Here is an 887,038-nt window from a genome sequence, read left to right as displayed (position 1 = left end):
ACGCTACTACAACAACCTCGTGGGCTTCGACGGGAGCGACGACGACCTGCCGGACCGCTTCGTCGAGGGCAACGAGAACGCCATCCCCGCACAGGGCGGTTCCGAGGGCGAACTCGCCGAACTGGACAAACTGAAAGCCGAGTACTACGAGGTCCGGGACTGGGAGGACGGCGTCGTTCCCGACGAGAAACTCGACGACCTCGGCATCGACGTCGGCCCCGGCACCGGCGTCAGTTCCGGCGGCGCGGCCGCACCGAGCGACGACTAGCGAGGGAGTGACCGTCGGGGAACTCCCTCGGACCGACGCGGTGAACGGAGTGAACCGCAGACGTGGTGAGTACTGATGCACAAAGACGAGTTCGACGACTTCGAGTTCCAGGTCGAGTCCCGACTGACGAGCCACGGCGTCTACGTACAGACGTTCGAAGAGCGCGCCGACGAGAACACCTACGCGGTCACCTACGAGTCCATCGCGGCCGAACCGGGGTCGGTCCCCCACTCGGAGATCGGCCGCGTCATCAACGTCCTGCGTGACCTCCACGCCGACGACTGGTCGGGGGCGGATGTCGAGGCCACCGTCCACGACTTAGAGGGCGAGGTGCGGGGCTACTGGTACGTCGACGCCGAGTGGTTCGACGGCCTCCACAACGGCGACCTCTCACAGACCGACTTCTCCCAGAAGGTGTTGGAGACGCTCAGCGTGTAGCGTCGACGGCCACGACTTCGCGGAGTTCGAGCGTCGACTCGAACTCCGCTTCTCTGTCGAGTCGCCGGCCGTCCCGCTCGAACTGCGCTTCGTGCGCGCGCCGCACCGCCTCCCACTCCCGTCTGTTGAATCCCAACTCCTCGCCGACCGACTCCCAGTACCCCGTCTCGGCGCAGTAGTAGTCGGCGTCTCTGGCCCCCTCGATACGCTCGTAGCGCCGCTCGTACTCCGTGCGGTGGGCCGCGACGTATCGCTGGGCTCCCTCCAGTAAGTTGGGGAGACGGTCCAGCGGGACGCTCGCGCGGGTGCCCGCGAGGAGGACGAGTTGCGCCTCGATGGGGTGGTCGGCCATCGCTACCCGCCGGCCCGCATCGCCTTCTGGGCGAACTCCTCGACGAGCGGGTCCAGCGTCTCCTCGTCGCCCTCGAAGACGACGGTCACCTCGGTCAGTTCGATGGTCGGCCCGATACCGACCTTTTCGGCCGACAGCTCGGCGGTCCAGTCGTCGGCGACGACGGTGGTCTCGTCGCGCTCCTCCCCGCCGAGGCCCTCCAGATAGTGCCGGGCGAGTCGCATCGAGATACCGCGGAAGCTCCGTTCTCGTCGCATCGCGAGTCGTTAGGCACCGCCGCGACTAAACGCCTCGGGGCGCGTGTGCCGGGTCATCCGGGCCGGATGCCGTCGTCGACGATGCGGGCGTTGCGCTCGCGGTCGATGCGGTCTGCGAGGTCGGCGTGGTCGTATATCTGCTGGATGATCGACGCGGTGAGGTCACGCCACACCATCGCGTAGATGGGCGACTGGCCCCACGCCCGCAACTCGACGACGTACTCGTCGTAGGCCTCCCAGCGGTCCTCGAAGTATTCGACGAGGTCGACGACGGCGCTCGCCGGGTCCTCGCTGTCGAGCGCCGCGTTGATGTCGCCTTCCCACCCGGCGATGGCCCGCTGGATGTCCTGTTTGGCGTCCTCGCCGTCGGCCGGCAAGGAGTCGACGATGCCCGCCGGAATCCCCAGTTCGATGTCCTCCATACTCGTTGCTGGAGCCGCTGGCAATTAAACCCGGTCCCGCCCGAACGTGTTCGCACCCACCGTTTTAGCCGCGCTGGCCCTAGTCGCCTCCATGAACGGGACGGCACACGAGGGGACACAGCGGGCCCGGACGACCGTCGAGGTCCGATGTACGGGTCACGTCAGAGACGCCGTCGGCGAGCCACACATGGAATATACCTTCGAGGGCACGACGCTCCGGGCGTTCCTCGAAGCGTTCTGTGAGCGCTACGACGTGGCCGACCTCCTCATCGCCGAGACGGAGTCCGACGCCGCCACGGCGGGGTGGGCCCCGGAACTGGAGTCACTGCCCGGGACGTGGAAGAAGAACCCGGAGGGCGACCAGACGCGGTGTTACGCCCGCGTCACCGTCGACGGCCAGTTCAACGAGCATCTGGACGGACTGGACACCGAACTCGACGGCGGCGAGCGGATCGGCCTCCTCTATCCGTTCATCTTCTGCTGTTAGCCGCCGGCGACGGGCGGGAAGACGCTGAGTTCGTCGCCGTCTTCGAGCGTGGTGTCGAGGCCCTCTATGTGTTCGATGTCCCGTCCGTTCCGGAGAATCGTCAGGTACTGCCGGAGGGTGTCGTCGGACTCGAACAGTTCCATCTCGGGGTACTCCTCGCCGAGTGCCCGGAGGACGTCACCGGCGTCTGCGCCGTCGTCGAACTCCCGGCGGAGTATCTTCTGGCCGACGGTCGCCCGGAAGTTCGCGAAGAAGCGCAACTCGATTTCCATGTGCGGGTGCTAGGGACACGGCCGTATAAATGTAGAGCGGCGATGCGGTCGGTCGACGCTACGACGGGACGACCGTGATGGTCTTGCCGCGGTCGATGGCTCGCTCTAACTCCTCGGCGATGCCCGACCCGCGCGAGACCTGAATCTCGCCGCCACGAGAGACGGTGGCGGTGAAGAGGTACTCGCCGTCGGCCTGCACCTCGACGGTGTCGCCGGCGTGGCCGTCCAGCGGGACCCTGACGTGGCGGGAGGTGACCTCCGGTTGGACGATTTCGCCCTGCTTCCCGCCGCTGTCGGTCTGGGGGCCGCCGGAGGGGCCGGTGGGCTTCTCGTCTAAGGTCCGCACGTCGATGTCGATGCCCAGTCGGTTCTCCACGTCGGTGATGCGGCCGCCGCCCTTGCCGATGACCTGCGGGATGTCGTCGTCTTCGACCCAGACGACGGCGTTGTTCGGGCCGCGGAGTTCCACGTCGACGTGGCCGCGGGCGATGGAGCGAATCTCGCGTTCGACCTCCTGTTTCGCGAGGCGGTCGACGCCCGAATCTTGCTCGTCGTCGTCCTCGTTCAGCGGGACGGTGACGACCTGCCGGTTGAACGTGTATATCTCGTACTCGGGTTGGCCGGTCTCGAAGTCCCGGACGACGATGACCGGGCGCGCGAGGTCCTCTTCCATCAGGCCCTGCGGGACCTTCACCTCGGTCGTCACGTCGTAGACGGTGTGGACCTGGCCCGCCTCGATGTAGACGACGGTGTCGACGATCTGCGGGATGAGGCCGAGTTCGACGCGGCCGATGAGGCGCTGAAGGGCGTCGACGGCCCGCGTCGCGTGGACGACGCCGACCATCCCGACCCCCGCGAGGCGCATGTCCGCGAACACCTCGAAGTCGTCGGTCTTCCGGACCTCGTCGTAGATGGTGTAGTCCGGCCGGACCATCAACAGCGAGTCGGCCGTCTTCTCCATCGACCCGCCCAGCGCGGTGTACTGGGTGATGTTCGGGCCGACCTGCAGGTCCCGCGGCTTCTCCATCGTCTTGACGGAGTAGTCCGCGTCGACGAGGAACTCGCCGACCGCCTGCGCGAACGTCGACTTCCCGGCGCCGGGCGACCCCGCGATGAGGACGCCGCGCTGGTGTTCGGTGAAGCGGTCGCGGAGTTCGTCGGCGTGTTCGTAGTCGTCCAGGTCGGTCTTGACGATGGGTCGGACCGCCGTAATCTCCATGGCGTCCGAGAACGGCGGGCGCGCGATGGCGATGCGCAGGTCACGGAACTGGACGATGCTCATCCCGGGTTCGTCGAGTTCCAGAAAGCCCTCGGGGGAGGCGCGAGCGGCGTCCTCGATGTCGTCGGCGTACTCGCGCAACTCCGCCTCGGTCGCGAGGTCGTCGCGAATCGGCTGGTAGTGCATGTCGCCGATGGAGCCCTTCTTCGCGAACGGCTGGACGCCGACCTTGAGGTGGACGCTCATCGTCCCCTCGTCGAAGAAGTTCTCTATCTGGAGACGGTCGACGCTACGCCCGCGCGGCTCGATGTACTCCACGTCCAGCCCTTTGGCGCTGGCCACCTCGGCCTGTACGTCGTCGCTGGTCACCAGCGTCGCGCCACGGTTCTGTGCCACGTCGCGGATGAGCGCGTCTATCTCGCCCTCGCCGGCGTCTCGCTTCTCGATGGCGTCGGGACGGCGGCCGACGTACTCCACGTCGATGGTGCCCTCGTCGGCGAGGTCGACGAGACGCTGGAGTTCCTCTAACCCCTCCCAGCCGGTGTCCCGGCCGTCGTTGGCCTGTGCTTCGAGTTCGCCGACGACGGCTTCGGGGACGACGACCGTCGCGCCGGCAAAGCCCATGCCGTCCACGTCACCGTCGGGAGCGGCGTCGGCTTCTATCTGGTCGGACACGCGGCCGTCGATGACCACGCTCGTGTCCGGTACGATTTCCATATGCGGAGTAGGTGCCTGTCGCGTGATAAGGGTCCTGATGCCCGCGCTAGCGAGTGGCGTGCTAGCCGTGAGTTGCGTCACCTATCTACTGAATCGCTCGGGCCACGCTGTGAACAGGCAGAAAGCCCCCGACCGCTCGGCTACTGCGACTCGCTGCGCGCTCACTCCGTTCGCGTGCTTGCGTCGTGGTTCGAGAGAGCAAAGCTCTCTCGTCATCACGAAAGGTGCATTGGGCCTTTCGAACGATCTCGAACGCCGAGCGGTCGGCCCCTTTCAGTCCCACCCGCCTGGCTGGCCAATCAGCGACAGTATGGCGTTTTCTGGTTCCGAGAACCGAGAGGGGCCCGCGTTCGTGTCGATACGGTCGGTAGTCAATCGACGCGGGAGCAAAGTGGGTCGACGCGGTTGGGCAAGAGAGCGGAAGTGCCGCGCCGGACCCGTCTCAAAACGGGGGCGGCTCAGTCGTCGGCGGGCGTCTCGGCCGTCTCCGTCGGGCCGAGGGGTTCCTCAGGCTTGATGGGGTCACCGGACTCCAGCCCCTTCTCTGCGAGAGCCATGCTCCCCATCACTTCGATGATGAGGCGGTTGGCGAACCCGCTGGTGATACCGCCGTTGTACGAGGAGGTGTCGCTCACGTCGTACTGGGGCGCGACTTCGACCACGTCGAACCCGAAGTCCTCGGGGTCCAGCACCTTGACGACTTCCCGGACCATGTAGATGGCCTCGCGGGGGATGAGGCCGCCGGGTTCGGGTTCGCCGGTGCCCGGACAGTAGGCCGGCTCCATCACGTCGACGTCGAAGGAGACCCAGACGGCGTCGGTCCCGTCGGTCGCTCGCTGGACGGCGTCGGCGACGATGTCGTCCAGGTCCATCCCGCCGACTTCCATCGCGGTGTACCACTTCATGCCGGCGTCGCGCATGTCCTCGTAGGTGTCGGGGCCGGGCCAGAACCCGCGCGGCCCGATGAGCGTGTAGTTCTCGCCGGCCATGATGCCCTCGTCGTAGACGCGCTTGACCCACGCGCCGTGGTCGTACTCGAACCCGGTGAGGCCGTCCTCGCCGGTGTCGGCGTGACAGTCGAAGTGGATGAGGCCGATGTCCTCGTAGCCGTTGGCCTCCGCCCAGCCCTTGATGTCCGGGTAGGAGATGGAGTGGTCGCCGCCGATGACGATGGGGGTGGCCTGCTCGCTGATCTCGTAGACGGCGTCCTCGATGTTCAACTGGCTCTGGCGGGTGTCGCCCGGCGACACGGTGGCGTCGCCGGTGTCGGCCACGCTGAACGTGTCGAACGGGTCCACGCCCGTCTCGATGTTGAAGTGCTCGTACGGTGGGGAGGGCACCGTCGAGGCGGCCCGCACGGCGCGGGGCCCGTAGCGGGTCCCCGGGCGGATGGTCGTCGCCGTGTCCAGCGGCGCGCCGAGGATGCCGACGTCGACGTCCTCCTCGTCGAGTTCGTCCCGGTCGGCCTGCGGGAGTTTGAGGAACGTCGGGATGCCGCTGAAGATGGGTTCGTTCGCCTCTTTGTGCTTGTCGCCGTAGATGTCTTCGCCGTTGCGTTCTTCGGACATGGTAATCGTAGTGTTTCGGCCGCGTTTTCGGCACACTTCGGCCGATGATTGCGACACTACTGGATGGACGTATCGTACTGAAAAGCGTTCCTTCGGATGTGTAATACTCCCTCCGGTGACCATGCGTAGGCATGTACCGTTCGACTCTCATCTAGGTGTTCTAGGACCGTGCGCGGCTGACGGCTGGGTGGCGGCGCCGCTGGTCGGTCGAGCGGCGGAGAAACGGGGGGCGCGTCACTCGCTCGTGACGAGGTCCGGGTCCTCGCGGAACGCGAGGTGCGTCGCGACCGAGAGGCTGTCGCGAGCGTGTCTGGCACTCCGTTCGAGGAGCGTGACCGCTCGCTGGAGGACGAGCAGTGGCTCCGGGCGCTCGGCGGCGAGGTGGTCGTTCGCCGCGGCGACGCACTCGTCGACCCGGTCGAACGCCTCGCGGGCCGTCTCGGTCCCCTCGTAGTCCGGCGTCGTGACGGCCGCTCTGGTCGCACTGGCGGCCTCGTCCAGCGCCTCGGCGAGGTCGGTCACGACCTCAGCCGTGGTCGCGTCGGGAACCGTGCCGTCGCCCTCGGCCGCGAGCGTCGCTATCTCGACGGCCACGTCAGCCATCAATACGACGTCCTGTGCGACCGACCGGTAGCCGATGAGGGGGAATCCAGTCTCCAGCCCGACCGCCTGATTGAGTCGCGGATTCCGGTAGGTCGCGAACACCAGTCGCAAGAACAGGTAGAACAGCTTCTCGACCTGTCCCTTTCGGGCGCTGACTTGCTCGGCGGCCTCAGGGTCCCCGTCCAGTAGCGCGGTCACGGCGTCGCTCCGTATCGCCGCCTCGGTTCGGCTGAGTCGGCCGAGTAACGTCGGCAGGTCGAAGTCGCCGGGCGCGACCGAACAGCGGACGGTGACGGTCGTCTCGGCCTGTTCGACGATGCCAAGCCCCATCAGCCGTCGTTCGGCACCGAGGACGGCGTTGCGGTGTTCGAGGCCGAGCGGCGTCGTCGCCTCGATACGGATGAGCTGGCGGCCGAGGACGTACTGGGTGACGATAGCCCGTTCGAGTGCGTCACTGGTCAGCGCGTCCGCGTCGACGGTCGCTTCCACGTCCGCTATCGACGGCTGTTCGGGGACCAGCAGCAGCGACCCGCCGTTCTCGTCGCGTTGGACGATTATCTCGTCACCTTTCTCGATGTCGTGGTGCCGGGCCCACTCTGCGGGGACGGTCACAGCCAACGTCGAGGAGCCGAGTTGCTGGACCTTCCGCTTCATCCGGACGGCGTCGGGAGTCACAGCCCGGCACACCCGCCGAGAACGCGTGGTTCGACTTCGTTCACTTCCATCTGTATGCACTGTCGAAACTGCAACTTATTCCGACTTATGGTAGACACAATACGTGGCAAATTCCGAACTGGCGGACGAACGTTCGCTACCCTATCGCGAGGACGACGGCGAGGGTCACACCGAGGAGGACGACGAGGAGGCCCAGGCCGAACAGGAAGAACCGGTCGGCGGGTGAGTAGTCAGTCATCCTCTTCGCCACCGGCGACGATGGCCCGCTGTTGCCGTCCCGTGACGCTGTGGGTCGGGTAGTCGTCTTTCGTCAGGAACGCGACGGTGAGGAAGACGGTCAGGCCGACCAGCGGCGCGATGAACGTCACCAGTCCGTCCCACCCGGCCGGCACGAGACTGTTCTCGACGTACAGCAGGTTGTTCGGGATAGCGTACGTCGTCGGGATGGTGACGAAGAAGAACAGCCGAGTGAGCGACCCCGAGAGCATCCCCGCCAGCGCGGCGGGTGCCGTCGCCACGTCGGGCTTGTAGATGCCGAACACGAGTGGGACCAGCAGCCCGGCGAAGGCCACGTCGAACGCCAACACTAGCAACATCCCGGTCGCGCTCACCTGGATGGCGAAGAACGCCCCGAGGATCGTGATGGGGACGGCCATCACCCGCGTCGCCGCGAGCAGTTTGTCCGACCCCTTGCTGAGGAAGCCGGAGCCGTCGGCCTCGACGCCCTCGCCGGGCGAGTCCTCGTCGCGGATGCCCAGCACGTTCCGGGCCAGTGCGGCCGACGTGCCGAGGATAGCCCCGTCACCGGTCGACAGCGACGCGGCGACGATACCGGCCAGTACGAGGACGGCCAGCCACGACGGCACTGCCTCCTGCAGGAGGACGTAGAGGACGGCCTGATTGCCGGCCTCGACGCCGATGGACGAGAGGATGCTGTTGGCCGACAGCGCCACGATGGAGAACGGGATGCCGATGACGAGCGTCCCCGCGGAGCCGGCGAAACAGGCTTTCTGTGCCGTCTCCGGGCTCTCGGCGGCGAACACACGCTCCATGAAGTCGATGGCGACGATGTCACCCAGCGCCAGCGCGAAGATGGTCGCGAGGTTTATCCACGACCCGGCGGAGTTGTCGAAGGGATTTATCTGGACGACTGCCGTCGGCCCCATCCCCTCCGGGATGGTGATGCCGTACGTCGTCGCGACGTAGACGATGAGGGCGATAGAGCCCGCGAGCGCGACGACGGCCTGAATCACGTCGGTGTAGGCCACGGCGAACAGGCCACCCGCGATAGTGTAGAGGAACACCACCGCGGAGATGATGAGCACGCCCTGCACGAACGTGGTGCCCATGAACGTCTGGAAGAGGAACCCGCCGGCGACGAGGTTCCCACCCAGCAGGAGGGAGAACGACAGCACCATGATGAGCGACGCGATGACTTCGGTCACCCGGCCGTACTTCCGGCGGTAGAAGTCCGGGAGCGTCATCAGGTCCATCCGGTTCATCGGTTTCGCGAAGAACAGCCCGGTGAGGAACAGACACCCGGCGAGGCCGATGGGGAGTGCCGCACCGGCCCAGAACCCGAAACTGGCGGTGAGGTCCGTATTCCCCAGCGTCGCGTTCGCGTCCAGCGACTGTGCCATCAGCGTCGCCGCCGCCAGTGGCAGTACCAGTCCCCGACCGGCGACGATGTAGTTGACGCTGTCGCCCTCTATCTTCTTGGCGACGTAGAGGCCGACGCCCATCGTCACCAGAATCATCGCGACCAGTCCGTAGAGGATGACGCTCACCGACCGACACCCCCATTACAGAACGTCCAGTTGTGTCGGCAGTCAGTGCCCGATTCGGCTATTCCGAGACGGATTCCGTCGGCGTTCGTACGCATAGTTGGGACAGAAGTTGAGAACCGACCACCACAAAAAGGGCTTACCCTGACATTGTTTACCGTCTGGGATTGACGACCAACGTACACCCACTGTTCGAACTAATAGATGGATGTACGAACAGTCTGAGGGGGGTACTTCTCTCCCTAGCGTCTTTAGAGAATATAAGGATTTGAGCGTCCGGTGACACCACTCAGACGAGTCGTGGAAGGCGTTCGCGCCCGACGGCCGCCGACTCTTCGGCCGTCTCGACGGGGACCTCCTGCCAGTTGAACAGCGCTCGACGGAACAGTCGATAACTGTACGGGTCGCCGTGGGGTGCGAACACCACGAGTGCCAGCGAATCGGGAATGTTGCGCCGGTCGACGCCCGTCAGTCCGGAGGGCGTCGACGCGGACGTGTGGGAGTGATAGAACACGCGCGGCGACGGGGGGACGGCGTCGGTGGCCGTCGAGACGAACCGTCGCCGTGGCGTTTCGGCCTCGTTGTCGAGTGCGACGTGCGTCGTGGCGTACAGGCGGCCGTCGCGACGCTCACAGCCCAGAAAGCCGCCGGCCTCGTGCGGGTGGGCCGTCCGCACGTCGTCGGCTATCGCCGCTCGTACCGCTTGGGGAACGACGAGCGCGCTGGGCCGACGGACCGCGTACACAGTGGATAACCGCTACGGCAGGAAGACATAGGTACGTTTCGAACGGCGGTGAAGTAACGAGCCCTCAGACGGCCAGATACTCGGCGATGGCGTCCTCGTCGGCCAGCGTCGTCGGGCCGACTTCGTCGACGATTTCGCCGCGCTCCATCGCGTAACAGCGGTCGGCCATCTCCCGGATGACCCCGAGGTTCTGCTCGACGAACAGAATCGTCGTCCCGAGGTCGTCGTTGATGGCCTGCATGTCGCGGCTGATCTGGTCGACGATGGAGGGCTGGATGCCCTCGCTCGGTTCGTCGAGCAAGAGAAGGTCCGGATTCGACACGAGCGCCCGCGCGATGGCGAGCATCTGTTGCTGGCCGCCCGAGAGCGTGCCGGCCTGCTGGTCGGCGCGTTCCGCCAAGACCGGGAAGTAGTCGTAAATCTGGTCGTACAGCGTCTGCTCGCTGTCGGCGTTGACCGTCTCGCCCATCCGGACGTTCTGCTCGACGGTCAGTTTCGGAAACACGTCCCGGCCCTGCGGGATGTAGCCCATCCCGGCGCGAGCGCGCTCGTCGGCGGGCGCGTCGGTCACGTCTGCGCCGGCGTAGCTGATAGTCCCGCTCGACGGTTCGAGCAGGCCGATGATGGTCTTCATCAGCGTCGTCTTGCCGACGCCGTTTTTCCCCATCACGCCGACGATCTCGCCCTCCTCGACCGAGAGGTCCACGTCCCGGAGGATTGGCGTCGAGTCGTAGGCTGCGGTGACGCCGTCCAGTTCCAGCATCAGTGCTCACCTCCGAGGTAGATGCGCTGGACCTCGGGGTCTGACTCGATGGCCTCGATGGGGCCCTCGCGGAATATCTCGCCGTTGTGGAGCACGGTCACCTCGTCGGCGATGTTCGCGACGAACTCCGTGTCGTGTTCGATGACGACGAAGGCGATGCCCTCCGCCTCGTTGAGGCGGGTGACGCGCTCGGCGATGGCCTCGCGTTCGGCCACGTCGAGTCCCGCGACCGGTTCGTCCAGCAGGAGGAGGTCCGGTTCGAGCGCGGCGGCCATCCCGATTTCGAGTTGCTGTTGCTGGCCGTGGGAGAGTTGGCTCGCGTCGACGTGTTCGTAGCCCGCGAGGCCGGCGGCCTCGATGGCGTCGTCGACCCGCCGACGCCGCTCGTCGCCGTCGGCGAACCGCTGAATGGGGAGGCGAGCGTTCTCACGCACCGTCAGGTCGCCGTACACCGACGGCACCTGAAACTTCATGCTGATACCTTTACGGACTCGCTGGTGGGGGTCGAGGTCGGTGACGTCGTGACCGTCGTAGTAGATACTCCCGCCCGAGGCGTCGTAGGTGCCGGTGACGAGGTTCAGCAGCGTCGACTTCCCGGCGCCGTTGGGGCCGATGAGACACCGCAACTCGCCCTCGGCGACCGAGAAGTCCACCTCGTCGGTGGCGGTAAAGCCGCCGAACTCCTTGCGGAGGTCCTCGGTCTGTAACAGCGTGTCCGTTCGGTCGCCCGTCGCCAGTTCCGCGGCCGTCTGGCGGACGTTCGGTCCGCCGGATGCGTCTTGGTTCGTACTCATCAGTCGCTCACCTCTGCCGACGCCTCAGGCGGTTCCGGAGTAGCGCCGTCGCTTCGCATCTCGACGTAGGTCCGGTGGACCCACGGGACGATACCGCCGGGGAGGCCGAGGATGAACACCAGCAAGAGGACGCCGACGATGACGAACGCCAGTTCGCCGCCCAGCGAGTTCCGCAGGAACTCGATGCCGACGGTGGCCGTCACCGCGCCCAGCAGGGTCTTGCGGCCGCCGACGCTCACCCAGATGACCGGCAGGGAGGCGAACGTCAACTCGAACACGCCCGGACTCATGTAGTTGCCCCACGCGGCGTACAGCACGCCCGAGAGGCCCGCCAGCGCGCCGCCCAGCGTGAACACGGCGAGTTTCACGCGCTCGACGTCGTAGCCGAACATCCGGGTGCGGTCCTCGTCCTCTCGGACCGCGACCATCACGCGGCCGTAGTCCGAGTTGACGAGCGCCCGCAGACCCAGATACGTCGCCACGAGCAGCCCCAACACGAGGTAGTAGAAGGTCATGCTGCTGAACGTAATCGACGCGCCGCCGACGCCAAAGGCGAGGTTCGGGATGGTCGGCATCCCGTTGAACCCGCCCAGCGCCGCCTCGCCGATGGTCCACTCGTCGCCGGCCGTCTGGGCCATGAACGTGTGCAAGACGAGCGTCGAGACGAGGGTGATGATGGTGACGTAGACGTTACGCACGCCCCCGTAGAACATGAAATAGCCCAGCACGAACGCCATCAGCGCGCCGCCGAAGACGCCGACGAGGAACGCGCCGGTGATGCCCGCCGGCGTGGCGAAGTTCACCGAGACGACGCCGAACGTGTAGCCGGCGACGCCGAAAAAGACCACCTGTCCGAAGGAGAGGACGCCCGCGTAGCCCCACACGACCGACAGCGAGAGGCCGAGGAAGGCGTACACCAGAAACAGCGAGAACCGCGAGGCCTGATACGACCCGACGACGAACGGGTACGCCGCCAGCGCGAGGACGGCCACGAGGAAGCCGACCCAGAACCCGCGGGAGTTCCCGACGGTGTTGGGGCCCTCGAAGCGACTGCGGAGGCCGGCGAGGGCGCCGTTGTCGCCGGCGTCTGCCGGACCAGCGCCGCTCGTTTCCGTCGCCATCTACGCGCCCTCCTGTCTGCGTTCCCGAAGCGTCTCGACGAAGCCAGTGATGCCGTCCGGCAGGAACCGGATCATCACGATGGCGGTCACGAGCAGCGCGATGCGCCCGAAGAACGTCCCGAGAACGTTCGAGACGGTGGCGTTGATAGCGCCCAGCAGGCCGCCGGCCAGCGTCGTCCCCAGCACCACGCTGGGGCCGCCGACGACGACGGCGACGAACGCCTCGACGAGGAACGAACTGCCCAGCCCGGGGACCATCGTGATGGTCGGGGCGTACAGCGCGCCCGTCAGGCCGGCCAGTCCGGACCCGATAGCGAACGTCGTCATGTAGGTGCGTTCGGTGTCGACGCCCAGCGCTCGGGCGGTGTCCTCGTCCTGAATCGTCGCGCGGGCGCGCATCCCGTACTCGGTGCGGGTGAACACGTAGTAGGTCAGTGCCAGCACGCCCAGTGCGACGGCGGCGAGCATGACGCGATACGTCGAGTACGAGAAGCCGCTGTAGGCGATGTTGCCAAGCGGCGTCCCGATCTGGTCCAGCGAGTTGCCCAGCGTGATGCGGACGCCCTGGACCATGATGAGCGAGAGCCCCCACGTCGCGACCATCGAGTCGGCGAGTCGGTCGTACAGCGGTTCGATGACTTTGCGGCCGAGGAACCGCTGACTGAGAGCGTTCGGGACGGTGCCCGAGATGACGACTCGTTCGACGACGAGGCCGAAGCCGGCCGTCACGAGGACGCCGACCAGCATCGCGGCGGGAAGCGGGAGGCCCGCGCGGATGTTCGCCAGCGTCGTCGCGTACGCGCCGACCATGATGAACTCGCCGTGGGCGAGGTTGATGACGCCCATGATGCCGAAGATGATGGCCAACCCCGCCGCCGCCAGCACGATAAAGGCGAAGCTATCGAGGAACTGGAACAGGAGGTTGAGCCCGTTGACCATGCTATCCGGCCTCCTCGTAGAAGTCCTGCGGGGTGTACTGCGTCTCCTCGTCCTCTTGGGTGAGGTCACAGCCGACCGTCTCCGAGAGGAACGTCTCCGGGATGACCCGGTCGTCGACGGCCTCGACGTTGTGCTGGTCGTCGGCGCGCATGACCCACATGTGGTGGTCGACGTGGTGGGTCGCGCCGTCGAGTTTGATGGACTCGCCGTCCGGGGCTTCGGGGGCCTCGTAGGTGATACCCGATTCGAGGGCTTCCCTCACTTCCGGCTGTTCGGTCGTCCCGGCCTGCTCGACGGCCTTCTTGTACATGTAGATGGAGAAGTAGTTGTTCTCCGCCTCCTCGTTGAGGTAGGGGGCGTCCGGGAACTTCTCGTAGTAGCGGTCGACGAAGCCGCCCTCGCTCGTGTTGCGGTTCGTCGGAATCTCCTCCATGTAGTTGACCCCGGCGTAGATGTTGGCCATCGCGGGCGGGTCCAGCCGACGGTGTTCGTACCCCTGTGCCATCGCCGTCGAGGTGCCGATGGGGACGTCGAGGCCGGCGGAGGCCTTCTGCTCGTAGAAGGAGGTGTGGTTCGCGCCGACGAGCATCGACATCACGAAGTCGGGTTCGGCCGACTGGATGCGGTTGATTGTCGACCCGAACTGGGAGTTCGACAGCGGGATGAACTCCTCGCCGATGACCTCGGCGTCGTTCTCGTCGGCCAGTACCTTGACCCAGTCGGCCGATAGCTGACCGAAGTTGTAGTCCGCGGCGATAGTGTAGATTTTGGGCCCGTACTCCTCGACGAGGTACGGGAGGACGCTCCCCAACTGCTGGCGGGCCGTCGGCCCGACGGCGAAGACGTTCTTATCACAGACGCCGCCCTCGTACTGGGTCGTGTAGAAGTACAACTGGTCTTCGCGGTCGATGATGGGGCGGATGGCCTCACGCGTCGCGGAGGAGTAGCCGGCCCACAGCGCGTCGACGTTTTTCTGGTTGATGGCCCGGCGAGTGAGTTCCTGATAGCGCTGGTTGTCGGATTGGGGATCCGGGTCGAACACCTCTATCTGCTTGCCGTCGATGCCGCCGTCGTTGTTTATCTCCTCGATGGCCAGCATCGACGCCTTGTGTTTCGGGTCGCCGACCAGCGCGAAGTTGCCCGACCGGTCTTCGAGTACACCGAGCGTGAGCGTGTCGTCACCCGAGGCCGACCCGCCGGAACACCCGGCCAGTGCGGTGCCGGCCAGCGCCGCCGACGAGGCGAGGAAGCCACGCCGATTCGTGAGGCCGTCGGTCATACGTTTGCCTCCGAAGATGGGGCAGAATCGTTCACCTTAATGACGGCTTTAGTGTACGTACCAACACGTTTCTCGCTGATACTCGGACGTTCGTCCATGATTTCGTTCACGTCCTTCCCCTTCAGCAGTACGTAAATAAGGTTTACTCATCCAATCTTATACTCTCCTTCATATCGTGTGGGGAGTATAAGGATGTGTTAGGACAGGGAAGAAAACGAGATGTACGAACGATTCGGGGCGATAATCTTGCAAATCTACAAACTTTCCGGATGGCGAGCGCGGAGGCGGAAAATGGTGCCGCGAACTGTCCTACTCGTCGACGACGACGACTTTCACCTGCTGGACGCCGCTGAGTGCGCGGAGTCGGTTGGCGAGTTCCGTGATCTCGCTGGCCGCCCCCTCGACGACGAGCGTCTCCATGCAGGTGTCGTGTGAGAGGTGGATGTGCTGGACGGAGGTGATGGCTTCGGCCATCTCGTGTTGGATGGTCTGGAGGTCGTCGGCGATACCGGAGACGTGGTGGTCGTGGACGACCACGATGGTCCCGTGGTGGCGCTCGCCGCCGCTGGTCTCCCACTCGTAGTCTGCGAAGAAGTCCCGTAGCGAGTCCCGAATCGCCTCGGACCGACTGGCGTACTCCCAGTCGTCGACGATGCCGTCGAGTCGGTCGACCATCGACGCCGGGAGCGTGAGGCTGATGCGGTCGATGTCGTCGGTCATACTCCGGCGTACGACGGTGGGGCTAATATGGCTGGCCACCCCGCCGCCGACAGTAATACTGCGCGATACAGAAGTATTATTTGTCGCGCTGAGGACCCAACGATATGCACATCCCCGACGGCTACGTGGACCTGTCTATCGCCGTGTTCTGTGCCGTACTCTCCGTCGCGGTCCTCTCTGTCGCCGCCCGACGCGTCGGTGGCGAGGTGTCCGACGCACGCGCGCCGCTGCTCGGCGTCGTGGCCGCTGGCGTCTTCGCCGCACAGATGCTCAACTGGCCCATCCCGGGCGGGACGAGCGCGCACTTCGTCGGCGGCGCGTTCGCCGCAATCCTGCTCGGCCCACATCTGGGCGCGCTCTGTCTCGCCACCGTCGTCACGATTCAGGCGCTCGTCTTCGGCGACGGCGGCCTCGTCGTCCTCGGCGCGAACGTGTTCAACATGGCTATCGTGGAGGTGTACGTCGGCTACGCCGTCTATCGTCTCCTCGCCCCCTACGGCGAGTTCCGCGCGGCCTTCGCCGCCGGATGGCTGGGTATCACCGCCGGGGCGCTCACCGCCGCCGTCCAACTGGGCCTCTCCTCGGCGTTCGAGTACCAACTGCTGACGACGGTGGCTATCATGGGCGTCGGCCACCTCGTCCTCGGCCTCGTCGAGGGTGCTATCACCGCCGTCGTCTACCGCTACCTCGCCCGCGCCCGCCCGGACCTCCGACCGGACGCCGTCTCGGAGGTGGCTGCCGATGCGTGAGTGGCTGCCGAAGGCGCTCGCGCTCTTGCTCGTCCTGACGCTGCTCGCACCGGTGTTCGGGTGGGCGGCCGGACAGGTCGGCTACGCCGAACCGCTGGAGAACGCCGCCGAGGCCACGGGTGCGACGGACGACACCGAGTCCACCGTGAGCGCACCGCTCCCGGACTACGCCGTGCCGGGCCTCGGCAGTGCGATGGGGACGTTCGTCTCGGCCGTCGTCGGGACGGCGCTGACGCTGCTGGCCGCGCTTGTACTCGGCCGACTGCTGGGGGCCGACGCGGATGCGGACTGACCTGCTGGACCGCACCGTCGCGGGTATCGCGACCCGAGCGCGGTGGTTCCTGCTGGCCGAGGACGTCCCCGACCGACGCGGGTTCCTGCAAGCCGTCGCGCCGAGCGTCAAGCTACTGGGCGTCCTCGCCCTCGTCACGGTCACGGTCGTCCAGCGCGACCTCTCGACTGTCGCCGCGCTGGCGGGCGTGGCTGTCGCGCTCGCCGTCCTCTCCCGGGTGCCGGCCCGGACCTTCTTCGGGCGGGTGACCGGCCCGCCGACGTTCGCGCTGGTCGTCGTCGCGCCACAGGCGGTCCTGATGGGCGGGCCGACGTTCGACTGGGTGCCGCTGTCGGTCGCCGGCGTCGACTACGTCGCGACGTTCACGGTTCGCGTGGCCGCCTGCGTCGGCTTCCTCTCCGTGCTCCTGTTGACGACGCGCTTCGCGGACCTGTTGGCCGCGCTCCGACGCCTCCGTGCGCCGACCGTCGCCGTCTCGCTGCTGGCCATCACCTACCGGTACCTCCTGCTGTTCTTCGCGGAACTCGAACGGATGGTCCGCGCCCGTCGCGGTCGCACGCTCGCGGACCCGAACCTGCGACGGACGTGGCGCGACTCGGGCAACTTCGTCGGAACCTTCCTCCTCCGGAGCCTCGAACGCGGCGAGCGCGTCCAGCGGGCCGCCCGCGCCCGCGGTGGCACGGGGACGACGCCGGTCCGGTCGCGCGACTCTCTGTCTACCGCCGACGCCGCCTTCGGTCTGGTCGTCCTCGCCACCGTCGCCGGGGTGGGACTCGCGTGACCGCTCTCGACGCGACCGGCCTGCGCTACGCCTACCCGGACGGGACCCTCGCCGTCGACGGCGTCGACGTGACCGTCGAGGCGGGCGAACGGGTCGCCCTCCTCGGGCCCAACGGCGCCGGTAAGAGCACGCTCCTCCAGTTGCTCGGCGGCCTCGTCGACCCCGACGCCGGGACGGTCCGGTACTTCGGCGAGACGACCGACGCCGACGCGGTCCGGGACCGCCTGAGCGTCCTCACGCAGAACCCCGCGGACTACCTGTTCAACCCCACCGTCAGGGAGGACCTCGCCTACGGCCCGAGCCAGCAGGACCTCTCGGCCGTGGAGGTCGACCGGCGCGTCGAGCGCGTGGCCGACCAGTTAGACCTCGGGGACCTCCTGTCGAAGCCGCCGTTCCGCCTCAGCGGCGGCGAACAGCGACGGGCCGCACTGGCGAGTGCGCTGACCGTCGAACCCGCCGTCCTGTTGCTGGACGAACCGGTGAGCAACGTCGACGCGGCCAACCGCGCCGAGGTACTGTCCCTGCTGTCGGCCCTCTCAGCGGACGGCGTCACCCTCGTCACGTCGACGCCCGATACGGAACTGGTCCCGCACGTCGCAGACCGCGTGGTGCTGCTCGACGCCGCTGGCGAGGTGGCCGCGACGGGACCGACCCGCGAGATACTGACCGACACCGACCTGTTGACCGACTGTAATCTCCGCCCGCCGCAGGTCGTTCGCCTCTTCGACGGCCGCGAGGACGTGCCGTTGACAGTTGCCGAGGCGCGGGCCCGACTCGGCGACTGATTGTGGACGAACGTCCAGACGACCGTCACCAAGGACTACATACTGGTGAAAGTAAAGAACTGAGCGGCGCTATTTGCGCCGAGAGGAAGTTGCTTATCACGGCTGTCCAAACGAGGACGCATATGTTGGACAAACAGTCGGAAACGACCACGGGACGGGGGTCGTCGTGACCGAGGGCCTCGTTCCCGGCGAAGTCGTCGCCGGCGAGGGGACCGTGACGCTGAACGAGGGTCGCGAGACGACGGAGGTGACCGTCGGCAACACCGGCGACCGCCCGATACAGGTCGGGTCGCACTTCCACTTCTTCGAGGCCAACGCCGCGCTGGCGTTCGACCGCCGCGCGGCCTTCGGGATGCGACTGAACATCCCCGCGGGCACGGCCGTCCGGTTCGAACCCGGCGACGAGCAGACCGTCGAACTCGTCGCCATCGGCGGCAAGCGCGTCGCCCACGGGATGAACGGGATGGTCAACGGAAGTGTGAGCGAGGCGCGCTCGGAGAGCGGGCCTCGGGAAGGCGAGCGGGAAGCGAACGCGACCCGCGAGACGAGGCTGAGCGAGGCGCTGGAGCGATTGCGCGCGGCCGGGTTCCGTGACACGGGGGCCGAAGACGACGACGCGGAGGCCGAGGAATGACCCGCGACATCGACCGCGAGGCCTACGCCGAACTGTACGGCCCGACGGAGGGCGACAAGGTCCGTCTGGGCGACACCGAACTGTTCGCCGAAGTCGAGGAGGACCTCCGGACACACGGTGACGAGGCCGTCTTCGGCGGCGGGAAGACGCTTCGCGACGGCCTCGGGCAGGCCCCCGGCGTCACACAGGAGGAGGGCGCCATGGACTGGGTGCTGACCAACGCGACGATCATCGACCCCGCCCTCGGGATTATCGCCGCCGACATCGGCATCAGAAACGGCGAGATAGCGGGCATCGGGAAGGCCGGCAACCCGGACACGATGGACGGCGTCGACATGGTCGTCGGCCCGTCGACGGACGTCTACCCCTGCGAGGGGAAAATCGCGACCGCCGGGGCGCTGGACATCCACGTCCACTGGAACTCCGCGCAACTCCACGAACACGCCCTCTCGGGCGGCATCACGACGATGCTCGGCGGCGGCTACGGCGGCGGCGCGACCACCTGTACGACCGGTCCCGAGAACGTCAAACGACACCTGCAAGCCGCCGAGGCGTGGCCGGTCAACGTCGGGTTCTACGGCAAGGGCAACGCCTCGGACCCGGAACCGCTACGCGAGCAGATCGAGGCCGGGGCCTGCACCCTGAAACTCCACGAGGACTGGGGGTCGATGCCAGAGGCCATCGACACGTGTCTGGACGTCGCCGAGGAGGAGGACGTGCAGGTCTGCATGCACACGGACACGCTGAACGAGGCCGGGTTCGTCGAGAACACCTTCGACGCCGTCGACGGCCGGACGATGCACCTGTTCCACATCGAGGGCGCCGGCGGGGGCCACGCGCCGGACATCATGGAGATGGTCGGCCAACCGAACATGCTACCCTCGTCGACGAACCCCTCGATGCCGTACACCGACAACACGTTCGACGAACACCTGGACATGGTGATGGTGTGTCACCATCTGAACCCCGACGTGCCCGAAGACGTGGCCTTCGCCGAGTCCCGCGTGCGCGCGGAGACCATCGCCGCCGAGGACGTCCTCCACGACATGGGCGCCATCTCGATGATGACCACCGACTCACAGGCGATGGGCCGGATGGCCGAACTCGTCCCGCGGACGTGGCAGACGGCCTCGAAGATGAAGTCCCAGCGCGGCCCCCTCCCCGAGGACGAGGGGACCGGCGCCGACAACTTCCGCATCAAACGCTATATCGCGAAGTACACCGTCAACCCCGCCATCTCGGCCGGCATCGAACCGTACGTCGGGACGCTCGAACCCGGCAAGATGGCCGACGTGGTGCTGTGGGACCCCGCGTTCTTCGGTATCAAGCCCGCGATGACGTTCAAAGGTGGGTTCCCGGTCCACTCGGAGATGGGCGAGGCCAACGGGTCGCTGATGACCTGTGAGCCCATCGTCCAGCGCGAACGCGCCGGGGCCGTCGGCAAGGCCAAACACGCGCTCTCGCTGTCGTTCGTCTCGCCGGCCGCCGCCGAACGCGGCGTCGGCGAGGAGTACGGCCTCGACACCCCCGTCGTCCCCGTGGAGGGCACCCGCACGCCCGGCAAGGACGACATGGTGTACAACGACTACTGTCCCGACGACATCGAGGTCGACCCCGAGACGTTCGAGGTACAGGTCGACGGCGAACACGTCACCTGCGAACCGTCCTCCGAACTGCCACTCGCACAGCGGTACATGCTATGAAACTCACAGCCAAAGAGCAGGAACGACTCACCGTCTTCACCGCCGCAGAGGTCGCGCGACGCCGCAAAGAGCGCGGCGTCCCGCTGAACCACCCCGAGGCCGTCGCCTACATCAGCGACTGGTGTATCGAACGGGGCCGTGACGGCCAGTCGGTCGCCGAGATTCGCTCCGGCGCCTCTCAACTGCTGGGCCGCGAGGACGTGATGGAGGGCGTCCCGGAGATGATCGACATGATTCAGGTCGAACCGGTGTTCCCCGACGGGACGAAACTCGTCACGGTCCACGACCCCATCCGCTCGGATAGCGTGGGAACGGCCGAGGCCGAGAGCGAGGAGACGGCCGCGGACGGCGGCGAGGGTGACCAATCATGAGTCTGACCCACCGCGACGTCGCGACGGTCGGTATCGGCGGCCCGGTCGGGTCCGGAAAGACCTCGCTGCTGACTGAAGTCGTTCCGCGCCTCCGCGAGGAGGGACTGGACGTGGGCGTCATCGCCAACGACATCCTCACCCAAGAGGACGCCGACCGCCTGCGCGAGCGCTTTGCCGGCGTCGTCCCCGAGGACCTTGTCGCTGGCGTCGAGACGGGCGCCTGCCCGCACACCGGCATCCGCGAGGACCCGTCGATGAACCTCCAGCAGATAGACGCGTTCCTCGCCGACCACCCGGACCTCGACTTGGTCCTCGTCGAGAGTGGCGGGGACAACCTCGCTGCGACGTTCAACCCCGAACTCGCGGACTACTCGCTGTACGTCATCTCGGTCGCGGAGGGCGACGACATCCCCCGAAAGCGCGGTCCCGGCGTCGTCGACTGCGACTTGCTGGTGGTGAACAAGACGGACCTCGCACCCCACGTCGGGGCCGATTTGGACCTGATGGAACGGGACGCCCGAGAGGTCCGGGACGGCCCGTTCGTCTTCACCAACTGCAAGGCCGAGGAGGGCGTCGACGAGGTGCTCGAACACGTCCGCGAGGGGGTGTTGTTCGCCTGATGGCGACGGACGCGCCGGAGGCGCGAGCGGAGCGAGACGGCGAGGACGCACCACAGGCGCGAGCAGAGCGAGACGCCGAGGACCCGGCAGACGACGCGACCGACACCGATGCTCCACACCCGTCTTTCGAGGCCTACGCCGCCGAGTCGCCGCCGCAGGCCGCCGTCGGCGCGCCGGGCAAGGACGGCGTCCTCGAACTCCGCTTCGCGCCGACCAGCGACGGGACGAAACTCGTCCACGACTACGCGACGGTGCCGTTCCACGTCTCGGGGACGCTGGGCCACGACCCCCATCCCGCGGCCGAGACGGTGTTCCTCCAGTCGCCCACGGGGGGTATCGCACAGGGGGACCGCCACGACGTGACCATCGCCGTCGAGGACGACGCCGTCGCCCACGTCTCCACCCAGAGTTCCACGAAGGTGCAGTCGATGAACGCCAACTACGCCGCCGCCGACACGACGCTCTCGGTCGGTCCCGGCGGCCACCTCGACTACGTGCCGGAACCGACCATCCTGCACGCCGACTCGCGGTACTATCAGGACCTGACGCTGGACCTCGACGCCGGAGCGACGGCAGTCCTCGCCGACGTCGTCGTGCCCGGACGCCTCGCCCGCGGCGAGCGATTCGAGTTCGAGCGGTACCTCTCACGGGTCCGCGCCGAGGGACCGGATGGCCTCCTCTTCGAGGACGCGACCCATCTCACGCCCGCCGACGGAGATCCGACGGCACCGGGCGTCCTCGGTGAGTTCACCGTCTACGGGACCTTGTTCGTCGTCGCGCCCGACAGCGACGCCGCGGCGCTCTCGGACGCCCTGCACGAGACGGTCACCGACGCGGACGCACGGGCCGGCGCGACCGCACTCCCGAACGGGGCCGGCGTCGCCGTGCGCGCACTGGCCGACCGGGCCGAGACGGTCCAGTCGACGCTCCACGCCGCGTGGGACCACGCTCGGCGGGACCTGCTCGACGCACCCGCGCCCTCGGGGAGGAAGTACTGATGCTGGTCGCGGAGACGTATCTGGGCCACGGCGAGGACGCCGACCTCGCGGCCCGACTGGCCGACGCCGACCCCGTCCGCGTGGTCCTCTCGGACATCGAGCGACAGCGCTCTCGGGTTCGCACCGAGTCGACCGAGGGCGAGGACGTCGGCATCGTCGTCGCCCGTGACCTCGCCGACGGCGACGTCCTCGAAACCGACGACGGCACCCTCCTCGTGGTCGAACTCGCCGCTATCGAGGCGCTGGTGCTTTCGTTCGCCGACGCCGATGTCTCGCCGACGGCGGCGCTGGAACTGGGCCACGCGCTGGGCAACCGCCACTGGGACCTCGCGATGCGCGACGGCGAGGCGCTGTTCCCGGTGCCGGACACCCGCGAGCGGATGCTGGCCGCCGTCGGTGACGACCTGCCCGAGGGCGTCGAGACGCGCTTCGAGTCCGTGCCGCCGACGACGTTCGACGACGCCGACCCCGACCACAGTCACGGCGCCGGTAGCCGCGCACACGGCGACCACGGCCATTCCCACGACGGTACCGGACACACCCACGGCGTCCGGACTATCGACGGAGCGGACCGATGAGCGACGACGCGACTCTCGAGGCGTTCCGACTGGCCGACTCCTTCCTCCCGGTCGGCACCTACACCGTCTCCTACGGACTCGAACAGTTCGTCGCCGACGACCGAGTGACCGACGCCGACGACCTCGAAGCGCTCCTCGAAACGTACCTCCGGCGGCAAGTCGGCCCGGCCGAACTGGTGGCGCTCCGTGCGGCCCACGCCGCCGCCAGCGAGGACGATATCGACGCCATCTGCGCGGCCGACCGGCGCCTCGCCGCGGTGACGCTGGCCGCGGAGTTCCGCGAGAGTGCCCAGCAGTCCGGCGACCGCCTGCTGTCGCTCCAACGGGAGTTGCGTGACGACGACCTGCTGGAGCGGTACGCCGAGAGCGTCGCCGCCGACGACGCGCCGGGCAACTACGCCGTCGTCCTCGGCGTCGCTACCGGACTGGCCGGCATCGACGTGCGGCAGGCCTGCCTGCTGTGCTGTCACGGCTTCGTCACCGGATTACTCGGCGCGGCCCAGCGCCTCCTCTCGCTGGGCCACACCGACGCCCAGCGGATTCTGGACGACCTGCGACCGGTGATGGCCGAGGCCGCCGACGACAGCGCGGGACGCTCGATAGACGACATGACGCCCTTCGCGCCGCTGGTCGACGTCCTCGCCGCCGACCACGAACGGGCCGAGCGGCGGCTGTTCGCGAGCTGAACGGTCTCAGTCTCCGAAATTGATATCTCTGATGGGGCGCGCGTGTGCCTATCGTCACCACACAGAAACGGCCGACTGCCCGCCGGTCTCCCTTGTCAACTTTCCGGGGCTGTGTACGTCGGGCACGCTCTCAAGTCGACTATTTGCGATATCCGCGAGCACCCGGAGACGCAATGGCAACACAGACTGCGACCGACACCGGACTCGTGCTAGACGACTGGCAGGCCGGTGTCGCCGGTGGTATCGGCGGTGCGACAGTGATGGCGGTACTCATCTCCGTGATGAACGCGGCGGTCCTGAAAGGTGCGATTCCCGGCCTCTACGGTCTCTCGGGAGGTGTCGCGGGGTGGACGGTTCACCTCGCGCACGGCGCCGTCCTCGGCGTCGTCTTCGCGGCGCTCGTCGAATCCGGTCTGGTCGGGCGTTCGACGGGCGCGACGGTCGGACTGGGCGTCCTCTGGGGCGTCGTCACGTGGGTCGCACTCGCCGCCCTCGTGATGCCCGTCTGGCTGAGCGCCGTCGGGTTCCCGATGGCGCCGCCGTTCCCGAACTTCGCGGTGCCGAGTCTGCTGTGGCACGCCGTCTACGGCGGCGTGTTGGGCGTGGCCTACGCGGTGCTTCGCTGAGACAACCGGTGGCTGTCGGCAGGACGATTCTGCGACGCCGTTCTCCGTTTCCAGCAAGACCCAAACCTCTAGCGGGTGACGACTGCGTATGCACGTCGCCGACCTCACGGAGGAACTGGTCGCCATCCCGAGCCACGAGGACGAGTCGGCCGCCGGCGAGTTCGTCGCCTCGTGGCTCCGGGACCACACCGACGCCGCCGTCGAACGCGACGACCACGGCAACGTTATCGCTCGGAAGGGACCGGGGAGCGGCGAATCGCTCGCCCTCGTCGGCCACCACGACGTCGTCCCGCCGGACGAGTCACAGGTGGACGCCGACGGGTCGTACGTCGTCGAAAGACGCGAGGGCCGCATCCACGGTCGGGGCAGTGCCGACATGAAGGGGAGCGTCGCGGCGGCGATGCTGGCGTTCGAGGCGGCCGAGACGCCCGCCGAGGACGAACTCGTCTTCGCCTCCTTCGCCGGCGAGGAACAGGGCGGCGTCGGCTGTCGGGCCGCCATCGAGGACGGCTTTCGGGTGGACTACGCCGTGGTCGGTGAGGGGTCGACGGGCTACTCCGCGCCGGGAATCACCGACGTCGCCGTCGCCCACAAGGGTCGTCGCGGGTCGACTATCGTCGCCGAGGGAACTGCGGCCCACGCCAGCGAACCCGACGCCGGCGAGAACGCCATCTACCGCGCGACGGACGCCGTCGACGTGGTTCGGGACCTCGACTTCCCGTCGACCGAGGTGCTGGGTCACGAACTGTCCGGAAGCGTCGCCGTCACCGAGATCGACGGCGGGTCGGCGTGGAACGTGATTCCGGAGCGCTGTGCGGTGACCGTCGACGAGCGGACGGTTCCGGGCGAGCGCGCGCCACTCGATCGCGTGACGGCCATCGAGGGTGTCTCCCTGCGTGTGGACCAAGACCTCCCGCCGATGGCCTGTGGCGACGCCGACTTCGCCGACGCCGTCCGCGACGCTGCCGCCGCTGCGCAGGACGGTGTGCCCGCACAGGTCGTCAAGCCCCACGCGACCGATGCGGGGTGGCTAGCCGACGCCGGGACGGACTGTGTCGTCGTCGGCGCGGCCGAACCAGGCGAGGCTCACACCGCCGAGGAGAGCGTCTCAATCGACGTGCTAGAGCGGTGCCAGCGCGTCTACGAGAGCGTCGTCGAGTCGTGGCTGGCGTAGCCGGCGACAGATTTCCGCCTACGCTGTCCCTTTAGGAGCGCCGACCCAACGGGGGGATATGGCAACAGCTAGCGAGACAGAGTCGACCTACGAGCAGTTCCTCGACCACGTCAAGCGCCTCCACTACGTCTCCGACGCCGGCGGGGTCCTCCAGTGGGACCAGCAGGTGATGATGCCCAGCGGCGGCACACCCGCCCGCGCCAAGCAGTCTTCTGCCCTCTCGACGCTCCACCACGACCTGCTGACCGACGACCAGTTGGGGGAGTGGCTGGACGAACTGGAGGACGCCGATCTGGACCCCGAACAGGAAGCCGTCGTTCGCGAGGTCCGCCGGGACCACGAGCGAGCGGTGAAGGTCCCCGCCGACCTCGTCGAGCGCATCTCGGAGGCCTCTTCGAACGCCCTCCCCGTCTGGGAGGAGGCCAAGGCCGAGGACGACTTCGAGATGTACGCCGATACGCTCGAAGAGATGGTCGAACTCCGGCGGGAGTACGCCGAGGCAATCGACCCGGACCGGGACCCTTACGAAGTCCTCTTCGAGGAGTACGAACCGTATCTCGGCATCGACACGGCCGAAGACGTGCTGACCCAGTTGCGCGACGAACTGGTCCCGCTCGTCGACGACGTCGCCGACAGCGACGTGACGCTCGCAGACCCCTTCGAGGGGACTTACGACGAGGACGACCAGCACGCCCTCGTCGAGGAAGCGCTGGACACGCTCGGGTACGACTGGGACCACGGCCGCCTCGACACCGCCCCGCACCCGTTCTCGACGGGGACGCAGTTCGACGCCCGCGTGACGACGCGGTTCAAGCCCGACGACCCGATGGACGCCATCGGCTCGACCATCCACGAGTTCGGCCACGCCACCTACACGCTCGGGCTGCCCCAAGAGGCCTACGGGACGCCGCTGGGCGACAACCGCGACCTCTCTGTCCACGAGTCCCAGTCGCGCTTCTGGGAGAACCATATCGGCCGCTCACAGCCGTTCTGGGACCTCTTTACCGACACTGCCAACGAGCATCTGGGTATCGACGCGACGCCGCGGGAGTTCTACGAGGCCGCCAACGAAGTGTACGAGGACAACCTCATCCGGGTCGAGGCAGACGAGTTGACCTACCACATGCACATCGTCCTCCGGTTCGAGATAGAGCGCGACCTGATCCGCGGTGACCTCGCCGTCGAGGACGTCCCCGAAGTCTGGAACGACAAGATGGAGGAGTACCTCGGGGTCCGCCCGGACACCGACGCCGAGGGCTGTCTGCAGGACATCCACTGGACCAACGGCGCGCTGGGGTACTTCCCCACCTACACGCTCGGGTCGGTGCTGGCTGCCCAGTTGGACCACCACCTCCGAGAAGACGTGGGCGACGTGGACTCGCTCGTCCGCGAGGGGGACTTCGACCCCATCCACGACTGGTTGACCGAGAACGTCCACCGCCACGGTGCCCGCTACGAGACGGACGACCTCGTGCAGGAAGCGACGGGCGAGTCGTTCACCGCCGACTACTTCCTCGACTACGCCGACGCGAAGTACCGCGACCTCTACGACTGCTGAGCGCCCCGTTCCTCGAACGCTCGCGTTTTCGTTTTTGATTCTATTGGGTATCGTCTTTTTCAGTGCGTATTCGAATTACAATTCACACATGGGCGACAGTAGCTACGGAGACACGGGCGTTGCAACGGAGACGGGCGTCGACGGGGACATCGACGACGACATCGACGCCGATATCGCCGAGAACATCGACAGACGGGCCGGTTACGACCACGACACCGCGAGCGAGATACAGACACTCATCGCCGAACTGGAGGACTCCTCGGTCGAAATCGCGACCGAGTCGGCCGACATCCGAGAGCGGACGGCCGAGCAGTACGAGGGGATGTCCGAGATCGCCAACGAGGTGTCGAACCTCTCGGCCTCTGTCGAGGAGATCGCGTCCTCCTCCGAGGAGGTGTCGGCGGCGACTCGTGAGGCCACGGAACTCGCCGAACGTGGACAGGGCAACGCAGAAGACGTCCACGAGGCGATGGAACGGATCCAGCGGGCCGCCGACAGCGTCGCCGAGGACGTCCGGACCATCCAGCAGGGCGTCCAGGAGATAGACGAGATCGTCGAAGTCATCAACGACATCGCCGACCAGACGAACATGCTGGCGCTGAACGCCTCTATCGAGGCCGCACGTGCCGGTGAGGCCGGGGAGGGATTCGCCGTCGTCGCCGACGAGGTCAAGAGCCTCGCCGAGGAGTCCCAGGACCAGGCGACCACCATCGAGGAGATGATCGACGGGATTCAAGACGACACGGAGAACGCCGTCGAGAGTCTCGAAGCGAGCAACGAGGAGATAGACGACGGCATCGAGACGGTCGAGGAGTCGACGGAGATTCTCTCGGACATCGACGACGCCGTCCGCGAGGTCAACCACGGTATCGAGGAGGTGGCGACGGCGACTGACGAGCAAGCGGCGTCGACCGAAGAGGTCGCCAGCATGATAGATCAGGCGACCGACGCCGCCGAGGAGATAGCGAACTCGACGGCGGACATAGCCGATGAGGCAGCGGAGCAGACCGACCAGATTGCCAGCATCAACGGGAAGATGGACGACCTCGTCGCCGACCTCCAGCGGAACAACTGATCGCCCTCGTTACACGGCGTTCCCATCCCGTCGTTTATCCTCCCTCGGGGTCAACCCTCCACTATGCGACCGGACTTAGACCCCGAGCAACTCGACCGCTACTCCCGTCACATCATCATGGACGACGTGGGGCCGGAGGGGCAGGCGGCACTGCTTGACTCGTCGGTGCTCGTCGTCGGTGCTGGCGGCCTCGGTTCGCCGGTCCTGCAGTACCTCGCGGCGGCCGGCATCGGACGACTGGGCGTCGTCGACGACGACGTCGTCGAGCGCTCGAACCTCCAGCGACAGGTTATCCACCGGGACGACGACATCGGCCGGCCGAAAGTCGACAGCGCCCGCGAGTTCGTCACCGGTCTGAACCCCGACGTGACCGTCGACACCCACGAGGTTCGCCTCTCGAAAGAGAACGTCAGGGACCTCGTGACCGACTACGACATCGTCGTCGACGCCTCGGACAACTTCGAGACGCGCTTTCTCGTCAACGACGCCTGCACCCTCTCGGGCATCCCCTTCTCCCACGGCGCTATCTTCCGGTTCGAGGGGCAAGTGACGACGTTCACGGGCGACGGCGAGGGGCCGTGTTACCGCTGTCTGTTCCCAGAGGCACCGCCAGCGGGCACCGTCCCCGACTGCGCGACGGCGGGCGTCCTCGGCGTCCTCCCCGGCACCATCGGCTGTATCCAGGCGACGGAAGTCGTCAAACTCGCGATGGACTACGGCGAACCGCTCGACGGGCGGCTACTGGCCTACGACGCCGCCGAGATGACCGTCGACGAGGTGCCCGTCGCCCCGAACCCGGACTGCCCGGTGTGTGGCGACGACCCGGCTATCGGGAGTATCGACGAGGCAACCTACGAGGGTCGCTGTTCGCTGCCAGCGGAGTAGCAGGGCCGTGTACGTTCGAAGCTAATTTATGCCATGAGTGACCGAAAATAGGGTCCCCTCATGCGTTCGATTCAATCCACCGACCAGACGACGATAGCATACGAGCGCTCCGGAGACGGCCAGCCAGTCGTCCTCATCCACGGGACGACAGGAACGCATCAGACGTGGGATCGATTTCGCTCTCATCTGCCAGACGGCTACGGTGCGGTCGCCCCGGACCGGCGAGGGAGAGGTGCGAGCGGCGACGGAGACGAGTACGCCTTGGACCGGGAGGTCGCCGACATCGTAGCGCTGGTCGAGTCATTCGGCGAGACGCCGGTCCTCTTCGGACACTCGTTCGGCGGTCTCTGTGCGCTCGAAGCCGCCAGACAGACCGACGTGGACCGGCTGATACTGTACGAACCGGCGATTCTGGTCGGTGACGACCGGGCCGACGCCGACCTCGCGTCAGAGCTCCGGGGCCGCCTCGATGCTGGCGACCGAGCGGGTGTCATCGAGGCGTTCTTCATGGAGAACAGCGCGACCGACGATCCTACGGGGCTCCCCATCGAGGAACGCACCCCACTCGCAGAGACAGTCGTCCGGGAGAGTGCCGCAGTAGAACAGTACGAACTACCCGACACCATCGCGGTGGATGCACCGACGCTTCTGATAACCGGTACTCGCGGTCCGTCCCATCTCCGAAACAGTATCCGCGCGGTCGCGGATGTCGTCGAGACGGCCCAACTCGTCGAGTTGGACGGTCTCGGTCACGTCGGTATCTGGAACGCACCCGAGCGTATTGGAGACGTCGTCGAGTCGTTCCTCCCGGCGGGGTGAGCGCTACGCCCGCAGAGACGGCAGTTCCTGCACCGCGTCCCGCGGCGGCACGTCGAACAGGTCCGGGTGACACAGCGCCGCCAGAAACTCCAGCGTGTCGACCAGCCGCGGCCCCGAGCGGTTGACGTAGTGGTGGCCGTCCACGACGTAGGCCCGACCCTCCCGAACGGCTGTGAGTTCGTCGAACCCCGGCCGTTCGGTCAGGTCCGCGAGGTTCTCCCGGGTCTGGTCGACGTCGAAGCCACACGGCGCCGCCACCAGTACGTCGGGGTCGTACTCTCGCACTTCCTCCCACTCGCGCGGCCGGGAGTGGGCACCGCGCTCGGCCATCCCGTAGACGCCGCCCGCTTTCTCGACCATCTCGGGAACCCAGTGGCCGGCCACCATCACCGGATCCAGCCAGTCGAGGACGGCCACGCTGGGCGTCTCGCTCGCTCGCGCGGCCGTCGTCTCGACGGCGGCGACTCGCTGGCGGAGGGTCGCCACGAGGTCGGTCGCCGCCTCGTCACGACCGATGGCCGCACCGACACGGTAGACGGAGTCGAACAGGTCGTCGAGGCTGTGGACATCCAGTGTCAGCACCTCGGCGTCGAGTCCGAGGTCCTCGACCGCCTCCGCCACCAGCACGTGGTCGACGGCACAGACGTCACAGACGCCCTGCGTGACGATTACGTCGGGGTCGACGGCGGCCAGCGTCTCGCGGTCGATGGCGTAGACGCCGTCGCCGGACTCGGCGTCTGCGACCTGTTCGTTAATCTCGCTGCTGGAGGCCTCCGGGTCGACACGGGAGCGGTTGACCGACGGCTGCTCGCGGGCCGCCGGCGGGTAGTCACACTCGTGTGAGACGCCGACCGGTTCGACGCCGAGGGCGTAGACGATTTCCGTCGCGGACGGCAGTAGCGTGACGACGCGCATACGCCCGCTACGGCCCGCCGGGTCTAAAGGCTCCCCTCGCGGCCGTCCCGGTCACACTAATCCTTCGTTACGCTTACCGTCCGTGACCCCGCAGACGCTCGTATGAACGTCAAATCGCGGCACCACCTCCGCTCGGACGAGGTCGATGCCATCGCGACGGCGCTTTCCGACAACCTCGGCGTCGAACTCGACGCCGACACCTTCGAGAAGGTCGAGTTCGAGGACAGCGACTGGGACGTCGTCCTCGTCGACGGCGACCCCCTCGTGCTGTATATCGACAGCGAACCGTTCCTCACCGTCGAGGGCGCGAACGCTCACCCACCCCAGAAACACGTCGTCACCGTCGACACCGGCGCCATCTCCTTCGTCTCGGACGGCGCAGACATCATGCGGCCCGGCATCACCGAGGCCGACGACGACATCAGTTCGGGCGACCTCGTCGCCATCAACGAGGAGTCCCACGGGAAGTTCCTCGCTATCGGGCGTGCGAAGACCGACGGCGACGACATGGTCGGCGACTCGGGCAAGGTCGTCGAGTCTATCCACCACGTCGGCGACGACCTGTTCGAGTTCTCGGTGTGAGATCCGCGACGAAATCCCGTCTGACGAAAAGTTGAAACGGGTAGCGCCCGCCGTGGGGCACATGGGACTCATGAGCAAGATTCTCGGCGAGTCGGGCAACTCCCGGAAGACCGAGGATTACGTCGAACTGAACGCGGACGACTTCGATGCGTCGGGTGCCGAGACCGAGCGACAGGTCCGCATCGCCCGCATCAGCGACAAGCAGGACGTCATCGAGATCAAAGACGCCGTCTACGATGGCGACGTGGTCATCGCCGACATCACGCGCCACTCGACGCAGGACCGGACGATGGAACACATCAGCGACGAACTCAAACAGGTCGCCAACGAGGTCGGCGGCGACATCGTCCAGAAGGACGACGACCAACTCATCATCACCCCCGCCGGCGTCGGTATCGCCCGCGAACGCCTCGGTCGGTAGGTGCCGTCTCTCTTCTGACCCGCCGCGTTCAACGTCCTTTTCGGTGTCCGCCGGGTAGGGTCAGTAATGACAGAACCGGCGATACGCGCCCGAAACTTACGAAAAAACTACGGTGACGTACAGGCCCTCGACGGATTGGACCTGACCGTCGACCGCGGCGAGTTCTTCGGTCTCCTCGGGCCCAACGGCGCGGGCAAGACGACGTTCATCAACACGCTGGTCGGCCTCGTCCACAAAGACGGCGGGGACGCCGAAGTGTTCGGCTTCGACGTCGAGGACGACTACCGAGCGGCCCGCGACCGAATCGGACTGGCACCACAGGAGTTCAACGTCGACCGCTTTTTCCCCATTATCGAAGTTCTCGAACACAAGGCCGGCTACCACGGCATCGGAAGCAAAGAGGCCCACCGACGCGCCGAAGAGGCGCTGAAGACCGTCGGCATCTGGGACAAGCGGGACACCCGATTCGACTGGCTCTCCGGCGGGATGAAACGGCGGTTCGTCCTCGCGCGCGCCCTCGTCTCGAACCCGGACCTGCTGATTCTGGACGAACCCACGGCCGGCGTCGACGTCCAGTTGCGCCACGACCTCTGGGACATCATCAACCGGATGAACGACGCCGGCACGACCATCCTGCTGACGACGCACTACATCGAGGAGGCCGAACGCCTCTGTGACCGGGTCGCTATCGTGGACTCGGGGAGCAAGGTAGAGGTGGCCTCGCCCGACGAGCTGATGTCGAGAGGCACCGACACCATCGACCTCGGTCTGGCCGACCCACCACGGTCCGCACCGAGACTCGCCGTCGACGGCGTCACCGACGTTGCGGTGACTGACGACGGCCTCAGCGTCACGGCGGCGGGTGGGAGCCAGACTGCGCCCGAACTGGTTCGAGTACTCGAACGGCAGGGGTACCACGTCACGTCGCTCGACATCCGGCGAGCCTCGCTCGAAGAGGTGTTCGTCGACCTGACGCGCGACGACCGCGAGTACGCGGAGGTGTCCGCATGAGCCACGACACCGACGTGGGGACGAACGGTGCGGGCCCGGCGACCGACGACGCCCGCGACGGTGCACCGACGGGACTGCGTGCGCGACTCGTCGGCCTCTGGACGCTTCTGCACCGCGAGATTCTTCGCTACGTTCGACGCCCGCGCAACACGTTCCTCCCGCCGATGATTACGAACGTACTGTACTTCACCGTCTTCGGCGTCGTCCTCGGCGAGCGCATCAGCGGCAACGACCCGAACGCCTTCGGCGGCGCCGGCTACATTCTCTTCATCCTGCCCGGACTGGTGGTGCTGGGGATGATCTCGAACGCCTTCGAGAACGCCTCGTTCTCCATCTTCCACGGCCGCTGGAACGAGTACATCCACGAAGTGCTGACCTCGCCGTTGTCTCACACCGAGATGGTGCTTGCCTACGTCGCCGCCTCATCGCTCCGCGGCATCGTCGTCGGCGCCATCATCTGGGGCGTCGGCCTCGTCTTCACGCCGGTGACCGTCGCGAACCCGTTCTACCTCGCGGCGTTCACGCTCGTCATCCCGACGCTGTTCGCCGCGTTCGGCGTCATCGGCGGCCTCTGGGCGCGTGACTTCGACTACCTGACGGTGATGAACCAGTTCATCATCCGCCCGCTGGTGTTCTTCGGCGCGGTGTTCTACCCGCTGTCGGCACTGTCGGGCATCTGGCGACAGGTCACGCTGCTGAACCCGATGGTGTACATGGTCAACGGCGTCCGCTACGGCGTCATCCCCGAGGCAGTGGCCGTCCCGCCGAACCGCTCCCTGTTCGTGCTGACGGGCCTCACCGTCGCCGTCATCTTCGTCGACATCGAACTGGTCAAGCGTGGCTACGGACTGGTCGACTGAAGACGAGACGGACGTGCCCGGCATGCCGGATTGGGTCCGCCTCCGGCGGGGCGGACAAACTATGACAGGGTGCCCGGCTTCGTGCCGGACCACGCGGCGGTGCCGCGGCCCGGATATTTTGTGCGCCTCCGGTGAGGCGTATGTGAACATATGACACGAGAGTATTTAGGGGTGACGGCGATCTGATGTTTCCGGAAAAACAGCACTGCTCGCTCAGACGTTGTCCGGCGCGTCGGCGTCGTCCTCGACGGACCGCTTCAGGGAGTCACGGCGGGCCTTTGCGTCTCGACCCGTCGCCTCTTCGAGGAAATCGTTCTTGACCGAGACGGCGTCCTCGGCGGCGTCGACGTGGCCCTCGGAGATGACCTGCTCGGCTGGCTTCTCGTCGATGTGCAGGGCCAGTTTGTCCTTCTTGCTCCCGTAGTCGACGGTGCCGGCGACGACCCGTTCGAACACGGGGTTGTCGGGGTCGTCGACGACGAGGAGGTCACTGCCGTTGTGTTCTTCGGTGTCCGTGACCGGACCGAAGTACTCCTCGACGAACGCTTCCATGTCCGGGACGCGGTCTTCGAGATGCTCGCCCCGTCGCATCTTGTACTCTCGCATGGCCGTCGTTTTGCGAGGCGCCGTCTTACTCTTTGCGTTCACTCGGTGTCGGTGACCAGCGACCCCTTGTGGCACTCCGGACAGAAGTCGCCCGCGCGCAGAGAACTCGCCTCTACGTCCGTGGTGAACCCACACTCGGGACACTGGAACTGTCCCTCGGGGACGGTCACAGCGGTGCTATCGGCCGACTCGACGGCTGCCGAGTCGTGAGTGTCGTCGTCCCCACCCAGTACCGTCTCCGGCGTCCAGTCGTCGCCGTCGTCGCCCGGTTCGTCGGGCCACTGGCCGGGTTCGCGGTCGTCGGACCGAGATTCCTCGTCCTCGCCGTCGATGATGAGGGCGTCGTCCGTTTCGGGATCCTCCGCCCCGGCGTCGGTGACTGGGTCCTCGGCCTCTGCGTCGGGGACGTGGACGTCCGTCGTCGGATTCTCCAGTTCACTGTCGCCGCCTCGGTCCGCCTCTTCGTCGCTGTCGTCCAGAATCTCCGCGTCGTCGGCGTCGGAGTCGACGATGTCGGTGGCCGAATCGCCCACGTTCATCGGCTCTGCCGGCTCGTTGGCCGGTCCGCCGTCCACCTCGTCCGTCGATTCGTCTGCCGTCCCGTCGGTCGCTCCGTCGTCCGGTACCCCGACTGTCCCTTCCTCGACACCGTCGGCATCCGCCGTCGACGTCTCGTCTTCGTCGTCGACCATGTCGCCAGCGATGTCCGACGGCGTCTCGATGGCTGTTACCTCTTTGTTCTCGGAGACGATGCGCGTCTTCCCACACCGTTCGCAGGTCTCCCGTTCCTGGATGGTGATGACGACTTCGCTCCCTTGTTCTTCGCGCTCGCGCTCGACGGTGGCCTCACCGTACGTGTGCCCGAGGACGGAACATTTGAGACCCATTGTCAGTTCTTGCCGCCGTGTCCTACTTAAACCCTACCCGTCAGGCTCGCGACGAACTCCCAGTGATACGTTTCGGGCAATGCCTTCATTATTTGCATAGTATAGATAAGTAATTTTATACCATTTGGCGAGCCCAACGTCGAGCGATGCGCCTGCTCAGTCTGGTCGTGGCCGCCCTCCTCACAGCGACGCTCCTCTCGGGCACCGCGGCCGCCACAGGAAACGCGCCGCCGCTCGCCGACGCCGGTCTCGACCAGACCGTTCCAGCCAATGCGACGGTGTATCTCGATGCCAACGGCACACGCGACCCCGACGGCACTATCGCACGTGTCGAGTGGTCAATCGAGACGCCGTCGGGCGCTACTACCTCGCCCGACTGCCGAGCGTGTCGGCAGACCCACTTCCGTCCGACTGCGGTCGGCCAGTACAACGTCACCGTGACCGTGACCGACGACGACGGCGCGACGCGGTCCGATACCCTTCACGTCGTCGTCTCGCCGTCGTCGGGACCGTCGGTGTCTCTCACCGGACCGGGGACAGTCACACGTAACGACGATGTCACGTTCACTGCCGACGCCGAGGGCACCGACAGGACCCTCTCGACCCTCGCGTGGGTCGTCGACGGGAACGTCACCGACCGAACGTCCCTCTCCGGCGAGAACGCGAGCGTGAGTACCACGCACGCGTTCGGCGACGCTGGTACGCGGTCGGTTCGCGCCGTCGTCTACGACGCGGTCGGTCGGCGCGGGACCGCTACTAAGCGCGTCGTGGTGGTCACAGACGGGTCCGTCGGCGGGACGCTCTCCGATGGTGGCTCGTCGTCTGATGACTGTCACTTCTGGAACAACGATTGCCTGAATGATGTTGTCCTTACTGACTCCACGACCGGCGAACAAACAATCGTTGAGGGCAACGGTGACGACGGTATCCAAATGTGGGTCAACGGCGAGAAAGTCACCGCCTCAAACTACGTGGATGTGGACGAGTTCCGCTCGGACGACATTTCAGGGGGCTACGACTACGATGCGATGGAGCAGGCCGTCGAGACGCAGAAGAACATCGAAGACTGGGGAGGCGGTGTGGATGATAACGACGACGGGGGAGGTTCCAGCGGGAACAATGTCGTCGACAATAGCGACTCCGGTGCTGGAAGCGTCACATCCGGCTCGTCTGGTGACCCCTACTACGGGTCGATAGGCGGAAGTTCCGGCGGGTCCAACAACGACGACTCCGGCAGTAGCTACAGCGGCGGGTCGCCCAGCGACCATTACGGGTCGATAGGCGACAACGACGACTCCGGGTCGAGTGGCGGAAGTCCCGACGACTCCAACGACTTTGGTAGTGGTGGCACGGGTAGCGGCCTGTTCGCTGGCGGCTACGGCGGAGGGCCGGAGTCTGGCCACGAACCGATAGACGACTCCGGTAGCTCCAGTAGCTCCGGTAGCTTCAGCGGCGGGTCGCCCAGCGACCACTACGGGTCGAGTGGCGGTGGCGGCGACTCTGGCGGCTCTGACGACTCCGGTGGGTCCAGCAACGACGACTCCGGTGGGTCCAGCAACGACGACTCCGGTGGGTCCAGCAACGACGACTCCGGTGGGTCCAGCAACGACGACTCCGGTGGGTCCAGCAATGACGACTCCGGCGGTGGCGGCGGTTGCAGTACGGTCAAAATCGGCGGCGTCTGCATCGGTGCGTAACCACTCAGCCCACAGTCAATTTCCGTCTGGCCGTTTTTGTCACCCCCTCGTTTGGACGGTCGCCTTTCTGACTCTCTCGGCGAGTTTCTGATGGCTTGATTTTTCTCCATATTTATATACTCTAAAGCAGAAACATTAGTTACAACAAGACAGAGGACTACAGAAATGCTACGAATCACACTCTCTACGTCTCGAAATGCTCTGCTTACGGTTTTAGTTGCGGCTCTCCTGATTACGGCGGGCTGTAACGGCCTCGGCGTCGGCGAAACCGACACTGGCCCCGATGGGACAACCAGCACGCCGGAGTCGACGGCGACCCCGACGCCGACTGTCCCCCAGAACGGGACGGACCTGCGTAGCATCTCGCTCGAACAGGACGCAGGCCACATTATCAATAGCGACCTCGATGGGGGCGACCCCAAGCGCGACGGCAAATACTACGAGCCGGTTCAGTTTGCCGCGGAAGCCGGCACGGTAGTCAACATCTCGATGCGGTCGCCTACTGGCGACCCGCTGGTGAAGCTACGCGGCCCGAACGGGACGGTCATCGACCTCGACGATGATGACGGGATGGGCGATGCCGCCGACCTGACGATGGTGACGCTCCCCGAGACGGGGCAGTACACCATCATCGCCACGTCAAGCGAGCCAAACACCGCGTTCACGTACTACCTCACCGTCGAGCAGTTCATCCCACCCGAACAGCGAGATGTACTGTTCGCTGGGAATATGTCGTCGTGGAACCGAACCGAACAACTCGGTGAGTTTGCCGATGACGTCTCCCGCCCATTTGACAAGAATACGTGGACGAATATCACTGGCGTCTCGGTGAATACCGACGAAAACTATGTTGTCCTCACGTACACCATGGACCCGCAGAACCGAACTATGGACAGAATGACCGATTTAGACGCGAGTATGCTCTTTGCCTACAGCGCCGTGGATGGGTATTATCAACGCGGGGAGGGAGAGGTTAATGCTAGCTGGGCACCGGAGCGGATATACTACCGAACGGTGACGCCCGACGGAGAGCTATACCGCATCTCATACCTGACGGCGGAACAAGCAGAGGACTACCGTCGCACTCAGGAGTTGGACCAATACTACTACGGCTCTCTCTGGGCACAGAGGACCTACGGCCCGGCACACGATTCCTACGTCGAGGGGGCTGACAACTCTACGTCCACAGGCGAGGTAGCCACCCGTGACAAGAGCGGGGAGTATATTTTCGTATAGGAAAATATCATTCGACAATACTATTCTCTCGGTCTTTCTTTTTCGTCGCGTGGCTTTTTGAACTGGGACAGTCTCCGAGTATCGCGTAGACGTGTGAGTTCTGCCACTCTCTGCGTTCGATAGCGGCCGAGGCGTGCGACTTCGATTGTCCTTTATATGTCTAGAAGGATACCGTAAAACTCACGAATGGCTGATAAAGGTTGACCGCCGTGTCCGAGCGTCGGCGACGACGGCCGCGATTGGTACGACGGTTTCCACGAACCTGCCATCCGTAGCAGCTATGATTCCCGTGTTTCCGATAGCGGGGTCGAGTATCGATCGAACGCACTTCGGAGCCACAGCATCAGAACGAGGGACAAAGCCAAGAGCCGGGCGGGTATAGAGGCCAGTATGAGAGCGAAGCCGGAGTATCGCGACCGGGACGAGACGGAGGTTGCGGTACTCGACGCGCTCGCGGACCGCCACAACGAGGGGATGACTGTGTTCGAGATTCGCTCCCAGGCGGACGTGAACATCGACCAGATAGAGGGCGCACTGGCGGCGCTGAAAGAGGACGACCTCATCGAGGTCGACGACGACGGCGAGCGGACCGTCATCCTCCCTGACGAGGACGTCGTCGGCCCGGACGCGACAGACGACGAGCCGTCGCTGTTCGAACAACTTCGGCGCCGGCTCCCGTTCTAGGCGGCGTCCATCGGCGCCGCGGCGCAGTTGTTCGGGCCGAGTTCGAGTTCGAAGGCGGTGTCGTCGTCGGCGTCGTCGGTGCCGAGGTTGACGGCGATGATGCGTTCGACGTTGGCGGGTCGTGGGGGAACGTCCGCACAGATGCGCTCGACGAACGTCTCCCGGTCCATATCGAACGCGGAGAGTCGCTCGCGGAGCGTCCCGAGCGGCGCGGTGTAGGTGCCGTCGTCGGCACGGTCTACCGATTCGGAGTAGTGGCCCGGCGCGACGAGGGTCTCGTCAGGAAGCGGTGCGAGGCGCTCGGTCAGCGTCTCGTGGAGTGAGCGGGCGAGGTCCGGGGCGCCGGCGTCGCCCTCCTCTAGATCAGGCCGAGCGACGCTCTCGAGGAAGAGGCTGTCACCGGCGAGGAGGACGCCGCCGACACGGAACCCGGTCATGCCGGTGGTGTGGCCGGGGAGCGGAATCGGGTCGAGCGTCGTCGACCCCACAGCGAGCGTCTCGTCGTCGCCGAGTTCGGTCACGTCGAAGGTGACGCCGCGGTCGGCCGCGCGGGCGGGCAGCACCGGTTCGACGCCGTGGTCGTCGACGAGTCGTCGCAGGCCGCTGACGTGGTCGGCGTGGACGTGCGTATCGAGGGCGTACCGGAGTGTCGAATTGTGGTCGGCCGCGTCGTCGGCGTAGCGGTCGGCGAACGCCCGAAGCGGGTCTACGACGGCCGCCTCGCCGTCACTGACCACGAGGTAGGAGAGACAGCCGGACGACGGACGCTGGTACTGCACGACCGTCGCGGCGTCGCACGAGACCTCGTGGCTCTCGTAGAGGCGTGCCCACCCGCGCATCCCGTCGGCGAGGTTGCGCGCGTCGACGCCGTGGTCGATCAGGAGGCCGGCGACGAAACCGCTGGATTCGCCGCGGCCACAGACGACGGTAATCGGGCCGTCGCCGTCTACGTCGGCCACGAGGTCGTCGACGCCGTCGGTCACCTTCGCCTGCAGGAACTTCGCGAACGGGAGTTGTGTCGCCGTGACCGACGGGCCGTCGATGTGCCACTGCTCGAACTCGTTCCGGTCGCGGACGTCGAGCAGGCGGACCGACTCGCCGGCGTCGAGGCGTCGTTTCAGGTCGGCCGCCGACAGCGAGGGATGCGCGGCCGGCGGGTCGGGGTACTCTTCGGCCATGCATCAGCTAGGTTCCGACAGCCGATAAATCGGGCGGGGGTTCTAAGCGTCGAGCGTCCCTCCACGGTGGTATGGACGCCGCCGAGACACTCGATGCCGTCCGCGAGGAGGCGGGAACTGAACTGGACCGACTCGGCTCGGACAAACTGCTCATCGCGGCCACCGGTGCCGACCTGACGCCGGCGGCCGTCCGCGAGGCAGCGGTAACTCGCGAAGTCGGCGTCGCGAACGGACTCTCAGGCTGGGCCGACGATGCCGGGGCCGCCAGTGAGGCGTTCGCGACTGCCGCCGGGGCCGCCCGTGACCGCGCCGACCGTATCGACGCCGACCCCGGCGACCCCGACGCACTCGCCGACCATCTCCAGACGGTGGCGTCGACGGACGCTCGCGTCGGAGCGGGGCTCGTCGCCGTCCCGCTGATAGCCGACCGGTTCTACCTGCAGGTGGTGAACTTCTTCGTCAACGAGGCCGACGAGGCCGGGGCCGACACGTTCCGCGACCTGCGGGCCGACGCGAGCGACCTCGACCCCGCGCGTGACGCACTATCGACGCTCCACGACGAGGGGCGCGACGTGGCCCGTGACGCCGCGGTTGGAGCTATCGAGGCCGCGTACGCGGACTACGCCGAGACGTTGGAGGGGATGGGACTGGACCCAAAGCCTATCTGTTGATTCAGGGGAGCCGGTAGGTGGCGACGCGGTTGGCCGCGTACAGGAACCCCGCTACGGTGGCGAGGCCGCCGAGGACGGCCGTCGCGGCCAGCCCCCCAGCGAGGAGCGCCGGCGTCTCGACGGGGACGGGAAACGGCAGGCCGATGGAGAGCAGGACGGCGGCGCTCGCCGGCGCTACGACCGCTCCGAAGACGAGGAAGTAGCCCCCGAAGGCGAAGCTACTCGGGACGGTCACGTCTCGGCCGTGGACGGACGACGGCTCGAACTTCGGGAAGACGACGCCACAACCAGCGGCGATAGCGGGTGCGGCCACCGTCGCGACGAGAGCGGTCGCGAGTGCCGCAAGCAGCGGGAGCGATGGCGTCTCGACCGCGGCACCGAGACCGACGACGACGAGGGGCGCGACGACGAGACCGGGGAGGACGCCGGCCAGCACGAGGCCGGCGACGAACGCTCGACCGGAGACGGCAGTCGTCAGCGTCAGCGGCAGGACGCCCTCCTCGCCGCCGAGGGGGTTGAGCGTGAACGCCGCGCCAAACGCCGCTGCGGTGGCTACGCCGACGGTCAGTGGTAGCGTCGTCGGCGCACCACTTCCTCGCAGGAGGAACTGCCCTTGCGAGACGAGGAGCAAGAACACCGGGACGACGGCGAACTGGACAGTGAACGGCGCGCGTCTCGCCCGGAGCCACGACTTCTGGGCGACGACCCGTGTGGCGCTCGGGACGCGCCCGGCAAGCAGGCGGTCCGAGAGCGTCCGCTCGTCCGGGTCGAACTCGTGGTCCGGTTGGACCGGGTCGACGTACCAGACGCGTTCGGCCAGCCACCGACAGCCGACGGCGGTGACGGGGAGGCTGCCGACCAGTGCCACACCGCCGACGACGACCGCCAGCGGGTCCGCCGTCGTCCCGGGAACCGCAACGAGGACCACGTCGGCGAGCCACAGGAGCGGCGAGTCCGTGAGCGCACGGAGTATCGCCAGTTGACCGGACTGAGCAGACCACACCGCGAGCCACCCGACCGTCAGGAGGAGCGACGCGGCGGACCCGATGCTGGCACGGTGACGGGCGACGAACGCGGACCGGGCGGCGACGAGTTTCACCGTCAGCCCACCCGCGTAGCCCAGTAGCAATCCGAGCGTGACGACGAGGAGCGTCGTCACCAGCACTACCGGGCCGACGAGGACGAACCCGGTTCCGGCCGACAGACCGACGGCGAGTGCGAGCACTGGTGCCCCGAGGACGGCGAGGGCCCGGGCGAGTTCGGCACCGACGACGCCGGCGAGGACGTCGGTGTACGGGAGTGTCGTCAGCAACCCGTCGAGGCCGTCCGGTTCGCCGATCTGTTTGGCCGACCGCTGTACCTCGACGAACGTCACGAGCGTAAGCAGCCCCAGAAGGACGGCCACGACGGCCGTTCGCACGTCCGCTGTGGGTAACTCCGTCAACGCCCCGCCGCCGAAGAACGCAATCGCACCGATGCCGAGGCTGTACGCCGGGACGAAGAGGCCGACGCCGGCGAGGACGAGGATGCCGCGAGCGCTGTCGAGAAGACTTCGCAACGTCCGCCGGAGTTCGATGCGGGTCACGAGGTGGGCCCGCCGCCAGTTCGGGCCGATCATCGCTGTGTCGCTTGCTCGCTCGTCACGTCGAGGAACACGTCTTCGAGCGTACTCCCGGCCTCGACGTCGTCGGTCAACTCGCTCGGCGCACCCTCGGCCACGAGGTCGCCGTCGTACAGGACGCCGACGGTGTCGGCGAGTTCCTCGACGACCGGCAGGATGTGCGTCGAGAGGAAGACGGTCGTCTCGGCGGCCGCCACCTCGCTGATGGTGTCACACACCGTCCGGGCCGCGCGCGGGTCCAGTCCGCTGGTCGGTTCGTCCAGAAAGAGGACGCTTGGCTCGTGTAACAACGCCTGTACGAGACCGAGCTTCTGCTTCATCCCCTTCGAGTACGTAGCGACCCGGCGGTTCGCGTCGTCTGCGAGGTCGAACCGTTCGAGGAGCGATTCGACCCGGTCCCAGTCGTCGTGACCGCGCAGGCCGGCGACGTACTCCAGTTGCTCGCGGCCGGTGAGTTCGTCGTACAGCGCTGGCGTCTCCGGGAGGACGCCGATGTGTTCGACGACGCTCGCCCGGTCGCTCACCGGGTGGCCGGCCACGCGGGCGGTTCCGGCCGTCGGTTCGGTCAGCGTCGTCAGGATGCGGATAGTCGAGGTCTTCCCGGCGCCGTTTGGCCCGAGGAACCCGAAGACGTTCCCGGGGTCGACAGTGAGGTCGAGGTCGGCTATCGCGACGGCGTCGCCGTAGCGTTTCGTCAGTCCGTCGGCGACTATCGCCGGTGCTGGAGGGCACATAGTTTCACTGCCACCCTGGGGTTCAATAGGTTTTGTCCACCGGACGGTTGCCAGTATCTATATTATCCACCCGTCTGAACGCGGAGGCAGTATGACCGATGGGGATGCGTCCTGCGGGCAGACCAGTGACAGTCGGCAACTCCGCCGCGCCACGGCGATTCTCGGCAGGAAGTGGCATCCGGTATTGTTGCACACGCTCATCGTAGACGGCCCGCTCGGGTTCAACGACATGAAGGCCCGCGTCGACGGCATCTCCGATAAGGTGCTCTCGGAAGCGCTCGACGACCTGCAGGAGTCGGGACTGGTCGCCCGTGACGTCATCGACGACAAACCGGTCCGCGTCGAGTACTCGCTGACGACGGCCGGAGCGGACCTCGGCCCGATTATCGACGCGCTCCAGTCCTGGAGTCGCGATCACCTCACCGAGGGACAGCCCCCGACGTAGCTCAGTCCTCGGACTCGATGACTTCCAGACCGCGGTTGTTCACGGCCGCCGCGTCCAGACCGATCTCTTCGAGGAACTTCTTGTACTCGCGTTCGCACTGCTCGGCGTCTTTCTGCCGGTCGCTGGCGCGGTCACACAGCGCTACGAGGTCTTCGGGTACGTCGTTGGTGTAGACGATCCAGTGGTTGATGAGGTCCGAGAGGCGGCGGATCGGCGAGGTGAAGTGGCCGTAAATCTCGAAGTTCAGGGCGTGGTGACCGCCGAAGGGGTCGTTCATGTACTTCGCGCGCGGCATCACCTTCATCACGGCCCACTGAATCTTATCGAGTTGGCGGCCGGGGGCCTGTTCGAGGGTAGCGTTGACGGCCTTCCGGGGGTCGTCCCACGTCGACCCGGGGATGGAGACGCCGTCGAGATCTTGGATCTCGACGAGCGCTTCGTCCCACTCCTCGGGGCTCGGTTGCGGGTGGACGCGGTACATCGCCTCGACGCCGCGGTCCCACATCAGTTCGTGCGTGACGGCCTTGTTGGCCTTCAGCATGCACTCCTCGATGATGGTGTGGGCGCGGTCTCTCGCGGGGTTGAGGACGAGCGAGCCGTCCTCCTTGCGCTGTTCGTGCATCCGGTCGGCCAGTTCCCAGATGAGTTCGGTCTTCTCTGCGAGGTCGACGCTCGTGTCTTCGAGCAGGTCGTCGGCCGTCTCGGGGTCGTCGAGCAGGTTCTCGGCCTCCGTGTAGGTGAGGCGGGCGTCGCTCTCGATGACGGACTTGTATATCTCGATGGTCTCGTAGGAGAGGTTCTCCTTGTCCAGATGCATCTCGACGGTGTGGGCCAGTCGGTCCTCGTTGGGGACGAGCGAACACACCGTCTCGGCGAGGACGGGCGGGAGCATGTGGATGGTGTAACCCGGGAGGTAGACGGTGTTGCCTCGTTCGACGGCTTCGGCCCACATCGCGGTGTCGGGGTTGACGTAGTGGGTCACGTCGGCGATGTGGACCCACAGCACGTACTCGTCGTCTCGCTCTTCGACCGAGATGGCGTCGTCGAAGTCCTGGGCGTCGATGGGGTCGGTCGTCCACGTCGTCATCTCGCGGAGGTCACGGCGCTCGTCGACCTCGTCGGCGATCTCCTGCTGGACGTCCTGCGTGCGCTCTTTCGCCTCTTCGAGCACTTCCGGCGGGAACTCGTCGCGGATACCGAACTTCTCGAACAACTCCTCGCGCTTGTTCTCCATGTGGCGGGCCATCTCCTCGTCGATTTCGACGGGGCCCTGCCCCTCGGCGGTGCCGGCCGCCGACTGGGCGTCTTCGGTGGTCATGCCCCCGGCTACGCCCACGGTGTAGTTAGGACTGTCGGGGTCAGAATCAGCACTCGCAACCGACCGTCTCGTCGCTCACTCGCGTTCGACGCTGTTCTCCTCGGCGAGTTCTCGGTACCGACGGAGGAACGTCTCTCGGTCGGTCTCGCCGGCCCCGGCGTCGTCGAGCGTCGCTTCGAGATCGCCCCGTGGCTGGTGGGACGTATCCGCGAAACACCCCTTACAGAGGTACTCGAACGCCTTGTCCCGGCGCTCCCATCGGTCCCCGTGCTTGTCGTACTCGCGGGCATCAGACCGGGCGAGGCGGTCACCGCAGGCGATACAGGTCACCGTCTCCCGGTCGCTCCGGGACCCGAACATACTCACCGGTAGCGGCTGGCATACTATAGTGTTTTCCGCACGGGCAAGCCCCAGTGTGGGCACACCGATACCCATTCAGTTAGGGATTCCGGCCACACGTTTATCCACGAGCCACCTCTACGAGTGGTAACGGCACGTCGTAGCCGAGGCACTTGCGAATGAAGCCACCACAGACACTCGCGCACTCGACGCTCGATACGCTCCCCATCAACATCGCCGTCCTCGACGACGAGGGGACCATCCTCTTTACCAACCGCGCCTGGCAGGAGTTCGCCAGCGCCGACGACGGCGAGATGCAAGGGGTGAACTACTTCGGGACGACCGACGTCGACGCCGACGAGTACGCCGCGGAAGCCGTCGCCGGCATCGAGTCCGTTATCTCGGGCGACCGGGACCTGTTCACGCTGGAGTACCCCTGCCACTCGCCGGACGAGAAGCAGTGGTTCCTGATGCGGGTCGCGCCGCTCCCCGAGGACGAGGCCGGCAGTGCCGTCGTGGCCCACATCGACATCACCCAGCGGAAACTCGCGGAACTGGCGGCCGAACGCCGAAGCGAGCAGTTGCGCGCCGAACGCTCGAACCTCGAACACCTCGTCGACAGACTGGACGGCCTCGTCACGGGGGTGATGAACGACGTGATGACCGCCGGGTCGCGGTCTGACATCCAGCAGGTCGTGGTCGACCGGCTAGCGGCCGTCGACTCCTACCAGTTCGCGTGGATAGCGGCGTTCGATTTGCGCGACGAGGCGCTCCGGCCGGCGGCGCTGTCGACGGACCGGGACGCCGACCTCGCCGTCTCGCTGTCCGATGACGACCCCGTCGCTCTCGCGGCCCGAACCGAGGAGATTCAGGTCGCGACCGACGATATCGGCGAGCACCACCGCGAACTGGCCGGCGGCACCGTCGCGTCCGTCGCGGCCGTGCCGCTCGTCGCCGGTGAGTCGATGTACGGCGTGCTCACGGTGTACGCCGACGAGGCCAGCGTATTCGACCCGCGCGAGCGGGCGGTACTCGGAGCGGTCGGACAGGCCATCTCGACGGCCATCGACGCCACCGAGACCAGCAAGCTACTGACGACGGACAACGTCACGGAACTGGAACTGCAGATACGCGACGACGACATCTTCTTCGTCGCGCTGGCCCGGGAACTGGGCTGTCGGATGGAGTACGGCGGGAGCGTCGCCGACGACGAGGAGACGGTGATGTTCTTCCTCGTGGAGACCGAGGACCCCTCGGCGGTGTGTGCGGCCGCCGCCGACCACCCACAGGTCACCGCCGTGACGCACGTCTCGACGTCGGAGTCGGCGTCGCTGTTCGAGTTTTCGGTCGGCGACCCGCCGGTCGTCTCGCTGCTTGCCGACCGCGGCGCGGAGACCCGCGACATCACTGTGACGCCTGACCACGCCGTGTTTTCGGTGACGCTCCCGGCGACCACCGAGACGCGAAGCGTCGTCGAACACGTCCGCGACCGCTACCCCGGCACGGACCTCGTGGCCGTCCGCGAACGCGACGAGCCACCGGTCTCCCGGCAGGCGTTCCTCGCCACGCTGGAGGATCGTCTGACGAACCGACAGTTGACGGCCCTCAGGAAGGGGTATCTCGGCGGCTTCTTCGACTGGCCGCGGGACGTCTCCGGCGAGGAACTGGCCGATTCGATGGACATCTGCCCGTCGACGTTCCATCAGCACCTCCGTGCGGGCGAACGGAAGCTACTGGAAGAGATATTCGAGACGTGGTGAGACTGCCGGACAAACCGAGGGAAGCGACCGGCGTCCCGGGTGGTCCAAAGCAGTTGGGTACACAGTTTAAAGTTGTTCTCCGCCTATTTGTTTGTAGACGATGTGTCACTCCGACCCGGGTCGTATCACGCAACCTACGCGAACGGTCGCGGCCGAGCCGACGCCTCAGACGGGTGAAACGGCTCGACAGCGGACCCGGTGTCGGTGCCTGTCGCGGCACCGACGTATCATTCGATGACCGACCTGTCGCCAGCACTCAATGCAATCTGACAACATCCGAACGAGCAAATCGATCCAACAGCAGACCGGCCGGACGTTCCACCTCGCGACCCGGGTTCTCCCGGAGCGGATTCGCTACCCGACCTACGTGATGTACGCCTTCTTCCGCGTCGCCGACGAGGTGGTCGACCAGCCGGAGGGCCCGCCACCGAACGTCCAACACGAACGGTTGGAGACGATACGAGAGGCGGCACTGGGCAACCGCGACCCCGAGGACACCGACGACGGGGCCGTGCTGGCGGCGTTTCAGGACCTCCGCGAGGAACACGACATCCCCGACGAGGAGATAAACGTCTTCATCGACGCCATGGAGATGGACATCGCACAGGCCCGCTACGAGACGTTCGAGGACCTGCGAGGGTACATGCGCGGGTCGGCCGTCGCCGTCGGGAACATGATGACGATGGTGATGGACCCGCCACAGAAAGAGGTGGCACTCCCCCACGCCGAAGCGCTCGCGGAGGCGTTCCAGTTGTCGAACTTCCTCCGGGACGTCCGCGAGGACATCCACGACTACGGGCGCGTGTACCTCCCGCAAGAGACGCTCGAACGGCACGGCGTCACCGAGGAGCAACTCGCGAACGCGGAGGTCGACGACGCCTTCCGCGCCGTGATGCAGGAGGAACTGGCCCGCACCGACGAACTGTACCGCGAGGGGGTCAAAGGAATCAGCTATCTCCCCGAGGACTGTCAGTTCGGCGTCCTGCTGTCGGCGGTGCTGTATGCCGAACACCACCGGCTCATCCGGAACCGCGGCTACGACGTGCTGACGGAGACGCCGGAACTCACCCGCCGCCGCCGACTCTGGCTGCTCGCCCGGACGTGGTGGCACTGGCGGCGCAACGGCGACCCCGAAGCCACCTTCTACGCCGTCAGTGCCGTCTCCGAGCGCGGACCCGACACCGTTCCGACCGACGTCCACAGTCACGGCCGACCGACCTGGCGTGGATGAGCCGGCCGTTCCCGCTCGCTCCCTCGTCACACAGATGACCCCGAGTCTCACCTACCTGCAGTTCCACGCGGTGCTCGTCCTGCCCGTGCTGGCAGGACTGGCACTCACCGCGCGCTATCGACTGGCCAGCCGTCGGGTCGTCCTCTCGGGGACGGCCCTGTTGGCGGCGCTGGCGCTCGTCTACACGACGCCGTGGGACAACTACCTCGTCGCCCGCGGCGTCTGGTGGTACGGAGCGGGAACCGTTCTGACCCGGCTGTGGGCCGCGCCGCTGGGCGAGTATCTCTTCTTCGTCTTCCAGCCAGTCGGCGTCGGCCTGTGGGTCGCTCGCTACGGCGTCGATACGACGCGACCGCTCGCCATACCGGTGCCGACGCGGGCGCTCGGACTACTGGCTGCCGGCCTGGTCGCGGCCGTCGGCGTCGCGTTACTCGACAGTCCCGACGGCCTCTATCTCGGATCGTTGCTGGTCTGGAGCGTCCCCATCCTCGCTATCCAGTGGGCCTTCGGGTGGCCGTTCCTCGTCGCGGAGTGGCGCACCGTCGCCCTCGGGACGCTGGTCCCGACGCTGTACCTCTGGGTCGCCGACCGCATCGCGCTGGCACTGGGCGTGTGGACGCTGTCGGACCAGTACACGACCGGACTGGCGATACCCCTCCTCGGCCTCCCCGTCGAGGAGGCCGTCTTCTTCCTGCTGACGTCGCTGTTCGTCGTACAGGGACTGGTCCTCTTCGCGTGGCTCTGTGACAGATGGGGGTGACCGACCGCCTCGCGGCCCCGGCCCGCGAGACGATTCGCCGGACCGTCTTCCTGCCTTCGTGGGTCGCCAGCGCCGCCCTCGCCGTCCCGTTTCTCGCCGGCCTGTCGGTCCCCCCGACACTCCAGTACGTCCCGTTGGTCGCCAGCGTCCTCGTCCTCGGCCTGCCCCACGGCGCGGTCGACCACCTCGCCGTCGCTCGCTCCCGGGGCGAGCGCCCGGACTGGCGGGCCATCGCCCGAGTGTTCGCGCTCTACGGACTCGTCGGCGGGGCCTACGCCGTCGGCTGGTTCCTCACACCGGCGGCGGCCTTCGTTCTCTTCATCGCCGTCACGTGGTTCCACTGGGGGCAGGGCGACCTCTACGCGTTGCGGGCGCTCGCCGACGCCGACCACCTCCGTTCGGTCCCCCAGCGGGCGGCCACCGTCATCGTTCGCGGGGGCCTCCCGATGCTCGTCCCCCTGCTCGCGTTCCCGGGGTGGTACCGTCGGGTCGCCGTGGACCTCGTCGCCCTGTTCGCGCCGGGCGCCGTCGCCGCCATCGAGTGGGCGTTCCGCGCGGACGTCCGGGCGGCGCTGGCGGTCGCCTACGGGGCGCTCGTGGTCGGCACGCTCGCCGTCGGCTACGCTCGCGCCGAGAATCCGGCCCCGTGGCGTCTCGACGCCGCCGAGACGCTGGGCCTCACTGCGTACTTCGCTGTCGTCCCGCCGGTACTCGCCATCGGCGTCTACTTCTGCCTGTGGCACTCGCTGCGCCACGTCGCCCGCCTGCTACTGGTCGACGACGACGCAGTCGCGGCGCTCCGCGGGCGGGACCCGACGGCGGCGTTCACGCAGTTCGCCCGCGACGCCCTCCCGCTGACCGTCGCGTCGCTGGGCTTGCTCGCGGGCCTGTACGTCCTCGTCCCGAACCCACCCGCGACAGTGCCCGAGTGGGTCGCGCTCTACCTCGTGTTCATCGCCGTCGTCACGCTCCCCCACGTCGTGGTGGTGACGCTGATGGACCGGGCGCAACGCGTCTGGGCGTAGTCAGGACAGGCCGCACAGGAGCAACGCGTCTGGGTGTAGCGTCACACCGGTGGCTGGTGAGGATGCAGAAACGGAGAGAAATACCGCGTTACTTGCCCTTGCCGCGGTTGCTGCGTAGCGACGGGCGGGTCTTCTCGGAGCCGGTGCCCTTGCCGCTCAGACCGCGGTTGCGGCGGCCGGCACCGGTCAGCCCGCGGAAGACGCGGTCGGTCTGGTCGTCCTCACAGATCCACGAGAGGTCGTCGTCGTTCTGGATGGCCGGGTGCTCGGGGTCGACGAGGATGACCTCGTGCCACTTCTGTCGGCCGTCCTGCCCGACGGAGTAACTGTTGAGGACGCGCAGATTCGGGAACACCCGGGCGGCGCGCTCTTCGGAGACGCGCTGGATGTCCTTTCGGCGGGTGATGCGGGTGACGCCCTGTCGCTTCGAGCGCCGACCGGCTTTGTGACGTCGCTTGCGCGCGCTGCCTTTCCGGACGGACACGCGAGCGACGACGACGCCCTGCTTGGCCTTGTAGCCCTGCGAGCGGGCTTTGTCGAGGCGGGTCGGGCGCTCGATGCGCTCGACGGCGCCCTCGTCGCGCCACTCCTGCTGGCGCTGCCACTGCAGTTCTGCGAGTTTGCCTTCCTTGGGGCTCTGCCACGCGTCTCGGATGTACGAGTATGCACTTCGTGCCATTGTGTTCACCACGGGCGTTTCGTGGTTCAAGTCACCTCGCGAGGAGTGTCGCGTCGGCGACTCACATCCCGACCTGCACACGCAGGTGCCCGCTGGCGCCCGTCGTCCAGCGAGTTACCACGGAGTTTTCGGTTAGCGCCCTTAAGCGATTCGGACCGTCCTCGTGCCTGTGGGTCGGTCACACCGACGGTCTGCTGTCGGTACGCGAGGTGGCGACGTGCACTGTGTCGCCGTCGGTCGCTATCGATCACTCTGATACCGACGCTCGCGACTGACTGCGACAGTGTGGGGGTGGAGTAGTAACTTCGGGAGTAACGTTGGCCGATAGATGCCATATCTGTGGGAAAGTTCTCCAAACCTATCGAAATGCATCGCAATCTGGCAACAACTCCCTTCTCTTACTCCAAAAAACGCTAGAACGAGATTATAATGGCGATATTGAGAATCAATAGGTGGAGAATACCTCCAAATATCCCATAATGACTGTCTATAGCTGTGGAGTTGTGATACCGATGCGATTTGTCGCGCTATCGGGTGTGAGTCACTGCCACCTGCACGCCGGTTATCCCGAAACTAGGTCGCGGTACGATGGGCGACTCGACGGCCCGACGCCGCCGCCACGCGGCCCGTGCAATAACACATATACACGCGTTATTCTATGTCGGATATTTGTTACTGCCCCGTGAGGTCGACCTGTATCGACTTCGCAGTGCTGAGGACCTGTCCCGTGATGTCCTCCTCCAGATACCGGCCACTCAGACGGTCTACCGGGCCACAGACGCCGAGTGCGGCGACGGTGTCGGCGTCGTCGTTCGTCACCGGTGTGGCGACGCCGACGATGCCCTCGTACTGTTCTCCTCTGCAGAATGCGACGGCGTCGTCGCGCACGCCCCGCAGCGCGGTCTTGAGTTCGCCCGGTTCCGTTATCGTGGCACTGGTCGGCGCGACGAGGTCCGTCTCGTCCAAGACGTCGTCGACGCGGTCCTCGGAGAGCGAGGCCAGAATCGCCTTCCCCGGCGCGTTCACGTGAAGCGGGAGTCGCTCGCCTTCGTGGAACTGGGGCGACCACCCTTCGCTGGCTTCCGCGATGTACACCGGCACCCCCGACTGCGCTTCGAGTACGAACAGGACCGTCGTCTCGTCGGCGGCCGCGGCGAGGTTGTCCAGGTGGCGGCGTGCGGCCTGATACACCGGCAACGCCGCCCGGGTGCGAGAGCCGATGTCCAGCGGCCGCAGTGAGGGTTCGTACCGGCTGTCGCGTTTTACGACGTACCCGCGCGCACGGAGCGTCGAGAGGTGGTTGTGGACCACGCTCTTCGAGACGTCTAGCCGGTCGGCGAGCGCCGTTACCCCCATCGGGGCTGCCGATTCGACGAGCGTTTCGAGTAAGTCAAGCGACGTCTCCGTCGCGTCGATCGTGTAGTTCGGTGTGTCGGTCACGATGTCCGTGTGTACTGCTGCCACACGTAAAACTCTGTTCGTTACAGAAGAACGGTTGATCGAGTGTGAACTGTTGACATACATATATCCATCACGAAAGACCAGACACTACCGATTAGTACGAGCGATGCTGTGCGGAATCTGTGCGTTCTGTAGAAAAGAACGGACTGCCAGAGCGGTCGATGGTCGAGAAATCCCGGCCGTAGTGGCCGTGCCCCTGGTATCTCGTCGACGACACCACAGGCTGTCAGCCTGTCGCTCGTGAGCGTTCTCACCACGACTTCCTAGCGCGAAAACCGTCTCACTCAGCCGTCGGTGTCGGGGACGACGACTTTCTTCAGTCCCTCGGCGTTCTCCATGCGCTCGAACGCCGTCGGGAGGTCGTCGAGACCGATTCGCTCCGTGATGAGTGCGTCGGCGTCGATGCGGCCGTACCGGAGCATCGTCACCGCTCGCTCGAAGTCCTCGGTGGTCAGCGAGAACGACCCGCGGTAGCCGACCTCGTCGAAGAAGATGTCGAAGGGACTGACCTCCATCGTCGCCTCCTGATCGGGGACGCCGAAGACGAGCGTCGAGCCGCCTTTGGCGGTCACCGCGTTGGCCTGCTTGATCGTCGGGACGAGGCCGATGGCCTCCGCGCCGACGTCGACTTTCCCACCGGCCGCTTCGGGGATGGCGACTTCGGGGTCTACTTCGTCGGGGTCGACGACGACGTCGGCACCGAGTTCGCTCGCGAGTTCACGCCGCTCATCGTCGAGTTCGGAGACGACGATGGGGCTGGCGCCGGCGTTCCGGAACGACTGCAAGAGCAAGAGACCGATGGGGCCGGCCCCGACGATGGCGACGCTGTCGCCCGGCGTGAGGTCGACCTGCTCGACGCCGTGGATACAGCAGGCAAGCGGTTCGGCGAGCGCGGCCCGCTCGAAGGACATTTCGCCGATGTCCTCGACGTTGATGGCCGGCACGCGGACGTACTCGGCGAAGGCGCCGTCGAGAATCGTCTCGCCGGCACCGCCGATACTCGTGTTGTTCTCACAGAGGTGCGTCTCCCCGCGCTTGCAGTACGAACAGGCGTTACAGGGGACGGTCGGGTTGATCGCGACGCGGTCACCGACTGCGACGGTGTCGACGTCGGCGCCGACTTCGGCGACGGTCCCCGAACTCTCGTGGCCGAGCACCAGCGGGGTCGGCGCGGTGAACGTCCCGTGGTACATGTGGTAGTCGGTCATACAGACGCTGCACGCGCCGACTTCGACGAGTACCTCGTCGTCTTTCGGCTCTGGACGTTCCCGCTCCTGTACCTCGATTTCGCCGACGCCCGTGAGTGTGGTCGCTCGCATCAGTGGTCCTCCGCGGTGACGTCGGTGGCTGTGGCGGTTCGGTGCTGCTCTGCCGTGCGGTTGTCTCTGGTCATGGTGAGTGCTGGCCGGTCAGGCCGTCGTTGGCGGTCGTCTGCGAGTCGCCCGTCGGTGAGCGTGTGCTCCGGCCGACCGGGCGAGCGCCACGGAACGTGTGGCTGACTACTGTCGTCGTCGCGCGGCCTCGGGACGAACGTTGATGGACGCCCTATTAAAACCTTTCCACGGTTCGGCCGAGAGCCACTGGGAAACGCCCGCTGTGTGGCGATTCCCGTGACCGACGGTGGCTATCCTTCCGGGAGGAGATAGTTTTATTATCCATGAACTATGTTGCTAGTCCGAGGCAAGCACATATGCCAAGCGAACGCAACAGACGGAACTTCCTGAAAGCGACAGGTGTCGGACTACTCGGCGGCCTCGCTGGCTGTACGCGAGGTGGCTCGGGTAGTGAGGGTGGCGATGGTTCGAGCGGTGACGGCTCGACCGGCACCGGAACCGGTTCGGACGGGGAACTCGCCATCTCCCTCGATAAGTACACCGGGGCCGACATCGACTGGAAACAGTTCGAGGGGACGAAGATAAACATCGGTGCGGTCCAGCACCCGTGGGTTTCGGCAATCAAGCCCGCAGTGCCGGTCTTCGAGGAGCTGACCGGTATCGACGTCGTCTGGAACATCCTCCCGGAACAGCAGTTCCGGACCAAACGACAGACCGACGTCAGTACCGGTGCCGGGCAGTTCGACGTCTTCTACATGGATCAGGTCGTCAACCAGTTCCGCGAGGAAGGGTGGATACAGCCCCTCGACCCGTACTTCGAGGACAGCAGTCTGTACGACGAGGCGTGGTACCAGCCGGACGACCTCTTCGAAGCGTCGAAGTGGCAGGCCCACGGTGGCGGCTACAGCGACACGTGGACCGGCATCCCCATCACCGTCGAGGTCCAGACCCAGTTCTACCGCAAAGACCTCTACGAGAAGCACGGCCTCGAAGTCGCAGAGACGTTAGAGCAGTTCCGTCAGAACGCGAAGACGATCCACGAAAACGAGTCCGACGTCGTCGGCACGGTGGGTCGCGGCCAGAAGGGCTACGGGATGAACATCTACATCCTGAACACGTTCCTCCGTGAGCACGGCGCCAAACTGTGGGACAGTTTCCCGGACGACTCCGGTCTCGACTCGCAGGGAGTCATCGACGCGGCGGAGTGGTACACCAAACTGCTGCAGGACTACGGTCCCGAAGGCGCGTCGACCCAGACGTGGTCCGACGTGCTCACCACGATGCAGGAGGGCCGCGCGGGCCACATCGTCGCCGACGCCAACCTGTTCTGGCCCGGTCTGACCGGCGAAGACTCGAAGGTTGCCGAGAACATCGGCATCGCGAAGGCGCCGAAACCGGCCGACGGGACGTTCTCACCGAACGCGTTCAACTGGCAGATATCCACGTCGAAGAACGCCTCGAACTCCGAGCAGGCGTTCCTGTTCATGCTGTGGGCGTCCTCGGAACCGACCAACACCTGGCTGCACCTGAACAGCAGCGCTGCGTTCTCGGTGCGCCAGTCCGTCTGGGAGAACGACGAGTTCCGCTCGCGCGTGGGTGACAACTTCGCACAGGTCACGCTCGACTCCCTGCAGGAAGCGGCGCCAGACCCGTTCGACCGGAAGTACCCCGAATGGGGCCAGCGCTACTCCGAGGAACTGCAGCGCGCCATCGCCGGCCAGAAGTCCGCCGAGGCGGCGATGACGCAGGCAGCGAAAATCGCCGAGGACATCTACAGCGGGTAACATGCGATCTCACACCAGCATCACGAGACCACCCCTCGACCCATGAGCACACCAACCCAAACAGAAACGGCAAGCAAGACGCCCCTCACCAGAGTCCGGGATCTGTGGAACGACTACCTCCCGTACTGGTTCATGGCACCGATGGTGCTGGTGATGGTGATGATCACCTTCTTCCCCGGCGCCTACGACCTCTACCTCAGCCTGATAGCCGAACCCACGTTCAACGTCTTCGAAGCCGAGTTCGTCGGGCTGAGCAACTTCGAGACGGCGTTCACCCGAGGTGGTGCGTTCCACTCGTTCGTCATCACGATCACCGTCGTCGTCAGCGCGTTGCTCCTAGAGAGTGCTCTGGGGTTCGTCCTCGCCGCACTCGTCGCCGGCGTCGAATCGGAGCGAGCGAAGTCGTTCTACCGGGTGTTGTTCATCGTCCCGATGGCCGTCGCACCCGTCTCGCTGGCGACCATCGGTCGAATCATGCTGAACAGCGAAATCGGCATCATCCCGTACGTGATAGAGACGGGGACGCCGTTTGCGGCCCCGAACTTCCTCTCGGAGATCCCGCTGCTGACGGTGATTCTCCTCGATACGTGGAACTGGACGCCGTTCATGTTCATCATCTTCTACGCCGGCCTCTCGTCGGTGCCCGACACGCTCGTCGAGGCCTCGCGGGTCGACGGCGCGCCGCTGTGGCGTCGCTACGTCCACGTCATCATCCCGTACATGAAGACGGTCGTGTTCGTCGCCGTCCTCATCCGGCTCATCGACCTGTTCCGGACGTTCGGCGTCGTCTACGGGCTGACGAACGGCGGGCCGGGGACGGCCACCCAGCTCGTGAGCATCAACATCTACGAGCAGATGTTCATCAACAACCAGCTGGGCGTGGCCGCCGCCATCGCCATCGTCTACCTCGTCCTCGTCGTCGCGCTGTGTAACGTCATCATCGCGAAGGTCGGCTTCGAGGGGGTGTGGGACTGATGGCGACCCAGGACGCCCAGTCCGCGACCTCGTCGCAGCGCCTCGACAAGGAGACGCGGGAGAAACTCGTCACGGTGGTTCGACACACCGTCCTGCTGGGATGGTCGTTCGTCGTGCTGTTCCCGCTGTACTGGCTCGTCTCGATGTCGCTGAAGCCGCCGGGACAGGCGAACTCGCTGCCGCCCGACTGGATATTCCTGCCGACGGTGTACAACTACATCCAGCTCGCCCAGCAGTCGGACTTCCTCGCGGCGTTCGCCAACAGCGTCGTGATGGTTGCCGCGTCGGTCGTGCTCGTCCTGCTCATCGGCGTCCCCGCCGCGTACGTCCTCTCGCGGTACGACATCCCGATGCAACGGGACGTGCTCGTGTGGATCCTCTCCTCGCGGATGCTCCCGCCTATCGCCGTCGTCATCCCGTTTTTCGTCATCTTCCGGGCGCTCAACCTGTTCGACACCCGCATCGGGATGGTGCTGATGTACGTCAGCATCAACCTCTCGCTTGTCGTCTGGGTGATGAAGGCGTTCTTCGACGGCATCCCGGAGACGCTAGAGGAAGCGGCACGCGTCGACGGCGCGACCCAGTTTCAGGGGTTCCGCAAGGTCGTCCTCCCGGCGGCCAAACCCGGCATCTTCTCGGTCGCCATCATCAGCTTCATCTTCGCGTGGATAGAGCTGCTGTTCGGACTCGTGCTGACGAGCTTCGAAGCGGTGCCGGTGACGCTGTTCGTCTACTCGTTCATCGGCTCCCGGTCCATCGAATGGTCGATGCTCGCGGCCGCCTCGACGGCGATGATAATCCCCGTCGTCGTCTTCCTCGTCGCGGTCAACAAGTATCTCGCGGCCGGACTGAGCTTCGGTGTGGTGATCAAGGAATGAGCACGACTTCCCCCCGACGAGACGTACTGCTCGCGAACGACGCCCGTGCGGCGGCGAGACGGAGTCGCACAACGGAGGCTACATAATGGCTAGTATCACGATAGACGACGTAACGAAACGGTTCGGCGACGGAGACGAGTCGGTCGTCGCGGTCGACGACGTGTCTCTGGACATCGAAGACGGCGAGTTCGTCGTCTTCGTCGGGCCCTCGGGCAGCGGGAAATCGACGCTCATGCGAATCGTCGCGGGGCTCGAAACGCAGAGCGAGGGCGACGTCGAAATCGGCGACGCCATCGTCAACCAACTCGGGCCGCGTGCGCGAGACATCGCGATGGTGTTCCAGAACTACGCGCTGTATCCGAACATGACCGTCGAGGAGAACATGTCCTTCGGGCTGAAGATGTCGACGGACATGTCGGCCGACGCCATCGAGCAGACCGTCACGTCCACCGCCGAGATGATGGACATCGGGGAACTGCTTGACAACACGCCCGGCGAACTCTCCGGCGGCCAGCAACAGCGCGTGGCGCTGGGCCGCGCTATCGTCCGCGACCCGAACGTCTTCCTGATGGACGAACCGCTCAGCAACCTCGACGCGAAGCTTCGGGCGGAGATGCGGACCGAAATCAACCGCCTCCAGAACGACCTCGACGTCACCACGCTGTACGTCACCCACGACCAGACGGAGGCGATGACGATGGGCGACCGACTGGTCGTCCTCAACTACGGCGAACTCCAGCAGGTCGGCACGCCCTTGGAGTGTTTCTACCGGCCGGCCAACCAGTTCGTCGCCGGCTTCCTCGGGTCGCCCTCGATGAACTTCTTCGAGGGGCACGTCGAGGGCGGCACCCTCCGGGCCGACGGCTTCGACTTCGACCTGACCGAGCGGATGCAGTCCTCGGTCGAGGGCCGGAGCAACCTCGTGCTGGGCGCACGGCCCGAGGACACCACGCTCCACGACGAACCCACCAGCGGCCACGAGTTCGAAGCCGTCGTCGACGTCGTCGAACCGATGGGGAGCATCTCCTACGTCTACCTGCGCGCGGCCCAGCAGGACGACGACAAGACGTTTATCGTCGAGACGGACGGTCAGCGCCTCATCAGCGAAGGGGCGGAGGTCTACGTCGAGATTCCCGACGAGGACGTCCACCTCTTCGACGCCGCCACCGGCGAGACCATCCACCAGCGGAGACTCGACGCTGACGCCGAAATCGCTCTCGAAGAGGGGGTCCAGACCGCCAGTAGCTCCGCGAAGTAACGCCGGACTGGCCGCTCCGGACGTACCGCTCACCGATTGTCCGATCCACCATCCACCACATGTCATCACAGAACCTTTCGTATCACGAGACGCGTAGCGCTATCTGCGAACACGGCCGAAGCCTGCTCGCAGACGACCTGACGACCGGTACCGGCGGGAACCTCAGTGCCCGCCTCGACGAGGACCACGTCGCCATCAGTCCCTCGGGGATACCGTACGAGGATATCGAACCGTCGGACGTACCGGTCGTTCGCACGGACGGGACCGTAGTCGAGGGCGACGTCACTCCCTCCACGGAACTCCCGATGCACCTCGAAGTGTACGAACAGCGCCCCGACGTCGGCGGCGTCGTCCACACGCACTCGCCCTATGCGACCACGTTCGCCTCGCTCGGCGAGGCGATCCCGGCCTCACACTACCTGCTGGCGTTCACCGGGTCCGAGGTGCCAGTCGCCGAGTACGAGACCCACGCGACCCAAGCCCTCGGGGACGCCGCCGTCGACGCTCTCGGCGAGGACTACAACGCGACGCTCCTGCGGAACCACGGCGTCCTGACCGCCGACGGGTCGCTGGCGGAGGCCTACACGGTGGCGCTGATGGTCGAGTACTGCGCCCGCATCCACTATCAGGCCCGCGCTATCGGCGACCCCGAGATCCTCCCAGACGACGAAATCGACCGCCTGCAGGGCAAACTCGACAGCTACGGGCAGTGAGCACGCCATGAACCACGTCGCCATCGACATCGGCGCGAGCGGCGGCACGGTGTATCTCGGCACCGTGACGCCCACCGACTTCGACGTTCGCGAGGTCCACCGGTTCGAGAACCGGCCGGTCGAGCGGGACGGCCGCTACGTCTGGGACCTCTCGGCGCTCCGCGAGCGGATGGTCGACGGCCTCGAAGCCGCGGGCGAACGGGCCGACGACGTCGACACGGTCGGTATCGACACGTGGGGTCTCGACTTCGGCCTGCTCGCCGACGGCGAGGTACTGCGGGACCCGGTCTCCTACCGGGACCCGGACGCGACGGCCTCGCGCGAGTCGCTGTTCGAGACGGTCGACAGACGCCGGGTGTTCGAGGCCACCGGCATCACCAACTGGAACACGCCGAACACGCTCTGGCAACTCCACACGCTCGCCCGCGACGAACCGACCCTCCTCGAACGGGCCGACAGCCTGCTCATGATGCCCCAGTTGCTGACGACACTGCTGGGCGGCCGACCCTGTGGCGAGGTGACCGTCGCTTCGACCACGCAGATGGTCGACCCGCACGAGCGCGCGTGGGCGGCCGACCTGCTGGAGGAGGTGTCCCTGCCGACCGACCTCCTCCCGTCGCTCGAGGAACCCGGCCGACGACTGGGACCGGTCGCCGACGACGTGGCCGCGGCGCTCCAGTCGACGCCCGACCTCGTCACGCCGGCGAGCCACGACACGGCGGCGGCCGTCGCCGGCCTCCCGCTTGCCGAGGACGCCGCCTTCCTCAACACCGGGTCGTGGTTCATCCTCGGCGTCGAGCGCGAGGACCCGGTCCGCACCGACCCGGCCTTCGAGCAGGCCGTCTCGAACGAACTCGGCGTCGACGGGACCGTCCGCCTCTTGAAGAACGTCAACGGCTTCTTCCTGCTCGAAGAGTGCCGCGAGGCGTGGCGGGAGACCGGCGACCCGGTCGACTACGACCACCTGCTGTCGGCCGCCCGGAAGGCCGCGGCGCGAGCCGCGCTCGTCGACCCGGACGCGGAGGCGTTCGGCATCGACGCGCCGATGCCCGAGCAGATACGCGCGTACTGCCGGCGGACCGACCAGCCGGTACCGACCGGACAGGGCGGCGTCGTCCGCTGTCTGCTCGACAGTCTCGTGACGAAGACGGCGCTGGAACTGGACGCCCTCGCGTCGGTCGTCGAGGACCCCCCGTCTAGCATCAACCTCGGCGGCGGCGGCGTCCGCAACGAGTTGTTCTGTCAGTTGCTCGCCGACGCGACCGGGATGCCGGTCGTCGCCGGGCCGGTCGAGGCCACGGCCGTCGGCAACCTCCTGACGCAGGCGCTCGCCGTCGACACCCTCCCGGACCTCGCGGCCGGCCGCCGACTCGTCGAGTCGGCGTTCGAGACGACGAGATACGCCCCCACCCACACCGAGGGGTGGGGTCGAGCGAAAGAACGGATGGCCGACCTCGCGGCGGACTGACGCCGACGCGGTCTCGCTGTCTTTGTAGAAGGACGGTTCGGCTTGTTACCGGGACGTGTACCCGCCGTCGATGACCACCGTGGACCCGGTCACGTACGAGGAGGCGTCCGACGCGAGGTAGACGACGAGTTCTTTGAGTTCCTCCGGGCGGCCGAGCCGTCCCATCGGCGTGTTCTCCAGCCACGTCTCCTCCATCTCCGGGTTCTCGGCCAGCACCTCGTCGACGAGGTCCGTGCGCATGTACCCCGGCGCGATAGCGTTGACCCGGACGCCGCGGTCACCCCACTCGACGGCCAGCGACTGTGTCAGCATCCGTACCCCGGCTTTCGTGGTGTTGTAGCTGGCCTGCTTCTGGGGGACGTTGACGTCGAACCCGGACATCGAGGAGATGTTGACGATGCGTCCCTCGCCGCGTTCGAGCATCTGCCGGCCGACGTGTTTGGCACAGAGGAAGACGCCGTCTAAGTTGACGGCGACCACGCGCCGCCACGAGTCGATGCCCGTCTCCTCGGCCGGTGAGTTCTCGACGATGCCCGCGTTGTTGACGAGGACGTCTATCGGTCCGAGTCGGTCCGTCACGTCCTCGACCATCGCCTCGACCGACGCCTCGTCTGTGACGTCGACTTCCGTGGCGACGACCTCGGTCTCGCCGTCGAGTTCGGCCGCCGTCGCGTCGGCCTTCTCGCGGTTCACGTCGGCGATGGCGACGTCGGCGCCCATCTCCGCGAGGCCGCTCGCCATTTGCTTTCCGAGTCCCTGTGCTGCGCCGGTGACGATAGCCGTCTCTCCGTCGAGGGAGAAACTGTCGACTACACTCATGCGAACGGTCGTGCTAGTGCTTTCCACGGTGATAAAACTATACATTCACTGACGTACTCGGCCCGGTCGAACGCCGTCGCCGTGGCGACCTGTCGTTTGAAGTGGGCACCTCGCCATGTCCAACGTATGCAAATCACCGATTACGAACTGTTCGCCGTTCCGCCCCGGTGGTTACTGCTCAAGCTTGAGACCGACGAGGGGCTGATCGGCTGGGGCGAGCCGATCATTCAGGGGCGACTGGAGACGGTGCGGGCGGCCGTCGGCGAACTCATCGAGGGGTACCTCCTCGGGACGGACCCGCTTCGGACGGAGTACCACTGGCGAAAGCTCTACCAGAGCGGCTACTTCCGCGGTGGGCCGGTGCTGATGAGCGCCCTCGCCGGCATCGATCAGGCGCTGTGGGACGTCAAGGGTCGCCACTACGGCGCTCCGGTCCACGAGTTGCTAGGGGGGCACGTCCGGGACCGGCTGCTCGTCCACCAGTGGATCGGCGGGGCCGGTCCCGAGGACATCGCCAAGTCCGCAGCGCAGGACTACGCTCGCGGCTACCGCGCGTTCAAACTCAACAATCCGCGAGAGTTCCGCCCGTTAGAGACGACCGCGGCCATCGACCGCGCCGTCGAACGGGTGGCGGCACTCAGAGACGCCGTCGGGGACGACGCGCTCGTCGGCGTGGACTTCCACGGCCGCGTCTCGAAGCCGATGGCCCTCGAACTCCTCCGTCGGCTGGAACCGTACAACCTGATGTTCGCCGACCAACCGCTGACACCCGAACACGGCGAGGCCTTCGCCGCCCTCAACGACCGGACGAGCGTCCCCGTCTCGACTGGCGAACGCCTCTACTCCCGGTACGACTTCAAGCCCCTGCTGGTCGACGACGCCGTCTCGGTCATCCAACCGGACGTCACGCACGTCGGCGGCATCAGCGAGATGCGCAAGGTGGCGTCCATGGCGGAGGCCTTCGACGTGGCCGTCGTCCCGCACTGTCCGCTCGGCCCCGTCGCATTCGCCGCCAGCCTGCAGGTGGGCTTTGCGTCCCAGAACGTCGTCGTACAGGAACAGGACCTCGAACTCCACGACCCGGAATCGAGTCAGCGTCTCGCCCTGCTCGAAGACCCCGAGACGTTCCAGTTCGAGGACGGCTACGTCGAGCGACCGACCGGACCGGGACTCGGCATCGAAGTCGACGAGGCGTACGTCCGGCAAAAGGCACAGACAGAAGTCAACTGGTACAATCCGGTGTGGCACCACGAGGACGGAAGCATCGCCGAGTGGTGACTGCGCACCCCCTGTCTTTTAGTATCTATGCGGCGTGTTGTCGGTCATGCGAACCGCAGTGTTAGTCGAACCTACCGAGTTCGAACTCCAAGACCGTTCCGAACCGTCCCCCGGCCCCGACGACGTCCTCGTCGCCATCAGAGACGTCGGCATCTGCGGGTCGGACGTCCACTACTACGAACACGGCCGCATCGGCGACTACGTCGTCGAGGATCCACTCGTTCTCGGCCACGAGAGTGCCGGCGAAGTGGTCGCGGTCGGCGAGAACGTCACCGGACTGGAAGCGGGCGACCGGGTCGCCCTCGAACCGGGCGTCCCCTGTCGCCGCTGTGCCCACTGCAAGCGCGGCGACTATCACCTCTGTGAAGACGTTACGTTCATGGCGACACCGCCACACGACGGCGCGTTCGCCGAGTACGTCTCGTGGCCGGCGGACTTCGCCTACGAACTGCCCGATTCCGTCTCCACCGCCGAGGGAGCGCTCTGTGAGCCTCTCTCGGTCGGTATCCACGCCTGCCGCCGCGGGGACGTCGGGACGGGCGATACTGTGCTGGTCACCGGTGCCGGCCCCATCGGCTTACTAGTGATGGAGGCCGCACGCGCCGCGGGCGCGACGGACGTCATCGTCACCGACGTGGTCGCCGAGAAACTGTCGCTCGCAGCCGAGCGCGGGGCGGACGTAACCGTCGACGTCACCGAGACGGACCTCGAATCGGCCGTCGAGGAGTACACTGACGGCGTCGGTGCGGACGTCGTCGTCGAAGCGTCGGGGGCCGAACCTTCCATCAGGTCGACGCTCGACGCCGTCCGGCGGGGCGGCACCGTCGTCCTCGTCGGACTGGCAGACGAGGCCACCGTTCCGTTCGACGTGCTCGAAGTCATCGACAACGAGATAGACGTCCACGGGTCGTTTCGTTATAAGAACACCTACGACGCGGCCGTGGATTTGCTCGCCGACGGCGTCGTCGACGTGGCGGGCATCATCGACTTCGAGTCCTCGCTCGACGCCATCGACGACGCCTTCCAACGGGCGATGGAGCCAGCCGTCGTCAAGGGCATGATCACGTTCGAGTCCTGAAAGCGCCGAGATAGACGCATAAAGGGGGCAAGCAATCACAAAAAGACATTTTCAGAACCAGAATCATGGGAAGAGGGCCTACAGAAGTCGAATGACTCGAATTATGGGTCCACAACTCCGGAGCTTGTTGTCATACGTGGGCAAAAATTCGCGGACCTCTCGTGACGTATCGCCTCGATCTGTGCCCGTGACGGCCGAGGCGCTTCCGGGATATCTGCGATGGTGCTCGGATGGCGTGTGGCGACGTTTCGCCCGTCGGCTGCTGTCAGTCGCTCCCGAACCGACGTCTGCGACTCCGCGGGCGAGTCTCTGTCGGAACGATCCGTCGACCGGACAGGCCGCATCGCTGTCGTCGGATTCCTGTCCGCTGGGAACGTCGCCGGCCCGTTATATATGGGGCGTTCGTCCGTCCAGATATGCCACGAGTGGTCGCCAGCGACGATCCGATGATAGACACCGCGTTGCTCCGCGAGAAACTGGACGCCGAGGTAGTCGCCGCCGAGACGGACGACGAGGCCGCACTGGCCGCGGCGGCCGAAGGGGCCGACGCGCTCGTCGTCGACGTGAACACGCCCGTGACGGCGGCGGTTCTCGACGAACTCGACGACCTGCGAATCGTCGCCCGCGCGGGGGTCGGCATCGACAACGTCGACGTGGGCGCGGCAGCCGAGAACGGCGTGCAGGTCACCAACGTCCCCGAGTACTGCACCGACGAGGTGGCGACCCACACGGTGACGCTCCTGCTCGACTGTATCCGCACCGTCGCCGCCTACGACCGGGACGTCCGGAACGGCAACTGGGGTTGGGAACGCACCCGTCCCGTCCACCGGGTGCGCGGCCGGACGCTCGGACTGGTCTCTTTCGGCCCCATCGCCCGCCGCGTCCGCGAGCAGGTCCGTGGATTCGACCTCGACGTGGTCGCCTACGACCCCTACGTCGACGAGACTGACATGGCCGAGGCCGGCGTCGAGAAGGTCACGCTTGACGACCTATACGAGCGCGCGGACTACGTCTCCCTGCACGCACCGCTGACCGACGACACCCGCGGGATGGTCGACGCCGGGGCGCTCGAGGCGATGCAGGACCACGCCGTCCTCGTCAACACCGGCCGTGGCGGCCTGATCGACGAGGAAGCCCTGCTCGACGCCCTTCGGAACGAGGCCATCGCGGCCGCCGGACTGGACGTCCTCTGTCAGGAACCGCCGGAACCCGACCACCCACTGACCGGACTGGACAACTGTATCGTCACGCCGCACGCGGCGTGGTACTCCGAGGAGGCCCGCGAGGAACTGAACGCCACCGTCGCCGCCAACGTCCGGGCGGCACTGGCCGGCGAGACGCCGCCGGACTACATCGACCCGGACACCGACTGGCTCTGAGCCTCGGTCAGCACGAGTCGAACGCCCGGCGCTCGCTCCCCAGCGAGTCGCCGCGGGTGAGCGTCGTCCGGACGTCGTATGCGAGGTTACGGAGGTAGGCCTCGACGCCGGGGTCGCAGGTTCCGGCGCGTCTGGCCTGTCGGTAGTCACAGCACAGCGCGACGGGCAGGGTAGGGAGGACGAACACGCCGGCGACGGCGACGCCGAGTGCTAACGGATGCCCCGCGGGAACGACCAGCGCCGCCCCGAGAAGGAGCGTCCACAGGATGGCGCCGTGGACGACGGTGGGGCGCCAATTGTGGGCCGGCAACCGGCCCCGGGACGCGTCACTCGCCGTCGATTCGCGCTCCCGTCGGGGCGGTTTCGATGGTTCGCACGACATACGCTATCGGACGGGATCCATCGGTATGACTGCCCGTTCGGCACACGCCGAAATCGTCCGTGGATATAAGCCGCTCCGCGGAGTAAGAGCGCCAATGCGCGAGTTCATCTTCACCATCGACTACGAACGCGGGGTCGACCCCCTGATGGACGTGTTCATCGACTACCCGGAGACCCACTCCCGGACGATCGCCTGTAACGTCACGAACGACGGGATGTGGCGGCTGGAACGGGTCGCCGGCACGGAGGCGGCGCTCGACAGACTCGACGAGGTCTTCGACGGCCCCGTCCAGTGCACGGAGTGCATCGGCACCCGGGACTGTGATACCGAGTGGCACTACAAGGTCATCGCCTCGGAGCAGGGGCGCCGCACCGTCTACAGCTATCGCTCGGAGGCCGGCGACTGTCACTCTATCCCGCGACTGGCCATCGAACACGTCGGCAACGGCGTCCTCTGTGAGACGGAACGCCGCGGCAGCCGCTGTGAGTGGCGCCTGCTGCTGTGTAGCGACGAGGGCGTCGACGACCTGTTCGGCGCGCTGGAGACGGAACTTCGCCCCGGTCTGACCGTCGAGTTCCGGCAGTTGGGCGAGCCGTCCTACTGGACCGACGAGTCGGTGACGCTGGCCGAACTCCCGCCGGAACAGCAGGCCGCCGTCGAAGCGGCGGTCGAATACGGCTACTACCGCACCCCGCGGGACATCTCGCTGACCGACCTCGCCGAGAAACTCGACGTCTCCCGGTCGACCCTGCAGTACCGCCTCCAGCGGGCCGAGGCGTGGATCGTCCGCTCGTTCGTCACGCGGTCGATGGGACCGGTCGACGCCGACGAATCGGTCGCGGAGGGGACCCGTCTGCGGGTCGGTCGCTCGGGTGTGTGAACGACTACCAACCACCTTTGGCATACGCCGAACTAGTGCTGATACTGGTAGCACGTTTCTACTGTGGTACGCACGCGGGTGGTGGCGTCACCGCTCGCCCTTCACCTATCATGACCACACTCAGCACACACGACGCCGAGGAACGGGAAAGCACCGTCGACGAGGAGACAACGGCGGGTGAGGACCACGTCTGTCCCGACTGCGGCGGCCATCTCACCCACGACGCGTCTCGCGGCGAGACCGTCTGTGCGGACTGTGGGCTGGTCGTCGACGAGAACGCCATCGACCGCGGCCCCGAGTGGCGCGCGTTCGACTCCGCCGAGCGCGACGAGAAGTCCCGCGTCGGCGCGCCGACGACGAAACTGATGCACGACGAGGGCCTCTCGACGAACATCGGCTGGCAGAACAAGGACGCCAACGGGAACTCGCTGTCGTCCAGTCAGCGCGAGAAGATGCAGCGGCTTCGGACGTGGAACGAACGGTTCCGAACCCGGGACCACAGCGAGCGCAACCTCAAGCAGGCGCTGGGCGAGATAGACCGGATGGGGAGCGCACTTGGCGTCCCCAAGAGCGCCCGCGAGACGGCCGGCGTCGTCTACCGTCGGGCGCTGGATGAAGGCCTGCTTCCGGGCCGCTCTATCGAGGGCGTTGCCACGGCGTCGCTGTACGCCGCCGTCCGGCAGACGAACCTCCCGCAGACCATCGACGACATGGTGGTCGTCAGCCGTGTCGACGAACAGGAGTTCACCCGCGCCTACCGCTACATCAACCGCGAACTCTCGCTGGAGATCGGCCCGCCGGACCCGGCCGACTACCTCTCGAAGTTCGTCTCCGAACTCGACGCCAGCGACGAACTGGCGATGCGGGCCCACGACCTCATCGAGAACGGCAAAGCCGCGAACGTCCACAGCGGTAAGAGCCCCGTCGGACTCGCGGCCGCAGCCATCTACGCGGCGGGCCTGCTCGTCAACGAGGAACTCACGCAGGAGACCATCAGCGACGCCACCGACGTCAGCACGGTCACTATTCGGGACCGCTACCGCGAACTCCTCGAAGCCGAGGCCGACCGCGATCCCGTCGAGGCGAGCGCTGCGGGCGGGTCGAACGCGAGTGCATAGCGAGAGCCCGAACGGAGTGGTGTCTCGGAGCGAAGCAGCGAGCGGACGGTGACCGGAGCGGCCCGAGAGCGGGCCAGTAGGACGACCGTACCGAAGCCCGCGCCCTTTTAGTCCCGTCACGCGGATACACCGGTATGTCTCGTTCGGGGTCGGACCACAGCGTCCCGGCCGACCTGCTACTCGTCGTCGCGAGCGTGGTATTCGCGGCCGTCGTCGCGTTCTCCCCCGCCGGTGCGTGGACGCCACTCGCCATCGTCGTCGGGATCCCCTTCGTCGTGCTCGTACCCGGCTACGCCCTCGTTTCGGCGGTGTTCCCGCGGGCCGGCGAGGCGGCACCGGGGGCGACGACGCGGACCTCGTGGCTGGCCCGCCTCGGCCTGAGCGTCGGCGGGAGCGTCGTCGCCGTCGCCGTCGTCGGCGGCGTCCTCGACTTCACTATCTGGGGGTTTCAACGGACGGCCGTCGTCGGCGGTCTGTGTCTTGTGACGCTTCTGGCGACGGCCGTGGCGTGGGGTCGCCGCAGGCGCGTGCCGGCCGACGTGCGGGCGGGGACCGACTTCGGGAGCGTCCGCGACCGGACCGTCGCTGTCGTCACCGGCGAGGGTACTCTCGGCATCGCGCTGACCGTCCTCGTCCTCGTCGCCGGGGTCGGTGCTATCGGCGTCGTCGCACAGGAGGCTACCGACGCCGCGGGCGTCACCGAGTTCTACCTCCTCGGCGAGAACGACGCCGGCGAACTCAGGGCTGGCGACCACCCGACTGAACTCACCGTCGGCGACCCGACGACCGTCGGTGTCGGCGTCGGTGCCCGCGGCCCCGACGGGTTCGACGGCACCGTCGTCGGTCGACTCGAACGCGTTACGGTCGAGAACGATACCGTCACCGTCACCGACTCCGAGGAACTGGTTCGGTTCCCGGTGTCGGTCGCCGCCGGCGAGTCGGCGGTCACCAGACACACGGTTCGGCCGACGACGGCGGGGGACGCCCTTCGACTGACCTACCGCCTGTACCGCTCCGACGCCCAGTCACCGGTCAGACAGGTGCACGTCTGGGTGCGCGTCTCCGACGGGCCGTAACTGTCGGCATCTATATGTAGGCAATCGGCGTATATCTGGATAGTACACTACTGGGGAGTGGTGGACCGGAGGATTCACGGTGGAACACGACTCGGCACACACACAGCTAGACGACGTTTCAGTGACCAAGACGGTGGCCGACGTCGACGGCGGGCGACGGTTCGTCTCGCTCGCCGTCGAGACGCACGGCCCGGACGCCGTCGCCGTCAGTATCTCGGACCCGGTTCCGGCGACGGAGACGCTCACCGGGCGCGACCGGAGGGCGGGTGACGGGACGTTCAGTGGCGGCCGTCTCGCCATCGAGGGTGCCGTCGAACCCGGCGAGTCGGCCACCGTCGGCTACCTCGTCGAGGGTCCCGGCGAGTCCGTCGTGTCCAACCCGACCGTCGACGAGGTAGTGCCGCTCTCGGGCGACGACGAGTCGCTGGCGACACCGACGGTCAGGTGGGTCTCCGCCGACGGCGACACGACGGTACTGGACGTGACGACGGCGTCGGTGCCCGGTCGCACCGAGGCCTCCCTCCCGCTCGTGTCGATTCCCGACGACACGACGGCCGACGCGACGGACGCGGCACGGGACGTCGCTATCGGCCTCGTCCTCTCCCCGACCAACGGGGACGCCGCCATCCGGACTGTCCTCCGGGCGAGTCGTCGGGGGCACCCCGTTCTCGTGACCTACTCCGGGCTGGACGAGGGTGCCGAGCCACTCGATACGCTCGCGTCGCTGGGTGCCATCGTCCTCTCACCGCCGTCGAGACGGTCGTCACAGGCGGAACTCAACCGACTCCTCTCACGGACCGCCAGAGAGCGTGGTTCGCCGGGCATCATCTTGCAGACCCGCGACTGCCCGCGCATCGACTACGACCGCACGAGCGCCGCCTTCGAGCGCGCCGATTACGAGGTGGTCGCTATCCCCGAGCAGTGGAGCGTCGCGCGAGACACGCCCACCGTCGTCGTCGGGATTCCGGCGTACAACGCCGCCGACAGCATCGCCGACGTGGTCGACCGTGCCGCGGCGTTCGCCGACGAGGTCGTCGTCGTCGACGACGGGAGCCGCGACGCGACGGCCGACCGGGCCCGCGAGGCTGGTGCGACCGTCGTCGCCCACGACTGGAATCAGGGCTACGGCGGGGCGCTGAAGACGCTGTTCCGGGAGGCCGCCGACCGCGACGCCGCCCACCTCGTCGTCGTCGACGCCGACGGGCAACACGACCCGGCCGACATCCCGATACTCGTCGAGACGCAGGACCGCGCCGACGCCGACATCGTCATCGGGAGTCGCTACGTCGGTGACCGCCAGTCGAAGATACCGTTCGTCCGGTCGCTCGGACTGGCGGTCATCAACGACCTCACCAACCTCAGTCTCGGCAAACTCCGCCCGAGCGGGTGGGTCCGCGATACACAGAGCGGCTACCGGGCCTACAACAGACGAGCGCTGCGTTCGCTGGCCGGCGACCAGACTCTCGGGAACAACATGGGCGCGAGTACGGACATCCTGTACCACGCCCACCGTAACCGCCTGAGCGTCGCCGAGGTGGGGACGACCATCTCCTACGACGTCGAGAACTCGAGTACGCAGGGGTCGCTCTCGCACGGACTCGACCTCGTCCGGAACATCGTCTGGACCGTCGAGTACGGCCGTCCGCTCCTCATCGTCGGGATTCCCGGCACTATCACGACCCTGCTGGGCGTGAGCGTCGTGCTCCTGTTGCTCGTCCAGTACGTCGAGACGGGAGCGCTCTACCCCGTCCAACTCGGCACCGCCATCATGTTCGCCATCGGCGGGACGCTGCTGTGTGTCACGGCGCTGATGATGCACGTTCTGAACGGCCACCCGACGATGAAACGACTGGGACAGTGAGGGGAACAGCTAAACCGGCGGCGAGACTGGACAGCAGTATGACCGTGGGGACGAACCGCGTGGCGGTGGACGCCCGTGGATAACGCCACGCACGCGTCCGCGGGTGGCCGGCTTCGAGAACGGTTCGGGGACCGGAACCCGGCACCGGTGTTCGCCCTCGTCGGCGTCGGCCTCGTCGCTGCCGGGGTCGGAGTGCCGACCCGCCAGACCCTCCTGTTCGCGTGGGGCGGCACCGCCCTCTTCGCGGCCCTGTTGCTCCAGTTCGTCACGGCGGAGCGGACGCTCCCGGCGCGGGTCGCGACGGACCTCGCCGCGACGGCCGGGACCAACGCGCGCCGACTCGCCGGCGACGGCCCGCTACTGTACGTCCCCGACGGCGACTCGGTTGCGCTGACCGTCGAGGAGAGCGACGCGCACCTCGACCCCGTCGGCGTGCGACTGCTGACGACGCTCGATCGACCGGCGGTCGACGAGGACCCGGCCGACCGACTCCCGGTGCTCGTCGACTACCTCGTCGAGGACCTCGAACTCGCGGACCGAGCGACGGCGCAGACGACCGATGGCGGTGCCGAAGTGACTGTCACCGGGACTACCGTCGGGACAGCGGAACTGTTCGACCACCCCGTCGCCTCCGTCGTCGGCGTCGGTCTCGCACGAGCAGTCGGGCGTCCGGTTCGCGTCGAACCGACCGACGATGACGGACGCCTCGTCGTCACCTGTCGCTGGGACTAGAGCGACCCGACGAACTTCTCCAGCGTGCGGAGGCCGACGAGGACGAGGAAGGCGACCGCGCCAGCCAGCAGGGGCCAGCGGAGCCGCGAGCGCCAGCGCGGGGTGACGTGGACCGGCGCGGTCAGCGCGGTCAGCACGACGAACCCGAGAAAGGAGACGACGAAGACGTGTTCGAGCGTGAGCGCCCCGACAGTCGCCAGTATCGCGGTGGCGACCAGCGTCAGGCCGACCTGCGCGTACAGGAACCGGCGTTGCCGGGGCGTCGTCATCACACCTCGCTACGCCGTCGAGCGGCATAACCCTCTGGGGTTCGGTACGTCCCGCCTAGCGCGGGGTTCAAGCCGTCGGGGGCCGTCCCTTCGGTACGCGAATGTACCCATGGACCCACGCCGCCTTCGGCTACCTCCTCGTCGTCGGTCTGGCGCTGGTGCTCCGCCGCCGGGTCTCACGGGCGGAACTGGCCGCGGTGCTGGTGGCGACGCAACTCCCGGACCTCGTCGACAAGCCGCTGGCGTGGTGGGTCGGGGCCATCCCCTCGGGCCGGTCGCTGGCCCACTCGCTCGTCCTCGCCGTCCCGCTCTCGGCGCTGGTCCTCGCGGTGGCGTGGCACCGCGCCCACCCCGAGGTCGGCGTGGCGTTCTGGCTGGGGTACGCCAGCCACCTCCTCGGTGATACGTACGTGGCGCTGTACTACTGGCGCGTCGAGGAGTTCACCTTCCTCCTGTGGCCCTTCCTGCCGGCGTATCCGTACGACTCCGCCATCGGCCTCGGCGAACTACTCCGCGCCGTCGAGTGGTCGCCGAACGCGCTCGGCCATCTGGCGCTCGCGGCCGTCGGTGGTCTCGTCTTCCTCGCGCACTTCTGGCGAGCGCTCCCGTGGCGGCCGCCGCGTCCCGACTGACGCCGCACCCGCGGCTATTTGGTCACACCTCGCGCACGGTAAGCCATGACTGCGACTGTCGCCGGGCAGACGGCGCTCGTGACGGGTGGAGCAGGGTTCATCGGGAGCCACCTCGTCGACGCCCTTCGGCCGGCCAACGACGTGCGGGTTCTCGATAGCTTCGTCACCGGGGAGCGCTCCAGAGTGCCCGACGACGTGACGCTCGTCGAGGGCGACGTGCGCGACGAGGCGGCACTCGGCCGAGCGATGGACGGCGTCGACCTCGTCTTCCACGAGGCGGCCGTCGTCAGCGTCGCCCAGTCCGTCGCGGACCCGACGACGAGTCACTCGGTCAACGTCGACGGGACGCTCTCGGTACTGGAAGCGGCCCGCCGGCAGGACGCCCGGGTCGTCTTCGCCTCCAGCGCGGCCATCTACGGCGCACCCGAGTCGATGCCGGTCACCGAGACGGCACCGAAACAGCCCTCCTCACCCTACGGGCTGGAGAAGCTCTCGGGCGACCACTACTGTCGGCTGTACGCCGACCTCTACGACCTGCCGACGGTCGCGCTCCGGTACTTCAACGTCTACGGACCGCGCCAATCCGGCGGGGACTACGCCGGTGCCATCACCGCGTTCACCGAACAGGCCCGCAGTGGCGGCCCCCTCACCGTGCAGGGCGACGGCCGGCAGACGCGGGACTTCGTCGACGTCGCGGACGTGGTGCAGGCGAACCTGCTCGCGGCGACCACCGACGCGACGGGGGAGGCGTTCAACGTCGGCACCGGGACGGGCACGACCATCCGGACCGTCGCCGAGACGATTCGGGACCGGGTCGCGCCCGACGCCGAGATTACCACCGTCGAGCCACGACGGGGAGACATCCGCGAGAGCGTCGCCGACGTTGCGAAGGCCCGCGAGCGACTCGGGTACGACCCGACCGTCTCGCTGGAGGCGGGCCTCGCCGACTATCTGGGGTGAGGCGGCGCTGGACAGGAACGGCTTTCAATCGTCGCTCGCTACCGTGTGTCGATGCCTCCCGAGGCCGTGACCGACGCCGTAATCGGCGTCGCTCTCGCCGGGTTCTTCCTCTTCACCGGGACGGCTTCGTGGTACTTTCCGACGGTCTTTCTCCGCCTGTTCGACGGCGACGACGTCTCGCCGTGGCCCCAACTCCTCTTTACGCCGGCCGCGTACGTCGGGGCTTACGTCCTCTCCCTGACCATCGGGCTGGGGCTGTATGCCGTCCACGGCGTGGTCGCGCTCTGTATCGGCGCGGCCGTCGTCTGCCGCCACCGGCGGTCGACTGCGAATCCCGACTCGCTGTGGCCGCCCCGTTGGACAGGGCAGGCCCTCGTCGCTCTCGGTGCGGGACTCGCCCTCTTCTCCGTGGTCCGCACGCTCGGCGCGGCGTAACTCACTCCACGACGACGGTGCCGCGCATCCCGGACTCGTGGGGGATACAGAAGTAGGGGTACTCGCCGGCCACCTCGAACGTGTGGCGGTACGTCTCGCCCGACCCCACGCTGCCGTCGGGGTAGGCCTGCCGGGCGGCCGACTCGCTCTCGAAGTCGCCGGAGGCGAAGTACGCGGCGCCGTCGGGGAGGTCGGCCTCGTAGGCGGTAGCGCTGTGGGCCACCGACCCCGTCGTCTCCCAGACCACCGTGTCGCCGGCAGCGACCGTCACCTCCTTCGGGTCGAACACGAGGTCGTCGGTCATCGCGACGCGCGTCTCGCTCGGCCCGTCGTCGCCCGACCCGCCACAGCCGGCCAGCGTGCCGACCAGTCCCGCCCCACCCAACCGCAGTAGCGTCCGTCTGTCCATACGCCCCGGACGCTCGCCAGTAGGTTAAGCTTAGTCGGCGACTGCAACACTTTTGCCGCCGCCAGCGAAACAGGGGGCAACGATATCTCCTCGATGGTCTCCGCACCGCACCGCCGCCGCGCCGAGTACGTCCCGATCGCCGTCTGCCTACTGACGGCCGTCGGACTGTCGGCGGTTTCCCTCCTCGGCCTCTTGGCACGGCCGACGCTCCTCCGGGCGGGGTTCACGCTCGTCGGTGCCGTCGTCGCGCTGGTACTCTTCGTCGCCTCTCGCGGCGAGTTCCCCGACGCAGACGGTCGCGTCCCGGCCAGCGTGGTGACGAAAGTCGTCCTCGCGCTCGCCGGCGGAGCCGTCGTCGCCACGTCGCTGCTCGGGTCTCGCCTGCTCCCGTTCGCCGTCGTCCTCCCGCTGGGTATCGCACTGGCCGCCCTGCAGATACGCGCCGACCCCTCGGTTCCCGCGGTGCTGACACAGCTATCGGCGCTCTTTCTCGCGGGCCGACTCGGGAAGTATCTCACGACCGGGTTCTACTTCGGCGGCACCGACACGTTCGCCCACGTCGCCGCCGTCGAGACGCTCGTCGAGGCCCGCTACACGACGGCCATCGCCCACGGCTACGACCTCTACCCCGTCTTTCACTTCTTCGTCGGCACCGTCACGCACCTCACCCGCCTCGGCGCCTACGACGCGCTGGTCCTGACCGGCATCCTGCTGTTCACGCTGGTCGTCCCGCTGGCGTACCTCCTCGGGGCGTCGGTGTTCGGGTCGACCCGACTGGGCTTGACGACTGCCCTGTCGGTCCTCCTCCTGGAGTTTTTCAGCTACCACGCGCTGTACTTCTACCCGCAGGCGCTGGCGTCGGTCCTCCTGCTCGTCGGCATCTACGTCAACAGTCGACTGCTCGACGCCAGCGACGAACGGACCTACCGCCGCCTCTCCGTGTTCGCTCTCCTCCTCGTCGGGACGATGGTCGTCACCCACCATTTGACGTATCTCCTGTTCGCCGGCGTCGCGGCGGCGGCCGTCCCGGTCGTACTCGCGCGGCCGTCCCTCCTCCCGACTGTCTCGGGTGGCCGCTGGCCGACGCTCCGATACCGGTGGCTGTTCCCCGGCGTCGTCGGCGGAGCGCTCCTCCTCGCGTACTGGTCGTACTCGCCCAGCCTCATCGTCGTCGGCATCGTCGAACTGTCGCTGGGCGTGCTGTTCGACGTGGCGACGGTCCCCCCCGCACGACTGTACACCTACGGTGTCACGCTGCCGGGCGACAGCGTCGGTCGGGCGGTCCAGTGGTTGTCGACACCGACGGGCGTCTACGCCGCCGGCCTCGGGTCGCTCCTGTTGCTCGCGGCGTACGAACTGCTCGACCACCTCGGACGGTACCGGCGCGGCTTCACGCTGGCCGTCACGGGCCTCGGCCTCTCCGCTCTGCTCCTCCCGTTCCCGATTCCGATTCCCCAGATAGAGCGGCTGAAGTTCGTCGTCACGCTCGTCGCAGTGTTCCCCCTCGCCGTCGGCCTCCGACGGGCGCTCTCCGCCGACGGGCGATACGTCGCCGTCGCGTTGCTGGTGGTCGCCTCGCTCGGCGGCGCGACGGCGTTCACCGTCCTCGCCGCCGACGACGTGGAGGGCGTCTACACCGACGAGCGCCGCGAGCAGGTGTCGATGACCGACGCGGAGTTCCGGGCTATCGGGACTACCGCCGCGTTCGTCGAGACGTACGCGTCCGACGACGTGGCCACTGACCGCGTGACCAACCGCGCCTTCGAGACGGCGGACTACAACGCCACGCGGGTCCTCCGCGCACGGCCGAGCGGACTACGCACCGGCGCCGACTTCGTCGTGGTGCGCGAGCGCTGGACGGACCACCTCGTCGCACTGGGCCTGAGCCTCCGGAGTAGCGAGCAGAACGTCTTCACCCTCTCCGAGGAGCGGTTCGCCGCCACCGAGGCGCGGTCGAACGTCGTGTACGCCACCGACGCTGTCCGAGTCTACCACAGTCCGGACGGTTTCCGCGGTCTCTACGGCGAGAACGGGACGGCGGCGACGAACGCCACCGGACAGTAGCACTTCCGGTCGACGGCTCACTCGCCGAACTGCCGGACGTTCGCCAGCAATTTCGCCCGGAGCGACGGCGAGGCGAGGACGACGGCGCTGTAGACGACCCCGCCCAGCAGTATCTGCGCGACGAGGCCGGGGAGCGTCGCGGGCGCGACGGTGCCAGCGACGACCAACACGCCGCCCATCACCGCGGCCGCGCCGACACACCACACGACCACGCCCGTCGGGAACGACAGCGGGATGACTCGCCGGAGGTACCCGCCGAGGACGAGCGTGTTGACCGTCATCGCGGTCCCGGTGGCGGCCGCGGCGCCGACGAGGCCGAACCGGGGCACCAGCACGACGTTCAGGACCACGTTCAACGTCAGCGACGCCACCGTCGCGTAGGCCCCGACGTCGGGTCGGTCGAGCGCCCGGATCGTCGCGTCGAAGACGTTGTTGACGGCGGTGACCAACTTCTCGCCCATCAACACGACGAACGCCGCGGTGGCGAGGAGGAACTCCGGCCCGAAGACGAGGCCGAGTATCTGCTCGGAGAGCAGCGCGACGCCGACGAAGGCGGGAATCACGAGGACGAGCGACGCCGCCAGTCCGTCCCGCACCGTCGGCGCGATGCGGTCGCGCTCTCCGGTGGCGTCCCACGCGCTCATCTGTGCGAAGACGGTGTTCGAGACGACGACGCCGACGATGCCAGTCATGACCGTCACTCGCCACGCGAGTTCGTAACTGGCGACGTGCGCTCCCGAGAGGAACAGGCCGACGACGAGGACGTCCATGCTGTTGTAGACGTGCCCGCCCAACCCCCAGACGCCGTTGAACTTCGCGTAGTCGACGAGCGTCCGCAGGTGCCGGGTCGAGGGTCGGGCCAGCCCAGTCTCCATCCGGACGACGCCGGCAGCCAGCAACACGACGTAGCCCGCGACGAGGCCGTAGACGAGCGCCATCGCACCCGCGCCGAACTGGACGAGGACGACGGCGACGACGACGTAGGTGGCGAGGCGGAGAAACTGGAGGACGGCCGTCTCGTCGGCCCGCATCTCCGCGCGGAGGACGTGGAGCGTGAGCATCGACGACTGGTACAGCACGGCGGCGACCAGCAACGGGACGACGACGGACGCCCCGACGTAGTCGTTCACCACGCCCCGGAACGGGACGACGAGCGCCGCCAGCCCGAGCAACAGCGTTCCTTTGAGGAGGAGCGCCGCCGCGAGAATCGCGTCCGGATCGGTCCCCTCACTGATGCGTTTCTCGACGGCCCCGTTGATGCCGAAGTCGGCGAACGTCCCGAGCGTACTCAACACGGCCTCGAACAGGAAGAACACGCCCAGCGCCGCCGCGCCGAGCGCACCCGCGAAGTACACAGTCGAGCCGAACCCGACGACGACGCCGACGATTTCCAGCGCCAGCAAAAGCCCGCCCGCCTTCGCGAAGTTCAATCGCCGGGGCATCGTCGGTCGCCCGACCGACGCTGTGTCTCGGCCACGGTCCCCGGTCATGGTCGGGCGGTTCGACGGGGGACTGCGCGTGCGGTGCGTTCGGCCAGCATCATGGCATCACCCGTGCGAGCAACGCCCGTCCCAGCGCGAGGGCTGTCGACGGGTGTGGGGCGATGCGGAGCGCTCGCGCGAAGTACGCGACGGCGCGGTCGAACTCCCCCTCTCGGTGGTACGCCCGTCCGACGGTCGTGAACAACTGGACGTAGTAGATGTCGGTGTACGGGTGGGCGGCGGGCACTCGCTGGTCGACCAGATAGCCGAAGCGTTTGGCCTGTTCGAGGTACTCGTCGACGGGCATCCCCGACGCCATCATACTCTGGTCGTGGTGCCGACGGGTGAACAGGTCCGGGCAGAGGCAGACGCCCGCCTCCGTCGCGGCTTCGAGGACGTAGAGCGTGTCCTCGCCGCGGCGCAACTCGGACTCGAACCGGACGCCGACCCGGTCGGTGTCGACGAGGATGGCCGACGTGACCTCGTCTAAGTCGCCGACGAACGCCTCGTAGACGAACTCGTCTCTCGACATCGGATCGCCCGCCAGACAGAGGCCCGCGCCCGTCTCGGCCATCCGTTCCAGTTGGCGTTCGAGTTTGTCCGGCTCCCAGAGGTCGTCGGCGTCGAGGAAGGCGACGTACCGGTGCTGTGCGCGGGCGAGGCCGGCGTTGCGCGCGTCGGCCGGCCCCGTGTCGACGTCGTCGACGACGATCAGTTCCGTCGGCACGGACTGTGCGGCGACGGTCGCCTTCGCCTCTTCGAGCATCTCAGCGGGCGTGTATCTCTGACTGTACGGGACGACGACCGAGACGGGCCCGTCCGCATCGTCGGTCACCATTCGGCCATCACCGTCCGGTGAATCTCGTTCAGGCGCTCGGCGTGGTGGCGCCACGTCCACTGCTGGTCGAGCAGTCGCCGGTGGCCGGCGGCGCCCATCTCGCGCAACCGCTCGGGGTCATCGAGGAGGTGGTCCAGCGTCTCGGCGAGTGTCTCGGGGTCGTGTGGTGGGACCAGCACGCCCGTCTCGCCGTCGACGACCATCTCCGGGATACCACCGACCGACGAGGCGACGACCGGCGTCTTCGCGGCCATCGCCTCGTAGATGACCGTCGGCCGCCCCTCTCGCCAACTGGGATGGACCAGCACGTCGGCGGCTATCTGCCAGCGACGGAGCGCCACGGGGTCGAGTTGCCAGAACGACCGGGCGGGGTGGCGGAGTTTGCCGAGGCGGTCCAACAGCCACCACCGGAGGTCGCCCTCGTGGCCGACGGTCACGAGCATCACGTCCGCCCGGTCTAAGGCGTCGACGGCCGCGACGAGTTCTTTCAATCCCTTCTCCTCGGCGTAGGCACCGACCGAAAGCAGCACCGTCGTCTCCGGGCCGATGCCCAGTTCGTCGCGAATCTGCTCGCGTCGGTCGGTCGGGAACCGCGACGGGTCCTCGCCGATGGGGACGGTCCGGATTTTCGACTCGGGGACGAACCGGGCGGCGCGGGTCGCGAGCTCGTCGCTGACGACGACGATTCGGGCGGCGTACGCCAGCGTCTCGCGGATGCGGGCCTGTGCCTGCTCGTTGAACGACTCGTAGTTGTGGAGGTCGACGGCGTGACTGTTGACCACCAGCGGCAGGTCGTGCCGACGGCAGTACCGCAACATCCCGTAGCCGTCGAGGTAGATGTCCGAGGTGTGGACCACGTCGTGGGGCGTCTCGAAGGTGCGTTCGACGTACCTCGTGACGCGCTTCTGGAGCGAGTCGCCGGAGACGTGGTAGCAGTACTGCTTCGGCACCGCGTAGAGGAACCGGGGGTAGTGTGCCACGTAGGTGCCCCAGCGCTCCGTCCGGGGGACCCGCGAGTACTCCGAGTACGGACCGACCGGTGGGGCGAAGGGCGTCGGCACCACCACGTCCAACTCGGCGGCGGTCCGGTTCAGCGCGTCGAACGAGCGGTGGTTGAACGGCGACCGGACCGGGAGCGCGTGGCTCTGGTGGTGGATAGAGCAGGCCAGCACCCGGTAGGGGTCGCCGTCGTTACCGGGCTGGACGGTCATCCGTCACCACCCGTCACCAGCGACCGGAGGCCGAGTACCGACCAGAACGCCAGTCGAGCGAGGTCCTTCGGTCGGGTGAACGCACACGCGTCGAGGTACGACGCGGCCTCACCGAACCGCCCCGCGGCGAGGAAGTGTCCGACGATTCCCATTCGGTGGACCCGCCGGACCGGGACGCCCTCACGCTCCAGTTCCGCCACGAGGTCGGCGTTCCGGGCGAGATAGCGCCGGTCGTTCTCGGCGTACGTCTCGGCGGGCGCGTCCCCGGTGAAATGTGTCACCGCGAGCGGTTCGTCCACGTACGCGAGGTTCCCGGCCGCGAGAACCCGCAGGACGAGGTCCCAGTCTTCGTAAATAGACAGGCTCTCGTCGAACCCGCCCGCCGCTTCGAGAACCGCCCGCTCGACCACGAGCGTCGATCCCGGCCCCATGAACACCTGCATGGCGAGCAGCGACGTCGCCAGTTCCCGACCGCCCTCTCTCGGGGCCGACGAGCGAAAGAGGCGGTCGGAGACGACGGCGGCGAGGCGGCCCAGCGGGGAGAGGCCGGCCGTCCGAAGGTCACAGTAGGCGCCGACCCACCCCTCGCCGCGTGACTCGACGGCGGCGAGTTGCCGCTCCAGTTTCCGGGGGAGCCACTCGTCGTCCGAGTCGAGAAAGGCGACGTACTGGCCGCGAGCGGCCTCGACGCCGGTGTTGCGGGCGGCGCTGACCCCGCGGTTCGTCTCGTGGGCCAGATAGCGGACGCGGTCGTCGTACCCCTCGACCACTGCTCGCGTGTCGTCTGTCGACCCGTCGTCGACGACGACCACTTCGAGGTCCTCGACGGTCTGTACCAGCGCGCTGTCTATCGCGCGGCCGACGAGGTGCCCCCGCTCGTAGGCCGGAATCACGACGCTGACGCGGGGGCTACGCACGCACGACCTCCCGATGAACCTCGTTCAGGCGCTCGGCGTGGCGCTGCCACGTCCACTGCTGGTCGAGGAGTCGCTGGAGACCCGCTCGGCCCATCTCGCGCAGTCGCTCGGGGTCGTCGAGCAGGTAGTCCAGCGTCTCGGCCAGCGCCGCCGGGTCGTGTGGCGGGACGAGGACGCCCGTCTCGCCGTCGACGACCATCTCCGGGATGCCGCCGACGTTCGACGCCAGCACGGGCGTCTCGGCGGCCATCGCCTCGTAGATGACCGTCGGGCGGGCCTCGAAGTGACTCGGGTGGACCAGCAGGTCCGCGGCGACGTGGAGACGCCGGACCGCGATGGGGTCGAGTTGCCAGTAGGCGTGGGCCGGGTGGCGTAGTTCGCCCAGTCGGTCGAGGAACCACCAGCGGAGCGCCCCGCCGTGGCCCACGGCGGCGACGGCCACGTCGTCGCGGTCCAGCGATTCCAGCGCGGCGACGAGGTCACGGACGCCCTTCTCCTTCTCGAAGCGGCCGACGAACAGGAGCAGTTTCGTCTCCGGGGCGACGCCTAGCTCCCGGCGGATGGCGTCCCGACGCTCGGTCGGATAGTTCTCCGGGTCCTCGCCGATGGGGAGCGTCGTGACCTTGCTCGCGGGCGCGAAGCGACGGGCGACGGCGCTGAGTTCGTCGCTGACCGTGAGGACCGCCGAGCAGTAGTCGATGGTCTCGCGGATGTGCGACTGGACGGCGTCGTTGAACCGGTCGAAGTTCTTCAGGTCACCGGCGTGCGAGAGGGCCACGAGCGGGATGTCGTGGCGCTTGCAGTACTCCAGCGTGGCGTAGCCGTCGAGGTAGAACCCGCAGGCCTGCACCACGTCGTGGGGCGTCTCGAAGGTGCGCTCGACGTACTTCGTGACGCGCTTTTGGACGGAGTTACCCGAGACGTGGTAGAAGTAGCGCTTCGGGAGCATGTACAGGTAGCGCGGGTAGTGGACCCGATAGGACCCCCACTGCTCGGTCTTCGGGACGTGGCGGTACTCCGAGTACGGGCCGACGGGCGGGGCGACGGGCGTCGGGGACACCACGTCTAGATCGACGCCGGTGGCGTTCAGCGCGTCGAACGAGCGGTGGTTGAACGGCGTCCGGACCTGAAAGACGTGGTTCGGGTGCTCGGTCGCACAGCCGAGGACGCGGTAGGTCGCGTCGGGGTCGCTTCGAGATATCGGTTCGTCAGACATGAGGGAACTGTTGGACGTCTCCCACACCACTCCGTGTGGCTGGGAGGCGGTACGTACGTCCTACTGTATCGCCGAGTGAGGTGTTATGCTTTCCGGGGCGAGACACCGGAACCACGTCGACTTCGTCGGTCCGACCCCCCGCACCGATAGGGTTATCCTCCGAGGTATCCACTCCTTACCCGTGTCAGCGAAGGGTGTGGACGGTGGACGGCCGGTGGTGTCCGTCGTCGTCGTGACGTACAACTCCGAGAGGACGGTAGGCGAGACGCTCGCCTCGCTCACCGAGCAGACGTATCCGGACGACCGGTACGACGTGTTCGTCGTCGACGGCGGGTCGACGGACGGGACCGCCCGCATCGCCGCCGACCACGGCGTCTCGTTCCTCGTCGCCGAGGGCGCGACCATCGGTGAGTGCCGCAACCGCGGCGCCGACGCGGCTAACGGCGACTACGTCGCTTTTACCGACTCCGACTGCGCCGTGCCGGCGACGTGGCTCGGCGATCTCGTCGAGCGAATCGAGGCCCACGCCGCCGACGAGTCGGTCGTCGGCGTCGGCGGGCCGAACCGCCCGTTCCCGGGCGATCCGGCGTTCGCGAAACTGGTCGGGAGTCTGCAGGGCACCGTCTTCGGGTCCGGCGGGTCCCCACAGTCCCACGCCATCGACGAGGTTCGACTGGTGCGGTCGGTCGCGGCCTGTAACGTCCTGTACGACGCCGACGTGTTCGAGGAGTTCCGCTACGACGACGCGGTCAACGTGGGCGAGGACGCGGAGTTCCACTTCCGCCTGAGCGAGGCCGGTTACCGGTTCGTCTTCGACCCGACTATCGCCGTCTCGCACCATCTCTCGCCGACCTTCGGCGACTTCTGTACGAAGAACCGTTCGTACGGGTACGCGATGGCCCGTATCCAGCGCCGCCACCGGAAAGTCATCCGGTGGTACTCCGCCCTGCCGTCGCTGGCGCTCGGCGGCGGGACGCTCGCTGCACTGGCCGACCTCCGCGCCCGGAAGGCCCGCTACGTCCCGCTCTTGCTCCTCGCGTTTCTCGTCGTGAGCGGCTACGCCACGGCGCAGGTGTACCGCGACCGGCGGAGTCCGCTGGCGTTGCTTGTCCCGGCGATGCTCGCCGCGCAGTACTGCCTCTACGGCGTCGGCTTCCTCGAAGGGCTGACAGCGCCCGACCCGGAGCCCCAAGACCTGCCGTAGCGGGCTCAGGCCCGGTAGATACCGATGGCCCAGTGGTGTTCGCCGAGTACCTGATAGCCGAGTCCGAGGTTGCCGTCGACCGCGCAGTGCCAGCCCTCGCCGTCGAACCACGGGTCGACCTGATGCATCGCTCCGGAGTTCCACCCGAGTCTGCCGGTCCCCTCCACGGCGGGCGAGTCGTCGCGTTCCTCGTCGTCGTAGCTCGTCGGGGTGAGGTCGGTAATCTCGTACAGGCGTACGGCTTCGCCGTAGCGGTCGGCGCAGTCCTGATAGAACGCGAGGACTCGGTCCTCGAACACGAGCGGACGGCCGCCGGGCCGCGCCGCGCGTGCCCGCCCTTCGACGACGGGATTCCGGTCGTGCGGGGTCCAGTCGGGCGCTTCGAGCGCGTCGCTGTAGTAGGCGTAGAGGTCGACGCCGTCGCCCAGCAAGCCCCACCAGCGGCCCTCCCAGCGGAAGACGCTGAAGTCGTGCAGCGGCGTCGCCGGCTGGACGAGGTCGGCGACGGGACTCCACTCGTGGGGGAACGAGTCGGCGCGATAGAGCGTCACCCCGGCGGGACCGTGCTCTTTGGCCCAGCGGTCGGGAATCATGTAGTGGTCGCCGTCCCAGCGGAAGACGTAGGGATACGAGAGGTGCTCGTCGGTTTCGAGGACGACGCGGTCGTAAGTCCACTCGTACCCGTCCGCGCTCTCTGCGTGGGCGATAGCCGCCGACGGCTCCCGGTTGTGGGTGTACACCTCGAAGAACATGTGCCACTCGCCGGTCTCGGTGACGAACAGAAACGGGTCGGCCACGCAGTCGGTCCGGCCGAAGTCGGTGACGTCCGCGCCGGTCAGCACCGGGTTGACGTCGCCCGCTGGCTGGAACAGCGACGGGGCGCGGTCGGCCTCGGTGGGGTAGGTCGGCACCGCCGGACCATCGTATCGCCCGGCGACGTCGACCGGGTCCGGCACTCGTCGACCGGTCGGCGGTCGCACGTGTAGGCGTTCACCGGTGTGCCACGCGGCCCGTTCGAGGAGCGTCGACTGCGCGAGGAAACGACGAGCACTGTGGAGGACAGGGTCGACCCGGGAACGCGCGTGTGCGAGCAACCGGGGCCGGGAGGAGTCGCTAGCCATAATCGGTGCCTACCACTCCACCGCGGGACTACTTAATCACACACGACGGCGAGAGCGGCTAGAACCCGGTTCCAGCGGTGCCGAGCGCCCGAAGGCAGCCCGTGTTTCCGTCGCTGTGGGTAACGCTCACGTCCTCGGGTGCGCCGTGGTACAGCGACGGCGCACTGGGGTCGCCCGCGGCCGAGAGGTTGACGACGTTCGACGTGACGTCGGCCGCTGCGCCCAGTTCGATGTACGGCCCGAGTACCTTCCGGGCCGGCCCGCGGCCGTTGTAGCTGTCGTACCCCAGTTCGTACACGTAGCCAGCCGTTCCGGTGACGTGTTTGACCGTGTCGACGACGGCCGTCCCGTGGCCGAGCAGTCGCACGATAGCGGGCGGACTTGTCGGATTGGTGGTCGGTTCCCAGTGAACGTTGCCGAACTCCAGCATGCTGTCCCACGTCTGGTGGACGGCGACGCCGGCCGACCCGCCCATGGTGAGGTAGTCGACGGTCTGTGTCCCGCCCCGGGAGAAGAACACCGTCGTGTTCTGCCCGCTGACGGTGGCGCTGGGGTAGGCGGCGATGGTGCCGAACCAGTTGGCCGGGCCGTACCACGAGCGGAACTCGAAGAGGCCGTCCTGGTCGCCGGCGTCACACTCGTAGATGGTGAGTTGGTCGTGGCGACACTGGAACGGCCCGACGCCCTCGTCGACGCGGTAGACGGCGTTGTTCCAGCCCCAGAACAGCAGGCGGCCGACCTGCAGGTCCTGCGTGTCCCTGTTCGCGTGGCGGATGGCGACGCCGGTCGGTTGGGTTCCGGCGGGACCGTTCAACGCGAACCCGTCGAGTTTGACGCGGTCCACGCCTGCGTCCCGGTCGAACAGGATGCCGTCGGCGGTCCGGTCGGTGATGGCGACTTTCGATATCTCGACGCCGAGACCGAGTATCTGCGTCTCCGCGTAGGGCCGGATGGGGCCCGTCTCCTCGACCACGCCAGCCGGGAGACGCACCTCGCCGCCGCCGTTGGCCGCGACGAGATCCAGTGCGTCCTGAATCGGCGTGTCGGTCCCCGCGGGGTCGATGGTCTGCGGGGCGGCGAGGCTCCGACCGATAGCGACGACGAAGCCGTCGAGGAGCAGCGACTCGACGCCCGCCCCCTCTACCGTCGTGGTGTCGCCCGTCCCGTCGGCCCCGATGGTCCCGAGTTGGCTCCACGACCCGCCGTCGCCGATGTAGACGTCCCCGGTGTCCGTCGCGAGGAACTTCGCGCCGGCCTTCGCGACGTAGTTCGACCGGTTGGCGTCGACGTCGCGTATCTCGACGTCCGTGTCGATGCGTTCGAAGTTGCGGTTCAGCGGTTCGTCCCAGTCAAGCGTGCCGGCGGCCGGCGTCTCGTATTGGTGGTTGTCGGTCATGGTCAGTTGTCGACGATGCCGCCGTAGCCGTGGCTCCCGTAGCCGGACTCGCCGAACTCGTCGTTTGGAATCGGTGTCAGTGTCGCAGTCGCCGTCTCGGTGGCAGTCGCCGTCGCTGTCGGCGTGGGCGACGGGGCCATCCCTTCGTACAGCGACGTGACCGCGCTGGCGGTCAACGCGGTGTCGTAGACCCGCACGTCGTCGACGGTGCCGACCATCCCGTAGTAGGAGGTGTAGCCGTTGTCGCCGCGGCCGACGTACAGCGACCGGGTGCTGTGGACGACCGAACCGGACTGCGACGCGTCTCGGTCGACCTCTCCGCCGTCGAGATACAGCACGAGGGCGTCGCCGTCCCACGTCAGCAGGAGGTGGTGCCACTCGCCGTCGTGGGTGGCGACGCCGAACGGGTTGACCGAGGCCTGCCCGCTCTCGACGGCGACGTGGCCGCGGACGCTGTTGTCAGTCTGGACGTCGACGGCGTAGCCTTCGTCGCCGAAGCGCGCGTCGGCCTTCTGGACCACGGTCTGACTGTTCGCGCCGCTGGTCGTCCGGTACCACCCGCCGAAGGAGAGTTCGGCAGTCGGCGTCAGCGAGGCGGCGTCCGCGACTTCGACGTAGTCGTCGCTACTCGACCCGAACGTGACGCCGGAGGTGCCGAACACGCCGGTCGTGTCGAGCGTCGGCGACCCGCGGAGGAACCCGTCTGCGGACCCGACGCTGTCGGCCGCGACGGTCCCGCTCGTCTCCTCGAACCGCCAGCGAGCGACCGGCGCCGGGCCGGTACTCTCGGTGGGCGTCGGGGTTGGCGTCGGGGTTGGGGTGGGTGTCTCGGTAGGTGTCGGTGTCGCCGTTTCCGTCGGCGTCGGCGTGGATGTCGGTGTTTCCGTCTCGGTAGGCGTCGGGGTCGAGGTTGGTGTCGCTGTCGCCGTCTCGGTGGGTGTCGGCGTCGCAGTCGTCTCTGACACCCCCTCGTAGAGGTCCGTCACCTCGCTCGCCGACAGCGCGCGGTCGTAGACCCGCACGTCGTCGACGGCCCCGTCCATCCCGTAGTAGGAGGTGTAGCCGTTGTCGCCGCGGCCGACGAACAGCGACCGGTCGCTGTGGACGACAGCGCCCGATTGGGAGGCGTCTCGGTCCACCTCGGTCCCGTCGAAGTACAGGACGAGGGCGTCGCCGTCCCACGTCAGCAAGAGGTGGTGCCACTCGCCGTCGTGGGTGGCGACACCCCAGGGGTTCACCGAGGCTTGTCCGCTGTCGACGGCGACGTGGCCGCGGACGCTGTTGTCGGTCTGGACGTCGACGGCGTAGCCCTCGTCGCCGAAGCGCGCGTCGGCCTTCTGGACCACGGTCTGGCTGTTCTCGCCGCTGGTCGTCCGGTACCACCCACCGAAGGAGAGTGCGGCGGGACGGAGGGCGCCCGCGTCGGCTACCTCGACGTAGTTGCCAGACCCCGACAGGAAGTCGTAGGCCGTCGAGTCGTGGACGCCCGCGACGCCCTGTGTCGGCGCGCCGCGGATAGCGCCGTCGTTGCCGCCGACGGCGTCCGCCGCGGTCGACCCGGTCCCGTCGAGCGTCCAGTGGGCGACGAGGCCGTCGCTCGGTCCCGACAGCGACAGGGCGCGCGGTGCGAACACCGCCGACTGAACGTCGCCAGTGACGACCCACGGGACGCCACCGTATCCGAGACGACGCGTTCCGTCCGGATCCTGACCCAGACATCCAGCCACGGACGCGGTGCCGAGCGCTCCCCCCGTCAACTTGAGCAGCGAGCGTCTGGAGAGGTCGTGACTGTCGGCGTCGTCCGTCGGCGGTGGGTCCGGTACCATCTTGCCATCAGATGGTTACCAGCAAATATATCCCTTACTACTACTGTTGTCGAACTTTCAGGATGGGTGTGGGGGTGAAAACCACGAGGCAAACTCCGATTGCGGCAAAACAGTCGAGAGGCTCGCTTACTCGACGGTGACGCTCTTCGCGAGATTACGCGGTCTGTCGATGGGGCGGGCCTTGCTGTCGGCGACGTAGTAGGCGAACAACTGGAGGTAGACGTTCGCGGCCAGCGGTTCCAGCAGGCCGAGGTCGGGCACGCCGAATCCCACCTCGTAGTCGCCTTCGTGGCCAGACTCGGAGGCGATGGCGATGACCGGCGCGCCGCGGGACTGGACCTCCTTGACGTTGTTCCGGGTCTCCTCGGGCCGGGCGCCGTCGGTGAGGACCGCCAACACGGGCGTCGCCTCGGTGACCAGCGCCAGCGGCCCGTGTTTCAGTTCGCCCGCGGGGAACCCCTCGGCGTGGTCGTAGGATATCTCCTTCAGTTTGAGCGCGCCCTCCAACGCGACCGGGTTGGCGAACCGCCGACCGATGAAGAAGAACGCCTCGCCGCCCGCGTAGGCCTCCGCCACCTCGCGGACCTCCTCGTCGCGGTCGAGGGCCTGCTGGACGGCACCCGGGAGGTCCTGCAGGTTCGAGAGCAGTTCCCGGCCCGCCACGGGGTCGAGGTCGCCGCGCACGTCGGCAACGTCTATCGCAAACATGGCGAGGCTCACCACCTGCGAGGCGAACGTCTTGGTCGCGGCGACGCCGATTTCCGGCCCCGCCTGGATGTACAGGGCGTCGTCGCACTCGCGGGCGACGGTGCTCCCGACGGTGTTGGTGACGCCGAGCGTCCGGATGCCGGTCCGCTTCGCCATCCGCAACGCGCGGAGGGTGTCGGCCGTCTCACCGCTCTGGCTGACGCCGACGACGAGGGTCCGACTCGGGTCCCGGCCGCTCCCGACGGTGTACTCGCTGGCGTACTCGACGGTCGCGCGCACGTCCGCCAGCGTCTCCAGCAGTTGCTTCCCGTACAGACAGGCGTGGTAGGAGGTGCCACAAGCGACGAGTTGAATCTCGTCGAGGTCGTCGAGGAAGGACCGAGACAGCGAGAGGTCGAGGTCGACCCGCTCCTCGATGGGGTCGATGCGACCGGCGACGGCCTGCCGCAGCGCCTGTGGTTGCTCGTGAATCTCCTTGAGCATGTAGTGTTCGTAGCCGCCCTTCTCGGCGGCCTCGGCGTCCCACTGGATGGTGTGGACCGCGCGGTCGACCGGGGCGCTGTCGTGCCAGACCGAGATGCCGTCCCGCGTCAGGTGGGCGACGTCGCCGTCCTCCAGATACGACACCTCGCGGGTGTGTTCCAACAGTGGCGTCACGTCGCTCGCGATGAAGTTGCCGTCCGCCCCGTGGCCGACGACGAGAGGGCTGTTCCGACGGGCCGCGACGATGCCGTCGTACCCCGCCGCCACGACGCCCAGCGCGTAGCTCCCCTCGATGCGGTCGACGACGGCGGCGACCGCCTCCCGCAGGTCCGGGGTACGTTCGAGTTCGTCCTCGACGAGGTGGGCGACGACCTCCGTGTCCGTCTCGCTGCGGAACGTGTGCTCGGGCAGCTCGGCCCGCAGGTCGTCGTAGTTGCCGACGATGCCGTTGTGGACGACGGCGACCCGACCCGAACAGTCGGTGTGGGGGTGGGCGTTGGCGTCCGTCGGTTTCCCGTGCGTGCTCCAGCGGGTGTGGCCGATGCCACAGGTCTGGAGGGCGTCCTCGGGGAGGTCGAGGTCGGCCACGAGGCCGACCTGTTTGGTCACCGAGAGCGCGTCGTCGACCAGTGCGACGCCCGCGGAGTCGTAGCCGCGGTACTCCAGTTTCTGTAACCCCGCCACCAGTCGTGGCTGGGCCGGTTCCGCGCCGACGTAGCCGATGATTCCACACATGATTACCCCCTCCGTATCGTGTCGCCGCTGTCGATCCGTCCCCGCAGGACGGTCCCGCAGTCGGCCAGCACCTCGCGGCCGACGACGGTGCCCGGTGCGACGGTGACGCCGCCGCGCAGGGTCGTCCGGTCGGCCAGCACCGCGCCCAGACCCACGTCGTCGTGGACCGTCTCGCCGACGACGACCCGCGCCGGGCCGCCCTCGGCGGTGGCGTTCGGGCCGACCGACACCGACTCGCCCACGATGCAATCGTTGAGGACGGCGCCGTCACCGATGCGAGCGCCCGCCATCACGATGCAGTTCGAGAGCGTCGCGTTCGCGCCCACGCGGACGTTCCGACCGAGGGCCGTGCCCGGCAGGAGCGTCGCGTTCGGCCCCACGGTGACGCCCTCGTCCAGCGCCACGTCGTCCGCGACGGCGGCGCTGTCGTGGACGGCGGCGCCGTCGACGTCGTCGTCCCGTCGGCGGAGCAACGCGGCGTTCGTCGTCAGCAGGTCCCACGGGTAGGTGAGGTCCTGCCACGTGCCGCGGTGGAGCACCGCCGACAGCGACCCGTCGTCGGCCAACCGCTGGAGCGTGGTCGCCATCCCGTAGTCCTGCCCCTCCGCCGGGTCGATGTCCCGGACCACGTCGAAGACGCTCGAATCGAAGACGTACGCCCCGGCGTTGACGAGGAACGGTGGGTCGTCGGTCGGGTCCTTCGAGACGGCCACGACCGACTCGCCGTCGACCGCGACCGCGCCGTACTCCGTCGGTCGGTCGGACTGCACGGCGGCGATGGTCGCCCGCTCGGTCCGCTCCCACCGCTCCAGCAGGTCGGCCAGCAGGTCGGCGTCGACCAACTGGTCGCCGTGGAGGACGAGGAACGGCCCGTCGACGACGGACTCGGTCTGTGCCAGCGCGTGGGCCGCGCCGAGCTGGTGGTTCTGTACGACGTACCGTATCGGGACGCCCCACTCGTCGCCGTCGCCGAAGTGGCTCTGGATGCGTTCGCGTGCGTGGCCCACGACGAGCACGATCTCGTCGGCGCCGGCTTCGACTGCGGCCTCCAGTACGGATTCGAGAATGGGCTGGTTCCCGACTGGGACCATCGGTTTCGGCCGGCCCTCGGTCAACGGGCCGAGCCGTTGGCCTTCGCCGGCCGCGAGTATCACCGCTTGCATGGGTCTCCCGTCCAGCTAAGCATAGCTTACCGGTGGTCGCCGACCGGGATATAGGTTGCTCCGCGTCCGGTAGGCGCTGACAAACCGTTAACTGCGTGCGGCCCGTCCTCCGTGCATGAATCGACGGAATGTGGGGGTCGCGGGGTCGTCGCGACGAGTCTTCTTGCGGACGCTCGGTGCGGTCGGGGCCGCCAGTGCACTCGCCGGGTGTTCGTTCGGCGCGCGCGACGCTAGCGGTGGCGACGGCGACGGTAGCGACGCCGCCGATGGCGGCGACGGGAGCGACAGCGGCGGGTCGACCGGCAACTTCTTCGAGCAGGGGCCGACGATCGGCGTCGAAGCGGTGGCGACCGGACTCGTCTCGCCGACGGCCCTCGTGACGGCAGACGACGGCACCGACAGGCGGTTCGTCGTCGACCAGACGGGCGTGGTGTACGTCCACGGCGCCGACGGCCTCCGCGAGGACCCGTTTCTGGACCTCTCGGACCGACTGGTCGCACTCGGACAGGACCTCCCGAACTGGGTGGCCTTCGATGAACGCGGACTGCTCGGACTGGCGTTCCACCCCGAGTTCGCCGACAACGGCCTGTTCTACGTCCGGTACAGCACGCCCGCGGCCGACGACGAACTCGACCACCGGGAGCGGCTCTCGGAGTTCCGGGCGACGGCCGACGGGACCCGTGGCGACCCCGACACCGAGCGAATCCTGTTGGATTTGCCGTGGGAACGGCCCATCCATCAGGCCGGGACGATAGAGTTCGGCCCCGACGGCTACCTCTACGCGGCGCTGGGCGACGGCCTGAACCCGTTCAACGGGCAGGACCTGACGAACAACCTGAAGGGCGCTGTCCTCCGCCTCGACGTCGACGGACGCACCGGCGACCTGCCCTACGGCATCCCCGCGGACAACCCGCTGGTCGGGCGGGAGGGCCGCGACGAGCAGTACGCGTGGGGCCTCCGGAACCCGTGGAAGATGGCCTTCAGCGGCGACCAGCTCATTCTGGGCGACGTCGGGCAGGCGACCTACGAGGAGGTCGACGTCGTCGAGAAGGGCGGAAACTACGGGTGGCCGCTGAAGGAGGGGTTCCACTGTCACGACCCGCAACTGGGGACGAGCGAGGACGGTGAGTGCGTCGTCGAGTCCGACCGCGGCGAACCGCTCGTCGACCCGGTGCTGGAGTTCCCGCACTTCGACGAGGAGGGGTATCCCGTCGGCTTCGCGGTCATCGGCGGCCATGTCCACACCGGGACCGTCGATCCGCTCCGCGACGAGTACGTCTTCGGTGCGTTTACGAGTTCGTTCACTGAGGCCGCCGGCCGCATCGTCGCCGCGACGCCGCGGGACTCCGGTCGGTGGCCGATGCGGGAGGTGCAGGTCGAAGGTGGCCTCGATATACAGGTGCTGTCGTTCGGGCAGGACGGCGACGACAGCTACGTCCTCGGGACCAGAGCGGCACTGGCCGAGAACCCCCTCTCGAAGCGCGAGGGCGTCGTCTATCGGCTCACCAGCTAGAGGACGCCCACTGACTCGTACCAGTCGATTGTCTCGGTCAGCGCCGACTGCCACGAGCGCTGGCGCACCGGTGCCTGTTCGGTCAGGTCCTCACGGACCGTGCCGAAGTCGCCCCGTTCGAGGAACCCGTCGCCGGGCACCGGCGAGACGCCGACCCGGTGGAGCAGGTCCAGCGTCGGCTTGACGACCCAGCGAGTCACGCCGTAGGGGACGCCGACGACGCGGCAGTTCCCCGGCGCGTGTCGCGCGATGGTCCCCAGCACCTGCCGGTTCGAGAGGTTCGGGCCGGTAATCAGGTGCCGGCCGGTCGCTCTCTCGTCGAGACAGTGGGCGATGCTCGCGGTCACGTCGTCGACGTGGACGACGTTGTACTCGTCGTAGGTGTACAGCGGCGGCACCAGCACCCGGTTGGCCGCGATGGGCCGGACGTGTTCGTAGCGGGTCAGCCGGTAGTCCCGCGGGCCGCAGATGTAGGTGGGGTACAGCGCCGCCACGTCGAAGGGGTGGGTCTGCCCGAACAGCAGGTCCTCCACGGCGACCTTCGAGCGCTGGTACGGCGAGTCCGTATCCGCCGGCACCTCGGGGTGGGCCCCGACGGTGCTGAGGAAGACGAACGTCTCCACGTGGGCGTTGGCCGCCGCGTCGACCAACCGCTGGGTACCTCCGGCGTTCGTCCGTTGCATCTCCGACTGTGCGTACACCGCGGCCGCGAGGTGGACGACCGAGTCGACGCCGTCCATCGCCGCCGCGAGCGAATCGGGGTCCGAGAGGTCGGCCTCGACGGTGTCGACGCCGTCGGGAAGCCGCGCCGTCGACGCGCCCGGTCGGACCATCGCCACCGTCTCGCGGTCGGCCATCGCGTGCAGGAGGTTCAGGCCGATGAACCCCGTCGCACCCGTGACGAGGACGGTCACTGCTCGGCCCTCCACGCGGCCCCGGTCCGCTCGTACACCGCATCGATTACCTCGGCGACGGCGACGCCCCGTGACGCGGGCGCGGCCGTCTCGGTGTCGCCCGCGGCGGCGTGGTCGGCGAAGTCGTGGATGCGGGCGGTGTGGGCGTCCTCGTCGCCCGCCGGGAACAGCGTCGCCACGCCGACGTCGACCAGTGGCAGGTCGCCGTGCTGGAACTCGATTGGGCGGCCGTGGACCTCGCCCCGTAACGTCTCGGCGTCGAGTTCCAGCCACCCCTCCGTTCCGACGACGAGGACCCGCGTCACGCCGTCGGTCTGGGTCCACGTCGCCGAGAGGTCCACGGGAACCTCGTCGATTTCGAGCGAGACGCGGGCGGTGTCCTCGACGGCGTGCCCCCGCAGGTGTCGCACGTCGGCGGCCGTCACCGTCGCGTCCTCGCCGAACGTCTCGAAGAGCACGTCCAGCGAGTGCGGGAACAGGTCGCGGGCGACGCCGCCGCCCGCGAGGTCGGGATCGTAGTACCACCCCTGCTGTGGCGGCGCCGAGTGGTGGGCGACGGTCACCTCGACGACGTCGCCGAGCAGGTGGTTCGATAGCATCTCCAGCGCGCGCTCGTAGTTCCGGTAGTACCGGTGGAGGTAGCCCACCTGCGTCACGACGCCGGCCGCGTCGGCGGCCTCGGCCATCCGGCGGGCACTCTCGGCAGTCAGGGCCAGCGGTTTCTCACAGAGGACGTGACAGCCCGCGTCGACGGCGTCCAGAAAGATTCCTTCGTGCGTACTCGGCGGCGTGCAGATACTGACGACGTCGAGGCCGTGGGCCGCGAGCATCGCTTCGGCGTCCGCGTAGCCCGGTACCGAGAGGTCCCTCTCGACGGCCGACCGCCGGGCGTCGTCGCGTTCGGCGACGGCCACGACGCGCGTGTCGGGGTGACTGGTGAATGCCGGCACGTGGTAGTCGGTGGCCATCCAGCCAGCCCCGACGACCCCGACGGCCAGTTCGGTCATGGACTACCTCTCGCCCGTGGCGGAGATAAACCCATCCCTAGGCGCGGCTTACTGCGGGACGTGGCGCTCCCCGACCGAACCATACAGTTAGGGCGAGGCCGCGCGAACGCATATCGGATGACCGACCTCACGACCTCGGTCCACCGCTCTATCACCGAGGTCAAACAGGGGGAGTGGAACGCTATCGTCGCCCAGCAGTCCCGCACTGGGAGCGTCTTCGAGCGCTACGAGTGGCTGAAGGCCTACGAGGACGCGACCGGCGCGTCCGCTCGGCACGTGCAGGTCCGCAAGAACGGGACGCTCGTCGGCGTCCACCCGGCGTTCGTCCGCCCGATTCCGGGGACGCCGTTCCGCTTTCTCGGCCCGGCGAAACCGGGGTCCAACGGGGCGATGATAGCTACCGACGAGGCCGCCGTCTTCGACGCCATCGCGGACGAGATGGCCGCGCTGACGGGTGGCCGGACTATCGGCCATCTCCTCAGACCCGCTGGGGGTGACTCGCTCCGATACGCCACCCGACTGCGCGACCGGGGCTACTTCCCGTCGGTGCGAGACTGCCAGTTCGTCCTCGACACCGACCGCCCGTGGGATGCCGTCGCCGCCGACCTCTCCCAGAAGAAACGGCGGAACCTCCGGAAGGCCGACGAGGCCGGCGTCTCCGGGACGGACGTGGCGGTCACGGCCGACAGTATCGACGCCTTCGCGGCACGTCACGCCGAGCACGTGCGCCGTCTCGACGGCGACGGGGCCTCGCCGGAGTTCTTGCGGGCGCTACTGGCGGCCCTCGGTGACCGACTGCAACTGTTCCGGGCGACCGACGCCGCGGGCGACCCTGCCGGCGAACTGCTCGCGGTCCGCGACGACGAACGGGACTGTCTCGACTTGTTGTTTCCGGCCTACGACCCGGCGAACTTCCGGCAGTTTCCCTCCGAAGTGCTGTACCGGGCGGCTATCCAGTGGGGTATCGACGCCGGTTACGGGACCTGCAACTTCGGCGAGACGACGCCGGACTTCGCGGACGGCACGTTCTCGTTCAAGACGGCGTTCGGTGGGCGTTCGGTCCCGACGGTGCGGTGGGAACGCGTCGACTCGCTGGTCGGTCGGGTCCTCTATCTCCTCGGGAGCGACCGCGTCGTCGCGCGCTTGTTCGGGTCGGCGCTCGGCCGGCGACCCGGCGGCTAGTCGACGCGCTCCGCGGGCGTCGCCCCACCCCGGGCGAGCGCTCGACTCGTCGCCGTCGTCTGCGGGTCGCTCAGTCGTTCGCAGGCGTCAGCCTCCGGGAGCCACTCGAACTCGGTGTGTTCGTGACTCAGTACGACGTCCGCACGCCCGGTCGTGCAGTGGTAGTACACCGCGAGTCGACCGTTGCCGGCCTCGTTGTGCCAGGTGACCGTGTGGACCGGGCCGTGGACCGCGACCGATAGCCCGGTCTCCTCTTCGACTTCGCGACGGAGACAGTCCGTCACGGCCTCGCCGTCCCGAATCCGTCCGCCCGGCAGTTCCCACCCGCCGTCGCTCGCCCGGCGGAGGGTGAGAACCCGGCCGTCTGGTCGACAGACGACGCCGCGGACGCTCACCGTCGCTTCGAGGAACTGTTCGTCCATACGTCTCGATTGCGAGACGGTAGTGTCAGTCTACCGGTTGCCACGGCCAGCGTTCATTACGCTGGGGGGTGAACTACCGACGAATGTACTCCCGGGACCACGCGATTCTCTCCGTCCTCGCTGGCCTCGTCCTCGTCGCCGTCACGACGCCGCCCGTCCATCCGGTCGCGGTCGTCGTCGTCGCCGTCGCCCTCGGCGTCGGCATCGACTTCGACCACTTCCTCGTCGCCTATCTCAACACCGGGTCAGCCGAGAGCACGCGGCGAGTCCTCCGAGACCCCCGAGTCGTCGTCACCGGACAGGACGACATCTTCGAGGAGGCCGACCTCTCGAAGTCCCAGCGACTGCTCAGCCACGTCCTCATCGCCGGTGCCCTCGTCACCGCCCTGTGGCTGGCGTCGGCCCCCTACTGGGCGCTCGTCGTCGGCGTCACGCTGTACGTCCACGTCGTGGCCGACCTCTACGCAGACGCCAGGGAGATGGCCGGGGGCTGACCCGGCCGTCGAAACGTTCCTCGGTAGCCGGACGACAGACGGGCGGTTTGGACTGCGTACCCGTCCGACGCCGGATGCTGCGTCCCGCTCTGGACGTCTCCCCTCGCGATTGACGACCCGCGCTGTCGGCCGTCCTTTGGAACCCCAACCGCAACGGCATAGAGTCGTCCGTCCCAAGCGACGACGTCGACTTCTGGACGGCCATGCGCGACGCGCTGTACAGCGAGACCCCCTCTATCACTGTCATGGAGGCCGTCGCAATCGGCGCGGACCTCCTCGTCGCCTCCGAGGCCCATATCACCGACGTGCCGTCTGGCTCGCGCTGGTGTTCTCGTTGTCGCTGGGATTCCTCGCCGCGTTCCCCGTCAACCTCGCGCTGGTCCGCGTCGGCGTCAAAGAGGGGATGCAGAACCCCGCGGAGATGGGCCAGCAACCGGCCGGGTAGCGAGATTCTATATCGCGCTCAGCCGTTTACGCCCCGCAGTCGGGCGCGGTTCTCTGTCGACCGTATCGACGGTGTGAGGCGGCCTATAGTCCGCTCGGCCGGTTTCGACGGATTTCCGACGGTGCGATAACAGACGCGATCGGGGTATCGCCCATGCCGTAACAAATATGGAAAAGGTAACGAATTTGTGTGCCCACTCGGTGGTTCCGAGCGTCATGTACACTGGCGTCGTGGAGACGACGGGCACCGTTCGACGTATCGACCGACTCGACAGCGGGTGTCGCATTGAGGTAGCCACCGACACTGACGGACTGGAACCCGAGGACAGCATCGGAATCAGCGGCGTCTGTCTCACGGTCGAAGCCGTCGGCGACGGCTGGTTCCGGACGTTTCTGTCCGCCGAGACGGTCGACCGAACCTATCTCGCCGCCCTCGACTCCGGGACTGCTGTCAACGTAGAGCGGCCGATGGCCGCCGCCGACCGGTTCGACGGGCACTTGGTGAAAGGTACCGTGGACGCGACGACCGAAGTCGTCGCCGTCACCGACCTCGGCGAGGACTGGCGGTTCACCGTCGATATTCCCGACGGGTACGAGCAGTACCTCGTGGAGAAGGGGGCCGTCGCACTGGACGGTGCGAGTCTGACCGTCTGTGAGCTATCGACGGAGACGTTCTCCGTCGCCGTCGTCCCGACGACCTACGACGTGACGACGCTGTCGGAAAAGACGGTCGGTGACCCCCTTCACTTCGAGGCCGACCTGTTGGCGAAGTACGCCGAGCGCCAGTCGGTCCTGACCCACGGCGAGGTCTGAACCGGTCAGGGCAGCGGACAGAGACTCGCGGTCAACACCGCTCGCTCGTCGCTCTCGTTGTGCGCGCCGTGGACCTGTCCCCGTTCGTTGAGGACGACACCGGGTGCGGTCACCGTCTCGGACTCGTCGTCTCGTTGGACCGTCACCGTCCCCTCGACGACGTGGAAGACGTTGGTCGCGCCGTCGTGTTCGTGCGGTTCGATACGCCCGTCCGGGCCGAGGGCGAACGCCTTGACGAGTACGTCGTCGGTCACCGCCAGTTCGCCGTCGACGACCTCTCCTGCCGCTGGCTCGGCGTCGAAGTCGCCGAGCAGTTCGAGCGCCATGGCTCGACTGTCGGTCCACGCCAACTTAGCCGTTGGCTCTCTCCAGCCTCTCCACCGAGAGCCGGCGCGAGGGAGATACCCCAGACGTTTCCCGAGCGGACGGCCGAGAGCGCCGTGAACGTCCGCGGGTCTACAAGCACCGCAGCAACGAAACGCGCAGTAGGGTGGGCCGCCTACTGCTGTTCGACTTCTCGACCGTTACTGTCCGTTGCCGTCACCGCGACCGTTGAAAAAGAGCTTCACTTTGCGCTCTTCGTCGGCGGGAATGTGGGCGAGCACCACGTCCTCGTCCTCGCTGTAGGCGAACGAGTTCGGCGTCGCTTCGACCGCATCGGCATCGACCTCTTCGTACTTGGTCGGGCCGGCCTGGACTTTCCTCGGCGCTTCCGAGCGGTCGAGTCGCAACAGGTACGACGAGAGCTGTGAGTCGTCGTAGTTCTGGACCGTCATCTCGGAGTCGAAGGTGACTACGCCACCCTCCGTCTCCGTGATGGTGAAGTCCGTCACGTTGTACTCGCCGTCCTCGAAGTCGTTGGTCGCGCCATCGTCCTCGTAGAACGAGTACGAGGCTTCGTCGTCGAGGTAGGTGGTCAACTGAAGCGTCGTGAGTGGCTTTTCGCCCGTGTACTGCTGTACCTCGCGCATCGGGATGATCGAGTCTTTGCGCACGTACATCGGCAGGTGGTCGACCGGAGCGTCGACGGTCATCCACTGCCCGCCGTCGTAGACGTCGTGCGTCCAGAAGTCGACCCAGACCTCGCCCTCCGGCAGGTAGACGTCGCGTTCCGTCGCACCTTCTTCGACGACTGGTGCGACGAGTACGTCGTCGCCAAAGAGGAACTGGTCGGCGATGTTGGTGACTTCGTCGTCGTCCTGGAACTGGTAGACCAGTGGCTGGAAGATCGGTTTCCCGTTCTCGGAGGACTCCTGGAATTCGTTGTAGAGGTACGGGAGCAGTTTGTAGCGGAGTTCAGTGTACTTCCTCGTGATATCCACGGCCTCCTCATCGTACGTCCATGGGTGCTGATTGCGCGGGAGGTCGGGGTCTTGTTTCCTGTGCGTGTCGGTGTGGTTCCGGAAGTAAGGAATGAACGCCCCCATCTCTATCCAACGCTTGAATAGCTCGGGAGAGGGCCGTCCGACGAATCCGCCGACGTCGTGACCACAGAACGCGAGCCCGGAGAGCCCCATGTTCATCATCATCGGAATCTGCAACCGAAGGTGGGACCAGTTGCTCAGGCAGTCGCCGGTCCAGATTGCCGCGTACCGCTGACCGCCGGCATAGAGGTTCCGGTTCAACAGGAAGGGCCGTTCCTCGGGCTTGTAGATGTCGTAGGACTCACGAGATGCCCGGGCGTAGTCGAACCCGTACATGTTGTGATACTCCTCGTGCAACATCGTGTCGTCACCCGTCCCGTGGACGTTGTCCACCGGCATCGTCCAGTCGTAGCTTGCGTTTTCCTGGAACACCGCCGGTTCACCCATGTCGTTTTTGATCCCGTCGAAGCCGGCATCGAACAACACGTCGTGTTGTTCGGCCCACCAACTGCGGACCTCCGAGCGCGAGAAGTCGGGCCACACCGCGACGTCGGGCCAAACCCTCGCTTTGAACGTATCACCGTTCGCATCCTTGGTCCAGTAATCGTTGGCAGTTCCTTCGAGGTAGGGTTCGTACGGTTCGATGTCCCCGTCGCCGTCGACGTCTATTTCCTCGTCTACCGCGACACCCGGGTCGTTGACGGCGACCGTCTTGAGTTCTGGCATCCTCTCGTTCAGCGTTTGGAGAGCCTTCCGGTGTTCGTCTTTGATGCTGAAGACGCGATAGTTGTTCATGTAGCCGATGTCGAAGTGCATCGCGTCTATCGGAATCTCTTCTTCGCGGTACTGGTGGGGTACCTCGACGAGTTCCGTGGGGCTGTACTCCCACTTGCTCTGGTGGAACCCGATCGCCCACTTCGGTGGCAGGTTGATCGTCCCGGTCAGGTCCGTATAGCTCTCGAGGACGTCGTCGATTTCCGGGCCGTACGAGAAGTAGTACGTCAACTGGCCACCATCGCCGACGAAGTAGTAGTAGTCCTCACCCGCGTCGGTGTCGTAGGTTTCTTCGACGCCTTCGGGATTTGCCACCTCGGGCGTGTGGAACACGGTGTGGTGGGGATTGTCGAAGAAGATCCCGTACGCACCGGCATCCTTCAGGCCGACGAAGAACGGAACCGAGGTGTAGACGTAGTCATTCTGGTACATGTACGCGTACTGGTCCGTGTTCCAGTTCTCGAGTTTCTTCCCGCGTTGGTCGAGAGTGAGTTCGGGCTGTTCGCCGAAGCCATAGAAGGCTTCGTCTTCGTCAGCCTTCTTGTAGACGTACGGTAACGGCTCGTTGGGCGTCGGATCGGTCATCCCGACGTCTTCCTTCGTAGGCGAGCCGTACCCTGATGAGTCAGTCTCCGAATCGCTCTCGTCGTTTGTAGGCCCGTAGGAGCACGACTCCGGTGGCGCTGATTCGCTCTCTTCACCGCCTCTCTCGGGAGATTGGACGTACCCTGACGACCCCTTCTCCAGGTAATCCTCGTTGATGACCGTCCCGTCCTCGTCGAGGAACCGGACACCGAAGAGTTCCGTGTTGATTTCGACAGTAATCGTATCGGTCTCGATGGCGATCTTCTCGGGACTCGAATCGACGCTGAAATTCGGCTCATCCCACTCGTTGAGCCCGTTCTGGATACCACGAGATTCGTATTCTTTTTCGCCCGGTTCCACGACGGCAACGCGCGCCATGGTGTCGCTGAACAGCCGAATGTACCCTTCGTGGGTACCGAGGTCGAGTTTCACTCCGTCGTCGAGGACTTCGTGACCCTCGACAGACAACTCCATGAGGTCGTTTTCGTTCACCTGCGGTTCGTAGTGGATCTTCGAACCGTAGTGGTCTGCCGATGCGGGGGTCGAGGCGAAGGCACCTCCCGCCAGAAGGGCGGCTGTGGATTTCAATAGCGTGCGCCGTCCGACCTGAAGGAAGTCGGAGTCGCGTGAATTCTTATCAGACATTGGGATTGTTGATGATGAGTAGTGGACGTTCACAAGGCGATTCGACGAACCGGGATTCGGAACGACCCGTGGTACAGGCCCCATGACCCTGTTGGGGGGCTCTGTACGCTCGATTCGTCGAGGGGCTAACTGCAGTCGTCATCCATTATTTTGGAAGAACGTTTTCATCATACGATGCAATTGCGAACATTCGGCCATAAGATAATAATCTTATGGCCATTATTGTATCAATAAAATCAATTATGCCACAGATATAAAATTATCAATATCTATCATTGATGTTGGTGGGCACACGTCCGACAGGTGTTACTCGAGGGTCTTCGTGAGCGGCAAGTACGCAACGACGGCGTCGCGCAGTATCGATCAGCGCGTTCTTCTCGGCACGGCCCAACTCGGTCGTCGAGCGTCGCTATGACCGATCAGCGGGACGTGCCGGCGGAGGAAAAGCGGATACGTCGCTCATGGAACTGACGACTGCTGTTCGTCGCAAATAGCTCTGACATAGATCGGGCTGTTGCGTTACCTCTCACTACGAAACGTTCCTGATTCATTCTATGGATGCGTTCGGAACTCACCGGACGAGAGCCTACTCAGCCCGACTCGAAGTGACACGAAGGCAGGCACCACGACCCGAACCGGTGGTGTTGTACACAACCTCGGAGGATAGAATTTCATGCATGGCTTTTGTTTCCTCCTCCTGGTCGCGGCTCCGATATCGGGGACGTGCGCTGGCAATGATGCCGAAATCGCATCGTGTGCTACGCCACCCGTTTGTTGGGCCAGTGATCTCTGACGTCGATTGAACGCCAATTTCGACGATGTCACCATAGGAAAGTTCCGTCGTAATCGATCCGTCGAGCGGCCGGAGAAGGGGTACAACATCGCCTGCGAGGACGTCCGGTCGGCCGGTGGGAATCCTGCCCGGCGGGGAAGCGACGACCAGCGCGACCTTCGAGACCGGCGAGTAGCCGGCCTTGAGGTTCAGGAGGCTCTGTTGAAACCCCCAGCTGCTACCACGATTGAGCGACGATCTGGTAAACCAAGGATCCGCGATATCTCGTTTCCGGTGAGTACCGGCATGCCGTCAGCCCGAGCCACCGTCTGTCAGCGCAACTACAGTCCCCTGTTGGCCACCGACGTAGAGCCGATCGCTCGTCATCATGAGGTCATGGGGAGCGATCGAGAGGGTGGAACGCCACTGGACGCGACCCGCCGCACGCGAGAGCGCAACTACCTCGCCATGGCCCGTCCCCTGCTCAGGATTGGCCCCGTATCCGACGACGAGCGTTCCACCGGTAACCGCAGGCTGGCAGAGCCTGAATTCACCACCAGCACCGACCGACACGTTTCGGTCCGCGAATGACTCACGATGGAGCCACTCCAGTTTCCCGGTTGCCGCCTGCAACGCGAACACGACCAACTGCTCCTGCTGTTCATGGCTCGCAGCAACGAACACGCGATCGCCGTCAGTCGCCAACGGCGAGTAGGCTGCCGCGCCCTCGCCCGCATGCCCGGGGAACTGCCATTCCACGTCCTCGCCAGCCACACCGACGGCCAACGTCTCTGGGGGGCTCGTCCCCCACACAATATCGTGTGTGAGGACCGCTTCTCGGTCACCCGTGACCACCGGACGCGACGGCAATTCGAGCGGCAGACGCGTCCGCTCAATTTCGAGGCTGCCGTCAGACAGCCGGACCGTGAACAGCGCCTGAACGTGTCCACCATAACTCGCCCACACCCGTCGGGCAGTCACCGCCAGGCCGTAGGGATCCTCGAGGGCCGCTTGGTCAATTCGATCGCCCAGATACAACCGCCACCGTTCGCTTCCATCTCCGGGTTCGAGCCCGTGCAACCCGTAACTACTCTGAATATACACAGTCTCCGGCGTCGCTACTGGGATGGGTGAAAAGTCCACCGCAGAGTTAGACGGGGACAAGAACTTCTCGGGCACGGCGTCGGCGACCCGGTCGTAGAGGTTCCGTCGCCACCGAATCGTGCCGTCAGCTGCATTCACGGCGATAACATCAGTGCCGCCGTCAGTCATGTAGAGCGAGCCATCGACGAGGCCGCCGAATCGCGGTATTCGACGCCCCGGCTGATGCTGGATACGGCGGTTCCATCGGTGCTTGCCATCGATGGCACTGTAGGCACGCAAATGAAGTTCGCTGTCGAACCGACCCGCAGTAATCACCTGGCCTGGGGTCGCAGCGACGAGTTCGCCAGAGATCAGGGAGGCCGAGGGGGGATCAGTAATGCGGTCCTGCCACTTGATGGTCGGTGGCGTCTGAATCTCGTGGGGACTCCGTGCTGTGTTCTGCAAATCAGCGTACTTGAAGCACCAGGCATCCGTCGAGGGCGACCAGGACGTTTCTAGTGAATCTGGTGGGCGTTCGTTCGGCCCATTTCCGAGATCAACCGAACTGCAACCGGCGACGCTAGCTACACCGGCGAGACCGATTGTCCGGAGGGCATCACGACGAGACAGGGAGGGCATTCACAGTTGGCTTTACACCTATTGACAAAAGACCTGATGAAGGCCGTACGGATGAGTAGTATCCCAGTTAGTGCGCAGTTCTACCTAGCGCTGTTTCAGTAGGAAGGGTGTCGAACTAATAGGATCTCAACAGAGCCGTCCGCCTCACTTCTCACGCTTAACTAAACACGACGGTTCGTAGTAACGACTGAGAGATTTTCATCGAGGGTAACGGTGAGTGTGTCGTCGCTTTCGATGATCGACACCTCGATTCTCCAGGGATCAGTCGTCTCTATGGTGGTACATTTGTCACTTACACACCAGTTCAGTCGCCAGTAGGGGGTCGTCCGGAGATCAATACCGTGCTCACGGTAGAATGAGACGACCGGTGACTGGTTGATCAGGGCTAGACCAATCGTCGAGCAGAGGCTATGGTGACATTGGTGGCATATGTACTCGACACGAAGGTCAGCATCGAGACAACAGTCCTCACCCCGAACAATTTCCGTCTGCATCTGGCCACTGCACTCCGGACAGACGCCCTCCTTAGCGAGACTGTGGAGATGCCGGACTCGTTGGTTGAATGCTGAAAGAGTTTCCTCCTCATCACGACCGATTAACCCACCCGGTGGAAACGAGTACTGGCCGTGTGTACGGCCACACGCGGGGCACCCAATGGCGAGCTTTTCGTCGCTGTACGTCGCAACCAGCGGATCGCCACATTGCGTACAGTCGTCGCCAGTTTTGATCGGGTCGAGATCAGGGTGGGCATTGAACGAACCTTCGACGGCTGCCCGAATAACGCTCTCTCCGGCCGTCCGGAGTTCGTACCCGTCGTTCGTTTTGCGAACGAAGTGGCCGGTCAATTGACCCAGATGGTAATTAAACTGAGCACTGTTGTCCGCCTCTGCTTTCTCGTAGAGCGTCGTAAAATCGACTGGCTGCTCGTCGGCGTGCCAAAGGGCCTCGAGAATTTCTACGCGAATCTCGTTGCTAATCAACGAAAACGCCTTGGCTGGCCTGAGACAGTGTTCCGATTCTTTGGCGAGTTCCATCGCCTCCAGCCTGTTCATATCTTATGCTTGTTACCAGACGTGCTAAAATCCTCTCTTAATTTCATTTTTGAAATAGGTATGATAGGTGAATCCGGTATTCCGCTCTCCTTCCCAAAACTAATTTTTGCAAGCACCGTTACAAAATATCAATTTAGCGAGATTTTTTGTAGTGTCTAAACGTGCGCACGAGTAATGTCAACCCGAATTGAACCAGGGGTGGTCGCAATCTGTGGAAGTTTGCGTGACAGTAGTCGGACACGGATCGCGCTGAAGGAGGCGCTCGCAGCGTCTGAAGAAGCCGGTGCAACGACCGAACTTGTTGACCTTCGGAACTACGAGTTGCCGAGTCTGTACGCTGTGGATACAGACGTGCCGGACGCCAAGAAGCTACGGGAGACCGTCGACCAGGCCGATAGCGTCCTACTCGGCACCCCAAATTACCACGGGTCCTATTCGGGAGCATTGAAGAACGCACTCGATTACTGCAGTCGAGATGAGTTCGAGGGAACAACTGTCGGCCTCCTAGAGGTCGCTGCTGGGGAGTTTCCCGGGTCAGCCCTCGTTCACCTCCGGACAGTCAGCCGGACATTACGCGCGTGGGTGCTACCAAACGAGGTCGCAATTCCCGATTCATCCTCGATTGTAGACGAGAATCGAATCAAAGATTCGGGCATCTCCGAGCGGACACACCGACTCGGTCGCGAACTCGCATTGTACGCTGGTGTAGCGGAATATCCGGAGCAGATTCCACGGACTGCCGTAGCAACTGACAGTACAACCAACCACTGATCCAGAACATATGAAAGCGATTCACCTCCAAGAAACCGATGGTATCGAGGCACTGGCCTACGACGATGTCCCCCGTCCCGAACCAGAACGGGACGAACTACTCATTCGGACACACGCGGCCGGAATCAATCCCATCGACTGGCTCGTATGCCGCGGGCTGCTCCCACACTTGCTCGACAGCGAGGTACCGTGGACTCCCGGCTGGGACGTGTCGGGCGTTGTCGAATCGGTTGGGGACAACGTAACCGAGTTTGCTCCTGGCGATGTCGTCTGCGGAATGGCACGCCTTCCCGGTTCCGGGGGTGCGTTCGCCGAGTACATCACGATGACAAGTGACGAAATCACGGCCAAGCCTGAGTCGCTCTCCCATCTCGAAGCTGCGGGCGTCCCCATGGCAGGACAGACTGCCTTCCACGCACTCTATGAGGAAGGGAACCTTGATTCCGGACAGCACGTTCTCATCCACGCAGCGGCTGGTGGCGTCGGTCATATGGCCGTCCAGTTCGCGGCGAATACGGGGGCTCACGTAATCGGAACCGCCTCCGGCCACAACGAGGAGTTCCTCCACGAACTTGGGGTCGACGAATTCATCAACTACCAAGAAGAACGATTCGAAGACGTACTGGACGACGTTGACCTCGTTCTCGATGCTGTTGGCGGTGCTGTCCTCGAACGGTCGGTCGAGGTCGTCCAGTCTGGGGGCGTCGTCGTTACGCTCCCGGAACCGCCCTCGGAGAAGGCGGTCGAACGATACCACGACGAGTACAACGTTGACGTCCGCTTTTTCGACGTCATTATCGATTCGGATCCAGTGACGCTCCGGCAGGTCGCCGCCCACGCCGAATCCGGAGTCGTTGCACCCCGGGTCGGTGACACGTATCCACTATTCGAGGTACAGGATGCGCTAGACAGGAACGCAGACGGTCACGTTCGTGGCAAACTCGTGGTTGATCTCACGGAGGGAACCGATGACTGACGATGGATTCCTGGTTGGTAGTCTCGATCACGTCGAACTGTCGGTACCCGACCGCTATGAGGCGGCAGACTGGTACAACGAGGCGCTGGGATTCGAGATCGTCGAGGAGTTCGAACACTGGGCAGACCTGCGTGCGTATCCGCTGATGACATCCAGCGACGACGGCAACACGATGCTTGCCCTGTTCAAAAGACCACCAATCGAATATCGGTCATGGCACGGCACTCGTAAAAATGGTCTCAAACCCAAGCTAACGTCCATCAGCTGACCGAATTACTGAGACCGTGGGTCCTCGAAATCGCCTAAAATCTCCAGCTCAGAATCCGCGCCTGTTCTTCCCCTCACGATAAATCAGTCTCCCGGTCATCTGCTCGACCTCTTTGTTGTGGCGCATCCTTGGAAGTTGAGACTACAGTGGGTTTAGCGGGCCTGTGATGCGCGAATTTGACCGATTCGGTCAGCGGAAACTACTCCAGATCACTCTCCAAGCGGCCATTCTTGTCAAACCTTCAACCATATGGGCAGATTTTTCAGACATCCAATAGTGTAGCCACTCAGACGGCGCGCTAACCCAGACAGAGTGTCTCTCTACCCGATTCCAGTTTCCTTCTTCAGCAGCGTCAGCGTGTTGTCCGCTGTAATCACCGGTGAGTGCTCATACTCGCCAGTCAATTCGGCTTGGACGAGGAGATCGACAGCTCGCCAGATCGAGTACAGCAGACACGCAAACGCGAGTAGAAGAATCGCAGCCCAAAGTTCTTCGACGTTGTCGCCGCCATGAACCGTTTGATCGACCTGTACCCACTCTCGATCTCCCACCTGTAGCCGTACTCCGTAAGGTGTCCGCTCCCCCGATTCGTCATGAACACCGAATACTGCCGGTGATCGTCGTGCTCGGAGTCCTCTTTCCGTCGGTAGATCAGCGTCGTCTCGTGCCACTCGTTCTTGCCGAGGTGGAGCTTCCGGTCAGTTTCATATCGGCCTTGATCGCGCTGGAGCAATCGCTTGGCCTGGGCTTTCTCGCTGGTCTGCATCCGCTTCGGAACGACGTAGGAGTGCCCGCGCTGACTAATCATCTCCAGGACGTGCTGGCTATCGAACTCCCGGTCCATCAGTACGTTATCGACGTGAACGAGCTCTTCAGCCGAATCCAGCAAGTCCTCGACGATTTCTAGTCGTGACTCGCCTTTCCGTACCGGGCGGGCATCGAGGACGAGTGGGACAGCGTTCCCGACCAGCTGGACGGTCGCCCACTGATAGGCGTACTCGTCGGTCTGTTCTTTCGTCCCGATGATCTCGTCCTCGTGGCCGGTCCGGTCGCCGGTGAAGGGAGCAGCCTCGGTGATGTCGATAGCGACGATCCCTGCCCGGAAGAACTTCTCCGTCTCTGCGACCTCATCAATGAGTCGTCGAATCGCCTGCCGGTACATCGCTCGAATCTGCTCGATAGAGAGATCACGAATGTGGTCGCGGTGGGCGTGTCCGAGTGGTGTCCGCTCCCGCGTTGACTCGTGGACGAAACTGCGAGCACCCTCGTTTGCAGCCAGCCGCTCGCGCAGTCCGAGATACGTCTGTAGGTCCCAAAAAGCGTGCTCGTGGACCTCACAGCCCTCGCCACGATTGAGCGAGAACGCAGGGAACACGACACGGCTGACGTGCTCGGTGACTCTATCGGCGTTGTCCAGAATGGCTCGGTCGTCTGGAACCGATTCGTCCACGTCATCGCAACGAGCCGGGAGGATCTGCTCTGGTTCGCGGGGGACGGTGACGTCGGCGTTCTGCGCTTTGATGAGAATCGTTCGAGCCGCTTTCTGGACCGTCTCGCGAAGCTCATCGTTGAAGCGCGTGTGCCAACTGCGCCAGAGTGTCGATTGGTCGGGAACGGCACCCAGCCCAAGACATTCACAGAGTTCGAGATGGCTTTCGAGGTACTCGCAGAGTGCGGTCTCGTGCTCCCACCCGTGGAGTTCCTTCAGAACGAATAACCGAAATAGTGTGTCAATCTCGTAGCGAGTTGGTCCCACGTAGCGGTCGTGTACGTTGAACTGAAAATACGCTAGCGGAAGTGAGCAAACGAACTTCTCAACTGACTCGTGGTGGACGTGATCGAACCAAGCTCCTGCGACGGCGCGAATATCCGACTCTAATCCGGCAAGTGAAGCGCGGTCATACAGCGGGTTTGAAGTATAGACTGGCCACTTGATAGTCGGTTGGCGAGCAATTCGACGGAAGACAGTCCGGCGTGACTCACGCGTCACACCCACATCAGGAGATAGCTGGAGAGGCTAAAGAGTCCGTCTAATCGGTGAACGAAATCAGTCTATGAAAGCCACCTCAGACCTCTGAAAAATTGATTCGAACTCAGGTCTGGCTCTGATAGAGGAGAACTAGGATGGCAAGTCCGATGAAGAAGTCCGGGAGAAACACGAAGGCGCCGATATTTGGGCGAGGGCGGAAGCCGAAGACGTTGTGTACTACTGGATTTGACGTACCCGCGTATAGGAGCAGCGCGAGGCTTAGCACAAGCAGGCTTGCTGTGTACTTGTTCGGAAGGTCGCGATAAAGCTGCACGTAGATGACTGCGAGTGCCACCAGTAACACGAGGTTCAGGGTTGTAAAGAAAACCTCCATCCGAATGAGCAGTTCAACCTGGGAGGACAGCGCCCTCGACGGAGGGCCATGGGACGGAACTGATGTGAATAGTGCGACTAAGAGTGCGATACCACTCGCGGCGGTCGCACTCGCTACTGTCGTTCCAAGTGGACTCTTGATCCAGTTACGAATCATCATCAACTCCGGCCTGTTCCGCCACGTCTTCCATAATGTCGAGGTTGTTCATCATTCTGTCTGAGAGGAAGTACATCTGCCCGTAATTGTCACCCTCCGTGGTCACGATATTGCTCTCCTCGAGGACTTCGAGATGGTGCTGCACTGTTTTGTAGTTCAAATCTAGGTCATTCGACAATTGATTGGTGTTTCGTGGCTGGTCGTTGAGTGCGCGGAGGATACGAAGTCGATTTCGGCCTCCACGAGACCCACCAATGAGCCACCAGAGCAACTGCCGCATCTATCGAGTATTCATTTGGTCGGGGCAAATACATTCTGTCTCGGTCCGAACGATACTATACCCCCGAATTAGTCACTAATCCAAGAGACAATTCGATCAGCGATTTCACCGTTATTGTTGTCTTGCATCATGAGATGTGTATTTCCGGATATCCCTTCATCCGGAAGGCTAAGTAGCGTCGATGCGGGACTTGTCTCTCCTGCGAGTTCTGCAGTTGTCTGGGTCGCTTCCTTGCGACCAGTCTGTCCGCGCTCGTCGACATAATCGCCATACACACCCATAAACGGTGCATCACCACCCATCTCCGCTACAGTTTGCGGGTCAGTCGGCGCACCGACCGGCTCAACTGCGATGATCCGTTCAACGAGGTCTGGCACAGCTTGTGCAACCGTGAATCCGGAACTACCGCCCGCTGAGTGAACGAGCAGTACTACCGGACCAACACGATTGAGAAGCGCCTCTAGAGCGGCAGTCTCTTGGGGTGATGCGAACTGACTCCCACCGCCACCTCCGGTAGTCGACCCAGTCTGGGTTCCAGCTGCTGTCTCAGTGGAATCCGCAGGTGTGGAGTTCTGGTCGCCGCCACGTCCACCCGTCTGGCCCCCACTTTGTCTACCGCCACCAGTGCTAACGTATGCGGGGAATGACGCAACGAGTTGGTCGACCGACTCAACCGGGTATCGAACGTCCTCGTATGGGTCACCGACTTCAGGTCCGAACCCCCACGTCGGCCATGCTCGATCGATAGACCACCGAGAGAGTGACGCAGAGTCAGAGCTCTGGAGGGCAGCAGTGTCTAAGCCACCTGAATCGACGTTTCGAGGCGGGTTGAATACATACACTGGGTGGCCAGCTTCGGCAAAGTACTCCACCCAGCCGCGTCGACCGTCAGGTGTCGTCCGGTAAATGTACGGTGACAACCCAAGGCCAGGCACCATTACGACGGGTGACTTGTCGGTGGCCGTATCGGGCCGTGTATATACGACTTCAGCACGTCCGTCGATGACCGTACTACTGCTTGTGTCTGCGTTGCCGACGTAGAAGTTACCGAACGTCGGAGAGTCGTCATTCTGTTGTTCGGATTGCGGAGAAGTCTCAGGAGAGGTCTGTGTATTGGTGTTCGGTCCGCTGTTGTCTGTTGTGCTGTTGCACCCTGCGATAGTCGCAGCAAGTGCGACTCCAGTTGCGCGAAGAAACGCTTTCCGAGAGATGCCCGATGACATACAGATCGTACTGGCCGGGGAACTGACTTAGTCGATTGCCGAAATCGGCCACAGGTTAGGCACAAATTCATTCCAGTTCATGCAGAACGCCCGATATTGACAAATGATGTTAGATTGGGATAATACTGTATCGCCCAGAGCGTATGCATTGAGAGCGCCAGTCTCAACTACTCCGCATCCTGATTTGATATAGCGGCATTCACTTTATCCGGCGGCCGGAGGGCGTCGCTCAGTTCATCGGCTCACCGCTTTAGGGCCCTCGGAACGCGAAAATCGGAGTCAGTCGGTGTGGTCGGCCAGCGCGCCGAAGGTCGCCGACGTGAGCGCCTCGACGACGCTGTCGACGTCCACGTCGCCGACGTGGGCGGGGTACTTCCGCTGGAAGTAGCTCACGATGTTGTCAACGTCACGCGTCAACAGTTCACGTGCGTTCTCGTGGTCGGTCGGCACCGCCTGGGGCCAGTCGAAGACGACGACCCCTTGCGTCGTGACGAAGACGTTGTACTCGCTCATGTCCGCGTGGACGAATCCCTCCCCGTAGGCCGTCTGCATCTCGTCTAGAATCAGTTCTAGCACGGGGACGACCTGTTCGGGTTCGAGGCCGGTCCGGGAGAGTTCGACGCCGTCGACTTTCTCCATCACGATGGCGTGCCGGTTCGTATCGATGGGCTGGGGAACCGAGACATCTGGATACAGCGTCTCCAGCGCCTCGTACTCTCGTTCGGCGGCCTTCCGGGCGGTGTAGAGCCACGAGACGTGGTCTCGGTCGGACGTGTAGTCCCGTTCCCGCATCACTTCCCGGAAGTTGGTGTACCCCTCGCGGTGGTACTTCAGGGCCATCGGCTTGTAGGACTGCACTTCGTAGACGTCGCTTTCCTTGCCGACGCCCAGCGGCGCGCCGAACCCCTCGATGGTGTCGCGCTCGACGAAGGTGTGCAACGCGAGCGCGTCGTACCCCTCGAAGGTGAGTTTGAACCCCTCGTACTGGATGGTCTTGCGCTCTACGAGCTCCCGGTCCTCACAGCGGTCCAGCCGGTAGTCGACGTTCTCGGCGGACAGGCGGGAGAACTCCGTGAGTTTCTCGCGGTTGACGTACTCGGAGAACCGCATCCCCTGTTCGACGCCGGAGAGCAAGTGGAAGTCCTCCGGCTCCAGCTCTGGCATCACAGAGGCGACGTTCTGGACCATTAGCTGCCCATAATCGTCCGACTCGTAAAAACTCGGCGCGTCGAGCGTCTCGCGGTAGTAAATCAGATACCGCTATATCGAATCGTCCTGCGCCGCCACGGGGAACGCCGAGAGCCGAAGTACCTTTGTCTGCGACGCGGGACGAATCTGTATGGGCGACGACATAGACGAAGTGGATCAAGAAATCCTCCACGCGCTTCAGGAGGACGCTCGAAACACGTCGTCGGGCGACATCGCCGACCGGACCGGCACGTCCGACAGTACGGTTCGTAAGCGAATCCAGCGCCTCGAATCCGACGGAATCATCAAGGGATACAGCGCCGAGGTCGACTACCAGCAGTCGGGGTATCCCCTCCGGATGCTACTGTTCTGTACCGCCTCGATACCCGAACGTGGCAATCTCATCCCCGAGATTCTCGACATAGACGGCGTCATCTCCGTACAGGAACTGGTCACGGGCGAACAGAACTTGCTCGTCACCGTCGTCGGCGAGACGGACAGCGACATCACGCCCGTCGCACAGAAACTGCTCGACATGGGGCTGACCGTCGCCGACGAAGTGCTCGTCCGCAGCCACGAGACGACGCCGTTCGGCGAGTTCACGGAGTAGTCCGCGGCGTCCGCTTCGTCTCGACCACGGCCGGCAATTCACGGACTGGTCGAAACTCGGCACTAACTCGACCGAACTGTTCGGCACACGTTCGGTCCGCCCCGCTCGCTCGTGAGAGCCATCCCGGCGTCGGTGGCCCACCCGAGCACCTCGAAACTGACACTGCCGGATGTTGCCTCGGACTGCCGCTACTCGCCGGCTACGTCCGCATCTCGGCGTCGCCCCGACATCTTTCCTCCCCGTCTCCACCGTTGTCAGACTCCAGCCGACGTCGTCTCTCGGCCAATAACCATAATGTTCTATAATATGCAATATCTGGAACGTTCTGGTAGAATAGAAGACTTTAACAAACAGTTTGTTCGTATAGGTGGATGAATGCGACCGGTAACCGTCACTGGCCCGAGACTCCCGCGGTGGCGGTGACCGGTCGACACGGAACAAACGATGACAGAACAACAGCAGACGACGGCGGTCGGACAGCTTCCGAACACGGGGACGAAGTCGACGTCGCTGGCGCCCCGAGTGTTCACATGCGTCGTGTGGGCGCTGTGTGTCGCCAGCCTCGGCGTTCTCGTCGCCCGATTCGTCGTCGACGGCGCGTGGACGCTCCCCGGCGTGGCCGCCGTAGACGGACTCACCGCCGTCATGTGGGTTGTCGTCACCTTCTTCAGCGGTATCGTCCACAGCTACTCGCGCCGCTACATGGCCGGGAGCCGGACTATAGACCGCTTCTTCGGCGGCGTGTTCGCGTTCACGCTGGCCGTGATGGTGCTGGTCGCGGCCGACCACGTCGCGCTCTTTGCCGCCGCGTGGGTGGCGATGGGGATCGTGATGGCCGACTTGATAGGCCACGTCCGTGGCTGGCCACAGGCACAGGCCGCGGCCACACTCGCTCGCCGCTACTTCCTCGCGAGCGGCGCCCTGCTGACCGTCGCGCTCGTGACGCTGTGGCTGTCGACGGGGGCGACGACCGTCTCCGGTATCGTCGCCGCCGCCGACACCGTCCCACAGACGGCGTGGCTGGTCGCGGCGGGGGCGCTCCTGCTGGCGGCGATGATACAGTCCGCGCTGGTGCCGTTCCACACGTGGCTGCTCTCCTCGATGACCGCCCCAACGCCGGCGTCGGCGCTCATGCACGCCGGCTTCGTCAACGCGGGCGGCGTCCTGCTGGTCCGCTTCGCTCCGGTGGTCACCGCCGACGCGCAGTTCATGCTCCTGTTGCTGGCCGTCGGCGCGACGAGCGCCCTGCTGGGGAAACTCCTCAAGACCGTCCAGTCCGACGTGAAGCGCCAACTGGGCTGCTCGACGGTCGGCCAGATGGGCTTCATGATCATGCAGGCCGGCCTCGGCTTCTTCGGCGCGGCGCTCACGCACCTCGTCCTGCACGGGTTCTACAAGGCCTACCAGTTCCTCTCGGCAGGGGAACAGGTCGAACAGACGGCGCCGGGCAAGGCCGATTCGCAGTCGGCCGGCGTCCTCGGTGCCGGCGTCGCCCTCCTGTCCGCGCTCGCGGGCGGTGCCGTCTTCGCCGCCCTCACCGGCAAGGGGACCCACTTCGACAGCGGCCTCCTGCTGGCGGGACTGGTGGTGCTGACGACGCTCCACGCGACCCGCACGGCCGTCGCGCAGACGGACCTGCCCGCCGCGGTCCGGTTCGGGGCCGTGCCGCTCGTGTTCCTGCCGGCGATAGCCGTCTACGCCCTCGCCTACAACCTCGTCCACACCCTGCTGGTGGACGTGCCGGTCGTCACGGCACCCGCCGACCTGACGCTCGTCCACGGCGTCGTCGCGGCCGCCTTCCTCGCCGTCTACGTCGCCATCGAGCGTGGCGCGTACGAGCACAGCCAGCGCCTGTACGTGGCGCTCCTGAACCTGAGCCAACCCCCATCTGACACCGTTCTGACTGCCAAGGAGGACTACAATGAGTACTGAGACCCAGATTCGTGACAGCATCGAACAGGCCGCGACCGCGGTCGGAGACGTCTGGCCGCTCCACTCGTTCGTGACGGCCAACCCGCTCTCGGGCTTCGAAGACCAGCCGTTCCACGAGGCCGTCTCGGAGGCCGAGGAACTGTTCGACGCCGACGGCTACCCGAGCGCCGAGGTGTTCCGCCGGGCCTGGGAGGCAGGCCAGATAGCCCCCGACGTCCTCCGTGCCGAACTGGCCGACCACGGGTACGACACGGACCCGGAGACATCGCTGGAGCGCATGGACGCGGCGTCGACCGACACGGACGACGAACAGGCCGTCGAGGACGAGGTGGACCGCCTCCTGACGAAGTGGCTGTCGTCGTTCCTCGACCAGGGGCAGGCCGAGTGGCCGATGCCGAACCGCGAGCAGGGGTTCTACGCCGCGTTCCACGCCGTGGCCCGTCACGACGGCGAGATTCCCGATTCCGGGGCTATCGCCGACCTGCCCGACGACCCGGTCGACGCGCTCGAACACCTCCTCGCGGACTCGCCGGCCGACCGCCTGCCGGACGTCTTCGAACACCACCTGACGGCCCTGCCGGGCTGGACGGGCTACGTCAAACAACGTGCGGCCGACGGCGGCGACTGGCAGTCCGCCTACCCCGTCACGCTCGCGGGGTATCTGGCGGCCCGCCTGACGCTCGCGGATCTGCTCGGCGCGCCCATCGACCCCCTCGACGCCCCGGGCACCACCCGCACCGTCGACCCGGTCGGCGAGACCGAAGACGTCCCGTTGCGCGAGTGCTGGCTGACCGCGTGGGAGGCCAGCTATCGAGAGGAACTGGTCGACGCCGTCAGCGACGCCAGCGAGTCCCACGCCGAGGCCGACGAGGGCGGCCGTCCGGACGCCCAACTCGTCTTCTGTATCGACACCCGCTCGGAGATACTCCGCCGCCACCTCGAAGCCACGGGCGACTACGACACGCACGGCTACGCCGGTTTCTTCGGCGTCCCGATGCGCTACGAGGGGTACGACGCCGACGTGGCCGTCGACGCCTGCCCGCCAATCGTCGACGCCCAGCACCACGTCGCCGACCGTCCGACGAAGGGCGCCGACGACGCGCAGGCCGACTACGACCGCTGGTCGGCGACGCTCGACGCCGGCGGCAAACTCCTCGCGGCGCTCAAGAAGAACGCCGCGACGGCGTTCAGTTTCGTCGAGACGACCGGGAGCGGCTACGGCGCCGCGCTGGCGGCCCGCACGCTCGCGCCGGCCCGCGCCGCCGGCCTCCTCGACGCCGCCGACGACCGCACCCCCGACGACCACGAGTTCTGCGCGCCCGGCGTGGACTACAACCCGGACGGCGTCCACGAACTCCGCGAAGGGCTCACCCTCGACGAGAAAGTCGAGTACGCCGCGACGGCCTTCGACCTGATGGGCTGGGAGACGTTCGCCCGCCTCGTCGTGTTCACCGGCCACGCCAGCGAGACGGCGAACAACCCGTTCGATTCGAGTCTGGACTGCGGCGCCTGTGCCGGCAACCCCGGCGGACCGAGCGCGCGCGTCCTCGCTGCCATCTGTAACGACGAGGCGGTCGTCGAGGAACTCCGCGAGCGCGGGTTCGACGTCCCCGAGGACACCGTCTTCCTCGCCGGCGAGCACAACACGACGACCGACGCGGTGACCCTCTACGCCGACCACGTTCCAGAGAGCCACCACGACGACCTCGAACAACTCCGCACGGACCTCGGTACGGCCCGTGAGGGGGCGGCCGCCGAGCGCGCCGCCTCGATGGATGCCGAGGGCGCGGGCGTCCGCGAGACGGAGCGCCGCGCCGCCGACTGGGCGGAGACCCGTCCCGAGTGGGGCCTCGCCGGTAACGCCGGGTTCGTCGTCGGCCCCCGCGACTTGACGGAGGGCACCGACCTCGACGGCCGCGCGTTCCTCCACTCCTACGACTGGACGACCGACCCCGACGGCGACGCGCTGGCGGCCATCATGGCCGGCCCGATGGTCGTCACCCAGTGGATAAACAGCCAGTACTACTTCGCCACCGTCGACACCGCCGTCTTCGGGAGCGGGTCGAAGGTCACCCACAACCCGGTCGGTAACGTCGGCGTCTATCAGGGCAACGGCGGCGACCTGATGACCGGCCTCCCACTCCAGTCCGTGATGGCCGCCGACGACGACCCGCACCACCAGCCCCTGCGCCTCTCGACGGTGATTCACGCGCCCGTCGACCGCGTCACCGACGTGCTGGCCGACCACGAGGAACTCACCGACCTGCTCGACAACGGCTGGCTCTCGCTGACCGTCGTCGACCCCACGCAGGACCACCGCGCGTTCCACTACGAGGGCGAGTTGGCGTGGACAGCGGTGTCCGAGGGCCCCGCCGTCGACGCGGCGGAGCAGACTGCGCCGACGGTCGCAGACGACTGAGCCGACACGACCCCGGCCCGGACGAACGCCGTCTGACTGTCTCGGAACGGACCATCGGGCTGACGGGACGCTCTCACCGACGGCACGGCCGTCTATCCTTGCACTTGCAACGCGAGCCGATTCGGCGGCCCGCGGCGTACGACGGGTGTCGCATGACTAACCCACCGTCGACCAGTTCCGACCCTGTCCCGAACCGTCTCGCCAGACAGCGACCCGACGCGAGGTGGTGGTGACGTGGCGATACTCGAACTCGCCGTCGGGTTCTTCGTCCTCGCCGTCGCCGCGGGTCTCGTCGGCGCTCGCGGTGTCGCCGGCATGTCGATGACTATCGCGAAGTGGCTCGTCCTCGCCTTCCTCGTACTGGCTGTGGTGTCGCTCCTGTTGTAGGTCGGCGTGTGGGACGGGACCGGTGGTCGCGTGCGGGGCGGGCGCTACGGCACGCCGGCCTCGGCCACCGACTCGTTCAGCCACGGGTCGAAGCGGACGTTGGACTCGCCCGCCGTCGTCGGTGACTCGGACACGGCACCACCCTGCCCGTCCGCGAGCGTCCCGGTCTCCGGGTCGGCGAACGGGGCGTCCGTGTCGTTCGCACTCGACGGCCCACTAGCGGCACCCCAGTAGTTCGCCGTCGCGTTCAGCGTCGCCGAGCGCTCGTTGTTGACGGCCCAGAGCGTGCTGTTCACGATGGCGTTCCGACTGACGTCGATTCGCTCTGTCCCGACGATTCCGGGCGCACAGACGCGGCTCTCCGGGAGGTAGAGTCCGAGGTCGTTTCCGGCAACGTCGTTGTGCCGAATCACGAGCGGGACGTGCGTCGCTGTCGCCTCGAGGCCGACAGCGTTCTCCCGAAGCGTGTTGTTTGCGACGAGGGTCTGCCGGTCGGTGTCGTCGGTACCGGTCGGCCCGGTCGTCGCGACCAGAACGCCCTGTTTGGTGTGCGTGATTCGGTTCTGCCGAATCTCCGTGTCGGACGAATCTCCATCGACCACGACGCCGTCGGTGTGGTACGAGACGCTGTTGTTCACGACCGCCGTCCCGGTGGCACGGGCTATCTCTACCCCCGTTCCGGCGTCCTGTAACGATGCGTTCCACTCGAACTCGAAGGACTCGTCGCACTCGACACAGCCACGGATGCTGTTGTTCGCGACCGTCGTGTTCCGTGCCCCGTCGTCGACGTTGAGCGCGGTCCCACGAGTGAACCTGCCGAACCTGTTGTCGGTGACCACCGCGTCGGTGGTGTTCGCGAGGGTGACCCCGTAGCTAGACGGCGTCGTCGTCGCCCCGAAGCCACCGGCGCCGTAGAACCCGTTCGACTCGATGCGGACGCTCGTCGAGTCGGTCACTGAGAGGCCGACCCTGTTGTCCGACAGCGTGACGTTCCTGACGGTGACGCCGTCGACGCCGTCGACCGTGATGGCCGACGTCTCGTAGTAGCTGTCGGCGCTGAGGTTACGAACGGTCACGTTCGAGAGCCGCCGGTCCTCGGCCCCGACGCTGACAGGGGTCGCCAAACGGGGAACCTCGATGGTGTGCCCCTGGCCGTCGAGGACGACGTCGCTCGCCCGCACGCGGAGACACGGTTCGTCTGTGAGTTCCTCTCTGGAGAGGTTCCGCGTGAGGACGTAGCGACCGGGGTCGGTGATGGTCCGACACTCGGTGATCGCGGTCGGCCCGGATGCCTGTGTCTGTGCGTCCACCACCGGCGTCGCGGCCACCGGGGCGAGGACGAGAATAGCGAGCAGTACTGGTGTGCGTAGTTTCATGCCCTTTGTGACGACTACTCGCGGGCCTGTAACTATCTGTCATATAATGTGATTAAAACGAGACTAAGCGGAGGAACGGGCCGCAGATGTCGACGGAGGTCGTGATGGCGATAGCCTCGCTGGGCGCGGCCATCAGCGTCGCGGGGGCTATGACCCGTCGGCGACGGGCGCGACGAGGGCGTCGACGACCGCTATCTCGTCGCCACACCCGACGAAGACAGACGTCCACGCGAGCGACCTCGATTCGGCGGCGTCGGCGAGAGGGTCCGGCCCGCGTCGTCGCCGTAGAGATGGTGGGTGAACTCGTCCTCGAAGTTGACCGTCCGCACCAGCGGCCGGAGCCCCGACCCCGAGACGTAGAACTCCGCGTTGCGCTGTGGGTCGCCGCCGATGGCCGAGACGTGGTGGACGCCCGGCGTGTCCGAGCGCATCAGAGGCCTTCGAACTGGGTGATGGCCTCGCGCCAGTCCTCGGGAATCTCCTGCGGAGCCTCGGCCTCGCGGTCGTAGGTGACGACGGTCGTCTCGCCCGTGGCCGCGACGGCGTCGCCGTCGCGAACCTCGTACTCGAACGGGAAGCTCTTGGTGCCGAGGTGGGGGACCCGGACGCCGACGGTGACCGCCTCGGCCGACCGAACGGGGCGTTCGTAGTCGAGTTCGAGGTTCGCAATGACGATGCCGGTCCCCTCGCCCTCCGCCGAGAGATACGACCGGTCGCCGCGGGCGACGACCTCGGCGAGGTAGTCGATGCGGGCCTCTTCGAGGTAGGTCCCGTAGCGGACGTTGTTGACGTGGCCGTAGGTGTCCAGGTCGTCGTAGCGGACGTCCACCGTCGTCGTGAACTCGAAGGTCATGCCAGCAACTCCGCGTGCTTCTGCTTCAACTTCTCTAGCTTCGGCGGGATGGTCATCTGACAGTAGCCCTGGTTCGGGTTCTTCTCGAAGTAGTCCTGATGGTACTCCTCGGCGGGGTAGAACGTCTCCAGCGGTTCGACTTCGGTGACGATGTCGTCGTCGTAGCCGGGTCGTATCTCCTCGATGAACGCCTCGACGGTCTCCCGCTGGGCGTCGTCGTGGTAGAACACTGCCGAGCGATACTGGGTGCCCACGTCGTTGCCCTGTCGGTTCAGCGTCGTCGGATTGTGGGTCGTGAAGAACACCGCGAGGAGGTCCTCGTAGCTCACGACGTCGGGGTCGAACGTCAGCTGGACGCACTCGGCGTGGCCCGTCTCCTCGCGACAGACCGCCTCGTAGGAGGGGTTCTCGACGTGGCCGCCGGCGTAGCCCGACACCACGTCTTCGACCCCGTTCACCTGTTTGAACACCGACTCTGTACACCAGAAACAGCCGCCGGCGAAGGTCGCTTGTTCGGTCATCGTCCCGCTGTAGGCGCGGCACGCACAAAAGCAGACGGACGGTTGCGAGGCCGCTCAGTCGGCGTCGGCGGCCACTGCGTCGGTCGGTCCGACGTCCGGTCCCACCGCCCGCTCGCCTCCGAGCGACCGGGCGGAGTTCCCGACGACGAGCAGACTGCTCGCGGTCATCGCCAGCGCGGCGAACAGCGGGTTCAGCAGGCCCAGCAGTGCCAGCGGGAGCGCGACGGCGTTGTAGCAGAACGCCCACGCGAGGTTCTCTCGGATGCGTCGGCGGGTCGCCGCGGTCAGGTCGAACACGCGGGGCACCGCCCGGAGGTCGTCGGTCGTCACGACGGCGTCGGCCGCGTCGGCGGCGAGTTTCGTGCCCGAGGCCAGCGAGATACCGAGGTCGGCCGACCCCAGCGCCGGGGCGTCGTTGGTGCCGTCGCCGATCATCGCCACCGTCCCCCGCGACTGCAACCGCTCGACGACTTCGGCTTTCGCCTCGGGCGGGACGCCCGCAAACACCTCGTCGACGGCCTCGTGGTCGCGGAACGGTGCGGCGGCCTCGGGGCTGTCGCCCGTGACGACGACGACTTCGTGGTCGGCCGAGAGCCGGGTCACGACCGATTCCCACGAGTCGCGGGGGCGGTCCCCGCCGACGACGACGCCGCGGGCGCACCCGCCCCACCCGACGAGCGCGGGGACGTGGCCGTTCGCTCGCGCCTCGGCACAGCGCGTTCGCAGGTCCTCGGGCACCGAGAGGCCGCTGTCGCCGAGGAGCGACGGCGTGCCGACCACGACGCGCTCCCCACCGACGCTGGCGCTGACCCCGCGGCCGGGGTGGCGCTCGAACGCGTCGACTGCGGCGTCCGGCGGCGGCGCGGCCTCAGTCACGGCCGCCGCCAGCGGGTGGTCCGCGAACTGTTCGACGGCCGCGGCGCGACGCAGGGTCTCGTCGTCGGGTCGAGAGACGAGCGTCATCTCGCCAGTCGTCAGCGTCCCCGTCTTGTCGAAGGCGACCACGTCGATATCGGTGGCCGTCTCGAACACCGCGCCGTCGGTGACGACGATGCCCTCCTCCAATGCCGTCTTGACCCCTGCCGCCGTGGCGAGCGGCGTCGCGAGGCCGAGTGCGCAGGGACAGGAGACCACGAGGACTGCGAGGCCGGTCAGCAGCGCGTCGGTCGCGCCCGCGCCCGCGAGGAGGTGTCCGACAGCAGCCAGTCCGGCCAGCGCGACCACTAAGGGCACGAAGACGGCGGCGACGCGGTCGACGAGTCGCTGGACGCCGCCGCGGTCGCTCTGGACGGTCCACAGCAGTTCGGTGAGGCGGTCGACCGTGCTCCGGGCGTCGGGGCCGACGCCGACGACGAGTGCGCCCTCGGTGACCATCGCGCCGCCGACGACCTCGTCGCCCTCGGTCTTGCGGACGGGGAGAGACTCCCCGGTGACCAACGACTCGTCGACGGCACCGGTCCCCTCGACGACGCTGCCGTCGACGGGCACTCGCTCGCCGGACTTGACGACCACCTCGTCGCCGGGGTCCAGCGCCGCGAGGTCGACCGTCTCGGTGCCCGATTCGGTCCGGCGGCGGGCCGAGTCCGCTCGCTGGGCCGTGAGGTCGGTCAGCCGCCCGGCCGCCGCCCGTCGGACCCGGTCCCGATAGTAGTCGCCGACCGACACCGCGAGGACGATGACCGTCGCCACGTCGAAGTACACCTCCGTCTCCCCGAGGCCGACGGCGACGACGCTGTAGACGAAGGCCGTGGTCGCGGCCATCGCCACCAGCAAGTCCATGTTCGGCCGGCCGGCCCGCAGGCTGACGTAGGCGCCCCGTAGGAGCGGCCACCCCGTGTACCCGACGACGACGGCGGTCATCACCGCCATGTTCCACAAGAGATAGTCGCCGGCCGGCCCGGTCGGGTCGAGCAACAGCAGTCCCGGGTCGACGCCGAGGTAGGCCGGATAGAGGAAGAGGACGTACCACAGCATCGTCATCATCCCGAAGAAGCCGCCGACGACGAGGCGACCTTCCAGTTCGTAATCGTCCTCCCGGTCGGTGGTCTGGAACCCCGCCTCGTAGCCGGTGCCGGCCACCACGTCGGGCAGGTCGTCCTCGGCGACTGCTTCGGGGTCGTAGGTGAGTTTCATCGTCCCGGTGGCGTAACTGGCTGCCGCTGCCGTGACGCCCGCTGATTCGGTGGCCCGGGCTTCGAGGAACGTCTCGCAGGTCGCACAGTGCATCCCGTCGACGGCGAGGAAGGCCGTCTCGCCGTCGACCGTCTCGGGGTCCGGGCCGGTGTCGACGTCCTCGGCCGTCTCTCGCTCGGGGTCGTCGAGCGTCCGGGCGACCTCCAGACACCCGCGACAACAGAACGCGCCGTCGACGCCGCTGTCGGTGACGGGCGCGTCGGCGGGCAGGCCACAGAGCGTGCAGTCGGTCATGTCAGGTCCACGGCATCGGCAGCGGTGGTTTCGGGACGGCGACGCCGAACGCCGCCAGTCCGTTGGCGAGCGGTACCAGCGCGAGGACGAGGAAGACGGCCCCGAGTGCGCGGTGCAGCGACGACCGGCGGCCCGGCGACAGCGACCCGAACGCGGTGCCGTAGGCGAACACCAGCGGGATGGTGCCGACGCCCAGCGCCGAAAGCGAGAGCGCGCCGGTCACGGCCGACCCCGTCGCGAAGGCGTAGAGGAACGCCGGGTACAGCAGCGGGCAGGGCAACAGGCCGTGCAGCGCACCCAGCGCGACCATCCCGGGGCCATCGACGAGGTCGTCGAGTCGCGCGACCAGCGCCGCCGAGACGCGCTGGAACAGGCCGCCGACCACCGGGAGCGACGCGGCGATGTCGACGGCTTGCCCCCGAGTCAGGTAGCCTATCCCGACGGCGAGGACGAACAGGCCGACGAGAACGCCGACGACGCCGCGGACGGTGGTCGCCAGTTGCGCGAGGCCGGCGACGTCGTACAGCAGCCCCCCAGCGGTACCGAACGCGGCACCCAACAGCGTGTAACTCACGGCGCGGCCGACGTTGAACAGCGCCTGCTGGCGAATCTCGTGGCCCGAGACGGGGCCACCCGAGTCGAGGCGCTCGGCGTAGGTCGTCACGAGGGGGCCACACATCCCCAGACAGTGGACGCTTCCGAGGAGACCGAGGCCGACGAACGCAGCCAGTCCGGCCGTCTCGCCAGCGGTCAGGCCGGCCGTCGCGGGACCCATCTCAGGCCGTCTGTCCCTCGTGCGGGCCGGTCATCAGCAGGAGGCTCCCGGCGATGAGGACGACGCTGACAAGCGAGAGCGCCACGATTGTCCGGCCGGTTCCGAGCAAGTAGTAGGCCACGGGCGCGAGCCCGAGGAGCGCGAGCACCGTGACCAGTCGCGGGCTGGACGTGGACATGGTCGACCGTACGATAGAGGGTGCATAAAAACCGTCGCCAGTTCTTACCCGCTGAAAAGCCGGTACGTGCTTTTTACCCTGTTCTACTGTCGCCACGAACATGGGTAGTGGAACTGATACCGGACGGACGCCGTCGGTCACGCCCGGGGAGGGTCACCGATGGCGCTGAGGCGCCGCGAGTTCGTCCAGACGGCGGTCGCGGGGGCCGCGCTGGGCGCGGCCGGAACGGTGACAGCACAGGAAGAACCCGACTACGGTGGGTGGTTCGACGACGTCTCGAACTACGACGGCACCGTCGACAAGCGCGGACAGGACACCGTCGAGATCGCCGTCGGGGCACAGGGGAACAACGGCGCGTTCGCCTTCGCTCCGCCGGCAGTGATGGTCAGTCCCGGCACGGAAGTCGTCTGGACGTGGACGGGCGAGGGCGGCGGCCACAACGTCGTCTCGGACGGTGACGGGCCGCTGGACTCCGGCGAACTCGTCTCCGAACAGGGTGCGACGTACAGCTACACCTTCGAGAGCGAAGGGATGTTCAAGTACGTCTGTGAGCCACACGTGGGCCTCGGAATGAAAGGCGCCGTCGTCGTCAGGCCCGGCGGCGGCAGTAGCGGCGGCGGCACCGCCCAACAGGGACCGCCGGCCAACCCCGACTACGGTGGCTGGTTCGACGACGTCTCGAACTACGACGGCGAGACGCTCGACCGGACCGGACAGGACAGCGTCGAGATAGCCGTCGGGGCACAGGGGAACAACGGCGCGTTCGCCTTCGACCCGCCCGCGGTCAGGGTCTCGCCCGGCACGGAAGTCGTCTTCACCTGGACGGGCGAGGGCGGCGGCCACAACGTCGTCTCCGACGGCGACGGCCCCCTCGATTCGGGTGACCCGGTCGCCGAGGCCGGGACGACCTACAGCTACACCTTCGAGGAGACGGGTATCTACAAGTACGTCTGTGAACCGCACCTCTCGCTCGGGATGAAAGGTGCCGTCGTCGTCGGCGGGCCGCCCGGTGGCGGTGGTGGGGGCGGTGGCGGCGGGACCCAGCGCCTGCCCGTCTCCGGCCCGCGGTGGCTACTCACCGGGTCCGTCCTCTTCGCGTTCTTCACGCCGTTGCTGTACGCGGCGGCGATGCGTCACCGTGAGTCGACGCGGCCACCGCAGGACCTCGTCGGTGAGGACGGCACGGTGCCCGTCGAGGAAGCCACAGCGGCGGACCCGGCAGTCGAACTCGGCCACGAGGAGTTCGACCCGACGGGGACTGCGGCGTTGGTCGCGTTCTACTTCGTGCTCATCGCCCTGCTGTGGGTGTTCATGTACTTCGTCGAGTTCCTCGGCCGCGTCTCGGTCATCGGGTGATTCACCATGCAGGTTCACAACTTCGAAAAAGTCTGGCTCGGTGCAGCGTTGCTCCTCATCGTCGGGTTCATCGCGACGATATCGTACGGCACAGTCGGTGCTGGTATCGCGATGGTCGACGACTCGGGGGGACAGATAGACCCGCAAGCGGTCCAGAGCGGCGAAACCGGGACCACCTTCGACGACCCCGGCGTCGTCAAGCAAAACGACAGCCACTACGTCGTCTACGTGGTGGCCCAGCAGTTCCAGTTCGTCCCGGGGAGCGGTGACAACCCCATCCAGGTCCCGGCGAACACGCTGGTCACGTTCAAGGTGACCAGCGCCGACGTGATGCACGGCTTCGCCATCACGGGGACGAACATCAACACGATGGTCATCCCGGGACAGGTCGCCGAGGTCACGGCCCGCTTCGACGAGACGGGGACCTACGGGCTGGTCTGTCACGAGTACTGCGGCGCCGGCCACCACACGATGGGTGGCTCGGTCGAAGTCGTCCCGCAATCTCAGTACAACGCAACGGAGGTGACCAACTGATGGTGTTCGTCGACGAGTATCCGGAGACGTCGAAACTCGTCCGCAGCGAGTTCATCGTCGCGTTCGTCGCGCTGGGTATCGGCGCCCTCTTTGGCATCGTGCAGGCGCTCCACCGAACCGGCATGTTCCGCGGGTTCGTCAGTTCCGCGGACTACTACACGCTCCTGACGGGTCACGGCGTCCTGCTGGCGCTGGTCTTTACCACGTTCTTCATCGCCGGCCTGTTCGCGTGGGGGGTCACGAACAGCCTCGAACGCGAACTGCCACAGCGAATCGCGTGGTCGGCGTTCTGGCTGATGCTGACCGGGACGGTGCTGGCGGCCGTCGCCATCCTCGGCGGCGTCTTCGGCGCGCCGTCCGTCTTCGGTCACGACCTCGAAGCCGACGTGCTGTTCACGTTCTACGCGCCGATGAAGGCCCACCCGGCGTTCTACGTGGGAGCGGCGCTCATCATCGTCGGGTCGTGGATAGCGGGACTGGCCTACTTCAAGGCGCTGTGGGCGTGGCGGGCCGAGAACCCCGACGAACGAATCCCACTGAAGACGTTCATGATCGTGACGACGATGCTGATGTGGTACATCTCCACCATCGGCGTCGCCGTCGAGGTGGTCGTCTTCCTCATCCCGTGGTCGCTTGGGCTCATCAGTCAGGTCGACCCGCTCCTGACCCGGACGCTGTTCTGGTACTTCGGCCACCCGGTCGTCTACTTCTGGCTGATGCCCGCGTACCTCGTCTGGTACACCATCCTACCGAAACTGGCCGGCGGGCGATTGTTCAGCGACCCGCTGGCCCGCATCGTGTTCGTCCTGTTCCTCCTGCTGTCGACGCCGGTCGGCTTCCACCACCAGTACGTCGACCCCGGAATCCCGGAGGGATTCAAGTTCATCGCGATGACGAACACGATGTTCCTCCTGTTGCCGTCGCTGCTGACCGCGTTCACCGTCGTCGCCAGCGTCGAACACGGGGCGCGCCAGCGCGGCGGTGAGGGGTACTTCAACTGGCTTCGGAGCCTCCCGTGGGGCGAACCGGCCTTCGCCGGGTGCATGCTCGCCGGCCTGATGTTCGCCGCCGGCGGCTTTTCGGGGATGATAAACGCCGGGATGAACATCAACTACCTCATCCACAACACGCTGTGGGTGCCCGGCCACTTCCACCTCACCGTCGGCACGGCGTTCGCGCTGACGGCGATGGCGATCAGCTACTGGCTGGTGCCCCAGATTACGGGCAAGAAGCTCCAGCGCCGGTCGGTCGCCATCGCACAGCCGTACGTCTGGTTCGTCGGCATGGCGCTGATGTCCAACGCGATGCACCGGGCCGGCCTCGCGGGCATCCCGCGACGGACCGCAGAGCCGACCTACGACGAATTTGCCTTCGAAGGACTCGTCGGTACCGTCGCCGAGATGCGCCTCCAGATAGCTATCGGTGGCCTCCTGCTGTTCCTCGGCGCCGTGATGTTCCTCGCCGTGATGGCCGAGACGTGGCTGGCCCACCGCGGCGGTCGGCTGTCGGTCAACAGCGACTTCCCGGCGCCGCTCTCCGGACCGGAACACAGTCCGCGCATCCTCGACAACTACAAGCTCTGGACGGCCATCGCGCTGGTGCTCATCGTCATCGCGTACGGGCCGCCGCTGGCGAGCATGCTCGCCGACGGTGTCACGATGCCCGGCAGTCCGCCGATACCGGTCTGAGGTCGACTTCCCTATTCCACTATGTTAGACGACGTCGAAGGGCCTGAGCAGACGAGTTGGGTACGGATACTCATCATCCTCGCTATCGGTATCCCGATACTCATCGAGGTGGTGACCTTCGGCGGCCTGCTGGGTCACTACGTCGCCGGCGGCGGTGGCGACGGCGGTGCGGCGGCGACGCCGACGCCCGACGTCGAGGGCGCGACGGCCGGCGACGAGATACTCGCGGAGACGGCCGCCGTCGAACGCGTCGACAGCGCCTCGGTCGTCACCGGTAACGACGGCTGGCGGTTCACCCTCGCGGTGGCGGTCGACAACACCGGGAACAGCACCTACGAACTCCGACTCGGCACGGCGACGACGCGGGCGGGCCGGACCGTCGAGGGCAGCGACGCCACGACGGGAGAACTCCCACCCGGCGAAACGGGGTCCGTCACCGGGTCGTGGATGCTCCCGAAGGGCCAGCGACCGGCCAGCGTCGTCGTCACCGTCGTGACCACCCCAGACGACGGCACCGCCTCGGCCCAGCAGTACACCGTCGCCATCGGGGACGTCCCGGTCTCCTCCTGAGGCCCGTCGCCGGCCTACCGGTCGACGTCGCCCATGATCGGGTCTAAGCTCCCGATGGTCGCCACGAGGTCCGGGATGTACTCGCCCTCGGCCATCACCGGGAGCGTCTGGACGTGTGAGAAGGAGGGGCCGCGAATCTTGAAGCGGGCCGGCGTGTCGGTGCCGTCAGAACGCATGTAGATGCCGAGTTCGCCCTTCGCGGCCTCGACGGCACGGTATATCTCCGTGTCGGGGTCGGGCCGAATCGTGCGCGGGACGTTGGCCTGAATCTCTCGGTCGTCCTCGGGCCACGCTTCCAGTAGGTCCACGCACTGCTCGATTATCTTCGCGGACTCCTCGACTTCGCGCATCCGGACCAGCAGGCGGGAGAAGTTGTCGCCGCCGTCCTCGGTGACGACCGACCAGTCGAGTTCGTCGTAGTAGCCGTACGGGTCGTCCCGCCGGAGGTCGTAGTCGACGCCGGAGCCACGGGCGACCGGACCGGTACAGCCGTAGGCCTTGGCCGTCTCGGGTGAGAGATATCCGGTATCGACGGTCCGCATCTGGATGATCTCGTTGCTCGTCAGCATGTCGTGGTACTCTTCGAGTTTCTCGGGGAGGCCGTCGAGGAACTCCCTGATGTTCTCGAAGAAGGCCGCACGGGGTTCGGGCAGGTCCCACGCGACGCCGCCCAGTCGGAAGTAGTTGAACATCAGGCGCTGGCCGGTCAGGTCTTCGAGGATGTCCTGTACGATCTCGCGGTCCCGGATGCCCCACTGGAAGACGGCGGTGAACTCGCTGACCACGTCCAGCGCGTAGGTGGCGACGGCCAGCATGTGACCGAGGATGCGGGAGAACTCGCCACACATCGTCCGAATGACCTGCGCGTACTCGGGCACCTCGATGTCGACGAAGTCCTCGGCCGCGCGGGCGTAGGCCCACTCGTTCAGGAGGCCGGCGCCGCTCCAGTCCCACCGGTCGGGGTAGGGCATTATCTGGTGGCGGTAGGTCTTGGACTGACACATCTGCTCCTCACAGCGGTGGATGAAGCCGATGTCCGGGTCGACGGCGGCGACTTCCTCGCCGTCGAGTTCGACGTTGAGGTGGAGGACGCCGTGGGTCGAGGGGTGGTGTGGCCCCATGTTGAGGTGCATCCGGTCGGGGCCGGTGCGCTCGTCTTCGAGGAGGCGCTGGTGTTCGCGGTAGGTGACGATTTGGGGCTGGCTCTGGTCGTAGTCCCGCGAGAGCGGGTGGCCTTGCCACGTCTCCGGGAGGAGGATGCGCCGCAGGTTCGGGTGGTCCTCGTAGTGGATGCCGACGAGGTCGTAGGCCTCCCGTTCGTGCCACGCGGCCGTCGGGTACACCGGCGCCGCGGACTCGCTGGTCGGGTCGTCGCTCGTCGTCGGCACCACGACGGAGAGTTCCCGCGTCGGGTCGTCGTAGCTTCGCAGGTGGTAGATGGTCTCGTAGCGGTCGGCGTACTCCTGTGCGGTGACGCAGGCGCAGTGGTCCAAATCGGCCTCTGCCTTCAGCGTCGAGAGCACGGTCTGCACCTCGTCGGCACGGACCACGACGGCCGGAGCGTTCAGGTGCCGTTCCTCGTCGACGACGTATTCGCGTATCGGCGCGAGGAGGTCGGTGTGGGTCTCCTGGGTGGCACCCGCGACTGTCTGGGACATGGCCGTCTCGTCGGTGCCCACCTCCCTCGTCGTACTGCCTCGACGGCGAGGCACATTTATATTCGGCGGAGGAACGGCCGGTGTGAAATACGTCAGGCTCTCGCTCTCGATGGCTCCGGCCAAGCGCCACCCGATGCACCAGTTCGTCGTCGAGACCGACGGCTACGACGCCAGCTACCTCCTGCGCGGCAACGAGGTCGGCGCAGACGTCCAGACGCTCCTCTTCCACGTCGACGGCTGGCCGCCCGACCCCTACCGGGCGGCCCTGGAGGCGACGGACGAGGTCGCGGAGTACGCGATCTCGACGTGTCCCGACGAGACGTTCTACCTCTACGTCCGGGACCGGCCCTCTGACGTGGGGGCCGGCCTCGTCGACGCCATGCGGCGCTCGCGGCTCTGTCCGGCCTCGCCGGTGGGCTACCACGCCGACGGCACCGTCCGCCTGACGCTGGTCGGCCCCGGCGAGGCCGTCCAGGCGGCCACGGAGTCGGTTCCGACGGGCATCTCGGTCGACGTGTTGTCGGTCGGCGAGTACGACAGCCGGCGGCTGGACACCGCCGCCGCCCTGACCGACCGCCAGTTCGCGGCCGTCGCCGCCGCCGTCGACTGCGGCTATTACGACGACCCGCGGGCGGGGACCACCGCGGACGTGGCCGACCGACTGGACTGCTCGCCGGGAACCGCCGCCGAACACCTCCGCAAGGCAGAGGCCCGCGTGATGGCGCGACTGGTCGACGAGTACTCAGGGCCGGGGTCGGCCCGCAACCCATAACGCCGCCCCCGACCTACGGCCGACGATGACACTCGCGGACTTAGAGTGGCGCGTCGTCGGCCCGGAGTCCCACGACGGGCCGCTGACGATGGCGCTCGAAGAGATAGCCGCCGAGACGGCGGCCGAGGGCGGCCCCGCGACGGTTCGGGTGTACACGTGGCCGGACACGCTCTCGCTGGGATACCGTCAGGACCCCGACAGCGTCGACTGGGCGTTCTGTGAGCGCGAGGGTATCGGCGTCACCAGACGCCCGACCGGCGGCGGCGCCATCTACCACGACCACTACGCGGACCTCTCCTACGGCATCGTCGCGCCCGCCGACGCCGTCCCCGGCGACCTGATGGCGTGCTACGAACTGTTCTGCGAGCCGATACTCGAGGCCTTCGAGAGAATAGGGGTCGACGCCGACTTCGTCGAGGCCGACCGCGACGCGATACATCAACCGGCCTGTTACCTCCGGGCGCTCCACCCCGCCCACGACGTCGTCGGCCCCGACGGCCGCAAACTCGCCGGCAACGCCCAGTACCGCCAGAAGGACGCGGTCATCCAGCACGGGTCGCTGTCGGTGTCGACCCGTCCGGAGCGTCACTGTGACTGTTTCGCCGGCAAGCCCGACTCCGAGGCCTTCCGGGAGCGTGTCGGGGCTATCGACGAGTACGTCGACGTCGACCGCGAGACGGTCGTCGAGACGCTTCGCGCAACGCTGGCGGAGTGGGTCGACGCCGAGGCGGGCGGGTGGACTGACGACGAACTCTCTCGCGCACGCGAGCGCGCGAACTCGAAGTACGCGAGCGACGAGTGGGTCCGCCGGTCGCCCTGACCCGCCCTCACCACGACCGTTTATTTCAGTCCGGAGTGAACGACCACTATGGTCCCCTCCCCATCCGATGCCGACGACAGCGCCGCCGAGAGCGCGCCCGCTCAGCGCTCGGACGCCGAACTGTACCGCATCGTTCGTCTCGCGACCGAGGACGCGATTCTGGGCGCCATCGGCACGGTCCTGCTATCGGGCGTCGGCGTCGTCCTGTTTCTGGTCGGCGTCAGCGCCTTCTTCGGCGCCGACGGATTCGGTGCGATGGGTCTGTCGGTCGCCATCGCTCTCGGCGGCCTCTACCTTACGGCCGCCACGCTGGGCGTGATTCCGCCCGCTCGCGACTGGCTCTGACCCCGCTGTGCCCACTCCGAAACCGCTTTGCCGACCCGAACCCGACCCGGTGACATGGTTAGAGTCGGTGCACACACCTCTATCGCCGGCGGCGCGTACAACGCCGTCGACGAACAGGTCGAGTACGGCGGCAACTGCGGCCAGATTTTCTCTCACTCCCCACAGGTCTGGCAGGACCCGAACATAGAGGACGAGGAGGCAGAACAGTTCCGCGCGCTGAGCGAAGCAAACGGGGTCGGCCCGTGGGTCATCCACTCCTCGTACCTCGTCAACCTCTGTACGCCGAAGGAGGACCTCCGCGAGAAGTCCCGCGACTCCATGCAGAAGGAGGTCGCCGCCGCCGCCAAGTTGGACATCGAGTACGTCAACGTCCATCTGGGCGCCCACACCGGCGCCGGCGTCGACGGCGGCCTCGACAACGCCGCGAGCGTGCTGGACGACCTCGATATCCCGGACGGGGTGACGGTCCTCGTCGAGTCCGACGCCGGAAGCGGGACCAAGTTGGGCGGCCAGTTCGAGCATCTGGCGACGGTCCGTGAGCGAACCGAGCAGGACATCGAGTTCTGTCTGGACACCGCTCACATGTTCGCCGCGGGCTACGACCTCTCGACGCCGGCGGGCGTCGACGAGACGTTCGCCGAGTTCGACGACGTGGTCGGCCTGGACGACCTCGCGTGTGTCCACCTCAACGACTCCAAACACGCCTGCGGGACGAACAAGGACGAACACGCCCACATCGGCGAGGGCGAGATCGGCGAGGAAGGGATGCGCGCGTTCGTCAATCACGACGCCGTCGAAGACGTCCCGCTCGTGTTGGAGACACCCACCGAGAACGGCAAGAGCTTCGAGTGGAACATCCAGCGGGTCCGGGAACTGCGCGAGGAGTAGAGTCCCACGAGGGACTAGCGTCTCTCGATGGCTAACCGCGAACTTTTTGCCGCCGAATCGACTGTCTCCGATCGTGCGAACGTTCTCCGCCGAGTACCTCGATACCACCCGCACGGGGATGTGGGCCGACTCCCGCGAGGCGCTCGCGGACCTCGACCTGCAGGACTGCGACCGGGTGCTTGACGTCGGGTGTGGCACCGGCGAACTCACGCGCGTCCTCCGCGAGGAGACCGACGGGACCGTCGTCGGGTTGGACGCCGACGCGGCCCTCCTCGAATCGGTTCCCGGCCCCGTCGCGCAGGGCGACGCCACCAGACTCCCCTTCGCCGAGGACGCCTTCGACCTCGTGGTGTGTCAGGCGCTCCTCATCAACCTGCCCGACCCCGAGGCGGCGGTGCGGGAGTTCGCCCGCGTCGCCAGCGGCCGGGTCGCCGCCGTCGAACCCGACAACGGCGCGGTCACCGTCGAGTCCACCGTCGACAGTGAACCCCGTCTCGCTCGACGTGCCAGACGCTACTTCTTAGACGGGGTACGGACCGACGTGACGCTCGGTGCCGGGGCCGCAGACGTATTCGACGCCGCCGGGTTGGACGTGGTGTCGACGCGCCGCTACGACCAGCACCGGACCGTCGAGCCACCGTACGACGAGGCGGCGGTCCGGGCCGCTCGGCGGAAGGCTACGGGCGAGGGACTCGCGACCGACCGGGCGACCATCCTCGGCGGCGAGACGACGCCCGAAGAGTACGACGCGCTCCGCCAGCGCTGGCGGGAGATGGGGCGGACCGTCGTCGCACAGATGCAAGACGAGGCCTACGAGCGCCGCGAGACGGTCCCCTTCTTCGTCACGGTCGGTCGGGTGTAGCCGACGCCGAGTCCTCGCGGCGGGTCGGCGGGTCCGGGAGCGCGGCGCTCGAAATCTTGTAGAGCGCCACGTCGACAGCGCCCAGCAAGAGACCGACCAGACTCCCGACCACCGCGGCGACGGCGCCGCCGATGAGCGCGATGAGGAACGCCGACAGCGGTTCGATGCGGCCGGCGACGACGCCCGGCCCCGCCGCGACGAGGAGAACGCCGAGGAGGAAGACGACGCCGGCGGCGCTCCCGGCGGCGACGCCGCGCGGAACCAGCGACCGCAGTGGGTCGGACAGCACCGCGTCCGACAACACCCAGCGCACCGCGAGGACGAACAGCGCCCACAGGTAACAGAATACCGCGACGCCAAGCAGGGTGTTCAGCCCCGAGAGCAGGTCCGCGAGCGCACCGGCGGCGTGAATCGGGAGGAGGGCGGCGAGGACGAACAGGGCGACGTCGAACGTCGCGAGCGCCCACGTGGTGAGCGAGAGCGCGGGGTCGCCGGGGTCGGCCTCAGCCATGGGCCAGCACCTCCGCGAGGACGACGAGGGTGAGCAATACTCCCGTCGTCGCGCCGTAGTATTTGCCGAGCGCTCGCCGCACCTGGGTAATACCTTCGTGGGAATAACGGTTGTCGTCGGCTCTGGCGACCACGAGCGTCCGGACGGCCGACCCCACGACGAGGGCGAGGACGAGGGCAAGTTTCGCGAGCAGGGTCCGCCCCCAGTCGGTTGCCGGTCCGGGCGGCCCGAGTGCGCCGAGGTTGCCGACGCCGGTGAGGACGACGACGCCGAGGGCACCCCAGAACAGCCACTCGTACCGCCGAGCGGCGGCGATGCCCTTTGTCACACCGGTGCGGTAGCCGTACCAGAGGGCGGCGGTACTGCCGACGACGACCGTTATCGCGAGGACGTGGAGGGTCCGTATCGCGAGGGAGACCAGCTGGGCCATCGGTTGCTCTACGGCGGCCGACACAAAATAGCTGGGTCGACTCAGACGACGTCGCCGCGCACCGTCGCCCCTTCCTGACGCTCCCGGTAGGCCCGCACCGCGTCGGCCGCCTCGTCGGCCGCCTCGGCGTCCATCCCCAGCATCTCCAGTGCGCCCGACAGCGTCGGCAGGACGAACTCGCCGTCGCGCAACTTCTGGAAAGCGTCCTCGGACCGCTGGCCGCCGTCTGCCGTGTCCGACGAGGATCGTCCGCTCGACTCACCGTCGACCCACAGACACGCCCCGCGCGGGTCCAGAATCTGCTCGTAGTCGTCGCGTGCCATCGCGCCCTTCAGACGCTGGGTGACGTTGTCGTCGAAGGAGGCGTTACACACTTCGAGGTGGATGGGTTCGTCCTCGTCGTCCGGCAGGAGGTGGGCGGCGAGGCACTTCTCCGGGGCTGCGTGGCCGTTCGTGTTGGCCCGGAGGTACTCTGGGTACTCCTCGGCCCACGCCGCTCGGACCGTCTTCCCGACGCCGTCGACGCCGTGGCTCCGCTGGAACTCTTCGGCACGCTCCGGGGCGTCCTTGAACAGGATGTCCTTGGTGACGTAGACGTCCAGTCGCTCGACGGGGTCAAGTCCCAGCGCCACGTCGCCGTACACCCACACCTCGCGGACCGGAACCGGCATCGTCTCGTCCTCGACGGTCGCGACGATGTCCTCGACCCGTTCGACGGCCGCCGCGCGGTCCATACTCATCGTCGCTGGCTAGTGGACGGGCGGGCAAATCGCTGACGCTCTGGGCCGGGGAATCTTTCGGTCCGGTCGCCACGGACGAAACGCTGATACAGCGGGCACTGGATGCACGCGTATGACCGACACTGCCGAGACGTTCCGGTCGTTCGTCGAGTGGGCCGAGGGATCGGACCCGCTCTATGCCCATCTCGCCCACCGCATCGCCGCTGACGCCGATCCGGACCTGCTGGCCGTGGCCGAGGCGGCCCCCGAGGACCGAGCGACGGCGAACCTGCTTTTCGCCGCGGTCCACTTCCTCCTAGAGCGGTCTCCGGACCATCCCCTTGCCGCCTACTATCCGACCCTCACCGACGACGCGCGGAGTCCCGACGACGACTGCTATCCGGCGTTCCGTGACTTTTGTCTCGACCACGCCGACGAAGTCCGCTCGCTCCTTCGGCGACGCCGCACGCAGACGAACTCGGTCCGACGGACCGCCGTCCTGTATCCGGCTATCGCACACGTGGCCTCGCGCGTCGACGGTCCCCTCGCGCTGGTCGAACTCGGCCCGAGTGCCGGGTTGAACCTCCTGTTCGACCGCTATCGCTACGACTACGGCGACCGTGTGGTCGGGGCCTCGGAGTCACCTGTCACTATCGAGAGCGAGGTCCGCGGCGGCGACCCGCCGCTCCCGACCGACCCGCCCACCCTCCACTCGCGCGTCGGGGTCGACCTGAACCCGCTGGACGTGACCGACGACGCCGACGCGGACTGGCTCCGGGCGCTCGTCTGGCCCGCCCACGAGGACCGGCGGACCGTCCTCGACGCCGCGCTCACCGTCGCCCGCACGGACCCGCCACGGCTGGTCGCGGGCGACTTGCTGGAGGACCTGCCCGGTGTCCTCGACGAGATACCCGAGGACGTACCGGTCTGTGTCGTCAACACGCTTGTCCTGTACCAGGTCCCCCAGGCGGTCTGTGCGGAACTGGAGACGTATCTCACCGGGCAGATGGCCCGTCGGCCGCTCCACTGGCTCACCGGCGAGACGGAGCTGTCGGGCGGTGACTCGGTGCGACTCGACTGGGTCCGGGCCGAAGGGAACGGCGTCGAGCGGACGCGTCTCGCCGACTACGACCCCCACGGCGCGTGGGTCGACTGGCGGGCGTAGGAAACTCGGTGGCCTGTGTCGGGCGTTCACGTGCGCTTTTGTCGTCCGCGGCTGAACGGTGAGCTATGCAGGTCCGGGTCTACGACGACGGCGCCGAACGGGACTGTCTGTTCGTCCTCGGGTGGGGGAACCGCTGTCGCCACGAGAACGTCCAGTGGCTCGTCGACCGCGTCGCCGAGCGGTACCGGGTCCACGCCGTCGAACTCCCGACGCACATCACAGACGTTCGACAGGAGTGGGTCACACCGGTCCGAGAGTACGCCGAAGACCTCGACGAGTTCGCGCTGCTGGCCCACAGCGCCGGCGGGTTGACGACGGCACACGCCGACTTCGACGGGGTGACGAACCGCGTGTATCTGAGCCCGTGGTGGGGGAGCGACTTTCCCCTGCCCGACCCGGTGGTCGACGCCATCGCGAGTCTGCCTGTGCGCACGCCCTTCATCCCGACGGGGGCCCTCGAAGCCGAAGCCATCGGTAACCTCGCGACGGCGGCCCAGTTGGCGGACGGTCCCGACGCCGCCTCGCCGGCGTTCCTGCGGACGACTCGCCGGGCACACGCCACGCTGCCGCCCGCCCGCGAGAACGCCGTCGCGTTCTGTACGCTTACCGATACGGTGGTCGACCCACGGGCCATCGGTGAGCGACTGCCCGCCGACCGCATCCGTCTCTACGACGGGGGACACGAACTGTTCAGTTCCAGTTCTCGGGACCGCCACGTCGACACCGTCCTCGACGCCCTCACAGACGGGCCGGCGGCGCTCTGAGTCGGGCGTCTGTGCCGAGACGAAACTCTCACCACCGCCCGCACGAATATCCCAGACAATGGAGTGTGACAAGTGCGGGGACGACGCGGTGCTGCACGCGGCCTACTCTGGACTCTACCTCTGTGAGGACCACCTCTGTCGGGCCGTCGAGAAGCGCGTCCGACGGCGCATCCGGGAGGACGGTCTGGTTCCGGACGACGCAACGCCCGAGGACCCCGAGACGTGGGTAATCGGCCTCTCGGGCGGGAAAGACAGCGTCGTCCTCACGGAGATTCTCCACGACGTGTTCGAGCAGGACCCCCGAATCGAACTCGTGGCCCTGTCTATCCACGAGGGCATCGAGGGGTACCGCGATAAGAGCCTGGAGGCCTGCGAGGAACTGACCGACGACCTCGGTATCCGCCACGAGGTGGTCGCCTACGCCGACGAGTTCGACGTGCAGATGGACGACGTCGTCGAGAAGGACCCCGAAGGGATGGCCGCCTGTGCGTACTGCGGGGTGTTCCGCCGCGACGTCCTCTCGCGGTACGCCGAGAAACTGGGTGCGGACAAACTGCTGACCGGCCACAATCTCGACGACGAGGCCGAGACGGCGCTGATGAACTTCCTCGAAGGCGACGTCGACCAGATAGCCAAACACTTCGACGCCTCGCTGGGGCCGTTCGCGGACCACGACGGGGCGCCGACCGAGCAGACACGCGAAGCACAGGACCACCACGTCCCGCGCGCGAAACCGCTCCGGGACGTCCCCGAGAAGGAGGTCGCGCTGTACGCCCGGTTCCGCGACCTTCCGGCCCACATCACCGAGTGCCCACACGCCGAGGAGGCCTATCGCGGCGAGATTCAGGAGTTGATGCTCGGTCTGGAGGAAAACCACCCCGGGACCCGCCACTCCATCATGGCCGGCTACGAGAAACTCGCGGCGCTCGCGGCCGAGGCGTACGGCGGCGAGGACAGCGAGAAAGACTTCGGCGAGTGCGAGCAGTGCGGGGCGCCCACGGCCCGGGACCTGTGTCGGAAGTGCAATCTGCTGGACGCGCTCGAAGCGGTCTGAACCCCGGACGATCTGACTCTCGGATGCGTCACCCTTTGTCCGTCCCCTGCCACGCTTGCACCCCGACGACAGTGCCGACGGCCTCGGTGAGTGCGACCGCGACCGCACTGGCCTGGAAGGGTAACCGCCAGTCGCCGGCCGGAATCGCGTGGACGTGGTCGGGGTTGTCGAGGACGAAGTGCAGATACCCTCCGACTGCCAGTGCCCCGACCAGTGACATCGCGAACAGTGGCGCGCCCAGCCGATGGCCGCGCCGGGCGAGGAGCACGCCAGCGATGGGGCCGACGAACGTCGTGCCGACGACGATGACGTTCTGCCAGGCCGGCAGCGACACCGCCACGAGTCCGTGGGTCACACCGTGGCCGGCCGCGACGAGCAGGTGGACGGCGAGCGCCGCCGAGAGACCGACCTGTCGACTCATCGTACGCTCGCCTCCAGTTCCCGGATCGTCCCGGTTTCACGCCACTGATCGACGACCTGATCGAGGCCGTCTTCGACAGTCGGATATCGGGGCGACCAGTCGAACGCCGCACGGAAGCGCTCGTTCGTCGTCGGCATCGGATTGGTGAGCAGGCGAACGAGTTGGTCGTCGACGGCGAATCGGGCGAGCCAGGCGGGCACGCGCCGGGGCCGGGGAGCGTTCAGTCGCTCGGCAAGCGTCCGGAGAAACTGCCCGTAGGTCGTCGGTTCGTCGTCGACGACGTGGAAGGTCCCCGTCGCCTCGCCCTCGATGGCGTCGGCGAACGCGCGGCCGGCGTCGTCGACGTGCACGAACGAGAAGGGCGTGTCCCGTCGACCCAGGAGTCCGCGGCCGACGATGGGGAGTTGCCGACCGAGCAGTCGCTCGCCGAACAGCCGCGTGTGTGCGGCATCGGGTGCGTAGAAGTAGCCGCCACGGAGGACGACCGGGTCGAAGCCGTGCGTCGTGGCTCCGTCGTCGACGATTCGCTCGGCGTCGAGCGCCGACTGCGTCGAGCGGTCGGGGTTCGGCGCGGACTCCTCGTCGAAGTGGCCCCCGTCTGGCTGGCGCGCTAGCCAGACGACGCTCTGTAGGAGGACACGCTCGGCGTCGGCCGAGGCCGCCGCCGCGACGAGGTTCGTCGCTCCGACTCGACGGATTCGGTTGTTTCGCTCCCAGTCTTCGTCGTCGGGGTCGGTATCGGTGGGTATCTTCGTCGCGGCGTGGACGACCGCGTCGGCATCGGCGGCCCCTTCGATCAGCGACGCTCGGTCGAGGACGTCGCCACGGTGGGGGACCCCACCGCGGTCGCGAACGATCTGATCCCCGCGCTCGTCACGCGTCAATCCGACAACGTCGTGCCCTCGTGCCGTACACGTCTCGACGATTCGCCGACCGAGGACACCCGTCGATCCGGCTACGAATACTTTCATACGCGCTGATTACCCGCGGATCAGCAAACGGTCACTGCCCACGCTGGTCGGGCCATTTAAGAGGATACTCGTCGCACTTTCACGGCGACCGTGCGCTATCTCCACCTCCGACTGGCCGGCGAGGAGGCGACGTTACACCCACTGGTCGCGACGCTCACCGACCCGGACCTCTTTAGGGACGCGAAGATGGTCGACTGGATGCCGTCGTTCGATCCGAAACGAGCGACCGTCCTCCTCTATCTCGACGGCGACCTCGACCGGTTCGAGTCCGTCCTCGCCGACACCGACCTCGTCCTCGAATACGACGTGACGCCGTTCGGCGACGGTCGGGGCTACGCCTACGTCCACTCCGTTCCCCATCCCACGGAGTGGCAACTGTTCGAAGTCGGCATGATCGAAGGGTTGCTCCCGGTCTTTCCAGTCCAGTATCACCACGACGGATCGTTGACGATGCGAATCGTCGGCCCCCACCAGCGCCTGCAAGCGGCCGTCGACGCGACGCCCTCGGGAGTCGATACAGTCATCCAACAGGTCGGCGAGTACGATTTGGGCCGACCACCGATTCCGCCCGCGCTCCCGCCACGACAGCGGGACGCCCTCGCCGTCGCACTCGACGCCGGCTACTACGACGTACCCCGAACCGCGAACCGGGACGACGTCGCCGCCAGACTCGACTGTGCGCCCAGTACCGCTTCCGAACACCTCCAGAAGGCCGAGGCGCATCTCGTCCGGACGTTTCTCGATCACTGAGCGGTCGGTCGGCGGCCCCGCCTGACGGCCGCATCGCTCGCCATATTGCCGCTGAAAAAGAACGTCCCGTCGACCGAAAGAGTCGATTACTCGTTGGTCCGGATGACGTCGAGGCCGTTGTTCTTCTCGCGTTGGTCGCGGCCGCCGTCGGTCTCGCCGTAGCCGGTGTGACCGCCGGAACTGCTGCCGCCGGCACTGGCGCCGTCGAAGCTCTCGACGTTGTCGCTCGCGTCGAAGGAGGTGTCGTCGCCGACCTCCTGAATGGCCTCGCGGGACTTGTTGGCCTGCTTCTGGGTGGTCGGACCGAGCACCTGTGCGGACTGGACGCCGGTCATGATGGCCATGACGCGGACCTTGCCTTTGTACTCTTCCTGAATCCGGGCGCCCCAGATGACGTTCGCCGAGGCCTCTAAGCGCTCGGTGATGTTCTGGGCGATGCCCTCCGCCTCCTTCAGGGTGAGGTCCGGACCGCCGGTGATGTGGACCAGCCCACCGCTGGCACCGCGGTAGTCCACGTCCAGCAGCGGGTGGTTCATCGCGTCCTTGACGACCTCTTCTGTCTTGTTCTTGTCCTGGGTCTCACCCACGAGCATCACCGCGACCCCGCCCTGATTCATGATGGAGGTCATGTCGGCGTAGTCGAGGTTGATGAGGCTCGGTTGGGTGATGGTCTCGGAGATGCCCTTGACGGTCTCGGCGATGATCTGGTCCATCACCGAGAACGCCTTGCCGATGGGCAGGTTCGGGACGTAATCGAGCAGGCGGTTGTTGTCCAGCACGATGATGGAGTCCGCTTCGTTGCGAAGCTTCTCCAGCCCTTCTTCGGCCTTGACCGTGCGGGCACGCTCGACGTTGAACGGCGTCGACACCATGCCGACGACGATTGCGCCCTGTTCTTTCGCGATCTTCGAGACGACGGGGGCGGCACCGGTGCCGGTCCCGCCACCCATCCCGGCGGTGACGAACACGAGGTCGGCGTCGCCGAGTACCTCCTTGATGGTCCCCTGTGCCATCTCGGTGGCGCGTTCGCCCATCGAGGGGTCGCCACCGGCACCGAGGCCGTTGGTGAGGGACTTGCCGACCAGAATCTTCGTGTCGGCTTCGATCATCTTCAGGTGCTGCTTGTCCGTGTTGATGGCCACGGTGTCGGCACCTTCGACGCCGATGTTGTAGAGCCGATTGACGGTGTTGTTCCCGGCACCACCACAGCCGACGATGACGATGCGCGGGTCGCCGAATCCGTCGACGTCCTCGTCGGACAGTTGCTTCTGTTCCTGCTCGTCGCGTTCGAGGGCCTCGTTGACGATATCCTGCATCGTTACGCCCTCGCCCAGGTTCGCTTGCGCTTGCCTTTCTCGGAGGCACGTTCGGAACCGTCCTGTTCTGCGAGCATCTCACGGACGGCCGACCGGATCGCTTCGCTCCGGTTGGGGTACTCCCCCGTCTCGACCATCTGTTCGACCTCTTCGATCTGCTGCTTCGGAATCCGTAGTGTCACACGCTCCATGGTTAGTTGTCCCCTTTGGGTAAGACGGTCCGAACGGGGCGTGTTTACGACCCGCACGACCGTTTACACAGCGAAATCGCCGGACGGTGACGGGGATGCCACCCCGACGCCCGCTGTGTAAGACGACCGTCTTACGCACAAGGTACCACAGACTGGGGGATATTAAAACTACCGCCGAGTGTATGACAAAATCGCGTTTACGAGTTTAGAACGCCCGCTACCGTTCGTTTGCACCACTTCGCGTCTGCTCGAGGACGTCGGCGGCTGGCGTCCGTCGACCACAGCTCGGGCAGAAGCCCCAGTCAGACCGGAGTTCGTCCCCGCAATCGCAGAACACGCGCCGGGACGCCTTCTCTCCACAGTTCGGGCAGTAAACGTGGTCTGGAGACAGGTTCTCGCCACATTGGGCGCACGGTTGGGGCTCCACTTCCGGCGCGTTTTCACGTCCGGCGGCCGCTGTCTTACGACCGTCGCGGTCGTGTGATACGTCTTCCGACACGCCGTTAGACACGCGGTCTGACGCGGTGGAAGACTCACCTTGACCGGACGATACAGCGCCTGTATCGCCGTCGAGGCTGATGTTTACGTTGACGTCTTGTGGTCGGCGGTCCGGGACCGCCTCCGCCAGTCGGTCGGCGATGATGGTGTCGACACGCTCCGCGATGAGTTCGTCGATGCTCTCGGTGTCTGTCACCGGGTCTGCATCGGTCGAGCGGGTGTCTGACGACTCCGCGTCGTCGTTCAGGTACGCTCGGAGCGCCTCCCGCATGACCTCGCTCTTCGAGGCGTCGAACGCCTCGAGTCGCTCGATGAGGTCGTCGTCAGCGCGGAACGTGATCTTGCTCATCCGACTCGTCATACACGTTGTCACCCGGGTATTTCAATCTTCCCGCTGTGTCTGACGGGCGTCTGCCGATGCTGACGAAACAGTTACTCGCGGGGGTCGAACCCGGCGCTCCAAGCGTCGCCGCAGTTCGGACAGTCGATGCGATAGGTGTTCGACCGCAGGAAGTGTGTTTCTTCCTCGACAGCGAACTCACCCGCGTCACGAGCACACGGGACGTGGAACCCCTCGCCGCAGTGGTCACACGTCACCGACTGTTGCTCGTTGGTCAGCGGGTCACCACAGTATGGGCAGTCGGTGAGCACGTGTACATCCAGTTACAACGAGCGGTGGTTTACGTGTTGTGTGGGCCGACCGTGTGACTGCCCCGCGAACCACTGCCGAATAACAATCCTTAAGTCTGGACGGCGGGGTAATTTCGGGTACAGCCCGCCCTTAGCTCAGACTGGTAGAGCAGTCGACTGTAGATCGACTTGTCCCCCGTTCAAATCGGGGAGGGCGGACTACATTTTCAGCCGAACTGTGGCAGATGTCGAAAGCCACGTTTACACGTCTTTGTAGTCCTCTACTTCCGATATTACATTCGCGCGAAGTACCAGAAAATCCTGATTGGAGCTTGTCTCCAGTGGGGGGTCTTCGTTGTCTGTCGAGTTCCATAGCTGACCGGAGGTGGTGCGCGTGAGCCGGAGCGCGTCGACGGCGCGCGAGGTCGACGCCGACACACCGATGGTGCCGACCAAACCGTAGCTGAGAGTGCGTTTCATCGGTGGTCGCCCGAGGTAGCTGATGACGTAGTAGCCGGCGGCCTCGACGGCGACGACGACCAGGCCGAAGGCGGCGGTCCCGGCGACGGCGTCACCGATACCGAGGATGTTCAGCCCGGTCAGCAGGACGATGAGAAGCGTCCCCCCGGCGAGGTACGTTTCGACCGTGGCCGAGCCACGGACGATCTCGTAGAGGTCCGTTTCCACTTCGTAGGTCTTGTTCTTGCTCTCGTTGACGCGGTTGGTCGCGTACGCCGCGACGAGCGCGGCGAGCGAGAGGAGGAACGCGAACGGATGTCCGTGTTCTGGACGGTGACGACGGCGGCGCTCAGGTCGTACCCGAGCATACTAATAGAAGCGATTCCGTTGGTGACGAACGCGCTGGCCGTGAAGATGACCCCTGCCAGTGCGTCTTCGATGTCGATTTTCCCGAACATAGTGCGAGTGGCCGCGAGTGCGGCCATGCCCGCCGCTCTCGGGTAGTCCGGTAAAAGTCAGGTAGCTCCTTGTAATATAGACGAAACTTAGATCCCAGGACAGCCTATGCTACCAATTCCAGTATTTCCACGCACCGTATATCGTTCCGATAGCAAATCCGGCAGAGTGCGCCACATTAGCGCTTGATGTCATACCCGGAACTGAACTGATATATCCCGCAATCGATAGCGGTATTGCGAGAGAGACGGCGATCGCTCCCATGAACAATCCAAATTCGAGGCTATTATTTTCATATATCTGGCTGCGGAACGCAAGAAATGCGTAGGCTGGCGGGAATGAATATACAGCCCCGCTGAACCCGAGTGTCCCCGCTTGCCCTGTGATTATGGCAGAATAAAGCACTTGGAGGTATATTGATAAGTAGGCTGTTAGGGCTGTGTAAACTATGTATTCTCGTGATTTTAGCTGGTCTTCAGTCAACCAGCCCCATATCACAAAAAGTGCCATGTTTGGGAGCAAATGGAAGAGAAATGAGCTGTGAGAAAGTGGTGCGATTAATAATCCCGGCGTCAGACTTGGTTGTGCGACAAACCAGAACTTGAATAGTGATTCAGAGACTCTAGAAACGTATATCTCTACCTGTAGGATACCAATCATTCCGAGTATGAGTATTGGTGTTAAATGATTCCGGTACAGAAATGCTCGAACGCGGGATATCATGGCTTAATTCAATTCTCCCAACCATAATAGGATGGCGGAGGGTGCGCTCTTGATGTATTCCACAACACGAGCTTTATGAAACGAAGGAGGGCAACCAGTTTTTATGAGATCCCATGGGGTCGCAACTCGAAGATCGGCGTCGACGCGATATGCACACGAGCCCGAAATGGCCGTGTGCATATTCGGGTGGGTATCGGGCTGAGTGGAAGACGTCGACGAGCGATGGGCATGGGTCGCGCCGGTCTTTATCAGTAATCGGGCTTCGAGTTGGTCGAGAATACCTCGCTTTTGCCCTCGTGTTCACGAGCGGTGGGTATGCGAATCCGCGAAGACGGCAAGCACGCGCACCGCACGGACACCATCGAGCAGGCCGCCGAGTTCTTGGACTGCAACAAGACGACTGCATTGATGAAGTCCGCCGAGTTCTCGTGGCGGATCGACGAGCGAATCCGGGAGGTGCTGGGGCGGGAAGATTTGACCGTACAGCAGAAGCGAGAGATAGCGGAGACACTGAGCGTTCCGAACACCTACGACATAGAGATTTTCAGCGAAGTAGAGATTGACTAAATCTCTTTCTAGACAAATTGAGACACTATCTGAAAAGTAAATCCAGTCACGAGCAGGATAGCACCTCCACGGAAAAACAATCGCTCTTCGTGTGCCGAGATGTGTCGCGGCAGCTCACCTGGAGGTAGCTCGGCTTTCAATTTTGGAGAGAATGCGTTCGAGAGCTGTGATGGAAATTGCTCATTCATCTCGTTTACAGCCTTCCAGGAGTACTCAGCAATAAACACAGACTCTGATAACGCGTTTTCATCTGATTTTTGAACACACTCCAGTCGAAGTCCTGGCTTTTCAGATACCATATCTTTTCCATCGAGTGAGGCGCGGGATTCCTGTCCATCGACTTCGTCGAGACGAGGGGTAGATAGGAATGGACGGGTTCCTATTAGTACTGCATCTTTGATGAAATGAAAGCCTTCATCACCGCGTTCAATTTTCCCCTGTAAATACAGTTGTTCCTTAGCGTGCTGGAATTTTGAGAATGGCCATACACGGATGAAGCGCTTCATTAACCAGGGAAGAGTCGGGACAAGTACGAGTGTCGCACCCGCTATATCGAGAGCCAGACCGATAGTTCCTAAATAAAGAACACTTGGTGCTTGCATCGGATACAATCAAGAAGTGGACCTAATTTGAAAATTCGTTTGATATTCGAACTTCCACTTTCACTTCCACTCTGCACCCATGGCTCACCCCCTTTAGCATCCGCTCCACAGAGCCACGTATGGGAGCGACCTACGACGACAACGAAGTCCACGAGACCGCTGAACTGCACACGCACGAGAATTACTGGACGACCATCGTCCTCGAAGAGCGGGACGACGGGCAATGGCTGGCGACGCAGGGCGGCGTCGCCGTCGAGGGCGTCGCGTCGACGGCGGCAGAGGCGGCCGCCGAGTACTGCCGGAAGATCTCGGAGACGGGCGATGAGTGAGTCTGTCAGCGAGAAACTCGACGACGAGTGGCGGATGATGTGCCCACAGCATCACCACCAGTTGAAAGACCAGCAGGGGCCGACCGTGTACTGCGAACGGTGCAACCACGCCTATCGATACGAGGAGTTGATCGATAAGGTGGAGACGAATTCGTACTCGGTCGTGGGCAAGCGATAGAGACAGTCAGCTCTGTCGAGATTTTCCCTCGTTGATAGTTCGTCGACGCCGTGCTGAATACACAGCGCATATTCAGCACGGATATCTCGGTTGGTGCTAGGGTTGTGTTTATTTTGAGTTCTGTAGTCCCGTAGTTTGACGGTGTACCTAAACGAATTTCTGGTCGATGGTCGATCCCGTGGCCGATCCACTCGTCGAGGTTCTCTTACATCTCTTCGTTGGTGTCGGACTTGGCGCTCTTATTGGGTTAGAACGAGAGCAAAGTGAGTCAGGGGGGACGTTCGCCGGGAGCCGTACTTTCCCCCTGTTTGCACTATATGGGGCGCTTGTCACGGCATTCTTCCCGAGTATCCTTTCGCTTGCCATCGGTGTGCTCGTTGTCCCACTGACCGTCGCATATGCGGGGAAAGTCTGGTATGAGCAGGATATCGGTCTGACGACGCTGATGGCTGCCCTGCTCACCGCCATCCTGGGTGCAACGGCGATGCATTCCGATACCGGCGCTGTTGTAGCCATCATCGTCGGCGGTACCACTACGGTGTTGCTCTCGGTCAAAGATCCACTCCACGAGTTCGCCAACCAGATCGAAGACACTGAACGCATGGCGTCAGTGAAGTTCATCCTCGTCGTCCTCGTTGTGCTACCGGCGCTCCCAGACCGCTCCCTGGACGTCCTCTACGGTCTCAATCCCCGTTTCATCTGGTTGATGGTCGTGTTCGTCACCGGGCTCGGATTCGTGGCGTACGTACTCGCGCAATTCCTCGGGCCGGAACAGAGTATCGTGGTCACCGGCATCATCGGTGGGTTCGTTTCCTCGACGGCGACGACCGTGTCGATGGCGGAGAAGACGGTGCAGAACGAGACGCTGTATCACGTCTGCGCGTTCGCGGTCGTCACCGCGTCCATCGTGATGTTCCCGCGGGCGCTCATTGAGGTTGCGGTCGTCAACCCGGAACTGCTCCCACATGTCGCTATTCCGTTGGGAGTTATGACCGTTGTGGGGATAGTTGCTGCTGGAGCACTCTACTGGCGGACCAAGTCCACTGACACTGTCGAATCCGGCGAGTTGAAAAATCCGTTTCGGCTTCGGCCGGCACTCCTCTTCGGGGTGATCTTCGCGATTGTGCTCCTCGTCTCTGAATCCGCACACGAGTGGCTCGGCACTTCGGGCGTGTACGCCACCGCGTTCCTCTCTGGTCTGGCGGATGTCGATGCGATGACGATTACGTTGAGCAAACTTGCGGCTGATGGTACGATTTCGACGCAGGTTGCGACTACGGGCATCATCATCGCAGCCATCGCAAACACCATCGTCAAGGCAGCTTTGGCGTGGCTCTTAGGCACATATCACCTCGGACGACTTGTCACCATCGTGCTAAGTATCGTTGTACTGAGCGGACTCGTTCTACTCACACTATAGTGCCGAACCCGGTGAACCCAACTCACGCGACTGTGCTGCATACAGCCTCTGTATTCAGCACGCCCTTCGTGCCACAGACCGTTCACCAGACCAGACAGCCTGTAGTTTCTACGCCGGCCCGTTCACCGTCGCCACCTGCTCGGAGATCGCCCGCGCCACTTCGGCTTCACCCTGCGGGAACGACCACGTCCGGCCAGAAAGGTCGCCAGCACGCCGGACCGTCGCCGAAACTTCGCCGCTGGTCTGTGCCTGCGAGACGTAGATGACGGCGACCGACTATGCAAAACTGGTGCCCCAGTGCGAGGGCGTCACAGCGCGTCGCTGGTCGCGGCCAGCCCGGCCTCGACGTCGACGCCGGCGCCCTGTTCGGTGAGCGCGTCGCCGAGTGCGGTCATGAGGTAGCTGACGTTCTTCGCGCGGGCGGAGTGGCCCATGCAGCCGATACGCCAGATGTCGCCCGCCAGCGCACCGAGGCCGCTCGCGATTTCGAGGTCGTACTCCTCCAGCAGGTACTCGATGACCGCGCCGTCGTCGACGCCGTCGGGGACGCGGACGGTGTTGAGGCTCGGGAGCCAGTACTCCTCGGGGGCGTTCATCTCCAGTCCCATCGCTTCGACGCCGGCCTTGAGCGCGCTCGCGACCGAGCGGTGACGCGCCCACCGTTCCTCGATACCCTCCTCGGCGACGAGTCGGAGCGCCTCGCGCAGGGCGTAGACGTTGGTGATGGGTGCCGTGTGATGGTAGGCCCGTTCGTCGCCCCAGTAGCCTTCGAGCAGGGAGAGGTCGAGGTACCACGAGCGAGGCTGGGTCTCGCGGGAGAGTACCTTGTCCATCGCGTCGTCGTTGAGCGTCAGCGGACTCGCGCCGGGTGGACACGAGAGGCACTTCTGGGGGCCGGAGTAGGCCACGTCGACGTCCCACTCGTCGGCGCGGAACTCCACGCCGCCCAGCGAGGTTACGGTGTCCGCAACCACGAGCGCGTCGTTCTCGTGGGCGATGCTCGTCAGTTCCGGGACCGACGGCTGGAGGACGCCGGTGCTCGTCTCCGCGTGGACGAAGCCGAACACGTCGGGACTGTGCTCGTCGAAGGCCGTCTCGACGGCGACGGGGTCCAGCGGTTCGCCCCACGGGGCGTCGACGGTGACGACCTCGCCGCCGGCGCGTTCGGCCATGCTGGCCATCCGGTCGCCGAAGTAGCCGTTCGTCGGGACGAGCATCGTATCGCCGGGTTCGACGAGGTTGCCGACGGCGGCCTCCATCGACGCCGACCCGGTGCCCGAAACGGGGATCGTCCACTGGTTGTCGGTGCGGAAGGTGTACCGCAGTAGTTCCTGTACCTCGTTCATGATGTCGATGAACGAGGGGTCCAGATGGCCGACGAGCGGCGTACTCATCGCCCGCAACACGCGCGGGTGGACGTCGCTCGGCCCGGGGCCCATCAGCGTGCGGTTCGGCGGTGCCAACTCTCCGACGTCTGGTTTCTCCACCATACTCGTCGAATGCGGCCCAATTTTTATGAAGAATGTGGTTCGGGACCAACTCATCGCTGCCGGAAACATCATAGTACGCACCATACGGACTGTCGTATCAGAACAGTGGGGTATCCGTCCAGAGAGCGGTGTGGGAGTGGTGTCTATACTCCTACGTATTCGGGTGGGTAGCGAGACAGCGCACGCGCCCAAATCCGGCCCATCTCGAATCCGAGAACCACCAGACTGCGACCGGACGAGCGGCGTAAACTATCCTCGCTCTTTTTGACAGTGTGGGTCTAAGCGTGGGTGTGGTCGTCGATGGGAGTCTTTGACAAAGCACGCACCGTTTCCCAACTCGGGGAGCGAACGAGGCGTCCGTACATATGTATCGTATGTGAGGCGTCACTGGAAGTCCAGCACCACTCCTGTCCCGTCTGTGGTGGATACGACATCCGTCGGGCCAAGTGGGTCGAATAGCCCTCGGCGTCCACGCTGGCACGTCCCTGCCAACGCTATCGGGCTTCACTGCCCTTTTCGGTCGTGTACGACGGTTAGCGTGCCGCTTGCCACAGCCACAAGTGTCCGGAAATCGTACCGTCGGGTATGCACCGACGCCAACTCGGGACGACAGGCTACGACGTGACAGACGTCGGCTTTGGCACCTGGAACATCGGCGGCGACTGGGGCGACGTCGACGAAGAGGACGGCCGTGCGGCGGTTCGGGCCGCCCTCGATGCGGGTATCGACTTCATCGACACCGCAGACGTCTACGGCGACGGCTTCAGCGAACAGCGCATCGGCGAGGTGCTCGACGAACGCGGCGTTCGCGACGAGGTGACCGTCGCGACGAAGGCCGGACGGCGGCTGGATCCGCATACCGCCGACCGGTACAACTACGAGAACCTCTCACAGTTCGTCGACCGCTCGCGAGAGTACCTCGGCGTCGACTCGCTGGAACTCGTCCAGCTCCACTGCCCGCCGACGGAGGCGTACTACCAGCCAGAGACGTTCGAGGCGCTGGACCGCCTCAAAGACGAGGGGAGGATCGACCACTACGGCGTCAGCGTCGAGAAGGTCGAACAGGCGCTGAAGGCAATCGAGTACCCCGGCGTCGAGACGGTCCAGATAATCTTCAACATGTTCCGCCAGCGTCCCGCGGAACTGTTCTTCGAGGAGGCAGCGCGACGGGACGTCGGCGTCATCGTTCGCGTCCCGCTCGCGTCGGGCCTGCTGACCGGGGAGCTCTCTCGGGACACGGAGTTCCCGGAGAACGACCACCGCAACTTCAACATCGAGGGCGAGGCGTTCGACCGGGGCGAGACGTTCGCGGGCCTGCCGGTCGACGATGGGTTCGACGCCGTCGACGAACTGCGTAGCCACGTCCCCGAGCGGATGTCGATGGCCCAGATGGCGCTGCGCTGGATTCTCGACCACGACGCGGTGTCGACGGTCATCCCCGGATCGACGACGCCCGAGCACATCGAGGCCAACGCGGCCGTCAGCGAAATGGATCCACTCCCTCACCAGACCCACGGGGCGGTACGCGACGTCTACGAGGAGTACGTCTTCGACGCCGTCCACCACCGCTGGTAGCGAACTCGAACCAGTTTACGTACCATTCTGTGACCGGAAATTCACACGGCCCAGAAACCACTGTCTCGTCTAGATGGCTGCCAACGGGGACTGCCCCTGTCCAGCGATTCATTTACGTATTCTGACTGTATGCGACAGACCATATATACGAAATCAGACAATTTCCTCATCTAACTGTATACTAATTCAGACACTTTTCGGGCGCCGGTCGAGTCCTGCTCCCCGCGACAGTGGTGGCTGTGCTCACAGTCGCCGTCGGATTCGTTGCCGTCTCGGTCGGCGACGAGTGCGGCGCGGCCCGCGTCGGTTCGGCGGCCGACACAGTCCCGTTCTGTCGGGCGCTCCCTGTGCTTGCCAGCGCCTGCCGTCCGCACTTTCCTCTACGGATCCACGTCGACCTATGCACGACGTCTGGCCGTCGTATGGCGACGATATCCGGTCTCCGGACACAACCCGTTCTCGACGATGAGTGTCTTCGAGACCGGGCGCGACGTCGTCGGGACGGTCCGCGAGGAGAACGTCCCGTTCATGGCGGCGAGTATCGCCTATTACGGCCTCGCCTCCATCGTCCCGTTGCTCGTCGTCTCGCTGGCCCTCCTCTCGGTGGTCGGCGGGACGCAGACCCTGCTGGACCTGCTCCGGTCGGCGCTCACGGAGCACTGGCAGGCCGTGTTCGAGCAGGTACTGGCGAACACCCGCGGTCACAGCACCGCCGGGCTGCTCGGACTGGCGGCTGCCGTCTGGAGCGGGAGCAAGGTGTTTCGTGGCCTCACCATCGCCTTCACGGAGGTGTACGGCAGCGTCTCGAACGTCTCGCTCCCCGCCCGACTGGCTCGGAGCCTGTTGGTTATGGGCTTGCTGCTCGCTGCGGTCGCGCTCCTGTCGGCGACTAGCGTCGTCCTCACTTACGCCGACCTCCGGATACCCCACCCGCTGTTCGTCGGTGCGGTCGCGGCACTGGCGGTCCTCGTCGTCGCGTTCGTCCCCATCTACTACGTCCTCCCGCCGGTCGACACGACCCTCCGGCACGTGCTCCCCGGGACCGTCGTCGCCGCCCTTGGCTGGGTCGCTATTCCGGTCGCGTTCCGCTACTACGCCGGGGCCGTCGGCCAGTACGCGGCCTACGGGTACATCGGCGCGATTCTCCTGTTCGTCACCGCGCTCTATCTCGCCGCTATCGTGTTCCTCCTCGGCGTCGTGGTCAACGCGGCGGTCGACTGGTAACGTTCGCCGGGCGTCTGAGCGTGAGACCGGACAGCGCAGCGCTCGCGACGGTCACGAGAGGAGACGGGGATGCCGTTCACTGGACCCCACCGGTGACTTGCGCTGGCAAGCAGTACGCACCTCCTCGCGGCACCCGTCTCCTCGATCGGCAGATGAGCGATTCAGCGTCACTGCAGCGCGGACCACGGGCCCGCGTACAGACGAGCGTCGAACAGCTGCTCAAACAACCGGTCAAAGAGGCCGTCCGCGAGGTGCTCGCCGAGGGCGCACAGTCGGACGCCGCCGACGCCGCCGAGACGGACTCGGAGCCCCCGAGTGAACCGGCTCAGTCCGAGTCGACGGCAGACGACGGCGACCAGATACAGACGAGTTCGGGCCGTCGACTGCCGTCCCGGCGAGTGCTCTCTGTCGCTGTCCTCGCACTCTTCGTCTACCTCCGGCGTCGGCGCCGGTCGGGCACGACCGAGGGGTGACCTATCAGCCGTCTCGTCGTCTCGGAGCGCTCACTCCAGTTCGGCCATCCCGACGAACAGCGTATCTTCGACGAGCGCGTCCGTCGCCCGCCTGAGACGCTCGGACGCCGCCTGATGTGAGATGTCGAGGTCGTCGGCGAGTTCCGAGAGGCTCACCTCCCGCGGGACTTTGAAGTATCCCTGTCGCGACGCCTCCGAGAGCACTTCGTACTGTGCGCTGGTCAACCCGTAGCGACCTGCCGGGCCTTCGTCCAGTTCGCGGATGGACGACACCTCGAACTCCACGCCGTGTTCCGTACAGAAGTCGTGCGTCTTCGAGAACAGCGACCGGCGAGGGTAGAGGACCCGAACCTTCCAGCGATCGCCCTGTCCGACGGCGTCGAGGACAGTCGCCTCGGAGTTCGTGAGCATCTGCATGATGAGGTCGATGCGGCTGACCCACTCCATCCTGAACAGACACTCGTCGTCGAAGTCGCCGAGGAGTGTGACCTCGTCGACCGTCGGGTCTTCCTCCAGCGTCGCCTCGATTTCCGCCCGTGAACTCCCCCGGACCCACAGCATCGGCATGAGTGCGTCGTCGCCGCTGGTCACGATTCGCTCGACTTCGAACAGCAACTCCGGTAACGCCTCCAGCGAGTGGTTGAGCGCCAGATCACTGGCCGGCACCGTCCCGGATACGATGGTGGGCATCAGTGGCCGATATGCGACTGGCGGGCGTTTACAACTTTCCGTTGGCTGGGTCACCGCTGGTGGAGTTGCGTGTGCAAGCACTACTGTGGTGTACGGCGCACTCCTCCGGTCGAGTGCAATGTCGACAGTCCAACTCACGAACGACGACATCGGGAAGCAGGTCGTCGCCGCCGACGGCACCGCGGTCGGCCTCGTCAGCGGCTACAGATACGGGACGGCCTACGTCGACCCCGACCCGGGAATAACGACCAAACTCAAGACGGCGCTCGGTTGGGAGAACGTCGACGAGGAGGAGGGCTATCCGCTTCAGGAAGCGTCGATAGCCACCGTCACAGACGACGAGGTGCGACTGCGGTCGGACCTGTAACGCCGTCTGCGGTGCACTCCGTTTTCGACGCACTTCGACCCACTAGCACAGCGGTTCGCTCGTCGACTCCTCCACGCCACCGCACAGTTCAAGTGTGATTGCAGTAACCACACGGACGTGGCACTCTCCGTCGACCTGTTCGGGACGCTCGTGGACGCCGACCGGCCCGACGCGCCGTGGGACGCCGTGGCCGACAGCCTCGCTGCGCGGGACGTCCGCGTCCCCGACGACTGGGAAGCCGCCTACCGGCGTTCCCACCGCGAGTACGAGCGCGGTCGGGAGGCCCCGCTGGACGAACACGTCCGTCTCGCGCTGGCGAGCCGCGGCGTCGACGTCTCGCCCGACACTGCACGCGAGGCCGTGCTGGCGGCGTTCGACGCGCCGGTCACCGTCAGGGACGGCGCTCGCGACGTTCTCAGGGCCGCCCACGACCGCGGTGGAGTCGCCGTCTGCTCGAACTGCAGCGTCCCCGGACTGGTCGAGCGAACGCTCGCTCGGGCCGACCTCGGCCCCGAGACGGACCTCGGGCCGGATAGCGTCGTCACGAGCGTCGACTGTGGCTGGCGCAAACCCCACGAGCGAATCTTTCAGGCGGCGGCCGACGCGCTCGGCGTCCCGCTGTCGGAACTGGTCCACGTCGGCGACGACGCCCGCACGGACGGCGGGGCCGGCCGGGTCGGGGCGACGTCGGTCCTCCTCGACGACGCGTCGCTGGCGACAGTCGCCGACCGACTCCGGGAGGGGTCGCTGTGCTGACCGTGGCCGCCGCCGTCGTCGTCGCGGCGGTGCTGGAAGCGGCTATCGGCGAGCCACCGACGCGGCTCCACCCCGTCGCGTGGTTCGGGTCGCTGGTCGCGCCGCTGGACCGCGAGTGGTCGCGCCCGCTCGCAGTGGGTTCGCTCGCGGCGCTGGCGCTCCCCCTGTTCGCGGCACTCGTTGCCGTCGCGACCGTCGCGACGGGCAGTACGGTCCATCCGACACTTGGCGTTCTCCTCGCCGGCGTCGTCCTCTTCCTGACGACCAGCCTCCGGCGCCTGCTGGACGCCGCCCGGTCGGTCGTCGACGACACCGAGACGGACCTCGCGGCCGCCCGAGAGGGACTGCTCGCGCTGGCCGGCCGGGACGCCGGCGACCTCTCGCCCGCCCTCCTGCGGAGTGCGGCCGTCGAGAGCGCCGCCGAGAACCTCGCCGACGGACTGGTCGCCTCGCTCGGGGCGTTCGTCCTCGCGGCCGTTCTCGCGCCGCTCGTCGGGATCTCGGCGCTCGCACTGGCCGCCGCGGCGGCCGCGTGGGTCAAGGCGGTCAACACGATGGACTCGATGCTGGGCTACCGCTCGAAACGCGTCGGGACCCCGGCCGCACGACTCGACGACGCCGTGATGTGGCTTCCGGCCCGCGTGAGTGCGCTCTTGCTCGCCGTCGCGTTCGGGGACCTGCGCTCACTTACGCGCGCTCACTCGTGGCTGGACCGCGTCCCCTCGCCGAACTCCGGGTGGCCGATGGGCGTCGCGGCGGCCGCCCTCGACAATCGACTGGAGAAGCCCGGCGTCTACGTCCTGAACGCCGACGCGCCGCTCCCGACCGTCGCGAGCGCCCGACGCGGCGTTCGACGGGTCGGCCTCGCCGGCCTCCTCTCCTACGCGCTGGCAGGGGTGGTGACGTGGCTCTGAGCGCGCTCCGCGGCGCGCTGGGATTCCTCTCGCGACTCCCCGTCGGCCACAGCGAGACGGCGTGGGACGCCTTCACCGCGACGCCTGCCGCCTTCCCGCTTGCAGGGTACGTCGTCGGCGCGCTGGTCGCGATTCCGTTCCTCGCCGCCGGAGTGCTGCCGGCGCCAGTCGTCGCGGGGGCGTACCTCGCGGCTGTCGTCGTCGTCACCGGCGTCAACCACGCCGACGGCCTCGCCGACCTCGGGGACGCCGCAGTCGTCCACGGCGACCCCGCCGAACGCCGCGAGGTGATGCGTGATACCACCGTCGGCGTCGGCGCGGTACTCACACTCGGAACGGTCCTGCTCGGACTGGGACTGGGTGCGCTGGCGGTGGCGCGACTCCCGCTGCTGACCGCCGTCGCCGTCGTTCTCGCCGCCGAGGTGGGCGCGAAACTCGCGATGGCGACGCTGGCCTGTCTGGGGACACCGAGTCACGAGGGATTCGGGTCGACGATGCTCGATGGCAACGAGGCGACGGACCTCGTCGTTCCGCTTCTCGCGGCGGGTCCGTCGGCCCTCCTCGCGTTCCCCGCGACGGCCGTCGCGAGCGTCGCGAGCGTCGCTGTGGCCGTTTCGCTGAACCGGTGGGCAGACCGTCGACTCGGCGGCGTCGGCGGCGACGTGTTCGGCGCGGCCAACGAACTCGCTCGCGTCGTTGCACTCCACGCCGCTGTCGCGACGTGGGCGCTGACCGACTGGGGGGTGCTCGCGTGGACGCCCTAGTGCTGTGTGGCGGGCGGGGCACCCGACTCGACACAGCGGTGGAGAAGCCCCTGTTTCGGGTCGGCGGCGTCCCGATGGTCGACCGGGTGGTCGCTGCACTCGCCGAGAGCGGCGTCGAAGAGGTGTACGCAGCCACGTCACCGAACGCACCGGCGACCAGCGCCCACCTCGACGTCCCGGCTATCGAGACGCCCGGCGACGGCTACGTCGCGGACCTCGACGCGGCGCTTTCGGACGGCCGCCTCTCGACGCCGGCGCTGACCGTCGCCGCGGACCTCCCCCTGCTCGACGGCGAGATACTCGACCGGGTGCTCGCTGCTCACGAGGGCGGGTCGCTGTCCGTGCTGACGCCTGCCCCCCGCAAGCGCGACCTCGGCGTGAGCGACGACGCGACCTTCGAGCGTGACGGTCGTGAAGTGGCGCCCACGGGAGTCAACGTCGTCGACGAGACGGGCGAGGACGCGTGGCTCACCGACGACGTTCGGGTGGCGGTCAACGTCAACACCCTCGCGGACGCCCGCGTCGCCGAGCAGTTTCTGTAGCGCGCGAAACTTTCTCGTCGGTCCTTCCCTTTGAGGACGGCATGGACCCGGACACAGTCGAGCAGTTGCGCGCCGCTGGCGAGTCGGACTCACACGTCGACGCCGATGGGCGTGTCCCGCACGGCAGCAGCGACGACCCGAACCTGCTCGACTTCAGCGCGAACACGAACCCCGAGGTACCGTCGGGTGCCGCCCGAGTGTTCAGCGCGGCCTTCGCGGCGTCACGGTCGTACCCGGCCGACGACTACGTGCAGTTTCGGACGGCCGCCGCCGAGTTCGTCGGCTGTGACCCGCTGCAAGTCATCCCGACCGCGGGCGGCCTCGAAGCGATTCGACTCGCGATACAGACGACGGTTCGGCGCGGCGAGAGCGTCCTCGTTCCGACGCCCAGTTTCGGCGAGTACGTCCGCGAGGTGCGGTTGCAGGGCGGTGAACCCGCGCTCGTCGGTCACGACGAGATGCTCGACAGTGACCCCGCGCCACACGCGATGGCGATCGTCTGCAACCCGAACAACCCAACCGGCGACTGCTACGACGCCGAGGCTCTGCGAGCGTTCGCCGACCGCTGTCGGGCGGCAGACACCACGCTGCTCGTCGACGAAGCGTTCCTCGGGTTCACTGACGACCCCTCGCTGGCCGGCCGGACGGGCGTCGTCGTCGCTCGCTCGCTGACGAAACTGTTCGGCCTGCCGGGCGTCCGGATGGGCTACGCCGTCGCCAGTGAGGCGGCCCGGGACCGACTGGCGACCGCCCGGCGCGCGTGGTCGATGAGCGAACCAGCGGCGGCGGTGGGCGAGCACTGCTACCGGGACGAGGCCTTCGTCGAACGGACCCGAGAGCGGGTCGGTGACGAGCGCGAACGGATGTACGAGCGCCTGTCCTCGCGCTTTGGCGTGTATCCGTCCGACGCGCCCTTCCTCCTGTTCGAGGTGACGGATACGACCGTAGACGACCTGTTGCTGACCGCCCGGGAACGGGGTATCGCGCTCCGGGACGCCCGCACCTTCCGGGGACTCGACAGCCACGTCAGGGTCGCGGTTCGCACCCCCGAACAGAACGACCGACTGCTGGAGGCGCTGGGTGTTTGAGACGACCCGTCGGGACGGCATCGTACAGGCCCGACGAGAGGGAGCGCGCTGGCTCTCGACGGCGTGGGACGGGGGCTACCGCGACGCCGACGCCGTCTACAACGTCACGGTGCCGACCGGGTTCGAACGCACCGACCTCGACGCTTACCGCGCGGAGCGACTGGCCGACGCCGGGTTCTCTGTCGGGCCGACGCTGCTCACCGGTGTCCACATGGACCATGCCCGCCGTGCGGACAGCGGGCCGGTGACAGTGCTGGCGACAGCGGGCCTCTCGAATCCAGCGGCGTTGCCGATGGCCGACGAGGCGGAAGCCGGCACCGAGAGCGGCGACGCCGCCGACTGGCGACCCGGCACCGTCAACCTCGTCGTCGGCGCCGACCGGGCGCTTTCCGAGGGTGCGCTCGCCACCCTCCTCGCGACGGCCGTCGAGGCGAAGGCGGCGACGTTGCTGGACGTGGCCGGCGTCCCGGGGACCACGTCGGACGCCGTCCTCGTCGGATCGGTACCCGACGCCGACCGGGTCGCGTTCACCGGGAGCGCCACGGCGGTTGGGGCCGCGGCCCGGGCCTGTGTGAGAGACGCCGTGGTAGCGAGTCTCGATGCCCGCTACGACGAGGGCCCGCCCGGCGTCGACGAGGCCGAGTACGGCGTGATCACTGACCGTCAGACCGATGTTCGCGCCCCCTGAACTCCGGGTATGAGCGACAACACCGCCGGTCCGACCGCCGAATCCATAACGCCGAGCGCGCCCGAGGAGTTCGGCCTCGTGCAAGTGTGGTGGGGCGACGGCAAGGGCAAGACCACGGCGGCGCTGGGGATGGCGACCCGCGCCGTCGGCCACGGCTACCGCGTCCACCTCCTCCAGTTCATGAAGGGCGGCACCGGCACCGTCGAGGACGTTCGCGGCGAGTACAACGCTATCGCCGCCCTGCCGGGGTTCTCCTACGAGAACGCCGGCCACTACGGTTGGCACGGCTTCATGGACGGCAGCGACGACGGCGAACACGAGGCTCGCGCACAGGGCGCACTCGCTCGCGCCCGGGAGATCCTCGACGCCAGCGGCGAGGCCGACCTCTCCGAACCGCTCGACCCCGAGGGACCGCCCGAAGATGGCGTCAATATGCTCGTCGTAGACGAGATTCTGTACGCCGCCAATCGCGGCCTCGTCGACCCGGCGGACGTCGTCTCGCTCGTCGAGGCCAAACCAGACGACGTGGAACTCGTCCTCACCGGGGGCCACGAGCGCCCCGAGTACGTCTTCGAACGCGCCGACCTCGTCACCGAAGTCGGGAAAGTGAAACACCCGCTTGAGGCCGGCCACCCGGCGCGGAAAGGCACCGAGTACTGACGGTCGGCCGGCTACGACTCCGAGCGCAACTCCTCGAGGTGGACCCGTGCCGCCGCGATGTGGTCGTCGGCTATCTCGTCGCCGGTCTCCGCGACGTTGTCAAGCAACTCGGCGATCGTCGCTAGCCGGCGCTCCCGAACCGCCGGGTCGAGGTCCCCCTCTACCACGTCCCGCGCGACGGCCTCCGCCTCGCCCAGCCAGCGACTCGCGGTGCGCTCGACGGGGAGCTCGCCGGTCGCGGCGAGGTGGTCGTACACCGCACGCACTCGGTCGTCGGTCACGCCGTCGGCTTCGACCGGCGACCGGAAAAGCCCGCCGACGAACCACTCATTGTCGTGGGGGCCCGAGAACCGGTCGATGGCCGATACCGTCCTCGTCGCCGGCACTGCTTCACACGTGGGAAAGAGTACGGTTGCGGCCGGTCTCTGTCGCCTGTTGGCCGATCGCGGCGTCTCCGTCGCGCCGTTCAAGGCCCAGAACATGAGCACGAACGCGCGAGCGACGCCCGGCGGGGAAGTCGGCGTCTCCCAGTACGTGCAGGCCCGCGCCGCCCGCGTCCCGGCGACGACGGACCACAACCCCGTCTTGCTCAAGCCCAGCGGCGACGGCGAGTCCCAGTTGATTCTCGACGGCGAGGCAGTCGCGAACGTCGCCGCGGGCGAGTACTACGAGAGTCACTGGGAGATGGCCCTCGACGCCGCCCGCGAGGCCCACGCGCGACTCGCCGCCGACCACGACGTCGTCGTCGCCGAGGGGGCCGGCTCTATCGCCGAAATCAACCTCCACGACCGCGACCTCGCGAACGTGGAGACGGCCCGCTTCGCCGACGCGGACATTCTGCTGGTGGCCGACATCGAACGCGGCGGCGTGTTCGCCTCGCTCGTCGGGACGCTCGAACTCGTCCCCGAGGACGTACGCGAGCGAGTCGTCGGCGCCGTCGTTACGAAGTTCCGGGGCGACCGCTCGCTGCTCGACCCCGGCCTCGACGCGTTCGAGGACCGTACCGGCGTCCCGGTCCTCGGTGTCCTCCCCTACGACGACCCGGGCCTGCCCGAGGAGGACAGCGTCGCCCTGCCACCCGTCGGCAAGCGGTCGGTCCGGGGTGCCGACGACGGCGTCCCCGACGACCGGAGCGTCACCGTCGCGGTGCCGCGACTCCCGCACATCTCGAACTTCACGGACCTCCAGCCCCTCGCCGCCGAACCCGGCGTCCGGGTCGCCTACGTCCCGCTTTCTGATTCGCTTGCCGACGCCGACGCGGTGGTCCTGCCGGGGAGCAAGAACACCGTCGACGACCTGCTGGCGCTTCGAGCGGCCGGCTTCGGCGACGCGCTCGCGGCCTTCGACGGACCGGTCGTGGGCCTCTGTGGTGGGTACCAGATGCTCGGCGAGGTGATTCTGAACGCGGCTATCGAAGGCTCCGGGGGGCAGGAGCGCGTCGACGGGTTCGGCGTCCTCCCGGTCCGGACCACCTTCTCGGCGGAGAAGACGGTCGAACACGTCACGCGGGAACTGGACGGCGCTGGCCCGCTGGACGGCGCAGCGGGGACCGTCGAGGGCTACGAGATCCACATGGGGGACTCCGAACCGACGACCGACGTGGCCCGTCCGTTCGGCGGGGGCGGCGCGGCCACGACCACCGCCGTCGGGACGTACCTCCACGACCTCTTCGTGAACGACTGCGCACGCGATGCCTTCGTGAGAAACACGTTCGAAACGGTCGGAAACGACTCTCCAGACGGCTCCGAGGTAGCCCGGCCCGACCCGTACGACCGAGCGGCGACGCTCGTCGGGTCCCACGTCGACCACGGGCCGCTGCCGGTCGAGTGGTAGTTTTTTCACCACGCGCTTCCACGAACTTTATATGCGAGCGAGCGGGCAGTAGGGAGCATGGTCGAAGTGTTCGCGGTCGCCAGTGGCAAGGGGGGGACTGGTAAGACCACGAGTACGGTCGCACTGGGGATGGCGCTCGCCGAGCGCTACGACGTGACCGTCGTCGACGCCGACACCGGGATGGCGAACCTGCTCTTTCACGCCGGCCTCTCTGAGGCGGAGACGACACTCCACGACGTACTGGCCGACGACGCCGCCGTCGCCGACGCGGCCTACGAGCGCTTCGGGATGACCGTCATCCCCTGCGGGACGAGTCTCGACGGGTTCCGGGACGCCGACCCGACGCGCCTGCGGGACGTGGTCGCGACGCTCGCGGCCGATACGGACGTCATCCTGCTGGACTCCCCGCCGGCGCTCGATAGCCGGGCGGCCGTCCTGCCGGTGGTGATGGCCGACCGCATCGTGGTGGTCCTCCAGCCGACGATTCCCGCCATCTCGGACGGCCTGAAAGTACAGGAGTACGCCACGTCCTACGGCACTGGCATCGCTGGCCTCCTGTTCAACAAGGTCCGGGAGGACGAACGCATCGACGACGTCACAGCGAAGACCGAACGCTACTTCGACGGCCCGACGCTCGCCGCCGTCCCGGAGACTGAACGGGCCCGCGAGGCCCGCCGGGCCGGCAGACCGCTCCTCGCTCACGCACCCGACTGTGCGGCCGCGACAGCGTACCACCGCGCGGCCGACGCGCTCTCGGTCGATCACGGAGAGTCCGGCGACGTCGCCGACCGGTTCCGCAGCGCGGTCATCCCGGAGACGCCATGAAGCTACCCCGCGGAACGCTCCGGAAGTCCCGCGTGGTGAGCGATCCACGCGAGACGCTCGCGGACGTCCTCGACCGGACGGTGACCGGCTACGCCGTCTTCGAGTCACAGGAGACGCTCTTGCTCGATGCCGACGGGCGCGGCGTCGTCACCTTCGAGGACGGTGTCCCGGTGCTGGCCTACCACACTGGCACCGACCGCGGCGGGCCGAGGGCGCTGGCCGACCTCGCCGTCCCCGGCCCGTACCACGTCTCCGTGTTCGAACTCGATACGGCGGACCTCGCCACCGCCCACGAGGCGGCGGAACTTCGGGTCCCCCCGGGGATGCCCGCCGAACGACTCGCAGGCGACCCGGCACTGGCAGACAGTACGCGGCGTGCGGCCCCGGACGACCGGACGCCGACGACGGCCCAGACGGCAGACGACCACAGTGCTGTCGAGGCGTTCCTGGAGAACGAGGAGAAGATAGCGGCGATTCGAGAACAGGCCCGCGAGGAGGCGCGCGCCCGAGCGGACGAGTGGGACTTCTGACCTGCGGCGTCAGTCAGTCCGGACCGGAATCCACCAGACGCGCGAGCGGCCGCCGACCTTTTTGCTCGTGATGTCCGTGTCCGATTCGAGACTGTGGAGTTTGTTCAACGCGGTGCGGCGGGAACAGCCGAGTCGGTCGGCGACTTCCGACGCAGTCAGGGGTTCGGCGTAGTCGCCCCGGTCTTTGAACACTTCGATGACGTCCGATTCGGTGTACTGGACCTCACGTCCGGGCGGTGACATAGACGAGAGAACGGCTGCCGGGTACTTAATTGTCGCCCGGGACAGTCACGCCATACTCCGCGTGGGAGCGTCGTCGGCGTAGAACTGGCCGTGGAACCCGTAGGGCACGCGATGCGGGAGCGGCGCACGGGCCAGTTCTGACATGGTCGCCGCGTCCAGTACGAGGAGGAACGACCGGTCACGCCTGCCGTCTAACACCAGACTCAGCACGACGCCGTCGTCCTCACTCCGGGCGTCGGGCCGCCGGACGAACATCGGTTCGCCCGGATACGTCTCCGGTTCGGACCACGCGACCGCTTTGCCGTCGGGAACCGACACCTTCGCCACCCGAGTGGGGAGGCTGGCCCCGCTCTTCGAACTCGTCTCGGCGACGTAGACGTAGTCGTAGGGCCGGCCGAGACGGCGAGGGTAGTCGACGACGGGGAACTCCAGTTGGCCCTCGCGAACGGTCTCGAACGTGGCCCGGCCACCGTTCAGTGGGAGTCGGTAGCGCCGGAGGTCTCCCTGTGGTACCGAGGGTGACTCGCTCCGGAGGTTCGCCAGTACGAGGTCGGTCACCGCTCGCTCGTCGGGATAGGCGACGAGGTCCACGACCAAGTCGTCGCCGTCGCGGAACGCGTTGGCGTGGTGGTAGACGAACATCGGGTCCGCCTCGACCCGCGCGACCACTGCCCCGGTCTCGCGGTCCACGACGACGAACTCGCCGACCCGGTCGAACCGCTCGAACGCGTCGAGAAGCGTCTGTCGCGTCGCGGTCCCGACGAGCAACGCGGTGCGGTCCAGTCCGAACGGCATCGACGGGATCACGGCGAACCGCTCGGTCAGGGCGAACGAGTGGACGTACGGGGCGTCGTCGAACGTGAGGCTCGCCGTCGTCTCGACGGTGGTGTCGTCCCGTCGGAACAGCGTGTAGGTCGTCTCGAGTCCGTAACTGACGCCGAGGTTCACCAGCGTCTCGCGTGCCGGGTCGTAGTGTGGGTGGCCCAGCGTCAGGTCGGCGTCGACACCGTCGGTCAGGTCGATTCGACCCGTCGTCGCGAGCGTCTCGGGGTCGACGGTCAGCGCAACGGCCGACTCGGTGACCGCCGCCAGTTCGTCGCCGAATCTGGCGACGCCGATGACCGGGTTGTCCGGGAACTCACTGGCGAGGGCCTGCCAAACGCGGGTCCAGACGGGACGGTCTGGCGGCGTACCGGGGAACGGCGTTCTGACCCGGCCGCGGTCCTGCGCGAACTCGAAGTCCCGACTCCGGACGAAGCGGTTGGTGTAGACGACCCCGTCGTCGATGCGGAACCCGCGCAGCATCGCCAGCGGGTCGAACCAGTGTCGAAGCGCCGTCTCACCGACTTCGAACTGTCCCGGGCCGTTCTGGACGTACCGGCCGGTGAGCCACGCCGGCAGGTCGCCTTCCACGGGGAGACGCTCGCCGAGGACTTCCTCGCGCTGTGTCTCGAAGCCAATGCTATGCGTGGGACCCACACACGCTTTACGGACGCGTCGGTCAAGAACGTGCGGACGATGCCTGCAAAGCCGGTGATTTCTGCGCGGTGTTACAGGGGCTGTAACATATATCAGCGGATAAGTATAGAACGTATCCCCCCGGAAAACTCGATGGGGAGAACCCCTCCACCTCATGTGGGCGCTCACGCTGGTGTCCGTGGTGCGCTCACGTTTGCGATTCCGCTTCGGCCTTCCCCCCGCTGACGTCAGTTAGGGTTGCACTCCATCAACTGGCGTCTTTTCAAGAGTAAACCGCCGAGAGCGGTTTTGCTCGGTCTCGATGTCGTTCGAACACCCCAGTTGCCCAGTCGACGACTTCCGCACCGCCCGTCTCCAGCAACGCCCTGATGTTGTTGTGTTCGTCGTAGGCCGCCAGACAACAGCGACTCGCCCCGTCGACGACGAGGCCGAACATGAGCGGGTCCTCGTGGATGTATATCGAAATCCGGTCGTGATCCAGCCCGCGTTCGAGCGCCTCTCCGTACTCCTGTTCGGACCGTTCGAGGACCGTCTGGTCGATGACGAACTCGATAGACGTACCCGAGGCCAGCAACTCCGCACCGACTTCGTTGAACGGCTGTGCGACGATCGGCGAGACCGCGCGGACGTCGCCGTCGACCGCCCGGAACCACTCGGTGAACCGATTGACCGCGGCCAGCGGGTTTCCGTCCGACCCGACGGTCAGTCGCCCGCTCTCTAGGGCCTCGGTCGGTAGGTCGTCGTCGATGGTGTCGAGGTGGGTCGCCAGCGGCCCGAAATCACGTGCCCGCTCAATCTCGGAGAGGAGCGACTGGTACTGCTCGCAGACGCGCCGGCCAGTCACCGTCGGCCGATACTCGCCGTCGCGTTTCACCACCCACTGCCGCTCTCGGAACCCCGCTAAGATGCGCTGAATCGTCGTCCGCGTGGCGTCGACCTCGTCACAGAGTTCACAGGGACGGGCGGACGATTCACACAGCGAGGACAGCACGCCGTAGCGTTGTGGCGAGCCGGTGAGGAACTGGACGTCCTCGAAATCTTCAGTACCTGGTTGCATACCCGTTGTTCGTTCATTGTTGGCCTGCATTGTTAGTGAATCGGTCGGCTCACTGGTCAGTGACCCATCGAATCGACCACCACGGTGATAGTCGTTTCTCCTCGCTCCGTGGTCGTGGTCACGTCGACGGCGACGCCGAGGACGTGCGTGCGGTCGGTCCGGTTCTGGACGACGACGCCGCGGTCGGCGACGCAGTCCCCGAACTGACGGTCCGGTCCGCTCGGACAACTGGCGTCGGCCCACGCGGTCGCGACGCTCGCGTTGTACGCTATCGCAGTGACGGTTCCGCGTTCGATGCGGTCGGTTCGGAGACGCGCCAGCGTCGGTCGCAACTCGTCGCGGACGGACGTGACTGCGACGGTGCGACGGGCCCACGAGTAGTCGCCGGGAACGTCACTGCTCGTCGTCGCGACGGCCCGGTCGAGCACTCGGAGCGTCTCCGCCGTCGGGTCGCCGTACTCGGCCGTCGCGCGCACGTCGTCGTGATACCCCAGTTGCAGGTACGCGAGGACGACGGGCGCGAGAGCCACGGCGACCAGCGCCGCGGCGACGAGCACCAGTTGGCCGCGCCGTCTCACGCGTACCACACCTCGATTCGGACGGTCCCGGACCCGGTCGAGACTGTCGCCGTCCCCGTCGTCACCTGTCCGGGAACCGGCGTTCCGACCGACCCGTGTGGCGTCTCGACGTGGAACAGGACGTTCTCGGGGAGGATACGCGCGACGCGTCGGTCGAGTGCGTGCCGCTCACGCTCGAAGGCGCGTTCGCTGACGACGACCTCCTGTAGCCGAGTCGTCCTGTCGTGGCGCGGCGGTTCGGTCGCCAGTATCGTCGCGGTGTCCTCGGCGTAAGCCTCCAGTTGCGGGACCCGCGTGTCCGGCGCGGGCGTCCCGAGCGCGAACCCGAGTGCGACGCCCAGAATCAGGACGGCACCGAGCGCTACCTCAACGAGCGACAGCGGCAGTTGCGCCCTACGCATCGACGGTCACCGCCAGCGTGGCCTTGGTCGTCCGCGGGGCGTCGTAGGTGATCCGGACGCTCCCGTCCGGTAACTGCCCCGCCGTCTGGAACTGCAGTTGCGTCGTCTCGTAGGTCGGCAGGTCGACGGCGAAGGTCCCTCGAAGCCCACTCCCGTTGTGCAGCAGGACTCTGTCGTTCGCCCTGACGGTCCAGACGCTCGTTCCGGGCGGTGGGGTGATGGTTACCGTCGCGTTCTCGGCCCGGCGTGGGAGCGTGACGCTCGTCCCGTTCGGTTCGACCGTCGCTCGCGTCCGTCGCTCGACGAGGACGAGTCGGCGGATGGTGGTCCCATCTACCGTGTCACCGGTGGCCGCCAGTCGGGTACCGTCGAGTTCGACGGCGACGGCGTACTCACTGGCCGGCGGTGCTGTTCGGCGCAGCGCCGCCGCGTCGAACGACGCGACCCGGGACTGACTCAGGACGTTCGCGCGATCGGTCAGGGGTCCGTCGGCGTCGACCAACAGGTCGGCCGTCGCCGCCGCGACCCGGCGCTCGTCCGGTGTCCGGTCCGCGCTGGTGATGGCCGAATCGGCCATCGCGAGTCCCAGCGCGGTGACGACGGTCAGGAGCACGAGGGCGATGCCGACCGCTGGGAGGGTCGTCTGTGCGCGTCGCGGCGACGGCTTCGATTCGCGTCCCGATGCCGTTTTGACGCTGGCGAGTCCTTTCGCGGCCGTGCAGACCCTCGATCCCATGGACCTCCTGTTCGTCGGCGGGTTCGTGGCGGTGCTCTGTCTGGGTATCGCCGGTCTCGTCACCGTCGCCGCACCGGCGGGACTACCGGCGTTCGTATCGGCCCTCCGGGGGGCGTTCGTGCTGTTTGGCGCGGCGTTCCTCGCGCTGGGTGTCCTCGGGGCCGTCGCCGTGGCCCTCGTCGGCGACTGACTCATGCTTCCTCCAACCGGACCGTGACGGTCCCGTTCCCGCCACCGACGGTCACAACCGTCTCCTCGCCACTGTGCCACGTCCCGGAGAGTGCGGTCACGCGGTCGGATAGGACCGGTCGAGTCCGGCCACCGACACCCTCCTCCGGGTGAACGAGGACTAACGCACCGCCGTCGGTCCGTATCTCGTAGGCCACCCCTTCGATAGTCGCCGGCAGGTCGACGCGATACGTCGCGGTCACCGACCGACCCGATGGCGGGACGGCCTGTTCGATACGTGCGGTTGCCTCCGCGAGGGTTCGCTCGCCGAGTTCCGCACCGACCGCGCTCCGATAGGCCGGTACGGCCCCGCCGTACAGCGTCGTGGTCAGGAGCGCGACGTACAGCAAGACGATGCCGATCGAGAGCACCTTCTCGACGACGGTGCTCAGGCCGCGGTTATCCACTTGCTACCTCCGTGTGCATCTCGTGGACGACCAGATGGAGCGTCTGCTGGCCGTCGACGTTCGCGACGACGCTCGGGACGCCGTCGCCGTCGATGTCCCTGACGCTGGTTCGCGCGCCGACCCGCCGGAAGTACCGCACCAGCGGGCCGGGAGTCGCCGTTTCGACTGCGATGCCGTAGTCGGCGCTAGCGAGTCGTTCGTGGTCGTGGGTCACGTTCGTCCGGAGGAGTGCGGTCACACCGCCGGTTCCGCTCACCGTCGCCCCGCTCTCGTTCAGCGTCGGGACGCCGAGGACGAGCGTGCTGTTGTCCCGCGTGACCGTTAGTGATGGCTCCCGTACCTGCCACGCGTTGCCGGGGTTCCCCCGAACGACGCTGCCGCCCACGAAGGCAACCCGGCTCGGGCCAGAGGTGTACACCACTCCACCGATCTCGATGTGCCTCTGAACGCCGCTGGGCGTTAGTATCCGGAGGTCACGGGAGACAGTCGTCAACCGTCCGTCACTGAACCGAACGCGGACTCGGTTCGGACCCGTTCCTTCGACCGGTCGCAGTCCCTCCGCCAGCGCGCTCGCGACGCGGGCCTCGTCGGCCGTCGCCGTCTGGCCGTCGACGACACTACCGACGACGGCAGTGAGGCTGCCGAGTGCGACGGCAGTGATCCCGAGCAAGAGGACGACGCCGACGACGTGTGACTGCGCGCGGGTGGTCGCTCCCTGCTCGCGGCCGTCTCGACTCACAGGAGTCCCACCCCCGCGAACACGACGTAGGCGGCGAGTACCAGTGCGCTTGAGTGCAACAGCGCCTCGTAGAACCCGCGGCTGGCGGTACCGGCGAACCAGCCACAGGCGAGCATCGTCGCCTGCGTGACGACGTAAAAGCGGTAGCGCTCTCGCTCGGGGTCGATGACCGACGGGTCGAAGGCGACCGTCTGTCCGCTGGCGACCGACGATAGCTGCGCGAACTCCGAGAGGACGTAGACGTTGACGGCGACGGTGATACCGACGACGAGCAGCGCCGTCGTCCAGCCGACGGCGACGTACACGATGAGTGCGGCCCGGAGCGACTTGCGCTGGTGGTACAGTTTACCGATTTCGGTCTGGAGCGTCTCGAAGACGTCCTCGGCGTCACTCCCGGCGTCGAGGGCGCCGACGACCAGCCCGATCGTCTGCTCGGCCATCGGCGTGCCGACCCGGTCGACGAACTGGTCTAGGGCCGCTGCTCGCCGGTCGTCGGCCGCCTCCGTCGGACTGTCGCCCAGCGAGAGCGTAAACGCCAGCGACTCCACGTCTTCGGCGAGCGCGCCGAGTTGCACGTCGTCGGCGACGCGACGGACGGATTCGGGGAACGGCCGACCGAGCGCGACGTGACCGGCGACGGCGTGGACGAAGTCCTGTATCTCGCGGTCCTTCGCGTCGTCCCGTCGCGCCCGGCGGACGGCGACGGCGCCGACCGGGAGGCCGACGCCGACGTACGAGAGAAGCAGGACGTTGACGGGTCGGTAGCCGAGCAGCCAGCACCCGACGGCGAGGACGCCGCCCGCAGGCAGGCAGACTGTGAGGGTACTGGCGGGATTCGACGGTATCGTTCGAAGCGTCGCGAGTACTCCGCTCGGTCGCTCGTAACTCGGTGCGGAAGTGTTCCGTGGCCGGAGGGTCGTGACGACGAACGACGCGAGCAGCCCCGTCGCGAGGACGAACGCCGCACTCCCGTAGACGATGCCGCTGCGGACCGACACCGCACCGACGGGCGTCGCGACCGGTCGGGACAGGCCCGGTGCGAGCACGCCCATCACCGTCACGATGAGGACGACGAGCGCCGGGACGACCAGCAGGACGACGAACAGTTCCGCGAGCAGTTCGAGGTAGCCGGTCGCTCGCTCGTGCCGACGGCTCTGCTCGTGTGAGAGCAATCGGCCCTCCATCTCCAGATACCCCTCCAGCGCGTCGGCGCTCTGGTTCGCGTGTTCGCGGAACTTCAGGAGAAACGGCGCGAGCAGGTCGCGGGAGGGCGTCTCACTCGCCACTCGTTCGAGGCCGGCGTCCAAGCTCCCGGTCAGCGTACCGTGGTTGAGCGCCCGGCGGAAGGCGACGGCCGTCTCGCCGTACGCGTTCTGCTGAGCGACGGCCCGCAGCATCGCCCGTCGGTCGTGAGTCCCCGACGCGAGTACGCGGAGGTACCGCACTGCACCGGGCAGCGTCGCCGCGATGTCGGCCCGGCGCGCCGCCGCGACCCACGCGAGATAGCGGTTCCCGGCCACGAATACGAGCGACCGGAGGCCGACGCCGGCGAGGAGAGCCACCGACAGCGCCACGGCGACCCGCGGGGCCGTCGGGAGCGTGAGTCTGTCGAGGACTGGGAGGCTTCGAGCGAGCAGTGACACCGCACGATCGAAGGTTCCGGCCGGCAGTGCCAGCGCCACCGTCCCGGTCACGAACGTGCCGGTGACGAGCGCGAACCACGCGAGGCCGTACACGCGGGCGACGTAGAGGTCGAACCCGGTGTCGGGATTGGCAGCCCGATAGCGCTCTCTGGTGGTCGCGTGTCCCTCGTCGTTGGCGTGATGAGCAAAGAGCGCGTACAGCCCTCTGTCGAGCAGTCCGAGCGTCGGGCCGTCAGTCGCCATCTTCACCGACCTCTATGTGCAACGGGTCCGCCGTCGCTTCCGTTCGGCGGAGGCGTTCGACCGTCGCGGCCTCGTTCGTCTCTAAGTCCGCGAGGACGCCGAACAACTCGGTGAAGTCCGTGACACCCTCTCGGACGAGATACTGGACGTAGCGGTGGCGGCGGTGGAACGTCTCTTCGACGGCTTCGACCGGTTCGTCGCGAAGCGTAGCGAGGCGGTCGAAGACGTCGGTCCCGACCCGTCGATGGTCGTCGCCCAACTGTGGGTGGTCGTAGGCCAGTTCGAACGTGCCGTCACGGCCACGACGGCAGAGCGTGTTGTAGTGAATCGTCTCGCCGTCTTTCTCGATGGTCTCACAGCGGTCGTGGATTGGATCGTCGACGAACTCGACCACCTCGCCGACGTAGCGGTCCCCGCCGACGTGGCGCGGGAAGACGACGAGATCTATCTCCTCCAGCAGATACGTCGGGACGCCCTTCTCGATGACGCGGTTCACGAGTGTCTCGATGTCCGCGGCGTGGGTCGTCCCGAGGACGCCGTGGCCGGTGTTGAGCGTCTCCGCGAACGTCTCGAAGGAGGCCGGCGTGTTTATCTCGGCGATGACCTCCACGTCGGGGTTCAGGTAGTTACACTGCGTCATGAGGTCCGCCATCGTCACGCGGCGGTGGTCTCGCTCGTGGTCGCGGGTCGTCAGTGACACCCCCGTCTCGTGTGGAATCCGCACCTCGCGCGACCCCTCGTCGATGCTGATGGGACGGTCCCGATACGGGATGAACGGCATGTGGGCGTTCAGGAGCGTCGTCTTGCCCGCGCCGGTTGGCCCCGAGAAGAGGACGACGCCGTGGGACTCGTACAGCAGCCACAGGAGTGCGACCAGTTCCGTCGGCAGCGAGTCTCGTTCGACGAGGTCGACCGGCGTCATCGCGTCGGCGGACTGCTTCCGAATCGAGATGTGTGGCCCGTCCTCGCTGATGGTGGGAAGTGCCACTGCACACCGGATGGTCTCCTCGCTGTCGTGGACGCCGCCCTCGGGGTCGATGTTCACCTTCGCGCTCGGGTTCGAAGCGTTGAGTTCGGTACCGTCGTCGGCGGCCAGTTGCGTGACGACGTTGACGAACGCGCTCTCCGAGTCGAACGAGAGGTTCGTCGGAACCCGGCCGTCGTGGCCGAGGTCCGTTCGCGGGAGGACCTTCACCCGTTCGCCGACGCGGTTGGCCTCGATATCTTCGAGCGTGTGGTCTCGGATGGGGATGGTGAGTTTCCCGTGACCGACGAGATCGCGGAGGACGTAGTAAAGCAGGTCGTCCAGTCTGTCGTCGGCGAAGCGGCGGTCGACGGGCGGCACCGCGAGGTCCAGTTCGGAGAGCGCTGCTCGGACCCGATAGCGTGCGGCATCTAGCCACTCGGTCGTGTTGCGCACTGTCAACTGGCGGGCCAACAGCGAACTGGCGCGGTCGCGAACGAACGCGACGCTGTCCTCGACGAGACCGTCGACGCTCGTCTCCCAGACGCGCTCTTTGCACGCCTCGATGAGTTCCTCGTCGCCGGGCAGCAGGTCCGGTTCCCGGACGGCGTACTTCGTCGTGAACGGGTCGCTCCCGAGCAGGTGTTCGCGGTAGACGACCACCGGCACCTCGAACTCGTGGAACCGAACGGTGTGTCGGCCGACGCGTTCGCTGGCGAAGCGGTCGATGTAGTCCGGGTCCGCTCCGAGGCCGGTCTCGACGGGTGCGTAGTCCTCGGTGTGGACCACGACGCCGTCGTCGGTCACGTCGGCGACGTCGATGCGGTCGTCGAGTGCGTACGGCGTCAACTCGCCGAGACACGCCAGCGAACACAGCGCGTGATAGGCGATGCGCCGCCGGGTCGCCGGCGAGCAATCGACCAGTCGATCGATGACGCGGCGGTGTTTCGGGTCGAAGCCGCTGTCCATCCGTTCGACGGCACCTTCGCGCGTGCGCGGTCGCTCGATGTTCGCGCCGTCGAAGTACGACTTGACGGTCGTCAGCATCTCGGTCGCGTCTGGTCCGAGGACCGGTTCGCGGACTTCGTACTGGAACCTGTCGTCTCGCCGGACGGTGACGACGACGCCCGGGTAAATCTCGTCCTGCTCGCGGACGCCCGGCGCGTACCACGCGTCGGCGTCGTCCGGTGGTACCGGTGCGGGCACTGCTGCCGTTCCACCCTGTCTCCCCACTCCACTCATTACCACTGTCTGGATTCTCTCTATAACTTAAATTATGGGTTCGAGATGCGATATGAATCGGGGCCGGCACGAGCTAACGTTCTGTCCGGCCACCGAACGCCCGGAGACGAGGCGATGACACAAAGCGTTTATCGCTCCGCTAACTGCTGTCTGCCATGCCCTGGTCCCGTAGACGCATCCTCACTGCCCTCTCCAGCGGTGTCGCTGCCGGCCTCGCAGGCTGCGAGACCGGTGACAGTCCCGCACCCCCGCCCACCGACGAAGACGACGACCGACTCGTCGATGAGTACGACTCGGTCCACGTCCGGAACACGGACGGCGCGGTCCTATACACCACGCTAGACACGATTCCGACCGATACCGAAGACGCGCAACGCCTGCTCCGCGGGAGTGACCACCTCGTCACCCGAGCGTCGTTCGAGGAGGCGACATTCGGGTCCGTCCCCGAAGCCCGCGAGTTACGTTCGTTCGTGGCCGAGACGGATTTCGAGACCCATTCCATCTACTTGTTCACGACCGCGGTCGACGCCTGCCACGAGATTCACATCACGTCGATGGAGCGTGACTCGGACGGCGACCCGCACGGCAACTTCTGTCAGGCACGCAGGCCCGCCGACGTCACCTGTTCGACCGACGACACGGACTCGGTGGCTATCGCCGTCAGACTGCCGTTCAGCGCCGAGCGGTCGTCCGGGCTTGGCACGGGGATGGCCAGTTACTGCCGACGGCCCGACGACCCGGTCGCGTTCAGGGCCGAAGTCACTCCCCGGAACGGGAGTGATGGCTCGTGAGACGGCGCGACCTGCTTGCGGCCTGTGGCGTCGGGCTGACTGGGTTGGCCGGGTGTTCGTCGATGCCGTGGACGAACGAGGACGAGGGTCCGGACGTGGACACGGCGGCGCTGGCCGCGGACCTCGACCCGGTGGCGTTCCCGGCGACGCCGTTCCCCAGCGACACCCTCGAAGCCTGCGTGACGCGACACCGCGAGCGCGCCGAGACGTTGCTCGACCGGGTGCCGTCGGACCCCTCGATACCGAACGAGGCGGTCCGACAGGAACTCGACCACGTCCGGCCCGACCCCGAGGAGCGGCCGCCGGAGTCCCTGCCGGACGGCGAGTGGGCGCTGGACTGGCTCGACGACTGGCAGGACTACCGGGCCGACGCGGCGACGGCCGAGGCCGCCTATCGGGCGGCGACGGGCACCGACGACGCGGGGGCGCTCGCGACCCGCCGACGCGAGATTCGCGGTACCATCGGCGACCTGTGGGCGACCCAGGCCTACCGCGCCCCGGACCCGCTCACGGCTGCCGTCGTCCACGCGCCGCTGGAAGATATGGTCGACACCGCGCGTCGACTCGTCCAGCCGCGAGAGACGTACCCGTCGGATCCGGTCGCAGCGCCGTTCAGAGCCGGTGAGGTCGTCCACTCCGTCGAGCGAGCCGATGCGGTCGTGGCGGACGTGCGACGGATTCGCGATGAGATAGTCGACGGCGATACGTCGCCCCACGCTGGGGCTCTCGGTACCGCCACGCAACGACTTCGGTGGTCGCTCTCGGAGACGGCCGACGGACTCCACCCGTACGTCGAAGAGGGGGAGGAGGCGTTCGGCCGCGAACTGAGCGGTGCCGACCGAGCACTGGTCACGGAGTCGACCCGGCCGTTTCGGTATCTCTGGGAGGAGGTCCGCGAGTTACACGACGACGACCAGTACGCGCTGGCCGTCGTCGAGACGGGCCGCGCGCTCGTCGCGGCCGAAGTCCTTCGGGCCATCGTCACGGGTGTCAGGAACCGCGAGTACCCCGAGGAGGTGACCGCATCGCTCGTTCGGCAGGCCGCGGCAGACGCACGGACGGCGGTTCGCGGCGTACTGGACCAGTCACAGTCGCCACTGACCGTCGCACTCCTGCACCCGGCGCTGGACAGACAGCGCGGGACGGTTCGAGAGATGGCAGAGGGATACCACGACGGTGCCGACGCCTACGCGGCGTTCACGCGCATCGCGATGTACGCACGCGGCGTCCCCGAAGCGACGACGTTCGTGGCCGGCCGACTCGACGAGGCCAGCGAGGATGGGGACGGGTGAGGCGGCCCAGCGACGGGGTGCGGCGGTTCTCGAAGCCCCGGTCCGCCCCGCCTCAGTCGTCGGTCGCCGACGGTGAACACGAAGTAGTCGTCGAGGAACGCCCCCTCGTCCGCCAGCACGTCTTCGACCGCTGCGACCAGTTCGACCGTTGGCCGCCAGTGGCCGGCGTTGCTCCCGACGTCAGCTTTGATGACGGATACTGTTCGCATAGTCCCTCACCAGAAGCCACGGCGGTGACGCACAAAAATATAATACAAGCAACATTAACTACGGGCCCAGTTGCATCTTGTTCGATGCCGGCCCGCCGTGTCGAGGCCGCCGCCAGAGCAAAGTGTGCTGCGTGCTAACAATGATGTGCGGCATGTTTCCTCGCACCGCCCGGACAGACAGGTCGGCGTTCGAGCGCGTCCGTGACGCGATTCTCAATCGCGGCGACCCGGACGAGGACGAGTCACCGACGGGACCCGGCGCTCCAACGCCGGGGTAGCCGCAGTCGGCCGTCGGTTTTTCGGGCCACTGGTTCGTCCGGTCACCCCTCGGATTCGTCTATAGTAACAATTGAAACGATTCACATACCGACCGCACCGCCGTCGTGCGGTCGGGTGTGCATTGATTTTCAATGGCTACTATAGTTCGCGCGTATAGACGGCCTCCTCGCGCCGTTCGCCACCGATGGTGACGGTCCTCGTCGCCGTCTGCTCGAAGCCGAGTTTCCCGAAGAACACCCGGCTGGCGTCGTTGTCGGCCAGGTCCAGCGCGCGGACGCGCTCGACGCCCTGCTCGGTGAATATCTCCCTGAGTCGCTCGTAGAGCCGCGTCCCGACCCGTTTGCGGTGTCGGGTCGGGTCGACGTACAACCGGAGGATGGTCCCGACCGGCCCGTAGACGACACCCTGTGCGAAGCCGACGACCTGTTCGTCGTCGCGTGCGACCAGCATCGTCGCCTCGACGTCGAGGTCGCTGGCGGGAATGTCGTCGGCCCAGCCGTGGAGCGCGCTCCCGACCGGCCCCGCGTACCACTCTTCGATAGTCTCGTCGATGACGTCGGGGTCGAGGCTGTCGTAGGCGTCGTGCCACGCACGACGGGCGACACGGCGGATTCCGTCGGCGTCGGAGTCGAGGGCGTGTCGTATCTGAATCATCGTCGTCGGTGGTCTGTCGGGGCCATCGCGACCACGCCTCGCTGTACTCGGCACACTGTTGGCCGCAACTGAGGGACGCCCCGAACCTAAGCCCACCTCTTTTGACGCCGTGCTAACTATCATGGTCTTTCATTAACTTTATCGTGCTGGCGCGTTTTGGTGAGCGTACATGACGACAGTCATCCTCGGTGTCATCGGGTCCGACGCGCACGTCGTCGGTATCACCATCCTCGAACGGGCCTTCGCCGCGGCCGGGTTCGAGGTCGTCAACCTCGGCGTCCAGACCTCCCAGACGGAGTTCGTGGCGGCGGCCGACGCGCGGGATGCCGAGGCCATTCTCGTCTCCTCGCTGTACGGTCACGCAAAGCAGGACTGCAAGGGGTTCCACGAGCAGGTCGACGCCGCAGGGCTGGACGTCACGACGTACATCGGCGGCAACCTCGCCGTCGGACAGAACGACTTCGACGAGACGCGAGCGACGTTCGAGGCGATGGGGTTTGACCGCGTCTTCGACTCCGAGACCGACCCCGAGGAGGCCATCGAGGCGCTACGGGCCGACCTCGGCCACCGGATGCCCGAGTCCGAACGCGTCCGTGTCGACGCCTGAGCCCTCGGCCTGTCCTCGCTGTCGTCTGCGTGGCGACCCGGAAACGCGTCTTGAGCGACGACGCCACTGCAGTCGGGGACAGGCCGTCGTGGCCGCCGACCGGTTTCGACATCGTGACCCGGTTCAGCCTACTGATTACAGTTGTGTGTAACACGGCTGAACCGCCGGTAGCGCGGTGTTTGCAGTCAACTGCACTCCGCCCAACCGGTACACACAACTGTATCGAACGGGGGATTCGCACCCGAATATTACACTAAAAAGTTCGAGAAACATTCTATCAAAATCGGTTTCGGCACCTTTAGCACTCACTGAGTCCGTTTGATAGACACTCGAACCCGCTGAACGGTAGTTGGTTATAAATAGTGCACAACGGGATGGCTCGGCTATGCCAGTTCCACCGGCATACCCACACGCACAGACGTACCGTCACGGGCGGAGACACGGCCCGGTATCCCACCGTCGGGGAGGTGACGACTGAGGATGGCGACACCGACACAGATCGGCTTGGCAGTCCTGCCGCTCGCGACCATCGCGTTCCTGATGATCGGGCGCTACTGGTCGGCCACGCGTGCGATGCCGGTCGCGTGGGTGGTCGCCCTCGCCGTCGGCTTCTTCGGCTGGGGGATGTCGCCCCGCTGGATCGCCGCCGCGTCGATAAACGGCGCGATAACCGCCTCGAACATCCTGTACATCGTCTTCGGGGCGATACTGGTGTTGTACACGCTCAAGCAGACGGGCGCGTTCGACGTCATCAATCGGGGGTTCACCTCCATCAGCGACGACCGACGCGTACAGGTCGTCCTGCTCGTGTTCCTGATGGGGTCGTTCATCGAAGCCGCGGCCGGATTCGGGACGCCGGCGGCCGTCGTCGGCCCGCTTCTGGTCGGTCTCGGCTTCCCGCCGCTGGCGGCCGTCGTCGTCGCGCTGACGGGCAACCTGATGGCCATCACGTTCGGTGCCGTCGGGACGCCGCTCATCATCGGCCTGCAGGACATCTTCAGCTCGACCGAGTCCATCCAGTCGACCGTCGCGGCACAGGGGATGACCATCCCCGAGTGGGTCGCACAGATAGCCGTCTGGGCGGCCACCTACCACGTCATCGTCGGCGCGCTGCTGCCCTTTATCGGCGTCGCGATGATGACCCGGTTCTTCGGCGAGGAGCGGTCCGTCAAGCCGGCGCTGGAGGTCCTGCCGCTGACCCTGTTCGCGTGGGCCTCCTTCTCCGTGCCGTACTGGCTGACCGCGTACTTCCTCGGCCCGACCTTCCCGGGCCTGTTCGGTGCGATGGGCGGGATGCTCATCACCGTCGGCGCTCTCAAGGCGGGCTACTTCCACCCCGACGAGGAGTGGGACTTCGCCCCCGAGGAGCAGTGGCCCGAACACTGGGTCGGCGACATCGCCCCCGGCGAGTCCGCGACCGGGCGCAGCGGTACCGTCGCCGCCGACGGCGGCCAGGTCGCAACGCCCACCCAGTCGATGTCGCTGGTCCGCGCGTGGACGCCCTACGCAGTGCTGGCCGGCCTGCTGGTCGTCACCCGCGTCATCGACCCCGTGACGAACTTCGTCACGTCGACGCTGGTGCTGGAGTGGGGGTCCATCCTCGGCACGTCGATGGGCAATAGCTTCGCCGTGTTGTACCTCCCCGGTGCGGTCTTTATCGCCGTCCACCTGCTGACCATCCCGCTCCACGGGATGGAGGGCGAGGAGGTCAAGGCCGCCTGGCTGGAGACCGTCGAGAAGGTCACGCCCGCGGTGCTGGCGCTGGTCTTCGCCGTTGCGACCGTCCAGATAATGATCCAGTCCGGCGAGACGGCCGGCATCGACAGCATGCTGGTCGTCCTCTCGGAGGCGACGGCCAACACCGCCGGCGTCGTCTACCCGTTCTTCGCCGCGCTGGTGGGCGCCTTCGGGGCGTTCCTGGCCGGATCGAACACGGTCAGCGACATCCTCTTTGGCACCTTCCAGTACAACGTCGCCGCCGACCTCGGGGTCTCCCGGACCGTCCTCGTCGGCGCGCAGGCGGTCGGCGGGGCCATCGGCAACCTCATCGCGGTCCACAACGTCGTGGCCGCGCTGGCGGTCGTCGGCCTCGTCGGCGAGGAGGGGCGCGTCATCAGACTCGAACTCATCCCGCTGGCCTACTATGCGGTGATGACGGGCATCCTCTCGCTCCTGTTCGTCTACGTCGTCGCACCGGGAACGTTCTGACCCGTCATGTCGAGACACGACTCACCCGACGAATCCGACGCGAGGCCCGCCGCGGACCCGCGGGCCGACTACGACCACGCCGCAAGCGGTGGGTCCGACGCCGGCCTCGCGTCGGCGCTGGCAGACCGGGTCGACGGCGACGTCCGGTTCGACGAGTACTCGCGGGAACTGTACGCCACCGACGCGAGCATCTACGAGGTGCCGCCCATCGGTGTCGTCTTCCCGCAGTCGACGGCCGACGTGGCGGCCGTCGTCGAGTACTGCGCCGACGAGGACGTGCCGGTCCTGCCCCGCGGCGGCGGGACGAGTCTGGCCGGCCAGACGGTCAACGAGGCCGTCGTCCTCGACTTCACGCGCCACATGGACGCGCTCGGACCCGTCGCCCCGGACACGAAACGGGCCACCGCACAGGTCGGGACGACCCTCGGCGACCTCAACGCCGCACTCGCGCCCCACGACCTGAAGTTCGCGCCCGACCCCGCGTGGGGCGAGAAGTCCGCGCTGGGCGGCGCTATCGGCAACAACACCACCGGTGCGCACTCGCTCCAGTACGGCAAGACCGACCACTACGTCGAGGAGTGTGAGGTCGTCCTCGCGGACGGGACCGTGACGACCTTCGGCGAGGTGCCGGTCGACGACCTCCGGGACCGGGCCGCCGACGCCGACGGCCTCGAACGCCGCATCTACGCGGCGGTCGCGGACGTCCTCGACGACCACCGCGACGAGATAGCGGCGGCTTACCCCGACCTCAAGCGCAACGTCTCGGGGTACAACCTCGACCGACTCGTCGCCGAAGCCGAAGGGGAGTACGGTGACCCGGGGACCGTCAACCTCGCCAGCCTGCTGGCCGGCAGCGAGGGGACGCTGGCTATCGTCACCGAGGCGACCGTCGCGCTCGAACCCGTCCCCGAGACGAAGGCGATGGCGCTGCTGTGCTACGACGACCTCGTCGACGCGATGGCCGACGTCGCGCCCATCCTCGAACACGACCCCGCGGCCGTCGAGGTGTTGGACGACACGATGCTGAACCTCGCGCGCGACACCGCGGAGTTCGCCGACGTGGCGGCCATGCTGCCCGACGGGACGCGCGCCACGCTCGTCGTCGAGTTCTACGCGGCGGACGACGACGCGGGCCATCGGGCGGTCGACCGGTTGTTGGCCGACCGTCTGGACGGCACCGCGGCGGTGGCCGACGCGCCGCGCACCGCCGTCGACGCGCTCGAAGCCCACGACGACGCCGAGCGCGAGCGGTTCTGGAAGCTCCGGAAGTCGGGGCTCCCCATCCTGCTCAGCCGCACGAGCGACGCGAAACACGTCGCGTTCATCGAGGACACGGCGGTCCCGCCCGAGAACCTGCCCGAGTACGTCGCGGCGTTCCAGCAGGTGCTCGCGGACCACGACACGTTCGCGTCGTTCTACGCCCACGCCGGGCCGGGCGTGCTCCACATCCGCCCGCTCGTGAACACCAAGTCCGTCGACGGCGTCGAGCAGATGGTGTCTATCGCCGACGCCGTCACCGACCTCGTCGTCGAGTACGGGGGGTCGGTCTCCGGCGAACACGGCGACGGCCGCGCCCGGACCTGCTGGAACGAGAAGCTCTACGGCACGGACGTCTGGGACGTGTTCCGCGACCTGAAGACGGCGTTCGACCCCGACTGGCTCCTCAATCCGGGACAGGTCGTCGGTGTCGACGCGGCGGCCGTTGAGGCGGGCGAGGCCCCGCCGCGGGCCGAGACGGTCGACATGGCCACGCGGCTCCGGTTCGACCCCGACTACGAGTTCGACCAGACGCTGACGCCGACGCTGGACTGGACCGACGAGAACGGGATGCAGGGGATGGTCGAACTCTGTCACGGCTGTGGTGGCTGTCGCGGCCCGCAGGAGACCACTGGCGGCGTGATGTGTCCGACCTACCGGGCGGCCGACGAGGAGATTACCGCCACCCGCGGCCGGGCGAACATGCTCCGGCAGGCGATGAGCGGCGACCTGCCCGACGACCCCACCGACGAGGCGTTCGTCTCCGAAGTCATGGACCTCTGTATCGGCTGTAAGGGCTGTGCCCACGACTGCCCGAGCGGGGTCGACATGGCGAAGCTCAAGGCCGAGGTAACCCACGCTTACCACCAGAAACACGGCGTGACCCTCCGCGACCGGGTGTTCGCCAACGTCGACACGCTGTTCGCGCTCGGGAGCCGCGTCGCGCCGGTCGCGAACGCGCTCTCGTCGCTCCCCGGCGCCGACCGGCTACTCGAAGCTACCGTCGGCATCGCTCGCGAACGGGACACGCCGACGCTCCACCGGGAGACGTTCGTCGACTGGTTCGAGGGTCGTGAGCCGACCGTCTCGGCGGCCGACGCCGCACGCTCGGTCGTCCTGTTCCCGGACGCGTACACGAACTACGCCCACCCCGATGTCGGGAAGGCGGCCGTTCGCGTCCTGGAAGCGGCCGACGTCCACGTGACGGTCCTCGCAGACCACACCGACAGCGGCCGGCCCGCGTATTCCAAGGGGATGCTCGACCACGCGCGGGAGACGGCCGAGACGAACGTCGAGGCCCTCGTCGACCACGTCCAGGCCGGTCGAGACGTGGTGTTCGTCGAACCCTCCGACGCCGTCATGGCCCAGTACGACTACCCGGACCTGCTGGGCCACGACGACGAGCAGGTCGCGACGGTGGCGACGAACACCTACGGGTTCTGTGAGTATCTGGACCGCCACGACCTCGACCGACGCGTCGACTGGGCCGACGTGGACCGGTCGCTGACCTACCACGGCCACTGCCATCAGAAGGCGACGAAGAAGGACCACCACGCCGTCGGCGTCCTGCGCAGGGCGGGCTACGCCGTCGACCCGCTGGATTCGGGGTGTTGCGGGATGGCCGGCAGTTTCGGCTACGAGGCCGAACACTACTCGATGAGTCGGGCCATCGGCGACATCCTCTTCGAGCAGGTCGACGACAGCGACGGGGAGCAGGTGGTCGCGCCGGGGACCTCCTGCCGGACGCAGTTGGGCGACCGGGGCGAGGACCCAGAACCGCCGCACCCGGCCGAGACGCTCGCCGCAGCACTGCCGGACGACCGACCGTGATTCAGACTACCAACCCGTGACTACCGACCACACGACGCTCGACCGCTTCACCGAGCGACTCGACGACTTCGACGTATCGCACACGCTGACCACGCCGGACGGCGTCCCCGACGCTATCGAGGCGGTGTCGGACTCGCCGGCGGTCGGCGTCGAACTGCCTGACTCGCTGGGACGGCTCCCCGACGTGGTCCGGACCGACCCCTCGCCGAGCGACCTGCGAGCGGCCGTGACGGGCGTCACGCACGCGACGCTCGGCATCGCCGACTACGGCAGCCTCGTCCTGCCGTCGACGCCCGACGGCGCCGAACCCGTGAGCCTCTATCCGGACCGGCACGTCGCCGTCCTCGCCGAGGACGACGTGGTTCCCGGCATGAGCGAGGCACTCGCCCACCTCGGAGACCGGTTCCGGGCCGACGGCGGGGACGCCATCGTCGCCACCGGCCCCAGCGCGACGGCCGACATGGGCGCACTGGTGAAGGGCGCACACGGCCCGAAAGCCGTCCACGCCGTCGTGGTCCAGTCATGACCGCGAGCGACCGCCGGTCGAAGGCCGACCACATCCGGCACATCCTCGAGACGGAGGGTGACGCCGTCGCGGCGAACACGCAGGGGTTCAACGCGGGCCGGTACGAGTCGGTGGCCGACCTCGAAGCCTACGAGGACCTCAAGAGCGAGGCCCGCGCTATCAAGGAGGACGCCATCGAGCGGTTGCCGGACCTCCTCTCGGACCTCCGGACGGCCGTCGAGGCCAACGGCGGGACGGTGTACCTCGCCGACGATGCGGCCGACGCGAACCAGTATATCCGCGACGTGGTCGAGGACGCCGACGGGGACCGCGTCGTCAAGAGCAAGTCGATGACCAGCGAGGAGATAGAGTTGAACGAGGCGCTGGCCGACGACTGCGACGTGGTCGAGACGGACCTCGGCGAGTGGGTCCTGCAACTGGCCGACGAGGCGCCCTCCCACATCGTCGCGCCGGCCATCCACAAGTCCCGCGAGGGCATCGCCGAGCTGTTCACCGAGCGGTTCGACCCGGCGGACCCGCCCGAGACGGCCGAGGAGCTGACCATGTTCGCCCGCGAGAAACTGGGCGAGCAGCTAGCCGACGCCGACGTCGGCGTCACGGGCGCGAACTTCCTCACCGCCGATTCGGGGACGATGGCGTTGGTGACCAGCGAGGGCAACGCCCGGAAGACGGTGGCGGCGACGGACACCCACGTCGCCGTCGCCGGCGTCGAGAAGGTGGTTCCCAGCGTCGAGGACCTCCGCCCCTTTATCGAACTCATCGGCCGGTCGGGCACCGGACAGGACATCACCTCCTACGTCTCGCTGTTGACGCCGCCGGTCGACTCGCCGACGCTGGACTTCCAGCGCGACGAGACCGGGTCGGCCGAAGACCGCGAGTTCCACCTCGTGCTCGTCGACAACGGTCGGCTGGCGATGCGCGAGGACGACGACCTGCGGGAGACGCTGTACTGCATCCGGTGTTCGGCCTGTTCGAACTCGTGTGCGAACTTCCAGCAGGTCGGCGGCCACGCCTTCGGCGGCGAGACGTACTCCGGCGGCATCGCAACCGGGTGGGAGGCCGGCATCGAGGGGTTGGACACGGCGGCCGAGTTCAACGACCTCTGTACGGGGTGTTCGCGGTGTGTCAACGCCTGCCCGGTCGAAATCGACATCCCGTGGATAAACACGGTCGTCCGGGACCGCATCAACCGCGGCGCGGACGCGGAACTCGACTGGCTGGTCGACGGGTTGGTACCCGACGAGGAACCCTCTGGACTCGACCCGCAGAAACGACTGTTCGGCAACTTCGCGACGCTCGCGAGACTCGGGAGCGCGACGGCCCCCGTCTCGAACTGGTTGGCCGACACCGGTGTCTCCCGGCGACTCATGGAGCGGTTCGTCGGTATCGACCGGCGGCGTGACCTCCCGACCTTTGCCGCGGAGACGTTCCGCGAGTGGGCCGACGGCCGGGCGACCGTGGCGAATCCGGAGCGCGAGGTGGTCCTGTTCCCCGACCTCTACACGAACCACGTACAGGTCGAGCGCGGGAAGGCGGCGGTCCGGGCGCTGGAGGCGCTGGACGTCGCTGTCCACGTCCCCGACGTGCCCGCGAGCGGGCGCGCCCCGCTCTCCCAGGGGATGCTAGCGACCGCACGCGACCACGCCGAGACGGTCGCCGACGAACTCCTCGACCACGTCGCGGCCGGTCGGGACGTCGTCGTCATCGAACCGAGCGACCACGCGCTGTTCCAGCGGGAGTACGAGCAGTTGCTCGACGCCGACCGGTACCGGGCGCTCGCCAACGGTAGCTACGAGCTGTTCGAGTACGTCTACGGCCTGCTCGCCAACGGCGCGAGCGCCGACGCACTCGCCAGCGGCGACGGTCGGCGACTCGCCTACCACAGCCACTGCCAGCAACGGACCCTCGGCGTCGAGCGCTACACCGAGGCCGTGTTGGACGACCTCGGCTTCGACGTGGTCACGTCCGACGTCGAGTGCTGCGGGATGGCGGGGAGCTTCGGCTACAAACAGGAGTACTACGACGTCAGCGTCGCCGTCGGCGACGAACTCGCGGCCCAGTTCACCGCCGACGGCGTCGACGACCGGACGGTCGTCGCCAGCGGCACTTCCTGTCTCGACCAACTCGACGACCTGCTGGAGCGCCCCTCGAAACACCCCATCGAACTGGTCGCTCCGACCGCCCGCACCGAGCGGGTCAGCGGCGACTGAGGACCGGGAGCGCGTCCCGAAGCCCGAGCCCCGATTCTCGCTCGACCGTCGCGTCGTACGGCGCGAGCACGGTCCGTACTGCACCGGCGAACGACTCGACGTCGACCTCGCCGTGGACTCTGACCGTCAGCGACGAGCCCGTCGCTCGGTCGAGGACGACCTTCACCCGCCCGAGGCTGCCGCCGTCGTAGATTCTGACGCCGTCGAGCGTCTCGTAGGGGAGTTCCCGACATCGCTCGGCGGTATCGACGGCAGCCGCCACGCCCTCCTCGGTGACCGTCGCCGCGAACGCCTCCGCGCGTCGTCGGGCGCCGCCGGTCGCGATGTCGAACCCCGTCAGGTAGTCGTACTCGACGGCGAGGACACGGTCGCCGTAGAACAACAGGTCGAGCAACCGGAGCGGGTAACGGCCCGTCATCGTATGGTGGAGGTGGACGCGCACCCGGTCGGCGTCGCTCACGAGAACAGGCCCCGGCCGGCGTCGGCGCCGTCGACGGTGCCCGCCTGCTCGAACTTCGCTCGCGTGGTACGGTAGATGACGTAGGCCTGTACGGCGCCGTAGCCCGCCCAGAGGACCATCCCACCGAGGCCGCTCCCGAGAATACTCATCTGGACCGAGAACACGGCGAGTCCCAGTTGCGAGCCGAGGACGGTCCCGACGAGCAGGACGCTGAAGTAGCCGAAGAAGGCGGCGGCGACCCACATCGCGACCGTCCGGCCCCAGCCGGGCATCGTGTGTTCCGGGAGCCTGACCGCGTTGACGAGCTGTATCACGACGATGTAGGGCCACATGATGAGCCCGGACATCGCCGCGCCGACGACCAGCAGGTTGAACGGGTTCTCCACCTCGAACGGGAGCAACAGGATGAGGATGCCCCAGCCACAGAAGACGGTCAACAACCCCCAGAACAGCCGCGGGAGCTGCCATCCGGCGTCGCGACCGTACAGTTCGTAGATGACGTCGGAGCTGTTGCGGACGAACGACTCGATGATGGCGTACTCGGTGGTGAACAGCGCCAGAAACAGCGTCGCGTAGATGGTGGCGCCCGCGAGCGGACTGACCGACGGCGCGATGCCGACCAGCCACATGTCGACGGCGGTCCGCGTCGTCCCCGGGGCGTACGTCCCGGCGATGACGACGAGGATGGTGGTGACGACGATGAGGCCGACGGCGAAAGTCAGCAGATGTTCGAGCTGTGCCACCCGCCACCAGCCGCGCCACCGCTCTGTGTTCGGCGACTCCGGCCTGAACGAGAACCCGTCCTCGTGGACCGTCTCGGGGTCGTCGCCGGCGAAGGGGTTCTTGATGCGGCCCTGATAGCGCCCCATCCCGTACCCCTTCTCGCGGACCCAGAGGCTCTGTGAGAGGTTGAGGTAGCCGCCTGCGCCGGCGTAGGCGATGCCGCCCAGCAGTATCGCGACGGTCACGGCGGGGGGTTGGTCGCCGACGAGTGCCGGTCCGCTCGGGAGTGCCGGGAGCGACGTGGGTGCGCCGACCAGCACGAACAGCACCAGCGCGAACGTCAGCGACAGCACCACGAGGAACAGTTGCAGTCGCTCGACGACGTTGTACATCAGCGGCGTCAACTGGTAGGTGAGCCAGATGAACACCATCAGCCCGATGCCGAGCAGTCGCCAGCCGACGAGCTCGACGCCCGCGAGTTGGTAGGTCCCGAGGGACAACCCAGCGGCGCCGACCTTCGCGGCGCTCGCCGCCCACCCCGGCCACCCGAGGCTGACGAACCCGCCCAGCATGAACGCGAACGGGACGAGCGGGTGGACCCGCTCCATCCCCCGGAAGACGCTCTCGCCGGTGGCGAGCGTCCACCGCTGTATCTCCGTGTTCACGACGAACTGGAGCAACACCCCGGCGACGAATATCCAGTACAGCGCCCAGCCGTACTGTGCGACGAGTTGCGGCCAGAACAGCGTCTCGCCACTCCCCAGCGACGCACCGAGCATGATGGCGCTGGGCCCGACGACGTGTTTGAGCCGCGGGACCTTCGGGAGGTCGAGCAGTCTGAACGACCCGCCGCGTCCCGCGTCGGGGTGGTCGTCGTCGTCGGCCGATGCGGTGTCGAGGTTGTCGTAGGCCACCGGGGTGTAGGTCGACGTCGGATAGCCGAGTTCCTCGGGAGTGGCGTACACCACGGAGTCACCGTCGTCATCGCCGCCGCTCTCAGAGGGGGCGTCTGTCTCGTCGGTTTCTGTAGGCATCGTGTTCCAGTGTGCGCTCGTCGTACTGTCTGCACCGGCCGCGAGGGCCGGGGGTTGAACTATTCACTCAGCCACCGATGTAGTGCCAGACGTGTTCCGGGTCGGTGGCGACGTCGACGTCCGGCAGTTCCTTGAGTGCCGGTTTGATGACGTCCCACCACTTGTCGGCCGTGTCGTAGCCGGCCGGATGGTCCGGGAACACCTCGGTGATGACCTCCGTCTCGGAGGCGTCCGGGTTCTCGTTGAGGTAGTCGTAGGCCGCGCGGAGCGCGTCCCGCCGCTCCGCCAGTCGGTCGCCCGACCCGGGCAGGTCGACGCTGGCGATTTCGCGCCGTACCGGCGGGGCCTGTTCGTGCTGTGCGGTCGGGTCACCGGTGTGTGGCGTCTCCATGGGGACCCACCAGACGCGGCCGCGAGCCCCGACTTTCCGCGTCGCGAGTCGGCCCTGTTCGACGAGTTCGTTGAGTTTGTTGTGGGCCGTCCGCCGCGAACAGTCCACCGCCTCCATCACGTCGTTGGCTGTCAGCGGCCGAGCGGGGTCCGACCGGTCGTCGAACACCGCGAGAACAGTGTCGAGGGTGAACTGTCCCGTCGACGAACCGCCCTCGGTGCCGGTCGTCGCGTCGCCCATACCGGAGAGTTACACTCGTATGTAATGTATCTTGGTGTACGAACCTCGCCCGCCTGCCGTTCCGGGACGAGATTTATCTCGTGGCCGCCTGAAGACGGAACGATGGGAACGTTTAGCACGGACCAGCGCGCGTTCGCCGAGCGCGCCGAATCGGTCGCCGCCGAGTTCGCCGACGACGCCTACACGTGGGGCGGCGACCCCCCGTGGGCGAACCTCCGGCGACTGGCCGAGGAAGGGCTCTACTGCCCGTCTATCGACGAGGCGTACGGCGGACAGGGCCGGTCAGACGTGGCGGCGTTGCTCCTGACGGAAGCGGTCGGTCGCGAGTGTCCAGACACCGGGTGGTTCACCTACATGCAGAGCGTCGTCGGCCCGCGAGCCATCGACCGCTTCGGGTCCGACGCCGTCAAGGAGGCCTACCTCCCCGACGTTACGGCGGGCGAGAGCTTCGTCTCCATCGCCATCTCTGAACCCGAGGCCGGCTCGGACGTGGCGTCGATGACGACGGAAGTCACAGAGGAGGGCGGCCAGTTGGTCTGCAACGGCGAGAAGACGTGGGTCGGCGGCGTCCCGTTCGGCGACGCCGCGGTGACGTGGGTCCGGTTCCCCGAGGGACTGGGCTCGGTGGTCATCCCGTACGACGACCCCGGCGTCGAAATCGAGGAGGTGTACACGAACATGGCCGGCTACGCCCAGACGCACTTCACCATCGACGACGTGGTCGTCCCGGAGAGCCACGTCCTCACCCGCGGAGAGGACGCGTTCAAAGAACAGCTGGTCGCGCTCAACTGGGAGCGACTGGGCAGTTCGGCCCTGACGGTGGCGTGGGCCGAGGCAGCGTTGGAACGGGCGCTAGCGTACGCGAGCGAGCGCGAGCAGTTCGGCCACCCCATCGGCGACTTTCAGGGTATCGAGTGGAAACTCGCGGAGATGTATCGGCAGGTCGAGACGGCCGCCGCGCTAGTGTATCAGGCCGCCGCGGGTGCCGCGGGCCACGGCCAACCCCCGTCCCGCCTCCAGACGTCGACGGCGAAGCTCCACTGCTCGCGGATGGTCGAGGCCGTCGTCAGCGAAGCCGTCCAGATAGTCGGCGCCCGCGCCTACCAGCAGGGCCATCCGCTCGAATACCTCTACCGCCTCGCTCGCGGGCGGCGCATCGCCGCCGGCACCGACGAGATGCAGTTGAACACCGTCGCCAGAGCGCTGAAAGACGACGGCCTCCCGGCCGTCTCGAAGCGGTAGTCCCTGCCGTCTCAGTCGTCGTACGCGCGGTCGAAGTCGGGTTCTCGCCCCTCGTTGAACGCCGCGACCGCTTCCCTGTGTTCGTCGTCGATCACGCAGTCCCACTGGTACTCCGTCGCTTGCCGACAGTACTCGTCGAAGCTCTGCTGTGGGTCGACCAGGCGGTTCGTGTGCTGGACCGCCGTCGCGGGTTTGTCCCGGATCTCGGCAGCGAGGTCGTCCGCGGCCGTCAGCGCGTCGTCGGCACGCTCGACGGCCAGCCCGATGTCCACGGCGTCCTCGGGTGTGATGTCACGGCCTGTCAGGAGGTACTCGCGGGCTTTGGACTCGCCGACGAGACGAGGCAGGAGCCACGCGCCGCCGTCGCCGGGCACCAGTCCGACGTCGACGAATCCCTCGCGCATGACGCCCTCCTCGCCGACGACGCGCAGGTCACAGGCCAACGCGAAGTCACAGCCAGCCCCGATAGCGGGGCCGTTCACGGCCGCGATGGTGGGTGTCGCCATCGTCCGGAGACGCCAGACGAACTGCTGGATGAGCCAGAGGTAGGCGCCGTACTCCTCGGGTGACTGCTGGTCCCAATCGGGCATCTCTGTCGTGTCCGCGCCCGAGCAGAAGCCGTCGCCGGCGCCGGTCAGGACCGCCGCGTAGACGCCCTCGTCGGCCTCGGCGGTGCGGGCGGCGTCGTTGAGTTCGAGGACGGTGGTCCGGGTGAACGCGTTGTACACGTCGGGGCGCTCGATGGTGATCGTCGCGATGCCGTCGGCCACGGCGTAGCTGACGTCGTCGTACCCGCTCATGTCTCCCGTCTCGCGTCGTCGCCACAAATAGCTGGGCCAGCGGTGACTGCCGACCCTACGACTCCCTGAAAGCGGCCGTCCCGTCCTCGAACGTCAGCGATTCCCGGTCGACGACCGTCGCGGCGTCGGGCAGGTCCGGGACGACGGCCTCGGAGACGGACAACTCCGAGAGGTCTTCGGTGTTCTGTATCCAGAGGATACGGACAGTATCGGGGTCGTACCCGCCGAGTGCCGAGAGGGCCGTCCGGATGGCGAACTCGTCGTCCGGTGTGACGACCGGGAGTTTCGCCTTCGCGAGCGATCCGCTGGTGAAGGCGTTCGCGTAGGTCTTCTGCAGGTCGAGTTGGTCGACGGCCGCCTCACGGGTCAGGTCGGCGAGGCCGATGCCGTTGCCGTTGCCCTTCGTCGCCTCGGTGAGGCCGCGGGCGTAGATGAGTTTGATAGACGGGTCCTCGGGGTCCGGGGCGTTGAGGACGCGGTAGCGGCCGATGACGTTGGTGTCCATCCCGGCGCCGGACACTTCCTTGCCGAGTTCGTCCACGACCAGCAGATCAATCTCGTCGACGGGCAGGGTCGGCATCTCCTCGTTCGCCAGTTCCAGCAGTTCGGGTTCGCGGTCGACGAACGATTCGGCGGGGACGGCCTCGACGGCGGCTATCTCCTCCTCGAAGTTCTCGACGACGGCGACGCCGCCCAGCAGCGGTGCGGCCTCCGTGATGACCGAGAGCGCGGGTTCCAGCGTCTCGACGTATCCCTCCTCGATGGCCGTCGAGTGAAACGCCTTCGCCCCCCGTTGCTTGCCCAGTCCGACGACGGTCATCTTCGTCAGGCCGCTCTCTATCGGCCCGGTGAAGTTCGTGTGGGCTTTGACGCGGTTGACGACGAGGACGGCGTCGGCCGCCAGCGCCGCGGCCGAGACGTGGACCGGCATCTCCGTGTCGCCGACGGTCACGGTCCCCACCTGTTCGACGTCCATCCGGGCGTCTATCGGCGCGCCCATTCGCTCTTCGGTGATGTCCAGTGATTTCAGCACCTCCCGCTGTCCGTCGGCCGTCGCACCGCCGTGGCTCCCCATCGCAGGGACGAGGACGGGGTCGAACCCGCGCTCGGCGAGCGAGGCGACGACGGCTTCTGTGATGTCGTCGATGGCGTGGATGCCGCGACTGCCGACGCCGACGGCGACGGTGGCGCCGTCGCGTAAGTCGTCGAGTGCGAGCGTAGCGAGTTCGTCCTGCGTCGCTCTGGCGGGGTCCGAGACCGTCTCGGTCGCCGGTTCGTACCGGACCCGCGCGAACGGCGGGAGTGACTGGGCGTCGATGAGGTGGTCGACGTCGTCGCGATCGGGAAAGTCCATACCGGTGGGTGTCGACCGCCGACTAAAAAGAGACGGGTACGCACCGCTGTGGCGGGCGATACGGTGCGCTCGATCTATCGAGGCCGTCGACCCCCGGGCGTGTCGGTGCCCGATTCTCGGCGACAGCCGCCCAGTGCCTGCGGCGGAGATGCCACCGATTCTACGACCGCTTCGAGCGATTCGGCGACTTATCCGGTCGCTCTGTCGGTAAATGAATCCACTCCTCGCCAGATACGCGAGATACGACAACGTATTTCTGATAGCCCGCACACTACACAGGTAATGGCAGACGAACCCGACACCGACGGCGAAACCGACACCGACGACGAGACCGTCTCCGTCTCGATGGAGATTACCGGGAGCTACGAAGAGGTCATATCGAAACTCGAAACCGATACCTCCGGCGGCGTCTCCCTGACGCCGGTGTTGGCCGACTTCGAGACGCTGCTGGAGACGGTCGTTCGAATCGACGGCGGCACTCGCAGCGCTATCGCCGAGCAGTTGCCCGCCGACATGAACGCGGCCTTCGACGCGGAGGCCGTCGTCGACGCCATGCAGGTCCTCGAACGCTACGACCTCGTCGTCCTCGAAGGGAACACCTGGAAACCCGGGCCGCAACTCGACCGCTAGGCGTCGCTGGCGATTCGGGCCGTCCGGGACGGTGTGGTATTAAATATCGTGGGGTGCTGTGGGCGTACATGCCTCCGTCGTCCTCCACAGCGCCGCTCGCAGACGATGAGACCGACGACTCGGACCTGGTCGCCGGTACACGGCTCGCGAGGCTCGGTGGCCGATACCGTGGCACCTTCTATCGACTGTGCTTCCGCGCCGCGCTCGGTGCGTCACTCCTCGTGACGCTGTTCCCGATATACTGGCTGCTCGTCACCGCGTTGACGCCGCATTACCTCGTCTGGGGCCACGTCGGCGTCGTGCCGCCGGCGGTGTCCTCCGAGGGGTTCGCGATGGCGTTCCGTCGCGTCGACTGGGTACTGGCCTTCGCGAACAGTCTGGGCATCGCCCTGTTGACGACGGGACTGGTACTCTGTGTCGCGGTGCCCGCCGCCTACGCGTTCGGCCGACTCGAGTTCCCCGGCCGCCGGCCGCTGTTTGCCGCCGTCCTCTTTCTCGCTGTGTTCCCGCCTCAGTCGATAGCGATACCGCTGTACGAACTCTTCGTAACCCCGATACCGGGGCTCTCGGAGAGCGCACCGACGGTGTACCAGACGCCGGCGGCCGTCGTCTTGCCCATCAGCGCGTTCGCGATGCCGCTCTCTCTTGGCCTCCTCACGGTGTTCTTTGCCGGAATACCCGACGACCTCGAGGACGCCGCACGGATAGCCGGTGCGACGCGGGTGCAGGCACTGTGGCGGGTCGTCGTCCCACTGGTACGGCCCGGCATCGTCAGCGTCGCCACCCTCGTCTTCGTGGCCGCCTACACCGAGCAGTTCTTTACGCTTTTCATGACCGTCGGCGACGGCGCCGTCGAGACGACCGTTCAACTCGAAATCTACAACATCTACAACCCGTTCTGGGCGCTGGCGTACCCGAACCTGCTGGCGGCGGCCGGTCTCATCGGGCTCATCCCGTCGTTTCTGGTGTTGCTGTTCGTGAGCGGCAACCTCGACGGGTGGCTCTCTGCGTGGGGTGCCGCGACGAACTGACCGGTGTCTCGCTGCTCCGTGGCCGTCACACGATCTATCGGCCGTCACGCACCGATCTCAGTAGCTTCGACTCAGCTCTCTAGAGGTGTTCGGCGGCGGTACTCGGGGCACAGCCGATTGCCTCTGCTCTATCACGTCGTCGACGGGGAACGGGTGGCCGGCGTCGACGACTTCGAGCGCTTCGCGGACCGCCTCGATGCACCGTCGCCCGGTCGTGTCCCGGCGGTTCGTGTGGTTCTCCGTGGGCAAACCGGCCGCAACCGTCCTCTCGCAACTGATGCCTACGACGGCAGCGCAGTTCCGACGCGACGTCGACTGCGGACCGACGTATCCGACGTACCGTGACGGCTCGCGAGAGGCCGTGCAGACGTGGGTCAACGACGGGACGGGGAGGCGGGGAAGGGACGAGTGGGGCGGGGAGTAGCGGTCGACCGACGCCGCTGTATCCGTAGTATTACTGTGTAGACACAGCGCCGTATCCAGCGGTCGTGTAGCGAATCCAACGCGCACAGTCCCGGATGCGACGGCGCTCCCGGATCGTCGTCCTCGCCGTCATCGTGAGTCCTCTCTTCGTCTGGTTCGGTGGCTGCGTTGTCGTCCCTATCCCGCCGGACCTCGACACCGTCCCCGGCATCTCGCCGTTCTTCGCCGTCGGTATCGACACCGACGACCCGTCGTCGACGCCAAACGGCCTCGGAGGGCTGACTACGGCGACCGACGGGACTTTTGTGCGGTCGGTCGGAGACGTGGCTGTGCCACCGGCCGACAGGTCACCCACCAGTCCTTCGCTCTTGCTGTACTTCGACGCGAGCGTGCTGTACGGGTCCGACGACGGTACGCCCACGTCTGCGGCGGTCGGGTTCCTCGTCGAGGACGGGACGACGACGGTCATCGAGCGGTCGCTGGCCGTCGACGCGTTCGTCTCCAGTGCGCATCTCGAGTACCGGGCATTGCTGGAGGCCGTGCGGGCCGTCGAAGCGTACCCGACGACGGTCACGTCGCTGCACGTCCACGGCGACGCCGACGCGGTGCTCCGGGCGGTGGACCCGACGGCGGCGGCGACCCCGAGTGACCGCGTCGTTCGCCGCCGCGTGGACGCCATCCACGAGTGTGTCGCCGACGTGCCGGTCGTCACCTACCGGGCAGTCGAGCGCGGGGAGAACGAGCGTGCCCATCGACTGGCGCGGGCGGGCCACGAGCGATAGCGGGACGGTCGCGACCGTTCGCGCTCGCTCCCGCGGGCACACCAGCCGTTCGGATCCTCACGGCCGGCCCAGAATCGGCAGTAGATTTTAGCGAGATGCGCTGTCAGTACGTCACATGTCCACACCCGGAGCGTTCGAGGAGTTCGGTGGCCGACACGTCCCGGAACCGCTGGAAGAACCGCTCGCGGAACTGGCGGCGGCGTTCGAGGAGGTGCGCGACGACGAGTCGTTCCGCGAGGAACTGGACTCTCTGTTGGAGCACTTCGGCGGCCGGCCGACGCCGGTGTTCCACGCCGAGACGTTGAGCGAGCGCTACGACGCGAACATCTACTTCAAGCACGAGGACCTGCTCCACGGCGGCGCGCACAAACTCAACAACACGCTCGGACAGGCGTTGCTGGCGAAAAAGGCCGGGAAGGAGCGCCTCATCGCGGAGACGGGGGCCGGCCAGCACGGTACCGCGACGGCGATGGTCGGCGCGTTGCTGGACCTCGATACGACTGTGTACATGGGCCGGCGCGATATGCAGCGACAGGAGATGAACGTCTTCCGCATGCGCCTGATGGGGGCCGACGTCGAGGAAGTCACACGAGGCAACGAGGGCCTCGCGGAGGCCGTCGACGCCGCGATGGAGGACTTAGTCGCACACACCGAGGAGACGCACTACCTCGTCGGGAGCGCCGTCGGTCCCGACCCGTTTCCGCGGATGGTCCGGGAGTTCCAGTCGGTCATCGGACGCGAGGCCCGCGAGCAGATACAGGAGCTACACGGCGACCTGCCCGACGCCTGCGTCGCCTGCGTCGGCGGCGGGTCGAACGCTATTGGCCTGTTCCACGCGTTCAAACAGGACGACGTGGCGCTGTACGGCGCGGAACCGGCGGGCAAGGGACTCGACTCCGGCCAGCACTCCGCGCCGCTGTCGGCGACGAAGCACGACGACCCCCGGATTTTTCAGGGGATGAAGACCCGCGTCATCGACGAGGACACCGAGAACCACTCCGTCAGTGCCGGCCTCGACTACCCGGCCGTCGGCCCGGAACACGCCGCCCTCCAGTCGCTCGGCCGGGCGGTGTACCACGGTATCACGGACGAGGAAGCGCTCGCCGCGTTCCGTGAGCTGAGCGAGGCCGAGGGCATCGTCCCGGCGCTCGAACCCAGCCACGCCATCGCACTCGCGATAAAACTCGCCGAGGAGGACCGCCACGACACCATCCTCGTCAACCTCTGTGGCCGCGGGGACAAGGACATGCAGACCGCCGCCGAGAAGTTCGACCTGTCCTGATGGTCGGCCGAACGCTTTCGGGACACTGTGTGCTACTGCGTGCAGTGGCCCGCCTGCCGCGGCGCGTCGAGCGGTCGCGGTTCCAAGACCGACGGATTCCGGCCGACGAACTCGTCGGCGTGATCAACCTCGGTCGGTAGCAGGCCGCCGACCGCGACAACGCCCCCTCGTGAGATCAGGGTGAGCGGCCGGAGTCGGAGGTCGCTCATCTCTGTTCTTCAGTTGGTACGGACGGGGTGTCGGCTGTGCCTTCGGTCTCGGATTGGCCGAGAACCAGATACCTAAGTGCGATAGGCCTCTGTGTCCGGGTATGCAAGTCGGGTCCCGACGGTGTATCGTCAACCCCGTCAGCGGTGACGGGGAACACGCCGACTACGTCGAACGGTTGATGCGGGCCCGCGGGTTCGCCGTCGAGGAGACGCAGGGTGCCGGCGACGCCGTCGAGTTCGGCCGGACAGCAGGCGCGGACGGCGTCTCCGAAGTCGCTGTCTGCGGCGGCGACGGCACAATCAACGAGGTGCTTCGGGGTCTCCACGACGCCGACCACCTCGACGAGGTGACGCTGAGCGTCGTCCCCGCCGGGACGGCGAACCTGCTCGCGGGGACCATCGGCGTCACGGACCTCCAGCACGGCGTCGAGGTCGCCGACACCGGCGAGACCCGCTCGGTCGACGTCGGCGTCGCCGACGGCGAACCGTTCCTCGTCTCCTGTATCGCCGGCCTCCCGGCCGACGCCAGCGTCGCCACCTCCGGCGACCTGAAGGGTCGGTTCGGGACGCTCGCGTTCCTCATCACCGGCACGCAGGAGGCTCTTGAGTTCGACGGGTTGGACCTCTCTATCGAGGCCGTCGGCGAGGAGGGGCCGTTCACGTGGTCCGGCGAGGCGACCTGTCTCCTCGTCGGCAACGCCCGGAAGTTCGTCGAACGCGGCGGGCAGGCCGACATGGAGGATGGCCTGCTGGACGTCGCCATCGTCGAGCGGATGCCGGCCGGCAACCTCGTCGCCGAAGCCATCGGCCACCGACTGCTCGCTCGGGACACCGAGGGCGTCACGCACGTCCGCGCACGGGACGTTTCCATCGACGGCCACGGCGACCCAGTGACGTTCAGCCGCGACGGCGAACTCGCCGAACACGAGACCCTCGACGTCTCGGTGGCCGAGCGAACGCTGGACCTCCGCGTGGGGCCGTCCTACGAGCCGAATCCGACCTGAGCGGTCGCCGCCGTCGCCCTCGCCGAACCGTCGACGGACCACGGCATCCTCGCGGCGCTCCGCCGCCTCCGTTCGCGGGCCTTCGCCACCCATCCCCCGACGGGCGCTCGGCTACGGCGGTTGCGCGAACTCGCGAGCGAGACGGGCGACGGCCCTACTCGGTGACGTTCGTGTAGAGCGCGCAGTCGTAGTACTCGCCGTCGTAGGCGAGATACTCCGTCTCGTACATCCTCGGACGGCAGTTCTCCGGTGTACAGTCGAGCGCGTCGCGCATCCGAAGTGTCTCGACCAGCGACTCGAAGGTGTCCGAGAGCGGCATCGTCTCGCTGTACCGTTCCAGTCCCCGGACGCGCTCGAACAGGTCCCGCACGTCGGGGCCGAGGTCGTCGGGCGCGAGACGGCGTTCCACGGTGGCGGCGTCGGCGACGTCGTCGAACGCTGCGGCGCTGTCGGCCACCTCCGTCGCGAACCCCGTGTGTTCGGGTTCGACGAGTGTCTCCTGTGCCACCGTGACTTTCAGCACCGTCCCGTGGACGGCGACGTACTCGTGTTCGGGGTCGGGTGCCAGTTCGCTCTCGACCTCGTCGAGGTGGCGATAGACGAACCCACCCTGTTCGATGAAGTCCCACGGGGCGCCGCCGCCGTGTTCTTCGGCTCTGGCCGCGAAGAACGCCGGCATCACCGCGTTCTGGTCGTACTCCGGCAGGGCCTCTCGCGGCGTCCCCTCGGGCGTCTCTTCGGAGTCGACGCGGCCGACCCACGACAGACGCAGCACCGACCGCTCGATGCGTTCGCTGCCGGTAATCACGTCGTGCAGGAGGTAGTAGCGGCCATCGTGCTCGACGTACTCGCCGTCGGGGACGACGCCGTACCCGTAGATGCTGACCCGCTCGCCGTCGACGGCGGCAGCCACCGCTCGACGTCGGGTCCGCTGGACAGGGTGGTCGGCGGCGCGCTCGGGCGGGGTCCAGAGCAACGTCGCTGCCAGCGGGCGGTCGAGGCGGTCGACGTGGAGCGTCAACTCGACGGTCGGTTCGCTCGACCCGAGCGAGCCACAGCCGGCGAGACCGGCGAGTCCGGCGGCTGTCGCTCCGAGGAACGCGCGGCGGGTTGTGGAGGGCATCGTCGTGGCACTTCGAGCGGGGCTGCCTAAAGCTATCGGCCGCGACACGACACTACAAATCTGCTTTGAGTCTGCCGTGGACATTAGGTACCGGGGGCCGAACCCCCGTCGATGGCGTTGCTTCGGGTGGTGATCGTCGGTCTGCTCGTCGTCTCCGCCGGCTGTGTCGGCTTCGGCGTCGGTGCCTCTGACACGGGGAGCGTCGCGACGGCCGGACAGGCCCCACCGGGCGTCGACGGCGGCATCGTCAACGCGACGGCGCTCGTCCGCGCCCACGAACGGTCGCTCGACGGCGTCGGCGTCGACCTCGCGACGACGTGGACCCATCGGAGTAGCGTGCCGGGCGAGTCGAACCGAACCGTTCGAACGCGGACGCTGACCGACGGGAACGGCACGCTCTGGCGGCGCGCCGTCACGGCCGGTGACGGAGACGAACAGCGCGTCGAGCGATGGATTGTCGGGGGACGCGGGTTCCGGTACGTCGTCGGCGGCCGGACCGGCCGCACCGACGGGATGGGGCCGACAGCCCGGTACCGCACGGCCCGCCTCGAACGCTGGCTCGCGACCGGGCGGTACCACGTCGCCGCTATCGAATCCGGCACGCCCGAGCGGTACGTCCTCACGACGACCACCTACGCCACCCCGGGCGGCGACCCGCGAGAGGCAGATACGGTCCGGTACGAAGCACAGGCCGTCGTGACCGGCGAGGGCCGGGTGACGGCCTTCTCGGCGACGCTGGTCACCGTCGAGCGGAACAAGTGGGGCCGCCAGACTCGGATTCGCTCGTACAGTTACCGGCTGGCACGAACTGGGGGCGTCAGGGTGTCACGTCCCGGTTGGGTTCCCGATATGCGGGCCGACGTGGAGGTGGCCGATGGCTGACCGGCGGGTCGCACTCGCCGTGGCCGTACTCGCGGTGGTCGCGCTCACGGGCGCACTGGGAGCGCTCGCGACGACGACGCCGGCCAGTCCGACGCCGCCCCCGTCCGAGCGGCCCGCCGCGACTGTGCCGACCGAGGCCGGCGAGCAGCCCGACGGTGGCCGGGGGTTCGTCAGTCTCCACGACCGCGGGCTGACCGGCGAGAACGTCACCGTCGGCGTCGTCGACGTCACCGGGTTCGACACGGACCGACCGCCGCTGACTCGCTCCGTGCGGGCGGCCCGCGCGTTCGGGACCGGGTCCGTCGACGGCGGCCAGACCGGCCACGGCACGGCGGCGGCGACGGTGGTCGCCCGGACGGCGCCGGACGCGACGCTCTATCTCGCCCGCGTCGACGGCATCGACAGCTATCGGCGGGCCGTACGGTGGCTCAGACGGGCGGGCGTCGACGTCGTCGTCGCGCCGGTGTCGTTCTACGGCCACCCCGGTGACGGCACGGGCGAGGCCGCGCGCATCGCCCAACGAGCGACCGATGCGGGGACGGTGTTCGTCGCACCGGCGGGCAACCTCGCGGCCTCGCACTGGCGGGGTACCTACGACGCCGCGGGTACCGCGAACGGCACGGTGTTGTTCGGCGGCGAGGACGGCGAGTCGCCCGTTCGACGTACCGCCATCGGCGGCGGGACGGACGTGACCGTCTGGCTCTCGTGGGACCGCGCCCACGCCGACGAGGACTACACGGCCGAACTGTACTGGACGAACGGGACGGCGACTCGACTGGTCGCCCGATCACAGCCGTATCCCGGTGACGACGTTCCCAACGAACGCATCGTCGCCGACGTCTCGCCGGGTCGGTACTTCCTCGTCGTCCGAGGCCCCGCCGACCCGACCGGCGCCCGTCTCCGCCTCGTCTCGCCGACTCACGAGTTCTCGCAGGCGCGGCCCTCCGGGAGCGTCGTCGCCCCGGGCACCGCACGTGGCGTGGTCACCGTCGGCGCCTACGATACGCGGGTCGAGCGCGTCGAACCGTTCAGTTCCCGGGGGCCGACGCTGGACGGGCGGCCCGGCGTCGACGTGGTGGCGCCGGACCGTCGCTTTGCCGGCCTGACCGAAAACGGGTTCGTCGGGTCCTCCGCGGCGGCCCCCTACGTCGGCGCGGTGGCGGCGCTCATGCTCGATGCGGACGGGTCGCTGTCGCCGCGCCACGTCGAACTCCTGCTGGAACTGACTGCTCGGGACGTCGGCCCGCCGGGGGTCGACTACGCCTCGGGACACGGCCTCGCCGACCCGCGGGGCGCTGTCGGGGCCGCCGAGAACGAGACGGCCGGCGGTTAAACGCGATTTTAAGCCAGCCGAACGGCTATAGTGGTGGCTCCGTCACACCGTAGTAGAGACATGTCGGGACTCATCGACCGGATACAGGAGCGGACGGGGTCGCCCGACGAGCGACCGCGCGTGTTGGACGTAGACGAGGCAGACACCGACGAGGTGTTGGACGCCCTCTCCTCGGACACGGCCCGTGCGCTGTTTCGGACCCTGTTCGACCAGCCGGGCACGGCGTCCGAGATAGCGCGCCGCTGTGATACGTCCGTCCAGAACGTCCACTACCACATCTCGAATCTCGAAGCGGCAGGGCTCGTCGAATCTATCGACACCGTCTACTCCGAGAAGGGCAACGAGATGACCGTCTACGGCCCCGCCAGCGACCCCATCGTACTGGTGGGGAACCGCGACTTGCGGCCCCGCCTCCAGCAGTCGTTGACCGACGTGGTCGCCGGCCTCGGTTTGCTGGGCCTCGCGAGTCTGTTCGTCCAGTGGGGGGCCGAACGACTCGCCAACCCTGCCGGCGGGAACGGCGTCCTCGGTCCGGCCAGCCCGAACGCTCCCCAGACCGACCCGGCGGGGTCGCTTGCGTGGTTCGTCTTCGAAGTTGCCGAACCGGGATTGCTCTTCTTCTGTGGCTGTCTCGTCGTTTTGGCCGTCGTCGCGCTCGTGTTGCGTCGGGAGGACGCGGCCGCGTACTGACCGCACCGGCCGTCGAAGTCGAGGAGTGCGTTCTCGGCGGGTAACGGAGCAAAAACTGTCGACAGTGCTGGGTCGGCCCGGCTACAGCAGGGGCCGGAGGATGATGCCGAGGCCGACGATGGCGACGAGGCCGCCGGCACCGAGTGCGAGACTCCCCGGTTCGAGCGGTATCCCGGAGCCGGACTCCGTGCCGTCCCCGTTCGTGGGGCCGTCGGCGACGGTGGCCGTCGCGCGGTCGTTCGTCGTCTCGTTGCTCGCCTGCACCGAGAGGGTACCGATGTCCGCCGCGTCGTCGGTGGCGCCGTCTCCCCGGTACAACGTGAGGTCGTACTCGGTCGCGTCGAGTCGCGTGTCCAGCGCTACCTCCGACCCGGGTTCGACCGTCACCGAGTCGGTCTCGGCGGCCGCCGTAAGCGTCGTCCCGTCCCGACCGGCGGCCGCCGTGTCGAACAGGAGCGTCACGGTGCCGTCGCCGTCGCCGTCGCGGACGGTCGCGTTTATCTCGTACCCGCTCTCGCGGCCGCCGATGGACACCGTCCCCGCCTCGGCGTCGGCGAGGACGACGGTCAGCCGGGCCGTCCCGCCCTGTCGCGTCGTGTAGACGCTTCGCTCGAAGCCGAACTCGGGGCCGTCGTCGACGGCGAACTGCTCCTCGGCGGTATCGTTCGCTTCGACGAGGAGCGTGCCTACGTCGTCCGCACGGCCGTCCGTACCGTCGCCGTAGAAGACGCGGTACTCGTAGGATGCGGGGTCGAGCGTCGACGGGAGTTCCGTCTCCTCGCGGGTGACCATCAGCGAGTCGCTGGCGTCGGCCACCGACAGCGTCTCGCCGTCGGTCCCGGCGTTTGCGGTGTCGAATCGGACCGTCACAGTCCCGTCGCCGTCGCCGTCGATCAGCGACGCGTTGACGAGGTAGTTGACATCGTCGCCACCGAGCGAGAACACCGCCGTCTCCGTGCCGTCAATCGCGACCGGAATCTCGGCGACCTCACCTTGGGTCACCTGAACGACCCCGTCGTTCGGGGCCGGCGTCGGCGTCGGGGTCTCGGGAACCGTGTCGGTGCAGTCGCCGTCACAGGCGACTAGCGTCTCGGTGCGTTCCGCGAGCGTCTGCCCGTCGTAGTGAATCGTCAGTTCGTAGGACGTGTTGGGCGCCACGTTGCTCAGGTCGAAGACGGCGGCGAAACTGCCGTCGTCGGCGACGCGGGCGGTCTGCTGGTGGAGGAACGGTGCCGCGGCGTCGTTCGACCGGAGACGGACGGTCAGTTCGGTACCCGGCGCGATACTCGTCTCACCGGTGACGACCTGTTGCTCGGCCGAGGCCAGCGGGAGGCTACCGTCGTCGACGGTGGCGCTCTGGTCGGCCAGCGCGGGGCCGATACCGACCACTGTCGCCGAAAGCAGGAGGCAGACGAGTGTGAGCGCCCGGGTCGTCATCGGCGCACCTCCCGCCTGCTGGTTGTATCGCGGTTCGACGGGCCGACACCGTCCGGCGGTCGGACGGCGTCTGGAGGGCAGTTCGCTGTCATGCACCCGATTCGTTAGTACGGCCGTACTAAAGCCCCGCTGGAAGGTTAAATCCGGATTGAAACACGGAGCGATGAGACGCGGCCGGCCCACGAAACCCGGTGAGCGGTCGTGAGAACCTTCTTTCCGTCGTCGGTGGCGACACAGCAACCAGAACCTTCAGTATCGCGTACCGAGTTGCTAACGTATGCACGATTCGCGACGGTGCGGTCGCGACACCGGCCCTGACTCGGCCTTGTCAACGGACGCGGCGCGGACAGCCATGGGAGTGGTGTAGGTGCCGGCCGAGGTTGAAAACGTCGTTCTCGTCACTGTCGACTCGCTTCGGGCCGACGCGGTGGGCGGCGACGACAGCGTCTCTCCGGTACTGGACGGACTCGCCGACGACGGCGTCGTCTTCGAGAACGCGATGGCACACGGCAACTGGACGCCCTTCTCGTTCCCCAGCGTTCACGGATCTCGCCCGGTCTTCGACGAGGGAGCGGACATCGGCGTGGCATCGACGCCGACGCTCGCCGAACAGTTATCCGAGGCCGGCGTCGAGACCGGCGGGTTCAACGCCGCCAACGGCTTCCTCACGGACCACTGGGGGTACGACCGCGGCTTCGACGAGTTCGAACCGTTCGTCGAAAGCGGCGGGTACAGCAAGTACCTCGCGGCACACCCGACGGTGCAGGCGTGGGTCCAACTCGGCACGTCTCCCTTCCGGCGGGCCGCCGCCGCCCTCCGCGGTGAGTCCGACGCCCGCCCGTTCGCAGACGTCTCGCGTATGGGTGACTTAGAACAGCACGCTACGGACTTCCTCGAGGGTGTCCCCGACGACGGGTTCTTTCTCTGGGTACACTACATGGACACACACACGCCCTACGTCCCGGCGCCGCGACACCTCCGAGAGGTATCTGACACCCACTTCGGCCTGTTCCGAATGCTCGGTTCCCACCTGCGGACCGGCCTCGGGTGGGACGTCGACCAGCGAACGCTGGGCACCCTCCGGACGCTGTACGACGGGACGGTGAGGCAGGTCGACGCGAGCGTCGGCCGTCTGCTCGACACGCTGGACGCCGAGGGACTGGCCGAGGAGACGGCCGTCGTCGTCGCCGGCGACCACGGCGAGGAGTTCCTAGACCACGGCCACCTCGCGCACTACCCGAAACTGTACGGCGAACTCGTCGAGGTACCCTACGTCGTGACCCATCCCGACGGGGGGAGCGGGACGGTCCACCAGCCAGTCGGCCTCGACACCATCGCGCCGACGGTGTGTGACCTGCTCGGCGTCGACCCCGCGCCCGCGTGGGAGGGCGAGTCGGTCGCCCCGGCACTGGACGGCGAGACCATCGAGTCCCAAAGTCCGGTGGTGTCCGTCGCGGTGCGGGGCGAGAGCGTGACGAGCCAACCGATTCCACGCCGTCTCGACGACGGCGAGTTGCTCGTGAGCGCCCGCGACGCCCGCTGGACGTACGTCGAACACACCGAGTCGGGCCACCGGGAACTGTACGACCGACGTGAGGACCCGGATGAACGGCGAAACCTGTGTGCGACAGCCACCGCGGACACCGCGCCGCCGCCAGTCCTCGACCGACTTTCGGCGGCCGTCGCCGACCACGTCGACCGACTCGAAACCGCCGCAGACGCCGACGAGACCGGCGATGACGGACAGACGTCTGACGAAATAGCGGCACGCTTAAAGGCACTCGGTTATAAATAGGGCTCCATGTCGTTCGCCGTCGCCACCTCGCCGCGACGACAGCGACTCGTTCGGTTCTTCCTCGTCGGCCTGACAGCGGCGGCTATCCAGACGGCCTTGCTCTGGGTGTTCGTCGACATCGGGCGCATCAACTACCTGTTGAGCGCGTTCGTGGCCATCGAGGTGACCATCCTGTTCCAGTACGTCCTCAACAACGCGTGGACGTTCCATCGCTCGCGTCACACGTCGATGCGGGAGTATCTCGTGGGGATGGGCAAGACGAACCTCGTCCGCGGGACGGCCATCCCGCTCCAACTGGGCGCGCTGTACGCGCTGGTGACGTGGGGCGGCATCGAGTATCTGGTCGCCAACGCCATCGCCATCGCTGCGACGGGGCTCTACCGCTACGCGCTGGACTCGAACTGGACCTGGAACTAGGCGACGTTTTTGCACCCGGCGTCCGGAGACGACGTATGGACGATTCGGTCAGGTTGGGCGTCGACGTCGGGGGGACCTTCACCGACGTCGTCCTCGTCGCCGAAGACGGGATGACGACGACGAAAGTACCGACGACGAGCCCACAGCACGAGGGCGTGCTCTCGGGTGTCGCCGCGGCCTGCGAGACGGGCGGCGTCGACCCGGACGAGGTCGATCAGTTCCGCCACGCGATGACCGTGGCGACGAACGCGCTGCTGGAAGCAGACGGCGCGGAGACGGCGCTCGTGACCACCGAGGGCTTTGGCGACGTACTGGCTATCGGGCGACAGGACCGCCCGGAGTTGTACGACCAGTCCGTCGCCCGCCCCGACCCGTTCGTTCCCGCCGAACGTCGGTACGAACTCGCCGAACGGGCGACCACCGACGGTATCGAGACGGCCGTCGACGAGCGTGCGGTCCGGGACCTCGCCGCCGATATCGACGCCGACGCGGTTGCGGTGTCGTTCCTCCACGCCTACGCCCACCCCGGGAACGAACGGCGGGCCGCCGAGGGACTCCGCGAGGAACTCGACGTGCCGGTGTCGGCCAGTCACGAGGTACTGGCCGCGTTCCGAGAGTACGAACGCACCGCGACCACGGTGGCCGACGCGTTCGTCACGCCGGTCATCGACGACTACCTCGGTCGACTGGTCGACGGCGCGACCGACCGAGGCCTTCCCGAACCGCGGGTGATGCAGTCGAACGGCGGCATCGCCGACGCCGACACAGTCCGCCGACATGCGGTGACGACGGCGCTCTCGGGTCCGGCGGCCGGCGTCGTCGGCGCGAGCGCCTTCGAACCGGACGACGCCGACGGCCTCGTGACCTTCGACATGGGTGGGACCTCCAGCGACGTCTCGCTCGTTCGCGAGGGCGAGGTGGAGCGGACCACGCAGGCGGACGTGGGCGGCCGTCCCGTCCGGGTCCCGATGGTCGACGTCGAGACGGTCGGTGCCGGCGGCGGCTCACTCGCGTGGGTCGACGCTGGCGGCGCGCTCCGCGTGGGCCCCCAATCGGCGGGGGCCGACCCCGGCCCGGCCTGCTACGGGAAGGGCGGTACCGACCCGACGGTCACCGACGCGGCGCTCCTGTTGGGGTATCTCGGTGCCGACACGACGCTCGGAGCGGCGCTCGAACTCGACGTCGACGCGGCGCGGGACGCGCTCGCCGACCTCGCGACCGAGGCGGGCCTCGACGATCCGCTGGCGGCCGCTCGCGGCGTCTACCGCGTCGCCAACGCGACGATGACCCGAACCATCCGGAGCGTCACGGCCGAACGCGGTCACGACCCCCGCGAGTTCGCGATGGCGGCGTTCGGCGGCGCCGGCCCGATGCACGCGGCGGCACTCGCCGACCGGCTTGGCGTCTCCACGGTGGTCGTCCCCCGAGCCAGCGGCGTCCTCTCGGCGCTGGGCTTGCTGGCGGCCGACGAGCAACACGACACCGTCCGGACCTATCGGGCGCATCTCGACGAGGTCGACCCAGCGGCCGTCGCGTCGGTTCTCGACGACCTCGAAGCCGAGGTGCTGGCCGAGACGAGCGACCCCGAGGCGGCGACGGTCACCGTCGAGGCCGACTGTCGCTACGCCGGCCAGAGCCACGAACTCGGCGTCGAAATCGAGGACTTCGACCGGGCGACCCTCCGCGAGCGCTTCCACGCGACCCACGAACGGGCCCACGGCTACCGTCTGCCCGACGCCGTCGTCGAACTGGTCACCCTGCGAGCGACGGCCACCGTCGGCCACGAGATGCCGCCGATAGCCCACTCGGCGAGCGACGGACCCGCACAGACCGGTACCCGCGACGTATCGTTCGGTGAGCGGTGGCACGAGACGCCGGTCCTCGACTGGGGGGCACTCGGTCCCGGAACGACGCGTGACGGCCCCGCCATCGTCGAGGGCGGCGAGAGCACCGTCGTCGTGCCGCCGAACTGGACGCTCCGTGCCGACGACCGCGGGACGCTTCGACTGGAGGGTGACGAATGACTGCCGACGAGACAGCGGACCACGACCTCGACGCGGTGGAACTCGAAATCCTGCGCAACCAGCTAGAGAGCGTCGCCGAGGAGATGGGACAGGTGCTGATTCGGGGCGCGTTCTCCCCGAACATCACCGAGCGCCGGGACTGCTCGACGGCGCTGTTCGACGCCGACGGCGAACTCGTGGCACAGGCCGAACACATCCCGGTCCACCTCGGCGCGATGCCCGAGGCCGTCGACGCCGTCCTCGACCGGGACCCGGAACCCGGTGACGTGTTCGTCCTGAACGACCCCTTTGCCGGCGGAACGCACCTCCCGGACGTGACCCTCGTCTCACCGATCGTCCCCGACGACGACGTCGTCGGTTACGCCGTCTCCCGGGCTCACCACGCCGACGTGGGCGGGATGGCACCCGGGAGTATGCCCGCGGGCGCGCGTGACATCCAGCAGGAGGGCCTGCGCATCCCGCCGACGAGACTCGTCGCCGGCGGCGAGCGACGAGATGGCGTCTGGACCCTCCTCGAAGCGAACGTCCGCAACCCGGCCGAACGGCGGGCCGACCTCCGGGCGCAACTCGGCGCGAACGAACGCGGGGCCGAGCGCGTCACGGAGTTGCTGGCCGACCACGGCGACCGCCTGTTGTCGGCGTTCGACGCCGTTCGGGACTACTCCCGACAGCGCGTCGAGGCCGAACTCCGCGAGTTCCCGGACGGCACCTACACCGCCAGCGACGTACTGGAGGGCGACGGCGTCACCGACGCCGACGTGCATATCGAGGTGACGGTGACCGTCGACGGGGCGACGCTGGACGTGGACTTCGCCGGCACCGACCCGCAGGTCGAGGGCAACGTCAACGCCCCGCTGTCGGTCGCAAAGAGCGCGGTGTACTTCGTCGTCCGGTCGGTCACCGACCCCGACGTGCCGCCCAACGGCGGGTGTTACGACCCCGTGCGCGTCCACGCCCCGCCGGGGTCGCTGTTGAACCCCCAGCCACCGGCCGCGGTGGTCGGCGGCAACGTCGAGACGAGTCAGCGCGTCACCGACGTAGTGTTTCGGGCGCTGGCCGAGGCGGTGCCCGACCGCGTGCCCGCGGCGGGACAGGGGACGATGAACAACGTCGTCGTCGGCGGGCCGGGGTTCAGTTACTACGAGACGGTCGGCGGCGGGATGGGCGCGAGCGTCGACGCCGACGGCCCCTCGGGCGTGCAGGTCGGGATGACGAACACGCTGAACACGCCGGTCGAGGCGCTCGAAGCAGCCTATCCGCTACGCGTCGAGGAGTACAGTCTGCGTGCGGGCAGCGGCGGCGCGGGCAGACATCACGGGGGCGACGGCCTCGTCCGCGAACTCACCGTCGAGGCGGCCGCGACCGTCTCGCTGTTGACCGAGCGCCGCCGAACGGCCCCGTGGGGGCTGGCCGGCGGTGCGGATGGGGCGTGCGGACGCAACGAAATCGACGGCGAAACGGTGCCCGCGAAGGTGACAAGGGAGGTCCCGCCCGGAACGACCGTCCGGGTCGAGACGCCCGGCGGTGGCGGCTACGGCGACCCGGACGAGACACCCGGTGCGGAGTGACCGGCCGCGCCGCTCCCTAGACCGTCGGGACGGGAACCTCGCCCAGTACGTCCGCCAGCACGTCGCGTTTCTCGACTTGCTCGACGCGCGCGTCCGGCGTGAGGACGAGCCGGTGGGCCAACACCGGCTGGGCGACCCGTTTGACGTCGTCCGGGGCGACGAACTCGCGGCCCTCGATGGTCGCCATCGCGCGGGCCGCCTCGAAGAGGCGCTGGGTCCCGCGCGGGGAGACGCCCACCTCGACGCGGTAGTCCTCGCGGGTCGAGCGAGCGATGCCGGCCATGTACGCCAGCAGGTCGTCGTCGACGGTGACCGTCTCGGGGACGGTGCGCAGCGCTTCCACCCGGTCGCTGTCCAGTACCGCTTCGACGCTGGGGCTCTGGTCGGTCCGGCCGGCCCGCCGGCGGAGGAGTTCGACTTCGCCCTCGTCGTCGGGATAGCCGATTGAACTCTTCGCGAGGAACCGGTCGACCTGTGCCTCGGGGAGTTCGAAGGTCCCCTCCATGTCGACGGGGTTCTGCGTCGCGATGACGAAAAACGGCTCCGGGAGGGCGTACGTGTCGCCGTCGACGGTGACCTGCCCCTCCTCCATCGCTTCCAGCAGGGCCGACTGGGTCTTCGGCGGCGCGCGGTTTATCTCGTCGGCCAGCACCACGTTCGCGAAGATGGGGCCGCGGTTGAACTCGAACTCGCGGGTCTGCTCGTCGAACACGTGCGTGCCGGTGATGTCCGCCGGCAGGAGGTCGGGTGTGAACTGGACCCGGGAGAACGAGAGGCCGAGCGCCGTCGCCACGCTCCGGGCGGTGAGCGTCTTGCCGGTGCCGGGCACGTCCTCGAGCAGGACGTGGCCCTTGCCGACGACGCCGAGCAACACCGTCTCGAAGAACTCCTGTTCGGCGACGACTGCACGGCCGACTTCGTCGAGGACCTGACTCGTCACGTCGCGTGCTGCAGTGACGTCCATACGCGTGCATGTCATGCATCCGGTATATGTGTGTCGAGAACACAGTCCCCCAGAATCGAAACGCCTAAAGAGCAAACTGCGGTACAAAGAGGTGAGCCGAGGTAGCCTAGCCTGGCCAAGGCGGTTGCTTCGAGAGCAACTGTCCTCACGGACTCAGGAGTTCAAATCTCCTCCTCGGCGTTCCTACCGACACTACCCGACGAGCGTCGCGAGTCGGCGGCGTCGGACGAGGGTTCTACAGCGCGTCGTGCCGCCGAGCGACGCCGCTGTCGGTCCCGACCGTGTACGTGGGCAGGCACACCGCCGTCGCCTTCACACCCCGGCGACGAGGAAGATGAGGACGCTGATAGCCATGACGACGATGATGAACGCCGCCGCCAGCGCCCCGCCGAGCGACACCATCGCGTTGGCCGTCGACGCCAGCGTCTCGGTGCGGTCGTTGCCGAACACCGTCACCTCGGCCGTGTCGCTGGCCATTCCGGCCTCGACGGGTTCGAGGTCGGCGACGGCGCGGCCCACGAGGTCCGCGACCAGCGCGACGACTTCTTTCTCGGGGATGGCCTGTCCGACCTGATTCTCGGCCTCGACGGTGTTGACGATGTGCGTGTCGCTGGTCATCACTTCGAGGGTGTCGACCCCGTCGACGGCGTCTACGATGCGGTCCCGGAGGCCGGGTTCCATGTTGTTGCCGTCGATGAGGGCGTACGCAGTGCGGTCGCCGTTCACCTCGAAGACGCAGACGCGGATACCCAGCGGGCCGATGCCCTCCTGGGGTTCCCACGGCGTCTCGTCCCACGCGACGCCACAGCGCACCGGCCCCGTCTCGGCCTCGGTGAGGTGGCGGGCGAGTTTCCCGGTCCCGTGTATCATGTCGAAGGAGCGCTGGCTCCCGGGGACGACGTGGCCGAGGTCGTCGCCCTCCAGCCCGTCGTTCGAGTTGTGTGCGTCGACCAACAGGACGTCCTCGATGTCGCCCGACCGGGCCTCGGACATGGCCGAGAGGCCGACGGAGTAGTCCACGTCGTCGGCACACCCGGGCGCGTACGTGGTGACGACGAAGGCGTCGCCGCCGAAGGCCTGCCCGGTCAGCGTCGCCTCTCCTTCGGTGATGCGGTGACCGACGGTCGCCTCCGAGTGGTACTCGATGTCATCGAAGGCGCGGTCTGCGGTGTCCAGAATCGTGTCGACCTCCCGTTCGGTGACGAGGTTGAAGTCGTGGCCGGCGGTGGCGTGGGGCGGGAAGGCGAGGCCGTCGGCGGACTCGGCGACCCGCTTCGGGAGGTTCCCCCCGCCGATCTCGCCCATCGGACCGGGGTGTATCATCGGGAGGACGAACCGGGCTTTCTCTTCGCCGTTTGGCCGCCGGACCGAGAGGACGGTCACCGGGACGATGGCCTCCTCGCCGATGTCCTCGAAGAACGCTTCCAGTTCGTCCGAGCCCTCGGCGATGTGGCCGATGAAGCCACGGAGGAAGTCAAGCGCCGAGACGCCCAGCGAGGAGCGCCACGGCCGGTCGATGACGACGAGGAAGAGCCACACTGCAAGCGCGTAGATGGCACAGATGATCCCAAGCAAGACGAAGTCCGCGGGGATGAACCCCTGAATCTCCGGCGGGGCCTGTTCGGCCCGGGCTAACATCTCCTGTAGCACCGGGTCGTCTAACATGAACGCCGTGGCACCGCTGTAGACGGCCAGTAACCCGGCGGCGGCGACGGTCTGGATGCTCGCGGGGATGGCCGCCTTCAGCAGGGAGTGCCGGGAGACGGCCATCAGGATGAGCAGTCGGAATGCGAAGATGGAGGCCAGCGCCACCAGCAGGACGTCGAAGACGAAGTTCTGACCGAACCTCGGGCTGACGAGGGCTATCACGCCCGCAGTGGTCAGGAACGCGATGGTAACCAGTTCGCAGATGAGCGCCAGCAGGGAGGCACGATTGGGGGTGAGTTGGCCGTCGAGTCGCTGGTCGACCCACGGCGTGACGGCACCTGCGATAGCCGTCGGAAAGCCGATAAAGAAGACGCCCTGCCACGCGTCGTCCAGCACGAACCGCGAGTCGAACGCGGCCACGCCGGTCAGCGCGGCGATGAACAGGGCGAACGCGAGACTCGCGTACCAGTTCGGCGCCCGGAAGATGAACCGGGAGAGACTGGCGAGGTTCCCCTGCGTCGCAGTCATTTATTACTCACTCCCCGCGTCGGCACATAAAACAGTCGCTTGCTGTCGGTTACTGCTTGGGTGCGGATTGCCGGTCACAGACCGCGAGGAAGTTCTCGAAGACGGCCTCGCCTTCCTCGGTGTGGGCGACCTCCGGGTGCCACTGGACGCCGAAGAGGTTGCGGTCGGTGTCGCTCATCGCCTCGACGCCACAGACGTCAGACGTCGCGGTGCGCTCGAAGCCCTCGGGCACCTCCTTCACCTCGTCGGCGTGGCTGGCCCAGACGCGCGTCTCCGGGGCCAACGAGCCGATTAGTGGGTCGTCCTCGTCCAGGATCTCGACGGTCACGTCGGCGTAGCCGCCGTACTCGCCGCTGCCGACGCGGCCGCCGAGTTCCTTCGCGATGAGTTGCATCCCGAGACAGATGCCCAGCACCGGAACGTCGAGGTCGAGGTACTCGGGGCAGTTGCCGATGTCGTCCATGTCCGGGCCACCGGAGAGGACGATGCCGTCCGCGTCGATGTCCTCGGGCGGCGTGTCGTTGTCCAGCAGTTCGACGTCGACGCCCATGTCCCGGAGCGCACGCTGCTCCAGATGCGTAAACTGTCCGTGATTGTCGATGACGACGATGTGAGTCATTGGATAGTGTCACGCCACCGGCGCGTATATATCCCCTGAAACGGGGCTAGCGATGACCGGGGCTGCCCTCTAAACCACTGGCACAGCGACCGAGAACAGTCAGAAAGTCCCTCTCAGTCCCGACGGACGCGTCGCGCCGTTCACCCTTCTCATACTGGTGGCTGTAAGTTCGTAACGATATTCGCCACCCCGGGGTGGCGAAGTACTTCAGTTTGTTACAGCCACCAGTATCAGTCCCACCCGTCTTCGGTCGACCCGCCGTCACTCGTCGTCGTACCGTTCGGCCGCCGACTGAAAGCCCATCTCCGACTGCTCTTTCGAGCGGCGACCCTCCTTCTCGGCGATGGCCTCGGGGTCGGGATTCACGTCGTCGTCGACCCGCGCCCACGAGTTGTGGACCTTCGAGTGACACCACCGGCAGAGGTACACCGTGATTTCGTGGGCGAGGTCCTCGCCCTCTCGCGTCTCGTCGTACGAGAGGTGATGTTCTTCCAGCAACGGCCGCTCCTCGGAGTGGGCCAGCCGTCGTTCTTCGAGCCCGCACCGGATGCACTCTCTGTCGCGGTTCCGACAGCGAAAGTGCGGGCAATCGCCCCAGTCCCACTCCGCCCCTTCAGTCTCTCCATCGGGACCGACTGCCGCCGGACACCGGAACGCCTCGGCGCTCCGGGCGTCGGCAAAGTCGGGGTCGTGGTGGCCGTGTTCGCGCGCCCACCGGCACTTCCCCTCGTCGGTGACGAAGTCACAGCGGTCGACGTGGTCGTAGGGGTCGTCGACGCCGACGCTCGTCCCGCCCGGTGCCTTCTCCATGTCCGCTGGTGGGGCCCGGAGGAACCTGAATCTGACTCCCAGTCGATCGACGGAACGCTTTTGCCCGGCGGCCGTCTCGGCCGGCGTATGCGCATCGTCCACGACCCGGAGGGCACCCCTCGAACGCTCGCTCACGAGGTCGAACAGGCCGAGTCCCTGTTCGCACAGGCCCGGGGGCTGATGTTCCGCCGGTCGATTCCCGACGACTACGCGCTCGTCTTTCCGTTCGACGACGCCGAGACCCGCTCTATCCACATGCTGTTCGTCCCGTTCCCGCTGGACGTGCTGTGGCTGGCCGACGACGAGGTACAGGCGGTCAAGACGGTCCCGCCGTGGTACGGCGTCGGGTGGGCCAGAGCCGACACGCTGCTGGAGTTGCCCGCGGGGGCGGCTGCGGGGGTCAGCGAGGGCGATACGGTCGTCGTAGCGGACTGACCGGTGTGTGGACCACCCCCGCGGTCCTTCCGGCAGATTTTAAAGGATGAACGTGTGAGTAGCTAACACCATGTCGGAACACCCGACGGAGGATAGAGGAAGTCGCCGCGAGGCGGCTGGGTGTGAAATTCGCCCCCAAGAGTGACGGAAGTGAATCTTCTGTGAGCCAGCATACATTGTTCGGGGACCATCCAGCGACGCGTCCCCTCGACGAGGTCGGTGAGGTACAGTTTCTCGATACGACGCTGCGCGACGGCGAACAGGCCCCCGGTGTCTCGCTGACGCCGGACGACAAGGCCGACATCGCGCGCAAACTCGACGCCGCGCGTATCGACGTCATCGAGGCCGGCAGCGCCTGTACCGGGCCGGGCGAGCGCGAGACCATCTCGCGCGTCGCGGAACTCGATCTGGACGCGACGGTGACGAGTTTCTGCCGCGGCATCCGGAACGACATCGACCTCGCTCTGGAGTGTGGGGTCGACGGCGTCAACCTCGTCGTCCCGGCCAGCGACCGCCACATCGAGGACAAGGTCGGCACTTCGAAGGCGGACAACGTCCAGTCGACGGTCGAACTCGTCGAGTACGCCAAAGCGAACGACCTCTGGGTCGAGGTCATCGGCGAGGACGGGTCGCGCGCGGACCTCGACTACCTCGAAGAACTGCTCGGGGCCGCGCTCGATGCGGGCGCCGACCGCATCTGCTGGGCCGACACCGTCGGCCACGCGACGCCGGATCGCGCGCTCGAATGCGTCGCACGGCTCTCCGAGTTGGGCCCGGTCAGCACCCACACGCACGACGACCTCGGACTGGCCGTGACGAACGCGCTGGTCTCCATCGCCGCGGGTGCGGATCTCGTCCACGGGACGATCAACGGCATCGGCGAACGGGCCGGCAACGTCGCCTTAGAGGAGGTCGCCATCGCGCTGGACCACGGCTACGGCGTCGAGACGATGGAGTTGACCGAGGTGTACGACCTCGCCGACCTCATCGCCAACCGAACCGGGATCCCGCTGGCTCCGAACAAGGCCGTCGTCGGGCAGAACGCGTTCACCCACGAGTCGGGCATCCACACCGACGGCACGCTGAAAGACGACGCGATGTACGAGCCGTACCCGCCCGAGAAGGTGGGCCGCGAGCGCCGTCTCGCACTCGGCAAGCACGCCGGCCGCGCCGGTGTGCAGGCCGCACTCGACGAACACGACGTCTCAGTCACCGACGAGCAACTCTCCGAAATCGTCGGCCGTGTCAAGGAGATCGGTGACCGTGGCAAGCGCGTCACCGACGCCGACCTGCTGACCATCGCCGACGAGGTGACCGGACAGGAGCAGGACCGCCGCGTCGAACTGCTCGGGCTGACGGCCGTCTCCGGGTCCGATACGCCGACGGCGAGCGTGCGTCTCTCGGTCGACGGCGAGGAACGCAAGGAGGCCGCCGTCGGCTCTGGTCCCGTCGACGCCGCGATGAACGCCGCCGAGGCGGCGCTCTCTCACACCGCCGACGCGACGCTCGAAGATTACCACGTCGACGCCATCACCGGCGGGACCGACGCGATGGTCACCGTCGAGATAGAGATGTCTCGTGGCGACGACCACGTCGCCGTCTCCGCGAGCGACTCGGACATCACCCGGGCCTCCGTGCGGGCGATGGTCGACGCGATGGATCGCCTCGTGACCGACGAGGACGAGACGCTGGTCGCCGACGACTGAGAGGGTCGCCGCTCGGCGACGTGGAATCGTACAGAAAGGTCGACGGGTTAGGCGGTAACCCCGACTCGTGTCTGCTCGTCCTGCCGTTCGGTTACGAGTACTTTCTGTCCGCGTTCGACTTCGACGCGACACCCCGACATCGAGAACGAGAAGGTGCCGACGAGACTGCCGTCCGAGGAGTCGAACAACTCATCGAGCGCTTCTGGGTCGATACAGTCGTAGAGACACTCGTCTAAGTCCATCGGGTCGATACCCTTCGTGTCGGCGATGCCGTAGACGATCGTCTGACTCAGTGGTTCGGACGGCGACGTAGTGTACACGTGTTGGGTTCCTGTCATCGGTTGCACTCCGCTATCGGCCAATCATCCCGTTGTAAAAAACGCGTTCTGGCTATACAGATTGCCCCCGTCGACGAGACGCACCATACAGATAGCGACCCGATCAGCCGTCGCCGAGCACCAGTTCGAGCAGTTTCCGCTCGCTGACACGTAGGTGGCGATTCACCGTCGGTTGGGTGATGTCGAGCATCGACGCGACTTCCTCGCCGGTCGTCTCACGGGGCCAGTCGAAGAAGCCGCTGAGATACGCCGTCTGCAGCACCTCCAGTTGGCGGTCGGTGAGTTTCTCTTCGAGGGCGGCGCGGATACTGCCGTGGTTCGGCCGGCGCGTCGTCTTCTCGCGTCTGGCGTTCAACGTGACGTCGGCGTACCGACTCTCCAGTTGCTCGACGAACGTCCGCACGTCCACCTCGGAGGCGAGGTGGACGACGACGTCGACGCGGTCGGACCGGGCTTCGAGGCCACCGAGTCGTGCCCCCTGGTCGGTGACCGCTCGAACGACCGTATCGCCCTCGACGACTACCTCGTACAGGCCCTCGGAGACCGACGACACCGAGTTGACTCGCCGTATCTCGGCTATCGTCTCCGCGACCGTGGTTTGCTCGACGTCGGGGACGCTGACGAACAGTCGCGTGGTGTCGGCCTCGCCGGGGACCACGCCTTCGCACGTGATCGGTTGGTCGAGTCGCCGAGCCAACTGCGTGGTGAACGGTTTCGGAGCGGGGACCGAGAGGGCGAGTTCGACGACGTCGTCGCCGAGGTGTCGCTGGCGGGACGCTATCTCTCGCATCGCGTTCGCGATACTCTCGCCGAGTTCGACGAACACTGACTCCAGCATCTCGCCGAAGTGTTCGGTCCGGTCGGCGTAGACGGTCAACACGCCATAGAGGAAATCGTCGTACGCGAGCGGGACGCTGATTGCCGAGCGGAAGTCACGGGAGATAGCTTCGGTCCGCCAGTGTTCCCGTCGCAGGTCGTCGGTGATACACGGGACGAGTGTCGGCGTCCCCGTCCGTGCGGTCTGGACGGCGGGCGGTCCGCCGTCGCTGGCGGCCGACTGCGTGACGGCATCGAGATAGCTGGACGACCGACCGGCCCACGCGCGTGGCTCGACGCCCGCCTCGGTCGACCGGCCGACCCACGCGAACGAGAACCACTGTGACGACGCGAGTTCGTCACAGACGGCCTGCTCGATGGCCTCGCAGGTGTCGGCCTCGACGAGGGCGCGGTCGACCCGACGGATGATGGCGTTGACCTCCTTCAACTGTCTGAGCTCTTCGTTCTGTTGACGGCGCTCTTCCTCACGCTCTCGCAGTGCCATCTCGCGGTCGACGCGGGCGAGTGCGGCCTCGGCGCTGCTCGCGAGCAAGTCCACGAGTTCACGCGTCCGTTCGTCGAGTCCGTCGCTGGGCGTCTGCGCGTAGAACACGCCGTGGTCAGTGAGCGAACGGTAGATAGCGCCCGTCCCCAGCGTCACCCCCTCGTCGTCGACGAAGACGTCCCAGACGAGGCCGCCGTCCGGACCGATAGGGGACAGGTCGGTTTCGTCGACGGTCGCGTCCGGGCCGACAGCGGTCGGCCGGAGGTGGTTCTCGCTCCGGTCGAACAGGTAGACGGTCGCCCCCGAGAGGTCCAGTACGTCCGCTGCCGTCTCCGTGATGACCGTCGCCACGTCGTCTTTCGTCTCGGCTCGGAGGAGTTGCCGCGTGGTGTCGTGAAGCGCCGCGAGCATACGAGCGAACTGCTGGCGGTCGGAGACGTCTCTGACGACGCCCACCTGTCGGTAGTGGTCGTCGTCGATGCTGTACGCCGAGAACCGCGTCTCGACGGGGACGGTCCCAGTATCGGCCGTCTGGAGTTCCGTCGTCATGGTCGCTACGTCCCGGTCGCCGTCTCTGAGCTGTCGACTCAGCGTCGCCGCCCGGTCGATGGCCGATTCGTCGGCGAGCAACGACGCGTCCGATCCGACCATCGTCTCCCGGTCGTAGCCGGTAATCGACGACATCGCGTCGTTGACGGTCCGGATAGTGGCGGTATCGTCGAGTGTGTAGACCCCGTCCTCGATGGTCTCGACGATGCGTTCGTACGCTTCGAGCGTTCGCTCGCGGTCCTGTCGCTCGGTCACGTCGTGGCCGATACCGAGATACACCGTCTCGCCCTCTGACTCGTGGCGCTCGAACGCGAGGTCGACCCAGCGGTCGTCTTCGACTGTCTGACAGCAGGTCGTGACGTACTCGCCGGTCTGGGCGCAGTTGGCCTCGATGCGGCCGCGGGTCGCCGCCGGGAACAGGTCCGGGAGCGAGCGACTGAGGACAGTCTCGGCCGGGGTTTCGACGAGCGTATAGAGGTGGTCGTTCGCAGCGAGCACGCGCAGCTCCGTATCGACGACGACGGCTGGTTCGGGGAGCCGAGTGACGAGCGAATCGAGAAACGCGCGCGGTGTCTGTGACGTCTGGGCCGCGGTGGCCCTGTCTCCCGATGAATCGCTGACCGACTTTTCCATGCACGGCCGTCCGTGCCTGTCGTTGGAAAGTGTGATTTCGGGCTCTACGTCAGCTACACCACGATGGTCCTCAGGTAGTTACCAACCCTGACGCTCCCGGCACTCACTCCGCAATGCTCACGACGTCGTCTAACCCCCACACCTCGTAGTCGGGCGCCACCGAGAGGTCGGTGTCCACGCGGTGCGGGCGGCGGATGAACGCCGAGTCGATGCCCGCGGCGTGGGCGGCCCGAACGTCGGACTCGTTGTCACCGACGAACAGCGCCTCCGAGACGCCGAGGTCGGCGAGTGCCCGTTCGACGTAGTACGGACGTGGCTTCTTGCGTTCGAGACTCTGTACCGTCGGGTCGCGTGCGTGGACCGTCTCGAAGTGCGGGGCCAGTCCGAAGTGGTCGAAGGCGAACTCCACCGTCGCCGTCTGGTTCGAGGAGACGACGCCCAGCGGCGTGTCGAAGGCGTCGAGTGCGTCGATGTCGTCGTACGGGCGCTTCTCGCCGGCGGTCATCTCGGCACGCTGGGCCTCGGAGATGGCGCCGTCGCGTGCCGCCCAGAACGCCTCGGGGTCGAGGTCGTACTCCGCACAGACCGCTTCCAGTCGGTCCACCGTCACGCCGATGCTCATCGCCTCGACGTGGTCCGGGTGCGGGTTGGTGACCCCGACGCGCGCGAACGCCTCGCGCGTCCCGTCGCGGTGAGCGTCCATGCTGGTCAGCGTCAGCAGGACGCCGTCGTTGTCGAAGATGACTGCCTCGTAGCCCATACCCGAGCGAAAGCGCTCGCTCGCCGAGTACCTTTCCACTCAGCGACCGAACTCGTCCCCGGTGTCGAACTCCTCGGGTGAGCGTCCGGCGGCGTCGACCACCTCGTCGGAGACGACCAGCGGACAGTCCACGCGCAACGAGATTGCGATGCCGTCGGAGGGACGCGCGTCGAACACCATCTCTTTGCGGCGGTCGTCGAGGTACTGCTCGGTGTCTATCTTCGCGTAGAAGGTGCCGTCGGTAAGGTCGTCGATACGGACACGGTCGATGGCGCTGCCGAACTCCGCGACCATCTCGACCAGCAAGTCGTGGGTGAGCGGTCGCTCGAACGGTTCCCCGTCGATGGCCAGTTGCATCGACTGGGCCTGATCGGAACTGACGAAAATCGGGACGATCTCCCCGCGGGCGCGGAGCAACACGACCGGCGTTCCCGCCCCCTCTTCGCTGACGCCGACACCGACCCCTTCGACCGTGGCCTCGTGTTCCATACGGTACAGTTTGGCGGGTAGGTATGAAAAGCTAGCCCGCGGTCGGTTTTACGGAGGGCGGGCCCCAACGACGTCCGTGGCCGAGGACACCTACCGTGTCGTCGTGAAGCCGTCCGCACGTCGGGTGAGCGCCCGCGCCGGTCGCTGGGTCAACCGTGAGGGACCAGTCCGGACCTTCGACTCGAAGCCGCTGGCCCGCGAGTGGGCACGGGCCTGTCGGGGCGCGACGGCCGCCGTGTGGCTACAGGACGCCCCGCCGTGGGCGGCCGACGACGCCGACGGCTACCTCGTCGGCCGGACCCGCACCGTCGCGCGCGCCGACACGCCGGGCCGCCAGCACACGCTACCGGAGACAGAGGAGTGACGCCACCCGCTAATCCCGTTTAATCCGGATTAAAACGGGACGTAGAACGGCTAAAACGGACTAAATCGAGTTCATCCGGGTTCTCTGCTTTCCCCCTTCAAGTACAGTCGGTCCACAGGGTCGGGTGGAGTCAACGAACGATGAAACTCACAACGATTGCCGGCGCGCTGCTGGCCGTCCTCGTCGTCACGGGGTCGGCGGCGGCGCTGCCCGCGGCGGCAGGCGCACAGGCTTCGGACAACGCGGACGGCGCACAGGCAGACGAGTACGCGAACGAGAACGCCACGGACGCCGATGACCACGCTGCCGACAGCGAGGCGATGGCCGAGTCGAACGAGTCCGACTCTGACGCCGAGGCAGCGAACGCCAGCGCCGAGCGTCAGGGCCCGCCCGCTGACGTCGGCCCGGACGGCGAACGCGGCCCGCCCGCGGACCTCCCCGAACAGGTCCCCGACTTCGTCAGCGAGATTCACTCGCTGGTCCAGCAGCACATCGCTGGCGACCTCGACGGTGACCTCGGTTCGCAGGTCAGCGACGTGACCCCCGACGACGGGGACGACAGCGACGAGGAGACGACCGAGACCGAGACGAGCACCGACAGCGAGCAGTAACCCGGCTGATTCTTCGCCCGTTCCGCTCACGCGACCCACGTAGCGACCAAGCGCGGTGTTTTTGCTCGTCCGTCACTCAGTGCCGGTATGGACGACTCCGTCCACGCGGAGACGGCCGAACGGACCACAGAGGACCTGCTATCGGCCGACGATGACGACAAAAGCGGGGGTTCAGAGACGGGCGGCGTCGACCGCTGGCAGGCCACGAAGTACGTCGCCCCGTTCGTGGCTATCGGTCTGTTCGACCTCGTGTTGTTGCTCGGATGGGGACTGGACCCGCTGTGGGGCTTTATGATTCTGCCCCCCATCCTGTTCGTCAGCGTCCTCGGGTGGATCGCGTTCCGGACCGGGTTCGCGAGCGACCGGACCTGAGCGCACGAGCGGACGCTGTGGCATCTTGTTCTCATCGCCCCGGTTACGTTCTCGGTACTGGTCGCTATCGTGAGTCGATGAGACGTGTCAGTGTCGCCACTGACTGAGTGAGTGTCGCCACACACCGAATCGGTGTGTGAGAGACGACCTGTCAGTTCTCGTCGTCGGCGAACAGGTCGTCGACGGCCGATCGAGCGGCCAGCGCGGCGTCGTCGGCGACCCGTTTCTCGTCGGCGCGACTCTCCGGTGCGTTGACGTAGACGTCGACTTCGAGTACGTCGTCCTCGAAGGTGACGGTCACGTCGACGTCCTCGACATCGCTCGCGTCGAACCGCGAAAAGACGACGTTTTCGGCCGCGTCAGCGGCCACCTCGACGACCTCGTCGTCGGTCGGCATGACTTACGCGCCAGCGCCGGGGCCGCCGGCCGGCCCGCCGCCGAGCATCTGCTGGAGTTCGCCCTGCAGGTCCTCGAACTGCTCTTGGACGCGCTCTTCCTGCTTTTCGAGGGTCTCGACGCGGACTTCGAGGCTGGAGACCTTCTCTTCGAGGTCGTCCTGTGCTTCGTCGAAGCCTGTCTTCACGAGAAGTTCGCCGACTTCGCGGTACATCGTCGTGTCCTCGTCGACGTCTTCGAGTTCGTCCAGCGCGGTGCGGGACTCCTGAAGGTTCGTCTCGGCTTGCTGTTTCTGGGCAGCGACCTGCTGTGCGGTCTCCTGCAGATCCTGCAGTTCCTCGAGCTTCTCCTGTGCTTCAGGCGGAAGATTACCCTGCATACTCCGAGGGTCGGGGCCCGGAGTGTTAAACCCACGCTTTCGCGACTATCGGCGAACCCGCGTGGTCGCCCGACTGCGCGGGGGTGGGCGGTTCCGCCGGTCGCGGCACTACTCTGCCACCTCGCCGACCGCCCGCTCTCGCAACTCGCCCGTGAGGTGCATCCCGTGCTGGTCGATGCGCCGGACGATGCGTTTTGCCTGTGTCGGACTGAGATACTTGTCCTCGATGGCCGCGCGGACGACGACGCCGAAACTGCTCGTCACCTCGGCGCCGAGTCCCTGTGCGGTCCGGCGGACGGTGCGGTCCTCGGAGACGACTGCGACGGCCGAGCGGTCGGACTGGTCGCGGTGTGCGAGGACGCCGGCCAGAACGGTGACGGCAGCACCGATGTCCTTCTCGCCAAGCACCGAACGGGCCCGCTCTATCTGGCCCTCGTCGACGGTCGTCTCCACGTCGCCCCCCGCCAGAAACTCCGAGAGGTTGGTGGCGGTCGGTTCGACCGGCACCGCCTCGACGACTGGGTCGGGGATGACCACGTCGCCGTCGAACGCCTCCAACAGCGACAGTTCGCCCACCTGTCCGAGGCTGTAGACGGCGGTCGGGCCGAGGTAGATACGGGTCATAGCTCCGCGGCGGTGTCGGCGTCGAGTTCGAGGTCCGACAGTTGCAGTTGCGTGGTCAGATTGCGCTCGCGGGCCACGTCTAGCCACTCGGCGATGGAGAGGTCCGCGATCTGGGCGGCCTCCGCCGCCGAGATGTCGCCCGATTGGTACTGCTCGACGGCCACGCGGATGCGCAGCGTCTCCAGTCCCTCGCGAAGCGCCTTGCGGATCGTCGTCGAGCGGTCCTCGGAGAGCAACTCTGCCACGTCGTCGAGTTCGGCCTTCTCCTCGCTGGGAAGCCGAGCGCTAATCGTTGGCATTGTTTACACGGTGGTCTCAGGTAAACGCACATCAAGGTAGGGGTCGGGGAACCGAGTGTTGGCTGGATGACTATTCTGGCCGACGACGAGTCGAACCGCCAACCGTTAAGCGGGCCGGTCCCCGATGAGTGGGCAATGAGCGACGACGCACGGGCGTTCGTCCCGGGCCACGTGACCGGATTTTTCACGGTCGACCGGGCGGACGATCCGACGAAGACGGGGTCTCGGGGTGGCGGGATCGCACTCTCCGACGGCGTCTCGGTGACAGTCGAACCGGCCGCCGAGACGACCGTCGAACTCGACGGCGAGCGCGTCGAGATGGACGCTGTCGAGCGAGTACTGGCGGCGCTCCGCGCCTCGGCACGCGTCACCGCCGAGACGCCCCTTCCGCTCGGTGCCGGGTTCGGGGTCTCCGGCGCGATGGCGCTGGGGACGGCGCTGGCGGCCAACGCCGCCTTCGACCGCCACCTCTCGTACAACGAACTGGTGACGATCGCCCACGGCGCCGAAGTGCAGGCCGGGACCGGACTGGGCGACGTCGTCGGGCAGGCCCGTGGCGGGGTGCCGCTTCGACTCGAACCCGGCGGGCCACAGCACAACTACGTCGACGCGATTCCCGCACGCGCCCGCGTAGAGTACCACACGTTGGGCGAACTGTCGACGGCCGACGTGGTCGGCGGCGACACCGAGACGCTGACCCGGGCCGGCGAACGAGCGCTCTCGATGGTCGTCGAAGACCCGACGCTCGACACCGTCACTCGCGCGTCACGGCAGTTCTCCCGTGAAGCCGAGTTGCTGACCGAGGCGGTACAGGCAGTCATCCGGGACGTGACCGAGGCCGGCGGCGACGCGGCGATGGCGATGCTGGGCGAGACGGTCTTCTCGTTCGGCACGGGGCTGACCGACGCGGGCTACGACGCGAGCGTCTGTGAGGTGTACCCACCGGGCGCGACCGTCGAGAACGGGCCGTCGTAGCGGCCCGCGACCGACGACTTTTCGACGGTCGGCGTCGGAGTGGAATATATGAGCGACGAGGTCGAGGTACCCGAGAGCCATCCCCGCTACGAGTCGTTGCTGACGCGCCACCGCATCGAGGCGGGCGTGGACCGCGGAATCACCTCCAGACAGGGACTCATCGCGCAGGGCCGCGGCGAGGCCTACGACTATCTGCTGGGCGAACGGACCATCGAGAGCGCTGATCGGGCCGAGCGAGCGGCGGCCGCCTACATCCTGCAGGCCGACCACGCCGTCGTCTCGGTGAACGGCAACGCCGCCGCCCTCGTCCCCGGCGAACTCGTCGAACTGGCCGAGGCGACCGGCGCTGACCTCGAAGTGAACCTGTTCAACCGCACGGAAGAGCGGATTCACGCCATCGCGGAGTACCTCCGCGAACACGGCGCCGAGGCGGTGCTGGGACTCGAAGCCGACGGCCGCATCCCGGGCCTCGACCACGAACGTGCGAAGGTCGACGCCGACGGCATCGGCGACGCCGACGTGGTGCTGGTCCCCCTCGAAGACGGCGACCGGGCGGAGGCGCTGGGCGAGATGGGCAAGACGGAACTCGTCGTCGACCTCAACCCGCTCAGCCGGTCGGCGCAGGTCGCGACGGTCCCCATCATCGACAACATCGTCCGGGCGATTCCGAACGTGACAGCCCACGCGCGCGAACTGGCCGACGACCCCGAGGCACAGCGAGACGCTATCGAGGCGTTCGACGCCGACGAGGCGCTTTCGGCGGCCGAACGGGCGATTCGCGACGGTGAGTGACGATGGGACTGCGACCGTACATCTATGCGGACCGGCGCCTCCCGGACGCCGAGACGGTTCGGGAGACGCTCGCAGAGCGAACGCTGACGAAGTTCGGCGACGACGAGCAGTTGGCCCGCCTCCACCGCGTGTTCTACCCAGTCTTCCGCGTCTCCTATGCCTACGAGACCGGGGAGGGCAAACTGTTCGGGACCGAGCGACAGGCGGCGACGGCACTGCTCGACGGGCTCTGGGCGGACAACGACGACGCGCTGGCCCGGTACGCCGACGGGACGAACAGTCCGGTGCGTCGGGCGACCAGCGACTACGATTTCGGCCTCGACGACCCGGGCCTCGGTCGATCCGTCCTCTTCCGGTTTCAGGTGCCGACCGGCGACGCCGAGTCGCTGCTTCCCCGCCGCGTCGAGGAGTACCGCCAACAGTGTGGTGGCACCGCGAACGTCTTCTTGCGGAAGCTCCGGGAGTCCTACGGGTTGCCCGGCGACTTCGACCCCGCCGGGTTCGAGGGCGTGACTGACGTCGAGCGCGTGTATCTCCCGTTCTGGCTGGCGGAGTTTCACTCCCCTCACTCCGAGGACGCCGCGATGGTGACGTTCCGCGACCCAGATGCGCCAGAGCGGGAGATGCGAACGCACGGGTGGCTCGCGGCGTTCGTCAGCGAACGACCTCGCCGCCTCGCGACCTACGGCTACGAAGTCGACCCGGACCGCCTCGAACGGAACATCCGCGAGCGAATCGGGACGAGCGAGGAGGACGACCCGGACGAGACCGACGGGACCGACACACCGCCCCGGCCGTCGGGGGCCGGCGGTGCGCCGACGGTGACCCGCGAGGGCTCAGACGACGACGGCGTCGTCCAACCCGACGGCGTGGATATGTCCGCCGAGAGACTGGTCGACCCGAATCCCGACCGGAGTTTCGCGGACGTAGGGGGGATGAGCGACCTGCTCTCGACGCTCAACCACAAGGTCGTCCGTCCGCTCGAAGACCCGGAGACGTTCGAGGAGTACGGTATCGGCGTCGTCAATGGCGTCCTCTTACACGGACCGCCGGGATGCGGGAAGACGCACGTCGCCGGTGCGCTGGCCGGCGAAGTCGGCCACTCGTTCGTGGAGGTATCGCCGGCCGACGTAACGAGCAAGTACATGGGCGAACCCGCAAAGAACGTCGAGGAACTGTTCACCGTCGCCAGAGCGAACGCCCCCTGCATCCTCTTCATCGACGAAATAGACGGTATCGCCGGCTCTCGCGACGGCGACAGCGACATGAACGCCAGCGAGCAGCAACTCGTCAACCAACTGCTGACCGAACTGGAGGGCATCGCGGCCGACGACGTGGTGGTCGTCGGCGCGACGAACCTCGTCGAGGACGTCGACGGCGCTATCCGGCGCTCGGGTCGGTTCGACGAGCGAGTGGAGGTGCCGCCGCCGGACGCCGAGGCCCGCCGCGAGATACTCCGTCTCCACCTCGCCGGCCGCCCTATCGCCGAGGATCTCGCCCTCGACTCGGTGGTCGAGGAGACGGCCGGCTACGCGGCCAGCGACCTCGAACTGCTCGCGGAGAACGCCGCTCGGGCGGCGCTCCGCGCCGACGAACCCATCGGGACGCCCCATCTGGCGTCGGCCGCCGCCGAGACCGAGACGAGCATCCCCGACTGGGTCGACCCGGCGGACGTGGCCGAGGGCGGCGTCGTCCAACCCGACGGCGTCGACCTGCAGGCGACGAATCTGGTCGACCCGGACCCGGACCGGGACTTCTCGGCGGTCGGTGGGATGGCCGATCTGAAGGCGCGTCTCGAAGAGACGGTGCTAGACCCCATCGAGAACAGCGACGCCTACGCCGAGTACGACATCGACGTGCTCTCTGGGCTGTTGCTCTATGGCCCGCCGGGGTGTGGCAAGACCCACCTCGCCGGGGCGCTCGCGGGCGAACTCGGTCACTCGTTCGTCGAGGTGTCGCCGGCCGACGTGACGAGCAAGTGGATGGGCGAACCGGCCCGCAACGTCGCCCAACTGTTCGACATCGCGCGGGCGAACGCGCCCTGCGTCCTGTTCATCGACGAGATAGACGGCATCGCCAGTTCCCGGCGGGGGTCGATGAACACGAGCGAGCAGCAACTCGTCAATCAACTGCTGACCGAACTGGAGGGCGCTGCGGCCGACGACGTGGTGGTCGTCGGCGCGACGAACTTCGTCGAGGACGTCGACGGGGCGTTGCGCCGCTCCGGTCGGTTCGACGAGCGAGTGGAGGTGCCGCCGCCGGACGCCGAGGCCCGCCGCGAGATTATCGACGTCCACCTCCGGACCCGACCGGTGGCCGAGGACGTCGACTGGGACGCCGTCGTCGAACCCACCGAGGGCTACGCGGCCAGCGACCTCGAACTGCTGGCCGAAGACGCCGCTCGGCACGCGTTCCGAGACGACTCCCACATCGCACAGACTCACCTCGAAACCGCCGTCTGGGAGACTCGGTCGAGCATCGCCGACTGGGACGGCCGCGACCGGTACGCCGACGACGAGGACACGGCAGCGCTGAACCTGTAGCCTTGGGGGGTGACTTCTTGCCGGTTCGGCCCCTCTCTCCGAACGATGCCCGTGTATCCCTCGGTCCGTGACCACGGCGTCTCGCTGTGCGAACGGGCCGGTTACGACGTGACGGTGCGTGAGGACCTGCGGGGACCGCCAGCGCTGGCCGAACCCGAGGACGCCGCGGTCGGCCTCGTCGACGCGGAGATCCCGCGCCCCGTCGCCATCGAACCGCTCACCGAGGCCGACGTGGGGCCGTCCGGACTCGTCCCGCGTTTCGCCGACGCGCTTCGGGAGGGCCGTGACTGCCTGTTCGTCGTCCCCTCGACGGCGGCGACCGGAACGACGCTCACGCAGGTCGTCGCGACGGTGCTTGGCGACCCGGCGTGCGTGGCCGTCGACGAGCCCGACGGCAGACACTTCTACAAGGGCCCCGACCGCGTGCCGCTGTCGGACGGGAGCTACGCCTGTGCCCGCGCACCGGCGGCGGACCTCCAGTGGCGTGAAGTCCGAGTCGACGAGGGACGGCCGCGACTGGAACTGAGCGTCGGCACCGAGGTCGTCGCCGTCTTCGAACACGTCGACGCCCTCGGTGACGCGGGACGGCACGCCTTCCAGTACGCCTACCGCCGGGCCGACGACGGCCGGTTCGAGGTGACTGCCGGTGGCGAAGTCGTCGAGCGGTTCCCCGGGCCGACGGCGATGCGTCGCGGCGGGTACGCCCCGGTGCCGATGCCCATCGTCCCCGAACACCTGTTCCCCGCCGACGCCGACCGGTCGCGCTGGGCCGTCTGCCAACCCGACGGCGGGGAGGACGTGCTCACCGCGGCCGGTCTGCACGCGTGGGTCTGAACGCCGGCCCGAGCGGCGCCTAGTCGCCCAATTTCTGTCCGTCTGTGTCTCCCGAGCCACGGCACTGCCCACACCACAACACCTATTTACCACAGCAAGATATCACTAGGTGGTATGAGCGATTTCGACAAGTTCAGCGACGTCGGCGAGGCGGAAGTGACACGGGCCATCGGGCAGGAGTGGACCGAGGAGTTCATGGACTTCTCGGACTCGGACGTCATCATCGTCGGTGGCGGTCCCTCCGGGCTGATGGCCGCGAAGGAACTCTCAGAGCGCGGGGTCCAGACGATGGTCGTCGAGAAGAACAACTATCTGGGCGGCGGGTTCTGGCTCGGCGGCTTCCTGATGAACAAGGTCACGGTGCGTGACCCCGCTCAGAACGTCCTCGACGAACTCGACGTGGACTACAAGCGCTCACAGGACAGCGAGGGGCTGTACATCGCCAACGGGCCGGAAGCCTGTTCCGGCCTCATCAAGGCCGCCTGCGACGCGGGCGCGAAGATGCAGAACATGACCGAGTTTACGGACATCGTCATCCGGGAGGACCACCGCGTCGGCGGCATCGTGATGAACTGGACGCCGGTCCACGCCCTGCCGCGCGAGATCACGTGTGTCGACCCCATCGCCGTCGAGGCGGACCTCGTCATCGACGCGACGGGCCACGACGCGATGGCGATCAAGAAACTCGACGAGCGTGGCGTGCTGAACGCGCCGGGCATCGAGGACGCGAAGTCGAACTCGGGGATGGACCAGACCAGCGACGACACCTACGGCGCCCCCGGCCACGACTCGCCGGGTCACGACTCGATGTGGGTCGGCGAGAGCGAGGACGCCGTCGTCGAACACACCGGTCTGGCCCACGACGGCCTCGTCGTCACGGGGATGGCCACCGCGACCACCTACGGCCTCCCGCGCATGGGTCCGACGTTCGGTGCCATGCTCGTCTCCGGCAAGCGTGCCGCACAGGTCGCACTCGACGAACTCGACGTCGACGCCGAACCCGTCGACGTCACTAGCCGCGACGCCGCCACCGCCGACGACTAACGGGCTTCTCTCGGGACGCCCGTCCGAGCGTTCTCCCGTTTTCGTTCACTCCCGCCGTAGCCGTCGGTGTCTCCGACGACCACCATCTCCGTCGCGCCCGGTTGGAACTCGTAGTCGACGGGTTCGAGACGGACCGAGAGGCCGGCGTCTCGGAGCGTGTCGACGACTGGAGACAGGGACTTGGAACGCTCCCCGTCCAGCGAATGCAACGGGAACACCCGAACGTCCTCGCGGGCGATGCGGGCCAGTTCCAGTAGCGCTTCGACGTGAAACCGCTCGCTCAGTCGGTCGTCGTAGAGGAACAGGAGACTCCCCGAGAGTACGCGGTCCACGCTGTCCGTCGCGAACGGGAGGCGGGGCAGGGCCGCCCTGACGTAGCGACCGGGGTGGCGCGCGTAGTCGGCGAGGAACCGCTGGGCGGCGGCGCGCAGGTACCGTCCACGGGTCGCCACGTCGCCGTACTCGTCCCAGACGAACAGGTCGCGCTTCTCGTGTAACTGGGCCACCGTCCGTTCGACGGCGTCGGCACACACCGTCGCTAACTCCCCGACCGGCCGTCCGTACATCGGATCGACGGCGAGGGTCCGGTCGGCACGCTGTGCCGCGATAGCCGTGAACGACCCCGGTCCGCCGGGGCAGTCGAGAATCGTCGTTCCGGCGAGCGCCGTCGGCGCCAGTCCGAACATCCGTGTGTACTCCTCGAACGTCCGTCCGATGAACCGGAACTGCTCGCCGACGTCGAACTGTCTGCCCATGGTGATGTACACTTCTGAACATCGATGTATAAAACTATCCATTAAAAGGGATTGGCTATACAGGCAGAATAATGCCGCTTCGATGGCTGTATGTGAATATCCTGGCTCGCTATTGACCATATACGGTAGTATTTCGCCAACAAGAACCATTATGTAGTATTTGTACTAAGTGTGTTAGTAATTACCTCTCAATGCCAACCGAATTGAAACAGCTGAACGAAACGGCACCCGACACGGGTGGGACGAACCGCCTCACGGTCGACCTCTGGACGCGACGGCCCGTGTGCGGACCGCGGGTAACTGTCATCGACCGGTTGAGTAGTCTTCGGGCCGCGGGAACGCTGGCCGACTTCTCGGTGGCGACGTGGCCAGACGAGATCGTGATCTCGGACCGGAACCGACACAGCGAGTTGCTGGGGACCATCGAGGAGTTCGAAGCGTGGGCGGCCGACAACGGTGTGAGCCTCCGGCCGCCGTTCGAAACGCGGACGGCGTCGCTGCTGGTCGGCAGGAGCAAAGAGGTCCTGACGACGCCGATGCTGCTCGCCAGCCTGTACGACGGCGACGACGTCGTCGGCGTCTATCCCTGTACTGATGGCGAGCACAATTGGACTGTCCCGGAGTTCCTCGACGCCCTCGAAGCCGAGGGAACGGTGTCCGGTGTCGGTAAAGCGGTGGCGTTGCCGATGACCGACCCCGAGTCGACGTGAGACGGTGGCTCGGGCACCCTCGACTGCTGCCGACGTCTCGACCCCCGGACCCGAACGTGTTTCTGCCCGGTCCACAACCTGTATTACTCGACAGTACCACGGGGTAATATGGTCGAACAGGTCACACTCTATCGCGCTCCGACGGCTGCGGCCGACGCCGACGCTATCGCCGACTGGGTCGCCGGTCGCGTCGACGCCGAGGTGGACGTTCGCGACCGGTTCCTCTCACAGTACGCCGACGACGACCTCCCCGAAGAGCTGGCGGACGGACGCGTACTGGACCCGTACGACCGGGAGACGGGCAACACGATGCTCGGTATCGTCCGCTACGAGGAACGTGCCATCGAGAACCCGGAACGGGCCGGCGGCGTCATCTACGACGGACTCGAACTCCAGCGGCTGTTACATCGACGGCTCCCCGATGCCGCCCGGTCTCTCGACCACCTCCACGTCGTCCTGCTGGACCGGGTGGTCGGGACGTGGGGCGACCACGACGGACGCTGGCACAAGCGGGTGAACGTTCTCGGCCACCCGGCTATCGTCTCGGTACCGGGGCTGTACGAGGCTCCCGCGAAACCCGAACAGTACTACAAGGAACAGCAGAAACACGCGTTGCTCACCGGCGACTCGCCGCCACGCGAGGTACTGGAAAACGAAGTCGAGGGCGACTTTCTGGTCGAGGACGACCCCCGGACGACCGATGCCCTGAAGGGGTACGTCCTGCAGGCGTATCACTACCTCGAGACGGGCGAGGCGTTCTGTGACGAGGCGTCCTGTCGCCTGCACAACCCACACCGGCAACCCGGCGTCGTCGAGGCCCAACTACGCGCGCCCGACTTCTGTCCGCGCCACGCCGAGCGCTACCGGTAGGGAACTCCCCGTCGCCCCCTGTCATTCATCCTACCGTTTTACGTACCGAGCGCGTCACTGACCGACTGAGATGACCGAAGAGACAGACGACGTGACGACGGTCGCACTGGCCTGTCAAGGGGGTGGGGCACACAGTGCGTTCTGTGCCGGGGCCCTCCAACGACTGCTTACCGATCTCCCCGACGGCTACGAGATACTCGGATTCAGTGGCACGTCGGGCGGTGCACTGTCTGCGACGACTGCGTGGTTCGGCTACGTCGACGAGGGTCCGGACCGGGCCGCCGAACTGCTCGATACGCTGTGGGCCGACATCGCGGCGTCGACACCCGTCGACTGGGCGATAAACAGCGCGGCCCGATGGGCGGTCGCGCTCGACGAGAGCGGCGTCCCGATGCCGGAGACGAGTCCGTACGCCACCCCCGCGACGGACCTCGCCCAGCGTGACCTCCGTCGGTCGATAGAGCGGGTCGTCGACTTCGAACGGGTGCCGTCACTCGCTGACGGCGAGAGCCCTCGCTTGCTCGTAAGCGCCGTCGACGTCACGACGGGCGAGTTCAGCGTCTTCAGTGGCGGCGACGTGACCGCCGACGCCCTGCTCGCGTCGGCCGCGGTCCCGAGCCTGTTCGAGGCCGTCGAGGTCGACGGGCGGCCCCACTGGGACGGCATGTTCGCCCAGAACCCGCCGGTCAAGAACTTCCTCTCTGACGTCGAGGCCGCCGAAGAGAAACCCGACGAAATCTGGGTCCTCCGGGTAACCGCCGCGGGACGCGAGGACGTTCCGACGTCACTCGCCGCTATCGCGGACCGCCGGTCGGAGCTCTCGGGGAACCGCTCGCTTCGACAGGAACTCGCGTTCGTCGAGCGCGTCAACGAGTGGCTGGACGAGGGCGCGTTGGACGACGACCGCTACAAACGCGTCGTCGTCGAGCAACTCCGTCTCGACGAGGAACTCTCGTACTCCTCCCGGTTCGACCGGTCGCCGACGTTCATCGAAGACCTGTTCGAGGCTGGTCGGGCGGAGGCGAGTGCGCTCCTCGACGCGAAAGCCGGACAGTGAGTCACGGCGAGAGCCCGGCGAGATGCCGCGCGTCAGCCGTTCACTCGACCCGCCCGGAGACGAGTCCCAGATACCCGCCCGCGAACGTCTCGTAGCGCCGGTCGACGGTCCGTTCGGTCAGTCGGTCCCGGGCCGTCGCGACCCGCCGTTCGAAGGCGTCGGCGTGCGAGCGCCGCGAGAGGCGCGCCCCGGGTGCCGAGAGGCGGACGAACCCTTCGAAGGCGACGTTTACCGGCGTTGCGAGCGGGTTGGCGCTTCGTTGGAAGTTCAACAGCGCGACCCGGCCGCCGGGAGCGGCGCAGTCACACCACGCGTCGACGGCCGCGGCGGGGTCCGCGAAGATGCCGGCGACGAACGTCGCGAGTACCGCGTCGACGTCGTCGACGGGCGGGCGCGCGGCATCGCCGAGCAGATAGTGGACGCCGTCGCCGGTCCGGTCGGCGTGACCGCGTGCCCGTCGGAGCATCTCTGGTGTCAGGTCCACGCCCACGACGCGGCCCGCTGGAGCCACGCGGCGGCGGAGTGCCGGCACGTTCGCGCCGGTGCCACACCCCATCTCGACGACCGTCTCGCCCGCCGAGAGGTCGAGCGCGTCGACCGCGCGGGCCCGCCACGACCGGACGACCGGGAGGGAAGCCAGCCGATCGTACAGCGCTGCCCAGCGCGCGTAGACGGCCCGGGGGTCGCTCACAGCAGGTCTCTCGCCCACTCGGCGACGGTCACGGCGTCGTCGCCGAGCAGATAGACGACCGGTTCGATACCCATCCCGCCGGTCTGATAGATGACGTCCGCGTCGGGGCTCTCTGCCAGTGCCCCGGCGATTGCCGGTTCGAGGGCTTCCTCGGCGTCGAACTCGACGGTGGTGTGGCCGGCCTCCTCCAGCGCCGCTACGACAGCGTCGTCGTAGCGGACGTTCAGCGCCGCGCGAGCGTCGCTCCCGGCGGCACGCGCCGCTAGCAGTACCGTGGCGACGTGTTCGCTCACACCGAACTCCGGTTCGGCGGGGATGGTCGCCCGCCCCTTCACGTCCAGAACCCGGCCGGGGACGGCGGCCACGTCCTCGATGGCGTCGCCGTCGGGCAGCGCTTGTACGAGGTTCGACCCGACGGCGGGGATGAGCGTCGCGAAGCCGCTGGTGTTCTCTAGCACTCGGAGGCCCTGCCGGACCGTCGACAGCGTCCGCTCTGCGGCCCGGAGTTTCGAGTCCGGGTCGTGGACGCTGAACTCGCCGCCGTACTCGGCCAGTTCGGGCACCGCGTCTTCGTGAAGCGACGCGAGCAGGCCGCCCTGTTCGAGTTCGCGAATGAACACTTCCGCCTCGACGAGCGCCTGCACGGGACTCATGTCGCCGTCGGCAAGCCCCTCGGCCAGTCGCTCGACGAGTTCGTTCAACCCTCGGTGAGAGAGCAGCGCGTCGTTGCGCTCGACGTCGCCGTGGACGTACTTCGAGACGGCGCTCTGGCTGATGCCCAGCAGGTCCGCCACCTCGGACTGCGTGAGGTCCCGGTCCCGGAGGGACTCGGCCAGCATCGACCGGAACGTCGGGAGAAACTCCTCGACGACGATCTCCTCGACGAAGCGCATCCTACTGGTCGCCTCCGAACTCACTCGCTCGCAGCCGAGGTGCGGACACGACGCCGTAGGGGTCGGTCCTCATTGGTCGCCTCCGAACTCACTCGCTCGCAGCCGAGACGCGGACACGACGCCGCAGGGGTCGGTCCTCATTGGTCGCCTCCGAACTCACTCGCCAGCAGTCGAGACGCGGACACGACGCCGCAGGGGTCGGTCCTCATTGGTCGCCTCCGAACTCCCTGTCCCCCTGTATCTTGCTCGCCTGTGGCCCGGTCTGGTCTTGATACTTCGAGCCGCGGTCGGACCCGTACGGGCGCTCGGCGGGCGTCTTGAGTTCCGTGAAGGTGAGCTGAGAGATTCGCATGCCCGGGGTGAGCGCGACCGGGGCGGTGCCGAGATTCGACAGTTCGAGGGTTATCTGGCCCTTGTAGCCGGGATCACAGAGGCCCGCCGTCGCGTGGACGACGATAGCCAGCCGGCCCAGCGAGGACCGGCCCTCGACGTGGGCGATGAGGTCGTCGGGAATCTCGACGCGTTCGTGGGTCGTCCCGAGGACGAAGTCGCCGGGATGGAGGATGTATTCGCCGTCCTCCGCGATCTCGGTCTCGTCGACGTAGTCGGCCACCTCGGCCTCGGCGTTGGGGTGGATACACGGGATGTTGGCGTGCTGGAACTCCAGAAACTCCTGACCGAGTCGGAGGTCGACGCTGGCTGGCTGAATCTGGATGTCGGGGTCGTCGAGCGGTTCGACGACGAGGTCGCCCTCGCGGAGTCGGCGCTCGATGTCCGCGTCGGAGAGTATCATTACCCGACGTACCGGCGCGGGATACCTAAAGCGTCCCGTCTCGAAGCCACCAGCGCGGTCGGTCGCCGGGGCTGTTCAACGCTGCTTTTAGCATCCGTCGAGGGTTTTTCAACCCCGGACGTAGCGTCGCGTGCATGCCAGCTAGCCGCCCACCCTCCACTCGCGAGGCGTCGCACAGATCCATCGACAGACCGACCCCCCGGGAGGCGTGCGTATGACCACCCGGCGAACCGCTATCGTCAGCGCCGTCGCCGTCAGTGCCGTCCTCGTCGTCGGCCTGTTCGTACTGCCGGCGCTCTCCGGACAGACGAACGGACCCGCCGACGCGCCGGCCACCGACGAGACGGCACCCACGGACGTGAACGGCACCGTCGTCTATCCGGTGAACGACTCGCTCGTCCTCGAAACGCGGTCGAACGAGTCGATCGAAGGCGCGACGGACGTCGCCGCCGGGGCCACGGTGACCGTTCGCATCAAGAGCGATAGCGGCGACAGCCCGTTCATCTATCAGCAACAGACGACGGTTCGGGACAACGGCACGTTCGCCGTGCCGGCCGACCTCTCGGGCGTCCCCGAGAACGCGACGGCGACCGTCAGCGTCCGCCACGACGGCGAGGAACTGACGAACCGGACGGCACAGGTCGTGTACGTGCCGGGGGCGACGGCGGCCGACGGTGACGACGCGTCGGTCGCCGGCACGCGACTCGACTACGACGGCGAGACCCTCACCGTCCGGAGCGCCACGGACCAGACGATTCGCGGGACGACCGACCTCGAACCCGGCACGAACGTCACGGTCCGCGCGCGGAGCTCCGGGTCGAGTACGCCCTTCCTGCACCAGCGGACGGCGACGGTAGGGGACGACGGGACGTTCGCCGTGACGATGGACTTCGAATCGATCCCTGCAGGCACCCGGTTCGAGGTCAGCGTCCGCCACGGCGACGAGACGCTCACCGAGGCCGACGCGCGAGTCGAGTAATCGCCGTCGCCCTACGAGAGCACCACTGGAACGGTCGCCACTATCACGGCGACGACCACTGCCGCCCGACGGCTGAGTTCGTGGGCGACGCGCAGGCCGGCGGCCCAGACGTACGCCTGCCAGGCCGCCCCCGCGATCTGAATCAGGAGGAACGTCAACCCGGAGACGCCCGACTGGAGCGTTCTGACTTCCGAGAGAAGCGTCTCCGGGGTCGAACCGGCGAGGTCGGCCTGCGCGGCGAAGTAGACCAGCGCGGCACCGGCCACGCCCGTGACGACTACCGTCGGTACGAGACCCCACGCGGCGACTTCCATGCTCTCGCCGAACCGGCCGGTGCCGCTGCCCAGCCACGCGCCGACGTGGAGCGCAACGGCGAGGCCGAACCAGACGAACAGGAGGCCGACGAACAGCCACGGGAGCCTGTCGGCTATCTCCTGCCAGAGCAGCGAGCTGATCTCGACGGTCATCGTGGCTGGTTCGTCACAGCCACTCGGGGTCATCCCGCCGGCACCGCCGTCCTCACAGAACACGTCGCCGGGATAGGCCGGGTTGTCGACGGTGGTCGTCCCGGTGAACTGCTGGCTGAACAGGCGAAGCGCGACGCCGAGAACGGTGGTCAACAGGAACGCGAGCGCGGCCGCGAGGCCGACCCCACGAAAGCCGCTAAGCCGGTCCGCTCGCCGCTCGAAGAACGCGCCCGGTCGTGCGACGAACGTCGTGACGGTGGAGGGCATCCCCGGGGAGTGCACACCCATACGGTAAGTGCCCTGTGGTATGTGCAACCGCACGGGTGCTCCGACGGGGGTTTAAGTCAGGGTCGCTACGTGTGGGACATGAAGCAGGCCATCGTCGCCCGGGCCGATATCGGTATGGGCGAGGGCAAACTCGCCGCGCAGGTCGCCCACGCCTCGCTGTCGGCCTACGAGGACGCCGGTCGGACGGCCCGCAACGCCTGGAAAGGCGAGGGCCAGAAGAAGGTGGTCCTGAAGGCGACGAGCGAGTCCGAACTGTTCGAACTCGCCGACGTCGCCGAGCGCGAGGGCCTGCCGCATGCCATCGTCAGGGACGCCGGCCACACGCAACTGGACCCCGGCACGGTCACCGCCCTCGCGGTGGGGCCGGCCGAGGACGAGTCGGTGGACCGGGTCACTGGCGACCTCTCGCTGTACTGAGGGCAGCGGAGACGACACCGACGATGTCGTTATATACTAGAAGCCCTAACCTCAGGTGAACAACAGAGCACACACAATGCAAGGAAACGAACAACAGGCGTACGACCGCGGGATAACCATCTTCTCGCCGGACGGGCGCCTCTATCAGGTCGAGTACGCTCGTGAGGCAGTCAAGCGAGGGACCGCGAGTGTCGGCGTCCGCACGGCCGACGGCGTCGTGCTGGCGGCCGACCGCCACGCCCGCTCCCCGCTCATCGAGCGCGACAGCATCGAAAAGATTCACGAGATCGACGACCACGTCGGCGTCGCGAGCGCCGGCCACGTCGCCGACGCCCGCCAGCTCATCGACGTCGCCCGGCGGCAGGCACAGGTCAACCGCCTCCGCTACGACGAACCGGCGAGCGTCGAGTCGTTGACCAAGGAGGTCACCGACTACATCCAGCAGTACACCCAGACCGGCGGCGCACGCCCGTTCGGTGTCGCCCTGCTGGTCGGCGGCATCGAGGACGGCGAACCGCGCCTGTTCGAGACGGACCCCTCGGGGACGCCCTACGAGTGGCAGGCCGTCGCTATCGGCGGATCTCGCGAGGAACTCCAGACGTTCCTCGAAGACGAGTACGCCGACGAGATGGACCTCGAAAGCGGCGTCGAACTGGCGCTACAGGCCCTCGCGTCGGTCAACGACGACGGCCTCGACGCCACCGGTGTCGACATCGCCACCGTCGACGTCGAGAGCGAGCAGTTCACCAAACTCGCCGAGGACGACATCGCCGGTCGTATCGAGGAGTTCGAACTCGGAGGTGACGAATGATGTACGACCCTGAGGAGCGTCTCACCGACGCCTATGAACCCGAGGTCGGCACGCTGCCGAACGACGACGGCGGCCGCGACGAGGAGACGGTCACCAAAACGGGGACGACCACCGTCGGTATCAGCACCGAGGAAGGCGTCCTCATCGCGACGGACCGCCGCGCCTCGCTGGGCGGCCGGTTCGTCTCGAACAAGTCGGTTCAGAAGGTAGAGCAGATCCACCCGACGGCCGCCATGACGCTGGTCGGCAGCGTCGGCGGTGCGCAGTCGTTCATCCGCTCGCTGCGCTCGGAGGCGAACCTCTTCGAGGTCCGCCGCGACGAACCGCTCTCCATCCACGCGCTGGCGACGCTCGCGGGTAACTTCGCCCGCGGCGGCCCGTTCTTCGCCATCAACCCCATCATCGGCGGGGTCGACGAGGAGGGCAGCCACGTCTACAGCGTCGACCCGGCCGGCGGCGTCCTGCAGGACGACTACACCGTCACCGGCTCGGGCACCATGGTCGCGACGGGGACCATCGAGGGCGAGTACGACCCCGAGATGAGTCTCGAAGACGCTCGCGCACTGGCTATCCGCGCCGTGCAGGCGGCTGCAGAGCGTGACACTGGCTCTGGGAACGGTATCGTCCTCGCGGAGATCACCGAGGACGGCGTCGAGATCGACCGCTTCGACGACTACGAGTCGGCGGTCTGATCGCCTCAGGCGTTCTCTCTGCGTTTTCGGCTCCGGTGGCGAGCGGCGCCTATCGCGGCACCTCGACCCACCCGCATATCCACGCCTCTTCGGCGTCGGGACAGTAGGCCACGGTACGGCCGCTGAACTCGGTAATCACTACGTCGCTTTCGCGCCACCGCTCGACGCGCTCCCCCATGTCGTCGCGTCTGTGTTCTGATTCGGGTTCTGTCACGGTACCCCTCGTCCGATGGTGAGCGACCGACGACCCTCGTTATGCCGTTGCTAACCCGCTGCACCGCTCCGCTCTGCATCTCTGCGGAGAGATATATAGACACTACCACGCCGGGATTCGTGGCTATAAGTGCGACCCGCGTCTGCCCCCAGTCGATGGCTACGGACCACGCCGACGAGGACGTCGACCTGCTCGACGCGTTCCGGCAGTTCTTCGCGCTGGAACGGGACGTCCTCGTCCTCTCGCTGTCGATGCTTGCGTTCTCGCTCGCCTTTCAGATGACCAGTCGCTACGTCCCCGAGTACATGCGGCTCCTCGGCGCGAGCGCGGGCGTCATCGGTCTCTACGGCAGCGTCGGCAACCTCATCAGCGCCGTCTACCCCTACCCCGGCGGGGCCGTCTCGGACCGCCTCGGCTCCCGGTTCGCGCTCACGGCCTTCGCCGTGTTGGCGACGCTCGGGTTCGGCGTCTGGTACCTCGCCGCTGTCGTCGGCACCGTCGCTGTCGGTCCGGTGACCGTCCCCGCGTGGGCGTTCGTCTTCGTCGGCCTGTTTCTGGCCCAAGCGTGGAAGTCGTTCGGCCTCGGCGCGACGTTCGCGATCGTCAAGCAGAGCGTCCCGCCGGCCCGACTGGCGATGGGCTTTGCCAGCACCGAGGTGTTCCGACGACTGGGTTTTCTCATCGGTCCGTTGCTGGCGGCGGGCTTACTCGCCGTCTCGGCGACGTTCGTCGGCGGCTTCCAACTCGTCTTGCTCGTCGCGATCGCCTGTGGTGCGGTGGCGACGGTGGCCCAGCACGTCCTCTACGACGCTAGCGAGGACACGTTAGGCAAATCCTTCGAGGGGGTAGCGCAGGTCCTCGACGACCTTCGGGGGATGCCGGAGACGCTCCGCCCCCTGCTCGTCGCCGATACGCTCGTCCGTTTTGCCAACGGCATGGTGTACGTCTTCTTCGTCATCGTCGTCACGGACTTCCTCTCGGTCGGGTTCTCCGGATTCGGCCTCTCGCTTCGGCCCGACGCCTTCTTCGGCGTCCTCCTCGGCGTGGAGATGGTCGTCGCTATCCTCTCGATGGCCCCCGTCTCGAAACTCGCCGAGTACGCCGGGCTGAAACCCGCCGTCGCGCTTGGCTTTTCGGTGTATGCTATCTTCCCGCTGGTGCTCATCTACGCGCCGGCGGACCAGTGGATACTGCTCTTGCTCTTTGCGTACTCGGGCCTCCGCTTTGCGGGCCTGCCCGCACACAAGGCGCTCATCGTCGGCCCGGCCGAACGCGACGCCGGCGGCCGCGTCACCGGGACGTACTACCTCGTCCGGAACACGCTCGTCATCCCCAGCGCCGCGCTGGGCGGATGGCTCTACGGGAGCGAGTGGGTCCTCTCGCTCCCCGAGGCCGTTGGCCCACTCGCGCTCCCCGAGTTCGCACTCCGAGCGGGCCCGGAACTGGCCTTCGGCGTCGCGACGGCGGTCGGCGTCGTCGGCGTCGCGTACTTCCTCGTCTTCGGCGAGGAGTTCGAGGCCTACGCGTGACCGACGACGAACGCCAACGCTAAACCCGGCCCGACGAACAGGGCACCAATGCGCGAGGCCCACCCCATCGAGCGAGTGGTCGGCATGGAGTACTACGTCAGCGACGCCGACGGCGTGGGCGGCCACCTGCGAGCGAGCCCCGAGGACTTCCGGGTCACCGAACTGGAGGCGTTCGATACGTCGCCCGTCGACGCCGACACCGGCGCGTACCCCCATCTGGTCCTCCGCGTCGAGTTACACAACTGGGACACGAACGACTTCGCGAGCGCGCTCTCCGACCGACTCGGAATCTCCCGCGAGCGCGTCTCGTGGGCCGGGACGAAGGACAAGCGGGCGGTCACCCGGCAGTTGTTCTCGGTGAAGGGCATCGACGCCGACGACGTGCCCGACGTGGACGGGACGGATATCGAGGTCGTCGGTCGCGCCGGCCGGCCGGTCCTCTTCGGTGACCTCGCGGGCAACGCCTTCGACATCGTGGTGCGTGACACCGAAAACGCGGCGAACGCCGCGAGCGTACTGGCGGACCTGCGGGCGTTCGCGGACAGTGAAGGGACCGAACCGCGGGACGGCGGCCCCGAGGACAGTGACGCCGACTCGCTCCCCGACGGCGAGTCGACCGTCGGCGTCCCGAACTACTTCGGCCAGCAGCGGTTCGGGTCGCGCCGTCCAGTCACCCACGAGGTCGGCCTCGCAATCGTCCGCGAGGACTGGGAGGGGGCGGTGCTCGCCTACGTGGGCAACCCGCACGAGCGCGAACCCGAGGCCACGCAGGCCGCCCGGTCCTACGTCGACGAGACCCGCGACTGGGAAGGTGCGCTGGACCGCCTGCCGCGGGCGCTGGGCTACGAGCGGTCGATGTGTCACACGCTCGTCGAGAACGGTGCCGACTCGCCCGCAGACTTCCGTGAAGCCGTCGAAACGCTGCCGACGAACCTCCAGACGCTGTTCGTCAACGCCGCCCAGTCCTACGTCTTCAACCGCATCCTCTCTGCGCGACTCGAACGGGGACTGCCGTTCGACCGCCCCGTCGAGGGCGACGTGGTGTGTTTCGCCGATAGTGACGCTCCCGAGGGACTGCGACTCCCGGACCCCGACCGCACCCAGCGCGTGACCGAGCAACGCCTGCGGACCGTCGAGCGACACTGCGAGCGCGGCCGGGCGTTCGTCACGGCACCGCTGGTCGGCACCGAGACGGAACTAGCCGACGGCGAACCCGGCGAGATAGAGCGCGACGTGCTTGCCGACGTGGGGCTCGAACCGGGCGATTTCGATCTGCCGGGCGAGTTCGACAGCGAGGGCACCCGTCGAGCGATTATGGTCCGGACGGACCTCGGCGTCGACCGCGACGGCGACGACCTGACGTTCTCTTTTGCGCTCCCGAAGGGCAGTTACGCGACGGTCCTCTTACGGGAGTTCCGCAAGACGGACCCGGACGCGTAGGGAACGCGAACCGTCTGGCTTATCCGGCCGAGCGCCCCTACACCCACGCATGGACTGCCGGCAGTGTGCGACGCCGCTGGACCGACCGGGCGACTACTGTCTGGTCTGTCACACTGCCAACACCGAGGCGGTCGTCCTCGAACTCGGCCGCGACCGGGCGACCGTCTCCTGTATCGCCGACGAGTCCGTCGTCGGCCAACGGACGGTGACGACGACGCCGGAGGGCGACGGCAGCGACGAGAAGAGCGTCGTCGAGTTGCGCAACTTCGCCGGCCTCGTCGCCGACGAAGTGCGGCGCAAGCGCCCGGAGGAGGTGTACGTCACCGGCGACCGCGACGTCATCGCCGCGGTCCGCGGTCAGTTGCACCACGAGTTCTTCCGCGTCGAGGGCGAGGACCCCGTCCAGCGGGTACTGGACCGACAGGGCGAACCCGCGCTGGACGTCGTCGACGCCGCGCCGGCCGAGAAGCTGGGCGGGAGTCACTCGACGCTCATCGGCGGCCGCTCCGGCCAGCGGGTCATCCACACTGTCGCCGGCCACCCGCACGTCAAGAAGGTCATCCCCGGCCCTATCGACGCCGGCGGGTCGAGTTCGCCCACGGGCGTCCGGGCGAAGGCGACGCGGGCCGACACCAACGGCAACGTCCGCGTCCTGATTCGGGACGGCTCCAGTGTGCAGGAGAACCGCGTCGTCACGACGGCTGGCGACCGGGAACTCGGCGAACACGTCCGGGACGACCTGAACGAAGCGCTGCGGGACGCCGAGTTACAGGACTGACGCCGTCGCTTCGCGCGCGGTTCGATAGTTCTACGACCGCCGTCGGGCGTCGAAGACGAGTGGGACGACGTGGAGGGCTCCCAACAGGAGAAAGGCGACCGGTTCGACCAGCGAGAACCGCACGCTGCCGATGAGGAGGACGGCCAGTGCGACGACGCCCGAGACGAGGTAGGCCCGGCCCCGGTCGGCGTGCCCGGGACCTTCCAACAAGCCGGCCGTCCAGCAGTACCCCACCGCGGCGGCGCCGACCCACGCGTGCCAGAACGCCAGCGGTTCGGGGACGAGTCCCGCGAGACCGGTCAGCGTCAGGCCCATCGCCGTGCCGTTGACCGCCCCCCAGACGAACATCGCGTCGGAGAAGCGCACGGCGTCCGGACCGTGTAGGACCGTCGTGCCCGAAAACGCGCCCACGAGGACGACCCACAGCGCAGTGGCGCCGAGGGCGGCGTTCGGCGGGTCGAGCCACGCGAGCGTCTGTGTCCCGCCCCAGCCGAGGGCGCCGACGGTCGCCCCGGCCAGCAGAAACTCGGCTTCCGTGAGGCGGCCGCTGGTCGCCGGGGCGACCGCTGTGAGGCGGGTCCGGAGCCGGTCTGTCACTGCCATCGCTGGTCGTTCGGTGTCGACGGTAATGGATGTGGCTGTCCCTACGCTAGCTCTGCGGCCAGCAGGAGGACGCTCGGTGCCACCAGCAGGACGACGCCCACGAACATGAGCAACGCCGGGAGCACGAGCAGCCCCATCTCGGTGAACAGCCACAGCCCGAGCCCCGCGAGCAGCGCGGCGAGCCCGACGAGGCGCAGTAGCCATGTGACGACACCCTCGAGTTCGGAGTCTGCGACGACTTCGACGACTTCGAGTGCTTCGTCCATAGCACCAGCACCGTTTGTCATGGCGACGGTTAGTCGCTGTGGCTACGGTTCTACCGCTCGGTGGGCCGCCGCGGGTGTGAGTGCCTGACGCAGTTCAGTTTACGTCCGTCTCGAAGGGCTTATGTGGACGCTGGGCCGACCAGAGAGTACTATGGCCAACAAGAGAGGACGAACCGGGAGCGCCGGTCGATTCGGCGCTCGCTACGGTCGCGTCGCCCGCCGCCGCGTCGCAGAAATCGAGTCGGAGATGAACGAGGACCACGCCTGCCCGAACTGCGGCGAGGACCGCGTCGACCGGCAGGGCACCGGCATCTGGCAGTGCAGCTACTGTGACTACAAGTACACCGGCGGGAGCTACAAGCCCCAGACGCCCGGTGGCAAGACTGTCCGCCGCTCGATCCGCGCCGCGCTGGCCGAAGACGAGGAATAAAGGGCCTCGACGCCCCACATATCTGGTATGAGCTACAAGTGTTCACGCTGTAAGCGCGACGTAACACTCGACGAGTACGGTGGCGTCCGCTGTCCGTACTGTGGTCACCGCGTTCTGCTGAAAGAGCGGTCGCCCGACGTCAAAGAAGTCGACGTCAAGTGACGGACACACACCGAACGATTCTCACGTTCGACTACCCGGACGAAGAGCGCGCACGCCGCGTCGAGCGGAGCCTCCGCCCGGAACTGGGTGCCATCGACGGCGACCGGACGACGGCGACGCTGACCCGCGACGGCGCGACACTGGAGTGTACTGTCACGGCCACCGACCTCGTCGCGCTCCGGGCGGGGTGTAACACGTGGCTGACGCTGACGAGCGTCGCCGAGGCCGCCGGCGAGTGTCGATAGCACGCGCCGCCCTCGGGCGATTCGACTATCGATTCAGATAAACTGACCGACAGTATATAGTTGGGGGAGGTGGTGGGTACGCCCAACACGAGACCGCGGACTACTGCATGACAGAGCACTCTCAGCCTCGGACCGTTGCTGCGGACAGCCAGCAGACCGAGCGCAGCACCGTTCTGTACGTCGATGCCGACGCCGCGTCACGCGAGCGAACACGGACCGAGATGACCGACCACCGGCCGGAGGTCGACGTCGCTGCCGTCGGGAGTTCCGATGCGGCACTCGACGTCGGCGCGTCGAGACCACCGGCGTGTCTCGTCGTCGACCCTGTGGGTATCGAAGCGGCCGACCACCTCGTCGAGACGTTCGACTGTCCCGCGATACTGTATTCGGCACGGGACCCGGCGGCCGTCGACGACGCATTGCTGGGTTCGTCGACGACGGTGGTCGAGAAGGGCCCCAGCACACACGGGGCCTTCCTCGCCGAGAAAGTCGTCAGCGTCACCGAGTCGGTGACGGATCGGTCGACGTACGCACTCCAGACGGCGGTCGACGACGTCGCGAACCGCGCCGACGAGGGCGAGTTGACGCTACTGGTCGACGACGCGGGCGACCCAGTTTGGTCGCGCGGCTCCGCCGAAGACGTCCCGGGCCTCGACTTCGAGACGGCGAACGTCTACGACGCGGTGGCGACGCTCGCGTCCGACACCGCGGCCGGGGACGTGGCGGACAGGCTCCGTTCGGACCCGACGGACCCGGTAACGGTTCGGGCCGAGACGGCCCGGGGCGAGCGGTACCTCCAGTTCCGGGGGTACGACCTGCCGGACGCTGCCGGATCGCTCCGACTCTTCGAGATCACCGACGTCACGCCAGCGGCCCGTCGGGAGGCCAGACTGTCGCTGCTCGAAATGCTGACCGAGCAGGCGCAGGACGGCCTGTATACGCTCGACGAACGCGGCGTCATCGACTACTGTAACGAGTCGTTCGCAGCGATGCTGGGCTACGACCCGTCGGAACTGACCGGCACACACGCGGCCGAGACGCTCGCGCCCGGCGAGTTGGCGAACGGCCAGCAGACCATCGAACAGTTGCTCACCAGCGACGCCGACGACGCGAGCGTCGACCTCACCTGCCGATGTAAGGACGGGACGGAGCGTGAGATATCCATCCACTACACGCTGCTCCGAGACGACAGCGGCGCGTACCGCGGTCTGAACGGCGTCGCCCGGGACGTCACCGAGCGCCGTGAACGCGAGCGAGCACTCAGGGAACGCACGAAACTGTTCGAAGGGTTGGTCGACCGCTTCCCGAACGGTACGGTGTTCCTGTTCGACGAGGAGTTCCGGTACACGGAAGCGGGCGGCGAAGACCTGAAAACACACGGTTTCGAACCGTCGGATTTCGTCGGGAAGACGCCACGAGAGGTGCTGCCCCCAGAGAACGCGTCGCTCCTCGAAGAGGCGTACGGAGCGGCCTTCGAGGGGCGGACCAGTGCGTTCGTCGACGAGTATCGGGGCGACCACTACTACGTGCAGGTGATACCGATACGCGACGACGACGGGGCGGTCGTCTCGGGCATGACCGTCGCACAGAACATCACGGACCGGGTGGAGTACGAACAAGAACTCGAACAGTCGAACACGCTCCTGTCGACGTTACTCGACGCGCTCCCGGTGGGTATCCTCGTCGAGGACGACGACCGCGAGATACGGACGGCCAACCAGCGACTCGTCGACATCTTCGACATCCCCGGATCGGCCGAAGACCTCGTCGGCACGGACTGTTCGGTCGCCGTCGAGCGCGTGAGCCAGCGGTTCGCCGACCCCGAGTGCTTCCTCGACGAGACAGCGCAGTTGCTGGCGGCCCGCTCGACCGACCTCCGAACAGACCTCGAACTGAGCGACGGGCGGACGGTACAGCGGAGTTACCTCCCTATCGACCTGCCGGACGGCGAGGCGAACCTCTGGCTCTACCGGGACGTCACCGAGCAGCGGGACCGGGAACGAGAACTGGTGCGAACGACCGAACGCCTCGAACTCGCGTTGGAGGGGGCCGAACTGGGCGTCTGGGACTGGAACGTCGAGACCGGCGACGTCTCCTTCGACGAGCGCTGGGTGGGGATGCTCGGGTACTCCCTGTCGGACCTCGATCAGCGGATAGAGACCTGGGAGGATCTGGTCCATCCCGACGACCTCGAACGCGCCTGGGACGCCATCGAGTCACACTTCGAGGGCGAGACGGACATCTACCGGTGCGACCACCGACTGCGGACGAAAGACGGCGACTACAAGTGGATACGGGACCTCGGCCGGGTGTTCGAACGTGACGAGGACGGCGACCCGATTCGAGCCGTCGGCATCCATCAGGACATCACCGAACAAAAACGCCGCCAGCGAGAACTCGAAACACAGCGCGACGAACTGGTGACGCTCACGCGGGTCCACGTCCTCATTCAGGACGTCATCCGAGCGCTCGGGACGGCGGCGACCCGGGACGAAATCGAGACGACCGTCTGTAACCGACTGGTCGAGTCAGACCTGTACGAACTCGCGTGGATCGGCGAGCGCGACGGGACGGGAGGGCCCCTCTCCCGGAAGACGACGGCGGGCAACGACGAGGGGTACCTCGACACCATCCAGAAACTCGCGGAACCCGCCGCTCGGACGAACGACCCCGGAACGACCGCTATCCGGACCGGCGAGGTACAGGTCATCCACGACGTGGCGACCGACGAGCGGATGGACGACTGGCGCGACGAGGCGCTGGCGCGGGACTTCCGCTCGGCCGCGGTCATCCCCCTCCGGCACGACGACGTCGTCCACGCCGCGCTCATCGTCTACGCGAACCGGGCCGAAGCGTTTAGCTCCAGAGCGCTCGACGCCCTCACGGTTCTGGGCGAGACAGTCGGATTCGCCTTCACAGCCGTCCAGAACAGACGGTTACTGACACGCGACCGGATCGTCGAGATGGAGTTCAAGTCCGAAGACCCGGACGCGTACCCGCTCGTCGTGGCTCGTCGACACGACTGTCGGCTCGAATCGGCCGGAAGCGTCGATATCGGCGAGGAGGCACTCCAGTACCTCACCGTCGACGGAGCCCCGCCAGCGGACGTTCTCGAGAGTCTGTTAGAGTTCCAGCCGGTACTCGACGGCCGGGTCATCCGGTCTGACGGGGATAGTGGCGTCGTCGAGTTCCAAACGACGGACACGTATCAGTCGCTGCTCTTAGACGTCGGTGCGCGACTCGTCGACGCTATCGCGGACCCGAATCGACTCACCTTGGTCGTCGAGGCGCCGACGGACGGCGATCCGCGGACGATACAGGAGACGCTCTCGGCCCAACTCAGCGGCTTCGCCCTCATTTCGAAACGGGAGCGCGAGCGCCGACCGACGACCGTCACGGACCAACCGCCGCTACAGGAACAGTTGACCGACCGGCAACTGGAGGTCCTCAGAGCGGCCTACCTCGCGGGGTACTACGAGTGGCCGCGGGATACGACGGCCGAACAACTGGCAGACACGCTCGACATCTCCTCGCCGACGCTCCATCAGCACCTGCGACGGGCCGAACGGAATCTGCTCGACGGCTTGCTCGACCTCTAACCACGGTATTACACAGTCGCGTAGGCGGCAGACCGTGCCTAGAGAACTAGGTGTTGCGTTGATGCCCGATACTGTCCTGCCATTACATACGTGTTCATGAGCGACCAGTCATCCGACCCGGAACAGCAGGACCGAACGTGGTGTGGGATGACTCCAGAGGACCGGGGCCTCACGACACCGATGATCGACGACGTGTTCGAGGCGCTGTCGGACTGGCGACGACGCGCGGTCTGTCGCTATCTCACGACCAGTGACGGAACGGGCGTCGACGTCACGACGCTTGCCACCGCTGTCGCCGACCGAGGGGAACAAACCAGTCTGCCGGTGGCCGATACGGACGTCGAGTCAGTCGAGGCCGAACTGGTCGAGACGCACCTGCCCGAACTCCATCGGCTGGGTATCATCGACTTCGACGAGCGGAGCGAAGCCGTCCGGTACTGGGAGTCACCCACTGTCGAGAAGTGGGCCGAACACGCCGCGGCCGTCAGCGACCGCACCGAGTTCTGATACTGCCGGCTGTACTCACGCGAACGGTTTCGCCACCCAGCGTGGTGACTATCTTCGGCAAGTTACGGCCAGCAGTATGACCGACACGTCCTTCTCCCTGTCGGCCGAGTGGCGACCATGGACCTCCCACCGGTCGGTCTGGGAACGATGGGTATCGACGATGCCGACACCGTCGCGGCGGCTATCGACGTCGGCTACCGGCACCTCGATACGGCACAGGTCTACGAGAACGAACCCGTCGTCGGCGACGGTATCGCTTCGGCGCCCGTCGACCGCGATGCACTGACCGTCGCGACGAAACTGTGGATCGATTGCCTCGCCGACGACGACGTTCGACCGGGCACCGAGGCGAGCCTCGACCGCCTCGGACTCGATAGCGTGGACTTGCTGTACGTCCACCGGCCGCGCGGCGACTACGACCCCGAGACGACGCTGCCGGCCGTCGACGCCGTTCGCGAGGCCGGCCTGACCACACACGTCGGTCTGTCGAACTTCGACCCCGAGCAACTGGCGACCGCCCGCGACCACCTCGACACTATCGCCGCACATCAGGTCGAGTTCCACCCGTATTTCCGTCAGGAGACACTGCTTGCCGACGCCCAGCGCCACGACTATCCGCTGGTCGCGTACTCGCCGCTGGCGGGCGGGCGGGTGTTCGACGATCCGACGATACGGGCTATCGCCGAGAAACACGACACGTCGCCCGCCGCCGTCAGCATCGCGTGGGTGACGTCCCACGACAACGTCGTCGCCATCCCGAAGGCGTCCTCGCGGGCCCACCTCGCCGCGAATCTCACGGCGGCGGACCTCGAACTCGACAGCGACGACGTCGAGCGCATCGACGCGATCGAGCGGCGAGAGGAACTGTTTCCCGAGTAGCCGCCCGAATCCCCACCGTTTCGTCGCTCTGTTACAACACCGACGCGTACGTCCAACGATCCGGTCGCGACGGTCGACGGCGTCCGGAACGGATCGCTACCCAGTACCGTCCGGGAACGGGCCGTCGGGTTTTCACTGCCGTTCCGAGACTCGCCTGTTCCCCGCTGGCCCTCAGATATTCACTGCCCGCGTGTCGCTGGGCGCTCGCTATGGGCTCAGACGCTGCCGATCACGCGGGAAGAGCACGGCTTCGCGGATGTTGTCCAGTCCGAGCATCGTCATGACGAGGCGCTCGCTATGGGCTCAGACGCTGCCGATCACGCGGGAAGAGCACGGCTTCGCGGATGTTGTCCAGTCCGAGCATCGTCATGACGAGGCGCTCGCCACCGAGACCCCACCCGGCGTGGGGCGGCATGCCGTACTTGAACATCTTGGTGTAGTACTCGAACGCCTCGGGGTCCAGCCCCTGCTGTTCGAACCCGGCGACCAGCTGCTCGTAGCGGTGTTCACGCTGGCCGCCCGAGACCAGTTCCATCGACGGGTGCATCATGTCGAACCCGGTCGAGACCTCCTCGTCGTCGTCGTGGTCCTTGATGTAGAACGGCTTGATCTCGCTTGGCCAGTCGGTGATGAAGTAGTGTTCGCCGACCTCCTGTCCGAGAACGTGTTCGGCCTCCGTCGAGAGGTCGTCGCCCCAGACCAGCGGCTCGTCGAGTTCGCCGGTGGCGTTGATCTTGTCCAGCGCGTCCTGATAGGTCAGTCGCGGGAAGTCGCCCTCGGGGGCCGCAAACTCGTCTTCGAGGCCGAGCGCTTCGAGTTCCTCGGCGCAGTTCTCGGCGACGCCCTCGTAGGCGGCCTTGACGACGTGTTCGCAGGCGTCCATCGCCTCGGTGTGGTCGTAGAACGCCGACTCGAAGTCGATGGAGGTCGCCTCGTTGAGGTGTCGCGGCGTGTTGTGTTCCTCGGCGCGGAAGATCGGGCCGATCTCGAAGACGCGTTCGAGGCCGGAGCCGACCATCAGCTGTTTGAACAGCTGCGGGCTCTGGTTCATGAACGCCTCGCGGCCGAAGTACGTGATGGGGAACAGTTCGGTGCCGCCTTCGGTCCCCGTGGCGACGATCTTCGGCGTGTTGATCTCGGTACAGTTCAGTGAACGGAAGGCCTCGCGTACCGAGCGCAGAACTTCGGCGCGAATCTCGAAGATGGCCTTGACTTCGTCCTTTCGGAGGTCCAGCGTTCGGTTGTCCAGTCGGGTCGGGAGTTCGGCGTCGACCTTGCCGGAGGGGTCGAGCGGCAGTTCCGGGTCGGCCTCGGCGATGACGTCGACGCTCTGGGGCGTGACCTCGACGCCGGTGGGCGCGCGTGGCTCCTCCTCGACCGCCCCGGTCACCGAGATGACGGACTCGCGGTGGACGTTCAGTCCCGTCTCCACGAGGTCCTCGTCCATCTCGTCTTTCTCGAACTTGACCTGAATCTTCCCGGTCGTGTCTCGCAGGATGAGGAACGCGATGCCACCGAGGTCACGAATCTCGTGAACCCAGCCAGCGACGGTGACTTCGTCACCGGGCTCGGCGTCCGCCGTGTAGGTGCGGTCGTCCATATCTCCCCTCTTTGCCGGGACGGACTTAAACTCCGTTTATTCGACCGCGCCACCGTCGAGGGATCCGGTCGACCGGACACGGTGGCGTGAGAGAACATGAACGTTTGTATCACGACCCGTCCAAACGGTGGCCATGACCGACAGCGAGTACCCCATCGACGACCTCGACCGGCGAATCATCCACGAACTGCAGAACGACGCCCGACACACGTCCGCGAGCGAGATAGCCGAGTCCTGTGACGTCTCGGCCCGGACCGTCCGAAACCGAATCGACAAACTCGAGCAGCGGGGCGTCATTCGCGGCTACGACGTCGACGTCGACTACGAGGCGGCGGGGTACCAGCTACACACGCTCATAATCTGTACCGCACCGATACACGAGCGCGAGGAGATCGCGCGACGCGCGCTCGAAGTGCCGGGCGTTGTCGCCATCCGTGAGGTGATGACCGGTGCCGACAACGTCCACGTCGAGGTCGTGGGCGTCGACGGGAACGACCTGAGCCGCATCGGACGCGACCTCAACGAGGTCGGACTCGAAGTCGTCGACGAGGACATCATCCGCAACGAGTACACGCGCCCGTTCCACCGCTTCGGCTCCGGCGGACTCGACGACGAATAATTCTGTAACGGGATCAAACCACCACTCCATTTCCGAACCGGAAATAAAAGCTAGACATTTATCGCTTCTCGGAATCATGGGTTGGTATAGGCCGGGCCGCCGGTCGTGAACCACCATGATGTCCCGACAGACGCTCCGAGACACGCTCGCACGAGAGAGAGGTCCGCCGTCGGTACTGGTCGTCACCGATCGATTCGTCGGCGCGGAAATCGCCAGCGAACTGACCGCGATAGCGACGGTCGGCGTCGTCACCGATGCCGAGAGCGTCGCTAACCGCGCGGATGGCGCGACGCCGACCATCGGTGACGTGACGGCGGTCGAGACACTCGCCGCTGCCGATGCGACCGACGCTGACGGCGCCGTCGTCGCCCTGACGTGTGACCGTCGAACGATGTTGGTCGCACAGTTGCTTCGGGCCCGCTTCGGCGTGCGTCAGGTCACGGTCCTCGTCGACGACCCCGACTTGTGTGCTACCTTCGACGGTATCGCAACTGCCACCGTCTCCGAGGCACCGGTCCTCGCTGCGGAGACCCGTCGGCAGTTCGAACCGACCCTCGATCTCACAGTCAGGGACTGACGATGCCGAAGGACCTCGAACGCGATCTCGGACTCCCGTCGGTCGTCGCCATCTCCATCGGCGCGATGGTCGGCAGCGGCATCTTCATCTTGCCCGCACTCGCGGTCAAGGAGGCCGGTGCAGGCGTCGTCCTCGCGTACCTCTTTGCGGGCGTGTTGGTGCTGCCGGCCGCGCTCAGCAAGGCCGAGATGGCGACGGCCATGCCCGAGGCCGGCGGGACGTACGTCTACATCGAGCGGTCGATGGGGCCGTTGCTCGGAACCATCGCCGGTGTCGGGACGTGGTTCTCCCTGTCGTTTAAGGGTGCGCTCGCGCTCGTCGGCGGCGTCCCGTACCTCCTGTTGCTGTTCGACCTGCCCGTGCGACCGGTGGCGATCGCGCTGGCGGCCCTGCTGGTCGTGATCAACGTCGTCGGCGCCGAACAGACCGGCCGTCTTCAGGTCGGCATCGTCGCCGTGATGCTGGCGGCGATGGCGTGGTTCGTCGTCGGCGGCGGGCCGGCCGTCGAGACGGCCGCCTACGACGGCCTCTGGAGCTACGGCGCCGAGGGTATCTTCGCCGCTACGGGGCTCGTGTTCGTCTCCTACGCGGGGGTGACGAAGATATCGAGCGTCGCCGAGGAGATCGAAGACCCCGACCGCGTCATCCCGCTGGCCATGCTGGGGTCGCTCGCGTTCACGACGCTCCTGTACGTACTCATCGTGGCCGTCATCGTCGGCGTCGTCCCGCTGGAGACCGTCGCCGGGAGTTCGACGCCCGTCGCCGACGCAGCCGACGCGACGCTGGGAGTCGCCGGCGTGGGCGCCGTCGTGCTCGCCGCCCTGCTGGCGCTCGTGAGCACCGCCAACGCCGGCATCCTTTCGGCCTCCCGATACCCGTTCGCGATGGCCCGCGACGCACTCGCGCCAAGCCGCCTCAGTGAAGTCAGCGACCGGTTCACGACGCCGGTCAACGCCATCACGCTCACCGGCGGCGTGATGCTGATCCTCATCGCCTTCGTCCCCATCCTCGAGATAGCGAAGCTCGCGAGCGCGTTCAAGATACTCGTGTTCGCGCTGATAAACGTCGCACTCGTCGGGTTCCGGGAGAGCGACACGGCCGTCTACGACCCGTCGTTCGAGTCGCCGCTGTACCCGTGGACGCAGGTGTTCGGGGCGCTGACCGGGTTCGCCCTGCTCACGCAGATGGGCGCCGTCGCCATCGTCGGTGCCGCGGTCATCACCGCGGGGAGTACCCTCTGGTACCTGTGGTACGTCCGCCGACGGGTGTCCCGCGAGGGCGCTATCCGCGAGTCCATGCGACAGAGCGTCGGACAGGAGGCCGTCGAGCGAACCGAGACGGCGCTCGACGATTCGCTCGACGAGACGGTGCTGGTCGCCCTCCCGGAGGACGCCGACCGGGAGAGCGAGCGGACGTTGCTCGAACTGGCGTCGACGCTGTGCTCCGAGGACGGACGGGTCGCGGCCGTTCAGTTCGACGAGGTGCCGGACCAGACCCCGCTGCGATACGCCTCCAGTGTCCAGACCGGGTCGGACGTCGCGTTCGAGCGGCGCACGGACGAACTGTCCGCGGGAGTCGACGCCCGCGTCGAGTACGCTGAACTGGTCAGTCACCACCCGGCGCGGGCGGTCGCCAACGCCGCCGCCGACGTCGACGCCGACCTGTTGCTGGTCGACCGCGACGCGACGTTCGGCGACGGCCGCCTGAGACGCGACGTCGACCGCATCCGGAAGCGGACCGACTGTGACACGCTGGCGGTCCAGACCCACGACCTCGACGACGTCGCGGCGGTCACGCTCGTCGCCACCCGGGGACCCTACGACCCGACGAAGGTGCGCGTAGGTGCGGCCATCGCTGACGCGACGGGTGCCTCTCTCCGACTCGTCTACCCGCTCCCGGAGCGCAGTTCGACCGAACAGCGACACGTCCTCGAGGCGTACCACGCCGATCTCGTCGCGGCCTGTTCCGTGCCGACCGAGGCAACGTTCACACCGCCCACGGGGCTCTCGGCGGCGGTATCGATGCCGGACGCCGAGACCAACATCGTGTTACACGGCCGTAACGGGGGACTCACCGCCGGCCTCTCGCGACAGGAACGGGCGACACGGGCGGTCATCGACGACAGCGACCACGCGACTATCACGGTCCACTCTGGTGGGGAGTCGGCCAGACCGCTCCGCCGGGTACTGGACCGACTCGCGTTCTGATACCCGCTATCGGTCGGCCGTCGCGGCCTTCGCGTCCTGTGCGCCCTTTACCGTCTCTCGCACGGCGTCGACGCCCTCGTCGTGGACGAGGTCGCCGACGACGATGGTGTCCGCGTGCTGGGCCATCGTCCGCGCGGAGTCGTAGTCGTGGATGCCGCCGCCATAAAAGAGGGTGGCGTCGTCTAAGATGTCGGCCGCGGCGGCGACTTTCTCGGTGTCGCCGAGCATCCCGGAGTACTCGACGTAGACGATTTCCTGCCCGAGCAGGTGTTCGGCGGCCTCGGCGTAGGCGGCCACCTCGTCGGCGTCTAGGTCGCAGTTGGCCTGCGTGTAGGCTGCGACGGAGGCGTCGGGGTTCATCACGATGTACGCCTCGGTGAAGGTCCGAGACCAGTCTATCTCGTCGTCGATGCGAATCCACTCCTTGTGGGCGCCGGTTATCCACGTCACGTCGCCGGCGTTCATCACGACGGGGATGAGGTAGCCGTCGTGGCGGTCGCTGTGGACGACGGAGGCGGGGTTCGACGGTTCGATGTAGACGGGGATGTCGTACTTCCCACAGGCGTCGACGACCCGCTTCATCTTCTCCTCGGTCATCCCGGTGGTGCCACCGACTTCGATGGCGTCGGTACCGGTCGCCGCCACGTCCTCGAACGTCTCGCCGTCGACCAGCGTCTTGTCCGGGTCGATTTTGACGATGTGGTCCCAATCCGCCCAGTCGCTCATACCGCTTTGACTTTTGCCTGTGGGCATAACGGCTTCGGATGGCGGAACCGTCCTATAGACACGTTCACACGGACACCCGACCTTCGTGGAGTGAGTGTACCAGCAGTTCTTAGCCGCTCGCGGCCCAGCACTGCCCTATGCAGCAACTCACGACCGTCGAAACGGTCCACGACACTGGGTCGTACCTGTTCACCGCGACGGGGCCCTACGGCGACCGCGAGGAAGTCGTCGTCGTGCCCTGCGAGGACGGCGTCGAGGCGTGGATCAACCGCTGTACCCACGAGAACCAGCGCTTCGACACCGGCCGAGGGGTCCCGACGCGCGACGGACAGTTACGCTGCCCGCGTCACGGGTCGCTGTTCGACGCCTGCGAGGGCGACTGTGACAACGGCGAGGCCGCGGGGACGACCCTGCCGGGCGTCGACATCGCCGAGCGTCACGGAACCGTCTTCCTCGTGGACGACGACTACGAGTTCCATCACGAGGGCGGCACGGACGACGACGAGGGACCGAGTTCCACCTCGCACCTACAGCTGTGACCCAGCGCGGATGACCGACGACAGCGACGCGAACGTCATCGACCGCGAAGACCTCCGTGCGGGCCGCGTGGAGTGTCCGCTCTGTGGCCGGCAACTCGTCGACCCGATGGCACACGCCGTGGTCTACGGGGCCGTCGACGCCGTGACGGTCGAGAACGCCGACGCTGTCGAGTGTCCGGTCTGTGACGGCGTGACGTTCGTCGTCGACGACTGATACTGGTGGCTGTAACAAACTGAAGTACTTCGCCACCCCGGGGTGGCGAATATCGTTACGAACTTACAGCCACCAGTATGAGAAGCAGGCGGTCGGAAACGCGGACGCGTTCAGGCTTCGAGTTCGGACTGCCAGTCTTGTACCTGTCCCGCGCTCACGCCCTGCACCTCGGCAGCGATGCCGTCGGGGTCGGCCGCCCGCAGGTCCTCCAGCGATTCGATGCCAGCGGCGGCGAGTTTATCCGCCGTCGCGGCCCCGATACCGTTCAGGTCTTCTAAGTCCTCGACGGCGTTGCGGGCCTGATACTCCTCGAAGTTACAGATGGGACAGCCCAGTTCCCACGGGTCGTCGCTGTCGGGGTCGACGACGAGTTCCGGGAGGTCGTGCTCCTCGCAGAACTCCTCGGTGACCTCGATGTCGCCGTTGCGGGGGAGCGGCAACGAGTAGTCGCAGTCAGGGTAGCGCGTACACCCGACCAGCCGGGACCCCGAACGGAGGTGTTTGATGGCGAGTTCGCCGCCTTCCTCCGCGTCGCCTCCTTCGGCGGCGTCACCGCCTTCGTCTCGTTGCTCCGCCGGAGCAACGCCACACTCGGGACAGGGACCGATGACTTCGTCGTCGCTCTCGTCGGCCTTCTCGGCCTCACAGCGGGGACAGCCGTGGACGAAGGTGTCGCGGCCGGCGAGCATCTTCACGTGGTGCATGTCGTGTTCCTCACACGTCTCGTCTAGCACGAGCGGCTCGCCCGTCGACGGGAGCGGTAGCGTGTTCCGACACTCCGGGAAGCCGTCACAGCCGACGAAGTACGACCCCTGTCTGGAGCGCCGGACGAGCATGCTCTCGCCGCACTCGGGACACGGGCCCAGCGTCTTGTCAGCTTTCAGTGACTCCTGTAAGTGCTCGCCGATTTCCTCACGAGAGGCCGCCAGTTCGTCGAACACTTCCTGGAGCATCTCGCGGGACTCGTCGGCCACCTCTTCGAGGGTCGCCTCGCCGTTGGCGATGCGGGTCATGTCCCGCTCTAACTGGGCGGTCATGTCGTCGCTGACGACCCGGTCGGCGAACTCCTCGGCGGCCTCGACGACGGCGTTGGCCAGCGCCGTCGGTCGCGGCGGGTCGCCCTCGATGTAGCCGCGGTCGTACAGTTTCTCCAGCGTGTTGTGCCGGGTCGCCTTCGTCCCGAGTCCCAGGTCCTCCATCGTCTCGATGAGGCGGGACTGGCCGTAGCGGCGGGGTGGCTGGGTCTGCTTGGCCTCCAGTCGGACGTCCGAGATAGCGAGCTCCTCGCCCTCCTCGACGTCGGGGACGTGGTTCTCGCTGGCGCTGGAGTAGGGGTAGACGGCGTGGTAGCCCGGTTCGACCAACCGCTTGCCGTTGGCCTTCAGCGACCGACCGCCGGCCTCGCTGACGACGCGCAGGCGCTCCCACGTCGCCGCCTCCGCGACGGTGGCGAAGAAGCGCCGGACGACGAGCTCGTATATCTCCCACTCGTCCTCGGATATATCTGCCTTCGAGGGAATCTCTCCGGTCGGGTGGATGGGCGGGTGGTCGGTCGTCTCCTCGTCGCCCTCGGTGGCGACGATGTCGTCCTGTTCGAGCAGGGACTCTGCGTCCTCGCCGAAGGTCGGCGAGCCGACGAACTCGTCCAGCAGGACGTCCTCCTCCAGATCGTCGGGGTAGACGGTGTTATCCGTCCGGGGATAGGTCATGTAGCCGGCGGTGTACAGTTCCTCGGCGATGGACATCGCGCGCTGGGCGGAGTAACCGAGCGAACTGGCCGCAGAGATGAAGGCGGTGGTGTTGAACGGCGTCGGCGGACTGTCGGTCCGGGTACGCCGGCGGACGCTCGTCACGGTGGCCGCGTCGACGCTCGTCAGGTCGGCGTAGGCGGCGTCGGCGTCGGCCTCGTTCCAGACGCGTTCGGCCTCGCTGCCGTCGTCGTCGTAGAAGTACTGGGCCTCGAAGCCCGACCCATTCTTCTGGAGGTCGGCGAATATCTCCCAGTAGTCCTCGGGGTCGAACGCCTCGATTTCGCGCTCGCGGTCGACGATGAGTTTCAGCGTCGGGGACTGGACTCGGCCCACCGAGATGAAGTCGTCGCCCAACTGCCGGGCCGACAGCGAGAGGAAGCGGGTCAGCGCCGCGCCCCACACGAGGTCGATGATCTGGCGGGCCTCGCCGGCGGCCGCGAGGTCGAAGTCTATCTCCTCGGCGTCGGCGAAGGCGTTGCGGACCTCGCGCTCGGTAATCGAGGAGAAGCGCACGCGCGAGACGGGGATGTCCGTCTCCTCGCGGATGAGTTCGTACGCTTCCTTCCCGATGAGTTCGCCCTCGCGGTCGTAGTCTGTCGCGACGACGGCCTCGTCGGCCCGGCGAGAGAGCGTCTTCAGCGTCGTGACGATGTTCTCTTGGGTCGGTTCCTTGGTCACCTCGGCGTCGATGAGTTCGGCGGGTTCGACGTCGCGCCAGTCGTTGTACTCGGGCGGGAAGTCGACGCCGACGACGTGGCCCGAGAGGCCGACGACGCGGGTGTCGCCCCACCGATAGACGTTGACGCCGTTCCGTCGCTCGGCCGTCGCGCTCCCCTCCGAGAGGATTTCGGCGATTCGCCGGGCGGCGTTGTCCTTCTCCGTGATGATCAGCTCCATCGGACACCACCTGCGGTAGTCATTGCCGGTCGCTACGCCCGGAGACGTTCTAAAGACTTTCGGCGGAAATCGGCCGACAGCGCGGGTGTGCGGGCGCTTGCGGGCGCACCTACACGCACGCGCGGTGGGGGCTGATAGGTCGGCACGCGCCGGGTACCACCATCCAAACGGTCGCTCGGACACGACGCCGGCATTAAATAATATATTGGTGTATTGACGATACTAGTGTGTTATTAGTTAACTTTTAACAATGTGGGGTGCCTTGACCCGCTCGTCCCAGTATCGACGTGACCCGGTCCGGCGGTCGACGAGGCGTCGGCGACGCACACCAGTCCACGACGTTCCGATAGCGACCGTGAGAAGGACCGACACCGACACGCCACTGTCCGACCCCCACGACCAGCGTGCGAACTGTGGCGTGGGCGTCCTCGTGAACCTCGACGGGCGGCGAACGCACGCCGTCGTCGAGGACGGGTTCGAGGTGCTGGAGAACCTCGACCACCGCGGCGCACGCGGCGCGGAGGCGAACACCGGCGACGGGGCCGGGATGCTCGTCCAGAAGCCCCACGCCTTCTTCGCCGACGTCGTCCCCGACCTCGGCGGCTACGACGAGTACGGCGTCGGAATGGTGTTCCTCCCACAGGACCCCGACGAGCGCGACCGGTTCCGTGACCTACTGGAGAGCGCGGCCGCCGACGAGGGCTTCGAGGTGGTCGCGTGGCGCGAGGTACCGACGGACAACACCGGCCTCGGGAAGACGGCGCTGGACAGCGAACCCGCCGTCTGGCAGGTGTTCGTCGAACCGACGGACTCGCTCGCCCCCGATGACCTCGACACGCGTCTGTACGTCCTGCGCCGGGTCGTAGAACGGCGGGTCGACGAGCGGAACCCGCCCGGCGCGGACCGCTTCTACGTCTGCTCGCTGGACCGCCGGACCGTCGTCTACAAGGGCCTGCTGACGAACGGCCAACTCCGGTCGTACTACCCCGACCTCTCGGACGAGCGCGTCCGGACGAAACTGGTCTTCGTCCACGCGCGGTTCTCGACGAACACGCTCGGCGCGTGGGAACTGGCCCACCCCTACCGGAAGGTCGTCCACAACGGCGAGGTCAACACCCTCCGGGGCAACCTCAACTGGATGGCTGCCCGCGAGTCCGACCTCGACAGCCCCGAGCTGGGCGAGGCCGTCGAGAAACTGACGCCCGTCACCCACGCCGACCAGAGCGACACGGCCGTCGTCGACAACGTCCTCGAACTCCTCGCCGAGGGCGGCCGCCCCCTTCCGCATGCCCTCCGGATGCTGGTCCCCGAGGCGTGGCACGGCGACGACGCCATGGACGACGACCGGCGGGACTGGTACCGCTACCACGCGACCGTCAGCGAACCGTGGGACGGCCCCCTCCTCGTCGCGGCGACCGACGGTGACCGCGTCGGCGCGGTGCTGGACCGTAACGGTCTGCGCCCCTGTCGGTACTACGTCACGACCGACGACCGACTGGTGATGGCCAGCGAGACGGGCGTCCTCGATGCGGACCCCTCGGAAGTGGTCACGAAAGACCGCCTCCAGCCCGGGCAGATGTTCTACGCCGACCCCGACGAGGGTCGCATCGTCCCCGACGAGGAGGTGTTCGACCGCCTCACCGACGAGGACTACGGCGCGTGGGTGTCCCGCGAGCGAGTCGACCTCTCGGACCTCGTAGACGGGAGCGACCCGCCACCGTCGCCGCCAGCGGACGCCGGGGTCGGCGCCCGGCAGCGAGCCTTCGGCTACACGCGCGAGCATCTGGACCGCCTCGTCGAACCGATGGCCGAGGCGGGCAGTGACCCCATCGGCGCGATGGGCAACGACACGCCGCTGTCGGTGCTCTCGGAGCGCAACAAGACCCTCTTTACGTACTTCAAACAACTGTTCGCGCAGGTGTCGAACCCGCCGTTGGACTACATCCGCGAGGACGTCGTCACCTCCCTGTACACCCACGTCGGCCGCCAGCGGAACCTGCTCGGCGAGACGCCGGCCCACGCCCGACGCCTGTTCTGCGAGTCGCCGATACTCACCCGCGAGGAACTCGCCGCCGTCGAGAACGTCGACGAGAACGGCATCCGCGCCGCCACGATAGACCTCACCTACGAGAAGGGAGCGACGACCCTCGCACCCGCCGTCGAACGCGTCCGCGAGGCCGCCGACGCGGCCATCGACGACGGGTGCGAGGTGCTCGTCCTCTCGGACCGGGCCGTCGGCCCCGACCGCGTGCCGATTCCGTCGTTGCTCGCCGTCGGCGCGGTCCACCACCACCTCGTCCGCACCGGCCGTCGCACGCACGTCGGGGTGGTCCTCGACTCCGGCCAGCCGTGTGCGGTCCACCACGTCTGCACGCTCGTCGGCTACGGGGCCGACGCGCTCTGTCCGTCCCTCGCCTACGAGAGCATCGACGCGATGGTCGCGGACGGCGTGCTGGAGTGCGACCGTGAGGAGGCGCTGGCGGCCTACCGGCACGCCCTCGACGACGGCCTCCAGAAGGTGATGGCGAAGATGGGCATCTCGACGCTGTCGAGTTACAAGGGCGCGCAGGTGTTCGAGGCCGTCGGCCTGGACTCCGGGTTCGTCGCGGAGTACTTCGCGGGGACGACGGCCCGCACGGAGGGCATCGACGTCGACGACTTGGAGGCCGACGTGCTCGAACGCCACCACCACGCCTTCGAGGCCGACGCCGGCACGACCCTCGACCCCGGCGGCGAACTCTACTGGCGGCGCGACGGCGAGTTCCACCAGTGGAACCCCAACACCATCGGCAAACTCCAGTACGCCGCACAGGCCGGCGACTTCGCGGCCTATCGGGAGTTCGCCGAGATGGTGAACGACCAGCAGGAACGACTCCAGACGCTCCGGGGCCTCCTCGAACTCGACACCGAGAGCCGTGAGTCGGTCCCGCTCGAAGCGGTGGAACCCGTCCACAGCATCGTCGAGCGGTTCTTCACCGCCTCGATGTCGTTCGGGTCGCTCAGCAAGGAGGCCCACGAGACGCTGGCCGTCGCGATGAACCGCATCGGCGGGACCGCCTGCTCCGGCGAGGGCGGCGAACCCGTCGAGCGGTTCGGCACCGAACGCGAGTGCGGGAACAAGCAGGTCGCCTCGGGCCGGTTCGGCGTCACCGCGACGTATCTGGCCAACGCCGACCACCTCGGCATCAAGATGGCGCAGGGGTCGAAACCCGGCGAGGGCGGTCACCTCCCCGGCGAGAAGGTCAACGAGATAATCGCCGAGACGCGCAACACGACCCCCGGCGTCCCGCTCATCTCGCCACCGCCCCACCACGACATCTACTCCATCGAGGACCTCGCGCAACTCGTCCACGACCTGAAGTGTGCGAACGCCGACGCCGACGTCCACGTCAAACTCGTCTCCGAGGCCGGCGTGGGCATCATCGCCGCCGGCGTCGCGAAGGCGAAGGCCGACGCCGTCCTGATAAGCGGCCAGTCGGGCGGCACCGGCGCGTCGCCGAAGACGAGCATCAAGTCCGCCGGGTTGCCGTGGGAACTCGGCATCGCAGAGGCGAACCAGATTCTCCGGGCGAACGACCTGCGCTCGCGCATCCGGGTGCGCGTCGACGGCGGCATGAAGACCGGCCGGGACGTCGTCGTGGCGGCGCTGTTGGGTGCCGAGGAGTACGGCTTCGGGACCGCACCGCTCGTGACCTGTGGCTGTATCATGCTCCGGAAGTGCCACTGCAACACCTGCTCGGTCGGCGTCGCCACGCAGGACCCGGACCTCCGGGAGAAGTTCCCCGGCCGACCCGAGTACGTCGTGAACTACGTGACCTGCATCGCACAGGAGGTCCGGGAGTACATGGCCGAACTGGGCGTCCGGTCGATGGACGACCTCGTCGGTCGGGTGGACCTGCTCTCCCAGCGCGAGGTGAGCCACGAGCGGGCGGAGTCCGTGGACCTCTCGGCGCTGCTAACCGTCCCCGAGGGTGGCGGTCGACGGCAGACTCGGACGCAGAATCACGGACTGGACGAGAAACTCGACCACGAACTCCTCGACCGCGCCAGACCGGCGCTGGAACGCGGCGAGTCCGTCGACCTCTCGCTCCCGATTCGCAACCGGAACCGCACGGTGGGAGCGATGCTGAGTTCCGAAGTCGCCGACCGCTACGGCGAGGCGGGCCTCCCCGACGACACCGTCACCGTCGAGTTCGAAGGGTCGGCCGGGCAGAGCTTTGGTGCCTTCCTCGCGTCGGGGGTCACGCTCTCGCTGGCCGGCGACGCGAACGACTACGTCGGGAAGGGACTCTCCGGCGGGAAACTCGTCGTGCGGACGCCAGACGAGGCGGCCTACGACGCGACCGACAACGTCGTGATCGGCAACGTCGCGCTGTACGGCGCGACCGACGGCGAGGCCTACGTCAACGGCGTCGCGGGCGAGCGGTTCGCCGTCCGCAACTCCGGCGTGACGGCCGTCGTCGAGGGCGTCGGCGACCACGGCTGTGAGTACATGACCGGCGGCGTCGTCGTCGTACTGGGCGACACCGGCCGGAACTTCGCCGCGGGGATGTCCGGCGGCGAGGCGTACGTCCTCGACAGGGACGGTCGGTTCCGCGACCGGGTCAACACCGGGATGGTCCACTTCGACCCACTGGACGACCGGGACCGCCGCCTCGTCAGACGGATGGTCGAGAACCACTACCGCTACACCGGCAGTGACCGCGCCCGCGAGGTGCTGGACGACTGGGAGACGGCCGTCGCGCAGTTCGTGAAGGTGATGCCGGACGCCTTCGCCGCCGTGCTGGACGACCGACTCGCCGAGGGGGAGGACCCGCGGGCGTCGCTCCCGCCGGAACCGGCGGCCGCCGCAGAACGGGTGACCACAGATGACTGAGCCACATCCGAACGGCTGGCGCGACCACGACCGAGCGGACATCGAGAAGCGCGACCCGGCGGAGCGGGCCGACGACTTCGACGAAATCTGGCAGGAGACGTGGGACGCCGAGACGCTCCGCGAGCAGGGGGAACGGTGCATGGACTGTGGCGTCCCCACCTGCATGAGCGGGTGCCCCATCGGTAACGTCGTCCCCGAGTGGAACGACCTCGTCTACCGCGACGACTGGAAGCGGGCGCTCGAACGACTCCACGAGACCAACAACTTCCCGGAGTTCACGGGCTACACCTGCCCGGCCCCCTGCGAGAGCGCCTGCGTCCTCGCGTACAACGACGACCCGGTGACCATCAAGAGCATCGAGCGCGCCATCGTCGACGTGGGGTGGGCGGAGGGGTGGATTACGCCCGAACCGCCGGCCGAGCGGACCGAGTACCACGTCGGCGTCGTCGGGAGCGGTCCGGCGGGACTGGCCGCCGCCCAGCAACTCGCCCGCGTGGGCCACCGCGTCACGGTGTACGAGCGAGACGACGCGGTCGGCGGCCTGCTGCGCTACGGCATCCCCGACTTCAAGTTCCGGAAGTCCCGCATCGACCGCCGAACCGACCAGCTACGGGCCGAGGGCGTCACCTTCCAGACGAATACCGAAGTCGGGAGCGGCGTCACAGCCGACACCCTCGTCGCGGACCACGACGCCGTCTGCCTCGCCGTCGGCGCACAGCGCCAGCGGGACATCGACCTCCCGGGCCGGGACCTCGACGGCATCCACTTCGCGATGGAGTACCTCCGCCAGACGAACCGCGAACAGGCGGGCGACGACGCCGAACGGATTCCGGTCGAGGGGCGCGACGTCGTCGTGCTGGGCGGCGGCGACACCGGGGCCGACTGCGTGGCGACGGCCCACCGACACGGGGCGTCACAGGTCGTCCAGATAGGCATCCGGGAGCGACCGCCCGAGGACCGGCCGCCGAACAACCCGTGGCCCGAGCAACCGAAGACCTACCACGAGACCTACGCACAGGAGGAAGACGGGAGCGAGGCGTTCGGCGTCGACACGCAGGCGTTCGTCGACACCGACGGCGACGGCCACGTCGACTGTCTCGACGCCGAGCGGGTCGAGTGGAGCTACGACGAGGACGGTGCGCGCGCCGAAAAGACCGTCGTCGACCCCTCGCTGGAGATCTCCGCCGACGTCGTGTTCGTCGCTATCGGGTTCACCGGTCCCACGAACAACCCGTTCGAAGACCTCGGGGTCGAACGGGCCGCAGACGGCACCTTCCAGACGGACGAGCGGAAGATGACGGCCGTCGAAGGGGTGTTCGCCGCCGGCGACGCGACCCGTGGGCAGTCCCTCGTCGTCTGGGCCATCGGCGAGGGGCGCGACGCCGCCCGACACGTCGACGCGTACCTCACCGGTGAGACGGACCTCCCGCCGAGTCTGGCGACGGACAACCCGCCGCTGCTCTAGTCCGGGGTGAGCGGTTTCGCCACGCGGACACGTCGCACGTCGCCGTCTCGCTCGACAGTCTCGCCTCGCTCGAACCCGTGTCGTTCGAAGAAGCCGACGGCGGTTCGCGGCGTGGCGGCGCGGAGGCGGTCGCGACCCGCCTCGCACGCCCGCCGTTCGAGCTGCTCCAGAAGCGTACTCCCGCACCCGCTGCCCTCGTGGTCCGGCGCGGTGTAGAGCGCGCCGAGTTCGCCCGTCTCGGTGTTCACCGCGCCGTAGCCGACGGCCGTGACCTCGCTCTCTACGACGAGGACGACCCACGCCGGGTCGGCTACCCACTCGGGCAGGCGGTCGTCCGGCGACGCCACGAGGTCCGCGAACACCGCGCGGTCGTACTCGCCGGTGAACGCGGCTTCGATTGCCTGTCGGCGAATCACGTCGAGTGCGGGGACGTCGGCGGCGGTGGCTTCGCGGACGTTCATGCGTGGTCGGACGGCGTGGCGTCCGTCGTCGGAATATCGGCCGCCTGCGGGTTGACTCTACCGTCCGGTCGCTCGGCCGGCCGTCGACCGCGCACTGGCCCACCGATAGCCGTACACGCCAACCTCGGTGAGAAGCCACCCGACCAGCAACAGACCGGCCAGCGCGGCGTAGAAGAGGTCCCACCCGCTCATCCACACCGGGCGGAGCCACGGCGCGTAGTGGCCCCACAGCGTCCCGAGTTCCTCGCCGACGCCCGACAGCGGCGTCCCGGCGGCCGTCGCGGTGATGAACGTCCCGACGCTCGTCTGCTGGCCGCTCCCGGCGACCAGTCCCGCGCTGCCGGTTATCTCGTAGGTCCCGGTCGCGTTCTGCTCGCGGATGGTCGGGCCGTTCGAGCCGTCTCCGTGAGCTACTCGCTCGGCGTCGTAGGGCCCCCACGTCGCGTAGTACTCCCAGACGATTTCGCCGGTCGGCGTCACCTCGATGACGCGGTGGTTCAGCGTGTCCGTGATGAGCGTGTTGCCGTTCGGGAGGCGGTCGGCGTCGCGCGGCCAGTTGAGCGAGTCCGACCCGACGGACCACGTCCGGGTCCACGTCCCGTTCGTGTAGGCGTACTCGACGACGCGGTTGTTGCCGCTGTCGGCCACGAGAATCGTCGGCGTCCCGTCCTCGCCTTCGAGGTAGTCGGGGTTGTGCTGTTCGCGCATGACGCTGTAGTTGTCGTCTTCGCCGAGTCGCCTATCGATGTCTTTGGTCGTCCGGTTGATGAGAAGCACTTGGTCGAAGTTTCGCGGCGAGACGAGGAACTGGTCGTCGCCGACCGGATCGACGTCGTTGCTGTGGGTCCAGTCGTCGTTCATCCCGCCGTCGGTACTGTTCGGGAAGTGGTTGCGGTAGCGCCAGCGCCACGTGACCGACTCCGTCGTCAGGTTGTAGACGACAATTTCGTCGTTGGACACTTGCTGACTCTCGTTCCACGCCCGCATGTGCGAGACGACCAGCGCGGTGTCGTTGAGTTTGTCGACGTCGTGGGTGTCCTCGTAGGGCAGCAACTGCTCCCACTCGCGCTCGTTCGTCTCGGGGTCCAGTTCGTAGACGAGGGTGTTGCCCGAACGCGGGGAGACGACCAGCAAGTTCCCGTTCGGAAGCGGGTCCACGTCGAAGAACCACGCGTCGGCCCCCTGCCGACTCTGGTAGGTCCAGTTCAACCCGCCGCGTTCGTCCAGCGCCACGAGTCGGGCGGGCTTCTTCGGGTTCGTGTTCCCGCGGAAGGTGTACCCCTGCGTACTGACGACTGTCTGGCCCTCGGCCGCGTCCGTGACCGTCCCACGCTGGAGCGCTTCGCTGTCACTTGGCTCGTAGGTCAGGGCGCTGACGACCGACGGCGTGAGCAACGCCACGACGACCAACAGGACGACGCCACGGATGAGCAGACGTCGCGGGGGGCGACTGGAGAGCACACTCGCCTTCAGAGGGTCCCGGGATTAAACGCTTCGAGACTTTTCGGATCAGTTGGCGTCGGTTCGTCGTCGGGTGTTCACTACCCGCACACGGCCGGTCCGAACTCCGATGCCCTCTTATCGCGCTCACCCGAACGCCGATGCATGGAGCGACGGACTGTCAGGATACTCCGGGCTGTCGCCGCCGCCCTCGTCTTCGCGACGGCGGCGTTTCACCTCCGGTGGGGCCTGCCGCGGAGCATCGTCTACTTTCAGGCCTACGGGCTGTTCCCATCTGGCGGTATCGTCCCGGACCCGCGGCCGTACCTCTTCGTCGTCTTCGCGGTGCTCCTGCTGTCCGGCCCCTATCTCGTGACTCGCCGGGTCGTCAGCCTCCGCAACGCCTACATCGGGGGGACCCTTCTGCTCCTCGGCTCTATCGCCGCGTGGGTGTTCTGGCACGCCACCGGTCACGGGGCCTTCCTCGCCGACGGGGCCCAAGCCGCATCCACGGCTGCGAGCGGTCACAGCCACGGGAGTCAGAGCACTGTGTTCCTCATCCTCGACCACTTCGACACGGAACCGCTGGAGACGGCCATCAAGACCATCGAGTTCCTCGGCGTCGCCATCTTCGTGACGCTGCTGTGGAAGGACCCGGCTATCGTCCCGAACGAGCGCGCAGAACGGGCCGAGGCCGACAGCGCCAGCGAGAGTTAGTCGTCGGTGGTCGTCGACTGCTCGGTGACGGTAATCGTCGCCGACCGCTGGCCGTCGGGCCACGACAACACGAGTTCGTACTCCTCGCCCGTCAACCGGCCTAGCGGTGCGCCGTCGCTTGCGCCCCACGTTATCCGTCCGGTGAAGCTCGCAGTCTCACCGGCCGCCACGTCGCGTTCTAGCAGCGTCGGCCACACCGTCGCCCGCGGGACAGTCGCCCGGAACGTTCCCGGTCCCGTCCCGACGTTGGCGACGGTAACGTCGGCGACCAACGAGTCGCCGGGCGAAACGGTATCGGGGAGCGTGAACTCGCGTACCTCGAAGGACGGGTCGCCAGTCAGTCGTTCACGCTGTGGGTTCGACAGGTCGTGTGACCATGCCTCGCCGTATTCGAGCGTCGCACTGTCTACGGTGTCGCGTACGTCCACGACGAACCCGGTGACAGTCTCGTCGTCGGCGACCCGGTCGGTCGAGTTCGCGATGGTCTCGAAGTCCGCGTAGGTGTCCCGGGGTGGTTTCGGGGCGTATCGCTCGCCGTCGACGACCAGCGAGAACGCCTCCGGGTCGACGCGACTCTCGTCGACGTACCTCGCGAACACCAACTGCGTCCCGTCGGGTGACCCCGAGACCATCCGACTGTCCACCATCGCAGTGTGGACGACGCTGTCGGTCACCCAGACGCCGCCGAGGTCGGGCGTCACGGCCTCGGTCTGTTCTGCGGTCGTCGTGGGTTCGGTCCGTTCCGCGGTAGTCGTGCTGGTCGCTGGCGAGTCGCTTCCGGTTCCGAGACAGCCACCGGCGGCGAGCAAGCCGGTACAGGCCGCGAGGACCGAGCGACGAGAGCGCTGGGAGGGCATACGCGGCGGCTACCGAGGGCGGTGGTAAATATCTTCTACCGGACGTCCGACTTCGCCTCGTCCGCGAAGAACCGCTCGCTGGTGGCGAGCAGTACGCTACTCTTCGTCCAGTTCCTCGCGCAACATCCCGTTGACTTCGCCGGGGTCCGCGCTGCCGCCCCACCTTTTTCTGCCTCGGGTGTGCTCCCTGCGGTCGCACACCACTCGTTGAAAAACGTGGGCGAAAAAGGCGCGAATCGCACGACGATTCGCGTGAAACTGCTCGCTGGTGGCGAGCAGTACGCTACTCTTCGCCCAGTTCTTCGCGCAACATCCCGTTGACTTCGCCGGGGTCCGCACTCCCGCCGGTCTTCTGCATCACCTGACCGACGAGGAAGTTCAGGGCGCCGCCCTCGCCGCTGTGGTAGTCGGCGACGGCGTCGGGGTTCTCCTCGATGGCCGCCTCGACGGCCTGCTGGACCTCGTCGCCGGAGGTCTTGCCCAGTCCTTCCCGCTCGACGACGGTGTCCGGGTCCTCGCCCTCGTCCAGCATGTCCCGGAGGACCGTCTCGCGGGCGTTCTTCGCGGTAATCTCGTCCTCGGCGACGAGTTCCACGAGGCGGGTGACCTCGTCGAAGCGGTCGTCGACGTCTGTAATCTCCATGTCACGGTAGTTCAGTTCACCGAGGAGGTTGTCGGCCACCCACGTCGCGGCGAGGCCGGCGTCGAATCGCTCGGCGACGCTCTCGAAGAAGTCCGCGACCTGCTTCGTGCTCGTGAGTTTCGAGGCGGCCTCCTCGGAGAGGCCGTACTCGGCGACGAAGCGCTCGCGGCGGGCGTCGGGCAGTTCCGGGATGGCGATCTCCGCTTTCCAACTCGACACGCGGAGCGGCGGGATGTCGGCCTCGCGGAAGTAGCGGTAGTCTTTCTCCTCCTCCTTCGAGCGCATGGAGACGGTGTTGCCGTGGGTCTCGTTGAAGTGACGGGTCTCCTGTTCGACGGCGCGACCCGACTGGATGAGTTTGCGCTGGCGCGACGCCTCGAAGGAGAGGGCCTGTTCGGCGCCCTTGTGGCTGGAGATGTTCTTGACCTCGGTGCGGTTGGCGTCTTCGAGGACGGACTCGTCGATGTGGCCGTCCTCGCCCACCTCGTCGGCGTCGACCATCGAGAGGTTCGCGTCGATGCGCAGACTGCCGTCGCGGGTGGCGTCGAAGACGCCCAGATATTCGAGGACCTCCTCGAGCTTTTCGAGGAAGGCCCGCACCTCGCCCGGGTCGCGGAAGTCCGGTTCCGTGACGATCTCCATCAGCGGCGTCCCGGCGCGGTTGTAGTCGATGAGCGTGTAGTCCGCACGCTCGATAGAGCAGGTCCGCGATTCGAGCGGGCCGGTCCCCTCGCGGACGTGCTTGATGGACCCGGGGTCCTCCTCCAGGTGCGCGCGTCGGATGTCGACGGCCCGTCGCTCGCTCTCGACGCTGAACTCCAGTTCGCCGTCCTGACAGATGGGGGCGTCGTACTGCGTTATCTGGAAGTTCTTCGGGAGGTCGGGGTAGTAGTAGTTCTTCCGGTGGAAGGTCGTCTCCTCGGGGATGTCGGCGTCGATGGCCTTGCCCACCTTCACGGCGGCTTCGACGGCACCCTCGTTGACGACCGGCAGGGCGCCCGGCAGGCCCAGACAGACCGGACAGGTGTGGGTGTTCGGCTCGTCGGTTGGCTCTGTCGAGCACCCGCAGAATATCTTCGTCTCCGTCTCTAGCTGGACGTGGACCTCCAGCCCGATGACGGCCGCGAGTTCGCGGGACTCGGCGGCTTGCGCAGTCATTACCCGTCGTTCGGTGTCGGCTGGCTAAAGGGTAACGACCCCCGCCGGCGTGGTTCGCCGGACCGCTGCCCCCCGACCGCCACCGCCCGGTCGTTTCAACCGGTAGAAATATTTGTCACAAATGGTTAGTTGTATAACATGAGCGCGACCCAATCTGTGCTGGAGCACCATCTAGAAATGTTCGGCGAAGGCGACGTAGACGGTCTGATGAGCGACTACGCGGACGACGCCGTCTTCATCTCCGCGGACGGGATGCTGGTGGGCCACGACGACATCCGGTCGATGTACGAAGAACTCCTCCCGGAGTTCGACGACCCGTCGGTGTCGTTCTCGCTCGACGAACAGGTCGTCAGGGACGAGTACGCCTACATCGTCTGGCACGCGGAGACGCCCGAGAACGTCTACGAGTACGCCTCTGACACGTTCGTGATTCGTGACGGCGAAATCGTCGCTCAGACGCTCGCCGCCGACGTCTCGCCGAAAGACTGACGAGGCCACTACCCGACGATTCCGCCAGTTTTCGTTCCCTGCTCTCTCACCGGTCTTCAGAGTGCCTTCGCACGTCCCGACACGTCCGAGTCCCGGCTCTGCGACCGGCTTCCACAGAATCGGCCGACCGGACCCCTTCCTCGCGGGGAATCACACAATCAACGACAGACAGATGCGCAATAATAAGTTAGCTATTTTACAATTCCGGCGTAACTCCAGCGTTGCCCACTACGCCGACGCCGACGACGGACGACGATTTTTCGGACGGGCACTGGACAGCGCGACGACCGACCTTTCGAGCGATTCACACCAATGGAACCATACAGACGGGACGTACTCAAGGCGACAGGCGGAACGCTGACGGCCGCTGGCGGTATCGGCGGTGTCCACGCACAGCAAGACGACGGCGGACAGGCGGACGACGGACAGCAGGATGACGGCGGACAGCAAGGCGACGCGGATCTGCTGGCGAACACGTGGATGCACTCTGGCGGGACGACGCCGTTCAGGGGGGCACACGGCCACCGGAACTGGAGTCCGTGGCCCATCGCCCGACGAGCGGAGATGCTCAACGAAGTCGGGTTCAACGCTATCGGCCTCATCGCACCCGACATCCAGCACATCCTCGACTTCGAGTTCGCGGCCGAGAACAGGACGCAGGGCCTCCAACAACTGAACAGCGTACTTCAGCAGAACAACATCGACTTCGTCGAGCTGGAGTTCCTCACCGAGTGGCCCTTAGCGATGAACGACCCGCGCCGACAGGCCGAACAGGAGACGCGGCAGTTACTGCTCGAAGCGGCCGACGTCCTCGGCGCGAACCACATCAAGATAGGGAACATCAACGGCTATCCGGTGGCGATGGAGGACCTCCAGCAGCGGTTCGCACAGGTGAGCGACCAGTTCGCACAGGTCGACGCGGAGGTCGGACTGGAGTTCTTCCCGGTGGACCCCAACGTCCAGACCATCCCGCAGGCGCTCGAAGCCACCTCACAGACCGACAACGGCGGCCTCTATCTGGATCTGTGGCACAACATGAAACTCGGCGTCGACTTCGAGAACATCCGCTCGCTCTCCGGCGGCGACATCGTGGCCGTGGAGTTCAACGACGGCTACGTCGAGACCACGATGTCCTTCCTCGAAGAGACCATCAACCTGCGAAAGCTACCCGGCGAAGGCGAGTTCCCCATCTCCGACTGGGTCAGCGCCGTCCGCGCCGGCGGATTCGACGGCCCGTGGGGTCTGGAAATCCTCTCCGAGGAGTTCCGGCGCTTCGAGATGGTCGACGCTTATCCGCGGGCGTTCGAGGCCGGCGCACAGTACGTACAGTAACCGCTCTCTCTCTTTTCGCCGCTTCTTCGATGTCGGTGCGGCCTCGACGCGGCGTCTCAGACGTACTGTTCGGCCGCGTCGAGGTGCTCTGCGAGCGTCCCGAGGAACCGGGCGGCGTCCGCCCCGTCGACGACCCGGTGGTCGAAGCTCAGGTCCAGCGGCATCTGTCGCCGGAAGACGACGTCGCCGTCGCCGTTCTGGGTGGCCCGCTCGGTGATGCGCCCGACGCCGAGGATGGCGATTTCGGGCGGGTTGATGATGGGGTCGAACGAGTCGACCCCGAGTGGCCCGAGGTTCGACACCGTGAACGTCCCGCCGCGGAACGTGCTCATCGTGTAGTCGCCGTCTCCGACGCGCTCGGTCAACTCGCGACGCTCGCTCGCGAGTTCGCCCAGCGACTTCGACCCGACGTCGGCGACGACGGGCGTGACGAGGCCGTCGTCGATGGCCACGGCGACGCCGACGTTGTGTTCCTCGTACAGCACGTGCGTCTCGTCCTCGAACGTGGCGTTGAACGCGGGGTGTTCGTCGAGCGTGTCCGAGAGCGCACAGAGGAGCACGTCGACCATCGAGGGGCTGACGCCGTCCTCGGTCGGGTCTGCGGCGGCGACGGCGCTCAACAGCCCCTCCGCGTCGACACTGCGATTGACGGTCACGTGGACGGCCTCCCGATAGCTCTCCTGTAACCGACTGGCGATGGTCTTGCGCATCGGACTCAGCGACCGTTTCTCGCGGACGGTCCGTTCCGCGGCTTCGTCGTCGCTCATGCCGGCTCCACCCACGCGAGCGTGTCCCCGCGTGCGAACTCGTCGTCCTCGCCGCAGACGACTTCGACGAGTGTGCCGTCGGCTGGCGCGAGAACGTCGAGACTCACCTTCTCTATCTGCACCTCACACAGGCTATCGCCTTCGGTGACGCTCGCACCCTCCCGCGTGAACCAGTTGACGACGACGCCCTCGTCGCTGTCGGCGTCGTCGGGCCACTCCCCGACCGTCACTTCGACCCGGTCTGGGTCCCCGCTCATCGGTCACTGGGTCCGTTCGACCGCCGCTTCGATATCGTCCACGTCGGGGACGACTTCGTTCTCCAGCGGCCGCGAGTACGGAATCGGCACGTCCGGGATGGCGAGACGCTCGACGTTGTCCAGCGCACCGAGGTTCTCCTCGGCGACGCTGGCGACGATTTCGCCGGTCACGCCGAACGAGCGGTAGTCCTCGTCGACGACCACGAGGTTCCCGGTCTTCTCGACGGACTCGACGACGGTGTCGGTGTCGAGTGGGACCAGCGACCGCAGGTCGACCACCTCCGCACTGACGCCGTCGTCGGCCAGCGACTCGGCCGCCTCCAGCGCCCGGTGGACGTGCAGGCCGAGGGTGACGATGGTCACGTCGTCGCCCTCGCGTTTCACGTCGGCACTCCCGAAGGGGATGGTGTAGTCCTCCTCGGGGACGGGGGTCTTCGGCCCGTCGGGGGCCGGGAGCCACCCGATGCCCATCAGGCGCTTGTGGAACATGTACATCACCGGGTCGTCGTCCCGGATGGCGTTGTGCATCAGGCCCTTCGCGTCGTAGGCCGTCGACGGCACGACGACCTTCAGCCCGGGCACGTGCGCGAAGGTCCCGTACAGCGTCTGGGAGTGCTGGGCGGCGTCGTTGTAGGTGCCGCCGACGGCGGCCGTCAACACGAGCGGAACGCTCACGTTGCCGCCGCTCATGTACGTGTTCTTCGCCATCTGGTTGTATATCTGGTCCATCGCGACGCCGAAGAAGTCGACGAACATCAGTTCGGCGATGGGCCGCATCCCCTCCTGTGCGGCGCCGACGGCCGCGCCGAGGTAGGCCGTCTCGCTGATGGGGACGTCCATGATGCGGTCGTAGCCGAACTCGTCTAAGAGGCCCTGCGTGGAGTCGAAGATGCCGCCGTAGTCGGCGACGTCCTCGCCCATGTAGAACACCTCCTCGTTCTCGCGCATCTCGTGGGCGATGGCCTCGACCATCGCCCTGCTCATGGTCAGTTCGCGTTCGATTACCTTCGAGTGTTCTTTCTGTGCCATCAGTCGTCACCCCCCGCGAGGTCGTACTCCGGTTCCGTGTCTGTCACGCCGCTCGGTGGATTGACGAACATATCTTCGTGTGCCGCGCTCGGGTCCGGTTCCGGCTGGTCTTTCGCGAACTCGATGGCGTCCTCGACGCGTTCGTGCGCGTCGTCCCGCATCTCCGCTATCGCCTCCTCGTCGACGCCGTGTGCCTGCAGGTCGGCTTCCAGTCGGGCGATGCTGTCTCGCTCGGCGGCCGCCTCTTGGTCTTCCTCCGGGCGGTAGCTCTCGGGGTCGCCCATGAAGTGGCCCATCCGCCGGTGGACCTGCACCTCGATGAGCGTCGGCCCGTTCCGGTCGCGGGCGCGGCCGATGGCCTCTTTTGCGGCGTCGTAGATAGCGACGGCGTCGTCGTGGTCGACGCGGACGCCCGGCATGTCGAACCCACCGGCCCGCTGGGCTCCGTTCTCGACGTCCGTGACGCGGTCCTTGGGCATGCTGATGGCCCAGTCATTGTCCTCGATGACGAAGACGACCGGCAGGTCGTGGACCGCCGCGAAGTTCAGCGACTCCAGGAACGCCCCCTGGTCGATGGCCCCCTCGCCGAGGTAGGCGACGGCGACGCTGTCGGTGTTGCGTTTCTTCGCGGCGAGTCCCGCACCGGCCGCCGGTGGGCACCCCTCCGCGATGATGCCACTACACGCGAAGTTGACGTCGGGGTCGAACAGGTGCATGTGGCCGCCCTTCCCCTTGCCGAGGCCCGTCTCGCGGCCGAATATCTCGGCGGTCATCCGCTCTAGGTCGACGCCCTTCGCGATGGCGACGTGGTGCGGTCTGTGCGTCGCCGTCACCGCGTCGTCGTCCCGAAGGTGTTGACAGACGCCGGCGGCCGCCGCCTCGTGACCGGCGGCGAGGTGTAACTCGCCGGGAATCGGTCCGGCCGAGATGTCGAACGCTGGCTGTTTCCCCTCCAGATACTCCTCCTGCAACCGCTCTTCGTAATGGCGGGCCGTCACCATGTCGACGTACATCTCTTGTAATTCGCTAACTGATACCATGGTAGCCCAACGTGAAGTTTAGACTGAGCTACATATAACGATAGGGGGTTCGACCGGACGGCGTCGCGGACGGGCCGCGCACCGCTCGGGCGACGGGCCGATTCGAGCAACTGTCTCCGCGGCCACCTCTCTCGTCGGTCACTATCAGCCGTTCGAACATTGGACTCCGACCGAGGCGACAGTCCCCCGTCGACACCGCTACCGAGGGCCCTACGGCAGCGTTGGGCGTTCGGTCCGACGTATCAGATCCACTGCCAATGTCTGACGTAAGTTTATGACGATAGCGTGGCTGGGATTGTGATATGTGCGGCAACCGCGTCGAGGAACTAGAAGAGCAGGTTCAGGAACTGCAGGCTTCGGTCGAGGGGCTGACCGACGAACTCGTCGAGTGTAAGGTCCGCCTCCGCGAACTGGAGAACACAGTCGACGAGGACAGCGGCTTCGGGGCTGACGCCCACAACGGCAGCGCCCGGAACGAAGCCGTAGCGTCCGAGGAGACCACGACCAACGAGGAGGAGATTCTGACGCCGGAGGCCGACACACCTAACACGGAGGCCACCGACGACACCGACAAGGAGGCCGAGGCCGCGTCCGAGTCGGAGTCCGAGGAGGACTCCGGGTCCGACATCATCGTCGCGTAGGAGACGGCCAACTACCGCATGCATATCAAAGAGCTCGTCCTCGACAACTTCAAGAGCTTCGGGCGGAAGACTCGCATCCCGTTCTACGAAGATTTCACTACCATCAGCGGCCCGAACGGCTCCGGGAAGTCGAACATCATCGACGCCGTCCTCTTTGCGCTCGGACTCGCCCGCACCTCGGGCATCCGCGCCGAGAAACTCACCGACCTCATCTACAACCCCGGCCACGCGGACGAGGACGTCGACGTCTCTGGCGACCGGCAGGCCAGCGTCGAGGTCATCCTCGCCAACGAGGACCGGACCCTCGAACGCGCACAGGTCGTCAACGCCGCCGGCACCGAAGACGTCGGTGACGTCGACGAGATCTCGATCAAGCGCCGGGTGAAAGAGACCGAGGACAACTACTACTCGTACTACTACATCAACGGCCGCTCGGTCAACCTCTCGGACATTCAGGACTTGCTCGCCCAAGCGGGCGTCACGCCCGAAGGGTACAACGTCGTGATGCAGGGCGACGTCACCGAGATAATCAACATGACGCCCGGGTCTCGTCGAGAGATTATCGACGAGATAGCCGGCGTCGCCCAGTTCGACCAGAAGAAGGCCGACGCCTTCGAGGAACTGGACGTCGTCGAAGAGCGCATCGACGAGGCGGAACTGCGAATCGAGGAGAAACAGACCCGTCTCGACCAACTGGAGGACGAACGCGAGACGGCACTGGAGTACCAGTCGCTCCGCGAAGAAAAGGAGGAGTACGAGGGGTACCGCAAGGCCGCAGAACTCGAAGACAAGCGCGAGGAACTCGACGCCGTCGAGGACCGCATCGCCGAGTTGGAGGCCGAACTCGCGGAGCTTCAGGCAGAACTGGACTCGCGACAGGGGAAGGTCGTTCGCCTCGAAGACGAACTCCACGAACTCAATCAGGAGATAGAGCGCAAAGGCGAGGACGAACAACTCGCGATCAAGCGCGACATCGAGGAGATCAAGGGCGACATCTCGCGGCTGGAAGACAAGATAGCGACCGCAGAGGAGGCCGTCGAGGACGCCGAGAACGAGCGCAGACAGGCGTTCGTCCAGATAGACCGCAAGCAGGAAACCATCGACGACCTCGAGTCGGACGTCCGCGAGACGAAAGTCGAGAAGTCGAACGTCAAGGCCGAGATCGCCGAGAAGGAGGCCTCGCTCGCCGACGTCCAGCAGCGCATCGACGACATCGGCGAGGAGTTCGAGGAGATAAAGGACGAACTCGAAGCGAAACGCGACACGCTAGAGCAACTGAAGAGCGAACGGAACGACCTCCAGCGAGAGCAGGACCGCTTGCTGGACGAGGCCCGCCGCCGCTCCAACGAGGAAGACGAGAAGCGGGCCGCCATCGAGGAGGCCGAGGCGGAGATTCCCGACCTCGAAGCCGACATCGAGGACTTAGAGACGGAACTGGAGAAAGCCGAGAAGAACAAGGCCACCATCGGTGAGGTGGTCGACGACCTGCGTGCCGAGAAGCGGGAACTCCAGTCGGACTTAGACGACCTCGAAGACGAGATCAGCGCCAAACAGCAGGAGTACGCTCAACTCGAAGCGAAGGCCGGCGAGGACGGGGACTCCTCGTACGGCCGAGCGGTGACGGCCATCCTGAACGCCGATCGAAGCGGCGTCCACGGCACCGTCGGGCAGTTGGGTGGCGTCGACCCCGAGTACGCGACGGCCTGTGAGACGGCCGCCGGCGGGCGACTCGCCCACGTCGTCGTGGACGACGACGGCGTCGGGCAGTCCTGCATCGAGTACCTCAAGGCGCGCAACGCCGGGCGGGCGACGTTCCTGCCCATCACGCAGATGCAGAACCGCTCGCTCCCGTCGCTGCCCAGCGCCGACGGCGTGGTCGACTTCGCGTACAACCTCGTGGACTTCGACCCCGAGTACGCGGGCATCTTCTCGTACGTGCTGGGCGACACCGTGGTCGTCGACAGCATGGACACCGCCCGCGACCTGATGGGCGAGTACCGCATGGTGACGCTGGACGGCGACCTCGTCGAGAAATCGGGCGCCATGACCGGCGGGTCCTCCTCGGGGACCCGGTATTCGTTCTCCGGCGGCGCCGGGAAACTCGAACGCGTCGCCAAGCGCATCAACGAACTGGAGGACGAACGCGCGGACGTGCGCGACGACTTGCGGGACGTCGAGGACCGACTCGACGACGCCCGCGACCGTGAATCCGACGCGACCGAACAGGTCCGGGACATCGAGACGAGCATCGAGCGCAAGGAGACCCAACTCGAAGAGACTCGCGAGCGAATCGAGACGCTCGAATCTGCCCTCGAAGACATCGCTGCCGACCGCGAGTCGGTCGCCGACGAGATGGACGAACTGGAGGCCGACATCGAGGCCAAGAACGAGGCGATCACCGATATCGAGGCCGACATCGAGGAGCTAGAGGCCGAGGTACAGGATTCGGACCTGCCCGACCTCACCGACGAACGCGAGGCCATCGAGAGCGAGATAGACACGCTGGAGGACCGCCTCGACGACCTCGACGCCCAGCTCAACGAACTCCAACTGGAGAAGCAGTACGCCGAGGACGCCATCGAGGACCTCCACGACGACATCGAGACCGCCCAGAACCGCAAGGCCGAGAAGGAAGAGCGCATCGCCGACCTGGAAGCACAGGTCGAGGCGAAGCGGGAACTGAAAGCCGAGAAAGAGCAGGAAGTCGCGGACTTAGAGGACGAACTCGCCGACCTGAAAGGCGAGCGCGAGGACCTGCGTGAGGACCTCCAGGACGCGAAGGAGGCCCGCGACGAACAGCAGTCGAAGGTCACCGACGTCGAACGTGACCTAGAGGACGAGACGGAGGAACGCGAACGGCTGGAGTGGGAGATAGACGAACTCGAGGCGCAGGTCGACGACTACGACCCCGAGGACGTCCCCGACCACGACACCGTCGAGGCCGAAATCGAACGGCTCACCGGCGAGATGGAGGCGCTGGAACCGGTCAACATGCGCGCCATCGAGGAGTACGACCGCGTGGCCGACGATCTCGCGGACTTAGAGGACCAGAAGGAGACGTTAGTCGAGGAGGCCGAGGGCATCCGGGACCGCATCGACACCTACGAGGCCCGCAAGAAGGAGACGTTCATGGAGTCGTTCGACGAGATAAACGACCAGTTCCAGGACATCTTCGAGCGCCTCTCCAGCGGGACCGGGCACCTCCATCTGGAGAACGAAGACGACCCATTCGAGGGCGGCCTGACGATGAAGGCCCAACCCGGCGACAAGCCCATCCAGCGGCTGGCGGCGATGTCGGGCGGCGAGAAGTCCCTGACGGCGCTGGCCTTTATCTTCGCCATCCAGCGGCACAACCCCGCGCCGTTCTACGCGCTGGACGAGGTGGACGCCTTCCTCGATGCGGCCAACGCCGACCTCGTCGGCGAGATGGTCGACGAACTCGCCGGCGACGCCCAGTTCGTCGTCGTCTCGCACCGCTCGGCCCTGCTGGAACGCTCGGAACGGGCCATCGGCGTGATGATGCAGGGCGACAACGTGAGCGCCGTGACCGGTATCGACCTCTCAGGTGAGGGGCCGGACGAGGAGGAGGAGGAGGCGGTGGCGGATGACTAGCGAGGGGCCGACCGAGCAACGCGAGGGAGGGCCCTCGGAAGCGCGAGCGGTGAACGAAGTGACCCGCGAGCGAGGCGGTGGTGAGCGATGACTAGCGAGGGAGGGCCCTCGGAAACGCGAGCGGTGAGACCCGCGATCGAGGCGGTGTACTGCCATGACTGACGACGACATCCCGCTGGACATCACGGGTCACGAAGACCGCGAGCCGCGTGGCGGCTCGAAACAGTCGCGCGGGGAGGGGACCGACCCGCAAGACCGCGAACGACCCGGCGACTCGGGGTCGTCGCTGTTCGGGGACGGATCGGACGACCCCGAAGAGACGGCGGACCCGCCGGAGGACATCGAGTTACTGAACGAGGCGGGCGATTCGGACGGCGACGATGACGGCGACGACGCCGCCGAACCCGTCGAGGTGCTCGTCCAACTGGCCGACGACGGCGAAATCGACCCGTGGGACATCGACGTGGTGGAGGTCACCGACAAGTTCCTCGCCCGTATCGACGAGAGTGACCTGCGAACCGGCGGGCGGGCGCTGTTCTACGCCTCCGTCCTCGTTCGGATGAAAAGCGACGCGATGCTCGGCGAGGACGAGCCGGAGGACCCGCCGGCGGAGCCGTGGGAGCAGGCGATGACCGAGGACGCTCCCATCGAGGAACCGGACCCGTTCTCGGCGCTGGAGTCGGAGATGGACCGGCGACTCGAACGCCGCCGGGCCCGCGGGATGCCCCAGACGCTCGACGAACTCGTCCGGGACCTGCGGGACGCCGAGCGGGACTCGTGGTGGAAGGAGTCCCGCGAGTACGACACCAGCGGATCGCCCAGCGGGTTCCAGCGCGGGACCCAGGAACTGGACTACCGGAGCGCCGACGACATGCGGATGGACGACGAGCCGTCGGCCGCCGACGTGACCGGCACCGCCCACGCCGAGCAGATAGACGACATCATCGACGACGTGTACGCGGCGGTCCGCGAGCAGTACGACCAGGGCCGCGACGAGGTGCTGTACAAGGAGGTCGAACACGCGGGCGGGTCGCGCGTCGAGACGTTCCTCGGCCTGCTGTTTCTGGCCCACCGTGGACAGGTCGTCCTCCAGCAGGACGACGTGTTCGGCGACCTCTGGATTCGAGACCCCAACGCGGTCAGCGGGTCCGAGGAAGCACTGGCGGACTAACTGGCGCGCCGGCCGTCCGTTCGCATCCGTCCGGCTGGCAAACAGGTTCAAACGGGTCGAGTCCCTACTGTGTACAATGGCACAGCAGTCGTCGCCGACGGAGCTTCCGGACCCCGAGCGACTGGCCGACGCCTTTCGCGTCTACGAGATAGACCCCGACGCGGAGGACGGCGTGCGCTACTACGGCGAGCCACAGACCGAGTCCGAGCAGGTACTCCGTCGGGTGGGTCCGACGTTCCGCAAGCGCGGCTACCGCGTCCGACTCCAGCGCGAGACGGGCGAACACGTCCTCGTGGCGAGCGAGCGGTCGCTGGGGGTCGACGGCGTCCCGTGGCTGAACGTCGTGCTGGCGGTGGCGACGCTGCTCTCGACGCTGTACGCGGGGAGCCGGTGGTACGGGCTCTCTCTCGCCGACGACCCGACCGTCATCGTGCAGGCGTGGCCGTTCGCGGCCGCGGTGCTTGGCATTCTCGCCGTCCACGAGTTCGGCCACTACGCGCTCTCCCGGTACCACGAGGTGCAGGCCAGTCTGCCGTACTTCATCCCGTTGCCGTTCAACGTCATCGGGACGCTCGGCGCCGTCATCCGGATGAACGACAACATGCCGGACAGGGACGCGCTGTTCGACATCGGCGTCGCCGGACCGCTCGCCGGTCTCGCCGCCACAGTCGTGGTCACGGCCGTCGGCGTGACGATGGACCCGATTCGGGTCACCGGCGGCGTCGCAACCCAGATAGAACTCGGCTACCCGCTGTTGATTCGCGGTATCGCGGCGCTCATGGGCGAACAGGTCGTCTACTCGAACCCCGCGGTCATCCCGAACCCCGTCGTCATCGGGGCGTGGGTCGGCGCGTTCGTCACGTTCCTGAACCTGCTCCCGGTCGGGCAACTCGACGGCGCACACGTCACCCGGTCGCTGCTCGGCGAGCGGATGTCGGCCGTCCAGACGGCCGTGCCGGTGGTGCTGTTCGGACTGGCGGGCTACCTGTTCGTCTTCGAGAACGGCGACGCGGCGGCGCTGTGGGGCTTTTGGGGCGTGCTGACGCTGGTCTTCGGCCGCGTCGGCTCGGTGACGCCGCTTGACGAGACGGCCGTCGGGCCGAAGCGGCAGGCCATCGGCGTGCTGACGCTCGTCCTCGGCCTGCTGTGTTTCGTCCCGGTCCCGATCGCCATCTCGCTGTGACTGCGCTCAGATGCCGTACGGGTCGTACGTCGGCCGCGAATCGCTCTCGGGGTCGACGTCGTAGCGGTCGTGCCACTCTGTCAGCACCGCGTCGGCGTCCTCGCCGAACAGGACGACGACGCCGAACGGGCGCGAGTAGCGGTCGGCGTCGGGTGGGTCGGGGTCCAGAAAGAGGGCGTGGGTCGCGGGGCCACCGATAGACGGGAGGACCGAGAGCGTCCCCTCCATCGGGACGAGGCCGGTGAGGACGCTCGGGACGAACGACCCACCGGGGAGCGGGTCGCGGGGTTGGACGTGCAGTTCCGCGACCGGCGTCCCGTCTTCTTCGATGACGATACTGCTCGGGTGGCGCTGTCCCTCGGACCAGAGTTCTTCGGCGAGGGCGGGCATCTCGGCGTCGACGGCGAAGGACATCCGGACGCCACCGACCCGCTCTACGGACTGGATGGACCACGCCTCCTCGGAGTCGTCCGGGTTGCCGGCCAGCGTCGCTTCGACGAGGTCGCCAGTCCGCAGCGAGTCGATGCGTGCCTGCCGCTCGCCGTAGCCCGACTGGTACACCGTGTACAGGCGCGTGGCGTCAGTATCGAAGAAGTTGCTGTGCGGGACGGACTCGACGACCCGATAGACCCGGAACCGACCCGTGCGCTGCTCCATGGGGTCACTATCGGCTGGGTCGGTAAGACTCCGCGGGTTCCGCTACGTGACCGGTCGGAGCCACGCGGGTGACGACGTGCCACGGGCCGTCGTAGACGTAGCCCTGACAGCCAGCACAGTCCCGGACCGTCTCCCCGTCGGGGTACCGACCGACGGCGATGTCCTCGACGTAGTAGCGGCCGCCGATGTGGTACGGCGTCGGAAACTCCGTCGTTGGCTCCGGGAGGGGCCGGGCAGGTATGCCTGTTGGGTGGCACCCCCGAGGCCGGGGAAACACGAAATAGGCGGGGGCGTGAACACGGTGATATGAGCGAGTCAGCGGGAGTTCCCGAACCCGACTTCGAGGAACTCCGTGCGGCGGTAGAGCGCCTCCTCGACGAGACGGTCGACCGGGAGGACACGCTTGCGGTGTCAGTCGAGAATCTGGAGGTGGACGTGCCGATACGCTTCGGCGACGACGCACCGCGCGCGCGGTGGCGGTTCGACGGCGACGTGACCATCACTGTCGACGGCATCCGACAGCCACTCCGGGAGTGGATAGAACTCCACGAGGAGCGGACCGTCGAACGGCCCAGCGACGACTAGAACGACTCGACGTGGGGCCGCAAGTCGAGTTCGAGCGTCCACGCCGAGCGGTCCTGCTCGACCAGATGCCAGTACGACGCCGCTATCTCGTCGGGGTCGAGGTACTCCTCGGCGTCGCGGTCGGCGGCGGGGGCGTCCGGGCCGAGAATCTGGCCGTCGACGACGACGTGTGCGACGTGGATACCCTCCGGGCCGAGTTCGCGGGCCATCGACTCGGCCATCCCGCGGACGGCGAACTTCGCGGCGCTGAAGCCGATGGCACCCCCGCGGCCGCGGACCGCGGAGGTCGCGCCGGTGAAGATGACCGTCCCGCCGTCGGTGTCGAGCATGTCGGCGACGGCCTCCCGCGAACAGTGGAGGCCGCCCGTCGGCCCCACGTCGAGTGCGTGGGCGAACTCGTCGTCGGAGATGTCTTGCAGGCCCTTCCACGCGCCGCCGCTGGCGTGGTTGACGAGGACGTCGACGGGGCCAAACGCCTCCCGAACGCGCTCGAACCCTTCGGCGACGGCCTCGGGGTCCGTGACGTCCGTCGGGACGGCGATGGCTCGCTCCCCGATGTCGTCGGCGAGGTCGGTGACGTAGTCCTCAGAGCGTGCGAACAGGCCGACGCGGCAGTCCTCTGCGACGAACCGACGGGCGAGCGATGCGCCGAGGCCGGGGCCGACGCCGGCGACGACGGCAGTCCGTGACATACTGACCTAGACGCGAGGCGGTCCGAAGAAACTGTTGGGCACGAAACTATTTCGGTCGTCCCGGCCGAACGGCCGCGTATGTCTCACGACACCTGTGCGACTGACGACCCGGAGCGGGCGGCCGAACGGTCGGCGACGGTCGGCGGGTTCCTCGGCGCGGTGGTCGGTGCCGGCGGCGGGCCGGTCGGGGCCGGTATCGGCGGTCTCGTCGGTGGGTCGACGGGGTACGCGGTCGGATACACGCTGGCCGAGATGGCACACGAAGACGACCGCGAGTCGGTCAGTATCCCGGTCGAGGAAGATTCCGAGAGCCCCTGAAACCGGTTTGGCGCAGACGTGTTGGGGAAAGAGAAAGAACTATGCCGGGCCGGGGCGTATGGTAACACTGAACATGACTCCGACGAAGATACGCGAGCGCCTCGAAGAGTCGGAGGGCCGCGTCGACACCGAGAAACTCGTCTCCGCGCTGGAGTACGTGCGTGACGACGGCCGCCGCCGTCACTGAGACCGATTCCCGTTGCAGAACGGCCCGTTTTAGCCGTCGCTGAGTCGCCAGCCGTCGTCGGTAGCGACGGCCACGTCCCGGCGCACCATCTCGGCCATCACCTCGTCGAACCGGTCGGGCTGGGCTATCTCCATCTCGGTGTGGCTCACGTCGTGGTACTTCCGGAGGAGTCTGCGTACGTCGTCTTCGGTGTGGACCTGCTGGTCGCTCTTTCTCATGACGCCGGCGAGGAGTTCTATCATGTCCTCGACGAAGTTCCACGGGTAGACGACCCACGCCCACTCGTCTAACCGTTCGCCGACGAACGCCGGTTCGTGCTCACTGGTCTGGAGCAACTGGAGCGTCGCCGTCCGCACGCTGTTTGGGTTCCGGTCGCGCACGCACTCGGCGGCCGTCTCGATGGACTGGCCGGTGTCGGCGATGTCGTCGACGACGAGGACGTCCTTGCCCTCGACGGCGCCGTCGGCAAGCGGGTACCGGACTTCGGGTTCGTCGCCCTGCTGGGCGGTGCCGACGTAGTGTTCGACTTTCAGGCTCGCGAGGTCGTCCAGCCCGAGGAAGTCACACAGACAGCGGCCGGCGAACCAGCCGCCACGCGCGAGCGCGACGACTACGTCTGGCTCGAAGTCGGCGGCCTTCACGTCGTCGGCCACGTCGCGGCACAACCCGTAGATGTACTCCCAGTTGGTGATGGTACACGGGAACTCCTCCGGTAGCTCGCCCATACAGGAGGGCGTGGACGGGCGGCCTTAACGGTTTCAGAACGTGTACGCCAGCATCACCTCGTCGACGCGCTTCTCGCCGAGCAGGTAGTGTTTCTTCCGGACCGCCTCGCGCTCCCAGCCGTGCCGTTCGAGGAACGTGATGGCGTTGCCGTTGGTGCGCGCGAGGCTGTTGTACACCTTCCAGTAGCCGTGGGCTTCCGCCCAGTCCAGCGCCCGGTTCAGCAGGCGCTCGCCGATACCGTAGCCGCGGTAGTCCCTGCGCACGCCGAGCGTCAGTTCGGCGGTCCCCTGCAGTTTCTCCGTCTGTGGCAGGGTGAGGTGTGACCACCCGACGATGTAGTCGTCGACGGTAGCCACGAAGAACAATCGCGACCAGACGGTGTTGTGGCGCGTGACGGTGTTCTCGTACTGTAACTCCTCGACGAGGTTCTCGCCGATGACGTACGTCTGCCGGTCGGTGACGGTCCGGATCGTGTCGACGAGCGACTCGAAGTCCTCCTCGCGGGCCGGCCGGACGACGTACGTGACGTCCGGCGTCTCGTACTCCCTCTCGGCCCCGGCGTCCACCCCGAGTTCCACCGTCCCGTCTTGCCGTTCGACGTACCCCCGGTCTTGGAGGTAGTCGAGACGCTCGTCGAACTCGTCGTCGGGGACGTCGACGGCGTCTCGCACCTCGTCCAGCGCGGGAGCGCCGTGTCGGTCGACGAACTGGTAGATGCGCCTGTCCGACTCGGTTTCGAACGCGAGCGGTTCCAGTATCGTCATACGATCTACACTTCGCGGAGGAACCGCTTAACCGTTCGTCGTTTGTTACCATGTGACGTGGCTGTAATCGCGTCGGGTAGCACGAACTGTTATCCGCGGGGTCCCACAACACGGTGCCATGGAGACGCGACAGGCCTTGCTCGTCGACGCGTTCGCCGCGGAACCGATGGCGGGCAACCCGGCCGGGGTGGTGCCGGACGCGAACGGACTGACCGACGACCAGATGCGGGCTATCGCCGGCGAACTGGGCGCTAGCGAGACGGCGTTCGTCCTCGACAGCGAGGACGCCGACCGCCGACTCCGCTATTTCACGCCCGAACAGGAGGTCGACCTCTGCGGGCACGCGACTATCGCGGCTCACGCCGCCCTCTTCGAACGCGGCGCCGTCGAGGCCGGCCAACACACGATGGCGACCGAACGCGGCGTCCTCGACGTCGAGACGAAGGCGGACGGGACGGTGTGGATGGAGCAAGGCGAGGCCGACATTCGTGAGGTCGACTGCGCGCTCGACGAGGTGGCCGACGCTCTCGGCGTCGACGTGGCGACGTTACAGGACGTCGGCGCGGACCTCCCACTGGCCGTCGGCGACACGGGGTTCCCGTGGCTACTGGTGCCGGTCAACTACTTCCAGCATCTCAGCGGCGCCGACCCGAACCCGTCGGCCATCGAGTCGCTCTGTGAATCGGTCGACGCGATGGGGGTGTACGCCTTCACGTTCGACACTATCGGCGGTCAGTCGACGCTCCACGGACGGGCGTTCGCGCCGCGAGCGGGTATCACCGAGGACCCGGTGACCGGCACCGCCGCCGGGGCCTGCGGGGCGTACATCCGCCGGTACGGTGCTATCGACAGTACCGTCGAACAGGTGGTCGTCGAACAGGGGCACTTTCTCGACCGGCCGGGCACGGTAAAAGTCGACACGGACGGACTCGAAGTGTGGGTCGGTGGGCGGGCCGTAACGACGCTCGACGGGTCACTGACGGTGCCTGTGGTCGACGTGGACGACGAGATTCTCGAAGTGTAGTTCGCTCGGATTCGAGTGAACGACCCCCGGTTGATGCCGGCACCGGAAAGTCCATAACAGTCGTTCATGAACCAGCACATGAGTCAATGCCTACATTGTGGCTCGACGAAATCGGTGCCGACGACCTAGCGCGGGTCGGCGGCAAGGCGGCGTCTCTCGGAGAACTGACCGCGGCGGGACTACCCGTCCCGTCGGCGTTCGTCGTCACCGCCGACACGTACCGGTCGTTCATCGAAGCAACCGGTATCGACGACGAGTTGTTCTCGGTGGTCGACGTCGACAGTGACGACTCGCACGCCCTCGCGGAGGCGGCCGAGCAAGCACAGGAACTCATCCTCGAAACCGACGCGCCGGAATCGGTTCGGGAGGACCTGCTCGCGGCCTACGACGAGATGGGTGACGAGGACGTGGCGGTGCGGTCCTCGGCGACGGCCGAGGACCTCCCCGACGCCTCCTTTGCCGGCCAACAGGACACCTACCTCAACGTCTCCCGGGCGGACCTCCTCCGGCGCGTCAAGGAGTGCTGGGCGTCGCTGTTCACCCAGCGGGCGATCTACTACCGCAACGAGCAGGGGTTCGACCACGACGTGGTGGACATCGCCGTCGTCGTCCAGCAGATGGTCGACGCCGAGAAGTCCGGCGTCATGTTCACGAGTCACCCCTCGACCGGCGCGGACACGGCCATCCTCGAAGCCGCGTGGGGCCTCGGCGAAGCGGTCGTCTCCGGCGCCGTCTCGCCGGACAACTACGTCGTCGACCGCGCGACCGAGGAGATAGAGGAGGTCACCGTCGCCGACAAGAAGGTGATGTGCGTCCGCGGCGAGGACGGCGAGACGGTCGAGCGGTCGGTTCCCGAGGAGAAGCGAAACGAACGCGTCCTCTCGCCCGAGGAGATCCACCGCCTCGTCGAGGTCGGCGACCGCGTCGAGGACCACTACGGCACCCCACAGGACGTGGAGTGGGCCATCTACGAGGGCGAGGTGTACGTCCTCCAGTCCCGGCCGATAACGACCATCGACGAGGGCGTCGACGCCGGGACGTCCGGCGAGAGTTCCGAGAGCACCGGCGTCGCCGACGGCGGGTCGATGCAGAGCCAGTCCGACGACGTGCGGCTATCCGGTATCGGGTCCAGCCCCGGAAAGGTGACCGGCGAGGTCCGCATCGTGACGAAACTGGACAACCTCGATAAGGTCGAGGAGGGCGACATCATCGTCACGGAGATGACCACGCCGGACATGGTGCCCGCGATGAAACGCGCCGCCGGCATCGTCACGGACCAAGGGGGGATGACGAGCCACGCGGCCATCGTCTCCCGCGAACTCGGCGTCCCCGCCGTCGTCGGGGCCGACGACGCCACCGAACGACTCCGAGACGGCCAGATAGTCACCATCGACGGCGACATGGGGACCGTCGAACAGGGGACCGAGATAGACGAGGCCGACGACGAGCAGTCGGAACTGGCCACGCCCGAGGTCGACCAGCAACACTCGCCGGTCAAGCCCATGACCGGTACCGAGGTGAAGGTCAACGTCTCGATTCCGGAGGCCGCGGAGCGGGCCGCCGCGACGGGTGCCGACGGCGTCGGGTTGCTCCGCATCGAGCACATGATCCTCTCGACGGACAAGACGCCGGCCCGCTACGTCGAGGACCACGGCGAACGGGCCTACATCGAGGAGATCGTCGAAGGGGTACGGAGCGTCGCCGAGGCGTTCTACCCGCGGCCGGTACGCGTACGCACGCTCGATGCCCCCTCCGACGAGTTCCGGCAGTTACAGGGCGGCGAGGACGAACCCAGCGAGCACAACCCGATGCTCGGCTACCGCGGTATCCGGCGCTCGCTGGACCGCCCCGGCGAGTTCAAACTCGAACTCCGGGCGTTCGAGCGCCTCTACGAACTCGGCTACGACAACGTCGAGTTGATGCTGCCACTGGTCACCGACGCCGAGGACGTCCTCCGTGCGAAGTCGCTGATGCGGGAGGTCGGTATCGACCCCGAGAAGCGCGACTGGGGCGTGATGGTCGAGACGCCCGCCAGCGCGCTGTGCATCGAGGACCTGTGTGAGACGGGACTCGACTTCGTCTCCTTCGGGACGAACGACCTCACCCAGTACACGCTCGCCGTCGACCGCAACAACGGCAACGTCGCCGACCGCTTCGACGAACTCCACCCCGCCGTGCTGGACCTGATGGGACAGGTCATCGGTACCTGCCGCGACTACGACGTGGCCACGAGCATCTGCGGGCAGGCCGCCTCGAAACCGGAGATGGTCCAGTTCCTCGTCGACGAGGGCGTCACCTCCATCTCCGCGAACATCGACGCCGTTCGCGACGTCCAGCACGAGGTCAAGCGGGTCGAACAGCGCCTCCTGCTCGAATCGGTTCGCTGACAGCAGCGTCGACGGACACCAGATTTTTGCGGTTCGCGTCGTCCGACGGGTATGTCACGGCCATCCACGGCGGAGGCCAAGAGCATCAGCGAGGGCGTCTCTTACATCCCGTTCGGCATCCCGGGGCGCGTGGCGGCTTCGCCGCCACGTTAGACGAGGTCGGTGACACCGACCTCGCGTTCGACGGGCACGTCCGCGGATTCCGACGGGGAGTACGGTGTTGCTCGCTGGTGCGGTGGCTCACTCGTCCGCGAAGTCCTGGAAGGTGGGGCGGTCGTACTCGCCGGGGAACTCGTCGACGGGGACGGCTACCTGTTCGCCTTCGTCCATCTCTTTGAGCGTCACCTCGTCGTTCGCGAGGTCCTGTTCGCCGACGATGACCACCGTCTCGGCGTTTATCTCGTCGGCGTAGCCCATCTGCGCGCCGAACGAGCGGCCGGCGACGTCCGTCTCGACGACGTGGCCCTTCTCGCGCAGGTCGCGCGTGATCCGGGCGGCCGTCGCCCGCGTCTCGCCCACCTGCAGGACGTAGTAGTCCGTCGACAGTCCTTCCTCGGGCCAGACACCGGCCCGCTGACAGAGGAGTTGCAGCGTCGCGTGACCCGGCGCGAACCCGACGGCTGGGGTCGGTTGGCCGCCGAACCCTTCGATGAGGTCGTCGTAGCGGCCGCCGCCGAACACCGACCGGGAGACCTCGCCCGTCGAGTCGAAGCACTCGAAGACGACGCCCGTGTAGTAGTCCAGTCCCCGAGCGGTCGTCAGCGACAGCGTGAGGTGGTCTCGCACCCCGAAGTCCGCCGCGGCGTCGAGGACGGCCCGGAGGTTCTGGGTGGCCTCGGCGACGGCCTCGGAGCCGGTGATGTCGGCCAGCGAGTCCAGTTCGTCGGCCTCGACCTGAAGCATCTCGTCGAAGGAGTCCGCTTGCCCGTAGCTCAGACCGGCCTCGACGAGCGCATCGAGGTACGCCTCGCGGTCGACTTTCGCGCGCTTGTCGACGGCGCGGATGGCCTCGCGGGTGTCCACCTCGGCGTCGAAGGAGTCGAGCAGGCCGGCGAGGATGTCGCGATGGGAGACCCGAATCTGGAAGTCCTCGTCCGTGAGACCGAGGTCGGTGAGCATGTCGACGGCGACGGCCAGCACCTCGGCGTCGGCGGCGGGGTCAGAGGAGCCGAAGATGTCGACGTTGGTCTGGTAGAACTCGCGGAAGCGGCCCTGCTGGACCTGTTCGTAGCGCCAGAACGGGCGTGTCGAGACCCACTTGACCGGTTTCGAGAGGGCCTGTTGCTTCTCGACGAACATCCGGGCGACGGTCGGGGTGAGTTCCGGCGTCAGCGCGACGCTGCGGCCGCCCTTGTCTTCGAAGCTGTACAGTTCCTCGACGATCTCCTCGCCGCTCTTGTCCGTGTACATCTCCGTCGGTTCGAGCGCGGGCGTCCCGATCTCCCGGAAGCCGTAGCGCTTGGCCACGTCCTCGATGGTGTCCATGGCCCACCGGCGCGCCGCCATCTCCTCGGGATAGAAGTCGCGAAAACCCTTGACGCGGTCGTACATACACCCGCGTACAGGCAGGGCGCGCTTGAACCTGTCCGTTCCTGACGAGGGGACCGACGGTCTCTGGACGGCGTGGCAAGTCGGGGGGTGGTGACCGCAACGAACGTGTTCGGGGACGGCCCCGACGCTCGGGAACGCGGTTTTCCTTATATGTGGTTCCTGCCGGGAGGTGGTGGTGTGAGCTACCATGACTTCGCGTAGAACGTTCGTGCGTGGACTTGCGGTGACGGCCGTCGGCGCGTCGCTCGCCGGGTGCTCTTCCGGCGGCGGGTCCAGCGGCGGCGACTCCGACACCACGGAGTCGACCGGCGACGACGGCGGCAGCGGCGACGGCGGCAGCGGCGACGAGTGGACCCAGACCAGTACCGTGGAGATGACCGACGAACTGGCCTACGAACCCAAGCAGATACAGGTCGAAGCCGGGACGACGATCACCTTCGAGAACGTCGGCAGCATCGGGCACACGGTGACGGCCTACGAGGACAAGATTCCCGACGGGGCCGACTACTTCGCTTCGGGCGAGTTCGACTCCGAGCAGGCGGCGAAAGACGGCTACGGTGAGAGTCAGGGCGGCAACGTCCCTGCGGGCGAGAGCTACGAGGTCACGCTGGAGACGACCGGTACCTACGAGTACTACTGCATCCCTCACGAGATGAACGGGATGGTCGGGTCCATCAAGGTGGTGTGAGTTATGCACGACGACACTGCCGAGGTCCGCGACCCGACGGACGTCGTCGACGAGTACGAGGAGGCCCTCGACAGCGTCCTCTCGGACGTCGACGCGCCCGAGCCGGACGATGACGGGGGCGTCTCGCTTGGCCTCCCCGGCCTCTCGCTCAACCGCCGGGACTTCGTGAAGGCTGGCGTGGCGGCCGGCGCGATGGGAGCCGTCGCCGGCTGTTCCAGCCTCAACGGCGGCGGTGGCGGGCAGGCGACCGAGTCCGGCGGTGGCGGGGTCGACCACTCCGTCGCGCCCGGCGAACACGACGAGTACTACGGCTTCTGGTCGGGCGGTCACTCCGGGGAACTCCGGGTCATCGGTATCCCCTCGATGCGGGAACTGACCCGCATCCCGGTGTTCAACACCGACTGTGCGAGCGGCTACGGCTACACCGACGATACGAAGCAACTGCTCGAGGACAGCGGTGGCTACTCGTGGGGTGACAACCACCACCCGAACCTCTCGGAGACCGACGGCGACTACGACGGCGAGTACCTCTACGTCAACGACAAGGCCAACGGGCGCATCGCCCGGGTGAACCTGACGTACTTCGAGACGGACGCCATCACGGACGTCCCGAACATGCAGGCCATCCACGGCTGTACGGTGCTGTCGCCGGACACGAAGTACGTCTTCGGCAACGGGGAGTTCCGCGCGCCGCTCCCGAACGACGGGCGCGACCTCGACGATCCCGATAGCTACACGGCGCTGTTTGCCGCCGTCGACCCCGAGTCGATGGAGACCCAGTGGCAGGTCAAGGTCGACGGCAACCTCGACATCAACGACTCGGGTAAGAAGGGGCGGTGGGTCATCGCCTCCGCGTACAACAGCGAGGAGGCCACCTCCATCCAGGGGATGACCCGCGACGACCGCGACGACGTGAAGGCCTTCGACATCCCCGCCATCGAGCAGGCCGTCGAGAACGGCAACTACGAGGAGGTCAACGGCATCCCCATCGTCGACGGCACGAAGGAGAGCCCGCTCAATCAGGGCGACCGGCCGATAGTGAAGTACATCCCGACGCCGAAGAGCCCCCACTGCGTCGAGGTCGAACCGAACGGCGACTACGCGATGGTCGCCGGGAAGCTCTCGCCGACGGTCACCATCATCGACCTCAACAAACTGCCGGAGGTCGAGGATCCCGCCGACGCGGTCGTCGGCCGACCCCGCGTGGGCCTCGGGCCGCTGCATACGACCTTCGACGGCAACGGCCACGCCTACACGTCGCTGTTCATCGACTCTCAGGCGGTCAAGTGGGACATCGAGGCGGCCGTCGAGGCCGAGGAGGGCTCCGAGGAGCCGATCATCGAGCGCCAGGACGTCCACTACAACCCCGGCCACATTCAGGCGCTCGAGGCGATGACGACCGACCCCGACGGGGAGTGGCTCGTGAGCTTGAACAAGCTCTCGAAGGACCGCTTCCTCCCGGTCGGCCCCATCATGCCCGACAACGACCAGCTCATCCACATCGGGCAGGGCGAAAAGGAGATGGAACTGGTCGCCGACCACCCGGCCTACCCCGAACCCCACGACTGTGTCTTCGCTCACAAGGACAAGATAGACGCCAAGAAGGTGTACGACCCCGAGGACTACGAGGAGACGTACATCACCGAGGAAGCCTCCGGCGTCGAACGCACCGGCGAGAACAGCGTCCACGTCAAGATGACGACCAAGCGCTCGGAGTACGGCCTCCCCGACTTCACCGTTCAGGAGGGCGACGAGGTCCGCCTGACGACGACCAACATCGAGGGCATCCAGGACATCATCCACGGCGTCGCCATCCCCGAACACGACATCAACTACGCCGTGGCGCCACAGGACACGCGCGAGGTCACGTTCACCGCTGACGAACCCGGGGTGTACTGGATCTACTGTACGTTCTTCTGTAGCGCCCTGCACCTGGAGATGCGCAGCAGGATGCTCGTCGAACCGACCGAGGGGTGAGCGACCCCGATCACGGAGGTGACTAGCCATGCAACGACCCACCCTCGACGACTTTCGTGAGGTCCGGCGCGGCCTGCCGGTCGTAGCGGCGGTGCTGTTCGTCGCCGCGCTGGCGTTCCCGATGTGGCGCATCAGCGTCCAGGCGGTCCAGTACCCCAACACGGTGTTGCACGTTCAGCTCTACGCCTACCCGCATCTCACCGGCGACTTCACCGAGATGGCCCGGCTGAACCACTACATCGGGTTCTACTACCCCGACCCGGTGTTCGTCGAGCCGAACTTCCCGGTTCAGGAGCGGGCCATCGACGTGCCGGAGTGGTCGCTGGGGCCGGTCGCCTTCGTGGCCGTCTCGCTGCTGTCGGTGTTCGTCGCCGTCGCCCCCACGACCGAGAAGCTAAAGCGGGGGCTTACCTACCAGTTCGTCGGTACCGTCGCCGTCTTCGGCGTGCTGGTCGCGGACATCCAGTACCGCCTCTGGCAGGCCGGCCACACGCTCGACCCCGACGCGCCCGTGATGGGCGTCAGCGGGTTCACGCCGCCGCTGTGGGGTCGTTACAGCGTCGCCAACATCACCAGCGTCTCCCGGTTCGGGCCGGGCGCGTACATGGCGATGGTCGCCGTTTTCCTGTTGGCCGTGGCGTTGTTCTACCGCGACGAACCGGTGACGGTCCGTGAACTGCCGGGCCGGGTCCGTAGACGCGTCGAGCGACTCCTCGACCGGGGGACCGGGGCCGAGGAGCCGACCGGACCGACGACCGACGCCGACACGGGGGACCGCTGACGATGCCACGGGAGCGTCTCGAACGGGCCTTCGCGCTCGCGACGGCCGTACTGGTGGTCCTGTCGGTGCTCACCGTCGCCGCGAGCGGGAGCAAGCAGCCGGCCGGGGACCTCGCGTTCGACCCCGAGGTGCCCGACACCGACGGGTTCACCGCGCCGACGACCGACGGGACGGCGACGGTCGACGGGGAGACCTACGAGAGCCTGCAGGCCGCGGTCGACGCCGCCGACCGGGGCGAGACCGTCCGCCTCGACGGGCGGTTCGACGAGACGGTCGTCGTCGACACGCCGAACGTCACGCTCGCGGGCAGCGGTGCCGGCACGGCGCTGCTAGACGGCCGTGGCGAGGGGACGGTGCTGGCCGTCGAAGCGTCCGGCGTGACCGTGCGGGACCTCTGGGTGCGCAACAGCGGCTACAGCGCCGCCGACAACGACGCCGCCATCTACGTCAACGCAAGCGGGGTGACGGTTCGGGACAGTCGCGTGACGGCGATGACCTTCGGCATCTGGCTCAACGACGCCAGCGACGCTCGCATCCTCGACAACACCGTCGTCGGCCGCGAGGCGGTGACGCCACTCACCGCCCGAGGCAACGGCGTCCAGATATGGAAGTCCGAGGACGTCGTCGTCCGGGGCAACCACATCACGACGGTCCGGGACGGCATCTACTACAACTGGGCGAAAGACGTCGTCGCGGCGAACAACACGATGTGGGACCTCCGCTACGGGGTCCACTACATGTACTCCGACGACTGCGTGCTGCGGAACAACACCGCCTTCGACAACGACGCGGGCTACGCGCTGATGGTCTCGAAGCACCTCGAAATCGTCGGCAACGTCGCGGTCAACAACACCGGTCAGTCCGGCCACGGCATCCTCGTCAAGAGCATCGACGCGACGGAGATACGCGGGAACCACCTCGTCGGCAACGAGAACGGGCTGTTCGTCTACAACTCCGTCAGCAACGAGATAGCGGACAACCTCGTCGTGGGCAACGACGTGGGCGTCCACATCTCCGCCGGCAGCACCGAAGAGACCGTCTACGGCAACAGTTTCGTCAGGAACGACCGGGCCGTCCTGGCGGTGCTGTCCGAGCAGGTGTACTGGAACGAGAGTCAGGGCAACTACTGGTCGGGCGCGACCCCGACCGACGTCGACGACGACGGCGTCAGCGACACCCGGTACCAGCCCGCCGGCGCCGTCCAGCAACTGACCGCGAGACAGCCCGCGACGCGGGTGTTCGCCAGCAGCCCGGCCTTTGACGCCGTCAGGCTGGCCCAGTCGTCGGTCCCGGTCGTCGAGTCGCCCGGGGTCGTCGACGCCCGCCCGCTAACCGAGCCGCCACACGAGAACTGGAGGACGTACTATGAGCGTGATTGACATCGACGACGTATCGAAGGCCTACGGGGAGGTACAGGCCCTCGACGGGCTCTCGCTGTCCGTCGACCGGGGCACCACCCTCGGCGTGTTCGGCACCAACGGTGCCGGCAAGACGACGCTGTTCAAACTGCTGGCCGGGCTGAACCGGCCCGATTCCGGCGAGGTGACGGTCGCCGGCGGCGACCCGACCGAGACGGCCGTCCGCGGGCGGGTCCGGTATCTCCCGGAGGACGCCGGCTTCCCACCGAACCTCACCGGCCGGGAGATACTCCGCTTTCACGCGCGGGTCCGGTCGACGCCGGCCGAGCGCCGCGAGCACCACGTCGAACGGGTGCTGGACACGGTTGGGCTAACCACCGCTGCCGACCGGCGGGTGGGCGGCTACTCCAACGGGATGAACCGCCGGCTCGGACTCGGTACGGCGCTGGTCGGCCGCCCGGAGATACTCGTCCTCGACGAGCCGACCGCCGGGCTGGACCCGGAGGGCATCCGGGCGTTCCACGAGGTCATCGAATCCCTCTCGAACGAGACGGACGTGACCATCGTCTTCGCCTCCCACGCGCTCTCGGAGATAGAGCGCCTCTGTACGGACGCCGCCGTCGTCGTCGACGGCGACGTGGCAGTCGCGGGGCCGGTCGAGTCGCTCCGCTGTGCCGCCGGCGACGCGGTGACCGTCCGGTTGACGCTGTCGACCCTGACGGCCGCCGAGGACGCGGCCAGTCATCTCCGGCGGCAGGGCGCGACGGGGTCGGTCACCCGGGCCGGTACGGTCGTCGAGGCCGACTGTCTGCCAGCCGCCGCCTACGACCTCGTCTGCGGATTGGGGCCGGACTACGACGTCGAGCGGTTCGCGGTCCGCGAGCCGGGGCTGGAGGCGGCCTTTCACGAGGCCGTCGACGCGGCGCCGCCGGCGTCGCTCGACGACAGCGGCCAGTCGGGCGGTGAGACCGCGTGACCCCCGCCGAGGACGGCCCGGACACGTCGGCGGACGGCGGCGTGGCCACGGCACCGGCCTCGGGGGTCGCTGCCGGGTCCGTTTCGGGGGCCGGACTGGCCGACAGCCCCGTCCTCGCCATCGCGAGTCGCGAGTACCGACTGGCCGTCAGGAGCCGCTGGGCCGCCGGGGTGGCGCTACTCTTTGCCCTGTTCTCCGGGGCGGTGGTCCAGTTCGGGGCGACTGCTGTGGGGCCGGGCCGGTTCGGCGCCGTGGTCGCGACCATCGCCGAACTCGGGGTCTATCTGGTCCCGCTCGCGGCGCTGGCGATGGGGTACGACGCCGTCGTCGGCGCCCACGAGCGGGGGTCGCTCGAACTGCTGTTCGCGCTCCCGGTGTCGAAGGCTCGCGTCGTCGCGGGCGTCTACCTCGGCCGTGCGGGCGTGCTAGCCGGTGCGATGCTGCTGGGCTTTCTCCCGGGCGCTCTGCTCACGCTGTGGTACGTCGGCGTCGCCGGCATCGGCACCTACGCGGCCACCGCGCTTGCGGCCGTTCTGACCGCGTGGGCGATGCTCGGGGTCGCCGTGTTGCTGTCGACGGTCGCCGCCGAGAAGACCCATGCGCTCGGGGCCGCGCTGGCGGTCTGGCTCTGGGTGGCGCTGTTGCACGACCTCGTCGCGCTCGGTGCCGTCGCCGGGCTGGACCTCGGCGGGCGGGCCGTCGCCGCCGCGGTCCTGCTCAACCCCGTCGACTGCTTCCGCGTGCTGGCGCTGGCACAGGTCGACGTCGTCGCCGGCGGGTTCGGGAGCGTGCTGGCGGCGGCCGGCCTCTCGACGCCGACCGTCGCCGGCGCGCTGGTGGCGTGGGTGGCCGTTCCCGTCGGCGTCGCGGCCCGACTCGTCCGTCGCCGTCGGCTGTAGGGCGACAGGGGAGGCGGGACACGGCCGAGCAAAACGGCTAAATCGCTCGCCCCCATGCCTACCGATAGAATGCTTCAGCGGGCCGAGCCACAGGAGTTCGACCGGATCCTCTCTTCGATGTGTACCGTCCCACACCCCGCGGCCCGCGACGCGGCCGAGCGCTTTCTCGCGACCAACCCCGGCGACCCCGGCACCTACGAGACGGTCTCCGGACTCGAAACCGAGGCCGTCGACTACCTCGGCGAGGTAACGGGACTCGACGACCCGTCAGGCTACGTCGCCTCCGGCGGGACGGAGGCCAACGTTCAGGCCGTTCGCATCGCCCGCAACCGCGCCGACACCGACGACCCGAACGTCGTTGCCCCCGTCCACGCGCACTTTTCGTTCACCAAAGCCGCGGACGTCCTCGACGTGGAGTTGCGGACGGCACCGGCCGAGGACTACCGCGTGAATCTGGCGGCGATGGCCGAACTGATAGACGAGGACACCGTCTGCGTGGTGGGGGTCGCCGGGTCGACGGAGTACGGCTACGTCGACGCCATCCCCACTATCGCCGAGTTGGCCCACGACGCCGATGCGCTGTGTCACGTCGACGCCGCGTGGGGCGGGTTCTACCTCCCGTTTACCGACCACGACTGGCACTTCGGGCACGCCGACGTGGACACGATGACAATCGACCCACACAAGGTCGGGCAGGCGGCGGTGCCCGCCGGCGGGTTGCTCGCCCGAGACGAGGCACTACTGGACGAGTTGGCCGTCGAGACGCCTTACCTCGAATCGACGAGTCAGTTGACGCTGACGGGGACGCGATCGGGTGCCGGCGTCGCCTCGGCCGTCGCGGCGATGGAGTCGCTGTGGCCCGTGGGCTACCGCGAGCAGTACGAGCGCTCGATGGAGAACGCTCGCTGGCTCGCCGACCAGTTGCGCGCCCGGGGCCACGACGTCGTCGACGTGGAACTCCCCCTCGTCGCCGCCGACCTCTCGGTGCCGATGACCGACGAACTCCGTGAGCGCGGCTGGCGCGTCTCGAAGACGGGCGCCGGCGAGATGCGGGTCGTCTGTATGCCCCACGTCACCCGGTCGATGCTTCGCTCGTTCGTGGCGGACTTAGACTGGTACTGAGAGTGTCACTCGTCGGGACCGCCTTCTATCGGTGTCGCAATCTCACTACCCATGTCTCCGGAGCGCACATACCAAGCTTTAGGACCCCGTATGGGTAATCGGCGAGTGTGGATTCGGTAGTCCCGCTTCCGATGCTGATTGCGTTAGTCGGCGAGTGTTCGACAAGCTCTGCCCTTTCTCCTCTAGAGGGGGCCGTCTGCACCGCGACCGGCCCGACGGGGCTCGGCATAATCGCCGTCTACTCGTTCCTCATCGCCTTCGTGCTCCCACTGCCGAGCGAGGTGGTCCTCGTCCCGGCCGAGACGCTCCGGCTCGGCTTCTCGACGACGGGGAACCTCGCGGCCATCATCGTCGTCAGCGCGTTCGGCAAGGCCGTCGGGAGCCTCTTTGCCTTCCACATCGGACAGGAGGCCAAGGAGTACGGGCCGCTCGTCCGGTGGATTCAGCGCTCGCGGTTCGACATCATCGCGTGGTCGGAGAAGAACACCATCAAACTCGCACAGCGCTACGGCTACGTCGGCCTCGCGCTGGCACTGTGTGTGCCGTTTTTCCCCGATACGCTCTCTATCTACGCCTTCACCGTGTTAGAGGAGGATTATCTCCGCTTCGGTGCGGCGACGTTCGCCGGCAGCGCCGGCCGCCTGCTCGTCACGCTGGGGCTGGCCGGCGGGACGCTCGCGTTGCTCTGAGTGTCGCGGTTCCGTGTCACGACCCGTCACTCTCCCTTTATCGCCTCCGGGGTCGAATCTCTAGCATGGAGTACAGAACCCCCTCCCCTCAGACCCTCGTCGGGGTACTCGTCGTCCTCGTCGGGGCGGTCCTGCTGGGCCAGACCACCGGCCTCTACCCGTCGGTGAACCTCCTGCGGTTCGTCCCCTCCCTGTTCGTCTTCGTCGGCCTGTACGCGCTGGTGACGAGCGGACTCCGCAACGTTACGGGCCCTCTCGTGGTCGTCCTCCTCGCCGGAGCGTGGCAGGCGGTCGCGCTCGGCTACCTCGTGTGGGGTGACGTTTGGCAGTTCTGGCCGCTCGTCGTCGTCCTCTTCGGCGTGTCTCTCTTGCTCGGTCAGTTCAGAACCCGAGCGCGCGAGACGACGGCGGGGACGGTGACTGGCCTCGCCGTCTTTGGCGGGAGCGAACAGCGGTCGGCCTCGCAGGCGTTCCGGGGCGCGGACCTCACGGCCATCTTCGGGGGCGCCGAACTGGACCTCCGCGACGCCGCGATTCCCGAGGGCGAGACGGCGACAATCAACGCCACGGCCATCTTCGGCGGCGTCGAAGTCGTCGTCCCACGGGAGTGGAACGTCCGGATGGACGTCCTGCCGATTCTCGGGGCCGCCGCCGACGAGCGGACCCGGTCGCCGGAGGAACACGAGGCGGTGGACCTCGTGGTCACCGGCCTCGCGAGTTTCGGTGGCGTCAGCGTGACTAGCTGACTCGGCGGGCCGTTCCGGCGCGCCAAACCAACCCCCTTTTGACCCGCGGGCGGTACACGACAGGTATGAGCCACGACGAGTTCCCGACGGACCAGCCAGCGGTGGTGACCTGTGGGCTGCCGTACGCGAACGGCGACCTGCACGTCGGTCACCTGCGGACCTACGTCGACGGCGACGCGCTCTCGCGCGCCCTGCGACGTCTCGGCCAGCAGACCGCCTTCGTCTGCGGGTCGGACATGCACGGCACGCCCGTCGCCGTCAACGCCGCCGAGGAGGGCGTCGAACCCCGCGAGTTCGCCCTGCAGTATCACGAGACGTACGCCGAGACGTTCCCCCAGTTCAACGTCGAGTTCGACAACTACGGCCACACGGACGACGAGACCAACACCGAACTCACCCAGAAGTTCGTCCGCTCGTGGATAGCCAACGGCCACGTCCACGAGAAGGAGATTCAGGTCGCGTGGGACACCGAGGAGGACCAACCGCTCCCCGACCGCTTCGTCGAGGGCACCTGTCCGTACTGCGGCGAACAGGCCCGCGGCGACGAGTGCGACGAGGGGTGTCAGCGCCACCTCGAACCCGGCGAAATCGAGGACCCGGTCAGCACCATCACCGGCAACCCCGCCGAGTACCGCGCCCGCGAACACAAGTTCCTCCGTCTGGCGGACTTCCAGGAGTACTTACAGGGCTTCCTCGACCGCGTCGAGGGCACGGACAACGCGCAGAACCAGCCCCGCGAGTGGATCGAGGGCGAACTGCAGGACCTCTGTATCACGCGGGACATGGACTGGGGCATCGATTATCCTGCCAAAGACGCTGACGACCCCGAGGACCTCGTGCTGTACGTCTGGGTCGACGCCCCCATCGAGTACGTCGCCTCGACGAAGCAGTACTCCGAGCGCGTCGGCAAAGAGGCGTACGACTGGGAGCTGGTCTGGAAGGTCGACGGCGAGGCCCAGCACGGCACCCAGTGGGACGACGAGTGGAGCGAGGACAGCGGGGAGATAATCCACGTCATCGGGCGCGACATCATCCAGCATCACGCCGTCTTCTGGCCCGCCATGCTGCGGGGCGCGGGCTACAACGAGCCACGAACCATCCTCGCCACCGGGTTCGTCGGCATCGACGGCAACGCGCTCTCGACGTCCCGGAACCGCGCGGTGTGGGCAGACGAGTACTTAGACGCCGGCTTCCACCCCGACCTGTTCCGGTACTACATCGCCACCGGCGCGGGCTTAGAGACCGACGTGGACTTCTCGTGGGACCGCTTCCAGGAGCGCGTCAACGGCGAACTCGTCGGCAACGTCGGCAACTTCATCTACCGCTCGCTGCTGTTCGCCGAGCGCAACTACGACGGCACGCCCGACGTCAGCGTCAGCGACGACGTGCGCGACCGTATCGAGGACGCGCTGGACGACTTCGCGGCCACCGTGCGCGACTACGACGTGCGGACGCTCGCCGACGTGGCTATCGACCTCTCGAACTACGGCAACGAGTACATCCAGCGCAACGAACCGTGGAACCTCGTGGACGACGACCCCGACCGCGCACAGCAGGTCATCCGCGACTGCGTGCAGTTGACGAAGGCCGTCGCCGTCGTCATGCAACCGGTCCTGCCGGGCAAGGCCGAACGCCTCTGGGGGCAGTTGGGCGAGGAGGGCTCCGTCGCGGACGTCTCGCTCGACACCGCGCTGGAGGCCCCGCCGGCCGAGTTCGACGCTCCCGACGAACTGTTCGAACAGGTCGAGGACGACCACATCGAGGAGTTGAACGACGAACTGCAGGCCCGCATCGAGGAAGCCAGCGAGGACGACGAGAGTGAGGACGCGGACGACGCGGGCGAGGACGACGAGGCTGCGGCCGCCGACCTCGAACCGCTCGTCGAAGAGCGCATCGGCTTCGAGGACTTCGAGGGGGTCGACATGCGCGTCGGCGAGATCGTCAGCGCCGAACCGGTCGACGGTGCGGACAAACTCCTCAAACTCGAGGTCGACATCGGCCACGAGGTTCGACAGGTCGTCGCCGGCCTCGCCAAGCTCCACGATGTCGAGGAGTTGCCGGGCACCCGGGTCATCCTGCTCGCCAACATGGAGAAGGCCGAACTGTTCGGCATCGAGTCCAACGGGATGGTACTCGCCGCGGGCGAGGAGGCCGACCTGCTGACCACCCACGAGGACGCGCCGCTCGGCACGCGCGTTCAGTAACGCGCTCTCCGTCCCTTTTTGTAGCTGTCGTCCGTAGACCGTCGCACATGGCTGCTGACGGGTCTGACGACGACCGGGTCGCCGAATCGGACGACGGCTTCGTCGAGGAGTACGAGTTCGCGACGGAGGCCGACGTCATCGACGTCGAGGGCGAGACAGAGGGCTCCGTCGCGGGCGCACTCGCGCCGGACGCCGAGGTAACGCCCGGATCGCCGTCGCTGGAGAACGTCCTGTTCGTCGCACTCGGGGTGTACCTCTCGACGCTCGTCCTCGGACAGATGGTCGTCGGGTCGGCCGTCTACGCGCCGACGACGCTCGCGACGATTACCGCCGTCGTCGCGGTCGGTGCGGCCGTCTGTTACGCGCTCTTCGCTCGGAGCGACCCCGACACTTAATCCTGCGCCCGCCCTACGATAGCGTATGGTAGTTCCCCTGGTCTCGCTCTCTCTCGCCCCCGCCCAGGTCGACCCACTGTTCAGTATGTCGCTCTCGCTGTTGCTGTTTCTCGCCGGGGCCGGACTGGTCGTCGCGGAGGCGCTCGCACCGGGGACGCACTTTTTCGTCCTCGGTATCGCGCTGTTGACTGCCGGTCTCGTCGGCCTGTTCATCCCGGCGAGTCTCGGCATCTTCGCGCCCATCATCCTCGCGGTCGTCGTCCTCGCGACGACGGCGGCGACCCTCTGGGGGTACCGGCAACTGGACTTCGCCGGCGGCGACCGCGGCCAAACCCTGAGTTCGAGTTCGCTGCAGGGCCAATTTGGCACCGTCACCGAACGAGTCACGAAGAGTGCCGGCGAGGTGAAACTGGAGGACGGCGGCTTCAACCCCTACTATCAGGCCCGAAGCGTCGACGGCGTCATCGAGGTCGGCACCGAGGTGATGGTCGTCGACCCCGGCGGCGGGAACGTCATCACCGTCGAGGCGGTGAACGCGACCGACGACGACATCGACAGAGCGCTGGAACGTGACCGGGCGAGCGAGGCGGAGCGAGACACCGAATCCGAGCGGGCGTGACCGTGCGAACAGTCAGTATGTGACAGACGCACCGAAGGCTTTTCTTTCAGCGTCCCGGAGTCTCAACCGTTATGTTCCCCGCGATAGTGCCGCTACAGATTGGTGGGATCATCGGCTTCGTCACGGTGATCTTCCTCCTCTTGGCCATCGCGCTGGTGTACTCCAGCGTCGTCATCATCCGCCCGTATCAGAAAGGTGCTTACACCGTCCTCGGGACGTACCGTGGCATCCTCGATCAGGGGATTCACTTCATCTATCCCTTCGTCTCGGACGTCACCCGATTCGACATGCGGACCCAGACGCTCGACGTGCCGCGACAGGAGGCCATCACCCGTGACAACTCGCCGGTGACCGCCGACGCCGTCGTCTACATCAAGGTGATGGACCCGAAGAAGGCGTTCCTCGAAGTCGACAACTACGAGCGCGCCGTCTCGAACCTCGCCCAGACCACGCTCCGTGCCGTGCTGGGCGACATGGAACTGGACGACACGCTGAACAAACGCCAAGAGATCAACGCCCGCATCCGGAAGGAACTGGACGAACCCACCGACGAGTGGGGTGTCCGGGTCGAGAGCGTGGAGGTCCGCGAGGTCAACCCCTCGAAGGACGTCCAGCAGGCCATGGAGCAACAGACTTCCGCCGAGCGGAAACGCCGTGCTATGATTCTGGAAGCGCAGGGTGAACGCCGCTCCGCCATCGAGACGGCGGAGGGTGACAAGCAGTCCAACATCATCCGCGCGCAAGGTGAGAAACAGAGCCAGATTCTGGAAGCGCAAGGTGACGCTATCTCGACGGTGCTGCGCGCGAAGTCCGCCGAGTCGATGGGCGAACGCGCCGTCATCGACAAGGGGATGGAGACGCTCGGCGAGATGGGCAAATCCGAGTCGACGACGTTCGTGCTTCCGCAGGAACTCACGTCGCTGGTTGGCCGCTACGGCAAGCACCTCTCGGGCTCTGACGTCAAGGCGGACGGCCACGTCCTCGACGCGCTGGACTTCGACGAGGAGACCCGCGAGATGTTGGGACTCGACGACATCGAGGAGATTCTCGGCCAGATAGACGAGGAGGCCGAAGTCGACGTCGAGGCCATGGAGCAGGAAGCCCAGAAGATAAAACACGGCGAGGATTCGGGCCTCGACAGCGCCGACGAGATGATCGAGCAGATGGACGCGGAGATCGACGGCGAGAAGACGGACATCGCCGGTGGCCCCGACGACACCACGGGCGACGACGAATAAGCGTAGCCGAAGACGTTTTGTAGCAGAATCACTTCTGCTCCACTATGACACGGGACGGCGGCGTCGACGAGGACAAGCGTGCGACGCTCCGCCGTTTCGCCGCCCTCGGTGCCGCCAGCCCCTTCGTCCGCTTTACCGACGACGGGAGCGATAGCGACGCGCCGGATGCCATCGCTGGCTACGTCTCCGCCCACCCCGGCACTCACTTCTCGAAACTTCGCGACGACCTGCAACTGGGGACGGGCGAGGCCCAACACCACCTCCACCGCCTCGAAAACGACGGCGTCGTCGCCTCGCAGAAGGACGGCGACTACCGCCGGTACTTCCCGGCGGACCAGTTCACCGAGTTCGAGCAGACGACGCTGGGCTACCTTCGGCGGGCGACGCCCCGCGGGATGCTCGTCACCATGCTCCGGGACCCGACGGTGACCGCCTCCGAACTGGCGTCGGCGCTGGACGTCTCCCGTCCGACCATCAGCAACTACGCTGCCGACCTCGAATCGGCGGGCCTCCTCTCACGCGAGGACGGGTACGCCATCACCGAACCGGAGACGATTCTGACACTGCTCGTTCGGTACGCGGACTCCTTTGGCGGCGACGCGGCCGAACTGGCGAGTGAGGCCGACTCGCTGTTCCGCTACGACCCGTAGCGGTCGCTCGCGAGTCCGAGAACGCGAGGCGAGAAACGGTGGTGCAACCGGCGGGAATCAGGCCTCGACCATCCACGTCGTCGAGGAGGAGTACCCCCACTTCTCGACGTCGATGTCGTAGTCGCCGCTGGCGATCGCCGTCATGTTCGTCCCGACTTCCTTCGCCGAGAGTTCCAGTTCGTCACCGATGAGGCGGGACTTGAAGTACGTCTGTTCGTCGGCGTTCGATTGGAGGTACTCCAGGATACGTCGCTGTTTCTCCGAGAGCGGGGTGTCGGCCGCCTGTGCAGTCGCGCTCATTGCTACACTCGTTCGTTCGGTAGGTGAACCCTTAGTGGGTTTGGTACAGTCGGTTAACGCCTCGCCGTCTTGCGGTTTTTGCGCTAAAGTCCGGCCGACAGTGACGGCTGTAGTGTCGATACCGTCCCGGTTGGTACGTCGGGGAAACACACGCACCGAGCCACGCATCTCCGTCTGTCCGGCAGTTCTTTAATAGTGGGCGGTCAGTATGCCGAACGGAGGTCTATTACATTGGAAATCTCCGACGAACTCCTGTGTCTGTTCAGTGCTGAGGTCAGCGACGACGGCGACCGGTACGTCGTCGAAGTGCCACGCCGCGAAGTCGAGACGGGGGCCGTCGACGCCGGTGGCACGTATCGAGTCGCACTTATCTCCGCGGACGCCGAGAGCGACGAGACTGCCGAGAGTACCGAGACGGAGACGCCGCCGGACCAGCCACAGCCGCCGGTCGAACCGGGCGAGACCCGCTACGTCGAAATCGAGGACATCGGCAAGCAGGGCGACGGCATCGCTCGCGTCGAACGCGGCTACGTCATCATCGTCCCGGGCGCCGACATCGGCGAGCGCGTAAAGATAGAGGTGACCGAGGTCAAATCGAACTTCGCAGTCGGCGAGATTCTCGACGAGGACGTGTAGGTCACGGCTCCCTTCCGCGACCGCCGACCCACAGCGACTGCGTCGTCTCTCTCTCTTTCGGGTGTCGTGGGGCCTCAGGCGTCCTCGAGCGGCGTCCCGTCGGGCCGTTTCTGCCCTTCCGAGTCGTGGACTACAACGCCGTCCACGTCCGTGGGTTCGTAGTTGTCGCGGACGCCGACGGCTTCTTCGAGTTCTCTGATGGCCCGCTCTTTCAGCGCAGCGGCCAGTTCCTCCGCGTCCGCCCGCGAGATGTCACGCCCCAACCCCTCACACTCGTGCGCTCGAACCATCCCTCCTTCGTCGTCGGTGTCACCGGCTTCCCGTTGGCCTTCCAGCGCGACGCTGTCGACGGCCTCGCCCATCGGCTGGCTCGTCCCACCCAGCGCGACGCTAAACGGATAGGTCCGGCAGATGAGCGGTCGGTCCTCGTGGACCGTGCACGCGCCCACGCCGTCGTCGTCCTCGGCGTAGAACGTACAGTCGCCGCAGTCGTCGGTCTGGAGCGCCCACTCGAACGTCTCGCCTTGCGGCCCGTCGGGTGACTCCTCGATGCCGTAGGGCATCGGCCGGGCGATATCCCGGAAGTCGTAGTCCCCCGCCGACTGCAACTGTCGTATCTCGTCGGGGAACACGGTCGCCGTGTGTGGTCCGGGTTCCCCGGCCGTGTCGCTGTCGCCGTCGCCACAGGCCGTCTCGCCGGCCTTACAGCAGGCCCCACAGCGCGTACACTCGAACCCGATAGTCTCGATGGCGTCGGCGAGCGCCGCGACGTCGAGGTCACGGGCGCGTTCGAGTTCGGATTCGAGAGACTCCATGGTTCCCCGTTGGTGTCGACGCTCAAAAAGGCGTCAGTCGGCCGGCCGTGCCCGCTGGCCGTCCCAGCGTACCGTCCCTTCGACGGCCAACTTCTCCAGATGGGCGACGACGGTGGCCCGAGCGAGGTCACGGACGCCGGTCAGGTCCTTCTCGTAGGCGCGGTCGAGCACGTCGCCTACAGTCGTCACACCGGCCTCGACGGCCGCCCGGACGCGGCGCTCGCGGTCCAGACGGTGGCGGAGCAGTCGCGCGCAGGCCCGTCGCGGGTCCGCGATGGTGGGTCCGTGCCCGGGGAACAACCGGGCCGGATTCCGGGCGTGGAGGCGGCGGAGCGAGGTCAGATACGCCCGAACGTCCCCTTCGGGCGCGCCGACGACGACGCTCCCCTCGGCGACGGCGACGTCGCCACTGACGACGCCCGATCGGGTAGCGAACCCGACGTGTTCCGGCGCGTGGCCCGGCAGGTCCACGACGTCGACGCCGTCGCCGGCCGGTATCGTCGTCCCTTCGACGAAGGTTCGGTCCGGAGCGACACCGGTCGCAGCCTCGAACGCCGCTTTGCGCCCGCGACGCGCCCAGACGGTCGCCCCCGTCTCGCGGGCATAGTGGGCGACCCCGCCCACGTGGTCGGGGTGGTGGTGCGTGACCGCGACGTGGCCGACCGAGGCGTCGCTGACGGCGTCGCTCAGTGCATCGGTCCGGCCGGCGGGGTCGACGAGCAGCGCGTCCGGCCCGGCACCGAGGTACGCGGCCGTCTGGCCTGTCGGGGCGCGCGTCGCTACTGGAACGTCGAGCCGTGTCCACGTCATCTGGTAGTGCGTGACCGCGCGCGAGGAAAACTCCGGCGGGTCGGCGGTTACGCGGTGAGGAAGTAGACCTGCTTTCGGGCGTCGGTGAAACTGTACCGAGAGCCGACGAGTTCGGACTCTTCTAGCCGGTTCAGGGCGTATCGGACTGTCCGGTCTGGCAGGAGCGACGACTCCGCGAGTTGGCCCTGCGAGAGCGGTGCGTCGTCTTCGAGTACTTTCGCGACGAGTTTCGCGCTGGGTGGGAGTTCGCGCAGGCGCTCGCGGAACTCGTCTTCGCTGAACGGGGAGGCAGTTACGTCTTCGGTGGTAGTCGTGCTCATACTGAACGCTGGTCCAACTACACTGGTAAAACTTGGCTATATGTATGACCAAACAATACGGATTGTGAAATGTGTATAATGGGGCCTTATACAGACGCGCCGTCCTCCGGTCCGTCCTGTCGATGCAGTGATGGCTGAGCACACAGTTCGGTGCCCGTGACTGCCACCTCGCGGGCGGTGACGGCCACACTGAACTCCGATTCCAGTATCGTTTTATCCCCCCGGCGGCGACGATTGTAGCGTGAAAGGGCAGGAGTGGTACCAGGCCGACACCGTGGCCGAAGAGTACGAGGCCAAACGGTTCTCTCGTGGTGGCCGTCTCATCGACCGCCGAGAGAAACGGGCGGTGCTCGACGCCATCGGTCCCGTCGACGACAAGAAGGTTCTCGAAGTCGCCTGTGGCACCGGCCGATTTACCGTGATGTTGGCCGAACGCGGGGCCGACATCACCGGCCTCGACATCTCCGGGCCGATGCTTCAGCAGGGCCGCCAGAAAGCAAGGGCCGCCGACGTCGCCGACCACGTCGAGTTCATGCGCGGCGACGCCGCCCGCCTCCCGTTCCCCGACGACTACTTCGATACGGTGCTGGCGATGCGCTTTTTCCACCTCGCGGATACGCCTGCGGCGTTTCTGGCCGAGATGCGCCGGGTCGCCAAAGAACAGGTGTTTTTCGACACGTTCAACCGCTTCTCGACGCGGTCGCTGTACAACTGGGCGCTCCCGATGGGGTCGCGGCTCTACTCTCGGTGGGAGATAGACCGCTTGTTGGACGGCGCGGGACTGGAACTCACCGAGGAGTCTCACGACTGGGTGCTTCCCTACGGGTTCTACCGCAAGATACCGAACGAACTGGCCGCCTCGTTCCGCTCTATCGACACTGCCATCGGTGGGACGCCACTCGGCGACAAACTGGCCTCGGTGTCCTACTGGAACACCCACGTCTAATCACGCTCACGGCTTGCACTCTCAGGGCCGCACGCGGTTCTGATCTGCCGAGTACGACGCAGTTACCCACGAACAGCCGTTCGACACCGTATTTTACGCGAGACGGGCGCTCCGGCCCGCGACTTTTAAGCGCTTCCAGAGCGGTATCGAGACGTATGGAGCTATCGGTGGTGGTCCCGACGCTGAACGGCCGCGAGGAGTTGGCCGGGAGTCTGGACGCACTCGCCGAGGAGGTGCCCGACGCCGAGACCATCGTGGTCAACGGCCCGTCCGCCGACGGGACGACGGGGATGGTCCGTGACAGGGACGACGTCGACGTGTTGGTCGAGGTGGCCGACCGCTCGGTCAACGTCGCGCGGAACGCGGGACTGGACCGGGCGACGGGCGACGCTGTCGCCATCGTGAGTCAGGGACTCTCCGTCGAGTCGGGGTGGGCCGAGGCGGTTCGGTCGGGTGTCGACTCGAGCGTGGCGGTCACCGGCCCGACCCACGAGCAACTCGTCGCGGGGATGACGACCGAGTCGAAGGAGACGCGGACCATCGCCGGCCGGGACGTGACGTACTTCAATCCCGGTAACGTCGCGTTCCGCCGGACGGCCATCGACGCGCTCGACGGGTTCGACGAGTACCTGCAGATCGGCGGGTCACGCGACGTGGCACACAGGTTGGCCGCGCGTGGCTACACCGTCGGCTGGGACGCCGAGATGTGCGTCAGCCGTGAGTTCGAGGCCGACGGCGGCATCCGCGAGACGGACTGGAACTGGAAGTACCGCTCGCTGGCCTACCGCCTGCTGAAGAACTACGGGGTCCGCCCGACGGTCGCACGCCGGATGCTCAGTCACGCCGGCATCGACGCCGCCGAGGCGCTGAAAGACGTCGCTCGCGGCGAGACGCCCCCGTCGAAGTGGCTCGGCACCGGCCGAGACGTACTTCGAGGGCTCGGACTGGGGAGCAAAGACGGACTGGTCGCGCGGTACCGGGACCGGAGCGACGCCAGAAACCCCAACGGACGGTCCATCCGTGCGGACCGAGCGGTCACGGTCTACGACCGGCGGTGATCAGGGCGCGAGTTCCTCGACGACGCGACCCGGGTTGTTCGAGAACACCTTCTTCATCGCGTCCTCGGGCACGTCGAGTGTGAGGATCTCCATCACCGCGACGTTCGGGTGCGCGTTCGGCGCGCCGCTTCCGAACAGGACTCGGTCGGGGTGTTCCATGATGGCTCGTTCGAGCGGGTCCCGGTAGCGGACGACGCTCGTGTCCAGATAGAGGTCGTCGTATCGACTAAGCAGGTCGATGGTTTCGTCCATCAGGTCTCGTCGGAGCGGGTGGGCACCGAAGTGTGACAGGATGACCGGAAAATCGTACTCGAGTAACTCGCTCGCCACGGCGCTCGGTGGGAAGGCTTCGCCCCCGTGGACGAGGACGGGCAGGGAGACGTCGGCCAGTCGCGCGAGTACGTCCTCGTCGGGAAGCCCGTCTTTCGGCGGGTGGAGTTTGAACCCGGCAAAGCGGTCGTCGTAGGCGTACTGTTCGACGTCCTCCGGGGAGGTGTGGTCTTCTCCCCGACTGCTGGTGAGGTTCCGTAGGGTCGAGCCGGGTCCGCTCCCGGCGTCTCTGGCACCGTTCACTCTGGCGAACGCTATCAGTGGTCGCTCGACGGTCATGCGAGCGACGGCGTTGTTCGCTTTCAGATACCCCTCCTCGCGGGCGTCCGGGTGGACGACGCTCCGGACCACCCCCGCCTGGTGCATCTCTCGTTCGAGCTGTTCGGGGTCGCCCAGTCCGGGCCGGGGCCGGCGCTGTTCGTCCGGCTCCACCCGCGTATGGACGTCGACCACCCGGAACCCGTGTTCCAACTCCAGCATCTACCCCACTGTGTGCGGAACCTCGTATTAAATCATCGGGCCGTTCGCGGCCAACAGACGCCGAGAAGACCGGTGTATCGGTGTCTCGTCTGCGGGTCGCGTGCGGTCTCGATGGGGCGCACCTTCAAAAGCTTTATATAGAACCGCTTACGATGATTTAGGTGAGGTTACACAGCTATGTCATCTGGCCAGCGACGCATGGGCGGCCAGCCCCTCTTCATTCTCGACGAGGACGCCCAGCGCACACACGGAAAGGACGCACAGTCGTCGAACATCTCCGCCGGAAAGGCCGTCAGCGAATCGGTACGTACCACGCTCGGCCCCCGCGGCATGGACAAGATGCTCGTCTCCGACAGCGGCGACGTCGTCATCACGAACGACGGCGCCACCATCCTCTCGGAGATGGATATCGAGCACCCGGCCGCACAGATGATCGTCGAAGTCGCCGAGACCCAAGAGGACGAGGTCGGCGACGGCACGACGACGGCGTCCGTACTGGCCGGCGAACTGCTCGCGAAGGCCGAGGACCTGCTCGACGACGACGTCCACCCGACGACCATCGTCGAGGGGTACCACGAGGCCTCCCAGCTGGCGCAGGAAGCCATCGACGAGGAAGTGCTCGACGTCGACCTCGACGACGACACGCTCGTCGAAGTCGCCGAGTCCTCGATGACCGGGAAGGGCACCGGCGACGTCGACGCCCACCGCCTCGCCGAGGTCGTCGTCGAGGCCGTCCGCCACGCCAAGACCGACAACGGCGTCGTCCGCGACAGCATCGAGGTCCACACCCAGACGGGTGCGGCCACGTCCGCGACGGAGCTCGTCGAGGGCGTCATCATCGACGACACCCCTGTCCACGACAACATGCCCACCTCGGTCGAAGACGCGAGCGTCGCCGTCATCGACGCCGAACTCGACGTCCGCGAGAGCAACGTCGACGCCGAGTACAACGTCACCAACGTCGACCAGCTCAACGCCGCGCTCGACGCCGAGGAGGAGGAACTCCGCGGCTACGCGCAGGCCGTCGTCGACTCCGGTGCCGACGTCGTCTTCGTCACGGACGACGTCGCGGACCGCGTCGCCTCCCAGCTCGCGAAGGCCGGCGTCCTCGCCGTCGAGAGCGTCAGCTCCTCGACCGCGAAAGACGTCGTCGAGACGACCGGTGCGAAGCGACTCGGCTCCGTCGACGCACTCGACGAGGGCGCACTGGGCCACGCCGACAGCATCAGCGTCCAGAAGCACGGTGACGAGGAAGTCACCTTCATCCAGGGCGGGGCGGCCGCCGAGTCGGTGACCGTCTTCGCCCGCGGTTCGACCGACCACGTCGTCGACGAGATCGAGCGCGCGCTCAACGACGCGCTCGACGTCGTCGTCGCCGCGCTCGACGCCGGTGGCGTCGTCCCCGGTGCCGGTGCGACCGAAATCGCCATCGCGGACCACATCCGTTCGACGGCGGCGTCCATCGAGGGCCGCAAACAGCTCGCCGTCGAAGCGTTCGCCGACGCCGTCGACGTCCTCCCCCGCACGCTCGCGGAGAACACGGGTCTCGACGCCATCGACGCGCTCGTCGACCTCCGCTCGGAACACGAGAGCGAGGGCATCGCCGGCGTCATCAGCGAGGGCCAGACGGGCGTCATCGGCGACCCCGTCGAGTACGGCATCTTAGACCCCGCCGCGGTCAAGCGCGAGGCCATCGACTCCGCGACCGAGGCGTCGACGATGATCGTCCGCATCGACGACGTCATCTCGTCGAGCTAGCGAGGTCGCTCGCGACCTCGATCACGAGCGGCATCGCCGCGAGTTAGACACCCGAGGGTTCTGGCCCGAGGGCCTACGTCGACGAGACTTCGAGTCGACCCGACGGCCGTAACGCGGTCGTTCGTGACGACAGACCGGCCGATTTTTTGCAGGCACGTGTTGCTCGAAGAACTGACCGTCGAGGAAGTCGTGGAACGAGTACTGGGCGTCGAGTCGACGCCCGAAATCGCTGGGACAGCGAATGAAAATGGGACAGACACGAGTCGGAACTCGTGGTGCGGCGACGCCGCCGGTCCGGTCGGACCGACGAACCGTGCCCACGGTAGCCGTCGCCGCGAAGGTCGGAACGGGGTACTCCGATGAGTTCAGCGAACACCTCCCATCGCTCGGTCTGGGACCGTCGGCTGGCAGGTGGCGACCCTCTCGTCGCTCGGGCGGCGCCTGTTCGACTGCCACCGTGCCGGCAGGTTCACCATGTGTTTGTTTAGGTGGGCCTAAAACACTAAAACGTATCGGTCGGCCGGCACACCGACACGCGGTCGCTCACTCCTCGACGACGACGGTCCCCTCCATCCCGGCGGCCTCGTGGGGGATGCAGACGTAGCCGTGTTCGCCGACCGTCTCGAAGGTGTGGACGTAGCTCTGGCCGGACTGGACGGCCCCCTCGCCGTTCTCCCAGCCCTCGCGGGCGGCCGACTCGCTCTCGAAGCCGCCGGAGGCCCAGTAGGTCGCACCGTCGGGCAGTTCCTCCTCGTAGGCCGTGACGGAGTGGGGCTCCCCGCCGACGTGCGTCCACGCCACTTTGTCGCCGACGCTGACGGTCAGGTTCTCGGGGTCGTAGGCGACGGCCGTCATGTCGACCACGTGGTCGGCGTCCTCGGGGACGCCCTCGACCACGTTCGGGCCGCCGGAGAGCGACGTCTCGGTCTCGGGTTTACCCTCGCTCGTGCCGCCAGCGGCACCGCTGGGTGCGGCGTCGCTCGCGCCGACGACGGCGAACTGTGCGGTCCGCGTCGCGGCTGCGAACGCCGCGGGGTTCGCCTCGCCGGCCTCCAGTCCCTCGATGTAGCTGTTCAGCGCGCTCTCGAAGCTCTCGTACGCCGCTGCGTCAGCGCTCTCCAGTGCGTCGTGGACCGCCGCTTCCTCGAACGTGGCGAACACGTCGCTCGCCACGGCCGGTGCGCCGGTGTCGCTCCCGCCGCTGGCGGCGACGATTGTCGAGACGGAGTCCAGCGCGGCCGCGTAGAACGTCTTCGCGGCCGCGTACACGTCGCCGTCGTTCTCCGCGGCGGAGACGACGCCGGCCAGCGCCTCGTCCTCGAAGCGGCCGTACAGCGCCTCGTCGGCGTCTTCGAGGGCTTCGTGGTAGCCGGCGGCGCCCGATTCGAAGAAGGAGAGTGCCTGCCGGCCGCGGTCGGCGGCCCGACTGTCGGCCCCGAGCGCGTCGACGGCGGCGGCGTCGAATGCGAGCGCCTGCATGTACGTCGCGCCGGACCCGCTCGCGAGCGCGGGACTGGTGGTCTCCTCGAAGGACAGGAGCGCCGAGCGGACGCCCTCGTGGTGGGTCGCGACGGCGTCGTCGTCCCCTTCCTCGTAGGCGGTCTGGAGGCCGGCGAGATGCTCCTCCTCGAAGGCGTGATAGAGGTCTTCGCTCGCGCCTTCGAGCGTCTCGTGGAAGCCGAGTTCGTCGTTCTCGAACCGGGCGAACAGGGCCTCGGCGACGGCCGCGGCCTGCGCGTTCTCGTCCTGTCGGTACAGTTCGCGCGCGTCCGCGAAGCGGGCCTTGAAGAAGCCCGACTGGAGCACGGGGGCGGACTCGCCGGCGAGCGCCTCGACGCCGGTCACGAGGTTCGAGTCCACCGTCTCGACGGCGCGCTCGATGCCCTCCGAGTCCCCGTTCTCGATGGCCGTAGTGAGGTCGGAGAGCCCCGACTCGAACCCTTCGTAGGCCTCGCCGTCGGCCGCCTCGAAGGCGTCGTGGGCGGCCGCGCCCTCGAAGTGTGCGAAGACGTCTTCGATCATCGTCGCGGCAGTGTCCGTCTCGCCGCGGCGGGCCAGCCACGCCGCGTCGTACACGCGGGTGCGGTAGGTGTTGAGCGTCGCCGCGTGGGCGTAGTCCGTGCCCGGCCCGCCGGCGGCCGTAAGCGCCGCCGCGTCCCAGCCGCGGGCTTGCATCGCCGCGAGATGCCCGGCGTGGGCGATTCGCTCGTCGGGCGCGAGCGAGTACGCACCCTGTACCGCGGCGTCGAGCGCAGCGCGGGCCTGCTCCGTGACTCCACCGGCGTCCTCGCTACCTGCGGCCGCACCGATGTCGTCGAGTGCGCCCTCGAAGGCCTCGTAGGCCTCGCTGTCGCTCGATTCGAGTGCCCCGTAGACCAGTCCGTCCTCGAAGGCGATCATCGTCGACTCGGCGATACTGCTGGCCGCCCCGAAGGCGCCGACGCGGGCAGCGAGTTCGGCGTTCGCCGCGCGCGACCCGAGCCACAGGATGTCGAGTGCGCGAGCGCCCCCCTGGCCGGCCGTGGCCTGCTGGGCCGTCTGGAGGCTGTCGGCGGCGTCGCTTGCGGCGTCGGTCGCGCCCTCGACGTCGCCCTCGGCGAGCGCCGACTGGACAGCACCGAGTCGGTCCTCGAAGCCGCCGTAGGCCGATTCGGACGTCGATTCGAGACGTTCGTGCGCGCCGTATTCGCCGTTGGCCCCCTCGAACCGGGCGAACACCGACTGTGCGACGCTGGCGCCGGCACCGGGGAAACCGGCGCGGCCGAGCGCCACGGCGTCGAACAGGCGGGACCGGTAGACGTTCCACTCCGCCGCGACGGCGGTCGTCGGACCGACGGCGGCCTGCTGACCGCCCCCACTCTCCTTGTCGTCCGTCGATCGCTGTTTCGGCGTCGAGTTCGTTCCGGGACACCCGGCGAGCAGACCGCTCGCGGCCACCCCTACAGTCTTCAACAGGTCTCGTCGTTCCGGCATACGACTGATTAGGCCGGCCTAAAACACTTGAACCCGTCGGTTTTTCGGCTAGCCTAAACCATGACAGACCGAACGAGTTCGCCTCACCAGCCGAGTTCGACGCTCTCGCCGACCCCCACACCGAAGGCGTCGTCGCCCCGGCCACGGTTGACCGCGAGTTCGACGTTTCCGTGGCTTCCGACCGTGACGAGACGAGTACCGGCCTCGACGGCGGCGTAGGCTCGCCTTACCGGGACGGACGCGCCGTCGACGGTGACGGTCCCGCCGAACTGCGCTTCGAGGACCGCGCCCGGGACGTTCGTGATGGCGTTCCCGAAGTCGTCGACGACCAGCACCTCGCCCGTCGCGCCGCCGTCCGAGACGGCAGGGTCGGGGAACTGCAGGTCCACGTACTCGTTCGTCGGCGTGGTCTCCTCGAGCGTTTCGAGCGCGTCGACACCGGCGTCGTGGACCCGTGCCGCCGCGGGTGCGAACACGTCACGGCCGTGGAACGTCGTGCTCGGCGGGTCGTCGTAGGCCCACGTGAACGCCTCGAACTCCTCGTCGGTCAGTTCGCGGGCCACCGGGAGGAGGACGCCGTTGTCCGGGCCCACGAGCGCGTGCCCGCCCGCGCGGACGACGATAGCGTCCCGGTCCGTACCGACGCCGGGGTCGACGACCACGCAGTGGACGGCCGGCGGGAAGTACGGGAGCGTCTGCGTCAGCCAGAACGCCGCCGTCCGAACGTTCTGCCGGGGAAAGTCGTGTGCAATGTCTTCGATTCGGGCGTCGCTCTCCCGGCAGATGACGCCCTTCATCGCCGCCGGGTAGGGCGACCCGAAGTCGGAACTGAGCGTGATCATCCCTCGTCGCCGATGGCCGGTTCGTCGACGGCCTCGTCCTCGGCCGTATAGCGGTCCAGCGAGTCCGAATCGGAGACGTGCTGGAGCCGTTTGATGCCGTTTATCTCCTCGATGGTGTCGACGACGGGGTCGGGGACGCGGTCCCGCCACGACTCGTCGGCTATCATCCGCTCGCGTATCTCCGACCCCTCCAATCGGTCCCGGTCGAACATGGGCGATTGGCGCACCTCGATGCCGCTTTCCTCGAACAGGCGAACCACCAGCGGGTTGTTCGAGTACGCCACGTCGAAGTCCGGGCACATGCTCTCGACGTGGCTCACCCAGACGGCGTTGCGGTTGATGTCCTCCAACGGGACGACGTAGGTAGTGAGATCGAAGTCTTTCACCGCCTTCGTTATCATCATGATGCGCTCGCCGGCCGTGAACGGGTCGTGGGTCGTGTGTGAGTCGTCGGCGCTGCCGATGCCCAAGACGAGTTCGTCCACCTCGTCGGCGATGCGACCGACCATCGCGTGGTGGCCGTCGTGGTACGGCTGGAAGCGACCGATGTAGAACCCTCGCATACCCGAGTGTGTGGTGGGTGGTTTGATAAACCCGACGACGGTCCACGGGCCACGGGTTCGGAACCGCTTACCCCGACGCCTTCTGGCGGTTATGGGGGTGTGGCAAGGTCGGTCGCGGGGAGAAAGTATATCAGTCGACAGTCCTTCCAACCGAGTGTTAGCAACGTTTGTATGAGCGACAACACCGACACTGACGCGGCTCCCGACCCCGACCGGGAGAGCGAGGACGCCGACGAGGCCACGACGGGCGACGGTCACGAGACGACCGACGAGCAGCCGTCCGAGCCATCGGTCGACGAGCCCACGAACGGGGACGGAGCAACGTCGGATACGACTCTCGGCAGCGACGTCGAGGTGGAGGGAGAATCCGGCCTCCAGGACGACGAGGAGAACCTACTCGGCGGTCTCGATATCGACTCGACCGCGGAGATAGAGGTGCCAGAGCGTCTCGTAGACCAGGTCATCGGGCAGGACCACGCACGCGACGTCATCAAGAAAGCGGCAAAGCAGCGCCGCCACGTGATGATGATCGGCTCGCCCGGGACGGGCAAATCGATGCTCGCGAAGGCGATGAGCCAGTTACTCCCGCGCGAGGAACTGCAGGACGTGCTCGTCTACCACAATCCAGACGACGGCAACGAGCCGAAAGTCCGCACCGTGCCCGGCGGCAAGGGTGAACAGATAGTCGAGGCCCACAAAGAGGAGGCCCGCAAGCGCAACCAGATGCGGACCTTCCTGATGTGGATCATCATCGCCATCGTGATGGGGTACTCGCTGATCATCGTCCAGCAGTTGTTGCTGGGCATCCTCGCGGCCGGGGTCATCTATCTCGCCTTCCGCTACGGTTCCCGCGGCAGCGACGCCATGATTCCGAACCTGCTGGTCAACAACGCCAGCCAGAAGACCGCCCCGTTCGAGGACGCGACCGGCGCCCACGCCGGCGCGCTGCTGGGCGACGTCCGGCACGACCCGTTCCAGTCCGGCGGGATGGAGACGCCGAGCCACGACCGCGTCGAACCCGGCGCCATCCACAAGGCCAACAAGGGCGTGCTGTTCGTCGACGAGATCAACACGCTGGACATCCGCAGCCAGCAGAAGCTGATGACGGCCATCCAGGAGGGCGAGTTCGGCATCACCGGCCAGTCCGAGCGCTCCTCCGGTGCGATGGTCCAGACCGAACCGGTCCCGTGTGACTTCATCATGATCGCCGCGGGGAACCTCGACGCGATGGAGAACATGCACCCCGCGCTGCGCTCCCGTATCAAGGGGTACGGCTACGAGGTGTACATGGACGACACCATCGAGGACGACCCGGAGATGCGCCGGAAGTACACCCGGTTCGTCGCACAGGAAGTCGAGAACGACGGCCGCCTGCCCCACTTCACCGAGGAGGCTGTCCAAGAGATCATCCTCGAAGCCCGCCGCCGCGCGGGCCGGAAGGGCCATCTCACCCTGAAGTTCCGTGACCTCGGTGGCCTCGTCCGCGTCGCCGGCGACATCGCCCGCGCCGAGGACAAGGACTTCACCACGCGCGAGGACGTCTTACAGGCCAAGCGTCGCTCCCGGTCCATCGAGCAACAGCTCGCGGACAACTACATCGAGCGCCGCAAGGACTACGAACTCACCGTCAACGAGGGCGACGTCGTCGGCCGCGTCAACGGCCTCGCGGTCATGGGCGAGGACAGCGGTATCGTCCTCCCCGTGATGGCAGAAGTGACGCCCTCGCAGGGCCCCGGACAGGTCATCGCGACCGGCCAACTGCAGGAGATGGCCGAGGAAGCAGTGCAAAACGTCTCGGCCATCATCAAGAAGTTCAGCGACGAGGACATCTCCGAGAAGGACGTCCACATCCAGTTCGTGCAGGCCGGTGAGGGCGGCGTCGACGGCGACTCCGCCTCCATCACCGTCGCCACCGCGGTCATCTCCGCGCTAGAGGACGTCCCGGTCGAGCAGGACATCGCCATGACGGGGTCTCTCTCCGTACGCGGTGACGTCCTCCCGGTCGGCGGCGTCACGCACAAGATAGAGGCCGCCGCGAAGGCCGGTCTGGAGACGATCATCATCCCCGAGGCCAACACGCAGGACGTGATGATCGAAGAGGAGTACGAGGACATGGTCGAGATCGTTCCGGTCTCGCACATCTCCGAAGTGCTGGAGGTCGCCCTCGCCGGCGAACCCGAGAAGGACTCGCTGGTCGACCGCCTCAAGTCTATCACGGGCAAGGCGCTCGAACACGACGTCGGGCGACAGGGTAGCGGCAGTCCCAGCCCGCAGTAGATGCCCCAGTGGGCCGCCTTCGTCGGCCTGACGGGACTCCTTTTAACCGCGCTGCTCGCGCTCGCACGACTCTCACAGCGCGCGCTCCCCGGTAACGACGGCGCAACCGCCCGCATCGACGGCTTCGGCGGCACCGAGTCGGACGGGCCGCGGGACCCGACGATTCCGCGCTTCGAGACGCCGGAGGTCGCACGCCGACGCGCGCATCTCGAAACGCAACTCTCACCCGACGAGGTCTCGGCCGGCGCGTTGCTTGCCAACGTCGCGCTCACACAGGGGCTGTTCGGCGCGCTCCTCGTGGGTGGGGCGTTCTACTTCCAAATACCGCCCTCGGCGTTCGGCGTCACGGACGCCGCACTTTCGACGGGGCTGCCGGCGCTCGGCCTCGGCGTCGCCGCCGGCGTCGGGTTCTGGGTCGGCAACGAACTCGCGGCGGTGATAGCCGACGGGTTCGGTATCGCCTTCGACGAGTCGCTCCGGGAACTGCTCGCGCCCGATTCGCTCGGCGGGTGGGTGGTCCTGCTCGGACTGATCTTACCGACGATAGCCGTCGTGGAGGAACTCCTCTTCCGCGCGGCGGCCATCGGCGTCCCCGTCGCCGGTCTGGGCGCGCCCGCGTGGGCCATGGTTCTCGTCTCGTCGGTGGCGTTCGCCCTCGGCCACGGCGCACAGGGACGCGCGGGCATCGTCGTCACGGGCGCCCTCGGCTCGGCGCTGGCGGTGCTGTTCGTCCTCACGGACAGCCTGCTCGCGGTCGTCGTCGCCCACTACCTCGTGAACGCGCTGGAACTGGTCGTCCACGAGGGGCTGGGCGTCGACCGGCTGTCGGTTTCCTGAGTGACCGTCAGGCCCGCCACGGCGCCGACCGCAGCGCCGTAATCGAATCGAGAACGTGGTCGGCGGCGGACTCCTCCGGCCGCGCTCCGTCGGGCACCAACACGCTCGTCACGCCGGCGGCCTCGGCCGCCGCGACGTCGCTTCGCGCCGAGTTTCCGACGTAGACGGTCTCGTCGGGGCCGACTCCGAGGTCGGCCATCGCGACGTCGAGCGGCTCCGGGTCGGGCTTGGCCGGCGTCTCCCACCCCGCCAGCACGACCGTCTCCATCAGCGTTCGGAGGCCCAGTGCGTCTATCTTCGGCGACTGCGTGTCCGGTCCGCCGTTGGTCACGAGTCCCAGACGGTACTCGTCGGCGAGCGAGTCAAGCGCGTCTTCCGCGCCGTTGATGTACGCCACGTCGCTGTAATCCCGGAGCCCCTCGTAGACGTACGCCAGCCGGCGACCCACGGCCCGGTCGCGGCCGTCCGCTTCGGCCAGGCGCTCGAAACACTGCTCTCGCCGGCGGACATCGCTCTCGGTCCCGCCGACAGTGTGGACTGCCGCGACGTACTCGTCCCAGGTGAAGAACGGGTCGAGTCCGCACCACGAGAAGGCCTCGGAGAGAACGGCCCGGCCATGGCGGCGCTGGTCACACAGCGTCTCGTCGAGGTCGAAAAGGACGGTCGTGATACCGGCCATCGGGCGACGCTGCTCGTGGGCCGGACTACAGTACTTCGATTCGCGGCGTCAGCGCCCCTCGACGGCCCGCAACTTCTGCTCGACCGGCGGCGGGGCGGCGCTGGGGCCGTCACGCACGCGGTGGTCGGGAATCAAGAGGGGAACGGGATTCGCCGCCAGCGCCTCCCGAACTTGTGTCAGGTCCTCCTGCTCGCTGGCGCTCAGGCCGGGCGTCATCCGGGCGATCTGCTCGACGGTGGCGTCCTCGCCGTAGGGAATCTCACGTACGGCTTCGAGCACCGTTCGCTGGTCGGTCGGGACCGTCAGGCCGACGGTCACGTCCGCGAAGTCGTCCTCGGCGCCGTTGAGGTAGTCCTCGATGCGGTCCAACAGCGGGTGGTCGTCCTGACTGTCCGCTTCGGGCGTCTTCGGAAACGAGAGCGAGATGACTCGTTCGCCCGCCTCGCCGAACTGGACGAACCGGTCGAGATATGCAGATTCTCGGGCGTAGATACCTGCATCACTCGTCGGAGTCTCCATGGCCGAGTCGAGGGCCGGTCGGGTCTTCAAGATTGGCACCCGGCGACGACGGCAACACTTATGTACACTTCTGTACGTTAATGTTCAGTAATGGAATCCGATGCGGGACTGGCACAGGAAGTCGAGTCGATACTCGCGGCGGCACGCGAGCGAGGCGGTGGGGGCGAGCGAGTCGCTGTCGACGCGCGCTCGCTCACCGACGCTTTCGCGGCGGCCGAGGCGGACGGGCGCGTCCCGATTATCGCGGAGGTCAAGCCGACGAGTCCGACCGCCGACGGCGAGCGAACCGACGACCCGGTCGAACTGGCCGAGCAGATGGTCGCCGGCGGCGCGGCCGCGCTCTCGGTGTTGACCGAACCCGACCACTTCGGCGGGTCCGCGAAGACGTTAGAACGGGTCCGCGAGGCCGTCGACGTTCCCGTCCTCCGGAAGGACTTCGTCCTCTACGAGGAACAACTGGACGTCGTCGAGGCCGACGTCCTCCTGCTCATCGTTCGCTTTCTGGAGGAGGACGGGACCGACGACCTCGAAGACCTCCTCTCGGCGGCCCGCGAACGGGGCTTTCAGGTACTCGTCGAGGCCCACACTGCTGAGGAGGTCGAACGGGCCGTCGACGCCGGGGCGGACGTCGTCGGCGTGAACAACCGCGACCTGGCGAAGTTGGAAGTCGACCTCGAGACGTTCCCACGGGCGGCGATGGCGGCCCCCGATAGCGTCACCCTCATTGCGGAAAGCGGCATAGGGACACCAGAAGACGTCGCACAGATGCGCGCGGCCGGCGCCGACGCACTGCTCGTCGGGTCGGCCATCATGGACCACGGCGGCGATTCGGACGTGGCCGAGAACACGCGGCGACTGACAGACGCGGAGACACAGACATGAGTACTGACGACGCACACGACCCCAAGTTCGGCGAGTACGGCGGACAGTACGTCCCCGAGGCGCTGATGCCGGCTATCGAGGAGTTAGCCGACGCCTACGGACGATACGTACTGGAGAACGAAGACGGCTTCATGGACGAGTTCCGGGAGCGACTGGCGGACTTCGGCGGTCGGCCGACCCCGCTCCAGTACGCCGAGCAACTCTCGGCCCGCTACGACACGGACGTCTATCTCAAACGGGAGGACCTGCTCCACGGCGGCGCGCACAAACTCAACAACGCGCTCGGGCAGGTCCTGCTGGCGAAGTACATGGGCAAAGAGCGCATCATCGCCGAGACGGGCGCCGGACAGCACGGCACCGCGACGGCGATGGCCGCCGCGCATCTGGACATGCCCTGTGAGATATACATGGGCGAGACGGACATCGCCCGCCAGCGACCCAACGTCTTCCGCATGAAGATCAACGGCGCCGAGGTCAACCCCGTCACGGTCGGGCGCGGAACCCTCAAGGAAGCCATCTCGGAGACGATGCGCGACTGGGCGACCACCGTCGAGAACACGCACTACGTCATCGGCAGCATCGTCGGTCCGCACCCGTTCCCGAAGATGGTCCGGGACTTTCAAGCGGTCATCTCCGAGGAGGCCCGCGAACAGGCCATCGAGGAGACCGGCGGCCTCCCCGATTCGGTCGTCGCCTGTGCCGGCGGCGGGTCGAACACGATGGGCGCGTTCGCCGAGTTCGTCGGCGATTCGTCGGTCGACCTCGTGGCCGTCGAGGCCGGCGGCTCCTCGCTCACCGTCGACGAAGCGAAGGGCGTCGCGCCCAACTCCGCGACGCTCTCGACGGGCGACGAGGGCGTCCTCCACGGCGCGCGGACGAAACTCTTGCAGGACTCGGACGGCCAGATTATGGAGTCCCACTCCGTCTCCGCGGGACTGGACTACGCCGGCGTCGGCCCGGAACTGGCCCACCTCGTCGACGAGGGCCGCGTGACGCCGGCCAACGTCGACGACGAGGCGGCGCTCGAAGCCTTCCACCGCCTCTCGCAGGACGAGGGCGTCATCCCGGCGTTGGAGACAGCGCACGCCTTCGGCTACCTGGAGCGCGTGGCGGGGACCGCCACGGACGGTCGAGCGGCGGAGCCGCGAGACGAGCATCACGACGAACTGGGCGACACCGTCGTCGTCAACGTCTCGGGTCGCGGCGACAAGGACCTCGAAACCGTCATCGAGGAGACGAGCAAGCGTGACCTCTCGATTGCGCCGGACATGTCTATCCTGAACCGCGTCGGTGGAGGTGGGATCTGATGGGGCTGGAACGCGCCTTCGCGGACGAACCCGCCTTCGTCCCGTACCTCGCCGCCGGTGACCCGAACTACGAGGACTCGCTGGCGTACGTCGAAGCGCTCGCCGAGGGCGGCGCCGACGTCATCGAACTCGGCCTGCCGTTCTCGGAACCCATCGCCGAGGGGAAGACGATTCAGGACGCCATCGTCCGCTCGCTGGAGTCGGGGATGACGCCCGACCGCTTCTTCGAGTTCGTCGAAGACCTCGACGTGGACGTGCCGCTGGTCTGTATGACCTACTACAACCTCATCTATCAATATGGCAGCGAGGAGGGTCCCCGTCCCTTCGTCGAGAAAGCCGCCGACGTGGGCATCGAGGGGTTCGTCGTCCCCGACCTGCCCGCAGAGGAGGCCGGCCCGCTCCGCGAGGCCTGCGACGAGTTCGGACTGGACCTCGTGTTCATCGTCGCGCCGACGACGCGGGGCGACCGCCTCGACCGGATGATGGACCAGGTGTCGGGGTACGTCTACGTGCAGGCCCGTCTGGGCGTCACCGGCGCGCGCGACGACGTGGACGACGCCACCGAGTCGTCGCTGGCCCGGCTTTCCGACTGGGACGTGCCCAAAGCCGTCGGGTTCGGCATCAAGACCGGCAACCACGCCGAGGAAATCGTCGCTTCGGGCGCCGACGGCGTCATCGTCGGGTCCGCGCTCGTCGACATCGTCGCCGAGGGCTACGAGCGCGGCGACCCGACCGGGGAGATAGCCGACGAACTGGAACAGTTGGCCCGCGAACTCAAGCAGGGCGCACTTCGCGGGGCACAGAACCGGCCGCAACCGGAACGCACATAATCGCTCTTGCCACACTCTCGCATATCATGAACGCAGGGACACGCGCACGACTCGAACGCATCGGGACAGACGGGCAGTACGTCGTCGTCCCGATGGACCACGGTATCACCATGGGCGCCGTAACGGGGCTCAAAGACATCGAATCGACCATCGACGCCATCACGCGCGGCGGGGCCGACGCCGTCCTCACCCAGCGTGGCATCGCCGACCGCGTCCACCCGAACAAGAACGACGCGGGCTACATCGTCCACCTCAACGGGTCGACGACTATCGGTCCGGACGAGAACGACAAGCGCCGGACCGGGACCGTCGAGGACGCCATCCGCGCCGGCGCTGATGCCGTCTCCTTCCACATCAACGTCGGGAGCAAGTACGAGCGCGAGCAGATCAGCGCACTCTCGGACCTGACAACCGAGGCGTCGAAGTACGGCTTGCCGGTGCTGGCGATGGCCTACGCCCGCGGCCCGGACATCGATCCCGAGGCCGACGACTACAACCAGTACGTCGGCCACGCCGTCCGCCTCGCGGAGGAACTCGGGTCCGACGTCGTGAAGACGGGCTATACCGGCGACGCCGAGAGCTTCCAGCACGTCGTCGAGTCCACGTCGCTCCCGGTGGTCATCGCCGGCGGCGCGAAGGGCACCGACAAGGAAACGCTCGATATGGTTCGCGGCGCGGTGGACGCCGGGGCCGCCGGCGTCTCGATGGGTCGGTCTATCTTCCAGCACGAGGACCCCGAGAAGATCACGCGGGCCGTCGCCAGCGTCGTCCACGACGACGCGGAGGCCGACGACGCCCTCCGTGAGGCCGGCCTCGCCGTCGAAGCCTAGAACCCGAACAGCGACCGTATCTGGGCGCCGAGCGATCTCTCGTTCGCCGTCGACTCCTCGTCATCGTCGTTCATCACGCTCTCTCTTTCGGGGGCGTCCCCCGTCTGCGCTCGCGCCGAGCGGCCGGCCTCGTCCGACTCGGCAGTCGCCGTCTTCGTCACCTCGTCGGTACTCGTCCCGCCGACGGGGGCTGGCCCGCCTGCGTGGTCGTCGTCGGCCACGCCGCTATCGGTCGTCGCCCCTTCTCTCCCCGGTTCCTCGGTTACCGATGCCCGTGGTCGAGTGCCTTCGTCGGTACTCGTCTCGTCGGCGGGCGTGTGCTGTCGGCGCGGTTCTTCGTCCGGTCCCGCCTCGGCGGGGCCGACGGTCGTCTCCCGACCGTACGCTTCGGGTGCGACCGTCCGCCCGGCGGTGGCGTCGTCGGTCTGCCCGGCGTCTCGGGCCGAGTCTGTCCCGGCGGCGTCGACACTGCTGGCCGTCGAGTCGGGCGACGGTGGACCTTCGACCAGTTGCCCCGCTATCTTCCGGTAGGCGATGGCTGCGCCGCTTTTCGGGGCGTTCGAGATCACGGGGAACCCCTTGTCCTGGGAGTGGGGCACGGCGTCGTCTTCGGGGACGTGGCCGAGCAACTCGACGTCGAGGAAGTCGGCGATCCGGTCGGCGCCGGGTGAGGCGCCCGTCCCCGACTTCGTCAAGACGAGGCCACGGACGTCGGTGTCCACACGGTCTGCCAGCTCCAGCGTGTTCCTGACGTTGCGTATCGAGGCCACACGCGGCGTCGAGACGAGTACCACGTCGTCGGCCACCTGTATCGGTCGCATCGTCTCTTCGCTCAGGCCTGCGGGGGTGTCGAGGAGGACCACGTCGTGGTGCCACCGGAGCGTCTCGACGACCTCGGACAGTCGGTCGAGGTCCGTTCCGGCGTACCCCGCGAGGTCAGTCCCGCTCGGAACCACTGAGAGGTCGGTGTCTGTCTCGTAGATGGCTGCTTTCGCGTCGGCCTCGCCGGCGAGGACGTCGTGGAGCGTCGTCGCCTCGCTCACGTCGATGTCGATCTCGAGAAAGTCCACGAGGTTCGCCATCGCGAGGTCCAGTTCGACCGTGACTGTCGAGTAGCCGGTCTGGGCCAGTGCCGCCCCGAGGTTGATGCTCGTCGTGGTTTTCCCCACTCCACCCTTTGCCCCAGCGACCGTGTAGACGCGGTTGTCGATCATGCTACCACATAACGAGATAGTGTTGCGTATACAATCTATCAATCAGATGTATAATTCTATCGGTCACATTGTCACGTGCGATATTCGTAGCGGCCGGCCCCTCGGGTAGCGGACGCCGGTCGTGTCGCTTCGAGCGGTCACCGGCGCGTCGCCTGCAGGTTCCGCCACGTTCAAGCCCCACCGTTGCGGACGTGGCGGTATGACACGAAGCGTGTGGCTCAAAGCCGACGACGAAGTCGGTGACTGGGAGACGCGAAAGCGGCGTATCACCGCCGGCCTCGAAGCCGGCGTCGACTGGGTACTGGTAGACGAAGCCGACGTAGAACGGGTGCAGGACCTCGGAGCCGTCAACGTCGCCGCCTTCTCGAACGGCGACGTCCACGTCATGGACGCCGAGGGCGACGACTCCGACGCCGACGCGACTATCGTCGGCAAGGACGGCGAAGGCGACGGGACCGTCGACCTCCCCTCTGATTTCTCTGGATCTGCCGACCTCTCGGCGCTCCGTCAGAACGGTGCCGGTCCCGAGGGCGGATACGTCCGCATCTTCGACGAGGACTACGAGGCCTTCGCCGAAGCGGTAGCCACCGAGGCCGACTACACAATCGTCGTCAGCGAGAACTGGCAGATAATTCCACTCGAGAACCTCATCGCTCGGGTCGGCGAGGAGACGGACCTCATCGCCGGGGTCACCTCCGCCGAGGACGCCCGCACCGCCTACGAGACGCTCGAACGGGGGGCGGACGGCGTGTTACTCGACACCGACGACGTCGACGAGATCCGCAAGACCGTCGAGGTCCGCGACGAGGTGGGTCGCGAACGACTCGAACTGGAGTACGCCGAGGTCACTGCCATCGAACAGACCGGCTCTGCCGACCGGGTCTGTATCGACACGGGCAACCTGATGGAACACGACGAGGGGATGCTCGTCGGGTCGATGGCGCGCGGTCTCTTCTTCGTCCACGCCGAAACCGCGGAGTCGCCGTACGTCGCCTCGCGGCCGTTTAGAGTCAACGCTGGAGCGGTCCACGCCTACGTCCGCACGCCCGACGGCGGCACGAAGTACCTCTCGGAGTTGCAGTCCGGCGACGAGGTCCAGATAGTCGACGCCGAGGGCCACACGCGCGAAGCCATCGTCGGCCGCGCGAAGATAGAGAAGCGCCCGATGTTCCGGATACAGGCCGAAACCGAGGACGGCGACCGCATCGAAACGTTGCTGCAGAACGCAGAGACCATCAAGGTCCACACCCGCGACGGTCGCACCGCCGTCACCGACCTCGAACCGGGCGACGAGATTCTCGTCCACTACGAGGACACGGCGACGCACTTCGGCGAGAAGATAGAAGAGAGCATCATCGAGAAGTAAACGGCCGACCGCTCACCGTCGGCACGGCACCCGTCCTACTGTTCTGCGCCCGCCTGCGGGCGGTCGAGTTCTGTCGTACACCAGTGACAGAAGTCGATGTCCTCGTCCAGTTCCTTCCCGCAGTTTGGGCACTTCGCGCCCGCTACGATTTCCGTGGCCTCGTTCTCCCGGGTGGCCATCAGGTACGCGTCGGCCATCGAGAGCGCCCTGATAGCCAGCAGCGCCACGGCCACTTCGACCGGGAGGGCCTCAGAGACGGCGAGTACGTTGTCGACGGTGAACCCGTCCTGAAGCGGTGCCACCACCTCGTCACCGATGAGCAACGTCGACGTGCTGACGACGAGGCCGAACCAGAGAACCGCACGGAGCCACTCCCGCAGGTAGACGTGTCCCAACCCGGGATAGAGCAGGGCGAGCGTCGCGGCGAGCCACGGCCGCTTTCGCCCAGTATCAGTCATATTCCGAACGTCGGTGGCACACTCCCCTATATCTTCCGAACTACTGAGGTGTCAGCGAGCAGTGTATCGGTTTGTGTTGCCAGCGCGCCGTCGCACCAGCGGGTACCCGCCGCGCCGATACGTGGTGTCTCGTCGCTGACCGACTGGCTGGCGTGACTCATACTGGTGGCTGTAACAAACTGAAGTAATTCGCCACCTCGGGGTGGCGAATATCGTTACGAACTTACAGCCACCAGTATCAGCGAAGCACGAGGAGATACGTCAGTACCGCCAGCGCAAGCGCCGTCGTGGCGACGCTTCGAAGTGTGAACGACGCGAGGTCGAAGAAGCTCAGCCCCCAGACGACGACGGTACTGAACGCGAGCGAGAGGAGGAGATCCAACACCAGCAGCACACGGATGTCTCCGTCGGATGCCATACCCCTCTGTGGGGGCTGGGGCGGTCTTATTTGTGTGGATTAGTTGTTGACGATCTGTCTAGATAGATGGGTTCATATTCCGCCTGTCCGAAGGATGCGGTGATGCTCCACAACCGCGAGGGCACTCCAGTCGACCCGGTCCCGTTCCTCGTCGTGAGCGGGCTCGGGTTCGCCGTGAGTTTCTCCTTTGGCCCCATCTACGCCATGGAACTGGGGGCCTCGTTCCCGGTAGCCCTCGCCGTCGCGGCCGCGGTGACCGGCCTGACGTCCGCCGTCGCCTACCACCGCTACGTCTGGACAGAGCGGCCGTCCCTCAGGGGAGAGATACCCGCCGAGGCGCGGTTCAGGCGACTCCTCTACGGCGTCGTCGGGGGCTTTCTGGCCGTCGCGGCGCTCGCCTTGCCCCTCGTTGCCCAGTAGCCCGTGGAACTATGGCAGGCGGCGGCGACAGCACTGCCATGCGCGAGGTCGTCCAGACGCGGTTCGTAGACGCGACGCCGGCCGAACTCGAACGCGTGCTCTCGCCGTCGACCGTCCTCGAAGCCGAGGGGACCTTCACAGTCGTGGCGACAGCGGACACCGACGAGGGACAGCGAGTCACGGCCCGCGGCGGTGGGATGGAGGCGGTGTTCGAGTTCGAGGACCGCGCTGACGGACTCCACTACCGACAGGTCGGCGAACAGGGGCCGTTCGAGGCGATGGAGACGACGCTGACGTACGTAGCGCGGGACCACGGCAGCGACGTGACGGTCCGGTCGTCGGTCGGTCTCGGACTGCCCCTCGCCTCGCTGACCGACCGCATCGCCGCCTGGAAGCGGCGCGGCGAACTCGACCGGATGCTGGACGGACTGGCCGACAGCGTCGCCTGACGGCCGGCCGCGCGGCGGTTGTGCGTCGGGGCCACAATCCTACACGAACGTTTATGTTCATCACGTGGGTACGTCGACCCATGAGTATCCTGACGACGGTCAAGGAGGTGCTACGGGCGTCGACGCAGTCGGCGAACCGCGGCGACGTCACCGAGGAGATGTCGCAGGGTGCCTACTGGTGTGACGACTGTAACGAACGGATTCGAGACGTCGACGTCGAGGGAGCGGGGACTCCGAACTGCCCGACCTGCGGAGACGAGATGCGGTTCGAGCGGTCACAGGGGTCGACTGGGTGTGCGTGCTGACCGGCGGAACACGTATCTGGGACGCGCCTGCTACCAATACCCATGAACGTAGATGAACGAATTCGGGCCTACCTCGATACTGTAGAGGAGTGGTTGCACGGCCTCTATCACGGGATGATAGAGCACCCGTCCTTCGAGAAGATAGAGAAGGAAGCCGAGGACACGGCGGACGTGTTCATGTTCGCCTGTTTCGCCGACGCCTTCGGTATCCCGAGTCCCGTCTCCTACTACACGGCCGAACTCCTCCCGTACCTGACCGACGAGTTCGTCCAGTGGGAACGGCGGATGTGGGACCGTCAGTCGTACATCGAACGCAAGGGCCAGCAGTATCACTTCTAACATGAACAAGTTCGTCTTCTTCGGCGGGAAAGGCGGCGTCGGCAAGACGACCGTCTCCAGCGCCTACGGATTGAAGTGCGCTCACGACGGTCTTCGGACCTTGCTGGTCTCGACGGACCCGGCCCACAGCACTTCGGACGTCTTCGACCAGCAGTTCGACGACGACCCGAAACCCGTCGAGGGCCACGAGGACCTCTTCGCGATGGAACTGGACCCCGACGAGGAGGTCCAGCGCCACATGCGGGAGATAAAGTCGACGATGTCGGATCAGGTGAGTCCGGCCATCGTCAACGAGATCGACCGCCAGATAGAGCTGGCCCACCGGACGCCCGGGGCCTACGAGGCGGCGCTGTTCGACCGGTTCATCGACGTGATGCGAAACAGCGACGAGTACGACCGCGTCGTCTTCGACACCTCGCCGACCGGCGGGACGCTCCGACTGCTCGCACTCCCGGAGTTCCTCGAATCGTGGATAGAGCGGCTCACGGCCAAGCGCAAGGAGAGCGTCGACCTCTTCGAGAAGGCCGCTATCGGGGACAAGGAGGCCCGACAGAAACTGAAAGAGGACCCCATCATCCGCCGACTCACGGAACGCAAGGAGATGTTCGAGTTCGCCGGCGAGACGCTACGCGAGGAGTCGGCGTTTTACCTCGTGTTGAACCCGGACGAACTCTCTATCGAGGAGTCCCGCCGTGCTATCGACGACTTGACCGACGCGAACCTGACGGTCGGCGGCCTCGTCGTCAACAAGGTCGCACCGGCACCGGACGACGACGAGACCGGCAAAGGCGCGACGTATCTGCGGGAACGGCACCGGACCGAACAGGACCGACTCGAACGTATCCACTCGGAGTTCGACCAACCGGTCGTCGCCGTCATCGAACAGCGCGTCTCCGAAATCAAGGGCGACCTCCTCGCGGAGGTCACCGAGGAACTCGGCATCGAGACGGCCGCGTCCCCGCCACAGGCATGACCATTCCGGGCGGTCCGACGGGGCCGGCGTAGCCACTGCTCGGTTTCTCTCTGGCGATTCCGACCCCAATTGTCCACAATTATTAAATACTTTTTGCCCACAGATACGGATGAGGGTAGACAACATGGTACAAGTACTGTGGCTCGTCGTCGCGACGCTCCTCACGTTCAGCGTAGGATACCTCGGGTATTCGCGGTATCTCGCACAGTTCGTCGAACTGAGCGACGAAAACACGACACCGGCACACAAGTACGAGGACGGACAGGAGTACGTCCCCTCGAAGAAACCGGTGTTGCTGGGACATCACTACTCCAGCATCGCCGGGGGTGCGCCCATCGTCGGGCCCATCACGGCCGGCGTCGTCTGGGGGTGGGCCCCGGCGCTGCTGTGGATCGCCATCGGCAACCCGTTGATGGGTAGCGTCCACGACTTCGTCTCGCTGTCGGGGAGTCTCCGACACGAGGGGAAGTCCATCGGCTACATCATCGGCGAATACGTCGGCGAACGGGGCAAGAAGATGTTGCTGTGGTTCGCGTTCCTCACGATCATTCTCGTGGTGGCGGTGTTCGCACTCGTCGTCGCCATCGTGTTCAACGCCTATCCGCAGGCCGCGACGGCGAGTTTCGTGTACATCGCGCTGGCGCTGGTGTTCGGGGTCTACCTCTACCAGCTAGACCTCCCGTTCATCCCGGGGACCGCCGTCTTCGTCGCCGCAGTCTTCGGCGGCGTGTGGGTCGGCCTCAACTTCCCCATCGCACTGTTCCCGGCCGCCGAGGGCTCCTCGTACGTGGCTGGAACGACTGTTCTGTTCGGGTCGGGACTGGCGTCGATAGTGCCCGCGGCGGGCACGCTCGGTGCCAACACCGCCGGTTGGATTCCGGTCATCCTGCTGTATGCGGCCATCGCGTCGGTGCTCCCGGTGTGGATGTTGCTCCAACCGCGTGACTTCCTCTCGTCGTTCCTGCTGTATGCGGGGGTCGGCGGGGCGCTGCTGGCGGTCATCGTCGGGACGTTGCTCGGGACGTCCGCGGAACCGCTGGTCATCGAACTCGAAGCGTACTACGGCTTCATGGGGACGGCGGGCCTGCCGCTGTTCCCGCTGCTGTTCGTGACGATCGCGTGTGGGACCATCAGCGGCTTCCACTCGCTGGTCTCTTCGGGGACCACTGCGAAGCAACTGAACAAGGAATCAGACGCCCGCCCCATCGGCTACGGCGGCATGCTCGGTGAGGGGCTCCTCGCGACAGTCGCACTCGGCACCGTCGCCGTCGCCGGCGTCACGGCTGGTGGTGGCATCGGCCGTGCCCTGCCGAACTTCGCGTCGGGCGGCGCCGTCATGCTGACGAGTTTCGGCATTCCACAGCAGGTCGGTGCCGTGTTCATGGCGCTCGTGCTCGTTAGTTTCCTGCTGACCTCGACCGACACGGCGGTCCGACTCGGGCGCTACATGGCCGAGGAAATCGTCGGTACGCCCGACGCCGAGTCGACCGTCGTGCGACAGGCACAGGAGGTCGGCATCAACCGCTACAGTAACGCCGCTATCCAGTGTCTCGTCGCCTACGCGCTGGTCGCCAGCGGGTCGTGGGCGAGCCTCTGGCCCCTGTTTGGCGGCGCGAACCAGTTGCTTGCCGCGCTGGCACTGCTGACCGCGACGGTGTGGCTGGCCAACTGGGACGACGACAAACAGCTCATCAGCACCGGCGTGCCGATGGCGCTGATGACCGTCATCACCGTCTGTGCGCTGTTGTACCTCTCGCTGTACCAGAACCTGTACCTCCAGTTCATCCAGGGCGGCTTCGCCGAGGGTGCGGGTATCTTCGCACGCATCTCGGTGGCCGTCCAAATCGTGCTGGCACTGGTGTTGGTCGGCCTCGCGCTCTCGCTGGTCTGGATCGGCTACAAGAACATCCGGACCGTGCGCGAACGGCCCGGTGCCGCCCCGGCAGACGACTGAAGCCCGCTCCAGCGGCGTCGGCGACGCGCCGACCGCCGTTCGGAGACGACGCCTCGCAGTACTTTTTCAGTGCGTGACGCCAGCGACGACCCGCTTGACTCGCTCGTGGTCGGCCACCGAGCGCGGGGCGACGGCGACGACGGTGACGAACTCGTCGCCGTCGCGCACCGACGCGACCGTGACGACCACCCGGGTCGACTTGCCGTCGTAGGTCGCGACGCCGGTGTCGGTCCGGGCCACCGTCTCGTTGCCGAGCAATCGAACCGTCGCGTTCTCGCCCCGTGTCAGCGACTCGACGGCGTAGGTCGACTGGAGGTAGCCCACGAGGTCGGCCGTCGAGAGCGTGTCCAGCGGGTTCCGAACGGTGGGCTGGTTCTCGACCGGTCGGACGGCTGGCGCCGTGGCGACGAGGAGGAGTGCGGGGCCGCTGTCGGTCCCGCGCCGGTAGGTCGCGATGGGCGTCGTCGCCGTCACCGGTCGCTCGGCGTCGAGTTGCACGTCACCGCTGATGACGGACTGGACCGTCGTGTTGAGCGTCCTGTTGGTCGTCCCGACCCGCTCGTAGCCGGTTCCGTCGAGGGCCGCCGCGTCGACCGTGGCCGGTGATCCAGCGGCGACCACGCGCGACGGGCCGCCGGAACACCCTGCCAGTGCGACGACGGCGACGAGAGCGAGGGCGACGACCGGTCGAGTCATCCCAGCCAGGCCCGAAGCCGACCCAGCAGCCCGCTCGGTCCCGCTTCGAGGTCACGCCACAGTTCGAAGGCGGCGGTCACGTCAGCCTCCGTACTCCCGACGGCGTCCTCGCGATCGGGGGCGACGACGGCGAGGTTCACTTCGTAGGCACCGTAGTAGCCGTACTTCAGCAGCGTCCGGTCGCGGAACCCGTCGACGTACGACCGCACGTTCTCGGGGACGTCCGAGACGACGAGGACGAACGTGAAGTCCGTCCCCTGATGCTCCTCACTCGGTTCTATCCACTCCTCGGCGAGGTCGTGCCCCAACTCGACGAGTGCGTCGAGGTCGGCTTCCGAGACGCCGTCGGCCCGCCGGACGAACAGGTGTTCGACCGTCTCGTAGTTGGCCCAGTTGATGGACTGGTGGAGGAACTGCTTTTGGCTCTCGACGTACAGGCGGCCGTACATCTCGAAGCGCTCCCCGCCTGCCGCGTAGTCCCGCTGGAGGTCGTAGTTGAACTTCAGGCGGTCGGCGACGCGCTGGAGATACTCGTCGTCCCACGAGGGCAACTCCGCCTCCGCCTCGGCCACCGTCTCGGGCGCGTCCGCCGGCCGGTGAGTGTCGTCAGATTCGCTCATCCGTCTGGGTCGTACGGGTGGACGTCGTCGACGGACGGCGCACCGACGACGAACGCCCGGGCTGGTTCAGTGGCGGCGTCCGGATTGTACGCTCGCTGTGGGCTGTCGGGTTCGACGACGAACACCTCGTCGGCCCCCACTTCGAACGTCTCGTCCGGCGTCTCGACGTGGAGGGTGCCCGAGAGTACGTAGAACACCTCTTCCTGGTCGTCGTGGTAGTGATAAGCCAGCGGAATCTGCTCGCCGGGTGCCACTTCGTAGACGTTCGCAGCCATCTGTTCTAGCCCTGCGACGTCGCCTAGGGCCCGCTTGACGCATGGCCGGTCTGGCGTGGCGCTCACGTCGCCGGGTATAATGTGATGATACCCCATACCGCACACTCGTCGGCGATCCACCTAAAACGTCTGCCCGGAGACGACGCGGCCCGCAGTGTCGACGTTCGCACAGAACCCGACGACGACCGGTTGGCGTCACCACTGAACGCAGTGGTCGGCGCTACCCACGCAGACGAGTTCCGAGGCCGAACCGAGGCAGTTGACACACCGACCGCTCGCTGACGGGTCCCCGCGAGCCACGCACAGAGACAACCTTTATTCGTCTCTCCCGACAATCATCACGGTATATCATGGGCAAAGAGACAGAGACCTGCGGTCGGTGTAGCATGACCACCGTCGTAGACGTCTCGGACGGCGACGGGTCCAGCGCGTTCGGTAGCGAGCGCATCGAGGTGTCCGACGACGAGGCTCGGGCCGTCTCACCCGCCGCGTGGCTGTCGGGCGTCAAGCGCCGCCTCGACGACGTGGCGACGCGGCTGACCTACGGCCGGTAGCATCCTGCTTTCCAGTCACCGCCGACGCCTTCGACCGGCGAGAGACCAGCGGCCCGGTCCACTGAGCGACACCGCCAGCGTTCGAACGTCGGTCACTTCTCGCTCTGTAACTGCTCGACGAGCGAACGCAGGGTCGCGAGGTCGTACTGCCCGGGGGCCGTCGCTTCGTCCGGGTCGACCGGCGCGTAGCCGATGCGAGAGCCATAGAGCGGCGCGACGGCCCGCGAATGTCGGCCGGCCTCGCCCATACACATCGTCGCCACCCGTTCGTCGGCAGCCGATAGCGTACGGGTCGCGCCGAGCATCGCGAGGACGTCGTCGGGCGAGTGGGCTGTCGACGCCATCTTCCCCACGTCCCCGTACTCACAGGCCCGATCGAGTCGGTCTTCGATGGCCGCCCGGTCCGGCGTCGCCTCGAAGTCGTGCGTCGAGACGACGACGGACGCGCCGTGGTCGCGGGCGTGGTCGGCCACCCGGCCGGCGTCGTGGTCGCCAGCACCGTCGAGCGCCGCGAGTTCGAGGTCAACCGCCGTCACCGAGTCGTACTCGACGGCGCGTTCCAGCGCGTCGAGTCGGGCGGCGTCGTCGGGCGCTTCGCCGCCCTCCCACCCGACGCGGTTGGTCACGAGGACCGGCAGGTCGCCGTCGTAGGCGTCGAGCTGGCCCAGCGGGTCCTCGGCGAAGTCCATGCGGAGTTCGACGCCGTCGGCGTCTTCGCGGGCCGCCGGTTCCATCGAGAGGTCCGACCCGGCCGCCAGTAGCGTGAACGAGGTGAAGTCCATACCCGGTGTTCGGCGGAGACGGAGTAAAAAGACGACGCCTCCGTGGCGGTCCCGCAGGCGGCTACGGGCGTCCCCAGTGCCCGCTCGCGAACGGCCGCGTCGAGAGCGTCTCGACGTCCGACCGGGTCGGCTTGAGGACGCGCCACGCCGTCGTCGGCCGCAGCAGCGTGCTCGGCGGCGTCTCCATCATGAACACGCGCACCAGCGCCTCGCGCAGGCGCCAGTCCGAGTGGGCCTGCCGCATCAGGCGCGCGATGTATCGGTTGAACAGGTCGGTGCCGCGGGGTTTCGGACCGGTCGTCGACGGGAACTCGAAGTCGCCGCCGACTGCGATCGACCACGGCACGTCGACGATCGGTTCGACCGCCTCGAAGAACCGCAGTCCGAACCCGGTGTCCTCGGCCGACGCCAGCGTGTGGTGGAGCACGAGCGCCTCGAGGGCCGCGACCGACATCCCCTGCCCGTAGATGGGGTTGAAACTGCACAGCGCGTCGCCGGTGACGACGAGGCCGTCCGGGAACCGGTCGAGGGCCTCGAAGCGGCGGCGCCGGTTAGATGGGAACGGGTAGTGGGCGACGTCGGCCTCGGTCAGCTCCTGTTCGTCGACTATCTCGGCCAGTTCGGGCACCGGGAGGGTGGCGGCGAACGCACGCAGTTCGGCCGGGTCGGTCGGCGGGTGGTCGCCGTGGACGCCCGCGAACGTCACCACCCAGTGGCCGTCCTCGACCGGGAAGACGCCGGCCCCGCGGGTGCGTGGCGGGTCCGGCGGCACGAAGAAGGCCCGGTGGTCGCCGGTCGGTCGCTCGGCGCTGATGGTGCTGTAGGCGATGTCGATGTGGACCTCGTCGACGGTGGGTGACTCGTAGCCGTTGTCACCGAGCCACGCCGCCGTCTGACTCGTCCTGCCGGTCGCGTCGACCACGAGGTCGGCCGCCACCTCGTCGCGGCCGCCGTCGTCTCGCAGTTCGACGCCGGTGACCGCCGTGCCGTCCCTGTTCGTCAGGTAGTCGACCTGCCGGCACTCGGTCCTGAGCGTGACGCTGTCGATGGCGGCGAGACGTCGACGGACCACCTGTTCGAGCAGCGGGCGGGTCGCGGAGTACATCGGCATGCGCGTCTCTCCGTCCGCGAGGAAGCCGCCCTTCTCGTAGTGTTGAAAGTCGCTCATGGTGTCGACGAGCAGGCCGCCGGCCGACAGGAGTTCCTTGCTGTAGCCCGGGAACAGGTCCTCGAGGGTGGCCCGGCCGGCCTCCTGGAGCGCGTGGACGTGGTCGCCTTGCGGCACGCCGCGGCGAGTAGTCGGTTCGTCCGGGAGCGAATCACGCTCGACGACCGTCACCGACTCGAAGCCGTCCGCCAGCACGCGCCCCGCCAGCAACCCCGCCATGCTCGCACCGACGACTACCGCGTGGTCTCCGACGGTGTCGACCGCGTCGCGGTCGTATCTGGGTACGGTTGTCAGGGTCATCGCAGGTATCCCCACTGTCCTGTTCTCACCTCGGCGTGTTAACAATTAGCGCGATACTCGTCGTGCCGACGACCGGCGTCTTCCACGCCGCCCCCGCTCACCCGGTCACTCGACGGGCGTGTGGGTCACGCGATACCCCTCGTCCGTTCGCTCGACGCCGTCGACGGCGTACAGACGGATGCGACGCTCCTGTTTGGTGTTGACCGCGAAGTCGTAGTGTTCGGCCTCGTAGCCCGGTTCCTTCCCGGCGTCCCGGTACTGTTCGACCCACTCGCGGTGGTCGGCCAGTCGCTCGCGGGCCAACCGTTCCGAACGGTCCGGGAGACGCTCCACTCGTTCGGCGAGCGCTCGCACCAGGTCGGGGTCGCGCTCGACGCCGACGGAGTTGCGGGCGCCGGCCATCGCCGCCAGCGCCGTGGTGCCGGTGCCGAGGAACGGGTCCAGCACGGTGTCGTCGTAGACGGAGAACATCGAGACGAGGCGGTACGGAATCGCGAGCGGGAACGCGCCCGACCGGTCGCGCAGGCCGTCGTCGATGTCCTGTGCTTCGCCGGGCAGTTCCCAGAGGTCCGAGAACCACTCGTTGCGCTCCTCCCAGAAGTACGCGCTCTCGTAACGTCGGTCGGCGCCGGGTTCGAGGCGGCGTCGCTCCCCGTTGCGGAACACGAGGATGTGTTCGTGTTCCAGCGTCGGATAGGCGTTGGGCGGGACCATTCCCGACCCCATGAACTTCGCGCCGCTGTTGGTCGGTTTCCGCCAGAGGATGTCCGGGAGCGCTCGCATGTCACGGTCGGTGAACCGGTCGGTTATCTCCGCGTGGTTGGGGTACGACCGGAACCCGTCGTCCAGCGACCGCGTGGCGTCGCCGACGTTGATACAGGCGATGCCGCCCGGCACGAGGACGCGCTCGATTTCGGCCCACACCGAATCGAGCACGTCGTGCATCAACTCGAAGGCCCTGTCGCCGTCGCCCTCGTCGAGTGCCACCCCGACGTCGGGGTCCAACGCGGCGAAGATGTCGTCCCACATCTCTATCATCGGGTACGGCGGCGAGGTGACGACGAGTTCGACGCTGTCGTCTGCCAGTGGCAACTCTCGGGCGTCGCCCGTGACGACCCGGTGGCTCGTCTCCATAGCGACCTCTGAAGTCGACGGGACTCGTGTCTTGCGGTTATCGGTCGTCGAGCAGGTTCTGAATCTCGGTTATCTTCGCGGTCTGCTGTTCGTTGGCCGCGGCTATCTGTTCGATTTCGTCGGCGACCTCCTCGGCGTTCTCGGCGGTCAGGTCGACCATGCTGGCGACCTCTTCGGTCGAGGCAGCCTGTTCGTCGGTGGCGGAGGCGACTTCCTCGGCGCCGCGGGCGGCCTCCTCGACGGCCTCGTCGATGTCGCGCAGAATCTCGACGGTTCGACTCACCTGCTCGATACCCGCTTCGACCTGTTCGTTGGCGTCGTCGATGCTCTCGACAGTGTCCTCCGTGTCGGCCTTGATGTTCGAGACGAGTTGCTCTATCTCGGTGGCGTTCTCCTGGGACTCCTCGGCCAGGCTCTTGACCTCGTTGGCGACGACGGCGAACCCTTCGCCGGCCTCGCCGGCCCTGGCCGCCTCGATGGAGGCGTTCAGCGCCAGCATATTGGTCTGGTCGGCGATGTCGTTGATGACCTCCACTATCTCGTCTATCTCGTCGATACGGTCGCGCAGTTTCTCGACGTCGTCGGAGACGTTTTCGTTGGCCTCGTCGACAGACTCCATCGCGTCGATGGCGTCGTCGGCCACCTCACGCCCTTCGTCTGCGAGGTCGCGCGCGCGGTCGCTCACTTGCCGGACCTGACTCGCGCTCGATGCGACTTCCTCGACGGTCGCCGAGAGGTTCGATACCTCGCCTGCCACCTCGCGCATGTTCTCGGACTGCTCGTTCGCGAGGTCGCTGATCTCCTGCGAACTGGCGGAGACGCTCTCTGAGGTGCGCAACAGCTCGTCGATAGCGGTGCCGAGTTCCCGGTCGCTGGACCCGGCAACACTCTGGGCAACGTTGCCCGAATCTGAAGCCATGTTCCCACCGCGACGGTCCAGCAGATTAAACATATCTCCGTGGTTATCAGCCGTGATTCTCCACCGGCGCCCGTACCGGACGACGCCCGAGACTATCCGACGGTTGACCCGCTCAGGCGACGGGGAGGTCCTGCTCGGCTTCGAGGAGTTCGTGATAGCGGTTACGGATGGTGACCTCGGAGATGTCGGCGACTTCGCTGACGGCGGCCTGCGTCGTCTTCTCGTTGGTCAGCAGTGCGGCAGCGTAGACGGCAGCGGCGGCGAGGCCTACCGGAGACTTCCCGGAGTGGACGCCCTGCTCTTTCGCGTTCTGGAGGAGTTGTCGGGCGCGGTGTTCGGCTTCGTCGGAGAGCTCCAGCGAGGAGGCAAAGCGGGGGACGTAGCTCTCGGGGTCGGCGGGTTTCACTTCGAGGCCGAGTTCGCGGACGACGTAGCGGTAGGTGCGGGCGATTTCGCTCTTCTCGACGCGGGAGACGTCCGTGATTTCGTCGAGCGACCGCGGGACGCCGGCCTGCCGTGCGGCGGCGTACACCGAGGCCGTCGAGACGCCCTCGATGGAGCGGCCGGGGAGCAGGTCCTCGTCGAGCGCGCGGCGGTAGATGACAGAAGCCGTCTCGCGGACGTTCTCGGGCAGACCGAGCGCGGAGGCCATCCGGTCGATTTCGCCCAGCGCCTGCTTGAGGTTGCGCTCTTTGGAGTCACGGGTACGGAACCGCTCGTTCCACTTGCGGAGGCGCTGCATCTTCTGGCGCTGCTTGCCCGACAGGGAGTTGCCGTAGGCGTCCTTATCGCGCCAGTCGATGTTGGTCGACAGGCCCTTGTCGTGCATCATGTTCGTCGTCGGCGCGCCGACGCGGGACTTCTCGTCTTTCTCGCTGGAGTCGAACGCGCGCCACTCCGGCCCGCGGTCTATCTCGTCGGATTCGACGACGAGCCCACAGTCCTCACAGACCGTTTCGCCGTGTTCGTCGTCCATCACGAGAGAGCCGCTACACTCCGGGCAGGCGGTCGATGTCGAACTCGATTCCTCTGTCTGCTCGTCCGTTCGTTGTCGTGTTCGCGTGTGTTCGCTCATTGGTTGCGAAGGCGGGTGCTCACCGGGTGGGACTCGCCGTAGAACCCGGAGGCAATCGGTAATACTGCGTCTGTCCGAAAGAGATTTAAAAATTGTGGTATCGGAACGAGGACGGGCGACTCACGCCACGAAACAGTCGTTTGTGTACGACACCCACGACCATTCAAATAACAACACTCATGAATCATTCAGCAGTTTCCGGAGATATGGACGTCGCCGTCGGGAGCGAGAACCCGGTCAAGCGGACCGCTGTCGAACGAATTCTGCCCGACGCCACCGTAGTGTCGGTCGGCGTCGACTCCGGAGTGGCCGAACAGCCGTGGGGTCGCGAGGAGACGGCCACGGGCGCACGGAACCGAGCGACTGCGGCGCTGTCGGACACCGACGCCGACTTCGGTGTCGGTATCGAGGGCGGCGTCGCCGACCGAACGGAACCCGAGGGCCTGTGGCTCGTCATGTGGGCGGCGGTCACCGACGGCGAGACGACGGCGTTCGGTGACGGGCCGTCCATTCGACTCCCGGCGGCTGTCGCTGGTCGCGTTCGGGACGGCGAAGAACTCGGCCCGGTACTGGACGACAGACTCGGCCGCGAGGCCGTCGCCAAACGGGAGGGCGCCGTCGGCGTCTACACCGACGGGCGGGTCACGCGGACGGACGCGCTGGCCGACGCCGTCGCCGGCGCGTTCGGACCGTTCCTGACCGACCGGTACGATAGCCGCTGATCCAGCCTCGTCGACACAGACGCCGAACTCAGTTCCCACTCGTCCCGCGGTCTACCTCGTCACCGGCGTCCGGGGACGACCCGCCACGGTAAGTATCCAGTCCGATCACGGCGTTCAACGGGCACTTCTGCGTGACCGCAGTGACCGTGAGGACGAGGCCCACGAGCAGTGCGAGTCCCCCGAGAACCAATCCAATCGTCCCCGCTGCCAGTGTCAACACGCCGCCCAGCGCTGCGATGCCGACGAGGAACAGGATCGGTCCAACGACGAACCGTGCGGTGCGGTCGAATCCACCGACGTTCTTTTCCATAGTGGTGTTCACCGTGCGGTAGTACGCCGCCAGTGAGGATAAAGAGGTTGGATAGTTCACATTATCCGCCCGGAGATCAGTTCGACCGGGTTTCGGTCCCCAACTCGTCGCCCGAGCGGCCAGTCGTCTTCCGGCCCTCGTCGGTGTCGAACCCCGCGAGGGCGTTTATCGGACGCCAGCGTAGTCCCGCTGTGGGGAGGAAGACGGGCCCGACAGCGGCGGCGATGATCCCGCAACGATGGCCAATCGCCCGGCGTCGAGACTGACGACACCCAGACGTATCGCGGCTCCGACGACCAGCGAGACCGGGCCGAACAGGAGGCGACCGATGCGGTCGTACCCGCCGACGTTTCGTTCCACGGTTTCGGCACCGGTTCGACATACGTTGATACGAAATACGACTCGAACTGTCACGACGCTTCGCTGGAGACGTGCGGTCGAACAGCGTCACGGCGGCGCGTCGGCGGTCAGTCGGTCGCCTCGGGTTCGGCGTCGGCGGCGGTCCGGGACTCCTCGACGGCTTTCGTCAGCGAGACGTTGAGCCACGCCATCGAGGTGACGCCGCCGACGATGGTGACGGCGTTCTTCACGGCGTGGTCGACGATGGCGACCGAGAGCGCCGTCGCGACGCCGATACCGGCGGGTGTCAGCGGCACGACGATGACGGTGAACGCGCCTTCGTAGAGGCCGACGCCGCCGGGCGTGAGCGGGAGCACCTTCGCGAGGTTGCCGACGCTGACGGCGAAGAAGCCGACGGCGACCAGCGAGGGAGTCAGCGGGTAGCCGAAGGCGGCGAAGACGAGCAGTGCCGTCACCACGTCCAGCGCCCAGATGGCGAGACTCGCGAGGCCGACGCGGGCGAACGAGCGGCCGTCGCCGGCCACCGTCTGTACGTCGCCGACGAATCGCTCGACGACGCCCGCAACGTAGTCGGCGTAGGAGTCGTCGCTCAGGCGGCCGACCGTCCGGCGGACGAGGTTCCGGTCGGAGTGGGCGCTGGCGACGATGGCGACGACGGAGCCGATAGCAGCCACACCGACGAACGCGGCGACGGCGATAGCCGTCTGCCCGCTCGCGGCGGCGTCACCGCCCGCCACGTCGCCGGTGACCGCGCCGACCAGCGTGTCGGCCGACCCCGTCGCCGCGAGTCCCATCAGCACGACGCCGGCCAGTAGCGTGATGGTCAGCAGGTCGAAGACGCGCTCGACGGCCAGCGAGGCAAAGCCCGTCGGGTACGGAATCGAGCGGCGGGCCTTCACGACGTAGGCACGCACGGCGTCGCCCGCCCGCGCCGGGAACACGAGGTTCCCGGTCTGGCTGATGAACACCGCGCCCGTGAGGAAGTCCCAGCGCTCGCGAAAGCCCATCGACTGCAGGATGTCACGGTACCGCGCGCCACGGAGCGGCCACGAGAGCGCGTAGACGACGGCACTGGCTCCGACGAGGGCGGGGTCCGCACCGGCCATCTCGTCCAGGACCGTCCGGGGGTTCAGGTACTGGGTCATCAGGAGGAGCGCCACCACGACCAGCGCCGTCCCGGCGCCGAGCGACACGCGGCGGGTGATTCGCGGACGAACCGACAGCTCCCAGCCGGTCCGAAGAATCTGGCTCCCCATCCCGAAGACGTCCCGGACGATGTCGACCTTCGAGTCGCCCTTCGGTTCCCAGTCGACGGCGAACTCCTTGACGCTGAACCCGCGCCGCTGGGCCTTGACGAGCATCTCCGTGTCCCAGAACCAGTGTTCGTCCTGGACGGACGGTGCGAGCGCTTCGAAGGCCTGTCGGTCGAACGCCTTGAAGCCGCACTGGTGGTCCTTGAGGTCCGAGCGCAACACTCCTCGGACCAGCGTGTTGTAGCCGATGCTCGGGATGCCACGTTTCGCCGGGCGGTCCGCCCGGTTTTCGGGCATCCAGCGTGACCCCGTCGCCACGTCGTACTCGCCAGAGCGGACGCTCTCGACGAGTTCTTCGAGGTGGCGCATGTCCGTCGCGAGGTCGGTGTCGAAGTACACCAGCGTCTGGCCATCGGCCCGGTCGAAGGCGTACTCCAGTGCGCCCCCGCGACCGAGGCGTCTGTCGGAGTGGATGTGTCGGACACGGTCGTCTTCGTCGGCGAGTCGGGTCGCTATCTCCGGCGTCCGGTCCGCACAGCCGTCCTCGGCGACGATGACCTCGAACGCATCTTCGGGGAGAAAGGCGGCGAGCGTCTCCAGCGTGACTGAGACGGTCCGCTCGATGGTGTCCTCCTCGTTGTAGGCGGGGAGGACGACGCTCACCTCGACGTCGTTCATTGGTGTCCACTGAGCGAGGGAGCCAAAAGTACCTTCTGTTCGTTCGAACGCACGCTGACCCACCAACACCGTGTTAAGTCCCTAGAGAGGTGCTAATGTGTGTTCGACGGGCCGTCAGCCGGCTCCGCCGTGGGACTGGGCCGTGACGAACGGCGAGAGGTCCTCACCGACCTCCGTCTCGGATTCGTAAGGTCGGCCTACGAGGATGTCCCCGGCACGACTCTTCCCGACGCCGGGAATCGTCGACAGTTCGTCCATCGAGGCGCTGTTGACGTCGAGTGGGTAGGGGACGCCGGTCACCGACCGGTAGCCGTGGTCGGTGATGGCGACGTCAATCGTCTGTCCGAGTTCTCGCTCGCCCGGCAGTCCGACCAGCAACGGGTAGGTGCCGAGTTGCCGGCCGAACGTCTTGCCGTCCTGATGGTACTCCAGATGGACGTCCGGCAGCACCGTACCCGGCGGCGCGACGCGCTGGAGCATCGGGTTGTCAATCTCCTCGCGGACCTCCCGCTTGTACTGTTTGAACAGTTGTTTGTGGTCTTTCGCTATCTCTGCGCCGGTGTCGGCCATGTCCGTCCCCTCGAAGGCCATCACCTGCCGGATGTTCACGCGGCGGAGCATCAGGCCCTCGTCGTAGACGCGCTGGAGGAACCGCTTGTTGTGTTCGAACGTCTCCCGCGTTTCGCCTTTCAGGCCGTGGACGAGGTTGATGCCCGGTAGGAGTTTCGGCAGGCGTCGCGCGGCGTCGTCACCGAAGTTCGGCGCGGAGTCCCTGTCGCCGCCGGGACGGAATCCGCCCACTTCGTTGACTATCTTCACTGCCTCGAAACACTCGTCGGCGGTGACGTTGAGGTTGTTGTCGCTCTGGACGGCGGGGTCGGCCGACTCGAGGCCGAACGCGGCGGTGTCGCCGGGCGTGTTGTGCTCGGCGATGATGCGTATCCCCTCGCGTGCCTTCTCGGGCCACTTGACGATGGTGATGGGGTTCATGTTGTCGAGGTGGAGCGTCTCTAAGTCCGGCGCCACCTCGCGGATGCCGCCGTAGAGGCGACGGAGCGCGTCGGGGTTCGGCGCCTCGCCGTCGCCGCCGTAGGCGAGGATGTCGGCCTGCCGACCGAGACGGAAGTGCTTCACTCCGCGGTCCGAGAGCGCGTCCACCTCGTCGACGACGCTCTCGGGCGGCCGGAAGTCCGGATTGCCGTACATCGGTTCCGTGCAGAACGAACAGCGGTACGGACAGCCCCGAGAGGTCTCCATCTCGCAGATGAGGTACGCCGGGTGGTTGGGGTGCTGTTCGACGACGAACGCGCCCGACCGGGCCCATCGCGTCTCCTCCTCGACGGAGCGGTAGCGGTTCTCGAACCCTTCGAGGCCGGAGTCGACGAGGTCGTAGACGGCCGCCTCGACGTCGGCCATCGCGAGGAAGTCGAAGTCTAAGTCGTCGCGCGCCGTTTCGCTGGCGCCTTCGTTTGCCTCGCCCACGCCAAAGCGGACGGGGCCGCCGATGACGGAGGTACCGTCGGCCGTCCACGCCAGTTTCCGCACCTCGTCAGGTTCTGCCGGTGTCCCGCCGACGTACTTCCCGGGGACGGTCATCCCGCCGACGTACACCATGAGGTCGGCCTCCTCGACGTCGCGCCACAGGTGGCGGTCCTCGCGGAGTTCGTCGATGGTGTGGTAGGTGATCTGCTCGCGGGGGACGCCGGCGTCGACCATCGCACCGGCGGCGTACCGCGGGTACGTCGAGATGTAGGGCGGCACCCCGAAGTGTGCGGGTTCGTCGACGTAGCCGTCGACGATGGTCACGTCGAGCGTCTCGGGGTCTACAGTCATGGGCGCGGATTGACGCTCGACGCCTAAAACGGTGTCTGGTCGGCCACGTCGTGTCGGCGAAAGTTGACATGATTACAGGAACGTAACCAGTCACAACAAATATATATTGGATTTGCGTATATATTGGTACGATTATGAAATCCACGTTATCACGCAGAGGCTTCTTGGGGGCGCTCGGTGCGACGGCCGCCATCGGTCTGTCCGGGGGCGCACGCGGCGCACGTAGTGGCTCGATTCACGCGGTACGCGGTGTCAAGAACACGCCGCCGCCGGGGAAGTCCGTCGTCGGCATCTACCCGGCGTGGTCCCGCTACGAACGTGACTACATGCCGGGTGCGGTTCCGCTGGACCAGATCACGCATCTCCAGTACGCCTACCTCGCCGTCGAAGAGGACGGGAGCGTGGGCTACGCCGACCGGTTCGCCGACACGCGCAACCTCGCGGCGTTCCAGGCCCGCAAGAAGGACCACCCCGACACGAAGCTGGTCCTCTCCATCGGCGGGTTCTTCGCCTCTCAGTACTACTCGAAGGTGACGGTCGACAGCGCTCGCCGCGCCCGCTTTGCTCGCACCGCCATCGAGATCCTGCGCGAGTACGACTTCGACGGTCTCGACCTCGACTGGCGTTACCCCAGTGGCGAGGACGCCGACCAGTACACCCGCGACGGTGACATCCGCCAGTTCACCCTGCTCGTTCAGGAGGTCCGGCGACAACTCGACGCCGCTGGCGAGGAGGACGGCAAGTCCTACGAACTCAGCCTCTCGGCCGCCATCAACCCGAACTTCGCCGAGGAACTGGTCGTCGCGGAGTTGGCCGACGCCGTCGACCGGGTCAACGTCGTCTGCTACGATTTCGCCGGGCCGTGGGACGAGTACACCGGGTTCGGCGCGCCGCTGTACAACCCGTTCCCGGACAGCGTGCCGGACTTCCAGTACTACACCGCGAACGCGATGGACGCGTGGAAGGCCCGCCCTATCGACCCGGCCAAACTGAACCTGACCTTCGCGACGTTCGGCCGCGGCTACACCGGCGTCGACCCCGCGAACCGCGGGTTCGACCAGCCCTTCGACGGCGTTCCGGACGGCACCTTCCCCGCCGAGGAGCAGGGGACCTACGACTTCTGGGACATCGAGTACAACGTCAACGCCGACAACGACTACGAGTACTACTGGCACGACGACGCGGCCGCGCCGTACCTCTACTCCGAGAACGACCGCGAGTTCGTCAGCTACGACAACATGCGTTCGGTGGCGCTGAAAGCCGAGTACGTCCTCGACAACGACTTCGGCGGCATGACGATGTGGGACTTCCACGGCGACAAGTACGGCGCGTTGCTGTACACCGTCAACGAGGCGCTGGCCCAGTAGTCGAACGCTCGTCGGCCGACGGTTTCGGGCCGCTATCCCTGCCGTTCGAGGTCGGCCACAGCGAGGTCGACGTTCCTGACGTTCGCCTTCCAGATGGCGTCGAAGAGGTCGCCCACGACCGGAACCGCACCGATGCCCACGTCCAGCGCGACGTTCAGGAGCATCCGGGCCAGCGCTCGTCGGGAGACGCCGAGTCTGCCTGCTTCGAGGACGATGTACAGCGAGCAGAGTCCGGTCACGACGTCGCCCGCCACCGGAAGCAGGCCCAACAACGGGTCGAGGCCGACGTGGACGCCGACGCCCGGAACGCGGACGCTCTCGTCGAGCAGGTGTGCGAGCGTCCGAAGCCGACCCAGCGACGACGGTTCGCCGTCCATAGCCCCGACTCGGGCGCTGGGCTGATACGTCGTTCGCCGATATCACTCAGTCGTCGGCCCAGTACGGTGTCGCGTAGGCGACGAGGCCCACCGTCGGGTGCCCGTCGACGTTCTCGCGGATCCCCTCGAACCCCCCGTGTTCGTCGGTCATAGACGGCGTACCGGATCCGCACAGAAATATGGCCCTTGGGCTACACGTAGATGGTGCCTTCCTCGACGGTGCCGACCGGCGTCGGCCGAGCGCCGTCGGCGACCCGGCCGGCGGAGACGGCGGCGGCCAGCGAGTCGAGCGCGTCGTGGTTCCGGTGGTACGTCTCCCGGTGGTCGCCGAGGTCGACGCTACAGGCCGCGACGGCCTCGACGTTGGTCTCACGTCGGGCCCGGGCCCCGTCGGTGGTCTTGTACCCCTCGCGGTAACAGCCAAGCCACCCGAAGGTAGCCGCGGGGTACACCTCACAGACCACCGTCTCGGCGTCGTGGCCCTGCATCGGCGCGACGGCGGTGTCGGGGTCGTCGGCGAGGCGGCCGAGGACGTCTCGGGCGCCGTGGTAGGTCATGCTCCGGACCCGGTTCGTGTACGGACAGAGCGCCGCGCGCCGGGCGTCCGTCTCCCGTCGAATATCGCGTTTCCCGGCGGTCATCTCGGCGGTGTGGCGACACGCTTCCGAGAAGCCGTCGGAACTCGCCGGCCCACTGTCACTACAGACCCACTCGAGGAAACCGCGCCAGTGGCCGCCACACTGGGCGTCGAGCAGGGATTGCGGGAGGCTAAAGGGAAAGTCCAGTCCGACCGTCCCGACGTCGTCGTCCCGGATTCGTTCGACGAGGCCGGCGTGTGCGCTCTCGCGGTCACGCCCCCACTCGGCTGTCGCACGATAGCACGCGTCGATGCACATCCCTGCTGCAGTCTGTGTGGCTTCAGTCACCCACAACGCGTCCCCGGCCGCGCTCGCTCCGCTGAAGTCCACGCCCAGAACACCGGAACCCATGCCTGTCCCCTCTCCACGGGAGATAATCAATGTTCGGACGGGTACAGCGCCGGTTCCGCCTCCGAAAGCGGTTTGAGCCTCACGAACCAACCAACGACCATGCCAGCCACTCTGGAGGTCGTCTGTACCGACGACGACTGCACGCTCGATATGTTCGAGCTGCACTACACCTACGATATGCCCGACGACACCGGCGTCGGGGACTTCACCTGTCCGTACTGTGGCGAGGCCGACACGCTGGAGGCCGTGGAGCTATGATTCGCGGCATCGGGGAGTCTATCGGCAACGCTATCTTCGAGAACATCGGTCGGGCCGCCGGTCGGGTTCAGGAGAACAAGCCGCTGCCGGCGGACTTGCTTGAGTCCGAGGACGCCTATCTGGTCGTCTTCGACGCCCCCGGTGCAACCGCGAGTGACGTGCAGGTCCGGTACGTCGACGACCGCGTCGAGGTCCGCATCGACCGCTTCCGGGACTTCCACGACGGCTTCGAGATGCGCTATCCCGGCCGCGGACTGGCGCTCGACGGGTCGGTGACGCTCCCCGAGGACGCCGTCGTCGACGCCGAGACCGCGACGGCGACGCTGAAACACGACGGGACCCTGCAGGTCCGCATCCCGCAGTCCGAGACAGCGGCCGACGACGAGATCGAAGAGTAACCGACACCGCGCGCTGTTTTCGCCGTTTTACGACGCATACGTCACCAGTCGGCGGTTGGGTCGCCCAGCGGGTCGAACGACTCGTCGCCGTCGAACCGCGTCGGGTCGACGCGAGGGCCGAGCGGGACGGACAGGGTCGGGTCCGCATCGAGCACCCGTTCGGCGAGGAACTCGCCCAGCGCCGGCGCTCGCATCAGGCCGTGACCCTGCCACCCAGCGGCGACGTAGAGGCCGTCTGCGACGTGCCCGACCAGTGGGTCCCGGTCGGGCGTCGCCGTACAGAGACCGGCCCACGAGCGAGCGACGGCCGGTGAGAGCGTGGTCGCTTCGTCGAACTTCGCCAGCGCCGACTCGACGAACTCGGGGTCGGCGTCGGCGGTCCAGTCGTCCGGGTCGGCGGCGTGGGCGCCGTTCCCGACGATGATTCGCTCGCCCTTCGGGCGCCAGTAGAACTCCTCGGTCGCGTCGTAGAACGACGGGAGGCCGGCGTCGACCGGGGTCGTGACGAGCGCCTGTGCCCGGTAAGTCTTCAGAGCGAGCGAGACGCCCACGTCGGCAACCAGCGGTTTTGCCGCTGACCCGCCGGCGACGACCACGGCGTCGAACCGTTCGCGCCCGTCGCTCGTTTCGACAGTCTTCGGGTCGGCGAGGGTAGCGGGCGTCTCGGTCAGGATGGTCACGCCGGCCGACCGGGCGCGTGCCGCCAGTTCGGTCACGACCGCATCGGGGTCAAGCGTCCCGGCCGAGTGGGCGATGCCGGCGGCGGTGACGGTAGACGTATCGAGATGCGGATACCGTTCTGCGAGCGCTTCGGGCGACAGTTCGGTCACGTCTCGTCCGTGGGCCTGCATCTCGCGGACCTGCTGGCGAATCGCCGTCGCGTCGCCGTCCTCGCGGGCAGCCCAGACGTACGGACACGGCGTCAGCAGATCCCACTCGCGGTAGCGGTCGAGTGCCCGGGCGGCGACGGCGGCGTCCACCGACCCTGCGAAGGCGTCGTAGCAGATGCCCGCTGCGCGACCCGTCGCACCGCTACCCAGTTCGTCACGTTCGTAGAGCGCCACCGCCGCGCCACGGTCGGCGAGGTCACCGGCGACGGTGAGTCCGACACAGCCACCGCCGACGACGGCGACCCGCATCTATCCGAGGAGCGGGCCGAGGCCGCGGGCCGGGTACCCGACGACGGTGTCGGCGCCAGCGTCCCGCAACTGGTCGGTCCGGTCGGCTACCGTCTCCGGGCGGCCGACGAGCGCGTAGTCCCCAACGGCCTGTCGGAGCACGTCGCGGGCCCGGCCAGTCGCCGCGCTGTCGGTTCGCGCGTCGTCCGGGAGGGCCTCCCGAACCGGTCGTCGTCGGGCGGCGTAGTCGCCCACGGCGTCCAGTACCGCGTCGTCGTCGCCGGTGAGGACCAGCGGTGCGTACACCGCCACCTCGCCGTCGAACCCGGCGGCCCTGAGCGCCCGGAGGTCTCTATCGGTCGAGCGCGAGAGCAGTTCGTACTGCGTCCCGCCGACGGCCATCGCGAGGCGTTCGATGCCTTCGGTTCCCACCCATGGGTCCGTGGCGTCGGCCGCAGCCGCCCGGAGCCGCGGTGCGACCGCTCGCTCGGCCTCCGTCGCCGTGAGGTAGGCACCGTGGCCGGCCACGAGGACGCGGTCGACGGCCTCGGGGACGGCATCCAGCGCCGAGTCGTCGCCCAGCGGGTCGTACCCGTCGGCCCGCACCGGCGTCGTCAGTCGGACCTCGGCGTGGTCGGTCAGCGTCGCCAGCGTCTCGCAGTCGGGGACGTGCTCGCGGCCCTCGTAGTCGACGGCGAGGGTCTCGACGTCGAGGTCGACGGCCCGCGCCGGGTCGACTTCGGCCGGCTTGAGCGCTACTGCGTCGATGCCAACGTCGGCCAGCGTCCCGGTCGCGAGTGTCGTCATTCGTCAGTGGATTCGTCTCGGTGAGGAAAGCCCTGTCGTTCTCAGCGAATCTGGTCCCGTACCGACTCGGGGAACTCGTCGTCCGGGCCCGCGTACCGGTCGGGTTCGGGTGGCATCTCCCAGTCAGTCGCCAGTTCGAGCAACTGGACGAGCATCCGCGCCGTGGCCCCCCAGACGGTGTAGCCGTCGACGTAAAAGAAGTGCAGGCGTATCTCGCCGTAGTATGGATGGTCGCGGTGTTCGGACTCGTAGTTGTCGAGGTCGGTGAGTTCGGAGACGGGGAGGACGACCACCTCGGCGACCTCCTCGTCGCTTGGGGTGTACTCCCGGTCGGGGATGCGCGCCACGAACGGGCGCACGGAGTAGTGCGAGACGGTCCGGATGTCGTCGAGACGCCCGACCACGTGAGCGGCCTGCGGGTCGAGACCGATTTCCTCGTTGGCCTCCCGGAGTGCCGTCCGGAGCAGGTCGTCGTCTTCGGGTTCGTACCCCCCGCCGGGGAACGACATCTGCCCGGGGTGGTCTGGCAGGTGATCGGCCCGTTTCGTGAACAGGATGCCCTCCCCTTCGGGGCGAGTAACGACCGGCACGACCACGGCTGCCTCGCGCTCCTCGTCGTCGACGACGACAGCGTCGTGTGCCCTTAGCCGGTCGAAGTCCATACCGAACCGAAGGTGTGTACGTCCTTAACTCGGTCGGGTCCTCCCAGTCAGGCGTCGTCGAGTCGGTCCCGGGCCGCGTCTAGTTCGACCGCCCCCCACGCTTCGAGGTCGTAGCTCGCGTCCAGCAGCGACGCGATGCGGTCCTCGTCACCGGCCTGTACCGCCTGTACGGCGTCCTCGCGGAACTGCGATTCTGCGGCACGAGCCACGGTCTCGTCGGCGAGTGTTCGGTCGGGGACGTCCATGATGTGTGGGAGGTCCCCGGCCCCTTCTGGCAACGACGGGAACGCCGCGGGACCGACGACGAGGAGTTCGTCGGCGGGACGCTCGTCGTGGTCGGCGACCGAAAGCAGGTGGTACGACGTGAGCGCTTCCTCGATGTCCCCGGCGAACGCGTCGGCTTCGACGTCCTCGCCCGCTTTGAACGCGAGTTCAGAACACGCCCGTCCGAGTTCCGTCCGAGTGAGCGCACCGAAGAGGTCGACGACGCCAGCGAGGTCGTCGGCAGTCAGGTCCATATCGGGTGCGCGGCCCCCAGCGGCTTCAGCGTTTCCGGGCTCAGGCGGCGGCCGTCCTCGGCAACCGGCCGCTGAAGTGCAGCGTCAGGAGCGCGAGCAAGAGGACGACCAGTCCGGCGCCCATCCACTCGAAGATGGTCGGGAAGGCGACGCCAGCGTCCAGCAGGAACCCGAAGATGACGCTCCCGGGGGCCTGTATCATCATCATGCCCGCGCCGTAGGCCGCGTACGCGCTGGCGCGGTGGCGGTCCGGGAGCGACCCGAGCAGGTACGTATCGACGGCGGGGAAGCTACTGTGGATGACGTAGCCCGTGACGGCGCTGAAGGCCACCAGCGGCCAGAACCCCCGAACTATCGGAAGGACGAGGATACAGCCAGTGAAGGCTGCGACGATGACGAGGATGTACGGGAGCGTCGGCAACCGGTCGGCCAGCCGTCCGCTGACGTAGAACGCCGGCACGCCCGCACCGAACGTGACCTGCAGGAGCGTCCGTCCAGTCGCCTTCGTGAGGCCGATACTGTCGAGGTACGTGACGTAGAAGTTGAACAGTCCGTTCCACACCATCGTCGTAAAGCCCAGCGTCGCTACCGCGGTGAGGACGATCGGCCACTGTGCCAGTACCGCCCCCAGCACGTCCCTGTCCTCGCTGCCGGCCTCGGGGAACGCCGTCCGGCGGGCGATCAGCGTGAACACGACGGTCATCACCGCCGCGGCGACGGCTATCGCCTGTAGCGTCACGCGCCAGTTCCCGACGACGAGCGCCGCGGAGACGAGCGCCGGTGCGGCGACGGCGGCGAGTTGGCTGGCGACGCCGTGCTGGCCGAGGACGCGGCCCGGCGCGTCGGGGTACAGTTCGCTGATGAGCGTGTTCGCGGCGATGATGTAGACGCCGCTTGCGAGTCCCATCGTGAACGCCCCGACGAGCAACAGCGTCGGGTCCGAGGTCAGCGCGGTAAAGGCCGCCCCCACCGTCAAGACGACGCCGGAGCCGAAGACGGCCTGTGCCCGGCTCACTCGGGTCAACAGGAAGCCGGTCGGGAGCCGCGTCACCGCACTCCCGGCCCAGACGAGCGTCGCCAGTAGCCCCAGCGTCGCACTACTCGCACCCGTCGCGACCCGGATGGGTTCGAGCAACGGCGCGAACACCACGCGCGAGAGGTTGATGAGAAAGACCAACCCGAGCAACGAGCCGAACACTGACCGTCGAGACACACCGGACAGTCGTCGCTCGCCCCGAAGATTGTTCCGAATCGCCACGGTCTTTTTATCCACGGCTGTCAGAGCTAGTCGTATGGACTCGGTCAGGAAGGCCCTGCGTGCGGGTGACGTCGAGAAAGACGGCTACGGTCGACTCTCGTGTACGGCGTGTGACGAGCCACTGTCGACGGACAACGACCCGGACCAGGTCGGCAAGGTTCGGGTCTGTCCCGACTGTGGGACAGAGTGGAAAGAACTCGGCTGACACCCAAGCGGCGGGCTGCCGGGCCGGACTCGTCTCGCACTTACTCGAACACTGCGTCGAACGCTTCCGCACCCAGCGGCTCGTACCGCCCGGCGTCGACGTTCTCCTCGGCGTGTTCTGCGGACCCCGTCCCGACGAGCGAACAGGTCACGCCGGGGGCGCTCCGCGCGAAGTTGAGCGCTCGCTGGGCGCGGGTCTCGCCGTCGAGTTTCCCCTCGACGCTCTCGGGCATCTCCTCTGCCAGTCGTCCCTGCATGATAGACGCGCTCGTGAACACGTCGAGACCGGCCTCGTGAGCGAACCACAGCGCCGACTGCGGGCCGTCCGCGCCGTCGTGGGCCGCGACGCTGAACGCGTCGGCCATGAACACGTTGAACGGTAGCTGGATGGCCCGGAAGTGCGTCGCCGTGTTTCCGGCCGACTTCGCGGCCGACCGTGCCCGCTCGACGACTTCCGGTAGCGAGAGATAGCTGTCGTGACTCTCGGGGACGCGAAACGCCTCCCACGTCGCCACCCCGTAGTGTTTCAGGTCGCCGGCCGCCGCTCGTTCCTCCAGTCGCTCGAAGGCGGCCTCTAGTTGGTCGTACACTTCTGCGCGGCTGTGCTCGGCCAGTTGCGTCTCGGGGTTGTGGACGTAGTAGAGGTCGACGGTGTCCAGTCCGAGGTTGTCGAGCGACCGGTCCAACTGGTCGGAGAGGAACTCCGGCGCGATGCAGTGCTGGCCGCTGACGAGGGCGTCGGCGTCGACGATGCCCGTGTCGACGTACTCCGACTGGACGTACGCACCCGGGTTCTCGGGTCGCTCCCCGTCGAATGGGACGAACCCGCCCTTCGTCGCCACGACGACGGCCTCGCGGTCGACGTCCGCGTCGGCAAGCGCCCGCCCGACGACGCGTTCGGAGCGCTGGTGGCGGTAGTTGATGGCCGTATCGAGGACGTTGACGCCCCCGTCCAGCGCGGTGACGATGGCGTCGTGGTAGGCGTCGTCGCGTTCGTCGGTCGGGTCGCCCAGATACGTACCGACGCCGATGCTGGAGACGACGCCGTCGCCGAACCGGCGGTAGAAGGTGCGCGCGAAGTCGTCGTGGTCGTCCCGGTACGCCCATGTCGCCTCCCGTGTTGCCATACCCGCGCTTCGTCCCGACCGGACAAAAGGACCGAGATTCAGCGCTCGCCGGCCATCGCGTCGAACACGTGCTCTCGCAGGTCATCGCGCGTGATACCGTCGCTGGGGCCGATGCCGGCCATGTACTCGACGGGGATCTGTCCCCCACCCATCCGCGCGTGGCCGCCGCCCTCTCCCATCGGAATCGACTCGACGACGGACTCGATGGCTCGGCCGATGTGGACCCGGTCGTCGCGGGACCGACCGGCGATGCGGAGCGTCCCGTCGCTCTCGCCCACGACGACGACGGCCGAGATGCCCTCTAGGGTCTCCAGTTCGTCGGCGGCCTGCGGGATGGCGTCCGTGTTCGACACCTCGCCGACGTCGCTGTACGCGAACGGCGGGTCCACGACGCGCTCGGTGATGGCGCGGGCCTTCACGTCCAGTACCTCGGCGTCGATCTGCGGATTGGCGATGCGGTTGAGCAGGTCGGGGTCGATGCCCTCGTAGAGGTACGCCGCCGCGGCGAAGTCGTCCGAGGAACACCCGTTGGTCAGCGACCGCGTGTCCGATTGGATGCCGTAGATGAGGCCGGTCGCGACGTGACTCGGGAGCGCGTCTTCCGGGACCTCGGCCGTCTCGACGCCGCCGTCTGTCAGCGCCGTGTCGACGTCGTAGAACCCCCAGTCACGCGCCTGAAAGTACTCGGCGAAGATGGTCGCACACGCCCCGGTATGGGTTCTGACGTCGGTGAACTGCCGCCCCGTGCCGCCGCCAGGATGGTGGTCGACGACGGCGACGGGGTCGATATCGCTCGCCCCCGGAAACCCCCGCGCCTCGTTGTGATCGACCAACACGACGTGGTCGGCGGCGATGTCGCCGGCGGTCTCGATGCGCTCGAAGTCGAGGTCGAGCACCGTCTCGAAGGCTCGGTTCTCCGGCCGGCGAATCTCACCCGGATAACAGAGCGTCGTCTCGGTGTCCACCGCCGACGCCAGTTGGGAGACGGCGAGCGCCGAGGACATCGCGTCGGGGTCGGGGTTCGGATGCATCAGCACCGCGACCTCGTCGTACCGGCCGAGCACCGACATGAGTCGGTCGGCCGGCGTCCGCGTGAGATAGCGGTAGACGGCGACGGCGAGGCCCGAGACGACGAGCAGGGCGAGCAGAGCCGCGACGACTATCGTCGGGTTCTCGATGGCGTAGGCGGTGACCCGTTCGGCCTGTGTCGCGAGGTCCCCGGCAGCCACCTGTGACATAGGCGTAGATGCTGCCGGATACGATAAGAAGGTTCCCCCCGCGATTAAGGTGCCGTAAACTCCCGTATAGCGTCCCGATACCCCTCCCGAAACGTCGGATACGCGAACTCGTACCCCAGCGACCGAAGCAGGTCGTTCGAACACCGCTTGCTCGTCTGGATGCGGCGCGTCGCCGTCGACGAGAGGTCGGCGTCCGCCAATCGCTCGGCCTTGGTCTGTTTTGGCGGGAACGGGACGTCGCACTGCTCGGCCAGCCAATCAGCGAACGCCCACTTCTCGACTGGTTCGTCGTCGACGACGAGGACGACGTCCTCGCGGTGGTTCTCCTCAAGCAGGAACCGAACGGCCCCCGCCGCGTCGTCGCGGTGGACCATGTTGAGGTAGCCCGCCGTTACCGGGCCCTCTAGATACCGTTCGAGCCGATAGCGGTCCGGGCCATAGAGGCCGGCAAAGCGAGCGACGGTGCCGTGGCCGCCGTACTCGACCGGCCGCTCGCGGGCGATGCGCTCGGCCTCGGCCAGCACCTCCGTCTTCTCCGTCTGCGGGTCCAGCGGCGTCTCCTCGTCCACCCAGCCGCCGTCGTGGTCGCCGTAGACACCAGTACTGGACGTGTAGACCAACCGATCCGGCGCGTCGCCGCGGTCCCAGAAGTGGTCGATGGCCGTCCGAAGACCGTCGACGTACACCTCGCGGGCCGCCTCGGCCCCGCGGCCGCCGGAACTGGCCGCGAACACGACCCAGTCGACGTCCGGGACGGCCGAGAGCGCGTCGGCGTCGGTAACGTCGGCCTGTACGGCCTCGAAGCCCGCGTCTTCGATGGCGGCTACGCCCGGGTCGGAGCGACGGACGCCCACGACGTCGTGGTCGGCCCGTAGCTGTCGCCCGAGTTCGAGGCCGACGTAGCCACACCCGAGTATCGCGACGCGTGCGGTCATCGCTGCTGACTCTCGATGTAGCTGTGGAGGACGGCGTACTCGGCCATCGTCATCGGATAGCGCCCCTCTATCTTCTGCTGTATCTCCTTTGGCTCCATCTCGTCGCCGATGCCCGAAGCCAGCGCCTCGACGTCCATCACGGCCGTCGTCATCCCCATCAGGAGGATGTCCTGTGCCTCCGCCTGAATCGCGTCGGCGTCGGGCCGATCCGGGTCCGTCGCGAGGACGGCCGCCGCGTCCGAGAGCGTGAGGTCGGCCGCCTCGCCGGCCGCCACCGCTTCGACCGTCTCTCGGTCGAGGCCGGTCGCCTCGACGACGGCGTCGACGCCGACTGTCTCGACCGTCTCGGCCAGGACCGACTCGTAGGCGGCCAGCAGCGACTCGGGTGACTGCGTTCCTGCGTCGGGGAACTCCGCTCTGAGCATGGACACCGGTACGCACGGGGGGTATTAGTCGCTGTCACTCTCCGGACGCCCCGGCGGTGGGCCACCCCGCCGATTCCTCGACGGCGACGCCGTCCTTGTCCCCGACACCGCGCGGCCGTGGCGGGACGACGATTACGACGCCCGTATGCGCTCGAAAGGAGAGCCGCGTACTCTGCCCGAGCAGTTCCGCGTCCCCGTCTTCGTCCACGTCGAGATAGACCCGCTCGCCGTCGCGGGCGTACGTCGTCGTTGCCCCCGGCGTCGTCGGCGGGCCGTGGCTCGCGGTCACCGCAAAGCGGGCGTACTCGCCCTCGACGGTCACCCACCAGCTGTTCGTCGTCGCGACCCACTGCCACGGCGGCACAAGCGGGAGACCCGCCGGCAGCGTCTTCGTCCCGAGACGGCGTTTTGCCAGCTGCTCTGCCCGGCGCCGCCCGGCGCTTTCGATTCGCTGGCGCAACTGGTCGCGCGCCACGGTTCGAACCGTCGAGGCCGTCTGGTTGACGACGGGCGTCTTCGGTCGGGCTATCGGTCGAGCGAGGGCGTCGTCGGTGGTGCTCCGCAGTCGCATCCAGAGCCAGTCGCGTTCGACTGCCGAGAGGCCCCGTCGGTCGGCGGCGACTGTGGCGATGCGCCTCGCTGCCGACCCGTCTGCCAGTGCCTGCCCACGCGCGGCGGGCGTGTCCCAGCGCCGAAGCGCAGCCTCGACGATCGTCCGACTCGCCGCGCTGTCGGCGTCGGTCTCCTCGCTGACTGTCCCCGCGAGTTCGGCGGCGACGTGACTGTTTGCCTGTTCGACACGATACCGTAATCGGCGCCGGTGGCTGTCGAGCGTCGCGTTCGACGTTCTGTTGGCCGTCGCGTTCGCCGCGGCCAGCGTCGTCGCCGCCGTCGCGAGACGCGTTCTGTCCCCCGACGCCATTGCACTGTCGGTCACCACGGCGGCCGCGTCGCCGTAGGGGGCGGTGAACACGTTGACGTTCCGGGCGACGAGCGGGTGTTCGCTGCCCTCGATTGCGGGGTGGGACTCCTCCGACACCGAGGCCAGCGTGAGATACTGTGGCCGCGCGTCGACCCGCGTCCGAAGCGGACCGGCCGGGCCGGTCGGCACCGGGCGCGAGCGCGGTATCTGTGTGTCGCGGGCGGTCAGGCTCTTCCGGAGGTCGACGAGCGATCCCCCGGTCCGGTTCCGTAACTGTCTGTCGACGCCTTCCCGGGCCGAACCGCGCCGCTGTGCCCGGACAGCGAGTCGGTCGTCCACCGCGTCGAGGTAGGCGATACGGGCCGCGACGCGGGCCTTCTGTGCGGCGCTGTCGTAGGTGTCGGGCGCGTCGACGAGGGCCGCCCGCCGGTCGGCGAGTTTCCGTCGGAGTTCGCGAGCCGGGTTCGTCTCGAACGTGCCGACGGCCCCGCGCTCGACGGTCACGTTCGTCGCCCGGACGCGCTCTCGCAACCGTCTGAGGTCGCGGTACACCCACGGTCTGAGCGAGTCCGGTCGCTTCCCCGTTACACTCACAGTCGGCGTCCGAAGACGACCCTCCGCGGCGCGTTCCGCGACCGCATCCCGGCCGCCAGCACGGCCGACCAGTCCCCGCTCGGCCCGCGGTTCGACGTCGGCCAGATTCGGCCCACTCACCGGGCTTCCCTCGCGGTCGTGGGCCGTCCGGATTCGCTCGTCCGGCGCGCCGGAGTCGCTCTCGTGACGCCCGACGAGTGTGACGGTCACCCGACGGCGCTCGGTCCGACTCGACGCCGTCGACCGCCGCTCGCTTCCGTTCTCCCAGAGGGCCACCCGCGTGTACTCCACCTCCACGGTCCGGCCGAAGCTATCGAGTTCGTGCCACCCGTCCGGCACGCTCGGCCGCGGGTCGACCGCGCCGACCGCGTCGGTGCTGTCGGTCGTCTGTTCGCGGACGAGCGTCCAGTTCTCACCCGGCGAGGGTGGTCGCGGCGGTCGACCGCCGCTCACCCGCCGACTGTCCGTGACCAGTCGCACGTCGACGGTGTACGCTGTGGCCGTCGTCCGCCCGAGCGCTTCGGGTGCTGCGACCGAGTGGAAGGCGTCGTCGGCCGTCTCGTTGACCCCGATACGCATCGTCTCGTTCGCACGCGGATGGTCGCCGGAGGCCCCGCCCGTACTGATGTCCTCGCTCGCGGGGCGATACGCCGTCCGCTTGAGGACTTCCTGTGCGAGGGCGGTGTTGTTGCTGCCCGTGATGACGTCCTCGACGCCGACCATCGCCGTCGCCTCCGTGAGCGACCGTCGGCCGTCCGGGTCGCTGCGCCCGAACGTCGACCGCTGAACGCCCAGTAGCGCGCCGTTGGTCGCGAGACTGACGTGTCTGTTCGCGAGAACGTTCTCTATCGGCACGCCGCCGTACTGGGCGTAGCCACGTGCCCACACGATGGGGTAGAGTCTGGCCGTCAACCGCTGGCTCAGCCCCGGCTTGTCCAACCCGTTGTTCACGCGCCGCTCGTAGGTCTGGACCTGCTCGTGGAGTGTGAGGACTGGCGTCGCGACGACGACGGTCGGCGAGACGGTACGACGGGTGACCACTCGGTCGCCGCGCCGAACCGTCAGCGTCACGTTCTCGACGGTCGCTCTGAGCGCGGTGCCGTTCGGGCCGGCCCGTGCGATGGAGACGCGTTCTATCGCCTCCCGGTACTCCGCGGTCGTCTCGACTGCCGGCACGCTCGCCGTCGCCTCGACGCCTTCGCTCGTCGCCCCGACGCGGCGGAGACGGTCACGGACCTGCAGATAGATCCGCAGGCGGAGGGCGTCCCGGAACGGCCGAGAGTCGTTCAGGGCTCGCCCGACGGAGGTGTTCGCCGGTTCGAGCACCGGATCCGTCGACGCCCGCTGTCCGGCCCTCGACACGGCGTCGCGCATCGCCGTCTGTGTCTCCGCCGTCGCGCGGTCGAGCGTGCGCTCGACGGCCGTATCGCGCGGTGCGGGCGCCGGCCGAAGCGTCGGTGCGAGCGTCAGGCTACTCACCAGCAACAGGACGCCCAGCAGCGCGAACGGCACCCGGCCGCGCGTGTCGTCAATCACGCCGACCACGTCCTGACTGTGACGCGGACGCGCTCGGTGTGTACTGCCCGGGCCGCGGCGGCCGGCGTGTCAAAGCGCTGTCGCATATCGGCCGCCAAATCGCCGGCGAGCTGCACCGTCAGTCGAGCGTTCAGGTCCGACGCCGACTCCGAGTCGAGTTGCAATCCGTCCGCGTCGGTGAGGCGTGCCATCCGTCGGTATCGCGCCGCCATCAGCCGGTCGCCGGGATAATCCCCGCGGAGGGCCAAGCGGGCTTGTGAGGGAGGAAAAAGCCCCTCGACGACAGTCGACGCGACCACGACCGCGACGCCGAGGTAACCGGCCTCGTGCGCCCCCCGTCGCGCTCGGCTGGTCGCGTTCGCCATCGGACTCGCGACGCTGACCGTCGCCGTCCGCACGTCGGCCGAGGGAGGCGGCTGTTCACCGACTCGGGTCGTCGCACGGACCGGCGCGCCGGGGTACGGGTCCCAGCGAACGCGAACCGAGGTCTGCCGACCCGATTCTGACAGTCGCTCCCGCGTCGTGTTCGCGACCGCTCGTTCGAACCCCCTGCCCGCCGTCGACAGTCGCTCGCCGTGTACGGTGACGCCGCTCATCGCCGATTCTGCGAGCAGTTCGGCGATAGTCCCGTGGGCCGTCCGCCGGTGGCGGGCGGTGGCGTTGGCCGTCCACTCGGGCGGCCGACCCGGCGAATCGAGCGCGTACTCGACACTCGCGGTACTCGTCGCGAGCAGTTCGGCCGAGTCGGCGGCTGGGTTCGCCGCCTCCGGCGGGTCCACGGTGACGGCGCCGACGACGGCCGTCGCGGCGGCGCCGACCAGCAACAGGAACACCGTCACGTCGACGACGGTACTGGTGGCACGACCCGTCACCACACGCTCACCCGTAGTGTCCCACGCCGGACCGCTGCCGGGGCGACTCGGACGCTGACCGTCCGTCGGGCCCGTGCCGTGTCCACCGGTGGCGACGGTCCCACGCTCCAGCGCTGTCCAGCACGGACCGTCACGTTTCCCTCGTAGCCAGTCGGAATCACAGCGAGAGCGTCGGCCACCCGGTCGGGCGCGACAACACCGGCGGTACTCAGTCGCTGCTCCACGGAATCGGCGGTCGGCGCCGCGACGTTCCGGTCGCCGGTCGCGGACACCAGCGCGCCGTCGAGGACGCCGGCGTACAGCGCCAGTCCGGTCGAGACGGCGAAGACTGCTACGAGGGCCGCGAGCGGCTCCGTCGCGCCCCTATCCGACGAGCGTGACATCGACTCCTCCCCAGGCGACGTGCCTGACGGTCAGTCTCTCGGGTGCCGGACGCCACCCGGTGTCGGCGGTGCGTGCTCGCTCGGCCGCCCGTCGGAGACCGGTGGGCGACCCGAAGTACCGACTCGGCCGTCCGCCCTCGAGTACGGCGGCGAGGCGCCCGTCGAGCGCGGGGACGAACGGTTCGAAGACCGTCGCGTGAGCGACTCCTCCATCGGAACGCAGACCGATTTCTCGGTCCGACAGGGACCACTCCACAGCGTCCAGTTCGCGGGTGGCGACCGACCCCGCTGGACTGGTCGCGACCTCGTCGACCGTCGCGGCGGTGGCCGTCGCGTCCGGCGGTGCCGACGCGGGCAGCGAGACGACGACGCCGAAGACGGCGACGCTCACGGTACCGAGCGCCACCCAGACGTACAGCGTGTCGACGTGCGTATCGAACATGGATGGCCTGCCCCCGCCTTCCGATTTAAACGCTGGCGTCAGACCAGCAGTCCCGTCGCCACGACGGCCGCGAGGTACGTCGCCGTCGCCGAACAGAGCGCCAGTCCCACCCGGTACCCGACGCGTGCTCGGTCCAGCCCGCGGTGCAGGCCCGTCGAGAGCGCGGTCAACACCGCTGCGAGGACGAGACAGTACCAACCGACCACCGGGCCGAGCGTGGCCGCCGAGACGGCTTCGATGGGGCCGCCGCTCTGCATCGTCCCCGCGAGCGCCACGGTGGCGCCGCCGACGAGCGGTCCGAACAGCGCGGCGGTGTTCGAGAGCGTCCCGGTGACCTGTGCGAGGTCACGGCGCGTCTCCCGTTCGACCGCCGAGAGGTCCGCCAGATGCTCCCCCATCGTCGTGATAGTCTCGCCGGCCGGCGGGCCGATATCGGCGGCAGCGTCCAGTAGCACCGCCGCGCGCCGGAGACGCGGACTCGGGACTGTTCTGAGCGCGCCGTACTCGCCACAGAACGCCGCTTCGATGCCGACGCCGAGCGTCCGCTGGCGGTGGAGCGTCGCGCCGAGACGGTTACAGAACGGCGCCGGCGTCACGTCGACCGCCTCCTCTAGTGCCGCCTCGACCGACTTCCCGCGGTCGACGCGCCGCCCGATAGCCGTCAGCGCGTCTGGCAGCCCGTCCTCGATGTCGGTGACGTGGTCCCGGACCTCGCGAACCGGGCGATAGTGGACCACCAGCGCTGCGCCGGTCCCGGCCCCGAGCGCCGCGATTGGCGGCCCCCATCCGGGTACGACGAGGGCCCCGACAAGCCAGCCGGTGACGGCGGCCACCATGCCAGCGGTGAGGGCCGGGACCGGCGTCGACGGCACGTCGGGGTGACTCCGCGGTACCACTGCCGGCGGGAACGCGATCGGTCGCTGCGCGAGGAGCCACGCACTCGCGACGACGAGGGCCGCCGGGAGGACCATCCCGTAGGCGACGACGAGTAGCGGCGCGGTCACCGGGACGCCCGTGGCGGCCGCTGCTGGCAGGAGAGACACCATCGCAAGCGGGAGCAAGACGCCAAAGGCGTACAGTCCGGTCGCGGGAGCGCGCAGGTCGGCGGCGAACGTCGCCATCTCGTCGCGGGTCCCGTCGAGAATCCGCCGCCGTGCGGTCGCGAGTACGGCCGCCCGCTCGTCGGGCGGTGCGACGGCCGCTCGCTGGACGTGGTGTATCGCCGCTTCCAGTGCGGGAAATTCGTCGCTCCACCGCTCGGCGAACCGCCGGAGCCCGTCTCGTGGCGTGCCGCTCGCCTGTCGCCTGTGTGCGTCGAGTCGGTCGGCCAGGAGGCCGTCGGCGGCCGCCGCCGCGAACGCCGTCGCTCGTTCGGAACTCGGCCACAGTGTCATCCCCAGACTCAGCGTCACGACGAGCGACGGGGCGGCCCCCAGTGCGCGTATCCGCCGGGCCTGTGCGGCCAGCGGGATACCGTAGCGACCGGCCAGCCCCGCCCCGACTGCGACGAGGAGGCACGCGGTGCCACCGACGACGGCGGGCGTCCCGGACTCGACCGTGAGGAGCGTGAGACCGAGGAGCCAACAGGCGACGGCGACGGCGTAGCTCACGGCGAGTAGCCGCTCCGGGCGATACCCGACACCCAGTACGTGGGTCGCCCTCCGGTAGCGCTCCGGGACGCTGATGGCGTCAGTCAGCCGTTCGGCGAGTTCGCCCGAGTCCAGTCGCTCGGTCATCGCTCGGTCGTCCCGGGTTCCGTCCTCGGCGACTGACTGGCCTGCTCTGTGAAGCTAGCGCTTCGCGTCTCGACCGTGTCGAGCACGCTCGCGTAGGACTCGCCGGCGTGCGACAGGGATTCGAGCAGGTGACTGTTCCCCCGACCGAGCCGACCGGTGGCTGTCGCACGCTCGCCGTCGCGTTCGAACAGCGACGCGAACCCCACGCCCTCGCCGTGGTCTCGCACCTCCTCGACGGCGGCTACGCCACGGCCGGCCTCGGCCGTCGGTGGGGCGAGCGTCACGAGGAGGTCCGTCGCCGCGAACGCGCTCTCCGGGACGCCGAGGTCCGAGACGAGCCGTTCGCGCACGCTCTCCCCGCCCGAGCCGTGTATCGTGCCCAGCACTGCGCTGTCGCCGTCGCCGACCCGCATCGCCTCGTAGAGAACGCTGGCCTCCTCGCCGCGGACCTCGCCGACGACGAGGGCGCCTTCTCCGAGTCGAAGCGCGGTCCGTAATGCCTCGCTCGCGTCGACCGACGGCCCGTCGCCGCTCGCGGTTCGCAACGGCTGGACGTCCCGGCCGTCGGACTGCAGGTCCGTGACGGGGAGTTCCGGCGTGTCCTCGATGACGACGGTTCGGACCGACCGCGGGAGTTCCCAGAGAAGCGAGCCCAGCGTGGTGGTCTTCCCGGCGCCGCGGGGGCCGGCGACGAGACAGGCGGCACCGCGCTCTACCGCGACCGAGAGCAACCCGGCGACTCGCGGTGAGACGGTCCCGTTTGCGACGAGGTCGGCCAGCTGCCAGCGTGTCTCGTCGTGGGCCCGAAAGGCAAAGGCGAGGCCGTCGCTCATCGGTTCCATGACGCCAGCGACCCGGACCTGTCGGTCCGCGACAGTAGTCGTCGCGTCGAGCGTCGGACTCGCCCGCGAGAAGGCCCGTCCGCTCGCACGGCGGAACGTAGACGCGAGCGTTCGTGCGCCCTCAGCGGTTAGTCGAACGTTCGTCCGCATCGTCTCGCCGTCGACGCGGACGCGCAGCCGCGTCTCGCCGACCGGTGCCGTCGCGAACACGTCGGAGACACGGGGGTCGGCAAACAGGTCTTCGAGGACGCCCAGCCCCCGCGTGTGTTTCCGGAGGACGGCCCCGAGTGCGGCCGCTGTGGTGCCGTCGTCGGTAACCGCCGATGCGGCCTGATACGGTGTCGGCTGGTCGTCGAGCGGTGCGGTCGCCAGTCGCTCGACGGCCGACGCGAGGGTGGCCGTCGTCGCCGCGTCGAACTCGTGTTCTCGGGGGCGCACGTGGTAGCAGTCGAGCGAGGACGCCGGCGTGTCGTACCGCCGGACGACCGCGTCGGTCTCGACGGTCCGACGGTCCCGAAGCGTCGCGTCGTCTGGCGGACTCGCGGCGATACGGGCGTCGCTGACTGCCGGACCGACGTACGGTTCGAGCGCGGCGTCGGCGTTCGCTCGCTCGGCGGCCAGCGCGAACCCAGTCGCCGCGGCGACGTCGGCGACCTGCCCCGCACGGCCGGTGGCCTCCGTCGCGGCCGCCAGTGGCTCACGACGCGCGCGGTCGGCCAGTCGCTGGTCGAGCGGTGCGACCCGCGTGGCGAAACGCCCCGCCGCGACGAGCAGCGCGGCCGCGCCGTCGAGGTAGGCTCGCTCTCGCCCGTCGCTTCGCGTGACGACGGCGTCGACGTCTGTCCCTCCCAGCGCGTCGATTACCGTCGCTCGACAGTCCGGCGAGCCGCCCAGTCGCCCGCGCTCGGGACACTCGTCGGCTGCGACCCTGAGCGTCTCGCCGTCGAACGACGGACGACATCGACAGGCCTCGTCGTCTGTGGCGTCGTCCGTGAACCATCGACGCATCTATCCGTCCCTCCCCGACCTGTCGGCGGTGCCAGCCAGCCGCCGAACCGTCACGACCGTCTGACCGTCTCGAACCCGTAACCCGAACGCGAGACGGTGAACCCCGGATTCGCGGAGCTTGAGTGAGCCGCCGGCGGGGCGTATCGGCACGCCGACGAGGCGTTCGCTGTGGCCGCTCGCGTCGCCGACCCGCCAGCTGGCGACCCCTACGCCCTCGCGACTGTGGAACCGGAGCGAACTGACGCCGGCACTCGTCTGGGTTCGTTCCGGAAGCCGAATCGCTGTGACTCGGCGCGCACCTCGGCCAAGCGTGGCGTCGTCGGTGGCGACCATCGTCTCCAGTCGCTCCGAGAGGGCCGACAGTTGCCGCTCGACGGTGGCGTCGGCGGCGTCGGCCTGTGCCGTCGAGAGTGCGGGCGCCGTCACCGCGAGCAACGCCGCGGTGAGCGCCGCACCGAGGACCACCCGGAGTATCACAGGAGGGCCCGTATCCGTTCGAGGACGCCGCTGTCCGGCGTCGCCGACTGGTCGGTCTCGTCCCCGTTCGCGACGGGAGTCGTCGGGTCCTCGGTCGCCGGACGGGGCCGCTCGCTGTCTCCCTCGTTCGGTGTAGCCTCGGGCGCCTGCCACCGCCCGCGAGAGGGAGCACCCGTCGCCGTTGTCTGTTGCGCTGTGGCCGGCGACGACGGCTGGCGGTCGTCCAGTGCGTCGTCGAGACGGCGTTCGAGGCGGTCCGTCGCGGCCAGTGCGGTGTCGGCACGCTGTTCGACGTCCTCGTTGACCGACCGGACGTTGCCGACGTATCCCCGGAGTGCCTGCGTGGCCGCTTCGAGGTCCGCAGTGCGTTCGTCCAGTCGGTCGACTCGGTCCTCGACCGCCGTCAGTCGGGCGTCTAGTTCCGCGCGGTCCTCGACCGCCGGCAACCCGTGATCGCCGTCGGTGACGGCACGTTCGACGGCCCGAACCCGCTCTTCGAGTGTCTCCACGTCGGTCATGGCCGGCCGTGGTCTCGGCACCGTACTTGAACTCTCGTGTGGAGCCTCGCGGGACGAACCTTTTTGACCGAAGGCGAAGCCAGACGCCCTGTGACCGAGAGCGATCAGGTGAAGGCGGCGCTCGCAGCGCTCGCCGACGGTGAGGCTCGCGATGCATCTCGCATGACCGACGGGTCTGCGGACCCGGAACTGCCGACAGAGACGTCCCCGGAGCGGTGGGGCCGAGCGGACTATCGGACGGTCATCGAGCGAGCAAGTCGGGCCACCGACGACGTCGACGCGGCGGCCTCGTTCGTCGAGACGGTCGGCGTCGACACGCTCGAACGCGCCGTCGAACGGGCCGAACACGAGGTGAGTGGGCTCGCCGAGGAGGGGCGTACGGCGCTCGCGGCCTTCGAGCGGTTCCGGGCGGCCGCAGACGGTGACGGTCGCGGTGAGTGACACTCCCGACCGCTCCTCACTCACGCGTCGGTGACCACTTTCACCGCGGTCGCGACACCTCTTTAGGAGGCGCTGGCATACGACCTGACAGATGACACGGGTGATACACACCGGCGACACACACATCGGGTACCAGCAGTACCACGTGCCCGAGCGCCGGCAGGACTTCCTCGACGCCTTCCGCCGCGTCGTCCACGACGCCATCGAGGACGACGTGGCGGCCGTCGTCCACGCGGGGGACCTGTTCCACGACCGGCGGCCGACGCTTTCGGACATCATGGGGACGCTCGACGTACTAGAGGACCTCGCCGAGGCCGACATCCCGTTCCTCGCCGTCGTGGGCAACCACGAGGCGAAGCGAGACGCGCAGTGGCTCGACCTCTATGCGTCGCTGGGGCTTGCGACGCGGCTGGACGGCGAGCCGACCGCCGTCGGCGATACGGCCTTCTACGGCCTCGACTTCGTGCCGCGCTCGAAGCGTGACGCGCTGGAATACGACTTCGAACCCCACGACGCCGACCACGCGGCGCTCGTGACCCACGGCCTGTTCCAGCCGTTCGACTACGGCGACTGGGACGCCGCCGAAGTACTCGCCGAATCTTCGGTCGACTTCGACGCCCTGCTACTGGGGGACAACCACAAGCCCGGCAAACGGGAGGTCGAGGGCGCGTGGGTCACCTACTGCGGGTCGACCGAGCGTGCGAGCGCCAGCGAACGCGAGGACCGCGGGTACAACATCGTCACCTTCGACGGCGAGACGCGCATCACCCGGCGCGGCCTCGACACCCGCGAGTTCGTCTTCGTCGACGTGGAACTGGGGCCCGAGGAGGGCGTCGAACGGGTCCGGAGTCGCGTCGGCCAACACGACCTCGACGACGCCGTCGTCATCGTCAGTATCGACGGCGACGGCGACCCCATCGCCCCGGCAAGCGTCGAGGAGTTCGCACTGGACGAGGGCGCACTCGTCGCGCGGGTCACCGATCACCGGGAACTCGCGGCCGACGAACGCGAGACGAGTGTGAGTTTCGCCGACCCCGACGAGGCAGTCACCGAACGCGTCCGGGAACTAGGTCTGAGCGGCGCCGCTCGCGACATCGACGAGACGGTCCGGGCCTCGAAAGTGGCCGACGCCAACGTCGCCGACGCCGTCGAGAGCCGCGTTCGCGAACTGGTAGCGGAGGACCCGGACTCGCTGACGGGCAGTCCCGACGAGGCAGTCGGCGCCGACGACGCGCCCGAAGCGGCGGCGGCCGAACCCGACGGTGGCGAGACGGACGCCGCGGACTCGACGCCCGAATCCGGCAGCGAGGACGCACCGCCGGACGACGATGGTGGCCAATCCAACGTGGAGGAGTTCCTGTGAGGGGGGACTACTGATGCGGTTCCAGCGCGTCCGTCTGGAGAACTTCAAGTGCTACGACGACGCCGCCCTCACGCTGGACCCCGGCGTCACCGTCATCCACGGCCTCAACGGGAGCGGGAAGTCCTCGCTGTTGGAGGCGTGTTTCTTCGCGCTCTATGGCTCGAAGGCCATCGACGAGAACTTAGAGGAGGTGGTCACCATCGGGGCCGACGACTGCACCGTCGAACTGTGGTTCTCCCACGCCGGCGGCGACTACCACCTCACCCGCCGCGTGCGGAACACGGGCGAGCGAGCGACGACGGCGAAGTGCGTGCTGGAGACGCCCGACGACACGTTCGAGGGCGCGCGGGCCGTCCGCCGCCGCGTCACCGAACTCCTGCGGATGGACAGCGAGGCGTTCGTCAACTGCGCCTACGTCCGGCAGGGCGAGGTGAACAAACTCATCAACGCCTCGCCCGGCGACCGGCAGGACATGCTGGACGACCTCCTGCAACTGGGCAAACTGGAGGAGTACCGCGAGCGGGCAAGCGACGCCCGCGTCGGCGTCAAGCGGGTGCGTGACGACAAACAGAGCCGACTCTCGCAACTCGACGAGCAAATCGAGTCCAAGGAGGACCGAAACCTCCACGAGCGGTTGAACGCGCTCGAATCTGACCTCTCGGAGACCCAAGACGAAATCGAGCGCATCGAGGACCAGCGAGAGACGGCCGCGGGGACGCTGGAGCAGGCCCAGTCAGTCCTCGACGAGTACGAGGACCGCCGCGAGACGCTTTCGGAACTGACCGCCGACATCGGGGACTTGGAGGCCGAGATCACCGAGACCGAGACCGAACGCGAGCGCCTCAAACAGCGCATCGCGGACCTGAAGGAGGAACGCGAGTCGCTCGAATCGGACCTCTCGGAGACGCTCGCGTCGACGGAGGTCGACGAAGCCGACCCCGACGCCGTCGAGTCGCGTCTCGGCGAGTTAGAAGACCGGGCGGACGACCTCCGCTCGCGCATCGAGGAACAGCGAGTCGAGGCCCAGAAGCACAGCGGCGAGGCCGACTCGCTCGAATCGCAGGCCGACGACCTCCAGTCCCGCGCCGACGAGAAGCGCGAGGCGGCCGACGACCTCGAAGCCGACCTCGCGAGTGCCCGCGAGACAGTCGCCGACCGGCGCGAGCAACTCGACGATATCGACGACGACATCGCGACGTTGGAGGCGCGGTTCGACGACGCCGACGTGGGCCGTGACGAGGCGGAGAGCCACCGAGACGTCGTCGCCGAGGAACTCGACGAGGCCCGCCAGCGCGTGACGGAACTGGAGACGAAGCTCCAGAGCGAACGCGAGGCGCTGGCCGAGGCCGAGGAACTGCTCGACGCCGGTAAGTGTCCCGAGTGCGGGCAGGACGTCGAAGACTCGCCACACGTCGAGTCCATCGAGGACGACCGAGAGCGCGTGGCAGAACTGGAGTCGACGCTGGCGGACGCCCGCGAGATGGTCGAGACGCTCGAAGCCGACCGCGAACGCGCCGAGTCGCTGGCCGAGGCCGCCGACCGACTGTCGACGCTCGAAGCCAACCGCTCGAACGTGGTGCAACTCATCGAGGAGAAGGAATCGGGTCTCGAAGCCGACGAAGAGCGCGTCGAGGAACTCCGCGAGGCCGCCGCGGAACTCGAAGCCGAGGCCGACGCGAAGCGCGAGGCCGGCGAAGAAGCCGAACGGCAGGCCGCCGAGTGCCGGTCGGTCATCGGCGAGTGCAATCAGGAACACCAGACCGTCAAACAGGCCATCCAGCGACTGGAGCGCGTGTCGGACCTGCTGGACGACGTCGAGGAGTGCGAGACCGAAATCGAACAGCTACGGCAGCAGCGGTCCCAGCAGGCGGAGATGAACGACCAGCGCCGGGACCGCCTCGCAGAGAAGCGCGAGCGCAAGCAGGAACTGGCGGAGAAGGTCGACGAGTCGCGCGTCGCGGAGGCCCGGAACGAGAAACAGCGCGCCGAGAACTACATCGAGAAGGCCGACGCGAAACTCGACGAGTTGCGCGAGCAGCGAGACGAGTACCAGAGCGCTATCGGTGCCGTCGAGAACGAACTCGACGAACTCGCCTCGCTCCGGGAGCGGCGCGAGGAACTGGCCGACGACCTCTCGAAACTGGCGGGCCTCTACGACGAGGCAGAACAGCTACAGGGGATGTACGGCACGCTCCGGGCCGAACTGCGTCAGCGCAACGTCGAGACGCTCGAACGGATGCTCAACCAGACGTTCTCGCTGATCTACCAGAACGACTCGTACTCCCACATCGAACTCGACGGTGAGTACCAGTTGACGGTGTTCCAGAAGGACGGCGAACCGCTGGAACCCGAGCAGTTGTCGGGCGGCGAGCGCGCGCTGTTCAACCTCAGCCTGCGCTGTGCCATCTACCGACTGCTCGCGGAGGGCATCGAGGGGTCGGCCCCGATGCCCCCGCTCATCCTCGACGAACCCACGGTCTTCCTCGATGCGGGTCACGTCACCCAACTGCTGGACCTCGTCGAGTACATGCGGGACGAAGTCGGCGTCGAGCAGATTCTGGTCGTCAGCCACGACGAGGAACTCGTCGGGGCGGCCGACGACCTCGTGCGGGTCGAGAAGGACGCCACCTCGAACCGCTCGCACGTCGACCGGGTCGAGCGTATCGAGGAGTCGGTCGCGGAACTGGCCTAGCGGTCGGTGAGCGCTTCGACGGCCGCGCTGGCCGTCTCGGTCACGTCGTAGCCTCGCTGGCCCATCACCTCGGTCTCTTCGAGCAGTCCCGCGGCGCGAAACTCCCCGAGCAGGCCGTGCAGGTCGCTCTCACAGAGGTCGTAGCTGTCCAGCAGGTGATGGACCGAGAGGGGGCCGCGGGCGTCGAGTTCCACGAGGAGGCCCAGCGACTGGTCGTCGTGAGCGGCCGAGACGACCGTCCGAACGGCTTCCGGCACCGCGTCTGCGGCGGTCACGAGCGGTGACTCCCCCTCGACGGGTTCGAGGTCCTCGTTGGGGACGTGTCGCTCGGCACCGGTCTCCGGGTCGCGGACGAGACTCGCGTCGCTGGACTCTTTCAGCAGGATGTAGTGGGTCCCCGACGCGTCGCGAACGGTGCGCATATCGGCGGTAGCCGGCGCGCGTGGTTAGCCGTTGTGGTCGGCGTCGTCCGGGTCGTCGGCCGATCGGTCTTCGCTCCGAACCTCGTCTTCTCCCGCCTCGTCGTCTGCCGTCCGCTCTCGCTCGAACTTGACGTAGCGTGCGGTCCCGTAGGCAAAGGCGAGGAGGCCGACGAGGAACACCCGAATGCCGAGGTCCACGCGGCCCTCGAAGTAGACGAGCATCGGGCCGACCGAGAGCCCCAGTAACGCGACGTTGAACACGAGGACGAGTTTCCAGAACAGGCCGGCTACCTCGCTGTTTGCGCTCCCGTCGGGAGGACTGGGCGCTTTCGGGACGTCCGGGCCCAGACTCTCTGGATCGAACTCGTCCGGTTCGAAGGGACTCTTCTCTGAGAGGACGCCGGGGTTACTGTCGGGGTCCGTCTCGTCGGGACCGTCTAGCACGACCCTAGTTGAGACCGCGACCACTAAAAGGACTTCTCAGTCAGGCCGCGTCCTGCAGTTCGAGCGTCGTGTCCGTCTGAATCCACGCCAGCGGCTGCTGGGCGTCGTAAAACACTGTCCCCTCGTCGGTCTCGTAGGTCTCGGTGGTCTGCACTGCGTCGGGGAGTGCGGGTTCCGACCTAATATCGTCCGCCCTGTCCGACTGACCGTCGGGAGATGCGTGGTGCGACATGGGGACGTCGTGCGATGGTATGTCATTGCCTACCATATATCTTCTGTCCGTGTCAAACACCGCCGACCACCGACGTTTTTATGGGGCGTCTCGAAGGGTCGGCAAGCATGAGTGACGAAGGCCAGCGCACCTTCGGGGATTTCGAGGTAGACGGGGGCGGTGACGCTCGGCCGGCCGAGGAGGCAGCGGCCGTCGCCGGCAACGGGGGGAACGGGACGACTGTCGTCGACATCGACGAACGCCAGTTCCCCGACGTTTCCGAGACTGTCGAGTTCGTGGTCACACAGGTCGACTACACGGTGGAGGGACAGGGCGACGACGAGTACCCCGTCGTCCACGTCTTCGGCCGAACCGACGACGAGGACCCGGTCCACGCACGCGTCTACGAGTTCGAACCGTACTTCTACGTGCCGGCGGACAGCGTCACCGAGGACCGACTGCGACAGTACGACCGTATCGTCGACTGGCGCTACGAGGACGAGAACGGGGACCCCTTCGAGTCGATTCGGGGTGAACGACTCCTGAAGATTATCGGGCAGACGCCCCGGGACGTCGGGCAAATGCGGGACGACTTCGACCACTACGAGGCGGACATCCTCTTCCCGAACCGCCTGCTCATCGACAAGGACATCACCAGCGGGGTCCGGGTGCCGGCCCGCGAACTCGACGACGGGAGCTACAAGGTCCACCACGAGGAGGTCCGGCCGGTCGAAGCCAGCGCCGAACCGCGTGTGAACACCTTCGACATCGAGGTCGACGACCGCCACGGGTTCCCCGAGGACGGCGAGCAGACCATCGTCTGTCTCACCTCCCACGACTCCTACACGGACGAGTACGTGGTCTGGCTGTACGAATCCCCGGACGGCATCGAGGGGCCCGAAGCCCTCGCGAAGTACGACCCAATCCGCGAGGACGCCGACTTCGAGGCCGACGTGCGCGTCTTCGAGGAGGAGGAAGCGATGCTCGACGCCTTCATCTCCTACATCGAAGACACCGACCCGGACGTGTTGACGGGGTGGAACTTCGACGACTTCGACGCCCCCTATCTGCTGGACCGCATCGAAGAACTCCAGCGCTACGACCACGACTACGACCTGAACGTCGACCGCCTCTCGCGGGTCGACGAGGTGTGGCGCAGCGACTGGCAGGGGCCGGACATCAAGGGCCGGGTCGTCTTCGACCTCCTGTACGCGTACAAGCGCACGCAGTTCACGGAACTGGAGTCCTACCGTCTGGACGCCGTCGGCGAACAGGAACTCGGCGTCGGGAAGGAGCGCTACACCGGCGACATCGGCGACCTCTGGGAGGACGACCCCGAGCGCTTGCTGGAGTACAACCTCCGGGACGTGGAACTCTGCGTCGAACTCGACAGGGAACAGGACATCATCGACTTCTGGGACGAGGTCCGCACGTTCGTCGGGTGTAAACTCGAAGACGCGACGACGCCCGGCGACGCCGTCGACATGTACGTCCTGCACAAACTGTACGGCGAGTTCGCGCTCCCCTCGAAGGGCCAACAGGAGAGCGAGGACTACGAGGGCGGCGCCGTCTTCGACCCCATCACCGGGGTTCGAGAGAACGTCACGGTGCTGGACCTGAAGTCGCTGTACCCGATGTGCATGGTGACGACCAACGCGAGTCCCGAGACGAAGGTCGACCCCGAGACCTACGACGGCGACACCTACCGCGCGCCCAACGGGACCCACTTCCGGAAGGAACCCGACGGCGTCATCCGGGAGATGGTCGACGAACTGCTGACCGAACGCGAGGAGAAGAAGGGCCTGCGAAACAACCACGACCCGGACGACCCCGAGTACGAACGCTACGACCGTCAACAGGCCGCGGTGAAGGTCATCATGAACTGCTTCACGCCGGACACCGACGTGCTGACCCCCGACGGGATCAGAAACATCCGGGACCTCGAAGTCGGCGACCACGTGTACTCGCTGGATCCCGAGACGCTGGAGATGGAGGTCAAACCGGTCGTCGAAACGCAGGCCTACCCGGAGTACCGCGGCGAACTCGTCGACATCGAGACGAGCAAAATCGACTTCCGCGTGACGCCGAACCACCGGATGCTCGTCCGGAAAAACGAGACGAACGGCATCACCGAAGACGGCTATTCGTTCGTCGAAGCGGGCGACCTCGACGACGCCACGAACTACGAACTCCCACACGACTGGGACGGCCCGGACGGCGAACGGCTAGACGAGGTGGACCTCGTCGACATGCTCGACGGTTCGTTCGAGGTGTGGTGTGACAACGACGACCACGGGCACACTCTCGCCGCGGAGGTGGGGTACCGTCCGGATAAGATGCAAAAGCAGGGCGAAGACGGGACCGGCTACGTGTTCGACGCCGAATCGTTCCGGGAGCACCGTGCGTATCTCGACGGGAACTGTTCGGGGTTCTACGTCCACGCCGAGCGCGGTCGCAAGTGGGTGCCGCGGTTTTACGACGGCGACGACTTCCTCGAACTGTTGGCGTGGTACATCACCGAAGGGAGCGTCTACACGTCCGAGGACAAGCAGTTCGGTGACCAGTTCCGGAGCAGTTCGACGGCGGTGAACATCGCACAGGACGCGGTCCCGGACGGCGGGTCCGGTGACGACCGCGCGCGGATCGGCACCCTCCTCGACAGCATGGGGTTCGACGCGTACGTCGACGAGAAAGGGTACCAGTTCACCTCGAAACTGCTGGGTGACCTCCTCGAACGGCTCTGTGGCGGCAACAGCTTCGAGAAGCGGATTCCCGAGTTCGTGTTCGACACGACGCAGGCACAGAAACGGGCCTTCCTCGATACGCTTATCGCCGGCGACGGGGACTGGCAGACCAACAGTTGGCGCTACAGCACCGCGAGTGAGCGGCTCCGGGACGACGTCTTGCGGCTCTGTGCCCATCTCGGACTCACCGCCAGCTACACCGAAGACAGCGGCACGTACCGCATCTACGTCACCGAAGACGGCAAGAACACCCTCCGCATGCACCGCTCGGGCGGTACCAGCACCGCGACCGACGGCGTCTACTGTGTCACCGTCGCGGACAACCACACGCTCATGGCCGGGCGCAACGGCACGTTCCAGTTCGTCGGCCAGTCCCTGTACGGGGTTCTCGGGTGGGACCGCTTCCGTCTCTACGACAAGGAGATGGGCGCCGCCGTCACGGCAACGGGCCGAGAGGTCATCGACTACACCGACGAAGTCGTCGCCGAGGAGGGGTACGAGGTCGTCTACGGCGATACGGACTCGGTGATGCTACAGGTCGGCGACGTCGGCCCGGAGGACGTCGACGGCGCCGTCGAAGTCACCGACGAGATGCGGGCGAAACACCCCGAGATGGACGACGACGAACTCACGACGATCGCGGCGACCATCCAGAAGGGGTTCGAACTCGAAGAGACCATCAACGCCTCCTACGACGACTTCGCGCTCGAACGGCTGAACGCGCAATTCCACCGCTTCGAGATCGAGTTCGAGAAACTATACCGGCGGTTCTTCCAGGCGGGCAAGAAGAAACGCTACGCCGGCCACATCGTCTGGAAGGAGGGCAAGCACGTCGACGACATCGACATCACCGGCTTCGAGTACCAGCGCTCGGACATCGCCCCCATCACCAAACGCGTCCAGAAGGACGTCATCGACCGCATCGTCCACGGCGAGGACGCCGAGAACATCAAAGACTACGTCGGCGAGGTCATCGAGGACTACCAGGCCGGCAACGTCGACTACGACGACGTGGGTATCCCCGGCGGCATCGGGAAGAAACTGGACAACTACGACACCGACACCGCGCAGGTCCGCGGCGCGAAGTACGCGAACCTCCTCCTCGGCACGAACTTCAAGAGCGGGTCGAAACCCAAACGTCTCTATCTCGACCGAGTCCACGCGGACTTCTTCGAACGCGTCGAGGACGAACTCGGCCTCGACCCCAAACGCGACCCCCTGTACGGGGAGTTCCGACGGAACCCGGACGTCATCTGCTTCGAGTACGCCGATCAGATCCCCCCCGAGTTCGAGATAGACTGGGACAAGATGCTCGACAAGACGCTGAAGGGCCCTATCGCCAGAATCTTGGAGGCGCTGGACATCTCGTGGAACGAGGTCAAATCCGGGCAGGAACAGACCGGACTCGGTCAGTACATGTAGTCGCCGGCCCGCGCCTTTTCCAGTCTAAGAAATATTGTTTCTATATACGAAAGTCGAGTACGCTGCAATGCGAAAGCTTGATGGGTGAAACGTACCTCTTTTCGGTTGACCTAAGAGACCACTATGGCAGTACTCGAAATCAACAATCTCCACGCCGAAGTCGCAGAAGAGGACGGTGAGACGATTCTTCGCGGTGTCGACCTCGAAGTCAACGCCGGTGAGATCCACGCGCTGATGGGTCCCAACGGGTCTGGCAAGTCCACGACAGCGAAGATCATCGCCGGGCACCCGGCCTACGAAGTCACCGACGGCGAGGTCCTCATCCACCTCGAGGACGACGAGTTCGGGGCGGACTTCGAGATTCCGGAGGACATGCGCACCTGGAACCTCCTGGACCTCGAACCGAACGAGCGCGCCGCGCTCGGCATCTTCCTCGGCTTCCAGTACCCCGCCGAAATCGAAGGGGTCACTATGGTGAACTTCCTTCGCACGGCGCTCAACGCCAAACTCGAAGAGCGCGAGGAACTCTTCGAAGAGGACGAAGAAGAGGCCGAGGCCGACGGCGAGGACACCAACGAGGACGCCGCCGGCTACGATACCTCCCCGATGGAGGGCAACGTCGAGGAAGGCGAGGTCGGCGTCGCCGAGTTCCAGCAGATCCTCCAGGAGAAGATGGAGCAACTGGACATGGACGAGAAGTTCGCCTCCCGCTATCTCAACGCCGGGTTCTCCGGCGGTGAGAAGAAGCAAAACGAGGTCCTGCAGGCCGCCATCCTCGAACCCTCCATCGCCGTGCTGGACGAGATCGACTCGGGGCTCGACATCGACCGACTACAGGACGTCTCCAACGGCATCAACGCGCTGCGCGACGAGCAGGGTGCCGGTATCCTCCAGATCACCCACTACCAGCGCATCCTCGACTACGTCGAACCCGACCACGTCCACGTGATGCTCGACGGCCAGATCGCCCAGAGCGGCGGCCCGGAACTGGCCGAGAAGCTAGAGGACGAGGGGTACGACTGGGTCCGCGAGGAAGCCTACGAGGCCGCGTAACACCCTTCCCTTCAGAGTCACAACACCTACACAACAATGAGCTCAGATCAAGACCACCTCAAAGAGACCGACACCGAGGCTCGCTTCGAATTCAAGAAGGAGGAGAACTCCGCCTTCGAGACCGAGAAGGGCCTCACCGAGGAGACCGTCCGGGTCATCTCGGAAGACAAGGACGAACCCGAGTGGATGCTTCAGCGCCGTCTGCGCGCACTGGAGCAGTTCCAGCAGATGCCGATGCCCGAGGGCTGGCCGGGCGCGCCCGACCTCTCGGAAGTCGACATCGAGGACATCGTCCCGTACATCCGCCCCGACATCGAGACGCGCGGCGGCGCCGAGTCCTGGGAAGACCTCCCCGAGGAGATTCAGGACACGTTCGACAAACTGGGCATCCCCGAAGCCGAGAAGAACGCCCTCTCGGGCGTCGGCGCTCAGTACGAGTCCGAGATCGTCTACCAGAACATGCAGGAGCGCTGGGAGGAGAAGGGCGTCATCTTCTGTGACATGGACAAGGCCGTCCAGGAGCACGAAGACCTCGTCAAAGAGCACTTCATGACGAAGTGTGTCCCCCCGAGCGACAACAAGTTCGCCGCACTCCACGGTGCCGTCTGGTCCGGCGGGTCGTTCGTCTACATCCCCGAGGACACCACCGTCGAGATGCCGGTACAGGCGTACTTCCGCATGAACTCGGAAGGGATGGGCCAGTTCGAGCACACGCTCATCATCGCCGAGGAGAACTCCGAGGTCCACTACATCGAGGGCTGTTCCGCCCCGAAGTACTCGGCCTTTAACCTCCACTCCGGCGGCGTCGAAGTGTTCGTCGGCGAGAACGCCCACGTCCAGTACTCCACGGTGCAGAACTGGTCGAAGAACACGTACAACCTAAACACCAAGCGCGCTATCTGTGAGGCCGAGGGCACGATGGAGTGGGTCTCCGGCAGCATGGGCTCGAAAGCCACGATGCTGTACCCCTCGACCGTCCTCAAGGGCCCCGGCGCGACGGACAACCACATCACCATCGCCATGGCCGGCGAGGGCCAAGACATCGACACCGGTGCGAAGGTCTATCACAACGCGCCCGATACGAAGTCCACCATCGAGTCTAAGTCCATCGCGAAAGACGGCGGCCGCACGAACTACCGCGGCCTCGTCCACATCGCCGACGGCGCCGAGAACTCCTCGACGTCCGTCGAGTGTGACGCGCTGATGTTCGACAACGAGTCCACGTCGGACACGATGCCGTACATGGAGATTCAGGAGTCGAAAGTCGACGTCGCCCACGAGGCGACCGTCGGTAAGATCGGCGACGAGGACGTCTTCTACCTCCAGTCGCGCGGACTGGACGACGACGACGCAAAGCAGATGATCGTCGCCGGGTTCATCGAACCCATCACGGAAGAGCTGCCCATCGAGTACGCGGTCGAACTCAACCGCCTCATCGAACTCGAGATGGAGGGCTCGCTCGGATAACCATGAGTACGCAGGTACACGCCACACTCTCCGAAGACCAGGTCGAACAGATCTCCGAGGACTTAGACGAACCCGAGTGGCTCCTCGAAACCCGGAAAGAGGCGCTCGCGGCGCTTTCCGACCTCGAGATGCCCGATGTCATCCAGACGCCGGGTCGCAAGTGGACCAACCTCGACGCGCTCGACTACGAGACGCTGGTCGACCCCCTCGACTACGCACAGGACAAGGACCGAATCGACGCCGAGGGCGTCGACGTCCTCTCCTGGAGCGACGCGCTCGCCGAACACGGCGACCTCATAGAGGAGCACTTCGGCTCGGTCGTCGACCCCCAGCGGGACTACCTGACGGCGCTGTCGACGGCGCTGTTCTCGGCCGGAACGGTCGTCTACGTCCCCGAGGGCGTCGACGCCGAGGACGTGAAGATTCGGACGACGATGAACAGCCAGTCGCTGTTCAACTACACGCTCGTCGTCGCCGAGGAGTCCGCCTCGGTCACCATCCTCGAACGCCAGACGACCGGCGACGACGTCGAGGGGTCGCGGTACTACTCCGGCGTCGTCGAGGCCGTCGCGGGCGAGAACGCCTACGTCCAGTACGGCACGCTCCAGAACCTCTCGGAAGAGAGCTACAACTACCAGGTCAAGCGCGGCCACGCCGACACCTACGGCACCATCGACTGGATAGAGGGCAACATCGGCTCGCGGCTGACCAAGAGCAACGTCGAGACGCGCCTGCTCGGTGACTCCTCCGAGTCACAGATCGTCGGCGCGTTCTTCGGCCACGACGACCAGCACTTCGACATCGCGGCCCGCGTCTGGCACGAGGCCGAACACACGGTCGCCGACCTCGTCACCCGCGGCGTCTTAGACGACGAGGCTCGCTCGGTGTACGAGGGTGTCCAGGACGTCGGCAAAGAGGCGTGGGACACCAGTTCCTACCAGCGCGAGAACACGCTGATGCTCAGCGACGAGTCCGAAGCCGACGCGTCGCCGAAGCTCATCATCAACAACCACGACACCGAGGCCTCCCACTCCGCGACGGTCGGGCAGGTCGACGCGGAGGACATGTTCTACATGACCTCCCGCGGTGTCAACCCCGAACGAGCGAAGAACATGCTCGTCGAGGGCTTCTTCGTCCCCGTCCTCGAAGAGGTCGCGGTCGACGAACTCCGCGACGACCTCGAGACCCTGATCTACGAGCGGCTTCGGGAGTAGCGAGGTCGCGCAGCGACCTCGGTTTCACGACCGACGGCTCGAAAGACCCCGTTCTTTCGGCGGCGACGCGACTCACAGGAGCGGGGGCTCGCGGGAGCTTCGCTCTGCTGTCGCCGACGGACGGCGCGAACGACGCCACCGCCTTTGCGGTCGGACACGACGCCGTCGAGCGACGGCACACGATTTGCGGGAATACCCGTAGCGGTAAGCGGGCCGAGAGCGGGCTATCGGTATGGTCGATTCCGTCGACTGGCAGGCCTACGGCGACGACCCGGCGCGGACCGTCGTCGGCGACGTCAGCGTATCGACGCCGGTCTACAGTCCACAACTTCGGCGGGAGAGCGCCCCGACGACCCGAAACGGCCGCGGGCGTACGTGGCCGACGCCGAACGGATGGTGGCACTCCTCCGTGACTGCGGTGTGTCGACCCTCCGCTACCGCGAGGACCCCGACGCGCGGCACCACGAAGCCGCGTGGCGTCGTCGGCTTCCGGACGCTCCGCTTTCTCCTCTGTTGATTCGGGCGGCCGCCCGGCCTACGCCGACCGCGTCTTCGGCCGGCCGAACCGAAGCCAGCAGTAGTCGTAACCGCCGAGTTCGACGGTGAGCGTGTCGCTGTCGAGTGAGTAACCGCCGGGTCCGAGCAGGTGCGTCGCCACGTCGTCCGGCGTATCGAGCGGAACCGTCACGGCGTCTGGACCGACGTTGTGGGCAGTCAGAAGCGTCGTTCCGTCCCAGTCGCTTCGGTGGACGAAGACGGTCGAGTCGTCGGTGTCGACGACCGACTGCTCGCCCCGAGAGAGTTCTGGGCAGGCCTTGCGGGTGGCGATAAGCTCCCGGACACGAGCCAGCAGCGAGTCGGGGTCGGCACGCTGGTCGGCGACGTTGACGACCTCGGGGCCGTATTCGCCCTCGACGAGCGGTCGGACGAACTCCTCGGCGTCGGCGGACGAGAACCCGCCGCTCGGCTCGTCGGTCCATTGGATGGGCGTGCGAACGGCGTCTCGGCCCGACAGCGACAGTTCGTCGCCCATCCCGATCTCGTCGCCGGCGACGACGATAGGCGTACCCGGCAGCGCGAAACAGAGGCTCGTCGCACAGGCGATGCGGTCGGTGTCGCCCTCCAGAATCGGGGCGAGGCGACGGCGGACGCCGCGACCGTAGATGCGCGTGTCGGGATCGGCACCGATGGCCTCGAAGGCGCGCTGGAACTCCTCGAAGGGGAGCGGCCCGAGGTTCAACTCGTCGAAGTTCCGAAGGAAGTTCGCCCACTGCCCGGCCTCGACGATGTCCGCGTACGCCGGGAGACGGTCGAACGCCTCGGCGAGGTGGTCTGCGTTCTCGTCTACGAGCGCCCAGACGAGGTGTGCGTTGGCGACGAACGACAGCAGGAGGTCGAATTCGTCGCCGTCCCCGAAGTACTGCTTGAGCCGTTTCGGTTCGTCGTCGGCCTCCGCGAGCAAGACGGTGTCTTCGTCGACGGCACTGACCGCGGCCTTCATCCGCTTGAACAGGGCGTGCGGTTCGTCGATAGAGACGGGGTCTGTGCCCTTCGCGCTTATCATCGGCGTCGCGGCGTCGACACGGAAGCCGTCGATGCCCCGTTCGGTCCAGAACTGGAGGGCCCGCTCCATCTCTTCCTGTACCGCGGGGTTCGAGACGTTCAGGTCCGGCTGGAAGTGGTAGAACTGGTGGTAGTAGTAGGCGTCGGCGGCCTCGTCGTAGGTCCAGACGTCCTCTTCCTCGCCCGGGAAGATGGTCTCCTCTTCGGGCGCGTCTGCGGGGTCGTCCGTCCAGAGGTAGTAGTCTCGGTACTCCTCGTCGCCCTCGCGAGCGCGTTGGAACCACTGGTGTTCGGTCGACGTGTGGTTGAACACGACGTCGGCGAGGACGTACATCCCCCGGTCGTGAGCGTCCGCTACGAACCGCTGGAAGTCGCCCATCGTCCCCAGTCGCTCGTCGATGCCGTAGTAGTCCGCGACGTCGTAGCCGTTGTCCCGCCACGGACTGGGGTAGAACGGCAACAGCCACAGGCAGGTCACCCCGAGGTCTTCGAGATAGTCGAGTCGGTCGCGCAAGCCCACGAAGTCACCGATGCCGTCCCCGTTCCCGTCGGCGAAGGTTTTGACGTCGAGCGAGTAGACGACCGCATCGCGGTACCATTCGGGGTGGTCAGTCATGGCTGGTCTCAGGTGGCATCTGCACTCCCCACGTGACTAAAGCTATCGGCGGTGCGCTGTGACAGGGAACGGCTTAAGTTACGCCCTCCCCGACGTTCGTGCATGATTCCCTCGCCACGTCTGGGGGTGTCGGCATGAGCCTGACACAGCCCGTCGGGTCGGACCACCAGCTCGCCCGGCTCCTCCAGATCGGCATCGTTCTCGAAGAAGTCGTCGAGGCACGGGCGGCGAAACACGCCGAGGAGACCGACGCGTCGCTGGACCCGGCGCTGCGGGACCTCCTGGACCACGCCGCTTCGGAGTCCGCCGACCACCGAAGTCGCCTCGAACAGCTCGTCGACGACCTCGAAGCCGAGACGGTCCCCTTCGAAGAGATACAGATGCTCGTCGAGGCACAGTACGAGGCAGACGAAGACTTCGACGGCGTCCTCTACGACCAACTGTGTAACGAGGAGACCGCCTACAAGTTCTACGACGACCTCATCGCGTCTATCGAAGCCTCCGACACGGCGTTCAGCGTCGACCGGGAGCGGTTGCTGGACGTCCTTCGGACGATTCGCGAGGAGGAGGCCGACGGCGTCGAGGAAGTGACCGATCTCATGGAGGAACGACAATGAACACGCAGGCACAGTATCTGAAGGCCATCTATCTCACACAGGAACAGGTAGACGGCCCGGCCTCGACCGGCGACATCGCCGAATTGCTCGACGTCAGTCCCGCCAGCGCCAACGAGATGATCGGCAAACTCGAAGAGCGAGGTTTGCTCGACCACGAGAAGTACAAGGGCGTCGACCTCACGGACGAGGGTATCCAGCAGGCACGGGACGCGCTCCAGAACTACTGTATCATCGAACGCTTCCTCGTCGAGGTGCTCGAAGTCGAGGACTTCCGGACCGAGGCCAAACAACTCGAAGGCGTCATCGACGAGACGGTCGCAGAGCGACTCGACACGATCATCGACCGGGAGCCGCAGTGTCCGGACTGCTTCAACGCGGAGGACGACGTCTGTGGATTACTGGAGGTCGAGGCCGAGGTTTCGAGCGACTGACTCTCGAAGCGTTCAAGTGGGTTCCGGCGATTCGTTCTGATACAGCCCTCCGCGAACGGCCAGTCGGCGTTCGCGTGAGGTCAGCGAAACGACCGAAGCGACGTCCCGTGGTGGTGAGCAATCTTGGAGAGATTGCGAGGTACACGGGACGAACGACGTGAAGTCCCGTGGTGTAGTGGCCAATCATAAGGGCCTTTGGAGCCCTTGACGGCGGTTCGAATCCGCCCGGGACTACTTTTGCCGCGAGCAATACCGCGAGCGGCAAATACGTCCAGCGGATTCGGGCCCAGAAGGCGAGAGGATTCGAGTCTTCGCGGTTCGAATCCGCCCGGGACTATCCACATTTTGTTACTAATCCCGGCAGAAACGTCAGTCGCGCAACCCTTCCACGCTGTCGCGCGCGGTCGCCGATCCGGCGCGCACCATACCAGTCTCAATTACCTCGGCGTTGGTAAGAGCACCGGCACTCGTTATTCGCCTCATTGCGACTACTCATCACCTCGCTCAGGGACACGTTGGCGAAGATGGCCAGCAAACGAGAAAATGGATCAACGCCGGTGGAATATATCTGATATATAACTATGGGAAAGCCACCGACGCGGCTTGCAGTTACCTACCTAACTCGATGGGTAGTCCGACCCGGTTCAATGATTGGAACCCATCATTACCCGACCAAAGCGACAGAATCGGCCGATACAGGCCGTCTTCTTGAGTAACCTTTTCTACGTGGGTCTATGTGAGTGATTATATAATGTCGTCTAACGGTCTGAATATCACCGCCGTCGAGGACACGGTGAGTTCCGTTCTGTCCCGCGATAAGCACCGATTTCAAGTCCCCGAATACCAGCGTGCGTACGCTTGGCAGGAAGACCAGTTGGAGGCCTTCTGGAACGACCTGATGTTGGTGAACGAGGGAGAAGTAGGCACTCACTTCCTCGGTTCCATCGTTGTCGTGAAGGAAGACAAAGGTCTCGACGAACTCGCAATTCTCCAGATCGTGGACGGACAACAGCGACTGGCGACAATTTCCGTTCTCCTCTGTATTATCCGCCAGAAGCTCCGGAAGGACGGCGACAAACTCGATACCGACTCAGATCCTGCCGAGGGAATCGACCGCAACTATCTGTGGGAGGAGGACGAGGACTTCGTCGAACAACCGAACCTCACGATGAGTACGTTCGATGACGAAGAGTACACACAGTTGCTAAACGGGCGATTGCCGTCGAACGAAGATAGTCAACTCGTCGAGGCGGCGGAGTTCTTCCACGAGAAGATCGCCGACAGGGATGTTAAGGAAGTGAACGAGATTCGTAAGCGGCTCGTGAACTCGATGACGCTGGTCACCATAGAGTGCGATAGTGAGGGGTCTGCGTTCAAGCTCTTCGAGACCCTGAACGACCGCGGACTAGAACTGAGTGCGGTCGACTTGATGAAGAACTACCTGTTCAAGACTGCCCACGAAGCACCGCGGCAGAAGATCAACTACGAACTGGTGCGGCGGGACTGGGAGGACACGATCAAGATCATCAAACCGGAGCTGACGAAGCCCGGACGATTCTTCAGGCACTACATTATGTCGGCTGAGGAACCAGATGTAACCGATCCCATCTCCAGCTACAAGCTCTACGACCGGTTTTGTGAGGTTCTCGACGAAGAGATTCCGGCATCTAATATCACCATCGAGGATTATGTGGCCGATCTGAAGCAGAAGGCGTCCCTGTATATTGACATCGTTCAAGCCGACACCGACCTCTTCGGCCAACAGGGAAACCGTGCCATCAACCAGAAACTTGAGAACCTCAACACGCTCGGTGTCACACAGGAACGGACACTCCTTCTTCGCTTGTTCACTGAGATCGACAATCCCAACCGCCTAATGCGGGCGTTGAACATCCTCGAATCATTCGTGTTCCGCTGGCGGATGACCGGCCAACAGACCGGGACGGACGTAGACGAGATTCACGCCACTCTCTGCTCCACCATTTTCGACGATCCTGATCCCATCGAACGGCTCCGGGAACGTCTATCCTCTATTGCTCCCGACGATTCCGAGGTACGGCTGGCCATCCGCACCGAGAGCTTCACTCGGAATGCCCGAACCCGCTACATCCTCACCCGGATGGAGAACGAGTACTACTCGTCGGGGAACAAGCGAGTCGACCCCAGTACGGTCGACATTGAGCACATCGCGCCACGGAAAGCGTTCTCGGCAAAAAAGTACAGCACGTGGCCAGCCTATCTGGATATGTCCCCAGAAGAATTCGAGGAATACTCGGACAAGATCGGCAACCTCACCATCCTTGACGAGCGCGTAAACGCCCGCGCTCAGGACAATCCCTTCGACCAGAAAAAGAAGGAGTATGCGTCCTCAGACTACGAAATGACGAAAGCCGTTTGCGAGCACAGTGAATGGGGCGCCGACCAGATTGATCAGCGAACGGAGACACTTGCGAACGCCTGTCCGAATATCTGGAGCTTCGACATCTAACGCTGCCCGGTCATATGGAACCGTAGTCACGCTGCAACCCGATTCGCTGGACGGAGGTCAGTCTCGGCCATTTTGTACCATCGTACTGCCTCCACCCGCGACTGTCTATAATTGCACGAACCTCGGCTCGCGCTGGCTTCACGAAAACGAGAACAGCCGCACGACCTATTTCTGATTCCGGATAGCTAACTCGGTCTGGTTGATCTCATCAAGCGGCTGGAGGTCGTCGATCTCGCTGATTGGTACACCCTCGTACAGCGACTCGACCATCCCGATTGTCCGGTCGCGACCGTCGCCGTGCCAGTACCGGATGTCCTGCTCTATGAACAGCCACGGGAGCGGGCGGAGTAGAGCCTCGGGAATGCGCCCCTCGGTGAAGTCGAACTGGTCGCCGTACTCGTCGATCACCTCATCGGCGCCTTTGCCGGCGTGGATGTCGAAGGCTGCCTGACAGAGCGCCTCGAAAGCCTCCTCGCTAGAGTGTGCCCGTTTGTGGGCGAAATCCGAGTAAATCTCGTCGTGCGATGGCCGCACCGTCGCGCTGTCGTTCCATCCTTCCACTCGAACCTGATAGTCGAAACCGTTGTTGAGCTGCCCGGGATGTTGGAGGTAGACATCATGTCCTGTCGATAACTGGTCGACGTAGAATCGATGCGACCCGCCGTGGTAGGGAACTGTTGTTGCGAACGTCAACACGACACCCATTCGCTGCTCGTTCAGCGGCTCCTCCCATTCGTGGGCATCCAGCATCGCCTCAACCGGTTCTGGGTAATTCTCAAATCCAAGTACGTGGCTTTCGGTCGTCATGATACCCGCAACCGACTCCGAACTAATAGATTATTTGATAATACTCTCCACTATCACCATCGGATCAGATTCGATTCCCTTCCCCGAAACGTGCGTTCACGCAAATAGAGGAATGGCCTGATCCGTACTAGTCGCTGAACGGTACTGTTATCCCGCGGTAATGTCTCGTTCCGCTATATGCCGATTCGCCAAAATCGCCCGCCGACGGACGAGTACGTCGAAGACTTCCTTGAACACGCTGTTCCATCGGCGATCCCGAACGACCGATTCATCGACTGGGACTCACTCAACACGGACATCGACAAGTATGAGGAGCAGATAGAGGCCATCACCAATCTCGAAGACGCTACCGAGAAGGAATTCGTAGAAGGTGTAGCAGACGCGCTGATGGCGGCTGACGACACCCGTGAGTGGATCGACTTCTACTTCGAACTCGTAGGCGAGCGCGGCAACAAGTACAGTTCCCTTGAGGGTGTTTGGAAGTTCTATCCCATCCAGCGGGCTATCGACAGTGGTGACCGAGAAGAGGCACTTGACCTTGCCAGCGTCCTCCAAGACGTTGGTCTCCAGTATATCGTGGACAAGGGGAACGTCCGCGACCACTACCGCGGGATGCTGGTTGGGATGGAGTCCCACGCCCGAAAGAACCGACAGGGACTCTGCTTCGAAGACGAGGTAGAGGAACGGGTCGCAGAAGTAACCGAACAGCTCAGGAACGACGGTCACGACGTAGAGTACGACGACGAGTACACGACGGCATACAACGACGACACGGGGCAAGAGAAGACGGTCGACTTCGCCATCTTTGAGGATGGCGACCTCTCGGTCGCATTCGAAGCGAACTGCTACAAGGTGCAGGGAAGCAAACCCTCGGAAATTCGTCGATCGTACAACCACGTCGCCCAGCGAATGCGGAACGACGGCGTTGTCTTTGTGTGGATCACCGATGGACAGGGCTGGGAGTCAATGGCGAACGTTCTCGCCGAATCGTATAACGACATCGTAGACGTGTACAACCTCTATCAGGCCGACGAACACCTCGCGGACGACCTCCTATCAGATTTTAACGGCGCGTAAGCTGCAACAGGATCTTTATAAACTAGAACGAGCCATTCTGTAGTAGATGGTCAAACCCGTTCTCAAGTGGGCGGGCGGCAAGCGACAACTCCTCGACGAGATCTACTCGCGCTTCCCCGCCGACCACGAACATTACCACGAACCCTTCTTCGGCGGTGGCGCCGTGTTCTTCGACCTTGAACCGGACGACGGGACGATCAACGACACCAACCCCCGCCTCATCAATTTCTATGAGGTGGTGCGCGATCATCCCGAAGACTTGATCTCGCGCCTCCGCGACCTTGACGAGCCAGAGGCCGACCCCAACACGGAGCAAAGGTTCGCTGAGGAGAACTGGAAGGGAAAAGATGTCGAGCAGTACTTCTATCAGCAGCGAGCCCGCTTCAACCGCCGTGCGTACGCCGACGAGGAGTGGCCGGCGAATGAGGAAGACCGAATCGAAGAAGCGGCTCTCCTCCTCTACCTCAATAGAACGTGCTACAACGGCCTCTACCGCGAGAACAGCAGCGGCGGGTTCAATGTCCCTATCGGTCGGTACGCCAATCCAGAGTGGGTTCAGGCCGACCGTATCCGAGCGGCCAGCCGCACCCTCGCTGACACCGACATCCGCAATGAGGACTTTGAATACCTCCTTGACGCCGTAGGAGAGGGCGACCTCGTCTACCTCGATCCGCCCTATCAACCGATGAGTGCGACCGCAAACTTCGCCGAGTACAGCGCGGAAGGCTTTGGTCAGGAAGATCAGAAGCGGTTGCTGGAGACTGTCAAGGAACTCGACGATAAAGGAGTCTACTTCGTTCTGAGCAACAGTGGTGTTATGTACGAGATGTACGACGACGCCGGGTTCCACGTTGAAAAGGAGGGCGCTACCCGAAGCATCAACAGTGACGAGACCGCCCGCGGCGAAGTGGACGAGATCATTGCCACGAACGTTCCCGAAAACGAGCGAGAGGAGACGGGACAGGCCTCCATCGCGGACTTCTAACCTACCCTTCGTATTCGCGTTTCGCTTCCTCAACCATTTCTTCCATCTCTGCGACTACTTCGTCACCGTGGGTCGCGACCTGTTTGAGGAAGTGTTCCTTCGCGTCCCAACCAGTAAGTTGGTTGTTCTCCAGAGCCGCATTGCGACCCTCAAGGCGAGTAAGAGCGATGAAGAACAACTGCCACATACTGCCGTAACCACCTTCATACCCTTCGTCCTCTGAACGGAACCACATCTCCAGCATCTGGAATATCTCTTCGTTCTTGGGTGACCACTTGATCCTCTGCCCGTCACCGTAGTCCCAGTAAAAAATCAACAGGAACTCATCAAAGCTACCTTCTTCATGGACGATGTTCGGATCACCGAGCTTCTCTGCCATACTTCACGGAATAGAATCAGATTACTTTTCTCTATCGTCATAATTCTGTAATCCGACACTACAGAGGTCTTTCACCAAATATTTCAAAATCGGATTTGAGGCCAGAATTAACAGACTCGCGCCACCGGCCCGCCGTCACCCGGTCAGCACCCGCTTCGCTTCCAACACCCGATGGAACTCGTCCGTATCGATCTCCTCATCACTTCCATCAGCATCCGGGTGGTTGTCCAAGACGTACTCCTCGTACGCCTCGCGGATCTCATCACCGGTCGCGTCCTCGTCGACACCGAGCACTTCCCGCGCCTCATCCTTGCCGAGTTCTCCACCAGATTCCTCTCCGGTAATCTCTGCGTCGAAATCGTACACGAACTTTGCCCACTCTGCTGTCCATTCGTGGTACTCCTCGGGGCTATTAACGTCTCGAGCATTGACCGCCATCTCCACCAGCCTGTTAGAATCGACACCACATTCCTCCTCAAGGAGGTGAGCAAGCAAACTGACCACCTTCGTCGCTCCGTGGATGCGCTCCTCGGACGACATCACCCTGTTCTTCGATCTCGTAGTCGTCTCAGAGATCGCGATCCGCTCGCACGCATCCGTCGCAAGATTCCACAGCTCGTGGACGTACTCGCTGTCCTCGACGCAGTAACCGGTCTCCTCCCACTCCATAACGTACGGTTCGATGTACTCCGCCACCTCGTCGGGATACCGGTCGGGCGACTTGATGTCATTTATCCCATAAACCGAATGGTCAGAAGTGGCCGATGCCGCCGCCACACGAATATCGTCGGTGGCGTCGTCGCCGACAATCCTGTCGTCGTGACTCGGGTGTGGCCGGATGACGCCCTCACGAATCATCTGCTTGCGGTAGTCCCTCGCGGTACTCACTGACATACCGAGTGAGCCAACGATCAGATCCTCGATCTCGTCCCAATCCATCCACGAAATCGCAACCCTCTGCTCCACTTCGTGGTTAATCATACCCACGAGAGCCGGGATGAGATGCCGCGGAGTCTGTTTCACCACGTCTGAGTCGCGCACGTCGAGCGTAGCCACATCGTCTGGATCGATGCACTCGTCGTGGTGGTAATCACCGGCAACGGCTTCGATCTGTTCCTCAATGTCGCTGATCTGCACCGTATCCGGGACGCTTCCCTTGGCCTCGTCGTCGCGGTCGGAAGATACCTCGTCGCTATCTCGGCCGTCAGAAAATATATCTGCGCCGTTCTTCTCAGATGATACGTTGATGCTGCTCAGCATCTCCTCCTGATTGGCGAGGATTTTCTGGAGGAGTACTTCCTGCTCTGCGGCGCTTTGGCCGGTGTTGCGGCTGTTCGCGTCGTCGATCACGATGGTACCGTCTTCGGTGATCGTGTGGCGGTCGAAGAAATCCTCGAGCGCCTTGTCGATGATGTCGGCTTGGCTGCTCGTGCTGTTGTCGGCCCAGTTGGAGACTCTCTCGCGGAGATCGGTGCTGAAGTAGACGGTGTAGCCGGATCGCTCTACCATCCATCTGACACTATAGAGTCTCTATAGGATAAACGCATCGTGCCAGTGACCATTCAACTACATTCTATAAATTTTCTATAGCTTGTACAGTAGTAGGTTGAGGTTGGAGAGAAGGGAGGTGGGGAACCGTCGAACCAAACCCAGCGTTCAGCGACTCTCGCGTCCGAACCGGCTCCCGGCTCACGACTCCTACGGACTGGCCGACGAGGACGCCGCAGATATATTTTCTAAGTGGGGTGAAAGTCTACAGTTCCCACACCTCTACCGCCAACCGACCGACGGCTGCCGACGACTACGGCGGGAACGACGTTCGACCGACCGGCTGGCGAGCGTCGGCCGCGTCGCCGCGTCTCTCGTGCAAGAGCGCCGTTGCCGCCGATTGTAGGACGCGGTTTTGCGTCACTTCTGTTGGTCGCGTCACTTTCGTTACGAGTGTTTCTTACGCTTCTCACGCCGCTTACGTCACCGACGACCCGAAAGTAAACCCCGGCGAAGCCGGTATCAGTCGCCGTCGAGGCCGCTGGGGGCGACCCGGGGTGCGATGATGACGGCGCCAGTGCCGTCGCGGACGAGCGGGCACGGCATCGGCAGGCAGTCGTACAGCGTGTGTTCGCTGGCGGAGTACCGGCCCTTGCCGTTCAGGACGCGGATGCCGAGTCGGACGAGGCGCGGGTCGATGATGGTGTTGCCCTCGTCGGTCTCCAGTCCGGGGCCGGCGGCGAGGTAGTCGTCGTTGTCCGGCGTGCTGTGCGCCCCGATGTCGGGGAAGCGGCTGTAGTACTGTGGCACGTCGATGGTGCCGTGGCCGTGGTCGGCGACGTAGTTGGCGACCGTCTCGGGCTGGCTGATGACCCAGCCGACCGTGCCCGGGGCGGGACGGGCCGTGGCGGGGGAGTCGTTGCTGACGTAGTTGATGGGGTGTGCGTCGACGCCACCTTCGTCGGGGAGGGTCTCGACGCGCGGGTGCCAGCTAGCCACGTCGTACGGGGGAGTGGGATCGTCTGGGTAGTCGATACTCGCGTGTTTCTGGGCGTGTGAGTTGCTCATAGATGTATCTGGGAGCTGCGAAGGCTGGTTGGTAAGCGAGTGCTGTGGCTGAGGGCAGCCTTTACGATGGACGCGCACCGAGAATCAGGCGGAGATCCCTACCGTGGGATTCCGCTTCGCCTCGATTCTCGAGCCCACGGTCGCCGTTTGGGGCGGCGACCCGGGGCGCCCCCTACTCGCCGTCAGCGTCGCCGCGGGCCTGCTTGGCCCACGGGTGGTCGCCACGGATGCGACTGTCGGGAAGGTCGGAGAGCACGTCGTGGGTGAGGTGCTTCAATCCGCCTTTGACCCGGAAGTCGCTGATGCTGGCCGTATGGACGCCGTGGTTGAGGTCGTGGTCGGCGTCCCGGTAGGCGAACCAGACCTTCATCGTCGCCTCGTCCGGGTTTTCGCGGTTCTCTTCGAGGTGAGCCCCGAGGACGTCGACTTCGTCAGTTCCAAAGTAAACCGTCATTCGGAATCACCCCGAATGCGGGTCTCGATTTCGGCGGCGGTGTCCAGCAGCGTGCGACGCTCGGCGTCGGTGTCGGCGAGAACGTCGGCCTTGCTGCGCATCCCGCCGGCAATGGCGGTCAGCATCTCGTCAGCGCCGGCGACGTAGGCGTTGCCCTCGATTTCGTCGCGGATGCTGTGGTCGTCGGGTTCGGCGGGTTCGGTGAGCCGCTGGTCGAGCTCCTCGGAGAGCGCGGCGTCGTAGATCGCCTTCGTGGCGTTGTCGTCGCGTCCTTCGACCGCAGCGAGCATCACGCTGTCACGGAGGGAGCTGATGATGGTGTCTGCGTTGGTGGTTGCACTGTTCTCCGTCTCGAGACAGATCTCGTTGCCGAGTCTGTTGGATTGCATACTTGTCACTATCGGGTTTCTCTGTCTTCGGCTGTTTCCGTACCTGTTCACCGGTTATTCGTCCGTTGTGGTATCTGTCCCTGTACTCTGGGTAGCTGACACCTCCTTGCAGTCCACCCTTATTCGGGGGTATAAAAAATGGGTTTGGGGTCAGCAGCCCTAGCAGACGTAATGAATAATAATTATAATTATCTTCGAAACTTCTGCCACTGTGAACGTTTTAAGTGATGACCTCATACCCACAGACGTGACTCAGATGCCGAGAACAGGACGGAAACGGTTCGAGAACGGGGTTAGGCGCGAATGCGTGACGCGTGGACGCGCCCGCGTGAATGGGGGTGTGCCGCCGCCCGGGTGACGGTTCCTCCCCGGGGCTGCACTGCGCTAGCGCAGTGATACCCACACCCCGAGTCTGGAATGTAAGCTCGAGGCGCACCCCCTTGGGTTCGCGTGGAGCCACCACCCACACACCCCTCGGTTCCGATGAACCGATACCCACGGTGGTCACCCAACCTTCGGTGTCGACGTCGCCGGGGAACCTATCGCACGTAGTCGTTGGTAAATCCGCCATCGCTGCGAGGCTGGTAGTAGCCACGTCGACCTCGATGCACGGGGAACAAGCTCTCGCTCCAAGAGAGGTCGGGATCCCTGTCTTCGACGTCGACACCGGGGCCTGTCCCCGCGGAGTGATGGGAACCCGCTCCTCGAGGAGATTGGGGAACCCAGCCCTGCGTGGCGGAGAGGATGCTGGGGAGACGCTGCCACAGGGTGTCTCCCCCTCTCCCGCGGTGCGGGCCTGTGTCCCGGACACGCGGACACGGACTCGAGATTCACTCCTGAGGTTGAGGCGGGGAACCCGGGCACGCGGAGCAGTGCGGAGCCACCGATAACCGCCGCCGAGACACCCATTATGATGACGGGAGGGGGTGTGTCGTGCCGGCGTCGCGGTGATTCCTCGGCGATGTTGTCGGGGTAGTATGCCGGCGTTTTCGACCCGGTGATTCCCGTCGGGGTGGTGTCGGGGAGCACTTACAGGCGTTGGTAACGTATCAGATAGCGTAGGGGTGACCCCAGAAGAAATCGACCTTGCACGAGAAGACCTCGAAGTTCTGCACGCGATCGTGTCGGCGCACAACCCTGTGACAACTAGTACGCTCCGCGAGCAACTGCATTGGGCCGACTCCAGTCGGAAAGTGCGGTACCGCCTCGACAATCTCGAGCAGCGGGGACTGATCGAGACGCGCAAAGACGACGACCGCTCCCCGGCGCACCAGATGCCCGTCCGCGTCGCTGCGGCGACCGATGCTGGCCACGAGATTGCCGAGGCGTATGAGGATGCACCGGAGACACTTCCGCTCGAGGTGCGCGTTGCACGCCTTGAAAACCAGATGTCGCCAATGAGGAACACGTACGGGAAGGTGAAGAAGCGTATCGCGGCTATCGAGGAGGATCTCGAGGAGCACGACGCCGACCTCGAAGAGGTCGCTGAGGAGATCCAGAATATCAAACGCTTCCTCGATGACTCCAGTTCGCGAACCAGCGCGAGTGATTCAGATGTTTAGAGATGATGAGACGCCGGAGAGTTAACTGCGGTACAATCTCGCTGGTGAGTATTCGGGCACGCTCGCGCTAACCGAGTCCGATATTGAGACGCTGCTTGAGGAGGGTGAGTTGGAGATCGAAATCGTTGGCGACCGTCGGAATTACCACCCGACGATCAAGGTCGTCGATGCCTCGTGTACCCGCGCGGGAGATAACTCGTGACCCCACTCTCCATCATCCTCGCTGCTGTCGTCGACTTTGCCGAGGTACTCCCAGTGGTGCTGGCCGTCAGAGTACGTTACACGATAGGCGTAGGGCCCGTGCCCTTCGATTTTCTCGTGGATGATCGTAGCCACACGGGTTGGTAATTGTAATTTGTTTTAATATTTGGCACGAAAACAGGGGTGCCCCATTATCCGTGTTTCATCGGAACCGAGGGGTGTGTGGGTCGGGACGGTGATCCCTCTCTATCAGGTGGTTTTTCATCGGAACTCGAGGGAGTGGAGTTACTCCTCGCCGTCGCCGTCCGGGCGGTCGTCGATCAGCCCGTCGGCTTCTTCGAGGTTCTCATCGTTGTCCATCCGCTCAACGCGTTCACGCGATACCTCGCGCTCGCGCTCAACTTCGCGCATCTCGCGGGGGTGGTCGTGGTAGTACGCCAGAGCGTGGTAGACGTCGGCGACGTCGAGGTCGAACCGGTCGGCCACCACTGCGGCTTCCTCTCCGCCTTCTTCGACGAGTGCGCGTATTTGCCGGACGGGGATGCGTCGGCCGTCAATGTGCGGCTCTCCCATCAGGTCACGGGAGGCTCGCAACGAATCGTCGTCAGTGTCGAGGTCGATGCCGAGTTCCTCGGCGACCTCCTCGGTCGAGTACTGGCGGTCGTCGTCTTCGACCTCATCGAGGCGATCGTCGATGGCCGCTTCCTCGCGCTCCGTCATCCCCTCGTCGCCGGCCATCGCCTCGATTCCCTCGCGCACAACCTCGACGTCAACGTCGTTTGCTTCGGCGATCTCCGCCGGCGAACGGACATCGAGCGTGTCGTCGGACTCGAACTCCTCATCAAAATCCGCCGCGGAGGGTAGTCTATCGGCTGCCTCCTCTGCATCCATGGGCCCGTCGTCGGCTTCGTCGCCAGTGTCAGTCATCGTCCCACCGCGTATCCGAGTAGTCGCGTTCGGCGATCTGGTCGATTACCTCGTGGGCGGTGGCGACACTCACGCTGACCTCGTCGGCGATCTCGGCGGGGTCGTCAGGTGCGTCGTAGTCGTGGAAGACGGTCTCGATGCGTTCGCGTGCCGTCCAGCCGCGCGGCCAGTCTGTCTCGTCGGAGGTCATACACGTGGGTTGGTTCGCCGGCCGGGAATGATTTTCTGTGTGGCTTGTTTAGGGCGTTTTCGCGGCTTCTGCGCAGGTTTTAGGGGGATGGGGAGAGACGTTGGTAACGGCGGGTTTCCGCCCCGCCGGTCAGGAGCCCCGCATCAGTCGGGGCGGTGGTTCTGGGGGAGCCATCCCCTCTTTCGACTATGATCGACAACGAGAACGAGATCACGTGTCCGCGTTGCGGCCAGCCAGCGTACGAACATCTGAAACCCGGGCAGAAGCACGAGATGGACACGATCGGTACGCATCGCGTCTGCTCAACCGAGGAGGGGACGTTTCTGCACTCCTACCAACAGTGGTCGGACGATGAGTGACGATGAGAAGAACTAGAACCGGCGGCGCGGGGCTGCCGAGTCCGCCGCCAATCTGCGTGACATGATGCGCGAGATCCTCGGCACACCGGGTGAGGAGGATGCAGACATCGAGGCGAAGCGGCACGCCGCTGCCGCGCTGGACGGCATCGTCCACGCGGAGGATGCGCTGCGTCTGTGGCGCGACCGCGAGGAGGAGGCTATCGAGATGCTTGGCGAGGAGCCGCGCGACGACGGCGAGGGGCAGGCAGCCCCGGGCCGGCATTTATCCGACAGTAGCGGTGTCGATACCCGTGCTATGGACGATAAGGAGAAGCTGAAGGCGCGACTGGCGATGTTCGTGTCTGGCTCATCGGGTTGGATCACGGAAGCGAAGGACGCAGACGTGGACGACGAGGTCATCAAGGAGGCCGAGGAGGCCCATCAGCACGCCCGGGAGGCGTTCGATATGTTCCGCGACGACGAGGGTTAGTCGTCGTTGGTAAGCTGGATGCGCCCGTCCTGTCGAACGACGAGTTCACGGTTGCCGAGGGTGTCGAGGACGGAGAGGACAGTAAGGTTGTGGAGGGCGAGGTCAGAAGCGATCTCGCTGGGTGGTGTGGGGCCGCGTTCTTCGAGGTAGAGGAGAATGAGTTTCGCTTGTGGAGAGGTTGCGTCGTGTAGGACTTGCACCGGTAGCTAGGTCGGATGCTGAAGCGGAAAAGTCGCATCCGGACGCGCGTGGATCAGTCGTCGGCATAATGGCCACCGCTGGTGGGAACGGTGGTGTTGGCCGTCGGCTGGGCGTCGAGCGGGTCGCCGTCGGCGTAGAACTCAACCTTCTCCCTCTCGCGCTCCAGCACCTCAGGGCTGAATTCACCCAAATAGTGGCGCCTGAACGTCTCCCAATCCTTCCAACCGCCCCAGCTCATCACAACGCTCGGTAGGACGCCTTGGCCGAGAATGTGGGTTGCCCAACTTCTCCTGAGGTCGTGAACGTCGACTCTATCCCAGCCCTCGTCGCCGGTCTCGGCTTCAAGGCGGGCGGTCGCGCGCATCAGCCAGCGGTAGACGGTTTTGTCGGTGTAGTCGATGATCTGGTCGTTGTCGTCAAGATCGCCGAAGTCGGCCATCGCTTCGACTTTGTTTGCGACGCTATCGGGGACGGGCGGCTCTCGGTAATGGTCGTGCTTGGCGTAGTCCTCCCAAACACGGAGGTGGTAATGTCCCTTCTCGTCGGTAACGATGTCTTTCACTCGGACGCGTGCGATCTCCTTGCGGCGGAGACCACATTGTGCACCTAGTTTGAACGCGATTTCCTGTTCAGTGTCTTCTGCCTCGTCAATCACCATCTCGATCTCGTCCTGACTGAGCCAGACTCGCTTCCCGTCCTCTCGGTCGGGATAAGGTTTCATTCGCATCGGTTGTTTTGGAGGGTGTCCTCCTATTCGAGAAGTCGGACTTGTCGACCGTAAGTGCTCTCGAAGCAAGAGTGATTTGAGGTAGTTGCTGGGTGAATCTGACCTCGAACGGGGGAATCCCGGACACCCCCTACTCGCCGAGAACCTCGAACTCCTCGACGCGACCCATCGACTCCGTATTGTGTTCGTTGATGGTACTGCCGGTCGCCGTCAACTCGTCATCAACGTTGTGGGTCACCGTAACAATATCCACAAGGAAGTTGTCTGTCGACGGCGCGTAATCCGTCTCACCGGTGTTCTCGAGTTTCACATCGACTTCCGTCTCTTCTCCGTTCCGCCCAAGTCCCGGCGTGACACCGATCACTTCGCCCTTGTGTGTGCCGTAGTCGCCGGCAAAGTCGATCCGAACCACGTCGCCTTCTTCGAGATTGTTGGTAATCTCGTCCATATCCAGCCGTCCCGACTCGTCTCACTTATTCGCGTCCTTCCCGGGCGACCGGCTACGACTCCGCCTCGACGTGGAGAACCTCGCCGACATCAGGATCGACCGCGACCTCGGCGCCGCAATCGGGACAGTCGCGCAGTTCGCCGTCGGGGTCAACACCCGTGAACACGATCTCGCCGCCGCGGTCGCGTCGCGGGCACGAGGCAGTGACGACGGGCATCAGTCTTGCAGCACCTCTTCGTCCCACTTCCGAAGCTTCTCGTGACGTTTCTCTTGGGATAGGACGGCGTGAGTCCCTCGTTCGGAGACCTTGTGCTCTTGGCCGCATTCGGGACAGGGAATGATTTCGACTTCGTGTTCGGTGATGAAGGACACACGACTGTCGCACGCCGCGCACGTCGTCTTGGTAACGGGCATAGCAAGATATTCGATGCGCGAGATCGCACTTGAATGCCGGCGAGCGGGCTGCCAGCGGGGCTGCGGGGGCACGCGGATCCTTATCCGGGTGGCTGCTCGACCGCGTTGGTAATGACGCCGAGCATTCGCGAAGTCGACCGAGAACAGCTCACCGAAGGGGAACACATCGAACTCGCCGTCGAGGAGTCCGGACACCGAGTCTATATCACCGCGGTTGAGGGCCAGACCGTCGTGGTCGTCGGCAACGGGAACGGCGAGCAGGCGTCGATCTCGCTTGACGACGAGGGTTGGCGGCTCAACGAGCCCAAGAAGGATTAGGACGAATCGTTGTTTGCGACTTCTCGTTGGAGGGAGAAGTAGCGGTACCAGCCGCCGACTGCGAGACCGGTCGTGAGCGGGAGTGCGACCACAACCCACCACGGTTCGACGCTGGCAGCATCGACGGCGAGCAGCACCCCGGCGGTCGTCGCCGGGTCGATTCACGTACGGATCACTCGTCATCATCCGCGTGGAGTTTGGCGGGATCTAGCTCGTAGAGTCCGCGGCAGACCTTGTTCACCTCGCCGCTCATTCGGAGGCTACTGGGGTCAAGCGAGGACGATGCCAGCGATAGCGAGGGACTGGACGATGATGATACTGCGCGTCCGCATCATTCGGCGATCCGTCCCGCGTTGGTAAATGATACAGCCGACAAGGGGATCTAGTGCCAGACTGACTGCCGCATCCGCAACCGGATCAGGTCGCGACCATACTCTTCGCGAGCATTCACACGGAACTCGTCCCATGCGTCGTCCGGCCACTCCTCATCGTGCGTCGAAACGGACTCGACCTCGCGCTTGATTGGGTCGACACGTAGTATCAAGCCGTCAATCGGCCCCATATCAGGCCAGAACGCACGCCGAAACGCCTCCACCTGCTGGTAATGACTATTTTGGATTTCGTGGGTGAGTTTGTAATCTGCCGCGTAGAGACCCTCGGGAAGACCATCGTCAATACGAACCAAGCGATCAATCTGCCCACCGAACCGCGTCCCATCTACGTTAGTAACGAACACCATCTCGTTTGCGAGGGGAGTATAATCCACAACATCAGTCCACCACATACTCGCCAGCATCGACGCATTCTGTGCTTGATCGACAGCAGCGAGCGAAACAATCCGCTTCGCTTCCTCAAAGCGATCAAAACGGTCGAAGTCAACCTCCTCGGGAGGGCTTACTGTTGGATCATCCTCAGCGACCGCACGCCACGTTGACAGCCAGTGACCATCGAATTCCTCTCGGAACAGGCCGCCGAGATCCTCGCTATGGAGGCCATCCCGATCGTCGTGCATCACGACCCCACGCGCTCGCCGATACTCCGGTGGTAAATCACTCCCATCCGACCCGTCACCGGGTGATGCTGTGATCGTGTTCACGGACAGGACAGGCTCGTCATCGTCGCGTTGGTAAAAACTCCCTCTGACGTCCTTTATCGATCCTCGATGGACACCACGTTGGGCCTGCTCTATCTGGCTATCAATTAACGGATTCCGCACCTCGCGTGCGTACTGTTCCTCGATTCCCATTCTGTTCGTGGAATGGGGCTCCGCCCCCTTATAGGTAGATTACTTGATACTTTTGGTTTGCTGGGTTAGCGCCGCGGCTGGCCACCACGCCCGCGGTAGTCCTCGATGTCGATTCCGAACCGTTCCTGCAACCGCTGCTCGTGCCACTCCGTCCACTCGCCGAAGCCGTGTGTTTCAGCCTTCACATCAAGCAGCGTCCGGACTCCTTCCTCCTTGATGTCTCCACTCCGGATCGCATCTTCCGCTGACTGACCGCTGCGACCAATCTCGTCGATTGCCGGCCCACTCGTGCCCTTGGCAATCTGCATCAAGAGATCCATCAGAGTATCCTCCGGGATCTGAACACGTGCGCTACACCGTGGGCAGTAGTTAGCCTCTGGCGTCAGAGCCGCCGAGCAACGCGGGCAACGGTCGAGTTCAGGCTCACCGATGCCGTCCTCATCAATATCGAATCCGTACCGTTGTAGAACCTGCTTGTTGATCTCGTCCTCTTGGATGTGCTCATACCGGTCAAGCATATCCGAGTCCCGACTCCAACCAGCTCGGTGCTTGATCTCCCTGTCCGTGAAGCCCTGACGCGCCCAAACCGTGACCGCGGTATGCCTGAAGACGTGAGGGTGGACATCTTCCGGATCAAGGTCGGTATCATCATCCCTGACGAGCCGCTCGAGACGTTGGCGGACGAGAGCCGGCGTCATACTGCCATCATCATCCTCACCTTTACTCCACCCCTCCGACTTATGAAATAGGGGAGCCTCGTCGGCGTTTGGCCGCGGATGCTCGTCGAACAGGTAGCTCTCGATATGGGCTGCCGACCACGTGAGCGGCTTCCGCTTGTCATCACCCTTCAAACCAGTCGCATCTGGGTTTGCTTGGAAAAATCCACCACCCGAATTCTCCCTGAAATCAACGTCCTTGACGCGCAGCGAAAGCATCTGTGCGATACGGAGTCCAGTATCAGCCAACATCGCGACGATGGCTCGGTCACGTGCCGTGCGACAACAGTCCTGTATCAGCGTCTCGATCTGCTCACGTGTCAGGATGTCTTCAGGCGTAATCTTCGTCTCATCCTTGTCTGAAAGTCGAATGGCGCCCCGAGCGGGCAACACGGAGGAGTAGTCGCGGCCAAATTCCTCAACGCGGGCGTTGCGGAGTTCGCGGCACAGCACGCGGAGTGCCTTCTCGTAGTTTCGCCGCGTTCCCTTGCTTGACCAACCGCGTTCTTCCTCAAGATCGTCAAGTACGGAGTCCATCTGCCGCGGGGTCAGTTCCTCGATGGGTGCGTCAGACTTCTCGGAGATTGCACGGAGCTTGCTGAGGTACTGGATGACTGTCGACGCGGCCATCTCCTTGTTGGCCGCAGACGTGAAATCCCACAGCATCCGTGCGTCCTCGTTGGTGAGCGAATCGAGTTTTTCCTTCTGACTCTGCAGTTGATCGTTCAGATTGTGCGGGTCATCGACCGGCATATTGGCCGACGTCTCGAAGGACTAACTAACAATTTGTGATTTATCCGCCCGGGACTATTCTGCGAGGAACGGACGTGACGAGACGACTCCTTCCGCCGCGCTGGATATCTCGATGCCGTGAGCCGCGACGTCTTCGGCGTCGCGTCCCGGCCACCGACCGCGACGTGGCCGGCGTCGGTCGCCAGTTCGAGACTGGCGAGCGGGACGAACCCCGGTTCGCGCTCTATCGGCGGTTCTCGGTATTCTGGGATTTGCTCACACGACTCCAAAGGAACGGCCGATAGCACGGTGCTACACGTCGGTACGGTCGGGTGGTGACGTGGGAAACGCCGCGGTCGACTCGGTTTGTGCGGTATCGAGTCCTGTGTGGCCGGTCGGGTCGAACACCGTTCCCACGCAGAGAGAACACTCGTACGCTGTTTTATCAGTACCGAACGACATTTCAGATATGGTCGCGGCACTCCACCCACTCTTCGGCAGTGGTATGGGCCTCGTACTCCTCGCGACTGGGTCGGTCGTCCGTGATATCCTCGTCGGGGTCAGCATCGCTGTCGTGTTGTTCGTGCTGTACTACGTGTTGATACTCAGGCCGGCACGGCGGCCCCCGCCTCGCAGGGAAGCGGACGATTCGCCGCCCCGGAACGACACCGGGAACTAGAGGTAGGCGGCGTCCCAGCGGAGTGGCTTCCGGACGTTCCCGCAGGAATCACACTCGATGCGTCCCATCGAGTCCATCGCGTTGGCGAGCGTGTTGCAGTTGCTACAGAAGTAGCCATAGCGCTCGTCGCCGTCTTCGTCGACGTGGACGACGTGGAACGGCGCGATAGAGCCCCGCTCGTGGTTGTCGTGGTCGACGTAGACGGTCCGTCCCTCAGCCGTCTCGACGGGTTCTCGGCCCCACTGTTCGGTCTCGCTGTAGAGGTTCTCGACGTAGGTGCGCCCGTCGATCTCCACCTGTTCGGTGCCGACCTTCTCGAAGCCACGGTCCTCGTAGAAGGTGTTCCCCTCGACGTTGTCCGCCAGTACCCGGCCGAGTAGATGCGGCGCACCGAGGTCCGCTAAGTGGTCGCGGGTCGCCTCGAACAGCGACGACGCGATGCCTTCGCCGCGGTGGGCCGGGTCGACGTGTAGCCAGAGCAGCGTCCCGGTGTTGTCCGCTGCAGTGACGCTCTCGGAGAACCCGACGACCTGTCCCTCTTTCTCGGCGAGCAACAGGAGTCGTTCCTCGTCTTCGAGCGTCTCTTCGAGTCGCCCCTCGTCGTACCACTCTTCGATGGCGCTGTTTATGGCCTGCGGACCGAGCGAGTAGGACGCCTGCAGCGACCGGCGTGCAACGTCCCTGATTGCCGGCCTGTCGGCTGGTTCTGCTGGTCGAAGCTCCATATCTCCTGTCTGGTCGGGAACTGGCATAAACGTACAGCCCATTCGCGATGACCTCGCGTTCCCTACTGGGCCTCGGAACTACGGGGAGGGCGCCGAGAATAAGCTTCTATTTGTGGGTTCCTGTGTCGTGTGTTGGGGCAGTAGTGGGTAATAGGGGGTGATTCCGGTGAACAACTGCCTGATGTGTACCATCGGCCGGCCGCACTGTCCGTGCCGACTAGCTGCTAGGATGTCCTGCAAGCGCACGACGCCTCGACGGGAACTCGTCTCGCCCGCGCTGTCGTCCCGCGCTCGCTCACCCATCGGGACTTCCCCTCGGAAACTCGATATTGTGTCGTCATCCCGTGATTTCTCTGGCGTATCCAGACGAGAGACCGCGTTCGCCCTGTCGTAACGCTAAAGAGTCGAACGTACCTTCTTGTCTGTAAGATGAATATCGGAACCTGTCGCCGGAGGTGGTGGTGTGGGCGTCGAGATTAGGGAGTCACCAGTCTCGGACGAGGAGTTCGAAGCGATGCAGGAGTTCGTCCACGATTACCTCGCCGCCAGCGTCGAGAACGAGGACGAAGGTGGCCGGATGCGGTGGTACCCGTGGCACTCCGCGGAGTACCGCTTCAATCACATCCTCAACGTGGTCGACATCGCGACGGATATCGCCCGGAAAGAGGGCGCGAACGTCGATGTGACTCGTGTGGCGGCCCTCTTTCACGACATCGCGAAACTGGAAGCCGAACAGGACGTCCACGCTGAGGCCGGTGCCCGCATCGCGCGCGAGTACCTCACCGCGCACGGTGACTACCCCGAGTCGTTCGTCGAACAGGTGTGTCGCGCCGTCGAGGACCACTCCTATCAGGGTGACCTCTCGAACCTCTCGCTCGAGACCCGGTGTCTCATCGAGGCGGACATCCTCGACAAAATCGGTGCCAACGGGACGGCACTCATGCTCCTGCGGATGGGCTACGAGTCTCGGACCCACATGGACGCCGCCGAGATGGTCGACCGCGTCATCGAACGCGGCGAAGACGCCAAGGAACGCGTCGAGAGCGACACGGCGGAGTCCATCGTCCACCAGCGACTCAAGCGCACGCGCTGGTTCCAGGAGTGGCTGGAGGCGGAAGTCGCCGAGATGGATACCGAGGATCGACTCGACGACGTCGCGACCGGGATGGGCGACTCGTAGCGCTACAGGAGCGCCCCGCCCACGTCGACGAGGGACGACTGGAGTCGACTGAGCACCGGCTCCGCCACCTGTGCGAGAAAGAGGAGGCCAGACCCCGCGAGAATCGCGGCGCTGACCCACGCGACCACCGGTGCCAGCCGTTCGACGCGCTTGCGGGCGGCGACGATTGCCGCCGGGAACCCCGTTATCCAGAGGACGATACCGCCAAACAGTCCCGCAAGCAACACCGGATGTCCGGTCTGGACGACGAGTAGCCCCGTCGCATCGGCCCCGATAGCGGGGAGATACGACAGGACGTCGAGCGTCCCGGGTTGGAGGAGGCCGACGCCGACGGTGAGCCAGAAGACGACCTGATACGGGTTCGTGAGCGCCAGCACCAGCGCCTTCCGGAAGCCACGACTCTCCCCGGCGTCGCCCGCCTCGGTCTCCACCGACGAGAGCGCGTTCGCGTCCTGTACGGCCCCGTAGGCGAACCACAGCATGAGGAGCCCACCGGCGGCGACCATCGCGTCCCGGAGGCCCGGCGTCTCGGTCACCACGGCCGCGGCACCGACCAGCGAGAGGACGAAAAAGCAGGCGTCGGCGGTCATCGCACCGAGTCCTGCCAGCAGTCCGGCCCGCCAGCCACGCAGCGCGCTCTCCTCGGCGATGACGGCGTTCATCGGCCCCGGCGGTGCCGCGAGCGCGAGGCCGAAGACGACGCCACCGACTGCCGTCGGAAGGAGTGCGAGCGGGCCGGGCGACTGCAACAGTGCCGAGAGCCAGTGATGCATCTACAGTACTGGAGAACAGAGAGAAAATACCGAACCGTCTAGAGCTTGCCGGCCTTCTGCAGCTTCATCAGGTCCTCGGTGTCGAGGGTCTCGCCTTCCTTGAACTTCTGGTAGATCTCCTCGGCCTCTTCGCGAGCGGCCTCCTGCTTCTCCTCGCGCTGGGACCGTTCCTGTTTCTCCTCTTTCTTGTCCAGTTCGCGCAGGCGCTTCTGGACGCGGACGAAGTCCTCGTGGTGCTGGTCGGCCGCTTCCTGGGCCTCGACGAACTCCTCGTGCTTCTCGTCGGCCTCGTCACGGATCTCGTCGGCCTCGCGGTAGGCCTCGATCATCTGGTTGTGATGTTTCTGGGCCTCGTCGGCGAGTTCCGTCACCTTCTGGTGGTGCTTCGAGGCTTCTGACCGGACCTCTTCGGCCTCCTCTTTCAGCCCCTCAAGGTCACCGCTCTGGTCGAGCTTCTCCTTCTTGCTCTGGAGCTTCTCGCGCTTGTCCTCGATCTTCTCGATGAGCTCTTTCTCGTCTTCCGAGGAGAGGACCTCGGTCTGCTGTTTGAACTCGAGGTCTTCGATCTCGTCTTTGAGTTCGTCGACGGACTTGCCCTCGTCGAGTTCGAGGTCGTTCTTGACGTTGTCGACCTTGTCGAACAGCTCGTTGGCCTCGGCGTTGAGCTCGTTGCGCTTGTCCTTGTGCTCTTGGACCTGCTCGTTGAGCTCGTCGCGCTTCTCGCGGTGTTCCTGGGCCTCGTCGACCTTCTCGCGCGTCTTCGCGTTCAGGTCGTCGCGGTCAGAGGCCCGCTCGGAGGCCATCTGGTTCAGCTCGTTCCGTCGGTCACGGAGCTGGCCGGCGAGTTTGATGAGCTCGCCCTTCGATTTGTTTTCGAGATCCTCTTCTGTTACTGTAACGTTCTTTGATTCGTCTATCGAGTCTGCCATTGTTGAAACCTCTATGCCATCACCGCTCTCGCACAGACAGGCGCTCCGCTATTGAGGGGCTGGCACCAATAACAAGGGTTCCCTCTCATGTTGGGCGCGACGCGATACTGCCTGAACGCGTGAGCGTTCTGGTGTCTGCTAGTACCGGGGGATATTGTTTAAATATTCCGGTGCATACGATACCGTGGCGACGCCTCACACACCCGAATACGGAGGAGTGAAGCATTCACACGGTTTCGAAATAGGTTATATACTGCCGCATATCTCGTACTCGTTCGTCACCACACCGTCGCCGACGGCGACGGCGAGCGTCAGTTCGTCGCCCGCGGCGAGCGTCAGCGACCCGACGGTGACGCGGCCGAACGGACCGACGGTGTGCTCTTCCTGCTCTCGCTCTCCGTTGTGGTCCCACTCGACGGTCACCGTCGCCGTGTCGGGCCGGTCGTGGCAGACGACGACGTCGCTCTCACCCGGCGTCGGGTCCGAGAGGACGACCTGCGTCGGTTCGTACCCGTCGGTGAGGACGGCGTACGCGGGTTTCGCCGTGCCGTCCTCTTCGAGCACGCCCATCCCGGCGTCCCCGACGTCTCGGAGGCTGTCGAGAATCGCCACCTCGCTGGCCTGTCGGCGGAGGTGTTCGGTCACTGTCTGGACGACGCGTGCCTGATAGGTCTGTGAGTCGGTGACGCCGCCGTCGACGCGAGCGTCGTGGGTCGCGCGGTCGAACCCCGTCTCGTCCGCCGGGTCGTCGGTACCCAGCGACCCCGCACCGAAGCCACCGACGACGTCGCCGACGCCGTAGTGGTCACAGAGCCACGAGAGGTCACTGACGGTGCCGTACTGCCAGCCAGGGTACAGCGTGACGGCATCGGGGTCGATACCGGGCGGGCCGATCACGGGGAACGCCGGGACCGCGTCGACGACGTCGGCGACGGTGTCGGCCGGGCCAGCGTCGTAGTCGGCCCGCCACGCCCGAAAGCGAAAGCGCAGGCGGTCGAGGAACCCGGACCCGAGGCCGTCGGCATAGGGGCTGACGGGGTCGTCGTGGACGCCGAGAGCTGTGAGGCTCGGATGATGTCCGTACTCCCGTTCTAGCTCGCGGGCCAACGACTTCCCGCGGTCCACGTCGAACCCGCCGGGGCCTGTCAGTGGGAGGTCCTGCCAGAGGAGGAGGCCGTGTTCGTCACAGGCCTCGGCGACGGCGGGCGGGGTCGCCTGTGCCCGCACCCGAACGAGGTTCGCGTTCGCGTCTGCGGCCCGGGCCACGTCCTCCGGCGTCGGGTCCAACAGCGTCACGCCACGCGCGGGGACGCGCTCCCCGTTCACTCGGAGTTCCTCGTCGTCGTAGCTGACCGTCCGCAGCCCCGTCGTGATCTCGTTCGCGGCGTCGTCGAGTTTCGCCCGGACGACGTAGCGCGGCTGGTCGCCCCGGTCGTGTGGCCACCACAGCGACGGGTCGCGCACGTCGATGGTGTGTTGGACCGTCGTGTGGCCCGACCCGGTTGCGACCCGCGAGCGGTCCATCATCCCGCCGCCGCGGACGTTCCCCTGCGGGCGAATCGAGAACGTGATGCGGTCGTCGATGGCCTCGTTCGCCACGACGTCGGCCGTCACGTCGACGGCCGCCCCCTCGTCGGTCAGCCGCGGTCGCGCCCGTACGGCGCTCACGTACGGGTCAGGGTAGGTCTCGAGCCGTGCACCCCACCAGATGCCAGGGACACACCGCTCGTCCGGGAGGGCCTCGGTGGCGTGGAGGCCACCGAAACGGTCCTCGGGGACCCGGCACTCGACGACGACCCGGTACTCTTCGGCGTCGGGCAGTCGGACCCGAAGCGGTGTGAAGTACGCGTCGTGTGTCGCGACCTGTTCGTCGTTACACCAGACGCGGGTCTGTGCGTACGTCCCCCGGAGGACCAGCACCGCGTGAGCTTCGTCCTCGTTCCGCGGGTCCGAGAACGTCGTCTCGTAGGCCACGGCGTCTGCTCCGGCGAACGCCGTCGGCCGGCCCGGCACGCTCACCGGGTCCCAAGTCTCCGGCGTCGGCATCTCGTCGTCCGGCGCTACCGCCGCGCCGCGCCACTCCAGCGACATACCTTGTGACCCGTCCGCTGGGGGCATATCCTTTATCCCCTCGGTGGCGGCGCCGGTTGCTGACGCCCGTCTGACGGGCCGTCGGCCCACCCCGACGCCGGCTATTACTTTCACTTTCACTCCGGGGACGGCTCGGATTAAGGTGGCTTCGGCCGCTCCGATAGGGTATGATTCACGACCTGCGCGATGGCACGGCCCCGACGTGTGACGCCAGTGACTGCGACCGACCGCTGGGGGAGCCGGCGCTGGTGTTCGAGACGGCGTGGGGTCGCCGCGAGGCATACGAGTGTGCCTGTGGCGCGGTGACGGTCACCGTCGCCCGGTCCGAGTCGTCCCGTTGAAATACGCCCGTCGGCTACGGCGGCGTATGCCACTCGAAGCCGTCGTCACCGCACACGGCCACGAACACGTCAGCGGTGAGCACGCGAGTACGCTGGAGGTCACGAGCGACGATTTCCTCACGCCAGCGGGCGACTGCATCCTCGGAATCGAGGCCGACACCGTCCCGGCTGACTTCGACGACGCGTTCGTCGAGGCGTGTCGGGACGCCGACGCGACCATCACCGCGACTATCGAGGTCGACGGCCACACGGTCACCGTCGAGGGGTCGGGCCACCCCGACCTCACCTTCGAGAGCGACCGGAGCCACGTCCTGCGGACGAGCGACTACGTCGACGACCGGACCGTGATGGTCGGCGCCGACGCGGCCGCCGGCGACGTCGACCGTGACGTAGTCGCGGCGCTGGCCGACGGCGCGGCCCTGACGCTGACGCTGACCGTCGACCCGGTCTGACTGCGTTTTCGCGCACCATCGATCCACACACCGACCGTGTTTGGTGAAGGGGTTTTGCCGCTCGGGACCCACCGGACAGACATGGCAGACCCGGAACCGGAGGAGAACATCAGCGGGGGCGAGTCGGGCGGCGGTCGGGCGGCCACGTTCGACCCGTCGACGGCAGCGACGCGGGCCGAGGCCGTCGTCGACCGCCTCGGCGAGATGTACTGGACGAAGACCTACGGCGGCCGGCCGGCCTTCGAGTGTCTGGTGCGCACGATTCTCAGCCAGAACACCTCGGACAAGGCCAGCCAACCCGCCCACGACTCGCTGATGGAACGGTACGGGGGGAGCGAGGCGCGAAGCGCTTCGGACAGTCCGAGCGGGGAGGGGACCGACCCGCGAGCGGACGACGGTGACCTCGCGGCGACGCTCGCCGAGGCCGACCAGCAGACGCTGGCCGAGACTATCTCGTCGGCGGGCCTGTACAACCAGAAGTCCGAGCGGATAATCGCTATCGCCCAGCGTATCTGCGAGACGTACGGCGGTGCCGACGAGTTCGACGAGTTCGTCCGCGAGGCGGACCCGGACGAGGTTCGGGACCGCCTGCTGGAGATGAACGGCGTCGGGCCGAAGACGGCCGACTGCGTCCTCCTGTTCGCGGGCGGGCGCGGCGGCGTCTTTCCCGTCGACACGCACGTCCACCGTATCGCCCGGCGGATGGGACTGGCACCCGCCGACGCCGACCACGAGACGGTTCGGGAGTACATCGAACGCGACGTCCCCCCAGAGAAGTGCGGCTTCGGTCACACGGCGATGATACAGTTCGGCCGGGAGTACTGCACGGCACGCAAGCCGGCGTGTCTGGACGACCCGGAAGCCTGTCCGCTCGCGGACCAGTGTGCGCAGGTCGGCGTCTATCCGGCGACGGGAGACGTGGTAGACCCCGCCGAAGCGCCGGAGTAACGGACTACTCGGCCGGTGACACGGACACCGCGCCGTCGCGAACCGTCACGCTGTACCCGACGTAGTCGAAGGTCACCGAGAGGTTGCAGTTCGCTCCCCGGTCGTCGGCGAACAACTCGTCCAGCGCCTCGGGGTTGACGCTCTCGTACAGCGATGGCAACGAACAGGGGTCTGTCCCCTCGAGGCGGCCCACGAGTTCGGGGACCGCGAGGCTCGCGAGGTCCGTGGTCGCGTCGAACTCCGCACGGGTCTCGTCTGTCCGGGTGTGGGTCGATACGTCCGTGAAGTCACACGCTGTGCCGTCTGCGACGGCGTCGTACCCCGACTGCCCGCGGACAGTCGATGGCGTCCGGTCGGTCATCGAGTCGAAAGAGTCCCGACAGCAGTAAAGCAGAGCGGGTTGACTATGTAATCTCTTGATACCGCCCGTGGCGAGTCACGTCTCGAGGACGTGCGATTCGACGAGCGTCCGGTAGCCTCGGCGGAGCCGGTTCGACAGCGCCTGTCGAGAGATGCCGAGTTCGGTCGCCATCTCCTCTAGCGTGGTGGTCCGGGGTTCGCTGAAGTACCCGCGTTCGTGGGCGAGCGTCAGCGCCTCGCGCTGTCTGTCGGTCAGTTCGGGGGCCCCCTCGATGGCCGCCGACCTCGCGTCGGTCAACTCCGACAGCGTCGGGACGATACCGGCGTCTCGACAGGCCCGGTCGAACGCCGTAATCGCGCGCTGTTCGTCGCCACGCACGTCGACGCGCCACCCAGATTCGGTGCCGACCACCGACAGCATCGTCACGTCGCTGTCGACGATTGCTCCCAGGAGTCCCTCGTGGGTCCCCACGCACGTACATCGGAGGAGCGACCGTCCGCAGACGCTGTCGACCAGCGTAACTGTCTCGAACTCCTCGACGGTCGAGAGGAACGCACGAACTGTCTCGCCGTCGACGCCCTCTATCCAGACGTACGGCATCACGGTCGACCCGGTCGGGACGATGCGCTCTATCTCGACGACGGCGTCCGGGTACGACTCGAAGACCGCTCCCAGAAGGAACGTCTCCGGCGGCATCGTGAACTCTGCGACGGTTGCCATCCTCGGCTATCTATCGCCCAACACGAAAAAGAATGGGCTGGGAACTCCTCGGTGGTCGCCGACCTACTCGGCCCGGTGACCCCACCGCTCGCCGCTCTCGGCGTAGCGGGCGTCGACGATGCGGTTGAACTGCTCGTCCGACAGCGAGATGTCCGTCGCGCCGACGTTCTCGTCTAATTGGTCGACGGTGCGGGCGCCGACGATGGGGACGCAGGTGAAGTCTGGCTGTTCGATGTTCCAGCGGAGCGCCACCTGTGCCGGCGTCGCGTCGAGTTCGTCGGCGACGGCACGAATCTCGTCCAAGACGTGCCAGCCGCGTTCCGAGAGGTAGTAGTCGTCGAACCGGTCGTCGAGCGAGCCACGGGCGCCCTCCGGTCCCTCGAAGGCCGTCGGGTCGTCGTCGTCGGTGCGCTCGTACTTCCCGGTGAGGAACCCGCCCGCGAGCGGGGAGTACGGACACACGGCCATGTCCTGATCCGCACAGACGTCGAGGTAGTCCTTCACGTCGTCGCGGTAGCCCGCGTGGAACAGCGGTTGGGTCACCTCGAACCGTTCGAGGCCCGCCACGTCTGACTTCCAGAGGGCCTTCGTCAGTTGCCACGCGGCCATCGTCGACGCGCCGAGGTAGTGGACCTTGCCCTCGCGGACGAGGTCGTTCAGCGTCCGTAGCGTCTCCTCGATGTCGCTGTCCTCGTCCCAGCGGTGGATGTAGTAGAGGTCCAGATAGTCCGTATCGAGCCGGTCGAGGGTCCCCTCTATCTGGGCGCGGATGTGCTTGCGGCCGAGGCCGGAGTCGTTCGGGCCGGGTTCACCCCGACCGTCGAAGGGAAAGTACACCTTCGAGGCCAGCACGACGTCCTCGCGGTCGTAGTCCGCTAGCCAGTCGCCGATGAACTCCTCGCTGGTTCCGTTGGGATTCCCGTAGACGTTGGCGGTGTCGATGAAGTTGATGCCCCGCTCCCACGCCGCATCGAGCAGTTCGTGAGCCTCCTCGCGGTCTGTCTCGACGACGCCACCGGTCTCGCGACCGAAGCGCCACGTCCCGAAACAGAGCTGTGAGACCGTCGTGCCTGTCGAACCGAGTCTGGTGTACTCCATAGCCGCTCCAACGGGGCCGACGATAAAAACGCTGGGGCGCCCGGCAACCCGAGCGGGTCACCCGCGTCGCCACGCCACCGCGACGGCGATACCCACGATGAGGAACGCGAGCAGGGAGAGGTTCGGAATCGTCAGCCCGAGGACGCGGTACTGAATCTGTGCGCAACTTATCGCGCCGATGCCACAGGTGGTCTGGGTCACCTGCAACCACGAGTGATAGGCCGCGAGGCCGCCGCCGAGACCGACGAGCGGCAGGGCCGTCCGTGCGACCGCGGGACGCCGCTCGACGGCGGCGACGCCGAGGACGACCACCTGCGGGTACATGAGGATGCGCTGGTACCAGCAGAGCCGACACGGCGTCAGCCCGAGTCCCAACGAGAGATAGAGACTCCCAGCGGTAGCGACCAGCGCGACCAGCGTTCCGAACGCGAGGAGCGACCGAGCGTCGAGCGAGACCCCAGTGCCACCGTTCCGGCTGTTCACGACAGTGAGAGTGCGCGCCGCCGGAAAAAGCGTTACGTGCGGTGGCGGGTGCGGTCAGTGGGACCGGTCGGCGGTGGCCTCGCCAGCGCTCCGTCGCTGGCGAGCGGGGGAGGGCAGGCAGTGACGAGCGTGGTGTGGGGAGCATACCGCTCGCCGTCGGCGAGCGGTTTCACCGTCAGAGCGTCACACTCTCGAACGACTGTAAAAAGTGGGTTCCCTAGACGAACCGGAACGTCTCTAAGTTCTCCGGGGTGAAGGTACGGACGTTGTAGTCGTGGTACAGCCCCGAGGAGAGGTCCTGCGTGGCGGACTCGTCGCCGTCGACACAGAGCACCTTCTCCGGGCGGGGATGCATCGTCTTCACGAAGTTCTCTAGGCCCTGCCGGTCGGCGTGGCCGGAGAATCCGTCTATCGTCTCGACGCGCATCTCTACCGATAGACTGTCGCCGTCGATGCGTACCTCGTCGGCACCCCGCTGGATGCGCTTGCCCAGCGTCCCCTTGGCCTGATAGTCGACGAAAGCGAGCGTCGAGTCCGGGTCGGATGCGAGGTGTCCGAGCCACGTCCGGGCGGGGCCGTCGGTGAGCATGCTCGGCGGCGCGAGGACGACGCTGGCCTCCTCGCGTTCGGCGATGGCCGCGCGGTCGTCGCCGTCCTCGACGGGCGTGAACTCGTCGGCGAGGAAGGGGTTGCGGTCGGCGTCGTGGATGCGGTCTTTGACGTCGTCGCGGAGGTAGTCGGGGTAGGTCGTGTGGACCGCCGTGGCCTCCCAGATCATCCCGTCGAGGTAGACGGGCATCTCGGGGACGTCGCCCTCGCGCATCGCCTCTTCTAAGACGACCATCAGTTCCTGTGCGCGGCCGACGGCGTGGACGGGGACGAACACGGTCCCCTCGCGGTCGGCGGCCTCTGAGACGAGTCGCTTGAGCTTTCGCTCGGAGTCGTCCTGGTCGGTCTGGTAGTCGTTGCGGCCGCCGTAGGTGGATTCGAGGACGAGCGTCTCGACGCGGGGGAACTCGTTTACGGCGCCGTCGAACAGGCGGGTGTTGTCGTAGTGGATGTCGCCGGAGAACGCGACGTTGTAGAGGCCGTCGCCGATGTGGAAGTGGACCACAGAGCTACCGAGTACGTGGCCGGCGTTGTGGAGCGTGAGTTTCACGTCCGGCGCGATGTCGGTGACGTCGCCGTACTCGAGCGGGATGCAGTGTTTGACCGCCTCGCGGACCATCTCGGTCTCGTAGGGGCGCTTGCGGCCGGCGGCGTCGGCGCGGCCGATGTAGTCGAGCGTCATCAGGCCGAGCAGGTCCCGCGTGGGTTCCGTACAGTAGATTGGGCCGTCGTAGCCGTGTTCGAACAGGAGGGGAACCAGCGCCGCGTGGTCGAGGTGGGCGTGAGTGAGGACCACGGCGTCCAGCGAGGACGCACCGGATCCGATGGCTTCGGGAACGTCGAGATACGGCTGTTCGGTTCGCTCGCCGGGTTTGTCACCGCAGTCGACGAGAATGCGCGTGTCGGCCGTCGAGATGATGTACGCCGCACGGCCGACCTCCCGGCATCCGCCGAGGGTCGTGACGCGGACCCACTCCTCGCTGGACATGGGGTCGCGGTGAATCTGGCGGCCGACGCGTTCGAGGATGTCCCGCCGGTCGTCGCGTTCCTGCGTGAGGAAGTCCCTGACGTTCGAGACGGTGGGCGACTCGATGGGCGGCGTGCGAACCACGTCCGGCGTCCAGCCGACCGCCTTGGTTATCTCCCGGAGCGTCTCGCCGCGCCGGCCGATGACCCGGCCCGGTTTCTCGGCTTCGATGAGGACTTCCCCGGTGTCGGCGAGGAACTGGAGGCCGCTGACGCCGGCGTCCTCGGGGATGATCTCACGAATCCGCTCCTCTGCGGTCTCCGGTCGCGTCAGCACGTCCGGATCGGGTCGGACGGTGATGCGCTTGCGGAGCTTCGACGCCAGTCGGCGGACGAGGTCACCGTCGGCGGCGAACTCCTTTGGGTCACGCGTGTAGATGACCAGTTCCGGTCCCTCGTAGGTGACGTCGGAGATGGAGATGTGGTTCGGAACCTCTTCGTCGATCGTTGCGCGTACGTCTTCGAGTTGCTTGTCTACCGTGCTCATAGTGTAGAACGGGCGGGCGGCCTGCTGGTGGCGTGTACTCCGTCGCGGGTCGGTCTGGACCGAGTGTCTGGTACGGTCATACAGTTGTCCGTTGTTCGGTGAACGACCTCCAGGCGGAGAACTGCCCGGAAAACCGATTGTACACGTCAGTACCCCGCTCGAATTATTAAAGACTTCGCACTCCGGAGCGGTCGGAGGCCGACGCTGTCTGTGTGGTCAGGCTGATTCGAGGGCGTCGACGGTCCGTTCGGCCGCATCCGGTGCTGCCCGTGCCAGTGCGGTCGCGACGACGTACTCCGAGACTGGGTCGGCCAGTTGCGCGGGGCGGACGTCCCCTTGGGCGCGACTCAGTTCCCAGTCGGCGCTCCAGACCCGGTCGGCGGCGTTCGTGAGCACGGTCCGGACCAGCCCCGGTGTCGGCCCCGTCCCGAGCGTGCTCTGCAGTGCGTCGACGGCGGTCTGCCTGAACCGACGAACGTCGGCGGCGCTCTCGACGCGGAACTGTTCGCCCTCCTCGATTCGCTGTCGGACCCGCTCCAGCGCGCCGAACCCGGCGAGGCGGCCGGTCGCGTCCAGCAGCGCGCTCGCTGGTCCGGCGGCCTCCGAAACCCGAGTGGTCCCGTCGACGGCCTCGTCTCTGACCTCCCACCGTACACGCTCGGGGGCCTCCCAGTCCCCGCTGGTCGGTTCCGGTGGGGCAGCCCGGGAGCGGAGGTCGGCCAACAGCGCCTCGGCCGCGCCGCGTAGCCGTGCTTCGACCGTACCCGCATCGGCCGGAAGCGAGGCCCGGAACTGCGCGTCGAGGTGGCGGGCGTCGTCGAGGTACACGTGGGCGGACTCGGCGGCCTCGCCCCACTCCGCGACGGTCAGCAGCGCCGATCCGTCGTGGTTGACCGAGGGTCCCTCGTCGTCGGTCGCGCGTCGGAGCGCCGTCTCGATGCGGGCGTGGACGAGCGCTGCACGCACCGGGTCGTCGCCGAGGTAGGTGTACTCGGAGTCGAACGACCGCGCCTCGGCGACCGCGTTCCGGTACTCCTCGCGCAGGGGAGCGGCCCGCCGCCCCTCGCTCACGAACCGCCAGCCTTCCGCCGCGTAGCGGGCGTTCTGTCGACTCTCACGGATCGCCCGCAACGCCATCAGCCCCGTCTCGGCCCGCCGGGCGTCGTCGATGTCCTCGGTCGCGTGGTCGGCCGCGTCGAGTACGTGTTCGCGGATGTGTCCGTTGGATATCTCGTCGGGGCCCAGCGGCGTCGGCAGGCCGGACAGGAGTTCCGTGGTCCGGTCGCGTCCGGCCCCGAGATACGCGTCCTCGATAGGGACCGGGACGGCCGGAAACAGCAGGTGGTGCGGGCGCTCGTCGTCGCCGGTGTCGACGTCCGGTAGCTCGTGGCTCCGAATGGTCGGCTCGTCGCCGTCGGCGAAGCGTTCGACGGCACCACAGCCGGCGAGTGCGCTCGCGCCGACGACGGCGAGGAACCCCCGTCGGGTCTGCCCCGCAGCCGGGTCCGTCACTGTGACCCCTCCGTCGTCTCCGTCGACTGCTCGGAGGGTTCAGTCGCCGTTGCGTCGTCGCTACTCGCGGCAGCCATCTCCGAGTCGGCCATCGGGCCGCGGTCACAGCTTCCGGACCCGATCGAGGAGCCGAATCCGTTCACCGAATCCGCGTCGAGGGCGGCCGGAATCCTGACGAGTCGAACCGCGAACACCTTCCGGTCGGCCCGGCAGGCTTCGTCGTAGGGACGGGTGACGCGCGCGTAGTCTGTCTGGACCTCGTCCGGCCGCCACGAGACACTGCAGAGTTCGAGGCGGAAGCACTCGCCGACCTGATGCGTCTCGACGTACACCGTCTCGCTGTCGAACGCGGTGGCGTCGAGGAACGCCCCGACGCGGTCCGCACCGGGGACGTCGGCGACGGCGACGCGGTCGGCGCGTTCGCGGCTGTCGACGAGGGCGTTCGTCCGGAGGTACGAGTGTTCCGACTCGGTGGGTCGCCCGCCGTCCGCCTGGTCGGGGTCTACGAGCCAGACTGGCGGCCGGTCGGTGTCGGCCCGGATGGCGAGGTTCTCGGGGTCGGACTCGGACCCGGCGAAGTCGCTTTCGCCGGCGGTGGCGGTCGGCGACGTTCGACTCGATTCGCCGGTACCGTCGAGCAACCCACCGCACCCTGCGAGCGCACTCGCGAGGCCTGCGGCTCCGTGGAGGACGCGGCGGCGTGTTGGAGGGACCATCGTCGGCGGAGCGACGAACGCCCACGGAATAAGTCTCGTGTTCCCGATACGCGCTGGCCTCGGCACTGGACCGGCCCGAGTCGTCCGCGCCGCCACACCGAAGGCGTCGGGCCGCGAGGATACCCTCATGCACGTCACACCTGCCGTCGTCGCCGAGGAGTACGAGTGGACCCTCGAACGGGCCGACGTGGTCGTGCCGCTGGTCAACGACACCCGGGACCACCTCGGGGACCTGTTCGGCGTCGACGTCGACGCCATCGACGAGCGAGCGTACCGCGAGGCCGTCGAGGCGGTGTTCGCCGACGGCGACCGGGCGGTCAACGTCGCGGCGCTCGTCCGTCTGCTCCGGGACCTCGACGTCGAGGGCGACTACCCGGGGTTCGTCGTCGACGAACTGCTCGGGCGCGAACTCGCGGGGATGCTCGCGGGCGACCAGCCGCTCCGATTGCTCGCGGAGGCCACGTTCCACGTCGCCGACGTGCGGACCCACGGGGCCGAGGGCGACGCCGCTGGGGCGGACGACCTCGACGCGGCGCTGGCCGCGGGCGTCCAGACGCGATTGCCGGGGTGGCCGTGGCAGGCGGACGAGAGTCCGTTCGGCTTAGAACGAGAAGGACGGCGTCGCTAGGAAGGCCGTCTCGTACCCCTCGTGACGGGAGGTCTGCGAGGGGGCGACGACGTCGACGCCGACCGAGGGGTCCGACTCGGCCGTCTCGACGACGGCGCCGTAGTGGTAGCCGAGGTCGGGGTGGAGCGCCGCGCCAAGCGCGTCGTCGAACACCGTCTCGCCGCCCGTCTCGACGGTTCCATCGAGGGACATCATCGGCAGGGGAACGCGGTTGTACGGCGTGCGGACAGAGACGGCCAGATACGACTCGCCGTCGGCGAGGAAATCGGCCTCGGAGAGCCACGTCGCGGCGTACACCCCGTCGCTGCCCTTCTTCGTCCCGAGTAGCGTCCCGGGCAGTTCGTCCGCGACCGGCGTCTGGGAGACGGGACGCATCGACATCTCCATCAGGTCGACGGCACCGCGTTCGCCCTGTGTCTCCGAGAACGCCTCGTAGGAGAGTTCGTCGAGCGCCGACTGTGCGAAGTCGAACTCGACGCTCGTCTCGGCGGCGTCGTCGAACCGCCCGGCGAAGGCGCCCAGACGGCGGTCCGAGACGGCGTTGACCCGGACGCGGACGGTGTAGAGACCGTCGCCGTCGAGTTCGTAGTTGTCGCCGTAGTGAAAGCCCATACTCTGGGAGATCATCGGCCACGGCGATTTCTCGTCGACCGTCTCGCCGTCCCGTTCGATGGTGATAGCGACGCCGGCCGAGATGGGCAGGACCATCTCCGTCTCCGGGTCCCACACCGTCGCCATCAGGTGGATGCTGTCGGCGTCGCGGATGTCGACGCGTTCGGTGTCGGTGCCCGTGACGGTCCAGAAACGGTGGGGAAACGAGTAGCCGAGGCCGACCATGTAGTCGCCCGCTTGTGCCATCCCGGCCATCCCCATCCCTTCGACGTGGGTCGGGCGGTAGGTGGCGTCGGGGCGATTCTCCACGAGTGGCGGCGAGCGTGTCGACTGGCTCTGGAAGGACCCACAGCCAGCGACGAGCGACGCACCGGCGAGACCGGTGCTGGCGAGAAACCGTCGTCGGTTCATACAGTCGGGTAGCCGCCTGCTTTCAAAGACGATTCTGGTACGGTGGGCGAATCAGGCAGGGTCGGCCGGGGGGAGCGCCCGGAGATTCCGCGGCGGCAGGAGGTAGTTCCCCCTGCGCTCGACGGTCATGTACTGGAGGATGCCGTTGTTGGTACGCTGCCCGACCGCGGAGTTCTCGGCCACGTCGGTGCCGTTCATCGCCTCTCTGGTCGCCACGAAGTCCTCGATGGACTGCTGGAGCGAGAGGAAGTGCAGGCCCGCCTCGCCGCCGTCTGTCGAGTCGAAGTCCCGGCGGAGGATGGTGGGGCTGTCGTCCTCGCGAGCGCGCGAGAGCTTCTGTGAGTGGCCGACGACGCCCTCTCGGCGGCCGCTCTCGACGGCGTCCTCGGGACACTCCTCGATGGCGCTGTCGGTGCCGAGGTTCTCGCCGACGCCCTCTACTTTCCCCTCGTCCGCGTGGGCGGGACAGAACATCTTCGAGACCCGTTGCTCGCGGGAGTCCTGTTCGTACCACTGCTGGAGGTGCAGGCGGATGAACGAGAGATGCTGGGTCGCGCCGCCGGCGAAGGGGCCGGCGTCGACGGTCACGCGGTCCTCGGTGGCCTGATTCCCCTTGAACCCGGACTTGAACCCCATGAACAGCGGGGCCTCCTCGGGGACGGGTTCGGAGTCGGGGATGCCGTCGACGTCCTGCTTCTCGGCGGGCAGGCCGGTCCCGACGAACCCGGTCCGGCGGTCGGCCACGCCGAACACGCCCGCGAACGACGACGGCATCTCGTGGTCGTTGACCGTCTTGCGGGTCCCCTTCAGCGCCTCTTCTGCGGCCAGCACCACGCTCTCGTGGTCGCTGGCGAGATGGAGGAGCGCGTCGGGCGTGTCGGGTTCGGGGTCCTCGAAGGGGGCCAGTGCTTTCGGCTCCGGTACGTCTACGCCCGCCGGGTTCGCCTCGAACCGGTCGAAGTAGGTCGGGCCGTAGCCGAGCGTGAACAGGAGGCCGTCGTTGCTCCACTCGTAGGCCTGCTCCAGCGTCGACAGCGCGTCTTCCACCTGCCTCCGGTCGCCGTCGGTCGGCCTCCCGTCACGCTCGTAGTCGAGCAACAGGAGGACGTGGTGGCGCGCCATCCGCGGGTTGCCGGCGTCGTCGGTCGCCAGCGCGTCGTTCCACGCGTGCTGGCGGGCCGGCAGACTGGCGGTGTCGTCGGTCCCCTCGGGTACGTCGGGTGCGCCACGGTCGAGACAGGCGGCGAGCGCGGCCGTCCCACCGATGGCGACGGCGCTCTTCGCGAACTCGCGTCGTGAGATACCGCGGTCTGTCATTGCTCCGGCCTAGGGTGGCGACCCATTACTGGATTCTGGTACACCAGCCGAACGCGACGTCTCGCGGGCTCGAACCCGTCGAAGGCCCGCTTCCGTCTGCTTCACTCCGGACTTTCGAGCAGATTGTCGACCAACCGCTCGAACCGGTCGGTGAGCCGCGCCGGGAGACTCGGGTCCAGTTCCCGGACCAGTCTGGCCGTCTCCGCAGGGTCGACGAGTTCGAGGGTGACGCGGCCGGCCTCGCGGCGCTTCTCGACGACGTCGTGTTCGACCAGACCGTCGAGGTGGTGTTCGAGCGTACTCCGGGCGATGCCGAGGCGGTCGGCGACGGCGTCGGGCCGGGCGCCGTCCGTCTCGAACAGTGTCGTGACGACGTCCCGGGCCGTCTCGCGGCGGAGCAGGGCGATGACTCGTCGCTCCCAGCCGTCGTACTCCGGCGGATAGTAGTGCGTTCGGCCGTTGACCGTCTCGGCGGTGACGTCGTCGAGTCGCCGCAGATGGTACTGGACCTGCCCCGTCGCGAGGTCCAGCGCTCTGGTCAGTGCCCGGAAGTGGATGCCCGGGTCGCGGTCGATGCGGTCCCGAATCAGCCGCCGCGTCTCGTTACTCATATCCCTCGTTATCCAGTCGTTTCTCGATCCGTCTGGAATAATAGACGGCACCTAAGACCAGCGCGACGAGGAGTACGTCGGCGGCGTGTTCGAGCGTGTGGTGGCTGTCGGGGCTGACGACGCCGACCATGGATAATCCGGCCAGTAGGGGCCGAGCGACGAGCGCGCTGAGGGCGAGCGCGACGAGCAGGTACGCCCGCGACCCGCGCCGACGGTAGGCGGCCAGTCCGAGGGCACAGAGGGTCGCCGTCGCGACGCCGGAGACGAGGAGGACGGCGCCGAAGCCGACGTGGACGTCGCCCAGATGGAACCCCAGATGACCCGGCCAGTTCATGGTGGCCTCTAGACGGCGAAGCCACCTGACTCCCTCGGTTCTGGCTGACTTTTTTACGCCGTCCGCGAGAGTCGACGGTATGGTCAGTATCGGGTTCGTGTGTGAACCGGACCACCCAACCTTCTGGCCGGTCGCCGAACGACTGGCCGCGCGGGGGTTCGACATCGAGTTCCTCCGGCCGACCGACCCGATCTGCCGGGCCGATGTCGACGGCCTCGAAGCCCTCGTTAACGGCGTGCTACACCCGGAGTCGTTCGGGGCCCTCCGCTATGCGGACCAGCGAGACGTCCCGACGTGGAACGGGTTCCTCTCGACGACGGCTTTCGCCTCCCGCGTCGTCGCACTCGACGCGCTGGACGCGATCGGGTGTCGCGTCCCCGACGTCCACTTTGACGGCCCGAAAACGGGGTTCGAGGCGGCCAGTCCGTTCGCGTGGCGCCGTCGGCCAACGGGGAGACAGCGGCCGTCGTTCTACGTCGAGTCGGTCCGGACCGAACCGGTCGACCACCGCTACTACGCCGTCGACGACGGACGGGAGACGCACGTCCGCGCACTGGCGATACGGACCTCGCTTTCGGGTACGGGCGAACCGGTGTCACAGACCGACGTCGACGTGATGCTGGCCACGCGCGTCCGTGAGCTACTGGAGCGGTTCGGCGCGCGGGCCGTCGGCGTGGACTTCACCCGCGGCGAGGACGGCGAGTTCTACGCGCTCCGGACGACGCCCGTCCCGACGTTCGCCGGAACGGACATGGGGCGGCGAGTCGCCGACTCCGTGGCGTCGCTGACGACCCTCGGCGCGTAGTGACACACCGCCCCGACCCTTCGGGGAGTTTATTAGCGGCGTGGGCCACGATTCCGGTAATGAGCGGCGAGCAGGAACTCGGCATCACGGAGAGCAAAGAGCATTCACCCGGCGAGTGGTACGCCGAGGTCGTCCAGAAGGCCGGCCTCGCGGACTACGCCCCGATGGGCGGGTTCATCGTCACGCGCCCGCGTGGCTATGCCGTCTGGGAACGCATCCAGAGTCACCTCGACGGTTGGTTCAAAGACACCGGCGTCCAGAACGCGTACTTCCCGCTTTTCATCCCCGAGAGCTATCTCGAACGGGAGAAAGACGTCGTCGAAGGGTTCGACCCGGAGGTCGCGTGGGTCACCCACGGCGGCCACGAGGAACTGGAGGAACGGCTGGCAGTCCGGCCAACGAGCGAGTCCATCATCGCGCCGTTCATGGCTCAGTGGACCCGCTCGCACCGCGACCTCCCGATGCGCCTGAACCAGTGGTGTTCGGTCGTCCGGTGGGAGGCCACCGAGACCAAGCCGTTCTTCCGCACCAAGGAGTTCCTCTGGCAGGAGGGCCACACGGCCCACGCCGACGAGGAGGGCGCGTGGGACGAGACGATGACCCGGCTGGACCAGTACGAGCGACTCTACGAGGAGGTCATGGCGATGCCGCCACTGAAGGGCCGCAAGCCCGAACACGACAAGTTCCCCGGCGCCCACACCACGACGACTGTCGAGGCGCTGATGCCCGATGGAAAGTCCGTGCAGGCCGCGACCTCCCACTATCTGGGCACCTCCTTCGCCGAAGCGTTCGACATCACCTACGCCGACGAGAGCGAGGAGGAGAAGGTGGCTCACACCACCTCGTGGGGCCTCTCGTGGCGCGCGATGGGCGCGCTCATCATGACTCACTCGGACGACCAAGGACTGGTGCTCCCGCCCGCGCTCGCCCCCACGCAGGTCGTCGTCGTCCCAATCTGGCAGGAAGACACCAAAGACGACGTGCTGGAGTACTCCGCGGACCTCGCCGCCGAACTGGAGGCGGCGGGCATCCGGGTCGAACTCGACGACCGGGACCACCGCAATCCCGGCTTCAAGTACAACGAACACGAACTCAACGGCGTCCCGCTCCGAATCGAAGTCGGCCCCCACGAGGTCGACGACGAGGAGGCGACGCTGGTCCATCGCCCCGACGGCGAGAGCGAGACGGTCGACCGCGAAGACATCGACGATACCGTCGCGGACCACCTCGACACCGTCCACGCCAAACTGTACGCCAGCGCCGAGGAGACGCTGGAGGGCGAGATTCGTAAGGCCGAGTCCCGCGAGAAGATTCTCGGCACCATCGGCCAGCACGGCGGCTACGTCAAGTGTGGCTGGTGTGGTGACGAGGACTGTGAGGACCCTATCAAGGAGGCCATCGCCGCCGAAATCGTGATGGTCCCGCTGGACCGCGACGAGGAACCGGTCCACGACGAGTGTGCCATCTGCGGTGAGGACGCCGAGGAGACGGCGTACTTCGCGAAGAGCTACTGAGTCTGTACTGACCCGACCGGAGCGAGGGGCAGCGTTTTTCATCGACGTTTTTCGAGGAGTGGTGGCGAGTGCAACGAGGCACCCAGCGACGAAAACGGTCGGACGGCGTACGTCTCAACGCGCTGTTGGCCGTACGGTCTTTCGAGCGGGTCCGGCCTTCGACGGCCGATGGCTCGGTGTAACCCGGCCGATATGTCTTCCGATGGACCCCTCGGGATGCGGAGAGAGTGCCCGTCAGGGAGGTCGAGGCCGCGCGCTCCGGCAACGCGTGTGCCGATTACACAACTTTCTTATCAAAGGGATACGACACTCGACACAGCTACCCATGGCGCTGATTCCGACGCTCTACTCTATCGTCGCTAACAATCTCCTCACTGCGAAAATCGCACTCGGCCTACAGATCGGCGGATTCCTGACGCTGATGGCCTTCGTGCTGACCTACTTCGGCGGTGCGGGCGGTATCATTCTCGGTCCGGCCGTCGGCGGACTCGGTGGGATGAGTATGTTACTCGGCGGGAATATCGAGGCGACGGTCGACGAAGAGTACAAGAAACACGTCCTCAACAACTGACTTCGCTGGGTGGGGGTCAACATGGTGGATGTCTCGCGGTCAGCGCTACGGGCGACATGAACAGGCAGTTCGTCGAGTTTCTACTCTTGCTCCCGATCGTCTCACTGCTCGCCATTCGCTGGGCACATCACATCTACTTCAAGTGTACGCAGTACCACGAACTCGCAGATCCCGGCGGGTGGTTTCACAGGGTGTATTATCGGATTACGAAGGACGAGGACATCCAGATAGAGAAATGCGGGGAGTCCTTCTGGATCAAAGTCTGGCACGTCACGAAGTACACGATCATCGCGTCGCTGTTTCTCTCGGTCGCAGTGACCGTCGGCTACCTCGTTCAAGACGTGGAAGTCACCGCCGAAACCATCCTCTCGATATATCTCACTGCGGTCGTGTTGAACCTCGTCATTCGGTTCGCCAGTCTGGCAACGTTCGGACGCCTCCAAGAGGGCGGTCGCAAACGGGTCCAGAGTTTCGGATACGCGTTCACGGTATCGACGTTCCACGCGGGGGTCTTCCTGTTTGCCGTCGCCATCGTCAGTCCGAACCAGTCGGCGGCTATCAACCCCTCGCTCATCACCGGCGTCGAACTCCACCACGCACTGATCGCGGTGTTCGTCCCGGCAGTGCTCGCGATGATTAGCGAGTCCGTCCTCGCACTTGTGAATATCCGGGGACAGCACAAGGACGAGTACGACAAGTGACCCAGCAGTAGTATCGACGCGGCCGTTCAGGAAAGGATGGGGCTCAGGGAGCGTGTGACTTTCTCCGTGCCCCCACAGAGGACTGTTACACGGGCATATATAAATCGGCGTCAGACTCGGGTCATACAAACGGCAGACAGCGACTGGACTCTCCCGAAAGGTAACAGGTTCGGCGACGACTATCGGGGCCGATGCGGCGGTGTCGCTGTATACGCGGCTTACTCTGTCGGTAACAACACCCTTATCCCTGCGTGTGTGTGAAACATGGGCATGGACGACATCTTTGTTGGACGGTTGATGTCCTCACCTGTAACGACCGTCTCTGCCGAGACGCCCGCCGAGACGGCTGCCGAACTGATGCTCGAAGCGGGAATCAGTTCCGTGGTCGTCGTGGACGACGACGACCAACTCGCGGGTATCCTCACCTCGACGGACTTCGTGGCTATCGCCGCGGCCGACGAGTCGACGGGAACGCTCTCTGTCGCTGACTACATGACTACCGACGTGGTGACGACGACGGCCAACGAGTCCATCGAGAGCGTCGCTGACCTCCTGATCGAACACGGCATCCACCACGTCCCCGTCGTCGACGACACCGAAGGCGTCGTCGGGATGCTGACGACGACGGATTTGACTGCGTACCTCTCGGGTATCGAGGACCCGACGCCGGCACGCGCGCCGAGCTAATCGGCCGGCAGACGGCGCAATAATTGCCGGCTCTTCGGCGACGATTCGGAATCGACGACGGTGGGCGTCTTTGTCAATCGCAATACAGCGCCAACTATCGTTACAAATATATATGTCCTAATGTGGGGCTAAAGAACACTAATACCTTCAGGAACATCCTCTTATGGGAGTCCCCGATAGATGCGCGCACACATGGTTGAGCGACACGACAGCGATCAGTCTGCGAGCGGGGCCGGGCTCGCGGACCCGACAGACGCACGGTCGAACTGCGGCGTCGGGGTCGTCATGGACCTCGACGGCGGCAGCGACCACGGGACGGTATCGGACGGGCTCGACTTGCTCGAAAACCTCGAACACCGAGGGACCACCGGTGCCGAGCAAAACACCGGCGACGGCGCGGGCATCATGCTCCAGATTCCACACGAGTTCTTCGCCGAGGAACTGGACGCGGACCTGCCTGCACCGGGCGAGTACGCCGTCGGGACGCTCTTTTTGCCGAAGGACGACGACGAGGCCACCGGGGGTCTGAAAGACCTCGTCGAGACGGAACTCGCCGGTGCAGGGCTGGACGTCCTCGAGTGGCGGACCGTCCCCACCGACAACGGTGACATCGGCGCGACGGCGCTCGAATCCGAACCGGCCGTCGTCCAGTTCGTCGTCACCTCGACGGACGGGAAGACCGGCGAGGAACTCGACAACCAGCTCTACGTCGCCCGCCGCGTGCTGGAGAACACCGTCGAATCCGAACAGCCGCCGGGCCACGAACGCTTCTACGTCGTCTCGCTGGCTACCGACGTCGTCGTCTACAAGGGCCTGCTGAAGGCCGAACAGCTACCGGAGTACTACCCGGACCTCTCCGATGAGCGCTTCGAGTCGACGTTCGCGATGGTCCACGCCCGCTTCTCGACGAACACGCTCGGCGCGTGGCACCTCGCCCACCCGTACCGCCGCATCATCCACAACGGCGAGTTCAACACGATTCAGGGCAACATCAACTGGATGCGCGCTCGCGAGACGGACATCCAGAGCGAGCGCTTCGGCGACGACGTCGAGACTATCAAACCAATCATCGACGACCCGAACCAGTCCGACACCGCGAGCGTCGACAACGCGCTCGAACTGCTCTTGCAGGGCGGCCGTGACCTCCCGCACGCGCTCCGGATGCTCATCCCCGAGGCGTGGCGCGGCGAGATGAACAACGTCTCCGGCGACCGGCGTGACTTCTATGACTACCACGCCTCCCTCGTCGAACCGTGGGACGGACCCGCACTCGTCGCGGCGACGGATGGCGACCGCATCGGTGCGGTCCTCGACCGCAACGGCCTGCGCCCGTGTCGCTACGACATCCTCTCGGACAACACGCTCGTCATGTCCTCCGAGGCCGGCGCGCTCGACCACGACGCCAGCGAAATCGAAGAACGCGGCCGGCTCCAGCCCGGACAGTGTTTCCTCGCCGACCCCGAGGAAGGCCGCGTCATCCCCGACGAGGAAGTCTTCGACGACATCGCCGACGAGAAGTACGGCGAGTGGGTCGCACAAGAGCAGGTCGACATCGACGACGTCGCCGACCGCGCTGACAACACGCCGCGCCACGAAGTCGACGGTTTGCGGAGCCATCAGGCGATGTACGGCTACACCTACGACGAGGTCGACCACCTCATCGAACCGATGGCCGAGAAGGGGAAAGACCCCGTCGGCTCGATGGGCGACGACACGCCGCTGTCGGTCCTCTCGCAGTTCAACCGCCCGCTCTTTACCTACTTCAAACAGCTCTTCGCACAGGTCACGAACCCGCCGCTCGACTACATCCGCGAGGAACTGGTCACCTCGCTCGAGTCCCGACTGGGCTTCCAGCGCAACCTGCTCGACGAGACGCAGGCGCACGCCCGGCAACTCGTCCTCGATTCGCCGATTCTCACCGACGCCGAGACGAAGGCCATCAAGGACATCGACGAGAACGGCATGTCGACGAAGGTCGTCGACATCACCTACGAGAAGGGCACGGACCTCCGCGAGGCCGTCGAAGACGCACGCGCCGAGGCCGACGCCGCGGCCGAGGACCACGACATCATCGTCCTCTCGGACAAAGCGGCCGGCGAGGACCGCGTCCCGATTCCGTCGCTGCTGGCGGTCGGTGGTATCCACCACCACCTCGTCCGCAACGGCCTGCGCAACCACGTCGGCCTCGTCCTCGAATCGGGCGACCCGCGCGCCGTCCACCACTTCGCGACGCTCATCGGCTACGGCGCGGGCGCGGTCAACCCCTACCTCGCCTACGAGACCATCGAGGACCTCGTCGCCGGCCCGGACGGCGCCGACCTCTCGGACGCCATCGACGCCTACATCACGGCCGTCGAGGACGGCCTGCTGAAGACGATGGCGAAGATGGGTATCTCCACGGTGGAGTCCTATCAGGGCGCCCAGATCTTCGAAGCCGTCGGCCTCTCCTCCGATTTCATCGCCGAGTACTTCGAGGGGACCACCTGTCGCACGGAGGGTATCGGCATCGAGGAGATAGAGGAGGACCTGCTCCAGCGCCACGAGGTTGCCTGGAGTGAGGAGGAACCCGAGATGCCCCGGCAGGGCGAGTACGAGTTCCGCTCGAACGGCATCCACCACCAGTGGAACCCCAACACGGTCGGCAAGATTCAGCAGGCCGTCCGTATGGGCGACTACGATACCTACAAGGAGTTCGCCGAACTCGTCAACGACCAGAACGAGCAACTCCAGACGCTCCGGGGCCTCCTCGAACTCGATTCGGACCGCGAGTCCATCCCCATCGAGGACGTCGAACCCGTCGAGGACATCGTCACGCGCTTCGAGACGGCGGCGATGTCGCTCGGGTCGCTCTCGCCGGAGATGCACGAGAACAACGCCATCGCGATGAACCGCCTCGGCGCCAACGCCAACACCGGCGAGGGCGGCGAACCGCCCGAGCGGTTCCACACCGAGAAGGAGTGTACGACCAAGCAGGTCGCCTCCGGTCGCTTCGGCGTCACCTCGGAGTACCTCGCCGCGGCCGACGAACTCCAGATCAAGATGGCACAGGGCTCCAAGCCCGGTGAAGGGGGTCACCTCCCCGGCAAGAAGGTCAACGAGATGATCGCCCACGTCCGCTACGCGACGCCGGGCGTCGGCCTCATCTCGCCGCCGCCGCTGCACGACATCTACTCCATCGAGGACCTGAAGCAACTCATCCACGACCTGAAGGCTTCGAACCCCGAGGCCGACATCAACGTCAAGCTGGTCGCCGAGGACGGCATCGGCACCATCGCGGCCGGCGTCGCGAAGGCCAACGCCGACGTGGTCCACATCTCGGGACACGACGGCGGTACCGGGGCGTCGCCGAAGACGTCCATCAAGAACGCGGGTCTGCCGTGGGAACTCGGCGTCGCCGAGGCCAACCAGATGCTCCGCGCGACGGGGCTTCGCTCGCGCATCAAGATCACCACCGACGGCGGCATGAAGACGGGCCGCGACGTGGCCGTCGCCGCCCTGCTGGGTGCCGAGGGGTACACCTTCGGGACCGCCTCGATGGTCACCTCTGGCTGTGTGATGGCCCGGCAGTGCCACGAGAACACCTGTCCGGTCGGCATCGCCACGCAGAACGAGAACCTGCGGAGCCGGTTCCCCGGCGAACCACAGCACGTCATCAACTACATGACGTTCGTCGCCCAGGAACTGCGCGAGATAATGGCCGAACTCGGCTTCGAGACGATCGACGAGATGATCGGCCGCGCGGGCGTCCTCGACCAGCGCGACGACGTCACGCAACCGAAGGCGAAGAAACTCGACCTCTCCTCGGTCATCGCCGAACCGGCCGACAACGACGGCCGGTACAAACAGCGCGAACAGGACCACGAGGTCGACGAGCAACTCGACTGGGACCTGCTGGAGGCGGCCGAACCCGCCATCGAGAACGGCGAACCGGTCGCCATCGATACGAGCATCGACAACGTCAACCGCGCGGTCGGTGCGACGCTGTCGAACCGCATCTGCCGGGCACACGGCGGCGACGGCCTGCCCGACGACACTATCCGGGTCGACTTCGACGGCACGGCGGGCCAGTCCTTCGGCGCGTTCCTCGCACAGGGCGTGACGATGGAACTGACCGGCACGGCCAACGACTACGTCGGCAAGGGCCTCTCCGGCGGGAAACTCATCGTCAACACGCCCGAGGCAGCGCCCTACGAGGCCAGCGACAACATCGTCATCGGCAACGTCGCCCTCTACGGCGCGACCCAGGGCGAGGTGTACATCAACGGCATGGCCGGCGAGCGCTTCGGCGTCCGCAACTCCGGCATCAAGGGCGTCGTCGAGGGCGTCGGCGACCACGGCTGTGAGTACATGACCGGTGGCGCCATCGTCGTCCTCGGGGAGACGGGCAAGAACTTCGCGGCCGGGATGTCCGGCGGCGTCGCCTACGTCTACGACCCCGATGGGTCCTTCGCCGAACAGGCCAACACCGGCATGGTCTCCATCCGCGAGACGCTGGAGGCGAAAGACCGCCAGATGATCACTCGCCTCGTCGAGAACCACGCGGCCTACACCGACTCGGACCGCGCGAACGAACTGCTAGCGGACTGGGACGCCGAACTCGACAACTTCACCATGGTGATGCCCGACGCCTACGCGGAGGTCATCTCCGACCGCGAACGCGACGACGTGCGCAACGAACCGCCGGCCGCCGCGACGCCCGCGGCCGAGGCCGGCGAGGCCGACTTCGCGGCCTCCTCTGACGACTGAGGACCGGCGTCGCTCCGTTCGGTTTTCGAGACGTCTCGCTCGCTCTCCGCGGGACAAACAGCAGACGAGAACGCTTCTCCCGGCCGCTGCGAGGACGGCTACGTACCGTCACGCTGCGGACGACGCGCCACGCTCGTCTATCCGGGCCGAGAACGCAGGTCGGCTAACGGCCGCTTCGAAACCCGGCTGTTAGCTCACGACGACCAGATTGTCGACGACGTCGACGCCGGCCCGGTCGAAGACGGCCCGCATATCCTCGCCCAACGCGACGTCGGTGATGAACACGTCGATGTCGTCGACGGTAGCGAACTCGCGGAAACTCTGCTGGCCCAGTTTGCTCCCGTCAGCGACGAGGATGACGCGATGGCCGCCGTCGACCAGCAAGGACTTGATGCGGGCCTCGTCCTCGTTCGACACCGAGAGGCTCCCGTCCTGTTGGATGGCGTCGGTTTCGAGAAAGACGATGTCGAAGTTCGTCTTGCGCAGATACGACTCGCCGCTCGGACCGACGAGGGCATCCGATGTCGGTCGGAGCGAGTCACCGACGACTTTCACCTCACCGCAGGCTTTCCGGAGTTCGAACGCGTTCTCCGGGGAGTTCGTCGCGACGAGGAGCGACACCGACTCCGGAAGCTCTCTCGCGACTTCCATCGTCGTCTGGCCGGTGTCGAAAAAGACGGCGTCGCCGTCGCTCAACTCTTCGACCGCCCGTTCGGCGATGGCACGTTTCCCGTTTGGGTTCTCGACGCTGTTCGTCACTCGGGCGTCCGTGACGTCCTCCCGTCCGTTCGTGGCAGGGAGCGCACCGCCGTGGAACCGCTCGATGAGACCGTCCTCGGCCAGCGACGCCAGGTCGCGTCGAATCGTCGCCCCCGAGACACCGAACGTCTCCGTGAGTTCCTCGACTGTGACCCTGTCACTGCTGTTTACTTTTCGAACTATCTCTTTTCGTCGTTCCTCGGGCAACATAGTCACGAGTTATTCCGTATCGAACGCGCCGGTTGTCGGTTCGTAGCTATAGTAGCGACGCGTATAGCCTTGTTTATAATCGACATTCTCGACACCGAGAGGCTCCACCGACGGAATCGGTACATTCGGTCTTGCATACGTCTACGACGGACACCCTCGTCCGCCGCACGCCGTTATATTTACAGTCTGTGTCGTATTCATAAATATGCGTTCCTCATATTACTCGGTGAGGACCCCAAACAGCGTCGCGACGATCGTCCCAAGGCTGCTGACGATAGCGCCGCCGTGGACACCAGTCGCGTAGTCGTACACGGCGATAGCCGCCAGTATCCCGGCGATGCCGAACGCAGCCAGTGTAACGCGTGACAGGCTACGGGTGGTGTCTGGTCGCATCGTCAGGCGGTCAGTTTCTGCTCGGACTTCGACTCGTAGGTCAGGGACTCCCCGGTCTGGGGGTCGAAGTACTGGAGCGAGTCGCGGTCGAATCTGAGGTTGACGCTGTCGCCCATCTGGACCGTCGTGTCCGGGTCGACGGCGGCCTTGATGGTCTGGCCGGTATCGAGGTCGAGTTCGAGGACCGTCTTCTCGCCCTGCGGTTCGACGACCTGTACGGTGGCGGGGTGGACGTTCGCGGCGATACCGTCCTGATTGAGCGAGATGTTCTCGGGGCGGATACCCAGCACGACCTGATCGTCCAGATACGCCTCCAGTTCGTCGGCGAACTCGTCGGGGATATCGTGGGTGTCCGTCCCGATGTCGAGTTGTAGCTTCTCTGCGGAGTCGCGTTCGAGCGTCCCCTCGATGAAGTTCATGCTGGGGGACCCGAGGAACCCGGCGACGAACATGTTGCGCGGGTTCGAATAGACGTGCGTGGGCGCGCCCACCTGCTGTATCTGCCCGTCGTCCATGACGGCTATCTGGTCGGCCAGCGTCATCGCTTCCACTTGGTCGTGGGTGACGTACACCGTCGTCGTCGATAGCTCCTCGTGGAGTTTGTTCAGTTCCGCGCGCATCTGCACGCGGAGCTTCGCGTCCAAGTTCGACAGCGGTTCGTCCATCAGGAACACTGCGGGGTCACGGACGATGGCTCGGCCGAGCGCGACGCGCTGTTGTTGGCCGCCGGAGAGTTCCGAGGGCTTGCGTTCGAGCAAGTCCTGTATCTGCAGGAGCTCTGCGGCTTCGGCGACCCGTTCCGTGATGACGTCCTCGGGCGTGTCGTGCTGTTCCAGCCCGAAACGCATGTTCTCGCGGACGGTCTTGTGGGGGTACAGCGCGTAGTTCTGGAACACCATCGCGATGTCCCGTTCGTACGCCCGCCGGTCGTTGACCACTTCGTCGCCGATGCGAATCTCGCCGTCCGTGGCGCGTTCGAGGCCGGCGATGAGGCGCAGCGTCGTCGTCTTCCCACAGCCGGAGGGGCCGACGAAGACGGTGAAGCTCTCGTCGGGGATGTCCAGCGAGATACCGTCGACAGCCGTGACGTCGTCGAATTCCTTTACGAGGTCGTTGAGTTCTACGTGTGCCATTGTTGGTTACTCCTTGACAGCTCCTTGGGTCAGTCCACTCACGATGTACTGCTGGAAGAACAGGCCGAACAGGATGCCCGGCAGGGCCGCTATCATGCCACCGGCGGCGAGGTGTGCCCAGTCGACGAAGTCGTCCGCGACGAACAGCGAGACGGCGATGGGCAGTGTCTGTGCCTGCTCCGAGGACGTGAGAACGAGCGCGAAGACGAACTCGTTCCACGAGAAGATAAAGGCGAGAATCGCCGTCGCGGCGATGCCGGGTTTCGCCATCGGCAGGATGATCTTGACGAACCCTTCCCAGCGCGAACAGCCGTCGATACGGGCCTGTTCGTCCAGCGACTCGGGCACGCCGTCGAAGTAGTTCTTCATTATCCAGACGGCAAAGGGGAGGTTGAAGAACGTGTACGTCAGTATCAGCGCGATTCGGGTGTCGTAGAGACTCCCGGTCAGGCCGCCGACGAGCGGCGGGTTCGACATGATGCTGAAGAACGGCACGATGAGCGCGATGGGCGGAATCATCCGCGCCCCGACGATAGAGAGCAACAGCGTCTTGTTGCCCATAAAGTCGTACCGGGAGAACGAGTAGCCGGTGACCGTCCCGAGCGTGACACAGATGACGGTGGTCGTACTCGCCACGATGAGGCTGTTCAGCGTGTACAGTTCGAAGGGTCTGTTCTGGAAGATTTCGACGTAGTTGCTGACCGTCGGCTGGGTCGGGACGAAGGATATCGGGATGTCCAGCACCGCCGACGTCGGTTTGATGCTCGTGATGAAGATGAAGTAGATGGGGAACCAGATGACGAAAACGTACAGTCCCAACAGTCCGTACGCGACGAGGCGCTCACGGACGACGTGGGACCACTCGTTTTCGGTGTCCAGTCCCAGTGCCGCTATCAGTTGGCCGAGAGTGGATTGTTTCGTGCTCATTGTTAGTAGGGTGACTCACCGAAGACTTTGTACAGCAGTGCCACGATCATGAACGTGACCGCGAGCAGGACGACACCGAGTGCTGCACCCTCTCCGGGGCGGTTGAATACCTGTGCGGTGCGGTAGAGCCAGGAGGCCCAGACTTCCGTCGACTTCCCCGGGCCGCCCTGGGTCATGACCCAGACGAGGTCGAGCGCGCGGATGTCGAAGATGATTCGGATGGTCAGGGCAACGAGGATAGACGGCTTCAGGAACGGATACGTGACGTTCACGAAGCGCGATATCTTCCCGGCGCCGTCGACTTCGGCGGCGTCGTACAACTGCTCTGGGACGTTCTGGAGCCCCGCGAGCAGGATGATGATGATAAAGGGCGTGAACACCCAGATGTCCGCGATGACGAGCGCCATCATCGACAGCGTCCCGTCCGAGAAGAACGCGATTTTGCTGGACAGGAGGCCGGATTGGGTGAGTATCCCGTTGATGGCGCCGTACTCCGAATTGAACATCCAGCGCCACATCAGCCCGCTCATCACGTAGGGGAGAATCCACGGGACGATGACGGCGGTCCTGAACCACCCGCGTCCCTTGAGGTCTTTGTCGAGAAGGAGCGCGATGCCCAGTCCCAGCGCGAACGAGATACTCACGCTCAGCCCGACGTAGACGAACGTGTGCCAGGTAATCGAAACGAAGTCCGGTGCGAGGCCGAGGAACGTCCCGCTGCCCCCCTCGGCGAAGATGAGTCGTTTGAAGTTCCGAAGGCCGACGAACTCTTTTTGACTGGTTATCGGATTCGTCCAGAAGACGCTGCTCCAGAGTAACTTCAGGGTCGGGTAGACGATGATGCCGGCTATCCAGAGCATCGTCGGGCCGACCGTCAAGGGGACGAACAGCCGGTCGAGTTTGCGTCGCAGTGATTGTTTTTCTGTCGACATGTGGTAAGGGTCGCTGTGTGATTAGTTGGCGGTTCTGTGACGGGTTCCGATCAGAGCAACCCGATGTCCTGATACAGCCGCTCGATGTTGCTCTGTGCCGTCTCGAGAGCCTTCTGTGGGTCCTTGTCGCCCAGAAGCGCGGGCGTGATCTGTTCGGCGAGGTAGTCGTCGACCTGTGGTTGGGCGAGATACGTCTCGCTCTTTGCGTGTTCGAGGTTGAACTTCATGTCCTCGAGCAGCCACGACGGGTACTGGCTCTGGATCTCCTCGGAGTCGTACACCGACGGGATGACCGCGGGGTTGCCCTCCACCTTCATGTTCGTCTTCGACGACTTCGTCGTCGTCATGAACTGAGCGAACTTCTTGGCAGCCCGTTTTTTCTCGGAGAACGCCGAGACGCTGATACCGTTCGTGTCCTGGAACGTCGCACGGGAGTCGGGACCTTTCGGGGGTTTCGCACTGGCGAGACGGTCCTTGCCCCACCCGTCGGCGTCGAGTGCACGTGCGCCCAGCGGCGTCCACGACTCCACGGAGGCTAGCTGGCCGGCGATGAACGTGTCGCCAGCGCCACCCTCGCCCATACTGGAGATGCCATCGGGAATCAGGTCCTGCGTGCGGAGTTTCGTGAAGAACTCCATGACGTCCATCCCCCCGTCGACGAAGACGGGCTCGTTGCTATCGTTGAACAGCTGGCCACCCGCCTGGTAGAGGAATTGCTTGAACGTGAACACGCTCTTGTTCGACCAGGTAAACGCGAAGGGCGACGTGTTCTCGGTCTTCAACTGCTGGCCCTTCGAGACGACTTCGTCCCACGTCTGCGGAGCCTCACTGACGCCCTGCTCCTCGAAGTGCGTCTGGTCGTAGAGGTACGTCCCCCACTTGCCGAACTCGGGGGCCATGTACGTCTTCCCGTCCAGCGTGACGAGGTTCTGGAGGTTCTTCGGGAAGTTCGACATGTGGCTGTCGCCCAGTTCGAGCGGTTCGAGCCAGTCGGAGGCGACGAAGTCCGCCAGCCACCACGTCGGGCCGTTGAAGGCGTCGACCGTCGCGTCCTTGTTCCGCCAGATGGTGGTGAGGCTGGTCTTTAGGTTGTTCCACGGCACCTCGTTGACTTCGACGGAGATGCCCGTCTCGTCCTCGAATCGCTCGATGTTCGCCTCCGTCCCGGGGTCGTACTTGAGGCTCCCGGCGTTGTAGAAGACGATACTGTCGGCCATGGACTCCGTGCCGGTCCCCGTGGTCTCGCCGGACCCGTCAGACCCGTCGGACCCGCTCTCGCCGTCCGAACTACCGTTCCCGCCACACCCCGCGAGTGCGACCGTGCCGATAGCGCCTGCTCCTTTGATGAACCGTCGTCGAGTTCGCTTGGATTGTCGCTGCATGCAAATGAACACCATTTGGGCATGGTTAATAAATTATGTGGGTTATTATTCACACATAATCACTACGAGGTATTACGTAACGCGTATCAAAACTCCCCAAGATGCCGTAATTCGGGTCAGAAACGCATATATTGGCAATTTGTGTGACGAGACACCTCGGCGGCGACTGCTGAGGGGCGTGAGCGATATCGTGCATATCGCGTGAACGGGTGAGCAAAATGTGCACGACTCGTCGCGTCGGTCGCCGACGGCGGTCGCGCTCGGTTCGGGGCAGCGGGACGTCCGACTGTCACCCAACTCGTTTTGACGCCGCCGCTCCATACGCCGGTATGGACGACGTACTCGTCATCGGCGGGACGCGCTTCATCGGTCGCCACACCGTCGCGGAGTTCCGCGACGCCGACTACGACGTGACGATGTTCAACCGGGGGACGCGGGAGAACCCCTTCGCCGACGACGAGTCCGTGACTCACTTCGAGGGCAACCGCCGCGACAGGGCGACGCTCGAAGCGGCCTCCGACGCCGTGGACCCAGACGTGGTCGTCGACTGCGTGGCCTACTTCCCGGCAGACGTCCGGGCCGCGACGGACGTCTTCGCCGACGCCGACGCGTACGTCTACGTCTCCAGCGGAGCGGCTTACGGCGAGGAGCGAGTCCCGAAACGCGAGGACGATACGGCGCTCGAACCGTGTTCCGAGGAGCAGGCCACGACCGACAGCGCCGAGACCTACGGGCCGCGGAAAGCCGAGGGCGACAGGGCGGTGTTCGCGGCCGCCGAGGCGGGTGTCCGCGCGATGAGCGTCCGGCCGACCGTCGTCTACGGCCCCCACGATTACACCGAACGGTTCGCCTACTGGGTGGACCGGGTGGACGTAGCGGACCGCATCGCCGTCCCGGGCGACGGTCTGAGCCTCTGGCAGATGGCCTACGTCGAGGACGTCGCGAGTGCGCTCCGTATCGTCGCCGAGAACGGTGCGGCCGGCGAGGCCTACAACGTCGGTGACGAACACGCACCCATGCTGGGGCAGTGGATAGACCTGCTGGCAGAGACCTGTGAGACGGGCGTCGAGACTGTCGGGGCCACCGCGCGCGACCTGGCGCGCAACGGCCTCGAACCACAGGATTTCCCCATGTACCGGAGTTCGCCACACGTACTGGAGACGGCGAAACTCAGGGCGCTGGGCTGGTCGTCGACCCCGCAGCGACTCGCGCTCCAGCGAACGGTCGCGGAACACCGGGAGAACGAGCGAACCGGCCGTCAGTTCGGCCCGGACCGAGAGACGGAGATCGCGCTACTCGACGACCTCACCGAGTGAGGCGCGACGGAAGCCGAGACGGGACCCGACGAGTCAGATCCCGAGGGCCGGCACCCACGCCGACCCGGGGAAGACGCCGACGATGGACAGCACCGCGATAGTGAACGTCGCGAGCGTGATAGCCGCCGCGGGCGGGTCCCAGTGCGTGTCGCCGTGGGCGTAGAATATCCGTTGCCACACCTCGCCCAGCAGCGCGCCGTAGATGCCAAACACCGCGGCGACGACCACGACCAGTACGCCGCTGGCGGTGGGGTCGCTGGCGACGACGGCGGCGCCGCCCGTCGACGCCGGCAAGGTCATGTGGTGCGTGACGGGGATCTTCTCGACGCCGAGGTTGAGGAACGTCAGCGAGGCCGCGCTGATGCCGAACCCGAGGAAGTAGCTCCCGGTCCGTAACCAGATGTAGCCGCCGAGGATGCCGGTGACGAGTCCGATGAGGGCGACGCCACTCCACTTGTACTGGTGGGGGAGCCACGGTTCGACGGCGAACCGTTCCTTGCCGGGTTTGTCCGCGTCGCCGCCGACCGCGCCCGCCGCCCGTTTCTCGCCGCGCTCGAACGGCGTCATGTCGAAGAGGCCGTCACCGGCGACGACGCCGATGATGGAGTAGCCCAGCACGACGCGGTGGAGCAGGGCGCTGAGGGTGACGCCCATAGCGATTGGGTCCCACGGGAGCGCCAGCGCCGCGGAGAACTGCGTGATGAGCATCCCCGCGATGCCGAACAGGCCACCGACGACGAGGTGGCTCGGTTCGGTGCCGAGCGCGAAGGTGATCGCTTTCGCGTTGTGGTAGTCGAAGCCGGCACCCATCTCGTTCTCTCTGGCGGCGTAGGCCGCGGCGGCCGCTCCGCCGGCAAAGGAGATGTGGGGGCCAAACACCGGGCCGAACGCGACTAGTCCGGTGACGTTCCCTGCCATCTCGGCCTGTGCGAATCCGGCGGCCTCGCCCGCGATGACCATGAAGCCGGTGAAACAGAACGCCGGGAGCGCCCCGAGTGCCGCACCGAAGGCGCCCCCGGCGAACGCGGCGATAAAGAGGATGACGAGCGTCGAGAACTCGATGCCCAGAACCGGGACCTGTAACAGCGTCCCTAGCATGGGTGGCTCCGCACGTGTTCGTTCGGGGACAGCCACGTCGTCACAGGGACGCCTCGCCTCGTCGGACCCGTTGTCGGTACCTGACCGCTCGATTCGACGTGTATCGCTATCATTGCTGAAGTGCGTCGGCGGTGCTGGCGACCCAGACGTCCGCCTCGACTGGAAAGATATCGCTACTTGACAGTATAGTTTGGCACCAGTTACCGCATCTGTGACAGACGACCGGACAGGGAGCGGGTCGACGTGGCCGTGGACAGTGTGTCGGAGTAATCTGGCGTTAGGTCGGCCTGACGGTCGCCTGTTTACACTCGTAGTCTTCGAGGAAGGCGTCGACCCCGCCGACGCTGATGCGTTCGGACCCGATGTCGACTATCAGCGAGTTCTCGAACCCGAAGTCGCTGTTGGCCGGCGAGACGAGGTTCTGCCGGACGTCGACGACGGTGCCGCTGATCGTCTCGAAGGAGTCGTCGGTACCGACCCGTCGGGCGTACAGGTCGACGGCGACGTCGTTGCCGGCCCGCAACTGCAACGTCACGGCGAAGACGAGAGGGCGGAACATCCGGTACGTCACCGGGAGCGACGGCGGTCTGGCCACGAGTAGTTCCTCGCCGATGGGCCAGTAGTTCCCCAGATAGGACCCGACCAGCACGGAGGCGACGTCGTGTTGCCGGAACGCGATTGCGCGGGTCTCGTCGTGGTCCCAACTCAACAGCGTCGCCGGCGATACGAACCCGCGCCGTTGGTCGGCCGCGAGCAGCGACGGCCCGCCGGCGAGGCCGGACCGGACGACGCTGGCGATGCCGTCGGCGTCCCCCTCCGGGGACGTCTTCAGGGCACCTCTCGGACCGTGGTTCGGGTCGCCGTTCAGCGAGAGGAGGACTAGGACGTCTCGGTCCCGCGCCCGCTTGAGTGCGTCCGCGACGGTCGGGAGCCGCTGGGCCGGTAACTGGAGGACCACCTCCGAGTCGGCCGCGTCGATGTGGCTCACCAGTCGCTTGTCCATCGTCGGCCGAGACTTGACGACTTCGAACGTGTCCTCCTCGCCGGTGTGTTGTTGGTACCGAGCGGTGACGGCCGACTCCAGCGTGTCGAGGTCGCTCTTGAGACGCCCGAACGCGTCGGCGGGGTCGACCGCTCGTATCTCCGTCGGCGTCCGGTGGTCCTCGACGGTGACGAAGCCGTCGGCCGCGAGGTCGTCACAGACGTCGTAGACGTAACTGGTCGAGACCCCGGCGGCCTCTGCGACGGTACTGGCCGTCGCCGACCCGCGCTCTACGACGGCGAGATACGTCTCCGCTGCCGTCTCCGAGAAGCCGTACTGCTGGAGTTTCCCGCGTATGGTCGCCGCATCTATGTCTGGTTTGTTCGGCATCGTGTGGTCCGTCGTACTGGGTGCCAGCGGGGCACTGCACCGGTAGTCCCGTCCTCTCTTCAGTACTTTAGTCTTTGGTCGACCCGTGTACGACGACGCGAGTTCGCTGTTGGGTGAGCCGCCCCGCTCGTCAGTCGTCGTCGCGGGTCCTGATGCCCTGCATCAGCGCTTTCACGTCCGCCATGTCGGCGTCACCGTCGTTGTCGATGTCGTAGCGTCCGGGGACGGGCTCGGAGTCGGTGATGCTCCGCGTGTTCTGTACCGTCAGCGTCGTCGTCGGGCCGTCCCGACCGACCGTGAGTTCGTAGTCGCCGGCCTCGACGACTTTCGGTTGGACGCCGAGGATATCGCCGGGAACGACTTCCAGTGCGGTGAGGTCGGCCGTCACGTCGACCGTCTTCGTCTCGCCGACGTCGAGCGAGACGCGCTCGTAGCCCAGCAGTCGACGCATCGGCTGGAGGACCGACCCGTACGACTCGGTGTTGAACACCTCGACGACGTGGTCGCCCGCCATCTCACCGGTGTTGGTGACGTCGACGCTGACAGTCACCTCGGACTGGTTCGCCGGATTCCCGACGGTGGTCCGGGACAGCGAGACGGTCCCGTACTCGAAGGTGGTGTAGCTCTGCCCGTGTCCGAACTCGAACAGCGGAGCGTTGTCGGTCCCGCCCGTCGACGTCGGCGGGTAGCGGTTGTACTGTACCGGCGTCGTCCCCACCGGCGTCCCGGCGTTGCCCGGCCAACTGAACGCGAGCTTGCCCGACGGGTTGTAGTTGCCCACGAGGGCGTCAGCGATGGCCGCGCCGCCGTCGCTCCCGGGTTGCCCGGCGAACAGCAGGGCGTCGAGGTGCGCGAACGTCTCGGGGCCACCGCGGGGACTGCCGGCCAGCAGGACGCCTACGACGGGCGTCGAGTCGTCCGTCGTCTCGCAGACGACCCGGACGAGTCGTTGCTGTGACTCGTCGAGGACGAGTTCGTCTCTGTCGCCGAAGCCCTCGTTGTGACTCCCTTCGCCGAGGACGACGACGACGGCGTCGGCGTCGGGTGCGGCCGACCGGACGGCCGACTCCTGCTCGTCGGTGAACTCGAACTCCCCGTTCTCGTCGCTCTGCTGGTTCTCGCCGTCGCCCTGTCCGGCCCACCACGTGGTGTTTTCGTACGTCGTCGGCACGTGGGTGAGACTGCTGACCCGGGAGCGGAGTTCCTCGGTCAGGAGACGCTGTCGCGGGAACGGGCCGCCGGCACTCGGCCCCTGCCACCCGAGCGTCCAGCCACCGTGTTGCATCAGCGCCCGCGTGTTGTTCCCGTCGCCGTCGACGCCGGGGCCGGTCAGCAGGACGTTCTCGTCGCCCGAGAGCGGGAGCGTGTCGTCGTCGTTCTCTAAGAGGACCAGCGACTCCCGTGCCAACTGCTCGGACGTCTCCTGTGCGCCGCCGACGATGCCGTCGATGCGGGACTCGTCGACGGTCGGTTCCGCGAACAGGCCGAGGTCGACTTTGCGTTCGAGAATCCGCCGTACCGCTTCGTCGATGCGTGCCATCGGTATCTCGCCGTCCTCGACCAGCGAGACGACGGTGTCGATGTACTCGACGGGACCGGGGGCGTTCCCGCCGTTGCCTATCATGTACATGTCGACGCCGGCGTTGATGGCCTCTTTCGTCGCCTGCCGGAAGGTCGGTGCGTAATCGTGGTTCGTCAGCATCCGGTCGAGGTCGTCCCAGTCCGAGACGACCATCCCCTCGAACCCGTAGTTCTCCCGGAGCATCCGCGTCAGTAGCCAGTGGGAGGCGTGGGCCGGTTTGCCGTTGACCGCGCCGCTGTTGACCATCACCGTGCCGGGTTCGGCCTGCAACGCCTCGCGGTACGGCGGGAGGACGTTCGTGCGGAGGTCTCGGAGCGAGGTGGACGCGGGCGCGCGGTCGTTGCCGTTGTTCGGGATGGAGTACGCGCCGAAGTGCTTGACACACGCGGTGAGTCGGTCGTCGTCCTCTAATCCGCGGGTGCGTGCCCGAGACATGTCGCCTGTGAGTTTCGGGTCCTCGCTGATGCCCTCGAAGAATCGACCCCACCGGGGGTCACGCTGGAGGTCCGTCGTCGGCGCGAACGTCCAGTGAGCGCCCATCGACGCCGTGGCGTCGCTGGTGTGACGCTCGGCCCGTTCGACGAGTGTGACGTCGCGCGTCGACCCCATGTTCAGTCGCTGGGGAAAGACGGTCGCACCCGCTAACAGGCCGTTGCCGTGCGTCGCGTCGACGCCGTAGAGGAACGGGACGCCGTGGTCGGCGTTCTGGAGGTTGTACTCCTGCAAGGCGTTGATGCCCGAGACCACCTCGCTTCCGTCGAAACTTGGCGGGGCTGCCCCGCCGGAGAGGACGGACCCGACGCCGAGTTCGCTGAAGTACTCGCCGACGGTGTCGACGCCGAAACTGTCGGGGACGTTCGACTCCCCGGGATCGGGTTCGAAGGAACTGATCGTCACCTGCGTCATCTGTCCCGCCTTCTGTTCGAGCGTCAGGTCGTTCAGAATCGCGTCTACGTCGCCGTCGGTCTGTGCCACAGCGCCGTTGGCGCCGGTGCCTACCGCCGCCGCTGCCGTCGCCGCTCCGGTCGCCTTCATGAACGTCCGCCGGGACGTCTCCGCGCCGGTGTCGTCAGCCGTGTCTGGGTTTCGTGTCATCCCGTCCGCAGCCACCCGCGGACGTTAATAATTGTTTCTGGTAATTACTGGTGAGACGACTGTCAAAGCATTTGTATCTGAAACATGCTCTCGGAATAAACCCCTGCAGTACCGTGTGAGGACAAACAATTTTCCCATCACGGGGAGGAGTTGGGGTATGTTCGAGAAATCTACATGGATACGCCTCCCGCGGAACGTCGTCATCGGGCACGGCGTGCTCGACCAGACGCTCGCCGCCGTGGAGGAACTCCACCTCTCGGGTCGGCCGCTGGTCGTCTCCAGCCCGACGCCACACGCTGTCGCGGGCGAACGGGTCGTCGAGCAGTTCGCGGCGGCGGGGTACGACCCGGCCGAGATCGTCATCGAAGAGGCGAGTTTCGACGCTGTCCAGCGCGTCATCGCCCACGCCGAGGAGGTCGAGGCCGGATTCGCCATCGGCGTCGGCGGCGGGAAGGCCATCGACATCACGAAGATGGCGGCCGACGACCTCGGCCTCGGGTTCGTCTCCGTCCCGACGGCGGCCAGCCACGACGGCATCGTCTCCGGGCGAGGCTCGGTCCCGGAAGGCGATACCCGCCACAGCGTCGCCGCGGAACCGCCGCTTGCGGTGGTCGCCGACACCGAAATCCTCGCCGAGGCCCCGTGGCGCTTGACCACCGCCGGGTGTGCCGACATCATCTCGAACTACACGGCGGTCCGCGACTGGGAACTCGCACATCGACTGAAGAACGTCCCGTACTCGGAGTACGCCGGTGCCCTCTCACAGATGACCGCCGAGATGCTCGTCGACAGCGCGGGTTCCATCAAGAAGGGACTCGAAGAGTCCTCGTGGATCGTCGTCAAAGCGCTCGTCTCCTCCGGCGTCGCGATGTCCATCGCGGACTCCTCTCGCCCGGCTAGCGGCGCCGAACACCTCTTTTCGCACCAACTCGACCGCATCGCGCCCGACGCCGCGCTCCACGGCCATCAGGTCGGCGTCGGCGCCATCATGACCGAGTACCTCCACAGCGGGCCGAAGGGGCGCTGGCGCGACGTCCGGGACGCGCTCGGCGCGCTCGGCGCCCCGACGACGGCCGACGACCTCGGCATCGACCACGAGACGGTCATCGAGGCGTTGACCACGGCCCACGAGATTCGCGACCGGTACACGATTCTGGGCGACGGGATGAGCGAAGAAGCCGCCATCGAGGCCGCGACGGTCACGGGCGTCGTCTAGACGAGTTCGCCGACCGCGTCGGGGTTCGCGTCCCACCGGACCGCCTCGTCGCCCCGCTGGCCTTCTCCTTCGGTCAGTTCTGCAGTGAACACGACGCTCAGTCGATACACCGTCTCGGCCGACTCGTCGTCACCGTTTCGCACGCCGGAGATGGTCGCTCTGACCGCGTCCGTCACGGTACAGTCGACGCCGGCGGCGTCTCGGACGATGCGCTTTGCCGCCGTCTCTAGGTCTTCGTCCGGGCGGGTCTGTCCACGCGGGAGCATCCACTCTCCGTCGCCCTCTCGTAGCATCACGGCGCCGTCCTCGTCGCGGACGATGGCGTGGACGTCGAGTTGGCCGTCGCGGGACCGCTCGACCGCTCGCTCGTAGCTCTCTTCGTCCACCTCGAACGTCGTCTGCGTGACCGCCGGCGAGCCGAACTCCGCGTCGAGCCGGCTCAGTCGCTCTTCGACGCGGGCCCGAGAGCGGTCGGAAACGTCCATGCCGCGTGGCTGGGACGGACCGCGTATAAACCCACTCAATCGCTCTCGGTGCGGATACGCTGGAGAACCGACAGAGAGCGATGGGGCTGTCGACTCCACCCGGCCGCTGTCCGGCGGTCGCTCGCGAGGCCGGTCTAAACGCGCCCGGTCAGACGTGCTCGTCGAGGAACTCGACGACGCGGGTGTACGCCTCGATGCGGTTCTCCCGCTTGCTGATGCCGTGGCCCTCGTCGTCGAATATCAGTTTCTCCACGGGGACGCCGTGGTCGGCCACCTCGTCGGCTATCTGCTCGGCCTCGCCGACGGGCACCCGCGGGTCGTTCGCGCCGTGGAGGACGAACAGCGGTGCGGTGATGCGCTCTACCTTGTTGATGGGCGAGACGGATTCGAGGAACTCGCGGTCCTCGGCCAGCGACCCGTACTCGGCCTCGCGCAGTTCGCGGCGCCACTCGCCGGTGTTCTGTAGGAAGGTGACGAAGTTGGCGATGCCGACGACGTCGACGCCCGCGGCCCACAGGTCGGGGTACTCCGTCAGCGACGCAAGCACCATGAACCCGCCGTAGGACCCGCCCATCGCGACGATGCGGTTCGGGTCGACCGCCGGGTGGTCGTGGAGCCAGTCGACGCCGGCCCGGATGTCCTTCACCGAGTCCAGCCGCTTCTCGACGTCGTCTAAGTGCGTGTAGGCCTTCCCGTAGCCGGTCGACCCGCGGACGTTCGGTTCGAGGACGGCGTACCCCCGCGAGAGGAAGTACTGTGTGAGGCCGGCGAAGGAGGGCCGGCGCTGGCTCTCCGGGCCGCCGTGGATGTCGACGATGACGGGGGTGGTGCCGTCGTTCTCGGCCGCCGGCGGGAGCGAGAACAGCGCCGGAATCTCGCGGCCGTCGAAGCTCTCGAAGCGGACCACCTCGGGTTCGACGAACGTCTCCTGTGGGATGCCCGCCGTCGACGCGTCCGTCCAGCGCTCGCTCTCGCCGCGCTCGGTGTCGACGACGAAGACGTTCGTGTTGACGCTGCGGCCGGTGACGCTGACGGCGAACTCCTCGGCTTCCGGCCCCCACGCGACGCCGCCGGCGAGGCCGCCGGGCAGGTCCGGTGACGGGAACGCCTCGACGTCGGTCGGCCCGTCGAACTCGCCGACCGTAATCTCGTTGTAGCCCTCGACGTTCCGGGAGTACGCGAGGCGGCCGGTGTCCTGGTCGATGGCGACACCGTCGATGTTCCACTGTTCGTCGTCACGAACGATTTCGAGGTCCCCCTCCAGCGAGAGGCGTGCCAGCGCCAGCGTGTCGCGTCCTTCGTCCGTGACCAGATACAGTGCGTCGCCCTCGGGGCCCCACGAGACGCTCGTGTACCGGACGCTCCCCTCGTGTGGCGTCAGGTGCGTCAGGTCGCCCGATTCGACGTCGAGGACGTACACGTCCTGGTCGAAACTGGAGTGTGCCTCGCTGATGGCGAGGTGCTGGCCGTCCGGCGACCACCCGGAGACGGTGAACCACCCGTCGCCTTCGTACACCAGTTCGGCGTCGTCGCCGGTGGCGTCGCGGTCCTGTACGTACACGTCGAAGACGGCCTCGTCGCGGCGGTTCGAGGCGAACGCGAACGCCTCGCCGTCGGGCCGCCAGCCACCCCAGCGGTGTTTGGCGTCGGGCATCGCCGTCAGTTCGGTCACCCGACCGTCGTCGTCCAGCCGGTACAGTTGGGCGCGCTCGTTGCCCCCCTCGTCCATCCCGAAGACGAGTTCCTCGCGGGTCGGCGAGTAGTCGACGAAACTCACCGGTTCGTCGTAGAAGGTCCGCTGGTCGGGCCAGCCCCCGGGTTCGTCCAGCGTCCAGACCTGTCCGACGCCGGTCGTGTCCATCAGGAAGGCCAGCGTTCCTTCCGGGGAGATGGAGGCCCCGTAGGCGCTGCGGACGTTGAGGTAGCGTTCGAGGTCGTAGTCGTACACGCCTCCCCCGAGGAGTGGCGCGACCAAAACCCTTGCCGGCGAACGGGTGGCTTTTTGAGAACCCCCGCCGAGACGATGGGTATGCGTGTCGCGGTCGTCGCCATGGAGACGAGTCACTACCGGGACACCGAAGGTCGACGCCGAATCGAACGCGTCGCCGGCGAACTGGCCGACGCCGGCCACGAAGTGTCCGTGTTCTGCTCGCAGTGGTGGGACGGCTACGGCAAGCGGTTCGCCCCCGAGGAGGTCACGTACCGCGCCGTCACCGTCTCGCCGACCGTCCCCTCGTTCTGTACGCGTCTGCCCGCACTGCTCGCGAACTACCGCCCCGACGTGATTCACGCGGTGCCCTCGCCGCCGTCGGTGCTGCTCGCTGCCTCGCTGGGCGGGACGCTCTCCCGAGCGCCGCTGGTCGTCGAGTGGTACGGCGACGAGGCCCTGCCCGAGGCCCGCCGGACCGACTGGTCGCTCCGCGCTCCGGACCAGTTCGTCACCCCCTCGGAACTCGTCCAAACCGGTCTCTGGGAGGCCGGTGCGCCCGACGACCGGACGACCATCGTCCCCGAGAGCATCGACATGGACCTCGTCCGCGAGGTCGACCCGGCCGAGGAAGTCGACGTGGTGTACGCCCATCCGCTGGACGAGAGCGCGAACATGGAGTCGCTGTTCCTCGCGCTGGCGGAACTCCGCCAGAAGGACTGGTCGGCCACCGTCGTCGGCGACGGACCCCAGCGCGAGGTCTACGAACAGGAGGCTGCCGACCTCCGAATCGACGACCGCGTGGAGTTCGTCGGCGCGTGTGACCGCGAGCGGCGCGTCTCCATTTATAAGGGCGCGCAGGTGTTCGTCCAGACGGCGTTCCGCGAGTACTTCGCGACCGACCTCCTGTGGGCGCTCGCGGCCGGGTGTATCGGCATCGTGGAGTATCAGGCCGGCTCCAGCGCCCACGAACTCGTCGAGCAGCGCGACCGGGCCTTCCGCGTGACGAATCCGCAGGAGATAGCCGACAAGATAGTCGCCTCGGCGGACATGGAACGGCGGACCGTCGACGAGTCGCTGGCGGCTTTCGACCACGACGCGGTGCGCGGCGAGTACGAGTCGCTGTACGAGCGACTGGTCGAGGCGTACGGGTTCTTCTGAGAGGGAGGTGGTGTTTGAGAATCGGCATTAATAACGGAGTGCTTAGAGTTGGTCAATTCCTCGTGCAACTCTGTCTCCGATGGCAGCACCGACAACTGATGCAAGAACAGCAACAGACAGTCCAAAAACAATAGCAACAGGAACGAACAGTACCGTTAGAACACCGTACTCGAACGATGCCGACCAGCCGTCTTCCAGAATCTCAAACACATGCCATATTGTCGGAAGGCCGCCCAGTAATCCAGTTCGCAAGCCAGCACGGCCGATTGATATCGGGGTGCGGTTGTAATGATACCCTACAATAACTCCTGCAAATAACACTGGTGTGAACGAAATAACGTTCCCAGAGGAGAACAAAGAAACCGCTACCGTAACCGGAACCGAACAGATTCCAAGTATCGTCGCTATCCGCAGCGATTGGTCGGTCTCCGAAATCTTTGGCAACTGAGTAAGCTCCATCTCTTATGAATCCTTCACGAGTGCCAGAGTGTATAAAATATACGATATATTATTTCCCGTAATAATATGCTGGTGTTCGTAGACAGTCTTCTAATCGGAATAGCAAGGTAGCTCACGCGGCTGCCCTGAGGAACGTGATTCCGAGATACTGCGTTACTACCACACGGGGCGCTGTACGAGCAATTGGTCGACGAACTCGGCCTGTTCTGATAGTGACTGCTGTAAGTCATTCCGGTATCGACCGCCAGCCAGCGGATGGTCGAACCGGTACATAGTTACAGCAATCACTATGAGCCATCGGCGGGGACGTTATCCGCCATCGTGTCGTAGACGCTTACAATGGACGACGCTCGACTCCTTCGTGCGTTCGTGCTTCCCGAGCTCGCGATGCTGTCGATCCTCCTCCTCTATCTCGGTGCCCGCCTCACCAGCGAGACGGGCCGCGCGGCGTCACTCTCGCGCCCGCTCACGCTCGCCGCGTTCCTGTTCGTCCTCCTCGAACTGCTGATTCCGCTGGCCGTCTGTCTCGACGTCTGCCGACGGCCCGACGACCCCGATATGATCCGGGTCCACGCCGCCGCGATGCCGCTCGTGAACGTCCTCGGCGTGCTGGCGTACCTCGACGACCGTAAGCGGTCCCGGGAGAAGTGACGCCACCGCCCAGACGAAACCCGTTTGCCCCTCTGGCCCGTCCCTGCCTGTAGTGACAGCAGAGGAGCCAGCCGACGAGACGGCCGGTACGACTATCGAACTCGATACGGTGTACGACGCCATCGACGCCGTCGGTCGGCCACATCTGACTGCGACGGAACTCTCCCGGAAGACCGACTTGACCCCCGACGAGGCCCGCGACGCCCTCGAAGCGCTCGCCGCCGACGGTGACATCCAGCGACAGGACGTCGCCGAGACGGACGCCGTCTGGTACCCGACCGACGTCGCCGAGGTGACCGACCGCGAACGGGTCGTCCTGTTTCCGGACCGCCGGGAAGTCGTCGTCGAGCACCCCGACCAGTTCACGCGGGCACAACTCTCGCAGTTCGCCCGCCTACAGGACTCCAATCGGTCGGGCGGCTACGTCTACGAGATTCGGGAAGCCGACGTCTGGGCGGCCCCCCACGAGTCGCTCGACGGATTGCTGGCGACGATGCGGGACGTTCTCGGGGAGCGCTCACCTCACCTCGAAGAGTGGGTGACGAGCCAGTGGGAACGCGCCCGCAAGTTCCGGCTCTACACGCACGAGGACGGCTACGTCGTCCTCGAAGCCGACAGCGACGACCTGATGGGCAACGTCGCCCGGCAGAAACTCGCCGAGGACACCCTGCGGGCGCCCATCTCGGACTCCGAGGCGTGGGTCAACGAGGACGCCACCGCCGAGGTAAAGCGCACGCTGTACGAGGCGGGCTATCCGGTCCGGGACGACCGGGAACTGGAGGAAGGCGACGCGCTGGAGATGGACCTCCTGCTCCGCCTGCGGGACTATCAGGCTGACTGGGTGGAGCGGTTCACCGAGCAGGGCTCTGGCGTGTTCGTCGGGCCACCGGGGTCTGGCAAGACGGTGGCGGCGATGGGGACGATGGCCGCCATCGGCGGCGAGACGCTGATTCTCGTCCCCTCGCGGGAACTCGCGACGCAGTGGCACGACGAACTCGTCCGACACACGTCACTCTCCGACGCCGACATCGGCGAGTACCACGGCGGGACGAAGGAGATCCGCCCGGTTACCATCGCCACCTACCGCACCGCCGGGATGGACCGCCACCGGAAACTGTTCGACCAGCGCAAGTGGGGGCTCATCGTCTACGACGAGGTCCACCACGTCCCGAGCCCCATCCACCGCCGGAGCGCCGACCTCCAGACCAAACACCGCCTCGGCCTGACGGCGACGCCGACCCGCGAGAGCGACGACGAGGAGGAGATATTCACGCTCGTCGGCCCGCCCATCGGCACCGACTGGGGCAAACTGTTCGACGAGGGCTACGTCGCCGAACCCGAAGTCGAGATTCGGCTGGTCCCGTGGGGCGGGGACGGGGAGCGCTCGGAGTACGCCGCCACGTCGGGTCACGACCGGCGACAGGCCGCCGCCAGCAACACCGGCAAAGTCGACGAGATACGGTACACGCTCGCCGAACAGCCGGGTGCGAAGGCGCTGGTGTTCGTCGAGTATCTGGACCAAGGCGAGGCCATCAGCGAAGCCATCGACGCGCCCTTCATCAGCGGCGAGACCCCCCACGCCCAGCGGGAGCGACTGTTCGACGAGTTCCGTCGGAGCGAACGTGACACGCTGGTCGTCTCGCGGGTCGGCGACGAGGGAATCGACCTGCCCGACGCCGAACTCGCTGTCGTCGCCTCGGGTCTGGGCGGGTCCCGGCGGCAGGGGGCACAGCGGGCCGGGCGGACGATGCGGCCCGCGGGCGACGCGCGCATGGTCATTCTCGCCACTCGGGGGACGACGGAGGAGGACTTCGTCCGCCGGCAGATGCGCCACCTCGCCTCGAAGGGCATCCGCGTGAACGAGACCGAGGCCGAGGCCGTCGACCCGCCCGTAGCCGAGGACTAGCGTAACAATTGAAACGATTCACACACCGACCGCACCGCGGTCGTGCGATCGGGTGTGCATTGATTTTCAATGGCTACTATAAGGCCCGGCCCCGTACGATGGCGAACGTTCCGCCGAGTTCGTCGGGGACCTCCTCGACAGTTGTTATCTCGAATCCGGCATCTGTGAGTAACTCACGGTTCCGATCGGCGCCGTGGAAACTCCACGCCATCCGCTCGCCGGTGTCCAACCAGTCGTCGTTCTCCCCGGCCCACGCCTCGGCCCCGACCGCGACGAGCAGGTGCCCGCCCGGCCGGAGAACGCGCTCGAACTCGGCGAAGACGGCGGCGTGTTCCTCGCGGGGAACGTGGATGACCGCGTGATAGGAGACGACGGCGTCGAACGTCTCGTCACCGAACGGGAGGTGAGCGAGGTCACCCTGTACGAGTCCGGCGCTCGCGACTCGCTCGCGTGCCGTCCGCAACTGCTCGCGTGAGATATCGAGACCGGGCACGTCGTGTCGCTCAGCGAGGACCTCGGTCGCTGGCGTACCCGCTCCACAGCCTGCATCGAGGACGAGACTCCCATCGTCGAGGGTCGACGCGAGTCGTTCGACGAGGGCACGTTCGCGCCCCGCTCCATCTCGCTCGGCCGCGTACGTTGCCGCTATCTCGTCGTACCCCTCCCTCACGACGTCCCGCTGGTTCATACCGTGGCTGGCGTAGCGGCCGATAAGTGCTTTCTGCCTATGTGAGGTCGTGTGAAATCTATCCACGTAGCGCCGCCGGGTCTGAACACCTCAGTCGCTAGAAACTGTAACTATATGTCTGTACGACCAAGCCGGGTCATGGTCCCCGCTATGACCTGCCCCGACTGCGGCGCGCAGGTCGAACGGGCAGACGACCTCGGGGCCGGCCGCCGCGTCCACCGGGTGCGTATCCACGACGACGGGAGGGTAACTGTCGCAGGCGACGAGACGGTCACACTCTGGCACTGTGCGAACTGCGACCTCGTGGTCGGGTTCAGTTAGTGTCGAAGCGCTCGGGGTCACGGACCGCCTCGGCGACGTTGACGGCAGCGGCGTTCTCCGCCACGTCGTGGACCCGGACGACGTCGGCCCCGCGTTCGGCCGCGAGCGTCGTCCCCGCGATGGTCGCCTCCAGACAGTCGCCCGGGTCCTCGCCGACGAGGCCGAACAGCGACTTGTGGGAGTGACCGACCAGAATCGGACAGCCCAGCGCCCGGAACTCCGCCAGTCGGTCCAGTAGTTCGAAGCTCTCGACGGCCGATTTCCCGAAGCCGATGCCGGGGTCGACGAGAATCTGCTCGCGGTCCAGTCCGGCCTTCTCGGCCAGCAACACCCGTTCGGTCAACTGGTCGATACAGTCCTCGACGACGTCGTCGTAGTGGATGTCGCTGTCGGGGTCGACCGGCGTCTCGATGGAGTGCATCACGACGACGGGAACGTCGCGCTCGGCGGCGACCAGTCGCATCTCGGGGTCTTCGAGGCCCGAGACGTCGTTGAGGATGTCCGCGCCCGCGTCGAGGGCCGCACGCGCCACCTCGGCCTTCCGCGTGTCGACGGAGACGTGGACGTCCATCTGGGCGAGGGCCTCGACGACCGGGACGACGCGGTCTCTCTCTTCGTCGGCCGGGACGACGTCCGCCCCCGGCCGGGTGGACTCGCCGCCGACGTCGAGGATGTCCGCGCCGTCTGCGATCATCTGCTCGGCGCGGGCGACGGCGTCCTCGACGGCGTTGTACTCCCCACCGTCGTGAAACGAGTCCGGCGTGATGTTGAGGATGCCCATGACGGCGGTGCCGTCCTCCCACGGATAGCCACGCGCGTCGTCTGGCTGCTGGATGTCCAGCGCCTCGCGAAGTTCGTCGGCGAACGTCGAGAGGCCGTAGGGCTGGCCGTCGAGTTTGTCGGCCAGCCGTCGGTACTGGGCCATCGTCGCCATCGTGACGACGTCGACGCGCTCCTCGTCCTGATCGTTCAGCCCGGAGATGGCACACTCACCGCCCAGCGACAGCAGTTCCTCCTTGAGGTACTGGGCCTGCCGCGGTTGGACGCGAGTTCGGAGGACGCGGTGGACGCCCTTCCCGCGCATCCGCCACGCGCCGGCGTCGGTGACGTGGGCGGCCTTGATAGTCTCGCGGGACTCCGAGATCGAGTCGACGCGTTTGGGAACCATCGCGCGCGCCCAGCGCGTACGGGCCTCCCGGACCGCGTAGAGCGACCCGGTGACGAGGACGGCGTCGCCGTCGTCGGCCGCGTCGAGCGCCACCCCGAGCGCACCGGCCACGTCGTGGCGCGTCTCGACGTCCGCATCGGTTGCGGACCGGAACGCCTCGGCGACGACCGCCGGGCTCTCGGCCCGGTCGACGTTCGGTTCACAGGCGACGGCGTGGTCGGCCGCCGACAGCGCCTCGGCGGCGCCCACGTGGTCCTTATCCACCATCGCACTGACGACGATGTGCAGGTCGTCGTAGTCGAACGAGTCGAGCGTCTCGACGGTGCGTTCGAGGCCACCGGGGTTGTGTGCGCCGTCGAGGACGACCAGTGGGTCCTCGCCCATCACCTCGAAGCGGCCGGGCCAGTGGGCGTTTCGCAGGCCGCGTTCGAGGTCCGCCTGTGTCACGTCGGCGACCTGCCGGACGAGTGTCGCCGCGATACCGGCGTTGTGGGCCTGATGCTCGCCAAGCAGGGGGAGGTGGGTGTCGACGTGCCAGTCCGGGCCGTCGACGGTGACCGCACCTTCGAGGCCGTCGCGACCGCCGTAGGTGACGGTCACGTCGGCATCGTCGCCGCCGCCGACGGTCACCACGTCGCCGGCCTGTTCGCGGACCGCGGCGAGGGCGTCGCCCGTCGCCCCGGTGACCAGCGGCGCGTCGTCGGGCGCGACGTGGGCCTTGTCGCGGGCGATTTCCTCGACGGTATCCCCGAGGATGTGCGTGTGCTCTAGCGTGACCGACGTCACGGCGCTGGCGACGGGGTCGACGACGCTGGTGGCGTCGTATCGCCCGCCGATGCCGACTTCCAGTACCGCGACGTCGACGTCCTGTCGGTCGAACTCCCAGAGGGCGAAGGCGGTCAGCGTCTCGAAGAAGGTCGGTGACTCCCCGTCGGCACCCCGTTCGGTGACGTACGGTTCGACCGCCTCGACGAACTCGACGAGCGCGGCCTCGGGTACCTTCCGTCCGTTGACTCTGATGCGTTCGCGTACGTCGTCGAGATGCGGCGAGGTGTAGAGGCCGACGTCCAGTCCGGCCTCCCGGAGGGCGCGCTCGACCATCCGGGCGGTCGAGCCCTTCCCGTTAGAGCCGGCGATCTGGACACAGCGAAGACCCTCGTGTGGGTCGTCGATATCGGACAACAGGCCCCGCGTGGCGTCGGTGCCGGCCCGTGACGCGAACCGGCGCAACTCGAAGAGGAAGTTCGCGGCCTCGTGGAACTCCATGCCCGGAGTATCGGAGCCGCGCGCTTTAGCCTGTCGGACCGGTGTACGCATCGAGCGAGGCCGCCAACTCGGCCGAGCGCCGTCGCCAACAGGCCCCTACTGCTCGTCTCGCCTGTCGTCCTGTATCCACCGGACGACGGCCCCGCTCACCGCGAGGAAAGCCACGCCGAGCAACGGCGCGACGTCGACGGACCCACCGGGCCGCGGGGTCGGTTCGTCGGCCGTCTCCGCGTCGCCGCTCTCGGACTCGGTCTGCCGGTCGCGCGCGTCCTTCGTGGCCCACTCGACGTTCGAGCGGTCCTCGGTCCGTCCGTTCGGTTCGGCGTCCTCGGGCGTCGGTTCCTCGTCGAGGACGGTACTGGCGACGGACTCCTCGCGCGCTGTCGCCGAGTCGTCCGGGGCCGGTGTCTCCTCGGCCTCGTCACCCTCCGTAGTCGCCGAACTCGGCCCGGCGGCAGTCGTGCCCCCGCCGGCCGACCCCGCAGTCGGTCGGTCGACCTTCGTCGTCGGCGGTGGTGTCTCCCCACCCGCGAGGGACTCGTCGTCGCCACCGTCACGTCGGCGGTACCACCAGATACCGACCGTTGCAATCCCGAGGAGGACCAGCGAGACGCCGACTCCCAGTAGCCCCCACTCACGGAGTGCCGACGGCGCTTCCGCCTCGGTCCCTGTGTCGGCGTCCGGGCCGCACTCTGTCTCCGCCGTGGTGCCCCGACTGCCTGCGGGCGCAGTCCCTGCGACCGCCTCGTCGGCCACCGTCGACGCCTCGGCCTCGGCGACGGCGACGCCGGGAACCGCGTCCAGTACCCGCGCGACGACGCCGGCGTCCACGTCGACACGGAGAATCGTGTAGTCGCCCATACCACGAACGACGGCCGGACGTGATTTAAATCCGCGTGACCGCGGGCCGGGGCCATCCGCCGGCCGGCGACTGAGTCGCTACGTCTCCGTTTCGACCTCTCGGTCGTCGGCGAGGTCACGCTGTTTGGCCGCGTCGACGGCACTCTCGCGCGTGGTCTCGACGGGACCGGACCCTGCCCGTCCGTCCTCGTCCAGTAACGTCTGTAGTTCCGCTTCGAGTTCCGCCTCCGAGAGGTCCCCGTCGACGTAGCGTTCGGTGAGTTCGGCGCGCCGCGCTTCGACGGACGGTTCGAACCGGTCGCCGAGGCCGAGTGCGGCGAGCGGCGGCAGGGCCGACTCGACGCGATGGAAGAAATCGGCCGCGCGCTGGCTTTTGGGCATCGACGCTCGACTGGCGAGTTCCGAGAGGAGCGCGGCGAGACAGACCACGTCGAGGCCGGCGAGGACGAGCGTCCCGAGAATCCACGCGGCGACGATACCCAGAATCGGGCCCCCGGTCACGAGCGTCGACAGCGTCGCGACGAGACCCACGACGGCGACGCCGACGGCGCCCAGCGTCGACAGGACGACGCCGGCAAACAGTAGCCAGTGGCGGTTTTCCGAGACCCAGTTCACAGTCCCACTAGTCACAGACGGGGCATATGGGTTTGGTCATCAGTCCCTGTCGTGTCCGTTGACGGGAACGTAGGACCGACCAGAATCGGAGAAGCCGCCAAGCACCCACTCGCGAACCGTGAGCCGGCTTTTCTTTCCGGCCTCGCGGGCCGATGCCAGCCGCCGTTCGGTCGTCTGGAAGTAGTTGACGACAGTGACCAACACGACGCCGCCGATAGAGTTGCCCAGCAGGACGGGGACGACGAACTGCGAGACGCCGACCCAGAGCGCGAGTTCGCCGTTGAAGACGAGATACAGCATCTCCGTCGCGGAGACGACGACGTGATAGAGGTTCCCGAACGGGATAGCGAGAAACGAGACGTACACGAGCGCCAGTCGCGAGATGCTGTCGCGAAGCGAGTAGTCGACCCAGACGACGCCGGCGACTATGAGGCCGGCGAACACCGCTTTCGAGAACAGCGTCCACCAGGGCGTCTCGATGGCCTTCTGTGCGAACCCCTCTGCCGCCGAGGCCGCCGCCGGCGAGAGCACGCCGGTCGAGGAGAGCGCGAGCGCACCGAGCAACCCGCCCGCGAGGTTGGCGAGGAGGACGAGTCCCCAGATGCGCATCAACGACGGCAGACTCGCCAGCCGTTCGAGGGTCAGTGCGACCGGCGGCAACGTGTTCTCGGTGTACAACTGGTAGTCCCCGAGGATGATGAAGACGAACCCGAGCGGGTAAAGCAGCGCGCTCAGAACCGGGTCGCCGTCCGTCGACGCGTACAGCGACGCGTACAGCAGGAACGTGACGGTGATGGCAAACCCCGCGGCAAGTCCGCTGAAGAACAGTTCCCGCGTGGTGGCGGTTATCTCTTCGTCTGCCGCGACGACGATACGCTGGAATATTTCGTCGGCCGAGAACCTGTCGCGGATGGTGTGCCCACCCGCCGGCGCGCCACTCTGTGAGACGTCGACGGCGTCACGGACCGCTGTTTCCCGGTCAGTATCGTCCGACATAGATCCACGGTTTACGACCGCTTTTGAAGCCTCTTTCGGGACGCTCCCGGCGGCGTCCGAACCACCGACGGCACACGCACCCGCCGTCCGTCGTCAGTCGTGTCTGAACGACCGCTGGCCGGTGAACACCATCGCGATGTCGTGTTCGTCGGCCGCCTCGATGACGCTCTCGTCGTTCTTCGACCCGCCGGGCTGGATGACCGCCTCGATGCCGGCCTCGGCGGCGTGTTCGATACCGTCCGGGAACGGGAAGAAGGCGTCCGAGGCCATCACGGCGCCCTCAGCGTCCTTGCCCTCGGCGTGTTCCTCGGCTTTCATCGCCGCGAGTCGGACGGCGTCGACGCGGGACACTTGCCCCATGCCGATGCCGACCGTCTCGGTGCCTTTCGCGAAGAGGATGCCGTTCGATTTCACGTGTTTGAGCGTGTGCCACGCGAACAGCATCGACGCGATCTGCTCGTCGGTCGGCTCCCGCTCGGTGACGACTTCGAGGTCCTCGGCCGTGAGGTGCTGGGTGTCTCGCTCCTGTACGAGGCGGCCGCCGACGAGGGGCTTCTCGGTCAGCGTGTCCGTGACCTCGAAGTTGTCAGTCACCTCGAGGACGCGGAGGTTCTCCTTCTGGCAGAGGACGTCGAGTGCCGCGTCGGTGTAGCCCGGCGCGACGACGACTTCCTTGAACGAGTCGATGATCTGTTCGGCGGTGGCGGCGTCACACTCGCGGTTGAGCGCGACGATGCCGCCGAACGCGCTCATCGGGTCCGTCGAGAGGGCCTTCTCGTAGGCGTCCGAAAGCGTATCGGCCGTCGCACAGCCCGCGGGGTTGGTGTGCTTGATGACGGCCGCCGCTGGCTCCTCGAACTCCTTGATGAGGTTCAGCGCGCCGTCGGCGTCGTTGTAGTTGTTGTACGACAGGCCCTTCGCGCCCTCGTTCAACTGGTCGGCGTGGACGACGCTGGCCTCCGAAACCGTCGTGTCGGCGTACAGCGCGGCGTCCTGATGGGGGTTCTCCCCGTAGCGGAGGTCGGCCGCCCGGTCGTCGGAGACCAACCGGCGTGCGGGGAAGGATCCGCCCTCGTCGCCCTCGACGTCGACGGTCCCGCTCTCCCAGTCGATATCGACGCGGCCCTCGGAGAACCACTTGACGACGCGGGGATAGGCCGTGAACTCGCCCTCGTAGAGGACGCGCTCTTTCAGGTCCTCCTCGTCGTCGCCCTCGAAGACCGGGATGGGTTCCTGCGTGACGATGGGGCCGCCGTCGACCGTCTCGTCGACGACGTGGACGGTACAGCCCGTCACCTTCACGCCCGCTTCGATGACCTGCTCGTGGGTGTCCTTCCCGGGGAAGTTCGGCAGGAGCGACGGGTGGACGTTCAGCGTCGTCGGCGCGCCCTCCAGGAACGTCTCGCTGAGGATTCGCATGTAGCCGTCCAGCGTCACGAGGTCGAAGTCGTACTCCGAGAGCGCGTCGAGGACGCGCTCTTCGTGGGCCTCGCGGGCCTCGTCGGCCTCGCGTTCGACGACTTCCGTCGGGATACCGCGTTCGGCGGCGGCCTCCAAAACAGGCGCGTCGGCGTCGTTCGTCAGCACGACGGCGAATTCCGCCCCGCCCGGGGCGCGGTCCGCGATGTTCATCAGGTTCCGGCCACGGTTGCTGGCCATACCGGCGAGTTTCATACCTGAGTGGCGGGTGGGGCCGTGCAAAGTAGTTGCGAAACGAACGCTGAGCGTATGAACACGACGGACACGGGCGTCGTTGTCACACGCACCGAGTCGGTGCCGTGTCGATGTTCCTTTGTAGCCGGCCCGTTCAGTCGCGGGTATGTCGAAGCTACGGTGTCAGCGGGCCGGAGCCGTCGCCGCGTTCGGTGGACTCCTGTGGGTCGGCTGGACCGTGGCACTGGGCGTCACCGGTCGCGAGAGGGACTGGATTCTGGTCGCCGTCTCGCTCTCGGCACTGGGCGTCGTCGCCGGCCACTACGCCGTCGAGAGCTTCCACGGTGCCCGGATGAAGCGACCCGGCACCGGCGGAGCGTGGCTGGGGGCGGCCGGCGGCGTCGTCTTCGCCGCCGGCCAACTGCTCCGGGCGCTCACCGGGGTCGGTGAGGTGGTCGTCGGACTGGGCGTCCTCGCGCTCGTCGGCGGATCGTTGCTTACGAGCGTCGGCCTCGTCAGGACCCGCGTCCAGCCGCCGTGGCTCGGCGTCTCGCTCGCCGTCGGGACCGTCGCGTTCCTCGGGTTCGACCTCTCGACGTGGGCGGCGCTCCCGTACGGACTGGCGTGGCTCGCGCTCGGACAGGACCTCTATCGATACGACCCGCCGGACGGCCGATTCGGGGACGCGAACGCGGATTACGGTTGGTTGGGGTAGCGAGGGGTGAGCAAAGCGCCCCCGTCGAAACGAGACGGCGACCAGTGGGTGCCCTAGCGAGGGCGCGACCGGCGGGAGCGCACTCGCTGTGCCGCCAGACCGTCGACGGCGCCAGTACTACCGCCGAAAGTCTGAGGTGGCTCCCTCGTGACGTGGCGCACGTGCCAGACCAAGACAGCGACCCGGTGGCGGCGGCGCTCTCCGGGTCGACCGACCTCTACGACGTCGCCGAGTGGGAACCGCGGTCCGCCCTCGACGGCTTCTCGGTCAGACTCTACGGGGCGTTGCACGCGTCCCGGCGCTGGCTCCTCATCGCGCTCGCCGTGCTCCTGTTCGTGGCCCAACTCGCGGCGACTGTCTTGCTCGCGATTCGCCGCCCGGAACTGGGCGTGCTGGCCGCGCTGTCGGTCGTCCCTGCGCTGGCCATCGTCGGCTACCTCTGGTACGGCGACCCGACGATGCGCGAACCGCTCGAACCGCTGGCCGTCACGTTCGTCCTCGCCATCCTCTTTGCCAGCATCGCCGCGCTGGTGAACACGCTGTTGCAACCGCTGTTCCAGTTCGTCCCCGTCGTCGGGATGGCGGTGTTCTTCTTCGTCGTCGTCGGCCCCATCGAGGAGACGGTGAAGTGGCTCGCCATTCGCGTCGGCGGGTACGGCACCATCGACGCCGTCGTCGACGGGGTGGTGTACGGCGCCGTCGCCGGCCTCGGCTTCGCGACCATCGAGAACGCGCTGTACATCTCGCAAGGGTACACGCAGGCGGCGTCGGCCCAGAACGGTGACCCAATCGTGGCGGCGCTCCAGACGGCGACCAGCAGAGCGTTCGTCGGCCCCGGCCACGTGCTGTACTCGTCGTTCGCGGGCTACTACCTCGGACTGGCGAAGTTCAACCCCGACGACGCCGGCCCCATCGTCGTCAAGGGCATCGTCGTCGCGGCGCTCATCCACGCCGTCTACAACACCTCGGTGACGTACCTCCCGGCACTCCTGCCGTGGAACACGGTCGTCTTCGTCGGCTTCGTCGTCGCCTTCGACGCTGCCGTCGGCTACCTGCTGTACCGGAAACTCCGGCGGTATCGGGACCACTACGAACGCGCGACGAACGCGTAGGCCGACGACGAGACGACACGCTTTTTCGGGCCTCCCTCGGAGAGTCGAACATGACCGAGAGAGGGCCACTATCCGCCGTGTCGCCGCTCGACGGGCGGTACGCCCGCTACACCGAACCGCTCGTCCCGTACGCAAGCGAGCGGGCGCTGATGCGCGCTCGCGTCGAAGTCGAAGTCGAGTACCTGCTGGCGCTCGCCGACCTCGATACGACGCCGCTCTCTATCGACACGGACCAGCGGTCGGCCCTGCGAGGGCTGTACGAGTCCTTCGACGACGAGGACGCAGACGTCGTCAAGCAACTGGAGACGGAGGGATACGGGGAGTACACCGCCACCAACCACGACGTGAAGGCCATCGAGTACTTCATCCGTCTGGGCATGCCCGAGGGCCTCGACGCCGACAACTGGATTCACTTCGGCCTGACCAGCGAGGACGTCAACAACCTCGCGCACCGTCTCCTCGTCAAGCCGGCCGCCGAGGAGGTGCTGGTGCCGGAACTGCGCGAGATTCGGGACACGCTCGTCGAGATGGCCCACGAGTACGGCGACGTGCCGATGCTGGCCCGAACGCACGGCCAGCCAGCGACCCCCACGACGTTCGGCAAGGAGATGGCCGTCTACGCCTCCCGTCTCGGGCAGGCTATCGCGCGGGTCGAACGCGCCGCCGACGACCTCGCCGGGAAACTCGCGGGCGCGTCGGGCACCTACGCCGCCCACCACGCGGCCTACCCCGACGTGGACTGGCCGGCCTTCGCCGAGTCGTTCGTCGGGTCGCTCGGGCTGGACCACGAACCGCTGACGACGCAGGTCAACCCGTGTGACGACCTCGAAGTGCTGTTCGACGCCTTGCGTGGCGCGAACAACGTCCTGCTCGACATGGACCTCGACATGTGGCTGTACGTCTCGGACCGCTATCTGGGACAGGAGACGGTCGAGGGCGAGACTGGGTCCTCGACGATGCCCCACAAGGTCAATCCGATAGACTTCGAGAACAGCGAGGGGAACCTCTCGAAGGCCAACTCCGACCTCGTCTTTTTGGGCGATTACGTCACCAACTCCCGCCTCCAGCGTGACCTCTCGGATTCGACGGTCAAGCGCAACATCGGCGCCGCCTTCGCCCACTGTCTCGTCGGCTACGGCAAGTGCCAGAACGGCCTCGCGAAGGTCGTCCCCAACGAGCAGGTGATGCGCGAGGAACTCGACGCCACCCCCGAAATCATCGGCGAGGCCGTCCAGACAATCCTCCGCCGCGAGGGACACGACGACGCCTACGAACAGGTAAAGAAGGCCACGCGCGGCCGTGAGGTGACTATCGAGGACTTCCGCGAGATGTTCGCGGACCTCGACGTGAGCGAGTCGGTGCGCGCGGAACTGGACGCACTGACGCCGGCGGGCTACACTGGTATCGCGTCGGACTTGGCAGACGACGTGTAGGGTGGCGTCGACCGCGGGACGGTCTCACGCCCGTTCGAGCGGGACGACCGAGACGTCGCCGTCGCTGTCGGCGGTCACCTCGTAGCCGCTGTACTCGAAGGTGACGCTGCCGGGCGCGTTACAGAAGATGGCGTCCAACGCGTCGCCGTCGATAGCGGGATAGAGCGTCTCCGAGAGGTCCGTCGGATCGACGCCCTCCGCCGCTGCGACGGCCATCACCACTCTGTTGCTCAACTGGTCGTCTGAACCCATACCGCCCGGTATCGACTGGTCCTTTGAATCTCTGGTGGCCGTAAGTATCCCTTACAGGGACAGTTTGGCGCTCACACGTCGCTCGCGAGAGCGCGTGGACGGGTGCGCTGCGATCGGAGGCGACGAGAGAACGGAACGCTCAGGTGTCGTCCCGCCTATCAGTCGGTAGATGGTTCTCGGTACCGACTCCCGCATCCTGACGCTGGCGTTCGCCCGGATGGCCGACGCGCTGGGCAACTCGTTTCTCATCATCGTCCTCCCCCTGTACATCGCCAGCGGGCAGGTCACGCTCGCGGGCATCGTCGGGACCGACCTGTTCGGGTTCGTCCTCCGTCAGGAGACGCTCATCGGTCTGGTCCTCTCGCTGTTTGGCCTGCTGAACTCCTTCGGCCAACCGATCACCGGTCGGCTCTCGGACCGAACCGGCCGTCGCCGGGCGTTCGTCCTCACGGGACTGGTCCTCTTCGCCGTCGGGAGCGCCGCCTACCCGTTCCTCACCTCGTACTGGTCGGTGCTGGCGGCCCGGGCGTTTCAGGGCGTCGGCGCGGCCTTTACCATCCCCGCGACGATCGCGTTGGTCAACGACTACGCCGAGAGCGACAGCGAACGCGGCGGGAACTTCGGCGTCTTCAACACGTTCCGGTTGATCGGCTTCGGGTTCGGGCCGATAATCGCGGGCGTCGTCATCACCGGTGGCCTCGGTGCCGAGGGCGTCGTCTCCTACGTCCTCGCCGGACTGACGTTCTCCGGGTTCACGGCCGCCTTCGCCGTCGCCGTCCTCGGGGCCGTGGTCAGTTTCGCGCTGGTGGCGCTGCTCATCGAGGACCCACCCGTCGCGGAGGACGCCGCGAGCAAGGACCTCTCTATCGCGGTGCTGGACCCCGACGGGAACGGACTGGACTCGGTGTTCGTCCTCGGCGTCGGCACGTTCATGATGGCGACGACCATCGCGCTGTTCGCGACGCTGGAGGGCCCGATCCGGATGCGACTCGACGAGTCGACGTTCATGTTCAGCGTCCAGTTCGCCGCCGTCGTCATCGCGAACGTCCTCCTGCAGGTGCCCATCGGCCGGGCGAGCGACCGATTCGGTCGCCGTCCGTTCGTCGTCGCCGGATTCGTCGTCCTCGTCCCGTCGGTCTACGCGCAGGGTCTCGTCACCGACCCGTGGCTGATGCTCGGCGCGCGGTTCGTACAGGGTATCGCCGTCGCCCTCGTGTTCGCGCCGTCGCTGGCGCTGGCCGGTGACCTCGCGGGGGCGCGCGGGTCGGGGACGACGCTGTCGGTGCTGACGATGGCCTTCGGCCTCGGCGTCGCCGTCGGCCCCCTCGCGTCCGGCGTGCTGTTCAACCTCGGAAGCTTCAGCACCCCCTTCACCGTCGGCGCGGCGATGGCCCTGTTCGCGCTCGGACTGACCTACTGGCAGGTCGAGGAGACGCTGTCTGTGGGCGAGGACTCCCCGCGACTCTCCCCGCAGGACTGACCGCGAGCGTTAAGCCGGCGACCGTCGTAGATCCTGACATGTTCGCAGACCGCACGGATGCCGGTGACCGACTCGCCGACGAACTCCGGCGGCAGGACGTCGAGGCGGACATCGTGCTGGCCATCCCCCGTGGCGGCCTCCCCGTCGCGCGTCCCGTCGCGGACGCACTCGACGTCCCGTTAGACGTCGTCGTCGCCCGCAAGGTGGGCGCGCCGGGGAACCCGGAACTGGCCGTCGCGGCCGTCGCCGACGACGGGACGACGTGGCGCAACGAGTCGCTCATCGGTTCGCTGGATCTGACGACCGACTACCTGGAGAGTCAGACCGAACACGAACAGCGCGCGGCCAAAGAGAAGTTCGACCGCTACCGCGCCGACCGGCCGCCGCTGGACCTCTCGGGCGAGCGCGTGCTGGTCGTCGACGACGGCCTCGCGACGGGCGCGACGATGCGGGCCTGCGTCGAACGGATCAAAGCGTCGGGAGCCGCGAGCGTCGTCGTCGCGGTGCCAGTGTCCTCGCCGGAGACGGCCGACGCCGTCGAACGCGTCACCGACGGCGTCGTCACGCTGGAGGAACCGCCGAACTTCAGCGCGGTCGGGCAGTTCTACCGCGACTTCTCACAGGTCACGGACGAGGAGGCGATGGCGCTGTTAGAGTAGTCGCTCGACCGTCTCACGCACCGCGCGCGCGGCGGTTCGCACGTCCGAGAGCCTGACGTACTCACGCTTCGAGTGCGCGACGGCGCCCACCTCGTCGGTGAGGACACCCGGCCCGAACACGACCGTCGGGGCCTGCTGAGCGAAGTAGGAGGCCTCCGTCGCCGCCTCGAACGGCCTGACCGTTCCGCCGCTGGCCTCTTGCAAGGTCCGGACCAGTTCCGCGTCGGGGTCCGTCGCGAACGCCTCCGGGAACGGCGTGTCGGGTCGGATGAGCGCCACGTCGAGATCCATCGCGTCGGGGAGCCACTGCCGGAGGTGTGCCTCCAGATCCGCACAGAACGCGTCGCTCGTCTCCGGCGGGACGCTCCGCCGGTCGAACGTGATGGTGCACTCGGCGGGGACCTGATTGGTCGCCTCGCCACCCTCAACCATCGACGGGGTGAGGATGGGGCGGCCCAGCGTCTCGTGGTCGTCCGGTCCTCGCGGTTCCCCGTCGTCACCGCTCGGGCCCTCCGAGGCGCTGCGCGCCTCGCGCTCGTCGTAACTCTCCATCGCCTGCAGAATCGGCGCAGCGGCACGAATCGCGTTCAGCCCGCTCCCCGGGTCGGCGGCGTGGGCGCTCTCGCCGTGGATAGTGACGGTGCCCTCGAACTGACCCTTCGCCGCCGTACACACGTCCAGTCCCGTCGGTTCGCCCACTATGTAGCCGTCGGCGTCGATAGTCTCGGCGAGGTGTGCGCCGCCGGTCTGTGTGGTCTCCTCGTCGATGGAGACGGCGAGCGTCACCGCGCCGTCGTCGGGGTCGACGGTGAGGAAGGCGTCCAGCAACGCCGCGAGCGGTCCCTTCGCGTCGCACGACCCGCGGCCACAGACCACGTCGCCCTCGCCCGCGTCCTCGCTCCCGTCGACTGCCTCGTCACCGGGCCGCTCCGTCCGTCGCTCGTAGGGAACGTGTGGCGGCACGGTGTCGATGTGGGTGTTGAAGACCAGATGCGTGTCGGCGCTCGCGGCGGCCTCGTGGTCGGCCGCGCCGCGCGTGGCGACGACGTTGCCGAGGTCGTCCACGCTCGCGGCCACGTCGGCCGCGTCGAGGGTTTCGAGCAGGACCGTCCGCATCTCGTCGACCGACTCGGTGGAGTCCGTCTCGACGGCCCGCCGGTGGAACTCCGCGAGGTCGAACGTCGCGCTCATCGCTCCAGACTCGTCACGTCGTCGAGCGTCTCTCGCTCCCGGACGATACGCGTCTCGCCGCCCTCCATGGCGACTTCCGCAGGTCGGGGTTGGGAGTGGAACTGGTTGGCCAGTTCGTAGCCGTACGCGCCGGCGTTGCCGATGGCGAGCAAGTCCTCACGCTCCGGGCGAGCGATTGGTCGGTCGGTACAGAACACGTCGGCGCTCGTACAGCACGGCCCGCCGACGGAGACGGGGTCGGCCTCGCGGTCCGGCGCGGTCACGTTCCGAATCGGGTGGTAGGACCCGAACATCGCCGGGCGGATGAGCGTCGCCAGCGAGGCGTCGACGCCGACGACGGTTGCTGCGGGCGTCTCCTTGACGGTGTTGACCTCGGTGAGGATGCATTCCGCGTCGGCGACGACGTAGCGGCCCGGTTCGAGTTTGATCTGGGCGTCCAGTTCCCCCACGGCGTCGCGGACCTTCTCACCGACGACCTGCATGTCGAGTGGCTCCTCGTCCTCGCGGTACGGGACGCCGAACCCGCCGCCGAAGTCGACGAACTCCAGCGGCGTGACTTCGGTCTCTATCTGCCGGCCCATGTCTGCGACCTTCCCGATGGCCCGACAGTGGTCGTCCAGGTCGTCGTGGAGGACGCCGCTCCCCGCGTGGGCGTGGATGCCGACGAGGTCGAACCGCTCGGCCACGTCTTCGGCCACCTCGGGTACCTGCTCGTACGGGATGCCGAACTTCGCGTCCTTCCCGGTCGCGACCTTCTCGTGGTGGCCCGTGCCGATACCGGGGTTGACGCGGATGGCGACGCGGCCGTCGTAGCCGCGTGCTTCGAGGCGGTCGAACGTGTCCCGGGCGCCGCCGGTGATGGTCAGGCCGGGGTGGTCTTCAGCGAGGGCGACGGCGTAGTCGAGGTCGCGGTCCGGCGGGTTGACCGCGGTGTACTGCAACGTATCCGGGTCCGCACCGGCGTCGATTGCACGCTGGAGTTCCCCCCACGCGGCGCACTCGATGTCGGCGCCGGTCTCCAGCAGTTTCGAGAGGACGGCGCGGCCGGTGTGGGCCTTCGCCGCGTACATCACGTGGGCGTCGGGGAACGCCGACGCGAACCGCTCGTAGTTCTCGGCGACGCGGTCCACGTCGAGCACGTACAGCGGCGTCCCGTGTTCGGCCGCGAGTCGACCGAGCCGGTCGTGGTCCCAGTCCGCGAGGCGGCGGACGGGCGGCGAGTCGTGACTCATTGGCCGTACAACGGCGACGGCGGCTAACAAGGGTTCCGCTTCGATAGCACCTCAGGGCATGCTCTCTGCGGTCTCGACACCCGCCCGCAGTCGGCCCCGAACGGTGGCGTAGGTCGCCCCGAGGAGGACGCCGTAGACGACGTGGGCGACGCCCACCGAGACGACGACGAGGAACGTCCCGAGCAACCCCGGAAGCGGCACCAGTGGCTCCGGGAACGACTGGACGCCCAGCGCTTGCATCGAGACGGGCAACAACACCCCCGTCGAGAGCAGCCCGATGGCGGCCGCGTAGACGACGCCGGCCGCGACGTACTCGGCCAGTTCAGTCGTCTGCTCGTCGACCAACGGATGCGAGACGAGGAGGCTGAACACCACGCCGGCGAGGACGCTGTTCAGCAGGTGGACGGCCCAGCCACCGACCACCGTCGGCCACCCGTAGAGCGCGCCCACGAACGGCATGAGGTTCGCACCGGCGTGGAAGACGATTCCCATTCCGACGCCGCCGACGAGTCCGCCAGCGGCGCCCGCACCCCACTCGTACCGGAGCGAGTGTGCGAGACGTGCGGTGCCGAGTCGCTCGCTCATACCGACCACTATGCGAGTTGGTAACAAATATACAACAGATAGTGTACGCCGGCGTCCGTGTGAGTAACGCGCGCTTACGCTCCGACACTCGATGGAGAGCGTGGTCTGTCTGCTCGCTACTACTCACGACTCCCTTTGGTCGCCGCTCGCAACCCGAGGGGGCGCTCTCCCCTGCTTAGTCTCTGAGCGCGTCCTCTCGCTCCGTCGCCTCCAGCGTCTCCTCCTCGACGTCGGTGGCGACGACGGCGGGCTTGTACGCGCCGCCGGGGATGAGGTCGTTCTCGCCGACCGAGGAGTCGACGAAGCGCTGGAACGCACGCCGCTCGGGCGGCAGTTCGCCGTAGATGACCTCGTCCTCGACGAGGTCGTAGACGGGGATGCGCGGGGTCAGGAGCGTGTTCTCGCCGACGACGCTCCCTTCGCCCACGACGAATCCGCTGGTCACGCGACAGCCGGCACCGAGCGAGACGTCGTCCTCGACGATGACCGGCGCGCTCTCGACCGGTTCGAGGACACCGCCGATGAGCGTGTTCGCGCCGAGTTTGACGTTCTCGCCGATCTGGGCACAGGAGCCGACGGTGTCACAGGAGTCGATGAGGGTGCCGTCGCCGACGTGTGCGCCGATGTTGACGAAGGAGGGCGACATCATGATGCAGTCCTCGCCGAGGTACGCGCCCCGGCGGATGGTCGTCCCGTCGGGCGTGTTCCGGGTGCCGCGCTCGCCGAGGTCACCGGTGTCTCGGAGGGGAAGGACGTCGTGGTACTTGACCCCGCCGTACTCTCGGCTGTGGGTCTTCCGGAACGCGAAGTTGAGCAGGATGCCCTGCTTGACCCACTCGTTTGCCTGCCACTCGCCGTCGACCTTCTCGGCGGCGCGGACGTCGCCGTTCTCCAGCGCGGTGAGGAACGCATCGAGCGTGTCCAGTTGCGGCGGTTCGACGTCCTCTACGGTGGCTCCCTGTTCGTACGCTGTCCAGAGGTCCCCGATGTTCTGTTCGAGGTCTTGTCCGAGCATCTTGGCCGTCGGTACCGCCTCCGGACGTATAGCGACCGGGGATTTCGACCGGTCACGGCGACGACACCTGCTGGGGAAACCGGCGTTCGAAAACCGCCGGTATCTCAGTCCGACCCTTCGCCCGGAACGTACCCGCAGTCCGGACAGAGTCCGACGCTGGTCGCTATCTCGAACTCGCCGGAACAGTGGGGACACTTCGACGCTGGCAATCGACCGCTGTGTTGCGTAGCCATACCTGTCGCTCCGGCGCCGCTTCGTATAAGGCTATGCGTTATATTGACCGAACTGTATTAGGGTGTCGAAGGGGCCTATGAGGCGTCGACGACCTCGCCGAACTCGTACTGTCCGGGGTCGCGGCCGACGAGCCACGTCGCCGCGTCCAGCGCGCCCGCCGCAAAGACGCCGCGGTCCTCGGCCCGGTGTGAGAGAGACAGCACTTCGTCGTTGCCCGCGAGGATGAGTTCGTGTTCGCCGCGGATGTCGCCCGCTCGACGAGCGAAGACGCCGATTTCGTCCTCGTCACGTGGCGCGTGGCCCTCTCGGCCGTAGACGGGGTCGACGTCCCGCTCTTCCTGAATCGTCGCGAGGATGCTGTTTGCCGTGCCCGACGGCGCGTCGACCTTGCCGTTGTGGTGGCTCTCCATGAGTTCGAGGTCGTAGTCGTCCAGCGCGCGGACGGCCTCGCCGACGAGTCGCTGGAGCACCTGAATCCCCTGCGAGAAGTTGCTCGCCTTCAGGAGCGGCACCTCCGCGCTGACGGCGGCGAGGTGGTCGAGGCCGTCCTCGTCGAACCCGGTAGTGCCGACGACCATCGCGACGCCCGTCTCGGCGCAGGCGTCGGCGACGGTCAGCGCGCCCTCGGGGGCCGCGAAGTCGACGACCACCTCGGCGTCGTACTCCCGGAGCGCGTCGGCCGCCTCGTCGGGGTGGACGACCGGGACGCCGTGGGCCCGTTCGACGTCGCTCGTGGCGAACCCGACGACGACCTCGACGTCGCGGTCGGCGGCCGTCTCGACGACGGCACCGCCCATCCGGCCGGTGAGGCCGTTGACGGCGACCCGCGTCATCGTTCTATCTCCGCGTACTCGTCTTCGAGGTCCTCGTCCTCGAGCACCGCGAGTACGTCACGCAGGTCGTCGAGGTGTTCCTCGGAGAGGCGCGTCAGCGGCGACCGGACGTTGGCGGGCCCATAGCCCCGGATGCGCATCGCCTCCTTGACCGGGATGGGGTTCGTCTCGACGAACAGCGTACGGAACAGCGGCCCCAGTTCGTGGTGGATGGCCCGAGCGCGTTCGTAATCCTCGGCCAGTGCCGCGCCGACCATCGCACAGGTCCGTTCGGGTTCGACGTTCGCGGAGACGGAGATACAGCCGTGACCACCGACAGCGAGGATGGGGAGGGTCATGCCGTCGTCGCCCGACAGCACCGTGAACTCCTCGTCGCGCGTGCGCTCGATGATCTCCGAGATCTGGTTCATATCGCCGCTGGCGGCCTTGAACGCGCGGATGTTCTCGTGGCTCGCCAGTTCGACGGCCGTGTCCGGTTCGATGTTGCGTCCGGTGCGCGAGGGAACGTTGTAGACGATTTGCGGGCAGTCGACCTCGTCGGCGATGGTCGTGTAGTGGTCGATAAGGCCCTGTTGTTCGGGCTTGTTGTAGTACGGCGAGATGAGCAAGAGAGCGTCCGCACCGGCGTCGGCGGCCCGCTGAGAGAGCGAGAGCGCCTCGCGGGTGTTGTTCGACCCGGTGCCGGCGATGACCGGTACGTCGTCGACGGCGTCGATGACGGCCTCGACGACCTCGACGTGTTCGTCGTGGGTCATCGTCGCGGACTCGCCGGTCGACCCGACCGGGACGAGGCCGTCGACGCCGGCCGCTTCGAGTCGCTGGGCGTCTGCTCGGAGTGTCTCGAAGTCGATACTGCGGTCCTCGTCGTCGTTGAACGGCGTACACATCGCGGGGTAGACGCCGTGGAAATCGATTGCTGTCATTGCTGAGTGCTGTGGTGTCGCTCTGGGATATGTGGTCCGGTTGCAGGCGGTGCGGGAGAAATCGACCCGTGACGGGGGTGCCACGCCCGCCGCGAGTCAGTAGTGGTGCGTGCGCTTACGTTTCGAGCGGACGCAGACGCCGCTGACGACCGGTCCGTCCGTGGCGTGAGAGCGGCGTCGCATGCTTGTGTGACAGACCGTGAGGGACTTAGCTGTTGTGTTCTTTCGTGTTCATCCGAAAACCTATCCGAGAGGGGCCGCCAAATCCAGTTATGACCGTATCACACCCGGGTCAGCGCGTCGCCGTCCTCGCCGACGCGCAGAACCTCTATCACACCGCCCGGAGTCTCTACACGCGGAACATCGACTACTCGGCCCTGCTGGAGGAGGCCGTCGACGGCCGGGAACTCACTCGCGCCATCGCCTACGTCATCCGTGCGGACTCCCCCGAGGAGGAGACGTTCTTCGAGGCGCTCGTCGACATCGGCTTCGAGACGCGCATCAAGGAGATAAAGACGTTCCAGGACGGGTCGAAGAAGGCCGACTGGGACGTGGGGATGAGTCTCGACGCCGTCACGCTGGCGAAACACAACGACGCCGTCGTCCTCTGTACCGGCGACGGCGACTTCGCTCGGGTCTGTCGCTACGTCCGTCACGAGGGCTGTCGCATCGAGGCGATGGGCTTCGAGGAGTCCTCTTCGGAGGACCTGAAAGACGCCGTCGACGGGTTCGTCGACCTGAGCGAGGACCCGGACCGGTTCCTGCTGTAGTGGTCACTCACGAGCAGTCGGTCTCGGCGAATATACGCTGTCGGGCTTAGACCGGGCGACCGTCTTCGGAGGTGCCAACGAGGAGCGCACCCGCCGCCAGCCCCAGCGCCGCGATGCCGGCGGCGACGGCCGGGATGGCGACGTCTATCGGTCCTGTCCCGAGGATGAGCGCCGTGCTGACAAACAGCAACAGCGCACCCAGTATCACTTTTCGGTTGTCGGTAGCCATTGTACCCCTCGCTTTGCGTTCATCCGGTATAAATTTCCCCAAAACCGACGGACGGGGGTGCGTTAGACAGTCACAAACACCACAGTATTACGGCCGCCTGTCAATATAGTGCCACGACAGTGGATCTGCCGCCGGACCGAAAGGGGGTTGGTGTCCCGGCCGTGAACACCGCCAATGAGCGAGAGCGAGTACCGTAGCCTCCGCCGCGGCGCAGACTACCAGTTCGGCCGCGGCGCGGGCCGGGCCCTGTTCCCGTCGGTCGACGCTATCGAGGTAACGCACACGAGTTCGGGCCGGCCGCGACAGGTCATCGCCGAGGACGGCCGTCTGGTCACCTACGGCACCGACGGCCGCTACACGCTGGGGCTTGCCGGCGGCCGCCGCCTGCACGCGCACTTCGAAGCGCCGCGTCATCGCGTCGTCGTCGGCGACGAGAGCGAACCGTTCGTCCGCGAGGGGCGCAACGCCTTCGCGAAGTTCGTCCAGCAGGCCGACCCCGACCTGCGTCCCGGCGACGAGGCGCTGGTCGTCCACGAGGACGGCGACTTGCTGGCCGTCGGGCGCGCGGAACTGCCGGGCCACGGGATGACCGACTTCGAGACGGGGATGGCCGTGAAGGTTCGCCGTGGTGCCGACGGCGACTGAACAAAGCACTTATTCGACCGCTCGGAACTGCGGAATATGCGCCGCCGTCAGGTCCTCACGGCCGCCGCCCTCTCCATCGCATCGCTCGCCGGGTGTACGGGTCCCGGTACGCCAGACGAAACGCCTACCGGCGACTCGACAGAGACCGACACGTCGTCGACAGAGACCGACACGGTGACGCCCGACCCCGACGACCCGATTCTGCTGGTCGTCAGTAACGGACGCGACGTCGAACAGACCGTCAGTGTGACACTCACGCGAGGTGAAACGACCTTACTCGACGAATCACCGACCGTCGAACCGGGCGGTCGTGCCGAGTTCGACACTGGCATCGCCGACCCCGGTGAGTACGAACTAGCGGTCGACGTCGAGGGCGACGAGAACAGGACGTTCCCAGTCACTATCGAGGCGTTCGACGTGCGCCACGGGTCGAATCACATCCTCGAACTGATGGCGGACAGGATGGTGTTGCTCGTCGAGGAGTGACTACCGATAGGCGTCCGCGAACACCTGTTCGCGCCGCAGCAGTTCCTCGACGCCGTGGTCCAGCAGACCCTCGCCGAGGCCGGTCGCGCGGTAGTAGGAGTACAGCCCCTCGCTGTCGGGTTCCTTGCGCTTGCGGTTCTCCACGAGGCCGACGTCGACCAGCGTGTCGAGGTGGTGGTGGAGCGTGTTTCCGGGCAGGTCCAGCGCCTCCCGAAGCTCTTTGGCGCTCATCGAGCCGTCGCGTTTCAGCCGATAGAGGATGCGAAAGCGCGTCTCGTTGCCGACGGCGCGTTGCATCGCCATGTACTCCTCGAACGTGAGGACGCCCCCCTCTGGCAGGAGGTCCGCCGGGTCGGCCGGCCCGGTCCCCTCCTCGGGTGTCTTGATGCCCATCTGTCTACCCGTAACTCGTGGCGCGACCGACATAACGGTTGTTGAGTCAGCCGACGCTGAGTAACGCCGTGTTTTATATACTCTCCGGGAGTGGCCCCGATATGCGCGCCCTCATCAAGTCCTCGCTCGGCGAGGTGGCCTACGGCGACTTCCTCGTCTACCTGATGGGTCCGTACACAACCTTCGACGTCGAGAAGTTGGTTCCCGACAGCGTCGACCCGGCGGCCGTCTCGCTCCCGGCCGCGAGGGCCGACGACGACGAACTCGACGAGATGATGGCGACGCTCCGCCGCGTGCAGGGTCGTCTCCGAGAGAACCCCGGCGTCAACGCCTTCCTCGCCGTCGACCCGGAGATACCGCTCTCGGAGATGGACGCCGCGAGCCAGAGCATCGCCTTCGCCCGGGCCAGCAACGCGACGCTGTTCGTCGTCCCGGGACTGGGCGACAAACTGGGCGTCGGGATGGAAGTCGGGTCGGTACTCGAAGACATGGACGACACCGACCGCGAACGGGTGCTGTTCGCCCACGAGGACGCCGTCTCCAGCGCGATGATTCGCAGTATCGGCCAGCGCTGGGACGCCAGAGTCGTCAGTTACGCCGACGAGGACGAACTGCTAGTCGCCGTCCGGCAGTTCGTCGCCGACCTGATGAACCGCGAACTGTACGGTGACCTACCCCGGAAGACGACGGACGACGGTGCGTGAGAGCGGACGGCCACACCGAGGCGTGGGCCGTTCGGTAGCTGTCTCATCGGTTGCCGTCCCGGTCGCGCGGCGCGCGACCGGCCTTTTTCGCCCACGTTTTTGGGTGGGGGTTGAGGACACGACGCGCCCGATGCCCCCGTCGAAAAAGGTGGGTCGCTAGCCTTTTTTATCCAGAACGCGCAGTCCGGAGTATGTTTGGAGGCGGCGGCGGGGGCATGAACCCTCGCAAGATGAAGCAGATGATGGAACAGATGGGCATCGACATGGACGACATCGATGCCGAAGAGGTAATCATCCGAACACCGGACGAGGAACTCGTCTTTACCGACGCGGAGGTCCAGTTGATGGAGGCGCAGGGCCAGAAGACGTATCAGGTCGTCGGCGATCCCGAGACCCGCGAACGGGGCGCCGGAAGCGACGACGTGGCCGGCGACAGCGAGACGGTCGAGAGCGGTGACGACGGAACCGCGGTCGACGCCGACGACGTCGAACTCGTCGCGATGCGAACGGGTGTGGACGAGGAGACGGCCCGCGAGGCCCTCGAAGACAACGACGGCGACCTCGCGGACGCCGTCGACCAACTGGAGTAACGTGTCCTACCTGTTCGTCCACGAGGACCGCGAGTACCTGCTGGACCCGGGCGAGCGCTTCGAATCGGACCTCGGCATTCTGGAGGTCCCCGAAGACGTCGAACCCGGCGACGTCGTGGAGACGCATCTGGGAACCGGCTTTACGGTCCGACGCCTCCGCGGCCCGGACCTGTTCAATCACCTCGAACGGACCGGCGCGCCGATGATGCCCCGCGACGTGGGCCTCGTCGTCGGCAAGACCGGCGTCGCCGCGGGCGACCGGGTCCTCGACGCGGGGACCGGGACCGGCATCCTCAGCGCGTACATGGGTCGACTGGGTGCCGACGTCGTGACCTACGAGATAGACCCCGAGTTCGCCGAGGTGGCCCGCGAGAACATGGCGGTGGCCGGCGTCGAGGACGCCGTCGAGGTCCGGACCGGCGACGTGACCGACGATCTCGACGACCTCTCGGGCTTCGACGTGGTGACGCTCGATACCGAGGACGCGCCGACCGTCGTCGAGCGAACGCCGACGTTGCTCGACCGCGGCGGGTCGCTCGCGGTGTACTCCCCGTTCGTCGAGAACACGCGCGAGGTCGTCGTTGCGGCCACCGAGGTGGGCCTCGACAACGTCGAGACCCTCGACACCATCCAGCGCGAGATGGACTTCGACGACCGAGGCTCGCGGCCGTCCACCGGTGGGGTCGGCCACACCGGCTATCTCACCTTTGCCCGTCGGCCCTGACATATCGGGCCTCCCCTCCCTGTCCCGGACTCGTTGGGCCGTGGTTTCAAGCCCCATTGACACGTACGTGTGGGTGTATGAGCGAAGCCGAGACTCCAGACGAGACGACGACGTGGCCCGAACTCGCCATCGGACTGTACGACCGGCTCACCGGCCGTAACGCCGAGATAACCTACGAGTTCGAGGACATGGAAGTCGACGTACCGAGCAAGACCGGCGACGACGCCGACTACGCACACTGGCGTGTCGACGGCACGCTGACTATTACTACCCGCGAGAACGAGTGACGACGACGACCGAGCGGCGGAACCACGAGCCAATCGAGACCGTTGCAGAGCTACTGGACGCGATAGAGGGCCGGCCGTCCCTCGGCGTCGAAGCGGACCTCGACGTCGAGGTGGACGGCTACGGGCTGACTGTCGTCGGCTACGACGACGTCGTCGCCGTCGACCTCCCGTCGCTCCCCGCCGCCCTCTCGCTGTGGCGTCGGCTCCCGGTCGATACGATGGACGTGGCGGCCGCGTTGGCCTCCGTTGGACTGACTGTCGAAGTGCAGACCCGTGGCGTCCCGGTCGCACGCATCGGAGCGGCCGCCGACCCGAGTCCCGTGGCTCGGCGTCTCGGACTCGGCCCCGTCGAACTCGTTCCGGAGGGGCCAGTACTGGCCGCCGTCACTCGACGGCGCGGATGAGCGAGAGCAGGTCGTCGCGGTACTCGCGGGGTCGGCGTCGGAGCCGTTCGGGCGGGTCCGACAGGCCGAGTAACTCGCCGATGGCATCGTCGGGATAGGCGCCGGCGGCGATGCGGAACCCGTCACCGTGCCAGACTCCGACCCATCCCGTTATCGACAGCGTCGCGTCGGTCTCGGGGAGCGGCATCGACGCCGTGTACGTCCGGAGCCTCGCCCGGGCACCGCTGTCGGTCCGAATCCGCTCCCGTCGACCGCGCTCGACGTCTTCGAAGCCGCGGTCACGCAGTTCGTCGGCGAACGTCGAGTTGGCCTCCGAACGGACTGTCGGGAGAATCATGGCCGGGCCGATACCCGGTGCCAGCGGGGGACGGAAGGTCAGCGCCGTCGCGAAGAAGAAGCGCCACTGGTGGTCGACGCCGGCGGCGGCCTCGGCCGCCGTACGCGTGCGCACGTCGTCGTACAGTTTCGTCGCGCCGACGACGCTGGCCGTCGGCAGTTTGAACACCGTCTCGACGCTCTCGTCTGTCAGTTCCCACCCCTCTTCGCGCAGGTGGTCTGCGGGAACGTCTGGAAACGAGGCGTCGTCGGACACGCTATCTCAGTGGTCGTCCTCGCGCCACTTGTGTTCACACTCGGTGCAGGTGAAAAACCGGGTCTCGGACTCGTCGGCGGCCCGAATCTGTTTCATCTCGTAGAAGGCCCGTTCGTTGCCACACTCCGGACAGCGGGCACCGGTCGTCGGCCCCATGTCCGCGGCGTCCACTTCCGAGGTGTCGACGATTTCCGACTCTTCTTGACCCTGCGTGGTGACGGCCATCTCCCGTTCGGCGTCGGCGTTGCGCGATTTCTCGTAGCCACAACTCTCACAGAGCCACACGTCGTCCTCTGTCTTCATCATCGAACCGCAGTCGTCGCAAAACTCCATTGTTGTCCTCCGTTAAGCAACGCGGGCGTGTTAAACGCCGGGGTTCGCGTCAGTCGTTGGTGACCCACGCCGGACACGGGTCCATGTCGTCCAACTGCTCGCTGTGGAACGTACAGTACGGCTGGATGTCGTCGCCGTCCATCACGTACTGGAAGTGCCGGCAGTTACCGCAGTAGTTGTCGGGTTCGCCGCGGTGGACGGCCGTCTCGGTGATGGGGTCCTGACCGGTGTGGGGCGTCGTCCCGCCGTCCGTGCTCGGGGCGGATTCTGGGCCGGCACTGGCGATATCCGGGTCGAGTTCGTGCTCCGACGGGCCGACGCTCGTGGACTGCTCGGCGTCGGTCTCGTCTGGTCGTCCGTTTGCGGACTGCCGGCCGGCGCTCTGTGGGCCGGTCGTGGACCCCGTCCCGCTTTGTGTACCCGACCCGGCAGGGGACCGAAGCACCTCGCTCTCGTCGCCGCCGTCACTGACTGTCCCGTGCCCCGCCTCGTGTCGGTTGGTCTGCGTCTCGACGCCGCCGTCCGGGTCCTCGCCGAAGAACCCGATGCCACCGAGGCCCGGAATCGAGCGAGCTTCCTCGACGAGTTTGATAGTCCCCTCCTCGGTAACTGCCATTCGAGCGGTGCCGCCCGGCGACTTCCGGGTGTTGAACGTCGCGAGTGCCACAAAGAGACACCAGAACGTCGTCAGGACGCCGGCGACGTAGACGATGCTGGTCCCGAGTGCCTGAAGCGGCGCGTTCGTCATCCAGTTGTAGGGGTAGATGTGCTGGAACACGGCGACGCCGAGCATGGAGACGCACGCGCCGAGAATCGCCGTCGCTCGAACGCGTCGACTCGCCGGCAGGACGGCGAAGACGCCGAGGACGACCACTGGGAGACCGATGCCTGCGAGGATGCCGGCGGCCTTCCGGGCGGCGTAGTCCCCGAGGCCGACCGTCGACCCCGCGTTCGTCGTCGCCAGCGCGATAGCGGCGACGAGTCCCGCGACCCCGGCGAGGAACAGCCCCGATCCGACGAGCTGCTGGCGACGTGACGCGACGCGGCCGACCTCCCCCTCGTAGACGTCCGTCAGACTGGTCATAGACGCCTCTAGGACGGCGTTCCTCAAAACTACCCGTCAGACGGGCGCATGACGTGCGCGCGAGCGACGCGTGGCGAACGGTGCCGACGGACCGCTCGCATTCCGAAAGCACTAATCGGGCCGGCGGGAACAGTTCGAGTATGAGCGACGACGATAGCGAGGAAGAGGCGCCGGCCGTCGAACTCGGCGAGGGGCCCGACGTCGAGGGGGCGCCGCTGGCCCGCGTCACCGCCCGACTCACGTGGGGCATCGAACACAGCACGGTCGTCGACCGAGAGGGGGACACCACCATCCGGACGCCCGACGGCCCACAGGAACTGGCCGTGGTCATGGAGGACGTCGACGTACCGTACTTCACCGACCGCCACGAGTTCGAGGCCGCGGTCCGTGAGGTCATCGGCACCGGTCCCGTCCCGACCGAGTAACTACGCCGACTCGTCGTCGGCACGCTGGTCTTCTGTGGGCGTCTCGTCCGTGTCTACCGTCGGGTCCGCCGGCGTCCCGACCACATCTTTCCGGTCGTCCCACTGATTGCTCGTCAGATACAGGGCGATACCGAAGACGACGACGACGGGGATCACCATCGCCAGCAGCAGGAGGAAGACGACGACCAGCCCGCCCAGTCCCGGACCCTGCAGTAGCAGGTACATAGCTGGGCGTAGCACGGGCGGGCTAAAACCGCTTTTGAGACGCTATCGCATGCTCTCTAGCGAGCGGACCGTATCCGAGATGAGCCACGCCGTCTCGACGTCGGGCGACTCGATGCTGAGTGCACAGAACGAGTCTCGGCCGTCGTCGACGGTGATGTGGTAGGCCTGACTCGTCAACTCCTCGGGCGGGGCGGTGTCTGCGGGCTGAGGGGACACAGTCGAACCTCACGGATTCGGACGGTTAAACCAGTCGATTCCGGCCGCAGCGGGCGTGAGAAGGGGACTCTCTGTCTCTTACTCGACACGCTCTGTCCCGTCGCCGTCGGCCACCTCGGACCGACCACGTCGCTTTCCGAACAGGTACGCGGCGGCGACGAGGCCGAGGGGGACGATCAAAAACGGCACCATCAGCAGGAGGATGATGATCAGTTCGGTAGTACCGGGCATGCCGGGGAACAACAGGAGTGGAGGGGACACACTGGGCAGTACCGTAGCGTCTGCATTAATCGTTGTCACTTCTGGGCGGTCAGAAGTCCGAGAGCTGTGACTGCAGGCCGGCGACGAGTTCGGACTTGCGGCGCAGTGCCCCCATACTGACCGGCAGACGGTCGCTCACGGCCGAGAGCGTCTCGCGGAACGACTGGCCGACGCCGGGTTCGCCGTCGAACGCGTTGCGGACCCCTTCACGGACCTGCCAGACGCCGACGGGCGCCCAGTAGTCGTCGGTGATCTCCCGGAGGACGAGACACTTCGCCTGTCGGCCGCGCTCCTGTAAGTGTTCGAGGACGCCGAGGCGGGCGGCGTAGTACGCGCCGGCCGTCTCCGCTACGTACCCCGTCCGACCCTCGTACCCCTCGTGAGCGCTCGACATGTAGTACCCCGTCCCGGGCCGGGGGTTCCAGACGCTCTCGGGTGCTTTCATCTCGACGAGTTCGAACTCCCAGCGGCCCGGCGCCAGCAGGACCCAGTAGCGGTTCCCCATGTACTCGTTGTACCAGACTTCGGGCTTGTCGATAGTGTCGCTGTTGCGCGTGGTCCCCCGGAGGTACTGGCCAACGGTGTCGTCGACTGCGGTGATGGACCACCGTGTCGGCACCAGCGACCGCTCGCTGGCCTGTCCGAGCGCCCCGGCCGAGAGGATAGTGTTGATGTCGTAGACGTCGAAACCGCGGCGGTAGAGGTACGTCATCGCGCCCTCGGCCTGCCAGTCGTCGTCCGAGAGCGTCTTCTCGACGGGCCGGGGGACGTGGGGGTTCTCCGCTAAGTCCGCGCCGGTCGCGTGGGCACGCGGCCCGGTCGGCGTCCCCACGTCGTCGAACTGCACGTCCAGTTCGGGCGTCCCGTCGAGTCCCACCTCGACGTCGACCGGATGGTCGGCGATGGCGACTTCGCGCTGGACGCCGACGAAGCCGTTCCACACGTCGTAGGCGCCGCCGGCGTCGCTCCCGCGGCGACCCCCCGTACTCACGGCGTCGACGGCGGTCGGTCGGGTCGAGTTGAGCATTCCCGTCCGTCGCTGGAGGACGTCCTCGATGCCGAGACCGGCGTCGTACCACTCGCTGCTCGTCGCGAACCCTTCGGCGGCGGCGTCCCGGTCGACGGGCGAGAGCAGGCCCGTCGAGACGTTCGGGTAGCCCGACCGGCCGACGAATATCTCGGGGGCCGTCGAACCAAAGAGCGAGTCGCCCTGTACCGTCTCCTGGAACTGCCGCTCGACGTCTTCGAGATGATCGGTGATGGCGTAGGACTTCTCCTCGGCGAGGCGACGCTTCTCGGCGGCCTCGTCACGTTCGAACCCCTCGATGAACTCGTCGAGCTGCATCTATCTGCGCTTTGCCCCTGTCGGGCATGAACCTGTCCCTGCCGAACGTCTGTGAACAAGTATTACGTACCTGGACTGAGTAACAACGGGTGATATAAATTATGGTGAATGCAACGAAGTGGCTCGGTTTGGCTGCAACCGTCGTAAGCGTCGTCGTCATACTCTTGCCGGCTGTCTTCTCGGTTCCACACACACAGGCACTGACGAACCTGCTGGTGGGCGAGGTAGCGGCGCTCGCCGTCGGTCATTCCACGTACCGGGCGGCCTCGGGTAAGCAGGCCGTCCCGCTGGCAGCGGTGACGGGCATCGTCTGTGGATTGTTACTGACGGTGTCGCCGATGTTCCTCTATGCCGTCGACCCGTTCCTGACGGTCATGCTCCTCTTCGGACTCGTCGTCACGGCCGGTGGCGCGGCGGCACTCGTCGACCGCTACGTCGGTGGCGAAGAAGGGCGCCAGACCGGCGCCCAGCGCATCGCGAAGCGCGCTGGCAACTGACCGGTCGCGCTCGACCGGGCAGACCACAACGGTTTTTGCGATTCCCGGGTCCTTCTCGAACGATGCCGGTTATAGAGTGTGACGAGGCTGTCACCCGAGAGCAGTTAGCCGACGCTGGGGTCACTATCGAGGAGGGAAACACCGGCCACGAGCGCTGGCGCGCGGAGTACGGCGGCGCGACGGCCGTCGCATACGAGGGGAAGGTCGTCGTGCAGGGCGACGACACCGCCAAACTGGAGGCGCTCCTGCGTGGCGAGGACGGCGGGCGCGTCCACGCCTACTTCGACGGCGCGTGCCGCGGGAACCCCGGGCCGGCCTCGGTGGGGTACGTACTCGTCGACGACAGCGGCATCGTCGCCGAGGGCGGCGAGACCATCGGCCGCGCGACGAACAATCAGGCCGAGTACGCCGCCCTGATCAAGGTCCTCGAAGTCGCCGCCGACTACGGCTTCGACGAGATACACGTCCGCGGGGATTCGGAACTCATCGTCAAGCAAGTACGCGGCGAGTGGAATACGAACGACCCGGACCTCCGGGAGAAGCGGGTTCGGGTCCGGGAACTGCTGACCCAGTTCGACCAGTGGGACATCGAGCACGTTCCGCGAGAGATAAACGACCGCGCGGACCAACTAGCCAACGACGCACTCGATGACTGACCTGCCAAGCGAGACGGTCGACGAGGTGGAACGTCTCACCAGACTCGCCCGGGAAGCGGTCGACGAAGACGAAGCGGCGGCGTACCGGGCGGAACGAGCGGCACTTCTCGACGAACGCGGCTACACCTCGCGGATTCGCGAGGAAGATACGGGCGAGATACTCGTCTGTCACCCCGCCGAGTGGGTCGAGGACGGCGTCATCCGCCCGGACCGCGTCGAGGACACTGACCGCGGTGTCGAAGTCAGACTCTCCGGGCCGGAGGCGCCCGACGAGTGGGAGACGGTCGAAGAACAGAACCGTCGTGTCGTCGACGCGGTCCGTGCGGACTACGGCGACGTCCACGGTGCTACCGCCGACGCGCTCGCCGATTTCATGGGCAACCACTACGCGAAGCCGATCGCGGACGCGACGACCGACGAACTGCGAGAGTTCCGCGAGGAGTACTTCCAGCGGAACGTCTGGCCGACCGACGAACAGCGGGCGCTGCTCGAGGAGTCGGTCCGTGTGACGGTCGAAAAAGCGGGTGGTCGGTTACCGGAGCAGTAAGTCGGTTACTCCTGAGCGTCGACGAGGTCGTGGAGCTCGTCGGCGCGGTCTTCGCCGGTGACGAACTTCGAGAACTCCCAGCCGAGCTGGTCGAGGACGGCGTCTTTGCCGTTGTCGGTCAGGGAGTACTGGTTGGTACGCTTGTCGAGTTCGCTCTTCTCTACCAGTTCCATCTCGACGAGGTCGTCGAGGTTGGGGTAGAGACGCCCGTGGTTGACTTCGTCGCTGTAGTACGATTCGAGTTCGCGCTTGATCGCGAGGCCGTATCGTGGCTCTTCTGCGAGAATGACGAGGATGTTTTGCTGGAACGCGGTCAAGTCCTTTGCAACGCCGGGGCTACCCTTGATGGATTGTGCCTCTGACATGGTTAGTTAAATGTCATCAAGCTATTTAACACTTGTTAACTCCGACGTACGAACGATTACTACCGGACGACAGAGACCCATATTTCATATAGCAACAACTATCGAAAATGCGGTATGTCCAGCAGTTGTACGGGCCAAACCCGTCTAGTTCCTGTCGCGTAGGGTGCCCTGAAGCTGTCTCTGCCGTGTTGGATAACTCTGAAAGAGTACTACATAAATACTTTGTGTATTACGAAGAGCGCGTCGTACGCACGATTCGCCCGTTCGACGCCGGGCCGTCTCGCTGCCTCCGCGCCGTCGCTCCGGGACGATTACGAAAGTAACTTTTGCCGGCGTCGCGCAGTCGCGGGTGATGACGAACCTCTGGGAAGACCTCGAAACCGGACCGAACCCGCCCGAAGAGATCTACGCCGTCGTCGAGTGCCTCAAGGGCGAGCGCAACAAGTACGAGTACGACAAGGACATCCCCGGCGTCGTCCTCGACCGCGTGCTCCACTCGAACGTTCACTATCCCTCGGACTACGGGTTCATTCCGCAGTCGTACTACGACGACGAGGACCCCTTCGACGTCCTCGTCCTCGTCGAAGACCAGACGTTCCCCGGCTGTGTCATCGAGGCCCGCCCAGTCGCGCTGATGAAAATGGACGACGACGGCGAACAGGACGACAAGGTCATCGCCGTCCCGAGCGAGGACCCGCGCTACGACCACATCGAGGACCTCGACGACATCCCCCAGCAGCAACTCGACGAGATAGACGAGTTCTTCGCGACCTACAAGAACCTCGAAGCGGGCAAGGAAGTCGAGACGCTCGGATGGGAGGACAAGCAGGCCGCGATGGACGCCATCGAGCACGCCCAAGACCTCTACGACGAGCAGTTCAACTGAACCGCGCTCGACCGCCCTTTTCTTTCGTGTCGTCCGTGTCCTCGTCCACGCCAGCGACAGCCCCGTCGGTCGAGAGCGCACGACGGATACGGGACGTATGCTCTCCGATAATATCGGCAGTCGTTGCCGATTATGTATGAGCATGGGTAATGTTTTGAGGATGGCGGCCGGTGTTACAGATACAATGGCGACCGATCAATCCGAGACGACACTTGCCGACGCCAGTGGTGGAGCGGAGCGAGAGGATCCGACGCCGCCGGGCATCGCCCACCTGACAGTCGTCCCGGAGAACGCAGAGCGGTAAGCGACGCGACGGCGACGGCGAGCGTTTTGCCGGTGTCCGTGACACAGCCACGAAAAGAAGCTTCTTGTCCCCGACCGGTCTAACGACGGGCATGGGTCTATTCGACCGTCTGAAAGGTGACGACGCTCCCCGCGTCGCCTTCTTCGGCATCGACGGCGTGCCGTACAGCCTCATCGACGAGCATCCGGACGTGTTCCCGAACCTCACCGACCTCAAGACCGAGGGGAGCGGCGGCCCCATCGACAGCATCGTGCCGCCCGAGTCCAGCGCTTGCTGGCCCGCTCTGACGACCGGCGTCAATCCCGGCCAGACTGGGGTCTACGGCTTTCAGGACCGCGAGGTCGGCTCCTACGACACGTACGTTCCCATGGGTCGGGACGTGCAGGCGACGCGCCTCTGGGACCGGGTCACCGAGGCTGGTCGAGACGCGACGGTGCTGAACGTCCCCGTGACGTTCCCGCCCCAGCGCAACGTCCAGCGCATGGTTTCTGGGTTCCTCTCGCCCGGCGTCGACAAGGCCGCCTACCCCGACGAACTGCGCGACCGACTCGAAGAGACGAACTACCGCATCGACGTCAACGCCAAACTGGGTCACGACGAGGACAAGACGGAGTTCATCGAGGACGCTCACGAGACGCTCGAAAAGCGCTACGAGACGTTCTCACACTACGTCGAGCAGGACGACTGGGACCTCTTTTTCGGCGTGTTCATGACCACCGACCGGGTCAACCACTTCCTGTTCAAACACTACGAGCAGGACGGTGAGTACCAGCAGGAGTTCTTCGACTTCTACGAGAAGGTCGACGAGTATCTGGGCAAACTCCGCGAGCAACTCGCCGACGACGTGACGATGGTCGTCGCCTCGGACCACGGCTTCACCACGCTCGAGTACGAGGTCCACTTCAACGAGTGGCTCGAACAGGAGGGGTGGCTGGAGTTCGAGGACGAGGACCACTCCGAACTGGGTGACATCAGCGAAGACGCCAAAGCCTACTCGCTCATCCCCGGCCGGTTCTACATCAACCTCGACGGGCGCGAACCCGACGGCGGCGTCGACGAGGACGAGTACGAGTCGGTTCGGAACGACCTCAAGGAGAAACTCGAGGCCCTCGAAGGCCCGAACGGCAACAAAGTCGCCGACCGCGTGGTCACCCGCGAGGAGGCGTTCCGCGGCGACCACGACGACATCGCCCCGGACCTCGTCGTCGTCCCGAACCACGGCTTCGACCTCAAGGCCGGGTTCAAGGGCAGCGAGGACGTCTTCGACGTCGGCCCCCGCAACGGGATGCACTCGTTCGACAACGCGACGTTGCTGATCGACGACGCCGACGCCACCGTTCGAGACGCGGACCTCTACGACATCGCGCCGACGATTCTGGAACTGCTAGAACAGGACTACGAACGGACCGAGTTCGACGGCGGCAGTCTACTGTAGACCCACTGTATCGAGCGGTTCGGACGTGAACCGCCGTCTCACCGACGACGAACGAAGCGAGTGGCCGGCCGTTCTCGACGTTTTCGCGACGAGTGGTGGCCGGAATCCGTCCGACGAAGTAACAAGTGGAGTTACAGGAGGCTATCCAGATTCTCGTTGTCGAACTCGTTGGGGTCCACGGTACCGCCCTGTGACTTTGCGGCCTCGTTGGCCTTTCGCATGAAGTCGTCGACGCGGCCCGACCGTTCGACGCCCGAGAGGACGACCAGCGCGGCTATCTTGTCCGACCCGAGCGGGAAATCGCCGCCACGGACCTCCATGCTGCCCGTCTCGTCTTCGACCCAGCGGCGAGCGCGTTCGACGCCTTTCCGGGAGAGTCGTTCCGGGTCGCCGGCGACGACCAGCAGGGCTGACTCCGCCTCGACGGCGTTCGGGAGGCTCATACTCGTCAGGAGGGCGTTGCGGGTGACGCTCGTGATGGTGTTGACGTTCTCGCTTGGGTCCTCGCTGGCCTGTGCACTGGCGTAGCCGATAGAGGATATACCGCCGCCACGGAGCGTGTTGATGATCTCCGAGGAGTCGACGACGCTCTCGCCGACGCCCTCGACGGCCTCGCCGGAGGCGAGCAAGAGGCCGACGCGCTGAGAGATGGCGTCGTTGATTCGCTTGTAGCCGTCGGCGACGCTGTCGCCGCTCCCGCGCCACGCGTCGTTGTCGACGAGGAGCAGCGAGTCGGACTCGCGGGCGGCCGTCTTGAGCGAGCGACCGGCGTTGGCCTGATAGAGGCCGCCTTCGTCCTTGCCGGGGAGGATGCCGAGGACGTACACGGGCATCTCGTAGATGCGCTTCAGTTCGCGCGCCAACATCGGTGCGCCGCCAGAGCCAGTCCCGCCGCCGAGACCGGCGACGATGACGACGGCCTCCGCCTCGGTCGTGATGCGGCCGTCGAGGTTCTCTAGTACCTCCGTGGCGTTTTCTTGCATTATCTGTGCGCCCAGTTCGTTGTCGCCACCGACGCCGTGGCCCTTCACCCGGTCCTGTCCGATGAGGGCTGTGTCGATGTCGAGGTTCTGGAGGTCCGGTCTCGCGGTGTTCACCGCGAGCGCGCCGCGAACGGCGTTGAACCCCATCTCGTAGTCGAACTCTGCGAGGGACTGTGTGACCTTCCCACCGGCCTGTCCCACACCAATCAGGACGACTTTCATATCCAACGTCTCTGGCGGGTAACTAATCAACGTTGCCCTGTTTCGAGAGGGGCTGCCGGGGATACCGGGGTTCGACGCGACGCCCGGTGGCGGGCCGCGGGGGCGCTCACTCGATACTGAGCGTGTAGATGCGCTTTCGCGCGTCCGCAAAGGAGAACCGGGAGTCGACGACGCCGACCTCTTCGAGTCGGTTCAGCGCGTATCGGACCGTTCGAGGCGGCAAAAGCGTCTCCTCGGCGAGTTGGCTCTGGGTAAGCGTCTCGTTGTACTCCAGTACCTTCGCGACGAGTTTCGCGCTCGGGGGCAGGTCTCTGATGGCCTCCCACCCGACTGACTCCTCGTCCTCGTCCTCTACGCGTTGGATGTCGGATGCACTCATGTACTCTCCCCTATCGGATACAGGATAATAATATTTCTCCTTCTCTCTCATGCGCACGAGAAATCTTGCGGCAACATTATCGGCGGCTGATGGCGGTCACGCCCGAAAGTTTACTTCCGAACCCATCCCCATTGGGCGTGTGGACGAAGTCGAGGTCAGCACGGTGGTGTATGCGCCCCCCGAGGAGATGTACGAGTTCCTGCTCGACTTCCCGGGGTACGCGCGCTACTCGGAGTACATCGACCGGGTTACACAGGACGGTGACGGAACGCCGGGGACCAACTACGACCTCGTGTTCTCGTGGTGGAAGCTCACCTACACCGCGCGTTCGGAGGTGACCGGGGTCGACGAACCCGAGCGTATCGACTGGCGTATCGTCAAGGACATCGACGCCGATGGGTACTGGTACGTCGAGGAGGTGTCGGCGCCGGACGGCGTCGACGTCGCCTCGCGAGTCGTCCTCCACATCGAGTTCGATCCGGACTCGGCGTCGTCGAACGCCGTCGACCTGCCACGACTCGTCTCGCTGGACTGGGTCATCGAGAAGGTCAAACCGTTGATCCACAAGGAAGCGACGCGAATCGTCGAGCGGGTCGTCGCGGATATCGAAGGGGAGCGCCGCGACGTCGACCTAGCGATTCAGACGGGGCCGGACTCGGTCTGAGTCCGGCCGGCGCCCGGTCGATTACTCGACGTCGGGCGTCTCGTAGTCGCCGCCGTACCGCATGAAAAAGTACGCGAGACCCAGCGTCGCGACCATCACGAAGGAGGTGGCGACCCCGAGCGTCTTCGCGCCGTTCGGGACTTCCGGAGACCCGCCGCCCCCGCCGCCGCCACCACCGCCGCCCGAGGTGGGGTAGTCGGTACCGACGACGACGGCGCCTTTCATACCGAGGCCTTCGTGGGGCACACAGACGTAGTTGAAGATTCCGTCCTCCTCGAAGGTGTATTCGTAGTTGACGCCAGCGGACGAGACGGGCGACCCGGAGTCGAGTGGGCCGTCGCCCTGTGACTTGACGTTGTGGCCACCGCCCTCGCCCGTCCACTCGAACTTCACGGTCGCCCCGTTGTCGACGTGGACTGCGGGTGGGTCGAACGCGTACGCGCCACCGTTGCCTTCCGCGCCGACAGTGACGGTTACCGTATCCTGCCCGGTCGCATCGACCGTCTCGCCGTCGAAGTTCTGGACGTTGCTGAACCAACTGCCGTAGTCCGGCGGACCGCCACCGCCGCCACCGCCGTCGCTCGAGTTGTTTCCGCCGCTTTCCTGTGCAGTAGCGGTCCCCGCGGCAGCGGAGGCCGCGGTGGCCCCTGCGGCGGTCCGCATGAACGCCCGGCGAGACACGTCCGCACTACCGTCTGTCATACTTCGGGTTTGGACGGTCCCCGTCGTGAATATGTCGGTTTCCAATCGCCCACCGTGACCGCTTTCCGAACTCCTTTCCGGCGTAGGCACTTGGGTCCCGTACATGTCTCAGCAGGACTCTACCACCGATAGCGTTCCGCGAGCGAGCGGCATGCCGATGCTCGGCCTCGGAACGTGGCAGAACGACGACCCGGACGCGTGTGCGACGAGCGTCCAGACGGCGCTCGAAGCCGGCTATCGCCACGTCGACACCGCACAGGCCTACGGCAACGAGGCCGCCGTCGGCGACGGTATCGCCGCGGCCGACGTCGACCGGGAGGACGTCTTCCTCGCCACGAAGGTCTGGACGTCGAACCTCTCGCACGACGACGTCCTCGACAGCGTGGGCGACAGCCTCGACGACCTCGGCGTCGACGCCGTCGACGTCCTGTACGTCCACTGGCCGAGCGGTGACTACGACGCCGAAGGCACGCTGGCGGCGTTCGACGAACTGTACGAGCGGGGCAAGATACGGAACGTCGGCGTCTCGAACTTCGAACCACACCACGTCGAAGAGGCGATGGACGTTCTCGACGCCCCGCTGTTCGCCAATCAGGTGGAGATGCACCCGTTCCTCCCCCAGCGAGAACTCCGGGCCCACGCCGCCGAGTACGACTACGAACTCGTCGCGTACTCGCCGCTGGCCCGCGGCGAGGTGTTCGAGAGCGACGTTCTCACCGACGTCGCGGACGACCACGGCGTCAGCGCCGCACAGGTCAGTCTCGCGTGGCTGCGCGAGAAGGGCGTCACGGCGATCCCGAAGGCCACCGGTCGCGACCACATCGTCGACAACCTGTCGAGCAGTTCCCTCGCCCTCTCGGACGAGGCAGTCGCCCGCATCGACGACGTCGAACGGACCGACCGGCGCATCGATCCGTCGTTCGGACCCGACGCGTGGGACTGACGGGTCGGAAACACACGTCGTCCGTCGTCGCTACGCCGGTCGGTGAACCGACCGGTTCTCTGTCGTTAGGCTGTCAGGACGGGCGTATCGGCCTGAAACCTTTAACGGTGGGAGGGGTAAACTGGCGAGTATGGCTACCGGGAGTGACGGGGTCGTCAGTGGGATACGCGTCGACCTCAGGCGGTTACACGAGACGTGGATGGAGATTGTCTACCCGCGCCAGCGCAACGCGGGCGACACTGTACTGGGCACGTGGACGCCGGACTCGCAGTTCGGCATGCTGCTGTATCGACTGTGGTCTGCCATCGGCGTCCCGGTCATCGGCCTCGTCTACCCCCTCGTGTTGCTCGGCGCGTTCCTCCGGTTCCAGACCCGCCGCATCGACGGGACGGCGACGCGGTTGGGCGTCGTCGGCGTCGTCCTCCTCTCGGTACTCGTCTGGGGCGGGCTCACCGCGCTGGCGCGGTTCGAACTGGACCTCGTCGCCGGTGGCGTCCTCGCCATCGGTCTCGCGGGTGTCGTCGCGACCGTCTCGGCGGCGCTTGCGGTCGGAGCGCGTACGGTGGGCGGGCGCGGGACGACAGTCGCGCTGGCCTACCCGTTCGCGATGACGGCCATCTTCCTCCCGCCGGTGGTCGCAGCGCTGTTCTCGAAGACGCTCGCCGCCGTCGTGCTCCCCGGCAGCACCGCGCTCGCCCAGTGGTTGCTCGATACCCTCCTCGCTCCGGTCGGCCTCGCCGACCTGTTCTCCCGGACGTTCGACCTCGAAGGCGCGGCCTACGTGGTGATGTGGGTCGCCATCTCGTTCCCCGTCGGGTGGGTTCTGGGACTGCTGGTGACGCTCGCGGACTTCGTCCGACCGACGGAATGACCGCGAGGACAACGTTTAGGCGCGCTCCACCCCAACCCTCGACCGGCATGGAATTCGACCTGACAAAGACCGCCGCCGCCTTCGTCTTGCTCTTCGGCGTCCTCGCCGTCGGCACGTTGATGAGTCCGATGACCACCAGTACCGTGATGATGGTGCTGGGTGGACTGCTCGTGTTCGGCGTCGTGACGCTCCTTCTGGGCGTCAAACACGGGGAGTACCGCGCCTCACACTGAGATATCGCTCGGTCGAATCACTCGTTCTTCCGGCACGTCGACGCCTTCCGGAGCGACGGCCACGTCGGCGTCGTCGTCGCCGAGCAACACCGTCGCCCCCGCCTGCATCGGCGCGAGCAGGCCGGCCACGATTGCGCCCGCGGTCGTGACGGGTGCGCGAAGCGCGACTGTCGTCTCGTCTGATAGGTCGTTCTCGGCGACGACTCGCTCGCTCGCCGCCAGCAGGTCGCCGTGGGTGTAGGTTCGTTCGCCGGCCAGCGCCGGGTCGTCGGGCGCGACGTCGCCCGGCGGTTGCAGCGGGTTCTCGCTCCACAGTTCGCGCTCGAACTGGGCGACGGTCGGGTCGTCGCTCGGCCCGCCGTAGGCGAGCGCCTTCGTCCCCGGTCCGAGTTCGTAGCGGTCCAGCCACGCCGCCGGGGCGACCAGCGCAGTCGCGTCCACGGCGCCCGGCGGGTCCACGTCGACGATTGCGCCGTCGAGCGTCGCCGCGAGGACGGCCAACAACGGGTCCGGAGCGGTCCCGAGATAGCCGGGTTCGTCGCCGTCGACGGGGTTCTTCGGTCCGGCGACGACGGCGACGCGGGTCCCCTTCCGGACGCCGTAGTGGCGCATGAGGTTCCCGCCCTTCCAGGCGTTCGTACAGAAGTCCCGGTAGCTGTACGGCGCGGTCCGTTCCGGTGCGGTAAAGAGGGGGCCGTCACGGCCGCGCCCGTCTGCGACGAGGTCGCCGAGTACCTGCATGGGCGTCTGTTAGGCGTGCCCGGACAAAAGCCAGACGGAACCCGCGCCGCGGAATCGATCGCTTCGACGCGACCCGCCGAGGCAGTTACAGGGAGTTCTTCAGTTTCTCGAAGAACCCTTCCTCGACGTCGACCTCCTCGCCGCCGGCCTCCGCGAACTGTTCTAAGGCGTCGCGTTGCTCCTCGTTGAGGCTATCGGGCGTGACGACCTGCACCTGTACGTAGAGGTCGCCGTTCCCGCGCCGGCGGAGGCGGGGCATCCCCTTGCCTTCCAGTCGGAACACCTCGCCGCTCTGGGTCCCGGCGGGGATGTCCATCTCGACGTCGCCGTCCAGCGTCGGTACGCTGACCGTATCGCCGAAGACGGCCTGCGGGAAGGAGATGGCGTACTGATGGGAGAGGTCGTCGCCCTCGCGGTCGAAGTCAGGGTGGTCCCGGACTGACAACTGTATCAGCAAGTCGCCGTTGGGACCGCCGCGTTCGCCGGGCGCGCCCTCACGTTCCATCCGGAGCGTCTGGCCGTCCTCGACGCCGGGCGGAATCTCCACCTCCAGCGACGCGTCGTTCTGGACGGTGCCGCTGCCACGGCAGGTCGAACAGGTCTCGTCGTACAGCGTCCCGTCACCCTCACAGCGGCGACAGGTGGCGGTCTGTTGGACTCGTCCCATCGGTGTCTGCTGGACCCGCGTGGTCTGGCCCTGTCCGTTACACTCCGGGCAGGTCTGGGAGTCGGCGCTCGGCGGATGGCCCTTGCCGTCGCAATCGTCACAGGTCTCCGGACGCGTGATGTTCAACTGCTTCGTGGTCCCCGTGTAGGCCTCCTCTAGATCTATCTCCAGTCGGGTCTGGAGGTCTTGGCCCTGTTGCGGGCGGTTGCCGCCGCCTCGGCGACCGCCGCCACCGAAGAACTGGTCGAAGATGTCCTGCATGTCGAACCCGCCGGCGCCGCCACCGAAGGGGTCGCCGCCCATGCCGCCGCGGCCGGCGCCACCGCCGGCGCCGCCGCGCTTCTCGGCCTGTTCGAAGCGCTCGTGACCCATCTGGTCGTACATCTGGCGCTTCTCGTCGTCCGTGAGGACCTCCTTTGCCTTCTTCGCCTTCTTGAACTTCTCCTCGGCGTTCGGGTCGTCGCTGACGTCGGGGTGGAACTCCCGGGCCTTCTCGCGGTACGCCTCCTGAATCTCGTCCTCGGAGGCGTCCCGCGAGACGCCCAGTATCTCATAGAAGTCCTGGCTCATTCGTTGTGCGATGGATACTGGACTCAGCCACTTCAACGGAACGGGTCTGGTACTGGTCGTCGCGTCGACGGGTGCGGCCGCCGTCGGAGCGTGACCGGGGCGCTTATTTCGGTGCCGCTGGACGGATGCACCAATGAGGGGGACCTCCCGGTCGGGCACGCGCGGTGTCGTGACCGTCGAGCGCGTCGCGGTCTGGCTACTCGCAGCGCTGGCCATCGCGGGGCTGGCGGCGCTCGTTGCGGGCCCCGGCGCCGACCTGCGGACGGCGACTCCCAGCGTCGACGTACAGGGCACCTACGACGCCGAGGCCGGGTCGATTACGGTGTCTCACACTGGCGGCGACCGACTGACCGCCACCAGCACGACCGAACTCGCCGTCGTCGTCACCGACGCCGACCGTAACGCGACGACGACGCTGCTGTGGGCCGACGAGGCGTCCGAGTTCCCCGTCACCACGGGCGACTCCGTCACCGTCGACGACCCCCGAGTCGACAGCGACGGCGACGGGGACTACCTCGACGGCGACGGCTCGGTCGGCTTCTACCTCGAATCGGGCGACACCGTCGCCGTCGTCTGGACGGGACGGCTCGTCGGCGCGCCGAACGAGCGGACGGCGACGCTGGGGACGGTCACCGTCGGGGACGGGACTGCGTAAGCGACTGTGACAACACGCACTCGTCTCAGCGAATCTTTACACTCACCTGTGCCGACTGTTCATACATGGCTACCGAGGACGCCTACCGCGAACTGTTCCCGCTTGCCCACCTCGCCGAGAACTCGCCACAACTGGCGCAGGTCGGCGGCCGGTCTATCGCCCTCTTCCACCACGAGGGAACCGTCTACGCCGTCGACAACCGCTGTCCTCACATGGGGTTTCCCCTCTCGAAGGGCACCGTCGACGACGGCCTCCTGACCTGTCACTGGCACCACGCTCGCTTCGAGTTGGCCTGTGGGGACACTCTGGACCTGTGGGCCGACGACGTCCAGACGTTCCCCGTCGAGATACGCGACGGCGACGTGTACGTCCACCCGGACCCCGAACCCGACGTGCCGCCCGAAACCCACTGGCGCAACCGACTGGCCGACGCGATGCAGGAGAACATCGACCTCGTCGCGGCGAAGGCCGTCATCAACGTAGACGACCTCGGCGAGGGTTTCACGACGCCGCTCGAAACCGCCGTGGACTTCGGGACGACCTACCGCTCGATGGGCTGGGGCCGCGGCCTGACGATCCTCGGCGCGATGGCGAACCTCTACGACGACGTGGCCCACGACGAGAAGCTACGCGCGATGTACGTCGGCGTCACCGAAGTCGCCGACGACTGCTCGGGCGAACCGCCACGCTTCGACCAGTACGAACTCAGCAATCGGGACCTCTCGAAGGCCCGCCTCAAGTCGTGGTTCCGTGAAACGTGTGAGGTCCGCGACGACGACGGCGCAGAGCGCTGTCTCCGCACCGCGGCCGCCGTCCTACCCCGCGAGGACGTGATCGAGATGTTGCTGGCCGCGGCCACCGACCACCTCTACATGAACGCCGGCCACACGCTGGACTTCGTGAACAAGGCCGTCGAGACGCTGGACCACGTCGGCTGGGCGCACGCCGAGGACGTCCTCGCCTCGACCGTCGACCAGTTCACCGACGCCAGCAGGAGTGAGGAACTGTCCCAGTGGCGCCAGCCAATCGACGTGGCGGCCCTGTGTTTCGACGCGCACGACGCCCTCCCTGACCTCGTGGCCGCAGGCGAGGGCCGGGAGTGGGACCGACCCGACGACTTCGTCGAGACGTTGCTCGCAGACGACCCCGAAACCGTACTCGACGCGCTGCGGAACGCCATCCGCGAGGGCGCGACGGCCGAACAGGTGACTCGGGCCGTCGCGCTGGCGGCGGCCCGTCGCGTCGCCCAGTTCGCGACCAGCAACGAGTTCAGCGACTGGAACACGGTCCACCACACGTTCAGCTACGCCAACGCCGCCCACGCGCTGGCCGCCCGCACCGACGCCATCGACGCGTACAGACCCTGTTTCGACGGCGCGATGTCGGTGTATCTGGACCGCTTCCTCAACACGCCCGCCGCGCCGATACCCGCCCCCGGTGAGTCGGACCGCGACCCCGCAACTATCCGCGCGGACCTCCTCGCGACGTTCGACGAACAGGGCCGGGTGAACGAGGCCGGCGAACTCGTGAGCGAACACTTCGACGCGGGCGGCGACGTCGACGCCCTGAAACAGGCGCTCGGCGAGGGACTGCTCCGCGAGGACGCCGGCTTCCACGAACTCCAGAACGTCGAGGCCGCGTTCCGGCAGGTGGCGTTCGCGGAATCCAACGACGAGCGACGCCTCCCGCTTATCGCCACCGCTCGCTATCTCGCGGCGCACTTCCCGACCCGCCGCGAACGAGAACAGACCTTCACTATCGCCCACCGCCTGTTCCGCGGCGAGTCGATTCACGGGGAGGAGTAGCGCTCGAAAAACGGGGTGACGGTCGGCGAAGCGGTCGTCGCGTTACGCTCGTCGCTCAGAGCAGGCTCTGACGAGCCGAAGAGGACGCCGACTTACTCGTCGTCGTCGCTTTCGAAAACCTCGCTACACTCGCTTTTCGAAACACCGTCAGAGCAAGCTCTGACGAGCCGAAGAGGACGACGACTTACTCGTCGTCGTCCTCTTCGACGTCCTCGAAGTCGGCGTCGACGTACTCCTCGCCCTGTCCGGCCGCACCGCCCGCGGCACCGCCGGCAGCGCCACCGGGTCCGGCACCGCCCATGCCGCCCGGACCGGCACCCGCAGCGCCACCGGCACCGCCGGCGGCCTGCTGGGCCTGTCCTTCGTACATCTGCTTGCCGATCTCCTGCAGTTCTTCGGAGAGGGCCTCGGTGACCGCCTCGTAGTCCTCGGTGTCGGCGTCCTCGTCTTCGAGGGTCTCCTCGACGTCCGCTATCTTCGCCTCGATGTCGGCGACGAGGTCCTCGTCGATGTCCTCCTCGTTCTCCTCGATGAGCGTCTCGGCGCGGCGCACGGCGGCCTCGGCCTCGTTGCGGGCCTCGATGCGCTTGCGGCGCTCCTCGTCCTCTTCGGCGTGCTGTTCGGCCTCCTCCTGCATCTCCTCTATCTGCTCGTCGGAGAGGCCGGCGCCGCCTTCGATGGTGATGTCTTCCTTGTTACCGGAGCCCTTGTCCTCGGCTTCGACGTTGACGATGCCGTTCTCGTCGATGTTGAACGACACCTCGATCTGGGGCGTCCCGGCCGGGGCCGGCGGGATGCCCGAGAGGGCGAAGGCGCCGAGCAGTTCGTTCTCCTCGGCGATCTCACGCTCGCCCTGGAAGACGCGGATCTGGACCTGCGTCTGGTTGGCCTGGGCCGTGGTGAATATCTTCGATTCCTCCGTGGGAATCGTGGTGTTCTTCTCGATGAGGCGCTCGAACAGGCCGCCCTTGACCTCGACGCCCAGCGAGAGCGGCGTCACGTCCAGCAGGACGATGTCGTCGACGTCGCCGGAGAGGACGCCACCCTGAATCGCGGCGCCCAGCGCGACGGCCTCGTCGGGGTTGACGTTCTTTTTCGGTTCCTGTCCGGTCATCTCCTCGACTTTCTCCTGGACTTGGGGCATCCGGGTCGAGCCACCGACGAGGATGACCTCGTCGATGTCGGACTTGCTGTAGCCGGCGTCCGAGAGCGCCTGCTCCGTCGGGCCGACGGTGCGCTCGATGAGGTCCTCGGTCAGGGACTCGAACTTCGCACGGGTGAGCTTCTGTTCGAGGTCGAGCGGCCCGTCGTCGGTCGTCGCGATGAACGGCAGGTTGATGCGGGTCTCCTTGCGCGAGGAGAGTTCGACCTTGGCTTCCTCGGCGGCCTCGGTGAGGCGCTGGAGGGCCTGTCGGTCCTCGCGCAGGTCGATACCGTGTTCGGCCTCGAACTCGTCGGCCAGATAGTCGATGATGGCGTGGTCCCAGTCGTCGCCCCCGAGGTCGTTGTCCCCGTTGGTCGCGACGACCTCGTAGACGCCGCCGCCGAGATCGAGGATGGAGACGTCGAAGGTCCCGCCACCGAGGTCGTAGACGAGAACCGTCTGATCGGACTCGTCGTCGAGGCCGTAGGCCATCGCGGCCGCGGTCGGTTCGTTGACGATGCGCTCGACCTCGAAGCCGGCGATCTCGCCGGCGTCCTTCGTCGCCTGTCGCTGGCGGTCGTTGAAGTACGCCGGGACGGTGATGACGGCCTTCTCCACCTCGTCGCCGAGGTACTCCTCGGCGTCGTGCTTGATCTTCTGGAGGATCATCGCCGAGACCTGCTCGGGCGTGTACTCCTCGCCGTCGAGTTCGACCGAGTAGTCGTCTTCGCCCATGTGCCGCTTGATGGACTGAATCGTCTCGTCGGGGTTCTTAACGGCCTGATTCTTCGCTGGCTTGCCGACGAGGCGCTCCCCGTCGTCGAACGCGACGACGGAGGGTGTCGTCCGTTCGCCTTCGCCGTTGACGATGATTTCGGGGTCGCCACCTTCCATGACCGCGAACGCACTGTTCGTGGTCCCGAGGTCGATACCCAGAATCTTGTTGCTCGCCATCTTACCCGCTGATAGCGGACTCGGCCGGTTAAAAGTTGCTAGATGGGCTGACTCACGAACCGCGACGAGTGGCCGCCTCCCGGCGGTTTTCGACGCTCACGACGGCGGCGACCGGAGAGTATATGAAGTACCGCAATCCGACCGTTCGGTCGTCGGGAGAGCGCTCACGGCGGGGCCGCCGCGCCGTGTCGAGGGCCGCTCACCGCGTTCGTGCCCTTTGCTACTGCTCCGCGGTTCGTTTCACTCACCGCGTCGCTTCGAGACCCCTCCCTTCGGTCGGCGTCTCGCTACTCCTCGCGGGTCACTGGGTTCCCCGCTCGCCCTTCGAGGGCCGTGCTCCCGTCGGTCGCACGCCCCTCGCTACTCCTCACTGACGGTGACCTGTGCCTCTCGGAGCACCTTCTCGGCCATCTCGTAGCCGGGGCGGTGTACGTCCGCAATCGAGCCAGCCGCTTCGTCGCTCTCGACGCGAGCGAGTACCTGATGCTGGGTCGGGTCGACGTCTTCTCCGGGTTCGGGGTCGATGACCTTGACGTTCTCGGCCGCGAGGACGTCGTCGAGTTGGCGCAGAGTCGACTCGACGCCGCTGCGAATGTCGGTGTCTTCGTCCTGTTGCAGGGCGCGTTCGAGGTTGTCGCGAACGTCTAAGATGCGGGTCACGAGGTCCTCGGTCGCGCGCTGTTTCTCCTCCTCGCGGCGCTCGTCCATCCGTTTCTTGTAGTTCTGGAACTCCGCCTGTTTGCGCTTGAGTTTGTCTTCGAGTTCCTCGGTCTCGGATTCGAGGGCTTCGACCTGACTCTCCAGACTGTCGGCGCGGGTCCGGAGCGCCGCGAGTTCTTGGGCCACGTCTTCGGGGTCCGACTCGGCGACGCGGTCGACCAGTTCCTCGACGGCCGGTTCGTCCGCTCCGGTCACGTCGTCGAGGTCGATATCGTCGGCGTCGATATCGTCGGGGGCCGCTTCCACCTCGACGTCCTCCGGAACGTCGTCGCTTGGGGGCGTCTCCTCCTCGGCGGCGTCCTGCTCAGTCATACACGATAGGAGTCGTCACACGAATAAAAGGATTCAGAAACGTCACGGACCCAGCGCGAACGCGTCGGCGGCGTACCGGAACTGGGTGCGGTACTGCTCCCATTCGTCGAGTTCCTGCAGGCGGTACTTCGCGAACGGCGGGTTCCGGACGAGTTCGAGTTCGGCGAGTCGCTGCCGGACAGGTTCATAGAGGTCGGCCCACGCCAGCGTTTCGAGTTTCTCTTCCGGTGCGCTGTCGCCCGGCGAGAATGTCACGCCGTCGTCCGTTCGCTCGATGTGTCCGTACTGAAAGCGCGTCCAGACCGTGTACTCACCGAACGGGACTGTCTCGGTCGGCGGCGGCGGGCGGCGGTACTGGGCCTTGAACCGCTGGTGGTCCTCGCCACCACCCCAGAGCAATCCCCGAGTGAGCACCTTGATACGCCGGTGGGCGTCGATCCCGCAGTTGTAGACGACGCGAACGTTCGAGAACTGACTCGTTCGGAACATCTCTGCGACGGCCTCGCTGTAGTGCCGGTCCTCCTCGTACTGGTAGGGGAGCGGGGTCTGGGCCGCTCGTTCGAGGACGGACCCGACGTCGTCACCCCGTCGGAGGTCCTCGTGTGGTCCGCTACCACGCCACGTCGCCGGGTCAGTCTCGTCGGGGTCGACCCACCGGTCCATATCGACAGTTCGAGACACAGGGTTATAGATGTTGTTTCGGTGAAACGTGGTTCACAGGAGCAGCGAGACGACCATGAGAACGAGGAAGATGACCACGAGTATCTTCGCGATACTCATACTCAGGCCGGCGATACCGCGGAACCCCGCCAGCCCGGCGATCACTGCGAGGACGAGGAAGACGAGCGCGTACTCGAGGAACCCGCCACTGAACTGAAGCGGGACGACGGCCAGAGAACGGATCATAGTGGTCCTTCGAGCACTGTGACATTAGTTATCAGTCTGGTAAAGGTGGGTAATTGCGTCGTTATTCGGCGCTGCGGCGGTATGCTGACCATAGCTAACCACCGACGGGCGTCCATCGACGTATGGGCGCTCCCGACCGACCGGAGACGCTCCGCGAGACCGGGCGTCGTGTCGTCCTCGCCAGTCGCGAGATGGAGTTCGGACTGACGGCGGCCGCGCTCGCGTACTACGGGTTGGTGGCGCTCGTCCCCGCCAGCGTCCTCACGATGACCGCCGTGACCGCACTCTGGGACGAAGCTGTCGCAGACGCGCTCGTCAGCGCCGCAGGCACGGCGCTCTCTCCGGTGGGGACTCGCCTGCTCAGGGAGGCCGTCACCGGTGCGGCGGGTCGGTGGCAAGCCTCGATCGGGAGTGCCGTCGTCCTCCTGTGGGGCGTGTTGCGACTGTTCCGAGGACTGGACGCCGCGTTCGCGAGGGTGTACCGGACAGAGTCGTCGGTCGGCGGTCGGTTTACCAACGGCCTCGTAGCGATGGTCGGCGTCGGCGGGGCCGTCGCCGCTGTCCTCGGCGTTCGCCTCGCCGTTAGCCTCACAGGAACGACGGTGACGGGCCCGGCAGTAGCGCTCGTTCGCGCCCTCGTCGTCGCTGCCCTCCTCTGGCCGCTGTACTACACGCTCCCCGACGTGGACCTCTCGGTGACGGAGGCGCTGCCCGGGACCGTCCTCGCTGCGGGCGGATGGGAGCTCCTCCGCCTCGGCTTCGACCTCTACCTCGCTGTCGGACCGCGCACTGTCTCGGAACTGCTCGGTGCGGTCGTCCTGTTCGTGACGTGGCTGTTCTTCGGCAGTTCGCTCGTCCTCGCGGGCGCACTCCTCAACGCCGTCGTCGCCGGCCGTCGGTGACGCCGCGAAACCGTTATCGGCGACCCCGACGAACCGCAGTCCGTGCTGGAGTTGACCTTCGAGTCGGGCACCGTCCGACTCGACGGGGACGTGCCACCGGGCCTGCCGGGCGTCGAGCGTGACGACCGGTCGAAGAGCGCCCGGGCCCCGGCCTACCGCTACGCGGAACTCCGGGCCGCGGTAGCCAACAGCGGAGTCGACTACGCCGACCGCGTCCTCGACACCGACTCCCTCTCGCTCTCGACGACGTACGACCTGCGCGAGTACCAGCAGGCGGCGCTGTCGGCGTGGCGCGAGGCCGGCGACCGTGGCTGTCTGGAACTCCCGACCGGGAGCGGGAAGACGGTCGTCGGCATCGCCGCGATGGTGGCACTCGACACCCCGACGCTCGTCGTCGTCCCGACCATCGACCTACTGGAGCAGTGGCAGCGCGAACTCGAACGGGAGTTCGACCGCCCTATCGGCCGTCTGGGCGGCGGCGAACAGCGCGTCGAGTCGGTCACCGTCGCCACCTACGACTCGGCGTACCTCCGGGCCGACGAACTGGGCGACCGGTTCGGCCTCGTCGTCTTCGACGAGGTCCACCACCTCGGCGGCGAGGGGTACCGCGACATCGCCCGACTGCTGGCCGCGCCGGCGCGGATGGGCCTCACGGCGACGTTCGAACGCCCCGACGGCGCCCACGAGGTCGTCGAGGAACTGGTCGGCCCCCTCGTCTACGACCTCTCGGTCGACGAACTGGCGGGCGACCACCTCGCCGACTACGACATCAAACGCGTCGAGGTCGAACTCACCGACGACGAACGGGAACGCTACGAGGCCGAACAGGGCACGTTCACGGACTACCTGAAACGGTCGAACATCCAGTTGCGCTCGGGCAGTGACTATCAGGAACTCGTCAAGCGCTCGGGCACCGACCCCGCGGCCCGGGAGGCCCTGCTTGCGAAGCAACGCGCCCGCGAGGTGATGATGAACGCCCGTCGGAAGGTCGACCGACTGGCCGACATCCTCGACCGACACCGCGACGACCGCGTCATCGTCTTCACCGCCTACACGGACCTCGTCTACCGTCTCTCCGAACGGTTCCTCCTGCCGGCCATCACCCACGAGACGGGCGCGAGCGAGCGCCGCGAGATTCTGGAGCGGTTCCGCGACGGGACGTACTCTCGCGTGGTGACGGCGAACGTCTTAGACGAGGGCGTGGACGTCCCCGACGCCAACGTCGCCGTCGTCCTCTCGGGGAGCGGGTCCGAGCGGGAGTTCACCCAGCGTCTCGGCCGAGTTCTCCGACCGAAGGTCGACGGCGGACGGGCGCTGCTGTACGAACTCGTCACGGAGGCGACCGCCGAGGAACGGGTCGCGCGTCGGCGCCGTTAGGCCCACTCACACCGCTGTGGAATCGGTAAGCCGAGTCACGGTTGCCTAAGGGCTGCATAAATAACGGCTTCGGGCCGGTCTGTTCGGCTGGATGCAGTCTCTGTTCTCTCTGGCACAGACCGTCCTGTGGAGGCGCGAGCGGTGCGCCTGATACAGATACGGGTCGAAGACGGCGACCTCGACACCGTTCGGGCGGTGCTCGACGACCGCGAGATAAGCTACGTACAGACCGACGAGGAGAGCGCCGGCGGTGAGGCGTCGCTCATCCAGTTCCCGATTCCGCCAGAGGCCGTCGACGAGGTGTTCGAGGAACTCGAATCGGCGGGGCTGGACCCCGACCGCTACGCCGTCGTCGCCACCGCGGAGACGGCCCGGCCGGACCAGTCCGTCGCGGCGGAGAGTCACGCGGACCGCATCTCCCACGACGAACTCCGTGGCCGTGCGGTCGGGATGAACCCCGGGGCCGTCACGTACTACGGAATGACCATCCTGAGCGCGGTGGTCGCGACGGCCGGCCTCTTGCTGGACTCGCCTGCTATCGTCGTCGGGTCGATGGTCATCGCGCCGCAGGTCGGGTCGGCGCTCATCGCCGCCGTCGGGACGACGCTCGACGACCGACTGCTGGTGAAAGAGGGGTTTCGCGACCAGCTACTCGGACTGTTGCTTGCGGTGGCGAGCGCGGCTACTTTCGGATTTCTCGTGCGGCACGCCGGGTTCGTCCCCGGTCAGTTGCGCGTGACGACGGTCCAGCAGATAGCGCAGCGCATCTCCCCCGGATTCCTCTCGCTGGCCGTCGGGCTGTGTGCCGGGGCCGCCGGTGCCGTCGGCCTCGCGACAGCGCTGCCGGTCTCGCTCGTCGGCGTCATGATCGCCGCGGCGCTCATCCCCGCGGCGGCCGCCGTCGGCGTCGGCATCGCGTGGGGCCTCCCCGCGGTGGCGCTCGGGGCGGGTATCCTCCTGCTGGTGAACGCCGCGTCTATCAACCTCACTGGTTTTCTCGTCCTCTGGGGCCTCGGATTCCGACCTCGGGATTGGGGACACGGGTGGCCGAATCTCGGGACGGTCCGGCAGTACGCGCCCACCGTGATGGCGCTGCTCGTCCTGCTGGCGACGTTTGCGGGTGCGAGCACCGTGACGGTGCGACAGATGCAGGTCGAGACGTCGGTCAACGATGCCGTCGAGGAGACGCTCGCCGACGAGTCGTACGAGGACCTCCGGTTGTTGTCGGTGCGGACCCGCTTCGGCGGCGTCAGCGTCTACAGGTTCGACCGTGAGGTCACGGTGCAGGTGAGTCGGCCCGACGACACGGCGTATCCCAGACTGGCAACCAGACTGGAGGCGGCGGTCACGGCTGCCATCGCCGAGGAGTCGAGCGTCGAGGTGACGTTCGTCGACCGGCAGACCGCTCGATGACCCGAGACGCGACCGAGTGACACGGGGCGTTTTTGTCCGTCGGTGCCGGAGTGTCCGTCGTGCTGACGAAGGACCTCCTGCGCGTCTCCCGGGCCGGCGGCGGCTACCACCCACAGTTCGCCGACGAGTCGCGGGAGCGACTCGCCGCCCGCGTCCTCGGGGTGTATCAAGGCCACGTCGGCGAGACGCGGGCGGACCTGCAGGCGGCGCTGGCGGACCTCGAAGGCGAGGCCGAGGACTTCAAACTCGTCCGGGGGGTCGCCAAACTCGTCGAACGGGAAGCTACCTTCGAGACGCGGGCGGCGGTCCCGCCGGAACGGGCACGCAAACGGGTGTTCGAGGCGGCAGAAGCCGTCGGCGTCGTCACGGAAGCGGAGCGAGCGGCGGCCATCGACCGGGCGGCGGACCGACTCGGTGTCGACGCCGACGCGACGGAGTCGTCGCTGTACGCCGATTTAGCGGACCGGCAGGTGCTCGCGGCGGTGGACGCACGCTGGACGCCGGCCGAACTCGTCACGCAGTACAACCTCTCGCTGGCCCAGACGGCGTTGTTCGACGCCACCGAGGTCCGGGTTCGATCGTCGGATCCGAAAGCGCTCGTCTCCGCAGTGAAACGCCTCCGTCTCATGTACGAGATACGCGAGACGCCGGCGGGCCGTGAAGTGATAATCACCGGCCCGGACGCGCTGTTCTCGAACACGCGCCGGTACGGAACCCGCTTTGCGCGCCTTCTCCGGACCGTGATCAACGCCGCCGAGTGGGACCTGACCGCGACCATCGACGACCGGGGGACCGAGCGCGAACTCCGCCTCTCGGACGTCGACGTCTCCGCACCCGGCACCGACCCCGTGGCCGAGGTCACGTACGACAGCGGCGTCGAGGCGGACTTCGCCGCTCGATTCTCGGCGCTCGGGCTGGACTGGCGGCTGGTTCGTGAACCCGAACCGCTCGCGGCCGGCGAACACGTCGTCGTCCCGGACTTCGCCTTCGAGTGGGTACCGGGCGGCGACGCCACCGTCCGCGATACGACCGACCCCGACGCCCCGTTCCGCGTCTTCTTCGAGGTGATGGGCTTTTGGACGCCCGAGTACGTCGCGAAGAAACTCGACCGCCTCGACGCGATGGACGACGTGGAGATGCTGGTCGCCGTCGACGAGTCGCTGGGCGTCGGCGAGGCCATCGAAGCGCGGGACCACCGCGCGATTCCGTACTCGGGGACGGTGCGGGTCAAGGACGTTCGGGACGCCCTCCGGCCCTACGAGTCGGAACTCGTCGCCGAGAGCGCGGCCGACATCCCCGAAGAACTGCGGCCCGACGCCGACGTTGTGTCGCTCGCCGCCCTCGCTGCGGAGTACGGCGTCAGCGAGGACGCCGTCGAGGACAAGTCGTTCCCGGCCCACGAACGCGTCGGGCGCACGCTGATCCGGCCGAGCGTCCTCGACGTACTCGGCGACGAAATCGAGGCGGGGATGTCCCTCTCGGACGCCCAAGTGGTCCTCGACGAGTACGGCGTCGACGACGACAGCGCCGTCCTCGCACGCCTCGGCTACCGCGTGGCGTGGACGGGCCTGAGCGGCGGGACCGTCCGAGAACGGGCGGACGGCTCCGGCGAGAACGGTGCCAGTGAGTAGGGTCGGTCCCGGACGCGGCTAACACCGGCCTACCCTTCGGGGTCGCCGATAGCCGAAGCATAGCTAAGTCGCCCCCTTCTCGATTGGGGACCGCATGACAGCAGTCAAGATCGTCAAGGTGCTGGGCACGTCGACCGAATCGTGGGAGGACGCGGCCCACGAGGCGGTCGCACAGGCCAGCGAGACCATCGAGGACATCCACGGCGTCGAAATCGAGGACTGGACGGCGACCGTCGAGGACGGACAGATAACGGAGTACAAGACGACCGTCGAGGTGGCGTTCCCCGTCCACCACCAGCAGTGATCTATAGTAGCCATCGAAAATCAATGCACACCCGACCGCACGACGGCGGTGCGGTCGGTGTGTGAATCGTTTCAATTGTTACTATCGTCGTCGAGGTCCCGCCGCCGCCCTTTCGGGACCTGCGACCGCAGTTCCCCGTAGACGTACAGGCCGACACCGATGGGTTCGACTCGCCCCGCGAGGTCGTGGGTGACCACGAGGTAGCCCCAGTCACCCTCCCAGTCGAGTTCCTGATCGTGGCCGGCCGCGAAGGCCGTGGCCTCGCCCTCTGAGAGGAGGATGACGTTCTTCGTCGCGTGGTCGCCAAAGCGCTGGACGGCCTCCAGCGTCGGTTTCCAGTGTTCCTGTCGCGTTCGGAGGAACGCCATCCCCAGTCCCTCGACGTCGACGGGCGACGGCGGGTCGCCGCGGTAGCACCATATCTTTCCCGCGCCGCGTTCCCAGAAGGTGTGGTCGGCGAACGTCTCCGGCGGGACGCCGAAGCGCTCCGCCCAGAAGTCCAGCACCTCCTCGCGGGTCGCGCGGCCCTCGTCTTCGCGTTCGTCGGCCGTCTCCGGTAAGCGCGTGAACTGCGTGCTGTCGTTGCTCATCCCGTCACCTCCAGTTTCGCACAGAAGAACCCGCCCGTGTCGTTGTGGTGGGGGTAGATGCGCTTTGCCTTCGTCACGCTCGGGTCGAACTCGTCGTCCTGCCACTCCGTGACGCCCTCGCGGTGGGTCAGGTCGAGGTCGTAGTCGACGACTCTGCAGTCTTCCTCGGCCAGCGCGTAGTCCAGCACCGCCTCGTTCTCCTCCGGGGCGAACGTACACGTCGAGTAGACGACGGTCCCGCCCGGTTTCGTGGCCTGCACGGCCCGCGTGAGGATGCCCTTCTGGACGCCCGAGATGCCCTCGACGTGCGAGAGCGACCAGTCGTCGAAGGCGTCGCGGTTCTTGCGGATGGTCCCCTCACAGGAGCAGGGGACGTCGACGAGCGCTCGGTCGTACTCCTCGCCACCGAAGGGTTTCAGCGAGTGGTTGCGGCCGTCCTCGTGCGTGACGGCGACGTTCGTCGCGCCCAACCGTTCGGTGTTCGACCGCAGCGCCGAGATGCGCCCGAGGTTGTTGTCCGTCGCCACCACCTCGCCGGTGTCGTCCATCTGGGCCGACAACTGGGTGGTCTTGGTTCCGGGCGCGGCGCAGGCGTCCCACACCCGCTCGCCGGGCCGGGCGTCGAGGACGGTGGCCGGCACCGCCGACACCTCCTCTTGCCCGTGAATCCATCCGTGGAAGTACGGCCAGTTCCGGCCCGGCGAGTCCTCGGGCAGGACGAACAGCAGGTCGTGCCAGTCCACTGGATCGTAGGCGACACCGGCCTCGTCTAAGGCCGTCCGCACGTCCGCGACGGTGGCCTTGATGGTGTTGACCCGGATCGCCGACGGGAGCGGCCGGTCGCAGGCCGCCCGGAACGCCTCCCAGTCGTCGACGATGGGGCGATACCGTTCGATGGGTTCCATTGGCCCGTGGTTCGTCGGGGGTCTGTTTGTGGGTTTCGAAGCTAGGAACGGTGGTTTCTCGGACAGCCGCCGGTGCTGTCGCCGTCTCACACAGCCAGAACCCGCTCGTTCAGTCCCGTCCATGCTGGCTGACAATCCAGCATCGGGTGGGACTGAAAGGGGCGGCGTGCTACGCGAACCCCGACGACGCAAGCACTGCACTGAGCGAAGGAAGCGCACAGCGAGTCGCGGGAGGGTAGCACGCCGGGGCTTTCTGGTTATTGTCGCCGGTCGTACTCGCGAGAAATCCAGCGTAGTAACGCTCTAGTAGCCCTGCCTTTCAAGCCGACGGCGGTCCTCTCTCGGGGTATGGCACACATACAGGTCCATCGGGACGACGTCGAACTCGACGAGCCGACACTCGTCGAGGGGCTCCCCGGGGTGGGGCTGGTCGGCAAGATAGCGGCCGACCATCTGGTCGACGCCTACGACATGGTCCACTACGGGACGGCCCACTGTGATGGCCTTCCGGAGATAGCGGTGTACAGCGAGGGCGACCCGACGGTCAAGGCGCCGGTGCGCATCTACGCCGACGAGGACCGAGACCTGCTGGTCCTCCAGAGCGACGCGCCCGTCTCGCCGTCGGCGGCCGAGGAGTTCGCCACCTGCATCGTCGGCTGGTTCGTCAGCCACGACGTGACGCCGATATTCCTCAGCGGGATGCCCGCGGAGAAAAGCGGTGACGTCCCCGAGGTGTACGGCGTCGCCACCGGTGACGGGGCAGCACTGCTTGAGGACGCCGACGTGAGCGTACCCACCGAGTCCGGGGCGGTCACCGGGCCGACGGGAGCGCTGGTCCACGAGGCCCAGCGCGTCGGCCTGACCGGCGTCGGCCTCATCGTCGAGGCCGACCCGCAGTTCCCGGACCCCGAAGCCGCAAGAGCGCTCTTGACGACCGCTATCGGCCCGCTCGGATCGTTCGAGGTGGACACGGAGGCGCTCGTCGAACAGGCCGAGGAGATAGGCAAGGCCAAAGAGCGGCTGGCAGAGCAGATGCAACAGGCCGACGAGGAGAGCACGAGCGCTCGACCGCTGGGGATGTATCAGTAATGGTGGATGCCGACGCACTCGAACGCGGCGGCATCGTCCTCGCCGTCGTCGTCGTCGCGGTACTGCTCGGCTGGGTCGTCTTCGTCGTCGTGCCCGACGACTTCGCCGAACTCCTCGGTGTGGTACTGGTGCTGGTGACGGTGGTCGTCGCCGCCCGCATCGGGAGCAACGCGGCCGGGTCGCTCGTCCCGGCCCACAACGTGGCCGAAGTCGCCGTCGAGGGGCCCATCACGCGGGACGGCGGTGGCGGCATCGCGAGTCCGCCGACCGGCGCCAGCGCCGACGACGTGGTCGAGCAGATAGAGCGGGCCGACGAGGACAAGGGCGCCGAGGCGCTCCTCCTGAAACTCAACACGCCCGGTGGCCAGATCGTCCCGAGCGAGGACATCCGTCTCGCCGCGGAGCGCTTCGACGGCCCGACCGTCGCCTACGCCACCGACGTCTGTGCCAGCGGCGGCTACGACATCGCTGCCGGGTGTGACGAACTGTGGGCGCGGGAGGGATCTATCGTCGGCTCTATCGGCGTCATCGGCTCTCGGGTCAACGCCAAGGACCTCGCCGATCAGGCGGGCCTCTCCTACGAGCAGTTCACCGCCGGCGAGTACAAGGACGCCGGGACGCCGCTGAAGGAGATGACCGACGACGAACGCGAGTACCTGCAAGGCATCGTCGACGACTACTACGACCAGTTCGTCGAGACGGTGGCAGCGGGTCGCGAGATGGACGACGAGACCATCAGAGAGACCGAGGCCCGCATCTTCCTCGGGACCGAGGCCCACGAACGGGGGCTCGTCGACGATATCGGTACCCGAGACGACATCGAGGACCGCCTCGAAACACACCTCGGCGAGACCGTGACGGTCGCCGAGTTCGAACCCGAACGGGGGCTGATGGGGCGACTCCGCGGGGGCGCCCAGCGGGTCGCCTTCGCGTTCGGTGCCGGCCTTGCGAGTACGGTCGGCGGTGACGTCGACGGCCTTTCTTTCCGGCGCTGAGTCGCGCGAGGGTTTTTTACCCTCCGACCCACTCTCGGCAACTGTGACCACGTTGGTGGTGTGTATCGATCGGGACAGCCCGGTAGCGGACGAGTGCCCGGTAGTCGGGAGCGACGCCGTCGAGTCGATGATTACCGAGACCGGTATCGTAGACCCCGAGGACAGCCGAATCAACTGCCTGCTCGAAGGTCTTCGCGTGGCGAACGACCTCGAAGCCGACGGGGACGACACCGTCGTCGCGGTGGTCGGTGGCGGCGGGGATTCGGTCGGGACCGACCGTCGGATAGCCGACCAGACGGAGGACCTCGTCGCCGAGTACGACCCCGAATCGGCCGTCGTCGTCGTGGACAGCGCCGAGGACGAGCGCCTCGTCCCGATTATCGAGAGTCGCGTCCGCGTCGACGCCGTCGACCGCGTCGTCGTCCGACAGGCCCGCGACATCGAGTCGACGTACTACCTCCTCAAGCAGTTCCTCGCCGACGAGGAACTGCGCAAAACGGTGCTGGTCCCCCTCGGTCTGGCGTTGCTCGCGTTCCCGGTCTTGCTCATCGTCGCCGACAGCACCACTATCACCGTCGGCGCCATCGCCGCCGCCCTCGGCGTGTTCCTCATCTACAAAGGGCTGGGTATCGACACCTACCTCTCGCGCCTGCCGGGCCAGATTCGCGAGGCCCTGTACTCCGGGCAGGTGTCGCTCGTCACCTACGTCGTCGCCGCCGGTCTCTCCGTCGTCGGGATATTCGCCGGCGCACTGGAGATCTCCTCGGTCGGGTCGACTAGCCCATTCATCCTCGCCAACCGGTTCCTCTTCGAGAGCGTTCCGTGGCTGACGGCGGCGGCGCTCGCTGCCTCGCTGGGTCGGTTACTGGACGAACTCCTCCAGCGAGACGGCGTCCGAAGCGCGTACGTGAACCTCCCGTTCGGTGCGGTCGCCGTCGGTCTCGTCGTCCGCGGCTTCTCGGCGTACTTCCTCGAACGGGCCGGCGTCTTCGGTTCGTTTCACGTCCCCTCTATGAACTTCGACATCGTCGAGATCAACGGCTTTCCGATGGACGCGGGCACTCGCCTCGCCATCTTCATCCTCGCCGGCATCCTCATCAGCCTCGTCGGCGTCCGCGTCGCCGCCTACGTCAGTCAGTCCGACATCGAGCAGGAACTGGCCGAATAGACAGCGATTTAGGCGGTCGAGAGCTACGGACGGCCATGACAGACGGCGCGTGGGTCTCGCTGTTCTCCGGCGGCAAGGACTCCTCGTGGGCGCTGTATCGGGCCCTCGAACGTGGCTATCCCGTCGAACGACTGGTGACGGTCCACCCCGAGGGCGACTCCTACATGTACCACGTCCCGGCGACGCGGCTGGCGTCACTGGCCGCCGAGAGCATCGGTATCCCGCTCTTGGAGGTCGAACCCGACGACTTCGGAGCCGACGACGTCGCGGACTCGGGCCGGCAGGGCGACGAAGAACTCGAACCGCTGGAAGCCGCCCTGCGCGAACTCGACGCGGACCTGCCGGACGGCGTGGGCGGCATCACCGCCGGAGCCGTCGAGAGCGAGTACCAGACCACCCGCATCGAGGCGATGGCCGAACGTCTCGAAGCGAACGTCTTCGCCCCGCTCTGGCAGGAGAACCCCCGTGACCTCGCCGACGCGATGCTCGACGCCGGGTTCGAGATTCGCATCATCCGCGTCGCCGCCTACGGTTTAGACGAGTCGTGGCTGGGTCGACGCCTCGACGCCGACGCACTCGACGAACTCGAAGCGCTCAACGACGAGTACGGCGTCCACATCCTCGGCGAAGGCGGCGAGTTCGAGACGCTGGTGACCGACGGGCCGCATATGGACCGGCGCATCGAACTGGAGTCCGAGACGGAGTGGGACGGGACTCGGGGAACGCTACAAGTCACCGACGCGTGGCTGGAGTGAGCCGAACCGGCCACGAGTGAGCCGTGCGAACGAGTGGCCGGCCTTTTTAGCGTAGATTTTTCGAGGAGTGGTTCCCGCAGCGCCCTCGGCGCGAGGAAACCCGACGACGAAAAAGGTACGGCAGGGGAGTTCGAGACACTGGTGACCGACGGACCCCACATGGACAGGCGCATCGAACTGGAGTCCGAGACGGAGTGGGACGGGACTCGGGGAACGCTACAAGTCACCGACGCGTGGCTGGCCGAGTAGCTGACTCAGGTCGTCCCTGAATCTCGTTCTTGTGCCCACTCCAGCACTGGCTGAAGCCGCTCGGCCAGTTCCGCGCCGTCGTCGGTCAGTTCGTACTCCACCCGTGGCGGAATCTCGTCGTACTGCTCTCTGGTGAGCAGGCCGGCGTCTTCCAGCGAGTCGAGGCGGGCCGACAGCGTCGACGTACTCGCTTCCGGGATGTGGGCTTCGAGCGTCCCGAACCGCACCGTCCCGTGGACGGCGACGACGCAGACGACGTCCATCACGTACTTTCGGCCGAGCAGGTCAAGTACGTCCGAGAGCAGGCAGTAACACCGCGGGTCGTCGGTGGCACAGTCGAATCCTTCCATAGCTTCGTCTCCGTGGACGTACTCTATCACTTTGGACTTCACAGCTTAATAACTTCGCATTGCAAAGCTAGAGTGCAATGGCAGACGACATGATCGACACCGACGACCTCGGACTGGAACTGGATCTCGACGATTTCGCCCTCCCGCCGGACGTGGCGGCGAACCTCGGAACCCTCTTCGGGTCGGACCCGCCCGAGACGGCCGCCGAGTGGGTCGCCGAGATGCGGGCAGTCAAGCGGGCGCTGGACGGCCGAAATCCGACCGCAGACGACCTCTGTACGACCGACGACGGTCGCCACGCGTTCGTCGGGGCCGACCACCGACAGGAGTACGTCTGCGTGCTGGACCCGCTCGTCGTCCCGTTTCTGCGGGACGAACCGGGGACGGTTCGGTCGACGACGCCAGTCCGGGAGGAGACGGTCGAGATCGGTATCGCAGCCGACGGCATCGCCCGGTCGCACGCAGACGCCGTCGTCTCGCTGGGTGTCTCCGATCACGTCGATCCCGACGCGGACCCGACCCTAGAGCGCATCTATCGACAGGTGTGTGGCTACGTCCACGTCTTCGCCGACGAACAGGAGTACGAGGCGTGGGCCGACGACGTCGACGCCGCGACGACGAGCGTCCCCGTCTCGACGGGCGTCGCGCTCGCTGGCGCACTGGCGACGACGCTGTTCGAGACCGGGGCGTGAAAAGAGTCGGCAGCGCTATCCGCCGTTGGTCAACTGCGTGTGTGCGCCGATGAGCGCGCCGGCCAGATCCAGGCTCTCGATGTGGGTGTCCTTGTCGATGATAGAGTTCCGGATGTCGGCGTCGACGATGGTCGCGTTCGGGAACACGACCGTGTTGTCCAGACTGGAGTTGACGACCTCCGCGCCGGAGAGGACGTGGACGTTGTCCCCCAGCGTCGTGTTCTCGATGGTGGCGTCCTCGGCGACGACGTTCTCGCCTTCGAGTTCCCAGCCGACGGCTTCGAGGTAGCTCTCGGGGGTGCCGATGTCGTACCACGCCTCGTCGAAGGTGAACGAGCGGACGGTCCCGTTCCCGACGAGCCACTGGATGAACCAGCCGGGTTCGTCGGGGTTGTTGCCCTCCGAGAGGTACTCCTCGAAGCGGATGGCGTCGGCCGGGAAGGCGTAGCAGGCGATGGAGACGAGCGTGCTCTTCGGATTGTCGGGCTTCTCCTGGAAGTCGACGACTTCGTCGCCCTCCGTCTCGATGAGGCCGTAGGACTTCGCCTTCTCTAGTGACCCGACGTCGTAGGCCGCAAGCGTCGGGTCCCCGTACTGCTCGAAGTGGTCGATGAACGCCGAGATGTCGAAGCTGATGAGATTGTCGCCGGCGACGACAAGCAGGTCCTCGTCCCCGAGTCCTTCGCGGTCGACGAGTTGGGCCAGCGCCCCGACGACGCCGAACTTCTCGTCTTCCTCGTTGGTCTCTTCGACCGTCAGGGAGACGTTCTGATAGGAACTCGCCGCGAGATGGTCCTTGAAGTCGTCGGCGAACCGCTCGTTCGTGCTGACGAAGACGTCCGTGATGCGATCGTCCGACTCTAAGTCAGCGAGGATGCGGTCGATGACTGTAGAGTCGCCCACCGGGAGGAGCATCTTGGGCCGGTGTTTCGTGACCGGCCACAGTCTCGTCGCGTACCCACCGGCGAGGACTATCGCTTTCATACCGGGGGCGACACCGCCGACGGACAAGTTCCTTTTCATCTGACGGCACCGGTCCATTTATCGGCGTCCACGGGAACGTCCAACGTATGACTGGGGACGACGGCACGCAGGACGTGGGTGGCGACAAACCGGCAGCCGACACAGACGAGCAGTTCGGGTCGGACCCGGCCGAGCAGGCCGCCGAGGCCGGCGAGAACGTCATCGACAAGGTAAACCAGATCAACGTCGAGCGGAAACTCGACGACCTCCGGGCGATGTACGGCGACCTGCCGGTGACCGAGGAGACGTACGAACTCTCGGCCGGCGACTACGCGGAGGTGTTCGCCGCGACGAACAGCACGGGCTACGACGGCAACAGCGTCGCCTTCCTCACCCGTGACGGCGAGACGTTTCCGGAGCTGAGCGAGAACATCCCGGAACAGGCCGGTCACGACACGCGGGACCGCGTGCTGATGGTGCTGGGCCGCGGGGCCGACCTGTGGGCGCTCCCGGGCGGTGGCGAGGGACAGCAGTACGAGTCCATGCAGGGAACCACGCTCCGTCGCATGGCCGAGCAGACTGGCGTCCGCGGGACCATCGAGGACGTCGACGAGGTGTTCCACCGAAAGTACTACCCCGACACCGACGCCGAAGGCTCGGTCCACACGCTCGACGTCTACTTCCGGGCCGAGTACGCGAGCGGGTCGATAGACGTAGACGAGTCCGAACTCGTCGGCGCGGCGTGGTTCGCCGAGCCACCCGAACACATGACCGAGGGGGCCGAACGCCTCTGGAAGCAGTTCCTCGAAGCGCGCGACCGGGGCGACGAACTCGACGGCGAGCGCGACGACACAGCGGCCGACGACGCGGCCTGACCGACTCGACTGACTGTCTCAGTGCTCGACGAACTCCACGAGGACGCCGCCAGTCGACGCCGGGTGACAGAACGCGACGTCGTGGCCCCACGCCCCCTCTCGCGGTGTCTCGTCGATGAGGTCGACGCCCGCGCCGCGGGCGGTCTCCAACGCGGCCGCGATGTCCTCGGTCGCGAGGGCAACGTGGTGGAGACCGGGCCCGTTCCGGTCGAGGTAGCGGGGAATCGCTCCCTCGGCGTCCGGGAGTGGTTCGAGGAGTTCGAAGTAGCCGTTTCCGAGGTCCAGAAACGTCACTCGTAGCCCGTCGAACTCTTCCTCGTGGGCGACCGGTGCGTCGAAGACGGTCTCGTACAGCGCCGCCAGCGTATCGGTGTCGTCGGTGGCGACGCCGGCGTGGTCGAACTGCATGTTCGGTCCCTCGTCCGGCCGACGTATAAGTCTCTGTCCCGCTGTCACTCCTCGCGCAACCGTTCGAGCCGTCGCTCGTACTCCTCGTCGCTCAGGTCACCGCGAGCGTACGCTCTCCGGAGTTCCGCGACGGCCGCGTCTCGGCCGCCGTCACCGCCGGTGACCGCCCGATAGACGAGATAGCCCAGGCCGACGATGGCCGCGAGGAAGAGCAGTTGGAACAGGAGACCGACGAGCCACATCCATCCCGATGTGGTCCCACCCCACATCCCGCCACCGCCCCACATCCCGCCGCCCATCATCCCGAACCCCATCATGCCAAATCCCATCGCGAGTGCCGGGAGGACGAGCAACACGAGGACGACGAGTCGGCTATCTCGTTCGGTCGCGGTCACGGTCGGACACCGCCAGCGTATCGATTCGGAGACATACCTAGAAGGACACGCTCCACGTTCAATGCGGTTCCTGTTACGATGTTGAACAGATCGCCGTGGAAAACCTTCGATTCGAAAGCCGCCTACATCGAGGATCCGGGCTGGTACTCGCCGAAGACGTCCCGCAGCACGTCACAGATTTCGCCGGTCGTGGCGTAGGCTTTCACCGCGTCGACGATGTAGGGCATGAGATTCTCGTCGCCCGCCGCGGCGTCGGCGAGAGCCTGTAGCGCGTCTTCGACCGCCTCGTCGTCTCGCTCCTCGCGGACGGCGGCGACGGTCTCCTGCTGGGCGGCCTCGACGGCCTCGTCGACCTCCTCGATGTCCTGTTGGCCCTCCTCCTCGACCTCGTACTCGTTGACGCCGACGATGATGCGCTCGCCGGCCTCCTGTTCGCGCTGGCGTTCGAAGGCCACGTCCTGAATCTGGCGCTGGACCCACTGGTTCTCGATGGCCCGGCGCATTCCACCGCGTTCGTCCACGTCCTCGATGATGCTGCGGGCTTCCCGTTCTAGCTCGTCGGTCAGCGACTCGACGTAGTAGCTCCCGGCGAGGGGGTCGATGGTGTCGGCCGCGCCGGACTCGTGGGCGAGAATCTGTTGGGTCCGCAGGGCGGTCCGCACGGACTCCTCGGTCGGCAGGCCGATGGCCTCGTCTTTCCCGTTGGTGTGGAGGCTCTGCGTGCCGCCCAGCACCGCCGCGAGCGCCTGATAGGCGACCCGGACGACGTTGTTCTCTATCTGCTGGGCGGTCAGCGTCGACCCGGCGGTCTGCGTGTGGAACTTCAACTGCTTCGACTTGGGGTTCTCGCTGTCGAAGCGCTCGTCCATGATCTTCGCCCAGAGGCGACGGGCGGCGCGGAACTTCGCCACCTCCTCTAAGATGTTGTTGTAGGACGCGAAGAAGAAGGACAGTTGCGGGGCGAACTCGTCGACGTCCAGTCCGGCTTCGATGGCCGCCTCGACGTACTCGATACCGTCGCCCAGCGTGAACGCGATCTCCTGTGCGGCGGTCGAGCCGGCCTCGCGGATGTGATAGCCCGAGATGGAGATGGTGTTGAAGTTGGGTACCTCCGCCGCACAGAACTCGAAGATGTCGGTGATGAGCCGCATCGACGGCTCGGGCGGGTAGATGAACGTGTTCCGTGCGATGTACTCCTTGAGGACGTCGTTCTGGATGGTTCCCCGTAGCTCTTCGCGGTCGACGCCCTGCTTGTCGCCGACGGCGATGTACATCGCCAGCAGCACCGAGGCAGGCGCGTTGATGGTCATCGAGGTGGACACCTCGTCCAGCGGGATGCCCTCGAACACCGTCTCCATGTCCGAAAGCGAGTCGATGGCGACGCCGGTCTTCCCCACCTCGCCGGCCGCCATCGCGGCGTCGGAGTCGTACCCCATCTGGGTCGGCAGGTCGAACGCCATCGAGAGGCCGGTCTGGCCCTCGTCTAGTAGGTAGTTGAACCGCTCGTTGGTCTCCTCCGCGGTCCCCATCCCGGCGTACTGCCGCATCGTCCAGAGACGGCCTCGGTAGCCCGTCGAGTAGACGCCGCGGGTGTACGGCTCCCGACCCGGGAAGCCCAGATCCGCCTCGTAGTCGAGGTCGGCGACGTCTGCGGGCGTGTACAGGCGGTCTACCTCGTGCCCCTCGGTGTCCGTCGTGAACGTCTCCTTGCGCTCGCCGAACCGGTCGACGGTCGGCTGGACGGCTTCGGCTTCCCACTCGGCTTTCGCCTCGCGGATCTCGTCCAGCTCGTCGGGGTCGAACATGGGGGTATCGTCGACCGGGCCCGGCTTAAGCGTTCGCGAATCCTTCCTGATTGTTCACGAGTTTCCCGTGTCCCGGGATTTATCTCGCTGCTCCCCGCACTCGGAAGCATGGCGATCGAACCCGGAGACGAGGTCTCCATCGAGTACGTCGGCCGCTTCGAGGACGGGAGCGTCTTCGATACCTCGCGGCTCGACGTCGCGCAGGCGGAGGGCCTGCTGGACGCACAGGACGCCGACCCACGGGACTACGCACCGCTGGCCTTCACCGTCGGTGCCGGCGACATCATCGAGGGACTCGACGAGGCCCTCGTCGGCATGGAAGAAGGCGAAGAAGCGACGATTACGGTTCCGACCGAGAAGGCCTACGGCGAGGCCGACGACGCGAAGGTCCGGGAATACGACCCGGAGACCTTCGAGGCGATGGTCGGTAAGGCTCCGGAAGTGGGCCTCCACGTCGAGGCGGAGAACGGCCTCCACGGGGACGTGACGGCGGTGCGAGACGACGCCGTCGCCGTGGACTTCAACCACGAACTCGCCGGCAGGACGCTGGTATTCGACGTCGAAGTCGTCGACGTCAGGTAGCTTAGCGCCCCGTATCGTACTTGTACGTCGCCTCGTCGGGGTCGATACCGAAGTCCTCGGCGGAGTCCTCCGGTTCGGACTCGACCGGTTCGTGGACCGAGGCGTTCTTGAACTGCTCACGCAACCGCTCGGGCATCCGGAACCGCTCTCTCTGGAGGCGCAGCGGCACGGCATCCGGCTGGATGTTCTCCCGTTTCGTCTCTAGTCGCTCCTGTAGTCGGTCGGGCAACTGCTCGGGTTCGATGCGTTCGAAACCGAACTGGGCGAGGTAGCTGTCGGCGCTCGTCAACGAGTACACCACGTCGAACCCCTCGTCGCTGGCGTACTCGACCAGTCGCTCGATGATGTGTGCACCGACGCCCTGATTGCGCCACTCCGGCAGGACGCCGATGCTCGTCAACTCACAGACGGGGTCTCCGTCCTCGGGCTTGTGGATGCGGATGCGGCCGAACCCGGCCTTCTGGTGGTCGTGCTCGTCGATAGCGAGCACGTAGTCGCGGGAGCGGAAGGCTGTGTCGTCCAGCCCCATCTCTTCGATGCGGTCCAGCAACCAGACTTCTTCGCGGTTTTTCGCGTCCCGGACGTACATACGTAGCGGTTCGCCGTCCGCGGTAAAAAGGGTTTGCAGCGTCTGCGTTCCGGGAGTCCGTGTCCGTCCGGGACACCGCCACGCAACTACTTAGTGCGTTGTCACCGAATCACACGCTATGGCTCCGGAGTCACTCGAAGAACTGGACCGCGTCGTCCACGAGCCGTCACGCGAGTTCGTCGAATCCACCAACGTCTGGCAGTTCATGCAGACGTACGATATCGACGACTACGACGCACTCATAGAGCGGACGTCCACGGACGTCGAGGGCGTCGACGAATCCGGCGTCGACTGGTTCTGGGACGAACTGGTCGACTATCTGGGCATCGAGTTCTTCGAGGACTACGACGCGGTACGCGACGATTCCGACGGGCCGCAGTTCACCGACTGGTACCCCGGCGGCGAACTCAACGCCGCCCACAACGTCGTCGACCGGCACGCCGCCCGCGACAACGGCGCTCGGAATCACGTCGCGCTCATCTGGGAGGGGGAACCGGGCGACGTCCGCCAGATCACGTACCACGACCTCCACCAGCAGAGCAACCGCGTGGCGAACTACCTCGACTCGGTGGGCGTCGAGACGGGCGACACCGTCGGTCTCTACATGCCGATGGTTCCCGAGGTGGCGAGCATCCTCTACGGGTGTCTGAAGGTCGGCGCCATCGCGGTCCCCATCTTTTCGGGGTTCGGCGTCGACGCGACGGCCACGCGCATCGCCGACGCGGAGTGTTCGGTGCTGTTCACCGGCGACGGCTTCTACCGCCGCGGGTCGAAAGTACTCCTCAAAGACACGGCCGACGAGGCCATCAGTGAAGCCGCGGACCTGACCGAGAGCGGCGACACGCCCGTCGAACACGTCGTCGTCTACGACCGCATCGGCACCGCAGACGACCCCGTCGACCGGATGACGTGGACGCGCCGCGACGAGTGGTGGGACGAGGCTATCGAGACGGCGGCCGACGGCTACGAGACGAAGTCGCTCCCGAGCGACGCGGCGTCGATGTTGCTGTACTCCTCGGGGACGACGGGCGAACCGAAGGGAATCGTCCACACGCACGCGGGAGCGCTCCTGCAGGCGGCGAAGGAGATCTACTTCGGCTTCGACCACAAGCCCGGCGACCGCTTCTTCTGGGTCAGCGACATCGGGTGGATGATGGGGCCGTGGACGCTGCTTGGCAACCACGCGCTGGGCGGTACCGTCTTCATGTACGAGGGCGCGCCGGACCATCCCGACCCCGACCGGTTCTGGGCGATGATAGACCGCCACGACCTCACCGTCTTCGGCGTCTCGCCGACGGCGATTCGCGCGCTCCGCAAGCAGGGTGACGAGTGGCTGGCGGGCCACGACCTCTCCTCGCTCCGTCTGCTGGGGTCGACGGGCGAACCGTGGGACCCCGAAAGCTGGCAGTGGTTCTACGACGAGGTGGGCGGCGGCGAGTGTCCCATCATCAACATCTCCGGCGGCACCGAGATAATGGGCTGTTTCCTGATGCCGATGCCCATCCAGCCACTCAAGCCCTGTACGCTGGGCGGGCCGGGGCTGGGGATGGACGTCGACATCGTCGACGAGAGCGGTGAGTCTATCGCCGACACGCACGAACGCGGGTTCCTCGTCGCCAGAGACTCCTGTCCCTCGATGACGAAGTCGCTCTGGAGCGGCGACGAGCGGTATCTCGAGGAGTACTGGTCGACGTGGGACGACCGCTGGGACCACGGCGACTGGGCCCAGAAAGACGAGGACGGCCTCTGGTTCCTCCACGGCCGGGCCGACGACGCGCTGAACGTCGCGGGCCGGAAGGTCGGTCCAGCGGAAGTCGAAGGGGCGGCGATGGAACATCCGGCGGTGAATCAGGCCGCCGCCGTCGGCGCGCCCGACGACACCACCGGGACGGCCGTCGTCCTCTACGTCGTCCTCGAACCGGGCCACGACCCCACCGACTCGCTCCGCGAAGCCATCCAGTCGACGGTGGGCGACGAACTCGGCAAGCCGTTCCGCCCGCGGGAGGTGCTGTTCGTCGACGCCTTCCCGAAGACCCAGAGCGGGAAGATACTCAGGCGAGCTATCGGCGCCGTCTATCGGGACGAGGAGTTGGGGGACATGTCCAGCATCGAGAACCCGGAGGCGCTGGACGCCGTCGCCGACGCCCGCTGACTCGTCTCAGTCGGCCGGTCGGTCCGCCGTCGGCACGTCGAGCGCGAGCAGTCGTGGCACCGACACTATCGCGAGGCCCAGTTCCGCGCCGCCGGCGACGAGGAAGGCGGCGAGATAGCCGAACTCGCCGGCGACGAACCCGCCGACGAGGATGCCGGCGAGGAAGCCGACGCTCCCGAAGGCGTTGAACCCGGCCATCGCCGTCCCGCGGCCGCTCTCGCCGGCGAGGTCCGTCACGAGCGCCATCGTCGCCGGCGCCATCAGCGCCCCGATGACGCCGACGACCACCATGCCGATGCCGGCCGTCAGGACGCTGGGAGCGAGGCCGACGGCGACGACGGCGAGGCCATAGAGCGACGACCCGGCGACGATGGGGACGGTCCGCCCGATGCTGTCCGAGAGGACACCGAAAGGATACTGGAGCAGCGCGAACGGTGCGAAAAAGAGTGCGAGCATCAGCCCCGTCTCGCCGGGGGTCAGCGCGAACACCTCCCGGAAGTACAGCGTCCCGACGAGGGCGAAGAAGCCGGCGGTAAGGCGGTCGATGAAGCCGAAGGCGTAGGGGATTCCCAGTGCCGGCGTCTCGCGGAGGCGGGCAGTCACGGCGGCGAGTCGGCCGTCGGTGTTCGAGGGCGCGCGGTCGGTCACCGTCGCGGCGAGGCCGGCGACGGCGAACAGCAGACCGCCCGCGACGTACAGCGGGAGCGTGGGCGAGAGGCCGTACAGTTGCCCGCCCAGCGGCGCGCCGAGGGCCGTCCCGGTGCCGATGGCGATGCCCGCCGCACCCATGTTCTTGCCGTGTCCGCCTGCGAGGTCCATCAGCATCGTCATCGCCAGCGAGAACGCGGCGATGGTCATCGCGCCCTGCAGCGCCCGTAGTACGATGATGCCTTCGAAGGATATGTGAATCTGCGTCGGGAGCCACGCCAGCGCGACGTAGAACACTGCGCCGCCCAGGGCACCGACCACGATGAACGGTACCCGCCGCCCGGTGGCGTCGCTCACCACGCCCCAGACGCCGGCGAAGGCGACGAAGGCGGCGAACTCGGCAGCCAAGAACCACATGCTGGCATCGAGATCCGTCGTGGCCCCCAGCGCTCGCACGAGGGTGTCGACGCCGGGATACAACAACACCTGTGCGAGCAGGACGGCGAAGACCACCCCGGCGAGGGCCACCCGCTCTCGGTGTACGCTCACACCGGGCGGTAGGACTGACGGACGAAAATACGTGTCGAACAAGCGACTCCTCACTCGCTCGGCGGCAGGAGACCGCGAACCGCCACACCCGACACTCCGGCGACCAGCGGCGTCACGATGGTCGACCCCATCCCGAGCGCGCCGCTTGAGGCCGCCGAGAGCGCCGAAAACCGGCCGAGGACCCCTTGGGCCAGTGAGGAACGTGGCTCGCACGCCACCCGAGAGCACGGTGCTGTGACTGCGGTCCATACGCCACGGGTGCCCCGTGCAACTGTACCCGCTCGGTCGGGTCGCCCGGCCGCAGGTTCAAGTGTGTCTGGCCCGCCCTCTCAGCCGATGCCGACCGATATCACGACGCGGGTCGTCCGGACGATACGGGACGTGACCGGAGACGACGACTGGTGTTCGCGAGCTCAGGTCGACTCGCTCATGGGGGCGACCGCCATCGACAAACGGGAGGTCGACCGGGCACTGAAGCGTGCCGTCGCCGAGGGGCGACTGGAGCGAGACGGAGACCAGTACCGGCCGACGGACGAGGCGTAGCTACCGCTCGCCGAGCGCCGTCCGAATCGCACGCGCCTCGGAGCGGACGGCCTGCCACTGCTCGATCGACCCGGGCACGTCGTCGGCGTCGTCGCCTCGAACACGCGAAGCCTGCTCGGCGATGCGTTGCTGGACCGACCCGGGGTCGTTCATTGCGTGAAGCGTGAGTTCGGCACCCTCGCTCCCGGCCGTGTCCACGGTGATGGTGCCGTGGCCAAAGACGGTGCCGAGGACGCCCTGTTCGTAGGCCGTGTTCTGGACTTTCCGGAGCGACAGTTCCGTCACCGTCACGGAGAGGACGCCAGTGCGGTGGTACAGCGCTCGCTCGGTCAGCAGGTAGTGGGTGGTCCGCCGCCAGAGCCAGACGGCAGCCGTCGGGACGGCGAGCGTGACCACCGCCAGCGGCACCGTCACGGCGAGCGAGACTGCGAGGGAGACGCCGACAGCCGAGAGCGCCGCCCAGCCGACGGCGGCGACGACGACGGCGCTGAGAAGTCCCATCGCGACCCCCTGCAGGACGACGCGGCGCCGTGGCTGACCCTGCCAGACTACGGTCTCTCCGTCCGCCAGCGACACCCAGTCGACGGCGTTCATGGGTGCCGGTCGTCCGCGCTGGCGTCTCCGCCCCGGTCCGTCCCGGCGTCGAGCGACTGGCGTATCGCGCGCAACTCGACCAGAATCTCGTCGAGTACGTCGGCCTTCGACTCGCCGTCGGCCGCGTCCGCCGTCTCGCCTTGGGCCTGCTTGACTCGGCGAGAGAGCTGTTTCTGCACCGCTTGTGGGTCCTCGACGCCCCGCAGCGTCATCTCGACACCGGACCCGCCGGCGGTGCTTATCATCACGTCGCCGTAACCGAAGTACCGGCCGATAGCGCCCACGGAGAAGGAGGTGTTTTGTACCTTCTCGAACTCGATCTCCGTGACGGCACGGCTGAAGATGCCCGTCTTCTTGTAGACGCCGTTCGTCGTGATGAGGTAGTCGGTGTTCTGCTGGCGCAGGTACGCCGAAGCGATGACTACGATCCCCAGACCAAAGAGGAGTATCATCGGGACACCGAAGAGGTACGCGCCGTAGAGCGATTCGCTGGAGGGCTGGCCCGACCAGACGACCTCTTCGTCGTCGTCCAGCGTAAGCCAATCGTAGTCGACACTCATGCGTTCGGGTCCACGCACCTGCCTGAAAAGTCTATCCGATAGTCTCGGGGTCCGAAGCAGGCGACGACGCTCGCCTCCCGACGATAGCCCGCGGCTACTGTCGAACCGGGTTCCGTCGCTGTCGAATGGGCCTTCTGCTGGGACGGGTCCTCATACTGGTGGCTGTAAGTTCGTAAAGATATTCGCCACCCCGGGGTGGCGAATTACTGCAGTTTGTTACAGCCACCAGTATCACTCGGCGCTGTGTGGCGGGACGAACCCGCAGTTGTCACAGCCCGTGTGTTTCGTCGTTACGTAGCTCATCTCCTCGCCACACTGCGGGCATTTGTACTGACTTGCGGCCATCACCGACCACTACAATTCGACATTATCTAAATCTTTATACGACGATTGTCGTTATCCGTGAGACACGCCGCACGTCGCGCCACCGAGGACGAAAGTCGCGTCCCGGCGGGGTGACGACCGGCACGCCGCCCGTCTGACACCGGCCCCGTCGTCGCAGTCTCGTCGCTCGCCGCGGGACACCAAGCGCAGTCATCGGCGCGTGTCGGTGGTGGCGACCGCCGTCGACGTGGTGTTACCGACGACGGCGACGCACATCGACTGTCGTCGAAGTGTAATCGAACCGAAGCGAGTCCCACGCGCTGGCTACCGCAGTCGCTGGCGGAGTCCGGTGCGCTGAAAAGGTGAGAGACGGGTGACCAGGGTGTATTCGAGTGGCCGACCTTACATGTAGCCGAGGTCGCGCAGGCGCTCCATCAGGTCCTCTTTGTCCTGGGCGCGGCCGGCGCGTTCGGTCGTGTTCTCCATGTCCTGCAGCCAGGCGGGCTCCTCGGCGGACTTATCCGTCGAGACCTCGCTACCGAGCGAGCGGAACCCGGCGAAGTACTTCGGCGACACCGGGACGTCCTCTTTCTCGATGCCCTCGGGCAGGTCGTCCTGCCCCTGCGGGACGTAGCCCTCTTCGGGGTAGCCCTCGACGGTGTCCGGCACGACGAAGTTCCAGAAGGCCTCCCAGACGTCGGCCTCGGCGAACTGGAGGATGGACTGGATACGGTCGTGGGGCGGGTAGATGTCGGGGTCGTGTCGCGGCGAGAAGAACGTCTCGTCGGCACGGGACTCCTGTTCGTCCCAGCGGATACCCGAGAGGATGCCGTCGACGTCGTGCTCCTCGATGGTGTCGTTGAGCGCGACCGTCTTCAGCAGGTGGTTGCCGACGTAGGTGTCGAGCAGGAACGGGAACGTGTCCTCCTCGTACTCGAGGATGTTGCGGATGTGGTGCTGGTTGTGGTCCGAGAGCGCGTCGACAGGGATGTCGTCGCCCGGTTCGAGGCCGTTCTCGTCGACGTACTCGCCGACGTCCTCGTTACGTGCCCAGATGACGTCGAGACCCCACTCGTCGGCCCAGTACTCGACGAACTCGATGAGTTCGTCGAAGTGCTGGTAGTGGTCGATGAAGACGACGGGCGGGACTTCGAGGTCGAATCGCTCGGCGACTTCCTTGACGAAGTACAGCGTGAGCGTCGAGTCCTTCCCGCCGGTCCACATGACGACCGGGTTCTCGTACTCTTCGAGGCCGGTCTTCGTGACCTCGATTGCCTTCTCGATCTTGTGGTTGATCGTCGGGTACTCCTCGGGCGATTCACCCTCGCCGTCGGTGTAATCGACGTCGAGGTAGTCGGGGAACTCGGCTGTCTCGGACATCGTGTAATGAGATATAATTAGGCGTTGTAAGTACTTTTTGGATAGTCGTGCAGGATGTGGACGGTTACCATAACTCCTCGCTCCCGAGACGCCTCCACCTTTTTTCACGCTTCCGCGCGTGCATTCACTCACGAATGTCGTCTCGCTACACGAGGATGTGGGCCGTCTGCCGGCGGTGGCTCGCACTCTACGTCCCCGTCGCCGCCCTGTTGCTCGGCGTGAGTACCGCTGTCGGGTTCCTCCTCGGCAGTGCGGTGCCGATAGAGTCGCTGCCGACCGCGCCAGAGGGCGGGTCGAACCCGTTTTTCCCCGACGAACTGACCACCTACTCCATCGCTCTCAACAACCTACTCGCGATGTTTATCATGCTGCTCGGTGCGGTGTCGCTTGGCAGCGTTACCGTGGTCGGTCTGGTTCTGAACGGTCTCATCATCGGCGCTGTCGTCGGCATCGCCCTCCAGCAGGTCGAACCCATCGTCGTCGCCGCACTCATCCTCCCGCACGGCGTCATCGAGATACCGGCGCTCCTCATCGTCGCGGCCGTCAGTCTCCGGTTCGCTCGGCTCACTGTCCGGTATTTCCGGGGCCTCGAAGACGAACTGGTGACGGAACGAGACGTGCGCGAAGCCGGGTGGCTGGTCGCCGTCGCGGTGGTCATGATTCTGGTCGCTGCGTACGTCGAGGCGACGATAACGCTCGAAATCGCCGAGCAAGTGGCTGGTCGGGACCTCGTGAGCGTCTGAGAACGGCCGGAGAATTAGCTGATGAACTCGTTGTCGCGCCAGTTGACCCCGTCTTCCTCGTCCTCGTCGGTCGGGTCTTCCACGACGTTGATGGAAGCGGGATGCTCTTCGCCGTCGACGATGCGGATGGCTTCTAGTTCCTCGTCTACCGCGGCGATGGCGGTCAGCGTCCCCTTTTCGGCGACTTTCGCGACCTCACAGAGGACTTCGAACATCGCGTACTGGAGCGCAGTGTTCTGCAGGACCGTCTCGCGGTCGCCCTTGAAACAGGCGTACTCGACGAGTTCCGACTCTATCTCTTCTTCCTCCTCTTCGAGTGTGCCCCACTGTGGGCCGCCACCGGTCGAACCGGTGCTGGCGGCGCCGGGCGGCCCCATCTCGTCCGGGTCCTCCTCGTAGACCCGGTTCTCTGTCACGCTGGCTTTGAGCTGGGCCGTCGGTGTGTACTTGCTCATGGTGTCGTCTTTCGCGACGGCACTCACGATGAGCGTGTTGTTCCGACGGGTGATCTCTACGTCAGCGATTTCAGGTGGAAGATTGGGATCCTCGAAGAAGTCGTAGGCGTCTTCCAGTGGCAGTTCGAGCGTCGAATGAAGTCTGTATACGCGGCTGGTCATGGTTGGGAGCGTGTGTCAATCGTCGACGGCCGTCCGCTGACGCTGGTGTCACCTGTATGTAGGACCCACGTGCTTATATGACCTGCCCTTCATTCTGGGTGTGGCAGACGTATGTGTGCGTGTGAATGCCGCTCGTGGGCCTTGGTAGCACATTAGAACGGTCGGGGCGACGAACGGCCAGCACTCAGTCGTCGGCCGCTGCGGTGTCGCCGGTCGCGTCGGCCTCGATGCTGGGCGGATACTTTCCCCGGTCCAGTCGGAGGTCGGAGGCCGGTCGTGCCATGCAGGTCAGGGCGTAGTTCCCCCGTTCCTGCTCAGTGAGGCCACGCGCGGCCGGTTGTGTCACCTCGCCCTCGACGATTTTGGCAGAACACGCGAGACACATCCCGACGCGACAGGAGTACTCCTGTGCGATCCCCTCCTCGATACAGCGTGAGAGGATGGTCTCCTTCTCGGAGACGGTAATCTCCTCGCCCGTCCCCACGAACTCCACGGTGTACTCGGTCATACTCCGGCTTTTCGGGCGTCCGCCAAAACTCTTTATCCCCACCACCACGGCGACAGTCGGAACGATTTTCTCTCTCCGGTTAGGACGAGGGTGCATGACCACTCATCAGTACGACGTAGCCGTCGTCGGGGCGGGGACGTCGGGCTGTTATGCCGCCGCGACAGTCGCTGACGCGGGCTACGACGTCGTCGTCGTCGAACGGAAGGACGCCGAGGAAGCGGGCCACATCGCCTGCGGGGACGCGCTGAAAGGGGCGAGTGACTTCCCCGAGGCCATCCCGAAGTCCCAACTCGAATCCGCCTTCACGAACACGGGCGTCGACCACGGCCGGTTCGAGATTCCACAGGAGGACACGGTGCTGGAGATTCCGGTCCCCGGCGAGCTAGCCGTCATCGACCGCTGGGAGTACGGTCGCTGTCTCATCGGGGGGGCCAACGAGGCGGGCGCCGAGTTCCACTACGACACCGTCGTCCAGGACGTCCTGCAGGACGACACCGGCGAGGTCACCGGTTTCGAAGCCATCCGGAAGGGCGACCCGGTCACCTACGAGGCTGACATCGTCATCGACGGAGCGGGGGCGCTTTCGCTCCTACAGGACAAGGCGGACTTCGAGGACGCCACGTTCGATACGAACGTCCGCTACTCGCAGTTCTGCTCGGCCTATCGCGAGGTGGTCGAAGTCGAGGACCCGGTCGTGTGGGACGACGCGCTGGTGTTCAAACCGACCGACCGTGCGGCGGGTTACCTCTGGTACTTCCCGCGTACGGACACCGAGATAAACGTCGGTCTCGGCTTCCAGATGAACGAGGAACCGATGGAACTCGTCGACGACCTGAAGGCCGACCTCGAGAACCGAGCGGAGTTCGAGGGCGCGAAAGTCAAGGACAAACTCGGGGCCGCGCTCCCGACCCGCAGGCCCTACGACTCGGCGGTCGCACCGGGCTACATGGCCGTCGGCGACGCCGCCGCGCACGTCAATCCCACGACCGGCGGCGGCATCGCCGGGGCGGCCTACGCCGGGCAGTACGCCGCAGAGCAGGCCATCGAGGCTATCGAGGACGACCGCACCGACGACGAGTCGGTTCTCTGGGAGTACAACGTCAACGTGATGGACCACTTCGGAGCGCGGTACGCCGCACTCGACGTGTACAACATCTTCGTGACGGCACAGGAGGTCGACGACCTGATGGGGCTACTGGCGTCCCTGCCCGCGACCAACCTCGCCGAGGCGCTGTACTCCGGGTCGACGAACGTCGGCCTCGGCCTGAAACTGAAGACGGCTATCGAGAGCTTCGGCCACTGGGGGCTGATCTACGACCTCTACCGGACGAAGAGCCTCGCAGACCGCCTGCTGTCTCACTACGAGGACTACCCCGACGACCCCAGCGGGTTCGCGGCGTGGAAACGCGAACGCGACGCCATCATGGACGACATCTACGAGACCACCGGCGCAGAGCCGAAGTATTGAGCCCGTTCTCTTCGTCGCGCTTTCCGACGCACAGGGCAGGTCACCAACAGTGGCCGACAGCACCCGCGAGGACCTCCACACCGATGGCCAGTGACCGCTCGTCCACGTCGAAGGTCGGCGTGTGGTGGCCGCCGGGGTGGTCGGTGCCGATGCCGACGTAACTGGCGAGACCCCCGCGCTCCTGCACGCGGTTCATGAGGTACGTGGCGTCCTCGCTCCCGCCGAGGTCGTCACGCTGGAGAATCGAGTCGACACCCGCGACGCCGGCGGCCACGACGTCGGCCAGTTCGTCGTCGCTCTCGGCGCTGGGCGCCTCCGCAGTGGTCGTGATACGCGACTCGCAGTCGTGCATCGCGGCGGCGTTTTCGACGACGGTGTCGGCCCTGTCACTCATGTACTCTTTCAGGTGCGTGGTCTCACCCCTGACTTCGCCCTCGATGCGAGCGCTCTCGGGGACGATGTTCGTCGCGGTGCCGCCCTCGACGACACCGGTGTTGACTCGCGTCGCGCCGTCGCTGTGCCGACGGATAGCGTGCATGTTCTGGACCGCCGTCGCGAGGGCCTGTACCGCGTCCCGACCGCCTGCGGGGCTCGCGCCCGCGTGAGCGGACTCCCCGGTAAACGTCACCTCGAACTGCCGGACGGCGAGGAACCCCGAGACGCCCGCGACGACTTCGCCGGTCGGGTGGTCGAGGCCGACGTGGACGGCCAACAGTCGGTCCACGTCGTCCAGTACCCCGCTCTCGGCGACGGCTCTCCCGCCGCCGATGACTTCCTCCGCCGGTTGAAAGAGGACGTGGAACGTCCCCTCGAACTCGCTCTCGGCGACGGCTTCGAGGACGCCGACGCCGAAGGCGGCGTGGGCGTCGTGCCCGCAGGCGTGCATGTACCCCTCGTTACCCGAGCGGAAGCCACCGTCTGCCGGGACGTGAGTGGTCGCGTCGGACTCGGTGATGGGGAGGCCGTCGATGTCGACGCGCAAGGCAACGGTCGGCCCGTCGCCGCGTTCGAGCGTCGCCAGCGCGCCGGTGAACCCGCCCGCCGTCCGTTCGAGGACGTCCTCGCGGGCGCCCGCCTCGCGGGCGCGTTCGTGCCACTCGGCGATTTCGTCCTCGTCGGGAACCGCCATCCGGGCGTCGGCGTCGAGGATCTCCGGTCCGAGGCGCAGATCGTCGACGCCGATGCGTTCGAGTTCGTCGACGATGCGACTGGTGGTGTAGAACTCACGCCACGCGGGTTCGGGGCGTCGGTGGAGGTCACGCCGCAGCGTGACTAGCCGGTCGAATCTACGGTCGTCCATGGGGACCAAAGGCCCCGGAGGGACTTATAAGGCATACAGGAGAAAACCCGCGACTTTAGCCGTGGGATGAATCCGTAAGCTCCGTGCAACAACCCACAAACGATAGCAGGCTGACTCTCAACCAATAAGTATCCACAAGTCTACATATGAAATATGGAAGTGCGGCGCACCGTCCCCGTTGCGCTCGACGTGGACAGCGACGACGCCGCACTCCTCGAAGACACCGTAGACACGTTCCTCTGGTCGGCACAATACGTCGTAGACCACGCTTTCAACGGCGAATACGTCACCACCAGCAAAACCACGCTGGACGACGAAACCTACGACGACGTGCGAGACGCCACGGACGACTTCAACGGTGGACTCGTCCAAGCCGCCCGGAACAAAGCCGCTGAAGCCTGCAAAAGCGTCGTCGCCCGCTGGAAGAACGGGAAGAAAGCCTCGAAACCCACATTCACTAGCCCACACGTCGTCTACGACAAACGCACAGCGACGTTCCACGAGGATTACGTATCCCTCGCCACCACTGACGGTCGTATCGAAGCCGACTACATCCTCCCTGACGAGGACAGTGACACACCGCACTCCGAATATCTATTCTCCGACCAGTACGAAACTACGGGTGCGGAACTGCACTATCGTGACGGTGATTGGATGCTTCACATCCACTGCAAGATGGAAGTGGAGCCTGAAACGTCGGCACAGGCAGCCACCGAGAACGGAACGGTTCTCGGGGTCGACCTCGGCGTGAACAACCTCGCTGTCACCAGTACAGGCACGTTCTGGACAGGCAACGAGTTCAACCACTGGCGACGAGGGTACGAAAAACGCCGTGGGTCGCTTCAACACTGTGGGACGCGGTGGGCGCACCAAAACATCCAGTCCGTCGGTCGAAAAGAAGAGGGTCGATTCAAGTTGACGCTCCACCGCATCAGCAACGAACTCGTCGCGGAGGCCCGCGAGAAGGGGTGTTCGGTCATCGCGTTCGAGGACTTGACTGACATCCGCGAGCGCACTGGCGCGTCGTGGGGGCACAAGTGGGCATTCAACCGTCTCTACGAGTACGTCGAGTACAAAGCCGAAGAACACGGCATCACCGTGGAGCAGGTTGACCCCGAGAACACGTCGCGGCGGTGCTCGCACTGTGGCTTCACCCATCCAGACAACCGTGACGGTGAAGAATTCGAGTGTCTGAAGTGTGGATACGAGAATCACGCGGACTACAACGCCGCGAAGAACATCGGGTTACGGTATCTCCGTCGCAACCAAACTGGAGGCGACGGAGGCGCACCGTTGGGCGTGCGCTTGAACAGCGGGACGCTGAACGTGAACGGAGGCTATTCTCCTGCCTCAACTGAGGCCAGAACGGGAGTCCACGCTGAATCCCACCGCTTTAGCGGTGGGTAGCTCAAGACCCGCTCCCGAGTTGGGTGCGTTGCTCCACGCCGACGTCGACGTGGACCCCGTCGGGAAACGCCTCTTCGGTCACCGACCGGGCGAACGTCTCGTACCCGACGATCTCGATAGTCCGGGTGTAGACGGTGTGGTTCCACGGGTCAAAGCGGCCGCCGTCGGGCCCCAGCGTCTTCGACTGTGGGACCCGGAGTTCGTCCGGTGACTTCGGGTGTGGCCCCTTCAGTTCGACGCCTTTCCGTTCGGCGCGTTCCTTGATGTCCGCCACGACGTCGTCGAGACGGTGGCGGTCCCCACTCGTGAGCGTTAGGGTCGTGACGAAGGGCATCTCTGGCCTGACTCTCACCGGCGAGGTGTAAAAGGCCCTCCGTTTCACGCGCCGGGTCTTCGGCGGAAGCGTAGCCCAAATTACACTACTGGGCGGCGGCTAAACCGTTTTCTCCCGGGCGCTCCGAGCTGAAAACTGGCGTTTCGGCTTCGCAGCCGGTGGCGGTCTCGCCTCCGATATTCTCTTAAGTACTGACGATGTAAATTCGTGCAATGATAGAGGCCACGAGCGCGGGAGCCATCCTCTTTCGCGATACGCGTGGCCGGCGGGAGTACCTCCTGCTCAAGAGCCGCCCCGGTGATTGGGAATTCCCCAAGGGCGGCGTCGAGGGCGACGAGGAACTCCAGCAGACCGCCATACGCGAAGTGAAAGAGGAGGCCGGAATCGGCGATTTCCGGCTCTTGGACGGTTTCCGCAAAGATTACGACTACGTGTTCGAGGCGAACGGCAACACCATCCACAAGACGGTCCACCTGTTCGTCGCACGGTCGTTCGAAGCATCGGCAGAGCTATCGACCGAACATCGGGACCTGCAGTGGCGCGACTACGAGCAGGCCGTAAACACCGTCACGCAGGACGGCCCGCGCGAGATACTTGAAGACGCACACGACTTCCTCGACGAGAAGTTCGAGGACGAAGAGAACGAAGAGTAAAACGTCGACGGCGGCGCGTTAAGCCGGTAGCGCTACCGGGGCGGTCGTGAGCAGGAGTGTCGCCTGTGTGCTGCTTCCCACACCCAGCACGAAGCTTCCGAGGACCGCCGCGATGATGATGAGTAGTGGAATCACCAGCAGGAGCGAGAGCGCAATTTTCGCCCCTGTCTCGCCGCCGAGTTCGACGGCGGCGATACCGATGATACCGACGAGGATGACGGCCCACGCTTCCCACGCGCCCTGTTCACTCGCGGTGCCGTTGTTCGTCTTGATGTAGAAGTAAATCGGAATCAGGAGTCCGATGGGGAACGTCAAGATCCCGACGATGAAGGCTGCGACCCACTGTATCGTCGTGTACTGGTCGAACGTACCGCCCTGACTCATCGTTGCTCACCGTCCGGGCACACAACCGTGTTGGACTCGTGCGGTGCCGCAGAAGTACGGTGATCGATCACTGCGTCGTTAGTTTGGCTGCTCATAGCAGAACAACTAGCCGTTTTTCAGCTTAGTATAAAAATGTGGGAGTGGGAACCGAACACCGCCCACCACTACCGGGTCGACAGAGAACCCCAACGAAGAGCGCCTGTTTTGGGCACGGGTCACCAACGCCCGGCCGCCCACACAGACCGCCGTATTCGGCGGGTAGCTACTACGCCTTCCTGCGATGGGTTATCGTGGCCGTGGTTTTATATACCATGTTGGAATACCGTCGAATGGACTATGATATTTGGATTCGACGGTCTGAATTCAAGAAATCGACGGTAGCAATTTTCGTCGTCTTGCTCGTCGTTGGGTTCGTACCGATCATCGGCCTCGTTCGCATCGTCCCGCTGTTCAAGGAGATTCTCCTCGGGGCCGCCGTCGTTGCGGTATTCACCAACATCGAGGACACCAAAACGGCGATCAAGTTCGCACTCGTGACCGGCATGATCGCCGCCGTCGCGTTCAACGTCATCTACATTCCGGGGTCGTTCGTCCTCGGTGGCATCCTCGGTGCGAGCAGCGGGACCGGCGATGCTGCCGGCGGGATGGCGATGCTTGCGGGCCTCGGTGCCCTCTCGAACCTCATCGGCCTCATCTTCATGTCGCCGATCGGGTACACTATCGGTGGGGCACTCGGCGGCGTCTTGAACCAGTGAGGTGACAGATTGGGGTGTGTCCGGTGGCACGCGCCGCGCCGTTCTTGCACCCGTTCGACTGCATCTTTTAGTCCCGCGCGTCCAACGTGCGGTGTGCCTGAAGTCGCCTCCGAGTTCGCCTTCGAACTGTGTGTCTGTCAGTGGGCCGAACGCGAGTGGACACCACGGCGAGCGGACTCGGCCGTCGTCGTCGCCCGCCAACTCGGGACGAAGTACCGCCGCTGGGACACGGTGGTCCTCGAATGTGACCCCGATGGCCTCCGCAGGCGGGCGGCGTTCGGCCCCGACGCCTTCGACTCGGACCTCCTGTACGTCCTCGAACACGCGCCAGCGGAGTGGACGTTCTACCGCGACGCCCTGCCCGACCCCGGCTATCCGTGGCGGTACGTCCGCGACGCGATCCACACGGCCGCCGACCGCGACGCTATCGAGACGCGCAAGCGGGGCAACCGCATCGAGGTTCGCCGCCGGTACGCGTACCCCGACTGGGTGCGCCGGGTCGTCGCCATCGAGAACAAACCGGACCTGACTGCGAGCGCGGCCCGTGACCTCGCGGGACAGATAGAGCGTGACGTGGCGCTGGGACTGGCCGACGAGGTGTGGGTCGCGACGGCCGAGACGGGCGAGCGCGTCGAACCGATACTGCTCGCGGACCTCCCCGCCGCAGCCGGCGTGCTGACCGTCGATCCGACGACGGGGACCGCAGAGACGGTGTGGGAGCCACGGTCCCTCGACACGGACGCACCGGGAACCAGAATCATCGAGCGGCCGACCGACGACGCCAGCGCCGCCCGTTTCGAGTACGCCGACCCCCAGTGGAAAGCAGAGAAGCGAAGAGCGATAGCCGAGCGAGCCTACGAGCGGGGCTGGCGGGCCTACGCGTCGACGATGCGGCCGGACTGTCGGCACTTCGAACTGCGGGCCGACGAGACGGGTCTCGTGCCGTCCTGTGCGGCGAAAGCCCGCGTTCCGACCCAGAGCGAGTGCCGTGGCTCGTGTCCCGAGTACGAACCGGAACCGCCCGCGTGGCGAGCGAAGGGGTGGCCCATCGACGGCGGCCCCGGGAAGGGTATCAAGCGATTGCTGGACCGCCGTCGTCGCCGGACGCGGCCCGGCTTACCGGAGGAGTAGCTACGCGTCGGTGACCTCGACGTCGACGTCGTCGCGGTCGATAGCCAATCGGAAGGTGGGAACCGTCTTCTGGACCGTCTCGACGAGGCCCTTGTCTGTGAGTCCGCGGAGCGCCGAGCGAACGTCGTCCACCTCGGGGTCCTCGCCGGCCTCGCGGAGCGCGTGCAGTACCGAGACGACGCTCTGGCTCTCCTCGTCGGGGCCGGCGATGACGTCGACGATGGCCTGCTGTAACGGCGTGACCCGCATCGTCTGGACGCGGTCGGATCCTTCGCCGTCTATCAACTCCGTCGCCTCCGGCGTCGCACAGATGAGGCTGTCCTCGTTACGGTAGTAGTACTCTTTCAGTTCGGATTCGAGGTACTGGTGGACCTCGCTGCCGCTGTCCATGCCCCACAGGTCCTGTAGTTCGCCGTTCTTCGTCGGCTGGTTGGCGACGATGTCGGCGAGTCGCTCGCGGGCCGCCTCCGAGAGGGTCATTGCCCGAGTGTAGCGCCACGGTGGTTACAAGCGTTCTGGAGTCGCGCGGCCACGGCCGGCGAGGGATATTTGCACGCTCGGCCCCTTAGGGCCGTAGATGGTGCGTTCCCGTTTCCTCGTCGCCGTACTGGTCGTCCTCGTCGTCGGACCACTGGCGACTGTCGGGCCGGCCGCCGGCGCCGACGCCCGCCTGACCCTCACCGACACGACGGTCACGCCGGCGACGCCGACCGCTGGAGCACCGATTACTGCCGAGACGACCGTTCGGCTCTCCGGCGGTAGCAACACGTCGCTCGCACTGGACAGCGTTCGCGTCGTCCGCTCGCCGGACATCGGCGAGGACGTGACACTCGGGAACGCGACGGCCCTCGGGCGCCTCTCGCCCGGCGAGACGCTCACCGTCCCGGTGACGTTCACCGTGAACCGGCCCCGATCGTACGACCTGCGACTCGTGGCCGTCGGGTCGGACGAAGACGGCGACACGGTGCGTGCGACCCGGCCGCTGACCGTCGGCGTCGAACGCGGCCAGCCACAGGTCGAACTCCGGACGGACGGCCTCGTCGCCCGCGCCGACACGCCCGTGACCGCCGTCGTCTCGAACCCGACGACGGCACCGCTCCGCGGCATCGAACTCCGGGTGACCGACCCGGCGACGGGCGAGCGGACCCGCCGAACGGTCCCGACGTTGGCCGCCGGGGCATCACAGACGGTGAACCTCTCGGTCAGGGCCCCCGAACCGGGCGAGCGTCCCCTCGAAGTGACGACGACGTTCGTCACGCCCAACGGCGTCGAGAGTTCCTCGACGTTCTCGAAGACAGTGGCCGTCGCGCCGCTGTCCACCGACGTCGGCGTCCGCGCACAGCGTGCACAGGGTGACGACACACAGCAAGTCCCCGGTGGCCTGACCGGCATCCTCGGCGGTGGCGGCGGTGGCGGGGCGCTCCAGCCACAGTCCGGCGACGACTCGACGAGCGAGTCGCGGGCCGACGTGACCGTGACGAACTTCGGGAACGCGGCCGTCGAGAACGTCGTCCTCACCGGCGAGACGCCCGACGGTACCGTCCTCTCTTCGGTCGGCAGGTTCGCGCTCACCGACGAACTCGCGCCGGGCGAGTCGACGACGGTGACGGTCGACCTCACGGGCGTGCGCACCACCGACGGGGTGCGGTTCGTCGCCCACTACGACGCGCCAACCGGGCGGACCGAGAGCGCCGTCGGCTACGACTACGCCGCAAAGCGCGGCGCGGCGGCCGTCACCGGCCTCGACGTCTCCGTCGATGACGACGGCCGCGTCCGCGTCGACGGCAACCTCGCCAATGTCGGGGACGGCGAGGTCACGAGCGCCGTCGTCGCCGTCCAGCCAACTCGGTACGTCGAACCGGCGTACCCACAGCGCAACTACTTCGTCGGCAGTGTCGCCAGTAGCGAGTTCGCGCCGTTCGAACTCACCGCGCAGGCCGACACCGAGAACGCCACGTCGGTGACCGTCAGGGTCGACTACACCGTCGACGGCGAGCGAGTCAGCGACACCACCGAGGTACCGCTCCCGGCCGAGGACGGCACGAACAGGGGCAGCGATCAGCAGTCGCTCGGTATCGCGCTGGCGGTGACTGTCGGACTGGTCGTCACCGTCGCCGTGACGCTGTTCGCCCGCCGCGCCCGTGACCGATGAGGACAGTCCAGACCAGTCCGGTCGAACTCGCGCCGCCGCTCCGCCTCGTCGACGTGAGCAAGCGCTACGACAGCGGCGCCGGCGGCGAGGTGGTCGCGCTCTCACACGTCGACTTCGCCGTCGCGTACGGTGAGATGGTGGCGGTCATCGGCCCCAGTGGCAGCGGCAAGAGTACGATGCTCAACATCCTCGGCCTGCTGGACGAACCCACGAGCGGCCGCGTCGAACTCCGCGGGCAACCCACCGTCGGGTTGACCGAGAAACAGCGCACCGACGCCCGACGGGAGTCGCTGGGCTTCGTCTTTCAGGACTTTCACCTCCTGCCGACGCTGACGGCGCTGGAGAACGTCAGGCTCCCGACGGCGTTCCTCCCCGGCGACGCCACCGACCGGGCGCGGGACTTACTCGAACGGGTGGGCCTCGGCGACCGACTGGACCACACGCCCGACGAGTTGTCCGGCGGCCAGAAACAGCGCGTCGCCATCGCGCGGGCCCTCGTCAACGAACCGGACGTGTTGCTTGCCGACGAACCGACGGGGAACCTGGACCGCGAGACGGGAACGAGCATCTTAGAGGAGATTCGCCGCATCACCGACGAGGAAGACGTTGGCGTCGTCGCCGTCACGCACGACGACCTCGTGACCGACTACGCCGACCGGACCGTCGAACTCGTCGACGGGGTGATTCAGGATGGCTGAGAACGGGCGTCGGTTCCCGGCGCTGTCGCTGGCGACGCGGAACCTCTCACGACAGCGGCTCCGAGCGGGGTTGGCGGCGCTCGGTATCGTCATCGGCGTGTTCGCCGTCGTCACGCTCGGGCTACTTGGCAACGCCCTGAGCGTCGCCGCAACTGAGGAACTGGGGGGCCTCGGCGATCAGGTCATCGTCAGCCCGGCGGAGGGAAGCGACGCGGAGTCACTGGACGCCCGCGACCTCGCGGCCGTCCAGCGGGCCGCCGACGGCCGGGGGACCGTCGTCCCGCTGAAGACGACGGGCGGGACGGTGCGAGCGAGCGGCGGTCGAACCGTCGCGCAGGTGTACGGCACCGACAGCCCGCAGGCGCTGTTCGGGAACGGGAGCGGTATCGTCCCGGCGTTCCACCGGCAGGGCGCTATCGTCGGTGCCGACGTCGCCGAGGACCTCTCGCTGCGGCCGGGCAGCACCATCACCGTCGAAGGGAACGAGTACCGCGTCGTCAGCGTCCTGCCGGAGGTCCAGAGCATCTCGCCGCTCCAGCCCGATTCGGCCGTCGTCCTCCCGCCGGACGAGTTCGCCACGTCGGGGTACTCGCAGGTGGTCGTCCGGGCGGACTCGGCCGCCGACGCCCGCGCGGTCGCCGACGAGGTGGACCGGCGCTTGAACGCCAGACAGGAGCGTGTCAGCGTCTTCTCGCTGACGAGCGTGCTGGACCGCATCGCGGAGTTCTTCGACCTGCTGAACGGCTTCCTGCTGGCCGTCGCGGGCGTTTCGCTCGTCGTCGCGGGCGTCAGCATCTTCAACGTGATGCTGATGACCGTCTCCGAGCGCCGGGGCGAGATAGGCGTCCTCCGGGCCGTGGGCATCCACCGCAAGCAGGTGTTGCGGACCCTGCTCGTCGAGGCGACGCTGCTGGGCGTCGTCGGCGGGGCCGTCGGTGCGGTACTGGGCGTCGTGGCCGTCGTCGTCACGGCCACGCAGACGGAACTGCCGCTGTGGGCCGTCCTCCTGCCCGGGAACGCTCTCGTCCCCCTCGGCGCATTCGCCTTCGGCGTCCTCGTCGCCCTCGTCGGCGGCCTCTACCCCGCCTACCGCGCCGCGTGGGAACCGCCGGTCGAGGCGCTCCGCGGCTGACCGGGGCGCTTTTGTCGAACGGCTGTCCACTTCGGCCCGTGCAGCCGTCCGCCACTCGGTCACCGACCCCCTCACATCAGTTGGTTACCAACCGCGACGTCGCGCCCGACGACGCGTGGGTCCGCGCGGAGAACGCCACGCTCGGAGCCTGTCTCGACGCGGGCCTCGACGTCGAACTCGCGCTCGACCTCGCCCTGCTCCGCGTCCACGCGCCCGCGGTGGCGGACGCCCTCGGCGGGCTGGCGTCCGTCGACGAACCGGTGTTCCAGACGGGCTGTCCAGTCGTCAGGGCGACGCCGGACGACCGGACCCGGATGCTGAACGCGCTCGGTATCGGGCGCGGCGAGCGTCCCTCGCTCTGGCGGGTCCGGGGAATCGACCGCATCGCGGCCGTCGACGGCGACGCGTGGCGGTACTATTCGGTTCCGAACAAGGAGGCGGTCCGGGTCCTCGACGACCCCAGCCCCGACCTGAAGGCCGCGATTCGGTCGACTATCGCCGACGTGCCCTGTACCGGGTTGTTCCCGTACGGGACGCTGGCTACGTGGACCGTCGCCGACATCCGCGTCGAACTCACCGCCGAGGAACTGTGGCTCGTCCGGGCCGACGGAGAGACCCAGTGGTACCCCCACGACACGTTGCAGGGCGTCGTCGTCGACCCGGCAGCCTGCGAACTCGTCCTCACGTGGCCGACGCGGCGTGACGGCGCGTCCTCGTCGCTCGGTCGGGTTGTCGGCCGACTCCTCGACCGTCGGAAGGAGTCGCCGCCCCGATTCCTCCACCCACCCGACGACGCCGTACTGGAGGCGGCGGCGACGGCCTACGAACTCGTCGCCGACCGTCTCTGTCAGGACTTCGAGGTCCGCCGACAGGCGGGTGTCGCGGCCCGCGTGCGCGGGTGACGCCCCGACGCGTGGCTTGCGCTCGAATTGATCCGGAATTATGTGCGTGGCCGTACGAGTGACGGTCGTGCTGGTCCCCGAGCCCTCACCGGAAGCGGCGAGCCACGCCATCCTCTGGAACGGTGCCGCCGCTTGCGTGCCCGCGGCCGCGTGGGTCCGTGCCGAACACGCCGTATTGGCCACCTGTCTCGACCGCGGCCACACCGTCCACGTCGCCGTCGACGAGGCGGTGCTTGACGAACACGTCCCGGAGACGCTGGCGGCGCTGCGGTCGCTGGAGACCGGGTCCGGCGCCCTCGACACCGACCTGACTGCGTTCCGCGCCACGTCCGACGACGCCGAGACGCTGTTTCGTGCCCTCTCTGTCGGAGACCTGTCGAAGCGGCCCGAAGACAGCCCTCGACCGACAGAGAGTGGGTGGCGAACGACGGGCGTCACCGAACTCGCCGCAGTCGACGGCGACGACTGGCGGTACTACTCGGTGCCACGGCAGCAGACGACGCGGGCCGTCGCGGACCCGCCAGCGTCGTTCCGGACGGCGCTCGAAGCGGTCCTCGATGCCATTCCCGCTGCGGGGCTGGCGCCGTCGCCGCCGATTCGAGTCCCCGCTGTCGACGAGGCGCGAGCGTTGCTCACCGGCACCGGCCTCAGAAGCACGCACCCCGAACGCGACACGATGTTCTTCCCGTACTGGAAACTGGAGGCCGCCGTGGCGGACTCGGCGACTGGGTGCGTCCATCTGGAGTGGGAGACGCCGCGGTCGGCGGCATCGTCGTCGCTCGGGCGGGTGGTCTGGGCCGCAGTCGAGCGGATTCGAGAGACGCCGCCCGAACGGCTGGACCCGTCGCCGGCCGACTACGAACGCGTGACCGCCCTGCTCGAAACCGTCGGCGAGTCGCTGCGCTACGACGTCGAGTTCCGACGGTTATAGCTCCGCGAGGGTGTCGGCGACGTCGTCCCAGTGACTCCCTCGCCAGAAGTGCTGCCCGCAGTTCCGACACCGCCAGACGCCTTCCTCGGCGGGGTCCGGGGCGTAGTCCGGCGTCGGTTCGGTTCGGTCGACGCGTTCGACCGGGGCGTTGCAGGTGCCACAGTGGACCGGTTCGTCCGAGAGGTCGAGGTCGAACCCGACCCCCGACAGCTCCCGGAGCTGGTCCTCGACGTCGCGTCGCGTGAGCAACAGCGCGTCGTCCATCTGCCGGGCCAGCCCTTCGTCTCGCGTGACCAGCCGACGGCCCTCGGTCCGGGCGAGCGCGAGGACGTCCTCGTCGGCCTCCGCCCCGCGGTCCAGCGCGTAGGCGGCGTCGTACCCGCACATCCGGAGATAGGACGACAGCTTGCCCAGCATCGCATCGAGCAAGAGGGGGTCCCGTCGGTCGGCGTCACTCATCGAGGAACTCCCGGACGCCCGCTGAATCCCGCGTGTTCAGGACGTCTCCGGCCTCGGCCCACCCGCGACGGGCCGTGTGGACGCCGTAGCGTATCTGTTCGAAGTTCCCGGGGCTGTGGGCGTCGGTGTCGATGACGATGGTCGCGCCGGCCTCGATGGCCTGCTTGACGGCGCTCCCGCTGAGGTCCAGACGGGCAGGACTGGCGTTTATCTCCAGTGCGGTCCCGTTGTCGGCGGCCACCTCGGCCAGTCGCTCGACGTCGACGTCCAGCCCTGCGCGTCGGTTCAGGTATCGCCCGGTCGGGTGCCCGATGACGTTCACTTCCGGGTGTTCGGCGGCCGCGACCAGTCGGTCGGTGCCGTCGCCGTCTAACGCCGCGTGTGGCGAGGCGACTACGACGTCTAGCTCGGCCAGCAGGTCGTCGGCAACCGAGATACTGCCGTCCTCGGCGATGTTGGCTTCGACACCGGTGAACACGTCGATGTCGGCGTCCGCCGCGACGGCCTCCACCTCGGCCAGTTGCTCGCGCAACTCCTCGTCCGAGACGCCGACGCCGCCGACCATCCCCGGCCCCGTCGCGTGGTCCGAGATAGCGATGTAGTCGTGACCGAACGCGGCGGCGCCCTCGACCATCTCCGCGACGGTGTTGCGGCCGTCGGACCACTCCGTGTGGGTGTGCAGGTCGCCGCGAACGTCGGCCTCGACGAGCAAGTCCGGCAGTTCGCGGTTCGCCGCGGCTTCGACCTCCCCGCGGTTCTCGCGCATCTCCGGCGGCATCCAGTCCATGTCCAGCGCCTCGTAGACGCCTTCCTCCGTCTCGCCGGCGATGCGCTCCCCTGCACGTTGGTCGTCGTCCTCCACGTCAGAGACGTCGAAGACCCCGTACTCGTTGACCTTCAGGTCCCGTTCGATGGCGCGGTTGCGGACCGCGACGTTGTGGTCCTTGCTGCCCGTGAAGTACTGGAGGGCCGCCCCGAACTCCTCGGGGACGACCACGCGCAGGTCGACCCGGACCCCGCCGGCCATCACGCTGGCTTTCGTCTCGCCGGCCTCGATGACGCGGTCCACGTCGGGCCAGTCGGTGAACGCCTCGACGACGGCCTCGTCCGCCGCGCTCCCGACCAGTACGTCCACGTCGCCGATGGTCGGCTTCCAGCGGCGAAGCGACCCACAGAGCGCACACTTCTCGACGTGCTCGACGTCGCGCATGAACGACTCGACGCGCTCGCCGTAGGGTCGGGCCTCGCCCAGCAGGGTCCGCTCGTGGGCCGTCCGCGCGAAGTCGATGTTGTCGAGGATGTTCTGCTCGGTCTTCGCGCCAAAGCCCTTCACGTCCTGAATCTCGCCCGCCTCGGCGGCCGCTTCGAGTTCCTCCAGCGTCGTGATCCCGAGTTCCTCGTATAGCGTGCCGACCGTCTTCGGGCCGACGCCCTCGACGGCGGTCAGCGCCGCCATGTCGACCGGGAGTTCCGCGCGGAGTTCCGCTAGCTCCTCGATTTCGCCCGTCTCGAAGTACTCGACGACCTTCGAGGAGATGGCGTCGCCGACCCCCTCTATCTCGCCGACGGCGTCTTTTCCCTCCGCTGTGAGGTCCTCGATGGCCGCCGGGTGCTCCCGGATGTTCTCGGCGGCGCGCCGGTAGGCACGCGGTTTGTACTCGACGCCTGTCGCCTCCAGCAGGTCGGCGAACTCCTCCAGCCGTGTCGCGATTTCGTCGTTCCGACTCATGTTATCTCCCTCGACCGGCACGGCCCGTGCCGGAATCTGCGTCCTCGTGGCCCAGCGCCTTCCGCAGGAACTTCATCCAGCGCTTGGTGTCGGCGGTCTCCTGGGCCTTCGCCTCCGCTTCGAGGTCCGCTGGACCGAGTTGTTCGAGTGCGTTCAGCGCGCGGTCGATGCCGATGATAGCCTCGGCGAGTTCCTCACCGCGCTCGTAGCTTATCTCTCCGTCCTCTATCAGGTCCTTGCGCTCGATACGCTCGCGTCGGAGGTTCTTCTTCGCCCGGTCGACCCGCTCGCGCTCGCCGCGCGGTATCGTGTCCCGGCGCTTTATCTCGAAGACGAACGACTGCAGGTCTATCGCTTCCCCCTGGACGGTGATCTCGTCGGGGATCGCCATACCGACGGTTGCACCATCCCGTTCGATGCGCTCTAACAGCTGTTTGCGCTCGAACTCTTGCACTACCATTCCTTTCGACCCACGGGGTCTTACCCGCTTCGTTCGGGGCAGTGACCGCGTCGGTATCTTTTTCGTTCTCTCTATTCCTATATCAGTACGTAACGAACGTCGACAGTTCGGTGGCTCACAGTAAGATGTCCCTAACGTTCGAGACGACAGCGGACAAGCCCGGGGTCGAGATAATCGACCCGGTCGAGCGTCAGCGCTACCGACTGTACACCTCCTCGCCCGTCTCGCCGACGCCGGTTTCGACCGACAGCTTCCGTTTCCCCGTCGGGTCGGCGGTCAGCATTCACACGAGCAGCATCGTCCTCCCGACCGTCGTTCCGGTTTACGTCCGTGACACGGCGGGCCAGATGGTCGCAGAGGTCAAGCAGTTCGAAGCCGAGACGGTTCCCGACGGCGCGTACAGTGTCGATCTCTGTACGCGCATCAAGACCTATCTCCGGGCCGACACCGGCTTCGATGTCAGCGTCGACATGGAACAGACACGCATCGACTTCGGCGACCCGACCGAGGTACGGGTCGGTGCCCGCTCGCGCCACGAACGGCCCGCGGCGACGGTCACGACCACCGGGGACCCCGTGGACATGATGGCTGCAGTCGAGACGTTCGGGTCGGCGCTGAAGACGACCGACCCCGAGCGCTCGTATCCCACGCTTCGGGGCCACCCGCCGGCGCTCGAACTCGGCGACAGCCTCGACGTGCCGTCGTCTATCGAGCGTCCCGACACGGGCGTCCACCTCGAACTCCCACCGGACCTCGGGTCTGTCTACGTCGCCGCCCCCCTCGCGTACTATCTCGGCGCGTCGGTCGACCCCGGGCCGGCGCCGCGCCTGTGGACCGACGACGGCTTCGAGTACTCGTTGTCGGGTCCGAGGGGCTACGAACACGAGGTCGAACGGACGCTGAAGCGACTGTTCTTCCTCGACTGCCTGACCCGGACCGAGGGGCTCTACCAGATAGACCTCCACGAGCGCCGCGCCGTGGAACCGTACCTCGACCTCGACTTCGCGGCGCTGTATGACCGACCGCTGACTGCCCAACTCGCCGCTTACCTCGACGTGCCCTACGAAATCATCGAGGACCACGTCCCCGAGTGGCGGTTAACGACGCACGTCGACCCCGCCGCGACCACCGCCCCGCAGTTGCCGTTCGTCGTCGACGACCTCGCCATCGTCCGGACCCATCAGACGACCCAGCGGACGGGCACCAGTACACCCGCCGGCGTCGACCAGACGCTCACCCGATCGACCGATTTCACGCGGTCTGCGAGCGCCGACGCCGAGGCGGACCACGGCCGGTTGGACTACGTCGAACCGCAGTCTGACGACACGCTCGAACAGGCGTGGATCGGCGACGGCGTCCCTATTGGCGCGACGAAACTCGTCCCCGAGGCGTTCCAGAACAGACTGGACCGCGAGACGACCGAGGGCGACATCACCATCAGGGTGGTCCAGAACGACGCCCGGATGGCCGAGGAACGCCAGGTTGCCGACGAAGTGTACGGCAACCGCTCGGACCTGCCGTTCGAGATAACCGTCCACGAGAACCTGACGACCGACGAACTCGCGACGGTCCTCACGACCGACGCCGACTTCTTCCACTACATCGGCCACATCGAGCGCGAGGGGTTCACCTGCGAGGACGGCACGCTCGACGCCGCGACACTGGACGACGTCGGCGTCGACACCTTCCTCCTCAACGCCTGCAACTCCTACCATCAGGGCCTGACGCTCGTCGAAAAGGGCGCTATCGGCGGCATCGTCACGCTCAACGAGGTGCTCAACGACGGCGCCGTCCGTATCGGCGAGTCCGTCGCCCGCTTACTCAACAGCGGATTCCCGCTCAGGGCCGCGCTCACAATCGCCCGCGAAGAGAGTATCCTCGGCGGTCAGTACATCGTCGTCGGCGACGGCGGGATCACGGTGACGCAGGTTGAAGGAGGTGTTCCAAACTTAATCAACCTCGAAAAGAACGGTGATGAATATGTCTTGGAAATGAGAACTTATGCTACCGATGAACGTGGGATTGGAACGCTGTTTGCGGCGCTTATAAACGAAAATAAACCATATTGCTTAACCTCTGGGTTGACGGCGTCGTTTATTACCGACCGTGAAGACCTGTTTAGGTTCCTGCACTTGGAAAACATGCCTGTTCGCTATGAGGGGGACCTCTATTGGAGTATGTCAGAGAAATTGACTAGCCAATTGTAGCTCATCGTCTTACTAAATGAGCCCTACTGACGACTAGCTGAATTTGTAAATTTCGGGACTGCCCAATTCACTATCAGCTGGGACCTGATTAAGGACCACTTATCGCAACAGTATTTCCTGCCGCCGCGCTCCCGGCCTGCGTAAGCAGGAGGAGAATCGTAAACAGTGCGCCAGCCATGCGTGGGTGTTCTGCGAGGTAGTCTCGCATCGTGGTATCGGACATGATACAGCAAAACAATCAGCGCAGTTTATATTAAAAATTTCTGAAGTGTTCAGACATATATAAACTTATATTAAGTCGAAATCATGGGTAGAATCGCCGTATCCTACGGTTAGGGCCGTCAGGGGCGATATTCTACCCTACCGGTCGGGATCTGACGGTCACTCCCGTCCCGGCTGGCGGTCGTAGTGTCTTGCTAGCTATCGACTATTGGTAATAGGTCACTACCAGCACTATCAGTATTGTTTTGTGACCGGCCACTAGATAGTCGTGTAGAGCTACGCACAGATGGCAAACTACGAGCATACGAACGCCACCCGCTTGCAGTCGCCGATTTCAACCCACTGCGGGGCCGGACTGGCTCGCAATCGAGGTTTCGAGAGCGACGGGCTGTGGCGTACTGAGAGCGAAAACGGGCTGTCGACGGGTGGCGCATGACGACTGACGGGACCGCAGGCGGCACGATCGAACTGTCACGCGACGTCCTTCGCGGGAGCCATCGCGCTTCGAACCGGAACGCCCCGCTCATCCGAACGGAGTCGTCTGACTCCGCCGAGGAGATGCAGTCAGAGGTGCCGATTCCGCTGGCGAAGGTCGAGACGGACCAGCAGATTCGCGTTCTGCACGTCGACGACAACCCGCAGATAGGCGACCTGATAGAGACGTTCCTCGAACGGGTAAACGACGAGTTCTGCGTTGTCAGCGAGACGAGCGCCGTGGCCGCGCTCGACCGCCTGCGCGAGGAGAACATCGACTGCGTCGTCAGCGACTACCAGATGCCCAACACCGACGGGCTGGAACTCCTCGAAATCGTCCGTGAGCAGTATCCCGACCTTCCGTTTATCCTCTTTACCGGGCACGGCAGCGAGGAGATAGCGAGTGAGGCGATTCAGGCCGGTGTCACCGACTATATGCAGAAGGGGACCGGAACGGACCAGTACGAAGTCCTCGCAAACCGCGTCGAGAACGCCGTCGAGAAACGTCGGACCGAACAGCAGTTCTGGAACGCGCTGTCGTGGTATCAGCGCCTCGTCGAACAGGAGATCGCCGGCGTTTGCATCGTTCAGAACCACGAGTTCGTCTACGTGAACCGGAAACTGGCCAAGACGTTCGGCTACACGCAGAGCGAACTCGTCGGTGCGTCGCCCGCGCGTATCACTGCCGCCGACGACAGTTCCTTCTTCGAGGACGTCCAGTCCGAGAACTACGGGGTTCAGGCGCTCGAGTCGACGTTCACCGGTATCTGCGCCGACGGCGAACGGGTGACCGTCGAAGTCTCTGGTGGCGCTATCGACTACGACGACGCGCCGGCGTGGATCGGCATCCTCCGGGCGACAGACGACTACCCGGAGAGCGAGGACTAGGGCCTCGGACGCTCGCTTTTGTCGCGGTCTCGCACAAGCACAACCCCTTTGGACGGCCCACCCGAAGAGCCGACAATGTCGGAGTGTGACGTCTGTGGTAAGCAAGAAAACATGCCCTACCAGTGCGGGCACTGCGGGGGGACCTTCTGTGCCGAACACCGGTTGCCCGAGTCCCACAACTGTGCGGGACTGGACAACTGGAACGACCCGCAAGGCGTGTTCGACAGCGGGTTCGACGACAGCGTCGACAGCGGCGGGTCGTCGCAGTCGGGCGGACTGACGGGCCGACTCGGGTTCGACACCGGTCCCGGTGGACCGATGGCGTACTTCCGCGGGAACATGACCTACGTGTTCCTCGCGGTGATGGCCATCACCTTCCTCCTCGAGATCGTCGTCCTCCGGGTACTCGGGAGCCAGCAACTGTTTCAGACGCTGTTCGTCCTCCATCCGAATAACCCGGAGTACGTCTGGACGTGGGTCACCTCCGTCTTCGCACACTCTCCGCGCGGGTTCTACCACATCCTCGGGAACGGCATCATCATCTACTTCTTCGGCCGCATCGTCGAACAGCAGTTGGGGTCGAAGCGGTTCACGGTGTTCTTCCTCGTCTCGGGGATGCTCGCGGGCCTCGGCCAGATTGCCCTACAGGCCGTGCAGGGGACCGGCGCCTACGGCGTCCTCGGTGCGAGCGGGGCCGCACTGGCCATTTTGGCGTTCCTCACGGTCCTCAACCCCGGACTCCGCGTGTACCTCTACTTCCTAATTCCGGTGCCAATCTGGGCCATCACCGGGTTCTACGTCCTGTTCAGCATCCTCGGGTCGCTGTCACCCGGGTCCGTGGGCCTCCTCGGGGGCAACATCGCCCACACCGCCCACCTCATCGGCCTCGCCATCGGCCTCTGGTACGGTCGGAAGTTCAAGAGCCAGATGCGCGTGCCCAGCCAACTCCAGTTCGGGCGAGGCGGTGGTGGCCCCGGCGGCCCGGGTGGACCGGGTGGACGCGGCCCCTTCTGAGATGGACGTCGTTCGCCCCGAGTTCGTCCCCGACCCGTCGCTGTCGACGGCCGAGATGGAGACGCTCCAGCGGGACATCGCCCGAGCGGCCGTCTTCGAAGACGACTACGCTGTCGACCCCGAATCGGTCGCCATCGACGGGCCGGTCGGACAGTCGACCCTCGGCGAGGCCGGCGACGGGTCTGTGGACGAACCGGACACCGACCGACCACTCGTCGCGGGCGTCGACCAGGCGTTCGTCGGTGACCGGGCCGTCTCGGCCGTCGTCGTCCTGCGCGGCCGCGAGGTCGTAGAGCGGGTGTACGCCGTCGAATCGACGGAGATTCCGTACGTTCCCGGACTGCTCTCCTTCCGCGAGGGCGGGGCCATCCTCTCGGCGTTCGCCGAACTCGACCACGAACCCGATATCGTGTTCGTCGACGGGAGTGGCCGCATCCACTACCGCGAGGCGGGCCTCGCGACGCACGTCGGCGTCACCCTCGACGTGCCGACGGTCGGCGTCGCGAAGAACCTCCTCTGTGGAACCCCCCGCGAGTCGCTGGACCGCAAACTCCCCGAAGGCGCGCGAGTCCCGATCGACGCCGACGACGAAGTGGAGACGGCCGAAAACGGGGTCTGCATCGGGTACGCCGTCCAGACGCGGCAGTACGAGTCAGAGACGCAGTACGTCAACCCGCTTCTGGTCAGTCCCGGCCACCGCGTCAGCGCCGAGACGGCCGCGGACCTCGTGTTGGCGACGGCCGCTGGCTACAAGCTCCCCGAGCCGACCCGATTGGCGGATGACTACGCCGACGAGGTCAAGACCGACGTGTGAGACGGCCGACCGCGACCGGGTGAGCTTAATTGTCCGGGGCGTGTCGGGCCCGCCATGGCCAAGACGGTGCTGATTACGGGTGCGGCCGGCGGCGTCGGTCGCGCGACCGCCGAGGCGTTTCTGGACGACGACTGGCGCGTGTGGGCGACGGCCGCCGACGAGGCCGACCTGACCGCCCTCGCCGAGGACGGCTGTGAGACGGCCGAACTCGACGTGACGAACGCGCGCGAGTGTGAACGCGTCGTCGAGGACGTGGTCGACGAGGCGGGACGTATCGACTGTCTAGTGAACGCCGCGGGAACGGCCCAGTTCGGCGCTGTCGAGGACGTCTCGACGGCCGACCTAGAGGCCCAATTCGACCGCAACCTGCTCGGCACCCACCGGATGGTCCGAGAGGTCTTGCCACACATGCGCGCCCGGGAGAACGGGACCGTCGTCACCGTCTCCAGCGTTGCGGGCCGCCTCTCGCTCCCGGGACAGGGTGGCTACGCGGCCTCCCAGTTCGCCGTCGAGGGTCTGAGCGACGCGCTCCGCGTCGAGGCGGCGGAGTTCGACGTGGACGTGGTCGTCGTCGAACCCGGTCCCGTTCAGACCGCGGGCGAGGACGAGGCAGAACGGGGACCGAACGCCGAACAGACCGGGGCGTACGACTGGCTCTATCAGGCACGGGAAGACTCGCGACTCGCCGGCGTCAGGGACGCCGTCTCGGTGACGCCGGGCGCCGTCGCGCTGACCGTCCGCGACGCCGCCAACGCCAGCGACCCCGCCCCTCGCTACCCCGTCGGCGAGGGTGCGAAACTCCTCCTGCTCGCACGGCACGCCCCCGCTCGGTGGCGCGACGCCGCGCTCTCGGTCGTCCGAAAGCTACTCGACTGACTCAGTCGAGACAGGCCGCCACGACGGCGAGCAGTCGCTCGCCGTGGACCTCCTCTGCGAACAGCGGGACCCGGCGGACCTCGTGGCCCCGGAACAGGTCCTGTGCGCGACGGAGAGCGTCCTGTTGGACCTGCCAGCGGCGGGCACAGAACTCGCAGTCGTCGTGGTTCGGCCCGGCGATGTCCACTTCCTGACCGAGCACCTCGCTGGGGTCCTGCATCACGCGGTTGACGACGACGGTGCCGACGGGGATGTCGAACTCCCGCAACTGCCCGAGCAGGCGTTCGGACTCGACGACGGAGAGTTCCTCGGGAACCATCACGATACGGAAGTCAGTCTTCGTCGGGTCGCGCAGAATCGCCCGCAGGTGCTCGATGCGGTCGCTGAGTTCGCGCAGGTCCTCGATTCCCTCCTCGGGGTCGACCTCCTCGTCGCCGCCGAACATCCCGGTGAGGTTGCCCATCATCCCCGAGAAGCGCTCGCGCAACTGGAGAATCTTCCCGACCATCGAGTCCATCGTCTCGGGCAGTTCCAGCAGTCGGAGCGTGTGGCCGGTCGGTGCGGTGTCCACGACGACGCGGTCGAACCGGTCGTCGTCGATGTAATCGAGCAGGAGACGCATCGCGGCGGCCTCGTCGGCCCCGGGCATCGACCCGCCGAGGAGGCCGTCCTCGCCGCCGACGGGACCGCCGTCGCTGGCGCCGCCACCGCCGCCGAGCGGACCGTCGTCCCCGCCGAGCATCCCGCCGAGACCGCCCAGCGCGTCGTCTTCCATGCCGAGGGGGCCCTCGCCGACGGCTTCCTCGGGGTCGATTTCGGCGGCAAACAGCGGGACGTCGTCTCGGATTCGCGTCGGGGTCGCGGGAATCTGCGTCTCCAGCGTGTCCGACAGCGAGTGGGCGGGGTCCGTCGAGACGACGAGCGTCGCCGTCCCGTCGCGGGCGGAGGCCAGTGCGGTGGCGGCGGCACACGTCGTCTTGCCGACGCCGCCTTTGCCGCCGTATAGCACGTAGTCAGGTGCGTCGACACCGGTCGGCGCGTCGATGTCGTCGACTGCCTCGACGTCGAGGTTGTTCATACCCGGGGCTACGTCTCTGGCCTTGAGTACTTCCCGAAAACGACGCGATGGGTCCGGTGTGCCGTCGGCGTCGGGTGCGTCGTCCGACGGGGGACCACTCACGGGGACCGGTCGGCGCTACTGGCGGGAGGACCGTGCTTCGCGCACTTCGGCACCGTCGCGCAGTTTGTCTTCGCAATTCGGGCAGACCCTGGGCCCGTGTGCTTCGGAGGCTTCTGGTGTGAAGACCCGCACGTACTGCTCGGTTACGAACTCACCGCAGTTTTGACACTCGGGCATCTCTTGTAACACTCGAATGATTCTGTATAGGCTTTTTGTTGCCAACCAAAAGCTCCGGTTAATAACTCCTTCCAGGCGAACTACCCGGCATTAATCGCGGTTTCGCCAGAACGAATCGAGTTGGTCGGCGAGGAACGCCGGTGTCATGCGGGTGAACTCTGTGCGTTCGCCTTCCGGCAAAAAGGGATAGACGGAGTGGCGCGCGTCCGGCGTGTACCGCCGTCCGACGAACGCACGAACGCCGACCTCCTCGCTCCCGCGGATGACGCGACCGATGGCTTGGCGCGCGCGGCGGACGGCCGGGACGGTCAGCGCGTACTCGAAGGCGTTCTCGTCGCCGAAGGCGTCGCCGTAGGCCCGCTGAACCGCCCGGACCCGAGGTGAGCCGATGTTGACAAGCGGCACGCCGACGACGGCGCAGGTCGACAGCTTCTCGCCGTCGTAGTCGACGCCTTCGGTCAGCGTCCCCCGGGTCGACGTGACCAGCACCTTCCCGTCACCGCCGAAGAACGCCTGTTTGCGGCGTTCGGTCGCCTCGTTGCTGGACGACTCGTCGACGACGACGGGTTTCTCGACGGCCTCCTGTAGATACGCCCCCGCCCAGCGCGCCTCCCGGTAGTTCGGCATCGCCACCATGACGTTGCCCGGCGAGCGAGCGATGGCCCGGAGCGCCTGTGCGTACTCGTCGCGGGTCGGGTTCCAGTTCTCGCCGAGCGGTTTCATCGCCTCGGGGTCGCCCCGATTGCGAGCAGTGAACGGCCGCGCGTCCACGAGGTACGACGCGCGGTTCGCTTGCGGGAACGGGAGGTCGTACGTGGTCGTCCGGACCGGGCGCGTCAGGTCGTCCTCGTCGTCGCCGTCGTCCGTCTCGGCCAACGCGTCCAGTCCAGAGACGCGCGTGAACACGTCGAGCGGTTCGAGCGTCGCACTCATCAGTACGCCCCCACCCAACTCGTCGAAGGCGTCCCGCAGCGCCATCGCCGGCATGCAGTTGTAGCAGAGCAGGCCCGCCGTGTAGACGGCCTCGTAGTCGGCGTCGGTGCTCCGGGACTCCTTCGGCGAGTGTTCGAGTTCTATCTCCCGCAAAAACGTCGAGTGATCCCGCTCCCACCACTGTCCGGCGATGACGCCGACGGCGGCACACACCGGTTGGCGGGCCAGTCCGAGTTGGTCGATGGCGTCCTCGACGGCCGCCCCGACTTTCGACAGCGAGCGCCAGAGCTGCCCGTCGTACCCCTTCTCTTCGGCCCACTCGGTGAGTTCGTCCTGCTCGACGGCGTCGGGGTCCCGGAGCGGTATCTCTCGGTCGTGCTCGGGCAGTATCTCGGGGTTCGCCCGCCATCCCTCGTGTTCCGCGTCGAGGAACGACGCCACGCGGTCGTCCAGCCACCGACCGAGGTCGTCGTAGAACTTCCGGGCGTGGTCGACCGCTTCGAGCGGTACCTCGCGGGCCGAGAGAATCTCTCGGACTTGTTGCTTGTGGTCGGCGCTCTGCTGGGCGCGCTGGACCAGCAGGTTACAGTCGTTGCGCGCCTGCGTGATGGTCTGCTTGCCCAGTCTATCGGAGAGCAGGTCCCGAACCCGCTCTTCGAGGCGGTGGGCCTCGTCGACGACGACGAACGTCTGGTCGTCGAGAACCGACGACAGCAGCGGTCGAGCGGTCGGGTCGAAGAGGTGATTGTAGTTGCCAACGACCACGTCGGCTTGCTCCAGCATCACGCCCATCACGCGATGCGGGCAGGTGCCCCGTTCGACCGCCGCCGGGAGGTAGTCCTCCAGCGTCACGACGTTGTTCGGTCCGGCCGAGAAGTCCACCGGAGACCCCTTGTTCCGTGCGTACCAGTCTGCCTCGAACGGGCAGTAGAGCGGCGGGTCGTCGCTCTCGGCCATCGACTCGGGTGCTGTGGGTTGTTCGGGACGGTACGGCGAGGCCGCGCCCGCCGTCGAGAGCGTGTCCTCGCCGATTCGGGTCTGAGCGGTGGCGTCGGGTCTGGCGGCCGCGGCGAGGTTCTGGCCCTTGCGCGGGTCCCACCACTGGTCCTCGTCGTCGACGTCGGTCTGGATGGCCGTCTCGGCGACGGCGGCCCCGTCCGAGCGGCCGTCGTCCTCGACGAGTCTGGCCGTCGCCTCGCGCAAGTCCTCACAGCGGTCGTGGGTGCCCACGTCGTCGGGGAACTGGCCCTCCCGTCCGTACGGACAGAGGTCCGTCTTCCCGACCAGCGCGATGCCGTCGAACGGGTCCTCGACGCCGGCGTTCAGCGTGCGCAGGTCGTCGACGAACTGCTGTAACTGCTGTTTGACTGGCGTGACGACGACGACTCGCTCGTAGCGGTCGGTGTCCCGAACGAGGTGGGCCGCGGCGGTCAGCGCCGCCATCGTCTTGCCGGTGCCACAGGGTCCCTCCATCGCCAGAAAGCCACGCGATTTCCCGGCCTCGATGGCGCGCTCGACGGCGTCGGCTTGGTTCTCGTACGGTGCCTCGAAGCCGAAGTACTGCCGCCATGACTCGTCGCCTGACGAGGCCGTGTCCCGCATCGGCACAGGATTAGGCGGCCCGGTATTTGAACCGCCGGGTTCGCCGGTACCGGAGCGACATCACGCCTCGACCGCGGGCGACGCAGTGACCGCAGACAGGTCGAAAAACGGGCCGAGGACGACGCCGGACTACTCCGGTTGTCCGCCGTCCTCGATAGTGGTCGCCGCACCCGTCACAGAATCGGGCCGCCCTGTCGAGTTCGCACCGCTCACGTCGAATTTTGCCAGCAGCGACTGGAGGCGCTCGGCCTGCTCACTGAGCGATTCGACGTTGCCGCTGACCTCCGACATCGAGGCGGCCTGTTCCTCTGCGGCCGCGGACGCGGTCTCGGTCTCGTCGGCGGTCGTCCGACTGATATCGGCCACCTCTTCGACCATCGACACCGCTTCTTCCGTGCTCGCGGCCTGCTCGTCGGTCGTATTGCTTATCTCCTGGATGCCGCTGTCCGTCTTTTGGGCGTTCTCGGCGACGTCGGTGAACGCGTCGGCGACCTCCTCGACCGCCTCGGCGCTTTCTTCCATGTACCGCTCGGCCGCTCGGGCCTCTTCGACGGTCGTCTCCGTCTGGGACTGTGTCTCTTCGATGAGCTGTTCGATTTCCGTCGCGGACGTCTGCGTCTCTTCGGCTAACTGTTTGACTTCGTTGGCGACGACAGCGAAGCCGTCACCGCTCGTCGACTCGCCGCCGGAACCGGCCCGCGCGGCTTCGATGTTCGCGTTCAGCGCGAGCATGTTCGTCTGTTCGGCGATATCGCCGATGAGTTCGACGATGTCACCGATCTCGGCCATCTGTTCGTCGAGCCGTTCGACGTTCTCGAGCGTCGTATCGATGGCCGCCTGCACGTCCCGTGCGTCGTCGAGCGCTCGCTCTGCGGTCTGTTCACCGGTGTCGGCGATTTCGGTCGTCTCACTGGCCGCCTCGGAGACTGTCTCGGCCGACGCGGCGACTTCTTCGACCGTCGCTGATAGCTCCGTCATCTCGGCGGAGACGGTTTCGAGCATCTCGTATTGGTCGCTCGCCCCGCTGGCAATCTTCTGAATCGACCGACTCACCTCCTCACTCGCCTGCTTTCCCTCTTCCGTGCCGACGTTCGCCTCGTCGCTGGTGGCCGTGACTTCCGCTGCGAACGTCTGTATCTCTCGCATCGCCGATTCCGTCTCGGCCATCATCTCGTTGAACGACTCGGCGATTTGGGCCATGGCCTCGCTCTCGCTCTGGGTGTCCAGCCGGACGCTGAGGTCACCGTCGGCCGCCCGTGTCATGGCCGCACTGTAGGCGTCGGCTTTCGCTTCGAGGGCCTCGTTGGTTTGCTCGACGGCTCGCTGTTTGGCCTCGGCCTCGGCTTTCAGTTCCTCGGCTTCGGCCCTGGCCTCCTCTATTTCCGCCTGTTTGGCTTCGAGATCGGCTATCTCTTGACTCCTCTCCTGTGCTTGCTGGAGCCGCTCGTTTGCCTCTTCACGCGACCGCTCGGTCGAGTACCAGTGAGACATCAACGCGATGGCGAGCGCGAGGACGAACACCCCATGGATGAGGCCCCAGACCCACGGGTTGTTGATGGCGGCGGTATGGTTGTAGACGCGACTCGGATTGATCATCCCGAAGACGCCGTGTGTGAGCACGACGTATCCGATTCCGAGGGCGAACGGCACCCAGTCCTCGTAGATGGCGACGACGGCCATCCCGACGAAGAAGTGAAAGTGCGCCTCGATGTACCCGCCGGAGAAGTGAACGAGGACGACGGACGTCGAGAGGAGTCCTGTTGTGGCAAGCGCGGTCCGTAGCCGACGTGGGAGTCGCGAGACGGTCGAGACGGCAACGATAGCGACGATGAGACCGAGTTCGAGTAGGGCGGTAGACAGCGGAACCGACGGAATCGTCGCACCCGTGACGAGCGTCTCCGTCCCCTCGAACAGCCCGAGGAGCAGGAGAAACGGGACGTGTGCCAGTACGAGACCGACGATTTTCCGGTGCCGACTCCGCCACGTCTCCGTGGGAATCGAGTCACCGCTCGGGGTGTACTTGACAAAATCCCGAAGCATCTGCATCCACCGATTCACACCGGGGACGCTGTCTTCGGATCTCGAAGTAGCGCCTGTCATACCTCTAGACTCGTTACAATTCGACAAAAGCGAATGGGGCGTGTTATCAATAATTGTAATCACACTACTAACCGGTCATCGTATACGGCGTCTCGCTGCGTTCGACTCGCCGGCCACGAAGAGCAGAACCACGATCATCATCGCCAGAAGCACCGCCGTGCCGTAGACGGGGACGCCCCGACGCTTCACGACGAACGGCGTTAGTCGTCGCTTTCCGCGCGCTGGCGGTCGCCCGTAGACTCCTCGTCCCCGAGCAGTTCCTCCCGGTGTTCGTCCAGCAGGGGAGCGCGACCACGGGGCCGAGGATTCGTCTCGGTCATCTTGATGGGGCTACCGGCGACAGTCATCTCGTCGTCGGCACCCGGTTGGGTGACGTCGGCGAGCATCTCCCGGGCGTGGACGTGCGGATCCTCGAATATCTCGCTGGTGTCTTGTACCGGGGCCACCGGGACGCGGCCGTCGAGGAGTTCCACGAGGTCGTCGGTCGTCTGCTGGCGGGTCCACTCGGCGATCTCGGCGCGCAACTGCTCGCGGTTACGGAGGCGGTCGGGCGTCGCCGGGTACGCCGCCGCGAGGTCGGGCCGGTCCATCGCCTCACAGAGCGTCTGCCAGTGGCGGTCGTTGAACGCCGCGACGACGACGTGGCCGTCGGCGGCCTCGAAGGCGTCGTAGGGGAACAGCGTCGGGTGGGAGTTCCCCTGTCGAGTCGGCGGTTCGCCGTCACAGGAGTACTGATAGACGGTCCGCTCGGCCAGCGACACCATCGCGTCGTACATCGCCGTGTCGACGTACTGCCCCTCGCCGGTCCGCTCCCGGTGATGGACGGCGGCGAGGATGCCGACGGCGTTCAGCGCCGCGGTGAAGATGTCGCCGACGCCCGGCCCCACCTTCGTCGGCGGGCCGTCCTCGGGGCCGGTTATCTCCATGACGCCGCCGAGCGCCTGCGCGATGAGGTCGAACGACGGCTGCCCTTGCCGATGTGTCTCGCCCGTACGCGGGTCGCCGAAGCCCCGAATCGAGGAGTAGATTAGCTGGGGATTGCGCTCGCGTAGAGTCTCGTAGCCGAGGTCGAACTTCTCCATCGTCCCGGCCTTGAAGTTCTCGACGACCACGTCGGCGTGGTCGACCAGCGAGAGGAACGCCTCGCGGTCCTCGTCGGTCCGCAGGTCCAGTTCCAGCGAGCGCTTGCCGCGGTTGACACTCTGGAAGTAGCCGCCGTAGGCCTCCGCCTCGGGGTCGTCGACGAACGGCGGGTTCGAGCGAATCATGTCCCCGCCGGGTCGCTCGACCTTTACCACGTCCGCGCCCATGTCCGCGAGCAGCATCGTGCAGTACGGTCCGGACAGGACCTGCGTCAGGTCGAGCACCCGCAGGTCGGCAAGCGCACCCATGGCGAATCCGACAGCCGGCGACGTGATAAATCTTGGTGATAAATCATTATATATTCTCTAGGGGCGTATTATCATGAAAGACCATTAAGTTTATACCGCCGCCGCGACCAGAGTGTCGTACATGCCCCGGACCGTCATTCTCGGCGTGATTGGATCCGACGCCCACGTCGTCGGTATCACGATTCTCGAGCAGGCGCTCTCGGCCGCTGGCTTCGAGGTCGTCAACCTCGGCGTCCAGACCTCACAGGCCGAGTTCGCCGACGCTGCGAAAGCTCACGGCGCCGAGGCTGTACTGGTCTCCTCGCTGTACGGGCACGCCCGGCAGGACTGTGAGGGGTTCCACGACCTATTGGACTCCGAAGGGCTCGACGTCCTGACGTACGTCGGCGGCAACCTCGCCGTCGGGCAGGACGACTTCGAGTCCACGCGCGAGACGTTCCGCGAGATGGGCTTCGACCGGGTCTTCGACGCGGAGACCGACCCCGAAGACGCCATCGCGGACCTCCGCAGGGACCTCAACCTCACGACCACCGAGGGCGAGCAGGTCAGGGTCGATAGCTGACCATGCTCACGGACACGAAGCTCGACGCCGACGAGCTACAGCACATCGCGAACGACTTGCGGGACAACTGGCACACAGGCCGACAGGTCGACTTCGAGGAGGCTATCGTCTTCCACGAGTCCCTTCCCGCGAGCAAGCAGTTCGCGCCCGTCCTCGAATCCGCAGACAGACCACTGCTACAGCCCCGTGCCGGCGTTCCCCTGCTCGAAGACCAGATAGACCTCCTCCGCTACCTCCAAGAAGAGGGTGGTGCCGACCTGTTGCCCACCACTATCGACTCGTACACACGCGACAACCAGTACGAGAAGGCGGAGGAAGGCCTCGCAGCCTCTCGAAACGGTGACACGGACGAACTCAACGGCTTCCCCGCGGTGAACCACGGCGTCGAGGACTGTCGCCGACTCATCCGCGCACTGGACGCCCCGATCGAGGTGCGCCACGGCACGCCGGACGCCCGCCTGCTGGCGATGGTCACCCTCGCCGGTGGGTTCCAGTCCTTCGAGGGGGGGCCCATCTCCTACAACATCCCCTACACGAAACGGCACGACTTGGCGACGACAATCGAACACTGGCAGTTCGTCGACCGGCTCTGTGGTGCCTACACCGAGCGCGGCGTCACCATCAACCGCGAACCGTTCGGCCCGCTGACCGGGACCCTCGTCCCGCCGTGTATCGCCATCGCGGTGATGCTCGTGGAGGGCCAACTCGCCGCGACACAGGGGGTCCGCTCGATTACGCTGGGCTACGGACAGGTCGGCAACGTCGTACAGGACGTCGCCGCGCTCCGAGCCTTGCGGAAACTCGGCGAGGAGTTCCTGCCAGACTCGGTCACCGTCACCACCGTCTTCCACGAGTGGATGGGCGGGTTCCCGCCGGACGAGGCCCGCGCCAACGGCGTCATCAGCCTCGGCGGCGCGACGGCCGCCGTCGCCAAACCGGACAAGGTCATCACGAAGTCCCCACAGGAGTTCCAGGGCGTCCCGACGAAGGAAGCCAACGCCTCCGGCTTGCGCACTACTAGACAGCTCATCGATATGATGATCGAGCAAGACATCGACCTCAACGGTATCGCCGAGGAACGAGAACTCATCGAGCGCGCCACTCGCGCGCTGATGGACGCCATCTACGAGGCCGGCGACGGCGACGTCGCACAGGGGGTCATCGAGGCGTTCGACTCCGGCGCGATGGACGTCCCGTTCGCGCCGAGCGACGCCGCCGCCGGTGCGGTCCTCCCGGCCCGTGACGACGACGGCCGGGTGCGCATCTTCGAGTTCGCGGACCTCGCTCTCCCCGACGACATCAAGGAGACCCACAAGGCCAGACTGGGCGAACGCGCCCGCACGGAGGGCCGTGACCAGTCGTTCCGGATGGTCGCCGACGACGTCGACGCCATCAGCGACGGGAAACTCATCGGGCGACCGAGCGGCAAACAGGGAGGTGCCAGCGATGCGGATTGAGGAAATCCGTGCGGTGCCGGGCCTCTCCGGGTTCTTCTTCGACGACCAGCGCGCCATCAAAGACGGCGCGACCCAGCGGGGCTTTGCCTACGACGGCCAACCGAAGACCGACGGGTTCGAGCGAGTGCGCGAGGCCGGCGAGTGCCTCATCGTGGAACTCGAACTCGCCGACGGCTCCGTCGTCACGGGCGATTGTGCCGCCGTCCAGTACTCCGGCGCGGGCGGTCGGGACCCGCTCTTTCGGGCCAGCGAATACCGCCCGGTCGTCGAGGGGAGCGTCGCCGACACGCTCCGGGGCCGGGACGCGACCCTGTTCCGGGAGAACGCGGAGGCGCTGGAGGCTATCGACCCAGCGCGCTCGGGCGGCGACCACCTCCACACGGCGGTCCGCTACGGCGTCTCGCAGGCGCTCCTGAACGCCGCCGCTCGCGCCCGGGGGCAGACACCGACGGCCGTCCTCGCGGCGGCCTACGACACCGACCCGGCGACGACGCCCGTCCCGGTGTTCGGCCAGTCGGGCGACGAACGGCGGACCAACGCCGAGAAGATGCTCATCAAGGGTGTCCCGGTCCTCCCCCACGGCCTGTTCAACAGCGTCGAGAAGGTGGGCGAGGACGGCGAGGGCCTGCGCGAGTATCTCGCGTGGCTCTCCGACAGAGCGGCCGAACTCGGCCCCGAGAACTACGCGCCGCGGTTCCACGTCGACGTCTACGGCATCCTCGGGAAGGTGTTCGGCCCGCCGTACGACCGCACCGAGGTCACCGACTACTTCGAGACGCTCCGGGAGGCCGCCGCGCCGTACCCCCTCCAGGTCGAGGGACCGATGGACGCCGGCGGCCGTACCGCGCAAATCGAGCAGATGGCCGAGTTGCGCGACGGGTTAGCCGACGCGGGTGTCGACGTCGACGTCGTCGCCGACGAGTGGTGCAACACCTTCGAGGACGTGCGGGCGTTCGTCGACGCGGGCGCGGCCGACGTGGTGCAGGTGAAGACGCCGGACCTCGGCGGCGTCCAGCGCTCCGCAGAGGCCGTGCTGTACTGCGACGGCACGGACACCCGCGCGTACCTCGGCGGGACCTGCAACGAGACAGTCACCTCGGCGCGGGCCTGCGCCCACGTCGCACTCGCCACCGATGCCGCACAGGTCCTCGCCAAGCCCGGCATGGGCTTCGACGAGGGGTTCATGGTCGTCACCAACGAGATGCGACGGGCGCTCGCTCGGGCGGACGCAGCGCCCACCGGGAGCGAGTCCGCCGGAGGGCCGAGCGGCGGTAGCCGCGAGGCGTGGCGGCCGACGGGAGGGGCAGGCCGATGACTGACTGGAGCGACCCCGACGCCATCGACTGTTCGGACGGGGCGACGTTCGACGACCTGTTGGACCGGGCCGACACCCGCGAGAAGGGCCACTACTTCGAGTTCTTCGCGGAGGGCGACGAACTCACCCACGACCCCGGACTCCGCCTCTCCCAACACGGTAGCGAGCAGTGGATGGGCCAGACGCTGAACCACGACCCGGCGTACTGGCGCTCCGACACGGCCCGAGAACGCGGGTTCGAGGACGTGCCCGTCCACCCTGACTACCTGCTGGCCTGCGTGATGGGTATCACCGTCGAGGACCTCTCGGAGAAGGGCGGCTACTTCCTCGGGCGCACCGACGTCGAGTTCCACCGGTCCGCACGGCCGGGCACCGAACTCGCCGTCACCTCTCGCGTCGTCGACACGCGGACCTCCTCGTCCCGGCCGGCCTACGGCATCGTGACGTGGGCGACGGAAGGCCGCGACCGCGAGACGGGCGAGACGCTCGTCTCCTACCAGCGGACGAACATGATTCCGCGCCGGGAGCCGGCGGCGACGGACGGCGGCGGGGAGGCCACTGGCCGTCCCGACGACCCGGATGGCGGGCCGGACCTGCCCGAGACACTACTCGCGCCCGAGGGCGGTCGTTTCGAGGACTTCCGTGACGCCCTCGACGACGCCGAGGCGGAGAGCGCCGCCGTCGCTTACCGCCACGAGCGCGGCCGGACGATGGACGACCAGTTGGTCGCGGGCCTGCCGCTGGCGACGCTCAACACCGCCCGTCAGCACCACAACCGCGACGAGATGGCCGACTCGCCCTCGGGCGACATCGTCGCCTACGGCGACGTGACGCGCTCTATCGCACTCGCACACGCTCGCTCGGACGAGGCCACCTACCGCGAACGCCGCTTCGCGGACGAGCGGTTCCACTCGTTCGTCACGCTCGGCGATACGATATACGGCTTCACCCGCGTCCTCGACTGTGACGGCGACGCCGGCCCCGAGGCGGCCGGTGCGGTCACGTTCGAACACGTCGCGTTCAATCAGGACAACACCCCGGTCTACAGCGGCCGGCGAACCGCACTCGTTCAGCGATACCAATGACAAACACACGACTCTGCCGCACGTTCCAGACCGCACCCGCTGCCGTCCCGCGTGACGACAGCGCGAAGTTCCTCGAATCCGGCCTCACCAGCGAGGGGTTCCAGACCCCCGACTGGCTGGTGCCTGACATCGAGGACGGCACCGCACCGTCGATGAAGGAGGAGGCCGTCGACAACATCGTCGAGCGCGTCCCCGACCACGCCCCCGACTTCGCCGGGAAGATTCTCCCGCGCGTCGAGTGGGCCTACGACGGCGCGCAGTTCCGCGAGCGCGGGACCGAGCAGGTCCGCCGCCTCGCCAGCGAGGTGGGCGAGCATCTCGACGGCGTCGTCTTCCCGAAGGTCGGCCGCCTCGACGACGTGCGCGAGGCCGCCGGGGTGCTGGCCGACGCCGAACGCGAGGCGGGTCTGGGGGACGAGACGCTGGAGATGGCCATCATTCTGGAGACGGCGGCCGCCCGCTCGGACCTCCGGGAGATCTGCCAGTTCGCCACCGACTCCCGACTCTCGGGCATCGTCTTCGGCCCCGTCGACTACACGGCGGAACTGGGCGGCCGTGCGATGCACGGCGAGCGACCGCGCTGGGACGGCCTGCTCGAAGCGATGTCCAACGAGACGAGCGCCGCGGGCATCGTCTCCATCGGCGGCCCGTTCGACCAGTTGTTCCACGAACGCGCCGGCGTCACCTACTACAACGCCGAGGGGTACGCCGACCAGGTCGAACACGAGGCGACCATCGGCATCGACGGGTCGTGGTCGCTCCACCCCAAACAGACCGCGCAGGCCAACCGCATCCACATGCCCAGTACCGAGGAACTGGACCGGGACCTCTCGAAGATAGAGGCGTTCAACGACGCCAAACGCGAGGGCACCGGTGCCGTCGTCGTCGACGGGCAGATGGTCGACGAAGCGACGTACAAGAACTTCGCCAACACGGTCCTGACGGTGCGAGCCATCGACGAGGCCCACCCGGACCAGACTGGCGAGTACTACGACGACAGTCTGTTGGAGCGCGCACTCGACGTGGACCTCGTCTTCAACTGACCGGCGGCGGACCAATCTTCAAGCCCATCCAGCCCCTTTAGCCGTCGATGAACGCCATCGAGGTGGACGGACTGACGCGGCGCTACGGCGACCTCGTGGCCGTCGACGACGTCTCTTTCTCGGTCGCCGAGGGCGAGATTCTCGGCTTGCTCGGCCCCAACGGGGCCGGGAAGTCCACGCTCGTCAACACGCTCTGTACGCTTCTCAGACCGAGCGAGGGGACCGCTCGCGTCGCCGGCCACGACGTGGGCGCCGACCCCGGCGGCGTCCGGTCGAGCATCGGCGTCGTGTTTCAGGAACCCGCTCTGGACGAGGAACTGACCGGGCGGGAGAACCTCCGCTTTCACGCCCGTCTGTACGGCATTCGCAAGCAGCGTCGCCGGGAGCGGATGGCGACGGTGCTCGAATTGGTGGACCTCGCCGACGACGCCGACAAGCCCGTCGGCGAGTACTCCGGCGGGATGGCGAGACGGCTGGAACTCGCCCGCGGCCTCCTCCACGAACCGGCGGTCCTCTTTCTGGACGAACCGACCGTGGGACTGGACGCGGGGACGCGCAAGACCGTCCGGGAGTACGTCGACCGCCTGAACCGCGAGGCCGGCGTCACCGTCGTCCTGACGACCCACTACATGGAGGAGGCCGACGCCCTGTGCGACCGGGTCGCTATCGTCGACGACGGCAGCGTCGTCGCACTCGACGCGCCCGACGCGTTGAAAGACGGACTGGGCGGTGACGTGATACGGCTCGGGACCGACGGCCCGGCGGCCGTCGAGCGGGCGGTCGGCGACGCGCCGTGGGTCCGGTCGGTGACCCGGACTGGTGACGGCCTCGACGTGGGCGTGGACGACGGCGAGCGTCGGGTCGCGGCGCTCGTCACCGCCGCCAGCGAGGTGGCCGGCGTCTCGACAGTCTCCGTCGACCGCCCGACCCTCGAACGGGTCTTTCTCTCGCTGACGGGGCGAACGGTCGCGGAGGCCGACGAGACGGGCCCTGGTGTCGCCGTGGCGGCAGAGACGGAGGCCGACGATGACTGACGGATCCGGCCGACTCGGCCGGGAGGCCGTCGCCGTCTACGGGCTCTGGAAGCGCGACCTCGTGCGGTTCTGGCGGGCCAAGAGCCGCGTCGTCGGCCTCTTGTTGGGCCCCTTCTTCATCCTCGTGTTCTTCGGCTTCGGGTTCAGCGACGCCCGCTTCGGGTCGATTCCATCGTCGCTGTCGTATCTGGAGTACCTCGTGCCGGGCATCCTCGGCTTTACGATGCTGTTCTCGGCGTCGTTCACCGGGCTGGCGGTGCTCTCGGACCGGGAAGTCGGCTTCCTGAAGGAGATTCTGGTCGCGCCGGTGAGTCGTACCGCCGTCGTCGTCGGCCGCATCGCCGGCGGTGCGACGACCACGATGCTGCAAGCACTGCTCATCCTCGTGCTGGCGGTGCCGCTCGGGTTCCGACCGGTGTCGCTCGTCGGCGTCGTCGTCGCCGTCGCCTTCCTCGTGCTCATCGCCGCGACGTTCATCGGCCTCGGACTGGCGATGGCCTCGCAGTTCAAGGACACGCAGGGGTACAACCTCATCATCAACTTCGCGCTCTTTCCGCTGGCCTTCCTCTCGGGGGCGTTCTACCCCCTCTCGAACCTGCCCGCGCCCCTCCAAGTCGTCGGCTACCTCAATCCGCTCACTTACGGTGTCGACGGCCTCCGAGGGGCGCTGGTGGGCTACTCCGAGCGAGCGCTCGTCGTCGACTTCGGCGCGATGGTGATCGCCGCCGTCCTGACGGTGGCACTCGGCGCGGCGCTGTTCCGGCGGGTCGAGGCCGTCTGACCTACTCGAAGAACGCCGCCAGTCGCTCGGCCGCCTCCTCGATGCGTGGCGTTACCAGTGCGAACCGTATCCAGTCCGACCGCGACTCGCCGAAGGCCTCGCCGGGCATCCCGGCGACGCCGGCGTCGTCGATAAGTTCGTAGACGTTCGCGAAACTGCCGGCGAACTCCGGGAAGCGAGCCATCACGTAGAACCCGCCCTCGGGTCGATTGTACTCCGCACCGGCGGCGTCCAGTGCCCCACAGAACGTATCGATGCGTCGTTCGAGCCGTCGGCGGCACTTCGCGTAGTACTCCGGCGAGGTGGTCCGTAAGGCTCGCTCGACGGCGTACTGGGCGGGGCGACTCCCGCTGACGTTGGTCAGCATGTGTCGTGTGCCGGCGCGGTCGACGAGATCACCGGCCGGGCCGTCGGGCGACGGGAAGACGGCGTAGCCGACCCGGAACCCGGTGATAGCCATCGACTTCGAGAAGGAGTTGGTCGCGACGACGTTCGGCGAGTCCTGTTCCAGTGCCGACGTGAACCGGCCGGCGTAGTCGAAGTGGTCGTACACCTCGTCGCTGACGAGGAGGGCGTCGTACTCCTCGGCGATTGCGACGAACTCGGCCATGGCGTCGGCGCCGTACACCGCGCCGGTCGGGTTGTTCGGCGAGTTGACGACGACGACGCTCGTCTCCTCGCTGGCGGCGGCTCTGACCGCATCGGGGTCGAGGTGGCCGTCCTCGTCGACGGAGACGAGCGTCGTCTCGGCATCGAGGAAGCTCGCACGGCCGGCGTAGTAGGGATAGACGGGGTCGGTCAGCAGAATCTCGTCGCCGGGGAAGTGGTCCATGCCGCCGGTCATCGCGAGGTGGTTGGCCTCGCCCGCGCCGTTGGTGACGACGACCCGCGATACGTCGACCCCGCGTCTGGCGGCTATCTCCTCGCGGAGTCCCTTGAGACCACGACTCGGCGCGTACTGGAACGCGTCGGCGTCGGCCTCGGCGTAGTCTCGCAGACCGTCCCGGACCCCCTCGGGCGGGTCCCAGTCGGGGTTGCCCGAGACCATGTCGACCACGTCTCGGTCGGCCCGGGCCGCGTACTGCATCACCCGGAAAAACTGTGGCGTCTCGTAGTCCATACCGTCGCTCGACGCTCCGCGGCCGTCTTTCTTTCCGTTACTGCCTGACGTAGAGGGTCAGCACGCCGAGCGCGAGGAGCAACAACCCCCACAGGAGGTCCGACCCGGGCAGGAACCCGAGGACGAGCGTCACGATACCGGAGGAGACGAGCGACCAACCGAGCGTGGTCTGGTAGGCCATACGACGTGTTGGTGACAGAGACAGAAAGGTTCGGGGCCGACGACTGAACGCTTATCCACGCCCGCGTGCAACGACCGGCTATGACCGACGACGAGACACCTATCGAGGAGCGCGTCGGCGACGTACTCCGGGACCGAGAGGAGACAGTCGCCGTCGCCGAGTCCTGCACCGGCGGCCTCGTCGGGTCGCTGTTGACCGACGTTCCGGGCTCTAGCGACTACTTCGACCGCTCCATCGTCTCGTACTCCTATCGCGCGAAACAGGAACTGCTGGCCGTCTCTCGCGAGGCACTCGACGCCCACGGCGCTGTCTCCGAACCCGTCGCCCGCGAGATGGCCCAAGCGGTCAGAGACACCGCGGGGACCGACTGGGGCGTCGCGACGACGGGCGTCGCCGGTCCCACCGGAGGTTCCCCTGAGACGCCGGTCGGCACCGTCTACATCGCCGTCGCGCACGCCGCGCCGTGGGAGACGAACGACTCCGACTGTACAGTCGCTCACTACGAGTTCGACGGGTCACGAACCGAGGTCAAACACCGTATCGCCAGACAGGCGCTCACGGACCTGTTAGCCGCCACACAGGAGGAGTAGCAAAACCTATCGGACGGCCGGCCATCGGACCGCGTAGATGAATAAACGCGGGCACGTTCTGAACGCGGTCCTGCTGAGCATCGGGCTGGGGTACGTCCTCGACCCCTCCGGGGACGTCTCGACGTTCGCGACCATCGCGGAGGTGTTCCTCCCGGTGGTGCTGGGAGCGCTGTTTCCCGACGTCGACACGGCTTTCGGCAAACACCGGAAGACGCTGCACAACCTCCCGGTCCTGCTACTCTTTCTCGCACACCCAATCTACCACGGCGGAAACCTCCAGTGGGTGTGGCTCGGCGTGCTGACCCACTACGTCCTCGACTATCTGGGGTCGCGGCGGGGTATCGCCCTGTTCTACCCGCTCTCGGACACGGAGTACGGCTTCCCGTCCGGCGTCACGACGTCTAGCGACCGGGCCGAGATAGTCACGGTGGCCATCACCGTCTTCGAGCTCGCGGCTATCGCGGTACTGGTCCACGTCCTGCCGCAGTACCTCCCGCCGGAAGTGACACGGGCGCTCGCCGAGAGCACGGCGCTCGTCGCCTAGTACACCTTGATGTCGTCGAACTTCCCGTCGTAGGCGACGTGGTCCGGGTGGGTCGGTGCCGTCCCCTGCAACATCACCCGGTCGAACTTCTCCCAACTGTTCTCGTACCCTAAGTGTGCGAACTCCAGCCCGCGGCGGAGCGTGTGGCGCAGACCGTCGCGGTGGACGATTCGGCGTGGGACCTCGTCTCGCAGGGCCCGTGCCAATCCGTCGGCCGTCTGCAAGGCCTCGTCGAACGCCGTCCACGCCTCGCCGATGCTCCCGTGGAGGTGCGCGTACGAGGAGGCGAACGTCGGCAGGTCCGTCTCGCGGGCGAACCGCCGCGCACGCCGGTTGTGGTGTGGGAGGTGTTTCGGGTTGTACACTTCCACGGCGTCGATGACACTGGCGTACGTCCGCAGTTCCTCGATGCCGAGGCTCACGCTCAGGAACCCGGGATGCGGGACCAAGACGGCGGCGTCCTGTCGCTCTAGCTCGGCCATCGTCCCGTCGAGGGTCAGAAAGTCCGGGACCTGCTCGTCGAGGCCGACGGCGAGGACGTGCCGGCGACGCTGCCACGTCCCCGTAAACAGCTCTCGACCCGGGATGACGGTCAACTCGTCGTCGGAGAACCGTTCGGCTTTCGCACGGATGTCCGGCAACCGCGTGAAGTGTGGGGCGTACACGAGGGCGTCGAGTCCCCGTGCCTTCGCTCGCTGGACGACACGCTCGTCCAGAATCTTGACGTGTAGGTCGACGTGGAACCCCTCACTCGTCACGGCTTTCGCTATCCCGGTGTCACAATTAGAGGTTTCCATTTACCGGAGTCGCCCGTCGTCGTGGCGAACGCTTTTGGTGTCGCACGGCCTGCCTCTCAGCAATGCCACGCTGGGAGTGCGCTATCGAGGGCGACGACAGCCAGTTCGACCGCGTCGAAGACCTCATCGTCCACCAATCGACCGAACACGACCGCGTCTCGTGTAAGGTGTGTGGGACCGTCGTCCCCGACGGCTACTTCGCCATCAAACACGCCTTCGACGAACACTCACGCGCGGAGTACGTCCGCGCCTACGACGCCTCTGCCGCGGAGGTCCGCCGCCGTGAGAACATCAAGGAATCCGTCGAGGCCACGGCCGACATGAGCGAGGTCATCGACCGACTCGAAGGCTAACGACCGATTTGTATTCTGTCGGGTTTCCTCGGCCGCCTTCGACGGTCTGTTTGGAGCCCTTCTCGCAAACACGCGGGAAAACAGCCGCTGACTCGCGTCGCTCGTCGACAGTGACCCGGCGGCGTCGCCGCCGGACGTTCGCTTACCGCTCCTCGGAGTCGAGGACGCGAATCTGGTCACCACGCACGGTGACCGGAATCGGGACCGTCGCCTCGTACAGTTCGACGGTGACCTGGTCCTTGCCCTCGTCGATACGCTGGACCTGGGCCTTCTCGCCTTTGAACGGCCCGGCGATGAGTTCGACGATGTCCCCTTCGGCGATACCCTCGACGTCGGGTTTCGGCGAGAGGAAGTGTTCGACCTCCGCGATGGAGGACTCGCCTTGCACGACGCCGTTGGCGTGTGGAATCTCGTCTAAGATACGGTCGAAGACGGCGTGGTCGTCGGCCTCGACCATCACGTAACTCGTCAGCGAGTCCGGGGCCAGCGCCGCGTGGATGTCCGGTTCCTCGCGGTTGATGATCATGTCCGCGACGGTGCGTTCCTGACTCGCCGTCGTCTTGACTGCGTAGATACCCATCTGTTTACACCGGTTTGCTGCCGGGGACGAAGGTCATTATGGCGAAGATGATGAAGCCGACGAGGCCGACGAGCATGATGCCGGCACCGGCAATCTTTGCGATCTGCGAGAACTCCTCCCAGGACGGCGTACTCGCCAGTTTGAGTACGCGAACGTAGGAGGTGAGGTCGTACGGGACGTCCATACCGAGGCGTACCCACTGGTGGCTTTTCTATATTGTGGTGCGCGACGGCCTGCGGGTGTCAGTCGTCCGCAACCGCCGACCGACCGTGCGAACGCCTCGACGACGGCTGTCGGGCCGTGTCGTCCCGACCGAGCGTGTCGGCAGTCTCGGTCATCCGCTCGGCGATGGCGGACTGCTGAGCGCTCAGCCGTTGCGTGGAGGCCTGCAACCGCTCGACGGCATCTCCGAGACCAGTGGTGTTGGTGCTGAGTCGCTCCATCGAGTCGCCGAGCGCCGATAGCGCGTCGCCGACGTCGGTACCGTCGTCTGTGCCGGTTTCGGTCATACACAGTACTACACGGTCGTCGAACCTCGCTTGGATACCTAACGAGTTAGGAACCGACGGTCGACCGAGTCAGCGGCTCGTCGACTGTCCGTCGGACAGACGACTGACTGTCTCGTTTATCTCTTCGACCTGTCTGGTCTGCTCGCGCGTGTTGGCCGCGGCGTCCTGCATCTCGGTCGAGACCGCTTCCGCCCGGCGCACGACTTCGTCCAGCATGCTCGCTATCTCCTCGGTGCTCGCGGCCTGGTCGTCGGTGGCCTCCGAGACCTGTTCGATGCCGCTCGCCGTCTCCTCGATAGCGGCGACGATGTCGGTCAGCGCCTCGGTCGAGTTCTCGACCTGTTCGATACCACGCTTGACCTGTTCGTTCGTCTCTTCGAGGTTCTCGACGGTGTCCTGCGTGTCGGCCTTGATTCGCCCGACCATCGCCTCGATCTCGGACGCTCGCTCTTGGGACTCCTCGGCGAGGCCCTTGACCTCGTCGGCGACGACGGCGAACCCCTCGCCGGCCTCACCGGCGCGTGCGGCCTCGATGGAGGCGTTCAGCGCCAGCATGTTCGTCTCGTCGGCGATGTCGTCGATGACGGCGACGATTTCGTCTATCTCGTCGACCCGGTCACGGAGTGCGGACACGTCGTCGGCGACCCGGTCTGTGGATTCGCCGACGTCCTGCATGACCCGTTCCGTCTCCTCTGCGGTCTTCTGGACCTCCGTAGCGGCGTCGTCTGCGTTCCGCGCCGTCGAGGCGACCTCGTCGCTCGTCGAGGCTATCTCCTCTATGGTGGCCGAGAGCGATTCGACCTCCTGACTGACGGTCGCGAGCGTCTCGGACTGCTCCGTCGACAGTTCGGAGACCCGCTGGCTGCTGTCCGCGACCGACTCGACGGAGTCGTGGAGGCTGTCGGTCCGTCCGGCGACGTCGGTGACGATGTCGTCCAGTCGCTCGGCCATCTGGTTGAGCGAGTCGACGACGTCGAGCAGTTCGTCGTCGACGTAGTCGGTCTCGGTGACGGACGCGCGGGCCTGCAGGTTTCCGGCTTCGATGTCGGCCATCGTCCCCTGCAGTTCCGCGACCATCCCCCGGAGTTGGTCCTGCCGGCGTGCGTCCTCGGTCCGGTCCTGTATCATCTCGACGACGCCGGTGAGCGTGCCGTCCTCGTCGTACATCGGGGCCGCGCTGAACCGGATGTGGCGGTCCTCCCCGCGGGCGTCCTTCATCACGCTCTGGTCGGCGTAGAGCGTGTAGTCGACGTCTTCGACCCGCGGGACGCCGTACTCCTCGTCGGCGGATTCGGGTGCTTCGATGACCTTCTCCGCGAGGGTCATCGACCGGCGTCCGTCGTGGTAGAACGCCGGCCCGACGACGCCGTGTTCCTCGGCGAGTTCGACAGCCTCGGCCTGTGATTCACCGGTCAGCGCCGCAATAGAGCTGTTCCAGTGCGTGATGTCGCCGTCGCCGTCGAGGACGAAAATCGGGGTATCGACGTGGTCCAGAATGAGCCGGTAGTCCAGTGGGCCGCCGGCTGTCCCGCCACCGGTGACTCGTGTCTCGTCTGTGCCGACTTCCGCGTCCGATTGTTCGTGAGATGCCGACCGACCTGTTCCCATATATTTGAACAAACCCAGATGTACTCGTATAATACTTATCTTTAATTACCGACAAGACGCCGAGCAGGTCGTTCGATAGCGGACCGACTACGGCGAAAACAGCGCCGCCCGTGACGGGTCCACTCAGTCGACGTAGTCGATGTCGTCGCCGAGTTGCTGGGCGGCCTTCTCCTGTTCGGCCTCGCTCTGGCCGTAGATCTGCGGGGACTCGACGCCGGTGACGACGATCATCGTCTCCATCTTGCCCTCGAAGTCGTTGTTGATGGAGGCGCCCCAGATGATGCGGGCGTCGGGGTCGATGCGGTCGTATATCTCCTCGACGACGCCTTCGGCTTCCTCGATACTCATGTCGGGGCCGCCGACGACGTTGACGAGCGCAGAGTTCGCACCGTCGAACTCGACGTCCAGAAGCGGCGAGCGAAGCGCCGAGCGGATGGAGTCCTGGGCCTTGTTCTCGGAGTCGGACTCGCCGAGACCGATCATCGCGACGCCGCCGTTCTCCATGATGGTGCGAACGTCGGCGAAGTCGACGTTGACGAGGCCGGGCTTGGTGATGAGTTCGGTCATGCCCTTGACTGAGCGCATCAGGACGCGGTCACAGATCTTGAACGCGTCTTGCAGGGGCATCGACGGCGCGTAGTCGAGCAGTCGGTCGTTCGGGACGACGATGACTGTATCCGAGACCGCACGCAGGCGTTCGAGGCCCGCGTCGGCGTTGGCCCGCCGGCGCTCGCCTTCCGCAGTGAAGGGGATAGTGACGATAGAGATAGTGAGGGCACCGGCCTCCTGTGCGGCCTGTGCGATGACGGGGGCGGACCCGGTCCCGGTCCCGCCGCCGAGACCGGCGGTGACGAACACCATGTCAGAACCGTCGATAGACTGCTGGATGTCCTCGATGTCTTCCTGTGCGGCCTCCTCGCCGATCTTCGGGACTGAGCCGGCACCGCGACCACCGGTGCGCTTGCGGCCGATGAGAATCTTCGTGTCGGCTTTCACCTCGTCGGCGAGGTGCTGGGCGTCGGTGTTCGCGGCGACGAGTTTCGCCCCGTGGATTCCCTCTTCCATCATCCGGGTGACGGTGTTGCCGCCGGCACCGCCACACCCCACCACTGTGATCTTCGTTTCGAGGTCCTTGACGACGCTCGCGAGTTCGTCGTCGGTCATCGTTCCCGAAGTCGACATCTCTTCTCTGCTCGGCGTCGTCTCGGTCGCCGTCTCGCCGTCGGAGGCCACGTCCTGTTCCTCCTCGGCCTCGTCGATGGCGTCGTCGATAATCGAGTCCATATTTAAATCCCCGTTACAGACGAACACTCATTAGTTTTCCCCCTGCGTCTGACACTCGTCTGACGATTTGGTCGCCGCCTTCGGGCGTTTTGCGGGCCGTTTTCTACAACGTAAATCGGCGTATACGTTCACGTTGGAACCGTTCGGGGCCGATCTCTTCACCATCGACTTCCACCGGCTTGCCCGCAGAGAGTTTTCCGAACTTCGGCCCTTCCGGAACGCCCGCGGTGCGTGCGAGGTCGGGATCGAACCGTTCCTCCCGAGCGACTAGCTGCTCGCCGTCGCGTTCGACACTGTCGTAGCGCTGGCGGAGGACGTCGGCAAGCACCGTGACGACGTCGTCGTGCGAGCGGTCGGCGGGCAACACGACGGGGCCGGTGACGACGGTCCCGTTCTGTTCGGTGTCGAACGCGAGCGCGTGACCGTCGAGCCACGATCGGACCGCCGCCTCGTCGATTCCGGTGGCCTCCGAGAGCAGGTCTCCGGGGAGTTCGACCACGGTCCACTCGCCGTCGTACCCCGTCGCCGGGTCGCCAAAGCGGAGGCCGCCACCGACGGGTGTCACCGCCGCTTCGAGCGCCTCGACGAGGTCGAGTGGGACGCCGCTGGTCTCCCGGACGAACGTCTCGTCGACGACACGGTAACCCAGCGCCGTCAGCGTCTCGACGAGGGCCGGCCGGTCGTCTTCCAGCAGCGCGTAGTCGGCGACACTGGCGTCGAAAGCCCTGTCGAGAACTGCGGCACGCTCAGTCTCGTCGTCGGCCCACGCCTCGAGTGCGTCCAGCGACCAGTCCGCCGCGACGTGGCCGACCGACCAGTCCGTCTCGCGGATCACGCGCTCGAACCGGGGCGCGTAGTGGCCGCCGCCGAAGCCAACGAGGTGTCGACGGGTGCCGTTCTCCCTCGGAGCGTCTGCTGGGACGCCGCGGATGTCGAGGATAGCCTGTGCCACGGCGCGGGCGGCGTCTGGGTCTCGCCACTGCGGTTCGGCGCTCCCGACTTCGACGAACATCGACGGCACGCCCACCTCGGTCGGGCCGTGATGTGTACACTCCATGCCCACCTCGTACTCCTCGGGGGCGTGGTCGGTCAGCGCGTGGACGACGGCGCGGTGTGTGCTGGGACACGCGCGGGCGAAGTGGCCGCCCTCGCCGCCGAACTCCGCCGCGCCGAAGTTCCCCGCGTGGTGGGCGGTCAGCAACTCGTCCGTCTCGCCGGCGTGCCGGGAGGCGAACACGAGACAGTCCGGGTCGTCGAAGGCGTCTGCGACGCCGTCGAGTTCGAGGTGGAGCGCGTCGAACTCGCGGAGTTCGGCCCCGTCCGTCCGGTAGACGGTCCCGCCGCCCTCGCCGTCCGCCCGGTCCTCGTCGGTCGTCTCGGTCCACGGCGCGAGTTCGAGGAGGTGCTCGCCGATGTGCGTCGACGCTTCGTCGGCCCGGGAGACGACGATAGCGAGCATCAGTCGGCTTTGTCCATGTGGACCGGGTCGTTGCCCAGCGCGGTCCGGAAGGCGTCACCGGCCAGTCCGAGGAGGTGTTTCAACGACTGCCACCGCAGGGCGAACAGGACGACGCCGGCGACGATGTACAGCGCCGTGTATCCCAGCAGGAGGTCGTGGCTCGTTATCGGCAGGACCAGGTAGTCCTGGATGAGCGCGAACTCGACGAGCACCTGACTGATGAACAGGGCGAACAGCACGACGGCCTCGCGGATGGATATCTCGAAGTTACAGAGGAGTGCCAGCGCGAAGAACGACTGACCGGCGGTAATCCATATCTCCGCGGCCTGTCGAGCGTCGAACGGGAGGACGCCGTACCGGCCCAGCGCGATGGAGTAGATGACCGCGATGGTCCCGATGAGCAGCGTCCACTGGTTGAGTTTCGAGGAGATGAGCGCGTTGAACCCCGCCGTCGACCGGGCCTTGTTGACGAGGACGGCGACGACGATGAGTTCCGGCGACTCGCTCGCCAGCGGCGCGATCCACTGGATCATGAAAAAGGAGGGGACGCCTATCTGGAGGCCGATCTCCTCTAGCCCGTGGGCGAACGGCTCGACGGCGGTGAATATCATCGCCCCGGAGTAGCCAAAGAGCACGAGGACGACCAGCGGCCGCCACGGCAGCGACCACTTCTGGAAGTACTTCGGAACGCCGACGGTGTGGTCGTGTGCCTCGATGTCGGACTTGAGGACGAGGCCGATGTAGGCCACGTACAGTCCCACGAGGAACAGCGTGTCCAGCGCACCGATGCCGCCGCCCAGCGGCACGGCGAACGCCCACGCGGTGGCGACCAGCAGGAACGCGATCTCCGTCGCGATGTCCGTGTCGAGCTGGACCACGTCGGCCAGGAAGCCGTCTCGCTTCTCGACGGCAGGGTCCTGCGTCGACGTGGACCGGAGGATGGTGAACACGGCGATGCCCGCCCACCCGATACCGATGAGGATGCGGTTGGCGCCGGTCATGTTCGCGATCGCGAGGTTGGCGTCGTGACAGGCCCGCGCGAGGGGCGTCTCGCCGGCCTCGATGGCGGCCGCCGAGAGTCTGGCACACGCCTCCGTCGTCGCCCCGCCGGCCCCCGCGTTCCACGCGAACAGCGCGTCGACGGCGTACTCCGGCGCGACGGCCAGAACCGCGAGGACGGCGATGGCGAACGCACGGGGGACGTCCTTCTCTGCCGTCTCCGCACCCCACGCCAGCAGGAAGGAGGCACCGAGCACGGCCAGTCCACTCACAGCGACGGTCGCGACGGTGCCGAGGCCGACGCCGAGGAGGCCGGCACTGACCCATCCGGCGGTCAGTGACACCGCGAGGGCGACCTGTACCAGGGGGTGACGTAGACGACTCACTAAGTGAGGACAGCACAGGTCAGCGTGAAAAACTTGCGAAAGCCCGGACGACCACCGAACTCCCGGCGGGGCGGGAGCGTGGCGTTCATATCCGAGGCGCGCGCTGGCGGGTGTATGGACGTCTACGGTCTCATCGGCAATCCGGTCGGGCACTCGCTGTCGCCGCCGATGCACGAGGCGGGGTACGAGGCACTCGGACTGGACGCGAAGTACGTCACCTTCGAACCGCCGGCGGACGAGGGCGCCGCCGCCGTCGAGGCAGCCGACAAACTCGGCGTCGCCGGACTGAACGTCACGATTCCGTTCAAACGGGACGTACTCGACGCCGTCGACCCGGACCCGTTGGCAGCACGTATCGGCGCAGTCAACACCGTCGACTTCTCCGGCGAGACGCCGCGGGGGTACAACACGGACGCCGTCGGTGCGGTCCGGGCGCTCGACCACCACGGGGTCGAGCTATCGGGAACGGCCGTCGTCGTCGGTGCCGGCGGGGCCGGTCGCGCCGTCGCCTTCGGCCTCGCAGACGAGGGGATGTCGGTCCGCATCGCCAACCGCACGGCGTCGAAGGCCCACGCGCTGGCGGACGAGGTTCCGAACGCCACCGGCCACGGACTCGGTGACTTCGATGCGCTGCTCGCCGACGCCGACGTTCTCGTCAACTGCACCAGCGTCGGGATGGACGAGGACGAGACGCCGGTGCCGAAGTCGGCACTCACGCCCGACCTCGCGGTTCTCGATGCAGTGTACTCGCCCATCGAGACGCGTCTGTTGCGGGAGGCGGCCGCCGTCGGTGCGACGACTGTCGACGGCGCGTGGATGTTACTGTATCAAGGTGTCGAGGCGTTCGAACTGTGGACCGGCGAAGACGCCCCGGTCGACCCCATGAACGAGGCGTTACGAAGCGGCCTGTAACCGATAGCGTACCAGCAAGAGATTAGTGCCGGGGGGCAGTATGACCGGATATGGGTCTCCTTCAGAAACTGAAATCTGCACTCGGACTCGACGAGGCAGAATCTACGTCTGCGGCGGGGTCGTCTAGTGACGTAGACGTCACTGTCGAGCGCGAACCATCTACTGAGAGCGAAGACGCGGTCAAAGGGACCGAGACGGCGACGACCGAGCGCGAATCAGATGTCGGGGCGGCCGAATCCGACGAGACGGCAGCGGACGTCGACGCGACAGTTCCCGAAGCCGAACCGGACGCGACGGACGACGCCGATGAAGAGCCAGAACCCGCGGTGCCCGAAGGGAGCGACGACCCGGTCACCGAGATCAAGGGTATCGGCCCGGCGTACGCGAAACGCCTCTCGGGGCTCGACATCGAGACGGTCGGCGAACTCGCCGCGGCCGACGCCGCCGAGATCGCGGCCGAGACGGACCTCTCAGAGAGCCGAGTCGAGGGCTGGATCGAACGGGCCCGGGCGTACTGACTGCCCGAACCGCAAGCGAATTACTCTCGCACCTGTTCTCTCTGCGTAATGCCAACGGTCGAGACCGACCGGGACACCTTCGAGCGCCTCACAGCGGACGCGCCGGAGACGGCCCGGATACCCGTCGCGGTCCGGATCACCGTCGACGACCCGTTCGAGGCCTATCGCCGGGCGCGCGATTCGGTCGGCGGCGTCTATCTGTCGACCACCGGAGGGCAGTCGGGGTGGGGCTACTTCGCGACCGCACCGGCCGACTTCACCGAGGTGGCTCCCGACGAGGGCGACACACTCGGAACGCTCGCCGGACTGCTCGACGAGGAGACGCTGGTCCGGGGCGACTGCGACGTCCCCTACCCCTGTGGTGCCATCGGTTGGCTCTCCTACGACGTCGTCCGCGAACTGGAGACGCTGTCGGACAGCGCCGTCGCCGACCGGGCGCTCCCACAGCTGCAGCTGGCGACCTACGACCGCGTCGCGGCGTGGACGGAGCCCCGCGGGGACGGCCCGGTGACGCTCACCGTGACCGCCTGTCCCCGACTCGACGACCACGACAGTGCCGGACTGGCCTACGAGTTCGGCAAGCAACACGCACTGGACCTCGCCCGCGAGGCCGTCGAGGGCGACCCGTCCGTCGGGGACCCGCCCGTGGAGACGGACACCGCCCGGTTCGAGAGCGACTGCACCCGCGAAGCGTTCGCCGAGCGAGTCCGGACGGTCAAACAGTACATCCGTGACGGCGACACCTTTCAGGCGAACGTCTCCCAGCGACTGAGCGCCCCGGCGGCGGTCCACCCCGTCGAGGCGTTCGACGCACTCCGGGCGGTCAATCCGGCCCCCTACTCCGCCCTCGTGGAGTTCCCGGGCGTGGACCTCGTCAGTGCCAGTCCGGAACTACTGCTCCACCGCGACGGCGACCACCTCGTGACCGAACCTATCGCTGGAACCCGTCCCCGTGGCGATACTCCCGAGGCCGATGACCGACTCGAAGCCGACCTGCTGGACGACGAGAAGGAACGGGCCGAACACGCGATGCTGGTCGACTTAGAGCGAAACGACCTCGGGAAGGTGAGTCGCTTTGGCACTGTCGAGGTGACCGACTACCGCCGCGTCGACCGCTACTCCGAAGTGATGCATCTGGTCTCGGCGGTGACCGGCGAGATGCGCGAGCGAGCGACCCTCGAAGACGCCATCGCGGCGGTGTTCCCCGGCGGGACCATCACCGGCGCGCCCAAGCCCCGGACGATGGAGATAATCGACGAGGTCGAGCGGACTCGACGCGGGCCGTACACCGGCTCTATCGGCGTCTTCGGGTTCGACGGCCGGGCGACGCTGAACATCGTCATCCGCACGCTGGTGCGGTACGCCGAGGAGTACCACCTCCGGGTCGGGGCCGGCATCGTCCACGATTCGGACCCCGACAGCGAGTACGACGAGACGCTCGACAAGGGTCGGGCGCTCGTCACGGCCGTCGACGAAGCGCTCGGTCGGCGGGCGCACCTCTCCGTGGAGGGGTCGCGATGAGCGACCCCCTCGGGAGCGAGGGCCGGCGGCGTGGCCGGGGCACACCGCCGAGCGACGACCTCGCGCCGACCGTCCTCGTCGTCGACAACTACGACTCCTTTGCGTACAACCTCGTCCAGTACGTCGGCGAGGTGGTCTGCCGACTCGGCGGTGACGAGGACGACGTGGTCGTCCGGCGCAACGACGCCGTCACCGTCGAGGAGATACACGACCGCTCCCCGGACGGTATCGTCGTCTCACCCGGTCCGGGGACGCCCGACGAGGCCGGCGTCTCGATGCCGACGTTCGCCGAACTCCGCTATCCGACGCTCGGCGTCTGTCTGGGCCATCAGGCGCTATGTGCGGCCAACGGGTCGACCGTGGGCCACGCCGACGACGTCGTCCACGGCAAGTCTTCGCTCGTGACCCACGACGGCGAGGGGGTCTTCGAGGGCGTTCCCGACCCCGTGAAGGTGGGCCGGTACCACTCGCTGGCGGTGCGGCGAGACGACTTGCCCGACGTGCTAGAAGAGACGGCATACACCGAAGACGAGGCGAAAATCGTCATGGGCGTGCGGCACCGCGACCACCCCCACGTCGGCGTCCAGTTCCACCCCGAGAGCATCCTCACCGACCACGGGAAACAGATGGTCGAGAACTTCTGTCAACTATGTACTATCACGTAGACGGCGAGGTCGTTCCGGCCGAGGCGGCCACGGTATCGGTGCTCGACCGCGGGTTTATGTACGGCGACGCGGCGTTCGAGACGGTACGGGCCTACGGCGGCGACCCGTTCGCGTGGGACGCCCACCGTGACCGGCTCCAGCACACCGCCGAAACGCTCGGGTTTGCCGACGCCGTCCCCGGCGACCTGCGTGAGCGTGTCGACGAGACGCTGGACGCGAACGACCTCACCGAGGCGTACGTCAAAGTCTCGGTAACTCGTGGGGTCCAACCCGGCAAACTGACGCCGGATCCCGAGGTGGATCCCACGGTGATCGTCGTCGTCAACGAACTCCCCCGTGGCGGCCGCGACGGGGAGCGAGTGTGGGACGGCCCGGCCGACGTCCAGACGGTGCGGACCCGACGGGCCCCCAGCGAGGCGATTCCGGCGGACGTGAAGACGCACAACTACCTCAACGGCATCCTCGGCAGACTCGAACTCCGGCGGGCCGCCATCGACGGCGACGCCGCCGACGAGTGCTTGATGCGGACCGTCGACGGACACGTCGCGGAGGGGGCGACGAGCAACCTCTTTTTCGTGACGGAGAACGGTCTCCGGACGCCGAGTGAGGATCTGGACCTCCTTCCGGGGGTGACCCGCGACGTCGTGATGGAACTGGCTCGCGAGGAGGAGTTCCCGGTGGAGACGGGCCACTACTCGCTCGATGCCGTCCGGAACGCGGACGAGGCGTTTCTCACGAACTCGACGTGGGAGATCCGCCCGATCGCGGCCGTCGACGGCATGGAGGTCGGGTCGGGTCCGATGACGAAACTGCTCCAGCGGCTCTACGACGAACGCGTCGAGACCGAACACTACTGAAAACGAAACCGTGGCCGGCGGCCCGCTCCGCCGGCCGGCGAGAGCGTATCGGCGCGTTACGGCGCGTAGCAGACCCACCCCTGTGGCGGAATCGAAATCTGGACCCAGCCGTCACTGTTGGTGGTGACGTCGCCGGAACTGCCGGTGTAGTCCTGTAGCGACTGGCTAGTCCAGGTGGTGTACACCCACTTGCTCTGCCACGAACCGGTGCGGTTGAGGCCGACGAGCAGGTTGTTGTTCCGCTCGTAGATGTAGAGGTTCTGGTCGACGTGGCGCGTGTAGGTCGCACCGCCGGCGAGGTTGTTCTTTATCCACAGCAGGTTCTGGATGTCGCCGTCGTCGACGGCGATGCGGTTGCTGTAGACCCGCGGATACCCCTCGTAGGTGAGGATGTACGCGTAGGCCAGTTTCTCGTACTGGGGCGGACTGCTGTCGTGGTTGGAGACGAAGGTCAGCGACTGGAACGGCGACTGGTTCACCAGTCCGGCGCCGTCGAGGGCGCGCATATCACCGTTTTGGTGGAACACGTCCTCCTTCATCGTGTAGTACAGCGGGTAGTCCGTGACAGACATCCCGGTGTCGGCGTACCCCTGGCAGTAGTCCACGCCGCCTTGTAGGACTTCGCCGACCTTGTAGAGGCCCAGGTCGTCTGCCCACTGGTTGGCGTAGTCGCTGAAGAACCACTCGGGGACGTGTTTCGCGGCGTCCCACCGAATGCCGTCGACGCCGAGGGCCGCGTACTTCTCGACGTAGTCCTTTAGTTGACCGCGGACGTACGACGACTCCTGTTTGAGGTCTTTCAACCCGACGAGCCAGCCGTTCTCGACGGACTCTGGGTCGCTGTAGTCTATCGACGACTCGGGGTGGAAGTCCTGCTCGCTGAAGTACGGCAGGTCCGCAAAGGAGATGCCCGGCGCACCGCGGAAGTCGTCGTTGGCGGCCATGTGGTTGATGATCGCGTCGGCGATGACGTCGAGTCCCTGTGCGTGGGCCTCGGCCACCATATCCTCGTACTCGGCTTCGGTGCCGAACACGCTGTTGAAGTTCTTGAAGTCGACCGGTTGATATCCCAGCGGCGGGTCGGTGACCCCCTGCTGGTGACTCCGGTCCAGACGGCTGTACTGTGCCGGCGGGACCTGAATCGCGTCGTAGCCCTGGTCTGCGATGGTCGAGAGGTTGCTCTTGACCTGGTTCCAGTCGGTGTGGTAGTACTGATACACCGCACTGGAACCGACCGCCTCGGCACCGCCAGTCGTTAGTGAAGCACCCGTCGCTGCCGCGCCGAGTGCGCCCATTCCTCTGAGTACGTCACGGCGGGAGACGTTCACGTCTCCCCTTGTGAAGTGTCGTGTCATCTGCGTGGTTTCCCTTGGCCGAATGTGGTTCGGACTGCCAAACCACAACTTATGATGAAATCCTACATAACATTAAAGATAAGGATGTCATCTAATAGTAATATATTTGCAGACAAACGTAATAAACTCACAACTAAAATGACTGTTGAATCGTGTTAGATGGCCTGTGAGGAACGTTTTCGACGCACCATCCGAGTCACCGATGGTCGACTGTTGACAACCCAAGAGAAATCTGGCTGCTGTCGGGTTCGCTCCCCGCCCTCTCAGACAACGTCTTCTCGCTCGACGCCGTCGACGTCCAGAATCAGATCGGTGCCGTTGGCCCCAGCGGGCGTCTGGAACCCGGTCGGCGCGTCGCCGTCGAGGACACGGTCGTCCGCCGCGTTCGCGACGAGCGACCCGGTGTAGCCGTAGGACCCGTAGATGACGAACTCGCCCATGCCCGCGGTGTTCGGCGGAGGCGCGGATAAAGGGTAGCGGCGTAGTCGGGTTTCCGACCGGGGAATTGAAACCGACGACTCACCTACCCTGACCCAGCATGGACGAGGACAGTCGAATCGCGGCAGTCAGCGACGTCCCCGAGGACGGCAGTTTCCTCTTTACCGTCCGGGACGGGTTCGACACCGAAGAGGCGATTCTGGTGCGACTCGCCGACGGCGTCGTCGCCTTCGAGAACTACTGCCCTCACTGGACGGACGTTCGTCTGGACAAGGGCAGCGGTGCAACGATGCGGGACGCGGAGCTGGTCTGTGAGAAACACGGCGCGACGTTCGAATCGGACACCGGGACCTGCACGTTCGGGCCGTGTGAGGGGGCCGTCCTCGAAGAGATAGCCGTCGCCGTCGACGACGGCGCGGTGTACCTGACCGACGACCGATACGAGTTCGAACAGCAGGGACCGTCGGGGGACCACGACCGGTCTTCGCGCGGGCGCATCGGCTTTTCGGGCCAGTAAGCCGGCCCTTCGCCACCCGGCGGCGATCCGCCTATCCGATCCGATAGGCGGGTTCGGCGACGCTCTCGGACTTACACTCCGGGCACCGACTCGGTCGGTTCGTCAGGTCGTCGAAGTCCGTGAAGCCACAGCGCTCGCACTCCGGCGGCGCGACGAGCAGTTGCTCGTCTGTCGCGTCGAGTGACTTCGCGATGTGTTCGACGTGCGTGAGCGCGGTGCTGGTCTGTATCTCGAACGTGTTCGCGATCGTCCCTGCGGCCATCGCCTCGTCGCGTAATCGGTCGGCGATGCGCTGGCGCGTCGTGCGACTTGCCTCGCGCATGGAATACCTTGGCAGGCGTCGACAATAGGTCTTGTTCCCCGACCCCGTCCCCGCCGATATTTATTAGCTTCCCAACACAATATGCGGGCATGGCCGAGACGACGCCGGTGGAGATGGACGCCGACGAGCGAGACGCGCTCCTCGGCTTCGGCGGAACCGGTGTCCTCGCCTTCGGTGAGTCCGGCGACGCCCCACCACACGCGATTCCGGTCTCTTACGGCTACGACCCCGGCGAGACGACGTTCTACTTCCGCCTCGCGAGCGGCGACGACAGCGCGAAGGGACGACTGGAGGAGCGGGCCGTCACGTTCGTCACCTACGACGGTGGCGACGGCGAGTTCAAAAGCGTGGTCGCCACTGGCCGACTGGAACCGGTCCGCATCGAGGACGTGGCCGACCGGTCGCTGGCGGGCCTCCAGAACGTCGACATTCCGGCCGTCGACGTCTTCGACCAACCGCTGTCGGAGGTGTCGTTCGAACTCCGCCGCCTCGTACCGGAGGAACTGACGACCCGACGGACGCGTGGGGCGTGACCACACCGACGCCACCGACACGAAGTTTACAATCCGTGCGAGAGTGTGTTCGAGTATGACGCGCCCCCTGATGGACGCCGTCCGACGACGGCAGTTCCGAACCGCGCTGTTCGTGGCCGCGGCCGTCGTCGTGGTTCTCACCGCGGCGGGATGGCTCGGGTACGGCAACTTCGCGACCACGCTCCCCGGCCTCGCCCTGCTCGTGGTCGCGGGGTATCTGGGCTTCCGAGCTAGCCGCTCGCTGTCGTAGCACCGACTGCGTCGCGTTCGCACTCCGACCCGCGAGACCGACCGAGAGCGGCGTGATTCCGGCGCTGAAAAGGGAGGTCAGCCGAAGTTCTCGACCTTCGCGTCGTCGGTGTCGACGCCGGCGGCCTCCAGTGCGGCCGTCGCGTCGTCGAGGAAGTCTGCGAACCCGTAGATGAACACCTGTCCGCCGTCGGCGACGGCGTCGGCGACGGCGTCGGTCAGGTCCGCATCGCCGTCCAGTACGTGGACGACGGCACCGGCCGCTTCGAGCGCCTCCAACCGGTCCTCGTGGATGGGCGTTGCGTCCTGATAGACGATGGCCGCCGCGTTGCCCTCGTCCAGCGCGCGCTCTGCGATGCCGACGGCGGGACCGATACCGGGGCCACCCGCCAGTAGCACCGCTCGCTCCTCGCCCTCGTAGTAGTCGGAGCCGAACGGGCCGGCGATGCGGACCGAATCTCCGGCTTCGAGGTCCGCGAGCAACGGCGCGACGGCCCCCTCGGGGTCGATACCGACGGTAATCTCGAACTCGTCCTCGACGTCGGGCGATGAGATGGTGTAGAAGCGCGACTCGTCCTCGCCGTCGACGGAGAGCGTCAGTTTGACGAACTGGCCCGGTTGTGCGTCGAAGGCCGACGGCGTCTCGATGTCGATGGCGACGGCGTCTGGGCCCACCGACCTGACTGCAGTGACGGGGAGTGAACGTTCGTCCATATCACCGACGAAGTCGGGGCCCGATAAGGGGATTTCGGTTGATTCTGCCGGATGTATCGAACATTATTTCAAAACCGAGTAGGCACGCGCGCGGGCACACACAGAAGCCTTTTCACCCCCGGTTTGCTACCCATGCGGTAGTATGCCAGACGACCTCAACTGGGCCATCGGCGGGGAGGCCGGCGATGGAATCGACTCGACCGGGAAGATATTCGCACAGGCGCTCTCCCGGGCCGGTCGACACGTCTTCACGTCGAAGGACTTCGCCTCACGGATTCGCGGCGGGTACACCGCGTACAAGGTTCGGACCTCGGTGGACCGCGTCGAGAGCGTCGTCGACCGCCTCGACATCCTCATCGCGCTGACCGAGCGCACCATCCACGAGAACGAGGACGAACTGCACGACGACTCCGTCATCATCTACGACGGCGAGCGAACGACGATGCAGGACGTCGAGGTGCCCGGCGACGCCACGGCGCTGGAAGTCCCGCTCAAGCGCCTCGCGGAGGACGCGGGTGGGGCCATCATGCTCAACGTCGTCGCGCTGGGCGCGGCCTGTGAAGTGACGAACTTCCCCATCGAGAACCTAGACGAGAGCCTCCAGAAGCGCTTCGGCGATAAGGGCGAGGCCATCGTCGAGAACAACAAGAAAGCCGCCCGGATGGGCCAAGAGTACGTCCAAGAGGAGTTCGACCACGAGTTCGGCTACGACCTCGAAACGACCGACGAGGACTACGTCCTGCTGAACGGGGACGAGGCCATCGGCATGGGCGCCATCGCCGCTGGCTGTCGGTTCTACGCCGGCTACCCCATCACACCGGCCACAGACGTGATGGAGTACCTCACCGGCCGTATCGACCAGTTCGGCGGCAAGGTCGTCCAGGCCGAAGACGAACTCTCGGCTATCAACATGACGCTGGGTGCGGCCCGCGCCGGGGCACGAGCCATGACCGCTACCTCCGGGCCGGGCATCGACCTGATGACCGAGACGTTCGGTCTCGTCGCGACCAGCGAGACGCCGATGGTCATCTGTGACGTGATGCGCTCGGGTCCCTCGACGGGGATGCCGACCAAACAGGAACAGGGCGACCTCAACATGACGCTGTACGGCGGCCACGGCGAGATTCCACGGTTCGTCATCGCACCGACGAGCATCTCCGAGTGCTTCTGGAAGACCGTCGAGGCGTTCAACCTCGCCGAGAAGTACCAGACCCCCGTCTTCCTCGTCTCGGACCTCGCGATGGCGGTCACCGAGCAGACGTTCCCGCCGGAGGCCTTCGACATGGACGAGGTCGAAGTCGAACGCGGCAAGGTCGTCGACGAGGACGACATCGACGCGTGGCTGGACGAGAAAGGGCGGTTTCAGGCGCACTTCCCGGCCGCCGACGGCGTCTCGCCGCGAGCGTTCCCCGGCACCACCGACGGCGCACACATGACGACCGGCCTCGAACACGACGAACTGGGCCGGCGGACCGAGGACACCGAGGTTCGCGTCGAACAGGTCGACAAGCGCGAACGAAAGGTCCAGACCGCTCGCGAGGAGGAGGACTTCGACTACCGCGAGTACGGGGACCCAGACGCCGACACGCTGGTCATCTCGTGGGGGTCCAACGAGGGCGCGATGCGCGAGGGACTGGAGTTCTTAGCGGAAGACGGCTACGACATCCGTTTCATCTCGGTGCCGTACATCTTCCCGCGCCCGGACCTCACAGCGGAGGTCGAAGCGGCCGACGACGTCATCGTCGTCGAATGTAACGCCACAGGCCAGTTCGCGGACGTCGTCGAACACGACGTCTTAGAGCGCGTCGACCGCATCAACAAGTACACCGGCGTCCGATTCAAGGCGGACGAACTGGCAGACGAGATCAAACAGACGCTCGCTGGTGACGCGGGCACGACAACGGAGGTCGAAGCAGAATGAGCTCAGACGTTCGATTCACAGACTTCAAGTCCGACAAGCAACCGACGTGGTGTCCCGGCTGTGGGGACTTCGGGACGATGAACGGCATGATGAAGGCGCTGGCCGAGACGGGCAACGACCCGGACAACACGTTCGTGGTCGCCGGCATCGGCTGTTCCGGGAAAATCGGGACGTACATGCACAGCTACGCGCTGCACGGCGTCCACGGTCGCGCCCTGCCGGTGGGCATCGGCGTGAAGATGGCCAATCCCGACCTCGAAGTGATGGTCGCCGGCGGCGACGGCGACGGCTACTCCATCGGTGCCGGCCACTTCATTCACGCGGTGCGCCGGAACGTCGACATGAGCTACGTCGTGATGGACAACCGCATCTACGGGCTGACGAAAGGGCAGGCCTCGCCGACCTCGCGCGAGGACTTCGAGACGGGTACCACCCCCGACGGGCCCCAACAGCCTCCGGTCAATCCGAAGGCACTGGCGTTGGCCTCGGGCGCGACGTTCATCGCCCAGTCCTTTAGCTCGAACTCCCAGCGTCACGCCGAGATCGTCCAGCAGGCCATCGAACACGACGGCTTCGGCTTCGTCAACGTCTATAGCCCCTGCGTGACGTTCAACGACGTCGACACCTACGACTACTTCCGCGATACGATCGTCGACCTAGACGAGACGGACCACGACTCGAACAATCGCGACCAGGCCAAGGACAAGATTCTGGAGAGCGACAAGGAGTACATGGGCGTGCTCTACCAGGACGAGGACTCGGTGCCCTTCGAGAAGCGTGAGGGCGTCGAGGGCTCGATGGCCGAGATTCCCGACGGCGCCCCCGAGGGCGCGATGGACCTGGTGCGAGAGTTCTACTAGTCGGGGGTGTCCACCCCGTCGCGGTCCGGCCGGTCGGGGCCGGCACGACTCTCGAACAACCGGCCCGGGCGACGCGCCCCGGTGTCGCCCCCGGCCAGCAGTCTGGCAGTCGACAGCACCACCGCAGTTGCGACTCCGACCGCCAGCGTCGGCAGCGGGTGACTGACCGCGACGAGCGCGGCCGCGAGCACCACCGTGAGGCCGACGCTCCCGCGGAGGGTCGGGCGGGCGTGCAGCGACTGTCGGTCGCCGGCGTCGAATGGACGGCGCATACGTGACAGTGGGCGCCCGCCCAGAAAAGTATAATCTGACGGATATTTCTGTAAACTCGCTTGCCGAAGCTACTTTCTGTAACTCCCGCGGAGGTTTCACCGCGCTGTGACTGCGATTTACCGCCCCGTAGTTCGCAATCGGTGACACGTCCGACGACAGCGAGCCGCTGGCGCCGACGAGGCGTTCGCCGTCCTCGGGAACGAGACGCGCCTGGAGAGTCTGCCGACGCTCGGCTCACCTTCGACCACGGGGGCGAGACGCTGACCCTGCGGGTGGACGAGGAACTTTGGATCGTCGAGGCCCGGCTCGGGTCCCGGGAGGACGGGTGACACACCCAACAGCGTTGGGACCGAAGCCATACCCGGACGTGCCCTACGTCCGGTATGCACGTCTTCTGGCACCAGCGTGACCTCCGCATCCCGGACAACCGGGGGCTGGCGGTCGCCGCCGGCGACGACACCGTCCTCCCGGTCTACGTCGTCGACTCGGACGTTCTGAGTGCGGTCGGGACCCGCCAGCGGACCTTCTGGATGGCCGGCCTCCGGGCGCTGAAACGCGCGTATCGCCGGCGCGGCAGCGACCTCCTGGTCCGGACAGGCCCGGCCGCCGACGTCCTCGTCGACGTCGTAGACGAGTTCGGCGCCGACCGCGTCTACTACAACGAACACTACCGACCGGCGCGTCGTAACCGCCAGCGCCGGGTGGACGACGCGCTCCCGACGGCGTCGGTGACCGACCTCGTCCTCGTGGACCCTGCCGATCTCGACGCCCGCTACGAGAACCACAGCCGCTTCTACGACGACTGGCAGGCCCACGACAAACGCCAGCCGGTCGAGGTGGCCGACGACGCCCTCGCCGACGTGGATGACGAGAAGCCGGTCCCCAGCCCCGAGGCCGACATCGACCTCCCCGACGCGGGCTACGAGGCCGCACGCGAACGCTGGGACCGGTTCCTCGCCGACGGCATCGACACCTACGCCGACACCCGCGACGACATGCGAGCGGCCGTCGAGCGCCCGGTCGGGGCCGTCTCGCGGATGTCGCCGTACCTCGCCGCCGGGATGATAGGCATCCGCGAACTGTGGCGCGACGCCAGCGAGCGCCACGCGGCGGCCACCGGCGACGCCCGGCGCAACGTCCAGAAGTACCGCTACGAACTCTCGTGGCGCGAGCAGAGCTACCACCTGCTGTACTACACTCCGACGCTGCTGACGGAGAACTACAAGCAGTTCCCCAACGCCATCGAGTGGGAGAACGACCCCGACCACGTCGCGGCGTGGAAACGCGGCGAGACGGGCTACCCGCTGGTCGACGCCGGGATGCGCCAGCTCGAACGCGAGGGGTACGTCCACAACCGCCCCCGACAGAACGTCGCCTCCTTCCTCACGAAACACCTGCTGGTCGACTGGCGGGTGGGTGCCCGCCACTTCGCCGACCGGCTTCTCGACCACGACCCGGCCTCGAACGCCGCCGGGTGGCAGTGGACCGCCTCCACCGGCACGGACTCCGTCGACGTGCGCATCTTCGACCCCGTCGCCCAGATGCACAAGTACGACGACGGCGCCGACTACGTCACCGAGTACGTCCCGGAACTACGCGGGGTCCCGGCCTCGAAACTCGTCGACTGGCCGACCCTGTCCGACGCCGAACGCGAGACGCTGGCGCCCGACTACCCACACCCCATCGTGGACCGAAACGCCGCCTACGAGCGCGCCCAGCGGGTGTTCGAGCGGGCGCTCGGTAAGCGGTAGTCCGGTCGGGCGTCAGTGATGCCCGGGCAACACGCTCGGATCTCCCGAGCGGTAGATGTACTCGACGGCGATGCCGGTCAGCGGCGAGTCGGCGTCGGTGGCGTAGGCTTTCGCGAGGTCCAGATACTGCTCGGTGACGTCGACGACGCGGTTGTACGCCGCCCGGTCGTCCGGCGCGAGGACGTACTCGGCGGTCACCGGCGTCAACTGCCCCTCGGCGCGGTCGTCGGCGTAGTCGTCCACGTCGTCGAGCCACACCTGCGCGCCGATGATCGCCAGCACGATGGCCTTCGCGAAGTCGTCGTCGACGTCGATGCCGGCCAGCCGGTAGAGGTCCAGCATGCCGTCGTAGATGACGCCGACGCGGGCGTACTGGGTCTTGCTGTAGGGGAGGTCCTTCTCGGCGTCGGTGAGCGTCGCCGGTTCCTCCTCGTAGTCGGCGAACTTGTACTCCTCGCGGATGGCCTCGCGTGCGTCCTCGTCGCCGTCTTCGGCCGCTTCCAGCAGTGCCCGGAAGTGCTCGTCCCGGTCCTGATGGGCCTCGGAGTAGTCGACGGCCCACTGGTAGGCGTCGGCGACGATGGACGGCATCTCGTCTAAGAGCCCGTCGAGGTGGGACTGGAGTGCCGCCTGTGCCGTCTCGGCGACCCGTCGGGGGTCGACGTCCGCGTCCGTCTCGAAGTCCTCGAACTCGTCGTCGTTGATGGCATCACGCATGTCGCCGTCGACGAGCGCCTCGATAGAGAGCCGGGTCATCTGCTCGGCCCGGACGACCATCTCGCGGGGCGAGAGGTCCGGCGTGTCGCCGCTCAGCGCCGCGCTCTCGACGGGCGGAACGCCGGTCGCTATCTCCTCGGTGACGGGGTCGCCGTCGGCTTCCCGTCTTGCCTCGCGGTAGACGTAGCCAAGCGTCAACTGTGCGGGCAGGATGAGTTTGGTGTCGTACGTAAAGGACACCGGCTGACCGAACTCCGCTTCGAGCGCGGTCTCGACGCGGTCGTAGACGTCGGCCATCATCCGCTCGGTTCGGTCGTCGATTTCGGACTTGAGTGCGAGGCTAGCGTAGTCGAACACGCCCGAGTCGGCGTAGTACCCCAGCACCGACCGGACGGCGGTCGGTAACCTCGGCCTATCGGCGAGTACGCCAGCACCTGTCTTGAGAACCATGTATCGTCTCCCGCGTCTGGCAACTGGTGTGGTTGGTGGCTCCTTTACCCTTTCGAGAGGCAGCGCTTGCTTCGGGTCGGCAGTGGATAAAGCAAGACTGATTACGCACACGAGTAACCCACAATCATGCGCGACCGCTTTGACGTGGTGATAGCCGGGGCCGGGCCCGCTGGCGGGCAGTGTGCCCGCGACCTGGCCGAGCGGAACTACGACGTGCTGGTACTCGAGACCGAGCAGGAATCGGAGTTCCCGCGTCAGAGCAACAAGTCCACCGCCGGAACCTTCCCCTCCGCGATGACCTCTTTTGCCATCCCGGACGAGGTGGTCATGCAGTACACGGACGAGGTGGTCCTCGAGTCCCCGAACGACCACTACGTCCGCACCCAGACCGGGGCCGTCCTGGAGTTCGCCGACTTCAAACGCTTCCTCGTGCGCGACAGCCGCGAGAAGGGGGCGACGTATCGCTTCGACTCGCGGGTGTCGGCCCCCATCATGGAGGACGGCGAAGTCGTCGGCGTCCGCTACGACGGCGACGAGGAGGTCTACGCCGACATCGTCATCGACGCGACTGGACCGGCGGCGCCGCTTGCGAAGAAACTCGGCGTCTGTGACCTCAAGCGCGACCATCAGGCCATCGGCATCGAGTACGAGTTCGAGAACGTGGACCTGAACCACGACGGCTACGCCGACCTGCGGGACGCGATGATGCTCCGACTGGACCACGACCTCGCGCCCGGCGGCTACTCGTGGATCTTTCACACCGGCGAGGACACCGCCAAGGTCGGCCTCTGTTACATCCAGAACGCGTCTCACCACGAGTACGCCAAAGACGGGATGGGTATCGACGACTATCTCGACTACTGGCTCGATACGGACCCGCGATTCGAGGACGCCGAGAAGATCGAGGGCACGCAGGCCCACCGCGGGTCCGCCCACATCCAGCCGCCGAAGTCGCTCAGCACGGACAACTTCATGGCTATCGGTGACACCGTCCCGACTATCGACCCGCTGTGGGGCGAAGGCATCCACAAGGGCATGAAGTCCGCCCGGGCCGCCGCTGCGACCGTCGACGCGGCGCTGACACCCGAGACGCCGGACACCTCCGCCGAGTCGCTGTCGGTCTACGACCAACTGTGGCACAGTCAGGTCGCCCCGAAGCACTCCTCGCGCCTGATGATGACCGAACTGCTGTATCTCGCGCCGAACGAGCGATACGACCAGTTGATGGCCGACCTCCGGCGGACCGACGACGATACGCTCACGCAGATAAACAACGGCGACCGTCGGGCCATCGCGAAGCTCACGCACCTCTCTGACGTCCCGCTGTTGGCCAGATACGCCCGCCGGCGCCTGACGAACTGATGGCAGGCGAACCCGGTGCGGCAACTTTTTCTCCGGCCGGTCGAACCCTCTGACAATGAGCGACAGCGCGCTCGGTGTCGTCGGAGACGAGGCCGTCGCCGACCGCCTCCGCGACGTCGGCGTCTCCGTCGTGACGGGGTCGCCGGCGGACCCGCCGAGTACCGACCGGGTCGTCGCCGTCGGCCAGACGGCCGTGAGTGGGGTCGGGACGAGCGGCCACGACCCGCTGTTGCTCCCCGTCGCCGCCGGGCGCGGCGTCAGATCGGTGACGCGGGACGCCGTTCTCGCGGCCGTCCGATCCATGGACGACGCCCACGTAGAGCGACATCCCGTCGTGTCGGTCACGACCGCCGGCGACACGGTCGGGAAGGCGGTGTGGGACGTGACTGCCGTCACCGCAGACGCCGCCCGGATCTCCGAGTACGCAGTAGCGACGTCGACGGATTCAGTTGGCCAGTTCCGCGCTGACGGCGTCACTATCGCGACGCCCGCCGGGTCGCCGGAGTACGCCCGCCGGGTCGGCGGTCCGGTGCTGGGGCCGGAGGGAGCGGTCGGCGTCACTGCGCCAATCGCGCCATTCGCGACGAACCCCGACCACTGGGTACTCCCGCTGGACGACCTCACCGTCTCTGTCGAACGCGACGAGGCGACCGTTGCGCTGTACGTCGACGGTGTCGACGAGGGCACCGTCGCCTGCGGACAGACGATCTCCATCTCGCGGACCGGGACGATGCGGGTCGCCGTCGTCACCGAGAGCCGGTCCCGCTTCGCCTGATTCCTGCTGAGATTGGAAAGACACTAATGGCCCTCGGACAGAGGATTGCGTATGCAGCCATCCGTCACCCTCTTCGGGCCACTGGACACCATCATGGGGACCACCGGTCCCGGTGGCGTGCTCCTCGTCGAGTACGTCCTCCTCGCGCTGGTGGTCGCCAACTTCGGGACGCGTATGCTGGCACACAGACGCTACACCGCTCAGTACGACGACGGTGGGGCCGAGGCCATCAGTCGGCATCCGGTCCACGTCGTGAGCAACGTTCTGTTGGTCGTCACGTCGTTCTACTACCTGACTCTCGCTCACCACGGCGGGATGGTCCTGTCGGTGCTCGTCCTCGGCATGGTCATTACCGACTTCTTCGAGTTCGAGTCCCGCAAGGTCGAAGCGCGCCGTGACCTCACCCTCGAACGACCGAAGGGCGCACTGGTCGCCGCGATGGTGGTCTTCCTCTATGCCGGTTACCAGAGCCTCTTCTGGGTCATCAAGGGCCCCTGGTCCGCCATCGTCTGACGGGCCGACGGCGTTCTCCGCGCTCTCCTCGCTCGCCAGCGGTCGCTCTACGTATCGTCAGACGGCACCGACGCTGCCGGACGACCCGCCACAGCAGCCGACTGTAGCCGCCGCTACTCGACGTGTCGACAACGGGGAGAAGTATCGCCTCAGGCCGACCGCTCGCTGAAGTAGTTGCGGGCCTCCTCGAACAGCGGGATGAGGACCCAGAAGGTGAGACAGCCGAGGACGGCGAACCAGAAGAACACGTCCATCATGGCGATGGCCATGTTGTCGAACACCGTCCGCGTCTCCGCCGGGGGCAGTTCGCCGATGAGTTGTGCGCCCTCAAAACTCGGTGTTCGGTACCAGCCCGCGATGGTCATCCAGCCGAGTCCGCCGACCATCAGCGCGGCGAACCCTTTGATGAACTCGTCAGCCATTATCGGACAGTTCGTCAGCGTCGTCTTTAGACTTTCCCATCTCTTCGGTGCGAAAGCGCGTCGAGAAGGCATAGACCACGGTGCCCAAGAGGATGAGGCCGATGCCGGCGATAGCCACCGGGACGTCTATCTCCGAGGCCGGTGCCGACGCTCGGTTGGTCGCGACGTCGACCAGGATGAACCCACCGACGACGCTGAAAACCGCGATGAGCGTCGAGAACACCGTGACGGTCTTGTAGACGCGAAGCGGGACCACGACCTCTCGGGACCGCCCGGCGTCCTCCGTGGCCTCGGCCTCTGTCGTCGGCACGCCCGACTGGTCCTCGGTCATCACGATAGCTAGGGACGCGAGGTACTTTACTGCGGCGAGACGGGGCAAGTCGGTCGGCGATGGAGACGGCGACCGCTCTCGAAGCGCAGTCACGTCGGGACGAAGGCGGGAGAAAACGGCGACGAGTTACTTCGGCGGTCGGAGCCGGTAGTACCGGCGATTGAGGTCGAACATGTAGCCCTCGCGCATCGTCTTCAGCACCGCGTAGGTGATGGTGGCGCTGACGATGGGGACGAGGAACGTCAGGTCGAACAGCAGGTGCGAGTCCATCGGGATGAGGTTCTTGATGGACAGCGCGGCGATGGTCAGACTGAAGATGACGCCGGACATTCCGACGGCGGCCCAAAAGGGCTGCTCGACCGGTCGTCGCGCCGACCCCTTGTTGATGAAGGGCACGATGGCGACGAAGCCGACGACGACCACGTTGGCCAGTACGCCGTACGTTCGGTCGGCCATCAGCTTCTGTCCGCCCAGTATCGAGAGGTCGGGGTTCAGCGGCCCGAGTTTGAGCAGGCCAAAGGACCAGTAGAGGTACCAGTCCGGCAGGATGATGGCCGGCGTCACGGCGGAGTTCGCCGGGTTCGGCATCTCTGGCGGGAGCGTCGCCGCGAGAAACAGGATCATCCCGACGAAGAAGCTCGTTAGAGCGAGGTTCCGAATCATCTCGTGGGGCCACGCCGGGAACGCGAGGACGTCGCGTTCGACGTAGTCGGACTGCTGGCGCAGGTCCTGATCCTCACGACGGGACCGCTCGAAGTACTCGTAGGTAAGTCGCGAGAGGCCCTGTGACCGCTGTTTGCGCTCGGACCACGTCGGCGTCTCGTCGTCAGGCGCGACGATACCGCCGCCCGAGCCGTCTGTGCGAACCTCGTCGTCTGTGTCGTTGGTGCTCATTGTATCAGTGTGGTTCCGCGATGCCCTGCATCCAGACGATGCCGATGTGGACGGCGATCAGTGCCGTCGTGATGAACGGGAGGAAGAACACGTGCAGGATGTACATCCGCTGTAGCGTGGCCTGCGAGAGGGTGAACCCCCCGAACATCAGCTGTGCGACCCACTCGCCGATGAGCGGGATGGACAGTGACATCTCGACGCCGATCTGGCCGGCCCAGAACGATAGCTGGCTCCACGGGAGCAGGTAGCCCGTGTACCCGAACACCAGCGTCAGCGAGATGAGGATGATGCCGATGAGCCAGTTGAGCTCACGGGGCTCCTTGTACGCGCCCGTGAAGTAGACGCGCAGCATGTGGAGGAACACCGCCGCGACCATGACCTGTGCGGCCCAGCGGTGGACCGAGCGCAGGAAGTACCCGAGGTTCAACTGGCCCATGATGAGCATCACCGAGTCATACGCGACGGTCGGCGACCCGTCGGCGGCCGCTGCGGCCGGGGCGTAGTAGAACCCGAGCAACGCGCCGGAGATGGCAGCCACAATGTACGCGATGGTGGAGAACGACCCGAGCGCGTACAGTGGGTACCAGTACCAGAACTTGTTGTCGAGGTTGTACTGCTCAGTGTGGCTCTTTGGCATCTGCATGTTGACCTTGTAGTACAGGTCCTCGAGAATCTCGAGGTAGTCAACGACGCGCAGGCGCTTATCGAGCCAGATGAGCGTGGTCAGGTATATCGATTCGAGTGGCGACAGCTCGCGCGATTCCATCCAGCCTTTGTGGTCGTGTTCGTCTTTGCGTTCTAAGCTCATGGGTTAGCCCTCCTGTGGCGGGCGTGGGAGCGCCACGAACTGTTTCTGGACCGGGCTGAACGGGTTGTACACCGACTGGTGGCACTGGCAGTAGATTCGGTCCTCGGCGCCGAAGTTCACGCTCCCTTCCTGTGTCTTGAAGCCGGGGACACAGCAGAAGTGCGTACACTTGTTGAGCCAGGCGATGAACCCGTCCTGTGTGGCCTCCGAGATGAAGCTCTGGACGCTGCTCGGGAGGTCACCGTACTTGCCCTCGCCGTTTGCCATCTTCTCGACTTCGACGGACCGGATCAGCTGTACCGGGACGCCGCCGCCCTCGCCGTCGCGCCAGTTGGCGCTCGCCGGTTTCCCGAGGCCGGACTTCCCGATGCCGTTGCCCCACTCCTGATAGTCCTCGAACATGTCGACGGTGAGCGGCGCGCCCTGTTCGATTTCGCCCTGCCAGGTGAACGACCCGGGACTGTTGAGGAAGGTGTTGTTTCGCTCGGCCTGCGGGTAGATACCCGAAGAACTCTGGATACCACAGTACTGGAACCAAGCCGAGGAGTAGTCGATGCCGCTACCGCCGAAGTCCCGAGCGATGGCGACGCCGGCTTCGGAGTCGAACTCGGGCCAGATGCCCTTCAGTTCGCCGCCGTCTATCTGGATGGGGATGATGGGCATCCCGCGCGGTGCCGGCCCGTCGGTGTTCTCCACACCGACGAACGTCGTCGTCCCGCCACCTTCGCCGGCGGCGTCCGTCGTCGCGTCGACGGCGGCGGCCCCACCGACACCGACGCTGGTGAGGGCCGCGCTGCCGACGACGCCCTTCACGAAACGACGCCGACCCGTCTCGGCTGGATACTTGTCTTCGTCTAGTGGCATATTACTTCTTGTAGTAGGGGTAGACTGCGCGTTTGATTGTCTCGACTAGCTGCTCTTCGTCTGCGAGCGTCTCGCCCTCGACGTCTTCCTGTCGGATGTAGAGGTCTTCCCACTTGCGACGGCGCTTCTTGACGATCATCACGTCCGGGAGGAACTCCTTGCGGTACAGAAGCATGATGAACGCCAGGTCCAGGAAGATTGCGGTCAGGACGCCACCGAGGAACATGTTGGCCTCGATGAGGCGAACGGTCAGCGACGTCCCGATACCGGACGCCCAGCCAATGAGCATCCCGTAGGTGAACAGCCCGACGAGTACGATCTGGATGACCGTCAGGAGGACGATGCCGACCGCCGCTGCGGTACTCTCGCGTGGCGGTTCGTACCGATGGATGTCGCCGTAGGTGGAGCCTTCGGATGCCATCAGTTGTTCCCTCCGCTGGTGTGTGGCGATTCACCGTACTTCAACTGGAAGAAGGTGAATATGAGCGGGATGATGACCGCCAGCCCGGCGCCGAAGCCGACGTAGTGGGGCTGAATCGGCACCCCTGCCTCGTGGGGGTTGACCTCCTTGGGTCCGCCGCCACCGATGGTCTGTGTGGGGTAGTCCTCCCCGACGACGATAGCGCCCTTCATCTGCAGCCCTTCGTGGGGGGCGCAGTAGTACGGGTAGATACCGTCGTTCTCGAACGTGTGTTCGTAGTTGACACCGGCGGACGCGACTGTCGATCCGGAATCCAGCGGGCCGTCACCGTCGGACTTGACGTTGTGGCCGCCGCCCTCGCCGGTCCACTCGAACTGGACGGTCGCGCCGTTGTCGACGTGAATCGCGGGCGGGCCGAACCCGTAGGCCCCGCCGTTCGCGTTGACACCGACCTCGACGGTGGCAGTGTCCTGTCCAGTCGCGTCGACAGTGCTCGTGGGGCCGGAGAAGTTCCCGACCTGATCGAGATAGCCGCCGTAGTCCGGTGCTGTCTGGCCGCCGTCACCGCCGCCCTCTTCCTGGGCAGCGGCTGTGCCGGCGGCACCGAGGGTGGCCGCAGCGCCTGCGGCACCCCCTGCAGTCCGGACGAACTCCCGCCTGTTCATGTACGTCCCGAAGTCAGGACTGTGTTTGTATAAACCCACCGGATACCGCCCGCAGGCACCGTCACACCGCGGCTTCGTCCGTCTCGTCGTTCTCCGAGTTCTCCCCTCCGTTCTTGGGGGCTAGCTCGGGAACGAAGTCGGGTCGCTCCCCGTCTTCGAGGCCGACCGCTCTGAGTCGGTCGCGGTACTCCTCGGCCCGAAACTTATCGGAGAGCCGAGCGTTCGCGACGGTGAAAAAGAGGACCAACGCGATGCCGACGAACGCCAGTCCGGCGACGAACAGAGCGACGATGTTTGCCCCCGGGCCGCCAACGACGCCCGCGACGGCGAGGACGCCACCGGCGAGGAGGCCGAGGCCGGCAAGCAACTGGGCGCCGGCGATGACCTGCAACATCCGGTTGCCGAGTTCGCCGCCGCCCTCCGGGACGGCTTCGGGTTCGGGGAGCGGGTTGTCGGGGACCGACTCGGGCACGTCGTATGAGTCCATCGAGCAGAGCGCGACGGTCGGCTTGACGTCCCGCAACACCGTCCCCTCGCCCTCGACGCTTCCGTCCGGATAGACGATGGCGTACCCTTCGTCGGAGTACGCGAGCACTCGCGGCGGGGTCTGGTGGCGCTCGATGCGCGCGAACACGTCGCGGGTCGAGACGCGGTTCCGGAGGTCCCGGGTCACTCGGTCGAGTAGTTCGTCGCCGGTTATCCACGAGTCCTCGTCGAAGGCGACGTCCCACTCCTCGGCGGTCATCTCGGCCATGTCGGCCGGGCCGAAGTCGTCGAAGTCGTACTTCTCCTCGACCTGTTTGCGGAGCGCCTCGGTGTCCACCTCGTCCATCTCCGCACGCTCGCTCGCCGCCCGAGCGGGCCGTGACCGGTCGGCGTCGCTGTCCGCGTCAGCGTCCGCCTCGGGCGACGTCGAGTCGGAGTCTGCCATTGGCGAGGATAGGGTTTCCTCCGACTTACGCCTTCTGACCTTCTGTATCCGGCACGTTTTAGCGCGCCCTGTCCTAACCCGGGATATGGTGTCGGACGGCGTCGTAGCTTCAGTCGCGCTCGTGTCGGTGACGCTGAGTTTCCCCTGTTTCGTCTACGGCGCGTACTACATCATCGAGACGGAACCGGTCACGTGGGACGTCCTGTTGCACCACCTGAAGTTCGTCGTCACCGGACTCGTCCTGACGACGGTACCGATGCTGGTCTGGATGGCGCCACGGTTGCCCGAGCAACTGGGGGGACTGTCGGCGGTCCACGCCTATCTCGGCTTGCAGGCCTACGCCCTCCTGCTGTTCGGCGGGACCGGTATCGTCCGCATCTTCCGGGCCAAACGGGAACACGACCTGTACAACGACTACGACGAGGACCTGTTGCTGGACGAAATCGGCGGCGACCAGATGAGCCACTGGCGCTCACGCCTCCGGATCGGCGTGTTCGGGTACGTCATCTTCTGGATGCTGGCGTACGTCGTCGGCGTCTCCCGGTACGTCCTGCGTTACGTCGTGTGAGATGGAGCGCTCGCCACCTCTTTTTGACGCCGCCGACCGCCGACACCGCGACGCTGTCGCAGGTCGTCGTTGGCACGGTGGCACTGTACACGCTCCTCGAGGACGTCGTCTCCATCGCTGGCGACTCGTAGTGTTTCTGTACGGAGCGTTCCCACAGCCCCAGATTCGCCGGCCGGACTCGTAGAAACGACGGTAGGTTGACAACAACGCCAGCCGAACTGTTAGGTGACGGCCCATGTACGACAGAATCCTCTTTCCGACGGACGGGAGCCCGGGTGCTAAAGCGGCGATGAACCAGACTATCGACCTCGCGTCGCTGTGCGGGGCGACGGTCCACGTGCTCTACGTGGCCGACAGCGAGAACGAAGTTTCGCACATGGTGATGCGCGACGACGACACCGGCTTCTCCGGGATGGTCAAACCCGACGAGATCGAGCGCGAGTCGGGGATGACCGAGACGGGAAGCGGCAGGATGGACGAGCTAGAGGCGGCAGGGACGAAACTCGTCGCTGCGGCGGCCGACGTGTTCGCGGACCACGACGTCGAGACGGTCACGTCGGTCCGTCGCGGAAACCCGTATCGGGCTATCATCGACTACGCCGAGGACGCCGACGTCGATCTCGTCGTGATGCCGACCCACGGCCGACGCGGTATCGACCGGTTCCTGCTGGGGAGCGTCACCGAGAAAGTCGTCCGGAGCGCCGACGTCCCGGTCCTGACTGTCCGTCTGCAAGAGGGGTCGGAAGACTCCTAATCCCCGGCCCAGAGAGCGCTAGTTCCACGCCTCGCCAGAGGCGAGGTCGACGTCGCTGTCGCCCTTCTCCGAGGGGCAGATGTCGGCCAGCACGCACTCACCACACTCGGCAGACCGAGCGCCACACACCGCTCGCCCGTGGTCGATGAGCAGGTGGGTGAACTGCTGCCACTCCGACTCGGGCACCACGTCGAGTAAGTCCTGCTCGATGGCTTCGGGCCGCTCTTTTTCGGTCAATCCGAGACGGCGCGAAAGCCGCTGGACGTGCGTGTCGACCACGATGCCCTCGACGACGTCGTGGCCGTGTTGCAAGACGACGTTGGCCGTCTTGCGGCCGACGCCCGGCAGGTCGGTCAGCGCCGACATCTCGTCGGGTACCTCGCCGTCGTGTTCGGCGACGATTTTCTCACCGATGCCCTTGAGGTAGCCACCCTTGTTGTTGTGGAACGTGATGCCGTAGATGTCGTCGGCCAGTTCGTCCTCGCTTGCCGCGGCGTAGTCCTCCGGGGTCCGGTACTTCTCGAAGAGGTCTTTCGTGACCTCGTTCACTCGCTCGTCGGTACACTGTGCCGAGAGGACGACGGCGACGAGCAGTTCCAACCGGTTCGAGTAGTTCAGCGAGATGGTCGAGTCGGGGTACTCCCCGTGGAGTCGCTCGACGACTGCCTCGGCCTGTGCCTCGCGACTCGCCAGCGGTGTTCCCATGGTACCACGACGGGACGGCCCACTCTTTGGGCTATCGTTCGCGGCAGGCCGGTGTGGGGCTCCGTGTCACCGCAGCGAAACGTTGTTGCCCGATACCACCGATGTGGGGCGTATGCCCGGCCCAGCCTTCCTCCACGGCGAGGACGTGACGCTGCACGTCGTCGAAGACGCCGACGTCGACTTCCTCTGTGCGACTATCAACGACCCAGCGGTCCGCGCGGGACTCGCCTTCGCCCGCCCGAAGACCGCACAGGCAGAGCGCGAGTGGGTCGACTCCGTCGCCGACCCCGACGCCGACGACGTGCACCTCCTGATCTGTGCCGACGGCGACCCGGTCGGTACCGTGGGTCTGGACGGCGTCGACGAACGGGCCGGCATCGGCGAACTCGGGTACTACGTCGCTGCCGACGCGTGGGGAAACGGCTACGCCACCGACGCGGCACGGACCCTCGCCGACTACGCCTTCACCGAACTGCGTCTGCACCGGATACAGGCGAAGGCCTTCGCCGGTAACGCGGCCTCGAAGCGGGTCCTCGAAAAGGTCGGGTTCGAGCGAGAGGGCGTGCTTCGGGACCACTGGTACCGCGATGGCACCCACGAGGACGTCCACGTCTACGGCCTCCTCGAACCGGAGTGGCGGGACTAGAGCGACGCGACGGCGTCCTGCACCGGACCGATGTCCGGCGGCGCGTCCGACGGCCGCTCCGGGTCGTCGGCCCACGCGAACCGGACTCGACAGGTCGCGTCGACGAGGAACGCCGATCGTCGCGTGCTGCCGTCGGGTCGCTGGACGCCGAACTGGGCGTCGACGCCCGAGTGGTCCACCAGCAACGGGAACGGGAGGTCGAGGTCCGCGGCGAACGCCCGATGGTCGTCCAGCGTGCCGGGCGCGACGCCGAAGACGGCGATAGCGTCGGTCAGCGACCCCCAGTCGGTGTCACGGAGGGCTTCGAGATAGGTGGTACAGGCCGGCGCGAAGTCCTCGGTGTAGAACGCGACGACCACGGGGACCTGCTCGCTCGCGGCGGAGAGACGGTACGAACCGACCCCGGCACCGGCAGTGCCGTCGAGGTCGAAGTCCGGTGCCGGGTCACCTGCGTCGAGCATACCGGCCGGACGCACGGCGGCGAAAAAAGCCTACGGGCGGGTGGCGCTCGGTCCGCCGACAGCGGTCGCTCGTCGGCGTCACGATAACGGAGGACAATCAGGGTCGGTAGTCGGGCCGCACGGTTCTCAGTCGGCCATCGTCTCGGCGCCTTTCGCCGTGTCGGCCTCCTCGACCGGGGTCGCTAGCTTGTAGGCCGCGTACAGGCCCAGCACGACCAGTCCGGCGAGGACGAGGCCAGTCCGAAGCGCGGGGTCGACCATCGGCGTCGCCACGATTTCGCCCGCGTCGTTCGTCACTGGGGCCGCCCCGTAGGGCGGGCCGGCGAGTATCTCCACGATGCCCAATCCGACGATGCCCAGCAGCATCAGTCCGCCGCTCAGTGCCATTGCCGCCTTGTCGATTATGTCAGTCATGGTTTTGTCACCTCGTTAGCCGAGTATGTACCGGAGTTTGGGGTGGCGCTCTACGAACGCCAGTTTCTCGACGATGGCGTCGAGGCCGTAGTACCGGCCGGCGCCGACGACCATCATCGTGGCGAACAGCAGCAGGCCCATCAGGTCGCCGTTGACCAGGCCGTGCCCGAAGCCCGCGTTGCCGACCCAGAACAGGACCATGAAGATGACCCCGCCGAAGGCCGCCAGTCGGGTCAGGGCGCCGACCATCAGGGCCAGCCCGATGAGCGTCTCGAACAGCGGGACGCCCGGCGCGATGAGCCACGCGAGGTTGTTGCCCATCCAGACCGGGATGGGGCCCAGCGCGGTGCCGGTCATCTGCTGCATGTAGGCCGGCCCGTAGCTGAAGGCCAGACCGTCCTCGATGAGTTTGGTCACGCCGGCGTGGAAGAACCACCATCCGGTGACCACTCGCAGGAACGCCAGCCAGTACGCCGTCAACGGCCCGTCCAGTGCGAGTTCGAACTCGTCGGCCAGGGGGTTGGTTGCTTGATAGGACATCGTTACCTCACATATAGACGTCCGCATGCTATACTGATATAATCAGAAGTGCGTTCCCACCGACTGAAAACGGTTCTGAGCGGCTGAGAATGGTGAATTGCGGATGGTCGGTGACACGGCCCCGTTCGGTTACGGGTTTTTATGCCGAACGTGGGTGGGACCGCTCGACACCCCACCGTGAGGTTCAACACACCGACTCGACTACCCTCCATCGAGATGGTACTGGAGTTGGAGGGTGCGTACACGACGGCGCGTGTGATGGTCGAGGACGAGTCGCTGGTCGAGGCCGGCTGTCGCGACCAGATCCAGCGTCTCGTCGATCACCCGGCGTTCACCGAACCGGTTCGCGTGATGCCCGACACCCACTGGGGTGCCGGTGCGCCCATCGGCTTTACGATGCCGCTGGGTGACCGCATCGTCCCCAACATCGTCGGCGTCGACGTGGGGTGTGGGATGGCGGCGACGAACATCGGTCCGGACCTGCCGCTGTCTGACGCCGAGCGAGAGCGCCGCGTCCGCGAGGGTGTCCCGATGGGACGAGACGTCCACGACTACGACGACGCCCCGCACCTCGTCGACGAATTCCCGTTCGAGCGAGCCAACCGCGTGTTCGAGCAGTTCGACGACGCCTTCGCCGAGCGGTTCGGCGAGCGCGTCGACCCCATCGAGTTCGACTTCGACGGCTACGACGGCGAGTACTTCGAGTCGCTGTGTGACCGCGTCCTCGCGGATCAGCGACAGGGGATGGGACACGTCATCCAGAGCGCCGGGACGCTCGGCGGCGGGAACCACTTCGTGGAGTTCGCACGCGCACGCGAGAGCGGTGACTACTGGGTGGTCGTCCACAGTGGCTCGCGCTATCTGGGGAAGTCCGTCGCCGAGTATTGGCAGTCGAAAGCCACGGACCGCCGCGCCATCGGCGCTATCCGCGAGCGGATTCCCGACCAGTACGCCGAGTTCCTGAAGTTCGACCCCCAGACGGTGAGCGACCCGGACCTCTACGAGTGGGTCACGGGCGGGAAGGGCGAGTCCCACATCCGAAAGAACCGACTCCGCCGGGAACTCGACGGAAGCGACATCGAAGACGCCTTCGACGCACTGGGGTCGCTCGGCCCGCACGTGGGTGGGGACGACGAGGGCCGCGACAGTGACCTCGATTGGTTGGAGGGGCGGGAGGCCCACGGCTACTACGTCGACATGCTGTTCGCCCAGCAGTACGCCCGCTGGAACCGCGAGTTGATGAGCGACGCCATCTGCGAGGCGCTGGGCGTCGACCCGGCCGACCGGTTCCAGAGCATTCACAACTACGTCGACTTCCGCGACCTGACCATCCGGAAGGGTGCGACCCCGGCCCGCGAGGGCCAGCGACTCGTCGTCCCGTTCAACATGGCCGAGGGGTCCGTCCTCGCCCGGGGGAAGGGCAACGACGCGTACCACCAGACGGCCCCGCACGGCGCGGGGCGGGTGATGAGTCGGAGCGAGGCCCACGACGTGGTCGATATGGACGACTTCGCCGACGCGATGGCCGACGTCTACTCCGAGTCCGTCGTCGAGAGCGTCCGCGACGAGGCGCCGATGGCTTACAAGGACGCTCGGCGAATCGTCGACGCCCTCGAACCGACCGCGGCGGTCGTGGAGTGGTTAGACGCCGTCCACAATCTGAAAGCAACGTCCTGACAGTCCTGTTAGCCAGCCGAAAACTACTATGCTGTCTCGACTCGTGCACTCGCATATGACCATCCTCGTGGCCGTCGCCAACGACGCAGTGTCCGAGGAGGTCCTCGACACCGCCGTCAAACTCGGTGAGGCGTTCGATGCGGAACTGTACGTCGTTCACCTGCTGGACGACCAACTCGCCGACGCGGAGGCCAAACAGGTGCGAGACATGCTCCGAAATCGTCTCGCAGACGAGACAGTGGTCGCGACGGTGGCGCTGGAACACGTCGGCCGGTCGAACGCTCGTGAGGGGACCCGTATCGGACAGGAACTGCTGGAAGTCGCGGCAGACGTCGACATCACCCACATCGTCATGGGCCACGAACCGAAGGGGCTCAGGGGGCGACTCGCGTCCGGCGACGCCGCCTTCTCGGTCGTCGACGCGGCGTCGGTGCCGGTCACTATCGTCCCGAATACGGGCGCGTGACTCACGCACCCGCCGACGAGATACGGGACCTACTCTGACGTCGCTCGTCGCTCTCGCATCGACTCGGAGAGTTTATCGAGACCGAGCGTCGCCAGAAAGAACGCGACGCCGAGATACAGGAGCGTCTGCGGTTCTGCGGCGAACCGACTGAGGAGGCTGTTCCCGTACCCGATGAGTGTCGTGAGAAAGCCCAGTAGCGACGTCGTCCAGCCGAGTCCGGTGACCCCCGCGAGTTGGTCGAGGGTGTCCGCGTTCGGCAGTGGCAGGTTCGGCAGGTCCATGCTGTGGTAGGTTACGCCTTCCGTCATAGGCGTTCCTCTTGTGGGAACTTACCGGAAACCGGCAGCAGGCAAGCCGATAGTATCCGGCCGCAACTGGGGCCCACTAGAGGCCCAACTCGCGACCGAGGACCAGTCGCTGAATCTCGCTGGTCCCTTCGCCGATCTCCATCAGTTTGGCGTCGCGATAGAACCGCTGTGGTGCGAAGTCGGTGGTGTAGCCGTACCCGCCCAGCACTTGCACGGCGTCCTCGGCGACTTCCCGACAGATTTCGCTCGCGTCGAGTTTCGCGACCGACGAGATGCGCGTCGTGTCCTCGCCCTCGTCGTACATCGTCGCGGCCTTCTGGGTCAGCAGTCGCGCGCGCTCTATCTTGCGGTCCATCTCGACTATCTTGTCCCGCACGGCGTCGAACTTCGAGATGGGCTGGCCGAACTGCTCGCGTTCGGTGGCGTAGGACTTCGCGGCCTCGAACGCGCCCTGTGCCAGCCCCACCGAGAGCGCGGCGATGGAGATGCGACCCCCGTTGAGCGTCTCGAGCGTCTGGTCCCAGCCGTCGCCTGCCTCGCCGAGCAGGCGGTCCTCGGGTATCCGGCAGTCGTCGAACAGCAGTTCGCAGGTGGGCGAGGCGTTCAGCCCCATCTTCTCCCACTCCGTCGTGACCTCCCAGCCGTCGTCCTCGGGGCCGACGACGAACGTCGAGATGCCGTCGTAGCCGGCGCCGGGGTCCGTGACGGCCTTCACGAGGACGGACCCGGCGACAGAGGCGTTGGTGATGAACTGTTTGGTCCCGTTTAGCACCCACTCGTCGCCGTCTCTCTCGGCCGTCGTGTCCATGTCGCTGGCGTCGCTGCCGCTCCCGGGTTCGGTCAGCGCCCACGAACCGAGGTGGTCGCCGGTCGCCAGCGGTTCGAGCCAGCGCTCCTTCTGGGCGTCGGTGCCGAACAGTTCGATGGGCTTCGACCCCAGCGAGACGTGGGCGGCGTAGGAGAGGCCGATAGAGCCGGAGACTCGGCCCAGTTCCTCACAGACCAGCGCGTACATCAACTGATCGCCGCCGAGTCCGCCCCACTCCTCGGAGATGGGGACGCCCATCACGTCTAACTGGGCGAGTTCGTCGAACACCTCGGCGGGGAATCGGTGTTCGTCCTCGATGTCCTGTGCGATGGGCGCTATCTCCTCGTCACAGAACTCCCGGACCGAGTCTCGAATCATCCGATGTTCCGCTGGGAGGGTGAAGTCCATGCCACCGGGTACGTATCCTGCCATCAAATACCATGGGGGGCACAAACCCTATCTGCCCGCCCCGCTTCCGTCCTGACGATGGCGTTTCGACGACTCCTCCGGGGAACGGTCCCGTGGGACCAACTGGAGGGCGTCGCCCGTGCGGTGCTGGAGCGGTACGACGAACCGTCGGGTCGCGTGGTGTTTCTGGACGCCGACAACTGGCTCTCGACGCCCTTCGTCGTCTCCGACCGCTGGTTCGTGAAGGTCATCACCGAGCAGAACTCGCTGGTCCACGCGCTCCTGACGACCGGCCGGAACCTCGGTGCGTTCTCCTCTGGCACCGAGGGCTTCTTCGAGCACTTCGGGACGCCGGCCCAGATGGCCGACCACGAACTCGACGCGACCGAGCGGATGCGCGAACTGGGTGTGAACGCCCCCGAACCCATCGAAGCCTTCGAGTACGAGGGGATGGGCGTCCTCGTCTTCGAGTACCTGCGGGACTTCCAGACGCTCGACGAGTCGTCGACCGAGACTATCGACCGCCACGCGGAGACGGTGTTCGACTACCTCCACCGGATGCACGAGGCCGGCCTCGCTCACGGCGACTTCCGGTGTGAGAATGTCCTCGTCGCCGACGGCGCGGTGTACTTCATCGACGCGACCAGCGTCCGCGAGGACGCTATCGACGACGCGAGAGCGTACGACCTCGCCTGCGCGCTGGGTGCGCTGGAACCGCTGATCGGCGCTCGCCGGGTCGTCCACGCGGCGGCACAATACTACTCGGCCGACGAACTGCTCGGCGCCGAGGAGTTCCTCGACTTCGTGAACCTCCGCCCGGACCACGACTTCGACGCGGCCGCCATCCGCGGCGCCGTCGAACAGCGGGCTAACTGACCTGCTTTTGGGACCGGGCCGTGACGCCGATGCCCGCGAGTATGACGACACCGCCGACGAGCGTCCACGGACCGGGTATCTCGGCGAGCACTAACAGCGCCAGCAGCGCGCTTCCGACGGGTTCGCCCAGCAGCGAGACGCTCACGAGACTCGACTCGACGTGACCTAGCGCCCAGTTCAACACGGTGTGACCGAACAGACCCGGCCCGACGGCCATCAGGAAGAACAGGAGCCACTCACGGGGCGGGTACGCAAAGACCGGGTGGCCGCTGCCGACGACGAAGACGAGCAAGCAGACGGCGGCGACGGCGTAGACGACAGTGACGTACGGGAGCAAGGGGAATCGCTGGCGGAGCGACCGCCCTGCGAGCACGTAGGCGGCGGCCATCACCCCGCCGACGAGTGCCAGCGCGTTCCCGTACAGCGGGTTCGCGCCGACGCCACCGCCGCCGAGCAGTTCGCCGAGCGACATCACGACGATGCCGGCGACGGCCAGCAGGATACCGGCCGTCGTCCCCCGCGTGACGCGTTCGTCGAGCAGCGCCCACGCCCCGAGTGCCACGAACAGCGGTTGTGACTGGACGAGCGTCACGGAGGCGGCCACGCTCGTCCACGCGAGGCTCTCGAACCACGTCGCGAAGTGGACCGCGAGCGCCACGCCAGTCGCCGCGGCGGCGACCACGTCACGCGGCGCAAGCCGTCCGAACGCGCCGGGGTCGTGTACCACCGCCAGCGGCGCGACTATGAGCGTCGTGATGACGACCCGGTGGAGCGCCGCGACGCTGGCGGGGGCGTCGCTCGCTCGGACCAGAATCGCGCTGGTACTGACCGCGAGGACGGCGACGACGAGGGCGATTCGGGGGTCTATCTCCGGGTCGCTCACTCGGCGTCGTCCGGGGTGTCGAAGTCGTGGAAGTGCTCGCCCTCCTCCTTCGAGAGGATGTCCAGTGCGGCGGCGCCGCCGTCTCCCGCCGAGATGATGGCCTGCCACTCCTGGTCGCGGACCATCGCGCCAGTGGCGTAGGCGCCGTCGACGCTCGTCTCCATCGAGACGGTCACGTCTACCACGTCGCCGTCGAACGTACAGCCCAGTTCCTCCGCCAGCGACCGGTCGGTGCCCGTCGCGAGGACGAGATACGCCGCCTCTGTCTCGCCGTCCTCGGTGGTGGCGACGAATCCGCCGTCGGACTGCTCGACGCCCGTCACCTCGCCGTCGCGTCGGTCGACGCCGAACCCTTCGACCTGTTCGCGGGCGTCTTCGAGGAACGCCTCGCCGTCCTTCGACTCGATACCGAGGTAGTTGAACAGGTGTGCACTGTGAAGCCACGTCTCGTCGGTGTCGTAGACCACCGTGTCGAGACCGTTCTTGGCAGTGAACAGTGCGGCGCTCAGGCCGGCGGGGCCGCCGCCGACGACCAGTACGTCCGTCATGTGTGTCAGTGAGTCACAGCGGTGGATAAATGTACGCCCGTGGATGGTCGGTACGCGACCGTGCCGGAGCGACGCTACAAACGCCGCTTGACCCATCTGAAGGCTTATTCCCCGATTCGTCCAGCATACAGACATGAACCGACGACGATACCTCGCCGGCATCGGCGGCGGGCTCGCGGCGCTGGTCGGTGCCACGGCAGTCGCGGACGCGACCAGAGCGGACATCGCCGCGGACGGGGCCCTCCACCGGCCTAGCGGTGCCCCGGTCGAGACGACGAAGACTGTCGACGCCGACGCAGTCACGTACCTCCCCGACCGTGACGCCGTTCGCGAGGACGGCGGGACCGAACCCTTCGGTGAATGGGTCCGCTGGACGGCGTTCGAACACGCCGCCGAGAGAGTCGTTCCGACCGTCGAGGACCGACTCGACGAACCTGACGCCGGCCTCGGTCGGGGGATACGCAGCCTCGTGTTCGGACTCGTCGTCACCGTCGACTACGGTACCACGCGGAATCGTGACGGTGAGGTCGTGAGCGAACCGACCGTTCCACTCGACCGGGTGCTGTCGGTCGCCCCCCGAACGGTGACCGTGACCGTCGAACTCGACGGCCGGTCTACGGTTCGTGAGGTCCCGGTCGCCGTCGAGGAGACGGCGACGCAGTATCTGGACGGTTAGGCTTCGAGCAACGCCCGAGTCTCCCGGTGTCGGTACCGGAACATCGGTTCCATCCCGAGAAAGCCCAGCGGCCCCGCGACACGTCCGAGCGGTCCGCCGGGGAGTTCGTACTCCACCCGGTCGTGGACGATGGTCGCGTCGTCGCCGTCGGCCCGGAACCGGTGGGTGTGCTCCCACTCGGGGAACGGTCCCTCGGTCATCACGTCGCGGAACATCGCTTCGTCCTCGCCCTCGTCGCGGGCGACGATTTCGGAGACCCAGCGCTGGCGCGGCGCGACGCCGAACGGCTTGACCGAGGAGACGACGACCGACCCCGGTTCCAGTACCTCGGGGTCTGGTTCCCCGTCCGGCCCGCGCGTCTCCTCGACCCTGAGGTGCATCCAGTCCGGAGTGAGGGCCACGAGGCCGTCGGCCGTCGAGTGAAACTCCCAGACTTCCGACAGCGGCGCCGACACGCGGACCTCTCGCTCGAAGACGGGCATACCGGGGCTTGGGGCGACACGGGGAAAACTGCGGCGGTGCCAGACACTGCGTCGAGAGGCGGCCGATCAGGGCCAGATGCCGCCTTCTTCGGCCGCGTCGACGACCCGCTCGATGGCGACGACGTACATCGCCGTTCGGAAGTTCGGCGCGTCGGTGCGCTCGTAGGTATCGACGAGGTCGCGAAACGCCGTCGTGATGATCCGCTCCAGTTCGTCGTTGACGCGGCTCTCGTCCCAGTAGAACCGCTGGCGGTTCTGGACCCACTCGAAGTACGACACCGTCACGCCGCCAGCGTTGGCGAGGATGTCGGGGAAGACGACCACGTCACGCTCCGAGAGGACGTCGTCGGCCCGGGGCGTCAGCGGGCCGTTGGCTGCTTCGACGATTATGTCGGCCTGTACGTCGGTGGCGACCGTCTCGTCGATTGCGTTCTCCAGTGCCGCCGGAATCAGCAGGTTGACGTCCATCGTCAGGAGGGCTTCGTTGCTCAGTTCCTCGGTCGCCCCCTCGAACCCGGCGAGGGACCCGGTTTCGGTCTTGTGGGCTTTCGCTGCGCGGGCGTCGAACCCGTCGGGATTGTAGACGGCCCCAGAGGAGTCAGAGACGGCGACGACGTTCGCACCCAGATCGTCGATGAGTTTCGCGGCGACGGACCCGGCGTTGCCGTACCCTTGCACGGCGACGGTGGCGTTTTCGACGTCCTTGCCGAGGTACTCGAACGCCTCGCGGGTCGTCAGCATCACCGAGCGACCCGTGGCCTCGACCCGGCCAGCGCTCCCGCCGGACTCGGGCGCCTTCCCGGTGATGACGCCGGGTTCGGTCGTGTTCTCTAACGTCTCGTAGGTGTCCTTTATCCAGTTCATCTCCCGCTGGCCGGTGTTGACGTCGGGCGCGGGGATGTCCTTGTTCTCGCCGATGATGGGCCGGAGTTCCTTCGCGAACGACCGCGTGATGCGTTCGACTTCGCTGTCGGAGTACTCGCGCGGATCGAACTTGATGCCGCCTTTCCCGCCGCCGTAGGGGATGTTGACGGCGGCGCACTTGTACACCATCCACCCGGAGAGGGCTTTCACTTCGTCGCGGGACACCTGCGGGTGATACCGAATCCCGCCTTTGTACGGGCCGCGGTCGCCGTTGAACTGCGAGCGGAAGGCCCTGAACACCTCGACCGAACCGTCGTCCATCTCGACGGAGAGGCTCGTTTCGAGGACGCGTTCGGGGTGTTTCAGGCGTTCGAGAACGTCCGTGGAGTACTCGAGGTAGGCGGCGGCGTCGTCGATCTGCTCTTGTAAGCTCTCGAACGGGTTCACCTCGTCAGACATACGTACTCCGTCGAAGAGTGGCGACAAAAGGGTGCCGCCGGCCATGGTCGGCGCCCGCCTTCGTGGGAACCAGACTACTGTGACCGGTCGACGCCCGCTCGTTCGAGGACGCGCTCGGCCTGTCGAATCTGCGGGGCGTCTATCATCTCGCCGTCGACGACGAAGACGCCCCCGTCGGCTTCGTCGCGGGCGCGTAGAATCCGCTCGGCCCACGCGACCCTGTCGTCGTCGGGCGTGAACACGTCGTTGACGACCGTCGCCTGCGCGGGATGGATGGCGAGTTTTCCGTCGTACCCCAACTGGAGCGCCCGGCGGGCGTCCCGACGGAGGCCCGCGTCGTCGGTGAAGTTGGGAAAGTGCGTGTCGATGGGCGTCACGCCGGCCGCCCGTGCCGCGAGGACGACGTGTTGACGGGCGTGGGAGACTTCGCTACGGTCCTCGCTCCCCGTCGCACCGATGTCCCCGGCGAGGTCCTCGGCCCCGAACACCAGCGCGTCCGTCGCCTCGACGGCCGCGATAGCCTCGGCGTGGAGGATCCCCGCCGCGGATTCGACGAGGGCGAGTATCGGGCAGTCGACGTCGGCCTCCTCGAGGAGGTCGGCCAGCAACTCGACGTCCTCGGCGTTCCGAGTCTTCGGGAGCATCACGCTGTCCGGTGCTGGCCCGGCGAGGACGACGGCGAGGTCGTCGGCCGCCCCCGAGCCGACGGGGTTGACCCGGACACAGACCTCACAGTCGGCCGGCAGTACCTCGGCGAGTGCGTCGCGGACGGTCTCGCGGGCGGCGGGTTTGGCGTCGGGGACGACGGCGTCTTCGAGGTCGAAGACGACCACGTCGGCGTCGCTACGCGGTGCCTTCCGTAGCTTCTCTGGCTCGTCGCCGGGGGAGAACAGGACGCTTCTGCGGGGCATACGCTCTCGTTTGGCGCCCCGGTCCGTAAGTGTCGGCGCTGGTGGTGCCCGGCGCGACACTCTCACTTCGGTCGCCGCTCCGACCACCCGGAGATCGTCCCGGTGTAGGCGGCCTGAAACACCACCAGTACCGCGACCCCGAACACGATTCCGGTTCCAAGCGCCGTGAGGACCGACGCCGGGACGGTGATGGTCCGTACAGTCACCCAGACGCCGACGGCGAAGAGGGCGATACCGGCGGCCACGGCGCGGCGCCCGAGTCTGGGCGCTCGCTGGCGAAGTCGCCGTCCGACCGACGACTGCGCCACCGGCCCGGCGACGGCGACGGTCACGGCGAAGGCTCCCCCGAGGGCCACCCACGAGACAGCATCGCTCTCGTAGATAGTGAGGGCCGTCGACACGGACGCGAGGGCGGTCACGATGACCTGGTCCCACGTCGGCGGAGCCTCGGGGAGCCATCCAGCGACAATCGAGCGGAGGGACACCTTCGAAAATTCCGGTCCAGTGACTAAGAAAGTAGGCCATCGTTCACCGCCCCACAGCCTAAGGGACCGGCGGGCGTCGGCCACCACATGGGCGGCCTGTACTACGAGGAGTTCACCGAAGGCGAGACCATCGACCACGCGAAGCGACGGACGATAAGCGAGAGCGACAACCAGCGCTTCTGTGACCTGACGATGAACCAGCAACCGCTCCACTTAGACGCCGAGTTCGCCGCCGAGACGCAGTTCGGCGAGCGCCTCGTCAACGGCCTCTACACGATGTCGCTGGCCGTGGGCCTGACGATTCCCGACACGACGGACGGCACCATCGTCGCGAACCTCTCGTACGACGACGTGGAGCATCCCTCGCCGGTGTTCCACGGCGACACGCTCCGCGCCGAGACGACGGTGACCGAGAAGCGACTGACCAGCGACGAGGAACGTGGCGTCGTCACCATGCGGGTCGACGTGTACAAGCAGGACGACACGCTGGTGTGTTCCTTCGAGCGAACGGCCCTCGTCCAGCGCGCCGAGGACTGACGATGACCGTGCCCGACCGCCGGCGACTCGCCACGTTCGGCCTCACGCTCGCAGGTCTGGCGGCGGCCCTCGTCGCCGTCTCGCTGAGCACCGGCGTCCGGATGGTCGCGTTGGCACCGGCGTACATGTTCACGCCGATGGTCGCCGGCCTCGTCGCCACGCTCACGTCGGGCCTCGCGCCGGGGGCCGTCGGACTGCGCGTCGGTCGCCGCCGGTGGCTAGCCGTCGCGGCGCTGCTGGCGCTGCCCCTCGTCGGACTGACGCTGGCGCTCTCGGTAGCCGTCCCGGGCATCGCCTTCGATCCGAGCGCCGACGCGCTTCCCGGTATCGCACTCCCGGGCGGCGTCGCGGGCGTCCTCGTTACCTTCGGCCTCGTCCTCGCGCTGGGCACCACCGTCAACGCCGTGTTCGCCTTCGGCGAGGAGTTCGGCTGGCGGGGCTATCTCCTGTGGGAACTCGCGCCGCTGGGGTTCTGGAAGGCGTCGGGCGTCATCGGCGCGCTCTGGGGGCTCTGGCACGCCCCTATCATCCTCGACGGGTACAACTTCCCCTCGTTTCCGGTCCTCGGCGTCGGCATGATGGTCGTGGCCTGCGTGGCGTTCTCGCCGCTGTACACCTACGTCGTTCTCCGTGCCGAATCTGTGCTGGCCGCGGCGCTGTTCCACGGCGTGTTCAACGGCTCCGCCGGACTCGTGGTCGTCTACGCCGTCACAGAACGACCCGTGTTGAACGAACTCGTCGCCAGTCCGGTCGGCCTCGCGGGTGCGCTGGCGTTCGGGTTGGCGACGGCGGTGGTCGGGGTCCGCGGGACGCCCGACTTGACTCGGGGAGCTCTCGGGAGCGAGTGAGTCGGTCCGAGCGGTTTTCTCTCCGGCGCTCCTCGAATCGAGTATGGCCGCCACACGCGCTTCCGAACTCGCAGAGAGGCTGGATCCGGACGCCGTCGCCCGCGTCGTCTCGGCACGATGTTGGTGCTCGCTGGCGTCCACAAACTCCTCGCGCCGGACGTATGGGCGGCGTACGTGGTGGACTGGCTGGCTCCGTTGCTCCTCGTCACTCCGGTTCAGTTCATGCTGATCAACGGCGTCCTCGAAATCGGGTTCGGCGCGGTGTTGGTCGCCGACCGCTACACGCTGGCCGCGGCGGCGGTGGCGGCCGTCTCGCTGGCCGCGACGGCCGCGTACCTCGCCGTCGTCGGCGTCACGGAGGGCGGCCTGTTCGTCGACGTGATGATACGCGACGTGGGCCTGACGGCGCTCGCGTCGGCGGTGCTGGTGCGGTCACTGGCACCGTCTTCGTGAGGCGGCGATACGAGTGCCGACGGGAGGTATATATGGTAGAACAGCCAACAAGACACATGACACTCAGTGCCAGAAACTCCCTCCGAGGAACCGTGACGGCCGTCGAGATGGACGGCGTGATGGCCGAAGTCGTGGTCGAACTCGACGACGGCCAGACGGTGACGTCGACGATCACTCGCGACTCCGCGGAGCGACTCGATCTCGTTCCGGGCGACGAGATCAGCGCCGTCGTGAAGGCCAGTGACGTGATGATCGACGCCGAGTGAGGCATCAGAGGACGGTTCCGTGTTTCTTCTCGGGGCGGTCTTTTTCGACGGTTTCGTACATCTCGAAGCGGGCGGCCAGTTCCGCCCGCAGGTCGCTGGGGGGGACGATTTCGTCGATGACGACTTCGCTCGCCATCCGGTGGACGTCGATGTCCTCGCGGTACTCTTCGCGGAGTTCCCGTTCGCGTTCGGCTCGTTTCTCCGGGTCGTCGATGGCGTCGAGTTTGTTCGCGTAGACGGCGTTGATAGCCGCTTCGGGACCCATAATCGCGATTTCACCGCTCGGGAGCGCGAGCGTCGCCTCCGGGTCGTAGGCCGGCCCGGACATGGCGTAGATGCCCGCGCCGTAGGCCTTTCGGACGACGACACACTGCTTCGGGACGGTGGCCGAAGACGTTGCGTAGATCATCTTCTTGCCGGCCTCCAGAATCCCCTCTTTCTCGACGCCCGACCCGGCCATGAACCCCGGCGTATCGCAGAGATAGAGGAGCGGGACGTTGTAGGCGTCACACTTCCAGACGAACTCGGCGGCTTTGCGGGCCGAGTCCGGGAAGATAGCGCCCGCACGCTGGGCCGGTTGGTTGGCGACGATACCGACCGAGCGGCCGTCGATGCGGGCGAACCCGGTCAGAACCTCCCTGCCGTACTCGGGCTGGAGTTCGAAGAAGGAGTCCCCGTCGACCACTCGCTCGATGACCCGATGCATGTCGTACCCCTTGTTTGGCTCCGTCGGGACGACGCCGTCCAGTCCCTCGGGGGACTTCGCTGGCGCGACGGTCTCCGCACTCGGCGGTTTCTGCTCGGCGTTGTCCGGCAGATAGGTGACGAGGTCCGCGACCAGTTCGCGGGCGTGTTCCTCGTCGTCGGCCACGAGGTCGGCGCTGCCAGAGTGTCGGGCGTGGACGTCGGGGCCCCCCAGCGTTTCGAGGTCGATGTCCTCGCCGGTGACCATCTCGACCATCCGCGGGGAAGCGATAGCCAGTGCGCTCATCCCGCGGACCATCACGGTGAAATCCGAGAACACCGGGGTGTAGGCCGCACCGGCGATACAGGGGCCGTACAGCACGCATATCTGCGGGACGGCGCCGGAGAGGATGGAGTGGTTGTAGTAGAACTTCCCGATGCCCTCGCGGTTGGCGAAAAAGCCCCGTTGCTGGTCGATGCGACCGCCCGAGGAGTCGACGAGGTAGAGCGCGGGCCGCCCGGTCTTGAGGGCGCGTTGCTGGAGGCGGAGGAACTTCTCGACGCCGCGCTCGGCCACCGAGCCCGCTTTGACAGTGAAGTCGTTGGCGGCGACGTGGACCCTGCGGCCGTCCAGCGTCGCCGCGCCGGTGAGCATCCCGTCGGCGGGGAGGCGAGTACCGTCGTCGTACTCCTCGACTTCTGGGCTGTCGGCGTGCCACGCGTCGAAGTTGGCGAACCGGCCGTCTTCGAAGTCCAGTCCGTCCTCGCCGAACCAGAGTTCGAGTCGGTCGCGGACGAACAGTTTGCCCTGTTCGGCGAGGCGCTCGCGGTACTTCTCCGGGCCGCCGCGCTCGATATCCGCTATCTCCTCGCGGAGTCGCTCCTCGCGCTCGGTGGGGCTGGCCTCGTCGGCGTCGCCGCTGTCGTCGGTCCCCGCGTCGTCCGTGTCGGCTTCGGCGACCGATTCGACGAACGTGGGGTCGTCGCTGTCGCCGACGTACACTTCGACTCGCTCCCCGACGTGTTCGGCGACGGCGGCGGCGATGGCCGACGCCTCGTCGCGGCTCGCGTCTGCGGCGATACGAACCTTCATACCGTGTCCCACGGCCCCAGGGGTCACAGTCCTTGCCCCGCTCGCGGCTCGATTATCATCGCTCGTAATGTCGCCGGTCGATTGATAACCGGTCGTAGGCAACTGACTGGCAATGAGCGTCGCCAGCGTCGGGGTGAAGCGAGGCCGTCGTGCTGCCGGGTGGATTCGTCGCGGTCTCCTCGCGGCGATACTCCTCGGCGCCCTCACCGTCGTCGCGAGTGGGGCCGTCGCGGCCGCCGACACCACGCCGCCGGAGTGGGGGAACGCGACGAAGGGGAACGCGACGACGATCCACGTGACCGTCTACGACAACGGCACGCTGGACCCCGAGAGCATTCAGGCCGAAGACTTCGCCCTGACTGCCGGGTCCGTCGCGAACGTCTCCGTCACGTCACTCGACGTCGACGGGAAGAACCGCACCGGAGCCCGCGTGTCCCTGTTTCTCGACGACCGAGTCGACACCAACAACGTCTCTATCGGCATCCGGAGCGGCGCCGCTATCAAGGACAGTGCACGTAACGAACTCGACGAAGGGACTGTCACCGTCTCGGGGATGGACTCCACGACGCCGCGGTATCGTTCGTTCGAGTTGCAGCGCGTGAACGAATCGACCGTCGAGATCCGGGCGGAGACGAACGAACGACTCTCCGCCCTCCGCGTCAGCATCGGCGGACCGACGACGGACGAACTGAACCGTTCGAACTTCACCGAATCCGTCGGCGACACGGCGGTGTACACGGCTCGCTATACGTTCCCGGAGGAGGGGCAGTACGCGGTCCTCTGGATGTCGGCCACCGACCGCTACAACAACAGCGTCAGGTTCAGCCGGTTGAAGAAGTTCCGCTACGACGGGTCCGCACCGAACGTCACGCTCGAAGGCCCCGAGAACGCCACCGTCGGCGACCCGGTGAACTTCTCTGCGGCCAACGCCACGGACGACCAGCGAATCGAGCGCTACCGCTGGCGCGTCGACGGCGGCACCATCATCCCGGGCGAGTCGATTCGCGTCGCGTTCGCGACGCCGGGCACCCACGAGGTGACCGTCGAAGTGACGGACCCGTTCGGCAACACTGCCGTCGCCACGAAGACAGTGACCGTCGCCACGGCCAACGGCAGTTCCGGCACTGTCAATCTCACACGGATCAACGCGACCCACGCGACGGCGACGGTCGACGGGACGGGGTTCGCACAGACGCTCGGGCCGTCCGACGACAGACCGCTCGTGTCCGGCGCCAACGCCTCGTTGCTGCGAGTGACGGCCTCGTTGCCCGACAACGGGACCGTTCCGGTCGCACTCGCGGCGCGAAATCGGACGCCGCCCTCGCTCGCGACGGCGACGGGCGACGCTGGACTCGCGGTGTTCGAGATAGACCACGGCGGCGTGCCGGCCGAGGGCGTGACGCTCCGGTTCGCCGTCGACCGGGCGGCGCTGGATCGTTCCGGCGTCGCCCCCGAGGCGGTCACGCTGTACCGTGACGACGGTGGCTGGGCGGCGCTGGAAACGACCGTCGTCGAGCGCGGCGAGTCGCGCGTCGTCTACCGGGCGACGGCACCGGGGCTCTCGCGGTTCGCTGTGGGTCTCGACAGATCACGGACCGCCGCCGTGACGGCCGAGACGCCGACCGAGCGGGAAACCGCGACGCCGACCGAACAGGTCACCACGACGCCGACCGAGCGGACGGACCGAGCGGGGACACCGAACATCCGGGTCACGAACGCCACCGCCGACGCCGCCGACCTCTCGGTCGGTGACCGGGTCGTCGTCACGGTGAATCTCACGAATCGCGGGACCGCGACGGGCGATTACCTCGTCACCCTCTTTCTGAACGATTCGACGCTCGCCACCCGCGAAGTGACGGTGCCGGCGGGCGAGGTGCGCACGACGGAGTTCGCCAGAGAACTGCCCGAGGGCGGTCCACTCGAAGTCGGAAGCCGGCGAGTCGCCACCGTCAGTAGCGGTGGTGGCGGGATCGCACTGCCGGGCGTCCCGACGCTCCCGTCCGTGCCGAACCCGCTGGCGCTGTGGCCCAGCGGTATCGTCGGGACGATACTGAGCGCCCTCGTGGGACTGGTCGTCGTGGTCTACGGTATTCTAAAAGCGCTGGCGATATACCTCGGTTACTGACCGGTCTCGGATTCGAGGCGGTCGATGAGCGACGCGTTACCGAGGTGAAGCGGCGTGCGCTCGTGGAGTTCGTCGGGGTTCAGGTCGAGGAGCGACTGTTCGCCGTTCGAGGACCTGCCACCGGCGGCCTCGACGATGTAGGCCATCGGTTGGCCCTCGAACTGGAGACGTAGTTTCCCTTCGGGTCGGGACTGCAGGGCGGGATACGCGAAGATGCCGCCGTACGTGAGCACCTGATTGATGTCGGCTATCATCGCGCCGCCGTAGCGGAGTTTGAGTTCGCGGCGAATCTCCTCGGCGAACGTCTTGAAGTCGTCCGTCCACGAGTCGACGCCGCCGCCGAACCCGAACACGGTCGGGTCCTCGGGGACGGTCACGTCGTCGTCGACCACGCGTCGGTCGTCGCCGAGGACGTACTCTTTCACGCGGCCGTCGCGGGCGACGACCATCGACGTGACGGGCCCGTAGATGACGAACCCGGCGGCCAGCAGATTCCGGCCCGTCGTGGGCGGGCGCTCGCTGTACACGCCGAAGATGGTACCCATGCCGCTGTTGGGTTCCAGATTCGAGGACCCGTCGAGGGGGTCCATCGCGACGTGCAGGCGTCCGTCGCTGGTCGCGACTTCCTCGCGTTCCTCGCTGGCGTAGGTGGCCACGCCGTCGATGCCGAGGATGCGCTCCTCGAACAGTTCGTCCGCCCGGAGGTCGGCCGCCAGTTGCTCGTCGCCGCTGGGGTTGACCGTGCCGCTGTGTTCGCGTTCCGTCGCGATGGCTGTTCGAACGTCGCTCGCCGCGTCCGCGATTGTGTCGATGACCTGTGCGACCGTCCGATCGGCCTGGGTGGCCGGGGCGTCGAGTGATTTGCTCATCTATGGTGGGGCTGGGTGGCGCGCCGGTCAGTTCGGGAGTGGGGCCGTCCGGCGAGTGATTCCCAGTGTGTCGTCACTCCCTGCTTCTTCCCCACACCATAAGTATCTTGTTGCTGACATTTACTACGGAGCGAGTCAATTATTCGGTAGCTCCGCCCTCGTTGGGTTTGATCATGGTGGTTAGTCACACATTTATTGAATGGTAAGGGTAGTTACTATTCGTCTAAGGTCGGCAGACTTACACGAACACGGGTCGAACCGACGGGTATGCAACTCGACGACATCGACCGCGTCGGCGTCGTGGGTGCCGGCACGATGGGCAACGGCATCGCGCAGGTCGCCGCCGCTTCGGGCTACGACGTCGTGATGCGCGACGTCGAACAGCAGTTCGTCTCCGCGGGGTTCGACGACATCGACGAGAGCCTCGGTCGTCTCGTCGCCCGGGACGAACTGACCCGGTCGGAAGCCGACCGCGCCCGGGACCGCATCGAAGGGACGACGGACCTCGCCGACCTGTCCGACTGTGACCTTGTGGTCGAAGCGGTCACGGAGGATATGGACGTCAAGCAGTCCGTCTTCGAGGACCTTGCGGACACCTGTCGGACCGAGACGGTACTCGCGACGAACACCAGTACGCTCTCTATAACCACTATCGCCAGCGTCGTCGACCGGCCCGAACGAGTGCTTGGCCTCCACTTCATGAACCCCGTCCCGGTGATGAAAGGCGTCGAAGTCGTCGTCGGCGAGAAGACGGGCGCGGACACGCTCACACTGGGACACGCGTTCGCGAAGGACCTCGGTAAGGAGACGTGGGAGGCCGACGACAAACCCGGCTTCGTCGTCAACCGCGTCCTCATGCCGTGGATAAACGAGGGTATCCGCGCCTACGACGAGGGCGTCGCCGGGATGGCCGACATCGACCGCGGACTGACCCTCGGGACGAACGTCCCGATGGGGCCGCTGGAACTGGCCGATCACATCGGCCTCGACGTCGTCCTCGACGCGAGCGAAACGCTCCACGAGGAACTCGGGGACCGGTACAAACCGGCGTACCTCCTCAAGCGGAAGGTCGCCGCCGGTGACCTCGGGAAGAAGACCGGCGCGGGGTTCTACGAGTACGACTGACCCGCCGTGGCGGCCGGAATACGATAGCGGACAACCGACTGGGCGTTGCCGAACAGTAAAGTCACGGCCCTCGATACCTTGACACATGGAGTTCAGTCCCACAGCGGAGCAGCGCCAGATACAGGAGATGGTCGCGGAGTTCGTCGACGAGGAGGTGGTTCCGCGCGCGGCCGAGATAGACGAGACGGACGAGTTCCCGTGGGACCTCGTCGACGAGATGGCCGAGTTGGGGCTGATGGGGATGCCCATCCCCGAGGCGTACGGCGGCGCCGGTCTCGACTACCACAGTTACGCGATGGCACTGGAGGAGATCTCCCGCGGGAGCGGGGGCCTCGGCACCATCGTCGCCGCCCACATCTCGCTGGCCTGCAACATGGTCTACGAGTTCGGCGACGAGGCCCAGAAGGAGACGTACCTCACCCCGATGGCCGAGGGCGAGGACGTCGGCGCGTTCGCGCTCTCGGAACCCGGCGCCGGGAGCGACGTGCCCGCGATGACGACGACGGCCGAACCTGACGGCGACGGCTACGTCGTAAACGGCGGGAAACTGTGGATTTCCAACGGCTCAGTCGCAGATACGGTCGTCCTGTTCGCGAAGACGGACCCAGAGGCGGGCAACAAGGGCATCTCCTCGTTCGTCGTCCGGCCCGAGGAGGACGACGGGTTCATCGTGGAGGGCACGGAGCACAAACTCGGTGACAAGGGCTGTCCGACGGCGGAACTGCGGTTCGACGACATGTACCTCCCCGAGGAACGCCGCCTCGGCGACGAGGGCCGCGGGTTCGTCCACGCGCTGAAGACGCTCAACGGCGGGCGCATCACCATCGCCGCCCGGGGCGTCGGCATCGCACAGGCAGCGCTGGACGAAGCCCTACAGTACGCACAGGACCGCGAGCAGTTCGACCAGCCCATCTCGGAGTTTCAGGCCATCCAACACAAACTCGCGGACATGGACACGAAGACGTCGGCCGCCCGACTGCTGATGCATCAGGCCGCCGACCTGAAGATGCGCGGCGAGAACTACGTCAAGGAGGCCGCACAGGCCAAACTGTACGCCTCCGAAGTCTCCCGCGAGGTCGCCAACGAGGGCATCCAGATCCACGGCGGCTACGGCTACACGAAGGACTTCCCCGTCGAGCGGTTCTACCGCGACGCCAAACTCAACGAGATATACGAGGGGACCAGCGAAGTCCTCCGCAACACCATCGCCGACGAGTTGCTGGACTGATACTGGTGGCTGTAAGTTCGTAACGATATTCGCCACCCCGGGGTGGCGAATCACTTCAGTTTGTTACAGCCACCAGTATGAGTTACTGTTCGCCGTCCGCGTCTCCGAGATTCTCGCCCATCCACGCGTAGTGCTCGCGCAGGCGACGCTCGCCGCCCTCGGTCAGCGAGTACTTGTCGGCGATGCCGTCGGTGCGGTGTTGGACGAACCCGGCGTCCGCCATCGCCTCCAGCGCCCCGTAGAAGCTCTTCGGTTCGATGCGCGCGTCGTACCGCCGTTCGAGGCGCGTCTTGAGCCGTTGGCCCGTCAGTTCGCCGTCCTCGGCCCCGGCGAGGATGACGCACATGTCCCGCCGCCGCCCGCTCTGGAACCACTTCGCCATGGCCGGACCACGTCGGGCACCCCTTCGGGTGTTTCGACTTCGCGCCGGTCACGGCGGTCACCGACCGGTCCGGACGGCGCCACAGCGATACCGCCCCAACCGCTCACGCTCGACCGTCTCTGGACCGTCGAGGTCCGTCCGCTCCGTCGCCACCCACAGGCTCACCGCCGTCATCCCGTCGTCGTGGGTCCGGTTCCACCGCTCACAGAGGAACGTCGCCAGCGAGCGGCGGAGTCTGGGTTCGGTACGGGCGTCGTCGAGGAACTTCCGCCAGCGCTCGTTCGGGTACCGCGACGCGGCCTCGGTCGGGCGCGAGCGGTCGTAGGGCTCCCCGGTGAGTGCGTCGACGCGCTCGCCGCTGGTCAGGTTCGCGGGGGCTTCGTACCACCACGTCGCCAGCGGCGGCGACGGCGCGAACATGTCCCACGAGCGGTCCGTCAGTCGGTCCGGCGTGCCCGCCGGCGCGGCGACGACGCCGAGTCCGACGGCGTTCGTCACCAGAATCACGGCCAGACAGCAGGCCGCGAGCGCGCGGGCGATGCGAGAGAGCGCTGGAACGCGGTCGGCCAGCGGCGTCCGTCCCGAACCGACTGCCGAGAGCGACGCCAGCGGCCGGAGGCGGTCCGCGGCGCGGTCCCAGACGACGCTCGGGAACAGCGCGAGCAACCCCGTCACCGAGACCAGCGGGAACACGCCGATAGAGAGCGTCAGCACCATCCCGAGGTGGGCGCCGACGAACGCGCCGACCAGCGCCGCCCGACGCCACCCGGTCAGGACGACGAGCAAGGGCGAGGTCAGCAACATCCCGACCCAGAGCCAGTCGACGAGCGTCAGGAGCGGTGCCCACCCGGCGACGACGTCACCGAGCAGGACGGTGAAGTGGTCCAGTTGGAAGACGTAGCGGACCGCGTCGCCCCGAAGCCACACGTCGGCTCTGAGTTTGACGACGGCGTTTGTGGCGTAGACGACGACAATCTGTGCCAGCAACCCGACCGTGGCGGGACCGACGACGCTGTGGTCGTCGGCCGCCCCCTCGGTGGCGTCGGCGGCCCAGCGGCTTCCGAGAGGAAGGAACAGGCCCCAGAACAGCAGTCGGCGCAAGAGTACGTCCCCGCTGTTGAGCACGAACGGGTTCCGGACCTGTATCGAGACGAGGAGGACGAGCGAGACGAACGTCGCGAGTCGGGTCCGATAGCCGACGAGCAGCGATAGCGCAGCGACGGCGGCGGCGAGACACAGGAGTCCCTGTACCCACGCGGCCCCCGAGAGCGCGTGTAACGAGATGACGTCCCACCCGGGGTAGAGCGTGCCCAACACCGACCGAGGGAGGACGCCGGCGTCGGTGTAGAAGGCGACGAGGTCCGGCAAGCGGCGTGTGAGGTCGACGAGGACCACGAACGCAAGCGAGATACGAAACGCGGCGAGAGCCCGGCGGTCGATGGCAAACCGACGAGCGAGCGCCTCGCGGACTGTCGGCGTCACGATGTCCGGAATCAGCGCAGTCGCGGACATAAGTCTTCCACCTGCCGTACACCGACAGATTTCATTGGGTGTGGTCCGAACGTCGAACCGATGGCAGACACCGAGGACCCGACGGAAGCGACGGCCGACGATATCACCGCCCGCTATCGAGAGACCGAGACGGAGCGACTGCTCACGTTCGAGGCGGACGGCCGCACGGCCGCCATCGCCCAGAACGTCGAGGGGTACGCGATGCTGAAGGTCAGGCCCAGCGCCGACGGCGACGAACTCGAACGCTACTACGGGTTCGATATGGCCTTGGACCACGCCGCCGAGTTGCTCGGGACCTCGCCGAACGCGCTGCCGGTCCCCGAGGCGGCCGCCGACATGGGGATGTAGTCGACCGATACGAGGTGCCCTTCTGCGAGATGTGCCCTGTGAGTGTCCCGCCAGTACCCGGTCGCATCAGGGCCGTGTACCTCCCGACTCCGTCGTAGGCTGGCGGTTTCGCTCGGCTAGCACTGACTATTCAGGTACGTTCGTCTACGTGTCGGCCATAGCCATATACTGCAGTCATATAAACGATTCTTACCTCCGATGGCCAGCGGACACGTGCATGGTCGATCTAACTCGACGGACACTGATTTCTAGTACGGTCGCTGCGGCACTGGGGGCAAGTGTCGCCGGGGTCGCGAGTGGTGAAGAAGTCGCCGAGACGAACACTCCCGGCGCACCCAGCGTGAAGGGGTCACTGAAGCGGTTCTCCTCGACGGCGTTCGGTGCCGAGGTCACCGGCCCGTTCGTCTTCGAGGACGGGTCGCTGCTGTACAGCCTCCAGCACCCATCGGAGGACAACCAACCGCCGTTCGACACGGCCGGAGTCGGATACTTCAGCGGGTTCCAGTTCGAACTCGACGGGGACAACGACGACTTCGACGAACTGTCGACGCCACAGTCCGATACGGAACAGCGGCAGATTCGCGCCGCCGACGGCGAGTACACGCTGTTCGGTCAGGGCCGCGACGAGATAAACGGCGGCACAGAGCGTCTCGGGGTCACACAGACGCCCGACGGCACCGACATCTCGTGGGACAACTTCGACGGCAGTCAGTACGGGGCGGCCGGCACGAACCCCGACTGCAACCAGTTCGTCCCGTCGAACGACGACGGGACCGAGGGGTACCTGTTCACCAACTGGGAGAACAGTCCCGGCAACGTCTCGCGGATTCCGCTCAGCAAGACCGAGGACGGCGAGTGGGAGGCCGATCTGGAGAACGCCATCAACCTCGCAAACACCGACCCGTTCCGGGAACTCGGCGGGACCCGAATCAACTGCTACGGCGACCGGAGCCCGTGGAACACGATGATCTCCTCCGAGGAGAACTACGCTCACGTACGCGTCTCCCTGACCACGACGGTCGGCGACGTCGTCGAGGCCGGCACCGGCAAGGGCCTGCTCGGCGCGTGTCAGTTCTGGAACCGCCCGAACCCGGCCGGCATCCAGAGCGCCGTCGACGAGTACTACGGCGACGAGTCGTGGTACGTACAGGGCTCCTGGGCGATGAAAGGCGTCGAGTTCCTCGCGTACTATCTGGGCGCCGAGCAGGTGGATCAGGGCGTGTACGGCAGCACGATGGACCCCATCGGTGACACCTACCCGAACCCGTACCGCTACGGGTACCACGTCGACATTCGAGAGCCGACGGCCGAGACCCCACAGCCGATCAAGTACTACGTGATGGGGCGGGCCGCGTGGGAGTCGCCGAACATTCAGGCCGACGAGCAGACCGTCTACGGCTGTTCCGACGGCGACAGCAAGGGCATCTACAAGTTCGTCGCCGACGAGCCGATTCCGAGCTACGACGACCCGATGGACGTCGAGGGGACGCTCTATGCCCCGAAGATTACGAACGACGCTGCCAACGCCGCCGAGGCGGGCACCCGCAACTCGCCGGCCGACACGCCGCTCGAAATCGAGTGGCTGGAACTCGGTCACGCGAGCAATCGCGAGATCGAGTCGTGGATCGCCGAGTACGACGACATCACGCAGGTCGACTACCTCGAAACGCACGCAGAGACCGACTGGGAGTCTGACCTCGACGCGGCCCTCGAAGAGGCCGACCGTGCGGTCGTCGAGAACGGCAACCAGAACTACGTCACCAACGAGGAGATCGTCGAGTGGGCCGAGCAGTACGAGTCGAAAGGACCCGACAAGGTGGACGAGGACCTCCGGAAGATTCCGTTCCTCGAAACCCGTGCCGCCGCGAAGGAAATCGGGGCTTCCATCGAGTTCAACAAGGCCGAGGGCGTCGACAGCATCGACGGCGCCGGTCCCGGCGACTTCGTCTACTTCGGCATCTCGTCGTTCAACGACGACCTCGCGAACGAGCAGGGCGACATCCAGCTCGACCGCGTCGACGGCGGTGTCGTCTACCGCGCCGAGCTCGAACCGGACTACAACGTCTCGACGCTCGAACCGGTCATCGTCGGTCCGGACTTCACCGACGCGCCCGCGGACGCCGACGGCGCCCTCCGCAACATCGACAACCTCTACGTGATGGACGACGGCCGAGTGCTGTGCTGTGAGGACGGGTTCGGCGGCCCGGCGCGCTCGTACCCCAACGACTGCCTGTACGTCTACGAACCGAACCTCGTCGTGGACGTGGCGTCCGTCGAGACGGCCATCAAGTCGACGGCCGAGGCGGCCGTGACGGCGTCCTCGCTCCCCGACGGTTTCACCGCCGCCGAGATGACCGTCTCCGTCGAGGACGCTCGGGTGGCCGACATCACCGGCGTCTCGGTGCCAGAGGGCCTCGACGCCGCCGAGGCGACCGTCAGCGGCGACGGTACCACGGCGACCATCAGCGTACGCGACCCGGTCGGTACCGTACAGGCCGGTGCGATGGACGTCACGCTGGCGACGCTCGAACTCACCGGCCAGAGCAAGGGACAGACGGAACTGTCGGTCACCGTCGATTCCCTCGCGGACGAGGGCGGTAACGCGCTCGACGTCGAAGGGCGAACCGGGCAGGTCACCTCGATACCGCCGGGGCAGTCCGACGACAAGCCCGGGAAAGGCCCCGGCGTCTGTCGGCCGGAGCAGAACTAACACGCGACCTCTCGGGCTCGATTAGCCCACCCTCTCCACTCAATGTCCCAGACTCACGATCCGGCGACGACCGACACGGCGTCTCTCTACCGCGAGTACGTCCTCGACGTGCGAATCGTCGAGTACGAGACCGCGGCCGGCGAGACTCGGTATCGGTTCGACGCGCCAGAGCACTGCGGTATCGAGTTCGAAGACGAGGAGACGGCGGCGCTGTACGCCGACGTCTACTTCGACGTCAACGGCTTCGAGGAGGCCGGAACCGGCGAGCGCGGCGTCCCGCCGGCGATCATTCAGGCCGGTCGCGACACGCTGGTCGCGTACTTCCTCACCCAATCCGACGTCGACGTCCACTGGGTGGCGTCCTTCTACGGTGAGAAACCGGAGAAGGTCCAGCGCTACGCCAACCGCGTCAGGAAGCGGGCCGAGACGATTCGGAGCGGCATCCGAGAGCGCGGGCTGGACTGACCGCGGTCCACCGCGTTTCGCCCGAACCACTATAGCACGCGAGGCCGACGACGTCGGTATGTCGACGACACTCGACCACTTCGACCACCCCGCGTGGCTGACCGCCGCCGGAACGCTCGCGGGCTACGGCCTCGTCTTGCTGTTCCTGTTTCTCCTGCTGTTTGTCGCGCCGTATCTGGTCTTCCCCGCGTAGTCCGCTGGGTACCCCAGTCTTCGTTTTCCCCGTGGGGCGGGGGCAAGAGTCAAACCGCACGCCGTGGTAGCAGGTGGCATGAGTGTCGAGCAGGAGCAGGGCGAGCGTACCATCCGGTGTCTGGTCGCGAAAGTCGGCCTCGACGGCCACGACCGAGGGGCCCACGTCATCGCACGAGCACTCCGCGACGCCGGGTTCGAAGTCATCTACTCCGGTCTGCACCGGTCCCCCGACGAAGTCGTGCAGGCCGCGGTCCAGGAGGACGTAGACGTCGTCGGCATCTCCATCCTCTCGGGGGCACACAAGACGCTGGTCCCGAAGATTCTCGACGGCCTCAAAGAGTACGACGCCTTCGACGACCGTCTCGTCCTCGTCGGCGGCATCGTCCCCGACGACGACAAGGCCGACCTCCGCGGGCTGGGCGTCGACGAGATATTCGGACCCGGCGCGTCGATGGAGGAGATGATCTCGTACATCCGCGAACACGCACCCGATCGATGAGCGACCTCGTCGCGGACCTGCTAGCGGGCAAACACAGCGCACTGGCGCGAGTCATCACGAAGATAGAGAACCGCTCGCCGGGCTACCGGGAAACCGTCTCGGAGTTACACCAGCACACCGGCCACGCCGACGTCGTCGGCGTCACGGGCAGTCCCGGCGCCGGCAAGTCCACGCTGGTCGACAAGGTGGCCGCCGAGTACCGCGACCGCGGCCTCACGGTCGGCGTCATCGCCATCGACCCGTCCTCGCCGTACTCCGGCGGGGCGGTGCTGGGCGACCGCATCCGCATGGCCTCGAACGCCGGTGACATGGACGTGTTCTTCCGGTCGATGTCGGCCCGCGGGTCGCTCGGCGGGCTATCGACGGCGACGACGGACGCCGTCACCGCGCTAGACGCCTTCGGGAAGGACGTGATAATCGTCGAGACGGTCGGCGCCGGCCAGAACGAGGTCGACATCGTCCGGACCGCCGACACGGTGGCCGTCCTCGTCCCGCCGGGGAGCGGCGACGACGTCCAGATGCTGAAGGCAGGCATCCTCGAAATCGGCGACGTGTTCGTCGTCAACAAGGCCGACTTAGACGGCGCCGACCGCACGGTCCAGCAGTTACGAGAGATGTTACAGGGCCGGGGCGGTGGGGCGGGCCACCACGGTGCGATGGCGGCCACGGACGAGAGCGCGATAGGGCCTGACACCGAGGGCGACGCGGCCGACGAGCGGTGGGACCCGCCCATCGTCGAGACGGTGGCGAACCGGAGCGAGGGCGTCGAGGCGTTTATCTCGGTGCTGGAGGACCACGCGGACTACCTCGACCGGACCGGCAAGCGAGAGCAACAGGCCCGTGACCGGTTCGCCGCGGAGATACGGACGCTGTTGCGCGAGGACGCAAACGAACTGGTGTCCGGCGAACTCGACCGCCACGGCGGCATCGAGTCGGCCGTCGACGCCGTCATGGCTCGCGAGACGGACCCCTACACCGTCGTCGACGAGGTTCTCGCGCCGCTCCGTGAGTGTCTCGACGCCGAGAACGCCCCGTGAGGGGCGAAGGGAAACCACGCGGATGACGACGCCCCGTCAGCGCGCGGCAGACGGGGATTGTTCCGGGGTTCCCTTATAACATCCCATCCACCGTCCGGGCCGTTTCGACCCCTCCCCACCACGTATAAACAGGGTCCGGCCCGTATACCGGGGTATGAAGCTCCGAAAGGCACTGGGTGTCGCCGTCGGTGCGGTCGGGACGACGGCACTCCTCAATCGCGTCCTCCAGTCGCGTGCCGACGAGTTCGAACCGCTGTTGCCGGGCGACCAGCGGACCTACCGCTGGCGTGGCTTCGACGTCGCCTACACGGAGGCCGGGGATCCGGACGACCCCGATCTGGTCCTCCTGCACGGCATCAACGCGGCGGCTTCCAGCCACGAGTTCCACGCTATCTTCGAGCGGTTGTCCGAGGAGTACCACGTCCTCGCGCCGGACCTGCCGGGGTACGGCCACTCGGATCGGCCGCCGCTGCTGTACTCGGCGTCGCTCCTGACCACGTTCGTCCGCGACTTCCTCGAAGCCGAGACCGACGACGCCACCGTCGTCGCCTCCTCGCTTTCGGGCTCGTATGCCGCTATCGCCGCCCGCGACGTCGACGTGGCCGAACTCGTCCTCGTCTGCCCGACGGACTCCTCGATGGGCAACCGGAACGTCTGGGTCCGGTCGCTGCTCCGGTCGCCGGTCATCGGACAGGCGCTGTTCAACCTCGTCGTCTCGAAGGCCTCCATCCGCCACTTCCACGACGACCACGGCTACTACGACATGGCCAACCTCACCGACGAAGTCGTCGACTACGAGTGGCAGAGCGGCCACCAGCAGGGCGCGCGGTTCGCCCCGGCGTCGTTCCTCTCCGGCTTTTTGGACCCGGAGGAGGACCTCGGCGACGTGCTGGCGGACCTCGACGTCCCGATAACGCTGGTCTGGGGCGAGGACGCCGACATTTCACCGCTCGACGACGGGCGCGATCTGGCCGAACGGGCCGACGCGACGCTGGTCGTCTTCGGCGACTCGCTGTTGCTCCCGCACGTCGAACACCCCGCCGAGTTCGTCGACGTGGTCCGGGGCCGGACGGCGGAGATTCGCATCGAGAACGAGGGTTAACGCGGCCGGAAGACGACGGCCCGGTCGCCGGTCGTCTCCCGTTCGCCGACTTCGATGCCGACGACCGCTCCCATCTCGACGTCTTCGGGGTCGACCCCGCGGACCAGTCCCGTCACCGACACCGGACCGAAGTCGGCGATAGCGGTGACGTAGGGGGCGTCGTCCTCGAACTGCGGCGTGGCGACGGTGATGGTCGTGTGGGTCACGATGTCGCCGCTGTCGGGCAGCGGTTCGTCGCGCAGTTCTCTGGACCCACACTCGGGACAGACGCGACGGGGTGGCAGCCAGCCGTGGCCGTTCGCACACTCGACGTAGTACCCGTCGTCCGCTTCGATGGCGTCTAGCCACTCGTCGTACTGGCCGTCGGGGGCGGGTTCGGTCACGCTTTCACCTCCAGTACGTGGACCGTGGTAGACGCGACGGTGCCGCCGGCGTTGTGTGCGACGCCGACGGTGCCGTCGGGGACGGCGTCCGCCCGCGGGTGCGTCCCGTCTAAGACCCACGCGACGGTCGCCAACTGGGCGACGCCGGTCGCACCGACCGGGTGGCCCTTCGCCTTCAAACCGCCCGAGAGGTTCACCGGCATCTCGCCGTGGCGGTCCGTCTCGCCGTTCGTCGCCGCGTGGATGCCCTCGCCGCGTTCGTAGAGGCCCAGCGACTCGATGGCCAGCACCTCGGCGATGGTGAAGCAGTCGTGGACCTCGGCGACGTCGACGTCCTCTGGGCCGATGCCAGCGTCCCCGTACGCCTCCTCGGCGGCCTTGTCAGCGGCGGGCGTCTGTGCGAGGTGTGGCCGGTCCTGTAACGCGAGGTTGTCGCCGCCCTGTCCGGTGCCGGTGATGGCGACGGGGGCATCGATGTCGTGGTCGGCGGCGTACTCGGCCGTGGTCAACACGGCCGCTGCGGCCCCGTCCGTGATGGGGCAGGAGTCGTACAGACCGAGCGGACTGGCGATGGTCGGTGCCTCGATGGCGTCCTCGACGGTGATCTCCTTCTGTATCTGGGCGTGCTCGTTGACCAGCGCGTGCTCGTGGTTCTTCACGGCGATGTGGGCCAAATCTTCCCGAGAGCCGCCGTACTGGTCGAAGTACGACCGCGCCATCAGCGCGTACGCGCCGGGGAAGGTCATCCCCGCGCGGACCTCGTAGAGGTCGTCGGCGGCGATGGCGAGGGCGTCGGTCGCCGCGGCGGTGCCGATGTTGGTCATCCGCTCGGCGCCGCCGACGACGACCACCTCGGCCTCGCCGTTGCGGAGGTCCCTGACGGCGGACCGGACCGCGGCACCGGCGGACGCACAGGCGGCCTCGAACCGGGTCGCCGGCGCGTCGACGCCGATAGCCTCGGCCATCAGCGGCCCCTGATGGCCCTGATGCTCGGCGAGTTCGCCCATGAAGTTGCCGTAGTAGAGCGCATCGACATCGTCCGGGGCGACGCCGGCGGCGTCGAGCGCTTCCAGGCCCGCCTCGGCGAACAGGTCGCGACCCGTGCGTTCGGGGTGTTTCCCGAATTTCGTGACACCGGCCCCTGCGACTCGTGGGTCTGACATTACCACACAGTGGGCCCCGCATTCTTAAATGCCTGCCGACTGTGTGGGGTTTTGCCACGATTTCGCCCGCCCGAGAACGCAAGACTGCGACACTTATGTCAGATTTCAGTTTGGTTCCCACGAGAGATATATGACCTTCGTGGGTATCGCACTATGGCGTGCGGGTCAGTCGACGATCTCGGCGATTCGCTGTGGCTCTCCGGAGAGCGACGGGTCGGGTTCGACGATCTGGAGCACTTCGTGGTCGGTGACGTCGGGGTAGGACTTATCGATGGCGTCCTCGATGAGTTCTTTCTCCAACCGGAACTCGGTGCCGTCGTAGACGACGTCGACGCCTTGCTCGTCGAACGAGAGAACAGTCATGGCGGTAGATACGGCCGTTCAGAATAAAAGTGTAGTCTCTCGCGGGGTGCTCGCCAATCAATCACACACGACCGTCAGACGACAGTCAGACGCGCGTCGTGCGCGCCCTCAGGCTTTAAGACCGTCGAAAACGCGTTAGGTGGTGTGCCAATCGGCTCTGACCCGCTCTCCGAACTCGCGATTCCCGACGGGACCACCGTCGAGGAACACGACCTCGTCACCGACGGCGACGTCATCATCGGTGGGCAGAGTACGGTCGAGTTCGGCGTCCGCGGCCGGTCGGTCATCGCCGACGAGCGAGTCCGTTTCGGCGGCCACATCGAGGCCGAGGGCGACTGCCGCCTCGACATGTGGTGTGACGTCGAGGACAACGTCCTCGTCGGCGAGGACGCCTACATCGGCGAACGCGTCCACATCGGCGGCGAGTTGCGCGTCGCCGGCGACTTAGACATCGGCGACGACGTCGACATCGAGAACGGGTTCGAGGCCAACGGCTGGATAGTCATCCGCAACCCGATGCCGACCATCGTCTTCCTGTTCGTCTACCTCTCGCAACTCCTGCGCATCGGCGAGGACGAGGCCGCACAGAGCCTCGTCGACGAGATGCTCGGCGACGACGCGGACGACCACGACCCGATACTCGTCCCGCGTGGCGCGAGCGTCTCCGACGACGCGTGGCGCGTCTCCACACCGGCGACCATCGGCGACGACTGCCGCCTCCACGGCAACATCCGCGCCGAATCCATGGAAGTGGGCCGCGACAACGTCGTCTTCGGCAGTCTCCGCGCCCGGGAGGACGTGGTGGTCGGGAAGGGAACCGAAATCAAAGGCGACGTGACGACCCGCAACGGCGACGTCCGGGTCGGTCCCGGCACGAAGGTCTGGGGCGACATCTCCGCGAAGACCGTCGAACTCCACGAGAACGCCACCGTCGACGGGAAGATTCGCGCCCGCGACGGGACGCGGATGCACACCGACGAAGTGCTCGACCGGCCCGACGAGTCCGCCGCCGCGATGGCCGAGATGGCCGAGGAACTCGAACGTGACGGCGCGGACGAGGACGGCGAGACGGCGGACGCGGCGGACGCGGTGGACGCGGCCGACGGAGACGAGTCAGCGCCCTCGGAGCAGATGGAGACAGACGATGACGACGAGAAGGCGGTCGACGGAGCGGACGCCGACGACCACGAGGACGCGGCCGAGGCCACCGACTGAACGGAGACGCCTTTTGGACGGTCGACCGACTCACTCCGGAGTGGCGCCGCCGCGGAGAAGCGAGCGCCCGGCCCCGACGAGGACGGCGGCCGTCAGCACCGCGCCGACCACGACGACCCAGACGCCCGAGAAGAAGACCCCGCCGGAGGAGAGGTTCAGGTCCGCGACGGCGTAGACGCCGGCGAGGAGGGTCAGTGCGGCGAGAACGACGATAGCGGCGTCGCCGACGCCGAAGGGACCGGCCCGGAAGCGCCGGCCACGGTTCACGAGCACCGCGACCGCAAGCGCGGTCGGTGACAGTGCGACCGTCGGGAGCGTCAACGGACCGACGTAGAGCCACGTGGGATACGCGGCGACCGGAATGACGAACTCGGCGACGTAGACGAGGGCGGTGACGACCGCGAGGGCGGGAACCAGTCCGCGTAGCGGGCGGCGCGGCCCGGAGCGGTGGACGTCCGTGCGCATACTTACCGTGCTCTCGCCGGGGGCATAACGGTCGGGGAGGGTACGACTCACCTTTGACCGACGGAACCGAAACCCCCTTTCCGCCTTCTCTGGTAGGGGGTAGCATGCTCTCTATCGCACTCGCTGGCAAACCCAACGCCGGGAAGTCTACCTTCTACAAAGCGGCGACGATGGCCGACGTGGACGTCGGGAACTACCCGTTCACGACCATCGACGCCAACCGCGGCGTGAGCCACGTCCGGACCGAGTGTCCCTGTCTCGACCGCGAGGAGCGCTGTGGCGACGACGACTGCCGGGACGGCAAACGCTACGTCCCGGTCGAACTCATCGACGTCGCCGGCCTCGTCCCCGGCGCCCACGAGGGCCGGGGCCTCGGCAACCAGTTCCTCGACGAACTCACGAACGCCGACGTCATTCTGAACGTCGTCGACGCCTCCGGCGGCACGAACGAGGAGGGCGAACCCGTCGAAGTGGGCGAACACGACCCGGTCGAGGACGTCGACTTCGTCGAGACGGAGATGGATCTCTGGCTGGCGAGCATCGTCGACCGCAACTGGGAGTCCGTCGAGCGCCAGTCGCGCTCGCCCGACTTCGACCTCGACGAGGCTCTCCTAGACTTGCTCGCCGGCGTCGGCGCGAGCGAACTCGACGTGGCCCGCACGCTGCGTGAACTCGACTACCCCGAGGACCCCATCGCGTGGACCGACGACCACCGGGAGGCGCTGGCCAGAGAGATACGCCAGCGGACGAAACCCATCGTGGTCGTCGCCAACAAGGCCGACGTCGCGCCCGAGGACAACGTCGAACGCCTGCGGAAGGCCGCAGAGCTAGTCGTTCCGGCGACGGCCGACGGCGAACTCGCACTCAGGAAGGCCGCGGAGGCGGGCGTCGTCGACTACGACCCCGGGGATTCGGACTTCGAGATTCTGGGCGACGTGAGCGACCAGCAGCGACAGGGGTTAAACCGTATCCGCGAGGTCATGGCCGAGTACGGCGGCACCGGCGTCCAGCAGGCGATGGACGCCGCCGTCTACGACCTGCTCGATCACATCACGGCCTACCCGGTCCAGAACGACACGAAGTGGACCGACGGACAGGGGAACGTCCTCCCCGACGCACACCTGCTCCCCCGCGGGTCGACGCCGAAGGACCTCGCTTACGCCGTCCACTCGGACATCGGCGACGGCTACACCCACGCCGTCGACGCCAGGGAGAACCGCCGCATCAGCGACGAGACGGAACTCGAAGAAGGGGCGGTCGTCAAGATAATCAGCGAGAACTAAGCGAGCGGCCGGAACCACACCGCGGCCACGAGCACTGCCAGAAAGAGGTACGAGCCCCGAATCAGCAGTTTCGTCGCCAGTTCCGACTCCGCGCGGTGGGCGACGGCGGCGACCATCCCGAACGCGGCGGCCGCACCGGCCGCACTCGGTGGGACCCCGGGCAGCGTGAACGCGAGGGCGACGACGCCGAGCATCGCCGCCACGAGCAGGGTGCGGGCCAGTTGCCGCGCTCGCTGCGGTCCTACCACCACGGCGACGGTCCGCTTCTCGATGGAGCGGTCGTAGTCGTAGTCCTGCTCGTCGTCGATTATCTTGATGCCGGTGAGCAACACGAGAAAGACAGCTGCGAGCCCCAGCACCCGCGGACTGAGCGCCGAGGCCTGCGCGTAGTAGCCCCCGAGCAGCGCCAGCGCGATACCGGTCGGATACCCCATCGTCGCCCCCACGGGGTTGAGGTCCAGTTGCGGTGCGTGCGTGTAGCCGATGACCCACGTCGGGAGCGTCAGGAGGGCCGTGCCCGGACCGACGACCAGCCACAGGCCGACCGTGCAGGTCAGAAAGCCGAGTCCGGCAGCGACGAGTGCGCCGCGACATCCGCCGACCGTAAGCGGGTGGTCGTCGTCCTCGCCGCGGACGTGGAAGTCGACGTAGCCGTCCTTGACGTGAGCGGTGTAGACGGCGAAGAACATCGCCGCCGCGTGGAGCGTGGCGACGGCGATGGTGACTTCGCCCGCGAGTAACGCGCCGAACAGCGACGTCGCCAGCGGCGGGAGCATGAACACGGGGTGTACCTGTGAGGCGAGGGCTCTGCCCGCCGCGACGGGTCCGGACTCGTGTCGGGCGACTGCCATACCGCGATACAGGGACCGGCGTGTCAAAAAGTCTCGTGCGCTCCCGTCGCGAGGTGCGTTACTGCCAGTTGTCGCGGTCCAGCACGAACGAGGCGATGTGGGAGGCGAGTTCTCGACCCGCGTCCTCGCTGGCGGTGTGGAGTTCACCGGAGACCGGCCCGGCCTCGCCGCCGACGCCCTCCGCCTCGGAGATGGGGTCGGTACCCGTGGGATACGGACGACGGGAGCGAACCCGGTCGCGCAACCGCTGGAGCGTGGCCGGCGATAGTTGCTGGTCGAGGTGCTGGAGGTCGTAGCGGACGATGTAGCCACGCGTCGCCTCTCGGACGGCGACGACGGGGTGCCCGCGGTTCGCACAGCGTTCCCAGAGTGCCTGTTGCTCGTCGCGCGTCGCGTAGACGGGGACGTTCGACGGTGCGAGGTGGTCCATCGGAAAGCTGTACGTGTCCGACCCGTATCGACCCTTCGGCTACTGCGATAGACGACGGCTACCGTAACGTCGTGTAACTCAGGCCGGCGATGGCGACGAACTGGAGCGCTCGTAACACGAGGACGGCCTGCTGGACGTGGGGGTCGCCGGCGTAGAAGCTCTGCATCGAGAAGAAAAAGTACAGGGCGACGGCGTTCTCGACGAGCATCGCGAGGGCAAAGGCCACCAGCCCCGCGACCAGTCCGGTCCGGAAGGTAGCGTAGTTGCGCACCCAGACGCCGAGCAGGGGTATCAGCAGGAGGACGTTGATACCCGCGAGCACCGCCGCGGCGGTGATGAGCGTCCCCATCGCCATCAGTCTCTCGCCCCCGGGTGCCGTCCGTCTGTGCTGTCGCTCATCTGTCCATCTGCTCCACGATGTCCTCGAAGGTGTCCCGGTACTGGTCGAACCGGTCCGTGAGGAAGTACAGTTTGGCGTAGTCCTCGTCGCCGGACTCGACGACGTCGTGCTCTTCGAGTTGCTCCATGTGGTGGCGTATCGTCTTATAGCCCACGTCGAGTTCGTCGGCGAGTTCGTTGGCGTTCATCGGTCGCTCCGTGAGGGCGTCGATGATGCGCGCCCTGTTGGCACCGCCGCGCGTCGCCGTCAGCAGGTACCAGAGCGCTTTCTCCATCCCTCTCGTGTCCTGACTGTTCGTGCCTGTCTCAAAGGTCTGTCTCTCGGCGGCCCGCCCGTCGACGCCCCGCCGGTCGCTGTCGTGTGCGTGGACCACGGCAAGTTCGGGCGGAGGGACGCTAGCCACGGCCAAAACCGTTCTTACAACTCTCTTCCGAGACTGTCCCAAATTCGGACTACTCGCGAATCGCGGCCGTCGCCTCCGCCATGACGTCGATGGCCTCTTTCAGCGTCTCCATGTCCGTCGCATAGGAGATGCGGGCGTAGCCGTCACCGTTCTCGCCGAAAGCGTCGCCCGGAACGACGACGACGCCGCGGTCGATGACTTCCTCGACCCAGCCCTCGGGTACCTTCGGCATCGCGTAGAACGCGCCCTTCGGCGTGGGACACTCCAGCCCCATCTCTTCGAACCCCTCTAGCAGGACGTCGCGGCGGGCCTCGAAGGCCTCGCGCATCTCGACCACGGGGTCCTGTGGGCCGGTGAGCGCCGCCTCGGCGGCGTACTGGGCCGGCGCGGAGGCACAGGCCTGTGCGTACTGGTGGACGCGGAGCATCCGCTCGATGCGCTCGGTCGACCCCGTGACCCAGCCGAGGCGCCACCCGGTCATCGAGTAGGCCTTCGAGCAGGCGTTGACGACGACGACGTTGCCCGTCTCGTCGAACTCCGCCGGCGAGCGGTGTTCACCCTCGAACACCTGGTGTTCGTACACCTCGTCGGAGATGCAGAGCACGTCGTGCTCGCTCGCGATGCGGGCGAACTCGCGCATGTCCTCGGGCGACTGGACGGCGCCGGTCGGGTTGGCCGGCGAGTTGACGACGAACGCCGCGGTGTCCTCGGTGATGGCGTCCTCGACCGTCGCGGGGTCCATCGTCAGGTCCTCGCGCAGACCCACCGGTTTGGGCGTCCCACCCGCGAGGTGGGTCAGCGCGTCGTAGGAGACGAACCCGGGGTCGGGGAAGACGACTTCGTCGCCCGCGTCGACGTGGGCCTCCAAGGCGATGTGCAGGGCCTCGCTCCCGCCGGAAGTGGCGATGACGTCCTCCGGGTCGACGGCTAAGTCGTTGTCCCGGTCGTGTTTCTCGGCGATGGCCTCGCGGAGTTCGAGTGTCCCCTTGTTCGACGTGTAGGCGTCGACCTTGCCCGAGCGGATGGCGTCGACGGCGGCCTCGCGAGCGTGGTCCGGCGTCGGGAAGTCCGGTTGCCCGAGGCCGAGGTTGATGGCGTCCTCGCCGGCGGCCTCGAACACCTCGCGGATTCCGGAGATGGATACCTGTTCGACGCGGCTGGAGAATTCGGTCATGTTCGTTCCCTTCGGCCGGTGGCCGATAATTCTTCCCGATTCGCCGAGCCGCTGTCCCGATCATCAGCAGACCGTCACGTCGTCGCCGCTTACGCGGTGCGCATCCGTGGGCGTGACCCGATAGACGGCCTCCGACGCCGTGTCGGCGAACACTCGGTCGTCGCCGGTACCGACGGTGTAGGCGTACGGGAGCGTCACGCGGACGTAGACGCCGTCGGAACTGACTCGCGTGATGCGGGCGTCCCGTGACGGTCCCGCCCCCTCGTTGGTCCCCCAGTCGGAGAGGCAGTCGGCGGATTCGAGATGTCCCTCGACGTACGCCGTCTCGGCCGCCAGCGCACGCCGTTCGGCCGTCGTCGCCGAGACAACTCCCGCGGCGAGGACGAGTCCCACCAGCGCGAGTCCGTAGAGGAGCGTCCGTCGGGTCGATGGCATCCGTGTCCGAGCGATAGTCTGGTCGGGGTGAAGTCTTTGGGGAGGCTTCGACGGCGGTTTGAGCGATTCGCCGGTCGCCGGGCGATGCTACCGAACCAACGACATCGCGATAGCGCCCCCGCCGCCGACTTCCTCGCGTCGCCGCCGGGCGGTCCTACCGAACCAACGACATCGCGATAGCGCCCCCGCCGCCGACGCTCATCCCAACCACGCCTCTGTCGTGGTCCTCCCGTTCCATCGCGTAGGCGAGCGTCGTCGTCAGGATGCCGCCGCTGGCGCCGATGGGGTGGCCCAGCGCCACCGCGCCGCCCAGCGGATTGTGCGTCTCCGGGGGTATCCCGAGTTCGTCGGCGACGTACACCATCTGGGCGGCGAACGCCTCGTTGAGTTCGAAGTGGTCCACGTCGTCGACCGAGAGGTCGTTTCGATCCAGCAGTTTCGAGACAGCGTCACAGACCGCCAGCGAGAACTCCGCGGGGTCGCGGTAGGCGACGGCGTAGTCCTCGACGTGGGCCATCGGGCCGAGGCCAGCGTCGTCGACCGTCTCGGCGTCGGCCAAGAGGACCGCTCCCGCGCCGTCCGAGAGTTTCGAGGCGTTGCCCGCAGTGATGGTCCCATCCTCGCCGAACGCTGGGGGCAGTCTGTCGAGGTCGTCCATCGTCGTCTCTGGCCGCGGCCCCTCGTCCTCAGTGACGAGGTGGTCCCCGACTTCGACCGGGACCATCTCCTTCTCGAAGTGGCCCTCGGCGATAGCCTCGCCGGCGCGGTGGTTGCTCCGCCGGGCGTACTCGTCCTGTCGCTCGCGGGTGACGTCGAAGCGCTCGGCGATGCGGTCGGTGAGCGTCCCCATGTGCGCGTCGTAGTTCGCGTCCCACAGGGCGTCGTGAATCATCGCGTCGACCAGCGTGGTGTCGCCGTATCGGCGGCCGCCGCGCATCTCGCGGACGAGATAGGGCGCGTTGGACATCGACTCCATCCCGCCGGCGAGACAGGCCGACGCCCGGCCGGCGTCGATGCGGTCGACGGCGTTCGCGATGGCTCGGAGTCCGGACCCGGAGGCCTCGTTTGTCGTCGTCGCCGGGCACCGATCGGGTAGCGGCGAGTCGACGACGACCTGTCTGGCCGGCACCTGCCCGACGCCGGCCTGTACGGCGTTGCCCAGACACACCCAGTCGACGAGGCCGTCGTCGACGCCGGTACGGTCAAGGACGCCCTCGACGGCCGCTCGTCCGAGATCCGTCGCCGACTTCTCGGAGAGGGCGCCGAGGAGGCTCCCGTGTGCTGTGCGCGCGCCGTCGACCACGACCACGTCGGTCATATCTCGACATGATGCCGAGACTACAATACTGTTGGCCCCGGTGGCGAACCCACCGGCCGGTCACTCGCCGTCGTCACTGGTCGCGTCGCGTAGCGACTCTATCGCCGTCTCCAGACGGCGGAGGATGGCGTCGGCGTCGGTGTACCCCTTGTCGTACTCCTCGTAGGCCGCGTCGGCCTCGCCGAGGAACGTCTGGACCGCGTCCGTCACGTCGTCGGAACTGTCGTCGTCGTTGCTCATACCGGACCAGACGACTCTCGGCGGGAAAAGGGTTCACTGTGTGACGTCGTAGCCGACGCTCGCGTCCCGCAGGGCGTCGGTGACACGCCCGACCGTGTCCTGTGTCGCGACGACGACGGCGTCCATCCCGCGAGAGGCGGCGTCGGCGGCCACCTCGCCCGCCGCGAAGTACGTCGTCGGTTCGACGCCGGCCTCGCGGAGGGCGGCGACGGCCTCGACGCCCGCCGCCGTGACGATAGACACGTTCTCGCAGGCCGAGGCGATGTCGGCCGTGTCCGTGGCGGCACCCGACCGGACCGGCGGGACCTGCAACACGCTGACGTGGCCGGGTTCGAGGTCGATGACGCCCTCGAATCCGGTGACGCCGACGACCGACCCGGCCTCGGCGCTCGTCGTCGTCACGCCCGTCGCCCCGCCGTCGTCACCGGGCGCGGCGTGGAGCAGGCCTTCTGAGAGCGATAGCGAGACGGTCTGGCCTTCCGCCAAGTCGGCCTCGGCTATCGCGGCGTCCTCCTGAACGCTCCCGAGGACGTCGTCGGTGACGTGGTCGACGAACCGCCGCATGTCGGTGGCCGACTGGAACACCCAGTCGACGCCCTCCTTCGTGACCCGATAGCGCGAGCGCCCCTCCTTCTCGACGAGGCCCTCGTCGACGAGGTCGCGGATGTACTCGCTGACCGCCTGACTCGTCACTCCGACGGCCTCAGCTATCTCGCCTTGACTGACCGCGGGTTGGCGCTCCGCTATCTCCACGAGGATGCGAAAGCGCGTCGCGGCCCGTTTGTTCTCGAGGACGTCGACCATAGTGGTCCGTAGATGGCACGGCTAAAAATACCTCTGTCCTGCGGACGCCAGCGATATGTGCGCGTAGCCCCGATGCCGACCCAATGGACGGACGATACGACGACCGAGCGCTGGTCGTCGACGACACACTCGTCGTCGCCGACCTCCACGTGGGCCGAGGCACCGGGGGGAATCTGGAGTTTCCGGTCGGGTCGGGAACCGACGTCGGCGAGCGGTTCCGCTCGCTGGTCGAGCGACACGACCCCGAGACGGCCGTCGTCGCCGGGGACTTGCTCCACTCCTTCCGGACGGTCCCACGAACCGTCGAGGACACCGTGGCGGGCCTGAAGGCCGCGTGCCGCGACGGTGGTGCTCGCCTCGTCGTCACGCCGGGGAACCACGACACGATGTTGGACTCGGTGTGGGACGGGCCGGTTGAGCGAGAGTACCGAATCGGCGACACCGTCGTCCTGCACGGCCACGAGGCCCCCGAGAGCGACGCCGACCGCTACGTCGTCGGCCACGACCACCCGACCATCGTCATCGAGGGCCAGCGCCGCCCGTGCTATCTGGTCGGGACGGGGCAGTACGAGGGCAGCGACGTGGTGATGCTCCCCTCGTTCAACCGCCTCAACGCTGGCGTCGTCGTCAACGAACTGTCGGCCGCCGATTTCCAGTCGCCGCTTCTCACCGACGTCGACCGACTGGAACCGATCGTCTGGGACGAGAGCGCCCGCCAGACCCGGTCGTTCCCGCCGCTGGGGGAGTTCCGACGGATGCTGTGACGAGGCGTCGGCCGGCGGGAGACGCCCTCGAACGGCGCGGTGACGCGCGGAATCGGAGCGTATAACGGTAGGTATTTGGGCTACCGCGGTGGACGCACGGATATGGTTCAGACTGGTGCCGCGCTCGCGCTTATCGCGATAACGCTGCTCTGCTTGCTGTTGCTGTACTTCGCGACGATAAAGTACGTCTCGGCGGTCCTCCTCGATGACGAGGGGGGTCACGAGGGAAACACGAGTAGCGGCGGACCCGCAGCGTAGGCCCGCCGCGACGGTTCTGACAGACCGCGTTAGAACAGTAGCTCCGCCGCGATTTTCCCGCTCTCCAACGCGCCCTGTATCGAGGACCAGCGGGTGTAGTCGCCGGCCAGCACGACGTCCCCGTCGGGGGCGTCCGGGGCGGGCAGGTCCGCCCGGAACCCCGGTGGCTGGGCGAACTGCGCGAGGGGGACGTGGTCGGTCCGGCGGTGTTCGAGCGCGTCGAATCCAGCCGCGGGGTACCACGACGCCAGCGTTTCTCGAACGTCCGCCGCCAGCGCCGCGTCGTCGCCGTCCGGGACGCCGAGGAACGTCGCGCTGTACAGTTCCATCCCCTCGGGGGCGTACTCGGGGGCGACGGCCGACATCGGCGCGACGGTGTTCGGGCGGTCGTCGGCCGCGTTGAGGACGATGCGCTTGCCCATGTCGGGGGCCTTGCTCGTCGGGAGCGAGAAGTACTGGGTGACACAGCCGAGCGTGTCCGTCGGGATGGCGTCGACCCGGGTCAACTCCGTGGCCGTCGCCGGGTCCGTCGCGACGACGGCCCCGTCCGACGTCACCGTCTCGCCGCCCACCTCGACGGCCACTTCGTCGTCGGTGCCCTCGACGGCTTGCACCTCGCGGCTCGTCTCGATGGTCGCGCCGGCCGAGACGGCGCGGTCGGCCAGCTGCTCGGGCATGGCCTGCATCCCCGCCGCGGGGACGACTATCTCGCCCTCGCTGAGCATCTTGTAGGTGTACTCGAAGACGGCGCTGTCGGTGCCCAGCGAGCGGTCGAGCGTGATGCCGCCGTAGAACGGTGCCGCGAATCGCTCGACGAAGCGCTTCGAGAACCCCTTCTCGGCGAGGTACTCGGCGATGGTCTGCCCGCCACCGGGGCCGTCGAGGATGGTCTCGGGGTCCCGCTTCGCCAGTTCCCGCTGGAGCCTAAAGAGTCGGAGTTTGTCCGCCGTCCGGACGTCCGTGTTGAACAGCGTCTGCGGCGCGGCCGTCGGGTTCCGAAGCGGGTCCGACAGCACCGACCGGTGGTTCGGCCGGGCGATGGTCGCGCCCGGGGTGAAGGGTCGCGGCGAGAGTGCTTCGACGTCGAGTTCGCGCTGTACCGCCGGATATGCCGAGAACAGCACCTGAAACCCCCGGTCGAACGTGTAGCCGTCCTCGCGGGCGGTCCGGACCCGCCCACCCACGCCGTCGCTCGCTTCGAACACCGTCACGTCCAGTCCCGACTCGGCGAGGTGACGGGCCGCGACCAGTCCCGCGAGGCCCCCGCCGACGACGACCACGTCTGTCATGGGCCGTCGTTCGGACTCGTGGCTCATGAGGATGCTGGAGTGGACCGGACGACACTTGTAGATGCCGTCCGCACGGCCGGGTATGCAGACGACAGCGGCGTTCCGTGGCCTCTCCTGTACCGCGTGTGACGAGTCGGCCGACCCCGACGAAGCGCGCTGTCCCGACTGCGGCGGCGTCCTCGCCCCAGAGTACGACGCCGACGAGGTGGCGAGTGCCGACGACGCCCGACCGTTCCCGACCGACGCGGCCGTCAGCATCGACGAGGGGGCGACGCCGCTCGTCGCGGTGCCGACGCTGGCCGCCGAACTCGGCGTCGCCAGCGCCGCGGTCAAGGACGAGGGTCGCAATCCGACCGGGTCGCTCGCCGACCGGAAACTCGCGCTGGCCGTCTCCGCGGCCGTCCAGCAGGGGGCCGAGCGAGTCGCCACCCCTTCGCCGGGGAACGGCGCACAGGCCGCCGCGGCGTACGCCGCCCGCGCCGCCGTCGACTCGAAGGGGTTCGTCCCCTCGCGCTGTCCGTTCCTCAACAAGGCGATGGTGAACGTCCACGGCGGCGACATGTACGTCGTCGAGGGTCGCTATCCGGACGCCGTCAACGCGTTCGAGGACAGCGACGAGACGTTCACGTCCGTCGCGCCCGGCCACCCCTTCCGCGTCGCCGGCGGGATGGCACTGGCGCTGGAACTCCTCGCGGACCGCGCGTGGACCGCGCCCGACGCCGTCGTCCATCCGACCGGCCACGGCGAGACGGTCGTCGGCCTCGAACGCGGGTTCGCGCTCGCCGCGACCGCCGGTCTCGTCGACGCGGTCCCCCGACTCTACGCGGCCCAACCGGAGTCGTCGGCGCCCATCGCCGACGCGGTGCGCGACGGTGTCGCCGACCCGACGCCGGTCGAACACCCAGATACGATCGTCGGCCCGCTCGAAATCCCCGATCCCGCCGCCGGGACCGCCGCTATCGATGCCCTGCACGCGACCGACGGCGGGGCGGTCGCAGTACCCGACGAAGACGTGTTGCAGGGTGCCGTCGACGGGTGTGAGATGGGCCCCGAGGTGGGGGCGACCGGCGGGACGGCCGTCGCCGGCGTCCGAGCGCTCGCCGACCGCGACGCCTTCGCGCCGGACGAGGACGTGGTCCTCGTCAACCCGGTCGCCGGGAGCAAGGAGGCCGACCTCTTGCGCTCACACCTGATGAGCCAGGGCCTCTGAGCCGCCGGTAGGGATTTGACGGGGCGAGCCGACCGTTCGATATGGCCCCGTCCCCGCTCCCCTCGGACGACTCCGTACTCGACCGCTACTTCTGGGCGCGGCACGCCAACCCCCTGAGCGGGTGGTCCCGCGTCCCGACGCTACCGCTCCTGATTACCTGTCTCTACCGGCGGGACTGGCGCGGCCTCGCGCTGACGCTCGCGTTCGTCGTAGTCAACCCGTTCCTGTTCGCCCCGCCCGAAGACGACAGCGCGTGGATGACGAAGGGGGTGTACGGCGAGCGACTCTGGACGAAGGGGGACCACGACGCGACTAGCTACCCGACCGTCCTGAACTATCTCACCGGCGTGGCGGCGCTGTACGCGCTCTACGCGGCCGTGCGCCGTCGCCCCGCGGAGACGGCGCTCGCGACGGCGCTGTCGATGGCGCTCAAACTCTGGTTCGTCGCCGAGATGGTCCACCTGTACGAGGCCGAACGAGACGCCAGCGCCGGTGGGTGACTGCCCCGGAGTGCCCGAACGGTTTTGTGAACCGCGGGGGGAACTGACGTGACACCGAATTGAATAAATATGTCCCGTCGCACCCTCCTGCCGTTGCTGATTGTCTGCCTCGTACTCACCGCTGGCTGTTCGTTCTTCGGCCCGAACCCGGACAGCTATTCGAGCAGCTACGACCTCAGCGTCGGCGTCGATGCCGACGAGACGCTCCGGAACGTCACCATCCGCGTGCCGTTGCCACAGGTCGACGGCAACGCCACGTTCGAGGCGACCGATGTCGCACCGAACGGGACGTTCGATGCGCGCGTCGTCGAAACCGAGTACGGTCCCATGCTGGAACTCACCACCGACGAGTTCACCGTCGAGACGCGGTACTACCGCTACGTCGAAGAAGGTGGCGTCGGCCGGCAAGAGGAGATATCCGAGGCCGAGTACGACCCGGAGAACCCGAACCACGCGAAGCGGACGCGCCGCACCGCCTCGACGTCGGCGCTTCGGGACGCCACCTACCCCATCGAGACGCGAACGCCCGTCGGCACTTCACCGACGTTCTACGGCGACGGGGTCACCCGGTCGCTCACCGACTGTTCGCTCCCTTACCGCGACGAGACGGCCTGTTTCACCTACGACGCGCCGGTGTTCCTCTCCTACGACGCGCCAGCGACCGCTCGCGTCGACGCGAGCGTCATGGTCGTGGGCTCCAACGAGTGGTTCTCCGGTGGCTGGACGGGCAACAGCTACGCCGACCGCGTCCACGCAAACGCCACCGGGCCACAGGACAGGTGGGTCTCCGCGTCGGGCCACACCGAGACGGGTCGGGGGAACTACCCGTCCCCGGAGCGCTGACTACGAGGCGTGCTGTTTCGCCATCGTGTAGGCCTCGCGGACTCGCTTGAACTCCTCCTCGTCGCCGCCGTGGTCCGGGTGGACCTCCTTCACTCGGTCGCGGTAGGCCGACTTCACCTCCGAGAGCGTCGCCGTCTGCCGGAGTCCGAGTTCGGCGAACGCCTGCAGCGTGGGGTCGGCCGACTGCTCGGGGTCCGGACCGAGCGACACCTCCGGCGTCTCGAAGGGGAGGCGCGCCCCCAGATGGACGCCCGGCATCTCGTGTTCGACGAGGACCGGCCGCGTCGGCGACCGATCGATGCGGTAGTACGCCCGGGCGTCGAACGTGATGGCCACGTCTCGCTTCGGGAGGTAGAAGGCGACGTGCTGGCCCTCGACGAAGTGGTTCTCGGCGAACTGCTCGTCGATGGCCTGCAGGTACTCCCGTAACTCCGCGCGCCGGCGCTCCTCGCCGCCGTCGCGGACCTGCCGTGCCTGCTGGTCGGCGGGGAAGAGTCTGTCTGCGACGACGAACAACCCAGCGACCAGTACGCTCCCGCCGGCACCGAGTAGTACGCCGAGGACCAACCACTCCGGTACCGTACTCGGATCTGCCTGCACGCGACTCCGTTGGCGCCGCCGAAATAAGAAATTCTCGCTGTTATCCGATGTACCGCAGATCCTCGTCGGCCGGCGACGGCGCGTTCTGTTGTTCCATCTCCTGAATCTTCCGGACGACTTCTTCCATCTCGTCGGCACGCTCCTCTAGGGACTCGTAGTCCACGTCGAAGCCGACGACGTCCTGTAAGATTTCGAGGACGGCCTGTGCGCTCTTGGGGTCGACCAGATAGCCGGACGTCTCGCCCATGAGACAGGCCGCCGTGATGTCACGTCGGCCACCGAGGCCCAGCAACAGACCGGAGACGCCGACGATGCCGCCGGCGGGTTCGTCCTCGCGGAAGACGACGCCCGAGTCTTCGAGCGTGTCGGCGAACTCGTCGGTGGTCGTCGCACCCAGCACGTCGTACTCCTCGATGAGTTCGCCGGTGGGGACGCCGCCCAGCGCGAACACTTCACCGACGCCGAAGTCCTCGCCGACGTCTAGGAACGCGTCGGTCAGGCCGTAGTGACCCTCGCTGTCCTGTGCCTGATGGTCGCCCGAGAGGACGAGCATGTCCCGTCCCTCCTCGGGCGTGACGGCGTGGAACTCGGCACACGCCAACTGAGCCGTCCGGTCGTCGATGCTGACCTGCGGCGGGAAGTGCGTCGAGTAGACGCGCCGGACGAGTTCGCTCTCCAGTTCCTCCAGCAGGTGCTCGGCGGCGAGTTTTCCGACGTGCCCGACACCGGGGAGTCCCTCGACGAGGACGGGGTCCTCCAGGTCCGGGTCGGCGAGTACTTCGATGTCGAATTCGTCCATACCGCCTACGTGCGGTTGCGGCGCTTAAGTGAACGTCGATACTCGCCGTGGGGGTCCGTCGGGTCGAACGGCGCCGGAGCGCTGTTGACGGCGTCGGCACCACACTCGGGACAGGAATCGGAGAGGGTGTACACCGGGCCGTCGTGTTCGGCGTCCCACGCCGAACATACCCGGATGTCAGACTTCATCGCTACTCGTCGTCTTCGGTCCGCTCGCGGTGGTACTCGCCGGTCCCACCGTGCTCTTCGACGACGGCCTTCGCGCGGGCGGCGCTCTCTTCGAGTTCGCCCTCGGCCGTCTTGTAGTCGGGCGCCTGCACCTGAATGCGGTACTCGGGCGACCCGACGTAGGTGACTTCGAGTTGAATCTCTTCGGGCACCTCGCCGTTCCCTTCGGCCGCTTTCAGCGCCTCCTTGATGACGTCGACGCCGTCGTGGGTCGGGCACTCGAGGTCGACGTAGCCCGTGACGTTGACGTAGGGCACCGAGACGTTGTTCCGGGCCGTCTGGACGATGGCTTCGACTTCGTCCTCGTCGAGGTCGGTCTCGTCGAGGGCGTCGGCGCCGTGGATGGCGGCGGCCTCGAACCCGTCGTACAGCGAGCCGAATTCGGCCAACAGCGCGTTCGCGATAGCGCCGTAGGTCTCGTCGTCCAGGTCCTCGCCGAAGGCCAGTTCCATCCAGTTGTCGGCCTTCTGCTCGTTTTTCCACTCCTGAATCTTCTCTTTGCGCTGGTGGTCGTTGACGTCCTTGATAGAGAGGTCTATCTGCTGGGACTCCTCGTCGACGTCTAACACCTTGGCGACGACCGTCTGACCCTCGTTGACGTGGTCGCGGACGTTCTTGATCCATCCGCTGGCGACCTCGGAGATGTGACAGAGGCCACGCTTGCCCTCGTACTCTTCGAGGTCGACGAACACGCCGAAGTCCTCGATCTCGTCGACCTTGCCGACGACGAGTTCGCTCGGTTCGGGCCAGCCGCTGTATTTCATCCTATCGGGCCTCGACGACGTCGGTCACTTCGCCTTCGATGGCGGCCTTCCCACCGGTGGGACGGGCGAGGGTGTGGCCACAGACGGCACACGAGACCTCGCTCGACGCCTTCTCGAAGAGGGTCTGTTCGTTCTCGCAGTCCGGACAGGCGACGGTGACGAAGCTTCCAGCCATGATTACTCCTGGAACTCCAGTCGGCCGGCGCGCCATCCCTCGCGGAGGTGGGCCTTGCCACACTCGCCACAGCGGTACTTGAGGTCCGTCTTCTTGGTGGGCTTGTCCCCACCCGGGACCTTCGAGAACTTCCCGTCGTTCCCGATACCGGAGTTGCGCTTGCGCTGGCGGTCGATCCACTTCATTCCGGTCTCGCGGCCAGAACGGACCTTCTCGACCTCGTGTTCGTTGTGCTCGTTACAGTGCGGACAGTACGTATTGAAGCGTCGCGGCATCTCCATAGATATCGACCTTACGGAGCGATTTGGTGTGGCCGCTTAAAACCCGTTTGGTTCGGAGTCGCGTCGCCGTCCCCGCATCGTGTGGTGACCGTTCTCTCGCTCGCCTTCGAAGTCACTAAGTACGCCGTTTTCGAAGCCACTGGTATGAAGAAGCTCATCATCCACGGGGATCCCGGCCTCCGGAAGGGCGGCCGCATCGAGTACGACGGCGACGAGTACGAGGTGTTCGCCGTCGCTCGACAGGGTGACTGGCACGGGCCGGACCGGCCGCAGCTCTGGTGTACTATCGGGCAGGAAGACGAAGAAGAGACGTTCAAACGACAGGACTACATCCCGAACCACCTCGACACCGACGACGTCGAGGCCGAAGCCGTGACCGTCCTCCGCGAACGCGGGGCATCGAACGCCGAAGCCTAGACTCGGACGGCCGATTCTCAGAGCTGTTTCTGGTGGACGCGGTAGACCACCACGCCGTCGGTCCGTTTTACCGCCGTCACGCCCGAGACGTGGTCGACCGTTATCTCGCCGTAGCGGGCGCGCTCTGCCGGCCCGACGTAGACGTACCGAACGTCGTACTGCCGGAGGAGCGCTATCTGGTCGCTGGCGCTCCCGGTGTATATCGTCCGGACGTCCTCGACGCGCGTCTGATACACCGTGTCGTTGCGGTACTGGGCCTCGTGGTACCAGCCAGCGACCGTCGGCAGGCCGGTCAGGCTCGCCGGGGCGCTGGAGCCTTTCCCCTCGTCGGGGTTCCACCGGTAGCCGGCGGGCGCGGCGGTGACGATGGTCGGTCGCCCCTCGACGGTCCGGTCCAGCCACCGGATGGCCTCGGCCTCTCGCGGATGCTCGCGGTCGAGGTAGGCGGTTCCGTTCAGCGTCGGCTCACCGGCCGCGTCGACGTGGTTCGAGAGCGCGAACGCGCCGTACACCGACGTCGAGAGGACGAGCAGGGCGACGAACGCGCGCACGCCGGTCGTCGTCGCCGCTCGGCGCGTCTCCCCGTCGGGCCGCCAGCGGGTGAGGAGCCACGCCAATACGGGGCCGACGGCGGCCGCCCAGAGCACCCACACCTGCATGTACGTCTTGAACACGGTGTTCATCCGGCCGATGTTCTCCTTCACGAAGACGAACTCCACGAGCAAGACGAGGCCGGCACCGGCCAGAATCAGGACGACTTCGAAGTCGACGGTGCGGTCGCCGCCGTCGGTGAGCGCGGGCACCGACTCCAGCGACCGACTCAGCGACGGCGACCGGGCGAATAGCCACGCGCCGGCGACGAGCGGGACGAGTAGCCCGACCGCAGCGAGGTCGACCGTCGCGCCGAGGAAGACGACGCCCACCGTCGCCGCGCCGACCGCCCGCGCTCGGTCCGTCCCGAGCGCCCGCCCGGCCTGCGCGTAGAGGTAGAGCGCGAACGGGAGGAGGAAGATGCCGTGGACCGAGAGCAGTTCCAAGAGCGACGAGCGGTCCGGGAGGACGGCTACCTCGCGGCCGCTCGCCGCGCCCAGCCAGAACGGGAGCGACCACAGCAAGCCGACGAGGACGATGGCGACGGCGACGGCGAGTGCGATGCCGACGCGCACCGCCTCGTGTGTCAGGCCGGTCGTCCGGAGTCGCTGGCTGACGCCGTTTGGCAACAGCGTCGTCGGGTCTGACGGGGCGAGGACGACGGTCAGCATCGCGAGGCCGGCGACCGAGGGGAACGACCACGTGTTCGTCACGGCCATCAGGCCAGCGAGGGCCGGGAGCGCGCCGAACAGGAGTGCCAGTCGGCGGCGCCACTCGACGGCCGGCGTCTGGTAGTAGCTGAAACACAGCGCGGCCGCCAACAGCAGGAAGCCCGTGCTCATCATGTGGGCGTGCATGTCGCCGTTGAGCCACGCGAACAGTGGGAACTCGTCGATGACGAAGGCCGCGCTGGGCTCGTAGGTCACGAAGTCACCGGCGTCGTCGGTGATGACGCGGCTGGCGTCCCAGTAACTGAAACGGTCGGGGCTCGTCGCCAGTCCCTCCACTTCGTATCCGGCGGCACCGGCCACCCACTGCCCGGCGCCGTCCGGCAGAAGCCAGATGAGGAGGCGCATCGGCGTCGAGAGGTTGCTGGCGATACCAACGAAAAAGGCGGCGAGTCCCGCGGCCACCCGTCTCGGGACGCCTCTGTCGGCGGCGATGGCGCCCGCAAGCCCGTAGGTGGCTGTCACCAGCGTCGCGTAGAACCCCGCGAGCGCGAGGTTGTAGGCGTACTGGCCGGCCGTCCCGGTGAGACGCGTGAGGATGGCCGCAAGCAGGTGGCCGCCGTAGTAGTACGCGACCGGTTCGCCGGCGAACCACATGTCTTCGGGCGGGAGCGTGTCGGCCCGCAGCAGCGATTTCAGCAGGCCGTAGTCGAGGAACTTCTCGCCGCCGATGGGGACGATGGCCGGGTCGAGGGCTCTGACGGCGATCAAAACGCAAAACGCGAGGGTGAACACGCCGGCCACCTCCGCGTACGCGCGCCCGTCGACGGTGACGCCCCGGACGGCGGCGACCACCGCGGCGGCGACGAGGACGAGAAGGCCGAGGTAGATGCCGGCGGTCAGCGAGAGGCGGCCGACGAAGTAGGTGACGAGCCACAGTGTCGAAAGCGCCACCGGGATACCGAAGGCGACGCCGCGATTCGCGAATCGCGGGAACAGGGCGGCGGCGACCGTCGCGCCGACGTAACAGAGCAACAGGTAGAGCGCAAGCCAGAGGACGACGAGGCCGTACTCCATCACCCGCGAGAGTGCGACGCGGGCCTATACGTCTTTTGCACCGCCCGCCCCTGTTTTGTACCGTGTCGTGCGTCTTCGAACTGTTTTTACTCACCCACGGAGGAAGCTAGCACGATGTCGCGTTCCGTCGGTATCGTCGTCCCGGCGTACCGCCCAGACGTCGCCCAGTTGCGGACGTACGTCACCGCTATCGACGAGTATCTCGACCCGGAGACCATCGTGGTCGAACTCGACGCCCCGAAGCGTGACGTGCCCGAGCGACTGGCCGACCTGCCGGCGCGCATCGAGACGGTGCCGTACCGCCGGGGGAAGGGCGCCGCTATCACCGCCGGGTTCGAGACGCTCTCGACGGACGTGCTCGTGTTCGCCGACGCGGACGGGTCCACGCCCGTCGACTCGCTCGCCGAAGTGGTGTCGCCGGTCGTCGACGGCGGCGCCGACCTCGCGGTCGGGTCCCGCCGGCACCCCGACGCCGCGGTCGCCAGCCACCAGACGTTCGCCCGGCGGTTCCTCGGCGACGCGTTCGCGTGGCTGGCCGGCCGACTGCTCGACGTCTCGCTGTACGATTATCAATGCGGCGCGAAGGCCATCGACGCCGACGCTTGGGGGCAGGTCCGGAGTCACATCTACGAACCCGGGTTCGCGTGGGACGTCGAACTGGTGGCCATGGCGGGGGCGCTCGACCTCCGCGTCGTCGAGGTGCCGATAGCGTGGGAGGACAGACCGGGGTCGACCGTCTCGCCGGTCAGGGACTCTGTTGCCCTCTTCCGGGCGCTGCTGGCCGCTCGTCACCGGGCGAAACAACTCAGCGACGACCGCCTCCACACCGCTATCGCCGCACGTCGGGAGGACCCGACGGCGCTCGTCGAACGTGACCGATGAGCGGACCGAGTGACCGTCTCCGGCACTTCCTGCCCGACCGCTTCGAGTCGCTCGTCTCCGGCGTCCGCTTCGGACAGTTCCTCTCCGTCGGCGTCGTCGGCGCGATCAGCGACAACACCGTACTGGCCATCCTCGGCCTCGTCTTCGACGTGCCCGACCTCTGGGCGAAGGCGGCCGGTATCGAGACGGCGATTCTGGTGATGTTTCTCGTCAACGAACACTGGACGTTCTCGACGATGGGTGCCACCGGCCGTGGCCCGTTCCTGAAGCGACTGGTGAAGTCCCACATCGTCCGGTCGGGCGGGGTTACGATCCAGCTACTCGTCTACTGGGTCCTGACACAGTACCTCGCCATCGAACTCGTCGTCTTCGAAACGGACCTCTGGTTCATCGCTGCGAGTCCAATCGCTATCGCCATCGCGATGGTCGTCAACTACGTCTTCGAGAGTCTGTTCACGTGGCAGGTCCACCGCGACGGGGCCACGTAGCGCGTCACTAATTCACGGACGGCACTCGAATCACAACCCTTAATGAGGGGGCTCGGGTATGAACAGGTAGCGGGATGGGATAGCCAGGAGATTCCGGCGGGCTCATAACCCGCAGATCGGTAGTTCAAATCTACCTCCCGCTACTTCTCAGCGAACTACGCCCCGAAGCGTCGTCCACGTGACGAGACGTTAGTGCGTGTGTACGGCACATAGAGTTCGAACGAGACGAGCGATGGCGAGGGTGTTCTCGCAGTTCGAACTCTCTCTGCTATATTCTATCGCACACAAGTCCGTGAGCCACGAACCGTTCGCGTAGATTCGAACTATGCCACGGGCAACCGAACCGGTACCCGCGTGACGGACTGCAAAACCGCGGGACTACCCGTCGCCGTACTCGTCGACGATGACGACTTCGCCGTCCTCCACGCGGACGTTGATGAGCGTCTTCGCGCTGTAGCCGGCCTCGTCGAGTCGGTTCTCGCCGTCGGCTTTCTTGATGACACAGACGATGTCGCGGATGTCGGCGCCGATGTCTTCGAGCGCACCGGTCAGGGCCGCGAGCGTACCGCCCGTCGAGAGGACGTCGTCGAGCACCAGCACGCGGTCGCCCTCGTAGACGTCGTTGACGTACATCTCGTTCTCGGAGTAGCCCGTAACCTGAGAGAGCGCGACTTCGCCGTCGAGCCCGTACTGGCGCTTGCGGACGACGACGAGGGGGATGTCGGTCATCAGGGAGACGGCCGTCGAGAGGTGGATTCCCATCGCCGCGGGCGTGACGATCTTGTCGACGTTCTCCAGTTCCGCTTTCCGGATGATCTTGATGACGATTTCGCGGAGGAGTTCCGGGCGCAGCATCGGGACGCCGTCACTGATGGGGTGGACGAAGTAGTGATAGCCGTCCTTTTCGATGATCGGCGCGTCGAGGAGCGACTTCTTTAGCAGGTCCATGCTGGCGGTACTGCGAGGCCGTACAAAAATTCGTCGTCAACGACTTAGACGAGTCGAAGCAGTTCACCGAGGGCACGAACCATCGGGAGCGCGTGTGTATCGCCGAGCGCGTAGTACTCCACCGCGGCCAGGATGCTGAACAGCGCTGCCGAGCTCGTGGCGAGTCCGAGCAGCACGGCTCCGATACGCCCACTCCATCGCTCGGTGCGACCCGTGAGTGCCCACGCCGAGAGTGCGAGTGCCGTCGACAGCGAGAGGAGGGCGTGCAACTGGAACGCCGCTCCGATACCGTTCACGCCGACGGCGACGGCGACGACGACCAACTGCCCGCCGAGCAGTATCCCGGCTGCCAGCGTCCAGCAGAACGCCCGCCAGTGGGCGTCCAGTACACGCCGGACCGTCGGCAACCGGACGAGGAGATAGACGCCCAGCGGGAACAGGGGGAACAGGTACCTGACGGTCACCTGTGCGTGAATCGGGAGTCGACTCGTGTACAAGAGCGCGACGCAAACGGCGGTGAGCGTAACGTAGACGTCGGTCACGCGAGCCGCCGACAGCGTTCGCCCGGTCAGCGACTTGGGTCGGGACCACGTCTGAAGCACGGGGACGACGGCGGCTACGCCCGCCAACAGCGGCGCGGACTCCAGCAACGAGAGGTTGACTGCTTCGCCGTCGGACTGATTGAGACTCGTCGTGAACGTCCCGGAGCGAACGAACGTCCGCGATACGTCTATGGGGTCGGTGACGAGCGCTCTGGCCCCGACCAACAACTCTCGGAACAGGACGACGAGGGGAGTGGCACCTGCCTCCAGTAGCCCGACGACGGGCGCGAGCGGAGAGAGTACTGCACCGCCGCGTCCGGACCCGCCACTGGTGGCGATACTCCCTACGGTTCTCGCTCCGCTTTCGCCTGCCGCCGCAATCAGTCGCGGCGGGCGAAGTGGCGACCCGGTGACGAGTGTGTTCGTCACGATAAGCGGGACGAGCGACAGCGCGAACGCCGTTGCGAGCACCACCAGCGTCCGCGGGCGATTGTCCGCCGCAGTCGGTACGTCGATGACCGCGAGGACGACGCCAAAGAGGAGGGCTTCCGGCGCGTGAACCCACGCGTAGAGGCCCACGAGAGCGTACGAGAGTGATCGAAACGCCAGTGGGCGGGACACAAGCACGCCGTCGGCGGCTGTTCGACTCCGATAGAGTGCGTACGCGACACCGAGGACGACAGTCGCGGTGACGACGTGGCGCTTCGGGATCGCCGCCCAGAACGCGAGCGGGGTCCCGAACACGAACAGGACCGCCGCCAGTGAGCCAGTTCGAACGGTGTGTAGCCGCGCGACCAGTCGATACAGCAGCACGGGTGCGAACGCAGCGACGGCCATGTGGAACAACTGGAGGGCGTGGAGGTGGGGAGCGGGGTCCATCGGCCGGGCGATGGCGACGTTCGACGCGAACAGACAGAGGACCGCCACGGCGCCGCCAGCCGTGACCTCGCGGCGCTCTGTGAGACGGCCCACCTGCACGAGGAGTGCCAACAGCACCAGCGACCAGAGCGCCACGAGCGCGATGCGGAGGTCGGCGACGGCGTCGAGTGCTTCGAGACCCCAGAGGAACGGCAGCGAGAGCACGAGTACCCCGTAGTTGCGTGCGATCACGGACCCGCCGTACTCCTCGGCCCCCGGCGTGTTCAGCCCCGGTCCGTACACAGCCTCGGTCAGGAAGACGTTCCCGTTCGAGAGACTGTACAGCCCGTTCGCGAGCGTGTAGGTGTCGGTGATGAAGACGGTGGTCCGCCAGAACAGGGCGAACAGACAGAGGCTCGCGAGGAAGAGACACAGGCCGATTCGGTCCCCGAACAGGACCGACCGGAGCGTCACCCACGCCGACGACCGCACGTCGGCGTGGAAGCGCCGGTTCGGTACCGTGTCTGCGCTCATCCGACCACCTCGACGGTGACGGCCCGTTCGGCTACGACCCGACGGCTACGGGAGTCCTCGACGACGACGCCGACCGTACCGTGGTACGTCTCGTTCGTGAGTTCGTTCTCGTCGAAACTGTCGGACTGTATCGTCGCCTCGTAGCGCTCCCCGACCGACTCGCTGAGGAAGTGGACGGTCGACCGGGTGTAGCCGAGTTCGTCGATAGCCAACCGGTACACCATCGTCGGTGACCCCGAAAGCGTCGAGAAGCGAACCGCCGCTGGCGGGACGGTGAGATAGTACCCGTCCTGTCCGAACGAGGCGCGCTCTATGGTCACCCGGTCGGGAAACTGCACCTCCGCGACTGTCACGTTCCCCGTTCCGTACGCGACGTCTCGTTCCTGTGTCAGCGAGACGCCGGGGACCAGCGGTCCCGAGACGAGCGCAGTAACGACGACGACGCTCGCCACCCCGACCACGACGGCGCGCGCGTAATCCATCGTTACGTAGCTCTGAAGAAGTGTAGATAAAAGCATCGCGGCGTGGCCGTCGCTACCGGGCTGAAAAAATACGAGAAAGGGAAGCGTATCGATTACGCTTCGGGTCCGTCGTCCTCTGCAAGCGTTGCAGACGTGTCGCCTTCCGGCGGTTCGTAGACGACGCGAACCTGGTAGTCATCGTTGAGAGCGGCGTCGATAGAGCTACCGGCGCTCACTTCAGTCAGACCCTCTGCGGTTTGCCAGTCATCGCTGCTGTTAGAAGCATCTAGGTCTATCCCTGGGCCACCCCAACTAGAGACGAACCCACTCCCACGCAGGTAGAGGCTGTTACCTTGGATGGTGTCACCACCGTCGTGCGTGATAGTTAGTACACCTTCGTCAGTTCCCCCGACGCTCTCGTCGTAGTCGAAGGCGAAACTCGCCTGTGGTGTCGTCTGCTGTGCCTGGTCGCCGAGTCCGAGGACGAACGACGCGATGACCGCCGCGAGGATGACCGTGATAGCCACCATCAGGATGACCCCGATGACGGGCGAGACAGCGTCGTCGTCGTTGATCAGTTGTTTCAGATCCATGTGTATGTATCCGCGCACACCGCAGTGTGTCGTTTCCCGAGCGATAATCCGTTCTTAACCCCACCACGTGAGGGAGTATCGCTCGCGAAGGTGTGCTGTCTCATCCCCATGGGGTGGGTGTACTTATACCCACACCACGTTTTAGACCTTCAAGGACGGCCTGAAACCCCTCAAGACCCACCTGTAAACCGAAAAACCGGGCTCGACGGCGGCGTGGATAAAACCGCCCGAGCGACCGCCGATTATTGCACGTGAATACTGGCGTCGTCACCTGTCCTCGCCGTCGACGAACTCGGTCAGCGTCATCTCGCGACCCAGCACGGTGTGATACAGCGCGGAGCCAGTCAGGACGACGGCCATCACCGTCGCCCACACGAGCGGCGGCAACAGCGTGAAGGGGTAGACGCCGACCCACAGGATCACGACGACGGCGAGACTGATCGCACCGAACGAGAGGTAGTACTCTCGCCACGGGAACTCGCTGCCGGGGACGATTTCGAGATACACCGTCAGTTCGTTCGTCTGTGGCGTCGTCGCGATGATGCCGCTGTCCGCGTCGTACTCGACGATGCCCGTCTCGTCCATGCGCGGCAGATGGGTCTGCTGGAGCGTCGTGTAGACGCGCTTGCGCTGTGCGCTGGAGACGTCGACCGACTCGCACTCGTACTCCCGCGATGCGACGTGCGAGGCGAGGTCGCCCAGCGTTACGGGCCCGCCATTCTCCCGGAGGTACTGCAGGACGTACCGTCGGCGCTCGTTCTGGAGCACGTCGAAAATCTCGCCCTTCGAGAGCGCGTCCGTCGAGTCGTCGGCCGGGTGGGCCTGTGCCTGCTGGCTCATGAACGGGTCACGCCCCTCCGCCCGGCCTGAATCATGTGTCGTAGTGATGCGAGTCGATAGTAATAATCGGTGCGGTCCGCTAGCCGTGCGCGCTCCGTCCCGAAAGAAAGACGGCTACGTGTTTAAGCGTCCGGACCGCTCCACTCGGCGAGCGTCGCGGAGTTGCTGCCCTCGGCGGACTCGTAGACGACGCGGACGGTATCACCGCTGTTGACGTTGACCGCGATGCGGTTTCCGGCTTTGATGCTCGACTGTGCGCTGTACCAGCTGTTGCCGCTAGAATCAGTCAAGGAATCCCATGCACCGTCGTCCTGTGACCCCCGGACGTAGAGGTTGCTGGCGACGATACTGTCACCGCCATCGTGGGTGATGTTTAACGAGCCGTCCGCACTGTCTGTACCACCGTCGTACGCTGTAACCGTACTCTCTTCAGTGTAGTCGAAGCTGAAACTCGCCTGCGGCGCGGTGTTGCTGACCTGGTCACCCAGACCGAGCACGAACGTTGCAATGACCGCTGCGAGGATGACTGTGATGGCGACCATCAGGATGACGCCGATGACCGGCGAGACGGCGCCGTCGTCGTCGAAGAATCGTTTGATATCCATGGTTAATCTTGTGTCCGACACGTTCGAGACGAACAGGGAACGACGAGGCGTTGCTCGTCCCGAAGTGTCCTTAGCCGGTAAACAGCGCGTATGCATATAAATGGACGGCACTAATTATCCACTGTGAAAATACCCGTAGCTATCAGGGCAACAGCAGCAACGCAACTGTGACGAAGACCGCAAGTACGAGGATACTGAATCCGATACCGGCCCGAAGCGGGTAGGCTGGGTCGTCCTCGTCGACACCGACGACCCGGCCGTAGAGCGCGTTCGGGTCGGTGACTGCGGCGGTGAGTACGCGAGTCGCGCCGACGACGGCCCGGTCGACCGCGGCGTACAGTTCCGTGACGCCGACGACCAACGCACGCGTGCCGTAGAACACCGCGGGATTGTACAGCGAGTCGACGTCGGGTACACGGCCGAGTTTCGAGAGGGGTTTCTTCGTCACCGCGAAGCCGAGCAGTCCGAGGACGGCGAGGGCAACCCCTTCGACGACGTGGGGGATAGTGTAGGTCTCGTAGACGTGCGAGACCACGTCGCCGTCGGTCACGTCGAAGGGCAGGAGGCTGAACAGCGCGTGGTCGAAGACGCCGTAGAAGACACACAGCGCCGCGACGGTCAGCATGGCGACGCTCTGCAGGCGGTTGGCGTCGGGGACGCTGCCCTCGTACTCGCCGTGGAAGAAGGCGTAGTAGCCGAACTTGATGAACGACATGAACGTGCCGACGCCGCCGAGCAGGAGCAGCCACTCGAGCGTGTAGAACTCGCCGATGGGCAGCGGCCCCTTCGAGAAGTGGTAGTGGCTCGCCGAGATGACGATGCCCTTGCTGACGAAGCCGTTGAAGTACGGGAACCCGGCGATAGAGAGCGCCGCGACGGAGAAGGCTCCCGCGGTGATCGGCATCTCTCGCCAGAGGCCGCCGAGTTTCTTCAGGCTCTGCTCGCCGGTGCGGTAGATGACGACGCCGGCGGTCATGAACAGCAGGCCCTTATAGAGGATGTGGTTGAACACGTGGGCGAACGCGCCCGCCTGTCCGAGCGCACCGCCGATGCCGACGCCGGCGATCATGTACCCGACCTGCGATTGGATGTGATAGGACAGCAGGCGGCGCATGTCGTTCTGGAACAGCGCGAACATCGCGCCGAAGACGGCCATGCCGCCGCCCATGTACGCGATGGCGACGTTCCCCTCTGGGAAGGCACGGAACATCCCGTAGACGCCGGTCTTGGTCGTGAACACGCAGAGGAAGACGCTCGCGGCGACGTGGGGCCGCGGGTAGGTGTCGGGGAGCCACGCGTGCAGGCCGATGAAGCCGACGTTGACGCCGATGCCGATTGCCGCGAGCGCCGCGGGAAGGCCCGCCGTGATGCCGGCCGTCTCGGGGCCGTTCGGGACCGACGCGAACAGGAACGTCCCCTTCGCCACGTACGTCTGGAGAATCGCGGCCATCAGGAGCGTCCCGCCGATGCCGTGGAGCAGCGCGTAGCGAAAGCCCGCTCTGACGGCCTTCCCGCCGTAGTGCCACACCAGCAGCGTGCTGGTGACGGCCATCAGTTCCCAGAAGAACAGCATCGAGAGCCAGTCACCGGCGAAGACGGCCCCGAAGCTGGTCGCGACGTACGAGAGGGCGAAGCCGGTCTGCGTGGTGTCGGCGTCGCTGGCGTAGGAGTACAGCACCGCGACGGCGGCGATGAGGCCGAAGATGAGTCCCATCAGCCGCGAGAAGTCGTCGACGTTGAACAGGACTGCTTCGAACCCGAGGAACGTCGTCTGGAAGTGCGCGCCGGTCGGCACGAACCAGACCCAGCCCACCGCGAGCGTGGGCACGAGCGCTCCGAGGGCGTGCCCGCTCCGGCGCGGCAACAGCGCGACGAGTATCGCCACGGGGAGCAGGACGGCGACCGGCGGGACGAGCGTCAGGAACTCGGCCATCAGAGCACCACCCCCGGCAGATTCCCGACGACAGTCTCGACGATTCGCAGGAACACGACGCCCCGTGGGACGACCCCGAGCAACAGCGAGAGCGTCGCCGCCGTAAGAATGGGGCCGAGCATGAACCACGTGCTCTCGGCGCCGCGCCAGTTGCGTTGGTCCCAGCCACTGGCCGGCGGCCCGCCGTGGTGTTCGACGTTCTCACGGTGTTTCCCGAGGTGGTCGACGTGTTGGGGTTCTGGGACCTCGTCGTCTCCGGCCGCCGCTTCCTCGGTCGCCGGGTCGACGGTCTCGGCGTCACCGCCGTCCGCTCGAACCGAGCGACCGCCGAGGACGGCTTCGACGAGCGGTTTCTCGTCGTGGCCCTCCGGGGACTCGAAGTACGCCTGGTAGACGATGGGCCAGAAGTACGCGATGTTCAGGACCCCGGAGACCAGCAGGGCGGCGGCGAAGACGAGGCCCCCGCCCTCCAGCGCGCCGATGACGAGGTACCACTTGCTGACGAAGCCGGCGACGAGCGGAATCCCGGCCATGCCGGCCGCAGCGACGCCGAACGCGGCCATCGTCAGCGGCATCCGCTTGCCGATACCGGCCATGTCGCTGATGTCGTCGGTGTGGGTCTCGACGTGGATCGCGCCCGCACAGAAGAACAGCGTGAGCTTCATGAACGCGTGGGCGGGGATGTGGAGCAGGCCGCCGACGAGGGCGTCCCCCTCCAGCAGCGCCAGCCCGAGGACGATGTAGGAAAGCTGGCTGATGGTCGAGTACGCGAGCCGGCGCTTGAGGTTGTCCTGTCTGAGCGCGATGACGCTCGCGGTCAGGAGCGTGAACGCGGCGACGGCGGCCAACGGCAGGTCGACGCCGAGGTCGCTCATCAAGTCCGTCCCGTACACGTCCAGCACGAGGCGAGCGATGCCGAACACGCCGCTCTTGACGACGGCGACGGCGTGGAGCAGGCCCGAGACGGGCGTCGGCGCGACCATCGCGTCCGGGAGCCACGAGTGGACCGGCATCAGCGCCGCCTTCACGCCGAACCCGGCCGCGAGCAGCGCGAACGCCGCTCGGGCGAGCGTCGGGTCGGCCGTCGCCAGCGCTTCGATACCGCCCGGCGTGAACGCCGTCGTCCCGGTGAGGAAGAACACGAGGACGGTGCCACCGAGGACGGCGACGCCGCCGCCGAACGTGTACGCGAGGTACTTCCGACCGGCCGCACGTGCCTCGTCGGTCTCGTCGTGGGTGACCAGCGGGTATGTCGACACCGTCAGCAGTTCGTAGAAGACGAACAGCGTGAGCAGGTTCGCCGAGAAGGCGACGCCCACCGCGGAGGCCAGACTCGCGGCGAACGACGCGAAGTACCGGGTCTGGGCGTGTTCGTCGAGCCCGCGCATGTAGCCGATGGAGTAAAAGCTCGTGACGATCCACAGCAGACTCGCCAGCGCGGCAAAGAGGATGCCCAGCGGGTCCGCGCGCAGGGCCAGTTGGATGCCGGTGGCGAACTGACCGAAGGAGAAGACGTACACTGTCCCCGAGAGCACGCCCGGAACCATGCTCGCAACGATGGCGAACTTCGCCGCGGCGACGGTGAGCGTGACGCCTTCGCGGACGTTCGGTCGCCCCTTCAGCGAGAGGATGATCGGGATGGCAACGGCCGACACGAGTACTGCGAGCAGCGGTCGGATGGATGCGACGTCTGTCATTGGTTCAGAAGTGGGGGGAGCGTCTGTTCGAGCAACTGTTCGAGCGCGGGGACGGCGGCGGTGAGCGCCACCGCGAGGACGGCCGCGAGGACGACGACGGCGATCATCCCCGCCGAGACGCTCGCGCCGCCGTCTGGCCGATAGCCAGACGAGGATCGGGAACCGTCGGTCCCCTCACCGCCGTCGGCGACGGCGGCGTCCTCGCGGATGGTCGGTTCGGCGAAGTAGAGCCGTTCGACCAGTCGGGCGAAGTACGCCAGCGTCAGCAGCGTACTCGCAAGCAGGACGGCGACGACGGGCCAGAGGCCGGCCTCCACGGCACCGACGACGATGTACCACTTCCCGAGGAACCCGACGGCCGGCGGGACGCCGACCATCGCCAGTGCGAGGACGGCGAAGGCACCGGCGGCGATGGGCGTCCGTGCGGCCATGCCGGCGTACCCGCCGATCGTGGTCGCACCCGTTTCACGCTCTATAATACCGCTGGCGGCGAACAGGCCGCCCTTCATGATGGCGTGGCCCAGCAGATGGACCGTCGCGCCGACGACGGCGATGGGCGTCGCGATGGTGAACCCGGCGATTACGAGGCCGAACTGCGAGACAGAGGAGTACGCGAGCATCCGCTGGACGTTGGTCTGTGAGACGGCGAGCGCGCTTCCGGCGACGATACTCACCGAGGCAAGCGCCAGCAGTGCCCAGCGGGCACCGGGCACCGCTTCGAGGAAGTCGACGGTGAACACCGAGAACAGCAGGCGAGCGAGCGCGTACGCCGACACCGTCGAGACGAGCGCGGAGATGAACGCGCTGACGCTGTCCGGCGCGTTCGCGTAGGCGTCCGGTTGCCACGTGTGTAGGGGAAACAGCGCCACCTTCACCGTCAGGCCGCCGACCATCAGGCCGAACGCCGTCAGGATGAGCGTCGAGTCGTAGCCGCCGGTCGCCGTCGCCAGTTTGTCCGCGAGGTCGGCCATGTTCAGCGTCCCGGTGGCCGCCAGCGCGTAGCCGACGCCCAGCAGGTACAGCGACGCGCCCACCGTTCCGATGATGAGATACTTCAGCGCGGCGACGGCCGAACTCGCCTCGCGGCCGCTGGCGACGAGGCCATAGGCCGCCAGCCCGGTGATTTCGAGGAAGACGTAGAGGTTGAACACGTCGCCGGTGACGGTCATCCCCGTGAGGCCAGTGACCAACAGGAGGAACTGGCTGTAGAAGGCGTTCGAGTGCGGGCCGGCGTGGCGTGCGTAGGCGAGGACGCCCAGCGCGACGGCACTTATCAGGACGACGACTGACGCAGAGAGGCCGTCGACGACCAACTCGATGCCGTACGGTGCGGCGAACCCGCCGACGGCGTAGGAGACGCTCCCCTCGGTCCAGACGGTCCAGCCGAGCAGTCCGGCCAGCGCCGCGTGGACGAGGACCGTCACCGTCGCGACGAGCCATCCGGCGCGGTCGGTAAACAGGCTAGCTACCAGCGGGACGGTCCCGCCGACGATGGGCAACACGACCAGTAGGACGGGGAGATGCTCAATCATAGTAGAGTTGCTCCAGTGTCTCTTCGTCCAGCGTCCCGTACTCCGAGTAGATGCGAACGATGAGCGCGAGCGCTACCGCCGTCAGACTCACGCCGACGACGATGGCCGTCAGGATGAGGACGTGCGGCAGCGGACTGACGTAGGGGCCGCCGCCGTCGGTGATGACCGGCGGGTTCCCGCCGGTGCGGTAGGCCAGCGTGATGAAGAACAGGAAGATGCCCGTCTGGAAGACGTTCATCCCGATGACCTTCTTCACGAGGTTCGCCGACTCCACCAGCATGTACAGACCGATGCCTAACAGCAGGACGACGGCGTAGTAGTTGTAGTGCGTCGTCAGCAGGTCCAGTTGTAACGGCGTCATGCTTCACCCTCCTCGTCGACGACGTGTCCGAACCCGGCCGCGAGCAGGAAGAACAGGCCGATGGCGACGCTGGCGACGATGCCGCCGATGCCCAGTTCGACCAGTTCGATACCGTACTTGCTCGCGTGCGAGAGGAACACCTCGTACTCGGTGTACTGGAGGAACTGCCCGCCCAGTACGATGGTACCGAGGCCGATACTGGCGAAGGTGAGGACGCCCCCGGCCGCGAGTGCGACGACGACGCGCACGTCCAGCCACTGTCGCGTGGATTCGATACCGTAGGCGAACGCGAGCATCATCACGACGGACCCGGCGATGACGCCGCCCTGAAACCCGCCGCCCGGGGAGTCCGCGCCGTGGAACATGATGAACAGCGCGAACGTGAGGACGAACGGCGCGACGACGCGTACCGTCGTCATGATGATGGTGCTCTCGACGTAGAGGCCGGGTTGGTCGTCGACGCTCATGCGAACACCTCCCGGCGCAGCACCGACAGCGCGGCGACGCCGGCCGCGAACACGACGACGGCCTCGCCGAGCGTGTCGAACCCGCGGTAGGCCGCCAGCACGGCGGTGACGGCGTTTTTCACGTCGGTCTGTTTGTAGGCGTTGTCGAGATAGTACTGGGTGACCTCGCCGCCGACGACGGGCGCCGTCGGGTCGCCGATGGCCGGCAGCGCGGGCACTGTTGCCCCCATCACGAGGACGAACCCACCGACGAGTACCAGCGTCCGGGGGTTTATGGATTCGAGCAGACGGTCTGCGTTCGGCGTGACGGTGTTTGCAAGTGCCACGAGCAACAGGATGGTCATGATGCCGGCCCCGACTGCGGCCTCGGTCAGGCCCACGTCGGGCGCCTGTAGGATGAGCCAGAGGATGGAGACCCCGAGGCTGTAGGCGGCAAAGGACATCACCGACGCCAGCGTATCACGGAGCAGGGCAGCCCCGAGCGCACACCCCAGGACGAACAGGAGCAGTGCGCCTTCGAGGAGGGTCAGGGTCATGTCTCTCCCTCCTCGTCGTCGAGCGTCCACGGTTCGATACCCTGGTCCTGGGCCGCCCGGGCGATCGCGTGGGCGGCCGTCGGGTTCGTGAGGAACATGAATACGAGGAGGAAGACGGCCTTCGCCGTCGAGATGCCCGACTGGAGGGCCAGCGCGGCGGCGCCGACGGTGAGGACGGCACCCAGCGTGTCGCTTTTCGACGCCGCGTGTGCGCGAGTGTAGACGTCCGGCAACCGGAAGATGCCCATCGCTGCGACCCCGCCGAAGAACGCGCCGAGGAGCGCGAGGGCGACGATGCCCCACTCGACCGGCGTCATAGCACACCCCCGTGCTCGACGTTGAACTTCGAGAACGCTATCGAGAGCAGGAAGTTCAGCAGGGCGTACACCAGGGCCACGTCTAAGAACACCGACTGGTCGAACGCCGCCGCGACCAGTGCGATGGCGATGACGGTGTTGGTCCCCATGACGTTGACCGCGATGACTCGGTCGTGGATGGTCGGGCCGACGAAGACGCGGTACAGCGCCACGAGGGCGAAGACGACGAACGCGGCCGCGATGGCCAGCAGGGCCGTCGAAAGCTCAACCATCCTGTCCCTCCCCGCCGTCCCCGCGTTCGCGGGGCGACGCGATGGCGGCGGCTTCGCGGCCGTAGAAGACGAACCTGACCGCACGCTCTAAGCTCCCTCCGAACAGGTCCTCGCGGGACCCGGCGGTCAGCGAGTGGATGTCGAACGCGCGGTCGGAGACGCTCACCGTCAGTGTCCCCGGCGTGAGCGTGATGCTGTTTGCCAGCGTCGTCACCGGGGCGTCACCCCATACCGCCGCCCGCAGTTCGACGATCTCCGGGTCGATGGGCAGGCTCGGGTGGAGCACGACGTAGGCGATCTGGAGGTTCGCGACGGCGATCTCCTTGAGCAGGTACGGGACGAACAGCAGCATCCGAGCGAGTTGCTTCCCGACGCGGACGACGGACGGCTGTTGGCTAAAGGCGACGGGTGCCAACAGCACCGCCGCGAGCGTCGCGGTGAGGAAGCCGGTGAGGAAATCGAGCGGCTTCCACGCGCTCAGCAACATATAGAACAGGTACGACGCGCCGAAGACGGTGACGTACTTCGGGAGCGAGGCGGCCCGCGTGAGGACGGTCGTCTCGGTCCGTCGCTCGACGGGTGCCTCCGCTACGTCGACGTCGCCACGTGTCAGTTCGAGTTGCAGCGGTCGCAACATCGGCGTCGCGCCACCGGGGCTGTACTCCGGGTCGAGGACGATCCGGTCGACTCCAACGTCGGCGGCGTATTCGAGTATCGCGTCCGCGTAGTCGCCGGGACTGAAGAGATAGCGGTCGGCGCCCAGCACCGCCGTCTCGACGCTGATACCTGCCGGCGGGTCCTCGCCGAGGTCTTCTTCGACCCACAGCTCGACTCGATCGAGCAGTTCGGAGGCTTCGGCGAGTTCTTCGGGGGCGTCCGGGTCGACCGATCGGGTGCTGGCGATATCGACGAAGTGGAGTTCGACCGGGCCGTCGGTGACCGCCGTCTTGGCTTCGTCGACGACGTAGGCGACGGTATTACGAAGCGTCACGGAGTCGTCGACCGGCACCAGTAGACGGTGGGCGTCAGATGCAGTCACGGTAATTTGTGAGAATCCTATCTCTGGGTGATTGACGCGCGCTACAGTCGTTACCGAAAGCGAGCAACGGGATACGCAAAACTATTTCGCAATCATTCGGTTGTCGATGGGCGTTCACCCAGTTCGTCGGCGAGTTCTCGAGCCACCCGCACGCCGAGGCCCTGCTTGTCGCCGACGTACTCGCTCGTCTCGTCGGCCCGGACGAGGAGTGTGCGGGTGTCCGTCTCGCCCATCACGCTCGCGTCGTTGGCGACGACGAAAGCGAGGCCGACCCTGTCGAGCAGTTCGCGGGCCCGGCCGACCAGCGTCTCGTCGTCACCGGCCGACTCCACCTTGAAGCCGACGATAGGGAGGTCGGGGTTGTCCTCGCGGACGGTGTCGATGAGTTTCGGCGTCCGTTCGAGCGTCAGCGTCAGGTCGTCCTGTCCGCTCTGTATCTTCTCGTCTGCGGCCTCGACCGTGTAATCGGAGATGGCCGCGGCGGAGACGAGTGCGTCGGCCGTCGGAGCCACGTTCGAGACGGCGGCCGTCATCTCTGTGGCCGACTCCACTCGCTCGACGGTGGCGTAGGGCACGTCCGGCCCGTCCTGTACGAGCGTCACGTCCGCGCCGTAGACGTAACAGGCCCGCGCGACCGCCCGTCCGGTGCGCCCCGACGCGCGGTTCGACAGCGTCCGCACCGGATCGACCGACTCGGTGGTCGCCCCGGCGGTGACGACGACGTGCCGGCCGTCGAGCGGCCGGTCCCCGGTGGCACGGGCAACGCCGGTGACGATAGCCTCCTCCGTCGCTATCTTCGCTTTGCCCTCCTCGATGCGCGGGTCGACGAACTCCACGCCCCACGATTCGACGCGCTCGATGGCGTCTAAGACACCGGGGTGGTCGTACATCGGTTCGTGCATCGCCGGTGCGACGACCACCGGGAGGCCCGCTCCCAGCGCCGTCGTCGCACACGTCGTCACCGGCGTGTCGTCGATTGCCGCCGCGACTTTCCCGACGGTGTTAGCCGTCGCGGGCGCGAGGAGGAGCACGTCCCCCCACCCGTCGACGCCACACAGGTCGACGTGTTCGACCCGGCCGGTTAGTTCCGTCACCACGTCGTTCTCGGTGGCGAACTCGACGGCCCACGGGTGGACGACGCCCGTCGCGGCGCCGGTCATCACCGCCCGAACCGACGCCCCCTGTCGGCGCAACTCGTGGGCCAGTTCCACCGTCTTGACCGCGGCGATGGAGCCCGAAACCCCGAGTACGACGTTGACTCCCTGCAACATGACTCACCCTTCGCCGTCACGGCCTAAAAGGTACGGTCCTCACTCCGCCGTCGGGCGACCCTCACGGGCCATGATGGCGGCGGCGAACGCGAGGACCGCGATGACGACGAGTCCGAGCGCGACGGCCGACCTGAGCGCGGCCGTCGGGTCGGCGGCGGGCGCGAGCATCGGGACGAGCAGGTAGCGTGCGGCGAGCGCCACGGCGACCCCACCGGTCAGTACGAGTGCGCTTCCGGTGACGTGGACGAACTGGCTGTCCGTCGAGTCGGCGGCCCGCCCGAGGTGGACACCGATGCCTTTCGCGTGTGCGCCGACGTCCCAGACGAGTATCGCCCCGGCGACACCGAGGACGACCAGCGGCGTGGCAAGTCCCAGTTCGGCGGCGGCGAGCGTCGTCACGAACAGGAGCGCGCTGCCAGTCGCGAATCCGGCCGTCGACGCCGGCACCAGTCCGTAGGCCGACAGCAACGACGGCGTCTGGAGGACGATGCCGACGAGCAACAGCAGTGAGACGGTCCCGCCGAGGACGATGCCCGCCGGGCCGACCAGTGACGCCACACCCGTGGTGTCCGCCGACAGGAGCGTGACACCGAACACCGACGCGACGGTAGTACCGACAAGGGTCACGGCGACGGTCAGCAAGCCGCCGGCCTGTAACGCCAGCGTCCGAGCGGGGTCGTCGCCAAGCCAATCGACCACCCATACCTGTAGGGCGTCGGCGAGGAGGACACAGCACAGCGCCACGCCGACCAGTCCCACGAGGACGTGCAGCGGCCAACTGAGCGCCAGTTCCAGCAGCGGCCCCACGACGGGGACGCTGTCGAGGAACAGGGCAAACAGCGACCGGCCCACGGGACTCAACGCGACGAGGACTTCGAGAGCGAGGACGGCTACGACCGCTCTCGGGAGTCGTCTGGGCGAGACGGCCACGTCGTCTAGCGTATCGAGCGGTCCGTCGGTGCCCGTGTCGGGCAGCCACCCGGAGAGTACCGGGACGACGCGTGTCAGCAGGCCGAGGACGCCGAGGACCGCTAGCTGGAGCGTGACGAACGCGCCCAGCGGGGTGGCGACCGAGACCGCGAGCAGTGTCCCGAAGAACGCTACCAGGACTCCGAACTCGGCGTTCAGGTTCAACAGGACGGCGAGGACGATACCGATCAGGAGCGCGTTCCCGCTCTCGCGCAATGCCGTCCCGAGAGACTCGTTTTCGACCAGTCCGGTCGTGGCGTCGGTAGCGACGACGGCGACGGCGACGGCCAGACCGACGTACACGGGTAGCGCGTAACTCCCGCGGCCGAGGAACAGCGTTGCACCGAGACAGAGCGACCCCGCGAGGAGCGCGACGCTCCCGGCCGCGATTCGCGCGTTCGTCTCTTGGTCCAGCGCCCATGCACCGCCGGCGAGTGCCAGCCCCCCGAGGACGCTCGTCGCGACCGGCACCGGGGTACCGATGCCGAGGCCGATAGCGAGTGCGACGACCACCGCGAGCGTCCCCGTCAGCGCCGCCGTGGATTCGACCGGGCGAGTGTCGAGACCGTTCATGCCGACCACCGCTCCGTGGCCCGCACGAGCGTCTTCGCGAGCGGATCGGTCAGCGTCCAGTCGGCCACGCGGACCGTCCCGCGGAGGTCGTCGATGCGCTCGCTCCGGTCGAACCCGGCGAGGGCGCCACCGGGCGTCTCCGACGCCGTCACGTCGGGACTGACGACGGTCACGTCGTGGCCGTACGCCGCGAGGCGCTTGGCCGCGCCGGCCGCTCGGTCGTCAAGCAACGGGCTACAGAAGACGACCTGTGCCTCGTCGGGGAAGCGACGGTCGAGCATCCCCACGGGGTCGCCACCGTCCGCGACCGGGTCGGCGCTCGCCACGTCGGCGAACGACTGGAAGCGGTGGCGCCCGCTCGCCTCCTCGAGGAACTCGGACGCTACCGCATCGTCACCGCTCTCTGCCGCGAGGAACTCACACAGGCGCCGGTACTGGCTCCTGTCACCGGACGGGCGGAGATACGCGCAGTCGTCGAAGGTGGCGGCGCCGACGCGGTCGTTCTCGGCCAGCAGCGTCCGCGCCAGTTGCTCGGCGGCGTACGTACAGAACTGGACCGCGTTGGGGTCCCGTGGCCGCGGCGCGACCGGGTGTCGCGTGTCGAGTAGGAGGACGACGGTCGCCGCCGCAGTCTCCTGATACTCGACCGTGGCCAGTTCGCTCGTCCGGGCAAAGCGGTTCCAGTCGATGCGTCGCATCGGGTCCGCCGACTGGTACTCTCGGATGCCGTAGAACGAGACGCCGTCGCCGCCCGCTTGTGTCCGGGTTCGTCCCGTCCGCTGGAGCATCTGTGCCGAGAGCGGGATCGACTCCACGTCGGCGCTGCAGTCGATGGTCGTCTCGACGGTCACGGACTCGCGGCACTCCTCGGTCCCTGCGAGGTCGCGGCAGACGACGGTCGTCTCGCCGAAGGGGTGCTCGCCGCGTCGCGCCCTGACGGTGTAGCTAAAGGAGTCGCTGTCGTCGGCGTCGAGCGTCGTCCCGAACCGGGGCGCCCCCTCGACGACCCGGAGGCGTTCGGGAACGCCGTCGACGATACGCACGTCGGGGAGGTACGACCGGCCGTGGTTGTGGACCGTCACGGTCACCGTCACCTCGTCGCCCGGGAGCGGCGTGGCCGGTTCGAGCGTCCGCTCGACCGTCAGTTCGGGTTCCGGCCGCCGGGTCGCGCTCTCGTAGGCGGCGTACACCAGCCCTACCGTCGACGCGACGAAGATGGCCGCGTTCCCCGTGACGAGTCCGACGGCACCGGTCACCAGCGCCACCGAGAGGCCGACCGCGCGGCGCGCGCGCCGTCGCTCGGTCACGCGGGCTCACCTCCCCGCAGGCGCCGGATCTCGTTCAGCGTCGCCTCGACCTTGCGGTCGAACCCCTCCCCGCTGGCCCAGTCGCGCAACTGCAGGCCGAGCGGCGGGTCGGGAACCTCGTCGCCGCCGACGAACGACGCGGCGCGGGGGTCCTCGGTCCACGTCCCCTGCTCGGTGGCGGCCCGTGCGTCGATCGGGTTCGCGTCGGTTCGACGGACCAACGTTCGCTCGACCGTCTCGCGGAGTTGTCGTCGCACGTCGGCGGCGTAACTCGCTTCGAGGCCGTTGTAGGGGTCGACACGGCCGTCGATCCGGTCCAGCGCCTCGTCGATGTCGGTGCCGACGACGGGCTGTGTGGGTCCCTGCATGGACTCGGGGTTGGCCGTCGGGAGTTCGACCGGGTCTCCCCGGTCGCGCTCCTCGGCGTGGTCACGGCTAACGACGCCGGAGAGGCCAACCAGCGCGACGACGATGGCGGCCGCTGGGATAGCGGCACGGAGCGTCGCAGTCGTCCCAACGCTGACCAGTGATTCGGCCAGACCTGGCACCGTCGCGACGGCGACGGCGGCGACCAGTGACGCCAGACCGACGGCGGCGAACACGCGCCACCAGCGACCCGGGTCGTCGCGCTCGACCGTGCCGTCGACTCTCGCGTGTGCCGACCGCGTCGCCGTGATGGCCTCGTCCGGGTCCGCTGTGGTGGCCCTGACCGAGGCCGGCACGTCGTCGGTGGTCTGTTCCGTCGGTGTGTCGGTGGTCACGGTTTCGCTCACGAGTCGTCACCTCCGCCGAAGATGTCTTCGAGGGCGTCGCGAGCGGCTTCGGTTCGTCCGGCCGACGGCGACTCGCCGCCGTACGTGATGGCCCGGAACAACTCGGTCAGTCGCCAGACCGGCCCTTCCGGCAGGCCGACGTCGGTCGCCCTGCGTGCGTACTCGCCGGGAGTCGTCGCAGTCGGGTTGTCGACGGGGACGGCGTCGGTCAACCGCTCCCAGGCCTCGCGTATCGAGGGCGGACCGGGATCGTCGTCCGCGTCGGTGCCCGCTGGGACCGACGAGGCGGTCCGGGCGTCCTCCGTCGTCGGGTCGTCCGGTTCCATGAACTCGGGTCGTTCGAACCCGCCCCGGAACGACGCGAACAGGCCACCGCCGGTCAGACCAGCGAGCGACCGCACCGGCACAACGGCGATAGCGACGAGCGCAGTCGGGAGAGCGGTGAGCGACCGTCCGGCCATCCGGGCGAATGGGACGAGACCGGCCGCGAGGCCGCTCCCGACGCCGCTGACGACCGTTCCGACGCCCGCTGTGACTCGAGCGAGGCCAGCCCCGCCTGTGAGCAGGACGGCTGTCGTGACCTGCGGAATCCGCTGGATGATGCCCGCAAAGGGCAGCGAGACGCGTCCGATCCACGGGAGCGTGATGTCGACGCCGCCGTAGCCGTCGCTGGCCCGGACGAGTACCACGCCGACGTAGCCGACGGCAGTGAGACCGAGCAAGGCGACCAACGTCGGGAGGAACGATAGGTCCGGCAGGCCGCCGGAGCCACCGCCTCGGTCAGGTGGTGCGGGCGTCGGCGTTGGCGTCTGCGTTGCCGTCGGTGTTGGCGTCGGCGTTGCCGTCGGCGTGTCGGGCGCCGGGGTCGGTGCCGGTTCTGTCCCGTCGACGGGGGCCTGTTGCTGAAGTTCCACGTCCAGCGCGGCGGGGAACAGCGCCGTCGCGTAGATGACGGCACCGGCACAGAGGAGGGCCAGAGCGGCGCGGATGAGGCTGGAAGGCACTACCCTTGATTTCTTGCCAACCAGTCTAAAGTATTGTCCTTGTTCAGGCTACGTCTTGACCCACCAGAAGGATTTTGACGTGTTGACAGTAAGGTATCAGTACGCCCCATGCGGAGACTCACCCGCCGTATCCTCCTGACCCTCTCGCTGTTGCTCGCCGTCGACGTCGCCGTCGTCGCGACAGTCGCGTACCTCCTGACGCCGTGGCTCTCGCCGCTACGTGACGCCGTCGCGGCGACTCTCCCGGTCGGTTCCGGCGTCGCGTGGTGGGTCGCGGTCGTCTCGCCCGCCCTCGTCGCGTTCGTCTGGGCGCAGTTACGGTACACGCGCGCGCAGACGCTCGCCGAGGCGGACGCACGCGAGGTTTCACGCGAGGAGTACCCCGACCTCCACGACCGGGTCCAGCGACTCTGTCAGCAGGCAGATATGACGATGCCGACCCTCGCCGTGGCAGAGCGCGACGTGCCGAACAGTTTCGCCGTCGGGACGCTGGGCAGTGCGACCGTCGTCGTCAGCGCGGGGTTGCTCGCGACCCTCGACGGCGACGAACTCGACGCCGTCCTCGCCCACGAGTTGATGCACGTCTCGAACCGCGACGCGACGGTGATGACGCTGGCGAACTTCCTGCCGGCGCTCACCAACGGCGAGTACGGCCCGCTCGACGACCTGCTCCCGGGTGCTCGCGGGAGTCGGCTTCTCGTCGCGGCGGTCGGACTCGCCGTCGCCTACGTCCTCAGCGCCCGCTTCCTCGACGCCCCCTTCGGGTCGGTCTCCTTTACCGTCGGCTTCCTCGTGGTGTTCGGCCTGACAGTCGTCCTCGGAGGGGTCTTGCTGGGCGTGTTCACCGCGCCCGTGGTCGTGCTGGCGCGGTCGCTCTCGCGTGCGCGAGAGTTCGCCGCCGACCGGAGCGCCGCGAAACTCACCGGGAACCCCTCGGCACTCGTCGGCGCCCTCCAGACGCTCGACGCCGACGCGACGCCGACCCCGGAGACCGACAAGCGACGGGCCTACGACGGCGTCCGAGGGCTCTGTTTCCTCCCGTACGGGTTCGAGGACTCGGGCGAGGACGAGTTCCACGTCGAGACGCGTTCGCACCCGCCGACCGCCGACCGCATCGAGCGCCTCGGCGAGGTAGCCGGGGACCTCTGAGTTACTCCTCGTCGGCGACGCTGGGGTGCATCGTCGGTTCGCCCGGCATCGGTTCCTCGAAGTACCGCTGCATCATCTCCAGTGACTCCTGCTCGCGGCGCTTGCGCTCTTCCTCGTCGATCTCTTCACAGCCCGGTGGCACCTCGCGGTCCCGTCCGGTGAAGTACCCTTCCGGCGCCGTCCAGTCGTGATAGAAGTCGACGTCGCTGTCCTCGATGAGCGTCAGGCCGACCTGCGCACCGTGGCCCGCGGCGACGATGGTCTGGTGGTGCTGTTCGGCCAGTCGGCCCGCCGCGTAGAGACCGTCGACGGCGGTTCGTCCGCAGTCGTCGACGCCGACGAACTCCTTGGTCCCGCGGTCGACGAGGTCGACGTCGAGGCCGTCCAGATACGTCGCGTCGGCCCACGAGGCCGCGACGACGTAGTCGGATTCGAACGCCTCGCCGTTCTCGACGGTCGTCTCGAACCCGTCGTCGGTCGCCGTGACTCGCTGGACGCGTCCGTCCACGAACCACGCCCCCGCTCGGCGGGTCTGTGCGCGGATGAGTTCGAGCAGGAGACGCGGGTTGACACCGGCCGGGAAACCGGGGTAGTTCTCCAGATGGGCGTTGCGGTTCAGGATGGATTCTCCGGTCGAGACGATTCGGGTCGAGAGACCAGCGCGTGCGGTGTATATCGCCGCCGAGAGGCCGGCGACGCCGCCACCGACCACGACGACCGATTCTGGTTCGTCGGACATACGCGGCGGTTGCTTGCCCCCCGACAGAAACCTACCGGTTCGGTGTGAATCCGCTCGAATGTCGGGAACGGTGTTCTAGAGCCCTCTACTGGCCGTATCGAATGCTGGCACTACCCGAAGCCTCATAATGATTCACCCACTAGAGGTGGCGTAATGACCGACACCGTCGACGAGGTCGACCTGCCCTACGACGAGGACGCCTCACAGCAGAAGAAGATCGAGGCGCTGCAGGAGCGACTCGAGGTGCTCGAAGCACAGAACGAGGAGATGCGCGACAAACTGCTGGACGCCAACGCCGAGAACAACAAGTACCAGCAGAAGCTCGAACGGCTGACCCACGAGAACAAGAAACTCAAGCAGTCGCCACTGTTTGTCGCCACCGTGCAGGAACTCAGCGACGACGGCGTCATCATCAAACAGCACGGCAACAATCAGGAGGCGCTCACCGAGGTCACCGACGAGATGCGCGAGGGCCTCGAACCCGACGACCGCGTCGCCGTCAACAACTCTCTTTCTATCGTCAAGCAACTCGACAACGAGACGGACGTGCGTGCCCGCGTGATGCAGGTCGACCAGTCGCCGGACGTCACGTTCGCCGACATCGGTGGCATCGAAGAACAGATGGAAGAGGTCCGCGAGACGGTCGAGATGCCGCTCATCAGTCCCGAGATGTTCGAGGACGTCGGCATCGACCCGCCGAGCGGCGTCCTGCTCCACGGTCCGCCCGGGACGGGCAAGACGATGCTCGCGAAGGCCGTCGCCAACGAGACCGACGCCACCTTCATCAAGATGGCCGGGTCCGAACTCGTCCACAAGTTCATCGGCGAGGGCGCGAAACTCGTCCGCGACCTCTTCGAACTCGCCCGGCAGGAGGAACCAGCGGTCGTCTTCATCGACGAGATAGACGCCATCGCCGCCAAGCGGACCGAATCGAAGACGAGCGGCGACGCCGAGGTCCAGCGGACGATGATGCAACTGCTCTCGGAGATGGACGGCTTCGACGACCGGGGTGAAATCCGCATCATCGCCGCCACCAACCGCTTCGACATGCTCGACCGCGCCATCCTCCGCCCCGGCCGGTTCGACCGTCTCATCGAGGTGCCAAAGCCCGACTTCGAGGGCCGCAAGCAAATATTCAAGATTCACACGCGCGGCATGAACGTCGCCGACGACGTCGACTTCGAGGGTCTCGCCGAAGACGTCGAGGAGGCTTCCGGGGCCGACGTGAAGGCCATCTGTACCGAGGCCGGGATGTTCGCCATCCGCGACGACCGCACCGAGGTCACGATGGACGACTTCCTCGACGCCTGGGAGAAGATCCAGCAAGAAGAGACCGAAGACGAAGACGTCTCCCGGACCTTCGCCTGACTGTGGCGGCCCGGTAGACGCGGTCCGAATCGGGTTCCAGAACACAGAAACCGCTCGCTTTCTCACGTGGTAGTATGGCCGTCGCAGATAGACTCCAGTCGCGTGCCCGTGCATCTCCGAGACGCGTCACCGCCACCGTCTCCGTCGTCGGCTACGCCCTCGTGTTGGGGACGTTCGGCGGATTCCTCCCGTTCCCGTCGATCAGCAACCAGACCGTCATCCTCCTCTCCGACGCTATCGCCGTCATCAACGCGGCCGCACTGAGTGCTATCGTCGCCGGCGTCTACTTCATCAAGACCGACCAGATCCGTAAGCACCGTGGGGCGATGCTGACGGCGTTCGCACTCATCCTCGCCTTCCTCACGCTGTATCTGCTCAAGGTCGGTGGCGGCTTCGAGAAGGAGATACAGGCCGAGGGCCTCGTCTGGGGGGCCTACATCGTGATGCTGGCCGTCCACATCCTGCTGTCGGCGGTGTCGGTTCCCGTCGTCGTCCACGCCGTCGTGTTGGGGCTCTCTCACTCCGTCGCGGAACTCCGCGAGACGGCCCACGCACGCGTCGGTCGCATCGCCGTCGCCGCGTGGGGCCTGAGCCTCTTCCTCGGACTGGTCACGTACGTGATGTTGAACCACGTCTACGGCTGGGTGCCTCGCTGAGCCGCGGTGCCTCCGTTCTTTCCGCGCTCTGTCGCCGCCGACAGCCGGTGTCGCCACTTCCGAACCCAGCGTCGAAAGCAGACCGTCGGTGACGGCCTGACCGATTAGTTCTCGCGGCGGGCGGCGAGGAGTGCCGCTGCCACTACGGCCAGCAGTGCGATAGCCGCCGTGAAGCCGGGTCCACTTCCGGACGTGGCTTCTTCGTCACCGCCGTCGTCCGATTCCTCGCTCTGGTCTGTAGAATCAGGCGTGTCAGTCGACGCTGTGCCGGTCGATTCCGGCGTGTCCGTGACCGCTTCGGTGGCCGTCGAACCCTCGGTGGTCGCGGTCTCCGTCGTCTCCGAACCGTCGCCGTCGTCGGGTTCGGCCGGCGTGGCGGTCGCATCCGTCCCCTCGGGCGTCGGCGTCTCGGTGGTCGTCGGGTCGTCGCCGGAGTCACTGCCACCGCCACCACCGCCACTGCTCGATCCAGAAGCGACAGTGATCGTCGTGGACTGGGACCCGACCGACACCGTCGGATACCCGACGGTGACGAATTTGTGGTCGAAGGTCACCGTCTTGCTCGACCCTTTCGCGATACTGACGCGCTCGGTGTCGACGACCTGTCCGTCGACGGTCAGTCGTGCGGTGTAGGTCCCGTCTGCCGTCCCGGCGTTCGAGACGTCCGCTTCGACGGTTCCGATATCACCCTCGGTGACGCCACCGGGAGCGCTGATGCCCGTGACCGAGAAGGCCGCGTTGGCGTCGAGGAACTGCACGACTGCGCCGTCGTCGGTACCGACGTACAGCGCGTCGTCGGCCACGGTCGGTGCGGTCGCCATCGCCGACGAGGCCGCCGTCGCACGCGCCTTCGTACTGCCGTCACTGGCGTCGAGCAGGGACACGTCACCGGTGTCGGTACCCACGAAGACGGTCCCGTTGGCAGTCGTCACCGACGCGCCGAAGGTGTTTTTGGTATCGACAGTCGCGGTCCACTGCTGACTCCCGGAGCTATCGATATCGTGTGCGGCGACGGTGCCGTCGGTCGTCCCCACGACGGCCATCCCTTTGTGGATGGCGGGGCTGGCGAAGCTGCTGCCGTACGAACTGGTGTCGGCCCACTGCTGGTTGCCGTCCGTGTCGTAGGCCGCGACCGTCCCGTCACTCGCGGTGACGACGATTCGCTGGCCGTCCTCGGTGACGGCCGGCGAGTTCAGCGCCCCGCTCGCGACGTCGTTCGTACTCTGGGCGCTCAGGTCGCCCGCAGAGAGCATGTGCAGGGTGCCGCTGCGGTCACCGACGTAGACGCGGTCGCCGTACACCGCCGGCGTCATCGCGCCGGCGGGACTGCCCATGTCGTAGGCGGCACTGACCTGTGTGCCGTCGTTCGATAGCTTGTAGACGTGACCGTCCTCGCTCGCGACGTAGAGGCTCCCGCCGTTCCCGACAGTGACGGAACCGGCAAACGAGCCGAAGTCGGCGCCGTTGCTGTCGGTACTACGTTGCCACGTGATGGCACCGGTGGCCGCGTCCAGTGCATAGACGCTGCCGCCGTCCGTCGCGACGTAGATGCTGCCGCCGTCGTAGGCGGGCGAGCCGAACACCGGCCCGTCGACGCTGGTCTCCCACGACAGCGAGCCGTCGCCCTCGGCGTAGGCCTTCACGGCCGAGCCGTCACCGACGTAGACCGTATCGCCGCTGACGGTCGGTCCGGAAGCGACGTCGGTTCCCTGATTGCCTGCACGCCACCCGCTCGTGACGCTGGCGTAGTCGGGCGCGTCGGAGGCGTTCCCGGTGTTTTGCTGGTCGAACTGGAAGGTCTGCCAGTTGCCGGCCGCGTTGCCGACCGCGCTCGCCGACCCGACTGGCGCGAGCACGCCCGCGGGAATCGCAAACACCGCGAGCACTGCGACCGAGAGCGCGAGGAGCTTGCGCTCGGGCGCGTCGCTCATTGGTCCGCCACCTCCGAGGCGATATCGCGGAGGTCGCTGTAGTCGGGTACCAGTCCTCCCGTGCCCGGCACCGCGCTGTTCGACTCGTAGGCGTCACGCACCGTCTCGAAGTGGGTGCTGGAGACTGGGGCATCGTCGGCCCCGGCGACCGCTTCTCGGATGCTGTTCGCGACAGCGTCCCCGTCGACGAACGGGATGTCGTAGCCGTCGAAGTCGTCGTCGCCGGTGATGTCGTTTGCCGTCGGGTCGAGGACGTCGGCCTGCGAGGCGCCGTCGGGCAGGATGACGTCGATGACGTTGTTGTGGTTCCCGTTGGAGCCACCACCGAACGCGTAGCTGCCACTACTCGCCTGCACCTGACGGATACCGGCCGTTCCGAAGCCGTTGTAACTGAACATCATCGGGACGATATCTGCCCCGCGGATGCCGGACGGGATAGTCGACTTCGGAACCGTAATCTCGATTGCGGAGAACAGGTCGACCGCTCTCGTACTCACCCCGCTGTCCGCGTCGGCGACGACGTTCCAACTCCCGTCCTCGACGACCGGAATCTTCGCGGTGCTGTTCGGGACGTCGGTACTCGAAGCGAACCCGTGTGCGACGATACGACGGTGGTAGGCCTCCTCGAAGACGTTCTCGGCACTGCCACCGGCGTGGACGCCCTCTCGACTGTAGGTGTTCGAGTTGGCTGCACCCGTATCGCGGACGTATATCTGGATGTGCTGGAGCCCGTAGCCGTAGTCACCACCGAACGGGTCCCGAAGCTTCGGGAGATGGACGTGGAACCGGTAGTTCGACCCGTCGTCGTAGACGACCACCCGTTCCATATCGTAGTCTTCGGGGGTTATGTCGTCCGTCGAGGGGTAGCTGAACGCGTTCGCTCCGTCGGCGGACGTGGCCGGCCCGTACGGGTCGCCGGTGTCGTCGGCCAGCGTGGCGATACGTTCGGTGTCCGTTCCGAGTTCCGCTCGGTACACCTGTGTGAACGGCAGGGTCGCGCGCGTGTCGTCGTCGTAGTAGAGCAGTTCGTCCTGCGTCTCGTCGGACCGCGGCGGGACGAGTACGTCCATGACGCGTGGCGCGTTGTCGGCGGCACCGGCTTTCGCGCCGACGATGGGGTCACTGATCCCGACGTCGTCGACGCTGTTTACGACGGGACGGAAGCCGCCGAACCGCTCGGACCCGACGACCGGAAGGACCTCCATGTCCGCGACGTTGATGTCGTCGAACGCCGCCTTCTCTACGGGCAGGATGACCGTGTTGCTGTCGCGGTTGACGAACGGATCGATGCTGACCGTTCCACTGCCGGTGGTCAGGTCGTTCCCATCACTGTCGATGGCGCTCGAAGCGAACCCGCTCACTGCGACGCGGTAGTGCCACGCCGACGCGAAGTTCGCCTGCAGGCCGATGTCCCCGTTCTCGGTCAGGCTTCCGTCAGACCGGGTCGAGTCCCGGACCCACAGCACGAAGTAGTGCGGCGAGAAATCGCCGCCGAACACGTCGTAGAGGTTCGCGACGTCGTACTGGAAGTAGTACTTCGACTCGTCCTCGTAGATGGTGAACTTCTCGAGGTCGAACGCGCCGTCACGGAACGTCGACCCTTTCTGGCTCTCGGGGAACCCGTAGCCGGCACCGAGTCCGTCGTCGCCGGGGTCTGTGTACTCGGCGACGAGGTCGCCCGGCTGGACGGTGATACTCTGTTGGGCTAGTTGGGTGCCCGTCAATCGGTCGACCAGCGTGACCGTGTAGGAGCCCGCCTGCGTGATGTTGTAGCCAAGGGTGAACGTCTCCCCGGTCGTCGCCGAGGGTGCGAGCCGGATGTTCTCGATTGCGTCCGTCTCGCCACCGAGCTGGATGTCGATCGGCGTCCCTCCCACGAAGTCGTTGTTCCCGTCGTGTGACGCCGTGACTTCGATGAACGACTTGCCCAGTCCCGGCTGGGTCGTAGTGAAGTTGACGCTGTCTATCGTCTGTGTCGGTTGGGCGTACGCCGAGAGGGTCGACGCCTCGTTCGACGTCGCCGGTGTCAAGCGGAGTGCGACCCCACCACTGCGCCCCATCGTCGCCAGTACCGTGTCGCCGGTGGTGACGATGGACTCGGTGTGGCGAATCGCTGTCGGGTTCGTATCGACGTCCGTCCCGGCTGCGTCGGTGTACATCTCCATCTTCCACCCGTTCGTCTTCGACGCGAGGAAGTCAAGCGGCGCCTCCACCGCGCGCCCGCTACCGTCGGTCATCGCGCCGACGTACCATTCCTCGCCCTTGCGGCGGGCAGTGACGATGTAGTCGCCGATGGACGAGTCGACGACGACGGTCTCGTCCCAGCCACCGGCGGGCACGTCCTCGATGTACTCGAAGTCCGGTTCGGACTCGACGTTCTCGTTTGCGACCTGACTGTCGGTCAGGTCGGTGTAGGTCGCCGGGAACGGCGCGCTGGCGCCCTTCGCTGTGATGCCGACCGTGTTCACGTTGATGCCGCCGACGTCGCCCGTGAACGTGTCGCCGGAGTCGTCGTAGTCGACGACGATAGCGACGGTGTTGTCGCCCTGAGCGAGTTCGACGTCGACCGAGTGAATCTGCCAGTCGTCCCAGTAGTCGGTGAACGACGGCGAGACGGTCTGTGTCGAGCCGTTGACGTCGAGCGTGAATTGCGGGTTGCCGTTGTCGATGACTCGCTGGGCGTTCTCCGTGTCGTCGCTGGCATAGCGCAGGTGGAGCGTATAGGTGCCCGCGCTCGGGACGTTCTTCACCGTGAACGACACCTTCGACCCCGACGCCTCGCGGTTGGGGTCGACCGGGACGTAATGGGTCCCGAAGGCGTTGCGCCAGTCGTCCGCGGTGATCATTCCATCGAGCGTGCCCGACGGAGCCTGGACGTACTCGCCGACCTCGAACTCGTCGCTGATGTACGCCTCGACCCGGTCTGCGGCCATCTGGATGCCCGCATTGTACGTGGGGTACATCGCGAGTTGCTTCGCGCGGGTCGTCTGCACCTGATCGCCGGTCGAGTCGTTGAACGTGATGTCGAAGATGCCGGGCTGGTAACTCGTCGGGCCGGCAAGCATCCGGGTGAACGGGAGCGTGACGTGGTGTTCCCGGCCGACGTTCGAGCCGAGCGCACCGAAGCCGTCGTACTCCTGTGCTTCGACGACTTCGCGGGCGGCGACGTTCGGATACGTGCGTCGTTCACCCGTGGGCTTGATGCCCTCGTGAATCTCCAGCATCTGGCGTTCGCCGGCAGCCTCCTCGATGACGGTCCGATGGTGGTTGACCGCCAGTTGACAGTGCTGGTTGTGGCTCGGCGTCGACTGGTTGTCCCCGAACAGGCCGGGGTCCGAGACGTAGCCGTTCTTGATTGAGTGGATGCCGGCGTCGTCGTACTGCGAGAAGATGCCGTCGCTCAGTATCTCGGTCTCGTAGTTCGGGATGTTCCCCGACGTCTCGTTGTGGATGGTGAACTCCACGGGGTTCGAGAGGGACGACCCGTAGTTGGTCACCGTCGACACGTCGAAATCAGGGTACGAATCGGCCACGCCCATCTCCAGTGACGCGCCGGTGTCGCTGGCGTCGGACCCGTAGGAGTCCCACCCCTTGTTCCAGCCTTCGGCCAGCACGCTGTCGATGCTGTTCTGGCTGGCAAAGCGCATGTATCGTTTCATCCGCTCGGTGCGCGCCCCGTGGATGTACGCGGCCGGGTCGTTGCCGTTGTTCGATATCTCGCTGTCGGTCTTGTACTCCCACTTGGCGTTGCCGGCGATCATCGTCCACCAGATGCCGATGTACTTCTTCGGGGTCAGCCAACTCGTGTCGACGCCGCCGTTGCCGTCGCTCGGCAACGCGGAGTCGTCGCGGTCCTCGTTCAACAGCGGGATGAGCGAGGATTCCACGAGGTCTCCGGGACTCGTGGCGAACTGGATGGTCCGCCACGGCGTCGTGTTCGGTGCCTGCAGGGACGCCTTCGTGTTGTCCGGAAGCGGCGCGAGTTGCGTCGTGAAGTCCGTCCCACCGCTGTCGGACTGTGCGACGATAGAGGCCGTCGAGTAGTCGTCTAAGTTGGCCTCGTGGACGCTCATGTACGCGTTCTCGCCCGCCTTGATGGTCAGCGGGGTGTGTGCGCCGGTTCGAATCTCGTTGTCGTTGGGCCGGATGGTCCGCGTCCCGGCGTCGATTTCGCTGAGTTTCGATTCCGTGTACTCCTGCTCGAAGCGCGGATTGACGAACTCGTTTTTGATCCACCACGCCGTGTAGTCCCCCGCGAAGTTGAACTGCGTGTTCTCCGAACTGACGACGAGGGCGCCGCTGTTAGCCGCGAAGTCGTCGTCGAAGACGAACCGGAACCCGATGCCGTCGTCGAAGACCCGAAACTCGAGGTTCCCCGACCGCCCCGGACTGTTCGTCTCTTCCAGTCCGAGACGGAGGTAGTTGTAGTCCTGCGAGACGGAAGCGTACTGGTCCCACTCCGGTGTCCAGTTCTCCGTCTCGGTGCCGCTCTCGCTCCCCGTGACGGTGATGGTCGTACCAGTGCTGCCGTCTGAACCGGCGCCGAACGTCGGCTGATTCTGGAAGTCGAAGCCGAGGGTCGACGAGTCGACGTACGTCGCACCGTTGAACGCGACGCTGTACGTCGGCGTCCCCCCCGACACGTCGACAGTCACCCCGATGCTGCCATCAGGTGACGAAACCGATTGTGTGTCACTGTCGTCCCCACCAGTGACCTGTGCGGCTACGTCCTCGGGCACGTCTTGCGTGTACGCCGCTGCTGCCAGAAGCGACGCCACGCCGCCGAGGAACTCTCGACGACCGAGAGCGTTTAGTGTTTGTTGAGATTGTCTACTAACCATTTCCACCTCAGTAAGACGAGTTGTGCAACATAAATCCAACGGTTATGTTCGATTATGACAGTCTAGGACCGGCACAGAAATAAAATATCGATGACAAAAATCCGAAACCGTCGGAGGTGAGCGGTCGCTTTCGCAATTGAGTCGTAGCAACGTCGGCGGAGACGCGTCTGCCGCCCTACTTCGACTCAATCACGTGCGAGCGATAGCACAAGAGAGGGTGTCAGAAGGCAGTCGGGACGCGGGCGACTCCGACGGGGGTGAGTACCGCAATGCCGATCAGCCTCTGGCGGCCGCCGAGGTCGGTCGGGTACGTCGCGAGTTGCTCCGCGCGGTATCACACACCGGGGTGGTGTTCAGTCGGTCCGCGGGAGGAGTCGCGCACCGACGAGGAACCCGACGACGGCACACGCCGTCAGGACGGCGAGCGGGACCAGCGAGTCGCCGACCCCGGTCGTCACCGCCCGTACGCCGCGCGAGAAGTACGTCAGCGGCGAGAGCCACGTCGGAAGCCACGCTGGCAGGAGCGACGGCGGCACGAACGTCTCCGAGAGGAAGAGTAGGGGGAGCGCGATGCCGTTGCTCGCAGAGATGACGCCGTCCTGTGAGTCGGCCAGACTCCCGAGCATCGCGCCCACGCCACAGAACAGCGCCACGCCGAGGACGACGAACGGGACCAACAGCGGCGAGAACGCTATCTCCGCCCCGGTGAGGACGACCATCAGGCCCAACAGGACGATGCCAGCGAGGCCGATGATGACGACGTTGACGAGCGTCTGGGCGAGGAGCCACTCGGGCCGGGTCAACGGCGTCGTCGCCAGTTTCTCGAAGCGGTTCCCGTCGCGGTGTCGTGCGACTTCGCTTCCGACCCGGGAGAGCGGCGTGAACAGGACGACGACGGCGAGGTAGCCCGGCGCGTAGTAGGCCGGCGGTTCGGTGAACAGACCGCCACCGCCGGGTCGAGTCTGGACGAGGACGCCGAAGATGACGACGATGATGAGCGGGAAGAAAAACGTGAAGAAGACGGCTGTCCGCCGACGCAGGAACGCCAGCGCCGCCGCGCGAGACTCCGCGCGAAGTCGTCCCAGTCTGCTCATCGGGCACCCCCCGCCGTCGCCTCGTCACCGCGCGGTTCGCCGCCACGGCCGACGCCCGTGCCGGTCAGTTCGAGGTAGACGGCTTCGAGGTCCGGCTCTGTCCACGTCAGACTGTCGTAGCCGACGCCCGCCGCGTCGAGTTCGTCGACGACGCTCCCGATGGACTCGGGGCGTACGCCGTAGACGACGAGCGTTCCGTTTCGGAGCGCGGTCCGAGCGGGGTAGTCGATGGCGTCCGGCACCCCTTCGTCGAAGGTGCCGTCGACGAGCAGCTGGCTGTCACCGCCGTGGTCGGCTATCAGCGTCTCCGGGTCGTCGAGCGCGACGAGTCGCCCCTCCGAGAGCAGGCCGACCCGGTCCGCGAGTCGCCGCGCCTCCTCCATGTAGTGTGTCGTCACGACGATCGTGACGCCGCGGTCGGCCAACCCCTCCAGCAGGTCCCAGAGTGACTGCCGACCGGCGGGGTCGATGCCAGTCGTCGGTTCGTCCAGAAACAGCAGGTCCGGGTCGTTGATGAGCGCCGTCGCCACGCAGGTCCGGCGCTGTTGCCCACCAGAGAGGTTCTCGTAGGTGGTGTCTGCGGTGTCGGCGAGTCCAACGTCCGCGAGCACGGCGTCTACGTCCCGGGTCTCGTCGTACAGCCCCGCGTAGTAGGCGACGAGTTCGCGAGCAGTGAGACGCTCGTGCGGTGAAAACGACTGTGGCAGCAGGCCGATACGGTCCCGCTCGACGGCGGTCGGCGGCGTCCCGAACAACTCGACGCGGCCCTCGGCCTCGGTCGTCCCTGTCAGGGCCCGAACGAGTGTCGTCTTTCCGGCCCCGTTCGGCCCGACGAGCGCCAGCACTTCGCCCGCCGTCGCGGAGAGCGACACGCCGTCGAGCGCGACGGTGTCGCCGTACGCCCGGCGGACGTCCTCGGCGACCAGTACCTCGTCCATACCCAACCGTCGGGTACCGCCGCCGAAAGCCGTTCCGCTCTGTCTGCGGTTACAGTCGGTCCCGCACGCGACGGACGATGTCGTCGACGTCGTAGTCGTGCTCGTCCTTGTCGTACACTGTCTCGCCCTCGACGTCGACGCGGAACACGCCGTGGTCGCCCATCACGAGACTCATCCGGTCCAGTTCACCCTCGACGCCGTTCAAGATGGCTCGCTCTACGTCTAACGCACGCTCGCGGAACCCACACGGGACGCAGTACTCGATGCTGACTTCGCTCATACCCGGGCTTCGAGGGCCGGGCACAAAACGGCTTCAGTTCCGGAGGCGGCCGACCAGCGTCACGTCGAACCGGTGGGCGGCGTACAGCAGCCCCACCGACACGAGGTAGACCAGCGTGGACGTGCCGTAGGACTGGGCCATCGCCGCCTGATACAGCGCACCCCCGACGCCGAGGGCACCGCCGACGACCGAAGCCACGATCGGGAGAACACAGCTCACACAGGAGAACAGACCGAGGATGCCGCCGGCCAGACCCCCGCTCGCGTCCAGCACGGTTACGTACAGTAGGTACGCCAGCGAGAGGTAGCCCGCGACTTTCCAGGGCAGGACCACCGCCGCGAGCGTCGTGCCGCTGTACACCAGACCCGGCGAGAACCCGGGCGGGGCCGCGAGAATCCACCTGAGGCCGGTCCCTTGCCCCCCGGTCCCGAACACGCCGCCCACGTACGCCAGTACGAGCCAGTAGCCGACCGCGACGGCGAAAGCCGCCCCCTTGCGCCGCGCCGACGCCGTCGGCGGGCGAACCGTCGCGAACACGAGCGCGGCCGCGTTCAACCAGACGAACGGGAACGCCAGCGTGACCGGGTCCGTGGTCGGTGCGTCAGCGAGGCTCACGTAGGCAAGCACCAGCAAGACCTCGGTGTTGAGAACGGCACCCCACCGGACGAGCGTCTCCTGATCGGGCAAACCGTCGGCGAGGGTCGCGGTGGTCGTGCTCATAGGACGAGGGCGTCGACGACGATGGCGAGCAGTAACATCCCGAGGTAGGCGTTCGAGGCGTGGAACGCGCGGAACGCGGCGGCCTCGGTCTGTTTGCGGTGAAGTTCCACCACGGCCCAGAGGAAGACGGCGCCCAGTGCCGCCGAGGTAAGCGCGTACAGCCATCCGAGCGACGTCAGCGACGCCAGCACGCCGGAGGCGACGAGCGTCGCCCCGAGGTAGTAGACGATGTGTTTGCGCGTCTCCGTCTCCCCGCGGACGACGGGCATCATCGGGAACCCGCCGGCCTCGTAGTCGTCCTTGTACGCGAGCGCGAGGTTGTAGAAGTGCGCCGGCGTCCACAGGAAGATGACGCCGGCCAGCGCCAGTCCCGGGAGGCCGATGGTCCCGTCGACGGCGGCCCAGCCGATGAGCGCGGGGAGCGCCCCCGCGGCCCCGCCGAGGACCGTGTTCTGGACGGTGTTGGGCTTCAACACGAGCGTGTAGACGACGCTGTAGAACAGAATCGCCGACAGGCCGAGGGCGGCGGCGAGGACGTTGACCTGCCAGAACAGGGCCAGCGCCGCGAGCGCCAATCCAACGCCGAAGGTGAGCGCGTTCCGAACCGGAATCTGGTGGGTCGCGATGGGGCGGTCCGAGGTGCGGTCCATCCGCTTGTCGATGTCCCGTTCGAGGACGTGGTTGAACGTTCCCGAGGCACCGATTGCGAGGACGCCGCCGCCGAGGGTCAGGACGACGGTACGAACGGTGAGTCCCGAACCGGACGTCAGTGCCGGGTCCGCCGCAAGTGCCATCCCCGCTCCGGCGACGAGACACAGGAGCCACATCAGGCGTGGTTTCATCAACCGGAAGTAAGCGCCGACGGTGGCGACGACTCGGTCGCGCCCCGACAGTGTCGGGGTCGGTGTGGGTTCGCCCCCGTCGCCGGGCATCGGGTCGGGTTCGGGGTTCGCGACACGTTCGTCGTCGTCGCTGCCCGTCTCCGCTTCCAGATGCCACGCGAGCGCGAGGACGAACGACGTGAAGATGGCCATCCCCGTCGCGAGGTGGGCACTGGGGAGTTGTCCCGCAGCGCCGGTCGTCGCGACGAAGGCACCGAGGGCGACTTGCACCGGATACAGTGCGAGGCCGGTCACGAGCGCCGCCTTGACGCGGCGTCGGGTCGCCGTCCGGAGGCCGACGCCGACGGTCACGAGCGTGAGGACGCCGACTGCGGCGGCGGTCAGTCGGTGTCCGCGAGCTATCAGCAGGTCGGGGTTTTCGAGCGTGACTGGGCCCTGACACAGCGGCCACGTCGTGCATGCTGTCACTGCGTCGGTGATCGCGGCCGTCGCACCGGCGATGACCAGCAGATAGACGCCGACGGCCGTGGCGGCCAGCAGTCCCGAGAACGCCCTGCGCTCTGCCATTGGTGTAGCCTTCGGCGGCGGACACTTAGACTCCTCGCTTTTCCAGCCGCCTCCGCAGACGCACACCCTTTATTTGGCGGTGTAGCGGTCCGTTTCCGAGGGGGAGACGACTGCACAGAGAGTCACCGACAGAGACCGGGTGAGGGCAAGACAGCAGTTATTTATCCCCGAAATCCTAAGCCGCGCACATGACCCGGAGACGCGCCGGTCTGGTCGCTCTGTTCGGCGCTGCGTTACTCGCGCTCGCCGCCGAACCGGTCGCAGCACAGCCGTCCGCCTCGACGACGGTACGACAGATTTGGGATCTGAACCTGAGCCTGCTCTACGTCGCTATCCCGATTACCGTACTGGTCGAGGGGATTCTCATCTACACCGTCTGGCGGTTCCGCAATCAGGACGAACCGCTCCCGACGATGGAGAACCGCCGCCTCGAAATCACGTGGACCATCGCGACGGCAATCATCCTCCTGTTCGTGGGCGTCGCCTCGTATCAGGTGATGGCGAGCCCCTACGTCACCGCCGAAGCGGGTGATCAGGCGGCCCTCCAGCAGGAGAACCCCGAACGCATCGAAGTGCAGGCGTACCGCTACGGATGGTCGTTCTACTACAACGGTTCGAGCTTCAGTAACACCGCCGAAGCGACGTCGACCGGGACGCTCCGATTGCCGGCGGATCGGGAAGTCGTGTTGCGGGTGACGTCACGCGACTGGCTCCACGCCTTCCACGTCCCGAGCCTCGGCCTGAAAGCCGACGCGTTCCCCGGCCAGTACAACCGCCTGCGGACGGTGCCGGACGAGCCCGGAACCTATCAGCTCTACTGTGCGGAGTACTGTGGCTCCGGCCACTCGAAGATGCTGGGTACCGTGCAGGTGATGCCACAGGACGAGTACGACCAGTGGATCGCCGACCAGCAGTCGAGCGGTAACGGCAGCCAGCAGAACCAGACCAGTAACTGATTCTCGCGGTTCGTATCCGTTCGCCGCAACTGTTAGGCGGCAGCACGGACTGTGTCTGCCATGGAGTACTTCGAGGACCTCACGGTCGGTGACACACGGGAGTTTGGCGCCTACGAGGTCACGCGCGAGGAGATAACCTCCTTCGCCGGCCGGTACGACCCACAGCCGTTTCACACGGACGAAGACGCCGCAGAGGAGTCCATGTTCGGCGGTCTCGTTGCCAGCGGGTGGCACACCGCGGCGATGACGATGCGACTGCTCGTCGAGCATCAGCTATCGGGGTCGGGCGCGATGGGGGCGCTCGGCGTCGACTCGCTCCGGTGGCCGACGCCGGTCTACCCGGGCGATACGCTCTCGGTCAGGACCGAAGTCGCCGAAAAGGACGTGTGGGACGAGGACCGGGGGCGCGTCGCCATCGAGGTGACCACGACCACGCAGGCCGACCAGACGGTTCTCTCGATGATCGGACAGGTTCTCTGGCGCCGTCGCTAGTCACCCGTGACCGACTGCGGCGTTCCGCTCCCAGCGGCCAGTAGTTGCTGGCCATCGTCGGTAATCCGGTAGACCGGTTCGTGTGAAACGCGCTCTACGAGGTCCCGCTCTGCGAGTGCTACGAACCGAGGTCGCGGCGCTTCGACCGAGAGCGGACAGCGGGCAGCGGCGACGGTCGGGGAGTTCGGCCCGACCTCGGCGAGTGCCCACAGGAGTGCCCGGTCGACCGGGGCCGAAGAGTCTCCAGTTGGTTGTTGCATGGTAACGTCTAACACGATTGTTTGGTGCCCAGAACTTAAACGTGTCGCCGAGTCCGAGCGCCGACGCCCTATCCGCAGATGTTTGCAGTCGCGTAGACGTCACCCTGCTCGGTGACGTTGATGCCGACGCCCATCCGTTCGGCGTTCTCGTAGCTCAGCCGTTCGCGGTACGGTCGGGTCTCGAACCAGTTCTCGACGATGGCTTTCGCGACTTCGCGGTTGCCGGCGTTGAACTGCTCTCGGTTGTCTTCGGTGTAGGTTCGACCGGCGACGGTCTTTCCGATCGCTTCGAAGTCGTTGCCGTCTGGCCGGCGGGTGAACTGCTTCCCGGCCGCCTGGAACGTACAGGTGGTATAGAGGTCGTTTTTCCGGTATCGGTCGGCGCTATCGACGCCGTCTATCTCGTGGACGGTCGCTCCCTCGCCGGCCATCGCCACACTGTGGCCTCGGGCCATCGACGCGATTTGGCGTGCGGTTCGCCCCTCTGCAGACATCGGGTCGAGCCGTCGCTCCTGTCGCTCTTCGTTGACGAACTTGACCACCAACTCCTCGATTTTGGTCTCGTTGTAGTATCGCGCCGGCACGTACGCTTCGCGCTCGGTCGGCTGTGGCGTCGACGTCTCCACTGGTGTCGCCGTCGCCGTCGCGGTCTCGGTCGTCGGCGTCTCAGTGGTCGGCGTCGAAGTACTGGCACTACCGTCGCCGTCGTCGGCCGCGCCGTCGGCGGCTGTCTCAGTTTGTGCTCCGCCTTCGTCCTGCGGGGCGGCGGCCGACCCGCCGAGTTGCATCCCGACCACGATGCCGACGCTGAGTGCAGCGACGAGCACCACGATCGAAACCCCCAACACCGATTTATTAACCATGGTTCCCACTCATATCCCAGTTGGTAATGTAAGTTTCCCCCTACTGCGTCCTCGGACCCTCCGTCGGAAAGGCACATAAGCCCGCGGGGGCCACTCCCGGTATGGTCGAGAACGTCATCTGGCCCGCAGCGTTCGACGCGGACCGCTCACGCAGCGAAGGGCGCCGAGTCCCCCGTGACCTCGCCATCACGGAGCCGACAGTCGACGAGATAGCAAAGGCCGTCCAGCAGGTCGGCTACGACGCGGTCATAGAGCGTGACAAAGCCTATCCACGCGAGTACGAGGTGCGTGGCCGCGTGATCGTGAAAGACGCCGACGACGCGACCAAGACGGACCTCCTCGGGGCAGTGGCTGCGTACATGCAGGCCCTTCGCGAATGAAACGCGTCGGGTCCGTCGTCAGGACTGCACAGGGGTTGGCTATCGTCCGCTCACCCGACGACAGCCACCCCTCGCTCGGGACGGCACTCGTAGACGAGGAACTCCAGACGGTCGGTGACGTAGTCGACGTGTTCGGCCCCGTCGACCGACCGTACATGGCCGTCTCGCCCGACGACGGCGTTCACCTTCCCACCCTCGTCGGCGCGGCGCTGTACGCGCGGTGACCGTCTTCGGGGGCAAGCGTCTCCGTAACGCTCAAACCCGGTCCTGTCGGAGAGTGTCGCATGGATAGGCGCTGGCGTGTCGTCGCTGGATGTGGACTCATCGGACTCATCTTCCTGTTCGTTCAGTTGGGGGCGCTGGCACTGGTCGAGCCGTTCAAATCCGCCGGCTATCAGGCCGTCGAGGACCCCTCAGACCCGACGAACAGCGTCCTCTACATCGGTGCCATTCTCGTGGCGACTGCCGTGATGCTGCTGGCGTTTCGCTACGAGGCCGACCAGTTGATCCGCGCGCTGATCGTCTTTTCGGGGGCTTGGCTCTCGCTGTACGTCTTTCGCGTGTTGGTTCCGCCAGTCCTCGTCGTCGAGGGCGTCAACGTCCTCGCGGTCGGACTTGCGGCCCTGCTGGGGCTCGGCTTGCTCGTCCACCCGGAATGGTACGTCATCGACGCCGCGGGCGCGGTGATGGGCGCGGCGGGCGCCGGGTTGTTCGGCATCAGTTTCGGAGTCCTCCCGGCGCTCGTCTTGCTCTCCGTACTTGCCGTCTACGACGCCATCAGCGTCTACGGCACCGAACATATGTTGACGCTGGCGTCCGGAGTGATGGACCTCAAGGTGCCCGTCGTCCTCGTCATCCCGCTCTCGCTGTCGTACTCGTTCCTCGATGCGACGACGCCGGACCCGACGGGCGACGATGACGATGCGGCCACCGGCGGCGACGCAGGCGACGACGAAGACGGCGCGGCCGACGAGGACGCCGGGCCGCTCGACCGTGACGCGCTGTTCATCGGCCTCGGCGACGCCGTCATCCCGACGGTACTCGTAGCGAGTGCCGCCTTCTTCGCACCGGCGACGGTCGATATGGTACTCGGCATCCCACTCCCGGCCGTGACCGCAATGGTCGGCACCTTCGTCGGCCTCGTGATCCTCCTCTGGATGGTCCTGAAAGGCCGAGCGCACGCCGGTCTACCGCTGCTCAACGGCGGTACTATCGCCGGCTACATCCTCGGGTCGCTCGCCGCAGGAATCACGCTCGTCGAGGCACTGGGCATCGCACCGTACCTCGCTTAGTCCATCGCGCTACTCGCGGGCGCGAAGGGGATCTCCTCACCGACACCGGCCTCGCGGGCGCGGTCGTACAGCATCTTGCCGGCGGCCACCGTCTCGATGGCCGTCCCGCCCGAGTCGAAGACGGTGATGTCTTCCGGGGACGCTCTGCCCGGCGCGTCGCCGACGAGTACCTCGCCTAGCTCGGCGTGGACGTCGTCCTCGTCGACCGCTCCCGCCTCCATCGCGTGGATGAACGACCCGGCGTCTTGGGTCACGCGGGCCCGAAGGTCGGGCACGTAGGTCGCACGCTCGATGGTCGTCGTGTCGAGTTCGTGCTTTGCGGGGTGGTACTGTCCCATCGCCGTGACGTGTGTCCCCGGTTCGAGGACGTCGCCGTCGAAGACTGGGTCGCTGGCGTTCGTCGCCGTCACGGCGACGTCGGCGCCCTCGACAGCGGCGGCAGAGGAGGCGACGGCCGCCACCGTCGCATCGAGGGCCTCGTTCATCTCGGCGGCGAACGCCTCTCGGTGTTCCTGTGTCGGCGAGAACACTTCGACGCGCTCTAGGTCCCGAACGCTCGCGGCCGCTCGGACCTGCCCTCGTGCCTGTGTACCGCTCCCGATGACCGCGAGGTCGGTAGCGTCGGCTCGTGCGAGAGCGTCGAGACCGACGGCGCCCGCCGCCCCGGTCTTCAGGGGGTTCATGCTCGCGCCGTCGAGCAGTGCCAGCGGCTCGCCCGAGTCGGCATCGAAGATGGGGAGTGCGAAGTGGGCGTCACGACCCTCGAATCCGGCGGCGTAAGTGTAGCCTCCCATCGCTCCCGTCTCGGGAAGGATTGCCAGATAGCCCGTGAGCATCCCGGCGGGGGCGTCGTTGAAAAGCGTCGTCCGGGGTTTCGCTGGGGCGCCGTGGCCCCGTTCTCTGTAGCCCGCCCGGACGGGGTCGACGTACTCGTCCGGATCGGCGAGGTCAGCTATCTCGTCGCTCGTGAGGAACAGCGCTGTCGCGTCGGTCGACATACGTCCGTCTTCGGCCGACCGGTCCTTAACCTCGGTGGCGACACGCGGAGACAGCAGTAGAAATCTGTGACGGGTGCGTACTCTCAGTCCGCCGTCTGGACGGCGTCTGACTGTGCCCGAGAGTCGACCGGAACCGGATCGACGGGAGCGCGGACGAACATCGCGTGGCCGATGAGGCCCACAGCCACGACTGATGCCATCGGAATCGCCGTCGTCAGGGCGAAGCCAGCGACCGAGAGGACACCGGTGATTCCAGCCATTGCGAGCGGGATGAGTCCGAGAACAACGTCGTAGTAACCCGTCATAAGTGTGAATTATACTTCGTGCTATGGGCACATAAGTGTTTCCCGTAATCCTTGCATAGTATTCTATGTAGGCATCTGGTACTTTGTACAGAGCGTTTCTGAAGCATCCCTATAACTTATGGCGATATAGGTGGCCGGAATATCCGGTTAGAAGATGTGTACCGTTGGTTTCTGTTCATGCGAGCAGTACTGAGGGAAAGCCACACGATAGCTGTCCGACGGCTGATGGGACTGGACTGTCGGAGGGTCGACGGGACGAGAGGTGTGTCAGTAGGACGGGCTTCGCTTCGGTCACCGGACGAATCCGAGGCGTTCGAACGCCTCGTCGGATTAACGGAGTATATGCAACTCTACTTGCGGTTTTCAGTCTTTGAGAACGCCGTTTGGTAGTGATTAATGGCCGAGCGGCTGGTTTTTCGGAGTGATAACTGGGGGATAGTGCTTATTAACAACGGTGAAATACCGCATTATCACGGCAGTGAGGCGGGCGGCGCCGACTGCCATCAGGACAATGAGCACGAACGCCACGGACAACACGAGTGATGCCGGGACGGACGAATCGGCACGGCGATACGCCGAGCTGAACATCGGTGACGAGGAGTTCGTCATCTACGACCGAGAGAACCATCAGGCGTGGATTCAGTCCACGCTGTCACTCGACGTAGGCCAGCTTAGATAATCGTGGCGCCACGCTCGGCCGCTGGCCGGTGGCCCACTGACGAGGGGACACCAGCACCGACACGCTTGATTTAATACCGTATTTTCACGACGAGAGGAGGACCGTCGCACTCGCTCGCCAGAGACACAGGAGCGCCCCGCCGATACCGACGGAGACGACAGCGAACGTGAGTGCGGCGTCACCGTGGAAGTACGCCGTCGCGCGCAAGGCTTGTGCGACGACGACGGCGAGGACCCAGCTCACGATGGTGACGCTCAGCGACCGCTTGAGGTCTCCCGTGGCGTCACTGGCGTACATCCCCGCGACCCCGGCCACGAGGACCCACCCGATGAGAAACGGTGCCAGCGTCCCGGCGACGCGGCCGACGGCGACGAACGGGTTGTACCCGTGGGTGTACTCGCCGACGGCGACGAACAGGAGTATCGCGGCGACGTCGCCGACTGCGAGTGCCGCCGACGTGGCCGACAGTTCGATGCGACTCCGACCGACCGTCGAGACGCTCATAGCACCGATTCGGCCCGGAATCACTTTTCTCTCTCGTTTTCCCTGACGCCGGCGACGGTGTAGCCGAAGCCGCGCTCTACGACTGTCGGATGCAGTCCTGCCGTCGCCACCCGCCGCGTCAGTTCGCCCGGCGTGAAAAAGACCGAACCGAACCCGACGAGATGCTCTGCCGCGACGAGTCCCCGGCCGCGGAGCGTCGCGGGATTGAACTCCCGAACGACGAGGACGCCGCCGGGACGGAGGACCCGCGCGGCCTCCGAAATGACGGCGTCGACCTGCGCCATGTGATGGAGCGCGTCGACTATCAGCACCGCATCGACGCTCTCGGCCGCGAGCGGGAGACGGCCGGCGTCACCCACGATGGCGGCGAGGCCGTGACTGCGTGCTCGCCGGAGCATCCCGGGGGCGGCGTCGACGACGATTCGCTCCGGTAGGTCGAGTCGTCTGATGGCCCGCCCGGGGCCGCCACCCACGTCGACGACTCGGTCGACTTCTCGGGTCGCCAGCGCGAGTCCGCGTCGTAACTTGCTCGCCCGTGCCGGCGGCATCACGAGGTCGTACACCGGCGCGAACCGGTCGAACGCCCCGACGTCACCGTGCATACGTTCGCTTTCTCCGAGCGACCACAAAGTAGCTCTGGCGTCCGCAGGGTACAACTCGCTGGACGACGCCAGTAGTCGTATGGAGTTCGCCCTGCTCGGATGGCCCGATGACAGCCATCGACTCCGCCTCGACTACGAACGGTTCGCCTACGCCGGGAAGTTCGTGATGACCTCCACAGGGAAGGCCGTCGTCGGCGACGACGGCGTCGTGGCGGCGGCGGCGTTCGACGCGGACCACACCGACGCCGACACCCTGTGTGTCCGCTATATCACCGTTCGACAGGACCGACAGGGCGAGCGGTTCGGCGCCGAACTCCTCCGATTCGTCCGCGGCCGGGCGGTACAGCGAGGGTACGACCGGGTGACTATCGGCGTCAACAACCCGTTCTCGTATCAGGCGGCGTACCGTGCGGGGTTTTGCTTCAGCGGCGAGGAACGCGGTCTCGGGGAACTGGCACTCGAATGGCCCGGTGACCGTGACCCTGTCCAGTATCGGGCCGGACTCGACCTGTTTCGCGACCGTGACCTCTCCGAGGCGGAAATGTCGTTCCTCGCCGAGAAGCGCGACGCCGACCCGCCCGCCGTGGTTCCCGCGCCCGCTTAGACCGGGTTGGACTCGAACAGGCGCGCCTCACAGTCCCCACAGGTGACCGCTGCCACCTCGTGTTCGCTACAGCACGACTGTACCGTCTCGGTGCCGAACGTCGGCGTGCCGCCACAGCGCGGACAGGTATCGACGAACAGTCGAAGACCGTTGAGCACCTGTCCGCGCTGCGCGACCGAGAGGGTGTCCCAGTCGTCGGCCCGCTCCTGTAGTACCGCCGCTGCGGCGACGTCGGCTTCGAACGCCGGGCGTGACTCCCACGTCCCGACGTGGCGCTCGTCGACGTACGCGCGGAACGCGTCGCCGTACTCCTCGAACTCGACCGACGACGCTTTGACGCCCAGTCGTTCGAGCAACGTCGCGCGGTCCGGGTCGAGGCTGTCGACCGCGTCCTGCCACGCCTCGCTGAACCACTCGGTGAGACACAGGTCGTCACCGCAGGGTTCGACGGCGCCTACCTCCAGTAGCACACTCTCGACGTCGATCTCCGAGACTGGGCCGGGACTGTGTGCCTGCTCCGTCGGGTGCTTCCCGAACAGTCGCAGGACTCGCGTCGGGAGATATCGCTTCGTGAGCGTCGGCGTGCCGGGGACGAGATAGCCGCGCAGATAGATGGCCGCCGCCGCCGGCAGCGCGACGGCCAGTGCGACCGGGACGGCGAGTGCCGTCGCCCCGACCTCGACGGCGATACCGGCCGCCAGTATCGAGAGGACCGCGGCGACGAGGCTGTTGACGACCGTACACGGGAGACAGCGGTTCGCACCGGTGTACTCCGGTCGACGGAGCGTGTCGACGACTGTCATATCTGTTGGATGTGACAGCCACCCGTTTGTATCTTGCTCGTCCCGGGAGATTCAAATCGCTGTCCGACCAACGCCCGGCAATGGGAAACGCAGACCTTCGCTCGCTGGCGGTCATCGAAGACGTGTCGTTCGAGGACTTAGACGGGGGCATCGTCGCCGTCGACGCCCACAACTGGCTCTATCGCTATCTGACGACGACGGTCAAGTTCACGAGCGACGCGGAGTACACGACGGCCGACGGCACGGAGGTGGCGAACCTCATCGGCGTCGTGCAGGGGTTACCGAAGTTCTTCGAACACGACCTGACGCCCGTGTTCGTCTTCGACGGGGCCGTCACCGACCTCAAGGACGACGAGGTAGCGAAGCGTCGCGAACAGCGTGAGCGCTACGAGGACCAACTCGAAGATGCCCGCGAGGCCGGCGACGCGACCCGCGTCGCGAAACTGGAGTCTCGAACCCAGCGGCTCACCGACACCATCGTCGAGACGACGCGGGAACTGCTCGGTCTGCTCGACGTGCCCGTCGTCGACGCCCCGGCCGAGGGCGAGGGGCAAGCGGCCTACATGGCCCGGCAGGGCGACGTCGACTACGTGGGAACCGAGGACTACGACGCGCTGCTCTTCGGGGCGCCGTACACCCTGCGCCAACTCACCTCCAGCGGCGACCCGGAACTGATGGACTTCGAGGCGACGCTGGCGAAACACGACCTCACGTGGGAACAACTCGTCGACGCCGCCATCCTCATGGGGACCGACTTCAACGAGGGCATCTCAGGTATCGGCCCCAAGACGGCGGTCACGGAGATTCACGAACACGGCGACCTCTACGGCGTGCTAGAGGCTCGTGGAGACCACATCGACCACGCCGACAGAATTCGGTCCCTGTTCCTCGACCCCGCCGTCACCGACGAGTACGAGATTCCGACCGACGTCGACCCCGACCTCGACGCCGCACGGCGGTTCGTCACCGAGGAGTGGGAAGTCGACGCCGACGAAGTCGCTCGCGGGTTCGAGCGCATCGAGGAATCGGTCGTCCAGACGGGATTGGACCGCTGGACCTGAGGCCGAACAGCGAAAAACCCGGCGTGTTCAGACGACTGGTTCGACTTTCTCGACGGAATCGAGTTTGCGGTTCCGAACCGCCTCGCCGGTCTTCGTATCGAAGACGTGGATCGCTTCTTCCGGGAACCGGACGGTGACGTGCTGGCCCCAGTCGATGTCTCGCATCCCGTCGACGGTGGCGATGAAGGTCGCGCTGTCGCTCGTATCGAACATCATGTGGACCGTGTTCTCGCTCCCGCGTGGTTCGACGACGTCGACGACGCCCTCGTAGTCGTGGCGCCCGGACTGACTGTCGATGACCTCGATGTCTTCCGGGCGGATACCCAGCGTCAGGTCAGTCTTATCGCCCAGTTCACGCGCCGTCTCCTCGGAGAGGTCGTACTCGAAGTCGTCGGCGACGAGCGTCGAACCCTGCCGCTCGACGTCGAAGAAGTTCATCGACGGTTCGCCGATGAACCCGGCGACGAACATGTTGTTCGGTTCGTGATAGCACTCCAGCGGCGTCGCGGCCTGCTGGAGGATGCCGTCGTTGAGGATCGCGATGCGGTCGGACATGGTCATCGCCTCGGTCTGGTCGTGCGTGACGTAGACCGTGGTTACGCCCAGTCGCTCCTGCAGGTGCTGGAGTTCGGTCCGCATCTCCGCACGCAGTTTGGCGTCCAGATTCGCCAGCGGTTCGTCCATCAGGAACACTTCCGGGTCCCGCACGATAGCCCGGCCCAGCGCGACGCGCTGTTGCTGGCCGCCCGAGAGTTCACCGGGCTTCCGGTCGATGAGGTCGTCGATACCGAGCAGGTCGGTCGCTTCGGTGACCTGCTGGTCTATCGCTTCTTCGGACATGTCGGTCGATTGCTCCAGTCCGAACGCCATGTTCTCCCGCACCGTCATGTGCGGATAGAGGGCGTATGACTGGAACACCATCGCCACGTCACGCTGTGCGGGCGGTTGGTCGTTGATGACCTCGCCGCCGAGTCGAATCTCGCCGGAACTGATGTCTTCGAGTCCGGCGATCATCCGGAGCGTCGTGGACTTACCACAGCCCGAGGGGCCGACGACACAGAGGAACTCGCCGTCCTCGATGTCGACCGAGACCTCGTCGACGGCGACGATTTCGCCCTCGTCGTCGTGGAAGATTTTCGTTACGTCGTCGAGTGTGAGTTGTGCCATTGTGTAGTCCTCCGTCGTCTATTCGGCGACACCTTTCGCGAACTGTTCTCCGAAGAAGATGTACACGAGCAACGTCGGTAGCGCGGCCACGATGGCACCGGCCATCGTCGTGTTGAACGACTGAACGACACCGCCAGTCAGGGCGGCCAGTCGCTGGGTCGCCACCTGTGACGCTGGCTCGTTGACGAGCACCAGTGCGAACAGCAGGTCGTTGTACACCTGCGTGAACTGGTAGATGAGCGTCACGGCGAACATCGGGAGCGACAGCGGGAGGATGATGTTCTTGTAGATGCTAAACGCCGTGGCGCCGTCGAGGCGTGCGGCCTCTATCATCTCGTCGGAGATGCCCTTGTAGTACGAGCGAAACAGCAGCGTACACATCGGCGTCCCGTAGGCCGCGTGGGTGATAGATAGCTGCAGCAGTTGTACGTGACCGCTTCGGGTCGGGTACGTCCAGTTACCGCCGGTGATAAAGCCAAACGCGGTGTTGACGAAGCCGTTCATCAGGTCGGGCAGAATCTGGTACCAGAACTGCGCGAGCGGGACCAGCACGGCCTGGTACGGGATGAAGATACCCGCGAGCACGATGCTGAACACAGCGACCTGTCCCCGCCAACTGATAGTCGTCAGCCCGTAGGCTGCCAGACTCCCGGCCATCGCCGAGAAGATGGTCGCCGGGATGGCCATCAGCATCGAGTTGACGAGCCCCGGCCGGAGCGTGTTCCACGCGGTCATCAGGGCACCGAGCGTGAAGCCGTCGGGGCTTGGCGGTGCGAACGGCACCGTCTCGACGAACTCGGTTTGCGTCTTGAACATCGTCATGACGGCCGTCTCCATCGGGAAGAGATAGAAGACGATGCCGAACAGTAAGACGACGTACAGCCCGATACGGCTGTTCTCCATGTCCCGCAGGGACTCGATGGGGTTGCGTGTAGACGTACTCATAGTTCACCTCGCTTGTATTCGCTGTAGAGATACGGCCCGATGACGAGTAGCGCGAGCAGGAACAGCACGATGGCGATGGCCGACCCGTACGCCCACCGGAGGCTGTCGAACGCCACGCGGTACATCATCGTCGCCAGGATGTCCATGTTCGCACCCGGCTGCGAGCCGCGGAGCGAGTAGATGAAGTCGAACGCTTTCAGCGCGAACACCATCAGCACCACAGACGCCGAGACGGCGGAGGCTCGCAGTTGTGGGATGATGACGCGCATGTACATTCGCACCGTCGACGCGCCGTCGACGCGAGCGGCCTCGTAGTGTTCGTCGGGAATCGCGCGCAGTCCGGCGAGGAACACGACCATCGCGTAGCCACTGAACTGCCAGATGAGCGCGAAGATGATCGCCGCCAGCGCCGTCGTGTGCCACGACAGCCACTGGATGACGTCGGCGTTCACCGCCGCCGGCTTCAACAGCGTGATGACGAGGCCGTCCAGATTGAAGAGGCGGAGCAACTGGTTGAACACGCCGCTTTTCGCGTTGTACACCCACGACCACATCGTCGCCGTCACGACGAACGAGAGGCTCATCGGGAGCAGGTAGATGGTCCGGAAGGTGTTCTCGAACCGGATGCCTTGGTCGATGAGGATGGCGACGAGCAGCCCGAGTGCCAGACAGAGGATGGTGAACACCACCAGCAACACGAGGGTGTTCTGTGTCGCCTGCCAAAACGCGCCATCGCTCGCCATCCGGGCGTACATGCTGAAGTCCAGTTGGCTGTAACTCGGCTCTCCGAGCCCCTGGAAGTCCGTTAGCGAGAGGACGGCGTTCCAGGCGATAGCGCCGTAGACGAAGAACACCGCCAGCAGCACGGGGGGGAGCCAGAACGGCGCGGATTCGATGAGTTCCCACTGCACTGGCAGGGAGTTCCGGAGGGTGTCACGCCGCCGTTCGCCCACCGCCGCTTGGGTCCCACCATCAGTCGCAAGTGTTTGCCCGTCCGATTCGTCTCTCGATACCACCGACCGGAGTGAATCTCCGGCAGTTCTGAGTCTATTGAGTATCTCGCGCATAGTTGTGTCAGTCGTACGCGGACGTGAGTTCGTCGTACACCACTTCGGCGGTGCGGGCGCCCTGCGTACACTTCGAGCGGGACGCCACTGTCACGGGTCCGCCGCTGCCTGCTGTCGTGTCGTTCACCCACCAGTGAACGCGTCTGCCCGCCGTCGAAACCGCTGGTGTACCACTGTCGCCCGTCGCCGTTCCGCCGTATCGGTCGCCGGCCACGCGGCCGTCACGACCGACGACGGGACACGCACCGGACGACGCTCTCGAACCGACTGGACGAGAACGTGACAGGTGTGTGACGGGGTCGTCAATCATGGGTGTCACCGTGGAGTCGAACTCATCCTAAGTGGATACACGCAACACTTAATGCTTCCGAATATTCATGCATGATCTCCGCCCCTTCAAACGCCCGAATTCAGCAGTTTCAGGGAATTATTGTGAAAAATGGTGAATGTATCTTCACGCCGCATGGCCCGTTGTAGCATGGTGTGGTATATCGGAATTATGGGGCCGAAAGAGCCGGTTTTCAGGAAATACCTACTTGGGTATTATTTACTCGATACCGAGTATAACTCTCGATCGGTCCCCGTTCATCTGCGGGCGTTCGATCACCCCTATTTCGACTGGAAAACGGCCAACGCGTGTTGAACTAATACCTCAAAATTTTCACGGGCGCGACGTGAATCGGTGGACCGTGCCAGTGCGTACCGGTGGGTTTTACGAGAGGGCGTTCGACCCACCGTACGTATGAGCGACGAGTTCAGGACCGAACGGGACAGTCTCGGTGAGATGGAGGTTCCGGCCGACGCGTACTGGGGCGCACAGACCCAACGTGCGATACAGAACTTCCCCATCAGCGACGTCACCTTCGGGCGCCGCTTCATCCGCGCGCTCGGTATCGTCAAGAAGGCCGCCGCGCAGGCGAACCGCGACCTCGGGACGGTTCCCGAAGACAAGGCCGAGTGCATCATCGAGGCCGCAGACGAGGTCATCGCTGGCGACCACGACGCCCAGTTCCCGGTCGACGTGTTCCAGACGGGGTCGGGAACCTCCTCGAACATGAACGCCAACGAGGTCATCTCGAACCGCGCCACGGAACTCTACGGCGGCGAAATCGGCACCCGCGAGATTCACCCGAACGACCACGTCAACTTCGGGCAGTCATCGAACGACGTCATCCCGACGGCGATGCACGTCGCCTCGCTGGAGGCCGTCGAAAAGGACGTCGTGCCCGCGCTGAAGACGCTCCGTGACGCCCTCGCAGCGAAGGAAGACGAGTTCGAGAACGTCGTCAAGACGGGCCGCACACACCTGCAGGACGCAACGCCTATCATGCTCGGACAGGAGTTCTCGGGCTACCGCACGCAAGTCGAGAAGGGAATCTCGCGCGTACAGGACGTTCAGGGGCGACTCTCGGAACTCGCTCTCGGTGGGACGGCCGTCGGCACCGGTCTCAACACCCATCCCGAGTTCCCCGCGAAAGCAGCCGAGTACATCAGCGAGGAGTCCGGCGTCGATTTCCGCGAGGCCGACAACCACTTCGAGGCACAGGCCGCCCACGACGCGATGTCCGAGGCCCACGGCGCGCTTCGCACCGTCGCCGGATCGCTGAACAAGATCGCGAACGACCTCCGACTACTCGCGTCGGGGCCGCGAAACGGACTCGGCGAAATCGACCAACCGGAGAACCAGCCCGGCTCCTCTATCATGCCCGGGAAGATCAACCCGGTCGTCGCCGAAGCCGTCAACCAGGTCCACAAGCAGGTCGTCGGCAACGACGCCGCCGTCTCTGCCGGCGCCGCCGAGGGCCAGATAGACCTCAACCTCTACAAGCCAGTGCTGGCCTCGAACTTCCTCCAGTCGGCCCGCCTCATCGCCAACGGCAGCGAGGTGTTCGCCGAGAAGTTCGTCGCCAAACTCGAAGCCGACGAGGACCACTGCGCAGAGCGCGTCGAGCAGAGCATGGCGCTCGCGACGGCGCTCAACCCCGCCATCGGTTACGACAAGGCCAGCAAGGTGGCGAAGACGGCCCTCGCCGAGGGCAAGACTATCCGCGAAGTCGTCCTCGAAGAGGGCTACCTCGACGAAGACGAGGTAGACGAGGTGCTTGACCCGGCGAAGATGACCGAGCGAGGGATTCTGGGCGACGAGTAGCGACGTCTCGAACGAAGTGCTCTTCGAACCGGTTTCGACGCGGAACGATGACCGGCGTCCCGTGAGCAGTACCGGGACGTGTGTCTCTCCGGCGTCTCTGTCGGTACCGGAAAGATAGTACCCTGCCGGCCGGAAGCCGACACGATGCCCTCCAGACGACAGTTCATCGCGTCGATAGGCACCGCCGCCGCGGCCGGGTTTTCGGGATGTTCGTTCGATTCCGGGGACGGCGACGCGGCGAACGCCGCGGGCGACGAGACGGACTGGCCGACCGCCGGACACGACAGACAACACACGAGATACGTTCCAGCGGGGTCCGGGCCCCGGACGGGCGTCACCGAGCGCTGGCGCGTGGACGCGGGCATGGTCTCTGCAGAACCGGTCGTCAGCGGTGACACCGTCTTCGCAACGGTCGGTAGCGACGTTCGCGCATTCGATGTCGAGAGCGGCCAAGAGCGCTGGTCGCTCGACCCGGGCAATCGGGGGGCGACGTACTGGGCCGCACCGGCAGTGTACGACGGCACTGCCTACATCGCCGGTGACGATCTCGTTCGAGCGGTCGACGTCGCGTCGGGCGAGGTACAGTGGTCCCGGGAGTACGACCAGCTGACTGCCGCTCCGACCGTCGGGTACGAGGGGAGCGGCTTGTTCGTCGCTGCTGGGGAGCTCATCGCCCGACTGGACCGCGAGACGGGCGAGACCGAGTGGCAGCGCCGCGTGTTCGGGCAGGTCCGTCAACCGGTCGCGGTGAACCCACCGTTCGTCATCGCCGCGACGGAGGGCGGTGACGTCTACGCCCTCGGGACGAGCGAGGGAGATGGGTACTGGCGAACCGCGTTACCCGACAGCGTCGACTGCACGCCGACGATGGTCGGGAGGACTATCTACGTCGGTTGTTTCGACGGCAAGGTGTACGCGCTCGGACAGCGCGGGCAGCGACGGTGGTCGACCGCGATCGGCGGGTTCGCGAAGGGCGGCATCGGCGTCGCTAATGGTACCGTCTACGCCGACGGCGGGCGCGAACTCCACGCCGTCGCGGCCGACAGCGGCGAGAAACAGTGGCGAGTCGGTGTCGGAACCATCGGAGACCATCCGCCGGTCATCGTCGGGGACACGGTGTACGTCGGCGGTGACCGTCTACGAGCGCTCGAAGCGGGTGGCGGTATCGGCGTCGGACGTTTCCGCGTCGAAGCGGCGCGGTTCACTGCCGACCTTGGCGGTGACGTCGGGCCACTCTCGTTCGCCAACGGGGCGCTGTACGCTCACGTCAGCGACGACAGTCACGACGGGCACTCCTTCGTGCGACTAGACGCTGAGTGATGGGCCCGTCGTCCCGCGTGAGACTGTGACCGACCTGTCTCAGCCGTGTCTGTCCCCGACCCACGACGGCGACTGGACGCCGGTCTGGTCGACGCGCCGGTACCAGAAACTGTACCGCACCGTCCTCGTCTCGGTCCGATACCGAACGTCGAGCCGGTGGACCAGTCCCTCGCTGTCGACGACGAGAGAGACGGTGTACGACTGGACGTCCCGTCCAGCGGGAGATGTGCCGTTCGACCCGGTCACGCGGAAATACTCCGCCCCGTTCCAGCGAACACGTCGCGTTTGGCTCTCGCTGACGGTGACGTACCGCTCGATGTAGAACGCGGCTTCGGCGGCGAACTGGTCCTGTGTGAACTGAAGCGTGCCCGACGTCTCGGTGACGGTCCCGTCGTCCCGGCGTTCGTACCAGCGCTCGCCGTCGGCGAACTCGGTCTGCTCGTACTGCCCGAGGGTCTCGTTGGCCCGGTACCGCTGTCGGTGCAGTCGGTGGAGATATCGCCGAGGGCCGGCGACTCGCGTCGCCTCGTTCCGGAGGAGCGTGACCGTGCCGTTCGACGTCTCGGTCGTCTCTTCGTACCGTTCGTAGAACGTGTACGACCGGTTCCAGAGGGCCATCCGGTGGCCGGCAGCGAGCGTCTGGACGCGTTCGATACCGGCCTCGCCGATACCCGGCGGCGGGTCGGAACGCGCCTGCCTGTCCGTCGCTGACTCGGGCACCGGCGCCGGCGTGACGCTCTCCGACGGGTTCCCACCGAGACTGCCGATACCGCTACATCCCGCACTCAGGACGAGCAGACCGGCGAGTAGTAGCGGATGCCGACGCACACGTGGTGCAAGGCTGCGTCGGACAAAAGCACGAGGGCCGGAAGGGTGCGTTTTTTGCCCCCCGGTTCCGGACACTCGTCTATGACTGCTGCCGACTTCGACTACGAGGACCTTGGCCTCGTGGCCGGGCTGGAGATTCACCAGCAACTCGACACGGCCACGAAACTGTTCTGTGACTGCCCGACGGAACTGCGCGAACCGGAGGCGTCCGAGCGGTCGTTCACTCGCTATCTCCACCCGACGAAGAGCGAACTCGGCGAGATAGACGACGCCGCCCTCGAAGAGAGCATGGTCGACCGAGAGTTCGAGTACCTCGCGTACGACACGACCTGTCTCGTAGAGGAGGACGACGAACCGCCCCACCGGGTCGACCGCGAGGCCATGGAGACGGCCATGGAGATCGGCCAGCTCATGGACATGCACGTCGTCGACCAGGTCAACGTGATGCGGAAGATCGTCGTCGACGGGTCGAACACCACCGGGTTCCAGCGCTCGATGCTGGTCGCCAACGACGGCGAAATCGAGACGAGCGACGGCCCGGTCGGCATCGAGGATATGCTGCTGGAAGAGGAGTCCTGCCAGCGCGTCGAGGAGACCGAGGAGGGCGTCCGCTTCTCGCTCGACCGTCTCGGAATCCCGCTCGTCGAAATCGGCACCAAGCCGGACATCAGTTCCCCTGAACAGGCCCGCGAGGCCGCGGAGCGAATCGGGATGTTGCTTCGCTCGACGGGGAAGGTAAAACGCGGTCTCGGCACCATCCGGCAGGACGTCAACGTCTCCATCGCCGAGGGGGCCCGCATCGAACTCAAGGGCGTCCAGAGCCTCGACGACATCGACGACCTCGTCCGAAACGAGGTCCGGCGACAGGTCGAACTCGTCGACATCGCCGAGGAACTCACCGAGCGAGACGCGGCCGTCGGCGACCCGACGGACGTGACAGAGACGTTCGAGGACACCGACTCCGGCGTCATCGCTGGCGCACTCGACAGCGGGGGGCGCGTGCAGGCGGTCCTCCTGGAAGGGTTCGACGGCCTCGTCGGCCGTGAGATTCAGCCCGACCGACGGCTGGGGACGGAGTTCTCCGACCACGCCAAGCGACACGGCGCGGGCGGCATCTTCCACACGGACGAACTGCCCGCCTACGGCGTCACCGAAGCGGAGGTCGAAGCGCTCCGCGAGGCGGTCGGTGCCGGTCCGGAGGACGCCGTGGCGCTCGTGGCCGACGACCCCGAGACGGCCGAACTCGCCATCGACGCCGTCGTCGAGCGAGCGGAGACGGCACTAGAGGGCGTCCCCGAGGAGACGCGCGACGCGCTCGAAGACGGCACCTCCCGCTACCTCCGTCCGCTCCCCGGTGCGGCGCGGATGTACCCCGAGACGGACGTGCCGCCGGTCGAGCCAGACGTGACCGAAATCGAGACGCCGGAACTGCTCACGGAGAAGGTCGCTCGCTACGAGAGCGAGTTCGGACTGGACTCGGGACTGGCCGAGCAAGTCGCCTACGGCCAGCGCTGGCCGCTGTTCGAGGCTGTCGTCGCCGACGGGGTCGACTCGACGCTCGCCGCGGGGACCCTCGAATCCACGCTGACCGAACTGCGCCGTGACGACGTGCCGGTCGAGAACCTCACAGACGACCACCTTCGTGCGACGCTCGTTCTGGTCGACAGCGGCGAGGTGCCTCGCGAGGGTATCGAGGACCTGTTGACGGCGCTCGCAGCGGACCCGTCGCTCACCGCCGAGGAAGCCATCGAACAGGAAGACCTCGGCGGCGTCGACGAGGACGAGGTCCGTTCGGCCGTCGCAGAGGTCGTCGAACGCCACGAGGAACAGGTCGCCGAGGAAGGGATGGGTGCGTTCTCGGCACTTATGGGCGAGTGCATGGGCGCGCTCCGCGGGAAGGCCGACGGCGACACGGTCAGTGACGTGTTGCGCGAGGAGATACAGAAACGCGCCTGACGTGCTTCCCCGTTGATATCTGGGCCGGTACACTTCTATTCCTCCCGGTCGTACGAGCCGTATGTACGCTCTCGGGGACGACCTCCCCGTCGAGGGTCTCGAACCCGGGTCGACCCTGCTCGTCGTGGGGCCGCCGATGACGGGCAAGCGCTCCCTCGTAACCCGACTCCTCGCCGACGGATTCGACCACGGTGAGGCGGTCGCCGTCCTCTCTACGGACACCAGCGCCGCGGACGTCCGGGCGTCGCTCTCAGACGCCGCCGGTCGACCGGCCAATACGCTCCCCGTCGGCGTCGTCGACTGCGTGAGCGACTCGCACGGGGCGAGTGGGCTCGCGTCGCTCGACGGCCGCGTCGGGTCGCCCGCCGACCTGACCGGCATCGGGATGGAACTGACGCAGGTGCTGGAGGCCCTGTACACGGAGTACTCGACCCGCATCCGGTTCGGACTCTTCTCGCTGACGACGATGTCGCTCTACGCATCGCCCGAGCAGGTCGTCCGGTTCCTCCACGTCGTCACGAACCGCATCAGCGAGGCCGACGGCGTCGGGTTCGTCGTCGCCCACTCGGACACGATGGGCCCCGAACACCTCCAGCGGCTCCGCTCGTTCGTCGACGGCGTCGTCGAGGTCAGGGAGGCCGACGGCGGGACCGAACTCCGGGTTCTGGGCGTCGAACCCGAACCCACGCCGTGGACGCCGTTCGACCGAACGGACGGGTCGCCCGACCCGTCCGACCGCTCGCAACGGGTCGACTCCACCGACCGACCGCTCCCCGATTCGCTCCGGTCGGTGCTGGACTCGGTCCGGGCGGACTCGCCGACGCTGACGGTCTGTAACTACGAGGGGCCGCCGGACGCCCTCGAAGCCGTCGAGCGGTACTTCGACAGGCACGGCGTCACCGTTCGAGACGCGTCGCTCGACGTGGCCGAACCGCGTTCTATCGCCCTCTTACACCACGGCGACGACGTGCTGGGAAGCGAGTCGGTGGCGGCGCTGGCCGCGGCTATCGACATCCAGACCGACGAGGACGACGCGTTCACCGAGCGACAGACGAGCGACCTGTTGGCCAAACTGGACCGGTCCGTCTTCGGCGCCGCCGCGGCGGACAAGAACCTCCTCGTCGACGTGAGTCACACCATCGAACTGCTGGCAAACAGAGTCGGCCGCGGCCGTCTCCACGCCGGATTCCAGTACCTCTCCCGGCTGACCGGTGACCCAGAGAGCGCCCGCATCTACGAGCGTCTGGCCGACAGCGGACTCGACGTCCACGTCTACGGCGTGGACGACACTGACGCGTCGCTCCCCGGCGTGACCGTCCACAGTGGCGAGGCGAGCGAACTATCGGAGTCGTGGTTCGTCGTCTTCGACGGCGACGGTGACCCCCAGCAGCAGGCCGCCGTGCTCGCCGTCGAGCGAGACGGCGGCGGGCAATACGAGGGAGTCTGGACGTACGACAGTGACTTCGTCCGGCGTACCGACGCCTACCTCACGGAGACGTACGGCGACTCCTCGGCGGGACGGGAGCGCCAACCGGCGATCGACTGACTCACGTCTCGTCTTCGGGGTCGGACTCGGCGGCGGCCCGGTCGATACGCTGTCTGGCCCGGCGGAACAGACCTCGGAGTGTCCGCGTCTCCCGTCCCGTCGGATGGGCCCGCCCCAGTAAGCGGCGGAACATCCGCTGGGTCTTCGCCTGCTTCTCGGCCGGGTGACCGATGGCGTCGAGGAACGTCTCGAACTCGCCGTGGAGGCCTTCGAGGGCTCGCTCGTCGGCCCGAGCGTGTAGCTCCTCGGGGTGCTGGTCGCGTTCGACCGTCACCGACCGGAGTTCGTACAACACGATAGTGGCGGCCTGTCCGAGGTTCAACACGGGGTAGTCGGCAGCGGCCGGAATCGAACAGAGTTCGTCCAGCCGAGCGAGTTCGTCGTTCGTCAGGCCCACCCGCTCACGGCCGAAGACGAGGCAGGTGTCGCTGTCGACGCCGGCGAGCGAGTCGGCGAGTTCCGACGGCGTCTTCGCGGGGTAGCGGACGTGGTTGGAGGCGTCCTCGTTCGTCGTCGCGGTGCAGGCCACGGTGTGGTAGTTCTCCACGAGGTAGTCGAACGTGACCTCGCGAGCCTCCGGGAGGATGTCTTTCCGGGCCTGTCCGGCAAAGCCGTACGCTTCGCCGTCCGGGTCCAGTTCCGGCGGGTCCACGAGCAGTAACTCCGAGAGGCCGAAGTTCTTCATCGAGCGAGCGATGGTGCCGACGTTGCCCGGCGTCTCGGCGTCGACGACGGCGACGGCGATCATACGTCGAGGTCGCTGAGGTCCGTCTCGATCGCTTCGAGGTCCTCGTCGTCGAGTTCGTCGATTTCTTCCTGTAGGCTCGGGACGGCCTCTGCGGCGTCCGGGGCCTCAGGGAGCGCCGTGGGGTCCTCCTCGACGTGGTCGAGGCCCTCGTAGTCGTCGGGGGCCCGGTTCCCGTCGTCGAACCACTCGTAGAACGCGTCGCGGAGTTCGAGCTCCCCGGCGTAGGCGTCGCCGCCCGATTCGCGAAACCAGTAGAGGAAGTCGGGTTCGTGGACCGAACAGAGGACGACCGACCCGCGGGGTTCGCCGTAGATGACTTCGGCGACGTTGCACGCCTCGACGTTCTCCTCGCCGTGGACGAGCCAGCAGGCGTCACACGGGTCGACGACCCGGTCGGCCAGCACGAGGATGCGCTGGCGCACCTCGGGTTCTAGCGTCTTCAGCGGTCGCACTTTGCCCTCGTCGTTCAGTACGTCCTCGTCGAACCGCCACCCGCGGAGTCCGATGTTGACCTTGGCCATACGCCGCCGTAGTCGGCAGCGAGACTAAAAGAGCGCGGTGTGACTCTTATCCGAGGACGTAACGGAGCCACTGGTTGTTGTCGATGAGCGACATGTCTTCGAGGTAGCTGTCCAACCCGAGGATGCGACCGGCACCGAACGCGCCGAGGCCGAACAGCAGGACGGCGTAGACGATGTGGTCGTCGACGACCCAGCCGTGGGCTACCGGCAGGCCCGCAAGCAGGCCACCCTGTAGCGACGCGAGCCAGTAGAACAGCATCATCACGGCGCCCCAGAACGCGGCGAACCGGACGAACGCCCCGAGGAGCAACGCTAACCCGGCCAGCGTCAGGCCCAGCATGTTCAACCAGTCGATGGCGGGGTTCCCGGCCATCGCAACGAACATCCCGGTGAAGGGGTTCCCCTCGGGGATGGCGTTGGCGAGGAAGCCCGCCGCGGTCCAGTTGTTCTCCGGGTTGCCGTCGAGGTAGGTGACGAGTTTCGTCACCCCACCCTGAAACAGCGTCCAGCCCATCACGATGCGGAGGAGGAACAGCGAGTAGCCGACCCACGTCTCCGAGTAGTCGAAGGTGACGTCCCGGCCGAGTATCTCCGATTGCAGTGTCTGTCTCGTACTCATGTCTAATAGTATACTTTAATATAGGATATATCTATGGGTGAATTCCCGAAGAATGGGAATCGAAAATACGAATTCTCCGGTACATAGTACCTCTACCGACCGAACACGTCGAACCACACCGTTGTCTCGCAGGGGATCAGTCTGGACCGGCGGCGAACTGTCGCTCGACCCAGTGCCGGCTGTCGAGGGCCGCGACGCTCTCCTGTAACCGTTCGAGTCGGTCCCGGCGCTCGTCGTCGTCGAGTTCGAGCGCTCGTTCGAGCGCGTCGGCGATGCCGGCGATGTCGTGGGGGTTGACCGTGAGCGCGCCGTCGAGTTGGGTCGCCGCCCCGGCGAGTTCGCTCAGGACGAGTGCGCCGTCGCCGTCGACGCAGGCGGTGGGGTACTCGTGTGCGACGAGGTTCATACCGTCTCGGTGTGGCGTCACGAGCGCCACGTCGGCCACCCGGTAGAGGCCGTCGAGCGTCTCCGTGCTGAGTTTCCGCTCCGTGTACGCTATCGGTTGCCAGTCGTCGGTGGCGTAGACGTCGTTGACACGCTGTATCTCCGACACGACGTCCTGTCGGTACCGTCGGTACGTGGCGATACCCTCCCGGGTCCGACTGGCCTTCTGGACGTAGGTGAACGTCCCCCTGAGGTCCGGGCGCCGTTCCCAGAGGTGGTCGAGTGCGGCGATGCGTTCCGGAATCCCCTTCGAGTAGTCGAGGCGTTCGACCCCCAGTACGACCGGAACCGACGGGTCCGGGACTGTCTCGCCGAGGACGCGCCGCCTGACCGCCGCGGTGTCCGCTGCTTTGGCCCGCTTCCTGATGCCGTCGACGTCGATACCGAGCGGATTCGCGACGACGTGGGTGGGCGCGCCGTCGTAGTGGACCACGCCCGAATCCTCGTCGACTGTCGCCTCTGGCAGCGTCGCCTCCACACAACGGCGGAAGCGCGAGGCGAACACCGCCGTGTGGAAGCCGACGACGTCACACGCCAGCAACCCATCGAGGAGCCGTTCGGCGTGCGGGCAGTGTTCGAACACCGACGGCGCCGGCCACGGGATGTGCCAGAAGTGATGGAGCGTCGCGTCTGGTCGCGCCTCGCGTACCGTACGGGGGGCGAGAGCGAGGTGGTAGTCCTGAAACCAGACGAGTTCGTCGGCGTCTGTCACGATCCTGACGGCGTCGGCAAAGCGGTCGTTGACCGCGCAGTACTGCTCCCAGAAGGTGGGATCTCCCCACATCCGGCCGGTGTCCTCGTGACAGAGCGGCCAGAGGACTTGATTCGAGTAGCCGTGGTAGTATCCGTCGATGGCCTCCTCCGACAGCGGGACGCGTTTCAGGCGGTACGACTCCTCGCCGGGTGGCACGGGAACGATACCGTCATCCGCGACGGCCATGTCCGCCTCGCCGCTGGCCCAGGCCACCCACGTCCCGCCGCGGGCCCGCATCAGCGGGTCGAGTGCGCTCGTGACGCCGCCGGTCGCTTCCGTGACGGTCACGTCGTCGTCCTCGACGGGGCCGTCGACGGGGCCAGCCACCCACTCGTGGCTGTAGGGCTGACGGTTCGAGACGACTACCAGCGAGTCCGGGAGCGTATCGGCACTCGACTCATCCATCTTCCGCTTTGGTAGACGGGTCTCCGCCTTTAGACTGTCGCGGACTGGTAATAACCCGGGACGCTCGTGTGTGACAGGTGGGAGTAAGAGAAAGCTTATACCGGAGGCGTCAGAAGACCCGAGTGAAAGCCGAAAGGGCACCCGGGTAGGGGTACACGGACGTGCCATTTCGGCTCAATCCGGTTTATCTGGCACCGAACTGATAGCGACAGCTATGGATTTCGACACCTGGGAACCCGTCTACACCGCCATCCTCACGGACTTTGGCTACGGTCGTGCCGGCGACGAACGGGCCCGCGACAGACTCGGCGCGTTGCTCTCCGACAGCGAGACCTACCGACCGGCGAATCTCGCCCTCGGGTCGAAGGCGGTAGCTATCGCCGGGGCCGGCCCGTCGCTGGAGCGCGGGGCCGACCGGGCCGCCGACGCCGACGTGGTGCTTGCCGCCTCGACGGCCGCCGACCGACTACGAGCGGTGGGTGTCGCCGTCGACTGCATGGTGACTGACCTCGATAAGAACCCCGAGACCGCACGCGAGTTCACGGAATCTGAGACCCCCGTCCTCGTCCACGCACACGGCGACAACGTCCCTGCGGTCGAGGACCACGTCCCGACGTACGACCCTGCCTTCGTCGTCCCGACGACACAGGCTGCACCCACCGACACCGTCCACAACTTCGGTGGATTCACCGACGGGGACCGGGCGGCCTTCTTCGCCGACCACTTCGGTGCCGACTCGCTCCGGTTCGTCGGGTGGGACTTCGACGACCCGGACGTGAACCCGGAGAAACGACGGAAACTCCAGTGGGCGGAACGCCTCCTCCACTGGCTCGAACTCCGACGTGGCGAACGGTTCGGCGTCCTCGACGGCCGCCGAGACTCGATTACACCGGTCGTCAGTCCGCGGTGACGGCAGACTCAGGGCGCTAGCACGTCGATAGTGGCCTCGATATCGTCTCGCTCGGCCGCTCGCGGGAACGAGACGTTGAGTGCGTCGACGCCGGACAGCGACTCGAACCGTCCGATCTGCTCCCGACACTCCTCGGGGGTCCCGGCGACGGCGATCGCGTCCAGCAGGTCGTCGCCGATGGCGTCGGTGGCGGCCGCCTGTTCGCCGGAGGCCCACTTCTCGGCCACCTCGTACGCCGTGTCCTCGTACCCCTGTCTCGCCAGCGCGTCCCGGTAGTAGGTGCCCATGCCGCCGATGTAGAACGCGACGTGTTGACGGGTCAAGTCCCGGGCCCGCTCCCGGTCGTCGAGCGCACAGCAGGGCAGTGAGAGCGTCACACGCTGGTCCTCGCGGTTTCTGTCTCCGAGGGCCGTCCCGCGCTCGAAGTCCTCCAGTCGGTCTCTCAACCCCGCTCTGGTCATCAGGAGGGCGTGCCACCCGTCGGCGAACCGGCCGGCGAGTTCGACGGACTTCGGGCCGAGGCCGCCGGCGTCGACTGGGGGGACGGGGTCCGGCGGGTCACAGCGCAGGCGAAACCCGGACAACTGGAAGATGTCGCCGTCGTAATTCACTGTCTCGCCGTCGAGAACCTGCTTGACGACCTCGATGGTCTCCCGTGTCCGGCGGAGCGGTCGCTCGAAGTCGACGCCGTGCCACCCCTCGATGACGATGGGGCCGGACGGTCCGACGCCCATCCGAAGGCGGCCCTCGGACACTTCCTGTAAGGTGACGGCCGTCTGTCCGATGAGCGCCGGCGACCGGGAGTAGACGTTCATCACCGACGTGCCGATGCCCACGCCGTCGGTGTGTTCGGCGATACTCGTCAGTGTCGTGACGGCATCCCGGCCCCACGTCTCCGGGAGCCAGACGCGTTCGTAGCCGGCGTCTTCGGCGAGTTGGCTCATCCCGACGAGCGCGTCGACGGAGGGCTGTGCGGCGACTGGCAGGTAGATGTCTCTGACTGTCATCGGTCGGGTGTCTCCTCTGTTGGCGGCACGCCGCGCGGGGTCGGCGTCTGGCCGGTGACGAGCGAGGCGGCGACGGGCCGTCCGATGCCCCTCGACGCGCCGGTGACTACCGTCTCCCCGCCGACGCCGAACCTGTCCGGCATAGCCCGGACTGCGAGCGGGCGTGGCATAAACCCACAGGCGCGTCGGGGTCGCGGTGTGCAAACGGAGTTCAATGGGCCGGCCGTTCTTTTCCGTCCAGCCCACCAATGGGGTGCTATGACGTTCGACCCCGGCCGCGTCACGACGCTAACGTTCGACTCGTACAGCACCATCGTCGACGTCGAGGCCGCGGAAAAGGCACTCAGTGAGCGAGTTCCGGACCCGCAGCCAGTCTCGCGGCTCTGGCGCTCGCGGTCGCTCGCCTACACGTTCATCGCCAACGCCGTCGACGCCTACAAGCCGTTCTACGAGATGAACCGCGATGCGTTGCAGTACGCGCTGGACGCCCACGGCGTCGACATCTCGACCGAGGACCGCGACGAGATTCTGGCCGTCTACCACGAACTCGACGTGTTCGACGACGTGCGTGAGGGAATGAACCGCCTGTACGACGCCGGCTACGACCTCTACGTGGTCTCGAACGGCAATCCGGAGATGCTGGACTCGATGGTCGACCACGCCGGCATCGGCGGCCTCGTCGAGGACACGGTCAGTGCCGACGAGATTGGGACGTTCAAACCCGACGCCGAACTGTACCGCCACGCCGCCGCGCGCACGGGAACGCCCATCGACGAGATCGCCCACGTCACCGCGGGCTACTTCGACGTCTACGGCGCGATGCACGCCGGGATGCAGGGCGTGTGGGTGAACCGGGACGACGGCCCGTGGGACGCTTTCGCCGGCGACCCCGACCTGACCATCGGGTCGTTCCACGACCTCGTGGACGAACTGGCCTAACGACTCAGACCCGACGCGACAGTGACTCGCGAAGTTCGCCGGCCAGTTCGCGGTGGCCGTCCTCGGCCAGACTGTCGGCGACGACTTTCACGGCGGCCGCCGACCCGCCGAGGTACAGGGCACCGCTCGACTTCTCGACCAGCACCACGTCGACCACCTCGGCGACGGCCCGGACGCTCGCGGCCTCGTCTTCGGCGAGGTCACCGAGCAGGAACGTCAGCGTCGTGCCGTCGCCCGTCTCGCCGGCCAGCGTCTCGCCGAGCGACTGGTTGCGTTCTACCTCCCGCACTGTCACGTCGGTCAGTTCGGCGACGGTCGGTCCCGGTTCCGTCTCGGCCCGGACCGTCCGCTCGTCGCCCAGTGCGTCCGCGACCTTCACGACGTCGTGTGTCTCTTTCGTGTCGTGTGTCCGGATGATGTGGGACCCACGTTCGACCTCCATCGTCGCCGCGGCGAGGCTGACGGCCAGTTGGTCCGCCGTCTCCGGTCGCCCGGCGAGGTCACCGAGGAAGTCCTCGCGGTTGGTCGCGGTGAGCATCGGCCGGCCGAACGCGCGAAACTCCCGCAGGCGGCGGAACAGCTCCCAGTTGTCCGCGAACTCCTTGCCGTCGTACCACCCGCCGAAGGCCGGGTCGATGATGGTCTGGTCCGTGAAGCCGTCGCGCTGGAGGGCCTCGAACAGTTCGTCCATCGTCTTCAACGCGCCCGGGGCAGCGAGGTCCGGCGGACTCGCCATCTTTACGACCGGCATGTCGTGGGCCTCGACGACCGACTTCATCTCCGGGTCCGCAAAGCCACAGACGTCGTTGATGAGGTCGAACCCGTAGCCGATGGCCGCCTCGGCCACCTCGGCGTAGCGGGTCTCCAGCGAGAGGGGCACGTCGGCGTCCAGTTCGTCGACGAGGGGCGCGACCTCCTCCAGTCGGTCGAGTTCCTTCTCGACGGGTTTAGACTCGTACTTCGGATTCGCCGACTGGAGGCCGACGTCGACGATGTCGGCCCCGGCGGGGACGAGCGTGTTCTCGATGGCCTCGGCGGCCTCGGCCGGGTCGAGATAGACGCTCGGCTTGTATCCCGAGTTCGAACTCATGTTCAACACGCTCATGACTCGCGTCGGGTGACCGTCCCCCACCGGGAGGCCGTCGATGTCGACCGTGCGCATGGCCGGGACTGAGGACTGCGTGTACATAGACCCTCCACTTCCGTCGGGGCACGATACGTATTTTTGCGGGCAGTCCTAACGACACACAACCCGCTCTCGTCACGATGGCCCAGCGAAACGTCGTCGTCCTGTGTCTCGATACGGTCCGTGCCGATAGCTTCTGCGTCCACGCCGACAGGATACGTGACCGGGCCGCCCTCGTCCACGGTGGCTGTCGGGCGCCCAGCGCGTGGAGCGTGCCGAGTCACGCCAGTCTGTTCACCGGCGAGTTACCCCACCAGCACGGCGTCCACACGCACGCTCGACACTACGACGGCGTCGGGCCGAGTGAGACGTTCCTCGGCGACCTCCCGGACGCGTACCACACCGCCTGTATCAGCGCGAACCGGTGGGTGAGCGATGCGTTCGGCATCGGCCGGTTCTTCGACGAGACGGTGTTCGTTCCCGGGGGGTGCGTGGTCCCCGACGCACGGAACCCCGCGTGGGACGCCGACGGAACGCTGACTGCGGTCCGTGCCGCGGTCACCGGTGACCGACCGCTCGGCGCACTGGCCAACGTCGCCGCCGAGCGGGTCCGTTCGGCGATGCTCGACCATCCCCGACTGCAGGGGTTGCCCGTCCCCGCCCCCACTGACAACGGCGGCACCGCCGTCCTCGAACGCGCGCGCAGAGCGGTCGTCGACCGCGACGACCCCGTGGTCTGTTTCGCGAACCTCATGGACGCCCACGCCCCCTACTGGCACTGGCGGGGGATGGCTGACTACGGGGTCTCCAGACGGTGGTCGGACCGACGGCTGGATACGTGGGCCGTCAACACGGCCGCGGACATGGGGCCGTACGCCGACGACGTCGACTCCCTCAGAGCCATCTACGACGCACGGATCCGCTATCTCGACCGCATCGTGGCCGACTTCGTCGATTCGGTCGTCGCGGAGACGGACCGAGAGACCACCGTCGTGGTCACGAGCGACCACGGTCACAACCTCGCGTATCCGGCTGACAGGGGTCTCCTCGACCACACTAGCAGCCTCACCGAGGGGCTGTTGCACGTCCCGTTCGCCGTGGTGAATCCACCGACCGACGGTGCCGTGCCGTCGCTGAACGCTGGCCGTCACCTCCCGCTTCGTCGTCTCGGCGCGTTCGTCTCCGGCCTCACCGTCGACGAACTCCGCGACGTGACGGCCGACCGGGTCGCCGCTGAAGTCCTCGGACGCACGCCGACGTGGGACGACCCGCCCGATGACCCCCGGTGGGACCGCGCGGTGCGGTGCGTCTACGAGGACGACACGAAGACCGTGTGGGACGTGACCGGCGAGACGCGACGGTACACCCTCGACGCCGACCGACCGAGTTGGCAGTCGAGGGTCGGACGGCGAGACGGCCTCCCGGCCGCCGACACCGACCCGCCCTTCGAGACCGCAATCGAGTCCGCCAAGCGAGGCGCGGTCGACGGGACTGCGGCGGCGACCGTCGACGACGACACTGCCCGGCACCTCGAACAACTGGGCTATCGGTGAGTCACACCTCGGCTCTGGACGGTCGACGCGACGAGGCGACTGACAGTTTTATTTAGCCCTCCCGCTTAGCCGCTCAGTGTGTCGACGCCGGAACGAGACATCGAGGCGGTTCTCGACGAGTCCGGTCCCGACTACGACGGGTTCTCGTTCGAGACTCCGGGTGGTGGCCACCAGAGCGACGTCTATCTGGTGACGCTCTCGCACGCCGGCGAGGAGTACGAGGTGGTGGTGAAGTTCAAACCGCCGGGCGACGTGCCGTTCGACGTCGAACCGAAACTCCACGAGTACGTCGCGAACCGGACTGACGTGCCGGTTCCGCGAATCCTCGTGTTCAAGCGCGACCCGACCGTCGACGTCCCACCGTACTTCGTCACCGAACGCGTCCACGGCGAGAACCTCGCCGAGGAGTTCGCGGGGCTCTCGACCGACCACCGCTCCCGAATCCTTCGACAGGCGGGTACGATTCTCGGAGATATGCACTCCGAAATCGGGTTCGAGGCCTTCGGCCGCCTCGACTTGCACGACGGTCGGCTCATCGTCCGCGACTGGATGGGGAGCTGGCGCGAGTACTTCGAACAGCTCACCCGGACCCACCTCTCGCGGCTGGCCGATACTCGGTTCGCCGACGTCGCCGACCGTGCGACGACGCGCATCGAGCCAGCGCTAGACGTCGTCCCCGAGGACGGCGTCCCGAGACTCGTCCACGACGACTTCCGGCCGGCGAACCTCATGTTCGACGCCGAGGCCGAGGCCCCTATCACGGCCGTCCTCGACTGGCAGGACGTACTGGCGGCCTTACCGGAATACAACCTCGCACAGACGGAGTTTCTCTTCGTCGACTCCTCGTTTCGCGATCCGGAGATACGCGAGACGCTCCGCTCGGCGTTCCACGAGGGCTATCGCTCACAGCGGCCGATGACGTTCGAGGAGGGGTACGAGAACCGACGTCCCCTCTATCAGCTCTCGACGCTGTTGTGGCGGATGGCCGGGTTCGACGCCGCCTTCGCCGAGGAGTCGGGGCTCGCACAGGCCCGCGCCGAGGCACAGTACCGCCAGCAGTTCGAACGTCTCATCGAGACGATTCCGTCCTGACTCGCCCCGCTTTTCGACTCGTAGGGCGGTCCCGGCGACCGTCGACCTACACAGGCCGTGTGGGACGGTGCGGCCGACGGAGATATTCCGGACACGCCAAAGCAGCGTTCAGCAGTGAGTTGGGAACAAATTTCAGTAGTTTTAATCCGTAGCTATACGCAGGCCGACCCATGACGGTTGCCCTCCCCTCGCGAGTCGGCCCTCTGTGCATCGATTATCGAACGAACGTTCGGCCGACCCGGAGGCGACGATGCGACGTCTGACGCTCCTCGCGGTCGCGATACTCGTCGCCGTCGTACCGGTGACCGTCGCCGGTGCCGGCGTCAACGCGTCGGTCACCGGCGTCGACGTCACGCCGTCCGGGCCCGCTCCCGGCGAGACGGTCACGTTCACACCGACGGTACGGAACCTCCAGAGCAGCAGCGACTCGCTCGAGATCCGGGCCATCGCGCTCCGCCGCGCCGGTGGCGGGGGCATCACCGAATATACGCGAGTGCGCAACGTCGGGACCATCACACCGGGATCCGAAATTCAGGTGCCGCTCACACACACGTTCGAGACGGCGGGGACCCGCGATATGCGCGTGTTCGTCTACGCGTACAATCCCAACGCTAGCGAAACTGTCCAGCTCCGGTATCCGGTCTCGGTCTCCGTTCGGGAGCGGCATCCGCAACTCGATATCAAGGCCAACGATTCCGTCGCTGGCGTCCCCTCGTCGGGTACCGTCACCGTCGCGAACGGCCTCGATACCAACGTCTCCAACGCCGAGATAACGGTCTCCGGCGACGGCGTCACGATGCTCGAAGAGCGGACCGTGGTGGCCACGCTCGGTCCGGGCGACACCGTGACAGCGCCGTTCCGGTTCCGTCCGGAGAGCGAGGGCCCGCACGAACTCGAAGCGACGCTCTCGTACACCATCGCCGGTGACACCGAACGGACAGTGACCCGGAGCAAGACGATTCGCAGCGAGGGCCTCCGCGAGGGCGTCGTCCTCGATGCGACCGGCGTCGGCAGCGGCGGCGACCGTGCCCTCGCCGTCGACGTCATCAATCAGGGCAACGCGCCCATCGAGGACGTCGTCGTCACGGCCGCGTCCGACAACGCGACGTTCCGTCAGGCCATCGTACGGGAGGTCGAACCCGGGTCGTCCGAACGCGTCCGTCTGAACGCCACTCTCTCGGAACCGCGCGCCAACGTCACCGTCGAGACTCGGTACGAGGTCGGCACGGCCGAGCGACGTGCGACGTCGACCACCGAACTCCGGTCGGCCCCGGGCACTATCGGCTTGACTGGCCTGTCGGTCTCCCGCGAGGGCGGGGTCGTCCAGATTACGGGCAGTGCGAGCAACCTCGGGATGACCGAGGCCAACAGCGTCGTCCTCAGCGTCGTCCCCACCGACAGCGTGGAACCGGCGGCGCCGAACAAAGACTACTTCGTCGGGACGGTTCCGGCGAGCGATTTCGTCTCGTTCGACCTGACTGCGCGGACCGACGGGAACGTCACGTCGGTCCCGGTCGAGGTGTCGTATCTCGTCGACGGTGACCGCAAGCGCCAGACAGTGCAGGTGAACGCCGGCAGCGCCGACACCAGTCAGAACAGGACACCGACGGACCAGCGGTCCAGCAGTGGTCTCTTGCCGGTCGCCGCTGTCGGGGCCGTCGCCCTCCTCATCGTCGGGGGTATCCTCGTCCGGCGGTATCAGCGCGGGGACGACGACGAGGACCTATGACCGTCATCGACGCGTACGACCTCGTCAAGCGGTATCGAACCGGCGGCGAGACGCTGGAAGCGCTCGGCGGTGTCGACTTCTCGCTGTCTGCCGGCGAGTTCGTCTCGATCATGGGACCGAGCGGCAGCGGGAAGACCACGCTCCTGAACATCCTCGGGTTGCTCGCGACGCCGACGGAGGGCCGTCTCACGCTGAACGGCCGCGACGTGACTGACCTCGGCGACCGGAAGCGTACGCGCCTCCGCAAACGGACAATCGGATTCGTCTTCCAGCACTTCTATCTCCTCCCGACGCTCTCTGCCGTCGAGAACGTCGAGGTCCCTCGCCTGTTCGACCGTGATCCCGGCCGAACCGCCCGCGCTGAGGACCTGTTGACGCGCGTGGGACTCGGTGACCGTCTGGACCACCGACCCGACGAACTCTCTGGCGGGCAGAAACAGCGCGTCGCCATCGCTCGCTCGCTCATCAACGACCCGACTATCGTCCTCGCCGACGAACCCACCGGGAGCCTAGACCGTGAGACGGGTCGGCAGATTCTCGACGAGTTCCGCCGCATCGCCGACGAACAGGACGTCGCCATCGTCGCCGTGACACACGACGAACTGGTCAACGAGTACGTCGACCGGACCGTCAACCTCGTCGACGGCACCGTCGGCAAGGAGGTGCTGAATGCTTGACCCCCTGTACCGCCGGTTCCCGTCGGTACTCATGGCTCGACGGAACCTCACACGGACGAAGATGCGCTCGCTGCTCGCGTCGCTTGGCATCGTCATCGGCGTCATCGCCATCGCTTCCTTGGGGATGTTCGGCGTCGCACTGCAGTACTCGTTTACACAGAACCTCGGTGACCTCGGGAATCAGGTGACCGTCTCGCCGAACCGGGACGCCGGCGTCACCTCGCTCTCGGAACGCGACATCCGGGAGATTCAGCGCGTCGCCGGGCCGGGCGTGACAGTCTCTCCGGTCAAGCAGGGTATCGAACCGGTCGCGTACGACCGCAAGCAGAACACGTCGGAGTTCATCTACGGGTTAGAGCGTCCCAGCGAGGTATACAACGCATCTGAGGGGCGTGTCCCAGAACCGTTCCGCTCGGGCGCCCTCGTCGGGACGACCATCGCAGAAGAACACGACTTACACCCGGGGAGCACCATCGCCGTCAACGGGACGACCGTCAGGGTCCGTGCCGTACTCGAATCGGGCGACGCCTTCTCCCGGTTGAACCCCGACAGCCGCCTCATCCTCCCTCCCTCGTACTTCCACGAGCGCGGGTACGCACAGGTGTACGTCACCGCTCGGACCGGCACGCAGGCCAACGAGACGGCCAGCGCCATCAGGGGCGCTCTCAACGACCGAGAGCAACGAGTCACGGTGAACGAACTCGGATCGCTCGTCGACACCATCGAACAGCAGTTCCAGATAATCAATACGGTGCTGGTCGGCATCGCCTCTATCTCGCTGCTCGTCGCCGGCATCTCCATCCTCAACGTGATGCTCATGTCGACCGTCGAACGCCGCGAGGAGATCGGCGTCCTGCGAGCCGTCGGCTACCAGAAGCGCGACGTCCTCAAAGTGATGCTGACCGAGGCCACGCTGCTGGGCATCGTCGGCGGGTTGGTCGGCGTCGTCCTCAGCCTCGGGGCCGGCCTCGCTATCAACCACTACACCGTCGGCGACGCGATGGCGGTGTTCCGCCTCGCGAACGCGTGGTACCTGCTCGCCGCCTTCGGCTTCGCCGTGGTGACGAGCATCGTCAGCGGTCTCTATCCGGCGTGGAAAGCAGCGAGCGAAGAACCGGTCGAAGCGCTACGGGGTTAGGGCGTCGTCTCGACGCCGGGTTCGAGCCACGGTTCGGTCCGGCCCACCGTCACCGAATCGAACTGGACGAGCCAGTCCTCGTCGCCACGCTCGAACGCTTCCAGTGCGTCACCCACGGTGTAGGTCATGTCGTCGTCGGTGCAGGGGAAGACGGCCTCCAACTGCTTGTCGTCGTAGATGGCCAGCGAGACGACGGGGAACACGACCACGTCGTCGATCCGGTCCAGTCCGACGTAACTTCGAGTCCGCCGCTCGAACGCCGGTTCGAGCGACGAACCGTTCCGCTCTGCCCAGTCGCGGAACTCCTCGTAGGTCGCGAGCGCGCCGGACCGCTTGTCCTCGGCCATCGTCCGGATGCGCTGCCACTCACCAGCGACCATCGAGTCCGTGAAGACGCCGTTGGCTTCGAGTCGCTTGACCCGGTTGAGCACCTGCTGCTGGGCATCGAACGTGCCGTAAGTGTCTCCGCGAAGATACAGTTCCGCCCGAAGGTGTGTGTCGTCTGTCATGGCCCTCTCGTTCGAACCATCTCCTGACGACAACTAAACTCTTTCCCAGATTTCCATATACGAATAACTATATATTCTCACGAAGGAACTACGTCCAATAGGGTCTGAAAGTGCCGTAAAATGCACTTTCCGGAGTATATATCGTGACACATTGTGACAACAAGTAACAACGATATTTCTGCAGTGGTCGATGGCTGTTTCGTCCGGCGTCGAAAAATCGCGGGGTGTACTACCGCGCGGTATTCATCGGTGGTTCGATCGACGAGCGAGACGGACGAAATCCGCCCGCCGTGGTAGCGACTGGCCGGTAGCCGCGTTCGACAGTGACGGTTCGAGAAGAGACCGCTCGTGACGGTACTCGATCGCGGATCACTGCGTTCCCCGCTCGCTATTCGATGGGAACCCCTCCGATCGGTTCCGCGTTAGTCGTCCGCGCTTGCTTCCGCACCGCTCGCGACGACGTCGATCTCGCCGGCGTCGAGTTCCTGTTCGACTTCTCGGGCCGCCTGCACCATGTTCTCCATCTTGCCACGCGCAATCTCGCGAGGCAGGAGTTTCACGCCACAGTCCGGCGAGACGGTGAGTTGCTCCGGCGGGACGACTTCGAGCCCCTTCTTGATGTTGTCCTTGATGCTTTCGACGGACTCGACCTCCGCGGTGTGTGCGTCGAGGACGCCCATCGCGAAGTCCTTCGTGAACTCGTGTTCCTTGAACACGTCGAGTTGCTCGTAGTTCCCGTTGGCGAGTTCGAGGTCGTACTCGTGGACGGGGTAGTCCAGAATCTCGGGATAGATACGAGAGTAGTCGCCGTAACAGACGTGCAGGCCGAGTCGCACGTCGTCCGGAATCTCGTCGACGATGCGTTCGAGACACTCGCCGACGATGGCGTGGTCGTCCGGCGTCGTCGCCAGCGCCGGTTCGTCGATCTGGATGTAGCGCGCGCCGGCCTCGACCAGCGCCTCTATCTCCTCGTTGACGAGGTCGGCCAGTTCGTAGGCCAGTTGCTCCTCGCTGTCGTAGACCTCGTTGAACGACCAGTTCGCGAGCGTGTAGGGGCCGGTAATCGGGACCTTCACGGGTCGCTCGGCGACCTCGTCGGTGAACTCGAACTCCTCGACGAGCCACTGCTCGCCGTACTCGACTTCGTCGGCGACGGAGGGCTTATCGAAGTAGTTGTGGCCCCACACCTTCACGCGGCCGTTGAACTCGTAGCCGTCGATGCGGTGAGCGAAGTACTCGACCATCTCGTTGCGTCGCATCTCGCCGTCACAGATGACGTCGAGACCACAGCGTTCGTGCTCGTGCGTGATGAGTCGCGAGGCGTCGTCTTTCGACTCCTCCCACTCGTCCTCGCCGAAGTCGGCGTCCTCGTCCTCGAACATCTCGCGGGCGCGGTCGTGCCACTTCGGCTTGGGGTAGGAGCCGACGACTGTCGTCAGCAGGAAGTGGTCGTTCGGGTGATCCTCCGGTCGGAACTGCTCTCGTGGGCCAGTCATGCTTCCACCTCTTCTAAGTCAGCGGCGTTCGCAAGCGATTCCAGTTTGTCCGCGAACTTGTTGACGGGGAGATAGAACAGTTCGGTGTTCGCGGTGGCATAGACGGTGTCATAGACGGTGTTGGTCTGCTGTTCGAACCAGTCGATGCGGTCACGGATGGTCTCGGGGGACTCCACCAGCGTGTTCTGGCCGTCGACGACGCCGAGGGCGACGTCGTCTTTCGTCCCGTACTCCTGAACGTTGTAGACGTTGCTGTCGTGATCGGAGACGAGGTCGAAGCCGATGGCGTCGACGTCGGCGTCCATCAGGTGGGCGTAGGTCTTCTCTTCGATGGGACCCCAATAGGTGTGGGTGACCACGTCGGCGTCGGTGGCGTTCGCGACGGCGTCGATAGCTTCGCTCGCGCGTTCGTCCGTCCCGTCATCGGGGTCGTTCTCGACGAGCGACGGCTCTAGCAGGAACAGCGTCTCGACGTCGGGGAACTGCTCGACCTCGCCGGCGAGGAACTCGGCGATGGCGTCGAGGAAGGCGGCCTCGTCGCCGTAGTAGTCGTCGGTCGCGAGGTCCGCCAGCGAGTACGGGCCCGGCAGGACCGCCTGCAGGCCGTCGTCGACCAGTTCGGCCGCGGCGTCGAGTTCGGCGGCGACGTCGCCGTCTGCCGTCAGGTCGTCCTGCACGACCGGCTCTCGGTAGAAGTTGTTGTTGTCGTAGTAGCGGACGATGCCGCGGGTCTCGACGCTGTCGTGGACCGCAAGCGGGTGGGCGAGCATGTCGTCCCAGCGGAGCTGTCCTTCGACGACGCGGTCGAGTCCGGCGTCCTGCTGGAGCGAAATCACTTCCTCGCGAGCGCGGTCGTATGCGTCGACGATCTCTCCACCTTCGTCACCGCTGATGAGGTCCGTCTTCTGATGCCCCTTCAGGTCAGACAGTTCGTCCTTGGCCCAGTCCGGTAGCGGGAACAGGCCCGGTGTCGTGGCGACTATCTGTGTCATTGCACTCGGCTACGAAATGACGGGCTTTAATATTTCCTATTCGAGAAAATGCGCCAAAGTAATCAATTCCGCACGAACCGGAGGACGACGAGCCGTTCGTACGGATGCTTCTCGCTCGCGATCTGTTCGCCGACCAGCCCGTGCTGACGGGCGTATTCGCGGACTGCGTCGGGGTCGGTGAGGCTGCTGACGAGGAGGAGCGCCTCGCCGTCCGGCGCGAGTACCCGGCCGACCGATTCGAGGAACGGGTCGACGAGTCGCCGGCCGTCTTCGCCGCCCGAGAGGGCGTGTTCCATCCAGTCGTCCCACTCCTTTTCGGCCGGGGTCGGGAGGTACGGCGGGTTGAACGCCACGAGGTCGAACACCTCGTCGCGGAACGGGTCGACGAGGTTGCCTCGAACCGCCGTGACCCCTCGTTTGCGGGCCTGCTGACAGGCGAGCGGATTCACGTCCACGCCGACGGCGTCGGCACCGGCCTCGGCCATCGTCGCCGCGACGAACCCGGATCCGGTTCCGACGTCGAGCGTGCGGTCGCCGTCGTCGACGCGCTCGCTCACCGCTCGGGCGAGCAGCGCCGAGTCTTCGGCCGGTTGGTACACCGACTCGACGCCGCGCTGGTCGGCCAGTGCTGGCCGTCCGGACCCCTCGGTCTCGCCGCTCCCCCCGTCACCGCGCATCGGTCACGCCTCCGGGTCGCCGACGTCGTACGCCAACGTCGCGAGATCCGCGAAGTCCGCCGGCGTGAGGTTCCCGGCGCGGGCGCTCAGCAGGTCCTCGTCGGCGGCGTCGACCACCGCGTCCGGGTCGCCCAGTCCAGAGATGTGGGCGGTGTTCCGGACGGCGTTACGCATCGTCTTCCGGCGCTGGGTGAACACGGCCTTCAGGAAGTCCATGAAGAAGTCGTCGTCGGGGACGGTGTAGTCCGGTTCCCGGGGCGTCGTTCGCACGAGCGCACTCGTGACCCGTGGCTGTGGGTCGAACGCCTGCTTGGGCACCGTCTCGACGACTTCCACGTCGGCGTAGTGGCCCGCCGTCACCGACAGCCGGCCGTAGTCGTCCGTCCCGGGGTCCGCGGCCATCCGCTCGGCGAACTCCTGTTGGAACATCAGTACCATCGGACGACCGTGGGGCAGCAACCGGAACGCTATCTCGGACGATGCGCCGTAGGGCAGGTTCGAGATGCTCGCCGTGAACTCGGGGAGGGCAACGTCGAGTGCGTCGCCCTCGACGACGGTCAAGCGCCCGTCCGCGACCTCGTCGGCGAACTCCTCGCGCAGGTGGGCCGCGAAGTCGCGGTCCCGTTCGACGACGGTCACTCGGTCGGCGACCGCAAGCAAGCGGTCGGTCAGCGCGCCGGGGCCGCCACCGATTTCGAGGACGTGTGCGAGGTCCATCTCCGTCTCGACGGCGTACTCGGGGATGCGGTCGAGGACACGGTCGTCGACGAGGAAGTGCTGGTCCTGCCGGGTGTCGGCGCGTTTGCCCGCCCGACGGACGAGCGCGTCGGGGTCGCGACTGCCGGTCGGCGTCTCGGTCATTGTGACTCCGTAGACGGTCGGCGGTTGAAAAGACCGACTACTCGGCCCGCGCCGCCTCGGGCGTGGCTACCCGTCCGGGTCCGCCGCTCCGCTTCGAGGCGGACGCCTTCACTCGTTTACTCGTCGCCTTCGCCTTGCTCCACGGTTCACTCCGTTCCGCTTCGAGGGTTCGTTTCACTCACCCTCGCCTTGCTCTGCGGGTCGCTGTCGCCCCCCGCTCCGCTACGAGGGTTCGTTTCACTCACCCTCGCCTTGCTCGCTCCGGCGGACGAACAACCGATACTTCAGGTCGTCTTCGCGCAGTTCTTCGAGGATGCGCTCGATGAGTACCTCTTTGGGGTTGTGGAGGCCGCTGACCCGGTCTTCGAGGTCCTCGAAGCTCTCGAAGGGCTTTCGCTTTCGCTCGTCGAGAATCGTGTTTCGGAGTTTCTTCCCGATGCCCGGCAGGAGGTTCAACTGGTGGAGTCGCAGGGTAATCGGCTGGGCGTCGTTGTAGAAGTCGACGAATCGTTGCTGGTTGGCCTCGACGATCTCCTCGACGGCGTACTCCAGTTCCGAGCGGGCGCCGCTGGGGAGGTCGTCGAACTCTCGCTCCCGGACGCGACCGAACTCGGTCAGGTCGATGCGGTCCCCGAACGCGATGTCGGCGTCGTCCGAGAGCGTCAGTTCGTAGATGTAGAACTCCTCGATACCGAGGGCATATGCGAGCGGCTCTTTCTGGTGCTGGGGCCTGTCGTCGTCGCTTCGGCCGTGTGGGAGGACGTCGAGCACTGCCGCGACCATGTCGTCGCCACCGCTCTCCGTGCTGCTCATGTACTGCGGTACGATGAGAACGCACTTAATGGCGATGGATAGACGTACTACGCCCGGCGGGTCGAAACCCGGCCGTTCAGGCGTACTGCTTGACGATGTCGAGAATGTCGTCGAGTTCCTCGCCGGTGAGCGTGTAGCGCTCCTGTGCGAAGACGGCGCGGAGTTCGTCCCGGTCGAGGGGACGGAGGTTCGCTATCTTGTAGGCCGTCGCCTCGTCGACTTTCTCCAATTCCTGCAGTTGTTCGACGAACTCCAGAGACTCCTCGGGGTCGAGCAGGGCAAAGCGGTTGACGTGTTCGATGGCGCGCTTGAGTTCGTAGCGCATCTCACGCTCTTCGTCTGCCGCTCGTTCCATCTCGAGGTCCTCGAGGATCTCCTTGGTCTCGGCGACGGTCAGATACTCCTCGTCGACCTTCTCTTTGAAGATGGTCATCGCTCAGTTCAGTTCTCTTGGCGACGCAGGTGCGCGGGCTTGACGACGACCGTCTTCTGTTTGCCGCCGTCGACGATTTCGACCCGGTAGGCACGTCCCTGCTGGCCGGCGACGGTGCCGGTCTGGCCGTCGAATCGCGGGTGGAAGCGACCCTCGGGCACCGAGGGGTCGATCTTGAGGTGGACCTTCTCACCGTTTTCGAACTGCTCGACGGCGCGCTGTGGCGGCGAGGTACCACCGTCTCGGGGCTTGTTCTTGAGTTTGTTACGAGTACCTTCGAGAGGGCCGTTTGAACTAGGCATTCTTGCTCACCGCTTGTCCGGTCGCCCTAATAAAACGTGCGTTCCACGACTGCGGGCGGCACGGGTTCTCGCGGTGCCGCGGCTACCGAACTCGGGGAACGCGAAAACGGGAGCCAGTGGTTACAGGCGACCGACGCTGTCGACTTCGACGGACTCGACGCCGTCGACGTCGGCGAACGCTTCCTCGACGGCCTCGGTCCCACCGGCGTCGTCGGGGACGATGACGGTTGGGAGGAGTGCGACGAGGCCGAACGCGACGTCGTCACGCTCGAAGCCTTTGATCTTCGCTCCTTCGGGAAGCGACCCTTCGAGACGCTCTTGTAGGTCGTCGAGGTCGACTTCCGGGCTCTGCGGCATGATCTTGATTTTGGCGGCTACCTTTCCCATGGTTATGGACCCGTGAATCCGCAGTCGGGGCACTTGTAGAGGTTACTCTGCTTGCGGCAGGTCGAACAGCGGTAAATCTGCTGGCCGCAGTCCGGGCACTTGAACGCGGCGGCGTTCGTGCCGGCGATGTTGATGCCACACGAGACGCACTTTTGCGTCCGCTTTTGCTGGCTCTCGCTCATACCACCCCGTATCCGACCGCGGCTTTTAACGGTTGCCAAACGTCGCCGCCACCACGCGAGAGTGTGCCACAGTTAGCTCCCCGGGAGGATGTCGCCCAGTGCCGCACCGATCGCCATCGGTACGAACGCGACGCTACAGACGCAAAACGACGCCCAGACGACGGCGGGGTCGGTGGTCGACCACTCCACGACCCCCCAGCCAGTCAGGAGGGCAACGGCGACGACGAACGCCGTCAGAGTGACCCCGGCAAGCCGACGGGGGACGAGCCCGAGGATTCGGTTGGCCACTCGGACGTCTTGAAAGTCGGCGACGTAGAGGATACCGATGACCATCACGACAGCCGAGGCCAGCGTCCCCAACAGATACAGCGGGTGTTGGGCGATGTGGCGACCGGCCTCTACCGTTCCGCTCTCGACGGCCATCGGGATACCGAACAGGAGCGACCCGAGGACGGACTCCGCGAGGTCCTTGCGGTCGAACCCGTAGATGATACGACCGAAGACGACCGGTTCGTCGTCCTGAGCCTCGGCCGCCGCCCGCATCGCCTCTCTGACTTGCCTGCGTTCTTCCGGCGAGTCGACGATGGTCGCTAACTCCTCTAGTTCGTCGAATAGCTCACTGATGCCATCGTCGTCGGTCTCGAGGTCGTCGGCACTCATCGCTCGTCGACCTCGTCTGCGCGCGCTGTGACGGCCGGATTCAGTTCGCTGGGGCGAGTCGGCTCTCCGTTCGTCCACACGTAGAACCCCTCGCCGGTCGGCTTCCCGAGTCGGCCCGCTTCGACCGCCTCGCGGAGCATCGCCGGTGGGTCGAATCGCGCGTCGAGTCGCGCGGTCAGGTCGTCCAGTCCAGCGAGGACGGTATCGAGTCCCATGGCGTCGGCGCGCGCGAGCGGTCCCCGGTCAGCGTCGGCGCGCGTTGCCGCCCGGTCGATGTCGGGGATGGTGGCGACGCCGTCTGCGACCATCCTGACCGCTTCGACGATACTCGCGAGTTCGAGGCGGGCGGTGGCGAACCCCGGCACGTCCCGGACGACGATTGGCACGCCGTCAAGACCGCGTACGAACGTCGTCGCGCAGTCCCGCGTCGCCGCCGTCGTCTGATCCGCGAGGACGACCTCGACGACGTCGCTCGCCGTCGGCGCCGGGAAGTGCAGTCCTACTGCCCGGTTGGGTGCTTGTAACCCGGCCGCGACAGCGGTCACCGACACCGTCGTCCCGCCCGTCGCGACGAGGGTGTCCTCGGCCAGCATCGTCTCGACCTCTGCGAGCAAGTCCCGCCGAGACGCCAGGTCGCGGTCGGTGGCGTCGACGACGACGTCGGCCCCGTCGACGGCACTCTGCAGTCCCGTCGTGCCGTCGAGCGAGTCCGTGACGGCCACGTCGTCGAGGGTTCGGTCAAGTGCGTCGACGCTGTCCATCACAGTGGTTGGGTCCTCGTCGTACAGACGGACGGCGTGGCCTGCGCGCACGCATCGTCGGGTTGGGGCTCGCCCGTGTGGACCGGCCCCCAGTACGGCCACAATCATGCACCAACTACCGCACTCCCTCGGGTTAAGCGTTTATTCGGCCGCTATGGAGCCCCGGTCGGCGGGTTTTCCCCCCTCTAGGCGGTACCAACCACCCAAACATTTATACGTAATAGGCCTTTCTCCGTAAAAGAACACATGGAACGGCCGACGCGCCAGCGGGATACGGACCAAGAGGAGCGTGAGCAGGAGTCCGAGGACACTGGTCAACAAACTTGTCCCGAATGTGAGTCGGAGAATATCTCCAGTGACGGCGGGGGTGAACTCGTCTGTGAGGACTGTGGGCTGGTCATCGAAGACGAGAACATCGACCGCGGGCCCGAGTGGCGCGCGTTCAATCACTCCGAACGCCAGTCGAAGTCACGCGTCGGGGCGCCGACGACGCAGACGATGCACGATAAGGGGCTGACCACACAGATCGACTGGAAGGACAAAGACGCCTACGGGCGGTCCCTGTCCTCGGAGAAACGCTCCCAGATGCACCGTCTCCGAAAGTGGCAGGAGCGAATCCGGACGAAAGACGCCGGTGAACGCAACCTCCAGTTCGCGCTTTCGGAAATCGACCGGATGGCCTCCGCGCTTGGCGTCCCGCGGTCGGTGCGGGAAGTCGCCTCCGTCATCTATCGACGGGCACTGAACGAGGACCTCATCCGTGGCCGCTCCATCGAGGGCGTCGCGACGGCCTGCCTGTACGCCGCCTGTCGACAGGAGGGCATCCCACGGAGTCTCGAAGAGGTCTCGGACGTCTCACGGGTCGAGCAGAAGGAGATCGGGCGCACGTACCGGTACGTCGCCCAGGAACTCGAACTCAAGATGGAACCGGTCGACCCCAAGCAGTACGTCCCCCGGTTCGCCTCGGAATTGGACCTCTCCGAGGAGGTCCAGTCGAAGGCCAACGAGATAATCGACACCACCGCCGAACAGGGCCTGCTCTCGGGGAAGTCCCCGACGGGCTATGCCGCCGCCGCCATCTACGCCGCGTCGCTACTCTGTAACGAGAAAAAGACACAGCGTGAGGTCGCCGACGTGGCACAGGTGACAGAGGTCACCATCCGGAACCGGTATCAAGAGCAGATCGAAGCGATGGGCATCCACTGACTGCCCGCATCGTCACACTCGTCTCGTCCGCCGTTTCTCCGAACGCTGCTCGCCGCTAGTCGGCGGTCACCGTCACGACGCTGTCCCCGACAGTGACTTCCCGTATCGTCGTCCACGCCTGCAACGCGATGACGCCGAACCCGACTTTCGTCACCACGTCGAGGTAGACGATGACCAGCGACGCCGTCTCGACGTCGAGCAGACCGATTCCCGAGGCGCCGAGGAGCCAAACGACGGGATACACCATCCAGAGGACGACGACGAAGTTCCGCAGCGTCCGGTAGAGGCTCACTTCGAGATCGGAGAGCGCCGCGACTGCAGCGGACGCTACGGAGCCATACAGCAGGTACACGACGCCGGCGAAGCAGGCGGCGCCGAGGGCGAACAGGCCGTAGTTCAGCGGGTCGGGGACCACCGTGCCGGCGAACCCGAACACGATGGTCAGCGCCTGCAAGCCGACCAGTTTGGCGATATCGTCGCGAGCAGCCTGTGCGAGCAGTCCCAGATAGAGGACGTTGATGGGCGTCGTCACCAGCCAGTCCGCGTAGCGAACGACGTACACCGTGTGCCCGGCCGCCTGTATCCTGCCCACACCGAGCGTCAGCAGGACGTACGCGACGATGGCCACTCCCGGAATCGCCACCAGTAGCAGGTACCGCTTGCGCGTCGCTTCGGGGACGAGCGTGTAGCCGTAGGCCAGTACGGCCGTCCCGAGCAGTTCTCCGAGCAGTCCCAGCGTGAACCAGATAGTTATCGTGTCCATTGTCAGTCGTCCGTCGTGGCCGTCGCACCGCCGACACCCGCGGTGTCGGTGGTGTCGACGTCGAAGCGGTCGAGCAGCGATTCGAGGTCGTCCGCTCGCTCGCGGAGTTCCCGGGCGGAGTCGGCCACCTCCGCGATGGCGGCCGACTGGTCCTCGGCCGCCCCGGCGACGGTGTCGGCCTCGGTCGCCGTCTGCTGTGAGATGGTCGAGAGGTCGTCGATGGTGCCCATGACCTCCTGTGCCGTGCGGGCTTGCTCTTCGGTCGCCCGGTCTATCTCCTGAATGCCGGTGTCGACCTCCTCCGTGTACTCGACGATGGTCTCTAGCGCGTCGACCGTCTCCTCGACGGTGCCGACGCCCTCGGTGATGCGCTCGCTCGTCGACTCCATCGTCGCGACGGTGTCGCCGGCCTGCGACTGGATGCGCTCGATGCGCTGTTCGATGTCGCCGGCGGCGGATTTGGTCTCCTCGGCGAGGCCCTTGATCTCGTCTGCGACGACGGCGAACCCGGCCCCGTCGCCGTCGGCGTGTGCGGCCTCGATGGAGGCGTTCAGGGCGAGCATGTTCGTCTGTTCGACGATGTTCGTGATGACGCCGACTATCTCGCCGATCTCGTCGAGTTCCTCGTCGAGTGCGGTAATCTCTTCGACGGTCTCCTCGGTCTCGGCTTCGATGGCGCTCATCTCCTCGATGGCCTCCTGTGCGGCTTCGCGACCGTCTTCGCCCACCTCGGCGGCGGACTGTGAGGTGTCTGCCACCTGCTGTGCGGAGGCGGCGACCTCTTCTGCCGTCGCCGAGAGGTTGTCCATCTCGCCGGAGGCCTCTTGCAGTCGTTCGCTCTGTTCGGTGGTGCCCTCGAATATCTCCTGAATCGACTTCGAGACCTGCTGACTCGCCCGATCGACGCGTTCTGCGTTCGAGCCGACGCGGTCACTGGACTGGAGGACGTTCGCCGCGAACGCCTTCATGTCCGCGATGGTGCCTTCGAGCGCGTCGAGCGTGGCGTTTATCTCCGTCCCGACGTCGGCCATCGCGTCGCTCATGCTATCCTCGTCGACGCGGGCGGTCAGGTCACCGTTCGCGGCGGCCTCCAGCGCGTCGCTGTACTCGTCGGCTTTCAGTTCGAGATGGCCGCTGAGCGCCTGCATCTCGTTGCGCTCTTGTTCGACCTCCTCTTTTGCCGTCTGGGCCTCCTCGCGGGCGGCCTCGGCCTCCGAGATCTGTTCTCGGAGGCTCGACCGCATGTCGTCGAACGCGTTATAGAGCGTCCCGAACTCGTCGGTCCGGGACGTCCTGAGTTCGACGTCGAGGTCCCCGTCGGCCATCGACTCTGCCTTCGCGGAGAGACGCCGGAGCGAGGCGATAGTGTTCCCACCGATTGTCACCCCGACCAGTCCGAGGTTGATGACGGCGAGCAGGATGAGACCGACGAGGTCCGAGTTGATCTGGTCACTCAGCGCGTAGGCCTGTTCGGCGTTCGAGTGGACCATCACGACCCAGTCGTGTGACTGCAGTCGGGTGAGGCCCATCAGCATCGACCCCGTCTCGACGAAGGTGCTGTTGCCCGGGGCCAGCGAGGTGACCGGCTCACGCTCCAACTGCGAGACGGGTGCAGTCGTCCCGATCTTCGACGTGTTCGGGTGGGCGACGAACTCGCCGTCGGTGTTGACGACGGTGGTGTACGACCCCGACCGCTGATTCGAGATGTCGTCCGCCTTCGATTCGAGGTCCGTCATGTAGACGATAGCGCGGTTCTCCGCGCCCGGAACGGGCGAGACGACGGCGATGATCGGGTGGTCGACGACGGCGACGTTGAACGGTTCGGTGACGTGCGTGTCGTCCGGGTCGCTGAACGAGGGTGGGTCCGTCGCGAAGGGGGCACCTTGCTCGGCGGCGTTCACGCCGACGAACTGCTCGTTCGAGCTAGCGACGATTTCACCGGTACCGGTGTTCACGTAGTGGACCGCGACCACGTCCGGCGGCACCTCGTCGTTCGCTACGAGGTCCGTCAGTCTGTCCTGTATCTCTGTCTGCGATCCGTCGGTGAAGACTGGTAGCCGTGAGGTCGTCCGCACGTCCCGCCGCGTCGTCGTAAGCCACGCGTCCAGCTGGCTGGCCTGTGTGTCGGACAACGCGGTCATGTCACTGGCGACGTCGTCTTCCAGCGTTGCGGAAGCTTGCAGGCTCACGACGGCGCCGAACGCGACGATGACGACGATAGCGAACGCGAGCGCGACTCCCAGCCGCGCGGCGTAGCTATCCCCGACGACGCTCGGGAGTGGCGAATCCCTGTCTGTTGGCATCTCCAAAACGTATGGAAAACGTCGGTTAAAGGCTTCCTCCGCCATTTTCACACCTGATAAGCCGGACGCCGACGGGTGGACTACCCGACTCGCGCCAAAACAGTGATACGTTCTCACCGTCGATTGTGTTCGTATCGCGCCAATGACGCCGGAGTCAGGTGGGGGAGCGGCACCCAGCGCCGTCGTGGCGGACGTACTGACCGGGGCGAACGTCGACCGGGACCGTCTGCCGACGCTGCTGGCGTTGCTGGAGGTAGGAGACCGGCAGGTTCGTCTCGGGGCAGCGACGGCGCTCTGTGTCCTCGCCGAGGAGCATCCGAACACGGTGGCGTACCTGACCGGACGATTGCTCGACCGGATACAGAGCGACGACGACCTCCCGGCCGCCCTCGCACTCGACTATCTCGCCGCTCGCCATCCAGAGACCGTCGAGCGAGAACTCGACGCGCTCCTCGGGGCCGACGAATCGTCCTACGACGTCGAGCAGCCGACGCCGATGCGTGGCAGCCTCGGAAACCGGGACATCGGACGGACGACGCTCGCCGGGGCCGGTGTCGCTCCCGGGCCGCGGCGCGTGTACACCGACGAGGCCGACGCCGACGGTGACACGGAGGAGGAGGCCGAGGACGTCCCGGACGAACTGGCCGACGAAACGGGCCGAACCATCCCCCAGCGTCCGCGGGCGAACGACGCCGAGTGGCTCTCGCTGGTCGAGTACGAGAGCCGGTTCGAGACGCTCACCGTTCTGGCACCACGGGACCGTCGACGGTACAGCGACACGTACCGCACCCTCGGCGTCGTCGACGACGAGGAGTACGCCGTTGCCCTCCGTATCCTCCGTGGCGGCGACACTCGGGACACGGGCTACCGCTCGGGCCTCCGCAATCGCCTGTCCGACTGGGCGTCGGTGGGCGACGAGGCCAACGTCGTGACGCTGTACGATTGGCACGAGGACCCGCGGTTCTGGATCGCCAGCGAGTACACCGACCAGCGACTCGCCGACCGGGACCGTCTCCCGCCCGCCGAGGCGGCGTGGCACGCCGAACGACTCGCGAGCGCCCTCGCGACGCTCCACGAACGGGGCATCGTCCACGCCGGCATCGACCCGACCGCCGTCGCGTACTACGGGAACGTCCTCCGAGAGGGCGACCGACAGCCACCCCTGCTCGACAACGTCGGCCTCCTCTCGGTGTACAGACAGCACGCCGATCCGTCACAGTTCTTAGACCCGCGCTACGCCGCACCGGAGTACTACGAGCGGCGTTTCGGTCGCATCGACCACGCGACCGACATCTACCAACTCGGCGCGGTCTGTTACCGCCTGTTCACCGGACAGCCACCCTATCGGGGCGAGTTCGACGCGGTCCGCGAGCAGGTGCTCCGCGGGCCGCCACCCGTCCCGACCGACGTGGCCGACGTGCCCGCGGAACTCGACGCCATCGTCGGGAAAGCGATGGCGACGAAGAAACTCACCCGCTACGAGACGGCGACACATCTTGCGCAAGAGCTACGTGCTCTCAGGGACCCACAGGAGGACGATGGTGGGTAGCATCGCGGTGGGGTTACCGTTCGCGCCGAACAACCCGAACCTGACGTTCATCTTCTTCATCGCACTCACGTTGCTGGTGGTGCTGGGACTTCGGTTCAGTTTCTACGCCTACCGCAACCGGCGGGAGAGCGAACTCGTGGCCGAACACAGACTGTGGGACTACCTCGCACTCGTCGGCCTCCTCGCGGTCGGGTTCGCGGTCCTCGGTCTGGTCGAGATTCTGACGACGTACGTGTTGCCGTTCAAGAGCGCGCTGTTGCTCGCACACGTGTTCCTGCTCGCGGTGACGATGCGGATGCTCTATCGGAGCGTCGTCCCCGCTGCGGCCGACGGCGGGACCTCTCGCGAGCGGACCCTGACCCGGGCGGCGGTTCTCGGCGTCGCCGTCGTCTTCGTCGGGTTCGCGCTCGTCGGTCGCCGGCCGGCGTTGCTGGCCGTGCTGAGCGGTAGTGCCCTCGCCTTTGCCGGTTCGGGGTTCTCCTTCGGACGGCGCGGGGCCGCCGAGACGCGCGTGCAGGGCACCGTCGTCGATACCCTCCTCCGTCACCTCCTCCCGGTCCTCCTGTTCGCGTCGCTGGTACCGGCCGTCGAAATCGCCGTGCTGGCGGGGCTAGACCGCGTCATCGTCCTCCACATACAGGTGGTGTTCGTCATCATGACCGCGACGACGCTGATGACGGCGACCATCAAACTCCGGCAGAACCTCGCTAGCCTGTAGCACTATCCTTTTGCTGGCACCCGTCCACGTATGGCCCATGCGTGCAGTCCGATTTCACGAACACGGCGGTCCCGATGTACTCACAGTCGAGGAGATTCCTCGGCCAGCACCGGATGCCGACGAGGTACTGGTCGACGTGGACGCGGCGGCTATCAACCCCGTCGACACGTACTTCCGCGAGGGCGGGTACGACCCCGGCGAACTGCCGTGGATTCCGGGGTCGGACTGTGCGGGAACGGTCGCCGAGGTCGGGGCCGACGTCGACGGCTACGACGAGGGCGACCGCGTCTTCGCGACGGGACTGGGCAACTGGCTACAGGGGGCCTGTGCCGAGTACGCGGCCGTCCCCGAGTCACACCTCGCCCACCTCCCCGACGGCGTCGACTTCGAGACGGGCGCGGCGATAGCGCTCGTCGGCGTCACCGCGTGGCAGACGCTCGTCGACGCCTGCTCGTTGGAACCCGGCGAGCGCGCCCTGATTCACGGCGGGAGCGGCGGCGTCGGTCACGTGGCCGTCCAGTTGGCCGCCGCGACGGGGGCGCGTGTCACGACGACGGCCGCGCCGGAGTACCACGACCGATTGCGGGCACTCGGTGCCGACGACGTCTTCGACTACCGCCGCGAGGACCTCGAAGACGCGGTCGTCGAGGCCGGTCGACCCGACGTGATTGTCGACCACCGCCTCGACGACTACCTCTCGTTCGACGTCGACGTCGCCGCCCAGAGCGCCCGCATCGCGGCGATGGGGAACACGGACCCGGCCGCGACCTTCGAGAACGTCCCGCAGTGTCGCGCGAAGGACGTGTCGGTCCACCACGTCTCGATGTTCAACACGCCGGACTTCGGCGCGGTCCTCGGTCGCCTCGCGAACCTGCTGGAGGACGGCGACCTGACGGCCGAGGTAGCCGACACGTACCACCTCGTCGAGGTGGCCGACGCACAGGAAGCCGTGATGTCGGAGAGCTTCCTCGGCAAACTGGTCGTCACGCCCTGACCCTTTAACCGCCTGCCGCGCCTCTCCGTTCACATGTCCGTCACGTTCGACATGGGCGGGGAGGTCGCACTGGTCACCGGCGTCGGCGGGGCACTCGGCAGTGCCGTCGCCAACGCCTTCCTCGAAGCGGGCGCTACCGTCTGTGGCGCTGACGTGGTCGAACCCGACAGCGAGGACTTCCAGCTATCGGACCCCGACCGCATCCACTTCCATCGAGGCGACTTCACCGACGAGGACGACGTGTCGTCGGTCGTCGACCGCGTCGTCGACGAACACGGCCGTCTGGACTACCTGCTGAACATCGCCGGCACGTGGCGCGGCGGCGACCCGATACACGAGACCGAGGTCGACACGTTCGACTTCCTGTTCGACGTCAACCTGAAGACGATGTTTCTCGCGTCGAAACACGCCTTACCCCACCTACAGGAGACGGGGGGCGCTATCGTCTCCGTCTCCGCTCGTTCGTCGCTCGAAGGCGGTGAAGGCGACGGTATCTACCGTGCGACGAAGGCCGGGGTACGACTGCTGACGGAGACCATCGCCGCGGAGAACCTCGGCACGGTCCGCGCAAACGCGGTGATGCCCAGCGTCATCGACACGCCGATGAACCGCGAGATGATGCCGGATTCGGACTTCGAGAAGTGGGTCGACCCGGCCGACATCGGTGCGACGATGGTGTTCTTGTGTTCCGACGCGGCGTCGGTCACGAGTGGCGCCGCCGTCCCGGTCTACGGGGAGGCGTAGACCGAGGGGAGGCGGCGCTGCTGCGGAGCGCTGAGACGACGCCTACCGAATCCGAAAGAGAGGAACGACGACGGTGGGGAGTCGCCGTCGTGTCGCACGATTGCCTGTCCACACTGGCGGTAGACGAGAGACGTTGGGATACCATGACAATGTGGCTCTTGACTGGTTGGTGCTGGCAGCGAGTGTGGACGGATGATACTCACGGGGCGCGGCATTAGTGCGTTGATAATATTGGTATATAGGGCTCAATGGGTCACGTGAGCGGGGGTGCCACGGCGTGATATCGAGGCCGAATCACAGCGGTTAACCGGACGAACGAGATAGGGCGCGTCTATGAGCGAACGAGAGACGTGGGCCACGCGGGTCGGGTTCATCCTCGCGGCTATCGGGAGCGCAGTCGGTCTCGGGAACCTCTGGCAGTTCCCGTTCAAGACCGCAACCAACGGCGGGGCGGCCTTCGTCGTGTTCTATCTGGCGGCGGTCGTCCTCGTCGGGTTCCCGGCGATGCTCGCCGAGTTCGTCGTCGGCCGCCGGACCAACGTCAACGCCGTCGACGCGTTCGGCGAACTGGGCCACAGACAGTGGCGCGTCGTCGGCGGCCTCGCCGTCTTCACCGGGTTCTGGATTCTGTCCTACTACAACGTCGTCGGCGGGTGGGTCATCCGCTACGTCGTCGGCAGTGTCACGGGCGCGTACTTCGCCGACCCCGGTGGCTACTTCGGGGCCGTCTCCTCCGGCCCGGGTGCTGTCCTCGCACAGGCCGCCTTCCTCGCCATCGTCGTCGGCATCGTGGCGCTGGGCATCGAGGACGGTATCGAGAAGGCGACGAAAGTGATGGTCCCCAGCATCGTCGTGTTGATGGTCGCGCTCGCGGCGTGGGTCACGACGCTGCCCGGCGCGGCCAAGGGCTATGCCTTCTTCCTCTCACCGAACGTCGACACGATGGTCGCAAACGCCGGGAGCATCATCCCCTTCGCCGTCGGACAGGCCTTCTTCACGCTCTCGTTGGGGATGGCGATCATGATCACGTATTCCTCGTACGTCGGCAGCGACGACAACCTCGTCTTCGACGGTGGGACGGTCGTGGTCACGAACACGCTGGTCGGCGTCCTCGCCGGCCTCGTCGTCTTCCCCATCCTGCTCACTATCGGCGCGGAGGTCACCTCCGAGACTGGCGGGGCGGGAGCGCTGTTCGTCGCGACGGCGGCCGGGTTCGGGTCCGTTCCCTTCGGTCGCGTCTTCGGCGTCGTCTTCTTCGGCGTCGTCCTCATCGCGGCGCTGTCGTCGGCCATCAGTCTGCTGGAAGTGACCGTCTCCTACGCCAACGACAACTTCGGGATACCGCGACCGTACCTCGCGACCGCGGCGGGGGTCGGCCTGTTTGTACTCGGCCTCCCGTCGGCGTGGGACACCGCCTGGCTGACGTGGTTCGACCGCTTCGCCTACCAGGTGTTCCTGCCGGTCTCCGTGCTCGCGCTGGTCGTCTTCGTCGGGTGGGTCGTCGGACACGACGCCGTCGACGAACTCACGCGGGGGACCGAAGGCCTCGGTCCCGTCGGGCCGGTGTGGCTCTGGACGCTCCGTCTGGTCGTCGTCGTGGCCATCCTCGGCACGCTTGGCCTCGGTATCAACGAGATGTTTCTCGTCGAGAACGCCGACTTCTTCCAGCCGTTCTGATGTGCGTGCAACGCTCTCCGTACGACGGTCGACGCGCGGGAGGACGGTGAGACGATGGTGCGAGCCACGTGGCGGACGCGACTCGGGTTCGTCCTCGCCGCCGTCGGGAGCGCCGTTGGCCTCGGGAACATCTGGCGGTTCCCGTGGCTGACCGCGACCAACGGCGGCGCTGCGTTTCTGCTCCTGTACGTCCTCGTCATCGTCCTCGTGGGCGTCCCCGGGTTGCTCGGCGAGATGGTCATCGGCCGGCGGAGTCGCCGGAACCCGGTCGGCGCGTTCGGCGCGCTTGGCGGGCGGCGATGGCGCGTCCTCGGCGGCGTGGCCGTACTCGCCTCCGTCGTCCTTCTCTCGTTTTACTCGGTGGTCGGCGGGTGGATTCTGCGGTATGCGCTCGCCAGCGCGACCGGCGCGTACTTCGGGAACCCGCAGGGGTACTTCGCCGCCATCGACTACGGCGTCGGCGCGGCGGGCTTTCACGTCCTGTTCCTACTCGCGACGATAGCCGTGGTCTACGCGGGCGTCGACCGCGGTATCGAAGTGGCGACGACGGTGATGGTGCCCGGTATCGTCGTCCTCTTTGGCGCGCTGGCCGTCTGGGCCGCGACGCTACCGGGCAGCGCTGGCGGCTACGAGTTCTACCTCTCGCTGGACGTGGGCTACCTCCGGGCGAACTTCGTCGACGTCCTCGTCGCCGCGGCGGGACAAGCGCTCTTCACCCTCTCTGTCGGGGCCGGTGCGATGCTCACCTACGCCTCCTACGTCGACGAGGACCGCTCGCTGGCCGCCGACGGAACCATCATCGCCGGGCTGAACACGGGCATCGGCGTCCTCGCGGGCCTCGTCATCTTCCCGCTGCTGTTCTCGCTGGGCGTCTCGCCGGGCGAAGGAGGCCCGGGCGCACTGTTCGTCAGTCTCGCCGGCGCGTTCGCCGACCTCCCGTACAGTCGCGTCGTCGGCGTCGTCTTCTTCGGCGTCGTCCTGCTTGCGGCACTGTCGTCGGCCATCAGCATCTTCGAGGTGCTCGTCTCGTACCTCGTCGACGAACACGACCTCACTCGCTCGCAGGCCACCGCCGGCGTCGGCGGCCTGTTTCTGGTCACCGGGAGCGTCACCGCGCTGTCGCCGTCGCTGTTCGCACTGCTTGCGAACACTGTCGCCAACCTCGTCCTGACCGCCGGACTGCTCGGATTCCTGCTGTTCGACGGGTGGGTGCTGGGGAAGGCAGCGCTCGACGAGTACGAGAAAGGGGCCGGCCCCGTCGCCCGGATGGTCGGCCTGCCGTGGTACTACGCCGTCGCCGTCGCCCTTCCGCTGTTCCTCGCGTTCACGCTCGTCTCCGGTCTAGGCGGCGTCGTCGGCGTCTCGGTCACCGCCCCGCAGGCGGCGGGCGTCGCCGTCGTGGGTGTCGTCGGAGCCATCCTGCTCCTCCGGACCACGGCGGACGCCGCGACCTAACGGCGCTCGCCGTCACACGGGATAGAAACCCGGAAAGGCCTCCGACCCGTCCCACACCACGATGGAACGCGGACGCATCGACGTGGGGGCGCTCTCGGGGGGCATCGACCTGCAAGCGACCGTCGAGAGCGGCCAGTCTTACCTCTGGGACCGCGAGGACGGCGAGATGTACGAGCGGACGGCCGCCAGCGGCGGCGACGCGTGGTACTGGACCACAGTTCGGGTCGACGGCGACCCCCACGTAATCCGGGTCCGGCAGACCGACGGTGCCCTCGTCTGGGAGTCGTCGTTCGACGCCGAATCGCGCCTCCGGACGCTGCTGGGCCTCGACGACGACCTGCCCGCGATTCGCGAGACGGCCCCGCCAGACGCCGTCGTCGACGACGCCTACGACGCCTACTGGGGGATGCGCATCGTCCGCGACCCGTCGTTCCCGACGCTGATTTCGTTCATCTGCTCGGCCCAGATGCGCGTCGGACGCATCCACGGGATGCAACAGGCCATACGCCGGGAGTTCGGGGAGGCGGTCACGTTCGACGGCCGAACCTACGACGCCTTCCCGACGCCAGCGGCGCTGGCCGGGGCGAGCGAGACGGACCTGCGGGACCTGAACCTCGGTTACCGGGCGCCCTACGTCAAGCGCTCGGCCGAGATGGTCGCCGAGGGCGAGGCCGACCCGGGAGACGCGGCGGGGCTCCCCTACGAGGACGCCCGCGAGGAACTGACCGAGTTCGTCGGCGTCGGCGAGAAGGTGGCCGACTGCATCCTCTTGTTCTCGCTGGGGTATCTGGAGGCCGTCCCGCTGGATACGTGGATTCGCCAGACCATCGAGGAGTACTATCCCGAGTGCGAACGAGGGAACTACACGGACACCTCCCGTGCCATCCGCGAGACGCTCGGCGGCGAGTACGCGGGCTACACGCAGACCTATCTGTTCCACTTCTTACGAAACGGCGGAAAAGGCGAGGAGTAATGAGTCTCCGGCAGTGTCGGCAGTCTCTGACCTGGGTGAGCGCGGCATGAGCGCCGCCACACTCACGCGCCCCGTCGAGGCCCATCGCGAGGGTGATGACGGCGTCAGCGAGATCGACCCCGCGCAGAATCGCGTCGGCGCCGCAAGGCCAACCTCGACGCGTCGTTCATCGACAGCGACCGTTACGACGAGACAACGAAGCAGGGCACGAGATCCGCGAGCAGACCGTCGCCGGTCCCCGACGACGTCGAGACGCTCCGACTGGAGGCCGAGATGGTCGCCGAGGGGCAGGAACTGGGCAACCCGAACATCCCCGTAAACGAGGGGGTCCTCGAGGCGGCTGTCGGGCAAATCCGTGCCGACGGCCACGAGTCTGCGTGGGAGGTGATCGACGGGCGAGCGCTCAGTCCCCAGGCAGTACAGAGTACACTCTCCAATCGTCTGGATTCCAGTATAGGGCAACGGGGAGTCCGATTCGGAAACTGGGGGGTTCGAACTGTCAGAGGCCTCCCCGATCCCACTTGACAATTATCCCGAGGACGGAATAACCCCCAGTGTTAGGAGCATCCTCACAGATCGCTCAGTAGCCGCGGCCACTGAACAGGAGGGGTCGCGATGACGGACGATGTCGATCGGATCGCTCGCGACGCCCGGGGGCTGGTCGAGGGCGTCCGCCGGCAGATGGCCACGCAGGCCCAGCACCTCGTCGGCGCTGAGATCGAGTGTGGATGTCGACGACACTTGTCTGAGAAATCGATAAATGTGCCGACACTGGCGACAGAGTTGGGGGAATATACATTTTTACGAGTTAATAGTGGGAGAAGCTGAATACACTCACACAACATGTATGTGTATTGATCGAGATGTTCGTGGTGCGGGCACAGCGCCCGCACCTCTGACAGCCGCCGCTGCCGGCCATGACGAAGTGCAGGTCGGCGGTGGTTCGCCGCTGGGGTGCCCTCCCCAGCGGATTTTACAACTCGAATAGTAATTGATAGGTACTATTCTATACCGGCGGTTCGATACGCTTGATGCGGGCTGTCAGAGGCACCACAGCGGCCGTCAGTGGGTCCATTCACGGTATTTGGGGTTGTTCTTGTCCTGCACAACCCCACTCCACCGGCGACGTTTCACAGTTAGACGCGTGTACCAGAATCAGTTTACGCATCACGCAGGTAGCCTCCGCTGCGGACGCCGCTGGAGCCATCACTCTCGGCGTGTCCGCCATCCCCACACCCCCACCATCTGCGCCGGGTGTTTTCACCCCGGCGCGCTACGTCGCGAAGTCACCGAGCCCGTGCCGCTCGTGGTCGTGAGCCAGTCCACGGCGAGAACGGCGTCGAGGACGTCCGGTACGAACTCCTCGCGAGGGACACCGTGTTTCCAGTGAACCCGGCGACGATGGAGTGTCACGAAACGGCCGAGGATCGGGCCTACGAACGTGGGAGCTATGCGTTGCGGCCCAGAGGGTTCTGGAGCGAGGAGACGGCGACGGAGCAGTCCTTGCGTTGCATCCAGTTGGCGACGACCGGTCGGCCTCGAAGGTATCGCTGGAGTCAGCTATGCGACGGCGTGCTTTCTGGACCCCATCGGCGAAATTCTGCGGGTCGTCGAGCGCCAGATCACCCCGTCGAACGGTACTTACTACAAACTCCATATTGGTAGACCTATCTGTTCCACTACCTCGGTTCGGACGGCGAGTGACGATCGATGCCGTCCGCTGGGGATTGATTTTTGTAGTCGCCGACGGGACTGTCGCCCATGAGTCGGAAGCGAGTCCACGTCTACGTCTCAGGACAGGTACAGGGCGTCTACTACCGGGCGACGACGCGAGATACGGCCCGCGAACACGGCGTCGATGGGTGGGTGAAGAACCTCGACGACGGCCGCGTCGAAGCCGTCTTCGAGGGCGACCCGGACGCCGTCGACGCGATGGTCGAGTACTGTCACGAGGGAAGTACGCGGGCGACCGTCACCGACGTCGAGGTCGACGAGGAAGACCCGGAGGGGGTGGACGGGTTCGAAGTTCGCTGGTAGCCGACGCGTCGGCCGTCGCGCGGTCCCCCTATCGTTACCACGGTGGCGGGCGAACCGCCACGCATGCTCACTGGCTCAGAGATGGGTGTCGTCGACGAGAACGCGGCGGCGCTGGGCGTGCCGCGCAAGCAGTTGATGGAGTCCTCGGGCAACGCCGTCGCGGGGGCGGTCCGGGACCTCGCCGACCCCGGTGCGAGTGTCACTATCGTCGCCGGCCGCGGTAACAACGGCGGCGACGCCCTCGTCGCCGCGCGCTTTCTCGACGACTACGACCTCCGAATACTCTTGCTCGGCCGCCCCGAGACGATCACGACCGACATTTCCCGAGAGAACTGGAACGCCCTCCAATCGGCGGAGTATCCGACCGAACAGGTCCGCGACGCCTCGCAGTTCGACCTCGGTGACCCGGACATCGTCGTCGACGCGATGCTCGGCACTGGCATCAACGGGGCGCTCCGAGAACCCGAGGCCACCGCAGCGGCGGCGACGAACGCGAGCGACGCGGCGGTTCTCTCGGTCGACGTGCCGTCCGGCCTCGACGCCGAGGACGGCACTCTCGCCGAGAACGCCGTCGAGGCCGACCACGTCGTCACGTTTCACGACACGAAACCCGGCTTGTCCGACCTCGACGCGGGTGTCACCGTCGCCGACATCGGCATCCCCGAGGCCGCCGAACTGTTCGTCGAACGTGGCGACCTCCGGCGACTGACGCGGGACCCGGCCAGCCACAAGGGCGACAACGGGGAGGTACTGGTCGTCGGTGGCGGCCCCTACACCGGTGCGCCGGCCCTCTCGGCGCAGGCGGCGCTTCGCGGTGGCGCGGACCTCGTCCGCGTCGCCGCGCCGGAACTCGTCGCCCGGGAGATTCAGGGGTACAGCGAGAACCTCATCGTCCGGCCATACGACGGCGAGATGCTCGCACCGCCCCACGTCGACCGTCTCGCCGCCCTCGCGGCCGACCACGACACGCTCGTCCTCGGGCCGGGACTGGGCGACGCCGACGCGACGCTCGCTGCCGTCACAGACCTCCTCGAACGGTTCGACGGCACTGCCGTCGTCGACGCCGACGCCCTCTCGGTGGTTCCCGACGTCGAGACCGACGCCGACCTCGTCTGTACCCCCCACCAGGGCGAACTCGTCGGGATGGGCGGCGAGACGAGCGACGACTGGCGCGAACGCGCGGACCTCGTCGAGTCGTTCGCGGCCGAACTCGGCCATACCGTGCTCGTGAAAGGCCCCTACGACGTTATCTCCGACGGCGAGCGGACCCGCGTCAATCGCACCGGCAATCCCGGGATGACTGTCGGCGGTACCGGCGACGTGCTGGCGGGCGTCACCGGCGCACTGGCCTGTGTGCAGGAACCGCGCCACGCCGCGGCTATCGCGGCCCACGCCGTCGGCGCTGCGGGTGACGCGGTCGTCGACGAACGGGGGTACGGACTGGTCGCGACCGACTTGCTCGACGAGGTACCACCGGCCTTGTGGGCGGACGACGCCGACGACTGACGGCAGTTTCGACCCCCGGCCGGCAGTGTGTGATCGCTCGCCCCCGTCGTCTCGCGGCGCGAATCTATCTGCGAGACAACTAGTAACAACCGATTTACACGAACTCTCCCTCTGCGTAGACCATGCGCGCCAGTTCGCTCGCGGTGGCGGTCGCAGTCCTGGTCGCCCTGAGTGGCTGTGCCGGTCTCTCTCAGAGCGGTGCGACGACGCCGACCGAGACGAGTACGCCGACCGAGACACCGACCGCACAGCCGACCAGCGCGGAAGCGACCTACACCCAGACGCCACACATGGGATGTCAGCCGGGCGCTATCGAGAAGAACGGCACTTGCCGAGTGGTCACCTCCGACTCGAACGCCGAGATATTCGGCGCCGAGAACCTCTCGGCGATAACGGCGACGAACACGACGATAAACGGGACGCCGGGGTATCTGGCCCGACCGGCCGACAATGGGACGTACCCCGCCGTCGTCGTGATTCACGAGTGGTGGGGCCTCAACGAGAACATCAGGCACATGGCCGACATCCTCGCCGGCCACGGCTACGTCGTCTTCGCCGTCGACCTCTACGACGGTCGCGTGGCGACCAACGCCTCGTACGCCGCCGAGCTGTCCGGCGAGGTCCGGGACGATCCCGACGAGGCCGTGAGGAAGATGAGCCGTGCCACCGCTGGCCTTCGAAACCGATCGGACACGACGAACCGCGTCGCCAGTCTGGGGTGGTGTTTCGGCGGCGGCCAGAGCCTCCAGTTGAGCCTGAGCGACGCCGACCTGAACGCGACGGTCATCTACTACGGGACGCTGACGACGGACGAGACGACGCTGCAGCGCATCGACGGGCCGGTGCTAGGCATCTTCGGGTCCGAAGACCGGGTCGTGAGTATCGAGAGCGTCCGCGCGTTCAACCGGACGCTGGCCGACCTCGGCGTCGAGACGGAGATACACGTCTACGAGGGCGCCGGCCACGCCTTCGCCAACCCGAGCGGTGAGCGTTTCCACCCGAACGCGACACAGGACGCGTGGTCGAAGACGCTTCGCTTCCTCGACGAGACCATCCGCGAGAGCGACCGAAACACGTCGTCAGGCTGACGCGCCCACCAACTCACCGGCTTTCGAACGAGACTGCTCGACGATGGCCGGCCGGGCCTCGAACTCGATGACGACTTGGTCACCGTAGTCGACGTCCTCGACGACGGCGTGGTCGTGAATCCACGACACCACGCTCATGGTCTCCTCGGTCATCGGCAGGACGAGGCGCTCGCGTTCGTAATCGGGGAGTTCCTCGTCGATGCGAGTGGCCAACTCCTCGATGTTCAGCCCCTCTTTGCCGCTGACGGCCACGGGGTTGGGTGCGAGTTTCGAGAGCGCCGCACGCTTGCGCTCTACCGCCTCGTCGTCCACCTTGTCCGTCTTGTTCAACACCGTGACGATGGGGGCCTCGTTGCGCTCGTACAGCGTGTCGTGGCTCGTCACCAACTTCTCGCGTATCTCCTCGACGGACTCCGAGACGTCGACGACGAGTAAGACGAGGTCGGCCCGGTATACGGAGTCGAGCGTCGACTTGAACGACTCCACCAGCCAGTGGGGGAGGTTCTGGATGAACCCGACGGTGTCGGTGACGAGTACCTCGCGTTTGCCCACCTCGGCGCGGCGCGTCGTCGTCCCCAGCGTCGTGAACAGGCGGTCCTCGCTCTCGGCGGTCGTATCGAGGTCGGGGTGGAGGTCCTCGTTCTCGTCGACCTCCAGATCGTCGGCGAGGCGGCGCAACAGCGTCGACTTCCCGGCGTTCGTGTAGCCCGCGAGTGCCACGAGGTCGAACCCGGACTCCCGGCGCTGTTCGCGCCGGTGTTGCTCGGTCTCCTCGATGGATTCTAACTCGTCTCGGATGTTCGCTATCTGCTTTTTGATGTCCTCTTCGCGGCTCTCGTCGTACTCGCCCAGCCCCATGAATCCGGGGCGCTCGTCGCGTTTCGCGAGGCTGGCCTTCGCCTCGGCACGCGGGAGTTCGTAGCGTAGTTCCGCCAGTTCGACCTGTAGCTGTGCCTTCCGGGTCTGTGCCCGCTGGCCGAATATCTCGATGATGAGGCGGAATCGGTCCATGACCGTGACGCCCTCGGGGAGTTCGTTCCCGATGTTGTACGTCTGGTAGGGCCCCAACTGGTTGTCGAAGATGACCGTCGTCGCTCGTTCTCTGGCGACCGTGTTGCTGAGTCGCGTCACCTTCCCCTCGCCGAGGTGGTAGGCGGGGTCTTCGGTCCGCGTCTGGGTTATCTCGCCGACCACGTCGTAGCCGGCGGCCCGCGCGAGGTCACGAATCTCCTCGGTGTCGGCCGTGCCACTGTCGACCCGTTTCGCGACAACAGCCCGGTCCGTGGTGTGTGTCGCCGTCACTCGCCAAACACTACGCTGTCCGGTTATTTAATCTGCAGGGTAGGGGGGCATCGAATCGGGGACGGAACCGTTGTTAGCACAAAGGATTTAAAACGTCCCAGTCAGGTATCCAGTATGGTAGAGTTTGCTCTCCAGATGGATGGACTCGGCCTCCAGCAGATGGGGTTGGAGTTCGGGGCTGGCGGCCTCATCGGCGGCATCATCGGCTTCGCCGCCAAGAAGGTCGCGAAACTCATCGCGGTCATCGTCGGCCTCGAACTGGCCCTATTCAAGTTCCTCGAAACGCGAGGCATCCTCGAAGTGAACTGGCAGGCCATCGGCGGGGCCGCACAGAACGCCACACGAGGCGCGACCGACACCGCGGCCGGCCAACCGCCCTCGTGGCTCATGTCGATTCTCTCGGCGCTGCCAGTCAGCGCAGGCTTCACCGGCGGTTTCCTCGTCGGCTTCAAGAAGGGATAACGCTCGGCGCGGTTCTGTGACCCCGGTGTCCGCTATCCGCGGGTACTGATGTCGTCTTCGTCCTTGATGATGCGCGTCTCGGCCTCGCCGCTCGTGTTCTCGTTGACCACGTCGTAGAAGTCGTTCTGCATCCCCGCCGGGAACGTCAACACGCCGACCCACGAGCCGTCGGCCTGCCACTCCTCGCGTTCTAAGTCGCCGAACTGCCGAATCTTCGCCTGCGCGCTGCCTGCGTACTCGGCCGGGACCTGCACGGCGACCGTGACCTCGTCGAACCGAATCGGGATGACCGGCCGCAGGGCGTCTAGCGCGTCGTCGACCTGCGTCTCGACGGGTTCCATCGGGTCGACGCGGAAGTCCGTCTCCTCGAGGGCCGATTCGATGCGCTCGGGGGGGTGTGGCGCGTCGTCCATCTGCGGGTTGACGGCGTTGCGGGTGATGCGCTGGATGAGTTGTTTGTGCTTTTGCTCTTGCATCTCCCGGCGCTGGTCGGCCGTTATCTGTATCTCACCCTGTTTGATGACCTCGGGGATAATCTCCATTGGGTCTGTCGTGTCGAACACTTCCTTCAGGCTCTCCTCCGGCGGTCGGTCGCCGCGAGAGGCGTCCTCGAAGATGTCCTCGGCGGCGATGACGTCCTCCAGTTCGCCCTCGAACTCACCGCGTTTGATGGCGAGGGCTGCGTCGGGGTCGACCAGTACCTCGAACCGCTGTCCGTGGGTCTCGAGGCGCGCCGTCACCGCCTCGTCAAGCGATATCATACCTGTCGGTAACGGTGGGTCGGTTAAAGGCCTTACTGCGTCGGGCGGTCAAACGGTCGCTCGAAACCCCGTTGGCGGCCAGAACCCGGGACGGCCGGAACGCTACTCTTCGTCTTCGGATTCGTCGGCCTCGTCCTCGGTGGCGAGCAGGTCCGCCTCGGCGAGGTGGGTCGCTTTCTCCTCGTCGGAGAGTTCTCGGAACGTCTCGGTTTCGACGTCGATGACGGCGATGCCGATGCCCTCGGGGGCGAGGCCGTCGTCGTTGACCGACGCGAGCGCCGCGAGTGCGAGGTCGACGCCAGCGTCCAGATCCATCTCCTCGTCGTAGTGGGCTTCGAGGTAGTCGCGGATGTCGCCGCGGTCCGCGCCGACTGCGAGCGCCTTCCACTCGTAGGGGGTGCCCGACGGGTCCGTCTCGTAGAGACGGGGTTCGCCGTTGGCGATGCCGGCGATGATGAGGGCGACGCCGAACGGGCGGGCGCCGCCGACCTGCGTGTACTGCTGGATGTAGTCGGTGATCTCCTTCGTGAGCGTCTCGACGCCGACCGGTTCGCCGTACCGGAGCTGGTTGACCTGCGCCTGTCGGCGGGCGAAGTCGATGAGCTGTCGCGCGTCGGCGACGTGGCCGGCCGAGGCGATGCCGATGTGGTCGTCGGCCTTGTGAATCTTCTCGACGGACGACCGCTCCATCAGCGGCGAGCGGATGCGCTTGTCGACGGCGAGGACGACGCCGTCACTGGTTCGGATGCCGATGCTCGCCGTACCCCGTTTGACCGCCTCACGGGCGTACTCTACCTGATAGAGACGTCCGTCCGGAGAGAAGATAGTAATCCCGCGGTCGTACGCCTGCTGTTGATTTTGTCCCTGCATAGTTATCGGAAATCGAGGTCTGTCGCGCCCACGAACGTGTGGTCGGTGCGCACGTCGACTCGCGTCTCGCGGGCGACGGCGCGCCGTTCTGCGTTCTCGAACACGACGTGTCTCTGTTCGAACGGTTCCGCCGGCCCGCGTATATATTTTTCTTCACAGGCGCGTACGGTCCCGCTCGTGCCCGTCACGCGCAGGCCCACTGGCACGCCGTCGACCGAACCGATACAGGCCAGTGCCGCCCGTGCGGCGTCGGTCTGGCCTCGGCGGACGCGGACGATGGCGTGACCGAGACCGTCGTCGTGTTCGAACCGGAGGACGGTAGCGTCGGCGTCGGCGCTGCCGGTGTCGCCGAGCAGGTTCTGGGCCGCGTACCACACCTCGCGCTGGAACGCCCGGCGGTCCACGTCGGCGTCGGGCCACGTTTCGAGTTCGACGGCGAGGTAGCGCCACCGTGGCTGGAGGTGTTTCGGGAGGTGTTTCATCGCCCGCCCTCCGCCGCTGACTGTCGCATACCTAGCCTTCGGGTATCGGCGTAAAGAACAGTGCGGTGTCGTCGCCGGTCAGCGCAGCGTCGAACCGAACCTGCTAGCGCTGTCCTCGGACTCGACGTCGGGTTCTTCGAGACGCTCTATCGGGTTCCGGACGAGTAGATAGGCGACCGCCAGTCCCATGCCGACCGTCTCTACGAGGACGATCGGATCAGCGGCGAGTACCGCAGAGACGCTGAGGCCGGAGACGACGACGAACGCGGCGATCGCGGCGAATCTGGCCCAGACCGCGCCGTCTACGAACCCGCCAGTGACGACACCGAGCATGACGCCACAGCCAACTGTCAGCGCTATCGAGTCGGCGACCAGCATCGAACTCCCCACCGACTCCGTCACCATCGCTAGGGCACCGCCGAGGAGGTACTTGGTGCCGACGACGCCGGCGAGCGAGGCGAGAACAAGGGCACCGAACGTCGGACGGGTCTCTGACATACATCCGAAGCCGACCCGCTCGCAAATAAATCCACTAGGTCGTTCAACCGGTCGACAGTGTCAGCCGTCGGTCTCGTCCAGTCGGACCCCCGGTTCGACGAACGAGTCGTCGGTCAACCGGCGGTTTCGCTCGACGAGGTGCCCCCACGCTTCGAGGCCGCCGCGTATCTGGTCCGCTGTGAACCCAATCCGCTCGCCCAACGCGATGAGTTCCCGCGGCCCGCGGAGTTCGAGGTGGCTTCGCGGGTCCGCCGAGACGACGTAGGGGGCGTCTGCGTCCTCGATGAGTTCCCGTAACTTCCGCAGGTCCTGCAGGGCCCGAACGCGACTCCCGCCGCTGTCTCGCAGCACCGGTCCCAACGAGAATTCGACGCGGACGCCGTTTTCGGCCGCCGCGTTCGCGAGGACGTGGTTGAAGTCGCCGTCGTCTCGCATCGGATGGGCCAGCACGTCGACTGTGGGGTTCTCGACGGCGAACCGATTGATGGCCCTGTCGCCGCCGTGGACGACGACGACAGTGCGTTTCGAGCGGTGGTTCCCGACGAGACCGCTGGCCTGTGAGGTGGTGTCTGCCCGCACTTCGACGCCATCGGCGACGTCGATACCGTACGCGTCGGCGACCGCCGCCGCGTCGTAGTCCGCGGGGTCGTCACCGTGGTTGCGGACGACGATACCCTCGAAGCCGTACTCGGCGGCGGTGAGCGCCTGTCTGGCGACGGTACTGTCGCCGTCCGGGTGCGCGTGGACGGCCTCGTACATCACAGTTCGTCGAGCAGTTCGCGGGCGTTAGCGACCGCCTTCTCCCGCTTTGCGGGGTAGGCTTCGACCTTCGCCCGCAGTGTGATCCCGTCGCCGCGGCGAACCTCGCCGCCGAAGGCGGCCTGTTTGTCGAAGGTGAGAAAGAACGAGCAGTTGTCGTCGACCCTGTCGTCGAGTTCCGCACGCACGTCGTCGATGTCGTCGAGCGTCGCCACCTGCGAGAGGACGTGGCGCACGTCGTCGGCGTTCTCGATGCGGGCCGAGAGGACGACGATGCGGTCGCCGTAGTGGCCCTCGCTCTCCGTCCGCTCTAGCTCCCAGTCCTCGGGGAGGAACGTACGCAGGGCTTCCTCGACGCGTTTCTCGTCCTCCGTGGCGTAACAGAACGTCCGGAGGTCGACGTAGTGGAACGGCACCGACGACATCGGGGCCTTACTCCTCGGCCGCTTCGAGGTTGTCTTCGGGGACGCCCTGTTCCTGGCCGTCCTCGAAGGAGACGGTGTAGTTGGCGTCGCCGAACATCGTCTCGACGACCTGCGTGATAGTACCTTCCTGCCCGTCGTAGTCGCTGTGCTCGTCGTGGAGAATGACGCTGTCGTCTTCTTCGAATGCCATGCTCGGCGGTACTGGATGCCCGGTCAAAAAGGGACTGATTCGCCCCGACTGCCGCTGTCGGTCGCTCACCCGGCGTCGACCGCGGTCAGTCCAACTTGGTGTCGAAGGGTTATAGTGAATCTCACGCGTATCTGTGGGCATGACCGGTTCGTCTACGCTGCTCCAGTCGCTGTCTCCGTGCGGCAGATACGCCCCACGCTGCGGCCACAGATGACCACCGTCGACGACCTGTGGTATCTCGCTGACGTCGCCAGCCAGCAGGCCGAGCAGACCTATCACGCCCTGACGGAGCGACACGACGGGTTCGTCGAGTTCACCCGCCGCCGGCGGGTGCCTCGCCCGCGGTTCCGCACTGTCGCCGAGGACGCCCGGGACCACGGGGCGCCCTTCGGCGCGCATACCCTCGCGTACCGTCCCTCTGGCGAACTCCTCTTGGTCCGTCACGAGGGGGTCGACAAGTGGGTTCTGCCCGGCGGCGAACTCGACGGCGACGAGACGTTTCGGGAGGCCGCCATCCGCGAACTCGGCGAGGAGGGCGGTATCGAGGCGACTATCGAGGGTCTGGGGATGCTCGGCCGTGTAGAGTTCTACTGTGACGGCAACGACACGTGGGGCGTCCTCCCCGTCTTCGAGGCGCGTGCCGAGACCATCGATCCCTCCGTCGACGACCCGGACCACGAGATAAGCGCTGCCCGGTGGTTCGGCGAGTTGCCCGATGACACGCGGGACCGCGAGGAGATTCTTCGGTGGCGCGACCGGCGGTTCGACTGACTCACATCGCGGCCTCGGCGGACAGTGTGACCGTCGACGGGCGAGAAGTTACGACTCGTCCTCGGCCGCGTCCGGCGTCTCTTTCTTCGGGACTCTCGACTTCGCCTTCTCGACCACCGGTGCGGCCGACGCCCACTTCTCGCCGACGATAGCGCCGACGAAGGCACCGAGGCCGGCGGCCGTGCTCGCGGCGTTTCGCCCTACCAGGCCGCCCAGTGCGCCGCCGACGGCGCCACCGATTGCGGCGTACTTCGCGCGACTGACGGTTCGCTTGATTCGTGCTTTCATATACGACCCGACACGCGTCGGACGGAAAAAAGCATGCGCTGGCTACCGGCGATTACTCGGGACCGAACGACCGCCCCTCGCGGGCGTCGGCGTCGAGACGCCGGACCGTCGCGCGGGCGTTGCTGGCGTCGTAGCCGAACAGGACCGAGTGGCCGTACTCGGCGGCCACCTCGACGGCCTTCGAGAGGTCGTCGATGTCGACGTCGACGGCGTACAGTTCGATGCTGAACCGCGTGTCGAGTCGGTCCCGGAACCCCTTGGCCAGAATCTCCAGCCAGTAGGTCGTGGAGTAGGCCATGTCGTAGATGGGGACGACGAACTCGTCGACGTACTCGTCGACGGCGTCCACGTCGATGCCGGTCCGCGATTCGAGATGACCGGGATAGGGGTCGGGATACAGCGTGAGATAGAGGTCGCCGGGCACTCGCTCGCGGGCGTCGGCGACGAAGGAGGTGATGACGTTCGTCCGCCACGCCGCCCAGTCGTCGAACTCGCTGTCGGCGAACGTCCGTTCACACCGGTCGCAGTGGCAGTACTCGTCGCGCGGGAAGCCCACGTCGTCGAGGCGGACGTTCTCGTTGACGGTGGCGGCCTCCTCGACGATGTCCAGCAGTCCCTCGCGGTAGCGCTCGTGGGTCGGACAGACGTACGTCCAGTCGAAGTACGGTTCGTTCCGGGTGGCGGCGGTCCCCTCGTCGTCGAACGCCAGCAGGTCTTGCTCGCTCTCGACGGCGTTGTCGCCGAAACACGACACCATGTTCACCGCACCGGGGATGGGTTCCACGGCCCGGCCGGTGACGTCCTTGACCTCGTAGAACGCCCGGTCGAACTCCGACCACTCGGTCTCCTCCTCGTTGCGGGTGACGACGCCGTACATGGACTCCCGTTGGTCGCTGTTCCGGGTAAGGGTTCTGAAAAGGGTGGTTGAAAACTGTGCTGGGGACCCTCTGCCCTTACTTCTTCGCGAAGTAGACCAGTGCGAGGGCGACGATAGCGACGACGGCGAGTACCTTCTTCGACATCGCTTCTATATACGCAACTGGCTCATAAAGAACTATCGCCAGACTGTCGTCAGTCGTCGTCGGCCGGCGTGGCCTCGTCGACTGGCGTGCTGTCGTGAGTGCCGACTGGCGGTCGGTTCACTTCGGCGGCGGCAGACCCTGCGACGTCCGTTCGCTCGCCGTCCTCGGCCTCGATAGATTCCATCTCGCCCGCGTCGCGGGCGTCCTGATCGATGCGCATCGAACAGAACTCCACGCCGCACATCGAGCAGAAACGGGCCTCTTTGTAGTTGTCACCGGGGAGCGTCTGGTCGTGGTACGACCGGGCGCGCTCGGGGTCCAGCGCCAACTCGAACTGCTCGCTCCAATCGAAGGCGTAGCGCGCCTCCGAGAGGGCGTCGTCCCAGTCGCGGGCGCCGTCCCGCCCGTTCGCTACGTCACCGGCGTGGGCGGCGATGCGGTACGCTGCGAGGCCGTCGCGCACGTCCTCGCGGTCGGGCAGTCCCAGATGTTCTTTGGGCGTGACGTAACACAGCATCGCCGCGCCGGCACGGGCCGCCTCGGTGGCGCCGATTGCGCTGGTGATGTGGTCGTACCCCGGCGCGATGTCGGTCACGAGCGGGCCCAGCACGTAGAACGGCGCGCCGTCACAGACCTCCTGTTGGCGTTCTACCTGCTCGGCTATCTGGTCCATCGGGACGTGGCCGGGCCCTTCGACCATCACCTGTACGTCGTGGTCCCACGCCGTCCGTGTGAGTTCGCCGAGCGTGTCCAGTTCCGCGAACTGCGCCTCGTCGCCGGCGTCGGCCAGACAGCCCGGACGGAGGCCGTCACCGAGGCTGAACGTCACGTCGTACTCGGCGAATATCTCGCAGATCTCCTCGAACGTCGCGTAGAGCGGGTTCTGCATCCCGCTTTCCTCCATCCACTGGGCGAGAATGGACCCGCCGCGGGAGACGATGCCGGTCTTCCGGCCGTCGGTCAGGGGGAGGTGCTCCATCAACACGCCGGCGTGGATGGTCATGTAGTCGACGCCTTGCTCGGCCTGCTTCTCGATGACGTCGAGCAGTAGTTCGTGCGTGATGTCGGTGACGTCGTCGACTCGCTTGACGGCCTCGTAGATGGGTACAGTCCCGATCGGTACCGGTGAATGCTCGACGTTGGCCTCCCGGATAGCGTCGAGGTTGGCCCCCGTCGAGAGGTCCATCACCGTGTCGGCGCCGTAGTGAACCGCCGTGTGGAGTTTCTCTAGTTCGCCCTCGATGTCGCTCGTCTCCTCGCTGTTGCCGATGTTCGCGTTGACCTTCGTCCCGAACTCGCGGCCGATAATCATCGGGTCCAACGTGTCGTGGCCCACGTTGGCCGGAATCACGGCCTGTCCGTCGGCGACCTGCTGGCGGACGAACTCGGCCGCACAGTTCTCCCTCTCGGCGACGCGTTCCATCGCTTCCGTGACGGTTCCGTGTCGGGCGGCTGCCAGTTGCGTCATCAGATAAGCTAGTTATATCACTAGATTATAAATCCACCGTCCGGATAAAGCACCGCCAATTGTTGGTACCCATCCGAACAGGCAAGTGCCCGAACGCTGAATCAGCGACCGATGACTGTCTGGCATCGCCGGGACGTTCTGCGTCTCCTCGGGAGCGGTGCCGCCGTCGGTGTCGCTGGGTGCGGTGCGGTCGGACGGTCGCGCGTGCGGACGCTCGTGGCCGGGAGCTTACAGGCCGCGTGCAAGTCGTTACAACGGGCTACCGGGCCGCAACTCGCCGTCGAGGCCCACGGTTCGGTCCACGCCGCGCGACTGGTCGCCGACGGGAAGCGGGACCCGCACGTGCTCGCGCTTGCCGACCCGGAACTGTTCGAGCGGTTGCTGTCGACGCCGTGGTACGCCGTGGTCGCGAGCAACGAACTCGTGCTGGCGTACAACCCCGAGACGCCCGGCGGCCGTCTCGTCGCCGAGGCGGAGTCGTGGACAGCGCCGCTGGGCCGGGCGGACGTCTCGCTGGGTCGGACCGACCCGGACTTGGACCCGCTCGGCTACCGGACCATCTTCGCGCTCGAACTGGCCGCTCGGGGGCGCGACGACCCGGACCTCGTCGACGAGGTGCTGTCCCCCGACCAGCGCTATCCCGAGACGCAACTGCTGGCGCAGTTCGAGACGGGGAGCGTCGACGCCGCCGTCGTCTACCGGAGCATGGCCATAGAGCGTGACTACCCCTTCCGCGAACTGCCACCGGCGGTCAACCTCGGCGACCCGGCCCACGCCGACACCTACGCCGACGTCCAGTACGAACTCCCCGACGGCACCGTCGCCCGCGGCGCGCCCATCGAGTACGCTGCGACGCGCCGAGCCGACGACGACGAGACGAAACGGGCGTTCGAGACACTGCTCGCGGGCGAGTGGCTCCGTGACCACGGCTTCGTCGTCCACGATCAGTACCCGCGCATGGAGGGCGATGTCCCGAACGGTCTCCGAGGCTGAGGCGGCCTCCCGGCGCGTCGGGCTCGAACTTCGACACCTCGTGCCGGTCCTCGGCGCGGTCCTGTTGCTGTACTTCGTCGTCCCGGTGGCCGTCCTCGTCGTCACCTACTCGCCGACGGCGCTGTCGAACCTCGCCGCGGGCTACGTCGTCGACGCCGCGGCCACCTCCCTGCTCGCGGCGCTGTCGAGTACGGTGCTGGCGTTCGTCTTCGGCCTCCCGCTTGCGTACTGGCTCTCCCGGAGCGACCACGTCCTCGCCACGGTGGCGCTGGGCGTCGTGGTGCTCCCCCTCGTCCTGCCGCCGGTCGTCAGCGGAATGCTCCTGCTGACCGTCGTCGGGCCGGAGGGTCTCGGTGGCCTCACGGACCTCCGTCTGACTCGCTCGTTGTTCGGCGTCGTCGCGGCCCAGACGTTCGTCGCCGCGCCCTTCTTCGTCGTCACGGTGAAGGCGGCCTTCGACGGCGTCGACAGTCACTTCGAGGAGGCCGCCCGCTCGCTGGGCCGCAGTTGGCCCGAGACGATGCGCTCGGTGACGATTCCGCTCGCCAAACCGGGTATCCTCGCCGGCCTCGTCCTCACGTTCGCTCGCGCCATGGGCGAGTTCGGCGCGACGATGATGCTCGCGTACTACCCGCGGACCCTGCCGGTCCAGATTTGGGCGTCGTTCATCTCCAGCGGACTCGACGCGGCGCTCCCCGTCGCCGTCGTCCTGTTGAGCGTCGCGCTCGGAACGTTGCTCGTGGTCCACGGTCTGCGGGCGACGCCGTGGCGCTAACAGTCCCGCTCGTGGGCCCAGAACTCGTCGTCGACGGTCACTTCCTTCTTGAAGAGCGGGACCTCCTCTTTCAGGCGGTTGATGCCGTCCTCGACGGCCCGGAACGCCTCGCCGCGGTGGCCCGCGAGGATCACCACGAAGACGATGTCCTCGCCCGCGTCGACCACGCCGGTCTTGTGGTGTAAGCGGACCGCGTGGACGCCGTCGCGGGCTTCGAGGTCCGCCCGCAACTCGGCCATCCGCTGGGCGGCCACCTCGTCGTAGCGTTCGAACTCCAGATACTCCGTGGGCCGGTCGTCCGCGCTCTCCTTCGCACGGACGCGTCCGGTGAACGTCGCGATGGCGCCCGCTCGGTCCTCGTCGGGCGAGCGCTTGACCTCCTCGACGAGCGTTTCGAGCGTGACGTAGGGGTCACGGTCGTGGAGGGCATCGAGGATAGCGTCGACGTCTGCCGACTCGCCGTCCGCGGCCCGGTGGAGGACCGGGTCGGCCGCGTCCCGGTCGCCGAGGACGACTTTCGGAATCGCCGCGTCGCTGAACCCCTCGACGAAGGCGTAGTCGTAGTCCGGTGCGAGGTCGTCGAGCGTGTCGGTCAGCGTCCGGGAGTCGCCGGTCGCGAACCACTCGCCGTCGTCGGTCACTGCGACCGTCTCGCTCGCGCCCGCGTCGCGATGGCGCGCGGAATCTTTCCCGTCCGTGTCGACGTCGGGCGAATGAGTACAGTGCTTGACCGTCGCGACCGACCCGGACGACGAACAGCGCTCGGCGAGGCGCTCGACCAGCGTCGTCTTGCCGGTGTCCGAGTGACCGGCGATACCGAGGACGTGCATGGATACACGTTGTGACGGCGGCCACCTATGTGTTTCCGATGGTGAATCGCGGGTGGGGACCGGCACAGGAACTGGCTGTTGGGCTCCCTCAGTTCGCCGGTTCGATGTTCTGGTTCACGTGGAAGAAGTTCTCGGGGTCGTAGGTCGCTTTGACCGCCCGTAGCCGCTCGTAGTTGTCGCCGTACGTGGCGCGGATGCGGTCCTGTCCTTCCTCCATCATGAAGTTGATGTAGGACCCGCCGACGGTGTGCGGGTGGACGGCCTCCCAGTACTCCTGTGCCCATTCGGTAATCGTCTCGGTGTTGGCCGGGTCGGGGTCGACGCCGACGATGACCATCGACCAGTTGGCGTCGCGGACGCTCCACGCCGTCTCGTCCTCGCCGACGTCGTGGACGGCCCCGTCGATGGGGTAGAGATGCATGGTCGACTTCGGCGTCGGCACCTCGGCGAATCGCTCGTGGGCCGCGATGGCCTCGTCGGACAGGTCCCGGACGAAGTCGCCTTTCCAGTACCACTGGTCACCCGGCGGGTAGAGGTCGTCGAACATCGACTGCAGTGTGGGGTACGGCATCGGGCCGACGTGCTCGAACATCGGCTCTGCGACGCCACGCGCCTCGTCGAGCATCTCCTCGGCCAGTTCCTCTCCACCCGTACAGCACCACATCAGTCCGCAGACACTCTCGCCGTGTATCTCCGGCGGGAACGGGTCGCCCGGGACCTCCGCTACCATATAGAACGCGTAGACGTCTTCCGGAGCCTCTGGAAGCCACTCGCGGTACCAGCGCATCGTCGCTTCGAGGTCGTCGAGAGGCCAGAACATCGGTCCGGCGACCACCGTCTCCACCGGGTGCAGTTGGTACTCGAACGAGGTGACGACGCCGAAGTTGCCGCCGCCACCGCGGAGTGCCCAGAACAGGTCTTCGTTCTCGTCTTCACTGGCGTGGACCAGTCGGCCGTCGGCCAGTACCACGTCGGCGCTCAGCAGATTGTCTATCGTCAGGCCGTACTTGCGGGTCAGGTAGCCGTGCCCGCCGCCCAGCGTCAGGCCACCGACACCCGTGGTCGAGATGACGCCGCTGACCGTCGCCAACCCGAACGCGTGGGTCGCGTGATCGACGTCCCCCCACGTACACCCGGCCTCGACGCGTGCCGTCTCCGCCTCCGGGTCGACGTGGACGCCGGTCATCTCGCCGAGGTCGATGACCAACCCGTCCTCGACGAGCCCGAGACCGGGTCCGCTGTGGCCGCCGCTCTGTACTGCCGTATCCAGACCGTGTTCGCGTCCGAAGTTTACGGCCGCCTTCACGTCTGCGACGTCGGTACACGTGAGGAGAAGTCTCGGCTGCTTGTCTATCATCGCGTTGTATATCTCACGCGCGTCGTCGAACGCCGGGTCGCCGCGCTCTATCACTGTTCCCCGTACCGTCTCTCTGAGGTCGTCGAGTGCGCCGTCGAACTCGTCGCTTGCTGTCGTTGCCATTGGTTGCTTCGCCGCGCTCTCTCGACACGACTCTCGTCTCGCCCACAGTTCCAGCGTCGAGAGAGCGCTGCTTCCAATACGTTGACAGGTGTGTTAGGTGTTATCGTTACACATATTTAGGGCATACTCGCTCGGTTCGTGCCACACCTGATTTCTCCGGGTTGTCGGACCCTCCCGGCGGTCGTCACTACGGCACACTTCTCGGGAATCCGTCGGACGTGGTTTCTCGCGATGTCGGTCGAGCGGGATTCGAAGGAGCGGTTACTCGGCTCGCTCGACCGACTTCTCGACCACCCGCACGTCTCCGATAGCCGCCGTCGGATACTCGCCGTCTTCGTCTTTCTCGTTGGCTTTCACCATATCCCAGACGACGTTGAGGCCCGTCGTCACGCCCTCTAGGGCCTCCATCTCGCAGCCGGTCTTGCCCACCGTTTCGACGGCGACGGTCAGTTCGACGCACTCCTCGCCCACCTCGAAACCGGTCTCGACGTTCGTGATGGGTATCTGGTGACACATCGGAATCGTCTCCCACGTGTGTTTGACGGCCTGAATCGCGCCGATACGGGCCGTCGTCAGCACGTCGCCTTTCTCCACGTCGTCGGCGGCGATGGCGTCGAGCGTGCTCTGTGAGAGGCGAATCTCGCCGCGAGCGACCGCTCGACGCCGGCTGTCGGCCTTCTGTCCGACGTCGACCATCTGTGCGTCCCCGTCCTCGTCGACGTGCGTGAACTCGTCGGTCATACCCGACGATAGCGCGACGCCGCCCAAAACCGTGCGGGTCTGGCGGCGGTCAGCGACGAACGAGGCCGAGTAAGTGACCCGCGGCGGGCGCGATTAGCTCCTCGCTTCCCATCCGTGCGGCGTTCTCGCTACCGGGCAGGCAGAACACGAGTCGGTCGTCGACGACGCCGGCCGTCGCCCGCGACGCCATCGCCATCGGTCCGACCTCTTCGTAGGACAGCCAGCGGAACAGTTCGCCGAAGCCGGGAATCTCGCGGTCGAACAGCGCGCCGACCGCTTCGACGGTCACGTCGTCGTCGGTCAGGCCCGTCCCGCCAGTGGTGACCACCACGTCGGCACCGTCGTCCATCGCTGCGGCGACGGCGTCGGCGATAGCCGCCGCGTCGTCGGCCACGAGCGACCGGTCGGCGACGTCGTGGCCCGCCGCTTCGAACGCCGACTCGATGGCGTCGCCGCCTGGGTCGTCGTCGAGCGTGCGCGAGGAGGAGACGGTCACCACCGCGATGGCAACCGTGTCCTCGTCGTGTGCGTGGTGGTCGTCGTGGTGATGGTCGTGACTCTCATCGCTGGGGGCGTGATGATCGCGGTCCATACCCGTACCACGCGGCCGCCGGCAGTAAACCGTCGGGGGTCAGGCGCCGAGCAAGTCGTCGAGCAGTTTGCGCTGGGCGGCGGCCAGATGCTCGGTGAACGTCGTGGTGGCGATACCGAGGTCCTCGGCCACCTCCCCGGCGGTCGCGTCCCGCGGATGCTCGAAGTAGCCCATCTCGTACGCCCGTTCCAGCACCTCGTTCTGCCGGTCGGTCAGGGCGTCGCGGTCGAGGATAGCGGGCTGTCCGCCGCTGGCACTCTCGGAACTCTCGACGAGTCGGCGGAGACTGATACTCTCTCCTTCCCCCTGTAAGTCCTTGATGACGTCCCGTAGCGTCTCGATGTCTTCGACGAGGAACGTGACGACCATCGAGTCCTCGTCGGCACTGACGTCCTGTACCACACAGCCAAGGCGCTCGATACGCTCGCAGACACAGCCCTGATTCGCCGTCCGCTCGAAGCGATAGACGAACTCGCTGTCGAAGGAGAACACCTTCTCGACTCGCTCGCGCGCGTCGGCGTCGGGCGGCGGTGCGTCCTCGCTCCCCGTGAGCGTGAACTCCTCCACGACCGTTCCGCCCTCACCGCCGAGCGCACTCCGAGAGACGTCGGTTATGCTCCACGCCTCGTCGGCGTGGGGGGCCACCTGACACGACCGCGGGTCGAACACTTCCACTTCGGCAAGGACACGGTCGGCCATGATACCCCGTTCGCCCGAGTGCCCCGTTATAGTTGGCCCCGAATATGTTCGTGGTTCAAGTCCCTTAATAAAACACCTAAGATGTCTGGCTGGTGGTTCAGGGGAGTGGTTCGTTAATGACCGAACACGCGAACCACTCGTGCGGCGGGTGCCGGACGGGTGTGGACCGCAACCATGAGACGCAACACGATACTCATCGGCCTGCTGATAACGGCGGTACTGCTCCCGATGTGGTACGTCGCCCTCCACGGGGAACCACCGTCCGAAGAGATAGCCATCGACGAGAGCGTCACCGAACAGCGGCCGCTGGAAGGGTTCGTCGACACCCCGAACAAACTCTCACCCAGTCAGGTCGGCGTCATCGTCTGGGTGGCGCTGTTCGCCCTCGTCGGGGTGCTGGCGGCCGTCCACCAGTTCATGAACAGGGCGGTTCGGCCACCGGACGACGCCCAGACGGTGGCCGACGGGGGCACCGTCTCGCTCCCGTGGCTCGACACCGAGACGCGCTGGGTCGTCGAGTACCACGACGCCTCGGACGCCATCGAGGGCCTCGTGGCGATGGGCGGCCTGACAGTGCTCGCCATCGTCTTCGCGACGCTGTTTACCGGCGAGTACCTCACGCTCGCCCGCACCCAGTACTTCGGCCTCTACGCGACGGGGATGTTCGTCTCGCTGGCGCTCTCGACCGTCGCGTACTACGCCTGGTTCATGCCACACATCGAAGTCGCGGAAATCAGGGGACACTGACCATGGACTATCCGAAACCAGACGACGGCGACGACACCGAGGACTGTCCGTGTAGCGACTCCCCGGAGGTGTCGCCCACGCTGTACGGCGACGCCCGGGCGGAACTACGCCGTCGAGACTTCGCGAAGTTCCTCGCGAGCGTCGGCGGGTTGACCGCCATCGCCAGCCTCACGGCCCCCCTCGCGAGCACCACGCAGGTGTTCGAGCGCAGTTACGAGGGCCCCGTCTACTCCGATGGGGTGTTCCTCGTCGACGACGAGGGCGAACGCATCCAGGAGAACCGCCTCTCAGAGGGCGAGAAGATGACCGTCTTCCCGGAGCCACGGCCCGGCATCGAGGACGCGCCGACGCTGCTGGTTCGGTACCCCGAGTCCGAGTACGGCGGCGGCATCGAGATGGGGTTCACCGTCAGTGGCTACGCCGCGTTCTCGAAGGTGTGTACCCACGCCGGGTGTATGGTCGCCAACGAGGAGGGGACCCTGCTCGTCTGCCCGTGTCACTTCGGGAAGTTCGACCCGCTAAACGGGGCGGCAGTGACCGACGGACCGCCGGGGCGGCCGCTCCCGCAACTACCCATCACCGTCACGAGCGACGGCTATCTCGTCGCTACCGGCGATTTCGAGGGGCCAGTCGGCCCGGGGGGCGAGTGAATGTCCCGCGCGAAACAGCTCTACGACTGGTTCGATACGCGACTCGACGTCGAGAACGGCCAGACGTTCCTCGGGAAGGCGTTCCCGGCCGAAGACTCGTTCCTGCTGGGGGAGGTGGCGCTGTTCTGTTTCCTCCTGCTCGTGCTGTCTGGCATCTTCCTCGGGTTCTTCTTCGAACCCTCCACCTCCGACGTCGAGTACGACGGCAGCGTCCAGAAGTTCCAAGGCGAGGAGATGCCCGAGGCGTTCGTCTCGGTGCTGCACATCACTTACGACGTGCCCTTCGGCATGTTCATCCGCCGACTCCACCACTGGGCGGCTCACCTGTTCGTGGCCTCTATCGGATTGCACATGTTACGGGTGTTCTTCACCGGGGCCTATCGCAACCCGCGGGAGCCAAACTGGATAGTCGGCACCGGACTCGCGGCGCTGGCGATGGGCGCGGCCTACACGGGGTACGCGCTCCCCTTCGACGAGTTCGCCGCAACCGCGACCAGCATCGGTTACAACCTCACCATCTCCGTGCCGCTGGTCGGGGACTTCTTCGGGCAGGTGATATTCGGCGGCGAGTTCCCGTCCAGCGCGACTATCCCGCGTCTGTACTTCCTGCACGTCCTCGTCATCCCGATGCTCATCGCGGGCGGGTTGGCGCTCCACATGGCCATCCTCGTCCGGCAGAAACACACCGAGGCGCCGCGGGACGACGACCTGACCGCTGGCGGCCGGGAGGTCGACAAGGACGACGACAGCGTCATCGTCGGCCTGCCCGCCTTCCCGAATCAGGCCGCCGTCTCGGCCGTCGTGTTCTTCTTTACGGCGGCGACGCTGTCGGCGCTCGCAGGCCTCCTGCCGGTCCACAACATCGCCCACTACGGCCCGAACGACCCCGCGAGCACGCCGGGACTCATCATGCCCGACTGGTTCCTGATGTGGGTGTACGGGTTCCTGAAACTGCTCCCGAAGTGGGCGAGTTTCACCGTCGGCCCCGTCCACGTCAGCGGCGAGTTCATCGGCGGCGTCGTCCTTCCGGGGCTGGTGTTCGCCGCCGTCGCCGTCTGGCCCTTCATCGACCGGACGCCCGAACCGACGCACTTCACCGCCGACCCGCTCTCCCGCCCGTGGCAGACCGGCGTCGGCGTCGCCGCCGTCGCCTTCGTCATGATCGCCTCTATCGCGGGGATGAACAACATCCTCGCCGACAAGGTGCTGGGGACGACCACCGGCGTCGTCAACCCCATCTTGCAGGCCGCGCTGTTGCTGGTCCCGCCGCTGGTCGGCGGTCTGACGTACCTCCTGCTCCGGAACGGCGACAACGAGTCCCCGACCGACGAGCAGGAGATAGCCGCCGACGGTGACGCCGCTGCGGACGCCACCGGAGGTGAGTCCGATGACTGACCTCGCGACCCTCTCCGCCCGCCAGTACCGCCTGCTGGACGCCACGAGCAAACTGCTCGGCGTCGCGCTCGTCGCCGGCGGACTGGAGGCCGGCGGGTCGACCCCGCCCGGTCTCGCCCTCGCTCTCGCCGGCGTCGCCTGTGCGACTGCGACCGTATTCCTCACCCATGAGTAGACACGACCCCACCGACGACGCGACGGACAGTTCCGGAATCAGTCGACGCGACTTCGTGCGCGGCCTCGGGGCCGCCTCGTTGCTGGGGGCGACCGGCCTCTCCTTCGCCGACGACGGCATGCAGGGCCTCGAAGCGGTCGACGACCCCATCGGCAACTACCCCTACCGCGACTGGGAGGACTTCTACCGCGAGGAGTGGGACTGGGACGACATCGCCCGATCCACCCACAGCGTCAACTGCACCGGCTCGTGTTCGTGGAACGTCTTCGTCAAAGACGGGCAGGTCTGGCGCGAGGAGCAGGCCGGCGACTACCCGACCTTCGACGAGAGTCTCCCGGACCCGAACCCGCGTGGCTGTCAGAAGGGGGCCTGCTACACCGACTACGTCAACGCCGACCAGCGCGTCCTGCATCCCCTGCGCCGCACCGGCGAACGCGGCGAGGGGCAGTGGGAGCGCATCAGTTGGGACGAGGCACTGACCGAAATCGCGGACCACGTCATCGACGAGGTGCAGGCCGGGAGGTACGACGCCATCTCCGGGTTCACCCCGATTCCGGCGATGTCGCCAGTCTCCTTCGCCTCCGGCAGTCGCCTCGTCAACCTGCTGGGCGGCGTCTCCCACAGTTTCTACGACTGGTACTCCGACCTGCCGCCGGGCCAGCCGATTACGTGGGGCACCCAGACGGACAACGCCGAGTCCGCCGACTGGCACAACGCCGACTACATCATCGCGTGGGGGTCGAACATCAACGTCACGCGCATCCCCGACGCGAAGTACTTCTTAGACGCGGGCTACGACGGCACCAAGCGCGTCGGCGTCTTCACCGACTACTCCCAGACGGCCATCCACACCGACGAGTGGCTCTCCCCCCACGGCGGCAGCGACACCGCTCTCGCCCTGGGGATGGCCCAGACCATCGTCGATCAGGGGCTCTACGACGAGGCCCACCTCAAGGAACAGACCGACATGCCGCTGCTCGTCCGCGAGGACACCGGGAAGTTCCTGCGGGCCGGCGAGGTCGGCCTGGCCGGGGACGCCGACGACCCCGAGAAAGTGTTCGTGATGGTCGACGCCGACGGCACTCTCCGGCGCGCGCCGGGGTCGCTGGGCGAACGCGACGGCCAGCACGACCCGTCGGCGAGCATCGAACTCGACTTCGACCCGCGACTCTCCGTCGAGCGGGCCGTCTCGACGGACAGCGGCGAGGTGGAGGTCCGCTCGGTCTGGGAGAACCTGCGGGACGAACTCGCCCAGTACACCCCCGAGTTCGTCCACGAGGAGACCGGCGTCGGCCGGTCGACGTACCAGCGAGTCGCCCGCGAGTTCGCCGAGGCCGACGCCGCCAAGATCATCCACGGCAAGGGCGTCAACGACTGGTACCACAACGACCTCGGCAACCGCGCAATCCAGTTGCTCGTGACGCTGACGGGCAACCTCGGTGAACCCGGCACCGGCCTCGACCACTACGTCGGCCAGGAGAAGATATGGACGTTCCACGGCTGGAAGGTCCTATCTTTCCCGACCGGGAGCGTCCGCGGCGTGCCGACGACGCTGTGGACCTACTACCACTCCGGGATTCTGGAGAACACCGACCCCGACACCGCCGAGAAGATTCAACAGTCCATCGACGAGGGGTGGATGCCGCTCTACCCCGAGGAACGGGACGACGGCAGTCGGCCCGACCCCTCGACGATGTTCGTCTGGCGGGGCAACTACTTCAATCAGGCCAAGGGCAACGTCGCCGTCGAGGAGCAGTTGTGGCCCAAACTGGACCTCGTCGTCGACATCAACTTCCGGATGGACTCGACGGCGATGTACTCGGACATCGTCCTCCCGGCTGCGAGCCACTACGAGAAGTACGACCTGAACATGACGGACATGCACACCTACGTGCATCCGTTCACGCCCGCGGTCGAACCGCTGGGCGAGGCCAAGACCGACTGGGAGATATTCCGCCTGCTCGCCCGGAAGATACAGGAGCGAGCCAAAGACCGCGGCGTCTCCCCCGTCGAGGACCGGAAGTTCGACCGCACTATCGACCTCACCACTATCTACGACGACTACGTCCGCGACTGGGAAAGCGGCGAGGAGGACGCCCTGACCGACGGGAAGGTCGCCTCCGAGTTCATCCTCGAACACAGCGAGGAGTCCAACCCCAGCGACAGCGACGAGCAGATTACCTTCGCCGACACCGAGGAACAGCCCCAGCGGTTGCTCGCCGCCGGCGACCACTGGACCTCGGACATCGAGGACGGCGAGGCGTACGTCCCGTGGCAGAGCTACGTCCACGACAAGGAGCCGTGGCCGACCTTCACCGGTCGCCAGCAGTACTACGTCGACCACGACTGGTTCCTCGAACTGGGCGAGGAACTGCCGACGCACAAGCAAGGGCCGGAGAACACTGGCGGGGACTACCCGCTGTCGTACAACACGCCCCACGGCCGGTGGTCCATCCACTCGACGTGGCGCGACAGCGAGAAGATGCTCCGCCTCCAGCGGGGCGAACCCGTCGTCTACCTCAACCCCGACGACGCCGAGGAACGAGGTATCGAGGACGGCGACACCGTCGAGGTGTTCAACGACCTCGGGAGCGTGGAGGTGCAGGCGAAAATCTACCCGTCCAGCGAACCCGGGACGGCCCGGCAGTACTTCGCGTGGGAGAAGTTCCAGTACCCGGACGACGACAACTTCAACACGCTCGTCCCGATGTACATGAAGCCGACGCAGTTGGTGCAGTACCCCGAGGACACGGGCGAGCACCTCCACTTCTTCCCGAACTACTGGGGGCCGACCGGGGTCAACAGCGACGTCAACGTCGACGTCCGGCTGGCCGACGGCGGGTCGGGGGGTGAGAGCCAATGAGTAGCCAGAACGACCAATCCCAGTCCGAGGACACGCACATCAACGTCGCCGACGGCGTCGACCATCAGGTCGCGATGGTGATGGACCTGAACAAGTGCATCGGCTGTCAGACTTGTACCATCGCCTGTAAGTCCCTCTGGACGGAGGGCGGCGGCCGCGAGTACATGTACTGGAACAACGTCGAGACCAAACCCGGCGAGGGGTACCCCCGTGGCTGGGAGGACTCCGGCGGCGGGTGGGAGTCCGGCGAACACAAAGAGCGGAAGACCGGCGAGATACCCTCCGAGGAGGACTACGGCCGCCCGTGGGAGTTCAACCACTCCGAGATCATGTACGAGGGGAGCGACGAACCCCTGCGCCCCCGTGAGGGCGCGGAGTGGGGCCCCAACTGGGACGAGGACCAAGGGGCCGGCGAGTACCCCAACAGCTACTACTTCTACCTCCCGCGCATCTGCAACCACTGCACCCACCCCTCCTGTGTCGAGGCGTGTCCGCGCTCGGCGCTGTACAAGCGCGCGGAGGACGGCATCGTCCTCGTCGACCAAGACCGCTGTCGGGGCTACCGCTACTGCGTCGAGGGGTGTCCCTACAAGAAGGTGTACTACAACACCGTCTCGAAGAACTCCGAGAAGTGCATCTTCTGTTACCCCCGGTTGGAGGGCGAGGGGCCCGACGGGGAGACGTACGCGCCGGCCTGCGCCGAGGAGTGTCCGCCACAGCTCCGGTTGGTCGGGTTCCTCGACGACGAAGCGGGCCCCATCTACAAACTCGTCGAGGAGTACGAGGTGGCCCTGCCGCTGCATCCGGAGTTCCACACCCAGCCGAACGTCTACTACATCCCGCCCTACGCGCCGCCACAGCACACCGACGAGGGGGAGACGGTCGACGTAGAGCGCATCCCCCGCCAGTACCTCGAAGAGCTGTTCGGCGAGCGCGTCCACGACGCGCTGGACACCATCGAGCGCGAGCGCCAGCGCGTCCGGCAGGGCGGCGAGAGCGAGTTGATGGAACTGCTCCAGCACAAGAATCCCGCGAAACAGTACCGATTGGAGGTGTTCGACGATGCGTAACGGCGTGACGCATCGTCGAGCTCGGCAGCGCTTCGCTCTGGAGGTGTTCGAGGATGCGTGACACCACCAGCAAACGACGGCGAACCCTGCTGGTGGCGGCCGTCGTCGCCGTCCTCGTCACGCTCTCGGCGGTGGCGGCGCCGCTGGCGAGCGCACGCCCAGCACACGAGATCCCGGTCGCACCGGCCACCGGTGACCTCTCCGGGCCGACTACCGACGGCTGGGAGGACGTGCCGGCGGCGACGGTGCCGCTGGCCAGCGCCCCGAGTAGCGTCCCCAACGCCGACCAGACGAGCGTCGAACGGGTCCACGTGCAGGCGGCCCGCGGCGACGGTCAACTGCACCTCCGTCTCCAGTGGCACGACGCCACCCGGGACGTGGCGACCAACGAGACGCGGGCGTTCGCCGACTCCGTCGCCGTCCAGTTCCCGGTCAACACCAGTTCCCGGCCGCCGATAGCGATGGGCGGCCCGACCAACCGCGTCAACGTCTGGTACTGGAGCGGGGCGACCGGAACGGAGGAACTGTTAGCCGGCGGGGCCGGGTCGACCACGCGGTTCCAGAACCCGTCGGTGAACGCGACGGCCGTCCACCGCGGGAGCGGCGAGAACGCGACGTGGACCGTCGTCTACACCCGTGACGTGGGCGCGTCCGGCGCGAACCGGACGACCATTGCCGACGACGGCGACGTGGACGTGGCCTTCGCCGTCTGGAACGGGTCGAACAGCGAGCGGGCCGGTCGGAAGTCTGTCAGCGAGTGGCACTACTTCCCGTTCGGGCCCGGACCGGAGGGACCGCCCTACGAGACGGTACTGTGGACCGTCGCCGGCATCGCCATCGTCGGCGTCGTCGCCGTGACGGCCTTCGGCGTCCACCGCGCCAGAGGGGGGATGCGCTGATGGCCGCCGCCAGCGACGGGGTCGAGGACGTCGACCCGGACGCGGCCGCCCGCGGGACGGTGTACCGGGTGCTGGCACAGGCGTTCCGGTATCCGGACGAGGCGTTCCACGCCGCGGCAGCAGAGGGGTCGCTGGACGCGGACGTGCGGGCCTGCACCGAGCAGACTTCGCTGGACCTGACGGTCCCCGAACTCGCCACCGACGACGACTACGAGACGCTCGCGGCCCGGTACAACGACGTCTTCGAACTGGGCTACAGCGAGTACACCGACCGAACCGACGGGTCGCTGGACGCCGAGGGGCCGCCGGTGCCGCTGTACGAGTCGAAGTACCGGCCCGACCAGTCGTGGAACGACGTGAACCTCGATTTGGCGCGAGCCTACCGCCACTACGGCCTCGAAATCGACCAGAACGAGCGCGACAACCACGACGCGCTGGCCTACGAACTGGAGTTCGCGGGCTACCTCGCCCGCCGGGAGGCCGCCGTCGGTGACGACGCCGCGACGGCGCGGCTGGACTTTCACGACCGCCACCTCGGCCACGCCGCCGCCGGCGTCGCCGACCGTCTCGCCGAGGAACCCGGGACCGACGTCTACGGCGCGCTCGGCGAACTGCTGGAGGCGTTCGTCCGCGCGGACAGGAACGACCTCGCGGAACGGCTGGAGGGTCGGCGATGAGCACGCGCCCGACGCTCCGGGCGGTCCTCCCCCGGATGGCCGGTGTCGATCACCGGCGGGCCGCCGTCGCCGCGACTGCGCTCGCGGCGGTCGCCCTCGCCGGGCGCTTCCTCGCAGCGCTCATCGTCAACGTCCCGACGGCGCCCGCGACGGCCCCCGTCGGTCTGCTGACGCCCGCGGCGACGGCGCTGGCCGCGCTGGCCGCGCTCGTCGTGGGTCTCACCGAGCGGACCCCCGTCGCCGGCGTCGGACTCCTCTTCGTCGGCGTCTTCGGCCTGCTCTCGCTGGTCTCGCCAGCGGTCACCACGCCCGCCGCCGTCGCCGTGGTGGCCGGCACCGCCGTCGTGACCGTCGCGCACCGCAGCCAGTTGGACGCCGGGACCGGCGCCGTCGCCGGGTTGCTCGGTCTCGCTCTCGCCGTCGGCCTCGCGAGCGGCGTCGGCGGCGTCGCGTCGCTCCGACCGCTCGCGTCGACGCTGGCGCTGGCCGGCATCGGCGTCACGCCGGTCGTCGCGGCCACCGACACCTCGGCGCTCGTCCGCGGGTGCCTCGCGTTCGGCGCCGTCGTCGTCGTCGGCCTCTCGATGCCGTTCGTCGCCGGCGCGGTGACGCTGGTCGGCACTGGGGCCGTCGGCACCTCGCTTCCCGTCGTCGCTCTCGCGGCGGGCGGCGCGGTCACGACGGCCAGCGCCGCGGGTCGCGAGCGACGCTGGGCACTGCTCGCCGCTGTTGCACTGCTCGCGTTCGCGGGCGTCCCGGTGACCCTCGGCCGGGCGGTCCCCTTCGCCCTCGGCGTCGCGGCGCTCGTCTCGCTGGAGGTTGGTCGATGAGCGACGACTGTGGCTGCGGTGACGGTGGCTGTGGCGACGACGAGTTCGAGAAACACCTCGCGGAGGACCCCGACCCGCAACTCGACCCCGAGCGCAGTCCGGGGATGCACACCGACATCGACGCGCTGGAAGACATCGAGGTGAGTCGCGAGGACGTGACCATCGGCGAGGCCACGCCCGAAGAACTGGCGGCCGCCGACACGGAACCGGTCGAGGATTCGGACGTCGCCGACCTGCTCTCTGACCTCGCCGACGGGAGCCACGTCGACCGGCGACGGGCCGCCCTCGCGTTGCAGGACGTCCCCACCGAGGAGGCGGTGGTCGCTGGCCTCGCGAAGGCGGCGACGACTGACGACGACAGCGACGTCCGGCAGTTCGCGGTGGAGGCCCTGACCGGCCACGGCGACGAACGGGCCGCCGCCGTCGCCGTCGAACTGCTCTCCGACCCCGACCCGTGGGTCCGCGCCGAGGCGGTGGTCGCGCTCGACAACCTCGCGCGAGAGGCCCACGAGGACGACATCGCCGAGACGCTCGACGCGGACGATCACCACGCCGTCCGGCGGAACGCGGCCATCTCGCTGTTCAAACTCCGCGGGGAAGCGATGGCCGACACCCTACTGGGCCTGAGCCACGACGAGAGCGAACGCCTCCGCGAGTGGGCCGCCCACATGTTAGCCGGCGTCGACGCCGACGCCGCCCGCGACAGACTCCGAGAACTGACCGACGACCCGGCGACCGTCGTGCGACAGACCGCCGAGCGCTCGCTGGAGGCCGACCCCGGTCGCTTCCGTCGGCAGTTCGGCGGCACACTGGAGGCCGACGCTCGCCTCCTCCCCGGCGAGGACCGACTGAACCGGATGCCCGACCTATGATTCCCATCCCACCACGATGACCGAGAACGCCCGAACGACCCTGACCGACCGCGTCGAGGCACAGTTGCGCAAGGTTCGCGACCCGAAGGCCGACCTCTCCGTCTTCGAGGCGGGGTTCGTCGAGAACGTCGTCGCCGAGGACGGCGAGGTGACCGTCGAGACAGACCTGACCTCGCTGGACAGCGATACGAGCAATCAGGTGATAGAGGCCATGTTGCGGGCCGTCGACGACGTCGACGGCGTCGAGAGCGTCCACGTCGAGAGCGCGACCCCGTCCAGCGAGGACCGGGAGAGCGTCGAATCGTTCGACCACATCGTCGCCGTCGCCAGCGCGAAAGGCGGCGTCGGCAAGTCCACGACGGCGACGTACCTCGCGTGTGCGCTGGCGGCGGACAACGACGTGGCCCTCTTCGACGCCGACATCCACGGCCCGAACGTGCCCGGACTGCTGGACGTCTCGGGGCCGGTTCACTCCAGCGACGAGGGCGACCCCCTCCCGATTCGGACCGACGGGATGGACGTGATGAGCGTCGGCCTGATGGAGGACGGCGCACCGCTGGCGTGGCGGGGCGCGATGGCCCACGACGCGCTCGACGACCTCTTTACGAACACCGCGTGGCGCAACGACGACGTCCTCGTCGTCGACCTTCCGCCGGGAACCGGCGACGTCGTCCTGACGACCTTACAGGAGGTGCCGGTCGACGGCGTGGTCGTCGTGACGACGCCGTTCCACGCCAGCGTCAGCGACACCAGTCGCACCGTCGAACTGTTCCGCGATAACGACGTGCCTGTCCTCGGAACGGTCGTCAACATGGCCGAGTACGTCTGTGACTGCTGTGGCGAACCGAACGACCTCTTCGAGGACGACGCCCTCGGTGACCTCGACGCCCCCGTGTTGGCGGAACTGCCGTTCACCCACGAGTTGCAGGGCACGCCCGCGCCCGGCGACGTCCCCGAGGCGATGGCGGACCTCGGCGACGCCGTTACGGAGTCCATCGAGACGGCTGGCGAGGTGGCGGTGCCGGACCACGCCGTCGACATCCGTGGTCTGTCGCCGGAAGCGCGCAAAGACCGGGTCCGAGAGACGTTCACCGAACTCGACAGCGGCGACGAGTTCGTCCTCGTGAGCGACCGGGACCCGAACCCGGTCGGCCCCTTCCTCGGCCGCCTCGCCGAGGCCTCGCGCGAGGCGTTCGACCCGTTCGAGGTGCGACGGGCGACGCCGGACGACTGGGTGTTAGAGACGGTCGTCCCCTGAGAACGGCGCGTCGAAATCGGGAGACTCAGTCCGCGAGGATGTGCGCGGGCAGATTGTCGCGGATGATGGTGTCGCAGTACTCACAGCGCACGCCGTCCTCGACGACGGCAAAGCGGGACTGGACGGGTTCGTCCTCGGTCGTGATGCAGTTGTGGTTCGGACATTCGAGCACGCCCTCGACCACCGACGGGCGCTCGACGCGGTGTTTCTCGATCACTTCGTAGTCGCGGACGATGTTGATAGAGGCGGCGGGGGCGATGAGCGAGAGCACGTCGACTTCGTTCTGTGAGAGCTCTTTGCCTTCGACTTTCACGATGTCTTTCTTGCCGAGGCGGTCCGAGGGCATGTTCATCGCGACGGAGACGGACTCGCCGCTGGTGCCGTCGATGCCGAGGATGGCGAGGACGTTAAGCGCCTGTCCGCCGGTGATGTGGTCGATGACGGTGCCGTTGCGAATCTTCGAGACGCGGAGTTGTTGGTCGTCGTCGGTCATTCTGGCTCACCTCCGAGCATCAGGTCAAGCAACGCCATCCGTACCGGCACGCCGTTGTGGGCCTGCTGGAAGTACTTGGCGTGGTCCGTGTCGTCCACGTCGTGGGCGATCTCGTCCACTCGCGGGAGCGGGTGCATCACCGTCAGGTCGTCTTTCGCGGCGGCCAGCGTCTCGCTGTCTATCTGGTACTGACCCGCGACTTCGCGGTACTCGCTCTCGTCGGGGAACCGCTCGCGCTGGATGCGCGTGACGTAGAGCACGTCGAGTTCCGGCAGAATCTCGTCGAGTTCGGTGTGTTCTCGGACCTCGGCACCTTCTTGGTGCAGGTCGTACCGGACCGACCGCGGCAACTGCAGCGACTCGGGACTGACGAAGTGCTGGCGCGCGTCGACGTTCGTCAGCGCGTGGGCCAGCGAGTGGACGGTGCGACCGTACTTCAGGTCCCCCATGATACCGATGGTCAGGTCGTCGAACCCGGCGTTCTCACGGATCGTGTAGAGGTCGAGCAGGGTCTGTGTCGGGTGCTGGCCCGCGCCGTCGCCGGCGTTGACCAGCGGCACGTCGACGAACTCGCTCGCCATCTTCGCCGACCCCTCCATCGGATGCCGGAGGACCAGCGCGTCGGCGTACCCCTCGACGACGCGCACGGTGTCGGCGAGCGACTCGCCTTTCTTGACGCTGGACGATTCCACCGAACCCATGTCGACGATGTCGCCGCCTAGCCGTTTCATCGCCGTCGTGAAACTCATCTTGGTCCGCGTGCTCGGTTCGAAAAAGAGCATCCCGAGCAACGTATCGGCGTGCCGGTCCGCGTAGGCACCCGGGTCCGCTGCGATGGCGGCCGCGTGGTCGAGCACCTCCTCGATGTCGGCCCGCGACAGTTGTTTCGCGCTGATGATGTGGTCGTGCCGCATCTTACTCGGTACCGCGCCCCCGACGCTCTTGAATCTCCCGACACGGGGAGGCGAAGGTTCAAATCCCGAGACGGAGCCAGCCCCGCCATGCTCGCTATCGCCGGTGGAAAAGGTGGCTGTGGGAAGACGACGACGGCGCTGGGACTCGCCCGTGCCCTGGCGACCCTCGGCGAGCGACCGCTCGTCGTCGACGCGGACCTCGACATGCCCGACGTCCATCACCGGGCCGAGACCGACCGTGTCGCGGGACTCACCGCCGTCGCCGAGGGTCAGCGACCTGCCGCCGTCGCACAGCGCTCGCCTCGATTCGCCGGCGTGGACGTCCTTCCGTGTCGGGGTTCCGACCCGTCGACCGCCGCGTCGGCGTTCCGCCGTCTCCGGCAGTGTGACCGTCCCGTCGTGCTCGACTGTGCGGCCGGGGCCGGTCCCGACGCCGTTGTGCCACTTCGCGCGGCCGACCGGACGCTCCTCGTCTCGACGCCAGTCGCACAGAGTCTGCGTGACACGACGAAGACGTCGGCGATGGCTCGCCAACTCGACGCGACCCCGTCAGTACTCCTGCTTCCCAGAAGCGACGGCACGACGGACCCGACGCCGTTGTTCGACTGTGAGTACGTCGTACACGTTCCGGAACTGCCAGATCCTCCACTCGAAACCGCGGAATCGGCGTCTCGATACCTGAAATGTGCGAAAATCCTGTCCAAGCGGAATATTTAATCAGGTGGGTATGCTTGTCTCAAAACGGCATGGTGAACCGGCTCCGAACGGGCATCGACGTTCTCGACAGGAAACTCGACGGGGGTATTCCAGCGGGAAGTATCGTCGCCCTCACCGCCCAGCCGGCCAGCCAGGCGGAACTGTTCCTCTATGAACTCACCGCCACACGCGGGACGCTGTGGCTCTCGCTCGACCGAACGGCCCAGTCCGTCGTCGCCAGCATCGAACAGACGCCGGCCAACACCGGCGACCCGACGGTCCGACACATCTCCGGCGAGGCGCCACTGGACAACGCGGGGAAACTCGTCTCGGCGCTCCCGGAGACGTCGAACCTCATCGTCGACCCGCTCGACGTGCTGGAGGCCCAAGAACCCCACTCTCGCTTCCGCGCGTTCATGAACGACCTGCAGAACCACATCGTCAACACCGGTAGTCTGGCGATCCTCCACTGTCTGGACGGACGTGACGTCCCGCCGCTTCGGGACACGACCGAACACTTCGCCGACGTGGTGTTCCAGCTCAAGACGACGACGAACACTGACGAGGTGGAGAATCGGCTGGCCATCCCGAAGTTCCGGGGTGGCCGGGCGCCCAACGACGTCATCAAACTGGACCTCGTCGAAGAGGTCAGCATCGACACGAGTCGGGACATCGCCTGACGACGGCCACGCTCGCGGCCTGTGACCCTCTCTCCGCCGACAGTGTACTCACCGCCTCGTCCGGCGACCATGATAATTCAGTGCTAATGCTTATCATGCAAGAGGTGTTACTCAATCTACATGAGTGGTCGAGACCCGCTCGCCAAAGAGCAAAAGCAGTTCGAGTGCGACAGCTGTTCGTTCCGGACGACGGCGTCCAGCCGGGGCCTCAGCTGTCCGAAATGTGGCGGTCGAATGACGGATAGGGCAATCCCCCGATAGGCGTCACTACGGGGGTCGAAAAGACGGAGAAGTTCGACTGTCGAGTTACTCTTCGGCGCCTTCGATCTCGTCGACGATCTCCTCGGCGTCGACGTCGGCGTCTTCGAGCGCTTCCTCGATGTCGGCGCCACCGGCACCGCCCATGCCGCCCATCATACCGCCCATGCCCATGCCCATGCCGCCGCCGAGCTCTTCCTGAACGATGATTCGGTCGACGTCCAGAAGCTGCGTGAGCTGCTGGGCGATCTGCTGTTTGCCCATCATCCACTGCTGGTTCATCGTTAGCTGGGGCGTGGCCTCGATGTAGAGCGTGTCCTTCTCGACCTCGACGGTCTCGTACTCGGGTTCGCCCTCATCGTCGTCGTCGGACTCGACGACCTGCTCTTCCTCGACGGTGTCCGTCTCGAACCAGAGGTCGAGCTTCATGTCGAGCATCATCTCGATGATGCCCTGTGCCTTCTCCTCGCGGTCGGTGACTTCCGCGACGATTTCGTAGTCGTACTCGACGTCCTCACCGGCCAGCGGGTGGTTGAAGTCGACGCGGGCGCGGCCGCCGATGATCGTCTCGACGTGCCCGTGCTCGCCGTCGACGTCGACGTGTGCGCCGGGGTAGCGGTCGTCTTCCGGAATCTTGTCCTTCGAGACGGTGCGGACTTCACTCTCGTCGTACTCGCCGAAGGCGTCGGCGGCGGCGATGGTGACGCTGCCCTCGTCGCCGACCTCCTTACCGTAGATGTCCTCCTCGACGTCGGGGAAGATGTGGTTCTCGCCGAGCACGATGACGCGGGGACCGAACTCCTGCTGTTCGGTGTCGATGCCCTCGTCTTCGGCGACGTCCTCGTCTGTGGTGTCGACGAGCTGGCCTTCCTCGACGGTGCGGGCGGTGTAGGCGAGTTTGACGACGTCGCCCTCCTGCAGGCCGCTCTCGGTCTCTTCGTCGGCCGTCTCTGCTTCTACTTCTTCTTCTACGTCCTCGGCCTCGGAGTCGTTGCTCATACCGTGTTCGTCAGTCGTGGCACTCTTAAGAACAACGTTTCCCGTCGGGCCTCACGCCGAGTACTCGCTCGCTTCGAGCATCCGGTCGAGTTTCGCGAGGTCGATGTTCCGGCCGGAGACGGGGATGACGACCGTCTCGCCGGCGATTTCGGCCCGTGCCTCGACGGCGGCGGCGACGGCCGTCGCGCAGGCGCCCTCCATGACGATGCGTTCGTCCTCGAAGAGGCGCGCGACGCCGTCTCGGATGTCTGCTTCCGAGACGAGACGGAAGTCCGCCAGTCCGTCGCCGAGGAGGTCCATGGTGAGCGCGAACGGGACGCGCGTCGCCACGCCCTCGGCCGTCGTCTCCATTCGGTCGTGGGGTTCGAGCGACCCGTCGGTCCACGCGCGGTGCATCGCCGGGGCGGCCTCGGACTGGACGCCGACCACGTCGGCGTCGGTCAGTTTGCCGACGGTGAGACAGTAGCCCGCAGCGGAGGTGCCGCCGCCGACCGGACAGAACACCCGGTCGACCTCGGGCAGTTCGTCGACGACTTCCAGCCCCGCGGTACCGACGCCAGCGACCAGTTTCGGTTCGTTGCCCGAGTGGACGTATCGGGCGCCGCGCTCGCTGGCCAACTGCTCGATGCGCTCGCGGGCCGCGTCGTAGTCCGGGCCGTGTCTGATGACCTCCGCGCCGAGTCGCTCCATCGCGGCCACCTTCCCGTCGTTGGCCTCCGCTGGGACGCCGATCGTCACGGGGACGCCGAACTCCCGGCCGGCCCACGCGATAGACTGGCCGTGATTGCCCGAACTCGCGGTGATGAGGCCCGCCTCGCGGAACTCCGTGGAGAGTGACGAGACGAGGTTCACGCCGCCCCGAACTTTGAACGCGCCGGTGGGGAGCGTATCTTCCCGTTTGAGGTAGACCTCCGCGTCGAGGTCGGACGAAAGGGTCTCGCTCCGCACGAGCGGCGTGGTCGGGAGGTGCTGACGGACGACTTTGCGCGCGCGAGCCACGTCGGCCGTCGTCGGCGGCGTCAGGTCGTGATAGGGGAAGACGGTCGTCTCGTCGGGGGACTCGATGGGGTCGTAGCGACCGTCCATACCCCTACCCGGTGGGCGAGGACACTAAAACTCGCGGTCCGCGGTAGGTGGCCGTTACTCCCCTCGCCCGTCACAGTAGCCCGATGTCCACCGGGTGTCGACGACGGATGCAATCGCTTTTGCCCGACCCGACAGAGCACACAGCCATGTACGAAGTCGAAGTCAAGGTCGCCGCCGACCTCGCGGCCGTCGCCGAGCGACTGGACGAACTCGGGGCCGAACAGACCGGCGACGTCCTGCAGGTCGACACCTACTACGACGCACCGCACCGCGACTTCGCGGAGACGGACGAGGCGCTCCGGGTCCGCCGAGAGACGCGCGACGGGGCGACGACGGCCCGCATCACCTACAAGGGGCCACTCGTGGAGGCCGAGTCGAAGACGCGCGAGGAGGTCGAGACCGGCGTTACCGACGGCGAGAAGGCCGACGCCATCTTCGAGCAGCTCGGGTTCGACCCCGCCGCGACAGTTCGGAAGGACCGGCGCTTTTACCGCTACGAGGGCTACACGATCACGCTTGACGACGTCGAGGGCGTCGGCGAGTTCGTGGAGGTCGAGACGGAGACCGACGAGAGCGGGGTCGAACCGGCCCGGGAGGGCGCCTACGAGGTGCTTCGAGCGCTCGGACTGGACCCCGAGGACCAGACCCGGACGTCGTACCTCGGCTTACTGCTCGAGGATGCGTGAAGGTAATCTTTCTTCGTCGAGCGGTTCCCGTAAGTTATAGAAGCGGGCACAGCGAAGGTCCGAGCAATGACCGACCGGAACATCCACGTCCAGCCCGAGAGCGGGTTGGCAGTCGAGGACCAGAACGTCGAAATCGTCGAGCGCAAGGGTATCGGCCACCCCGACTCCATCTGTGACGGCGTCGCCGAGAGCGTCTCCCGTGCGCTCGCCCAGACGTACCTCGACCGCGTGGGCAAGGTCCTCCACTACAACACCGACGAGACGCAACTCGTCGCCGGCACCGCGGCCCCGGCCTACGGCGGCGGGGAAGTCCTCGAACCCATCTACCTCCTCATCGTCGGCCGCGCGACCAAGGAGTACGAGGGCCAGCGGATTCCCGCCGAGAGCATCGCCCTGAAAGCCGCCCGCGAGTATCTGGACGAGAACTTTCCGTACCTCGACGTCGGCGGCGACATCATCGTCGACGTGGAACTCGGCGAAGGGTCGGGCGACCTCCAGAGCGTCTTCGGCGAGGAGGGGACCGTCCCCATGGCCAACGACACGAGCTACGGGGTCGGCCACGCACCCCTCTCGGAGACGGAGCAAATCGTCTACAACACCGAGCGGAAACTCACCGGCGAGTACGCCGTCGACAATCCCGTCGTCGGACAGGACGTGAAGGTCATGGGCAAGCGCGAGGGCGACCACATCGACGTCACCGTCGCCGTCGCGATGGTCGACGAACACGTCGAGGACCTGCTGGCCTACGAGGAGGCCGTCGAGGACGTCCGCGAGTACGTCGAAACGCTGGCGACGGAGTACACCGACCGCGACGTGACCGTCCACGTCAACACCGCCGACGACTACGACGAGGAGTCCATCTACCTCACCACCACGGGCACCAGCGCCGAACAGGGCGACGACGGCTCCGTCGGCCGCGGCAACCGCGCCAACGGCCTCATCACGCCGAACCGTCCGATGAGCATGGAGGCTACCTCCGGGAAGAACCCCGTGAACCACATCGGGAAGATCTACAACCTGCTCTCGACGGAAATCGCCGAGTCCGTCGTCGACGAAGTGGACGGCATCCGCCAGCTCCAGCTTCGCCTCCTCTCTCAGATCGGCTCGCCCATCGACGAACCACACGTCGCCGACGCCATGCTCGTCACCGAGGAGGGGGTCGCCGTGAGCGACATCGAAGCCGAGGTACGCGAGGCCGTCGACGCGGAACTCGCGAGCGTCACCGACGTGACCCGCAAGGTCATCGAGGGCGACGTCTCGACGTTCTGAGGTCTCGTCCGTTAGCTGACTGTACCGGCTCGTTTCTCCGAGGGGTTCCACCGACCGCGAGCGTCGTTCGGCGACGGCGGACGTGAGGAAATACTGTCATATACTAGCGACTAGGCCGACCCGACTCCGTCTGTAGTGACAAATGTCAGCACATAACTATCTCGTCGACCGGGCAACTTCTACGAGCGATACCGACCCCGAACCGCAGTACCGCACGACCGAACAGCGACCGAACAGCGACCGACCACCAATCATGGCAACAGAACAACAACCCGCAGATGTAGAAGAAGAGATTACGGAGACGTTCGGGATGGTCCCACCACCGCTCGACACGATTCCGGAGGACGACATGGTCGGCGAGTGGCACTTCTTCCAGAAGTACACCGTCGGCGAGTCCGAGATCCCGCCGAAGTATCGGGAACTGATGGGGCTGGCCGTCGCGGCCAACATCAAGTGTCCGTACTGCATCCACTTCCACCGCAAGGCGGCGGCGATGCACGGGGCGACCGACGAGGAACTCGCAGAGACCACCTCGCTGGCGAGTCTCACGTCGCGGTACAGCGCCATGCTCCACGCTCAGGAGACAGACCTCGATGAGTTCAAAGTCAAGATGGCACAGGTGGCCGACCACCTCGAAGAACAGGCCGCGGACGACTGAGTCGGCGAAGCCGACACCCATTTATCCGCGATTCGGCAAGGGCGGGTATGCACCCGCCCGACGCCGACGTCGTCATCGTCCGCCACGGTGAGATAGGCGTCAAGAGCGAACAGGTCCGCCGGAAGATGGAGGACCGCCTCGCCGAGAACCTCGCCGCGATGTTCGACGCCCGAGGGCTCACCGGCGACGTCGAGCAGCGACGGAACCGGCTGTTCGTCCACACCGACGACCCCGAGGGAGTCACCGACGCCGCGACCGACACCTTCGGCGTCGTCTCCGCCTCGCCAGCCGCAGTCGTGGACCCGACCCTCGACGCCATCGAAGACGCGCTGGCGGCGGCCACCGAATCCCACTACGACGGCGGCCCCTTCGCCGTCGACGCGCGGCGGGCCGGTCCCAGCGACGCCCACCCCTTCGCCAGTACCGACATCGAGTCGGCGGGCGGTGCCGTCGTCTGGGACGCTATCGAGTCGCTCGGCGAGACTCCGGAAGTGGACCTCGACGACCCCGACTTTCGTCTGTTCGTCGAGTGTCGCGCCGAGGAGGCGTACGTCTTTCTGGAGAAGCGGGCGGGGCCGGGCGGGATGCCGCTCGGGACGCAACGGCCAGTGGTCGCGCTGATAAGCGGCGGTATCGACTCGCCGGTCGCCGCGTGGAAGCTGATGCGACGGGGCTGTCCGGTGGTCCCGGTGTACGTCGACCTGGGCGACTACGGGGGCCCTGACCACCGGGCCCGGGCGAGAGCGACCGTCGAGACGCTGGCTTCGTACGCCCCGAACGAGTCGATGGCGATGCACGTCGTCGACGCGGGCGACGTGGTCGCGGACCTCGCCGAGCAACTGGACGGCCTGCGGATGCTCTCGCTGCGCCGGTTCATGCTCGCGACGGCCGAAGCCGTCGCCGAGGACGAGGGGAGCGTCGGCGTCGTCACCGGCGAGGCCATCGGACAGAAGTCGAGTCAGACCAGCGCGAACGTCGCCGTTACCGACGTGGCGACGGACCTACCCGTCCACCGGCCCAACCTGACGCTCGATAAGGCCGAGATAACGACCCTCGCTCGGGACATCGGCACGTTCGAGGACTCGACGGTCGACACCGGATGTAACCGGGTCGCTCCGGAACTCCCCGAGACGAACGCGTCGCTGGATGCGCTCAGGTCGGTGGAGCCCGATACGCTGTTCGAGCGTGCGCGGGAGTGTGCGCGGCGTCGGACGGTCGTGGCTATCGAAAGCTAAATCTCCGGGGCGGGCCACGGACGAGCCATGACGCAGGTCTGTCTCGTCGGGAGCGAGGACGTGAACCTCCAGTACGAACTGCTCTCGCGAGAGACCGCCCGGAACGCGCTCGCGACCTACGATCTGCGGGAACCGTTCGAGAACGCACTCAGGCTAGAGACGGTGAGTCTCGGTGCCGCCGTCGCCCTCCTGAACGACCTGAACTGGTACCTCGTCCGATTCGTCGACGCCGCCTTCGTCAGAGAGCCCTCTATCAGCGAGACGGAGTGGCTCTCGCGGGCCCTCGCGACGGCAGTCAGGGACGACGAGATAGCCCCTGCCGACACCGATCGGTTCCTGAAAGTGTACGGCATCGTCGAGAGCGAGACGGACGAAGCGGGCGAGTCGACCACCGGCGAACCCGACACGGACGGCGATTCGGCGGTCGAACCGGCACAGGAACGCCCCCCACGCCTCGTCGAACCGATGTTACTGACCCGCACCGGCGACACAATCCCCGAGTACGACCTGCGAGAGGTGGACGATACGCTGGTCGTTCGCGTCACCGAGTCGGAGTTCGGGGCCTGAGGCGGCGAAAGGCGCGATGGGTGTCCGGTTGTCCGCGATGTGAGTGGCTGTCAGAGGGACGGTCGGTTCGACCGGACGGACCCGCCACACTCACGCAGGCCCAACCGGTGCGTGCTGAACCCCGGCGACGTGGACATCGATTCCGCAGTTCTCGACGGGACACCGGTCGTCGAGACGCTTTCGGACGTGTCCCCCGACGGTCAGCCACATCGTCGTCGAAACGACACCGGGGCGATGAGCGAGTGGGCGAGCGAGCAGTTCACAACCGACGCTCGGCGCTTGCGTCAGTCGAACATCCCGGTCGACATGTAGCGCTCGCCGCTGTCCCAGTAGACGGTGACGACGAGGGGGTCGTCGACGCCCGCCTCGACCAGTTCCCCGGCAACCTCGCGGGCCGCGAGATTCGACGCACCCGAGGACTGACCCACGAGGATTCCCTCCTCGCGGGCGAGGCGACGACACTCCGCCTCGGCGTCGTCGAGTTCGACCGTTCGCACGTCGTCTAACAGGTCCACGTCGAGGTTGTCGCTGACGAACCCGGGGCCCATCCCCTGGAAACTGTCCTCGCCGGTGCCCGGTTCCATCCCCGAGAGGACGGCGTTGTCCGCCGGTTCGACGGCGACGACGTCGAGTTCGGGGAACGCCTCACGGAGTCGCCGGCCGGTGCCCGTGATGGTGCCGCCCGTGCCGACGCCGGCCACGAGGGCGTCGACGGTGCGGTCCCCGACCTGTTCGAGAATCTCCGGCCCCGTCGTCTCGTAGTGGGCCTGCGGGTTGGCCGCGTTCTCGAACTGGCGCAACTGGACGTACTCGCTCTTCTCGGTGAGTTCGTCCGCGCGGTCCTTCGCGGCGGAGATGTCGCCCTCGACGAGTTCGATGTCGGCGCCGTAGGCCCGCATGATCTCGCGGCGTTCCGGGGACTTCGAGGACGGCATCACCAGCACGACGTCGTACCCCTTCGCGGCCCCGACCATCGCCATGCCGATACCGGTGTTACCGCTGGTCGGTTCCACGAGGGTGTCGCCCGGTTCGAGGGCACCGTCTCGCTCGGCGGCCTCTATCATGAACGCCGCCGGGCGGTCCTTCGCGGAGCCACCGGGGTTGAACGACTCCACCTTCGCGGCGACTGTCGCGCCCTCGGGGGCGCGGACCGACACCAGCGGCGACCCGATGGCGTCGGTGATAGACGCGTGTAGTGTCTCGTGCATTGCTGTCGCGTACGCCACCCCCGCTTAAACCCCTAGTGGAGCCCCCGATTCCTGTGGGTGGTGCTCGTTCCCGGCAGGCTTTTCCGCCGTCTGCGCGACTGGTCGTACATGAGCGGTGCTGTCAGCGACACGTACGTCGCGGCGATTCAGCACGACCTCGCCGACCTCGCCGGCGACGAGACGCTGGTCGGCGTCGTCCGCCAACCGACCGGATGGTTCCACGCCGCCGTCGACGAGAACGTCCCCGAACTCGGCCCGCCGGCAGACCTCCTCGACGAGACGAAACAGCGTGCCGAGGACCTACAGCTGCAGGGCCTCTGCGAGGAGGGCGCGCACAACGCGGCGTGGGACGAGACCGACTTCGCCGACCGCTATCGGACCCACCTCGACGAGAGCGAGGCGGCAAAGCGTGCCGTCGACGACCTCTGTGCGCGGGTTCGCGACGGCGAAACCGTCGTACTCGTCTGCTTCGAGGGCGAGCGCAAGCGCTGTCATCGGACGCTCCTCCGCGAACGCCTCCGTTCCCGTCTCGAACGGTACTGAACAGTCGGGGGGTTCAAGCCACTCGCCGCGCTACGGGGTGCTATGAGTGAGAGCGGACCGCTCGAAACGATGGAACCGAACCCGGTCTGGGTGAAAGACGCCTACTCCGACACCGTCGACGTCCTCACCCGCCACGCCGCCGAACTGGAGTACCACGTCTGGGGCGGCGACTGGTGCAAGGACTGTCGAGCACAACTGCCGGATTTCGGTGCGGCGCTCGAAGCCGCCGACGTCCCCACATCGAAGATTCACCACTACCCGACCGAGAAGGAAGACGACGGCTCGAAGACCGGCCCGAAGGTGGCGGAGTACGGCATCGAGTACATCCCGACCGTCGTCGTCGAACGCGACGGCGAGGAAGTCGCCCGGTTCGTCGAGGAGGAACCGGTCCCTATCGCCGTCTACCTCGCCGACGAAATCGAAGCGGAACTCGAATAACTAGTTCTGGCCCCACGAGAGGGCCGATTCGAGGTCGCGTTTCGGCGGCGAACACGCGAAGTTCCGACAGGCGTACACGGTGGGTTCGCCGTCGGCCGCGTCGCGACCCGCCCAGATCGGCGGCGCCTCGTCGACCCCCAGCGCGTCGAGCCACGCGTCGAACGTCTCGCTGTCGTCGGGCCGCCACGCCAGTGACCGGCGGGGAACGTACGTCTCGGCCAGCGTCTCCGTCCACTCGACGGGCGGGTTCGTCGGGTCACACGCGAGGGTCAGTTCCAGCGACCCCTGTTCGTAGGTGTCCGCCGCGAGCGTCAACGACGCGTGCTGGAGCGGGTTCGCGGAGACGCGGTCGGCGTGCGTGCGCAGGACCTTCTCGGCCACGTCGCCGAACCGGTCGTCGTCCCTGAAGTGCGTGAGTACAAGCAGGAGTTCCACGGCGACGCCCGTGCTGGAGGGGGTCGACTGGTCGGTGAGTTCCTGTGGCCGAGCGACCAGCGCCTCGCCGCCGGTGGGGGTGAAGTACAGCGTCTCTTCCCCCTCGTCCCAGAACGCATCGGTGATGGCCTCGGCGAGGGCCATCGCGAAGTCGAGGTGGTCGACGTTCCCCGTCGCCTCGAACAGGTCGAACGCGCCGCGAGCGAGGAACGCGTAGTCCTCCAGATAGCCGTCGATTGCCACGTCGCCGTCCTTATACCGGCGTTGGAGGCGCTGTGACTCCTCGTCCCACAGGTGCTTGCGGACGAATCCGAGGGCGTCGGCGGCCACGTCGGCGTAGCCGTCGTCCAACACGACGGCGCCCTCGGCGAGCGCCGAGATCATCAGGCCGTTCCACCCGGCCAGCACTTTCTCGTCACGGGCCGGCCGGGGTCGGTCCTCGCGGGCCGCGAACGTCTCGTCGAGCGCCTGCCGTAGCTTCTCGGTAATCTCGTCCTCGCTCAGGTCGTACTCCTCGGCGAGGACGGGCACGGGCTTGCGAACCGCCAGCACGGTCGCACCCTCGAAGTTGCCGCGTTCTGTGACGCCGTAGTACTCACAGAAGACCTCGGCGGCCGTCTCGTCGGCGACGGCCGCGTGGACCTGTTCGGGCGTCCAGACGTAGAACGCGCCCTCTTCCGTCTCGCCGTCGGGGTCCTCGGGCGGCGCGCTCACGGCGTCGAGCGTGCTGAAGAAGCCCCCGTCCTCGTGCTGGAGTTCCCGCTGGACGAACGCGAACGTCTCCCGGACGACGGCGGCGTAGCGCTCGTTGCCCAGCGCCTGATAGCCGGCGAGGAAGGCCCGTGGAATCTCGGCGTTGTCGTACAGCATCTTCTCGAAGTGGGGGACGCCCCACTGCGGGTCCGTCGAGTAGCGGTGGAACCCGCCGCCGACGTGGTCGTAGAGACCCCGGTCGGCCATCGCGTTCAGCGTCTCCTCGACGACGTTCAGGTAGTCCTCCCCACCGCCGTCGGCGTGCGCGCGGAGCAACGCGTGGAGGCGCCCCGTCTGCGGGAACTTCGGACCGCCAGACCCCCACCCACCGTTATCTCGGTCGGCACCCCGGTGTGCGATGGTCGCCGCCGTCTGGACGAGGTTCTCTTCGGGGTCGCTCGGGTCGCCGGTCGTCGCTTCGAGGTCGCTCTCGATGGCGTCGGTCCACTGCTGGGCGCGATTCTCCATCTCCGCGCGCTGTTCGGGGTCCGACCACGAGTTCGCGAGTCGTTGCAGCAGGTCGTGAAAGCCCGGTTGCCCGCGCTTCTCCTCGGGCGGGAAGTACGTCCCGACGTAGAACGGCTTGCCGTCGGGGGTGAGCCACGCCGACAGCGGCCACCCGCCGCCGCCGGTGACCTGCTGACAGATGCTCATGTACACCGAGTCGAGGTCCGGGCGCTCCTCTCGGTCGACTTTCACCGGGACGAAGTGCTCGTTCAGCGTCTCGGCGATCGCTTCGTCCTCGAAGCTCTCTTCCTCCATGACGTGACACCAGTGACAGGCGGCATAGCCGATCGAGAGGAAGATAGGGGCGTCTCGCTCCTGGGCTGCTTCGAGTGCCTGTTCGTCCCACGGCTGCCAGTTTACCGGGTTGTCGGCGTGCTGCCGGAGGTACGGACTCTCCGCTGCGTCGAGGCGGTTCCGTCTCGTCGGGTCGGTGTCGTCGCTCATGCTAGACGGTCCGGGGGCCGAACTGAAAAGCGGCCACCTTGATCACTGACAGTGATGAAAAGACTGAAAGGTATAAACTTATTACACATACATCTGACATTGGGCTCCTCGACAAAGGCGTGGCGATGCCGGCGAAGGGTCTGACCCGCCCGCACCCCGCTGTCGTCACGACGGTCGAGTGGGGCACTACCAACCGAGACCTATGCTTCGAACTACAGCACTACGTACCCTCGATTTCGGGGCCGAACTGCGGTCGGTAGCACCCGGGATATCGACTCGGATCACTGTGCCGCCTTCGTCGACGATGGTAGTATGACCGTCGACGTGCGTATCGGTCTCCCGACAGACACGGTCGGGATAGCCGACGCAGTCGCCGTCGGCGAATCGACCCGCGTCGAACTCGAACCGTGTGTCTACACCGACGGCGGACTGACGCCGTATCTCCGGGTCGAGACTGACGACCCCGATGCGTTCGACACGGCGCTCCGGGCGGACCGGGCCGTCGAGACGGCGAGGCGTCACCGGGACGACGACGGCACCGTCCGGTATCGAGTCACGTGGTCGTTCGACGAGACCGACGTGTTCTCGCTGCTGCGGGGGCACGGCGTCGTCCTCCAGCGTGCCCACGCCACGGCCTGTGAGTGGGTCTTCCAACTCCGGGCCCCCGACAGTGCTGCGCTGACGGACTTTCTCGATGCGTGCCGGGACGCCGACCTCTCGCCACGGGTCTACCGGAGCGAGGGCGTCGACTGCCGAGCAGACGGCACCGTAGCGACGGCAGACGACGGTACCACTGGTTCACCGGGCGCGTTCGAGGGTGACCCGCCGTTCCGCCAGATACTCGACAACATCGAGGAGGTCGTCTGGATGAGCGACCCGGACAAAGAGGAGATAATATACGTCAATCCCGCTTACGAGGCGGTCTGGGGACAGCCCCGCGAACGCCTCTCCGAGGAGCCCCTTGCGTTTCTCGACGCCGTCCACCCCGAAGACCGGGCACGGGTCCGCTCGTCACTCGACCGACAGCCGACCGGCGAGTACGACGAGGAGTACCGGATACGGCGCCCGGACGGGACGACGCGGTGGATTCGGGACCGAGCGGTGTCTATCACCGACGACGAGGGGAACGTCGTCCGCGTCGCCGGCATCGCCGAGGACATCACCGAACGGAAGGAACGCGAGCAGTTGCGGCGGACGCTCAACGAGGCCGCACAGGCGATGCTCGGGGCGACCACTAGCCAAGCGGTCGCCGAGATATCGGTCGAGACGGCCATCGACGCGCTGGGGCTGACCTTCGCCTGCGTCTACGTACCCGGCGAGGAGGACGGGACCCTCCGACCGATAGCGTGCGCCGCCGACGGAGAGACACCGGACGACCCCGCCGCTGTCACCGGCTTGGAGAACCCGCTTTGGGAATCGTTCGCGAGCGGGCAATCGACGGCGTTCGACGCCTCGTTCGCGCACCGACTGCCGGTCCCGTCGCGCGTCCAGCGTGGCTGGGTCGAAGCGCTCGGCGAATACGGCGTGTTGGTGTTCGCGACTCGCTCTGAGACTGCCTTCGACGACCGAACCGACAGATACGCCGGCATACTGACGGCCATCACCGAGGTGGGGTTAGGACAGACCGAACGCGAAGCACGACTCGAACGGCAGAACGAGCGGCTATCCGATCTCTCTCGACTCAACGCCGTCATCAGGGACATCAACACCGAGGTCGCCGCGACGACGAACCGGGACGCTATCGAGCACAACGTCTGTGAGCGGTTCGCCGTCGAGGAGTCGTACCTCGCGGCCTGTATCTGTGACCGGTCGTCCGGCGACAGCGTCCGGGTACGCAGGCGTGCCGGCACCACCGAGAGTCAGACCGACCTCGACGGTGGCGACCACGTCGACGCCCCACTCATCAGCGATCTGATAGATACGGCGACCGCGACGGGGACTGTCCGGGTCGACCGCGACGCCGACGCGCGCGGCGACGCCGGGTCGTGGTACGATACGTTCCGGGACGCGGGTTGTCGAGCCGTCGTCGCCGTCCCGCTGACGTCCGGAAACGTCGCCTACGGCGTCCTCCTGCTGTTTATTGACGACCCATCGGTGTTCGACGAGGAGTTCCTGACGGTCCTCGGGGAACTCGGACAGATGATCGGTCGCGCGATTCGCGCCGCTGAGACCCGCAAGACGCTGCTGACCGATACGGCGACCGAACTGGAGTTCGAGGTCGACGACGCGGAGATGTTCTTTCACGCCATCTCTGCCGAGTTCGACTGCCGACTCGACCTCGAAGGACTCGTCCCGGCCGACTCGGACCAACTCGTCTTCTACGTCGACGTCGAAGGCGTCCCAGCCGAGCGGCTGGTCGAACGCGCCGAGGGAGCACCGGGAATCACCTCCGTCAGGACGATTACCGGGGGTACGGATGGCGGCCTGTTCGAGTTCCACGTCGTCGGGGGGTCGGCGATACAGGTCCTCGCCGCGTACGGCGCGACCATACGGTCCGCGTCCGCGGACGGCGGCGTCGCCCGCATCGTCGCCGAAATCGCGTCCGACATCGAGGTACGACCGCTCGTCTCGACTCTCGAAGACGCCTGTCCGGGGGCGACACTCGTCAGGAAGAGCGAACTGGACCGGCCCGTCAGGACCGTACAGCAGTTCCGGGAGTCGCTCGCCGATCGGTTGACCGACCGGCAGGTCGACGTCCTCCACAGCGCGTACCTCTCCGGGTACTTCGAGTGGCCACGCGAGAGCACCGCAGAAGACATCGCCGCGTCGTTCGACGTCTCCTCGTCGACGATTCACTTCCACCTCCGGAACGCACTGCGGGCCCTTCTCGAGACGTATTACGAGGAGGACCGCTACAGGACCGAGGCGTAACCGGTCGTCATCGCTCACTGCCTGCGTCTCGGTCGCGACCCGCGGGGACGCGCCGTCCTGACTGGATCGGTCTAGACATTTCTAGGGAACCTTTCTGTCGGACGGCACGCACCGATTCTACTGTACGCTCTCGCGGAACGAGACGGCGAACTCGGCGGTTCGTGAGCAACTGCAATCCTCCGGAGAGACGCTGCTAACATCGAACAATGCAAAGCACAAATATGACAGATGACGATCACTATCGGGCGGACGGTTCGAGCGAAGCGCCAGCGAAATCCGAGCGGACGGACGACTGTGTCCGTCTCGACCAGTTCCTCGACCAGTCGACAGACGCAGTGACGATCGAACTCTGGCTCCGTGAGGGGACCGGACACACCGTGCGCGACGTGCAGGCCCAGTACAGACAGCAGACGACGGCGCTCGAAACGAGCCCACAGGTCGCGGACGTCACGATTCGGACGTGGCCGACGCGGCTCTTTCGGGACCTTGACCAGGAGGCTGTGTCGGGCCCGGTCCACCGGGCGGTTCGGGAGATGGAGACGTGGGCGTCGGAGAACGGCTACAGCCTCGCCCCGGCGTTCCAGCGACGCGTCGTCCGTTCGCCCCTGTCGGGTCGCCGACGCGAGGAGGTCACGCTCCCCATCGTCTGTCTGGCTATCCACGGCGACGCGGGGCTCGAAGGCGTGTTCCCCGCCCGACACGACGGGGTGGTGTACACTGTCGAGGACTTCTACGAGGCGATTCGTGACACCGCATCCGAGGACCAAGTGGCCGATTCGGCGACCGTCGGGGCCGAATGATGACGACCGACAGCCCATCTGCCCGGACCCGACTCCTCGAAGCGCGCGTGTTCCTCGACGATGCGACGGAACGACTCGACGCCGACGACCTGACCGACGACGTGGAGGCGATCTGCGAGGACATCGACGCGGTGCTGGCCGAACTCGACGCCACAGACGAGGCGACCGACATACGGCAGTCCAGTCGGCGGTCATCGCGATGATGTCGCCGGCTTCGGACGGCGGCAGCGATACGTCGCTCTCGCGCGAGGAGATGTACTCGCTGCTCGCGTCGCGCTGGCGACGATACACTCTCTACTGTCTGTTCGTCTATACGACGCCGGTCTCGCTCGCGACCGTCGCCGACACCGTCGCCGAGTTCGAACACGGCGTCCCCGCCGAGACGATTCCCGACGAACGACTGACGGTGTACATGCGACTGTATCACACGCACGTCCCGAAACTCGCGTCCGCTGGCGTCGTCGACTACGACCAGTCCGAGGATACGCTGTCGCCAGATACGGGACTGGCGCAACTGGAACCGTACCTCAGAGCGGATGCTCTCGACGACCTCGACGATCACGGTTCGTGGCCTATCGAGCGGTGAGGAGTCGGGAAGAGCGCCGGGTGAGCACGGCCAGATTAGAACAGAACGTTGACGCGAGCGCGGTCGACCACGTCCTGACCGACGCCAGACTGATACTGGTGGCTGTAACAAACTGAAGCACTTCGCCACCCCGGGGTGGCGAATATCTGTACGAACTTACAGCCACCAGTATGAGCCTGTTTACCGGCACCGTCGCGGTGTATGCCGGCGTAGCCCGCCGCGTCTCCTCGACGATAGCGTCGCGGTCGCTGGTCCTCACTGGGCCGACGGTCGCCGGATGGGTCTCCGTCACCGGGCTGTTCGTCACACTCACGCCGGTGGTGTTCGTCGTCACCGACCGCGTCGGGGCCGATGGGACCGCCGCTACTCGGTGGACGACGACGGAGTGAGAGAGCAATACTTACATCCGAGCCCATCCGGCCTTGAGGTATGACAGAGACAGTGCTGCTGGTGGGCGGCGGCGGCCGAGAACACGCCGTCGCTCGTTCGCTCGCCGACTCCGACGCCGACCTGTACGCCTGTGCGGGCAACCGCAACCCGGGCATCGTCGCGCTGGCCGACGGGTTCGAGACGCTCGACACGACGAACCCGCAGGCCGTCACGACCTACGCTCGCGAAATCGACGCGACGCTCGCCGTCGTCGGCCCCGAGGCACCGCTCGCGGCGGGGGTCGCCGACGCCCTCGACGACGCCGGCGTCTACGCGTTCGGCCCGCAGCAGTCCGAGGCCCGCATCGAGACGGACAAGGCGTTCCAGCGCCGATTCATGCGGGAGCACGACATCCCCGGCTGTCCGGACTTCGAGACGTTCGAGGACATGGACGCCGCCTGCGAGTACATCGACGAGTACGACGGCGACCTCGCGGTCAAGCCCGCCGGCCTCACCGGCGGCAAGGGCGTCCGCGTCATCGGCGACCAGTGTACCGCCGAGGAAGCCAAGGCGTACCTCCGCGACTCGGACTACGACCGCGTCGTCCTCGAAGAGCGCCTCGTCGGCGAGGAGTTCACCGTGCAGGCGTTCGTCGCCAACGGCCAGCTCCGCGTCACGCCGGCCGTGCAGGACCACAAACGCGCCTACGAGGGCGACGAGGGACCGAACACCGGCGGGATGGGGAGTTACACCGACGCCAGCCTCGAACTCCCGTTCATGACCGAGGACGACTACAACGACGCCGTCGACGTCCTCCGCGCGACGGTGGACGCACTGGACGGCTACAAGGGCGTCCTCTACGGCCAGTTCATGCTGACCGAGACGGGGCCGCGCGTGGTCGAGTTCAACGCCCGCTTTGGCGACCCCGAGGCGATGAACACGCTCCCGGTCCTGAACACGGACTTCCTCGACGTGCTGACGGCGGCCCGGGACGACCTCTCCTTACCGCAACTGTCCTTCCGCCCGAAGGCCACCGTCTGTAAGTACGCCGTCCCCGACGGCTACCCGACCGAACCGGAGTCTGGCGCGAAGGTCACCATCGACGAGGACAACGCGGGCGAGGCCATCCTCTACTACGCCAGCGTCGACCAGCGCGAGGACGGCATCTACACGACCACCTCTCGCTCCTACGCCGTCGTCGGCGTCGCCGACACCATCGGTGAGGCCGAGGAGATAGCCGAGGGCGCGCTAGAGCGGGCCGGCACCGAGGGCCTGCGCGTCCGCCACGACATCGGCACGGCCGACCTCGTCCAGCAGCGCATCGACCACATGTCCGAGATTCGCGGCGGCGCGGACTGAGGCTCGCGAACCGATTTCTCTCGCCGGACTTCGCGGAGGATTGAAGCCGACAGCCGTTCTCTGTAACGCCGTGTGCGTCGAGACAGTCGGAGTGACGGGATGTGATCGCCGGTGGCGCTGACCACGGTCGACGTCCGGTCGTCGCTGAACGTCCTCGGCCGGATACTCCAGTGGCTCGTCGTCCCGTTGGCGGTACCGGTACTGGTCGCACTCGCCTACGGCGAGTCGCCCGTCCCGTATCTCGTCGCCATCGGCGCGACGCTGGTGGTCGGCACCACGCTCGTGCAGTTCGAACGGGACCGCATCCACGACCGGGAGGCGTTCCTCACCGTCTCGCTGGCGTGGCTCGGAATCGCCGTCGTCGGCGCCATCCCGCTGTACGTCGAGGGGACGGGCGTGTTCGCGAGTCCGGTAAACGCGCTGTTCGAGGGGATGAGCGGCATCACGACGACGGGCGCGACGGTCATCCGCGACTTCGACGCCCACACGCAGGCCCTGCTGATGTGGCGGCAGGTCCTCCAGTGGCTCGGCGGTCTCGGCGTCCTGCTACTGGCGACGGCCGTCCTCTCACGGCTCTCGGTCGCCGGCGCGCAGTTGATGGAGACGGAGACGCGGACGAAGGACGTCACGAAACTCACGCCGGGCATCGAGGACACGGCGAAGCTACTGGCGCTCGTCTACCTCCTGCTCACTGCCGGTGCGACGCTCGTCCTCCTCGCCCTGCACCTCCTCGGACTCGCGCCGGAGATGACCGCCTTCGACGCCGTCGCCCACGCGCTGACAGCCATCGCGACTGCCGGCTTCTCGCCGCGGGCCGAGAGCGTCGGCGCGTTCTCGCCGGCGGTCCAGTGGGCCGTCACCCTGTTCATGATAGTCGGTGCGACGAACTTCGTGTTGCTGTACGCGCTCCTGGGCGGCAACGCCACGAGGCTCCGGCGGAGCGAGGAGTTCCGCTTCTACCTCGGCATCCTCGGGGCCGGGACGCTACTCATCGGGGGGTTACTGATCGCTGACCCCCGGTTCACGGCCGACCCCGAGACGACGGCCCGGCACGCGACGTTTCAAGTCGCCTCTATCGTGACGACGACGGGCTACGCATCGACGGACTTCAACACGTGGTCCGCGGCCGCGAAGAACGTCCTCTTCGTGGCGATGTTCAGCGGCGGGATGGCCGGGTCGACGACCTGCTCTATCAAGACGCTCCGGTGGCTCATCGTCACGAAGTCCTTCTGGCGGGACCTGAACGTCTCGGCACACCCACGGAGCGTCCGCGCGGTCAGAGTCGGTCGGGAGGTCGTCGGCGAGGACACGATTCGGGACGTGTACGCCTACACGCTGGTCGCGCTGGTCATCTTCATCGTCGGCACCGTGTTGCTCGTCGCGGACGCCGAACGGGTCGGCGACCCCATCACGGAGTTCGAGGCGCTCTCCGCCGCGGCGTCGATGTTCTTCAACATCGGCCCGGCGTTCGGACAGGCCGGCCCCTACGGCACCTACGACGGGTTCGCCCGGACGAGCAAGCTCCTGATGGTCCTCCTGATGTGGGTCGGCCGCATCGAGATCATCCCGGTGATGGTGCTGCTGACGCCGACGTTCTGGCGGCGGCCGTGAGTCGCCGGTTCCGAGTGGTTTGATTACGACCGGGACGCAACTGGCAGGCGTGAGCGGCCCACGACACGACGACCTCGACCGCCATCCGACGCCCGGCCCCCGCAACTCCCTGTTCTCGTGGCCGAGCGCGAAGCATCCGCTCCGCGTGATGGTCAACTACGTCGTCATCTGGATCTGCCGAGTCTCGCCCAGTCTGCAACTGAAGAACTGGCTGCTGCGGCGCCTCGGTACGACCGTCGGCACCGGCGTCGCGTGGGGGTTAGAGTCGACGCCGGACGTGTTCTGGCCCGAACTCATCACCGTCCGTGACGACGCCATCGTCGGCTACGACGCCACGTTGCTCTGTCACGAGTTCCTCCAGGACGAGTACCGGACGGGCGAAGTGGTCGTCGGCGAGCGAGCGATGATTGGCGCGGGCGCAATCGTCCTCCCGGGCGTCGAAATCGGCGCGGACGCGCAGGTGGCGGCAAACTCGCTGGTCACCGAGGACGTCCCGCCGAAGACGACCGTCGCGGGCGTTCCCGCGGAACCGGTCGAGGCGACCGACTAATCGCGGACCCGGACGATGCCGGACTGCATGACCTGCTGGTTCGGGATGATGTGTTCCTTGCCGTCGCTCTCGACGTGCGTGACGAACATATCGACTTCTTGAACTATCCCCTGCTGGTCGCCGATAACCACCTCGTCGCCGATGCTGTACGGTTCCGTCAGCAGGAGATAGAGGCCGGCCGCGCTGGCCGCGAGCAGGTCTTTCAACGCCAGTCCCGCGAGGAAGACGATGCCGAAGGAGTACGCCGCGAGCAGGATGAGCAGGGCCATCGTCTCGACGCCGAGTTGGTCCAGCGCGACGAGGACGGCGAGGAAGAAGATGCTGTACTTGACGAGTTCCGGGAGGACGCCGGCCTCCGGGAGTTTCACGCTCCGGAGTCGCTCGGAGACGACGAGTCTGGCCTTGTCGCCGGCGATGAGGCCGATGATGATGGCGAAGACCGCGATGAACAGGTCGGGCAGGAACGCGGTAAAGCGGGTCCAGTAGGCCTCGGGATTGACGAGTTGGGCGATGTTCAGCGCGATGGTGATCGTGAGGATGTAGACGAACAGCGCCGCGAGGTTCGAGACGATACCAACCGTCGACGTCCCGAGGCTCCGGGCGGTCCGCTCGAACGGCGTCCCCTCGACGGTCTCGGGCACGCCGAGTTCCCGCATGAACTCCCGCGACGCTCTCCAAACGAGGAACCCGACGAGGATTCCCAGCCCCAACACGAGCAAGGAGATGACGAGTGTCCCTTCGGGCGAGAACAGGGTCCGGATGAAGTCCGGCCAGTCGAATCCGAACTGCATATTCAGTACTCCTCGGGGTCGATTTCGAGGACGAGTTCCCCGCCTTTGAACGCTCGTACGAGTCCGTCGCTCTCCGAGAGGACGATAGCCGTCGCGTTCGTATCACGGGTGATGGCACCGCCGGCCATGTGTCTGGCCCCGAGGCCCTTCGGGATGTCGACGCCCTCGGCGGACGGTTCGAGGTAGCGGTACGCCGAGACGATCTTCCCGGCGTCGGAGATGACGAACGCGCCGTCGAGCCGCGAGAACTCCTTCAGCATCACGTTGACGATTGGGTCGCCGACGTGGACGTGAGACTTCTCGAAGGGGTTGTACGAGAGCGGCCGGGACTTGTTCATCACCTTGCCGGCGTCACCGACGACGAACAGCGCACCGACCGGTTTGCCTTTCTGGCCTTTCTTCCCGAGTTCGATGGCCACCTCGAAGACGTCCCTGACGACGCCGGGTTCGGCCCGGGAGTTGACGAACAGGTCGTAGACGCCCGAGGGCGTGAAGTCGCTCGTCTGGATGCGTGCAATCGTGTTCGACGTCCCGCCCATGAATCCGCTCACGCAGACGACTTCGTCGTCTTCCCCGACGAACTCCTTGTCGAGAGCGCCCTCGATACCGAACCGGATTCGGCCTTCGAGGTCGGTGAAGTCGATGGGGAGTTCGACGAAGGATTCCGCTTCGACGGCGTTCTCCGGACCGACCACGACGACGGCTTCCTCGGCATCGGCGAACCGTTCGAAGTCCGCCGAACTCGGCGAGAAGAGGAACACCGCGTTCGCGTCTGCGACCACGTCTCCCAACAGGTCGCGCAACTCGTTCATTGTACGTATCACGATTGCAGACAGGAAAAAAGTTTGTGGGCCGTCAGCCGGTCGTCTGCCACTCGAACGACGCGTTTGCCGTCGCTCGTCGTATGTTCAGACTGACAATAGCTGGTCGAACGCCCCGCTCGCGGCGTGGGCGTGACAGTACGTCCCGACCGTCTGGTACTCCGTCAGGCCGTCGTGGTCGCCGTCGATGCCGTCGCCCCGGACCACTTCGAACGCGAACCGTGCGTCCGCGTCGACCGTCGCCGAGGAGTAGTGGAACTCGTGGCCGCGGCGCCGGGTGCCTGCGGTGGCGACTGGCGTGTCGAAAGACGCCTCTAGTTCGACGTGGTCGAGCGCCTGATACCGGTCGCACATCTCGACGTCGGCCGGCAACACGCCCGCCATCTCGTAGGTGTCGCCGTCGGCTGTCGTCAGCGTCTCCGAGAGGGCCATCAGGCCGCCACATTCGCCGTACACCGGCAGGCCGTCGGCCGCCAGCGTCCCGAGTTCGTCGAGCGTCGACGACTCGGCGAGGTCGGCGGCGTGCAGTTCCGGGTAGCCGCCCGGCAGATAGACGGCGTCGGCCTCCGGCACCGGGTCGCCCGCGAGCGGCGAGAACGTCGCCACGGACCCGCGCTCACGGACTCGCTCGACGGTGCTGGGATACACGAAGCAGAACGCTGCATCGCGGGCGACGGCAACGGTGGCGTCCGTCCTCGACGGGTCGGCGGGCGAGGCGCTCGGTGGGTCGCGTGCTATCTCTGCGACCCCGTCGGCGTCGATAGTCTCACCGGCCTCGGCCAGCGCCGCCTCGTCGATGGCCGCCTCGCTCCCCATCTGGAGACCGAGGTGCCGGTCGGGGATGTCGAGGTCCGGCGTCGGCGGAATCCGACCGAGATACCGCAGTTCCTCGGGGAGTGCGTCGCGGATGCCTTCGGCGTGTCGGCCGCCGTGGGCACGCTGCGCGAGCACCCCGACCACGTCGATGTCTCGACCGATACGCTCGGCGTACTGCTGGAAGCCCAGCGCCGTGGCGCCGACGCTCTCCATCCCGGATTTGGCGTCGACGACGAGGACGACCGGCAGGTCGAGCACCTCGGCGACGCGGGCCGTCGACGCCTTCGTCCCGTCGTAGAGGCCCATCATCCCCTCGACGACGCAGACGTCGCCCTCGCCGCGCCAGTAGGTCCGTCGCGTCCCCTCCTCGCCGGCGAGCCACGGGTCCAGCGACCGCGAGGGGTTGCCGACGAGCGCCTCGTGGTGGCTCGGGTCGATGAAGTCCGGCCCGGCCTTCGCGGGTTGTGGGTCGTAGCCCGCCTGCTCCAGCGCCGAGAGGGTCGCCAGCGTCGCCACCGTCTTCCCGACGTTCGAGGCGGTGCCCGCGAGGACGACGCCCTTCACGACCGGTCACCCACCGTCACGGCGCACCACCCACGCGCACCTCGTCGACGAGGTCGTCGTACACCGCGGCGAACTGCTCGCGAACGTCGGCCATCGGGACGCCGGCCCGGTCTGCCAGCGCCAGCGCCCCGCCCATCCCGACGCCCTCTTTGGCCTCGCCCGCGACGAACCGCTCCATCGCGACGTGGTCCGACCCCGCGAACCCGGGGTCTGTCACGGTCAGGTCGAGGTCCAGTTCGGCGGCGCTCGCCCGGAGATTCGCCGTCCCGTCGTCGGCGACGTAGGTCGTCGTCGCCAGCCCCAGTCGCCCCTCGTAGCCGCCGTGACGGACCAGCGCCGCAGCGGCGAGTTGCTGTGTCCCGCCGGCCAGCGTCACTGCCGTGTCCGTCTCGACGGCACCGGCGGCGAGGCCCGCCACCGTCGCCAACACGGGGTCGCCCATCCGTCGGACGGCCCGCTTCGGTTGCCCAGCGGCGTCGCCGGGTGCGAGCGAACTGGCTTCGAGTCCGGCCTCGACGACCCGTTCTTTCTGTTCGACGGGGTTCTCCGGCAGTGAGGAGGAGACCGTCGCGTCTTCACCCAGTGCTCGCAACACGCCCAGCGCAGTCGTCGTCCCGCCGGGAACCGTCTCCGCCAGCCACAGTTCGTCGGCGGGCAGTTTCCGGCCGAACTGTCTGGCCGCCTCGAAGGCGCCGTGGGCCGTCGGCACCGGGTCCTGTTCGGCGATATCTCGCCCCGGCCCGGCGCCGACAGTGACCGTCGGCGCGGCGGTCGGTTCCGCGAGGCCGCCGTCGACGACCGTCACCTCGAAGCCAAGCACCTCGCGCACTGCGCGCGTGACCAACGCCGGCGTCGGACACCCACTCGGACTCACCGGCACCGTCTCCGTCCGCACGGGCCGCCCGTACGCGAGTAGTTCCGAATCGGCCGCCGGCGTCGTCGTCATCAGGTCCGGGTCGGCACCGGCGGCGCTGATACCCTCTCTCTCCGCTGTCGCCGTCGTCCCCGCGACGAGGACGAACCGCGTTCCGTCGGGCGAGCGTTCCATACTCACTTGGAGTAGTGCAATCCCACTTTATCCCACCGGTGCCGCCGTCGGGGCCGTGTGTCGTCCTCCCCGGCGCATGATTTAAGCGACGGGGGCCGTGACTCCCGGTATGGAGGACTTCGAAGAACTCGTGTCGTCGCTGACGCCGCGCGAGGACAACGAGGCCATCAAGTCGTACCAGAACACTACCGCCGTCGCCTGCCCGGCCTGCGAAAAACCGTTCGACGACATGGTCGTCTGCAAGCAGGAGTTCACGTCCCTCAACCTCGACTTCGAGATGGACCTCTGTACGGCCATTCACGACGACAACGTCGTGCTGTTCACGCACAAGTAGCCCGCCGAGGGACGGCGACTGCGGGCGTCTCGTCGAGAACTTGTACCAACGTTGATTTGTCTGCGGCGCCCCGTAGATGTATGGACGAACTTCCAGACGAGAGACAGACCGTCCTCAGAGCGCGCTCCCACCTCGAAGAGTGGACCGCCAGTGCCAGGGCACAGGCATACGCGGAACTGTTCGAGGGAGCGGACCCGCTGCTCACCGCTGACGAACGACAACTCCTCGACTCGCTCGACTCGGCACTGGAGAGACAAGGTGGCGACGGCGTCTGGGGGACCGACCAGTACGGTATCTACACGGGCGGGACCACGAGTTCGGACGCCGCACTCGGCGTCGTCTGCGTGTATCACCCTCAGATTACCGCGGACTCGGTCCTCAGCGGCACCGACGAGCTAGACGACGAGACCGAAGAACGGCTCAACGCGGCCCTCTGGCGGTACAGCGAGCGCGTCGCCACACTCGTCGAGGACGAACTCGACGAGTTTCTCCGCCGAACGCAGAGCTGACTCCGGCCGACGCTCGCCGGGTGGCCCACGCTGTCGACTGCGTCCCGTCTGCCGGCCGTCGGCGGTTTATATCCCGAGCCACTCGTCGTTCCGGACCTGATACCCGTTGGCACGACAGAACTCCGCGGCCTGTCGGCGGACCGCCCGGGACCCCGGGAGCGTCCCGTCGTCCCGTATCTGTTCGAGAACCCAGTCCCTGATGGCCTCTACCCCCTCGTCCTCGTCGTCGGCGTCGATTCCCTTGAGCGCCCGGAACGTCTTCTCGTAGGCCTCCCGCTGTGAGCCATCGAGGTCGACGCCTTGCAGCGAGTCGGTCGCTTCTACGATGCGTTTTATCGCCGTGGCGACTGTCGGGCGCTGGACCAGCACGCGGACGGCAGCGGGCGAGTCGAACACCTCCGTCTCCGTGTCCGCGACCAGTTCCTCGACGGTGTAGGTGCCGTCGTCTGCCTCGACGTCCCGGTCACCGATCGCTGTGACGACGTCGGACCCCGTCGCCGGGAACGACAGCGCGTCGAGTTCCGCCTCTATCTCGTCGAGTTCTGGGTCCTCGATCGGTGGCTCCGTCTCGTCCGCGCGCTCCAGTGCCACGCCCATAGCCCGCTCGCGCTGGCGTTTCTCGACGTCCCGTGCTTGCTTGTCTCGACCGCGCTTATCGTCAGCCATCCACAACGTTAGTCCCCCGACAAGCATAACCCTGTGGTTGGGTCCGCGAGTGACCGCTCGCTTACCCGTCGTCGACACCACGGATACGCCGCTCGTTCCGGCGAAAACACCACGACACGGACCCGGGCCGAACGTCGCCGTCCGGCGAGACGCTGACGCCGGGCGTCGGAGTTCGCAGTCGGTCGAACGTGGGGACCGGAGTTACACTCGACGGCGACACCCACTCCGGTCGTCTCGCGTCGTTCGACACCGCTCGCCACGAGTGTTGCTCACGGTCTCGTTCGCTACAAAATGTGCGGGACCGGATTTGAACCGGAGGAAGACTCGCGTCGCTCGTCTCCCAGGGTACAGAATCCGCTCGTCACGATTCACAGACCGCTCACGTCCGTTCGCGGTCAGTCGGAATGCGCGGGACCGGATTTGAACCGGAGCAAGAAATGCTCGCTCACAGCCGTTCACTGCGCGTTCCTTGCAGGGTGCAAATCGGTCCTGCTCTTCGCTCACGTTCGTTCGCTCATGCGCGGGACCGGATTTGAACCGGAGGAAGACTCGCGTCGCTCGTCTTCCAGGGTTCAGAATCCGCTCGTCACGATTCATAGACCGCTCACGTCCGTTCGCGGTCAGTCGGAATGCGCGGGACCGGATTTGAACCGGAGGCTCTGTTGAAATCCTCAGAGAATTACAGGTTCGTCCAGTATACTAACCGGATGGAAGCCCTCCCGAAGTCGCGGTTACTCCGGTTCGTTGAGCAAGCGATGCACTTGGCTCGGCGAGTTGTCGCTCGTTACTCCTCGAAGTTCTCAAAACGACGCTACACACTCCACCAACACATCGTTCTACTCTGCCTCAAAGTGCGAAAGAACACGACGTACCGAATGCTTCTCGACGAATTTATCGAGATGCCCCGCATTCGGAGAGCCATCGAGCTTGAGGAACTCCCGTCACCCTCGACGTTGTGTAAAGCGTTCAATCGGCTCGATATGGCAGTCTGGCGTGTTCTGCTCAACCTCTCGATCACGCTTCTCCCGACTAACGGCGTCGTCGGGATCGACGCTTCCGGGTTCGACCGCAGTCATGTCTCGAAGCACTACACGAAGCGAACTAAGTTGACGATTCAGCAGTTGAAAGTCACGCTTCTCGTGGACACGAGAGCGAATGCTATCATCGACGTACACGTAACGACAACACGAAAACACGGCTCGAAGATTGCGCCGTCGCTCATCAAGCGGAATACCGGGGAAGTGACCGTTCTCCTCGGCGACAAGGGCTACGATGACCAGAAGATTCGCGCATTAGCCCGTGAAACTGGTGTTCGTCCGCTCATCAAGCACCGCGAGTTCTCGTCTCTTCACAAAGCGTGGAATGCTCGGTTGGATGCCGATATATACGGTCAGCGCAGTCAAAACGAGACGGTAAACTCTCGCCTCAAACGGAGATACGGCGCATTCGTCCGCTCACGGCACTGGTAGAAGCAGTTCCGTGAAGTCGTTGTCGGCTGTCTCACTCACAACATCGACAAGGCACTCTGACGTTAGATATAGAGGGTGTAGTCAGCACAGCGGTCATTGGTTCCAGACACGTTGCGTTTTGTAAGCTGTTCAGTGGGCGTGCCACGACGAATCAACTGGACCAAACTACGGGGAGTCGCCCGCCCTTGTCGTCACTTGGTAGCGTTCTCCGCGGAACTCGTAGATACGGGAATCGTCGAGGCCGAACGGCGGGATGGAGCCGGTGAACTCTTCTATCCGGACCCGGGCGGCGTCGTATTCCTGGCTCAATGCGATGGCATCGCGCAACTGGTCGTCGCGTACTACCTGCTCAATGATAACTTGCTCTGCATCGGGCCCGGAGTCGTCGAGTCGTTCGAGAATGTACGCATCGTGTTCGTCGCCGTCGTCGCCGGCCTCACCTCGGGTTGACCGTACGACCAGCGTCTCGCCGTTCCACTCAGTCTCGGCGATGGCGGCTGTCGGGGTCAACTGTAGTGGATCGGCCTGCAAATCGAAACTTGCCGCGAGCGCAATCGGCTCCTCGTAGGAACCTGCTTCGAACCACCCATCGGTTGCAAACGCGTAGTGCCCGCCTCCGAGCCCATCCACTGAGAGCGTTTCCGTACCTTGGACCATGTCGATGGCAGCGCCATCGCTGACGCTACCAGTCGTAACGGTTAGCGTCCAGATGTGGGCCTCGCCGGCAGCCAATGGTGTCAGTGGTTGTGGCGTAGCCCGAGGCATGATATAGTACCAGTCGCCATCGACTCGTTTGTACAGTTGCCAGTTGTAGAAGTTTGTCTCGAACCACTGTCCACTCCGGTTTCGGAGCGTGAAATCGGTTGGTTGGTCCAGTTTGACTGTTTGGGTTTCCGGAACGAGGACGAGTGGCAGTGCCTCGGGATCGACCGCCTCGTAGCAGACGACTTGGGCGGCGTCATCGAAGGGTGGGCACGCGTCCGAGGCAGTGTCACCGGGGAACTCCGGCACCGATTGGGTCGGGTTCGGTTGGGAGCTGCCACCGGCCGTTGCCGTCGATGTCGCGTTCGATTCGTCCGGGGCGGCCGTACAGCCGGCAAGCAATGTGCCAACACCGGCAGAGAGGCCAGATAGAATCTGTCTTCGGGAGGGCTTGGCCATATTAGTTCGCTCCCGATGGGATGCGTATATGTTTTCTGTCCAGTCAGGGGGAATCAATCGCACACGGTCAAGACGGACGGGCTAATCACTCATCCTCTTGGACTAGTCGATTCATAATCCCCCTTCAGGTGAGCATCTCCTGCGAGATGCGCACTCTACATCTTGCACGGCGCTTAGAAAACCTATTAAAACTGCTGGCGATAAATACGCACACCTAACGGCTATTCCAGTGAGACAAATATTGGAACGATAGGATTTCAACAGAGCCGAACCGGAGCAAGAAATGCTCGCTCACAGCCGTTTGCTGCGCGTTCCTTGCAGGGTGTAAATCGGTCCTGCTCTTCGCTCACGTTCGTTCGCTCATGCGCGGGACCGGATTTGAACCGGAGGAAGACTCGCGTCGCTCGTCTTCCAGGGTTCAGAATCCGCTCGTCACGATTCACAGACCGCTCACGTCCGTTCGCGGTCAGTCGAAATGCGCGGGACCGGATTTGAACCGGAGCAAGAAATGCTCGCTCACAGCCGTTCACTGCGCGTTCCTTGCAGGGTGCAAATCGGTCCTGCTCTTCGCTCACGTTCGTTCGCTCATGCGCGGGACCGGATTTGAACCGGCGGACCCCTACGGGATAGCGTCCTAAGCGCTACGCCTTTTCCTGGCTCGGCAACCCGCGCGCAGTCACTCGTTCCGGCGAGGTCATCAAGAACCCTTCGTTTGCGGGCCGGGGCGTGACCGTCGGGAACGCTCGCGAGGCCACCCCGACGTCGCGCCCCAACAGCGACGGGTCAACTCCGATAGCGATGTCCGTTCTCTCCCGCTGTCGGGTCCGGGTAGCGATGACCGGGACGACGCCCGTGTTGCTCCCGTCAGCCGACGGCTGGTGGCGCACCGAACTCGATTATTGGATATAATGTATATTGAGTAACATTTATGTCCCGACAGGAGAGTGTATGCCGTATCGAGAGCGAAGAGGATGTCTCACCCGACTCGCCACCGCACGACGCCGTCCGAACCAAACGGTCAGCCGTCACTGCACCCGATTATCGACGCTCCGTCGGCCGTGGTATTCGACGAGTCCACCCGCCGGGAGCTTTACGAAAAGTGGCTCGCGGATACGATATCCGTCCATACCCCTACGTCGTGTGCCGAGGCGAAAGAAGCCATCAGCGAGACGACGACCGTCGCTATCGTCCGGCACGAACTCTCCACGGAGTTGCGTGAGCGGCTAGCGACGCTGTTGTGGCGGCTGGCGCCACAGAGTCGTGTAGTGTTTGCCACGTCCAGCCACCTCCCCGTGTATAATACGACGCCGACGGCACAGGTCCATCTCTCAGAGCCCATCGACAGAGAGCAGCTACGCGATGCCGTCCTCGGACAGGCACGGATCGCTGTTTACTCGGTGGCGCTGTCCGAATACTATCGACGGACGACACAGCTCGCCGGGATGCGGCTCGATTCCACGGTCAGTGACGATGTCCGCGACGAGATCGAAGCGACTGCCGAGGCGTTATCGTCCGTCGTCGACGGTCTGGGGGCCAAACTGACGGCCGACGAGCGTCGTGAGGTGTTGGATTTGCTCGTCGACGAGGCTGCTGGAGAACCGGTCGAATCCGCTGTCACGGGGTCGAAGTACCGCCCCGAAGCATGCACCGAGTGCGACGATTCTCGGACTGGACAGGACGCGTTCAGAGACCTCGGCGCGTACGTCTGGGAGTGTAAATCGTGCGGGACAGTCTACGAGCGCTCGGCGGCAGCCAATCGCCGAGTCGCAAAACGGTAGCCCCGACCGGAGACGTGACCGATGGCGACGAAGATTTAGGTAGGCTCAGCGAGAACCCCACGCCATGTATCGCGCCAGCGACCGAGTCGAACAGGACGCGTGGCTGTCCGAGATCGAGACGGCCGCAGAGACGCTAGACCTCGGGACGCAGGCGCGGTCACACGCCGTCGACCTGTTTCTCTCGACGCTTCCGGACGACGACCGCTCGAAGCGAGCGACGATGGCAGCCAGCGTCTACGTCGGCGCACTCGTCGCCGGCGAGGAACGGTCCCAGTCGGCCGTCGCCGACGCGACCGACGTCTCCCGGTTGACGATACAACAGCGCTGGAAGGACTTGCTAGAGTATGCTGGGCTGGAAGCGCCCGACTGGTAACTACGAGGGTTGCCCGCGGCCTTCGCGCTCGGGCGTCAGGTTCCCGTGTTCGTCGATTTCGCCGTTGACGATGCGAGTAGAGGAGATGATGTCGCCGTCGTCGGCGTGGACGTGCGGGACGACCTCGATTTCGAGCGGGTCGTAGCCGCGTTCGCGTCGAATCTCGTTGATACGCTTGCCGCCGGTCTCCGTCTCCGGCGAGACGACGAGGACGTCGAACTGGGGTTCGGTCGCGATACCGGTCGGCTCGGAGAGTTCGCGAATCTCCCAGTCCTGTCCCATCTCCTCGGCGAGCGTCGACAGTTCCGCGGCGAGGTCGGCACGTCGGTCGGCGAACGAGCGGACGTGACGCTCGTCGTGGCGGGTCTTCGGCGCGAGGTCGTCACTGGTGAGCCCGACTGTCACGTCACCGAGTTCGAACGCACGCTCGAACAGCGCGCGGTGTCCATCGTGAATGGGATCGAACGTCCCACCCAGTGCGACCATCATATCCCCGGCAACGGCGTCGTCCGATTTAGTGGTGTCGTCTTCCCCAACCATCGAGAAACCGTCACACGGGGCCAGACAGCGACCCAGTCTCCGATTACGCTTCGTCGTCGTCTTCGTCGTCGGCGTCTTCGACGGAGATGGTGACCGGTTCGTCGCCGGAGAGCGGTTCGTCGTCGCCCCCGAGGTGGTCGTCTAAGTTGAACACGGTGTTCAGTTCCGACTGGATGTCCCCGACGACGGTGTTGACGAGTTCGCTCGGCGAAATCGCGCTGTACTCGTAGGGGTTGTTGCCAGCGCCGTCGCTCTCGCGTTTCTGGCGGGTGACCGTCCCCTCCTCGTGCAGCGCCGCGAGCGCCTCCCGAACGGTACTCGGATAGAGGCCGGTCGCCTCGGATATCTCGTCGCTCGTACTCTCGGGGTTCTGACGCAGACTGACGTAAATCCGCGCGCGGGTCTCGGTGTCCAGTAGCCAGGCGAGCAAGTCGACGATGCCCTCGTCGAACTGCTCGACTGCGCGGTCGGCTTCCTGCTCGATTCGCTCGCGCACGTCTCCGGTCTCCTCGGTTTCTTCGTGTGGGTCGTCTGCAGACATGCGTTGTCTCTGTGAGGACGAAAGCGACTTTCGGATAAAAACCTTGCCTCGGGGTAGTGAGCGGCGACTGCACTGCGGCGACGACCGGGCGAGTCGTCGATCGACGCGAGTCTGCACCAACCGGAACCATTCGTCTCAAACGTGCAGGAACGATGTGCGTTTCTACAGATCGACGAAGAGCGCACTTAAACAACGCCGGATACACGGTCTGACTATCGCCGGTGAGAGTGACCCACTACTATTTTAGTACAGTACTCAATAGAATACATCGTCGCACAGCACGACCGAGTAACCGTTATCGTCGGCGACCGGCGAACGATATCTGCGTGTACAACGGGACGTCGGGCTGTGGGACGAGGCCACGGTCGAGGATGCCACTCCTGATGGGTGTGGGGGCACCTGGAGTAGTGGTGGCAGCCAAAACCCTTCGTCACGGTGCCGGTGGCGTACCGGTACAGCGACCGGATACGGCGTCAATAGTCGAGCAGCAGCGACTCACAGAGGGCGGCGACGCCCTCCTCGCGACGGATTCGCCGCTGCCGGGTCGCCCCGCTCTCTCCGTCGAGGAGTTCCCACAGGCCATCGACGTCGAGTCTATCGCATTCGCGTGCGACGATGTCCTCTAGCGGGAGCGTTTCGCCGGGGTTTCGCATGAGGAGAGAGGCGGACTGTCCGTGTCGAATGGCGCGCCACTTGTTCTCGTCTAAGAGCTCTCGACGGAGTCTCGTCCCGGATTCGCCGTCCTCGTAGCGAGCGGCGAGGTCCTCGACGAGGGCGTGGACGTACTCGACGAACGCGAGGACGGTATCAGGGTCGGCCTGTCCGTCGGGTGCGCGGACCTCGACGGTGCCGTGGCCAGAGTGGGGTCGCACGTCGAACCAGAGTTCGCCCCGGTCGTCGATGCTGTCGCTGTCGAGCATCCACCGCTCGTAGCGTTCGAACGCCTCGTAGTCCTCGAAGGCGGTCGGCATCCCGGTGTTGGGAAGTGCTTCGAATATCTTCGCTCTGGCGGACTGCAAACCCGTATCGAACCCGTTCCAGTACGGTGAGTTCGCGGACAGCGCGAGCATGACGGGCACGTACCACCGGAGTTCGTTCGCGACCCAGACCGCCTTGTCCGGGTCGTCGACGCCGACGTGGACGTGCAGGCCCGCCGTCGTGTTCCGGTGTTGCGGGTACTGGATGCGGTCCAGTTGGGCCCGATAGCGGGGCTTCGCTGCGTGTTCGAGTTCCCGCCACTTCGCGAGCGGGTGGAGGCCGGCGGCGGCGATGCCGAACCCGTTCCGGTCGGCGTGGTCAACCAGTGCCTCCCGTACTGCGAGTACCTGCTCGCGGGCGTCGCTCGGGTCCTCGATGAGCGGCGTCTGCGTCTCGATGACGCACTTGAATAGCTCGTGGTCTAAGCGACCCTCCAGTAGCTCCGGCGGCGCTGCCTCGTAGACGAGTTCGTCCGTCCCGGACGTCGGCCGACCGTAGTCGTCGACGACGTAGAACTCCTCTTCGATGCCCAACGTACTCATCCGGGTGAAGTTCTCGGGAGACCCCGTCTCATCCATCGACTGGTGCATGGCAACCGACGCGCTAAAGCCTTCCGTCCGGGCCCGACGACCGCTCACTACCGCTCCGGTCGAGCGACGACGCCGAGGTGGTCGTCGTGGTACGGCGTGAGTCGTTCGGTCGCCACGACGTCGTAGGCCGCGTCGATGTCCGCCAGTACCTCGTCGAACACGTCCTCGGGGTCGGCGGTCACGTCCTCGCTCCGGGCCTTGATAGCGGCCAGTAGATAGCCGTCGTCGGCGAGGAACTGCCGGTTCAGCGTCGCGACGCGCCCCTGTCCCCGGGTGGCGACGTCCTGTACGAGTACGTCGACCGGTTCGACCACGTGTGCGTACGTCTCGGGCTTTCTGGCGTCCTTCAGGAGGGGAAAGAGGTTGGAGCGGCGCTCGGCTACGTCGAGGAGGTCACGCGTCGGTCGGGGCGCGAACTCGACGGCGTAGGTGGGGCCGCCGAAGTCGGCGACGTGGCTGACCGTCGTGCCGGCGGCGGCGCCCAGATACAGCGTGGTCTGGTCGGCGGTCAGCCCCGTCTCCATCCCGAGTTCCAGCATCGCGCCGAGTTTCGAGCGGTGTGGGTCCCAGCGGCGCCACTCGCCGTCGGTTCGCTCGCCGTATTCGGGGTGGCCACGCGTGGCGATGCTGGTCGTCCCGTCGAAGTCGTGTCGAGAGACGCCGTCGGGGAGGCTCATTCGCCGTCACCTCCGCGCGTGCGGATGCGCTCGATGCGCTCGTCGAGTTCCGCTTCGAGGTCTGGCCGCAGGTCGCCGCTGTAGTGGTCGACGCGCGCAGCGATGCTCAACTTCCCGGCCAGCGCTCGCGCGGCCGACCCCCGCTCCTCGGGGCGGGTTCCGCTGACGTACTCGTGTGTGAAGATGATGCCGTGCTTCGGCGACGGCGCGCCGCCCCGGAGGTGGGCAAACAGGGCGTCCTCCGCCCCGAGCACCTGTACGGTGCCGCTGGGCTGTTTGGCGAGCGATTCGAGGCCGCCCGCCAGCGAGACGAGGCGGGCCGCAAGCACTGGCCCGGCCAACGCCGAGAGGTTCGGCGCGACGGCCGGTGCCGTCTGTTCGATGTACGTCCGCAGGTCGTCGGCCTCGTCGGCGACGGCGACGGTCCGTTCGGCGAGCGACTGGAGGGCGACGTCACCTTCGTCTACGGGTTCGCGCTCGACGACGTCCCGTGCGAAGTCGACGCCGCTGCCGCTCTCGCCGTACCGACTGCCCGCCCACTCCGCGACGCGTTCGGCGAGTTCGTTGGCCGTCCGCTCGCAGTCGGCCATCGCCCGAATCGCGTGGACGAGTTGCTTGTCGTCGGCGGTCTCACGTTCCGCGACGGCGGCCCGCGTCGCCGTCATCGTCGCCGCGTGCAACTGATCGTAGTAGTCGTCCTCGTCGCTCGCGAACCCGGCGTCGACGGCCTGCTGGGGCCACGCCTCGGGCCCGTCGGCCCGGCCTGTTCTGATACGCTCGGCCGCGGCCGCCTCGTCACCGGACTCTACGCCGGCGAACCACCCGTCTGTCATACTCTCCGGTGTGTACCCGACGCGAAAAAGCCCCGCGGTTGGGCGGGCAGGACTCGGAAACGGACGGCAAAATATCGATATAGTGCGTACCACGCCCTCTATCGGGCGTTTGCTATCACGTGTCCATACTCCTTTATCATCTCGTCCGGCGTATTAGGATGTGTTATGAGAGGACGACGATACCCCTTCGACAACGTGGACCGACTGTTCGACCAGATGCGAAGCGACATGTTCGGCTCGTGGAACACACCCGCCTTCGGAGACGAAACCGGCTTCGAAGACGAGGGCGGCTGGGACGCCGGCGTCTCCATCGAGGAGACCGACGACGGCTTCGTGGTACTTGCGGACCTCCCGGGGTTCGAACGCGACGAACTCTCCCTGCGCCTCCACGACGACGAACTCCACCTGAGCGGCGAACACGAGGTGGGCGACGGGATGGGCTACCGCAGCAGAACGGTCACGGAGTCCATCACGCTCCCGGCCCACGTCGACCCCGAAGACGCCAGCGCGACCTACCGCAACGGCGTCCTCGAAGTTCGCTTCACCGTCGACGAGGACGAGGAGATATCGGGCTCGAACATCGACATCGAGTGATTCACCCGGGTTCCCAGTTGGTTGCGTTCGGTCCGGAAACTTTTGCAAACGTGTTCCCTGTGAACATCCCTGACATATTTGGCAACTGGTGGTGAACGCAGTCCCATGGCAGGGACTCCGGGTTGGCGTGCGGCAGAGGCGTCGTACACGGACGAGGTGATCGGCGACGACACACTGGGAGAACTGTTCGCCGCGAGCGCCGAACGCAACGCCGACAGCGAGGCACAGTTGTACAAAGGCGGGGCGTACGACCGCTCGCTCACCGGTGATGCGATTCCCGCGGCGCCGCCGGGCGAGTACGCCAGTCTCACCTACCGGGAGATGCACGACCTCGTCAAGTACCTCGCGGCGGGGTTCCGTGCTCTCGGCGTCGAGGCCGATACACGCGTCGGCCTGTTTTCCAGTACCCGGATGGAGTGGGCGCTCTCCGACTTCGCTCTCCTCTCGGTCGGCGGCGTCGTGACGACGGTGTACACGGAGTCGTCGCCCAGACAGGTTCGGTATCTCCTCGACGACCCCGGTGCGGAGGCCGTCGTCGTCGAGAACGAGGAACTGCTCCAGCGAGTCCTCGAAGTCGAAGACGACCTCTCGCTCTCGTTCATCGTCGTGATGGACGAGTACGACGCCGACCGCGAGGACGTCTACTCGCTCAACGACGTGTACCGGCGGGGCCGAGAGACGTTCGACGAGGAGCGATATCGGTCGTGGCTGGCCCACCGGGACCCGAACGACCTCGCCAGCCTCATCTACACGTCCGGGACGACTGGACAACCGAAGGGCGTCAGACTCACGCACGAGAACTTCCGGGCGAACGTCAACCAGACGCGGAAACGACTCGCTCCAAGACCCGACAAACACCCCGACCTCCCTGCCATCACGTCCGATACGACGTCCATATCCTTCCTCCCGCTGGCGCACGTCTTCGAGCGCCTGTCCGGGCACTTCTTCATGTTCGGCTCCGGTGCGACCGTCGGCTACGTCGAGCACCCGGACACGCTTGCAGACGACATCCAGAGGATTCAACCCAACACCGGGGCCAGCGTCCCGCGAGTGTACGAACGCATCTTCGACAACATGCGCGAACAGGCCAGCGACTCGGCGGCGAAAAAGCGCATCTTCGAGTGGGCGATGGACGTCGCCCGCGACTACGCCAGCGCCGAGAACCCGGGACCGCTCCTCGAACTCAAACACGGACTCGCCGACCGACTCGTCTACAGCACCGTCGCGGAGAAACTGGGCGGGGAGATAGAGTTCATGGTCAGCGGCGGCGGGAGCCTCTCGAAGCGGCTCTGTGAGACGTTCCTCGGGATGGGGCTGACCATCGTCGAGGGGTACGGACTCACCGAGACGTCGCCGGTCATCTCTGTCAATCCACCGGAGGACGTCCGACCGGGGACGCTCGGGGTGCCGGTCGACGAGATGAACGTCCGCCTCGATACCCACGTGGTCGACGACTCGGAGTTCGAGGACGTGAGCGGCACTCTCGGCGAACTCCTCGTCGACGGCCCGAACGTCACGGACGGCTACTGGGACGAACCGGGGGCCACGGAGCGGGCGTTCACCGAAATCGACGGGACGGAGTGGTTCCGGACCGGAGATATCGTCGAGCGGCGAGCCGACGACTTCCTCGTCTATCACGACCGACTGAAGGAGTTGCTCGTCCTCTCGACGGGGAAAAACGTCGCACCACAGCCGATAGAGGACCGCTTCTCGACGAACGATAGGGTCGAACAGATAATGGTGGTCGGCGACGACCAGAAGTTCGTGGCCGCGCTCATCGTCCCCAACTTCGAGGAACTAGAGCGGTGGGCCGACGCCGAGGGCATCGACTTGCCGGCGGACGACGACGCCCGCTGTCAGGACGACAGGGTCCGCGCGTGGATGCAAGACGCCGTCGACGAGACCAACGCCGAACTGGAGCAACTAGAGCGAATCAAGCGGTTCGAACTCGTACCGAGTGACTGGACCGCCGAGAACGACCTCTTGACACCGTCGATGAAGAAGAAACGCCGGAACATCCGCGAGGCGTTCGAGCAGAAACTCGGTGAGATATACGGCGACGACTACGACGGCGGGAACTGATCACCCCGTCGCGTGGGTGGACACGCGTTCGCCAGTCATCGGTTTTTGAATTGATAACGGACCCGTCGCGTTGAAGTGGTTGGTCCGCGAATACATCCCAATGGCTGCCGGTGATATCCACGTTCTCCACGTCGACGACGACCCTTCCATCACCGATCTCGCGGCGACGATGCTCGAACGGGACTCGGACATCCGCGTCTCGACGGTCAACGACCCGGAGGCGGTACTCGACCGGTTCGATGCTGGCGAGTTCGACTGCGTCGTCAGCGACTACGAGATGCCGCGACTGGACGGGTTGGAACTGTACGAACGGCTCTCCCAGCAGTTCGACCACGCGGACTTCCCCTTTATTCTCTTTACCGGTCGGGGGAGCGAGACCGTCGCCGCGGACGCACTGAACGCCGGCGTCACCGGCTACCTCCAGAAGGGCGGCCCCGAACAGTACGACCTGCTCGCGAACCGCGTCCACAACGCCACCGATCAGTACCACGCGCAGGTGAAAGCCGACCGCTACGAGACGGTCATCGACGCGCTCGCCTACCCGGTGTACGTCGTCGACGAGACGGGGACGTTCAAGTTCGTCAACGAACCGTTCGCGGCGATGACGGGGTACGACCGGACGGAGATACTCGGTCGACCCACGTCGTTCGTCAAGCCCGACCAGACCGTCCAGCGCGCCGAAACCGAACTCGGTCGGTTGCTGTCGAGTTCCGGGCCGGAGACGACCCGGTTCCGTGCCACCATCGAGACGGCGGACGGGGACACGGTCGAGTGCCGCGACCACATGGGCGTCCTGCCGTACGAGGGCGAGTCGTTCCGCGGGTCGGTCGGCATCCTTCGAGTGCTCGACGACGAGTCGCTGCCGGCGACCGACGGCGGCCGAGTCAGCGAACCGGGCCACAGCGGCGACCACGTCCCCGCGGACCGACTCCTCGAGGCGCTCTCTGTCCCCGTGTTCGCGCTCGACGGCGACGGCGAGTTCGTCTTCGCCAACGAGCGACTGGGCGAACTGGTCGGGCGGGACCCGACCGACATCCTCGGGGCACACTTCTCGGAGTTGACACCCCCGGCCGATACCGTCGGCAACTGCGACCCGTTCGTGCGCCTCGCGGAGAGCGAGGACGTCGACCAGTTCGCCTACGAGACGGCGGCGCTCGTCGACGGCGAGACGATTCCGGTCGAGGGGCGACTGGAGACGCTCCCCGGCCCCGAACAGGTGTTCGCCGGTACCGTCCGGGACGTCAGTGACCGTCAGCGTGCCAGAGACCGATACCGGGCGCTGTTCGACAACCTCCCCGACCCGACGGTCGTCACCGACTTCGAGGACGGCGAACCGCGGATTCGACGGGCCAACGGCGCCTTCGAGGCGGTGTTCGGGTACGATGCCGAGGCCGTGGTGGGCGAGTCGGTAAACGACCTCCTCGTGCCCGCTGACCGCACCGACGGGGCCGCCGAAATCGACCGCGCCGTCCTGAACGGCGCGTGCGTCTCCCGGGAGGTGCGCCGAGAGACGGCCGATGGCGAACAACGGGACTTCCTGTTCAGGAACGTCCCCATCGAACACGAAGACGGCGAGGTACTCGCCTACGGCGTCTACACGGACATCACGGAACGGACGACCTACGAAGAACGGTTGGCGGCGCTCCACGAGACTGCACGCGACCTGATGACCGCCGAGTCGACCGACGAGGTACTGAACGTCGGACTAGCTGCGGCCAAGGACATCCTCGGCCACGACATCAACGCTATCCACCTCTACGACGACGAGCGCGGCGGTCTGGTCCCCGCGGCGACGACGGAGTGTACGGACGAACTGTTCGGTGAACTGCCGACGTTCACCGAGGGCGACTCCATCGCGTGGCGAGCGTTCGAACGTGGCGAAGCGATCGTCAGACAGGACGTGTGCGAGGGCGCGGGCGTGCTGGGCCCCGAGACCCCGATCCGATCGGAGATGGTGGTGCCGCTCGGCGACCGCGGCGTCCTGTTGCCGGCCTCGACTGACCCGGGGGCCTTCGACGATACGGACCGCTCGCTCGGGAGCGTCCTCGCGGCGAACATCCAGTCTGCGCTCCAGCAGGTGGCGCGAGAACAGACCCTCCGGAACCGAGAACAGGCCCTGGCTCGACAGAACGAGCGGCTGGACGAGTTCGCCTCTATCGTCTCACACGACCTTCGGACGCCGCTCGACCTCGCGGCCGTCCACCTCGAACTGGCGACGGAGGGCGACGGCGAGGTCGACCGGGAGCATCTCGACCGCGTCGCAGCGGCCCACGACCGGATGTCGGACCTCGTCAGCGACGTCCTCGCGTGGGCCCGCGAGGGCGTGACCGTCGAGGAGACGGAACCGGTGTCGCTCCCGGACCTCGTCGCGGAGTGCTGGCTGGGTATACAGGCCGAGGACGCTGACCTCACCGTGACGACGGCCCAGGCGGTAGAGGCCGACCGTGACCGCCTCCGGCGTGTGTTCGAGAACCTCCTCGGCAACGCCGTAGAACACGGCGCCACGAGCAGTCAGACGCAGTCCGACGACGCCGCCTCACACGGTGGCGACGGCCCGACGATCCGCGTCGGCGACCTCGACGACGGGGCCGGCGTCTTCGTCGAGGACGACGGTCCGGGAATTCCCGAGGACGAACGCGAGGCGGTGTTCACCTCGGGGTACACTCACTCGGACGACGGCAACGGCTTCGGTCTCGCAATCGTCGACCAGATCGTCGAGGCCCACGGCTGGGAGATACGCGTCACCGAGAGCGAACTCGGCGGCGCGCGGTTCGAGATGACGGGCTTCGAGGGGTGATACCGTTGGCCGTAACTGTTTCTGGACGTCGGTCACTCCGGTGACGACGGTCGTGGCAGTCAGTCGGTGGACCGCCGGACTCAAACTGCTCGCCTCGCAACGTAGCCCATGAGCGACGCCTGGGACGACCGTCTCCGACAGAACCGCGCCGAGAAAGACGAGTTCTTCGCGGAACACCCGCAGTCACCCATCCCGCCGGACGAACGCGACGACTTCGACGGTCTGGCCTACTTCGATCCGGACCCCGACTACCGCGTCGAAGCGACGGTGACGCGACACGACGAACCTGCGCCCGTCGAGATGGACACGACCGACGGCCGGACCGTCCGGTATCTCCACGTCGTCACCTTCGCCTTCGAACTGGACGGCGAGTCCTACGACCTCGCGGGCTACCGACAGGCCGGCGACGACCCCGCGACGTTTTTCGTCCCCTTCAGAGACAAGACCAGCGGCCAGCAGACCTACCACCGCGGCCGCTACATGGAACTGGAGGCCGACGAGGAACTGACCGACGGCGACGCCGTCACGCTGGACTTCAATCTCGCGTACGCCCCGTTTTGCGCGTACAGCGACACCTTCTCCTGCCCGCTCCCGCCCGAGACGAACTGGCTGGAGACGACCGTCGAGGCCGGCGAGCGAACCCGCTGACGAACTGGCCGCGGAGCGAACTGTTTTCAGGCTGTCGCCGCTACCAGCCGGTATGTCTCACGTGACGCGCGAGCGACCGTTCCTCCAGTCGGTCGTGGCGTTGGTCGCCGCACTCGTCCTCGGTGCCGGCGGCCTGCTCCTCGGCTTCGCCCTGACGTTCCTGGTGGCGGGACTCCTCATCGTCGGTATCGGTCTCGAACTCTCGCCGGCCCTGAGTATCGTCCTCAGCCTCGTCTTCGTGCAAGGAATCGGGTGTGCCGGTGTCGCCCTGAGCTACCTCAAGGTCAGACCGCATCTCGCGGGACCGGTTCGTGATCTGTTGCAACTGTCCGAGACGGTTCCGAGGTTCGACATCTCCGCCGCCGTCCCGAGCATGAGGGACGCGGCCACAATCGTCGCGGGCTACCTCGTCGCCATCGGCGGCGCGCTGCTGGGGTCGGCCGCGATTACGGTCGTCCAGCGAGTCACTGGCACGGAGTTAGAGACCGGGACGAATCAGGCTGCCCAGATCGGGATGGAAAACCCCGAAGTCCTGCTCCTGTTGATACCGGCGTCGATTCTGGTCATCGGCCCCGGTGAGGAGATGCTGTTCCGCGGCGTCGTTCAGGGCCGTATCCGTGAGGTGTTCAGTCCCGTTCCGGGCGTCCTCATCCCGAGCGTCATCTTCGCCGGCCTCCACTGGTTCGCGCTCAGCGGCGGGTCGCCACAGGGGAACCTCGTGACACTCGGTGTGCTGGTCGTCCCCGCACTCGTCTTCGGGGTGGCCTACGAGTACACTGACAACATCGTCGTGCCGGCATTGATTCACGGTCTGTACAACGCGACGCTGTTTACGATGCTGTTCGTCGTCGTCAAGTACGGCGACCAGTTACCCCAGCAAGCGCTCCTCGCCTGAGCCACGATGGCGCAGTTCAACGCCGGGTACGACCGCCTGTTCGGAGGCGACGGCCTCACCGTGGGCGTCGGCTTTCCCTTGACCGACGCCAGCGAGTCGCGCCCGGACGTCGACAGGGAGATGACCCTCGCGTCCCACGCCGAGTCGCTCGGGTTCGACGCCCTCTGGGCGCGAGACGTCCCGTTGTACTGGCCCCGGTTCGGCGACGCCGGCCAGACGTTCGATACGTGGTCGTGGCTCAGTTACGCGGCCGCCCACACCGACGACGTGGCGCTGGGGACGGCGAGCGTCGTCTTGCCGCTCAGACACCCGTTGCACGTCGCAAAGAGCGCCGCCTCCGTCGACCGCCTCGCCGACGGACGACTCGTGCTGGGCGTCGCCACCGGGGACCGGGACCCGGAGTACCCGGCGTTCGGCGTGGATCCGGACGAGCGCGGCGTACTGTTCCGTGAGTCGGTCGACCTTCTCAGGACCGCCTGGCGCGACGAGTTTCCGACGGCAGAGGGTCGCTGGGGCTCCTTAGACGGTGACCTCGACGTAGTCCCGAAACCGGCGGGCGGGACGATCCCACTCTTGCCGACGGGCAACGCCCGTCAGTCCGTCGAGTGGATAGCCGACCACGGCGACGGCTGGTTGTTCTATCACCTCCCGACAGACACGCTGGCGTCGTATCTCGACGACTGGCGCGCCGCCGCGGGCGAGAAACCATACGCGATGGTCGTTCGCACCCACCTCACAGACGACCCGACGGCCGACCCCGAACCGGTCCATCAGGGCTACCGGGCCGGCAGCGAGTGGTTCGTCGAGTACTTCCGTGACCTCGCGTCGGTCGGCGTCGATCACGTCGTCGTCTCGACGCCCGGCGAGGACCCGGACCGGGAACTCACGCGTCTCGCCGAGGACGTCCTCTCGCGGGTCTGAGACCGACTGTGGCTTACTCCGACGCCTGTTCGCGGGCCGCCCGCACGTGTTCGCGTGCTTCGTCGGGCGTCATCCCGCGGACACCACAATCACAGGAGAGCAGTTCCGGGTCGGCGAGGTCGTCGACCTGCTCTCGCTGGTCGCGTTCGAGCGTCTCGGTCTCCGGGTCGTACTCGAACGTGACGCGGTAACTAACCTGTGTCACGCCCTCGATGCGGTGATCCTCGCTCGGGTCGGGGTTGGCGATGGCGTCCTCGTGTTCGGCCTGCATCGCGTCTTTCCACTGTTCGAGGTTCGCCTCCGGGTCGCCGTCGTCGGTCATACCACGGACGTGGCGACAGACGGGCAAAAAGGTGGGTCAGTCGCCTCGACGACACGGTGTTCTGGACGGTTCCGTGCCGTCCGGTCGACCGCGTCCGGCGGCGTTTGCGTTACTTCTTGGCCGTCACCGGTTTGGGAACCTCGCCGTCGAGGATGGCGACGACGTCGCGGTAGTCGACGACGCCGTTGTCGTCGACGTCGAGCGCCTCGGTCACGTCGTCAGCGACGGGGCCGACGTACTGGAGCGCCATGTAGGCGTCGCGGGTGCCGCGGGGACCCTTCTTGGCGACGGTCCGTTCCCAGTTTTCACATTCCGTCTCGGAGACCTCGTCGAGCCGTCCGAACAGCAGTAGGGCGGTGAGCGTCGCCGAGAGGTCGACGTGGTGGACCCAGCCGTCGTACGGATCGACGTTCGGCCCGGCGGCCATGACGGGCTGGGCCGGTCCGGTGTGAGCGTTCGAGGCCCACGCGACGCCGAGGTGGTCGGAGATGACCGCCCCGAGTTCGTTCAAGAGGCCGTAGGGATTGTCCGAATTGATCCCGTCTTCGATCTGCTCGACGTCCTCGTCAGTGAGGTCGACGTCGACGTGGCCTTCGACCGCCTCGCGCACGTCCGCGCCGTCCTCGATCGCGGCGGCGATCGCCCCGTTGCTCGCCTCGGCGTTCGCGATCGCGTCGGTCTCGATCGGCGACCCGTAGCCGTCGCCGGTCGCCATCCCGCCGGTCTCGTGGTCGGAGGTGACGACCACGAGCGTGTCGTCGCGGTCCTCGACGTAGTCGAGCGCCCAGTTCACGACCTCGTCGAACTCCTTCGTCTCGGCGACAGTCGTTTGCGTGTCGTTGCCGTGTTCGGCGTGGTCGATGCGACCCCCCTCGACCATCAGGAAGAACCCGTCGTCGTCCTGTTCCAGGTGGTCTACTGCCGTTGCGGTCATCTCGGGCAGGGCCGGAATGGCGTCGTCGCGGTCGAGCGTGTAGGTGACGTGACTGTCGTCGAACAGGCCAAGGAGCTTCTCGCTGCTCGCGGATCCGAGGTCCCCCGCGTCCGTGAGGAGTTCGTAACCCTCGTTTTCGGCACGACCGAGCGTTTCCTCGTCGAACTCGTGGCGACCGCCGCCGAACAGGACGTCGACGCCGCTGTCGACGAGTTGCGCCGCGATCGCCGCTTCCTGACCACGGTCGTAGATGTGCGAGGCGTACGCCGCGGGCGTCGCGTGCGTGATTCTGGTCGTCGACACCAGCCCGGTCGCCTTCCCAAGCCATTGGGCGACTTCGAGCTGGGTCGCCAGCGGCGTAACGTCGTCCTCGTCGCCGTCGCCGTAGACGGAGACTTGACGGTTGTACGCTTTCAGCCCGGTTGCGAGCGCCGTCCCTGCTGCCGCCGAATCCGTCACCTCGCCGCTCCGTGAATTCGTCCGAGTGTAGCCGACCCCGGTCATCGACTGCATCGCGAGGTCGTCGTGGACCACCGACGTTACCTCGATCGGGTCAAAGCCCATGCCGTCGCCGATCAGCACGATGACGTTCTCGATCCCTCCGTCGACGTTCGGGTTACGTCCGTTCCTCTTCGATTCTCCCTTGCCGTTCGCCTGTGCACTCGCAGCACCAGTCGCGCCGAGCAATCCCGTTGCGCCGAGTGCCGTGATGAATTGTCGTCGTTGCATGCCGTATTCGTCGGCACATTATTCAGCGACAAAATAATATATAATTTTTATATGTTGGGGACAATAAACGCAAGCGGATACATGTACGACACCGGCCGGCACCAGCGGAGTATGGTGAACACGTTCAGCTGAAGCTATCGACAGTAGACGAGACGTATACCTGCCGTACAGGCGTTGAACGTACCGGCGACGCGTCCATGCACGAGCGCAGGTGTTTCTCGCGCTGTGTCTCCGTCTCGTCGTTGCAATCACCAGCTATGAGCGTGGAGACGTTTCCGGAAGTACTGTGATCTCGGTGTGAGAATACTTCTATGACACCCTCATGGTAGCTATCGGCCAACCAGCGACGGTTGGTCGTGCAAGATACGCGCGGTATATTCAGCACGGGCATCCGAACCTAACAGGCATATGCGCACTCCCGTCGGACATCATCCCCGGTTTGTCATCACTGACTGTTTCCCCCGAAGATACGGCTGGAAAGGTGCTCACTGTTGATAACCTGTCTCGACAATAGGACGCAACCAAAGCTACGCATATTATTTGCAAATGCATTCGATAGTATGCCAAAATGTACGCCCGGAACACTAACGACCGGCGTCATCCTGGGCGGCGCGCCAGGTCAGCCGGCAAACCCTCGTGCCGGGCGGGCGACAGAACTGTCGCCTGGTGCCGAAACGGCGTTGACCGGTTCGGCGGGCGGGATACGACCGCGAGTCGGGCGGGGTGCGTTCGCCAAACGGGCGGCGTCAGCCGCCGATATGTACCGTGCCCGGGTTCTCCGGTTCGTCATCGTCCCGGTGACGGGCCTCGGCCGGGGATTAAAGGCACGCAGTCGATCTAGGAGACACCCGTACCTAAGGGTGGCGTTCAGAGTGCGTACTCGTCTTCGCGCAACTGGACGTACTTCCCGTTGCGGTAGCCGAACTTCCCCCATTTGTACTTGGCGACGAGTTCGATGCCGTGGAGGCCGCCCTTGAGAGCGGCGTCTGCCTTGATGCCGCGAGCGTCCATCAGGTCTCCCGCTGTGGTGAACGCACGGTCCCAGTCGCGTGGCCGCCAGTCGCGAACCATGTCCGCGAACGTGGCGTTCCGCAGGACTTCGTCGCCGATGGCGGCGTGCCACTCGTCGTTGTAGCGTTCGAGGCCGCCCTCGGCGGCGAGTCGACCAGCTATCTTCCCGGTGCGGACCGCGACGTGGTCGCCACCCTCGTGGAACGCCGATGTAGCGCCCATCGCGCCGCCGGTGACGGCGATGCCGGCGCGGGCGGGCGACTCGATGGGGCGGGTCGAGGAGATGGGATAGGTCTCTGTGCCCTTCGACTTCCCGCGGTCTTCGACCAGCGGGAAGTCCGCGACGTCGTACTCGGGGAACTGCCGTTCGAGCAGTCGCCGGACGTACTCGTTGCCCCGGGGGATGCCCTCGTCGTCGTCGCGCAGGAGGTCCCACTCGCGCGTGTCGTAGTCGTCGATGTCCAGTCCGATGGGCATCGTCAGGCCGATGCGGGCCACTGGCTCGTCGTTCGGGAAGATCCACGGGTACGCCGTGTGACCGGGCATGATGCCCCACCAGAACTCGATGAAGTCCGGGTCGAACAGTTCCTCGGGCATCCGGCGGTGTTCCTGATAGGCGATGTGGTTGACCGTGTTGGAGGGCATGATCTCGCTCATCGTCCGACCCTCGGGGAGGAACTGGTCTAGGGCCCCGCCCGTGACGGTTCGCTGGGGGCCGTCGGCCAGCACGAGGTGGTCCGTCTCGATGTCCTCGCCGTTGGCGAGGTGGACCGTGTGGCGCGGACTCGACGCGAGGTCCGTCTCGACGCCGGTGACGCTGACGCCGACGCGGTAGTCGGCACCGGCGTCGGTCGCTCGCTGGCGAAGCCAATCGTCGAACTTCGCGCGGTGCATCGTAAAGCCGAATCCGTCGTAACTCGCGTCGATACCGGTCTCGGTCAGCGCCAGTTCGGAGTCGGGGCCGTAGAACTTCGCCCCGTCGAGTTCGCTGAGCACGACGTCCTCGGGGAACTCCTCGAACGGGATGTCCATGATGTCGAGCCAGTAGTCGAGCAGACCGGCAGCGTCCGTCGAATCCGGTCCCGGGCCGTCGCGGTCGGCCCGGGGAACCCCCTTCTCTAAGACGACGGCATCCGCACCTCGGGCGGCGGCGGCCTCGGCGGCGGACGACCCGGCCGGGCCACCCCCGACGATCGCCACGTCTACGTATTCCATACGCGCTACCGTGCCACCCCGACGGCTAAAACCTATTGTCTCGTCGCGCTACGGCGACTCCGTGGCCCACGATAGGCCCGGCAGCGTCGACGCGTCCGGGTTGTCGGTGTCCGGCGTGCTGACCGCCGCGTCGAGCGCTTCCTCGACGGCCGCTCGTTCCCGTTCGAGTCGGCGGACGACACACCGGTACGCGTCGCTCTCGCTCAGTTCGGCCGGGTGGACGTGGGTTTCGAGACACTCCTTTCGTGAGGCGAGCGCCAGAAACTGCTGGAGACGTGCCTGACACGTCGAAAGTGTCGCGGCGCGTTCGGCGACTGCGAGGACGGACTCCCGCTGTACCGGCTTCGTCAGGTAGTCGTCGACGGGGATGTCGAGCAGGTCGACCCCCGGTTCGACGCCGCTTATCATCACCACGAACGGGTCGTTGTCGCCGGCGTCGATAGCCGCTGCGACCGCCTCGCCGTCCTTTCGGGGCATCTCCCTGTCGAGAACCACCAAGTCGACGTCGTCGTCCATCTGTTCGAGGGCCGCGGTACCGTCCGCAGCCGTCCGTATCTCGTAGTCCGCCTCCAACCAGGCAGTATAGAGTGCCCGACAGCCGGCGTCGTCGTCGGCGAGCAACACTGTCTCGGGCGTCTCCGACATGCTATCCGAAGCAACTACCACTCGTGATATATATCTCGCCCACCGTTTCGACCGTTCAAGACCGTTCAAACCGCATATCAGCCGCGATAATCAGTCCCGGCAGCGAAACTCGGTGGCTGCCGTGCCGTTTTTGATACGCGGTGTCACAGTGTCCGTATGGCAGACATCGTCGTCCGCCGAGACAACATCCACGGCATGGCCGTCGACCGATACGCGACGGCACTGCGCGACCGACTTCCAAACCACGACGTCGAGGTGGCACGCACGCCGGCCGCCGAACGTGACCTCGTCGCCGACGCGACGGTGCTCACCGGCAGTTCCGTCTCCGAGGACCTGCTCGACGCGGCGGACTCGCTCCGCCTGTTTGCGAGTACCTACGCCGGCTACGACCACCTCCCGCTCGACGAACTGGCCGCACACGACGTGGCGCTGACGACGGCCTCCGGCGTCCACGCCCCTAACGTCGCCGAACACGTCGTCGGCGCGTGGCTCTCGTTCGCCCGCGGCTTTTTCACGGCACGGCGACGACAGGCCGACCACGTCTGGCAGTCGTTCAAATCGAACGATTTCGCCGGCAGCCGCGTCTGCGTCGTCGGCATGGGGGCCATCGGCTCCGCTATCGTCGACAGACTCGACGGCTTCGACGTCGAGACGGTCGCCGTGCGCCACTCGCCCGAGAAAGACACCCCGACAGACGAGGTGTACGGCTACGACGACGTCCACGAGGCCGTCGAGGACGCTCGCTACGTGGCGCTCGCCTGCCCGCTGACAGCGGAGACGCGAGGGCTGGTCGACGCCGACCTCTTGACGACGATGCACCCCGAGACGGTTCTCGTCAACATCGCCCGCGGCCCGGTGGTCGACACCGACGCGCTCGTCGATGCCCTCCAGCGCAACCACGTCGGCGCGGCGGCGCTGGACGTCACCGACCCGGAACCGCTCCCGAACGACCATCGCCTGTGGGACTTCGAGAACGTACTCGTCACGCCGCACAACGCCGGCCACACGCCGAGCTACTTCGACAGGCTCGCGGACATCGTCGCCGAGAACGTCCGCCGCGCCGAGGAGACCGGCGCGTGGGACGGGCTACAGAATCAGATTTCGCTTTAGATGTACCCGCGCTGAGCGAGCAGTTCGCCGTTCAGCACGCTCGCACCGGCCGCGCCGCGCATCGTGTTGTGCGCGAGGCAGTTGAACTGGACGCCGTCGGTGGTCTCGCGGAACCCGCCGACTGCGACGCCCATCCCGTCCTCGACGTTTCGGTCGAGTCGGGGCTGGGGCCGGTCCGGTTCCTCGAACACCGTGATGAGGCGTTCGGGCGAGGACGGGAGGTCGATTCCGGTGACCGACGCCATCGCGTCTTCGGCCTCTTCGGCGGTGACGTCTTCGGCCGTGTCGGCCCAGACGTTCTCTAAGTGGCCATCGAGCGTCGCGATGCGGTTACAGGAGGCGGCGACGTCCATGTCGTTGAGTTCGACTTCGGCGCCGTCGAAAGAGCCCAGCAGCTTTCGGGACTCGGTCTCCATCTTCTGCTCTTCGCCGCCGATGTGCGGGATGGCGTTGTCGATAATCTCCATCGAAGAGACACCGGAGTAGCCCGCCCCGGAGACGGCCTGCAGCGTCGAGACGCGCACGTCGGTCAGGTCGAAGGCACGGTCGAGAGCGGCCAGCGGCGGGACCATCGTGATGGTCGAGCAGTTGGGGTTCTTCAGCAGTGCGCCGTCCCAGCCGCGTTCGTCTCGCTGGACCTCGATGAGGTCGACGTGGTCGGCGTTGACCTCCGGAATCGTCAGCGGCACGTCCTCGTCCATCCGCCCGTTCGAGGAGTTCGAGGAGACGACGTAGCCCGCCTCACAGAACTCGGGTTCGACCTCCGCGCCGATGCTAGAGGGCAGCGAGGAGAAGATGAGGTCGACGTCGTCCGGGACGGCGTCGGGCGTCGTCGCGCCGACGGTGATGTCGGCGACGTCCTCCGGGATGGGCGCCTCGACGCGCCACTTCGCGGCGTCGCGGTAGCTCTTTCCGGCGCTCGATTCGCTGGCTGTCAGTGCGGCGATCTCGAAGTCCGGGTGCGGGTCGAGTAACTGGATGAGTCGCTGTCCGACCGCGCCGGTTGCTCCGAGGACGCCTACGCGTACAGTCATCGGTTGACACAGGGCCGTGGGTGTTCAAAACAGTTTGGATACGCCCCGCTGTCCCCCGGTCAGGCTTCCGCTTCGGTGTCCTCGAACACCCACTGGACGACCCGCGCTTCGACCACGTCCCGCTCCTCGACGTAGGGGTCCTCGGGGTTTTCGAGTATCCCGTCGGCATCGGCCAGCATCTCGGCTTCGAGGTCGCTGTGGTCGGGTTCGTCCCGGACGTCGTTGAGCAGGGCCTCGAAATCCTCCCGCAGGTCGAAGGATGCGTGGGCGACGTTACAGCGCGACAGCGGACTCATGCCGGTCTCCAACACGAGGTCTCGGACCGTCTCCCAGTCGGCCGCACAGAAGTAGATGGACACCTCGCCGACGATGTCCCGCCACGCGATAGGTTCGGCGTGTTTCAGCAGGGGCACCGCCCGCGGCGGGAGATCCAACCGCGTCTTCGTGTCCGGGTTCCCGCACAGGCAACACGCCTTCTCCGTCTTCCCCGTGTACATACCCGACAGTTGGGCTCTACGGGCTTGTGTACTCGGGTCCCCCGCGGCCGTGGCCGCAGCGTGGGGGTATAAGTATCGGGGCCGGGCAGTACTCCGTAATGCTGCGCGACGCGCTGTTCTACCCTCAGCGGGGCCCGGGGTGGCTCTGGACCGTGATAACGGGGAGTCTGCTGACGCTCGTGGGCGCGGTGCTGTTCGTCCCGCTTATCCCCGTCCAGGGGTACCTCCTCCGCGTACTGCGGTCGACGGCCGACGGCCGGCCACACCCACCGAAGTTCGAAGACTGGGGCGACCTGTTCGTCGACGGCGCGCGAGTCATCGGCGTGCAGGTCGCCTACCTCCTCGTCCCGGTCCTCGTGACGCTGGGCGGCGTCCTCGCTCGGGTGTCGGGCGCGCCGTTGCTCGGGAGCGCCCTGTTGCTCTTCGCGTCGGTCGTCGGTCTCGCCTCGGCGTATCTCCTGCCGGGTGCGCTCACACGACTGGCGACGACGGACCGCCTCACGGCGGCGTTCGAGATTCGAGTCATCGCGAGCGTGGCCCGCCGTCCAATCTACGTCGTCGCCGTCGTCGAGGCCTACGTCGCCCTGTTCGTCATCGCGGGGCTGGGCGGCGTTCTCGTCCTCATCCTCGTCGGCGCGGTGTTCGCCTTCTACGGGCAGGTCGTCGGCTACCACCTCTTTGCGCGGGGGTACGCCGGCGCGACCGGCGACGGGCAGGACCCGATGCACCGCCCGCAGACTGCCGCCGAGTAAGCACTCGACCGACGGGGCCACACAGGAACGTTTTACTCGCCGGAGCGGGGACCGGAGCGTATGGATACGGCCGACCGACTCGACCTCGTGAGCCGGCACACTCAGGAGGTCGTCACGGAAGACGAGCTCGAGGGACTGTTCGAGGACGGCGACCCGTCGGCGTACATCGGCTACGCGCCAACCGGTGAGATGCACATCGGCCACTTCACGACGATGCGGAAGCTCGCGGACTTCCTGCGGGCCGACGTCGACGTGACGGTGCTCATCGCCGACCTGCACGCCCATCTCGACGACAACAAGAGCCCGTTCGACCTGCTGGACGCCCGCTCTGAGTACTACCGCGTCGCCATCGAGGGCATGATAGACGCCGCCGGCGCCGACCCCGACGACGTCGAGTTCGTCCGGGGAACCGACTTCCAGCTAGACGAGGAGTACACGCTGGAGATGTACCGCATGGCCGCGGAGACGACCATCGCCCGCACCCAGCGCGCGGCCAGCGAAGTCGTCCGCGAGTCCGAGAGCCCGAACCTCGGCGGCCTCATCTACCCGCTGATGCAGACGCTCGACGTGAAGGCCTTAGACGCCGACATCGCCTACGGCGGCGTCGACCAGCGCGGCATCTACATGCTCTCCCGGGAGATTCTCCCCGACCACGGCGGCCACTCGCCGGTCTGTGTCTTCGCGCCGCTCCTGTCGGGCCTCTCCGGCGGCAAGATGAGCGCCTCGGACGCCGCCTCGAAGGTGAACCTCACGGACAGCCCCGACGAGGTCGAGGAGAAGATCGGACAGGCGTACTGTCCGGCCGGCGACGTCGAGGACAACGGCGTGCTGGAGTACCTGAACCACCTCGTCTTCCCGGTACTCGACGTCGAGGGCGAACCGTTCGTCGTCGAACGCCCCGAGGAGTACGGCGGCGACCTGACCTACGAGAGCTACGAGGCCGTCGAGGAGGACTTCGTCAGCGGCGAACTCCACCCCGCCGACCTCAAGCCCGCAGTCGGGACCGCTATCTCCGAGGTCATCGACCCGGTGCGTGAGCGCCTCCTCGACCGGCCCGAATTGCTGGCCGAGGCCTACCCCGAGACGTACGGCGACGAGTAACGAAACTTCGGTGTCTGCGCGCTCGATTCAGACCGCTTCCGAACCGCGGTTGCCGGTACGGACCTGCACTGCGTCGGAGACGGGGACGACGAACACCTTGCCGTCGCCCTTCTCGCCCGTGTGAGCCGCCTCCCGAACCGCTTCGGCGACTTGCTGACCGGGGACGTCGGCGACGACGCACTCGACCTTGACCTTCTGGTGGAGGTCCACGACGTACTCCTCGCCGCGCCACTGCCCCGTCTTCGAGGGTTGGGAGCCCCGACCGGAGACGTTCGTCACGGTCAGTGACGGTGCGCCGACGTCGGTGAGCGCCTCCTTGACCGCGCCGAGTTTCTCGGGACGGACGACGGCCATCACGAGTTCGATGTCGGACGCGTGCCCACCGTCGGTGCGGACGGCGGAGTCGTTCAGCGTGTCGGGACTGGCGAACTCGGGGTACGTCTCGACGCCGTGGCCGGAGATGTCGAGGCCCTCGCGCTCGCTGTCGGCGTCGACGCGCGCCCAGCCGAGTGCTGTCGTGACGGTGAACAGCGCGTACGTGGCGGCGACACTGACACTCCCGATGACGACGACGCCCAGCGCCTGCACGGCGATTTGGCCGGGGTCGAAGCCGACCGTCGAGACGTACGGGAGCGGGTACAGAACGATACCGAGGATACCGGCAGAGCCGTGGACGGGGAACACGGCACAGACGTCGTCTATCTGGAGGCGTTTCTCGACGACGTCGAAGACGACGGGCAGTTGCGCGCCAGCGAGGGTACCGAGGAACAGCGCACCGGCCCACGTCAGTACGTTCGCGGCCCCGGTGACGCCGACGAGACCGGCGAGCATCCCGTTGGCGAGGTAGAGCGTGTCGACCTTGCCGGTCTTGTACCACGCGACGACGCCGGCCGAGAGACCACCGGCGACCATCCCGAGCGACGTCGCGATGGCGACGCGGCCGGCGGCGGCAAAGGAGCCGAGCGAAATCTCGCCGCCGTTTGGCGAGAACACCGTCGCCGCCGTCCCGACGTTAAAGCCGTACCACCCGAACGCGAGGATGAGCGTCCCCAGCACCGCCAGCGTGACGGAGTGGCCGGGGATGACGTTCGCGCTCCCGTCCTCGTTGTAGCGACCCAGTCGCGGCCCGAGGACGTAGGCGGCGGTCAGACCGGAGAGCCCACCCATCCCGTGGATGACCATCCCGCCGGCGAACTCGGTGAAGCCGAGTTGTGCGAGTAGCCCACCCTTCCACGTCAGACCGACGGCGATCGGATAGACGAGGGCCGTGATAAACGCGGTGTAGATGACGTACATTCGAGGCCGACAGCGGCCGGCGACGCCGCCGGAGACGATGTTCGCCGCGGCGATGGCGAACATCCCGCCCATCAGCCAGTTCACCGACGTGGTCAGGTCCCCACCGATGTAGCCAAACAGCGTCGGAACGTCGGCCCCGGTCGCGACTGCGACGCCGCGGGCGACGGCCTCACCGGCGACGAAGAACACCAACAGCCCGACACACAGTGTGATGAGACTCTGTGTCAACTGGTTCGAGACGTTCTTGGCACGGACCTGCCCGGCCTCCAACATCGCGAACCCAGCTTTCATGAAGAAGATGAGAAACGACGCGATGAGGACCCACAGCAGGTTCACGCCCGTGGCCAGCGTCTCGACACTCACCATGGGTCTGCCCCCATTTGTGACTGTTCGTCTGAAACGAGTCCGTTTCTTCGTCCGTTTGTCAACGTATTTCGCATCACCCGGTGGGTTGGAAGACTCCTATTTGAATCTTACCTAAACAATGACCGATTAGAGCGGGTGAAAAACACCGTACGTCCAATATAGTACACAGTATAATGAGTATAAGGTCAGCATCCGTCCAGAATATTCGGCAAAATCCAATCCCTCTTGGACGGATATTTATGTAACCGAGCATATAGTTGTGCTGTACAGGCGGTGCGCGGTCGAAACGGGTAAGCCGTCGTTCACACTGGCTTGCATATGGACGACCGTTCCCGCGTGGGCGTTCGCCGAACGTACGAGCGAATCGGCGACCACTTCTCGAAGACTCGCGAGTTCGCGTGGCCGGAGGTTGAGTCGTTCGTCGACGACGCCGACGGGGCTGGGACGGCGCTCGACGTAGGGTGTGGCAACGGCCGACACGCAGAACTACTGGCCGACGTCGCCGACCGGGCCCTCGGCCTCGACGCCAGCCGGACGCTGCTCTGTGAAGCACAGGACCGTATCGGACCCCGCGTCTCCCTGTTGCAAGGCGACGCCACGCGACTCCCGCTCCGTGCCGACAGCGTGGACCTCGCCGTCTACGTCGCGACGCTGCATCACCTCCCGACGGCCGCCGACCGCCGTGCCAGTCTCGACGAACTCGCCCGCGTCCTCCGCCCCGACGGCCGAGCGCTCGTCAGCGCGTGGAGCACTGCCCACGACCGCTTCGACGCGCCCGCCGACGCCGAGACGGGGTTCGACACGACAGTCGACTGGACGCTCCCCGGCGGGGAGACGGTGCCACGCTTCTATCACATCTACGCGCCGGCGGAGTTCGAACGCGACGTCGCCGCGAGCGGCCTGACCCGCCGCTCGATGGAGCTATCGAGCGGGAACTGCTACGCCGTGGTCGAACCAGAAAGGAAAGTTCCTTATTGACCTTCCCTCTATCAGTGCATACGTTCGCGCACCAGTGCCGTAGTACGTGCGGCGGTGGTGAACACATCCGCGGGGTTTGCGAACGACGACGCGACCGAAGTGAGCGGCGGTGGTCTAGTGGTAGGACCTGAGCCTTCCAAGCTCATGGCCCGGGTTCAAATCCCGGCCGCCGCACTTTTCCGACGAACAAACCGTGAGTCGGAACTGCGGACTTGCGGGATTTGAATCCTCTAAGTCGCATTGCGCGCAGTGAAACAGTCCAGTCTGGCGAAGCCACGGTAGTCGAAGCGGGTATCCGCCAACAGGGGACATACGAACTGAGCGTTGAGGGCAACGGTATGAGTATTACCGGGTCGGTGACATTCGGAGAATATCATATCGAATACGGTCGAAACTTTCGTGTCGAAGTCCGCCCTGATAGTATTTCTATCGGCGTATATCAGTAAGACGGCTACTGTTTCGTCTCTATTGATCGATATGGGTCACTGATTATAGACCAGAGCGAGCGAATGAACTGTTAGAACGTCACTGCGTATTGACAATCGGAGTTTCTACCGATTCAGAAAGCTGTTCTGATAGCCGTGCAAGACATGGGGCGCATATCTCGCACAGACTCAGCTCCTAATCGAACAAACCGGTCCGGTCAGTACAGGGTTGTAGTTGATACTGTGGACGGAAATAATATGTACCCAGTCAATTATCGCATTAACTAGATTAATACATAAATCACAAGTGTTAGTAACCTACTCAATTAACACCGCTAGAAGTGGTTGAATACAGACGATTTTTATATACTATTCCAGGAGTATTGTCTGCGATTTTAATCTCCGTAGTGTATATCTCAACCCACGAAACAGGTCAGTATCCGGCTCTGTTCTGGGCAATGGCAGAGTCAATTTCTTCAAACGGTTATGTTCCTCCAAAAACAATTCCATACTTCACTTCAAACGGGATTCCGTTTGGCTATTCGCCACTTGGGTTTTATTTACTTGCAATCGGTGTTGATGTATCTGGGTTATCTTACAGATATGCCTCATTTGCCTTGCGGCTTCTCTGGTTTACTCTCAGTCCGCTCGCTATCTACCTATTTGTGAGACAACTATCGACAAGACGAGCAGCGGCCTTAGCGTCGGTGCTGGTGACTATTTCTCTACCTGTTTTTAGATGGCATCTAGGTCACGGAGGAGTCATCCGTGGTCTTGCGTTTTGCCTATCTTTTGTGACGCTCGCATTCGCGTTAAAATCTTTTCAGACAGAGTCCGCCAAACTTCAAATCGGAGCTGGTGTTGCCTTTGGACTTACTGTCCTGACCCATCCAGTCTATGCAGTATTCGCTGGCTTTGGAACAGTGGGTCTCTGGGTTGGTAGTGACAGATCAATTGACGGCTTCAGATGTGGTGGCAATATTGCTACTATCGGCTTTCTCATTTCGGCACCATGGATACTGTGGGTTACATTCACTCACGGCGTTGATATTTTTTTATATGCCTCAGGAACTCATGGGGGGTTATTCGAAGTTCACCACCATCTCTACGCAGTAATATCGCTGCCAACACACGGACTCATCGAGAAACTGCTATGGTACCTCGGTATTCTTTGCCTCGGTATTTTATTCTACGAGTATCGCTTCCACGTGGTTGCTCTCTTCGTGGCGACTGCAGTCTTCTTAGGAGGGACAATCCGATTCACGTTTTCTCTGCTGTTAATATCTATAGCGATTGTGGTTATCGATTTCCTTCCGAACTGGGTCAGTCAAATCGATATAGACCAATTGTCGCTCAGACGGCGAAGTGCTGCGATCGTAAGTGTCGGCTTGGTTTTTGCCGCGGCTTTCGCCGGAGTCGGAGCTGCCCAATCGTTACCACACGATTCGTTTTCCGATGCAGATAGAGATGCCGCCAAATGGGCCAAAACTGAGACTGCCAGTGATGCAACATTCATAGTTCAAGGCGCTGAAGAAGAGTTCCCTTTTTTCGCTAAACGCACGAGTTTGGTCGTGCCCTGGGGTGCAGAGTGGGATGGCCCCGGCGCGTACCAACACCACTTAGAAATGCTAGAATCAGTGTATAGTTGCTCAAACACAACCTGTTTCAGCAAATTGACCGCGGAGAACGACCTCGACCCAGATTATCTATACCTTCAGCGACACCTGGTGACTGAAAGCTCTTTCAGTGAATCTGAGAAATATACTGCTGAATATCAAAATGAGCAGATACTGATTGTGTCTGTCAAGAGTAGGGACTCTTAACTCGACTGTTCGATAGTAGATCCCGTTTTTGAGTTTGTCTGGCCCACTCAAGAATTTATGACTGCATCCGACGCAGCGCCCACGACCGGCCCGATTTACGACGCCGAATCGCTACGCGACCGCGACGACGTCACGTTCCACGAGGAGGCGGATACCGTCGACGCAGCCACGGTCGACCAACTCGAGAAGATGGACGACATGGCGCCAGTCGGGGTCCGCAACGGCGACGGCGAGACGCTGGTGATGCAGGTTACCGAGACGTGTGACTGGAAGATTCCGTCGGCGAGCGTCGGCCCGAACGAGGACTTCGCGGCGACCGCGCGACAGTGGGCCGAAACCAATGCCGGACTCGGCGTCGAACTCGACGGCGTCGAGGCCGTCTGGCACTACGAGGCTCACAGCGCAGACGGTGACCGGACTGCAGAACGGTACTTCGTCGTCTTCGCGGCGTCGCTACAAAACGACCAGTCGAGTGGCGACGGGGACGCAGAGGGGACCGAGTGGCTCACCGAACTGCCGGCCGACGCCGTCGCAGTGCCGGGGACCGATCTGTTCTTCGAGTAAGCCGGTGTGTCCGTCGCTCGACACACCGATCTGAACGTGAGAAACGAGCGAGCGACGGTTACGGTTCGACGCGCTCCCAGGTGTCGGAGGTCAGCGTCGCGTCGGGGTTCTCCGGCAGCGAGACTGTCAGTCTGTCGTCCGTCTCGACGCAGACGAGGTCGACCCGGTTCCGTTCGCTGTGGTTGCGAGTGGGGTAGGTAAACGGGCGGTCGCGCCGTGGCAGGTCGCCGATACGGGGACATTCGGGTGGCTCTACGGCCCGGTCGGCGAGGCCGTCGATGTGGACCCGAGACTGTGGACGGTCACCGCCGCGGTCGTCGCCCCACGAGAGCAGTCGGTCCCCACCCGGAAGACTGCGGAGGAACCCACGGGCCCGAAGCCGAAACCGCTGGACGAGGCCGGGGTCGTCCTCCACCTCTGGGAGCGCACCGGTGTGGTCACCCTTCGGCTCGTCCATGGGTGTGAGACTCATACACAGAGGTACGGCGGCGGGCTACAAAACGGTTGTGTCAGATACAGGTTTGCGTCTCAGAGCTCGATGCGTTCGACGATCCGGTTGCCGTCCTCGCGGGAGTTCAACGCGACGATGCGGATGTGTTCTTCGAGGCCGGAGTCGTTCAACTTCGCCTTCAGGAGGTTGTCGACCTGATAGACGCCCGCCGCGTTGTTCATCTCGATTTCGACCAGCACGGGGTAGTCCTCGCCGCTGCTGAGTGTCACCGTCTCGATGGCCTGACTGGAGACGGTGTTGATGCCGCGGCCGCCCCGTTCGTAGGGGATGCGCGAGCGACCACGCTCCATGTCCAGCGCGTCGGCGACTCTGACGACGCCGGCTTCCAGCGTCAGCGGGATCTCCTCGGTGTGGTGACAGAGAATGGCATGGAGCACTTCGCCTTTCACCCGAACCAGTTCGTTCACGTCGTAGAACTCCGTTAGCAGTCTGTCCAGCAGGTCCGCGGCGAGCGGTATCGAGTAGTACGGGTGTTCGTCGCGGTGGACGACGTGTCCGATGTCGTGAAGTGTCGCGGCGAAGGCGATGATGACGGCCTCGTCGGCCTCGTCTAGGTCGTGGTCGTCGGCACCGTTGAACTCGACACCACCCTGTTTGAGCAGGTCGTAGAGACACAGCGCCCGGTTGCGGACGATGTCGATGTGTTTCTTTCCGTGGTCGTTGTACCGCTTTCGCATGACCGGGTTGACGTTTTGGGCGTGGAGGTACGCCTGTACCTCGTCGTCGCTCGCCAACAGTTCGAGGACGGCGTTGACCCGTTCGTCCGGAAACGCGTGGTCACGGCTGGGGTCGTAGATACGCCCGGCGGCAGCACCCTCTGTCTCGCTCATAGATACGACAAGGCGTGCCAGCGAGAAAAAGGCCGCCCCCGTTCGATCAGGTCGCCCGCACTGCATCGAGGACGTCGTCGTAGTTCGGTTCGACTCCGGGGTCGTCCGTCGCCCACGCGTAGGTTATCCGTCGCCCGTCGTCGACGACGAACACGGAGCGTTTCGCCAGGTCGTAGACGCCGAGTCCCTCGAAGTCCATCGAGACGTCGTACGCGTCGATTATCGCTCGCTCGTTGTCGCTGACGAGAGCGAAACCGAGGCCGAGTTGGTCGCGGAAGGCGTTCTGTGCGAACGGCGTGTCGATGCTGACGCCGTAGACCGTCGCGCTCGCGTCGACCAGTTCGTCCCGACGCTCGTCGAACGCTTCCAGTTCGTCCCGACGCTCGTCGAACGCTTCCAGTTCGTCGCCACAGACGCTCGTGAACGCGCCGGGAAAGAACGCGAGGACGACAGGGCCGTCGGCGACGGCATCTGACAGCGACAGTTCACCGATGCCACCGTTGGCGAGCGGTGCGGTGAAATCGGGCGCCTCGTCACCGACTGTAAGCATGGCCGTGGCTTTCGCCTCCTGTCTGAAATCCTTTGTGACCGTTTTGCCGTCCCTGATGCCTCTACTAGCGACTATCCGACACCTATCCGATCAGTTCGACGGTTCGTTTTAACACCCCGGGACCCGTCTCCCCGGATATGCCCGACACGATGGAGGTCTATACCGGAATCGAAGTGACCGTCGAACACGTCGAGTCGCTGTCCTCCGGCGGCGCTCGCTTCGACATCACCGCCGAGGACGGCCGGAAGTGGCGTATCGACCTGACTCGTGACGGTGAGACAGACGTCGTGACGACGTGGCGCGACGGCACCCTCGCCGATGTCGCCGTCCCCGAGTGGGTAGACGACGTTACGGCACGCTTAGCCCAGCAGTAGGTCCCTGTTTCGAACCCACCTGCTATCCAGTCGCTGTTCGCGTCGGAGTGAATTCCATGCTCGAAGCGTGAAAAGGCCTATAACGCGGTATCACGCGCCGACGATGAGCAAAAAGACTATAATAGCAACCACGTAAACTTCGGTTACAATGTCAGGGACATTCGTACCACTGTTCCCGGGGATGCCGGGCACGACGGAGATGATGGTCATCCTCCTCATCGCCGTCCTCCTCTTCGGGGCGAACAAGATTCCGAAACTCGCACGCTCGACCGGTGAGGCGATGGGTGAGTTCCAGAAAGGGCGGACAGAGGTCGAACAGGAACTCGAAGAGATGAAACAGGGCGGTACTGACGCCAGCGCTGGCGAGACGGCCGACGCCAGCACGGACACCTCGAGTACCGAGGAGACGGCGACCGAGTCGAACAACTAAGCCCCGGATTTTTCCTCTTTCGTCCGAACGAAATCGTTTTCCAGCAGTCACGCCACCGTCCGGGCAGGGCGTGTGGCCTAGTGGACGAGGGCGAGGGGTTCCTAACCCCTAGAGCGCGGGTTCGAATCCCGCCACGCCCGTTCTGCGAGGAGCGGGGGCGACGAGCGAACGGGCACGGAGTTCGAGCCCTGCAAGTCGCAGCGCCGAGCGAAGCGAGGCGACCGTCTTGCTCCGGTTCGAATCCCGTCACGCCCGTTCTGCGAGGAGCGGAGGCGACGAGCGAACGGGCACTGGATTCGGATCACGCAAACGCGAACGGAGTGAGCGGTTGCCTCGGGTTCGAATCCCGCCGTGCCGGTTCGCTCGCTGCGTTCACTGCACGCCCGTTCTGCGAGGAGCGGAGGCGAGGGACGCGGACTCGGAGAGGGGAAGTATGGGACGGTACCGCGGAGTGGTCGTTTACTCGACGACGACAGCGCCCCGCATCCCGAGTGCCTTGTGCGGCAGACAGGCGTAGAGATACTGTCCCGGGTCGTCGAACGTGTGTTCGAACGTCGTGCTGGGTTCGCTCGCCACGTCGCCGGAACTGACGTCGGTGTTCTCGAACACCACGTTGTGAGCGCCGCCGTCCCCGGTCCACTCCCAGCGGACGGTCGACCCGGCGTCGATTCGCACGACGGGCGGGTCGAACGCGAAGGCGCCGCCGTTGCCCTCGGCGCCGACGGTGACCGCGGCGGTGTCGCTGCCGGTACGGTCGGCGACGGTCCCCTCGAAGTTGCCGGCCTCGGCTACCCACTCGTCGACTGCCTCGTAGCCCGTCGTCGGCACCTCGCGGACGATGACGGCGCCTTTCATCCCCGCTTCGCTGTGAGGTTCACAGACGAAGGGGTACTCGCCCGTCTCTTCGAAGATGAAGTGGTAGCCAGTGCCCGACTGGGCGTTCGTGCGGCCGCTGTCGAACGTCCCGTCGAGGGCGACGACGTTGTGCTGGTCGCCGTGACCGGTCCAGTCCCACCGGACGAAGGTCATCGGCGTCACTTCGATGACCGGTGGGTCGAACGCCCAGCCACGGTCTGTCTCGTGGCCGACGGAGATCGTCGGCCGGGACCCCCGTCCGAACGTTCGGGGTTCGCCGTCGTAGCCGTTGGCGTCCGCGAGCCACTCTTCGAGGGAGTCAGGGGGCGTCAGTTCGGCTGTCTCGGTCGACGCGGTGGCTGTACCGTCGGCCGCGTCTCCGACGGCCTGTGTCGTCTCACCGGTCGAGAGACAACCGGCGGTCGCGGCGAGTCCGGTCAGTGCTGTACTCGCGAGGAACCGTCTGCGGGTGGAGGGCCGTTCCATTGCGTGTCCCGCTACGCGAGGGCGACCCGAAAACCGTGGGCGTGCTTTCCAGAATCTGGAAATCAACGGGCACCCTTTATCTGATGGTCGTTTATCACCGACCGGACGGGACCCGCCGACCCGACCGTCACGTTGAATGCCGCTCCGTGGGAAAGCCACCGAGAGTCGCCGTCACGAAACCGAGCGTACCACTCCACCCGCCCCACTGTCGCCCACAGGAGGTCCCCCCGTGTCAGGAGACGACCCGCCCGACCAGCAGGCCACGTTCGAGGCGTTGGCCGACCCGGACTGTCGCGACATCCTCGCGACGCTCGACGAACCGCTCTCCGCGAAACGAGTGGCCGACGCCTGTGAACTCCCACTGACGAGTACGTACCGAAAGCTCGAACAGTTGAGCGACGCCGCACTCGTTTCCGAAGAGACGGACATCCGGTCCGATGGCCACCACGAGACGACGTACGTCCGGGACTGTACCGGGGTGTTCGTCGCTCTCGACGGGAGAGACTCGTTCGACGTCGACGTCTTGCGGGACCGCGAGACGCCGGACGAGCGGTTAGCGCGCCTCTGGTCCCGCGTCAGTGAGGAACTATGAACGGACAGATACCACTCGTCGTCCTCGGGTTCAAGACAGTCACGCTGCTACTGGGCGGTCTCATCACCTACTTCGCCGCCAAGGCGGCGGTGAAGTCCCGGTCGCGGGGGCTGACGTATCTCGCCGTCGGGTTCGGGACGGTCACGTCCGGGTCGTTGCTGGCCGGCGTGGCCGATCAGGTCTTTGGCTTCGATACCCAGACGGCGCTGGTGTTCGAGAACGCGCTGACGATGGTGGGGTTCGCCGTCGTCGCGTACTCGCTGTACGTCGCGGGGCGGTCGTCACTGGGCGGTCGGTGAAAACGGAGACCCGAGTCGGAAACCGTTACTCGACGATAATGGCGCCCTTCATGCCGAGGCTCTTGTGTGGCTGACAGTAGTAGAGATAGACGCCAGCGGACTCGAAAGTGTGCTGGAAGTCGTTGCCGGACTCGGTGACGAGGTCGCTCTCGAACTCGCCTTCCTCGTGGACGACGTTGTGGGAGCCACCCTCGCCGGTCCAGGACCAGTTGACGTCCGTTCCGGCGTCGATGCGGACCGCCGCGGGGGCGAAGGCGTAGGCGCCGCCGTTGCCCTCGGCACCGACTGTCACTTCGACGTTCCCGGTCCCGGTCTCGTCCGCGACGGTACCGTCGAAGTTCCCGACGTCGGAGAGGTAGTCGCTCACGTCGGACGGGACGTCACCGCCGCTCCCGTCTTCGGTGTCCGTCGGCGTACTGTCGGCCGTCTCGGTGCCACCGCTGTCGCCGCCGGACTCGCCATCCGACCCACCGCTGTCGCCGCCGGACCCGCCACAGCCAGCGAGGAGTCCGGCGCCCGACACGGCCGCGGTGCTCTGGATGAACGTCCGCCGATCGAGGTGGTCTGTCATGCGCCCGAATTTCGAGTTCCAGACACTAAAGGTAGTCGCTTCGACGACAACAGAATAGACGATCATGTGGGTCCGAGAGTCTGAAATTCGGCAGTTCCGGTGGTAGATAAAACGGCCGCGCCGAACGAGTTCGTTACAGAAACTTGACTCTTCTGCGTATCGGTGATCTCGGGATCAAGTACTCGATACCGACACAGTTTGGACGGGGGTTCATTCCGGTGGCTGTCGTGTGTCCCGGTATGCGAGTGAGGTGGCTGTCGTGACGGTCTGGCTCAGAGCCGACCATCTGGTTCGGCGGCGGGGGCCGCTGGCGCGTCGACCGGACGAGCGTGTCCTCCTCGTCGAAGCCGAGTCGTTCGCTCGAAAACTGCCGTATCACCCACACAAACTGACGCTGGTGTTCGCCGCGTTGCGGCACTTCAGAGACGACCTCCGCGCCGAGGGACGGACTGTCGACTACCGACAGGTAGACACGTTCGAGGAAGGACTCACCGCCCACTTCGAGGGCCGTCCGGACGACACGCTGGTGACGACGATGCCGCAGGCGCCCGGCGCACGCGAGCGCATCGAGCGCATCGTCGCCGACGCGGGCGGCGCCGTCGAGTTCGTCCCGGACGAGCGGTTTCTCTGTTCACCCGGCCAGTTCGATACGTGGGCCAGTGACGGCCGCTACCGTCACGAGGAGTTCTACCGGTTCATGCGCCGGTCGACGGGGTACCTGATGGACGACGGCGACCCGGTCGGCGGCGAGTGGAACTACGACGACCAGAACCGCGAGACACCGCCTGACGACTGGACCCCGGCGGACCCACCCACCTTCGAACGGGACGAGACCACCGAGGCCGTCGCCGAGTGGGTCCGAGAGACGTTCGACGGTAGCTACGACGACCCGCCGTACGGCGGCGACTGGGCCGACCCCGAGTCGTTCTGCTGGCCGGTGACCCGACGGCAGGCGGTTCGTGCGCTGGACCACTTCGTCACCCACCGCCTCACCGATTTCGGGCCGTATCAGGACGCGATGCGCGGCGACGAGTGGGCCATGAGTCACAGTCTCCTGTCGACGTCGCTGAACCTCGGCCTGCTCCTTCCAGACGAGGTAGTCGAACGAGCGATAGCCGCCTACGAAGGCGGCGAGGCCCCGCTCAACAGCGTCGAAGGGTTCGTGCGACAGGTCCTCGGTTGGCGGGAGTTTCTCCGGCACGTCTACCGTCGGGAGATGCCCGCGCTGGCCGACGCGAACCAACTCGGCGCGACCGAGGACGTGCCCGAGTTCTACTGGACGGGCGAGACAGACATGGCCTGCCTCTCTGACGTGGTCGATGGCGTCCGGGCCCGTGGGTACTCCCACCACATCGAGCGCCTGATGGTTCTCGCCAATTTCGGGCTCATCTACGGCGTGGAACCGGCGCAACTGAACCGCTGGTTCCACGCTGGCTACGTCGACGCCTTCCACTGGGTGACGACGCCCAACGTCGTCGAGATGGGCCTCTACGGGGCGGGCGTCTTCGCGACGAAACCGTACGCCGCCTCGGCGAACTACCTCGACGAGATGAGCGACTACTGCTCGGGGTGTCCGTACGACGAGACGAAGACCACCGGCGAGGGTGCGTGTCCGTTCAACGCGCTCTACTGGGACTTTCTGGATCGGAACGAGGACGCGCTGCGCTCGAACCACCGGATGGGACTGCTGTACACCCACGTCGACAACACGGACGAGGAGGAGTGGACCGAGATACGAGCGCGGGCCGACGAGATTCGACGGCTGGCCCGCTCGGGCGACCTCTGATTACTCCTCGCGCCGCCGTCGCATCTCGTGGCGCGTGAACTGCGGCGTCGTGAACGCGGGCCGCCGCTGTCGGCGGAACGACCACGCCAGTAGCCCGAGCGTGGCGGCCGATCCGCCCAGCGCGAGCGCGGTGGACGGGAGCGTCGCATCGACGTAGAAGAACGCCGCCACCGGGACGCCGGCGGCGGCGACCATCCCGAGCAAGAGCCGTCTGGCCATCTGCCGGGCGAGGCCGTCGCTGTCTTTCAGTATCGTCTCCAGCACCAACTCGCCACGGCTCGCCGTGTCAAGCGCCGCCTCCGCCTTCGGGGCCGTCGTCACGAGCGACCGGCCCGCCCGAGTCATCGTCGCTTGCACCTCCTCGCGGATGGCTTTGCCAGCGTCGGCCGCACCCTGTTGCATCACGTACTCGGTGATTATCTCGATGAAGTCGAAGTCGGGGTCGAGCGTGCGACAGACGCCTTCGAGTACAGTCGTCACGCGGACGACCAGCGCGAGGTCCTGCGGGAGTCGCATCGGGAACTCGTACAGTTGGTCTTCGAACTGGCCGACGAGCTGTTCGATTCGGTACTCGCTGATGTCCTCGCCGCGGAACTGCTCGATGACGATCTCGAACGCCTCGCGCATCACCTCGCGGTCGGCCATCGGGTCGAGCGCCCCCATCGCCACGAACGCGTCCATCACCCGGTCGACGTCGTCAGTCGCCAGTCCGACGTAGAACTCCATCAACTGGTCGCGCGTCTGTGGCCCGAGTCGCCCCGTCATCCCGAAGTCATAGAAGACGAGAGTCCCGTCGGGTTGGACCGCCAGATTGCCGGGGTGCGGGTCGGCGTGGAAGCGCCCGTCCTCGACGATCATCTGGATGTACACCTCTTCGAGGCGCTGGACGAGCTCAGCCCGGTCGATACCCAGCTCGTCGATCCGTGCCACGTCGTCTATTTTCACCCCGTCGACGTACTCCATCGTCACCACGCGGCCCGTCGTGTGACTCTCTATCACGTCCGGGATGGTGACGCCCTCGTCGTTGGCGAAACTGGCACCGATCTCTCGGAGCATCCGGGCCTCGTGTGCGTAGTCCATCTCGCGGCGGATGGTCGCCGAGAACTCCGCTGTGAGGTTCTCCAGCGTGAACGCCTGTCCGGGGTCCGCGCCCGAGGTCAAAATCGGCGTCAGCGCGGCCAGCACACGCAGGTCCGACTCGACGCGCTCGCGGATGCCGGGCCGCAGCACCTTCACGGCGACTCGCTGGCCGTCGAGTTCTGCCTCGTACACCTGTCCGAGCGACGCGCCGCTGATGGGCGAGGTGTCGAACGCCCCGAACCGATCGTCGACGGCGCCGTCGAGTTCCCGTTCGAGCAGCGGTTCGATGTCGGCCCACGGGTCCGGCGGCACTTTGTCCTGTAGTTCCGAGAGCACCTCGATGTACTCGGCCGGCAGTGCGTCGGGCCGCGTCGAGAGCATCTGTCCGAGTTTGATGAACGCCGGCCCGAGGTCCACGAACGTCTGTTTCAGTTTTCGCGCCCGCCGAGTCCGGTCGTCGCTGGAGACCGAGCGCGAGCGGCCGAACAACAGGAACCGTTTTCGGTCGCGGGCCCACGCGAGGACGAAGGGGACGAACTGCCAGCCGACGACGAGGGCGCGCCACAGCGCCCGCAGACGGACGCCCAGTCCCGTCGGCCGTTTGTCCGCTCCCGACCGGTCGGCGCGCTGTGAATCGCTCACTGGCCTCCACTCGGGTCTCGTGCCAGATTAGTGTACTGGAACCCCCGGTCAGGGCCGGAAGAAGCCCAGCAGTTCGTAGTCGTCGTCAGGGGTGTAGCGCCTGAACGCGAGGCTGTTGGCCAGCACCGACACCGAGGAGGCGGCCATCGCCGCCGCCGCGAGCGCCGGTTGGAGCAGACCCAGCGAGGCCAGCGGAATCATCACGGTGTTGTACCCCAGTGCCCAGAAGAGGTTCTGCTTGATCTTCTGGAGCGTCGCCTCGGAGATGCGGATGGCCTTCAGCACGTCCGCGGGGTCATCACGGAGCAGGGTCACGTCGGCCGCTTCGATGGCCACGTCGGTGCCAGAGCCGATCGCACACCCGACCGTGGCCGTCGCGAGCGCCGGGGCGTCGTTGACGCCGTCGCCGACCATCATCGCCCGCTTCCCGCCAGACTGGATGTCTTCGACGGCTTCGGCCTTGTCCTCTGGCAGCACCTCCGCGCGGACGTTCTCGGGGTCGATGCCGACCTCTTCGGCGACGGCGCGAGCGGTGCGCTCGTTGTCACCCGTAATCATCCAGACGTCGGTCCCGCGTTCGCGGAGGCCGGAAACGGCGTCGGCGGCGCTCTCCTTGACGGTGTCCGCGTCGGCGACGACGCCGGCGAGGCGGAATCCCGAGTCCGTGTCGTCGACAGCGACCAACATAGCCGTCTTCCCCTCGCGTTCGAGGGCGTCCATCTGCTCCTCGGCGGGCGAGGTGTCCACACCGTTGTCTTCGAGCAGTTTCCGGTTGCCGACCAGCACCTCGCCGTGGGGCGTCGTCGCCCGCACGCCGTGACCCGGGACGTTCTCGAAGCTCTCGGCGTCCGGGACGTCGATACCGCGTTCCCGAGCACCTTCGACGATGGCCTGTGCGAGGGGGTGTTCGCTCCCGCTCTCGGCGATGGCGGCCAGTTCGAGGACGTACGCCTCGGTGAGTTCGGGGGCCTCACGGAGTTCGCCCCCGTCGGCGGCAGTCTGCTCGCCACCGTCCGCGGCCGCTTCGACTACTTCCACGTCGGTCAGTTCCATCTCGCCCTCGGTCAGCGTCCCCGTCTTGTCGAAGACGACGGTGTCGATGTCGCGGACCTGTTCCAGCACGTCGCCACCCTTGAACAGGACGCCGTTGCGGGCGCCGATGGTGGTCCCGACCATCGTCGCGGCGGGCGTCGCCAGCCCCAGCGCACAGGGGCAGGCGATGAGCACCGCCGACGCGAAGACGACGACGGCGAACTCGGTGACGCCCACGGTGGCGGGACCGCCGGCCGCCAGTCCCCACACCGGCAACCCGCTCACGAAACTCGCCAGCGCGTCGGGCGCAACGGTCCAGACCGCCGCCCACAGCAACGCGTTGGCGATGACGGCCGGGACGAAGTACGCCGAGATGCGGTCGGCGACGTTCTGAATCTCCGGCTGGCGGGACTGGGCCTGTTTGACGCGCTCGACGATCTGCTGGAGCGCCGTCTCGGACCCGACCTTCGTCGCCTCGACTTCGAGGACGCCGTTCTGGTTCACCGTCGCACCGATGACCTCGTCGCCCTCGCCCTTCTCGACGGGGACGGACTCGCCGGTGACCATCGACTCGTCGACGGCAGAGTCACCGTCGACGACGACGCCGTCCGTCGGTATCTTCTCGCCCGGGCGGACCTTCAGGCGGTCGCCGACCTCGACTTCGTCCAGCGGAATCTCCTCCTCGGAGCCGTCCTCGCGGACGACGGTGGCCGTGTCCGCCTCCATCTCCAGCAGTTGACGGATGGCCGCGCCGGCCTGACTCTTCGAGCGGGCTTCGAGGTAGTTCCCCAGCGTGATGAACACGAGGATGAACGCCGCCGTGTCGAAGTACAGGCCGGTACTGGCGATGAGGTCCAGCAGGGCGACCAGCGAGTAGCCGTACGCCGTCGAGGAGCCCAGCGCGATGAGCACGTCCATGTTGGCGCGCTTGTTCCGGACGAGCGCCTTGTACGCGTTCTCGTAGAACGGCTTGCCGAGCGCTATCTGGACAGGCGTCGCGAGCGCGAACTGGACCCAGCCCAGCGGAACGCCGAACAGCGTCGACTCGAACAGCCCCAGCGAGAGCAGGTGGTCGGCCATGAAGACGAGGAGCGGCAGCGAGAGGGCCGCGCCGAACAGCGTCAGTCGGAGTTGCTTTTTCACCTCGGCGTCGCGGGCGGCGTCGCGGCGGTCCGTCGAGGACTGTTCGCCCCCGCCGTCGCCACCCTCGCCGCTCGTCTCGTCCTCTCGAACCGGCGTGTACCCCGCCGACTCGATGGCGTCGTAGAGGTCCGACAGCGACGCCGCCGACGGGAGGTAGGTCACCTGCGCCTCGTCGGTGGCGTAGTTCACGTCGGCGGCGACGACGCCCTCGGTGCGTTCCAGCGCCTCGGCGTTCGTCTCGGCGCAGTTCGCACACGACATGTCGGTGATGGCGACGCTCACCGTCTCCGTGACGACGCCGTAGCCCGCGTCCTCGACGGCCGCCACCACGTCGCCCAGCGACACCACGTCGGGGTCGTAGGTGACGCTCCCCTCGTCGGTGGCGTAGTTCGCGTCGACGGACTCGACGCCGTCTAACTCGGCGACGCGCTCCTCGATGGTCGCCGAGCAGTTCGCACAACTCATCCCCGTCAGTTCGAGGCGGACTGTCCGTTCGGTCATCTCGCCTAGTAGTACGGGATACTCGTTGATGCGGTTTGTCCTTGTGAAACGAATCCGAATACGCCTTTGAAATTTCGATTCGAAATTGGAAGCAGGGCGCGACCTTCACAACTGGTGTCGTCGTATGCGAACTTACGCTCCCTCTTTGAGTGACTCGTAGTGGTCGACGAACCGCGACTCGCAGGACCCACAGCAGAAGTAGTAGCTGTCGCCGTCGAGGACAGTGCGCTCGCCCTCCTCGTCGACGGTGTTGCCACACTCGGCGCACTCCGGCGCGAACTCGGCGGTGCCCAGCCCCGGCGTCCACTCGCTGTCGGCGACGAGTCGCACCTCGTAGCTGTCGACGTCGTTCAGGTCGACGTGGGCGTCGAGCAGGTCGCTGACTTCGGCCTGCGGAACCGTCGCCGTCGCCGTCACCCGTCCGTCGGCCGTCCGGAACACGTGTTCGACGGCGTCTGCGTCGGCGAGTCCGTCTCGGACCGCGGCCGCACGGCCCGGTTCGGCGTCGATCTCGACGAGGACGGGGACGCCAGCGCGGAGCAGCGAGCGGTCGAGGTCGAGCGTGAATCCGCGGACGATGCCCATCTCCTGGAGGCGGTCGACCCGGTCGGAGACGGCCGGGGCCGAGAGACCGACCTCCTCTGCGATGTCGCTGAACGGACGCCGTGCGTCTTCGAGCAGGAGTCTGACGATGTCACGGTCGGTGTCGTCGAGTCCGCGCATACCCGAACTCGTCGGGCCTGCCTAATGAGTGTCCCCGTCGGTCAGAAGGGAAGGGCGCCGGCCATACCGGACACGAGCGTCTCCCAGACCGAGACGCCAAAGAGGACGTTCACGGCGAAGTCCCCGGCGAAGAAGAGGAACAGCGCCGCCCCGGCGAAGTGGGCCTTCCGCACGTCGAACGTGTGGGAGAAGCGGTAGAAGAACAGGGCGTTGGCGATACTGACGGGGATGATGGCGAGCATCTCGCCGGTCCAGATAGCGGTCGGGAAGGCGGCGTACTGGGCGGCCAAGGAGATGGTGACGAGTTGGGTCTTATCGCCGAACTCGCCGAAGGCCATCATCGCGAAGATAGGGAGGAACCCGCCCATCTTGTTCGGCACCTGCCAGTCGGCGACCGGAACGCGCACGTCGAGTTCGCCGCCGTCGGTCAGGACGCCGCTGGCCGGTTCTCGCTCGGGGGCGTCCGACGCCGGGGCGGTTCCGACCAACAATACGGCGAAGGCGAGGAACAGGACCGCCGTCATGGCGTCTAAGTAGGCGCCGGGGAGCATGGTCGTCACCGTCTGCCCGAGCCAGATTTCGACCACGGTCCAACCAGCAAAGGCCGTGCCGGCGGCCGCGACGACCATATACGGACTGAAGCGGGTCGACAGGCCGGCGATGATGAACTGCACCTTCTCGCCGGGGAGAACCGCAAGTTGGGCCCCGGCGGCGACGAAGACGACGGTCAGCCACGTCGCCTCGCTCACACCTTGCTCACCTCGTCGGCGACGGAGTCGTCGGGGGTCCGGACCTGAATCGCGTCTGCGATGTGGTCCGGGAGCGCGACGCTCTCACCGCTGTCGAGACGGACCGTCACCATCCCGATCGGTGCGACCTCCTCGACGACGAGGTCGGTCCCGGGCGTGATGCCGGCCTCGTCGAGATACGTCAGTTCGTCGGAATCGCGGTCGCGGACGCGAGCGACCTCCAGCCGTGCGCCCTCGCCGTGATCTGCGAGTGCCGACGCCGAGTGGTCGTCGATGGGTTCGAGTTCGTCGTTGGGAATCGGGTCGCCGTGCGGATCGACGGTCGGTTCGTCTAGCGCGGCGGCGACGCGGCGCTCGAACTCCTCGCTGATGTGGTGTTCGAGGATCTCGGCCTCCTCGTGGACCTCCGACCAATCGTAGCCCAGTTCCTCGGTGAGGAACGTCTCCAACAGGCGATGGTGGCGGATGACCTCCAGTGCGACCGTCTCGCCCTCGGGGGTGAGCGTGACACCTTTGTACTTCTCTCGCTCGACGAGTTCACGGTCTTCGAGTTTCTCTACCATGCTCGTCGCTGTCGGCGGCGTCACGTCCAGCGTCTCGGCGATGGTCGACGTGGCGACCGGCGGCTCGCCCTCTCGTTCGAGCCGATATATCGCCTTGAGGTAATCTTCCATCTTCGCGCTCAGCATGGGAAGAATTAGACGAGTCTAATGCAAAAGCGTGGCGGTGCTAAACTGCGGCGCTCACCGCTCTCACTCGTCGTCGGCCGTGTACGTCTCGCGTCGCGACCGGGTCAGCAGCCACAGGAAGAGATAGCCGATGGCGCCGAGGACGAACAGCGTCGCCGGGATGAGGAAGGGGCCGAACGTCTCGACGAGCAGGTCCAGTCCCGGCGTCACGAACATACGCGGCCTTTGGCAGCGCCCCACATAAACCGCAAGGATACCGGGACACGCCAGCTACAAGCCACTGGAGACCCAGAGAGCCAGCCATGTATCGACCGGGCCACTACGGTGCCGCCTTGCTCGTGTACGCGCCGCTCGGCCTCGCACTCCTCCTCGTCGACGCACCGGGCCTCGCCGTCGCCGGTGGGGCGCTCTCGCTCGCTCTCGCGCCCGTCCCGGACTACGACCAGCGCGTGCCGTTCGTCAGCCACCGCGGGGTGACCCACACGTTGCTGTTCGCCGCCGTCGTGGGCCTCGCGCTCGGCGGCGCCGGGTGGCTGGTCGGGTCCGCGAACGGCGTCGGAACGGCGACGCGACTGGCGGCGTTCGGTGTCGTCGTCGGCCTGACCGGTATCGTCTCACACCTGCTCGCGGACGTCGTCACGCCGGCCGGCATCGCGCCGTTCTGGCCACTCTCGGGGAAAAATTACACGCTGGGGCTGACTCGGGCGGACAACACGCTCGCGAACTACCTCCTCCTCGCACTGGGCGTGTTCGCCGTCGCGTTCGTCGTCGCCGTCGCTCGCCCGTCGCTGCTGACGGTTTAGATGAGGTCTTGGGCTTCGAGGGAATCCATCACGTCGTCGACGAAGTCGTCGACGCTCTCGTAGGGGAACTCCCCGTCGAGTTTGGTGTTGAGTTCCATCGCACTCATCGAAAAGTCGCCAGACTCGAACTTCGTGGACGGACCGTTCGGCAGGGCCGGCACGAGGTCCATCGGGCTGGCAATCGGGTAGTCTGCGTCTTCGAACGCCTCGGTGAACTGGTCGCGGAGGTCCGCTTTGTCAACCATGATTCGTCTTGACCATAGCGTGAGCCGTTTCATAAAGGGTTCGACATCGGTACACTTCCCCGCTGTTCTAAGTTTATCCGATACCGGCGAATATTCTTGCGTGTGGCACCCGCCAACACAGTATGGACGATTCGACGCGGCGGCGCTTCCTCAAAGCGGGCGGTATCGCACTCACGGCACTCTCCGGGTGTGTAGACGGCGGTTCCGGGAGCGGACAGGCGACGGAGACGGCGACCAGTGACCCCTCGCTCGACTCGCTCGAACTCGGAGCCGAGCCTGTGTCGACGGGATTCACCTCACCGCTCGACGTGGTCGTACCGCGGGCCGACGAGTACTGGGTGGTCGACCAAGCCGGCCAAGTGTACGTCGTCGACGGCCCCGACGCCGACCCACAGGTCGCACTGGACGTCACCGACCGGATGGTGAGCGTGAGCGGGTACGACGAACGCGGGTTGTTGGGACTGGCGTTCCATCCCGACTACGACGGAGCCGGTCGGGCGTACCTCCGGTACAGTGCCCCACGCCGGGACGGAACGCCCGAGAACTACTCGCACACGTTCGTCCTCTCGGAGTTCGCGGTCGATTCGGGCACCATCGACCCCGACAGCGAACGGACGGTACTGGAGATTCCGGAACCGCAGGGCAACCACAACGCGGGCGCCGTGACGTTCGGCCCCGACGGCTACCTCTACGTCGCCGTCGGTGACGGCGGGGCCGGCAACGACCAAGGGCAGGGCCACGTCGAGGACTGGTACGACGCCGTCGACGGGGGCAACGGACAGGACGTCACCGAGAACCTGTTGGGCAGTATCCTCCGCATCGACGTGGATAGCGAGGGCGAGGACGGTCGACCCTACGCCATTCCGTCCGGGAACCCGTTGGTCGATAAGGACGGCTTACCCGAACAGTTCGCGTGGGGGTTCCGGAACCCGTGGCGGTTCTCCTTCGGTCCGGACGGCCGCTTCTTCGTCGCGGACGTCGGCCAGTCGAAGTGGGAGGAGGTCAGCGTCGTCGAACGCGGCGGCAACTACGGGTGGAACGTCCGGGAAGGTGCCAACTGCTTCCGGGTCGAGGACTGCCCGACGGAGACGCCCGACGGTGCCCCTCTTCGGGACCCCATCGTCCAGTACCCGCACGAGGGGGGTGACGTCTCCGGCATCTCGGTCATCGGGGGGTACCTCTACGACGGAGCGGACATTCCGGCCCTGCAAGGGCGGTACGTGTTCGCCGACTGGCGGGCCCGAGGCGATCTGTTCGTCGCGACGGACCGCGGCGACGACCGCTGGCCGGTCAGGGCAGTCCCGGTCGAGGGCGACGGACTCGGGTCGAACGTCCTCTCGTTCGGCCGGACGACGGCCGGCGAACTACTCGTCTGTACCACGGACAAACGAGGCGTCTCCGGCGAGACCGGGGCCGTCCACCGTCTCCGGCCGGCCACAGGTTGAGAACGGGCCGTCTCGTCACGCTGGCTTCGGTCCGCCACGTCGGACCGCTATCGGTTCGCCTCGATTCGCCGTCCTCGACCCCCTCCGAGCAGGAGGTAGAGTATCGCTGGGAGGGCAACCCCGGCCAGCACGAACAGGCCGAGAAGTGCGGTGTTTGCGACCATTGCACTCTAGCGTTGGATGGTGTGCTATACAAATATTGTCCTGCTAACCATTTCCGAACGGTCGGTCAGTCGTCGGCGGCCACGGCCGCGTCGCCGTGACTGACCTCGTCGCCGAGCACGGTCATGAACTCGCTCAACCACTCGGGGTGGTCGGGCCACGCCTGCCCGGTGACGAGGTTCCGGTCGCGGGTGACGCCGTCGACCCACGAACACCCGGCGGCCTCACACTCGGCCCGGCAGGCCGGATACGCCGTCATCTCGTAGCCGTCTAGGACCCCGGCGGCGGCGAGTATCTGCGGGCCGTGACAGAGCGCCGCGACCGGTTTGTCGGCCTCGAAGAAGTGCTGGACCGCCTCGATAACCTCGTCGTGGGTCCGGAGGTACTCCGGTGCCCGTCCGCCGGGGACGACGAGAGCGTCGTAGTCGCTCGGGGTTACGTCGGCCATCGTCGCGTTCAGTTCGAAGTTGTGCCCCCGCGACTCCATGTACGTCTGGTCGCCCCGGAAGTCGTGGATGGCCGTCTTGATAGTGTCGCCCGATTCCTTGTCCGGACAGACGGCGTCGACGCTGTGGCCCACGGTCAGGAGGGTCTGGTACGGGACCATTATCTCGTAGTCTTCGCCGAAGTCACCGACTATCATCAGGATGTCTTTGCTCATCGGTAGCACCGGCCGATGGTACGACCGCGTGCGCCATAAAGTCGTAGGTGAGGCTACACGAAGGCTCAGCGGATAGCATCGAGGACGCCGTCGACGTCCGCCAGCGAGTCGACGACGTGGTCCGGCGTCACCTCGCTCCGTTCGACGTCGGCGTCGTCGCTGACGCCCGACCTGACGAGGGCGGTCTGCATCCCCGCGCGTTCGCCCATGGCGACGTCCGTATCGAGTCTGTCACCGACGACCAGACACTCCTCGGCCGAACAGCCGACCCGTTCGAGGGCCGCCTCGACGGCCACGTCGGAGGGCTTTCCGAGGACGAGGTCCGGGTCCCGTTCGACGACGCCGCTGATGGCTCGAATTATCGCGCCCGACCCCGGCGTCGGGTTGCCGTCCTCGTCGGGGAAGGTCGGGTCCGGATCGGTGCCGAGAAACACCGTCTCGTCGTCGAGCGCTCGGAGGGCATCGACCATGTCGCGGTAGTGGAACTCGTCGGTCCACGACGCGAGCAGTGCGTCGGCGGCGCGTGGGTCCGAGACGAGTTTCGCACGCGTCGTTCGGACCCGGTCACGGAGCGAGGGCGCTCCGACGACGAAGACGCCGTCGCCCGCGTGGTTCGCGTCGAGGTACTCCCGAGTGACCACGGCCGACGAGCAGGCCTCCCCCGGCCGGGCATCGACGCCCAACTCGCTCAGTCGCTCGACGTACTCCGTGCCGTCGTGCAACGGATTGTTCGAGAAAAAGCACAGCGACAATCCGCGCTCGCGCAACCGGTCGATGGCGGCGGCAGCGCCGGGCAACAGGCGGTCGCCGTGATAGACGGTCCCGTCCAAATCTACGATAACGCCCCGAACTGTCATCGTCCCGCCTAGGGTGTCAGGCGTGAAAAACCCGTCTCAGGCGGTCGTCTCGACGCCGCGGACGTCGAACCGGGCGCCGCCGTCGGCGCTCTCGGTCAGGCCGACGCTCCACCCGTGGGCCTGTGCCACCTGCGAGACGATGGCCAGACCGATACCGGTGCCCTCGTTGGTCGAGGAGTGACCCATCTCGAAGACGTCGGCGTCGCCGTCGACGCCCATCCCGTCGTCGGCCACGTAGAACCCGTCGTCGCCGACGCCGACTTCGACGGTCACGGGCGCGTCGTTGTGTTCGACGGCGTTGCGAAACAGGTTCGCAAAGAGGTCCTGTACCCGAGTGGCGTCGGCGACTATCTCGACGTCGTCCTCGACCACGAGGGCAGACTCGCCCGTCTCGACCCACGCCCACGCGTCGGTGGCGAGCGTCTCGATGCTGACGGCTTCGGGGTCGTCCACGGTACGCCCCTCCCGGGCGAGGGTCAACACGTCCTCGATTATCTCGCTCATGCGGTCCAGCGAGCGCTCGACTTTCGCTACGAGGTCGTCGGACTCGTCGGGGATGTCGAGCAGTTCGATGGCGCTCTGTGCGACGTTGAGCGGGTTCCGCAGGTCGTGGCTGACGACGCTCGCGAACTCCTCTAGCCGCTCGTTCTGTCGCTTTAGTTCCCGTTCGCGCTCGACGCGGTCGGTGACGTCGCGGGAGACCAGTTGGACGGTGTGCCCATCTAGGTGGCTCTCGACGGGGACGAACTGCGTCTGGTAATGGCGACCGTCGATAGCGTCCTCTCGCTTCTCGGTCGTACCGCTATCGAGCGCACTGCGGACCGCCGCGATGCGCCGTCGGGCCGCCTCGGTGTCCATCACGTCGGTGAGGCGTTCGCCGACGAGTTCGTCCGCCGGCGCGCCCAGTCGGTCGGCCATCACCGGGTTCACCGACAGCAACACACCGTCGCCGGTCACCTGTGCGATGCCGTCCGGCGAGTTCTCGACGAGGGACTCGAACTTCTTGCGCGTCCGCTCCTGTTCGACGACGCTCTCGATGCGGTTTGCCAGTCGACCGTACTGCTTGTCCTCGACGACTTCCAGTTTGAGGAGGTAGTCGGCGACGCCCGCCGCGATAGCCTCGCTCGCCGTCTCCTCGTCGCCCCGCCCGGTGAGGAGGATGAACGGGAGCGTCGGGTTCGACTCTCGAACCGTCGCCAACAGCTCTAAGCCGTTCATACCCGGCATCTCGTAGTCGCTGACGATACAGTCGAAGTGGTTGTCTGCCATCGCATCTAGCGCCGCATCGCCCCCGTTGACGGCGACGGCCTCGATGTCGTGTTCTTCGGTCAGTGTCTCGGCCGTCATCTGGGCGAAGAACTCGCTGTCGTCGACGACGAGTGCCCTTATATCTCCCCTTGCCATCGTGGCTCTATCCGTACGTCTCTATCGAGGGAGTCTGGCACTTATAATTAGAGGGAACGTCGGTAACCCGCTCACGCGGTGCGGAGTCGGCGTTCCCACCGCGGCCCGGCGCGGCGGGCCAACAGCCATCCGACGACGCCGGCACCTATCGAGAGCGTGACGGCGCCGCCGACGACGGGCTGCGGTGCGACACTGACGACCAGTGCGGCGACCAGTAACGGTACCGCGAGCGCGGCAAGCGCCGCGCCGAACACCGCAAACAGCGCGGTGTCGAAGAGCAGTTCGTTCGGCGCGAGACCCGTGAGGTACGCCGAGACGCCGAAGACGTAGACGGCGACCCCCGGCAGCACCAGCGCGCCCACGGCGAGGCGGCCCACGGGGAACCAGAGCGCCGCGACGGCGAGATAGCCGATGCCGGCCACGAGCGAGAGCACGAGATAGGCTCGCATCGTCCCGGCGAAGACGGTGGCGTAGGTGACCGGGAATCGGAGGTACTCGCGGGGCGAGTCGAACTGCGTCACCCAGCTATACGTGGTGAACGCGCCCAGACCGAGGAGCGTCCCGAAAGCGATGCCGGGGTGGGGGGCGGTACCCGTCCCGGCGGTCACCTGCCCGAGCAAGAGCGCCGTCACCGCGAACAGAACCCCCATCGAGAACGCGACTTTCCAGACCGACCCCGACGAGCGCGCGACCGACAGCAGCGACCGCCGCGCCAGCGGGTCCGAGACGCTCGTGAACAGGCGTTCAGTCGCCCGGTGGCGGCCCGAAGAATCGTCGTCGCCCGGTTCGAACAGCGCGACGCCGAGGGCGGCGAGGACGGCCGTCGGGACGAGGCCGCGGACGGCCCCCGAGAGCGTCCCCTCCGCGTACAGCGCGTAGGGAGTGTACGCGACTGGGTCGACGACGCCACTGACGACCGTCGCCGTCCCGGCGACGAGCGCTCCGAGCGCCGCGAGTCGACGCCGCCCGGCCAGCGCGACGAGCGCGAGACTCAGCGACGCACCGAAGGCGAACGTGCCAATCGCCGAGAGCCACAGCAGTGCGACGCTCCCCGGGGTGACGCCCGAAGCGACGGCGACGACGCCGTAGCCCAGCACCACGGGCGTGAGGACGAGACCGGCGTAGTAACAGACGTCCTTGAGGAGGAACGTGGCGAGCAAACGCTGCCACGATAGCGGCAGGGTCCGCGCCGAGAACACCAGCAGCGTCACGTCGCCCAGAACGTCCCGCAGTGCGTCGCGGCCCACCAGTCCGATGGTGCCCACCTGCAGGCCGAAAAAGCCGACTAGCCCAACCAGTCCGCCCGCGACGCTCGCCGGTGGCGTCCCGGTGACCGAGAGGAGCCACGTCCCGATGCCGGTCAGGACGGCCACGACGAGGGGAAACGCGGCGAATCGAGGGCCACCGAACAAGTGGCTGTGGAGTCGCCACTCCTCGCGCAGCATCCAGCGAAAGAGCGCGCCGGTCACGTCCGGACCTCCGCACTCTCGTCGCCCACTTCGGCGACGAAGTACTCCAAAAGTTCGTCCTCACTCATCCCCCGTGGGTCACACTCGGCGACGAGGCGGCCGTCATCGACGATGCCGACGTGGGTGCACAACTCGGCGGCCACGTCGACGTAGTGCGTCGAGAGAAAGAGGGTGTTCCCCCGGGCGCAGTAGTCCGCCAGTCGTCGCTTGACCCGTTCTTGCATGATCGGGTCCAGATTGACGAGCGGTTCGTCGATGAAGACCAGGTCGGGATCGTGGAGGAACGCCGCGGCGAGCATCACCCGCTGACGCTCGCCCTCCGAGAGTCCGGTCGAGAGCGCATCGAGGATGCCCGCGAATTCGAGTCGGTCGGCCCACGCTCCGATTCGCTGGTCGGGGTCACTTACGTCGCGCACCTCGGCGACGAAAGAGAGGTACTCACGCGGGGTGAGGAAACTCGGAGGGTCCTCGCGCTCGGGGAGGATGCCGATGGCCGCCGTGACGCCCATCGGGTCCGTCACCGGGTCGCGTCCGACGACGCGAGCGGTCCCGCTGGTCGGTTCGCGCTGGCCGGTCAGGAGCTCTATCGTCGTCGTCTTCCCGGAGCCGTTGGGGCCCAGCAGACCGAACAGCGCCCCCTCTTCGACGGTCAGCGAGAGGTTCGACAGCGCGGTGACGTCGCCGAACCGCCGGGTCAGGCCAGTCGTCTCGATGGCTGCCATATCGAACTGGACCAGTGTCGGTGGTCCCTTAGCTGTTTGGCCACGGGACACCCGTTTGCTAGCCGCGTTTGCGGCGAAGGCTACGCCGACGCGACGACGCCGGCCCCGTCCGGTGCCCGTTCGCCGGCGAGGTGCCAGTGGGCGGTCCAGAGGACCCACGCGCTGAACAGGAACGCACCGACGATTTCGGGGATTGCGAGGCCGCCACGGGCCACTGACCCGCCGCTCGCCCACCACCACCAGACGCCGACGTGGGCACAGACGAGGCCGAGCGTCACGACCCCCCGTCGCAGTGCGCTGGCGACGGCGTTCCCGACGGCGTACACTGCCATCGCGACCATCGAGGCGAGATACAGCGTGACTGCGGCCGGCGCGTGGAGTGGCTGGCTGGACGGGAAGACGCCGACGCCGGCCATCCCGACCAGTGCGACGGCAAAGGGGAGGACCGCCAGTCGCTCGACGACGTTCTCCCCGGCCGTCCAGAGCGTATAGGCGAAGCCGAGGCCGACGAGGCCGCCGAGGACGAGGCCGCCGTCGAACAGCAGCGTCGTCACCGGCGTCGCCACCGGCGTCCCGGGTTGCCCGAGGTCGGAGAGTGCGTTGCCCGTCCACTCGAACGACGGCGACGCGACCGTAGCGCCCACCGTCGCCACGTTGGTCAGCAGTACCGATGCGACGCCGGCCCACCCGCTGGCCTTGTCGAGGTCCGTCACGATATACAACTGTCCACGCGCGGCAAGTTCTAAAGCCTCGGGGTCAGTCCAGCCACAGGGGCCGCGGCGGCGAGAGGCCGAGTTCGGTGCCGGGGCTGTAGTGGACGAGCGGTGACCCGGCGGGGTCCGGCAGACCGAGTGTCGGTAGGAGCGTCCCCGAAACGTCGGCGTCGACGGTGCCCAGCGGCCACGGGTCGTGGCCGACGCTGCCGACGAGGTGGGTCCCGAACCCGCCAGTCGTGAAGTAGCGGTGCCGTTCGACGAGGAAGGCGGCGAGCGAGTCCGGGGGTGCGGTGGTCGTCTCGCCGTCGCCGGGCGTGTAGCGAACGTCGAGGACGCGGCGGCCGTCCACGTCGAGCGTCCGCCGCGTTCGGTACTCGCCGTCGTCCGTTTGTCGGCCGAGTCGACCCTCGCGGTAGGGCAGGCGGAGTGCTGGCTCCGTGACTGTCGCGGTCAGCGCGTCGTCGGCGTACACGGCGAGAAAGCGCACGCCGCGATGGCCGTCCGGGCCGCGCACGTAGGTCCGTACGGTGACGGCCGCCACGGGACCGGTCAGGTCGACGCCGAACGACGAGACGCCGCTAATCGTGTGTGCGACGGCCGTCACCCACGCGTCGCCGTCGGCCGTCTCGACGGTGAGCCAGTCGGGTATCGACCGCGAGAGGGCGTCGGCGTCGACTGGCCAGTGACAGAAACAGACGTCGGCGAGCACCACCGTGAGCGGGCGAACCGAGAACACATGTCACAGTGGGGCCGGTGGGACAATCAGTGTAGCGCTGGCGCTACCGGCGGTGGAGTCGTCCCGCGGTCACCGAGATGCCGGGGCTGTAGTAGACGACGGGGTCGACAGCGGGCGTCTCGAACCCGTTGGCCGCGAACAGGTCGTTGCGTCGGAGTTCGGCGGTGCCGTCCTGCAAGGGCCACGGATCGTGGTCGATGTCGGCGTAGTAGATGCGTCCGTCGCCGTCAGCGACGTAGAACCGATAGCGGGAGACGAGGAACGCCTCCAGACTCCCCGGTTCCGGTGGGTGGGGCTCTGCCCCCACCGCGGGGCCGTAGGTGGCGTCGAAGTTCGCCGACGGCGCTCTGGCGTCGGTCCGTCGACTCCGGAACCGCACCTCGTCGTCCCGGCGGGCTATCTCCATCGACGCGCGGTAGTACGGCAACTCGAAGAACCGCCGGGCGATGCCGACGCTCAGGCGGTCGTCGGCGTCCAGATTGTAGAAATACACCCCCGGCGTCTCGCCGTCGGTGACGTACGTCCGGAGGTTCAACTCCCCGAACGAGCGGCCGATGGGACTGCCCCGCGGCCGGATGTCGGCCATCTCGAACGGGACGACGCCCAGCCACGCCCGCCCATCGTAGGTGTCGACGGTCACCCCATCGGGGAGCGTCGCCGCCACCGTCTCCGGGTCGACCGGCCAGTGGACGAACCCCACGTCCCGCCAGTCCATCCTGAGGAGGTCCATACTCGGCATAGGGGCTGGACGGCTTTCGGGCTGGCGTGAGACGCTATCGCATGCCCCCGTAGTTCTTTGAGGGTGACGGTCCCACCCTCTCGCATGGAATTCGAGGTCATCCAGGGCGACATCGCCGCCCAGTCCGCGGACGCACTGGTCAACGCCGCGAACACGAGTCTCCGGATGGGGTCTGGCGTCGCCGGCGCGCTCAAACGCGCCGCCGGGTCCGGCATCGACGACGAAGCCGTCGCGAAGGGACCCGTGGAACTCGGCGGCGTCGCCACGACGGACGCCTACGACTTAGACGCCGAGTACGTCGTTCACGCCGCAGCGATGCCGCCCGGCGGGGAGTCGACGGCCGAGAGCATCCGCGATGCCACCCGGAACGCGCTGGCGGAGGCCGACGCGCTGAACTGCGAGTCCGTGGTCCTGCCGGCCATCGGGTGTGGCATCGCCGGCTACGACTTCGAGGACGGCATCCGCATCATCTGCGAGGAGATAGCGGCGTTCGACCCCGAGTCGCTGACCGACGTGTACCTCATCGCCTACGACGACGAGGGGTTCGAGACGATGCAGCGGGTCGCCGACGAGGTGCAGGCGTGAGCGACGACGCCGACGGGCCGGTCATCTGCCCCATCTGTGGCGCGGACTTCGAGTCGGTGTCGCTCCACGAGGAGGGACTGATGGTGAAACTCCGTGACGACGAGCGGTTCCGGCGGGCCTGCTTCCAGCCAGTCAGCGACGACGAGGGGACGCCGCTCATCCGCTTTTTCCACCATACCCACGAGCAGTCCGACAGCGGCGAGTCCGGGACTGTCGGCGGGCGGGTGCCGTGAGCGGTCGCGGGTATCGCCCACTCGCGTTCGAGGGCTCTCCCGCTGGTCGCCGTTGCGCTTTGCGGGGCGCTCACCCCGTTCGTGCCCCTCGCTACTCCACGGGTCGCTCTGCTCCCCGCTCCGTCGAGGTTCCTCACTGCGTTCGGAACCTCGCTACTCGTGGCCCGACACCCGGACCGGTTCGTACGGTGCTTCCAGATACTCGACGTCGCTCGTCGAGAGGTCGATGTCCAGCGCTTCGACGGCCTGTTCGAGGTGTTCGACGCTCGACGTCCCGATAATCGGTGCGTCGACCCACTCCTTGTCCAGCAGCCACGCCAGCGCAATCTGGGCCATCGTGGCGTCGTACTCCTCGGCCAGTTCCTGTACGCGTTCGTTGACCGTGCGGCCGCCGCCCTCGTAGTAGGGGTGTTCGCGGGCGTAGTCGTCGGTCTGGCCCCGGACCGTCGCCGCCACCTCCTCGTGGGGGCGGGTGAGGTAGCCACGGGCCAGCGGACTCCACGGGAGGACGCCGATACCTTCCTTCTGGCACAGCGGCAGCATCTCCCGCTCTTCCTCCCGATAGAGGAGGTTGTAGTGGTTCTGCATCGTCTCGAACCGTTCGAGGTCCTCGCGCTCGCTCGTCCGTAGCGAGTCGGCGAACTGGTGAGCCCACATCGAGGACGCGCCGGCGTACCGGATGTCGCCGCGGCGGACCGCATCGTCGAGGGTCCACAGCGTCTCCTCGATGGGCGTGTCGTAGTCCCAGCGGTGAATCTGGTAGAGGTCGACGGTGTCCATCCCCAGTCTGTCGAGCGAGTTCGACAGTTCCTGTTCCAGCGCCTTCCGCGAGAGGCCGCCGGAGTTCGGGTTCTGGTCGTCCATCTGGAAGTATCCCTTCGTCGCGACGACCTGCCCGTCGCGTTCGTAGTCTGCGAGAACGTTCCCGAGGACGCGTTCGGACTCGCCCTTCGAGTACATGTTCGCGGTGTCGAAGAAGGTGATGCCGAGGTCGATGGCCCGCTCGATAATCTCGCGGCTCTCCTCTTCGCCTAGGACCCAGTCGCGCCACTCCGGCGTCCCGAAACTCATACACCCGAGACAGAGGCGGCTGACCTCCATCCCGGTCGAACCGAGGGTGGTGTACTCCATACCGGAGCGCCGGCCGCCGCGGACAAAAAGTTGCGCGTCGGTCAGAGCGCGTCGGCGTCGACACCGGCGACGTACTGCCGGGCCACCGCGTAGCCGGCGACCGCCAGCACGACGCTGCCGGCGACGTGCCCGTAGGTCAGCAGCGTCGGGCTATCGACGGCGAGTTTCGCCACCGTCGTCGCCGGATGCTCCGGGAGCAGCACCGCGGCCCCGAAGACGACGAGCGTCAGGACGGAGTACAGCAACTGCGCTGGCCGGCGGCGCTGCATCGCCACGCCGAGGACGACGCCGATGGTGACGACGACGACCGCGACGGCCGCGACGAACAGGAGGATAGCCGGGACGTTCGCCACCGGGATTCCGTTGCCCATCAGGAGGAGGACCCACAGGAGCGCCTGTGCGGGCGCGAGCAGGACCATCCCGAGCGCCTTCCCGTCGACGACGTCGAGCAACGACACGGGGGCCACCCGCAGGAGTTCCAGCGTCCCGCGCTCTATCTCTTCGGTGATTGTGTCGACGACCACCGACCCGCTGATGAACGCCGGGAGAAAGAGCAACAGGGGGATGAGGACGGTGTACGTGAAGCCGAAGTACGGACTCGCGCTGGCTTCCGGCGGGAGCGGAACCGGGTCGGTGTCGAGCGACCCGGCGCGTTCGACGCGTTCCTGCCGCTCTAGCGCATTCAGGACCCGCCGCACCTCCACGACGATGAGCGTCGAGCGGACGCTCCCCTCGGGGACGCGAGCGGTCACCGCTATCCGGTTCCCGTCGCCCGACGCCGCCTCGACGTACCGGGCGTTCAACACCGCGTCGACGCGGCGCTCCTCGAACGCGAGTATCGCGGCGTCGGGGTTCCGGTAGGCGACGGCGTCGGCCCCCTCCTGTTCGGCGGCCGCGTCGAGGAGCGCGTCCCGTGCGTCGCCCGTGACGGCCACCTCCACCTCGCCCGCGGAGACGGACCCGGGGTCGTACAGGGAGGTGAGGCCGACGACGAGGAACGAGGAAAAGCCCGCGACGAACAACTGGATGAGCAAGGCTAGGACGATGGTCTTCTCCCGCGAGAGGGAGGCCACGTCGCGGCGCGCGACGACGAGTCGGGGGTCACGGTACCACGGCCGGTCCTCAGGCAAGGCCGACCACCACCGTGAGGTTGTACGCGACGTGAACGAGGACGGCCACGCCCACACCGACGGCGTAGGCGCCGCGCCCCCGCTGTGCGCCGACCGAGGAGATGGCCGCCGTCACCGAGTGTAGCGCCAGCGGCGCGAAGAGGAAGAGGAGCGCCACCACCCACAGCGGGACGCCCGACGGCGGGGTAGCACCCTGCAGAGCCGCGTTCCCGACCGGGAGACTCTCCAGATTGGAGAGGCGGGCGATGAGCAGGCCCTTCTCGGCGACGAAGAACCCGAGCCCCGAGAGGACCCCGAGGCCGATAGCCGACCGAAGCGTGCGCTCGTAGCGTGCGTTGGCGTACCCGGCATAGAGGTGGAGGCTCTTCGCCAGTTCTTCGACCACGGCGACGACGCCGAGGACGAGGACGACGGCCAGCGTCTGGTTCGTCCCGAAGACGTTCAGCGACACCGAGTCCAGCACGAACAGGAACGCGACGGCGACCAGTTCGGCGACGACGACCAGCGGGAGGAGGAGGGCGCTCATCTTCAGCGCGCTCTTCCGGGACTTGATGCGGCCCGCCAGCGCGTCCAGCACCTTCAGGGGAATGGCGCGCTGGGTGAACATGTCCTCCTCGCGGTAGAGGCCGGCACCGAGGCCGAACAGCACCAGCGCCGTCAGCAGCGGCGGCACCGTCGAGAACGCGAACTCCGCCAGCGAGATAGACTGTCCGGTGAGGTCCATCACGACGAGCGTCAGCGGCGAGATGAGCGCGATGGGAGTCACGTCGGTGAAGATGGCCGGGACGAACGCGTAGGAGGTCAGCGAGACGGTGATGGTGACGGTGACGAAGGTCAGTTCCTTGAACGACCGCGCGAACATCGCGCCACAGAACGTCGCCGCGAGGAAGAGCATGGCGATGGGGACGATTGCGAGCACCGCGATGGCGCTGCCATCGGGCGCGACGCCGCTGAACCGGAGCGCCGCCGTGATGGCCGCCGCGACGCCGACGGCGCCGAGGAAGTACGGGAGCGTCTTCCCACCGATGATGTCGCCCCGCGAGGCCGGCGTCACGAGCAACAGTTCGCCGCGTCGATTCAGCCGTTCGGACAGCATCGACGACCCGTACGCCTGGATGACGAAGTTCATCGGGACGACATAGAGGAAGGCAAGCACCAGCGACTCGAAGGGGAACGGCGGGGCGATGTCCGAGGGTGTCCCGCCCTGTACGTCGCCGGTCAGCCGGGCGCCGATGTTCCCGAGGTTCGCACCGCCGCCGCCGGCCGCGCCGTCACCACCACCGCCAGCCGCGCCGTCGCCACCGCCGCCGGTCGCTCCGTCACCGCCACCGGTGGTTCCACCGTCGCTCTCACTGCTCTCGTCTGTCCCGCCGTCGCCACCCGCCGCGTCGTCGCGTGGGTCCAATGGGTTCGGCCCGCCCTGCTTCTGATACACCACCGTCACCGACACCGGGAACGCCGCAGTCTGGTTGTCGTCACGGGCGAGCGTCCGGTCGTTGTAGTTCTCGGTGCTGTCACGAAGCGCCGACAGCGCGGCCGCCTGCTTTCCCGACTGTGGCGGGACCAGCAGTCTGTCACCGTCGAAGGCCAGTTCTTGCTCGCCGCGGCGGACGGCCTTCGGGTTCGGGTCCTGTATCCTGAAGCTCCCGTCGGCCTCTGCGACGCCGTGGTACGGACTCGACTCCTCGACGCCGATGCGATAGATGTCGGCGTCCAGTCCGGGACTCGCGCCCGCGACGGCGACCGCCGCGACGCCGCCCATCGCGACGACGGCGACGGCCATGATGGCGAGCGTCCGTCTGTCGACGCCGCCCGCGTTCTTCGTCACCTCCCACTTCGCGACCCGGAGAAGCTTGTCCCACTGCATCTACTCCGCGTCCTCCCCGACGTAGCGGGTGCCGCGGGTGCCCGCCTCCGCGACGTTGAGGAACACCTCTTCGAGGCTGGACTCCTCGGTACGGATGTCGACGACGGTGCCGCCCGCGGACTCGGCGGCCGCGCGCGTCTCCTCGACGGCGTCCATGCTGCCGACGACCCGCTTGAAGTGGCCGTTCTCCGCCGCGGCCTCGGGCACGTCGACGGTCGTGTAGACGTGATAGCGCGTCTCGCCGTACTCTGCCTGTAACTGTTCGAGGTCGCCGCGAGCGACGATCTGTCCCTCGTTCATGATGACGACGCGGTCGCAGATAGATTCGACGTGAAAGAGGTTGTGCGCGGAGAAGACGATGGTCTTGCCGTCCGCGGCGAGTTGCTCGGTGAACTCGATGACGTAGTTCGTCGTCAGCGGGTCCAGCCCCGACGCCGGTTCGTCGTAGATGAGCACGTCGGGGTCGTTGATGAGTGACCGGGCGATGGCGACTTTCCGCTTCATACCCTTCGACATGTCGCCGAGTTTCCGGTCGCGGTGTTCCAGATCGAGTTCGTCCAGCGTGTCGTGCATCCGCCGGTGGGCCACGTCGCTTGGCACGTCGTAGAGGTCCGCGAAGAACTCCAGATACGAGACGGGCGTCATCTCCTCGTACAGCGGCGACTCCTCGGGGAGAAAGCCCAGTTGCTCTCGCATCTCCGTCGTCTGCGTGTCGAGGCCCGCTATCTCGGCCTCGCCGTCGGTCGGTTCCAGCAGGCCGGCGAGCATCTTCAGCGTCGTCGTCTTGCCGGCCCCGTTGGGGCCGATGATGCCGAAGACTTCGCCGCTGTCGACCGAGAAGGTGCTGCCCTCTACGGCGACGAAACCGCCGTACTCCTTGCGAAGGTCGCGGGCGTCGATCATCTGGCGATGCGTAACGACCGAACTAACCTATACCTTGTCTCCGCTCTATTGCAACTGATAATGGTTGTCTCAGTGGGCGACACCGACGTCGAACTGGCACAGACACCGGACGGTCGCCGTCTCGTCGTTTGCCGGGCGGTCGACGCACCGGTCGAGACTGTGTGGGAGGTCCTGACCGATACCGAGCGCTGGCCCGAGTGGGGGCCGTCGATCACCGCCGTCGACTGTGAGGACCGCTACGTCGAGGCCGGGACGACCGGCCGTGTGAAAACCGTCGGTGGCCTCTGGGTGCGGTTTCGCGTGACGACGTGTGCGACCCACCGCTGGACGTGGTCGGTCGCGGGCGTCCCGGCGACCGGCCACTTCGTCGAGGCCCACCCTGCCGGCGCAGTCGTCGGCTTCGAGATACCCGTCCTCGCGGCCGGCTACGCGCCGGTGTGTGCGCGCGCCTGTGCCCGCATCGCGGACATCGCGACGGCAGCCGCTCGTGAGGGGGTGTAAGCGAGGCAGCGACGTCGAGAACTACTGTTTGGCGACGCGAGCGTCGGATACGCGGTGGATGTCGTCGTCGATACCTTCCCCGTCGCAGTCGTCGTTCGGACAGCGATAGTGCCACCCGTCCTCGGTGGCCGCTCGCTCCGTGAACCGGTCGCCACACTCGTCGCAGTACAACTGGCCGGCCGAGCAGGTGTCGAGATGGAGTTCGAGCTCGAGTTCTGTCCCGAAGGTCCGCTTGCAGTTCCGGCAGGTGTGGGGCATACCCGAACGTTGATATTCGTGCCTTATAGCTACACCGGAACGTTCACGTCTCTGAGAACGTGGTATGGATTCACACTATCCGGCCGCTGTTTGGTGGTCATCCGTCCAGTCTCGATATTTCCCCGTGCTGTCGGTGGACGTTCGGTCACACGGTTCAGATGGCCCTACTCTCGACGGGTCAGCGGACCGCCACGTCGAACCGCGCGCCGCCGCTATCGCTCTCTCCTACGTCGACGGACCACCCGTGTGCCGCCGCGGCCTGTGCGACGACGAACAACCCGTACCCCTCTCCGGTCCGCGCCGTCCCGTACCCCTGTTCGAACACGCGCTCGACGTCCGCGTCCGGGATTCCCGGGCCGTCGTCGGCCACGTAGAACCCCTCGTCTGTCGCGCCGACGGTGACGGATACGTCGTCGCCGCCGTGGAGCAACGTGTTCTCGAGGAGGCGTTCGAGAACCACGCCTAGCTGGTCTGGGTCGACGGTGAGGGTCCCATCAGATTCGACGTCGAGCGTCGCATCGCGGGCATCGAGCCGGCCCCAGACCTCGTTGGCGACGTCCGCGAGCGAGACTGACTCCGTCGCCCCGACCGGTCCCGAGACGGTGGCGACCGTCGAGAGTTCGTCGAGCATCGCCTCCACCCGGCTGATAGACCGATTCATCGCCTCGCTGTGTGTCGTCTCGACGTCCAGCAGTTCCAGTCGCCCGGTGACGACGTTGAGCGGGTTCTTCGCGTCGTGGGCGAGCGACCCGAGGGCGTCCTCCCACCAGGCGGCCTGTATGGTTCCGTCGCGCCACGGTTGCCGGAGGAGCGCACGGAGACGACCGGCCAACTCCGGCCCGCTGTCGTCGTGCCAGCGGACGTAGTCGCTCACGCCGGCCACGAGCGCCGTCTCGACGCGGTCGGTGTCGACGTCGGTACCCACAGCGAGGACGGGGAGTGTGACGCCGGTCGCTCGAATCTCGTCCAGCATCGTCACGGCGTCCTGTTCCGGCGGATTGTCCCCGAGTACGACGGCGTCGAACTCCCCGCCGTCGAGACGGCCTAACAGGTCAGACCGGCCGACTTCCTCGACGTCGATCCCCTCGACGTCGGCGAGGGCTGTGGAGACGCCGTCGAGTCCGGCCGTGTCGTGTCCAGTCAGTGCGACGCGTCTGGTGTGTCCCCACGCGGTCATTCATCGGCCATACGAAAAGCGTGGATAAGAAAGGGCGGGTTACAGCAGGTCTTCGATGTGGTCCGCGACTTCCTCGGGCGTGTCGCCGACCGGGACGCCGATAGACTCGCTTCGCTCCGCGGTTCACTTCACTCACCGCTTCGCATCGAGGGCTTCCGCCGGTCGCCCTCGTCTCGCTCGTCTATCGAGCCTTCGGTCGCTCTGCTCCACGGTTCACGTTGTTCGCCGTTCCACATCGAGGTCTCTCGCTGGTCGACCTCGCTCCGCTCGCGAAGACGCCGTTGTCCTCCAGCGCCGAAATCTTCGACTCGGCGGCGTTCGAGTTGCGCAGAGAAAACAAGAAGAGACGGAAGCGGAAAGGGCCGCTAGAGCAGGTCTTCGATGTGGTCCGCGACTTCCTCGGGCGTGTCGCCGACCGGGACGCCGTTGTCTTCGAGCGCCGAAATCTTCGACTCGGCGGTGCCGGTACCGCTCCCGGAGACGATGGCGCCGGCGTGGCCCATGCGCTTGCCCGGCGGGGCCGTGCGGCCGGCGATGAACCCGGCGACGGGCGTGTCCATGTGCTCGCCGATGTAGCGGGCGGCCTCTTCCTCGTCCTCGCCGCCGATTTCGCCACACATGGCGACGGCGTGGGTGTCGGGGTCGTTCTCGAACAGTTCCAGCGCGTCGATGAAGTCAGTCCCGATGATGGGGTCGCCGCCGATGCCGATGGCGGTGGACTGGCCCAGACCGCGCTCGGTGAGGTTGTCGACGACCTGATAAGTCAGGGTTCCCGAGCGGGAGACGAGGCCGACGTTGCCCGACGAGAAGATGTTGCCCGGCAGGATGCCGAGTTTGGCGACGCCGGGCGTGATGAGACCCGGGCAGTTGGGTCCGACGAGGTGGGTGTCGGTCTCCTGCAGTTTGCGGTAGACCCGAGCCATGTCCTGGGTCGGGACGCCCTCGGTGATGGCGACGACGAGGTCCAGCCCCTTCGCGTCCATGGCCTCGAAACAGGCGTCGGCCGCGAACGCGGGCGGCACGAACACGACGGAGGCGTTGGCGTCCTCCTCGCGGGCGGCCTGCTGGACGGTGTCGTAGACGGGGACGCCGGCGACTTCCTGTCCACCGCGTCCGGGGACGGCGCCGGCGACCACGTTGGTCCCGTACTCCAGCATCTGCTCGGTGTGGAACTTGCCCTCACCGCCGGTGATACCCTGCACGACGACGCGCGTGTCTTCGTCGACTAGAACACTCATGCTTCCACCTCCTTCGCGTACTCGACGGCACGCTGGACGGCGTCCTCCAGCGTGTACTCTACCGTGACGAGGTCCTCGTTCAGAATCTCCATCCCTTCCTCGGCGTTCGTGCCGGCCAGACGGACAGTGACGGGTTTCGGAATCTCGTCGAACTGTTCTAAGGCCTGATTGATGCCCTGTGCGACTTCGTCACCGCGGGTGATGCCGCCGAAGATGTTGAACACGACGGAATCGACGTTGTCGTCGGAGAAGACCATGTCGAGCGCGTTGGCGATGCGGTCGGCCTTCGCGCCGCCACCGACGTCGAGGAAGTTGGCGGGTTCGCCGCCGTAGTAGTCGACGAGGTCCAGCGTGGTCATCACGAGGCCCGCGCCGTTACCGATGATGCCGACGTTGCCCGACAGGCGGACGTAGTCGAAGCCGTACTCGTCGGCCTTCTGTTCGAGTTCGTCGCCCTCCGCGGCCTCCTCGCTCATCTCGGCGAGTTCCGGCTGGCGGAACAGGGCGTCGTCGTCGATGTTCATGACGGCGTCGGCGGCGATCACCTCGTCGTCGCTCGTGATCATCAGCGGGTTGACCTCGACGTCGCTGCCGTCGCGGTCGTCCCAGAGCTGATAGAGCGTCGTCAGGACCGAGGCCACGTCGTTGGCGACGTCGCGGTCGACGCCGGCCTCGTAGACGACCTTCCGGGCCTGATAGGGATGCATCCCGAACGCGGGGTCGATGTGTTCGCGCGCGATGGCGTCGGGGTCCTCCTCGGCGACCTCCTCGATGTTGACGCCGCCCTTCGTCGAGACCATCGCCACGGGCTTGCCCTCGCCGCGGTCCATGGTCACGCCCACGTACAGTTCGTTGACGAAGTCGACGGCCTCCTCGACGAGGACCTTCGAGACGTGATAGCCCTTGAGGTCCATCCCGAGGATGGCGTCGGCGGCCTCGCGGGCTTCCTCCTTGCTCTCGACCAGTTTGATGCCTCCGGCCTTCCCGCGTCCACCCACGTGGACCTGCGCCTTGATGGCGACGGGATAGCCGATGTCCTCGGCCGCGTCGACGGCCTCGTCAACTGTCTCGGCCAACTGCGAGGCGGGTGTCGGAACGCCCGCGTCGGCGAAGACCTGCTTCGCCTGGTATTCGTGCAATCGCATGTCATACTATGAGGCGCGCGGCGGCGTTTTAAATCCGTCTTTCTCGGTCGCAGTGGCCGGGAGTCTGGCCGAACAGAAGTGGCGGAACGTCCGGAAATGCGTCCCGGGACTGAACGATGTCACACTCGTGAAAGAGCGCCTGATGGAGCGCCGTGCCCGCGGGGGACGGGACACCGCAGCCGAGTGACCGATAGAGACACGGTCGCCGCCCCGTAACGGCCGTCCATGAGTGAGGCCGACGACGACGCGGTCGACGCTATCACCGGAGCGCTCAGAGACGCCGACACAGCCGTCGCGCTGACCGGCGCGGGCGTGTCTACGGCCTCGGGCATCCCGTCGTTCCGCGGCGAGGACGGCATCTGGGAGCGCCGCGACCCGACGGACTTCCACCGCCGGCGACTCGACGCCGACCCGGAGGGGTTCTGGCGGGACCGACTGGAACTGCGTGCGGAGTTCTTCGGCGACGTGGACCCGACGCCGAACGCCGCGCATCTGGCACTCGCCGAGCTAGAGTCGCGGGGTCACTTAGACGCCGTCGTGACGCAGAACGTCGACGGCCTGCACGACGCGGCGGGGTCCGAGCGGGTCGTCGAGCTCCACGGAACCAACCGGCGGGTGCGCTGTGACGACTGCGGGGACCGGCTGCCCGCCGACGCGGCGTTCGAGCGGGCGGCCGACGGCGACCTCCCGCCTCGCTGTCCCTGTGGGGGCATCTACCGACCCGACGTGGTGCTGTTCGGCGAATCACTTCCCGACGTGGCGATGAGCGAGGCCCAGCGACTCGCCCGCGACAGCGACGTGTTCCTCGCCGTCGGGTCGTCGCTGTCGGTCAGGCCCGCGTCGCTGCTACCGAAGATAGCGGCCGACGCCGAGGCGACGCTGGTCGTCGTGAACTTCGAGGAGACGCCGCGAGATTCGGCGGCCGACCACGTGATACGGGCCGACGTGACCGACGTGCTGCCGGCCGTCGTCGACCGACTCTAGAGTTCGACCCCGCCGGGGATGAGGCTCTGCTGCCGGAGGAGGCTGCCGTCGTGGTCGTAGACGAGGAGCGTCCGCTTCTCGTAGACCAGCGATTTGCCCTCACTGTCGGTCAGACGGACCTCGTACTCGCCGTCGTCGTCCCGGCGCTCGGCGGCCGTAACGAGAGCCTGCATCTCGTCGACGGCGGCAGCCACTTCGAGGACGAACTCCCCGGTCAGGCGGTTCGTAAGGGAGAGGACGCCGCTGTCGGCCCCGGCCTGTCTGCGGAAAGCGACGTCTATCTCGTCCGCATCGAGGGTCCCGTCTGTGGTCGTTGTGAGGCGCTCGCGGAGTGCCCCCGACGGACCGTCGTAGTCGATACTGATGGTCGGGGTGCCGTCGTCGTCGGGTTTGCTGTCGATGTCGACGGTGAAGTTGTCGCGCCTCATTCGGGTGATTATAGGTTGGGGACCGCCCGCCATGAACGTAACGGCGGTGCCACCACCGCAAGGGTCTTATCCGCGCCCTTTCGGTAGCTTTTACCCCCTGCCTGCTGGCCCTGCAGACAGGATGGCGTGGGTCAAATCTGAGTACGCTGGCGAACTGGCGGTGCTGTCGACGTGGCTGGTCACCCTCGCGCCGTGGTCGGCGTCGGTGTTCGAGGCCGCTGGACTGACCGTGGTCGCGCTTCGCTTTCTCCCCTTCCGGTTCCAGTTCATCTTCGGCGCGGCACTCCAGAACGAGCGGCCGTTTCTCTGGGCCTGGGAAGTGGCGGCCTTTCAGTCGTCGCCGGAACTTACGCTGGCCGGGTATCTCGGCTTCGCCGCCTTCGTCGCGTCCTCGATCCCGTTCGCTCTGAGCCTGTTCTACTACTTCGAGGAGGGGCGCCTCGCCGCAGCGCTCCCAGTCGACCCCGTCCGCGTCTTCGGCGCACTGCTCGCGCTCGTAGCGCTCTTGACACTCGCCGCGACAGTGCTGTTCGTCCGGTACTTCCCGGGGTTTTCCCTGCCCGTCGGTGCCCTCGTCGCCGCCGTCCTCGCGTACCTCTTGCTCACCGTCGACCGGACGTAACGACTGGCGAGTCGGCGAGCGAATTTAAGTAGGTGGCCACACTATGGCACGTAAATCGCGACTGCGTGCGGTCTCTCACCACTGATGTCTAACCCCGAGACTCCCGACCCCGGCGACGTCGTCAAGGACCCACTGGGCCACGTCCAGTCGTGGCTCTCTCGAACCGCGACGATTCTCTCCGGCGCTGCCGTCCCCGAGTCGAACTACGACCCCGGTCGACACGGGTCGCTCGTGAGCTTCGACGGGCTGGACGGGCTCGAGGAGTTAGAGCGCTACTGGCTCAACGCGCCGTTCGCGTTCGTCTCTATCAACTACGACCCCGACAACGACGAACACCGCTATCACGTCGTCGAACCGTCGCTGACAGATATCGAGCGGGAACTGCTCGACCGACTCTTCGAAGACATCAGGGGGCCGCTCATCTACCGGAACGACGTCGACAGCGACCCCGAACGGGCACTCGGAGAAGAGTTGCGTAACCGACTCGAAGAGTACGGCGTCGTCGTCGAAGCCGAGACGTTCTACCGCCTGTTTTACTACCTCTATCGGTCCTTTCAGGGGTACGGGCACATCGACCCGCTGATGCACGACCCCAACATCGAGGACATCTCCTGTGACGGGCCGGATCTCCCCATCTTCGTCTACCACGACGGCTACACCGACATCGAGACGAACATCGTCTACGACGGGGGGGAACTGGACGACTTCGTCATCCAGTTGGCACAGCGCTCAGGCCAGCACGTCTCCGTCTCCGACCCCGTCGTCTCGACGACGCTGCCCGACGGGTCGCGTATCGAACTCGCGCTGGGACAGGAGGTGACCCCGCGCGGGTCCGCGTTCACTATCCGGAAGTACGCCGACGAACCGTTCACGCCCATCGACCTGCTGGAGTACGGCACCTTCTCGCTGGAGATGCTCGCGTACCTCTGGCTGGCTATCGAGTCCAACAAGTCGCTCATCTTCGCCGGGGGGACCGCGGCCGGCAAGACCACCTCGATGAACGCGCTGGCGATGTTCGTCCCGCCGCGCTCGAAAGTGCTGACCATCGAGGACACCCGCGAACTGTCGCTGTACCACGACAACTGGCTCTCCTCGGTGACTCGCGAGCGTCTCGACGAGTCCGACATCACGATGTACGACCTCCTGCGCTCTGCGCTCCGACACCGCCCGGAGTACATCATCGTCGGCGAGGTGCGCGGGGAGGAGGCCATCACGCTGTTTCAGGCGATGAACACCGGTCACACGACGTTTTCGACGATGCACGCCGACTCCGTCCAGACCGTCATCAACAGGCTGGAAAACGAACCGATCAACGTCCCGCGGCCGATGGTCCAGAGCCTCGACATCCTCTGTGTGCAGGTGCTGGCCCGGTCGGGTGACGAACGCGTCCGCCGTGCGAAGACGCTCGCCGAGATAGAGGGCATCGACCAGCGGACCGGCGAACTCGACTACTCGACGAGTTACTCGTGGCAGGCCACCGAGGACCGTTTCGCCGAACGCAACAGCGAACTCCTCGATGAGATCCGGCAGGAACGCGGGTGGAACCAGTCGGAACTGCTCCGGGAGATGAACGACCGCAAGCGCTTCCTCCGATACCTCCACGAGCAGGGCGTCTCCGACTACCGGCGATTTACCGCGATGGTCAACAAGTACTACGCCGACAAGGACGAGGTGCTGGCCCGAATCGGGACCGACGTGACGGCCTAACATGGCGCTGAACCCGCTGGGATTGGCACCGCTTGCCGTCGTCGTCGGCATCCTCGGTATCGTCGGCCTCGCGTCGGTCGACGATGGGGTCGACCGGCGTCTGACGCGCCTCTCGCGACGGCTTTTCGGACGGTACGTGACCGTCTCGACCGAGCGCGAACGCCAGTTGGAGGCGGCGTACATCGGCCAGACGTACCGGGGATACGCCGCCCGGACGTTCCTGTACACTGGGCTAGCCGCCATCGGCGGCGCCGTCGTCGGGGCGTACACCGTCGGTGGATTCTTGCTCGCCGTCCCGGCCATCGTCGACCTGCTCATGGGCTTGCCGCCGACGATGGTCGCTGCGTTCGGCATCCGCGGGTTCGAACTCGTCCTCACCTCGACTCAGACGCTGTTGGTTCTCATCGGCAGCGGCGTCGCTGGCGGCGTCCTGGCCGCCGCGCTGACCTACACCCTTCGCTGGGAACTCCCGAAGAACACCGCCGAGGTGCGACAGCGGAACATCGACGAGGGGATGACCCGGACCATCGCGTTCATGTACGCGCTCTCGCGGGGTGGCATCGCGTTCCCCGAAGTGATGGGGTTACTCGCCCGGAACGACGAGATATACGGGGACACGGCCCGTGAGATGGCCGTCGCCGTCCGCGAGATGGATATCTTCGGCCGGGACATGATATCGGCCATCGAGCGGATGTCCAACCGGACGCCGAGCGACCGGTTCGAGACGTTCGCGGAGAACCTCTCGAGTGTCCTCCAGAGCGGCCAGTCGCTCTCGACGTTCCTCCGAAACCAGTACGAGCGTCACCACGAGGAGGCCGCCGAACGGCAGGCCGACCTGCTGGAATCGCTCGCGACCATCGCCGAGGCGTACGTGACGATATTCGTCGCCGGGGTGCTGTTCCTCATCACCATTCTGCTCGTGTTCGGCCTGACGACCTCCGACACGCTCGGGTTCCTCCAGATGCTCGCGTATCTCGCCATCCCGCTCGCGAACGTCGGATTCATGGTGTACCTGAGCCAGACCCTCGACGCCCTCGGTATCGGCGACGGTGGGAACACCGACGTCCTCGACCGCGAGCAGACGGCGACGCTCGGTCGCCCGGCGGCACCACGGGACCGGACCGGACTGACCGACGGGGGCGTCGTCCCCGGGACGGACCAGAACTGGGGCCGCCTCCAGTTCCACGACCGACTCCGGTCGGTCAGGCGGGTACTTCGCTCGCCGACCCAGACCCTCCTCTGGAACCCGACGCACGTGCTGTACATCGCGGTGCCGGTGGCCGTGGTCAGCTTCGCCGTTCGCGCCCCCGCCGCATTCCAGACGAGCGTCGTCAACGTCCGGTTGCTGGACGACCTCGTGGTACAATCGGTGTTGCTCGTACTCGGTTCCTTTGCCGTCGTTCGGACGTTGTACTCCCGGCGCATCCGACGTATCGAGGACGCGACGCCGGAGCTACTGGAACGCCTCGCGAGCCTCAACGAAGCGGGGATGACGTTCGTAGAGAGCATCCGCAGGGTGCGCGGCAGCGACGTCGGCGTCCTCTCGCCGGAAATCGACCGCATCTGGGCGGACATCCAGATGGGCGCGAACGTCGACGACGCACTCGTTCGGTTCGGTCGTCGCATCCGGACGGTGTCTGTCACCCGCGTCGTGACGCTGCTGACGAACGCGATGCGAGCGTCCGGGCAACTGGGGCCAGTCCTGCGTATCGCCGCGACCCAGTCCCGGGCGGACCGGCGGCTTCGGAACCGTCGACGCCAGCAGATGCTCACCTATCTTGTGGTCATCTACGTCTCCTTTCTCGTCTTCCTCGTCATCATCGTCGCCGTCCAGGAGGTGCTGGTCCCAGCGCTCCCGTCGTCGGTGCCGACGCCGCCGTCCGGGAACAGACTGGGCGTGGGAACCGACCAGTTCGCTCGCCTCGGGCAGATAGACAAGGCCGCGTACACGCTGGTCTTTTTCCACACCGCGCTCATTCAGGCCGTCCTGACCGGATTCATCGGCGGCCAACTGGGCGAGGGCACGCTCAAGGACGGGGCGAAACACGCCGCGGTCTTGCTGGGTGTCGCCTACGTCGCGTTCGTTCTGCTCTCCTCGCCCGTCGCGTCGCTGACGGTGGACCAGCCGACGGTACAGAGCGGCGAACTGACGGTCGACTCCGCCTCGCTCTCCTCCGGCGGGTTCGTCGTCGTCCACGCCTACGACGCCGACGGCGAGGTCATCGGGGTGTCTCCGTACCTCGAACCCGGGACGCACCGTGACGTGGCGATTCAGGTAGACGACCCGCCCGCGTCCGGCCGGACCGTCGTCCTCGTCGTCCACCAAGACACGAACGGCAACGGACTGTTCGACTACGACTTCGGTACCCCCGGCGGACCCGACGCCCCCTACCCCGCGCCCGGACAGCAAAACACCGTCGCTATCGAAGTCGAACTCCGGTGACGCTGGCTTTACGGTCACCTATCGGGTAGAGGTGGCCGATGGAGTTCGCCGCCTTCGCCGACCGCGCCGCGACTATCGAAGCCGAGAGTGCCGACACCGCCATCACCGAGTGCGTCACCGACTTGCTTGCCGACGCCGGGGACGACCTCGCGACGCTGGCCCGGTTCGTACAGGGCCGCGTGTTCCCAGCTCACGAGTCGACGACCCTCGACATCGGGCCACGCCTCTGCTACGAGGCGATCGCCCGCGCCGCCGGCCGGAACGTGAGCGCCGACGACGTGGAGGCGCGACTCGCAGAACGGGGGGAAATCGGCGACGTGGCCGCGAGCTACGACTTCGGCGGCCAGCGAGGACTGGCGGCGTTCGGCGGTGGCGGGGCCGACGCGCTCACCGTGGCCGAGGTGGCACGCGAACTGACCGACCTCGCCGCCGTCGCCGGCGACGGCAGTCAGGAGACGAAGGTCGACGTCCTCTTTGGCCTGTTCAACCGCTGTGACCCCGACGAAGCCCGCTATCTCGCTCGACTCGTCCTCTCGGAGATGCGCATCGGCGTCGGCGACGGGACGGTTCGGGACGCCGTGGCCGCGGCGTTCGACGTGCCGGTCGACGCCGTCGAACGCGCGTTACAGGTGTCGAACGACTACGGCTACGTCGCCGAGGTGGCCCGCGACGAGGGCGAGACGGGGCTCGACGCAATCGACCTCGAAGTCGGCCGTCCGGTGCAGGCGATGCTCGCACAGGCCGGCACCGTCACCGGGGCGCTGGAGGACTGGGACGACGTGGCCGTCGAGTGGAAGTACGACGGCGCTCGCGTGCAGGTCCACTACGACGGCGAAGCCGCCCGCCTCTTCTCGCGGAACATGGAGGACGTGACCGACCCGCTTCCCGAAGTCGTGGCCACCGTCGAGGATGCACTCGACGTGCCTGCCATCCTCGACGGCGAGGTGGTCGCGGTGGCCGACGACGGCGCTCCGCTCCCGTTTCAGGAGGTGTTGCGGCGGTTCCGGCGGAAACACGACGTGGCGGCGACCCGCGAAGACGTCACTGTCCGCCTCCACCTGTTCGACTGTCTGCACGTCGACGGCGAGGACTTGCTCGACGCGTCGCTCCGCGAGCGACACGACCGCCTCGCCGCCCTGTTCGACGACGGCGTCGTCTCGGACCTGTGGCTCTCGACGGATGCCGACGAAATCGGCGAGGTGGAGGCCGACGCACTCGAAGCCGGCCACGAGGGTATCATGTTGAAAGATCCCGATGCGGCCTACACCCCGGGCAAGCGCGGGAAGAACTGGCGGAAACGCAAACCCGACGTCGAGACGCTCGACTGTGTGGTGACCGGGGCCGAGTGGGGAGAGGGCCGTCGAGCGAACGTCCTCGGGACGTTCGAACTGTCGGTGCGCACCGACGACGGCTACGCGCAGGTCGGCAACGTCGCCACCGGCATCACGGACGCGGAACTCGACGACCTGACCGCCCGCCTCGAACCCCACGTCACCGCCGAGGACGGGCGAAGCGTCGCAATCGCTCCCGAAATCGTCTTCCAGGTGGGCTACGAAGAGATACAGACCTCGACGACGTACGACTCGGGCTACGCGCTTCGCTTCCCGCGCTTTCTGGCAGTCCGCGAGGACAAGGCACCGGCCGACGCCGACTCGCTCTCACGGGTCGAACGCCTCGCCGAGAACGCGTGACGGCGTGAGACCAGCGCTGACCGACAGTCGTATCACGTCGGTAGCGCTATCCCGGCACATGACTATCCGACACGACGGCATCACGGCCGAATGGCTCGGCTACGCCACGCTCAGACTCGAAGGCGACGACACAGTCGTCTACCTCGACCCCGGCCGGTACGGCGTGCTGACCGGCGAGTGGGAACCCGATACGCCGGGCGTCGGCCACCCCGAGACGAGAGACTACGCGCCGAAAGACGGCGACGTGGTCTGTGTCACGCACGTCCACCACTACGACCCGGACGGCATCCGTCGGGTCGCGGCCGACGACGCCACCGTCGTGGCGTTCGAGGGCATCAACGTCCACGCTACCGACCGCGACCTCGACCGACTCTCTGACCTCGACTACGAGGTCCGCAAGGTGAGCATGGAGGACGAACTCTTCGTCGACGGCGTCCCTATCTGGACAGTGCCGGCGTACAACCACGCGGACGGCCCGAACGTCGGCGCGGACGGCGAACCGATTCACCCGAAGGGTATCGGCTGTGGCTTCCTGCTCGCACTCGACGACACCCGGGTGTTCTGGACCGGCGACACGGACGTGCTGGCGGGTCACGCCGAACTGGACGTCTCCCTGTTCGTTCCCTCTATCTCCCAGAGCTTCACGATGGACCGGCACGAGGCGGCCGAACTGGCCGAGGCGATGGACCCTGACCTCGTCCTCCCGATGCACTACAACACGTTCGAGGCGCTGGAGGCCGACGACGAGGCCTTCGCCGCCGACGTCGCGAGCAGGCGCGTCCCGGTCGTGCTGGACCGATAGGGCTCTGCCGTCGGTTACAGATACCGAACGAGCGCCTCGTAGGACTCCCGTGCGGCCCGATCCGGTTCGTCGGGGTACGTGTACAGCTCCAGTGTGGCGTAGCCGTCGTACCCGACGTCGTCGAACGCGTCGAATATCGCTCTGAAGTCGAGGTCGCCATCCCCCGGGATTCGGTGGTAGTGCGTCCCGCCACGGCCGCCGACGATGTCTTCGAGGTGAACACCCGTGATGTGACCCGCCGCCCGGCGAATCGCCGTGGGCACGTCTTCGCCACTGACGGCGGCGTGGCCCACGTCGAGGTTGACGCCCAGTCGGTCGTGGCCGACTTCCGCTATGAGTTCGAGTACGTCGTCGGTGTCGCCCACGAGGAGGTCAGGTTCGTACTCGATGCCGACGTCGACGCCCTTCCAGTCGGCGTATTCGAGTATCTCCCGGAGGGATTCGTGGAGGAGTCGCCTGGCCGCCGCTGGCTGTGTCCCGGGCACCGGTTGGCCGCTCGTGAGACTGATAGCCGGCGCTCCCGCCGCTGCGGCGAGGTCGACTGCACACTTGGTGTACTCGATGCGCCACCGACGAGCGAAATCGTCCGCGCGAATCACGCTCGGTTCGAAGAACGGCGTCGGTGGCGCGTCGTCGTAGTACCCCATCGCCGTGTTCGCGTTGACGTTCGCCACCGCGATGCCGATGTCGGCGAGCGCCGTCGCGATTCGGTCCGTCTCCCGCGTGTCGAGCGACGGAAAGTACGCGTGGGGCTCGTCGCCCAGTATCTCGACGCCAGCGTATCCGTGTCCTGCGATGCGTTCCGCGGCCTCCAACAGCGAGTGTTCGGTGTAGGCGTTCGTCGAGAACGCGAGAGTGACCATACCGCCCGTCACGCCTATCTCCGTATAGTTACCAATCGCGTACCACTCGTTAGTACCGCTTTACAGGTGGCTACGAGACGTCGAACGCGCCGGCCAACAACCGGGCGACGACGAAGCACCCGAGCGCGGCCGCAGTCCACGCGAGACCGGCGACCGTCGCAACCGCGGCTTGCACGACCGCGAGTCCGAGGACCGACCGTCCGACTGCGGGCCCGACGCGAGACGCCGTCGGCCTGCGGTACGCCGCCAAGAGTAGCGGGCCGACGAAGGCGAGGAAGCCGACGCCGAGGCCCGCGGCGATCGTCGTCAGGACTACGTCGCGCCCCGCGACGACCGTGATGGCCGGTGGGACCACGGCCAACACCGCGGCGAGGCCCGCGACGGCGGCGACCGCGGTCCGGTCCGTGCCGTGGGCCTCGTCGTCGGCCATCCACGTCACCGCGGCGACGTACCCCGTGACGCCGAGGGGAACCGTGACCACCCACCATCCGTCCGAGAGAACGCCGCTCCCGACCGTCGTCCCGAGAATCACGTTCGCACCCCGGGTCAGCCCCATGACGCCCCACCCGAGTGGCGTCCCCTTCGCCACCCCGTCGTATACCACGACGAGGGCCGCGAGCGTTCCCGCCGCGACGCTCGACTGGGGGCCACCAGCCACCAGTGCGACGGCTACGCCACACCCGAGGAGTGTCACACCGAGCACCACCGCTCGCCGTCGAGAGACCAGCCCTGCAGGAATCGGTCGTTCCGGCCGCTCGACGGCGTCGATGTTCGCGTCGAAGTAGTCGTTCAACGTGGTTCCGCCAGCGTACACGAAGGCCGAGGCCAGCGCCAGTCCACCGACCTCGACGGGACCGGCCGTCGCTCCCATCACCGCGACGAGTGCCGCGCCCGCAAGCACGTCCGGCGGAGCGGTGAACACGTTCGGTAGCCGGACGAGCGCGGCGTACGCCAGCACTCGCTCCCGCATCGAGTCTGTAGTCGGACCGACCGTCAGGCCCATCCGTGGGCTTCCAGATACGCCATCGCGTCCTCGGCCGTGGCGACTGGCGTCTCGCCGTAGGGGTACAGTTCCACGGTCACGAACCCGTCGTACCCGCTCGCTTCGAGGGCTTCGAGGAACCCGTCGATGTCCATCGCTCCGTCGCCCAGTTGCGTGTGTTCGTGACTGCGGTCGGCCGGGATGTCCTCTATGTGGACGTGTTCGACGTAGGGAAGCAGCTCTTCCAGCGCCGTCGACGGGTCCTCACCCACGCAGAAGAGGTGTCCGGCGTCGAAGTTACAGCCGACCCTGTCGGAGTCGACTCGGTCCAACAGGTCGAGGAACTGCCCACTCGTCTCGACGAGCAGGTCGGGTTCCGGTTCGACCAGCACGTCGACGCCGACGTCTGCCGCCGTCTCGGCCAGTTCGCGGAGCCCTTCGACGAACCGGTCTTCGGCCCACTCGCGTGATTTGCCGTCCGGTATCGGGCCGCCGGGCTCGATGGACGCCGTGTCGACGTCGAGCGCCGCCGCGAGTTTTAGTGCGTCGTGCGTGTAGTCGACCCGCCGCCGTCGGTACGCCTCGTCGGGTTCGACGAACGACGGGTGGTGGAACCCCTCGATTGCGGTCAGCATGAACGCGTTCGCGTTGCTGACGGCGACGTCTGCGTCCGCGAGCGCGGCCCGAACCGAGGCGAGGTCGGCCTCGGTCGTGGTCTCCGGATAGAGGTGCGGTTCGTCGAACAGCAACTCGACGCCGTCGTAGCCGGCGGCCCCGATGTGGTCGATGGCGTCGGGCAAACTGTAGTCGCGGAACGCGTTGGTAGAGAATCCGAACTGCATGTTAACGGGCGTACTCGAAGTTCGGCGATTGGTCGAAGAACTCGTAGGGGTTCTCGAAGACGACCCGTCGGACCGTCTCGCGGTCCCACCCCCGGTCGAGCATCGCGTCGCGGGCCTTCGGGACCGCGAGCGGGTCGGACGGGTCCCAGTCGGCCGCGCTGTTGAGTATCATCTTCTCGGTCCCGTACGCTTCGAGCAGGTCGATAGCGTCGTCGATCGCTATCTTCCCGGGGTAGAGCGTGAAGCCGAGCCAACAGTCGGTTTCGAGGGCGGTGTCGATGGTTCGCTCCGTGTTGTGGTCGATGATGATTCGCTCCTGCGTGACGCCCTCGTCTTCTATCATGTCGACGATTCGGCGCGTCCCCTCGGGCTTGTTCTCGTGTGGCGTGTGGACGATGACGGGCAGTTCCCGCTCGTCGGCGATTCGGAGTTGCTTCCGGAACGCCCACTCCTCGTCGGCGGTGTCCTGATCGAGGCCGATTTCGCCGACGCCGACGACCGGGTCACGGTCGAGATACTCGGGCAGGCGTTCGAGGACCGTTTCGGCCATCTCTCGGTAGTTGGCTTCCTTCGGTTCGAGGCCGATGGTGACGTAGTGGTCGATGCCGGCCACGCGGTCCGCCCGCCGGGTCTCGTGTCCGATTATCTGTTCGAAGTAGTCGAAGAAGGCACCGGCGTTGTGCTTGTCCTGCCCGCTCCAGAACGCCGGTTCGATACAGCACTCGACGCCCGCTCGTCTGGCGCGCTCGTAGTCGTCGGTCGAGCGCGAGACCATGTGCATGTGTGGGTCGATGATTCGCATCGCTGGGCGAGACGGCACACCCACACGAAGTTATTCCCCGTCTACGACCCATCTACTTACAGAATAGACACACTAACTAAGCAACGCTCACCCGACGGTACCGACGTTCTATACAGTATGCACGAGACCGTCGTCAGGGCCCGCTGTGGCCGACACTCCGTCGAATCGACCGGAGCGACTATCGCGGTACTATCGGTCGTCGACGGAGGGGTTCTGTCGTGACTGCCTCCACGGCGGCCGGTCGAGTCATCGTACTGGACGTGGTCGGTCTCCAGCCGTCTCATCTCGATGCTGCACCGAACATCAGCCGACTCGTCGGCGGCCCGGACGCCCCCTCCACCGCTCGTCTCCGTCCGCCGTTCCCGGCCGTCACCGTCACGAGTCAGACGACGCTCGGAACCGGGCTTTCTCCCGCCGACCACGGCGACGTGGCGAACGGTCGCTACGACCGCGAGCGCGACACGGTGACGTTCTGGGGTCGAGAGCGGGGTGACCGGACACGGCTCTGGGAGTCGGCCAGCGACGCCGGCGCGACGACTGGCGTCCTGTTCTTCCAGCACCTCGTCGGGACGAACGCGGATGTCGCCGTGACGCCCTCGCCCATCGAGGACGAGAACAACGACATGCTGGAGATGAACTGCTGGACGAATCCCGACGGGTTCTACGACGCGCTCGAAGCAGAGCACGGTCACTTCCCTCTGCATCGCTACTGGGGACCCGGAGCGAACGCTGAGAGCAGCGAGTGGATACTGACGGCCGCCACCGAGGCCGTCGACCGGTACGACCCGGACTTGCTCTGGGTGTATCTCCCCCATCTGGACTACGATGCACAGCGACACGGCCCGTCCTCCACCGAGATGACTGCGGCCGTCGAAACGGTGGACGAGATGGTCGGGTCGTTCCTCGCCGACCTCCGAGCGACCGACCGATGGGCGGAGACGGCGGTCGCCGTCCTGAGCGAGTACGGCTTTCACGACGTCGACAGCCCCGTGTTCCCGAACAGACGACTGGCCCGGGAGGGACATCTGACTGTCGGCGAGGACGGCGACGTCGACCTCTCGAACTCCGACGCGTTCGCCGTCGTAGACCATCAGGTCGCCCACGTGTACGCCGACCAGCGAATCCGAACCGAGGTTCGGGAGGAACTCGAAGCGCTCGACGGCGTCGACGTCGTCCTCGGTGACGCGGGGAAAAGCGCCCGGTGTATCGACCATCCCGACGCCGGTGACTTCGTCCTCGTCGCCGACGAGTCGGCGTGGTTCCAGTACTACTGGTGGGAGCCTGACGGCCGACTCCCGTCGTACGCGACCGACGTCGACATCCACGACAAACCGGGGTTCGACCCGTGCGAATTGTTCCTCGGCGAGGACGGGATGGTCTCGCTCGACCCCACTGTCGTCGGCGGGTCCCACGGGCGCGTCGACCCGGAGACGATGGGACTCTTCGCTCTCGGTGGGCCCGCTGCACAGACGGCGTCGGTCGGGGACCTCGTCGACGCCCGCGCCGTCGCACCGTCGCTCGCCGACTTGCTCGGCACGAGCGTCGACCTGCCGCCCCGCGCGTCCGGACGGTCGGTGTTCGACGACGAGCGAGAGCCCTCCGAAACCGGCTGACAGTTCCGTTTCACACGGTGTCAGCGGTCCTCAGATGACGTCCATCTCGCTCAGTCGCTCGGGCAGGTAGGTGTCGGTGACGAAGTCGAGGCCGCGCGAGGCGAGCGCCTGCTGTTCGGCCTTCTTCCCGATGTCTAGCTGGAGTTCGATCTGTTCTTTCCAGAACTCGGTCTGGAAGCGCGGGTCCTCCAGTTCGGACTCTAACGCGTTGATGTCAGAGTCGCTGAGCGGGTCCGTCGGCAGGTCGTACTCCACGATGTCTTCCGGGCGGATGCCGACGAACTGCGCCGCCGGGGTCGCCAGATACTCTGAGAGGTGGGCCGACTTGATAGAGCCGTACGCGACGGACCCGTAGATGCGATACGACCACGGGTCACCGTCAGTGAACACCACGACCGGCAGGTCGAGTTCGTCGTGGAGTCGCTTCGTGATGCGGCGGGTCGCCCGTGCCGGTTGGCCCTTGAGGTGGACGACGATGACGTTGTACTCCTCGTCGAACCCGTTCTCGACGAGGCGGTCCCGCATCCCACCGGTCTCCACGCAGAGGACGAAGTCGGCGTCGTTCTCTAAGAACTCGATGGTGTCGGGGTTGTTCGGAATCTGGTAGCCGCCTTCGCCGACGTCTTTCTGACAGTGAATCTCGCGTTCGCCCCGTCGGGTCTGTTCGCGCAGTTTCAGCGGCCCCATGATGGTCGCCCCGGACTCCTCGGGGCGCATGTGGAAGTCCTCGCGGGTGACGTCCGAGACGATTTCTAAGTCCTCGACGAGGTCGTTGGACTCGTCTTGACTGTTGAACTGCGCTTCCTCTACGTCCCACGACTCCGAGAGGTAGTACAGTTCACGCAGGGTAGACGAACGGTCCTCGTCGAGTTGCCTTGCGAGGAAGTCGATGGTGTAGGTCGCCTTCAGGAGTTTCTCGGCACCGGAGACGGTCTTGGCCGACCGGGTCGAGGTACGGTCGCCGTACACCCAGACGTCCTTGTCCTCGTCGTACTCGATGTTGGACTTCGTCCGGGTGGGAATCGTCATCGTCGGGACGTCGCCCTCGGCGAACTGGTCGTAGAACTCCGCCGCGAGGTCGATGAGTTTCTCGCGGGCTACCTCAGTGTCGGGTGTATCGTCGCTATCAGTGCTCATATCAGGCGTCCACCGTCAGTTTCTCGTCCTCGACACCGTCGACGGAGACGGTGAATTCGGCGTCGTCTGCCACGCTGTACTCTAAGACCGATCGCTCGCCGGCCGCCACCGTCGGCGACCACTTCACGAACCACTCGCCGTCCATCTCGACCACCGTCGCGCCGTTGGTGACCTCCGGTTCGGCGGTGACGATGTCGGTCAGGTCGACGTCTGCGTTCGTATCGTCGTTGTTCTCGACGGCGAGTCGAACGGTGCCGTCCTCGACCTCTCGCTCGACGAGGACGTTGTTCATGATACGGGCCAGCGAGTCGTCGATGTCCAGTTCCTCGTTTGCGGTCACTTCGGTCAACTTCTCGGCCATCTCCGGGAGGATGGTCGCGAGTTTGTCCTGCTTCTCCCGGCGCTGTTGCAGCGAGCGGCGCTTGTTGAGGTAGCTCTTGAGTTCGCGGGCGGCTTCCCGGATAGCGAGTTCTATCTCGTCTTCCATCTCGGGGACGTTCGCGATGGCGTCTTTGGACTCGCTCGTAAAGGGGACGTTCGTCGAGGCGACGTGGACCATGATGACCGCCGGGCCGTTCGGGATGCCAGAGCCGCCGGGCTGGTCCAGGTTGTAGTTGCGCCAGTTGATGGTCTTGACCACGTCCGTGGTCGCACAGGCCCCGCGCTGGTAGACCAGCGGCACTCGGTTGGCAAAGCGCATCACGTCGACGCTCCCCTCGGCCGGAAGGTCGCCGCCGTAGGCGATGCCGGCCTCGACGATGAACGGGTCGCCGCCGTGGACCGACGCATCGCGCGTGGAGGCCGCATAGAAGTCCGCGTCGAACTCCTTGCGCAGGCCCTCCTCGACCAGTTCCGCACCGATGGGAGCCAGACAGTCCGTCGGCGGCGCGATGATGTCCGTCTCGCGCATCGCCTCCAGCAGTCGGCTGGCGGTGTCCCGGTCGTCGGCGACTTCGGAGACGTTCGGTGGGTCGTCCGGAATCGGGACTGCCGCGTTCCACAGTTCGTCGACGACGTTCTCGCGGGCCGTCTCGCCGAAGGTGGCGTCGTCGTGGTCTTCGGTCATATCAGCGGCGCGGTCGACGTACGCACGGAACTCGTCCCGGGTGAGTCGGTGGTGACCGTCGTCGAATTTATCTGCGAGTCTGCTCGCCAGTCCCTCGACGGCCGCGTCGTCTTTTCTGACGGTGGTCGCGGCGTCGACCAGTTCGTAGAGGTCACTGGACCGCTCGGCGGTGACGCAGTGCCACGCGGCCTCGACGGCGTTCTCCCGGACCGTCGACCCGAACGTCGTGTCGTGGTTCGCCTCGACCGTCTCCGCAGCCTCGTCGACGATAGCCGCTATCTCGTGATGGGCGACGCGGTCACGGTCGTGGATGGCCTCGTTGACGGCGGCGGCGAACTCGGCCGTCGCGGTGGCGTCCTTGTTGGCGACGGCGTCCTCGACGGCCGTCTCGACGTCCGCGTCCTCCTGTAGTTGTGGGGGCTTCCACGCCATCCCACGGCCGAAGTGTCGGTCGTTGAAGTTGGCGATGATGCTGTCTGCGGTCTTCCCGCCGACGCGGGTGAACTCCTCCTGTACGAAGCCGGAGATAGAGTACGAATCGGTGGCTTCGAGCATCTTCAGGAGCGTCCCGAGTTCGACGCCGTGGGGGTGCGGGCGAATCTCCTCCGTCTCGTCGGGGAGTTGTGCGCCCTCGACGCGTTCGAACTTCAGCGGTTCGTCGAGACCGGGTTCGTCGAACTCGATGCGGGCGTGCGGATTGACGACGGCGGTGTCCTGGATGTAGTCGTGGAGGCTGTTGCGTGCGCGCATGTTGGCCTCCATCTCCAGTTCGATGCGTGTCCCGTGTGGGCGCTCCCACGAGGTGGTCTCGTCGACGCTGATTTCGGGTTCGTTGGTGTCGGTGTCGACGATGAGTTCGAAGTACTGGGCGTCTGCCTGCCCCTTCGGTCGAGACGTGATCTTCGCGGGCTTCCCGGAGGTGAGCTGAGAGTAGAGAACGGCGGCGGAGATACCGATACCCTGCTGCCCGCGGTTCTGCTCGCGCGCGTGGAACCGAGAGCCGTACAGTAGCTTCCCGAAAATCTTCGGCAACTGCTCTTTCGTGATGCCGGGGCCGTTGTCCTCGACGACCAGTTTGTAGTAGTCGCCGGCCTCCTGTATCTCGACGTAGATGTCGGGCTTGATGCCGGCTTCCTCGCAGGCGTCGAGCGCGTTGTCCACCGCCTCCTTGACGGCGGTGACCAGCGCCCGGGCCTCCGAGTCGAAGCCCAGCATGTGCTTGTTCTTCTCGAAGAACTCGGCGATGGAGATGGCCCGCTGTGATTCGGCCAACTCCTCGGCGATGCCCTCGCCTTCACCGAGTCGCGACTGATACGAGGTCATGTCGTGCGGTAGGTACCGCCGTCGGGGTTAAAAGGTAATCGCCACCACGGTGAAAGTGAAGGGGCGCGAGAGCGCGTTTCGACCCCGGTGGTAGGGATGGATTAAACGTGTTACGGCCGGCGCGCACACGCGCGTGCGGGAGTTTTATGAAGGGTGGCCTGCTAGGGTGAATCAATTCCTATGTCAGGAGAGTCTGATGAGTACGGCGCAAAGTCTATCCAGACCTTAGAAGGGCTGGAGGCCGTACGCAAACGGCCTGCGATGTACATCGGGTCCACGGACGCCCGTGGTCTCCACCATCTCGTCTACGAGGTCGTCGACAACGCTATCGACGAGGCCCTCGCGGGCTACTGTGACACGATCGAGGTGACGATACACGACGACGGATCCGTCTCCGTCAGCGACGACGGACGCGGTATCCCCGTCGACGAACACGAAGAGCACGGCCGCCCGGCCGTCGAAGTCGTGATGACCATCCTCCACGCGGGCGGGAAGTTCGACAACAAGTCCTATCAGGTCTCCGGCGGCCTCCACGGCGTCGGGGTGAGCGTCGTCAACGCCCTCTCGAAGTGGCTGGAAGTCGACGTCAAGCGCGACGGCGCGCTGTGGCGCCAGCGCTTCGACCACGGCGAACCCGAGTACGAACTGAAACGCGTCCGTGACCTCGAACCCGACGAGGAGACCGGAACGACGGTCCGGTTCTGGCCCGACGACGACATCTTCGAGACGGGCGAGTTCACTTTCTCCACGCTCGAATCCCGGCTTCGCGAACTCGCCTTCCTCAACTCCGGCGTGGCGATCACCATCGACGACGAACGCGACGGGAACGAGGAGACCTTCGAGTACCAGGGCGGTATCAAGGAGTTCGTCGAGTTCCTCAACGAGACGAAAGACCCGCTTCATCGGGACGTCGTCTACTTCGAGGACGAGGAGGAGATAGCCGACGGCGTCGTGCAGGTCGAGATCGCGATGCAAGGGACCGCGGACCTGCAAGGCTCGATTCACGCTTTCGCGAACAACATCAACACGCGCGAGGGCGGGAGCCACCTTACCGGGTTCAAAACGTCGCTGACGCGCGTGGTCAACGACTACGCCACGGACAACAATCTGCTGAAAGATCTAGACGACACGCTGAAAGGCGACGACATCCGCGAGGGACTCACGGCGGTCATCTCCGTGAAACACCCGGACCCGCAGTTCGAGGGCCAGACGAAGACGAAACTCGGCAACAGCGAGGTCCGCGGCATCGTCGAGTCGGCCATGCACGACGGCCTCTCGACCTTCTTCGAGGAGAACCCCGACACCGCCGAAGCTATCATCGGCAAGGCAGTCGAGGCGGCGAAGGCCCGCAAAGCCGCGAAGAAGGCCGAGAAACTCACCCGCCGGAAGTCCGCGCTGGACTCGACGGCCTTACCCGGAAAGCTGGCCGACTGCCAGACGCGGGACCCTGAGGAGGCCGAACTGTTCGTCGTGGAGGGCGACTCCGCCGGCGGCAGTGCCAAACAGGGACGGAATCCCGAGTTCCAGGCCATCCTCCCCATCAAAGGGAAGATTCTGAACGTCGAGAAACACCGCCTCGACCGCATTCTGGAGAACGACGAGATTCGGAACCTCATCACGGCGCTGGGTACCGGCATCGGCGACGAGTTCGACATCGAGGACCTCCGTTACGAGAAGATAATCATGATGACGGACGCCGACGTCGACGGCGCCCACATCCGCACGCTGTTGTTGACGCTTCTCTATCGGCACATGAAGCCGCTCATCGAGGCGGGCTACGTCTACGCCTCCCAACCGCCGCTGTACCGCGTTCGATACCGGGGTGAGACGTACGACGCGATGACCGAAGAGGAACGGGACCGCATCGTCGAGGAGAAGTGCGACGGCAACCCGACGCAGGTCCAGCGGTTCAAGGGTCTCGGGGAGATGAACCCCGAACAGCTCTGGGAGACGACGATGGACCCGGAGCACCGCATCCTGAAGCAGATAACTATCGAGGACGCGGCGGCCGCCGACCGGATGTTCAACATCCTGATGGGCGACGCCGTCGAGCCACGGAAGGAGTTCATCAAGGAACACTCGCCTGAAGCGGAGTGGGTCGACATATGAGTTCAGACGTATCCGACGACGCCAACGCGCCGGCAGAGCAGATCAAACACGTCCGCATCGAAGACGAGATGGAGCAGTCCTACATCGACTACGCGATGTCGGTCATCGCGGGTCGGGCGCTCCCGGACGTCCGCGACGGGCTGAAACCCGTCCACCGACGCATCCTCTATGCGATGCACGAGATGGGCGTCTCCTCCGGCTCTAGCCACCGGAAGTCCTCGTCCATCGTCGGCGAGACGATGGGTGACTACCACCCCCACGGTGACAGCGCCATCTACGACACGCTCGTCCGGATGGCACAGGACTTCTCGATGCGGTACCCGCTCGTCGACGGGCAGGGGAACTTCGGGTCGATGGACGGCGACCCGGCCGCCGCGATGCGATACACGGAGGCCCGCATGGCCCCTATCGCCGAGGAACTGCTCGCAGACATCGAGAAAGACACCGTCGACTTCTCCAGCAACTACGACGACCGACTACAGGAACCGGACGTCCTCCCGGCGAAAGTGCCGAGTCTCCTGCTCAACGGGTCTTCGGGCATCGCCGTCGGGATGTCGACCAACATCCCGCCGCACAACCTCGGCGAACTCGTCGACGCGACGAGACACCTCATCGACAACCCCGACTGCACCGTCGAGGACCTGATGGAACACGTCAAGGGGCCTGACTTCCCGACCGGCGGGAACATCGTCGGCCGCGACGCCATCTACTCGGCGTACACGACCGGCCGAGGCCGCCTGCGAGTCCGCGCCGAGTACGAAGTCGACCGCGAGGCGGGCCGCATCGTCATCAGCGAACTCCCCTACCAGGAGAACAAGGCCCGCGTCGTCGAGCGAATCGCCGACGACGTCAACGAGGGGAAGATAGAGGGCATCTCTGACCTGCGCGACGAATCGGACCGCAACGGCGTCCGCATCGTGGTCGAACTCAAACGCGGCGCGAACGTCGACGTCGTCGAGAACCGACTGCTGGACCACCACCTCGAATCCACCTTCGGCGTCATCAACCTCTCGCTGGTCGACGGCCAACCGAAGGTCCTCTCCCTGAAGGAGACGCTCGAATACTACGTCGAACACCGCCGCGAGGTCGTTCGCCGACGCTCCGAACACGACCTCGAAGAGGCCGAGGACCGCGCCCACATCCTCGAAGGGCGTCTGAAAGCGCTGGAGAACGTCGAGAACGTGGTCGAACTCATCCGCAACAGCGAGGACCGGGACGCCGCCCGCGCCGGCCTGCAGGAGTCGTTCGACTTCTCGGAGGCGCAAGCGGCCCACATCGTCCGGATGCAACTGGGCTCGCTCACCTCGATGGAGTCGGCCGAGATAGAGGCCGAGTACGAGGAGGTCCAAGAGACCATCGAGTACCTCGAAGCCGTCCTCGCGAGTTCGGAGAAACTCGACGGCGTCATCAAAGACGAACTCCGCGAGATCAAAGACGAGTACGACGACGACCGACGGACCAGCATCATCGAGGACGAAGGGCAGGTCACCCACGAGGACCTCATCCCCGAGGAAGACTGCGTCGTCGTCGTCACGGAGGACGACTACATCAAGCGGATGCCCGTCGAGCAGTTCGACCCGCAAAACCGCGGCGGGAAGGGCATCATCGGGGCCGACCCCAAGGAGGGCGACCGCGTCTCGAAGGTGTTCAGAGCCAACAGCCACGACTACCTGCTCTGTTTCACCAATCAGGGACAGGTCTACCGCCTGAAGACCTACGAGGTGCCCGAGATGTCACGCACCGCCCGCGGGAAGTCGGCCATCAACCTCCTCTCGTTGGACGACGGCGAGGAGATCACCGCCGTCGTCTCGACCGACGAGTTCGAGGCCGACGAGTGCATCACGATGGTCACCCGGAACGGCTACGTCAAGCGGACCTGCTGTGACCAGTTCGAGAACATCCTCTCGACGGGTATCCGGGCCGCGAAACTCGAAGCGGGCGACGAACTCGTCGACGTGGACGTCACCGACGGCACCGGTGACCTCGTCATCGCCACCGAGCAGGGGATGACCATCCGCTTCGACGAGAACGAGGTCAGCGAGATGGGGCGCTCGGCCCGCGGCGTCCACGGCATCAAACTGCAGGACGACGACCGCGTCGCCGCGATGGTCGCGACGACGGACGACGACGACCGGTCGCTGCTGACAGTCACCAAGAACGGCTACGGCAAACGGACGCCACTGACGGAGTACCGGCCGCAGTCCCGCTACGGACAGGGCCTCATCGACATCAAGACCGACGACCGTAACGGCCCGGTGTCGACGGCCAAAGCGGTCCGCGACGACGACCACCTCGTCATCATGTCCGAGAACGGGCAGATAATGCGTATCCGCGCCGGCGACGTCTCGCAGGTCGGCCGGAACACGAAAGGTGTCACCATCATGGACGTAGAGGGTGCCGACAGCGTGGCGAGTGTCACCGTCGTCCCGGCGGTGACAGACGAGTAGTCGGCCCACGGGCGTCGCGAGCGACCTTTTCGGCCCCATACTTTCACGGTCGGTGGACGAGAACGACGACCATGCGACAGCACAGAGACCGGTATCCTGACGGAGCGACACCGTGACGACTCCGACCGTCGTCGCTCATCGCGGCTTCGCCGGGCAGAATCCGGAGAACACCGTCGCAGCAGTGCGGGCGGCCGCCGAGAGTGGCGTCGACGCCGTCGAGATAGACGTCCAACCGACGGCCGACGGCGACGTGGTCGTCTTCCACGACCGGCGACTCGACGGCCGAGGCGAGAGTCGCGGCATCACGGACGGCGAGGGCGTCGTCTGGAAGCAGTCGACGGACGTCGTCACCACCGCGCGGGTTCTCGGAACCGAGGAGCGGGTGCCGTTACTGGAGACAGTGCTGGCCGCAGTCCCGGACCACGTCACCGTCAACGTCGAACTGAAGAACCCCGGCAGCGACGCGGTTCGGCCGGGACAGGCGCTCAACAGCGAGGAGCGAGAACGGGCCAAACAGCGCTGGCTCCCGTTCGTCGAGTCGGTGTACCGGGTCGTCGACCAGTTCCAGAACGACGTCGTCTACTCGTCGTTTTACGAGGGGGCCCTCGCGACCGCGGTAGAGCAGGCACCCGATGCTTCGGTGGCCGTCCTCGTCGCACCGGAGTGTGTCGACGCCGGCGTGACGGTCGCCCGGCGCTACGACGTCGACGGGGTCAACGTCCCGGTATCGACGCTCAGCGAGGACGGTAGCGAACGGTTGGTCGCCACCGCTGCCGACGTCGACGCACCGCTTTACTGCTGGACCGTCTGCGACTGGCAGGACGCCCGTCGAGCGCTCGATAGCGGCGCGGACGGTATCATCGCCGACTACGCCAACCTCGATACCTTCGCGTGCACCTAGAGGACGACTTTCCCGAAGGCGCTCGCGGCCAGTTCGCAGGCGAGTTCCGCCGTTCGATTGTGGTCATCGAGGATCGGATTGACCTCGACCATCTCCATCGAGCGCAACTGGTCGCGTCGTTCCGCGACGTACTCCATCGCGATGTGGGCCTCGCGGTAGGAGACCCCGCCCCGAACCGGCGTTCCGACGCCCGGCGCTTCCGTCGGGTCTAACCAGTCGAGGTCCAGCGAGACGTGGATGGCGTCGGTCCCGTCCGTGGCGATGTCGATCGCTTCGTCGACCACTGTCGGGACGCTTCTCGCGTCGATGTCCGACATCGTGTAGGCGGTCACGTCGCTCTCGTTGATCAGTTCGCGCTCCTCGTCGTCGACGTCGCGCAGCCCGACCAACACGACGTTCTCCTCACTGACCGCGGGCGTGTGCGCCCACGGTTCGTCCCCGAACGATCCCTTCCCGAGAATGCCGGCGAGGGACATCCCGTGGATGTTGCCACTCGGCGTCGTCTGCGGCGTATTGAAATCACCGTGGGCGTCGAACCAGACGATGCCCAGCGACTCGTCGGGGTCGGCGGCGCCGGCGACGGTCCCGATGGCGATGGAGTGGTCGCCACCGAGGACGAGCGGAAATTCGCCGTCGTCGATAGTCCCTCGGACGGCGGTCCGGACGTCCTCACAGACCTCTTCGGTCTCCCGGCGGAACTTCGCCCGCCCGCCGCTTGGCTCGTCGGCGTCGGGGTCGCGCTCCTCGGGCCGTGGGACTGCGAGGTCGCCGCTGTCGATGCAGGACGTTCCCAGCTTCTCGAATTGGTCCGCCAGACCGCCGTATCTGATCGCCGACGGACCCATATCGACGCCCCGCCGGTCCGCCCCGAGGTCCATCGGGACCCCGAGCACACGAACTGTTCTGTCCATACAGGCCGTTGTCGGTCCAACGAATAAAGGACAGGGGCACGGTTAAGTTACCACTACGACAAACTGTACTCATCAATGGGGCACGACGAAAACGCCGCGACTTCCCACGTCCTCTATCTGGGCGCCGTCGAGTCCCGTACCAACACCGTGGAACGGGAACTCGAATCGCGAGCGGACGTGACTGTCTACGCCACCACGTCGACCGAGGACGCACTCGAACGGCTGGCGTGGCCCGACATCGACTGTCTGGTCGTCGCTCACCGAACCGACCAGTTCGACGGTATCGAGGCCGCTGAGCGGGTCTGTGAGACCCATCCCTGTCTCCCCGTGATTTTGTTCGCGAGTCCCGACAGTGAGTCGGCGGCCACACGTGCGGTCGGAACCGCCGTCGACGAGTTCGTCGTCCACGAGGGTCCCGAGGCCTTCGACACCTTGGCGACTGTGATATCGGACCTGAGCTTCGACGACGATATCGGCGACGTACACACGGCGGACCCCGAGGGACCGTTCGTCGCGAACGTCGACGCGGCGACAGTCGATCGGTTGCTCCGGGACGGTATCGACCGTGCCCGGCTAGAGGAACTTCTCCACAAGAGCAGGCTGTTCGACTCGATTTTCGACTCCATCCCCGTCCACCTCTACGTCAAAGACGAACAGGCCCGCCACCGGTACGTCAGTGCCGGCTACTTCGGAGACACACTGGACGAGTTCCTCGGCAAGACGGACCCCGAAATCGGCATGGTAGCCAATCGTCACGCCCGGCGGGCCTACGTCGAGGATATGCACGTCATCGAGGAGGACGAGTCGGTCATCGACAAGGTCGAGTACCTCCCGATGCTCGACCAGTGGAACCTCACGTCGAAGGTGCCGTGGCGAGGTCCGGACGGCGACGTGGTCGGCCTCATCGGCGTCACGCGCGATATATCCGAACGGAAGGCGCGTCAAGAACAGGTCAGACGGCAGAACGAACGGTTGCATCGCTTTGCTAACATGGTGAGCCACGACCTTCGAAACCCGCTCCAGTTGGCGTTGTTGCGCCTCGAACTCGCCCGAGACGCCGACGACTTCGAGGCGGTCGCCGAGAACCTCGACAGCATCGAGCGTGCCCTCGAACGAATCGACGAACTCATCGACGACGTGTTGACGCTCGCCAGACAGGGGACGCAGGTCGTGACGAAGTCGCCCGTCGATTTAGACGACGTCGTGAACGTGACGTGGTCGTCGGTCGACGCACCCGATGCGACCGTCGAACGCGACGGCGCACTCGGGACGATACTCGGTGACGAGAGCCGCCTCAGACAGTTGATGGCCAACGTCTTTAGAAACGCCATCGAACACGGCGGCGCGTCGGTCACCGTTCGGGTCGGTCCCCTGACCAGCGCCACCGGGTTCTACGTCGAGGACGACGGGCCCGGGTTTCCGGATGCCGGCGGCGACGACCTGTTCGATGCCGGGTACACCACGTCTTCGGACGGAACGGGGTTCGGACTCTCTATCGTCCGTGAGATCGCAGCGGCCCACGACTGGATGGTGTCGGCCACGAACGGGACGGACGGCGGCGCCCGCATCGAATTCACCGGCGTCGAGCGCCCGGACTCGTAGCGGTCGGCGTGTCGGTGCCTACTCGTACTGTGCACAGACGAGTTCGACGCCCTCGTCGAAGGAGATCGCCGGTTCCCACCCCGTCGCCGCTCGCATCTTCGAGGCGTCGGCACAGGTGTCGTGGACGAAGACGTCCTCGGGGATCGGGTTCTCCTCGTACACCGGTTCGACGTCGGTCCCCAACGCCTCGTTGAGTTGCTCGACGAGATGGGTGATACTGTACTGCTTGCCGGTCCCGAGGTTGTAGACGCCGGTGAGTTCGTGGTCGGCGGCCAGTTCGAGGCCGCACACGACGTCGTCGACGTGAGTGAAATCACGCGTGTGACTGCCATCGCCCCAGATGACCGGTCGTCGCCCGTTGGCGATGTCGTCGGCGAACTGGGCGATGAGGTTCGCGTACTCGCCCTTGTGCTCTTCGGCGCCCTCTTCCATGCCCTGATACACCGAGAAAAAGCGCATACCGGCCATCGACATGTCGTAGTGGTTGTGGAAGTACTCGGCGTACGCCTCCCGGGCGAGTTTCGACGCCTCGTACCCGCTGTTCGCGGTCACGTCCATGTCCTCGGGCGACGGTTCCGTTCGGTCGCCGTAGATAGAAGAGGTCGAGGCATAGACGACGGTATCACACCCGTCGTCACGGGCTTGTTCGACGACGTTGACGAACCCTTCGACGTTGATGCGGGCGCCGTGGGTCGGGTCGTCTTCGTGCATCGCGTACGAGGACAACGCTGCGAGGTGGAACACCACGTCGACGTCTGTCGGCAGGTCGTCTTCGAGGACGCTCCGGTCGACGTACTCGACCGCGTCGTCGACGTTTTCCTCGGTGCCGAGATAGCCGTCGTCGAGCGCGACGACGTCGTTGTCGGCCGCGAGCGCGTTCGCGAGGTTCGACCCGATGAACCCGCCGCCGCCGGTCACGAGAACACGTTGTCCGTCCATACCTTTGGCAGGCCCACCAACCAGTAAATGGGTGTCGTTTTATTCTTCTCAGTCGTGAACAAAAATTCGGGGACGAGGGCCGGGAACGGTATGCAGCACCGTCGCTTTTAAGAACGGCTGTACCGAACGACCTATTATGTCTTCAATCGAGCTGACACCCAGTCAGAAAAATATTCTGCAGGAACTCGTAAACCTGTACAGGGAGAGCGAGAGCGCAGTCAAAGGTGAAGATATCGCAGAGAAGGTCGACCGCAACCCCGGTACCATCCGGAACCAGATGCAGAGCCTGAAGGCCCTGCAACTGGTCGAGGGCGTCCCCGGACCGAAGGGCGGCTACAAGCCGACCGCGACGGCCTACGACGCGCTCCAGATTCAGGACATGGACCAGGCCGCCGAGGTGCCCCTTCGGCACAACGGCGACCTCGTCGAGCACGCGAACGTCGAGGAGATCGACCTCACGAGTGTCCACCACCCCGAAGAGTGTCGCGCCGAGATTCAGCTTCAGGGGTCACTCTCGGAGTTCCACGAGGGCGACTCGGTCACCGTCGGCCCGACGCCGCTCTCGAAACTCCAGATCATCGGGACACTCGAGGGCAAAGACGACACGAACAACAAACTCATCCTCGCTATCGACGACATGCGAGCCCCGGCCGGCGAACCCGAGCACTGACTCGGCAGCCGGTTCTTTTTACGGTCATCTCTGTCTGTCGGCGTTTCCCGACCACCCCGTAAGCAGCGGCTCTCCCGAAGCGTCGTCAAGGATTGATTACTGAGGTGGACAGTTCTCTGACGGCGATTTCGTAGCCTTTGTATCACCCGGTCCCGGACTCGCCAGTATGAGCGACAAGGTCGTCGTACTCGGTGCGGGGTATGCCGGTGCAGGCGCCATCAAGAGCCTCGAAGACGAACTGAACGGTGAAGCCGACGTCACCTGGATCTCCGACACGGACTACCACCTCGTCTTGCACGAGTCTCACCGGTGTATTCGGGACCCGTCCGTTCAGGAGAAGATCGCCATCCCGATCCACGAGATCAAGCAGCCGACGACCAACTTCCGTCAGGATACCGTCGTCGACATCGACACCGAGGACCGACTCGTCGAACTCGAATCCGGCGACGACGTCGAGTACGACTACCTCCTCGTCGGCTTGGGTTCTCAGACGGCTTTCTTCGGTATCGACGGCCTCGAAGAGTACGCCCACACCCTAAAGAGCTTAGACGACGCGCTGGGTATCCACGACGCGATTCAGCAGGCCGCCCGCGACGCCTCCCAGAGCGACCCGGCACAGGTCATCGTCGGCGGTGCCGGTCTCTCTGGCATCCAGACGGCCGGCGAAATCGCCGAGTTCCGCGACAACCACCGCGCCCCCATCGACATCCACCTCGTCGAAGGCCTCGACGAGATTTTCCCCGGCAACGACCCCGAACTACAGGGTGCCCTGCGTAAGCGGCTGGAAGACGCCGACGTGAACATCCTCACCGGCGACTTCATCGGCGAGGTCGACGAGGAGACGGTGTACATCGGCGACGACGAGGAACTCGACTACGACACGCTCATCTGGACCGGCGGTATCACCGGTCGCGACTGCGTGCGCGACGTCGACTTAGAGAAAGACGAGCGCAACCACCGCATCCACTCCGAGGGCGACTTCCAGACCGAGGACGAGCGCGTCTTCGCCATCGGCGACTGCGCCCTCATCGACCAGCCGGGCGAACAGCCCGCCCCGCCGACGGCACAGGCCGCGTGGCAGGCCGCCGAGGTCGCCGGGCAGAACCTCGCCCGTGCGGTCCGCGGCCAGCCGCTGAAGACGTGGACCCACAAGGACAAGGGGACCGTCATCTCCGTCGGCGAGGAAGCCGTCGCCCACGACGTGATGGGCATGCCCATCGACACCTTCGGTGGCTTCCCGGCGAAGATGCTGAAGAAGGGCATCGCCGCCCGCTGGATCGCCGACGTCACCGGCATCGGTCGCGCCGCGAAGGCGTGGCCGGACATGTAGCGACCACCTTTTTCGGCGTCGGGTTCGCGCTTCGCACGAACCGCTCCTCGAAAAACGTGGGCCAAAAAGGCGGCCACTCACTCCGTTCGTGGCCGTGAACCGGCGGCGTCGCCGCCGGATGCTGGCCGCCCCGTATTCTGCTCTCTGTCTGCTCGCGGCCTGCCCTCCCCCGTCGTCGCGGCACGGAGGCCGCTCCCGGCCCACCGCCGGTGACTCAGTCCGCGACGGCCCAGAAGCCAAGCGTTCGCGGCACCTTCGCTCGTAGCTCCGGCGACGAACTGCCGCCGGGGTCCTCGTCGTAGTCGTCCGGGTCGTCGCTCTGCGGGACTTCGTACACTTCCTTCACGGTGAATCCCGCGTCGACGAGTGCCGCGTGGAGGTCACCCACAGTTCGGTCGAAGACGACGATGTCGTCGTGGAGTACGTCGTCGTGCTTGTCGCGTCGAGGACCGGTGACGTGGTAGCTCCGTTCGAGGGCCAGCGTCTCGGGGTCGAACAGTTCGTGAAACGGGTGTGGTACGTCGAAGGTGAGAACGCCTCCGTCCCGGAGCAGACGGTGCGCCTCTGTGAGCGCCGCGTCGAGGTCTTCGACCATGAAGTAGACGAACCCCGAGTACGCCACGTCGAACGCGCCGTCGGCGAGCGGTACGTCCGTCACGTCGCCCGTGACGAACCGCGCGTCGACGCCGTACAGGTTTCGCAGGCGAATCGCGTGGCGGAGTTGCTCGATAGAGAAGTCGACACCGACGGCCCTCTCGACGCCGTCGCGGGCGACGCCGACCGTTCCCTGCCCACCGCCACAGCCCAGTTCGACGAACGCGGTGTCTTCGCGGGCCGGTAACCGGTCGGCCTGCCAGTCCGCCATCGACGCTGGATCGGGCAACGGCGAGTACACCGGTGGAAGCCCGCCCTCGGCAGTAGCCGCGTTCCACAGCGCCTGATGATCGTCGCTCCACGCGTCCCACAGTTTCCGGTTTTCCCGGTCCGAATTCCCCATACGGGTCGTACCAGCGGGCTCGAAAATGAGCGTTCGGGTAGCGTGCGAACGCGTACCACCGGGGCTACCGCTCGATAGAGAGACCGGCGTGCCACCCGTCGGCGTCCGCTTCTTCGACGGCCTCGTCCATCCGTTCGAGGTAGGTGACGGCGAGACTCGCACACTTCGTCGCTTTGCGCTCGCCTTCGGTTCGGAACTCCCCCGTCTCGCGGTTGGCGTAGACCGTACAGACAGCGCCGGCCCGGAGGCCGTAGATGCTGGCGAGTGTGAGGATGCTCGCCGCCTCCATCTCGAAGTTGACGACGCCGGCCTGCCGGAGTTCGTCGAGTTTGGCGTCGCTGTCGCGGGCCTCGAAGCCGTCGAACCCGGGGCGTGACTGGCCGGCGTAGAAGCTGTCGGTCGAGCAGGTGACGCCGAGGTGGTAGTCGTAGCCCAGTTCCTCGGCGGCGGCGACCAGCGCCGAGACGACGCGGTGGTCGGCGCTCGCGGGGTAGTCCTCGCGGACGTACTCCTTGCTCGTTCCCTCTTGTCTGACGGCACCCGTGGTGATGACCAAATCCCCGACGCTGGCCTCCGGTTGGATGCTCCCACAGGACCCGACCCGAAGCAGGGTGTCGACGCCGACGCGAGCCAGTTCCTCGACGGCGATAGCCGCCGACGGCGACCCGATACCGGTCGAAGTCACGGAGATGGGCGTCCCGTCGTGCGTTCCGGTCGCGGTCCGGTACTCCCGGTGCTCGCCGGTCACCTCGTAGTCGTCCCAGTCGGCGACGACCTTCTCGACGCGTTCCGGGTTGCCCGGTAAGAGCACGCTGTCTGCCACGTCGTCGGGACCGACGGCGAGGTGGTACTGCTCGTCGTCGTTCGGGTCCTCGCTGTCGCCCGTCATCTGTCGAGGTGGCCCGGGGTAATCGTCGTCGGGAGCAGTTCACCCAACGTGTACTCCGCCCCCGCCTCGCCGTCGGTGTAGATAGGCAGGTCGTCGTCACAGAACTCCGCGA

At 66.4% G+C, this 887,038-nt stretch carries 926 protein-coding genes, 7 tRNA genes and 6 pseudogenes (2 of these 939 running past the window's edge); 456 read left to right on the top strand and 483 right to left on the bottom strand.

The features are described 5' to 3' along the window. Together NDI85_RS08140 and NDI85_RS08135 are read left to right on the top strand one after the other, a co-directional pair. Positions 1-268 carry the 3' end of an aldehyde ferredoxin oxidoreductase family protein gene (locus NDI85_RS08140; protein WP_189000751.1) on the top strand. Its footprint begins 1,676 nt before the window's first position, so only the last 268 of its 1,944 coding nucleotides appear in the window; its start codon lies beyond the left edge, outside the window; the stop codon is at positions 266-268. Positions 269-343: 75 nt separating this feature from the next. Continuing rightward, a complete protein-coding gene (locus NDI85_RS08135; protein WP_310915471.1) occupies positions 344-706 on the top strand; it encodes a hypothetical protein in 363 nt (120 codons plus the stop codon). Here NDI85_RS08135 and NDI85_RS08130 read toward each other — a convergent pair. Genes NDI85_RS08130 through NDI85_RS08120 form a run of 3 tightly spaced genes read right to left on the bottom strand, consistent with a single transcriptional unit; the run spans position 696 to position 1,737 of the window. Continuing rightward, positions 696-1,058: a hypothetical protein gene (locus NDI85_RS08130; protein WP_310915470.1), complete on the bottom strand. Its 363-nt coding sequence runs from the start codon at positions 1,056-1,058 to the stop codon at positions 696-698. The genes NDI85_RS08135 and NDI85_RS08130 overlap by 11 nt on opposite strands. 2 nt (positions 1,059-1,060) lie before the next feature. Beyond that, positions 1,061-1,315, bottom strand: coding sequence for a hypothetical protein (locus NDI85_RS08125; RefSeq protein ID WP_189000759.1), 255 nt, complete (start codon positions 1,313-1,315; stop codon positions 1,061-1,063). Between the two features lie 53 nt (positions 1,316-1,368). Then, the gene (locus tag NDI85_RS08120) at positions 1,369-1,737 is read right to left on the bottom strand and encodes a hypothetical protein (protein ID WP_310915469.1); all 369 of its coding nucleotides are present in this window, start codon (positions 1,735-1,737) and stop codon (positions 1,369-1,371) included. Positions 1,738-1,828: 91 nt separating this feature from the next. Between NDI85_RS08120 and NDI85_RS08115 the strand changes: the two genes are divergently transcribed. Next, on the top strand, positions 1,829-2,224 hold the full coding sequence (locus NDI85_RS08115) for a pterin cluster protein (RefSeq protein ID WP_310915468.1): 396 nt from the start codon (positions 1,829-1,831) through the stop codon (positions 2,222-2,224). On the opposite strand, the gene NDI85_RS08110 is transcribed toward NDI85_RS08115, so the two are convergent. The 12 genes from NDI85_RS08110 to nikR form a co-directional block, all read right to left on the bottom strand. Continuing rightward, positions 2,221-2,496, bottom strand: a complete 276-nt coding sequence (locus NDI85_RS08110) for a ubiquitin-like small modifier protein 1 (RefSeq protein WP_189000768.1) — start codon at positions 2,494-2,496, stop codon at positions 2,221-2,223. The genes NDI85_RS08115 and NDI85_RS08110 overlap by 4 nt on opposite strands. Positions 2,497-2,554: 58 nt before the next feature. Further along, positions 2,555-4,432, bottom strand: a complete 1,878-nt coding sequence (locus NDI85_RS08105) for a PINc/VapC family ATPase (RefSeq protein WP_310915467.1) — start codon at positions 4,430-4,432, stop codon at positions 2,555-2,557. Positions 4,433-4,890: 458 nt separating this feature from the next. Next, positions 4,891-6,000 carry an agmatinase family protein gene (locus tag NDI85_RS08100; RefSeq protein ID WP_310915466.1) on the bottom strand — a complete coding sequence of 370 codons (1,110 nt, stop codon included), beginning with the start codon at positions 5,998-6,000 and terminating at the stop codon, positions 4,891-4,893. A gap of 234 nt (positions 6,001-6,234) precedes the next feature. Next, on the bottom strand, positions 6,235-7,257 hold the full coding sequence (locus NDI85_RS08095) for a phosphate uptake regulator PhoU (protein ID WP_189001378.1): 1,023 nt from the start codon (positions 7,255-7,257) through the stop codon (positions 6,235-6,237). Positions 7,258-7,508: 251 nt separating this feature from the next. Then, a complete protein-coding gene (locus tag NDI85_RS08090) occupies positions 7,509-9,065 on the bottom strand; it encodes a sodium:solute symporter family protein (protein ID WP_310915465.1) in 1,557 nt (518 codons plus the stop codon). 286 nt (positions 9,066-9,351) lie between these two features. Then, positions 9,352-9,807, bottom strand: coding sequence for a Mov34/MPN/PAD-1 family protein (locus tag NDI85_RS08085; RefSeq protein WP_310915464.1), 456 nt, complete (start codon positions 9,805-9,807; stop codon positions 9,352-9,354). 64 nt (positions 9,808-9,871) lie between these two features. Next, positions 9,872-10,570, bottom strand: a complete 699-nt coding sequence (locus tag NDI85_RS08080; protein ID WP_310915463.1) for an ABC transporter ATP-binding protein — start codon at positions 10,568-10,570, stop codon at positions 9,872-9,874. Then, positions 10,570-11,364 carry an ABC transporter ATP-binding protein gene (locus tag NDI85_RS08075; RefSeq protein WP_189000797.1) on the bottom strand — a complete coding sequence of 265 codons (795 nt, stop codon included), beginning with the start codon at positions 11,362-11,364 and terminating at the stop codon, positions 10,570-10,572. Before NDI85_RS08075 ends, NDI85_RS08080 begins: the two co-directional genes overlap by 1 nt. After that, positions 11,364-12,485 (bottom strand): ABC transporter permease subunit, encoded by a 1,122-nt coding sequence (locus NDI85_RS08070; protein ID WP_310915462.1) that lies wholly within the window; start codon positions 12,483-12,485, stop codon positions 11,364-11,366. The genes NDI85_RS08075 and NDI85_RS08070 overlap by 1 nt, the downstream gene beginning before the upstream one ends. After that, on the bottom strand, positions 12,486-13,424 hold the full coding sequence (gene urtB, locus NDI85_RS08065) for an urea ABC transporter, permease protein UrtB (protein WP_189000803.1): 939 nt from the start codon (positions 13,422-13,424) through the stop codon (positions 12,486-12,488). 1 nt (position 13,425) lies between these two features. Continuing rightward, positions 13,426-14,703, bottom strand: a complete 1,278-nt coding sequence (locus NDI85_RS08060; RefSeq protein ID WP_310915461.1) for an urea ABC transporter substrate-binding protein — start codon at positions 14,701-14,703, stop codon at positions 13,426-13,428. Between the two features lie 309 nt (positions 14,704-15,012). Then, the gene (gene nikR, locus NDI85_RS08055) at positions 15,013-15,423 is read right to left on the bottom strand and encodes a nickel-responsive transcriptional regulator NikR (RefSeq protein ID WP_189000808.1); all 411 of its coding nucleotides are present in this window, start codon (positions 15,421-15,423) and stop codon (positions 15,013-15,015) included. A gap of 104 nt (positions 15,424-15,527) precedes the next feature. Between nikR and NDI85_RS08050 the strand changes: the two genes are divergently transcribed. The 17 genes from NDI85_RS08050 to NDI85_RS07970 all read left to right on the top strand — a co-directional run bounded on the left by NDI85_RS08050 (position 15,528) and on the right by NDI85_RS07970 (position 29,757). Then, on the top strand, positions 15,528-16,172 hold the full coding sequence (locus NDI85_RS08050; protein WP_189000811.1) for an energy-coupling factor ABC transporter permease: 645 nt from the start codon (positions 15,528-15,530) through the stop codon (positions 16,170-16,172). Further along, complete coding sequence (locus NDI85_RS08045; RefSeq protein WP_310915460.1) at positions 16,165-16,464, top strand: PDGLE domain-containing protein; 300 nt, start codon at positions 16,165-16,167, stop codon at positions 16,462-16,464. The genes NDI85_RS08050 and NDI85_RS08045 overlap by 8 nt, the downstream gene beginning before the upstream one ends. Next, a complete protein-coding gene (gene cbiQ, locus NDI85_RS08040; RefSeq protein ID WP_310915459.1) occupies positions 16,454-17,245 on the top strand; it encodes a cobalt ECF transporter T component CbiQ in 792 nt (263 codons plus the stop codon). Before NDI85_RS08045 ends, cbiQ begins: the two co-directional genes overlap by 11 nt. Next, positions 17,242-18,030: an ABC transporter ATP-binding protein gene (locus NDI85_RS08035; protein WP_310915458.1), complete on the top strand. Its 789-nt coding sequence runs from the start codon at positions 17,242-17,244 to the stop codon at positions 18,028-18,030. The genes cbiQ and NDI85_RS08035 overlap by 4 nt, the downstream gene beginning before the upstream one ends. Before the next feature lie 166 nt (positions 18,031-18,196). Beyond that, positions 18,197-18,664: an urease subunit beta gene (locus NDI85_RS08030; RefSeq protein ID WP_310915457.1), complete on the top strand. Its 468-nt coding sequence runs from the start codon at positions 18,197-18,199 to the stop codon at positions 18,662-18,664. Further along, entirely contained in the window at positions 18,661-20,367 is a 1,707-nt protein-coding gene (gene ureC / locus NDI85_RS08025) for an urease subunit alpha (protein ID WP_310915456.1), read from the top strand. The genes NDI85_RS08030 and ureC overlap by 4 nt, the downstream gene beginning before the upstream one ends. Then, a complete protein-coding gene (locus NDI85_RS08020) occupies positions 20,364-20,738 on the top strand; it encodes an urease subunit gamma (protein ID WP_310915455.1) in 375 nt (124 codons plus the stop codon). Before ureC ends, NDI85_RS08020 begins: the two co-directional genes overlap by 4 nt. Continuing rightward, positions 20,735-21,358, top strand: a complete 624-nt coding sequence (gene ureG, locus NDI85_RS08015) for an urease accessory protein UreG (protein WP_310915454.1) — start codon at positions 20,735-20,737, stop codon at positions 21,356-21,358. The genes NDI85_RS08020 and ureG overlap by 4 nt, the downstream gene beginning before the upstream one ends. Further along, positions 21,358-22,356: an urease accessory protein UreD gene (locus NDI85_RS08010; RefSeq protein ID WP_310915453.1), complete on the top strand. Its 999-nt coding sequence runs from the start codon at positions 21,358-21,360 to the stop codon at positions 22,354-22,356. The genes ureG and NDI85_RS08010 overlap by 1 nt, the downstream gene beginning before the upstream one ends. Further along, positions 22,356-22,934 carry an urease accessory protein UreE gene (locus NDI85_RS08005; RefSeq protein WP_310915452.1) on the top strand — a complete coding sequence of 193 codons (579 nt, stop codon included), beginning with the start codon at positions 22,356-22,358 and terminating at the stop codon, positions 22,932-22,934. Before NDI85_RS08010 ends, NDI85_RS08005 begins: the two co-directional genes overlap by 1 nt. After that, a complete protein-coding gene (locus NDI85_RS08000) occupies positions 22,931-23,620 on the top strand; it encodes an urease accessory protein UreF (RefSeq protein ID WP_189000854.1) in 690 nt (229 codons plus the stop codon). The genes NDI85_RS08005 and NDI85_RS08000 overlap by 4 nt, the downstream gene beginning before the upstream one ends. A 173-nt stretch (positions 23,621-23,793) precedes the next feature. Continuing rightward, positions 23,794-24,246 (top strand): histidine kinase, encoded by a 453-nt coding sequence (locus tag NDI85_RS07995; protein WP_310915451.1) that lies wholly within the window; start codon positions 23,794-23,796, stop codon positions 24,244-24,246. A gap of 88 nt (positions 24,247-24,334) precedes the next feature. Beyond that, entirely contained in the window at positions 24,335-25,420 is a 1,086-nt protein-coding gene (locus NDI85_RS07990) for a M20/M25/M40 family metallo-hydrolase (RefSeq protein WP_310915450.1), read from the top strand. 58 nt (positions 25,421-25,478) lie between these two features. Further along, a complete protein-coding gene (locus NDI85_RS07985; RefSeq protein ID WP_189000864.1) occupies positions 25,479-26,978 on the top strand; it encodes a carboxypeptidase M32 in 1,500 nt (499 codons plus the stop codon). Between the two features lie 88 nt (positions 26,979-27,066). Next, positions 27,067-28,053 carry a methyl-accepting chemotaxis protein gene (locus NDI85_RS07980; RefSeq protein WP_310915449.1) on the top strand — a complete coding sequence of 329 codons (987 nt, stop codon included), beginning with the start codon at positions 27,067-27,069 and terminating at the stop codon, positions 28,051-28,053. Between the two features lie 63 nt (positions 28,054-28,116). Continuing rightward, complete coding sequence (locus NDI85_RS07975) at positions 28,117-28,938, top strand: SAMP-activating enzyme E1 (RefSeq protein WP_189000870.1); 822 nt, start codon at positions 28,117-28,119, stop codon at positions 28,936-28,938. A 60-nt stretch (positions 28,939-28,998) separates the two neighbouring features. Next, positions 28,999-29,757, top strand: a complete 759-nt coding sequence (locus NDI85_RS07970; protein ID WP_310915448.1) for an alpha/beta hydrolase — start codon at positions 28,999-29,001, stop codon at positions 29,755-29,757. Positions 29,758-29,760: 3 nt separating this feature from the next. Here NDI85_RS07970 and NDI85_RS07965 read toward each other — a convergent pair whose 3' ends face one another. Next, on the bottom strand, positions 29,761-30,672 hold the full coding sequence (locus NDI85_RS07965) for a cobalamin-binding protein (RefSeq protein WP_310915447.1): 912 nt from the start codon (positions 30,670-30,672) through the stop codon (positions 29,761-29,763). Between the two features lie 102 nt (positions 30,673-30,774). Between NDI85_RS07965 and NDI85_RS07960 the strand changes: the two genes are divergently transcribed. The 4 genes from NDI85_RS07960 to NDI85_RS07945 all read left to right on the top strand — a co-directional run bounded on the left by NDI85_RS07960 (position 30,775) and on the right by NDI85_RS07945 (position 33,546). Continuing rightward, positions 30,775-31,254, top strand: a complete 480-nt coding sequence (locus tag NDI85_RS07960; RefSeq protein WP_189000876.1) for an RNA-binding protein — start codon at positions 30,775-30,777, stop codon at positions 31,252-31,254. A gap of 61 nt (positions 31,255-31,315) precedes the next feature. Continuing rightward, positions 31,316-31,675: a cell division protein SepF gene (gene sepF / locus NDI85_RS07955; RefSeq protein ID WP_166968324.1), complete on the top strand. Its 360-nt coding sequence runs from the start codon at positions 31,316-31,318 to the stop codon at positions 31,673-31,675. Between the two features lie 66 nt (positions 31,676-31,741). Beyond that, on the top strand, positions 31,742-32,686 hold the full coding sequence (locus NDI85_RS07950; protein ID WP_189000879.1) for an ABC transporter ATP-binding protein: 945 nt from the start codon (positions 31,742-31,744) through the stop codon (positions 32,684-32,686). Positions 32,687-32,760: 74 nt separating this feature from the next. Further along, entirely contained in the window at positions 32,761-33,546 is a 786-nt protein-coding gene (locus NDI85_RS07945; RefSeq protein WP_396275520.1) for an ABC transporter permease, read from the top strand. A 213-nt stretch (positions 33,547-33,759) separates the two neighbouring features. Here the strand turns inward: NDI85_RS07945 and NDI85_RS07940 are convergent, their stop codons facing one another. Continuing rightward, positions 33,760-34,152, bottom strand: a complete 393-nt coding sequence (locus tag NDI85_RS07940; protein WP_166968327.1) for a DUF5611 family protein — start codon at positions 34,150-34,152, stop codon at positions 33,760-33,762. Positions 34,153-34,190: 38 nt separating this feature from the next. After that, a complete protein-coding gene (locus tag NDI85_RS07935) occupies positions 34,191-35,039 on the bottom strand; it encodes a hypothetical protein (RefSeq protein ID WP_189000885.1) in 849 nt (282 codons plus the stop codon). 146 nt (positions 35,040-35,185) lie between these two features. Between NDI85_RS07935 and NDI85_RS07930 the strand changes: the two genes are divergently transcribed. The 3 genes from NDI85_RS07930 (at position 35,186) to NDI85_RS07920 (ending at position 38,656) form a co-directional block, all read left to right on the top strand. Continuing rightward, the gene (locus NDI85_RS07930) at positions 35,186-36,736 is read left to right on the top strand and encodes a PKD domain-containing protein (RefSeq protein ID WP_310915446.1); all 1,551 of its coding nucleotides are present in this window, start codon (positions 35,186-35,188) and stop codon (positions 36,734-36,736) included. Between the two features lie 165 nt (positions 36,737-36,901). Further along, positions 36,902-37,972, top strand: a complete 1,071-nt coding sequence (locus NDI85_RS07925) for a hypothetical protein (protein ID WP_310915445.1) — start codon at positions 36,902-36,904, stop codon at positions 37,970-37,972. A gap of 390 nt (positions 37,973-38,362) precedes the next feature. Next, the gene (locus NDI85_RS07920; RefSeq protein WP_189000894.1) at positions 38,363-38,656 is read left to right on the top strand and encodes a DUF6432 family protein; all 294 of its coding nucleotides are present in this window, start codon (positions 38,363-38,365) and stop codon (positions 38,654-38,656) included. On the opposite strand, the gene NDI85_RS07915 is transcribed toward NDI85_RS07920, so the two are convergent. Next, positions 38,653-39,834 (bottom strand): MBL fold metallo-hydrolase, encoded by a 1,182-nt coding sequence (locus tag NDI85_RS07915; RefSeq protein ID WP_310915444.1) that lies wholly within the window; start codon positions 39,832-39,834, stop codon positions 38,653-38,655. The two genes, NDI85_RS07920 and NDI85_RS07915, sit on opposite strands and share 4 nt — an antisense overlap. A 71-nt stretch (positions 39,835-39,905) precedes the next feature. On the opposite strand from NDI85_RS07915, the gene NDI85_RS07910 reads away from it, so the two are divergent. Beyond that, on the top strand, positions 39,906-40,505 hold the full coding sequence (locus NDI85_RS07910; protein ID WP_310915443.1) for a transcription antitermination protein: 600 nt from the start codon (positions 39,906-39,908) through the stop codon (positions 40,503-40,505). 1 nt (position 40,506) lies between these two features. On the opposite strand, the gene NDI85_RS07905 is transcribed toward NDI85_RS07910, so the two are convergent. Together NDI85_RS07905 and NDI85_RS07900 are read right to left on the bottom strand one after the other, a co-directional pair. Next, positions 40,507-42,123 (bottom strand): hypothetical protein, encoded by a 1,617-nt coding sequence (locus NDI85_RS07905; RefSeq protein WP_310915442.1) that lies wholly within the window; start codon positions 42,121-42,123, stop codon positions 40,507-40,509. Continuing rightward, a complete protein-coding gene (locus NDI85_RS07900; RefSeq protein ID WP_189000905.1) occupies positions 42,120-42,860 on the bottom strand; it encodes an ABC transporter ATP-binding protein in 741 nt (246 codons plus the stop codon). Before NDI85_RS07900 ends, NDI85_RS07905 begins: the two co-directional genes overlap by 4 nt. A 91-nt stretch (positions 42,861-42,951) precedes the next feature. On the opposite strand from NDI85_RS07900, the gene NDI85_RS07895 reads away from it, so the two are divergent. Further along, a complete protein-coding gene (locus NDI85_RS07895; protein ID WP_166968334.1) occupies positions 42,952-43,305 on the top strand; it encodes a helix-turn-helix domain-containing protein in 354 nt (117 codons plus the stop codon). Position 43,306: 1 nt separating this feature from the next. Here NDI85_RS07895 and NDI85_RS07890 read toward each other — a convergent pair whose 3' ends face one another. Both NDI85_RS07890 and NDI85_RS07885 read right to left on the bottom strand, forming a co-directional pair. Then, positions 43,307-44,623, bottom strand: coding sequence for a ribonuclease R family protein (locus tag NDI85_RS07890; protein WP_166968335.1), 1,317 nt, complete (start codon positions 44,621-44,623; stop codon positions 43,307-43,309). Between the two features lie 75 nt (positions 44,624-44,698). Beyond that, positions 44,699-44,983 carry a hypothetical protein gene (locus tag NDI85_RS07885; protein WP_189000908.1) on the bottom strand — a complete coding sequence of 95 codons (285 nt, stop codon included), beginning with the start codon at positions 44,981-44,983 and terminating at the stop codon, positions 44,699-44,701. A gap of 158 nt (positions 44,984-45,141) precedes the next feature. Between NDI85_RS07885 and NDI85_RS07880 the strand changes: the two genes are divergently transcribed. From NDI85_RS07880 to NDI85_RS07865, 4 genes are all read left to right on the top strand, one after another. Next, on the top strand, positions 45,142-46,722 hold the full coding sequence (locus NDI85_RS07880; protein ID WP_310915441.1) for a bacterio-opsin activator domain-containing protein: 1,581 nt from the start codon (positions 45,142-45,144) through the stop codon (positions 46,720-46,722). Positions 46,723-46,981: 259 nt separating this feature from the next. After that, positions 46,982-47,953 carry a phytoene/squalene synthase family protein gene (locus NDI85_RS07875; protein WP_189000915.1) on the top strand — a complete coding sequence of 324 codons (972 nt, stop codon included), beginning with the start codon at positions 46,982-46,984 and terminating at the stop codon, positions 47,951-47,953. Between the two features lie 34 nt (positions 47,954-47,987). Then, positions 47,988-48,713, top strand: coding sequence for a lycopene cyclase domain-containing protein (locus tag NDI85_RS07870; RefSeq protein ID WP_189000918.1), 726 nt, complete (start codon positions 47,988-47,990; stop codon positions 48,711-48,713). Continuing rightward, on the top strand, positions 48,704-49,738 hold the full coding sequence (locus NDI85_RS07865; protein ID WP_310915440.1) for a Brp/Blh family beta-carotene 15,15'-dioxygenase: 1,035 nt from the start codon (positions 48,704-48,706) through the stop codon (positions 49,736-49,738). Before NDI85_RS07870 ends, NDI85_RS07865 begins: the two co-directional genes overlap by 10 nt. A gap of 88 nt (positions 49,739-49,826) precedes the next feature. Here the strand turns inward: NDI85_RS07865 and NDI85_RS07860 are convergent, their stop codons facing one another. The 3 genes from NDI85_RS07860 to NDI85_RS07850 form a co-directional block, all read right to left on the bottom strand. Then, complete coding sequence (locus NDI85_RS07860) at positions 49,827-50,417, bottom strand: 50S ribosomal protein L15e (RefSeq protein WP_189000922.1); 591 nt, start codon at positions 50,415-50,417, stop codon at positions 49,827-49,829. A 672-nt stretch (positions 50,418-51,089) separates the two neighbouring features. Continuing rightward, complete coding sequence (locus NDI85_RS07855; RefSeq protein ID WP_310915439.1) at positions 51,090-51,881, bottom strand: IclR family transcriptional regulator; 792 nt, start codon at positions 51,879-51,881, stop codon at positions 51,090-51,092. Between the two features lie 281 nt (positions 51,882-52,162). Then, a complete protein-coding gene (locus NDI85_RS07850; protein WP_189000925.1) occupies positions 52,163-53,197 on the bottom strand; it encodes an alcohol dehydrogenase catalytic domain-containing protein in 1,035 nt (344 codons plus the stop codon). Positions 53,198-53,568: 371 nt separating this feature from the next. On the opposite strand from NDI85_RS07850, the gene NDI85_RS07845 reads away from it, so the two are divergent. From NDI85_RS07845 to NDI85_RS07820, 6 genes are all read left to right on the top strand, one after another. Then, positions 53,569-54,996: a sugar ABC transporter substrate-binding protein gene (locus NDI85_RS07845; protein ID WP_189000928.1), complete on the top strand. Its 1,428-nt coding sequence runs from the start codon at positions 53,569-53,571 to the stop codon at positions 54,994-54,996. Between the two features lie 42 nt (positions 54,997-55,038). After that, complete coding sequence (locus tag NDI85_RS07840; RefSeq protein ID WP_310915438.1) at positions 55,039-55,971, top strand: sugar ABC transporter permease; 933 nt, start codon at positions 55,039-55,041, stop codon at positions 55,969-55,971. Then, positions 55,971-56,849, top strand: a complete 879-nt coding sequence (locus NDI85_RS07835) for a carbohydrate ABC transporter permease (RefSeq protein ID WP_189000934.1) — start codon at positions 55,971-55,973, stop codon at positions 56,847-56,849. Before NDI85_RS07840 ends, NDI85_RS07835 begins: the two co-directional genes overlap by 1 nt. Positions 56,850-56,934: 85 nt before the next feature. Then, positions 56,935-58,107, top strand: coding sequence for an ABC transporter ATP-binding protein (locus tag NDI85_RS07830; RefSeq protein WP_310915437.1), 1,173 nt, complete (start codon positions 56,935-56,937; stop codon positions 58,105-58,107). Positions 58,108-58,166: 59 nt separating this feature from the next. Beyond that, entirely contained in the window at positions 58,167-58,820 is a 654-nt protein-coding gene (locus NDI85_RS07825; RefSeq protein ID WP_310915436.1) for a class II aldolase/adducin family protein, read from the top strand. A gap of 7 nt (positions 58,821-58,827) precedes the next feature. Continuing rightward, positions 58,828-60,288: an FGGY-family carbohydrate kinase gene (locus NDI85_RS07820; RefSeq protein WP_310915435.1), complete on the top strand. Its 1,461-nt coding sequence runs from the start codon at positions 58,828-58,830 to the stop codon at positions 60,286-60,288. 45 nt (positions 60,289-60,333) lie between these two features. Here the strand turns inward: NDI85_RS07820 and NDI85_RS07815 are convergent, their stop codons facing one another. Further along, positions 60,334-61,107: an SDR family NAD(P)-dependent oxidoreductase gene (locus NDI85_RS07815; protein ID WP_189000947.1), complete on the bottom strand. Its 774-nt coding sequence runs from the start codon at positions 61,105-61,107 to the stop codon at positions 60,334-60,336. A gap of 126 nt (positions 61,108-61,233) precedes the next feature. Here NDI85_RS07815 and dgoD point away from each other — a divergent pair, with 126 nt between their 5' ends. The 3 genes from dgoD to NDI85_RS07800 all read left to right on the top strand — a co-directional run bounded on the left by dgoD (position 61,234) and on the right by NDI85_RS07800 (position 64,842). Beyond that, on the top strand, positions 61,234-62,385 hold the full coding sequence (gene dgoD, locus NDI85_RS07810) for a galactonate dehydratase (protein WP_310915434.1): 1,152 nt from the start codon (positions 61,234-61,236) through the stop codon (positions 62,383-62,385). Positions 62,386-62,431: 46 nt separating this feature from the next. Further along, complete coding sequence (locus NDI85_RS07805) at positions 62,432-63,463, top strand: NAD(P)-dependent alcohol dehydrogenase (RefSeq protein WP_189000953.1); 1,032 nt, start codon at positions 62,432-62,434, stop codon at positions 63,461-63,463. Between the two features lie 416 nt (positions 63,464-63,879). Further along, positions 63,880-64,842, top strand: a complete 963-nt coding sequence (locus tag NDI85_RS07800; RefSeq protein WP_189000955.1) for a C-terminal binding protein — start codon at positions 63,880-63,882, stop codon at positions 64,840-64,842. A gap of 7 nt (positions 64,843-64,849) precedes the next feature. On the opposite strand, the gene NDI85_RS07795 is transcribed toward NDI85_RS07800, so the two are convergent. Next, positions 64,850-65,224 (bottom strand): hypothetical protein, encoded by a 375-nt coding sequence (locus NDI85_RS07795; protein WP_310915433.1) that lies wholly within the window; start codon positions 65,222-65,224, stop codon positions 64,850-64,852. A gap of 94 nt (positions 65,225-65,318) precedes the next feature. Between NDI85_RS07795 and NDI85_RS07790 the strand changes: the two genes are divergently transcribed. The 5 genes from NDI85_RS07790 (at position 65,319) to NDI85_RS07770 (ending at position 70,891) form a co-directional block, all read left to right on the top strand. Continuing rightward, positions 65,319-66,104 carry a helix-turn-helix domain-containing protein gene (locus NDI85_RS07790; RefSeq protein ID WP_166968356.1) on the top strand — a complete coding sequence of 262 codons (786 nt, stop codon included), beginning with the start codon at positions 65,319-65,321 and terminating at the stop codon, positions 66,102-66,104. A gap of 110 nt (positions 66,105-66,214) precedes the next feature. Beyond that, entirely contained in the window at positions 66,215-67,222 is a 1,008-nt protein-coding gene (locus tag NDI85_RS07785; protein WP_310915432.1) for a TFIIB-type zinc ribbon-containing protein, read from the top strand. Between the two features lie 134 nt (positions 67,223-67,356). Continuing rightward, positions 67,357-68,298, top strand: a complete 942-nt coding sequence (locus tag NDI85_RS07780; protein WP_310915431.1) for a DUF1616 domain-containing protein — start codon at positions 67,357-67,359, stop codon at positions 68,296-68,298. A 79-nt stretch (positions 68,299-68,377) separates the two neighbouring features. After that, positions 68,378-70,159 carry a glycosyltransferase family 2 protein gene (locus NDI85_RS07775; protein WP_189000969.1) on the top strand — a complete coding sequence of 594 codons (1,782 nt, stop codon included), beginning with the start codon at positions 68,378-68,380 and terminating at the stop codon, positions 70,157-70,159. Positions 70,160-70,234: 75 nt separating this feature from the next. Then, complete coding sequence (locus tag NDI85_RS07770; protein ID WP_220639457.1) at positions 70,235-70,891, top strand: hypothetical protein; 657 nt, start codon at positions 70,235-70,237, stop codon at positions 70,889-70,891. On the opposite strand, the gene NDI85_RS07765 is transcribed toward NDI85_RS07770, so the two are convergent. Continuing rightward, on the bottom strand, positions 70,888-71,160 hold the full coding sequence (locus NDI85_RS07765; protein WP_189000970.1) for a hypothetical protein: 273 nt from the start codon (positions 71,158-71,160) through the stop codon (positions 70,888-70,890). The two genes, NDI85_RS07770 and NDI85_RS07765, sit on opposite strands and share 4 nt — an antisense overlap. Before the next feature lie 101 nt (positions 71,161-71,261). Between NDI85_RS07765 and NDI85_RS07760 the strand changes: the two genes are divergently transcribed. From NDI85_RS07760 to NDI85_RS07750, 3 genes are read left to right on the top strand one after another with little or no spacing between them, the layout of a single operon-like run. Continuing rightward, entirely contained in the window at positions 71,262-71,792 is a 531-nt protein-coding gene (locus tag NDI85_RS07760) for a metal-dependent hydrolase (RefSeq protein WP_310915430.1), read from the top strand. A 45-nt stretch (positions 71,793-71,837) separates the two neighbouring features. After that, positions 71,838-72,752, top strand: a complete 915-nt coding sequence (locus tag NDI85_RS07755; RefSeq protein ID WP_310915429.1) for an NAD-dependent epimerase/dehydratase family protein — start codon at positions 71,838-71,840, stop codon at positions 72,750-72,752. 51 nt (positions 72,753-72,803) lie between these two features. Continuing rightward, positions 72,804-73,187: a hypothetical protein gene (locus NDI85_RS07750; protein ID WP_189000976.1), complete on the top strand. Its 384-nt coding sequence runs from the start codon at positions 72,804-72,806 to the stop codon at positions 73,185-73,187. A gap of 1 nt (position 73,188) precedes the next feature. On the opposite strand, the gene NDI85_RS07745 is transcribed toward NDI85_RS07750, so the two are convergent. After that, the gene (locus NDI85_RS07745; protein WP_310915428.1) at positions 73,189-73,596 is read right to left on the bottom strand and encodes a plastocyanin/azurin family copper-binding protein; all 408 of its coding nucleotides are present in this window, start codon (positions 73,594-73,596) and stop codon (positions 73,189-73,191) included. A gap of 93 nt (positions 73,597-73,689) precedes the next feature. On the opposite strand from NDI85_RS07745, the gene NDI85_RS07740 reads away from it, so the two are divergent. After that, on the top strand, positions 73,690-75,660 hold the full coding sequence (locus NDI85_RS07740; protein WP_310915427.1) for a hypothetical protein: 1,971 nt from the start codon (positions 73,690-73,692) through the stop codon (positions 75,658-75,660). Between the two features lie 17 nt (positions 75,661-75,677). Here the strand turns inward: NDI85_RS07740 and NDI85_RS07735 are convergent, their stop codons facing one another. The 5 genes from NDI85_RS07735 to NDI85_RS07715 form a co-directional block, all read right to left on the bottom strand. After that, the gene (locus tag NDI85_RS07735) at positions 75,678-77,102 is read right to left on the bottom strand and encodes a lipopolysaccharide biosynthesis protein (RefSeq protein WP_310915426.1); all 1,425 of its coding nucleotides are present in this window, start codon (positions 77,100-77,102) and stop codon (positions 75,678-75,680) included. Between the two features lie 97 nt (positions 77,103-77,199). Then, positions 77,200-77,979 carry a glycosyltransferase gene (locus NDI85_RS07730; RefSeq protein WP_310915425.1) on the bottom strand — a complete coding sequence of 260 codons (780 nt, stop codon included), beginning with the start codon at positions 77,977-77,979 and terminating at the stop codon, positions 77,200-77,202. Next, positions 77,973-79,190 carry a glycosyltransferase family 4 protein gene (locus tag NDI85_RS07725; RefSeq protein ID WP_310915424.1) on the bottom strand — a complete coding sequence of 406 codons (1,218 nt, stop codon included), beginning with the start codon at positions 79,188-79,190 and terminating at the stop codon, positions 77,973-77,975. The genes NDI85_RS07730 and NDI85_RS07725 overlap by 7 nt, the downstream gene beginning before the upstream one ends. Continuing rightward, the gene (locus NDI85_RS07720) at positions 79,187-80,107 is read right to left on the bottom strand and encodes a glycosyltransferase (RefSeq protein WP_310915423.1); all 921 of its coding nucleotides are present in this window, start codon (positions 80,105-80,107) and stop codon (positions 79,187-79,189) included. Before NDI85_RS07720 ends, NDI85_RS07725 begins: the two co-directional genes overlap by 4 nt. Beyond that, entirely contained in the window at positions 80,100-81,323 is a 1,224-nt protein-coding gene (locus tag NDI85_RS07715) for a glycosyltransferase family 4 protein (protein WP_310915422.1), read from the bottom strand. Before NDI85_RS07715 ends, NDI85_RS07720 begins: the two co-directional genes overlap by 8 nt. 181 nt (positions 81,324-81,504) lie before the next feature. Between NDI85_RS07715 and NDI85_RS07710 the strand changes: the two genes are divergently transcribed. After that, on the top strand, positions 81,505-82,527 hold the full coding sequence (locus NDI85_RS07710; protein WP_310915421.1) for a glycosyltransferase: 1,023 nt from the start codon (positions 81,505-81,507) through the stop codon (positions 82,525-82,527). A gap of 5 nt (positions 82,528-82,532) precedes the next feature. On the opposite strand, the gene NDI85_RS07705 is transcribed toward NDI85_RS07710, so the two are convergent. The 5 genes from NDI85_RS07705 to NDI85_RS07685 form a co-directional block, all read right to left on the bottom strand. Then, on the bottom strand, positions 82,533-83,648 hold the full coding sequence (locus tag NDI85_RS07705) for a hypothetical protein (protein WP_310915420.1): 1,116 nt from the start codon (positions 83,646-83,648) through the stop codon (positions 82,533-82,535). 58 nt (positions 83,649-83,706) lie between these two features. Beyond that, positions 83,707-85,044: a hypothetical protein gene (locus tag NDI85_RS07700; RefSeq protein WP_310915419.1), complete on the bottom strand. Its 1,338-nt coding sequence runs from the start codon at positions 85,042-85,044 to the stop codon at positions 83,707-83,709. A gap of 2 nt (positions 85,045-85,046) precedes the next feature. Continuing rightward, positions 85,047-86,870 (bottom strand): LamG domain-containing protein, encoded by a 1,824-nt coding sequence (locus NDI85_RS07695; RefSeq protein WP_310915418.1) that lies wholly within the window; start codon positions 86,868-86,870, stop codon positions 85,047-85,049. A gap of 126 nt (positions 86,871-86,996) precedes the next feature. Beyond that, positions 86,997-88,796 (bottom strand): glutamine--fructose-6-phosphate transaminase (isomerizing), encoded by a 1,800-nt coding sequence (gene glmS / locus NDI85_RS07690; protein ID WP_310915417.1) that lies wholly within the window; start codon positions 88,794-88,796, stop codon positions 86,997-86,999. Between the two features lie 2 nt (positions 88,797-88,798). After that, positions 88,799-89,959 (bottom strand): sugar phosphate nucleotidyltransferase, encoded by a 1,161-nt coding sequence (locus NDI85_RS07685; RefSeq protein ID WP_189001011.1) that lies wholly within the window; start codon positions 89,957-89,959, stop codon positions 88,799-88,801. Between the two features lie 115 nt (positions 89,960-90,074). Here NDI85_RS07685 and NDI85_RS07680 point away from each other — a divergent pair, with 115 nt between their 5' ends. Next, positions 90,075-91,472 carry a PQQ-dependent sugar dehydrogenase gene (locus NDI85_RS07680; RefSeq protein WP_310915416.1) on the top strand — a complete coding sequence of 466 codons (1,398 nt, stop codon included), beginning with the start codon at positions 90,075-90,077 and terminating at the stop codon, positions 91,470-91,472. On the opposite strand, the gene NDI85_RS07675 is transcribed toward NDI85_RS07680, so the two are convergent. Both NDI85_RS07675 and NDI85_RS07670 read right to left on the bottom strand, forming a co-directional pair. Further along, complete coding sequence (locus NDI85_RS07675) at positions 91,469-92,386, bottom strand: NAD-dependent epimerase/dehydratase family protein (protein ID WP_310915415.1); 918 nt, start codon at positions 92,384-92,386, stop codon at positions 91,469-91,471. The two genes, NDI85_RS07680 and NDI85_RS07675, sit on opposite strands and share 4 nt — an antisense overlap. Then, positions 92,383-93,393, bottom strand: a complete 1,011-nt coding sequence (locus tag NDI85_RS07670; protein ID WP_189001020.1) for a Gfo/Idh/MocA family protein — start codon at positions 93,391-93,393, stop codon at positions 92,383-92,385. Before NDI85_RS07670 ends, NDI85_RS07675 begins: the two co-directional genes overlap by 4 nt. Positions 93,394-93,510: 117 nt before the next feature. On the opposite strand from NDI85_RS07670, the gene NDI85_RS07665 reads away from it, so the two are divergent. Beyond that, positions 93,511-94,575: a GNAT family N-acetyltransferase gene (locus NDI85_RS07665; RefSeq protein ID WP_189001022.1), complete on the top strand. Its 1,065-nt coding sequence runs from the start codon at positions 93,511-93,513 to the stop codon at positions 94,573-94,575. On the opposite strand, the gene NDI85_RS07660 is transcribed toward NDI85_RS07665, so the two are convergent. Next, entirely contained in the window at positions 94,572-94,997 is a 426-nt protein-coding gene (locus tag NDI85_RS07660) for an NUDIX domain-containing protein (protein ID WP_189001026.1), read from the bottom strand. The two genes, NDI85_RS07665 and NDI85_RS07660, sit on opposite strands and share 4 nt — an antisense overlap. Positions 94,998-95,080: 83 nt before the next feature. On the opposite strand from NDI85_RS07660, the gene NDI85_RS07655 reads away from it, so the two are divergent. After that, positions 95,081-95,491 carry a hypothetical protein gene (locus NDI85_RS07655; RefSeq protein ID WP_189001029.1) on the top strand — a complete coding sequence of 137 codons (411 nt, stop codon included), beginning with the start codon at positions 95,081-95,083 and terminating at the stop codon, positions 95,489-95,491. A gap of 660 nt (positions 95,492-96,151) precedes the next feature. Further along, positions 96,152-96,748 carry a riboflavin synthase gene (locus NDI85_RS07650; protein ID WP_189001032.1) on the top strand — a complete coding sequence of 199 codons (597 nt, stop codon included), beginning with the start codon at positions 96,152-96,154 and terminating at the stop codon, positions 96,746-96,748. A gap of 5 nt (positions 96,749-96,753) precedes the next feature. Here NDI85_RS07650 and NDI85_RS07645 read toward each other — a convergent pair whose 3' ends face one another. From NDI85_RS07645 to NDI85_RS07630, 4 genes are all read right to left on the bottom strand, one after another. Continuing rightward, entirely contained in the window at positions 96,754-97,074 is a 321-nt protein-coding gene (locus NDI85_RS07645) for a cupin domain-containing protein (RefSeq protein WP_189001035.1), read from the bottom strand. A 198-nt stretch (positions 97,075-97,272) separates the two neighbouring features. Next, entirely contained in the window at positions 97,273-100,116 is a 2,844-nt protein-coding gene (locus NDI85_RS07640) for a TIM-barrel domain-containing protein (RefSeq protein WP_396275505.1), read from the bottom strand. 1,084 nt (positions 100,117-101,200) lie between these two features. Beyond that, a complete protein-coding gene (locus NDI85_RS07635) occupies positions 101,201-102,610 on the bottom strand; it encodes a PQQ-binding-like beta-propeller repeat protein (RefSeq protein ID WP_310915413.1) in 1,410 nt (469 codons plus the stop codon). A 161-nt stretch (positions 102,611-102,771) separates the two neighbouring features. Next, positions 102,772-103,662: an ArsR family transcriptional regulator gene (locus tag NDI85_RS07630; RefSeq protein ID WP_189001042.1), complete on the bottom strand. Its 891-nt coding sequence runs from the start codon at positions 103,660-103,662 to the stop codon at positions 102,772-102,774. Positions 103,663-103,836: 174 nt separating this feature from the next. Here NDI85_RS07630 and NDI85_RS07625 point away from each other — a divergent pair, with 174 nt between their 5' ends. The 3 genes from NDI85_RS07625 to NDI85_RS07615 are packed head-to-tail and all read left to right on the top strand — an operon-like array spanning position 103,837 to position 105,677. Beyond that, entirely contained in the window at positions 103,837-104,433 is a 597-nt protein-coding gene (locus NDI85_RS07625; RefSeq protein ID WP_310915412.1) for an NAD(P)H-dependent oxidoreductase, read from the top strand. A 10-nt stretch (positions 104,434-104,443) separates the two neighbouring features. After that, positions 104,444-105,409 carry an NADP-dependent oxidoreductase gene (locus tag NDI85_RS07620; protein ID WP_189001048.1) on the top strand — a complete coding sequence of 322 codons (966 nt, stop codon included), beginning with the start codon at positions 104,444-104,446 and terminating at the stop codon, positions 105,407-105,409. Beyond that, positions 105,402-105,677 (top strand): VOC family protein, encoded by a 276-nt coding sequence (locus NDI85_RS07615; protein ID WP_310915409.1) that lies wholly within the window; start codon positions 105,402-105,404, stop codon positions 105,675-105,677. Before NDI85_RS07620 ends, NDI85_RS07615 begins: the two co-directional genes overlap by 8 nt. A 320-nt stretch (positions 105,678-105,997) precedes the next feature. Here NDI85_RS07615 and NDI85_RS07610 read toward each other — a convergent pair. The 5 genes and pseudogenes from NDI85_RS07610 to NDI85_RS07590 all read right to left on the bottom strand — a co-directional run bounded on the left by NDI85_RS07610 (position 105,998) and on the right by NDI85_RS07590 (position 110,887). Continuing rightward, positions 105,998-107,673 (bottom strand): annotated as a pseudogene (locus NDI85_RS07610) (transposase). Positions 107,674-107,770: 97 nt separating this feature from the next. Beyond that, positions 107,771-108,001, bottom strand: coding sequence for a hypothetical protein (locus tag NDI85_RS07605; RefSeq protein ID WP_229722635.1), 231 nt, complete (start codon positions 107,999-108,001; stop codon positions 107,771-107,773). Between the two features lie 184 nt (positions 108,002-108,185). After that, entirely contained in the window at positions 108,186-108,476 is a 291-nt protein-coding gene (locus NDI85_RS07600) for a winged helix-turn-helix domain-containing protein (RefSeq protein ID WP_008308706.1), read from the bottom strand. Between the two features lie 68 nt (positions 108,477-108,544). Then, positions 108,545-108,853 (bottom strand): hypothetical protein, encoded by a 309-nt coding sequence (locus tag NDI85_RS07595; RefSeq protein WP_310915408.1) that lies wholly within the window; start codon positions 108,851-108,853, stop codon positions 108,545-108,547. Between the two features lie 1,125 nt (positions 108,854-109,978). Continuing rightward, positions 109,979-110,887, bottom strand: a complete 909-nt coding sequence (locus tag NDI85_RS07590; RefSeq protein ID WP_310915407.1) for a serine/threonine-protein kinase RIO2 — start codon at positions 110,885-110,887, stop codon at positions 109,979-109,981. Positions 110,888-111,038: 151 nt separating this feature from the next. Between NDI85_RS07590 and NDI85_RS07585 the strand changes: the two genes are divergently transcribed. From NDI85_RS07585 to NDI85_RS07570, 4 genes are all read left to right on the top strand, one after another. Next, positions 111,039-111,497 (top strand): Lrp/AsnC family transcriptional regulator, encoded by a 459-nt coding sequence (locus NDI85_RS07585; protein ID WP_189001060.1) that lies wholly within the window; start codon positions 111,039-111,041, stop codon positions 111,495-111,497. A gap of 444 nt (positions 111,498-111,941) precedes the next feature. Beyond that, on the top strand, positions 111,942-113,429 hold the full coding sequence (locus NDI85_RS07580) for a proton-conducting transporter membrane subunit (RefSeq protein WP_310915406.1): 1,488 nt from the start codon (positions 111,942-111,944) through the stop codon (positions 113,427-113,429). Continuing rightward, positions 113,419-115,848, top strand: a complete 2,430-nt coding sequence (locus NDI85_RS07575; protein ID WP_310915405.1) for a DUF2309 domain-containing protein — start codon at positions 113,419-113,421, stop codon at positions 115,846-115,848. Before NDI85_RS07580 ends, NDI85_RS07575 begins: the two co-directional genes overlap by 11 nt. A gap of 240 nt (positions 115,849-116,088) precedes the next feature. Continuing rightward, positions 116,089-116,235 (top strand): DUF1328 family protein, encoded by a 147-nt coding sequence (locus NDI85_RS07570; RefSeq protein ID WP_189001394.1) that lies wholly within the window; start codon positions 116,089-116,091, stop codon positions 116,233-116,235. A 44-nt stretch (positions 116,236-116,279) separates the two neighbouring features. Here NDI85_RS07570 and NDI85_RS07565 read toward each other — a convergent pair whose 3' ends face one another. The 7 genes from NDI85_RS07565 to NDI85_RS07535 form a co-directional block, all read right to left on the bottom strand. After that, positions 116,280-117,611: a right-handed parallel beta-helix repeat-containing protein gene (locus NDI85_RS07565; RefSeq protein ID WP_310915404.1), complete on the bottom strand. Its 1,332-nt coding sequence runs from the start codon at positions 117,609-117,611 to the stop codon at positions 116,280-116,282. 191 nt (positions 117,612-117,802) lie between these two features. Beyond that, positions 117,803-118,042: a VOC family protein gene (locus NDI85_RS07560; protein WP_310915403.1), complete on the bottom strand. Its 240-nt coding sequence runs from the start codon at positions 118,040-118,042 to the stop codon at positions 117,803-117,805. Beyond that, complete coding sequence (locus NDI85_RS07555) at positions 118,042-118,464, bottom strand: thioesterase family protein (protein WP_310915402.1); 423 nt, start codon at positions 118,462-118,464, stop codon at positions 118,042-118,044. Before NDI85_RS07555 ends, NDI85_RS07560 begins: the two co-directional genes overlap by 1 nt. Next, positions 118,461-118,985, bottom strand: coding sequence for a peptide-methionine (S)-S-oxide reductase MsrA (gene msrA / locus NDI85_RS07550; protein ID WP_310915401.1), 525 nt, complete (start codon positions 118,983-118,985; stop codon positions 118,461-118,463). Before msrA ends, NDI85_RS07555 begins: the two co-directional genes overlap by 4 nt. Positions 118,986-119,039: 54 nt before the next feature. Then, positions 119,040-121,412 carry a heavy metal translocating P-type ATPase gene (locus NDI85_RS07545; RefSeq protein WP_310915400.1) on the bottom strand — a complete coding sequence of 791 codons (2,373 nt, stop codon included), beginning with the start codon at positions 121,410-121,412 and terminating at the stop codon, positions 119,040-119,042. 1 nt (position 121,413) lies between these two features. Continuing rightward, positions 121,414-122,187: a sulfite exporter TauE/SafE family protein gene (locus tag NDI85_RS07540; protein ID WP_310915399.1), complete on the bottom strand. Its 774-nt coding sequence runs from the start codon at positions 122,185-122,187 to the stop codon at positions 121,414-121,416. A 1-nt stretch (position 122,188) separates the two neighbouring features. Further along, positions 122,189-122,365 carry a hypothetical protein gene (locus tag NDI85_RS07535; protein ID WP_166968379.1) on the bottom strand — a complete coding sequence of 59 codons (177 nt, stop codon included), beginning with the start codon at positions 122,363-122,365 and terminating at the stop codon, positions 122,189-122,191. Between the two features lie 159 nt (positions 122,366-122,524). Here NDI85_RS07535 and NDI85_RS07530 point away from each other — a divergent pair, with 159 nt between their 5' ends. The 4 genes from NDI85_RS07530 to NDI85_RS07515 are packed head-to-tail and all read left to right on the top strand — an operon-like array spanning position 122,525 to position 126,513. Then, the gene (locus tag NDI85_RS07530) at positions 122,525-123,721 is read left to right on the top strand and encodes a halocyanin domain-containing protein (RefSeq protein ID WP_310915398.1); all 1,197 of its coding nucleotides are present in this window, start codon (positions 122,525-122,527) and stop codon (positions 123,719-123,721) included. Between the two features lie 6 nt (positions 123,722-123,727). Continuing rightward, positions 123,728-124,255: a cytochrome c oxidase subunit II gene (locus NDI85_RS07525; RefSeq protein ID WP_189001092.1), complete on the top strand. Its 528-nt coding sequence runs from the start codon at positions 123,728-123,730 to the stop codon at positions 124,253-124,255. Continuing rightward, positions 124,255-125,943 carry a b(o/a)3-type cytochrome-c oxidase subunit 1 gene (locus NDI85_RS07520; protein WP_310915397.1) on the top strand — a complete coding sequence of 563 codons (1,689 nt, stop codon included), beginning with the start codon at positions 124,255-124,257 and terminating at the stop codon, positions 125,941-125,943. Before NDI85_RS07525 ends, NDI85_RS07520 begins: the two co-directional genes overlap by 1 nt. 21 nt (positions 125,944-125,964) lie before the next feature. Next, positions 125,965-126,513 (top strand): hypothetical protein, encoded by a 549-nt coding sequence (locus NDI85_RS07515; RefSeq protein WP_189001098.1) that lies wholly within the window; start codon positions 125,965-125,967, stop codon positions 126,511-126,513. Positions 126,514-126,527: 14 nt separating this feature from the next. Here NDI85_RS07515 and NDI85_RS07510 read toward each other — a convergent pair whose 3' ends face one another. Then, the gene (locus NDI85_RS07510; protein ID WP_310915396.1) at positions 126,528-128,171 is read right to left on the bottom strand and encodes an NADH-quinone oxidoreductase subunit D; all 1,644 of its coding nucleotides are present in this window, start codon (positions 128,169-128,171) and stop codon (positions 126,528-126,530) included. 82 nt (positions 128,172-128,253) lie between these two features. Between NDI85_RS07510 and NDI85_RS07505 the strand changes: the two genes are divergently transcribed. The 5 genes from NDI85_RS07505 to NDI85_RS07485 all read left to right on the top strand — a co-directional run bounded on the left by NDI85_RS07505 (position 128,254) and on the right by NDI85_RS07485 (position 131,858). Beyond that, positions 128,254-128,943, top strand: coding sequence for a helix-turn-helix domain-containing protein (locus tag NDI85_RS07505; protein ID WP_189001103.1), 690 nt, complete (start codon positions 128,254-128,256; stop codon positions 128,941-128,943). Between the two features lie 25 nt (positions 128,944-128,968). Continuing rightward, the gene (locus NDI85_RS07500; RefSeq protein WP_310915395.1) at positions 128,969-129,763 is read left to right on the top strand and encodes a biotin/lipoate A/B protein ligase family protein; all 795 of its coding nucleotides are present in this window, start codon (positions 128,969-128,971) and stop codon (positions 129,761-129,763) included. 48 nt (positions 129,764-129,811) lie between these two features. Continuing rightward, positions 129,812-130,108, top strand: coding sequence for a hypothetical protein (locus NDI85_RS07495; protein WP_189001107.1), 297 nt, complete (start codon positions 129,812-129,814; stop codon positions 130,106-130,108). A gap of 54 nt (positions 130,109-130,162) precedes the next feature. Beyond that, positions 130,163-130,996 (top strand): deoxyribonuclease IV, encoded by an 834-nt coding sequence (locus NDI85_RS07490; protein WP_310915394.1) that lies wholly within the window; start codon positions 130,163-130,165, stop codon positions 130,994-130,996. A 118-nt stretch (positions 130,997-131,114) separates the two neighbouring features. After that, positions 131,115-131,858, top strand: a complete 744-nt coding sequence (locus tag NDI85_RS07485) for a methyltransferase domain-containing protein (protein ID WP_310915534.1) — start codon at positions 131,115-131,117, stop codon at positions 131,856-131,858. On the opposite strand, the gene NDI85_RS07480 is transcribed toward NDI85_RS07485, so the two are convergent. The 3 genes from NDI85_RS07480 to NDI85_RS07470 are packed head-to-tail and all read right to left on the bottom strand — an operon-like array spanning position 131,839 to position 133,533. Beyond that, complete coding sequence (locus tag NDI85_RS07480) at positions 131,839-132,369, bottom strand: hypothetical protein (RefSeq protein ID WP_189001111.1); 531 nt, start codon at positions 132,367-132,369, stop codon at positions 131,839-131,841. The genes NDI85_RS07485 and NDI85_RS07480 overlap by 20 nt on opposite strands. Then, complete coding sequence (locus NDI85_RS07475; RefSeq protein WP_189001112.1) at positions 132,362-132,799, bottom strand: CopD family protein; 438 nt, start codon at positions 132,797-132,799, stop codon at positions 132,362-132,364. The genes NDI85_RS07480 and NDI85_RS07475 overlap by 8 nt, the downstream gene beginning before the upstream one ends. 41 nt (positions 132,800-132,840) lie before the next feature. Next, entirely contained in the window at positions 132,841-133,533 is a 693-nt protein-coding gene (locus NDI85_RS07470; protein WP_189001398.1) for a hypothetical protein, read from the bottom strand. 118 nt (positions 133,534-133,651) lie between these two features. Between NDI85_RS07470 and NDI85_RS07465 the strand changes: the two genes are divergently transcribed. From NDI85_RS07465 to NDI85_RS07455, 3 genes are all read left to right on the top strand, one after another. After that, a complete protein-coding gene (locus tag NDI85_RS07465; RefSeq protein WP_310915393.1) occupies positions 133,652-134,683 on the top strand; it encodes a DUF2332 domain-containing protein in 1,032 nt (343 codons plus the stop codon). A 65-nt stretch (positions 134,684-134,748) separates the two neighbouring features. Further along, positions 134,749-135,447, top strand: a complete 699-nt coding sequence (locus NDI85_RS07460) for an alpha/beta hydrolase (protein WP_310915392.1) — start codon at positions 134,749-134,751, stop codon at positions 135,445-135,447. Positions 135,448-135,505: 58 nt separating this feature from the next. Beyond that, entirely contained in the window at positions 135,506-136,501 is a 996-nt protein-coding gene (locus tag NDI85_RS07455) for a tRNA 2-thiolation protein NcsA (RefSeq protein ID WP_310915391.1), read from the top strand. Between the two features lie 28 nt (positions 136,502-136,529). On the opposite strand, the gene NDI85_RS07450 is transcribed toward NDI85_RS07455, so the two are convergent. Continuing rightward, complete coding sequence (locus NDI85_RS07450; RefSeq protein WP_310915390.1) at positions 136,530-136,922, bottom strand: hypothetical protein; 393 nt, start codon at positions 136,920-136,922, stop codon at positions 136,530-136,532. Next, positions 136,919-137,893 (bottom strand): NAD(P)-dependent oxidoreductase, encoded by a 975-nt coding sequence (locus NDI85_RS07445; RefSeq protein ID WP_189001122.1) that lies wholly within the window; start codon positions 137,891-137,893, stop codon positions 136,919-136,921. The genes NDI85_RS07450 and NDI85_RS07445 overlap by 4 nt, the downstream gene beginning before the upstream one ends. 90 nt (positions 137,894-137,983) lie before the next feature. Here NDI85_RS07445 and NDI85_RS07440 point away from each other — a divergent pair, with 90 nt between their 5' ends. Continuing rightward, positions 137,984-138,643, top strand: a complete 660-nt coding sequence (locus NDI85_RS07440; protein WP_189001124.1) for a helix-turn-helix domain-containing protein — start codon at positions 137,984-137,986, stop codon at positions 138,641-138,643. Between the two features lie 86 nt (positions 138,644-138,729). Here the strand turns inward: NDI85_RS07440 and ftsZ (NDI85_RS07435) are convergent, their stop codons facing one another. The 4 genes from ftsZ (NDI85_RS07435) to NDI85_RS07420 all read right to left on the bottom strand — a co-directional run bounded on the left by ftsZ (NDI85_RS07435) (position 138,730) and on the right by NDI85_RS07420 (position 141,299). Then, positions 138,730-139,959 carry a cell division protein FtsZ gene (gene ftsZ, locus NDI85_RS07435; RefSeq protein ID WP_189001126.1) on the bottom strand — a complete coding sequence of 410 codons (1,230 nt, stop codon included), beginning with the start codon at positions 139,957-139,959 and terminating at the stop codon, positions 138,730-138,732. A gap of 2 nt (positions 139,960-139,961) precedes the next feature. Continuing rightward, a complete protein-coding gene (locus NDI85_RS07430) occupies positions 139,962-140,150 on the bottom strand; it encodes a ribbon-helix-helix domain-containing protein (RefSeq protein WP_166968393.1) in 189 nt (62 codons plus the stop codon). Positions 140,151-140,367: 217 nt separating this feature from the next. Further along, positions 140,368-140,997: a double zinc ribbon domain-containing protein gene (locus NDI85_RS07425; protein ID WP_310915389.1), complete on the bottom strand. Its 630-nt coding sequence runs from the start codon at positions 140,995-140,997 to the stop codon at positions 140,368-140,370. Positions 140,998-141,080: 83 nt separating this feature from the next. Continuing rightward, a complete protein-coding gene (locus NDI85_RS07420; RefSeq protein WP_189001130.1) occupies positions 141,081-141,299 on the bottom strand; it encodes an RING finger protein in 219 nt (72 codons plus the stop codon). Positions 141,300-141,423: 124 nt separating this feature from the next. Here NDI85_RS07420 and NDI85_RS07415 point away from each other — a divergent pair. Continuing rightward, positions 141,424-141,497 (top strand) — tRNA-Tyr (locus NDI85_RS07415). A 270-nt stretch (positions 141,498-141,767) separates the two neighbouring features. Here NDI85_RS07415 and NDI85_RS07410 read toward each other — a convergent pair. Together NDI85_RS07410 and NDI85_RS07405 are read right to left on the bottom strand one after the other, a co-directional pair. Continuing rightward, positions 141,768-142,195, bottom strand: a pseudogene (locus NDI85_RS07410) (hypothetical protein); the annotation flags it as partial. Between the two features lie 109 nt (positions 142,196-142,304). Next, on the bottom strand, positions 142,305-142,916 hold the full coding sequence (locus NDI85_RS07405) for a rhomboid family intramembrane serine protease (protein WP_189001140.1): 612 nt from the start codon (positions 142,914-142,916) through the stop codon (positions 142,305-142,307). A 315-nt stretch (positions 142,917-143,231) separates the two neighbouring features. Between NDI85_RS07405 and NDI85_RS07400 the strand changes: the two genes are divergently transcribed. After that, complete coding sequence (locus NDI85_RS07400; RefSeq protein WP_310915388.1) at positions 143,232-143,483, top strand: hypothetical protein; 252 nt, start codon at positions 143,232-143,234, stop codon at positions 143,481-143,483. Between the two features lie 8 nt (positions 143,484-143,491). Here the strand turns inward: NDI85_RS07400 and NDI85_RS07395 are convergent, their stop codons facing one another. Next, entirely contained in the window at positions 143,492-144,085 is a 594-nt protein-coding gene (locus tag NDI85_RS07395; protein ID WP_310915387.1) for a hypothetical protein, read from the bottom strand. 119 nt (positions 144,086-144,204) lie between these two features. On the opposite strand from NDI85_RS07395, the gene NDI85_RS07390 reads away from it, so the two are divergent. From NDI85_RS07390 to NDI85_RS07380, 3 genes are all read left to right on the top strand, one after another. Further along, positions 144,205-144,414, top strand: a complete 210-nt coding sequence (locus NDI85_RS07390) for a hypothetical protein (protein WP_310915386.1) — start codon at positions 144,205-144,207, stop codon at positions 144,412-144,414. Beyond that, positions 144,407-144,592 carry a hypothetical protein gene (locus NDI85_RS07385; protein ID WP_189001148.1) on the top strand — a complete coding sequence of 62 codons (186 nt, stop codon included), beginning with the start codon at positions 144,407-144,409 and terminating at the stop codon, positions 144,590-144,592. Before NDI85_RS07390 ends, NDI85_RS07385 begins: the two co-directional genes overlap by 8 nt. 166 nt (positions 144,593-144,758) lie before the next feature. Next, positions 144,759-146,012: an MgtC/SapB family protein gene (locus NDI85_RS07380; RefSeq protein ID WP_310915385.1), complete on the top strand. Its 1,254-nt coding sequence runs from the start codon at positions 144,759-144,761 to the stop codon at positions 146,010-146,012. A gap of 308 nt (positions 146,013-146,320) precedes the next feature. Here the strand turns inward: NDI85_RS07380 and NDI85_RS07375 are convergent, their stop codons facing one another. Continuing rightward, positions 146,321-147,502, bottom strand: a complete 1,182-nt coding sequence (locus NDI85_RS07375; RefSeq protein WP_310915384.1) for an alanine--glyoxylate aminotransferase family protein — start codon at positions 147,500-147,502, stop codon at positions 146,321-146,323. 585 nt (positions 147,503-148,087) lie between these two features. On the opposite strand from NDI85_RS07375, the gene NDI85_RS07370 reads away from it, so the two are divergent. The 3 genes from NDI85_RS07370 (at position 148,088) to NDI85_RS07360 (ending at position 150,774) form a co-directional block, all read left to right on the top strand. Further along, complete coding sequence (locus tag NDI85_RS07370; protein WP_310915383.1) at positions 148,088-149,077, top strand: aldo/keto reductase; 990 nt, start codon at positions 148,088-148,090, stop codon at positions 149,075-149,077. 465 nt (positions 149,078-149,542) lie between these two features. Beyond that, entirely contained in the window at positions 149,543-150,301 is a 759-nt protein-coding gene (locus NDI85_RS07365; protein WP_310915382.1) for a YihY/virulence factor BrkB family protein, read from the top strand. Positions 150,302-150,453: 152 nt separating this feature from the next. Continuing rightward, positions 150,454-150,774 carry a hypothetical protein gene (locus NDI85_RS07360; protein WP_189001184.1) on the top strand — a complete coding sequence of 107 codons (321 nt, stop codon included), beginning with the start codon at positions 150,454-150,456 and terminating at the stop codon, positions 150,772-150,774. Between the two features lie 30 nt (positions 150,775-150,804). Here NDI85_RS07360 and NDI85_RS07355 read toward each other — a convergent pair whose 3' ends face one another. Next, entirely contained in the window at positions 150,805-151,464 is a 660-nt protein-coding gene (locus NDI85_RS07355; protein ID WP_166968398.1) for a helix-turn-helix domain-containing protein, read from the bottom strand. Positions 151,465-151,582: 118 nt separating this feature from the next. Here NDI85_RS07355 and NDI85_RS07350 point away from each other — a divergent pair, with 118 nt between their 5' ends. From NDI85_RS07350 to NDI85_RS07315, 8 genes are all read left to right on the top strand, one after another. Beyond that, on the top strand, positions 151,583-151,831 hold the full coding sequence (locus NDI85_RS07350; protein WP_189001186.1) for a PRC-barrel domain containing protein: 249 nt from the start codon (positions 151,583-151,585) through the stop codon (positions 151,829-151,831). Positions 151,832-151,948: 117 nt separating this feature from the next. Next, a complete protein-coding gene (locus NDI85_RS07345) occupies positions 151,949-152,587 on the top strand; it encodes an HAD family hydrolase (RefSeq protein WP_189001188.1) in 639 nt (212 codons plus the stop codon). Continuing rightward, positions 152,584-153,501: an adenosylcobinamide-phosphate synthase CbiB gene (gene cbiB, locus NDI85_RS07340; protein WP_310915533.1), complete on the top strand. Its 918-nt coding sequence runs from the start codon at positions 152,584-152,586 to the stop codon at positions 153,499-153,501. The genes NDI85_RS07345 and cbiB overlap by 4 nt, the downstream gene beginning before the upstream one ends. After that, the gene (gene cobS / locus NDI85_RS07335) at positions 153,492-154,265 is read left to right on the top strand and encodes an adenosylcobinamide-GDP ribazoletransferase (protein ID WP_189001190.1); all 774 of its coding nucleotides are present in this window, start codon (positions 153,492-153,494) and stop codon (positions 154,263-154,265) included. The genes cbiB and cobS overlap by 10 nt, the downstream gene beginning before the upstream one ends. A 2-nt stretch (positions 154,266-154,267) precedes the next feature. Further along, positions 154,268-154,807, top strand: a complete 540-nt coding sequence (locus NDI85_RS07330; protein ID WP_310915532.1) for an NTP transferase domain-containing protein — start codon at positions 154,268-154,270, stop codon at positions 154,805-154,807. 41 nt (positions 154,808-154,848) lie between these two features. Next, positions 154,849-155,895, top strand: a complete 1,047-nt coding sequence (cobD, locus tag NDI85_RS07325; RefSeq protein ID WP_189001192.1) for a threonine-phosphate decarboxylase CobD — start codon at positions 154,849-154,851, stop codon at positions 155,893-155,895. Then, a complete protein-coding gene (locus NDI85_RS07320; protein ID WP_189001194.1) occupies positions 155,888-156,583 on the top strand; it encodes an adenosylcobinamide amidohydrolase in 696 nt (231 codons plus the stop codon). The genes cobD and NDI85_RS07320 overlap by 8 nt, the downstream gene beginning before the upstream one ends. Positions 156,584-156,592: 9 nt before the next feature. Next, positions 156,593-157,243 (top strand): cob(I)yrinic acid a,c-diamide adenosyltransferase, encoded by a 651-nt coding sequence (locus NDI85_RS07315; protein ID WP_189001196.1) that lies wholly within the window; start codon positions 156,593-156,595, stop codon positions 157,241-157,243. Between the two features lie 11 nt (positions 157,244-157,254). On the opposite strand, the gene NDI85_RS07310 is transcribed toward NDI85_RS07315, so the two are convergent. Then, entirely contained in the window at positions 157,255-157,524 is a 270-nt protein-coding gene (locus NDI85_RS07310) for a hypothetical protein (protein ID WP_310915381.1), read from the bottom strand. Between the two features lie 76 nt (positions 157,525-157,600). On the opposite strand from NDI85_RS07310, the gene NDI85_RS07305 reads away from it, so the two are divergent. Genes NDI85_RS07305 through NDI85_RS07295 form a run of 3 tightly spaced genes read left to right on the top strand, consistent with a single transcriptional unit; the run spans position 157,601 to position 160,431 of the window. After that, a complete protein-coding gene (locus NDI85_RS07305; protein ID WP_310915380.1) occupies positions 157,601-159,076 on the top strand; it encodes a cobyric acid synthase in 1,476 nt (491 codons plus the stop codon). Between the two features lie 57 nt (positions 159,077-159,133). After that, entirely contained in the window at positions 159,134-159,901 is a 768-nt protein-coding gene (locus NDI85_RS07300; protein WP_189001203.1) for an AAA family ATPase, read from the top strand. Beyond that, the gene (locus tag NDI85_RS07295; RefSeq protein WP_189001206.1) at positions 159,898-160,431 is read left to right on the top strand and encodes a hypothetical protein; all 534 of its coding nucleotides are present in this window, start codon (positions 159,898-159,900) and stop codon (positions 160,429-160,431) included. The genes NDI85_RS07300 and NDI85_RS07295 overlap by 4 nt, the downstream gene beginning before the upstream one ends. A 9-nt stretch (positions 160,432-160,440) precedes the next feature. Here NDI85_RS07295 and NDI85_RS07290 read toward each other — a convergent pair whose 3' ends face one another. From NDI85_RS07290 to NDI85_RS07265, 6 genes are all read right to left on the bottom strand, one after another. Further along, positions 160,441-160,674 (bottom strand): HTH domain-containing protein, encoded by a 234-nt coding sequence (locus tag NDI85_RS07290; protein ID WP_189001209.1) that lies wholly within the window; start codon positions 160,672-160,674, stop codon positions 160,441-160,443. A gap of 45 nt (positions 160,675-160,719) precedes the next feature. Further along, entirely contained in the window at positions 160,720-162,153 is a 1,434-nt protein-coding gene (locus NDI85_RS07285; protein ID WP_310915379.1) for a carotenoid oxygenase family protein, read from the bottom strand. 262 nt (positions 162,154-162,415) lie between these two features. Then, positions 162,416-163,210 carry a MarR family transcriptional regulator gene (locus tag NDI85_RS07280; protein ID WP_310915378.1) on the bottom strand — a complete coding sequence of 265 codons (795 nt, stop codon included), beginning with the start codon at positions 163,208-163,210 and terminating at the stop codon, positions 162,416-162,418. Between the two features lie 56 nt (positions 163,211-163,266). Then, positions 163,267-163,788 carry a hypothetical protein gene (locus tag NDI85_RS07275; RefSeq protein ID WP_189001218.1) on the bottom strand — a complete coding sequence of 174 codons (522 nt, stop codon included), beginning with the start codon at positions 163,786-163,788 and terminating at the stop codon, positions 163,267-163,269. After that, the gene (locus NDI85_RS07270; RefSeq protein ID WP_310915377.1) at positions 163,785-164,189 is read right to left on the bottom strand and encodes a hypothetical protein; all 405 of its coding nucleotides are present in this window, start codon (positions 164,187-164,189) and stop codon (positions 163,785-163,787) included. The genes NDI85_RS07275 and NDI85_RS07270 overlap by 4 nt, the downstream gene beginning before the upstream one ends. Then, positions 164,182-164,925, bottom strand: coding sequence for a hypothetical protein (locus tag NDI85_RS07265; protein ID WP_189001224.1), 744 nt, complete (start codon positions 164,923-164,925; stop codon positions 164,182-164,184). Before NDI85_RS07265 ends, NDI85_RS07270 begins: the two co-directional genes overlap by 8 nt. On the opposite strand from NDI85_RS07265, the gene NDI85_RS07260 reads away from it, so the two are divergent. Then, positions 164,906-165,115 carry a hypothetical protein gene (locus NDI85_RS07260; RefSeq protein ID WP_189001227.1) on the top strand — a complete coding sequence of 70 codons (210 nt, stop codon included), beginning with the start codon at positions 164,906-164,908 and terminating at the stop codon, positions 165,113-165,115. The two genes, NDI85_RS07265 and NDI85_RS07260, sit on opposite strands and share 20 nt — an antisense overlap. Position 165,116: 1 nt before the next feature. Here NDI85_RS07260 and NDI85_RS07255 read toward each other — a convergent pair whose 3' ends face one another. Genes NDI85_RS07255 through NDI85_RS07240 form a run of 4 tightly spaced genes read right to left on the bottom strand, consistent with a single transcriptional unit; the run spans position 165,117 to position 170,391 of the window. After that, complete coding sequence (locus NDI85_RS07255; protein WP_189001230.1) at positions 165,117-165,560, bottom strand: hypothetical protein; 444 nt, start codon at positions 165,558-165,560, stop codon at positions 165,117-165,119. Beyond that, positions 165,553-166,299, bottom strand: a complete 747-nt coding sequence (locus tag NDI85_RS07250) for a type IV pilin (protein WP_310915376.1) — start codon at positions 166,297-166,299, stop codon at positions 165,553-165,555. Before NDI85_RS07250 ends, NDI85_RS07255 begins: the two co-directional genes overlap by 8 nt. Next, positions 166,296-168,185: a type II secretion system F family protein gene (locus tag NDI85_RS07245; RefSeq protein WP_310915375.1), complete on the bottom strand. Its 1,890-nt coding sequence runs from the start codon at positions 168,183-168,185 to the stop codon at positions 166,296-166,298. The genes NDI85_RS07250 and NDI85_RS07245 overlap by 4 nt, the downstream gene beginning before the upstream one ends. Further along, on the bottom strand, positions 168,175-170,391 hold the full coding sequence (locus tag NDI85_RS07240; RefSeq protein ID WP_310915374.1) for a type II/IV secretion system ATPase subunit: 2,217 nt from the start codon (positions 170,389-170,391) through the stop codon (positions 168,175-168,177). The genes NDI85_RS07245 and NDI85_RS07240 overlap by 11 nt, the downstream gene beginning before the upstream one ends. Positions 170,392-170,546: 155 nt before the next feature. Between NDI85_RS07240 and NDI85_RS07235 the strand changes: the two genes are divergently transcribed. Both NDI85_RS07235 and NDI85_RS07230 read left to right on the top strand, forming a co-directional pair. After that, a complete protein-coding gene (locus tag NDI85_RS07235) occupies positions 170,547-171,182 on the top strand; it encodes a hypothetical protein (protein WP_310915373.1) in 636 nt (211 codons plus the stop codon). Further along, positions 171,179-172,474, top strand: a complete 1,296-nt coding sequence (locus NDI85_RS07230; RefSeq protein WP_310915372.1) for a hypothetical protein — start codon at positions 171,179-171,181, stop codon at positions 172,472-172,474. Before NDI85_RS07235 ends, NDI85_RS07230 begins: the two co-directional genes overlap by 4 nt. Here the strand turns inward: NDI85_RS07230 and NDI85_RS07225 are convergent. Continuing rightward, on the bottom strand, positions 172,369-172,683 hold the full coding sequence (locus tag NDI85_RS07225) for a fructose 1,6-bisphosphatase (RefSeq protein WP_310915371.1): 315 nt from the start codon (positions 172,681-172,683) through the stop codon (positions 172,369-172,371). The two genes, NDI85_RS07230 and NDI85_RS07225, sit on opposite strands and share 106 nt — an antisense overlap. A 417-nt stretch (positions 172,684-173,100) precedes the next feature. Beyond that, positions 173,101-173,616 carry a GNAT family N-acetyltransferase gene (locus tag NDI85_RS07220; protein ID WP_189001250.1) on the bottom strand — a complete coding sequence of 172 codons (516 nt, stop codon included), beginning with the start codon at positions 173,614-173,616 and terminating at the stop codon, positions 173,101-173,103. 169 nt (positions 173,617-173,785) lie between these two features. Between NDI85_RS07220 and glmS (NDI85_RS07215) the strand changes: the two genes are divergently transcribed. The 5 genes from glmS (NDI85_RS07215) (at position 173,786) to NDI85_RS07195 (ending at position 182,254) form a co-directional block, all read left to right on the top strand. Continuing rightward, positions 173,786-174,223 (top strand): methylaspartate mutase subunit S, encoded by a 438-nt coding sequence (gene glmS / locus NDI85_RS07215; protein WP_310915370.1) that lies wholly within the window; start codon positions 173,786-173,788, stop codon positions 174,221-174,223. Between the two features lie 480 nt (positions 174,224-174,703). Continuing rightward, positions 174,704-176,431, top strand: coding sequence for an L-lactate permease (locus NDI85_RS07210; protein WP_310915369.1), 1,728 nt, complete (start codon positions 174,704-174,706; stop codon positions 176,429-176,431). A gap of 6 nt (positions 176,432-176,437) precedes the next feature. Then, positions 176,438-179,518 carry an FAD-linked oxidase C-terminal domain-containing protein gene (locus NDI85_RS07205; protein ID WP_310915368.1) on the top strand — a complete coding sequence of 1,027 codons (3,081 nt, stop codon included), beginning with the start codon at positions 176,438-176,440 and terminating at the stop codon, positions 179,516-179,518. A gap of 16 nt (positions 179,519-179,534) precedes the next feature. Then, positions 179,535-180,044 carry an LUD domain-containing protein gene (locus NDI85_RS07200; RefSeq protein WP_189001259.1) on the top strand — a complete coding sequence of 170 codons (510 nt, stop codon included), beginning with the start codon at positions 179,535-179,537 and terminating at the stop codon, positions 180,042-180,044. Continuing rightward, the gene (locus tag NDI85_RS07195; RefSeq protein ID WP_310915367.1) at positions 180,041-182,254 is read left to right on the top strand and encodes an LUD domain-containing protein; all 2,214 of its coding nucleotides are present in this window, start codon (positions 180,041-180,043) and stop codon (positions 182,252-182,254) included. Before NDI85_RS07200 ends, NDI85_RS07195 begins: the two co-directional genes overlap by 4 nt. Here the strand turns inward: NDI85_RS07195 and NDI85_RS07190 are convergent. From NDI85_RS07190 to NDI85_RS07180, 3 genes are all read right to left on the bottom strand, one after another. Next, positions 182,241-182,714 (bottom strand): hypothetical protein, encoded by a 474-nt coding sequence (locus tag NDI85_RS07190; protein ID WP_310915366.1) that lies wholly within the window; start codon positions 182,712-182,714, stop codon positions 182,241-182,243. The two genes, NDI85_RS07195 and NDI85_RS07190, sit on opposite strands and share 14 nt — an antisense overlap. After that, a complete protein-coding gene (locus tag NDI85_RS07185) occupies positions 182,711-184,471 on the bottom strand; it encodes an Nramp family divalent metal transporter (protein ID WP_310915365.1) in 1,761 nt (586 codons plus the stop codon). The genes NDI85_RS07190 and NDI85_RS07185 overlap by 4 nt, the downstream gene beginning before the upstream one ends. A 67-nt stretch (positions 184,472-184,538) precedes the next feature. Beyond that, on the bottom strand, positions 184,539-185,102 hold the full coding sequence (locus NDI85_RS07180; protein WP_310915364.1) for an ArsR family transcriptional regulator: 564 nt from the start codon (positions 185,100-185,102) through the stop codon (positions 184,539-184,541). Between the two features lie 102 nt (positions 185,103-185,204). Between NDI85_RS07180 and NDI85_RS07175 the strand changes: the two genes are divergently transcribed. Beyond that, positions 185,205-186,344: an acyl-CoA dehydrogenase family protein gene (locus NDI85_RS07175; protein ID WP_310915363.1), complete on the top strand. Its 1,140-nt coding sequence runs from the start codon at positions 185,205-185,207 to the stop codon at positions 186,342-186,344. A gap of 11 nt (positions 186,345-186,355) precedes the next feature. On the opposite strand, the gene NDI85_RS07170 is transcribed toward NDI85_RS07175, so the two are convergent. Continuing rightward, positions 186,356-187,144: an enoyl-CoA hydratase/isomerase family protein gene (locus tag NDI85_RS07170; RefSeq protein WP_189001273.1), complete on the bottom strand. Its 789-nt coding sequence runs from the start codon at positions 187,142-187,144 to the stop codon at positions 186,356-186,358. A 55-nt stretch (positions 187,145-187,199) separates the two neighbouring features. Beyond that, positions 187,200-188,498, bottom strand: coding sequence for a DUF362 domain-containing protein (locus NDI85_RS07165; protein WP_310915362.1), 1,299 nt, complete (start codon positions 188,496-188,498; stop codon positions 187,200-187,202). A gap of 282 nt (positions 188,499-188,780) precedes the next feature. On the opposite strand from NDI85_RS07165, the gene NDI85_RS07160 reads away from it, so the two are divergent. Next, entirely contained in the window at positions 188,781-189,128 is a 348-nt protein-coding gene (locus NDI85_RS07160) for a hypothetical protein (RefSeq protein ID WP_189001276.1), read from the top strand. A gap of 68 nt (positions 189,129-189,196) precedes the next feature. Further along, positions 189,197-190,159, top strand: coding sequence for a carbohydrate ABC transporter permease (locus NDI85_RS07155; protein WP_310915361.1), 963 nt, complete (start codon positions 189,197-189,199; stop codon positions 190,157-190,159). A gap of 57 nt (positions 190,160-190,216) precedes the next feature. Here the strand turns inward: NDI85_RS07155 and NDI85_RS07150 are convergent, their stop codons facing one another. Continuing rightward, complete coding sequence (locus NDI85_RS07150) at positions 190,217-190,408, bottom strand: hypothetical protein (RefSeq protein ID WP_189001280.1); 192 nt, start codon at positions 190,406-190,408, stop codon at positions 190,217-190,219. Between the two features lie 269 nt (positions 190,409-190,677). Here NDI85_RS07150 and NDI85_RS07145 point away from each other — a divergent pair, with 269 nt between their 5' ends. From NDI85_RS07145 to NDI85_RS07135, 3 genes are all read left to right on the top strand, one after another. Continuing rightward, positions 190,678-191,364: a hypothetical protein gene (locus NDI85_RS07145; protein WP_310915360.1), complete on the top strand. Its 687-nt coding sequence runs from the start codon at positions 190,678-190,680 to the stop codon at positions 191,362-191,364. A 115-nt stretch (positions 191,365-191,479) separates the two neighbouring features. Next, the gene (trpB, locus tag NDI85_RS07140; protein ID WP_310915359.1) at positions 191,480-192,646 is read left to right on the top strand and encodes a tryptophan synthase subunit beta; all 1,167 of its coding nucleotides are present in this window, start codon (positions 191,480-191,482) and stop codon (positions 192,644-192,646) included. Positions 192,647-192,956: 310 nt separating this feature from the next. Then, positions 192,957-193,859 (top strand): diacylglycerol kinase family protein, encoded by a 903-nt coding sequence (locus tag NDI85_RS07135; protein ID WP_189001287.1) that lies wholly within the window; start codon positions 192,957-192,959, stop codon positions 193,857-193,859. 154 nt (positions 193,860-194,013) lie between these two features. Here NDI85_RS07135 and NDI85_RS07130 read toward each other — a convergent pair whose 3' ends face one another. After that, positions 194,014-194,982, bottom strand: coding sequence for a hypothetical protein (locus NDI85_RS07130; RefSeq protein ID WP_310915358.1), 969 nt, complete (start codon positions 194,980-194,982; stop codon positions 194,014-194,016). Between the two features lie 111 nt (positions 194,983-195,093). Here NDI85_RS07130 and NDI85_RS07125 point away from each other — a divergent pair, with 111 nt between their 5' ends. The 3 genes from NDI85_RS07125 to NDI85_RS07115 are packed head-to-tail and all read left to right on the top strand — an operon-like array spanning position 195,094 to position 197,887. Then, the gene (locus NDI85_RS07125) at positions 195,094-195,864 is read left to right on the top strand and encodes a hypothetical protein (RefSeq protein ID WP_310915356.1); all 771 of its coding nucleotides are present in this window, start codon (positions 195,094-195,096) and stop codon (positions 195,862-195,864) included. Further along, complete coding sequence (locus NDI85_RS07120; protein WP_310915355.1) at positions 195,857-197,197, top strand: S8 family serine peptidase; 1,341 nt, start codon at positions 195,857-195,859, stop codon at positions 197,195-197,197. Before NDI85_RS07125 ends, NDI85_RS07120 begins: the two co-directional genes overlap by 8 nt. Positions 197,198-197,257: 60 nt before the next feature. Then, complete coding sequence (locus NDI85_RS07115; protein ID WP_189001295.1) at positions 197,258-197,887, top strand: helix-turn-helix domain-containing protein; 630 nt, start codon at positions 197,258-197,260, stop codon at positions 197,885-197,887. Between the two features lie 81 nt (positions 197,888-197,968). Here the strand turns inward: NDI85_RS07115 and NDI85_RS07110 are convergent, their stop codons facing one another. Beyond that, positions 197,969-199,324 (bottom strand): BGTF surface domain-containing protein, encoded by a 1,356-nt coding sequence (locus NDI85_RS07110; RefSeq protein WP_310915354.1) that lies wholly within the window; start codon positions 199,322-199,324, stop codon positions 197,969-197,971. A gap of 367 nt (positions 199,325-199,691) precedes the next feature. Here NDI85_RS07110 and NDI85_RS07105 point away from each other — a divergent pair, with 367 nt between their 5' ends. From NDI85_RS07105 to NDI85_RS07090, 4 genes are read left to right on the top strand one after another with little or no spacing between them, the layout of a single operon-like run. Beyond that, positions 199,692-201,119 carry a sulfatase gene (locus NDI85_RS07105; RefSeq protein ID WP_310915353.1) on the top strand — a complete coding sequence of 476 codons (1,428 nt, stop codon included), beginning with the start codon at positions 199,692-199,694 and terminating at the stop codon, positions 201,117-201,119. Positions 201,120-201,125: 6 nt separating this feature from the next. Then, positions 201,126-201,536, top strand: coding sequence for a GtrA family protein (locus NDI85_RS07100; RefSeq protein ID WP_310915352.1), 411 nt, complete (start codon positions 201,126-201,128; stop codon positions 201,534-201,536). Positions 201,537-201,571: 35 nt separating this feature from the next. After that, positions 201,572-203,560, top strand: a complete 1,989-nt coding sequence (locus NDI85_RS07095) for a hydantoinase/oxoprolinase family protein (protein ID WP_310915351.1) — start codon at positions 201,572-201,574, stop codon at positions 203,558-203,560. Further along, positions 203,557-205,128, top strand: a complete 1,572-nt coding sequence (locus tag NDI85_RS07090; RefSeq protein ID WP_310915350.1) for a hydantoinase B/oxoprolinase family protein — start codon at positions 203,557-203,559, stop codon at positions 205,126-205,128. Before NDI85_RS07095 ends, NDI85_RS07090 begins: the two co-directional genes overlap by 4 nt. Positions 205,129-205,144: 16 nt before the next feature. Here the strand turns inward: NDI85_RS07090 and NDI85_RS07085 are convergent, their stop codons facing one another. Next, a complete protein-coding gene (locus tag NDI85_RS07085) occupies positions 205,145-206,092 on the bottom strand; it encodes a MoxR family ATPase (RefSeq protein WP_310915349.1) in 948 nt (315 codons plus the stop codon). Between the two features lie 95 nt (positions 206,093-206,187). On the opposite strand from NDI85_RS07085, the gene NDI85_RS07080 reads away from it, so the two are divergent. Then, a tRNA-Ser gene (locus tag NDI85_RS07080) sits at positions 206,188-206,272 on the top strand. 132 nt (positions 206,273-206,404) lie between these two features. Here NDI85_RS07080 and NDI85_RS07075 read toward each other — a convergent pair. From NDI85_RS07075 to NDI85_RS07065, 3 genes are all read right to left on the bottom strand, one after another. Then, a complete protein-coding gene (locus NDI85_RS07075; protein ID WP_189001309.1) occupies positions 206,405-208,267 on the bottom strand; it encodes a DUF2070 family protein in 1,863 nt (620 codons plus the stop codon). A 49-nt stretch (positions 208,268-208,316) separates the two neighbouring features. Then, complete coding sequence (locus tag NDI85_RS07070; RefSeq protein WP_166968451.1) at positions 208,317-208,886, bottom strand: GMP synthase subunit A; 570 nt, start codon at positions 208,884-208,886, stop codon at positions 208,317-208,319. A 261-nt stretch (positions 208,887-209,147) separates the two neighbouring features. Beyond that, on the bottom strand, positions 209,148-209,696 hold the full coding sequence (locus NDI85_RS07065; RefSeq protein WP_166968452.1) for a hypothetical protein: 549 nt from the start codon (positions 209,694-209,696) through the stop codon (positions 209,148-209,150). An 87-nt stretch (positions 209,697-209,783) separates the two neighbouring features. On the opposite strand from NDI85_RS07065, the gene NDI85_RS07060 reads away from it, so the two are divergent. Together NDI85_RS07060 and NDI85_RS07055 are read left to right on the top strand one after the other, a co-directional pair. After that, entirely contained in the window at positions 209,784-210,131 is a 348-nt protein-coding gene (locus NDI85_RS07060; protein WP_310915348.1) for a DUF192 domain-containing protein, read from the top strand. 161 nt (positions 210,132-210,292) lie between these two features. Continuing rightward, a complete protein-coding gene (locus tag NDI85_RS07055) occupies positions 210,293-211,837 on the top strand; it encodes a 2-isopropylmalate synthase (RefSeq protein ID WP_310915347.1) in 1,545 nt (514 codons plus the stop codon). Between the two features lie 47 nt (positions 211,838-211,884). Here the strand turns inward: NDI85_RS07055 and NDI85_RS07050 are convergent, their stop codons facing one another. The 4 genes from NDI85_RS07050 to NDI85_RS07035 form a co-directional block, all read right to left on the bottom strand. Continuing rightward, complete coding sequence (locus tag NDI85_RS07050; protein WP_189001312.1) at positions 211,885-212,175, bottom strand: HalOD1 output domain-containing protein; 291 nt, start codon at positions 212,173-212,175, stop codon at positions 211,885-211,887. A 103-nt stretch (positions 212,176-212,278) separates the two neighbouring features. Further along, the gene (locus NDI85_RS07045; RefSeq protein WP_189001314.1) at positions 212,279-214,678 is read right to left on the bottom strand and encodes a bacterio-opsin activator domain-containing protein; all 2,400 of its coding nucleotides are present in this window, start codon (positions 214,676-214,678) and stop codon (positions 212,279-212,281) included. Between the two features lie 103 nt (positions 214,679-214,781). Beyond that, entirely contained in the window at positions 214,782-215,438 is a 657-nt protein-coding gene (locus NDI85_RS07040) for an HAD family hydrolase (protein WP_310915346.1), read from the bottom strand. Positions 215,439-215,477: 39 nt separating this feature from the next. After that, the gene (locus tag NDI85_RS07035; protein WP_189001316.1) at positions 215,478-215,927 is read right to left on the bottom strand and encodes a bifunctional nuclease family protein; all 450 of its coding nucleotides are present in this window, start codon (positions 215,925-215,927) and stop codon (positions 215,478-215,480) included. A gap of 76 nt (positions 215,928-216,003) precedes the next feature. Here NDI85_RS07035 and NDI85_RS07030 point away from each other — a divergent pair, with 76 nt between their 5' ends. The 3 genes from NDI85_RS07030 (at position 216,004) to NDI85_RS07020 (ending at position 217,274) form a co-directional block, all read left to right on the top strand. Beyond that, positions 216,004-216,291 (top strand): hypothetical protein, encoded by a 288-nt coding sequence (locus NDI85_RS07030; RefSeq protein WP_189001319.1) that lies wholly within the window; start codon positions 216,004-216,006, stop codon positions 216,289-216,291. A gap of 140 nt (positions 216,292-216,431) precedes the next feature. Further along, positions 216,432-216,902: a hypothetical protein gene (locus NDI85_RS07025; RefSeq protein WP_189001321.1), complete on the top strand. Its 471-nt coding sequence runs from the start codon at positions 216,432-216,434 to the stop codon at positions 216,900-216,902. Positions 216,903-216,989: 87 nt separating this feature from the next. Then, complete coding sequence (locus NDI85_RS07020; protein ID WP_189001322.1) at positions 216,990-217,274, top strand: hypothetical protein; 285 nt, start codon at positions 216,990-216,992, stop codon at positions 217,272-217,274. Between the two features lie 151 nt (positions 217,275-217,425). Here the strand turns inward: NDI85_RS07020 and NDI85_RS07015 are convergent, their stop codons facing one another. The 4 genes from NDI85_RS07015 to NDI85_RS07000 form a co-directional block, all read right to left on the bottom strand. Continuing rightward, positions 217,426-217,671, bottom strand: a complete 246-nt coding sequence (locus tag NDI85_RS07015) for a DUF3194 domain-containing protein (RefSeq protein ID WP_189001324.1) — start codon at positions 217,669-217,671, stop codon at positions 217,426-217,428. Between the two features lie 3 nt (positions 217,672-217,674). Continuing rightward, positions 217,675-218,049 carry a prefoldin subunit beta gene (locus NDI85_RS07010; protein WP_189001326.1) on the bottom strand — a complete coding sequence of 125 codons (375 nt, stop codon included), beginning with the start codon at positions 218,047-218,049 and terminating at the stop codon, positions 217,675-217,677. 108 nt (positions 218,050-218,157) lie between these two features. After that, entirely contained in the window at positions 218,158-218,673 is a 516-nt protein-coding gene (locus NDI85_RS07005) for a hypothetical protein (protein WP_188993424.1), read from the bottom strand. Next, positions 218,670-218,972 carry a UPF0175 family protein gene (locus NDI85_RS07000; protein WP_166968469.1) on the bottom strand — a complete coding sequence of 101 codons (303 nt, stop codon included), beginning with the start codon at positions 218,970-218,972 and terminating at the stop codon, positions 218,670-218,672. Before NDI85_RS07000 ends, NDI85_RS07005 begins: the two co-directional genes overlap by 4 nt. Before the next feature lie 135 nt (positions 218,973-219,107). Here NDI85_RS07000 and NDI85_RS06995 point away from each other — a divergent pair, with 135 nt between their 5' ends. The 5 genes from NDI85_RS06995 (at position 219,108) to NDI85_RS06975 (ending at position 225,160) form a co-directional block, all read left to right on the top strand. Beyond that, a complete protein-coding gene (locus NDI85_RS06995; RefSeq protein ID WP_310915345.1) occupies positions 219,108-219,947 on the top strand; it encodes a pantoate kinase in 840 nt (279 codons plus the stop codon). A 48-nt stretch (positions 219,948-219,995) separates the two neighbouring features. Continuing rightward, the gene (locus tag NDI85_RS06990) at positions 219,996-220,739 is read left to right on the top strand and encodes a 4-phosphopantoate--beta-alanine ligase (RefSeq protein WP_188993428.1); all 744 of its coding nucleotides are present in this window, start codon (positions 219,996-219,998) and stop codon (positions 220,737-220,739) included. A gap of 2 nt (positions 220,740-220,741) precedes the next feature. After that, on the top strand, positions 220,742-223,282 hold the full coding sequence (locus NDI85_RS06985) for an ATP-binding protein (protein WP_310915344.1): 2,541 nt from the start codon (positions 220,742-220,744) through the stop codon (positions 223,280-223,282). A gap of 45 nt (positions 223,283-223,327) precedes the next feature. Continuing rightward, positions 223,328-224,116, top strand: coding sequence for a hypothetical protein (locus NDI85_RS06980; protein ID WP_188993432.1), 789 nt, complete (start codon positions 223,328-223,330; stop codon positions 224,114-224,116). Between the two features lie 114 nt (positions 224,117-224,230). Beyond that, positions 224,231-225,160 carry a sulfide-dependent adenosine diphosphate thiazole synthase gene (locus NDI85_RS06975; RefSeq protein ID WP_166968481.1) on the top strand — a complete coding sequence of 310 codons (930 nt, stop codon included), beginning with the start codon at positions 224,231-224,233 and terminating at the stop codon, positions 225,158-225,160. On the opposite strand, the gene NDI85_RS06970 is transcribed toward NDI85_RS06975, so the two are convergent. Continuing rightward, positions 225,157-225,915 carry a class I SAM-dependent methyltransferase gene (locus NDI85_RS06970; protein WP_310915343.1) on the bottom strand — a complete coding sequence of 253 codons (759 nt, stop codon included), beginning with the start codon at positions 225,913-225,915 and terminating at the stop codon, positions 225,157-225,159. The two genes, NDI85_RS06975 and NDI85_RS06970, sit on opposite strands and share 4 nt — an antisense overlap. A gap of 191 nt (positions 225,916-226,106) precedes the next feature. Between NDI85_RS06970 and NDI85_RS06965 the strand changes: the two genes are divergently transcribed. The 3 genes from NDI85_RS06965 to NDI85_RS06955 all read left to right on the top strand — a co-directional run bounded on the left by NDI85_RS06965 (position 226,107) and on the right by NDI85_RS06955 (position 228,552). Next, a complete protein-coding gene (locus tag NDI85_RS06965; RefSeq protein ID WP_310915342.1) occupies positions 226,107-226,625 on the top strand; it encodes an HTH domain-containing protein in 519 nt (172 codons plus the stop codon). Positions 226,626-226,733: 108 nt separating this feature from the next. Further along, positions 226,734-227,495 (top strand): DUF7001 family protein, encoded by a 762-nt coding sequence (locus tag NDI85_RS06960; protein WP_188993439.1) that lies wholly within the window; start codon positions 226,734-226,736, stop codon positions 227,493-227,495. Positions 227,496-227,565: 70 nt separating this feature from the next. After that, positions 227,566-228,552 (top strand): patatin-like phospholipase family protein, encoded by a 987-nt coding sequence (locus NDI85_RS06955; protein WP_188993441.1) that lies wholly within the window; start codon positions 227,566-227,568, stop codon positions 228,550-228,552. Between the two features lie 40 nt (positions 228,553-228,592). Here NDI85_RS06955 and NDI85_RS06950 read toward each other — a convergent pair whose 3' ends face one another. The 3 genes from NDI85_RS06950 to dcd form a co-directional block, all read right to left on the bottom strand. Further along, positions 228,593-229,243, bottom strand: a complete 651-nt coding sequence (locus NDI85_RS06950) for a methyltransferase domain-containing protein (protein WP_310915341.1) — start codon at positions 229,241-229,243, stop codon at positions 228,593-228,595. Beyond that, the gene (locus NDI85_RS06945; protein ID WP_310915340.1) at positions 229,240-230,136 is read right to left on the bottom strand and encodes a thiamine-phosphate synthase family protein; all 897 of its coding nucleotides are present in this window, start codon (positions 230,134-230,136) and stop codon (positions 229,240-229,242) included. The genes NDI85_RS06950 and NDI85_RS06945 overlap by 4 nt, the downstream gene beginning before the upstream one ends. Before the next feature lie 205 nt (positions 230,137-230,341). Beyond that, positions 230,342-230,929 (bottom strand): dCTP deaminase, encoded by a 588-nt coding sequence (gene dcd / locus NDI85_RS06940; protein ID WP_166968486.1) that lies wholly within the window; start codon positions 230,927-230,929, stop codon positions 230,342-230,344. Between the two features lie 214 nt (positions 230,930-231,143). Between dcd and NDI85_RS06935 the strand changes: the two genes are divergently transcribed. After that, entirely contained in the window at positions 231,144-231,908 is a 765-nt protein-coding gene (locus tag NDI85_RS06935; RefSeq protein WP_310915339.1) for a BGTF surface domain-containing protein, read from the top strand. Positions 231,909-231,919: 11 nt separating this feature from the next. Here NDI85_RS06935 and NDI85_RS06930 read toward each other — a convergent pair whose 3' ends face one another. Then, complete coding sequence (locus tag NDI85_RS06930) at positions 231,920-232,642, bottom strand: Yip1 family protein (protein WP_310915338.1); 723 nt, start codon at positions 232,640-232,642, stop codon at positions 231,920-231,922. Positions 232,643-232,741: 99 nt separating this feature from the next. Here NDI85_RS06930 and pth2 point away from each other — a divergent pair, with 99 nt between their 5' ends. From pth2 to psmB, 3 genes are all read left to right on the top strand, one after another. Next, on the top strand, positions 232,742-233,080 hold the full coding sequence (pth2, locus tag NDI85_RS06925; protein ID WP_166968489.1) for a peptidyl-tRNA hydrolase Pth2: 339 nt from the start codon (positions 232,742-232,744) through the stop codon (positions 233,078-233,080). 76 nt (positions 233,081-233,156) lie between these two features. Next, positions 233,157-233,891: an archaeal proteasome endopeptidase complex subunit alpha gene (gene psmA, locus NDI85_RS06920; RefSeq protein ID WP_166968490.1), complete on the top strand. Its 735-nt coding sequence runs from the start codon at positions 233,157-233,159 to the stop codon at positions 233,889-233,891. After that, the gene (gene psmB, locus NDI85_RS06915; protein WP_188995645.1) at positions 233,891-234,583 is read left to right on the top strand and encodes an archaeal proteasome endopeptidase complex subunit beta; all 693 of its coding nucleotides are present in this window, start codon (positions 233,891-233,893) and stop codon (positions 234,581-234,583) included. The genes psmA (NDI85_RS06920) and psmB overlap by 1 nt, the downstream gene beginning before the upstream one ends. Positions 234,584-234,632: 49 nt before the next feature. On the opposite strand, the gene NDI85_RS06910 is transcribed toward psmB, so the two are convergent. Next, positions 234,633-234,797: a hypothetical protein gene (locus tag NDI85_RS06910; RefSeq protein ID WP_188993450.1), complete on the bottom strand. Its 165-nt coding sequence runs from the start codon at positions 234,795-234,797 to the stop codon at positions 234,633-234,635. 155 nt (positions 234,798-234,952) lie between these two features. Between NDI85_RS06910 and NDI85_RS06905 the strand changes: the two genes are divergently transcribed. Genes NDI85_RS06905 through NDI85_RS06895 form a run of 3 tightly spaced genes read left to right on the top strand, consistent with a single transcriptional unit; the run spans position 234,953 to position 238,544 of the window. Continuing rightward, positions 234,953-236,326 carry an MFS transporter gene (locus tag NDI85_RS06905; RefSeq protein WP_188993452.1) on the top strand — a complete coding sequence of 458 codons (1,374 nt, stop codon included), beginning with the start codon at positions 234,953-234,955 and terminating at the stop codon, positions 236,324-236,326. A gap of 48 nt (positions 236,327-236,374) precedes the next feature. Continuing rightward, positions 236,375-237,766 carry a tRNA pseudouridine(13) synthase TruD gene (gene truD, locus NDI85_RS06900; RefSeq protein ID WP_188993454.1) on the top strand — a complete coding sequence of 464 codons (1,392 nt, stop codon included), beginning with the start codon at positions 236,375-236,377 and terminating at the stop codon, positions 237,764-237,766. Positions 237,767-237,815: 49 nt separating this feature from the next. Beyond that, positions 237,816-238,544: a DUF2103 domain-containing protein gene (locus tag NDI85_RS06895; RefSeq protein ID WP_188993456.1), complete on the top strand. Its 729-nt coding sequence runs from the start codon at positions 237,816-237,818 to the stop codon at positions 238,542-238,544. 30 nt (positions 238,545-238,574) lie between these two features. Here NDI85_RS06895 and NDI85_RS06890 read toward each other — a convergent pair whose 3' ends face one another. Both NDI85_RS06890 and NDI85_RS06885 read right to left on the bottom strand, forming a co-directional pair. Beyond that, positions 238,575-239,147: a hypothetical protein gene (locus NDI85_RS06890; RefSeq protein WP_310915337.1), complete on the bottom strand. Its 573-nt coding sequence runs from the start codon at positions 239,145-239,147 to the stop codon at positions 238,575-238,577. A 41-nt stretch (positions 239,148-239,188) separates the two neighbouring features. Then, a complete protein-coding gene (locus NDI85_RS06885) occupies positions 239,189-239,413 on the bottom strand; it encodes a hypothetical protein (protein WP_188993460.1) in 225 nt (74 codons plus the stop codon). Positions 239,414-239,564: 151 nt separating this feature from the next. Here NDI85_RS06885 and NDI85_RS06880 point away from each other — a divergent pair, with 151 nt between their 5' ends. The 6 genes from NDI85_RS06880 (at position 239,565) to NDI85_RS06855 (ending at position 245,235) form a co-directional block, all read left to right on the top strand. Further along, on the top strand, positions 239,565-239,843 hold the full coding sequence (locus tag NDI85_RS06880; RefSeq protein ID WP_166968496.1) for a 50S ribosomal protein L37ae: 279 nt from the start codon (positions 239,565-239,567) through the stop codon (positions 239,841-239,843). A gap of 27 nt (positions 239,844-239,870) precedes the next feature. Then, positions 239,871-240,005, top strand: coding sequence for a DNA-directed RNA polymerase subunit P (locus NDI85_RS06875; protein WP_188993464.1), 135 nt, complete (start codon positions 239,871-239,873; stop codon positions 240,003-240,005). After that, the gene (locus NDI85_RS06870) at positions 240,002-240,250 is read left to right on the top strand and encodes a KEOPS complex subunit Pcc1 (RefSeq protein ID WP_188993466.1); all 249 of its coding nucleotides are present in this window, start codon (positions 240,002-240,004) and stop codon (positions 240,248-240,250) included. Before NDI85_RS06875 ends, NDI85_RS06870 begins: the two co-directional genes overlap by 4 nt. Positions 240,251-240,357: 107 nt before the next feature. Further along, entirely contained in the window at positions 240,358-243,849 is a 3,492-nt protein-coding gene (locus tag NDI85_RS06865) for a PAS domain S-box protein (protein ID WP_310915336.1), read from the top strand. A gap of 147 nt (positions 243,850-243,996) precedes the next feature. Further along, positions 243,997-244,356, top strand: a complete 360-nt coding sequence (locus NDI85_RS06860; RefSeq protein ID WP_188995647.1) for an ArsR family transcriptional regulator — start codon at positions 243,997-243,999, stop codon at positions 244,354-244,356. A 117-nt stretch (positions 244,357-244,473) separates the two neighbouring features. Further along, positions 244,474-245,235 carry an aldo/keto reductase gene (locus tag NDI85_RS06855; RefSeq protein WP_188993470.1) on the top strand — a complete coding sequence of 254 codons (762 nt, stop codon included), beginning with the start codon at positions 244,474-244,476 and terminating at the stop codon, positions 245,233-245,235. 295 nt (positions 245,236-245,530) lie between these two features. On the opposite strand, the gene aspS is transcribed toward NDI85_RS06855, so the two are convergent. Further along, positions 245,531-246,835, bottom strand: a complete 1,305-nt coding sequence (gene aspS, locus NDI85_RS06850; RefSeq protein ID WP_188993472.1) for an aspartate--tRNA(Asn) ligase — start codon at positions 246,833-246,835, stop codon at positions 245,531-245,533. A 133-nt stretch (positions 246,836-246,968) separates the two neighbouring features. Between aspS and NDI85_RS06845 the strand changes: the two genes are divergently transcribed. From NDI85_RS06845 to NDI85_RS06835, 3 genes are all read left to right on the top strand, one after another. After that, a complete protein-coding gene (locus tag NDI85_RS06845) occupies positions 246,969-247,454 on the top strand; it encodes an Lrp/AsnC family transcriptional regulator (protein ID WP_188993474.1) in 486 nt (161 codons plus the stop codon). A 115-nt stretch (positions 247,455-247,569) separates the two neighbouring features. After that, the gene (locus NDI85_RS06840; RefSeq protein WP_220639366.1) at positions 247,570-248,031 is read left to right on the top strand and encodes an NAD-binding protein; all 462 of its coding nucleotides are present in this window, start codon (positions 247,570-247,572) and stop codon (positions 248,029-248,031) included. A gap of 2 nt (positions 248,032-248,033) precedes the next feature. Beyond that, the gene (locus tag NDI85_RS06835) at positions 248,034-250,238 is read left to right on the top strand and encodes an APC family permease (protein ID WP_310915335.1); all 2,205 of its coding nucleotides are present in this window, start codon (positions 248,034-248,036) and stop codon (positions 250,236-250,238) included. A gap of 6 nt (positions 250,239-250,244) precedes the next feature. On the opposite strand, the gene NDI85_RS06830 is transcribed toward NDI85_RS06835, so the two are convergent. After that, complete coding sequence (locus NDI85_RS06830; protein WP_188993480.1) at positions 250,245-250,964, bottom strand: phosphoglycerol geranylgeranyltransferase; 720 nt, start codon at positions 250,962-250,964, stop codon at positions 250,245-250,247. A 137-nt stretch (positions 250,965-251,101) separates the two neighbouring features. Between NDI85_RS06830 and NDI85_RS06825 the strand changes: the two genes are divergently transcribed. Continuing rightward, positions 251,102-251,503, top strand: a complete 402-nt coding sequence (locus NDI85_RS06825; RefSeq protein WP_310915334.1) for a Rieske 2Fe-2S domain-containing protein — start codon at positions 251,102-251,104, stop codon at positions 251,501-251,503. A gap of 10 nt (positions 251,504-251,513) precedes the next feature. Next, entirely contained in the window at positions 251,514-251,717 is a 204-nt protein-coding gene (locus tag NDI85_RS06820; RefSeq protein ID WP_166968507.1) for a hypothetical protein, read from the top strand. A 110-nt stretch (positions 251,718-251,827) separates the two neighbouring features. Here NDI85_RS06820 and NDI85_RS06815 read toward each other — a convergent pair whose 3' ends face one another. Beyond that, positions 251,828-254,365, bottom strand: coding sequence for a DNA topoisomerase I (locus NDI85_RS06815; RefSeq protein WP_310915333.1), 2,538 nt, complete (start codon positions 254,363-254,365; stop codon positions 251,828-251,830). A gap of 355 nt (positions 254,366-254,720) precedes the next feature. Here NDI85_RS06815 and gltB (NDI85_RS06810) point away from each other — a divergent pair, with 355 nt between their 5' ends. Together gltB (NDI85_RS06810) and NDI85_RS06805 are read left to right on the top strand one after the other, a co-directional pair. Next, positions 254,721-259,241, top strand: a complete 4,521-nt coding sequence (gene gltB, locus NDI85_RS06810; protein WP_310915332.1) for a glutamate synthase large subunit — start codon at positions 254,721-254,723, stop codon at positions 259,239-259,241. Then, positions 259,234-260,706 (top strand): glutamate synthase subunit beta, encoded by a 1,473-nt coding sequence (locus tag NDI85_RS06805; RefSeq protein ID WP_310915331.1) that lies wholly within the window; start codon positions 259,234-259,236, stop codon positions 260,704-260,706. Before gltB (NDI85_RS06810) ends, NDI85_RS06805 begins: the two co-directional genes overlap by 8 nt. On the opposite strand, the gene NDI85_RS06800 is transcribed toward NDI85_RS06805, so the two are convergent. Both NDI85_RS06800 and NDI85_RS06795 read right to left on the bottom strand, forming a co-directional pair. Further along, positions 260,703-261,167: a GNAT family N-acetyltransferase gene (locus tag NDI85_RS06800; protein ID WP_188993493.1), complete on the bottom strand. Its 465-nt coding sequence runs from the start codon at positions 261,165-261,167 to the stop codon at positions 260,703-260,705. The genes NDI85_RS06805 and NDI85_RS06800 overlap by 4 nt on opposite strands. Before the next feature lie 57 nt (positions 261,168-261,224). Further along, positions 261,225-262,628 (bottom strand): aryl-sulfate sulfotransferase, encoded by a 1,404-nt coding sequence (locus tag NDI85_RS06795; RefSeq protein WP_188993495.1) that lies wholly within the window; start codon positions 262,626-262,628, stop codon positions 261,225-261,227. Positions 262,629-262,772: 144 nt separating this feature from the next. Here NDI85_RS06795 and NDI85_RS06790 point away from each other — a divergent pair, with 144 nt between their 5' ends. Continuing rightward, positions 262,773-263,324: a hypothetical protein gene (locus NDI85_RS06790; RefSeq protein ID WP_188993497.1), complete on the top strand. Its 552-nt coding sequence runs from the start codon at positions 262,773-262,775 to the stop codon at positions 263,322-263,324. Here the strand turns inward: NDI85_RS06790 and NDI85_RS06785 are convergent. Further along, positions 263,321-264,181 (bottom strand): hypothetical protein, encoded by an 861-nt coding sequence (locus NDI85_RS06785; RefSeq protein ID WP_188993499.1) that lies wholly within the window; start codon positions 264,179-264,181, stop codon positions 263,321-263,323. The genes NDI85_RS06790 and NDI85_RS06785 overlap by 4 nt on opposite strands. 283 nt (positions 264,182-264,464) lie before the next feature. Further along, positions 264,465-265,982: an Asp-tRNA(Asn)/Glu-tRNA(Gln) amidotransferase subunit GatB gene (gatB, locus tag NDI85_RS06780; RefSeq protein WP_310915330.1), complete on the bottom strand. Its 1,518-nt coding sequence runs from the start codon at positions 265,980-265,982 to the stop codon at positions 264,465-264,467. A gap of 138 nt (positions 265,983-266,120) precedes the next feature. Between gatB and NDI85_RS06775 the strand changes: the two genes are divergently transcribed. Continuing rightward, positions 266,121-266,471, top strand: a complete 351-nt coding sequence (locus NDI85_RS06775) for a nuclear transport factor 2 family protein (RefSeq protein ID WP_188993504.1) — start codon at positions 266,121-266,123, stop codon at positions 266,469-266,471. Positions 266,472-266,783: 312 nt separating this feature from the next. Beyond that, on the top strand, positions 266,784-267,803 hold the full coding sequence (locus tag NDI85_RS06770) for a sugar phosphate isomerase/epimerase (protein WP_188993506.1): 1,020 nt from the start codon (positions 266,784-266,786) through the stop codon (positions 267,801-267,803). 56 nt (positions 267,804-267,859) lie between these two features. On the opposite strand, the gene NDI85_RS06765 is transcribed toward NDI85_RS06770, so the two are convergent. From NDI85_RS06765 to NDI85_RS06750, 4 genes are read right to left on the bottom strand one after another with little or no spacing between them, the layout of a single operon-like run. Beyond that, the gene (locus NDI85_RS06765) at positions 267,860-268,570 is read right to left on the bottom strand and encodes a 2-oxo acid dehydrogenase subunit E2 (protein ID WP_310915329.1); all 711 of its coding nucleotides are present in this window, start codon (positions 268,568-268,570) and stop codon (positions 267,860-267,862) included. Next, positions 268,567-268,827: a lipoyl domain-containing protein gene (locus NDI85_RS06760; protein ID WP_310915328.1), complete on the bottom strand. Its 261-nt coding sequence runs from the start codon at positions 268,825-268,827 to the stop codon at positions 268,567-268,569. The genes NDI85_RS06765 and NDI85_RS06760 overlap by 4 nt, the downstream gene beginning before the upstream one ends. Before the next feature lie 3 nt (positions 268,828-268,830). Next, entirely contained in the window at positions 268,831-269,856 is a 1,026-nt protein-coding gene (locus NDI85_RS06755) for an alpha-ketoacid dehydrogenase subunit beta (protein WP_310915327.1), read from the bottom strand. Further along, complete coding sequence (locus tag NDI85_RS06750) at positions 269,856-270,869, bottom strand: thiamine pyrophosphate-dependent dehydrogenase E1 component subunit alpha (RefSeq protein ID WP_396275519.1); 1,014 nt, start codon at positions 270,867-270,869, stop codon at positions 269,856-269,858. The genes NDI85_RS06755 and NDI85_RS06750 overlap by 1 nt, the downstream gene beginning before the upstream one ends. Before the next feature lie 329 nt (positions 270,870-271,198). On the opposite strand from NDI85_RS06750, the gene NDI85_RS06745 reads away from it, so the two are divergent. From NDI85_RS06745 to NDI85_RS06730, 4 genes are all read left to right on the top strand, one after another. Further along, a complete protein-coding gene (locus NDI85_RS06745; protein ID WP_188993514.1) occupies positions 271,199-271,537 on the top strand; it encodes a hypothetical protein in 339 nt (112 codons plus the stop codon). 18 nt (positions 271,538-271,555) lie between these two features. Continuing rightward, on the top strand, positions 271,556-275,149 hold the full coding sequence (gene smc / locus NDI85_RS06740) for a chromosome segregation protein SMC (RefSeq protein ID WP_310915325.1): 3,594 nt from the start codon (positions 271,556-271,558) through the stop codon (positions 275,147-275,149). A gap of 154 nt (positions 275,150-275,303) precedes the next feature. Continuing rightward, complete coding sequence (locus NDI85_RS06735) at positions 275,304-276,320, top strand: segregation/condensation protein A (protein WP_396275504.1); 1,017 nt, start codon at positions 275,304-275,306, stop codon at positions 276,318-276,320. A gap of 76 nt (positions 276,321-276,396) precedes the next feature. Next, on the top strand, positions 276,397-277,503 hold the full coding sequence (locus NDI85_RS06730; RefSeq protein WP_310915323.1) for a site-2 protease family protein: 1,107 nt from the start codon (positions 276,397-276,399) through the stop codon (positions 277,501-277,503). A 6-nt stretch (positions 277,504-277,509) separates the two neighbouring features. Here the strand turns inward: NDI85_RS06730 and NDI85_RS06725 are convergent, their stop codons facing one another. Both NDI85_RS06725 and NDI85_RS06720 read right to left on the bottom strand, forming a co-directional pair. Beyond that, positions 277,510-278,160, bottom strand: a complete 651-nt coding sequence (locus NDI85_RS06725; RefSeq protein ID WP_310915322.1) for a hypothetical protein — start codon at positions 278,158-278,160, stop codon at positions 277,510-277,512. A gap of 7 nt (positions 278,161-278,167) precedes the next feature. Then, complete coding sequence (locus tag NDI85_RS06720) at positions 278,168-278,437, bottom strand: hypothetical protein (protein ID WP_310915321.1); 270 nt, start codon at positions 278,435-278,437, stop codon at positions 278,168-278,170. A 29-nt stretch (positions 278,438-278,466) separates the two neighbouring features. On the opposite strand from NDI85_RS06720, the gene NDI85_RS06715 reads away from it, so the two are divergent. Next, the gene (locus NDI85_RS06715; RefSeq protein WP_310915320.1) at positions 278,467-278,745 is read left to right on the top strand and encodes a hypothetical protein; all 279 of its coding nucleotides are present in this window, start codon (positions 278,467-278,469) and stop codon (positions 278,743-278,745) included. Here the strand turns inward: NDI85_RS06715 and NDI85_RS06710 are convergent. Beyond that, the gene (locus NDI85_RS06710; protein ID WP_310915319.1) at positions 278,742-279,437 is read right to left on the bottom strand and encodes an SDR family NAD(P)-dependent oxidoreductase; all 696 of its coding nucleotides are present in this window, start codon (positions 279,435-279,437) and stop codon (positions 278,742-278,744) included. The genes NDI85_RS06715 and NDI85_RS06710 overlap by 4 nt on opposite strands. Before the next feature lie 78 nt (positions 279,438-279,515). Here NDI85_RS06710 and NDI85_RS06705 point away from each other — a divergent pair, with 78 nt between their 5' ends. Further along, positions 279,516-279,755 (top strand): hypothetical protein, encoded by a 240-nt coding sequence (locus tag NDI85_RS06705; protein WP_310915318.1) that lies wholly within the window; start codon positions 279,516-279,518, stop codon positions 279,753-279,755. A gap of 216 nt (positions 279,756-279,971) precedes the next feature. Here the strand turns inward: NDI85_RS06705 and NDI85_RS06700 are convergent, their stop codons facing one another. Together NDI85_RS06700 and NDI85_RS06695 are read right to left on the bottom strand one after the other, a co-directional pair. After that, positions 279,972-280,667: a phosphoribosyltransferase gene (locus NDI85_RS06700; protein ID WP_188993531.1), complete on the bottom strand. Its 696-nt coding sequence runs from the start codon at positions 280,665-280,667 to the stop codon at positions 279,972-279,974. A gap of 33 nt (positions 280,668-280,700) precedes the next feature. Next, positions 280,701-281,432: a GNAT family N-acetyltransferase gene (locus NDI85_RS06695; RefSeq protein ID WP_310915317.1), complete on the bottom strand. Its 732-nt coding sequence runs from the start codon at positions 281,430-281,432 to the stop codon at positions 280,701-280,703. 118 nt (positions 281,433-281,550) lie between these two features. Between NDI85_RS06695 and NDI85_RS06690 the strand changes: the two genes are divergently transcribed. Next, positions 281,551-282,456, top strand: coding sequence for a PhzF family phenazine biosynthesis protein (locus NDI85_RS06690; RefSeq protein WP_188993535.1), 906 nt, complete (start codon positions 281,551-281,553; stop codon positions 282,454-282,456). An 86-nt stretch (positions 282,457-282,542) separates the two neighbouring features. Then, complete coding sequence (gene ppsA, locus NDI85_RS06685; protein WP_188993537.1) at positions 282,543-284,843, top strand: phosphoenolpyruvate synthase; 2,301 nt, start codon at positions 282,543-282,545, stop codon at positions 284,841-284,843. Between the two features lie 240 nt (positions 284,844-285,083). Here the strand turns inward: ppsA and hisS are convergent, their stop codons facing one another. Further along, entirely contained in the window at positions 285,084-286,394 is a 1,311-nt protein-coding gene (gene hisS, locus NDI85_RS06680; protein WP_310915316.1) for a histidine--tRNA ligase, read from the bottom strand. Positions 286,395-286,581: 187 nt separating this feature from the next. On the opposite strand from hisS, the gene NDI85_RS06675 reads away from it, so the two are divergent. The 14 genes from NDI85_RS06675 (at position 286,582) to NDI85_RS06610 (ending at position 300,736) form a co-directional block, all read left to right on the top strand. Beyond that, positions 286,582-287,082: a plastocyanin/azurin family copper-binding protein gene (locus tag NDI85_RS06675; protein WP_310915315.1), complete on the top strand. Its 501-nt coding sequence runs from the start codon at positions 286,582-286,584 to the stop codon at positions 287,080-287,082. Between the two features lie 3 nt (positions 287,083-287,085). Then, on the top strand, positions 287,086-289,059 hold the full coding sequence (gene nosZ, locus NDI85_RS06670) for a TAT-dependent nitrous-oxide reductase (RefSeq protein WP_310915314.1): 1,974 nt from the start codon (positions 287,086-287,088) through the stop codon (positions 289,057-289,059). A 28-nt stretch (positions 289,060-289,087) separates the two neighbouring features. After that, positions 289,088-289,840 carry a hypothetical protein gene (locus NDI85_RS06665; protein WP_310915313.1) on the top strand — a complete coding sequence of 251 codons (753 nt, stop codon included), beginning with the start codon at positions 289,088-289,090 and terminating at the stop codon, positions 289,838-289,840. Positions 289,841-289,842: 2 nt separating this feature from the next. Then, entirely contained in the window at positions 289,843-291,219 is a 1,377-nt protein-coding gene (gene nosD, locus NDI85_RS06660; RefSeq protein WP_188993546.1) for a nitrous oxide reductase family maturation protein NosD, read from the top strand. Continuing rightward, entirely contained in the window at positions 291,206-292,174 is a 969-nt protein-coding gene (locus NDI85_RS06655; RefSeq protein ID WP_310915312.1) for an ABC transporter ATP-binding protein, read from the top strand. The genes nosD and NDI85_RS06655 overlap by 14 nt, the downstream gene beginning before the upstream one ends. 41 nt (positions 292,175-292,215) lie before the next feature. Further along, on the top strand, positions 292,216-293,073 hold the full coding sequence (locus NDI85_RS06650) for an ABC transporter permease (protein ID WP_396275518.1): 858 nt from the start codon (positions 292,216-292,218) through the stop codon (positions 293,071-293,073). Positions 293,074-293,142: 69 nt separating this feature from the next. Beyond that, positions 293,143-294,195 carry a tyrosine decarboxylase MfnA gene (mfnA, locus tag NDI85_RS06645; RefSeq protein ID WP_310915310.1) on the top strand — a complete coding sequence of 351 codons (1,053 nt, stop codon included), beginning with the start codon at positions 293,143-293,145 and terminating at the stop codon, positions 294,193-294,195. 107 nt (positions 294,196-294,302) lie between these two features. After that, positions 294,303-294,884 carry a YqaA family protein gene (locus tag NDI85_RS06640; RefSeq protein ID WP_188993554.1) on the top strand — a complete coding sequence of 194 codons (582 nt, stop codon included), beginning with the start codon at positions 294,303-294,305 and terminating at the stop codon, positions 294,882-294,884. Positions 294,885-294,949: 65 nt separating this feature from the next. Further along, entirely contained in the window at positions 294,950-295,630 is a 681-nt protein-coding gene (locus NDI85_RS06635) for a LiaF transmembrane domain-containing protein (protein WP_188993556.1), read from the top strand. 65 nt (positions 295,631-295,695) lie between these two features. Further along, a complete protein-coding gene (gene metG / locus NDI85_RS06630) occupies positions 295,696-297,834 on the top strand; it encodes a methionine--tRNA ligase (RefSeq protein WP_310915309.1) in 2,139 nt (712 codons plus the stop codon). Positions 297,835-297,881: 47 nt separating this feature from the next. Continuing rightward, entirely contained in the window at positions 297,882-298,229 is a 348-nt protein-coding gene (locus tag NDI85_RS06625) for a hypothetical protein (RefSeq protein WP_188993560.1), read from the top strand. A gap of 25 nt (positions 298,230-298,254) precedes the next feature. Continuing rightward, the gene (locus NDI85_RS06620) at positions 298,255-298,848 is read left to right on the top strand and encodes an NfeD family protein (RefSeq protein WP_310915308.1); all 594 of its coding nucleotides are present in this window, start codon (positions 298,255-298,257) and stop codon (positions 298,846-298,848) included. 71 nt (positions 298,849-298,919) lie between these two features. Next, positions 298,920-300,086, top strand: a complete 1,167-nt coding sequence (locus tag NDI85_RS06615; protein WP_188993564.1) for an SPFH domain-containing protein — start codon at positions 298,920-298,922, stop codon at positions 300,084-300,086. Positions 300,087-300,130: 44 nt separating this feature from the next. After that, a complete protein-coding gene (locus tag NDI85_RS06610) occupies positions 300,131-300,736 on the top strand; it encodes a MarR family transcriptional regulator (RefSeq protein WP_188993566.1) in 606 nt (201 codons plus the stop codon). A 57-nt stretch (positions 300,737-300,793) separates the two neighbouring features. On the opposite strand, the gene NDI85_RS06605 is transcribed toward NDI85_RS06610, so the two are convergent. After that, positions 300,794-301,036 (bottom strand): hypothetical protein, encoded by a 243-nt coding sequence (locus NDI85_RS06605; RefSeq protein ID WP_166968547.1) that lies wholly within the window; start codon positions 301,034-301,036, stop codon positions 300,794-300,796. A 231-nt stretch (positions 301,037-301,267) separates the two neighbouring features. Between NDI85_RS06605 and NDI85_RS06600 the strand changes: the two genes are divergently transcribed. Further along, on the top strand, positions 301,268-301,672 hold the full coding sequence (locus NDI85_RS06600; protein WP_166968549.1) for a TRAM domain-containing protein: 405 nt from the start codon (positions 301,268-301,270) through the stop codon (positions 301,670-301,672). A 74-nt stretch (positions 301,673-301,746) separates the two neighbouring features. On the opposite strand, the gene NDI85_RS06595 is transcribed toward NDI85_RS06600, so the two are convergent. Genes NDI85_RS06595 through NDI85_RS06585 form a run of 3 tightly spaced genes read right to left on the bottom strand, consistent with a single transcriptional unit; the run spans position 301,747 to position 303,617 of the window. Continuing rightward, the gene (locus tag NDI85_RS06595) at positions 301,747-302,487 is read right to left on the bottom strand and encodes a YkgJ family cysteine cluster protein (RefSeq protein ID WP_310915307.1); all 741 of its coding nucleotides are present in this window, start codon (positions 302,485-302,487) and stop codon (positions 301,747-301,749) included. A 33-nt stretch (positions 302,488-302,520) separates the two neighbouring features. Continuing rightward, positions 302,521-303,297: an MBL fold metallo-hydrolase gene (locus NDI85_RS06590; RefSeq protein ID WP_310915306.1), complete on the bottom strand. Its 777-nt coding sequence runs from the start codon at positions 303,295-303,297 to the stop codon at positions 302,521-302,523. 47 nt (positions 303,298-303,344) lie between these two features. Continuing rightward, complete coding sequence (locus NDI85_RS06585; protein ID WP_188993573.1) at positions 303,345-303,617, bottom strand: winged helix-turn-helix domain-containing protein; 273 nt, start codon at positions 303,615-303,617, stop codon at positions 303,345-303,347. 241 nt (positions 303,618-303,858) lie between these two features. Between NDI85_RS06585 and NDI85_RS06580 the strand changes: the two genes are divergently transcribed. Both NDI85_RS06580 and NDI85_RS06575 read left to right on the top strand, forming a co-directional pair. Beyond that, positions 303,859-304,563, top strand: coding sequence for a class I SAM-dependent methyltransferase (locus NDI85_RS06580; protein WP_166968557.1), 705 nt, complete (start codon positions 303,859-303,861; stop codon positions 304,561-304,563). Between the two features lie 155 nt (positions 304,564-304,718). Beyond that, positions 304,719-305,621 carry a glycosyltransferase family 2 protein gene (locus NDI85_RS06575; protein WP_188993577.1) on the top strand — a complete coding sequence of 301 codons (903 nt, stop codon included), beginning with the start codon at positions 304,719-304,721 and terminating at the stop codon, positions 305,619-305,621. Here the strand turns inward: NDI85_RS06575 and NDI85_RS06570 are convergent, their stop codons facing one another. Next, positions 305,622-306,431, bottom strand: a complete 810-nt coding sequence (locus NDI85_RS06570; RefSeq protein ID WP_188993580.1) for an amidohydrolase family protein — start codon at positions 306,429-306,431, stop codon at positions 305,622-305,624. It lies immediately after the preceding gene. 198 nt (positions 306,432-306,629) lie between these two features. Here NDI85_RS06570 and thsA point away from each other — a divergent pair, with 198 nt between their 5' ends. Beyond that, positions 306,630-308,189: a thermosome subunit alpha gene (gene thsA / locus NDI85_RS06565; RefSeq protein ID WP_310915531.1), complete on the top strand. Its 1,560-nt coding sequence runs from the start codon at positions 306,630-306,632 to the stop codon at positions 308,187-308,189. Between the two features lie 543 nt (positions 308,190-308,732). Here thsA and NDI85_RS06560 read toward each other — a convergent pair. The 3 genes from NDI85_RS06560 to NDI85_RS06550 form a co-directional block, all read right to left on the bottom strand. Next, positions 308,733-311,162, bottom strand: a complete 2,430-nt coding sequence (locus NDI85_RS06560; protein ID WP_310915305.1) for a DUF5059 domain-containing protein — start codon at positions 311,160-311,162, stop codon at positions 308,733-308,735. Positions 311,163-311,245: 83 nt separating this feature from the next. Then, positions 311,246-312,004 carry an SAM-dependent chlorinase/fluorinase gene (locus tag NDI85_RS06555; RefSeq protein WP_310915304.1) on the bottom strand — a complete coding sequence of 253 codons (759 nt, stop codon included), beginning with the start codon at positions 312,002-312,004 and terminating at the stop codon, positions 311,246-311,248. Further along, positions 312,001-312,567 carry a nicotinamide-nucleotide adenylyltransferase gene (locus NDI85_RS06550; RefSeq protein ID WP_166968569.1) on the bottom strand — a complete coding sequence of 189 codons (567 nt, stop codon included), beginning with the start codon at positions 312,565-312,567 and terminating at the stop codon, positions 312,001-312,003. The genes NDI85_RS06555 and NDI85_RS06550 overlap by 4 nt, the downstream gene beginning before the upstream one ends. A gap of 171 nt (positions 312,568-312,738) precedes the next feature. Between NDI85_RS06550 and lonB the strand changes: the two genes are divergently transcribed. Continuing rightward, positions 312,739-314,844 carry an ATP-dependent protease LonB gene (lonB, locus tag NDI85_RS06545; protein WP_188993588.1) on the top strand — a complete coding sequence of 702 codons (2,106 nt, stop codon included), beginning with the start codon at positions 312,739-312,741 and terminating at the stop codon, positions 314,842-314,844. Continuing rightward, complete coding sequence (locus tag NDI85_RS06540) at positions 314,845-315,681, top strand: CPBP family intramembrane glutamic endopeptidase (RefSeq protein ID WP_310915303.1); 837 nt, start codon at positions 314,845-314,847, stop codon at positions 315,679-315,681. A 7-nt stretch (positions 315,682-315,688) separates the two neighbouring features. Here NDI85_RS06540 and NDI85_RS06535 read toward each other — a convergent pair whose 3' ends face one another. Together NDI85_RS06535 and NDI85_RS06530 are read right to left on the bottom strand one after the other, a co-directional pair. Continuing rightward, positions 315,689-316,360, bottom strand: a complete 672-nt coding sequence (locus tag NDI85_RS06535) for an HAD-IA family hydrolase (RefSeq protein ID WP_310915302.1) — start codon at positions 316,358-316,360, stop codon at positions 315,689-315,691. A gap of 48 nt (positions 316,361-316,408) precedes the next feature. Then, a complete protein-coding gene (locus NDI85_RS06530; RefSeq protein ID WP_166968577.1) occupies positions 316,409-316,879 on the bottom strand; it encodes a methylated-DNA--[protein]-cysteine S-methyltransferase in 471 nt (156 codons plus the stop codon). A 90-nt stretch (positions 316,880-316,969) separates the two neighbouring features. Between NDI85_RS06530 and trpC the strand changes: the two genes are divergently transcribed. Genes trpC through NDI85_RS06510 form a run of 4 tightly spaced genes read left to right on the top strand, consistent with a single transcriptional unit; the run spans position 316,970 to position 320,728 of the window. Beyond that, positions 316,970-317,761, top strand: coding sequence for an indole-3-glycerol phosphate synthase (gene trpC, locus NDI85_RS06525; RefSeq protein WP_310915301.1), 792 nt, complete (start codon positions 316,970-316,972; stop codon positions 317,759-317,761). After that, the gene (gene trpB / locus NDI85_RS06520; RefSeq protein WP_188993596.1) at positions 317,758-319,068 is read left to right on the top strand and encodes a tryptophan synthase subunit beta; all 1,311 of its coding nucleotides are present in this window, start codon (positions 317,758-317,760) and stop codon (positions 319,066-319,068) included. The genes trpC and trpB (NDI85_RS06520) overlap by 4 nt, the downstream gene beginning before the upstream one ends. Next, the gene (gene trpA / locus NDI85_RS06515) at positions 319,068-319,898 is read left to right on the top strand and encodes a tryptophan synthase subunit alpha (protein ID WP_310915300.1); all 831 of its coding nucleotides are present in this window, start codon (positions 319,068-319,070) and stop codon (positions 319,896-319,898) included. Before trpB (NDI85_RS06520) ends, trpA begins: the two co-directional genes overlap by 1 nt. A gap of 26 nt (positions 319,899-319,924) precedes the next feature. Further along, complete coding sequence (locus tag NDI85_RS06510; protein ID WP_166968585.1) at positions 319,925-320,728, top strand: 2-amino-3,7-dideoxy-D-threo-hept-6-ulosonate synthase; 804 nt, start codon at positions 319,925-319,927, stop codon at positions 320,726-320,728. Here the strand turns inward: NDI85_RS06510 and NDI85_RS06505 are convergent. Further along, positions 320,725-321,942, bottom strand: a complete 1,218-nt coding sequence (locus tag NDI85_RS06505) for a P-loop NTPase (RefSeq protein WP_310915299.1) — start codon at positions 321,940-321,942, stop codon at positions 320,725-320,727. The two genes, NDI85_RS06510 and NDI85_RS06505, sit on opposite strands and share 4 nt — an antisense overlap. A gap of 199 nt (positions 321,943-322,141) precedes the next feature. On the opposite strand from NDI85_RS06505, the gene NDI85_RS06500 reads away from it, so the two are divergent. Then, a complete protein-coding gene (locus tag NDI85_RS06500) occupies positions 322,142-323,308 on the top strand; it encodes a 3-dehydroquinate synthase II (protein WP_188993602.1) in 1,167 nt (388 codons plus the stop codon). Positions 323,309-323,343: 35 nt separating this feature from the next. Here the strand turns inward: NDI85_RS06500 and NDI85_RS06495 are convergent, their stop codons facing one another. Together NDI85_RS06495 and NDI85_RS06490 are read right to left on the bottom strand one after the other, a co-directional pair. After that, positions 323,344-323,766, bottom strand: a complete 423-nt coding sequence (locus NDI85_RS06495) for a zinc ribbon domain-containing protein (RefSeq protein ID WP_188993604.1) — start codon at positions 323,764-323,766, stop codon at positions 323,344-323,346. Between the two features lie 238 nt (positions 323,767-324,004). Next, a complete protein-coding gene (locus NDI85_RS06490) occupies positions 324,005-324,184 on the bottom strand; it encodes a hypothetical protein (protein WP_188993606.1) in 180 nt (59 codons plus the stop codon). Between the two features lie 66 nt (positions 324,185-324,250). Here NDI85_RS06490 and NDI85_RS06485 point away from each other — a divergent pair, with 66 nt between their 5' ends. The 6 genes from NDI85_RS06485 to NDI85_RS06460 all read left to right on the top strand — a co-directional run bounded on the left by NDI85_RS06485 (position 324,251) and on the right by NDI85_RS06460 (position 328,624). Next, entirely contained in the window at positions 324,251-324,604 is a 354-nt protein-coding gene (locus NDI85_RS06485) for a hypothetical protein (RefSeq protein WP_229783057.1), read from the top strand. 11 nt (positions 324,605-324,615) lie between these two features. After that, on the top strand, positions 324,616-325,053 hold the full coding sequence (locus NDI85_RS06480; RefSeq protein WP_310915298.1) for an SRPBCC family protein: 438 nt from the start codon (positions 324,616-324,618) through the stop codon (positions 325,051-325,053). An 80-nt stretch (positions 325,054-325,133) separates the two neighbouring features. Next, positions 325,134-325,358 (top strand): hypothetical protein, encoded by a 225-nt coding sequence (locus NDI85_RS06475; protein WP_188993608.1) that lies wholly within the window; start codon positions 325,134-325,136, stop codon positions 325,356-325,358. Positions 325,359-325,400: 42 nt separating this feature from the next. Then, complete coding sequence (locus NDI85_RS06470) at positions 325,401-325,697, top strand: hypothetical protein (RefSeq protein ID WP_188993610.1); 297 nt, start codon at positions 325,401-325,403, stop codon at positions 325,695-325,697. Between the two features lies 1 nt (position 325,698). After that, positions 325,699-326,670: an ArsA family ATPase gene (locus tag NDI85_RS06465; protein WP_310915297.1), complete on the top strand. Its 972-nt coding sequence runs from the start codon at positions 325,699-325,701 to the stop codon at positions 326,668-326,670. 124 nt (positions 326,671-326,794) lie between these two features. Then, the gene (locus NDI85_RS06460) at positions 326,795-328,624 is read left to right on the top strand and encodes a carbon starvation protein A (RefSeq protein ID WP_188993615.1); all 1,830 of its coding nucleotides are present in this window, start codon (positions 326,795-326,797) and stop codon (positions 328,622-328,624) included. A 66-nt stretch (positions 328,625-328,690) separates the two neighbouring features. Here NDI85_RS06460 and NDI85_RS06455 read toward each other — a convergent pair whose 3' ends face one another. From NDI85_RS06455 to NDI85_RS06445, 3 genes are read right to left on the bottom strand one after another with little or no spacing between them, the layout of a single operon-like run. Next, entirely contained in the window at positions 328,691-329,320 is a 630-nt protein-coding gene (locus NDI85_RS06455; protein ID WP_310915296.1) for a DUF6517 family protein, read from the bottom strand. Next, entirely contained in the window at positions 329,317-329,940 is a 624-nt protein-coding gene (locus NDI85_RS06450; protein ID WP_310915295.1) for a hypothetical protein, read from the bottom strand. The genes NDI85_RS06455 and NDI85_RS06450 overlap by 4 nt, the downstream gene beginning before the upstream one ends. After that, entirely contained in the window at positions 329,937-330,311 is a 375-nt protein-coding gene (locus NDI85_RS06445) for a cupin domain-containing protein (protein WP_310915294.1), read from the bottom strand. Before NDI85_RS06445 ends, NDI85_RS06450 begins: the two co-directional genes overlap by 4 nt. Positions 330,312-330,565: 254 nt before the next feature. On the opposite strand from NDI85_RS06445, the gene NDI85_RS06440 reads away from it, so the two are divergent. Beyond that, complete coding sequence (locus NDI85_RS06440; RefSeq protein WP_166968609.1) at positions 330,566-330,769, top strand: hypothetical protein; 204 nt, start codon at positions 330,566-330,568, stop codon at positions 330,767-330,769. Positions 330,770-330,861: 92 nt separating this feature from the next. On the opposite strand, the gene NDI85_RS06435 is transcribed toward NDI85_RS06440, so the two are convergent. The 5 genes from NDI85_RS06435 to NDI85_RS06415 all read right to left on the bottom strand — a co-directional run bounded on the left by NDI85_RS06435 (position 330,862) and on the right by NDI85_RS06415 (position 336,147). Next, positions 330,862-331,551 carry a type I 3-dehydroquinate dehydratase gene (locus tag NDI85_RS06435; RefSeq protein WP_310915293.1) on the bottom strand — a complete coding sequence of 230 codons (690 nt, stop codon included), beginning with the start codon at positions 331,549-331,551 and terminating at the stop codon, positions 330,862-330,864. 61 nt (positions 331,552-331,612) lie between these two features. Beyond that, positions 331,613-333,019, bottom strand: coding sequence for an FAD-dependent monooxygenase (locus tag NDI85_RS06430; protein WP_310915292.1), 1,407 nt, complete (start codon positions 333,017-333,019; stop codon positions 331,613-331,615). Positions 333,020-333,124: 105 nt separating this feature from the next. Then, positions 333,125-334,153 (bottom strand): site-specific DNA-methyltransferase, encoded by a 1,029-nt coding sequence (locus NDI85_RS06425; RefSeq protein WP_310915291.1) that lies wholly within the window; start codon positions 334,151-334,153, stop codon positions 333,125-333,127. Positions 334,154-334,190: 37 nt separating this feature from the next. Further along, on the bottom strand, positions 334,191-335,072 hold the full coding sequence (locus tag NDI85_RS06420) for a methyl-accepting chemotaxis protein (RefSeq protein WP_188993627.1): 882 nt from the start codon (positions 335,070-335,072) through the stop codon (positions 334,191-334,193). Positions 335,073-335,184: 112 nt separating this feature from the next. Further along, positions 335,185-336,147, bottom strand: a complete 963-nt coding sequence (locus NDI85_RS06415; protein WP_166968619.1) for a transcription initiation factor IIB family protein — start codon at positions 336,145-336,147, stop codon at positions 335,185-335,187. A 206-nt stretch (positions 336,148-336,353) separates the two neighbouring features. Between NDI85_RS06415 and yjjX the strand changes: the two genes are divergently transcribed. Continuing rightward, entirely contained in the window at positions 336,354-336,869 is a 516-nt protein-coding gene (gene yjjX, locus NDI85_RS06410) for an inosine/xanthosine triphosphatase (RefSeq protein ID WP_310915290.1), read from the top strand. A 28-nt stretch (positions 336,870-336,897) separates the two neighbouring features. On the opposite strand, the gene NDI85_RS06405 is transcribed toward yjjX, so the two are convergent. From NDI85_RS06405 to NDI85_RS06390, 4 genes are all read right to left on the bottom strand, one after another. Beyond that, positions 336,898-337,179: a DUF2892 domain-containing protein gene (locus tag NDI85_RS06405; RefSeq protein ID WP_310915289.1), complete on the bottom strand. Its 282-nt coding sequence runs from the start codon at positions 337,177-337,179 to the stop codon at positions 336,898-336,900. Positions 337,180-337,344: 165 nt separating this feature from the next. After that, positions 337,345-337,539: a hypothetical protein gene (locus NDI85_RS06400; RefSeq protein ID WP_310915288.1), complete on the bottom strand. Its 195-nt coding sequence runs from the start codon at positions 337,537-337,539 to the stop codon at positions 337,345-337,347. Between the two features lie 107 nt (positions 337,540-337,646). Continuing rightward, entirely contained in the window at positions 337,647-339,470 is a 1,824-nt protein-coding gene (locus tag NDI85_RS06395; protein WP_310915287.1) for a flippase-like domain-containing protein, read from the bottom strand. Between the two features lie 114 nt (positions 339,471-339,584). Then, entirely contained in the window at positions 339,585-341,303 is a 1,719-nt protein-coding gene (locus tag NDI85_RS06390; protein WP_310915286.1) for a radical SAM protein, read from the bottom strand. 134 nt (positions 341,304-341,437) lie between these two features. Between NDI85_RS06390 and NDI85_RS06385 the strand changes: the two genes are divergently transcribed. Then, on the top strand, positions 341,438-342,670 hold the full coding sequence (locus NDI85_RS06385) for a glycoside hydrolase family 18 protein (protein WP_188993640.1): 1,233 nt from the start codon (positions 341,438-341,440) through the stop codon (positions 342,668-342,670). 32 nt (positions 342,671-342,702) lie between these two features. Here the strand turns inward: NDI85_RS06385 and NDI85_RS06380 are convergent, their stop codons facing one another. Together NDI85_RS06380 and NDI85_RS06375 are read right to left on the bottom strand one after the other, a co-directional pair. Further along, the gene (locus NDI85_RS06380; RefSeq protein ID WP_188993642.1) at positions 342,703-343,047 is read right to left on the bottom strand and encodes a DUF4112 domain-containing protein; all 345 of its coding nucleotides are present in this window, start codon (positions 343,045-343,047) and stop codon (positions 342,703-342,705) included. A gap of 191 nt (positions 343,048-343,238) precedes the next feature. Next, a complete protein-coding gene (locus tag NDI85_RS06375; RefSeq protein WP_310915285.1) occupies positions 343,239-344,036 on the bottom strand; it encodes a DUF429 domain-containing protein in 798 nt (265 codons plus the stop codon). A gap of 99 nt (positions 344,037-344,135) precedes the next feature. Here NDI85_RS06375 and NDI85_RS06370 point away from each other — a divergent pair, with 99 nt between their 5' ends. Continuing rightward, positions 344,136-344,294: a hypothetical protein gene (locus NDI85_RS06370; protein ID WP_166968633.1), complete on the top strand. Its 159-nt coding sequence runs from the start codon at positions 344,136-344,138 to the stop codon at positions 344,292-344,294. Beyond that, a pseudogene (locus NDI85_RS06365) lies at positions 344,291-344,680 on the top strand (Hsp20/alpha crystallin family protein); the annotation flags it as partial. The gene NDI85_RS06370 and the pseudogene NDI85_RS06365, both read left to right, overlap by 4 nt. Before the next feature lie 53 nt (positions 344,681-344,733). On the opposite strand, the gene NDI85_RS06360 reads toward NDI85_RS06365, so the two are convergent. From NDI85_RS06360 to NDI85_RS06340, 5 genes are read right to left on the bottom strand one after another with little or no spacing between them, the layout of a single operon-like run. Next, the gene (locus NDI85_RS06360) at positions 344,734-345,831 is read right to left on the bottom strand and encodes an FAD-dependent oxidoreductase (protein WP_310915283.1); all 1,098 of its coding nucleotides are present in this window, start codon (positions 345,829-345,831) and stop codon (positions 344,734-344,736) included. After that, positions 345,832-346,617, bottom strand: coding sequence for a luciferase (locus NDI85_RS06355; RefSeq protein WP_188993650.1), 786 nt, complete (start codon positions 346,615-346,617; stop codon positions 345,832-345,834). Between the two features lie 41 nt (positions 346,618-346,658). Next, positions 346,659-347,279 (bottom strand): CoA pyrophosphatase, encoded by a 621-nt coding sequence (locus NDI85_RS06350; RefSeq protein WP_166968641.1) that lies wholly within the window; start codon positions 347,277-347,279, stop codon positions 346,659-346,661. Positions 347,280-347,326: 47 nt separating this feature from the next. Continuing rightward, on the bottom strand, positions 347,327-347,797 hold the full coding sequence (locus tag NDI85_RS06345) for a hypothetical protein (RefSeq protein ID WP_188993652.1): 471 nt from the start codon (positions 347,795-347,797) through the stop codon (positions 347,327-347,329). Positions 347,798-347,837: 40 nt separating this feature from the next. Continuing rightward, on the bottom strand, positions 347,838-348,974 hold the full coding sequence (locus tag NDI85_RS06340) for an MFS transporter (RefSeq protein ID WP_310915530.1): 1,137 nt from the start codon (positions 348,972-348,974) through the stop codon (positions 347,838-347,840). A 115-nt stretch (positions 348,975-349,089) separates the two neighbouring features. Here NDI85_RS06340 and NDI85_RS06335 point away from each other — a divergent pair, with 115 nt between their 5' ends. Continuing rightward, the gene (locus NDI85_RS06335; protein ID WP_188993654.1) at positions 349,090-349,260 is read left to right on the top strand and encodes an HVO_0758 family zinc finger protein; all 171 of its coding nucleotides are present in this window, start codon (positions 349,090-349,092) and stop codon (positions 349,258-349,260) included. 40 nt (positions 349,261-349,300) lie between these two features. Here the strand turns inward: NDI85_RS06335 and NDI85_RS06330 are convergent, their stop codons facing one another. Genes NDI85_RS06330 through NDI85_RS06275 form a run of 12 tightly spaced genes read right to left on the bottom strand, consistent with a single transcriptional unit; the run spans position 349,301 to position 362,314 of the window. Beyond that, a complete protein-coding gene (locus NDI85_RS06330) occupies positions 349,301-350,386 on the bottom strand; it encodes an aldo/keto reductase (RefSeq protein WP_310915282.1) in 1,086 nt (361 codons plus the stop codon). Positions 350,387-350,424: 38 nt separating this feature from the next. Continuing rightward, on the bottom strand, positions 350,425-351,624 hold the full coding sequence (locus NDI85_RS06325) for a bifunctional oligoribonuclease/PAP phosphatase NrnA (protein ID WP_188993658.1): 1,200 nt from the start codon (positions 351,622-351,624) through the stop codon (positions 350,425-350,427). Positions 351,625-351,668: 44 nt separating this feature from the next. Next, a complete protein-coding gene (locus tag NDI85_RS06320) occupies positions 351,669-352,559 on the bottom strand; it encodes an SDR family oxidoreductase (protein WP_310915281.1) in 891 nt (296 codons plus the stop codon). Beyond that, positions 352,556-352,984, bottom strand: a complete 429-nt coding sequence (locus tag NDI85_RS06315) for a DUF5791 family protein (protein WP_188993662.1) — start codon at positions 352,982-352,984, stop codon at positions 352,556-352,558. The genes NDI85_RS06320 and NDI85_RS06315 overlap by 4 nt, the downstream gene beginning before the upstream one ends. A 34-nt stretch (positions 352,985-353,018) precedes the next feature. Next, positions 353,019-356,036 (bottom strand): hypothetical protein, encoded by a 3,018-nt coding sequence (locus NDI85_RS06310; RefSeq protein ID WP_310915280.1) that lies wholly within the window; start codon positions 356,034-356,036, stop codon positions 353,019-353,021. After that, complete coding sequence (locus NDI85_RS06305; protein WP_310915279.1) at positions 356,033-356,908, bottom strand: hypothetical protein; 876 nt, start codon at positions 356,906-356,908, stop codon at positions 356,033-356,035. The genes NDI85_RS06310 and NDI85_RS06305 overlap by 4 nt, the downstream gene beginning before the upstream one ends. Further along, complete coding sequence (locus NDI85_RS06300) at positions 356,905-357,291, bottom strand: hypothetical protein (protein ID WP_188993668.1); 387 nt, start codon at positions 357,289-357,291, stop codon at positions 356,905-356,907. The genes NDI85_RS06305 and NDI85_RS06300 overlap by 4 nt, the downstream gene beginning before the upstream one ends. Then, a complete protein-coding gene (locus NDI85_RS06295) occupies positions 357,272-357,733 on the bottom strand; it encodes a hypothetical protein (protein ID WP_310915278.1) in 462 nt (153 codons plus the stop codon). Before NDI85_RS06295 ends, NDI85_RS06300 begins: the two co-directional genes overlap by 20 nt. A gap of 38 nt (positions 357,734-357,771) precedes the next feature. Beyond that, the gene (locus tag NDI85_RS06290; RefSeq protein WP_310915277.1) at positions 357,772-359,469 is read right to left on the bottom strand and encodes a type II secretion system protein; all 1,698 of its coding nucleotides are present in this window, start codon (positions 359,467-359,469) and stop codon (positions 357,772-357,774) included. Further along, on the bottom strand, positions 359,466-361,319 hold the full coding sequence (locus NDI85_RS06285; protein ID WP_310915276.1) for an ATPase, T2SS/T4P/T4SS family: 1,854 nt from the start codon (positions 361,317-361,319) through the stop codon (positions 359,466-359,468). Before NDI85_RS06285 ends, NDI85_RS06290 begins: the two co-directional genes overlap by 4 nt. Then, positions 361,320-361,796 (bottom strand): hypothetical protein, encoded by a 477-nt coding sequence (locus NDI85_RS06280; RefSeq protein ID WP_188993676.1) that lies wholly within the window; start codon positions 361,794-361,796, stop codon positions 361,320-361,322. Continuing rightward, positions 361,793-362,314: a hypothetical protein gene (locus NDI85_RS06275; protein ID WP_310915275.1), complete on the bottom strand. Its 522-nt coding sequence runs from the start codon at positions 362,312-362,314 to the stop codon at positions 361,793-361,795. Before NDI85_RS06275 ends, NDI85_RS06280 begins: the two co-directional genes overlap by 4 nt. A 90-nt stretch (positions 362,315-362,404) precedes the next feature. On the opposite strand from NDI85_RS06275, the gene NDI85_RS06270 reads away from it, so the two are divergent. From NDI85_RS06270 to rad50, 3 genes are all read left to right on the top strand, one after another. Beyond that, positions 362,405-362,755, top strand: coding sequence for a hypothetical protein (locus NDI85_RS06270; RefSeq protein ID WP_166968667.1), 351 nt, complete (start codon positions 362,405-362,407; stop codon positions 362,753-362,755). A gap of 91 nt (positions 362,756-362,846) precedes the next feature. Then, a complete protein-coding gene (gene mre11 / locus NDI85_RS06265; RefSeq protein ID WP_188993681.1) occupies positions 362,847-364,118 on the top strand; it encodes a DNA double-strand break repair protein Mre11 in 1,272 nt (423 codons plus the stop codon). A gap of 13 nt (positions 364,119-364,131) precedes the next feature. Then, a complete protein-coding gene (rad50, locus tag NDI85_RS06260) occupies positions 364,132-366,810 on the top strand; it encodes a DNA double-strand break repair ATPase Rad50 (protein WP_310915274.1) in 2,679 nt (892 codons plus the stop codon). Here the strand turns inward: rad50 and NDI85_RS06255 are convergent. From NDI85_RS06255 to NDI85_RS06245, 3 genes are read right to left on the bottom strand one after another with little or no spacing between them, the layout of a single operon-like run. Beyond that, a complete protein-coding gene (locus NDI85_RS06255) occupies positions 366,807-367,232 on the bottom strand; it encodes a hypothetical protein (protein ID WP_310915273.1) in 426 nt (141 codons plus the stop codon). The two genes, rad50 and NDI85_RS06255, sit on opposite strands and share 4 nt — an antisense overlap. A gap of 24 nt (positions 367,233-367,256) precedes the next feature. Further along, positions 367,257-367,676 (bottom strand): hypothetical protein, encoded by a 420-nt coding sequence (locus NDI85_RS06250; RefSeq protein ID WP_310915272.1) that lies wholly within the window; start codon positions 367,674-367,676, stop codon positions 367,257-367,259. Between the two features lie 40 nt (positions 367,677-367,716). Continuing rightward, positions 367,717-367,908: a hypothetical protein gene (locus tag NDI85_RS06245; protein WP_166968677.1), complete on the bottom strand. Its 192-nt coding sequence runs from the start codon at positions 367,906-367,908 to the stop codon at positions 367,717-367,719. Between the two features lie 107 nt (positions 367,909-368,015). On the opposite strand from NDI85_RS06245, the gene NDI85_RS06240 reads away from it, so the two are divergent. The 5 genes from NDI85_RS06240 to NDI85_RS06220 all read left to right on the top strand — a co-directional run bounded on the left by NDI85_RS06240 (position 368,016) and on the right by NDI85_RS06220 (position 376,304). Further along, positions 368,016-372,053, top strand: a complete 4,038-nt coding sequence (locus NDI85_RS06240) for a DNA polymerase domain-containing protein (protein WP_310915271.1) — start codon at positions 368,016-368,018, stop codon at positions 372,051-372,053. Between the two features lie 123 nt (positions 372,054-372,176). Next, positions 372,177-373,106: an ABC transporter ATP-binding protein gene (locus NDI85_RS06235; protein WP_188993691.1), complete on the top strand. Its 930-nt coding sequence runs from the start codon at positions 372,177-372,179 to the stop codon at positions 373,104-373,106. Between the two features lie 36 nt (positions 373,107-373,142). Next, positions 373,143-374,573, top strand: coding sequence for a Fe-S cluster assembly protein SufB (gene sufB / locus NDI85_RS06230; protein WP_310915269.1), 1,431 nt, complete (start codon positions 373,143-373,145; stop codon positions 374,571-374,573). A gap of 2 nt (positions 374,574-374,575) precedes the next feature. After that, positions 374,576-375,787, top strand: coding sequence for a Fe-S cluster assembly protein SufD (gene sufD, locus NDI85_RS06225; RefSeq protein ID WP_188993696.1), 1,212 nt, complete (start codon positions 374,576-374,578; stop codon positions 375,785-375,787). A gap of 232 nt (positions 375,788-376,019) precedes the next feature. Further along, the gene (locus tag NDI85_RS06220) at positions 376,020-376,304 is read left to right on the top strand and encodes a hypothetical protein (protein ID WP_188993698.1); all 285 of its coding nucleotides are present in this window, start codon (positions 376,020-376,022) and stop codon (positions 376,302-376,304) included. A gap of 18 nt (positions 376,305-376,322) precedes the next feature. Here NDI85_RS06220 and NDI85_RS06215 read toward each other — a convergent pair whose 3' ends face one another. After that, entirely contained in the window at positions 376,323-377,966 is a 1,644-nt protein-coding gene (locus tag NDI85_RS06215; protein ID WP_310915268.1) for an alpha-amylase family protein, read from the bottom strand. Between the two features lie 134 nt (positions 377,967-378,100). Here NDI85_RS06215 and NDI85_RS06210 point away from each other — a divergent pair, with 134 nt between their 5' ends. From NDI85_RS06210 to NDI85_RS06195, 4 genes are all read left to right on the top strand, one after another. Next, positions 378,101-378,583, top strand: coding sequence for a ferritin-like domain-containing protein (locus tag NDI85_RS06210; RefSeq protein ID WP_310915267.1), 483 nt, complete (start codon positions 378,101-378,103; stop codon positions 378,581-378,583). Next, positions 378,580-379,014, top strand: a complete 435-nt coding sequence (locus NDI85_RS06205; protein ID WP_166968691.1) for a metal-dependent transcriptional regulator — start codon at positions 378,580-378,582, stop codon at positions 379,012-379,014. The genes NDI85_RS06210 and NDI85_RS06205 overlap by 4 nt, the downstream gene beginning before the upstream one ends. Positions 379,015-379,175: 161 nt before the next feature. Continuing rightward, a tRNA-Gln gene (locus tag NDI85_RS06200) sits at positions 379,176-379,248 on the top strand. A gap of 517 nt (positions 379,249-379,765) precedes the next feature. Beyond that, positions 379,766-381,502, top strand: a complete 1,737-nt coding sequence (locus tag NDI85_RS06195; protein ID WP_310915266.1) for a DUF262 domain-containing protein — start codon at positions 379,766-379,768, stop codon at positions 381,500-381,502. A gap of 165 nt (positions 381,503-381,667) precedes the next feature. On the opposite strand, the gene NDI85_RS06190 is transcribed toward NDI85_RS06195, so the two are convergent. Further along, positions 381,668-382,309 carry a hypothetical protein gene (locus NDI85_RS06190; protein WP_310915265.1) on the bottom strand — a complete coding sequence of 214 codons (642 nt, stop codon included), beginning with the start codon at positions 382,307-382,309 and terminating at the stop codon, positions 381,668-381,670. A 177-nt stretch (positions 382,310-382,486) separates the two neighbouring features. Between NDI85_RS06190 and NDI85_RS06185 the strand changes: the two genes are divergently transcribed. Further along, positions 382,487-383,386, top strand: a complete 900-nt coding sequence (locus NDI85_RS06185; RefSeq protein ID WP_310915264.1) for a DpnII family type II restriction endonuclease — start codon at positions 382,487-382,489, stop codon at positions 383,384-383,386. 46 nt (positions 383,387-383,432) lie between these two features. Continuing rightward, positions 383,433-384,371 carry a DNA adenine methylase gene (locus NDI85_RS06180; protein ID WP_310915263.1) on the top strand — a complete coding sequence of 313 codons (939 nt, stop codon included), beginning with the start codon at positions 383,433-383,435 and terminating at the stop codon, positions 384,369-384,371. 1 nt (position 384,372) lies between these two features. On the opposite strand, the gene NDI85_RS06175 is transcribed toward NDI85_RS06180, so the two are convergent. The 5 genes from NDI85_RS06175 to NDI85_RS06155 form a co-directional block, all read right to left on the bottom strand. Continuing rightward, positions 384,373-384,750, bottom strand: coding sequence for a hypothetical protein (locus tag NDI85_RS06175; RefSeq protein WP_310915262.1), 378 nt, complete (start codon positions 384,748-384,750; stop codon positions 384,373-384,375). 135 nt (positions 384,751-384,885) lie between these two features. Beyond that, positions 384,886-386,259, bottom strand: a complete 1,374-nt coding sequence (locus NDI85_RS06170; protein ID WP_310915261.1) for a J domain-containing protein — start codon at positions 386,257-386,259, stop codon at positions 384,886-384,888. A gap of 501 nt (positions 386,260-386,760) precedes the next feature. Next, positions 386,761-387,306, bottom strand: coding sequence for a hypothetical protein (locus tag NDI85_RS06165; protein ID WP_310915260.1), 546 nt, complete (start codon positions 387,304-387,306; stop codon positions 386,761-386,763). Between the two features lie 172 nt (positions 387,307-387,478). Continuing rightward, positions 387,479-387,760, bottom strand: a complete 282-nt coding sequence (locus NDI85_RS06160; RefSeq protein WP_310915259.1) for a hypothetical protein — start codon at positions 387,758-387,760, stop codon at positions 387,479-387,481. After that, positions 387,757-388,149 carry a hypothetical protein gene (locus NDI85_RS06155; protein ID WP_310915258.1) on the bottom strand — a complete coding sequence of 131 codons (393 nt, stop codon included), beginning with the start codon at positions 388,147-388,149 and terminating at the stop codon, positions 387,757-387,759. Before NDI85_RS06155 ends, NDI85_RS06160 begins: the two co-directional genes overlap by 4 nt. Before the next feature lie 1,064 nt (positions 388,150-389,213). Between NDI85_RS06155 and NDI85_RS06150 the strand changes: the two genes are divergently transcribed. Further along, a complete protein-coding gene (locus tag NDI85_RS06150; RefSeq protein WP_310915257.1) occupies positions 389,214-389,711 on the top strand; it encodes a hypothetical protein in 498 nt (165 codons plus the stop codon). 141 nt (positions 389,712-389,852) lie between these two features. Here NDI85_RS06150 and NDI85_RS06145 read toward each other — a convergent pair whose 3' ends face one another. From NDI85_RS06145 to NDI85_RS06135, 3 genes are all read right to left on the bottom strand, one after another. After that, complete coding sequence (locus tag NDI85_RS06145; RefSeq protein ID WP_310915256.1) at positions 389,853-390,047, bottom strand: hypothetical protein; 195 nt, start codon at positions 390,045-390,047, stop codon at positions 389,853-389,855. A gap of 150 nt (positions 390,048-390,197) precedes the next feature. Next, positions 390,198-390,839 (bottom strand): DUF433 domain-containing protein, encoded by a 642-nt coding sequence (locus NDI85_RS06140; RefSeq protein WP_310915255.1) that lies wholly within the window; start codon positions 390,837-390,839, stop codon positions 390,198-390,200. Continuing rightward, positions 390,832-391,029 (bottom strand): hypothetical protein, encoded by a 198-nt coding sequence (locus tag NDI85_RS06135; RefSeq protein WP_310915254.1) that lies wholly within the window; start codon positions 391,027-391,029, stop codon positions 390,832-390,834. The genes NDI85_RS06140 and NDI85_RS06135 overlap by 8 nt, the downstream gene beginning before the upstream one ends. A 423-nt stretch (positions 391,030-391,452) precedes the next feature. Here NDI85_RS06135 and NDI85_RS06130 point away from each other — a divergent pair, with 423 nt between their 5' ends. Then, positions 391,453-391,857: a hypothetical protein gene (locus NDI85_RS06130; RefSeq protein WP_310915253.1), complete on the top strand. Its 405-nt coding sequence runs from the start codon at positions 391,453-391,455 to the stop codon at positions 391,855-391,857. Here NDI85_RS06130 and NDI85_RS06125 read toward each other — a convergent pair. The 4 genes from NDI85_RS06125 to NDI85_RS06110 all read right to left on the bottom strand — a co-directional run bounded on the left by NDI85_RS06125 (position 391,854) and on the right by NDI85_RS06110 (position 393,450). Then, positions 391,854-392,057, bottom strand: coding sequence for a hypothetical protein (locus NDI85_RS06125; protein WP_310915252.1), 204 nt, complete (start codon positions 392,055-392,057; stop codon positions 391,854-391,856). The two genes, NDI85_RS06130 and NDI85_RS06125, sit on opposite strands and share 4 nt — an antisense overlap. Positions 392,058-392,110: 53 nt before the next feature. After that, the gene (locus NDI85_RS06120; protein WP_310915529.1) at positions 392,111-392,779 is read right to left on the bottom strand and encodes a site-specific integrase; all 669 of its coding nucleotides are present in this window, start codon (positions 392,777-392,779) and stop codon (positions 392,111-392,113) included. A gap of 136 nt (positions 392,780-392,915) precedes the next feature. Next, the gene (locus tag NDI85_RS06115; RefSeq protein WP_310915251.1) at positions 392,916-393,233 is read right to left on the bottom strand and encodes a hypothetical protein; all 318 of its coding nucleotides are present in this window, start codon (positions 393,231-393,233) and stop codon (positions 392,916-392,918) included. Positions 393,234-393,285: 52 nt separating this feature from the next. Continuing rightward, positions 393,286-393,450, bottom strand: coding sequence for a hypothetical protein (locus NDI85_RS06110; protein WP_310915250.1), 165 nt, complete (start codon positions 393,448-393,450; stop codon positions 393,286-393,288). Positions 393,451-393,758: 308 nt separating this feature from the next. On the opposite strand from NDI85_RS06110, the gene NDI85_RS06105 reads away from it, so the two are divergent. After that, entirely contained in the window at positions 393,759-393,965 is a 207-nt protein-coding gene (locus tag NDI85_RS06105) for a hypothetical protein (RefSeq protein ID WP_310915249.1), read from the top strand. A gap of 382 nt (positions 393,966-394,347) precedes the next feature. On the opposite strand, the gene NDI85_RS06100 is transcribed toward NDI85_RS06105, so the two are convergent. Further along, a complete protein-coding gene (locus NDI85_RS06100; protein ID WP_310915248.1) occupies positions 394,348-395,211 on the bottom strand; it encodes a hypothetical protein in 864 nt (287 codons plus the stop codon). Between the two features lie 65 nt (positions 395,212-395,276). After that, complete coding sequence (locus NDI85_RS06095; protein ID WP_310915247.1) at positions 395,277-396,680, bottom strand: site-specific integrase; 1,404 nt, start codon at positions 396,678-396,680, stop codon at positions 395,277-395,279. A 448-nt stretch (positions 396,681-397,128) separates the two neighbouring features. On the opposite strand from NDI85_RS06095, the gene NDI85_RS06090 reads away from it, so the two are divergent. Continuing rightward, on the top strand, positions 397,129-397,338 hold the full coding sequence (locus NDI85_RS06090; RefSeq protein ID WP_166966291.1) for a hypothetical protein: 210 nt from the start codon (positions 397,129-397,131) through the stop codon (positions 397,336-397,338). Here the strand turns inward: NDI85_RS06090 and NDI85_RS06085 are convergent. Beyond that, entirely contained in the window at positions 397,335-398,063 is a 729-nt protein-coding gene (locus NDI85_RS06085; protein WP_188993705.1) for a GNAT family N-acetyltransferase, read from the bottom strand. The two genes, NDI85_RS06090 and NDI85_RS06085, sit on opposite strands and share 4 nt — an antisense overlap. A 463-nt stretch (positions 398,064-398,526) precedes the next feature. On the opposite strand from NDI85_RS06085, the gene NDI85_RS06080 reads away from it, so the two are divergent. Continuing rightward, positions 398,527-399,243: an HD domain-containing protein gene (locus NDI85_RS06080; RefSeq protein ID WP_188993707.1), complete on the top strand. Its 717-nt coding sequence runs from the start codon at positions 398,527-398,529 to the stop codon at positions 399,241-399,243. 2 nt (positions 399,244-399,245) lie between these two features. Here NDI85_RS06080 and NDI85_RS06075 read toward each other — a convergent pair whose 3' ends face one another. The 3 genes from NDI85_RS06075 to NDI85_RS06065 form a co-directional block, all read right to left on the bottom strand. Beyond that, the gene (locus NDI85_RS06075) at positions 399,246-400,016 is read right to left on the bottom strand and encodes a LysE family transporter (RefSeq protein ID WP_310915246.1); all 771 of its coding nucleotides are present in this window, start codon (positions 400,014-400,016) and stop codon (positions 399,246-399,248) included. A 38-nt stretch (positions 400,017-400,054) separates the two neighbouring features. Then, positions 400,055-400,945 carry a coiled-coil protein gene (locus NDI85_RS06070; RefSeq protein ID WP_188993711.1) on the bottom strand — a complete coding sequence of 297 codons (891 nt, stop codon included), beginning with the start codon at positions 400,943-400,945 and terminating at the stop codon, positions 400,055-400,057. Positions 400,946-401,191: 246 nt separating this feature from the next. Then, the gene (locus NDI85_RS06065; RefSeq protein ID WP_310915245.1) at positions 401,192-403,036 is read right to left on the bottom strand and encodes a hydrolase; all 1,845 of its coding nucleotides are present in this window, start codon (positions 403,034-403,036) and stop codon (positions 401,192-401,194) included. Positions 403,037-403,203: 167 nt separating this feature from the next. On the opposite strand from NDI85_RS06065, the gene NDI85_RS06060 reads away from it, so the two are divergent. The 3 genes from NDI85_RS06060 (at position 403,204) to nth (NDI85_RS06050) (ending at position 404,777) form a co-directional block, all read left to right on the top strand. Further along, positions 403,204-403,377 (top strand): hypothetical protein, encoded by a 174-nt coding sequence (locus tag NDI85_RS06060; RefSeq protein ID WP_166968701.1) that lies wholly within the window; start codon positions 403,204-403,206, stop codon positions 403,375-403,377. A gap of 26 nt (positions 403,378-403,403) precedes the next feature. Beyond that, positions 403,404-403,829 carry a DUF371 domain-containing protein gene (locus NDI85_RS06055; protein WP_310915244.1) on the top strand — a complete coding sequence of 142 codons (426 nt, stop codon included), beginning with the start codon at positions 403,404-403,406 and terminating at the stop codon, positions 403,827-403,829. 81 nt (positions 403,830-403,910) lie between these two features. Continuing rightward, a complete protein-coding gene (nth, locus tag NDI85_RS06050) occupies positions 403,911-404,777 on the top strand; it encodes an endonuclease III (protein ID WP_310915243.1) in 867 nt (288 codons plus the stop codon). A 4-nt stretch (positions 404,778-404,781) separates the two neighbouring features. Here nth (NDI85_RS06050) and NDI85_RS06045 read toward each other — a convergent pair whose 3' ends face one another. The 7 genes from NDI85_RS06045 to NDI85_RS06015 form a co-directional block, all read right to left on the bottom strand. Beyond that, positions 404,782-405,138: a HalOD1 output domain-containing protein gene (locus NDI85_RS06045; protein WP_310915242.1), complete on the bottom strand. Its 357-nt coding sequence runs from the start codon at positions 405,136-405,138 to the stop codon at positions 404,782-404,784. Between the two features lie 75 nt (positions 405,139-405,213). Continuing rightward, a complete protein-coding gene (locus NDI85_RS06040) occupies positions 405,214-405,858 on the bottom strand; it encodes a helix-turn-helix domain-containing protein (RefSeq protein ID WP_310915241.1) in 645 nt (214 codons plus the stop codon). Between the two features lie 63 nt (positions 405,859-405,921). After that, positions 405,922-406,956, bottom strand: coding sequence for an aldo/keto reductase (locus NDI85_RS06035; RefSeq protein WP_310915240.1), 1,035 nt, complete (start codon positions 406,954-406,956; stop codon positions 405,922-405,924). 57 nt (positions 406,957-407,013) lie between these two features. Further along, positions 407,014-407,439, bottom strand: a complete 426-nt coding sequence (locus NDI85_RS06030; RefSeq protein WP_188993726.1) for a disulfide bond formation protein B — start codon at positions 407,437-407,439, stop codon at positions 407,014-407,016. 217 nt (positions 407,440-407,656) lie between these two features. Next, positions 407,657-409,561: a beta-CASP ribonuclease aCPSF1 gene (locus NDI85_RS06025; protein WP_310915239.1), complete on the bottom strand. Its 1,905-nt coding sequence runs from the start codon at positions 409,559-409,561 to the stop codon at positions 407,657-407,659. Between the two features lie 216 nt (positions 409,562-409,777). Then, complete coding sequence (locus NDI85_RS06020; RefSeq protein ID WP_310915238.1) at positions 409,778-411,073, bottom strand: hypothetical protein; 1,296 nt, start codon at positions 411,071-411,073, stop codon at positions 409,778-409,780. Continuing rightward, complete coding sequence (locus NDI85_RS06015) at positions 411,070-411,789, bottom strand: hypothetical protein (protein WP_310915237.1); 720 nt, start codon at positions 411,787-411,789, stop codon at positions 411,070-411,072. Before NDI85_RS06015 ends, NDI85_RS06020 begins: the two co-directional genes overlap by 4 nt. A gap of 127 nt (positions 411,790-411,916) precedes the next feature. On the opposite strand from NDI85_RS06015, the gene NDI85_RS06010 reads away from it, so the two are divergent. Beyond that, positions 411,917-412,417: a hypothetical protein gene (locus tag NDI85_RS06010; RefSeq protein WP_166972964.1), complete on the top strand. Its 501-nt coding sequence runs from the start codon at positions 411,917-411,919 to the stop codon at positions 412,415-412,417. Here the strand turns inward: NDI85_RS06010 and NDI85_RS06005 are convergent. From NDI85_RS06005 to NDI85_RS05990, 4 genes are all read right to left on the bottom strand, one after another. Then, the gene (locus NDI85_RS06005) at positions 412,391-413,440 is read right to left on the bottom strand and encodes an iron transporter (protein WP_188993738.1); all 1,050 of its coding nucleotides are present in this window, start codon (positions 413,438-413,440) and stop codon (positions 412,391-412,393) included. The two genes, NDI85_RS06010 and NDI85_RS06005, sit on opposite strands and share 27 nt — an antisense overlap. 51 nt (positions 413,441-413,491) lie before the next feature. Further along, positions 413,492-414,757: a Tat pathway signal protein gene (locus NDI85_RS06000; protein ID WP_310915236.1), complete on the bottom strand. Its 1,266-nt coding sequence runs from the start codon at positions 414,755-414,757 to the stop codon at positions 413,492-413,494. Positions 414,758-414,858: 101 nt separating this feature from the next. Then, positions 414,859-415,368, bottom strand: a complete 510-nt coding sequence (locus tag NDI85_RS05995) for a helix-turn-helix domain-containing protein (protein ID WP_188993742.1) — start codon at positions 415,366-415,368, stop codon at positions 414,859-414,861. Continuing rightward, on the bottom strand, positions 415,361-415,702 hold the full coding sequence (locus NDI85_RS05990) for a hypothetical protein (RefSeq protein ID WP_310915235.1): 342 nt from the start codon (positions 415,700-415,702) through the stop codon (positions 415,361-415,363). The genes NDI85_RS05995 and NDI85_RS05990 overlap by 8 nt, the downstream gene beginning before the upstream one ends. Before the next feature lie 79 nt (positions 415,703-415,781). On the opposite strand from NDI85_RS05990, the gene NDI85_RS05985 reads away from it, so the two are divergent. The 6 genes from NDI85_RS05985 (at position 415,782) to gltB (NDI85_RS05960) (ending at position 424,726) form a co-directional block, all read left to right on the top strand. Then, a complete protein-coding gene (locus tag NDI85_RS05985) occupies positions 415,782-416,507 on the top strand; it encodes a hypothetical protein (protein ID WP_188993745.1) in 726 nt (241 codons plus the stop codon). Between the two features lie 59 nt (positions 416,508-416,566). After that, entirely contained in the window at positions 416,567-418,021 is a 1,455-nt protein-coding gene (gene proS / locus NDI85_RS05980) for a proline--tRNA ligase (protein ID WP_188993746.1), read from the top strand. 325 nt (positions 418,022-418,346) lie between these two features. Continuing rightward, a complete protein-coding gene (locus NDI85_RS05975) occupies positions 418,347-418,592 on the top strand; it encodes a hypothetical protein (protein ID WP_188993747.1) in 246 nt (81 codons plus the stop codon). Positions 418,593-418,648: 56 nt separating this feature from the next. After that, a complete protein-coding gene (locus tag NDI85_RS05970; protein WP_188993748.1) occupies positions 418,649-419,293 on the top strand; it encodes a hypothetical protein in 645 nt (214 codons plus the stop codon). Positions 419,294-419,563: 270 nt separating this feature from the next. Continuing rightward, complete coding sequence (locus tag NDI85_RS05965; RefSeq protein ID WP_310915234.1) at positions 419,564-419,980, top strand: CBS domain-containing protein; 417 nt, start codon at positions 419,564-419,566, stop codon at positions 419,978-419,980. Positions 419,981-420,172: 192 nt separating this feature from the next. Further along, on the top strand, positions 420,173-424,726 hold the full coding sequence (gene gltB, locus NDI85_RS05960) for a glutamate synthase large subunit (RefSeq protein WP_310915233.1): 4,554 nt from the start codon (positions 420,173-420,175) through the stop codon (positions 424,724-424,726). 189 nt (positions 424,727-424,915) lie between these two features. Here gltB (NDI85_RS05960) and glpR read toward each other — a convergent pair whose 3' ends face one another. The 6 genes from glpR to NDI85_RS05930 all read right to left on the bottom strand — a co-directional run bounded on the left by glpR (position 424,916) and on the right by NDI85_RS05930 (position 430,462). Next, the gene (gene glpR, locus NDI85_RS05955; RefSeq protein WP_310915528.1) at positions 424,916-425,695 is read right to left on the bottom strand and encodes an HTH-type transcriptional regulator GlpR; all 780 of its coding nucleotides are present in this window, start codon (positions 425,693-425,695) and stop codon (positions 424,916-424,918) included. A 219-nt stretch (positions 425,696-425,914) separates the two neighbouring features. Continuing rightward, positions 425,915-426,088 (bottom strand): hypothetical protein, encoded by a 174-nt coding sequence (locus tag NDI85_RS05950; RefSeq protein ID WP_166968734.1) that lies wholly within the window; start codon positions 426,086-426,088, stop codon positions 425,915-425,917. A 2-nt stretch (positions 426,089-426,090) separates the two neighbouring features. Then, positions 426,091-427,221, bottom strand: coding sequence for an ABC transporter ATP-binding protein (locus NDI85_RS05945; protein ID WP_310915232.1), 1,131 nt, complete (start codon positions 427,219-427,221; stop codon positions 426,091-426,093). A 6-nt stretch (positions 427,222-427,227) separates the two neighbouring features. Continuing rightward, positions 427,228-428,148 carry a carbohydrate ABC transporter permease gene (locus NDI85_RS05940; RefSeq protein WP_310915231.1) on the bottom strand — a complete coding sequence of 307 codons (921 nt, stop codon included), beginning with the start codon at positions 428,146-428,148 and terminating at the stop codon, positions 427,228-427,230. 2 nt (positions 428,149-428,150) lie between these two features. Further along, positions 428,151-429,080 (bottom strand): carbohydrate ABC transporter permease, encoded by a 930-nt coding sequence (locus tag NDI85_RS05935; protein WP_188993755.1) that lies wholly within the window; start codon positions 429,078-429,080, stop codon positions 428,151-428,153. Between the two features lie 50 nt (positions 429,081-429,130). Then, entirely contained in the window at positions 429,131-430,462 is a 1,332-nt protein-coding gene (locus NDI85_RS05930; protein WP_310915230.1) for an extracellular solute-binding protein, read from the bottom strand. A gap of 329 nt (positions 430,463-430,791) precedes the next feature. Here NDI85_RS05930 and NDI85_RS05925 point away from each other — a divergent pair, with 329 nt between their 5' ends. Beyond that, a complete protein-coding gene (locus tag NDI85_RS05925; protein WP_310915229.1) occupies positions 430,792-431,778 on the top strand; it encodes an NAD-dependent epimerase/dehydratase family protein in 987 nt (328 codons plus the stop codon). A 33-nt stretch (positions 431,779-431,811) separates the two neighbouring features. Here the strand turns inward: NDI85_RS05925 and NDI85_RS05920 are convergent, their stop codons facing one another. The 3 genes from NDI85_RS05920 to NDI85_RS05910 all read right to left on the bottom strand — a co-directional run bounded on the left by NDI85_RS05920 (position 431,812) and on the right by NDI85_RS05910 (position 436,925). Beyond that, a complete protein-coding gene (locus tag NDI85_RS05920) occupies positions 431,812-432,876 on the bottom strand; it encodes a hypothetical protein (protein WP_188993762.1) in 1,065 nt (354 codons plus the stop codon). A 277-nt stretch (positions 432,877-433,153) separates the two neighbouring features. Next, positions 433,154-434,248 (bottom strand): TrmB family transcriptional regulator sugar-binding domain-containing protein, encoded by a 1,095-nt coding sequence (locus tag NDI85_RS05915; RefSeq protein ID WP_310915228.1) that lies wholly within the window; start codon positions 434,246-434,248, stop codon positions 433,154-433,156. A 130-nt stretch (positions 434,249-434,378) separates the two neighbouring features. Further along, positions 434,379-436,925, bottom strand: a complete 2,547-nt coding sequence (locus NDI85_RS05910) for a glycoside hydrolase family 3 N-terminal domain-containing protein (RefSeq protein ID WP_310915227.1) — start codon at positions 436,923-436,925, stop codon at positions 434,379-434,381. Positions 436,926-437,082: 157 nt separating this feature from the next. On the opposite strand from NDI85_RS05910, the gene NDI85_RS05905 reads away from it, so the two are divergent. Next, positions 437,083-438,141 carry an NAD(P)-dependent glycerol-1-phosphate dehydrogenase gene (locus tag NDI85_RS05905; protein WP_188993769.1) on the top strand — a complete coding sequence of 353 codons (1,059 nt, stop codon included), beginning with the start codon at positions 437,083-437,085 and terminating at the stop codon, positions 438,139-438,141. Here the strand turns inward: NDI85_RS05905 and NDI85_RS05900 are convergent. Both NDI85_RS05900 and NDI85_RS05895 read right to left on the bottom strand, forming a co-directional pair. After that, positions 438,138-438,626 (bottom strand): NUDIX hydrolase, encoded by a 489-nt coding sequence (locus tag NDI85_RS05900; RefSeq protein WP_188993771.1) that lies wholly within the window; start codon positions 438,624-438,626, stop codon positions 438,138-438,140. The genes NDI85_RS05905 and NDI85_RS05900 overlap by 4 nt on opposite strands. Before the next feature lie 148 nt (positions 438,627-438,774). After that, a complete protein-coding gene (locus NDI85_RS05895) occupies positions 438,775-440,574 on the bottom strand; it encodes a S9 family peptidase (RefSeq protein ID WP_310915226.1) in 1,800 nt (599 codons plus the stop codon). An 81-nt stretch (positions 440,575-440,655) separates the two neighbouring features. On the opposite strand from NDI85_RS05895, the gene NDI85_RS05890 reads away from it, so the two are divergent. Next, positions 440,656-441,714, top strand: a complete 1,059-nt coding sequence (locus NDI85_RS05890; protein WP_310915225.1) for a glycosyltransferase family 4 protein — start codon at positions 440,656-440,658, stop codon at positions 441,712-441,714. Between the two features lie 42 nt (positions 441,715-441,756). Here the strand turns inward: NDI85_RS05890 and NDI85_RS05885 are convergent, their stop codons facing one another. Continuing rightward, positions 441,757-442,173 carry a DUF5518 domain-containing protein gene (locus NDI85_RS05885; protein ID WP_310915224.1) on the bottom strand — a complete coding sequence of 139 codons (417 nt, stop codon included), beginning with the start codon at positions 442,171-442,173 and terminating at the stop codon, positions 441,757-441,759. Between the two features lie 339 nt (positions 442,174-442,512). Between NDI85_RS05885 and NDI85_RS05880 the strand changes: the two genes are divergently transcribed. Together NDI85_RS05880 and NDI85_RS05875 are read left to right on the top strand one after the other, a co-directional pair. Then, positions 442,513-442,824, top strand: coding sequence for a hypothetical protein (locus NDI85_RS05880; RefSeq protein WP_188993787.1), 312 nt, complete (start codon positions 442,513-442,515; stop codon positions 442,822-442,824). A 52-nt stretch (positions 442,825-442,876) separates the two neighbouring features. Beyond that, a complete protein-coding gene (locus NDI85_RS05875; RefSeq protein WP_310915223.1) occupies positions 442,877-444,730 on the top strand; it encodes a DEAD/DEAH box helicase in 1,854 nt (617 codons plus the stop codon). Between the two features lie 76 nt (positions 444,731-444,806). Here NDI85_RS05875 and NDI85_RS05870 read toward each other — a convergent pair whose 3' ends face one another. Beyond that, on the bottom strand, positions 444,807-445,418 hold the full coding sequence (locus tag NDI85_RS05870; RefSeq protein WP_310915222.1) for a methyltransferase domain-containing protein: 612 nt from the start codon (positions 445,416-445,418) through the stop codon (positions 444,807-444,809). Between the two features lie 150 nt (positions 445,419-445,568). On the opposite strand from NDI85_RS05870, the gene NDI85_RS05865 reads away from it, so the two are divergent. Further along, positions 445,569-445,739: a hypothetical protein gene (locus NDI85_RS05865; RefSeq protein ID WP_188993793.1), complete on the top strand. Its 171-nt coding sequence runs from the start codon at positions 445,569-445,571 to the stop codon at positions 445,737-445,739. Here NDI85_RS05865 and folP read toward each other — a convergent pair. The 5 genes from folP to purH form a co-directional block, all read right to left on the bottom strand. Beyond that, positions 445,732-448,173: a dihydropteroate synthase gene (folP, locus tag NDI85_RS05860; protein ID WP_310915221.1), complete on the bottom strand. Its 2,442-nt coding sequence runs from the start codon at positions 448,171-448,173 to the stop codon at positions 445,732-445,734. The two genes, NDI85_RS05865 and folP, sit on opposite strands and share 8 nt — an antisense overlap. A 96-nt stretch (positions 448,174-448,269) precedes the next feature. Beyond that, positions 448,270-449,034, bottom strand: a complete 765-nt coding sequence (locus NDI85_RS05855) for a hypothetical protein (protein WP_310915220.1) — start codon at positions 449,032-449,034, stop codon at positions 448,270-448,272. A 78-nt stretch (positions 449,035-449,112) separates the two neighbouring features. Then, complete coding sequence (locus NDI85_RS05850; protein ID WP_188993800.1) at positions 449,113-449,649, bottom strand: hypothetical protein; 537 nt, start codon at positions 449,647-449,649, stop codon at positions 449,113-449,115. Positions 449,650-449,688: 39 nt separating this feature from the next. After that, positions 449,689-450,645 (bottom strand): formate/nitrite transporter family protein, encoded by a 957-nt coding sequence (locus NDI85_RS05845; protein WP_188993802.1) that lies wholly within the window; start codon positions 450,643-450,645, stop codon positions 449,689-449,691. Positions 450,646-450,738: 93 nt separating this feature from the next. Continuing rightward, positions 450,739-452,319, bottom strand: a complete 1,581-nt coding sequence (purH, locus tag NDI85_RS05840) for a bifunctional phosphoribosylaminoimidazolecarboxamide formyltransferase/IMP cyclohydrolase (RefSeq protein WP_310915219.1) — start codon at positions 452,317-452,319, stop codon at positions 450,739-450,741. Positions 452,320-452,464: 145 nt separating this feature from the next. Between purH and NDI85_RS05835 the strand changes: the two genes are divergently transcribed. The 3 genes from NDI85_RS05835 (at position 452,465) to purB (ending at position 455,558) form a co-directional block, all read left to right on the top strand. After that, complete coding sequence (locus tag NDI85_RS05835; protein WP_188993806.1) at positions 452,465-453,013, top strand: hypothetical protein; 549 nt, start codon at positions 452,465-452,467, stop codon at positions 453,011-453,013. A 161-nt stretch (positions 453,014-453,174) separates the two neighbouring features. Further along, entirely contained in the window at positions 453,175-454,125 is a 951-nt protein-coding gene (locus tag NDI85_RS05830; protein WP_310915218.1) for a PrsW family intramembrane metalloprotease, read from the top strand. A gap of 50 nt (positions 454,126-454,175) precedes the next feature. Further along, positions 454,176-455,558: an adenylosuccinate lyase gene (purB, locus tag NDI85_RS05825; RefSeq protein WP_188993810.1), complete on the top strand. Its 1,383-nt coding sequence runs from the start codon at positions 454,176-454,178 to the stop codon at positions 455,556-455,558. A gap of 24 nt (positions 455,559-455,582) precedes the next feature. On the opposite strand, the gene NDI85_RS05820 is transcribed toward purB, so the two are convergent. Further along, positions 455,583-455,810 carry a HalOD1 output domain-containing protein gene (locus NDI85_RS05820; RefSeq protein ID WP_188993813.1) on the bottom strand — a complete coding sequence of 76 codons (228 nt, stop codon included), beginning with the start codon at positions 455,808-455,810 and terminating at the stop codon, positions 455,583-455,585. A gap of 169 nt (positions 455,811-455,979) precedes the next feature. Between NDI85_RS05820 and NDI85_RS05815 the strand changes: the two genes are divergently transcribed. Together NDI85_RS05815 and NDI85_RS05810 are read left to right on the top strand one after the other, a co-directional pair. After that, a complete protein-coding gene (locus tag NDI85_RS05815; protein WP_188993815.1) occupies positions 455,980-457,290 on the top strand; it encodes an MFS transporter in 1,311 nt (436 codons plus the stop codon). Positions 457,291-457,328: 38 nt separating this feature from the next. Next, on the top strand, positions 457,329-457,949 hold the full coding sequence (locus NDI85_RS05810) for a phosphoribosyltransferase family protein (RefSeq protein ID WP_310915217.1): 621 nt from the start codon (positions 457,329-457,331) through the stop codon (positions 457,947-457,949). Here NDI85_RS05810 and NDI85_RS05805 read toward each other — a convergent pair. The 7 genes from NDI85_RS05805 to dapA all read right to left on the bottom strand — a co-directional run bounded on the left by NDI85_RS05805 (position 457,941) and on the right by dapA (position 463,962). Next, positions 457,941-459,140 carry a M20 family metallopeptidase gene (locus NDI85_RS05805; RefSeq protein ID WP_310915216.1) on the bottom strand — a complete coding sequence of 400 codons (1,200 nt, stop codon included), beginning with the start codon at positions 459,138-459,140 and terminating at the stop codon, positions 457,941-457,943. The genes NDI85_RS05810 and NDI85_RS05805 overlap by 9 nt on opposite strands. After that, entirely contained in the window at positions 459,137-460,372 is a 1,236-nt protein-coding gene (gene lysA, locus NDI85_RS05800) for a diaminopimelate decarboxylase (protein WP_310915215.1), read from the bottom strand. Before lysA ends, NDI85_RS05805 begins: the two co-directional genes overlap by 4 nt. 51 nt (positions 460,373-460,423) lie before the next feature. After that, the gene (locus tag NDI85_RS05795) at positions 460,424-460,957 is read right to left on the bottom strand and encodes a hypothetical protein (protein ID WP_229783060.1); all 534 of its coding nucleotides are present in this window, start codon (positions 460,955-460,957) and stop codon (positions 460,424-460,426) included. 175 nt (positions 460,958-461,132) lie between these two features. Continuing rightward, entirely contained in the window at positions 461,133-461,972 is an 840-nt protein-coding gene (locus NDI85_RS05790; RefSeq protein ID WP_188993823.1) for a 2,3,4,5-tetrahydropyridine-2,6-dicarboxylate N-succinyltransferase, read from the bottom strand. 104 nt (positions 461,973-462,076) lie between these two features. Then, positions 462,077-462,205 (bottom strand): hypothetical protein, encoded by a 129-nt coding sequence (locus NDI85_RS05785; protein WP_255491975.1) that lies wholly within the window; start codon positions 462,203-462,205, stop codon positions 462,077-462,079. A 75-nt stretch (positions 462,206-462,280) separates the two neighbouring features. Further along, complete coding sequence (gene dapB / locus NDI85_RS05780) at positions 462,281-463,039, bottom strand: 4-hydroxy-tetrahydrodipicolinate reductase (protein ID WP_188993825.1); 759 nt, start codon at positions 463,037-463,039, stop codon at positions 462,281-462,283. Continuing rightward, complete coding sequence (gene dapA / locus NDI85_RS05775) at positions 463,036-463,962, bottom strand: 4-hydroxy-tetrahydrodipicolinate synthase (RefSeq protein ID WP_188993827.1); 927 nt, start codon at positions 463,960-463,962, stop codon at positions 463,036-463,038. The genes dapB and dapA overlap by 4 nt, the downstream gene beginning before the upstream one ends. A gap of 272 nt (positions 463,963-464,234) precedes the next feature. Between dapA and NDI85_RS05770 the strand changes: the two genes are divergently transcribed. Beyond that, entirely contained in the window at positions 464,235-464,732 is a 498-nt protein-coding gene (locus tag NDI85_RS05770; protein ID WP_188993829.1) for an NYN domain-containing protein, read from the top strand. 46 nt (positions 464,733-464,778) lie between these two features. Here the strand turns inward: NDI85_RS05770 and NDI85_RS05765 are convergent, their stop codons facing one another. Continuing rightward, positions 464,779-464,961, bottom strand: coding sequence for a hypothetical protein (locus tag NDI85_RS05765; protein ID WP_310915214.1), 183 nt, complete (start codon positions 464,959-464,961; stop codon positions 464,779-464,781). Positions 464,962-465,135: 174 nt separating this feature from the next. On the opposite strand from NDI85_RS05765, the gene NDI85_RS05760 reads away from it, so the two are divergent. Both NDI85_RS05760 and NDI85_RS05755 read left to right on the top strand, forming a co-directional pair. Continuing rightward, on the top strand, positions 465,136-465,606 hold the full coding sequence (locus NDI85_RS05760) for a PUA domain-containing protein (protein WP_310915213.1): 471 nt from the start codon (positions 465,136-465,138) through the stop codon (positions 465,604-465,606). A 36-nt stretch (positions 465,607-465,642) separates the two neighbouring features. Further along, positions 465,643-466,092 (top strand): hypothetical protein, encoded by a 450-nt coding sequence (locus tag NDI85_RS05755; RefSeq protein WP_310915212.1) that lies wholly within the window; start codon positions 465,643-465,645, stop codon positions 466,090-466,092. On the opposite strand, the gene NDI85_RS05750 is transcribed toward NDI85_RS05755, so the two are convergent. Continuing rightward, positions 466,093-466,485, bottom strand: coding sequence for a transcriptional regulator (locus NDI85_RS05750; RefSeq protein ID WP_188993836.1), 393 nt, complete (start codon positions 466,483-466,485; stop codon positions 466,093-466,095). It abuts the gene before it with no gap. A 101-nt stretch (positions 466,486-466,586) separates the two neighbouring features. Here NDI85_RS05750 and NDI85_RS05745 point away from each other — a divergent pair, with 101 nt between their 5' ends. The 5 genes from NDI85_RS05745 to NDI85_RS05725 all read left to right on the top strand — a co-directional run bounded on the left by NDI85_RS05745 (position 466,587) and on the right by NDI85_RS05725 (position 469,194). Beyond that, complete coding sequence (locus NDI85_RS05745) at positions 466,587-467,189, top strand: hypothetical protein (RefSeq protein WP_310915211.1); 603 nt, start codon at positions 466,587-466,589, stop codon at positions 467,187-467,189. Between the two features lie 191 nt (positions 467,190-467,380). Continuing rightward, the gene (locus NDI85_RS05740; protein ID WP_310915210.1) at positions 467,381-467,779 is read left to right on the top strand and encodes a nascent polypeptide-associated complex protein; all 399 of its coding nucleotides are present in this window, start codon (positions 467,381-467,383) and stop codon (positions 467,777-467,779) included. Between the two features lies 1 nt (position 467,780). Beyond that, positions 467,781-468,503 carry a methyltransferase domain-containing protein gene (locus NDI85_RS05735; RefSeq protein ID WP_310915209.1) on the top strand — a complete coding sequence of 241 codons (723 nt, stop codon included), beginning with the start codon at positions 467,781-467,783 and terminating at the stop codon, positions 468,501-468,503. A 77-nt stretch (positions 468,504-468,580) separates the two neighbouring features. After that, positions 468,581-468,790: a hypothetical protein gene (locus tag NDI85_RS05730; RefSeq protein WP_188993841.1), complete on the top strand. Its 210-nt coding sequence runs from the start codon at positions 468,581-468,583 to the stop codon at positions 468,788-468,790. Next, positions 468,787-469,194: a hypothetical protein gene (locus tag NDI85_RS05725; RefSeq protein WP_310915208.1), complete on the top strand. Its 408-nt coding sequence runs from the start codon at positions 468,787-468,789 to the stop codon at positions 469,192-469,194. The genes NDI85_RS05730 and NDI85_RS05725 overlap by 4 nt, the downstream gene beginning before the upstream one ends. On the opposite strand, the gene NDI85_RS05720 is transcribed toward NDI85_RS05725, so the two are convergent. From NDI85_RS05720 to NDI85_RS05710, 3 genes are read right to left on the bottom strand one after another with little or no spacing between them, the layout of a single operon-like run. Next, the gene (locus NDI85_RS05720; protein ID WP_310915207.1) at positions 469,175-469,786 is read right to left on the bottom strand and encodes a hypothetical protein; all 612 of its coding nucleotides are present in this window, start codon (positions 469,784-469,786) and stop codon (positions 469,175-469,177) included. The two genes, NDI85_RS05725 and NDI85_RS05720, sit on opposite strands and share 20 nt — an antisense overlap. 6 nt (positions 469,787-469,792) lie before the next feature. Continuing rightward, positions 469,793-470,119 (bottom strand): transcription factor S, encoded by a 327-nt coding sequence (locus NDI85_RS05715; protein WP_188993845.1) that lies wholly within the window; start codon positions 470,117-470,119, stop codon positions 469,793-469,795. A 49-nt stretch (positions 470,120-470,168) separates the two neighbouring features. Beyond that, positions 470,169-471,203 carry a hypothetical protein gene (locus tag NDI85_RS05710; RefSeq protein ID WP_188993847.1) on the bottom strand — a complete coding sequence of 345 codons (1,035 nt, stop codon included), beginning with the start codon at positions 471,201-471,203 and terminating at the stop codon, positions 470,169-470,171. Between the two features lie 140 nt (positions 471,204-471,343). On the opposite strand from NDI85_RS05710, the gene NDI85_RS05705 reads away from it, so the two are divergent. Continuing rightward, positions 471,344-471,628 carry a DUF5789 family protein gene (locus NDI85_RS05705; RefSeq protein ID WP_166968822.1) on the top strand — a complete coding sequence of 95 codons (285 nt, stop codon included), beginning with the start codon at positions 471,344-471,346 and terminating at the stop codon, positions 471,626-471,628. Here the strand turns inward: NDI85_RS05705 and NDI85_RS05700 are convergent, their stop codons facing one another. From NDI85_RS05700 to nreA, 4 genes are all read right to left on the bottom strand, one after another. Beyond that, positions 471,629-471,853, bottom strand: coding sequence for a hypothetical protein (locus NDI85_RS05700; protein ID WP_310915206.1), 225 nt, complete (start codon positions 471,851-471,853; stop codon positions 471,629-471,631). It lies immediately after the preceding gene. Between the two features lie 42 nt (positions 471,854-471,895). Further along, positions 471,896-472,069 carry a hypothetical protein gene (locus tag NDI85_RS05695; RefSeq protein ID WP_188993851.1) on the bottom strand — a complete coding sequence of 58 codons (174 nt, stop codon included), beginning with the start codon at positions 472,067-472,069 and terminating at the stop codon, positions 471,896-471,898. A 78-nt stretch (positions 472,070-472,147) separates the two neighbouring features. Further along, positions 472,148-472,330 carry a hypothetical protein gene (locus NDI85_RS05690; RefSeq protein ID WP_188995715.1) on the bottom strand — a complete coding sequence of 61 codons (183 nt, stop codon included), beginning with the start codon at positions 472,328-472,330 and terminating at the stop codon, positions 472,148-472,150. A gap of 49 nt (positions 472,331-472,379) precedes the next feature. Then, complete coding sequence (gene nreA / locus NDI85_RS05685) at positions 472,380-473,675, bottom strand: DNA repair protein NreA (protein ID WP_188993853.1); 1,296 nt, start codon at positions 473,673-473,675, stop codon at positions 472,380-472,382. A 101-nt stretch (positions 473,676-473,776) separates the two neighbouring features. Between nreA and NDI85_RS05680 the strand changes: the two genes are divergently transcribed. The 3 genes from NDI85_RS05680 (at position 473,777) to NDI85_RS05670 (ending at position 475,375) form a co-directional block, all read left to right on the top strand. Further along, positions 473,777-474,172, top strand: coding sequence for a hypothetical protein (locus NDI85_RS05680; RefSeq protein WP_188993855.1), 396 nt, complete (start codon positions 473,777-473,779; stop codon positions 474,170-474,172). Positions 474,173-474,234: 62 nt separating this feature from the next. Next, the gene (rnhA, locus tag NDI85_RS05675) at positions 474,235-474,828 is read left to right on the top strand and encodes a ribonuclease HI (protein WP_310915205.1); all 594 of its coding nucleotides are present in this window, start codon (positions 474,235-474,237) and stop codon (positions 474,826-474,828) included. After that, positions 474,821-475,375 carry a rnhA operon protein gene (locus NDI85_RS05670; protein ID WP_188993858.1) on the top strand — a complete coding sequence of 185 codons (555 nt, stop codon included), beginning with the start codon at positions 474,821-474,823 and terminating at the stop codon, positions 475,373-475,375. The genes rnhA and NDI85_RS05670 overlap by 8 nt, the downstream gene beginning before the upstream one ends. A 5-nt stretch (positions 475,376-475,380) precedes the next feature. Here the strand turns inward: NDI85_RS05670 and NDI85_RS05665 are convergent, their stop codons facing one another. Next, positions 475,381-475,740, bottom strand: coding sequence for a PadR family transcriptional regulator (locus NDI85_RS05665; RefSeq protein ID WP_188993859.1), 360 nt, complete (start codon positions 475,738-475,740; stop codon positions 475,381-475,383). A 352-nt stretch (positions 475,741-476,092) separates the two neighbouring features. Here NDI85_RS05665 and NDI85_RS05660 point away from each other — a divergent pair, with 352 nt between their 5' ends. Further along, positions 476,093-476,626 carry an inorganic diphosphatase gene (locus tag NDI85_RS05660; RefSeq protein WP_188993860.1) on the top strand — a complete coding sequence of 178 codons (534 nt, stop codon included), beginning with the start codon at positions 476,093-476,095 and terminating at the stop codon, positions 476,624-476,626. A 395-nt stretch (positions 476,627-477,021) separates the two neighbouring features. Beyond that, positions 477,022-478,365: an alkaline phosphatase family protein gene (locus NDI85_RS05655; protein ID WP_188993861.1), complete on the top strand. Its 1,344-nt coding sequence runs from the start codon at positions 477,022-477,024 to the stop codon at positions 478,363-478,365. A gap of 131 nt (positions 478,366-478,496) precedes the next feature. On the opposite strand, the gene NDI85_RS05650 is transcribed toward NDI85_RS05655, so the two are convergent. Beyond that, a complete protein-coding gene (locus tag NDI85_RS05650) occupies positions 478,497-479,570 on the bottom strand; it encodes a tubulin/FtsZ family protein (RefSeq protein ID WP_188993862.1) in 1,074 nt (357 codons plus the stop codon). Positions 479,571-479,676: 106 nt separating this feature from the next. Continuing rightward, entirely contained in the window at positions 479,677-479,949 is a 273-nt protein-coding gene (locus NDI85_RS05645) for a helix-turn-helix domain-containing protein (RefSeq protein ID WP_166968846.1), read from the bottom strand. 139 nt (positions 479,950-480,088) lie between these two features. On the opposite strand from NDI85_RS05645, the gene NDI85_RS05640 reads away from it, so the two are divergent. Continuing rightward, positions 480,089-480,613: an SRPBCC family protein gene (locus NDI85_RS05640; protein WP_310915204.1), complete on the top strand. Its 525-nt coding sequence runs from the start codon at positions 480,089-480,091 to the stop codon at positions 480,611-480,613. A 21-nt stretch (positions 480,614-480,634) separates the two neighbouring features. Here the strand turns inward: NDI85_RS05640 and NDI85_RS05635 are convergent, their stop codons facing one another. Beyond that, a complete protein-coding gene (locus tag NDI85_RS05635) occupies positions 480,635-481,315 on the bottom strand; it encodes a halocyanin domain-containing protein (protein WP_310915203.1) in 681 nt (226 codons plus the stop codon). 151 nt (positions 481,316-481,466) lie between these two features. Between NDI85_RS05635 and NDI85_RS05630 the strand changes: the two genes are divergently transcribed. The 3 genes from NDI85_RS05630 to NDI85_RS05620 all read left to right on the top strand — a co-directional run bounded on the left by NDI85_RS05630 (position 481,467) and on the right by NDI85_RS05620 (position 483,362). Continuing rightward, positions 481,467-482,258 carry an aldo/keto reductase gene (locus tag NDI85_RS05630; protein ID WP_310915527.1) on the top strand — a complete coding sequence of 264 codons (792 nt, stop codon included), beginning with the start codon at positions 481,467-481,469 and terminating at the stop codon, positions 482,256-482,258. A 130-nt stretch (positions 482,259-482,388) separates the two neighbouring features. After that, positions 482,389-483,129: a hypothetical protein gene (locus NDI85_RS05625; RefSeq protein ID WP_188993867.1), complete on the top strand. Its 741-nt coding sequence runs from the start codon at positions 482,389-482,391 to the stop codon at positions 483,127-483,129. A gap of 47 nt (positions 483,130-483,176) precedes the next feature. Continuing rightward, the gene (locus NDI85_RS05620) at positions 483,177-483,362 is read left to right on the top strand and encodes a hypothetical protein (protein WP_166968854.1); all 186 of its coding nucleotides are present in this window, start codon (positions 483,177-483,179) and stop codon (positions 483,360-483,362) included. Here NDI85_RS05620 and NDI85_RS05615 read toward each other — a convergent pair. Both NDI85_RS05615 and dnaJ read right to left on the bottom strand, forming a co-directional pair. Continuing rightward, complete coding sequence (locus tag NDI85_RS05615; RefSeq protein ID WP_310915202.1) at positions 483,354-484,103, bottom strand: hypothetical protein; 750 nt, start codon at positions 484,101-484,103, stop codon at positions 483,354-483,356. The two genes, NDI85_RS05620 and NDI85_RS05615, sit on opposite strands and share 9 nt — an antisense overlap. A gap of 85 nt (positions 484,104-484,188) precedes the next feature. Next, on the bottom strand, positions 484,189-485,340 hold the full coding sequence (dnaJ, locus tag NDI85_RS05610) for a molecular chaperone DnaJ (protein ID WP_188993871.1): 1,152 nt from the start codon (positions 485,338-485,340) through the stop codon (positions 484,189-484,191). A 133-nt stretch (positions 485,341-485,473) separates the two neighbouring features. Between dnaJ and NDI85_RS05605 the strand changes: the two genes are divergently transcribed. Next, entirely contained in the window at positions 485,474-485,995 is a 522-nt protein-coding gene (locus NDI85_RS05605) for a type IV pilin (RefSeq protein ID WP_188993873.1), read from the top strand. Between the two features lie 65 nt (positions 485,996-486,060). Beyond that, positions 486,061-487,800, top strand: a complete 1,740-nt coding sequence (locus NDI85_RS05600) for a Rieske 2Fe-2S domain-containing protein (RefSeq protein ID WP_310915201.1) — start codon at positions 486,061-486,063, stop codon at positions 487,798-487,800. Between the two features lie 184 nt (positions 487,801-487,984). On the opposite strand, the gene dnaK is transcribed toward NDI85_RS05600, so the two are convergent. The 4 genes from dnaK to NDI85_RS05580 form a co-directional block, all read right to left on the bottom strand. Beyond that, on the bottom strand, positions 487,985-489,898 hold the full coding sequence (gene dnaK / locus NDI85_RS05595) for a molecular chaperone DnaK (RefSeq protein ID WP_310915200.1): 1,914 nt from the start codon (positions 489,896-489,898) through the stop codon (positions 487,985-487,987). Between the two features lie 360 nt (positions 489,899-490,258). Beyond that, a complete protein-coding gene (locus tag NDI85_RS05590) occupies positions 490,259-490,930 on the bottom strand; it encodes a nucleotide exchange factor GrpE (RefSeq protein ID WP_310915199.1) in 672 nt (223 codons plus the stop codon). 42 nt (positions 490,931-490,972) lie between these two features. Beyond that, complete coding sequence (locus tag NDI85_RS05585) at positions 490,973-491,593, bottom strand: hypothetical protein (protein WP_188993882.1); 621 nt, start codon at positions 491,591-491,593, stop codon at positions 490,973-490,975. Positions 491,594-491,644: 51 nt separating this feature from the next. Then, positions 491,645-491,836 (bottom strand): DUF1328 domain-containing protein, encoded by a 192-nt coding sequence (locus NDI85_RS05580; RefSeq protein WP_188993884.1) that lies wholly within the window; start codon positions 491,834-491,836, stop codon positions 491,645-491,647. Positions 491,837-491,958: 122 nt separating this feature from the next. On the opposite strand from NDI85_RS05580, the gene NDI85_RS05575 reads away from it, so the two are divergent. From NDI85_RS05575 to NDI85_RS05555, 5 genes are all read left to right on the top strand, one after another. After that, positions 491,959-492,738 (top strand): YihY/virulence factor BrkB family protein, encoded by a 780-nt coding sequence (locus tag NDI85_RS05575; protein WP_310915198.1) that lies wholly within the window; start codon positions 491,959-491,961, stop codon positions 492,736-492,738. A 42-nt stretch (positions 492,739-492,780) separates the two neighbouring features. After that, positions 492,781-494,115, top strand: coding sequence for a DEAD/DEAH box helicase family protein (locus NDI85_RS05570; protein WP_310915197.1), 1,335 nt, complete (start codon positions 492,781-492,783; stop codon positions 494,113-494,115). A gap of 141 nt (positions 494,116-494,256) precedes the next feature. After that, entirely contained in the window at positions 494,257-495,528 is a 1,272-nt protein-coding gene (locus NDI85_RS05565; RefSeq protein ID WP_188993891.1) for a TIGR00341 family protein, read from the top strand. Between the two features lie 59 nt (positions 495,529-495,587). After that, positions 495,588-497,159, top strand: coding sequence for a DUF790 family protein (locus NDI85_RS05560; RefSeq protein ID WP_310915196.1), 1,572 nt, complete (start codon positions 495,588-495,590; stop codon positions 497,157-497,159). A 94-nt stretch (positions 497,160-497,253) separates the two neighbouring features. Beyond that, positions 497,254-497,463, top strand: coding sequence for a dodecin family protein (locus tag NDI85_RS05555; RefSeq protein ID WP_166968880.1), 210 nt, complete (start codon positions 497,254-497,256; stop codon positions 497,461-497,463). A gap of 71 nt (positions 497,464-497,534) precedes the next feature. Here the strand turns inward: NDI85_RS05555 and NDI85_RS05550 are convergent, their stop codons facing one another. Both NDI85_RS05550 and NDI85_RS05545 read right to left on the bottom strand, forming a co-directional pair. After that, positions 497,535-498,053: a hypothetical protein gene (locus tag NDI85_RS05550; protein WP_310915195.1), complete on the bottom strand. Its 519-nt coding sequence runs from the start codon at positions 498,051-498,053 to the stop codon at positions 497,535-497,537. Further along, on the bottom strand, positions 498,050-498,958 hold the full coding sequence (locus NDI85_RS05545; RefSeq protein ID WP_310915193.1) for an RsmB/NOP family class I SAM-dependent RNA methyltransferase: 909 nt from the start codon (positions 498,956-498,958) through the stop codon (positions 498,050-498,052). Before NDI85_RS05545 ends, NDI85_RS05550 begins: the two co-directional genes overlap by 4 nt. A 348-nt stretch (positions 498,959-499,306) precedes the next feature. On the opposite strand from NDI85_RS05545, the gene NDI85_RS05540 reads away from it, so the two are divergent. The 5 genes and pseudogenes from NDI85_RS05540 to NDI85_RS05520 form a co-directional block, all read left to right on the top strand. Then, on the top strand, positions 499,307-500,047 hold the full coding sequence (locus NDI85_RS05540; RefSeq protein WP_310915192.1) for a PAC2 family protein: 741 nt from the start codon (positions 499,307-499,309) through the stop codon (positions 500,045-500,047). Then, positions 500,047-501,042, top strand: a complete 996-nt coding sequence (sppA, locus tag NDI85_RS05535; RefSeq protein WP_188993902.1) for a signal peptide peptidase SppA — start codon at positions 500,047-500,049, stop codon at positions 501,040-501,042. The genes NDI85_RS05540 and sppA overlap by 1 nt, the downstream gene beginning before the upstream one ends. Before the next feature lie 43 nt (positions 501,043-501,085). Then, on the top strand, positions 501,086-502,210 hold the full coding sequence (locus NDI85_RS05530) for a DUF373 family protein (protein ID WP_188993904.1): 1,125 nt from the start codon (positions 501,086-501,088) through the stop codon (positions 502,208-502,210). Between the two features lie 35 nt (positions 502,211-502,245). Further along, positions 502,246-502,965, top strand: coding sequence for a diphthine--ammonia ligase (locus tag NDI85_RS05525; RefSeq protein WP_188993906.1), 720 nt, complete (start codon positions 502,246-502,248; stop codon positions 502,963-502,965). 123 nt (positions 502,966-503,088) lie between these two features. Further along, positions 503,089-503,214, top strand: a pseudogene (locus NDI85_RS05520) (ATP-binding protein); the annotation flags it as partial. A gap of 5 nt (positions 503,215-503,219) precedes the next feature. On the opposite strand, the gene NDI85_RS05515 reads toward NDI85_RS05520, so the two are convergent. Then, on the bottom strand, positions 503,220-503,564 hold the full coding sequence (locus NDI85_RS05515) for a helix-turn-helix domain-containing protein (RefSeq protein ID WP_310915191.1): 345 nt from the start codon (positions 503,562-503,564) through the stop codon (positions 503,220-503,222). A 77-nt stretch (positions 503,565-503,641) separates the two neighbouring features. Here NDI85_RS05515 and merB point away from each other — a divergent pair, with 77 nt between their 5' ends. Then, positions 503,642-504,256 (top strand): organomercurial lyase, encoded by a 615-nt coding sequence (gene merB / locus NDI85_RS05510; RefSeq protein ID WP_310915190.1) that lies wholly within the window; start codon positions 503,642-503,644, stop codon positions 504,254-504,256. 15 nt (positions 504,257-504,271) lie between these two features. Here the strand turns inward: merB and NDI85_RS05505 are convergent, their stop codons facing one another. Then, a complete protein-coding gene (locus tag NDI85_RS05505) occupies positions 504,272-505,240 on the bottom strand; it encodes a sugar phosphate nucleotidyltransferase (protein WP_188993912.1) in 969 nt (322 codons plus the stop codon). An 86-nt stretch (positions 505,241-505,326) separates the two neighbouring features. Between NDI85_RS05505 and NDI85_RS05500 the strand changes: the two genes are divergently transcribed. Then, positions 505,327-506,094, top strand: coding sequence for an NUDIX domain-containing protein (locus NDI85_RS05500; protein ID WP_310915189.1), 768 nt, complete (start codon positions 505,327-505,329; stop codon positions 506,092-506,094). An 18-nt stretch (positions 506,095-506,112) separates the two neighbouring features. Here NDI85_RS05500 and mce read toward each other — a convergent pair whose 3' ends face one another. The 3 genes from mce to NDI85_RS05485 form a co-directional block, all read right to left on the bottom strand. Further along, complete coding sequence (gene mce, locus NDI85_RS05495; RefSeq protein ID WP_310915188.1) at positions 506,113-506,502, bottom strand: methylmalonyl-CoA epimerase; 390 nt, start codon at positions 506,500-506,502, stop codon at positions 506,113-506,115. A 44-nt stretch (positions 506,503-506,546) separates the two neighbouring features. Next, entirely contained in the window at positions 506,547-506,897 is a 351-nt protein-coding gene (locus tag NDI85_RS05490) for an SHOCT domain-containing protein (RefSeq protein ID WP_310915187.1), read from the bottom strand. Positions 506,898-507,019: 122 nt separating this feature from the next. After that, the gene (locus NDI85_RS05485; RefSeq protein ID WP_188993918.1) at positions 507,020-508,702 is read right to left on the bottom strand and encodes a methylmalonyl-CoA mutase; all 1,683 of its coding nucleotides are present in this window, start codon (positions 508,700-508,702) and stop codon (positions 507,020-507,022) included. 108 nt (positions 508,703-508,810) lie between these two features. Here NDI85_RS05485 and NDI85_RS05480 point away from each other — a divergent pair, with 108 nt between their 5' ends. Then, complete coding sequence (locus NDI85_RS05480; protein ID WP_166968906.1) at positions 508,811-509,284, top strand: peptidylprolyl isomerase; 474 nt, start codon at positions 508,811-508,813, stop codon at positions 509,282-509,284. Between the two features lies 1 nt (position 509,285). On the opposite strand, the gene NDI85_RS05475 is transcribed toward NDI85_RS05480, so the two are convergent. Further along, entirely contained in the window at positions 509,286-509,873 is a 588-nt protein-coding gene (locus NDI85_RS05475; RefSeq protein WP_310915186.1) for a GNAT family N-acetyltransferase, read from the bottom strand. Positions 509,874-509,991: 118 nt separating this feature from the next. Here NDI85_RS05475 and NDI85_RS05470 point away from each other — a divergent pair, with 118 nt between their 5' ends. Next, entirely contained in the window at positions 509,992-512,025 is a 2,034-nt protein-coding gene (locus NDI85_RS05470; RefSeq protein WP_310915185.1) for an AMP-binding protein, read from the top strand. Positions 512,026-512,031: 6 nt separating this feature from the next. Here the strand turns inward: NDI85_RS05470 and NDI85_RS05465 are convergent, their stop codons facing one another. Further along, entirely contained in the window at positions 512,032-513,222 is a 1,191-nt protein-coding gene (locus NDI85_RS05465) for an MFS transporter (RefSeq protein ID WP_229783062.1), read from the bottom strand. 50 nt (positions 513,223-513,272) lie between these two features. After that, complete coding sequence (locus NDI85_RS05460; RefSeq protein WP_229783063.1) at positions 513,273-513,440, bottom strand: hypothetical protein; 168 nt, start codon at positions 513,438-513,440, stop codon at positions 513,273-513,275. A gap of 118 nt (positions 513,441-513,558) precedes the next feature. On the opposite strand from NDI85_RS05460, the gene NDI85_RS05455 reads away from it, so the two are divergent. Then, positions 513,559-513,765 carry a hypothetical protein gene (locus tag NDI85_RS05455; protein WP_188993926.1) on the top strand — a complete coding sequence of 69 codons (207 nt, stop codon included), beginning with the start codon at positions 513,559-513,561 and terminating at the stop codon, positions 513,763-513,765. Here NDI85_RS05455 and NDI85_RS05450 read toward each other — a convergent pair whose 3' ends face one another. The 3 genes from NDI85_RS05450 to NDI85_RS05440 all read right to left on the bottom strand — a co-directional run bounded on the left by NDI85_RS05450 (position 513,766) and on the right by NDI85_RS05440 (position 516,623). Beyond that, positions 513,766-514,359 carry a PH domain-containing protein gene (locus tag NDI85_RS05450; RefSeq protein WP_310915184.1) on the bottom strand — a complete coding sequence of 198 codons (594 nt, stop codon included), beginning with the start codon at positions 514,357-514,359 and terminating at the stop codon, positions 513,766-513,768. It abuts the gene before it with no gap. Next, on the bottom strand, positions 514,356-514,919 hold the full coding sequence (locus tag NDI85_RS05445) for a PH domain-containing protein (RefSeq protein WP_310915183.1): 564 nt from the start codon (positions 514,917-514,919) through the stop codon (positions 514,356-514,358). The genes NDI85_RS05450 and NDI85_RS05445 overlap by 4 nt, the downstream gene beginning before the upstream one ends. A 726-nt stretch (positions 514,920-515,645) precedes the next feature. Next, positions 515,646-516,623 (bottom strand): phosphoadenosine phosphosulfate reductase family protein, encoded by a 978-nt coding sequence (locus tag NDI85_RS05440; protein WP_310915182.1) that lies wholly within the window; start codon positions 516,621-516,623, stop codon positions 515,646-515,648. Between the two features lie 134 nt (positions 516,624-516,757). Here NDI85_RS05440 and NDI85_RS05435 point away from each other — a divergent pair, with 134 nt between their 5' ends. Continuing rightward, positions 516,758-517,366, top strand: coding sequence for a stage II sporulation protein M (locus tag NDI85_RS05435; RefSeq protein ID WP_188993932.1), 609 nt, complete (start codon positions 516,758-516,760; stop codon positions 517,364-517,366). A gap of 14 nt (positions 517,367-517,380) precedes the next feature. On the opposite strand, the gene NDI85_RS05430 is transcribed toward NDI85_RS05435, so the two are convergent. Next, positions 517,381-517,983 (bottom strand): hypothetical protein, encoded by a 603-nt coding sequence (locus tag NDI85_RS05430; RefSeq protein WP_166968926.1) that lies wholly within the window; start codon positions 517,981-517,983, stop codon positions 517,381-517,383. Between the two features lie 184 nt (positions 517,984-518,167). After that, positions 518,168-518,491, bottom strand: coding sequence for a 2Fe-2S iron-sulfur cluster-binding protein (locus tag NDI85_RS05425; RefSeq protein WP_188993935.1), 324 nt, complete (start codon positions 518,489-518,491; stop codon positions 518,168-518,170). Between the two features lie 94 nt (positions 518,492-518,585). Here NDI85_RS05425 and NDI85_RS05420 point away from each other — a divergent pair, with 94 nt between their 5' ends. Then, complete coding sequence (locus NDI85_RS05420) at positions 518,586-519,959, top strand: geranylgeranyl reductase family protein (protein WP_188993937.1); 1,374 nt, start codon at positions 518,586-518,588, stop codon at positions 519,957-519,959. A 40-nt stretch (positions 519,960-519,999) separates the two neighbouring features. On the opposite strand, the gene NDI85_RS05415 is transcribed toward NDI85_RS05420, so the two are convergent. Further along, positions 520,000-521,259, bottom strand: a complete 1,260-nt coding sequence (locus NDI85_RS05415) for an amidohydrolase (protein WP_310915181.1) — start codon at positions 521,257-521,259, stop codon at positions 520,000-520,002. A gap of 153 nt (positions 521,260-521,412) precedes the next feature. On the opposite strand from NDI85_RS05415, the gene NDI85_RS05410 reads away from it, so the two are divergent. After that, positions 521,413-522,666 carry a transposase gene (locus NDI85_RS05410; protein WP_310915180.1) on the top strand — a complete coding sequence of 418 codons (1,254 nt, stop codon included), beginning with the start codon at positions 521,413-521,415 and terminating at the stop codon, positions 522,664-522,666. Between the two features lies 1 nt (position 522,667). On the opposite strand, the gene NDI85_RS05405 is transcribed toward NDI85_RS05410, so the two are convergent. Continuing rightward, a complete protein-coding gene (locus tag NDI85_RS05405; protein ID WP_310915179.1) occupies positions 522,668-523,000 on the bottom strand; it encodes an uS10/mL48 family ribosomal protein in 333 nt (110 codons plus the stop codon). 212 nt (positions 523,001-523,212) lie between these two features. On the opposite strand from NDI85_RS05405, the gene NDI85_RS05400 reads away from it, so the two are divergent. Next, positions 523,213-523,653: a bis(5'-nucleosyl)-tetraphosphatase gene (locus NDI85_RS05400; RefSeq protein ID WP_188993946.1), complete on the top strand. Its 441-nt coding sequence runs from the start codon at positions 523,213-523,215 to the stop codon at positions 523,651-523,653. 18 nt (positions 523,654-523,671) lie between these two features. Here NDI85_RS05400 and NDI85_RS05395 read toward each other — a convergent pair whose 3' ends face one another. After that, on the bottom strand, positions 523,672-524,037 hold the full coding sequence (locus NDI85_RS05395; RefSeq protein WP_188993948.1) for a hypothetical protein: 366 nt from the start codon (positions 524,035-524,037) through the stop codon (positions 523,672-523,674). A gap of 329 nt (positions 524,038-524,366) precedes the next feature. Here NDI85_RS05395 and NDI85_RS05390 point away from each other — a divergent pair, with 329 nt between their 5' ends. Both NDI85_RS05390 and NDI85_RS05385 read left to right on the top strand, forming a co-directional pair. Continuing rightward, a complete protein-coding gene (locus NDI85_RS05390; protein WP_310915178.1) occupies positions 524,367-524,792 on the top strand; it encodes a hypothetical protein in 426 nt (141 codons plus the stop codon). Between the two features lie 93 nt (positions 524,793-524,885). Beyond that, positions 524,886-525,923 (top strand): DUF5787 family protein, encoded by a 1,038-nt coding sequence (locus NDI85_RS05385; RefSeq protein WP_310915177.1) that lies wholly within the window; start codon positions 524,886-524,888, stop codon positions 525,921-525,923. Here the strand turns inward: NDI85_RS05385 and NDI85_RS05380 are convergent, their stop codons facing one another. Further along, positions 525,924-526,403 (bottom strand): DUF5797 family protein, encoded by a 480-nt coding sequence (locus NDI85_RS05380; RefSeq protein ID WP_166968944.1) that lies wholly within the window; start codon positions 526,401-526,403, stop codon positions 525,924-525,926. 97 nt (positions 526,404-526,500) lie between these two features. Between NDI85_RS05380 and NDI85_RS05375 the strand changes: the two genes are divergently transcribed. From NDI85_RS05375 to NDI85_RS05355, 5 genes are all read left to right on the top strand, one after another. Further along, positions 526,501-528,075, top strand: a complete 1,575-nt coding sequence (locus NDI85_RS05375) for a hypothetical protein (RefSeq protein WP_310915176.1) — start codon at positions 526,501-526,503, stop codon at positions 528,073-528,075. Then, positions 528,072-528,773, top strand: coding sequence for an ABC transporter ATP-binding protein (locus NDI85_RS05370; protein WP_188993956.1), 702 nt, complete (start codon positions 528,072-528,074; stop codon positions 528,771-528,773). The genes NDI85_RS05375 and NDI85_RS05370 overlap by 4 nt, the downstream gene beginning before the upstream one ends. Further along, a complete protein-coding gene (locus NDI85_RS05365) occupies positions 528,766-529,905 on the top strand; it encodes an ABC transporter permease (protein WP_188993957.1) in 1,140 nt (379 codons plus the stop codon). The genes NDI85_RS05370 and NDI85_RS05365 overlap by 8 nt, the downstream gene beginning before the upstream one ends. A gap of 38 nt (positions 529,906-529,943) precedes the next feature. Beyond that, a complete protein-coding gene (locus tag NDI85_RS05360; RefSeq protein ID WP_310915175.1) occupies positions 529,944-530,807 on the top strand; it encodes a hypothetical protein in 864 nt (287 codons plus the stop codon). Positions 530,808-530,874: 67 nt separating this feature from the next. Continuing rightward, complete coding sequence (locus NDI85_RS05355) at positions 530,875-531,738, top strand: hypothetical protein (protein ID WP_310915174.1); 864 nt, start codon at positions 530,875-530,877, stop codon at positions 531,736-531,738. Here NDI85_RS05355 and NDI85_RS05350 read toward each other — a convergent pair. The 3 genes from NDI85_RS05350 to NDI85_RS05340 are packed head-to-tail and all read right to left on the bottom strand — an operon-like array spanning position 531,733 to position 534,380. Next, a complete protein-coding gene (locus NDI85_RS05350) occupies positions 531,733-532,197 on the bottom strand; it encodes a Mut7-C RNAse domain-containing protein (RefSeq protein WP_310915173.1) in 465 nt (154 codons plus the stop codon). The two genes, NDI85_RS05355 and NDI85_RS05350, sit on opposite strands and share 6 nt — an antisense overlap. Then, positions 532,190-533,926: a DNA polymerase/3'-5' exonuclease PolX gene (gene polX / locus NDI85_RS05345; RefSeq protein WP_188993965.1), complete on the bottom strand. Its 1,737-nt coding sequence runs from the start codon at positions 533,924-533,926 to the stop codon at positions 532,190-532,192. The genes NDI85_RS05350 and polX overlap by 8 nt, the downstream gene beginning before the upstream one ends. A gap of 1 nt (position 533,927) precedes the next feature. Further along, positions 533,928-534,380 carry a DUF5788 family protein gene (locus NDI85_RS05340; RefSeq protein WP_166972977.1) on the bottom strand — a complete coding sequence of 151 codons (453 nt, stop codon included), beginning with the start codon at positions 534,378-534,380 and terminating at the stop codon, positions 533,928-533,930. 131 nt (positions 534,381-534,511) lie between these two features. On the opposite strand from NDI85_RS05340, the gene NDI85_RS05335 reads away from it, so the two are divergent. The 5 genes from NDI85_RS05335 to NDI85_RS05315 all read left to right on the top strand — a co-directional run bounded on the left by NDI85_RS05335 (position 534,512) and on the right by NDI85_RS05315 (position 540,881). Beyond that, positions 534,512-536,593, top strand: coding sequence for a hypothetical protein (locus NDI85_RS05335; RefSeq protein WP_310915172.1), 2,082 nt, complete (start codon positions 534,512-534,514; stop codon positions 536,591-536,593). A 654-nt stretch (positions 536,594-537,247) separates the two neighbouring features. Then, positions 537,248-538,177, top strand: coding sequence for a response regulator (locus NDI85_RS05330; RefSeq protein WP_310915171.1), 930 nt, complete (start codon positions 537,248-537,250; stop codon positions 538,175-538,177). Positions 538,178-538,252: 75 nt separating this feature from the next. Continuing rightward, entirely contained in the window at positions 538,253-539,191 is a 939-nt protein-coding gene (locus tag NDI85_RS05325) for a rhomboid family intramembrane serine protease (protein WP_188993971.1), read from the top strand. 1 nt (position 539,192) lies between these two features. Beyond that, positions 539,193-540,005, top strand: coding sequence for an endonuclease V (locus NDI85_RS05320; protein WP_310915170.1), 813 nt, complete (start codon positions 539,193-539,195; stop codon positions 540,003-540,005). Positions 540,006-540,059: 54 nt separating this feature from the next. Next, positions 540,060-540,881: an SDR family NAD(P)-dependent oxidoreductase gene (locus tag NDI85_RS05315; RefSeq protein ID WP_310915169.1), complete on the top strand. Its 822-nt coding sequence runs from the start codon at positions 540,060-540,062 to the stop codon at positions 540,879-540,881. Between the two features lies 1 nt (position 540,882). Here NDI85_RS05315 and NDI85_RS05310 read toward each other — a convergent pair whose 3' ends face one another. The 4 genes from NDI85_RS05310 to mct form a co-directional block, all read right to left on the bottom strand. After that, a complete protein-coding gene (locus NDI85_RS05310) occupies positions 540,883-541,959 on the bottom strand; it encodes a TRC40/GET3/ArsA family transport-energizing ATPase (RefSeq protein WP_188993978.1) in 1,077 nt (358 codons plus the stop codon). A 369-nt stretch (positions 541,960-542,328) separates the two neighbouring features. Next, positions 542,329-544,773, bottom strand: coding sequence for an ATP-dependent DNA helicase (locus NDI85_RS05305; RefSeq protein ID WP_310915168.1), 2,445 nt, complete (start codon positions 544,771-544,773; stop codon positions 542,329-542,331). Between the two features lie 129 nt (positions 544,774-544,902). Beyond that, positions 544,903-546,873, bottom strand: a complete 1,971-nt coding sequence (locus NDI85_RS05300) for a methyl-accepting chemotaxis protein (RefSeq protein WP_396275503.1) — start codon at positions 546,871-546,873, stop codon at positions 544,903-544,905. Positions 546,874-547,073: 200 nt separating this feature from the next. Then, entirely contained in the window at positions 547,074-548,264 is a 1,191-nt protein-coding gene (gene mct / locus NDI85_RS05295) for a succinyl-CoA:mesaconate CoA-transferase (protein ID WP_310915167.1), read from the bottom strand. Between the two features lie 121 nt (positions 548,265-548,385). Between mct and glmS (NDI85_RS05290) the strand changes: the two genes are divergently transcribed. From glmS (NDI85_RS05290) to NDI85_RS05260, 7 genes are read left to right on the top strand one after another with little or no spacing between them, the layout of a single operon-like run. Next, positions 548,386-548,826 (top strand): methylaspartate mutase subunit S, encoded by a 441-nt coding sequence (gene glmS / locus NDI85_RS05290; protein WP_188993987.1) that lies wholly within the window; start codon positions 548,386-548,388, stop codon positions 548,824-548,826. Between the two features lie 2 nt (positions 548,827-548,828). Continuing rightward, positions 548,829-550,283, top strand: coding sequence for a methylaspartate mutase subunit E (locus tag NDI85_RS05285; RefSeq protein ID WP_310915166.1), 1,455 nt, complete (start codon positions 548,829-548,831; stop codon positions 550,281-550,283). Then, positions 550,273-551,598 (top strand): methylaspartate ammonia-lyase, encoded by a 1,326-nt coding sequence (locus NDI85_RS05280; protein ID WP_310915165.1) that lies wholly within the window; start codon positions 550,273-550,275, stop codon positions 551,596-551,598. The genes NDI85_RS05285 and NDI85_RS05280 overlap by 11 nt, the downstream gene beginning before the upstream one ends. Continuing rightward, complete coding sequence (gene mch, locus NDI85_RS05275) at positions 551,595-552,683, top strand: 2-methylfumaryl-CoA hydratase (RefSeq protein ID WP_310915164.1); 1,089 nt, start codon at positions 551,595-551,597, stop codon at positions 552,681-552,683. The genes NDI85_RS05280 and mch overlap by 4 nt, the downstream gene beginning before the upstream one ends. Then, positions 552,680-553,726, top strand: coding sequence for an L-malyl-CoA/beta-methylmalyl-CoA lyase (gene citE, locus NDI85_RS05270; RefSeq protein ID WP_310915163.1), 1,047 nt, complete (start codon positions 552,680-552,682; stop codon positions 553,724-553,726). The genes mch and citE overlap by 4 nt, the downstream gene beginning before the upstream one ends. Before the next feature lie 47 nt (positions 553,727-553,773). Next, complete coding sequence (locus tag NDI85_RS05265; RefSeq protein WP_310915162.1) at positions 553,774-554,760, top strand: ATP-binding cassette domain-containing protein; 987 nt, start codon at positions 553,774-553,776, stop codon at positions 554,758-554,760. Continuing rightward, positions 554,753-555,541 carry an ABC transporter permease gene (locus NDI85_RS05260; RefSeq protein ID WP_310915161.1) on the top strand — a complete coding sequence of 263 codons (789 nt, stop codon included), beginning with the start codon at positions 554,753-554,755 and terminating at the stop codon, positions 555,539-555,541. Before NDI85_RS05265 ends, NDI85_RS05260 begins: the two co-directional genes overlap by 8 nt. A 1-nt stretch (position 555,542) precedes the next feature. On the opposite strand, the gene NDI85_RS05255 is transcribed toward NDI85_RS05260, so the two are convergent. Continuing rightward, positions 555,543-556,661 carry a pyridoxal phosphate-dependent aminotransferase gene (locus NDI85_RS05255; protein ID WP_310915160.1) on the bottom strand — a complete coding sequence of 373 codons (1,119 nt, stop codon included), beginning with the start codon at positions 556,659-556,661 and terminating at the stop codon, positions 555,543-555,545. A gap of 37 nt (positions 556,662-556,698) precedes the next feature. After that, on the bottom strand, positions 556,699-556,842 hold the full coding sequence (locus tag NDI85_RS05250; protein WP_188994002.1) for a hypothetical protein: 144 nt from the start codon (positions 556,840-556,842) through the stop codon (positions 556,699-556,701). A gap of 80 nt (positions 556,843-556,922) precedes the next feature. On the opposite strand from NDI85_RS05250, the gene NDI85_RS05245 reads away from it, so the two are divergent. Both NDI85_RS05245 and NDI85_RS05240 read left to right on the top strand, forming a co-directional pair. Continuing rightward, on the top strand, positions 556,923-557,432 hold the full coding sequence (locus NDI85_RS05245) for a CinA family protein (protein ID WP_310915159.1): 510 nt from the start codon (positions 556,923-556,925) through the stop codon (positions 557,430-557,432). Between the two features lie 37 nt (positions 557,433-557,469). Beyond that, positions 557,470-557,976 (top strand): metal-dependent hydrolase, encoded by a 507-nt coding sequence (locus NDI85_RS05240; protein WP_188994006.1) that lies wholly within the window; start codon positions 557,470-557,472, stop codon positions 557,974-557,976. On the opposite strand, the gene NDI85_RS05235 is transcribed toward NDI85_RS05240, so the two are convergent. After that, a complete protein-coding gene (locus NDI85_RS05235) occupies positions 557,973-558,734 on the bottom strand; it encodes a PHP domain-containing protein (RefSeq protein WP_188994008.1) in 762 nt (253 codons plus the stop codon). The two genes, NDI85_RS05240 and NDI85_RS05235, sit on opposite strands and share 4 nt — an antisense overlap. A 101-nt stretch (positions 558,735-558,835) precedes the next feature. Here NDI85_RS05235 and NDI85_RS05230 point away from each other — a divergent pair, with 101 nt between their 5' ends. After that, positions 558,836-559,126 (top strand): hypothetical protein, encoded by a 291-nt coding sequence (locus NDI85_RS05230; protein ID WP_166969028.1) that lies wholly within the window; start codon positions 558,836-558,838, stop codon positions 559,124-559,126. A 142-nt stretch (positions 559,127-559,268) separates the two neighbouring features. Here NDI85_RS05230 and NDI85_RS05225 read toward each other — a convergent pair whose 3' ends face one another. The 7 genes from NDI85_RS05225 to NDI85_RS05195 form a co-directional block, all read right to left on the bottom strand. Then, a complete protein-coding gene (locus tag NDI85_RS05225; RefSeq protein WP_166969030.1) occupies positions 559,269-559,706 on the bottom strand; it encodes a transcription elongation factor Spt5 in 438 nt (145 codons plus the stop codon). 4 nt (positions 559,707-559,710) lie between these two features. Then, the gene (locus tag NDI85_RS05220; RefSeq protein WP_166969032.1) at positions 559,711-559,890 is read right to left on the bottom strand and encodes a protein translocase SEC61 complex subunit gamma; all 180 of its coding nucleotides are present in this window, start codon (positions 559,888-559,890) and stop codon (positions 559,711-559,713) included. A gap of 58 nt (positions 559,891-559,948) precedes the next feature. Next, positions 559,949-560,215, bottom strand: coding sequence for a hypothetical protein (locus NDI85_RS05215; protein ID WP_188994010.1), 267 nt, complete (start codon positions 560,213-560,215; stop codon positions 559,949-559,951). Positions 560,216-560,284: 69 nt separating this feature from the next. Beyond that, on the bottom strand, positions 560,285-561,823 hold the full coding sequence (locus NDI85_RS05210; protein WP_310915158.1) for a methyl-accepting chemotaxis protein: 1,539 nt from the start codon (positions 561,821-561,823) through the stop codon (positions 560,285-560,287). Positions 561,824-561,946: 123 nt separating this feature from the next. Further along, positions 561,947-563,107 carry a cell division protein FtsZ gene (ftsZ, locus tag NDI85_RS05205; RefSeq protein ID WP_188994015.1) on the bottom strand — a complete coding sequence of 387 codons (1,161 nt, stop codon included), beginning with the start codon at positions 563,105-563,107 and terminating at the stop codon, positions 561,947-561,949. Between the two features lie 103 nt (positions 563,108-563,210). Beyond that, a complete protein-coding gene (locus NDI85_RS05200; RefSeq protein ID WP_310915156.1) occupies positions 563,211-564,566 on the bottom strand; it encodes a D-aminoacyl-tRNA deacylase in 1,356 nt (451 codons plus the stop codon). Continuing rightward, positions 564,566-565,951, bottom strand: coding sequence for a sodium:calcium antiporter (locus tag NDI85_RS05195; RefSeq protein WP_188994020.1), 1,386 nt, complete (start codon positions 565,949-565,951; stop codon positions 564,566-564,568). Before NDI85_RS05195 ends, NDI85_RS05200 begins: the two co-directional genes overlap by 1 nt. A 114-nt stretch (positions 565,952-566,065) precedes the next feature. On the opposite strand from NDI85_RS05195, the gene NDI85_RS05190 reads away from it, so the two are divergent. Genes NDI85_RS05190 through NDI85_RS05170 form a run of 5 tightly spaced genes read left to right on the top strand, consistent with a single transcriptional unit; the run spans position 566,066 to position 570,424 of the window. Then, positions 566,066-566,863: a shikimate dehydrogenase gene (locus NDI85_RS05190; RefSeq protein WP_310915154.1), complete on the top strand. Its 798-nt coding sequence runs from the start codon at positions 566,066-566,068 to the stop codon at positions 566,861-566,863. A 50-nt stretch (positions 566,864-566,913) separates the two neighbouring features. Then, positions 566,914-567,381, top strand: coding sequence for a helix-hairpin-helix domain-containing protein (locus NDI85_RS05185; protein WP_188994022.1), 468 nt, complete (start codon positions 566,914-566,916; stop codon positions 567,379-567,381). Positions 567,382-567,429: 48 nt separating this feature from the next. After that, positions 567,430-568,902: an aminodeoxychorismate synthase, component I gene (pabB, locus tag NDI85_RS05180; protein WP_310915153.1), complete on the top strand. Its 1,473-nt coding sequence runs from the start codon at positions 567,430-567,432 to the stop codon at positions 568,900-568,902. Beyond that, entirely contained in the window at positions 568,899-569,567 is a 669-nt protein-coding gene (locus NDI85_RS05175) for an aminodeoxychorismate/anthranilate synthase component II (RefSeq protein ID WP_188994027.1), read from the top strand. The genes pabB and NDI85_RS05175 overlap by 4 nt, the downstream gene beginning before the upstream one ends. Next, entirely contained in the window at positions 569,552-570,424 is an 873-nt protein-coding gene (locus tag NDI85_RS05170) for an aminotransferase class IV (protein ID WP_310915152.1), read from the top strand. The genes NDI85_RS05175 and NDI85_RS05170 overlap by 16 nt, the downstream gene beginning before the upstream one ends. A 56-nt stretch (positions 570,425-570,480) precedes the next feature. On the opposite strand, the gene NDI85_RS05165 is transcribed toward NDI85_RS05170, so the two are convergent. Then, the gene (locus tag NDI85_RS05165) at positions 570,481-571,779 is read right to left on the bottom strand and encodes an alpha-amylase domain-containing protein (protein WP_310915151.1); all 1,299 of its coding nucleotides are present in this window, start codon (positions 571,777-571,779) and stop codon (positions 570,481-570,483) included. 263 nt (positions 571,780-572,042) lie between these two features. Next, the gene (locus tag NDI85_RS05160) at positions 572,043-572,219 is read right to left on the bottom strand and encodes a hypothetical protein (protein ID WP_188995717.1); all 177 of its coding nucleotides are present in this window, start codon (positions 572,217-572,219) and stop codon (positions 572,043-572,045) included. A 98-nt stretch (positions 572,220-572,317) separates the two neighbouring features. On the opposite strand from NDI85_RS05160, the gene NDI85_RS05155 reads away from it, so the two are divergent. Continuing rightward, positions 572,318-572,734, top strand: coding sequence for a Rieske 2Fe-2S domain-containing protein (locus NDI85_RS05155; protein ID WP_188994031.1), 417 nt, complete (start codon positions 572,318-572,320; stop codon positions 572,732-572,734). A gap of 31 nt (positions 572,735-572,765) precedes the next feature. On the opposite strand, the gene NDI85_RS05150 is transcribed toward NDI85_RS05155, so the two are convergent. Further along, entirely contained in the window at positions 572,766-573,056 is a 291-nt protein-coding gene (locus NDI85_RS05150; protein WP_166969058.1) for a transcriptional regulator, read from the bottom strand. A gap of 89 nt (positions 573,057-573,145) precedes the next feature. On the opposite strand from NDI85_RS05150, the gene NDI85_RS05145 reads away from it, so the two are divergent. Both NDI85_RS05145 and NDI85_RS05140 read left to right on the top strand, forming a co-directional pair. Continuing rightward, complete coding sequence (locus NDI85_RS05145) at positions 573,146-573,589, top strand: pyridoxamine 5'-phosphate oxidase family protein (protein WP_310915149.1); 444 nt, start codon at positions 573,146-573,148, stop codon at positions 573,587-573,589. A 55-nt stretch (positions 573,590-573,644) separates the two neighbouring features. Further along, positions 573,645-573,839: a hypothetical protein gene (locus NDI85_RS05140; protein ID WP_188994033.1), complete on the top strand. Its 195-nt coding sequence runs from the start codon at positions 573,645-573,647 to the stop codon at positions 573,837-573,839. A 77-nt stretch (positions 573,840-573,916) separates the two neighbouring features. Here the strand turns inward: NDI85_RS05140 and NDI85_RS05135 are convergent, their stop codons facing one another. After that, complete coding sequence (locus NDI85_RS05135; protein ID WP_310915148.1) at positions 573,917-574,552, bottom strand: FAD-dependent oxidoreductase; 636 nt, start codon at positions 574,550-574,552, stop codon at positions 573,917-573,919. A gap of 142 nt (positions 574,553-574,694) precedes the next feature. On the opposite strand from NDI85_RS05135, the gene NDI85_RS05130 reads away from it, so the two are divergent. Together NDI85_RS05130 and NDI85_RS05125 are read left to right on the top strand one after the other, a co-directional pair. After that, positions 574,695-576,473 (top strand): 2-oxoacid:acceptor oxidoreductase subunit alpha, encoded by a 1,779-nt coding sequence (locus tag NDI85_RS05130; protein ID WP_188994037.1) that lies wholly within the window; start codon positions 574,695-574,697, stop codon positions 576,471-576,473. Then, complete coding sequence (locus NDI85_RS05125; protein ID WP_188994039.1) at positions 576,470-577,333, top strand: 2-oxoacid:ferredoxin oxidoreductase subunit beta; 864 nt, start codon at positions 576,470-576,472, stop codon at positions 577,331-577,333. Before NDI85_RS05130 ends, NDI85_RS05125 begins: the two co-directional genes overlap by 4 nt. On the opposite strand, the gene NDI85_RS05120 is transcribed toward NDI85_RS05125, so the two are convergent. Further along, positions 577,330-577,605: a hypothetical protein gene (locus tag NDI85_RS05120; RefSeq protein ID WP_310915145.1), complete on the bottom strand. Its 276-nt coding sequence runs from the start codon at positions 577,603-577,605 to the stop codon at positions 577,330-577,332. The genes NDI85_RS05125 and NDI85_RS05120 overlap by 4 nt on opposite strands. A 384-nt stretch (positions 577,606-577,989) precedes the next feature. On the opposite strand from NDI85_RS05120, the gene NDI85_RS05115 reads away from it, so the two are divergent. Beyond that, on the top strand, positions 577,990-579,357 hold the full coding sequence (locus tag NDI85_RS05115; RefSeq protein WP_310915143.1) for a deoxyribodipyrimidine photo-lyase: 1,368 nt from the start codon (positions 577,990-577,992) through the stop codon (positions 579,355-579,357). Between the two features lie 12 nt (positions 579,358-579,369). Here NDI85_RS05115 and NDI85_RS05110 read toward each other — a convergent pair whose 3' ends face one another. Continuing rightward, positions 579,370-580,524 (bottom strand): hypothetical protein, encoded by a 1,155-nt coding sequence (locus tag NDI85_RS05110; RefSeq protein ID WP_188994045.1) that lies wholly within the window; start codon positions 580,522-580,524, stop codon positions 579,370-579,372. Between the two features lie 126 nt (positions 580,525-580,650). Here NDI85_RS05110 and NDI85_RS05105 point away from each other — a divergent pair, with 126 nt between their 5' ends. Genes NDI85_RS05105 through NDI85_RS05095 form a run of 3 tightly spaced genes read left to right on the top strand, consistent with a single transcriptional unit; the run spans position 580,651 to position 583,174 of the window. After that, complete coding sequence (locus tag NDI85_RS05105) at positions 580,651-581,886, top strand: digeranylgeranylglycerophospholipid reductase (protein WP_188994047.1); 1,236 nt, start codon at positions 580,651-580,653, stop codon at positions 581,884-581,886. A 55-nt stretch (positions 581,887-581,941) separates the two neighbouring features. After that, positions 581,942-582,661: an ATP-NAD kinase gene (locus tag NDI85_RS05100; RefSeq protein ID WP_310915142.1), complete on the top strand. Its 720-nt coding sequence runs from the start codon at positions 581,942-581,944 to the stop codon at positions 582,659-582,661. A 51-nt stretch (positions 582,662-582,712) separates the two neighbouring features. Continuing rightward, positions 582,713-583,174 (top strand): hypothetical protein, encoded by a 462-nt coding sequence (locus NDI85_RS05095; protein WP_188994052.1) that lies wholly within the window; start codon positions 582,713-582,715, stop codon positions 583,172-583,174. Between the two features lie 149 nt (positions 583,175-583,323). On the opposite strand, the gene NDI85_RS05090 is transcribed toward NDI85_RS05095, so the two are convergent. The 8 genes from NDI85_RS05090 to NDI85_RS05055 form a co-directional block, all read right to left on the bottom strand. Then, positions 583,324-583,596 (bottom strand): hypothetical protein, encoded by a 273-nt coding sequence (locus NDI85_RS05090; protein ID WP_188994054.1) that lies wholly within the window; start codon positions 583,594-583,596, stop codon positions 583,324-583,326. Beyond that, entirely contained in the window at positions 583,589-583,927 is a 339-nt protein-coding gene (locus NDI85_RS05085; RefSeq protein ID WP_229783065.1) for a hypothetical protein, read from the bottom strand. Before NDI85_RS05085 ends, NDI85_RS05090 begins: the two co-directional genes overlap by 8 nt. Before the next feature lie 126 nt (positions 583,928-584,053). After that, entirely contained in the window at positions 584,054-584,821 is a 768-nt protein-coding gene (locus NDI85_RS05080) for a cytochrome bc complex cytochrome b subunit (protein ID WP_188994056.1), read from the bottom strand. A gap of 4 nt (positions 584,822-584,825) precedes the next feature. Beyond that, a complete protein-coding gene (locus NDI85_RS05075; RefSeq protein WP_188994058.1) occupies positions 584,826-585,629 on the bottom strand; it encodes a cytochrome bc complex cytochrome b subunit in 804 nt (267 codons plus the stop codon). A gap of 3 nt (positions 585,630-585,632) precedes the next feature. Continuing rightward, positions 585,633-586,493: a ubiquinol-cytochrome c reductase iron-sulfur subunit gene (locus NDI85_RS05070; protein ID WP_188994060.1), complete on the bottom strand. Its 861-nt coding sequence runs from the start codon at positions 586,491-586,493 to the stop codon at positions 585,633-585,635. Position 586,494: 1 nt separating this feature from the next. Continuing rightward, positions 586,495-586,914 (bottom strand): hypothetical protein, encoded by a 420-nt coding sequence (locus NDI85_RS05065; RefSeq protein ID WP_188994062.1) that lies wholly within the window; start codon positions 586,912-586,914, stop codon positions 586,495-586,497. Continuing rightward, positions 586,914-587,579: a halocyanin domain-containing protein gene (locus NDI85_RS05060; protein ID WP_188994064.1), complete on the bottom strand. Its 666-nt coding sequence runs from the start codon at positions 587,577-587,579 to the stop codon at positions 586,914-586,916. The genes NDI85_RS05065 and NDI85_RS05060 overlap by 1 nt, the downstream gene beginning before the upstream one ends. Before the next feature lie 61 nt (positions 587,580-587,640). Next, positions 587,641-588,510: a hypothetical protein gene (locus NDI85_RS05055; RefSeq protein ID WP_396275502.1), complete on the bottom strand. Its 870-nt coding sequence runs from the start codon at positions 588,508-588,510 to the stop codon at positions 587,641-587,643. An 85-nt stretch (positions 588,511-588,595) separates the two neighbouring features. On the opposite strand from NDI85_RS05055, the gene NDI85_RS05050 reads away from it, so the two are divergent. The 3 genes from NDI85_RS05050 (at position 588,596) to NDI85_RS05040 (ending at position 589,832) form a co-directional block, all read left to right on the top strand. Further along, positions 588,596-589,078, top strand: a complete 483-nt coding sequence (locus NDI85_RS05050; protein WP_188994068.1) for a hypothetical protein — start codon at positions 588,596-588,598, stop codon at positions 589,076-589,078. Beyond that, positions 589,075-589,209: a hypothetical protein gene (locus NDI85_RS05045; RefSeq protein WP_310915137.1), complete on the top strand. Its 135-nt coding sequence runs from the start codon at positions 589,075-589,077 to the stop codon at positions 589,207-589,209. The genes NDI85_RS05050 and NDI85_RS05045 overlap by 4 nt, the downstream gene beginning before the upstream one ends. A 104-nt stretch (positions 589,210-589,313) precedes the next feature. Next, on the top strand, positions 589,314-589,832 hold the full coding sequence (locus NDI85_RS05040; RefSeq protein WP_188994070.1) for a universal stress protein: 519 nt from the start codon (positions 589,314-589,316) through the stop codon (positions 589,830-589,832). Positions 589,833-589,850: 18 nt separating this feature from the next. Here the strand turns inward: NDI85_RS05040 and nth (NDI85_RS05035) are convergent, their stop codons facing one another. Further along, entirely contained in the window at positions 589,851-590,537 is a 687-nt protein-coding gene (nth, locus tag NDI85_RS05035; RefSeq protein ID WP_188994072.1) for an endonuclease III, read from the bottom strand. Between the two features lie 112 nt (positions 590,538-590,649). Between nth (NDI85_RS05035) and NDI85_RS05030 the strand changes: the two genes are divergently transcribed. Further along, positions 590,650-591,183: a GNAT family protein gene (locus tag NDI85_RS05030; protein ID WP_310915134.1), complete on the top strand. Its 534-nt coding sequence runs from the start codon at positions 590,650-590,652 to the stop codon at positions 591,181-591,183. On the opposite strand, the gene NDI85_RS05025 is transcribed toward NDI85_RS05030, so the two are convergent. From NDI85_RS05025 to NDI85_RS05015, 3 genes are all read right to left on the bottom strand, one after another. Then, a complete protein-coding gene (locus tag NDI85_RS05025; RefSeq protein WP_310915132.1) occupies positions 591,180-591,644 on the bottom strand; it encodes a redoxin domain-containing protein in 465 nt (154 codons plus the stop codon). The genes NDI85_RS05030 and NDI85_RS05025 overlap by 4 nt on opposite strands. Before the next feature lie 126 nt (positions 591,645-591,770). After that, entirely contained in the window at positions 591,771-592,058 is a 288-nt protein-coding gene (locus NDI85_RS05020) for a hypothetical protein (RefSeq protein WP_310915131.1), read from the bottom strand. A 15-nt stretch (positions 592,059-592,073) separates the two neighbouring features. Beyond that, the gene (locus NDI85_RS05015; protein WP_188994081.1) at positions 592,074-592,598 is read right to left on the bottom strand and encodes a DoxX family protein; all 525 of its coding nucleotides are present in this window, start codon (positions 592,596-592,598) and stop codon (positions 592,074-592,076) included. A 216-nt stretch (positions 592,599-592,814) separates the two neighbouring features. Between NDI85_RS05015 and NDI85_RS05010 the strand changes: the two genes are divergently transcribed. Both NDI85_RS05010 and NDI85_RS05005 read left to right on the top strand, forming a co-directional pair. After that, the gene (locus NDI85_RS05010) at positions 592,815-594,275 is read left to right on the top strand and encodes an RtcB family protein (protein ID WP_310915130.1); all 1,461 of its coding nucleotides are present in this window, start codon (positions 592,815-592,817) and stop codon (positions 594,273-594,275) included. 55 nt (positions 594,276-594,330) lie between these two features. Beyond that, the gene (locus NDI85_RS05005) at positions 594,331-594,741 is read left to right on the top strand and encodes a universal stress protein (protein ID WP_310915129.1); all 411 of its coding nucleotides are present in this window, start codon (positions 594,331-594,333) and stop codon (positions 594,739-594,741) included. 29 nt (positions 594,742-594,770) lie between these two features. Here the strand turns inward: NDI85_RS05005 and NDI85_RS05000 are convergent, their stop codons facing one another. Together NDI85_RS05000 and NDI85_RS04995 are read right to left on the bottom strand one after the other, a co-directional pair. Then, the gene (locus NDI85_RS05000) at positions 594,771-595,049 is read right to left on the bottom strand and encodes a hypothetical protein (protein WP_220639368.1); all 279 of its coding nucleotides are present in this window, start codon (positions 595,047-595,049) and stop codon (positions 594,771-594,773) included. Positions 595,050-595,125: 76 nt separating this feature from the next. Further along, positions 595,126-596,265: an acyl-CoA dehydrogenase family protein gene (locus NDI85_RS04995; protein ID WP_310915127.1), complete on the bottom strand. Its 1,140-nt coding sequence runs from the start codon at positions 596,263-596,265 to the stop codon at positions 595,126-595,128. Between the two features lie 78 nt (positions 596,266-596,343). Between NDI85_RS04995 and NDI85_RS04990 the strand changes: the two genes are divergently transcribed. Beyond that, a complete protein-coding gene (locus NDI85_RS04990) occupies positions 596,344-597,141 on the top strand; it encodes an RIO1 family regulatory kinase/ATPase (protein ID WP_188994090.1) in 798 nt (265 codons plus the stop codon). Here NDI85_RS04990 and NDI85_RS04985 read toward each other — a convergent pair. Beyond that, positions 597,134-598,024 (bottom strand): DMT family transporter, encoded by an 891-nt coding sequence (locus tag NDI85_RS04985; protein ID WP_188994092.1) that lies wholly within the window; start codon positions 598,022-598,024, stop codon positions 597,134-597,136. The two genes, NDI85_RS04990 and NDI85_RS04985, sit on opposite strands and share 8 nt — an antisense overlap. Then, positions 598,021-598,572 (bottom strand): NAD(P)/FAD-dependent oxidoreductase, encoded by a 552-nt coding sequence (locus NDI85_RS04980; RefSeq protein WP_188994094.1) that lies wholly within the window; start codon positions 598,570-598,572, stop codon positions 598,021-598,023. The genes NDI85_RS04985 and NDI85_RS04980 overlap by 4 nt, the downstream gene beginning before the upstream one ends. 133 nt (positions 598,573-598,705) lie before the next feature. Here NDI85_RS04980 and NDI85_RS04975 point away from each other — a divergent pair, with 133 nt between their 5' ends. Beyond that, positions 598,706-599,248, top strand: a complete 543-nt coding sequence (locus NDI85_RS04975) for a hypothetical protein (RefSeq protein WP_310915125.1) — start codon at positions 598,706-598,708, stop codon at positions 599,246-599,248. On the opposite strand, the gene NDI85_RS04970 is transcribed toward NDI85_RS04975, so the two are convergent. The 4 genes from NDI85_RS04970 to NDI85_RS04955 all read right to left on the bottom strand — a co-directional run bounded on the left by NDI85_RS04970 (position 599,245) and on the right by NDI85_RS04955 (position 602,449). Next, the gene (locus tag NDI85_RS04970; protein WP_188994098.1) at positions 599,245-599,730 is read right to left on the bottom strand and encodes an SRPBCC family protein; all 486 of its coding nucleotides are present in this window, start codon (positions 599,728-599,730) and stop codon (positions 599,245-599,247) included. The genes NDI85_RS04975 and NDI85_RS04970 overlap by 4 nt on opposite strands. 66 nt (positions 599,731-599,796) lie before the next feature. Continuing rightward, positions 599,797-601,053 (bottom strand): Glu/Leu/Phe/Val dehydrogenase, encoded by a 1,257-nt coding sequence (locus NDI85_RS04965; protein ID WP_310915123.1) that lies wholly within the window; start codon positions 601,051-601,053, stop codon positions 599,797-599,799. 74 nt (positions 601,054-601,127) lie between these two features. Continuing rightward, a complete protein-coding gene (locus NDI85_RS04960; protein WP_310915122.1) occupies positions 601,128-601,964 on the bottom strand; it encodes a CoA ester lyase in 837 nt (278 codons plus the stop codon). Positions 601,965-602,026: 62 nt separating this feature from the next. Beyond that, a complete protein-coding gene (locus NDI85_RS04955; protein ID WP_188994104.1) occupies positions 602,027-602,449 on the bottom strand; it encodes a hypothetical protein in 423 nt (140 codons plus the stop codon). 87 nt (positions 602,450-602,536) lie between these two features. On the opposite strand from NDI85_RS04955, the gene NDI85_RS04950 reads away from it, so the two are divergent. From NDI85_RS04950 to NDI85_RS04935, 4 genes and pseudogenes are all read left to right on the top strand, one after another. Then, entirely contained in the window at positions 602,537-602,986 is a 450-nt protein-coding gene (locus NDI85_RS04950) for a MaoC family dehydratase (RefSeq protein WP_188994106.1), read from the top strand. A 2-nt stretch (positions 602,987-602,988) separates the two neighbouring features. Then, entirely contained in the window at positions 602,989-603,834 is an 846-nt protein-coding gene (locus NDI85_RS04945) for a CPBP family intramembrane glutamic endopeptidase (RefSeq protein ID WP_188994108.1), read from the top strand. Positions 603,835-603,877: 43 nt separating this feature from the next. Then, positions 603,878-604,287 (top strand): annotated as a pseudogene (locus NDI85_RS04940) (DoxX family membrane protein). Between the two features lie 56 nt (positions 604,288-604,343). After that, positions 604,344-604,553: a TOBE domain-containing protein gene (locus NDI85_RS04935; protein ID WP_310915118.1), complete on the top strand. Its 210-nt coding sequence runs from the start codon at positions 604,344-604,346 to the stop codon at positions 604,551-604,553. Between the two features lie 4 nt (positions 604,554-604,557). Here the strand turns inward: NDI85_RS04935 and NDI85_RS04930 are convergent, their stop codons facing one another. Next, positions 604,558-606,330, bottom strand: coding sequence for an acyl-CoA carboxylase subunit beta (locus tag NDI85_RS04930; protein ID WP_310915116.1), 1,773 nt, complete (start codon positions 606,328-606,330; stop codon positions 604,558-604,560). 112 nt (positions 606,331-606,442) lie between these two features. Between NDI85_RS04930 and NDI85_RS04925 the strand changes: the two genes are divergently transcribed. Next, a complete protein-coding gene (locus NDI85_RS04925; protein ID WP_310915114.1) occupies positions 606,443-608,455 on the top strand; it encodes a PKD domain-containing protein in 2,013 nt (670 codons plus the stop codon). Here the strand turns inward: NDI85_RS04925 and NDI85_RS04920 are convergent. Next, entirely contained in the window at positions 608,449-609,324 is an 876-nt protein-coding gene (locus NDI85_RS04920; RefSeq protein WP_310915113.1) for a class 1 fructose-bisphosphatase, read from the bottom strand. The genes NDI85_RS04925 and NDI85_RS04920 overlap by 7 nt on opposite strands. A 267-nt stretch (positions 609,325-609,591) precedes the next feature. Between NDI85_RS04920 and NDI85_RS04915 the strand changes: the two genes are divergently transcribed. After that, positions 609,592-610,449 (top strand): 3-hydroxyacyl-CoA dehydrogenase NAD-binding domain-containing protein, encoded by an 858-nt coding sequence (locus tag NDI85_RS04915; RefSeq protein ID WP_310915112.1) that lies wholly within the window; start codon positions 609,592-609,594, stop codon positions 610,447-610,449. Positions 610,450-610,534: 85 nt separating this feature from the next. After that, complete coding sequence (locus NDI85_RS04910) at positions 610,535-611,677, top strand: acyl-CoA dehydrogenase (RefSeq protein WP_310915110.1); 1,143 nt, start codon at positions 610,535-610,537, stop codon at positions 611,675-611,677. 82 nt (positions 611,678-611,759) lie between these two features. On the opposite strand, the gene NDI85_RS04905 is transcribed toward NDI85_RS04910, so the two are convergent. Both NDI85_RS04905 and NDI85_RS04900 read right to left on the bottom strand, forming a co-directional pair. Then, a complete protein-coding gene (locus NDI85_RS04905) occupies positions 611,760-612,059 on the bottom strand; it encodes a helix-turn-helix transcriptional regulator (protein WP_188994124.1) in 300 nt (99 codons plus the stop codon). A 57-nt stretch (positions 612,060-612,116) separates the two neighbouring features. Beyond that, positions 612,117-613,571, bottom strand: coding sequence for an HTTM domain-containing protein (locus NDI85_RS04900; RefSeq protein ID WP_310915109.1), 1,455 nt, complete (start codon positions 613,569-613,571; stop codon positions 612,117-612,119). Positions 613,572-613,631: 60 nt separating this feature from the next. Between NDI85_RS04900 and NDI85_RS04895 the strand changes: the two genes are divergently transcribed. The 7 genes from NDI85_RS04895 to NDI85_RS04865 all read left to right on the top strand — a co-directional run bounded on the left by NDI85_RS04895 (position 613,632) and on the right by NDI85_RS04865 (position 619,927). Beyond that, positions 613,632-613,919 carry a hypothetical protein gene (locus NDI85_RS04895; RefSeq protein ID WP_166969146.1) on the top strand — a complete coding sequence of 96 codons (288 nt, stop codon included), beginning with the start codon at positions 613,632-613,634 and terminating at the stop codon, positions 613,917-613,919. 217 nt (positions 613,920-614,136) lie between these two features. Beyond that, positions 614,137-616,629 carry an alkaline phosphatase PhoX gene (locus NDI85_RS04890; RefSeq protein WP_310915108.1) on the top strand — a complete coding sequence of 831 codons (2,493 nt, stop codon included), beginning with the start codon at positions 614,137-614,139 and terminating at the stop codon, positions 616,627-616,629. Positions 616,630-616,671: 42 nt separating this feature from the next. Beyond that, positions 616,672-617,094 (top strand): hypothetical protein, encoded by a 423-nt coding sequence (locus NDI85_RS04885; RefSeq protein ID WP_188994130.1) that lies wholly within the window; start codon positions 616,672-616,674, stop codon positions 617,092-617,094. A gap of 58 nt (positions 617,095-617,152) precedes the next feature. Then, a complete protein-coding gene (locus NDI85_RS04880) occupies positions 617,153-617,287 on the top strand; it encodes a hypothetical protein (RefSeq protein ID WP_268239415.1) in 135 nt (44 codons plus the stop codon). A gap of 78 nt (positions 617,288-617,365) precedes the next feature. After that, positions 617,366-617,788 (top strand): cobalamin B12-binding domain-containing protein, encoded by a 423-nt coding sequence (locus tag NDI85_RS04875; protein WP_188994132.1) that lies wholly within the window; start codon positions 617,366-617,368, stop codon positions 617,786-617,788. After that, the gene (meaB, locus tag NDI85_RS04870; RefSeq protein ID WP_188994134.1) at positions 617,785-618,825 is read left to right on the top strand and encodes a methylmalonyl Co-A mutase-associated GTPase MeaB; all 1,041 of its coding nucleotides are present in this window, start codon (positions 617,785-617,787) and stop codon (positions 618,823-618,825) included. Before NDI85_RS04875 ends, meaB begins: the two co-directional genes overlap by 4 nt. Before the next feature lie 154 nt (positions 618,826-618,979). Continuing rightward, positions 618,980-619,927: an alpha/beta fold hydrolase gene (locus tag NDI85_RS04865; protein WP_188994136.1), complete on the top strand. Its 948-nt coding sequence runs from the start codon at positions 618,980-618,982 to the stop codon at positions 619,925-619,927. On the opposite strand, the gene NDI85_RS04860 is transcribed toward NDI85_RS04865, so the two are convergent. From NDI85_RS04860 to NDI85_RS04850, 3 genes are all read right to left on the bottom strand, one after another. After that, positions 619,924-620,310, bottom strand: coding sequence for an OB-fold domain-containing protein (locus NDI85_RS04860; protein WP_310915107.1), 387 nt, complete (start codon positions 620,308-620,310; stop codon positions 619,924-619,926). The genes NDI85_RS04865 and NDI85_RS04860 overlap by 4 nt on opposite strands. Further along, the gene (locus tag NDI85_RS04855; protein WP_188994141.1) at positions 620,307-621,473 is read right to left on the bottom strand and encodes a thiolase C-terminal domain-containing protein; all 1,167 of its coding nucleotides are present in this window, start codon (positions 621,471-621,473) and stop codon (positions 620,307-620,309) included. Before NDI85_RS04855 ends, NDI85_RS04860 begins: the two co-directional genes overlap by 4 nt. Before the next feature lie 165 nt (positions 621,474-621,638). Next, positions 621,639-621,836, bottom strand: coding sequence for a DUF5800 family protein (locus NDI85_RS04850; protein WP_166969163.1), 198 nt, complete (start codon positions 621,834-621,836; stop codon positions 621,639-621,641). 144 nt (positions 621,837-621,980) lie between these two features. Between NDI85_RS04850 and NDI85_RS04845 the strand changes: the two genes are divergently transcribed. Beyond that, a complete protein-coding gene (locus NDI85_RS04845) occupies positions 621,981-623,051 on the top strand; it encodes a polymer-forming cytoskeletal protein (protein ID WP_188994143.1) in 1,071 nt (356 codons plus the stop codon). A gap of 30 nt (positions 623,052-623,081) precedes the next feature. Here NDI85_RS04845 and NDI85_RS04840 read toward each other — a convergent pair whose 3' ends face one another. Continuing rightward, positions 623,082-623,516, bottom strand: a complete 435-nt coding sequence (locus NDI85_RS04840; RefSeq protein WP_188994145.1) for a hypothetical protein — start codon at positions 623,514-623,516, stop codon at positions 623,082-623,084. A gap of 104 nt (positions 623,517-623,620) precedes the next feature. On the opposite strand from NDI85_RS04840, the gene NDI85_RS04835 reads away from it, so the two are divergent. Then, positions 623,621-624,799, top strand: a complete 1,179-nt coding sequence (locus NDI85_RS04835; protein WP_188994147.1) for a redox-regulated ATPase YchF — start codon at positions 623,621-623,623, stop codon at positions 624,797-624,799. Here NDI85_RS04835 and NDI85_RS04830 read toward each other — a convergent pair. The 9 genes from NDI85_RS04830 to NDI85_RS04790 all read right to left on the bottom strand — a co-directional run bounded on the left by NDI85_RS04830 (position 624,796) and on the right by NDI85_RS04790 (position 630,854). Then, positions 624,796-625,650, bottom strand: a complete 855-nt coding sequence (locus NDI85_RS04830) for a UbiA family prenyltransferase (RefSeq protein ID WP_310915106.1) — start codon at positions 625,648-625,650, stop codon at positions 624,796-624,798. The two genes, NDI85_RS04835 and NDI85_RS04830, sit on opposite strands and share 4 nt — an antisense overlap. Positions 625,651-625,708: 58 nt before the next feature. Continuing rightward, the gene (locus NDI85_RS04825; protein ID WP_188994152.1) at positions 625,709-626,080 is read right to left on the bottom strand and encodes a hypothetical protein; all 372 of its coding nucleotides are present in this window, start codon (positions 626,078-626,080) and stop codon (positions 625,709-625,711) included. Between the two features lie 58 nt (positions 626,081-626,138). After that, a complete protein-coding gene (locus NDI85_RS04820; RefSeq protein ID WP_166969173.1) occupies positions 626,139-626,435 on the bottom strand; it encodes a hypothetical protein in 297 nt (98 codons plus the stop codon). 40 nt (positions 626,436-626,475) lie between these two features. Then, positions 626,476-626,754 (bottom strand): winged helix-turn-helix domain-containing protein, encoded by a 279-nt coding sequence (locus NDI85_RS04815; RefSeq protein WP_166972989.1) that lies wholly within the window; start codon positions 626,752-626,754, stop codon positions 626,476-626,478. 178 nt (positions 626,755-626,932) lie between these two features. Further along, a complete protein-coding gene (locus tag NDI85_RS04810) occupies positions 626,933-628,057 on the bottom strand; it encodes a pyridoxal phosphate-dependent aminotransferase (RefSeq protein WP_310915104.1) in 1,125 nt (374 codons plus the stop codon). A 63-nt stretch (positions 628,058-628,120) separates the two neighbouring features. Then, on the bottom strand, positions 628,121-628,492 hold the full coding sequence (locus tag NDI85_RS04805; RefSeq protein ID WP_310915103.1) for a hypothetical protein: 372 nt from the start codon (positions 628,490-628,492) through the stop codon (positions 628,121-628,123). Between the two features lie 154 nt (positions 628,493-628,646). Then, positions 628,647-629,810, bottom strand: a complete 1,164-nt coding sequence (locus NDI85_RS04800) for a thiolase family protein (protein ID WP_310915102.1) — start codon at positions 629,808-629,810, stop codon at positions 628,647-628,649. 60 nt (positions 629,811-629,870) lie between these two features. Continuing rightward, positions 629,871-630,050 (bottom strand): hypothetical protein, encoded by a 180-nt coding sequence (locus NDI85_RS04795; RefSeq protein ID WP_188994160.1) that lies wholly within the window; start codon positions 630,048-630,050, stop codon positions 629,871-629,873. Between the two features lie 33 nt (positions 630,051-630,083). Beyond that, positions 630,084-630,854, bottom strand: coding sequence for a winged helix-turn-helix transcriptional regulator (locus NDI85_RS04790; RefSeq protein WP_166969181.1), 771 nt, complete (start codon positions 630,852-630,854; stop codon positions 630,084-630,086). An 83-nt stretch (positions 630,855-630,937) separates the two neighbouring features. On the opposite strand from NDI85_RS04790, the gene NDI85_RS04785 reads away from it, so the two are divergent. Together NDI85_RS04785 and NDI85_RS04780 are read left to right on the top strand one after the other, a co-directional pair. Further along, positions 630,938-631,618: a metallophosphoesterase gene (locus NDI85_RS04785; RefSeq protein WP_310915100.1), complete on the top strand. Its 681-nt coding sequence runs from the start codon at positions 630,938-630,940 to the stop codon at positions 631,616-631,618. Positions 631,619-631,720: 102 nt separating this feature from the next. Further along, a complete protein-coding gene (locus NDI85_RS04780) occupies positions 631,721-631,876 on the top strand; it encodes a hypothetical protein (protein WP_310915099.1) in 156 nt (51 codons plus the stop codon). A 29-nt stretch (positions 631,877-631,905) separates the two neighbouring features. Here the strand turns inward: NDI85_RS04780 and NDI85_RS04775 are convergent, their stop codons facing one another. After that, a complete protein-coding gene (locus NDI85_RS04775; RefSeq protein WP_310915098.1) occupies positions 631,906-633,165 on the bottom strand; it encodes an NAD(P)/FAD-dependent oxidoreductase in 1,260 nt (419 codons plus the stop codon). An 82-nt stretch (positions 633,166-633,247) separates the two neighbouring features. On the opposite strand from NDI85_RS04775, the gene NDI85_RS04770 reads away from it, so the two are divergent. From NDI85_RS04770 to NDI85_RS04760, 3 genes are all read left to right on the top strand, one after another. Further along, positions 633,248-634,375: a pyridoxal-phosphate dependent enzyme gene (locus NDI85_RS04770; RefSeq protein ID WP_310915097.1), complete on the top strand. Its 1,128-nt coding sequence runs from the start codon at positions 633,248-633,250 to the stop codon at positions 634,373-634,375. 41 nt (positions 634,376-634,416) lie between these two features. Then, positions 634,417-634,875: a DUF6653 family protein gene (locus tag NDI85_RS04765; protein ID WP_310915096.1), complete on the top strand. Its 459-nt coding sequence runs from the start codon at positions 634,417-634,419 to the stop codon at positions 634,873-634,875. Between the two features lie 69 nt (positions 634,876-634,944). Then, positions 634,945-635,718, top strand: coding sequence for a hypothetical protein (locus NDI85_RS04760; RefSeq protein WP_310915095.1), 774 nt, complete (start codon positions 634,945-634,947; stop codon positions 635,716-635,718). Here NDI85_RS04760 and NDI85_RS04755 read toward each other — a convergent pair whose 3' ends face one another. From NDI85_RS04755 to NDI85_RS04730, 6 genes are read right to left on the bottom strand one after another with little or no spacing between them, the layout of a single operon-like run. Next, positions 635,719-636,318 carry a J domain-containing protein gene (locus tag NDI85_RS04755; RefSeq protein WP_188994175.1) on the bottom strand — a complete coding sequence of 200 codons (600 nt, stop codon included), beginning with the start codon at positions 636,316-636,318 and terminating at the stop codon, positions 635,719-635,721. A 40-nt stretch (positions 636,319-636,358) separates the two neighbouring features. Further along, positions 636,359-637,117: a proteasome assembly chaperone family protein gene (locus tag NDI85_RS04750; RefSeq protein WP_188994177.1), complete on the bottom strand. Its 759-nt coding sequence runs from the start codon at positions 637,115-637,117 to the stop codon at positions 636,359-636,361. Between the two features lie 5 nt (positions 637,118-637,122). Further along, positions 637,123-637,305 carry an RNA-protein complex protein Nop10 gene (locus NDI85_RS04745; protein WP_166969199.1) on the bottom strand — a complete coding sequence of 61 codons (183 nt, stop codon included), beginning with the start codon at positions 637,303-637,305 and terminating at the stop codon, positions 637,123-637,125. Between the two features lie 2 nt (positions 637,306-637,307). Beyond that, positions 637,308-638,108, bottom strand: a complete 801-nt coding sequence (locus NDI85_RS04740; protein ID WP_166969201.1) for a translation initiation factor IF-2 subunit alpha — start codon at positions 638,106-638,108, stop codon at positions 637,308-637,310. A gap of 1 nt (position 638,109) precedes the next feature. Beyond that, positions 638,110-638,283: a 30S ribosomal protein S27e gene (locus tag NDI85_RS04735; RefSeq protein WP_166969203.1), complete on the bottom strand. Its 174-nt coding sequence runs from the start codon at positions 638,281-638,283 to the stop codon at positions 638,110-638,112. A gap of 2 nt (positions 638,284-638,285) precedes the next feature. After that, on the bottom strand, positions 638,286-638,564 hold the full coding sequence (locus tag NDI85_RS04730; RefSeq protein WP_166969205.1) for a 50S ribosomal protein L44e: 279 nt from the start codon (positions 638,562-638,564) through the stop codon (positions 638,286-638,288). Positions 638,565-638,708: 144 nt separating this feature from the next. On the opposite strand from NDI85_RS04730, the gene NDI85_RS04725 reads away from it, so the two are divergent. Further along, entirely contained in the window at positions 638,709-638,981 is a 273-nt protein-coding gene (locus NDI85_RS04725; RefSeq protein ID WP_188994179.1) for an HAH_0734 family protein, read from the top strand. 17 nt (positions 638,982-638,998) lie between these two features. Here the strand turns inward: NDI85_RS04725 and NDI85_RS04720 are convergent, their stop codons facing one another. Beyond that, positions 638,999-641,317 (bottom strand): DUF2298 domain-containing protein, encoded by a 2,319-nt coding sequence (locus tag NDI85_RS04720; RefSeq protein ID WP_310915093.1) that lies wholly within the window; start codon positions 641,315-641,317, stop codon positions 638,999-639,001. Positions 641,318-641,431: 114 nt separating this feature from the next. Between NDI85_RS04720 and NDI85_RS04715 the strand changes: the two genes are divergently transcribed. The 3 genes from NDI85_RS04715 (at position 641,432) to NDI85_RS04705 (ending at position 642,830) form a co-directional block, all read left to right on the top strand. Continuing rightward, positions 641,432-642,199, top strand: a complete 768-nt coding sequence (locus tag NDI85_RS04715; RefSeq protein WP_310915092.1) for a glycosyltransferase — start codon at positions 641,432-641,434, stop codon at positions 642,197-642,199. Further along, on the top strand, positions 642,196-642,687 hold the full coding sequence (locus tag NDI85_RS04710; RefSeq protein WP_188994186.1) for a GtrA family protein: 492 nt from the start codon (positions 642,196-642,198) through the stop codon (positions 642,685-642,687). Before NDI85_RS04715 ends, NDI85_RS04710 begins: the two co-directional genes overlap by 4 nt. A gap of 68 nt (positions 642,688-642,755) precedes the next feature. Beyond that, positions 642,756-642,830, top strand: a tRNA-Met gene (locus tag NDI85_RS04705). Positions 642,831-643,065: 235 nt separating this feature from the next. On the opposite strand, the gene hpt is transcribed toward NDI85_RS04705, so the two are convergent. From hpt to NDI85_RS04605, 20 genes are all read right to left on the bottom strand, one after another. After that, positions 643,066-643,635 (bottom strand): hypoxanthine/guanine phosphoribosyltransferase, encoded by a 570-nt coding sequence (hpt, locus tag NDI85_RS04700; RefSeq protein WP_188994189.1) that lies wholly within the window; start codon positions 643,633-643,635, stop codon positions 643,066-643,068. Positions 643,636-643,679: 44 nt separating this feature from the next. Beyond that, positions 643,680-645,569 (bottom strand): hypothetical protein, encoded by a 1,890-nt coding sequence (locus NDI85_RS04695; RefSeq protein ID WP_310915090.1) that lies wholly within the window; start codon positions 645,567-645,569, stop codon positions 643,680-643,682. Then, on the bottom strand, positions 645,566-646,051 hold the full coding sequence (locus NDI85_RS04690) for a hypothetical protein (protein ID WP_310915088.1): 486 nt from the start codon (positions 646,049-646,051) through the stop codon (positions 645,566-645,568). Before NDI85_RS04690 ends, NDI85_RS04695 begins: the two co-directional genes overlap by 4 nt. 92 nt (positions 646,052-646,143) lie before the next feature. After that, entirely contained in the window at positions 646,144-646,623 is a 480-nt protein-coding gene (locus NDI85_RS04685) for a type IV pilin (RefSeq protein WP_166969220.1), read from the bottom strand. A gap of 267 nt (positions 646,624-646,890) precedes the next feature. Further along, entirely contained in the window at positions 646,891-647,463 is a 573-nt protein-coding gene (locus tag NDI85_RS04680) for a hypothetical protein (protein ID WP_310915087.1), read from the bottom strand. 122 nt (positions 647,464-647,585) lie between these two features. After that, on the bottom strand, positions 647,586-648,068 hold the full coding sequence (locus tag NDI85_RS04675) for a type IV pilin N-terminal domain-containing protein (protein WP_310915086.1): 483 nt from the start codon (positions 648,066-648,068) through the stop codon (positions 647,586-647,588). A gap of 142 nt (positions 648,069-648,210) precedes the next feature. After that, complete coding sequence (locus NDI85_RS04670; RefSeq protein ID WP_310915085.1) at positions 648,211-650,001, bottom strand: Na(+)/H(+) antiporter subunit D; 1,791 nt, start codon at positions 649,999-650,001, stop codon at positions 648,211-648,213. Then, complete coding sequence (locus NDI85_RS04665; protein ID WP_310915084.1) at positions 650,001-651,698, bottom strand: cation:proton antiporter; 1,698 nt, start codon at positions 651,696-651,698, stop codon at positions 650,001-650,003. The genes NDI85_RS04670 and NDI85_RS04665 overlap by 1 nt, the downstream gene beginning before the upstream one ends. After that, positions 651,695-653,230 (bottom strand): monovalent cation/H+ antiporter subunit D family protein, encoded by a 1,536-nt coding sequence (locus NDI85_RS04660; protein WP_310915083.1) that lies wholly within the window; start codon positions 653,228-653,230, stop codon positions 651,695-651,697. Before NDI85_RS04660 ends, NDI85_RS04665 begins: the two co-directional genes overlap by 4 nt. Beyond that, on the bottom strand, positions 653,223-653,591 hold the full coding sequence (locus NDI85_RS04655; protein WP_188994207.1) for a cation:proton antiporter subunit C: 369 nt from the start codon (positions 653,589-653,591) through the stop codon (positions 653,223-653,225). The genes NDI85_RS04660 and NDI85_RS04655 overlap by 8 nt, the downstream gene beginning before the upstream one ends. Then, positions 653,588-654,058 carry a Na(+)/H(+) antiporter subunit B gene (locus NDI85_RS04650; RefSeq protein ID WP_188994209.1) on the bottom strand — a complete coding sequence of 157 codons (471 nt, stop codon included), beginning with the start codon at positions 654,056-654,058 and terminating at the stop codon, positions 653,588-653,590. Before NDI85_RS04650 ends, NDI85_RS04655 begins: the two co-directional genes overlap by 4 nt. Continuing rightward, entirely contained in the window at positions 654,055-654,594 is a 540-nt protein-coding gene (locus tag NDI85_RS04645) for a DUF4040 domain-containing protein (protein ID WP_188994211.1), read from the bottom strand. Before NDI85_RS04645 ends, NDI85_RS04650 begins: the two co-directional genes overlap by 4 nt. Further along, the gene (gene mnhG, locus NDI85_RS04640) at positions 654,591-654,911 is read right to left on the bottom strand and encodes a monovalent cation/H(+) antiporter subunit G (protein ID WP_188994213.1); all 321 of its coding nucleotides are present in this window, start codon (positions 654,909-654,911) and stop codon (positions 654,591-654,593) included. Before mnhG ends, NDI85_RS04645 begins: the two co-directional genes overlap by 4 nt. Next, positions 654,908-655,183, bottom strand: coding sequence for a cation:proton antiporter (locus NDI85_RS04635; protein WP_166969240.1), 276 nt, complete (start codon positions 655,181-655,183; stop codon positions 654,908-654,910). Before NDI85_RS04635 ends, mnhG begins: the two co-directional genes overlap by 4 nt. After that, positions 655,176-656,174 carry a monovalent cation/H+ antiporter subunit E gene (locus NDI85_RS04630; RefSeq protein WP_396275517.1) on the bottom strand — a complete coding sequence of 333 codons (999 nt, stop codon included), beginning with the start codon at positions 656,172-656,174 and terminating at the stop codon, positions 655,176-655,178. Before NDI85_RS04630 ends, NDI85_RS04635 begins: the two co-directional genes overlap by 8 nt. A gap of 140 nt (positions 656,175-656,314) precedes the next feature. Further along, a complete protein-coding gene (coaBC, locus tag NDI85_RS04625; protein WP_310915081.1) occupies positions 656,315-657,493 on the bottom strand; it encodes a bifunctional phosphopantothenoylcysteine decarboxylase/phosphopantothenate--cysteine ligase CoaBC in 1,179 nt (392 codons plus the stop codon). Positions 657,494-657,532: 39 nt separating this feature from the next. Beyond that, positions 657,533-659,035, bottom strand: a complete 1,503-nt coding sequence (locus NDI85_RS04620; RefSeq protein ID WP_310915079.1) for a hypothetical protein — start codon at positions 659,033-659,035, stop codon at positions 657,533-657,535. After that, positions 659,032-660,342 carry a DUF58 domain-containing protein gene (locus NDI85_RS04615; RefSeq protein ID WP_310915078.1) on the bottom strand — a complete coding sequence of 437 codons (1,311 nt, stop codon included), beginning with the start codon at positions 660,340-660,342 and terminating at the stop codon, positions 659,032-659,034. The genes NDI85_RS04620 and NDI85_RS04615 overlap by 4 nt, the downstream gene beginning before the upstream one ends. Beyond that, positions 660,339-661,115 (bottom strand): hypothetical protein, encoded by a 777-nt coding sequence (locus NDI85_RS04610; protein WP_310915077.1) that lies wholly within the window; start codon positions 661,113-661,115, stop codon positions 660,339-660,341. Before NDI85_RS04610 ends, NDI85_RS04615 begins: the two co-directional genes overlap by 4 nt. Further along, positions 661,112-662,119, bottom strand: a complete 1,008-nt coding sequence (locus tag NDI85_RS04605; RefSeq protein ID WP_310915076.1) for a DUF4129 domain-containing protein — start codon at positions 662,117-662,119, stop codon at positions 661,112-661,114. Before NDI85_RS04605 ends, NDI85_RS04610 begins: the two co-directional genes overlap by 4 nt. A 108-nt stretch (positions 662,120-662,227) precedes the next feature. Here NDI85_RS04605 and NDI85_RS04600 point away from each other — a divergent pair, with 108 nt between their 5' ends. Next, positions 662,228-663,268 (top strand): M48 family metalloprotease, encoded by a 1,041-nt coding sequence (locus NDI85_RS04600; RefSeq protein ID WP_310915074.1) that lies wholly within the window; start codon positions 662,228-662,230, stop codon positions 663,266-663,268. Between the two features lies 1 nt (position 663,269). Here the strand turns inward: NDI85_RS04600 and NDI85_RS04595 are convergent, their stop codons facing one another. Continuing rightward, positions 663,270-664,007, bottom strand: coding sequence for an NAD(P)/FAD-dependent oxidoreductase (locus tag NDI85_RS04595; RefSeq protein WP_188994227.1), 738 nt, complete (start codon positions 664,005-664,007; stop codon positions 663,270-663,272). Between the two features lie 153 nt (positions 664,008-664,160). Between NDI85_RS04595 and NDI85_RS04590 the strand changes: the two genes are divergently transcribed. Both NDI85_RS04590 and NDI85_RS04585 read left to right on the top strand, forming a co-directional pair. Continuing rightward, positions 664,161-665,375 (top strand): proteasome-activating nucleotidase Pan1, encoded by a 1,215-nt coding sequence (locus tag NDI85_RS04590; protein ID WP_188994229.1) that lies wholly within the window; start codon positions 664,161-664,163, stop codon positions 665,373-665,375. A gap of 74 nt (positions 665,376-665,449) precedes the next feature. Further along, complete coding sequence (locus tag NDI85_RS04585; protein WP_188994231.1) at positions 665,450-666,031, top strand: DUF420 domain-containing protein; 582 nt, start codon at positions 665,450-665,452, stop codon at positions 666,029-666,031. A 104-nt stretch (positions 666,032-666,135) separates the two neighbouring features. Here NDI85_RS04585 and NDI85_RS04580 read toward each other — a convergent pair whose 3' ends face one another. The 7 genes from NDI85_RS04580 to NDI85_RS04550 all read right to left on the bottom strand — a co-directional run bounded on the left by NDI85_RS04580 (position 666,136) and on the right by NDI85_RS04550 (position 677,244). Beyond that, complete coding sequence (locus tag NDI85_RS04580) at positions 666,136-667,962, bottom strand: PQQ-binding-like beta-propeller repeat protein (protein WP_310915072.1); 1,827 nt, start codon at positions 667,960-667,962, stop codon at positions 666,136-666,138. Then, positions 667,959-672,803: a glycoside hydrolase family 97 catalytic domain-containing protein gene (locus NDI85_RS04575; protein ID WP_310915071.1), complete on the bottom strand. Its 4,845-nt coding sequence runs from the start codon at positions 672,801-672,803 to the stop codon at positions 667,959-667,961. Before NDI85_RS04575 ends, NDI85_RS04580 begins: the two co-directional genes overlap by 4 nt. Positions 672,804-673,156: 353 nt before the next feature. Continuing rightward, entirely contained in the window at positions 673,157-673,897 is a 741-nt protein-coding gene (locus NDI85_RS04570) for an ABC transporter permease (protein ID WP_188994237.1), read from the bottom strand. Next, entirely contained in the window at positions 673,894-674,835 is a 942-nt protein-coding gene (locus NDI85_RS04565; protein WP_310915070.1) for an ABC transporter ATP-binding protein, read from the bottom strand. The genes NDI85_RS04570 and NDI85_RS04565 overlap by 4 nt, the downstream gene beginning before the upstream one ends. Positions 674,836-674,884: 49 nt before the next feature. Further along, a complete protein-coding gene (locus tag NDI85_RS04560) occupies positions 674,885-675,115 on the bottom strand; it encodes an Rdx family protein (protein WP_166969266.1) in 231 nt (76 codons plus the stop codon). Positions 675,116-675,148: 33 nt separating this feature from the next. Then, positions 675,149-675,835, bottom strand: coding sequence for an ABC transporter ATP-binding protein (locus NDI85_RS04555; protein WP_188994241.1), 687 nt, complete (start codon positions 675,833-675,835; stop codon positions 675,149-675,151). Further along, positions 675,832-677,244 (bottom strand): heme o synthase, encoded by a 1,413-nt coding sequence (locus NDI85_RS04550; protein WP_188994243.1) that lies wholly within the window; start codon positions 677,242-677,244, stop codon positions 675,832-675,834. Before NDI85_RS04550 ends, NDI85_RS04555 begins: the two co-directional genes overlap by 4 nt. Before the next feature lie 188 nt (positions 677,245-677,432). Between NDI85_RS04550 and coxB the strand changes: the two genes are divergently transcribed. After that, complete coding sequence (gene coxB / locus NDI85_RS04545) at positions 677,433-678,200, top strand: cytochrome c oxidase subunit II (protein ID WP_188994245.1); 768 nt, start codon at positions 677,433-677,435, stop codon at positions 678,198-678,200. A 60-nt stretch (positions 678,201-678,260) separates the two neighbouring features. Next, a complete protein-coding gene (locus tag NDI85_RS04540) occupies positions 678,261-678,692 on the top strand; it encodes a MaoC family dehydratase (RefSeq protein ID WP_310915069.1) in 432 nt (143 codons plus the stop codon). Here NDI85_RS04540 and NDI85_RS04535 read toward each other — a convergent pair. Further along, positions 678,689-678,952 (bottom strand): hypothetical protein, encoded by a 264-nt coding sequence (locus tag NDI85_RS04535; RefSeq protein ID WP_188994249.1) that lies wholly within the window; start codon positions 678,950-678,952, stop codon positions 678,689-678,691. The genes NDI85_RS04540 and NDI85_RS04535 overlap by 4 nt on opposite strands. A gap of 68 nt (positions 678,953-679,020) precedes the next feature. Further along, a complete protein-coding gene (locus NDI85_RS04530) occupies positions 679,021-679,815 on the bottom strand; it encodes a CAP domain-containing protein (RefSeq protein WP_310915068.1) in 795 nt (264 codons plus the stop codon). 101 nt (positions 679,816-679,916) lie between these two features. On the opposite strand from NDI85_RS04530, the gene srp19 reads away from it, so the two are divergent. The 3 genes from srp19 to NDI85_RS04515 are packed head-to-tail and all read left to right on the top strand — an operon-like array spanning position 679,917 to position 681,487. Beyond that, positions 679,917-680,195: a signal recognition particle subunit SRP19 gene (srp19, locus tag NDI85_RS04525; RefSeq protein WP_310915066.1), complete on the top strand. Its 279-nt coding sequence runs from the start codon at positions 679,917-679,919 to the stop codon at positions 680,193-680,195. After that, positions 680,192-680,419, top strand: coding sequence for an H/ACA ribonucleoprotein complex subunit GAR1 (locus tag NDI85_RS04520; RefSeq protein WP_188994254.1), 228 nt, complete (start codon positions 680,192-680,194; stop codon positions 680,417-680,419). The genes srp19 and NDI85_RS04520 overlap by 4 nt, the downstream gene beginning before the upstream one ends. A gap of 60 nt (positions 680,420-680,479) precedes the next feature. Next, positions 680,480-681,487, top strand: a complete 1,008-nt coding sequence (locus tag NDI85_RS04515; RefSeq protein ID WP_310915065.1) for a presenilin family intramembrane aspartyl protease PSH — start codon at positions 680,480-680,482, stop codon at positions 681,485-681,487. On the opposite strand, the gene NDI85_RS04510 is transcribed toward NDI85_RS04515, so the two are convergent. After that, on the bottom strand, positions 681,484-682,485 hold the full coding sequence (locus NDI85_RS04510; protein ID WP_310915064.1) for an ornithine cyclodeaminase family protein: 1,002 nt from the start codon (positions 682,483-682,485) through the stop codon (positions 681,484-681,486). The two genes, NDI85_RS04515 and NDI85_RS04510, sit on opposite strands and share 4 nt — an antisense overlap. An 83-nt stretch (positions 682,486-682,568) precedes the next feature. After that, positions 682,569-682,790: a hypothetical protein gene (locus NDI85_RS04505; RefSeq protein WP_166969285.1), complete on the bottom strand. Its 222-nt coding sequence runs from the start codon at positions 682,788-682,790 to the stop codon at positions 682,569-682,571. 511 nt (positions 682,791-683,301) lie between these two features. Here NDI85_RS04505 and NDI85_RS04500 point away from each other — a divergent pair. After that, on the top strand, positions 683,302-683,469 hold the full coding sequence (locus NDI85_RS04500; protein WP_188994261.1) for a hypothetical protein: 168 nt from the start codon (positions 683,302-683,304) through the stop codon (positions 683,467-683,469). 84 nt (positions 683,470-683,553) lie between these two features. On the opposite strand, the gene NDI85_RS04495 is transcribed toward NDI85_RS04500, so the two are convergent. Both NDI85_RS04495 and NDI85_RS04490 read right to left on the bottom strand, forming a co-directional pair. Then, the gene (locus NDI85_RS04495; RefSeq protein WP_188994263.1) at positions 683,554-683,973 is read right to left on the bottom strand and encodes a DUF3054 domain-containing protein; all 420 of its coding nucleotides are present in this window, start codon (positions 683,971-683,973) and stop codon (positions 683,554-683,556) included. A 20-nt stretch (positions 683,974-683,993) separates the two neighbouring features. Then, on the bottom strand, positions 683,994-684,575 hold the full coding sequence (locus tag NDI85_RS04490; RefSeq protein WP_310915062.1) for a methyltransferase domain-containing protein: 582 nt from the start codon (positions 684,573-684,575) through the stop codon (positions 683,994-683,996). A 79-nt stretch (positions 684,576-684,654) separates the two neighbouring features. On the opposite strand from NDI85_RS04490, the gene NDI85_RS04485 reads away from it, so the two are divergent. Beyond that, a complete protein-coding gene (locus NDI85_RS04485) occupies positions 684,655-685,179 on the top strand; it encodes a GNAT family N-acetyltransferase (RefSeq protein WP_188994267.1) in 525 nt (174 codons plus the stop codon). Here NDI85_RS04485 and NDI85_RS04480 read toward each other — a convergent pair. Then, on the bottom strand, positions 685,176-685,982 hold the full coding sequence (locus NDI85_RS04480) for a hypothetical protein (protein WP_310915060.1): 807 nt from the start codon (positions 685,980-685,982) through the stop codon (positions 685,176-685,178). The genes NDI85_RS04485 and NDI85_RS04480 overlap by 4 nt on opposite strands. 80 nt (positions 685,983-686,062) lie before the next feature. Between NDI85_RS04480 and fen the strand changes: the two genes are divergently transcribed. Beyond that, positions 686,063-687,043 carry a flap endonuclease-1 gene (gene fen, locus NDI85_RS04475; protein ID WP_310915059.1) on the top strand — a complete coding sequence of 327 codons (981 nt, stop codon included), beginning with the start codon at positions 686,063-686,065 and terminating at the stop codon, positions 687,041-687,043. Positions 687,044-687,070: 27 nt separating this feature from the next. Here the strand turns inward: fen and NDI85_RS04470 are convergent, their stop codons facing one another. From NDI85_RS04470 to NDI85_RS04460, 3 genes are read right to left on the bottom strand one after another with little or no spacing between them, the layout of a single operon-like run. Further along, positions 687,071-688,210: an ABC transporter ATP-binding protein gene (locus NDI85_RS04470; RefSeq protein ID WP_310915058.1), complete on the bottom strand. Its 1,140-nt coding sequence runs from the start codon at positions 688,208-688,210 to the stop codon at positions 687,071-687,073. A gap of 18 nt (positions 688,211-688,228) precedes the next feature. Then, entirely contained in the window at positions 688,229-689,155 is a 927-nt protein-coding gene (locus NDI85_RS04465; protein ID WP_188994276.1) for a carbohydrate ABC transporter permease, read from the bottom strand. Beyond that, on the bottom strand, positions 689,152-690,222 hold the full coding sequence (locus NDI85_RS04460) for a sugar ABC transporter permease (protein WP_310915056.1): 1,071 nt from the start codon (positions 690,220-690,222) through the stop codon (positions 689,152-689,154). Before NDI85_RS04460 ends, NDI85_RS04465 begins: the two co-directional genes overlap by 4 nt. 742 nt (positions 690,223-690,964) lie before the next feature. On the opposite strand from NDI85_RS04460, the gene NDI85_RS04455 reads away from it, so the two are divergent. Then, positions 690,965-692,371 carry an aspartate ammonia-lyase gene (locus tag NDI85_RS04455; RefSeq protein WP_188994280.1) on the top strand — a complete coding sequence of 469 codons (1,407 nt, stop codon included), beginning with the start codon at positions 690,965-690,967 and terminating at the stop codon, positions 692,369-692,371. A gap of 144 nt (positions 692,372-692,515) precedes the next feature. Further along, the gene (locus tag NDI85_RS04450) at positions 692,516-693,691 is read left to right on the top strand and encodes a PQQ-binding-like beta-propeller repeat protein (protein ID WP_310915054.1); all 1,176 of its coding nucleotides are present in this window, start codon (positions 692,516-692,518) and stop codon (positions 693,689-693,691) included. 39 nt (positions 693,692-693,730) lie between these two features. Here NDI85_RS04450 and NDI85_RS04445 read toward each other — a convergent pair whose 3' ends face one another. Further along, complete coding sequence (locus tag NDI85_RS04445) at positions 693,731-694,519, bottom strand: hypothetical protein (RefSeq protein ID WP_310915053.1); 789 nt, start codon at positions 694,517-694,519, stop codon at positions 693,731-693,733. 81 nt (positions 694,520-694,600) lie between these two features. Here NDI85_RS04445 and gatE point away from each other — a divergent pair, with 81 nt between their 5' ends. Together gatE and NDI85_RS04435 are read left to right on the top strand one after the other, a co-directional pair. Beyond that, on the top strand, positions 694,601-696,475 hold the full coding sequence (gene gatE, locus NDI85_RS04440; protein WP_188994286.1) for a Glu-tRNA(Gln) amidotransferase subunit GatE: 1,875 nt from the start codon (positions 694,601-694,603) through the stop codon (positions 696,473-696,475). Between the two features lie 61 nt (positions 696,476-696,536). Next, on the top strand, positions 696,537-698,021 hold the full coding sequence (locus tag NDI85_RS04435; RefSeq protein WP_310915052.1) for a DICT sensory domain-containing protein: 1,485 nt from the start codon (positions 696,537-696,539) through the stop codon (positions 698,019-698,021). Between the two features lies 1 nt (position 698,022). Here the strand turns inward: NDI85_RS04435 and NDI85_RS04430 are convergent, their stop codons facing one another. The 4 genes from NDI85_RS04430 to NDI85_RS04415 all read right to left on the bottom strand — a co-directional run bounded on the left by NDI85_RS04430 (position 698,023) and on the right by NDI85_RS04415 (position 701,512). Then, positions 698,023-698,769: an RNA methyltransferase gene (locus NDI85_RS04430; RefSeq protein WP_310915051.1), complete on the bottom strand. Its 747-nt coding sequence runs from the start codon at positions 698,767-698,769 to the stop codon at positions 698,023-698,025. Beyond that, positions 698,766-699,290 (bottom strand): hypothetical protein, encoded by a 525-nt coding sequence (locus NDI85_RS04425; RefSeq protein ID WP_310915050.1) that lies wholly within the window; start codon positions 699,288-699,290, stop codon positions 698,766-698,768. Before NDI85_RS04425 ends, NDI85_RS04430 begins: the two co-directional genes overlap by 4 nt. Positions 699,291-699,336: 46 nt before the next feature. Then, entirely contained in the window at positions 699,337-699,909 is a 573-nt protein-coding gene (locus NDI85_RS04420; RefSeq protein WP_188994295.1) for a DoxX family membrane protein, read from the bottom strand. Between the two features lie 136 nt (positions 699,910-700,045). After that, positions 700,046-701,512 (bottom strand): trehalose-6-phosphate synthase, encoded by a 1,467-nt coding sequence (locus tag NDI85_RS04415; protein WP_310915049.1) that lies wholly within the window; start codon positions 701,510-701,512, stop codon positions 700,046-700,048. A 214-nt stretch (positions 701,513-701,726) separates the two neighbouring features. Between NDI85_RS04415 and NDI85_RS04410 the strand changes: the two genes are divergently transcribed. Then, the gene (locus NDI85_RS04410) at positions 701,727-702,422 is read left to right on the top strand and encodes a 6-hydroxymethylpterin diphosphokinase MptE-like protein (RefSeq protein ID WP_188994299.1); all 696 of its coding nucleotides are present in this window, start codon (positions 701,727-701,729) and stop codon (positions 702,420-702,422) included. Positions 702,423-702,430: 8 nt separating this feature from the next. Here the strand turns inward: NDI85_RS04410 and NDI85_RS04405 are convergent, their stop codons facing one another. Both NDI85_RS04405 and NDI85_RS04400 read right to left on the bottom strand, forming a co-directional pair. Then, positions 702,431-703,429 carry a TIGR04024 family LLM class F420-dependent oxidoreductase gene (locus NDI85_RS04405; protein WP_310915048.1) on the bottom strand — a complete coding sequence of 333 codons (999 nt, stop codon included), beginning with the start codon at positions 703,427-703,429 and terminating at the stop codon, positions 702,431-702,433. Beyond that, positions 703,426-703,572: a hypothetical protein gene (locus tag NDI85_RS04400; RefSeq protein ID WP_310915047.1), complete on the bottom strand. Its 147-nt coding sequence runs from the start codon at positions 703,570-703,572 to the stop codon at positions 703,426-703,428. The genes NDI85_RS04405 and NDI85_RS04400 overlap by 4 nt, the downstream gene beginning before the upstream one ends. Before the next feature lie 115 nt (positions 703,573-703,687). On the opposite strand from NDI85_RS04400, the gene NDI85_RS04395 reads away from it, so the two are divergent. Then, complete coding sequence (locus NDI85_RS04395) at positions 703,688-704,368, top strand: haloacid dehalogenase type II (RefSeq protein ID WP_310915046.1); 681 nt, start codon at positions 703,688-703,690, stop codon at positions 704,366-704,368. A gap of 4 nt (positions 704,369-704,372) precedes the next feature. Here the strand turns inward: NDI85_RS04395 and NDI85_RS04390 are convergent, their stop codons facing one another. Continuing rightward, a complete protein-coding gene (locus NDI85_RS04390) occupies positions 704,373-705,530 on the bottom strand; it encodes a dihydropteroate synthase (RefSeq protein ID WP_310915045.1) in 1,158 nt (385 codons plus the stop codon). 104 nt (positions 705,531-705,634) lie between these two features. On the opposite strand from NDI85_RS04390, the gene NDI85_RS04385 reads away from it, so the two are divergent. The 5 genes from NDI85_RS04385 to NDI85_RS04365 all read left to right on the top strand — a co-directional run bounded on the left by NDI85_RS04385 (position 705,635) and on the right by NDI85_RS04365 (position 711,683). Next, the gene (locus tag NDI85_RS04385; protein WP_310915043.1) at positions 705,635-707,047 is read left to right on the top strand and encodes a sulfatase-like hydrolase/transferase; all 1,413 of its coding nucleotides are present in this window, start codon (positions 705,635-705,637) and stop codon (positions 707,045-707,047) included. A gap of 78 nt (positions 707,048-707,125) precedes the next feature. Continuing rightward, on the top strand, positions 707,126-708,139 hold the full coding sequence (locus tag NDI85_RS04380) for a phosphotransferase family protein (RefSeq protein WP_188994313.1): 1,014 nt from the start codon (positions 707,126-707,128) through the stop codon (positions 708,137-708,139). A gap of 250 nt (positions 708,140-708,389) precedes the next feature. Continuing rightward, a complete protein-coding gene (locus NDI85_RS04375; RefSeq protein ID WP_310915041.1) occupies positions 708,390-709,868 on the top strand; it encodes a hypothetical protein in 1,479 nt (492 codons plus the stop codon). After that, entirely contained in the window at positions 709,865-710,545 is a 681-nt protein-coding gene (locus NDI85_RS04370) for an ABC transporter ATP-binding protein (protein ID WP_166969343.1), read from the top strand. Before NDI85_RS04375 ends, NDI85_RS04370 begins: the two co-directional genes overlap by 4 nt. Next, a complete protein-coding gene (locus NDI85_RS04365; RefSeq protein ID WP_229783067.1) occupies positions 710,538-711,683 on the top strand; it encodes an ABC transporter permease in 1,146 nt (381 codons plus the stop codon). The genes NDI85_RS04370 and NDI85_RS04365 overlap by 8 nt, the downstream gene beginning before the upstream one ends. Here NDI85_RS04365 and NDI85_RS04360 read toward each other — a convergent pair. From NDI85_RS04360 to NDI85_RS04305, 12 genes are all read right to left on the bottom strand, one after another. Then, positions 711,680-712,192, bottom strand: coding sequence for an HTH domain-containing protein (locus NDI85_RS04360; RefSeq protein ID WP_310915038.1), 513 nt, complete (start codon positions 712,190-712,192; stop codon positions 711,680-711,682). The genes NDI85_RS04365 and NDI85_RS04360 overlap by 4 nt on opposite strands. 422 nt (positions 712,193-712,614) lie before the next feature. Next, entirely contained in the window at positions 712,615-713,688 is a 1,074-nt protein-coding gene (locus tag NDI85_RS04355; protein ID WP_188994319.1) for a methionine synthase, read from the bottom strand. Then, on the bottom strand, positions 713,685-714,680 hold the full coding sequence (locus NDI85_RS04350; protein ID WP_188994321.1) for a 5-methyltetrahydropteroyltriglutamate--homocysteine methyltransferase: 996 nt from the start codon (positions 714,678-714,680) through the stop codon (positions 713,685-713,687). Before NDI85_RS04350 ends, NDI85_RS04355 begins: the two co-directional genes overlap by 4 nt. 62 nt (positions 714,681-714,742) lie before the next feature. Further along, on the bottom strand, positions 714,743-715,357 hold the full coding sequence (locus NDI85_RS04345; RefSeq protein WP_188994323.1) for a HemK2/MTQ2 family protein methyltransferase: 615 nt from the start codon (positions 715,355-715,357) through the stop codon (positions 714,743-714,745). A 3-nt stretch (positions 715,358-715,360) separates the two neighbouring features. Beyond that, the gene (locus tag NDI85_RS04340) at positions 715,361-716,218 is read right to left on the bottom strand and encodes a 16S ribosomal RNA methyltransferase A (protein ID WP_310915036.1); all 858 of its coding nucleotides are present in this window, start codon (positions 716,216-716,218) and stop codon (positions 715,361-715,363) included. A 237-nt stretch (positions 716,219-716,455) separates the two neighbouring features. Further along, positions 716,456-717,031, bottom strand: coding sequence for a DUF655 domain-containing protein (locus NDI85_RS04335; protein WP_188994326.1), 576 nt, complete (start codon positions 717,029-717,031; stop codon positions 716,456-716,458). Between the two features lie 76 nt (positions 717,032-717,107). Further along, the gene (locus tag NDI85_RS04330; RefSeq protein WP_188994328.1) at positions 717,108-717,464 is read right to left on the bottom strand and encodes an RNA polymerase Rpb4 family protein; all 357 of its coding nucleotides are present in this window, start codon (positions 717,462-717,464) and stop codon (positions 717,108-717,110) included. A gap of 8 nt (positions 717,465-717,472) precedes the next feature. Continuing rightward, complete coding sequence (locus NDI85_RS04325) at positions 717,473-717,766, bottom strand: 50S ribosomal protein L21e (protein WP_166969359.1); 294 nt, start codon at positions 717,764-717,766, stop codon at positions 717,473-717,475. 120 nt (positions 717,767-717,886) lie between these two features. Beyond that, positions 717,887-718,153 carry an elongation factor 1-beta gene (locus tag NDI85_RS04320; RefSeq protein WP_166969361.1) on the bottom strand — a complete coding sequence of 89 codons (267 nt, stop codon included), beginning with the start codon at positions 718,151-718,153 and terminating at the stop codon, positions 717,887-717,889. 2 nt (positions 718,154-718,155) lie between these two features. Further along, complete coding sequence (locus tag NDI85_RS04315; RefSeq protein ID WP_166969363.1) at positions 718,156-718,335, bottom strand: HVO_2753 family zinc finger protein; 180 nt, start codon at positions 718,333-718,335, stop codon at positions 718,156-718,158. 72 nt (positions 718,336-718,407) lie between these two features. After that, positions 718,408-718,995, bottom strand: coding sequence for a DUF2391 domain-containing protein (locus NDI85_RS04310; RefSeq protein WP_310915035.1), 588 nt, complete (start codon positions 718,993-718,995; stop codon positions 718,408-718,410). After that, on the bottom strand, positions 718,992-719,864 hold the full coding sequence (locus tag NDI85_RS04305) for a 3-hydroxyacyl-CoA dehydrogenase family protein (protein ID WP_310915033.1): 873 nt from the start codon (positions 719,862-719,864) through the stop codon (positions 718,992-718,994). Before NDI85_RS04305 ends, NDI85_RS04310 begins: the two co-directional genes overlap by 4 nt. Before the next feature lie 138 nt (positions 719,865-720,002). Here NDI85_RS04305 and NDI85_RS04300 point away from each other — a divergent pair, with 138 nt between their 5' ends. Further along, positions 720,003-720,962 carry a transcription initiation factor IIB family protein gene (locus NDI85_RS04300; RefSeq protein ID WP_166969369.1) on the top strand — a complete coding sequence of 320 codons (960 nt, stop codon included), beginning with the start codon at positions 720,003-720,005 and terminating at the stop codon, positions 720,960-720,962. A 55-nt stretch (positions 720,963-721,017) separates the two neighbouring features. Here the strand turns inward: NDI85_RS04300 and NDI85_RS04295 are convergent, their stop codons facing one another. Continuing rightward, positions 721,018-721,725 (bottom strand): bacteriorhodopsin, encoded by a 708-nt coding sequence (locus tag NDI85_RS04295; protein ID WP_310915030.1) that lies wholly within the window; start codon positions 721,723-721,725, stop codon positions 721,018-721,020. A 2-nt stretch (positions 721,726-721,727) separates the two neighbouring features. Then, the gene (locus tag NDI85_RS04290) at positions 721,728-724,028 is read right to left on the bottom strand and encodes a methyl-accepting chemotaxis protein (protein ID WP_310915028.1); all 2,301 of its coding nucleotides are present in this window, start codon (positions 724,026-724,028) and stop codon (positions 721,728-721,730) included. Between the two features lie 142 nt (positions 724,029-724,170). Between NDI85_RS04290 and NDI85_RS04285 the strand changes: the two genes are divergently transcribed. The 10 genes from NDI85_RS04285 (at position 724,171) to NDI85_RS04240 (ending at position 736,769) form a co-directional block, all read left to right on the top strand. After that, positions 724,171-725,577, top strand: a complete 1,407-nt coding sequence (locus NDI85_RS04285; RefSeq protein WP_310915026.1) for a protein kinase domain-containing protein — start codon at positions 724,171-724,173, stop codon at positions 725,575-725,577. Continuing rightward, complete coding sequence (locus NDI85_RS04280; RefSeq protein WP_188994339.1) at positions 725,567-726,295, top strand: hypothetical protein; 729 nt, start codon at positions 725,567-725,569, stop codon at positions 726,293-726,295. Before NDI85_RS04285 ends, NDI85_RS04280 begins: the two co-directional genes overlap by 11 nt. 37 nt (positions 726,296-726,332) lie before the next feature. Beyond that, positions 726,333-727,289 (top strand): NADPH:quinone reductase, encoded by a 957-nt coding sequence (locus NDI85_RS04275; protein WP_310915024.1) that lies wholly within the window; start codon positions 726,333-726,335, stop codon positions 727,287-727,289. 33 nt (positions 727,290-727,322) lie between these two features. Then, on the top strand, positions 727,323-728,033 hold the full coding sequence (locus NDI85_RS04270; RefSeq protein WP_310915022.1) for an SDR family oxidoreductase: 711 nt from the start codon (positions 727,323-727,325) through the stop codon (positions 728,031-728,033). 333 nt (positions 728,034-728,366) lie between these two features. Further along, positions 728,367-729,710, top strand: a complete 1,344-nt coding sequence (locus NDI85_RS04265) for a sodium-dependent transporter (protein WP_310915020.1) — start codon at positions 728,367-728,369, stop codon at positions 729,708-729,710. Positions 729,711-729,764: 54 nt separating this feature from the next. Beyond that, the gene (locus NDI85_RS04260; protein ID WP_188994348.1) at positions 729,765-731,165 is read left to right on the top strand and encodes a sodium-dependent transporter; all 1,401 of its coding nucleotides are present in this window, start codon (positions 729,765-729,767) and stop codon (positions 731,163-731,165) included. A 61-nt stretch (positions 731,166-731,226) separates the two neighbouring features. Further along, on the top strand, positions 731,227-732,138 hold the full coding sequence (locus NDI85_RS04255) for a DNA glycosylase (RefSeq protein WP_310915019.1): 912 nt from the start codon (positions 731,227-731,229) through the stop codon (positions 732,136-732,138). Between the two features lie 1,761 nt (positions 732,139-733,899). Beyond that, complete coding sequence (locus NDI85_RS04250) at positions 733,900-734,175, top strand: acylphosphatase (protein WP_188994354.1); 276 nt, start codon at positions 733,900-733,902, stop codon at positions 734,173-734,175. Positions 734,176-734,238: 63 nt separating this feature from the next. Then, on the top strand, positions 734,239-735,681 hold the full coding sequence (locus tag NDI85_RS04245; RefSeq protein ID WP_310915018.1) for an NAD(P)H-hydrate dehydratase: 1,443 nt from the start codon (positions 734,239-734,241) through the stop codon (positions 735,679-735,681). 122 nt (positions 735,682-735,803) lie between these two features. Next, on the top strand, positions 735,804-736,769 hold the full coding sequence (locus NDI85_RS04240) for a dienelactone hydrolase family protein (RefSeq protein ID WP_310915017.1): 966 nt from the start codon (positions 735,804-735,806) through the stop codon (positions 736,767-736,769). Here NDI85_RS04240 and hflX read toward each other — a convergent pair. Further along, positions 736,761-738,071 (bottom strand): GTPase HflX, encoded by a 1,311-nt coding sequence (hflX, locus tag NDI85_RS04235; protein ID WP_310915016.1) that lies wholly within the window; start codon positions 738,069-738,071, stop codon positions 736,761-736,763. The two genes, NDI85_RS04240 and hflX, sit on opposite strands and share 9 nt — an antisense overlap. A gap of 114 nt (positions 738,072-738,185) precedes the next feature. On the opposite strand from hflX, the gene NDI85_RS04230 reads away from it, so the two are divergent. Beyond that, on the top strand, positions 738,186-738,533 hold the full coding sequence (locus tag NDI85_RS04230; protein ID WP_188994363.1) for an FUN14 domain-containing protein: 348 nt from the start codon (positions 738,186-738,188) through the stop codon (positions 738,531-738,533). 32 nt (positions 738,534-738,565) lie between these two features. Here NDI85_RS04230 and NDI85_RS04225 read toward each other — a convergent pair whose 3' ends face one another. From NDI85_RS04225 to NDI85_RS04195, 7 genes are all read right to left on the bottom strand, one after another. Next, positions 738,566-739,294 carry a ribosome assembly factor SBDS gene (locus tag NDI85_RS04225; protein ID WP_188994365.1) on the bottom strand — a complete coding sequence of 243 codons (729 nt, stop codon included), beginning with the start codon at positions 739,292-739,294 and terminating at the stop codon, positions 738,566-738,568. Positions 739,295-739,396: 102 nt separating this feature from the next. Continuing rightward, a complete protein-coding gene (psmA, locus tag NDI85_RS04220; RefSeq protein ID WP_188994366.1) occupies positions 739,397-740,164 on the bottom strand; it encodes an archaeal proteasome endopeptidase complex subunit alpha in 768 nt (255 codons plus the stop codon). 2 nt (positions 740,165-740,166) lie between these two features. Continuing rightward, entirely contained in the window at positions 740,167-740,646 is a 480-nt protein-coding gene (locus tag NDI85_RS04215; RefSeq protein WP_188994367.1) for an Rpp14/Pop5 family protein, read from the bottom strand. 78 nt (positions 740,647-740,724) lie between these two features. Continuing rightward, complete coding sequence (locus NDI85_RS04210) at positions 740,725-741,144, bottom strand: hypothetical protein (protein WP_188994368.1); 420 nt, start codon at positions 741,142-741,144, stop codon at positions 740,725-740,727. A gap of 60 nt (positions 741,145-741,204) precedes the next feature. Beyond that, positions 741,205-741,903: an RNase P subunit p30 family protein gene (locus tag NDI85_RS04205; protein WP_310915014.1), complete on the bottom strand. Its 699-nt coding sequence runs from the start codon at positions 741,901-741,903 to the stop codon at positions 741,205-741,207. Continuing rightward, positions 741,903-742,328: an RNA-binding protein gene (locus NDI85_RS04200; RefSeq protein ID WP_188994370.1), complete on the bottom strand. Its 426-nt coding sequence runs from the start codon at positions 742,326-742,328 to the stop codon at positions 741,903-741,905. The genes NDI85_RS04205 and NDI85_RS04200 overlap by 1 nt, the downstream gene beginning before the upstream one ends. Before the next feature lie 7 nt (positions 742,329-742,335). After that, a complete protein-coding gene (locus NDI85_RS04195; RefSeq protein ID WP_166969410.1) occupies positions 742,336-742,518 on the bottom strand; it encodes a DUF1918 domain-containing protein in 183 nt (60 codons plus the stop codon). Positions 742,519-742,728: 210 nt separating this feature from the next. Between NDI85_RS04195 and NDI85_RS04190 the strand changes: the two genes are divergently transcribed. Next, the gene (locus tag NDI85_RS04190) at positions 742,729-743,289 is read left to right on the top strand and encodes an NUDIX hydrolase (protein WP_188994371.1); all 561 of its coding nucleotides are present in this window, start codon (positions 742,729-742,731) and stop codon (positions 743,287-743,289) included. A 48-nt stretch (positions 743,290-743,337) separates the two neighbouring features. Here the strand turns inward: NDI85_RS04190 and NDI85_RS04185 are convergent, their stop codons facing one another. The 3 genes from NDI85_RS04185 to thiC form a co-directional block, all read right to left on the bottom strand. Further along, positions 743,338-743,577, bottom strand: coding sequence for a hypothetical protein (locus NDI85_RS04185; RefSeq protein WP_310915012.1), 240 nt, complete (start codon positions 743,575-743,577; stop codon positions 743,338-743,340). Between the two features lie 52 nt (positions 743,578-743,629). Next, entirely contained in the window at positions 743,630-744,454 is an 825-nt protein-coding gene (locus tag NDI85_RS04180; RefSeq protein WP_310915009.1) for a hypothetical protein, read from the bottom strand. A 194-nt stretch (positions 744,455-744,648) separates the two neighbouring features. Then, positions 744,649-746,067, bottom strand: a complete 1,419-nt coding sequence (gene thiC, locus NDI85_RS04175) for a phosphomethylpyrimidine synthase ThiC (RefSeq protein WP_310915008.1) — start codon at positions 746,065-746,067, stop codon at positions 744,649-744,651. A 111-nt stretch (positions 746,068-746,178) separates the two neighbouring features. On the opposite strand from thiC, the gene NDI85_RS04170 reads away from it, so the two are divergent. Both NDI85_RS04170 and NDI85_RS04165 read left to right on the top strand, forming a co-directional pair. Next, entirely contained in the window at positions 746,179-747,060 is an 882-nt protein-coding gene (locus NDI85_RS04170; RefSeq protein WP_310915007.1) for an extracellular solute-binding protein, read from the top strand. Next, entirely contained in the window at positions 747,035-747,835 is an 801-nt protein-coding gene (locus NDI85_RS04165) for a molybdenum ABC transporter permease (protein ID WP_188994375.1), read from the top strand. Before NDI85_RS04170 ends, NDI85_RS04165 begins: the two co-directional genes overlap by 26 nt. Here NDI85_RS04165 and NDI85_RS04160 read toward each other — a convergent pair. From NDI85_RS04160 to NDI85_RS04140, 5 genes are all read right to left on the bottom strand, one after another. Next, positions 747,832-748,665 carry a molybdopterin synthase gene (locus tag NDI85_RS04160; protein ID WP_310915006.1) on the bottom strand — a complete coding sequence of 278 codons (834 nt, stop codon included), beginning with the start codon at positions 748,663-748,665 and terminating at the stop codon, positions 747,832-747,834. The genes NDI85_RS04165 and NDI85_RS04160 overlap by 4 nt on opposite strands. Before the next feature lie 88 nt (positions 748,666-748,753). Beyond that, positions 748,754-750,145 (bottom strand): FAD-binding oxidoreductase, encoded by a 1,392-nt coding sequence (locus tag NDI85_RS04155; protein WP_188994377.1) that lies wholly within the window; start codon positions 750,143-750,145, stop codon positions 748,754-748,756. Positions 750,146-750,406: 261 nt separating this feature from the next. Continuing rightward, entirely contained in the window at positions 750,407-750,886 is a 480-nt protein-coding gene (gene moaC, locus NDI85_RS04150) for a cyclic pyranopterin monophosphate synthase MoaC (protein WP_188994378.1), read from the bottom strand. A gap of 49 nt (positions 750,887-750,935) precedes the next feature. Then, positions 750,936-751,478 carry a molybdenum cofactor biosynthesis protein B gene (locus tag NDI85_RS04145; RefSeq protein WP_310915005.1) on the bottom strand — a complete coding sequence of 181 codons (543 nt, stop codon included), beginning with the start codon at positions 751,476-751,478 and terminating at the stop codon, positions 750,936-750,938. A 39-nt stretch (positions 751,479-751,517) separates the two neighbouring features. After that, complete coding sequence (locus NDI85_RS04140; protein ID WP_310915004.1) at positions 751,518-752,177, bottom strand: helix-turn-helix domain-containing protein; 660 nt, start codon at positions 752,175-752,177, stop codon at positions 751,518-751,520. A gap of 174 nt (positions 752,178-752,351) precedes the next feature. On the opposite strand from NDI85_RS04140, the gene NDI85_RS04135 reads away from it, so the two are divergent. Genes NDI85_RS04135 through NDI85_RS04085 form a run of 11 tightly spaced genes read left to right on the top strand, consistent with a single transcriptional unit; the run spans position 752,352 to position 763,613 of the window. Continuing rightward, positions 752,352-752,924: a hypothetical protein gene (locus tag NDI85_RS04135; protein ID WP_188994381.1), complete on the top strand. Its 573-nt coding sequence runs from the start codon at positions 752,352-752,354 to the stop codon at positions 752,922-752,924. A 2-nt stretch (positions 752,925-752,926) separates the two neighbouring features. After that, a complete protein-coding gene (locus NDI85_RS04130; RefSeq protein ID WP_188994382.1) occupies positions 752,927-753,574 on the top strand; it encodes a ubiquinol-cytochrome c reductase iron-sulfur subunit in 648 nt (215 codons plus the stop codon). Further along, a complete protein-coding gene (locus tag NDI85_RS04125) occupies positions 753,575-754,969 on the top strand; it encodes a cytochrome bc complex cytochrome b subunit (protein WP_310915001.1) in 1,395 nt (464 codons plus the stop codon). Further along, complete coding sequence (locus tag NDI85_RS04120; protein ID WP_188994386.1) at positions 754,962-755,144, top strand: hypothetical protein; 183 nt, start codon at positions 754,962-754,964, stop codon at positions 755,142-755,144. Before NDI85_RS04125 ends, NDI85_RS04120 begins: the two co-directional genes overlap by 8 nt. After that, positions 755,137-758,007 carry a molybdopterin-dependent oxidoreductase gene (locus NDI85_RS04115; RefSeq protein ID WP_310914999.1) on the top strand — a complete coding sequence of 957 codons (2,871 nt, stop codon included), beginning with the start codon at positions 755,137-755,139 and terminating at the stop codon, positions 758,005-758,007. Before NDI85_RS04120 ends, NDI85_RS04115 begins: the two co-directional genes overlap by 8 nt. Next, the gene (locus NDI85_RS04110; protein WP_310914998.1) at positions 758,004-759,077 is read left to right on the top strand and encodes a 4Fe-4S dicluster domain-containing protein; all 1,074 of its coding nucleotides are present in this window, start codon (positions 758,004-758,006) and stop codon (positions 759,075-759,077) included. Before NDI85_RS04115 ends, NDI85_RS04110 begins: the two co-directional genes overlap by 4 nt. Positions 759,078-759,130: 53 nt before the next feature. Then, positions 759,131-759,976: an ethylbenzene dehydrogenase-related protein gene (locus NDI85_RS04105; protein ID WP_188994393.1), complete on the top strand. Its 846-nt coding sequence runs from the start codon at positions 759,131-759,133 to the stop codon at positions 759,974-759,976. Next, complete coding sequence (locus NDI85_RS04100) at positions 759,976-760,653, top strand: molecular chaperone TorD family protein (protein WP_188994395.1); 678 nt, start codon at positions 759,976-759,978, stop codon at positions 760,651-760,653. The genes NDI85_RS04105 and NDI85_RS04100 overlap by 1 nt, the downstream gene beginning before the upstream one ends. Further along, entirely contained in the window at positions 760,650-761,483 is an 834-nt protein-coding gene (locus tag NDI85_RS04095) for a phosphate ABC transporter permease (RefSeq protein ID WP_310914996.1), read from the top strand. The genes NDI85_RS04100 and NDI85_RS04095 overlap by 4 nt, the downstream gene beginning before the upstream one ends. Then, a complete protein-coding gene (locus NDI85_RS04090) occupies positions 761,480-762,355 on the top strand; it encodes a HEAT repeat domain-containing protein (protein WP_310914995.1) in 876 nt (291 codons plus the stop codon). Before NDI85_RS04095 ends, NDI85_RS04090 begins: the two co-directional genes overlap by 4 nt. A gap of 16 nt (positions 762,356-762,371) precedes the next feature. Continuing rightward, entirely contained in the window at positions 762,372-763,613 is a 1,242-nt protein-coding gene (locus NDI85_RS04085; protein ID WP_310914994.1) for a P-loop NTPase, read from the top strand. A 25-nt stretch (positions 763,614-763,638) separates the two neighbouring features. Here the strand turns inward: NDI85_RS04085 and pyrI are convergent, their stop codons facing one another. Both pyrI and pyrB read right to left on the bottom strand, forming a co-directional pair. Next, entirely contained in the window at positions 763,639-764,106 is a 468-nt protein-coding gene (pyrI, locus tag NDI85_RS04080) for an aspartate carbamoyltransferase regulatory subunit (RefSeq protein ID WP_188994401.1), read from the bottom strand. Continuing rightward, positions 764,103-765,020, bottom strand: coding sequence for an aspartate carbamoyltransferase (pyrB, locus tag NDI85_RS04075; protein ID WP_166969459.1), 918 nt, complete (start codon positions 765,018-765,020; stop codon positions 764,103-764,105). Before pyrB ends, pyrI begins: the two co-directional genes overlap by 4 nt. 87 nt (positions 765,021-765,107) lie before the next feature. Between pyrB and NDI85_RS04070 the strand changes: the two genes are divergently transcribed. The 3 genes from NDI85_RS04070 to NDI85_RS22290 all read left to right on the top strand — a co-directional run bounded on the left by NDI85_RS04070 (position 765,108) and on the right by NDI85_RS22290 (position 766,657). Then, the gene (locus NDI85_RS04070; protein ID WP_310914993.1) at positions 765,108-765,737 is read left to right on the top strand and encodes a P-loop NTPase; all 630 of its coding nucleotides are present in this window, start codon (positions 765,108-765,110) and stop codon (positions 765,735-765,737) included. Positions 765,738-765,766: 29 nt separating this feature from the next. Continuing rightward, positions 765,767-766,396, top strand: a complete 630-nt coding sequence (locus NDI85_RS04065; protein ID WP_166969463.1) for a transcriptional regulator — start codon at positions 765,767-765,769, stop codon at positions 766,394-766,396. Between the two features lie 120 nt (positions 766,397-766,516). Continuing rightward, positions 766,517-766,657, top strand: a complete 141-nt coding sequence (locus tag NDI85_RS22290) for a rubrerythrin-like domain-containing protein (RefSeq protein ID WP_188994405.1) — start codon at positions 766,517-766,519, stop codon at positions 766,655-766,657. A gap of 45 nt (positions 766,658-766,702) precedes the next feature. On the opposite strand, the gene NDI85_RS04060 is transcribed toward NDI85_RS22290, so the two are convergent. Both NDI85_RS04060 and NDI85_RS04055 read right to left on the bottom strand, forming a co-directional pair. Next, positions 766,703-767,653: a peptidylprolyl isomerase gene (locus tag NDI85_RS04060; protein WP_310914992.1), complete on the bottom strand. Its 951-nt coding sequence runs from the start codon at positions 767,651-767,653 to the stop codon at positions 766,703-766,705. Positions 767,654-767,704: 51 nt separating this feature from the next. Next, on the bottom strand, positions 767,705-768,739 hold the full coding sequence (locus tag NDI85_RS04055; RefSeq protein WP_310914991.1) for a threonine/serine dehydratase: 1,035 nt from the start codon (positions 768,737-768,739) through the stop codon (positions 767,705-767,707). Positions 768,740-768,885: 146 nt separating this feature from the next. Here NDI85_RS04055 and cyaB point away from each other — a divergent pair, with 146 nt between their 5' ends. The 6 genes from cyaB to NDI85_RS04025 all read left to right on the top strand — a co-directional run bounded on the left by cyaB (position 768,886) and on the right by NDI85_RS04025 (position 773,466). Next, positions 768,886-769,425, top strand: coding sequence for a class IV adenylate cyclase (gene cyaB, locus NDI85_RS04050; protein ID WP_188994408.1), 540 nt, complete (start codon positions 768,886-768,888; stop codon positions 769,423-769,425). Positions 769,426-769,491: 66 nt separating this feature from the next. After that, entirely contained in the window at positions 769,492-770,694 is a 1,203-nt protein-coding gene (locus NDI85_RS04045; protein WP_310914990.1) for a methionine adenosyltransferase, read from the top strand. 142 nt (positions 770,695-770,836) lie between these two features. After that, positions 770,837-771,352, top strand: a complete 516-nt coding sequence (locus tag NDI85_RS04040; RefSeq protein WP_310914989.1) for a carboxymuconolactone decarboxylase family protein — start codon at positions 770,837-770,839, stop codon at positions 771,350-771,352. A gap of 47 nt (positions 771,353-771,399) precedes the next feature. Then, positions 771,400-772,587, top strand: coding sequence for a tRNA sulfurtransferase (locus NDI85_RS04035; protein ID WP_310914988.1), 1,188 nt, complete (start codon positions 771,400-771,402; stop codon positions 772,585-772,587). A 27-nt stretch (positions 772,588-772,614) separates the two neighbouring features. Next, positions 772,615-773,154 carry a DUF5804 family protein gene (locus NDI85_RS04030; RefSeq protein ID WP_310914986.1) on the top strand — a complete coding sequence of 180 codons (540 nt, stop codon included), beginning with the start codon at positions 772,615-772,617 and terminating at the stop codon, positions 773,152-773,154. Between the two features lie 129 nt (positions 773,155-773,283). Then, positions 773,284-773,466, top strand: coding sequence for a hypothetical protein (locus tag NDI85_RS04025; protein WP_310914984.1), 183 nt, complete (start codon positions 773,284-773,286; stop codon positions 773,464-773,466). Here the strand turns inward: NDI85_RS04025 and NDI85_RS04020 are convergent. Beyond that, entirely contained in the window at positions 773,439-774,362 is a 924-nt protein-coding gene (locus NDI85_RS04020; RefSeq protein ID WP_310914983.1) for a PLP-dependent cysteine synthase family protein, read from the bottom strand. The two genes, NDI85_RS04025 and NDI85_RS04020, sit on opposite strands and share 28 nt — an antisense overlap. A gap of 108 nt (positions 774,363-774,470) precedes the next feature. Here NDI85_RS04020 and NDI85_RS04015 point away from each other — a divergent pair, with 108 nt between their 5' ends. After that, complete coding sequence (locus NDI85_RS04015) at positions 774,471-774,905, top strand: DUF488 family protein (RefSeq protein WP_310914982.1); 435 nt, start codon at positions 774,471-774,473, stop codon at positions 774,903-774,905. Positions 774,906-774,947: 42 nt separating this feature from the next. Beyond that, positions 774,948-775,343 (top strand): thioredoxin family protein, encoded by a 396-nt coding sequence (locus NDI85_RS04010; protein WP_188994416.1) that lies wholly within the window; start codon positions 774,948-774,950, stop codon positions 775,341-775,343. Here the strand turns inward: NDI85_RS04010 and NDI85_RS04005 are convergent, their stop codons facing one another. After that, a complete protein-coding gene (locus tag NDI85_RS04005) occupies positions 775,344-777,482 on the bottom strand; it encodes a thioredoxin domain-containing protein (RefSeq protein ID WP_310914981.1) in 2,139 nt (712 codons plus the stop codon). 312 nt (positions 777,483-777,794) lie between these two features. Between NDI85_RS04005 and NDI85_RS04000 the strand changes: the two genes are divergently transcribed. The 8 genes from NDI85_RS04000 to NDI85_RS03965 all read left to right on the top strand — a co-directional run bounded on the left by NDI85_RS04000 (position 777,795) and on the right by NDI85_RS03965 (position 785,628). Beyond that, positions 777,795-780,353 (top strand): bacterio-opsin activator domain-containing protein, encoded by a 2,559-nt coding sequence (locus NDI85_RS04000; protein ID WP_310914980.1) that lies wholly within the window; start codon positions 777,795-777,797, stop codon positions 780,351-780,353. A gap of 221 nt (positions 780,354-780,574) precedes the next feature. After that, positions 780,575-781,153, top strand: a complete 579-nt coding sequence (locus NDI85_RS03995; protein ID WP_310914979.1) for an HTH domain-containing protein — start codon at positions 780,575-780,577, stop codon at positions 781,151-781,153. Next, positions 781,153-781,356, top strand: coding sequence for a hypothetical protein (locus NDI85_RS03990; protein ID WP_188994424.1), 204 nt, complete (start codon positions 781,153-781,155; stop codon positions 781,354-781,356). Before NDI85_RS03995 ends, NDI85_RS03990 begins: the two co-directional genes overlap by 1 nt. Then, on the top strand, positions 781,356-781,739 hold the full coding sequence (locus tag NDI85_RS03985) for a hypothetical protein (protein WP_188994426.1): 384 nt from the start codon (positions 781,356-781,358) through the stop codon (positions 781,737-781,739). The genes NDI85_RS03990 and NDI85_RS03985 overlap by 1 nt, the downstream gene beginning before the upstream one ends. A gap of 170 nt (positions 781,740-781,909) precedes the next feature. Then, complete coding sequence (locus NDI85_RS03980; protein ID WP_310914978.1) at positions 781,910-782,128, top strand: hypothetical protein; 219 nt, start codon at positions 781,910-781,912, stop codon at positions 782,126-782,128. A gap of 40 nt (positions 782,129-782,168) precedes the next feature. Continuing rightward, positions 782,169-783,467: a phosphoribosylamine--glycine ligase gene (gene purD, locus NDI85_RS03975; protein ID WP_188994430.1), complete on the top strand. Its 1,299-nt coding sequence runs from the start codon at positions 782,169-782,171 to the stop codon at positions 783,465-783,467. A gap of 111 nt (positions 783,468-783,578) precedes the next feature. Further along, complete coding sequence (locus tag NDI85_RS03970; RefSeq protein WP_310914977.1) at positions 783,579-785,078, top strand: TrkH family potassium uptake protein; 1,500 nt, start codon at positions 783,579-783,581, stop codon at positions 785,076-785,078. Positions 785,079-785,118: 40 nt separating this feature from the next. Continuing rightward, the gene (locus NDI85_RS03965) at positions 785,119-785,628 is read left to right on the top strand and encodes an acyltransferase (protein ID WP_310915524.1); all 510 of its coding nucleotides are present in this window, start codon (positions 785,119-785,121) and stop codon (positions 785,626-785,628) included. Here NDI85_RS03965 and NDI85_RS03960 read toward each other — a convergent pair. The 4 genes from NDI85_RS03960 to NDI85_RS03945 all read right to left on the bottom strand — a co-directional run bounded on the left by NDI85_RS03960 (position 785,625) and on the right by NDI85_RS03945 (position 789,668). After that, entirely contained in the window at positions 785,625-786,419 is a 795-nt protein-coding gene (locus tag NDI85_RS03960) for a mechanosensitive ion channel domain-containing protein (protein WP_188994435.1), read from the bottom strand. The genes NDI85_RS03965 and NDI85_RS03960 overlap by 4 nt on opposite strands. 2 nt (positions 786,420-786,421) lie before the next feature. After that, on the bottom strand, positions 786,422-787,231 hold the full coding sequence (dacZ, locus tag NDI85_RS03955; protein ID WP_166969505.1) for a diadenylate cyclase DacZ: 810 nt from the start codon (positions 787,229-787,231) through the stop codon (positions 786,422-786,424). Positions 787,232-787,327: 96 nt separating this feature from the next. Then, the gene (locus NDI85_RS03950) at positions 787,328-788,620 is read right to left on the bottom strand and encodes a cobyrinic acid a,c-diamide synthase (protein ID WP_310914975.1); all 1,293 of its coding nucleotides are present in this window, start codon (positions 788,618-788,620) and stop codon (positions 787,328-787,330) included. Positions 788,621-788,636: 16 nt separating this feature from the next. Further along, positions 788,637-789,668, bottom strand: coding sequence for a TIGR00303 family protein (locus NDI85_RS03945; protein WP_310914974.1), 1,032 nt, complete (start codon positions 789,666-789,668; stop codon positions 788,637-788,639). A gap of 109 nt (positions 789,669-789,777) precedes the next feature. Here NDI85_RS03945 and NDI85_RS03940 point away from each other — a divergent pair, with 109 nt between their 5' ends. Next, the gene (locus NDI85_RS03940) at positions 789,778-790,002 is read left to right on the top strand and encodes a hypothetical protein (RefSeq protein WP_188994441.1); all 225 of its coding nucleotides are present in this window, start codon (positions 789,778-789,780) and stop codon (positions 790,000-790,002) included. An 80-nt stretch (positions 790,003-790,082) separates the two neighbouring features. Further along, positions 790,083-790,511, top strand: a complete 429-nt coding sequence (locus NDI85_RS03935) for a hypothetical protein (RefSeq protein ID WP_310914973.1) — start codon at positions 790,083-790,085, stop codon at positions 790,509-790,511. Positions 790,512-790,577: 66 nt separating this feature from the next. On the opposite strand, the gene NDI85_RS03930 is transcribed toward NDI85_RS03935, so the two are convergent. After that, positions 790,578-791,177, bottom strand: a complete 600-nt coding sequence (locus tag NDI85_RS03930; protein WP_310914972.1) for a hypothetical protein — start codon at positions 791,175-791,177, stop codon at positions 790,578-790,580. A gap of 707 nt (positions 791,178-791,884) precedes the next feature. Here NDI85_RS03930 and NDI85_RS03925 point away from each other — a divergent pair. After that, a complete protein-coding gene (locus NDI85_RS03925; protein WP_310914971.1) occupies positions 791,885-792,646 on the top strand; it encodes an IS5 family transposase in 762 nt (253 codons plus the stop codon). 165 nt (positions 792,647-792,811) lie between these two features. On the opposite strand, the gene NDI85_RS03920 is transcribed toward NDI85_RS03925, so the two are convergent. Further along, positions 792,812-793,807, bottom strand: coding sequence for a hypothetical protein (locus NDI85_RS03920; RefSeq protein WP_310914970.1), 996 nt, complete (start codon positions 793,805-793,807; stop codon positions 792,812-792,814). Between the two features lie 588 nt (positions 793,808-794,395). Then, a tRNA-Leu gene (locus NDI85_RS03915) sits at positions 794,396-794,479 on the bottom strand. A gap of 386 nt (positions 794,480-794,865) precedes the next feature. Between NDI85_RS03915 and NDI85_RS03910 the strand changes: the two genes are divergently transcribed. Further along, on the top strand, positions 794,866-795,585 hold the full coding sequence (locus NDI85_RS03910; RefSeq protein WP_188994447.1) for a hypothetical protein: 720 nt from the start codon (positions 794,866-794,868) through the stop codon (positions 795,583-795,585). Positions 795,586-795,649: 64 nt separating this feature from the next. Beyond that, entirely contained in the window at positions 795,650-795,958 is a 309-nt protein-coding gene (locus NDI85_RS03905; protein WP_188994449.1) for a transcription initiation factor IIB family protein, read from the top strand. Here the strand turns inward: NDI85_RS03905 and NDI85_RS03900 are convergent, their stop codons facing one another. From NDI85_RS03900 to NDI85_RS03880, 5 genes are all read right to left on the bottom strand, one after another. After that, positions 795,959-796,447, bottom strand: a complete 489-nt coding sequence (locus NDI85_RS03900) for a phosphopantetheine adenylyltransferase (RefSeq protein ID WP_188995680.1) — start codon at positions 796,445-796,447, stop codon at positions 795,959-795,961. A 94-nt stretch (positions 796,448-796,541) separates the two neighbouring features. Continuing rightward, entirely contained in the window at positions 796,542-797,039 is a 498-nt protein-coding gene (locus NDI85_RS03895) for a helix-turn-helix domain-containing protein (protein WP_188994451.1), read from the bottom strand. Between the two features lie 473 nt (positions 797,040-797,512). Continuing rightward, complete coding sequence (locus tag NDI85_RS03890) at positions 797,513-798,595, bottom strand: glutamate--cysteine ligase (protein ID WP_188994453.1); 1,083 nt, start codon at positions 798,593-798,595, stop codon at positions 797,513-797,515. Between the two features lie 59 nt (positions 798,596-798,654). After that, a complete protein-coding gene (locus NDI85_RS03885) occupies positions 798,655-799,284 on the bottom strand; it encodes a fibrillarin-like rRNA/tRNA 2'-O-methyltransferase (RefSeq protein ID WP_166969531.1) in 630 nt (209 codons plus the stop codon). Then, positions 799,281-800,117: an NOP5/NOP56 family protein gene (locus tag NDI85_RS03880; protein WP_188994455.1), complete on the bottom strand. Its 837-nt coding sequence runs from the start codon at positions 800,115-800,117 to the stop codon at positions 799,281-799,283. Before NDI85_RS03880 ends, NDI85_RS03885 begins: the two co-directional genes overlap by 4 nt. A gap of 165 nt (positions 800,118-800,282) precedes the next feature. Here NDI85_RS03880 and NDI85_RS03875 point away from each other — a divergent pair, with 165 nt between their 5' ends. From NDI85_RS03875 to NDI85_RS03850, 6 genes are all read left to right on the top strand, one after another. Then, positions 800,283-800,711 (top strand): Hsp20/alpha crystallin family protein, encoded by a 429-nt coding sequence (locus NDI85_RS03875; protein ID WP_310914969.1) that lies wholly within the window; start codon positions 800,283-800,285, stop codon positions 800,709-800,711. 105 nt (positions 800,712-800,816) lie between these two features. Then, a complete protein-coding gene (locus tag NDI85_RS03870) occupies positions 800,817-802,793 on the top strand; it encodes a long-chain fatty acid--CoA ligase (protein WP_310914968.1) in 1,977 nt (658 codons plus the stop codon). A 100-nt stretch (positions 802,794-802,893) separates the two neighbouring features. Continuing rightward, positions 802,894-805,590, top strand: coding sequence for a PAS domain S-box protein (locus NDI85_RS03865; RefSeq protein WP_188994461.1), 2,697 nt, complete (start codon positions 802,894-802,896; stop codon positions 805,588-805,590). Positions 805,591-805,698: 108 nt separating this feature from the next. After that, positions 805,699-806,238, top strand: a complete 540-nt coding sequence (locus NDI85_RS03860) for a DUF1684 domain-containing protein (RefSeq protein WP_188994463.1) — start codon at positions 805,699-805,701, stop codon at positions 806,236-806,238. A 52-nt stretch (positions 806,239-806,290) separates the two neighbouring features. After that, complete coding sequence (locus NDI85_RS03855; RefSeq protein ID WP_310914967.1) at positions 806,291-807,133, top strand: CPBP family intramembrane glutamic endopeptidase; 843 nt, start codon at positions 806,291-806,293, stop codon at positions 807,131-807,133. A 6-nt stretch (positions 807,134-807,139) separates the two neighbouring features. Beyond that, positions 807,140-808,054, top strand: coding sequence for an LLM class oxidoreductase (locus NDI85_RS03850; protein WP_188994467.1), 915 nt, complete (start codon positions 807,140-807,142; stop codon positions 808,052-808,054). Between the two features lie 13 nt (positions 808,055-808,067). Here NDI85_RS03850 and NDI85_RS03845 read toward each other — a convergent pair whose 3' ends face one another. Together NDI85_RS03845 and NDI85_RS03840 are read right to left on the bottom strand one after the other, a co-directional pair. Then, on the bottom strand, positions 808,068-808,376 hold the full coding sequence (locus tag NDI85_RS03845) for a hypothetical protein (protein ID WP_188994469.1): 309 nt from the start codon (positions 808,374-808,376) through the stop codon (positions 808,068-808,070). A 109-nt stretch (positions 808,377-808,485) separates the two neighbouring features. Further along, positions 808,486-810,039: an alkaline phosphatase gene (locus NDI85_RS03840; RefSeq protein ID WP_188994471.1), complete on the bottom strand. Its 1,554-nt coding sequence runs from the start codon at positions 810,037-810,039 to the stop codon at positions 808,486-808,488. Between the two features lie 71 nt (positions 810,040-810,110). Between NDI85_RS03840 and NDI85_RS03835 the strand changes: the two are divergent. Then, positions 810,111-810,340, top strand: a pseudogene (locus NDI85_RS03835) (IS5/IS1182 family transposase); the annotation flags it as partial. 566 nt (positions 810,341-810,906) lie between these two features. Here NDI85_RS03835 and NDI85_RS03830 read toward each other — a convergent pair. Both NDI85_RS03830 and NDI85_RS03825 read right to left on the bottom strand, forming a co-directional pair. Then, positions 810,907-812,265, bottom strand: coding sequence for an NAD(P)/FAD-dependent oxidoreductase (locus NDI85_RS03830; protein WP_188994475.1), 1,359 nt, complete (start codon positions 812,263-812,265; stop codon positions 810,907-810,909). 48 nt (positions 812,266-812,313) lie between these two features. After that, on the bottom strand, positions 812,314-812,910 hold the full coding sequence (locus NDI85_RS03825; protein ID WP_188994477.1) for a response regulator: 597 nt from the start codon (positions 812,908-812,910) through the stop codon (positions 812,314-812,316). A gap of 156 nt (positions 812,911-813,066) precedes the next feature. On the opposite strand from NDI85_RS03825, the gene NDI85_RS03820 reads away from it, so the two are divergent. Continuing rightward, complete coding sequence (locus NDI85_RS03820) at positions 813,067-814,020, top strand: D-2-hydroxyacid dehydrogenase (protein ID WP_310914965.1); 954 nt, start codon at positions 813,067-813,069, stop codon at positions 814,018-814,020. Here NDI85_RS03820 and asd read toward each other — a convergent pair. After that, positions 814,017-815,054, bottom strand: coding sequence for an aspartate-semialdehyde dehydrogenase (gene asd, locus NDI85_RS03815; RefSeq protein ID WP_310914964.1), 1,038 nt, complete (start codon positions 815,052-815,054; stop codon positions 814,017-814,019). The genes NDI85_RS03820 and asd overlap by 4 nt on opposite strands. Before the next feature lie 59 nt (positions 815,055-815,113). Further along, complete coding sequence (locus NDI85_RS03810; protein ID WP_310914963.1) at positions 815,114-815,551, bottom strand: hypothetical protein; 438 nt, start codon at positions 815,549-815,551, stop codon at positions 815,114-815,116. A gap of 98 nt (positions 815,552-815,649) precedes the next feature. On the opposite strand from NDI85_RS03810, the gene NDI85_RS03805 reads away from it, so the two are divergent. Both NDI85_RS03805 and NDI85_RS03800 read left to right on the top strand, forming a co-directional pair. Then, positions 815,650-816,303, top strand: a complete 654-nt coding sequence (locus NDI85_RS03805) for a DUF4013 domain-containing protein (protein ID WP_310914962.1) — start codon at positions 815,650-815,652, stop codon at positions 816,301-816,303. 60 nt (positions 816,304-816,363) lie between these two features. After that, positions 816,364-817,404, top strand: a complete 1,041-nt coding sequence (locus NDI85_RS03800) for a tyrosine--tRNA ligase (protein ID WP_188994484.1) — start codon at positions 816,364-816,366, stop codon at positions 817,402-817,404. A 27-nt stretch (positions 817,405-817,431) separates the two neighbouring features. On the opposite strand, the gene NDI85_RS03795 is transcribed toward NDI85_RS03800, so the two are convergent. Further along, positions 817,432-819,066: an ammonium transporter family protein gene (locus tag NDI85_RS03795; protein ID WP_310914961.1), complete on the bottom strand. Its 1,635-nt coding sequence runs from the start codon at positions 819,064-819,066 to the stop codon at positions 817,432-817,434. Between the two features lie 318 nt (positions 819,067-819,384). On the opposite strand from NDI85_RS03795, the gene NDI85_RS03790 reads away from it, so the two are divergent. From NDI85_RS03790 to NDI85_RS03775, 4 genes are all read left to right on the top strand, one after another. Further along, positions 819,385-820,044 (top strand): class I SAM-dependent methyltransferase, encoded by a 660-nt coding sequence (locus NDI85_RS03790; RefSeq protein ID WP_310914960.1) that lies wholly within the window; start codon positions 819,385-819,387, stop codon positions 820,042-820,044. 103 nt (positions 820,045-820,147) lie between these two features. After that, positions 820,148-820,218, top strand: a tRNA-Gly gene (locus NDI85_RS03785). Between the two features lie 1,045 nt (positions 820,219-821,263). Next, a complete protein-coding gene (locus NDI85_RS03780) occupies positions 821,264-822,292 on the top strand; it encodes a hypothetical protein (protein ID WP_396275501.1) in 1,029 nt (342 codons plus the stop codon). A gap of 57 nt (positions 822,293-822,349) precedes the next feature. Then, positions 822,350-822,856 (top strand): NUDIX hydrolase, encoded by a 507-nt coding sequence (locus tag NDI85_RS03775; protein ID WP_310914959.1) that lies wholly within the window; start codon positions 822,350-822,352, stop codon positions 822,854-822,856. Between the two features lie 58 nt (positions 822,857-822,914). Here NDI85_RS03775 and NDI85_RS03770 read toward each other — a convergent pair whose 3' ends face one another. From NDI85_RS03770 to NDI85_RS03760, 3 genes are read right to left on the bottom strand one after another with little or no spacing between them, the layout of a single operon-like run. Then, a complete protein-coding gene (locus NDI85_RS03770) occupies positions 822,915-823,328 on the bottom strand; it encodes a hypothetical protein (protein WP_229783068.1) in 414 nt (137 codons plus the stop codon). Positions 823,329-823,384: 56 nt separating this feature from the next. Continuing rightward, a complete protein-coding gene (locus NDI85_RS03765; RefSeq protein ID WP_188994488.1) occupies positions 823,385-824,197 on the bottom strand; it encodes an HD domain-containing protein in 813 nt (270 codons plus the stop codon). Between the two features lie 46 nt (positions 824,198-824,243). Next, a complete protein-coding gene (locus tag NDI85_RS03760) occupies positions 824,244-824,747 on the bottom strand; it encodes a redoxin domain-containing protein (protein WP_310914958.1) in 504 nt (167 codons plus the stop codon). A gap of 137 nt (positions 824,748-824,884) precedes the next feature. Between NDI85_RS03760 and NDI85_RS03755 the strand changes: the two genes are divergently transcribed. The 3 genes from NDI85_RS03755 (at position 824,885) to NDI85_RS03745 (ending at position 825,691) form a co-directional block, all read left to right on the top strand. Then, entirely contained in the window at positions 824,885-825,121 is a 237-nt protein-coding gene (locus NDI85_RS03755; protein ID WP_188994491.1) for a hypothetical protein, read from the top strand. Positions 825,122-825,302: 181 nt separating this feature from the next. Continuing rightward, positions 825,303-825,551, top strand: a complete 249-nt coding sequence (locus NDI85_RS03750) for a twin-arginine translocase TatA/TatE family subunit (protein ID WP_188995684.1) — start codon at positions 825,303-825,305, stop codon at positions 825,549-825,551. 66 nt (positions 825,552-825,617) lie between these two features. Continuing rightward, positions 825,618-825,691: transfer RNA gene (locus NDI85_RS03745), tRNA-Arg, on the top strand. A 319-nt stretch (positions 825,692-826,010) separates the two neighbouring features. Here NDI85_RS03745 and NDI85_RS03740 read toward each other — a convergent pair. Next, entirely contained in the window at positions 826,011-826,892 is an 882-nt protein-coding gene (locus tag NDI85_RS03740; protein ID WP_310914956.1) for a halocyanin domain-containing protein, read from the bottom strand. Positions 826,893-827,121: 229 nt separating this feature from the next. Here NDI85_RS03740 and NDI85_RS03735 point away from each other — a divergent pair, with 229 nt between their 5' ends. Together NDI85_RS03735 and NDI85_RS03730 are read left to right on the top strand one after the other, a co-directional pair. Then, positions 827,122-827,484 carry a helix-turn-helix domain-containing protein gene (locus tag NDI85_RS03735; RefSeq protein WP_220639370.1) on the top strand — a complete coding sequence of 121 codons (363 nt, stop codon included), beginning with the start codon at positions 827,122-827,124 and terminating at the stop codon, positions 827,482-827,484. Next, the gene (locus NDI85_RS03730; protein WP_166969584.1) at positions 827,481-827,783 is read left to right on the top strand and encodes a hypothetical protein; all 303 of its coding nucleotides are present in this window, start codon (positions 827,481-827,483) and stop codon (positions 827,781-827,783) included. Before NDI85_RS03735 ends, NDI85_RS03730 begins: the two co-directional genes overlap by 4 nt. A 25-nt stretch (positions 827,784-827,808) precedes the next feature. On the opposite strand, the gene NDI85_RS03725 is transcribed toward NDI85_RS03730, so the two are convergent. After that, complete coding sequence (locus NDI85_RS03725) at positions 827,809-828,354, bottom strand: halocyanin domain-containing protein (protein ID WP_310914954.1); 546 nt, start codon at positions 828,352-828,354, stop codon at positions 827,809-827,811. Positions 828,355-828,613: 259 nt separating this feature from the next. On the opposite strand from NDI85_RS03725, the gene NDI85_RS03720 reads away from it, so the two are divergent. Then, positions 828,614-830,140: a cryptochrome/photolyase family protein gene (locus NDI85_RS03720; protein WP_310915522.1), complete on the top strand. Its 1,527-nt coding sequence runs from the start codon at positions 828,614-828,616 to the stop codon at positions 830,138-830,140. On the opposite strand, the gene NDI85_RS03715 is transcribed toward NDI85_RS03720, so the two are convergent. From NDI85_RS03715 to NDI85_RS03690, 6 genes are all read right to left on the bottom strand, one after another. Next, the gene (locus NDI85_RS03715) at positions 830,141-831,862 is read right to left on the bottom strand and encodes an AarF/ABC1/UbiB kinase family protein (protein ID WP_310914953.1); all 1,722 of its coding nucleotides are present in this window, start codon (positions 831,860-831,862) and stop codon (positions 830,141-830,143) included. It abuts the gene before it with no gap. A 48-nt stretch (positions 831,863-831,910) separates the two neighbouring features. Further along, positions 831,911-834,538, bottom strand: coding sequence for a heavy metal translocating P-type ATPase (locus NDI85_RS03710; RefSeq protein ID WP_310914952.1), 2,628 nt, complete (start codon positions 834,536-834,538; stop codon positions 831,911-831,913). Positions 834,539-834,670: 132 nt separating this feature from the next. Further along, positions 834,671-835,261, bottom strand: a complete 591-nt coding sequence (locus NDI85_RS03705) for an AsnC family transcriptional regulator (RefSeq protein ID WP_310914951.1) — start codon at positions 835,259-835,261, stop codon at positions 834,671-834,673. Between the two features lie 41 nt (positions 835,262-835,302). Next, the gene (locus NDI85_RS03700) at positions 835,303-836,010 is read right to left on the bottom strand and encodes a TMEM165/GDT1 family protein (protein ID WP_188994505.1); all 708 of its coding nucleotides are present in this window, start codon (positions 836,008-836,010) and stop codon (positions 835,303-835,305) included. Further along, positions 836,007-836,699: a metal-dependent transcriptional regulator gene (locus tag NDI85_RS03695; RefSeq protein WP_166969596.1), complete on the bottom strand. Its 693-nt coding sequence runs from the start codon at positions 836,697-836,699 to the stop codon at positions 836,007-836,009. The genes NDI85_RS03700 and NDI85_RS03695 overlap by 4 nt, the downstream gene beginning before the upstream one ends. A gap of 63 nt (positions 836,700-836,762) precedes the next feature. Further along, positions 836,763-836,915 carry a hypothetical protein gene (locus NDI85_RS03690; protein ID WP_188994507.1) on the bottom strand — a complete coding sequence of 51 codons (153 nt, stop codon included), beginning with the start codon at positions 836,913-836,915 and terminating at the stop codon, positions 836,763-836,765. Between the two features lie 86 nt (positions 836,916-837,001). Between NDI85_RS03690 and NDI85_RS03685 the strand changes: the two genes are divergently transcribed. After that, the gene (locus NDI85_RS03685; RefSeq protein WP_166969600.1) at positions 837,002-837,502 is read left to right on the top strand and encodes a metal-dependent hydrolase; all 501 of its coding nucleotides are present in this window, start codon (positions 837,002-837,004) and stop codon (positions 837,500-837,502) included. Here the strand turns inward: NDI85_RS03685 and NDI85_RS03680 are convergent. Then, on the bottom strand, positions 837,499-837,747 hold the full coding sequence (locus NDI85_RS03680) for an MTH865 family protein (protein ID WP_188994509.1): 249 nt from the start codon (positions 837,745-837,747) through the stop codon (positions 837,499-837,501). The genes NDI85_RS03685 and NDI85_RS03680 overlap by 4 nt on opposite strands. 122 nt (positions 837,748-837,869) lie before the next feature. Between NDI85_RS03680 and NDI85_RS03675 the strand changes: the two genes are divergently transcribed. After that, a complete protein-coding gene (locus NDI85_RS03675; protein WP_310914950.1) occupies positions 837,870-839,192 on the top strand; it encodes a PQQ-dependent sugar dehydrogenase in 1,323 nt (440 codons plus the stop codon). A gap of 229 nt (positions 839,193-839,421) precedes the next feature. On the opposite strand, the gene NDI85_RS03670 is transcribed toward NDI85_RS03675, so the two are convergent. The 8 genes from NDI85_RS03670 to NDI85_RS03635 all read right to left on the bottom strand — a co-directional run bounded on the left by NDI85_RS03670 (position 839,422) and on the right by NDI85_RS03635 (position 846,649). Next, on the bottom strand, positions 839,422-840,015 hold the full coding sequence (locus tag NDI85_RS03670; protein ID WP_188994513.1) for a DJ-1/PfpI family protein: 594 nt from the start codon (positions 840,013-840,015) through the stop codon (positions 839,422-839,424). 65 nt (positions 840,016-840,080) lie between these two features. After that, entirely contained in the window at positions 840,081-840,872 is a 792-nt protein-coding gene (locus tag NDI85_RS03665) for an HAD-IIA family hydrolase (RefSeq protein WP_310914949.1), read from the bottom strand. A 36-nt stretch (positions 840,873-840,908) separates the two neighbouring features. Continuing rightward, positions 840,909-842,276, bottom strand: coding sequence for a response regulator (locus NDI85_RS03660; RefSeq protein WP_188994518.1), 1,368 nt, complete (start codon positions 842,274-842,276; stop codon positions 840,909-840,911). Positions 842,277-842,347: 71 nt separating this feature from the next. After that, the gene (locus tag NDI85_RS03655; protein WP_229783069.1) at positions 842,348-843,745 is read right to left on the bottom strand and encodes a hypothetical protein; all 1,398 of its coding nucleotides are present in this window, start codon (positions 843,743-843,745) and stop codon (positions 842,348-842,350) included. Next, positions 843,742-844,467, bottom strand: coding sequence for an ABC transporter ATP-binding protein (locus NDI85_RS03650; RefSeq protein WP_310914948.1), 726 nt, complete (start codon positions 844,465-844,467; stop codon positions 843,742-843,744). The genes NDI85_RS03655 and NDI85_RS03650 overlap by 4 nt, the downstream gene beginning before the upstream one ends. Positions 844,468-844,547: 80 nt before the next feature. Next, positions 844,548-845,180 carry a DUF998 domain-containing protein gene (locus tag NDI85_RS03645; protein WP_310914947.1) on the bottom strand — a complete coding sequence of 211 codons (633 nt, stop codon included), beginning with the start codon at positions 845,178-845,180 and terminating at the stop codon, positions 844,548-844,550. A 43-nt stretch (positions 845,181-845,223) separates the two neighbouring features. Continuing rightward, on the bottom strand, positions 845,224-845,919 hold the full coding sequence (locus NDI85_RS03640) for a DUF2071 domain-containing protein (protein ID WP_310914946.1): 696 nt from the start codon (positions 845,917-845,919) through the stop codon (positions 845,224-845,226). Positions 845,920-845,962: 43 nt separating this feature from the next. Next, positions 845,963-846,649, bottom strand: coding sequence for a YqjF family protein (locus tag NDI85_RS03635; protein ID WP_188994527.1), 687 nt, complete (start codon positions 846,647-846,649; stop codon positions 845,963-845,965). Between the two features lie 93 nt (positions 846,650-846,742). Between NDI85_RS03635 and NDI85_RS03630 the strand changes: the two genes are divergently transcribed. Then, entirely contained in the window at positions 846,743-847,243 is a 501-nt protein-coding gene (locus NDI85_RS03630) for a macro domain-containing protein (RefSeq protein WP_188994529.1), read from the top strand. After that, the gene (locus tag NDI85_RS03625; RefSeq protein WP_310914944.1) at positions 847,240-847,476 is read left to right on the top strand and encodes a hypothetical protein; all 237 of its coding nucleotides are present in this window, start codon (positions 847,240-847,242) and stop codon (positions 847,474-847,476) included. Before NDI85_RS03630 ends, NDI85_RS03625 begins: the two co-directional genes overlap by 4 nt. A gap of 153 nt (positions 847,477-847,629) precedes the next feature. Here NDI85_RS03625 and NDI85_RS03620 read toward each other — a convergent pair whose 3' ends face one another. Genes NDI85_RS03620 through NDI85_RS03605 form a run of 4 tightly spaced genes read right to left on the bottom strand, consistent with a single transcriptional unit; the run spans position 847,630 to position 852,507 of the window. After that, positions 847,630-848,607 carry an aldo/keto reductase gene (locus tag NDI85_RS03620; RefSeq protein ID WP_188994533.1) on the bottom strand — a complete coding sequence of 326 codons (978 nt, stop codon included), beginning with the start codon at positions 848,605-848,607 and terminating at the stop codon, positions 847,630-847,632. A 41-nt stretch (positions 848,608-848,648) separates the two neighbouring features. Further along, on the bottom strand, positions 848,649-849,737 hold the full coding sequence (locus tag NDI85_RS03615) for an ABC transporter permease (protein ID WP_310914943.1): 1,089 nt from the start codon (positions 849,735-849,737) through the stop codon (positions 848,649-848,651). Continuing rightward, entirely contained in the window at positions 849,730-851,604 is a 1,875-nt protein-coding gene (locus tag NDI85_RS03610) for an ABC transporter permease (RefSeq protein ID WP_188994537.1), read from the bottom strand. Before NDI85_RS03610 ends, NDI85_RS03615 begins: the two co-directional genes overlap by 8 nt. Beyond that, a complete protein-coding gene (locus tag NDI85_RS03605; protein WP_188994539.1) occupies positions 851,605-852,507 on the bottom strand; it encodes an ABC transporter ATP-binding protein in 903 nt (300 codons plus the stop codon). It lies immediately after the preceding gene. Between the two features lie 60 nt (positions 852,508-852,567). Here NDI85_RS03605 and NDI85_RS03600 point away from each other — a divergent pair, with 60 nt between their 5' ends. Further along, positions 852,568-853,008: an SRPBCC family protein gene (locus tag NDI85_RS03600; protein ID WP_188994541.1), complete on the top strand. Its 441-nt coding sequence runs from the start codon at positions 852,568-852,570 to the stop codon at positions 853,006-853,008. 21 nt (positions 853,009-853,029) lie between these two features. Here NDI85_RS03600 and NDI85_RS03595 read toward each other — a convergent pair whose 3' ends face one another. The 4 genes from NDI85_RS03595 to sucC form a co-directional block, all read right to left on the bottom strand. Next, positions 853,030-853,266, bottom strand: coding sequence for an HVO_2901 family zinc finger protein (locus NDI85_RS03595; protein WP_188994543.1), 237 nt, complete (start codon positions 853,264-853,266; stop codon positions 853,030-853,032). A 178-nt stretch (positions 853,267-853,444) separates the two neighbouring features. Continuing rightward, on the bottom strand, positions 853,445-854,443 hold the full coding sequence (locus NDI85_RS03590; protein WP_310914941.1) for a hybrid sensor histidine kinase/response regulator: 999 nt from the start codon (positions 854,441-854,443) through the stop codon (positions 853,445-853,447). A 365-nt stretch (positions 854,444-854,808) separates the two neighbouring features. Further along, positions 854,809-855,681: a succinate--CoA ligase subunit alpha gene (gene sucD / locus NDI85_RS03585; protein ID WP_310914940.1), complete on the bottom strand. Its 873-nt coding sequence runs from the start codon at positions 855,679-855,681 to the stop codon at positions 854,809-854,811. Continuing rightward, on the bottom strand, positions 855,678-856,826 hold the full coding sequence (sucC, locus tag NDI85_RS03580) for an ADP-forming succinate--CoA ligase subunit beta (protein ID WP_310914939.1): 1,149 nt from the start codon (positions 856,824-856,826) through the stop codon (positions 855,678-855,680). The genes sucD and sucC overlap by 4 nt, the downstream gene beginning before the upstream one ends. A 225-nt stretch (positions 856,827-857,051) precedes the next feature. On the opposite strand from sucC, the gene NDI85_RS03575 reads away from it, so the two are divergent. Then, positions 857,052-857,810, top strand: a complete 759-nt coding sequence (locus NDI85_RS03575; RefSeq protein WP_310914938.1) for an NAD-dependent deacylase — start codon at positions 857,052-857,054, stop codon at positions 857,808-857,810. Here the strand turns inward: NDI85_RS03575 and NDI85_RS03570 are convergent. Next, positions 857,807-858,238 (bottom strand): DUF5793 family protein, encoded by a 432-nt coding sequence (locus NDI85_RS03570; protein ID WP_310914937.1) that lies wholly within the window; start codon positions 858,236-858,238, stop codon positions 857,807-857,809. The two genes, NDI85_RS03575 and NDI85_RS03570, sit on opposite strands and share 4 nt — an antisense overlap. Positions 858,239-858,359: 121 nt before the next feature. Between NDI85_RS03570 and NDI85_RS03565 the strand changes: the two genes are divergently transcribed. The 5 genes from NDI85_RS03565 to NDI85_RS03545 all read left to right on the top strand — a co-directional run bounded on the left by NDI85_RS03565 (position 858,360) and on the right by NDI85_RS03545 (position 865,503). After that, positions 858,360-858,860 carry a TIGR04206 family protein gene (locus tag NDI85_RS03565; protein WP_188994553.1) on the top strand — a complete coding sequence of 167 codons (501 nt, stop codon included), beginning with the start codon at positions 858,360-858,362 and terminating at the stop codon, positions 858,858-858,860. 84 nt (positions 858,861-858,944) lie between these two features. After that, positions 858,945-860,567, top strand: coding sequence for a type II/IV secretion system ATPase subunit (locus tag NDI85_RS03560; protein WP_188994555.1), 1,623 nt, complete (start codon positions 858,945-858,947; stop codon positions 860,565-860,567). Position 860,568: 1 nt separating this feature from the next. Then, positions 860,569-863,010: a type II secretion system F family protein gene (locus NDI85_RS03555; RefSeq protein ID WP_310914936.1), complete on the top strand. Its 2,442-nt coding sequence runs from the start codon at positions 860,569-860,571 to the stop codon at positions 863,008-863,010. 38 nt (positions 863,011-863,048) lie between these two features. After that, positions 863,049-864,701: an ATP-dependent DNA ligase LigA gene (gene ligA, locus NDI85_RS03550; RefSeq protein ID WP_310914935.1), complete on the top strand. Its 1,653-nt coding sequence runs from the start codon at positions 863,049-863,051 to the stop codon at positions 864,699-864,701. Positions 864,702-864,759: 58 nt separating this feature from the next. Beyond that, positions 864,760-865,503, top strand: coding sequence for an MBL fold metallo-hydrolase (locus NDI85_RS03545; protein ID WP_188994561.1), 744 nt, complete (start codon positions 864,760-864,762; stop codon positions 865,501-865,503). A gap of 14 nt (positions 865,504-865,517) precedes the next feature. Here the strand turns inward: NDI85_RS03545 and NDI85_RS03540 are convergent, their stop codons facing one another. The 4 genes from NDI85_RS03540 to NDI85_RS03525 all read right to left on the bottom strand — a co-directional run bounded on the left by NDI85_RS03540 (position 865,518) and on the right by NDI85_RS03525 (position 868,992). Continuing rightward, positions 865,518-866,366: a sugar phosphate isomerase/epimerase gene (locus tag NDI85_RS03540; RefSeq protein ID WP_188994563.1), complete on the bottom strand. Its 849-nt coding sequence runs from the start codon at positions 866,364-866,366 to the stop codon at positions 865,518-865,520. Between the two features lie 70 nt (positions 866,367-866,436). Continuing rightward, a complete protein-coding gene (locus NDI85_RS03535) occupies positions 866,437-867,369 on the bottom strand; it encodes a UbiA family prenyltransferase (protein WP_310914934.1) in 933 nt (310 codons plus the stop codon). Then, a complete protein-coding gene (locus NDI85_RS03530) occupies positions 867,360-868,190 on the bottom strand; it encodes a sugar phosphate isomerase/epimerase family protein (protein WP_310914933.1) in 831 nt (276 codons plus the stop codon). Before NDI85_RS03530 ends, NDI85_RS03535 begins: the two co-directional genes overlap by 10 nt. A 1-nt stretch (position 868,191) precedes the next feature. After that, positions 868,192-868,992 (bottom strand): TatD family hydrolase, encoded by an 801-nt coding sequence (locus NDI85_RS03525; RefSeq protein WP_310914932.1) that lies wholly within the window; start codon positions 868,990-868,992, stop codon positions 868,192-868,194. A gap of 218 nt (positions 868,993-869,210) precedes the next feature. On the opposite strand from NDI85_RS03525, the gene NDI85_RS03520 reads away from it, so the two are divergent. Further along, a complete protein-coding gene (locus NDI85_RS03520; RefSeq protein ID WP_310914931.1) occupies positions 869,211-870,605 on the top strand; it encodes an alkaline phosphatase family protein in 1,395 nt (464 codons plus the stop codon). A gap of 30 nt (positions 870,606-870,635) precedes the next feature. Here NDI85_RS03520 and NDI85_RS03515 read toward each other — a convergent pair whose 3' ends face one another. Further along, a complete protein-coding gene (locus NDI85_RS03515; RefSeq protein ID WP_188994571.1) occupies positions 870,636-871,742 on the bottom strand; it encodes a DNA topoisomerase IV subunit A in 1,107 nt (368 codons plus the stop codon). Position 871,743: 1 nt separating this feature from the next. Beyond that, on the bottom strand, positions 871,744-874,131 hold the full coding sequence (locus NDI85_RS03510; RefSeq protein WP_310914929.1) for a DNA topoisomerase VI subunit B: 2,388 nt from the start codon (positions 874,129-874,131) through the stop codon (positions 871,744-871,746). A gap of 180 nt (positions 874,132-874,311) precedes the next feature. Here NDI85_RS03510 and gyrB point away from each other — a divergent pair, with 180 nt between their 5' ends. The 3 genes from gyrB (at position 874,312) to NDI85_RS03495 (ending at position 879,588) form a co-directional block, all read left to right on the top strand. Continuing rightward, positions 874,312-876,240: a DNA topoisomerase (ATP-hydrolyzing) subunit B gene (gene gyrB, locus NDI85_RS03505; protein WP_310914928.1), complete on the top strand. Its 1,929-nt coding sequence runs from the start codon at positions 874,312-874,314 to the stop codon at positions 876,238-876,240. Beyond that, positions 876,237-878,687: a DNA gyrase subunit A gene (gyrA, locus tag NDI85_RS03500; protein WP_188994577.1), complete on the top strand. Its 2,451-nt coding sequence runs from the start codon at positions 876,237-876,239 to the stop codon at positions 878,685-878,687. Before gyrB ends, gyrA begins: the two co-directional genes overlap by 4 nt. A gap of 112 nt (positions 878,688-878,799) precedes the next feature. Beyond that, complete coding sequence (locus tag NDI85_RS03495) at positions 878,800-879,588, top strand: glycerophosphodiester phosphodiesterase (RefSeq protein WP_310914927.1); 789 nt, start codon at positions 878,800-878,802, stop codon at positions 879,586-879,588. Here the strand turns inward: NDI85_RS03495 and rocF are convergent. Further along, entirely contained in the window at positions 879,585-880,499 is a 915-nt protein-coding gene (gene rocF / locus NDI85_RS03490) for an arginase (protein WP_188994581.1), read from the bottom strand. The two genes, NDI85_RS03495 and rocF, sit on opposite strands and share 4 nt — an antisense overlap. Positions 880,500-880,574: 75 nt before the next feature. On the opposite strand from rocF, the gene NDI85_RS03485 reads away from it, so the two are divergent. Then, a complete protein-coding gene (locus NDI85_RS03485) occupies positions 880,575-882,101 on the top strand; it encodes an ATP-binding protein (RefSeq protein ID WP_310914926.1) in 1,527 nt (508 codons plus the stop codon). An 18-nt stretch (positions 882,102-882,119) separates the two neighbouring features. Here NDI85_RS03485 and NDI85_RS03480 read toward each other — a convergent pair whose 3' ends face one another. Beyond that, the gene (locus NDI85_RS03480) at positions 882,120-883,040 is read right to left on the bottom strand and encodes an NAD-dependent epimerase/dehydratase family protein (protein ID WP_310914925.1); all 921 of its coding nucleotides are present in this window, start codon (positions 883,038-883,040) and stop codon (positions 882,120-882,122) included. A 136-nt stretch (positions 883,041-883,176) separates the two neighbouring features. On the opposite strand from NDI85_RS03480, the gene NDI85_RS03475 reads away from it, so the two are divergent. Both NDI85_RS03475 and NDI85_RS03470 read left to right on the top strand, forming a co-directional pair. Then, positions 883,177-883,710: an Rrf2 family transcriptional regulator gene (locus NDI85_RS03475; RefSeq protein WP_166969675.1), complete on the top strand. Its 534-nt coding sequence runs from the start codon at positions 883,177-883,179 to the stop codon at positions 883,708-883,710. A 166-nt stretch (positions 883,711-883,876) separates the two neighbouring features. Then, positions 883,877-885,040, top strand: a complete 1,164-nt coding sequence (locus NDI85_RS03470) for an NAD(P)/FAD-dependent oxidoreductase (protein ID WP_188994588.1) — start codon at positions 883,877-883,879, stop codon at positions 885,038-885,040. Between the two features lie 214 nt (positions 885,041-885,254). Here NDI85_RS03470 and NDI85_RS03465 read toward each other — a convergent pair whose 3' ends face one another. From NDI85_RS03465 to cdd, 3 genes are all read right to left on the bottom strand, one after another. Further along, positions 885,255-886,037 (bottom strand): class I SAM-dependent methyltransferase, encoded by a 783-nt coding sequence (locus tag NDI85_RS03465; protein WP_310914924.1) that lies wholly within the window; start codon positions 886,035-886,037, stop codon positions 885,255-885,257. A 64-nt stretch (positions 886,038-886,101) separates the two neighbouring features. Then, complete coding sequence (locus tag NDI85_RS03460) at positions 886,102-886,926, bottom strand: nucleoside phosphorylase (RefSeq protein ID WP_188994593.1); 825 nt, start codon at positions 886,924-886,926, stop codon at positions 886,102-886,104. Then, positions 886,923-887,038 carry the 3' end of a cytidine deaminase gene (gene cdd, locus NDI85_RS03455; RefSeq protein ID WP_188994595.1) on the bottom strand. 271 nt of this gene lie beyond the right edge of the window, so only the last 116 of its 387 coding nucleotides appear in the window; its start codon lies off the right edge, out of view; it ends in the stop codon at positions 886,923-886,925. The genes NDI85_RS03460 and cdd overlap by 4 nt, the downstream gene beginning before the upstream one ends.

The organism is Haloarcula sp. S1AR25-4 (assembly GCF_031624555.1).
Taxonomy (GTDB): domain Archaea; phylum Halobacteriota; class Halobacteria; order Halobacteriales; family Haloarculaceae; genus Haloarcula; species Haloarcula pellucida.
This window is presented reverse-complemented; position numbering and strand designations above follow the sequence as displayed.

Excerpts from the sequence above, each read along its gene's own strand:
- NDI85_RS07575 (WP_310915405.1), top strand. The coding sequence starts at position 113,419 with ATGAGTACTGAGACCCAGATTCGTGACAGCATCGAACAGGCCGCGACC.
- NDI85_RS03635 (WP_188994527.1), bottom strand. The coding sequence starts at position 846,649 with ATGGACCTCCTCAGGATGGACTGGCGGGACGTGGGGTTCGTCCACTGG.
- NDI85_RS04455 (WP_188994280.1), top strand. The coding sequence starts at position 690,965 with ATGAGCGACGAGTTCAGGACCGAACGGGACAGTCTCGGTGAGATGGAG.
- NDI85_RS04325 (WP_166969359.1), bottom strand. The coding sequence starts at position 717,766 with ATGCCTAGTTCAAACGGCCCTCTCGAAGGTACTCGTAACAAACTCAAG.
- NDI85_RS06985 (WP_310915344.1), top strand. The coding sequence starts at position 220,742 with ATGGGACTGCGACCGTACATCTATGCGGACCGGCGCCTCCCGGACGCC.
- NDI85_RS04165 (WP_188994375.1), top strand. The coding sequence starts at position 747,035 with ATGTCCCGAACGGTCTCCGAGGCTGAGGCGGCCTCCCGGCGCGTCGGG.
- NDI85_RS05020 (WP_310915131.1), bottom strand. The coding sequence starts at position 592,058 with ATGACTGACATAATCGACAAGGCGGCAATGGCACTGAGCGGCGGACTG.
- NDI85_RS04495 (WP_188994263.1), bottom strand. The coding sequence starts at position 683,973 with ATGAGCGTCTCGACGGTCGGTCGGAGTCGCATCGAACTGTCGGCCACG.
- NDI85_RS06605 (WP_166968547.1), bottom strand. The coding sequence starts at position 301,036 with ATGAGCGCGACTGCACAGGCGGCCGACACCCCGCTCTCGGAGAAACAG.
- NDI85_RS06025 (WP_310915239.1), bottom strand. The coding sequence starts at position 409,561 with ATGAGCACGGTAGACAAGCAACTCGAAGACGTACGCGCAACGATCGAC.
- NDI85_RS05625 (WP_188993867.1), top strand. The coding sequence starts at position 482,389 with ATGGCTACCGGGAGTGACGGGGTCGTCAGTGGGATACGCGTCGACCTC.
- NDI85_RS03935 (WP_310914973.1), top strand. The coding sequence starts at position 790,083 with ATGGACGAACTTCCAGACGAGAGACAGACCGTCCTCAGAGCGCGCTCC.
- NDI85_RS06445 (WP_310915294.1), bottom strand. The coding sequence starts at position 330,311 with ATGGGGTATCATCACATTATACCCGGCGACGTGAGCGCCACGCCAGAC.
- NDI85_RS05760 (WP_310915213.1), top strand. The coding sequence starts at position 465,136 with ATGAGCGAGAGCGAGTACCGTAGCCTCCGCCGCGGCGCAGACTACCAG.
- NDI85_RS07785 (WP_310915432.1), top strand. The coding sequence starts at position 66,215 with ATGACCACACTCAGCACACACGACGCCGAGGAACGGGAAAGCACCGTC.
- NDI85_RS04315 (WP_166969363.1), bottom strand. The coding sequence starts at position 718,335 with ATGAGCGAGAGCCAGCAAAAGCGGACGCAAAAGTGCGTCTCGTGTGGC.
- NDI85_RS05790 (WP_188993823.1), bottom strand. The coding sequence starts at position 461,972 with ATGCTCGGACAAGACCTCGAACAGAACATCGGGGACCTCTGGACAGCG.
- NDI85_RS05225 (WP_166969030.1), bottom strand. The coding sequence starts at position 559,706 with ATGGGTATCTACGCAGTCAAGACGACGGCGAGTCAGGAACGCACCGTC.
- NDI85_RS07825 (WP_310915436.1), top strand. The coding sequence starts at position 58,167 with ATGTCATCACAGAACCTTTCGTATCACGAGACGCGTAGCGCTATCTGC.
- nth (WP_310915243.1), top strand. The coding sequence starts at position 403,911 with ATGGCAGACCCGGAACCGGAGGAGAACATCAGCGGGGGCGAGTCGGGC.
- NDI85_RS03685 (WP_166969600.1), top strand. The coding sequence starts at position 837,002 with ATGTATCGACCGGGCCACTACGGTGCCGCCTTGCTCGTGTACGCGCCG.
- NDI85_RS07390 (WP_310915386.1), top strand. The coding sequence starts at position 144,205 with ATGGGAGCGACCTACGACGACAACGAAGTCCACGAGACCGCTGAACTG.
- NDI85_RS05380 (WP_166968944.1), bottom strand. The coding sequence starts at position 526,403 with ATGACCCTCTCGGAGGCGGCCCGCGAGCGACTCGCCGACATCGTCGCC.
- NDI85_RS05260 (WP_310915161.1), top strand. The coding sequence starts at position 554,753 with ATGACTGACGGATCCGGCCGACTCGGCCGGGAGGCCGTCGCCGTCTAC.
- NDI85_RS04095 (WP_310914996.1), top strand. The coding sequence starts at position 760,650 with ATGAGCACGCGCCCGACGCTCCGGGCGGTCCTCCCCCGGATGGCCGGT.
- NDI85_RS04965 (WP_310915123.1), bottom strand. The coding sequence starts at position 601,053 with ATGTCTGACGAGGTGAACCCGTTCGAGAGCTTACAAGAGCAGATCGAC.
- NDI85_RS05305 (WP_310915168.1), bottom strand. The coding sequence starts at position 544,773 with ATGCGGGACACGGCCTCGTCAGGCGACGAGTCATGGCGGCAGTACTTC.
- NDI85_RS05605 (WP_188993873.1), top strand. The coding sequence starts at position 485,474 with ATGAGGGGGACCTCCCGGTCGGGCACGCGCGGTGTCGTGACCGTCGAG.
- NDI85_RS03600 (WP_188994541.1), top strand. The coding sequence starts at position 852,568 with ATGGTTGTCTCAGTGGGCGACACCGACGTCGAACTGGCACAGACACCG.
- NDI85_RS04595 (WP_188994227.1), bottom strand. The coding sequence starts at position 664,007 with ATGTCCGACGAACCAGAATCGGTCGTCGTGGTCGGTGGCGGCGTCGCC.
- NDI85_RS03515 (WP_188994571.1), bottom strand. The coding sequence starts at position 871,742 with ATGAGCACTGATAGCGACGATACACCCGACACTGAGGTAGCCCGCGAG.
- NDI85_RS03570 (WP_310914937.1), bottom strand. The coding sequence starts at position 858,238 with ATGAGGCGCGACAACTTCACCGTCGACATCGACAGCAAACCCGACGAC.
- NDI85_RS04015 (WP_310914982.1), top strand. The coding sequence starts at position 774,471 with ATGAGCGGTGCTGTCAGCGACACGTACGTCGCGGCGATTCAGCACGAC.
- NDI85_RS04665 (WP_310915084.1), bottom strand. The coding sequence starts at position 651,698 with ATGACAGACGTCGCATCCATCCGACCGCTGCTCGCAGTACTCGTGTCG.
- NDI85_RS06245 (WP_166968677.1), bottom strand. The coding sequence starts at position 367,908 with ATGTCGCACCACGCATCTCCCGACGGTCAGTCGGACAGGGCGGACGAT.
- meaB (WP_188994134.1), top strand. The coding sequence starts at position 617,785 with ATGAGCGACCTCGTCGCGGACCTGCTAGCGGGCAAACACAGCGCACTG.
- NDI85_RS08095 (WP_189001378.1), bottom strand. The coding sequence starts at position 7,257 with ATGAAGCGGAAGGTCCAGCAACTCGGCTCCTCGACGTTGGCTGTGACC.
- NDI85_RS04885 (WP_188994130.1), top strand. The coding sequence starts at position 616,672 with ATGTCCCAGACTCACGATCCGGCGACGACCGACACGGCGTCTCTCTAC.
- NDI85_RS06715 (WP_310915320.1), top strand. The coding sequence starts at position 278,467 with ATGAGCGAGTCAGCGGGAGTTCCCGAACCCGACTTCGAGGAACTCCGT.
- NDI85_RS06625 (WP_188993560.1), top strand. The coding sequence starts at position 297,882 with ATGGCTGCTGACGGGTCTGACGACGACCGGGTCGCCGAATCGGACGAC.
- NDI85_RS04250 (WP_188994354.1), top strand. The coding sequence starts at position 733,900 with ATGAGTCGGAAGCGAGTCCACGTCTACGTCTCAGGACAGGTACAGGGC.
- NDI85_RS06960 (WP_188993439.1), top strand. The coding sequence starts at position 226,734 with ATGGTCGAACAGGTCACACTCTATCGCGCTCCGACGGCTGCGGCCGAC.
- NDI85_RS04815 (WP_166972989.1), bottom strand. The coding sequence starts at position 626,754 with ATGGAGAAAGCGCTCTGGTACCTGCTGACGGCGACGCGCGGCGGTGCC.
- NDI85_RS05855 (WP_310915220.1), bottom strand. The coding sequence starts at position 449,034 with ATGGGCGACTACACGATTCTCCGTGTCGACGTGGACGCCGGCGTCGTC.
- NDI85_RS07740 (WP_310915427.1), top strand. The coding sequence starts at position 73,690 with ATGGTCTCCGCACCGCACCGCCGCCGCGCCGAGTACGTCCCGATCGCC.
- NDI85_RS05925 (WP_310915229.1), top strand. The coding sequence starts at position 430,792 with ATGGACGACGTACTCGTCATCGGCGGGACGCGCTTCATCGGTCGCCAC.
- NDI85_RS06430 (WP_310915292.1), bottom strand. The coding sequence starts at position 333,019 with ATGACCCTGACAACCGTACCCAGATACGACCGCGACGCGGTCGACACC.
- NDI85_RS06570 (WP_188993580.1), bottom strand. The coding sequence starts at position 306,431 with ATGCTGGAGTTGGAACACGGGTTCCGGGTGGTCGACGTCCATACGCGG.
- NDI85_RS06595 (WP_310915307.1), bottom strand. The coding sequence starts at position 302,487 with ATGGAGTCTCTCGAATCCGAACTCGAACGCGCCCGTGACCTCGACGTC.
- NDI85_RS06980 (WP_188993432.1), top strand. The coding sequence starts at position 223,328 with ATGCCCGTGTATCCCTCGGTCCGTGACCACGGCGTCTCGCTGTGCGAA.
- NDI85_RS04880 (WP_268239415.1), top strand. The coding sequence starts at position 617,153 with ATGTCGACGACACTCGACCACTTCGACCACCCCGCGTGGCTGACCGCC.
- NDI85_RS06955 (WP_188993441.1), top strand. The coding sequence starts at position 227,566 with ATGACCGAAGAGACAGACGACGTGACGACGGTCGCACTGGCCTGTCAA.
- NDI85_RS04715 (WP_310915092.1), top strand. The coding sequence starts at position 641,432 with ATGTCGCGTTCCGTCGGTATCGTCGTCCCGGCGTACCGCCCAGACGTC.
- NDI85_RS06295 (WP_310915278.1), bottom strand. The coding sequence starts at position 357,733 with ATGTTCGATACGCACGTCGACACGCTGTACGTCTGGGTGGCGCTCGGT.
- NDI85_RS07015 (WP_189001324.1), bottom strand. The coding sequence starts at position 217,671 with ATGCCGACCGACGACGAGGTCGTCGAGGTGGCCGCTGACGCGGCCGAA.
- NDI85_RS07465 (WP_310915393.1), top strand. The coding sequence starts at position 133,652 with ATGACCGACACTGCCGAGACGTTCCGGTCGTTCGTCGAGTGGGCCGAG.
- NDI85_RS05265 (WP_310915162.1), top strand. The coding sequence starts at position 553,774 with ATGAACGCCATCGAGGTGGACGGACTGACGCGGCGCTACGGCGACCTC.
- NDI85_RS06835 (WP_310915335.1), top strand. The coding sequence starts at position 248,034 with ATGCCGAAGGACCTCGAACGCGATCTCGGACTCCCGTCGGTCGTCGCC.
- NDI85_RS06790 (WP_188993497.1), top strand. The coding sequence starts at position 262,773 with ATGGAGCGACGGACTGTCAGGATACTCCGGGCTGTCGCCGCCGCCCTC.
- NDI85_RS04300 (WP_166969369.1), top strand. The coding sequence starts at position 720,003 with ATGGAACGGCCGACGCGCCAGCGGGATACGGACCAAGAGGAGCGTGAG.
- NDI85_RS06170 (WP_310915261.1), bottom strand. The coding sequence starts at position 386,259 with ATGGTAGAGCGATCCGGCTACACCGTCTACTTCAGCACCGATCTCCGC.
- NDI85_RS04060 (WP_310914992.1), bottom strand. The coding sequence starts at position 767,653 with ATGAGCAACGACTCCGAGGCCGAGGACGTAGAAGAAGAAGTAGAAGCA.
- NDI85_RS07305 (WP_310915380.1), top strand. The coding sequence starts at position 157,601 with ATGGCCGATACCGTCCTCGTCGCCGGCACTGCTTCACACGTGGGAAAG.
- NDI85_RS07790 (WP_166968356.1), top strand. The coding sequence starts at position 65,319 with ATGCGCGAGTTCATCTTCACCATCGACTACGAACGCGGGGTCGACCCC.
- dacZ (WP_166969505.1), bottom strand. The coding sequence starts at position 787,231 with ATGAACGAGTTGCGCGACCTGTTGGGAGACGTGGTCGCAGACGCGAAC.
- ftsZ (WP_188994015.1), bottom strand. The coding sequence starts at position 563,107 with ATGGACTCGATTATCGACGACGCCATCGACGAGGCCGAGGAGGAACAG.
- NDI85_RS04055 (WP_310914991.1), bottom strand. The coding sequence starts at position 768,739 with ATGGACGGTCGCTACGACCCCATCGAGTCCCCCGACGAGACGACCGTC.
- NDI85_RS05865 (WP_188993793.1), top strand. The coding sequence starts at position 445,569 with ATGACCTGCCCCGACTGCGGCGCGCAGGTCGAACGGGCAGACGACCTC.
- NDI85_RS06290 (WP_310915277.1), bottom strand. The coding sequence starts at position 359,469 with ATGACCGAGCGACTGGACTCGGGCGAACTCGCCGAACGGCTGACTGAC.
- NDI85_RS05630 (WP_310915527.1), top strand. The coding sequence starts at position 481,467 with ATGCCGATGCTCGGCCTCGGAACGTGGCAGAACGACGACCCGGACGCG.
- NDI85_RS03945 (WP_310914974.1), bottom strand. The coding sequence starts at position 789,668 with ATGGAACGCTCGCCCGACGGAACGCGGTTCGTCCTCGTCGCGGGGACG.
- glmS (WP_310915417.1), bottom strand. The coding sequence starts at position 88,796 with ATGTGTGGAATCATCGGCTACGTCGGCGCGGAACCGGCCCAGCCACGA.
- NDI85_RS05005 (WP_310915129.1), top strand. The coding sequence starts at position 594,331 with ATGACCATCCTCGTGGCCGTCGCCAACGACGCAGTGTCCGAGGAGGTC.
- NDI85_RS07210 (WP_310915369.1), top strand. The coding sequence starts at position 174,704 with ATGGCGACACCGACACAGATCGGCTTGGCAGTCCTGCCGCTCGCGACC.
- NDI85_RS06665 (WP_310915313.1), top strand. The coding sequence starts at position 289,088 with ATGCAACGACCCACCCTCGACGACTTTCGTGAGGTCCGGCGCGGCCTG.
- NDI85_RS07970 (WP_310915448.1), top strand. The coding sequence starts at position 28,999 with ATGCGTTCGATTCAATCCACCGACCAGACGACGATAGCATACGAGCGC.
- NDI85_RS06655 (WP_310915312.1), top strand. The coding sequence starts at position 291,206 with ATGAGCGTGATTGACATCGACGACGTATCGAAGGCCTACGGGGAGGTA.
- NDI85_RS06505 (WP_310915299.1), bottom strand. The coding sequence starts at position 321,942 with ATGATCGACAACCGCGTCTACACGGTCGCTGGGGCAAAGGGTGGAGTG.
- rocF (WP_188994581.1), bottom strand. The coding sequence starts at position 880,499 with ATGGACAGAACAGTTCGTGTGCTCGGGGTCCCGATGGACCTCGGGGCG.
- NDI85_RS06750 (WP_396275519.1), bottom strand. The coding sequence starts at position 270,869 with ATGTACGTCGACATGGTGACGGCCCGCCATTACGAAGAGCGGTTGCAG.
- NDI85_RS06905 (WP_188993452.1), top strand. The coding sequence starts at position 234,953 with ATGGCTACGGACCACGCCGACGAGGACGTCGACCTGCTCGACGCGTTC.
- NDI85_RS07460 (WP_310915392.1), top strand. The coding sequence starts at position 134,749 with ATGCAGGTCCGGGTCTACGACGACGGCGCCGAACGGGACTGTCTGTTC.
- NDI85_RS05135 (WP_310915148.1), bottom strand. The coding sequence starts at position 574,552 with ATGGACGAACGTTCACTCCCCGTCACTGCAGTCAGGTCGGTGGGCCCA.
- NDI85_RS04995 (WP_310915127.1), bottom strand. The coding sequence starts at position 596,265 with ATGGACTTCACCCTCCCAGCGGAACATCGGATGATTCGAGACTCGGTC.
- NDI85_RS04570 (WP_188994237.1), bottom strand. The coding sequence starts at position 673,897 with ATGAGCAGACTGGGACGACTTCGCGCGGAGTCTCGCGCGGCGGCGCTG.
- NDI85_RS07290 (WP_189001209.1), bottom strand. The coding sequence starts at position 160,674 with ATGTCACCGCCCGGACGTGAGGTCCAGTACACCGAATCGGACGTCATC.
- NDI85_RS05665 (WP_188993859.1), bottom strand. The coding sequence starts at position 475,740 with ATGTCAGAGGCACAATCCATCAAGGGTAGCCCCGGCGTTGCAAAGGAC.
- NDI85_RS08080 (WP_310915463.1), bottom strand. The coding sequence starts at position 10,570 with ATGCTGGAACTGGACGGCGTCACCGCAGCCTACGACTCGACGCCAATC.
- ppsA (WP_188993537.1), top strand. The coding sequence starts at position 282,543 with ATGCCTACATTGTGGCTCGACGAAATCGGTGCCGACGACCTAGCGCGG.
- NDI85_RS04385 (WP_310915043.1), top strand. The coding sequence starts at position 705,635 with ATGGCCCAGCGAAACGTCGTCGTCCTGTGTCTCGATACGGTCCGTGCC.
- NDI85_RS07095 (WP_310915351.1), top strand. The coding sequence starts at position 201,572 with ATGGACGATTCGGTCAGGTTGGGCGTCGACGTCGGGGGGACCTTCACC.
- NDI85_RS03465 (WP_310914924.1), bottom strand. The coding sequence starts at position 886,037 with ATGGGGAATTCGGACCGGGAAAACCGGAAACTGTGGGACGCGTGGAGC.
- NDI85_RS06300 (WP_188993668.1), bottom strand. The coding sequence starts at position 357,291 with ATGTCACGCTCGTCGGATAGGGGCGCGACGGAGCCGCTCGCGGCCCTC.
- NDI85_RS04670 (WP_310915085.1), bottom strand. The coding sequence starts at position 650,001 with ATGGCCGAGTTCCTGACGCTCGTCCCGCCGGTCGCCGTCCTGCTCCCC.
- NDI85_RS04785 (WP_310915100.1), top strand. The coding sequence starts at position 630,938 with ATGGACGGACGATACGACGACCGAGCGCTGGTCGTCGACGACACACTC.
- NDI85_RS03750 (WP_188995684.1), top strand. The coding sequence starts at position 825,303 with ATGCCGGGCACGACGGAGATGATGGTCATCCTCCTCATCGCCGTCCTC.
- NDI85_RS06855 (WP_188993470.1), top strand. The coding sequence starts at position 244,474 with ATGGACCTCCCACCGGTCGGTCTGGGAACGATGGGTATCGACGATGCC.
- NDI85_RS03990 (WP_188994424.1), top strand. The coding sequence starts at position 781,153 with ATGACGACCGACAGCCCATCTGCCCGGACCCGACTCCTCGAAGCGCGC.
- mnhG (WP_188994213.1), bottom strand. The coding sequence starts at position 654,911 with ATGACGCCGGTCGAGTGGGGCATCGTCGCCCTCGCGCTCCTCGGCGCG.
- NDI85_RS06880 (WP_166968496.1), top strand. The coding sequence starts at position 239,565 with ATGGCCAACAAGAGAGGACGAACCGGGAGCGCCGGTCGATTCGGCGCT.
- NDI85_RS04245 (WP_310915018.1), top strand. The coding sequence starts at position 734,239 with ATGCTCACTGGCTCAGAGATGGGTGTCGTCGACGAGAACGCGGCGGCG.
- mfnA (WP_310915310.1), top strand. The coding sequence starts at position 293,143 with ATGCTTCAGCGGGCCGAGCCACAGGAGTTCGACCGGATCCTCTCTTCG.
- NDI85_RS06995 (WP_310915345.1), top strand. The coding sequence starts at position 219,108 with ATGAGCGACGACGCACGGGCGTTCGTCCCGGGCCACGTGACCGGATTT.
- NDI85_RS04565 (WP_310915070.1), bottom strand. The coding sequence starts at position 674,835 with ATGGACGAGGTACTGGTCGCCGAGGACGTCCGCCGGGCGTACGGCGAC.
- NDI85_RS07495 (WP_189001107.1), top strand. The coding sequence starts at position 129,812 with ATGGTCCCCTCCCCATCCGATGCCGACGACAGCGCCGCCGAGAGCGCG.
- NDI85_RS05230 (WP_166969028.1), top strand. The coding sequence starts at position 558,836 with ATGCCACGCTGGGAGTGCGCTATCGAGGGCGACGACAGCCAGTTCGAC.
- NDI85_RS07280 (WP_310915378.1), bottom strand. The coding sequence starts at position 163,210 with ATGCAACCAGGTACTGAAGATTTCGAGGACGTCCAGTTCCTCACCGGC.
- NDI85_RS07360 (WP_189001184.1), top strand. The coding sequence starts at position 150,454 with ATGAGCGATTCAGCGTCACTGCAGCGCGGACCACGGGCCCGCGTACAG.
- NDI85_RS04780 (WP_310915099.1), top strand. The coding sequence starts at position 631,721 with ATGGTTCAGACTGGTGCCGCGCTCGCGCTTATCGCGATAACGCTGCTC.
- NDI85_RS06175 (WP_310915262.1), bottom strand. The coding sequence starts at position 384,750 with ATGGCAGAGAAGCTCGGTGATCCGAACATCGTCCATGAAGAAGGTAGC.
- NDI85_RS07800 (WP_189000955.1), top strand. The coding sequence starts at position 63,880 with ATGCCACGAGTGGTCGCCAGCGACGATCCGATGATAGACACCGCGTTG.
- NDI85_RS05590 (WP_310915199.1), bottom strand. The coding sequence starts at position 490,930 with ATGACTGAGCAGGACGCCGCCGAGGAGGAGACGCCCCCAAGCGACGAC.
- NDI85_RS04950 (WP_188994106.1), top strand. The coding sequence starts at position 602,537 with ATGGGCGGCCTGTACTACGAGGAGTTCACCGAAGGCGAGACCATCGAC.
- NDI85_RS04990 (WP_188994090.1), top strand. The coding sequence starts at position 596,344 with ATGGCGTTTCGACGACTCCTCCGGGGAACGGTCCCGTGGGACCAACTG.
- NDI85_RS03820 (WP_310914965.1), top strand. The coding sequence starts at position 813,067 with ATGGCAGACATCGTCGTCCGCCGAGACAACATCCACGGCATGGCCGTC.
- NDI85_RS07160 (WP_189001276.1), top strand. The coding sequence starts at position 188,781 with ATGGCAGACGAACCCGACACCGACGGCGAAACCGACACCGACGACGAG.
- NDI85_RS04935 (WP_310915118.1), top strand. The coding sequence starts at position 604,344 with ATGACACTCAGTGCCAGAAACTCCCTCCGAGGAACCGTGACGGCCGTC.
- NDI85_RS07300 (WP_189001203.1), top strand. The coding sequence starts at position 159,134 with ATGGTCGAAGTGTTCGCGGTCGCCAGTGGCAAGGGGGGGACTGGTAAG.
- NDI85_RS05555 (WP_166968880.1), top strand. The coding sequence starts at position 497,254 with ATGACAGCAGTCAAGATCGTCAAGGTGCTGGGCACGTCGACCGAATCG.
- NDI85_RS04735 (WP_166969203.1), bottom strand. The coding sequence starts at position 638,283 with ATGGCTGGAAGCTTCGTCACCGTCGCCTGTCCGGACTGCGAGAACGAA.
- NDI85_RS06405 (WP_310915289.1), bottom strand. The coding sequence starts at position 337,179 with ATGGAAAAGAACGTCGGTGGATTCGACCGCACCGCACGGTTCGTCGTT.
- NDI85_RS04710 (WP_188994186.1), top strand. The coding sequence starts at position 642,196 with ATGAGCGGACCGAGTGACCGTCTCCGGCACTTCCTGCCCGACCGCTTC.
- NDI85_RS04850 (WP_166969163.1), bottom strand. The coding sequence starts at position 621,836 with ATGACTGTTCTCTCGTTCGACGAGCAAGGCGTCGACGTCGTCTACGAC.
- NDI85_RS07795 (WP_310915433.1), bottom strand. The coding sequence starts at position 65,224 with ATGTCGTGCGAACCATCGAAACCGCCCCGACGGGAGCGCGAATCGACG.
- NDI85_RS07050 (WP_189001312.1), bottom strand. The coding sequence starts at position 212,175 with ATGACAGGAACCCAACACGTGTACACTACGTCGCCGTCCGAACCACTG.
- NDI85_RS07025 (WP_189001321.1), top strand. The coding sequence starts at position 216,432 with ATGAAACTCACAACGATTGCCGGCGCGCTGCTGGCCGTCCTCGTCGTC.
- NDI85_RS06560 (WP_310915305.1), bottom strand. The coding sequence starts at position 311,162 with ATGCCGGAACGACGAGACCTGTTGAAGACTGTAGGGGTGGCCGCGAGC.
- NDI85_RS07725 (WP_310915424.1), bottom strand. The coding sequence starts at position 79,190 with ATGACCGTCCAGCCCGGTAACGACGGCGACCCCTACCGGGTGCTGGCC.
- NDI85_RS07655 (WP_189001029.1), top strand. The coding sequence starts at position 95,081 with ATGTACTCCCGGGACCACGCGATTCTCTCCGTCCTCGCTGGCCTCGTC.
- NDI85_RS05220 (WP_166969032.1), bottom strand. The coding sequence starts at position 559,890 with ATGGACGTCCCGTACGACCTCACCTCCTACGTTCGCGTACTCAAACTG.
- NDI85_RS04370 (WP_166969343.1), top strand. The coding sequence starts at position 709,865 with ATGACCGTCATCGACGCGTACGACCTCGTCAAGCGGTATCGAACCGGC.
- pabB (WP_310915153.1), top strand. The coding sequence starts at position 567,430 with ATGCCAACGGTCGAGACCGACCGGGACACCTTCGAGCGCCTCACAGCG.
- NDI85_RS06965 (WP_310915342.1), top strand. The coding sequence starts at position 226,107 with ATGCCAACCGAATTGAAACAGCTGAACGAAACGGCACCCGACACGGGT.
- NDI85_RS07185 (WP_310915365.1), bottom strand. The coding sequence starts at position 184,471 with ATGCCTACAGAAACCGACGAGACAGACGCCCCCTCTGAGAGCGGCGGC.
- ligA (WP_310914935.1), top strand. The coding sequence starts at position 863,049 with ATGGAGTTCGCCGCCTTCGCCGACCGCGCCGCGACTATCGAAGCCGAG.
- NDI85_RS07515 (WP_189001098.1), top strand. The coding sequence starts at position 125,965 with ATGTTAGACGACGTCGAAGGGCCTGAGCAGACGAGTTGGGTACGGATA.
- glpR (WP_310915528.1), bottom strand. The coding sequence starts at position 425,695 with ATGTTGCCCGAGGAACGACGAAAAGAGATAGTTCGAAAAGTAAACAGC.
- gyrB (WP_310914928.1), top strand. The coding sequence starts at position 874,312 with ATGTCAGGAGAGTCTGATGAGTACGGCGCAAAGTCTATCCAGACCTTA.
- NDI85_RS07870 (WP_189000918.1), top strand. The coding sequence starts at position 47,988 with ATGACCCCGAGTCTCACCTACCTGCAGTTCCACGCGGTGCTCGTCCTG.
- NDI85_RS05575 (WP_310915198.1), top strand. The coding sequence starts at position 491,959 with ATGGGCGCTCCCGACCGACCGGAGACGCTCCGCGAGACCGGGCGTCGT.
- NDI85_RS04550 (WP_188994243.1), bottom strand. The coding sequence starts at position 677,244 with ATGGCAGAGCGCAGGGCGTTCTCGGGACTGCTGGCCGCCACGGCCGTC.
- yjjX (WP_310915290.1), top strand. The coding sequence starts at position 336,354 with ATGGACGTCGCCGTCGGGAGCGAGAACCCGGTCAAGCGGACCGCTGTC.
- NDI85_RS04225 (WP_188994365.1), bottom strand. The coding sequence starts at position 739,294 with ATGATATCGCTTGACGAGGCGGTGACGGCGCGCCTCGAGACCCACGGA.
- NDI85_RS04875 (WP_188994132.1), top strand. The coding sequence starts at position 617,366 with ATGAGTGTCGAGCAGGAGCAGGGCGAGCGTACCATCCGGTGTCTGGTC.
- NDI85_RS05945 (WP_310915232.1), bottom strand. The coding sequence starts at position 427,221 with ATGGCACACGTAGAACTCAACGACCTCGTAAAGGAATTCGACGACGTC.
- NDI85_RS06725 (WP_310915322.1), bottom strand. The coding sequence starts at position 278,160 with ATGGAGCAGCGCACGGGTCGGTTCCGGGTCTATCGGGTCGTCGAGTCC.
- cobD (WP_189001192.1), top strand. The coding sequence starts at position 154,849 with ATGGACCCGGACACAGTCGAGCAGTTGCGCGCCGCTGGCGAGTCGGAC.
- NDI85_RS05420 (WP_188993937.1), top strand. The coding sequence starts at position 518,586 with ATGACCACTCATCAGTACGACGTAGCCGTCGTCGGGGCGGGGACGTCG.
- NDI85_RS06975 (WP_166968481.1), top strand. The coding sequence starts at position 224,231 with ATGAGCGATTTCGACAAGTTCAGCGACGTCGGCGAGGCGGAAGTGACA.
- NDI85_RS04805 (WP_310915103.1), bottom strand. The coding sequence starts at position 628,492 with ATGCCATCGACCCGACGGACGCTCCTCTACGGACTCGCGCTGGTGGGA.
- NDI85_RS03985 (WP_188994426.1), top strand. The coding sequence starts at position 781,356 with ATGTCGCCGGCTTCGGACGGCGGCAGCGATACGTCGCTCTCGCGCGAG.
- NDI85_RS04310 (WP_310915035.1), bottom strand. The coding sequence starts at position 718,995 with ATGAGTGCCGACGACCTCGAGACCGACGACGATGGCATCAGTGAGCTA.
- NDI85_RS07235 (WP_310915373.1), top strand. The coding sequence starts at position 170,547 with ATGCCCTGGTCCCGTAGACGCATCCTCACTGCCCTCTCCAGCGGTGTC.
- NDI85_RS05170 (WP_310915152.1), top strand. The coding sequence starts at position 569,552 with ATGTACTATCACGTAGACGGCGAGGTCGTTCCGGCCGAGGCGGCCACG.
- NDI85_RS04430 (WP_310915051.1), bottom strand. The coding sequence starts at position 698,769 with ATGATCGCCGTCGCCGTCGTCGACGCCGAGACGCCGGGCAACGTCGGC.
- NDI85_RS05505 (WP_188993912.1), bottom strand. The coding sequence starts at position 505,240 with ATGAAAGCGATAGTCCTCGCCGGTGGGTACGCGACGAGACTGTGGCCG.
- NDI85_RS06005 (WP_188993738.1), bottom strand. The coding sequence starts at position 413,440 with ATGAACCGACGACGGTTTCTCGCCAGCACCGGTCTCGCCGGTGCGTCG.
- NDI85_RS07685 (WP_189001011.1), bottom strand. The coding sequence starts at position 89,959 with ATGCAAGCGGTGATACTCGCGGCCGGCGAAGGCCAACGGCTCGGCCCG.
- NDI85_RS06480 (WP_310915298.1), top strand. The coding sequence starts at position 324,616 with ATGGCAGGCGGCGGCGACAGCACTGCCATGCGCGAGGTCGTCCAGACG.
- aspS (WP_188993472.1), bottom strand. The coding sequence starts at position 246,835 with ATGGACGACCGCACCTACACGGCGGACGCCGAGCCCGGTGACGAAGTC.
- cyaB (WP_188994408.1), top strand. The coding sequence starts at position 768,886 with ATGTACGAAGTCGAAGTCAAGGTCGCCGCCGACCTCGCGGCCGTCGCC.
- NDI85_RS07350 (WP_189001186.1), top strand. The coding sequence starts at position 151,583 with ATGTCGACAGTCCAACTCACGAACGACGACATCGGGAAGCAGGTCGTC.
- NDI85_RS06860 (WP_188995647.1), top strand. The coding sequence starts at position 243,997 with ATGACTCCAGAGGACCGGGGCCTCACGACACCGATGATCGACGACGTG.
- NDI85_RS07045 (WP_189001314.1), bottom strand. The coding sequence starts at position 214,678 with ATGGAAAAGTCGGTCAGCGATTCATCGGGAGACAGGGCCACCGCGGCC.
- NDI85_RS07475 (WP_189001112.1), bottom strand. The coding sequence starts at position 132,799 with ATGGCCCAGCTGGTCTCCCTCGCGATACGGACCCTCCACGTCCTCGCG.
- NDI85_RS06205 (WP_166968691.1), top strand. The coding sequence starts at position 378,580 with ATGAACACGCAGGCACAGTATCTGAAGGCCATCTATCTCACACAGGAA.
- NDI85_RS05820 (WP_188993813.1), bottom strand. The coding sequence starts at position 455,810 with ATGGGTTCAGACGACCAGTTGAGCAACAGAGTGGTGATGGCCGTCGCA.
- NDI85_RS07750 (WP_189000976.1), top strand. The coding sequence starts at position 72,804 with ATGCCTCCCGAGGCCGTGACCGACGCCGTAATCGGCGTCGCTCTCGCC.
- NDI85_RS06335 (WP_188993654.1), top strand. The coding sequence starts at position 349,090 with ATGGACTCGGTCAGGAAGGCCCTGCGTGCGGGTGACGTCGAGAAAGAC.
- nikR (WP_189000808.1), bottom strand. The coding sequence starts at position 15,423 with ATGACCGACGACATCGACCGCATCAGCCTCACGCTCCCGGCGTCGATG.
- NDI85_RS03840 (WP_188994471.1), bottom strand. The coding sequence starts at position 810,039 with ATGCAACGACGACAATTCATCACGGCACTCGGCGCAACGGGATTGCTC.
- NDI85_RS05700 (WP_310915206.1), bottom strand. The coding sequence starts at position 471,853 with ATGTACCTGCTACTGCAGGGTCCGGGACTGGGCGGGCTGGTCGTCGTC.
- NDI85_RS06380 (WP_188993642.1), bottom strand. The coding sequence starts at position 343,047 with ATGGACGGCGAACCGTCGTCGCTGGGTCGGCTTCGGACGCTCGCACAC.
- sucC (WP_310914939.1), bottom strand. The coding sequence starts at position 856,826 with ATGCGATTGCACGAATACCAGGCGAAGCAGGTCTTCGCCGACGCGGGC.
- NDI85_RS05200 (WP_310915156.1), bottom strand. The coding sequence starts at position 564,566 with ATGCTCGCTATCGTCGTCTCCCGGGCCGACGAAGCGTCGACGCACATC.
- NDI85_RS06040 (WP_310915241.1), bottom strand. The coding sequence starts at position 405,858 with ATGGCAACCGTCGCAGAGTTCACGATGCCGCCGGAGACGTTCCTTCTG.
- NDI85_RS03920 (WP_310914970.1), bottom strand. The coding sequence starts at position 793,807 with ATGGCCAAGCCCTCCCGAAGACAGATTCTATCTGGCCTCTCTGCCGGT.
- NDI85_RS05970 (WP_188993748.1), top strand. The coding sequence starts at position 418,649 with ATGAACAGGCAGTTCGTCGAGTTTCTACTCTTGCTCCCGATCGTCTCA.
- NDI85_RS08120 (WP_310915469.1), bottom strand. The coding sequence starts at position 1,737 with ATGGAGGACATCGAACTGGGGATTCCGGCGGGCATCGTCGACTCCTTG.
- NDI85_RS05870 (WP_310915222.1), bottom strand. The coding sequence starts at position 445,418 with ATGAACCAGCGGGACGTCGTGAGGGAGGGGTACGACGAGATAGCGGCA.
- NDI85_RS03940 (WP_188994441.1), top strand. The coding sequence starts at position 789,778 with ATGGAGGACTTCGAAGAACTCGTGTCGTCGCTGACGCCGCGCGAGGAC.
- NDI85_RS03680 (WP_188994509.1), bottom strand. The coding sequence starts at position 837,747 with ATGGTTGACAAAGCGGACCTCCGCGACCAGTTCACCGAGGCGTTCGAA.
- NDI85_RS06840 (WP_220639366.1), top strand. The coding sequence starts at position 247,570 with ATGATGTCCCGACAGACGCTCCGAGACACGCTCGCACGAGAGAGAGGT.
- merB (WP_310915190.1), top strand. The coding sequence starts at position 503,642 with ATGGCAGACGACATGATCGACACCGACGACCTCGGACTGGAACTGGAT.
- NDI85_RS05310 (WP_188993978.1), bottom strand. The coding sequence starts at position 541,959 with ATGAACAACCTCGACGTCGAGGCAGTCGACGACATCGACGCGCCGACC.
- NDI85_RS08005 (WP_310915452.1), top strand. The coding sequence starts at position 22,356 with ATGCTGGTCGCGGAGACGTATCTGGGCCACGGCGAGGACGCCGACCTC.
- NDI85_RS04100 (WP_188994395.1), top strand. The coding sequence starts at position 759,976 with ATGGCCGCCGCCAGCGACGGGGTCGAGGACGTCGACCCGGACGCGGCC.
- NDI85_RS04485 (WP_188994267.1), top strand. The coding sequence starts at position 684,655 with ATGGAGTTCGCCCTGCTCGGATGGCCCGATGACAGCCATCGACTCCGC.
- NDI85_RS06330 (WP_310915282.1), bottom strand. The coding sequence starts at position 350,386 with ATGGCAACACGGGAGGCGACATGGGCGTACCGGGACGACCACGACGAC.
- NDI85_RS05755 (WP_310915212.1), top strand. The coding sequence starts at position 465,643 with ATGCGCCGCCGTCAGGTCCTCACGGCCGCCGCCCTCTCCATCGCATCG.
- NDI85_RS03865 (WP_188994461.1), top strand. The coding sequence starts at position 802,894 with ATGGCTGCCGGTGATATCCACGTTCTCCACGTCGACGACGACCCTTCC.
- NDI85_RS05215 (WP_188994010.1), bottom strand. The coding sequence starts at position 560,215 with ATGACCGAAACCGGCACAGACGACGGTACCGACGTCGGCGACGCGCTA.
- NDI85_RS07885 (WP_189000908.1), bottom strand. The coding sequence starts at position 44,983 with ATGTTCGGGTCCCGGAGCGACCGGGAGACGGTGACCTGTATCGCCTGC.
- NDI85_RS04680 (WP_310915087.1), bottom strand. The coding sequence starts at position 647,463 with ATGAGCCAGCAGGCACAGGCCCACCCGGCCGACGACTCGACGGACGCG.
- NDI85_RS07745 (WP_310915428.1), bottom strand. The coding sequence starts at position 73,596 with ATGGACAGACGGACGCTACTGCGGTTGGGTGGGGCGGGACTGGTCGGC.
- NDI85_RS04120 (WP_188994386.1), top strand. The coding sequence starts at position 754,962 with ATGACTGACCTCGCGACCCTCTCCGCCCGCCAGTACCGCCTGCTGGAC.
- fen (WP_310915059.1), top strand. The coding sequence starts at position 686,063 with ATGGGAAACGCAGACCTTCGCTCGCTGGCGGTCATCGAAGACGTGTCG.
- NDI85_RS05335 (WP_310915172.1), top strand. The coding sequence starts at position 534,512 with ATGTCCCTAACGTTCGAGACGACAGCGGACAAGCCCGGGGTCGAGATA.
- NDI85_RS05085 (WP_229783065.1), bottom strand. The coding sequence starts at position 583,927 with ATGACCGAGGACCAGTCGGGCGTGCCGACGACAGAGGCCGAGGCCACG.
- NDI85_RS05525 (WP_188993906.1), top strand. The coding sequence starts at position 502,246 with ATGACAGACGGCGCGTGGGTCTCGCTGTTCTCCGGCGGCAAGGACTCC.
- NDI85_RS06375 (WP_310915285.1), bottom strand. The coding sequence starts at position 344,036 with ATGGGTTCCGGTGTTCTGGGCGTGGACTTCAGCGGAGCGAGCGCGGCC.
- NDI85_RS05845 (WP_188993802.1), bottom strand. The coding sequence starts at position 450,645 with ATGTCGGACGATACTGACCGGGAAACAGCGGTCCGTGACGCCGTCGAC.
- NDI85_RS06010 (WP_166972964.1), top strand. The coding sequence starts at position 411,917 with ATGCACGTCACACCTGCCGTCGTCGCCGAGGAGTACGAGTGGACCCTC.
- NDI85_RS04645 (WP_188994211.1), bottom strand. The coding sequence starts at position 654,594 with ATGACCCTGACCCTCCTCGAAGGCGCACTGCTCCTGTTCGTCCTGGGG.
- NDI85_RS06320 (WP_310915281.1), bottom strand. The coding sequence starts at position 352,559 with ATGACCGCACGCGTCGCGATACTCGGGTGTGGCTACGTCGGCCTCGAA.
- NDI85_RS06000 (WP_310915236.1), bottom strand. The coding sequence starts at position 414,757 with ATGACAGACCGCGGTATCTCACGACGCGAGTTCGCGAAGAGCGCCGTC.
- coxB (WP_188994245.1), top strand. The coding sequence starts at position 677,433 with ATGACCCGGAGACGCGCCGGTCTGGTCGCTCTGTTCGGCGCTGCGTTA.
- nosZ (WP_310915314.1), top strand. The coding sequence starts at position 287,086 with ATGCACGACGACACTGCCGAGGTCCGCGACCCGACGGACGTCGTCGAC.
- NDI85_RS03485 (WP_310914926.1), top strand. The coding sequence starts at position 880,575 with ATGGGGCACGACGAAAACGCCGCGACTTCCCACGTCCTCTATCTGGGC.
- NDI85_RS04685 (WP_166969220.1), bottom strand. The coding sequence starts at position 646,623 with ATGGATCTGAAACAACTGATCAACGACGACGACGCTGTCTCGCCCGTC.
- NDI85_RS05125 (WP_188994039.1), top strand. The coding sequence starts at position 576,470 with ATGAGCTCAGACGTTCGATTCACAGACTTCAAGTCCGACAAGCAACCG.
- ftsZ (WP_189001126.1), bottom strand. The coding sequence starts at position 139,959 with ATGCAGGATATCGTCAACGAGGCCCTCGAACGCGACGAGCAGGAACAG.
- NDI85_RS08020 (WP_310915455.1), top strand. The coding sequence starts at position 20,364 with ATGAAACTCACAGCCAAAGAGCAGGAACGACTCACCGTCTTCACCGCC.
- NDI85_RS03595 (WP_188994543.1), bottom strand. The coding sequence starts at position 853,266 with ATGCCCCACACCTGCCGGAACTGCAAGCGGACCTTCGGGACAGAACTC.
- NDI85_RS03510 (WP_310914929.1), bottom strand. The coding sequence starts at position 874,131 with ATGACCTCGTATCAGTCGCGACTCGGTGAAGGCGAGGGCATCGCCGAG.
- NDI85_RS04090 (WP_310914995.1), top strand. The coding sequence starts at position 761,480 with ATGAGCGACGACTGTGGCTGCGGTGACGGTGGCTGTGGCGACGACGAG.
- NDI85_RS07485 (WP_310915534.1), top strand. The coding sequence starts at position 131,115 with ATGTGGGCCGACTCCCGCGAGGCGCTCGCGGACCTCGACCTGCAGGAC.
- NDI85_RS05660 (WP_188993860.1), top strand. The coding sequence starts at position 476,093 with ATGACGAACCTCTGGGAAGACCTCGAAACCGGACCGAACCCGCCCGAA.
- NDI85_RS07425 (WP_310915389.1), bottom strand. The coding sequence starts at position 140,997 with ATGAGCAAGATCACGTTCCGCGCTGACGACGACCTCATCGAGCGACTC.
- NDI85_RS05540 (WP_310915192.1), top strand. The coding sequence starts at position 499,307 with ATGGCACACATACAGGTCCATCGGGACGACGTCGAACTCGACGAGCCG.
- NDI85_RS03565 (WP_188994553.1), top strand. The coding sequence starts at position 858,360 with ATGGCGTGGGTCAAATCTGAGTACGCTGGCGAACTGGCGGTGCTGTCG.
- psmA (WP_166968490.1), top strand. The coding sequence starts at position 233,157 with ATGCAAGGAAACGAACAACAGGCGTACGACCGCGGGATAACCATCTTC.
- NDI85_RS07040 (WP_310915346.1), bottom strand. The coding sequence starts at position 215,438 with ATGGGCTACGAGGCAGTCATCTTCGACAACGACGGCGTCCTGCTGACG.
- NDI85_RS06930 (WP_310915338.1), bottom strand. The coding sequence starts at position 232,642 with ATGCCCTCCACCGTCACGACGTTCGTCGCACGACCGGGCGCGTTCTTC.
- NDI85_RS05315 (WP_310915169.1), top strand. The coding sequence starts at position 540,060 with ATGGCCAAGACGGTGCTGATTACGGGTGCGGCCGGCGGCGTCGGTCGC.
- mct (WP_310915167.1), bottom strand. The coding sequence starts at position 548,264 with ATGGGTGCGCTTGCCGACCTGCGGGTGCTCGACCTGACGCAGGTCCTG.
- NDI85_RS06015 (WP_310915237.1), bottom strand. The coding sequence starts at position 411,789 with ATGGTCCCTCCAACACGCCGCCGCGTCCTCCACGGAGCCGCAGGCCTC.
- NDI85_RS03525 (WP_310914932.1), bottom strand. The coding sequence starts at position 868,992 with ATGCGAATCATCGACCCACACATGCACATGGTCTCGCGCTCGACCGAC.
- NDI85_RS07635 (WP_310915413.1), bottom strand. The coding sequence starts at position 102,610 with ATGCCCTCCCTGTCTCGTCGTGATGCCCTCCGGACAATCGGTCTCGCC.
- NDI85_RS06620 (WP_310915308.1), top strand. The coding sequence starts at position 298,255 with ATGGTAGTTCCCCTGGTCTCGCTCTCTCTCGCCCCCGCCCAGGTCGAC.
- NDI85_RS05880 (WP_188993787.1), top strand. The coding sequence starts at position 442,513 with ATGGACGACGCTCGACTCCTTCGTGCGTTCGTGCTTCCCGAGCTCGCG.
- NDI85_RS07060 (WP_310915348.1), top strand. The coding sequence starts at position 209,784 with ATGCGCATCGTCCACGACCCGGAGGGCACCCCTCGAACGCTCGCTCAC.
- NDI85_RS06935 (WP_310915339.1), top strand. The coding sequence starts at position 231,144 with ATGACCACCCGGCGAACCGCTATCGTCAGCGCCGTCGCCGTCAGTGCC.
- NDI85_RS03545 (WP_188994561.1), top strand. The coding sequence starts at position 864,760 with ATGACTATCCGACACGACGGCATCACGGCCGAATGGCTCGGCTACGCC.
- NDI85_RS04840 (WP_188994145.1), bottom strand. The coding sequence starts at position 623,516 with ATGCGCACGGACGTCCACCGCTCCGGGCCGCGCCGCCCGCTACGCGGA.
- NDI85_RS05320 (WP_310915170.1), top strand. The coding sequence starts at position 539,193 with ATGGACGTCGTTCGCCCCGAGTTCGTCCCCGACCCGTCGCTGTCGACG.
- purD (WP_188994430.1), top strand. The coding sequence starts at position 782,169 with ATGACAGAGACAGTGCTGCTGGTGGGCGGCGGCGGCCGAGAACACGCC.
- NDI85_RS03695 (WP_166969596.1), bottom strand. The coding sequence starts at position 836,699 with ATGCTGAGCGCGAAGATGGAAGATTACCTCAAGGCGATATATCGGCTC.
- NDI85_RS04790 (WP_166969181.1), bottom strand. The coding sequence starts at position 630,854 with ATGGTCGACGTCCTCGAGAACAAACGGGCCGCGACGCGCTTTCGCATC.
- NDI85_RS07660 (WP_189001026.1), bottom strand. The coding sequence starts at position 94,997 with ATGGACGAACAGTTCCTCGAAGCGACGGTGAGCGTCCGCGGCGTCGTC.
- NDI85_RS05835 (WP_188993806.1), top strand. The coding sequence starts at position 452,465 with ATGTCGAAGCTACGGTGTCAGCGGGCCGGAGCCGTCGCCGCGTTCGGT.
- NDI85_RS08050 (WP_189000811.1), top strand. The coding sequence starts at position 15,528 with ATGCACATCCCCGACGGCTACGTGGACCTGTCTATCGCCGTGTTCTGT.
- polX (WP_188993965.1), bottom strand. The coding sequence starts at position 533,926 with ATGAGTCGGAACGACGAAATCGCGACACGGCTGGAGGAGTTCGCCGAC.
- NDI85_RS03870 (WP_310914968.1), top strand. The coding sequence starts at position 800,817 with ATGGCAGGGACTCCGGGTTGGCGTGCGGCAGAGGCGTCGTACACGGAC.
- NDI85_RS05115 (WP_310915143.1), top strand. The coding sequence starts at position 577,990 with ATGCACGTCTTCTGGCACCAGCGTGACCTCCGCATCCCGGACAACCGG.
- NDI85_RS03705 (WP_310914951.1), bottom strand. The coding sequence starts at position 835,261 with ATGCGCGGACTCGACGACACCGACCGTGACATCGTCAGACTCCTGCTC.
- NDI85_RS04505 (WP_166969285.1), bottom strand. The coding sequence starts at position 682,790 with ATGACGGGTTACTACGACGTTGTTCTCGGACTCATCCCGCTCGCAATG.
- NDI85_RS04170 (WP_310915007.1), top strand. The coding sequence starts at position 746,179 with ATGACTGTCTGGCATCGCCGGGACGTTCTGCGTCTCCTCGGGAGCGGT.
- NDI85_RS04395 (WP_310915046.1), top strand. The coding sequence starts at position 703,688 with ATGACGTTCGACCCCGGCCGCGTCACGACGCTAACGTTCGACTCGTAC.
- NDI85_RS04085 (WP_310914994.1), top strand. The coding sequence starts at position 762,372 with ATGACCGAGAACGCCCGAACGACCCTGACCGACCGCGTCGAGGCACAG.
- NDI85_RS05545 (WP_310915193.1), bottom strand. The coding sequence starts at position 498,958 with ATGGAACCCATCGAACGGTATCGCCCCATCGTCGACGACTGGGAGGCG.
- NDI85_RS05145 (WP_310915149.1), top strand. The coding sequence starts at position 573,146 with ATGGCCGAGACGACGCCGGTGGAGATGGACGCCGACGAGCGAGACGCG.
- NDI85_RS03675 (WP_310914950.1), top strand. The coding sequence starts at position 837,870 with ATGGACGATTCGACGCGGCGGCGCTTCCTCAAAGCGGGCGGTATCGCA.
- NDI85_RS07905 (WP_310915442.1), bottom strand. The coding sequence starts at position 42,123 with ATGATCGGCCCGAACTGGCGGCGGGCCCACCTCGTGACCCGCATCGAA.
- NDI85_RS04435 (WP_310915052.1), top strand. The coding sequence starts at position 696,537 with ATGTACGCTCTCGGGGACGACCTCCCCGTCGAGGGTCTCGAACCCGGG.
- NDI85_RS06215 (WP_310915268.1), bottom strand. The coding sequence starts at position 377,966 with ATGACTGACCACCCCGAATGGTACCGCGATGCGGTCGTCTACTCGCTC.
- NDI85_RS05330 (WP_310915171.1), top strand. The coding sequence starts at position 537,248 with ATGACGACTGACGGGACCGCAGGCGGCACGATCGAACTGTCACGCGAC.
- NDI85_RS07630 (WP_189001042.1), bottom strand. The coding sequence starts at position 103,662 with ATGAACAGGCTGGAGGCGATGGAACTCGCCAAAGAATCGGAACACTGT.
- NDI85_RS06830 (WP_188993480.1), bottom strand. The coding sequence starts at position 250,964 with ATGAGCGACTGGGCGGATTGGGACCACATCGTCAAAATCGACCCGGAC.
- NDI85_RS03765 (WP_188994488.1), bottom strand. The coding sequence starts at position 824,197 with ATGAGCGAGACAGAGGGTGCTGCCGCCGGGCGTATCTACGACCCCAGC.
- NDI85_RS05805 (WP_310915216.1), bottom strand. The coding sequence starts at position 459,140 with ATGAGCGCGACGTTCGACCTCGCGGAGTTCCACCGGCGGGCCGTCGAG.
- sepF (WP_166968324.1), top strand. The coding sequence starts at position 31,316 with ATGGGACTCATGAGCAAGATTCTCGGCGAGTCGGGCAACTCCCGGAAG.
- dapB (WP_188993825.1), bottom strand. The coding sequence starts at position 463,039 with ATGACGCGGGTCGCCGTCAACGGCCTCACCGGCCGGATGGGCGGTGCC.
- NDI85_RS04585 (WP_188994231.1), top strand. The coding sequence starts at position 665,450 with ATGGCCGTCGCAGATAGACTCCAGTCGCGTGCCCGTGCATCTCCGAGA.
- NDI85_RS08060 (WP_310915461.1), bottom strand. The coding sequence starts at position 14,703 with ATGACCGACGGCCTCACGAATCGGCGTGGCTTCCTCGCCTCGTCGGCG.
- NDI85_RS04835 (WP_188994147.1), top strand. The coding sequence starts at position 623,621 with ATGCTCTCTATCGCACTCGCTGGCAAACCCAACGCCGGGAAGTCTACC.
- NDI85_RS05885 (WP_310915224.1), bottom strand. The coding sequence starts at position 442,173 with ATGGAGCTTACTCAGTTGCCAAAGATTTCGGAGACCGACCAATCGCTG.
- NDI85_RS03830 (WP_188994475.1), bottom strand. The coding sequence starts at position 812,265 with ATGGAATACGTAGACGTGGCGATCGTCGGGGGTGGCCCGGCCGGGTCG.
- NDI85_RS06470 (WP_188993610.1), top strand. The coding sequence starts at position 325,401 with ATGAACGTAGATGAACGAATTCGGGCCTACCTCGATACTGTAGAGGAG.
- NDI85_RS04130 (WP_188994382.1), top strand. The coding sequence starts at position 752,927 with ATGGACTATCCGAAACCAGACGACGGCGACGACACCGAGGACTGTCCG.
- NDI85_RS03790 (WP_310914960.1), top strand. The coding sequence starts at position 819,385 with ATGGACGACCGTTCCCGCGTGGGCGTTCGCCGAACGTACGAGCGAATC.
- NDI85_RS03885 (WP_166969531.1), bottom strand. The coding sequence starts at position 799,284 with ATGAGCCTCCCCGACGGCGTCTCTCGACACGACTTCGACGGGACGACC.
- NDI85_RS03860 (WP_188994463.1), top strand. The coding sequence starts at position 805,699 with ATGAGCGACGCCTGGGACGACCGTCTCCGACAGAACCGCGCCGAGAAA.
- moaC (WP_188994378.1), bottom strand. The coding sequence starts at position 750,886 with ATGACCGACGAGTTCACGCACGTCGACGAGGACGGGGACGCACAGATG.
- NDI85_RS07075 (WP_189001309.1), bottom strand. The coding sequence starts at position 208,267 with ATGACTGCGACGCAGGGGAACCTCGCCAGTCTCTCCCGGTTCATCTTC.
- NDI85_RS06490 (WP_188993606.1), bottom strand. The coding sequence starts at position 324,184 with ATGGCATCCGACGGAGACATCCGTGTGCTGCTGGTGTTGGATCTCCTC.
- NDI85_RS05050 (WP_188994068.1), top strand. The coding sequence starts at position 588,596 with ATGGTGTCGGACGGCGTCGTAGCTTCAGTCGCGCTCGTGTCGGTGACG.
- NDI85_RS05210 (WP_310915158.1), bottom strand. The coding sequence starts at position 561,823 with ATGGGAACAGGTCGGTCGGCATCTCACGAACAATCGGACGCGGAAGTC.
- NDI85_RS04560 (WP_166969266.1), bottom strand. The coding sequence starts at position 675,115 with ATGAGCGAAGTCAGCATCGAGTACTGCGTCCCGTGTGGGTTCCGCGAG.
- NDI85_RS05065 (WP_188994062.1), bottom strand. The coding sequence starts at position 586,914 with ATGGCATCCGAAGGCTCCACCTACGGCGACATCCATCGGTACGAACCG.
- NDI85_RS04240 (WP_310915017.1), top strand. The coding sequence starts at position 735,804 with ATGCGCGCCAGTTCGCTCGCGGTGGCGGTCGCAGTCCTGGTCGCCCTG.
- NDI85_RS07975 (WP_189000870.1), top strand. The coding sequence starts at position 28,117 with ATGCGACCGGACTTAGACCCCGAGCAACTCGACCGCTACTCCCGTCAC.
- NDI85_RS07950 (WP_189000879.1), top strand. The coding sequence starts at position 31,742 with ATGACAGAACCGGCGATACGCGCCCGAAACTTACGAAAAAACTACGGT.
- NDI85_RS07010 (WP_189001326.1), bottom strand. The coding sequence starts at position 218,049 with ATGCAGGGTAATCTTCCGCCTGAAGCACAGGAGAAGCTCGAGGAACTG.
- NDI85_RS06510 (WP_166968585.1), top strand. The coding sequence starts at position 319,925 with ATGAACGCAGGGACACGCGCACGACTCGAACGCATCGGGACAGACGGG.
- NDI85_RS03810 (WP_310914963.1), bottom strand. The coding sequence starts at position 815,551 with ATGTACACGGGGAAGACGGAGAAGGCGTGTTGCCTGTGCGGGAACCCG.
- NDI85_RS07115 (WP_189001295.1), top strand. The coding sequence starts at position 197,258 with ATGTCGGGACTCATCGACCGGATACAGGAGCGGACGGGGTCGCCCGAC.
- ureG (WP_310915454.1), top strand. The coding sequence starts at position 20,735 with ATGAGTCTGACCCACCGCGACGTCGCGACGGTCGGTATCGGCGGCCCG.
- NDI85_RS04655 (WP_188994207.1), bottom strand. The coding sequence starts at position 653,591 with ATGACGCCGTTACAACTGGACCTGCTGACGACGCACTACAACTACTAC.
- NDI85_RS06315 (WP_188993662.1), bottom strand. The coding sequence starts at position 352,984 with ATGCTCAGAGCGGAGTTCCCCGACGCAGGAACGCAGTCACCCGAGTCG.
- NDI85_RS04290 (WP_310915028.1), bottom strand. The coding sequence starts at position 724,028 with ATGCCAACAGACAGGGATTCGCCACTCCCGAGCGTCGTCGGGGATAGC.
- psmA (WP_188994366.1), bottom strand. The coding sequence starts at position 740,164 with ATGCAGGGACAAAATCAACAGCAGGCGTACGACCGCGGGATTACTATC.
- NDI85_RS07225 (WP_310915371.1), bottom strand. The coding sequence starts at position 172,683 with ATGCGAACAGTATCCGTCATCAAAGCTGACGTCGGGAGCAACGCCGGC.
- NDI85_RS05635 (WP_310915203.1), bottom strand. The coding sequence starts at position 481,315 with ATGACAGACGGTAGTGCGGACGTGTCTCGCCGGGCGTTCATGCGGACC.
- dnaK (WP_310915200.1), bottom strand. The coding sequence starts at position 489,898 with ATGGCGAGCAACAAGATTCTGGGTATCGACCTCGGGACCACGAACAGT.
- NDI85_RS04590 (WP_188994229.1), top strand. The coding sequence starts at position 664,161 with ATGACCGACACCGTCGACGAGGTCGACCTGCCCTACGACGAGGACGCC.
- NDI85_RS04520 (WP_188994254.1), top strand. The coding sequence starts at position 680,192 with ATGAAACGCGTCGGGTCCGTCGTCAGGACTGCACAGGGGTTGGCTATC.
- NDI85_RS06195 (WP_310915266.1), top strand. The coding sequence starts at position 379,766 with ATGTCGTCTAACGGTCTGAATATCACCGCCGTCGAGGACACGGTGAGT.
- NDI85_RS05105 (WP_188994047.1), top strand. The coding sequence starts at position 580,651 with ATGCGCGACCGCTTTGACGTGGTGATAGCCGGGGCCGGGCCCGCTGGC.
- NDI85_RS06765 (WP_310915329.1), bottom strand. The coding sequence starts at position 268,570 with ATGAGCGACGACGAAGCCGCGGAACGGACCGTCCGCGAGAAACGGTCG.
- NDI85_RS04410 (WP_188994299.1), top strand. The coding sequence starts at position 701,727 with ATGGATTTCGACACCTGGGAACCCGTCTACACCGCCATCCTCACGGAC.
- NDI85_RS07695 (WP_310915418.1), bottom strand. The coding sequence starts at position 86,870 with ATGGTACCGGACCCACCGCCGACGGACGACGCCGACAGTCACGACCTC.
- NDI85_RS06120 (WP_310915529.1), bottom strand. The coding sequence starts at position 392,779 with ATGAAACCTTATCCCGACCGAGAGGACGGGAAGCGAGTCTGGCTCAGT.
- pyrI (WP_188994401.1), bottom strand. The coding sequence starts at position 764,106 with ATGACCGACGACGACCAACAACTCCGCGTCTCGAAGATTCGCAACGGC.
- NDI85_RS05130 (WP_188994037.1), top strand. The coding sequence starts at position 574,695 with ATGCCAGACGACCTCAACTGGGCCATCGGCGGGGAGGCCGGCGATGGA.
- NDI85_RS05010 (WP_310915130.1), top strand. The coding sequence starts at position 592,815 with ATGGTACTGGAGTTGGAGGGTGCGTACACGACGGCGCGTGTGATGGTC.
- NDI85_RS04970 (WP_188994098.1), bottom strand. The coding sequence starts at position 599,730 with ATGCCCGTCTTCGAGCGAGAGGTCCGCGTGTCGGCGCCGCTGTCGGAA.
- NDI85_RS07830 (WP_310915437.1), top strand. The coding sequence starts at position 56,935 with ATGGCTAGTATCACGATAGACGACGTAACGAAACGGTTCGGCGACGGA.
- NDI85_RS03575 (WP_310914938.1), top strand. The coding sequence starts at position 857,052 with ATGAGTGAGGCCGACGACGACGCGGTCGACGCTATCACCGGAGCGCTC.
- msrA (WP_310915401.1), bottom strand. The coding sequence starts at position 118,985 with ATGACCGAACAAGCGACCTTCGCCGGCGGCTGTTTCTGGTGTACAGAG.
- NDI85_RS05000 (WP_220639368.1), bottom strand. The coding sequence starts at position 595,049 with ATGACGGAAGGCGTAACCTACCACAGCATGGACCTGCCGAACCTGCCA.
- NDI85_RS04650 (WP_188994209.1), bottom strand. The coding sequence starts at position 654,058 with ATGAGCGTCGACGACCAACCCGGCCTCTACGTCGAGAGCACCATCATC.
- NDI85_RS07890 (WP_166968335.1), bottom strand. The coding sequence starts at position 44,623 with ATGACCACCGAAGACGCCCAGTCGGCGGCCGGCACCGCCGAGGGGCAG.
- NDI85_RS06760 (WP_310915328.1), bottom strand. The coding sequence starts at position 268,827 with ATGAGCGGGGACCCAGACCGGGTCGAAGTGACGGTCGGGGAGTGGCCC.
- NDI85_RS04575 (WP_310915071.1), bottom strand. The coding sequence starts at position 672,803 with ATGGTTAGTAGACAATCTCAACAAACACTAAACGCTCTCGGTCGTCGA.
- NDI85_RS04265 (WP_310915020.1), top strand. The coding sequence starts at position 728,367 with ATGAGCGAACGAGAGACGTGGGCCACGCGGGTCGGGTTCATCCTCGCG.
- NDI85_RS06160 (WP_310915259.1), bottom strand. The coding sequence starts at position 387,760 with ATGACGGTTTACTTTGGAACTGACGAAGTCGACGTCCTCGGGGCTCAC.
- NDI85_RS06045 (WP_310915242.1), bottom strand. The coding sequence starts at position 405,138 with ATGACCGACCGGACGCCATCGACTGTCCGCGGGCAGTCGGGGTACGAC.
- NDI85_RS07705 (WP_310915420.1), bottom strand. The coding sequence starts at position 83,648 with ATGGCTAGCGACTCCTCCCGGCCCCGGTTGCTCGCACACGCGCGTTCC.
- NDI85_RS07525 (WP_189001092.1), top strand. The coding sequence starts at position 123,728 with ATGCAGGTTCACAACTTCGAAAAAGTCTGGCTCGGTGCAGCGTTGCTC.
- NDI85_RS04205 (WP_310915014.1), bottom strand. The coding sequence starts at position 741,903 with ATGTACGAGGCCGTCCACGCGCACCCGGACGGCGACAGTACCGTCGCC.
- NDI85_RS04365 (WP_229783067.1), top strand. The coding sequence starts at position 710,538 with ATGCTTGACCCCCTGTACCGCCGGTTCCCGTCGGTACTCATGGCTCGA.
- NDI85_RS05900 (WP_188993771.1), bottom strand. The coding sequence starts at position 438,626 with ATGGACGTTTCCGACCGCTCTCGGGCCCGCGTCGAAGAGCGACTGAGC.
- NDI85_RS06210 (WP_310915267.1), top strand. The coding sequence starts at position 378,101 with ATGAGCCTGACACAGCCCGTCGGGTCGGACCACCAGCTCGCCCGGCTC.
- NDI85_RS04110 (WP_310914998.1), top strand. The coding sequence starts at position 758,004 with ATGAGTAGCCAGAACGACCAATCCCAGTCCGAGGACACGCACATCAAC.
- NDI85_RS05165 (WP_310915151.1), bottom strand. The coding sequence starts at position 571,779 with ATGACACGACACTTCACAAGGGGAGACGTGAACGTCTCCCGCCGTGAC.
- NDI85_RS06500 (WP_188993602.1), top strand. The coding sequence starts at position 322,142 with ATGACACGAAGCGTGTGGCTCAAAGCCGACGACGAAGTCGGTGACTGG.
- NDI85_RS05935 (WP_188993755.1), bottom strand. The coding sequence starts at position 429,080 with ATGTCGACAGAAAAACAATCACTGCGACGCAAACTCGACCGGCTGTTC.
- NDI85_RS04000 (WP_310914980.1), top strand. The coding sequence starts at position 777,795 with ATGACCGTCGACGTGCGTATCGGTCTCCCGACAGACACGGTCGGGATA.
- NDI85_RS05620 (WP_166968854.1), top strand. The coding sequence starts at position 483,177 with ATGGAATTCGACCTGACAAAGACCGCCGCCGCCTTCGTCTTGCTCTTC.
- NDI85_RS06440 (WP_166968609.1), top strand. The coding sequence starts at position 330,566 with ATGGGCAAAGAGACAGAGACCTGCGGTCGGTGTAGCATGACCACCGTC.
- NDI85_RS06115 (WP_310915251.1), bottom strand. The coding sequence starts at position 393,233 with ATGGACGAGATTACCAACAATCTCGAAGAAGGCGACGTGGTTCGGATC.
- NDI85_RS04305 (WP_310915033.1), bottom strand. The coding sequence starts at position 719,864 with ATGATTGTGGCCGTACTGGGGGCCGGTCCACACGGGCGAGCCCCAACC.
- NDI85_RS04690 (WP_310915088.1), bottom strand. The coding sequence starts at position 646,051 with ATGGATTACGCGCGCGCCGTCGTGGTCGGGGTGGCGAGCGTCGTCGTC.
- NDI85_RS03825 (WP_188994477.1), bottom strand. The coding sequence starts at position 812,910 with ATGTCGGAGACGCCCGAGACAGTGTTGCTCGCCGACGACGACGCCGGC.
- NDI85_RS05475 (WP_310915186.1), bottom strand. The coding sequence starts at position 509,873 with ATGTACGTCCGGGACGCGAAAAACCGCGAAGAAGTCTGGTTGCTGGAC.
- NDI85_RS07535 (WP_166968379.1), bottom strand. The coding sequence starts at position 122,365 with ATGTCCACGTCCAGCCCGCGACTGGTCACGGTGCTCGCGCTCCTCGGG.
- NDI85_RS06735 (WP_396275504.1), top strand. The coding sequence starts at position 275,304 with ATGACTGACGACGACATCCCGCTGGACATCACGGGTCACGAAGACCGC.
- NDI85_RS03880 (WP_188994455.1), bottom strand. The coding sequence starts at position 800,117 with ATGACAGACGGGTGGTTCGCCGGCGTAGAGTCCGGTGACGAGGCGGCC.
- NDI85_RS06360 (WP_310915283.1), bottom strand. The coding sequence starts at position 345,831 with ATGCGGGTCGCCGTCGTCGGCGGTGGCTGTGTCGGACTCACCGTCGCC.
- NDI85_RS07165 (WP_310915362.1), bottom strand. The coding sequence starts at position 188,498 with ATGGACTTTCCCGATCGCGACGACGTCGACCACCTCATCGACGCCCAG.
- NDI85_RS07600 (WP_008308706.1), bottom strand. The coding sequence starts at position 108,476 with ATGCGGCAGTTGCTCTGGTGGCTCATTGGTGGGTCTCGTGGAGGCCGA.
- NDI85_RS05815 (WP_188993815.1), top strand. The coding sequence starts at position 455,980 with ATGGTTCTCGGTACCGACTCCCGCATCCTGACGCTGGCGTTCGCCCGG.
- NDI85_RS04895 (WP_166969146.1), top strand. The coding sequence starts at position 613,632 with ATGGCAGACACCGAGGACCCGACGGAAGCGACGGCCGACGATATCACC.
- NDI85_RS03805 (WP_310914962.1), top strand. The coding sequence starts at position 815,650 with ATGCTGCGCGACGCGCTGTTCTACCCTCAGCGGGGCCCGGGGTGGCTC.
- NDI85_RS05410 (WP_310915180.1), top strand. The coding sequence starts at position 521,413 with ATGGAAGTGCGGCGCACCGTCCCCGTTGCGCTCGACGTGGACAGCGAC.
- NDI85_RS07490 (WP_310915394.1), top strand. The coding sequence starts at position 130,163 with ATGGTTAGAGTCGGTGCACACACCTCTATCGCCGGCGGCGCGTACAAC.
- NDI85_RS04180 (WP_310915009.1), bottom strand. The coding sequence starts at position 744,454 with ATGTACGGCGTCGTCACCCGCAACGAGGAGGAGACCGAGTGGTCGGAG.
- NDI85_RS03710 (WP_310914952.1), bottom strand. The coding sequence starts at position 834,538 with ATGACCGAACGGACAGTCCGCCTCGAACTGACGGGGATGAGTTGTGCG.
- NDI85_RS04635 (WP_166969240.1), bottom strand. The coding sequence starts at position 655,183 with ATGGTTGAGCTTTCGACGGCCCTGCTGGCCATCGCGGCCGCGTTCGTC.
- NDI85_RS07765 (WP_189000970.1), bottom strand. The coding sequence starts at position 71,160 with ATGACGACGCCCCGGCAACGCCGGTTCCTGTACGCGCAGGTCGGCCTG.
- NDI85_RS04980 (WP_188994094.1), bottom strand. The coding sequence starts at position 598,572 with ATGACGGACGTACTGGTCGTCGGCGGCGGCCCCGCCGGCCTGAGCGCC.
- NDI85_RS07035 (WP_189001316.1), bottom strand. The coding sequence starts at position 215,927 with ATGGAACACGAGGCCACGGTCGAAGGGGTCGGTGTCGGCGTCAGCGAA.
- NDI85_RS07755 (WP_310915429.1), top strand. The coding sequence starts at position 71,838 with ATGACTGCGACTGTCGCCGGGCAGACGGCGCTCGTGACGGGTGGAGCA.
- NDI85_RS03905 (WP_188994449.1), top strand. The coding sequence starts at position 795,650 with ATGTATCGCGCCAGCGACCGAGTCGAACAGGACGCGTGGCTGTCCGAG.
- NDI85_RS04340 (WP_310915036.1), bottom strand. The coding sequence starts at position 716,218 with ATGACCGAGACGCCGACCGGCAGTCGCGACCCCGACGCGCTCGTCCGT.
- NDI85_RS06475 (WP_188993608.1), top strand. The coding sequence starts at position 325,134 with ATGAGTATCCTGACGACGGTCAAGGAGGTGCTACGGGCGTCGACGCAG.
- NDI85_RS04320 (WP_166969361.1), bottom strand. The coding sequence starts at position 718,153 with ATGGGAAAGGTAGCCGCCAAAATCAAGATCATGCCGCAGAGCCCGGAA.
- NDI85_RS04200 (WP_188994370.1), bottom strand. The coding sequence starts at position 742,328 with ATGTCGTCGGTGCCGTTCCACTACGTCGACCTCCGGACGTTCTGTTAC.
- NDI85_RS04915 (WP_310915112.1), top strand. The coding sequence starts at position 609,592 with ATGCAACTCGACGACATCGACCGCGTCGGCGTCGTGGGTGCCGGCACG.
- NDI85_RS06730 (WP_310915323.1), top strand. The coding sequence starts at position 276,397 with ATGGCACAGCAGTCGTCGCCGACGGAGCTTCCGGACCCCGAGCGACTG.
- lonB (WP_188993588.1), top strand. The coding sequence starts at position 312,739 with ATGAGCGACAACACCGACACTGACGCGGCTCCCGACCCCGACCGGGAG.
- NDI85_RS06110 (WP_310915250.1), bottom strand. The coding sequence starts at position 393,450 with ATGCCCGTCGTCACTGCCTCGTGCCCGCGACGCGACCGCGGCGGCGAG.
- NDI85_RS07375 (WP_310915384.1), bottom strand. The coding sequence starts at position 147,502 with ATGGTGGAGAAACCAGACGTCGGAGAGTTGGCACCGCCGAACCGCACG.
- NDI85_RS07700 (WP_310915419.1), bottom strand. The coding sequence starts at position 85,044 with ATGACCGACAACCACCAATACGAGACGCCGGCCGCCGGCACGCTTGAC.
- NDI85_RS07265 (WP_189001224.1), bottom strand. The coding sequence starts at position 164,925 with ATGGGATCGAGGGTCTGCACGGCCGCGAAAGGACTCGCCAGCGTCAAA.
- NDI85_RS06705 (WP_310915318.1), top strand. The coding sequence starts at position 279,516 with ATGTCTCACGACACCTGTGCGACTGACGACCCGGAGCGGGCGGCCGAA.
- NDI85_RS04900 (WP_310915109.1), bottom strand. The coding sequence starts at position 613,571 with ATGTCCGCGACTGCGCTGATTCCGGACATCGTGACGCCGACAGTCCGC.
- ureC (WP_310915456.1), top strand. The coding sequence starts at position 18,661 with ATGACCCGCGACATCGACCGCGAGGCCTACGCCGAACTGTACGGCCCG.
- NDI85_RS04275 (WP_310915024.1), top strand. The coding sequence starts at position 726,333 with ATGCGTGCAGTCCGATTTCACGAACACGGCGGTCCCGATGTACTCACA.
- NDI85_RS05750 (WP_188993836.1), bottom strand. The coding sequence starts at position 466,485 with ATGGGCATCAAGACACCCGAGGAGGGGACCGGGCCGGCCGACCCGGCG.
- NDI85_RS07245 (WP_310915375.1), bottom strand. The coding sequence starts at position 168,185 with ATGGCGACTGACGGCCCGACGCTCGGACTGCTCGACAGAGGGCTGTAC.
- coaBC (WP_310915081.1), bottom strand. The coding sequence starts at position 657,493 with ATGTTGCAGGGAGTCAACGTCGTACTCGGGGTTTCGGGCTCCATCGCC.
- NDI85_RS05770 (WP_188993829.1), top strand. The coding sequence starts at position 464,235 with ATGACCGTATCACACCCGGGTCAGCGCGTCGCCGTCCTCGCCGACGCG.
- NDI85_RS07370 (WP_310915383.1), top strand. The coding sequence starts at position 148,088 with ATGCACCGACGCCAACTCGGGACGACAGGCTACGACGTGACAGACGTC.
- NDI85_RS05715 (WP_188993845.1), bottom strand. The coding sequence starts at position 470,119 with ATGGAGTTTTGCGACGACTGCGGTTCGATGATGAAGACAGAGGACGAC.
- NDI85_RS07545 (WP_310915400.1), bottom strand. The coding sequence starts at position 121,412 with ATGACCGACTGCACGCTCTGTGGCCTGCCCGCCGACGCGCCCGTCACC.
- NDI85_RS04195 (WP_166969410.1), bottom strand. The coding sequence starts at position 742,518 with ATGGCATTCGAAGAAGACGACAGCGTCATTCTCCACGACGAGCACAGC.
- NDI85_RS06455 (WP_310915296.1), bottom strand. The coding sequence starts at position 329,320 with ATGACTCGACCGGTCGTCGCCCTCGCTCTCGTCGCCGTCGTCGCACTG.
- NDI85_RS05240 (WP_188994006.1), top strand. The coding sequence starts at position 557,470 with ATGAATAAACGCGGGCACGTTCTGAACGCGGTCCTGCTGAGCATCGGG.
- NDI85_RS04010 (WP_188994416.1), top strand. The coding sequence starts at position 774,948 with ATGAGTGAGAGCGGACCGCTCGAAACGATGGAACCGAACCCGGTCTGG.
- NDI85_RS05990 (WP_310915235.1), bottom strand. The coding sequence starts at position 415,702 with ATGAACTGGCCGGGTCATCTGGGGTTCCATCTGGGCGACGTCCACGTC.
- NDI85_RS04215 (WP_188994367.1), bottom strand. The coding sequence starts at position 740,646 with ATGAAACACCTCCCGAAACACCTCCAGCCACGGTGGCGCTACCTCGCC.
- NDI85_RS04125 (WP_310915001.1), top strand. The coding sequence starts at position 753,575 with ATGTCCCGCGCGAAACAGCTCTACGACTGGTTCGATACGCGACTCGAC.
- NDI85_RS07355 (WP_166968398.1), bottom strand. The coding sequence starts at position 151,464 with ATGCCCACCATCGTATCCGGGACGGTGCCGGCCAGTGATCTGGCGCTC.
- NDI85_RS04975 (WP_310915125.1), top strand. The coding sequence starts at position 598,706 with ATGAACCGACGACGATACCTCGCCGGCATCGGCGGCGGGCTCGCGGCG.
- NDI85_RS06635 (WP_188993556.1), top strand. The coding sequence starts at position 294,950 with ATGGAGTACAGAACCCCCTCCCCTCAGACCCTCGTCGGGGTACTCGTC.
- NDI85_RS04375 (WP_310915041.1), top strand. The coding sequence starts at position 708,390 with ATGCGACGTCTGACGCTCCTCGCGGTCGCGATACTCGTCGCCGTCGTA.
- NDI85_RS05280 (WP_310915165.1), top strand. The coding sequence starts at position 550,273 with ATGCGGATTGAGGAAATCCGTGCGGTGCCGGGCCTCTCCGGGTTCTTC.
- NDI85_RS03740 (WP_310914956.1), bottom strand. The coding sequence starts at position 826,892 with ATGGAACGGCCCTCCACCCGCAGACGGTTCCTCGCGAGTACAGCACTG.
- NDI85_RS07835 (WP_189000934.1), top strand. The coding sequence starts at position 55,971 with ATGGCGACCCAGGACGCCCAGTCCGCGACCTCGTCGCAGCGCCTCGAC.
- NDI85_RS04925 (WP_310915114.1), top strand. The coding sequence starts at position 606,443 with ATGAGCGTCGCCAGCGTCGGGGTGAAGCGAGGCCGTCGTGCTGCCGGG.
- mce (WP_310915188.1), bottom strand. The coding sequence starts at position 506,502 with ATGCAGTTCGACCACGCCGGCGTCGCCACCGACGACACCGATACGCTG.
- NDI85_RS05100 (WP_310915142.1), top strand. The coding sequence starts at position 581,942 with ATGAGCGACAGCGCGCTCGGTGTCGTCGGAGACGAGGCCGTCGCCGAC.
- NDI85_RS03470 (WP_188994588.1), top strand. The coding sequence starts at position 883,877 with ATGAGCGACAAGGTCGTCGTACTCGGTGCGGGGTATGCCGGTGCAGGC.
- NDI85_RS03930 (WP_310914972.1), bottom strand. The coding sequence starts at position 791,177 with ATGGCTGACGATAAGCGCGGTCGAGACAAGCAAGCACGGGACGTCGAG.
- NDI85_RS07510 (WP_310915396.1), bottom strand. The coding sequence starts at position 128,171 with ATGTCCCAGACAGTCGCGGGTGCCACCCAGGAGACCCACACCGACCTC.
- NDI85_RS07645 (WP_189001035.1), bottom strand. The coding sequence starts at position 97,074 with ATGGCGCTCGAACTGCTCGGCGACTTCGACGCCGAGCCAGCGGCAGGA.
- hisS (WP_310915316.1), bottom strand. The coding sequence starts at position 286,394 with ATGTACGACCGCGTCAAGGGTTTTCGCGACTTCTATCCCGAGGAGATG.
- NDI85_RS04460 (WP_310915056.1), bottom strand. The coding sequence starts at position 690,222 with ATGCGCGAGATACTCAATAGACTCAGAACTGCCGGAGATTCACTCCGG.
- NDI85_RS05450 (WP_310915184.1), bottom strand. The coding sequence starts at position 514,359 with ATGAACGCCGTCGACTGGGTGTCGCTGGCGGACGGAGAGACCGTAGTC.
- psmB (WP_188995645.1), top strand. The coding sequence starts at position 233,891 with ATGTACGACCCTGAGGAGCGTCTCACCGACGCCTATGAACCCGAGGTC.
- NDI85_RS07445 (WP_189001122.1), bottom strand. The coding sequence starts at position 137,893 with ATGAAAGTATTCGTAGCCGGATCGACGGGTGTCCTCGGTCGGCGAATC.
- NDI85_RS05920 (WP_188993762.1), bottom strand. The coding sequence starts at position 432,876 with ATGCTAGGGACGCTGTTACAGGTCCCGGTTCTGGGCATCGAGTTCTCG.
- NDI85_RS04775 (WP_310915098.1), bottom strand. The coding sequence starts at position 633,165 with ATGACAGACGTGGTCGTCGTCGGCGGGGGCCTCGCGGGACTGGTCGCG.
- srp19 (WP_310915066.1), top strand. The coding sequence starts at position 679,917 with ATGGTCGAGAACGTCATCTGGCCCGCAGCGTTCGACGCGGACCGCTCA.
- NDI85_RS04155 (WP_188994377.1), bottom strand. The coding sequence starts at position 750,145 with ATGGCAACGACAGCAAGCGACGAGTTCGACGGCGCACTCGACGACCTC.
- NDI85_RS07530 (WP_310915398.1), top strand. The coding sequence starts at position 122,525 with ATGGCGCTGAGGCGCCGCGAGTTCGTCCAGACGGCGGTCGCGGGGGCC.
- NDI85_RS05430 (WP_166968926.1), bottom strand. The coding sequence starts at position 517,983 with ATGACCAGCCGCGTATACAGACTTCATTCGACGCTCGAACTGCCACTG.
- NDI85_RS06130 (WP_310915253.1), top strand. The coding sequence starts at position 391,453 with ATGCGCGAGATCCTCGGCACACCGGGTGAGGAGGATGCAGACATCGAG.
- NDI85_RS05070 (WP_188994060.1), bottom strand. The coding sequence starts at position 586,493 with ATGCCACTAGACGAAGACAAGTATCCAGCCGAGACGGGTCGGCGTCGT.
- NDI85_RS07985 (WP_189000864.1), top strand. The coding sequence starts at position 25,479 with ATGGCAACAGCTAGCGAGACAGAGTCGACCTACGAGCAGTTCCTCGAC.
- NDI85_RS07020 (WP_189001322.1), top strand. The coding sequence starts at position 216,990 with ATGGACGACTCCGTCCACGCGGAGACGGCCGAACGGACCACAGAGGAC.
- NDI85_RS05680 (WP_188993855.1), top strand. The coding sequence starts at position 473,777 with ATGGTGAATGCAACGAAGTGGCTCGGTTTGGCTGCAACCGTCGTAAGC.
- NDI85_RS05160 (WP_188995717.1), bottom strand. The coding sequence starts at position 572,219 with ATGGGCGAGTTCGTCATCTACGGGTCCTACGGCTACACCGGGTCGCTC.
- NDI85_RS04500 (WP_188994261.1), top strand. The coding sequence starts at position 683,302 with ATGAGCACGAACGCCACGGACAACACGAGTGATGCCGGGACGGACGAA.
- NDI85_RS04190 (WP_188994371.1), top strand. The coding sequence starts at position 742,729 with ATGACCACCGTCGACGACCTGTGGTATCTCGCTGACGTCGCCAGCCAG.
- NDI85_RS06220 (WP_188993698.1), top strand. The coding sequence starts at position 376,020 with ATGGTCGATTCCGTCGACTGGCAGGCCTACGGCGACGACCCGGCGCGG.
- NDI85_RS07380 (WP_310915385.1), top strand. The coding sequence starts at position 144,759 with ATGGTCGATCCCGTGGCCGATCCACTCGTCGAGGTTCTCTTACATCTC.
- NDI85_RS05055 (WP_396275502.1), bottom strand. The coding sequence starts at position 588,510 with ATGGCAGACTCCGACTCGACGTCGCCCGAGGCGGACGCTGACGCGGAC.
- NDI85_RS04535 (WP_188994249.1), bottom strand. The coding sequence starts at position 678,952 with ATGCAACAACCAACTGGAGACTCTTCGGCCCCGGTCGACCGGGCACTC.
- NDI85_RS05705 (WP_166968822.1), top strand. The coding sequence starts at position 471,344 with ATGAGCGACGACGATAGCGAGGAAGAGGCGCCGGCCGTCGAACTCGGC.
- NDI85_RS07365 (WP_310915382.1), top strand. The coding sequence starts at position 149,543 with ATGAGTGTCTTCGAGACCGGGCGCGACGTCGTCGGGACGGTCCGCGAG.
- NDI85_RS08075 (WP_189000797.1), bottom strand. The coding sequence starts at position 11,364 with ATGAGTACGAACCAAGACGCATCCGGCGGACCGAACGTCCGCCAGACG.
- sppA (WP_188993902.1), top strand. The coding sequence starts at position 500,047 with ATGGTGGATGCCGACGCACTCGAACGCGGCGGCATCGTCCTCGCCGTC.
- NDI85_RS06820 (WP_166968507.1), top strand. The coding sequence starts at position 251,514 with ATGACCGACGACAGCGACGCGAACGTCATCGACCGCGAAGACCTCCGT.
- NDI85_RS07930 (WP_310915446.1), top strand. The coding sequence starts at position 35,186 with ATGCGCCTGCTCAGTCTGGTCGTGGCCGCCCTCCTCACAGCGACGCTC.
- rad50 (WP_310915274.1), top strand. The coding sequence starts at position 364,132 with ATGCGGTTCCAGCGCGTCCGTCTGGAGAACTTCAAGTGCTACGACGAC.
- dcd (WP_166968486.1), bottom strand. The coding sequence starts at position 230,929 with ATGATACTCTCCGACGCGGACATCGAGCGCCGACTCCGCGAGGGCGAC.
- NDI85_RS06095 (WP_310915247.1), bottom strand. The coding sequence starts at position 396,680 with ATGCCGGTCGATGACCCGCACAATCTGAACGATCAACTGCAGAGTCAG.
- NDI85_RS04020 (WP_310914983.1), bottom strand. The coding sequence starts at position 774,362 with ATGCACGAGACACTACACGCGTCTATCACCGACGCCATCGGGTCGCCG.
- NDI85_RS07925 (WP_310915445.1), top strand. The coding sequence starts at position 36,902 with ATGCTACGAATCACACTCTCTACGTCTCGAAATGCTCTGCTTACGGTT.
- NDI85_RS06485 (WP_229783057.1), top strand. The coding sequence starts at position 324,251 with ATGGGTTCATATTCCGCCTGTCCGAAGGATGCGGTGATGCTCCACAAC.
- NDI85_RS07665 (WP_189001022.1), top strand. The coding sequence starts at position 93,511 with ATGACCGACCTCACGACCTCGGTCCACCGCTCTATCACCGAGGTCAAA.
- NDI85_RS05140 (WP_188994033.1), top strand. The coding sequence starts at position 573,645 with ATGACGCGCCCCCTGATGGACGCCGTCCGACGACGGCAGTTCCGAACC.
- NDI85_RS07860 (WP_189000922.1), bottom strand. The coding sequence starts at position 50,417 with ATGGCACGAAGTGCATACTCGTACATCCGAGACGCGTGGCAGAGCCCC.
- NDI85_RS04160 (WP_310915006.1), bottom strand. The coding sequence starts at position 748,665 with ATGCACGTCCTCGGTATCGCCGGTCACTCGGACACCGGCAAGACGACG.
- NDI85_RS05425 (WP_188993935.1), bottom strand. The coding sequence starts at position 518,491 with ATGACCGAGTACACCGTGGAGTTCGTGGGGACGGGCGAGGAGATTACC.
- NDI85_RS04945 (WP_188994108.1), top strand. The coding sequence starts at position 602,989 with ATGACCGTGCCCGACCGCCGGCGACTCGCCACGTTCGGCCTCACGCTC.
- NDI85_RS04555 (WP_188994241.1), bottom strand. The coding sequence starts at position 675,835 with ATGAGCACGACCACCGCGACCCTCGCCGACGGTTTGCCCGATCAGGAG.
- NDI85_RS05995 (WP_188993742.1), bottom strand. The coding sequence starts at position 415,368 with ATGAGTAACGAGACGCGGCGGCTGATTCGGGACCGCATCGACCGCGAC.
- NDI85_RS06165 (WP_310915260.1), bottom strand. The coding sequence starts at position 387,306 with ATGAGCAACTCACACGCCCAGAAACACGCGAGTATCGACTACCCAGAC.
- NDI85_RS07480 (WP_189001111.1), bottom strand. The coding sequence starts at position 132,369 with ATGGCTGAGGCCGACCCCGGCGACCCCGCGCTCTCGCTCACCACGTGG.
- NDI85_RS04280 (WP_188994339.1), top strand. The coding sequence starts at position 725,567 with ATGGTGGGTAGCATCGCGGTGGGGTTACCGTTCGCGCCGAACAACCCG.
- nreA (WP_188993853.1), bottom strand. The coding sequence starts at position 473,675 with ATGCAGCTCGACGAGTTCATCGAGGGGTTCGAACGTGACGAGGCCGCC.
- NDI85_RS06185 (WP_310915264.1), top strand. The coding sequence starts at position 382,487 with ATGCCGATTCGCCAAAATCGCCCGCCGACGGACGAGTACGTCGAAGAC.
- NDI85_RS06615 (WP_188993564.1), top strand. The coding sequence starts at position 298,920 with ATGTTCCCCGCGATAGTGCCGCTACAGATTGGTGGGATCATCGGCTTC.
- NDI85_RS06065 (WP_310915245.1), bottom strand. The coding sequence starts at position 403,036 with ATGTCGCTGGAGTGGCGCGGCGCGGCGGTAGCGCCGGACGACGAGATG.
- NDI85_RS03530 (WP_310914933.1), bottom strand. The coding sequence starts at position 868,190 with ATGCAGTTCGGATTCTCTACCAACGCGTTCCGCGACTACAGTTTGCCC.
- NDI85_RS06825 (WP_310915334.1), top strand. The coding sequence starts at position 251,102 with ATGCAGCAACTCACGACCGTCGAAACGGTCCACGACACTGGGTCGTAC.
- NDI85_RS04675 (WP_310915086.1), bottom strand. The coding sequence starts at position 648,068 with ATGGATATCAAACGATTCTTCGACGACGACGGCGCCGTCTCGCCGGTC.
- NDI85_RS03475 (WP_166969675.1), top strand. The coding sequence starts at position 883,177 with ATGTCTTCAATCGAGCTGACACCCAGTCAGAAAAATATTCTGCAGGAA.
- NDI85_RS08130 (WP_310915470.1), bottom strand. The coding sequence starts at position 1,058 with ATGGCCGACCACCCCATCGAGGCGCAACTCGTCCTCCTCGCGGGCACC.
- NDI85_RS03980 (WP_310914978.1), top strand. The coding sequence starts at position 781,910 with ATGAGCCTGTTTACCGGCACCGTCGCGGTGTATGCCGGCGTAGCCCGC.
- NDI85_RS08045 (WP_310915460.1), top strand. The coding sequence starts at position 16,165 with ATGCGTGAGTGGCTGCCGAAGGCGCTCGCGCTCTTGCTCGTCCTGACG.
- NDI85_RS04210 (WP_188994368.1), bottom strand. The coding sequence starts at position 741,144 with ATGTCAGAGACCCGTCCGACGTTCGGTGCCCTTGTTCTCGCCTCGCTC.
- NDI85_RS03900 (WP_188995680.1), bottom strand. The coding sequence starts at position 796,447 with ATGATGGTCGCACTGGGTGGGACGTTCGATCCCATTCACGATGGACAC.
- NDI85_RS06325 (WP_188993658.1), bottom strand. The coding sequence starts at position 351,624 with ATGTCACAGGTGGCTGCCGGGGACCTCGCGACACAGGCCGAACGGGTC.
- NDI85_RS04115 (WP_310914999.1), top strand. The coding sequence starts at position 755,137 with ATGAGTAGACACGACCCCACCGACGACGCGACGGACAGTTCCGGAATC.
- NDI85_RS06285 (WP_310915276.1), bottom strand. The coding sequence starts at position 361,319 with ATGCGTCGATGGTTCACGGACGACGCCACAGACGACGAGGCCTGTCGA.
- NDI85_RS07760 (WP_310915430.1), top strand. The coding sequence starts at position 71,262 with ATGTACCCATGGACCCACGCCGCCTTCGGCTACCTCCTCGTCGTCGGT.
- NDI85_RS06415 (WP_166968619.1), bottom strand. The coding sequence starts at position 336,147 with ATGAGCGAACACACGCGAACACGACAACGAACGGACGAGCAGACAGAG.
- truD (WP_188993454.1), top strand. The coding sequence starts at position 236,375 with ATGCGCGAGGCCCACCCCATCGAGCGAGTGGTCGGCATGGAGTACTAC.
- NDI85_RS04420 (WP_188994295.1), bottom strand. The coding sequence starts at position 699,909 with ATGAGTACGAGACAGACACTGCAATCGGAGATACTCGGCCGGGACGTC.
- NDI85_RS06990 (WP_188993428.1), top strand. The coding sequence starts at position 219,996 with ATGAGCGACGAGGTCGAGGTACCCGAGAGCCATCCCCGCTACGAGTCG.
- thsA (WP_310915531.1), top strand. The coding sequence starts at position 306,630 with ATGGGCGGCCAGCCCCTCTTCATTCTCGACGAGGACGCCCAGCGCACA.
- NDI85_RS07625 (WP_310915412.1), top strand. The coding sequence starts at position 103,837 with ATGTCAACCCGAATTGAACCAGGGGTGGTCGCAATCTGTGGAAGTTTG.
- NDI85_RS07615 (WP_310915409.1), top strand. The coding sequence starts at position 105,402 with ATGACTGACGATGGATTCCTGGTTGGTAGTCTCGATCACGTCGAACTG.
- pth2 (WP_166968489.1), top strand. The coding sequence starts at position 232,742 with ATGAAGCAGGCCATCGTCGCCCGGGCCGATATCGGTATGGGCGAGGGC.
- NDI85_RS05950 (WP_166968734.1), bottom strand. The coding sequence starts at position 426,088 with ATGCGACCAGACACCACCCGTAGCCTGTCACGCGTTACACTGGCTGCG.
- NDI85_RS06355 (WP_188993650.1), bottom strand. The coding sequence starts at position 346,617 with ATGACGACACTCGCGACCGGGACGCTGGCCGACGTTGGCATCGACGCA.
- trpA (WP_310915300.1), top strand. The coding sequence starts at position 319,068 with ATGGGGCTGGAACGCGCCTTCGCGGACGAACCCGCCTTCGTCCCGTAC.
- NDI85_RS06865 (WP_310915336.1), top strand. The coding sequence starts at position 240,358 with ATGACAGAGCACTCTCAGCCTCGGACCGTTGCTGCGGACAGCCAGCAG.
- sufD (WP_188993696.1), top strand. The coding sequence starts at position 374,576 with ATGAGTACGCAGGTACACGCCACACTCTCCGAAGACCAGGTCGAACAG.
- NDI85_RS07815 (WP_189000947.1), bottom strand. The coding sequence starts at position 61,107 with ATGAGTGTAGTCGACAGTTTCTCCCTCGACGGAGAGACGGCTATCGTC.
- NDI85_RS04065 (WP_166969463.1), top strand. The coding sequence starts at position 765,767 with ATGGTGAACCGGCTCCGAACGGGCATCGACGTTCTCGACAGGAAACTC.
- purH (WP_310915219.1), bottom strand. The coding sequence starts at position 452,319 with ATGAAACTCGCCGGTATGGCCAGCAACCGTGGCCGGAACCTGATGAAC.
- NDI85_RS03725 (WP_310914954.1), bottom strand. The coding sequence starts at position 828,354 with ATGACAGACCACCTCGATCGGCGGACGTTCATCCAGAGCACCGCGGCC.
- NDI85_RS04350 (WP_188994321.1), bottom strand. The coding sequence starts at position 714,680 with ATGACACAGATAGTCGCCACGACACCGGGCCTGTTCCCGCTACCGGAC.
- NDI85_RS06350 (WP_166968641.1), bottom strand. The coding sequence starts at position 347,279 with ATGGACTTCGACCGGCTAAGGGCACACGACGCTGTCGTCGTCGACGAC.
- NDI85_RS06450 (WP_310915295.1), bottom strand. The coding sequence starts at position 329,940 with ATGAGCGAATCTGACGACACTCACCGGCCGGCGGACGCGCCCGAGACG.
- gyrA (WP_188994577.1), top strand. The coding sequence starts at position 876,237 with ATGAGTTCAGACGTATCCGACGACGCCAACGCGCCGGCAGAGCAGATC.
- NDI85_RS07270 (WP_310915377.1), bottom strand. The coding sequence starts at position 164,189 with ATGCGTAGGGCGCAACTGCCGCTGTCGCTCGTTGAGGTAGCGCTCGGT.
- NDI85_RS07910 (WP_310915443.1), top strand. The coding sequence starts at position 39,906 with ATGGACGCCGCCGAGACACTCGATGCCGTCCGCGAGGAGGCGGGAACT.
- NDI85_RS07130 (WP_310915358.1), bottom strand. The coding sequence starts at position 194,982 with ATGCCCTCCACAACCCGCCGCGCGTTCCTCGGAGCGACAGCCGCCGGA.
- NDI85_RS04355 (WP_188994319.1), bottom strand. The coding sequence starts at position 713,688 with ATGACTGGCCCACGAGAGCAGTTCCGACCGGAGGATCACCCGAACGAC.
- NDI85_RS05645 (WP_166968846.1), bottom strand. The coding sequence starts at position 479,949 with ATGAGTGCATCCGACATCCAACGCGTAGAGGACGAGGACGAGGAGTCA.
- NDI85_RS04770 (WP_310915097.1), top strand. The coding sequence starts at position 633,248 with ATGCAGACGACAGCGGCGTTCCGTGGCCTCTCCTGTACCGCGTGTGAC.
- NDI85_RS07965 (WP_310915447.1), bottom strand. The coding sequence starts at position 30,672 with ATGCGCGTCGTCACGCTACTGCCGTCCGCGACGGAAATCGTCTACGCC.
- NDI85_RS04035 (WP_310914988.1), top strand. The coding sequence starts at position 771,400 with ATGCACCCGCCCGACGCCGACGTCGTCATCGTCCGCCACGGTGAGATA.
- NDI85_RS04530 (WP_310915068.1), bottom strand. The coding sequence starts at position 679,815 with ATGGTTAATAAATCGGTGTTGGGGGTTTCGATCGTGGTGCTCGTCGCT.
- NDI85_RS06875 (WP_188993464.1), top strand. The coding sequence starts at position 239,871 with ATGAGCTACAAGTGTTCACGCTGTAAGCGCGACGTAACACTCGACGAG.
- glmS (WP_310915370.1), top strand. The coding sequence starts at position 173,786 with ATGACGACAGTCATCCTCGGTGTCATCGGGTCCGACGCGCACGTCGTC.
- NDI85_RS07385 (WP_189001148.1), top strand. The coding sequence starts at position 144,407 with ATGAGTGAGTCTGTCAGCGAGAAACTCGACGACGAGTGGCGGATGATG.
- NDI85_RS05390 (WP_310915178.1), top strand. The coding sequence starts at position 524,367 with ATGGACTATGATATTTGGATTCGACGGTCTGAATTCAAGAAATCGACG.
- trpB (WP_188993596.1), top strand. The coding sequence starts at position 317,758 with ATGAGTACTGACGACGCACACGACCCCAAGTTCGGCGAGTACGGCGGA.
- glmS (WP_188993987.1), top strand. The coding sequence starts at position 548,386 with ATGCCCCGGACCGTCATTCTCGGCGTGATTGGATCCGACGCCCACGTC.
- purB (WP_188993810.1), top strand. The coding sequence starts at position 454,176 with ATGACCGAGAGAGGGCCACTATCCGCCGTGTCGCCGCTCGACGGGCGG.
- NDI85_RS05580 (WP_188993884.1), bottom strand. The coding sequence starts at position 491,836 with ATGATCCGTTCTCTGGCCGTCGTCCCGCTTCAGTTCAGTGGCGGGTTC.
- NDI85_RS06070 (WP_188993711.1), bottom strand. The coding sequence starts at position 400,945 with ATGGCAGACTCGATAGACGAATCAAAGAACGTTACAGTAACAGAAGAG.
- NDI85_RS05405 (WP_310915179.1), bottom strand. The coding sequence starts at position 523,000 with ATGCCCTTCGTCACGACCCTAACGCTCACGAGTGGGGACCGCCACCGT.
- NDI85_RS05365 (WP_188993957.1), top strand. The coding sequence starts at position 528,766 with ATGGCTGAGAACGGGCGTCGGTTCCCGGCGCTGTCGCTGGCGACGCGG.
- NDI85_RS06945 (WP_310915340.1), bottom strand. The coding sequence starts at position 230,136 with ATGCGCTTCGTCGAGGAGATCGTCGTCGAGGAGTTTCTCCCGACGTTC.
- NDI85_RS07560 (WP_310915403.1), bottom strand. The coding sequence starts at position 118,042 with ATGCGCTCGGACACGCCGGGCGTCCACCACGTCTCGGCCATCGGCGGC.
- NDI85_RS07820 (WP_310915435.1), top strand. The coding sequence starts at position 58,828 with ATGAACCACGTCGCCATCGACATCGGCGCGAGCGGCGGCACGGTGTAT.
- NDI85_RS06180 (WP_310915263.1), top strand. The coding sequence starts at position 383,433 with ATGGTCAAACCCGTTCTCAAGTGGGCGGGCGGCAAGCGACAACTCCTC.
- NDI85_RS07865 (WP_310915440.1), top strand. The coding sequence starts at position 48,704 with ATGGGGGTGACCGACCGCCTCGCGGCCCCGGCCCGCGAGACGATTCGC.
- NDI85_RS07395 (WP_310915387.1), bottom strand. The coding sequence starts at position 144,085 with ATGCAAGCACCAAGTGTTCTTTATTTAGGAACTATCGGTCTGGCTCTC.
- NDI85_RS06845 (WP_188993474.1), top strand. The coding sequence starts at position 246,969 with ATGACCGACAGCGAGTACCCCATCGACGACCTCGACCGGCGAATCATC.
- NDI85_RS03555 (WP_310914936.1), top strand. The coding sequence starts at position 860,569 with ATGGCGCTGAACCCGCTGGGATTGGCACCGCTTGCCGTCGTCGTCGGC.
- NDI85_RS03770 (WP_229783068.1), bottom strand. The coding sequence starts at position 823,328 with ATGAGTCTCACACCCATGGACGAGCCGAAGGGTGACCACACCGGTGCG.
- NDI85_RS05370 (WP_188993956.1), top strand. The coding sequence starts at position 528,072 with ATGAGGACAGTCCAGACCAGTCCGGTCGAACTCGCGCCGCCGCTCCGC.
- NDI85_RS07780 (WP_310915431.1), top strand. The coding sequence starts at position 67,357 with ATGTCTCGTTCGGGGTCGGACCACAGCGTCCCGGCCGACCTGCTACTC.
- NDI85_RS06590 (WP_310915306.1), bottom strand. The coding sequence starts at position 303,297 with ATGACGTGGACACGGCTCGACGTTCCAGTAGCGACGCGCGCCCCGACA.
- NDI85_RS06800 (WP_188993493.1), bottom strand. The coding sequence starts at position 261,167 with ATGAACGTCCGCGAAGCCACCGCCGCCGACGTCCCCGCACTCGACGTG.
- NDI85_RS05375 (WP_310915176.1), top strand. The coding sequence starts at position 526,501 with ATGGTGCGTTCCCGTTTCCTCGTCGCCGTACTGGTCGTCCTCGTCGTC.
- NDI85_RS07555 (WP_310915402.1), bottom strand. The coding sequence starts at position 118,464 with ATGACCTTCGAGTTCACGACGACGGTGGACGTCCGCTACGACGACCTG.
- NDI85_RS03610 (WP_188994537.1), bottom strand. The coding sequence starts at position 851,604 with ATGCAGTGGGACAAGCTTCTCCGGGTCGCGAAGTGGGAGGTGACGAAG.
- NDI85_RS03605 (WP_188994539.1), bottom strand. The coding sequence starts at position 852,507 with ATGATCGACGCCCGCGACCTTCGCAAGGAGTACGGCGGTTTCGTCGCC.
- NDI85_RS05975 (WP_188993747.1), top strand. The coding sequence starts at position 418,347 with ATGGCGCTGATTCCGACGCTCTACTCTATCGTCGCTAACAATCTCCTC.
- NDI85_RS05015 (WP_188994081.1), bottom strand. The coding sequence starts at position 592,598 with ATGTCCTATCAAGCAACCAACCCCCTGGCCGACGAGTTCGAACTCGCA.
- NDI85_RS03960 (WP_188994435.1), bottom strand. The coding sequence starts at position 786,419 with ATGCAGTTCGGATTCGACTGGCCGGACTTCATCCGGACCCTGTTCTCG.
- NDI85_RS05245 (WP_310915159.1), top strand. The coding sequence starts at position 556,923 with ATGACCGACGACGAGACACCTATCGAGGAGCGCGTCGGCGACGTACTC.
- NDI85_RS05285 (WP_310915166.1), top strand. The coding sequence starts at position 548,829 with ATGCTCACGGACACGAAGCTCGACGCCGACGAGCTACAGCACATCGCG.
- NDI85_RS06390 (WP_310915286.1), bottom strand. The coding sequence starts at position 341,303 with ATGACTGTAGACCCCGAGACGCTCGACGTGACCATCGTCGACGGCTAC.
- NDI85_RS03855 (WP_310914967.1), top strand. The coding sequence starts at position 806,291 with ATGTCTCACGTGACGCGCGAGCGACCGTTCCTCCAGTCGGTCGTGGCG.
- gatB (WP_310915330.1), bottom strand. The coding sequence starts at position 265,982 with ATGACTGCGCAAGCCGCCGAGTCCCGCGAACTCGCGGCCGTCATCGGG.
- NDI85_RS05985 (WP_188993745.1), top strand. The coding sequence starts at position 415,782 with ATGGTCAGTATCGGGTTCGTGTGTGAACCGGACCACCCAACCTTCTGG.
- NDI85_RS05550 (WP_310915195.1), bottom strand. The coding sequence starts at position 498,053 with ATGAGCAACGACAGCACGCAGTTCACGCGCTTACCGGAGACGGCCGAC.
- NDI85_RS06775 (WP_188993504.1), top strand. The coding sequence starts at position 266,121 with ATGAGCGCGACCCAATCTGTGCTGGAGCACCATCTAGAAATGTTCGGC.
- NDI85_RS05095 (WP_188994052.1), top strand. The coding sequence starts at position 582,713 with ATGCAGCCATCCGTCACCCTCTTCGGGCCACTGGACACCATCATGGGG.
- NDI85_RS05485 (WP_188993918.1), bottom strand. The coding sequence starts at position 508,702 with ATGTTCGACCCCGACGAGCTGGACGAGATCCGCGAGGCGAAAGCCGAG.
- NDI85_RS06885 (WP_188993460.1), bottom strand. The coding sequence starts at position 239,413 with ATGGACGAAGCACTCGAAGTCGTCGAAGTCGTCGCAGACTCCGAACTC.
- NDI85_RS05030 (WP_310915134.1), top strand. The coding sequence starts at position 590,650 with ATGCCCGGCCCAGCCTTCCTCCACGGCGAGGACGTGACGCTGCACGTC.
- NDI85_RS07620 (WP_189001048.1), top strand. The coding sequence starts at position 104,444 with ATGAAAGCGATTCACCTCCAAGAAACCGATGGTATCGAGGCACTGGCC.
- NDI85_RS06805 (WP_310915331.1), top strand. The coding sequence starts at position 259,234 with ATGACTGAGCCACATCCGAACGGCTGGCGCGACCACGACCGAGCGGAC.
- NDI85_RS06585 (WP_188993573.1), bottom strand. The coding sequence starts at position 303,617 with ATGAGCACGACTACCACCGAAGACGTAACTGCCTCCCCGTTCAGCGAA.
- NDI85_RS05600 (WP_310915201.1), top strand. The coding sequence starts at position 486,061 with ATGGCTACCGAGGACGCCTACCGCGAACTGTTCCCGCTTGCCCACCTC.
- NDI85_RS07540 (WP_310915399.1), bottom strand. The coding sequence starts at position 122,187 with ATGGGTCCCGCGACGGCCGGCCTGACCGCTGGCGAGACGGCCGGACTG.
- NDI85_RS06465 (WP_310915297.1), top strand. The coding sequence starts at position 325,699 with ATGAACAAGTTCGTCTTCTTCGGCGGGAAAGGCGGCGTCGGCAAGACG.
- NDI85_RS04540 (WP_310915069.1), top strand. The coding sequence starts at position 678,261 with ATGGAGTACTTCGAGGACCTCACGGTCGGTGACACACGGGAGTTTGGC.
- NDI85_RS05250 (WP_188994002.1), bottom strand. The coding sequence starts at position 556,842 with ATGGCCTACCAGACCACGCTCGGTTGGTCGCTCGTCTCCTCCGGTATC.
- hpt (WP_188994189.1), bottom strand. The coding sequence starts at position 643,635 with ATGGACCTGCTAAAGAAGTCGCTCCTCGACGCGCCGATCATCGAAAAG.
- NDI85_RS05185 (WP_188994022.1), top strand. The coding sequence starts at position 566,914 with ATGGGTCTCCTTCAGAAACTGAAATCTGCACTCGGACTCGACGAGGCA.
- NDI85_RS04825 (WP_188994152.1), bottom strand. The coding sequence starts at position 626,080 with ATGGACCACCTCGCACCGTCGAACGTCCCCGTCTACGCGACGCGCGAC.
- NDI85_RS05910 (WP_310915227.1), bottom strand. The coding sequence starts at position 436,925 with ATGACACGAAACCCAGACACGGCTGACGACACCGGCGCGGAGACGTCC.
- NDI85_RS07735 (WP_310915426.1), bottom strand. The coding sequence starts at position 77,102 with ATGCCCCGGCGATTGAACTTCGCGAAGGCGGGCGGGCTTTTGCTGGCG.
- NDI85_RS03590 (WP_310914941.1), bottom strand. The coding sequence starts at position 854,443 with ATGACCGCGTGGGGACACACCAGACGCGTCGCACTGACTGGACACGAC.
- NDI85_RS06255 (WP_310915273.1), bottom strand. The coding sequence starts at position 367,232 with ATGCGCACCGTTCGCGACGCGTCGGGGACCCACTACATCCTGCTGAAA.
- NDI85_RS07135 (WP_189001287.1), top strand. The coding sequence starts at position 192,957 with ATGCAAGTCGGGTCCCGACGGTGTATCGTCAACCCCGTCAGCGGTGAC.
- NDI85_RS07175 (WP_310915363.1), top strand. The coding sequence starts at position 185,205 with ATGGGAACGTTTAGCACGGACCAGCGCGCGTTCGCCGAGCGCGCCGAA.
- NDI85_RS05415 (WP_310915181.1), bottom strand. The coding sequence starts at position 521,259 with ATGGACGACCGTAGATTCGACCGGCTAGTCACGCTGCGGCGTGACCTC.
- dgoD (WP_310915434.1), top strand. The coding sequence starts at position 61,234 with ATGCAAATCACCGATTACGAACTGTTCGCCGTTCCGCCCCGGTGGTTA.
- NDI85_RS07110 (WP_310915354.1), bottom strand. The coding sequence starts at position 199,324 with ATGACGACCCGGGCGCTCACACTCGTCTGCCTCCTGCTTTCGGCGACA.
- NDI85_RS05795 (WP_229783060.1), bottom strand. The coding sequence starts at position 460,957 with ATGAGCGAGCGACTCGGCACCGCACGTCTCGCACACTCGCTCCGGTAC.
- NDI85_RS06555 (WP_310915304.1), bottom strand. The coding sequence starts at position 312,004 with ATGATCACGCTCAGTTCCGACTTCGGGTCGCCCTACCCGGCGGCGATG.
- NDI85_RS06055 (WP_310915244.1), top strand. The coding sequence starts at position 403,404 with ATGCCACTCGAAGCCGTCGTCACCGCACACGGCCACGAACACGTCAGC.
- NDI85_RS05915 (WP_310915228.1), bottom strand. The coding sequence starts at position 434,248 with ATGCCGAACAAACCAGACATAGATGCGGCGACCATACGCGGGAAACTC.
- NDI85_RS06530 (WP_166968577.1), bottom strand. The coding sequence starts at position 316,879 with ATGGAGACTCCGACGAGTGATGCAGGTATCTACGCCCGAGAATCTGCA.
- NDI85_RS06460 (WP_188993615.1), top strand. The coding sequence starts at position 326,795 with ATGGTACAAGTACTGTGGCTCGTCGTCGCGACGCTCCTCACGTTCAGC.
- NDI85_RS07670 (WP_189001020.1), bottom strand. The coding sequence starts at position 93,393 with ATGACCGAACTGGCCGTCGGGGTCGTCGGGGCTGGCTGGATGGCCACC.
- smc (WP_310915325.1), top strand. The coding sequence starts at position 271,556 with ATGCATATCAAAGAGCTCGTCCTCGACAACTTCAAGAGCTTCGGGCGG.
- NDI85_RS03730 (WP_166969584.1), top strand. The coding sequence starts at position 827,481 with ATGAACGGACAGATACCACTCGTCGTCCTCGGGTTCAAGACAGTCACG.
- lysA (WP_310915215.1), bottom strand. The coding sequence starts at position 460,372 with ATGAGTCACGACTCGCCGCCCGTCCGCCGCCTCGCGGACTGGGACCAC.
- NDI85_RS06695 (WP_310915317.1), bottom strand. The coding sequence starts at position 281,432 with ATGACGATACTGGAACCGCTCGCGTTCGAAACCGAGTCGGACAGGCGC.
- NDI85_RS07875 (WP_189000915.1), top strand. The coding sequence starts at position 46,982 with ATGCAATCTGACAACATCCGAACGAGCAAATCGATCCAACAGCAGACC.
- NDI85_RS08105 (WP_310915467.1), bottom strand. The coding sequence starts at position 4,432 with ATGGAAATCGTACCGGACACGAGCGTGGTCATCGACGGCCGCGTGTCC.
- NDI85_RS07400 (WP_310915388.1), top strand. The coding sequence starts at position 143,232 with ATGCGAATCCGCGAAGACGGCAAGCACGCGCACCGCACGGACACCATC.
- NDI85_RS07085 (WP_310915349.1), bottom strand. The coding sequence starts at position 206,092 with ATGGACGTCACTGCAGCACGCGACGTGACGAGTCAGGTCCTCGACGAA.
- NDI85_RS05785 (WP_255491975.1), bottom strand. The coding sequence starts at position 462,205 with ATGGCTACGCAACACAGCGGTCGATTGCCAGCGTCGAAGTGTCCCCAC.
- NDI85_RS04960 (WP_310915122.1), bottom strand. The coding sequence starts at position 601,964 with ATGCCCCGCAGAAGCGTCCTGTTCTCCCCCGGCGACGAGCCAGAGAAG.
- NDI85_RS05810 (WP_310915217.1), top strand. The coding sequence starts at position 457,329 with ATGTTCGCAGACCGCACGGATGCCGGTGACCGACTCGCCGACGAACTC.
- NDI85_RS04450 (WP_310915054.1), top strand. The coding sequence starts at position 692,516 with ATGCCCTCCAGACGACAGTTCATCGCGTCGATAGGCACCGCCGCCGCG.
- NDI85_RS07650 (WP_189001032.1), top strand. The coding sequence starts at position 96,152 with ATGTACACTGGCGTCGTGGAGACGACGGGCACCGTTCGACGTATCGAC.
- NDI85_RS06370 (WP_166968633.1), top strand. The coding sequence starts at position 344,136 with ATGCCAGCCACTCTGGAGGTCGTCTGTACCGACGACGACTGCACGCTC.
- NDI85_RS06425 (WP_310915291.1), bottom strand. The coding sequence starts at position 334,153 with ATGGAGACGAGCCACCGGGTCGTCACGGGCGACGCCCGAGAGTTGCCA.
- NDI85_RS07995 (WP_310915451.1), top strand. The coding sequence starts at position 23,794 with ATGGCAACACAGACTGCGACCGACACCGGACTCGTGCTAGACGACTGG.
- NDI85_RS05650 (WP_188993862.1), bottom strand. The coding sequence starts at position 479,570 with ATGAAAGTCGTCCTGATTGGTGTGGGACAGGCCGGTGGGAAGGTCACA.
- NDI85_RS04745 (WP_166969199.1), bottom strand. The coding sequence starts at position 637,305 with ATGAAGTCTGACATCCGGGTATGTTCGGCGTGGGACGCCGAACACGAC.
- NDI85_RS06675 (WP_310915315.1), top strand. The coding sequence starts at position 286,582 with ATGACTTCGCGTAGAACGTTCGTGCGTGGACTTGCGGTGACGGCCGTC.
- NDI85_RS03650 (WP_310914948.1), bottom strand. The coding sequence starts at position 844,467 with ATGGCAGCCATCGAGACGACTGGCCTGACCCGGCGGTTCGGCGACGTC.
- NDI85_RS05655 (WP_188993861.1), top strand. The coding sequence starts at position 477,022 with ATGGGTCTATTCGACCGTCTGAAAGGTGACGACGCTCCCCGCGTCGCC.
- NDI85_RS04720 (WP_310915093.1), bottom strand. The coding sequence starts at position 641,317 with ATGGAGTACGGCCTCGTCGTCCTCTGGCTTGCGCTCTACCTGTTGCTC.
- NDI85_RS04470 (WP_310915058.1), bottom strand. The coding sequence starts at position 688,210 with ATGGCACAACTCACACTCGACGACGTAACGAAAATCTTCCACGACGAC.
- dnaJ (WP_188993871.1), bottom strand. The coding sequence starts at position 485,340 with ATGAGCCAGGACTTCTATGAGATACTGGGCGTCTCGCGGGACGCCTCC.
- NDI85_RS04660 (WP_310915083.1), bottom strand. The coding sequence starts at position 653,230 with ATGATTGAGCATCTCCCCGTCCTACTGGTCGTGTTGCCCATCGTCGGC.
- NDI85_RS05500 (WP_310915189.1), top strand. The coding sequence starts at position 505,327 with ATGACTGGGGACGACGGCACGCAGGACGTGGGTGGCGACAAACCGGCA.
- NDI85_RS04255 (WP_310915019.1), top strand. The coding sequence starts at position 731,227 with ATGGAACGCGGACGCATCGACGTGGGGGCGCTCTCGGGGGGCATCGAC.
- NDI85_RS07195 (WP_310915367.1), top strand. The coding sequence starts at position 180,041 with ATGACCGCGAGCGACCGCCGGTCGAAGGCCGACCACATCCGGCACATC.
- NDI85_RS07155 (WP_310915361.1), top strand. The coding sequence starts at position 189,197 with ATGCCTCCGTCGTCCTCCACAGCGCCGCTCGCAGACGATGAGACCGAC.
- NDI85_RS03760 (WP_310914958.1), bottom strand. The coding sequence starts at position 824,747 with ATGCTTACAGTCGGTGACGAGGCGCCCGATTTCACCGCACCGCTCGCC.
- NDI85_RS06090 (WP_166966291.1), top strand. The coding sequence starts at position 397,129 with ATGGTCGCGGCACTCCACCCACTCTTCGGCAGTGGTATGGGCCTCGTA.
- NDI85_RS04105 (WP_188994393.1), top strand. The coding sequence starts at position 759,131 with ATGCGTGACACCACCAGCAAACGACGGCGAACCCTGCTGGTGGCGGCC.
- NDI85_RS07520 (WP_310915397.1), top strand. The coding sequence starts at position 124,255 with ATGGTGTTCGTCGACGAGTATCCGGAGACGTCGAAACTCGTCCGCAGC.
- NDI85_RS07590 (WP_310915407.1), bottom strand. The coding sequence starts at position 110,887 with ATGGTCCAGAACGTCGCCTCTGTGATGCCAGAGCTGGAGCCGGAGGAC.
- NDI85_RS03535 (WP_310914934.1), bottom strand. The coding sequence starts at position 867,369 with ATGGGCCTGACGGTCGGTCCGACTACAGACTCGATGCGGGAGCGAGTG.
- NDI85_RS04905 (WP_188994124.1), bottom strand. The coding sequence starts at position 612,059 with ATGGCGAAGTGGTTCCAGAGCGGGCGGCGGCGGGACATGTGCGTCATC.
- NDI85_RS06135 (WP_310915254.1), bottom strand. The coding sequence starts at position 391,029 with ATGACCTCCGACGAGACAGACTGGCCGCGCGGCTGGACGGCACGCGAA.
- NDI85_RS06395 (WP_310915287.1), bottom strand. The coding sequence starts at position 339,470 with ATGAACGACGTCGAGGTGAGCGTCGTCCTCCCCGCCTACAACGAGGAG.
- NDI85_RS06105 (WP_310915249.1), top strand. The coding sequence starts at position 393,759 with ATGACGCCGAGCATTCGCGAAGTCGACCGAGAACAGCTCACCGAAGGG.
- NDI85_RS05190 (WP_310915154.1), top strand. The coding sequence starts at position 566,066 with ATGGACGTCTACGGTCTCATCGGCAATCCGGTCGGGCACTCGCTGTCG.
- NDI85_RS06240 (WP_310915271.1), top strand. The coding sequence starts at position 368,016 with ATGAGTGACGAAGGCCAGCGCACCTTCGGGGATTTCGAGGTAGACGGG.
- NDI85_RS06155 (WP_310915258.1), bottom strand. The coding sequence starts at position 388,149 with ATGCAATCCAACAGACTCGGCAACGAGATCTGTCTCGAGACGGAGAAC.
- NDI85_RS06435 (WP_310915293.1), bottom strand. The coding sequence starts at position 331,551 with ATGGACTTCACCTCGTTCACGCTACTGGCGGCCGGGTCGGACCTCTCG.
- NDI85_RS06540 (WP_310915303.1), top strand. The coding sequence starts at position 314,845 with ATGCCCCAGTGGGCCGCCTTCGTCGGCCTGACGGGACTCCTTTTAACC.
- NDI85_RS03540 (WP_188994563.1), bottom strand. The coding sequence starts at position 866,366 with ATGGTCACTCTCGCGTTCTCGACGAACGCCTACACCGAACACTCGCTG.
- NDI85_RS04750 (WP_188994177.1), bottom strand. The coding sequence starts at position 637,117 with ATGGACGAATTCGACATCGAAGTACTCGCCGACCCGGACCTGGAGGAC.
- NDI85_RS06690 (WP_188993535.1), top strand. The coding sequence starts at position 281,551 with ATGGAGACGCGACAGGCCTTGCTCGTCGACGCGTTCGCCGCGGAACCG.
- NDI85_RS05080 (WP_188994056.1), bottom strand. The coding sequence starts at position 584,821 with ATGAGCACCAACGACACAGACGACGAGGTTCGCACAGACGGCTCGGGC.
- NDI85_RS05440 (WP_310915182.1), bottom strand. The coding sequence starts at position 516,623 with ATGTCCGAGACAGCCGAGTTCCCCGACTACCTCGACGTCGATTACACC.
- NDI85_RS07405 (WP_189001140.1), bottom strand. The coding sequence starts at position 142,916 with ATGATATCCCGCGTTCGAGCATTTCTGTACCGGAATCATTTAACACCA.
- NDI85_RS04070 (WP_310914993.1), top strand. The coding sequence starts at position 765,108 with ATGCTCGCTATCGCCGGTGGAAAAGGTGGCTGTGGGAAGACGACGACG.
- NDI85_RS07935 (WP_189000885.1), bottom strand. The coding sequence starts at position 35,039 with ATGGGTCTCAAATGTTCCGTCCTCGGGCACACGTACGGTGAGGCCACC.
- NDI85_RS04400 (WP_310915047.1), bottom strand. The coding sequence starts at position 703,572 with ATGCCGGACAGGTTCGGCGTCGGCGGGGAGACGGTAGTCACCGGCGCG.
- NDI85_RS07880 (WP_310915441.1), top strand. The coding sequence starts at position 45,142 with ATGAAGCCACCACAGACACTCGCGCACTCGACGCTCGATACGCTCCCC.
- NDI85_RS08100 (WP_310915466.1), bottom strand. The coding sequence starts at position 6,000 with ATGTCCGAAGAACGCAACGGCGAAGACATCTACGGCGACAAGCACAAA.
- trpB (WP_310915359.1), top strand. The coding sequence starts at position 191,480 with ATGTCCACACCCGGAGCGTTCGAGGAGTTCGGTGGCCGACACGTCCCG.
- NDI85_RS05890 (WP_310915225.1), top strand. The coding sequence starts at position 440,656 with ATGCGTGTCGCGGTCGTCGCCATGGAGACGAGTCACTACCGGGACACC.
- NDI85_RS04795 (WP_188994160.1), bottom strand. The coding sequence starts at position 630,050 with ATGAGCAACGACGACGACAGTTCCGACGACGTGACGGACGCGGTCCAG.
- NDI85_RS07840 (WP_310915438.1), top strand. The coding sequence starts at position 55,039 with ATGAGCACACCAACCCAAACAGAAACGGCAAGCAAGACGCCCCTCACC.
- rnhA (WP_310915205.1), top strand. The coding sequence starts at position 474,235 with ATGCCGGTTATAGAGTGTGACGAGGCTGTCACCCGAGAGCAGTTAGCC.
- NDI85_RS07940 (WP_166968327.1), bottom strand. The coding sequence starts at position 34,152 with ATGCGAGAGTACAAGATGCGACGGGGCGAGCATCTCGAAGACCGCGTC.
- NDI85_RS07915 (WP_310915444.1), bottom strand. The coding sequence starts at position 39,834 with ATGGCCGAAGAGTACCCCGACCCGCCGGCCGCGCATCCCTCGCTGTCG.
- NDI85_RS04480 (WP_310915060.1), bottom strand. The coding sequence starts at position 685,982 with ATGACAGTCGTCGACACGCTCCGTCGACCGGAGTACACCGGTGCGAAC.
- NDI85_RS08000 (WP_189000854.1), top strand. The coding sequence starts at position 22,931 with ATGAGCGACGACGCGACTCTCGAGGCGTTCCGACTGGCCGACTCCTTC.
- NDI85_RS03795 (WP_310914961.1), bottom strand. The coding sequence starts at position 819,066 with ATGGTGAGTGTCGAGACGCTGGCCACGGGCGTGAACCTGCTGTGGGTC.
- NDI85_RS07585 (WP_189001060.1), top strand. The coding sequence starts at position 111,039 with ATGGGCGACGACATAGACGAAGTGGATCAAGAAATCCTCCACGCGCTT.
- NDI85_RS05710 (WP_188993847.1), bottom strand. The coding sequence starts at position 471,203 with ATGACCAGTCTGACGGACGTCTACGAGGGGGAGGTCGGCCGCGTCGCG.
- NDI85_RS03755 (WP_188994491.1), top strand. The coding sequence starts at position 824,885 with ATGCCCGACACGATGGAGGTCTATACCGGAATCGAAGTGACCGTCGAA.
- NDI85_RS07125 (WP_310915356.1), top strand. The coding sequence starts at position 195,094 with ATGGCGTTGCTTCGGGTGGTGATCGTCGGTCTGCTCGTCGTCTCCGCC.
- NDI85_RS06085 (WP_188993705.1), bottom strand. The coding sequence starts at position 398,063 with ATGGAGCTTCGACCAGCAGAACCAGCCGACAGGCCGGCAATCAGGGAC.
- NDI85_RS04600 (WP_310915074.1), top strand. The coding sequence starts at position 662,228 with ATGCGGAGACTCACCCGCCGTATCCTCCTGACCCTCTCGCTGTTGCTC.
- NDI85_RS03875 (WP_310914969.1), top strand. The coding sequence starts at position 800,283 with ATGAGAGGACGACGATACCCCTTCGACAACGTGGACCGACTGTTCGAC.
- NDI85_RS04405 (WP_310915048.1), bottom strand. The coding sequence starts at position 703,429 with ATGACAGTCAGAGACATCTACCTGCCAGTCGCCGCACAGCCCTCCGTC.
- NDI85_RS06755 (WP_310915327.1), bottom strand. The coding sequence starts at position 269,856 with ATGGCACAGAAAGAACACTCGAAGGTAATCGAACGCGAACTGACCATG.
- NDI85_RS03480 (WP_310914925.1), bottom strand. The coding sequence starts at position 883,040 with ATGGACGGACAACGTGTTCTCGTGACCGGCGGCGGCGGGTTCATCGGG.
- NDI85_RS06495 (WP_188993604.1), bottom strand. The coding sequence starts at position 323,766 with ATGACTGATACTGGGCGAAAGCGGCCGTGGCTCGCCGCGACGCTCGCC.
- NDI85_RS07205 (WP_310915368.1), top strand. The coding sequence starts at position 176,438 with ATGTCGAGACACGACTCACCCGACGAATCCGACGCGAGGCCCGCCGCG.
- NDI85_RS05765 (WP_310915214.1), bottom strand. The coding sequence starts at position 464,961 with ATGGCTACCGACAACCGAAAAGTGATACTGGGTGCGCTGTTGCTGTTT.
- NDI85_RS05350 (WP_310915173.1), bottom strand. The coding sequence starts at position 532,197 with ATGAGTGACGCCGACCGACGGGACCCCCTCTTGCTCGATGCGATGCTG.
- NDI85_RS04285 (WP_310915026.1), top strand. The coding sequence starts at position 724,171 with ATGACGCCGGAGTCAGGTGGGGGAGCGGCACCCAGCGCCGTCGTGGCG.
- NDI85_RS04730 (WP_166969205.1), bottom strand. The coding sequence starts at position 638,564 with ATGGAGATGCCGCGACGCTTCAATACGTACTGTCCGCACTGTAACGAG.
- NDI85_RS06815 (WP_310915333.1), bottom strand. The coding sequence starts at position 254,365 with ATGGAGCTGATCATCACGGAGAAGGACAACGCCGCCCGGCGAATCGCC.
- NDI85_RS04910 (WP_310915110.1), top strand. The coding sequence starts at position 610,535 with ATGGAGTTCAGTCCCACAGCGGAGCAGCGCCAGATACAGGAGATGGTC.
- NDI85_RS03845 (WP_188994469.1), bottom strand. The coding sequence starts at position 808,376 with ATGACCGACGACGGCGACCCGGAGGCGAACCTCGAACAGTGGAAAGAC.
- NDI85_RS03560 (WP_188994555.1), top strand. The coding sequence starts at position 858,945 with ATGTCTAACCCCGAGACTCCCGACCCCGGCGACGTCGTCAAGGACCCA.
- NDI85_RS05155 (WP_188994031.1), top strand. The coding sequence starts at position 572,318 with ATGGACGAGGACAGTCGAATCGCGGCAGTCAGCGACGTCCCCGAGGAC.
- NDI85_RS05515 (WP_310915191.1), bottom strand. The coding sequence starts at position 503,564 with ATGGAAGGATTCGACTGTGCCACCGACGACCCGCGGTGTTACTGCCTG.
- NDI85_RS07680 (WP_310915416.1), top strand. The coding sequence starts at position 90,075 with ATGAATCGACGGAATGTGGGGGTCGCGGGGTCGTCGCGACGAGTCTTC.
- NDI85_RS07895 (WP_166968334.1), top strand. The coding sequence starts at position 42,952 with ATGACCGATGGGGATGCGTCCTGCGGGCAGACCAGTGACAGTCGGCAA.
- NDI85_RS05435 (WP_188993932.1), top strand. The coding sequence starts at position 516,758 with ATGTCGTCTCGCTACACGAGGATGTGGGCCGTCTGCCGGCGGTGGCTC.
- gatE (WP_188994286.1), top strand. The coding sequence starts at position 694,601 with ATGACTGCTGCCGACTTCGACTACGAGGACCTTGGCCTCGTGGCCGGG.
- NDI85_RS05175 (WP_188994027.1), top strand. The coding sequence starts at position 568,899 with ATGAGCGACCCCCTCGGGAGCGAGGGCCGGCGGCGTGGCCGGGGCACA.
- NDI85_RS05730 (WP_188993841.1), top strand. The coding sequence starts at position 468,581 with ATGAGCGAAGCCGAGACTCCAGACGAGACGACGACGTGGCCCGAACTC.
- NDI85_RS06970 (WP_310915343.1), bottom strand. The coding sequence starts at position 225,915 with ATGGGCAGACAGTTCGACGTCGGCGAGCAGTTCCGGTTCATCGGACGG.
- NDI85_RS04515 (WP_310915065.1), top strand. The coding sequence starts at position 680,480 with ATGGATAGGCGCTGGCGTGTCGTCGCTGGATGTGGACTCATCGGACTC.
- NDI85_RS05325 (WP_188993971.1), top strand. The coding sequence starts at position 538,253 with ATGTCGGAGTGTGACGTCTGTGGTAAGCAAGAAAACATGCCCTACCAG.
- NDI85_RS04185 (WP_310915012.1), bottom strand. The coding sequence starts at position 743,577 with ATGAAAGCACGAATCAAGCGAACCGTCAGTCGCGCGAAGTACGCCGCA.
- NDI85_RS06610 (WP_188993566.1), top strand. The coding sequence starts at position 300,131 with ATGACACGGGACGGCGGCGTCGACGAGGACAAGCGTGCGACGCTCCGC.
- NDI85_RS04360 (WP_310915038.1), bottom strand. The coding sequence starts at position 712,192 with ATGACAGACGACACACACCTTCGGGCGGAACTGTATCTTCGCGGAGAC.
- NDI85_RS06035 (WP_310915240.1), bottom strand. The coding sequence starts at position 406,956 with ATGGAGTACACCAGACTCGGTTCGACAGGCACGACGGTCTCACAGCTC.
- NDI85_RS07850 (WP_189000925.1), bottom strand. The coding sequence starts at position 53,197 with ATGCGAGCGACCACACTCACGGGCGTCGGCGAAATCGAGGTACAGGAG.
- NDI85_RS07565 (WP_310915404.1), bottom strand. The coding sequence starts at position 117,611 with ATGAAACTACGCACACCAGTACTGCTCGCTATTCTCGTCCTCGCCCCG.
- NDI85_RS07295 (WP_189001206.1), top strand. The coding sequence starts at position 159,898 with ATGAAGCTACCCCGCGGAACGCTCCGGAAGTCCCGCGTGGTGAGCGAT.
- NDI85_RS04930 (WP_310915116.1), bottom strand. The coding sequence starts at position 606,330 with ATGAAGGTTCGTATCGCCGCAGACGCGAGCCGCGACGAGGCGTCGGCC.
- NDI85_RS06060 (WP_166968701.1), top strand. The coding sequence starts at position 403,204 with ATGATTCACGACCTGCGCGATGGCACGGCCCCGACGTGTGACGCCAGT.
- NDI85_RS05300 (WP_396275503.1), bottom strand. The coding sequence starts at position 546,873 with ATGACAGGCGCTACTTCGAGATCCGAAGACAGCGTCCCCGGTGTGAAT.
- NDI85_RS06190 (WP_310915265.1), bottom strand. The coding sequence starts at position 382,309 with ATGACGACCGAAAGCCACGTACTTGGATTTGAGAATTACCCAGAACCG.
- citE (WP_310915163.1), top strand. The coding sequence starts at position 552,680 with ATGACAAACACACGACTCTGCCGCACGTTCCAGACCGCACCCGCTGCC.
- NDI85_RS03995 (WP_310914979.1), top strand. The coding sequence starts at position 780,575 with ATGACAGATGACGATCACTATCGGGCGGACGGTTCGAGCGAAGCGCCA.
- NDI85_RS08115 (WP_310915468.1), top strand. The coding sequence starts at position 1,829 with ATGAACGGGACGGCACACGAGGGGACACAGCGGGCCCGGACGACCGTC.
- NDI85_RS05120 (WP_310915145.1), bottom strand. The coding sequence starts at position 577,605 with ATGCGCCGTCCATTCGACGCCGGCGACCGACAGTCGCTGCACGCCCGC.
- NDI85_RS07000 (WP_166968469.1), bottom strand. The coding sequence starts at position 218,972 with ATGCCAACGATTAGCGCTCGGCTTCCCAGCGAGGAGAAGGCCGAACTC.
- metG (WP_310915309.1), top strand. The coding sequence starts at position 295,696 with ATGAGCCACGACGAGTTCCCGACGGACCAGCCAGCGGTGGTGACCTGT.
- NDI85_RS04800 (WP_310915102.1), bottom strand. The coding sequence starts at position 629,810 with ATGACCGACGTGGTCGTGGTCGACGGCGCGCGCACAGCACACGGGAGC.
- NDI85_RS07065 (WP_166968452.1), bottom strand. The coding sequence starts at position 209,696 with ATGGAGAAGGCACCGGGCGGGACGAGCGTCGGCGTCGACGACCCCTAC.
- NDI85_RS05255 (WP_310915160.1), bottom strand. The coding sequence starts at position 556,661 with ATGGACTACGAGACGCCACAGTTTTTCCGGGTGATGCAGTACGCGGCC.
- NDI85_RS07990 (WP_310915450.1), top strand. The coding sequence starts at position 24,335 with ATGCACGTCGCCGACCTCACGGAGGAACTGGTCGCCATCCCGAGCCAC.
- NDI85_RS04140 (WP_310915004.1), bottom strand. The coding sequence starts at position 752,177 with ATGGCCGACCGTGTCCTTGCCGAAGTGGAAGTGTTCGACCCGCGGTCG.
- NDI85_RS03660 (WP_188994518.1), bottom strand. The coding sequence starts at position 842,276 with ATGGCAAGGGGAGATATAAGGGCACTCGTCGTCGACGACAGCGAGTTC.
- NDI85_RS05965 (WP_310915234.1), top strand. The coding sequence starts at position 419,564 with ATGGACGACATCTTTGTTGGACGGTTGATGTCCTCACCTGTAACGACC.
- NDI85_RS07070 (WP_166968451.1), bottom strand. The coding sequence starts at position 208,886 with ATGACTCACATCGTCGTCATCGACAATCACGGACAGTTTACGCATCTG.
- NDI85_RS06575 (WP_188993577.1), top strand. The coding sequence starts at position 304,719 with ATGGAGCTATCGGTGGTGGTCCCGACGCTGAACGGCCGCGAGGAGTTG.
- NDI85_RS04490 (WP_310915062.1), bottom strand. The coding sequence starts at position 684,575 with ATGCACGGTGACGTCGGGGCGTTCGACCGGTTCGCGCCGGTGTACGAC.
- NDI85_RS06700 (WP_188993531.1), bottom strand. The coding sequence starts at position 280,667 with ATGGGCGAGCTACCGGAGGAGTTCCCGTGTACCATCACCAACTGGGAG.
- NDI85_RS05930 (WP_310915230.1), bottom strand. The coding sequence starts at position 430,462 with ATGCAGCGACAATCCAAGCGAACTCGACGACGGTTCATCAAAGGAGCA.
- NDI85_RS05740 (WP_310915210.1), top strand. The coding sequence starts at position 467,381 with ATGTTTGGAGGCGGCGGCGGGGGCATGAACCCTCGCAAGATGAAGCAG.
- NDI85_RS08135 (WP_310915471.1), top strand. The coding sequence starts at position 344 with ATGCACAAAGACGAGTTCGACGACTTCGAGTTCCAGGTCGAGTCCCGA.
- NDI85_RS22290 (WP_188994405.1), top strand. The coding sequence starts at position 766,517 with ATGAGTGGTCGAGACCCGCTCGCCAAAGAGCAAAAGCAGTTCGAGTGC.
- NDI85_RS04695 (WP_310915090.1), bottom strand. The coding sequence starts at position 645,569 with ATGAGCGCAGACACGGTACCGAACCGGCGCTTCCACGCCGACGTGCGG.
- NDI85_RS04045 (WP_310914990.1), top strand. The coding sequence starts at position 769,492 with ATGACCGACCGGAACATCCACGTCCAGCCCGAGAGCGGGTTGGCAGTC.
- NDI85_RS04295 (WP_310915030.1), bottom strand. The coding sequence starts at position 721,725 with ATGGACACGATAACTATCTGGTTCACGCTGGGACTGCTCGGAGAACTG.
- NDI85_RS04760 (WP_310915095.1), top strand. The coding sequence starts at position 634,945 with ATGTCCCGTCGCACCCTCCTGCCGTTGCTGATTGTCTGCCTCGTACTC.
- cbiQ (WP_310915459.1), top strand. The coding sequence starts at position 16,454 with ATGCGGACTGACCTGCTGGACCGCACCGTCGCGGGTATCGCGACCCGA.
- NDI85_RS07470 (WP_189001398.1), bottom strand. The coding sequence starts at position 133,533 with ATGGACCGCGCGGCGGCCGTCGAACGGGTCGAGGACATCGTCGCGACC.
- NDI85_RS05110 (WP_188994045.1), bottom strand. The coding sequence starts at position 580,524 with ATGGTTCTCAAGACAGGTGCTGGCGTACTCGCCGATAGGCCGAGGTTA.
- NDI85_RS04830 (WP_310915106.1), bottom strand. The coding sequence starts at position 625,650 with ATGGCAGTCGCCCGACACGAGTCCGGACCCGTCGCGGCGGGCAGAGCC.
- NDI85_RS04005 (WP_310914981.1), bottom strand. The coding sequence starts at position 777,482 with ATGAGCGACGACACCGACCCGACGAGACGGAACCGCCTCGACGCAGCG.
- nosD (WP_188993546.1), top strand. The coding sequence starts at position 289,843 with ATGCCACGGGAGCGTCTCGAACGGGCCTTCGCGCTCGCGACGGCCGTA.
- NDI85_RS04030 (WP_310914986.1), top strand. The coding sequence starts at position 772,615 with ATGACGCAGGTCTGTCTCGTCGGGAGCGAGGACGTGAACCTCCAGTAC.
- NDI85_RS07100 (WP_310915352.1), top strand. The coding sequence starts at position 201,126 with ATGTCGTTCGCCGTCGCCACCTCGCCGCGACGACAGCGACTCGTTCGG.
- NDI85_RS05905 (WP_188993769.1), top strand. The coding sequence starts at position 437,083 with ATGTTCGAGAAATCTACATGGATACGCCTCCCGCGGAACGTCGTCATC.
- NDI85_RS06235 (WP_188993691.1), top strand. The coding sequence starts at position 372,177 with ATGGCAGTACTCGAAATCAACAATCTCCACGCCGAAGTCGCAGAAGAG.
- gltB (WP_310915233.1), top strand. The coding sequence starts at position 420,173 with ATGGTTGAGCGACACGACAGCGATCAGTCTGCGAGCGGGGCCGGGCTC.
- NDI85_RS07980 (WP_310915449.1), top strand. The coding sequence starts at position 27,067 with ATGGGCGACAGTAGCTACGGAGACACGGGCGTTGCAACGGAGACGGGC.
- NDI85_RS04270 (WP_310915022.1), top strand. The coding sequence starts at position 727,323 with ATGTCCGTCACGTTCGACATGGGCGGGGAGGTCGCACTGGTCACCGGC.
- NDI85_RS06535 (WP_310915302.1), bottom strand. The coding sequence starts at position 316,360 with ATGGCCGGTATCACGACCGTCCTTTTCGACCTCGACGAGACGCTGTGT.
- NDI85_RS04620 (WP_310915079.1), bottom strand. The coding sequence starts at position 659,035 with ATGAACGGTCTCGACACTCGCCCGGTCGAATCCACGGCGGCGCTGACG.
- asd (WP_310914964.1), bottom strand. The coding sequence starts at position 815,054 with ATGACTGTACGCGTAGGCGTCCTCGGAGCAACCGGCGCGGTCGGACAG.
- sufB (WP_310915269.1), top strand. The coding sequence starts at position 373,143 with ATGAGCTCAGATCAAGACCACCTCAAAGAGACCGACACCGAGGCTCGC.
- NDI85_RS07640 (WP_396275505.1), bottom strand. The coding sequence starts at position 100,116 with ATGTCTGATAAGAATTCACGCGACTCCGACTTCCTTCAGGTCGGACGG.
- NDI85_RS04810 (WP_310915104.1), bottom strand. The coding sequence starts at position 628,057 with ATGACCGAATTCTCCAGCCGCGTCGAACAGGTATCCATCTCCGGAATC.
- NDI85_RS03890 (WP_188994453.1), bottom strand. The coding sequence starts at position 798,595 with ATGGATGAGACGGGGTCTCCCGAGAACTTCACCCGGATGAGTACGTTG.
- NDI85_RS04820 (WP_166969173.1), bottom strand. The coding sequence starts at position 626,435 with ATGGCGATGGGGACGCTCATCACCGCCGCGGCGGTGCTCGCGGGTATC.
- NDI85_RS07805 (WP_189000953.1), top strand. The coding sequence starts at position 62,432 with ATGCGAACCGCAGTGTTAGTCGAACCTACCGAGTTCGAACTCCAAGAC.
- NDI85_RS04335 (WP_188994326.1), bottom strand. The coding sequence starts at position 717,031 with ATGAGCAGCACGGAGAGCGGTGGCGACGACATGGTCGCGGCAGTGCTC.
- NDI85_RS05745 (WP_310915211.1), top strand. The coding sequence starts at position 466,587 with ATGCGCGCCCTCATCAAGTCCTCGCTCGGCGAGGTGGCCTACGGCGAC.
- NDI85_RS07180 (WP_310915364.1), bottom strand. The coding sequence starts at position 185,102 with ATGGGCGACGCGACGACCGGCACCGAGGGCGGTTCGTCGACGGGACAG.
- NDI85_RS03460 (WP_188994593.1), bottom strand. The coding sequence starts at position 886,926 with ATGACGGGCGACAGCGAGGACCCGAACGACGACGAGCAGTACCACCTC.
- mch (WP_310915164.1), top strand. The coding sequence starts at position 551,595 with ATGACTGACTGGAGCGACCCCGACGCCATCGACTGTTCGGACGGGGCG.
- NDI85_RS03895 (WP_188994451.1), bottom strand. The coding sequence starts at position 797,039 with ATGTCTGCAGACGACCCACACGAAGAAACCGAGGAGACCGGAGACGTG.
- NDI85_RS08125 (WP_189000759.1), bottom strand. The coding sequence starts at position 1,315 with ATGCGACGAGAACGGAGCTTCCGCGGTATCTCGATGCGACTCGCCCGG.
- NDI85_RS07170 (WP_189001273.1), bottom strand. The coding sequence starts at position 187,144 with ATGAGCGGGTACGACGACGTCAGCTACGCCGTGGCCGACGGCATCGCG.
- proS (WP_188993746.1), top strand. The coding sequence starts at position 416,567 with ATGAGCGGCGAGCAGGAACTCGGCATCACGGAGAGCAAAGAGCATTCA.
- NDI85_RS04260 (WP_188994348.1), top strand. The coding sequence starts at position 729,765 with ATGGTGCGAGCCACGTGGCGGACGCGACTCGGGTTCGTCCTCGCCGCC.
- NDI85_RS07005 (WP_188993424.1), bottom strand. The coding sequence starts at position 218,673 with ATGACCCGTATCTACCTCGGCCCGACCGCCGTCTACAGCCTCGGACAG.
- NDI85_RS06550 (WP_166968569.1), bottom strand. The coding sequence starts at position 312,567 with ATGCGAGGGTTCTACATCGGTCGCTTCCAGCCGTACCACGACGGCCAC.
- NDI85_RS06385 (WP_188993640.1), top strand. The coding sequence starts at position 341,438 with ATGAAATCCACGTTATCACGCAGAGGCTTCTTGGGGGCGCTCGGTGCG.
- NDI85_RS07090 (WP_310915350.1), top strand. The coding sequence starts at position 203,557 with ATGACTGCCGACGAGACAGCGGACCACGACCTCGACGCGGTGGAACTC.
- NDI85_RS06745 (WP_188993514.1), top strand. The coding sequence starts at position 271,199 with ATGTGCGGCAACCGCGTCGAGGAACTAGAAGAGCAGGTTCAGGAACTG.
- folP (WP_310915221.1), bottom strand. The coding sequence starts at position 448,173 with ATGGAGTTCCACGAGGCCGCGAACTTCCTCTTCGAGTTGCGCCGGTTC.
- NDI85_RS06785 (WP_188993499.1), bottom strand. The coding sequence starts at position 264,181 with ATGCCCTCCCAGCGCTCTCGTCGCTCGGTCCTCGCGGCCTGTACCGGC.
- NDI85_RS05400 (WP_188993946.1), top strand. The coding sequence starts at position 523,213 with ATGATAGAGGCCACGAGCGCGGGAGCCATCCTCTTTCGCGATACGCGT.
- NDI85_RS07920 (WP_189000894.1), top strand. The coding sequence starts at position 38,363 with ATGAGAGCGAAGCCGGAGTATCGCGACCGGGACGAGACGGAGGTTGCG.
- NDI85_RS05075 (WP_188994058.1), bottom strand. The coding sequence starts at position 585,629 with ATGAGCTTAGAACGCAAAGACGAACACGACCACAAAGGCTGGATGGAA.
- NDI85_RS05480 (WP_166968906.1), top strand. The coding sequence starts at position 508,811 with ATGGCGATCGAACCCGGAGACGAGGTCTCCATCGAGTACGTCGGCCGC.
- NDI85_RS05585 (WP_188993882.1), bottom strand. The coding sequence starts at position 491,593 with ATGGACCGGTGGGTCGACCCCGACGAGACTGACCCGGCGACGTGGCGT.
- NDI85_RS04725 (WP_188994179.1), top strand. The coding sequence starts at position 638,709 with ATGAAGAAGCTCATCATCCACGGGGATCCCGGCCTCCGGAAGGGCGGC.
- NDI85_RS04510 (WP_310915064.1), bottom strand. The coding sequence starts at position 682,485 with ATGTCGACCGACGCGACAGCGCTGTTCCTCACGAGCGACGAGATAGCT.
- NDI85_RS06140 (WP_310915255.1), bottom strand. The coding sequence starts at position 390,839 with ATGACTGACACTGGCGACGAAGCCGACGACGGGCCCATGGATGCAGAG.
- NDI85_RS04580 (WP_310915072.1), bottom strand. The coding sequence starts at position 667,962 with ATGAGCGACGCGCCCGAGCGCAAGCTCCTCGCGCTCTCGGTCGCAGTG.
- NDI85_RS03800 (WP_188994484.1), top strand. The coding sequence starts at position 816,364 with ATGGATACGGCCGACCGACTCGACCTCGTGAGCCGGCACACTCAGGAG.
- NDI85_RS05445 (WP_310915183.1), bottom strand. The coding sequence starts at position 514,919 with ATGAGTGTCGACTACGATTGGCTTACGCTGGACGACGACGAAGAGGTC.
- NDI85_RS08110 (WP_189000768.1), bottom strand. The coding sequence starts at position 2,496 with ATGGAAATCGAGTTGCGCTTCTTCGCGAACTTCCGGGCGACCGTCGGC.
- NDI85_RS05040 (WP_188994070.1), top strand. The coding sequence starts at position 589,314 with ATGTACGACAGAATCCTCTTTCCGACGGACGGGAGCCCGGGTGCTAAA.
- NDI85_RS08070 (WP_310915462.1), bottom strand. The coding sequence starts at position 12,485 with ATGGCGACGGAAACGAGCGGCGCTGGTCCGGCAGACGCCGGCGACAAC.
- sucD (WP_310914940.1), bottom strand. The coding sequence starts at position 855,681 with ATGAGTGTTCTAGTCGACGAAGACACGCGCGTCGTCGTGCAGGGTATC.
- NDI85_RS04920 (WP_310915113.1), bottom strand. The coding sequence starts at position 609,324 with ATGAGCAAATCACTCGACGCCCCGGCCACCCAGGCCGATCGGACGGTC.
- NDI85_RS07900 (WP_189000905.1), bottom strand. The coding sequence starts at position 42,860 with ATGTGCCCTCCAGCACCGGCGATAGTCGCCGACGGACTGACGAAACGC.
- NDI85_RS04345 (WP_188994323.1), bottom strand. The coding sequence starts at position 715,357 with ATGCGCGGTGACGGGGGGAGCGGCGAGACCGAGGGGTCCGGACGGCCA.
- NDI85_RS06770 (WP_188993506.1), top strand. The coding sequence starts at position 266,784 with ATGGAACCATACAGACGGGACGTACTCAAGGCGACAGGCGGAACGCTG.
- NDI85_RS07120 (WP_310915355.1), top strand. The coding sequence starts at position 195,857 with ATGGCTGACCGGCGGGTCGCACTCGCCGTGGCCGTACTCGCGGTGGTC.
- NDI85_RS04765 (WP_310915096.1), top strand. The coding sequence starts at position 634,417 with ATGGCCCCGTCCCCGCTCCCCTCGGACGACTCCGTACTCGACCGCTAC.
- NDI85_RS06890 (WP_310915337.1), bottom strand. The coding sequence starts at position 239,147 with ATGGCAGTGACAGACCGGCTCCGGACCCGCCTCACAGCGGTCGCCCCG.
- NDI85_RS07220 (WP_189001250.1), bottom strand. The coding sequence starts at position 173,616 with ATGATTCAGATACGACACGCCCTCGACTCCGACGCCGACGGAATCCGC.
- NDI85_RS04890 (WP_310915108.1), top strand. The coding sequence starts at position 614,137 with ATGGTCGATCTAACTCGACGGACACTGATTTCTAGTACGGTCGCTGCG.
- mre11 (WP_188993681.1), top strand. The coding sequence starts at position 362,847 with ATGACACGGGTGATACACACCGGCGACACACACATCGGGTACCAGCAG.
- NDI85_RS05470 (WP_310915185.1), top strand. The coding sequence starts at position 509,992 with ATGGCTCCGGAGTCACTCGAAGAACTGGACCGCGTCGTCCACGAGCCG.
- NDI85_RS05615 (WP_310915202.1), bottom strand. The coding sequence starts at position 484,103 with ATGCAGGTACTCGGCGACCTCGTCGCAGACGGGCGCGGCCGTGACGGC.
- NDI85_RS04425 (WP_310915050.1), bottom strand. The coding sequence starts at position 699,290 with ATGGCCAAGGTCAACATCGGACTCCGCGGGTGGCGGTTCGACGAGGAC.
- NDI85_RS07315 (WP_189001196.1), top strand. The coding sequence starts at position 156,593 with ATGAGCGACAACACCGCCGGTCCGACCGCCGAATCCATAACGCCGAGC.
- NDI85_RS07730 (WP_310915425.1), bottom strand. The coding sequence starts at position 77,979 with ATGGTGACCGACGATGCGGACGGGCCCGTCTCGGTCGTCGTCCCGTAC.
- NDI85_RS04465 (WP_188994276.1), bottom strand. The coding sequence starts at position 689,155 with ATGAGTACGTCTACACGCAACCCCATCGAGTCCCTGCGGGACATGGAG.
- NDI85_RS03850 (WP_188994467.1), top strand. The coding sequence starts at position 807,140 with ATGGCGCAGTTCAACGCCGGGTACGACCGCCTGTTCGGAGGCGACGGC.
- NDI85_RS06100 (WP_310915248.1), bottom strand. The coding sequence starts at position 395,211 with ATGGGAATCGAGGAACAGTACGCACGCGAGGTGCGGAATCCGTTAATT.
- NDI85_RS04230 (WP_188994363.1), top strand. The coding sequence starts at position 738,186 with ATGGTAGAGTTTGCTCTCCAGATGGATGGACTCGGCCTCCAGCAGATG.
- NDI85_RS03665 (WP_310914949.1), bottom strand. The coding sequence starts at position 840,872 with ATGACAGTTCGGGGCGTTATCGTAGATTTGGACGGGACCGTCTATCAC.
- NDI85_RS04415 (WP_310915049.1), bottom strand. The coding sequence starts at position 701,512 with ATGGATGAGTCGAGTGCCGATACGCTCCCGGACTCGCTGGTAGTCGTC.
- NDI85_RS07580 (WP_310915406.1), top strand. The coding sequence starts at position 111,942 with ATGACAGAACAACAGCAGACGACGGCGGTCGGACAGCTTCCGAACACG.
- NDI85_RS07450 (WP_310915390.1), bottom strand. The coding sequence starts at position 136,922 with ATGAGTCGACAGGTCGGTCTCTCGGCGGCGCTCGCCGTCCACCTGCTC.
- NDI85_RS05940 (WP_310915231.1), bottom strand. The coding sequence starts at position 428,148 with ATGAGCACGAAACAATCCACTCTCGGCCAACTGATAGCGGCACTGGGA.
- NDI85_RS04330 (WP_188994328.1), bottom strand. The coding sequence starts at position 717,464 with ATGACCATCTTCAAAGAGAAGGTCGACGAGGAGTATCTGACCGTCGCC.
- NDI85_RS07715 (WP_310915422.1), bottom strand. The coding sequence starts at position 81,323 with ATGTCTGACGAACCGATATCTCGAAGCGACCCCGACGCGACCTACCGC.
- NDI85_RS05090 (WP_188994054.1), bottom strand. The coding sequence starts at position 583,596 with ATGGCTGACGAGTTCATCAAAGGGTTCGCCGCGCTGATGGTCGGCGGA.
- dapA (WP_188993827.1), bottom strand. The coding sequence starts at position 463,962 with ATGACAGCAATCGATTTCCACGGCGTCTACCCCGCGATGTGTACGCCG.
- NDI85_RS05455 (WP_188993926.1), top strand. The coding sequence starts at position 513,559 with ATGCCGACCGATATCACGACGCGGGTCGTCCGGACGATACGGGACGTG.
- NDI85_RS04390 (WP_310915045.1), bottom strand. The coding sequence starts at position 705,530 with ATGCGCACGGTCGACATCGACGGCCTCCCGGTGGGGGACGGTCACCCG.
- NDI85_RS06345 (WP_188993652.1), bottom strand. The coding sequence starts at position 347,797 with ATGGACCTGACTGCCGACGACCTCGCTGGCGTCGTCGACCTCTTCGGT.
- NDI85_RS07500 (WP_310915395.1), top strand. The coding sequence starts at position 128,969 with ATGACACTCGCGGACTTAGAGTGGCGCGTCGTCGGCCCGGAGTCCCAC.
- NDI85_RS07960 (WP_189000876.1), top strand. The coding sequence starts at position 30,775 with ATGAACGTCAAATCGCGGCACCACCTCCGCTCGGACGAGGTCGATGCC.
- NDI85_RS03630 (WP_188994529.1), top strand. The coding sequence starts at position 846,743 with ATGGAATTCGAGGTCATCCAGGGCGACATCGCCGCCCAGTCCGCGGAC.
- NDI85_RS07845 (WP_189000928.1), top strand. The coding sequence starts at position 53,569 with ATGCCAAGCGAACGCAACAGACGGAACTTCCTGAAAGCGACAGGTGTC.
- NDI85_RS03690 (WP_188994507.1), bottom strand. The coding sequence starts at position 836,915 with ATGTTCGTGACGCCGGGACTGGACCTGCTCGTCGAGACGTTCGGCCCC.
- NDI85_RS05060 (WP_188994064.1), bottom strand. The coding sequence starts at position 587,579 with ATGAACAGGCGGGAGTTCGTCCGGACTGCAGGGGGTGCCGCAGGCGCT.
- trpC (WP_310915301.1), top strand. The coding sequence starts at position 316,970 with ATGGAATCCGATGCGGGACTGGCACAGGAAGTCGAGTCGATACTCGCG.
- NDI85_RS05670 (WP_188993858.1), top strand. The coding sequence starts at position 474,821 with ATGACTGACCTGCCAAGCGAGACGGTCGACGAGGTGGAACGTCTCACC.
- NDI85_RS07240 (WP_310915374.1), bottom strand. The coding sequence starts at position 170,391 with ATGAGTGGAGTGGGGAGACAGGGTGGAACGGCAGCAGTGCCCGCACCG.
- NDI85_RS05025 (WP_310915132.1), bottom strand. The coding sequence starts at position 591,644 with ATGCTCGACGCAGGTGACCCGGCACCGGACTTCGACCTCGACGGCACT.
- NDI85_RS04855 (WP_188994141.1), bottom strand. The coding sequence starts at position 621,473 with ATGTCAGACCCACGAGTCGCAGGGGCCGGTGTCACGAAATTCGGGAAA.
- NDI85_RS06075 (WP_310915246.1), bottom strand. The coding sequence starts at position 400,016 with ATGCATCACTGGCTCTCGGCACTGTTGCAGTCGCCCGGCCCGCTCGCA.
- thiC (WP_310915008.1), bottom strand. The coding sequence starts at position 746,067 with ATGACGCAACTGGCAGCCGCCCGACACGGAACCGTCACGGAAGCGATG.
- NDI85_RS06275 (WP_310915275.1), bottom strand. The coding sequence starts at position 362,314 with ATGACCGACGTGGAGACACTCGAAGAGCGGGTTCGGGCCGTCGAACGT.
- NDI85_RS07455 (WP_310915391.1), top strand. The coding sequence starts at position 135,506 with ATGGAGTGTGACAAGTGCGGGGACGACGCGGTGCTGCACGCGGCCTAC.
- NDI85_RS04135 (WP_188994381.1), top strand. The coding sequence starts at position 752,352 with ATGAGACGCAACACGATACTCATCGGCCTGCTGATAACGGCGGTACTG.
- NDI85_RS03925 (WP_310914971.1), top strand. The coding sequence starts at position 791,885 with ATGGAAGCCCTCCCGAAGTCGCGGTTACTCCGGTTCGTTGAGCAAGCG.
- NDI85_RS06895 (WP_188993456.1), top strand. The coding sequence starts at position 237,816 with ATGGACTGCCGGCAGTGTGCGACGCCGCTGGACCGACCGGGCGACTAC.
- NDI85_RS03620 (WP_188994533.1), bottom strand. The coding sequence starts at position 848,607 with ATGGAGTACACCACCCTCGGTTCGACCGGGATGGAGGTCAGCCGCCTC.
- NDI85_RS03775 (WP_310914959.1), top strand. The coding sequence starts at position 822,350 with ATGACTGCATCCGACGCAGCGCCCACGACCGGCCCGATTTACGACGCC.
- nth (WP_188994072.1), bottom strand. The coding sequence starts at position 590,537 with ATGGGAACACCGCTGGCGAGTCGCGAGGCACAGGCCGAGGCAGTCGTC.
- NDI85_RS04865 (WP_188994136.1), top strand. The coding sequence starts at position 618,980 with ATGAAGCTCCGAAAGGCACTGGGTGTCGCCGTCGGTGCGGTCGGGACG.
- NDI85_RS05395 (WP_188993948.1), bottom strand. The coding sequence starts at position 524,037 with ATGAGTCAGGGCGGTACGTTCGACCAGTACACGACGATACAGTGGGTC.
- urtB (WP_189000803.1), bottom strand. The coding sequence starts at position 13,424 with ATGGTCAACGGGCTCAACCTCCTGTTCCAGTTCCTCGATAGCTTCGCC.
- NDI85_RS07145 (WP_310915360.1), top strand. The coding sequence starts at position 190,678 with ATGCGACGGCGCTCCCGGATCGTCGTCCTCGCCGTCATCGTGAGTCCT.
- NDI85_RS03670 (WP_188994513.1), bottom strand. The coding sequence starts at position 840,015 with ATGAGCAAAGACATCCTGATGATAGTCGGTGACTTCGGCGAAGACTAC.
- NDI85_RS08010 (WP_310915453.1), top strand. The coding sequence starts at position 21,358 with ATGGCGACGGACGCGCCGGAGGCGCGAGCGGAGCGAGACGGCGAGGAC.
- NDI85_RS04740 (WP_166969201.1), bottom strand. The coding sequence starts at position 638,108 with ATGAAATACAGCGGCTGGCCCGAACCGAGCGAACTCGTCGTCGGCAAG.
- pyrB (WP_166969459.1), bottom strand. The coding sequence starts at position 765,020 with ATGCGGCACGACCACATCATCAGCGCGAAACAACTGTCGCGGGCCGAC.
- NDI85_RS04145 (WP_310915005.1), bottom strand. The coding sequence starts at position 751,478 with ATGGACCGCGATCATCACGCCCCCAGCGATGAGAGTCACGACCATCAC.
- NDI85_RS05150 (WP_166969058.1), bottom strand. The coding sequence starts at position 573,056 with ATGCGCGAGGCAAGTCGCACGACGCGCCAGCGCATCGCCGACCGATTA.
- NDI85_RS06420 (WP_188993627.1), bottom strand. The coding sequence starts at position 335,072 with ATGGCTTCAGATTCGGGCAACGTTGCCCAGAGTGTTGCCGGGTCCAGC.
- NDI85_RS04040 (WP_310914989.1), top strand. The coding sequence starts at position 770,837 with ATGTCAGCACATAACTATCTCGTCGACCGGGCAACTTCTACGAGCGAT.
- NDI85_RS07430 (WP_166968393.1), bottom strand. The coding sequence starts at position 140,150 with ATGGAGCGTGTGACACTACGGATTCCGAAGCAGCAGATCGAAGAGGTC.
- NDI85_RS06710 (WP_310915319.1), bottom strand. The coding sequence starts at position 279,437 with ATGTCACGGACTGCCGTCGTCGCCGGCGTCGGCCCCGGCCTCGGCGCA.